This is a genomic window from Pseudomonas corrugata, from assembly GCF_050920615.1.
GTDB lineage: Bacteria > Pseudomonadota > Gammaproteobacteria > Pseudomonadales > Pseudomonadaceae > Aquipseudomonas > Aquipseudomonas corrugata.
Window position 1 is genome coordinate 573285 of the sequence record NZ_CP130434.1, and the last position, 922746, is coordinate 1496030.

At 60.3% G+C, this 922746-nt stretch carries 801 protein-coding genes, 9 tRNA genes, 3 rRNA genes, 1 other RNA gene, 15 pseudogenes and 1 riboswitch (2 of these 830 running past the window's edge); of the genes and pseudogenes, 475 read left to right on the forward strand and 354 right to left on the reverse strand.

Annotation, left to right across the window (positions count from 1 at the left end; translation table 11 throughout):
* The 8 genes from QZH45_RS02505 to panM form a co-directional block, all read right to left on the reverse strand.
* On the reverse strand, positions 1-923 hold the 5' portion of the coding sequence (locus tag QZH45_RS02505; RefSeq protein WP_024778044.1) for a PDDEXK nuclease domain-containing protein. 136 nt of this gene lie to the left of the window's left edge; 923 of the gene's 1059 nt are visible here — the first part of the coding sequence; the start codon lies at positions 921-923; the stop codon falls past the left edge of the window.
* Positions 924-1162: 239 nt separating this feature from the next.
* A complete protein-coding gene (locus QZH45_RS02510; protein WP_024778045.1) occupies positions 1163-1570 on the reverse strand; it encodes a hypothetical protein in 408 nt (135 codons plus the stop codon).
* Positions 1571-1635: 65 nt separating this feature from the next.
* Positions 1636-1965: a DHCW motif cupin fold protein gene (locus QZH45_RS02515; protein WP_024778046.1), complete on the reverse strand. Its 330-nt coding sequence runs from the start codon at positions 1963-1965 to the stop codon at positions 1636-1638.
* A gap of 124 nt (positions 1966-2089) precedes the next feature.
* Positions 2090-2165 (reverse strand) — tRNA-Phe (locus tag QZH45_RS02520).
* 102 nt (positions 2166-2267) lie between these two features.
* A complete protein-coding gene (locus tag QZH45_RS02525; RefSeq protein ID WP_024778047.1) occupies positions 2268-2540 on the reverse strand; it encodes an oxidative damage protection protein in 273 nt (90 codons plus the stop codon).
* A complete protein-coding gene (gene mutY / locus QZH45_RS02530; protein WP_024778048.1) occupies positions 2537-3604 on the reverse strand; it encodes an A/G-specific adenine glycosylase in 1068 nt (355 codons plus the stop codon). Before mutY ends, QZH45_RS02525 begins: the two co-directional genes overlap by 4 nt.
* On the reverse strand, positions 3601-5826 hold the full coding sequence (locus tag QZH45_RS02535; protein WP_024778049.1) for an AsmA family protein: 2226 nt from the start codon (positions 5824-5826) through the stop codon (positions 3601-3603). The genes mutY and QZH45_RS02535 overlap by 4 nt, the downstream gene beginning before the upstream one ends.
* Before the next feature lie 91 nt (positions 5827-5917).
* Positions 5918-6316, reverse strand: a complete 399-nt coding sequence (gene panM, locus QZH45_RS02540; RefSeq protein WP_024778050.1) for an aspartate 1-decarboxylase autocleavage activator PanM — start codon at positions 6314-6316, stop codon at positions 5918-5920.
* Between the two features lie 261 nt (positions 6317-6577).
* Here panM and QZH45_RS02545 point away from each other — a divergent pair, with 261 nt between their 5' ends.
* The 7 genes from QZH45_RS02545 to QZH45_RS02575 all read left to right on the forward strand — a co-directional run bounded on the left by QZH45_RS02545 (position 6578) and on the right by QZH45_RS02575 (position 12396).
* Entirely contained in the window at positions 6578-8239 is a 1662-nt protein-coding gene (locus QZH45_RS02545; protein WP_024778051.1) for an OFA family MFS transporter, read from the forward strand.
* 301 nt (positions 8240-8540) lie between these two features.
* Complete coding sequence (hisB, locus tag QZH45_RS02550) at positions 8541-9134, forward strand: imidazoleglycerol-phosphate dehydratase HisB (protein ID WP_024778052.1); 594 nt, start codon at positions 8541-8543, stop codon at positions 9132-9134.
* Positions 9134-9772 carry an imidazole glycerol phosphate synthase subunit HisH gene (hisH, locus tag QZH45_RS02555; protein WP_024778053.1) on the forward strand — a complete coding sequence of 213 codons (639 nt, stop codon included), beginning with the start codon at positions 9134-9136 and terminating at the stop codon, positions 9770-9772. The genes hisB and hisH overlap by 1 nt, the downstream gene beginning before the upstream one ends.
* Positions 9772-10026: a DUF2164 domain-containing protein gene (locus QZH45_RS02560; RefSeq protein ID WP_033034336.1), complete on the forward strand. Its 255-nt coding sequence runs from the start codon at positions 9772-9774 to the stop codon at positions 10024-10026. Before hisH ends, QZH45_RS02560 begins: the two co-directional genes overlap by 1 nt.
* Before the next feature lie 42 nt (positions 10027-10068).
* Positions 10069-10806, forward strand: a complete 738-nt coding sequence (hisA, locus tag QZH45_RS02565; protein WP_024778055.1) for a 1-(5-phosphoribosyl)-5-[(5-phosphoribosylamino)methylideneamino]imidazole-4-carboxamide isomerase — start codon at positions 10069-10071, stop codon at positions 10804-10806.
* Positions 10807-10815: 9 nt separating this feature from the next.
* The gene (gene hisF / locus QZH45_RS02570; RefSeq protein ID WP_024778056.1) at positions 10816-11586 is read left to right on the forward strand and encodes an imidazole glycerol phosphate synthase subunit HisF; all 771 of its coding nucleotides are present in this window, start codon (positions 10816-10818) and stop codon (positions 11584-11586) included.
* Between the two features lie 63 nt (positions 11587-11649).
* Entirely contained in the window at positions 11650-12396 is a 747-nt protein-coding gene (locus QZH45_RS02575; RefSeq protein WP_024778057.1) for a substrate-binding periplasmic protein, read from the forward strand.
* A gap of 104 nt (positions 12397-12500) precedes the next feature.
* Here QZH45_RS02575 and QZH45_RS02580 read toward each other — a convergent pair whose 3' ends face one another.
* The 4 genes from QZH45_RS02580 to gpmI all read right to left on the reverse strand — a co-directional run bounded on the left by QZH45_RS02580 (position 12501) and on the right by gpmI (position 17681).
* Complete coding sequence (locus QZH45_RS02580; RefSeq protein WP_024778058.1) at positions 12501-13283, reverse strand: divergent polysaccharide deacetylase family protein; 783 nt, start codon at positions 13281-13283, stop codon at positions 12501-12503.
* Between the two features lies 1 nt (position 13284).
* Positions 13285-14598 (reverse strand): S41 family peptidase, encoded by a 1314-nt coding sequence (locus tag QZH45_RS02585; protein ID WP_024778059.1) that lies wholly within the window; start codon positions 14596-14598, stop codon positions 13285-13287.
* Positions 14599-14630: 32 nt separating this feature from the next.
* Entirely contained in the window at positions 14631-15923 is a 1293-nt protein-coding gene (locus tag QZH45_RS02590) for a murein hydrolase activator EnvC family protein (protein ID WP_024778060.1), read from the reverse strand.
* Positions 15924-16151: 228 nt separating this feature from the next.
* Positions 16152-17681 (reverse strand): 2,3-bisphosphoglycerate-independent phosphoglycerate mutase, encoded by a 1530-nt coding sequence (gene gpmI / locus QZH45_RS02595; RefSeq protein WP_024778061.1) that lies wholly within the window; start codon positions 17679-17681, stop codon positions 16152-16154.
* A gap of 152 nt (positions 17682-17833) precedes the next feature.
* On the opposite strand from gpmI, the gene QZH45_RS02600 reads away from it, so the two are divergent.
* Genes QZH45_RS02600 through secB form a run of 3 tightly spaced genes read left to right on the forward strand, consistent with a single transcriptional unit; the run spans position 17834 to position 19022 of the window.
* Positions 17834-18247, forward strand: coding sequence for a rhodanese-like domain-containing protein (locus QZH45_RS02600; RefSeq protein WP_024778062.1), 414 nt, complete (start codon positions 17834-17836; stop codon positions 18245-18247).
* Between the two features lies 1 nt (position 18248).
* On the forward strand, positions 18249-18503 hold the full coding sequence (grxC, locus tag QZH45_RS02605) for a glutaredoxin 3 (RefSeq protein WP_024778063.1): 255 nt from the start codon (positions 18249-18251) through the stop codon (positions 18501-18503).
* Between the two features lie 36 nt (positions 18504-18539).
* Entirely contained in the window at positions 18540-19022 is a 483-nt protein-coding gene (secB, locus tag QZH45_RS02610; RefSeq protein ID WP_024778064.1) for a protein-export chaperone SecB, read from the forward strand.
* Between the two features lie 195 nt (positions 19023-19217).
* On the opposite strand, the gene trmL is transcribed toward secB, so the two are convergent.
* Positions 19218-19673, reverse strand: coding sequence for a tRNA (uridine(34)/cytosine(34)/5-carboxymethylaminomethyluridine(34)-2'-O)-methyltransferase TrmL (gene trmL, locus QZH45_RS02615; RefSeq protein ID WP_024778065.1), 456 nt, complete (start codon positions 19671-19673; stop codon positions 19218-19220).
* Between trmL and QZH45_RS02620 the strand changes: the two genes are divergently transcribed.
* Positions 19672-20112 (forward strand): hypothetical protein, encoded by a 441-nt coding sequence (locus QZH45_RS02620; RefSeq protein ID WP_024778066.1) that lies wholly within the window; start codon positions 19672-19674, stop codon positions 20110-20112. The two genes, trmL and QZH45_RS02620, sit on opposite strands and share 2 nt — an antisense overlap.
* 518 nt (positions 20113-20630) lie before the next feature.
* Here the strand turns inward: QZH45_RS02620 and ntrC are convergent.
* The 6 genes from ntrC to glnA all read right to left on the reverse strand — a co-directional run bounded on the left by ntrC (position 20631) and on the right by glnA (position 26806).
* A complete protein-coding gene (gene ntrC, locus QZH45_RS02625; protein ID WP_024778067.1) occupies positions 20631-22067 on the reverse strand; it encodes a nitrogen regulation protein NR(I) in 1437 nt (478 codons plus the stop codon).
* On the reverse strand, positions 22064-23149 hold the full coding sequence (gene glnL, locus QZH45_RS02630) for a nitrogen regulation protein NR(II) (RefSeq protein WP_024778068.1): 1086 nt from the start codon (positions 23147-23149) through the stop codon (positions 22064-22066). Before glnL ends, ntrC begins: the two co-directional genes overlap by 4 nt.
* Before the next feature lie 253 nt (positions 23150-23402).
* Positions 23403-24020 carry a DUF4124 domain-containing protein gene (locus QZH45_RS02635; protein WP_055135736.1) on the reverse strand — a complete coding sequence of 206 codons (618 nt, stop codon included), beginning with the start codon at positions 24018-24020 and terminating at the stop codon, positions 23403-23405.
* Positions 24017-24535 (reverse strand): DUF4124 domain-containing protein, encoded by a 519-nt coding sequence (locus tag QZH45_RS02640; protein WP_055135737.1) that lies wholly within the window; start codon positions 24533-24535, stop codon positions 24017-24019. The genes QZH45_RS02635 and QZH45_RS02640 overlap by 4 nt, the downstream gene beginning before the upstream one ends.
* A gap of 191 nt (positions 24536-24726) precedes the next feature.
* A complete protein-coding gene (locus QZH45_RS02645) occupies positions 24727-25281 on the reverse strand; it encodes a chorismate mutase (protein ID WP_024778071.1) in 555 nt (184 codons plus the stop codon).
* Positions 25282-25399: 118 nt separating this feature from the next.
* Complete coding sequence (gene glnA / locus QZH45_RS02650) at positions 25400-26806, reverse strand: glutamate--ammonia ligase (protein ID WP_024778072.1); 1407 nt, start codon at positions 26804-26806, stop codon at positions 25400-25402.
* A gap of 329 nt (positions 26807-27135) precedes the next feature.
* On the opposite strand from glnA, the gene thiI reads away from it, so the two are divergent.
* Both thiI and typA read left to right on the forward strand, forming a co-directional pair.
* Positions 27136-28590, forward strand: coding sequence for a tRNA uracil 4-sulfurtransferase ThiI (gene thiI, locus QZH45_RS02655; RefSeq protein ID WP_024778073.1), 1455 nt, complete (start codon positions 27136-27138; stop codon positions 28588-28590).
* Between the two features lie 138 nt (positions 28591-28728).
* Complete coding sequence (gene typA / locus QZH45_RS02660; protein ID WP_024778074.1) at positions 28729-30549, forward strand: translational GTPase TypA; 1821 nt, start codon at positions 28729-28731, stop codon at positions 30547-30549.
* A 194-nt stretch (positions 30550-30743) separates the two neighbouring features.
* Here the strand turns inward: typA and QZH45_RS02665 are convergent, their stop codons facing one another.
* Positions 30744-31181, reverse strand: coding sequence for a YkgJ family cysteine cluster protein (locus tag QZH45_RS02665; protein ID WP_024778075.1), 438 nt, complete (start codon positions 31179-31181; stop codon positions 30744-30746).
* 255 nt (positions 31182-31436) lie between these two features.
* Between QZH45_RS02665 and QZH45_RS02670 the strand changes: the two genes are divergently transcribed.
* The 5 genes from QZH45_RS02670 (at position 31437) to QZH45_RS02690 (ending at position 41011) form a co-directional block, all read left to right on the forward strand.
* Positions 31437-33887 (forward strand): glycogen/starch/alpha-glucan phosphorylase, encoded by a 2451-nt coding sequence (locus QZH45_RS02670; protein ID WP_024778076.1) that lies wholly within the window; start codon positions 31437-31439, stop codon positions 33885-33887.
* A gap of 315 nt (positions 33888-34202) precedes the next feature.
* Entirely contained in the window at positions 34203-37820 is a 3618-nt protein-coding gene (locus QZH45_RS02675; RefSeq protein ID WP_055136943.1) for a DUF2339 domain-containing protein, read from the forward strand.
* A complete protein-coding gene (locus QZH45_RS02680; RefSeq protein WP_055135739.1) occupies positions 37817-39187 on the forward strand; it encodes a DUF3999 domain-containing protein in 1371 nt (456 codons plus the stop codon). Before QZH45_RS02675 ends, QZH45_RS02680 begins: the two co-directional genes overlap by 4 nt.
* 213 nt (positions 39188-39400) lie before the next feature.
* Positions 39401-40411 (forward strand): class 1 fructose-bisphosphatase, encoded by a 1011-nt coding sequence (locus tag QZH45_RS02685; RefSeq protein WP_024778079.1) that lies wholly within the window; start codon positions 39401-39403, stop codon positions 40409-40411.
* 3 nt (positions 40412-40414) lie between these two features.
* Positions 40415-41011, forward strand: coding sequence for a DUF924 family protein (locus QZH45_RS02690; protein ID WP_055135740.1), 597 nt, complete (start codon positions 40415-40417; stop codon positions 41009-41011).
* 60 nt (positions 41012-41071) lie between these two features.
* On the opposite strand, the gene QZH45_RS02695 is transcribed toward QZH45_RS02690, so the two are convergent.
* Positions 41072-42964, reverse strand: a complete 1893-nt coding sequence (locus tag QZH45_RS02695) for a methyl-accepting chemotaxis protein (RefSeq protein ID WP_197677812.1) — start codon at positions 42962-42964, stop codon at positions 41072-41074.
* Here QZH45_RS02695 and QZH45_RS02700 point away from each other — a divergent pair.
* The 3 genes from QZH45_RS02700 to QZH45_RS02710 all read left to right on the forward strand — a co-directional run bounded on the left by QZH45_RS02700 (position 42951) and on the right by QZH45_RS02710 (position 44104).
* Positions 42951-43121 (forward strand): hypothetical protein, encoded by a 171-nt coding sequence (locus QZH45_RS02700; RefSeq protein ID WP_155254736.1) that lies wholly within the window; start codon positions 42951-42953, stop codon positions 43119-43121. The two genes, QZH45_RS02695 and QZH45_RS02700, sit on opposite strands and share 14 nt — an antisense overlap.
* Before the next feature lie 127 nt (positions 43122-43248).
* Complete coding sequence (bamE, locus tag QZH45_RS02705) at positions 43249-43503, forward strand: outer membrane protein assembly factor BamE domain-containing protein (protein WP_024778082.1); 255 nt, start codon at positions 43249-43251, stop codon at positions 43501-43503.
* 31 nt (positions 43504-43534) lie between these two features.
* Positions 43535-44104 carry a lipocalin family protein gene (locus QZH45_RS02710; RefSeq protein WP_024778083.1) on the forward strand — a complete coding sequence of 190 codons (570 nt, stop codon included), beginning with the start codon at positions 43535-43537 and terminating at the stop codon, positions 44102-44104.
* Positions 44105-44222: 118 nt separating this feature from the next.
* Here the strand turns inward: QZH45_RS02710 and QZH45_RS02715 are convergent, their stop codons facing one another.
* Entirely contained in the window at positions 44223-45587 is a 1365-nt protein-coding gene (locus QZH45_RS02715) for a formimidoylglutamate deiminase (protein ID WP_055135741.1), read from the reverse strand.
* Positions 45588-45691: 104 nt separating this feature from the next.
* Between QZH45_RS02715 and hutC the strand changes: the two genes are divergently transcribed.
* From hutC to mdoH, 15 genes are all read left to right on the forward strand, one after another.
* Positions 45692-46441 (forward strand): histidine utilization repressor, encoded by a 750-nt coding sequence (hutC, locus tag QZH45_RS02720; RefSeq protein ID WP_024778085.1) that lies wholly within the window; start codon positions 45692-45694, stop codon positions 46439-46441.
* Positions 46438-47007: a HutD/Ves family protein gene (locus tag QZH45_RS02725; protein WP_053193184.1), complete on the forward strand. Its 570-nt coding sequence runs from the start codon at positions 46438-46440 to the stop codon at positions 47005-47007. The genes hutC and QZH45_RS02725 overlap by 4 nt, the downstream gene beginning before the upstream one ends.
* Positions 47008-47483: 476 nt before the next feature.
* Entirely contained in the window at positions 47484-49172 is a 1689-nt protein-coding gene (hutU, locus tag QZH45_RS02730; RefSeq protein ID WP_024778087.1) for a urocanate hydratase, read from the forward strand.
* 151 nt (positions 49173-49323) lie between these two features.
* A complete protein-coding gene (locus QZH45_RS02735) occupies positions 49324-50790 on the forward strand; it encodes a purine-cytosine permease family protein (protein ID WP_053193185.1) in 1467 nt (488 codons plus the stop codon).
* A 69-nt stretch (positions 50791-50859) separates the two neighbouring features.
* Positions 50860-51828 (forward strand): ABC transporter substrate-binding protein, encoded by a 969-nt coding sequence (locus QZH45_RS02740; protein ID WP_024778089.1) that lies wholly within the window; start codon positions 50860-50862, stop codon positions 51826-51828.
* A gap of 71 nt (positions 51829-51899) precedes the next feature.
* The gene (locus QZH45_RS02745; protein WP_024778090.1) at positions 51900-52751 is read left to right on the forward strand and encodes an ABC transporter permease; all 852 of its coding nucleotides are present in this window, start codon (positions 51900-51902) and stop codon (positions 52749-52751) included.
* Positions 52748-53578, forward strand: a complete 831-nt coding sequence (locus tag QZH45_RS02750; RefSeq protein WP_050593835.1) for a quaternary amine ABC transporter ATP-binding protein — start codon at positions 52748-52750, stop codon at positions 53576-53578. Before QZH45_RS02745 ends, QZH45_RS02750 begins: the two co-directional genes overlap by 4 nt.
* A gap of 164 nt (positions 53579-53742) precedes the next feature.
* A complete protein-coding gene (gene hutH / locus QZH45_RS02755; RefSeq protein ID WP_055135915.1) occupies positions 53743-55266 on the forward strand; it encodes a histidine ammonia-lyase in 1524 nt (507 codons plus the stop codon).
* 132 nt (positions 55267-55398) lie between these two features.
* Complete coding sequence (gene hutH / locus QZH45_RS02760; protein WP_024778093.1) at positions 55399-56937, forward strand: histidine ammonia-lyase; 1539 nt, start codon at positions 55399-55401, stop codon at positions 56935-56937.
* Positions 56938-57067: 130 nt separating this feature from the next.
* Positions 57068-58270, forward strand: coding sequence for an imidazolonepropionase (gene hutI, locus QZH45_RS02765; RefSeq protein WP_055135916.1), 1203 nt, complete (start codon positions 57068-57070; stop codon positions 58268-58270).
* Between the two features lie 11 nt (positions 58271-58281).
* Positions 58282-59085: an N-formylglutamate deformylase gene (gene hutG, locus QZH45_RS02770; RefSeq protein ID WP_024778095.1), complete on the forward strand. Its 804-nt coding sequence runs from the start codon at positions 58282-58284 to the stop codon at positions 59083-59085.
* A gap of 248 nt (positions 59086-59333) precedes the next feature.
* Positions 59334-60305 (forward strand): prolyl aminopeptidase, encoded by a 972-nt coding sequence (gene pip, locus QZH45_RS02775; RefSeq protein WP_024778096.1) that lies wholly within the window; start codon positions 59334-59336, stop codon positions 60303-60305.
* Positions 60302-60739, forward strand: coding sequence for a D-aminoacyl-tRNA deacylase (gene dtd, locus QZH45_RS02780; protein WP_024778097.1), 438 nt, complete (start codon positions 60302-60304; stop codon positions 60737-60739). The genes pip and dtd overlap by 4 nt, the downstream gene beginning before the upstream one ends.
* Before the next feature lie 320 nt (positions 60740-61059).
* Complete coding sequence (locus QZH45_RS02785) at positions 61060-62832, forward strand: glucan biosynthesis protein G (RefSeq protein WP_055135917.1); 1773 nt, start codon at positions 61060-61062, stop codon at positions 62830-62832.
* On the forward strand, positions 62825-65395 hold the full coding sequence (gene mdoH, locus QZH45_RS02790) for a glucans biosynthesis glucosyltransferase MdoH (RefSeq protein ID WP_055135918.1): 2571 nt from the start codon (positions 62825-62827) through the stop codon (positions 65393-65395). Before QZH45_RS02785 ends, mdoH begins: the two co-directional genes overlap by 8 nt.
* Before the next feature lie 191 nt (positions 65396-65586).
* Here mdoH and QZH45_RS02795 read toward each other — a convergent pair whose 3' ends face one another.
* The 13 genes and pseudogenes from QZH45_RS02795 to ubiE all read right to left on the reverse strand — a co-directional run bounded on the left by QZH45_RS02795 (position 65587) and on the right by ubiE (position 76825).
* Complete coding sequence (locus QZH45_RS02795; protein ID WP_069018382.1) at positions 65587-65958, reverse strand: DUF6124 family protein; 372 nt, start codon at positions 65956-65958, stop codon at positions 65587-65589.
* 556 nt (positions 65959-66514) lie between these two features.
* Positions 66515-67378: a methyl-accepting chemotaxis protein gene (locus QZH45_RS02800; protein ID WP_392396948.1), complete on the reverse strand. Its 864-nt coding sequence runs from the start codon at positions 67376-67378 to the stop codon at positions 66515-66517.
* Positions 67370-68431 (reverse strand): annotated as a pseudogene (locus QZH45_RS02805) (methyl-accepting chemotaxis protein); the annotation flags it as partial. The gene QZH45_RS02800 and the pseudogene QZH45_RS02805, both read right to left, overlap by 9 nt.
* A gap of 298 nt (positions 68432-68729) precedes the next feature.
* Complete coding sequence (locus tag QZH45_RS02810; RefSeq protein ID WP_069018384.1) at positions 68730-70646, reverse strand: methyl-accepting chemotaxis protein; 1917 nt, start codon at positions 70644-70646, stop codon at positions 68730-68732.
* 99 nt (positions 70647-70745) lie between these two features.
* On the reverse strand, positions 70746-71453 hold the full coding sequence (locus QZH45_RS02815; RefSeq protein ID WP_024779932.1) for a 16S rRNA (uracil(1498)-N(3))-methyltransferase: 708 nt from the start codon (positions 71451-71453) through the stop codon (positions 70746-70748).
* Positions 71450-72244: a twin-arginine translocase subunit TatC gene (tatC, locus tag QZH45_RS02820; protein WP_024779931.1), complete on the reverse strand. Its 795-nt coding sequence runs from the start codon at positions 72242-72244 to the stop codon at positions 71450-71452. The genes QZH45_RS02815 and tatC overlap by 4 nt, the downstream gene beginning before the upstream one ends.
* Positions 72241-72657 carry a Sec-independent protein translocase protein TatB gene (gene tatB / locus QZH45_RS02825; protein WP_024779930.1) on the reverse strand — a complete coding sequence of 139 codons (417 nt, stop codon included), beginning with the start codon at positions 72655-72657 and terminating at the stop codon, positions 72241-72243. Before tatB ends, tatC begins: the two co-directional genes overlap by 4 nt.
* Before the next feature lie 10 nt (positions 72658-72667).
* Complete coding sequence (locus QZH45_RS02830; RefSeq protein ID WP_024779929.1) at positions 72668-72955, reverse strand: twin-arginine translocase TatA/TatE family subunit; 288 nt, start codon at positions 72953-72955, stop codon at positions 72668-72670.
* A 24-nt stretch (positions 72956-72979) separates the two neighbouring features.
* Complete coding sequence (locus QZH45_RS02835; protein WP_003186671.1) at positions 72980-73312, reverse strand: phosphoribosyl-ATP diphosphatase; 333 nt, start codon at positions 73310-73312, stop codon at positions 72980-72982.
* Positions 73305-73703 (reverse strand): phosphoribosyl-AMP cyclohydrolase, encoded by a 399-nt coding sequence (gene hisI / locus QZH45_RS02840; protein ID WP_024779928.1) that lies wholly within the window; start codon positions 73701-73703, stop codon positions 73305-73307. The genes QZH45_RS02835 and hisI overlap by 8 nt, the downstream gene beginning before the upstream one ends.
* Positions 73704-73829: 126 nt before the next feature.
* Entirely contained in the window at positions 73830-75434 is a 1605-nt protein-coding gene (gene ubiB / locus QZH45_RS02845) for a ubiquinone biosynthesis regulatory protein kinase UbiB (RefSeq protein WP_024779927.1), read from the reverse strand.
* A pseudogene (locus tag QZH45_RS02850) lies at positions 75431-76055 on the reverse strand (ubiquinone biosynthesis accessory factor UbiJ). Before QZH45_RS02850 ends, ubiB begins: the two are co-directional and overlap by 4 nt.
* Positions 76055-76825 carry a bifunctional demethylmenaquinone methyltransferase/2-methoxy-6-polyprenyl-1,4-benzoquinol methylase UbiE gene (gene ubiE, locus QZH45_RS02855; protein WP_024779926.1) on the reverse strand — a complete coding sequence of 257 codons (771 nt, stop codon included), beginning with the start codon at positions 76823-76825 and terminating at the stop codon, positions 76055-76057. The pseudogene QZH45_RS02850 and the gene ubiE overlap by 1 nt, the downstream one beginning before the upstream one ends.
* A 140-nt stretch (positions 76826-76965) precedes the next feature.
* On the opposite strand from ubiE, the gene QZH45_RS02860 reads away from it, so the two are divergent.
* From QZH45_RS02860 to QZH45_RS02870, 3 genes are all read left to right on the forward strand, one after another.
* Positions 76966-77241 carry a polyhydroxyalkanoic acid system family protein gene (locus tag QZH45_RS02860; protein ID WP_024779925.1) on the forward strand — a complete coding sequence of 92 codons (276 nt, stop codon included), beginning with the start codon at positions 76966-76968 and terminating at the stop codon, positions 77239-77241.
* A gap of 247 nt (positions 77242-77488) precedes the next feature.
* Positions 77489-77911 (forward strand): phasin family protein, encoded by a 423-nt coding sequence (locus tag QZH45_RS02865; RefSeq protein WP_024779924.1) that lies wholly within the window; start codon positions 77489-77491, stop codon positions 77909-77911.
* 10 nt (positions 77912-77921) lie between these two features.
* A complete protein-coding gene (locus tag QZH45_RS02870; RefSeq protein ID WP_024779923.1) occupies positions 77922-78821 on the forward strand; it encodes a phasin family protein in 900 nt (299 codons plus the stop codon).
* Between the two features lie 164 nt (positions 78822-78985).
* On the opposite strand, the gene QZH45_RS02875 is transcribed toward QZH45_RS02870, so the two are convergent.
* From QZH45_RS02875 to QZH45_RS02920, 10 genes are all read right to left on the reverse strand, one after another.
* Positions 78986-79606, reverse strand: coding sequence for a TetR/AcrR family transcriptional regulator (locus QZH45_RS02875; protein ID WP_055135753.1), 621 nt, complete (start codon positions 79604-79606; stop codon positions 78986-78988).
* Positions 79607-79666: 60 nt separating this feature from the next.
* On the reverse strand, positions 79667-81349 hold the full coding sequence (gene phaC / locus QZH45_RS02880; protein ID WP_055135754.1) for a class II poly(R)-hydroxyalkanoic acid synthase: 1683 nt from the start codon (positions 81347-81349) through the stop codon (positions 79667-79669).
* Between the two features lie 109 nt (positions 81350-81458).
* Positions 81459-82316 (reverse strand): poly(3-hydroxyalkanoate) depolymerase, encoded by an 858-nt coding sequence (gene phaZ / locus QZH45_RS02885; RefSeq protein ID WP_024779920.1) that lies wholly within the window; start codon positions 82314-82316, stop codon positions 81459-81461.
* Between the two features lie 225 nt (positions 82317-82541).
* The gene (gene phaC, locus QZH45_RS02890; RefSeq protein ID WP_024779919.1) at positions 82542-84221 is read right to left on the reverse strand and encodes a class II poly(R)-hydroxyalkanoic acid synthase; all 1680 of its coding nucleotides are present in this window, start codon (positions 84219-84221) and stop codon (positions 82542-82544) included.
* 274 nt (positions 84222-84495) lie between these two features.
* Positions 84496-84873: a gamma-butyrobetaine hydroxylase-like domain-containing protein gene (locus tag QZH45_RS02895; protein ID WP_024779918.1), complete on the reverse strand. Its 378-nt coding sequence runs from the start codon at positions 84871-84873 to the stop codon at positions 84496-84498.
* Between the two features lie 170 nt (positions 84874-85043).
* Positions 85044-86381: an ATP-dependent protease ATPase subunit HslU gene (gene hslU / locus QZH45_RS02900; RefSeq protein WP_024779917.1), complete on the reverse strand. Its 1338-nt coding sequence runs from the start codon at positions 86379-86381 to the stop codon at positions 85044-85046.
* Between the two features lie 44 nt (positions 86382-86425).
* Positions 86426-86956, reverse strand: a complete 531-nt coding sequence (gene hslV, locus QZH45_RS02905; RefSeq protein WP_003186641.1) for an ATP-dependent protease subunit HslV — start codon at positions 86954-86956, stop codon at positions 86426-86428.
* 220 nt (positions 86957-87176) lie between these two features.
* On the reverse strand, positions 87177-87872 hold the full coding sequence (locus QZH45_RS02910) for an SPOR domain-containing protein (protein WP_024779916.1): 696 nt from the start codon (positions 87870-87872) through the stop codon (positions 87177-87179).
* Between the two features lies 1 nt (position 87873).
* The gene (argS, locus tag QZH45_RS02915; RefSeq protein ID WP_024779915.1) at positions 87874-89610 is read right to left on the reverse strand and encodes an arginine--tRNA ligase; all 1737 of its coding nucleotides are present in this window, start codon (positions 89608-89610) and stop codon (positions 87874-87876) included.
* A gap of 173 nt (positions 89611-89783) precedes the next feature.
* Positions 89784-92003: a primosomal protein N' gene (locus tag QZH45_RS02920; RefSeq protein WP_055136208.1), complete on the reverse strand. Its 2220-nt coding sequence runs from the start codon at positions 92001-92003 to the stop codon at positions 89784-89786.
* Between the two features lie 279 nt (positions 92004-92282).
* Here QZH45_RS02920 and rpmE point away from each other — a divergent pair, with 279 nt between their 5' ends.
* The 3 genes from rpmE (at position 92283) to QZH45_RS02935 (ending at position 94778) form a co-directional block, all read left to right on the forward strand.
* Positions 92283-92501 carry a 50S ribosomal protein L31 gene (gene rpmE / locus QZH45_RS02925; protein WP_024779913.1) on the forward strand — a complete coding sequence of 73 codons (219 nt, stop codon included), beginning with the start codon at positions 92283-92285 and terminating at the stop codon, positions 92499-92501.
* A 41-nt stretch (positions 92502-92542) separates the two neighbouring features.
* Entirely contained in the window at positions 92543-93328 is a 786-nt protein-coding gene (locus QZH45_RS02930; protein ID WP_055136209.1) for a thermonuclease family protein, read from the forward strand.
* A 181-nt stretch (positions 93329-93509) separates the two neighbouring features.
* Entirely contained in the window at positions 93510-94778 is a 1269-nt protein-coding gene (locus tag QZH45_RS02935; protein WP_024779911.1) for a malic enzyme-like NAD(P)-binding protein, read from the forward strand.
* Positions 94779-95033: 255 nt separating this feature from the next.
* Here the strand turns inward: QZH45_RS02935 and QZH45_RS02940 are convergent, their stop codons facing one another.
* Positions 95034-97478, reverse strand: coding sequence for a penicillin-binding protein 1A (locus QZH45_RS02940; RefSeq protein WP_392396949.1), 2445 nt, complete (start codon positions 97476-97478; stop codon positions 95034-95036).
* Between the two features lie 206 nt (positions 97479-97684).
* On the opposite strand from QZH45_RS02940, the gene QZH45_RS02945 reads away from it, so the two are divergent.
* The 23 genes from QZH45_RS02945 (at position 97685) to gspM (ending at position 124738) form a co-directional block, all read left to right on the forward strand.
* Positions 97685-98749, forward strand: coding sequence for a pilus assembly protein PilM (locus QZH45_RS02945; protein WP_024779909.1), 1065 nt, complete (start codon positions 97685-97687; stop codon positions 98747-98749).
* Positions 98749-99315 (forward strand): PilN domain-containing protein, encoded by a 567-nt coding sequence (locus tag QZH45_RS02950; protein WP_024779908.1) that lies wholly within the window; start codon positions 98749-98751, stop codon positions 99313-99315. The genes QZH45_RS02945 and QZH45_RS02950 overlap by 1 nt, the downstream gene beginning before the upstream one ends.
* Positions 99312-99935 carry a type 4a pilus biogenesis protein PilO gene (gene pilO, locus QZH45_RS02955; RefSeq protein WP_055134868.1) on the forward strand — a complete coding sequence of 208 codons (624 nt, stop codon included), beginning with the start codon at positions 99312-99314 and terminating at the stop codon, positions 99933-99935. The genes QZH45_RS02950 and pilO overlap by 4 nt, the downstream gene beginning before the upstream one ends.
* The gene (locus QZH45_RS02960) at positions 99932-100459 is read left to right on the forward strand and encodes a pilus assembly protein PilP (protein WP_024779906.1); all 528 of its coding nucleotides are present in this window, start codon (positions 99932-99934) and stop codon (positions 100457-100459) included. Before pilO ends, QZH45_RS02960 begins: the two co-directional genes overlap by 4 nt.
* A 13-nt stretch (positions 100460-100472) precedes the next feature.
* Complete coding sequence (gene pilQ / locus QZH45_RS02965; protein ID WP_055134867.1) at positions 100473-102545, forward strand: type IV pilus secretin PilQ; 2073 nt, start codon at positions 100473-100475, stop codon at positions 102543-102545.
* 4 nt (positions 102546-102549) lie between these two features.
* Positions 102550-103068 (forward strand): shikimate kinase AroK, encoded by a 519-nt coding sequence (aroK, locus tag QZH45_RS02970; protein ID WP_024779904.1) that lies wholly within the window; start codon positions 102550-102552, stop codon positions 103066-103068.
* 148 nt (positions 103069-103216) lie between these two features.
* The gene (gene aroB / locus QZH45_RS02975; protein WP_055134866.1) at positions 103217-104317 is read left to right on the forward strand and encodes a 3-dehydroquinate synthase; all 1101 of its coding nucleotides are present in this window, start codon (positions 103217-103219) and stop codon (positions 104315-104317) included.
* A gap of 10 nt (positions 104318-104327) precedes the next feature.
* Positions 104328-105893, forward strand: a complete 1566-nt coding sequence (locus QZH45_RS02980) for an AAA family ATPase (protein ID WP_024779902.1) — start codon at positions 104328-104330, stop codon at positions 105891-105893.
* A gap of 350 nt (positions 105894-106243) precedes the next feature.
* Positions 106244-110692, forward strand: a complete 4449-nt coding sequence (gltB, locus tag QZH45_RS02985; protein WP_024779901.1) for a glutamate synthase large subunit — start codon at positions 106244-106246, stop codon at positions 110690-110692.
* 33 nt (positions 110693-110725) lie between these two features.
* Positions 110726-112144, forward strand: a complete 1419-nt coding sequence (locus QZH45_RS02990) for an FAD-dependent oxidoreductase (protein WP_024779900.1) — start codon at positions 110726-110728, stop codon at positions 112142-112144.
* Between the two features lie 267 nt (positions 112145-112411).
* Positions 112412-113479, forward strand: coding sequence for a uroporphyrinogen decarboxylase (hemE, locus tag QZH45_RS02995; protein ID WP_024779899.1), 1068 nt, complete (start codon positions 112412-112414; stop codon positions 113477-113479).
* A gap of 372 nt (positions 113480-113851) precedes the next feature.
* Positions 113852-115318, forward strand: coding sequence for an N-acetylglucosamine-binding protein GbpA (gene gbpA, locus QZH45_RS03000; protein WP_024779898.1), 1467 nt, complete (start codon positions 113852-113854; stop codon positions 115316-115318).
* Between the two features lie 66 nt (positions 115319-115384).
* Positions 115385-115900: a type II secretion system protein N gene (locus QZH45_RS03005; RefSeq protein ID WP_024779897.1), complete on the forward strand. Its 516-nt coding sequence runs from the start codon at positions 115385-115387 to the stop codon at positions 115898-115900.
* An 8-nt stretch (positions 115901-115908) separates the two neighbouring features.
* A complete protein-coding gene (gene gspD / locus QZH45_RS03010; RefSeq protein ID WP_024779896.1) occupies positions 115909-117825 on the forward strand; it encodes a type II secretion system secretin GspD in 1917 nt (638 codons plus the stop codon).
* On the forward strand, positions 117822-119294 hold the full coding sequence (gene gspE / locus QZH45_RS03015) for a type II secretion system ATPase GspE (RefSeq protein ID WP_024779895.1): 1473 nt from the start codon (positions 117822-117824) through the stop codon (positions 119292-119294). The genes gspD and gspE overlap by 4 nt, the downstream gene beginning before the upstream one ends.
* A 4-nt stretch (positions 119295-119298) precedes the next feature.
* Positions 119299-120507: a type II secretion system inner membrane protein GspF gene (gspF, locus tag QZH45_RS03020; protein ID WP_024779894.1), complete on the forward strand. Its 1209-nt coding sequence runs from the start codon at positions 119299-119301 to the stop codon at positions 120505-120507.
* 3 nt (positions 120508-120510) lie between these two features.
* Complete coding sequence (gene gspG / locus QZH45_RS03025; RefSeq protein WP_024779893.1) at positions 120511-120966, forward strand: type II secretion system major pseudopilin GspG; 456 nt, start codon at positions 120511-120513, stop codon at positions 120964-120966.
* A 2-nt stretch (positions 120967-120968) separates the two neighbouring features.
* Complete coding sequence (gene gspH / locus QZH45_RS03030; RefSeq protein ID WP_024779892.1) at positions 120969-121436, forward strand: type II secretion system minor pseudopilin GspH; 468 nt, start codon at positions 120969-120971, stop codon at positions 121434-121436.
* Positions 121429-121812 (forward strand): type II secretion system minor pseudopilin GspI, encoded by a 384-nt coding sequence (gspI, locus tag QZH45_RS03035; RefSeq protein ID WP_024779891.1) that lies wholly within the window; start codon positions 121429-121431, stop codon positions 121810-121812. Before gspH ends, gspI begins: the two co-directional genes overlap by 8 nt.
* A complete protein-coding gene (locus QZH45_RS03040; RefSeq protein ID WP_024779890.1) occupies positions 121805-122338 on the forward strand; it encodes a type II secretion system protein GspJ in 534 nt (177 codons plus the stop codon). The genes gspI and QZH45_RS03040 overlap by 8 nt, the downstream gene beginning before the upstream one ends.
* Positions 122335-123180 (forward strand): type II secretion system protein GspK, encoded by an 846-nt coding sequence (locus QZH45_RS03045; protein ID WP_024779889.1) that lies wholly within the window; start codon positions 122335-122337, stop codon positions 123178-123180. Before QZH45_RS03040 ends, QZH45_RS03045 begins: the two co-directional genes overlap by 4 nt.
* Positions 123180-124283, forward strand: coding sequence for a type II secretion system protein GspL (gspL, locus tag QZH45_RS03050; protein WP_024779888.1), 1104 nt, complete (start codon positions 123180-123182; stop codon positions 124281-124283). Before QZH45_RS03045 ends, gspL begins: the two co-directional genes overlap by 1 nt.
* Entirely contained in the window at positions 124283-124738 is a 456-nt protein-coding gene (gspM, locus tag QZH45_RS03055) for a type II secretion system protein GspM (RefSeq protein WP_024779887.1), read from the forward strand. The genes gspL and gspM overlap by 1 nt, the downstream gene beginning before the upstream one ends.
* Positions 124739-124891: 153 nt before the next feature.
* On the opposite strand, the gene QZH45_RS03060 is transcribed toward gspM, so the two are convergent.
* Positions 124892-126169 carry an MFS transporter gene (locus tag QZH45_RS03060; RefSeq protein WP_024779886.1) on the reverse strand — a complete coding sequence of 426 codons (1278 nt, stop codon included), beginning with the start codon at positions 126167-126169 and terminating at the stop codon, positions 124892-124894.
* A 119-nt stretch (positions 126170-126288) separates the two neighbouring features.
* On the opposite strand from QZH45_RS03060, the gene QZH45_RS03065 reads away from it, so the two are divergent.
* On the forward strand, positions 126289-127203 hold the full coding sequence (locus QZH45_RS03065) for a LysR family transcriptional regulator (protein WP_024779885.1): 915 nt from the start codon (positions 126289-126291) through the stop codon (positions 127201-127203).
* A gap of 127 nt (positions 127204-127330) precedes the next feature.
* Here QZH45_RS03065 and QZH45_RS03070 read toward each other — a convergent pair whose 3' ends face one another.
* The 21 genes from QZH45_RS03070 to QZH45_RS03170 all read right to left on the reverse strand — a co-directional run bounded on the left by QZH45_RS03070 (position 127331) and on the right by QZH45_RS03170 (position 149240).
* Entirely contained in the window at positions 127331-131344 is a 4014-nt protein-coding gene (locus QZH45_RS03070) for a dermonecrotic toxin domain-containing protein (protein ID WP_024779884.1), read from the reverse strand.
* A 340-nt stretch (positions 131345-131684) separates the two neighbouring features.
* Complete coding sequence (locus QZH45_RS03075) at positions 131685-132131, reverse strand: hypothetical protein (RefSeq protein ID WP_024779883.1); 447 nt, start codon at positions 132129-132131, stop codon at positions 131685-131687.
* Positions 132132-132161: 30 nt separating this feature from the next.
* Entirely contained in the window at positions 132162-133388 is a 1227-nt protein-coding gene (locus QZH45_RS03080; protein WP_033034765.1) for a beta-ketoacyl-ACP synthase, read from the reverse strand.
* Positions 133388-134116, reverse strand: a complete 729-nt coding sequence (fabG, locus tag QZH45_RS03085) for a 3-oxoacyl-ACP reductase FabG (RefSeq protein WP_024779880.1) — start codon at positions 134114-134116, stop codon at positions 133388-133390. The genes QZH45_RS03080 and fabG overlap by 1 nt, the downstream gene beginning before the upstream one ends.
* A complete protein-coding gene (locus tag QZH45_RS03090; RefSeq protein WP_024779879.1) occupies positions 134113-134580 on the reverse strand; it encodes a hotdog family protein in 468 nt (155 codons plus the stop codon). Before QZH45_RS03090 ends, fabG begins: the two co-directional genes overlap by 4 nt.
* A complete protein-coding gene (locus QZH45_RS03095; RefSeq protein WP_024779878.1) occupies positions 134577-135773 on the reverse strand; it encodes a beta-ketoacyl-[acyl-carrier-protein] synthase family protein in 1197 nt (398 codons plus the stop codon). Before QZH45_RS03095 ends, QZH45_RS03090 begins: the two co-directional genes overlap by 4 nt.
* Complete coding sequence (locus QZH45_RS03100) at positions 135770-136264, reverse strand: DUF3261 domain-containing protein (RefSeq protein ID WP_024779877.1); 495 nt, start codon at positions 136262-136264, stop codon at positions 135770-135772. Before QZH45_RS03100 ends, QZH45_RS03095 begins: the two co-directional genes overlap by 4 nt.
* On the reverse strand, positions 136261-136989 hold the full coding sequence (locus tag QZH45_RS03105; RefSeq protein ID WP_024779876.1) for a class I SAM-dependent methyltransferase: 729 nt from the start codon (positions 136987-136989) through the stop codon (positions 136261-136263). The genes QZH45_RS03100 and QZH45_RS03105 overlap by 4 nt, the downstream gene beginning before the upstream one ends.
* Position 136990: 1 nt before the next feature.
* Positions 136991-138241 (reverse strand): NAD(P)/FAD-dependent oxidoreductase, encoded by a 1251-nt coding sequence (locus QZH45_RS03110; RefSeq protein WP_024779875.1) that lies wholly within the window; start codon positions 138239-138241, stop codon positions 136991-136993.
* A gap of 51 nt (positions 138242-138292) precedes the next feature.
* The gene (locus QZH45_RS03115; RefSeq protein ID WP_024779874.1) at positions 138293-140632 is read right to left on the reverse strand and encodes an MMPL family transporter; all 2340 of its coding nucleotides are present in this window, start codon (positions 140630-140632) and stop codon (positions 138293-138295) included.
* Positions 140616-141209, reverse strand: a complete 594-nt coding sequence (locus QZH45_RS03120; protein ID WP_024779873.1) for an outer membrane lipoprotein carrier protein LolA — start codon at positions 141207-141209, stop codon at positions 140616-140618. Before QZH45_RS03120 ends, QZH45_RS03115 begins: the two co-directional genes overlap by 17 nt.
* Positions 141206-141631 carry an acyl-CoA thioesterase gene (locus QZH45_RS03125; protein ID WP_024779872.1) on the reverse strand — a complete coding sequence of 142 codons (426 nt, stop codon included), beginning with the start codon at positions 141629-141631 and terminating at the stop codon, positions 141206-141208. Before QZH45_RS03125 ends, QZH45_RS03120 begins: the two co-directional genes overlap by 4 nt.
* Positions 141624-143168 (reverse strand): HAL/PAL/TAL family ammonia-lyase, encoded by a 1545-nt coding sequence (locus QZH45_RS03130; protein WP_024779871.1) that lies wholly within the window; start codon positions 143166-143168, stop codon positions 141624-141626. Before QZH45_RS03130 ends, QZH45_RS03125 begins: the two co-directional genes overlap by 8 nt.
* A complete protein-coding gene (locus QZH45_RS03135) occupies positions 143149-144093 on the reverse strand; it encodes a glycosyl transferase (protein WP_024779870.1) in 945 nt (314 codons plus the stop codon). Before QZH45_RS03135 ends, QZH45_RS03130 begins: the two co-directional genes overlap by 20 nt.
* Complete coding sequence (locus QZH45_RS03140) at positions 144090-144824, reverse strand: glycosyltransferase family 2 protein (RefSeq protein ID WP_024779869.1); 735 nt, start codon at positions 144822-144824, stop codon at positions 144090-144092. The genes QZH45_RS03135 and QZH45_RS03140 overlap by 4 nt, the downstream gene beginning before the upstream one ends.
* Before the next feature lie 167 nt (positions 144825-144991).
* Entirely contained in the window at positions 144992-146671 is a 1680-nt protein-coding gene (locus QZH45_RS03145) for an AMP-binding protein (RefSeq protein WP_024779868.1), read from the reverse strand.
* Complete coding sequence (locus tag QZH45_RS03150; RefSeq protein WP_024779867.1) at positions 146668-147228, reverse strand: membrane protein; 561 nt, start codon at positions 147226-147228, stop codon at positions 146668-146670. Before QZH45_RS03150 ends, QZH45_RS03145 begins: the two co-directional genes overlap by 4 nt.
* Positions 147225-147479 (reverse strand): acyl carrier protein, encoded by a 255-nt coding sequence (locus QZH45_RS03155; protein WP_024779866.1) that lies wholly within the window; start codon positions 147477-147479, stop codon positions 147225-147227. The genes QZH45_RS03150 and QZH45_RS03155 overlap by 4 nt, the downstream gene beginning before the upstream one ends.
* Before the next feature lie 9 nt (positions 147480-147488).
* Positions 147489-147746: a phosphopantetheine-binding protein gene (locus tag QZH45_RS03160; RefSeq protein WP_024779865.1), complete on the reverse strand. Its 258-nt coding sequence runs from the start codon at positions 147744-147746 to the stop codon at positions 147489-147491.
* Entirely contained in the window at positions 147727-148536 is an 810-nt protein-coding gene (locus QZH45_RS03165) for a lysophospholipid acyltransferase family protein (RefSeq protein WP_024779864.1), read from the reverse strand. Before QZH45_RS03165 ends, QZH45_RS03160 begins: the two co-directional genes overlap by 20 nt.
* Positions 148512-149240, reverse strand: coding sequence for a beta-ketoacyl synthase chain length factor (locus QZH45_RS03170; RefSeq protein ID WP_033034764.1), 729 nt, complete (start codon positions 149238-149240; stop codon positions 148512-148514). Before QZH45_RS03170 ends, QZH45_RS03165 begins: the two co-directional genes overlap by 25 nt.
* A 348-nt stretch (positions 149241-149588) precedes the next feature.
* Between QZH45_RS03170 and QZH45_RS03175 the strand changes: the two genes are divergently transcribed.
* On the forward strand, positions 149589-150359 hold the full coding sequence (locus QZH45_RS03175; RefSeq protein ID WP_024779862.1) for a ParA family protein: 771 nt from the start codon (positions 149589-149591) through the stop codon (positions 150357-150359).
* A gap of 115 nt (positions 150360-150474) precedes the next feature.
* On the opposite strand, the gene trxC is transcribed toward QZH45_RS03175, so the two are convergent.
* Entirely contained in the window at positions 150475-150909 is a 435-nt protein-coding gene (gene trxC, locus QZH45_RS03180; protein WP_024779861.1) for a thioredoxin TrxC, read from the reverse strand.
* A gap of 147 nt (positions 150910-151056) precedes the next feature.
* Here trxC and QZH45_RS03185 point away from each other — a divergent pair, with 147 nt between their 5' ends.
* From QZH45_RS03185 to QZH45_RS03195, 3 genes and pseudogenes are all read left to right on the forward strand, one after another.
* Positions 151057-151335: a hypothetical protein gene (locus QZH45_RS03185; RefSeq protein WP_024779860.1), complete on the forward strand. Its 279-nt coding sequence runs from the start codon at positions 151057-151059 to the stop codon at positions 151333-151335.
* Between the two features lie 192 nt (positions 151336-151527).
* Positions 151528-151800: a type II toxin-antitoxin system HigB family toxin gene (locus QZH45_RS03190; RefSeq protein WP_237140498.1), complete on the forward strand. Its 273-nt coding sequence runs from the start codon at positions 151528-151530 to the stop codon at positions 151798-151800.
* Positions 151797-152197, forward strand: a pseudogene (locus QZH45_RS03195) (helix-turn-helix domain-containing protein). Before QZH45_RS03190 ends, QZH45_RS03195 begins: the two are co-directional and overlap by 4 nt.
* Before the next feature lie 18 nt (positions 152198-152215).
* Here the strand turns inward: QZH45_RS03195 and selO are convergent.
* The 5 genes and pseudogenes from selO to QZH45_RS03220 form a co-directional block, all read right to left on the reverse strand.
* The gene (selO, locus tag QZH45_RS03200; RefSeq protein WP_024779859.1) at positions 152216-153679 is read right to left on the reverse strand and encodes a protein adenylyltransferase SelO; all 1464 of its coding nucleotides are present in this window, start codon (positions 153677-153679) and stop codon (positions 152216-152218) included.
* Between the two features lie 35 nt (positions 153680-153714).
* Entirely contained in the window at positions 153715-157077 is a 3363-nt protein-coding gene (gene mscK, locus QZH45_RS03205) for a mechanosensitive channel MscK (RefSeq protein ID WP_024779858.1), read from the reverse strand.
* 36 nt (positions 157078-157113) lie between these two features.
* The gene (locus tag QZH45_RS03210; protein ID WP_024779857.1) at positions 157114-158856 is read right to left on the reverse strand and encodes a potassium/proton antiporter; all 1743 of its coding nucleotides are present in this window, start codon (positions 158854-158856) and stop codon (positions 157114-157116) included.
* Between the two features lie 253 nt (positions 158857-159109).
* Positions 159110-159982: a methyl-accepting chemotaxis protein gene (locus QZH45_RS03215; protein ID WP_392396950.1), complete on the reverse strand. Its 873-nt coding sequence runs from the start codon at positions 159980-159982 to the stop codon at positions 159110-159112.
* 30 nt (positions 159983-160012) lie between these two features.
* Positions 160013-160735, reverse strand: a pseudogene (locus QZH45_RS03220) (MCP four helix bundle domain-containing protein); the annotation flags it as partial.
* Between the two features lie 257 nt (positions 160736-160992).
* On the opposite strand from QZH45_RS03220, the gene QZH45_RS03225 reads away from it, so the two are divergent.
* From QZH45_RS03225 to QZH45_RS03240, 4 genes and pseudogenes are all read left to right on the forward strand, one after another.
* Positions 160993-161223: a hypothetical protein gene (locus QZH45_RS03225; protein ID WP_024779855.1), complete on the forward strand. Its 231-nt coding sequence runs from the start codon at positions 160993-160995 to the stop codon at positions 161221-161223.
* A complete protein-coding gene (locus QZH45_RS03230; RefSeq protein ID WP_024779854.1) occupies positions 161220-161522 on the forward strand; it encodes a cell division protein ZapA in 303 nt (100 codons plus the stop codon). Before QZH45_RS03225 ends, QZH45_RS03230 begins: the two co-directional genes overlap by 4 nt.
* 149 nt (positions 161523-161671) lie before the next feature.
* Positions 161672-162703 (forward strand): annotated as a pseudogene (locus QZH45_RS03235) (cache domain-containing sensor histidine kinase); the annotation flags it as partial.
* A 129-nt stretch (positions 162704-162832) separates the two neighbouring features.
* Complete coding sequence (locus tag QZH45_RS03240; protein WP_392396951.1) at positions 162833-163564, forward strand: methyl-accepting chemotaxis protein; 732 nt, start codon at positions 162833-162835, stop codon at positions 163562-163564.
* Positions 163565-163838: 274 nt separating this feature from the next.
* On the opposite strand, the gene QZH45_RS03245 is transcribed toward QZH45_RS03240, so the two are convergent.
* Together QZH45_RS03245 and putA are read right to left on the reverse strand one after the other, a co-directional pair.
* Positions 163839-165641, reverse strand: a complete 1803-nt coding sequence (locus tag QZH45_RS03245; protein ID WP_024779852.1) for an acyl-CoA dehydrogenase — start codon at positions 165639-165641, stop codon at positions 163839-163841.
* A 234-nt stretch (positions 165642-165875) separates the two neighbouring features.
* The gene (gene putA, locus QZH45_RS03250; protein WP_024779851.1) at positions 165876-169829 is read right to left on the reverse strand and encodes a trifunctional transcriptional regulator/proline dehydrogenase/L-glutamate gamma-semialdehyde dehydrogenase; all 3954 of its coding nucleotides are present in this window, start codon (positions 169827-169829) and stop codon (positions 165876-165878) included.
* Between the two features lie 459 nt (positions 169830-170288).
* Between putA and putP the strand changes: the two genes are divergently transcribed.
* Positions 170289-171773, forward strand: coding sequence for a sodium/proline symporter PutP (putP, locus tag QZH45_RS03255; RefSeq protein ID WP_024779850.1), 1485 nt, complete (start codon positions 170289-170291; stop codon positions 171771-171773).
* A gap of 89 nt (positions 171774-171862) precedes the next feature.
* Here the strand turns inward: putP and QZH45_RS03260 are convergent, their stop codons facing one another.
* Positions 171863-172357 (reverse strand): DUF2165 family protein, encoded by a 495-nt coding sequence (locus QZH45_RS03260; protein ID WP_024779849.1) that lies wholly within the window; start codon positions 172355-172357, stop codon positions 171863-171865.
* A 262-nt stretch (positions 172358-172619) separates the two neighbouring features.
* Between QZH45_RS03260 and QZH45_RS03265 the strand changes: the two genes are divergently transcribed.
* From QZH45_RS03265 to QZH45_RS03275, 3 genes are all read left to right on the forward strand, one after another.
* Positions 172620-174677 carry a type VI secretion system tip protein VgrG gene (locus QZH45_RS03265; protein WP_024779848.1) on the forward strand — a complete coding sequence of 686 codons (2058 nt, stop codon included), beginning with the start codon at positions 172620-172622 and terminating at the stop codon, positions 174675-174677.
* Positions 174674-175405 (forward strand): DUF4123 domain-containing protein, encoded by a 732-nt coding sequence (locus QZH45_RS03270; protein WP_024779847.1) that lies wholly within the window; start codon positions 174674-174676, stop codon positions 175403-175405. The genes QZH45_RS03265 and QZH45_RS03270 overlap by 4 nt, the downstream gene beginning before the upstream one ends.
* 84 nt (positions 175406-175489) lie before the next feature.
* Positions 175490-176329, forward strand: coding sequence for a 23S rRNA (adenine(2030)-N(6))-methyltransferase RlmJ (locus QZH45_RS03275; RefSeq protein WP_024779846.1), 840 nt, complete (start codon positions 175490-175492; stop codon positions 176327-176329).
* A gap of 277 nt (positions 176330-176606) precedes the next feature.
* On the opposite strand, the gene msrA is transcribed toward QZH45_RS03275, so the two are convergent.
* The 5 genes from msrA to aceE form a co-directional block, all read right to left on the reverse strand.
* Positions 176607-177254: a peptide-methionine (S)-S-oxide reductase MsrA gene (gene msrA / locus QZH45_RS03280; protein ID WP_024779845.1), complete on the reverse strand. Its 648-nt coding sequence runs from the start codon at positions 177252-177254 to the stop codon at positions 176607-176609.
* A 78-nt stretch (positions 177255-177332) separates the two neighbouring features.
* Entirely contained in the window at positions 177333-180026 is a 2694-nt protein-coding gene (locus QZH45_RS03285; RefSeq protein ID WP_053193252.1) for a putative bifunctional diguanylate cyclase/phosphodiesterase, read from the reverse strand.
* Positions 180027-180219: 193 nt separating this feature from the next.
* Positions 180220-181599 (reverse strand): alkaline phosphatase D family protein, encoded by a 1380-nt coding sequence (locus QZH45_RS03290; RefSeq protein ID WP_055135645.1) that lies wholly within the window; start codon positions 181597-181599, stop codon positions 180220-180222.
* A gap of 408 nt (positions 181600-182007) precedes the next feature.
* Complete coding sequence (aceF, locus tag QZH45_RS03295) at positions 182008-183645, reverse strand: dihydrolipoyllysine-residue acetyltransferase (RefSeq protein WP_055136033.1); 1638 nt, start codon at positions 183643-183645, stop codon at positions 182008-182010.
* Positions 183646-183656: 11 nt separating this feature from the next.
* Positions 183657-186302 (reverse strand): pyruvate dehydrogenase (acetyl-transferring), homodimeric type, encoded by a 2646-nt coding sequence (aceE, locus tag QZH45_RS03300; RefSeq protein ID WP_024779841.1) that lies wholly within the window; start codon positions 186300-186302, stop codon positions 183657-183659.
* A 383-nt stretch (positions 186303-186685) separates the two neighbouring features.
* Here aceE and glnE point away from each other — a divergent pair, with 383 nt between their 5' ends.
* From glnE to QZH45_RS03375, 15 genes are all read left to right on the forward strand, one after another.
* Entirely contained in the window at positions 186686-189625 is a 2940-nt protein-coding gene (gene glnE / locus QZH45_RS03305; RefSeq protein ID WP_055136032.1) for a bifunctional [glutamate--ammonia ligase]-adenylyl-L-tyrosine phosphorylase/[glutamate--ammonia-ligase] adenylyltransferase, read from the forward strand.
* A 339-nt stretch (positions 189626-189964) separates the two neighbouring features.
* On the forward strand, positions 189965-190999 hold the full coding sequence (gene waaF / locus QZH45_RS03310) for a lipopolysaccharide heptosyltransferase II (protein WP_055134892.1): 1035 nt from the start codon (positions 189965-189967) through the stop codon (positions 190997-190999).
* 1 nt (position 191000) lies between these two features.
* Complete coding sequence (waaC, locus tag QZH45_RS03315; RefSeq protein WP_024781450.1) at positions 191001-192059, forward strand: lipopolysaccharide heptosyltransferase I; 1059 nt, start codon at positions 191001-191003, stop codon at positions 192057-192059.
* Positions 192059-193180, forward strand: coding sequence for a glycosyltransferase family 4 protein (locus QZH45_RS03320; RefSeq protein ID WP_053193258.1), 1122 nt, complete (start codon positions 192059-192061; stop codon positions 193178-193180). Before waaC ends, QZH45_RS03320 begins: the two co-directional genes overlap by 1 nt.
* On the forward strand, positions 193180-193986 hold the full coding sequence (gene rfaP / locus QZH45_RS03325) for a lipopolysaccharide core heptose(I) kinase RfaP (protein ID WP_024781448.1): 807 nt from the start codon (positions 193180-193182) through the stop codon (positions 193984-193986). Before QZH45_RS03320 ends, rfaP begins: the two co-directional genes overlap by 1 nt.
* Entirely contained in the window at positions 193986-194720 is a 735-nt protein-coding gene (locus QZH45_RS03330; RefSeq protein ID WP_024781447.1) for a lipopolysaccharide kinase InaA family protein, read from the forward strand. Before rfaP ends, QZH45_RS03330 begins: the two co-directional genes overlap by 1 nt.
* Positions 194717-195469, forward strand: a complete 753-nt coding sequence (locus tag QZH45_RS03335; RefSeq protein ID WP_024781446.1) for a lipopolysaccharide kinase InaA family protein — start codon at positions 194717-194719, stop codon at positions 195467-195469. The genes QZH45_RS03330 and QZH45_RS03335 overlap by 4 nt, the downstream gene beginning before the upstream one ends.
* Positions 195469-196920 (forward strand): lipopolysaccharide kinase InaA family protein, encoded by a 1452-nt coding sequence (locus QZH45_RS03340; protein WP_055134893.1) that lies wholly within the window; start codon positions 195469-195471, stop codon positions 196918-196920. The genes QZH45_RS03335 and QZH45_RS03340 overlap by 1 nt, the downstream gene beginning before the upstream one ends.
* A gap of 288 nt (positions 196921-197208) precedes the next feature.
* Positions 197209-198966, forward strand: a complete 1758-nt coding sequence (locus QZH45_RS03345) for a carbamoyltransferase family protein (protein ID WP_024781444.1) — start codon at positions 197209-197211, stop codon at positions 198964-198966.
* Positions 198950-200080 carry a glycosyltransferase gene (locus QZH45_RS03350; RefSeq protein WP_024781443.1) on the forward strand — a complete coding sequence of 377 codons (1131 nt, stop codon included), beginning with the start codon at positions 198950-198952 and terminating at the stop codon, positions 200078-200080. Before QZH45_RS03345 ends, QZH45_RS03350 begins: the two co-directional genes overlap by 17 nt.
* Positions 200080-200976, forward strand: a complete 897-nt coding sequence (locus tag QZH45_RS03355) for an antimicrobial resistance protein Mig-14 (RefSeq protein ID WP_024781442.1) — start codon at positions 200080-200082, stop codon at positions 200974-200976. Before QZH45_RS03350 ends, QZH45_RS03355 begins: the two co-directional genes overlap by 1 nt.
* Positions 200973-202388 carry a PIG-L deacetylase family protein gene (locus QZH45_RS03360; protein WP_053193265.1) on the forward strand — a complete coding sequence of 472 codons (1416 nt, stop codon included), beginning with the start codon at positions 200973-200975 and terminating at the stop codon, positions 202386-202388. The genes QZH45_RS03355 and QZH45_RS03360 overlap by 4 nt, the downstream gene beginning before the upstream one ends.
* A gap of 77 nt (positions 202389-202465) precedes the next feature.
* Positions 202466-203422: a glycosyltransferase family protein gene (locus QZH45_RS03365; RefSeq protein WP_024781440.1), complete on the forward strand. Its 957-nt coding sequence runs from the start codon at positions 202466-202468 to the stop codon at positions 203420-203422.
* Between the two features lie 57 nt (positions 203423-203479).
* The gene (locus QZH45_RS03370) at positions 203480-204244 is read left to right on the forward strand and encodes a glycosyltransferase family 2 protein (RefSeq protein WP_024781439.1); all 765 of its coding nucleotides are present in this window, start codon (positions 203480-203482) and stop codon (positions 204242-204244) included.
* 48 nt (positions 204245-204292) lie between these two features.
* Positions 204293-205390 carry a glycosyltransferase family 4 protein gene (locus tag QZH45_RS03375; protein ID WP_053193268.1) on the forward strand — a complete coding sequence of 366 codons (1098 nt, stop codon included), beginning with the start codon at positions 204293-204295 and terminating at the stop codon, positions 205388-205390.
* Here the strand turns inward: QZH45_RS03375 and QZH45_RS03380 are convergent.
* Positions 205379-205984: a toluene tolerance protein gene (locus tag QZH45_RS03380; RefSeq protein WP_053193270.1), complete on the reverse strand. Its 606-nt coding sequence runs from the start codon at positions 205982-205984 to the stop codon at positions 205379-205381. The genes QZH45_RS03375 and QZH45_RS03380 overlap by 12 nt on opposite strands.
* Before the next feature lie 106 nt (positions 205985-206090).
* Between QZH45_RS03380 and QZH45_RS03385 the strand changes: the two genes are divergently transcribed.
* From QZH45_RS03385 to hldE, 5 genes are all read left to right on the forward strand, one after another.
* Positions 206091-207263, forward strand: a complete 1173-nt coding sequence (locus tag QZH45_RS03385) for an O-antigen ligase family protein (RefSeq protein ID WP_053193273.1) — start codon at positions 206091-206093, stop codon at positions 207261-207263.
* Between the two features lie 15 nt (positions 207264-207278).
* Positions 207279-209084 carry a lipid A export permease/ATP-binding protein MsbA gene (gene msbA / locus QZH45_RS03390; RefSeq protein WP_024781435.1) on the forward strand — a complete coding sequence of 602 codons (1806 nt, stop codon included), beginning with the start codon at positions 207279-207281 and terminating at the stop codon, positions 209082-209084.
* A gap of 183 nt (positions 209085-209267) precedes the next feature.
* Positions 209268-209972: a sulfotransferase family 2 domain-containing protein gene (locus QZH45_RS03395; RefSeq protein ID WP_024781434.1), complete on the forward strand. Its 705-nt coding sequence runs from the start codon at positions 209268-209270 to the stop codon at positions 209970-209972.
* Positions 209965-210576 carry an adenylyl-sulfate kinase gene (gene cysC / locus QZH45_RS03400; RefSeq protein WP_024781433.1) on the forward strand — a complete coding sequence of 204 codons (612 nt, stop codon included), beginning with the start codon at positions 209965-209967 and terminating at the stop codon, positions 210574-210576. The genes QZH45_RS03395 and cysC overlap by 8 nt, the downstream gene beginning before the upstream one ends.
* Positions 210577-210663: 87 nt before the next feature.
* Positions 210664-212085 carry a bifunctional D-glycero-beta-D-manno-heptose-7-phosphate kinase/D-glycero-beta-D-manno-heptose 1-phosphate adenylyltransferase HldE gene (hldE, locus tag QZH45_RS03405; protein WP_024781432.1) on the forward strand — a complete coding sequence of 474 codons (1422 nt, stop codon included), beginning with the start codon at positions 210664-210666 and terminating at the stop codon, positions 212083-212085.
* A 90-nt stretch (positions 212086-212175) separates the two neighbouring features.
* Here the strand turns inward: hldE and QZH45_RS03410 are convergent, their stop codons facing one another.
* The 4 genes from QZH45_RS03410 to QZH45_RS03425 form a co-directional block, all read right to left on the reverse strand.
* Positions 212176-213141, reverse strand: coding sequence for a hypothetical protein (locus QZH45_RS03410; protein ID WP_024781431.1), 966 nt, complete (start codon positions 213139-213141; stop codon positions 212176-212178).
* Positions 213142-213174: 33 nt separating this feature from the next.
* Positions 213175-213987: an aldo/keto reductase gene (locus tag QZH45_RS03415; RefSeq protein ID WP_024781430.1), complete on the reverse strand. Its 813-nt coding sequence runs from the start codon at positions 213985-213987 to the stop codon at positions 213175-213177.
* Positions 213984-215159 carry an NAD(P)/FAD-dependent oxidoreductase gene (locus QZH45_RS03420; protein WP_069018389.1) on the reverse strand — a complete coding sequence of 392 codons (1176 nt, stop codon included), beginning with the start codon at positions 215157-215159 and terminating at the stop codon, positions 213984-213986. The genes QZH45_RS03415 and QZH45_RS03420 overlap by 4 nt, the downstream gene beginning before the upstream one ends.
* Positions 215160-215432: 273 nt before the next feature.
* Complete coding sequence (locus QZH45_RS03425; RefSeq protein ID WP_024781428.1) at positions 215433-215765, reverse strand: DMT family transporter; 333 nt, start codon at positions 215763-215765, stop codon at positions 215433-215435.
* Between the two features lie 103 nt (positions 215766-215868).
* On the opposite strand from QZH45_RS03425, the gene QZH45_RS03430 reads away from it, so the two are divergent.
* Both QZH45_RS03430 and waaA read left to right on the forward strand, forming a co-directional pair.
* Complete coding sequence (locus QZH45_RS03430; protein ID WP_024781427.1) at positions 215869-216759, forward strand: LysR family transcriptional regulator; 891 nt, start codon at positions 215869-215871, stop codon at positions 216757-216759.
* 22 nt (positions 216760-216781) lie between these two features.
* Positions 216782-218062 (forward strand): lipid IV(A) 3-deoxy-D-manno-octulosonic acid transferase, encoded by a 1281-nt coding sequence (gene waaA / locus QZH45_RS03435; RefSeq protein WP_024781426.1) that lies wholly within the window; start codon positions 216782-216784, stop codon positions 218060-218062.
* Between the two features lie 146 nt (positions 218063-218208).
* Here the strand turns inward: waaA and QZH45_RS03440 are convergent, their stop codons facing one another.
* Positions 218209-219648, reverse strand: a complete 1440-nt coding sequence (locus QZH45_RS03440) for a TolC family outer membrane protein (RefSeq protein ID WP_024781425.1) — start codon at positions 219646-219648, stop codon at positions 218209-218211.
* A gap of 154 nt (positions 219649-219802) precedes the next feature.
* A riboswitch (TPP riboswitch) is annotated at positions 219803-219908 on the forward strand.
* 161 nt (positions 219909-220069) lie between these two features.
* Between QZH45_RS03440 and thiC the strand changes: the two genes are divergently transcribed.
* Together thiC and cytX are read left to right on the forward strand one after the other, a co-directional pair.
* Positions 220070-221959, forward strand: a complete 1890-nt coding sequence (gene thiC, locus QZH45_RS03445) for a phosphomethylpyrimidine synthase ThiC (RefSeq protein WP_024781424.1) — start codon at positions 220070-220072, stop codon at positions 221957-221959.
* Positions 221960-222127: 168 nt separating this feature from the next.
* Entirely contained in the window at positions 222128-223420 is a 1293-nt protein-coding gene (gene cytX, locus QZH45_RS03450; RefSeq protein WP_053193281.1) for a putative hydroxymethylpyrimidine transporter CytX, read from the forward strand.
* Here cytX and QZH45_RS03455 read toward each other — a convergent pair.
* On the reverse strand, positions 223389-224135 hold the full coding sequence (locus QZH45_RS03455) for a DUF3298 domain-containing protein (protein WP_024781422.1): 747 nt from the start codon (positions 224133-224135) through the stop codon (positions 223389-223391). The genes cytX and QZH45_RS03455 overlap by 32 nt on opposite strands.
* Positions 224136-224348: 213 nt before the next feature.
* Here QZH45_RS03455 and QZH45_RS03460 point away from each other — a divergent pair, with 213 nt between their 5' ends.
* From QZH45_RS03460 to cpdA, 3 genes are all read left to right on the forward strand, one after another.
* Positions 224349-224966, forward strand: a complete 618-nt coding sequence (locus QZH45_RS03460) for an NUDIX domain-containing protein (RefSeq protein ID WP_024781421.1) — start codon at positions 224349-224351, stop codon at positions 224964-224966.
* Positions 224957-225409, forward strand: a complete 453-nt coding sequence (locus QZH45_RS03465; protein WP_024781420.1) for a DUF1249 domain-containing protein — start codon at positions 224957-224959, stop codon at positions 225407-225409. Before QZH45_RS03460 ends, QZH45_RS03465 begins: the two co-directional genes overlap by 10 nt.
* Positions 225410-225520: 111 nt before the next feature.
* Entirely contained in the window at positions 225521-226336 is an 816-nt protein-coding gene (gene cpdA / locus QZH45_RS03470; RefSeq protein ID WP_055134895.1) for a 3',5'-cyclic-AMP phosphodiesterase, read from the forward strand.
* A gap of 146 nt (positions 226337-226482) precedes the next feature.
* On the opposite strand, the pseudogene QZH45_RS03475 reads toward cpdA, so the two are convergent.
* A pseudogene (locus tag QZH45_RS03475) lies at positions 226483-227732 on the reverse strand (IS256 family transposase).
* Positions 227733-228608: 876 nt separating this feature from the next.
* Between QZH45_RS03475 and QZH45_RS03480 the strand changes: the two are divergent.
* Complete coding sequence (locus tag QZH45_RS03480) at positions 228609-228983, forward strand: DUF6124 family protein (protein ID WP_024780824.1); 375 nt, start codon at positions 228609-228611, stop codon at positions 228981-228983.
* Positions 228984-229359: 376 nt separating this feature from the next.
* Here the strand turns inward: QZH45_RS03480 and QZH45_RS03485 are convergent.
* A pseudogene (locus QZH45_RS03485) lies at positions 229360-230835 on the reverse strand (IS3 family transposase).
* A 212-nt stretch (positions 230836-231047) separates the two neighbouring features.
* Between QZH45_RS03485 and QZH45_RS03490 the strand changes: the two are divergent.
* From QZH45_RS03490 to QZH45_RS03510, 5 genes are all read left to right on the forward strand, one after another.
* Positions 231048-231656 (forward strand): YqiA/YcfP family alpha/beta fold hydrolase, encoded by a 609-nt coding sequence (locus QZH45_RS03490; protein WP_047700387.1) that lies wholly within the window; start codon positions 231048-231050, stop codon positions 231654-231656.
* Between the two features lie 42 nt (positions 231657-231698).
* Complete coding sequence (parE, locus tag QZH45_RS03495; protein ID WP_053194263.1) at positions 231699-233603, forward strand: DNA topoisomerase IV subunit B; 1905 nt, start codon at positions 231699-231701, stop codon at positions 233601-233603.
* Entirely contained in the window at positions 233603-234589 is a 987-nt protein-coding gene (locus QZH45_RS03500; RefSeq protein WP_024780821.1) for an esterase-like activity of phytase family protein, read from the forward strand. Before parE ends, QZH45_RS03500 begins: the two co-directional genes overlap by 1 nt.
* Before the next feature lie 84 nt (positions 234590-234673).
* Positions 234674-236938: a DNA topoisomerase IV subunit A gene (gene parC, locus QZH45_RS03505; RefSeq protein ID WP_055135265.1), complete on the forward strand. Its 2265-nt coding sequence runs from the start codon at positions 234674-234676 to the stop codon at positions 236936-236938.
* 179 nt (positions 236939-237117) lie between these two features.
* A complete protein-coding gene (locus tag QZH45_RS03510; protein WP_024780819.1) occupies positions 237118-237828 on the forward strand; it encodes a PqiC family protein in 711 nt (236 codons plus the stop codon).
* A 227-nt stretch (positions 237829-238055) separates the two neighbouring features.
* On the opposite strand, the gene QZH45_RS03515 is transcribed toward QZH45_RS03510, so the two are convergent.
* Positions 238056-239570 carry an AhpA/YtjB family protein gene (locus QZH45_RS03515; protein ID WP_024780818.1) on the reverse strand — a complete coding sequence of 505 codons (1515 nt, stop codon included), beginning with the start codon at positions 239568-239570 and terminating at the stop codon, positions 238056-238058.
* A 133-nt stretch (positions 239571-239703) separates the two neighbouring features.
* Here QZH45_RS03515 and serB point away from each other — a divergent pair, with 133 nt between their 5' ends.
* Positions 239704-240918, forward strand: a complete 1215-nt coding sequence (serB, locus tag QZH45_RS03520; RefSeq protein ID WP_024780817.1) for a phosphoserine phosphatase SerB — start codon at positions 239704-239706, stop codon at positions 240916-240918.
* Between the two features lie 73 nt (positions 240919-240991).
* On the opposite strand, the gene QZH45_RS03525 is transcribed toward serB, so the two are convergent.
* The 4 genes from QZH45_RS03525 to QZH45_RS03540 all read right to left on the reverse strand — a co-directional run bounded on the left by QZH45_RS03525 (position 240992) and on the right by QZH45_RS03540 (position 246175).
* Complete coding sequence (locus QZH45_RS03525) at positions 240992-242752, reverse strand: hypothetical protein (RefSeq protein ID WP_024780816.1); 1761 nt, start codon at positions 242750-242752, stop codon at positions 240992-240994.
* 146 nt (positions 242753-242898) lie between these two features.
* Positions 242899-243759, reverse strand: coding sequence for an archaetidylserine decarboxylase (gene asd, locus QZH45_RS03530; protein ID WP_055135981.1), 861 nt, complete (start codon positions 243757-243759; stop codon positions 242899-242901).
* A 19-nt stretch (positions 243760-243778) separates the two neighbouring features.
* Complete coding sequence (locus tag QZH45_RS03535) at positions 243779-244594, reverse strand: rhodanese-like domain-containing protein (protein ID WP_024780814.1); 816 nt, start codon at positions 244592-244594, stop codon at positions 243779-243781.
* Positions 244595-244636: 42 nt separating this feature from the next.
* Positions 244637-246175 (reverse strand): HDOD domain-containing protein, encoded by a 1539-nt coding sequence (locus QZH45_RS03540; RefSeq protein WP_024780813.1) that lies wholly within the window; start codon positions 246173-246175, stop codon positions 244637-244639.
* Positions 246176-246329: 154 nt separating this feature from the next.
* On the opposite strand from QZH45_RS03540, the gene motA reads away from it, so the two are divergent.
* Together motA and motB are read left to right on the forward strand one after the other, a co-directional pair.
* A complete protein-coding gene (gene motA / locus QZH45_RS03545; RefSeq protein WP_024780812.1) occupies positions 246330-247181 on the forward strand; it encodes a flagellar motor stator protein MotA in 852 nt (283 codons plus the stop codon).
* A gap of 3 nt (positions 247182-247184) precedes the next feature.
* Positions 247185-248225: a flagellar motor protein MotB gene (motB, locus tag QZH45_RS03550; protein ID WP_024780811.1), complete on the forward strand. Its 1041-nt coding sequence runs from the start codon at positions 247185-247187 to the stop codon at positions 248223-248225.
* Positions 248226-248370: 145 nt separating this feature from the next.
* On the opposite strand, the gene rsgA is transcribed toward motB, so the two are convergent.
* The gene (rsgA, locus tag QZH45_RS03555) at positions 248371-249402 is read right to left on the reverse strand and encodes a small ribosomal subunit biogenesis GTPase RsgA (RefSeq protein WP_024780810.1); all 1032 of its coding nucleotides are present in this window, start codon (positions 249400-249402) and stop codon (positions 248371-248373) included.
* A gap of 110 nt (positions 249403-249512) precedes the next feature.
* Here rsgA and orn point away from each other — a divergent pair, with 110 nt between their 5' ends.
* Positions 249513-250055, forward strand: coding sequence for an oligoribonuclease (gene orn, locus QZH45_RS03560; RefSeq protein WP_024780809.1), 543 nt, complete (start codon positions 249513-249515; stop codon positions 250053-250055).
* Positions 250056-250265: 210 nt separating this feature from the next.
* Positions 250266-250880, forward strand: coding sequence for a trimeric intracellular cation channel family protein (locus tag QZH45_RS03565; protein ID WP_173668672.1), 615 nt, complete (start codon positions 250266-250268; stop codon positions 250878-250880).
* On the opposite strand, the gene queG is transcribed toward QZH45_RS03565, so the two are convergent.
* A complete protein-coding gene (gene queG / locus QZH45_RS03570; RefSeq protein WP_055135982.1) occupies positions 250862-251941 on the reverse strand; it encodes a tRNA epoxyqueuosine(34) reductase QueG in 1080 nt (359 codons plus the stop codon). The genes QZH45_RS03565 and queG overlap by 19 nt on opposite strands.
* A 63-nt stretch (positions 251942-252004) precedes the next feature.
* Between queG and QZH45_RS03575 the strand changes: the two genes are divergently transcribed.
* The 13 genes and pseudogenes from QZH45_RS03575 to QZH45_RS03635 all read left to right on the forward strand — a co-directional run bounded on the left by QZH45_RS03575 (position 252005) and on the right by QZH45_RS03635 (position 267006).
* A complete protein-coding gene (locus tag QZH45_RS03575; protein WP_055135983.1) occupies positions 252005-253504 on the forward strand; it encodes a bifunctional ADP-dependent NAD(P)H-hydrate dehydratase/NAD(P)H-hydrate epimerase in 1500 nt (499 codons plus the stop codon).
* Positions 253492-253959 (forward strand): tRNA (adenosine(37)-N6)-threonylcarbamoyltransferase complex ATPase subunit type 1 TsaE, encoded by a 468-nt coding sequence (tsaE, locus tag QZH45_RS03580; RefSeq protein ID WP_053194258.1) that lies wholly within the window; start codon positions 253492-253494, stop codon positions 253957-253959. Before QZH45_RS03575 ends, tsaE begins: the two co-directional genes overlap by 13 nt.
* A gap of 3 nt (positions 253960-253962) precedes the next feature.
* Complete coding sequence (locus QZH45_RS03585) at positions 253963-255393, forward strand: N-acetylmuramoyl-L-alanine amidase (RefSeq protein ID WP_024780804.1); 1431 nt, start codon at positions 253963-253965, stop codon at positions 255391-255393.
* Positions 255390-257303, forward strand: coding sequence for a DNA mismatch repair endonuclease MutL (mutL, locus tag QZH45_RS03590; protein ID WP_055135984.1), 1914 nt, complete (start codon positions 255390-255392; stop codon positions 257301-257303). The genes QZH45_RS03585 and mutL overlap by 4 nt, the downstream gene beginning before the upstream one ends.
* Entirely contained in the window at positions 257303-258274 is a 972-nt protein-coding gene (gene miaA / locus QZH45_RS03595; RefSeq protein WP_024780802.1) for a tRNA (adenosine(37)-N6)-dimethylallyltransferase MiaA, read from the forward strand. The genes mutL and miaA overlap by 1 nt, the downstream gene beginning before the upstream one ends.
* Before the next feature lie 91 nt (positions 258275-258365).
* Complete coding sequence (gene hfq / locus QZH45_RS03600; protein ID WP_003186419.1) at positions 258366-258626, forward strand: RNA chaperone Hfq; 261 nt, start codon at positions 258366-258368, stop codon at positions 258624-258626.
* Positions 258627-258638: 12 nt separating this feature from the next.
* Positions 258639-259940: a ribosome rescue GTPase HflX gene (hflX, locus tag QZH45_RS03605; RefSeq protein WP_024780801.1), complete on the forward strand. Its 1302-nt coding sequence runs from the start codon at positions 258639-258641 to the stop codon at positions 259938-259940.
* A gap of 85 nt (positions 259941-260025) precedes the next feature.
* A complete protein-coding gene (gene hflK, locus QZH45_RS03610) occupies positions 260026-261195 on the forward strand; it encodes an FtsH protease activity modulator HflK (protein WP_024780800.1) in 1170 nt (389 codons plus the stop codon).
* Positions 261195-262064: a protease modulator HflC gene (hflC, locus tag QZH45_RS03615; RefSeq protein ID WP_053194256.1), complete on the forward strand. Its 870-nt coding sequence runs from the start codon at positions 261195-261197 to the stop codon at positions 262062-262064. The genes hflK and hflC overlap by 1 nt, the downstream gene beginning before the upstream one ends.
* A gap of 324 nt (positions 262065-262388) precedes the next feature.
* Positions 262389-263576: an ATP phosphoribosyltransferase regulatory subunit gene (locus QZH45_RS03620; protein ID WP_024780798.1), complete on the forward strand. Its 1188-nt coding sequence runs from the start codon at positions 262389-262391 to the stop codon at positions 263574-263576.
* 54 nt (positions 263577-263630) lie between these two features.
* Positions 263631-264923: an adenylosuccinate synthase gene (locus QZH45_RS03625; protein WP_024780797.1), complete on the forward strand. Its 1293-nt coding sequence runs from the start codon at positions 263631-263633 to the stop codon at positions 264921-264923.
* A 1123-nt stretch (positions 264924-266046) separates the two neighbouring features.
* Positions 266047-266100: pseudogene (locus QZH45_RS03630) on the forward strand (hypothetical protein); the annotation flags it as partial.
* 201 nt (positions 266101-266301) lie between these two features.
* Positions 266302-267006 (forward strand): methyl-accepting chemotaxis protein, encoded by a 705-nt coding sequence (locus QZH45_RS03635; protein WP_392396952.1) that lies wholly within the window; start codon positions 266302-266304, stop codon positions 267004-267006.
* A gap of 180 nt (positions 267007-267186) precedes the next feature.
* On the opposite strand, the gene QZH45_RS03640 is transcribed toward QZH45_RS03635, so the two are convergent.
* Both QZH45_RS03640 and QZH45_RS03645 read right to left on the reverse strand, forming a co-directional pair.
* A tRNA-Leu gene (locus QZH45_RS03640) sits at positions 267187-267273 on the reverse strand.
* A gap of 177 nt (positions 267274-267450) precedes the next feature.
* Positions 267451-267537 (reverse strand) — tRNA-Leu (locus tag QZH45_RS03645).
* Between the two features lie 227 nt (positions 267538-267764).
* Here QZH45_RS03645 and rnr point away from each other — a divergent pair.
* The 15 genes and pseudogenes from rnr (at position 267765) to QZH45_RS03720 (ending at position 287173) form a co-directional block, all read left to right on the forward strand.
* Positions 267765-270383, forward strand: coding sequence for a ribonuclease R (gene rnr / locus QZH45_RS03650; protein WP_053194254.1), 2619 nt, complete (start codon positions 267765-267767; stop codon positions 270381-270383).
* Entirely contained in the window at positions 270380-271138 is a 759-nt protein-coding gene (rlmB, locus tag QZH45_RS03655; RefSeq protein ID WP_055135458.1) for a 23S rRNA (guanosine(2251)-2'-O)-methyltransferase RlmB, read from the forward strand. The genes rnr and rlmB overlap by 4 nt, the downstream gene beginning before the upstream one ends.
* A gap of 297 nt (positions 271139-271435) precedes the next feature.
* Complete coding sequence (gene rpsF / locus QZH45_RS03660) at positions 271436-271864, forward strand: 30S ribosomal protein S6 (RefSeq protein WP_003186395.1); 429 nt, start codon at positions 271436-271438, stop codon at positions 271862-271864.
* A gap of 28 nt (positions 271865-271892) precedes the next feature.
* Positions 271893-272123, forward strand: a complete 231-nt coding sequence (gene rpsR, locus QZH45_RS03665; protein WP_002551829.1) for a 30S ribosomal protein S18 — start codon at positions 271893-271895, stop codon at positions 272121-272123.
* 36 nt (positions 272124-272159) lie between these two features.
* The gene (locus tag QZH45_RS03670) at positions 272160-273053 is read left to right on the forward strand and encodes a hypothetical protein (RefSeq protein ID WP_024779175.1); all 894 of its coding nucleotides are present in this window, start codon (positions 272160-272162) and stop codon (positions 273051-273053) included.
* A gap of 18 nt (positions 273054-273071) precedes the next feature.
* On the forward strand, positions 273072-273518 hold the full coding sequence (rplI, locus tag QZH45_RS03675; protein ID WP_003186385.1) for a 50S ribosomal protein L9: 447 nt from the start codon (positions 273072-273074) through the stop codon (positions 273516-273518).
* Between the two features lie 136 nt (positions 273519-273654).
* Complete coding sequence (gene dnaB / locus QZH45_RS03680; RefSeq protein WP_024779176.1) at positions 273655-275052, forward strand: replicative DNA helicase; 1398 nt, start codon at positions 273655-273657, stop codon at positions 275050-275052.
* 129 nt (positions 275053-275181) lie between these two features.
* Positions 275182-277497, forward strand: a complete 2316-nt coding sequence (locus QZH45_RS03685; protein WP_024779177.1) for a YgiQ family radical SAM protein — start codon at positions 275182-275184, stop codon at positions 277495-277497.
* A 174-nt stretch (positions 277498-277671) separates the two neighbouring features.
* A complete protein-coding gene (locus tag QZH45_RS03690) occupies positions 277672-278592 on the forward strand; it encodes a hypothetical protein (protein ID WP_055135459.1) in 921 nt (306 codons plus the stop codon).
* On the forward strand, positions 278589-279050 hold the full coding sequence (locus tag QZH45_RS03695) for a hypothetical protein (protein ID WP_055135460.1): 462 nt from the start codon (positions 278589-278591) through the stop codon (positions 279048-279050). The genes QZH45_RS03690 and QZH45_RS03695 overlap by 4 nt, the downstream gene beginning before the upstream one ends.
* A pseudogene (locus tag QZH45_RS03700) lies at positions 279047-279536 on the forward strand (hypothetical protein). The gene QZH45_RS03695 and the pseudogene QZH45_RS03700 overlap by 4 nt, the downstream one beginning before the upstream one ends.
* A gap of 37 nt (positions 279537-279573) precedes the next feature.
* The gene (locus QZH45_RS03705; protein ID WP_033034605.1) at positions 279574-280032 is read left to right on the forward strand and encodes a hypothetical protein; all 459 of its coding nucleotides are present in this window, start codon (positions 279574-279576) and stop codon (positions 280030-280032) included.
* Positions 280033-280207: 175 nt separating this feature from the next.
* Positions 280208-283510 (forward strand): DUF2126 domain-containing protein, encoded by a 3303-nt coding sequence (locus QZH45_RS03710; RefSeq protein WP_055135461.1) that lies wholly within the window; start codon positions 280208-280210, stop codon positions 283508-283510.
* Between the two features lie 289 nt (positions 283511-283799).
* Positions 283800-286286 carry a circularly permuted type 2 ATP-grasp protein gene (locus tag QZH45_RS03715; RefSeq protein ID WP_055135462.1) on the forward strand — a complete coding sequence of 829 codons (2487 nt, stop codon included), beginning with the start codon at positions 283800-283802 and terminating at the stop codon, positions 286284-286286.
* A complete protein-coding gene (locus QZH45_RS03720) occupies positions 286286-287173 on the forward strand; it encodes a transglutaminase family protein (RefSeq protein ID WP_024779182.1) in 888 nt (295 codons plus the stop codon). Before QZH45_RS03715 ends, QZH45_RS03720 begins: the two co-directional genes overlap by 1 nt.
* Positions 287174-287277: 104 nt before the next feature.
* On the opposite strand, the gene QZH45_RS03725 is transcribed toward QZH45_RS03720, so the two are convergent.
* Entirely contained in the window at positions 287278-287853 is a 576-nt protein-coding gene (locus tag QZH45_RS03725; RefSeq protein WP_055135463.1) for a TIGR00730 family Rossman fold protein, read from the reverse strand.
* 352 nt (positions 287854-288205) lie between these two features.
* On the opposite strand from QZH45_RS03725, the gene azu reads away from it, so the two are divergent.
* Positions 288206-288652, forward strand: coding sequence for an azurin (gene azu / locus QZH45_RS03730; protein ID WP_024779184.1), 447 nt, complete (start codon positions 288206-288208; stop codon positions 288650-288652).
* Between the two features lie 110 nt (positions 288653-288762).
* Here azu and nadE read toward each other — a convergent pair whose 3' ends face one another.
* The 3 genes from nadE to QZH45_RS03745 all read right to left on the reverse strand — a co-directional run bounded on the left by nadE (position 288763) and on the right by QZH45_RS03745 (position 292050).
* On the reverse strand, positions 288763-289590 hold the full coding sequence (gene nadE, locus QZH45_RS03735) for an ammonia-dependent NAD(+) synthetase (protein ID WP_024779185.1): 828 nt from the start codon (positions 289588-289590) through the stop codon (positions 288763-288765).
* Between the two features lie 4 nt (positions 289591-289594).
* Entirely contained in the window at positions 289595-290821 is a 1227-nt protein-coding gene (gene pncB, locus QZH45_RS03740) for a nicotinate phosphoribosyltransferase (RefSeq protein WP_024779186.1), read from the reverse strand.
* A 326-nt stretch (positions 290822-291147) separates the two neighbouring features.
* The gene (locus tag QZH45_RS03745; RefSeq protein ID WP_024779187.1) at positions 291148-292050 is read right to left on the reverse strand and encodes a LysR family transcriptional regulator; all 903 of its coding nucleotides are present in this window, start codon (positions 292048-292050) and stop codon (positions 291148-291150) included.
* Between the two features lie 179 nt (positions 292051-292229).
* Between QZH45_RS03745 and amaB the strand changes: the two genes are divergently transcribed.
* The 8 genes from amaB to QZH45_RS03785 all read left to right on the forward strand — a co-directional run bounded on the left by amaB (position 292230) and on the right by QZH45_RS03785 (position 302163).
* The gene (gene amaB, locus QZH45_RS03750; protein ID WP_055136227.1) at positions 292230-293720 is read left to right on the forward strand and encodes an L-piperidine-6-carboxylate dehydrogenase; all 1491 of its coding nucleotides are present in this window, start codon (positions 292230-292232) and stop codon (positions 293718-293720) included.
* 169 nt (positions 293721-293889) lie between these two features.
* Positions 293890-295173: an L-pipecolate oxidase gene (amaA, locus tag QZH45_RS03755; RefSeq protein WP_024779189.1), complete on the forward strand. Its 1284-nt coding sequence runs from the start codon at positions 293890-293892 to the stop codon at positions 295171-295173.
* 365 nt (positions 295174-295538) lie between these two features.
* Positions 295539-296675 (forward strand): branched-chain amino acid ABC transporter substrate-binding protein, encoded by a 1137-nt coding sequence (locus QZH45_RS03760; protein WP_024779190.1) that lies wholly within the window; start codon positions 295539-295541, stop codon positions 296673-296675.
* 170 nt (positions 296676-296845) lie between these two features.
* Positions 296846-297760 carry an ABC transporter permease subunit gene (locus tag QZH45_RS03765; RefSeq protein ID WP_024779191.1) on the forward strand — a complete coding sequence of 305 codons (915 nt, stop codon included), beginning with the start codon at positions 296846-296848 and terminating at the stop codon, positions 297758-297760.
* A 2-nt stretch (positions 297761-297762) separates the two neighbouring features.
* A complete protein-coding gene (livM, locus tag QZH45_RS03770) occupies positions 297763-299043 on the forward strand; it encodes a high-affinity branched-chain amino acid ABC transporter permease LivM (protein ID WP_024779192.1) in 1281 nt (426 codons plus the stop codon).
* Positions 299040-299912 (forward strand): ABC transporter ATP-binding protein, encoded by an 873-nt coding sequence (locus tag QZH45_RS03775; RefSeq protein ID WP_024779193.1) that lies wholly within the window; start codon positions 299040-299042, stop codon positions 299910-299912. The genes livM and QZH45_RS03775 overlap by 4 nt, the downstream gene beginning before the upstream one ends.
* Positions 299909-300625 carry an ABC transporter ATP-binding protein gene (locus tag QZH45_RS03780; RefSeq protein WP_024779194.1) on the forward strand — a complete coding sequence of 239 codons (717 nt, stop codon included), beginning with the start codon at positions 299909-299911 and terminating at the stop codon, positions 300623-300625. Before QZH45_RS03775 ends, QZH45_RS03780 begins: the two co-directional genes overlap by 4 nt.
* 770 nt (positions 300626-301395) lie before the next feature.
* Positions 301396-302163, forward strand: a complete 768-nt coding sequence (locus QZH45_RS03785) for an SDR family oxidoreductase (protein ID WP_024779195.1) — start codon at positions 301396-301398, stop codon at positions 302161-302163.
* 129 nt (positions 302164-302292) lie between these two features.
* Here the strand turns inward: QZH45_RS03785 and QZH45_RS03790 are convergent, their stop codons facing one another.
* The 7 genes from QZH45_RS03790 to QZH45_RS03820 form a co-directional block, all read right to left on the reverse strand.
* The gene (locus tag QZH45_RS03790) at positions 302293-303426 is read right to left on the reverse strand and encodes an AGE family epimerase/isomerase (protein ID WP_055136148.1); all 1134 of its coding nucleotides are present in this window, start codon (positions 303424-303426) and stop codon (positions 302293-302295) included.
* Positions 303427-303606: 180 nt separating this feature from the next.
* The gene (locus tag QZH45_RS03795) at positions 303607-304179 is read right to left on the reverse strand and encodes a HupE/UreJ family protein (protein ID WP_024779197.1); all 573 of its coding nucleotides are present in this window, start codon (positions 304177-304179) and stop codon (positions 303607-303609) included.
* A 30-nt stretch (positions 304180-304209) separates the two neighbouring features.
* The gene (gene ureG / locus QZH45_RS03800; protein WP_053194237.1) at positions 304210-304824 is read right to left on the reverse strand and encodes an urease accessory protein UreG; all 615 of its coding nucleotides are present in this window, start codon (positions 304822-304824) and stop codon (positions 304210-304212) included.
* A 9-nt stretch (positions 304825-304833) separates the two neighbouring features.
* Positions 304834-305508, reverse strand: coding sequence for an urease accessory protein UreF (locus tag QZH45_RS03805; protein WP_024779199.1), 675 nt, complete (start codon positions 305506-305508; stop codon positions 304834-304836).
* Entirely contained in the window at positions 305505-306005 is a 501-nt protein-coding gene (gene ureE / locus QZH45_RS03810; RefSeq protein WP_053194233.1) for an urease accessory protein UreE, read from the reverse strand. The genes QZH45_RS03805 and ureE overlap by 4 nt, the downstream gene beginning before the upstream one ends.
* Before the next feature lie 255 nt (positions 306006-306260).
* Positions 306261-306893 carry a TetR family transcriptional regulator gene (locus tag QZH45_RS03815; protein WP_024779201.1) on the reverse strand — a complete coding sequence of 211 codons (633 nt, stop codon included), beginning with the start codon at positions 306891-306893 and terminating at the stop codon, positions 306261-306263.
* Positions 306894-307048: 155 nt separating this feature from the next.
* The gene (locus QZH45_RS03820; protein WP_024779202.1) at positions 307049-307516 is read right to left on the reverse strand and encodes a hypothetical protein; all 468 of its coding nucleotides are present in this window, start codon (positions 307514-307516) and stop codon (positions 307049-307051) included.
* 362 nt (positions 307517-307878) lie between these two features.
* Between QZH45_RS03820 and QZH45_RS03825 the strand changes: the two genes are divergently transcribed.
* Positions 307879-309954 carry an AsmA family protein gene (locus QZH45_RS03825; RefSeq protein ID WP_055136149.1) on the forward strand — a complete coding sequence of 692 codons (2076 nt, stop codon included), beginning with the start codon at positions 307879-307881 and terminating at the stop codon, positions 309952-309954.
* Between the two features lie 107 nt (positions 309955-310061).
* On the opposite strand, the gene QZH45_RS03830 is transcribed toward QZH45_RS03825, so the two are convergent.
* Complete coding sequence (locus QZH45_RS03830) at positions 310062-310592, reverse strand: ferritin-like domain-containing protein (RefSeq protein ID WP_024779204.1); 531 nt, start codon at positions 310590-310592, stop codon at positions 310062-310064.
* A 188-nt stretch (positions 310593-310780) separates the two neighbouring features.
* Between QZH45_RS03830 and QZH45_RS03835 the strand changes: the two genes are divergently transcribed.
* From QZH45_RS03835 to QZH45_RS03845, 3 genes are all read left to right on the forward strand, one after another.
* On the forward strand, positions 310781-311671 hold the full coding sequence (locus QZH45_RS03835) for an esterase/lipase family protein (RefSeq protein WP_024779205.1): 891 nt from the start codon (positions 310781-310783) through the stop codon (positions 311669-311671).
* 63 nt (positions 311672-311734) lie between these two features.
* Positions 311735-312031, forward strand: coding sequence for a PsiF family protein (locus QZH45_RS03840; protein ID WP_024779206.1), 297 nt, complete (start codon positions 311735-311737; stop codon positions 312029-312031).
* 237 nt (positions 312032-312268) lie between these two features.
* Positions 312269-313282 (forward strand): AI-2E family transporter, encoded by a 1014-nt coding sequence (locus QZH45_RS03845; protein ID WP_053194226.1) that lies wholly within the window; start codon positions 312269-312271, stop codon positions 313280-313282.
* 132 nt (positions 313283-313414) lie between these two features.
* Here the strand turns inward: QZH45_RS03845 and QZH45_RS03850 are convergent, their stop codons facing one another.
* Positions 313415-314689, reverse strand: coding sequence for an Hsp70 family protein (locus tag QZH45_RS03850; protein WP_024779208.1), 1275 nt, complete (start codon positions 314687-314689; stop codon positions 313415-313417).
* A 294-nt stretch (positions 314690-314983) separates the two neighbouring features.
* Between QZH45_RS03850 and QZH45_RS03855 the strand changes: the two genes are divergently transcribed.
* Entirely contained in the window at positions 314984-315922 is a 939-nt protein-coding gene (locus QZH45_RS03855) for a DnaJ C-terminal domain-containing protein (RefSeq protein WP_024779209.1), read from the forward strand.
* Between the two features lie 52 nt (positions 315923-315974).
* The gene (locus tag QZH45_RS03860; RefSeq protein ID WP_024779210.1) at positions 315975-316274 is read left to right on the forward strand and encodes a chaperone modulator CbpM; all 300 of its coding nucleotides are present in this window, start codon (positions 315975-315977) and stop codon (positions 316272-316274) included.
* 174 nt (positions 316275-316448) lie between these two features.
* Here QZH45_RS03860 and ureC read toward each other — a convergent pair whose 3' ends face one another.
* The 14 genes from ureC to QZH45_RS03930 all read right to left on the reverse strand — a co-directional run bounded on the left by ureC (position 316449) and on the right by QZH45_RS03930 (position 329839).
* The gene (ureC, locus tag QZH45_RS03865; protein ID WP_024779211.1) at positions 316449-318149 is read right to left on the reverse strand and encodes an urease subunit alpha; all 1701 of its coding nucleotides are present in this window, start codon (positions 318147-318149) and stop codon (positions 316449-316451) included.
* A 133-nt stretch (positions 318150-318282) separates the two neighbouring features.
* Positions 318283-318588, reverse strand: coding sequence for an urease subunit beta (locus QZH45_RS03870; RefSeq protein WP_024779212.1), 306 nt, complete (start codon positions 318586-318588; stop codon positions 318283-318285).
* Entirely contained in the window at positions 318585-319118 is a 534-nt protein-coding gene (locus QZH45_RS03875) for a GNAT family N-acetyltransferase (RefSeq protein ID WP_053194222.1), read from the reverse strand. Before QZH45_RS03875 ends, QZH45_RS03870 begins: the two co-directional genes overlap by 4 nt.
* Before the next feature lie 6 nt (positions 319119-319124).
* The gene (locus QZH45_RS03880) at positions 319125-319658 is read right to left on the reverse strand and encodes a GNAT family N-acetyltransferase (protein WP_024779214.1); all 534 of its coding nucleotides are present in this window, start codon (positions 319656-319658) and stop codon (positions 319125-319127) included.
* A 10-nt stretch (positions 319659-319668) separates the two neighbouring features.
* Entirely contained in the window at positions 319669-319971 is a 303-nt protein-coding gene (gene ureA, locus QZH45_RS03885) for an urease subunit gamma (protein WP_003197350.1), read from the reverse strand.
* 177 nt (positions 319972-320148) lie between these two features.
* Positions 320149-320991: an urease accessory protein UreD gene (locus QZH45_RS03890; RefSeq protein WP_024779215.1), complete on the reverse strand. Its 843-nt coding sequence runs from the start codon at positions 320989-320991 to the stop codon at positions 320149-320151.
* 30 nt (positions 320992-321021) lie between these two features.
* Positions 321022-321720, reverse strand: coding sequence for an urea ABC transporter ATP-binding subunit UrtE (urtE, locus tag QZH45_RS03895; protein ID WP_024779216.1), 699 nt, complete (start codon positions 321718-321720; stop codon positions 321022-321024).
* Between the two features lie 165 nt (positions 321721-321885).
* Positions 321886-322755 (reverse strand): urea ABC transporter ATP-binding protein UrtD, encoded by an 870-nt coding sequence (gene urtD / locus QZH45_RS03900; protein ID WP_053194216.1) that lies wholly within the window; start codon positions 322753-322755, stop codon positions 321886-321888.
* On the reverse strand, positions 322752-323831 hold the full coding sequence (gene urtC / locus QZH45_RS03905; protein ID WP_024779218.1) for an urea ABC transporter permease subunit UrtC: 1080 nt from the start codon (positions 323829-323831) through the stop codon (positions 322752-322754). The genes urtD and urtC overlap by 4 nt, the downstream gene beginning before the upstream one ends.
* Complete coding sequence (urtB, locus tag QZH45_RS03910) at positions 323831-325333, reverse strand: urea ABC transporter permease subunit UrtB (protein WP_069018393.1); 1503 nt, start codon at positions 325331-325333, stop codon at positions 323831-323833. Before urtB ends, urtC begins: the two co-directional genes overlap by 1 nt.
* 159 nt (positions 325334-325492) lie before the next feature.
* On the reverse strand, positions 325493-326758 hold the full coding sequence (gene urtA, locus QZH45_RS03915) for an urea ABC transporter substrate-binding protein (RefSeq protein WP_024779220.1): 1266 nt from the start codon (positions 326756-326758) through the stop codon (positions 325493-325495).
* Positions 326759-327099: 341 nt separating this feature from the next.
* Positions 327100-328110: a FecCD family ABC transporter permease gene (locus tag QZH45_RS03920; RefSeq protein WP_024779221.1), complete on the reverse strand. Its 1011-nt coding sequence runs from the start codon at positions 328108-328110 to the stop codon at positions 327100-327102.
* Positions 328107-329054: an ABC transporter substrate-binding protein gene (locus tag QZH45_RS03925; protein WP_055136090.1), complete on the reverse strand. Its 948-nt coding sequence runs from the start codon at positions 329052-329054 to the stop codon at positions 328107-328109. The genes QZH45_RS03920 and QZH45_RS03925 overlap by 4 nt, the downstream gene beginning before the upstream one ends.
* The gene (locus QZH45_RS03930) at positions 329051-329839 is read right to left on the reverse strand and encodes an ABC transporter ATP-binding protein (RefSeq protein ID WP_055136089.1); all 789 of its coding nucleotides are present in this window, start codon (positions 329837-329839) and stop codon (positions 329051-329053) included. The genes QZH45_RS03925 and QZH45_RS03930 overlap by 4 nt, the downstream gene beginning before the upstream one ends.
* A 261-nt stretch (positions 329840-330100) precedes the next feature.
* On the opposite strand from QZH45_RS03930, the gene QZH45_RS03935 reads away from it, so the two are divergent.
* A complete protein-coding gene (locus QZH45_RS03935; protein ID WP_024779224.1) occupies positions 330101-330448 on the forward strand; it encodes a hypothetical protein in 348 nt (115 codons plus the stop codon).
* A 34-nt stretch (positions 330449-330482) separates the two neighbouring features.
* On the opposite strand, the gene QZH45_RS03940 is transcribed toward QZH45_RS03935, so the two are convergent.
* The 9 genes from QZH45_RS03940 to QZH45_RS03980 all read right to left on the reverse strand — a co-directional run bounded on the left by QZH45_RS03940 (position 330483) and on the right by QZH45_RS03980 (position 339555).
* Positions 330483-331862 carry a PepSY-associated TM helix domain-containing protein gene (locus tag QZH45_RS03940; RefSeq protein WP_055136088.1) on the reverse strand — a complete coding sequence of 460 codons (1380 nt, stop codon included), beginning with the start codon at positions 331860-331862 and terminating at the stop codon, positions 330483-330485.
* A gap of 122 nt (positions 331863-331984) precedes the next feature.
* On the reverse strand, positions 331985-334111 hold the full coding sequence (locus tag QZH45_RS03945) for a TonB-dependent copper receptor (protein ID WP_432783626.1): 2127 nt from the start codon (positions 334109-334111) through the stop codon (positions 331985-331987).
* 81 nt (positions 334112-334192) lie between these two features.
* The gene (locus QZH45_RS03950) at positions 334193-334579 is read right to left on the reverse strand and encodes a DUF2946 domain-containing protein (protein WP_122319401.1); all 387 of its coding nucleotides are present in this window, start codon (positions 334577-334579) and stop codon (positions 334193-334195) included.
* 54 nt (positions 334580-334633) lie between these two features.
* Positions 334634-335113: a copper chaperone PCu(A)C gene (locus tag QZH45_RS03955; protein WP_024779228.1), complete on the reverse strand. Its 480-nt coding sequence runs from the start codon at positions 335111-335113 to the stop codon at positions 334634-334636.
* Positions 335114-335164: 51 nt separating this feature from the next.
* Entirely contained in the window at positions 335165-335563 is a 399-nt protein-coding gene (locus QZH45_RS03960) for a DUF2946 domain-containing protein (RefSeq protein WP_024779229.1), read from the reverse strand.
* 147 nt (positions 335564-335710) lie between these two features.
* Positions 335711-336004 carry a DNA-binding protein gene (locus QZH45_RS03965; protein ID WP_231995002.1) on the reverse strand — a complete coding sequence of 98 codons (294 nt, stop codon included), beginning with the start codon at positions 336002-336004 and terminating at the stop codon, positions 335711-335713.
* A gap of 536 nt (positions 336005-336540) precedes the next feature.
* Complete coding sequence (locus tag QZH45_RS03970; protein ID WP_055136259.1) at positions 336541-337257, reverse strand: cobalt-precorrin-6A reductase; 717 nt, start codon at positions 337255-337257, stop codon at positions 336541-336543.
* Positions 337254-338351, reverse strand: a complete 1098-nt coding sequence (locus QZH45_RS03975; protein ID WP_024779231.1) for a cobalt-precorrin-5B (C(1))-methyltransferase — start codon at positions 338349-338351, stop codon at positions 337254-337256. The genes QZH45_RS03970 and QZH45_RS03975 overlap by 4 nt, the downstream gene beginning before the upstream one ends.
* Entirely contained in the window at positions 338344-339555 is a 1212-nt protein-coding gene (locus tag QZH45_RS03980) for a bifunctional cobalt-precorrin-7 (C(5))-methyltransferase/cobalt-precorrin-6B (C(15))-methyltransferase (RefSeq protein WP_024779232.1), read from the reverse strand. Before QZH45_RS03980 ends, QZH45_RS03975 begins: the two co-directional genes overlap by 8 nt.
* Positions 339556-340504: 949 nt before the next feature.
* Here QZH45_RS03980 and cobG point away from each other — a divergent pair.
* The 5 genes from cobG to QZH45_RS04005 all read left to right on the forward strand — a co-directional run bounded on the left by cobG (position 340505) and on the right by QZH45_RS04005 (position 352250).
* The gene (gene cobG / locus QZH45_RS03985) at positions 340505-341818 is read left to right on the forward strand and encodes a precorrin-3B synthase (RefSeq protein ID WP_033035306.1); all 1314 of its coding nucleotides are present in this window, start codon (positions 340505-340507) and stop codon (positions 341816-341818) included.
* Positions 341818-342444, forward strand: coding sequence for a precorrin-8X methylmutase (locus QZH45_RS03990; RefSeq protein WP_024781417.1), 627 nt, complete (start codon positions 341818-341820; stop codon positions 342442-342444). The genes cobG and QZH45_RS03990 overlap by 1 nt, the downstream gene beginning before the upstream one ends.
* Positions 342444-343175: a precorrin-2 C(20)-methyltransferase gene (locus QZH45_RS03995; protein WP_053194202.1), complete on the forward strand. Its 732-nt coding sequence runs from the start codon at positions 342444-342446 to the stop codon at positions 343173-343175. Before QZH45_RS03990 ends, QZH45_RS03995 begins: the two co-directional genes overlap by 1 nt.
* On the forward strand, positions 343172-344872 hold the full coding sequence (gene cobJ, locus QZH45_RS04000) for a precorrin-3B C(17)-methyltransferase (protein ID WP_053194200.1): 1701 nt from the start codon (positions 343172-343174) through the stop codon (positions 344870-344872). The genes QZH45_RS03995 and cobJ overlap by 4 nt, the downstream gene beginning before the upstream one ends.
* 316 nt (positions 344873-345188) lie before the next feature.
* Positions 345189-352250 (forward strand): TcdA/TcdB pore-forming domain-containing protein, encoded by a 7062-nt coding sequence (locus QZH45_RS04005; protein WP_055135345.1) that lies wholly within the window; start codon positions 345189-345191, stop codon positions 352248-352250.
* Positions 352251-352287: 37 nt separating this feature from the next.
* Here the strand turns inward: QZH45_RS04005 and QZH45_RS04010 are convergent, their stop codons facing one another.
* Positions 352288-352938 (reverse strand): hypothetical protein, encoded by a 651-nt coding sequence (locus QZH45_RS04010; RefSeq protein ID WP_024781413.1) that lies wholly within the window; start codon positions 352936-352938, stop codon positions 352288-352290.
* 210 nt (positions 352939-353148) lie between these two features.
* Here QZH45_RS04010 and QZH45_RS04015 point away from each other — a divergent pair, with 210 nt between their 5' ends.
* Positions 353149-353967, forward strand: coding sequence for a hypothetical protein (locus tag QZH45_RS04015; protein WP_055135344.1), 819 nt, complete (start codon positions 353149-353151; stop codon positions 353965-353967).
* 13 nt (positions 353968-353980) lie between these two features.
* On the opposite strand, the gene QZH45_RS04020 is transcribed toward QZH45_RS04015, so the two are convergent.
* The 8 genes from QZH45_RS04020 to prmA all read right to left on the reverse strand — a co-directional run bounded on the left by QZH45_RS04020 (position 353981) and on the right by prmA (position 364339).
* Entirely contained in the window at positions 353981-354577 is a 597-nt protein-coding gene (locus QZH45_RS04020; protein WP_024781411.1) for a MarC family protein, read from the reverse strand.
* A gap of 62 nt (positions 354578-354639) precedes the next feature.
* Positions 354640-357414, reverse strand: a complete 2775-nt coding sequence (locus QZH45_RS04025) for a hybrid sensor histidine kinase/response regulator (RefSeq protein WP_055135343.1) — start codon at positions 357412-357414, stop codon at positions 354640-354642.
* Between the two features lie 99 nt (positions 357415-357513).
* The gene (gene purD / locus QZH45_RS04030; protein ID WP_024781409.1) at positions 357514-358809 is read right to left on the reverse strand and encodes a phosphoribosylamine--glycine ligase; all 1296 of its coding nucleotides are present in this window, start codon (positions 358807-358809) and stop codon (positions 357514-357516) included.
* 185 nt (positions 358810-358994) lie between these two features.
* The gene (purH, locus tag QZH45_RS04035) at positions 358995-360602 is read right to left on the reverse strand and encodes a bifunctional phosphoribosylaminoimidazolecarboxamide formyltransferase/IMP cyclohydrolase (protein ID WP_024781408.1); all 1608 of its coding nucleotides are present in this window, start codon (positions 360600-360602) and stop codon (positions 358995-358997) included.
* Between the two features lie 83 nt (positions 360603-360685).
* Positions 360686-361006 carry a DNA-binding transcriptional regulator Fis gene (gene fis, locus QZH45_RS04040; RefSeq protein WP_024781407.1) on the reverse strand — a complete coding sequence of 107 codons (321 nt, stop codon included), beginning with the start codon at positions 361004-361006 and terminating at the stop codon, positions 360686-360688.
* Positions 361003-362010 carry a tRNA dihydrouridine synthase DusB gene (dusB, locus tag QZH45_RS04045; protein WP_024781406.1) on the reverse strand — a complete coding sequence of 336 codons (1008 nt, stop codon included), beginning with the start codon at positions 362008-362010 and terminating at the stop codon, positions 361003-361005. The genes fis and dusB overlap by 4 nt, the downstream gene beginning before the upstream one ends.
* 184 nt (positions 362011-362194) lie before the next feature.
* Positions 362195-363430, reverse strand: coding sequence for a DUF3426 domain-containing protein (locus QZH45_RS04050; RefSeq protein WP_053194194.1), 1236 nt, complete (start codon positions 363428-363430; stop codon positions 362195-362197).
* A gap of 30 nt (positions 363431-363460) precedes the next feature.
* Positions 363461-364339 carry a 50S ribosomal protein L11 methyltransferase gene (gene prmA / locus QZH45_RS04055; protein ID WP_024781404.1) on the reverse strand — a complete coding sequence of 293 codons (879 nt, stop codon included), beginning with the start codon at positions 364337-364339 and terminating at the stop codon, positions 363461-363463.
* 261 nt (positions 364340-364600) lie between these two features.
* Between prmA and QZH45_RS04060 the strand changes: the two genes are divergently transcribed.
* Entirely contained in the window at positions 364601-368551 is a 3951-nt protein-coding gene (locus QZH45_RS04060; protein ID WP_055135342.1) for a dermonecrotic toxin domain-containing protein, read from the forward strand.
* A 66-nt stretch (positions 368552-368617) separates the two neighbouring features.
* On the opposite strand, the gene accC is transcribed toward QZH45_RS04060, so the two are convergent.
* The 5 genes from accC to QZH45_RS04085 form a co-directional block, all read right to left on the reverse strand.
* Complete coding sequence (gene accC, locus QZH45_RS04065) at positions 368618-369973, reverse strand: acetyl-CoA carboxylase biotin carboxylase subunit (RefSeq protein ID WP_024781402.1); 1356 nt, start codon at positions 369971-369973, stop codon at positions 368618-368620.
* Between the two features lie 17 nt (positions 369974-369990).
* Positions 369991-370458, reverse strand: coding sequence for an acetyl-CoA carboxylase biotin carboxyl carrier protein (gene accB / locus QZH45_RS04070; RefSeq protein ID WP_024781401.1), 468 nt, complete (start codon positions 370456-370458; stop codon positions 369991-369993).
* 48 nt (positions 370459-370506) lie between these two features.
* Entirely contained in the window at positions 370507-370959 is a 453-nt protein-coding gene (aroQ, locus tag QZH45_RS04075; protein WP_024781400.1) for a type II 3-dehydroquinate dehydratase, read from the reverse strand.
* Between the two features lie 317 nt (positions 370960-371276).
* Positions 371277-371825: a methyl-accepting chemotaxis protein gene (locus QZH45_RS04080; RefSeq protein ID WP_418323286.1), complete on the reverse strand. Its 549-nt coding sequence runs from the start codon at positions 371823-371825 to the stop codon at positions 371277-371279.
* Positions 371826-373275: 1450 nt separating this feature from the next.
* Positions 373276-374937, reverse strand: coding sequence for a diguanylate cyclase (locus QZH45_RS04085; protein ID WP_024781398.1), 1662 nt, complete (start codon positions 374935-374937; stop codon positions 373276-373278).
* A 287-nt stretch (positions 374938-375224) separates the two neighbouring features.
* On the opposite strand from QZH45_RS04085, the gene QZH45_RS04090 reads away from it, so the two are divergent.
* The 6 genes from QZH45_RS04090 to QZH45_RS04115 all read left to right on the forward strand — a co-directional run bounded on the left by QZH45_RS04090 (position 375225) and on the right by QZH45_RS04115 (position 382062).
* Entirely contained in the window at positions 375225-376292 is a 1068-nt protein-coding gene (locus QZH45_RS04090) for a DUF2333 family protein (protein WP_055135642.1), read from the forward strand.
* A gap of 3 nt (positions 376293-376295) precedes the next feature.
* Positions 376296-376841: an NUDIX hydrolase gene (locus QZH45_RS04095; RefSeq protein WP_024781396.1), complete on the forward strand. Its 546-nt coding sequence runs from the start codon at positions 376296-376298 to the stop codon at positions 376839-376841.
* A 170-nt stretch (positions 376842-377011) separates the two neighbouring features.
* Positions 377012-377383 (forward strand): translation initiation factor Sui1, encoded by a 372-nt coding sequence (locus tag QZH45_RS04100; protein WP_024781395.1) that lies wholly within the window; start codon positions 377012-377014, stop codon positions 377381-377383.
* Positions 377384-377593: 210 nt separating this feature from the next.
* On the forward strand, positions 377594-379507 hold the full coding sequence (gene speA / locus QZH45_RS04105; protein WP_024781394.1) for an arginine decarboxylase: 1914 nt from the start codon (positions 377594-377596) through the stop codon (positions 379505-379507).
* Between the two features lie 450 nt (positions 379508-379957).
* Positions 379958-381268: a contractile injection system protein, VgrG/Pvc8 family gene (locus QZH45_RS04110; protein WP_024781393.1), complete on the forward strand. Its 1311-nt coding sequence runs from the start codon at positions 379958-379960 to the stop codon at positions 381266-381268.
* Positions 381265-382062 carry a DUF4123 domain-containing protein gene (locus tag QZH45_RS04115; protein ID WP_055136184.1) on the forward strand — a complete coding sequence of 266 codons (798 nt, stop codon included), beginning with the start codon at positions 381265-381267 and terminating at the stop codon, positions 382060-382062. The genes QZH45_RS04110 and QZH45_RS04115 overlap by 4 nt, the downstream gene beginning before the upstream one ends.
* A gap of 4 nt (positions 382063-382066) precedes the next feature.
* Here QZH45_RS04115 and QZH45_RS04120 read toward each other — a convergent pair whose 3' ends face one another.
* The 3 genes from QZH45_RS04120 to QZH45_RS04130 all read right to left on the reverse strand — a co-directional run bounded on the left by QZH45_RS04120 (position 382067) and on the right by QZH45_RS04130 (position 384612).
* Positions 382067-383416: an MATE family efflux transporter gene (locus tag QZH45_RS04120; protein ID WP_024781391.1), complete on the reverse strand. Its 1350-nt coding sequence runs from the start codon at positions 383414-383416 to the stop codon at positions 382067-382069.
* Positions 383417-383532: 116 nt separating this feature from the next.
* Positions 383533-383880 (reverse strand): DUF6124 family protein, encoded by a 348-nt coding sequence (locus QZH45_RS04125; protein WP_024780703.1) that lies wholly within the window; start codon positions 383878-383880, stop codon positions 383533-383535.
* A gap of 438 nt (positions 383881-384318) precedes the next feature.
* Complete coding sequence (locus tag QZH45_RS04130) at positions 384319-384612, reverse strand: hypothetical protein (RefSeq protein ID WP_024780721.1); 294 nt, start codon at positions 384610-384612, stop codon at positions 384319-384321.
* Positions 384613-384775: 163 nt separating this feature from the next.
* On the opposite strand from QZH45_RS04130, the gene QZH45_RS04135 reads away from it, so the two are divergent.
* From QZH45_RS04135 to QZH45_RS04150, 4 genes are read left to right on the forward strand one after another with little or no spacing between them, the layout of a single operon-like run.
* Complete coding sequence (locus QZH45_RS04135) at positions 384776-385081, forward strand: MazG-like family protein (protein ID WP_053194185.1); 306 nt, start codon at positions 384776-384778, stop codon at positions 385079-385081.
* The gene (locus QZH45_RS04140; protein ID WP_055136257.1) at positions 385078-385827 is read left to right on the forward strand and encodes a methyltransferase domain-containing protein; all 750 of its coding nucleotides are present in this window, start codon (positions 385078-385080) and stop codon (positions 385825-385827) included. Before QZH45_RS04135 ends, QZH45_RS04140 begins: the two co-directional genes overlap by 4 nt.
* A 12-nt stretch (positions 385828-385839) precedes the next feature.
* A complete protein-coding gene (locus QZH45_RS04145; protein WP_024780718.1) occupies positions 385840-386448 on the forward strand; it encodes a DUF4136 domain-containing protein in 609 nt (202 codons plus the stop codon).
* A 21-nt stretch (positions 386449-386469) separates the two neighbouring features.
* Entirely contained in the window at positions 386470-387024 is a 555-nt protein-coding gene (locus QZH45_RS04150) for a DUF4136 domain-containing protein (protein WP_055135764.1), read from the forward strand.
* Positions 387025-387170: 146 nt separating this feature from the next.
* On the opposite strand, the gene QZH45_RS04155 is transcribed toward QZH45_RS04150, so the two are convergent.
* Together QZH45_RS04155 and QZH45_RS04160 are read right to left on the reverse strand one after the other, a co-directional pair.
* A complete protein-coding gene (locus QZH45_RS04155; RefSeq protein ID WP_024780716.1) occupies positions 387171-388025 on the reverse strand; it encodes a MaoC/PaaZ C-terminal domain-containing protein in 855 nt (284 codons plus the stop codon).
* Between the two features lie 2 nt (positions 388026-388027).
* Positions 388028-389380: a 3-oxoacyl-ACP reductase gene (locus QZH45_RS04160; RefSeq protein WP_053194179.1), complete on the reverse strand. Its 1353-nt coding sequence runs from the start codon at positions 389378-389380 to the stop codon at positions 388028-388030.
* Positions 389381-389526: 146 nt separating this feature from the next.
* On the opposite strand from QZH45_RS04160, the gene QZH45_RS04165 reads away from it, so the two are divergent.
* The gene (locus QZH45_RS04165) at positions 389527-390804 is read left to right on the forward strand and encodes an acetyl-CoA C-acetyltransferase (RefSeq protein WP_024780714.1); all 1278 of its coding nucleotides are present in this window, start codon (positions 389527-389529) and stop codon (positions 390802-390804) included.
* On the opposite strand, the gene QZH45_RS04170 is transcribed toward QZH45_RS04165, so the two are convergent.
* The gene (locus QZH45_RS04170) at positions 390791-391819 is read right to left on the reverse strand and encodes a bile acid:sodium symporter family protein (protein WP_024780713.1); all 1029 of its coding nucleotides are present in this window, start codon (positions 391817-391819) and stop codon (positions 390791-390793) included. The two genes, QZH45_RS04165 and QZH45_RS04170, sit on opposite strands and share 14 nt — an antisense overlap.
* Before the next feature lie 79 nt (positions 391820-391898).
* Between QZH45_RS04170 and QZH45_RS04175 the strand changes: the two genes are divergently transcribed.
* Both QZH45_RS04175 and QZH45_RS04180 read left to right on the forward strand, forming a co-directional pair.
* Complete coding sequence (locus tag QZH45_RS04175; protein ID WP_024780712.1) at positions 391899-392690, forward strand: AraC family transcriptional regulator; 792 nt, start codon at positions 391899-391901, stop codon at positions 392688-392690.
* A gap of 225 nt (positions 392691-392915) precedes the next feature.
* Positions 392916-393809 carry a PA4780 family RIO1-like protein kinase gene (locus tag QZH45_RS04180; protein WP_024780711.1) on the forward strand — a complete coding sequence of 298 codons (894 nt, stop codon included), beginning with the start codon at positions 392916-392918 and terminating at the stop codon, positions 393807-393809.
* 502 nt (positions 393810-394311) lie between these two features.
* Here QZH45_RS04180 and cueR read toward each other — a convergent pair.
* The 3 genes from cueR to QZH45_RS04195 form a co-directional block, all read right to left on the reverse strand.
* Positions 394312-394725 carry a Cu(I)-responsive transcriptional regulator gene (gene cueR, locus QZH45_RS04185; protein ID WP_024779084.1) on the reverse strand — a complete coding sequence of 138 codons (414 nt, stop codon included), beginning with the start codon at positions 394723-394725 and terminating at the stop codon, positions 394312-394314.
* Complete coding sequence (locus QZH45_RS04190; protein ID WP_055136091.1) at positions 394722-397115, reverse strand: heavy metal translocating P-type ATPase; 2394 nt, start codon at positions 397113-397115, stop codon at positions 394722-394724. Before QZH45_RS04190 ends, cueR begins: the two co-directional genes overlap by 4 nt.
* Positions 397116-397308: 193 nt before the next feature.
* The gene (locus tag QZH45_RS04195; protein WP_024779082.1) at positions 397309-397692 is read right to left on the reverse strand and encodes a hypothetical protein; all 384 of its coding nucleotides are present in this window, start codon (positions 397690-397692) and stop codon (positions 397309-397311) included.
* Positions 397693-397841: 149 nt separating this feature from the next.
* Here QZH45_RS04195 and QZH45_RS04200 point away from each other — a divergent pair, with 149 nt between their 5' ends.
* Both QZH45_RS04200 and QZH45_RS04205 read left to right on the forward strand, forming a co-directional pair.
* Positions 397842-398039 (forward strand): heavy-metal-associated domain-containing protein, encoded by a 198-nt coding sequence (locus tag QZH45_RS04200; protein WP_024779081.1) that lies wholly within the window; start codon positions 397842-397844, stop codon positions 398037-398039.
* A 94-nt stretch (positions 398040-398133) separates the two neighbouring features.
* Complete coding sequence (locus QZH45_RS04205) at positions 398134-399336, forward strand: multidrug effflux MFS transporter (RefSeq protein ID WP_055136092.1); 1203 nt, start codon at positions 398134-398136, stop codon at positions 399334-399336.
* A gap of 1 nt (position 399337) precedes the next feature.
* On the opposite strand, the gene QZH45_RS04210 is transcribed toward QZH45_RS04205, so the two are convergent.
* Both QZH45_RS04210 and QZH45_RS04215 read right to left on the reverse strand, forming a co-directional pair.
* Positions 399338-399508 (reverse strand): hypothetical protein, encoded by a 171-nt coding sequence (locus tag QZH45_RS04210; protein WP_167355722.1) that lies wholly within the window; start codon positions 399506-399508, stop codon positions 399338-399340.
* A gap of 183 nt (positions 399509-399691) precedes the next feature.
* Entirely contained in the window at positions 399692-400705 is a 1014-nt protein-coding gene (locus QZH45_RS04215; RefSeq protein ID WP_024779079.1) for a zinc-binding alcohol dehydrogenase family protein, read from the reverse strand.
* Positions 400706-400818: 113 nt separating this feature from the next.
* On the opposite strand from QZH45_RS04215, the gene QZH45_RS04220 reads away from it, so the two are divergent.
* From QZH45_RS04220 to QZH45_RS04230, 3 genes are all read left to right on the forward strand, one after another.
* Positions 400819-401748 (forward strand): LysR family transcriptional regulator, encoded by a 930-nt coding sequence (locus QZH45_RS04220; protein WP_024779078.1) that lies wholly within the window; start codon positions 400819-400821, stop codon positions 401746-401748.
* A 266-nt stretch (positions 401749-402014) separates the two neighbouring features.
* On the forward strand, positions 402015-402749 hold the full coding sequence (locus tag QZH45_RS04225) for an ArsR/SmtB family transcription factor (RefSeq protein WP_053194172.1): 735 nt from the start codon (positions 402015-402017) through the stop codon (positions 402747-402749).
* Between the two features lie 86 nt (positions 402750-402835).
* The gene (locus QZH45_RS04230; RefSeq protein WP_024779076.1) at positions 402836-404215 is read left to right on the forward strand and encodes an MFS transporter; all 1380 of its coding nucleotides are present in this window, start codon (positions 402836-402838) and stop codon (positions 404213-404215) included.
* Between the two features lie 118 nt (positions 404216-404333).
* Here QZH45_RS04230 and QZH45_RS04235 read toward each other — a convergent pair whose 3' ends face one another.
* The gene (locus QZH45_RS04235) at positions 404334-405287 is read right to left on the reverse strand and encodes an adenosine deaminase (protein WP_024779075.1); all 954 of its coding nucleotides are present in this window, start codon (positions 405285-405287) and stop codon (positions 404334-404336) included.
* Between the two features lie 210 nt (positions 405288-405497).
* Here QZH45_RS04235 and QZH45_RS04240 point away from each other — a divergent pair, with 210 nt between their 5' ends.
* Entirely contained in the window at positions 405498-406589 is a 1092-nt protein-coding gene (locus QZH45_RS04240) for a calcium:proton antiporter (RefSeq protein WP_055136093.1), read from the forward strand.
* Positions 406590-406670: 81 nt separating this feature from the next.
* On the opposite strand, the gene QZH45_RS04245 is transcribed toward QZH45_RS04240, so the two are convergent.
* From QZH45_RS04245 to QZH45_RS04255, 3 genes are all read right to left on the reverse strand, one after another.
* Complete coding sequence (locus QZH45_RS04245; RefSeq protein ID WP_055136094.1) at positions 406671-408029, reverse strand: 8-oxoguanine deaminase; 1359 nt, start codon at positions 408027-408029, stop codon at positions 406671-406673.
* A 246-nt stretch (positions 408030-408275) separates the two neighbouring features.
* Positions 408276-408962 carry an SDR family oxidoreductase gene (locus QZH45_RS04250; RefSeq protein WP_024779072.1) on the reverse strand — a complete coding sequence of 229 codons (687 nt, stop codon included), beginning with the start codon at positions 408960-408962 and terminating at the stop codon, positions 408276-408278.
* Between the two features lie 23 nt (positions 408963-408985).
* Positions 408986-409336: a MerR family transcriptional regulator gene (locus QZH45_RS04255; RefSeq protein ID WP_024779071.1), complete on the reverse strand. Its 351-nt coding sequence runs from the start codon at positions 409334-409336 to the stop codon at positions 408986-408988.
* Positions 409337-409416: 80 nt separating this feature from the next.
* On the opposite strand from QZH45_RS04255, the gene QZH45_RS04260 reads away from it, so the two are divergent.
* Positions 409417-409860 (forward strand): hypothetical protein, encoded by a 444-nt coding sequence (locus tag QZH45_RS04260; protein WP_055136095.1) that lies wholly within the window; start codon positions 409417-409419, stop codon positions 409858-409860.
* A 302-nt stretch (positions 409861-410162) separates the two neighbouring features.
* Here the strand turns inward: QZH45_RS04260 and QZH45_RS04265 are convergent, their stop codons facing one another.
* The 3 genes from QZH45_RS04265 to QZH45_RS04275 form a co-directional block, all read right to left on the reverse strand.
* The gene (locus QZH45_RS04265; protein ID WP_024779069.1) at positions 410163-410744 is read right to left on the reverse strand and encodes an IMPACT family protein; all 582 of its coding nucleotides are present in this window, start codon (positions 410742-410744) and stop codon (positions 410163-410165) included.
* A gap of 7 nt (positions 410745-410751) precedes the next feature.
* Positions 410752-411402: a TetR/AcrR family transcriptional regulator gene (locus QZH45_RS04270; RefSeq protein ID WP_024779068.1), complete on the reverse strand. Its 651-nt coding sequence runs from the start codon at positions 411400-411402 to the stop codon at positions 410752-410754.
* Positions 411403-411496: 94 nt separating this feature from the next.
* A complete protein-coding gene (locus QZH45_RS04275) occupies positions 411497-412417 on the reverse strand; it encodes a LysR family transcriptional regulator (RefSeq protein WP_024779067.1) in 921 nt (306 codons plus the stop codon).
* A gap of 122 nt (positions 412418-412539) precedes the next feature.
* Between QZH45_RS04275 and QZH45_RS04280 the strand changes: the two genes are divergently transcribed.
* The 13 genes from QZH45_RS04280 (at position 412540) to QZH45_RS04340 (ending at position 433168) form a co-directional block, all read left to right on the forward strand.
* Positions 412540-413889 carry an aspartate aminotransferase family protein gene (locus QZH45_RS04280; RefSeq protein WP_024779066.1) on the forward strand — a complete coding sequence of 450 codons (1350 nt, stop codon included), beginning with the start codon at positions 412540-412542 and terminating at the stop codon, positions 413887-413889.
* Positions 413890-413960: 71 nt separating this feature from the next.
* Positions 413961-415454: a CoA-acylating methylmalonate-semialdehyde dehydrogenase gene (locus tag QZH45_RS04285; protein ID WP_024779065.1), complete on the forward strand. Its 1494-nt coding sequence runs from the start codon at positions 413961-413963 to the stop codon at positions 415452-415454.
* Between the two features lie 634 nt (positions 415455-416088).
* A 16S ribosomal RNA gene (locus tag QZH45_RS04290) occupies positions 416089-417625 on the forward strand.
* A 65-nt stretch (positions 417626-417690) separates the two neighbouring features.
* Positions 417691-417767: transfer RNA gene (locus tag QZH45_RS04295), tRNA-Ile, on the forward strand.
* A 26-nt stretch (positions 417768-417793) separates the two neighbouring features.
* Positions 417794-417869 (forward strand) — tRNA-Ala (locus tag QZH45_RS04300).
* A 252-nt stretch (positions 417870-418121) separates the two neighbouring features.
* Positions 418122-421013 (forward strand): 23S ribosomal RNA (locus QZH45_RS04305).
* A 170-nt stretch (positions 421014-421183) separates the two neighbouring features.
* Positions 421184-421299: ribosomal RNA gene (gene rrf / locus QZH45_RS04310) — 5S ribosomal RNA — on the forward strand.
* The 16S, 23S and 5S rRNA genes sit together here with 2 tRNA genes alongside, the layout of an rRNA operon.
* Before the next feature lie 155 nt (positions 421300-421454).
* Positions 421455-424907, forward strand: coding sequence for an exodeoxyribonuclease V subunit gamma (gene recC / locus QZH45_RS04315; protein WP_024781073.1), 3453 nt, complete (start codon positions 421455-421457; stop codon positions 424905-424907).
* Complete coding sequence (recB, locus tag QZH45_RS04320; protein WP_024781074.1) at positions 424904-428593, forward strand: exodeoxyribonuclease V subunit beta; 3690 nt, start codon at positions 424904-424906, stop codon at positions 428591-428593. Before recC ends, recB begins: the two co-directional genes overlap by 4 nt.
* Complete coding sequence (gene recD, locus QZH45_RS04325) at positions 428590-430686, forward strand: exodeoxyribonuclease V subunit alpha (RefSeq protein ID WP_024781075.1); 2097 nt, start codon at positions 428590-428592, stop codon at positions 430684-430686. Before recB ends, recD begins: the two co-directional genes overlap by 4 nt.
* A 134-nt stretch (positions 430687-430820) precedes the next feature.
* Positions 430821-431396, forward strand: coding sequence for a YfiR family protein (locus tag QZH45_RS04330; RefSeq protein ID WP_024781076.1), 576 nt, complete (start codon positions 430821-430823; stop codon positions 431394-431396).
* The gene (locus QZH45_RS04335) at positions 431393-432643 is read left to right on the forward strand and encodes a diguanylate cyclase domain-containing protein (RefSeq protein WP_033035174.1); all 1251 of its coding nucleotides are present in this window, start codon (positions 431393-431395) and stop codon (positions 432641-432643) included. Before QZH45_RS04330 ends, QZH45_RS04335 begins: the two co-directional genes overlap by 4 nt.
* A 72-nt stretch (positions 432644-432715) precedes the next feature.
* Positions 432716-433168 carry an OmpA family protein gene (locus tag QZH45_RS04340; RefSeq protein ID WP_050593890.1) on the forward strand — a complete coding sequence of 151 codons (453 nt, stop codon included), beginning with the start codon at positions 432716-432718 and terminating at the stop codon, positions 433166-433168.
* Here the strand turns inward: QZH45_RS04340 and QZH45_RS04345 are convergent.
* Entirely contained in the window at positions 433165-434112 is a 948-nt protein-coding gene (locus QZH45_RS04345) for a LysR family transcriptional regulator (protein WP_024781078.1), read from the reverse strand. The two genes, QZH45_RS04340 and QZH45_RS04345, sit on opposite strands and share 4 nt — an antisense overlap.
* A 138-nt stretch (positions 434113-434250) precedes the next feature.
* Here QZH45_RS04345 and QZH45_RS04350 point away from each other — a divergent pair, with 138 nt between their 5' ends.
* The 8 genes from QZH45_RS04350 (at position 434251) to gntB (ending at position 443643) form a co-directional block, all read left to right on the forward strand.
* Positions 434251-435777 carry a CoA-acylating methylmalonate-semialdehyde dehydrogenase gene (locus QZH45_RS04350; protein WP_055136063.1) on the forward strand — a complete coding sequence of 509 codons (1527 nt, stop codon included), beginning with the start codon at positions 434251-434253 and terminating at the stop codon, positions 435775-435777.
* Between the two features lie 10 nt (positions 435778-435787).
* On the forward strand, positions 435788-436675 hold the full coding sequence (gene mmsB, locus QZH45_RS04355; protein ID WP_055136062.1) for a 3-hydroxyisobutyrate dehydrogenase: 888 nt from the start codon (positions 435788-435790) through the stop codon (positions 436673-436675).
* A 243-nt stretch (positions 436676-436918) separates the two neighbouring features.
* Positions 436919-437881 (forward strand): proline dehydrogenase family protein, encoded by a 963-nt coding sequence (locus QZH45_RS04360; RefSeq protein ID WP_055136061.1) that lies wholly within the window; start codon positions 436919-436921, stop codon positions 437879-437881.
* Positions 437859-438953, forward strand: coding sequence for a threonine aldolase family protein (locus QZH45_RS04365; RefSeq protein WP_160321678.1), 1095 nt, complete (start codon positions 437859-437861; stop codon positions 438951-438953). The genes QZH45_RS04360 and QZH45_RS04365 overlap by 23 nt, the downstream gene beginning before the upstream one ends.
* On the forward strand, positions 438950-440254 hold the full coding sequence (locus QZH45_RS04370) for a hypothetical protein (RefSeq protein ID WP_055136060.1): 1305 nt from the start codon (positions 438950-438952) through the stop codon (positions 440252-440254). Before QZH45_RS04365 ends, QZH45_RS04370 begins: the two co-directional genes overlap by 4 nt.
* The gene (locus tag QZH45_RS04375; protein ID WP_024781084.1) at positions 440251-441465 is read left to right on the forward strand and encodes an MFS transporter; all 1215 of its coding nucleotides are present in this window, start codon (positions 440251-440253) and stop codon (positions 441463-441465) included. The genes QZH45_RS04370 and QZH45_RS04375 overlap by 4 nt, the downstream gene beginning before the upstream one ends.
* Positions 441462-442577 (forward strand): aminotransferase class V-fold PLP-dependent enzyme, encoded by a 1116-nt coding sequence (locus tag QZH45_RS04380; RefSeq protein ID WP_024781085.1) that lies wholly within the window; start codon positions 441462-441464, stop codon positions 442575-442577. Before QZH45_RS04375 ends, QZH45_RS04380 begins: the two co-directional genes overlap by 4 nt.
* A gap of 79 nt (positions 442578-442656) precedes the next feature.
* A complete protein-coding gene (gntB, locus tag QZH45_RS04385) occupies positions 442657-443643 on the forward strand; it encodes a guanitoxin biosynthesis L-arginine gamma (S) hydroxylase (RefSeq protein ID WP_024781086.1) in 987 nt (328 codons plus the stop codon).
* Between the two features lie 71 nt (positions 443644-443714).
* Here the strand turns inward: gntB and QZH45_RS04390 are convergent, their stop codons facing one another.
* Both QZH45_RS04390 and QZH45_RS04395 read right to left on the reverse strand, forming a co-directional pair.
* Positions 443715-444059 (reverse strand): cupin domain-containing protein, encoded by a 345-nt coding sequence (locus tag QZH45_RS04390; RefSeq protein WP_024781087.1) that lies wholly within the window; start codon positions 444057-444059, stop codon positions 443715-443717.
* Positions 444060-444159: 100 nt separating this feature from the next.
* A complete protein-coding gene (locus QZH45_RS04395) occupies positions 444160-445044 on the reverse strand; it encodes a LysR substrate-binding domain-containing protein (RefSeq protein WP_024781088.1) in 885 nt (294 codons plus the stop codon).
* A 228-nt stretch (positions 445045-445272) separates the two neighbouring features.
* Between QZH45_RS04395 and QZH45_RS04400 the strand changes: the two genes are divergently transcribed.
* Positions 445273-446037: a sulfite exporter TauE/SafE family protein gene (locus QZH45_RS04400; protein WP_053194344.1), complete on the forward strand. Its 765-nt coding sequence runs from the start codon at positions 445273-445275 to the stop codon at positions 446035-446037.
* Here QZH45_RS04400 and QZH45_RS04405 read toward each other — a convergent pair.
* Positions 446027-446338 (reverse strand): putative quinol monooxygenase, encoded by a 312-nt coding sequence (locus QZH45_RS04405; RefSeq protein ID WP_024781090.1) that lies wholly within the window; start codon positions 446336-446338, stop codon positions 446027-446029. The genes QZH45_RS04400 and QZH45_RS04405 overlap by 11 nt on opposite strands.
* Before the next feature lie 198 nt (positions 446339-446536).
* On the opposite strand from QZH45_RS04405, the gene QZH45_RS04410 reads away from it, so the two are divergent.
* The 3 genes from QZH45_RS04410 (at position 446537) to QZH45_RS04420 (ending at position 449093) form a co-directional block, all read left to right on the forward strand.
* Complete coding sequence (locus tag QZH45_RS04410; protein WP_024781091.1) at positions 446537-447127, forward strand: NAD(P)H-dependent oxidoreductase; 591 nt, start codon at positions 446537-446539, stop codon at positions 447125-447127.
* A 48-nt stretch (positions 447128-447175) separates the two neighbouring features.
* Positions 447176-448081, forward strand: a complete 906-nt coding sequence (locus tag QZH45_RS04415; RefSeq protein ID WP_024781092.1) for a LysR family transcriptional regulator — start codon at positions 447176-447178, stop codon at positions 448079-448081.
* 118 nt (positions 448082-448199) lie between these two features.
* Positions 448200-449093: an NAD-dependent epimerase/dehydratase family protein gene (locus QZH45_RS04420; RefSeq protein ID WP_055136059.1), complete on the forward strand. Its 894-nt coding sequence runs from the start codon at positions 448200-448202 to the stop codon at positions 449091-449093.
* A 164-nt stretch (positions 449094-449257) separates the two neighbouring features.
* Here QZH45_RS04420 and QZH45_RS04425 read toward each other — a convergent pair whose 3' ends face one another.
* Complete coding sequence (locus QZH45_RS04425; RefSeq protein ID WP_024781094.1) at positions 449258-450703, reverse strand: SulP family inorganic anion transporter; 1446 nt, start codon at positions 450701-450703, stop codon at positions 449258-449260.
* Between QZH45_RS04425 and QZH45_RS04430 the strand changes: the two genes are divergently transcribed.
* From QZH45_RS04430 to QZH45_RS04445, 4 genes are read left to right on the forward strand one after another with little or no spacing between them, the layout of a single operon-like run.
* Positions 450702-451010, forward strand: coding sequence for a hypothetical protein (locus QZH45_RS04430; RefSeq protein ID WP_147460440.1), 309 nt, complete (start codon positions 450702-450704; stop codon positions 451008-451010). The two genes, QZH45_RS04425 and QZH45_RS04430, sit on opposite strands and share 2 nt — an antisense overlap.
* A gap of 54 nt (positions 451011-451064) precedes the next feature.
* Complete coding sequence (locus tag QZH45_RS04435; protein WP_024781095.1) at positions 451065-452414, forward strand: gluconate:H+ symporter; 1350 nt, start codon at positions 451065-451067, stop codon at positions 452412-452414.
* A gap of 27 nt (positions 452415-452441) precedes the next feature.
* Positions 452442-453302: a MurR/RpiR family transcriptional regulator gene (locus tag QZH45_RS04440; protein WP_055135137.1), complete on the forward strand. Its 861-nt coding sequence runs from the start codon at positions 452442-452444 to the stop codon at positions 453300-453302.
* A 1-nt stretch (position 453303) separates the two neighbouring features.
* Positions 453304-454752, forward strand: coding sequence for a D-aminoacylase (locus tag QZH45_RS04445; protein WP_055136442.1), 1449 nt, complete (start codon positions 453304-453306; stop codon positions 454750-454752).
* A gap of 151 nt (positions 454753-454903) precedes the next feature.
* Here the strand turns inward: QZH45_RS04445 and QZH45_RS04450 are convergent, their stop codons facing one another.
* The 6 genes and pseudogenes from QZH45_RS04450 to QZH45_RS04475 form a co-directional block, all read right to left on the reverse strand.
* Positions 454904-457675, reverse strand: coding sequence for an RHS repeat-associated core domain-containing protein (locus QZH45_RS04450; protein WP_024781098.1), 2772 nt, complete (start codon positions 457673-457675; stop codon positions 454904-454906).
* Positions 457672-462147, reverse strand: a complete 4476-nt coding sequence (locus QZH45_RS04455) for a SpvB/TcaC N-terminal domain-containing protein (RefSeq protein ID WP_055136023.1) — start codon at positions 462145-462147, stop codon at positions 457672-457674. The genes QZH45_RS04450 and QZH45_RS04455 overlap by 4 nt, the downstream gene beginning before the upstream one ends.
* A complete protein-coding gene (locus QZH45_RS04460; RefSeq protein ID WP_069018396.1) occupies positions 462144-466715 on the reverse strand; it encodes a neuraminidase-like domain-containing protein in 4572 nt (1523 codons plus the stop codon). Before QZH45_RS04460 ends, QZH45_RS04455 begins: the two co-directional genes overlap by 4 nt.
* A gap of 33 nt (positions 466716-466748) precedes the next feature.
* Positions 466749-469298 carry a Tc toxin subunit A gene (locus tag QZH45_RS04465; RefSeq protein ID WP_055136022.1) on the reverse strand — a complete coding sequence of 850 codons (2550 nt, stop codon included), beginning with the start codon at positions 469296-469298 and terminating at the stop codon, positions 466749-466751.
* Positions 469299-469581: 283 nt separating this feature from the next.
* Positions 469582-470445, reverse strand: a complete 864-nt coding sequence (locus tag QZH45_RS04470; RefSeq protein ID WP_406822820.1) for a methyl-accepting chemotaxis protein — start codon at positions 470443-470445, stop codon at positions 469582-469584.
* 42 nt (positions 470446-470487) lie between these two features.
* Positions 470488-471636 (reverse strand): annotated as a pseudogene (locus QZH45_RS04475) (methyl-accepting chemotaxis protein); the annotation flags it as partial.
* A gap of 127 nt (positions 471637-471763) precedes the next feature.
* Between QZH45_RS04475 and QZH45_RS04480 the strand changes: the two are divergent.
* The 7 genes from QZH45_RS04480 (at position 471764) to QZH45_RS04510 (ending at position 487697) form a co-directional block, all read left to right on the forward strand.
* Entirely contained in the window at positions 471764-472435 is a 672-nt protein-coding gene (locus QZH45_RS04480; RefSeq protein ID WP_024781103.1) for a phosphoglycerate kinase, read from the forward strand.
* Positions 472436-472459: 24 nt separating this feature from the next.
* Entirely contained in the window at positions 472460-473308 is an 849-nt protein-coding gene (locus tag QZH45_RS04485; protein WP_055136021.1) for a phosphatase PAP2 family protein, read from the forward strand.
* 1941 nt (positions 473309-475249) lie between these two features.
* Entirely contained in the window at positions 475250-476956 is a 1707-nt protein-coding gene (locus tag QZH45_RS04490; protein ID WP_069018398.1) for a ShlB/FhaC/HecB family hemolysin secretion/activation protein, read from the forward strand.
* Positions 476957-476996: 40 nt separating this feature from the next.
* Complete coding sequence (locus QZH45_RS04495) at positions 476997-485744, forward strand: hemagglutinin repeat-containing protein (protein ID WP_081325353.1); 8748 nt, start codon at positions 476997-476999, stop codon at positions 485742-485744.
* The gene (locus QZH45_RS04500) at positions 485731-485973 is read left to right on the forward strand and encodes a hypothetical protein (RefSeq protein ID WP_152979014.1); all 243 of its coding nucleotides are present in this window, start codon (positions 485731-485733) and stop codon (positions 485971-485973) included. Before QZH45_RS04495 ends, QZH45_RS04500 begins: the two co-directional genes overlap by 14 nt.
* A gap of 184 nt (positions 485974-486157) precedes the next feature.
* Complete coding sequence (locus QZH45_RS04505; RefSeq protein WP_055135504.1) at positions 486158-487015, forward strand: PoNe immunity protein domain-containing protein; 858 nt, start codon at positions 486158-486160, stop codon at positions 487013-487015.
* A gap of 106 nt (positions 487016-487121) precedes the next feature.
* Positions 487122-487697: a hypothetical protein gene (locus QZH45_RS04510; RefSeq protein ID WP_055135505.1), complete on the forward strand. Its 576-nt coding sequence runs from the start codon at positions 487122-487124 to the stop codon at positions 487695-487697.
* A 223-nt stretch (positions 487698-487920) separates the two neighbouring features.
* Here QZH45_RS04510 and QZH45_RS04515 read toward each other — a convergent pair whose 3' ends face one another.
* From QZH45_RS04515 to tnpA, 4 genes and pseudogenes are all read right to left on the reverse strand, one after another.
* Complete coding sequence (locus tag QZH45_RS04515; protein WP_055135506.1) at positions 487921-488499, reverse strand: plasmid pRiA4b ORF-3 family protein; 579 nt, start codon at positions 488497-488499, stop codon at positions 487921-487923.
* Positions 488500-488502: 3 nt separating this feature from the next.
* A pseudogene (gene tnpC / locus QZH45_RS04520) lies at positions 488503-490008 on the reverse strand (IS66 family transposase).
* A 35-nt stretch (positions 490009-490043) separates the two neighbouring features.
* Entirely contained in the window at positions 490044-490388 is a 345-nt protein-coding gene (tnpB, locus tag QZH45_RS04525; protein WP_055135507.1) for an IS66 family insertion sequence element accessory protein TnpB, read from the reverse strand.
* Positions 490385-490765 (reverse strand): IS66-like element accessory protein TnpA, encoded by a 381-nt coding sequence (gene tnpA / locus QZH45_RS04530; RefSeq protein WP_167355723.1) that lies wholly within the window; start codon positions 490763-490765, stop codon positions 490385-490387. Before tnpA ends, tnpB begins: the two co-directional genes overlap by 4 nt.
* A 160-nt stretch (positions 490766-490925) precedes the next feature.
* On the opposite strand from tnpA, the gene QZH45_RS04535 reads away from it, so the two are divergent.
* Positions 490926-491165, forward strand: a complete 240-nt coding sequence (locus tag QZH45_RS04535; RefSeq protein WP_152979119.1) for a hypothetical protein — start codon at positions 490926-490928, stop codon at positions 491163-491165.
* A 65-nt stretch (positions 491166-491230) separates the two neighbouring features.
* Here the strand turns inward: QZH45_RS04535 and QZH45_RS04540 are convergent, their stop codons facing one another.
* On the reverse strand, positions 491231-492616 hold the full coding sequence (locus tag QZH45_RS04540; protein ID WP_069018399.1) for an IS4 family transposase: 1386 nt from the start codon (positions 492614-492616) through the stop codon (positions 491231-491233).
* A gap of 658 nt (positions 492617-493274) precedes the next feature.
* Between QZH45_RS04540 and QZH45_RS04545 the strand changes: the two genes are divergently transcribed.
* Positions 493275-494231 (forward strand): tetratricopeptide repeat protein, encoded by a 957-nt coding sequence (locus QZH45_RS04545; RefSeq protein ID WP_055135510.1) that lies wholly within the window; start codon positions 493275-493277, stop codon positions 494229-494231.
* A gap of 360 nt (positions 494232-494591) precedes the next feature.
* Positions 494592-494933, forward strand: a complete 342-nt coding sequence (locus QZH45_RS04550; RefSeq protein WP_069018400.1) for a DUF6124 family protein — start codon at positions 494592-494594, stop codon at positions 494931-494933.
* A 58-nt stretch (positions 494934-494991) separates the two neighbouring features.
* Here QZH45_RS04550 and QZH45_RS04555 read toward each other — a convergent pair whose 3' ends face one another.
* Complete coding sequence (locus tag QZH45_RS04555; RefSeq protein ID WP_055136267.1) at positions 494992-495537, reverse strand: RNA 2'-phosphotransferase; 546 nt, start codon at positions 495535-495537, stop codon at positions 494992-494994.
* A 508-nt stretch (positions 495538-496045) separates the two neighbouring features.
* Here QZH45_RS04555 and QZH45_RS04560 point away from each other — a divergent pair.
* From QZH45_RS04560 to QZH45_RS04575, 4 genes are all read left to right on the forward strand, one after another.
* Positions 496046-496387: a DUF6124 family protein gene (locus tag QZH45_RS04560; RefSeq protein WP_055135511.1), complete on the forward strand. Its 342-nt coding sequence runs from the start codon at positions 496046-496048 to the stop codon at positions 496385-496387.
* An 84-nt stretch (positions 496388-496471) separates the two neighbouring features.
* Complete coding sequence (locus QZH45_RS04565; protein ID WP_055135512.1) at positions 496472-497953, forward strand: hypothetical protein; 1482 nt, start codon at positions 496472-496474, stop codon at positions 497951-497953.
* A 212-nt stretch (positions 497954-498165) separates the two neighbouring features.
* Positions 498166-498999 carry an oxidoreductase gene (locus QZH45_RS04570; protein WP_055135513.1) on the forward strand — a complete coding sequence of 278 codons (834 nt, stop codon included), beginning with the start codon at positions 498166-498168 and terminating at the stop codon, positions 498997-498999.
* A gap of 21 nt (positions 499000-499020) precedes the next feature.
* Positions 499021-499959: an AraC family transcriptional regulator gene (locus QZH45_RS04575; protein WP_024776290.1), complete on the forward strand. Its 939-nt coding sequence runs from the start codon at positions 499021-499023 to the stop codon at positions 499957-499959.
* 67 nt (positions 499960-500026) lie between these two features.
* Here QZH45_RS04575 and QZH45_RS04580 read toward each other — a convergent pair whose 3' ends face one another.
* On the reverse strand, positions 500027-500440 hold the full coding sequence (locus tag QZH45_RS04580; protein ID WP_055135514.1) for a tautomerase family protein: 414 nt from the start codon (positions 500438-500440) through the stop codon (positions 500027-500029).
* 152 nt (positions 500441-500592) lie between these two features.
* On the opposite strand from QZH45_RS04580, the gene QZH45_RS04585 reads away from it, so the two are divergent.
* Complete coding sequence (locus tag QZH45_RS04585) at positions 500593-501504, forward strand: LysR substrate-binding domain-containing protein (RefSeq protein WP_053194362.1); 912 nt, start codon at positions 500593-500595, stop codon at positions 501502-501504.
* A gap of 21 nt (positions 501505-501525) precedes the next feature.
* Here the strand turns inward: QZH45_RS04585 and QZH45_RS04590 are convergent, their stop codons facing one another.
* From QZH45_RS04590 to QZH45_RS04620, 7 genes are all read right to left on the reverse strand, one after another.
* Positions 501526-501798, reverse strand: a complete 273-nt coding sequence (locus tag QZH45_RS04590) for a heavy-metal-associated domain-containing protein (RefSeq protein WP_024776287.1) — start codon at positions 501796-501798, stop codon at positions 501526-501528.
* A 112-nt stretch (positions 501799-501910) separates the two neighbouring features.
* Positions 501911-504181: a heavy metal translocating P-type ATPase gene (locus QZH45_RS04595; protein ID WP_237140499.1), complete on the reverse strand. Its 2271-nt coding sequence runs from the start codon at positions 504179-504181 to the stop codon at positions 501911-501913.
* Positions 504182-504256: 75 nt separating this feature from the next.
* Positions 504257-504508 carry a DUF2933 domain-containing protein gene (locus QZH45_RS04600; protein ID WP_055135515.1) on the reverse strand — a complete coding sequence of 84 codons (252 nt, stop codon included), beginning with the start codon at positions 504506-504508 and terminating at the stop codon, positions 504257-504259.
* 117 nt (positions 504509-504625) lie between these two features.
* Positions 504626-505021 (reverse strand): hypothetical protein, encoded by a 396-nt coding sequence (locus QZH45_RS04605; RefSeq protein ID WP_055135516.1) that lies wholly within the window; start codon positions 505019-505021, stop codon positions 504626-504628.
* A gap of 99 nt (positions 505022-505120) precedes the next feature.
* Complete coding sequence (locus tag QZH45_RS04610; RefSeq protein WP_055135517.1) at positions 505121-505516, reverse strand: hypothetical protein; 396 nt, start codon at positions 505514-505516, stop codon at positions 505121-505123.
* Between the two features lie 627 nt (positions 505517-506143).
* Positions 506144-507394, reverse strand: a complete 1251-nt coding sequence (locus QZH45_RS04615) for an IS256 family transposase (RefSeq protein WP_069018160.1) — start codon at positions 507392-507394, stop codon at positions 506144-506146.
* Positions 507336-508052, reverse strand: coding sequence for a hypothetical protein (locus tag QZH45_RS04620; protein WP_432783791.1), 717 nt, complete (start codon positions 508050-508052; stop codon positions 507336-507338). The genes QZH45_RS04615 and QZH45_RS04620 overlap by 59 nt, the downstream gene beginning before the upstream one ends.
* A 138-nt stretch (positions 508053-508190) precedes the next feature.
* Between QZH45_RS04620 and QZH45_RS04625 the strand changes: the two genes are divergently transcribed.
* Positions 508191-508973, forward strand: coding sequence for a HEPN domain-containing protein (locus tag QZH45_RS04625; protein WP_055135518.1), 783 nt, complete (start codon positions 508191-508193; stop codon positions 508971-508973).
* Positions 508974-509308: 335 nt separating this feature from the next.
* Here QZH45_RS04625 and QZH45_RS04630 read toward each other — a convergent pair whose 3' ends face one another.
* The 8 genes from QZH45_RS04630 to QZH45_RS04665 all read right to left on the reverse strand — a co-directional run bounded on the left by QZH45_RS04630 (position 509309) and on the right by QZH45_RS04665 (position 517516).
* Positions 509309-510076 (reverse strand): class I SAM-dependent methyltransferase, encoded by a 768-nt coding sequence (locus QZH45_RS04630; RefSeq protein ID WP_055135519.1) that lies wholly within the window; start codon positions 510074-510076, stop codon positions 509309-509311.
* The gene (locus QZH45_RS04635; protein ID WP_055135520.1) at positions 510073-510795 is read right to left on the reverse strand and encodes a hypothetical protein; all 723 of its coding nucleotides are present in this window, start codon (positions 510793-510795) and stop codon (positions 510073-510075) included. Before QZH45_RS04635 ends, QZH45_RS04630 begins: the two co-directional genes overlap by 4 nt.
* A gap of 367 nt (positions 510796-511162) precedes the next feature.
* On the reverse strand, positions 511163-512023 hold the full coding sequence (locus QZH45_RS04640; RefSeq protein ID WP_167355724.1) for a DUF4238 domain-containing protein: 861 nt from the start codon (positions 512021-512023) through the stop codon (positions 511163-511165).
* Between the two features lie 105 nt (positions 512024-512128).
* Positions 512129-512788 (reverse strand): hypothetical protein, encoded by a 660-nt coding sequence (locus tag QZH45_RS04645; protein ID WP_081036530.1) that lies wholly within the window; start codon positions 512786-512788, stop codon positions 512129-512131.
* A 601-nt stretch (positions 512789-513389) separates the two neighbouring features.
* Entirely contained in the window at positions 513390-513695 is a 306-nt protein-coding gene (locus QZH45_RS04650) for a hypothetical protein (protein WP_055135522.1), read from the reverse strand.
* A gap of 246 nt (positions 513696-513941) precedes the next feature.
* Entirely contained in the window at positions 513942-515291 is a 1350-nt protein-coding gene (gene mobH / locus QZH45_RS04655) for a MobH family relaxase (RefSeq protein WP_055135523.1), read from the reverse strand.
* Positions 515292-515691: 400 nt separating this feature from the next.
* Positions 515692-516555 (reverse strand): integrase domain-containing protein, encoded by an 864-nt coding sequence (locus QZH45_RS04660; RefSeq protein WP_055135524.1) that lies wholly within the window; start codon positions 516553-516555, stop codon positions 515692-515694.
* A 553-nt stretch (positions 516556-517108) separates the two neighbouring features.
* Positions 517109-517516 carry a DUF6124 family protein gene (locus QZH45_RS04665; RefSeq protein ID WP_418323094.1) on the reverse strand — a complete coding sequence of 136 codons (408 nt, stop codon included), beginning with the start codon at positions 517514-517516 and terminating at the stop codon, positions 517109-517111.
* A 350-nt stretch (positions 517517-517866) separates the two neighbouring features.
* Here QZH45_RS04665 and QZH45_RS04670 point away from each other — a divergent pair, with 350 nt between their 5' ends.
* Positions 517867-518676, forward strand: a complete 810-nt coding sequence (locus QZH45_RS04670) for a hypothetical protein (protein WP_055135525.1) — start codon at positions 517867-517869, stop codon at positions 518674-518676.
* A gap of 294 nt (positions 518677-518970) precedes the next feature.
* Here the strand turns inward: QZH45_RS04670 and QZH45_RS04675 are convergent, their stop codons facing one another.
* The 7 genes from QZH45_RS04675 to QZH45_RS04705 all read right to left on the reverse strand — a co-directional run bounded on the left by QZH45_RS04675 (position 518971) and on the right by QZH45_RS04705 (position 528063).
* Positions 518971-519720: a hypothetical protein gene (locus QZH45_RS04675; protein WP_055135526.1), complete on the reverse strand. Its 750-nt coding sequence runs from the start codon at positions 519718-519720 to the stop codon at positions 518971-518973.
* Positions 519721-519729: 9 nt separating this feature from the next.
* Positions 519730-520587 carry a hypothetical protein gene (locus tag QZH45_RS04680; protein WP_237140466.1) on the reverse strand — a complete coding sequence of 286 codons (858 nt, stop codon included), beginning with the start codon at positions 520585-520587 and terminating at the stop codon, positions 519730-519732.
* Between the two features lie 207 nt (positions 520588-520794).
* On the reverse strand, positions 520795-523023 hold the full coding sequence (locus QZH45_RS04685) for a Mov34/MPN/PAD-1 family protein (RefSeq protein WP_055135528.1): 2229 nt from the start codon (positions 523021-523023) through the stop codon (positions 520795-520797).
* Complete coding sequence (locus QZH45_RS04690) at positions 523020-524201, reverse strand: hypothetical protein (RefSeq protein WP_055135529.1); 1182 nt, start codon at positions 524199-524201, stop codon at positions 523020-523022. Before QZH45_RS04690 ends, QZH45_RS04685 begins: the two co-directional genes overlap by 4 nt.
* Positions 524202-524956: 755 nt before the next feature.
* A complete protein-coding gene (locus QZH45_RS04695) occupies positions 524957-525328 on the reverse strand; it encodes a hypothetical protein (RefSeq protein ID WP_432783631.1) in 372 nt (123 codons plus the stop codon).
* Positions 525329-525507: 179 nt separating this feature from the next.
* Positions 525508-526668 carry an STY4528 family pathogenicity island replication protein gene (locus QZH45_RS04700; RefSeq protein WP_055135531.1) on the reverse strand — a complete coding sequence of 387 codons (1161 nt, stop codon included), beginning with the start codon at positions 526666-526668 and terminating at the stop codon, positions 525508-525510.
* A 138-nt stretch (positions 526669-526806) separates the two neighbouring features.
* Positions 526807-528063, reverse strand: a complete 1257-nt coding sequence (locus tag QZH45_RS04705; protein ID WP_055135532.1) for an integrase domain-containing protein — start codon at positions 528061-528063, stop codon at positions 526807-526809.
* A 470-nt stretch (positions 528064-528533) separates the two neighbouring features.
* Between QZH45_RS04705 and QZH45_RS04710 the strand changes: the two genes are divergently transcribed.
* Both QZH45_RS04710 and QZH45_RS04715 read left to right on the forward strand, forming a co-directional pair.
* Positions 528534-529001, forward strand: coding sequence for a Panacea domain-containing protein (locus QZH45_RS04710; protein ID WP_081325355.1), 468 nt, complete (start codon positions 528534-528536; stop codon positions 528999-529001).
* Between the two features lie 37 nt (positions 529002-529038).
* On the forward strand, positions 529039-529557 hold the full coding sequence (locus QZH45_RS04715; protein WP_155766202.1) for a hypothetical protein: 519 nt from the start codon (positions 529039-529041) through the stop codon (positions 529555-529557).
* On the opposite strand, the gene QZH45_RS04720 is transcribed toward QZH45_RS04715, so the two are convergent.
* From QZH45_RS04720 to QZH45_RS04750, 7 genes are all read right to left on the reverse strand, one after another.
* Positions 529550-530743 (reverse strand): Arm DNA-binding domain-containing protein, encoded by a 1194-nt coding sequence (locus tag QZH45_RS04720; RefSeq protein ID WP_069018404.1) that lies wholly within the window; start codon positions 530741-530743, stop codon positions 529550-529552. The genes QZH45_RS04715 and QZH45_RS04720 overlap by 8 nt on opposite strands.
* Before the next feature lie 159 nt (positions 530744-530902).
* The gene (locus QZH45_RS04725; RefSeq protein ID WP_069018405.1) at positions 530903-531139 is read right to left on the reverse strand and encodes a hypothetical protein; all 237 of its coding nucleotides are present in this window, start codon (positions 531137-531139) and stop codon (positions 530903-530905) included.
* Positions 531136-531417, reverse strand: coding sequence for a hypothetical protein (locus QZH45_RS04730; RefSeq protein WP_069018406.1), 282 nt, complete (start codon positions 531415-531417; stop codon positions 531136-531138). The genes QZH45_RS04725 and QZH45_RS04730 overlap by 4 nt, the downstream gene beginning before the upstream one ends.
* The gene (locus tag QZH45_RS04735) at positions 531405-531797 is read right to left on the reverse strand and encodes a hypothetical protein (protein ID WP_069018407.1); all 393 of its coding nucleotides are present in this window, start codon (positions 531795-531797) and stop codon (positions 531405-531407) included. The genes QZH45_RS04730 and QZH45_RS04735 overlap by 13 nt, the downstream gene beginning before the upstream one ends.
* Complete coding sequence (csrA, locus tag QZH45_RS04740; protein ID WP_069018408.1) at positions 531790-531984, reverse strand: carbon storage regulator CsrA; 195 nt, start codon at positions 531982-531984, stop codon at positions 531790-531792. Before csrA ends, QZH45_RS04735 begins: the two co-directional genes overlap by 8 nt.
* 126 nt (positions 531985-532110) lie before the next feature.
* A complete protein-coding gene (locus tag QZH45_RS04745; RefSeq protein WP_069018409.1) occupies positions 532111-532428 on the reverse strand; it encodes a response regulator transcription factor in 318 nt (105 codons plus the stop codon).
* 123 nt (positions 532429-532551) lie between these two features.
* Entirely contained in the window at positions 532552-533331 is a 780-nt protein-coding gene (locus QZH45_RS04750) for a S24 family peptidase (RefSeq protein ID WP_081325356.1), read from the reverse strand.
* Positions 533332-533429: 98 nt separating this feature from the next.
* Here QZH45_RS04750 and QZH45_RS04755 point away from each other — a divergent pair, with 98 nt between their 5' ends.
* Both QZH45_RS04755 and QZH45_RS04760 read left to right on the forward strand, forming a co-directional pair.
* Positions 533430-533765 carry a transcriptional regulator gene (locus QZH45_RS04755; protein ID WP_081325357.1) on the forward strand — a complete coding sequence of 112 codons (336 nt, stop codon included), beginning with the start codon at positions 533430-533432 and terminating at the stop codon, positions 533763-533765.
* The gene (locus QZH45_RS04760; protein WP_069018411.1) at positions 533765-534319 is read left to right on the forward strand and encodes a KilA-N domain-containing protein; all 555 of its coding nucleotides are present in this window, start codon (positions 533765-533767) and stop codon (positions 534317-534319) included. Before QZH45_RS04755 ends, QZH45_RS04760 begins: the two co-directional genes overlap by 1 nt.
* Positions 534320-534670: 351 nt before the next feature.
* On the opposite strand, the gene QZH45_RS04765 is transcribed toward QZH45_RS04760, so the two are convergent.
* A complete protein-coding gene (locus QZH45_RS04765) occupies positions 534671-534967 on the reverse strand; it encodes a hypothetical protein (protein WP_167355713.1) in 297 nt (98 codons plus the stop codon).
* Here QZH45_RS04765 and QZH45_RS04770 point away from each other — a divergent pair.
* From QZH45_RS04770 to QZH45_RS04955, 38 genes are all read left to right on the forward strand, one after another.
* Positions 534959-535186: a hypothetical protein gene (locus tag QZH45_RS04770; protein WP_237140468.1), complete on the forward strand. Its 228-nt coding sequence runs from the start codon at positions 534959-534961 to the stop codon at positions 535184-535186. The two genes, QZH45_RS04765 and QZH45_RS04770, sit on opposite strands and share 9 nt — an antisense overlap.
* Entirely contained in the window at positions 535183-535521 is a 339-nt protein-coding gene (locus tag QZH45_RS04775) for a hypothetical protein (protein WP_155766203.1), read from the forward strand. Before QZH45_RS04770 ends, QZH45_RS04775 begins: the two co-directional genes overlap by 4 nt.
* On the forward strand, positions 535518-535817 hold the full coding sequence (locus tag QZH45_RS04780; RefSeq protein ID WP_069018414.1) for a hypothetical protein: 300 nt from the start codon (positions 535518-535520) through the stop codon (positions 535815-535817). The genes QZH45_RS04775 and QZH45_RS04780 overlap by 4 nt, the downstream gene beginning before the upstream one ends.
* Positions 535814-536113, forward strand: coding sequence for a hypothetical protein (locus tag QZH45_RS04785; RefSeq protein ID WP_069018415.1), 300 nt, complete (start codon positions 535814-535816; stop codon positions 536111-536113). Before QZH45_RS04780 ends, QZH45_RS04785 begins: the two co-directional genes overlap by 4 nt.
* The gene (locus tag QZH45_RS04790) at positions 536110-536844 is read left to right on the forward strand and encodes a Rha family transcriptional regulator (RefSeq protein ID WP_069018416.1); all 735 of its coding nucleotides are present in this window, start codon (positions 536110-536112) and stop codon (positions 536842-536844) included. The genes QZH45_RS04785 and QZH45_RS04790 overlap by 4 nt, the downstream gene beginning before the upstream one ends.
* Positions 536841-537437, forward strand: coding sequence for a hypothetical protein (locus tag QZH45_RS04795; protein ID WP_069018417.1), 597 nt, complete (start codon positions 536841-536843; stop codon positions 537435-537437). Before QZH45_RS04790 ends, QZH45_RS04795 begins: the two co-directional genes overlap by 4 nt.
* A complete protein-coding gene (locus tag QZH45_RS04800) occupies positions 537434-537664 on the forward strand; it encodes a hypothetical protein (protein ID WP_069018418.1) in 231 nt (76 codons plus the stop codon). The genes QZH45_RS04795 and QZH45_RS04800 overlap by 4 nt, the downstream gene beginning before the upstream one ends.
* Positions 537661-538464 (forward strand): helix-turn-helix domain-containing protein, encoded by an 804-nt coding sequence (locus QZH45_RS04805; protein ID WP_069018419.1) that lies wholly within the window; start codon positions 537661-537663, stop codon positions 538462-538464. The genes QZH45_RS04800 and QZH45_RS04805 overlap by 4 nt, the downstream gene beginning before the upstream one ends.
* On the forward strand, positions 538448-539278 hold the full coding sequence (locus QZH45_RS04810; protein WP_069018420.1) for an ATP-binding protein: 831 nt from the start codon (positions 538448-538450) through the stop codon (positions 539276-539278). Before QZH45_RS04805 ends, QZH45_RS04810 begins: the two co-directional genes overlap by 17 nt.
* On the forward strand, positions 539275-540663 hold the full coding sequence (locus tag QZH45_RS04815; RefSeq protein ID WP_069018552.1) for a replicative DNA helicase: 1389 nt from the start codon (positions 539275-539277) through the stop codon (positions 540661-540663). The genes QZH45_RS04810 and QZH45_RS04815 overlap by 4 nt, the downstream gene beginning before the upstream one ends.
* 1 nt (position 540664) lies before the next feature.
* Positions 540665-540952, forward strand: a complete 288-nt coding sequence (locus tag QZH45_RS04820) for a hypothetical protein (RefSeq protein WP_069018421.1) — start codon at positions 540665-540667, stop codon at positions 540950-540952.
* Positions 540949-541338: an antiterminator Q family protein gene (locus QZH45_RS04825; RefSeq protein ID WP_069018422.1), complete on the forward strand. Its 390-nt coding sequence runs from the start codon at positions 540949-540951 to the stop codon at positions 541336-541338. Before QZH45_RS04820 ends, QZH45_RS04825 begins: the two co-directional genes overlap by 4 nt.
* Positions 541339-541511: 173 nt before the next feature.
* Positions 541512-541733, forward strand: coding sequence for a DUF2158 domain-containing protein (locus QZH45_RS04830; protein ID WP_069018423.1), 222 nt, complete (start codon positions 541512-541514; stop codon positions 541731-541733).
* A gap of 157 nt (positions 541734-541890) precedes the next feature.
* Complete coding sequence (locus tag QZH45_RS04835; RefSeq protein WP_069018424.1) at positions 541891-542223, forward strand: phage holin, lambda family; 333 nt, start codon at positions 541891-541893, stop codon at positions 542221-542223.
* Positions 542224-542225: 2 nt separating this feature from the next.
* Positions 542226-542609 (forward strand): HNH endonuclease, encoded by a 384-nt coding sequence (locus QZH45_RS04840; RefSeq protein ID WP_069018425.1) that lies wholly within the window; start codon positions 542226-542228, stop codon positions 542607-542609.
* Positions 542610-542758: 149 nt separating this feature from the next.
* Complete coding sequence (locus QZH45_RS04845) at positions 542759-543244, forward strand: phage terminase small subunit P27 family (RefSeq protein WP_069018426.1); 486 nt, start codon at positions 542759-542761, stop codon at positions 543242-543244.
* The gene (locus tag QZH45_RS04850; RefSeq protein WP_069018427.1) at positions 543244-544971 is read left to right on the forward strand and encodes a terminase large subunit; all 1728 of its coding nucleotides are present in this window, start codon (positions 543244-543246) and stop codon (positions 544969-544971) included. The genes QZH45_RS04845 and QZH45_RS04850 overlap by 1 nt, the downstream gene beginning before the upstream one ends.
* On the forward strand, positions 544971-546197 hold the full coding sequence (locus tag QZH45_RS04855; protein WP_069018428.1) for a phage portal protein: 1227 nt from the start codon (positions 544971-544973) through the stop codon (positions 546195-546197). The genes QZH45_RS04850 and QZH45_RS04855 overlap by 1 nt, the downstream gene beginning before the upstream one ends.
* A complete protein-coding gene (locus QZH45_RS04860; protein WP_069018429.1) occupies positions 546175-546834 on the forward strand; it encodes an HK97 family phage prohead protease in 660 nt (219 codons plus the stop codon). The genes QZH45_RS04855 and QZH45_RS04860 overlap by 23 nt, the downstream gene beginning before the upstream one ends.
* 10 nt (positions 546835-546844) lie before the next feature.
* Entirely contained in the window at positions 546845-548047 is a 1203-nt protein-coding gene (locus QZH45_RS04865) for a phage major capsid protein (protein ID WP_069018430.1), read from the forward strand.
* A gap of 42 nt (positions 548048-548089) precedes the next feature.
* A complete protein-coding gene (locus QZH45_RS04870) occupies positions 548090-548365 on the forward strand; it encodes a HeH/LEM domain-containing protein (RefSeq protein ID WP_069018431.1) in 276 nt (91 codons plus the stop codon).
* Positions 548358-548678 carry a head-tail connector protein gene (locus QZH45_RS04875; protein WP_069018432.1) on the forward strand — a complete coding sequence of 107 codons (321 nt, stop codon included), beginning with the start codon at positions 548358-548360 and terminating at the stop codon, positions 548676-548678. Before QZH45_RS04870 ends, QZH45_RS04875 begins: the two co-directional genes overlap by 8 nt.
* Before the next feature lie 17 nt (positions 548679-548695).
* Entirely contained in the window at positions 548696-549097 is a 402-nt protein-coding gene (locus tag QZH45_RS04880; protein WP_069018433.1) for a phage head completion protein, read from the forward strand.
* Positions 549090-549611: a hypothetical protein gene (locus QZH45_RS04885; RefSeq protein WP_069018434.1), complete on the forward strand. Its 522-nt coding sequence runs from the start codon at positions 549090-549092 to the stop codon at positions 549609-549611. Before QZH45_RS04880 ends, QZH45_RS04885 begins: the two co-directional genes overlap by 8 nt.
* Positions 549612-549634: 23 nt before the next feature.
* Positions 549635-550225, forward strand: coding sequence for a phage tail terminator protein (locus QZH45_RS04890; RefSeq protein WP_069018435.1), 591 nt, complete (start codon positions 549635-549637; stop codon positions 550223-550225).
* Positions 550222-550428 (forward strand): DUF2635 domain-containing protein, encoded by a 207-nt coding sequence (locus QZH45_RS04895; protein ID WP_069018436.1) that lies wholly within the window; start codon positions 550222-550224, stop codon positions 550426-550428. The genes QZH45_RS04890 and QZH45_RS04895 overlap by 4 nt, the downstream gene beginning before the upstream one ends.
* A complete protein-coding gene (locus QZH45_RS04900) occupies positions 550428-551924 on the forward strand; it encodes a phage tail sheath subtilisin-like domain-containing protein (protein ID WP_069018437.1) in 1497 nt (498 codons plus the stop codon). Before QZH45_RS04895 ends, QZH45_RS04900 begins: the two co-directional genes overlap by 1 nt.
* A gap of 60 nt (positions 551925-551984) precedes the next feature.
* Positions 551985-552332, forward strand: a complete 348-nt coding sequence (locus tag QZH45_RS04905; RefSeq protein WP_069018438.1) for a phage tail tube protein — start codon at positions 551985-551987, stop codon at positions 552330-552332.
* A complete protein-coding gene (locus QZH45_RS04910) occupies positions 552329-552625 on the forward strand; it encodes a phage tail assembly protein (protein WP_047702032.1) in 297 nt (98 codons plus the stop codon). The genes QZH45_RS04905 and QZH45_RS04910 overlap by 4 nt, the downstream gene beginning before the upstream one ends.
* A gap of 130 nt (positions 552626-552755) precedes the next feature.
* Entirely contained in the window at positions 552756-554771 is a 2016-nt protein-coding gene (locus QZH45_RS04915; RefSeq protein WP_069018439.1) for a phage tail tape measure protein, read from the forward strand.
* Positions 554772-554774: 3 nt separating this feature from the next.
* Positions 554775-556031, forward strand: a complete 1257-nt coding sequence (locus QZH45_RS04920; protein ID WP_069018440.1) for a DNA circularization protein — start codon at positions 554775-554777, stop codon at positions 556029-556031.
* Positions 556032-556034: 3 nt separating this feature from the next.
* A complete protein-coding gene (locus QZH45_RS04925; RefSeq protein ID WP_069018441.1) occupies positions 556035-557150 on the forward strand; it encodes a phage baseplate assembly protein in 1116 nt (371 codons plus the stop codon).
* The gene (locus tag QZH45_RS04930; RefSeq protein ID WP_069018442.1) at positions 557147-557653 is read left to right on the forward strand and encodes a phage baseplate assembly protein V; all 507 of its coding nucleotides are present in this window, start codon (positions 557147-557149) and stop codon (positions 557651-557653) included. The genes QZH45_RS04925 and QZH45_RS04930 overlap by 4 nt, the downstream gene beginning before the upstream one ends.
* On the forward strand, positions 557653-558051 hold the full coding sequence (locus tag QZH45_RS04935) for a phage GP46 family protein (protein WP_069018443.1): 399 nt from the start codon (positions 557653-557655) through the stop codon (positions 558049-558051). The genes QZH45_RS04930 and QZH45_RS04935 overlap by 1 nt, the downstream gene beginning before the upstream one ends.
* Positions 558041-559078 (forward strand): baseplate J/gp47 family protein, encoded by a 1038-nt coding sequence (locus QZH45_RS04940; protein ID WP_069018444.1) that lies wholly within the window; start codon positions 558041-558043, stop codon positions 559076-559078. Before QZH45_RS04935 ends, QZH45_RS04940 begins: the two co-directional genes overlap by 11 nt.
* Positions 559069-559668 carry a YmfQ family protein gene (locus QZH45_RS04945; protein WP_069018445.1) on the forward strand — a complete coding sequence of 200 codons (600 nt, stop codon included), beginning with the start codon at positions 559069-559071 and terminating at the stop codon, positions 559666-559668. Before QZH45_RS04940 ends, QZH45_RS04945 begins: the two co-directional genes overlap by 10 nt.
* Before the next feature lie 1196 nt (positions 559669-560864).
* Entirely contained in the window at positions 560865-561017 is a 153-nt protein-coding gene (locus tag QZH45_RS04950) for a hypothetical protein (RefSeq protein ID WP_155766204.1), read from the forward strand.
* The gene (locus tag QZH45_RS04955; RefSeq protein ID WP_432783635.1) at positions 561017-562441 is read left to right on the forward strand and encodes a hypothetical protein; all 1425 of its coding nucleotides are present in this window, start codon (positions 561017-561019) and stop codon (positions 562439-562441) included. Before QZH45_RS04950 ends, QZH45_RS04955 begins: the two co-directional genes overlap by 1 nt.
* Before the next feature lie 14 nt (positions 562442-562455).
* Here the strand turns inward: QZH45_RS04955 and QZH45_RS04960 are convergent, their stop codons facing one another.
* Positions 562456-563595 carry an acyltransferase family protein gene (locus QZH45_RS04960; protein WP_069018447.1) on the reverse strand — a complete coding sequence of 380 codons (1140 nt, stop codon included), beginning with the start codon at positions 563593-563595 and terminating at the stop codon, positions 562456-562458.
* Between the two features lie 88 nt (positions 563596-563683).
* Between QZH45_RS04960 and QZH45_RS04965 the strand changes: the two genes are divergently transcribed.
* Entirely contained in the window at positions 563684-564109 is a 426-nt protein-coding gene (locus QZH45_RS04965; RefSeq protein ID WP_069018448.1) for a cell wall hydrolase, read from the forward strand.
* Positions 564110-564114: 5 nt separating this feature from the next.
* Positions 564115-564618 carry a lysis system i-spanin subunit Rz gene (locus QZH45_RS04970; RefSeq protein WP_418323287.1) on the forward strand — a complete coding sequence of 168 codons (504 nt, stop codon included), beginning with the start codon at positions 564115-564117 and terminating at the stop codon, positions 564616-564618.
* Here the strand turns inward: QZH45_RS04970 and QZH45_RS04975 are convergent.
* From QZH45_RS04975 to QZH45_RS04995, 5 genes are all read right to left on the reverse strand, one after another.
* Complete coding sequence (locus tag QZH45_RS04975) at positions 564596-565285, reverse strand: SOS response-associated peptidase (RefSeq protein ID WP_069018450.1); 690 nt, start codon at positions 565283-565285, stop codon at positions 564596-564598. The two genes, QZH45_RS04970 and QZH45_RS04975, sit on opposite strands and share 23 nt — an antisense overlap.
* Positions 565286-565302: 17 nt before the next feature.
* On the reverse strand, positions 565303-565680 hold the full coding sequence (locus tag QZH45_RS04980; RefSeq protein ID WP_069018451.1) for a hypothetical protein: 378 nt from the start codon (positions 565678-565680) through the stop codon (positions 565303-565305).
* An 87-nt stretch (positions 565681-565767) separates the two neighbouring features.
* A complete protein-coding gene (locus QZH45_RS04985; RefSeq protein WP_047698624.1) occupies positions 565768-565977 on the reverse strand; it encodes a hypothetical protein in 210 nt (69 codons plus the stop codon).
* A 47-nt stretch (positions 565978-566024) separates the two neighbouring features.
* On the reverse strand, positions 566025-566360 hold the full coding sequence (locus tag QZH45_RS04990) for a helix-turn-helix domain-containing protein (protein ID WP_081325358.1): 336 nt from the start codon (positions 566358-566360) through the stop codon (positions 566025-566027).
* Between the two features lie 335 nt (positions 566361-566695).
* Complete coding sequence (locus QZH45_RS04995; RefSeq protein ID WP_069018452.1) at positions 566696-567064, reverse strand: hypothetical protein; 369 nt, start codon at positions 567062-567064, stop codon at positions 566696-566698.
* Positions 567065-567217: 153 nt separating this feature from the next.
* Between QZH45_RS04995 and QZH45_RS05000 the strand changes: the two genes are divergently transcribed.
* Positions 567218-567475, forward strand: coding sequence for a hypothetical protein (locus tag QZH45_RS05000; RefSeq protein ID WP_237140469.1), 258 nt, complete (start codon positions 567218-567220; stop codon positions 567473-567475).
* A gap of 556 nt (positions 567476-568031) precedes the next feature.
* On the opposite strand, the gene QZH45_RS05005 is transcribed toward QZH45_RS05000, so the two are convergent.
* The 8 genes from QZH45_RS05005 to QZH45_RS05040 form a co-directional block, all read right to left on the reverse strand.
* On the reverse strand, positions 568032-568952 hold the full coding sequence (locus QZH45_RS05005) for a DNA-processing protein DprA (RefSeq protein WP_069018454.1): 921 nt from the start codon (positions 568950-568952) through the stop codon (positions 568032-568034).
* Positions 568953-569314: 362 nt separating this feature from the next.
* Positions 569315-569708, reverse strand: a transfer-messenger RNA (tmRNA) gene (ssrA, locus tag QZH45_RS05010).
* 84 nt (positions 569709-569792) lie between these two features.
* Positions 569793-570074, reverse strand: a complete 282-nt coding sequence (locus QZH45_RS05015) for a hypothetical protein (RefSeq protein ID WP_055135533.1) — start codon at positions 570072-570074, stop codon at positions 569793-569795.
* A 95-nt stretch (positions 570075-570169) separates the two neighbouring features.
* On the reverse strand, positions 570170-573037 hold the full coding sequence (locus QZH45_RS05020; RefSeq protein WP_055135534.1) for an FAD-binding and (Fe-S)-binding domain-containing protein: 2868 nt from the start codon (positions 573035-573037) through the stop codon (positions 570170-570172).
* A complete protein-coding gene (locus tag QZH45_RS05025; RefSeq protein ID WP_041025015.1) occupies positions 573034-573705 on the reverse strand; it encodes a LutC/YkgG family protein in 672 nt (223 codons plus the stop codon). Before QZH45_RS05025 ends, QZH45_RS05020 begins: the two co-directional genes overlap by 4 nt.
* Entirely contained in the window at positions 573702-575159 is a 1458-nt protein-coding gene (locus tag QZH45_RS05030) for a LutB/LldF family L-lactate oxidation iron-sulfur protein (protein ID WP_024779970.1), read from the reverse strand. Before QZH45_RS05030 ends, QZH45_RS05025 begins: the two co-directional genes overlap by 4 nt.
* Positions 575156-575980 (reverse strand): (Fe-S)-binding protein, encoded by an 825-nt coding sequence (locus QZH45_RS05035; RefSeq protein ID WP_053193004.1) that lies wholly within the window; start codon positions 575978-575980, stop codon positions 575156-575158. The genes QZH45_RS05030 and QZH45_RS05035 overlap by 4 nt, the downstream gene beginning before the upstream one ends.
* Positions 575981-576130: 150 nt before the next feature.
* Positions 576131-577825, reverse strand: coding sequence for a lactate permease LctP family transporter (locus QZH45_RS05040; protein WP_024779968.1), 1695 nt, complete (start codon positions 577823-577825; stop codon positions 576131-576133).
* A gap of 263 nt (positions 577826-578088) precedes the next feature.
* Here QZH45_RS05040 and QZH45_RS05045 point away from each other — a divergent pair, with 263 nt between their 5' ends.
* Positions 578089-578856 (forward strand): FCD domain-containing protein, encoded by a 768-nt coding sequence (locus QZH45_RS05045; protein WP_024779967.1) that lies wholly within the window; start codon positions 578089-578091, stop codon positions 578854-578856.
* A 128-nt stretch (positions 578857-578984) separates the two neighbouring features.
* On the opposite strand, the gene smpB is transcribed toward QZH45_RS05045, so the two are convergent.
* On the reverse strand, positions 578985-579467 hold the full coding sequence (gene smpB, locus QZH45_RS05050; protein ID WP_024779966.1) for an SsrA-binding protein SmpB: 483 nt from the start codon (positions 579465-579467) through the stop codon (positions 578985-578987).
* Positions 579468-579585: 118 nt separating this feature from the next.
* Here smpB and QZH45_RS05055 point away from each other — a divergent pair, with 118 nt between their 5' ends.
* The 3 genes from QZH45_RS05055 to QZH45_RS05065 are packed head-to-tail and all read left to right on the forward strand — an operon-like array spanning position 579586 to position 581739.
* Positions 579586-580989 carry a sodium-dependent transporter gene (locus QZH45_RS05055; protein WP_055135543.1) on the forward strand — a complete coding sequence of 468 codons (1404 nt, stop codon included), beginning with the start codon at positions 579586-579588 and terminating at the stop codon, positions 580987-580989.
* Positions 580990-580996: 7 nt separating this feature from the next.
* Entirely contained in the window at positions 580997-581440 is a 444-nt protein-coding gene (locus QZH45_RS05060) for a type II toxin-antitoxin system RatA family toxin (protein WP_024779964.1), read from the forward strand.
* On the forward strand, positions 581437-581739 hold the full coding sequence (locus QZH45_RS05065; RefSeq protein WP_024779963.1) for an RnfH family protein: 303 nt from the start codon (positions 581437-581439) through the stop codon (positions 581737-581739). Before QZH45_RS05060 ends, QZH45_RS05065 begins: the two co-directional genes overlap by 4 nt.
* Before the next feature lie 59 nt (positions 581740-581798).
* Here the strand turns inward: QZH45_RS05065 and QZH45_RS05070 are convergent, their stop codons facing one another.
* A complete protein-coding gene (locus tag QZH45_RS05070) occupies positions 581799-582323 on the reverse strand; it encodes an outer membrane protein assembly factor BamE (RefSeq protein ID WP_432783636.1) in 525 nt (174 codons plus the stop codon).
* A gap of 97 nt (positions 582324-582420) precedes the next feature.
* Between QZH45_RS05070 and fur the strand changes: the two genes are divergently transcribed.
* Complete coding sequence (gene fur, locus QZH45_RS05075; RefSeq protein ID WP_055135535.1) at positions 582421-582825, forward strand: ferric iron uptake transcriptional regulator; 405 nt, start codon at positions 582421-582423, stop codon at positions 582823-582825.
* 67 nt (positions 582826-582892) lie between these two features.
* Here fur and recN read toward each other — a convergent pair whose 3' ends face one another.
* Positions 582893-584566 (reverse strand): DNA repair protein RecN, encoded by a 1674-nt coding sequence (gene recN, locus QZH45_RS05080; RefSeq protein WP_055135536.1) that lies wholly within the window; start codon positions 584564-584566, stop codon positions 582893-582895.
* A gap of 240 nt (positions 584567-584806) precedes the next feature.
* Between recN and grpE the strand changes: the two genes are divergently transcribed.
* The 8 genes from grpE to QZH45_RS05120 all read left to right on the forward strand — a co-directional run bounded on the left by grpE (position 584807) and on the right by QZH45_RS05120 (position 595248).
* A complete protein-coding gene (gene grpE, locus QZH45_RS05085) occupies positions 584807-585373 on the forward strand; it encodes a nucleotide exchange factor GrpE (RefSeq protein ID WP_024779959.1) in 567 nt (188 codons plus the stop codon).
* Positions 585374-585475: 102 nt separating this feature from the next.
* The gene (dnaK, locus tag QZH45_RS05090) at positions 585476-587392 is read left to right on the forward strand and encodes a molecular chaperone DnaK (protein WP_024779958.1); all 1917 of its coding nucleotides are present in this window, start codon (positions 585476-585478) and stop codon (positions 587390-587392) included.
* Between the two features lie 283 nt (positions 587393-587675).
* On the forward strand, positions 587676-588800 hold the full coding sequence (gene dnaJ / locus QZH45_RS05095) for a molecular chaperone DnaJ (RefSeq protein ID WP_033034781.1): 1125 nt from the start codon (positions 587676-587678) through the stop codon (positions 588798-588800).
* Positions 588801-588809: 9 nt separating this feature from the next.
* Entirely contained in the window at positions 588810-589616 is an 807-nt protein-coding gene (dapB, locus tag QZH45_RS05100) for a 4-hydroxy-tetrahydrodipicolinate reductase (protein ID WP_055135537.1), read from the forward strand.
* Between the two features lie 256 nt (positions 589617-589872).
* Positions 589873-591009: a glutamine-hydrolyzing carbamoyl-phosphate synthase small subunit gene (carA, locus tag QZH45_RS05105; protein ID WP_024779956.1), complete on the forward strand. Its 1137-nt coding sequence runs from the start codon at positions 589873-589875 to the stop codon at positions 591007-591009.
* Positions 591010-591114: 105 nt separating this feature from the next.
* Positions 591115-594336 carry a carbamoyl-phosphate synthase large subunit gene (carB, locus tag QZH45_RS05110; protein WP_024779955.1) on the forward strand — a complete coding sequence of 1074 codons (3222 nt, stop codon included), beginning with the start codon at positions 591115-591117 and terminating at the stop codon, positions 594334-594336.
* Between the two features lie 2 nt (positions 594337-594338).
* The gene (gene greA / locus QZH45_RS05115) at positions 594339-594815 is read left to right on the forward strand and encodes a transcription elongation factor GreA (RefSeq protein WP_024779954.1); all 477 of its coding nucleotides are present in this window, start codon (positions 594339-594341) and stop codon (positions 594813-594815) included.
* A gap of 28 nt (positions 594816-594843) precedes the next feature.
* Positions 594844-595248 carry a hypothetical protein gene (locus QZH45_RS05120; RefSeq protein ID WP_024779953.1) on the forward strand — a complete coding sequence of 135 codons (405 nt, stop codon included), beginning with the start codon at positions 594844-594846 and terminating at the stop codon, positions 595246-595248.
* 10 nt (positions 595249-595258) lie between these two features.
* On the opposite strand, the gene QZH45_RS05125 is transcribed toward QZH45_RS05120, so the two are convergent.
* Complete coding sequence (locus QZH45_RS05125; protein ID WP_024779952.1) at positions 595259-595567, reverse strand: YhbY family RNA-binding protein; 309 nt, start codon at positions 595565-595567, stop codon at positions 595259-595261.
* A 105-nt stretch (positions 595568-595672) separates the two neighbouring features.
* On the opposite strand from QZH45_RS05125, the gene rlmE reads away from it, so the two are divergent.
* From rlmE to QZH45_RS05205, 16 genes are all read left to right on the forward strand, one after another.
* A complete protein-coding gene (rlmE, locus tag QZH45_RS05130; protein ID WP_024779951.1) occupies positions 595673-596323 on the forward strand; it encodes a 23S rRNA (uridine(2552)-2'-O)-methyltransferase RlmE in 651 nt (216 codons plus the stop codon).
* A 191-nt stretch (positions 596324-596514) separates the two neighbouring features.
* Complete coding sequence (gene ftsH, locus QZH45_RS05135) at positions 596515-598425, forward strand: ATP-dependent zinc metalloprotease FtsH (RefSeq protein WP_024779950.1); 1911 nt, start codon at positions 596515-596517, stop codon at positions 598423-598425.
* Positions 598426-598433: 8 nt separating this feature from the next.
* Positions 598434-599285 carry a dihydropteroate synthase gene (folP, locus tag QZH45_RS05140; RefSeq protein ID WP_024779949.1) on the forward strand — a complete coding sequence of 284 codons (852 nt, stop codon included), beginning with the start codon at positions 598434-598436 and terminating at the stop codon, positions 599283-599285.
* A gap of 16 nt (positions 599286-599301) precedes the next feature.
* Complete coding sequence (gene glmM, locus QZH45_RS05145; protein WP_024779948.1) at positions 599302-600639, forward strand: phosphoglucosamine mutase; 1338 nt, start codon at positions 599302-599304, stop codon at positions 600637-600639.
* 66 nt (positions 600640-600705) lie between these two features.
* A complete protein-coding gene (gene tpiA / locus QZH45_RS05150) occupies positions 600706-601461 on the forward strand; it encodes a triose-phosphate isomerase (RefSeq protein ID WP_024779947.1) in 756 nt (251 codons plus the stop codon).
* 4 nt (positions 601462-601465) lie between these two features.
* Entirely contained in the window at positions 601466-601849 is a 384-nt protein-coding gene (secG, locus tag QZH45_RS05155) for a preprotein translocase subunit SecG (protein ID WP_024779946.1), read from the forward strand.
* A gap of 22 nt (positions 601850-601871) precedes the next feature.
* A tRNA-Leu gene (locus tag QZH45_RS05160) sits at positions 601872-601957 on the forward strand.
* A gap of 99 nt (positions 601958-602056) precedes the next feature.
* Positions 602057-602133: transfer RNA gene (locus QZH45_RS05165), tRNA-Met, on the forward strand.
* A 139-nt stretch (positions 602134-602272) separates the two neighbouring features.
* A complete protein-coding gene (gene rimP, locus QZH45_RS05170; RefSeq protein ID WP_024779945.1) occupies positions 602273-602731 on the forward strand; it encodes a ribosome maturation factor RimP in 459 nt (152 codons plus the stop codon).
* Between the two features lie 59 nt (positions 602732-602790).
* Positions 602791-604272: a transcription termination factor NusA gene (gene nusA / locus QZH45_RS05175; RefSeq protein ID WP_024779944.1), complete on the forward strand. Its 1482-nt coding sequence runs from the start codon at positions 602791-602793 to the stop codon at positions 604270-604272.
* Between the two features lie 27 nt (positions 604273-604299).
* Entirely contained in the window at positions 604300-606828 is a 2529-nt protein-coding gene (infB, locus tag QZH45_RS05180) for a translation initiation factor IF-2 (protein WP_053193009.1), read from the forward strand.
* 159 nt (positions 606829-606987) lie between these two features.
* Positions 606988-607383, forward strand: a complete 396-nt coding sequence (gene rbfA / locus QZH45_RS05185) for a 30S ribosome-binding factor RbfA (RefSeq protein WP_024779942.1) — start codon at positions 606988-606990, stop codon at positions 607381-607383.
* A gap of 3 nt (positions 607384-607386) precedes the next feature.
* Positions 607387-608304: a tRNA pseudouridine(55) synthase TruB gene (truB, locus tag QZH45_RS05190; protein ID WP_024779941.1), complete on the forward strand. Its 918-nt coding sequence runs from the start codon at positions 607387-607389 to the stop codon at positions 608302-608304.
* A 142-nt stretch (positions 608305-608446) separates the two neighbouring features.
* Entirely contained in the window at positions 608447-608716 is a 270-nt protein-coding gene (gene rpsO, locus QZH45_RS05195; RefSeq protein WP_002555121.1) for a 30S ribosomal protein S15, read from the forward strand.
* A gap of 175 nt (positions 608717-608891) precedes the next feature.
* Positions 608892-610997, forward strand: coding sequence for a polyribonucleotide nucleotidyltransferase (gene pnp, locus QZH45_RS05200; protein WP_024779940.1), 2106 nt, complete (start codon positions 608892-608894; stop codon positions 610995-610997).
* 124 nt (positions 610998-611121) lie between these two features.
* Positions 611122-611194, forward strand: a tRNA-Thr gene (locus QZH45_RS05205).
* Between the two features lie 15 nt (positions 611195-611209).
* Here the strand turns inward: QZH45_RS05205 and QZH45_RS05210 are convergent.
* Positions 611210-611755 carry a hypothetical protein gene (locus QZH45_RS05210; RefSeq protein ID WP_024779939.1) on the reverse strand — a complete coding sequence of 182 codons (546 nt, stop codon included), beginning with the start codon at positions 611753-611755 and terminating at the stop codon, positions 611210-611212.
* Between the two features lie 298 nt (positions 611756-612053).
* On the opposite strand from QZH45_RS05210, the gene QZH45_RS05215 reads away from it, so the two are divergent.
* On the forward strand, positions 612054-612359 hold the full coding sequence (locus tag QZH45_RS05215) for a DUF6388 family protein (protein WP_024779938.1): 306 nt from the start codon (positions 612054-612056) through the stop codon (positions 612357-612359).
* Positions 612360-612546: 187 nt separating this feature from the next.
* On the opposite strand, the gene nadC is transcribed toward QZH45_RS05215, so the two are convergent.
* Positions 612547-613395: a carboxylating nicotinate-nucleotide diphosphorylase gene (gene nadC / locus QZH45_RS05220; protein WP_024779937.1), complete on the reverse strand. Its 849-nt coding sequence runs from the start codon at positions 613393-613395 to the stop codon at positions 612547-612549.
* A 253-nt stretch (positions 613396-613648) separates the two neighbouring features.
* Between nadC and QZH45_RS05225 the strand changes: the two genes are divergently transcribed.
* The 4 genes from QZH45_RS05225 (at position 613649) to QZH45_RS05240 (ending at position 619645) form a co-directional block, all read left to right on the forward strand.
* A complete protein-coding gene (locus tag QZH45_RS05225; protein ID WP_024779936.1) occupies positions 613649-615862 on the forward strand; it encodes a DUF1631 domain-containing protein in 2214 nt (737 codons plus the stop codon).
* Positions 615863-615925: 63 nt separating this feature from the next.
* Positions 615926-616486, forward strand: a complete 561-nt coding sequence (gene ampD / locus QZH45_RS05230) for a 1,6-anhydro-N-acetylmuramyl-L-alanine amidase AmpD (RefSeq protein WP_024779935.1) — start codon at positions 615926-615928, stop codon at positions 616484-616486.
* Positions 616483-617319 (forward strand): regulatory signaling modulator protein AmpE, encoded by an 837-nt coding sequence (ampE, locus tag QZH45_RS05235; RefSeq protein ID WP_024779934.1) that lies wholly within the window; start codon positions 616483-616485, stop codon positions 617317-617319. The genes ampD and ampE overlap by 4 nt, the downstream gene beginning before the upstream one ends.
* Before the next feature lie 1621 nt (positions 617320-618940).
* On the forward strand, positions 618941-619645 hold the full coding sequence (locus QZH45_RS05240; protein ID WP_392396978.1) for a methyl-accepting chemotaxis protein: 705 nt from the start codon (positions 618941-618943) through the stop codon (positions 619643-619645).
* Between the two features lie 415 nt (positions 619646-620060).
* Here QZH45_RS05240 and QZH45_RS05245 read toward each other — a convergent pair whose 3' ends face one another.
* Positions 620061-620837, reverse strand: a complete 777-nt coding sequence (locus tag QZH45_RS05245; RefSeq protein WP_053193015.1) for a TatD family hydrolase — start codon at positions 620835-620837, stop codon at positions 620061-620063.
* Positions 620838-620840: 3 nt separating this feature from the next.
* On the reverse strand, positions 620841-621836 hold the full coding sequence (gene cra, locus QZH45_RS05250; RefSeq protein ID WP_024781166.1) for a catabolite repressor/activator: 996 nt from the start codon (positions 621834-621836) through the stop codon (positions 620841-620843).
* A gap of 287 nt (positions 621837-622123) precedes the next feature.
* Here cra and ptsP (QZH45_RS05255) point away from each other — a divergent pair, with 287 nt between their 5' ends.
* The 4 genes from ptsP (QZH45_RS05255) (at position 622124) to QZH45_RS05270 (ending at position 629434) form a co-directional block, all read left to right on the forward strand.
* Positions 622124-624988 (forward strand): phosphoenolpyruvate--protein phosphotransferase, encoded by a 2865-nt coding sequence (gene ptsP, locus QZH45_RS05255; protein ID WP_069018457.1) that lies wholly within the window; start codon positions 622124-622126, stop codon positions 624986-624988.
* Complete coding sequence (pfkB, locus tag QZH45_RS05260; RefSeq protein ID WP_053193019.1) at positions 624988-625929, forward strand: 1-phosphofructokinase; 942 nt, start codon at positions 624988-624990, stop codon at positions 625927-625929. The genes ptsP (QZH45_RS05255) and pfkB overlap by 1 nt, the downstream gene beginning before the upstream one ends.
* 14 nt (positions 625930-625943) lie before the next feature.
* A complete protein-coding gene (locus QZH45_RS05265) occupies positions 625944-627704 on the forward strand; it encodes a PTS fructose-like transporter subunit IIB (RefSeq protein WP_053193025.1) in 1761 nt (586 codons plus the stop codon).
* A gap of 188 nt (positions 627705-627892) precedes the next feature.
* The gene (locus QZH45_RS05270) at positions 627893-629434 is read left to right on the forward strand and encodes an alkaline phosphatase D family protein (protein WP_024781170.1); all 1542 of its coding nucleotides are present in this window, start codon (positions 627893-627895) and stop codon (positions 629432-629434) included.
* 578 nt (positions 629435-630012) lie between these two features.
* On the opposite strand, the gene QZH45_RS05275 is transcribed toward QZH45_RS05270, so the two are convergent.
* Together QZH45_RS05275 and QZH45_RS05280 are read right to left on the reverse strand one after the other, a co-directional pair.
* Positions 630013-632538 carry a PepSY domain-containing protein gene (locus QZH45_RS05275; protein ID WP_024781126.1) on the reverse strand — a complete coding sequence of 842 codons (2526 nt, stop codon included), beginning with the start codon at positions 632536-632538 and terminating at the stop codon, positions 630013-630015.
* Between the two features lie 168 nt (positions 632539-632706).
* Positions 632707-632859 carry a hypothetical protein gene (locus tag QZH45_RS05280; protein WP_155254766.1) on the reverse strand — a complete coding sequence of 51 codons (153 nt, stop codon included), beginning with the start codon at positions 632857-632859 and terminating at the stop codon, positions 632707-632709.
* Positions 632860-633103: 244 nt separating this feature from the next.
* Here QZH45_RS05280 and QZH45_RS05285 point away from each other — a divergent pair, with 244 nt between their 5' ends.
* Positions 633104-635323 carry an alpha-xenorhabdolysin family binary toxin subunit A gene (locus tag QZH45_RS05285; RefSeq protein ID WP_055135468.1) on the forward strand — a complete coding sequence of 740 codons (2220 nt, stop codon included), beginning with the start codon at positions 633104-633106 and terminating at the stop codon, positions 635321-635323.
* A gap of 94 nt (positions 635324-635417) precedes the next feature.
* Complete coding sequence (locus tag QZH45_RS05290) at positions 635418-636296, forward strand: hypothetical protein (protein ID WP_033035208.1); 879 nt, start codon at positions 635418-635420, stop codon at positions 636294-636296.
* 46 nt (positions 636297-636342) lie between these two features.
* On the opposite strand, the gene QZH45_RS05295 is transcribed toward QZH45_RS05290, so the two are convergent.
* The 5 genes from QZH45_RS05295 to QZH45_RS05315 form a co-directional block, all read right to left on the reverse strand.
* On the reverse strand, positions 636343-637506 hold the full coding sequence (locus QZH45_RS05295) for a type III PLP-dependent enzyme (RefSeq protein ID WP_024781129.1): 1164 nt from the start codon (positions 637504-637506) through the stop codon (positions 636343-636345).
* 509 nt (positions 637507-638015) lie between these two features.
* Complete coding sequence (locus QZH45_RS05300) at positions 638016-639173, reverse strand: osmoprotectant ABC transporter ATP-binding protein OsmV (protein WP_024781130.1); 1158 nt, start codon at positions 639171-639173, stop codon at positions 638016-638018.
* Complete coding sequence (locus QZH45_RS05305) at positions 639170-639823, reverse strand: ABC transporter permease (protein WP_024781131.1); 654 nt, start codon at positions 639821-639823, stop codon at positions 639170-639172. Before QZH45_RS05305 ends, QZH45_RS05300 begins: the two co-directional genes overlap by 4 nt.
* A 10-nt stretch (positions 639824-639833) precedes the next feature.
* Complete coding sequence (locus QZH45_RS05310) at positions 639834-640727, reverse strand: glycine betaine ABC transporter substrate-binding protein (protein WP_055135467.1); 894 nt, start codon at positions 640725-640727, stop codon at positions 639834-639836.
* A gap of 24 nt (positions 640728-640751) precedes the next feature.
* Positions 640752-641468, reverse strand: a complete 717-nt coding sequence (locus tag QZH45_RS05315; protein ID WP_024781133.1) for an ABC transporter permease — start codon at positions 641466-641468, stop codon at positions 640752-640754.
* Between the two features lie 329 nt (positions 641469-641797).
* Between QZH45_RS05315 and QZH45_RS05320 the strand changes: the two genes are divergently transcribed.
* The gene (locus QZH45_RS05320) at positions 641798-643381 is read left to right on the forward strand and encodes a peptide chain release factor 3 (protein WP_024781134.1); all 1584 of its coding nucleotides are present in this window, start codon (positions 641798-641800) and stop codon (positions 643379-643381) included.
* A gap of 422 nt (positions 643382-643803) precedes the next feature.
* Positions 643804-644061, forward strand: coding sequence for a hypothetical protein (locus QZH45_RS05325; protein WP_024777448.1), 258 nt, complete (start codon positions 643804-643806; stop codon positions 644059-644061).
* 64 nt (positions 644062-644125) lie between these two features.
* Here the strand turns inward: QZH45_RS05325 and QZH45_RS05330 are convergent, their stop codons facing one another.
* The 9 genes from QZH45_RS05330 to QZH45_RS05370 all read right to left on the reverse strand — a co-directional run bounded on the left by QZH45_RS05330 (position 644126) and on the right by QZH45_RS05370 (position 656745).
* The gene (locus QZH45_RS05330) at positions 644126-645106 is read right to left on the reverse strand and encodes a peptide ABC transporter ATP-binding protein (RefSeq protein ID WP_024777449.1); all 981 of its coding nucleotides are present in this window, start codon (positions 645104-645106) and stop codon (positions 644126-644128) included.
* On the reverse strand, positions 645106-646074 hold the full coding sequence (locus tag QZH45_RS05335) for an ABC transporter ATP-binding protein (protein ID WP_055135466.1): 969 nt from the start codon (positions 646072-646074) through the stop codon (positions 645106-645108). Before QZH45_RS05335 ends, QZH45_RS05330 begins: the two co-directional genes overlap by 1 nt.
* A 10-nt stretch (positions 646075-646084) precedes the next feature.
* A complete protein-coding gene (locus QZH45_RS05340) occupies positions 646085-646996 on the reverse strand; it encodes an ABC transporter permease subunit (RefSeq protein WP_024777451.1) in 912 nt (303 codons plus the stop codon).
* A gap of 10 nt (positions 646997-647006) precedes the next feature.
* Entirely contained in the window at positions 647007-648017 is a 1011-nt protein-coding gene (locus tag QZH45_RS05345) for an ABC transporter permease subunit (RefSeq protein ID WP_024777452.1), read from the reverse strand.
* A 75-nt stretch (positions 648018-648092) separates the two neighbouring features.
* Complete coding sequence (locus QZH45_RS05350; protein WP_024777453.1) at positions 648093-649688, reverse strand: ABC transporter substrate-binding protein; 1596 nt, start codon at positions 649686-649688, stop codon at positions 648093-648095.
* Positions 649689-649764: 76 nt separating this feature from the next.
* Complete coding sequence (locus tag QZH45_RS05355; RefSeq protein WP_055135465.1) at positions 649765-651186, reverse strand: OprD family porin; 1422 nt, start codon at positions 651184-651186, stop codon at positions 649765-649767.
* Positions 651187-651356: 170 nt separating this feature from the next.
* The gene (locus QZH45_RS05360; protein WP_069018458.1) at positions 651357-652961 is read right to left on the reverse strand and encodes an ABC transporter substrate-binding protein; all 1605 of its coding nucleotides are present in this window, start codon (positions 652959-652961) and stop codon (positions 651357-651359) included.
* Positions 652962-653262: 301 nt separating this feature from the next.
* Positions 653263-654888, reverse strand: coding sequence for an ABC transporter substrate-binding protein (locus tag QZH45_RS05365; RefSeq protein ID WP_053192507.1), 1626 nt, complete (start codon positions 654886-654888; stop codon positions 653263-653265).
* Between the two features lie 255 nt (positions 654889-655143).
* Positions 655144-656745: an ABC transporter substrate-binding protein gene (locus tag QZH45_RS05370; RefSeq protein ID WP_024777456.1), complete on the reverse strand. Its 1602-nt coding sequence runs from the start codon at positions 656743-656745 to the stop codon at positions 655144-655146.
* 487 nt (positions 656746-657232) lie between these two features.
* On the opposite strand from QZH45_RS05370, the gene QZH45_RS05375 reads away from it, so the two are divergent.
* Positions 657233-657616, forward strand: coding sequence for a DUF6124 family protein (locus QZH45_RS05375; protein ID WP_055135702.1), 384 nt, complete (start codon positions 657233-657235; stop codon positions 657614-657616).
* A gap of 192 nt (positions 657617-657808) precedes the next feature.
* Here the strand turns inward: QZH45_RS05375 and QZH45_RS05380 are convergent, their stop codons facing one another.
* Positions 657809-658525 carry an SIMPL domain-containing protein gene (locus QZH45_RS05380; RefSeq protein WP_053192510.1) on the reverse strand — a complete coding sequence of 239 codons (717 nt, stop codon included), beginning with the start codon at positions 658523-658525 and terminating at the stop codon, positions 657809-657811.
* Positions 658526-658773: 248 nt separating this feature from the next.
* Between QZH45_RS05380 and QZH45_RS05385 the strand changes: the two genes are divergently transcribed.
* The 4 genes from QZH45_RS05385 to QZH45_RS05400 all read left to right on the forward strand — a co-directional run bounded on the left by QZH45_RS05385 (position 658774) and on the right by QZH45_RS05400 (position 663418).
* A complete protein-coding gene (locus QZH45_RS05385) occupies positions 658774-660036 on the forward strand; it encodes an ATP-binding protein (protein ID WP_024777459.1) in 1263 nt (420 codons plus the stop codon).
* Positions 660029-660589 carry a response regulator transcription factor gene (locus QZH45_RS05390; RefSeq protein ID WP_003177957.1) on the forward strand — a complete coding sequence of 187 codons (561 nt, stop codon included), beginning with the start codon at positions 660029-660031 and terminating at the stop codon, positions 660587-660589. Before QZH45_RS05385 ends, QZH45_RS05390 begins: the two co-directional genes overlap by 8 nt.
* Before the next feature lie 94 nt (positions 660590-660683).
* Positions 660684-662411 carry an ABC transporter ATP-binding protein/permease gene (locus QZH45_RS05395; protein ID WP_024777460.1) on the forward strand — a complete coding sequence of 576 codons (1728 nt, stop codon included), beginning with the start codon at positions 660684-660686 and terminating at the stop codon, positions 662409-662411.
* Between the two features lie 260 nt (positions 662412-662671).
* Positions 662672-663418 carry a FadR/GntR family transcriptional regulator gene (locus QZH45_RS05400; protein WP_024777461.1) on the forward strand — a complete coding sequence of 249 codons (747 nt, stop codon included), beginning with the start codon at positions 662672-662674 and terminating at the stop codon, positions 663416-663418.
* Positions 663419-663627: 209 nt separating this feature from the next.
* Here the strand turns inward: QZH45_RS05400 and QZH45_RS05405 are convergent, their stop codons facing one another.
* Entirely contained in the window at positions 663628-663993 is a 366-nt protein-coding gene (locus QZH45_RS05405; RefSeq protein WP_055135911.1) for a hypothetical protein, read from the reverse strand.
* A 228-nt stretch (positions 663994-664221) separates the two neighbouring features.
* Here QZH45_RS05405 and kdgD point away from each other — a divergent pair, with 228 nt between their 5' ends.
* The 5 genes from kdgD (at position 664222) to QZH45_RS05430 (ending at position 670821) form a co-directional block, all read left to right on the forward strand.
* Entirely contained in the window at positions 664222-665133 is a 912-nt protein-coding gene (kdgD, locus tag QZH45_RS05410; protein WP_024777463.1) for a 5-dehydro-4-deoxyglucarate dehydratase, read from the forward strand.
* A 98-nt stretch (positions 665134-665231) separates the two neighbouring features.
* Entirely contained in the window at positions 665232-666677 is a 1446-nt protein-coding gene (locus QZH45_RS05415; protein ID WP_024777464.1) for an aldehyde dehydrogenase family protein, read from the forward strand.
* An 84-nt stretch (positions 666678-666761) separates the two neighbouring features.
* Complete coding sequence (locus tag QZH45_RS05420; RefSeq protein WP_053192516.1) at positions 666762-668132, forward strand: MFS transporter; 1371 nt, start codon at positions 666762-666764, stop codon at positions 668130-668132.
* A 13-nt stretch (positions 668133-668145) separates the two neighbouring features.
* Positions 668146-669699 carry a galactarate dehydratase gene (gene garD / locus QZH45_RS05425; RefSeq protein WP_053192518.1) on the forward strand — a complete coding sequence of 518 codons (1554 nt, stop codon included), beginning with the start codon at positions 668146-668148 and terminating at the stop codon, positions 669697-669699.
* Positions 669700-669879: 180 nt separating this feature from the next.
* The gene (locus QZH45_RS05430) at positions 669880-670821 is read left to right on the forward strand and encodes an AEC family transporter (protein WP_208555294.1); all 942 of its coding nucleotides are present in this window, start codon (positions 669880-669882) and stop codon (positions 670819-670821) included.
* 137 nt (positions 670822-670958) lie between these two features.
* On the opposite strand, the gene QZH45_RS05435 is transcribed toward QZH45_RS05430, so the two are convergent.
* The 6 genes and pseudogenes from QZH45_RS05435 to gatC form a co-directional block, all read right to left on the reverse strand.
* Positions 670959-671339, reverse strand: a complete 381-nt coding sequence (locus tag QZH45_RS05435) for a carboxymuconolactone decarboxylase family protein (RefSeq protein WP_024777468.1) — start codon at positions 671337-671339, stop codon at positions 670959-670961.
* Positions 671336-672397 carry a calcium/sodium antiporter gene (locus QZH45_RS05440; protein ID WP_055135435.1) on the reverse strand — a complete coding sequence of 354 codons (1062 nt, stop codon included), beginning with the start codon at positions 672395-672397 and terminating at the stop codon, positions 671336-671338. The genes QZH45_RS05435 and QZH45_RS05440 overlap by 4 nt, the downstream gene beginning before the upstream one ends.
* Positions 672398-672446: 49 nt before the next feature.
* Positions 672447-672824 (reverse strand): septal ring lytic transglycosylase RlpA family protein, encoded by a 378-nt coding sequence (locus QZH45_RS05445; RefSeq protein WP_069018460.1) that lies wholly within the window; start codon positions 672822-672824, stop codon positions 672447-672449.
* A gap of 179 nt (positions 672825-673003) precedes the next feature.
* Positions 673004-674455 (reverse strand): annotated as a pseudogene (gene gatB / locus QZH45_RS05450) (Asp-tRNA(Asn)/Glu-tRNA(Gln) amidotransferase subunit GatB); the annotation flags it as partial.
* A 143-nt stretch (positions 674456-674598) separates the two neighbouring features.
* The gene (gene gatA, locus QZH45_RS05455; RefSeq protein ID WP_024777472.1) at positions 674599-676050 is read right to left on the reverse strand and encodes an Asp-tRNA(Asn)/Glu-tRNA(Gln) amidotransferase subunit GatA; all 1452 of its coding nucleotides are present in this window, start codon (positions 676048-676050) and stop codon (positions 674599-674601) included.
* A 16-nt stretch (positions 676051-676066) separates the two neighbouring features.
* Positions 676067-676354 carry an Asp-tRNA(Asn)/Glu-tRNA(Gln) amidotransferase subunit GatC gene (gene gatC, locus QZH45_RS05460; protein WP_024777473.1) on the reverse strand — a complete coding sequence of 96 codons (288 nt, stop codon included), beginning with the start codon at positions 676352-676354 and terminating at the stop codon, positions 676067-676069.
* Positions 676355-676725: 371 nt separating this feature from the next.
* On the opposite strand from gatC, the gene mreB reads away from it, so the two are divergent.
* The 8 genes from mreB (at position 676726) to tldD (ending at position 688174) form a co-directional block, all read left to right on the forward strand.
* Positions 676726-677763: a rod shape-determining protein MreB gene (mreB, locus tag QZH45_RS05465; RefSeq protein ID WP_015093487.1), complete on the forward strand. Its 1038-nt coding sequence runs from the start codon at positions 676726-676728 to the stop codon at positions 677761-677763.
* Positions 677764-677937: 174 nt separating this feature from the next.
* The gene (gene mreC, locus QZH45_RS05470) at positions 677938-679056 is read left to right on the forward strand and encodes a rod shape-determining protein MreC (RefSeq protein WP_024777474.1); all 1119 of its coding nucleotides are present in this window, start codon (positions 677938-677940) and stop codon (positions 679054-679056) included.
* Positions 679053-679541, forward strand: a complete 489-nt coding sequence (gene mreD / locus QZH45_RS05475; RefSeq protein ID WP_003197820.1) for a rod shape-determining protein MreD — start codon at positions 679053-679055, stop codon at positions 679539-679541. The genes mreC and mreD overlap by 4 nt, the downstream gene beginning before the upstream one ends.
* Positions 679542-679713: 172 nt before the next feature.
* Complete coding sequence (locus QZH45_RS05480) at positions 679714-680310, forward strand: Maf family protein (protein ID WP_055135957.1); 597 nt, start codon at positions 679714-679716, stop codon at positions 680308-680310.
* Positions 680311-680366: 56 nt separating this feature from the next.
* Entirely contained in the window at positions 680367-681824 is a 1458-nt protein-coding gene (gene rng / locus QZH45_RS05485; RefSeq protein WP_024777476.1) for a ribonuclease G, read from the forward strand.
* Between the two features lie 61 nt (positions 681825-681885).
* Positions 681886-685689: a YhdP family protein gene (locus tag QZH45_RS05490; RefSeq protein WP_024777477.1), complete on the forward strand. Its 3804-nt coding sequence runs from the start codon at positions 681886-681888 to the stop codon at positions 685687-685689.
* Between the two features lie 173 nt (positions 685690-685862).
* Positions 685863-686726: a carbon-nitrogen hydrolase family protein gene (locus tag QZH45_RS05495; protein ID WP_055135956.1), complete on the forward strand. Its 864-nt coding sequence runs from the start codon at positions 685863-685865 to the stop codon at positions 686724-686726.
* A 5-nt stretch (positions 686727-686731) separates the two neighbouring features.
* Entirely contained in the window at positions 686732-688174 is a 1443-nt protein-coding gene (tldD, locus tag QZH45_RS05500) for a metalloprotease TldD (RefSeq protein WP_024777479.1), read from the forward strand.
* 100 nt (positions 688175-688274) lie between these two features.
* Here tldD and yjgA read toward each other — a convergent pair whose 3' ends face one another.
* Positions 688275-688799, reverse strand: a complete 525-nt coding sequence (yjgA, locus tag QZH45_RS05505) for a ribosome biogenesis factor YjgA (protein ID WP_024777480.1) — start codon at positions 688797-688799, stop codon at positions 688275-688277.
* 107 nt (positions 688800-688906) lie between these two features.
* Between yjgA and pmbA the strand changes: the two genes are divergently transcribed.
* Positions 688907-690253, forward strand: a complete 1347-nt coding sequence (pmbA, locus tag QZH45_RS05510; RefSeq protein ID WP_024777481.1) for a metalloprotease PmbA — start codon at positions 688907-688909, stop codon at positions 690251-690253.
* Positions 690254-690339: 86 nt separating this feature from the next.
* On the opposite strand, the gene QZH45_RS05515 is transcribed toward pmbA, so the two are convergent.
* From QZH45_RS05515 to QZH45_RS05560, 10 genes are all read right to left on the reverse strand, one after another.
* Positions 690340-690621, reverse strand: a complete 282-nt coding sequence (locus QZH45_RS05515) for an HPr family phosphocarrier protein (RefSeq protein ID WP_024777482.1) — start codon at positions 690619-690621, stop codon at positions 690340-690342.
* Between the two features lie 15 nt (positions 690622-690636).
* Positions 690637-691494 (reverse strand): RNase adapter RapZ, encoded by an 858-nt coding sequence (gene rapZ / locus QZH45_RS05520; RefSeq protein WP_024777483.1) that lies wholly within the window; start codon positions 691492-691494, stop codon positions 690637-690639.
* A gap of 2 nt (positions 691495-691496) precedes the next feature.
* The gene (gene ptsN / locus QZH45_RS05525) at positions 691497-691961 is read right to left on the reverse strand and encodes a PTS IIA-like nitrogen regulatory protein PtsN (RefSeq protein WP_024777484.1); all 465 of its coding nucleotides are present in this window, start codon (positions 691959-691961) and stop codon (positions 691497-691499) included.
* A gap of 12 nt (positions 691962-691973) precedes the next feature.
* A complete protein-coding gene (hpf, locus tag QZH45_RS05530; protein WP_003178005.1) occupies positions 691974-692282 on the reverse strand; it encodes a ribosome hibernation-promoting factor, HPF/YfiA family in 309 nt (102 codons plus the stop codon).
* Positions 692283-692358: 76 nt separating this feature from the next.
* Positions 692359-693855 (reverse strand): RNA polymerase factor sigma-54, encoded by a 1497-nt coding sequence (locus QZH45_RS05535; protein ID WP_055135955.1) that lies wholly within the window; start codon positions 693853-693855, stop codon positions 692359-692361.
* 216 nt (positions 693856-694071) lie between these two features.
* Positions 694072-694797, reverse strand: a complete 726-nt coding sequence (gene lptB / locus QZH45_RS05540; protein ID WP_024777486.1) for an LPS export ABC transporter ATP-binding protein — start codon at positions 694795-694797, stop codon at positions 694072-694074.
* Positions 694797-695342, reverse strand: a complete 546-nt coding sequence (lptA, locus tag QZH45_RS05545; RefSeq protein ID WP_024777487.1) for a lipopolysaccharide transport periplasmic protein LptA — start codon at positions 695340-695342, stop codon at positions 694797-694799. The genes lptB and lptA overlap by 1 nt, the downstream gene beginning before the upstream one ends.
* Positions 695329-695901 (reverse strand): LPS export ABC transporter periplasmic protein LptC, encoded by a 573-nt coding sequence (gene lptC / locus QZH45_RS05550; protein WP_024777488.1) that lies wholly within the window; start codon positions 695899-695901, stop codon positions 695329-695331. The genes lptA and lptC overlap by 14 nt, the downstream gene beginning before the upstream one ends.
* A gap of 7 nt (positions 695902-695908) precedes the next feature.
* A complete protein-coding gene (locus QZH45_RS05555) occupies positions 695909-696433 on the reverse strand; it encodes a KdsC family phosphatase (RefSeq protein ID WP_024777489.1) in 525 nt (174 codons plus the stop codon).
* The gene (locus QZH45_RS05560) at positions 696434-697408 is read right to left on the reverse strand and encodes a KpsF/GutQ family sugar-phosphate isomerase (RefSeq protein ID WP_024777490.1); all 975 of its coding nucleotides are present in this window, start codon (positions 697406-697408) and stop codon (positions 696434-696436) included.
* Positions 697409-697681: 273 nt separating this feature from the next.
* Between QZH45_RS05560 and QZH45_RS05565 the strand changes: the two genes are divergently transcribed.
* From QZH45_RS05565 to hisC, 10 genes are all read left to right on the forward strand, one after another.
* Positions 697682-698491 (forward strand): ATP-binding cassette domain-containing protein, encoded by an 810-nt coding sequence (locus QZH45_RS05565; RefSeq protein WP_024777491.1) that lies wholly within the window; start codon positions 697682-697684, stop codon positions 698489-698491.
* Positions 698491-699288: a lipid asymmetry maintenance ABC transporter permease subunit MlaE gene (gene mlaE / locus QZH45_RS05570; protein WP_024777492.1), complete on the forward strand. Its 798-nt coding sequence runs from the start codon at positions 698491-698493 to the stop codon at positions 699286-699288. Before QZH45_RS05565 ends, mlaE begins: the two co-directional genes overlap by 1 nt.
* Positions 699288-699755 (forward strand): outer membrane lipid asymmetry maintenance protein MlaD, encoded by a 468-nt coding sequence (mlaD, locus tag QZH45_RS05575; RefSeq protein WP_024777493.1) that lies wholly within the window; start codon positions 699288-699290, stop codon positions 699753-699755. The genes mlaE and mlaD overlap by 1 nt, the downstream gene beginning before the upstream one ends.
* A gap of 11 nt (positions 699756-699766) precedes the next feature.
* The gene (locus QZH45_RS05580; protein ID WP_024777494.1) at positions 699767-700420 is read left to right on the forward strand and encodes an MlaC/ttg2D family ABC transporter substrate-binding protein; all 654 of its coding nucleotides are present in this window, start codon (positions 699767-699769) and stop codon (positions 700418-700420) included.
* A complete protein-coding gene (locus QZH45_RS05585) occupies positions 700417-700734 on the forward strand; it encodes an STAS domain-containing protein (RefSeq protein WP_024777495.1) in 318 nt (105 codons plus the stop codon). The genes QZH45_RS05580 and QZH45_RS05585 overlap by 4 nt, the downstream gene beginning before the upstream one ends.
* Before the next feature lie 115 nt (positions 700735-700849).
* The gene (locus QZH45_RS05590; RefSeq protein ID WP_007953556.1) at positions 700850-701089 is read left to right on the forward strand and encodes a BolA family protein; all 240 of its coding nucleotides are present in this window, start codon (positions 700850-700852) and stop codon (positions 701087-701089) included.
* 22 nt (positions 701090-701111) lie between these two features.
* Entirely contained in the window at positions 701112-702377 is a 1266-nt protein-coding gene (murA, locus tag QZH45_RS05595) for a UDP-N-acetylglucosamine 1-carboxyvinyltransferase (RefSeq protein WP_024777496.1), read from the forward strand.
* 125 nt (positions 702378-702502) lie between these two features.
* On the forward strand, positions 702503-703138 hold the full coding sequence (hisG, locus tag QZH45_RS05600) for an ATP phosphoribosyltransferase (RefSeq protein WP_003197870.1): 636 nt from the start codon (positions 702503-702505) through the stop codon (positions 703136-703138).
* A gap of 123 nt (positions 703139-703261) precedes the next feature.
* Positions 703262-704599: a histidinol dehydrogenase gene (gene hisD, locus QZH45_RS05605; protein ID WP_055135954.1), complete on the forward strand. Its 1338-nt coding sequence runs from the start codon at positions 703262-703264 to the stop codon at positions 704597-704599.
* Between the two features lies 1 nt (position 704600).
* Complete coding sequence (gene hisC, locus QZH45_RS05610) at positions 704601-705653, forward strand: histidinol-phosphate transaminase (protein WP_024777498.1); 1053 nt, start codon at positions 704601-704603, stop codon at positions 705651-705653.
* A 275-nt stretch (positions 705654-705928) separates the two neighbouring features.
* Here the strand turns inward: hisC and QZH45_RS05615 are convergent, their stop codons facing one another.
* The 3 genes from QZH45_RS05615 to algW form a co-directional block, all read right to left on the reverse strand.
* Entirely contained in the window at positions 705929-706648 is a 720-nt protein-coding gene (locus tag QZH45_RS05615; protein ID WP_055136178.1) for a DUF4198 domain-containing protein, read from the reverse strand.
* Between the two features lie 14 nt (positions 706649-706662).
* Positions 706663-708768, reverse strand: a complete 2106-nt coding sequence (locus tag QZH45_RS05620; protein ID WP_024777500.1) for a TonB-dependent siderophore receptor — start codon at positions 708766-708768, stop codon at positions 706663-706665.
* A 124-nt stretch (positions 708769-708892) separates the two neighbouring features.
* Complete coding sequence (algW, locus tag QZH45_RS05625) at positions 708893-710053, reverse strand: Do family serine endopeptidase AlgW (protein ID WP_024777501.1); 1161 nt, start codon at positions 710051-710053, stop codon at positions 708893-708895.
* 104 nt (positions 710054-710157) lie between these two features.
* On the opposite strand from algW, the gene QZH45_RS05630 reads away from it, so the two are divergent.
* The 3 genes from QZH45_RS05630 to cysN all read left to right on the forward strand — a co-directional run bounded on the left by QZH45_RS05630 (position 710158) and on the right by cysN (position 713930).
* On the forward strand, positions 710158-710916 hold the full coding sequence (locus QZH45_RS05630; RefSeq protein WP_024777502.1) for a Nif3-like dinuclear metal center hexameric protein: 759 nt from the start codon (positions 710158-710160) through the stop codon (positions 710914-710916).
* A 188-nt stretch (positions 710917-711104) separates the two neighbouring features.
* Positions 711105-712022: a sulfate adenylyltransferase subunit CysD gene (cysD, locus tag QZH45_RS05635; RefSeq protein WP_024777503.1), complete on the forward strand. Its 918-nt coding sequence runs from the start codon at positions 711105-711107 to the stop codon at positions 712020-712022.
* Between the two features lie 9 nt (positions 712023-712031).
* Positions 712032-713930 carry a sulfate adenylyltransferase subunit CysN gene (gene cysN / locus QZH45_RS05640; RefSeq protein WP_024777504.1) on the forward strand — a complete coding sequence of 633 codons (1899 nt, stop codon included), beginning with the start codon at positions 712032-712034 and terminating at the stop codon, positions 713928-713930.
* 172 nt (positions 713931-714102) lie between these two features.
* Here cysN and QZH45_RS05645 read toward each other — a convergent pair whose 3' ends face one another.
* The 3 genes from QZH45_RS05645 to QZH45_RS05655 are packed head-to-tail and all read right to left on the reverse strand — an operon-like array spanning position 714103 to position 717507.
* On the reverse strand, positions 714103-715008 hold the full coding sequence (locus tag QZH45_RS05645; RefSeq protein WP_024777505.1) for an acyltransferase: 906 nt from the start codon (positions 715006-715008) through the stop codon (positions 714103-714105).
* Positions 715009-717108 carry a phosphate acetyltransferase gene (pta, locus tag QZH45_RS05650; RefSeq protein ID WP_024777506.1) on the reverse strand — a complete coding sequence of 700 codons (2100 nt, stop codon included), beginning with the start codon at positions 717106-717108 and terminating at the stop codon, positions 715009-715011. It lies immediately after the preceding gene.
* A gap of 60 nt (positions 717109-717168) precedes the next feature.
* Entirely contained in the window at positions 717169-717507 is a 339-nt protein-coding gene (locus tag QZH45_RS05655; RefSeq protein WP_080686207.1) for a DUF3565 domain-containing protein, read from the reverse strand.
* Here QZH45_RS05655 and QZH45_RS05660 point away from each other — a divergent pair.
* The 3 genes from QZH45_RS05660 (at position 717476) to QZH45_RS05670 (ending at position 719909) form a co-directional block, all read left to right on the forward strand.
* Positions 717476-717961 (forward strand): FKBP-type peptidyl-prolyl cis-trans isomerase, encoded by a 486-nt coding sequence (locus QZH45_RS05660; RefSeq protein ID WP_024777507.1) that lies wholly within the window; start codon positions 717476-717478, stop codon positions 717959-717961. The genes QZH45_RS05655 and QZH45_RS05660 overlap by 32 nt on opposite strands.
* A gap of 113 nt (positions 717962-718074) precedes the next feature.
* Complete coding sequence (locus tag QZH45_RS05665) at positions 718075-718557, forward strand: glutathione peroxidase (RefSeq protein ID WP_024777508.1); 483 nt, start codon at positions 718075-718077, stop codon at positions 718555-718557.
* Between the two features lie 248 nt (positions 718558-718805).
* Positions 718806-719909: an NADH:flavin oxidoreductase gene (locus QZH45_RS05670; protein WP_024777509.1), complete on the forward strand. Its 1104-nt coding sequence runs from the start codon at positions 718806-718808 to the stop codon at positions 719907-719909.
* Positions 719910-720025: 116 nt separating this feature from the next.
* Here the strand turns inward: QZH45_RS05670 and QZH45_RS05675 are convergent, their stop codons facing one another.
* Together QZH45_RS05675 and cysZ are read right to left on the reverse strand one after the other, a co-directional pair.
* Positions 720026-721222: a glycosyltransferase family 4 protein gene (locus tag QZH45_RS05675; protein WP_055136179.1), complete on the reverse strand. Its 1197-nt coding sequence runs from the start codon at positions 721220-721222 to the stop codon at positions 720026-720028.
* Between the two features lie 40 nt (positions 721223-721262).
* The gene (gene cysZ / locus QZH45_RS05680) at positions 721263-722018 is read right to left on the reverse strand and encodes a sulfate transporter CysZ (protein ID WP_024777511.1); all 756 of its coding nucleotides are present in this window, start codon (positions 722016-722018) and stop codon (positions 721263-721265) included.
* A 310-nt stretch (positions 722019-722328) separates the two neighbouring features.
* Between cysZ and trxB the strand changes: the two genes are divergently transcribed.
* A complete protein-coding gene (gene trxB / locus QZH45_RS05685; RefSeq protein WP_003205459.1) occupies positions 722329-723291 on the forward strand; it encodes a thioredoxin-disulfide reductase in 963 nt (320 codons plus the stop codon).
* Positions 723292-723475: 184 nt separating this feature from the next.
* Here the strand turns inward: trxB and QZH45_RS05690 are convergent, their stop codons facing one another.
* The 6 genes from QZH45_RS05690 to folM all read right to left on the reverse strand — a co-directional run bounded on the left by QZH45_RS05690 (position 723476) and on the right by folM (position 727382).
* The gene (locus QZH45_RS05690; protein WP_024777512.1) at positions 723476-724726 is read right to left on the reverse strand and encodes a 2-aminoadipate transaminase; all 1251 of its coding nucleotides are present in this window, start codon (positions 724724-724726) and stop codon (positions 723476-723478) included.
* Between the two features lie 272 nt (positions 724727-724998).
* Entirely contained in the window at positions 724999-725337 is a 339-nt protein-coding gene (locus QZH45_RS05695; RefSeq protein ID WP_024777513.1) for a HopJ type III effector protein, read from the reverse strand.
* Complete coding sequence (locus QZH45_RS05700) at positions 725330-725626, reverse strand: DUF1244 domain-containing protein (protein WP_024777514.1); 297 nt, start codon at positions 725624-725626, stop codon at positions 725330-725332. The genes QZH45_RS05695 and QZH45_RS05700 overlap by 8 nt, the downstream gene beginning before the upstream one ends.
* Before the next feature lie 83 nt (positions 725627-725709).
* Positions 725710-726090, reverse strand: a complete 381-nt coding sequence (folX, locus tag QZH45_RS05705; protein WP_055135128.1) for a dihydroneopterin triphosphate 2'-epimerase — start codon at positions 726088-726090, stop codon at positions 725710-725712.
* Positions 726091-726651 carry a GTP cyclohydrolase I FolE gene (gene folE, locus QZH45_RS05710; protein WP_024777516.1) on the reverse strand — a complete coding sequence of 187 codons (561 nt, stop codon included), beginning with the start codon at positions 726649-726651 and terminating at the stop codon, positions 726091-726093.
* A gap of 20 nt (positions 726652-726671) precedes the next feature.
* Complete coding sequence (gene folM, locus QZH45_RS05715; RefSeq protein ID WP_055135127.1) at positions 726672-727382, reverse strand: dihydromonapterin reductase; 711 nt, start codon at positions 727380-727382, stop codon at positions 726672-726674.
* Positions 727383-727617: 235 nt separating this feature from the next.
* Here folM and QZH45_RS05720 point away from each other — a divergent pair, with 235 nt between their 5' ends.
* On the forward strand, positions 727618-728577 hold the full coding sequence (locus tag QZH45_RS05720; protein ID WP_055135126.1) for a MerR family transcriptional regulator: 960 nt from the start codon (positions 727618-727620) through the stop codon (positions 728575-728577).
* Between the two features lie 138 nt (positions 728578-728715).
* Here the strand turns inward: QZH45_RS05720 and QZH45_RS05725 are convergent, their stop codons facing one another.
* Positions 728716-729321, reverse strand: a complete 606-nt coding sequence (locus QZH45_RS05725; RefSeq protein ID WP_024777519.1) for a hypothetical protein — start codon at positions 729319-729321, stop codon at positions 728716-728718.
* Positions 729322-729373: 52 nt separating this feature from the next.
* Positions 729374-729850 (reverse strand): PAS domain-containing protein, encoded by a 477-nt coding sequence (locus QZH45_RS05730; protein ID WP_024777520.1) that lies wholly within the window; start codon positions 729848-729850, stop codon positions 729374-729376.
* 159 nt (positions 729851-730009) lie between these two features.
* Here QZH45_RS05730 and QZH45_RS05735 point away from each other — a divergent pair, with 159 nt between their 5' ends.
* From QZH45_RS05735 to QZH45_RS05750, 4 genes are all read left to right on the forward strand, one after another.
* A complete protein-coding gene (locus tag QZH45_RS05735) occupies positions 730010-730465 on the forward strand; it encodes a flavodoxin (protein ID WP_024777521.1) in 456 nt (151 codons plus the stop codon).
* Positions 730466-730599: 134 nt separating this feature from the next.
* Positions 730600-731382: a class II aldolase/adducin family protein gene (locus QZH45_RS05740; RefSeq protein WP_024777522.1), complete on the forward strand. Its 783-nt coding sequence runs from the start codon at positions 730600-730602 to the stop codon at positions 731380-731382.
* The gene (locus tag QZH45_RS05745) at positions 731382-732293 is read left to right on the forward strand and encodes an alpha/beta fold hydrolase (RefSeq protein ID WP_024777523.1); all 912 of its coding nucleotides are present in this window, start codon (positions 731382-731384) and stop codon (positions 732291-732293) included. The genes QZH45_RS05740 and QZH45_RS05745 overlap by 1 nt, the downstream gene beginning before the upstream one ends.
* 264 nt (positions 732294-732557) lie before the next feature.
* Positions 732558-733469: an SDR family oxidoreductase gene (locus QZH45_RS05750; protein WP_024777524.1), complete on the forward strand. Its 912-nt coding sequence runs from the start codon at positions 732558-732560 to the stop codon at positions 733467-733469.
* Between the two features lie 44 nt (positions 733470-733513).
* Here the strand turns inward: QZH45_RS05750 and QZH45_RS05755 are convergent, their stop codons facing one another.
* The 3 genes from QZH45_RS05755 to QZH45_RS05765 all read right to left on the reverse strand — a co-directional run bounded on the left by QZH45_RS05755 (position 733514) and on the right by QZH45_RS05765 (position 736649).
* On the reverse strand, positions 733514-734281 hold the full coding sequence (locus QZH45_RS05755) for an N-acetylmuramoyl-L-alanine amidase (protein ID WP_024777525.1): 768 nt from the start codon (positions 734279-734281) through the stop codon (positions 733514-733516).
* A gap of 179 nt (positions 734282-734460) precedes the next feature.
* Positions 734461-734718, reverse strand: a complete 258-nt coding sequence (locus QZH45_RS05760) for a hypothetical protein (protein WP_024777526.1) — start codon at positions 734716-734718, stop codon at positions 734461-734463.
* Positions 734715-736649, reverse strand: coding sequence for an S-type pyocin domain-containing protein (locus QZH45_RS05765; protein ID WP_081036502.1), 1935 nt, complete (start codon positions 736647-736649; stop codon positions 734715-734717). Before QZH45_RS05765 ends, QZH45_RS05760 begins: the two co-directional genes overlap by 4 nt.
* 627 nt (positions 736650-737276) lie before the next feature.
* Here QZH45_RS05765 and QZH45_RS05770 point away from each other — a divergent pair.
* The 3 genes from QZH45_RS05770 (at position 737277) to QZH45_RS05780 (ending at position 743298) form a co-directional block, all read left to right on the forward strand.
* Complete coding sequence (locus QZH45_RS05770) at positions 737277-739070, forward strand: DUF1302 domain-containing protein (protein ID WP_024777528.1); 1794 nt, start codon at positions 737277-737279, stop codon at positions 739068-739070.
* 22 nt (positions 739071-739092) lie between these two features.
* Positions 739093-740460: a DUF1329 domain-containing protein gene (locus QZH45_RS05775; protein ID WP_024777529.1), complete on the forward strand. Its 1368-nt coding sequence runs from the start codon at positions 739093-739095 to the stop codon at positions 740458-740460.
* A gap of 285 nt (positions 740461-740745) precedes the next feature.
* Positions 740746-743298, forward strand: a complete 2553-nt coding sequence (locus tag QZH45_RS05780) for a helix-turn-helix transcriptional regulator (RefSeq protein WP_055135124.1) — start codon at positions 740746-740748, stop codon at positions 743296-743298.
* On the opposite strand, the gene QZH45_RS05785 is transcribed toward QZH45_RS05780, so the two are convergent.
* Complete coding sequence (locus QZH45_RS05785; RefSeq protein WP_055135123.1) at positions 743288-744094, reverse strand: IclR family transcriptional regulator; 807 nt, start codon at positions 744092-744094, stop codon at positions 743288-743290. The two genes, QZH45_RS05780 and QZH45_RS05785, sit on opposite strands and share 11 nt — an antisense overlap.
* Positions 744095-744210: 116 nt before the next feature.
* Here QZH45_RS05785 and hmgA point away from each other — a divergent pair, with 116 nt between their 5' ends.
* Genes hmgA through maiA form a run of 3 tightly spaced genes read left to right on the forward strand, consistent with a single transcriptional unit; the run spans position 744211 to position 747475 of the window.
* Positions 744211-745515 carry a homogentisate 1,2-dioxygenase gene (hmgA, locus tag QZH45_RS05790; RefSeq protein ID WP_024777532.1) on the forward strand — a complete coding sequence of 435 codons (1305 nt, stop codon included), beginning with the start codon at positions 744211-744213 and terminating at the stop codon, positions 745513-745515.
* 3 nt (positions 745516-745518) lie between these two features.
* Positions 745519-746823 carry a fumarylacetoacetase gene (gene fahA / locus QZH45_RS05795; RefSeq protein WP_024777533.1) on the forward strand — a complete coding sequence of 435 codons (1305 nt, stop codon included), beginning with the start codon at positions 745519-745521 and terminating at the stop codon, positions 746821-746823.
* Between the two features lie 10 nt (positions 746824-746833).
* Positions 746834-747475 (forward strand): maleylacetoacetate isomerase, encoded by a 642-nt coding sequence (gene maiA / locus QZH45_RS05800; RefSeq protein WP_055135122.1) that lies wholly within the window; start codon positions 746834-746836, stop codon positions 747473-747475.
* A 137-nt stretch (positions 747476-747612) separates the two neighbouring features.
* On the opposite strand, the gene QZH45_RS05805 is transcribed toward maiA, so the two are convergent.
* Complete coding sequence (locus QZH45_RS05805; protein WP_024777535.1) at positions 747613-748416, reverse strand: SirB1 family protein; 804 nt, start codon at positions 748414-748416, stop codon at positions 747613-747615.
* A gap of 184 nt (positions 748417-748600) precedes the next feature.
* On the opposite strand from QZH45_RS05805, the gene QZH45_RS05810 reads away from it, so the two are divergent.
* On the forward strand, positions 748601-749620 hold the full coding sequence (locus QZH45_RS05810) for a Glu/Leu/Phe/Val dehydrogenase family protein (protein WP_024777536.1): 1020 nt from the start codon (positions 748601-748603) through the stop codon (positions 749618-749620).
* A gap of 34 nt (positions 749621-749654) precedes the next feature.
* Here QZH45_RS05810 and QZH45_RS05815 read toward each other — a convergent pair whose 3' ends face one another.
* Entirely contained in the window at positions 749655-750854 is a 1200-nt protein-coding gene (locus tag QZH45_RS05815) for a benzoate/H(+) symporter BenE family transporter (protein WP_024777537.1), read from the reverse strand.
* Positions 750855-751175: 321 nt separating this feature from the next.
* Between QZH45_RS05815 and QZH45_RS05820 the strand changes: the two genes are divergently transcribed.
* Entirely contained in the window at positions 751176-752564 is a 1389-nt protein-coding gene (locus QZH45_RS05820; RefSeq protein ID WP_024777538.1) for a PLP-dependent aminotransferase family protein, read from the forward strand.
* 54 nt (positions 752565-752618) lie between these two features.
* On the opposite strand, the gene QZH45_RS05825 is transcribed toward QZH45_RS05820, so the two are convergent.
* Entirely contained in the window at positions 752619-752882 is a 264-nt protein-coding gene (locus tag QZH45_RS05825; RefSeq protein ID WP_024777539.1) for a YebG family protein, read from the reverse strand.
* Positions 752883-753237: 355 nt separating this feature from the next.
* On the opposite strand from QZH45_RS05825, the gene QZH45_RS05830 reads away from it, so the two are divergent.
* Positions 753238-753738: a phosphate-starvation-inducible protein PsiE gene (locus tag QZH45_RS05830; RefSeq protein WP_024777540.1), complete on the forward strand. Its 501-nt coding sequence runs from the start codon at positions 753238-753240 to the stop codon at positions 753736-753738.
* On the opposite strand, the gene QZH45_RS05835 is transcribed toward QZH45_RS05830, so the two are convergent.
* Positions 753735-754046: a DUF3509 domain-containing protein gene (locus QZH45_RS05835; protein ID WP_024777541.1), complete on the reverse strand. Its 312-nt coding sequence runs from the start codon at positions 754044-754046 to the stop codon at positions 753735-753737. The two genes, QZH45_RS05830 and QZH45_RS05835, sit on opposite strands and share 4 nt — an antisense overlap.
* Positions 754047-754531: 485 nt before the next feature.
* Here QZH45_RS05835 and QZH45_RS05840 point away from each other — a divergent pair, with 485 nt between their 5' ends.
* Complete coding sequence (locus QZH45_RS05840; protein ID WP_024777542.1) at positions 754532-754939, forward strand: HPF/RaiA family ribosome-associated protein; 408 nt, start codon at positions 754532-754534, stop codon at positions 754937-754939.
* A gap of 72 nt (positions 754940-755011) precedes the next feature.
* Here the strand turns inward: QZH45_RS05840 and QZH45_RS05845 are convergent, their stop codons facing one another.
* Positions 755012-755887 (reverse strand): helix-turn-helix domain-containing protein, encoded by an 876-nt coding sequence (locus tag QZH45_RS05845; RefSeq protein WP_024777543.1) that lies wholly within the window; start codon positions 755885-755887, stop codon positions 755012-755014.
* A gap of 139 nt (positions 755888-756026) precedes the next feature.
* On the opposite strand from QZH45_RS05845, the gene QZH45_RS05850 reads away from it, so the two are divergent.
* Positions 756027-756944, forward strand: coding sequence for a DMT family transporter (locus QZH45_RS05850; RefSeq protein WP_024777544.1), 918 nt, complete (start codon positions 756027-756029; stop codon positions 756942-756944).
* 90 nt (positions 756945-757034) lie between these two features.
* Here the strand turns inward: QZH45_RS05850 and QZH45_RS05855 are convergent, their stop codons facing one another.
* The 5 genes from QZH45_RS05855 to norR all read right to left on the reverse strand — a co-directional run bounded on the left by QZH45_RS05855 (position 757035) and on the right by norR (position 762084).
* Positions 757035-758006 (reverse strand): 2-hydroxyacid dehydrogenase, encoded by a 972-nt coding sequence (locus QZH45_RS05855; protein WP_069018463.1) that lies wholly within the window; start codon positions 758004-758006, stop codon positions 757035-757037.
* A gap of 203 nt (positions 758007-758209) precedes the next feature.
* Positions 758210-758959 (reverse strand): YkgJ family cysteine cluster protein, encoded by a 750-nt coding sequence (locus QZH45_RS05860; protein ID WP_024777546.1) that lies wholly within the window; start codon positions 758957-758959, stop codon positions 758210-758212.
* Positions 758960-759036: 77 nt separating this feature from the next.
* Positions 759037-759363, reverse strand: a complete 327-nt coding sequence (locus QZH45_RS05865; protein WP_024777547.1) for a hypothetical protein — start codon at positions 759361-759363, stop codon at positions 759037-759039.
* A 94-nt stretch (positions 759364-759457) separates the two neighbouring features.
* On the reverse strand, positions 759458-760360 hold the full coding sequence (locus QZH45_RS05870; protein ID WP_024777548.1) for a chemotaxis protein CheV: 903 nt from the start codon (positions 760358-760360) through the stop codon (positions 759458-759460).
* Between the two features lie 167 nt (positions 760361-760527).
* Positions 760528-762084: a nitric oxide reductase transcriptional regulator NorR gene (gene norR, locus QZH45_RS05875; RefSeq protein ID WP_024777549.1), complete on the reverse strand. Its 1557-nt coding sequence runs from the start codon at positions 762082-762084 to the stop codon at positions 760528-760530.
* A 150-nt stretch (positions 762085-762234) separates the two neighbouring features.
* Here norR and hmpA point away from each other — a divergent pair, with 150 nt between their 5' ends.
* The 7 genes from hmpA (at position 762235) to cyoE (ending at position 769903) form a co-directional block, all read left to right on the forward strand.
* Entirely contained in the window at positions 762235-763416 is a 1182-nt protein-coding gene (gene hmpA / locus QZH45_RS05880; RefSeq protein ID WP_024777550.1) for an NO-inducible flavohemoprotein, read from the forward strand.
* Positions 763417-763751: 335 nt separating this feature from the next.
* A complete protein-coding gene (locus QZH45_RS05885) occupies positions 763752-764261 on the forward strand; it encodes a disulfide bond formation protein B (protein ID WP_024777551.1) in 510 nt (169 codons plus the stop codon).
* 795 nt (positions 764262-765056) lie between these two features.
* Positions 765057-766004 (forward strand): ubiquinol oxidase subunit II, encoded by a 948-nt coding sequence (gene cyoA / locus QZH45_RS05890; RefSeq protein ID WP_024777552.1) that lies wholly within the window; start codon positions 765057-765059, stop codon positions 766002-766004.
* A 3-nt stretch (positions 766005-766007) separates the two neighbouring features.
* Positions 766008-768038 (forward strand): cytochrome o ubiquinol oxidase subunit I, encoded by a 2031-nt coding sequence (gene cyoB, locus QZH45_RS05895; protein WP_024777553.1) that lies wholly within the window; start codon positions 766008-766010, stop codon positions 768036-768038.
* A gap of 3 nt (positions 768039-768041) precedes the next feature.
* Positions 768042-768668 (forward strand): cytochrome o ubiquinol oxidase subunit III, encoded by a 627-nt coding sequence (locus QZH45_RS05900; RefSeq protein WP_024777554.1) that lies wholly within the window; start codon positions 768042-768044, stop codon positions 768666-768668.
* Complete coding sequence (cyoD, locus tag QZH45_RS05905; protein ID WP_055135120.1) at positions 768669-769004, forward strand: cytochrome o ubiquinol oxidase subunit IV; 336 nt, start codon at positions 768669-768671, stop codon at positions 769002-769004.
* 11 nt (positions 769005-769015) lie between these two features.
* Positions 769016-769903 carry a heme o synthase gene (gene cyoE / locus QZH45_RS05910; protein WP_024777556.1) on the forward strand — a complete coding sequence of 296 codons (888 nt, stop codon included), beginning with the start codon at positions 769016-769018 and terminating at the stop codon, positions 769901-769903.
* Positions 769904-770203: 300 nt separating this feature from the next.
* On the opposite strand, the gene QZH45_RS05915 is transcribed toward cyoE, so the two are convergent.
* From QZH45_RS05915 to QZH45_RS05925, 3 genes are all read right to left on the reverse strand, one after another.
* The gene (locus tag QZH45_RS05915) at positions 770204-770908 is read right to left on the reverse strand and encodes a hypothetical protein (protein WP_024777557.1); all 705 of its coding nucleotides are present in this window, start codon (positions 770906-770908) and stop codon (positions 770204-770206) included.
* Between the two features lie 139 nt (positions 770909-771047).
* Complete coding sequence (locus QZH45_RS05920; RefSeq protein WP_392396976.1) at positions 771048-771797, reverse strand: DUF72 domain-containing protein; 750 nt, start codon at positions 771795-771797, stop codon at positions 771048-771050.
* 90 nt (positions 771798-771887) lie between these two features.
* The gene (locus QZH45_RS05925) at positions 771888-772796 is read right to left on the reverse strand and encodes a LysR family transcriptional regulator (RefSeq protein WP_024777559.1); all 909 of its coding nucleotides are present in this window, start codon (positions 772794-772796) and stop codon (positions 771888-771890) included.
* A 98-nt stretch (positions 772797-772894) separates the two neighbouring features.
* Between QZH45_RS05925 and QZH45_RS05930 the strand changes: the two genes are divergently transcribed.
* Positions 772895-774067, forward strand: a complete 1173-nt coding sequence (locus tag QZH45_RS05930) for an aspartate aminotransferase family protein (protein ID WP_055135748.1) — start codon at positions 772895-772897, stop codon at positions 774065-774067.
* A 122-nt stretch (positions 774068-774189) separates the two neighbouring features.
* Positions 774190-774924 carry an OmpA family protein gene (locus tag QZH45_RS05935; protein WP_055135747.1) on the forward strand — a complete coding sequence of 245 codons (735 nt, stop codon included), beginning with the start codon at positions 774190-774192 and terminating at the stop codon, positions 774922-774924.
* Positions 774925-775131: 207 nt separating this feature from the next.
* On the opposite strand, the gene ehuA is transcribed toward QZH45_RS05935, so the two are convergent.
* The 4 genes from ehuA to ehuB form a co-directional block, all read right to left on the reverse strand.
* Positions 775132-776001, reverse strand: a complete 870-nt coding sequence (ehuA, locus tag QZH45_RS05940) for an ectoine/hydroxyectoine ABC transporter ATP-binding protein EhuA (RefSeq protein WP_024777562.1) — start codon at positions 775999-776001, stop codon at positions 775132-775134.
* The gene (gene ehuD, locus QZH45_RS05945; protein WP_024777563.1) at positions 776001-776657 is read right to left on the reverse strand and encodes an ectoine/hydroxyectoine ABC transporter permease subunit EhuD; all 657 of its coding nucleotides are present in this window, start codon (positions 776655-776657) and stop codon (positions 776001-776003) included. Before ehuD ends, ehuA begins: the two co-directional genes overlap by 1 nt.
* The gene (ehuC, locus tag QZH45_RS05950; protein ID WP_024777564.1) at positions 776654-777313 is read right to left on the reverse strand and encodes an ectoine/hydroxyectoine ABC transporter permease subunit EhuC; all 660 of its coding nucleotides are present in this window, start codon (positions 777311-777313) and stop codon (positions 776654-776656) included. Before ehuC ends, ehuD begins: the two co-directional genes overlap by 4 nt.
* Positions 777314-777390: 77 nt before the next feature.
* Positions 777391-778245, reverse strand: a complete 855-nt coding sequence (ehuB, locus tag QZH45_RS05955; RefSeq protein ID WP_024777565.1) for an ectoine/hydroxyectoine ABC transporter substrate-binding protein EhuB — start codon at positions 778243-778245, stop codon at positions 777391-777393.
* A 273-nt stretch (positions 778246-778518) separates the two neighbouring features.
* Here ehuB and QZH45_RS05960 point away from each other — a divergent pair, with 273 nt between their 5' ends.
* The 8 genes from QZH45_RS05960 to QZH45_RS05995 all read left to right on the forward strand — a co-directional run bounded on the left by QZH45_RS05960 (position 778519) and on the right by QZH45_RS05995 (position 788036).
* Complete coding sequence (locus QZH45_RS05960) at positions 778519-779913, forward strand: PLP-dependent aminotransferase family protein (RefSeq protein WP_024777566.1); 1395 nt, start codon at positions 778519-778521, stop codon at positions 779911-779913.
* Positions 779914-780118: 205 nt separating this feature from the next.
* A complete protein-coding gene (gene eutB, locus QZH45_RS05965) occupies positions 780119-781090 on the forward strand; it encodes a hydroxyectoine utilization dehydratase EutB (RefSeq protein ID WP_055136025.1) in 972 nt (323 codons plus the stop codon).
* Between the two features lie 21 nt (positions 781091-781111).
* Positions 781112-782104 carry a cyclodeaminase gene (locus QZH45_RS05970; RefSeq protein WP_069018465.1) on the forward strand — a complete coding sequence of 331 codons (993 nt, stop codon included), beginning with the start codon at positions 781112-781114 and terminating at the stop codon, positions 782102-782104.
* A 40-nt stretch (positions 782105-782144) separates the two neighbouring features.
* On the forward strand, positions 782145-783335 hold the full coding sequence (gene doeA / locus QZH45_RS05975) for an ectoine hydrolase DoeA (protein ID WP_055136026.1): 1191 nt from the start codon (positions 782145-782147) through the stop codon (positions 783333-783335).
* 3 nt (positions 783336-783338) lie between these two features.
* Positions 783339-784340: a N(2)-acetyl-L-2,4-diaminobutanoate deacetylase DoeB gene (doeB, locus tag QZH45_RS05980; RefSeq protein WP_024777570.1), complete on the forward strand. Its 1002-nt coding sequence runs from the start codon at positions 783339-783341 to the stop codon at positions 784338-784340.
* A 216-nt stretch (positions 784341-784556) separates the two neighbouring features.
* The gene (locus QZH45_RS05985; protein ID WP_024777571.1) at positions 784557-785027 is read left to right on the forward strand and encodes an Lrp/AsnC family transcriptional regulator; all 471 of its coding nucleotides are present in this window, start codon (positions 784557-784559) and stop codon (positions 785025-785027) included.
* 139 nt (positions 785028-785166) lie between these two features.
* Positions 785167-786654: an NAD-dependent succinate-semialdehyde dehydrogenase gene (locus tag QZH45_RS05990; RefSeq protein WP_024777572.1), complete on the forward strand. Its 1488-nt coding sequence runs from the start codon at positions 785167-785169 to the stop codon at positions 786652-786654.
* Entirely contained in the window at positions 786651-788036 is a 1386-nt protein-coding gene (locus tag QZH45_RS05995; protein ID WP_024777573.1) for an aspartate aminotransferase family protein, read from the forward strand. Before QZH45_RS05990 ends, QZH45_RS05995 begins: the two co-directional genes overlap by 4 nt.
* 177 nt (positions 788037-788213) lie before the next feature.
* On the opposite strand, the gene QZH45_RS06000 is transcribed toward QZH45_RS05995, so the two are convergent.
* A complete protein-coding gene (locus QZH45_RS06000) occupies positions 788214-790106 on the reverse strand; it encodes an alkaline phosphatase D family protein (protein ID WP_069018466.1) in 1893 nt (630 codons plus the stop codon).
* 138 nt (positions 790107-790244) lie between these two features.
* Positions 790245-791240: a TRAP transporter substrate-binding protein gene (locus tag QZH45_RS06005; RefSeq protein ID WP_024777575.1), complete on the reverse strand. Its 996-nt coding sequence runs from the start codon at positions 791238-791240 to the stop codon at positions 790245-790247.
* Between the two features lie 176 nt (positions 791241-791416).
* Here QZH45_RS06005 and QZH45_RS06010 point away from each other — a divergent pair, with 176 nt between their 5' ends.
* Complete coding sequence (locus tag QZH45_RS06010; protein WP_055135703.1) at positions 791417-791929, forward strand: type VI secretion system amidase effector protein Tae4; 513 nt, start codon at positions 791417-791419, stop codon at positions 791927-791929.
* Positions 791926-792153: a hypothetical protein gene (locus tag QZH45_RS06015; protein WP_024777577.1), complete on the forward strand. Its 228-nt coding sequence runs from the start codon at positions 791926-791928 to the stop codon at positions 792151-792153. Before QZH45_RS06010 ends, QZH45_RS06015 begins: the two co-directional genes overlap by 4 nt.
* Before the next feature lie 339 nt (positions 792154-792492).
* Here the strand turns inward: QZH45_RS06015 and dctM are convergent, their stop codons facing one another.
* The 3 genes from dctM to dctP form a co-directional block, all read right to left on the reverse strand.
* On the reverse strand, positions 792493-793776 hold the full coding sequence (gene dctM / locus QZH45_RS06020) for a C4-dicarboxylate TRAP transporter large permease protein DctM (protein ID WP_024777578.1): 1284 nt from the start codon (positions 793774-793776) through the stop codon (positions 792493-792495).
* Positions 793773-794405, reverse strand: a complete 633-nt coding sequence (locus QZH45_RS06025) for a TRAP transporter small permease (RefSeq protein WP_024777579.1) — start codon at positions 794403-794405, stop codon at positions 793773-793775. Before QZH45_RS06025 ends, dctM begins: the two co-directional genes overlap by 4 nt.
* 62 nt (positions 794406-794467) lie before the next feature.
* Positions 794468-795463 (reverse strand): C4-dicarboxylate TRAP substrate-binding protein DctP, encoded by a 996-nt coding sequence (gene dctP / locus QZH45_RS06030; RefSeq protein WP_024777580.1) that lies wholly within the window; start codon positions 795461-795463, stop codon positions 794468-794470.
* Between the two features lie 443 nt (positions 795464-795906).
* Between dctP and QZH45_RS06035 the strand changes: the two genes are divergently transcribed.
* Positions 795907-796278: a PH domain-containing protein gene (locus tag QZH45_RS06035; RefSeq protein ID WP_024777581.1), complete on the forward strand. Its 372-nt coding sequence runs from the start codon at positions 795907-795909 to the stop codon at positions 796276-796278.
* Between the two features lie 47 nt (positions 796279-796325).
* Here QZH45_RS06035 and QZH45_RS06040 read toward each other — a convergent pair whose 3' ends face one another.
* Together QZH45_RS06040 and QZH45_RS06045 are read right to left on the reverse strand one after the other, a co-directional pair.
* Entirely contained in the window at positions 796326-798632 is a 2307-nt protein-coding gene (locus QZH45_RS06040; RefSeq protein WP_055135704.1) for an Orn/Lys/Arg decarboxylase N-terminal domain-containing protein, read from the reverse strand.
* Positions 798633-798883: 251 nt separating this feature from the next.
* Positions 798884-799288 (reverse strand): DUF488 domain-containing protein, encoded by a 405-nt coding sequence (locus tag QZH45_RS06045; protein ID WP_024777583.1) that lies wholly within the window; start codon positions 799286-799288, stop codon positions 798884-798886.
* Positions 799289-799510: 222 nt separating this feature from the next.
* On the opposite strand from QZH45_RS06045, the gene QZH45_RS06050 reads away from it, so the two are divergent.
* The 3 genes from QZH45_RS06050 to QZH45_RS06060 all read left to right on the forward strand — a co-directional run bounded on the left by QZH45_RS06050 (position 799511) and on the right by QZH45_RS06060 (position 801715).
* Positions 799511-800713, forward strand: a complete 1203-nt coding sequence (locus QZH45_RS06050; protein WP_152980112.1) for a hypothetical protein — start codon at positions 799511-799513, stop codon at positions 800711-800713.
* 12 nt (positions 800714-800725) lie between these two features.
* Complete coding sequence (locus QZH45_RS06055; RefSeq protein WP_055135706.1) at positions 800726-801271, forward strand: DUF4256 domain-containing protein; 546 nt, start codon at positions 800726-800728, stop codon at positions 801269-801271.
* Positions 801272-801442: 171 nt separating this feature from the next.
* A complete protein-coding gene (locus tag QZH45_RS06060) occupies positions 801443-801715 on the forward strand; it encodes a DUF2790 domain-containing protein (RefSeq protein ID WP_024777586.1) in 273 nt (90 codons plus the stop codon).
* Between the two features lie 51 nt (positions 801716-801766).
* On the opposite strand, the gene QZH45_RS06065 is transcribed toward QZH45_RS06060, so the two are convergent.
* The 5 genes from QZH45_RS06065 to QZH45_RS06085 all read right to left on the reverse strand — a co-directional run bounded on the left by QZH45_RS06065 (position 801767) and on the right by QZH45_RS06085 (position 807905).
* Positions 801767-802711 carry a LysR family transcriptional regulator gene (locus QZH45_RS06065; RefSeq protein ID WP_055135707.1) on the reverse strand — a complete coding sequence of 315 codons (945 nt, stop codon included), beginning with the start codon at positions 802709-802711 and terminating at the stop codon, positions 801767-801769.
* Between the two features lie 103 nt (positions 802712-802814).
* The gene (locus tag QZH45_RS06070; protein ID WP_053192571.1) at positions 802815-803765 is read right to left on the reverse strand and encodes an aldo/keto reductase; all 951 of its coding nucleotides are present in this window, start codon (positions 803763-803765) and stop codon (positions 802815-802817) included.
* Complete coding sequence (locus QZH45_RS06075; protein ID WP_055135708.1) at positions 803762-805270, reverse strand: efflux transporter outer membrane subunit; 1509 nt, start codon at positions 805268-805270, stop codon at positions 803762-803764. Before QZH45_RS06075 ends, QZH45_RS06070 begins: the two co-directional genes overlap by 4 nt.
* 17 nt (positions 805271-805287) lie before the next feature.
* Positions 805288-806772, reverse strand: a complete 1485-nt coding sequence (locus QZH45_RS06080; RefSeq protein ID WP_024777590.1) for a DHA2 family efflux MFS transporter permease subunit — start codon at positions 806770-806772, stop codon at positions 805288-805290.
* Positions 806772-807905, reverse strand: coding sequence for an HlyD family secretion protein (locus QZH45_RS06085; protein WP_055135709.1), 1134 nt, complete (start codon positions 807903-807905; stop codon positions 806772-806774). The genes QZH45_RS06080 and QZH45_RS06085 overlap by 1 nt, the downstream gene beginning before the upstream one ends.
* A gap of 258 nt (positions 807906-808163) precedes the next feature.
* Here QZH45_RS06085 and QZH45_RS06090 point away from each other — a divergent pair, with 258 nt between their 5' ends.
* The 3 genes from QZH45_RS06090 (at position 808164) to QZH45_RS06100 (ending at position 810152) form a co-directional block, all read left to right on the forward strand.
* Positions 808164-808790: a TetR/AcrR family transcriptional regulator gene (locus tag QZH45_RS06090; protein WP_024777592.1), complete on the forward strand. Its 627-nt coding sequence runs from the start codon at positions 808164-808166 to the stop codon at positions 808788-808790.
* Complete coding sequence (gene mug / locus QZH45_RS06095; RefSeq protein WP_024777593.1) at positions 808787-809320, forward strand: G/U mismatch-specific DNA glycosylase; 534 nt, start codon at positions 808787-808789, stop codon at positions 809318-809320. Before QZH45_RS06090 ends, mug begins: the two co-directional genes overlap by 4 nt.
* Before the next feature lie 163 nt (positions 809321-809483).
* A complete protein-coding gene (locus QZH45_RS06100) occupies positions 809484-810152 on the forward strand; it encodes a hypothetical protein (RefSeq protein WP_152980113.1) in 669 nt (222 codons plus the stop codon).
* A gap of 19 nt (positions 810153-810171) precedes the next feature.
* Here the strand turns inward: QZH45_RS06100 and QZH45_RS06105 are convergent, their stop codons facing one another.
* Positions 810172-811041: a LysR family transcriptional regulator gene (locus QZH45_RS06105; RefSeq protein ID WP_055135710.1), complete on the reverse strand. Its 870-nt coding sequence runs from the start codon at positions 811039-811041 to the stop codon at positions 810172-810174.
* Positions 811042-811157: 116 nt separating this feature from the next.
* Between QZH45_RS06105 and QZH45_RS06110 the strand changes: the two genes are divergently transcribed.
* From QZH45_RS06110 to QZH45_RS06135, 6 genes and pseudogenes are all read left to right on the forward strand, one after another.
* On the forward strand, positions 811158-811577 hold the full coding sequence (locus QZH45_RS06110) for an ester cyclase (protein ID WP_055135711.1): 420 nt from the start codon (positions 811158-811160) through the stop codon (positions 811575-811577).
* 3 nt (positions 811578-811580) lie between these two features.
* Positions 811581-812618, forward strand: a complete 1038-nt coding sequence (locus QZH45_RS06115; protein WP_069018468.1) for an SDR family oxidoreductase — start codon at positions 811581-811583, stop codon at positions 812616-812618.
* A 204-nt stretch (positions 812619-812822) separates the two neighbouring features.
* A pseudogene (locus QZH45_RS06120) lies at positions 812823-812954 on the forward strand (oxidoreductase); the annotation flags it as partial.
* A gap of 772 nt (positions 812955-813726) precedes the next feature.
* Entirely contained in the window at positions 813727-814533 is an 807-nt protein-coding gene (locus tag QZH45_RS06125; RefSeq protein WP_392396986.1) for a helix-turn-helix domain-containing protein, read from the forward strand.
* Positions 814533-816932, forward strand: coding sequence for a hybrid sensor histidine kinase/response regulator (locus QZH45_RS06130; protein ID WP_055136211.1), 2400 nt, complete (start codon positions 814533-814535; stop codon positions 816930-816932). Before QZH45_RS06125 ends, QZH45_RS06130 begins: the two co-directional genes overlap by 1 nt.
* Position 816933: 1 nt before the next feature.
* A complete protein-coding gene (locus QZH45_RS06135; RefSeq protein ID WP_055136210.1) occupies positions 816934-819309 on the forward strand; it encodes a TonB-dependent receptor in 2376 nt (791 codons plus the stop codon).
* Here the strand turns inward: QZH45_RS06135 and QZH45_RS06140 are convergent.
* Positions 819293-820378, reverse strand: a complete 1086-nt coding sequence (locus QZH45_RS06140; protein WP_024777020.1) for a sensor domain-containing diguanylate cyclase — start codon at positions 820376-820378, stop codon at positions 819293-819295. The genes QZH45_RS06135 and QZH45_RS06140 overlap by 17 nt on opposite strands.
* A 408-nt stretch (positions 820379-820786) precedes the next feature.
* Here QZH45_RS06140 and QZH45_RS06145 point away from each other — a divergent pair, with 408 nt between their 5' ends.
* Both QZH45_RS06145 and QZH45_RS06150 read left to right on the forward strand, forming a co-directional pair.
* Entirely contained in the window at positions 820787-821221 is a 435-nt protein-coding gene (locus QZH45_RS06145; RefSeq protein ID WP_024777021.1) for a hypothetical protein, read from the forward strand.
* 31 nt (positions 821222-821252) lie between these two features.
* Positions 821253-821555, forward strand: coding sequence for a hypothetical protein (locus tag QZH45_RS06150; RefSeq protein ID WP_420902220.1), 303 nt, complete (start codon positions 821253-821255; stop codon positions 821553-821555).
* Here QZH45_RS06150 and QZH45_RS06155 read toward each other — a convergent pair.
* Positions 821493-821660 (reverse strand): colicin E3-like toxin immunity protein, encoded by a 168-nt coding sequence (locus QZH45_RS06155; protein ID WP_420902219.1) that lies wholly within the window; start codon positions 821658-821660, stop codon positions 821493-821495. The genes QZH45_RS06150 and QZH45_RS06155 overlap by 63 nt on opposite strands.
* 7 nt (positions 821661-821667) lie before the next feature.
* A pseudogene (locus tag QZH45_RS06160) lies at positions 821668-822100 on the reverse strand (colicin E3/pyocin S6 family cytotoxin); the annotation flags it as partial.
* On the opposite strand from QZH45_RS06160, the pseudogene QZH45_RS06165 reads away from it, so the two are divergent.
* Positions 822097-822189 (forward strand): annotated as a pseudogene (locus tag QZH45_RS06165) (DUF6124 family protein); the annotation flags it as partial. The pseudogenes QZH45_RS06160 and QZH45_RS06165 overlap by 4 nt on opposite strands.
* A gap of 122 nt (positions 822190-822311) precedes the next feature.
* Here the strand turns inward: QZH45_RS06165 and QZH45_RS06170 are convergent.
* Positions 822312-822644 (reverse strand): type II toxin-antitoxin system HicB family antitoxin, encoded by a 333-nt coding sequence (locus QZH45_RS06170; RefSeq protein WP_024777022.1) that lies wholly within the window; start codon positions 822642-822644, stop codon positions 822312-822314.
* Complete coding sequence (locus tag QZH45_RS06175; protein ID WP_335718863.1) at positions 822641-822904, reverse strand: type II toxin-antitoxin system HicA family toxin; 264 nt, start codon at positions 822902-822904, stop codon at positions 822641-822643. The genes QZH45_RS06170 and QZH45_RS06175 overlap by 4 nt, the downstream gene beginning before the upstream one ends.
* A 336-nt stretch (positions 822905-823240) precedes the next feature.
* On the opposite strand from QZH45_RS06175, the gene QZH45_RS06180 reads away from it, so the two are divergent.
* On the forward strand, positions 823241-823516 hold the full coding sequence (locus QZH45_RS06180) for a DUF2442 domain-containing protein (RefSeq protein WP_053192592.1): 276 nt from the start codon (positions 823241-823243) through the stop codon (positions 823514-823516).
* Here the strand turns inward: QZH45_RS06180 and QZH45_RS06185 are convergent.
* From QZH45_RS06185 to QZH45_RS06195, 3 genes are all read right to left on the reverse strand, one after another.
* A complete protein-coding gene (locus QZH45_RS06185; RefSeq protein WP_055136127.1) occupies positions 823513-823797 on the reverse strand; it encodes a Rho-binding antiterminator in 285 nt (94 codons plus the stop codon). The genes QZH45_RS06180 and QZH45_RS06185 overlap by 4 nt on opposite strands.
* A gap of 95 nt (positions 823798-823892) precedes the next feature.
* Positions 823893-824780 carry a dihydrodipicolinate synthase family protein gene (locus tag QZH45_RS06190; protein WP_055136126.1) on the reverse strand — a complete coding sequence of 296 codons (888 nt, stop codon included), beginning with the start codon at positions 824778-824780 and terminating at the stop codon, positions 823893-823895.
* Positions 824781-824799: 19 nt separating this feature from the next.
* Positions 824800-825582 (reverse strand): aldolase, encoded by a 783-nt coding sequence (locus QZH45_RS06195; protein WP_024777027.1) that lies wholly within the window; start codon positions 825580-825582, stop codon positions 824800-824802.
* 150 nt (positions 825583-825732) lie between these two features.
* Here QZH45_RS06195 and QZH45_RS06200 point away from each other — a divergent pair, with 150 nt between their 5' ends.
* The 5 genes from QZH45_RS06200 (at position 825733) to QZH45_RS06220 (ending at position 831349) form a co-directional block, all read left to right on the forward strand.
* Entirely contained in the window at positions 825733-826299 is a 567-nt protein-coding gene (locus QZH45_RS06200) for a helix-turn-helix domain-containing protein (RefSeq protein WP_055136125.1), read from the forward strand.
* Positions 826300-826774: 475 nt separating this feature from the next.
* Positions 826775-827134: a DUF6124 family protein gene (locus tag QZH45_RS06205; RefSeq protein WP_055135221.1), complete on the forward strand. Its 360-nt coding sequence runs from the start codon at positions 826775-826777 to the stop codon at positions 827132-827134.
* Positions 827135-828112: 978 nt separating this feature from the next.
* The gene (locus QZH45_RS06210; protein ID WP_055135223.1) at positions 828113-829213 is read left to right on the forward strand and encodes a DUF262 domain-containing protein; all 1101 of its coding nucleotides are present in this window, start codon (positions 828113-828115) and stop codon (positions 829211-829213) included.
* Positions 829210-830394: an AAA family ATPase gene (locus QZH45_RS06215; protein ID WP_199275397.1), complete on the forward strand. Its 1185-nt coding sequence runs from the start codon at positions 829210-829212 to the stop codon at positions 830392-830394. The genes QZH45_RS06210 and QZH45_RS06215 overlap by 4 nt, the downstream gene beginning before the upstream one ends.
* Positions 830387-831349, forward strand: coding sequence for a hypothetical protein (locus tag QZH45_RS06220; RefSeq protein WP_152979040.1), 963 nt, complete (start codon positions 830387-830389; stop codon positions 831347-831349). The genes QZH45_RS06215 and QZH45_RS06220 overlap by 8 nt, the downstream gene beginning before the upstream one ends.
* 568 nt (positions 831350-831917) lie before the next feature.
* Here QZH45_RS06220 and QZH45_RS06225 read toward each other — a convergent pair.
* The 5 genes from QZH45_RS06225 to QZH45_RS06245 form a co-directional block, all read right to left on the reverse strand.
* On the reverse strand, positions 831918-833048 hold the full coding sequence (locus tag QZH45_RS06225) for a hypothetical protein (RefSeq protein ID WP_152979012.1): 1131 nt from the start codon (positions 833046-833048) through the stop codon (positions 831918-831920).
* 108 nt (positions 833049-833156) lie between these two features.
* Positions 833157-833651, reverse strand: a complete 495-nt coding sequence (locus QZH45_RS06230) for a hypothetical protein (RefSeq protein ID WP_055135226.1) — start codon at positions 833649-833651, stop codon at positions 833157-833159.
* Between the two features lies 1 nt (position 833652).
* Positions 833653-833946 (reverse strand): hypothetical protein, encoded by a 294-nt coding sequence (locus QZH45_RS06235; protein WP_055135227.1) that lies wholly within the window; start codon positions 833944-833946, stop codon positions 833653-833655.
* Positions 833947-833996: 50 nt separating this feature from the next.
* Positions 833997-834326, reverse strand: coding sequence for a hypothetical protein (locus QZH45_RS06240; protein WP_055135228.1), 330 nt, complete (start codon positions 834324-834326; stop codon positions 833997-833999).
* A gap of 283 nt (positions 834327-834609) precedes the next feature.
* Positions 834610-834694 (reverse strand) — tRNA-Leu (locus QZH45_RS06245).
* Between the two features lie 108 nt (positions 834695-834802).
* On the opposite strand from QZH45_RS06245, the gene queA reads away from it, so the two are divergent.
* From queA to QZH45_RS06275, 6 genes are all read left to right on the forward strand, one after another.
* Positions 834803-835852 carry a tRNA preQ1(34) S-adenosylmethionine ribosyltransferase-isomerase QueA gene (queA, locus tag QZH45_RS06250; protein WP_053192626.1) on the forward strand — a complete coding sequence of 350 codons (1050 nt, stop codon included), beginning with the start codon at positions 834803-834805 and terminating at the stop codon, positions 835850-835852.
* A 14-nt stretch (positions 835853-835866) separates the two neighbouring features.
* The gene (gene tgt, locus QZH45_RS06255) at positions 835867-836982 is read left to right on the forward strand and encodes a tRNA guanosine(34) transglycosylase Tgt (protein ID WP_162232179.1); all 1116 of its coding nucleotides are present in this window, start codon (positions 835867-835869) and stop codon (positions 836980-836982) included.
* 43 nt (positions 836983-837025) lie between these two features.
* On the forward strand, positions 837026-837361 hold the full coding sequence (gene yajC / locus QZH45_RS06260; protein ID WP_024777037.1) for a preprotein translocase subunit YajC: 336 nt from the start codon (positions 837026-837028) through the stop codon (positions 837359-837361).
* Positions 837362-837426: 65 nt separating this feature from the next.
* A complete protein-coding gene (gene secD, locus QZH45_RS06265) occupies positions 837427-839295 on the forward strand; it encodes a protein translocase subunit SecD (RefSeq protein WP_053192630.1) in 1869 nt (622 codons plus the stop codon).
* A gap of 9 nt (positions 839296-839304) precedes the next feature.
* Positions 839305-840219: a protein translocase subunit SecF gene (gene secF, locus QZH45_RS06270; RefSeq protein WP_055135229.1), complete on the forward strand. Its 915-nt coding sequence runs from the start codon at positions 839305-839307 to the stop codon at positions 840217-840219.
* 117 nt (positions 840220-840336) lie between these two features.
* The gene (locus tag QZH45_RS06275; protein WP_047702176.1) at positions 840337-840885 is read left to right on the forward strand and encodes a glycine zipper 2TM domain-containing protein; all 549 of its coding nucleotides are present in this window, start codon (positions 840337-840339) and stop codon (positions 840883-840885) included.
* A gap of 156 nt (positions 840886-841041) precedes the next feature.
* Here the strand turns inward: QZH45_RS06275 and suhB are convergent, their stop codons facing one another.
* Positions 841042-841860 (reverse strand): type III secretion system regulator SuhB, encoded by an 819-nt coding sequence (gene suhB, locus QZH45_RS06280; RefSeq protein WP_024777041.1) that lies wholly within the window; start codon positions 841858-841860, stop codon positions 841042-841044.
* 144 nt (positions 841861-842004) lie between these two features.
* On the opposite strand from suhB, the gene trmJ reads away from it, so the two are divergent.
* The 22 genes from trmJ to QZH45_RS06390 all read left to right on the forward strand — a co-directional run bounded on the left by trmJ (position 842005) and on the right by QZH45_RS06390 (position 861388).
* Entirely contained in the window at positions 842005-842775 is a 771-nt protein-coding gene (trmJ, locus tag QZH45_RS06285) for a tRNA (cytosine(32)/uridine(32)-2'-O)-methyltransferase TrmJ (RefSeq protein ID WP_055135230.1), read from the forward strand.
* Between the two features lies 1 nt (position 842776).
* A complete protein-coding gene (gene cysE, locus QZH45_RS06290) occupies positions 842777-843553 on the forward strand; it encodes a serine O-acetyltransferase (protein WP_024777043.1) in 777 nt (258 codons plus the stop codon).
* A 239-nt stretch (positions 843554-843792) separates the two neighbouring features.
* Positions 843793-844284: a Fe-S cluster assembly transcriptional regulator IscR gene (gene iscR / locus QZH45_RS06295; RefSeq protein WP_024777044.1), complete on the forward strand. Its 492-nt coding sequence runs from the start codon at positions 843793-843795 to the stop codon at positions 844282-844284.
* A gap of 50 nt (positions 844285-844334) precedes the next feature.
* The gene (locus tag QZH45_RS06300; RefSeq protein ID WP_053192634.1) at positions 844335-845549 is read left to right on the forward strand and encodes an IscS subfamily cysteine desulfurase; all 1215 of its coding nucleotides are present in this window, start codon (positions 844335-844337) and stop codon (positions 845547-845549) included.
* 43 nt (positions 845550-845592) lie between these two features.
* Positions 845593-845979: a Fe-S cluster assembly scaffold IscU gene (iscU, locus tag QZH45_RS06305; protein ID WP_003185157.1), complete on the forward strand. Its 387-nt coding sequence runs from the start codon at positions 845593-845595 to the stop codon at positions 845977-845979.
* 23 nt (positions 845980-846002) lie between these two features.
* Complete coding sequence (gene iscA, locus QZH45_RS06310; RefSeq protein ID WP_024777046.1) at positions 846003-846326, forward strand: iron-sulfur cluster assembly protein IscA; 324 nt, start codon at positions 846003-846005, stop codon at positions 846324-846326.
* An 8-nt stretch (positions 846327-846334) separates the two neighbouring features.
* Complete coding sequence (gene hscB / locus QZH45_RS06315) at positions 846335-846856, forward strand: co-chaperone HscB (RefSeq protein ID WP_024777047.1); 522 nt, start codon at positions 846335-846337, stop codon at positions 846854-846856.
* A gap of 50 nt (positions 846857-846906) precedes the next feature.
* A complete protein-coding gene (gene hscA, locus QZH45_RS06320; protein ID WP_055135231.1) occupies positions 846907-848769 on the forward strand; it encodes a Fe-S protein assembly chaperone HscA in 1863 nt (620 codons plus the stop codon).
* Between the two features lie 3 nt (positions 848770-848772).
* A complete protein-coding gene (gene fdx / locus QZH45_RS06325) occupies positions 848773-849114 on the forward strand; it encodes an ISC system 2Fe-2S type ferredoxin (protein WP_008014719.1) in 342 nt (113 codons plus the stop codon).
* A 13-nt stretch (positions 849115-849127) separates the two neighbouring features.
* Positions 849128-849328, forward strand: a complete 201-nt coding sequence (iscX, locus tag QZH45_RS06330) for a Fe-S cluster assembly protein IscX (protein WP_024777049.1) — start codon at positions 849128-849130, stop codon at positions 849326-849328.
* Positions 849329-849417: 89 nt separating this feature from the next.
* On the forward strand, positions 849418-849843 hold the full coding sequence (gene ndk / locus QZH45_RS06335; protein ID WP_003185145.1) for a nucleoside-diphosphate kinase: 426 nt from the start codon (positions 849418-849420) through the stop codon (positions 849841-849843).
* 27 nt (positions 849844-849870) lie between these two features.
* Positions 849871-851016: a 23S rRNA (adenine(2503)-C(2))-methyltransferase RlmN gene (rlmN, locus tag QZH45_RS06340; RefSeq protein ID WP_055135232.1), complete on the forward strand. Its 1146-nt coding sequence runs from the start codon at positions 849871-849873 to the stop codon at positions 851014-851016.
* A gap of 12 nt (positions 851017-851028) precedes the next feature.
* Positions 851029-851787 (forward strand): type IV pilus biogenesis/stability protein PilW, encoded by a 759-nt coding sequence (gene pilW / locus QZH45_RS06345; RefSeq protein ID WP_024777051.1) that lies wholly within the window; start codon positions 851029-851031, stop codon positions 851785-851787.
* On the forward strand, positions 851787-852815 hold the full coding sequence (locus QZH45_RS06350; protein WP_069018471.1) for a RodZ domain-containing protein: 1029 nt from the start codon (positions 851787-851789) through the stop codon (positions 852813-852815). The genes pilW and QZH45_RS06350 overlap by 1 nt, the downstream gene beginning before the upstream one ends.
* 3 nt (positions 852816-852818) lie before the next feature.
* Positions 852819-853928, forward strand: a complete 1110-nt coding sequence (gene ispG / locus QZH45_RS06355; protein WP_020795607.1) for a flavodoxin-dependent (E)-4-hydroxy-3-methylbut-2-enyl-diphosphate synthase — start codon at positions 852819-852821, stop codon at positions 853926-853928.
* A 25-nt stretch (positions 853929-853953) separates the two neighbouring features.
* On the forward strand, positions 853954-855243 hold the full coding sequence (hisS, locus tag QZH45_RS06360; RefSeq protein WP_024777053.1) for a histidine--tRNA ligase: 1290 nt from the start codon (positions 853954-853956) through the stop codon (positions 855241-855243).
* A 41-nt stretch (positions 855244-855284) separates the two neighbouring features.
* Entirely contained in the window at positions 855285-855926 is a 642-nt protein-coding gene (locus QZH45_RS06365) for a YfgM family protein (RefSeq protein WP_024777054.1), read from the forward strand.
* Complete coding sequence (gene bamB / locus QZH45_RS06370; RefSeq protein ID WP_024777055.1) at positions 855919-857070, forward strand: outer membrane protein assembly factor BamB; 1152 nt, start codon at positions 855919-855921, stop codon at positions 857068-857070. Before QZH45_RS06365 ends, bamB begins: the two co-directional genes overlap by 8 nt.
* 201 nt (positions 857071-857271) lie before the next feature.
* Positions 857272-858741 (forward strand): ribosome biogenesis GTPase Der, encoded by a 1470-nt coding sequence (gene der / locus QZH45_RS06375; RefSeq protein ID WP_024777056.1) that lies wholly within the window; start codon positions 857272-857274, stop codon positions 858739-858741.
* 234 nt (positions 858742-858975) lie between these two features.
* A complete protein-coding gene (locus QZH45_RS06380; protein ID WP_024777072.1) occupies positions 858976-860124 on the forward strand; it encodes a pyridoxal phosphate-dependent aminotransferase in 1149 nt (382 codons plus the stop codon).
* On the forward strand, positions 860112-860903 hold the full coding sequence (locus tag QZH45_RS06385) for an amidohydrolase (protein WP_053192646.1): 792 nt from the start codon (positions 860112-860114) through the stop codon (positions 860901-860903). The genes QZH45_RS06380 and QZH45_RS06385 overlap by 13 nt, the downstream gene beginning before the upstream one ends.
* 68 nt (positions 860904-860971) lie before the next feature.
* A complete protein-coding gene (locus QZH45_RS06390) occupies positions 860972-861388 on the forward strand; it encodes a hypothetical protein (RefSeq protein WP_024777058.1) in 417 nt (138 codons plus the stop codon).
* Between the two features lie 90 nt (positions 861389-861478).
* On the opposite strand, the gene leuA is transcribed toward QZH45_RS06390, so the two are convergent.
* The 3 genes from leuA to xseA form a co-directional block, all read right to left on the reverse strand.
* On the reverse strand, positions 861479-863158 hold the full coding sequence (leuA, locus tag QZH45_RS06395; protein WP_053192650.1) for a 2-isopropylmalate synthase: 1680 nt from the start codon (positions 863156-863158) through the stop codon (positions 861479-861481).
* 457 nt (positions 863159-863615) lie between these two features.
* Complete coding sequence (locus QZH45_RS06400; RefSeq protein WP_024777060.1) at positions 863616-864437, reverse strand: M23 family metallopeptidase; 822 nt, start codon at positions 864435-864437, stop codon at positions 863616-863618.
* Positions 864438-864440: 3 nt separating this feature from the next.
* Complete coding sequence (gene xseA, locus QZH45_RS06405) at positions 864441-865820, reverse strand: exodeoxyribonuclease VII large subunit (protein WP_055135784.1); 1380 nt, start codon at positions 865818-865820, stop codon at positions 864441-864443.
* Positions 865821-866079: 259 nt separating this feature from the next.
* Between xseA and QZH45_RS06410 the strand changes: the two genes are divergently transcribed.
* The 4 genes from QZH45_RS06410 to QZH45_RS06425 all read left to right on the forward strand — a co-directional run bounded on the left by QZH45_RS06410 (position 866080) and on the right by QZH45_RS06425 (position 871567).
* Complete coding sequence (locus tag QZH45_RS06410; RefSeq protein WP_055135785.1) at positions 866080-866628, forward strand: hypothetical protein; 549 nt, start codon at positions 866080-866082, stop codon at positions 866626-866628.
* A 293-nt stretch (positions 866629-866921) separates the two neighbouring features.
* Positions 866922-868391, forward strand: a complete 1470-nt coding sequence (gene guaB, locus QZH45_RS06415) for an IMP dehydrogenase (protein WP_024777063.1) — start codon at positions 866922-866924, stop codon at positions 868389-868391.
* Between the two features lie 79 nt (positions 868392-868470).
* Entirely contained in the window at positions 868471-870048 is a 1578-nt protein-coding gene (gene guaA, locus QZH45_RS06420) for a glutamine-hydrolyzing GMP synthase (protein WP_053192656.1), read from the forward strand.
* Between the two features lie 307 nt (positions 870049-870355).
* Positions 870356-871567 (forward strand): tyrosine-type recombinase/integrase, encoded by a 1212-nt coding sequence (locus QZH45_RS06425; protein ID WP_055135797.1) that lies wholly within the window; start codon positions 870356-870358, stop codon positions 871565-871567.
* A 210-nt stretch (positions 871568-871777) separates the two neighbouring features.
* Here QZH45_RS06425 and QZH45_RS06430 read toward each other — a convergent pair whose 3' ends face one another.
* Positions 871778-873541, reverse strand: a complete 1764-nt coding sequence (locus QZH45_RS06430; protein ID WP_055135786.1) for a hypothetical protein — start codon at positions 873539-873541, stop codon at positions 871778-871780.
* A 267-nt stretch (positions 873542-873808) separates the two neighbouring features.
* Positions 873809-874759, reverse strand: a complete 951-nt coding sequence (locus QZH45_RS06435) for a hypothetical protein (RefSeq protein ID WP_055135787.1) — start codon at positions 874757-874759, stop codon at positions 873809-873811.
* Positions 874760-874841: 82 nt separating this feature from the next.
* On the opposite strand from QZH45_RS06435, the gene QZH45_RS06440 reads away from it, so the two are divergent.
* Both QZH45_RS06440 and QZH45_RS06445 read left to right on the forward strand, forming a co-directional pair.
* The gene (locus QZH45_RS06440) at positions 874842-875060 is read left to right on the forward strand and encodes a helix-turn-helix transcriptional regulator (protein ID WP_055135788.1); all 219 of its coding nucleotides are present in this window, start codon (positions 874842-874844) and stop codon (positions 875058-875060) included.
* A gap of 57 nt (positions 875061-875117) precedes the next feature.
* Positions 875118-876407 (forward strand): replication protein, encoded by a 1290-nt coding sequence (locus QZH45_RS06445; protein WP_237140470.1) that lies wholly within the window; start codon positions 875118-875120, stop codon positions 876405-876407.
* Positions 876408-876858: 451 nt separating this feature from the next.
* Here the strand turns inward: QZH45_RS06445 and QZH45_RS06450 are convergent, their stop codons facing one another.
* The 3 genes from QZH45_RS06450 to trbJ form a co-directional block, all read right to left on the reverse strand.
* Positions 876859-877179, reverse strand: coding sequence for a hypothetical protein (locus QZH45_RS06450; protein WP_055135790.1), 321 nt, complete (start codon positions 877177-877179; stop codon positions 876859-876861).
* Complete coding sequence (trbL, locus tag QZH45_RS06455) at positions 877176-878741, reverse strand: P-type conjugative transfer protein TrbL (protein ID WP_055135791.1); 1566 nt, start codon at positions 878739-878741, stop codon at positions 877176-877178. The genes QZH45_RS06450 and trbL overlap by 4 nt, the downstream gene beginning before the upstream one ends.
* 193 nt (positions 878742-878934) lie before the next feature.
* The gene (gene trbJ / locus QZH45_RS06460; protein WP_081036554.1) at positions 878935-879729 is read right to left on the reverse strand and encodes a P-type conjugative transfer protein TrbJ; all 795 of its coding nucleotides are present in this window, start codon (positions 879727-879729) and stop codon (positions 878935-878937) included.
* 779 nt (positions 879730-880508) lie between these two features.
* On the opposite strand from trbJ, the gene QZH45_RS06465 reads away from it, so the two are divergent.
* The 7 genes from QZH45_RS06465 (at position 880509) to QZH45_RS06495 (ending at position 887872) form a co-directional block, all read left to right on the forward strand.
* Positions 880509-881147: a dUTP diphosphatase gene (locus QZH45_RS06465; RefSeq protein WP_055135799.1), complete on the forward strand. Its 639-nt coding sequence runs from the start codon at positions 880509-880511 to the stop codon at positions 881145-881147.
* 12 nt (positions 881148-881159) lie between these two features.
* The gene (locus QZH45_RS06470; RefSeq protein WP_152980115.1) at positions 881160-882074 is read left to right on the forward strand and encodes a phosphoribosyltransferase-like protein; all 915 of its coding nucleotides are present in this window, start codon (positions 881160-881162) and stop codon (positions 882072-882074) included.
* Positions 882074-883954: an ORC-CDC6 family AAA ATPase gene (locus tag QZH45_RS06475; RefSeq protein WP_055135793.1), complete on the forward strand. Its 1881-nt coding sequence runs from the start codon at positions 882074-882076 to the stop codon at positions 883952-883954. Before QZH45_RS06470 ends, QZH45_RS06475 begins: the two co-directional genes overlap by 1 nt.
* Complete coding sequence (locus QZH45_RS06480; protein WP_081036555.1) at positions 883947-884942, forward strand: hypothetical protein; 996 nt, start codon at positions 883947-883949, stop codon at positions 884940-884942. Before QZH45_RS06475 ends, QZH45_RS06480 begins: the two co-directional genes overlap by 8 nt.
* Complete coding sequence (locus tag QZH45_RS06485) at positions 884939-886060, forward strand: N-6 DNA methylase (RefSeq protein WP_081036556.1); 1122 nt, start codon at positions 884939-884941, stop codon at positions 886058-886060. Before QZH45_RS06480 ends, QZH45_RS06485 begins: the two co-directional genes overlap by 4 nt.
* Before the next feature lie 638 nt (positions 886061-886698).
* Positions 886699-886869: a hypothetical protein gene (locus QZH45_RS06490; RefSeq protein WP_199275603.1), complete on the forward strand. Its 171-nt coding sequence runs from the start codon at positions 886699-886701 to the stop codon at positions 886867-886869.
* Positions 886870-887593: 724 nt separating this feature from the next.
* A complete protein-coding gene (locus QZH45_RS06495) occupies positions 887594-887872 on the forward strand; it encodes a type II toxin-antitoxin system death-on-curing family toxin (RefSeq protein ID WP_392397818.1) in 279 nt (92 codons plus the stop codon).
* Positions 887873-888301: 429 nt separating this feature from the next.
* Here QZH45_RS06495 and QZH45_RS06500 read toward each other — a convergent pair whose 3' ends face one another.
* Together QZH45_RS06500 and treR are read right to left on the reverse strand one after the other, a co-directional pair.
* Entirely contained in the window at positions 888302-890374 is a 2073-nt protein-coding gene (locus tag QZH45_RS06500; protein ID WP_024778923.1) for a TerD family protein, read from the reverse strand.
* A 280-nt stretch (positions 890375-890654) separates the two neighbouring features.
* A complete protein-coding gene (gene treR / locus QZH45_RS06505) occupies positions 890655-891359 on the reverse strand; it encodes a trehalose operon repressor (protein ID WP_024778924.1) in 705 nt (234 codons plus the stop codon).
* A gap of 244 nt (positions 891360-891603) precedes the next feature.
* Here treR and treP point away from each other — a divergent pair, with 244 nt between their 5' ends.
* The 10 genes from treP to tadA all read left to right on the forward strand — a co-directional run bounded on the left by treP (position 891604) and on the right by tadA (position 902582).
* Complete coding sequence (gene treP / locus QZH45_RS06510) at positions 891604-893046, forward strand: PTS system trehalose-specific EIIBC component (RefSeq protein WP_053192657.1); 1443 nt, start codon at positions 891604-891606, stop codon at positions 893044-893046.
* A gap of 51 nt (positions 893047-893097) precedes the next feature.
* Positions 893098-894741 (forward strand): alpha,alpha-phosphotrehalase, encoded by a 1644-nt coding sequence (treC, locus tag QZH45_RS06515; RefSeq protein WP_055135795.1) that lies wholly within the window; start codon positions 893098-893100, stop codon positions 894739-894741.
* Positions 894742-894880: 139 nt separating this feature from the next.
* Positions 894881-896104, forward strand: coding sequence for a maltoporin (locus tag QZH45_RS06520; protein WP_024778927.1), 1224 nt, complete (start codon positions 894881-894883; stop codon positions 896102-896104).
* 73 nt (positions 896105-896177) lie between these two features.
* Positions 896178-898712 carry a phosphoenolpyruvate--protein phosphotransferase gene (ptsP, locus tag QZH45_RS06525; protein WP_055135796.1) on the forward strand — a complete coding sequence of 845 codons (2535 nt, stop codon included), beginning with the start codon at positions 896178-896180 and terminating at the stop codon, positions 898710-898712.
* Positions 898713-898714: 2 nt separating this feature from the next.
* Positions 898715-899002, forward strand: coding sequence for a PTS transporter subunit EIIB (locus tag QZH45_RS06530; RefSeq protein ID WP_024778929.1), 288 nt, complete (start codon positions 898715-898717; stop codon positions 899000-899002).
* Between the two features lie 105 nt (positions 899003-899107).
* Positions 899108-899515: a DUF6632 domain-containing protein gene (locus QZH45_RS06535; RefSeq protein ID WP_024778930.1), complete on the forward strand. Its 408-nt coding sequence runs from the start codon at positions 899108-899110 to the stop codon at positions 899513-899515.
* Between the two features lie 235 nt (positions 899516-899750).
* A complete protein-coding gene (locus QZH45_RS06540) occupies positions 899751-900026 on the forward strand; it encodes a hypothetical protein (RefSeq protein ID WP_080996592.1) in 276 nt (91 codons plus the stop codon).
* A gap of 3 nt (positions 900027-900029) precedes the next feature.
* The gene (locus QZH45_RS06545; protein WP_053192664.1) at positions 900030-900554 is read left to right on the forward strand and encodes a helix-turn-helix transcriptional regulator; all 525 of its coding nucleotides are present in this window, start codon (positions 900030-900032) and stop codon (positions 900552-900554) included.
* A gap of 154 nt (positions 900555-900708) precedes the next feature.
* On the forward strand, positions 900709-902085 hold the full coding sequence (locus tag QZH45_RS06550) for a multicopper oxidase family protein (RefSeq protein ID WP_053192666.1): 1377 nt from the start codon (positions 900709-900711) through the stop codon (positions 902083-902085).
* Positions 902085-902582, forward strand: a complete 498-nt coding sequence (gene tadA / locus QZH45_RS06555; protein WP_024778933.1) for a tRNA adenosine(34) deaminase TadA — start codon at positions 902085-902087, stop codon at positions 902580-902582. Before QZH45_RS06550 ends, tadA begins: the two co-directional genes overlap by 1 nt.
* A gap of 127 nt (positions 902583-902709) precedes the next feature.
* Here tadA and cmoB read toward each other — a convergent pair whose 3' ends face one another.
* Both cmoB and cmoA read right to left on the reverse strand, forming a co-directional pair.
* Positions 902710-903666: a tRNA 5-methoxyuridine(34)/uridine 5-oxyacetic acid(34) synthase CmoB gene (gene cmoB, locus QZH45_RS06560; RefSeq protein WP_053192668.1), complete on the reverse strand. Its 957-nt coding sequence runs from the start codon at positions 903664-903666 to the stop codon at positions 902710-902712.
* On the reverse strand, positions 903663-904406 hold the full coding sequence (gene cmoA, locus QZH45_RS06565) for a carboxy-S-adenosyl-L-methionine synthase CmoA (RefSeq protein ID WP_024778935.1): 744 nt from the start codon (positions 904404-904406) through the stop codon (positions 903663-903665). Before cmoA ends, cmoB begins: the two co-directional genes overlap by 4 nt.
* Before the next feature lie 309 nt (positions 904407-904715).
* Between cmoA and QZH45_RS06570 the strand changes: the two genes are divergently transcribed.
* Positions 904716-905675, forward strand: coding sequence for an omptin family outer membrane protease (locus QZH45_RS06570; RefSeq protein ID WP_055135991.1), 960 nt, complete (start codon positions 904716-904718; stop codon positions 905673-905675).
* Between the two features lie 65 nt (positions 905676-905740).
* On the opposite strand, the gene QZH45_RS06575 is transcribed toward QZH45_RS06570, so the two are convergent.
* From QZH45_RS06575 to QZH45_RS06595, 5 genes are all read right to left on the reverse strand, one after another.
* Positions 905741-906133, reverse strand: a complete 393-nt coding sequence (locus QZH45_RS06575) for a protease inhibitor I42 family protein (RefSeq protein WP_024778937.1) — start codon at positions 906131-906133, stop codon at positions 905741-905743.
* Positions 906134-906342: 209 nt separating this feature from the next.
* A complete protein-coding gene (gene lon / locus QZH45_RS06580) occupies positions 906343-908757 on the reverse strand; it encodes an endopeptidase La (protein WP_432783641.1) in 2415 nt (804 codons plus the stop codon).
* Between the two features lie 168 nt (positions 908758-908925).
* Positions 908926-910239 carry an MFS transporter gene (locus QZH45_RS06585; protein WP_024778939.1) on the reverse strand — a complete coding sequence of 438 codons (1314 nt, stop codon included), beginning with the start codon at positions 910237-910239 and terminating at the stop codon, positions 908926-908928.
* 209 nt (positions 910240-910448) lie between these two features.
* Complete coding sequence (locus QZH45_RS06590) at positions 910449-911690, reverse strand: CNNM domain-containing protein (RefSeq protein WP_024778940.1); 1242 nt, start codon at positions 911688-911690, stop codon at positions 910449-910451.
* Between the two features lie 12 nt (positions 911691-911702).
* Positions 911703-912515 (reverse strand): cytochrome C assembly family protein, encoded by an 813-nt coding sequence (locus tag QZH45_RS06595; RefSeq protein ID WP_024778941.1) that lies wholly within the window; start codon positions 912513-912515, stop codon positions 911703-911705.
* 196 nt (positions 912516-912711) lie between these two features.
* Between QZH45_RS06595 and ffh the strand changes: the two genes are divergently transcribed.
* The 10 genes from ffh to QZH45_RS06645 form a co-directional block, all read left to right on the forward strand.
* Positions 912712-914088: a signal recognition particle protein gene (gene ffh, locus QZH45_RS06600; RefSeq protein WP_024778942.1), complete on the forward strand. Its 1377-nt coding sequence runs from the start codon at positions 912712-912714 to the stop codon at positions 914086-914088.
* Positions 914089-914316: 228 nt separating this feature from the next.
* On the forward strand, positions 914317-914568 hold the full coding sequence (gene rpsP, locus QZH45_RS06605; protein WP_007927680.1) for a 30S ribosomal protein S16: 252 nt from the start codon (positions 914317-914319) through the stop codon (positions 914566-914568).
* A 5-nt stretch (positions 914569-914573) separates the two neighbouring features.
* Positions 914574-915110 carry a ribosome maturation factor RimM gene (rimM, locus tag QZH45_RS06610; protein WP_024778943.1) on the forward strand — a complete coding sequence of 179 codons (537 nt, stop codon included), beginning with the start codon at positions 914574-914576 and terminating at the stop codon, positions 915108-915110.
* Positions 915092-915865: a tRNA (guanosine(37)-N1)-methyltransferase TrmD gene (trmD, locus tag QZH45_RS06615; RefSeq protein ID WP_174549819.1), complete on the forward strand. Its 774-nt coding sequence runs from the start codon at positions 915092-915094 to the stop codon at positions 915863-915865. The genes rimM and trmD overlap by 19 nt, the downstream gene beginning before the upstream one ends.
* A gap of 44 nt (positions 915866-915909) precedes the next feature.
* Positions 915910-916260: a 50S ribosomal protein L19 gene (gene rplS, locus QZH45_RS06620; RefSeq protein WP_003175895.1), complete on the forward strand. Its 351-nt coding sequence runs from the start codon at positions 915910-915912 to the stop codon at positions 916258-916260.
* A 131-nt stretch (positions 916261-916391) separates the two neighbouring features.
* Positions 916392-917288, forward strand: a complete 897-nt coding sequence (gene xerD / locus QZH45_RS06625) for a site-specific tyrosine recombinase XerD (protein WP_024778945.1) — start codon at positions 916392-916394, stop codon at positions 917286-917288.
* Between the two features lie 316 nt (positions 917289-917604).
* Positions 917605-918336: a DsbC family protein gene (locus QZH45_RS06630; protein WP_024778947.1), complete on the forward strand. Its 732-nt coding sequence runs from the start codon at positions 917605-917607 to the stop codon at positions 918334-918336.
* Between the two features lie 132 nt (positions 918337-918468).
* The gene (locus tag QZH45_RS06635) at positions 918469-919773 is read left to right on the forward strand and encodes a homoserine dehydrogenase (protein ID WP_024778948.1); all 1305 of its coding nucleotides are present in this window, start codon (positions 918469-918471) and stop codon (positions 919771-919773) included.
* A 104-nt stretch (positions 919774-919877) separates the two neighbouring features.
* Positions 919878-921287, forward strand: a complete 1410-nt coding sequence (gene thrC, locus QZH45_RS06640) for a threonine synthase (protein ID WP_024778949.1) — start codon at positions 919878-919880, stop codon at positions 921285-921287.
* 121 nt (positions 921288-921408) lie between these two features.
* A protein-coding gene (locus QZH45_RS06645; RefSeq protein WP_024778950.1) for a transporter substrate-binding domain-containing protein crosses the window boundary here: on the forward strand, positions 921409-922746 show its 5' portion. Its footprint extends 33 nt past the window's final position; only the first 1338 of its 1371 coding nucleotides appear in the window; the start codon lies at positions 921409-921411; its stop codon lies beyond the right edge, outside the window.

Below are 922746 nucleotides of genomic sequence, written 5' to 3' on the forward strand. Positions count from 1 at the left end.
AGCACTGAGTAGCGCACCACCGACTCGTCCTTCTGCGCACAGAGAATGATGCCGACGGTGGGTTTGTCATCCGGGCCGCGTCTCAGGTCGTCGTAGAGGCGGACGTACATGTCCATCTGGCCGATGTCCTGGTGGCTGAGTTCGCCGCGCTTGAGGTCGACGATCACAAAGCATTTGAGCAGATAGTTGTAGAACACGAGGTCGACGTAGAAGTCCTTGCTCTCGGTGCTGATGCGCTGCTGACGGGCAACGAAGGCAAAGCCCTTGCCCAGTTCGAGGAGGAATCCCTGCAGTTGGTCGATCAGGGCCTGTTCCAGGTCGGTTTCCAGCAGGAGGCCGGCATTGGGCAGTCCGAGAAACTCCAGGACGACCGGGTCCCTGACGATATCCCTTGGGCCGAGATCGAAAGCTTTCAGGTTGTCCGAGGCCTCTTGCTTCACCTTTGGCCGGTCGCGGCTTGCCAGCAGGCGCTCGTAGTAGAAGGTTCCGATTTGCCGTTCCAGGGCGCGGGTGGACCAGTTCTGTGTGGCGGTTTCGTTCATGTACCAATGCCGGGCGTTGTCGTTCTCCACCCGGAGAAGCGTGCGGTAGTGGGTCCAGCTCAATTCGTGACGCAGTGCGTCACACTTTGGAAATGCCTGATAAAAAAGCCGCATATAACGCAGATTCGAGGCATCGAACCCTTTTCCAAACTTCGCCGTAAGTGTTCTTGCCAGAATTGGCAGCAGTTGTTTCCCATAAGCCGCCCGCTCAGCTCCTCGCTGCTCGAATTCAACGATATGCCGGCCGATCTGCCAGCAGGTCTGTACTTGAAGGGTATCAACGGCGCGCAGCACTTTACGACGTGCCTGCTGGATCAGTTCACCGAGTTCGTTGATCAGTGGCGCAAGCTTTGGATCGTCTTGGGATAAAAGTGGACTCATCGAATATCAGCCGAAGTGGTGGGCGGTCCAGAAAAGGATGCTTCAATCGGTATTTCGATGATGCCGGACGAGGCTGATTGACCTGGATGAAAAGCGACAGATACATGCAGGATCGGTTTGAGGCAGCGTTATGTCTGTTGCGTCAGAACCTGTAGGCGCTGTCCGAAGAAAGTGTCGGTGTGCGGAAAGTTCTGACGCAGGCTACCCAGTTTGACCGGGCAGCCTCGTAGTCACCGAAGTTAATCAGACGCTTGCGTCAGTTGCCGGGATGCTGCGACGTAATCGGCCTGGAACTGGGGGCTTTCGACCCAGTCCAGTGCAGTTTGCTCGTCAACTCCCGTGGTCAGGCGACGGTATTCGATCAAGGCGGTAAAGATGAAGTCCGTGGCTTCTTCCTCACCTTCCTGTTCCAGCACCAGCGCCAGCAGTGGATGCCCTAGGAAGGCGGCGCACATGGCCTGCTGACTGACTTTTTCAGCCGTGCGCATCTGGTTGAACAGATCGGACAGGTCCACCGTTTCCAGATCGATGCGCTCATCGTTCGGGTCCAGGAAGTCGTTCGGCGCAGCGGCACGTTGAACGCGGTTCTGCTTGGCTTTCGCTTTGGCGCGCTGGTTACGTTTCTGCTGTTTGTTCGCCGATGCCATGGGCCGGATTCCTGACGTGAATTGAAGCTGTATATCCTACAGCCTCAAGGCCAATGCTTCGAACCTCAATCCACCACGAACAAGGTGGCACCCTGGGAAGTCGAAGAACGATGGGGCTCGGCCTGGTCGGCCACCTGGTAGCTCATGCCAGCCTTGAGCACGAAGTGCCGTCCATCCTCCAGCTCGGTGTTCAGCTCACCTTTCAGGCAAAACAGGATGTGCCCTTTGATGCACCAGTGGTCGGCGAGGTATCCCGCCGTGTATTCCACCATCCGCACCCGGATATTCCCGAACTGCCGGGTCCGCCAATATGCCGTTCCGGTGACGCCTTTGTGTTCGGTCGGTTCGATGGTTGACCAGTCGGTGGTGCCGAAGGGGATGCCGGTGATGTCCATGACGACTCGTTTGTTAGGGAAGGGAGAGCAACGAGGGGCGAATGTAACTGAGTCGGCGAGACGGTGGAATAAACCCAGGCAATAAAAAACCCCGATCAATTGCTTGATCGGGGTTTTCGGTATTTGGTGCCCAGAGACGGAATCGAACCGCCGACACGGGGATTTTCAATCCCCTGCTCTACCGACTGAGCTATCTGGGCAACGGGGCGCATTAAACGGGTTTTTCAGGGGGGCGTCAAGCAAGTTTTCAAAAAATATTTAATTATTACCGTCGCTTACGATTCGCCCCCGGTCCGGACAGCTTATTCGGACGGCGGCACGTAGCCTTCGGCCTTGGCGTATTCTTCGCCGGAAAAGAACTTCGCCATCTCGCCCTGGAGGTATTTGCGGTCGTCGGCGTTCATCATGTTCAGGCGTTTTTCGTTGATCAGCAGGGTCTGGTGTTTCTGCCAGTCGCCCCAGGCCTTGGCCGAGACGTTGTCGTAGATATCCTGGCCTATGGAGCCCGGGAAGGGGGCTCGTTCCAGGGCGGGCAGTTCTTCTTTGTACTTACGGCACATGATGGTGCGGGTCATGACGGCTCTCCTGCGTTCAATACGGCGGCCGCGCGCTCGAGCAAGGTCTTGACCGGGGCGGCGAGGCCCAGGCGCGGCGGGGTGGCGAGGTTATACCAGAGCCAGTCGGCCTCGGCCACGTGATGGCCGCTTTCCCGAACCTGGACCAGCCAGGGTTCGATTGCCAACTGGAAGTGACTGAAGGTGTGTACCAGGCCGGGCATTTCCTGGTGCTTGCCCAGCTCCAGGGCGTGCTGCAGGGCCAGGTGTTGCAGGTCGTCGAGGTCGTCGAGTTCCGGCAGGCTCCACAATCCGCCCCACAGGCCGGTGGAAGGGCGACGGTAAAGCAGGATGGCGCCTTCACGGTTGGCCAGCATTGGCATCAGCGTGCGTTTCCTGGGGACTTCCTTGCGTGGCTTGGGGATCGGGTAGCGGGTTTCCAGGCCCAGCATGTGGGCTTCGCAACCTGACTTCAGGGGGCACAGCAGGCAGCTGGGCTTGCTGCGGGTGCAGAGCGTGGCTCCCAGGTCCATCATCGCCTGGGTGTAGGCGTTGACCCGGTCCTGGGGGGTGAAGCGCTCGGCGGTGGCCCACAGCTGTTTGGCAACCCTGGGTTCGCCGGGGTAGCCTTCCTGGGCCGTGAAGCGGGCCAGCACCCGCTTGACGTTGCCATCGAGGATTGGCGCCCGCAGGCCCATGCTGATGCTGGCGATGGCGCCGGCGGTAGACAGGCCGATCCCCGGCAGTTCGGTGAGTTTTTCCACGTCCCGGGGGAATTCGCCGCCGTACTGGTCGACGACGATCTTCGCGCTCTTTTGCAGGTTGCGCGCACGGGTGTAATAGCCCAGACCGGTCCACAGGTGCAGTACTTCGTCTTCCGGTGCGGCGGCCAGGGCCTGGACGGTGGGCAGCGAGGCCATGAACCGGTCGAAGTAGTTGAGCACGGTGCTGACCTGGGTCTGCTGCAACATGATCTCGGAGACCCACACCCGGTACGGAGTGATGTCTTGTTGCCAAGGCAAGTCGTGACGCCCGTGGCGGTCGAACCAGTCCAGGACGGCGCTGGAAAACTGCTCGGCTCTCATCGCTTGAACAATCCCTTGAGCGCGTCTTTCAACTCGGGGCTGACCTTGTCGCCCAGCTTCTCGTCGATCTTGTCGCTGAGACGGTCGCCAGCCAGTTTTGCCGCGACCTTGCCCAGTCCATCCTTGTCCAGGCGGCATGCCTTGGCGCCAAGTTCCAGCGGGCCACGACAGCGCAGCGGCCATTCGACATCGACGTAGCGTTCGTTGACCTGGCAGGCAGGATCGGGCATGTCGCTCTTGTCGCCTTCAACGATGACGCCGACGCGGTAATCCATGCCAAGCACGCGCAGGTCGATGTCGCCGTTGCCGTTGACGGTCATGCCGGGGATGCGGACTTTCAGGTCCGGGTTGCTGGCTACGCCATTGTGGAAGGTCAGGTTGCCGTCGAGTTGCCGGAACGGCGTGTCCTTGCCCCGAGGTTCGCCGCTGAGGCTCTTGCGGTTCAGCAGGGCGATGCCCTTGCACAGCTGCTGTTCTAGGTTGGCGTTGAGCAGGACACCATCGTTGATGACGAATCCGGCGTTGCCGTTGAGGCTTTCGATCAAGGCTTTCTGGCTGTTGCCGCTGGCGGTCACGGCGCTGTTGAGTGTCACCAGTCCTTTGACCGGCGGATTCTTGCCCTGGCTCTCGATGATTTTCTCGACCGGCACCCGGTTGATCCGGGTTTGCAGGCTCAACTGTGGCGTGGTCTGGCGAACATCCAGCGTGCCTTTGGCTTCGAAGTTGCCGTTGAACAGATCGCCCCGCAGGTTCTGCAGGGTCAGCAGGCCGCCCTGGCCGGTGGCCTTGAGGGCCGCGTCCTGGATCGGCAGTTTGTCGAGGATCAGTTGGCCGAAAGTCAGGTCGGCATCAAGGTCCAGTTTGCTCAGGCGTTCCACCGGAAAGAGCCGGTCGTTGCTCCAGGCGCCCTGAGTCGGAGCGTTCGGCAACGGTGTGGTGCCGGCGCCAGCCATGGCACTGGCCTCGGTGTTGCTGACTTCCTCCTCGCGGGCGGCCTTGGCGCTGTTGGTCTCTGCAGACTTTGGCGGCAGATAGCGATCAACATTGAACATGTCGGCCTTGAGTTGCGCGCGCAGTGACTGCTTGGCGAAGTCTTCCACGGCGATACGACCGCTGAAGCTGCTGTCGTCGAGCTTCAGATTGATGTTGTTGAGTTCGACGCTGGTGGGGGTGCCGGCGATGCGGCTGGCCAGTTCGACCTTGGTCAGGCTGCCTTCGCCCATGGCTGGCAGTTTCTGGCCGATGCTGTCGACGAAGTTCGCCAGGTCGAACTGGGCGATTGATATGCCGCCACTCAACTGTGGCGTTTTGTCGAGGTCGTTGACCTTCAGTTCGCCCAGAGCGCGCAACTGGTTCAGGGACAGCTTGATGCCGGTCCATTCGGCAACGTTCGCGGCCCTGTCCAGGGATAGCTGACCCTGGGCGTTGAAATTCAGGATCTTGCCCTGTAGAGGGTCTCCGGTGACCTCGCCGGACAGTTTCAGGTCTTCGAACTTGTAGCGTTGCACGGCCCGCTCGAAGCGCAGTTCGCCAGTGACCTCGGTCCGTACGCGCACGGCCGGCTGATTGCTGGACAGGAAGGCGGTCAGTGTGACCGGGATGTTGGTGGAGTCGTGGACCGGGCCGGTGCTCAGTTGGATGCTTTCGGCGCTGAACTGCTTGCCGGTCTGCTCGTCGGTGTATTCGATCCGGGCGTTGTTCACGGTCAGGCTGTCGATGTCCAGGCGGGTTGGCTGGGCCGGTTTTTCCGCCGGGGTGCTGGCGGGCGGAGCAGGTTGATCGGCCGGTGCCGGAGCGCCCGCAGTTGTTGGGGACGCAGGGGCCTTGCCGATGTCTTCCCAGTTACCGTGACCGTTCTTGTCACGGTTGAGGCGCAGGTTCAGGCCTTCGACCCGAACGTCGCTCATCTGAACTTCCCGGCGCAGCAGCGGCATGACCCGCACCGAAAGACCGAGCATCTGCAGGTCAGCGAAAGGTTGTGTCGGGTTGGCCAGCGTCGCAACGCTGGCTTCGTGCAGTTCCAGGCCCAACCATGGGAACAGACTCCAGCCGATGTCTCCATTGAGGGTCAACTCAATGTGGGCCTTGTCGCGGGCTATCTGGCGGATCTCTTCCTTATAGTCGTTGGGATCGAAGAGGTGGGTCAGGGCAAAGCCCAAGGCCACAATGATCAGCAACAGCCCGAGAAGTACCAGACCCAGGATTTTGCCGAACGCTTTCATGGGCGAGTCCTTGTAGGTTGAGTTCAGAATTTAGCCTGCGAGTATAACGCTGTGGATTGCTGGTGCGTTGGGGTGATCGTTTTCGTGGCGCTCAACTTTCGTCCAGCGCCAACTTCAATTTGGCTGCCAGGGCCTGGGCCATCAAGTGTCCGGCAGGGGCCAGCAGCCGCAGTTCGGCGCCCTCTCGCCGAGCCATCCGCTGTGCTTCGCTGACCAATCGCTCCGCTACGCCACGGCGACGGGTCACGCTTCGTACGCACATCTGAGACAAATGCCAGACGTTCCGGTGCCGTTGCAGGCGTGCGGCGCCGAGCAGTCGATCATTGAAGCGAGCCGCAATGAATGAGCTATCGTGCAAGTAATCCTGGACCAGCTGAGTGGCATCGCTGAACGGCTCGAGCAGCCAGGGCGGGGCGTCCAGGTAGATTTTATGCAGGTCCTGCCGATCCTGGCCGGTAGCTTCAATCAGGTGCTCAACAACAATGGGCATGGAAGTTCCTGAAAAATAAATGACTTTTGCCCTACAGAATGCAACCAGGGGCGCGATAAGACAGATGACGTGAAAAAGGTGATATCACTTTGGTTTTTCTGTCACGAGCAAATGGTAACCTTTACCCGTTCGCCCGTCCTTCTGCGACTTGATGTCACACCAACAGGGAGCTTCACCAGAAAATACAGCCGCGCCTGCGTGCAAATAAGGCTGAGGGTGATGCGTGGCTGGCGAACCATTCTAACAATTGGGGGATACACAATGAGCACGAGTATCACGGCGGGCGGCGTTGCCGACCAGCCTGCGTTCCTCTCCAAGGAGCGTATCATCGCCAAATCCGGTTTCAACCGGTGGCTGGTTCCACCGGCCGCCCTGGCCATTCACCTCTGCATCGGCATGGCCTACGGCTTCTCGGTATTCTGGTTGCCTCTGTCCAAGGCCTTGGGTATTACCAAGCCGGTGGCTTGTGCACCGGACATGAGCTTCATCTCGCAAGTCTTTTCGTCCCAGTGCGACTGGCCGATCTCGATGCTCGGCTGGATCTACACTCTGTTCTTCATCTTCCTCGGTTGCTCGGCAGCCATTTGGGGTGGCTGGCTGGAACACGCCGGGCCACGCAAGGCTGGTGTCGTGTCGGCCTTGTGCTGGTGCGGTGGTCTGGTGATTTCCGCGCTGGGTATCTATACCCACCAGATCTGGTTGATGTGGCTCGGGTCGGGCGTGATCGGCGGCATCGGCCTGGGTCTGGGCTATATCTCCCCGGTTTCCACCCTCATCAAATGGTTCCCGGATAAGCGCGGCATGGCGACCGGCATGGCGATCATGGGCTTTGGTGGCGGGGCGATGGTCGGTGCTCCGCTGGCCGCGGCGCTGATGAGCCATTTCGCCTCGCCGACCAGCGTAGGCGTCTGGCAGAGCTTCCTGGTCATGGCCGCGATCTATTTCGTGTTCATGATCGGTGGTGCGTTGTCGTACCGCGTACCTCCGACCGGTTGGAAGCCTGAGGGCTGGACTCCTGCGCCGAAGAAAACCGCTAACTCGATGATCACCCATCGCCACGTTCACGTGAACGTAGCCTGGAAAACACCGCAGTTCGTTTTGGTGTGGCTGGTACTGTGTCTGAATGTGTCCGCTGGCATCGGCATTATCGGTATGGCCTCGCCGCTGTTGCAGGAAGTGTTCGGCGGCAAGCTGCTCGGCAACGACCTGCCTTTCGGCCAACTGGACGCTACCCAACTGGGCCAGATCGCGGCCATTGCGGCCGGCTTCACTGGCCTGCTGAGCCTGTTCAACATCGGTGGGCGGTTTTTCTGGGCATCCTTCTCGGATTACCTGGGTCGCAAGAACACCTACTTTGTGTTCTTTGCCTTGGGGGTTGCGCTGTACTCGCTGATCCCGAACCTCGGTCACCTGGGCAGCATCGCCCTGTTCGTGGCGGCGTTCTGCATCATCCTGTCGATGTACGGCGGCGGTTTCGCCACTGTTCCGGCCTACCTGGCGGACTTGTTCGGTACGCAAATGGTCGGCGCGATCCACGGTCGTCTGTTGACCGCCTGGGCTGCCGCCGGCGTGCTGGGTCCGGTACTGGTGAACTACCTGCGTGAATATCAGTTGAGCATCGGCGTTGAACGCGCCGCGGCCTATGACATCACCCTGTACATCCTCGCCGGCCTGCTGGTGCTGGGCTTCCTCTGCAACCTGATGGTTCGCCCGGTCGCCGACAAATACTTCATGACCGACGCCGAACTGGCCGCCGAACAGGCGCTGGGCCATGACAAAGGCGCCGACAGCACCACTTCGCTGGAATGGAAGGCCGCACCGGGCACCAAGCCCCTGGCGGTCGCTGCCTGGCTGGTGGTGGGCATTCCGCTGGCGTGGGGCGTGTGGGTGACCCTGCAGAAGACGGCGGTGTTGTTCCACTAAGCAATATCGAGGTGATCCTGGAGCCATCGGTTCCGGGTGAACCCTGTGGGAGCGAGCCTGCTCGCGATGAGGTGTGTCAATCGAGTCATTGTTGACTGATCCACCGCCATCGCGAGCAGGCTCGCTCCCACAATTGTTTCTGGTTGATGGCCAAAAACTGCATCCCTCACTTGTATGGACATGTCTATCGCCGGCTGCGCGGGATTCAGCCCGTCAGTGATATCGTCTCCCGTGTTTCTGTTTGTCGCTCGCGCCCCTATAATGGCTGCCTTTTTCGCCCAATGATTTTGCGGAGCTGGTGATGGCCGAACGTAAGGCGTCTGTCGAGCGCGACACTCTGGAAACCCAGATCAAAGCCTCGATCAACCTGGATGGCACCGGAAAGGCCCGGTTTGATATCGGCGTGCCTTTTCTTGAGCACATGCTGGACCAGATCGCCCGTCACGGGCTGATCGACCTGGACATCGTCAGCAAGGGCGACCTGCATATCGACGACCACCACACAGTGGAAGACGTCGGTATCACCCTGGGGCAGGCCTTCACCCAGGCCATCGGCGACAAGAAGGGCATCCGTCGCTACGGCCACGCCTATGTGCCGCTCGATGAAGCACTGTCGCGGGTGGTCATCGACTTCTCCGGTCGTCCTGGCTTGCAGATGCATGTGCCATACACCCGCGCTACCGTCGGCGGCTTCGACGTCGATCTGTTCCAGGAATTCTTCCAGGGCTTCGTCAATCACGCCAATGTGACCCTGCACATCGACAACCTGCGCGGGCACAACACCCATCACCAGATCGAAACCGTGTTCAAGGCTTTCGGCCGTGCCCTGCGCATGGCCGTCGAACTCGATGACCGCATGGCCGGGCAGATGCCCTCCACCAAGGGCGTCCTGTAATGCAGACGGTTGCAGTCATCGACTACGGTATGGGCAACCTGCACTCGGTGGCCAAGGCCCTCGAGCATGTGGGGGCCGGCAAGGTGCTGATCACCAGCGATGCCGACGTGATTCGCGAAGCCGACCGAGTGGTATTCCCCGGTGTCGGTGCGATTCGCGATTGCATGGCCGAGATCCGTCGCCTGGGCTTCGATTCGCTGGTCCAGGAAGTCAGCCAGGACCGTCCGTTCCTTGGCATCTGCGTGGGCATGCAGGCTTTGCTCGAGCGCAGCGAAGAGAACGCCGGTGTCGATTGCATCGGCATGTTCCCGGGTCAGGTGAAGTTCTTTGGCAGGGACCTGCATGAAGACGCCGAACACCTGAAAGTCCCGCACATGGGTTGGAACGAAGTGAAGCAGGTGGTGGATCACCCGCTGTGGCACAACATTCCGGACCTGGCGCGCTTCTACTTCGTACACAGTTACTACATCGCCGCCGGCAATGCACGGCAGGTGGTGGGCAGTGGTCACTATGGCGTCGATTTCGCAGCGGCCCTGGCCGATGGGTCACGATTTGCCGTGCAGTTCCACCCGGAGAAGAGCCACACCCATGGCCTGCAGCTGTTGCAGAATTTCGCCGCGTGGGACGGCCGCTGGTAATGGCACGCAAGAAACCGCCAATCCTCACCCTCACCCCGGAACAGGAAAGTGAGGCGAACCGCAAGATTCAGCGGTTCATGGAGGATCGTTTCGAACTGGACCTGGGGTCGTTCGAGGCGGCGGAAATTCTTGACCTGTTTACCCGCGAAATTGCTCCGCACTATTACAACAGGGCGATTTTCGACGTGCAGGCGCACCTTAAGGAAAGGTTCGAAAGCATCGAAAGCGACCTGTGGGCGCTCGAGAAAAACTGATTCCCGAGCCAAGCTGAACATTCGTATTTGAAGGTTTGCCAGATGCTGATTATCCCCGCTATCGATCTCAAGGACGGCGCTTGCGTACGTCTGCGTCAGGGCCGGATGGAAGACTCCACGGTATTTTCCGATGATCCGGTGAGCATGGCCGCCAAGTGGGTGGAAGGTGGTTGCCGTCGCCTGCATCTGGTCGACCTGAACGGCGCCTTCGAAGGGCAGCCGGTGAACGGTGAGGTGGTCACCGCCATCGCCAGGCGCTACCCGAACCTGCCGATCCAGATTGGTGGTGGTATCCGTTCGCTGGAAACCATCGAGCACTACGTCAAGGCCGGCGTCAGCTATGTGATCATCGGCACCAAGGCGGTCAAGGAGCCTGAGTTCGTTGCCGAAGCCTGCCGCGCCTTCCCGGGCAAGGTCATCGTTGGCCTGGACGCCAAGGACGGTTTCGTCGCCACTGACGGCTGGGCCGAAGTCAGCACCGTGCAGGTGATCGACCTGGCCAAGCGCTTCGAGGCTGACGGCGTGTCTGCCATCGTCTACACCGACATCGCCAAAGACGGCATGATGCAAGGCTGCAATGTCCCGTTCACCGCCGCCCTGGCCACCGCTACGAAGATTCCGGTCATCGCCTCCGGCGGTATCCACAACCTGGGCGATATCAAGACGCTGCTCGACGCCAAGGCGCCGGGCATCATCGGTGCGATCACCGGTCGCGCGATTTATGAAGGCACCCTAGACGTCGCCGAGGCCCAGGCCTTCTGCGATGCCTACACAGGCTGAGGACTCATCATGGCGCTGGCCAAACGCATCATCCCTTGCCTGGACGTGGATAACGGCCGGGTGGTCAAGGGCGTCAAGTTCGAGAACATCCGTGACGCCGGCGACCCGGTGGAGATCGCCCGTCGCTACGACGAGCAGGGCGCGGACGAAATCACCTTCCTGGACATCACGGCCAGCGTCGATGGTCGCGATACCACGTTGCATACCGTCGAGCGCATGGCCAGCCAGGTATTCATTCCGCTGACCGTGGGCGGTGGCGTGCGCACCGTGCAGGACATCCGCAACCTGCTCAACGCCGGTGCGGACAAGGTGTCGATCAACACCGCCGCCGTCTTCAATCCTGAGTTCGTCGGCGAGGCCGCCGAGCGTTTCGGCTCGCAGTGCATTGTCGTGGCGATCGATGCGAAGAAGGTGTCCGGCCCGGGCGAACCCCCGCGCTGGGAAATCTTCACCCACGGCGGCCGCAAGCCAACCGGCCTCGACGCCGTCGAGTGGGCGAAGAAGATGGAGGGCCTGGGCGCCGGTGAGATCCTGCTGACCAGCATGGATCAGGACGGCATGAAGAACGGTTTCGACCTGGGCGTCACCCGCGCCATCAGCGATGCACTGGGGATCCCGGTGATTGCCTCCGGCGGTGTCGGCAACCTGCAACACCTGGCCGATGGCATTCTCGAAGGCCACGCCAGTGCAGTGCTGGCGGCGAGCATCTTCCATTTTGGCGAATACACCGTGCCGGAAGCCAAGGCCTACATGGCACAGCGCGGTATCTGCGTTCGTTGATTGCTGGACACCATGGCAAGCCCAAGGCACTCTTGGGCACACCATGGATTGCGGTAGCCCGACATGCTCAAACGCCTCGTTCTTGCCTTTGCTGGCGCCACGTTGCTGCTCGCAGGGTCCGCCCGCGCTGCCGAGACATCACTGGTGCTGCTGACGGAAAACTTCCCTCCGTACAACATGGCCAAGAACGGCAAGAACTTCGCCCAGGACGAGAACATCCATGGCATTGCCGTGGACATCGTCCGCGAGATCTTCAAGCGCGCCGATATCACCTACAACCTGACACTGCGTTTTCCCTGGGAACGCATCTACAAACTCGCCCTGGAAAATCCCGGCTACGGTGTGTTTGTCATGGCGCGGTTGCCGGAGCGTGAAGCGCTGTTCAAATGGGTTGGTCCTATTGGTCCGGACGACTGGATCATGCTTGCCAGGGCGGACAGCAAGATTGTCCTCGACTCGTTGGAGCAGGCGCGCCAATACAGGATCGGCGCCTACAAGGGTGATGCGATTGCCGAAACACTGGGCAAGCAAGGGCTGAATCCAATTGTCGTGCTGCGCGATCAGGACAACGCCAGGAAACTGGTCAACGGTCAAATCGATCTGTGGGCCACTGGCGACCCGGCCGGCCGCTACCTGGCTCGTCAGGAGGGTGTGAGCGATCTCAAGACCGTGTTGCGATTCAACAGTGCCGAGTTGTACCTGGCGCTGAACAGGGACGTGCCCGACGATGTGGTCGCACGGCTTCAAAAAGCCCTGGATGAACTGCGCAGGGAAGGTGCGGTGGACGCAATCATGGCGCGGTATCTCTGAAGAAATTTACCGGTCGGTCAGGCGCTTCGCGAGCAAGCCCCCACAGGATGAAGCTCAGTCGCCAATCAATGTGTGCGAGCCTGCTCGCGATAGCAGCGACGCGGTTATCGATAAACCCCATTTTTCCCATGCCCCGCCATCGCCCGATTGCTGCGCAGGCTGATCATCGACTGGATGTCGACCCATTCGATACCCTGGGCCTTTAGCCTGGGCAGTTCGCGTTCGAGTACCGCCAGCGTTTGCGGGTAGGGATGACCGATCATCACGGCCGAGCCCTGGCGGCGGGCCAGGTCGATGGCGCTCTGGAGCTGGTGGCCGATGGCGGCTTCGGTGCGCTCGTCGTCGAGGAATACATCCCGCGACACACTGGCGAGGCCAATCTTCTGGGCTTCGGCGGCTGCGACGGTCTGGGCGCTGGTGCGGCTGTCAACGAAGAACTTGTGCCGCTGTTGCAAGTCCGCCATCAGCCATGCCATGGCCTGGGGCTGGGCGGTCATGCGGCTGCCCATGTGGTTGTTGACCCCGCTGGTATAGGGCACGGCGGCGAACGCGGCGTCGAGACGCTTTCCCAGCTCCTCAATCGGTAGTTCGGGATGCCAGGCGAACGGTCCGGTCGCCGGATCCATGGGCATGTGCAGCATGACGATTTTGCCAGCGCGGTGAGCCTCGCGAGCGAATTCGGCGGCGTGGGGCGTGTCGGGCATGATCGCGGTGGCGACCGGACCGGGGAGTGCGAGCACCCGGCGATCCCGGGGCAGATTCTGTCCCAGGTCGTCGATGATCAGGCTCAGGTAAGCCTTGTGCGGTGAAGGCGCAGGCGTGTCGGGCGCCGCAAAAGCAGCGCTCGCCAGGCAGCACAACAGACCGAGGATGAAACGCCGGTCCATCTCAGCGGCCGGAGGTGATGTTCAGTCCTTTGAGCAGGCTCAGGGCCTGGGCCAACTGGTAATCGTCATCCTGCGGCATCGGCTTGGCCTTGGCGCCAGAACCGCTCGGCTTGTCGGCGCCGCCGTTGCCATTGCCCAGGTGACCTTGCAGGTCGGCTTCCTTGAAGTATTCGCTGTCCTGCTCGCTGGTGATCTTGGCCTTGCGCACCTCGATGTCCGGGACGATGCCCTGGGCCTGGATGGAGCGGCCGTTGGGCGTGAAGTACAGCGCGGTAGTTATCTTCAGGGCGCGATCATTGTTCAGTGGCAGCACGGTCTGCACCGAGCCTTTGCCGAAACTGGTGGTGCCCATGACGACGCCGCGCTTCTGGTCCTGCAGGGCACCGGCGACGATTTCCGAGGCCGAGGCGCTGCCACCGTTGATCAACACCACCAGTGGCACAGCTTCGCTCAGGTCGTTGCCGGTGGCCGAGAAGCGCAGCTCGGAGTTGGCGATACGCCCCTTGGTGTAGACGATAAGGCCCTTGGTGATGAAGTGATCGACCACTTCCACCGCCGACTGCAGCACGCCGCCAGGGTTGTTGCGCAGGTCCAGGACCAGACCGTTGAGTTTCTTGCCATTGTCCTTGCGCAGCTTGGCCAGGGCCTTGGCAACTTCTTCGCCGGTCTTGACCTGGAACTGGGTGATGCGGATGTAGCCGTAGCCCGACTCCAGCAGTTGGCTCTTCACGCTCTTGACCTGGATGACCGCCCGCGTGAGGGTCACGTCGAACGGCGTGCCGCCATCGCGCACCAGGGTCAGGGTGATCTTCTGGCCGATCTTGCCGCGCATCTTGTCCACGGCTTCGGTCATGCTCTGGCCGCGTGTCGGCTGGCCGTTGATCTTGACGATGAAGTCACCGGCCTGGATTCCGGCCTTGGAGGCCGGCGTGTCGTCGATCGGCGAGACCACCTTGATAAAGCCGTCTTCGCTGCCGACTTCGATGCCCAGGCCGCCGAACTCGCCGCTGGTGCTTTCCTGCAATTCGGCAAAGTCTTCCGGTCCCAGGTAGGCCGAGTGCGGGTCGAGGTTGCTGAGCATGCCCTTGATGGCGTTCTCCAGCAGCATCTTGTCATCCACCGGTTCGACGTAGGCGGCTTTGATCCGGTCCATGACTTCGGCAAAGGTGCGCAGTTCATCCAGCGGCAACGGGGCCTTCGTGGTCGCGGCGGCGGCAGGCGCCGACGGGGCCGGTCCGGCGGCGAAAGCCAGGGGCGCACCGATCACGAGGGCGATCGTCAGGGCCAGCGAGGTAAGGCGGGACAAATGCAGCATGTCGAACGAACTCCTTAATTGGATGGGCGCGCTTATCCTTGCGCACGACACCATTGGGCCGGGTCACTGGGGCGACCCTGCTGACGAATAGCGAAATACAGTGCAGGCGTATCCTGCCCGCCACTGTTGCCGACCGTGGAGATGGACTCACCGGCCTTGACCACATCCCCCGCCGACTTGAGCAGCGTCTGGTTGTGGCCATACAGACTCAGGTAACCGTTGCCGTGATCGAGGATCACCAGCAGGCCGGCGCCACGCAGCCAGTCGGCGAACACCACGCGCCCGCCATGAACGGCGTGCACCTGGCTGCCGGCGGATGCGCTGATCATCACGCCGTCCCACTTGGTACGGGTGTCGTCGCCGCGGGTTTCACCAAAGCGCGCAAGCAATCGACCATTGACTGGCCATGGAAGTTTGCCCCGGGCGGAAGCAAAGGCGCCGCCGAAAGTTTCGCCATCGCTGGAAACCAGCGCGCCGGGGCTGGATTTTGTCGTTTTGCGGGGCGCATCGTCCGAGTCCGCATCGGCCTGGGCTTCACGCAAACGCTTTTTTTCGGCTTCCTGCTGGGCGATCAGCGCTTTCTGCCGCGCTTCCTCTGCCTCTCGCGCCTGGCGGGCCAGGGTTTCCTCGATGGTTTTCAAGACTTTCGCCAATTCGGCCTGGTCCTGCTCGCGAGCCTTGAGCTTGCTGTCCCGCGCCTTCATATCATCATTGAGCTTGGCCAGGGCTTCTGCGCGTTCCTTGCGCACTTTCTCGAGTTCTTCGCGCTGGGTATCGAGGCTGCTTTTCTGCACCAGCAACTGGGCTTGCTGCAGTTCGATGTCTTTTTCGACGTTGGCCAGCTGCCGCAGGGTTTCGTTGAATTTCTTGAGTTGTTCCAGGCGTGCCTGGCTCAGATAGTCATAGTAGGTGAGGGTGCGGGCGAACTTCTCGGGGTTCTGCTGGTTGAGCAACAGCTTGAGATACTCCTGACGGCCGCTCTGATAGGCCGCGCGGGCCTGGATGGCGATCAGATGCTGCTGTTCAGCGCGCGCGCTCTGGAGTTTTTTTTTCTCTCCATCGAGCCGCTGCAGCTCGGATTCGCTTTTCTTCAGCTCTTTTTGCAGGGCGTCGACCTGTTTCTCCAGGTTGCCCATCTCGGTCTCGGTGCCGCGCAAGTCTTTCTGCACGCCGGCTTTCTCTTCCTGCAGCTTGCCCAGCAGCTTCTTCAGCTCGGCAATGTCCTGGCGCGTGGCTTCCAACTGCTGTTGGGTTTGCGCGCGCTCGTCAGCGAAGGCCGGTTGGAGCAGGCAGGTCAGAGCGAGGGCTATCAGGACGCGAAGCATAGAGGCGGGCGATACCAGGGAAAGGGACGGCCTAGTATGCCCGCCCCACGCCGCAAAAAAAACGCCCATTTGGGGCTGTGTGACAACTGGGCTGGTGTCAGGCGCCAAATCACCGCCAAACCTCTGTGGGAGCAAAGCTTACTCGCGATGATGTCAGCACATTCAACAAAAGTGCTGACCGTTCGATCGCTATCGCGAGCAAGCTTTGCTCCCACATGGGGGGGTTGATCAGACCAGAATCGAAGTCCCGGTCATTTCCGCAGGCTTTTCCATGCCCAGCAGCATCAGCATGGTCGGCGCCACGTCGGCCAGCACACCGCCGTCGCGGACCTTGAAGTCGCGCTTGCCAACGTAGATAAATGGCACCGGCTCGGTGGTATGGGCAGTGTGGGCCTGGCCGGTGGATTCGTCGGACATCTGCTCGACATTGCCATGGTCGGCTGTGATCAGCGCTTCGCCTCCGACCTTTTCCAGCGCCTCGACGATGCGGCCAACGCAGGTGTCCAGGCACTCCACGGCCTTGACCGCTGCCTCGAATACACCGCTGTGACCGACCATGTCGCCGTTGGCATAGTTGACCACGATGACGTCGTAACGCTGGTTTTCAATGGCGTCGACGATCCGGTCTGTGACTTCCGGGGCGCTCATCTCCGGTTGCAGGTCGTAGGTGGCGACTTTCGGCGATGGGATCAGGATGCGTTCTTCGCCCGGGAACGGTTCTTCGCGGCCGCCGGAGAAAAAGAACGTCACGTGGGCATATTTTTCTGTTTCGGCGATGCGCAACTGAGTCTTGCCATTCTTCGCCAGGTAATCGCCCAGCACGTTTTCCAGGCTGCCGGCGGCGAAAGCCGAAGGTGCCGGGATGCTGGCGGCGTACTGGGTCAGCATTACGAAACCGGCCAGCTTTGGCTGGCGAGGGCGTTCGAACTCCTTGAAATCGTCTTCGACGAAGACCCGGGTCAGTTCGCGGGCCCGGTCGGCGCGGAAGTTCATGAACACCACGGCGTCGCCATCCTCGACTTTGACCGGCTCGCCGATGGTGGTGGCCTTGACGAATTCGTCGCTTTCGCCGCGCTCGTAGGCGGCTTGCAGGCCTTCCTGGGCGGTGGCGGCGCTGAATTCGGCGTTGCCATCGACGATCAGATTGTAGGCCTGGGCTACGCGGTCCCAACGGTTGTCGCGATCCATGGCGTAGTAACGGCCGACGATGCTGGCGATGCGGCCCTTGCCCAGCGCCTGGAATGTGGTGTCCAGCAGCTCGATGGAAGAGGCGGCACTCTTCGGCGGGGTGTCGCGGCCATCGAGGAAGGCGTGCAGGTAGATTTTCTCGGCGCCGCGTTTGAAGGCCAGTTCGGCCATGGCAATCAGGTGGTCCTGGTGGCTGTGCACGCCGCCGTCGGACAGCAGACCCATGAAATGCACGGCCTTGCCGGCAGCCACGGCTTTATCCACGGCGGCGCAGATGGTCGGGTTCTCGAAGAACTCGCCGTCGCGGATCGCTTTGGTGACGCGGGTGAAGTCCTGGTAAACCACGCGGCCGGCGCCGAGGTTCATGTGGCCGACTTCGGAGTTGCCCATCTGCCCGTCCGGCAGGCCGACGTCCATGCCGCTGCCGGAGATCAGGCCGTTCGGCACGGTGGCCCACAGGCGGTCCAGTACAGGCTTGTTGGCCGAATACACAGCGTTGGATTCGTGGCTGTCACTGTGACCGAAGCCGTCGAGAATCATCAGGACCAAAGGTTTAGGCGTGGTAGTCATGGAATCCACTCGTGGCTGGTTAAAGGAAGACGATGGAAAAGGGACGGGCAGTTTAAAGGTAAGTTCCGGTGCCGTCACCGCCGGGCGGGGTTTGGCCGACCTTGAGTGCTGTGTATACTGGCCGACATTTTAACGCCCTGGAACCTCCTTCGATGGTTGCTCACCTGATTGAATTTGCCACTAACCACTACATTCTCGTCGGTATCTTCGTCGTACTGCTGGCATTGCTGCTCGTCCACACGATGCAGGGCGGCGGTCGCAGCCTGAGCACCGCCGAACTGACCGCGCTGGTCAACAAGGACGCCGGCGTGGTGGTGGACATTCGTCCCGGCAAGGAATTCGCCGCCGGTCACATTGTCGGCGCGTTGAACATCCCCCAGGACAAATTGGCCGCACGTATCGGCGAGCTGGAAAAGCACAAGGCCAAGACCATTATCCTGGTCGATGCCATGGGCCAGACGGCCGGTACCCACGCCCGCGAACTGATGAAGTCCGGTTTCACTGCCGCCAAGCTGTCCGGTGGCGTGGCGACCTGGAAAGCCGACAACCTGCCCCTGGTGAAGTGAGATGACCCACGTCGTTGTCTATTCCAGCGATTACTGCCCCTATTGTTCCAGAGCCAAGTTCCTGCTCCAGAACAAGGGCGTGGCTTTCGAAGAGATCAAGGTCGATGGCAAGCCGCAACTGCGCGCCGAGATGACCCAGAAGGCCGGACGTACATCCGTGCCTCAGATCTGGATCGGCAACACCCACGTGGGCGGTTGCGACGACCTGTTTGCCCTGGAGCGCGCCGGCAAGCTCGACGCGATGCTCAAGGCCTGAATCCCCTGAAGAACCTGAAAGTGAGAAGGATCTGCGATGACTGACCAACAGAACACAGCTGCCAGCGAAGAAGAAGCCGCACCGCAATTCTCCTTGCAGCGCATTTATGTGCGAGACCTGTCGTTCGAAGCCCCGAAAAGCCCGGCGATCTTTCGCCAGCAGTGGGAGCCGAGCGTAGGCCTGGACCTCAACACCCGCCAGAAAGCCCTGGAAGAAGACTTCCACGAAGTGGTGCTGACCCTGTCGGTCACCGTGAAGAACGGTGACGAAGTGGCGTTCATCGCTGAAGTCCAGCAGGCCGGGATCTTCCTGATCAAGAACCTCGATGCCGCTTCGATGAGCCATACACTGGGCGCGTTCTGCCCGAACATCCTGTTCCCGTACGCCCGTGAAGCGCTGGACAGCCTGGTGACTCGCGGCTCGTTCCCGGCCCTGATGCTGGCCCCGGTGAATTTCGATGCGCTGTACGCCCAGGAGCTGCAACGCATGCAGGAAGAAGGCAGCGCGACGGTTCAATAAGCGTCCGACAGCCGGCTATAAAACCTGTGGGAGCGAGCCCTGTGGGAGCCGAGTCTGTGGGAGCCGAGCTTGCTCGCGATGAACGATGACGCGGTTTAAAGTTGAACCGTGTCGACTCCATCGCGAGCAAGCTCTGCTCCCACAGGCTCGGCTCCCGGAGGCTCTGCTCCCACAGGAGTTTCTGGCGTTATGGGTTCAGGCGAAACCGTTCTGCCGCCACGCCTCGTAAACAGCCACCGCCACCGTGTTGGACAGGTTCAGGCTGCGGCAGCCTTCACGCATCGGCAGGCGCAAGCGCTGCTCTGCCGGTAGCGCGTCCAGCACGTCGGCCGGCAGGCCTCGGCTTTCAGGCCCGAACAGGAACGCATCGCCGGCAACGAAACTGGCATCATGGAAGGGCCGCGAACCCTTTGTGGTGAAAGCGAACAGGCGCGGGTGGCCGAGGCTTTCCAGACAACTGGCGAGGTCTGCATGACGCTGCAAGGTGGCATACTCATGGTAGTCGAGGCCCGCGCGACGCAGGCGCTTGTCGTCCATCTCGAAGCCCAGCGGTTCGATCAAATGCAGATGGCAGCCGCTGTTGGCGCAGAGCCTGATGACATTGCCGGTGTTCGGCGGAATTTCCGGTTGAAAAAGGATGACGTGAAACATGCACGGCTCCGATAACAAAGATGACGCGCATTCTACGCTGCAAACCGATGAGCGTTCGAAGCTATTCCCGCGGGTCATGGGCTCCCTGGCAATCTTCGGGTTGATGATTGGACTGATGATCGGCCGCCTGACCAATCCCGAACCGAGCGTGTTGCAACAGATCGAGGTGAGCGATGGGGTGCTGGTGGCCTGGTTCAATGACGAACCCAAGCTGCACGGAGAAATCATCGATGGCTCCGTGGCGCTGTTGTTCGAAGCCGAAGGTCCGGCACAGAAGGGGCAACTGAAGCTCAATGGCAAGGACGTGAACTGGCGCGTGCGCTTGAGTGACAAGGGCTTGTTGCTGACTCTGGTGGCGGCGCGTCCGTTGCGGGGCGAGTGGACCGGCAGCGAGGTGGATGATCGCTGGCGGCTCGAGGTCCGTCTCCAGGAGCAATAAAAGAGGGGAATCCCCGGCCTGCCTGTACCAAGGTCCCCAAAACGGGAGGGCGATCGCAAAGATCCAGCCCTGGTGTAAAGAAGGGAAACCTTGACCTGCCTGTATCAAGGCCCCCAAAACGATGAGCTCGATGAGCCCGAATAAAATGGGGAATCCCCGGCCTGCCTGTACCAAGGTCCCCGAAACTGGGTAGTGATTGGGTTATTGCAGGGGGCGTGCCAGTTTTAAATGGCTTGTCACAGAAAACCTTACGATGTTGCGCAAAGCCCCGTATTCCGGGGCTTTGGCTTTTGTTGAGGCAGGTTTCCCCGAGGTGACTCGATCAGTCAGGGCTCGTATGAAGCGCGCAGTTGCGGTTCGTGGTGCATTGGTGTGGTGCACGAAGCTTTCAAAAGCATCGCGAGCAGGCTCGCACACAGGGGGAGCGGCGCCACGACGCGCGCGCACACCGACAACCCGATGTGGGAGCGAGCCTGCTCGCGATTGGCCTTCAGATTCAGCGAAAAGCCGACGGAGGCTCAGCCCTCTTCGCTTTCATCATCATCCCCGCCATCGACCTTCATCCCCAATTCCTTGATCTTGCGGGTCAAGGTATTGCGACCCCAGCCCAGCAATACGGCGGCGTCGCGGCGGCGGCCGGCGGTGTGCTTGAGGGCGGTTTCGATCATGATTCGTTCGAAACTCGGCACGGCACTGTCCAGCAGGCTCGACTGGCCTCGGGCCAAGGCCTGATCGGCCCACTGGCGCAGGGCCTGTTCCCAGTTGGTCACCGGGGCCGAGTCCTGTGGCAGGCTCAGCAGTTCCGGTGGCAGGTCGCCGATATGCACCTCACGTCCCGAGGCCATGACGGTGATCCAGCGACAGGTGTTCTCCAGCTGGCGCACGTTGCCGGGCCACGGCAGGTTCTTGAGGTATTCCTCGGTCTCGCTCTTGAGCAGCTTGGGCTCTACCGCCAGCTCCTGGGCGGCGCGGCTGAGGAAATGCCTGGCCAGGGTCGGGATGTCCTCGCGACGATCCGCCAGGCGCGGGATATGAATGCGGATCACGTTCAGGCGATGGAACAGGTCTTCACGGAATTTGCCGGCGTGAACCAGGGTTTCCAGGTTCTGGTGGGTCGCGGCGATGATGCGTACATCGACCTTGACCGGTGTATGGCCGCCTACCCGATAGAACTCGCCGTCCGCCAGCACGCGCAACAGACGGGTCTGGGTGTCGGCCGGCATGTCGCCGATCTCGTCGAGGAACAACGTGCCGCCGTCGGCCTGTTCGAAGCGCCCGCGTCGCAGGTTGGCCGCGCCGGTGAATGCGCCTTTTTCGTGACCGAACAGCTCGGACTCCATCAGGTCCTTGGGAATCGCAGCCATGTTCAGCGCGATGAACGGCGATGCCGCCCGTGGGCTGTGGCGGTGCAGGGCATGGGCCACCAGTTCTTTACCGGTACCGGATTCGCCATTGATCAGCACGGTGATGTTGGAGTGGCTCAGGCGTCCGATCGCGCGAAACACTTCCTGCATCGCCGGCGCTTCGCCGATGATTTCCGGTGTGCGGGCCAGGGCCGGCACTTCTTCCAGGCCTTGCTGTTCCTGGGCGTGCTGGTTGGCGCGCTTGACCAGCGACACTGCTTCATCGACATCGAACGGCTTGGGCAGGTATTCGAAGGCTCCGCCCTGGTAGGACGCTACGGCGCTGTCCAGGTCGGAGTGGGCGGTCATGATGATCACCGGCAGCCGTGGATGCTCCTCGCGAATTCGCGCCAGCAAGTCCAGGCCGCTGGCGCCGGGCATGCGAATGTCGGAGATGATGACGTCCGGTTGCTGACGGGCCAGGCGACTCATCACGCCATCGGCGCTGTCAAAGCTCTGGGTGGTCATGCCTTCCTGTTGCAAGGCTTTTTCCAGGACCCAGCGGATAGAACGGTCGTCATCGACGATCCACACGGTTTCACTACGGCTCATGTCGATGTGGCTCCTTGTTCCAGTGGCAGGAAGATCGAGAAGGTGGTGTGGCCCGGGTGGCTCTCACACTCGATCAGGCCCTGATGCTGACTGATGATGTTCTGGGTAATGGCCAGGCCCAGCCCGGTACCGTCCGGACGGCCGCTGACCATGGGAAAGAAGATGGTTTCCTGCAACTCCGTGGGGATGCCCGGGCCGTTGTCGATGATTTCGATCTTGGTCACCAGGCGATGGCGCACATGACCGATGGTGAACTGGCGCAGGGCGCGGGTGCGCAAGCTGATGCGGCCAAGGCGCAGCTCGTTCTGGCTGCCGATGGCCTGCATCGCGTTGCGCACGATATTCAACACGGCCTGGATCATCTGTTCACGATCGATCAAGACATCGGGAATGCTTGGGTCGTAGTCGCGCACCAATGTGATGCAACCCTGGCTTTCGGCTTCCACGAGGCTGCCGACGCGCTCCAGCACTTCGTGGACATTGCACAGGGCCAGGGACGGCAGCTTGTTGGAGCCGAGCATGCGGTCCACAAGGTTTCGCAGGCGGTCGGCTTCCTCGATGATGACGTTGGTGTAGTCCTTGAGGCTTTCTTCAGGCAGTTCCCGGGCGAGCAATTGCGCAGCGCCACGAATGCCACCGAGGGGGTTCTTGATTTCATGAGCCAAGCCACGCACCAGCATCTTGCTGGTTTCCTGCTTGGACAACTGTGCCTCTTCCTTGGTGATGCGCAGCAAGCGATCACGGGGGTGGACTTCCAGCAGCAACAGGGTGGCACCGTTACTCAGGATCGGCGTTACCGCATAGTCGACCGTCAGCGTCTGACCGGTCAGGGCGGTGAGCATCGCTTCACGCTTGGTGAACGGGTGAGCCTGCTCCACGGCCTGGCGCAACGAGTTGAGCGCCTCGGCGGATTCGGTGAACAGCTCGCTGATGAACTGGCCATGGCTGCGCTGGCCGCTGACAGCCAGGAGCATCTCCGCCGCCGGGTTCATGTACTCGAGGCGCAGTTCAGCGTCGAGCAGAATGGTCGCGGTGGTGAGGTTATCGAGTAGCAAGCGGTGTAGGGCATCGCTAATGGTCATCGGGACCTCTTTTGAAGCGTGGCAATTCAGGGCCGGTCCTAAATTGCGCGCGCGATAAACGCGCTGATGGAAGGAAAATGCAAAAACCAAACCAAGGCTCCGAAAAGAAGCGTTTAGAGCCTGAAAAGGGTATTTTTCGCCCGATTGCGTGGCGTTCTGCCAGTTTTTCCGGGTACTTTCGAACCAAAATGGGTTGAAGCCTGGGTAGTGGCGCAACGATTCGCACCAATATAGTGCGCTGACATGGAGGGTGTTAGAAGAACGGCAGGATGCTGCTCTCTTCTTCCGGCTTATCGGCGAGGGGGCATTCGGGGCGCTGACCATAATCGGCGGTGGTGCAAGGCTTGATGCGGCGTTTCTGCGCCAGCGACGTGCGTTGCATGTGGAAGGGTTGGTTGGCGGTGCGTTCGACGATGCGGTCTTGCTCATCGAGGATTTCCACCGCCAGCTGGTGAGTGCCTCGATCAATGTTACTCAAGGCAAACACTGGGCTTGGTCCTGGTTCCCCAGTGGGCCGGCCGTCGAGCAGCAGGCGGTAGTGATGGCCCTTTTTCAGCCCTGGTTCACTGGTGGCGGTGACGATCAGTTCCCCCGCTGTGCTGCGTATCGTGGCGTCGGGCTCCGGGATCAGCAACCGGAGCATCTCGTAATGAAACAAGGGTTCTGACTGGACTTTGGTTGACGCCGAGGTTGCAGCAGGAGGCTGCGCGGGCATCCGGTTGCCGGGTGGCAGTCGGACTTTCTTCGCATTGCCGGGACGCGGTTGATCGGTGAAGACACGATTACCCTGAGCGTCGACATAGGTGTAGACCTGCGCCATCCCTGGCAAGGCAGTCAGGGACAGGTACAGGGCTAGCGCCAAGCGAATCATGGCTGATGCACCCGCTGCACGGTAAAAGTGACGGTTTCGCTCTGCTGCACAAGGTTTTCCCCATCGATGACCTGGACCGCCAACCGGTGCTCGCCCCGGTCGATGTTCACCAGTTGCAGACGCGGCACGTTGGAGGGCAGGCCGTAGGGTTGGTCATCCAGCAACAGTCGGAACTGATGAGGACTTTGCAGGCGTGGTTGCGCCCGGACGCCGACGGTGAAAGTGCCGTTGTTGGCGCGCAGGGCTTGCTCGGTGGGGATGTCCGTCAGCTCGAGTGTTTCGTAGGCCTTGCGCGGCGATTCTCTACTGGCCGGAACTGGCGGCGTGTCCGGGCCGGTTGACGGCTGATGTTCGATGCTGTTGAGCGGAGGCAACTCCACCGTCTGGGTAGGAACGCCTTGGGGTGGTTGGTTGCTATAGGCCGTGTTGCCATTGGCGTCGGTGTATTTGTAGATCTGGGCTGCTGCGGGCAGTGCCAGTAGCAGCGATAGCATTCCTGGAAAAACGCGACCCATAAAATCAACCGGAAACTGAAAGTGTTGCATGCAGCATAGGACAAGGAGCCGGTCGGCCCAACCCAAAGAGTTCAACACTGAAACCCCTTTGTGGGAGCCTGCTCGTGATGGCGATGTGTCAGGCAACAGCAATGTTGCTGATCGATCGCCATCGCGAGCAGGCTCGCTCCCACAGGGGGATGTGTGTTGCTTCAGCTTTTGGCTAGGCACAGTTCAGCAGTCGCCCGTATCAGGGCAAGTCGGTGCACCGGGTGCTGTTTGTCGTGGTGGGTGGCCCGGGCCAGCCATTGCGGGCACTGCGGATCGGTACGGTAGGGGGCGAAATCGGCCAGTTGTTGCAGCAGGCGTTTTTGCAGTCGATCGAGTTGCGGGCGGATTTGCCCCACCAGGTCCGGACGCGGGAGGTCCGGCGCCTTGCCTTCCAGGGTCCAGTCGGACAGGTCGATGTACTGCACCAGTTTGTTGGCTTCTATCTGGGCGGTGAAAAACGCTTCCACGGTTTCCCCGGACAGCTTGTAGGTCGGCGCCTGGGCGACCGCGGCGGCAATGACTTCACGCTCGCGCTGGCGGTCTTCTACCGGTTTATGACTGTCCCATTTGCTCAGCGCCACTTGATCGGCGATGGCTATGCGTTCGCCGATGGCGTTCAGCAAAGGGGTCAGGGCGTCGGGAGCGGGCTTGGCTTCGGCTGTGCTTGCCAGCAGCGCGGTGGAAAGGGCGAGGCCAAGTGTGAAGCGCAAGTTCATGGGCAATCTCTTCCAAGGGGAGGGGCGACGGTCATCATGCACGTAACCTGCGCCCATGAAAAAGGCCTCCCGAAGGAGGCCTCTCTTGTTTCACGCCGCGTATGCGAGCGCTACCGGATCAGCAGCTGTAGTACAGCTCATATTCCAGTGGGTGTACGAAGGTGCGAACCTTGATTTCTTCTTCGCTTTTCAGTGCGATGTAAGCGTCGATGAAGTCATCGCTGAATACGCCGCCCTTGGTCAGGAACGCACGGCCCTTGTCCAGCTCTTCCAGGGCTTCTTTCAGGCTGCCGCAAACCTGTGGGATTTCCTTGGCCTCTTCAGGCGGCAGGTCATACAGGTTCTTGTCGGCGGCATCGCCAGGGTGGATCTTGTTCTGGATACCGTCCAGACCGGCCATCATCAGTGCGGCGAAGGCCAGGTATGGGTTGGCAGCCGGATCCGGGAAGCGGGCTTCGATACGGCGGGCTTTAGGGCTGTTCACGTACGGAATACGGATCGAAGCGGAGCGGTTGCGAGCCGAGTAGGCCAGCATTACCGGCGCTTCGAAGCCTGGTACCAGACGCTTGTAGGAGTTGGTCGACGGGTTGGTGAAGCCGTTCAGGGCCTTACCGTGCTTGATGATACCGCCGATGAAGTACAGGGCGGTGTCCGACAGACCGGCATAGCCTTCGCCTGCGAAAGTGTTCTTGCCGTCCTTGGAGATCGACACGTGAACGTGCATGCCCGAACCGTTGTCGCCATACAGTGGCTTCGGCATGAAGGTCGCGGTGCGGCCATAGGCGTCGGCAACGTTGTGCACGACATATTTCAGGGTCTGGACTTCGTCAGCCTTCTTGACCAGCGTGTTGAACTTCACGCCGATTTCGTTCTGGCCGGCAGTCGCCACTTCGTGGTGGTGAACTTCGACGGTCTGGCCCATTTCTTCCAGTGCGTTGCACATGGAGGTACGGATTTCGTGGTCGAAATCGAACGGTGGTACTGGGAAGTAGCCGCCTTTCACGCCTGGACGGTGGCCTTTGTTGCCGCCTTCCACGTCCTGGTCGGACATCCACGAACCTTGTTCGGAGAAGATCTTGAACATGGAGCCGGAGATGTCGGACTTGAACTTGACCGAGTCGAAGATGAAGAACTCAGGCTCGGGACCGAAGAAAGCGGTGTCGCCGATACCGGTGGACTTCAGGTATTCCTCGGCACGGTGGGCAATGGCGCGTGGGTCGCGGTCATAGCCTTGCATGGTCGAAGGTTCGATGATGTCGCAGACCAGGATCAGGGTCGGCTCTTCGGTGAACGGATCCAGAACGGCGGTTTCGTCGTCCGGCATCAGGATCATGTCGGACGCTTCGATGCCCTTCCAGCCAGAGATGGAGGAACCGTCGAACATCTTGCCGATTTCGAAGAAATCGTCATCCAGGGCATCACGGGCCGGCATGGTCACGTGATGTTGAGTGCCTTTGGTGTCAGTGAAGCGCAGATCAATCCACTTGACGTCATGATCTTTGATGAGTTGAACCGACTTCGACATATGTCCTCCGGGTGGCTTCGGGCGGGTAATGGTATGCCCGTAGATATGAGTGATGCCGGCGCGAATACTCTGCCAAGGCAACCTGCCTCACAAGGGAGCAAATTGCATGCCAGTGCCCCAGCTTGGGTTTTTTGCACCAAACCCACGCCTTTCCAGGGCTTGAACGGCAGATTGTCAGACAATTGCGCACTGTAATGTAGCGCAATGGAAGGCGGGTGACCTGTTTTGGTGCGCTCAAAACGGGGCACACATTAATTGGTCAAACCTTGAGCAATTTCCGCTATAATCCGCGCCCCCCTTTTTCGGCTGGCCGTTCGCGCGCTGTTTTCATGAAACTAATCGTAAAAGTCTTTCCCGAAATCACCATCAAGAGCCGCCCGGTCCGGACGCGTTTCATCCGGCAGTTGGCGAAGAACATCCGTGCCGTGCTCCGTGATCTGGACCCGGTCGTGGTGGTGAATGGCGTGTGGGACAATCTCGAACTGGAAACCCGCGTCAGCGATCCCAGGATCCTGAAGGAAATGACCGAGCGGCTGACCTGCATGCCGGGCATCGCGCACTTTCTGCAGGTGGATGAATATCCGCTGGGGGATTTCGACGACATCGTCGCCAAGTGCAAGCTGCATTATGGCAATGCGTTGGCCGGCAAGATTTTCTCGGTACGTTGCAAGCGCGCGGGCAAGCACCCGTTCAGCTCGATGGACGTGGACCGGTACGTCGGCAGCCAACTGCGCCAGCAATGCGGCGCCGCTGGTATCTCGTTGAAAAACCCGCAGGTTGAAGTACGCATCGAAATTCGCGACCAACGGTTGTTCGTCATCCACAGCCAGCACAACAGCATCGGCGGGTATCCGCTGGGTGCCCTGGAGCAGACGCTGGTGCTGATGTCGGGCGGCTTCGACTCCACGGTTGCGGCCTATCAGATCATGCGACGCGGACTGATGAGCCATTTCTGCTTCTTCAACCTCGGCGGGCGTGCCCATGAGCTGGGTGTGATGGAAGTGGCGCACTTCATCTGGAAGAAGTACGGCAGCTCCCAGCGCGTGTTATTTGTGAGTGTGCCGTTCGAAGAAGTTCTGGGGGAAATCCTCGGCAAAGTCGACGACAGTCATATGGGCGTCATTTTGAAGCGTATGATGTTGCGTGCCGCGTCCAGCATCGCCGATCGCCTGCACATCGATGCGCTGGTCACCGGCGAGGCGATTTCCCAGGTATCGAGCCAGACGCTGCCGAACCTGTCGGTTATCGACTGCGTGACCGAAAAGCTTGTACTGCGCCCGCTGATCGCCAGCCACAAGCAGGACATCATCGACACGGCCAACGCGATTGGCACCGCTGAATTTGCCCGGCACATGCCGGAGTACTGCGGGGTCATCTCGGTCAATCCGAAGACGGCCGCCAAGCGCGGACGCGTGGAGCATGAAGAGAAAGAATTCGATATGGCGGTGCTCGAGCGTGCGCTCGAAAACGCCAGGCTGGTGCCAATCGATCGAGTGATCGACGAATTGGGCCAGGACATCAAGATTGAAGAAGTCGGCGAAGCGCTGGCTGGTCAGATCATCATCGACATCCGTCATCCGGACGACGCTGAAGACGACCCGTTGAGCGTCGCCGGTATCGAGGTACAAACGATGCCGTTCTATGCAGTGAACGCGCGTTTCAAGGAACTGGACCCTACTCGCCAGTACCTGCTGTATTGCGACAAAGGCGTGATGAGTCGCCTGCATGCCCACCATTTGCTCAGTGAGGGGCATGCCAATGTGCGCGTTTATCGACCGAGCTAAGTGCCCGGGGCTGTTTGCCTGTGGCCTGCGTCACCGGCCCCCCGACGCCGCCGACAAGCTGTAGCGGCTTTGTCGGACTCAACGTAAATCGCTGCCACGACCTGTCAGCACACCGAATCCTCTGATCGAGATACACAAGTGATCGAAAATCTACGCAACATCGCCATCATTGCCCACGTTGACCATGGTAAGACCACCCTGGTAGACAAACTCTTGCGTCAATCCGGCACCCTGGAACGCAACGAGCTCAACGACGAGCGCGTGATGGACTCCAACGACCAGGAAAAAGAGCGTGGTATCACCATCCTGGCGAAAAACACCGCCATCAACTGGAACGGCTACCACATCAACATCGTGGACACCCCGGGCCACGCCGACTTCGGTGGTGAAGTAGAGCGCGTGATGTCGATGGTCGACTCCGTGCTGCTGCTGGTCGACGCCCAGGACGGCCCTATGCCGCAAACCCGCTTCGTGACCAAGAAAGCGTTCGAAGCCGGCCTCAAGCCGATCGTGGTGATCAACAAGGTCGACCGTCCGGGCGCGCGTCCTGACTGGGTTCTGGACCAGATCTTCGACCTGTTCGACAACCTCGGTGCCACCGACGAACAACTGGACTTCCAGGTCGTCTACGCCTCGGCCCTGAACGGCATTGCCGGTCTGGACCACACCGCCATGGCTGAAGACATGACCCCGCTGTACCAGTCGATCGTCGACAACGTACCAGCGCCAGCCGTTGACCGTGACGGTCCGTTCCAGATGCAGATCTCGGCCCTGGACTACAACAGCTTCCTGGGTGTGATCGGCGTTGGCCGTATCGCCCGTGGTCGCGTCAAGCCGAACACCCCGGTTGTCGCCATCGACGTCGACGGCAAGAAACGCAACGGCCGTATCCTGAAGCTGATGGGTCACCACGGACTGCACCGTGTGGACGTCGAAGAAGCGGCTGCCGGCGACATCGTCTGCATCAGCGGCTTCGAAGAGCTGTTCATCTCCGACACCCTGTGCGACCCGACCGTTGTCGAGGCGATGAAGCCGCTGACCGTCGACGAGCCGACTGTTTCCATGACCTTCCAGGTCAACGACTCGCCATTCTGCGGTAAGGAAGGCAAGTTCGTGACTTCCCGTAACATCAAGGAACGTCTGGACAAGGAGCTGCTGTACAACGTTGCACTGCGCGTTGAAGAAGGCGACTCGGCCGACAAGTTCAAGGTTTCCGGCCGTGGTGAGCTGCACCTCTCGGTACTGATCGAAACCATGCGTCGCGAAGGCTTCGAAATGGCCGTAGGCCGTCCTGAAGTGATCATCCGCGTCGTCGATGGCAATAAGCAGGAACCGTTCGAGAACGTCACCATCGACATCCCTGAGGAATCCCAGGGCAAGGTCATGGAAGAAATGGGCCTGCGTAAAGGCGACCTGACCAACATGTCCCCGGATGGCAAAGGGCGTGTGCGCCTGGAGTACAACATCCCGGCTCGTGGCCTGATCGGTTTCCGTAACCAGTTCCTGACCCTGACCAACGGTGCTGGCATCCTGACCTCGATCTTCGATCGCTACGACACCATGAAGTCCGGTCACATGTCCGGCCGTCAGAACGGCGTCCTGGTATCGGTGGAAACCGGCAAGGCGCTGACCTACTCCCTGGAAACCCTCCAGGCGCGTGGCAAGCTGTTCGTCGAGCACGGCCAGGAAATCTACAACGGCCAGATCGTAGGTCTGAACAGCCGTGACAACGACCTGGGCGTCAACCCTACCAAGGGCAAGAAGCTCGACAACATGCGTGCTTCGGGTAAAGACGAAACCATCGCCCTGGTTCCACCTGTTCGCTTCACCCTGGAACAGGCACTGGAATTCATCCAGGATGACGAGCTGTGTGAAGTGACGCCTAAGTCCATCCGTCTTCGCAAGAAGATCCTGGATGAAGGCGAGCGTACCCGCGCTGCCAAGAAAGCCAAGGCTTGATCGTTTAGCTTCGGCTGAATGAAAAACGCCCCCGGTCGTGAGACCGGGGGCGTTTTTTTTATGCCTGGGATTTTTGTAGTGACTATTCGGGCCTCATCGCGAGCGGGCTCGCTCCCACAGGTTCAGCACCGTCCATGTGGGAGCGAGCCTGCTCGCGATAGCGCCGGACCAGGCGCCGCTGAAACATCAGTGGATCAAAACCGATCCAGCGTCCGCGGATTGCGCTCGCGCTCCACTTCCTTGGGCTTGTACGCGCAATACCCCGGCCGTGGGCCGACCCGCGGATGATTGCGGCAGGTGTCCGGGCGTTTCTCGTAAATGGTGCACAGGCGGCTCTTGCGGTCCAGATAAAGGCAATCGTTGTTGCTCATGCGCTGGAGCGTGAAGATCTCCGACTTCTGGTTGTAACGCTCGACGATCCCTTCCTTTTGCAGGCGCTTGGCAATGTTTTTCGGTGGGTCGCCCAGTTCGAATTCGTCGACGATGCCGATCCTGATCAGGTCCTTGATCTTGACCTCGACCGGGAGCGTGCAGCAGCTCGACACGCAGGAACCGCACATCGGGGCGGAATACTTGGCCCAGGTATCGAGTCGGTCGATCTCCGCGGCGGCGATCAGGTTGGGCTTCATCATCTAGGTATACCAGCATGCATCAGGGCGCGCGATCATACCGGGACTGATGAAATTTTGAACGACCATCCGCCGGTTTTTTTTCTTGCCCGGCAGAATCCTCCCTTGGCGGCATGGCCCCTGCATTCATTCGTCCATCGGCAATTTCCTGGCGGCAATTCTCCGGCATTCGGGGAAAAAGCCACCGAACCAAGAGCCTGTGCCGTCTGTCAGACCGTCTAGGCTCAGACAATTCCATGCTCGTTCGAGGTCTTATTCATGACTCAAGAACCACTTGTTCGCGAAGCAGAAGTGGCCGCATTTCGCGACGCTGTGTTGACCAAACTCACTTATGCCGTCGGCAAGGACCCGGATCATGCCTTTGATCACGATTGGTTCGAAGCCATTGCCCTTGCCGCCCGCGACCACATGGTCGAACACTGGATGGATCACACGCGACAGATCTATCGCAAGGGCCAGAAGCGGGTCTACTACCTTTCTCTGGAGTTCCTCATCGGACGCCTGCTCTACGACAGCCTGAGCAACCTCGGCCTGCTGGACACTGCCCGCGAAGCTCTGACCGAGCTGGGGGTGGACCTGGAGCGCATCCGCTTGCTCGAGCCCGATGCGGCGTTGGGCAACGGCGGCCTCGGCCGGTTGGCGGCGTGCTTCATGGAAAGCATGTCGACCCTGGGCATCGCCGGCCATGGCTACGGTATTCGTTACGAGCACGGCCTGTTTCGCCAGGCGATCGTCGATGGTTGGCAGCAGGAGCAGACCGAGCATTGGCTGGATTTCGGCAACCCCTGGGAGTTCGAACGGCCGGAAGTGGTCTACCCGATCGGGTTCGGCGGTAGCGTCGAGACCGTCACCGACGAGACCGGCAAGACCCGGCAGGTCTGGTCTCCAGGTGAAACCGTACGGGCCATTGCCTATGACACCCCGGTGGTGGGCTGGCGGGGGGCGAGCGTGAACACCCTGCGCCTGTGGCGCGCCCGGGCCGTGGAAGACCTGCACCTGGAGCGCTTCAATGCCGGCGACCACCTTGGTGCCGTGGCTGAGGTCGCCCGGGCCGAAAGTATCTCCCGCGTGCTCTACCCGGCCGACAGCACCGAGGCCGGCCAGGAACTGCGGCTGCGCCAGGAGTATTTCTTCGTTGCCGCCTCGTTACAGGACCTGCTGCGCCGTCACCGCAACATGCACACCTCGGTACTGACCCTGGGAGATCACGCGGCGATCCAGCTCAACGACACCCACCCGTCCATCGCCGTGGCCGAGCTGATGCGCCAGTTGGTGGACGTCTACGACGTGGCCTGGGACGCGGCCTGGCAGATCACCCAGGACACGCTGTCGTACACCAACCACACGCTGCTGCCCGAAGCCCTGGAAACCTGGCCGGTCGGGTTGATGGAGCGCATGCTGCCGCGACATATGCAGATCATCTACCTGATCAACGCCCAGCATATCGATTCGCTGCGGGCCAAGGGGGTGCACGATTTCGACGTGCTGCGCTCAGTGTCGCTGATCGAAGAAGACAACGGCCGCCGGGTACGCATGGGCAATCTCGCGTTTCTCGGCTCCCACAGCGTCAACGGCGTGTCCGGGTTGCACACGCAATTGATGCGCAGCACAGTATTTTCGGAGCTGCACAAGCTCTACCCGGAGCGGATCAATAACAAGACCAACGGAGTCACGTTCCGCCGCTGGTTGTTCCAGGCCAACGCCGAACTGACCTCGATGATGGTCGATGCCCTCGGCCCGAGCGTGCTCGATAACCCTGAGGAGCGCCTGATCGAGCTGGAGCCGTTCGCCGACAAGCAGGCCTTCCGCAAACTGTTCGCCGAACAGCGCCTGCACAGCAAGAAGGCCCTGGCGTACCTGATCCACGAACGCTTGGGCATTGCCGTGAACCCGGCGGCGATGTTCGACGTGCAGGTCAAGCGGATTCACGAATACAAGCGCCAACTGCTCAACCTGATGCACACCGTGGCGCTGTACCAGGCGATTCGCGCCGAGCCGGAGGTGGATTGGGTACCACGGGTGAAAATCTTCGCCGGCAAGGCCGCCGCCAGCTACCACCAGGCCAAGCTGATCATCAAGTTGACCAACGACATCGCCCGGGTGGTGAACAACGACCCGACTGTGCGCGGCCTGCTCAAAGTGGTGTTCTTGCCCAACTACAACGTCAGCCTGGCCGAAAGCATCATCCCGGCTGCAGACCTGTCGGAGCAGATCTCCACGGCCGGTTTCGAAGCGTCGGGCACCAGTAACATGAAGTTCGGCCTCAACGGCGCACTGACCATCGGCACCATGGATGGCGCCAACGTGGAAATGCATGAGCGGGTGGGGGGTGAGCACATGTTCATTTTCGGCCTGACGGCCGAGCAGGTGGAAGCGCGCAAGCGCAACGGTGAATTCAGCGCTGCGCCGGACATTGCCGCGTCCCATCGCCTCAGCGATGTGTTGCAGGCGATTCGTGGCGGGGTGTTCTCGCCCGACGACCCGATGCGCTACACCGGCCTGGTGGATTCGCTGGTGGACCATGACCGCTTCCTGGTCTGCGCTGATTTCGACGCCTACTGGAACGCCCAGGCCAAGGTCGAAGAGCGTTGGCACGATTCCAAGCAGTGGTGGCGCTCGGCGGTGCTCAACACGGCGCGCATGGGCTGGTTCTCCTCCGATCGGACCATCCGCGAATACGCCACCGACATCTGGAAGGCCCTGGAATAGCATCTGTAAGAAATGTGAGCGAAGCCCAACGGCAAGTGGGCTTCGTCGATATACTGAGCGCCAGTTTCGCCGGGCTGTGTGGCCGGATTCAGGACAGGAAGCCCTCATGACCCCTGTGGGAGCGAGCCCTGTGGGAGCCCAGCTTGCTCGCGATGAACGATGACGCGGTTTGCAGTTAAACCGTGTCGACTCCATCGCGAGCAAGCTCGGTCCCACAGGGCTCGCTCCCACAGGTTGTGTGTGGTTTCCACTAGACTGAGCCAGGCACCGCATCACCCGGTCATGCCCGCAAGGGGCCGCTCAGGGATATCAACCATGCAATGGATTTTGACGCTGTTGGGCCTGGCAATCGGCTGGGTGGTGGATGAGTCGTTCGCCGATGCGCTGATAGGTGCATTGTCGGGGCTCGGCATCGCTCTGGTCTTGCGGCTGCGACGCCTCGGGGCCCAGACCGATAAACAACAGCGTCTGCTGGAAGCGACCCAACAAAACCTGCTGACGCTGGAAGCACGTCTTGCCGTGCTTGAGCGCGGCACTGTATCTGCGCCAAGCGCACCTGCACCTGAGATCGTCGTGGCCCAGGCTCCGAAACCTGAAGCTCGGCACGAGGCAGAAGCAGAGACGGAACTGGTCTGGGAGCTTCCGCCTGACCTGGCGCCGGCCCCCGCGATGGTGACACAAGCCAGCCAACCGCTGCCCGACGACATTTGGACCCCAGCACCGGTCACTGCTCAGCATGAAGTTCACGGCGCCGAGCCTATGGACCCGATCGTCACGCCGCCTGTCCCTCGCGGCCCCGGTTTCATCGAGCGTGCCGTGGCCGGTGCGCGCAACTGGCTGTTCGGTGGCAATACCGTACTGCGGGTTGGCGTGCTGCTGTTGTTCCTCGGCCTGGCGTTTCTATTGCGCTATGCCACTGAAGGCATGGTGGTGCCGATCGAACTGCGCTATGCCGGTGTCGCGGCCAGTGCGTTGGGCTTGCTGGGTCTGGGCTGGTGGCTGCGCCAGCGCAACAACAGTTATGCGCTGATGCTCCAGGGTACCGGCATCGCTGTGTTGTACCTGACGGTGTTCGCCGCCATGCGCCTGCATCCACTGCTCGATTCCAAGGCCGCGTTGGGGCTGCTGGTGGCGGTCACGGTGTTCTCGGCGATCCTGGCAGTGACCCAGAACGCTCTGGGGCTGGCCGCTGCCGCCGCGCTGGGCGGCTTTGCCGCGCCAATCCTGACCTCCACCGGCAGCGGTAACCATGTCGCGCTGTTCAGCTACTTCATCCTGCTCAATGCCGGCATTCTCGCGATTGCCTGGTTCAAGGCCTGGCGCCTGCTCAACCTGATCGGTTTTGTCGGGACCTTCGGCATCGGTATCGCCTGGGGCTTGCGTTCGTATACGCCGGCACTGTTCTTCAGCACCGAACCGTTCCTGATCATTTTTTTCCTCATGTACCTGGCGATTGGCTTGCTGTTCACCCGGCGCAAACTGCTGGAGATGAGCGACGGTCCCGAGGATGACAGCCGTGAAGCGCTGCTGCGCTGGTCGGCGCGCAAAGGCGATTATGTAGACGGCACGATGCTGTTCGGTCCGCCGTTGGTGGGCTTTGGCTTGCAGCTCACGCTGGTGATGTTCCTGGATCTGGCCGCAGCGTTCAGTGCCCTCGTCCTGGGCATGATTTACATGGGCCTGGCCCGGGTGTTGATGAGGGGACGCGCCCTGTTGCTGGCCGAAACCTGCCTGGCACTCGGGGTGATTTTTACCAGCCTGGCGATTCCCCTGGGCCTCGATGCCCGTTGGACCACGGCAGCGTGGGCGGTGGAAGGCGCGGGGATTTTCTGGTTGGGGCTGCGTCAGCAGCGACCACTGGCGCGTGCGTTTGCCTTGCTGCTGCAGTTGGGCGCGGCGCGGGCTTTCTTCGGTGAATTGCAGATCGGCCAGGGCAGTCTGCTCCAAGGCGCTCCATTGGGAGCGTTGATGCTGGGCGCCGCGTTGCTGTTCAGCTTCTATCAATTGCGCAAGGCGGCGCCGGGGCACACCGCGAGTTGGGAGCGCCAGGTGCAGCCGGTGCTGGCTGTGTTGGGGCTGGGCTCGCTCTATCTGCTGGCGCCGCTGTTTTTCTTCACCCACGGCACCGCCATCACCTGGGCGCTGGCCGGTCTGGCGACGCTGTTTGTCGGTCTGCGCCTGCAATCGCGGGCCTTCCTGTTCACCGCGTTTGGGGTGCAACTGCTGGGAGGAGCGCTGTTCCTGATGCGTCTGCGCGGCGCCGAAGGGGATTCGGCAGCGGTGTTCGCCGCCGGCTGGAGCGGTTTGCTCAGTGCTTCGTTGATCGGCCTGGCATTGATCGGCGGCATGTTGCTGGCGGCTCGCGACGAGATGGTGCGCAACGACGTTCGGTTGCTGCGTGGCTTGTCGGTGGTGTTGCTGGCGGGGCTGGCCTTGATCAACCTCGCTGTGCTGTTCGTCCTGCCCTGGCAAACGGCGAGCGGCGTGTGGGCCGCCAGTGGCCTGTTGATCATCTGGCTGAGCTTGTACCTGAAACAACGCGTGAGCTTCGTGTTCGGCCTGCTCCTGCAAGTGTTGGGCGGTGCGGCGTTCCTGCTGGCGGGGCCGGCTTTGCTCGGCCCGCTCGACAGCGAGGGGCTACGGCCCCTGGCCCACAGTGGCTTCTGGACGCCGATGGTGCTGGGGCTGGCGGCGCTGGTGGGGGCCTGGCGTCTGCAGCGGGGTCATCCGGCCGCGGTATTCAATGCCTTGAGTTTGCAGCGGTTGTCCGAGTTGCTGTTGATCTGGGGCGCCGGTTGGTGGTCGCTGACGTGGATCAGCGAAGTGCTGCGCTTTGCCCCGGTCCATTTGCAAGGCAGCTTGCTGCTGATTGTCGCGGCGCTCAGTGTCGCGGTGTGGGCGATTCTGGCGCTGCGCTTGCAGTGGCCGGCGCTGGGGTTGCTGTGCACCTTGCTGATTCCTGCGGCGGGCTGTGTGTTGGTCGCGACCTGGCACAGCCGTTACCACCCGGCGGCGGATTTCGGCTGGCTGGCCTGGTTGATCCTGTTCGGTGTGCATTTGCTGTCGCTCAAGCGCCTGGCCTCGATGCTCCCGGACGCGGTTCGCAGCACCGCCCATGTACTCGGTTGCTGGTTGCTGATCGGCGTGTTGGCCCTGGAGCTGCGTTATGGCCTGTTGCTGTTGTCCGAGCAATACAACGCCTGGCGTTGGCTGGGTTGGGCGATCCTGCCGAGCCTGTACCTGGTGCTGATGGCCGCGCCGCGGGCCTGGCCATGGCCGATATCGGCTCAACCGCGGGAGTATCGCGTCTACGCGGCGGCGCCTCTGGCCCTGTTGATGCTGGGGTGGTTCTGGCTGGCCAACACCTTCAGCGATGGCATCGCCGAGCCGTTGCCGTATGTGCCGCTGCTCAACCCATTGGAGCTGGGCCTGTTGTTCGCCCTGTTCGGTGTCTACGTATGGGCCCGTAGCGCGCTGGCGCAGTTGGCGATCCGTTGGGCCCATGCCGAACACGTCGCCCAGTTGATCGCCGGGGTCTCACTGTTCGCGTTCTTCACCGCCCTGGTGATGCGCAGCGCCCACCATTGGCTGGATGTGCCGTTCGAACTGGACGCATTGCTCGAATCCATGTTCGTGCAGGCCGGGTTGTCTCTGGTCTGGACCCTGATCGCCCTGGGCCTGATGATCGGCGGGCATCTGAGGCATCGCCGCGAGGTGTGGCTGATCGGTGCGGCGCTGATTGCCGTGGTGGTGGCCAAGTTGTTCTTTGTCGAATTGAGTAACCGTGGTGGTCTGGCGCGGATTGTGTCGTTTATCGGCGTGGGTGTATTGCTGCTGGTGGTGGGTTACTTCGCACCGCTGCCGCCCAAACGGCCGGAAACGGTTCCAGAGGCCGAGCCGCCAATGCCTGTCAGTGAGGGAGTGTCATCTTGAGTCGCAAGTTGAGTCGGATCGGCCTGGGTGTGGTCGGGTTGTGGGTGGCATTGTCGGCTACGGCCCAGGAAAAACCGGCGGACTTCGCCCATCAGGTGCCGTTGACCTTGAGTGGCGAAGGGCCGTGGTATCGCTTGCCGTTGCCGTTGGAGGTCCAGTTGCAGGCCCGGCAGACCGACCTGAGCGACGTACGGGTCTTCAATGCGGCCGGGCAGGCCCAGGCGTATGCGCTGGTCCGCGAGACCGCGCAGAGCCGGGAAGAGCGTACCGTCACCGACGTGAAGTGGTTCCCGCTGTACAACGCTGCCGATGACAACGAGCGTGCCCCCAGTGTACGGGTGCAGTCGAACGCCAACGGCACGCTGGTGGAAGTCCAGCCGGCGAGTCGGCTCGAGGCGGGGGAGGAGGAGTTGCGCGGCTGGTTGCTGGATGCCAGTGCGATCAAGGCACCCTTGCAGCAGTTGATTCTCGACTGGACCAGCGAACGCGACGGCTTTCAGCGGTTTACCATCGAGGCCAGCGACGACTTGCAGAACTGGCAGGCATGGGGTGAAGGCCAGGTGGCGCGCCTGGCCTTCGCCGATGAGCGGGTCGAGCAGCATGAAGTTAACCTGCCGGGGCAGTCGGCGCGTTACCTGCGGCTGTTGTGGGATTCGCCGTCTTCCGCGCCGGTGCTGACGTCGGCGCAGTTGCAGAGCGCCAGTCGCGAGAACCTGCCGTTGCCACTGGCCTGGTCGCAGCCGTTGGCCGGCAGCACCGTGAAAGCCGGTGAATACACCTGGCAATTGCCCATGGGGCTGAATATCGAGGAGGTGCAGGTCGAGCTGAGCCAGGCCAACAGCCTGGCGCCGGTGACCCTGGCCGGGCGCCGTGAGAGCAGTCATCCGTGGCAGCCGATGGGCGGTGGTTTGCTGTACCGGCTGACCCAGAACGGCCAGGACGTGGTGCAGAACCAACTGCAGTTGTCCGGCCAGACCGTCCAGCAATTGAAGCTGACGGTGGACGAGCGCGGCGGTGGCCTCGGTACCGAAGCGCCGGCCCTGCGCTTTGCCGTGCGCCCGACCCAGGTGGTGTTTCTCGCCCGTGGCGAAGGCCCCTACAGCCTGGCGCTGGGCAGCGCGACGGTGAAGGCGGCCAGCCTGCCACTGACGACACTGGTGCCCGATTACCGTCCTTCGCGCCTGGCGACCCTGGGTGCGGCGACGGTGAATGGGCCCACGACCTCTGCACCGGCGGCTGAAACGGCGCCGGCCGTCGTCGGGACCAACTGGAAGAAAATCGGCCTGTGGGCGGTGCTGGTGCTGAGCGTGCTGTTCCTCGGCTCGATGGCCTTCAGCCTGCTGCGCAAGCCGCCGGTCAAATCCTGAAAGCGGGTGCTTCGCACCCATCGCGAGCAGGCTCGCTCCCACACTTGATCGGATTCTGTCAGGGGAAACACAATCCAATGTGGGAGCGAGCCTGCTCGCGATGACGCCACTCTGTGAACTCAATCCTCCATTCCCCGTCTCATAGGAGGAATTAAGTCCCGACACGCGCTAAACTGCGCTGGTTTTTCCGCCCCCTATTCTTCGGAGCCGTCCATGTCTCGCGTTACCTTGAGTCGCTATTTGATTGAGCAGACCCGCAGCAACAATACTCCTGCCGATCTGCGCTTTTTGATCGAAGTGGTGGCGCGTGCCTGCAAGGAGATCAGCCACGCCGTATCCAAAGGCGCGCTGGGTGGGGTCCTGGGCAGCATGGGCACCGAAAACGTGCAAGGCGAAGTGCAGAAGAAACTCGACGTGATTTCCAACGAGATCCTGCTCGAAGCCAACGAATGGGGCGGTCACCTGGCCGGCATGGCGTCCGAGGAAATGGACAATGCCTACCAGATCCCGGGCAAATACCCCAAGGGTGCCTACCTGTTGGTATTCGACCCGCTGGACGGTTCGTCGAACATCGACATCAACGCGCCGGTCGGCACCATCTTCTCGGTATTGCGTTGCCCGAACGAATACCTGAGCCAGAACGAAGCCTTGAACGAAAAGGCCTTCCTGCAGCCAGGCACCCAGCAAGTGGCCGCCGGTTATGCCATCTACGGTCCGCAGACCATGCTGGTGCTGACCCTGGGCGATGGCGTCAAGGGCTTCACCCTGGACCGGGAAATGGGCAGCTTCGTGTTGACCCACGAGAACATCACCATTCCCGAAACCACCCAGGAATTCGCTATCAACATGTCCAACCAGCGCCACTGGGAAGCCCCGGTACAGCGCTACGTCGGCGAATTGCTGGCCGGTGAAGAAGGTCCGTTGAAAAAGAACTACAACATGCGCTGGGTGGCCGCGATGGTTGCCGACGTACACCGCATCCTGAACCGCGGTGGCCTGTTCATGTACCCCCGCGACAGTCGTGAGCCGACCAAGCCAGGCAAACTGCGCTTGATGTACGAAGCCAATCCGATGTCGTTCCTGGTGGAACAGGCCGGCGGCGCTTCCACCGATGGTCACCAGCGCATCCTCGACATCAAGCCTGAAGGCCTGCACCAGCGCGTGGCGGTGTTCCTCGGTTCGAAGGAAGAAGTGGCCCGCGCCACGGCCTACCACAAGGAATAAATCATGGCCGAGCCTTGGCAGCCGTTACTCGATTGGTGGTTTGGTTCAGCCGACACACCGGACGAAATAGCGGTTGAAAAGAACAAGCTGTGGTTCGGTAAACACCATGATCGCCAGGCGCGCGAGCGTTTTGGCGATCAGGTCGATCAGGCACTGGCCGGCGGATTGACCGACTGGGCGCAACGCCCGGAAGGTTGGCTGGCCCTGGTGCTGCTGCTCGACCAATTCCCGCGGATGATCTTTCGCGAAACCCCCAAGGCCTTCTCCGGCGATCTTCGTGCCCAGGCGTTGGTGGCCCAGGGGCTGGCAGCAGGTTTCGACCGGCAACTCAAACCCATCCAGCGCGTATTCATCTACCTGGTGCTCGAGCACTGCGAAAACCTCGCCGTGCAGAATGAGGCTGTGTCGCGGTTTATCGAGTTGGTTCGAGAGCAGCCGGAAGCGGATCGGGCGGTGTTCGAAAGCAATCTGGACTATGCCGAACGGCATCAGAAAATCATTGCCCGGTTTGGACGGTTTCCCCATCGCAACGCAGTGTTGGGGCGGGCGTCTACGGCTGAGGAAGTGGAGTTCTTGAAGGGGCCGGGGTCTAAATTCTGATTTCGCGGTGAGGCGGGTGCCGTCTTCGCGGGCAAGCCCGCGAAGGGGCCCGAAAGAGCGTTAGATCCGGAAGCTGCCCACCAACTGCTTCAACCGCGCCGCCTGCTGTTCAAGGTCGGTACAAGCCCGCAACGTGGCTTGCAGGTTTTCCACACCTTCCTGGTTCAGTGTGTTGATCTCGGTAATGTCGACGTTAATCGACTCCACCACGGCGGTCTGCTCTTCGGTGGCGGTGGCCACGGACTGGTTCATGCCGTCGATTTCGCCGATGCGCTGGGTCACGCTGCCGAGGCGCTCGCCGGCCTGGTTGGCGATGCCGACGCTGCTTTCGCTCTGGCGCTGGCTGTCGGTCATGGTCAGCACCGCTTCCCTTGCGCCGACTTGCAACTCTTCGATCATCTTCTGTACTTGCTGCGCCGAATCCTGGGTGCGGTGGGCCAGGTTGCGCACCTCATCGGCCACCACGGCGAAACCGCGTCCGGCTTCACCCGCGCGGGCCGCTTCAATGGCCGCGTTGAGTGCGAGCAGGTTGGTCTGCTGGGAAATGCTGGTGATGACTTCGAGGATCTGGCCGATGTTCACCGTGCTGCTGTTCAGGGTTTCGATGTTGCCGCACGAATCGCTGATCTTTGCCGACAGCTGCTGCATGGCGGCGATGGTTTTATCTACCACCTGCTGACCGTCTTCTGCCAGGTTGCGGGCGTCGCTGGAATGTTGCGAGGCGAGGGCAGCGTTCTGGGCGATCTCCTGGGCCGCGGCACCGAGCTGGTTGATGGCCGCCGCCACGCTGCTGGTGCGTGAGGCTTGCTGGTCGGAATTGAACATCGACGAGTTGGAGGCGCTGACCACACGCAGCGCCACTTCGTTGACTTGGCCGGTGGCCGACGCCACTTCACGGATCGAGGTGTGGATACGCTCGACGAAACGGTTGAAGGAGGTCCCCAGGGCACCGAATTCATCCTGGCCATGAATGGTCAGGCGTCGGGTCAGGTCACCTTCACCTTCGGCAATGTCATGCATCGCACGGCCCATGGTCAGCAGCGGTTGCATCAGCACGCGGATCAGCATGCCGAGCAGCGCGATGATGAACACCACGGCGATGGCCATGGCGATCAGCGCCGAGGTGCGGAACTCGCTGAGCATGGCCAGCGCCGTGTCCTTGTCGAGCACCAGTGCCACGTACCAGTCGGCTCCCGGCACGCCGTTGACGCGGGTGAAAGAGATGAACTGGGTCTTGCCGTCGAGTTCGACTTCCTTCATGCCTGGGCTGACCTGCGGCGCACCGTTGGGGTAAGCCTCGGCCAGGGTCTTGAGGATGCGTTTGCTGTCAGGGTGGATCAGGATCTTGCCATCGGCGCTGACGATGAACGCATAGCCGTGACCGCCGAAGTTCAGCGAGTTGATGATGGCGCTGACGCTCGACAAGTCGATGTCCGCACCCGCCACGCCGATCATCTGGTTCTGATGCTGTACCGGGGCAGCGACGGTAATCACCAGTTTGCCCGACGAGGCGGCAATGTAGGGTTCGGTGACGACGGTCTGCTGTGCGCTGTTGGCGGCCTTGTACCAGCCTCGCGCGCGAGGATCGTAGTCGGCGGCGCGATTGCCGGCCGGCACCGAGAACATCACGCCGTCGACGCCACCGAAGTAGCTGAGCTGGAAGTTGCCGGTATAGGCGGGCAGATCGACAGCACGCTTGAGACTGGTGGCGCTGCTGCCGTCCACGGCAATCTGTTGGGCCATCGATTGCAGCAGTTGGGTGCGACCTTCGACCCACGTCTGGATGTTGCGGCTGGTCAGGCTGCCGAGCTCCTGCATGGACGTTTCGGTGCTGTTATGCAGGCTCTGGCGCTGACGGTAGTCGTTGAACAAGATGAAACAGGCGAATGCAACGGCTACCACAAGGGCTGCCGCCAGCAGGATTTTGTGGCTGAATTTCATGTTTCTGGTCATTAAGAACGCTACCGCACAGGAGCTGGTCAGGAAGGGGCGTCAATTTGCCATAAGGCAAGGCATCGCGCTGTTCTTTTTATCGGTGCGCAAGCGCCAGGATTCAGGCGTCAGAGGCACAAACCCGACGAAATGCATGACGCCATCAAAAAACGGTTGATTTACCGACGAACTACCTGTTTTTACCCCAATAAATACTGGGGTCTCCGGGGAACCAGATAGGGGTTTTCTCTTCTAAGCTTCAGGTTGGCACCCTGCCACCTTCCTTCCGCTCCAGGAGTTTCACGATGTCCCTGCGATCCATCGCGTTGTTGTCTTTGTGCGTCTTGTTGACCGCATGCAGCAAGGTCAACCAGGAAAACTATTCGAAGCTGTCGGCCGGCATGTCCAAGGCCGAAGTCGAGACGTTACTGGGAAAACCAACCGACTGTTCGGGCGCGCTCGGCATGTCCAGTTGCACCTGGGGCGACCAGAAAAGCTTTATCAGCGTGCAGTATGCCGGTGAGAAAGTGTTGATGTTTTCCGGCCAAGGCCTGAAGTAGACCGGGGCCACGTGCCCACGGGAGAAAAATAATGATGCGGTTATTGTTAGTGCTTTTAGCCGGCCTGGTATTGGCCGGCTGTGCCACTTCTGGCGAAGACCCGTTGGCGCCCAAGACCGCCAACAGCGTCAATCTCAAGCGTTACCAAGGGACCTGGTACGAGTTGGCCCGCCTGCCAATGTATTTCCAGCGCAACTGCGCGCAATCGGAAGCCCATTACACCCTCAAGCCTGACGGCAACATGGGTGTGTTCAATCGCTGCCTGACCTCTGACTGGAAGTGGGAAGAAGCCAAGGGCACCGCCACGCCCCAGGTACCGGGCAAGACTGACAAACTCTGGGTCGAATTCGACACCTGGTTCTCTCGGATCCTGCCGGGTGTGTCGAAGGGACAGTATTGGGTGTTGTACGTCAGCGATGACTACAAGACTGCCATCGTTGGCGACCCGAGTCGGCGCTACATGTGGCTGTTGTCCCGTACGCCGACCGTCAATGGTGTGGTACGCGAAGAATTGCTGAGCAAGGCGCGCCAGCAGGGCTATGACACGACACGGCTGATCTGGCGTGCGTCGGATCGGCAGATGGCCAAGACGTCGGATTGACGGCCAGGGAATGACCCTGTGGAGCGAGCCTGCTCGCGATGACGGACTTTCATCAACATCTATGTTGAATGTAAAGGCTTCATCGCGAGCAGGCTCGCTCCCACAAGGGGAGTTGCGGTCAGCCTAGAAGATCGCGCAATACCTGGGTGAACGCCCGGGCGCTTTGCTCTTCTGCGGCGTGATGCCCGTTACGCACCACCCACTTGCCGCCCACCATGACATCCCGCACCTGGCGATCACCGCCGGCAAACAGCCAGCGATTGAGGATGCCGTCGCCCTGGGCCGTGGCCAGGTAAGGGTCGTTACCGTCGAGTACCAGCCAGTCGGCACGCTTGCCGATTTCTAGGGCGCCGATGGGTTGCCCCAATGCCTGGGCGCCACCTTCCAGCGCCGCATCGAACAGCGTGCGCCCGACCATCGGCTGATCTGCCCGATACAGACGGTTACGCCGTTGATCCCGCAGACGCTGGCCGTATTCCAGCCAACGCAGTTCTTCCACCACGCTCAATGACACATGGCTGTCGGAACCGATACCCAGGCGCCCGCCTTGGGCGAGGTAATCCACTGCCGGGAAAATACCGTCACCCAGGTTGGCTTCGGTGGTCAGGCACAGGCCGGCAATCGCCTGGCTCCTGGCCATGAGGCTGACTTCATGGGCATTGGCGTGGGTGGCGTGGACCAGGCACCAGCGCTGATCCACCTCGGTGTTTTCATACAACCATTGCAGCGGACGGGCACCGCTCCAGCTCAGGCAATCGTCGACTTCCTTCTGCTGCTCGGCGATGTGGATATGCACCGGGCAGTGAGCGTCGCTGGCGGCCAGTACCTCCTGGATCTGTCCGGGTGTCACGGCGCGCAGGGAGTGGAAGCATAACCCCAGCGCCTGCAGCGGCTGACCGGCCAGGATCGGTTGCAGCCGTGACTGAAGCTTCAAGTAGTTCTCGGTGCTATTGATGAACCGACGCTGCCCGTCATTGGGCGCCTGGCCGCCAAAACCTGAATGGCTGTAGAGCACCGGCAGCAGTGTCAGCCCGATGCCGGCAGTGGTGGCGGCGTGGCTGACGCACAAGGCCAGCTCCGCCGGGTTGGCGTAAGGTGTACCGTCGGTGTCGTGGTGTACGTAATGGAATTCGGCGACCGAGGTGTAACCGGCCTTGAGCATTTCGATGTACAGCTGTCGGGCAATGATGCCGAGTTGGTCGGGGCTGATTTTTCCGACCAGGCGGTACATCAGGTCGCGCCAGGTCCAGAAACTGTCGTTGGGATTGCCCGCCACTTCCGCCAGGCCGGCCATGGCCCGCTGGAACGCGTGGGAATGCAGGTTCGGCATACCCGGCAACAGCGGACCGTCCAGCCGCTCGGCGCCGTCTGCGTGGGAGCCGGCCTGGATATGGGTCAGGACACCTTGGGCGTCGACTTCAAGACGTACATCATTGGCCCATCCACTAGGCAACAGCGCGCGTTCGGCAAAGAAGGCGGACATGGTTCAACCTCATCGTGCGTAATTTGTATATACATATACAGACGTTTGCCTGGCCGGTAAACTCCGGCAAGCTAGCAACCTTATCCGCAGAACAGGGAACCGCCGTGCCGACTCCGCCTGCCAAACCGCCGCTGGCCTCAAACCTGGGTGACAGTCCGGCACCCTTGTATGCCCGCGTCAAACAGATGATCACCCAGCAGATCGACAGTGGAAACTGGCCGCCGCATTACCGCGTGCCGTCGGAAAGCGAGCTGGTCAATCAGTTGGGCTTCAGCCGCATGACCATCAACCGTGCCCTGCGGGAAATGACCGCCGACGGCCTGTTGGTGCGCATGCAGGGCGTCGGCACGTTCGTCGCCGAACCCAAGAGCCAGTCCGCGCTGTTCGAAGTACACAACATCGCCGACGAGATCGCCTCTCGCGGCCATCGCCACACCTGCAAGGTCATCACCCTGGAAGAAGAGGCCGCCGGCTCCGAGCGCGCCCTGGCCCTGGACATGCGTGAAGGCCAGAAGGTGTTCCACTCGCTGATCGTGCATTTCGAAAACGACATTCCGGTGCAGATCGAGGACCGCTTCGTCAACGCCTTGGTGGCGCCCGACTATCTCAAGCAGGACTTCACCCTGCAGACGCCCTACGCCTATCTGAACCAGGTCGCGCCGCTGACCGAAGGCGAGCATGTGGTGGAAGCGATCCTCGCCGAGCCGAATGAATGCAAGTTGTTGCAGATCGAAAAGGGCGAACCGTGCCTGCTGATCCGCCGTCGTACCTGGTCCGGGCGTCAGCCTGTCACCGCCGCGCGGCTGATTCATCCGGGTTCCCGTCATAGTCTGGAAGGGCGATTTCATAAGTGAGTGACTTGAAAGTTCTACGTGCGGTGGATTACCCGCGCATGCCATGGAAAAACGGCGGTGGCAGCACCGAGGAAATCACCCGCGACGCCGGCACCGGCCTGGAAGGTTTCGGCTGGCGGCTGTCGATTGCCGATATCGGTGAGTCAGGCGGTTTTTCCACCTTTGCCGGTTACGAGCGCGTCATTAGCGTCTTGCAGGGCGATGGCATGAGCCTGACCGTCGATGGTCAGGTCACGCGGCCGTTGCATCCCCTGGACCCTTTCGCGTTCAGTGGTGAGAGCCACGTTCATTGCACGTTGCTGGGCGGACCGATTCGTGACTTCAACCTGATCTATTCGCCCCAGCGTTACCGGGCACGGTTACAGTGGCTGGCGGGCGAGCAGCGGTTTTTCAGTGAGGCGGGGACGGTGCTGGTGTTCAGTGCCGACCCGGAATTGAGTGTCAGGGTTGGCGACTTTACTGCCACGCTGGGCCTCTATGACTGCCTGCAACTGGGCGGTAACACTCAACTGCTGGAAGTTGCCAGCCACGGCCAATGTTGCGTGATCGAGCTGACTGCTCACTAGTTTCAGCTGTAGCACTTCCTTGTGACGAGGGGATTTATCCCCGCTGGGCCGCGAAGCGGCCCTAAATCAATTGCACCCGAGTTATGGGAAGGCCCCCAATAGGGCTGCTTCGCAGCCAGCGGGGATAAATCCCCTCGCCACAAAAAGCCTGTAGGTTGTTCCCGTTTCGCGCACCAACTTGTTACCGAATGCCCCAGTGTGGCGCAACGCCACGCTTTCTGTCCTTCTCTTGTCTGCATCTGAAAATCCCCCTCCGAAAAATTAATCCTCCTCGAAAACCCTTCAATTCCGCACGTTACAGCCATTTCCAGAAAGATTCCTGCGCACGCCTTCAACAAGTTGGCCGCTTGATTGCATATGCTTGTACATACAAGTAAAGACGTATGCGTATGAGTTGCCTATGTTCAACGCAACGTTCGTTAAATCGCTGCCCACTGCCCGGGCTGGTCTGGATTGATCGCTGAGGAGTTTTTGCTGTGACCGACGCAACCCGCAAACCCGAAAAATACCGTGACGTTGAAATTCGCGCCCCTCGCGGTAATACGCTGACCGCCAAGAGCTGGCTGACTGAAGCACCGCTGCGCATGCTGATGAACAATCTCGACCCACAAGTGGCCGAGAATCCCAAGGAGCTGGTGGTCTACGGTGGCATCGGTCGCGCGGCGCGCAACTGGGAGTGCTATGACAAGATCGTCGAAAGCCTCACGAACCTGAACGACGACGAAACCCTGCTGGTGCAATCCGGCAAGCCGGTGGGCGTGTTCAAGACCCACACAAATGCCCCACGCGTACTGATCGCCAACTCCAACCTGGTACCTCACTGGGCCAGTTGGGAGCACTTCAACGAGCTCGATGCCAAGGGCCTGGCGATGTATGGCCAGATGACCGCCGGCAGCTGGATCTACATCGGCAGCCAGGGCATCGTGCAGGGTACCTATGAAACCTTCGTCGAAGCCGGTCGCCAGCATTACGACTCCAACCTCAAGGGCCGCTGGGTCCTGACCGCTGGCCTGGGCGGCATGGGTGGCGCACAACCGTTGGCTGCCACACTGGCCGGCGCCTGCTCGCTGAACATCGAATGCCAGCAGGTCAGTATCGATTTCCGTCTCAAGACCCGTTACGTCGACGAGCAGGCCACCGACCTGGATGACGCCCTGGCCCGTATCGAGAAATACACCGCCGAAGGCAAGGCAATCTCCATTGCACTGTGCGGGAACGCCGCTGAAATCCTGCCGGAAATGGTCCGTCGCGGTGTGCGTCCGGACATGGTCACCGACCAGACCAGCGCCCACGACCCGCTCAACGGTTACCTGCCGGCTGGCTGGACCTGGGACGAGTACCGTGCCCGCGCCAAGACCGAACCCGCCGCCGTGGTGAAAGCCGCCAAGCAATCGATGGCGGTGCACGTGAAAGCCATGCTGGCCTTCCAGAAAATGGGCGTGCCGACCTTCGACTACGGCAACAACATCCGTCAGATGGCCCAGGAAGAAGGCGTCGAGAATGCCTTCGACTTCCCAGGCTTCGTGCCGGCGTATATCCGTCCGCTGTTTTGCCGCGGCATCGGTCCGTTCCGCTGGGCCGCGCTGTCGGGTGACCCGCAGGACATCTACAAGACCGACGCCAAGGTCAAGGAACTGATCCCAGACGACGCCCACCTGCACAACTGGCTGGACATGGCTCGCGAGCGCATCAGCTTCCAGGGTCTGCCGGCACGCATCTGCTGGGTCGGCCTGGGCCAACGTGCCAAGCTGGGCCTGGCGTTCAACGAAATGGTGCGCAGCGGAGAGCTGTCGGCACCGATCGTGATTGGCCGCGATCACCTGGACTCCGGTTCCGTGTCCAGCCCCAACCGTGAAACCGAATCCATGCAGGACGGTTCCGACGCGGTCTCCGACTGGCCGTTGCTCAACGCCTTGCTCAACACCGCCAGCGGCGCGACCTGGGTGTCTCTGCACCACGGTGGCGGCGTCGGCATGGGCTTCTCCCAGCACTCGGGCATGGTCATTGTCTGCGATGGTACCGATGAGGCGGCCGAGCGAATCGCTCGCGTACTGCACAACGACCCGGGCACCGGGGTGATGCGTCATGCCGATGCCGGTTACCAGATTGCGATCGACTGCGCCAAGGAACAGGGCCTGAACTTGCCGATGATTACCGGCAAGTAACGCAGGACCCCTTGTGGGAGCGAGCCTGCTCGCGATGGCGTCGGCACATTCGACACATGCATCGACTGGCAGACCACTATCGCGAGCGGGCTCGCTCCCACAGAAAAGCAACACCAGAGTCACCACCAGAACAATCCACAGAGGTTGAACCATGGCCGTCAGTAGCACACGTGCAAGCAGTAAGCCGTTGATCGAGAGACGCTCGATCGACTACATCCCGGAAGCTGAGAGACACGGTCGATTGTTGAGCCAGTTCACCCTCTGGATGGGGGCCAACCTGCAAATCACTGCCATTGTCACCGGTGCATTGGCGGTGGTGCTGGGCGGTGATGTGTTCTGGTCGTTGATCGGTCTGCTGATCGGCCAACTGCTCGGCGGTGGTGTCATGGCGTTGCATGCCGCGCAAGGACCCAAGCTTGGCCTGCCGCAGATGATTTCCAGCCGGGTGCAGTTCGGTGTTTATGGCGCGGCCATCCCGATCGTGCTGGTGTGCCTGATGTACCTGGGTTTCACCGCGACGGGCACCGTGCTTTCCGGTCAGGCGCTGGGCCAGTTGTTTGGCGTCAGCGACAGTGTCGGCATCCTCATTTTCGCCAGTGTCATCGTGCTGGTCACGGTGCTCGGGTATCGGGTGATTCACTTCATTGGCCGCGTCGCCAGCATTATTGGTGTGATTGCCTTTGTTTACCTGTTCGCTCGCCTGATCAGCCAGACGGACGTTGGCGCACTCCTGCAAATCCGCCACTTCAGCTGGAGCAGCTTCCTGCTTGCGGTGTCGCTCGCGGCATCCTGGCAGATCGCCTTCGGCCCCTACGTGGCTGACTATTCGCGCTACCTGCCGAGCAAGACGTCCTCGGTGAAAACCTTCTTTGCCGCAGGTGCCGGTTCGGTCATTGGCGCCCAGGTGGCGATGATCCTTGGCGTGTTTGCCGCCGCCTCGGCCAACGGGCAGTTCGCGGGTCACGAAGTGGCCTACATCGTTGGCCTGGGGGGCACTGGCGCCACCGCTGCGCTGCTGTATTTCAGCATCGCGTTCGGCAAGGTCACCATTTCCACGCTGAACTCCTACGGCAGCTTCATGTGCATTGCCACCATCATCAGCGGTTTCCGTGGCCAGTTGAACGTAACGCGCTTGCAGCGTCTGCTCTTCGTGCTGGTCATTGTTGGCGCCGCGACGCTGATCGCGCTGCTCGGCCAGCACTCGTTCCTCGGTGCGTTCAAGTCTTTCATCCTGTTCCTGCTGGCGTTCTTTACGCCTTGGAGCGCGATCAACCTGGTGGACTACTACTGCATCACTCGCGAGCGCTACGACGTGCCGGCACTGGCTGATCCGAACGGTCGCTACGGTCGTTGGAACGCCCTGGGTATCAGCATCTATACGCTGGGTGTACTGGTTCAATTGCCGTTCATTTCCACCAAGTTCTATACCGGGCCGCTGGTGGCAGCGATGGGGGATGTGGATATCTCGTGGATCATCGGCCTGGTGGTACCGGCGGCGTTGTATTACGTCGCGGCGAAGAAGTGGCACAGCGCTGTACCCGATCAATTGATCCTGCCAGTCGAGCAGGACGCGGTTGACGCACAACCGAGCAGGGCGGGCCGCATCCAAGCGGTCTGATAGGACGTTGACAGGGCTGGATGCCTCTTGACTGCCGTAAGCCAATTCACTGATTAGGAGCGTCACACAATGAAATCGAACAAGACCCTGCTGACCACGTTGCTTTCCATGGGCCTGCTGGCCAGCGCCGGCGCCACCCAGGCGGCGGGTTGGTGCGAGTCGGGCAAACCGGTGAAATTCGCCGGCCTGAACTGGGAAAGCGCCATGCTGCTGACCGACGTCCTGCAAGTGGTGCTGGAAAAAGGCTACGACTGCAAGACCGATAGCCTGCCGGGCAACTCCATCACCATGGAAAACGCCCTGAGCAGCAACGACATCCAGGTGTTTGCCGAAGAGTGGGTCGGCCGCAGCGAGGTCTGGAACAAGGCCGAGAAGGCCGGAAAAGTGGTCGGCGTCGGTGCTCCGGTGGTCGGGGCCATCGAAGGCTGGTACGTGCCGCGCTACGTGATCGAAGGTGACGCCAAGCGCAAGCTGGAAGCCAAGGCCCCAGGCTTGAAGAACATCGCCGACCTGGGTCAGTACGCCGCCGTCTTCAAGGATCCGGAGGAGCCGTCCAAGGGTCGTTTCTACAACTGCCCGGCCGGTTGGACCTGTGAGTTGGACAACAGCGAGATGCTGAAAAGCTATGGCCTGGAAAAGACCTACACCAACTTCCGCCCAGGTACCGGCCCGGCGCTGGATGCAGCAGTGTTGTCGAGCTACAAGCGTGGCGAGCCGATCCTGTTCTACTACTGGTCGCCAACCCCGTTGATGGGCCAGGTGGACCTGGTAAAACTGGAAGAAAAACCGGGCGTGGATAAAAGCGTGAGCATCAAGGTCGGCCTGTCCAAGACCTTCCACGACGAGGCCCCGGAGCTGGTGGCGGTGCTGGAAAAGGTCAACCTGCCTATCGATATCCTGAACCAGAACCTCGGGCGCATGGCCAAAGAGCGGATCGAGTCGCCGAAACTGGCGAAGATCTTCCTGAAGGAACATCCTGAAGTCTGGCACGCCTGGGTAAGCGCAGACGCTGCCAAGAAAATCGACGCGGCTCTGTAGGTCGAATACTTCCCGGTCAGCCGTAGGGCTGGCCGGGACATTCACCGCATCCCCCTGATCGAGAGTCCCTTATGTTTCCCGAAAGCTTTACCTTTTCCATCGCCGACTGGGTCAACGGTTGGGTCGACTCCCTGGTGACCAACTATGGCGATGTGTTCCGGCACATCTCCGATACGTTGCTGTGGGCCATCGTCAACCTCGAAAGCCTGCTGCGCATGGCGCCCTGGTGGCTGATGCTGGCCATCGTCGGCGGCGTCGCCTGGCACGCCACCCGCAAGGTCATGGCCACGGCGGTGATCGTCGGTCTGCTGTTTCTGGTGGGCGCGGTGGGCCTGTGGGACAAACTGATGCAGACCCTCGCACTCATGCTGGTAGCAACGCTGATATCGGTATTGATCGGCATCCCGCTGGGTATTCTCTCGGCACGCAGCAATCGCCTGCGTTCGGTGCTGATGCCGTTGCTGGACATCATGCAGACCATGCCGAGCTTCGTGTACCTGATTCCGGTGTTGATGCTGTTCGGCCTGGGCAAGGTCCCGGCGATCTTCGCCACTGTGATCTATGCCGCGCCGCCGCTGATTCGCCTGACCGATCTGGGCATCCGCCAGGTAGACGGCGAAGTGATGGAAGCCATCAATGCCTTTGGTGCCAACCGCTGGCAGCAGCTGTTCGGCGTGCAACTGCCCCTGGCCCTGCCAAGCATCATGGCCGGGATCAACCAGACCACCATGATGGCCCTGTCGATGGTAGTCATCGCCTCGATGATCGGCGCCCGTGGCTTGGGTGAGGACGTGCTGGTGGGTATCCAGACCCTCAACGTCGGACGCGGCCTGGAAGCCGGGCTGGCGATCGTGATTCTCGCCGTGGTCATCGACCGCATTACCCAGGCCTATGGTCGTCCTCGGCATGAGGTGAGCAAATGAGCAACGCAGCTATCAGCAAAATCGAAGTCAAGAACGTCTTCAAGATTTTCGGCAATCGGTCCAAGGATGCCCTGGACCTGATCCGCCAGAACAAGACCAAGGACCAGGTGCTGGCCGAAACCGGTTGCGTGGTCGGTGTGAATGACCTGTCGCTGAGCATCGGTACCGGCGAGATATTCGTGATCATGGGGCTGTCCGGTTCCGGCAAATCCACCCTGGTGCGGCATTTCAACCGCCTGATCGACCCCACCAGCGGCGCGATCCTGGTGGACGGCGAAGACATCCTGCAACTGGACATGGACGCCCTGCGTGAATTCCGCCGGCACAAGATCAGCATGGTGTTCCAGAGCTTCGGCCTGCTGCCCCACAAGAGCGTGCTGGACAACGTCGCCTACGGCTTGAAGGTCCGCGGCGAGAGCAAGCAAGTGTGCACCGAGCGCGCGTTGCACTGGATCAACACCGTGGGCCTGAAGGGCTACGAAAACAAATACCCGCACCAGCTTTCCGGCGGCATGCGCCAGCGTGTGGGCCTGGCCCGTGCCTTGGCGGCGGATACCGACATCATCCTGATGGACGAGGCCTTCAGTGCCCTCGACCCGCTGATCCGTGCAGAAATGCAGGACCAGTTGCTGGAACTGCAGAAGACCCTGCACAAGACCATCGTCTTCATCACCCACGACCTCGACGAGGCCGTGCGCATCGGCAACCGCATCGCGATTCTCAAGGACGGCAAGCTGATCCAGGTCGGCACGCCCCGGGAGATCCTGCATTCGCCGGCCGATGAGTATGTCGATCGGTTCGTGCAGCGGCGGGCGGCGGTGGTGTAGGGCGGGCCGGTCACAAAATCTGTGGGAGCAAAGCTTGCTCGCGATACAGGCACCTCGGTTCCAGAGAGAGCGCATTGGATTCATCGCGGGCAAGCCTTGCTCCCACGGATAATCCCGCTGCGGCTCAAGGGTATTGGCAACTTAATATGTGTATGAGGCTTTAGATGTCCCAGGCTGAAAAAATCATCATCGCCGACGCCCCCCTGCGTTGGCAGGACGTGGTCGCCGTCGCCCGCTTCGGTGCCGAGCTCGAGCTTTCGGCCCAGGCCTGGGCGCGGATCGACAATGCCCAGGCCATCGTGCAGCGCATCGTCGAAAGCGGCGAGCGCGCCTATGGCGTCAACACTGGCCTGGGGGCCTTGTGCAATGTGTCGCTCAAGGATGAACAACTCAGTCAGTTGTCGCGCAACACCCTGCTCAGCCACGCCTGTGGCGTGGGGGCGCCGCTGGCGGATGAACAGACCCGGGCGATTCTCTGCGCCGCCATCCTCAACTACAGCCAGGGCAAGTCCGGCATTCATCGTCGGGTGGTCGAAGCCTTGCTGGCGCTGCTCAATCGCGGCATCACCCCACAAGTGCCGTCTCAGGGATCGGTGGGTTACCTGACCCACATGGCTCACATCAGCATTGCGCTGCTGGGTGTCGGCCAGGTCAGCTATCGCGGCCAGATCGTTGCGGCGCAACAGGCCCTGGCCGCAGAAAGCCTGCAACCGGTTCAATTGGGGGCAAAGGACGGCCTATGCCTGGTCAACGGCACGCCATGCATGACCGGCCTCAGTTGCCTGGCCCTGGCGGATGCGACGCGGCTGGTGCAATGGGCGGACGTGATCGGTGCCATGAGCTTCGAGGGCCAGCGTGGACAGATCGCCGCGTTCGACGCCGAGATCATCGCCCTCAAACCGCACCCGGGCATGCAACAGGTCGGGGCCAACCTGCGCGCCTTGCTCGATGGCAGCGAAGTCATTGCCTCGAGTCTGGGCATTCGCACTCAGGATGCCTTGAGCATCCGTTCTATTCCTCAGGTCCATGGCGCCGCTCGTGATCAGTTGGCGCACGCGCGTCAGCAGATCGAAACCGAGCTCAATGCCGCCACCGACAACCCGCTGTTGCTGGGGACGCCGGATAGCTTCCGGGTCATGTCCCAGGCCAACCCCCACGGCCAGTCGGTGGCTTTGGCGGCGGATCTGCTGGCGATTGCCATGGCGGAGATCGGCTCCATCGCCGAGCGCCGTCTCGACCGATTGATCAACCCGCATGTCAGCGGGCTGCCGGCCTTTCTGGTGGCCAACCCCGGCGTGAACTCGGGGATGATGATCGTGCAATACGTCGCCGCCTCCTTGTGCGCGGAGAATCGCCAGTTGGCGCAACCGGCGGTGCTGGATAATTACGTGACCTCGGGCTTGCAGGAAGATCACTTGAGCCTGGGCACCAACGCGGCCCTGAAGCTGCACAGGGTGTTGGAAAACTGCACGCAGATTCTCGCCATCGAATACCTGCTGGCGGCCCAGGCCTTTGAATTCCTCAAGTCGCAGCGCTTTGGCGCCGGTACCGGGCATGCCTGGAAACTGCTGCGCGAACACGTGGCTGCCTATGACCAGGACCGCTGGCTGGCGCCGGACATAGCCAGCACCGCCGGGCTCCTTAAAGACCCGAACCTGTTGCACAGCGTGTTACCGAATTTGAATTGATCGAAAAAAAGCGCCAGCGTGCCAAGGCACCCCTTGCCCAAAAAGCATCGCTCAAAAGGCGAGGGTGACGGATAACGGAACATTCCGGAGCGACTGGCGGGTAAAAAACAAAACTCTCAAAAGGAGCAATAAATGACTGCCTTAAACCTGATTCCCGGTCAATTGAGCCTGGCTCAATTGCGCGACATCTATCAGCAACCGGTGACCCTGAGCCTCGACGCCAGCGCTTCGGCACAAATCGAAGCCAGCGTGGCGTGCGTGGAGCAGATCCTCGCCGAGAACCGCACCGCCTACGGCATCAACACCGGTTTCGGTCTGCTGGCCTCGACCCGTATCGCCAGCGAAGACCTGGAAAACCTGCAGCGCTCCCTGGTGCTGTCCCATGCCGCTGGCGTGGGCGAGCCGATCAGCGATGCGCTGGTGCGCTTGATCATGGTGCTCAAGGTCAACAGCCTGAGCCGGGGTTTTTCCGGCATTCGCCGGCAAGTGATCGATGCGCTGATCGCGCTGGTCAATGCCGAGGTCTATCCGCACATCCCGCTCAAGGGCTCGGTCGGTGCTTCCGGCGACCTGGCACCGTTGGCCCATATGTCCCTGGTGCTGCTGGGCGAAGGCAAGGCACGCTACAAAGGTGAATGGCTGCCGGCGGTCGACGCGTTGAAAGTCGCCGGCCTCGTGCCGCTGACCCTGGCCGCCAAAGAGGGCTTGGCGCTGCTCAATGGCACCCAGGTGTCTACTGCATTTGCTCTGCGCGGCCTGTTCGAGGGTGAAGACCTGTTTGCCGGTGCCCTGGCCCTGGGCAGCCTCACGGTGGAAGCCGTACTCGGCTCCCGTTCGCCATTCGACGCGCGTATCCATGCCGCCCGTGGCCAGAGAGGCCAGATCGATGCCGCCGCCGCGTACCGCGACCTGCTGGGCGAGCGCAGTGAAGTGTCCGCATCGCACCAGAACTGCGACAAGGTCCAGGATCCATATTCCCTGCGTTGCCAGCCGCAAGTGATGGGCGCCTGCCTGACCCAGTTCCGCCAGGCGGCCGAAGTGCTGGTGATCGAGGCCAACGCCGTCTCGGATAACCCATTGGTGTTCGCCGCCGAAGGTGATGTGATCTCCGGGGGCAACTTCCACGCCGAACCCGTGGCGATGGCTGCTGACAACATGGCCCTGGCGATTGCCGAAATCGGCTCCCTGAGCGAGCGGCGCATTTCCCTGATGATGGACAAGCACATGTCGCAGTTGCCACCGTTCCTGGTGGGCAATGGCGGGGTGAACTCCGGCTTCATGATCGCCCAGGTCACCGCCGCTGCCCTGGCGAGTGAGAACAAGGCGCTGTCCCATCCTCACTCGGTGGACAGCCTGCCGACCTCCGCCAACCAGGAAGACCACGTGTCCATGGCTCCGGCCGCCGGCAAGCGCCTGTGGGAAATGGCCGAGAACACCCGTGGCATCCTGGCGGTGGAATGGCTGGCGGCTTGCCAGGGCCTGGACTTGCGCGGCGGTTTGAAGACTTCCTCGAAGCTGGAACAGGCTCGTAGCTTCCTGCGCGCCGAAGTGCCGTTCTATGAGAAGGACCGCTTCTTTGCGCCGGACATCAATGCCGCCAGTGAGCTGTTGGCCAGCCGCTGCCTGAACGAGCTGGTCATGGCGAACCTGTTGCCGAGTTTGCAGGGCTGACCCGATCGTTCCCACGCTCTGCGTGGGAACGCTTCATGGGACGCTTTGCGTCCCGCTCGACAAGGGACGCGGAGCGTCCCGGACTGCATTCCCACGCAGAGCGTGGGAACGATCCTGACGGAGGACGTCTATGAAAACCCTCTGGCAAAACTGCCACGCCGCCACCATGGCCCAGGGCGTCTACTCGATCATCGAAGACGCCGCCATCGTTACCCAGGACGAACACATCCACTGGATCGGCCCGCGCTCAGAACTGCCGGCCGGTGAGTATCCGGTGGTCAACGACCTCAAGGGCACCTGGGTCACCCCGGGCCTGATCGACTGCCACACCCACGCGGTGTTCGGCGGTAACCGCAGCGGTGAGTTCGAACAGCGCCTGCAAGGCGTCAGCTACGCCGAGATTGCCGCGGCGGGTGGCGGCATCGCCAGCACCGTGCGCGCCACCCGTGCCGCCAGTGAGGAGGAACTGTTCAGCAGCGCTGCCAAGCGCCTGAAAAGCCTGATGCGCGACGGTGTGACCACAGTGGAAATCAAGTCCGGCTACGGCCTGGATCTGGCCAACGAACGCAAGATGCTGCGAGTCGCCCGCCGTCTCGCTGCGGAACTGCCGGTCAGCGTGCGCAGCACTTGCCTGGCCGCCCACGCCTTGCCGCCGGAATACGCCGACCGCGCCGACGACTACATCGAGCACATCTGCGCCGAAATGCTCCCGGCCCTGGCTGCCGAGGAGCTGGTAGACGCGGTGGACGCCTTCTGCGAGTACCTGGCGTTTTCCCCGGCGCAGGTCGAGCGGGTATTCGTCACCGCGCAGCAGTTGGGCCTGCCGGTGAAGCTGCATGCCGAACAATTGTCGTCGTTGCACGGTTCGAGCCTGGCGGCCCGTTACCAGGCGCTGTCGGCGGATCACCTGGAGTTCATGACCGAGGACGATGCCATCGCCATGGCTGAATCCGGCACTGTGGCAGTGTTGTTGCCAGGGGCGTTTTACTTCCTCCGGGAAACCCAGCTGCCGCCGATGGACGCCCTGCGCAAGCATGGTGTGAAGATTGCCGTGGCCAGCGACCTCAATCCCGGCACCTCGCCGGCGCTGTCGGTGCGCCTGATGTTGAACATGGCCTGCACCTGCTTCCGGATGACTCCGGAGGAAGCCTTGGCCGGCGCAACGATTCATGCCGCCCAAGCCTTGGGCATGGCCCGCTCCCATGGTTCGTTGGAAGTCGGCAAGGTGGCGGATTTTGTCGCCTGGCACATCGACCGTCCGGCCGACCTTTCGTACTGGCTGGGCGGTGAACTGGAAAAACGCGTCGTGCGTCACGGCGTTGAAATCGCTTGAGGAGAATGCTTGTGGAGAAAGTCCTGAATTTCACCCAGGGGCGCGTGCCGTTGTTGATCAGCATGCCCCACGCCGGTCTGCGCCTGACCCCGGCAGTGAAGACCGGGTTGATCGACGAAGCCCAGAGCCTGCCGGACACCGACTGGCACATCCCCAAGCTCTACGATTTTGCCGCTGAGCTGGGCGCCAGTACCCTGTCCGCCGAGTACTCACGGTTCGTCGTCGACCTGAACCGGCCCTCCGACGACACGCCGATGTATGTTGGCGCCACCACCGGCCTGTACCCGGCGACGTTGTTCGATGGCGTGCCGCTGTTTCGTGAAGGGCTGACACCCTCTGCCGAGGAACGGGCCACGTACCTGCAGCAGATCTGGATGCCGTATCACCAGGCCCTGCAACAGGAGCTGGCGCGGCTCAAGGCCGAGTTCGGCTACGCCTTGCTGTTCGACGCCCATTCGATCCGTTCGGTGATCCCGCACCTGTTCGACGGCAAGCTGCCGGACTTCAACCTCGGCACCTTCAACGGCGCCAGCTGCGACCCGGTGCTGGCGAGCCAGCTCGAAGCCATCTGTGCCCGTCACGGCGCGTTCACCCATGTGCTCAACGGGCGTTTCAAGGGCGGACACATCACCCGGCAGTACGGCAACCCGGCCGAACACATCCATGCGGTGCAACTGGAACTGTGCCAGAGCACCTACATGGAAGAGTTCGAACCGTTCAACTATCGAGAGGACCGGGCGGCGCCGACCCGGGTTGTTCTCCGGGAGCTGCTTGAAGGCCTGGTGGCCTGGGGGCAGACAAAGTACGGTAGGTAGAAGTCATTGCAAAACCCTTGTGGCGAGAGGGTTCATCCCCGCTGGACTGCGTAGCAGTCCCAGATGGTCGGCGCGGCTCGCTCGCTGTTGGGGCCGCTGCGCGACCCAGCGGGGATGAATCCCCTCGCCACAGGGTTCTGTATTGTTTGGGCGGGGGCATGCTCATTAAGGTAATTCGGGTTTATGATGCCGGACGGCAGATTAAATAGAGTCCCTACAGGGATGACTCGACCCTTACGGAGCGCCCAATGCAGACTTTGTACCCGCAGATCAAACCCTATGCCCGGCACGATCTGGCTGTCGATGACACCCACACGCTCTATGTCGATGAAAGCGGCTCTCCGGAAGGCCTGCCGGTGGTGTTCATTCATGGCGGTCCGGGGGCGGGTTGCGATGCGCAAAGCCGTCGCTACTTCGATCCGAACCTGTACCGCATTGTCACTTTCGATCAGCGCGGCTGTGGTCGTTCCACGCCCCATGCCAGCCTGGAAAACAACACCACCTGGGATCTGGTCGAAGACCTGGAGCGCATCCGCAAGCACCTGGGCATCGAGAAATGGGTGCTGTTCGGCGGCTCCTGGGGCTCTACCCTGGCCCTGGCCTACGCACAGACCCATCCGGAGCGGGTCCATGGCCTGATCCTGCGCGGCATCTTTCTCTGCCGCCCCCAGGAGATCGAGTGGTTCTATCAGGCCGGCGCCAGTCGCCTGTTTCCCGACTACTGGCAGGATTACATTGCGCCCATTCCCCTGGACGAGCGCGACGACCTGCTCGGCGCCTTCCACAAACGCCTGACCGGCAATGACCAGATCGCCCAGATGCACGCGGCCAAGGCCTGGTCCATCTGGGAGGGGCGTACGGCGACCTTGCGTCCGAACCCCCTGGTGGTCGACCGCTTCTCCGAGCCGCAGCGTGCGCTGTCGATCGCCCGGATCGAATGCCATTACTTCACCAACAACGCCTTCCTCGAACCCAACCAGCTGATTCGCGACATGGGCAAGATCGCCCATTTGCCGGGCGTCATCGTGCATGGTCGCTATGACGTGATCTGCCCGCTGGACAATGCCTGGGAGCTGCATCAGAACTGGCCCAACAGCGAACTGCAGGTGATCCGAGATGCGGGGCACGCGGCTTCCGAGCCGGGTATTACCGACGCGTTGTTGCGCGCTGCCGGGCAAATGGCCCGGCGCTTGCTCGACCTGCCGCCCGAAGAAGCATGAAAGGGCTGTTGCAACGGGTCCGTGGCGCTCGGGTCGAGGTCGCGGGCGACATCGTGGGGGCCGTGGACCAGGGGTTGCTGGTTCTGGTAGCGGTCGAACCCGAGGATACCCGGGCCAGCGCCGACAAACTCTTGCACAAGCTGCTTAACTACAGGGTGTTCAGTGATGTCGACGGCAAGATGAACCTGTCCCTGGCAGACGTCGGGGGCGGTCTGTTGCTGGTGTCACAATTCACCCTGGCGGCGGACACCAGAAGCGGGCTGCGCCCTGGTTTTTCGACGGCCGCGCCTCCGGGGTTGGGTGAGGAGCTGTTCACCTATCTGGTCAGTCGGGCGAAGGAGGTGCATGGCACTGTGGCATCAGGTAGATTCGGCGCCGACATGCAGGTGCATTTGGTCAATGATGGCCCGGTAACCTTCCTGTTACAGGTCTGAAAGCGTTTGAAACACCTTTTCGGCCCTGTTTCGAGGTTAAACAGGGCGTTTTCTCGATAAATACTTCGTTGCCCCTGATGCGTTGTCACGCGGCCTGCTAGATAATCGCGCGCTACGGGGGATCAGTGTTCGCTGGTCCATTTGACTTAGGTAGAGATTTGTCCTGAGCCGTTTGGGGAATCATTTTGCCCCATCGGAGTCGGAACAATGCTCGCCAACTTGGCAAGGGTGCTCCGCACGGTCGGTTTTTCAATGCCGTTACCAAGTGGATACTTTATCTGGCCGTTGGTTTTTTGATCTGTTTTCGGCGAGGGTTGCTCGTGATTGTTAGTCCCTGTAATGCACCAAAGATGTCTGCCAAACGGTTTAGAAGCGCTCTGGTAGCGGGCTCGGCGCTGTTGTGCCTGCTCGGTGCGGGTCAGCTGTGGGCATTCAGCCTGGATGATGTATCGGCGAAGGCTCAAGAACTGGCCGGGCAAAAATTCGAAGCCCCGCGCAGCAACCTGCCGAACGAATTTCGTGACATGAAATTCGGCGACTATCAAAAAATCCGTTTCCGTACCGAAAAAGCCGAATGGGCCGACCAGAAGACGCCGTTCAGGCTGTCGTTCTATCACCAGGGCATGCACTTCGATACGCCGGTGAAAATCAACGAAATCACCGCCACCACTGTCGAAGAAATCAAATACGACCCGACGCGCTTCGATTTCGGCGACGTCCAGTTCGATCCAAAGTCCACCGAGCAATTGGGCTATGCGGGTTTCCGCGTGTTGTACCCGATCAACAAGGCAGACAAGCAGGACGAAATCATGACCATGCTGGGCGCGAGCTATTTCCGCGTCATCGGCAAGGGCCAGACCTACGGCTTGTCCGCCCGCGGCATGGCAATCGATACCGCGCTGCCGTCCGGTGAAGAGTTCCCGCGTTTTCGCGAGTTCTGGATCCAGCGCCCGAGACCTACCGACAAGCACTTGGTGATCTTCGCCCTGCTGGATTCGCCTCGGGCTACCGGCGCCTACCGCCTGATCCTGCGCCCGGGTACCGACACCGTGGTTGACGTGAAGGCACGCATGTTCCTGCGCGACCGCGTCAACAAGCTGGGCGTCGCCCCGCTGACCAGCATGTTCCTGTTCGGCGCCAACCAGCCGTCCAAGGTGCTGAACTACCGCCGCGAGTTGCACGATTCCAGCGGCCTGTCGATCCATGCCGGCAACGGCGAGTGGATCTGGCGTCCGCTGAACAACCCGAAACACCTGGCCGTGAGCAACTTCTCGGTGGAAAACCCGCGTGGTTTCGGCCTGTTGCAACGTGGTCGTGACTTCAGCCACTACGAAGACCTGGACGACCGTTACGACAAGCGTCCAAGTGCCTGGATCGAACCGAAAGGCGACTGGGGCAAGGGTTCTGTCGATCTGGTGGAAATCCCGACCGCCGATGAAACCAACGACAACATCGTTGCTTTCTGGAGCCCGGAAAAACTGCCTGAGCCAGGCCAGCCGCTGGACTTCAGCTACCGCCTGCACTGGACCCTCGACGAAGCCAGCCTGCACTCGCCGGACAGCGCCTGGGTCAAGCAGACCCTGCGTTCCACCGGCGATGTGAAGCAATCCAACCTGATTCGCCAGCCGGACGGCAGCGTGGCCTATCTGGTGGATTTCGAAGGTCCTTCCCTGCAGGCACTGCCGGAAGACGCCGAGGTGCGTAGCCAAGTCAGCGTTGGCAATAACGCCGAAGTCGTCGAGAACAGTGTGCGCTACAACCCTGAAACCAAGGGCTGGCGCCTGACTTTGCGCTTGAAGATCAAGGATGTGAAGCAGGCCACTGAAATGCGCGCGGCACTGGTCCGTCCATTGACGCCTGTCGAAGCGCCAGCCGCTTCGCATTCCGTGACCGCCACCCTTGCCAAGGCCGACAAGATCGCCAAGCAACAAGGCGAGAAAGAAGCGGAAAAAGCCAAAGAACAAGCCAAAGAAGAAGCCAAGGCCGTCAAGGCATCCGACGCCGCCGAGGCCACCCCAACCCCGCAGGAACCGGAACCGACTGAACAAGTCCTGACCGAGACCTGGAGCTATCAGTTGCCTGCCGATGAGTAATACGCCAGTACCGCCAGAGACGCTCAGCGAATATCTGGCTCATTTGCCAATGACTGACCAGCAGCGCGCCGAGTTGGCGGGCTGCAAGTCTTTCAGCGAATTGCATGAACGTCTTTCGTCTTCGACCTTCGACGCACCCATCGAGGCGGCGCAAGCGTCGGTGGGGCGTCGCCTGGTCCTGAGCACTGCCGAAGAGCTCGAGGATGCAGAGATGCTGGGGCTCGACGCCAGCGGTCGCGTGTGCCTGAAAGCCACGCCGCCGATTCGTCGGACCAAAGTCGTGCCGGAACCCTGGCGCACCAACATCCTGGTGCGCGGCTGGCGCCGGATGACCGGTCGCACCAACCCGCCGAAGCCGCCCAAGGATGAGCGGGTGCTGCCCCATGCCCGTTGGCGAACCGTGGGCTCGATCCGCCGTTACATTCTGCTGATTCTCATGCTCGGCCAGACCATCGTTGCCGGCTGGTACATGAAAGGCATCATGCCGTATCAAGGCTGGTCGTTCGTGGACCTGGACGAAGTCCTGCACCAGCCACTGCTGCAGACGGCCACGCAAGTGCTGCCATATGCCCTGCAAACCAGCATCCTGATCATGTTCGGGATTCTGTTCTGCTGGGTATCGGCCGGTTTCTGGACGGCGCTGATGGGCTTCCTGGAGTTGCTCACCGGTCACGACAAGTACCGCATTTCCGGCGCCAGTGCCGGCAACGAGCCGATTCCCAAGGACGCCCGCACCGCACTGGTGATGCCGATCTGCAACGAAGACGTACCCCGTGTGTTTGCCGGCTTGCGCGCGACCTTCGAGTCGGTGAAGGCCACGGGTGATCTGGATCGTTTCGACTTCTTCGTGCTCAGCGACAGTAACGAGACCGATATCTGCGTCGCCGAACAGCAGGCCTGGCTGGATGTCTGTCGCGAAGCCGGCGGTCTGGGCAAGATTTTCTATCGCCGCCGCCGTCGTCGCGTGAAGCGCAAGAGCGGCAACCTCGATGACTTCTGCCGTCGTTGGGGCAGCGACTACAAGTACATGGTCGTGCTCGACGCCGACAGCGTCATGAGTGGCGAGTGCCTGACCAGCCTGGTGCGCTTGATGGAAGCCACGCCGGATGCGGGCATCATCCAGACCGCGCCCAAAGCCTCGGGCATGGACACGCTGTATGCGCGCATGCAGCAGTTCGCTACGCGGGTTTACGGTCCGCTGTTCACCGCCGGGCTGCACTTCTGGCAGTTGGGGGAATCCCACTACTGGGGCCACAACGCGATCATCCGCATGAAGCCGTTCATCGAGCACTGCGCCCTGGCGCCGCTGCCGGGCAAAGGCGCGTTCGCCGGTGCGATCCTGTCCCACGACTTCGTCGAAGCCGCGCTGATGCGCCGTGCCGGCTGGGGCGTGTGGATTGCCTATGATCTGCCAGGCAGCTACGAAGAGTTGCCGCCGAACCTGCTGGACGAGCTCAAGCGTGACCGTCGCTGGTGCCACGGCAACCTGATGAACTTCCGGCTGTTCCTGGTCAAGGGCATGCACCCGGTGCACCGTGCGGTGTTCCTGACCGGGGTGATGTCCTACCTGTCGGCGCCTTTGTGGTTCTTCTTCCTGGTGCTGTCCACTGCGCTGCTGGCGGTGAACACACTGATGGAGCCGCAATACTTCCTCGAGCCACGCCAGCTGTATCCGCTCTGGCCGCAATGGCATCCAGAGAAGGCCATCGCCCTGTTCTCCACCACGATCGTGCTGCTGTTCCTGCCCAAGCTGTTGAGCATCGTTCTGATCTGGGCCAAGGGTGCGAAGGAGTTCGGTGGCAAGTTCAAGGTGACGGTGTCGATGCTGCTGGAGATGTTGTTCTCCATGTTGCTGGCGCCGGTGCGGATGATCTTCCACACCCGTTTCGTGCTCGCCGCGTTCCTGGGCTGGGCCGCCACCTGGAACTCGCCGCAACGTGACGATGACTCGACGCCCTGGAGCGAAGCGGTCAAGCGCCACGGTCCGCAGACCCTGCTGGGCTTCTTCTGGGCGCTGCTGGTGATCTGGTTGAACCCGAGCTTCCTGTGGTGGTTGGTGCCTATCGTCGGTTCGTTGATGCTGTCGATCCCGGTGTCGGTGATCTCCAGCCGTGTAGGCCTGGGCTTGAAGTCCCGTGATGAAAGCCTGTTCCTGATCCCTGAGGAATACGCGCCCCCACAGGAGCTGCTGTCGACAGACCAGTACACTCACGAGAACCGTTGGCATGCATTGAACGACGGCTTCATTCGTGCGGTGGTCGACCCACAGCAAAACGCCCTGGCGTATGCGTTGGCGACGTCCCGGCACGGCCAGGCCGAGCCGATCGAATGGCTGCGGGTCGAACGCGTTCGTCATGCCTTGAAGGTCGGCCCGGCCGGGCTCAATAACGGCGAGCGCCTGGCGCTGCTGAGCGATCCGGTGGTCCTGTCCCGACTGCATGAGCAGATCTGGAGTGAAGGCCACTCCGAATGGCTGGCGGCATGGCGGGCATCGGTCAAGGCCGATCCCCATGCACCGCTGCTACCGCTTCGGCCGGTGAGCGCACAGACTCAAGTGGCCTGATGCGCAAAAGCCCCGCTTCCCAAAAGGAAGCGGGGCTTTTTGTTGGGTGTCTTGTGAGCACCACCCCTGTGGCGAGGGGATTTATCCCCGCTGGGCTGCGTAGCAGCCCCCTCAACCTGTCTGACACACCGCATACCCAGGTTTCAGGGGCGCTTCGCACCCCAGCGGGGATAAATCCCCTCTCCACAACATCACTCGGCTTCAGCTCGTGGATCGACCCGATCCAGTGCCCGATTCGCCAGCAGATTGCTCAACTCAATCAACTGCTGAAGACCCAAGGCAAAATGCCGTCGCGAGCCATCCAGCTCGAACGCCAGGTCGCTGGCCATGACATTGGCCGAAGCCAGGGTCTCGCTGAGGTTGGCCAGCAGACACTCGGTGTCGATATCGTCCACAACGGTAAAGAGCTGGCCAGGGGGCGGCGCTTTCTCGGGTTCCGCGTGTTTCGGTTTCAGGTAGAAATCCAATGCCCGCTCGGTGGCTTCCTGGAGTCTTTCGGGGTCGAGGCCGGTATAGGAAGAGGCTGGGTCCGTTTCCGGAGGATTGGGTGTGATCTTGAACATGGTGATGCTCCTAGGGTAATGGAGCCGCCAGAATTCGCTGCTAAACAAAAAAGGTGGCGACTGTACGCGGGTTAGCAGACCGGCCCCTAGAACCCGGCAGACCCTGAGGTCTCCCACGCACAACCGCCATGACATAGACGTGTAGACACTGAAGTCTGAACACGAATGTGGAGAACTGTACGTCTAGGATTGTCCGAGCTGCTAAACCCGATCGCTGAACCGACAGCGACCCGCAAACAATAGGACCCAGACCCCAAGCGCACAAGCCGGCGGATTCTGGCGCAGTTGTAGGCAATGGCGCAAGACGATGTAGCCCTGCTCAACTCCCGACAACAGCACCCAATCCTGTGGGAGCAAGGCTTGCCCGCGATGAACGATAACGCGGTCTGACAGAAGAACCGCGGCGCTTTCATCGCGAGCAGGCTCGCTCCCACAGGCGACGGTGTCGTCAGTGGGAGCAAGGCTTGCCCGCGATGAACGATAACGCGATCTTGCAGAAGAACCGCGGCGCTTTCATCGCGAGCAAGCTCTGCTCCCACCGGGGAGGGGGTATTGTCTAGACCTTGAACCGCCCCACCAACGTCTGCAAATGAACGCCGAGGCGTGCCAGTTCGGCGCTGGAGGCGGCGGTTTCTTCGCTGGCGGCGGAGGTTTGTTCGGAGACGTCGCGCACGTTCAGCACGCTGCGGTTGATCTCTTCGGCCGTGGCGCTCTGCTGTTCGGCCGCAGCGGCGATCTGCTGGTTCATCGACTGGATGGCCGAGACCGTGCGGGTGATGTTTTCCAGGGAGCCACCGGCTCGGCGGGTGAGTTCGACGCTGCTGTCGGTCAGGCCGCGGCTGTTGTCCATGATGCTCGCAACCTTTTCGGTTCCGCTTTGCAGCCCGAGGATGAGTTCTTCGATCTCTTCGGTGGATTTCTGAGTGCGTTGGGCCAGGCTGCGGACTTCGTCGGCGACCACTGCGAAACCACGCCCCGCCTCACCGGCGCGAGCGGCTTCGATGGCGGCATTGAGCGCCAGCAGGTTGGTTTGCTGGGCTACGGACTTGATGACGTCCAGCACGCTGCCGATCTTGTCGCTCTCGTGTTTGAGATGGCTCATCGCTTCGGTGGAGTTGCCGACCTCGTTGGCCAAGCGCTCGATCTGGGCGATGGCTTCGCCGACCACCCGCTCGCCCTCGCGGGCTTGCTGGTCGGCGGCGACGGCGGCTTCGGAGGCTTCCTCGGCGTTGCGCGCCACGTCCTGCACCGTGGCGGTCATTTCGTGCATGGCGGTGGCGACCTGATCGGTCTCGACCTTCTGGCTGTTGACTCCGGCGCTGGTTTGTTCTGTCACGGCCGAGAGCTGTTCGGCGGCGCTGGCGATCTGCGTCACTCCGTCTCTGATACCGCCGATCAATTCCCGCAGACTGACGACCATCCGTTGCAAGCTGCCTTGCAGCTGGCCCATCTCGTCGCGACGGCTGACCTCAAGGTTTTGACTCAGGTCGCCCGAGGCGACACGTTCGACTGCAACAAGTGTCTGTTGCAGCGGAACCACGATCTGCCGGGTGATGAGCCATGCGGCAAGCACGCCGAACGCCAGTGCCAGGAGGGCGACGATGATCAGGGTATTCTTCGCCTGTGTCGTCTCCTGCTCGCGTTTTTCAATTTGCGAAACAGTCAGTTCATTATTCAGTTCGTTCAAGCGGGCGTCTTGATCCACCATTCTCTTGAGCGCGGCGGCGCTGGCAACCTGCGAGTCACGAAACAGGCTGACGGCGGCGCGATAACCCTTGAGTGACTCGGTGGCCTGTTGCAGGTTGGCAATGTGCTGTTCCGGCAGTTTGCCCGGCAGGCTTTCGAGATTTTTCAGCGCGTCGTCGATGGCATCCAGTGCCGGTTGTTCGGCTTCGGCCTTGCCACTGTAGGTGTAGCCTCGAACCTGGAAGCGGGCCTGCTGGATCAATTTGCTCAGCTCGATCACGCTGTTGAATTGCGCGATGCTGTCGCCTTGCAGCAGTGACTTTTCAACTTCCGCGACCTTGGCCACGGCGTTGTCGGCGGTGGCACCGAGCTTGGACCGGGCCGATTCGCGGTTATCTGTCGCTTGGGTCAGGTCGTTAAAGGCGCGTTTGTACTCATCGAGGATCGCCAGCTGCTGGTTGAACATCTGCTGGTCAACGGCTCGTACAAACTGTTTGAGAGCGGCTTGTACGCCCTCCTGGAGCTTGCCCAGAAGATCGTTGACGGCGGCGGGGCCTTGCTCACCGCGGCGCATTTCGTATTCGAGGCGAGCGACTCGCAAGTCCTTGGCCGTCTCGTTGAGATGGGCGATGGCGGCCTGTTTGTCCGCCCGACTGATCACGCTGCTCAGGCTGTCCCAGCCTGCAAAAGTACTAAGGACCGTCATGAGCAAGACCAGGCCGAAACCGACGCCCAACTTGCGATTGACACTTACGTTTCCCAGCTTTTCGGTTAGCCAACTGAACATGCCGATACTCCTTCGGACCTTTTTGTAGGCCTTATGAGGAGAGTATCGACCATGCAATGCAGATCTGTAGGAAATAGGTGGGGGATTGGATGGGAGGGGGCGTGCTCTTGTTCGGTTAAGAATCAGTCGCAAATCCGTCCACCGTGGGGCAGCTTGCTCAGGCTCAACTCCCGACAACAGCACCCAATCCTGTGGGAGCGAGCCTGCTCGCGATGAACGATAACGCGATCTTGCAGAAGGACCGCGTCGCCTTCATCGCGAGCAAGCTCAGCTCCCACAGGGGAAGGATTGTGTATCTCTAGACCTTGAACCGCCCCACCAGCGTCTGTAAATGAATGCCGAGTCGCGCCAGCTCGGCACTGGAGCTGGCGGTCTCTTCGCTGGCGGCGGAGGTTTGTTCGGAGACGTCGCGCACGTTCAATACACTGCGGTTGATCTCCTCGGCCGTGGCGCTCTGTTGTTCGGCCGCGGCGGCGATCTGCTGGTTCATCGACTGGATGGCCGAGACCGTGCGGGTGATGTTTTCCAGCGAACCGCCGGCCCGGCGGGTCAGCTCGACGCTGCTGTCGGTCAAGCTGCGGCTGTTGTCCATGATGGTGGCGACCTGTTCGGTGCCGTTTTGCAGGCCGACGATCAGTTCCTCGATTTCTTCGGTGGATTTCTGGGTGCGCTGGGCCAGGCTGCGGACTTCGTCGGCGACCACGGCGAACCCACGCCCGGCTTCACCGGCACGGGCGGCCTCGATGGCGGCGTTGAGGGCCAGCAGGTTGGTCTGTTGGGCGACAGATTTGATCACGTCCAGGACGCTGCCGATTTTGTCGCTCTCGCGCTTCAGATCGCTCATGGCGTTGGTGGAGTGGCCCACTTCCTCGGCCAGGCGCTCGATCTGGGCGATGGCTTCGCCGACCACTTTTTCGCCCTCGCGAGCCTGCTGATCCGCGGCGACGGCAGCTTCGGAGGCTTCTTCGGCGTTGCGTGCGACTTCCTGCACCGTGGCGGTCATTTCGTGCATGGCGGTGGCGACCTGATCGGTCTCGACCTTCTGGCTGTTGACCCCGGCGCTGGTCTGCTCGGTCACGGCGGAAAGCTGTTCGGCGGCGCTGGCGATCTGGGTGACGCCTTCGCTGATGCCTCCGATCAACTGCCGCAGGCTCACGGTCATGCTTTGCATGGCGCGTTGCAGTTGGCCCATTTCGTCGCGACGCTCGGAGATCAGGTTGTGGCTCAGATCGCCCGCGGCTACCCGTTCGGCGACCTGCAGGGTCTGGCCGAGCGGGACGACGATCTGCCGGGTGATGAGCAGGGCGGCAATGACACCGAACAGCAGGGCCAGCGCGGCAGCGGCGATCAGGACGGTCTTGGCCTGGGCGACGTCGTGGTCACGCTTGGCTGTCTGGGTCACGGTCAGCTTCTGGCTGGAGTCGATCAGCACTTGGCCTTGCTCGGCCATGCGCTGAAGGGCGGCACCGTTCTCGATCTGCGAGTCACGGAACTGCGCGACCGCCGTGCGGTACAGATTGAACGAATCGTTGGCCTGTTGCAGGTTGGCGGCGTGCTCCTGGGGCAGTTGGTCCGGCAGGCGCGCCAGCAGCTTGAGCACGGCACTGATGGCTTCGAGGGCCGGCTGCTGGGCTTCGCTCTTGCCGCTGTAGGTGTAGCCGCGAACCTGGTAACGCGCTTGCTGGACCGCTTTGCTCAAGATCACCACGCTGTTGAACTGGGTGATGTCGCCGCCTTGCAACAGCGATTTTTCCACTTCGGCGATGCGGGCCACAGCGTTGTCGGCACTGGCGCCGAGTTTGCTGCGGGCATCTTCGCGGTCGACGGTGGCGCGGGTCATTTCGGCAAAGGCGTTTTTGTACTCGGCCACGGCGGCCAGTTGTTTATCGATCATGGCCACATCGGCCGGCTGTTCGAGCAACTGGCGAGCGGTCTTCAGCCCGGCCTCTAGTTTGTCCAGCAGGTCGTTGACATGCTGCGGCCCTTTCTCGCCCCGCGTGGTGTTGTAATCAATGCTGGCCAGGCTCAAGTCCTTGCTCAAGTCGTTCAGGCTGGCAATGAATCCCAGTTTGTCGCCCCGGCTGGTGACGTTGCCCAAGCCGGACCAACCGGTGAAGGCGATCATCAAGGTGAGAAACAGTACCAGGCCGAAGCCGAAGCCGAGTTTGCGATTGACGCTTACGTTTCCCAGACTCTGAGCAAACCACCGGAACATGCTGATACTCCCTTGAGCGACCAATTGGTTTTATGGGGAGGTATATCGGCGGCTTGAGCGGGATCTGTAGAAATTTGCCGGGATTTTGCGCTGAGGAGATCAGAACAGCCGTGCGAGCAATGCCGTAACGGCGGTCTCGACCCGCAGGATTCGCTCGCCAAGCTGCACCGGTCGAAGGCCGGCCCTGCCCAGCAGGTCGATCTCGTAAGGAATCCAGCCGCCTTCGGGGCCAATCGCCAGCGTGACCGGTTCCGTCAATGCCCGGGGGCAGGGCGGGTGGTCGCCAGGATGACCCACCAGGCCCAGGGTGCCATTGGCGATGGCAGGCAGGCGATCTTCGACGAAGGGCTTGAAGCGTTTTTCGATGATGATGTCCGGCAGCACACTGTCCCGGGCCTGTTCCAGGCCGAGGATCAGTTGTTCGCGAATGGCCGCGGGTTCGAGGAAGGGCGTCTGCCAGAAGCTTTTCTCGACGCGATAGCTGTTGATCAGCACGACGCGCGGCACGCCCATGGTGGCAATGGTCTGGAACACCCGCCGGAGCATCTTCGGACGCGGCAGAGCCAGTACCAGAGTCAGTGGTAGCTTGGCCGGCGGCGGTTGATCGAGGGTGACTTGCAACTCTGCCTCGCAGGCTTCAAGGCGCAACACCTGAGCCTTGCCCATCAACCCGCCGACCCGCCCAACCCGCAGGCTGTCGCCGACGGCGCTGCGGTGGACTTCCTGCATGTGGGTCAACCGACGATCGTTCAGGACGACCCGGTCAGGACCGACGAAATCGGCCTCCTCGAGCAGCAGCAGGTTCACGCTTGGGTCGCTGGCGGCTGGTCGTTGTGGTCGTCGACGGGTTGCTCATCCGCCTGCTCGCTGCGCTTGCGCACGAGGCCGCCGAACAGCACGCCGATCTCGAACAGCAACCACATCGGTACCGCGAGCAAAGTCTGGGAGAAAATGTCCGGTGGGGTCAGGATCATGCCGACCACGAAGCAACCGATGATCACATATGGACGGATCTTCTTCAGGTACCTGACGTCGACTACGCCAATCCACACCAGCAACACCACCGCGACGGGAATTTCGAACGCCACGCCGAAGGCGAAGAACAGCGTCATGACGAAATCCAGGTAACTGGTGATGTCGGTCATCATCTCTACGCCGGCCGGGGTGGCCGCGGCGAAGAACTTGAAGATCAGCGGGAACACCAGGAAATAGGCGAAGGCCATGCCGGTATAGAACAGCAGGATGCTGGAAACCAGCAACGGCACGGCAACGCGTTTTTCATGCTTGTACAGGCCCGGTGCAATGAAGCCCCAGATCTGATGCAGGATCACCGGGATCGCCAGGAACAGCGAGACCATCATCGTCAGCTTCAGCGGTGTCAGGAACGGCGACGACACGTCGGTGGCGATCATGGTCGCGCCTGCCGGCAAATACTGGCGCAGCGGCGTGGAGACGAAGGTGTAGATCTGCTGGGTGAAGGCGAACAGCCCGGCGAAGATGATGAAAATCGCCGCCACGCAACGCAGCAGGCGGGTGCGCAACTCGGTGAGGTGCGATACCAGCGGCATCGGCTGATCGTTCTCTGGGATATTGCTCATGATGCTCGCGGCGGCTGTGTGGGGTCGTTGGGAGCCGGTCTCGGCGCCGTTGGGGCTGTTTCTACTGACGCGACTGGCTCAGTTGGCACCGCTGCGGGTTCAGCCACCGGCACCTGGGTCGCCGTTGCCTGTTCGGCCGCGGGCGGGACCGGCGTCGGCTCCTGCTGGGTCGGCGCGAGGATCTTGCGCGCCTCCTGCTCCAGGGACAGGATGTGCTCGTTGTGAAGTTGCCGACGGATCTCGTCGGCACCGATTTCACGCTCAACTTCCTGTTTGATCGCATTGAAGCTGCGCTTCAGGCGCCCGATCCAGAGACCGGCGGTGCGCGCAGCACCCGGCAGGCGCTCGGGGCCCAGCACCAGCAGGGCGACGAGGCCGACGAGCAGCAGTTCAGTGAAGCTGATCCCAAACATTAGTCAGTGCTCACGAGTCTTTGCGGGTCGGCTCTTCGACTTTCTGTGCCTGCACATCGATGGTGTGCGGCGCATTCACAGGCTGTGCTGCTTGAGGCGGCACCGGTTGGGCCGGTTGCACGGGCTGGGCAGGGGTTGCCGCCGGATCGGCCGGTTTCTCGTCGTCGTTCATGGCTTTGCGAAAGCCCTTGATCGATTCGCCGACATCGGTACCCAGGTTCTTCAGCTTCTTGGTCCCGAACACCAGTACCACGACAACCAGGATGACGATCCAGTGTTTCCAGTCAAAAATACCCATGTGGCTATTCCTCTCGATAATTGATCAGGCGGACGGGCGCGAGGCTTTTTCGACGTGCCCGGACAGACCGAAGCGACGGTCCAGTTCATCCAGTACAGCCTGCGGATGCTGCCCCAATTGAGCCAGCATGACCAGGCTGTGGAACCACAGATCGGCGGTCTCGTAGATCACGTCGCTGCAGTCGCCGCTGATAGCGGCGTCTTTGGCGGCGATGATGGTCTCGACCGATTCCTCGCCGACTTTCTCCAGAATCTTGTTCAGGCCCTTGTGGTACAGACTCGCGACATAGGAACTGTCGGCCGCTGCGCCTTTGCGCTCTTCCAGCACCTGGGCCAGGCGGGTCAGGGTATCACTCATGGGTATGTCCTGAATAAATGGCATGCGGGTCCTTGAGCACCGGATCGACGGTTTTCCAGTCGCCGTTCTCGAAGACGCGATAGAAGCAGCTTTGTCGGCCGGTGTGACAGGCAATTTCACCGACCTGTTCGACCATCAGGATGATGACGTCGCCGTCGCAGTCCAGGCGCATCTCATGCAGATGCTGCACGTGGCCGGACTCTTCGCCCTTGCGCCACAGCTTGCCACGGGAACGTGACCAGTAGATGGCGCGGTTTTCGCTGGCGGTCAGGGCCAGGGCTTCGCGGTTCATCCAGGCCATCATCAGCACGCGTCCGGTCTTGTGATCCTGGGCGATGGCCGGCACCAGGCCGTCAGCGTCCCATTTGATTTCGTCCTGCCAGTTTTTCATCGGTAGTCCTGACGGCAGCTGCAAGGTTCAAGCTGCAGGTGAAAGCGGATCTGTGGTTGTACCTTGGGTTGACGGGCCAACCTGTGAGCTTGTGGCTTGCAGCTTAAAGCTTGCCGCTGATTCGTGCTATCGCCGAACGACCAGATACAAACCAACGATTACCATCACGGCGGCAGGCCAATGCCCCACCTGGGTCAACGGTCCACCAGCCGCCAGTACCGCGCCGCCACCCAGGTGTGCAGCGCCGAGCAGGCGCAGCAACCAGTCGTCCTTGCGGCGTTTCCATGGCGGAGCGGGGTCCTGGGCGTGTGGCTGGGACATGCGTTCGAGCAGGTCGCGGGTCATGTTGGCAAGGTGCGGAATCTGCTCAAGCTGGCTCTGCACGTTGCCCAGCAGGGCCTTGGGGCTGACGCGCTCGCGCATCCAGCGTTCGAGGAAGGGCTGTGCGGTGTTCCACAGATCCAGGTCCGGGTACAGCTGGCGACCGAGGCCCTCGATGTTCAGCAGGGTCTTTTGCAACAACACCAGTTGCGGCTGGACCTCCATGTTGAAGCGTCGTGCGGTCTGGAACAGACGCATCAGCACCTGGCCGAAGGAAATATCTTTTAACGGTTTTTCGAAGATCGGCTCACACACGGTGCGGATCGCCGCTTCGAATTCGTTGAGCTTGGTCTCGGCCGGTACCCAGCCTGAATCGATGTGCAGCTGCGCGACGCGACGGTAGTCGCGCTTGAAGAACGCGAACAGGTTGCGGGCCAGGTAATCCTGGTCCTCGGGCGTCAGGCTGCCGACGATGCCGCAGTCGATGGCTATGTATTGCGGGCTCCAAGGCTGCACGGTGCTGACAAAGATGTTGCCGGGGTGCATGTCGGCGTGGAAGAAGCTGTCGCGGAACACCTGGGTGAAGAAGATTTCCACGCCACGTTCGGCGAGCATTTTCATGTCGGTGCGCTGGTCGGCCAGGGTTGCCAGGTCGGTAACCTGAATACCGTAGATACGCTCCATCACCAGGACTTTGGGGCGGCACCAGTCCCAATAGACCTGCGGTACATACAGCAGCGGCGAGCCTTCGAAGTTGCGGCGCAACTGACTGGCGTTGGCGGCCTCGCGCAGCAGGTCGAGTTCGTCGTAGATGGTTTTCTCGTAATCCAGCACTACATCAACCGGGTGCAGCAGGCGCGCATCGGCGGACAGTCGCTCGGCGGCGCGGGCAAGGATGAACAGCCACGCGAGGTCTTGGGCGATGACCGGCTTGAGGCCCGGGCGGATGACCTTGACCACCACTTCTTCGCCGCTCTTGAGCTGCGCGGCGTGAACCTGGGCCACGGAAGCCGAAGCCAGGGGTTCGACATCGAAACGGCTGAAGACTTCGCTGATCTTCTTGCCCAGTTGCTCCTCGATCAGTGTCACCGACAGTTTGGAGTCAAACGGTGGCACGCGGTCTTGCAGCAGCATCAGCTCATCGGCGATGTCTTCGGGCAACAGGTCGCGGCGGGTCGAGAGGATCTGCCCGAACTTGATGAAGATCGGTCCCAGGTCCTGCAAGGCCAGGCGCAGGCGGGCACCGCGACTCAGGTCCAGCGTTCGGCGGGGGAACCAGCGCCACGGCAGTGCGAATCGCAGTGCCAGCAGAAACCAGGGCAGAGGCAGGGCGAACAGCAGGTCATCGAGGCGGTAACGGATCACGACGCGCTGGATGCGCAACAAACGGCGGACGGCAAGCAGCTTCATGCGTTATCGCTTGGTTTCAAGGGATCGGGAAAGGCGCTCGAAACGCGCCTCGAGACGTTCCAGATCAAGTTTGATCCGGTCCAGTTCACTAAAACGGGCTTCGGCCTCGCGTTTTCCTACGAGCGTACGCGATTCTTCGGCCAGGTATTCACTCAGATTCTGCCCCAGGCTGGCGAACCCCTGTCGATACCAGCGCGTGCGGCTGCGCAAATGGCCGCTGATCAACTGGGTGGCAACCGGGCCGAGCCAGCGGGACATCTCGTATTCCCAGTCCAGCTCCAGGTCCTGCAGGATGGCCGCCAGGTCCAGCAGCGCGCCGCTGTCGCCTTCAAGTTCGACGTCGGGGCTGTGCAACACCGCAGTCTTGTCCTTGCTCAGGGCCAGGTTCAGCAGGCTCGAGGCCGGGGCGCGCAGGGTGCAATCCGCCTCGGCCTCCCAGTGGGTGGCGAGCATCAGGCCTTCGTCGCTGGGCAGGATAAACAACTGCAACGCCGGGCTGCGGCAGTCGACGGCAATCACCTTGCCGCCCAGATTCGCCAGGCGCGCCAGCGCCGTGCTGTCCAGGCGCAATATCCGGTTGATGCCGAGTTCGACGCTGGCGAGCAGGCCGGCGAGCAGCATCAGGGCTTGATACCGCGGTGCAGGGCCACGATACCCGAGGTCATGTTGTGGTAGGTCACGCGGTCGAAGCCCGCCTCGACCATCATCGACTTCAGGGTTTCCTGATCCGGGTGCATGCGGATCGATTCGGCCAGGTAGCGATAGCTTTCCGCATCGTTGGTGATCAGTTTGCCCATCAGTGGCATGAAGGCAAACGAGTAGGCGTCGTAGGCCTTGGACATCAGCGCGTTGGTGGGCTTGGAGAATTCCAGCACCAGCAGGCGGCCACCGGGTTTGAGCACCCGCAGCATCGAGCGCAGGGCGTCTTCCTTGTGGGTGACGTTGCGCAGGCCGAAGGCGATGGTCACGCAATCGAAGTGGTTGTCCGGGAAGGGCAGTTTCTCGGCGTCGGCCTGGACGAACTCGACATTTCCAGCCACCCCCAGGTCCAGCAGACGGTCGCGACCGACCTTGAGCATGGATTCGTTGATGTCGGCGAGCACCACGTGGCCGGTCGGCCCAACGATGTGGGAGAATTTTTTCGTGAGGTCTCCCGTACCGCCGGCGATATCCAGCACGCGATTGCCGCTACGCACGCCCGACAGCTCGATCGCGAAGCGCTTCCACAGGCGGTGCATGCCGCCCGAGAGCAGATCGTTCATCAAGTCATATTTGGCGGCTACCGAGTGGAAAACCTCAGCGACTTTTTCCGCCTTCTGGCTTTCCGGCACGTTCTTGAAGCCGAAGTGAGTGGTGGGTTCGGCATCGCTGCCTTTGCGCTGATCAGTCATATCGCTGTCACCAAAAAAGAATGCGGGACATTCTAATCCCGGTGGAGGGCTTTGTCTTGGCAAGGCTGAAGGTAAGATGAACCACCGCCGGGACGTTTTGACGCAGTCCGGGCAATTGCCGATATAACAGGAGTCAGCAAATGGCCAAAATCAGTGTTGAGCGTACCCATGACCTGGGCAAGGAAGCGGCCCGCGCGAAGGCCGACCAGTTGGCGCAGAAATTATCCGACAGCTATGGCCTGAAGCCGCAGTGGGTTGGCGACACGCTGGAGTTCAAGGGTTCCGGAGTCGAGGGCGCGGTGGAGGTCGGCGAGGACCTGATCCGCGTCGACGTGAAGCTGGGCCTGTTGATGTCGGCCATGAGCGGGATGATCAAGACGGAGATTGAAAAGGCGCTGGATAAGGCGTTGGCCTGACACCGTACGCATGCCTGGCACTTCCTCCTGTGGGAGCGAGCCTGCTCGCGATGGCGGTGGGTCATTCAATGATGATGTTGTGACTGTGAAACCGCCTTCGCGAGCAGGCTCTCTCCCACAGAGAAAGTCAGTGCTTTCAATTTGTGTGAGTTGTTAGGGTGCCGTTTCTAATTATTCTCCCTACTTTGTGCCTGAGCCCGTCCGCATGCGGGCAGTTCCTCCAACCTGTTTTCCAGTGAGGTGCACCATGGCCAAAGTTATTCTGAAGAAAAAAACCGACGTTGAATCTTCCACGCTCAGCGACGTGAAAACGTATGCGCGCAAGATCTGGCTGGCTGGCCTGGGCGCCTACACCAAGGTCGGCCAGGAAGGCAGCGAGTACTTCCAGGAGTTGGTCAAGGCTGGCGAAGTTGTTGAAACCAAAGGTAAAAAGAACATTGCCGGAAAACTTGAAGCGGCCAACAGCGAACTGATTGAAGCCAAGGCCGACGTCAATACTTTCAAGGCCCGGGTTGAAGTACAACTCGATAAAGTCGAGAAGGTATTCGATGCCCGTGTTGCAAGTGCCTTGAATCGTATCGGCATTCCGTCTAAACATGACGTTGAGGCACTCTCTGCCAAGCTCGATGAGCTGACGGCACTGCTCGAACGTGTGACGCGTAAACATTAAGGAGAACGGGATGGCTGGCAAAAAAACAACCGAAAAAGAAAGCAGCTCGTGGGCCGGGAAGATTGAAAAATACTCCCGCAAAATCTGGCTTGCTGGTTTAGGCGTGTACTCGAAGATCGACACTGACGGCAGCAAACTCTTCGAGTCCCTGGTTAAGGACGGTGAAAAGGCCGAAAAACTCACCAAGACGGCGGTCGGCAAACAAGTCGATGCCGCCAAGGGCTCTGCCGAGTCCGCCAAGTCGCGAATGAGCGGCGTGAAGGATCGTGCGCTGGGCAAATGGGACGAACTGGAAGGTGCTTTCGACAAGCGCCTGAACAGCGCGATCTCTCGCCTGGGCGTGCCAAGCCGCAATGAAGTCAAGGCATTGCACAGTAAGGTCGACACGCTGACCAAGCAGATCGAAAAACTCACCGGGGCGAAAGTCGCGCCGGTGGCAGCCAAGACTGCAGCGGCCAAGCCGGCCACCAAAACAGCAGCCAAACCATTGGTTAAAGCAGCGGCAAAAACCGTTGCCAAACCTGCAGTAAAAGCTGCGGCCAAGCCAGCTGCAAAAACCGCTGCGGCCAAGCCTGCTGTCAAAGCAGCAGCCAAACCGGTAGCGGCCAAAGCGGCAGCCAAGCCTGCAGCGGCCAAACCAGCGGCGAAGCCTGCGGCAAAAACCGCGGCGGCGAAACCTGCTGCGAAACCGGCGGCCAAGCCCGCGGTAAAAGCAGCAGCCAAACCTGCCGCCGCGAAAAAGCCTGCCGTGAAGAAAGCGACCGCGCCAAAAGCAGCGGCACCCAAGGCACCGGCAGCCGTCGCAAAACCGGCGACCCCGACGAGCACGGCAAATTCCGTCTCGGCTCCGACTCCGGTTGCCACCCCGACTCCAGCGCCGGCTCCATCGACGCCTACCAGTCAGTCCTGATTTTCAGGGCACACACAAAACGCCCGGCCTGCGAAGGTCGGGCGTTTTTTGATGGGTAGCAAAAGACCCTTGTGGGAGCGGGCTTGCTCGCGAAGGCGGTGTTCCAGTCACTATGATGTCGGCTGAGATACCGCCTTCGCGAGCAAGCCCGCTCCCACAGTTTGTTATTCGTGGTCTTCCAGATACCTCAACGCCAACCGCTCGGTCGTCGCCTTGGCCGCGGGCAGCAGGTGCGGGGCCACCAGCATCATGATCTGATAGACCACCAGTCGGACCTCCCCTTCGCGATCAAGAATCCGCTGGTAGTCCAGCGAGAACAGCAACGTCAGGGTGATCTGCTCCACCAGTTGCCCCAGGGCCTGGGTGCCGCTGACCAGGAGTCCTTGGGCCTTGAGTTGTGCCAGCAGGGATGCGAGGGTCCGTTTCAGGGCATTGAGCAACTGACGGATACCCTTGGCCAGTTTCGGCAGGCGTCCAGCCAGGTTCGATAAGTCCTGGAACAGGAACCGGTACTGAGCCAGGCGTTCGACGATCAGGTGCAGGAACAGCCAGTAATCTTCCGGCGCCAGTTGTGCATCGGCGGGGGGGTTCAGCAGCGGTGACAGTTCTACCTGGAAATGCTCGAACAGCCCCAGGATAAGGGGCTCCTTGCCATGGAAGTGGTAATAGAGATTGCCGGGGCTGATGCCCATTTCGTTGGCGATCTCCAGTGTGGATACGTTCGGTTCGCCCTTTTCGTTGAACAGATGCAGGGCGCACTCAAGAATACGGTCGCGGGTTTTCATCCGGTTTTCTTAGTGGTGGAGTCGTGCCACGGCCGATAGCTCGACCGTGGAGTGAGGCATTCAGCGCACGCGTACATAGGTTCCGGGTGCCGCCTCCAGTGGTGGGTATTTTGCATTGCCCAAGGTCATCCGGGTTTCACGGCGGGCACCGGAGCGCGCCTGAATCCAGTCCAGCCATTGAGGCCACCAGCTGCCATCGACGTGTTTGCCATCGTAGTACCATGCCCGTGGATCGCCACTCAACTGCGGGTTCTCGACGTAATTGGCCTTGGGATTGCCCGGCGGATTGATGATGCTCTGGATGTGACCGCTGTTGGAGAGCACGAAGCGTCGCTCGCCTCCCAACAGCAGGGTCGAACGATATACCGCGTCCCATGGGGTGATGTGGTCGTTTATACCGGCCACGCTGAAACTGTCCACCGTCACCTTTTGCAGGTCGATCGGCATGCCGCACACTTCCAGCGCCCCGGGACGGGTCAGTGGGTTGTGCTTGAAGAGGTCCAGCAGATCGCCGTGATAGGCCGCCGGCAGGCGGGTGGAGTCGTTGTTCCAGTAGAGGATGTCGAAGGCCGGCGGCTCCTTGCCCAGCAGGTAATTATTGATGAAGTAATTCCATACCAGGTCGTTGGGCCGCATCCAGGCGAATACCCGGGCCATGTCACGGCCATCGAGGATGCCTTTCTGGTAGGAGCGGCGTTTGGCGGCTTCGAGGGCCTGCTCGTCGAGGAACAGGGTGGCCGCGCTGTCGATCTCGCAGTCCAGCAGGCTTACCAGGTACGTCGCGCTGGCGACCCGGCGCAGTTGGCGCTTGGCTTGCAGATGGCCCTGCAGGGCGGCGATGGTCGTGCCGCCGGCGCAGGCCCCCATCAGGTTGACCTCACGGGCACCGGTGATCGCCCGGCAGACGTTCATGGCTTCTTCGGTCGCCTCCACATAACTGGAAAGACCCCACTCGCGGTGGCGCACGTCCGGGTTGCGCCAACTGATAATGAACACCTGCAGGCCATTCTTCAGAGCGTACTGGACGACGCTGTTGGAAGGGGTCAGGTCGAAAATGTAGAACTTGTTGATCTGCGGCGGCACGATCAGCAACGGCTTGGCGTATTGCTTTTCGCTCATGGGCCGGTATTGGATCAGCTCCAGCATTTCATTGCGAAACACCACCGCACCGGTCGTGATTGCCAGGGTCTTGCCGACCTCGAAGGCATGGGGCGTGACCTGCCGTGGCATCCCATCGTTGTGCAGCAGGTCGTCGACCAGGTGGCTGATGCCGCGGATCAGGCTGGTGCCGCCGGAATTGAAAAACTCCTTGACCGCCAGCGGGTTGAGCAAGGTGTTCGAGGGCGCTACGGCGTCGTTGAGCAAGGAAAAGGCGAAGTGCGCGCGTGCATGATCATCAGGCGTCATGTCGCAATCGTCGATCCAGCTCCTGACCTGTTTCTGCCAGCTCAGGTAGGCCTGCAGGCTGCGACGGTAAAAAGGGTTGAGCTCCCAGGTGGGATCGGCGAAGCGCTTGTCCTTGGGATTGGTGGGGTGCAGGGTTTCCCCCAGCAACACACGGCCCAACTGACCGCCCAGCTTCAACGCGTGCCGGGCGCTGTGCATCGGGTTGCGCAAGCCGTAGGCGGCGACGTCGCGCAGGGTGGACAACAGGTCCTTGCCGCGTAGGCCGGTGACCGCACTTTGCGCATTGATGAAGCTGGCAGGGGCGGGGGTGGAATTCTTCGCCGGTTTGTCGCGCATGAGTCAACTCCTTCATCATCAGGCTAAAAACAAACACACCGAACCAGACAACATAGTCGCTGTTTCGGAAGTTGCGCGTTCCGGCTTCCTGCCAGGCGCGATGGGGTCGTCAGCCACCACCCTGTGGTGTGGGATGCGGATGCATGACCGCACGCTGACGTTCTTCTTCCAGGAATTTCATGATGATGGGCGCCACGGCCTCGGCCCGGGTGATCAGGAAGAGGTGGCCGTCATCGATGATGTGCAACTGTGAGTTGGGGATGCGCCAGGCCAGTATGCGCATGTTGATCAATGGAATCAGCGGATCGTCGTCCCCGGCCAGGATCAGGGTCGGCTGATGGATCTTGTGCAGCCAGTGGATACTGGTCCAGCCCAGGCCGGCGAACAGTTGCCAGTAATAACCGAGCTTGCCCGCCGAGCGGACCCTGGCCGCGTGGCTGGTTGCCAGGTTCGGGTCGCGGCGGAACGAGCCGCCGTAGATCAGCGGCGCGATGCGCAGCACATGGGAGGGCTGAACGTAGCGCCTGGGGCTGGCCATCATCCACAGTACCTTCGGCTTGCCCGGCACCATCACCGCTCCGGCGGCCGTGGCCGCCAGGATCAGTTTCTTGCAGCGCTCCGGGTAGTCGTGTGCGAACTGCTGGGCCAGGGCACCGCCCCAAGACACACCGACCACGCTGACCTGACCGTAATCGAGGTAATCGAGCATACGCGCGGCCAGCTTTGCCAGGCCGGGAAAGCGATAGGGCCGGCTGGGTGTCGATGAACCGCCGACACCGGGCACATCGAAGGCAATGACTTCCAGGTCCGGGTCCAGGGCCTCGATGAACGGGAACACCAGCTCCAGGTTGGCGCCGATGCCGTTGAAAATCAGCAGGGGCGTCAAGTGAGGCTTGCCGGGGCGTACCGCGGTGCGCAAGGTCTGGCCATCCAGATCGACGGTACGGAAGATGTACGGTTGCGGCATGCTTCAAGCCCTGTGGGTTATGTCGCTATCTTTCATTTTTCCCCCGAGTCCTTGTGGGAGCGAGCCTGCTCGCGATGGCGTCGGGTCAGTCGGTATGGATTTGACTGATCTGGCGCTATCGCGAGCAGGCTCGCTCCCACAGGGGATTTGCTGCGGGTATGGGATTGGGTTCGCAGCGAGCGAGCCCTGCCTCACATCAGGATATCGGCAGGCCAGTCGCATCCGTTACCGCTCATGCACGTACGTGCCAGGCGCCGCTTCACCCGCCACGTAGGTCTTGTTGCCCAGGACGGTGGGTGCCTTTTTCAGTTTGCCCGAGCGCTCGGCCTGCCAGGCCTGCCAGTGCAGCCACCATGAATCGGTATGCTTGGTGGAGTTTTCCTGCCAGTCCTCGGCCTTGGCGGGCATGTCTTCACTGGTCATGTAGCGCGACTTGGGGTTGCCCGGCGGGTTGAGGATGCTCTGGATATGACCGCTGCTCGACAGCACGAAATCCACTTTGCCGCCGAACAGTTGCGCCGACTTGTAGCAGGACTTCCACGGCGTGATGTGGTCGTTGGTGCCCGCAAGGGCAAAGATGTCGGCGGTGACCTGCTTGAGATCGATCGGCGTGCCGCACACTTCCAGTGCATTGGGCCGGGTCAACGGGTTGGTCTTGAACATTTCGATCAGGTCGCCGTGGAATGCCGCCGGAAGCCTCGTGGTGTCGTTGTTCCAGAAGAGGATGTCGAATACCGGCGGCTCGTTGCCCAGCAGGTAGTTGTTGACCCAGTAGTTCCAGATCAGGTCGTTGGGGCGCATCCAGGCGAAGACCTTCGCCATGTCGCGGCCTTCGAGCACACCCGCCTGGTAGGAGTGGCGCTTGGCGGTTTCGAGGGTCTGCTCGTCGACGAACAGCGCCACATCGGTGTCCAGGGTGGTGTCGAGCACGCTCACCAGCAGGGTCAGGGCGTTGACTTTCTTCTCGCCGAGAGCGGCGTAATGGCCCAGCAGCGCGGTGCAGGTGATGCCACCCGAACAGGCTCCCAGCATGTTCACGTCCTTGCTGCCGGTGATGGCCGTGACGACATCCACCGCTTCCTTCAGCGCCTCGATGTAGGTCGACAGGCCCCATTCGCGCTGTTCCTTGGTGGGGTTGCGCCAGCTGACGATGAAGGTCTGTACATTGCTGCGCAGGCAGAAGCGCGCCAGGCTCTTATCCGGGCTCAGGTCGAAAACATAGAATTTGTTGATCTGCGGCGGGACCACCAGCAGCGGTCGTTCGTGGACCTGCTCGGTGATGGGGCGGTACTGGATCAGCTCCAGCACGTCATTGCGAAACACCACCGCGCCTTCGGTCACTCCCAGGCTCTTGCCGACTTCGAATGCGCCCATGTCCACCTGGCTCGGCATCCCGCCATTGTTCACCAGGTCCTTGGCCAGGTGTGACAAGCCGTCCAGCAGGCTCTTGCCGCCGGTTTCGAAGAAACGCTTGACCGCTGCCGGGTTGGCCGCCGAGTTGGTCGGCGACATGGCTTCGGTCATCAGGTTGATCACGAAATGCCCGCGGCTGATGTCCTGGGGCGTCAGGTTGCTGTCATCGATCCAGGCGTGCAGCTCCTTGCGCCATGCCAGGTAGGTCTGCATGTAGCGTTTGTAGAGCGGGTTCTGGCTCCATGCCGGGTCGTTGAAGCGGCGGTCATCGGCGGCAGGCTGCAGCTCTGACTTGCCAAACAGGACATTCTTGAGCTCGGCACCGAAATGGGCGACATGCCTGGCGCTGTGCAGCGGTTGCTTGAGAGTCTGGGCCAGCACCATGCGAGCAGAGGCCAGCAGGTCTTTTCTGCGCAAGCCGACGACAGGATTCAACCCCAGGGTATTTTCCGAGGCCTGGTACTTCAGGTCATCGTTGTTCTTGTTGCTCATCTACGACGCTCCATTGTCAGACGAGTACCGGGACCGTGCCGCAAAGCCACACAGCCAATACCAGGTACGCTGCTCGGGTGACCGTTAATTCCGCATCGTGGCCAATGAGGAAACATGTGCAAGGGAACTCGCAGGTTCCTTTGCAGGGAACTTGCCAGCTCCATTGGTTACCCGAGTTTAATTTTTTTCGCAAGCAGGCCAGTCATTGACCTTGCCGGGTAGACATTCAAGCAGATGACTCTAGAAAATTCGCCCTAAAGCGCCAGCCCTTGAGCTAGAGCATCAGCTTGACGACGGACTCGCTGGGGTCGCGGGTTTTTCCGGCGGCCTTGAGCTCGGCAAGATAATCGCTCCACAAGTCGTCCTGGCGCACTGCCAACTGGTACAGGTACTCCCAGGTGAACAGTCCGCTGTCATGACCGTCGTCGAAGGTCAATTTCAGTGCGTACTGGCCGGCGGGTTCGATCTTGGACAAGCCAACGTTGAGCTTGCCATATTGCAGAATGGGTTTGCCGTGGCCCTGGACCTCGGCGGAAGGCGAATGCACCCGCAGGAATTCGGCGGGCAGATGGTACTCCTCGTCCGGCGCGTATTTCAGCGTCAGGGTCTTCGAAGCTTTGTGCAGATTGATGGCGGTGGGGAGTTTGGTCATGGCCTGTGGTCCGTAGCTGAAAGAACCCTGATCTACGCAGCGACACCGTCAGATGTGGGAGCGAGCCTGCTCGCGAAGGCGCAGTGTCAGCCAACAATGATGTGACTGATACCCCGCTTTCGCGAGCAGGCTCGCTCCCACACGGAACTGCGCATGCCTGTAGTGATGGGTTACAGGATATACCGCGACAGGTCTTCGTTCTGCGCCAATTCACCCAGGTGGCTGTTGACGTACTCGGCGTCGATGAGGATAGGCGCTTCGTCATGTTTGCTCGCCAGGTCACCGGCGCTGAACGACACTTCCTCGAGCAGGCGCTCAAGCAGCGTGTGCAGGCGGCGAGCACCGATGTTTTCGGTCTTCTCGTTGACCTGCCAGGCGATCTGCGCCAGGCGCTTGATGCCTTCCGGCGTGAACTCGATGTTCAGGCCTTCGGTCTTGAGCAGCGCGCAGTACTGTTCGGTCAGGGAGGCATGGGGTTCGCTCAGGATGCGTTCGAAGTCTTCCGGCGACAGCGCCTTGAGCTCCACACGGATCGGCAGGCGGCCCTGCAGTTCCGGCACCAGGTCACTTGGCTTGCTCAGGTGGAAAGCGCCGGAGGCGATGAACAGGATATGGTCGGTCTTGACCATGCCCAGCTTGGTGTTGACCGTACAACCTTCGATCAGCGGCAGCAGGTCGCGTTGCACGCCCTCACGGGAGACATCGGCACCGCCGACATTACCGCGCTTGGCAACCTTGTCGATTTCGTCGATGAACACGATGCCGTGTTGTTCGACGGCTTCCAACGCCTTGGCCTTCAGTTCTTCTTCGTTGACCAGACGGCTGGCTTCTTCATCGCGCACCAGTTTCAGCGCTTCCTTGACCTTGAGCTTGCGGCTTTTCTTCTTGCCCTTGCCCATGTTGGCGAACAGGCTTTGCAACTGGTTGGTCATCTCTTCCATGCCTGGCGGCGCGGAAATGTCGACGCCGGCCATTTCGGCCACTTCGATCTCGATTTCCTTGTCGTCCAGCTGGCCTTCACGCAGGCGCTTGCGGAACAGCTGGCGGGTGTTGGAGTCCTGGGTCGCAGCGGAGTCGGCATTGAAACCCATGCGCGCCGGCGGCAGCAGGGCATCGAGGATGCGTTCTTCGGCCGCGTCTTCGGCGCGGTGGCGGACCTTGGTGATTTCCTGTTCGCGCAGCAGCTTGATGGCGGCGTCGGCCAGGTCGCGGATGATCGACTCGACGTCACGGCCGACATAGCCGACTTCGGTGAACTTGGTAGCTTCCACCTTGATGAACGGCGCATTGGCGAGTTTCGCCAGGCGACGGGCGATCTCGGTTTTACCGACACCGGTCGGGCCGATCATCAGGATGTTCTTGGGGGTCACTTCGACGCGCAGCTCTTCGGGCAGCTGCATCCGCCGCCAGCGATTACGCAGGGCGATGGCGACGGCGCGCTTGGCATCGTCCTGGCCGATGATGTGGCGGTTGAGTTCGTGGACGATTTCGCGGGGAGTCATGGACATAGTAGTTGACGGTCCTCAAGCAAGAATGAGCCGGGGTACGGGCTTCATTCCGCGAGATCCTGCTCCTCAATGGTTTGGGTGTGGTTGGTGAAGACACAGATGTCGCCGGCAATGCCCAGGGCGGTCTCGACGATTTCACGGGCCGACAGGTCGGTCTTTTTCAGCAGCGCACTGGCGGCGGCCTGGGCGTAGGCGCCCCCGGAACCCATGGCGATCAGGCCGTCTTCGGGCTCAACCACATCGCCGTTGCCGGTGATGATCAGCGAGGCGTCCTTGTTGGCGACCGCCAGCATGGCTTCGAGGCGGCTGAGGGAACGGTCGGTGCGCCACTCCTTGGCCAGCTCAACGGCGGCCCTGACCAGATGGCCCTGGTGTTTTTCCAGCTGGCCTTCGAAGCGCTCGAACAAGGTAAAAGCGTCGGCAGTGGCCCCGGCGAAGCCGGCAATGACCTGGCCGTGATACAGGCGGCGGACTTTCTTCGCATTGCCTTTCATCACGGTGTTGCCCAGTGAAACCTGGCCGTCGCCGCCCATGACGACTTTGCCATGACGGCGGACTGAAACGATGGTGGTCAAGGGAAGAGTCTCCACGCAGCGGGGCGAAAATGCCCGGATGAAAACTCATATGGGGGTGACGTGGGGTTTTTCAACTGCGGCGTGGGAGTGGTGACAAGCGGTTCGCCCTACCTGTGGGAGCAAGGCTTGCCCGCGATAAAGTCAACGCAGCTTGCCCTGAGGTCGGAGGCGGCGCATCGCGGGCAAGCCTTGCTCCCACAGAGATAGGTTGCCTGTATGTTCAGCGGCTCTGGCGTTGTTGTAACAACAAGTTGCTGAAGCCGCTGCTGGCCAATTGTTTCTGCGCCTTGGTCAGTTCCTCACGGTTGCTGAACGGGCCGACCATGACCCGGTACCAGGTTTCGTCCTTCACGGTCCCGGACTCCACCGACACGGATTGGCCCTGCAGGATGATCTGCGCCCGGACCTTGTCGGCATCGGCTTCCTTGCGGAACGAACCGGCTTGCAGGAAGAACTTCGTCACCGGCGCGGCTTTCTGCACGGGTGGCGCCGGTGGCGGCGTGATGCCAGCCAGGGCCGCCTGGGCGCGGGCGGTGTCGATCTTCGCGGCTTCGGCCGGGGTGACCGGCGTGGCGGGCACTTGTGGGGTCGGCAGGGTCTTTTCCGGTACCGCTTCGGGCGGCACGATGACTTCCGATTCCGGCAGCAGGGTGTAGAAGTCGTATTTCGGCTTCACCGGTTGCGTCGGGCTCGGCGGGGTCTTGTTGGCCTCGGTGATGCGCGTGGCTTTCTGCTGCTCCTGGCGGACGCGCTTGACGTCATCGCCCTGGCCCGGCTCCAGTTTCATCAGGAACACAATGAAGGCGCCGACGCTCAGGCCTATCGCCATCCACAACCAGCCCGGAATCGGCTTCTTGGCCGGGGCCTGGTAACGACTGGCGCCGCGTTTGGGTGCAGGTTTTTTCTTGGCAGCCAACTTACATGCGCTCCAGCGTTTCCAGGCCCAGCAGTTCCAGGCCTTGCTTGAGGGTGCGTCCGGTCAGCGCGGCGAGGCGCAGGCGGCTCTGCATTTGCTCCGGGGTGTCGGCGCTGAGGATCGGGCAGTTCTCGTAGAAGCTGGAGAACAGACCGGCCACGTCATACAGGTACGCGCACAGGGTGTGAGGCGTGCCCTTGTCAGCGACGTTGTTCAGCACTTCGCCGAACTGCGCCAGCCTCGCTGCCAGCTCCTGTTCGTGAGCGGCCTCCAGCACAATCCGGCCCTCCACTTCATCGAAGCTTTTGCCGAGCTTGCGGAATACGCCGGCCACGCGGGTGTAGGCATACAGCAGGTACGGCGCGGTGTTGCCTTCGAAATTGAGCATCAGGTCGAAGTTGAAGCTGTAGTCGCTGGTGCGGTGCTTGGACAGGTCGGCGTACTTCACCGCGTCGATACCAACGACTTTGGCGATCTGGCGCAGTTCGTCCTCGGCCAGGTCCGGGTTCTTGCCCTTGACCAGGGAGTAGGCGCGCTCCTGGGCTTCGGTCAGCAGGTCGATCAGCTTCACCGTGCCACCGTCCCGGGTCTTGAACGGGCGGCCATCGGCGCCGTTCATGGTGCCGAAGCCCATGTGTTCCATGTCCATCGGATGGGTCACGAAGCCGGCCAGGCGGGCCACTTCGAACACTTGCTGGAAGTGCAAAGCCTGACGCTGGTCGACGAAGTACAGGACCCGGTCAGCCTTCAGCACGCTGTTGCGATAGCGCACGGCCGCCAGGTCAGTGGTGGCGTAGAGGTAGCCGCCGTCGGCCTTGACGATGATCACCGGCAGAGGCTCGCCGTCGGCGGTCTTGAACTGGTCGAGGAACACGCACTGGGCGCCGTTGCTCTCTACCAGCAAGCCCTTGGCCCGAAGGTCGTTGACCACATTGATCAGGTCGTCGTTGTAGGCGCTTTCGCCCATCACGTCGGCCATGGTCAATTTGACGTTCAGCAGTTCGTAGATTTTCTGGCAGTGGGACAGGGAGATGTCCTTGAACTTGCTCCACAGGGCCAGGCACTCGGCATCGCCGGCCTGCAACTTGACCACCAGGCCACGGGCACGGTCGGCGAACTCCGGCGACTCGTCGAAGCGTTGCTTGGCGGCGCGGTAGAAGTTCTCCAGGTCCGACAGTTCGTCGCTCGTGATTGGGTTTTCCTGCAGATAGGCCATCAGCATGCCGAACTGGGTGCCCCAGTCGCCGACGTGGTTCTGCCGGATCACGGTGTCGCCCAGGAACTCCAGGACCCGGGCCACGCCATCGCCGATGATGGTCGAGCGCAGGTGGCCGACGTGCATTTCCTTGGCGAGGTTCGGCGCGGACAGGTCGACCACGGTGCGCTGCAACGGGCCGGCCTTGCGCACGCCGAGGCGTTCGTCGGACAGGGCGGCGTCCAGGCGCGAGGCCAGGGCCTGGGTGTTCTGGAAAAAGTTGATGAACCCGGGGCCGGCGATGTCTGCCTTGGTGACGTTTTCGTCAGCCGGCAGGGCGGCGATGATTTTCTCGGCCAGGTCCCGTGGTTTCATGCCGGCCGGCTTGGCCAACATCATCGCGATGTTGCTGGCGAAGTCGCCGTGGGTCTTGTCGCGGGTGTTTTCGACCTGAATCGCCGGCGACAGGCCTTCTGGCAACACACCTTCAGTGACGAGTTGGGTGATGGCTTGCTGGATGAGCTGGCGAATGGTTTCTTTCATGGTCTTCTCTTTCAACCGCAGGCGCGGCGGCGCTTCGATGCGCTGGTGGAAAAACTGGGCATTATCCGTGGGGAAGACGGGCTTGCCAACTGTAGCGGGTCGGTTGGGTAGCGTGTGCTTGTTTTCCAGGAGATCTGACCCTTGTGGCCATACCCAGTTTCCATTGTGGGGGATCAGTACAAATCCACCGGGTCCACATCCAGCGACCAGCGTACCGCTCGTCCGCTGGGCATCTGTTCCAGTACCAGCAGCCAAGCGCTGAGCAGCCGATGCAACGGTGCCCGGGCATTGGCTTGTAACAAAAGTTGCGCCCGATACCGCCCCGCGCGCCGCTCCATCGGAGCCGGCACCGGCCCCAGCAATTCGATTCCGCTCAGATTCTGCTCGATCAGCAGGCGTTCGGCCTCGCTGCAGGCGTCGTCCAGGAAGCCTTCGGCCTGTCCCGGCTTGTGGGCCTCGGCACGCAGCAGCGCCAGATGAGCGAACGGCGGCAGGCCGGCGCTGCGGCGTTCGCTCAAGGCCTGCTCGGCGAAGGCGAAGTAGCCTTGCTCGGTCAGTTGTATCAGCAGTGGATGGTCCGCCAGGTGGGTCTGGATAATCACCTTGCCCGGCTCTTCGGCCCGCCCGGCACGGCCGGCGACCTGGACGATCAGTTGCGCCATGCGCTCGCTGGCGCGGAAGTCCCCGGAGAACAGCCCGCCGTCGGCGTCCAGGATCGACACCAGCGTGACCCGCGGGAAGTGGTGTCCTTTGGCGAGCATCTGCGTGCCCACCAGGATGCAGGGCTGGCCTTTCTGGATCGTGGCGAACAGCTGGTTCATCGCGTCCTTGCGCGAGGTACTGTCGCGATCCACCCGCAGCACCGGGTAATCGGGAAAAAGAATGCCCAGCCGTTCTTCGGCGCGCTCGGTGCCGGCGCCCACCGGGCGCAAGTCCACTTTGCCGCACTGCGGGCAATGCCTCGGTACCCGCTCGGTGTGGCCGCAGTGGTGGCAACGCAGCTCGCCATAGCGTTGATGGACGGTCATTCGCGCGTCGCAGCGTTCGCAGCCGGACATCCAGCCGCAGTCATGGCACAGCAGGGTCGGGGCGAACCCGCGACGGTTGAGAAACACCAGGACCTGCTGGCCGGCGGCCAATGTCTGGCCGATGGCTTGCTGCATCGGTCCGGAAATGCCGCTGTCCAGTGGACGGCTTTTCACGTCCAGGCGCAGGAACCGCGGCTGCTTGGCGCCGCCGGCCCGTTCGTTCAGGCGCAGGAGTCCGTAGCGACCGGTGTAGGCGTTGTGCAGGCTCTCCAGCGATGGCGTCGCCGAGCCGAGTACGATGGGGATGTCTTCCTGGCGGGCCCGCACCAGGGCCAGGTCGCGGGCGTGGTAGCGCAGGCCTTCCTGCTGCTTATACGAGCCATCATGTTCTTCGTCGATGATGATCAGGCCGGGATTCTTCATTGGTGTGAACAAGGCCGAGCGGGTGCCGATGATGATGTCGGCCTCGCCGTCCCGGGCGGCGAGCCACGCTTCCAGTCGCTCGCGGTCATTGACCGCCGAGTGCACCAGGGCGATCCGGGCGTTGAAACGCTGTTCGAAGCGCGCAAGGGTCTGCGGGCCAAGGTTGATTTCCGGAATCAGCACCAGGGCTTGCTTGCCCGCTTCCAGGGTCTGGCGGATGAGCTGAAGGTAGACTTCGGTCTTGCCGCTGCCGGTGACGCCCGCCAGCAGAAAGGCGTGATAACTGTCGAAGCCTGCGCGGATCGCTTCGCAAGCCGCTCGTTGTTCGGCATTGAGCGGCAGTTCCGGCTGGGCCAGCCAATGCTCGTGACGCGCGCCCGGAGCATGCCGGCGGATCTCCATCTGGACCAGGTCCTTGGCCAGCAGCAGGTCGAGACTGTCCTTGCTGAGCATCAGCTTGCTCAGCAACTGATGCGCCACGCCGTGGGGATGCTGGGCAAGCGTCGCCAGGGCTTCGCGTTGGCGCGGGGCGCGGGCGATGCGCGGGTCATCCAGCGAAGCCCCTGGCGCTACCGACCAGAACCGCTCCTGGCGTGCTTCGGCTGGTTCGCCCTGGCGCAACATCACCGGCAACGCCCAGCTCAGGGTATCGCCGAGGCTGTGCTGGTAGTACTGGGCCGTCCACAGGCACAGCTTGAACAGCGAGGCTGGCAGCGGCGGCGTGGCATCGAGCAACGCCAGGGCCGGCTTGAGCTTGTCGGCCGGGACCTCGCTGTGGTCGGTGACTTCCACCAGGATGCCGATCATCTCCCGCCGACCGAACGGCACCCGCAAGCGCACGCCCGGTTGCAACCGGGCACGCGGGACTCCGGCCGGGGCGCGATAGTCGAACAGGCGGCGCAGGGGCGAAGGCAGGGCGAGGCGCAGGATGGCGTCGGGCACGCGGGGATCTCTGTAACAGAAGGGCTGGATACAGCCTGTGGGAGCGAGCCTGCTCGCGATAGCGGTGGATCAGCAACCTGTACAGTACTGACAAGTCGCCATCGTCGGATCTCCGCCCGGAGCAGGCTCGCTCCCACAGTTGAGGCCGGGAGCCTAGCAGACGGTTGGTACAAGGCATAGCTTGCGTCATCGTCGATGTCTGGTAGAATCCGCGCCCTAATTACGTGCGGTATTCAACAATAGTGTTGGGTGGCGGCACGCTAGCCTGAGGAAAACACCATGAAAGCCGATATCCATCCGGAATACCCAGCCATTGCTGTAACCTGCAGCTGCGGCAACAAGTTCGAAACCCGTTCGACCTACGGCAAAGCCCTGGCGATCGACGTTTGCAACGAATGCCACCCGTTCTACACCGGTAAGCAAAAGACTCTGGATACCGGTGGTCGCGTTCAGAAGTTCGCCGACCGTTTCGGTGCTTTCGGCGCCAAAAAGGCCTGAGACTGATCATTTTGGCGGGTCGTTTCGACGGCTGCGAAGTGATGAAAAAGGCGTCCCTTGTGGGCGCCTTTTTTGTGTCCGCGATTTGGCTGGCCAGCGCCCAGGCCTTCTGTCCTGCGCCCACGGGCGCAACCGAGGTGGTAGTCCGGCGGGTGGTGGATGGCGATACTCTGCGCCTGGCAGATGGCCGCAGCGTGCGCTTGATTGGGCTCAATACACCTGAGCTGGGCCGGCAGGGTCGTTCCGACGAGCCCTTTGCCGTTGCGGCCCGACGTCGCCTGGAAGCCTTGGTGGGTGCCAATGACGGGCGTGTAGCGCTGGTTCCCGGCAGGGACAGCAAGGATCGCTACGGCCGGTCGCTCGCTCATGCCTACGGTGTCGGTGGCCGCAATCTCGAGGCGCAAATGCTTGCCGAAGGCCTGGGTTTCCAGGTGGCTGTGGCACCGAATGTCGCCTTGGCGGACTGCCATCGGGCGGCCGAACGTCAAGCGCGTGAGGCGCGTCTCGGACTATGGGGGCGTTCACCCGTGCTCAAGACCGGGCAGATCAAGGCATCAGGTTTTGCTGTACTGAGTGGGCGTGTCAATGCAGTCAGGCGCAATCGCGGCGGCGTTTGGCTGCAATTGGAGGATTCGGTTGTATTGCGCATTGCGCCCAATCTGCTGGACCGCTTCGACTTGGCTTCGCTAGAGCGTCTTGTCGGCAGGCAGGTCGAGGCTCGTGGCTGGGTGGTGGACCGGTCGCGACGCAGGAGCGCTGAGCCGGGGCAAGGGCGATGGCTGCTGCCGTTGACCGATCCGGCGATGCTGAGTCGGATGCCTGGATGAAAAATTGTAGACATTTTTATTGTTGATTGTATTCATTGAGCCCTTGTGTTTCGCGGCTCTTGGCCCAAAGTCGTAGGGCAGGGCGCTTGACAGCGGTGACCGGTCAGTCTTGTAGGGACTTTGCGAGGCGCGTATCCTCGGCGGTCCGTCTGTCCAACACAGTAAAAAGCGGAATGCCCACATGTCTGATCTGAAAACTGCCGCTCTCGAATATCACGCTAATCCTCGTCCAGGGAAGCTGAGTGTCGAGCTCACCAAGGCCACCGCTACTGCCCGCGATCTGTCGCTGGCCTACAGCCCCGGCGTGGCCGAACCAGTTCGCGAAATCGCTCGCGACCCTGAACTGGCCTACAGATACACCGGCAAGGGCAACCTGGTTGCAGTCATTTCTGATGGCACCGCGATTCTCGGCCTGGGTGACCTGGGTCCATTGGCCTCCAAGCCGGTCATGGAAGGCAAGGGTGTGCTGTTCAAGCGTTTCGCCGGTATCGACGTGTTCGATATCGAAGTCGACTCCGAAAGTCCGCAAGCCTTCATCGACACCGTCAAGCGCATCTCCATCACCTTCGGCGGCATCAACCTGGAAGACATCAAGGCGCCTGAGTGCTTTGAGATCGAACGCGCCCTGATCGAACAGTGCGACATTCCGGTATTCCACGATGACCAGCACGGTACCGCTATCGTGACTGCGGCCGGCATGATCAACGCCCTGGAAATCGCTGGCAAGACCTTGCCTGAAGCCAAGATCGTTTGCCTGGGCGCCGGCGCTGCGGCCATCTCCTGCATGAAGTTGCTGGTGAGCATGGGCGCCAAGATCGAAAACATCTTCATGGTTGACCGTACCGGCGTGATCCATTCCGGTCGCAGTGATCTGAACCAGTACAAGGCCGTCTTTGCCCACGCAACTGACAAGCGCACCCTGGCGGACGCATTGGACGGCGCCGACGTATTCGTCGGCCTGTCGGGTCCGAACCTGTTGAGCCCGGAAAACCTGCTGCGCATGGCGCCGAACCCGATCGTGTTCGCCTGCTCGAACCCGGACCCGGAAATTGCCCCGGAACTGGCTCACGCCACTCGCAACGACGTGATCATGGCGACCGGCCGTTCGGACTATCCGAACCAGGTCAACAACGTACTGGGCTTCCCATTCATCTTCCGCGGTGCCCTGGACGTTCGCGCCAAGCGCATCAACGAAGAGATGAAAGTCGCGGCCGCCAATGCCTTGCGCGAACTGGCCAAGCTGCCGGTGCCTCAGGAAGTCTGCGACGCGTACGGCGGCATCAAACTGGAATTCGGCCGTGAGTACATCATTCCGAAGCCAATGGACGCCCGCTTGATCACCCTCATCTCCGACGCCGTGGCCAAGGCTGCGATCGAGACTGGCGTGGCAACCCTGCCGTACCCGAAAAACTACCCGCTCAAGAGCGTGGATGATGTGTTCAACGGCTAAGCCGTTGTAACGTCTCAATAAAAAACCCCGGCTCCTGTGAGCCGGGTTTTTTTATTGATCGTTCCCACGCTCTGCGTGGGAATGTAGCCTGGGACGCTCCGCGTTCCATCAAGAGCCGAACGCGGAGCGTCCGTAGAGGCGTTCCCACGCAGGAGCGTGGGAACGATCACACCTTGAGGGCGCCATCGCGAGCAGGCTCGCTCCCACATTTGGAATACATACCCCTGTGGGAGCGAGCCTGCTCGCGATGCAATATCAGAACAGATCGATCGGTGCCGCTTCATCCGCCGGCAGCGGGCTGCCTGGCGCAACGCCATTGCCCAGCTCGTTGACCGACGGCGGGGTGTCCTCGCTCTTGAACAGTTCGAAGTAGGCGCCCGGAGTGCTTGGTGTGGCCGCGCGGCCGCTGACCGGGTCGACCCTCAGGCTGAGGATGCCTTCCGGTTCTGGCTGGGTGTGAGGCGGTTTGTCCTTGAGGGCGGCGCCCATGTAGCTCATCCAGATAGGCAGCGCCACGGTGCCGCCGAACTCGCGGCGACCCAGGCTTTCGGGTTGGTCGAAGCCGGTCCAGACGGTGGTCACGTAGTCGCCGTTGTAGCCGGAGAACCAGGCGTCCTTGGATTCGTTGGTGGTACCGGTCTTGCCCGCCAGATCGGTACGGCCCAGGGCCAGTGCGCGACGGCCGGTGCCGAGCTTGATCACGTCTTCCAGCATGCTGTTGAGAATGTAGGTGGTGCGTCCGTCAACGATGCGTTCGGCGACAGCGGGCGCCTGGGTCGCTGGAGTGGCGGAGGTGGCTTCGCCCGGAGTCGGGTTCACCGTGAACGTTTCGGCGGACGGTGCGGCGATGCCATCGCTGGCCTGCTCACCGCCCGGTACCCGTGGCGGGTTGGCCTTGAACAGTGTCTCGCCGTTGCGGCTTTCGATCGTGTCGATGATGTAAGGGCTGATCTTGTACCCGCCATTGGCGAATGTGCTCCAACCCGTGGCGATTTCCATCGGGGTCAGGGTCGCGGTGCCCAGGGCCAGTGACAGGTTGCGTGGCAGATCCTGTTTGTTGAAACCGAACCGGGTGATGTAATCGATGGTGCGATCCACTCCCAGCGCCTGCAACAGGCGGATCGACACCAGGTTGCGCGACTTGTACAGCGCCTCGCGCAGACGGATCGGACCGAGGAAGGTGTTGGTGTCGTTCTTCGGTCGCCAGACCTTGTCCAGGTACTCGTCGACGAACACGATCGGTGCGTCGTTCACCAGGCTGGCGGGGGTATAGCCGTTATCCAGTGCGGCACTGTAGACGAACGGCTTGAAGCTCGAGCCCGGCTGGCGCTTGGCCTGCAATGCGCGGTTGTAGTTGCTCTGTTCGAAGGCGAAGCCGCCCACCAGGGAGCGGATTGCGCCGTTCTGCGGATCGAGGGACACCAGTGCACCCTGGACGGCCGGGATCTGGCTGAACTTGAGGGCATTGTCGGGCTGGCGCTGAACCCGGATCAGATCGCCGACCTGGGCCACGTCCGACGGCTGGCGGGGAACGGCCCCCATGCTGTTGGTATTGAGAAACGGACGGGCCCACTTCATGGTGTCCCATGCCACATGTTCTTCCAGCTCGCCGTTGCGCGTCAGGACCTTGATACCGTCCTTGTCCACCTGCGTGACAATCGCCGGTTCCAAGCCACTGATGGTGCGCTGCTTGGTCAGCTCCAGCGCCCAGGCCTCCTTGGTCTTGCCCGGCAGGCGCGATTCGGGGCCGCGGTAGCCGTGGCGCTGATCGTAGGTCATCAGGCCTTCGTGCAGCGCGGTGTTGGCCATTTCCTGCAGGTTGCTCGGCACCGTGGTGGTGACGCGGAACCCTTCGGTGTAGGCATCGCTGCCGTAGCGTCCAACCATCTCGGCCCGCGCCATCTCGGCAATGTAAGGAGCGTTCACTTCCGGCGTTGGCACGTGATAGCTGGCGTTCAATGGCTCGTTGATCGCGGCGGTGTAGTCGGCCTCGCTGATCTTGCCGAGCTTGTACATGCGCCCCAGGATCCAGTCGCGACGTTCCTTGCTGCGCGCCGGGTTGGCCAGCGGGTTGAAGCGCGACGGCGCCTTGGGCAGGCCGGCGATCATTGCCATCTGTGCCAGGCTCACGTCACGGATCGACTTGCCGTAGTACACCTGTGCGGCCGCCTCGATGCCATAGGCGCGGTTGCCCAGGTAGATCTTGTTCACGTACAGCTCGAGGATCTCATCCTTGGTCAACTGCCGTTCGATCTGCAAGGCCAGGAGGATTTCGGTGGTCTTGCGCGAGAAGCTGCGTTCGCTGCTCAGGAAGAAGTTCTTGGCTACCTGCATGGTAATGGTGCTGCCGCCGGACTGGATGTGCCCGCTCTTGACCAGCTGGCTGGCGGCACGCATCAGGCTGCCCGGATCGACGCCATAGTGGTTGGCGAAGTTGTCATCTTCGGCACTGAGTAACGCATTGATGAAATTGGGAGGAATGTCGGCGAAACGGATCGGCGTGCGGCGCATTTCGCCAAACTCGGCGATCAGCTTGTTGTCGCTGCTGTACACCCGCAAAGGAATCTGCAACTGAATACTTCTCAGTGCCTCCACGGATGGCAATCCCGGACTAAGGTAAAGAAACGCGCCACTCAGACCCAAGAGCAGTCCGCAGAAAACGGCGATGATGGACCATCCGAAAAATTTCAGCAGACGAATCAAGGCTTTTGGATATCCAGGCAAAGAATGAAAAGGCGTCAGGTGCAGGGAAGAACCCGTGCTTGCAGCAAAGCGAAAAAAACGCTGCGCATTATAAGCATTTTTTTCCGTCGAAAACGCCATTCGGACGTCCGTCGGGCTGGGGGGATTGAACGCAATGCGTATTAGAGAGTCCGTAACTCACGGATAGTCATAGGGAATTGGTAGTGCTACGACTCTTCAATAAAAAAGCCCATACGCTTCTGGGTATCGACATCAGCTCCACATCGGTGAAGCTGCTCGAGTTGAGCCGCCAGGGTGACCGTTACCGTGTCGAGTCCTACGCGGTCGAACCGTTGCCGGCCAACGCCGTGATCGAGAAGAACATCGCCGAGCTCGAGGGGGTCGGGCAGGCGTTATCCCGGGTTATGGTCAAGGCCAGGACGTCCTCGCGCAGCGTGGCGGTGGCCGTGGCGGGTTCGGCGGTGATCACCAAGACCATCGAGATGGATGCCGGGCTTTCCGACGACGAGATGGAGAACCAGCTCAAGATCGAGGCGGACCAGTACATTCCTTATCCACTGGATGAAGTCGCCATCGATTTCGAGGTTCTGGGGGCGTCGCCGCGCAACAGCGAGCGGGTGGAGGTGCTGCTGGCGGCCTGTCGCAAGGAAAACGTCGAGGTTCGCGAGGCTGCGCTGGCGCTGGCGGGGCTGACGGCCCGGGTAGTCGACGTGGAAGCCTACGCGTTGGAGCGCGCCTTCGGCCTGCTTGCCACGCAACTGGCCGCGTCCCAGGAGCGTTTGACCGTTGCGGTGATCGATATCGGCGCCACCATGACCACCCTGAGCGTGCTGCACAACGGACGCATCATCTATACCCGCGAGCAATTGTTCGGCGGCCGCCAGCTCACCGAGGAAATCCAGCGGCGCTACGGCCTGACCCTCGAACAGGCCGGCCTGGCAAAGAAGCAGGGAGGCTTGCCGGACGATTATCTCAGCGAGGTGCTGCAGCCCTTTCGCGAGGCATTGGTGCAGCAGGTTTCGCGGTCCCTGCAGTTTTTCTTCGCTTCGGGCCAGTACAGCGCGGTGGACCATATCCTGCTGGCCGGTGGTACGGCGTCAGTCGCCGGGCTTGACCGGCTGATCGAGCAACGCCTGGGCACGCCGACCCAGGTGGCCAACCCGTTCTCCAACATGGCCCTGGGCAGCAAGGTCAACGCCGGTGCCCTGGCCAGCGATGCGCCGGCGTTGATGATCGCCTGCGGGCTGGCCCTCAGGAGTTTCGACTGATGGCGCGGATCAACCTTCTTCCCTGGCGCGAAGAGCTGCGCGAAGAACGCCGCAAGCGTTTTCTGCTGGCATTGGTGGGGGCGCTGGTCGGTGCGGTGGGGGTTACCTTGATCGGGGTTCAGTCCCTGAACAGTGCCATCAATCACCAACAGGCGCGTAACGGGCACATTTCCGAGCAGATAGCGGTGCTCGACGAGCGCATCAAGCAAATCAGTGAGCTGAAGTCCCGTCGCCAACAACTGCTGGAGCGCATGCGCATCATTCAGGACCTGCAGGGAAATCGCCCGGTCAGCGGACGCATCTTCGACCAATTGGTGCGAACGTTGCCGGACGGGGTGTATTTCACCGAAGTGAAAATGGAAGACAGAACGCTCTCCATCAAGGGTGTAGCGGAGTCCAACAACCGGGTCTCGGACCTGATGCGCAACCTGGACGCGTCGGATCTGTTCGATGCGCCCAGCCTGACGGAAGTCAAGGCCGCGACGGCTGGGCAAGTCGACCAGGCGAACGTGTTCCAGCTGACGGTCCGCCAGACCCGGCCGGTCGACGCGGAGGACGCCCAATGAAGCCGGGAGAGTGGTTCGACGCGCTACGCAAGATCGACTTCAGCGACCTGGACACCAACAACGTCGGCTCCTGGCCGATGCCGGTCAAATGGTTGGCCTGTATCCTGCTGGTGGTCCTGGTCCTGGGGTTGGGCTACAACTTTGCCGTGAGCGACCTTGAGAATCAGTTGCAGCAGGTGCGCGAGGAAGAAAATACCCTCAAGGCGCAATTCGCGGGCAAGGCACACATGGCCGCGAACCTGGAACGCTACACCGAGCAGATGAAGCAGATGGAAACTTCCTTTGGCGTGCTGTTGCGGCAATTGCCCAGCGACACTGAAGTGCCTGGCCTGCTGGAAGACATTACCCGCACCGGCCTGGGCAGCGGCCTGGAGTTCGAAGAGATCAAGCTGCTGCCTGAAGTGACTCAGCCGTTCTACATCGAACTGCCGATCCAGATCACCGTGACGGGTGGCTACCATGACCTGGCGACATTCGTCAGCGGTGTCGCCGGGCTGCCTCGCATTGTCACGCTGCACGATTTTGAAATCGCTCCCGCGGACCCCGAAGGGGGATCGAAGCTGCGCATGAGTATTCAGGCCAAGACCTACCGCTACAATGAGCAGGAGGCGCAGCCATGAAGCCTCTCCGCTGCATTGGCCTGCTGGCGGGGCTGGCGGTGCTGGCCGGTTGTAACAACGACAGTGGCTTCGCTGATCTGGACGCCTACATGAATGAAGTGCGGTTGCGTCCGCCCGGCAAGATCGAGCCGACACCAACCTTCAAGCCAAACGAAACCTTCACCTACAGCGCGGCTGACCTGCGCAGCCCGTTTTCACGGCAGGTCCGGGTGGACCAGGCCGAGCGGCAAAAAGGTTCGCGCAATGTCCGGCCCGATCCGAACCGGGTCAAGCAGTATCTCGAAGGCTTCAACATCGAACAGTTTGAAATGGTCGGCACGATCGCCAATGCCAGTGGCTCCTATGCGCTGCTGCGCGGTGCGGGCGGGGTGCATCGACTCAAGGTCGGTGACTACCTGGGGCGCAACGACGGGCGAATCGTCGCCATCAGTGCCACCCAGGTCGATGTGGTCGAAATTGTTCCCGACGGCGAAGGTGGCTGGCTGGAGCGACCCCGGACCATTCCTTTGAAAGAGCACTCATAGTGGAACTCGAACAATGAACAGGATTTTTACTGCCCTCGGTGTTTCGCTATGGATAGCGCTGATGTCACCGATGGTTCTTGGGGCAAGCCTGAAGACGCTGGATGTCGCGGCTTTGCCAGGGGATCGTGTCGAGTTGAAGCTGACTTTCGACGGGCCACCACCCGCCCCCCATGGCTACACCACCGAACAACCGGCGCGCATTGCCCTGGACCTGCCTGGGGTGACCAACCAGCTGCCGCGCAAGACCCAGGACCTTGGCAGCGGCAATGCGCGCAGCGCCACGGTGGTCGAGGCGGGGGAGCGCACCCGGCTGATCATCGGTCTCACTCAGTTGGTGCCGTATAACACTCGGATCGAGGGTAATAATCTGTTCGTGGTAGTCGGCAAGGGCGCGGAGCCCGGGACTGCCGCGCAAGTCCCGCGTCCGGCGGCTGCCGGCGTGATGCCTGCCAGAAGCAAGGCGCCGGCGGGCCGGGCCATTCGTGGCGTGGATTTCCAGCGCGGGACCCAGGGCGAAGGCAATGTAGTGATCGACCTGTCGGACCCTTCCATCGCGCCGGACATCCAGGAGCGGGAAGGCAAGATCATCCTCAACTTCGCCAGGACCCAATTGCCTGAACCACTGCGGGTACGCCTGGACGTCAAGGACTTCGCCACCCCGGTGCAGTTCGTCAATGCCAGTGCCGGCTCCGACCGGGCCACTATCAGCATCGAGCCTGGCGGTACCTTCGATTACTCCACCTACCAGACCGACAACAAACTGACCGTCAGTGTCCGTCCGATGACAGTCGAGGACTTGCGCAAGCGCGACACCGACCGTGCCGCCTACAGCGGTGAAAAGCTGTCCCTGAACTTCCAGGACATCGAAGTGCGCTCGGTCCTGCAACTGATTGCCGATTTCACCAACCTGAACCTGGTGGCAAGCGACACGGTGCAAGGGGGGATCACCTTGCGATTGCAGAATGTTCCCTGGGACCAGGCGTTGGATCTGGTCCTGAAGACCAAGGGGCTGGACAAGCGCAAGGTCGGCAACGTGTTGCTGGTAGCCCCTGCCGATGAGATTGCGGCTCGCGAGCGCCAGGAGTTGGAGTCCCAGAAACAGATTGCCGACCTGGCGCCGCTGCGGCGAGAGCTGTTGCAGGTCAACTATGCGAAGGCGGCGGACATCGCCAAGCTGTTCCAATCGGTGACCAGCGCCGAAGCGAAAGCCGATGAACGTGGCACGATCACGGTGGATGAGCGAACCAATAACATCATTGCCTACCAGACCCAGGATCGGCTCGACGAGTTGCGTCGGATCGTGGCCCAGCTGGATATTCCGGTGCGCCAGGTGATGATCGAGGCCCGGATTGTCGAGGCCAACGTCGATTACGACAAAAGCCTGGGGGTGCGTTGGGGCGGCTCGGTGCAGAACCAGGGCAACTGGAACTCTTCGGGTGTGACCAACGGCAGCTCCACCACTATCGGCACGCCGGGCAGCACCAGCACCAACCAGCCGTTCGTCGACATGGGCGCGGCAGGCAATACCTCGGGTATCGGCATTGCGTTCATCACTGACAACGTACTGCTGGATCTGGAGCTGACGGCCATGGAGAAAACCGGCAACGGGGAAATCGTCTCCCAGCCCAAGGTGGTGACTTCGGACAAGGAGACCGCGAAAATCCTCAAGGGCACGGAAATTCCCTACCAGGAAGCCAGTTCCAGTGGCGCGACCTCGGTGTCGTTCAAGGAAGCCTCGCTGTCGCTGGAGGTAACCCCGCAGATCACGCCGGACAACCGCATCATCATGGAGGTCAAGGTCACCAAGGATGAACCGGACTACCTGAACAAGGTGCAGGAAGTACCACCGATCAAGAAGAACGAAGTCAACGCGAAGGTGCTGGTCAATGACGGCGAGACCATTGTGATTGGCGGGGTTTTCTCAAATACTCAGAGCAAGGTTGTAGATAAGGTGCCATTTCTTGGCGATGTGCCGTATCTTGGCCGCCTTTTCCGGCGTGATCTGGTTTCGGAGAAAAAATCCGAGCTGCTGGTATTCCTCACTCCGCGTATCATGAATAACCAGGCGATTGCTGTGAGTCGTTGATTCTGTGCGAAATTTGATTCTTGTTGGGCCGATGGGCGCTGGAAAAAGCACCATCGGCCGTTTGCTGGCCAAAGAGCTGCGCCTGCCGTTCAAAGATTCCGACAAGGAAATTGAATTGCGCACGGGCGCCAATATCCCGTGGATCTTCGACAAGGAAGGCGAGCCAGGCTTCCGTGATCGCGAGCAGGCGATGATTGCCGAACTGTGCGCATTCGACGGTGTGGTGCTGGCCACCGGTGGCGGTGCGGTGATGCGCGAAGCCAATCGTCGGGCGCTGCATGCCGGCGGACGGGTGGTCTATCTACACGCTTCCGTCGAACAGCAGGTCGGCCGTACCGCACGGGACCGCAACCGTCCGCTGTTGCGTACCGCCGATCCGGCCAAGACCCTGCGGGACTTGCTGGAGCTGCGTGATCCGCTGTACCGGGAGATCGCTGATCTGGTCGTGGAAACCGACGAACGGCCTCCGCGGATGGTGGTGCTGGACATTCTCGAACGTTTGCAGCAACTGCCTCCCCGTTAATGCACCGCGGGAAATGCGCTATCCTCGGCGTCTCGCCGTGATCCGTCGGGGCATGGCAGATGGCTGTCGAGTGGCGTCACAACAGACACCGTGGACTTTCCGTTAAATGCAGGCAGGACGCCTGATTCCATCTTTACCGTGGGGACACATGCAGACACTAAAGGTCGACCTGGGCGAGCGCAGCTACCCGATTCACATTGGCGAAGGCTTGCTGGACCAGCCGCAGCTGTTGGTACCGCATATCGCCGGGCGGCAAGTGGCGATCATCTCCAACGAAACCGTCGCCCCTTTGTATCTGGAACGCCTGACCCGCAGTCTGTCAGCCTTTTCGGTCATTTCCGTGGTGTTGCCCGATGGCGAGGCGTTCAAGACCTGGGAAACCCTGCAGCTGATCTTCGACGGCCTGCTGACCGCGCGGCATGACCGTCGCACCACGGTGGTGGCACTGGGCGGTGGGGTGATTGGCGACATGGCCGGTTTTGCCGCGGCCTGCTACCAGCGCGGCGTCGATTTCATCCAGATCCCGACCACGTTGCTGTCCCAGGTCGACTCGTCAGTAGGCGGCAAGACTGGAATCAACCATCCGCTGGGAAAGAACATGGTCGGCGCTTTCTATCAGCCCAACGTGGTGCTGATCGATACCGCTACCCTCAACACCTTGCCGGCTCGTGAGCTGTCCGCAGGGCTGGCGGAAGTTATCAAGTACGGGCTGATCTGCGACGAGCCGTTCCTGGGCTGGCTTGAAGAGAACGTCGATCGCCTGCGGGCGCTGGACCAGGCTGCCCTGACCTACGCCATCGAGCGCTCCTGCGCGGCCAAGGCCGCAGTGGTCGGCGCCGATGAGCGTGAGTCAGGTGTGCGGGCCACGCTCAACCTGGGCCACACCTTCGGACACGCCATCGAGACCCACATGGGGTATGGTGTCTGGCTGCATGGCGAGGCGGTGGCAGCCGGTACGGTCATGGCTCTGGAGATGTCCGCGCGCCTGGGCTGGATCAGTGAGCAGGAGCGTGATCGCGGCATTCGTCTCTTCCAGCGCGCCGGGCTACAGGTGGTGCCTCCCGAGGAAATGACCGAGGCCGATTTTCTCGAACACATGGCAATCGACAAGAAAGTGATCGATGGTCGTCTGCGTCTGGTGCTGCTGCGCCACATGGGCGAAGCGGTGGTGACCGACGATTATCCGAAAGAGGTTCTACAGGCCACGCTGGGCGCGGATTACCACGCCCTGGCTCAGCTTAAAGGTTAATAAGATTCCGATGACTAGTTTGCATGCCGACGAGGCTTTCCTCGGCCATTTCCAGTTGAGTCATGACCCCTTTGCTCCACGGGTCCCCGGCTTCAAGTTCTTCCCGGCCCAGCGCAAACCGGTGCTGGGGCAGTTGCATCACCTGGCGCGCTACAGCCAATTGCTGCTGGTAGTCACCGGCCCCCAGGGCAGTGGCAAGACCTTGCTGCGCCAGGCCCTGGTGGCCAGCACCAACAAGCAGTCGGTGCAAAGCGTGGTGGTTTCGGCCCGTGGCGCCGGTGATGCCGCCGGTGTGTTGCGCCAGGTCGCCCAGGCGCTGAACCTGGCCCAGGCTGAAGTGGGCGCGATTCTCGACCAGATCGTCCAATTGGCGTTGACCGGGCAGGAAGTCTATCTGCTGGTGGATGATGCCGAGCAGCTCGACGAGTCCGCCCTGGAAGCGTTGCTGGCGCTGGCGGCCGGTGCGCCAGAGGGACGCCCCCATGTATTCCTGTTTGGTGAGTCGTCGTTGATCGCTGATCTGGACCAGTTGGAACTCGACGAAGAGCGTTTTCATATCATCGAGCTGGCACCCTACACCGAAGAAGAAACGCGTGAATATCTGGATCAGCGTCTTGAAGGCGCGGGCCGGGGCGTCGAACTTTTTACCGCCGATCAGATCTCTGAGATTCACGAAGGCTCCGGCGGTTGGCCTGGGAACATCAACCAGGTCGCCCGTGATGCCTTGATCGAAGTCATGATTGCCAGCCGCTCAGCGGTTAAGCGTCCAACTATGGGGTTCAACATGCCGAAGAAACACGTATTGGCGATTTCCGCCGTCGTCGTGGTCGCGGTCGTCGCTGCCTGGCTGATGCCGGGTCGCAACAAGGCGCCGACGACAGGCGCGCCTGCCAACGAACAGGCACAACTGCCCCTCGGCCAGGGGGCGCCGAAATCCAATGGCGGCGCACCGGCGGTGGAATTTGCCGGCAGCACCCAGCCGATGCCGTTGCCGCTGGTCGGCCAGTCGCAACCGGTCATGCGCGAGCCACTGGCCGAAGCTGCCGGCGGAATCACCGAAGGCGATGATGGCGCGGCGCCGCCGATCGACGACAGCGACACGCCGCCGACTGTGACCACCACGGCACCGCCTGTGGGCGTACCTGCTGGTCCGGCACCTACACCAGCCCCGGCCGCCAAGCCGACCCCGGCCCCGGCCCAGGTGGCGACGGCCAAGCCTGCTCCGGCTCCGGCTGCCAAGCCGACGCCTTCCCCGGCGTCCAAGCCTGCTGCACCGGCCAAGGCCGCGGGCGGCAACTGGTACGCCGGTCAGGCACCGGGCAACTACGTCGTACAGATTCTCGGCACCAGCTCCGAGGCCTCCGCGCAGAACTTCATCAAGGAGCAGGGCGGCGAGTATCGTTATTTCAAGAAAGTCCTCAACGGCAAGCCGCTGTATGTCATCACTTACGGCAGCTTTGCCAACCGTGATGCAGCCGTTTCCGCCATCAAGGCCTTGCCAGCGAAGGTCCAGGCTGGTAAACCTTGGCCTCGCACTGTCGCCAGCGTCCAACAGGAACTGGCTGCAACTCGCTGAAGATTCGGCGGCCTTACCCAGGCCGCCTCTCCCGGCAACCTCAACATTTCTGCAAGAGCGAGCGACCTTCCAGGCCGCGCGCCTTGTGGTGTCTGCGTCACAGTAGCGTTTGAGTCGTAGCGGTCGAACCCAAAAAAGTTTTGACTAGCACAGCGTATAGCTTTAAACCTTTCACAAATGCGACATGAATTTGCGGCGTTTCGTCGTCAAATTTGTGGGTGTCTGTGTCGGCATGTACAATGACCTCCCTTTTGCCCCCGCAAAGCCGGCGTACGTTCGGCGCGACATGCAACTGGCTGAATTGAAAAGAAATTTGTCTCGATAAGAGGCAGCCTGGTGAGAAAGTGTCTATGAAAGCAGGTCTGTACCAACCAGATGAATTCAAGGATAACTGTGGTTTTGGCCTGATAGCCCATATGCAGGGCGAGCCCAGTCATACCCTTTTGCAAACGGCCATTGAGGCCCTGACCTGCATGACCCACCGTGGTGGGATCAACGCCGACGGCAAGACCGGTGACGGTTGTGGCTTGCTGATTCAAAAGCCGGATGAGTTCCTGCGTGCCATTGCCCAGGAAACGTTTGGCGTCACCCTGCCCAAGCAGTACGCCGTGGGCATGGTGTTCTTCAACCAGGACCCGGTGAAGGCTCAGGCAGCTCGTGAGAACATGAACCGCGAGATCCTGGCCGCCGGCCTGCAACTGGTCGGCTGGCGCAAAGTGCCGATCGACACCAGTGTCCTCGGTAGCCTGGCCCTGGCGCGCCTGCCGCAGATAGAACAGGTGTTCATCGCCGGCGAAGGCCTGAGCGACCAGGAAATGGCGATCAAGCTGTTCAGCTCCCGTCGTCGCTCGTCCGTGGCCAACGCCGCGGACACCGACCACTACATCTGCAGTTTTTCCAACAAGACCATCATCTATAAAGGCCTGATGATGCCGGCGGACCTGACCGCCTTCTATCCGGACCTGAGCGACGAGCGCCTGAAAACCGCGATCTGCGTGTTCCACCAGCGCTTCTCCACCAACACCCTGCCGAAGTGGCCGCTGGCCCAGCCATTCCGCTTCCTTGCCCACAACGGCGAGATCAATACCATCACCGGCAACCGCAACTGGGCCTTGGCCCGTCGCACCAAGTTCGCCAATGACCTGATGCCGGACCTCGAAGAGCTCGGCCCGCTGGTCAACCGCGTGGGCTCGGACTCCTCGAGCATGGACAACATGCTCGAACTGATGGTGACCGGCGGCATTGACCTGTTCCGTGGCGTGCGCATGCTGGTTCCACCGGCGTGGCAGAACGTCGAGACCATGGACCCGGACCTGCGAGCCTTCTACGAATACAACTCCATGCACATGGAACCGTGGGACGGCCCGGCCGGTATCGTCATGACCGACGGCCGCTATGCCGTGTGCCTGTTGGACCGTAACGGTCTGCGCCCGGCGCGCTGGGTCACCACCACCAACGGTTTCATCACCCTGGCTTCGGAAATCGGCGTCTGGAACTACCAGCCCGAAGACGTCATCGCCAAGGGTCGCGTAGGTCCGGGCCAGATCTTTGCCGTGGATACTGAAACCGGCCAGATCCTTGACACCGACGCCATCGACAACCGTCTCAAGTCCCGTCATCCATACAAGCAATGGCTGCGCAAGAACGCCCTGCGCATTCAGGCAACCATGGAAGACAACGACCACGGCTCGGCTTTCTACGATGTCGATCAACTCAAGCAGTACATGAAGATGTACCAGGTCACGTTCGAAGAGCGTGACCAAGTGCTGCGTCCTCTGGGCGAGCAGGGTTACGAAGCGGTCGGCTCCATGGGCGATGACACGCCGATGGCCGTGCTGTCGCAGCGTGTGCGCACCCCTTACGACTATTTCCGCCAGCAGTTCGCCCAGGTGACCAACCCGCCGATCGACCCGCTGCGCGAAGCGATCGTGATGTCGTTGGAAATCTGCCTGGGGGCCGAGCGCAACATTTTCCAGGAGTCGCCGGAGCACGCCTCGCGGGTGATCCTCAGCTCGCCGGTCATTTCCCCTGCCAAGTGGCGCTCGCTGACCAACCTCGACCGTCCGGGCTTCGCCCGTCAGGTCATCGACCTGAACTACGACGAAAGCGTCGGCCTCGAAGCGGCCATCCGCAATGTGGCCGATCAGGCCGAAGAAGCCGCTCGCGCCGGTCGTACCCAGATCGTGCTCAGCGACCGTCACATCGCGCCGGGCAAGTTGCCGATTCACGCATCCCTGGCCACCGGTGCGGTGCACCATCGCCTGACCGAAAAGGGTCTGCGCTGCGATTCCAACATCCTTGTCGAAACCGCCACCGCCCGCGATCCGCATCATTTCGCGGTGCTGATCGGTTTCGGTGCCTCGGCGGTCTATCCGTTCCTGGCCTACGAAGTGCTTGGCGACCTGATCCGTACCGGTGAAGTGCTGGGCGATCTCTACGAGGTGTTCAAGAACTACCGCCGGGGTATCACCAAGGGGCTGCTCAAGATCCTCTCGAAGATGGGCATCTCGACCATCGCCTCGTACCGTGGTGCGCAACTGTTCGAGGCCATCGGGCTGTCCGAAGAAGTCTGCGAGCTGAGCTTCCGTGGCGTGCCGAGCCGCATCAAGGGCGCGCGTTTCGTCGACATCGAAGCCGAGCAGAAAGCCCTGGCCGCGGAAGCCTGGAGTCCGCGCAAGCCGATCCAGCAAGGTGGCTTGCTGAAGTTCGTCCATGGCGGCGAATACCACGCCTACAACCCGGATGTGGTGAACACCCTGCAAGCCGCCGTGCAGCAGGGTGACTACGGCAAGTTCAAGGAATATACGGCGCTGGTGGACAACCGCCCGGTGTCGATGATCCGTGACCTGCTCAAGGTCAAGACCCTGGACACGCCGCTGGACATCAGCGAAGTGGAACCCCTGGAATCGGTGCTCAAGCGCTTCGACTCCGCCGGCATTTCCCTTGGCGCCCTGTCCCCGGAAGCCCACGAAGCCCTGGCCGAAGCCATGAACCGCCTCGGTGCGCGTTCCAACTCCGGTGAAGGCGGTGAAGATCCGGCACGCTACGGCACCATCAAGAGTTCGAAAATCAAGCAGGTTGCCACCGGCCGCTTCGGTGTGACGCCGGAGTACCTGGTCAACGCCGAGGTGTTGCAGATCAAGGTTGCCCAAGGCGCCAAGCCCGGTGAAGGCGGCCAGTTGCCCGGTGGCAAGGTCAATGGCCTGATCGCCAAGCTGCGTTACGCGGTGCCCGGTGTGACCCTGATTTCGCCGCCGCCCCATCACGACATCTACTCGATCGAAGACTTGTCGCAACTGATCTTCGACCTCAAGCAGGTGAACCCGCAGGCACTGGTTTCGGTGAAGCTGGTGGCGGAAGCGGGCGTCGGCACCATCGCCGCCGGTGTGGCCAAGGCCTATGCCGACCTGATAACTATCTCAGGCTACGACGGCGGTACCGGTGCATCGCCGCTGACTTCGATCAAGTACGCCGGTGCGCCATGGGAACTGGGCCTGGCTGAAACCCACCAGACCCTGCGCGGCAACGACTTGCGCGGCAAGGTCCGGGTACAGACCGACGGTGGCCTGAAAACCGGCCTCGATGTGATCAAGGCGGCCATTCTCGGCGCCGAGAGCTTCGGCTTCGGCACCGCACCGATGATCGCCCTGGGTTGCAAATACCTGCGCATCTGCCACCTGAACAACTGCGCCACCGGCGTGGCCACCCAGAACGAGAAGCTGCGCAAGGACCATTACATCGGCACCGTCGACATGGTGGTGAATTTCTTCACCTACGTGGCCGAAGAAACCCGCGAGTGGCTGGCCAAGCTGGGCGTGCGCTCGCTCGAAGAGCTGATCGGCCGCACCGATCTGCTGGATGTGATCGAAGGGCAGACCGCCAAGCAGCATCACCTGGACCTGACCCCGTTGCTGGGCAGCGATCTGATCCCGGCGGACAAGCCGCAATTCTGCCAGGTCGACCGCAACCCGCCGTTCGACAAGGGCGAGCTGGCCGAGAAGATGGTCGACATGGCCGCTTCGGCGATCAACGACCTGAGCGGGGCCGATTTCAGCCTGGATATCTGCAACTGCGACCGTTCCATCGGTGCGCGGGTCTCCGGCGAAATCGCCCGCAAGCACGGCAACCAGGGCATGGCCCAGGCGCCGATCACGTTCCGCTTCAAGGGGACTGCCGGCCAGAGCTTCGGCGTCTGGAACGCTGGCGGCCTGAACATGTACCTGGAGGGCGATGCCAACGACTACGTGGGCAAAGGCATGACCGGCGGCAAACTGGTCATCGTTCCGCCCAAGGGCAGCGTCTACAGGACCCAGGACAGTGCCATCATCGGCAATACCTGCCTGTACGGTGCCACCGGCGGCAAGCTGTTCGCCGCTGGCACCGCGGGCGAGCGCTTCGCTGTGCGTAACTCCGGGGCCCATACCGTAGTGGAAGGCACCGGGGATCACTGCTGCGAGTACATGACCGGTGGTTTCGTCTGTGTTCTGGGCAAGACCGGTTACAACTTCGGCTCTGGCATGACCGGTGGTTTCGCCTACGTGCTCGACCAGGACAACAGCTTCGTTGACCGGGTCAACCACGAACTGGTGGAAATCCAGCGGATCAGCGGCGAGGCGATGGAAGCCTACCGCAGCCACCTGCAGCGCGTGCTGAATGAGTACGTCGAGGAAACCGACAGCGAGTGGGGTCGTGAACTCGCGGAAAATCTCGATGACTACGTGCGTCGTTTCTGGCTGGTCAAGCCGAAGGCTGCCAACCTGAAGTCGTTGCTTTCCAGCACCCGTGCCAACCCGCAGTGATATGCGCCTGAAGAGTTTGATGAGGTTTTAACAATGGCTGAACGTCTGAATAACGACTTCCAGTTCATCGATGTCGGGCGCAAGGATCCGAAGAAGAAACTGTTGCGTCAACGCAAGAAAGAGTTCGTCGAGATCTACGAACCGTTCAAGCCCCAGCAGTCGGCCGACCAGGCCCACCGTTGTCTGGGCTGCGGTAACCCGTACTGCGAATGGAAGTGCCCGGTGCACAACTTCATTCCCAACTGGCTGAAGCTGGTGGCCGAGGGCAACATCCTCCAGGCCGCCGAGCTGTCCCACCAGACCAATACCCTGCCGGAAGTCTGTGGCCGGGTCTGCCCGCAGGATCGCCTGTGCGAAGGCGCCTGCACCTTGAACGACGGCTTTGGCGCGGTGACCATCGGTTCGGTGGAGAAGTACATCACCGACACCGCGTTCGCCATGGGCTGGCGCCCGGACATGTCCAAGGTCAAGCCGACCGGCAAGCGGGTTGCCATCATCGGTGCCGGCCCTGCGGGCCTGGGCTGCGCCGACGTTCTGGTGCGCGGCGGCGTGACCCCGGTGGTGTTCGACAAGAACCCGGAGATCGGTGGCCTGCTGACCTTCGGCATCCCCGAGTTCAAGTTGGAAAAGACCGTGCTGAGCAATCGTCGCGAAGTCTTCACCGGCATGGGTATCGAGTTCCGCCTGAACACCGAGGTGGGCAGGGACGTGACCATGGAGCAACTGCTCGAAGAATACGATGCAGTATTCATGGGCATGGGCACCTACACCTACATGAAGGGCGGTTTTGCCGGCGAGGATCTGCCGGGTGTATACGACGCCCTGGACTTCCTGATTGCCAACGTCAATCGCAACCTGGGCTTTGAAAAATCGCCGGAAGATTTCGTCGACATGAAAGGCAAGAAGGTGGTGGTGCTCGGCGGTGGTGACACGGCGATGGACTGCAACCGCACCTCGATCCGCCAGGGTGCCAAGTCGGTGACCTGTGCCTACCGTCGTGACGAAGCCAACATGCCTGGTTCGCGTAAAGAGGTGAAGAACGCCAAGGAAGAAGGTGTGAAGTTCCTCTACAACCGCCAGCCGATAGCCATCGTGGGCGAAGACAAGGTCGAAGGCGTGAAAGTGGTCGAGACGCGTCTCGGCGAGCCGGACGCCCGTGGCCGCCGCAGCCCCGAGCCGATTCCAGGCTCCGAAGAGATCATCCCGGCCGACGCCGTGGTCATCGCCTTCGGCTTCCGTCCAAGCCCGGCGCCCTGGTTCGAGCAGTTCAGCATCCAGACCGACAGCCAGGGCCGCGTCGTGGCCCCGGAACAAGGCCAGTACAAGCACCAGACCAGCAACCCGAAGATCTTCGCCGGTGGCGACATGGTCCGTGGTTCCGACCTGGTGGTGACAGCGATCTTCGAAGGCCGCAATGCGGCTGAGGGGATTCTGGATTACCTGCAAGTCTGACCAGGCGACACACAACCCTGTGGGAGCAAGCTTTTGTGGGAGCAAAGCTTGCTCGCGATCCAGACGCCGCGTACTCAAGAGACCGCGGTGTTCTCATCGCGGGCAAGCCTTGCTCCCACAAAAGCCGCTTCCACAGTTGTTTTGTCGCGTTGCTGGATTTATGCGGCACCGCGACAAATTGCCCCGATAGATAAAAGGCACGGCTCTTGCCGTGCCTTTTGCGTCGCGCTCTGAGAAAATGCCCGCACTTTTTTTCCGGATGCCGACATGACTGCCCTGAAGAACGACCGTTTCCTCCGCGCCCTGCTCAAGCAACCCGTAGACGTCACCCCGGTGTGGATGATGCGCCAGGCCGGCCGCTATCTGCCGGAGTACCGCGCCAGTCGCGCCAAGGCCGGCGACTTCATGAGCCTGTGCATGAACCCCCAGTTTGCCTGCGAAGTGACGATGCAGCCGCTGGATCGCTACCCGCAGCTGGACGCGGCCATCCTGTTCTCCGACATCCTCACCATTCCCGATGCCATGGGTCAGGGTCTGTACTTCGAGACTGGCGAAGGCCCGCGCTTCAAGAAAGTCGTCAGTTCCCTGGCCGATATCGAAGCGCTGCCGATTCCCGATCCGCAGAAAGACCTGGGCTACGTCATGGACGCGGTCAGCACCATCCGTCGCGAACTCAACGGCCGTGTGCCGCTGATCGGCTTCTCCGGCAGCCCGTGGACCCTGGCCACCTACATGGTCGAAGGTGGTTCGTCGAAAGACTTCCGCAAGACCAAGGCCATGCTCTACGACAACCCCCAAGCCATGCACCTGTTGCTGGACAAGCTGGCGCAGTCGGTGACGGCCTACCTCAACGGCCAGATCATGGCCGGTGCGCAAGCGGTGCAGATCTTCGATACCTGGGGCGGCAACCTGTCGGCGGCGGCGTACCAGGAGTTTTCCCTGGCCTACATGCGCAAGATTGTCAGCGGCCTGATCCGTGAACATGACGGGCGCCAGGTCCCGGTGATTCTGTTCACCAAGAACGGCGGCCTGTGGCTGGAAAGCATCGCCGATGCCGGTGCCGACGCCCTGGGCCTGGACTGGACCTGCGACATTGGCAACGCCCGCGAACGGGTCGGTCATAAGGTCGCGCTGCAAGGCAACATGGACCCGACCGTGCTCTACGCCAAACCCGAAGCCATCCGTACTGAAGTCGGGCGTATCCTCGCCAGCTATGGCAAGGGCAGCGGCCATGTGTTCAACCTCGGCCATGGCATTACCCCGGAAGTTGATCCGGAACATGCCGGTGCATTCCTGCGGGCTGTGCATGAGCTGTCGGCGCAATATCACGCCTAGTGGCGGCTAATTCGTACACTCGAATTAACCGCATAGCCTCACCCCACTAAAGCAGCCTGTCCGACCCCGTGTCGGACAGGTTTTTTTATGGGCGTCTTTTACCTGTTCAACGCTAACTAGTCAGTTGTTTGGTTCGGCGTGTTTGTTGTTTATGTCAGCTAGCGTCTTATGTGTAAGAAATTTCTTTCGTCATGTAAGAGAAAGTGATTCAAAGATACTTCCTTCTATCTAGAGAGATTTACCCTACATAGCAAATATTGAGTTTTCTATAAGGTTCGGCGCTTGAGAGGTGCGGCGCTGAGCACTCCTGCGTGCCTTTCAAGATGACGGTGATACGTCTTCCCGATCTCGAATGATTAGCCTGGAACTTATATGAAAAACAACTTCAACAAGAGCTCGGTATTGATGGGATCTGCTTGCTCCTTGGTTCTCTTGTCGACCTTGGTGGTATCGCAGGGGGCGCTTGCCCATGGTTTTCTGGAAGTACCGCCTTCACGTGCTCTGTTGTGTCAGAAAGGTGAAAACAAGAACTGCGGTGGCGCGCAATACGAGCCCCAGAGCACGGGTGAAACCTTCAAGGGTTTTCCGAATGGGGCAGGTGGTGCGCCCCTGCAAGGACCCATTGACGGAAAGATAGCCAGTGGTGGCCACCCGCTGTTTTCCGCCCTTGATGCGCAGTCGGCCACGCGCTGGCACCAGACCGAGATCCGCGACCGCAACATCGCCTTCCAGTGGCAATACACCGCTGTGCATCCGGCGACCCGGCATGAGTACTTCATTACCCGCGATGGCTGGAACCCGAACGAGGCACTCAAGCGTGCCTCGTTCGACACTACGCCGTTCTGCAGCGTGGATGGCGGCAACCAGACTCCGAAACCGGGGGCCAGGCACAACTGCGTCATACCCGACAGCAAGTCGGGACATCATGTGATCCTGGCGGTCTGGACGGTGGGTGACACCGACAATGCGTTCTACGATCCGGCAGACGTGAACATCCTCGCTGAAGCCGCGCTACCGGGGGGCTGGTCGCCGGTGGGCAGCATTGCATCGTCCACTCCGTTGCTGGTGGGTGACAAGGTCAAGGCACGAGCGTTCTCCGCCACTGGCGAAAATCCCCCCTACAGCGTGGCTATCGGCATTGACGCCGCTGAGGAAGGCCGGCCTGAGAACTGGTCGTTCAAGCTGGCCGAAGCCATCAACCTGGCCCACCCCCTGATTCGTGCAGGTATTCGCGACGATGAAGGCAATATCACGCCGGTTCGAGGTACCAACAACCTGTATGCCCAGAAAGAAAGCGGCGTGATCCGGTATGAAGTGCAACTGGAGATGCTGGAAGACGCTGGCGCCAGCATGACGATTGCTTCCCTGCAGCCGGAATATGTACTCGACAAGGGCCGCGTCAACATGACGTTCGCGGCGCAGACCAACCGCCGGATGAACCTTGAAGCCACGTTGCTCGATGAGAAGAACAAGCCGGTCGGTGTCGTGAGCCAATCCGCAGGTGAAGGCAATATCGGGCTGAGCATGGACGTGCGCAGTGCCCCGGGCGCCCACACCCTGACGCTGGTAGGCACCACAGAGGACGGGCGCACCACTCGCCAGGACACTCGCGGTGTCACCCTGACCGGTGAGGGCGCAGACGTGGAATACGATTTCGTGTTCCCTGAAAACCTCGGTGAATACACCGCCGGTACGAAGGTGTTGCAGCCCAAGACCAACGAGGTCTTCGAGTGCAAGCCGTTCCCCGCGTCCGGTTATTGCAAGCAATACAGCCCGACGGCGAATGGCTTCGAGCCCGGTGTCGGTGCTTCCTGGCAAAGCGCCTGGGACAAGTTGTAAGTCCTGAGAGGACGGCGCCAGGCAATCCGTAGGGGTTGCCCGGCGTCTTCAAGCGAGAGCGCGGTGATGCATTCAAACTATTCCTTCGCACGGCACGTGGTGTGGCTCGTGCCGCTGCTGCATGGCGTATTTCTGGCCGGGCAGGAGTGGCGTTTTCGCCAGGCATTGGGCCGTGAAGTGCCGGTGGTTGCCGAGTCGCCGACTGTTCCGGTTGACCGCTCACCCAACGTCCAAGCCGTGGCGACCGTGCTCGGCCTCACACCCGCTGGCGCCCAGGCGTTAAGCGCCGAGCCGATGACCTTGCAAGCCAGTTTTGTCGTCGCCCAGGGCCTGTCGCGGGCGTTGCTGGCTGACGCTGCGGGTGCGCGCCTCTACCGGGTGGGCGAGCGCTTGCCCAGTGGCAGCCTGCTGCGCCGGGTGGAAGCCGATCATGTGACGTTGTGGCGCAACGGGCGTGAAGAACGCCTGGCCCTGAAGCAAGAGGCAAAGCCTTGGCTGCGCCGGGTGGGGCGCGAAGATGAGCGCCCTGCAACAGCCCATTCCTCGCAATACATACGCCCGGCGGCCGGGCATTCAGAGTGATCGAATTCATGAACAGCGTTATCCGCAGCCGTGTCTCCCACGCCTTGCTCTGTCTTGCCGTGTCCTGCCCACTGATATTTACCGACGTGGCACGGGCCGAGGAGGCGCGTTGGCAACTGGCGATGAACAATGCCGAATTGCGTGACGTGGTCGAAGAGATATCCGCGATCCTGGGCAAGACCGTGGTGCTCGATCCCAGGGTGTCGGGGCGCATTTCCGTCATGTCCCGCGAGGCGTTGGATCGTGAAGGCGTGCGTCGGTTGTTCTATTCGGTACTCGATGCCCACAACTTCACCGTAATCGATGAAGGCGAGCGGATCCTGATCACCCCGGTCGCCGATGCCAGGACCCGGGCCGGCGCCGGCGAGACCAAGGACCCAGCGCCATCGCAGTTCGTCACCCGGGTCATCGACTTGCAGTCGAGCATTGCTGCTGACGTTGCCGGACTGATTCGCCCCCTGGTATCGAGTGGTGGCTACATCGGGCCTTCGGTTTCCTCCAACGCGCTGGTGTTGACTGACACGGCCGCCAATGTGCAGCGCATCACTCGAGTCGCGCAACAGCTGGACTCGGGACACAACCGCAATCATGGGGTGGTGCAGTTGCGTCATGCCAGGGCCGGGGATATCGCGTCGATCCTGGAAGCATCCGGCAGCAAGCGCGAGGGCGACACCGCAGGCTCGGTGATCGCCGACACGCGGGGCAATCGCCTGGTGATCATCGGCGCACCGCGGGTGCGTCAACGCTTGGCCGAACTGGCTCGGACCCTGGACGTTCCAGCTTCCGCGGCCGAGGACAATGCGCGGGTCATCCGCTTGCGCCATAGCGATGCCAAGCAACTGGCCGAAGTGCTGGAAGGCGTCGGGCAAGACAAGAAGTCCGCACCGGCCCAGGCCGGCCTGCGGGAAAGCGTTTCCGCCAACGCGTTCATGATCAAGGCCGACGAAAGCCAGAATGCCCTGGTGTTGATCGCCGAACCGGCCCAGGTCCGCACCATTGAGAATATCGTCCGGGAGCTGGACCAACCTCGGGCCCAGGTGCTCATCCACGCCGCCATCGTGGAAATTTCCGGAGACATTGCCGAAGCGCTGGGGGTGCAGTGGGGGATCAAGAGTGGCAGCGCGGCGGGGGTCATCAGTTTTTCGGGAACCAACACGCCGATCATCGGCGAGCTGAACCCCAAGGACGTCGATGGCGTGCTCCTGCGGTTGGGCGGCGATCGCTTCAGTGCACTGATATCGGCCCTGGCGAGCAATACCCGCAGCAACCTGCTCTCCACTCCCAGCCTGCTGACTCTGGATAACCAGGAAGCGGAGATCATTGTCGGCAAGAACGTGCCGTTCAAGACCGGCTCCTACGCCACCAACAGCAGCGGCGCGGACAATCCCTTTACCACGGTGGAGCGCAAGGACGTCGGCATCAGCCTCAAGATCAAGCCCTACATCAACCAGGGTTCCTCCTTGCGCCTTGAGGTCCAGCAGGAAGTCTCGGACATTGCCCCGTCTGTTGCCGGCGTGGATTCCTCGGACCTGATCACCAACAAGCGTGCCCTGAAGAGCACGATCCTGGCGGACGACGGCGAGATCATCGTGATCGGTGGCCTGATCCGCGACGATGTCCGTTCCCAGGAAAGCGGCGTGCCGCTGTTGCGCAGCATTCCGTACCTGGGCGCACTGTTTCGCTGGACCCGCGACACCCAGACCAAGAGCAACCTGATGGTGTTCCTGCGGCCCACCATCGTGCGCGGCAAGGAAGACCTGGCGGATGTCAGTCGCCAGCGCTACGACGCGCTCCGGGAGCTGAGCAAGCCGGGCTCGCGGCAGAATAATTCGCTGTTGCTGCCCAGAGACGCTCGCCAGTTGTTCGAGCCTTCCCTGGAGGCGTCTTCGGCAGATCCGTTGCCGCAGAATCGAGGTGACCTGTGAGCGAGTCCCTGGCCCCGTTGCCCTTCGGTTTTGCCCGACGCCACGGCGTGCTGCTGGACGGCGAAGGGGCTGCCGTGAGCCTGGTGATGCGTTGCGATGCGCCGCTGACTGCGCTGGCGGAGGTTCGTCGCCGATGTGGTCGGGAACTGCCGATCCAGGTGCTGGAGCCGGCGCAATTCGCGACGCGTCTGGCCTGTGTCTATCGCCAGGGCCAGAGCGCGGCCGAACAGGTGGCTCAGGGGTTGGACGAGGAGCTGGACTTGCTCAGCCTGGCCGATCAACTGCCACAGACCGCCGACTTGCTGGAGCAGCAGGGCGATGCGCCGATTATCCGCTTGATCAACGCGCTGCTCAGCGAAGCGGTCCGCGAACAAGCGTCGGACGTGCACCTGGAAACGTACGAGCAATACCTGTCGGTCCGCATGCGAATCGACGGCCAGCTGCGGGAAATGCTGCGTCCACGCCGTGAGCTGGCCAGCCTGCTGGTATCGCGGATCAAGGTCATGGCACACCTGGATATCGCTGAAAAACGAATCCCCCAAGACGGTCGGATGGCGTTGCGGCTGGCCGGGCATGAGGTCGATGTACGGGTCTCGACCCTGCCGTCGGCCCATGGCGAGCGAGTGGTGTTGCGCTTGCTCGACAAGCAGGCCGGGCGCCTGGAACTGCCGCGCCTTGGCTTGCCGGATGACACCCTGGCGAGCCTGCGTCGGTTGCTCGCCAAACCCCACGGTATCGTGTTGGTAACCGGCCCCACGGGCTCGGGGAAAACCACCAGCCTGTACGCGGCGCTCAGCAGCCTCAACGACCAGAGCCGCAACATCCTCACCGTCGAAGACCCGATCGAATATCACTTGCCGGGCATCGGCCAGATGCCGGTCAACCCGAAGGTCGACATGACCTTCGCCCGTGGCTTGCGAGCCATTTTGCGCCAGGACCCGGACGTGGTGATGGTGGGCGAGATCCGTGATCGCGAGACGGCTGAAATCGCAGTCCAGGCCTCCCTGACCGGTCACCTGGTGTTGTCGACCCTGCATACCAACAGCGCCGTCGGCGCGATCACGCGGCTGGTGGACATGGGCGTGGATGCCTATCTGCTGGCCTCGTCCCTGGCCGGCATCGTCGCGCAAAGGTTGTTGCGGGCCCTGTGTCCCTACTGCAAGACGTCCTATGTAGCCGACGCCGCCACCTGTCGGCGGCTCGGGCTCGAGGCCGATGTCGGGCCCCGGCTGTTCAGGGCCCGGGGGTGCGATGAATGCCAGGCAGGTTACCGCGGGCGCTTCGGCATTTATGAGCTGGTCAGTGTCAGCAGCCCGCTGTCGCAACTGATTCATCAGGGGGCTACTGAACAGGCGCTGGCGTTCGAGGCGCGCAAGACCTCCCGCAGTCTGTTCCAGGACGGGCGTCAGCGGGTCCTGGAAGGCCTGACCAGTGTCGATGAATTGCTGCACATCACCCAGGAAGATTAGTGCGATGCCGACTTTCGACTATCGGGCCGAAGACGCCCAAGGGCGGCGCTGCAAGGGGCGCGTGGAGGCCGACAGCGCCCGTCATGCCCGGCAGTTATTGCGCGAACGCGGATTGCTGCCTTGGGAGCTGCGCGAGGGCGAGGCGCAAGCCACCCTGGGTGCCCGCTTCGTCGGGGGGCGCCTGAGTCCGGCCGACCTGGCGTTGTTGACGTTGCAGCTCTCCACGCTGATCCAGGCTGGGCTCCCCCTCGAAGAATCCCTGCGGGCCGTGGCGCAACAGAGCCAGAAGCGTCGCGTCGTCCACCTGCTGTCGGCGGTGCGCACTCGGGTAATGGAAGGTCACGCACTGGCCACGGCCCTGAAAGCGTTTCCCCAGGCATTCCCCGAACTGTTCTGCGCCACCGTCGCGGCGGGCGAACAGTCCGGTCACCTTGGCCAGGTGCTGGAGCAACTGGCGACTTACACCCAGGCGCGTCAGGCGTCTCGCCAACGCATTCAATTGGCGCTGGTGTACCCGCTGATCCTGCTGCTGGCCTGCGTTGCGATTGTCGCTTTCCTGCTGGGCTATGTGGTGCCGGATGTGGTGAAGATTTTCATCGACAGTGGCCAGCGGTTGCCCTGGCTCACCCAGGCGCTGATCGCGGTGAGCGATGGGGTGCGCCGCTATGGGGCGCTGATGCTCGTGGTCCTGGCCGGCGGGCTCGGGCTGTGGCGCTGGAGCCTGCGCCAGCCGCTGTGGCGCCTGCGCTGGCATCGCCTGCTGCTCAGGCTGCCGCTATTGGGCGACATTTTGCGGGCGATGGAAGCCGCCCGATTCGCCAGCACCCTGGCGATTCTGAGCCAAAGCGCCGTGCCCCTGGTCGAGGCCCTGCACATCGCCGCGCAGGTCATCGGCAACCTGACCATCCGTGCCCGCATGGCCGATGTTGCCCGTTCGGTGCGCGAGGGCGGAACCCTGACTCGAGGCCTGGAACTCGGCGGCGATATTCCGCCGCTGATGTTGCACATGATCGCCAGCGGTGAACGCGTCGGCGAACTGGATCGCATGTTGGCCCGTGCCGCCGAACAGCAGGAGGCCAGCCTCGCGGCGCGGATTGCGCTGGTGGTGAGCCTTTTCGAACCGGCCATGTTGGTGGTGATGGGCGGCGTTGTGCTGCTGATCGTCATGGCCATTCTCCTGCCTATCTTGAGCCTCAACCAATTGGTGAATTGATCGATGAAACTTCAAAACAACCGGCCCGCACGCCTGCAACGCGGCTTTACGCTGATCGAAATCATGGTGGTGGTAGTCATCATCGGCGTGCTGGGCGCCATGGTGGTGCCGCAGTTCATGAGCCGCCCCGATCAAGCCAAGATCACGGCCGCCCGCACCGATATCCAGGCGATTTCCACGGCGCTGGAAATGTACCGGCTCGACAATTTCCATTACCCCTCGACCCGGCAAGGCCTCGATGCACTGAGTAAACGTCCGTCCGGCACGCCTGCGGCAAGAAACTGGAACCCACAGGGCTATCTGAAAAGCCTGCCGATCGATCCCTGGGGCACGCCCTACCGATATCTCAACCCTGGTCTCAAGACCGCCGATGGCAGCTACGACCTGTACTCGCTGGGTGCCGATGGCGAGCCGGGCGGTGACGGCGCGGCGGCCGACATCGGCAATTGGGGCGAATGAGCATGGGCCGTCGCTGCAGGGGGTTCACGTTGCTTGAGCTGATGGTCGTGATTATCTTGATTGGGGTCTTGGTGGGTATGGTCAGCCTCGCCATCGGGCCGAGCCCGGCGCGTGAGGCCCGACAGCAAGCCCAGGACTTCGTCCGTGTGGTGCAGCAGTTGCGCGAGCGAGCGGTGCTGGATGGGTTGGAATACGGTGTGCGGGTACAGCCTCGCGGCTATCAGGCCGTGCGACTCGACGTTCGCGATTGGACCGCGGTGGCGCCCATGCAGCGGTTACCTGAAGGCATGACGCTGGGGCTGGAGCAGGACGGTCATGTCTGGGTCCTTGACGAGACGCCAGGCGCACCGCAATTGCTGATGCTCAGCAGCGATGAGATCAGCCCGTTCAGGTTGCTGGTGAAAGTCGCCGGCCAGCGTATCGCGCGGGTGTCGAGCGATGGTCTGGCGGAGCTGTCTATTGATGAGTGAGTTTCGCGGACCGGCCGCTTGCAAGGGATTTACCTTGCTGGAGGTCATGATCGCCCTGACGATTTTTGCGACGGTGGCAGCGGCGGCGCTGTCGGCCAGCCAGTTTGTGCTCAGGCAAAGTGTCGTGCTCGAGGAACGCCTGTTCGGCGCCTGGCTGGCCGACAACCAGTTGAGCGAGCTGCGCCTGCAAGCCGCCGCTGCGCCGGGCCGCCAGCACCTGACCCGATCCATGGATCGTCGCGACTGGACCTTGCAACAGCGTATCGCCGCGGCCCGCGACCCGCGTCTGCTTCAAGTCGAGATCCAGGTCAGCCGCGCCGACGGCTCGTCCGCCCTACACCAAGTGACCGGGTGGATCCGCAACCGTCATGAATAGACAGTCAGGGTTCACCTTGTTGGAACTGGTCATCGTCATCGCCCTTTTTGCGTTGCTCGGCCTCGCCGGTTGGCGTTTGTTCGACGCCGTCGTGCGTACTCAGCAAGGGGCCGGTCAGCATGAGCGCGAAATCAGGGCCTTGCAGCGCGCCGTGGGCGTGATCGAGCGCGATGCATGGCAGGCCGTGGCCGGGTCTGTCGTGCTCGCGCCGGGGCACCTGCAATTGCAGCGCAGCCACTGGCGCAATCCACTGGACCAGCCCCGCAGCGAACGACAGACGGTGAGTTATCGGCTCGAAGGTGCAGCGTTGTGGCGCGACAGCTTTGGCGAGGGAACGGCCACCCTGCAGCGGCAGAAACTGCTCGATGATGTCCGCAGCCTGAGTTGGCGCCTGTTTGATTCGCAACGGGGTTGGCACGGCGAAGCCGCGGGCGACGGCTGGCCGCTGGCATTGGAACTGAACGTGTCGACGGGGCGCTTCGAACAGATCCGTCGGGTCCTGCTGTTGCCGGGAGCGTTGCCATGACGCATCAACGCGGGGTGGCATTGATCAGTATGCTGCTGGTGTTGAGCCTGGCGTTGTTGCTGGTCGGTGGAATGTTGCGCAGCCATCGCCTGTTGTTGCACAGCAGCGCGCAGCAGCTGCAACAGGTCCAATTGCGCCAATTGGGCCTGGCCGCCGAGGCCTGGGCGCGCGCCGTGCTGGAAGACAGCGTGGACACCCAGGCCGGGCCCGTCGACCTGAGCCAGGACTGGGCCCGGCTGGCGCTTTCCCTGGCGCTGGATGACACCGGAATCGACGTTGATATCGAAGACCTGTCCGGGCGTCTGAACCTCAATCCATTGTTGGCCCGCGGGCAGATCGATCAAGTGACCTTGGGACGGTGGGCCCGGTTGCTCACCCTGCTGGATTTACCGGCGCTGTCGTTGCCCCAGGTCGGAGCCGTCCAGGAGTTGAGTCAGCTGCGTTTGTTACCCGGTATCGACGGTCAGACCCTGCAACGCCTGGAACCGTGGGTGGCAGTGCTGCCCATGGACGCGCAACTGAATATCAATACCGCACCGCAGCGTGTCCTGATGGCCTTGGACGGCATGGACGTCGGCGCTGCAAACGCCGTGATCGCGCGGCGTGCCGACACCCCCTACGCCAGTGTCCAGGCGTTCACTGGCGACCCATTGTTGTCCGGCCTGGGCCTGAGCAGCCATGGCTTGGGCGTGAGCAGCCGCTGGTTCCGGATCACCGTGAACGTGACTCAAGCGAACCGCCACCTGCGCCTGGCCTCGGACATCGAGCGTGATCCGGTGACTGGCCTCTGGAGTGTTCGCCAGCGCCGTTTCTTACCCATCAGCCCCAGTGAGCTTCCTTGATGAAAACCTGGCTTTACCTGACCGCCGAAGGCATGGGTGCCCCGTGCGCCAATTGGCGTTGCTGTGTGTGGTCGCCCTCGGGTGAACGCCGCTGCCTGCCTTTGCACGAAGCCGCTCGCGAGTTGAGCGGGCGGGTCGTCGATGTGCTGTTGCCGATGGAAATGTGCAGCTGGATGCGTAGCGATCCCTGGCCCTCTCGACGCCAACCCCGACCCCAGGCCCTGGCATTCGCCATCGAAGAGCAACTGAGCGAGAACCTAGAGGCGCTGCACATTGGCGTTGGTCTACGGGACCGTCAGCAGCGCTATCCGCTGCTGGTGATCCAGCGGGCCCGGTTCCAGGCACTGCTGGCGTTGCTCGACGCCCATGGCATTGATGCCCGGGCGATCCATGTCGATGCTGAGCTGATCGCTGAGGACAAGGCTTTCGGGGTGCGCTGGTTCGGTCGCTGGCTGCTGGGTGGAGCGCTACCGGCGCGGATGGCGCTGTCGGTCCAAGCCTTGGCAACGCTCAAGCCGAGTCTGTCCGGGGACATCCACTGGCTGGACGAGGCGACTGACCGCCCCGGCATCGACGAGTGGTTGCTGAGCACCGAGGGACATCCCATCAACCTGTTGCAGGGTGAATTCCGGCGGCGGCGTCAGCGTCTACCCTGGCGCAGTTCGGCGATGGCCGTGCTGGGCATGTTTGCGCTGACCTGGGCGTTCGATGAAGCCCGCATCGGTTTTCTGCACAATGAAACCCGACGCCTGTATGCGCAAGGCGAGCAGCAATTCAGGTCGCTCTATCCCGGGCAGGATCCCAGCGTTGACCTGGCGGCGCAGTTCCAGGCATTGCAGCAGCGTCGCGGTCAAAACCAGGTCACCCAGGTCAGTCGGCTGGCCCGCCTGACTGAACAGGTGCTTGGCGCCAGTCATGTCGAGGTGCAGCAGATCGAGTACCGAGAGCACGAAGGCTGGAAAATCCAGCTGACCGCCAACAGCTTCATCGAGCTTGAGCAACTGCGTGAACGCGGGCAGCAAAACGGTCTGTCCATTACCTTGGGCAGCGCCAGCAAGCAGAACAACCGGGTACAGGCGACCCTCACCCTGGAGGACAGTTGATGAGTCTCAGTGGATGGACGCGCCTGAAGCAGGCCTGGGCAAGCATGTCTGGCCGCGAGCAACGGTTGTTGCTGGGCCTCGCCGGGGTGGTCCTGATGGGGGTGGGTTATACGTCGATCTGGCAACCCACCCGCCAACGCCTGGAGATTGCCGAGCGCCAGTATCGCCAACAGGCGAAACTGACTGCACGGATCCAGCGCGCCGAGCCCGACCGGGGCGCGAGCGCCGCTCTGCGTCCGTTATCGGTACGAGTCAACGACGGTGCGACAGCGGCGGGATTGGACATAGCCGAAATGGAGATCGAGGGCGATTCGTTACGGCTCACCGTCACTGGCGATGCCAATCCGCTGCTGCATTGGTTGGATCGTCACGAACGGGACGGTGCGGCCGTGCGGTCGTTGGCCTTGGAAGCACGCAATGGCATGTTGGAGGCGCGGGTGGTGTTGCGTCAGTGATTGGCTGGACATGTGCCTGATGCCAGTCAGTTAGAAATCAAACGGCGCAAACCCTGTGGGAGCGAAGCTTGCTCGCGATGGGGCAGACCAGCCGACTTTGTTGCTGGCTGACTTACCGCAATCGCGAGCAAACTTTACTCCCACAGGTGGTGTTCAGACCGGCATGTTTCCTGGCAGCACCGGCAATTTCGCCAGTTTTACCGCCACCGACAACGCCACCAGCAGCAACGCACCGATGAACAGACCGACTCCGTTCCATCCACCCAGGTGCCAGGCCACGCCGCCGGCGGTGCCGGCCACGCTCGAACCGGCGTAATAGCTGAACAGATAAAGCGACGATGCCTGGCCCTTGGCGGTGAGGGCACGGCGGCCGATCCAACTGCTGGCGACCGAGTGGGCGCCAAAGAAGCCGAACGTGAAGACCAGCATGCCTGGGATCACCAGCGCCAGGGGCGTCGTCATGGTCAGGGCGAGACCGGCGAGCATCAGTGCGATGGTGGCCCAGAGCATTTTGCGTCGGCCGAGCCGGTCAGCCAGTGCGCCGACTTTGGCCGAGCTGTAGATGCCCGACAGGTACACCAGCGACAGTAGACCAACGAAGGCCTGGTCCAGATGATAGGGCTCGGCCAGCAGGCGGTAGCCGATGTAGTTGAACAGCGTTACGAAGGCGCCCATCAGCACGAAGGCTTCGAGAAACAGCAACGGCAGGCCGGCATCACGAAAGTGCCGGGTGAAGCCGTCCAGCAAGCTGCGTGGATGCAGCGAGCGTGGCCGGAAGTTGCGCGACTCGGGCAGGATTCTCCAGAACACCGCCGCGGCGATCAGGGCGAGGCTGCCGATCACCAGCATCGCGGTGTGCCAGCTCACAAAGTCGATCAGCACGCCCGTGATCAGGCGTCCGCACATGCCACCGATGGCGTTGCCGGCGATGTACAGCCCCATCGCCAGGCCGATGTGCTTGGGATGGATCTCTTCACTCAGGTACGTCATCGCAACGGCGGCCAATCCGCTCAACGACAGCCCCACCAAGGCCCGCAGCAGCAGTACGCCATGCCAGGTCGGCATCATGGCGCTGGCCACGGTACACAGTGCGGCGGCGAACAATGCGGTGACCATCACCGACTTGCGGCCGATGCGGTCGGAAATCGGCCCGGTGATCAACAGGCCGACGGCGAGCAGGCCGGTCGCCACCGACAGGATCAGGCTGCTTTGCGCCGCATTGACGGAAAACTCCCTGGACAGCAACGGCATCATCGGCTGCACGCAATACAACAGGGCAAAGGTTGCGAAGCCACCGCAGAACAGCGCCAGTACCGTGCGCATGAACATCGGCGTGCCTTTTTCTATGTAGATGTCCTTCAATTCGGTAACGACGGCGTCCTGCACGCGGGAGGGGATTTCAGGGGCCAGTGGCGCGACAGCAGTTTTCACGATGGACCTCGCAAGAGCACGATCAGGCAGGCAATGAAAAAAGCATATAGCTGACTAACGTTTCTATCCAATATATTGTTCGACCTGTTTAAGACGTTTAGCGACCTATTGGATGGCCCATGGAACTGCGTCACTTGCGTTACTTCATCGCCGTGGCCGAGGAGCTGCATTTCGGCCGCGCCGCGCTGGCTTTGGGTATTTCCCAGCCGCCCCTGAGCCAGCAGATCCAGGCGCTGGAGCAGGAGATCGGCGCGCGCTTGTTCGAACGCACCAATCGTCGGGTCGAGTTGAGCGAAGCCGGGCGGCTGTTCCTCGAAGAAGCACGGCGGGTGCTGGCCCAGGTTGACAAGGCCGCCGACGTGGCTCGGCGTGCCCAGCTGGGAGAACTGGGTGAGTTGAAGATCGGTTTCACCTCTTCGGCGCCATTCAACTCCACCATTCCCCAGGCGATTTTTTCGTTTCGCCAGCGGTTCCCTGCCGTGCACTTGAATCTGCGGGAAATGAGCAGTACCCAGGTGGCCGATGCGTTGCTGGATGAAACGATCGAGATCGGCATCATGCGGCCCCTGCCGCTGCCCGATGCCTTGAGCGAAATCGAACTCAGCCGCGAACCGCTGGTGGCGGTGCTCAGTGCCAAGCATCCGCTGGCCCAGAGCAGTGACGAGGGACTGTTTCTTTCGGCACTGGCCCAGGAGCCGTTCGTGTTCTTCCCCCGCAGTTACGGCAGCGGCCTCTATGCACAACTGCTGAGCCTGGCCCGTGACGCCGGCTTCAGCCCCCACTTTGCCCAGGAAGCCGGCGAAGCCATGACCATCATTGGCCTGGTGGCGGCAGGGCTGGGGGTTTCGGTATTGCCGGCGTCTTACCAACGGATACGGGTCGATGGCGTGGTCTACCGGCCATTGCTCGATCCGGCGGCGGTGTCGGCGGTGTGGTTGGTGCAGCGTAAGGACCAGCGTTCGCCGATGGCGAAGGCGTTTGTGGAGTTATTGGCTAAAAATACCGGTATTTCCGGTTCTGAAAGGACGGCTTGAAAAAGGCCGCCTTTGGGCTAATGCCGATCAGTTAAGCCACAAACCTGTGGGAGCAAAGCTGCTCCCACAGGTTTTGTGCCGTTTGATCCTTAACTGACTGGCATTACGCGTCTCGGCGCCCTTTTTCTTAGCCTTCCCAAACCGTCGCAGGGCCATTGGCGTGGTAGTCGTAGAACCCTCGGAGTATCCAGCTATCGCCCTCGCGTTCAAACGCGGCGCGCCATGCGCCTTTGCCACCGCCCGGGGTCAGTTGGGCCATGGTGTACCAGTAATATCGGTTGCTCTTCTTGGTGGTTACCCTTCCCGCGCGAATATCTTCGGTGATGACTCGGACCCTGGTTTTCGCCGCCTCTGAGAAGCTGGCGTAGGACATCTGGGCTTCGGCCAATGGGCTGGTGGTGACGGTGAACCTGTCCGGTGCCGGCGATGGAGTGGGTAGAACCGCAGGGGTGACGGTGGACGGTGTACCTTCCACTTTGTGGGTTCGAGCCTGGGTCACGATCTCGATATCGAACGGTTCGTAGTTGGCCAGTGTACGGCTGAAGTCCGTGATGTCTTCCCCAGTGAGCAGCATGACGTTGCGTTGTGTCCGCCCTTTGTTGGCAATGATATAGGGCACTCGATTGTTTCTGATTTCCGTCAGCAGTCCGGGTTTGTGCCTGCGCAGCTTCTCTTCCCGCAGGGCTGTAATCAACTCGTTATAGTATTCCTCCGAGGCCGTGTATTTTTCCCGGGCTGCCTTTGTTTCCGGATCATTTCCGGGGAATCGCGCCTGCGTCTTGGCATCCAGTCTGGCTTCCACGGCATCCAACATGTCCCGGGTGTCCTTGGCTATTTTGTTCATGGCCGCCTTCTTCCTCCCGCCTGGGAAGGTGAAGGCCATGAATACCGCGCCGGTAATGTTGTCCGTTATAACCGTTGTGTTGACCTTGATCCGGTCTTCGGTAAAGAACACGTTTCTGTGCGCGAGTATCGTGTCGTATATTTTTATTTTCTGGGTCTCGCTCAGGTCAATGTTGGACACGTTTGCTTCGATGTCTCGACTACTGAGGAGGACGATGCTCCATGTATTCATCTTGTCCAATAGTTGCATCTGAATGGCTTTGCGCCTGGACAGGTCGCCCCGCCCCCAGGTCAAGTCATCTATTCGTGCGCGGTAAGCGTTGATGTCGGCCGCACCGACATCCACCATGCTCTCGCGCAGTATGCGTTCGGACAGCGCTTCAGGCATGGAGTCGAAGATGGCTTTTGCGGTGCTGATCGCCTCATGGGAGGGGTAGCGGTTCATCACCAGAACGCCCTCCACCAAGGCCTCGCAGGTGCGTTGTCGTGGGGTTTCCGGGGGGCGACTGAACAGGCTCTGGAGCGCGCCACCTCCGTGCAACCGATGTCGCTCCTCAATGCGCCAACGGTCATTTTCCCACGTGACCGTTCGCTGGTTCGAGCGGTTGTCCGGCGCGTAGATGATCCGTTCGCCGGCCTGGATCGCCGTTTTGTAATAGCCGTTCCCAAGCTTCAGGTAACCCTGCCCGTCGGCGCCCCTGTACCGGTGGCGTCCCTCGGCGATCAACCCATGCCCGTTGAAGCCTTTGAGCCGATAGTGTTCCAGCTCTGGATCCGGCATGCGGGGGAGGGAGGACAGGGCCGGGCGTGCCTGTTTCCGACGGCGTCCCGCGCGGGCCATGATCAGGTCCTGCCCGGCTTCGGCGATGACCTCTCCCAACCCGCCGATGAAATCAGTGGCCCATTGACGGACGCTGCAGCCCTCATCATCGATCGCTGATACCGCGGCACCGCCGGCCATGGTCGGCAGGATCGCGCGGCCCAATATGCCGCCCAACCGGCCCACCGGGAACATGGACATGGCGCCCGTTAGCAGCATGACGGCGTTTCGGCGCCCTTCCTGTGCGGACGCGCTGTCGCGCTCGGCATTGGACACCGTGAGCATTTCCGCGGTTTTCATCCCGTGGGTGATCTGCGTTTCGTGCAGCACCTTGAACAGGTCCGCTTCCACCACCGGCGAGGCGATTTTCTTTGCGAAGTCATTTTGTGCCCGGTCCTTGGTCCAGGCGAAGACGGAACGCGTGACCTTCCTGATCTTCTCCTCGAACGTCAGGTCCTCCGACATCGGCACCAGGCTGGCTAACTGCTCGGCCTGTTCCAGCAGCGGCAGGTGCGAGATCAGCCAGCGAGCCATCTGCGGTGTGGCGGTGAGGGTCTGCACCAGGGCGGCTTCCAAGGTTCGGCTGCTGGCCGCATCCACGTCCCGGAACGTCTTGCCGTCCGGTGCCCCTGGCGTGTACAGCGTCAGCGATGGACGGCTCGCGAGAGTCTTGACCCCGAACGCCAGTATTTCTTTAAGCACGCTATCGCCCCAATGCAGCTGACGGACCACCACCTCGTGCCCGCTGACCTTGCCGCGACCTGTCGCCGTGGGGCTGTCCAACGCCGCGGTCACCAGCTTCAGCCCGGTATTGTCGCGGTCATGCCGCAGGTCGCCGGAGATGTGGGCCGCCCACACCTGGGCTCGCATCTGTTGTGCTTTAAAGGCCATCCATTGCGCCTGGGTTTGCCGGGCTACAACTTGCAGCTCGGTCGGCAACCGGGCGCCGACATTGGCCCTTTCGATGACCTCGACAATCTGCGCGAAACTCAGCGGCCCTTCTATGGCGGGCCGAGGGGCATTGCGTTCATCCAGGGTCAGGTTGGACATCGCCCACTCTGTCAGGGAGCGGCGGTCGTCGATGATCCCTCTGACGCTGCCTTGGGATATCCCGGACCCAAACGGTGACCCGCCCGTGGGGGCATGTGGATCGACCAATTGCTTCCTGATGCTCAGTGACACGTCTTCAGGATCGACCGGCGGGTATTTCTCGCGGATGACACCGGCCAACAAGGTGCGGGCCCGGGCATGCAGGGCATCCGGGGTGGCCAGCGTCACGGGGTCTGGTGCCGGGACCGTTTCCACCAGGGTTGTCTGCACCGCCTGGGTCGCCTCCCACCACGCCAGACGGTCGCCACCGGTGACGTGGGGGTTGGCGTGCAACCAGTCATCGAGTTTTTTCAGGCTCAGCCGCAGTTCACGTTCATCCAGGGCGGCAGCCAGATCCAGTCGATTGCCCAATTCCGCCATTGCATCCAGCCTGCTCATCCAGGCGTCGATCTCCTCCGCTGCTGCGGGGCCATTGAGAAAAACGTTGCCGACGGCGTTCCTTTGCGCCGTCCGCAGTTCGCTGACCAGGCGGACGAGAAAGTGCTCGGCAATCGGTGCCGTTTCGATCTCGCCTCCGGGTTCGCCGTCTTCCAGCAGGCTGGCCTTGAGTGCTGCAAGGTCCTCGTGAATGTGCAGCGGTTCGCCCGGGCGATACAACACCGCGCCACCCGACTCGCTGGCATTGTCGTGTTGGGTCAGCACCACGGCCATGGGGACCGGCACGCTGACAGCCCACCCTGGCGGGATCAGGCTCAGGCTATGGACGCCGGGCCGCTGGTATTCCGGGAATTGCCCACGAGACGCCGCGTCTGGCGCCAACAAGGCGCGCTCCACCAAGGCCTTGTGCATCGCCGGGCGCAGCGTGCCGTCCAGCTTGTGGAGGTCCGCCTGGGCCTTGAGCTGTACGGCCCATTCATCGGCCAGCCAAGTGCTGACGCTACGGCTCTGACTGAAATCGGTGGGTTCGGCCCAGAAGTCGTCCAATGCCTGGGTCAACAATTGTGTGCCCGAGTCGGGCGTGATGCTCAGCAGCTGCTTGAGTTCTTGCTTGGCGTCACTGCTGTTCAGGGCCGTGGGCATATCCTTGGCGTAATTCTGATGGATGACGAGGTCAATGTTGCCTGGTTCGTCGAGGAACTCGCGGACATTCAACCTACCCGCAATCGCTTGCCAGAAAAGCGTGTTGAGGCGGGTCGTGGTCTCTTCCTTTCGCCTGCACACGAATATTTCCTTGGCGGTGACGTTGCCAGGCAGGGCGGGGAAGGTTCTGTTGAACCAGTTATCCAGATACTCCTCCAGCACCTTCGAGGCACGTGGGACGGCGTCGTTCAGGCGGATCATCCGTTGCTGCGAGGTTTCCAGCAGGTTTATCCGCGCGGAACCCGGGTTTGTCGGGCTATCAGTCCGTGAGGGGGTGTTTTCCAACATGTGCTCTTCCTGAGAGAGTTTTCGGAAGAACAACCTATTGAAGATGGACGATGACTGGGTGGTAGATAGATACCGCACGTGGCGGTGTCGGGCGGGGTAGGAGGGACAGTGGCCCTTCAAGAAACCTGTACCGGATACATATCCCTTGTGGGAGCCGAGCTTGCTCGCGATAGCGGTGGATCCGTTGGCATCGCTGTCGACTGACCTGCTGCCATCGCGAGCAGGCTCGCTCCCACAAGGGGGCTGTACCAGGCGCAGGCGTTTGGCTCACTGAGAATCCACTGTGGGAGCGAGCCCGCTCGCGATGGCAGCAGGTCAGTCGACATCAATGCCCGAGGGCTTATTGCACCTTCGACAGATCCCCTTTCAATGCAACGCCTGCCATGATCGCGCCGGCATGGCATTCATAGGTTGCAGGGTCTTTGCGCTCGTTGCTCTTGTAGAAGCTGACGATGTTGGTCACGGCGTTGGCGCCTGCATTCTTGGCTGCCTGGTGCAGGCTGATCAGCGCCGATTGCAGCACCCATTCGCAGGCTACTTCGTCGGATTTGTTGAAGGCGTTGGTTTTCTTGTTGGTCACCGCACCGGGGCTGACCACGGTGACGTTACCGGCCGGTTTGTTGCCCGCCAGGTAGAATTTCACGCTGCCGTCGATCTTGCCGGTGCGGATGGCTTCGGCGACGACCTTGTCGAAAGGCAGGTACAGCGCGGTATCACGGGCCTGGCTGAGAGTCGGCAGGGTGCTGAGCAACAGGGCGGCGGTAACGGCGATTTTCTTCAGCGACATCATGGTCTCCTTGACCAGAGGGAACGGGAGTCAGTGCCAGCGACGAAAGATCAACGAAGTGTTGACCCCGCCAAAGGCGAAGTTGTTGTTCATCACATACTCGTTGCTCATTGACCGGAACTCGTTGCGCAGGTAATCGAGCTGGCCGCATTGAGGGTCGACCTCGTCGAGATTGCAGGTATGCACATATCGGTCACGGTTCATCATCTCGATGCTGAACCAGGATTCCAATGCCCCGCAGGCGCCCAAGGTATGGCCCAGGAAGCTTTTCTGCGAACTGATGGGCATGCGTTCACCGAACAGGCTGCTGGTGGCCAGGGTCTCGGCAATGTCGCCCTGTTCGGTGGCGGTGCCGTGCCCGTTGACGTAGCCGATGGCGGAGGGTTCGAGACCCGCATCTTCCAGGGCCAGCTCCATGGCCCGGCGCATGGTGACCAGCTCGGGACGGGTGGCGTGCTGGCCGTCGGCGTTGCTGCCGAAGCCGACGATTTCGGCGTGGATTCGCGCACCGCGGGCCAGGGCATGTTCCAGTTCTTCAAGGACCAGCATGCCTGCGCCTTCGCCGATCACCAGGCCATCGCGGCCCTTGTCGTAAGGGCGCGGGCTGGTCTGCGGCGCATCGTTTTTCAGGCTGGTGGCGTAGAGCGCATCGAAGACCATCGCTTCGGTCGGACACAGTTCCTCCGCGCCACCGGCAATCATCAAAGGCAGGCGCCCGAATTTGATCGCCTCGTACGCGTAGCCGATGCCATGGCTGCCACTGGTGCAAGCGCTGGAGGTGGGGATCATCCGCCCGGTAAGCCCGAAGAAAATGCTGATATTGGCCGCCGTGGTATGGGGCATCATCCGCACATAGGAGTTGGCGTTCAGGCCTTCGGCCACACTGTTGAGCAGCATGTTGCCGAACGCCTTGACCTCGTCGGTGCTGCCGGTCGACGAGCCGCAGGATACGCCCATGCGTCCGTCCTTGATCGACTCGTCGCCCAACAGGCCGGCGTCGGCCAGGGCTTGTTCCGCCGCGGCGACCGCCAGCCGCGAGACCCGGCCCATGCTGCGCAGTTGCTTGCGTGTCCAGTGGGCCGGGACCTTGAAATCATCGATGGGGCCGGCCAGGCGGGTGTTCAGTTCCGTGAAACGGTCCCACTCGTCCATGCGCCGGATGCCGCTGCGGTTGGCGGCGAAGTTGGCGGCGATGGTTTCCCAATCGCTGCCCACGGAGGTGATGCCGGCCATGCCGGTGACGACGACACGCTTCATCAGCACAAGCCTCCGTTGACGGCCAGGACCTGGCGGGTGATGTAGCCGGCTTCGGCGGACATCAGGAAGTTCACCGCGCCGGCCACTTCTTCCGGAGTGCCCATGCGTTGGGCGGGAATCATTTTCATCAATTCTTCCACGGGTACGTTTTCATCGAGCATGGCGGTGTCGATCAGCCCTGGAGCGACGCAGTTGACGGTGATCTTGCGCTTGCCGAGTTCGATTGCCAACGCCTTGGCCGCACCGATCAGTCCGGCCTTCGACGCGCTGTAGTTGACTTGGCCACGGTTGCCGATCAACCCCGAAACCGAGGTGATGCAGACGATCCGTCCGGCGGCGCGACGACGGATCATCGGCATCATCACCGGATGCAGCACGTTGTAGAAACCGTCGAGATTGGTGCGCATCACCGCGTCCCAGTCTTCTTCACTCAGGGCTGGAAATGCACCGTCACGGGTCAGGCCTGCATTGAGCACCACGCCATAGTAAGCGCCGTGGCTTTCGACGTCGGCCTCGAGAATGGCTTTGCAGGCGGCACGCTCGGACACGTCGAATTGCAGGACGCGGGCCTGGCGGCCGAGGGCCTGGATCTCGGCCTGGACAGCTTCGGCCTCGGCACGGCCGCTGCGGCAGTGCAGCACGATGTCATGCCCGGCCTGGGCCAGGCGCAGGGCGATGGCACGGCCGATGCCACGGCTGGAGCCGGTGACCAATACGGATTCAGTCATGGCTGGTTTCCTGTTGCGGACGGTTCATGGAGGTAATGGGCAGACTTGGGCGGACGGAACACGTTCAACCGGGCGGTGGCATGGATGCCGGGTGCTTCGATATGGCACTCGAACACACCCATGCCATTGTCGTCTTCCAGCGAGCGCACACCGCGGATGTCCAGCTTGGCACCGACCGGAAAACAGTCGACGTTGCATTCGAACTTGCGGGTGCCGAGCAGGAAGCCCAGCTCGACGGCGTCGCCACGTTGGCGCGCGTGGCAACCGGCAAAAGCGGCGACGCTCTGGGCCATCAGTTCGATGCCGACCCAGGCCGGCAAGCCACCGTCGGCGTGGTTGAACAGGCCTCCGGGTTTGACGACAGCGTGGGTATGGATCTGCTCGTCATCGAATGCCACGACGCGGTCGATGAGGATCATGTCGCCTGCGTGGGGCAGCAGTTCGGCGAGTGGCCAGTCAATCATGGGGCATCTCCGATAATCAGGCTGACGTTGTTGCCGCCGAAGGCAAACGAATTGCTCATCAAGCGACGGGGGGCAGTCGGGTTCAGGCGGCTGTCGACGCGGGTCCAGGCCAGGGCCGGCAGTTCAGGATCGGCCTGACCGTCCCAGATATGAGGCGGCAGGGCCCCGGTGGGGTTTTCGACGCTCAGGCTCAACCAGCAGAAGGCCGCTTCCAACGCTCCGGCCGCGCCCAGGGTGTGGCCGGTCATGGGTTTGGTAGAGGAACAAGGCACGCCCTGTGGGAACAGCCCGGCCACCGCTTGGCTTTCCATGGCGTCGTTGTGTTGCGTGGCGGTGCCATGCAGGTTCAGGTAGTCGATCTGGCTGGCCTCAAGGCCAGCGCTGAGCAAGGCTTTTTCCATGGCCTGGCGAGCGCCGCGGCCGCTGGGCTCCGGGGCGGAAATATGGTGGGCATCGGAGCTGGCGCCGTCGCCGAGCAAAGCAATCGGCGTTCCAGTTCCCGGCGCCTTGCTCATCAGAAACAGCACGGCCGCCTCGCCGATGTTGATGCCGTTGCGGTTTACCGAAAACGGATTGCAGCGTTCGTTCGACACCGCTTCCAGCGCCGAGAACCCGTTGAGGGTGAGCTTGCACAGGCTGTCCACCCCGCCACAGAGGACCGCATCGCACAGTCCCAGGTCGAGCAGGCGCCGGGCGCTCATCAAGGCGCGGGCGCTGGAGGTGCAGGCGGTGGAAATCACATAGGACGGGCCGCTCAGGCCGAGCCAGTCGGAGAGAAAGTTGGCCGGCGCGCTGAGTTCCTGCTGCTGGTAGTCGTAACCGTCCGGGAAGCGCTGCTCGCGCAGGTAATGGGCAATGCCCTGGCTGGCCTCGTCGATACCCGAGGTGCTGGTGCCCAGGACAATGCCGATGCGCGTACGACCGTAGGTCTGGATGGCCCGGTCGATCTCGGGACGGATCTGCAACCCGGCTTCCAGCAGCAACTGATTGTTGCGGGTGCAATGGGCGGCCAGCGTATCGGGGATGGGGGCCAGAGCACCTGTCACCGAGGCAACCGGCAAGGCGCGCTCGGCCACCCATCCGGATTCGACACGCAGGCCCGAGCAGTCGCCGGCGAACAGGTTGCCCGCCACTTCATGTTTATCGCGGCCCAGGGCGCAGATCACGCCGAGGGCATTCAAGTAGGCGGTCATGGAGCGCTCTCGGTCAACGGTGTGATGCGGTAATGGGGGCCTCGGGGCAGGCTCAGTTGAAAATCCAGCGGCTGCTTGTAGCGCACCTGCCAGCGGGAATCCAGGGTTCGTTGCGCAGCCTGTTGCCGGGCGGTCGGATAATTGCCGGACAGCTCGGTTTCAGGTGTCAGTGCGAACAGCAGCGCGGCGAACAGCTCCCGGGCTTCGGCGTTGGGCGGCAGCAGGCCGTCGGCTTGCCACTGGCTGTCGACCAAGCGCTGACGGGCCAGGGGAATACCCAGTGGGTCCATCATCGACCAGCGAATGCCGGAGTCTTCGCGCTGGATCACCAGCAACCAGTCCTGGCGCTGCCCGGCCAACTGTCGCTCGATGTGCAATTGCAGAGGCAGCGCCAGGGTCGGCGTGCGCTCGGGCAGTGGCGCGTGACTGGCGCAGGCACTGAGCAGCAACAGACAGCCGATCAGCAGGCCGCTGAGGCAGGTGCGGATCATTTCTCAACCCCTTCGACGGGCTTGCGGGCCACGACGTTGACCAGGGTTTCTTCCCGCTCGCCGAACAACCGGGGGCGGCGCAGGCCAAAACGCTCCAGCAGGCCGAAATCCCTGGCGCGGCTCCACCACAGGTAGGGATAGGACACGTTACCGGCTTCGAAGCGAAACCCTTGCTGGTGGATCATCTCCAGGTACTGCGCGGCACTTTTCTGTACATGCATGGGATGACGGAACAGCCAGCGGATGACCCAGGTATCAATATAGGCTTCGGTGGATTCGGCGAACATCAGGTAACCGCCGGGCTTGAGCACGCGATAGAACTCGGCCAGGGCCTTTTCCTGTTCCACCAGATGATGGAAGGTCTGGTGACAGAACAACAGGTCGACGCTGGCATCCGGTACCGCCAAGGTTGCGCAGTCGCTGCCGATCAGTTCCACAGCCATGCCCTGGCGGGCGGCTTCTTCGGCGCTCAGCGCCAGGCTGTGGGGATCGGCATCGACCCCGATCAGTCGTTGTGGCGCGAACACCTGGCGCAGGTACTGGAACGACTTGCCCTGGCCGCAACCGGCGTCCAGCAGCACCGGGGCGGCCGGCAATGGTGTGCTGAACAGGCTGCGCAGGTCATTGATCGCCACGCGCAGCACATGGTGCTGCCAGGTGTGGCTGCGCAGGAACCAGAAGCCGAAGCGGGTTTCTTCGACGTAGTTGTCACTCAGGTAGTTCATCTCACTCATGGGCCGGGCTCGCACAGATTTCCGAGAGCATGCGCAGACGACGCTTGGGTTCGCTGACGAACGGGTTGCGTTGATCCCAGGCATAACCGGCCAGAATCGAGCTGATCATGCGGCGGATGTCGGAAGAACCTTCGGTATAAAAGATCACATCCTGGAAAGTGCCGGCGTACCAGCCCTCGACGTAGCAGCGGAAGGTATCGACGCCGCGCTTGAGGGGGACGGCAAACTCGTCTTGCCAGTCCACGCTTTCACCTTGCAACTGACGATGCAACACGTCGGCCGCCATGCTCGCCGAGCGCATGGCGATGGTCACGCCGGAGGAAAACACCGGATCGAGGAACTCTGCGGCATTTCCCAGGAGAGCGAAGCCTTGGCCATGCAGGGTTTTGACATTGGCCGAGTAGCCGCCGATGGTCCGTGCCGGGGTGTCCCACACTGCATTGTCCAGCACTCGGGCGAGGCTTGGAGTCTCGTCGATGAAACCCCGCAGGCAGGCGTCGAGGTCTTCGGTGCGGCCGGCAAAATGCTCCGCCGCCGCGACCACGCCAACCGAGCAGCGCCCGCCACTGAACGGAATGGTCCAGAACCAGATATCACGTTGGGTCGGGTGGGTGGTGATGAGGATTTTCTCCCGGTCGAAGGCCGGCGTATCGATGCGGTCCTCGACATGGGTGAATACCGCTCGGCGCACCGGGAAGTTCGACGGTGCCTCAAGGTCCAGCAGGCGCGGCAGCACTCGACCATAGCCGCTGGCATCGAGGACGAAATCGCTCTCGATCCGGTACTCGCTGCCGTCTTCGCGCTGCACGCCCAGTTGTGGTTTGGCGAGATTGAAGTCGACGCTGGCGATGGCTTCGCCATAGCGGATCTCAACCCCCTGCAATGCGGCTTGGTCGGCCAGCAGCTTGTCGAAGTCGGCGCGCTGTACCTGGAAGGTGGTGGGTTTGCCTTCGCTGAAGGTGTCGCCGAAATCGAAGGCGCTGTAGCGCTCGCCCCAGGCGAAAGCTGCGCCGTTCTTGCGCTGGAAACCTGCGCTATTTACCGCGTCGAGCATGCCGGCCTCTTCGACGAAGTCCAGGCAATGGGACAGCAGGCTTTCGCCGATGGAGAACCGGGGGAAATGCTGGCGTTCGATGATCAGCACATCGTGGCCCTTGCGCTTGAGCAACGCGGCTGCGATGGCGCCGGACGGTCCCGCGCCGATGATAACGACCTGGCGACGTTCCATTTCAGTTGCAGGCATTTGGACTCCTTGCCGAGGTTGCGATGTTCGAGTGAGAGTGGTGCGTAATCGTCACTGGGCGGGCTCCAGCACTGGCTCTGCATGCGCCTGGCGTCCGGCCCACGGCGCCAGCAGGAAGCTGAACGCCAGCCCCAGGCTCACCGCCAGGCCGAAGTTGCTCACCGCCGGCGTACTGGACAGCGCCAGCAGGCCGAACGACAGCCAAGTGGTGATCGCCGCGAGCAGGGTGCCCAGCAGGCTCACGGCGGCGCCGCCGATCTGCTCGCGCATCAGGATCGCGTAATCGACGCCGATGGCCGTCACCAGCAACAGACCGAACAGACTGAACAGTGTCAGCGGCTGCCCAAGCCAACCCAGGCTTGCCAGGCTGCACAGCGCGGCCAGTAGCGGCAGGGCGACGATGCGCAGGGCTGCGCCGATGCCGAACGGCCAGATCAACACCAGCACGATCAGCACGCAGGACGCCAACTTCAGCTCGGCAGCGCTGATCTGGGTGGCGGCGAACACCCGGTTCAGATCGCCCAGGCGATCCACCAATTGCACGCCAGGCAGATCCACCGCCTGCAAGCGCAGCAGCGCGGCGTCGTTCAAACCTTGCAAGCTGACCATCGCGGCCACGCCTTGCGCTGTCGGGCCGAGCCAGAGGGGGCGGTACGGCTCGGCCAGCGGACCGGAAAGCGCGGCATCGATGTCTTCCACCGGCAAGGCCTGCAATTGGGCCAGCTCTGCCTGTAAGGCCGCGACCGGTACGCCCAGCTCCAGCAGCGGTTGCCAGAACGCCGGGAGTCGGGCCAGGGCTTCGCGTACTTTCTGCTGTTCAGTTGGCGGGCTGACCAGTTGGTTCAGCGACAGGTAGCCCTGGAGTTTTTCCAGACCGATCAATTGTTCCAATCGCTCGTTGAGAGCGGTCTGGCGCTCCAGCAACTGGGGTTGACTATCGGCACGAATCAGGAAGAACTGGCTGGTGGGCTGGAAACCGGTGATGCGGGCGACCTCACGGGCCTCGTCGGTCAGGTGTTGGGGCGTGCCGATCCACTGGCGGATGTCATTTTTCGTGCTCAGATGCCAAAGCCCACCGGCGCAGAAGATCAGCAGCAGCGCCAGCAGGATCGGCGTGGGAACCCGAGCCAGCAGCGCTTCACGGATCTTGAGCAGCTGTTCGCAGACCCGCAGCGGCCACTGGGCGGGACGCAGGTCCGTGCTCTTGAGTAGCGCTGGCAGCAAGCAAACCGCCGTCAGGTAGGCGCCAACCAGCCCGGCGGCGGAAAATACCGCGATCTGGGTCAGGGCCGGAAAGGGGGTCCAGGCCAGGGCCAAATAGCCGATGCAGGTGGTCGCCAGGCTCAGGCTCAGCCCCGGCAGGGTCAGGCGCAGGGCCGGCCAACTGCGCCACGGCTTGAGACTCCAGCTCTTGGACAGATAGTGCAGCGGATAGTCCACCGCCACGCCGATCAGGCTCGAGCCCAGCACCAGGGTCATGACATGCATGCGTCCGAACAGCGTCACGCAGGCCACTGCGCCGAACAGCATGCCGATCAGTACCGGCATGAACGCCAGCCATACCCGCAGGCGTCGGAAAGCCAGCAACAGCAGCAACAGAATGCCGACGGTCGCGCCACCGCCGACCCAGGTGATCTCCTTTGAGGCCTGTTGCTGACCGCTGGCGGCGTACAGCAAGCCGCTGGCCGCCAGTAGTTGCCCCTGGGCCCGGCTTGCCTGGTCGCGGCTGCGTTGCAGCAGATCGGCCACTTGCAGCGGCAGGTTCATGTCGAAGGCGTTGCCTTGGGTGCGGGCCCGTAGCATCACCCAGCTTTTGCCGTCGGCATCGGCGATCAATGCCCCGCTGCCCACGTCCAGTTGTATTGCGCCGCGTTGGGGCTGGCTGTTCTGGATGCGGCCGGTCAGGCCCAGCCAGTCATCCTGGGTTGGCACCAGGCTGAAGCCGCTGAATGGGTCGAACAGGGCCTGCACCCGCTGCTGGATGAACGCCTGGGGTTGTTCGATCAATTGCTGACGGTCCGCGGCCGAGAGCATCGCCAGTCGTCCGTTCAGTAGTTGTGTGCGCAGCGCCGGCAAATCGGCTTGCAGCGTCCACTGGACCTTATCGAACAGGCCGCTGGCCTGCCATTGCTCGCCGAGGGTCTGCGCCAGGGCGATGGCGTGCTGGCGGTCGGCGTGACCGACCAGCACCAACACCTCGCGATTCAGCGGCTCCTGCATGCGCTGCTCAGCGACAAGCTCCAGGGCATCGGGGGACGTGCCCGGCACCAACTCCATGAGGTTGACCGTCAGTGGCGCGCCGTTGCGCCATTGCCAACCGGCCAGCGCCAGCACCGCCAGCAGCAGTGCCAGGAATAGCCGCGGCAGCCTGCGTTCACTCGGCAAAGTCATGTTGCTCCGCTTCGCTCAAGGGTTGTGTGGCGACGCTGTCCTGCATGCGCAGCACTGTGCTGTCGCCCTGGGTTTCCAGCAGCTCGATGCGCTGCACCAGTTCGCCGCCGTCAATGTTGATCTGGTTGAACACTTGTTTGAGCAGCACCGAGCGCGGGGTAAGGGTCAACTTCCACTGCTGCGGTTCGCCCGAAAGGCTGAGCTCGAAATCCCGTAGCAGGCCAGTGCTGTCGCCCTGCAAGACGGCCAGGAACAGCCGGTTCTGCTCGGCACCGGCGCTCTTGTTCGGCAGCATTTGCCAAACGCTGCCGTCCCGTCGGGCGATGCCTTGGGCGGTTATGCGGTAGTCCTGTTGCAGCGGCGTCTGCAGCAGCCACAGCAGACCTTGTTTCTTCGCCAAGACGAAATGGCCCTTGCTGACGAGCGGTTGGGGCAGGGCACGCAGGTGCTTTTCCTGGATGAATTGACCGTGAATGACATCCGGGCGGCCCAGCTGTTCGCTCAGTTGCTGCAAGTCGAAGGCCTGGGCCAGGGGCGACAGGCACAACAGTAACAACCAGAGGAGCAGGCGTTTCATGACAGTTTCCTTTCGACGGCGTCGACAAACACTCGGGGCGAGGCCAGCAGCATCTCCCTGGTCGAGATGTCCACGGCCACCTGCACCGAGCAGGCGCGGGTCAGGCGTTCGCCGGTGAGCGCGTCGCTGATCAGGTAATTGATCTTCAACCGGTTCTCCCATTCGACCAGGCTGGCACGCACGGTCAGGGCCTGGCCGAACACCGCGCTGCGCACGTAACGCAGTTGCAGGTCGATCACGGGCCACGCGTACCCGGCGGCGAGCATGTCGTTGTAGTTGTGGCCGATCTGATCGAGCAAGGCGCAGCGGGCCATTTCCAGGTATTTGACGTAATGGCCGTGCCAGACCACGTGCATCGAATCGACATCGAAAAACGGCACGACAATCTGCGTCTCGACATGCAGCACGCCCTGGCTACGCATGCAGCCTCCAGTGTTGCTCGGCGATGCGTTGCAGGCACAGGCGCAGTTCGGCTTCCAGGGCGCGGTCTTCGATGACTGGCGGGAAATCCCCGGCCAGTTGTTCGTGCATGGCAGCCAGGGCCGGCGGTAGCGCTCGAGCGTCCTCGGCACGGCTGCGCAGCCACACGCCCTGGTTGGCCGCCAGCAGTGTCGCGGCGGCGACTTGTTCGGTCAGCTCCAGTACGCGGATCGCATCCCGGGCGGCGATGGTGCCCATGCTGACCTTGTCCTGGTTGTGGCACTCGGTGGAGCGCGAGAACACGCTGGCTGGCATCGTGTTTTTCAGGGCTTCGGCGGTCCAGGCGCTGGCGCCGATCTGCACGGCCTTGAAACCATGGTTGAGCATCGCCCGGTCAGCGCTGGCGCCGGACAGGTTGCTCGGCAGGCCATGGTTGTAGCGCTCGTCCACCAGCAGGGCGAGTTGGCGGTCGAGCAGATCGGCGACGTTGGCCACCAGGTTCTTCAGGCTGTCCATGGCGAAGGCGATATGTCCGCCATAGAAATGCCCACCGTGCAGCACCCGCTCGGCTTCGGCATCGATGATCGGGTTGTCGTTGGCGCTGTTGAGTTCGGTTTCGATGAACGCGCGCAACCAGTTCAGACTGTCGGCCAGCACGCCGAGCACATGAGGCGCGCAGCGCAGGGAATAGCGGTCCTGCAGGCGATGCAGCGGCGCGGTCGGTGCGTCGATCGCCAGGTCCTTGCGCAGCCACGCGGCGACCTGCATCTGCCCCGGATGTGGCTTGGCGGCGAACAGGCGCTCGTCGAAGTGCTCGGGGTTGCCTTGCAGGGCGACGACGTTCAGCGCGGTGATGCGGGTTGCCAGTTGCAGCAGGTAGTCGGCCCGGGCAAAGGCCAGGCAGGCGAGGCCGGTCATCACGGCGGTGCCGTTCATCAGGGCCAGGGCTTCCTTGGGGCGCAGCACCAGCGGGGTCCAGCCCAGTTCGTGGTGTACGTCGGCGGCCAGCCGACGTTCGCCACGGAACATCACCTCGCGCTCGCCGGAGAGCGTCGCGGCCACATAGGACAACGGCGTCAGGTCGCCGCTGGCGCCCACCGAACCTTCTTCCGGAATCAGCGGCAGGATGTCGTGTTCGAGAAAGGCCTGGAGGCGTTCCAGCAATTCAACCCTTACCCCGGAGACGCCGTGGCACAACGACTGCAAGCGCGCTGCCAGCACCGAGCGGGTGGCCTGGGCATCCAGCAGCTTGCCCAGGCCGCAGCCGTGGAACGTATACAAGTGGCGCGGCAGGGCCTCGACGTGGTGCAGCGGCACGGCCACCACGCAGGAATCGCCGTAACCGGTGGTCACGCCGTAGATCACCCCTTCCTTGTCCAGCAGGGAGTCGAGAAATTGCGCACCCTTGGCAATGCGCTGGCGGAACGCCGGATCATCCTGCAGTTGCGTCGGCGCCTGACGGTTGGCCAGGGCCAGCACGTCCTCGATGCGCAGGGGGCGTTCGCCGAAGGTTACCGGCTCAAGAGTGGGCATCGTCATCGATCTTCCAGAAAGGGTAAAAGTTGAACCACTGTTGGGGCCCCTGGAGGCAGTACTGCGCCAGGCGCTCGGCATAGCGACCGGCCCAGTGGGCGATCACTTGCTCGCGTTCGGTGCGCTTCCACACCACCGCGTCGGCGAAGGGCTCGAGGGTGACGCGATAGCGCCCCTCGTGCTTGAGGCACATCAGCAGGTTGACCGGGCATTTCAACAGGCCGGCCATCAGCCAGGGTCCCTGGGGAAACGCGGCCGGGTGGCCCATGAAGTCCACGGTCACGCTGCGTCCGCCGTGCAGCGGCACGCGGTCGCCGGCAATCGCCAGCCACTCGCCGCGCTCCAGGCGCTCGCTCAGTTGCAGCATCACCGCCGGATCCAGCTCGCTGACCTGGATCAGCCGCAGATGCGTGGCACCGGCTTCGCCCAGCAGGCGATTGAATTGTTCGGCATGCTTGGTATGCACCAGCACATTCATGGTGACCTTTTCGCCCAGTTCGGCCAGGGCCCGGCACATTTCCAGGTTGCCCAGGTGCGCCCCCACCAGCATCTGCCCGCGAGCGCCACGCAAGTGATTGCGCAGCAGTGCCGTATCGACGATTTCGATCTGGTCGATGCTCAGCTTGCCGTTCCACACGTCGAGTTTGTCCAGCAGCGAGTCGGCAAACGCCATGAACTGCCCGAAGACTTTCCGGTGGGTAGGGCGCAGCTCGGAGCGGCTGCTCCAGTCGGCCAGGCGCTGCTGATATTGCCAGGCCGCCCGGCGAGCGCTGCGACCGAAAATGAAGAAGTACAGGACGATGCCGTACAGCACCGGGCTCAGCAGGCGACGGCCCAGCACCTTGGCGGCGAACGCCGTGAGTTTCATCAGCCAGAAACTGCCGCGCTCCTGGCGATCGGCCCAATGCTGTTTGTCAGCCTGAAGACTCATGTCCGCCACCGTCGCCAGAGAATCAGGGGAGCACGTACCAGCATGCCGAAGAACAAACGGGTGTGCATACTGGAAATCAGTACGTTGTCGTGGAACAGACGGAAGTGCGAAACCCCGTCCTGGGGATAGTGGACCCGGGTGCGCAGCCAGCACATCGGCTGGTTGCGCCAGGCCAGCCGCACCAGGATGTCCGAATCGAAATCCATGCGCTTGCCAATGTTCGCCGAGTTGATCAGCGCCAGGGTCGCTGGCAGGGGGTAGACCCGAAAACCGCACATGGAGTCGCGGATCTGCAAGGACAGGCTGTTGATCCAGACCATGACGTGGGTCAGGTAGCGAGCGTACAGGCGACCTTTCGGCACGCTGGCGTCGTATTGCGGGTAGCCGCAGATCACCGCGTCCGGGTGGGCGCGGGACTGCTCGATGAAGGTTTTCACGTCGTCGAGGTCGTGCTGTCCATCGGCGTCCACCTGCAAGGCATGGCTGAAGCCCAGGCGCGCGGCTTCCCGCAGGCCGGTCATGACGGCGCCACCCTTGCCCTGGTTGACCGCCAGCCTGACCAGGTGAACCCGCTCATCGACGGCCAGCCGCTCCAGCACCGCCGCGCAGGCCGGGCTGCTGGCGTCGTCGACCAATACACAGGGCAAGCCATTGGCGAGCAATGTCTGGACCACTGCCGAAATGGCGGTTTCGTGGTTGTAGACGGGGATGACGGCGCAGGGGTTATGCATGTCTTTTGCCTTCCACCGAGCCCTTGTGGCGAGGGGATTTAGCGAAGCGTCGCACCGCCCCGCTGGGTTGCGCAGCGACCCCAAGTCCTGTGCAGCACCACAATTCGTTGGCGAGTGCTTCGCACTCGAGCGGGGATAAATCCCCTCGCCACAGGACGGTGTGAACATCAGTCATGGGCCGCTCCCAGCACAATCCGCCCACTGGAGCACGCTGCCGTATCGTTGCGGTAGGCGAAGTACAGCTTGCCGCGCTCGCGGTCGAAGCGCAGGTGCAGCTGGACTTCATCGCCGGGGCGTACCAGTTGCTGGAATTTCAGCACTTCCATCCCGACGAAGCGCGGCGGCAGGTCCAGCAGTTGCCGGCCCAGGCTCAAGGCCCAGTCGACCTGCACCACGCCGGGCAAGACCGGGGCGGTGGGAAAGTGGCCGCTGAAATACGCCAGGTCCGGCGGCACGACCAGTTGCAGGCTCCACTCGCCGTCGGTCTCGACCTGCTCCAGCACGTCGGGCGTCTTAGGACGCGGAGCTATCAGCAGGGCTTCGACCTCGGCCTGGGGCAACTTGCCCTGGGCGTTGAGGGGCAACTGGCGCAGCCAGCGCCAGCGCCGTGGCAGGGCCAGTGTTTCGCAATGCCCACTCAGGTGGCGACGCAACGCTTCGGTCACGGCACGCCGACCCTGGTTGCGCAATGCAAGGAGGCCGGTTTCGCTCAGGACCAGCAGGGCGCCAAGGGAGGCACGATTTTCCCGTACCACGCCCAGCCGCGCTTCGCTCACCCAGTCGTGGGCCATCAGTGCCTGTTCCAGCATTGGCAGGGAGATGCGCTTTTCTTCGAGCTTGACGATGCGGTCCAGGCGTCCGAGCAGTTCGAAGCGCCCATCGGCGTCAATTCGCGCCGCGTCGGCGGTATGTTCCACATGGGCGGGAGGCAGATAAGACGAAGCGACCAGCAAGGCGCCGTCGCTGTCCTGGCTCAGTTCGACACCGGCAAAGGGCTGCCACCGTTCATCACTCTGGCGCCAGGCGATGCCGCCGGTTTCCGAACTGCCGAATATTTCCGTCGGCCATTGGCCCAGGCGCTGCTGCAGGCTTCGGGCGGCCTCGGCCGGCAAGGCGCCGCCGGAGGAAAATACCCGGCGCACGCAGCTCAAGGCCGTCCAGTCGAGGTTGTCGCCCATGCGCTTGAGTAGTGCCGGGCTGGCGACCCAGGCGAAGACCGGGTGCTCGCGGCTGGCGCGTTGCAGGTCTTCCGGAAACGCCAATTGCCGGCGCACGAAGGGTCGCCCGGCGCACAGCGGCCACAGCACCCGGAACAGCAGGCCGTAGATGTGCTGGGCGGCGACGCTGCCAATCATGCAGGCCGGACCCAGCTCGGCGCCCCACAATTGCTCCAGGGCCTGGACTTCATTGTTCAACTGGCGCAGGTTTTTCTCGATGCGCTTGGGCTCGCCGCTGGAGCCTGAGGTGCACAGGCTCAGCCAGCATTGGTCGAGGTCCAGTTCGACAGGCTCCAATGGAGCCTGTCGCAGGTCGCCAGGATGGGTGTCGCCAGGTTGGTCGGTCAACCACAGGTCGACCTCGGCCGACCAGCGCTGGCGGGTCTGGGCCTGCAGGTCGGCAGGGAGCAGGACGCGCACTCCGGCACGCCAGGCTCCGAGCAGGGCGACGGCCAGTTCGGCGGCGTCTTCCAGGTGCACCGCCATACGCTGTACACCGCGGGCACGCAGGCCTGCGGCCAGGCACAGCGCCTCGTCCCGCAGCTGCGAATGACTGAGCGCCGGATCGACAGCAACTGCGCGCTCCGGCTGAGCCTTGAGCAACATCTGCTCAAGTGTTATCCAATTCATGGGCGGCCTCTTACCCTTTGTCGTATGAGCCATTCAATGGCAAACAGCAGCCCCATCAATCCGTAGGAAATCAGGCCGGTGTACAACATCCACCAACTCAGCGGTGCCCAGAGGGTCAGGGCAGCGGCGAGCAAACCGTTACACAGGAAAAACACACTCCAGGCCACCGTGACCTGGCGCGTATAAACCACCGCTTTTGCCGGGAGCTGCGGTTCACGCAGGCGGGCTATGCGTTCGATCATCGGCGGGCCGTATTTCAGGCTCAGGGCGAACATCCCGAGCATGAAGGCACTGATCAGTACCGGATACCAACGCAGCAGGAGCGGGTTATCGAACAGCGCGAGCAACCCGCAGAATACGATCGCCGTGACTGCCATCCAGAGGTTGCCGGCCCCGCCTTTGCCGAGCCCTCGGTTGACGAGCAATGCCCGGGCCAGCCAAAGGCTACCCAGCAGCAGGCCGAACTGCCAGGGGGCGAAGTGCTCCATGCCGAAATACACCGCAAAGGGGTACAGCAGGCCCGCCAATAGCAGGCCAAGGCCAATCAGCCGGCTCATGCGGCCGGTTGGACCAGTCGATAGACCGCCTCGACCACGTCGTTGACGGTGCGTACTGTCTTGAATTCTTCAGCAGCGATTTTCTTGCCGGTCTGGCGCTTGATGTGGTCGATCAGATCGACTGCATCGATGCTGTCGATTTCCAGGTCCTGATACAGGTTTGATTCCAGCGTCACGCGCTCAGGGTCCAGTTCGAAAAGCTCCACCAGGGCATCGCGCAGGGTGTTGAAAATGTCGTCACGAGTTTGCATGGTCCGGTCTCAAGCGCGTTTTGCAGTGACGAAGGCCGCAAGGCTTGCCACGTTGCTGAAATGGTTGCGGGTGTCCTTGGCGTCGGCATCTATCTTGATGCCGTACTGTTTCTGGATCGCCAGGCCAAGCTCCAGGGCATCCACAGAGTCCAGGCCCAGGCCTTCACCGAACAGGGTCTGGTGATCACCGATATCGTCGACCTCGATGTCCTCCAGGCCGAGGGCGTCGATGATCAGCTGTTTGATGTCACGGTGCAGATCGCTCATCTTCGGCGAGCTCCTTGATGAAATAGTGATGCAAAAAATCGTTGAGCCTGCGTGAAGCAAGGGGCGGGGGGCCGAGCGTGGCGAACGCTTGTGGATCTATATCGGCCCCCACGTGAAAACTGAAGTGCACGCGGCGTTGGGGAATGCGATACCAGGGTTCGGCCTTGGTCAGGGTGGTCGGGTTGACCTTGATGGTCACGGGTGTGAGGATTTTCGCACCTCGCAGGGCGATAGCCGCGGCGCCCCGATGAAAGGCTGGCGCCTGGCCGGGCTGGCTGCGCGTGCCCTCGGGGAACACGATCAGGGTCTGGCCGTCCTTCAGGGCGTCGCTGGCGGCGTCAAGCATGTCCATGCTGCCGTCGTTGCTGATGTATTGGGTCGAACGCAATGGTCCACGGGTGAAAGGGTTCTCCCAGAGGCTTTGCTTGACCACGCAGTTGGCATCGCGCACCAGCCCGATCAGAAACACCACGTCGATCAGTGACGGATGATTGGCGATGATCATCTGCCCGGGCCGGCCGAGCTTTTCTGCGCCGTCGATCTGATAAGTGAGCACGCCGGTGCGGGCCATGAACCGGATGAAGAACCAGAACAGCCGTCCAACCGTGCGTCGGGCCCGTTGCCGATGGACCTGGGCATCGCCGGGCCACCAGGCCAGCAGCGGAAACACCAGCAGTCGCAGGCACAGCCCGCCCAGCCCGAACAGGGCGAAGCTTGCAGCGGTCGCGAGCAGCCGCCAGTAATAGGCGTCGCGATGCTTGCCCGTCACTGGTTGCGTTGCCAGGTCCATACACGATTCTTCCAGGTATGTTGGCAGGTGGTTTCGTTGTTCAACAGCGTACGCAGCAGATTCAGGGCATGGGGCCAGTCGCTGCCGGACGGTTGGACCGGCTGGGTGGACAAGGCCAGTTGCCAGTCATCGCCCCGGGTCAGCAGCAGCCCCATCGCATAGGGAAACGGCACGTCGTCAACCCAAGGTGCATAGACCTGGGGTGGTTGCTCTTCGGTGATGACCAGTAGCACAGCCGGCGCACCTTCATTCAGCAGCGCGGCGGCTTCCAGCATGCCATGTTCCAGCCCGTCACCCGTGGCGGCCAGGGCCGTCATCTCGCTGGTTTCGTTGCGCATGATCGACCACAGGCCGATCACTGCGTTATGCACCGACAGGCTGAACTGGGTGGGTGACAATGGCTGGTCGGCTGCCAGATCCTTGAGAATCTCGAATGTGCGCGGGGTTTCACCGTGACGGGAAATAAAGACCAATGGCAGATTTGGCCGGTCTTCGGCCAGGGGCCAGGCGACACTGAAGGCCATCCGCGCCAGGCGGCTGAGACGGCGGCGCTGCATGGCTGGCAGGAACGAGACATCAGGGGCGGCATCGTTGGCGGGCAATATCACCGGCTGTTGGCTCCACGCCTGCCAGTCGTCCACGCTTTCGAGCCCAGGGGCCCACGCGCGCCATTGGGCGATATTGAAATTGATCAAAAAATTCATCCCACCCCTGCGGGCTTTTTATTGTCACGGTTCAGTGGTTTGACCCGCGTCCAACCCAGCATGGTCTTGCGACCCAAATGGCGCGCATTATCCCGGTGCCGTTGGCTTGTAGCAAATAATGGTTACATATAAGCGGGAAAACCTGACGGTGGGTTCGTCCCGGCCCGGACATATCATTTCCCGACTATGACAGAACCTGTCTGTCGGCCGCTTCCGTCATCCTCCGCGCGAATTGACGCTTCCTTGCCGGAAAAAGCCACTAACGCTGTAGTCCATCCATGCTGAAGGTAGCGAAGCGGTGTCATCGCCTACTACACTCGGGAATCTTTGGTACACGGAGGTTTTGACATGCGGCGCGTGGTATTCAATCAGAAAGGTGGCGTGGGCAAGTCCAGCATCGCCTGCAACCTGGCGGCGGTCAGCGCCAGCGAAGGGTATCGCACGTTGTTGGTGGACCTGGACGCACAGGCCAATTCCACTCAATACCTGACCGGTCTCATCGGCGACGACATCCCTATGGGCATTGCCGACTTCTTCAAGCAGACCCTGTCGTCCGGGCCCTTTTCGAAGAAGAACAAGGTCGATATCTACGAAACGCCGTTCGATAACCTGCATGTCATCACCGCCACTGCCGAGCTGACGGATCTGCAGCCCAAGCTTGAGGCCAAGCACAAGATCAACAAGCTGCGCAAATTGCTCGAAGAATTGGACGAGGATTACGACCGGATCTACCTGGATACGCCACCAGCCCTGAATTTCTATGCGGTTTCAGCGCTGATTGCGGCTGATCGGGTATTGATCCCCTTCGATTGCGACAGTTTTTCCCGCCAGGCGTTGTATGGCCTGCTGGCGGAAATAGAAGAGCTCAAGGAAGACCACAATGAGGGCCTGGAGATCGAAGGCATCGTGGTCAACCAGTTCCAGGCCCGGGCCAGCCTGCCGCAGCAGATGCTCGACGAACTGATCGCCGAGGGCTTGCCGGTACTGCCGGTGTACCTGAGCAGCTCGGTGCGCATGCGTGAATCCCACCAGGCCAGCCTGCCGCTGATTCATCTGGATGCACGGCACAAGCTGACCCAGCAGTTCGTGGAGTTGCATGGGTTGTTGGAAAACGCCTGATCCACCTCTGCCGCCATGTGGGAGTGAGCCTGCTCGCGATAGCGGACTGACAGGCACATCGATGTTGAACGTGTCTGCGCATCGCGAGCAGGCTCGCTCCCACAATGGAGTAGCGTCAGATTCCCTGGCTGCGCAACCAGCTCATCAGCTGCGGCAAGGGTAACGCTCCGCTTTGCCGCGCGATTTCCTTGCCATTCTTGAACAGGATCAGGCTGGGGATCGAACGAATTCCCAATTGCGCCGACAGTTGCGGATTGGCTTCGCTGTCGAGTTTGGCCAGTCGGCATTTGCCGGTCAGTTGTGAGGCGGCCTGTTCGAACACCGGCGCAAAGGATTTGCAGGGGCCGCACCAGTCCGCCCACACATCCACCAGCAACGGCAGGTCGCCCTTGACCTGGCTGGAATAGTCGGCCTGTTTGAGTTCGAACGGCTTGCCCAATAACACCGGAGCTTTGCAGCGCCCACACTTGGGCTGGTCGGCCAGACGTTCGGCAGGTATGCGATTGAGCCCGTTGCAATGAGGGCAGGGGATCAGCATCGGGTCAGACATGGTGAGCTCCATAAGTCGGTCATGATGTTGATCTGGTGTCGCCGAGGCGGTTTATCAAGGTTGCCATTCATCAGATGCGCCGCACTGACGCCCTTCGATGGCCTCAAAAAGACCACAACGCATCTGTTCGCAACCCAAGGAGGTCCCATGAGCCATCCTCGAGAACCTGTCACGCACGCACCGCAGGACAACCCCAATGACGACGGCTGGGTGCTCGGCACCGCCGGTCGCGACGAAGACCCGAACGCCGCTCCCGCCTATGCCATTGATCGCCGTCACGAACGAGACGAACTGACCCCCGAAGACGCCCGCGGCCTGCCCGGCTATCCCGAGAAAAAAACGCCGGCCAAGCCAACTGACAAGGATGCCACCGAGGCAGAGCCGGGAATCGAGACGCCTGAGCAGGGGAACGATAAGGTCGGGTAAGCGGGTTTTTTCATATCTGCTCAAATCTTTAAGTGAAGCCTCAACTTTCAGATAGCTAGGCTGAGTAGGACGGCGGCCTAGCCGTTTGTCTCTTCGGTTTAATCGCAATTTGCGATACTCCGATTCTGTGTTCAACTCCTCCATAGCAAAATGCGATAAGGACGTTGCATGCATGTGATCACTTAGAAGCGCATTTGGGAAGCAAAGGAGAGGTGCCCACGCGCAGCCGGTGCATTGGACCAATGGTATCGACTGATCAAGCGCAACAATCCGTCGGACTTCGCAGCGATGAAAGCCATTTTTCCCGCCACCGATAAAGTCGGCCCGCTGCATGTTTTTGATATTGGTGGAAACAAGTTGCGCCTGGTCGCTGTGGTTCGATACCGGTCTCAGCGCTCGTACATCAAATGTGTGCTGGATCATCAAGAATACGACAGAGGCAAGTGGAAGGAGGAAAGGGAATGAGTGCGCTAATAGAACAAGTGGCCGTCCACTGGGAGTTTGTGTCGCCTCTGCTGCGCAAACCCAAGGACGAAGAGGATTACGATCGGCTGGCCGGTGCTCTTGATGAATTGCTGGAGCGGGTGGGTGAAGATGAGGCACATCCGTTGATGAGCCTGGTGGACATCATTGGAGAATGGATCGAGGCCTGGGACCATCAGCACCGGCCCATGCCCAAGGCTAGCGGTGTCGAGGCGCTTCGTTATCTGATGCGCGAGCACGGCATGAGCCAGAGTGATTTGCCGGGCGTAGGTACCCAGTCGGTGGTTTCGGAAATATTGAGTGGCAAGCGTCAGCTCAACTTGCGGCAGATCGCTGGTTGGCCGAGCGCTTTGGCGTATCGGTCGAGACCTTCATCTGATGATCTCGCCGCAGGCATTCAGGACGAGCAACTGATCTCCAGATGCTTGCCCCACTCCGGCGGCCGTTGCGCATAGCTGTCCATGCCCGGTTGCTCCTCGAACGGACGGCTCAGCACCCTGTGCAGGCGGCGGACCTCTTCGTAGTCGCCTGATTCGGCGGCATCGATGGCGTTCTGTGCCAGATAGTTGCGCAGTACGTACAAGGGGTTCACCGCGTGCATACGGATCCGGCGCTGCTCTTGATCGACGCTGCCTTCACTGCCGACGCGAGCGATATAGAGCGCGCCCCAGGCGTCGAAACCCTTGAGGTCGACAAAGTCGTCCCGCAGCCTGGCGACGGCTTGTTCAGGCGACTGATCACCCAACCGGCGGAAGAACAGACTGTAGTCGACGCCGCTGTTCTGCATCAGTTGCAGCAGGCGCTCCACCAGTTTCTGGTCATCGTCCTCCGCTGTGGTCAGGCCGAGGCGACGGCGCATCAGGTCCAGGTAATGGGCCTGGTAAAGCGGCAGGTACAAGCCCAATGTCTCGCGCAGGGCTTCTACGCTGATGAACGGCGTCAGGGCCTGGGCCAGGGCACTGAGGTTCCACTGCCCGATGGGCACCTGGTTGCTGAAGGAATAGCGACCCTGGTCATCGGAGTGGTTGCAGATGAAGTTGGCGTCGAAGTCATCGAGGAAGGCAAACGGCCCGAAATCGAAGGTGATGCCCAGAATCGACATGTTGTCGGTGTTCATCACGCCATGGCAGAAGCCATAGGCCTGCCATTTAGCAATGAGTTCGGCGTTGCGCTCGACGATTTCGCGGAACATCGCCAGATACGGTTCCGGCTGTTCACGGCATTCGGCGAAATGCAGGTTCAGTACGTGCTCGGCGAGCGCGGCATGCAGCTCGGGTTTCTTGGTGTAATAGAAATACTCGAAATGACCGAAACGCACATGGCTCGGTGCCATGCGGAGCACCATGGCGGCGCGCTCCTGCTTTTCGCGCCACACCGGGGTGTCCGAACCGATCACGCACAAGGCACGGGTGGTGGGGATCCCCAAGGCGTGAAGCGCTTCGGATGCCAGGAACTCGCGGATCGAGGAGCGCAACACGGCCCGTCCGTCGCCCATGCGTGAGAACGGCGTCTGGCCCGCGCCCTTGAGGTGAAGGTCCCAGTGTTCGCCGGCTTCGTTGTACACCTCGCCCAGCAGCAAGCCTCGGCCATCACCGAGTTGCGGGTTGTAGTGGCCGAATTGATGTCCGGAATACACCATCGCCCGAGGCTCGGTTTCGGCCCATAACTTATGTCCGCCGAACAGCTCGGCGAACAGCGGTGCCTGGGCTTCGGCCGGTTCCAGGTCCAACAGCGCCATCGCGGCCGGGCTGGCGACCACCAGCCGTGGGTTGTCGATGGGTTCGGGCAACACATGGGCCGAAAAACCGTCACCCAGGCGGGCGAAGCGGTTATCGAATGACAAGGTTTCCAACGTTTTCATGGCCGTCTCCGGCGCGATGCCCGGGGCACCGCGCATCAGTCGAGTGTGTCTTGCGGCGGCTCTGGCACCGGCTTGATGCTGGCTGCGGTCGAGGGCACGGGCGCGATGTTTTTCTTGTCGGGTTCGGCGGGCACCAGCTTGTATTCCTGGTCGTTGACGTTCTTCAGGTGGACTTCCAACTGCCGGAAGGCGATGTTGATGTGCTCCTTCTTGAACTCACGGTTGATGAAGCGGTTGATCTCGTCCAGCACCGGGTTGCGGTCGCCGAGATCGCGCACATGCATGCGCAACTCGTGATCCAGGGTGCTTTCCCCGAAGTTCAGGAAATACACGATCGGTTCCGGTTCCTTCAGCACCCGTGGGTTGTCGCGGGCGGCCTTGAGCAGCAGCTCCCGCACCCGATCCAGGTCCGAGCCGTAGTCCACGCCGAGTTTCAGGGTTACCCGGGTGACGGTGTCGGTCAACGACCAGTTGATCAACTGCCCGGTGATGAAGGTTTTGTTCGGGACGATGATGTCCTTGCGGTCGAAGTCGGTGATGGTGGTCGCGCGGATGCGGATCTTGCTGACGGTGCCCGACAGGTTGCCGATGGTAATGGTGTCGCCGATCCGTACCGGGCGCTCGAACAGGATCATGATCCCGGAAATGAAGTTGGCGAAGATTTCCTGCATGCCGAAGCCCAGGCCCACCGATAGCGCGGCCACCAACCACTGCAACTTGTCCCAACTCACGCCCAGGGTGGATAGGGTGGTGACGAAGCCGACGCCGGCGATCACGTAGGACAGCAGCGTGGTGGTGGCATAGGCGCTGCCCTGGGCCAGGTTCAGTTTCGACAGGACGAACACTTCCAGGAGGCCTGGCAGGTTGCGCGCCAGGGCGAAGGTGATGCCGATGATGATCAGCGCACCGAGCAAGTCGCCGATGCTGATGGGCACCATGCTCATGTTGACGCCGGTGCCGCTGGTGTATTCGTAGAGGGTGATGTTGTCCAGGTACGAGAATACGCTGATCAGGTCCGACCAGACCCAGTAAAGCGCGGCGATGAAGCCGCCCAGCAGGGCCAGGCGGATCAGGCGCAGGGACTGCTCGTTGACCTTCTCGATATCCAGGGTCGGCTCCTCGACCACGGCTTCACCATCGCCGGCTTCCTTGGCCGCCTGGCGCTTGGCCAGGGCGCGCTGGTAGGCCAGGCGCCGGGCCGCGACCGACAGGCCGCGAACGAAGGTGGCCTCGATCACCAGCCAGAACATCAGCAGGTACAGGGTATTGATCAGCCGGTCGCTGAGCTTCAGCGCGGTGTAGTAGTAGCCGAAGCACACCGCCACGAACAGCGCGATGGGCAGTGCGGTGAAAATAACCCCGACGGCCTTGCGGAACAGGGAGGCATTGCGGTGGGTCGGGCTGCTGAGCAACAGGCGGCTGAGCAGCCAGGCCATCAAGGCATAACAGGTCAGTACCACTGGCATGCCCAACACGTCGTCGGCCAGTGTCGAAGGCTGCAACTCGGCCACCGCCACCACGGCTACCAGCGCCAGTACCACCAGCCCGAGCCGACGGATCCAGCCCTGAAGGAACTCGACTTGCGGTTTCTCCCAGCGGAAATGCAACTCAGCCACGCCGCCGGGAGCCAGAATGCGATAGGCGGTATAGAACACCAGCCAGGCTTGGCCGATCTGCAACAGCGCCGCGCCGAGGTTGGCGTTCTGGCCGCGGGCATCGATTTGCAAGGCAAAACCACACAGGGCCAGTGCCAGGGCGACCGGCATCGCCAACAGGATGTTGATCAGGATCGCCTGGGGTGTGTGCCACTGGCTGTCGCGCTTGAAGTGGCCCACGTCCTGGTGAACTTTGCTCAACCGTGCATAGAGATGCTTGCGCCGCCACAGCAATGCACCGATCAGCAGAGCCAGGGGCAGGAACAGCAGCGGCCGCTGTGTCAGGCCGTCGGCCAGTTCACTGAGGCTCGAGGTCCAGGGCAACGAGTCGACCTGTTTTTCCAGGCGAGCCGGCACACCTCGCATCCATTCGAAATCCAGCGGTTTGTTGCTGGGGATCCAGAACATTTGCTCTTCGAGTGTCGCCCGCAGGTTTTGCGCAGTGCTGAGCAATTGTTTCTGATTGAGTTGCAGGGTGATGGATTCGTTGAGCACCGCGCTCAACTCGCGGCTCAGGCGTTCCAGCAGGTCGACGCGGGTCAGGGCCAGGTCCAGCAAGGTCTTGCGCAGCTGCGGCGTGACCTGCTCCGACGGCTGGGACGCCAACAGGCTGTCCACATAGGCGCTCGGATTGTTCAGCAGCTCCCGTTGCTGGCTGACTTCGAACTGGTACAGGCGGATGTCCGCGATCTGGTCTGCGAGGTTCTGGTCCAGCTTCAGGCGCGGCAGGGTCTGGCGCTGCTTATAGAGGATCTTGGAGAGCAACAGGCTGCCTTTGAGCACACTGATCTGTTCATCCAGGGCTGCGTCGGTCTGGGTGACGCTGTCCAGCAGCTGCTTGGTCTGCAGGTTCTGCTGGGTCACCTCGTTGAGGCGGTCGGTACTTTTGAGCAGGTAGTCGGAGAGCTTCAGGTTGGTCGCGCTTTCGGTTGCCAGCAGGCTGCTGCCGCCGGCCTTCTGGACTTCGATGGACTGCTGGGTCACCGTCTCCTGGGATTGGGCCAGGCGTTTCTGGTTGATCAGGTTCTGCAGGTCCTGGATTTCCTGCTCCATGCGGGAAATTTTTTCCATCAACAAGTCGTGCTGGCCGTTGCCCAGGTCCTGCAGTTGACTGTTGCCGGCCAGTTCCTGGCGGCGCAACGGGATCAACGCGTTCAGGGCTGCCAGTTCGGCGTTGAGCTGGTCGCGCTGTTCGGCGCTCAGGGGTTTGCCGGCGTCCCTGCCTGCCTTGAGGATGGAGTTGATCTGTTGGATGCGGGTCTGGCTGCTGGCGATTTCGGCCTGGGCGCGCTCGGGGCGGGTCTGGGCGGTGATGATCAGGCTATTGGCGTCGGCGAGGGCTTTTTGCAGGTCGCTCTGTTGGGTAGAGCGTTCCGTCAGCATTTGCTCGAGCTGGGAAATCGGCAGGTTGGCATAGCGCTGCGCCACGGGTACCACGGCGGTGTTCTTGAGCTTTGCCAGCTCCCGCTGGTTTTCGATGTTCTGTTTCGGCGCGCTGGCCAACTGTTGCTTGAGGGCGAGGAGCTTGCGTTCGTAGTCGGCCTTGCTGGCGAGCTGGGCCAAGGTATCCTGCAACACGGCTTGCAAGGCTTTCTGGTCGGCTTCCGGCAGTTTGCGGTCGGCAATCTTGTCCAGGCTGGCCTGCACCGAGTCGCTGGTGGGCGGTTCAGCAGCCTGCAGCGTGCAGACGGAAAGACTCAGGCCCAGCAGGGCGATGGCGAAGAGGGAGCGCAGGGTAGGCATAGAGACCGGACGAGCAAATTAAAGAATGGGAGCAGTTTAGAGGAACAAGCCGGGACCCGGGCGACTTCCTTCGGGGAATCTGACGCCCACTTTGCCGATCTTGTTCCCGTCCATGACCGCGACGGTCCACAAGGTGTTGTTCCAGTCCACCTGGTCGCCGACCACCGGTGCGCCACCGACTTTCTGGGCAATGAAGCGGCCCAGGGACATGTCCGGATCGATGCCGTCCAGTTGCAGGCCGTACAGGGCGGCAACCGCGGCCAGTTGGGCGTCTCCTTCGAGTACGAAGTCACCGAAGAAGCGCAGATCCAGGCCCCGTTGCGGCGCCTGGCTGAAGAGTTTTCCAAGGGCCGGCAGGTCATGTTCATGGCCGATCACGCAGAGCAGATCATCGGTTTCCAGCACCGTACTACCCGACGGATGGAGCAGTTGCTGGCCACGAAACAGCGCCGCGATACGGGTGCCATCGGGCATTTTCAGGTCTCGCAGGGGCGAACCGATGCACCATTTTTCCGCTCCGAGGCGATAAATGAACAGCTCCCACTCGCTGGTGACATGAACCTCCAGCGCAGCCCGGGAAATCGGCAAGGGCTCCGGCGGGACGGTGACGTGCAGCAGCTTGGCAACCCAGGGCAGGCTCGTGCCCTGGACCAGCAACGACACCAGCACGATGAAGAACGCGAGGTTGAAATAGAGCTGGGCGTGGGGCAGGCCGGCCATCAGCGGGAACACCGCCAGGATGATCGGCACCGCGCCACGCAGGCCGACCCAGGAGATGAAGGCCTTCTCGCGACCATGGAAGGCCTTGAAGGGCAGCAGGCCGACGATGACCGACAGCGGCCGTGCGAACAGGATCATCCATAACGCGAGGCCCAGGGCGGGCAGGGCGATCGGCAACAGGTCATGGGGCGTCACCAGCAGGCCCAGCACCAGGAACATGCCGATCTGCGCCAGCCAGGCCATGCCATCGAGCATGTGCAGGATGCCGTGGCGACTGCGCACCGGGCGATTGCCGATGACCAGGCCGCACAGATACACCGCCAGGAAACCGCTGCCGTGCAATGCATTAGTGAGAGCGAACACGGCCAGGCCGCCGCTGATGACGAGAATGGGGTAGAGGCCGTTGGCCAGGTTGATCCGGTTGACCAGTTGCAACATCAGCCAGCCACCGCCCAGGCCGAGCACGGCACCGCTGCCGAACTCACGCACCAGATGCCCCACCAGGTTCCATTCCAGGTCGGTCTGGCCGCTGGCGAGCATGCCGATCAAGGTCACGGTCAGGAACACCGCCATGGGGTCGTTGCTGCCGGACTCGATCTCGAGGCTGGCGCTGACCCGCTCGTTCAGGCCTTTGCCGCCTAGCAGCGAGAACACTGCCGCGGCATCGGTCGAGCCGACAATGGCGCCGATCAACAGACCCTGGATCAGGTTCAGATTGAACAGCCACGCCGCCGCCAGGCCGGTCAACCCGGTGGTGATCAGCACCCCGACCGTTGCCAGCGACAGCGCCGGCCACAGGGCCACCCGGAAACTCGAAACCCGGGTACGCAAGCCACCGTCCAACAGAATGACGGCCAGCGCGAGGTTACCGACCAGATAGGCCGTGGCGTAGTTGTCGAAAAGAATACCGGCACCATCGACACCGGCGGCCATGCCCACGGCCAGGATGATCACCAGGATCGGGATGCCCAGGCGGGACGAAAGAGAACTGACCAGGATGCTCGCACCCACCAGCAACGCGCCGATCAAGAACAGGCTGTTGATGGTCGTCGCAGTCAAAGGCAGTACTCCGGAAAAACTGAAAGACGGGCACGGACTGACCATGCAGTCTGCGTGCCAGCGATTCTAACCTGTTGAAATGTGATGCTGTCAAAAAAGGTTTGGCTTGCCTTCAGGGGGCGGAGATTTTTCGCTGCGGTGGGAGCAAGGCTTGCCCGCGATGAGGCCGAAGCAGGGCCCAGGAAGCGTGGTGCCTTCATCGCGGGCAAGCCTTGCTCCCACAGAGGAGAGCAAAGCCCGCAACGCGAACAGGTCAGAGGCTGAAGCGCCCCACCATGCTGTTCAAGTCCACCGCCAGGCGCGACAGTTCGGCACTGGCGGCGCTGGTCTGGTTGGCGCCGGTGGCCGATTGCACCGACAGGTCGCGGATGTTCACCAGGTTGCGGTCCACTTCACGAGCCACCTGGGCCTGTTCTTCGGCGGCGCTGGCGATCACCAGGTTGCGTTCGTTGATTTCGACGACGGCGGTGTTGATGGTGTCCAGGGACATGCCGGCGCCGCGGGCGATGTTCAGCGTCGACTCGGCACGTTCGGTGCTGTGGCGCATCGAGTCCACGGCCTGTTCGGTGCCGCTCTGGATGCTGCCGATCATGCGCTCGATCTCGCTGGTCGACTGCTGAGTGCGATGTGCCAGGGCGCGCACTTCATCCGCTACCACCGCAAAGCCGCGACCGGCTTCACCGGCACGGGCGGCTTCGATGGCGGCGTTCAGGGCCAGCAGGTTGGTCTGGTCCGCCAGGCCGCGGATCACGTCCAGCACTTTGCCGATGTCGCGGGACTCGTCGGCCAGGTTGCCGATCAGCGTGGCGGTGCCTTGCACATCAGCGCTCATGCGCTCGATGGCACTGACGGTTTCCTGCACCAGGTCCCGTCCATCGCCCACGGACGTGGTGGCGTGTTTCGACGCTTCGGACGTGCTGACCGCATTGCGCGCCACTTCTTCCACGGCACTGGTCATTTCGTTGACCGCGGTGGCGGCCTGTTCGATTTCGTTGTTCTGCTGGGTCAGGCCACGAGCGCTTTCGTCGGTGACGCTGTTGAGTTCTTCGGCGGCGGAAGCCAATTGGGTGGCTGAGCCGGAAATCCGCTGCAAGGTGTCGCGCAGTTTTTCCTGCATGGTCGCCATCGCCCGCAGCAGGCGACCGGCTTCGTCGTTGCCATCCACGGTGATCGGTCGGGTCAGGTTGCCCTTGGCAATTTCCTCGGCGGCGTTCAGGGCGCTGCCAATGGGTTGGGTGATGCTGTTGGTCAGCAGCCAGGCGAAGAGCAGGGTCAGGCCGGTAGCGATGACCAGCAGGGCGACGACCCAGTTGAAAGCGGTCGAGTACTGTTGCGTCGCACCTTGGTTGAGCGCTTCGGCTTGCTGATTGTTGATCTCCATCAGCCGGTTGATGACTACGTTGATGGCGTCGGAATTACTCAGTAGCTCAGTGTTGAGCAGTGTGCGCAATTCATCGACTTGATTGTTGCGTGACAGCGTCTTCATCCGCTCTTCGAGCTGACGGTACTGCCCCAGCAGCTGCACATATTGGTCATAAGCGGCCCGCTCTTCAGGGGCGCTGATGAGTTTTTCGTAGGCGGCCTGGGCCGCGCGGATCTGCTGGTTGCGTTGTTCGAACAGCTCGAAGGTTTTCTGTTGGATATCCGGCTCGCGATTAACCAGCAAGCGATAAGACAATACGCGCAGGCGCAGGGTGAGCTGGGTGAATTCATCCAGGGCCTGGATGCTGGGCACGCTGTTCTCGACGATGTTTTCGCCGGAGCTGCGGATTTTGCTCATCTGGGTCAGGGCGAACACCCCAAGCGCCAGCATCAGGGCGCCGATCAGGGCAAACCCCAGGAACGCCCGCGGCGCGATATTCATATTACGTAGGGACATGGAAGGTTCCGGGAAGAGGCGCGTCCGTGCGGGCTTTGACTGATGACCAATGACTTATCGGTCATGGGACTGAAGTCTTGAGGCGGCTGCATGCTTTTGACGCAAAGCGACATTACCGGGCGACGAAGGGCAGGAACCAGATTGCCCATCCGCAGTCTCTACAGCTCGCCAGCGAAGCATCGTCGCCCTGCTAGCCATGGCATCGGCGGTGACTTTTCTTTATCGTACGCGCCCCTTGAAAAAGCCTGGAAATCAATATGTTGGAAACATCCCTCAGCCAGCTGGAGCAACTGGTCAATGACCTGGTGCAACAGAATCGCCACCTCACCGGCCTGAACGAAACCCTGAGCGCGGAACTTGCCAGGGCCAAGGATGAAAATGAAAGCCTGCAACTGAGCCTGATGGAACAGGAAGAACTCCATGGTGCTACCGCCGCTCGTATCCAGGCATTGATCGAGCGGGCCAGCACCGGCCCTGTCAGCGCATGAAGCACGGCGCTGACGGGGTGACGGTCGTTTCGATCCTGGGTGAGGACTATTCGATCAAAGCGCCGGCCGGGCAGGAACAGGCCCTGCTGGACGCCGCTGCAATGCTCAAGGCTGCCTTGGCCGATACCAAGAGAAAATACCCGACGCTGATCGGCGATCGTCTGCTGGTGTTGGCGGCAATGAACCTGTGCTCCCAGCAGATGGAAATGCAGAAGCAGCACCAGGCAGAACTCGACCGATATCAGGAGCAGGTCAGCGCCACGGTCGACGTCATTTCCAGGACTATCCAGCAAGCCTGAAAAATAATGTGAGTACACCCAGGAAATAGATTGTCGATAGGGTTGTATACAATCGGCACGGCTGTTGCAGCGTTTTCAGCATCTTAATTCCCTGGGGGTGCTTCATGTGGTTCTGGCGACGCAGTATTCAGTGGCAGTTGATTCTGGGCATGGGCACCGCCCTGCTGGTGAGTATTCTCATCGTGGTTGGCGTTTATACCCTCGTGGTCAATCGCCTTGCCCAGCAGTACCTCGTGGAGCAGGCATTGCCGTCGAGCATCGAAGCGACGCGCAATGACATCGAGCGAATTCTGGTCCAGCCGCTGACGGCCGCCAAGGACATCGCCAGCAACAGCATGGTGAAGGAGTGGCTGGCTGGGGGCGAAGACAGCGCGGCCACTGCCGGCTTCGTGCGTTACCTGGAGGGCATCCGCGCGGGGCATAACGCCTTTACTGCGTTGATTGCAGGTGCCGATTCCGGTCGCTATTACACGGAAAAAGGCCTGGATCGGACCCTCACCCGCAGCAACCCTTCCGATGCGTGGTTCTATTCCTTCCTGGATGGCAATCAAGCGCGAACCCTCAATATCGACAATGACACCGCCACGGGCGAGTTGACGTTGTTTATCGACCTCAAGGTCGAACAGGCCGGCAAGGTCGTCGGCATTGCCGGGCTTGGTCTGCGGCTCAAGGAGCTGTCGCAGTTGATCCACGATTTCAGCTTTGGCGAGCGCGGAAAAGTCTATCTGGTGCGATCCGACGGCCTGATCCAGGTACATCCCGAAGCACGGTTCAGTGGCAAGCGTCAGTTGGCCGAACAGATCGGTGCCCCCGCTGCCCAAGCCGTCATGGGGCAGAAGGGTCTTTCCAGCAGCGCATTCGTGCGCGACGGCGAAGAGTTTCTCGCCCTGAGTCTGCCGCTGCGTGACCTGGGCTGGACCCTGGTGGCCGAAGTGCCCCAGTCGCAGATCTATGCCGAGGCCCGTCGTGCCATGTGGATGAGCTGTTTTATCGGTCTGGGCGTGGCTTTTATATGCCTGCTCCTGGTGGTGCTGCTGGCTCGCGGATTGATCCGCCCGATTCGCCAGGTAACAGCGGCGCTGGTTGCTATCGGTAGCGGTGGTGGAGATTTGACTCACCGGTTAGATTCCAGTCGCGTCGATGAGCTGGGTGACCTGGCGCGAGGCTTCAATCGCTTCCTGGAACGCCAGCGAGACATGATCGGCGAAGTGCTCACCACCAGCGAGCGCCTGCGTACCGCTGTCGGCCAGGTAGCCCTTGTGGTGGACAACACTGCCCAGCGCTCCGGTCGGCAGCAGGAGATGACGGACATGGTTGCTACTGCCGTCCACGAAATGGGCCTGACAGTGCAGGAAATCGCCCAGAATGCGGGCAACGCCGCTGTTGCGTCTCAAACCGCCCGGGATGAAGCACTGCAGGCCCGGGAGGTGGTAGGTGGTTCGATTCGGCATATTGAGAGCATGTCCGATGAAATAGGCGTTGCGGCAGCGGCCGTGGGCGAGCTGGCGGATCAGGTGGCGTCCATTGATCAGGTGCTGGCGGTGATTCGCGGTATTTCTGAGCAGACCAACCTGCTGGCACTGAACGCCGCCATCGAAGCCGCCCGCGCCGGTGACATGGGACGAGGCTTTGCCGTAGTGGCCGATGAAGTCCGTACCCTGGCGCGACGGACCCAGACTTCCACTGACGAAATCCAGCAGATCATCGGTAGCCTCAAGCAAGGGGCGGAAAATGCGGTGTCGTCCATGCACATCGGGCAAGCGGCTACGGGGACCGGGGTGGAGTCGAGCCAGCGCACCGGTGTTTCGCTGACGGCGATCACTGGGCAGGTCGAGCGCATCAGCGACATGAATCATCAGGTGGCGACGGCTACTGAGGAGCAGTCGGCGGTGACTGAGGAGATCAACCGCAATGTACAGGGGATTTCTGATCTGGCTCGGGCTACGGCTGGGGAAGTCAGGGCTTGTCGCGAGGATTGCCAGACCTTGCAGCGCCTGGCGGATGATTTGGCTCGGCAGATGGGAGGCTTCAAGTTGAGCTGAGAGGAGGCACGCAGATGCCTATGTGGGAGCGGGCCTGCTCGCGAAGGCGTCCTGACAACCGCCCCTGCCTTTCATGTAAGCCGATCCAATTACAACGACGGAAAAAGATTAGCGAGAACCCTTCCCTCCCGACAACCGCCTAGGGTCGTCGGAATATTCGGCAGGGTTGTCCGACCATTCCCACAGATGTAGGTCGGCTGTAAGGCTGCCATCGCGAGCAGGCTCGCTCCCACAGAGGGGCTGGGTATAGCCGCAAGAGATAGACCGATCCGGCTCAGAACCACTCGTCCCGCATCTCCAGGCACGTGTCATCCCGTGCCTCCAGCAGCGCGAGCTCATGATGACAACCGGGCACTTCCCACGTCAGAAAATACCGCGCCGCCTGCAACTTGCCGTTATAGAAGTCGCTATCGGCTGCATTGCCCCTGGCGAGGCCTTCCTCGGCACGGATGGCCTGCTCCAGCCAGCGCCAGCCGATCACCATATGACCGAACACCTTGAGGTACAGCGCCGAATTGGCGAGGCTGCTGTTGACTTTGCCTTGGGCCAGGTCCGTCAGCAGGCCGAGGGTGACCGATTGCAGGCGCGCCACCAGGGCTTCCAGTGGCTGACGCAAGGGCGTCAATGATGCATGCGCCTGGGCGCGTTCGGTGGTGTCGGCTACCAGGCGGATCAGTTGCTTGAGCCCGGCGCCGCCGTTCTGCGCCAGTTTGCGTCCCAACAGGTCCAGGGACTGGATGCCGTGGGTGCCTTCGTGGATCGGGTTCAGGCGATTGTCGCGGTAATACTGCTCGACCGGGTACTCGCGGGTGTAACCATGGCCGCCGAGAATCTGGATCGCCAGTTCGTTGGCCTTCAGGCAGAACTCCGAGGGCCAGGATTTGACGATCGGGGTCAGCAAGTCCAGCAGTTCATGGGCCCGTCGACGCTCGGCTTCGCTTTCAAGGGTGGTGGTGTCGTCGAACAGCCGCGCCGCATACAGGCCCAGGTCGAACGAGCCTTCAACGTAGGCTTTCTGGGTCAGCAGCATGCGGCGCACGTCGGCGTGCTGGATGATCGCCACGGGAGTTGTGGTCGGGTCCTTGCTGTCGGGAACCCGCCCCTGTGGGCGTTCACGGGCATAGTCGAGGGAATACAGATAGCCGGCGTAACCCAGCATCACCGCGCCCATGCCGACGCCGATCCGAGCCTCGTTCATCATCTGGAACATATAGCTCAACCCGTGGTGCGGTTTTCCTACGAGGTAACCGACACACTCACCATTGTCACCAAAGTTCAGCGCCGTGGAGGTGGTTCCGCGCCAGCCCATCTTGTGGAACAGCCCGGCCAGGAGCACGTCGTTACGTTGGCCGATGCTGCCGTCATCGTTGACCAGGAACTTGGGCACGATAAACAGTGAGATGCCCTTAACGCCGGGCGGTGCGTCCGGCAGTTTCGCCAGGACCATGTGCACGATGTTTTCCGACAGCGGATGATCGCCTCCGGAAATGAAGATTTTGTTGCCCTTGAGTCGATAAGTACCGTCGGACGCCGGCTCTGCGCGTGTACGAATATCCGATAGCGAAGAGCCCGCATGGGGTTCGGTCAGAGCCATGGTGCCGAAGAAGCGACCCTCGATCATCGGCTGCAGGAAGCGGCGTTTCTGCTCTTCATCGCCGAAGCTCTCGATCAGGTTCGCGGCGCCCATGGTCAGGAATGGGTAGGAAGTCGAAGCGGCGTTGGCGGATTGAAAATGTGCGAAGCAGGCCTGGGACAGCAACGTGGGCAGTTGCATGCCTCCCGCCTCGAAACTGCGCGCGGCGTTGAGAAAGCCAGCCTCGAGGAAGGCGTCCACGGCCGGTTTCACTTCTGGAATGAGGATGGCCTGGCCGTCTTCGTAGCGTGGTTCGTTTTCATCATTCTTGCGGTTGTGCGGCGCGAAGTATCTCTCGGCGATGCTGCGGGCCGTGCCGATGGCCGCATCGAAGGTTTCGCGATTGTGCTCGGCGAACCGCTCGCGCTGGGTCAGGCCCTCGGCATCGAGGACTTCATACAGCTCGAAAGCCAGATTACGGGAACTGAGCAACGTCTCGGACATGGCGGCCTACCTTTCTTTGGAATGGGGCCGAGTCTAGAACCGGGAATAGAGGCTGAACAGGATGATTGATGGCAGTGATGGAGAGGTGAGGCCGACGCTAATCAATGTGGGAGCCTGCTCGCGATGACGGTTTGTCAGTCACAGCTGTTTTTGATGTGACTACGCTATCGCGAGCAGGCTCCCACACAAGGCTGTGCAGGCTGGGCAACCATTGCGGCTGCCCAGCCTAAGGCGTTAACCGATGGTCATCAGGCTGGCGTTACCACCCGCCGCAGCGGTGTTGACGCTCAATGCCCGCTCGATCACCAGGCGTTCCAGCGCAATGCCGGTTTCGCCCTGGGACAAGCCATGGACCCCGACGATGGCGCCGGCACGCTTGGCCACTTGCTGGCAAACGCTGCGCAGTTGATCCGAGTCGCCGTGATGCAGGACCGCGTCGTACACCACATCGTCCTTGGTCCAGTCGGAAACCCGCTGGATGCGTGACTGAATATCCTTCGGCAAACGGACGAACAAGGCCTTGCTCGTGTCGGTTTCCGGCCATACGGCCGAGCCACCCACGGCCAGTACGGCGGCCAGTTGCGTCAACAGATCGCCTTCCACGTCGGCCAGGCACAGTACATGTTCGCGTGGCAGGATGGCGTAGCTGTTACGTTCGCCGGTCGGGCCGGTCAACTGGCGGGTGATACCACTCTGGGACTGGGCCGCGAACTGCACGCACAGGGTGCTCAGTTCGGCGAGCTTCTGGCTGTCGGCCCAGGCTTGCAGGGCGGTCAGCGGTTTGCTCATGGCTTCGCGCAAGCGCACGTCCGGGGCGCTGGCGGCGTCGCTACGGACGAAGGATTGCTGGATCGCATCGGTAGGACGTGTCGACAGTAAACGGTACAGGTACAGCGGACCACCGGCCTTCGGACCGGTGCCCGACAGGCCTTCGCCACCGAATGGCTGTACACCGACCACGGCACCGACAATGTTGCGGTTCACGTAGACGTTGCCGGCATGGACGTTGTCGATCACCTTGGCGATAGTCTCGTCGATGCGGGTATGCACACCCAGAGTCAAGCCATAGCCGGAGGCGTTGATCTGGTTGATCAACTGGTCGAGCTCTTTGCGCTTGTAGCGCACCACGTGCAGCACCGGACCAAAGATTTCGCGTTGCAACTCATCGAAGCTTTCCAGTTCGATGAGGGTCGGCATCACGAACGTGCCGCGCTTGCACTCGTCGCTGTCGGCGATTGCCATCTGGTACACGGTGCGACCTTTGTCGCGCATGGCCTGGATGTGCTTCTCGATGCCGGCCTTGGCTTCGGCATCGATTACTGGGCCGATGTCGACGGACAGGCGCTCAGGATTGCCCAGGCGCGATTCGGCCATGGCGCCCTTGAGCATTTCGATGACACGGTCCGCGGAATCTTCCTGCAAGCACAGGACCCGCAAGGCCGAGCAACGCTGACCGGCGCTGTCGAAGGCCGACGACACTACGTCGATCACCACTTGTTCGGTCAGGGCCGAGGAGTCAACGATCATGGCGTTCTGGCCGCCGGTTTCCGCGATCAGCGGGATCGGGCGACCCTGGTTGTCCAGGCGACCGGCGATGTTGCGTTGCAGCAGTCGGGCGACTTCGGTGGAACCGGTGAACATCACGCCTTTGACCCGCTCGTCGCCCACCAATCGGGCACCGACGGTTTCGCCACGGCCCGGCAGCAGCTGCAGCACACCTTCCGGAATGCCGGCCTCGATCATCAGGCGTACGGCTTGGGCGGCAACCAGCGGCGTTTGTTCAGCCGGCTTGGCCAGTACCGGGTTGCCGGCGGCCAACGCGGCGGCGACCTGGCCGCTGAAGATTGCCAAGGGGAAGTTCCACGGGCTGATGCAGACCACAGGGCCCAGCGGGCGGTGGGCATCGTTGGTGAAGTCGTTGCGCGCCTGCACCGCGTAGTAGCGCAGGAAGTCCACCGCCTCACGGACCTCGGCGATGGCATTGGCGAAGGTTTTGCCGGCTTCACGGGCCAGCAGGCCCATCAGTGGCTGGATCTCGCCTTCCATCAGATCGGCGGCACGCTCGAGAATCGCAGCGCGCTCTGCCGGTGGTGTGGCTTGCCAGATCGGTGCGGCGTTGAGGGCGCACTGGATGGCGTTGTCGACGTCTGCAACCGTGGCTTCCTGCACGTGGCCGACCACGTCGCGGTGGTCGGATGGATTCAGCACCGGTGCCGGGGTTTCTTCGCTGGCGGCGCAACCGAGGATCGGTGCGGCTTTCCATTCGTTATGGGCTGTCGCCAGCAGGGCGCAGGACAGCGAGGCCAGGCGATGTTCGTTGGCCATGTCGATGCCGCTGGAGTTGGCGCGTTCGCTGCCGTACAGATCGCGCGGCAGTGGAATGCGTGGGTGCGGCAGGCCGAAACCGCCTTCCAGGGTCGCCATCTGTTCGATGCTGGCAACCGGGTCGGCCACCAGTTCCTGAATGGAAATCGACTGGTCGGCGATGCGGTTGACGAACGAGGTGTTGGCGCCGTTTTCCAGCAAGCGACGAACCAGGTAGGCCAGCAGCGTTTCGTGGGTACCGACCGGGGCGTACACGCGGCACGGACGGTTCAGCTTGCCTTCGGAGACCTTTCCTACAACCTGTTCGTACAGCGGTTCACCCATGCCGTGCAGGCACTGGAACTCATACTGACCCGGGTAGTAGTTCTGACCGGCGATGTGATAGATGGCCGACAGCGTATGGGCGTTGTGTGTGGCGAACTGCGGGTAGATGACTTCTGGCACCGACAGCAGTTTGCGTGCGCAAGCGATGTAGGAAACGTCGGTGTACACCTTGCGGGTATACACCGGATAGCCTTCCAGGCCCTCGACCTGGGCGCGCTTGATCTCGCTGTCCCAGTAGGCGCCTTTTACCAGGCGAATCATCAGGCGATGACGGCTGCGGCGAGCCAGGTCGATGACATAGTCGATCACATACGGGCAGCGCTTCTGGTACGCCTGGATCACGAAGCCAATGCCGTTCCAGCCGGTCAGCTTCGGCTCGAAGCACAGGCGCTCCAACAGATCCAGGGACAGTTCGAGACGGTCGGCTTCTTCGGCGTCGATGTTCAGGCCGATGTCGTATTGCTTGGCCAGCAGGGTCAGCGACAGCAGGCGCGGGTACAACTCGTCCATGACGCGTTCGTACTGGGCGCGGCTGTAACGCGGATGCAGGGCCGAAAGCTTGATGGAAATGCCTGGACCTTCATAGATCCCACGGCCATGGGAGGCTTTGCCGATGGAATGGATGGCTTGTTCGTACGAGGCCAGGTATTTCTGAGCGTCATGCTCGGTGAGTGCGGCTTCACCCAGCATGTCGTAGGAATAACGGAAACCCTTGGACTCGAATTTGCTGGCGTTGGCCAGGGCTTCGGCGATGGTCTCGCCGGTGACGAACTGTTCGCCCATCAAGCGCATGGCCATGTCGACACCCTTGCGGATCATCGGCTCGCCGCTTTTGCCAATGATACGGCTCAGGGAGGAAGTCAGGCCGGCTTCGTTGTGGGTGGCGACCAGCTTGCCGGTCAGCAGCAGGCCCCAGGTCGCGGCATTGACGAACAGCGACGGGCTATTGCCCAGGTGCGGTTGCCAGTTGCCGGTGCTGATCTTGTCGCGGATCAGCGCGTCACGTGTGCCTTTGTCCGGGATACGCAGCAGTGCTTCGGCCAGGCACATCAGCGCCACGCCTTCCTGGGATGACAGGGAGAACTCCTGCAACAGGCCCTGAACAATACCGGCACGGCCGCCGGCACTCTTCTGGTTGCGCAGTTTCTCTGCAATCGACGCCGCCAGCTTGTTGGTGGCTTCAGCCATTTCGGCCGGCAGGCGAGCCTGTTCGATCAGCATCGGCACCACTTCCGGCTCGGGGCGGCGGTAGGCGGCGGTGATGGAGGCGCGCAGCACCGATTGCGGCAGGATGCTTTCGGCAAATTCCAGGAAGCACTGGTGGGCGTGGTCGACCTGGACATCGCCAGCGTCGTCGCCGTCTGCGCGGACCGAGCCGTTCAGCTCGGTCAGGGTTGCACCACCCTCGAGTTTCTCCAGGTAATTGAAGATTGCCTGCTTGATCAGCCAGTGAGGCGTGCGATCAATCGAGGTAGCGGCCGCCTTGAGGCGTTCGCGGGTCGGGTCATCGAGTTTGACCCCAAGGGTGGTGGTAGCCATATTTTTATCCTCATGTTTACCACGTACGGCGTGGCATCAGCTGGCGCAAGATTAGCTGCGAGCTGATTGAGGTGCAACCGGGTGCAACCCTTTTTTTGACGAAATATCAGGCAGTCCGTCAGGAATAAAAACGTGGCAGGTCTATCTCGCACTGCCTTAGTGCTTTGGCTTCTAGCCGGACCTGATCGACTGCACTAAAAGGGAGCAAAAAAGCCGGTTTTTTCAAGAAAACCGATCAGGTGCAACTGATTTGAACGAAACTGGTTGCACCTTATTTCGTTTGTTGAATAGCATTCACAGCCAAGGTGCAACCGGTTCCAAGCCGAGGGGCATCGGCTGATGGCTTTCCTGGGGAAACATCAGTCATATATTCGCGGGTCTGCAAATCGTCGCCACGCGTCTGCGTTGTCGACGCTTTCTCTGCCACCGCTACATAAAAACAAAGCCAGGGCGTAACTCATGAGTGTTAGTAATCCCACCCTGATCACCTTCGTGATCTATATCGCAGCCATGGTCCTGATCGGTCTGATGGCTTATCGCTCCACCAACAACCTTTCCGATTACATCCTGGGCGGCCGCAGCCTGGGCAGCGTCGTGACGGCATTATCCGCCGGTGCCTCGGATATGAGTGGCTGGTTGTTGATGGGCTTGCCCGGTGCCATCTATATGTCCGGCCTGTCGGAAGGCTGGATCGCCATCGGCCTGATCATCGGTGCCTACCTGAACTGGCTGTTCGTGGCTGGTCGCCTGCGGGTGCAGACCGAGCATAACGGCGACGCTCTGACGCTGCCGGACTACTTTGCCAGCCGTTTCGAAGACAAGAGCGGTGTGCTTCGTATCATCTCTGCGGTGGTCATTCTGGTGTTCTTCACCATCTACTGTGCTTCCGGCATCGTGGCCGGTGCCCGCCTGTTCGAAAGCACCTTCGGCATGTCCTACGAGACCGCGCTGTGGGCCGGTGCAGCGGCGACCATCGCCTATACCTTCGTGGGTGGGTTCCTGGCCGTGAGCTGGACTGACACGGTACAAGCCACCCTGATGATCTTCGCGCTGATTCTGACGCCGATCATCGTGTTGCTGGCCACCGGCGGCGTGGACACCACGTTCCTGGCCATCGAGGCGAAAGACCCGACGTCGTTCGACATGCTGAAGAACACCACCTTCATCGGCATCATCTCGCTGATGGGCTGGGGCCTGGGGTATTTTGGCCAGCCGCACATCCTGGCGCGCTTCATGGCGGCTGACTCGGTCAAGTCCATCACCAAGGCCCGTCGCATCTCCATGACCTGGATGATCCTGTGCCTGGGCGGTACCGTGGCCGTTGGCTTCTTCGGTATCGCGTACTTCTCGGCACACCCTGAAGTTGCCGGTGCCGTGACCGAAAACCCTGAGCGCGTGTTCATCGAGTTGGCGAAGATTCTCTTCAACCCATGGGTTGCCGGTGTCCTGCTGTCGGCCATCCTGGCGGCGGTGATGAGCACTCTTAGCTGCCAACTGCTGGTGTGTTCCAGCGCCCTGACCGAAGACTTCTACAAGACCTTCCTGCGCAAGAGCGCATCCCAGGTGGAACTGGTCTGGGTCGGCCGTGCCATGGTGCTGCTGGTGGCGCTGGTCGCCATTGCCCTGGCGGCCAATCCGAGCAACCGTGTACTGGGTCTGGTGAGCTACGCCTGGGCCGGTTTCGGTGCCGCATTCGGTCCTGTGGTCCTGATCTCCGTGATCTGGAAAAACATGACCCGTAACGGCGCACTGGCCGGCATCCTGGTGGGTGCGATTACCGTTATCGTCTGGAAGCACTTCGAGCTGCTGGGCCTGTACGAAATCATTCCGGGCTTTATCTTCGCCAGCCTGGCCATCTATTTCGTCAGCAAGATGGGTACGCCTACCTCCGGCATGCTGCAGCGCTTCGAAGCGGCCGAAAAAGATTTCCGCCTGAACCAGTAAGCCTGTTTGGCGAGGCCTCGATGGCTCGCTGAAAGCTGTATCGAGAAACGGCCCGTCGCCAATGGAGACGGGCCGTTTCTTATTGGGTCTCAGTCTGGACTGGCATCGGGTTGATTGAGAAAGATCAAAACACCCAGTATCGCCATGTAGAACCTGAACGCGGCATCCTGGCCATTCCAGATTTCCGATTGCCACATCAGAAACCATTCGCCGCCGACGACCATGAAGCCAAAAAACCAGACGAAGAAGCCCATTGTCAGGCCGGCGATGACCCAGCGTTTGGCCTGCGTGAAAACCTTGCTATCAGCTCTGCGTGCCAGCCACAACTCCAGCGCGCCATAGCTCAACAACCCTGCCGTGATCGCTTCGCCGAGAATGATCAGCCAGTAGGCTCCATGCCACATCCATGGCTGGGCGATGGCGCGGTAACGGGCGGCGTTGTCCGGGAAGGTGGTGTCCATGCTCAGCACGTGCTGGACGAAGTTGAAATTGGAGCGGTAGTCCGTGACGTTGTTGAACACGGTCAGGAAGGCGAATGCGGCGAGTGCCAGGGTCATTGCGATTTTTGCGTAACGAGCCGTCATGGGGGCGTCCTTTGCTTTTTGCGACAAAGGCACGTTATCACGCCCGCGTGCAGTACCGAGGGCCGTCATGGTGTAAGAAATTGCTGAGCCATTCGTATGAAGGCCGGCCACGACGCAGAACGTGTCTATCGGAAAATACGCCGCGCTTTTGCGACTGTAATCTCCCTGTTTGTAAGGCAAATCTGTTTTTCATGACGTCCCGTCAACTCTCCGTGCGACTCATGCAGAATCCCCCATCTTTCATTCTGCTGAGATACATCGGATGTTCGCGCCTGCCAACCAACCGCGTTTCACCCTGACGCTCGACAGTGGGCCGAATGAACTCAAGGTACTTGAGTTCACGGGCCGGGAAACCATCAGCCAGCCCTATCGCTTTGACCTGGAACTGGTAAGTGAGCGACCGGACCTGGAACTGGAAGCGCTGCTGCATCGCCAGGCCTACCTGACCTTCGATCATCAGGGGCGTGGCATTCACGGTCAGGTCTACAGCGTGGCCCAGGGCGATTCGGGCAAGCGCCTGACCCGTTACCAGGTCAGTCTGGTGCCGCGCCTGGCGTACCTGCGTCACCGTATCAACCGGCGGATTTTCCAGCATTTGAGCGTGCCGTCGATCATTGCGCGGGTCTTGAAGGACCATGGCATCCATGGCGATGCGTTTCAGTTCAGCCTCAGCGGGCAATACCCCGAGCGGGAATACTGTGTGCAATTCGCTGAAAGTGATCTGGCATTCATCGAGCGCATCGGTGCCGAGGCTGGTATTCATTACCACTTCCGTCACAGTCCTGAAGGCCATCTGCTGGTTTTCGGTGACGACCAGACAGTGTTCCCCCGTTTGCCCGAATCGACGCTGTATCTGCCGGGCAGTGGCATGGCCGCCGGGGCGCCGTCGATCAAGCGGCTGGCTGTTCGACTCCAGACCCGGACCAGTGCGGTGACGCTGTGCGACTACGATTTCCGCAACCCCGGCCTGTCCTTGCAAACCAGCCTGGACAGCCGGCAGCAACCCGTGCTGGAGGACTATCGCTACCCCGGTCATTTTTCAGACCGCGAACATGGCCGGCACCTGACCCGGCGTGCGTTGGAGCGTCATGGCGCGGATTTGCGCCTGGCCGAAGGGCGCAGCGACCAAAGTGCTCTCGTCAGTGGGCATTTCATGCCAATCGATGGACACCCGCGCGGGCAGTGGAACGACCTGTGGCTGCTGACGCAGATCACCCACCGCGGTCGCCAGCCGCAAGTGTTGGAGGATACGGTTACGGAAGGCGCGGATGAATTCCAGGGCTACAGCAATACCTTTCTTGCGACGCCGTGGGACGTGTTCTTTCGTCCGCCGCTGCATCATGAGAAACCTCCAGCCCACGGTTATCAGCCAGCGGTGGTGAGCGGGCCTGTCGATAGCGAAATTCATTGCGACGAGTTCGGACGGGTCAAGGTGCAAATGATCTGGGACCGTGACGGCAAGCGTGACGAACATTCCAGTTGCTGGCTGCGGGTGGCCACCGGCTGGGCCCATGATCGATATGGCAGTGTGATGATTCCCCGGGTCGGCATGGAAGTCCTGGTGGGTTTCATGGATGGTGATGTGGACAGGCCGCTGGTGGTGGGTTGCTTGCCCAACGGTGCCAACCCGTTACCGCTGGATCTGCCGGCGGATAAGACCCGCAGCATATTGCGCAGCCAGAGCAGCCCTGGCGGCGGTGGTTACAACGAGCTGCGCATCGAGGATCGCAAGGGTGCCGAGGAGATCTACCTGCGGGCCCAGCGAAACTGGACCCAGCATGTGCTCCATGACCAGCGCGTGCAGGTCGATCATGAGCGCAGCGTTGTCGTCTCCGGCACGGCGCGGCATGAACTCAAGGCCGAAGAGTTGCGTGTCACCCATGGGCGGCGCCAGGTCGAAGTCCGGCAGGACGATCACTTGGTGGTGACTGGCGAACGGCACGTTCGAGTGACCAGCCAGGCGTTCACTGCCAGTCAGCATTTCCATGTCAGTGCTGGCCAGCAGATCGTGCTGGACGGCGGTGCCAGTGCGACCATTCAGGCCGGTGGCCACTGGATCAACATCGGTGCGGGAGGGATTACCAGCAGCGTGCCCATCGGGGTCGGGGGTGGGCCGATGGCGGCTACAAGAGCGGCGCCGGGTGCGCCGGGACATCCCGAGAGGCTTGTCGCGGCCGTGGCCGCTCCACTGTCGTGGGCGCAAATCCTCAGCCTGCAAGGCCAGGCGCCGTTTTGCGCAGAGTGTGAGCGGTGCAAGGACGGCGTCTGCGCACCGTTGCCCGCGTTTTCCAGGCCCGCTGATATTCAGGAGCGTCCATGAGTACGGGTCAGTCGCCCCACGCTTGGCTTCGACAGCGGCCGTTGCAAGCATCCGAGCAGCTCTTCGCCATCTTTAGCAACGCCAGCAGTGCCAAGCCATTGGCGGCCTGGGCACGCTCGATGGCATTGGTGCCCAGTCCGATCTGGGCGGGTACGGCTTACGCTGACTGGGAGCCCGTCATGCCCTATGTAGGCGCAGTCGCCGCAGACAGTGAATTTCTTCAATGGATCGAGACGACCGACTCGCTCGATTGGGGTTGGTTGGCAGTGTCTTCGGTGGGGCAGGAGGGCCTCGCTGAACATTTGCGTGGGCTCACCCAGGTTCTGTTGCCTGGCCGCCAATCGACTTTTTTCCGTTTTTGGGATGGGCGTTTCGTGCAACCTATCCTGCAGTCCGACAAAGTCGATGCCGGACAGCTACTGTCGGCGATCAGTCGTTGTCTGATCAATGGTCGGGCCTTGGAGATAGTGGGAAATGCTCAGCGGCCGCCCCGAACGTTCCCCTGGTGGGAGGTGCCGGCCGAGCTGTTGAAAGAATTGGCCGGCGGCCCGATGGACTGCCTGCTGGATAACCTGCTCAGGTGGTTGGACGAGGAGCATCCCTCCCTGTCCGAGCGGGTCGATGAGCGCATACTGCGGCGCAAGATCGCGCATTTTCTGGAGGTGCATGGGCCGGCCCCTGGGTCAAAAGCGCAATTGCATGGGTACTTGATGCAAGAGGTCGGCTGAGCGGATACCTGTGCCCGCTCAGCTGTGAAACCCTGACGTTCGACCTGCTTCGAGGTAAACTCGTCGCCCTTCGCAGGAGCCGCCATGAACTATCGCCACGCCTTCCACGCCGGCAATCACGCCGATGTGTTCAAACACCTGACCTTGACCCGCCTTATCGCACTGATGGCGCGCAAGGAGCAGCCCTTCGCCTACCTCGATACCCATGCGGGCATCGGGTTGTATGACCTGCTGGGCGACCAGGCCAATCGTACCGGTGAATACCTGGAAGGCATCGCGCGCTTATGGGGACAGGACGATTTACCGCCGCTGACCGCCGACTACATGAAAGTGCTGCACGAGATGAACCCGGACGGACAGTTGCGCTATTACCCGGGCTCACCGGAGCTGGCGCGGCGTCTGACGCGCTCGCAGGATAGGGTCTTGCTCAATGAAAAGCACCCTGAAGACGGTGTGCTGCTCAAGGACAACATGAAGGGTGATCGTCGCGTGGCGGTGCATCTGGGTGAGGGCTGGCACGTCACCCGTGCCTTGCTGCCGGTGGCAGAAAAACGCGGCTTGATGCTGATCGATCCGCCCTTCGAGAAGCTTGATGAAATGCAGCGCTGTGCCGCCTCCCTCAAGGAGGCCATCGGCCGGATGCGTCAGACGGTGGCGGCGATCTGGTACCCGGTGAAGGATCAGCGGATGCTGCGTCGCTTCTATCAGGATCTGGCCGGCACGGGCGCGCCAAAGCTGTTGCGAGTGGAATTGCTGGTGCATCCGCTCGCCACTCCCGACAGCCTGAACGGCTCCGGCCTGGCGATTGCCAACCCGCCGTGGGGGCTGGAAGAGGAATTGCGTGAATTGCTGCCTTGGCTGTCGAAAAAGCTCGGGCAGACCCAGGGTGGATGGCAGATGGATTGGTTGATTGCCGAGCGCTGATCCGCGAGTTTGATGCTGTCTGGCAGGACGCTATCGCGAGCAGGCTCGCTCCCACAGGGGGTTGGTGGTGAACATGGATGTTGTGTCCACCCCGGACCAGGGTGGGAGCGAGCCTGCTCGCGAAGGCGGCGGTACATTCAACATCCATGCAAGCTGACCCACCGCTTTCGCGAGCAAGCCCGCTCCCACAGGGGGTTGGTGGTGAACATGGATGTTGTGTTCACCCCGGACCAGGGTGGGAGCGGGCTTGCTCGCGAAGCTTTTCGAGGCTCGAAAGTCAGATGGGGCAGGTCACGCCTGTCCCGCCAATCCCGCAATAGCCCTCGGGGTTCTTCGCCAGGTACTGTTGATGGTAAGCCTCGGCATAGTAGAACGTCGGCGCTTCATCGATCTCGGTGGTGATTTCCCCGAGGCCGGCCTTGGTCAGTTCAGCCTGGAACACCGCCTTGCTCTTCTTCGCCGCTTCCAGTTGTTCAGGCTTGGTGCAATAGATCACCGAGCGATACTGAGTGCCGATATCGTTACCCTGGCGCATGCCCTGGGTCGGGTTGTGCAATTCCCAGAACATTGCCAGCAGTTCTTCGTAGCTGACCTTTTCCGGTTCGTAGACCACCAGCACCACTTCGCTGTGGCCGGTCAGGCCCGAGCAGACCTCTTCGTAGGTCGGGTTGGGGGTGAAGCCGCCGGCGTAGCCCACCGAGGTGCTGTAGACCCCCTCACGTTGCCAGAAACGACGTTCCGCGCCCCAGAAACAGCCCAGGCCGAAAATCGCGAACTCTACATTGCCCGGAAACGGGCCGAGCAGTGGATTGCCGTTGACGAAGTGTTGATCCGGAACCTTGATCGGGGTTTCACGGCCAGGCAGAGCTTGTTCTTGAGTAGGGAGCACGTTTTTGTTCACCAGAATTTCCGAGCGCAAGACCATCATCAGTCCTCTCAGTCAGATTGAGTTGAGCGAGTTCAAGCAATAAGACTGTCAGTGTGCCCGAGTGTTACAGCGCTGTCAGTCAATTGGGCCGCGCGGGTAGCGCTTGAGCTTCTCGATCAGCTCCGCACCGGGGATTGGCCGGTCGAACAGGTAGCCCTGGCCGACATCGCAGCGATGGCGACGCAGGAAGGCCAGTTGCTGGGCGGTTTCGATTCCCTCGGCCACCACCTTGAGTTTCAGGTTGTGGGCCATGGCGATCACCGCGGAAGTGATTTCCATGTCGTCCTGGTTGTCCGGGATCTCATGGATGAAGCTGCGATCGATCTTGATGATGTCGATCGGGAATTTCTTCAGGTAGCTCAGGGACGAATAGCCGGTACCGAAGTCGTCCATGGCCAGGGTCAGGCCCAGGCGCTTGAGTTGGTCAAGTTGCAAGTGGGTGTCTTCGGTGGCTTCCAGCAGCAGGCCTTCGGTCAGCTCCAGTTCCAGCAGTCGTGAGGGCAGTTGTTCTTCCTTCAGGATACTGGCAATCGAGGCAACCAGGTCCGGGTCGGAAAACTGCTTGGGCGACAGGTTGATCGCCACCTGCAGGTTGCCCAGGCCGGCGGCGGTCAACTGCTTGCTCATGCGGCAGGCCTGGCGGGCGATCCATTTGCCGATGGGGATGATCAGGCCGGTTTCTTCGGCCACGCTGATGAACTGGTCCGGTCGGATCATGCCTTTTTCCGGATGGTTCCAACGCAGCAGCGCTTCCATGCCCAGCAGGCGGCCGCTGCGCAGGCACAGCTTGGGCTGGTAGAACACGTCGAGCTCGTTCTGGGTCAGGGCGCGGCGCAGGTTGTTTTCCACGAACAGCTTGTAGCTGGCCTCGGCGTTCAGTGCTTCGGTGAAGACCTGGACCTGATGCTTGCCGTTGGCCTTGGCCTTGTGCAGGGCGAGTCCGGCGTTGCGCATCAGGGTCTGGGGGTCACGGCCATGCAGCGGGGCACAGGCCAGGCCCACGGAGCCGGTCACGCTGATCAACTGATTATCGACGAACATCGGCTTGTCGAGCGTCATCAGCAACTGGCTGGCGACCTGTTGGCCAACCTCCAGGTCGGTGTCATCCAGCAGCACGGCGAATTCGTTGCTGGCGAAGCGTGCCAGGCTGCCGCTGGGGCTCAGGCTGTTGCGCAAGCGCCGGGCCAGGCTGATCAGCAGTTTGTCACCGGTCTGGTGGCCGAGGCTGTCATTGATTCGCTTGAAGTTGTCGATGTCCACCAGCAGCAGGCTGATGGGCGAGTCACTGTCCCGGGCGAAGCGTTCATCGAGATTGCGAATGAACGCCGGTCGATTGCCCAGGTTGGTCAGGTTGTCTGTGTAGGCCAGGCGCTCGATGCGCTGCTGCGCCAGCTTGGTCTGGGTAACGTCTTCGTAGATGCCGATATAGTGGGTCAGCTCGCGGTTGTCGCCGTAGACCTTGGAAATCGACAGTTGGCCCCAGTAGGGTTCCAGATTCTTGCGTCGACTCTTGAACTCGCCTTGCCAGCTATTGCTCTGGGCCAGGGCCGAGGGAGCGTCGAACAGCAGCTCGCTGAGGTTTTCCAGGGCCGGCAGTTCGGACAGGCGTTGGCCGTGGACTTCCTCGGTGGTGTATTGAGTGATGGCGGTGAAGCTCGGGTTGACGTACTCCACCACGCCATCGCAGTTGACCAGCAGGAACGCGTTGGCGCTTTGTTCCACTGCTCGCTGGAACAAGTGCAGGGCACTGGTGGCGATGCGTCGGTTGTGGTTGTTGATGACCTGGGCGAACTGGTCCGCCAGTTCACCGGCAAAGGCGATCTCGTCCGACTGCCAGGCACGGGTGGCGCCCACCTGTTCCAGGCACAGCACGCCCACCACCTGACCATCGATCCGCACGCTGGCATCGAGCATGGCGTTGACGTTGCGGGCGCGCAGGTTTTCAGCCATTTCCCGGGTGCGTGGGTCGCGTGTCGCGTTATGGGCATCAATGGCGCGGCAGGTCTGCAGCGCTTCCATGTAGTCAGGGTACTCATTGGCGTCGATCACGTCCGGCCGAAAGTATTCCTGGGAAGCACGGTTGTAGGCGGAGATCGGCACCAGCTTGTCGTCCTCCAGGTTCCAGATGCTGGCGCAATCGATCTGGTAGATGTCGCAGGCGCTGCGGGTGATGAGTTCGGCTGCTTCGAGCAAGGAATTATTGGCGCTGTAGCGCTGGCGGGTCAGCAGCAGGATGAGGTCCTGCTGGGCGCGCACGCGGTCCAGATGCTGAAGTTGCTCTTGCTGGGCGCGCTGGTTCAGCTCCAGGGCTATCTGCAGGCGCGAGTTCTGGGTTTCCAGATCCAGGGCCGGCATCGATGGCTCGTTTTGCAGCAGGTTGTCCACCGCCATCAGGTAGCCGCGCAGCAGGTGGCGATTGTGCTGTTTGTACGCTTCACCCATTTCCAGCAGGTTCATGGGGCCCTTGGAGGTGTGAAGCGTATAGCGGATCAGGTAATGCGGGGCCTGGGCCAGTTGTTCTTGAATGGCATCATGCAGCTGGTAGCGCGCTTCAGGCTCCATCAGGCTGGCATAGGGCGAGCTGACCAGTGAGCAAAGCTCTACCGCCGGCAGGCCGAAGTAACGTTCGCAATTGGGGTCGAGGAACAGCAGTGCCCAGCTCGCTTCATTCAGCCGCTCGAAACGCAGCATACCGAGCCGCGAGGGCACCGGTAACTGCGTCACTACCTCGGCCGCCATACGGCTGGCGGCATCGGGTTGGCTTTTCATGGGGAAACTCGCTTCGAGAATGCTGATCGCGCCGGGCTGACGCCCCTCGTTATCAAGGATTGCCGCAAGGTTGCATCATTGCGACACTGGCTGACAAGAGAGATGAAGGCTAAGTGCTATAAACCTTATCGGCCAATAAGCGGATTTCTCCAGTCGTCAGCCGATCAGAGGGCCTGCAAGGGAATACCGTTCGTCAGCGCAACGGGATATCGACTCGCTGCAAAGGGTAGCCGTCACGGTCGTGAAAGGTCACGTGAAGGCTCTGGGTCGAGACATGCAGGTGCGCGAAGTTGTCCTGGCTGACCACTGTGCTGGTCAGCTCATACTGATAGTTACCGTTTTCGGTCCGGGTCATGGGTGGCTTGAAAATAAAATCCGAAGTGGCGGCGTAAGGCAGCAGCTCACTGTTGCAAAACGGCGAGGCAACGATGGTGTGCAGCTCGAAATCGGCATCCTCGCTGTGACACAGGCGGCTGGTCATGGAGCCGTGGACGTCACCGGACACGATGATTACGTTTCTTATCCCATGGCGACGAATGCACTCCAGCAATCGAAGACGCTGTTGCGGGAACGCCTGCCAGGCGTCGCCATCATTGAGTATGCGGTCGGGGTAGAACATGACGCTGGTGACGATGAATTTGACCCGGGCGGTGCTGTTCATGAGCCAGTCGAGCAACGACCGCTCCTGCTCGATATCCAGTATGCGTCGGTCGGCCATCGACAAGTTGCGTCGTGTCCGGCTGTCGGTGACGAACCATTCGATATCGCCGTGAGCGAACTGATACCAGTAGTGCGGCAGCGACCTGTTCAATTTGCCGTCGCTTGATAGTGCGTGGGCCGGGCTATGGCTGGCTTGATAGAGGCCATAGGCGCTCATGGCGTTGGCGTAGAGAATGTCGTCATCGACTTGTCTGTTGGCGGGCCAGTTGTCTTCGATTTCATGGTCGTCGAGGATCATGTAAGTCGGTACGGCGGACATCAACTTGCTGATGTTGGGTTGAGAAAAGACAGTGCGGTATTTGAACAGGATGTCTTTGTAGGTCCGGTCCGGGGCCACAATGTTCAAATCGTCGAGATAAACCTGGTCCCCCGCCATCAATACGCCGCTGATTGGTGGATTGGCCTGGTCCACGATACGCTGGATGCCGGCGAACGTGCGGTCCCCGAGTTCGGGGGCTGAGGGAGCGCCGGCGGTGATGCGCAGATAACGGCAAGAACCGACGATATAAGCGTGTGGAATGCCGGTATCCGCCGTCGGCGTGCGTAACCGATGGATGTCCTCGGGCCATTGTCGAGACGCTTGCGTGGCGTCTTTGTGAGGCGCGGTAAACCACCCGGCCTGGTATTCATAGACGGTGCCGTCTTGCAGGTTCCTCAAAACGATCACATCGGTCATATCGCGATAGGCGTGCAATTGAATGAAATGTTCATTCGTCCATCTCGTATCGCCCTGGCGTCTGTAACGAAGTCCTGCGAATACCGGAAGCTTGGGGGCTTTGTCGCCGCGCAGGAATATTCGTGCGTGGTCGGTCGTGGTGTGGCCGACAATCGGTCCGACGGTGGGTCTGAACATGTTCGAGTCCATTCGAAAGGCAGCATTTTAAAAGTACTTGTGCGAGCAAAAAGTTGTCGCTGCGTGCCGATGCTAAAGCTCGACGCTGAATAAATACTGATAGGGAAGGGGACGCAAGTTGTGGGTAATGACTGATAGATGACATAGGAAAGGTCGCCGGCAAACGGCCTGATGCTTGTCAGTCAAGGCAGGTAACCCTGTGGGAGCAAAGCTTGCTCGCGATCAGGGCGAGCTCAGTCGAGAACGATATTGGCTGATCCACCGATATCGCGAGCAAGCTTTGCTCCCACAGGTTCTGGTGCGTTTATAGCAGGCAAAAAAAGCCCCGCCGTCGGCGGGGTTGAGGTACGAGCGTGGCGCTCGGAAAACAGCGTTCGGATGGCCCCCCCGTGGGGAGGGCCATTCGGGTTACAGCAGGATGGTGCGGATGTCGCCCAGCAGGTCGCTCAGACGTTTGGTGAAGCGTGCAGCGGCGGCGCCGTTGATCACACGGTGATCGTAGGACAGCGACAGCGGCAGCATCAGCTTCGGCTGGAAGGCTTTACCGTCCCAGACAGGCTGGATGGTGGCCTTGGATACACCCAGGATCGCCACTTCCGGCGCGTTGACGATCGGCGTGAAGCCGGTGCCGCCAATGTGCCCGAGGCTGGAGATCGTGAAGCAGGCGCCCTGCATGTCGTCGGCGGTGAGCTTCTTGTTCCGGGCCTTTTCGGCCAGGGCAGCCGCTTCGCCAGCCAGTTGTAGCAGGCTCTTCTGGTCGACGTTGCGGATGACCGGTACCAGCAGGCCTTCCGGGGTATCGACGGCAAAGCCGATGTGTACGTATTTCTTGCGGATCACAGCCTTGCCGCTTGGCGCCAGGGAGCTGTTGAAGTCCGGCAGCTCCTTGAGCAGGTGTGCGCAGGCCTTGAGTAGCAGCGGCAGTACGGTCAGCTTCACGCCGGCCTTTTCAGCCACGGCTTTCTGCGCGACGCGGAAGGCTTCCAGTTCGGTGATGTCAGCCTGGTCGAACTGAGTCACGTGGGGGATATTCAGCCAGCTGCGGTGCAGGCTCGACGCGCCGATCTGCATCAGGCGGGTCATTGCAACTTCTTCGGTTTCGCCGAAGCGGCTGAAGTCCACTGCCGGGATCGGCGGGATGCCTGCGCCGCCTGTGGCGCCTTCGGCCGGTGCATTCTTGGCTTTCTGCATCATGGCCTTGACGTAGGCCTGCACGTCTTCCTTCAGCACGCGGCCGTGTGGGCCGCTCGGGCCGACGGCGGACAGCTCGACACCGAACTCGCGGGCCAACTGACGTACTGCGGGGCCGGCGTGCACCTTGGCACCGCTTGGCGCAGGCGCTGCGGCAAGGGCTGGCGCGGCCTCGGCCTTGGCGGCAGGCGCGGCAGCCGGCGCCGGCGCGGTTTCAGCCTTGGCCGGTGCAGCAGGTGCAGGCGCTGGAGCGGCAGGCGCGGCGGCGCCAGCCACTTTCAGTTTAAGGATCAGGTCACCGGTGCCGACTTCGTCTTCCAGCTTGATCTCGACGCTCTCCACCACGCCGGCGGCCGGCGAGGGGATTTCCATGCTGGCCTTGTCGGACTCCAGGGTGATCAGCGACTGGTCGGCTTCGACGGTGTCGCCGGCCTTGACCAGTACTTCGATGATCTTGGCCTTGCCCGACGAACCGATGTCCGGGACATGGATGTCCTGGACAGTGGCGGCGGCAGGCGCAGCGGCTGGAGCCGGCGCGGCTTCGGCAGCCGGGGCGGCAGCAGGCTTTTCAGCCGGCGCCGGGGCAGGTGCAGGGGCCGCTGCTTCAGGCGCCGCAGCGGCGCCTTCGACTTCCAGCTCCAGCAGTTCGTCGCCTTCTTTCAGGCGATCGCCCAGCTTCACTTTCAGACTCTTGATGACCCCGGCCTTCGGCGCAGGCACTTCCATGCTGGCCTTGTCCGATTCAAGTGTCAGGATGCTCTGGTCGGCTTCGATGCGGTCGCCGACCTTCACAAACAGTTCAATTACTTCACCTTCACCGCTGCCGATGTCAGGTACGCGAATGAGTTCGCTCACGGAAATTCTCCTCAGCAGTCCAGTGGGTTGCGTTTTTCCGGATCGATGCCGAACTTGGCGATGGCTTCGGCCACCACTTTTGGTTCGATATCGCCACGGTCAGCCAGGGCTTCCAGGGCTGCCAACACAACGAACTTACGGTCGACTTCGAAGAAGTGACGCAGCTTCTTGCGGCTGTCGCTACGGCCGAAACCGTCGGTGCCCAGCACCTTGAATTCCTTGGATGGAACCCACTGGCGGATTTGCTCGGCGAATAGCTTCATGTAGTCGGTGGATGCGATGACCGGACCTTTGCGGCCGTTCAGGCACTCTTCGACATAGCTCAGTTTCGGCTTCTGGCCAGGATGCAGGCGATTGCTGCGCTCCACGGCCAGGCCGTCGCGACGCAGTTCGTTGAAGCTGGTAACGCTCCAGACGTCGGCGCCGATGTTGAACTCTTCACGCAGAATCTTCGCCGCTTCACGCACTTCGCGCAGGATGGTGCCGGAGCCCATCAATTGGACGTGGTGGGCCGCTTCGCGGGTGTCTTCCTCGAGCAGGTACATGCCCTTGACGATGCCCGCTTCCACGCCGGCCGGCATGGCTGGCTGCTGGTAGGACTCGTTCATCACGGTGATGTAGTAGAAGACGTCCTGTTGCTCTTCGGTCATCTTCTTCATGCCGTCCTGAATGATCACCGCCAGCTCGTAGCCGTAGGTCGGATCATAGGTGCGGCAGTTCGGGATGGTCCCGGCCAGCATGTGGCTATGGCCGTCTTCGTGCTGCAGGCCTTCACCGTTAAGGGTGGTCCGGCCGGCGGTACCGCCGATCAGGAAGCCACGGGTGCGGCTGTCGCCAGCGGCCCAGGCCAGGTCGCCGATACGCTGGAAGCCGAACATCGAGTAGAAGATGTAGAACGGCAGCATCGGCTGGTTGTGGCTGGAGTACGAAGTACCGGCGGCAATGAAGGAGCTCATGGCGCCCGCTTCGTTGATGCCTTCCTCGAGGATCTGGCCTTTCTTGTCTTCGCGGTAGAACATCACCTGGTCTTTATCGACGGGCTCGTAGAGCTGGCCGACGGACGAGTAGATGCCCAGTTGGCGGAACATGCCTTCCATACCGAAGGTACGGGCTTCGTCCGGAATGATCGGAACGATACGCGAGCCGATTTCCTTGTCCTTGACCAATTGCGCGAGGATCCGCACGAAAGCCATGGTGGTGGAGATTTCGCGGTCGCCCGAGCCGTCCAGGATCGCCTTGAGGGTTTCCAGTGGCGGGGTCGGGACGCTGAAGCTCTTGGCGCGACGCTGCGGTACGAAACCGCCCAGTGCGGCGCGGCGCTCGGCCAGGTAACGGGCCTCGGCACTGCCTTCCTCGGGTTTGAAGAACGGCAGGTTTTCCAGGTCGCTGTCCTTGACCGGAATGTCGAAGCGATCGCGGAACAGCTTCAAGCTGTCGACATCGACTTTCTTGGTGTTGTGCGCGGTGTTCTTCGCTTCGCCGGCACCGGTGCCATAACCCTTGATGGTCTTGGCCAGGATGACGGTTGGCTGTTCCTTGTGGTTGACCGCCTGGTGGTACGCTGCGTAGACCTTGTACGGGTCGTGGCCGCCACGGTTGAGCTTCCAGATCTCGTCGTCGGACAGGTCGGCAACCATGGCCTTGAGTTCAGGCGTGTTGAAGAAGTGCTCGCGGACGAACGCGCCGTCCTTGGCCTTGTAGTTCTGGTACTCGCCGTCGATGACTTCGTCCATGCGACGTTGCAGGATGCCGTCGACGTCCTTTGCCAGCAGTGGGTCCCAGAAACGGCCCCAGATGACCTTGTTGACGTTCCACTGGGCGCCACGGAATACGCCTTCGAGTTCCTGGATGATCTTGCCATTGCCGCGAACCGGGCCGTCGAGGCGCTGCAGGTTGCAGTTGATGACGAAGATCAGGTTGTCCAGCTTCTCGCGGCCGGCCAGGGAGATCGCCCCCAGGGATTCCGGCTCGTCGCACTCGCCGTCACCCATGAAGCACCAGACTTTCTGCTTGCCCGGCTGGATGAAGCCGCGGGCTTCCAGGTACTTCATGAAGCGCGCCTGGTAGATCGCCTGGATCGGGCCCAGCCCCATCGAAACGGTCGGGAACTGCCAGAAGTCAGGCATCAGCCAAGGGTGCGGGTACGAGGACAGGCCGTTGCCGTCCACTTCCTGGCGGAAGTTGTTCATCTGGTCTTCGGAGATACGACCTTCCATGAACGCACGGGCATAGACGCCTGGCGATGCGTGACCCTGGAAGTAGATCAGGTCGCCGCCGTGTTCGTCGGTCGGGGCCTGGAAGAAGTAGTTGAAGCCGATGTCATACAGCGTCGCGCTGGAAGCGAAGCTGGAGATGTGACCGCCCAGGTCAGAATCTTTCAGGTTGGTGCGCATGACCATGGCCAACGCGTTCCAGCGCACCAGCGAGCGAATGCGGCGTTCCATGAACAGGTCGCCAGGCATGCGTGCTTCGTGGGTAACGGGGATCGTGTTGCGGTATGGCGTGGTGATGGCGTAGGGCAGTTGCGAACCGCTGCGGGTTGCGAGTTCGCCCATACGGGTCATCAGATAATGAGCACGGTCTTCGCCTTCTTTGTCGAGAACCGATTCCAGGGCGTCCAGCCATTCCTGGGTTTCGACGGGATCGAGGTCTTGCATGGCTTGCTCCAGGGCGGAAAGGCTACCAGAATCGGTTGCCTGAGTTTGCGACTGGCCTTGTGGGCAGACGGTATAAAATTCTTGGATTGCCGAAGGTTGTTTCGGCGGCGTGTAGTTTTACTACAAATCGCCGGCTGTTTCAGCCTCTCGAATGTATAGACGAGTAGTAAAACTACACATGAAAGGCTTTTGGCCCCTCGTTCCGTTGTGAGAATAATCGTTACTGTTGGTCTTTTGCTAACTCGAACAGGTAAAAACTTGATGTCGGCTGCCAATAAAATCAGATTTTTAGCTATTTATCATCTTTGTTCGACAGTCAATCAGGTAGTGGCTTTGGAAAAAACACTACATCCAGCCTTTCCCGCGCCGATCAAGGATAGACCATGAGCCTGCCCCTGCTTGCCGAAATACCGGCAATTCTCCAGTCATTGGTCAGCCGTGCCGAGCAGTCGTTCCGTGCGGCGGTTGCCCTGCTGGACAATGACCCCGAGCTGTCTACCTGGACGCCGGAGCGCTGGAAGGAGTTCCATCGCGTCGCGGCCGCCAGTGATTTTGTCATCGAGCAGAGTGTCCGCGAACCTTTGATGCTACTGGAACTGGTGCGCAGTGGCGAACTGGACCGCAGCCTGGCCGCCGGCGAAATGTGCGCGCAGATAGGCGCGGCGGTGCAGGCCGCCGAGAGCGAAGATGAACTGGGGCGTGTCCTGCGCCGCCAGCGTACGCGCCAGCAGGTGCGGATCATCTGGCGCGACCTGAACCGCAAGGCCGACCTCGTCCAGACCTGCCGCGATCTGTCGGACATGGCCGATACCTGCATCGACCAGGCCTACCAGTGGTTGTACCAGCGACTCTGCCAGCAATTCGGCACGCCCACCGGTCGACGCAGTGGTGCTGCACAGCACATGGTGATCCTGGGCATGGGCAAGCTGGGCGCGGTGGAGTTGAACCTGTCGTCGGACATCGACCTGATCTTCGCCTACCCCGAGGGCGGCGAAACCGTTGGTGTGAAGCGGCCGCTGGATAACCAGGAATTCTTCATCCGCGTTGGCCAGCGCCTGATCAAGGCCCTGGACCTGATAACCGTCGACGGTTTCGTGTTCCGCGTCGACATGCGTTTGCGCCCCTACGGCTCGGCCGGTGCGCTGGTGCTGAGCTTCAACGCCCTGGAGCAGTATTACCAGGATCAGGGGCGCGACTGGGAACGCTACGCGATGATCAAGGCGCGGGTGGTGGCGGGCGACCAGGTGGCGGGTGCGCAGTTGCTCGACATGCTGCGCCCGTTCGTTTATCGCCGTTACCTGGATTTTTCCGCCATCGAAGCGCTGCGCACCATGAAGCAACTGATCCAGCAGGAAGTGCGGCGCAAAGGCATGGCCGACAATATCAAGCTGGGGTCGGGCGGTATCCGTGAAGTGGAGTTCATCGCCCAGGCGTTCCAGTTGATCCACGGCGGGCGCGACCTGAGCCTGCAACAGCGCCCGTTGCTGAAAGTGCTGGGCACCCTGGAAGGCCAAGGTTATCTGCCTGCCGAAGTGATCGACGAGCTGCGTCAGGGCTATGAATTCCTGCGATACACCGAGCATGCGATCCAGGCCATCGCCGACCGCCAGACCCAGATGCTGCCGGACAGCCCCCAGGATCAGGCACGCATCGCATTCATGCTGGGCTTTGCCGACTGGACGGCGTTCCACGAGCAATTAATGTATTGGCGTGGGCGCGTGGCCTGGCATTTTGGTCAGGTCATCGCTGATCCGGATGAAGAAGAGGGCAGCGAAAGCGAGGTGGTGGTGGGCGGTGAGTGGTTGCCGTTATGGGAAGACAGCCAGGACGAAGAGGCCGCGTGCCGGCAGTTGGAGGAGGGTGGTTTCGTCAATGCACCCAAGGCGCTGAAGGCCCTGGCCGTCCTGCGCACCAGTCCGCAATTGCGCGCCATGCAGCGCCTGGGGCGTGAACGTCTGGATGCATTCATTCCTCGCCTGCTGGCCCAGGCGGTGGAACATGCCGATCCAGACCTGGTGCTTGAACGGGTATTGCCATTGGTGGAGGCAGTGGCCCGTCGTTCGGCCTATCTGGTGCTGCTGACGGAAAACCCCGGCGCCCTGCGGCGCTTGCTGACGCTGTGCGCGGCGAGCCCGTGGATCGCCGAGCAGATCACCCGTTTCCCCTTGCTGTTGGATGAGTTGCTCAATGAAGGTCGTCTGTTCAAGCCGCCCTTGGCACCGGAGCTGGCGGCGGAGTTGCGCGAACGCCTGACGCGGATTCCCGAGGATGACCTGGAGCAGCAGATGGAAGCCCTGCGGCATTTCAAACTGGCACACCGGCTGCGGGTGGCCGCGTCGGAAATCGCCGGCAGCCTGCCGCTTATGAAGGTCAGCGATTACCTGACCTGGCTGGCCGAGGCAATTCTCGAGCAAGTCCTGGCCCTGGCCTGGCGCCAGACGGCGGCCAAGCATGGCGTACCGTTGCGCACGGACGGCAGTTTGTGCGATCCGGGCTTCATTATTGTCGGTTACGGGAAAGTCGGCGGCCTGGAATTGGGGCATGGTTCCGATCTGGACTTGGTGTTTATCCACGACGGCGATCCCCAGGCGGAAACCGACGGGCCTAAACCCATCGACGGAGCACAGTTCTTCACCCGGCTTGGCCAACGGATCATCCATTTGCTGACGGCTCAGACCAACTCCGGACAGTTATATGAAGTGGATATGCGCCTGCGGCCGTCCGGGGCGTCGGGGTTGCTGGTCAGTTCCCTTGGGGCATTTGCCCGTTATCAGGAGAATGAAGCCTGGACCTGGGAGCACCAGGCACTGGTGCGGGCCCGGGTGTTGGTGGGCAGCCAGGATGTGGGCCAGGCCTTCGAGAAAGTCCGGGCTCAGGTGCTTGGGCGCAAACGCGATCTGCCTACGTTGCGCCAGGAGGTCAGCGAGATGCGCGCCAAGATGCGCGATAACCTGGGTAGCAAGGCCACTGCCGCCGGCACCGCGCCAAATGCTTTCGAGGCGACAGCGCCCTTCGATATCAAGCAGGACGCCGGAGGTATCGTCGATATTGAATTTATGGTGCAATACGCGGCCCTGGCGTGGTCCGAGGAACACCCATCGCTGGCGCGCTACACCGATAACATCCGCATCCTGGAAGGGTTGCAAGAGGTCGGCCTGATGCCGCCCGAAGATGCCGCCCTGCTGCGCGAGGCCTATAAAGCCTACCGCTCCGCCGCCCACCGCCAGGCCTTGCAGAAAGAGGCCGGGGTGATCACCGGCGACCAGTTTGTGGATGAGCGCAGACAGGTGCTGCGGATCTGGCGCGAGCTGGGACTGAGCTGAGTATTGAATGTGGGAGCGAGCCTGCTCGCGAAAGCGGAGTGTCAGGCGGCATTGATTGACTGTGCCGGCCTCATCGCGAGCAGGCTCGCTCCCACACTGGATTTGTGGTGTTTGATGTATTTGGGGTCGATGAAGATCCCCTGTGGGAGCGAGCCTGCTCGCGAAGGCGGTGTATCGGGCGATGTTGATGTTGGCTGTGCCGACCTCATCGCGAGCGAGCCCGCTCCCACAATGGAAGTGTGATGTGTTGTAGATTGAAGGCAGAAGGCAACGACCTGGGCCACAGTGATTCTCGAGGCGGGGAGGCGTAGGCCTCCCCGTATCGTTTTTGGAACGCACATGAATATTTTGATCGTTGGGCCCAGTTGGGTCGGTGACATGGTGATGGCGCAGACACTGTTCCAGTGCCTGAAACAGCTCCACCCGCAATGCGAGATCGACGTCCTGGCCCCCGAGTGGAGCCGACCGATCCTGGAACGCATGCCGCAAGTACGCAAGGCCTTGAGCTTTCCGCTCGGTCACGGTGTGCTGGAGCTGGCGACCCGCAGACGCATCGGCAAGTCCCTGGCCAGTCAATATGACCAGGCAATCCTGTTACCCAACTCGTTGAAGTCGGCATTGGTGCCGTTCTTCGCCGGGATCCCCAAGCGTACCGGCTGGCGCGGCGAGTTCCGCTATGGCCTGCTCAACGATGTGCGCACGCTGGACAAAGATCGCTATCCGCTGATGATCGAGCGTTTCATGGCCCTGGCCTATGCGCCGGGTGCCGAGTTGCCCAAGCCCTACCCGCGTCCTGATCTGCAGATCGATCCAGTGACCCGCGAAGCGGCGCTGGCCAAGTTCGGCCTGAGCCTGGACCGCCCGGTGTTGGCATTGTGCCCCGGTGCCGAGTTCGGCGAATCCAAGCGTTGGCCGGCGGATCATTACGCCCAGGTGGCCGAAGCGAAGATCCGCGAAGGTTGGCAAGTCTGGCTCTTCGGTTCGAAAAACGATCACTCGGTGGGCGAGGACATCCGTTCGCGGCTGATTCCGGGCCTGCGGGAAGAGTCGGTAAACCTCAGTGGTGACACGTCCCTGGCGGAAGCCATTGACCTGTTGTCCTGCGCCGATTCGGTGGTGTCCAACGATTCCGGGCTGATGCACGTGGCCGCCGCCCTGAACCGCCCATTGGTGGCCGTTTACGGCTCTACCTCGCCGGGTTTTACGCCACCACTGGCCGACAAGGTCGAAGTGGTGCGCCTGGGCATTGAATGCAGCCCGTGCTTCGACCGTACCTGCCGCTTCGGTCATTACAATTGTCTGCGTCAGCTCATGCCTCCGTCGGTGAATGATGCTCTGGCACGTTTGCAGGGCATCCCCGTGGAGGTCCAGTAACTTGCGGGTACTGTTGATCAAGACCTCTTCGCTGGGTGATGTGGTCCACACGCTGCCGGCGTTGACCGACGCGGCGCGGGCGATTCCCGGCATCCGGTTCGATTGGGTGGTGGAAGAGGGTTTCGCCGAGATTCCGACCTGGCACCCGGCCGTGGGTAAGGTCATTCCGGTGGCGATCCGCCGCTGGCGCAAGAACCTCTGGCAAACCATCAAGAGCGGCGAGTGGCGACGCTTCAAGCAGAGCATGCGCGCTGAACGGTATGACCTGGTGATCGATGCCCAGGGCCTGCTCAAAAGTGCCTGGCTGACTCGCTACGTCAAGGCTCCTGTGGCCGGCCTGGATAAGGATTCGGCCCGTGAACCCCTGGCTGCGCGTTTCTATTCCCGTCGCCTGGCGGTGGCACGCGGTCAGCACGCGGTAGAGCGTGTGCGGCAGTTGTTCGCCGTGGCGCTGGGCTATGACCTGCCCCAGAGCCTGGGCAACTACGGCCTGAGCGTCGATCGTTTGGTGGAACTTCCGCGCGCGTACCCTTATGTGGTGTTCCTGCACGGCACGACATGGGAATCCAAGCACTGGCCGGAGCTGTATTGGCGCCAGCTCACCGAGCGCATGGGCCAGTTCGGCGTGGTGGTGAAGTTGCCGTGGGGCAATCCGCTGGAAAAAGCCCGGGCCGAACGTATCGCCAATGGGCTGCGTAACGCCCTGGTGCTGCCGAAACTGAACCTGGGTGGGATGGGCAAGGTACTGGCCGGCGCCCAGGCTTGTGTGGCGGTAGACACTGGCCTGGGTCACCTGGCCGCCGCCCTGGACGTGCCGACCATCTCACTGCTCGGCCCCACCAACCCGGTGCTGACTGGCGCCTATGGCAAGGGCCAGATCCATCTTGCCAGCGATTTCCCCTGTGCCCCTTGCATGCAGAAACAATGCACTTATCCGCCGACCGCCGAAGATGCCCGTCGGTTTGACCTGAAGCGCGAGCAGCCCTTGTGCTTTACGCGACTGAACCCCGAGCGTGTTGCCAGCCACCTGAGCACGTTATTGGCTGAGGAGCCGCGCTGATGCAATTGGCTTTTGTCCTTTATAAATACTTTCCCTTCGGCGGCCTGCAGCGTGACTTCATGCGCATCGCCCTGGAATGCCAGCGGCGTGGTCATCAGATCCGTGTCTACACGCTGATCTGGGAAGGTGACGTCCCGCCGGGTTTCGAAGTGTTGGTGGCACCAGTCAAGGCACTGTTCAACCATCGTCGCAACGAGAAGCTCAGTGCGTGGATGGAAGCCGACCTGGCCAGGCGCCCGGTAGACCGTTTGATCGGCTTCAACAAGATGCCTGGCCTGGACGTGTATTACGCCGCCGACGGCTGTTTTGAAGACAAGGCGCAGACCCTGCGCAATTCCTTGTATCGACGCTGGGGTCGCTACCGGCATTTTGCCGAGTACGAGCGAGCGGTGTTCGCCAGGGACGCCAAGACAGACGTGCTGATGATTTCCGAAGTCCAGCAGCCGCTGTTCATCAAGCATTACGGCACGCCACTGGAGCGCTTCCACTTATTGCCGCCGGGCATCGCCCAGGACCGCCGCCGACCCGCCGATGCTGACGCGATTCGTGCCGCGTTCCGTGCTGAGTTCGAACTGGCCGATGACGATCTGCTATTGGTGCAAATCGGGTCCGGGTTCAAGACCAAGGGCGTGGATCGCAGTCTCAAGGCGCTCGCCGCTCTGCCTGCCGAACTGAAAAAACGTACCCGGCTGTTTGTAATCGGCCAGGACGACCCCAAAGTATTCCAATTGCAGAGCGCCACGTTGGGGCTCGGTGACAATGTGCGATTCCTCAAGGGGCGCAGCGATATCCCGCGTTTCCTCCTGGGCGCCGACCTGTTGATTCATCCGGCGTACAACGAAAACACTGGCACTGTGCTGCTCGAAGCGCTGGTGGCCGGGTTGCCGGTGCTGGTCAGTGCGGTGTGCGGGTACGCCCATTACATCGCCGAGGCCGACAGTGGGCTGGTGCTGGACGAGCCGTTCGAACAGGCGCAGCTCACCGAATACCTGGAACGGATGCTGGGTGATGCCGATGCGCGGGCGGCCTGGAGCCGCAATGGTCTGGCCTTCGCGGAAACGGCCGACCTCTACAGCATGCCGCAGCACGCGGCCGATGTGATATTGGCGGAGCACCCGTAATGAAATTGATGCTGGCCGAACCGTTCAAGAGCCTTTGGGCCGGGCGCGATGCGTTCGTCGAAGTCGAGGCGCTCAAGGGCGAGGTCTATCGTGAACTGGAAGCCCGGCGCACCTTGCGCACCGAGGTGGACGGTCGCGGCTTTTTCGTGAAGATCCACCGTGGCATCGGTTGGGGCGAGATCGTCAAGAACCTGGTCACCGCCAAGCTGCCGGTCCTCGGTGCGGGGCAGGAGTGGAAAGCCATCCAGCGCCTGCAGGAAGTCGGCGTGCCGACCATGACCGCCGTTGCGTATGGCGAAAAGGGCCAGAACCCGGCGGACCAGCACTCCTTCATCGTCACCGAAGAGCTGGCGCCGACCATCAGTCTCGAAGACTTCAGCATCGACTGGGTCAAGCATCCGCCGCAACCGGCGCTCAAGCGGGCCCTGATCGCCGAAGTGGCGCGCATGACCGGCATGATGCACCGTGCCGGGGTCAACCATCGCGACTGCTACATCTGCCATTTTCTGCTGCACACCGACAAGCCGGTGACCCCGCGGGATTTCAAGCTCTCGGTGATTGACCTGCATCGCGCCCAGACCCGGCCGGCCATTACCACTCGTTGGCGCAACAAGGACTTGGCTGCGCTGTATTTCTCGGCGCTGGACATCGGACTGACCCGTCGTGACAAGCTGCGCTTTTTGAAGGGCTACTTTCAGCAGCCGTTGCGCCGGATCCTGGCGCAAGAGGCCGCACTGTTGAGCAGGCTCGAAGCCAAGGCCAACAAACTCTATGCCCGCAAACAGCGGTACGGGGATGCGCTCTGATGTCGGGTTGGAAACTGGAGCCGGCGTACGCCGAGCTGGCGCAGGATTTCGGCAGCCTCGATGCGGTATTCGCCCTGCAAGGGGAGCGCTTGACCCGCGACCCGCTGTCGGAGGTGATCCGCGTACAGCGCGATGGCGTGAACTATTACGTCAAGCGCTACGTCGGGGCAGGCAAGGGTTTGCGCCGTTACCTGGGCAAGCCGCGGGTCAAGTCCGAATGGCAGAACCTCAAGCGCTTCGCCAAGTGGGGCATTCCTACGGCCGAGATCGTGGCATGGGGCCTGGAGCGCAACGGCGCCGCCTATGCCCGGGGGGCGATGATCACCCGCGAACTGCCCTGCACCGAAGACCTCTCGGCTCTGGCCGAGCGACACGACCTGCGGCTGGCTGATCGTGCCTGGGTTGATGGAGTGAGCCGGCAACTGGCCGGTTATACCCGGACCATGCACGAGCATCGTTTCACCCATAACGACCTGAAGTGGCGCAATCTGTTGATCGACGACCGGTCACGGCTGTTTTTGATCGACTGCCCGAACGGTGATTTCTGGCGGGGATTCTGGCTCAAGTACCGCATCACCAAGGACCTGGCGTGCCTGGACAAAGTCGCCAAGTATCACTTGTCGGCCACCCAGCGCCTGCGTTTCTACCTGCAATACCGCCAACGCGATCGACTCGATACGTGCGACAAGAAGCGCATCCGTCACGTGGTGAGATTTTTCGAGGGGCGTGAATGACTGATTTCCTGGCCGCTGAAGACCGGCCATTGCTGGAACGCCATGGTCTGGACAGTTTCGACGCCTTATGGGCACGGCAACTGGAGGCGGTGGACGAGCCCAATACGTCGGGCGATGGTTGGAGCAGTGTGTTTCGGCTGGAGCTGGAAGGGCGGGGCTATTACCTCAAGCGCCAGAGCAATTACTTGACGCGGACCTTGTCCCACCCCTTCGGTGAGCCGAGCTTTTCCCGGGAATTTCGCAACATCAGCCGTTATCGCCAGTTGGGTATCCCGGCCTTGCAAGCTGTGTTCTACGGCCAGCGCAAGATCGACGGCGAGGTGCGAGCGATCCTGCTGACGCGGGCCCTGGATGGCTGGGATGATCTGGATTCGCTGTTGCAGGACTGGCCGGCGCTGACGGCGGCGCAACGTTCGACCGTCCTGAAAGCCTGCGGTCACCTGGCGCGGCGGCTGCATGGCATGCATCAGGTTCATGGTTGCTTTTACCCCAAGCACATCTTTCTGCAAGCGACTGCCGATGGCTATCAGGCGCAATTGATCGACCTGGAGAAGACCCGCCCGCTACTGTTCGGTCAGCGCGACAGGGTCAAGGATCTTGAGCCTTTGCTGCGTCGTGCGTCAGTCTGGAATGAAGGCGAGGTTCGTCAGTTGTTGGCTGCCTATCTGGATCAGCCAGCGGACGCCGCTCTGGTCGATCGCTGGTTGACCCGCCTGACCGCCCGGCGCAGCCACAAGGAAGCCCGTTGATGCATTTGTCCGAATTGAAAAGCGCCGGTCGCAGTCCCGGCCTGCCCCTGAGCGTGGAGCTGGCCGATGCCGCCGGCCCGGCGCAATTGCAGTTGCTGTCGCTGTTGCGGGTGCTGCCGGGGCAGCGTTATGTCGGTGGCGGCGTCTGGCGCGGCCGGCCGGTGCTGGCCAAATTGCTGGTCGGCAGCAAGGCGGCCCGGCATTTCCAGCGCGAACTGCAAGGCGTGCGCCTGCTGGCGGAACAGGGTTTGACGACGCCGGTGTTGCTGGCCGACGGCCTGAAAGACGGCGAGGGCGGTTGGTTGTTGTTCGAGTTCCTCGAAGGCGCTGAAAGCCTGGGGGACGCCTGGAAGCAGGTCGAACAGTTGCCCTTGCTGGCCGACGAGCAAGCGGCGGTATTGGCCGAAGCCCTTGGCGCGATTGCGCAACTGCACGGCAAAGGACTCTGGCAGGAAGACCTGCATCTGGACAATCTGCTACGCCACGACGGCAAGCTCTACCTGATCGATGGCGCTGGCATTCGTGCTGAAACACCGGGAAAAGCGTTGTCTCGGCAAAAAGTGCTGGAGAACCTGGGGGTGTTTTTCGCTCAGTTGCCTAAATCCCTCGAACCGTTCAATGAAGAGCTGTTGGTGCACTACCTGCTGGGCAACGCCGAGCACGCGTTACCCATGGAGGCGCTGCAAAAGCAGATCGACAAGGTTCAGGCCTGGCGACTGAAGGACTTCCTGGAAAAGGTCGGGCGCGAATGCAGCCTGTTCAGCGTGCAGCGTGGAGCATTCGGCCTGCGGGCGATCCGGCGTGATGAAGAAGCGGCCATGATACCGGTGCTGGAGCGAGCAGATGCCTTGCTGGACCAGGGCCACTTGTACAAGACCGGGGGCGCGGCGAGTGTCGGCAAAGTCGAGGTGGACGGCCGCACCCTGGTTATCAAACGCTACAACATCAAGAGCTTCGTCCATTGGCTCAAGCGCTTCTGGCGTCCCAGTCGTGCCTGGCACTCCTGGCGCGAAGGGCATCGGCTGACGTTTCTCGGCATCGCCACCCCCAAACCACTGGCCTTGCTGGAAAAGCGTTTCCTGTGGCTGCGTCGTGGTGCCTACCTGGTGACCGAGCATCTGTCGGGGCCCGATATCATCGAGCGTTTTGCCCCTTGCGTGGAAAGCGGGGAGGCGCCCGAGTCCGAGTTGCTGGCGCTGGATCGATTGTTCGCCGACCTGATCCGCGAGCGCATCAGCCACGGCGACCTCAAGGGCCACAACCTGTTCTGGCAGCACGACCGCTGGGCGCTGATCGATCTGGACTCCATGTGTCAGCACCGCACCCACGCCAGCTTCGCCCCAGCCTATGCCCGGGATCGGGCGCGATTCATGCGCAATTGGCCTGAGGACAGCGCGTTGTATCGGGTGATCGATCAGCGGGTGCCCAAGGACATTACCGGCGAGTCATGACTCGGGCCTGCGGCCCTATCGCGAGCAGGCTCGCTCCCACAATTGGTCGGCAGCGTACTTGATCCAATGTGGGAGCGAGCCTGCTCGCGAAGACGGAGTGCCAGGCACCTGAGCATTCAGGGCCGCCCAGGTTTTACGGGCACCAAGCGCTCGCCACTCACCGCTAGCGGCTTATCGCCGCTTTTACGCTATAATCCCGCCCTTTAGCTGCCCAACGCCCCGGCGCGCGGCACATCAATTTTTTGCGGCGCTTGTCGCCCGTATGCAGACAAAAGAGGCTAGACCCCTGTGGCATTGACGATTCTTGGCCTGTCCGGCGCCCTTAGCCATGATCCTTCCGCAGCGCTGTACATAGACGGCAAGCTGATCGCGGCGGCCGAGGAAGAGCGCTTCGTACGCGATAAACATGCAAAGAACCGCATGCCCTATGAGTCGGCGAAGTTCTGTCTGGAGCAGGCCGGCATCAAACCGTCCGACGTCGACGTGGTAGCAATTCCGTTCGCGCCGATCAGCCTGTTCGGCGAGGCGCGCTGGCACTACGCCAAGCGCTACTGGTACGCCCCGGACCGTGCTCTCGACGCGATCCTGATGGGTAACCGTCGCTACAAGCGCTATCGTCGCAAGATCGTCTGGTGCCTGGAACAACTGGGCTTTGATCCGAAAAAGATCAAGATCGAGCCGGTCGAGCATCACCTGGCCCACGCTTCCAGCGCGTATCACTGCTCGGGTTTCCAGGAAAAAACCGCAATCCTGGGTATCGACGGCAAGGGCGAGTACGCCACGACCTTCTTTGGCTATGGCGAAAACGGCAAGATCCACAAGATCAAGGAGTTTTTCGACCCGGACTCCCTGGGCGGCTTGTACGGTGCGATCACCGAGTTCCTCGGCTTTGAAATGCTCGACGGCGAATTCAAGGTCATGGGCATGGCGCCCTATGGCGATGCCAGCAAGTACGATTTCTCGCGCCTGGCCTCGTTCGAGAACGGCCAGTTGGTGATCAACACCGACTACGCCAACGTGATCGGCCTGCGCCGCTATAAAGAGAAGGGCAAGGGCTTCTACTTCTCGCCGAAGCTGATCGAATGGCTCGGTCCCAAGCGCGAAGGCGACATCGCCGACGAGCCATACATCCATTACGCGGCCAGCATGCAGGCGCTGTTCGAGAAACTTGCGCTGCAGATGATCGACCACTACCTGGGCGACGTGCTCAAGGAAACCGGCAAGCTGGCTTTCGCCGGCGGTTGCGCGTTGAACGTCAAGCTGAACCAGAAGATCATCGCCCGTGACGACGTCAAGGAGCTGTTCGTGCAACCGGCTTCCGGCGACGCCGGTACCGCGGTGGGCGCGGCGGCTTATGTATCCCATGCCCGTGGCGTGCCGGTGGAGAAGATGGAACACGTCTACCTCGGCCCGGCCTACAGCAACGAAGACGTGATCGCCGCATGCGCCCGTCATCCGAGCAAGCCGGCGTGGCGCAAGATCGACAACACCCCTGAACGCATTGCCAAAATCATGGTCGATGGCAACCCCGTGGCCTGGTTCCAGGGGCGTATGGAGTTTGGTCCGCGTGCCCTGGGTGGTCGCTCGATCATCGGTTGCCCGAGCGCCAGCGGCGTGGCGGATCGCATCAACGAACAGATCAAGTTCCGCGAGCGCTGGAGGCCTTTCTGCCCGTCGATGCTCGATACCGTCGCGCCGCAGATGATCAAGGTCGATCATCCCGCCCCCTTCATGACTTTCACGTTCGAAGTGGCCGAGGAGTGGAAAAGCCGCGTGCCGGAAGTCGTCCATGAAGACGGTACTTCCCGGGCCCAGGTGCTCAAGCGCGAATACAACCCGCGCTACTACGACATGATGAAGGCCCTGGAAGTCCTGACGGGCAACGGCGTGTCCCTGAACACCTCGCTCAACCGCCGCGGCGAACCGATGATCTGCTCGCCGACCGACGCGCTGAACATGTTCTATGGCTCGGACCTGCAATACCTGATCATGGAAGACATTCTGGTGGTCAAAGACGGCGTGGACGCTTATGACACGCTCGGCTGAGCGACATGTGCTGCAGTTCTGTCACGGTTATGACGGGCCGTTTCTCGACTGCGCCCGTCAGTACGCCAGTCTGTTCGCGGGCACTGGCTATCGCGTGACCACGGTTTTTCTCACCGGGGTCGCCGATGCCGAGGTCGCTGCTGGTTGCGCCTCGGACGAGGTGCTGTTCATGGAGTACAGCTCCAGTGCCGTGAGAGGCCTGAAGCTGGGCGCCATTGGCGATCTGCGCAAGATCGCCGCTTCGCGCAATTTCAGTTTCTGCATTGCCCACCGTTTCAAGCCTATCTACATCGCCCTGCTCGGTACCGGGTTGCCGGTGATTGGCGTGCACCATGCCTTTGGCGACTACCAGCGGCGTACTCGCCGGCTGTTCGCGCATGTTTTTCGCAAGCGCCTGAGCTTGCTCGGGGTTTCCGATGCGGTGCGTGACGACATGCGCCGCTGCCTGCCGAATTGGCCGGCGGGTCGAATCCAGACCCTCTACAACCGCATCGACCTGGAGGCTGCGCGGGCTGGCTTGGTGTCCCGGGACGAGGCGCGGCATACCTTGGGGCTGGAAGCAAACGCCTGGGTCGTCGGCAACGTCGGCCGCCTGCATCCGGACAAGGATCAGGCCACGTTGTTGCGAGGTTTTGCCGCGGCACTTGCGTATCTGCCCGGCCATAGTCAGCTGGCCATTCTCGGCAAGGGGCGCCTGGAGCAGAATCTTCGGGACCTGGCGCTTGAACTGGGAATCGCCGACCGCGTGCTGTTTCTCGGCCAGGTGCCTGAGGCGCGCCGTTACTTCCGGGCTTTCGACGTGTTTGCCCTGAGTTCCGATCACGAACCGTTCGGCATGGTGTTGCTCGAAGCCATGGCCGCTGGCGTGCCATTGTTGGCCACGGCCTGTGGCGGGGCGAAGGAAGTGGTCGAAGGCGTGGGTATTCTGTTTCCCCTGGGCGACGCCGAGCACCTGGCCCAGGGGCTGCAACACCTGGCGGTCATGGACGATCTGCAGCGTCGTCAATGCGCCGAGCTGATGCTTGATCGCCTACGTGAACGTTTCTCGGATCGTGCGGTACGCGAGGCATTCTGGCGTTTGCCTCAAGTCACCGAACTGGCGCCGAGGGTCTGATGCTGAACCGATTCCAAGGCTGGCGTGAGCGCGGCTGGACAGCCGTAGATGCACCGGTTTATACCCAGGTCTGGCAGCGTTTCGGTGGCAGTGTGGCGACCCATCCCCTGGTGGTCGAACGCCTGGCAGCCCTGGCCGGCATTCCTGTGCGTTACCTGGCATACGAACACCAGGGTGAGTTGAAGGCGGCAATTGCGACCTGGGGCCGGGATTTGGCGCTGTCCAAGGAGGTGCTCAAGCGTAGCGGCAAGAAGGGCCTGTTCGATCTGGGCAATGCCGAGCTTATCCTACCGGCGGCGCCCGAAACCCAGGCGCCGTTGCGTCATCGCGGACGTTATCTCTCGGCCCTCAACGAGGGACGTTTCAGTGGCCTGAAGGTACAGCAGGAGCAGTTGGCCATGGCGCGTACGCCGGAAGAGCTGTCCAAGAAGTTTCGCTACAACCAGCGCCGCGAGCTGCGTTTGCTGGAAGAGGCTGGTGGGGTGGTGCGTTCGGTCAATGAGTTCTCCAGCGCGGAACTGGCGTCGATCTACTGCGACCTGTTCCAGCGTCGTTGGGGGTTTGCGGCGACCGGCGCCGAGCGCATGGGTGAGGTGATCGAGCTGTTGCGCGAACTGCTGATCGGCTCGGTGATTTTTCTCAACGATGCGCCGATTGCCATTCAACTGGTGTATCGGGTGGAAGCGCCGGAGTGGATCAGCGTCGAGTACATCAACGGCGGCGTGGACCCGCAGACGCGCGAATTCAGCCCCGGTAGCGTGCTGAGCTTCCTCAACACCCAAAACGCCTGGGAACATGCCCGCGCCGCCGGCAAGCCGTTGCGTTTTTCGTTCGGCCGGGCGGACCGGGAGTACAAGGACCGCTGGTGCAACCCTGTGCCGGTGTTTACCGTATGAATCCACCCGTCAGCCGCAAACAGCAATTGCTCAAACGCCATCGTCGCAACAAGCGCGTGGGTTTGTTGCTGGCGCTCATGATGCTGGTCTTGCTGGGTATACTGGTCGCCTGGTGGCTGCCGTTGGTGCTGGCGGTATTGGCGTGGATCGCTCATGAAGCGTGGTTCGCCGATCACCTGTTTTATTCGCCCAGGGACGATTACCAGTACAGCTTTGCGCCATTCACCCAGCAGCCGAAGGTGCATCTTGACGCCGGTCGGCTGCGGTTGGATGAGGGCGTGATGCTGGACGACGGCGCCACGCTGATCCTGGCGCTGCGGGTCAGAAGCACCTGGCTGGGGCGTTTCATCGACCCGCTGGTCGAATTGTCGGGCGGTGAGCATCTGGATCGACAGGTCTTCGAGCGAGGAGCCAATGGCCTGCGCTACCTCAATCTCAGCGAGCAGGGAAGTACTCTGTCCCGAGGCGAGCTGCGTCTGCACGGTCGTTTTTGCCGTTTGCTGGGTGAGCCGACCCTGTGGTCTTTCCCGGCAGAGGATGTGCTGCGTCAGCGGGTGATGGTCATCGCGCCACACGCCGACGATGCGGAGTTGGCGGCGTTCGGGTTGTACAGCCAGGCCGGCGAAGCCTGGATCGTGACGCTGACCGCCGGCGAAATCGAAGCCGAACATTATCAACAGATGGGCCTGGACGGCGTTGAGGCGGCACGGCTCAAGGGTCGCTTACGCGCCTGGGACAGTATTGCCGTGCCGCGCTGGGCCGGGGTACCTGAAAGTCATTGTGTGCAACTGGGATACTTCTGCTTGCAACTGGCGGCCATGCAGGCCGCGCCCGGCCAGCCCCAAAGTTCACGCGAAGCGGACCTGAGCGATACCCGACTGTTCCGTCAGATGAATCCGCTTACCTTGCCCGGCGACGCCGACGGTGCAGCGACCTGGAACAATCTGCTGGCAGACTTGCGCGAGCTGATCTTGATGGCGCGCCCGGAAATTATTGTGTTGCCGCACCCGGTCCTTGATCCGCACCCCGATCATCTTTGTGCACACAACGCCGTCATGCAGGCACTCGAGGGCTTGGAATGGCAGCCCACGACGCTGTTGGGCTATGCCAATCACCTCCACGACAATGATCGCTGGCCGATGGGCGACACGGGTGCGGGCGTTGCCTTGCCGCCCTATTTCGACCCGGCTCGAGCGATGTGTCCCATCAGTCTGCCGTTGGGGCTGGCCGTGCAGCATGACAAGGCCATGGCGCTGGCCATGATGCATGATCTGCAACCGCCTGCGCCGTTCAAGCGTCGCCTGCGTCGTGGTATTCAGCGGCTGCTGGCCGGGCGTAGGAGCTCTTCGTATGGCGAGAATGAGTTTTTTCGCAAGGCTGTGCGCCGCCATGAACTGTTTTGGCGGCTGTAGGGGTTCATGGTGGGACATCAACAAGACCCTAGCTACTACTTATCATTCATCCAGGCGATGGTGCTGCAAGGAAAACAATGAGAGTTCTATTTCTGGTGCAGAAAGAACAGCGGGCCATCCTGGACCGACTCTATGAAGGTGTGGCTGCCCATTGCGAGTGCGACCTGCGTTGGCTCGACAGCGAGGAACAACGCAATCTGCGTGGCTATTTCCAACGTCACGTGGACATATCGCGTTACGACCGGATCGTGTTTTTCCTGCGTTTCAAGCAGGAGATCCGGCAGGCCGGGTTCATCCGTACGATCCCGAACCTGGTGATCCTTGAACACGATGCCTATCAGAATTACATTCCGTGCAAATACACCGGGAAGTTCAGTGCGCACTACCGCCGCCTGCCATGGGTACGCGTCATCAGTTCCGGTTTCATGGTCAGTGAACGTCTGCGCGCCGAAGGTTTCGATGCGGTGTTCGTGCCCAAGGGTTACGATCAGTCCTTGCTGGCGGATCAGGGCCGCGAACGGGATATCGAACTGGCCTTTGTCGGCAGCACCAACAGTGTCGCCTATAGTGGTCGCAAAGCCCTGTTGGATGAGTTGGGGCGCGTTGAACCGCTGGTCGTCACCCGTACCAAGTCAGGCGAGGAATATTGCCAGACCCTCAATCGCATCCGCTTTTTCGTCAGTGCCGATGTGGGTATGGGCGAGTTCATGATCAAGAATTTTGAGGCCATGGCCTGCGGTTGTGTGTTGCTGGCATTCGATCAGGGGGCCGACGAGGCTCGCGCCCTGGGTTTGCAGGACATGCAGAACGTGGTGCTGTATCGCGACATTGCACAGCTCCAGGAAAAACTCGGTCGCCTGCGTGCCGAGCCCGAATTGGCACACAGTATTGCGCGCAACGGACAGAAGCTGGCCCTGGAGCAATTCAGCTTCGCACGCATAGGACAGAAGATCGTTGAAGCGCTGGAGCCCCCGCTACGGCCCCGCGCACCGCTTGCCTTGCTGGAAAGATTGCGCCTGACGCTGGGCGTTTGACAGGAACCGTTCGTTCATCGGATGTTTCGATGACGTTTAAACTAAATGGTATTTCAGGTGCAGTTTTCCGACGAGAGTGACATTACCCTGGTGGTAACCAGTTGCGGCCGGCTCGATCTGCTCAGGCGGACCTTGGAGAGCTTTGACCGTTTCAATACTGCGCCGATCCGAGAAGTCTTCATAACCGAAGATGCGGGTGATGAGGGTGTGCATGCGGTGATCCCTGCTCACTGGAAAGATCACTGTACAGTGTTCGTCAATCAGCCGAAGCTGGGACAGTTGGCCTCGATCGACCTGGCCTACGGGCACGTCAAGACGCCTTATATCTTTCACTGCGAAGATGACTGGGAGTTCTATCGTCCGGCTTTCGTGGAAGACTCCCGGGCAATTCTGGAGAAACGGCCCGATATCCTCCAGGTGTGGCTGCGCAACTATGTTTACGACTTGTGTGTGCACAGCCCTTACATCCACTTGGGCGAGCGTGAAGTCATCAGTGGCGTGGCCTGTTACCCCCTGATTTCCAACAAGCCCGAATGGCAGAGTTTCTCTCTTAATCCTGGACTACGGCGGCTCAAGGAATATCAACTATGTGCCCCGTTTGCCGGCTTTGGTGGCGAGAAGGCCCTGTCGCTTCGCTATGCGCAACTGAACTTGACGGCGGTAACGCTGGAAGGGGATGCTGTTCTGCACACTGGGTTCGGGGTTCACGTGGAAGTACCCGTGGAGCGTCAGCGCAAGGCGCGCCGCAGGCGTCGCGAGCAGGTCAAGTTATCCCTGGTACTTTTGCTCGGAGTCTGCATTGGCTGGCTTATCAGTTTCTGAATGCCTCGAAGCACGAACCCTGGCACGCGATGAAAGGTTTGCTGCTCAATGAGCATTATTAATGTCATGTGGGCGGGTGGTTCGCCCTTCGCTTCGGTACACAAGGTTCATCACCAGATACTGTCGCGGATGGAACCCTCGATGCCGGTCAAGACGTGGCTATTACAGGGCTCGGGGGCTAGCTGCCAGGTCAATGTAGGGCAGGCGCAGGAGTGGCGTCTTTCTTCCGCCCGGCTCAAGGGCCGACACGTCTGGCGGCTGTTCAAACCCTTGATGCGTAAACGCTTCCGCCAGGCGTTGCTCGACAGCAATGCCCGTGTCGTGCTGCTCGATGGCCTCGGTGTCGCCCGCACCCTGTTGCCTGTCCTTGAGACCCTGTCGCAGATTCGCGTGGTAGTGATATTCCATGGCTCGACGCGACTCAATGCCGAAAGCTGTGAACTGCTGCGCAGATTCCCGGCTTCACGGCTGGCGCTGGCGGCGGTTTCCCGGACCCTGGCAGCCTCTCTTCAAGACGATCTGGAACTTCCGGTCACTGCATTGCGCAGTGCACTCGATCCGGTTGCCTTCCGGTCCGCACTCGTGCCTTGTACGCAAGCCCGCGCCCGGCTGGGCCTGGCAGCCGAGCTGCGGGTGTTTGGTGCCATAGGGCGATTGGTGGATGACAAGGGGTTCGCCTGCTTGCTGGAGGCATTTGCCCTGGCCGCAAAAAACCAGCCCGACTGGCGGCTGGTCATCGTTGGTGAAGGGCCGCGGCGAGAGGCGTTGCAGGAACGGATTGCCCAGTCGGACCTGCTGGGCAAGGTATTGTTGACGGGCCATCTCTACGATATAGCGGTGCTTTATAGGGCCTTCGACTGGGTGCTGATCCCATCCATCAGCGAGGGGCTGGGACTGATTCTGCAAGAGGCAGTCATGGCTGGCGTGCCGGTGTTGGCCAGTGAACTGGCGGTATTCCGCGAGCAGTTGGGCGACACGGGGTGGTATGCCCAGGTCAATGACGTTCAGGCCTGGAGCGAAGCACTCGTACGGATTTCACGGACGTCGGCCGAAGAGGTTGCAGCAGCCCAGCATCAGGCACTGGCGCCCGACGAGGCCTGGCTAAGCTTCAGCCAGACCGCTCGGCAACTGATTTCAGGCGGATAATAGGGCATTTTCCAATGCCTGCATTGGAAAGCTCCCGTTCAGGTTTTCCCGGGCAATATAACGAGCAAAATGCTGCAGATTGCGGCGCGCCAGGTGGCGCGGGAGTGGAGAGCGCAGGAAGCGCATGTCGGCCACATCGATCAGCCCGAGTCTGTTTTCGGGGGTGATGACGATGTTGCCCAGGTGCAACGAGCGGAAGTAGATGCCACTGGCATGCAGGCTGCGGATCAACTCGACCAGCGCTGGAAGCATCTGCGACCAGCTGAAGTTCTCTTGATTCGATATTTGACGCAGGGTTTTTCCAGGAAGCGGCCGATACAGTACGGCGGTCATGCCGGGCGTCTGCAATTTATAGAACGCCAGTACCTCGAGGGTCGGTACACCCAGTTCGTGCAAGCGGGCTGCATTATGGATAAATCGCGCCGAATAAGGCCTTAGAAGAGCCGAAGAAATAAGCCGCTTGCGGCGAAACAGTTTGAGGATATTGCCATCCTGCAACAGATACACTTTTGGGCCGTAGCTGTCGGCCTCCAGAATACTGGCGCCTTCAATCAATTGATTCAAAGCGGCTTGGGGAAGCCGTGAGGATTGCATCGTAGAGAAACCTTGTTGAAAGAACCGGTGCCGAGGCGGGCCATGATGCCCAAAAGTTTTTGTTTTAACCATGCCGGTTTGGCAGGTGAATCGTTTAGGAGCAAAGATGCACGCAGCACGATGGGCGAAGGGATGGATGGTTTTTGGCTTGTTATGGTTTCTGCTGGCGATAGCCCTGGCACCGAGCAACAAGATTTATCAGCAGGGACTGGTTCTGTTCGTCTGGCTGCCGGCGCTCGTATTCGCCTGGTCGTCGCGTCCTCGGCTAGTAGAGCTGTGGCGTGCCCAACGCCTGATATGTACGGCATTGCTGGCGCTGGCGGTCTGGGCGCTGATCACTCTGGTCTGGGCCGAGGCACCAAAGCCCGCACATGAAGCCAAGCGACTGCTCTACATCCTGGTGTTTCTGTTGTTTTTTCCGATCCTTGCCGACGGCCAGCCTGAGCGAGTGATTCGGATCATGCAATGGGGCGGCGTGGGGCTTTCCCTGACGGCCCTGATGGCGATCATTCATTTCTATGGCATTGAGCACAAACCCCTGGTTGCGCGCCTGGAAGGCCTGGGTGAGTTATCCCACCCGATTCTTGGTGGTTATGTGATCGGGTTGGCGGCGGTCTGGATGCTGCATTGGATGCCGCGTTCCATTGGGCTGCAAGTCCTTTGGGCGGTGGCCCTGGCACTGTTGGGAATATTTGTCGTGATGAGCCAGAGTCGTGGCGCAGCACTGGCTTTGTTGCTCAGCGTCCTGGCCATGCCGATCTACTGTCGGGACCCGCGTTCCCGCGTCATTGCCGCCACGGCGCTGGTGTTGGCGATGTTGACTTTCTGGCTGCTCGAGCCGCTGGTAATGGCGCGTGGATCCTCTTACCGACCCGAGATCTTCATGTCGAGCCTGCACATGATCGCCGAACGTCCGTGGGGTGGTCTCGGATTGGCGAGTGACTACAAGGTAATGGCTCTCGGCCGCCCTTTCGACCACGCGCACAATCTGTTCAGCCATGTCGCCATTCTGCTCGGGTTGCCGGGACTGGCGTTGTGGTGCATTGTCTGGTTCGCTGTGCTGCGTGAAGCCTGGCGAGCCCGTGACAGCCTGCTGGGGCGGGGCGTACTCGGCATGTGGATATTTTCGTTCCTGGCGATGCAGTTCGACGCTGCGAGCCTGACCGGCACCCCGCGCGCCGAATGGTTCATCAGTTGGTTGCCGATTGGCCTGGCCAGCGTTTTGACCTGGGCGCAGGTCAAGTCTGAAGGCTGTGATAAAATTCCGCGTTCTTCCTAACCAGTGAGCCCTACGATGAGTGACGCACCGCCTAACGCGGAACAGGATTCCAGCCTGAAGATCTATTTTCGGCTGCTGGGATACGTCAAACCCTACGTGGGCATCTTCCTGCTGAGTATCGTGGGCTTCGTGATATTTGCTTCCACCCAGCCCATGCTGGCCGGGATCCTCAAATATTTCGTCGATGGCTTGAGCAATCCCGACGCGGTGCTCTTTCCCAACGTGCCATACCTCAAGGACCTGAAGCTGCTGATGGCGGTCCCGCTGCTGATCATCCTGATCGCCGCCTGGCAGGGTCTGGGTTCGTTCCTGGGTAACTACTACCTGGCCAAGGTCTCATTGGGGCTGGTACACGACCTGCGGATTGAGCTGTTCAACAAGTTGCTGGTGCTGCCCAACCGCTACTTCGATACGCACAATTCCGGGCATCTGATTTCCCGCATCACGTTTAACGTGACCATGGTCACCGGGGCGGCCACCGATGCTATCAAGGTGGTCATCCGTGAAGGGCTCACCGTGGTGTTCCTCTTCGCTTACCTGATATGGATGAACTGGCAGTTGACTCTGGTAATGCTGGCGATCCTGCCGTTGATCGCAATGATGGTCAGCAATACCAGCAAGAAATTCCGCAAGCAGAGCAAGAAGATCCAGGTCGCCATGGGCGACGTGACCCACGTAGCGTCCGAGACCATCCAGGGCTACCGGGTAGTGCGAAGCTTTGGCGGCGAGTCCTACGAAGAGGAGCGCTTTGCCCGCGCCAGCCAGGGTAATACCGATAAACAGTTGCGCATGACCCGCACAGGCGCTGTCTATACGCCGATGTTACAACTAGTGATCTACACCGCCATGGCTGCCCTTATGTTCCTGGTGCTGTTCCTGCGCGGTGACGCGACGGCCGGTGACCTGGTGGCCTACATCACGGCCGCCGGCCTGTTGCCCAAGCCGATTCGCCAGCTCTCGGAAGTCAGCTCGACCATCCAGAAAGGCGTGGCCGGTGCCGAAAGTATTTTTGAGCAATTGGACGTCGAGCCGGAGGTCGACAACGGCACGGTCGAGCAGGAGCGCATCAGCGGTCGTCTCGACGTGCGAAACCTTAGTTTCACCTACCCCGGCGCCGGTCGGGAGGTGCTCAAGGACATCAGTTTCACGGCCACACCCGGGCAGATGGTTGCACTGGTAGGACGTTCAGGCAGCGGAAAATCGACCCTGGCGAGCCTCATTCCACGTTTCTACCACCATGATATTGGCGAGATCCTGCTCGATGACGTTGAAATCGAGGACTATCGACTGCGTAACCTGCGCCGTCATGTCGCCCAAGTGACCCAGCACGTCACGCTGTTCAACGATACGGTGGCCAACAACATCGCCTACGGCGACCTGGCCGGTGCGCCACGGGCAGACATTGAAAAGGCCGCCCGGGACGCCTACGCCATGGACTTCATCGAACAACTGCCCCAGGGCCTGGACACCGAGGTTGGAGAGAACGGGGTGTTGTTGTCCGGCGGCCAGCGCCAGCGCCTGGCCATTGCCAGGGCATTGTTGAAGAACGCTCCGCTATTGATTCTTGACGAAGCCACTTCGGCGCTGGACACCGAGTCCGAGCGGCATATCCAGGCAGCGCTGGATCAAGTGATGAAAGGTCGCACGACCCTGGTCATTGCCCACCGGCTGTCGACTATCGAGAAGGCTGATCTGATTCTGGTGATGGATCAAGGCCGTATCGTCGAGCGCGGCACTCATGGCGAACTGCTGGCGCAGAACGGTTACTACGCACGTCTCCACGCCATGGGGCTGGATGCTCCCGCCGAGAATATTGCCTGAGTTCTGTATAGATCCCCTGTGAGGGCAAGTCGACGCTCACAGGGGTTTGTATGGAAGTTGTTACCAGTAACAACCAATTCGAAATAAACCCGCGTGCCGTGCTTGGTAAGGTTCTGGCTACAGGACTTTCCCTGAACGAGCTTCATTGATCGTAAGGGCCATCCATTTCGCGCGGGTACTCGAATGCTGCAACGTTATCTATGGAAGCTGCTGCCCAAGTCGCAGCGCTCATTCCTGTTGAGTCGCTTGTCGATTGTCGATAGACAGGTGGTCAACAAGTCGATGTCGGCCAATTGCCGTTTCCCCGAAGCCTTCACCCAACGTGGCTGTCTGTTTGTCCATGTGCCCAAGTGTGCCGGTAGTAGTGTCTGCATCGGCATGTTCAATGGCTACAGCCCCGGACATCTGCCGCTGTATTGGTACGAAGAGCAATTTCCTGCGCAGTATGCCGCCAGCTTCAAGTTCGCTTTTGTTCGTGATCCGCTGGAGCGTACGTATTCGGCCTATGCTTTCCTGCGAGGTAATAAATTGGGGCAACGTGATCATGCCGCGCAGAGGCTGGTCAGCCAGTATCGTGACTTCGATGATTTCGTTGCCCGTTGGCTGCATCCGGAGAACATCACGCGGCAGTTGCATTTCGCCGCCCAGACGGATTTTCTCACCGATTCCCTCGGCCACCTGGCGATGGATTTCATCGGTTATCAGGAGTATCTGGATCGTGATTATCGGTGGGTGTGCGAGCATCTGGGACTGCCCATGACGTTGCCCCATGTGAACCGCACCCAGCAACGTGCATCGCTGCCGGTCCGGGAAATATGTTCGGTACGTACCCGACGGCTGGTACGACGGGTGTACCAGCGTGATTACGAGATGCTCGGTTATGAATGAGAGGTCAAAGCTTGTGACGCAACAGACGCAGATCCGTCCCTACACGCTGGCCGTTACGCCTGCTGAGCGGGCTGCGCTGAAATCCCAGCGGCCGCGTTGTATCTGGCTGACCGGACTGTCGGGAGCCGGCAAATCGACGCTGGCCAATGCTCTCGAGACGCAGCTTCATGAGCAGGGTTTCCACACCTGCCTGCTTGACGGCGACAATCTGCGCCAGGGGCTGTGCCGTGGCCTGGGGATGGATGACGAGGCTCGCAAGGAAAATGTCCGACGGATTGCCGAGGTGGCGCGCTTGATGGTCGAGGCCGGCCTGATTGTCATCGTCGCGGCGATTTCTCCGTTTCGCGCTGATCGTGATGCGGCCCGCCGGCTGTTCTGCGAAGGCACCTTCGTGGAGGTGTATGTGAGCACGCCTTTCGAGATTTGTGCCGAGCGCGATCCAAAGGGGCTGTACCGTGAAGCATGCGCCGGGCGGATCAGGAATTTCACCGGGCTCGACAGCCCCTACGAAGCGCCCCTGGCGGCCGAATGCGAAATCAATACCAGCGAGGTTGAGCTGTCCCAGGCTTGTGACCGGCTTCTGGCATTGCTGCAAAAGGAATAAAGGCGCAGCACCTGGTTGCCATGGACGAGCCTTGGCCCACCCTGTGCTAATATCGCGCCCCTGTTCATTTTGTATGTGGGATGCTCCATGAAGTTGTCCATGCCGCGATTCGATCAAGCCCCTGTTCTGGTGGTCGGCGATGTCATGCTCGACCGCTATTGGCATGGCGGTACCTCACGGATTTCCCCTGAGGCGCCGGTTCCGGTGGTCAAGGTCGAGCACATCGAGGATCGCCCTGGCGGCGCCGCCAACGTCGCCCTGAACATTGCTGCCCTCGGTGCACCGGCCTCCCTGGTGGGCGTGACCGGCGACGATGAGGCCGCAGAAACCCTGAGCAACAGCCTCAAGGGTGCTGGGGTGCGGGCGATTTTTCAGCGTATTGCGCATCAGCCGACTATCGTCAAGCTGCGTGTCATGAGTCGTCACCAGCAACTGCTGCGGATCGACTTCGAAGAGCCTTTTGCCACTGATCCTCTGGCCCTCGGTGCCGAGGTCGATCAATTGCTTGAGGGCGTCAAGGTGCTGGTGCTGTCGGACTACGGCAAAGGCGCGTTGAAAAACAACCAGTCGCTGATCCAGGCCGCCCGTGCCCGTGGCATTCCGGTGGTGGCCGACCCCAAGGGCAAGGATTTTTCCATTTACCGGGGCGCGAGCCTGATCACGCCGAACCTCAGCGAGTTCGAAACCATCGTCGGCGGTTGCGCCGACGAGCATGAGCTGGTGAGCAAAGGCGCACAGTTGATGCGCGACCTCGACCTCGGTGCCTTGCTGGTGACCCGTGGCGAACATGGCATGACTCTGCTGCGTCCCGATCACCCGGCGTTGCACTTGCCTGCGCGTGCCCGTGAAGTGTTCGATGTGACGGGTGCCGGCGATACCGTGATTTCCACACTGGCCGCGGCGATTGCGGCTGGCGAGGACTTGCCCCATGCCGTGGCCCTGGCGAACCTGGCGGCGGGTATTGTCGTCGGCAAGCTCGGTACGGCGGCCATCAGTGCGCCGGAACTGCGTCGCGCCATCCAGCGCGAAGAAGGCTCCGAGCGCGGCGTGCTGGGTCTGGAACAACTGCTGCTTGCCGTCGACGATGCCCGTGCCCACAACGAAAGAATCGTCTTCACCAATGGCTGTTTCGACATTCTGCACGCGGGTCATGTGACGTACCTGGAACAGGCTCGTGCCCAGGGCGATCGGCTGATCGTCGCGGTCAATGACGATGCGTCGGTAAGTCGTCTCAAAGGCCCAGGCCGCCCGATCAACAGCGTTGATCGGCGCATGGCGGTCCTGGCCGGTCTGGGCGCGGTGGATTGGGTGATCAGCTTCAGCGAAGGCACGCCGGAGAACCTGTTGCGTCAGGTCAGGCCGGATGTGCTGGTCAAGGGCGGCGACTACGGGATCGACCAGGTTGTAGGCGCGGACATCGTCACTGCATACGGCGGTACCGTGAAGGTCTTGGGCCTGGTGGAAAACAGCTCGACGACTGCGATTGTGGAAAAGATCCGCAGTAACTGAAGTACTCCGCAGCTAGCTTTGTGGCGAGAGGACTATCCTTGTTGGGGGGCGAAGTACCCCCTCATTCACCGGTACATCGCTATGCCTGTTCTAGCGAGCCACCTTGCGGGGTACGATTTTCTTCAGCAATTGCCTGGCCTTGCCCCTCAAGCGGGTGAGGCCTGACTCCTTGCCCGGTGGTGTCATCCCTTGCTGGCGCAGCCAGTCTTTCCAGCGAATCCGTTCGTCTCGCACCAGCCAGCCATCCTGCCTGGCGAAACTCTCGGCCAGATACAGCCCGCGGGTGCTGGCGGGGTACAGCTGATCCTTTTTCAGGGTATACAGCTCTGGCAAGGGTTGGCCGTCGTGCAGCGGCATCAGGTAGAGATCGGGACGCTTGCGGTCCAGGCGTGCCACTAGCTGGTCGCCCTCCAGGCGTTCATCGACGTGAAACAGGCTCAGGGACTTGGCTTCCTTGGGCACTTCCAGGCGCAAATCGTAGATCAGCTGCAGCGACGCTGTCGGCAGGTGCACATAAGCCCGTGGCCGCTCGATCAATTGCAGGTTGGCGCTACGCACCGGACGGGCCGAGCCCGACAGCGGCGTCAGGCGAAACGGCAAGGCTTCGCGATAATGCAGCGCTGCAGCGTAGGGGGCCGGCAGCCAGGTTTCGTTGAAACGCCCACCCAGCCAGCCTTCGGGAGTTTCCAGCAGGCATTCTTCGGCAATTTCCTGGGTGGCGGTGTGCAGAGGCAGGTTCAGTTCGTGGGCGGGGACATAGCCGGAAATCAGCTTGAGTACCACATCTCCGCGATCCTGCCGACGCTGGCGCACCAACACCCAATAGTCGCGGTTCTGCCACTGCAGGGTCAGGCGCACCGAGACCCCCAGGTTTGCCAGCTCCAGGGAAAAACGTTCTGCATCGGCCACCGTCACGGGGCGACGGCGTTGCAAGGTCTGGGCGAAGTTCAGCGGCATCCCGACGCTTTGGTAGGTCAGGCCTTCCGGCGTCGCTTCGACGAACAGCGGCAGTGTCTTGAAGTTGCTCGGGTTCTTCCTGATGAGCGTGCGCGGCATATCGGCTCCTGCTAAAAACCGCGTGAAGCGGCGTCAGTTTTTACGTAGGACCTTGGCTACGGTCGCGACGTTATGGGCGAGGTGCAGCGGATTGATGGTGCCGACAATAGCACTGGCGATCCCTGGATGCTCAAACAACAGTTCGAAGCTGGCCTGGACCGGATCAACCCCGGGGCTCAGGCAGACGTGACCGCTGGCGAGGGCCTTCTTCACCAGGATGGCTTTGCCGTGCTCGGTAGCGTAGTCAATGACAGCGGTTTCGCTTCGTTCGTTCAGATTGTAGGTAACCATGGCGCAATCGCCCTGTTCGAGGGCTTTGAGGCCACCCTCGACGGTCTTGCCGGAGAAGCCGAAGCCACCGATCTTGCCCTCGCGCTTGAGCGTCGCCAGGGTCGGGTAGACCTCGCTGTCGTTGAGTATTGCCAGGTCATTACCGTCGGAGTGCACCAGTACCAGGTCGATATAGTCGGTCTCCAGGCGCTTGAGGCTGCGCTCCACGGAGAGTCGGGTATGGGCGGCACTGAAGTCGTGGCGCGACTGCCCATCGCTGAATTCTTCGCCAACCTTGCTGACAATCACCCAGTCCTGGCGTTGACCGCGCAACAGCGGGCCGAGGCGTTCTTCACTGCGGCCATACGCCGGTGCGGTGTCAATAAGATTGATGCCCAGGTCGCGCGCCAACTTGAGCAGCATGCGCGCTTCGTCGTCATCGGGAATCCGGAAACCGCTGGGGTACTTGACTCCCTGGTCGCGCCCGAGTTTGACGGTGCCCAGGCCCAGGGGGGAAACCTTCGGGCCGTGGGTGCCCAGGAGGCGATAGAACTCATGCAGGGTCGGTTGGCTCATGGCAGCAGCTGCTCCCAGGCCGGCACGCCCATGGGCGGCTTCGGCAGCTCCGGCAGTGGGGCCGGGTGGCAGGGAGTGATGCCGCCCTGTTGCAGCGCGGCAATCACCCGGTCGGAAAAGTCCGGGGCCAGGGCCAGCTTGGTCGGCCAGCCCACCAGCAGGCGGTCCTGCTCGGCGAGGAAAGCGTTGTCCGGACGGGTCAGGCCCGATTGCAGCGGTTCGGCGCGATCGACCCGCAGGGTGGCCCATTGCGCGGTGGTGAGGTCGACCCAGGGCAGCAATTGTCCGAGTTCCTTTTGCGCGGTGGCGATTTGCGCGGCGGGCTCGCGGGCTACGCCCTCGGCTTCGGCGATGTCACCGCCCAGGTACCAGACCCATTGGCCATCTGCGGCCGGGTGAGTGGTGACGGTGATGCGCGGCTTCGGCCCGCCTCCCAGGCAATGGGCATACAGCGGCTTGAGGCTGGGGCCCTTGACCAGCACCATGTGCAGCGGACGGCGCTGCATGGCTGGCTGGTCCAGGCCCAAGGCCGCGAGCAGGTCGGCGGTACCGGCTCCGGCACTGAGGACAATGCGCTGGGCACGGATCTCGCGATCGTCAACCTTCAGGCCCACCAGTTCGCCGGCTTCGCGCAGCGGCTCGATGTGCTGGCCAGCGAGCAGGCTGTCACCAGCCAGTTCCGCCAGGCGTGCGATCAGGCTGGGAACATCCACCACCAGTTCAGCCAGGCGATAGACCTTGCCTTTGAAACGCTTGTCCTGCAGGGCCGGTGGCAGTTGCTCGCCCTTGACCTGGTCGACCCGCCCGCGCACGGCCTTGCTGGCGAAAAAACTGGTGAGATTGCCGGCCAGGGTGCCGGGAGACCATAGGTAATGGGCTTCGGACAGCAGGCGCACGCCGGACAGGTCCAGCTCGCCGTCGCCACCGAGCGCTTCGCGCCAACGGCGCGGCATGTCAGCGATGGCTTCCGAGGCGCCCGTCAGGGCACCATGCAGCGCATATTTGGCGCCGCCATGGATGATGCCCTGGGATTTGACGCTCTGCCCACCGCCGAGGCTGGCACTTTCCACCAGCACGGTCGAATAGCCCAGGCGACGCAGGCGTGCATTGAGCCAGAGGCCGGCGACTCCGGCGCCGACAATCAGCACGTCGGTGGAAATAACGGATGGCATGCAGCGACCTCAGTGTTCAAGACGAAGGCGCAGTATACAGACTCGATGAACTGAGTTTGGCCACCCATTCAGGGGCAGCCGCCAAAACTGTGGCGAGGAAGATCTCCTGTGGCGAGGGGATTTAGCGAAACGTCGCATCGCCCGCTGGGGTGCGAAGCGCCCCTGTTCATGCGATTTTACAACCCGGCGCTGTCAGGTTGGGGCTGCTGCGCAGCCCAGCGGGGATGAATCCCCTCGCCACAACGTATTCCATGCAGAGGTGTTTCGTGTTCCTTAATGTCCGGCGGTCTTGGAGAACAGTTGAATCACTACAACCCCCAGCACAATCAGCGCCATTCCCAGCATCGCCGGCACGTCCAGCTTCTGCCCGTAGATGAACAGCGCCGCGACGCTGACCATGACGATGCCCATCCCGGCCCAGACCGCATACGCAACGCCCACCGGGACGCTGCGCACCACCAGGGTCAACATCCAGAAAGCGATGCCGTAGCCCGCGATCACCAGCACCAGAGGCAGGGGCGTGCTCAGGCCTTTCACCGCTTTCATCGAAACGGTGGCGATCACTTCGGCGCAGATGGCGATAGCGAGGTAGTAGTAGGCATTCATGGGCGAGACCTCTTTGACTGTTGCGTCTTTCGATGTCGCCATTCTAGTGCGTGGCTAGATGCGGTAAAGTCATTACCTATCTGTTAATGAGATAGGTTGGGTCATGAACGTTGAGTGGAATCTTGAGCAATTGCGACTGTTCGTGGGCGTCGCCGAACAGCGTTCGTTCTCTGCCGTGGCCCGGGATCAACGCAAGGCCCAATCGGCTGTCAGCAGCGCGATTGCCTTTCTGGAAGCCGATTTAGGTGTCAGCCTGTTCGAGCGCAGCAGCGGCCGCCAACCGAAGCTCACCGATGCTGGAGAGGCATTGCTGGAAGAAGCGCGGGAAGTGTTGCGCCAGTGCGAACGGCTCAATGGCCGGGCCTTGGCCTTGATGCGCGGGCAGGAAGCGTCGCTGCGCCTGGCCCAGGACGAGGCCATGCCCTATCAACCGGTCATCGACAGTCTGGCGGCGTTGGCCGAGCAATTCCCCACCCTTGAGGTGCAACTGGCCAGTGCCGCCCAGGGCGATGTGGCGCGCAAACTGGTGGAGCGTCGCGCTGACCTGGGCTTGTTGTTCTACCACGACCAGATCCCCGAAGCGCTGGAGCGCCGAGTGTTGGGCAGCGTCGAGATGGTCACGGTGTGTAGCAAAGGGCATCCGCTGGCCAACCACGACTACGTGTCCTGCCGGGAAATGGCCCGGCACCGGCAGTTGCTGATGGCGACCCAGTCCAGCGTCTACCCCGGCAGCGAGCAGGCCAGCCCGCAGGTCTGGCGCGCCGACAGTTTCTACGTCCTGGCCGAATGGCTGAGAAGTGGCCTGGGCTGGGCCTGGCTGCCGCGGCACGTGGTGCAGTATCCGGCGTACCTGGGCGACATGGTCGAACTCAACAGTGAATGGACCCCGCCAGCGCTGGTGGTTGAGCTGGTCTGGCGCCGCGACGAGCCCCTGGGCCCGGCTGCGCGCTGGCTGGCGGAACGTTTTGCCGTGCAGTTGCAGGCGATCGGCTGAAAAACCGATAAACTCCGCCGCCATGAACAGAATTCTCTATAGCGCATTGTTTTACCTGGGGCTGCCACTGGTAGCGATTCGGCTGTGGCTACGGGCGCGCAAGGCGCCGGCGTATGCCCGGCGCATCGGCGAGCGGTTCTCCTGGGGCTTGCCGGTCATGACACAGGGAGGCATCTGGGTCCATGCAGTGTCGGTGGGCGAAAGCATCGCCGCCGCGCCGATGATTCGCGCCCTGTTGCAACGTTATCCACAGTTGCCGATCACGGTGACCTGCATGACGCCCACGGGCTCGGAGCGGATCCAGGCGTTATTCGCCAATGAGCCGCGCATTCAGCATTGTTATTTGCCTTACGACTTGCCTTGTGCTGCCAGGCGTTTTCTCAATCGGGTGCGGCCGACGCTGGCGGTGATCATGGAAACCGAGCTGTGGCCCAACCACATCCATCAATGCGCCAAGCGCGGTATTCCCGTGGCCTTGGCGAATGCGCGTTTGTCGGAGCGTTCGGCCCGGGGCTATGCCCGCTTCCCCAAACTCACCCGGCCGATGCTTGCCGAGATGAGCCTGTTTGCCGTCCAGACCGAAGCAGAGGCCGAACGTTTCCGCCAGTTGGGCGCCCGTGCGGACACTGTCGAGGTCACCGGCTCGATCAAGTTCGACCTGACCATCGACCCGCAACTGCTCGAAAACGCCAGTGCCCTGCGCAACCAATGGCAGGCGTCGGATCGCCCGGTCTGGATCGCCGCGAGCACCCATGAGGGCGAGGATGAGGTGGTGTTGGCCGCGCACCGTCGGCTGCTCGACAGTTACCCCGATGCATTGCTGATCCTGGTGCCGCGTCATCCCGAGCGCTTCGACGCCGTGCACCAGTTGTGTGAAAGCGAAGGTCTTGCCACGGTCCGGCGTTCCAGCGCACAACCCGTTACCGCACAAGTCTCGGTGCTGCTGGGCGACACCATGGGCGAGTTGCTGTTTCTCTATGCATTGGCCGATAGCGCGTTCGTAGGCGGCAGCCTGGTGCCCAACGGCGGCCACAACCTGCTGGAACCGGCTGCGCTGTCGAAACCGGTGCTCAGCGGGCCGCACCTGTTCAACTTCCTCGAAATCGCCGCGCAACTGCGCAGCGCCGGGGCCTTGCAGGAGGTCGAAGATGCCGAAAGCCTGGCCTTGGCGATACAACGGCTGTTCGAACTGCCCCGGGATGCACAGCGCATGGCCGAGGCGGGATTGAAGGTGATGCGCACCAATCAGGGCGCGTTGCAGCGGTTGCTGGAGGGGTTGGGGCGATTGATTTCCGGCCGGTGATCATTGCTCTTGTGGCGAGGGGATTTATCCCCGCTGGGGTGCGAAGCGCCCCCCTTCAAACTACCTGACACACCGCACTATCAGGTTTTGGGGCTGCTGCGCAGCCCAGCGGGGATAAATCCCCTCGCCACAGACGTGCCGCTGGATTACTGCCCCGGCCTTGAGCGCAACTGCTGCTCTGCTGCTTGTGCCAGGTCTGGCGGCAGGAAGTCCTTGTCCGGGTTGTAGTCCGGCTTGAGGTAGCGTGACAGGTCCTGCAGGTCGGCCGGACTCAGGGTGCCGGCAGCCTGCTTGAGGCGCAGGTTGTCGAGGATGTAGTCGTAGCGGGCGTTGTTGTAGTTGCGCACCGAAGTGTACAGCTGGCGCTGGGCATCGAGTACGTCAACGATGTTGCGAGTCCCCACCTGATAACCGATCTCCGTGGCCTCCACCGCGCTCTGGTTGGAGATGATCGACTGGCGCCGCGCCTGGACCTGTTCCACGTCGGTGTTCACCGCGCGATGCAGGTTGCGGGTGTTTTCCACCACCTGCCGGCGCAAGCCTTCGCGTTGCTGTTCGGTCTGGGTGAGTTGCGAGTAGGACTCCCGAACCTGGGAACTGGTCAGCCCGCCGCTGTAGATCGGGATACTCAACTGCAGGCCAATGGTGCGCTGCTCGGCATCGCCACCGTAACGCTGGCCGGTCGGGCTCGGGTTGGTAAAGCCGAGGCCGTCGTTGTCGCCTTTCTTGTACTGGGCTATCGCGTCGAGCGTGGGCGCATGACCGGCCTTGCGTTGACGCAGGGTGTCTTCAGCGGCGTCGACGGCGTAGTTGCTGGCCAGCAGGTTGAGGTTCTGCCTGGCCGCGGTGTCGACCCAGGCCTTGGCATCATTCGGGACCGGCGGCAGTATCGGCAGCGTGTGGACAATCCCCTGGATCGAGTTATACCGGCGGTTGGTCAGGGTGATCAGTGCTTCAAATGCATCCTCGACCTGACGCTGGGCAATGATCCGGTTGGCTCGGGCCGTGTCATAGCTGGCCTGGGACTGCAGCACGTCGGTCTTGTCCGAAAGGCCCACGTCGAAGCGTTCGTTGGACTGGTCGAGTTGACGCTTGAAAGCTGCTTCCTCGGCTTTGGTCGAGGCCAGATTGTCCTGGCTGCGCAGCACGTTGAAATAGCTCTCGGCGCTTTGCAGGATCATGTTCTGCTCGGTGGCCGACAATTGCAGCGACGCTTGTTCGTTGACGGATTTTGCCGCCTGCAACTGGAACCAGCGGTCGGCCCGGAAAAGGGGCTGGGACAGCGTGGCCTGGTAAACCGTGGCGCTGCGGGTGGCAGTCAGCGCCGGCTGGTCGAGCTCGGTACGGGTGTTGTTGAGGTCGGCACCGGCCGACAGGTTGGGCAACAACCCGGCGCGGGCCTGGGGCACCACTTCTTTCTGGGCACCGTACTGGGCGCGGGCAGCGGCCAGGTCGGCGTTGTTATCCACCGCTTCCTGGTACACGCTCACCAGATCGGTCCGGGTGGATAAGGGCGCTTCGGCAGCCCAGGCCATTCCATTGGACGCACAAGACACGGCAAGGGCCAGTGAGAGTTTGCGCAGCATGAGGCGATCCCTACTTCTCAAATGATTGCGCACAAGAGGCGCGGCGTAGCGAGTGTAGTTGCGCACGGGCACGGCAACAATCCTGTATATGCGCCATTCATCACGCCTTTTGCTGCGGTGATGGCGTTCTGCGGTGGTTGTGTCTAGACTGGCCAGGTTCTTGTCGGGGTGCCTTGCTATGAGGCTGAGATCGAATAATTTCGGATCCCGTTGAACCTGATCAGGTTAGCGCCTGCGTAGGGAACAAGATTTCTCGTCACCCGGCGAGTCCTCTTGTGCTTCGTCCGGGATGTTGTTCGACCGTCGAACACACTCGTGCATCAAGCACAGCATCCGCACCGTCGTGCAGGATTGCGTCCATTCGCTACAGGTTCGCTCCGACAAAAATCCACTGCCTGGATGTGTGTCTGGAGAACCCGTGATGACGACAAAATCAAAAAACGCGATCAACCTCAGTGATTCGGCCCAGGTCGATCAGCAATCGGTTCAGCCCTTTACCCGCTCGCAAAAAATCTATGTCCAGGGCAGCCGCCCGGATATCCGCGTGCCAATGCGCGAGATCAGTCTCGACGTTACACCGACCGACTTCGGTGGCGAGATCAATGCGCCGGTGACGGTGTATGACACCTCGGGCCCGTACACTGACCCGAACGTGATCATCGACGTGCGCAAAGGCCTGGCCGACGTGCGTTCGCCGTGGATCGAAGCCCGTGGCGACACCGAGCGCCTGGCTGGCCTGAGTTCCAACTTCGGCCAGGAGCGCCTGGCCGACCCCGAGCTGACCAAGCTGCGCTTCGCCCACGTGAACAATCCGCGTCGCGCCAAGCCTGGTGCCAACGTCAGCCAGATGCACTACGCACGCAAAGGCATCATCACTGCCGAGATGGAATACGTCGCCATCCGCGAAAACATGAAGCTGGAAGTGGCCCGCGCCGCCGGTCTGCTGGATCAGCAACACGCTGGTCACAGCTTCGGCGCCAGCGTACCGAAAATCATCACGCCGGAATTCGTCCGTGACGAAATCGCTCGGGGCCGCGCGATCATCCCGGCCAACATCAACCACACCGAACTGGAACCGATGATCATCGGCCGTAACTTCCTGGTGAAGATCAACGGCAACATCGGCAACAGCGCACTGGGTTCGTCCATCGAAGAAGAAGTGGCGAAGCTGACCTGGGGCATTCGCTGGGGTTCGGACACGGTGATGGACCTGTCTACCGGCAAGCACATCCACGAAACCCGCGAGTGGATCATCCGCAACTCGCCAGTGCCGATTGGTACCGTGCCGATCTACCAGGCCCTGGAAAAAGTCGGCGGCGTGGCCGAAGACCTCACCTGGGAGTTGTTCCGCGACACGCTGATCGAACAGGCCGAGCAGGGCGTCGACTACTTCACCATCCACGCTGGCGTGCTGTTGCGCTATGTGCCCATGACCGCCAAGCGCGTTACCGGCATCGTCAGTCGTGGCGGTTCGATCATGGCCAAGTGGTGCCTGGCGCACCATAAGGAAAACTTCCTCTACACCCACTTCGAAGACATTTGCGAAATCATGAAGGCCTACGACGTCAGCTTCTCGCTGGGCGATGGCTTGCGTCCGGGCTCGATTGCCGACGCCAACGACGAAGCGCAGTTCGGTGAGCTGGAAACCCTCGGCGAGCTGACCAAGATCGCCTGGAAGCACGACGTGCAGTGCATGATCGAAGGCCCTGGCCACGTGCCGATGCAGTTGATCAAGGAGAACATGGACAAGCAGCTGGAGTGCTGCGACGAGGCGCCGTTCTACACCCTCGGCCCACTGACCACCGACATCGCGCCGGGCTACGACCACATCACCTCCGGCATCGGTGCGGCGATGATCGGCTGGTTCGGTTGCGCCATGCTCTGCTACGTGACCCCGAAAGAACACCTGGGGTTGCCGAACAAGGATGACGTGAAGACCGGGATCATCACCTACAAGATCGCCGCCCACGCGGCCGATCTTGCCAAAGGCCACCCGGGGGCGCAGATCCGCGACAATGCCTTGAGCAAGGCGCGCTTCGAGTTCCGCTGGGAAGACCAGTTCAACCTCGGCCTGGACCCGGACACCGCTCGCTCGTACCACGATGAAACCCTGCCGAAGGACTCGGCCAAGGTCGCGCATTTCTGCTCGATGTGCGGGCCGAAGTTCTGCTCGATGAAGATTACCCAGGAAGTCCGCGAGTATGCGGCCAACCAGCGCATCGAAGCGGTGGATGTGGACGTCGCCCAGGGGATGGCGGAGCAGGCTGAGCGGTTCAAGCAGGAAGGTAGTCAGCTTTACAAGAAAGTGTGATCCGAGCTGATGGTGGCGGTGTCTTCACCGCCACCATCGCGAGCAGGCTCGCTCCCACAATGGATCGCGGTGTGCACGAACCCTGTGTCTGCCACCGGCCCCTTGTGGGAGCGAGCCTGCTCGCGATAGCGGTCGCTAAAACAACAGATATCCTCTGAGACAACACCCTTGAACATCCAACCCAGCACCTACTCCCCCGACATCGCCGTCCCCACGGACAAACGCGTCTTCGGCGCACGGGATCTCTTCTCCCTGTGGTTCTCCCTCGGCATCGGCCTGATGGTCTTGCAGGTCGGTGCCTTGCTGGCACCTGGCCTGGGCCTGAGCGGCTCATTGCTGGCGATTTTCCTCGGCACACTGGCGGGCGTCCTGCTGCTGGCGGCAGTCGGGGTCATCGGCAGCGACACCGGGCTGTCGGCCATGGCTGCCCTCAAGCTCAGCCTGGGCAGCAAGGGCGCGAGCGTGCCGGCGATATTGAACCTGCTGCAGTTGATCGGCTGGGGCTCGTTCGAAATCATCGTCATGCGCGATGCCGCCAGCCTACTGGGCGCCCGGGCCTTCAGCGAAGGCAGCCTCGGGGCAAATCCGCTGTTGTGGACCTTGTTCTTCGGTGCTCTGGCCACCTTGCTCGCGGTGAGCGGGCCGCTGACCTTCGTGCGCAAAGTGTTGCGCAAGTGGGGTATCTGGCTGCTGCTGGCGGCGTGCACCTGGCTGACCTGGAACCTGTTCGCCAAGGCCGATCTGGCAGTACTGTGGGCCCAGGCCGGTGACGGTTCGATGCCCTTGGCCGTGGGCTTTGATATTGCGATTGCCATGCCGTTGTCCTGGCTCCCGCTGATCGCCGATTACTCGCGCTTCGGCAAGCGCGCCAGCAGTGTCTTTGGCGGCACGGCGTTGGGGTTCTTCATCGGTAACTTCTGGCTGATGAGCCTGGGCGTGGCCTACACCCTGGCGTTCGCACCGAGCGGTGAAGTCAATGCGCTGTTGCTGGCCCTGGCGGGCGCGGGATTGGGCATCCCGCTGCTGTTGATTCTGTTGGACGAGTCGGAGAATGCTTTCGCCGATATCCATTCGGCGGCAGTATCCAGCGGCATGTTATCGGGATTGAAGGTCGAGCACCTGGCGTTGGCGATTGGCGTCATCTGCACCCTGATCGCCTGCTTTGCGCCGTTGGCGCAGTACCAGAACTTTCTTTTGCTGATCGGCTCGGTGTTCGCGCCGCTGTTCGGCGTGGTGCTGGTGGATCACTTCATCCTGCGCAAACGCAGCAGCCAGGTGGTCTCAGCTTCGTTGCGCTGGCCGGCACTGTTGGCCTGGTTGGGCGGGGTGAGCACTTATCACTTGCTGGCCAATTTCTACCCGGATATCGGCGCAACCCTGCCGTCACTGGTTCTGGCAGGGCTGCTGCAACTGTTGCTGGGCCGGGCTTTCAGCTACGGCCGGGAAACAGCTCGGGCTTGAGAATGCCATTGAGGCGCGGGTAAGCGATCTTCAGTTCGATGTGGCCCAGGGCGTAAGGCGCAATGGTGCTGGTTTCGTACTTGAGGATCACCCCGCCGTAGGTCAGCGCCACGTTTTGGGTTTTCTGAAAGTGCCACTGCTTCAGGAACTCCGGCTCCTGATCCAGCTTGGTGCTGATCAGCCAGCTGTTATGAGCCACTTGGACGGCTTTCCAGAAGGCTTCTTCCTGGCCCGGCAGCAGCATGTCCGACAACGCCAGTACCTTGTGCTGCTGGCGCGAATAATTGATGAAACCGCGCCCCGGAGTGCCATGGGCGCCACCGGTGTCCAGGTAACTGGACAACTCGATGATCACCAGGCCGTCATGTTGCTCACGTACCTTGGCCTGCAAGTAGCTGCTGGTGCGCGGCGCGGCGCTGCGCAAGAACTGCTCGCGATAGGCTGCCAGCGTTGGCGCCACCGGGGTATCGGGTGTGGTGCGGGTCATTTGCAGCAGACGTTTTTCGACGATACCGTCCAGGGCCGGCTCGGCAGGAAAGTGCACAGTGTCGATGTTCACCAACGGGCAGTCGGCGCTGGCGCAACCTTGCTGCAATTGCTCCGAGGCATCGCGGGTGGTTTCCAGCGGAGTGCGGTAGTTGGGTTGGAACAGGCTTTGGCAAGCACCCAGTGTCAGGGCAATGGCAGCCAGCGAAGCAACTCTGAAAAGCGACATGGGCGTCCTTCATGAAACAGGGAAAAGCAAAAAGTTACCCGCTTCGACTGTCAGCAAGGCAATCAGTTCGCCACTAGACTCATTAGAATTCTTTCACCTTCAGCCGTCCATCCCGATGAGAGGAAAGGGGCTGCATCAAAGGGGACGGGCGCGTTAGGATGGCGCGAAGCCGAGGTAGGAACCTCGCATCGATTGCTCCAGACGAGGACTGCCATGACTGATTTCGCCAACGCCACGCCGACTACCGTGGACATTGTCACACGCGACAGCTGCTATCAGGGTTTCTACAAGCTCGAGCGCGTCCAACTGCGCCATGAATTGTTCGCCGGCGGCATGAGCCGTGAAATCAGCCGTGAGTTGTTCGTGCGCCATGATGCGGTGTGCGTCTTGCCCTACGACCCGCAACGTGATGAGGTGGTGTTGATCGAGCAGTTTCGTGTCGGCGCCATGGGCAAGACCCCCAACCCTTGGCTGGTCGAGCTGGTAGCGGGCCTGATCGATAAGGACGAGCAACCGGAAGAAGTTGCTCATCGTGAAGCGCAGGAGGAAGCTGGGCTGGACTTCGCTGCGCTTTGGCCGATGACCAAATATTTTCCATCGCCGGGCGGCAGCAATGAATTTGTGCATCTTTACCTGGGGCGTTGCGACAGCACGGGGGCGGGCGGCCTGCACGGGCTACTAGAGGAAGCCGAAGACATTCGCGTGAAGACCTGGGCTTTCGAGGATGCCTTGCAGGCTGTGCGCGACGGGCGGATCTGCAACGCGGCCAGCATCATTGCCTTGCAATGGCTGGCCTTGAATCGCGATGAAGTGAGGGGGCTATGGTCTTAAGCAAGCTGCGCGATCGCTATCGCGTCGATCTGGTTGGGCTACAGGCAGCCTGCGAGGCCAACTATGCCCGTCTGATGCGCTTGTTGCCGGACATGCGCAACGACCCGGCGCCGCGCCGCATCGCCGTGACCCACGGCGACCAGATGCTCGGGGTGCTGGCGCTCGAAGTGCTGCAGACCTGTCCGTATACCACCACCTTGCAAGTGCGTCAGGAGCACAGCCTTCCCTGGTTGCCAGTGCCGCAGTTGGAGGTTCAGGTCTATCACGATGCACGCATGGCCGAAGTGGTGAGCGCCGAACATGCTAGACGCTTTCGTGGCATCTATCCTTACCCCAATGCCTCGATGCACCAGCCGGACGAAAAGGCCCAGTTGAATCTGTTCCTGGGCGAGTGGCTGAGTCATTGCCTGGCGCTGGGTCACGAGTTCGAAGTGGTTCGCTAGTATGGTGCGCTGTCTGTGAACCGGTTCCGGTTCACGGGTTTCCCCTTTCGATCATCCCCAGCATAATTGCGACTTCATCCAATGGCGTGATCGCGCCTGGGAGAGAGCGATTTGCCGAGCGTATCCACCCTGACCACCGCCGATCCGGTGTTGCTGGTCCAACTGTCCGACAGCCACCTGTTCGCCGGGGCCGACGCCTCGTTGCTGGGCATGAACACCCGCGACAGCCTGCGGGCGGTCATTGACCTGGTCCTGAAGCAGCAGCCGAACGTTGACCTGATGCTTGCCACCGGGGACCTGTCCCAGGACGGGACGCTGGAGTCCTATGAAGCGTTCCGGCACATGAGCGAGCGGATCCAGGCGCCGGCGCGTTGGATTCCGGGTAATCATGATGAGCCGCAAGTCATGCTCCAGGCGGCGGTCCAGAGCCCATTGCTCGACCCGGTGGTGGACATTGGAAACTGGCGCATCACTTTGCTGGATTCTGCGGTGCCGGGTTCGGTGCCCGGGTTTCTGTCGGAGGAGCAGTTGATCCTGTTGGCCAATGCCTTGAGCGAGGCGCCGGAGCGGCATCATCTGGTGTGTCTGCATCATCACCCGGTGTCGATCGGCTGTGAGTGGATGGCGCCCATCGGGTTGCGCAATCCAGATGCGCTGTTTGCGGTGCTGGATCGGTTTGCGCAGGTGCGTGCGGTGCTTTGGGGTCATGTGCACCAGGAGATCGATCAGGTGCGTGAGGGGGTGCGTCTGTTGGCTTCGCCTTCGACCTGTATTCAGTTTGTGCCTGGTTCTGTGGATTTTGCGGTGGGTGAGCAGGCGCCGGGGTATCGGTGGTTGCGGCTCCTGCCGGATGGGCGGTTGGAGACGGGGGTTGAGCGGGTGGTGGGGTTTGAATTTGTAGTTGATTATGGGGCTGAGGGGTACTGAAGGCTGAGGCAGTACGCTGATCCAATTGTGGGAGCGAGCCTGCTCGCGATGACGGCCTTACTGGGCTGGGTACATATCCGTTGCTGGGACTGTCAGATTTTTTGTGTTCGGGCCGGTAGCGGCCTGCCGCCAGGCAGGCCTTGATTTCACCAGGTCGGCCTGATGAACCGATCTCCGTACAGAATCGCAAATTGATTCATCGCGCTTTTCCAATCATGCGCCGCCGAGCCCCAATTGGCTGTGATATTGCGCAGCCCAGCCAGATCAGTTTGGTCGCGGCGTCGTCGCTCGGAAAGTGGCCACGGGTCTTGATGATCTTGCGTAACTGAGCGTTGATGCTCTCGATGGCATTGGTGGTGTAAATAACCTTGCGGATCGCGGGTGGGAAAACAAAAAATGGAATCACTCGATCCCACGACCGTCGCCAGGCCGCCACAACCGTTGGATATTGCTTGCCCCAGGGCCCGCGCTCAAATTCATCCAGAGCCTGTTCCGCCGCTTGTGCATTGATGGCCTGATAGATCGGTTTGAGGGCCTTGGCCAGTTCTCGACGCTTGTCCCAGGCCGCATAATCAAGGCTGTTGCGGATCAGATGCACGATGCAGGTCTGCAATGTTGTTTCCGGAAACACCGCGCTGAGGGCCTCTGGCATGCCTTTTAGGCCATCGGTTACGGCAATCAGCACGTCCTCGACGCCGCGTGTCTTAAGGTCGTTGAATACCTTCATCCAGAACTTTGCCCCTTCGGTGTTCTCGATCCAGATACCCAGGATGTCGCGTGTCCCGTCGGGTAAAACGCCCAGCGCCAAGTAAATCGCCTTGTTGCGAACCAGACCTTCTTCGCGAATTTTGACCCGCAGAGCATCAAAGAAAATGACCGGATACATCGGCTCTAGGGGACGCTGTTGCCAAGCGCCAATCTCTTCCATCACCTCGTCGGTCACGGAGCTGATGAAGTCAGGCGAAACATCCGTCCCGTACTGCTCGGAAAGAAACGCCCGGATCTCTCTGACCGTCATCCCACGGGCATACATGGCGATGATCTTGTCGTCGAAACCGGTGTAACGGCGCTCATGCTTGGGAATAAGAATGGGCGAAAAACTGCCCTCTCGATCACGCGGGATATCCAGCCGGAGCGGGCCATCACCGGTCAGCACCGTCTTACCGCTCTTGCCATTGCGCTGGTTGGTTTCATCCTCTGGACGCTGCGCGCCCGGAGGATAGCCCAGGTGATGGCCCAGCTCAGCGCTCAGGGCACGCTCGATCAGCGCCTTCTTGAACGCCGCAGAGGCCTCTTCGATGGCCTCCGCGGTCATCAGCGGGGCGGCGGAAAACTGCTCAAGAAGCTCTTTCGGGACTTTCGGTAATTCTCGAAGCGGTTTCTTTTTGGTTGGCATACATGCACCTCTTACTCATGTTATGCCCGAACACAAAATTTCTGACACCCTCCCGTTGCTGCGGTAACGGCTACTTAGGGTTCCGCCCTTACGGCGGGTTACTTTTGGCAAACGCCCCAAAAGTAACCAAAAGGTCTTGGCCCCACCACTCGGCACCTCGCCAAGGCGAGGTGTTCCCTCACTCCGGCATTGCTCCGTGGGCCCGCCGCGAAGGGCCATCCATGGCCCAGCGCGGCTAACCCGGCATCCATGCCGGGTTGCCCACTACGCAATGCCTGCGTTCGGCCGTCGTGGTTAACGGGGCCCAAAGATCAAAAGCAAAGCAAAGCAAAGCAAAGCAAAGCAAAGCAAAGCAAAGCAAAGCAAAGCAAAGCAAAAGCAACGGCGAGGCGGCCTTGTGGCCGGCCTGTTCTTGCGGCTGACCTTGGTCCCCTGTGGGAGCGGGCTTGCCCGCGAAGGCGTTCTGAAGGCCGACCTGTCTCTTAGGCTACACCTCGTCCCCCTGTGGGAGCGAGCCTGCTCGCGATGGCGGCTTTATTACCGACCTAAATCTGTGGGAATGGTCGGACGTCCAGGCAGATTTTTCCGACGAGCTCTGGCGGTTGCCGGGTGGGAAGGGGACTCGCTAACCTTTTTCGGTCGCTGCAATTCAGCGACCGGGCCTGGAAACCCGATAAGTGAGGATGCAACAGCGCGCCACATGAGATACTGCATCGCTTTTTTGCGTGTGCAGTTCTGCTTCATGGCGGCTGTGCGCGGGAGACTTTCGAGTCTGCCGGGTTTGCTCCGCACTCCGGTTTTCCAGCCCGCGCATAGCTGCCACCCTCTCGCCTGGAAACGGGAAATGGCGGTTCCACTACATAAGGGAGCCTCATCATGTTCAAAGTAACCCCTAATCCCCCCGAAACCGATTCCACCTCGGCTCACACCGGCCTCGACGCCAAGAAACTCGACGAAGCCGCCGAACGCGCCCTCAACTTCTACCTCGCCCCAGAACCCCAGGCCAAAAAGAGACCATTTCCCGGCCAGCTATTCACCGTCGTCGAAGACCTGGACAGCGAAACCCTCCTGGCCAACCTCAGCGAAACCCTGGCCTCGGCAAATGCGATGCTCAACGACCTGGCCTTCAACCTGGAAGGCTCCAACCGGCATATAGCCTTCGGCGTCCAGCAGATGGTCGAACTCAGTGAGTTGCTGGCAAACCGAGCGCTGGACGTCGTCGATCCCCCGATAAGTCAGCGGCCCCTGTGACGAGAATTTAGCGAAACGTCGCTTTTTGCTTTTGCTTTTGCTTTTGCTTTTGCTTTTGCTTTTGATTTTGATCTTGAACGCCCCATTAACCACGCTGGCCGAACGCAGGTATTGCGTAGTGGGTAACCCGGCATGGATGCCGGGTTAGCCGCGCTGGGCCATGGATGGCCCTTCGCGGCGGCCCACGGAGCAATGCCGGAGTGAGGGCACACCGAGCGTAGGCGAGGTGCCGAGTGGTGGGGCACAGACCTTTGGTTACTTTGGGGCGTTTGCCAAAGTAACCCGCTGTAAGAGCGGAACCATAGGTAGCCGTTACCGCAGCAATGGATATGTACCCAACGGCGTTTTTCAAGGTAGTTGTCGCGTCACCGTCTAACTATGCTGCTCTTTTCTCGGCCTGCTGCTCTCGATCCGGATTCAGCAGCACCGTGCCTATCGGCTCCCAGTTCCGTGTTCGTCCAGACCAGCGTTCCGGGCTTTTCTTTCGGGCTTGCTCGTACAGTTCATGACGCTGAGCCAGGATCTGTTGATCCTGCCCTTGATGCCGCTCCGCCGGGGTCACGAAGCGGATCCGGCTATGCCGGTGTTCGTGGTTGTACCAACGCATGAAATCCCTGACCCAGATGCGTGCGGCGTCCAGGCTGGCAAAGCCATCTGCCGGCCATTGCGGGCAGTATTTCAACGTTCTAAACAGCGATTCCGAGTATGGATTGTCATTGCTCACACGCGGTCGGCCACGTGACGGTGTGATGCCCAGGTCATGCATCTTGCTCAACAGCGTCAGTGATTTCATCGGGGCACCATTGTCCGAGTGCAGTACCAGCGGTTCATGCAAACATTGCTCGCCGATCACGCTACGCTGCAGCAACGCAGCCGCCTTCTCACCGCTTTCCTCTTCGTAAACCTCCCAGCCCACGGCCTTGCGGCTGTAAATGTCCTCGATCAGGTACAAGTAGTAATACTTGCCACGCACCGGCGACGGCAGGTAGGTGATGTCCCACGACCACACCTGATTCGCCCCCTTGGCCGTGTGGGTCGTCGGTGCCGCATGCCGTCGCGGGCGCTGGCTACGACCTCGATGCTGTTGTTGACCCGCAGCCCGCAGCACCCGATAAAACGTGGCTTCCGATGCCAGATAGCGCTGTTGATCGGCCAGTCTCGGCACGATCTGACTCGGCGGCGTACGCCGGTGTGGTCGTTCGGGCGTCAGCCTGAATAGCCTCGGTTTCAGTCCAGCGCTGCAAGGTTCTGAGCGAGAGGCCGACTTCCTGGCAGGCCCTGATTTTCCGGGCTCCGGCCATTTGCGCTTCATTCAACCAGGTTACGAGTAACTGCCGCTCTGGCAAAGCCGTTAGCTGTCCTCGTTGTCGATCCCCCAGTAATCGTTGAGCTTTTTTCGCAGCACCAACAACGCGGCGGTTTCAGCCAGCGCCTTGTCTTTGCGGCGCAGTTCACGCTCAAGTTCCTGGATGCGTTTCTTGTCCTTACGGGCTTGTTCGCGATCGTCTTTTTGCTGGGCTTTTTCCGTCTTCTGGCCACTAATGAAGGCTTGCCTCCAGGCGCTGATTTGCTCGGGATACAGGCCTTTACGGCGGCAGTACTCACCCAGTTCAATCTCGGACAGGCCGGCGGCTTCAAGGACGACAGCAAACTTGATTTCGGCTGTCCAGTTCTGGGTCGATGAGGTGTTATCGGGCACTGCGTTTCCTTCAGAACCGACCTGCTTGCGCCAGTTCGACAAAGACATTTCGCTGGCCCCTTCGCGCCGGGAAACCTCGGCCATCGACAGGTTGAGCGGAGGAAGCAGCATCTTGAGCAATGCGGCTTTGCGTTCAGGTGAATAGTACGGCACGAACAGTCTCTTTCCGCCCCCGATCTGCTTTTTCAGGAAAATTCGGAGAGGCGACAACTATCCTGACACCGGGGGCCAATAAGGCCGCTATCGCGAGCAGGCTCGCTCCCACAAAAAGCAGGGATAAATCCCTTGTACGGAAAGCATGTCCCCCAAACACCCCCAATCTCCCTGTAAACTCCGGCCTTTGCCCCCAAACCCAGGGAGTTGGAATGTCGGCTTCGATCCTCTACATCCACGGCTTCAACAGCGCCCCAGCCTCAACCAAGGCCCGTCAACTCATCGACGTAATGACCCGCCTGGGCCTGGGCGATCAGCTGCAAGTGCCAGCCCTGCACCACCACCCCCGCGAAGCCATGGCCCAATTGGAACAGGCAATTGCACAACTGGGGCGGCCGCTGCTGGTCGGCAGCTCGCTCGGCGGCTACTATGCGACTCACTTGGCCGAGCGCCACGGCCTCAAGGCGCTGTTGATCAACCCTGCGGTCAGCCCCCATCGGATGTTCGACGGTTACCTGGGCACGCAAAAGAATTTATACACCGATGAAACCTGGGAATTGACCCACGACCACGTCACGGCCCTGGCTGCGCTGGAAGTGCCGGCGCCCCAGGATCCTCAGCGGTATCAGGTATGGTTGCAAACCGGTGACGAAACGCTGGATTATCGCCACGCCCAACAGTACTACCGCGCCTGTGCCTTGCGCATCCAGGCGGGCGGCGACCACAGTTTCCAGGGGTTTGCCCAACAGTTGCCAGCGTTGTTGAGTTTTGCCGGCATCGGCGCCGATTTGTACCAGGCGATCGACTTCACATCGCTGTGAGCCATCGCCCCTTTTTCATTCGAACACAGACGACGAGACCCCATGGCCACTCCCAGCGCTAGCTCTTATAACGCAGACGCCATCGAAGTCCTCTCGGGCCTCGACCCGGTGCGCAAGCGCCCCGGCATGTACACCGACACCAGTCGGCCGAACCACCTCGCCCAGGAAGTCATCGACAACAGTGTCGACGAAGCCTTGGCCGGGCACGCCAAATCGGTGCAGGTCATCCTGCACGCCGACCATTCGCTGGAAGTCAGCGATGACGGCCGTGGCATGCCGGTGGACATTCACCCCGAAGAGGGCGTGTCGGGTGTCGAGCTGATCCTCACCAAGCTCCATGCGGGCGGTAAGTTTTCCAACAAGAACTACCAGTTCTCCGGCGGTCTGCACGGGGTGGGTATTTCCGTGGTCAACGCCTTGTCGACCCAGGTCCGGGTGCGGGTCAAGCGGGATGGCAACGAATACCAGATGACGTTCGCCGACGGCTACAAGGCCACCGAGCTGGAAGTGGTCGGCAGTGTCGGCAAGCGCAACACCGGCACCAGCGTGTATTTCGCGCCGGATCCGAAGTATTTCGATTCGCCGAAGTTTTCCGTCAGCCGCCTCAAGCATGTGCTCAAGGCCAAGGCGGTGTTGTGCCCGGGGTTATTGGTCAGTTTCGAGGACAAAACCACCGGCGAGAAAGTCGAATGGCATTACGAGGATGGCCTGCGTTCCTATCTGGTGGACGCGGTCAGTGGTTTTGAACGCCTGCCCGACGAACCGTTCTGCGGCAGTCTGGCCGGCAATAAAGAGGCGGTCGACTGGGCGCTGTTATGGTTGCCCGAGGGCGGCGAGAGCGTCCAGGAAAGCTACGTCAACCTGATTCCCACGGCCCAGGGCGGCACCCACGTCAACGGCTTGCGTCAGGGCTTGCTCGATGCAATGCGTGAGTTCTGCGAGTTCCGCAACCTGCTTCCGCGTGGGGTGAAGCTGGCGCCGGAGGACGTGTGGGAGCGCATTGCCTTCGTGCTGTCGATGAAGATGCAGGAGCCGCAGTTCTCCGGGCAGACCAAGGAGCGCTTGTCGTCCCGTGAAGCGGCGGCGTTTGTCTCCGGTGTGGTCAAGGATGCGTTCAGCCTGTGGCTCAATGCCAACCCGGAAACCGGCCTGGCTTTGGCGGAGCTGGCGATCAGCAACGCCGGCCGTCGTCTCAAGGCCAGCAAGAAGGTCGAGCGCAAGCGCATCACTCAGGGGCCGGCGTTGCCGGGCAAGCTCGCCGATTGCGCGGGACAGGACCCGATGCGTTCCGAGCTGTTCCTGGTGGAAGGTGACTCCGCCGGCGGCTCGGCCAAGCAGGCACGGGACAAGGAGTTCCAGGCGATCCTGCCGTTGCGGGGCAAGATCCTCAACACTTGGGAAGTGGACGGCAGCGAAGTGCTGGCCAGCCAGGAAGTGCACAACATCGCCGTGGCCATCGGGGTCGATCCGGGCGCGGAGGACATGAGCCAGCTGCGTTACGGCAAAATCTGCATCCTTGCCGACGCCGACTCCGACGGCCTGCACATCGCAACCTTGCTGTGCGCCTTGTTCGTCCAGCATTTCCGTCCGCTGGTGGACGCCGGTCACGTCTACGTCGCGATGCCGCCGCTGTATCGCATCGACTTGGGCAAGGAAATCTACTACGCCCTGGACGAAGCCGAGCGTGACGGTATTCTCGACCGCCTGGTGGCCGAGAAGAAACGCGGCAAACCGCAGGTCACCCGATTCAAGGGCCTGGGCGAGATGAACCCGCCGCAGCTGCGCGAAACCACCATGGACCCGAACACCCGTCGTCTGGTGCAACTGACCTTGGACGATTTCGCCGCGACCTCGGAAATGATGGACATGCTGCTGGCGAAGAAACGCGCGGGTGATCGCAAGTCCTGGCTTGAGTCCAAGGGCGACCTGGCCGAGGTCCTGGCCTGATGCGCAACGGTTTCGCCCTGGCGCTGTTGCTATGGGCGGGGGCCATCTTCGCGGGGCCGGTACCGGAATTGAAGTTGCTGTCCGAGCACGCTGTCGACGGCATGCGCGGCGGCAATCTGTCCGGGCTGGCTTTCTGTGGCGATGAGATGTGGACGGTGTCGGATCGCGACGATGACCGCATTTATCGCCTCGACACCTCCCGTGATGGGGCCTGGCCTGCCCAGGCGTTGATCATCGACGTGCCGCAGGCGCCGGACAGCGGTTTGCCCTGGGGGCTGAGGTCGCGCACCTGGGCGGCGTCGTTCCTGCGCGGTGGCGAGCTGGATTTCGAAGGCATCAGCTGCGACAGCGCCGGCAATCGATATGTGGTCAGCGAATCTCACGCCGCCGTATTGCAGGTGCCGCCGTTGGGCGATGTCTCCTGGCTGAAGATTGCCCCGACAATGATCCGCGAGGCCCGTGCCAGCGGCATGTTGCTGCATTTCAATGCATTGTTCGAAGGTCTGGCGGTGAACTCGGCCGGCGACCGGCTATGGCTGGCGGCGGAGCGGGAGCGACGTGGCTTGCTCTTGATCAAGCGTCAGCAGACGGTGTGGGACTGTGACGGTCATTGTGTGCTGTTGAGCGAAGCAGGGCAGGAAATGCAGCCGGCGCAGTTTCCCAATGCCAAGGCGGTATCCCGGGATTTTGCCGACTTGTCCCTGTTCGACGGCAAGCTGTTCACCCTGGAGCGCAACGCCTATCAGATTTGTCGCCGCGATCTCCAGACCGCCGAAGTCGAGCGCTGCTGGTCGTTTGCCGCCGAGGCCTTGCAGGATAATCGTCGCTATTCCCAGGCCTATGGGCTGGCCGAGGCCCTGGTGGTGGACGCCAAGGGCGCCTGGGTTGGCCTGGACAACAATGACGGGGCCCGGGCCGACGGCGAAGAACGGCCGATCATCTGGCGCTTTGCCGCACCTGATGGCGGTTGGAGCGCATCGCCATGAGCCGGCCGCCCCTGAACATACTTGAATCTACCCAGCGCGATGGCAGCATGCCGTTGCGCCAGACAATGAACTGATGAGGCCCGCATGAGCGACATTCTTGCAGACAGCTTGGACGGCGTAGAGCGCCGATCGCTGGCTGACTTCACCGAAAATGCCTACCTCAATTACTCCATGTACGTGATCATGGACCGTGCCTTGCCGCACATCGGCGACGGTCTGAAGCCGGTTCAGCGGCGGATCGTCTATGCCATGAGCGAGTTGGGGCTGGATGCCGATTCCAAGCACAAGAAGTCGGCGCGGACCGTCGGTGACGTGCTCGGCAAGTTCCACCCCCACGGTGACTCGGCCTGCTACGAAGCCATGGTGCTGATGGCCCAGCCGTTCAGCTACCGCTACACCTTGGTGGATGGCCAGGGTAACTGGGGTGCACCGGACGATCCCAAGTCGTTCGCGGCCATGCGTTACACCGAGGCGCGGCTGTCGCGTTATTCCGAGGTGCTGCTCAGCGAGCTGGGCCAGGGCACGGCGGACTGGGGGCCGAACTTCGACGGCACTCTCGACGAGCCTCTGGTTTTGCCGGCACGTTTGCCGAATATCCTGCTCAATGGCACCACCGGCATCGCCGTCGGCATGGCCACTGACGTACCGCCCCATAACCTGCGGGAAGTCGCCACGGCGTGCGTGCGTCTGTTGGACGAACCGAAAGCCACGGTGGAGCAACTCTGCGAGCATATCCAGGGGCCGGACTACCCAACCGAAGCGGAAATCATCACCCCGCGCGCTGACTTGCTGAAGATCTACGAGAGCGGCCGCGGTTCGGTACGCATGCGCGCCGTGTATCACATCGAAGACGGCGACATCATCGTCACCGCGCTGCCACACCAGGTTTCCGGGGCCAAGGTGTTGGAGCAGATTGCCGCGATGATGCAGGCAAAGCCGTCGAAAGCGCCGCAAGTGGCGGATCTGCGTGACGAATCGGACCACGAGAACCCGTGCCGCATCGTGATCATCCCGGTCAACAGCCGGGTCGACCACGATGCCTTGATGCAGCACCTGTTTGCCAGCACCGATCTGGAGTCCAGCTACCGGGTCAACATCAACATCATCGGCCTGGACGGCAAGCCACAGTTGAAAAACCTGCGGGCGCTGTTGGTGGAATGGCTGGAGTTTCGCGTCAAAACGGTGCGTCGACGCCTGCAATTCCGCCTGGACAAGGTCGAGCGCCGCTTGCACTTGTTGGACGGTTTGCTGATTGCCTACCTCAACCTGGACGAAGTGATCCACATCATCCGCACCGAGGAGCACCCGAAGGCGAAGCTGATCGAGCGTTTTGCCCTGAGCGAAATTCAGGCCGATTACATCCTCGACACCCGCCTGCGGCAATTGGCGCGGCTGGAAGAGATGAAGTTACGGACCGAGCAAGACGAATTGCTCAAGGAGCAGGCCAAACTGCTCGCCTTGCTGGGCAGCGAGGCCAAGCTCAAGAAGCTGGTGCGCACCGAGTTGCTCAAGGACGCCGAAACCTATGGTGACGACCGTCGTTCGCCCATCGTCGAGCGGGCCGAAGCCAAGGCTCTGAGCGAACACGATCTGCTGCCTAACGAGAAAGTGACCGTCGTGCTGTCGGAAAAAGGCTGGGTGCGCTCTGCAAAGGGGCACGACATCGACGCGGTGGGACTTTCCTACAAGGCCGGGGACGGATTCAAGGCCCTGGCACCTGGGCGCTCGAACCAATTTGCGGTGTTTATCGACTCCACGGGTCGCAGTTATTCGGTGCCCGCCCATACCCTGCCATCGGCTCGCGGCCAGGGCGAACCGCTTACCGGTCGTCTGACGCCACCACCGGGTGCAACTTTTGAGTGCGTGCTGATGCCTGATGATGACGGGCTGTACGTTATTGCGTCGGACGCCGGCTACGGGTTCGTCGTCAAGGGTGAAGACCTGCAAGCCAAGAACAAGGCGGGCAAGGCGTTGTTGAGCCTGCCAAACAACGCCAAGGTCATCGCCCCGCGCCCGGTTTTCGACCGGGATAACAACTGGTTGGCTTCGGTGACGACCGAGGGGCGGCTGCTGGTCTTCAAAATCAGCGACCTGCCACAATTAGGTAAAGGTAAAGGTAATAAGATCATTGGAATTTCCGGCGAACGGGTCGCTAGTCGCGAGGAATATGTCACGGATATTGCAGTGCTGCCGGAGGGGGCCACGCTTGTGCTACAGGCTGGAAAGCGTACGCTCTCACTCAAAGCAGACGATCTTGAGCATTACAAAGGTGAACGTGGTCGGCGGGGCAACAAGCTTCCAAGAGGTTTTCAGCGGGTCGATGCACTGCTCGTCGAAAACCTCAATTAAGCGTGCTAGACGGCTCGGTCTGCGATTAAAAGCCGCAGATCGTTGCTTTTGCGCTGGAGTCGGAACGCATATTCACGGATGATAGGCCCTTTCAAGCGCCGGCGTGGCCGAGCGTTCTTCATAATGACCGAGTATTTTTTCACTGTGGTAAGCCTTGTGGCCGCCACCTGGATGGAACGATGACTGCTCTGCGCCTTCCTATTTTGTGGCTCGCCGGCCTGCTTGGCCTGGCGGGTTGCAGCCTCCATCAGCCGGTGTCGCTGTATCAACTCGACAGTGGCAACCCGGCCCAGCCTGCGCAAAGCACAGGTATGGCTGTATTGCTGGGCCCGGTGTCGATCGCCGACTACCTGCAACGCGAAACCCTGTTGCAACGCCAACCCGACGGTAGCTTGCAGGCTGCCACTGACGGCCGTTGGGCCGGCAGCCTCTCCTCGGACATCGACCAGTTGCTGCTGCGCCAGGTGGCCGGCCACCTGGACAGTCAGCGCGTGGTATTGGCGCCGGCCACCCAGGGTTTCACCCCGGATGTCCAAGTGCTGCTGTCGATCACTCGCCTGGATTCGGGCGAAGCGCAACCAGCGGTGCTCGATGCCCAGTGGCGGTTGATCGACCGTCGCGGCAAAGTTCGTGAGAACCGCATCGTTCATCTGCAAGAGCAACATACCGGCGGTACCGCTGCGCAGGTTCAGGCCCAGGGCGTCCTTCTGCAGCGTTTGGCGGAGCAACTGTCCGCGGCGCTCAAGCCATTGGCCAACCAGCCGCCGCTGGTCGAGGCGGCACCGCGCAAGGCCGCTCCTTCCCAGGCCAAGCCTGCTGAGCCGGAAAAGTCGCCAAATATTCCGATGGCCTTGCCAATTCGTACCGACATGGAAGTGTTCAGGTTCTGATGGCCGGACTGGAGGCAAGACAAAGCCCGCGTTGATGCGGGCTTGTTGTTTCTGGGGGATAGATCTTCGGCGGCTGTGCTGGCCTCATCGCGAGCAGGGCTCGCTCCCACAGGTTTAGCGCTGTCCTTGTGGGAGCGAGCCCTGCTCGCGATGAGGCCCGCGAAGGCCACAAAAAAGCCCGCGGACAATCACTCATCTGCGGGCTTCGTCATTCCAGCGACCTGAATTCAGGCCTGGCGCTCATGCATTCGCGCCAGTTGCCGCTCCAGCATCGACGGATACGGTTCCATCAAGCGTTCCACACAACACGCGCCTTCGGGGCTGGCGATGGGGCGGATGCGGGTGCGCTGGCGGATCAGGGCATCGTCGTTGATCTTGCGTTCCACCAGCAGCAGGTTGCGGCTGTGTTGCGATAGCGCCAGGGCGTCCTGGGCGGTCTCGGTCAGCAACAGGTCGATCTGACTCAGGCCGAACAGCCCGTCGCCCAGGGTCAGGCCCAGTTGCAGCTGCAAAGTGATGCCGCTGTCAGCGACTTCGATCTGTAATTGATGACCCAGGGCCCGCAGCAATTCACCGCAGCAAATGGCATTGGTCAGGTAATCGTCACCGCTGTCTTCGGTATGGAACAGCATCAAGGTGCTGCCGTCGTTCAGGGTGTGCAGTTCACCCTGGTAGAGCGAGGCGGCTTGGTCGAGGCAATCGCGGTAGCGTTCGAGCAGTTCCTTCAGGCGAGCCTGGGGCAAGCGACGCAGTTGGTCCTGGGCGCCCAGTTGCACGGCCAGCACGGCGCTGTTTTGTGGTTGATGCGAGGCGGCGGGCCTGGCGACTGCTTGCGGTTGCCCGGCCACCGATTCGTCCCGCAGGTCGGCGAAGGCGTCGTCGTCTTCATCGTCCTCGATCGTCCGTACCACGTGACGAGGCGCGGGCCTGGACGTTGGCATGGGCTGGCTTTCATCGAAGCCGGGATCACGCAGGTTGCGCACCTCGAACTCCGGTTCGGCCTCATCGTCAGCGTAATCGATGTCCTCGGGCTCCGGCACGGGTTCGGGTTCCGGTGCGAAGCTGGCGTGCAGCTGCCGCGCCAGATCACCGATTTCGTCCTGGCGCTGGGTGGCCGGGGTGTGTTCGTCGATGTCCCGCAGCCAGACGCGCAACTGCAGCAGTGGCGTGGAAAGATGTCGCCCCAGACGCAGGCTCAACGCCAGCGCCAGAGCCAGCAGTATCGCGCTGAGGATGCCCATGCTTTGCAGGCTGATGGTCATCGGTTGCTGGAACTGGTCCATGTCCAGACTGATGCGCAGTTGTCCGGCGGTCACGTCCTGGAAGGTGATCTTGCTCTGGTACATGCCGCCGGGCTCGCCCAACAGACCTGGCTTGGGACGCTGGCCGGCCTCGGCGAGAATGCGGTTGTCCACGCTGTAGATGGCGGCGTGGGCGACCAGTTTGTTCTTGGTCAGATTGTTGAGTAGCACGTTGAGGCTGAGGATGTCGTTGGACACCAGCAACTCGGTGGCGGACGTAGCGGTCTGGGTGGTCAGGCTTTCACCCAGGGCATCGGCCTGCTCGTGCATCGCCTGCTTGAACTGCAGGCCCATCACGCAGGCATAGATGACCAGGGCCAGGGCGACCAGGATCACGTTATGGCTGGCAATGCGCAATGCAATCGGCACGCGACGATGGCGCAGTGCACGGAAGATCAGCAGGAAGAAGTTGTCGGTTTTGACTGGCGTGGGCCGGTTCACTGAGCTCGGCTCTTTGTCCGTGAAATTGACGCGCAGTATAGCGACAGCCCCATGACCGGCAAAGCACTGGCGGTGCCCGATGGTCACTGAAAGTGGGTAGAATGCGGTTTTTTTCCACCTGCGGGGGTGCGCCTTGCGCGAAATCGTCCTGATAAACATCACTGGCAGCGACCGTCCGGGTCTGACTGCGGCCATTACCGGCGTTCTGGCCCAGGGTGGTGTGAACATTCTAGACATCGGTCAGGCGGTGATCCACGACACGCTGTCCTTTGGCATCCTGGTTGAAATTCCGGATGCAGAGCGGAGCAAGTCGGTGCTCAAAGACATCCTGTTCACCGCTTACAAGCTTGATCAACAGGTCCGTTTCACGCCGGTGTCCGAAGCGGACTACCAGCACTGGGTGGCCGGGCAGGGCAAGAAGCGGCACATTGTTACCCTGTTGACCCGCAAGGTCACCGCCGAACAGCTGCAGCGCGTCAGTTCGATCACCGCCCAGTACGGCCTGAACATCGACCACATCGATCGTTTGTCTGGACGCATGCCACTGGACACCCCGGCGGACAAGGGCAAAGGGTGCATCGAATTTTCCGTGCGCGGCGAGCCGGCCGATCCCCATGCGTTGCGTGCCGAGTTCCTGAGCGTATCCCAGGAGCTGAACGTCGACATTGCGTTCCAGGAAGACTCGCTGTTCCGTCGCAACCGTCGCTTGGCGGTGTTCGACATGGATTCGACACTGATCGAAGCCGAAGTCATTGATGAACTGGCCAAGGCTGCCGGCGTGGGCGACAAGGTGTCGGCCATCACCGAGCGGGCCATGGCCGGCGAGCTGGATTTTCGCGCCAGCTTCAAGGAACGCCTGGCGTTATTGCAAGGCCTGGACGTCAGTGTACTGGACGCCATCGGCGCCTCCCTGCGCTTGACCGAGGGCGCCGAAACCCTGTTTGCCGAACTCAAGCGCCTGGGCTACAAGACGGCGATCCTGTCCGGTGGCTTTACCTACTTTGCCAAGCAGTTGCAGGCCAGGCTCGGCATCGACTATGTGTTTGCCAACGAGTTGGAAGTGGTGGACGGCAAGGTGACCGGCGTGGCCGTCGAACCTATCGTCGATGCCCAGCGCAAAGCTGACCTGCTGCGCGAGCTGGCCGAAAAAGAAGGCCTGCGCCTGGAGCAGACCATCGCCGTGGGTGACGGTGCCAACGACCTGCCGATGCTGGCGATAGCGGGCCTGGGTGTGGCATTCCGGGCCAAGCCGCTGGTCAAGCAATCGGCCAGGCAGGCGATCTCCACCCTGGGGCTGGATGGGGTGTTGTACCTGCTCGGTTTCAGGGATCGCGACGGACAACTCTGAACCAGGGTCTGTGACTTTTTTCTTTTGTGGCGAGGGGATAAATCCCCTCGCCACAGGGTTGCTTGGTTGTCTGTTAAAGCGACTTCCACAACGAATCGAAATCCCCTTCCTGGTCTCCGCCGCCCCCGGCGGGGCCGGCATCCTCCTGGTGATAGGCAAACTGGTTGAAGCTGTGGGTGCTGGTCACCCGCCGGTCCAGGCCCGCCCGGAGTTCCTGGCCGTTTGTGTTGATCAGGACCTTTTGCCCCTCCTGGAATGGCAGGCGGGGGGCGATCATGGTTGCGGGAAGTTCGATGGCACTGATTTCCGGCAATAACAACCCTCGCAGGTAATGGCCGGTTTCGTTCTTCTCCCGGACCAATTGCACGCCGCAAGGCTGGGCATAGGGGGCAACCAGCTCAATGCCCATTTGCATGGCGCCGCCGCGAACCTGGCGGATCCAGCGCACCACCGCGACGCTCCAGGCCTGATCGTTGGTATCTCGAATGCCGATCATTTCCCCGGCCTGCAATTGCTCCGGCACTTCTTTCGGCCAACCAAGGCAGTATCCCCCGGGGCTGTGGTTGACGATTGGCAGTTCATAAGTGGGAAAGTGATGCTGGTTGTCCGACCCGCTGGCCTCTTCATCGGCCGGGTTGACCGGGTATTCGATCTCTTCGTAGGGCAGCATGTCGCTGTCCCCCGTGGGGGCGGCGTCGAAGGCTTGCTTCCAGGTATCGCTGGCCTTGCTGGGCGAGGCTTCGAAGCGGGCCTTGCGGGTGACAGGAGTCTTCAGGATTTCGCTGAAGGAGCGTTCGCCACCGAGGTAATAGTGCAGCGCACTCATACCCACGCAAATGGTAAGCGTGCCATTACCTTCGGTGCGCTGGAAGCTGCGTTCGACGGCTTCACCCCAGGCGGCTTGCAAATGCTGCAAGGTATCGGTGCTCATGCCGCCAGGTACCGGCAGGGTGTGCTCGGCAGGCCGCTCCAGATGAGTGGTGATCGCGCGCACCAGCGGTTCGAGGTCAACACCCAGCAGGCCCGGTTGTTGCTCGGCCCTGAACTTGGAACGGTAGCGCGGCCCGACATCCAGCTCCGGCGCAACGGCGAACAGGCTGGCGGCGATGCTGGTCGGGTCCAGCTTGATCCGCTGGCTCCAGGCTTCCAGCACTTCGGCCAGTCGTGCGATCTGGCCCTGGCGCAGCTGATTGCTGCGTGATGCGCCCAGCAGCAGGGCCACGACGTAGGTTTGCTCGGCGCTCAGTTGCTGGACCTGGCTGACCAAGTCGTCGCCGATACTCAGGTGTTGCAACCGGTGCTGGCAGGCGATCCGGTACAACTGGTGCAGATCGAGCCATAGCCCTTCAGGCACTGGGCTATACAGCTCGGTGGCGCGCAGCAATGGACCGTTGAGGGCGTGCATCGCCCTTTGCAGTGCGGTGCTCAGCAGGCGCGCCCGGTCCTTGGTGAACTTCGGTGCGATGCGCGCCACGATCTGTTTGTAGCCCATCGCCAGATGAGTTTGCAGGGCCTGGCACAGGTTGACGATCTTGCGCGAGCGATCATCGAGCACGATGGCCTGTTGCAGAAAATGTCGCTCCAGGTGCTTGCAGACGTAATACACCTCGGGTCGCAACAGTTCGAGCAATTGCAGGCGATTCTCGCTGGGGGTGAGCAGCAGGTTGAGTTCGCCGATGGCCTGGTACAGCAGGCGAGCCGTTTCGCCGATGTTGGCCTTGGGCAGATTGGCAATCCACCGCTTGAGATCCCTTGGCGTAGCCTCGCAGAACGACAGGCGTGATTGCGTCGGGGTGGAGACGCGCAATAGCGGGAGAGGGCTGGTCTCATTCATGCCGTGGACGGCTCCGGCTGGAAATGAAGGGATGTCTCCAACTCTAGCAGGTGTAGCCGAAAGGGCAGAGTCTTCAAAAAGAACGCAGGCTTCGCCAGCTCCTACAGGTCATGCGCGCACCTGTAGGAGCCTGCGATCTTTTTGAATCAACTGTTTGGCAGTGCCAAACCCTGGCCCATCCGCACTGGCGAACCGGCCACCAGATCTTCGGCCCACTTCACTTGGCCCGGCCCGAACAGCACGATGGCGGTCGAGCCCAGTTTGAAGCGGCCCAGCTCGGCGCCTTTTTCCAGGTGGATCGGCGCGCGGGCGGCTTCGTCGTAGCGGAACGTCTTGAGTTCGCGCTTGGGCGGCGTGACCAGCCCGGCCCAGACGGTTTCGATGGAGGCTACGATCATTGCACCCACCAGCACCACGGCCATCGGCCCGCGCTCGGTGTCGAAGATGCATGCCACGCGTTCGTTGCGGGCGAACAGCTCCGGGACGTTTTCGGCGGTGGTCTGGTTGACCGAGAAGATGCGGCCCGGAATGTAGACCATCTCCCGCAAGGTGCCGGCCAGCGGCATGTGCACGCGGTGATAATCCTTGGGCGACAGGTAGATGGTCGCGAAATCGCCGCCCATGAACGGCGCTGCGTTGGCCGAGTCGCCACCCAGCAGTTCCAACACGCTGAAGCTGTGGCCCTTGGCCTGGAATACCCGGCCGTGCTCGATAGGGCCGAGCTGGCTGACGGCGCCGTCGGCAGGGCTGAGGATCGCGCCGGGTGTTTCATCCAGCGGCCGTGCGCCTTCTTTCAAGGCGCGGGTGAAGAACGCATTGAAGTGCTCGTAGGCGGTCAGGTCCTCCACGAGGGCCTGGGACATGTCCACTTGGTAACGCTTGGCGAACCACTGGGTGAACGCGTTCTTGAACCACCGCACGCGGCATTCGGCGATGCAGCCGGCCAGTCGTGACAGCAGGTGGTGGGGCAGCAGGTACTGGGTGATGATGAACAAACGGTTTTTCATTAAATATCCTTAGGAACCTTCAAAGCTCGATCGGGGTGTCGGGGTGGTTGCCCCATTCGCCCCAGGAGCCGGCGTAGCCCTTGACCCGTGGGTAACCGAGCGCCTTGGCCACCAGATAGGTGAAGCCGGAGCGGTGGTGAGTCTGGCAGTGGGTGATGATCTCTTTGTCGGGCGTGATGCCCAGTTGTTCGAGGATCTGCGGCATGTCCCGGCGGATGCGCAGGCTGCGAGTCTTGTCCATGCCTGCGGTCCATTCGAAATTGACGGCGCCGGGAATGTGACCGCCCCTGGCCGCGACGATTTTCTCGCCGGAATATTCCAGCGGGCCCCGTGCGTCCCAGATCGCCAGGTCGGCGGCGCCGAGACGGCTTTGCAGATACTCGCGGGTGGCAGTAGGTTCGTCGCGCAGCGTCAGTTGCACCGGGCCGCCGGCGCAGACCGGTACATCGGTGCTGACCGGCAGGCTTTCGTCCAGCCATGCCAGCAGGCCGCCATCGAGGTAGTGGTATTTCGAATGGCCGATCACGTCCAGCAGCCAGATAAAGCGGCCGGCCCAGCCGCCACCTTCGTCGTCATAGACCACGTAGACCGCATCCGGGTTGTGCCCGAGTTCGCCAAACAAGGCCTCGAGATCGGCTTTGGCCGGCAACAGTCCCGGCGCTGGTGGCTGGCCCAATTGCGTGCGCTTGGGATCGACGAAGCGTGCGCCAGGGATGTGGCCGGTGCTGTAGCGGGCGGCGCTGGTCAGGTCCACCAGAATCAGCTCGCGGGCGTCGAGACGCGGGAGCAGATCGCTGGGCTCGATCACCAGCGGCAAGCCAGAGAAGTCAGGCATGTCACGCCTCCAGGGACGCAAAAGGAAGGGATTGTACCAAGTTCAGCGGCCACGGTTGGTAAAGGTATGAAGCGCCCGTTCGATGCACTGCACGGTCCTGCCGAAGGCTTGCACCGTCACATCCACGAAGGGGCCGCCGCCCTGGTCCACGGCCACCAGCATGATCACCCGGCCATTGCAGGTCAGGGAGCGCAACAGCATGTGCTCGCCCTTGAACAGTGCGCGCAGTCCCGGTGGCAGCAGTGCCGAGAACTGTGCATTGTTTTCCGGGTTCAGGCGAACCTGTGCCTGCTGCGCCAGCAACCGCTGCAACACCTTGCTCTGGCTGATGGAGAAACTCATGGCCGCGGCCTCAGGGGGCAGGCCGGCGATCTGGTGCACGCGCACGCTGGTCTGGCTGCGGTCGGCCATCAGGATCATCACCCGGCGCATGCCGCACGCCACCAGCGCATCCCGTGCCGAAGTGGTCAAGTGCATGGCGTTGCTGAAGGGGCTTGGCTCCACCAGCAGCGCGGCGCATCGTTTGCGCCACAGGGCCAGGTCTTCGGTGCTGGGTTCGGCGACGGAGGACCTTGCGGCCTGGACGCGACGGCTGCCCGGTGGCCAGATCAGCGCCACGGCCGGATGCCAGAGGTCCGGCATGGCGTGGTGACGGGCACTGCTGGCGGCCTGTTGGTGCAACTGTTGCTGAAGCTCATCCATGGGCATCTGCAGGTACAGGCTGGTAAGGTATTGCCAGCGGATGCTGTGGGGGCAATCCCACGCCTGATGCGCCGACAGTGCCAGGCCATTAGCCAGCAGCACGGTATTGGCCGGCTGGTTGAGCCAGCGTCGCAGGGTCGGGTCATCGTCCAGGCGGTTTTGCTGGCGCAGCGGGTGTTCGCTGTCCCGGGCGATGCGCAACACCTTCACCAGCTCACGGCGCTCATTGAGCAGCAGGCGATAGCCTTGCGCCACCCAATTCGGCAAGCGCCAGGCTTCCACCACCGCGAGACAGATCTCCAGCAGGCCGACACCGAACAGTTCGCGCTCCACCTTGCTGGCCGACTGACCTCTATGGATCACCCGCATCTCCCATTCCCCCAGCAATCGCGGGTGAGTCAGGGCCAGGGGCCAGAGCGGTGACAGGAACAACAGGCTGCCCCAGTGGATGTCCTGCCACAGCCGTGCCAGGCGGCTGGCAAAAAAGCCATTGGCCTGTTGCGTGGCGTGCTGGCTGATCAACTGCAACTGGCGCAGGGTGACGGGGATCTCCTGCTCCGGCAGCGAGGGCAGACGGGCGAGCAGCTCCTCGGTACGCGTGAGGCCGAGGCGGTTGATGGCCACTTCGAGGTTTTCCGCCGGTTCAGTGAGGCTGCCATGGGTATGATGGTTGGCTTCGCGGATAACGCTCAGGGCCAGGGCAGGGCTGTCCTGCATGAGCTCGGCGATGTCGCGCAACGAGCGGCGACTGTCGGCAATGGCCCTGCAGACCCGGTCATGACTGGCCTGGGGCACCGGCAAATGCACGCCCTCGAGCAGTTTCACCCAGCCTTCGAGCGTGGTCGGTCGTGGGGTTGGAACCTTCGTTTCGTTAGCCATGGCTGGACGTGATCATCGCATGCTGCAACGTGGCAAATTGGCTTTTCGCCTGAACTGGCTATAGTCTGGCGCAGTTTTGCCGATAAGTAGAAGAAGAGATTTTCCAGCTTCCGAATATGACCTTGAACCCGACTTAAATAAGTACTTTCAATCTATGGCTAAAATTATCGGCATCATTGTCGTGTTCGCGAGCGTACTCGGCGGATACGTGCTCTCCCATGGCAAGATTGCCGCCCTGATCCAACCCTTCGAGGTGATGATCATCGGTGGCGCGGCCCTTGGCGCATTCCTGCAGGCCAACCCCGGCTACATGACGATGCATGTGCTCAAGAAGTCCTTGGGCATGTTCAGTTCGCGCTTCAGTCACACTTTCTATCTCGAGGTGCTGGGGCTGATCTACGAGATCCTCAACAAGAGCCGCCGCGAAGGCATGATGGCGATCGAGGGCGATATCGAAGACGCCGCCGCCAGCCCGATCTTCGCCAAGTATCCAGCAGTGCTCAAGGACGCCCGCATGACGGCGTTCATCTGTGATTACCTGCGCATCATGTCGTCCGGCAACATGGCCCCCCATGAACTCGAAGGCCTGTTCGACATGGAGTTGTACAGCCTCAAGGAGGACCTGGAGCATCCGTCCCACGCCGTGACCGGCATCGCCGACGCCATGCCCGGCTTCGGTATTGTCGCGGCGGTACTGGGTATCGTGGTGACCATGGCTTCCCTGGGCGATGGCGACCAGAAGTCCATCGGCCTGCACGTGGGGGCGGCCCTGGTCGGTACCTTCTTCGGTATTCTGGCCGCGTATGGTTTCTTCGGTCCGCTGGCCCACTCCCTGGCCCATGATGCCAAGGAAGAGCTCAATACCTACGAGGCCATCAAGGCCTCCCTGGTGGCCTCGGCCTCGGGCATGCCGCCTTCGCTGGCGGTGGAGTTCGGCCGCAAGGTTCTGTACCCGGCGCATCGTCCGAGCTTTGCCGAGCTGGAACAAGCGGTTCGCGGTCGCTAAGCCATGGAGAACAACCAGCCGATCATCATCAAGCGCGTCAAGCGCATCGCCGGCGGGCATCATGGGGGCGCCTGGAAAATCGCCTTCGCCGACTTTGCGACGGCGATGATGGCGTTCTTCCTGGTGCTGTGGCTGCTGTCCACCGCGACCCCGGAACAGAAGATCGCCATCGCCGGTTACTTCAAGGACCCGGTCGGCTTCTCCGAAAGCGGTACGCCCTACATCATCGACCTGGGCGGCTCGCCGACCCTGGCACCCGAGACTACCCTCAATCCCGAGGTCAAATCCCAGCCGCAGCCCGACAAGGTAACGGTGGATTCCGAGCAGGTCGAAGGCATGGCCGAGCAGGTCGAGCGCGAACGCCTGGAGTTGCTCCTGCAGGAGTTGCAGAACAAGGTCGACGAGAACCCGCAACTGCAGAAATTCAAGGATCAGATCCTGTTCGAGATCACGCCGAACGGCTTGCGCATCCAGATCACGGATGCCGAGAACCGGCCGATGTTCGATTCCGGCAGCGCCCGGTTGAAGCCTTATTTCGAAGACATCCTGCTGGCCATGGCCGACACCATCAAGGCGGTGCCGAACAAGATCAGTATCAGCGGTCATACCGACGCCAAGCCGTACATCGGCAAGGGTGACTTCGGTAACTGGGAGCTCTCCGCCAACCGTGCCAACGCGGCACGTCGTGCCCTGGTGGCCGGCAGCTATCCGGATGAGCAGGTGGCACGGGTGGTCGGGTATGCCTCTTCGGCATTGTTCGACCGCAAGGACCCGTTCAATCCGGTCAACCGGCGTATCGATATCGTGGTGTTGACCAAGAAGGCGCAGAAGGCCATCGAAGGCTCGCAGACTGACGATCCGGCACCGGACCCGGCCCAGGGCCAGGGTTCCCCGGGCGAAGCACCAGCGGCGACGCCTGGTGCTGCGGCTGATCCGAACGCCTTGCCGGCCGATCAGCAACCGGTGCCGGCCCACGAGTTGCGCGAGCGCCTGAACCTGTTCGACGACGCCGCACCGAAACCGGCGGGAACACCTGCGCAGTGATTGGGCTCGTGGGAGCAAAGCTTGCTCGCGATGCAGGTGACACGATTCAACTGCAAGACCGAGTCAACGTTCATCGCGGGCAAGCCTTGCTCCCACAGACGGGAGCAAGCTCCCTCGCCACAACTGCGCCCGGCTCACCTTCAGATCAATAACCGCTTTCCGGCAAGCTGGCGATGATCGAACGATAGCTGTTCATCCGTTGTTGCTGCACGCGGCCGTCTTCCAGTGCCTTGAGCAAGGCGCAGCCGGGTTCGCGATCATGCTTGCAGTCGCGGAAGCGGCAAGTGCCGATCAGGTCGTTGAACTCGATGAACCCGGCCTCCACATCGGCCCGGCTGACATGGCCCAGGCCGAACTCACGGATGCCTGGCGAGTCGATCAACTCACCGCCGCCCGGAAAGTGGAACAACCGCGCGGTAGTGGTGGTATGGGTGCCCTGGCCGGACAGCTCGGACAGCGGCCCGACGCGGGTTTCGACCTCCGGCAGCAGGCTGTTGACCAGCGAAGACTTGCCGACACCGGACTGGCCGACGAACACGCTGATGCGCCCGTCCAACTGCCGTTGCAGTTGTTCCATGCCATTGCCGTGGTGGGCCGAGACTTCCAGCACCGGGTAGCCCAGTTGCCGATAGACCGCCAGCAAGGCATTCAGCGCGGGGGCATTCTGCTCATCGATCAGGTCGAACTTGTTGAGCAGTAATAACGGGCGGATACCGGCATGCTCGGCCGCCACCAGATAACGGTCGATCAGGTTGGCGTGGGGCTCTGGCAGCGGGGCGAACACGATAACGATCATGTCGACGTTGGCTGCCACCGGCTTGAGCTGGCCCCGGCTGTCCGGACGACACAGCTCGGTGTGGCGCGGCAACTGTGCCACGATCACGCCAATACCCTGATTGCCGGCACGCCAGACCACCTGGTCACCGGTGACCAGCGCCGGCAGGTTCGCGCGCAGGTGGCAACGGAAGACCTGGCCGGCCAATTCGCCTTCACGGGCCTCGACCTCGACCTGCACACCGAAGTGCGCGATCACCAGGCCGGTCTGTTCGGGGCCAAGGTCGCCGCCTTCCAGGGCTTGCACCGCACTGGACTCGCGTTTTGCGGCACGGGCTGCGCGCTCGCCCTGGATCTTTTCGATGCGCCAGTTCTGACGACGATTGAGTTGGCGTTTGGCCATGGGTGTTCCGTATGAAGAAAATGCAGCGATTAGGTAAAACGGCGGCGAGTTTAGCACGCCCGCAGGCCTGCCTAGGCTAAACTGCGCAGCTACTCCGAGGAGCCCTTCTTATGCAAAATCCGCAGAACCTGATCTGGATCGACCTGGAAATGACCGGTCTGAACCCCGACACCGACGTCATTATCGAAATGGCCACCATCGTCACTGACAGTGACCTCAACACCCTGGCCGAAGGGCCGGTGATTGCGATCCATCATAGCGACGAGATTCTGGCCGGCATGGACGAGTGGAATACCCGTCAGCACGGCGGCTCGGGCCTGACCCAGCGGGTGCGCGAGAGCAAGATCAGCATGGCCGAGGCCGAGGCGCAGACCATCGCCTTCCTCGAGCAGTGGGTGCCGAAGGGCAAATCACCGATCTGTGGCAACAGCATCTGCCAGGACCGGCGCTTCCTCTATACCCACATGAAATCCCTGGAGAGCTATTTCCACTACCGCAACCTGGACGTCTCCACCCTCAAGGAACTGGCCGCACGCTGGGCGCCTGAAGTGCGTGACAGCTTCCAGAAGGGCGGTAGCCACCTGGCCCTGGACGACATTCGCGAGTCCATTGCCGAGCTGCAGCATTACCGCAAGCATTTCATCAAGTTCTGATTGTGCTGTGGCGCGGGATCCGTGGGAGCACGGCTTGCCCGCGATGAACGATGACACGGTCCTGCAGTGAATGGTGTTGCCTGCATCGCGAGCAAGCTTTGCTCCCACGGATCCCCTCGCCACAAGTTTGTGTGTGGCAGGGCAAACGGTTGCCCTCTTTTGGTGCTGCTCCGAACTGGCTAGACTGCGCGTCTTCCTGCAAGGACCGCCATCATGTTGTTGATGCTTTATCTGATCGCCATCACCGCCGAAGCCATGACCGGCGCCCTGTCTGCCGGGCGGCGGGGTATGGACTGGTTCGGCGTGGTGCTGATCGCCTGTGTCACGGCGCTGGGTGGTGGTTCGGTGCGGGACGTATTGCTCGGGCATTACCCGCTCACCTGGGTCAAGCACCCGGAGTACCTGGTGCTGACCACGGCTGCGGCGATGCTGACGGTGTTCCTGGCGCGCTGGATGCGCCATCTGCGCTCGATGTTCCTGGTGCTCGACGCCGTGGGTCTGGTTGCATTCACGCTCATCGGCTGCATGACGGCCCTGGAAATGGGACAGGGCATGTTGGTGGCATCGGTCAGTGGGGTGATTACCGGTGTGTTCGGTGGGATCCTGCGGGATATCTTCTGTAACGATATCCCTCTGATTTTCCGTCGCGAGCTGTATGCCAGTGTCTCGTTTGCCGCCGCGTGGTGTTACCTGCTGTGCGTCTACCTGGCATTGCCAAATGAACAGGCTGTGCTTATCACCTTGTTTGGCGGTTTCCTGCTGCGGTTGCTGGCGATCCGCTTCCACTGGGAAATGCCGAAGTTCGTCTATAACGACGAGGTCTGACGTTGCGCGTGTTGGCGTAGCGCCCACTCGACATGCTCGCGCACCAGTTCCGACGGGTAATCGCGCCGTGCCTCCAGTGCCTGAATCACTGGAATCGTTGACGGTGCGTTGCCCAAGCCTACCGCCAGGTTGCGCAGCCAGCGCTCGTAGCCGGCACGACGCAACGGCGAGCCTTCAGTGCTCTTGAGGAAGGTTTCCTCGTCCCACAGGAACAGTTCGGCCAGCCCGGCATTGTCCAGATTATGGCGTGGCTTGAAATCATTTTCTCCGGACGGCCGGGCGAAACGGTTCCACGGACAAACGATCTGACAGTCATCACAGCCAAACACCCGATTGCCGATCAAGGGACGCAGTTCTTCAGGAATGGCGCTTTTCAGCTCAATGGTCAGGTAGGAGATGCAGCGGCGGGCATCCAGTACATAGGGGCCGATGAAGGCATTGGTCGGACAGATGTCCAGGCACGCCGTACATTTCCCGCAGTGTTCGCTGGTGTGGGGCGGATCTACCGGCAGCGGCAAGTCGACAAACAGTTCACTCAGGAAGAAATAACTGCCGGCCTTGCGGTTCAGCACCAGGGTGTTTTTGCCGATCCAGCCAAGACCGGCCTGTTCGGCGATGGCTTTTTCCAGGACCGGTGCGCTGTCGACGAAGGCGCGGTAGCCGAAGGGGCCAATGACCGCCTGGATTTTTTCTGCCAGTTGCTGCACGCGTTTACGGATCAATTTGTGATAGTCGCGGCCCAACGCATAACGCGAGATGTAGGCTTTTTCCGGTTGGCCGAGCATCTGCGCCATGTGCGTGTCGCCCGGCAGGTAATCCATGCGCAGGGATACCACCCGCAGCGTGCCCGGCACCAGTTCTTCAGGGTGCGAGCGCTTGCTGCCGTGGGCGCCCATGTACTCCATTTCGCCATGGTAGCCTGCATCGAGCCAGCGCTGCAGGTGTTGCTCATGCTCGCCAAGGTCCAGTCCGCTGATGCCGACTTGCTGGAAACCCAGCTCGCGGGCCCAGTCCTTGATGGATTGGGCGAGGGCGGGGAGATCTGTGGGAATGGCAGGCATGAGGCGAGAGAAACCAGAGCTGAGATGCGTATAATTCTGCCAGACATCGGAGCCTGAAGACGCATGCCGCACACTAAAGATGATTTTCCCGACGCACTGTACAGTGCCGCACAGGTCCGGGCCCTTGACGCACAGCTGATTGGGGCCGGCACCACCGGCTTCGAATTGATGCAGCGAGCAGCGCGTGCCACCTGGCGGGCGATCGTTCGGCGTTGGCCTGATGCCAGCGAGCTGACCGTGCTCGCCGGCCACGGCAACAACGCCGGCGACGGCTACCTGGTGGCAACCCTGGCCCGGCGTGGGGGATGGTCGGTGCGGGTACTGACGGTAGGCGAGCCCCGACGCCTGCAGGGCGACGCCGCCAACGCCCATGCCGAAGCCGTCGCGGTCGGTGTGCCGGTGGAACCGTGGTCGGATGAATCCGAGTTGCGAGGTGTGTTGCTGGATGCGTTGCTCGGTACGGGCTTGAGCGGCGAGGTTCGCGAGCCTTACATCCGGGCTATCGACACGATCAACGTCAGTGGTCTTCCGGTCGCTGCGGTGGACATCCCCTCGGGGCTGTGTGCCGATACCGGTCGGGTGTTGGGCACAGCGGTGACCGCCGATCTGACCGTGACCTTCATTGGTCTGAAGCTGGGCCTGTTCACTGGCGATGCAGCGGACCGGGTCGGTGAACTGGTCTTCAACGACCTCCACGCCGATCCTGACATCGTTGAGGCGGCGCCGGTCAGTGCCCGATTGCTCTCACCCCATAATCTGCCGCGCCTGGCGCCGCGCGCGCCAACTTCCCACAAAGGCTCGTTCGGGCATGTGCTGTTGATCGGCGGCGACCGTGGATTCGGCGGCGCTATCCAGATGAGCGCCGAAAGCGCCCTGCGTTGTGGCGCGGGCATGGTTTCCATGGCGACCCGCAGCGAGCATGTCAGCGCTGCGCTGACTCGTTTGCCGGAAGTCATGGTGCAGGGCACTCATTCGGCGAACCAGCTGATGGGGTTGCTCGAGCAGGCCGCAGTGTTGGTGGTCGGGCCCGGGCTGGGCAAGGCTGCCTGGGGCCGCAGTCTGTTGTCGGCGGCGGCGAATGCGCCGTTGCCACAGGTGTGGGACGCCGATGCACTGAATCTGCTGAGTATCGGTGTGGTCAGTTTGCCCGAAGGCTGCGTGATTACCCCGCATCCGGGCGAGGCTGCCCGGCTTCTGGAGATATCCACGGCCCAGGTTCAGGCCGATCGCCCGGCCGCCGCCCAGGCGTTGAGCAAAAAATACACGGCCACGGTGATTCTCAAGGGTGCCGGCAGTCTGATTGCCAGCCCGGACGGTCGCCTGGCCATTTGCAGCCAGGGCCACCCCGGCATGGCTACCGCTGGTCTGGGGGATGTGCTGGCCGGGGTGGTCGGCGCCTTGCTGGCCCAGGGGCTGGCGGGCTTCGAGGCGGCGTGCCTGGCCGTGTGGTTGCACGCCAACGCCGGTGCGCAAGCCGGTCGGTCGGGGCGGGGACTGGCGGCAACGGATCTGATTCCGGTCATTCGTCAGTTGTTGGAGGAGCAATCACCTTGTCTGAAGTAACCCTGTACATGGCTGACGAGCAAGCCATGACGGCATTCGGTGCCTGCATCGCGCGCATCACGGCTGGCCACGGCCTGGTTTTCCTCGTCGGCGACCTCGGCGCGGGGAAGACCACCTTGTCCCGGGGCATCATTCGCGGTCTCGGACACGTTGGCGCGGTAAAAAGCCCTACGTTCACATTGGTCGAACCCTATGAGATCGGCGACATCCGCGCGTTCCATTTTGACCTGTATCGATTGGTGGACCCCGAAGAACTGGAATTCCTCGGCATCCGCGATTATTTCGAGGATGACGCCTTATGCCTGATCGAATGGCCCGACAAGGGTGCAGGCTTTTTGCCAAAGCCTGACCTGACCATTACCATTGGCGCGCAGAACGGCGGGCGTTCGCTGAAACTGACGCCGCAAGGCTCGCGAGGCGAGTCGTGGTGTGCCGCGTTGGCACTGGAAAACTAATTGATGATGGGGTTTGGTATGCGCTTTCGCGCGGTGGTTGCTGTCGTAGGACTGTTGCTTACGGCACTGGCCGTCGATGCTGTGGCCGAGACAAAGGTCAGCAGTGTTCGCCTCTGGCGGGCGCCGGATAACACTCGACTGGTGTTCGACCTGACGGGCCCGGTGCAGCACAGTGTGTTCACCCTGACGGCCCCGGATCGCCTGGTGATCGACATCAATGGCGCATCCCTTGGCGCGCCGTTGAACGTGGCTACCGCCAATACGCCGATTACTGCGATACGTTCGGCCCAGCGTACGCCTACCGATCTCCGGGTGGTCGTCGACCTGAAAAAAGCCGTGACCCCGAAAAGCTTCACCCTTTCCCCGAATGCCCAGTACGGCAACCGGTTGGTGGTGGACCTGTTCGACAACCCGGCCGACGCCGCACCGCCGCCACCGGCGCCAACCAATGTCGCCACGATCCCGGCGGTTCCGGTCACGCCGGCCGAGCCTGCGATCAAGCTGCCCCCGGCTCCTTCCGGCAAACGCGACATCATTGTGGTGATTGATGCCGGTCACGGCGGTGAAGACCCGGGTGCCTCCGGCTCGCGCGGCCAGCATGAAAAAGACGTGGTGCTGTCCATCGCCCGCGAGTTGCAGCGCCAGGTCAATGGCATGAAAGGCTTCCGTGCCGAACTGACCCGTACCGGCGACTACTTCATTCCATTGCGTGGCCGTACCGAAATCGCCCGCAAGAAGGGCGCCGACCTGTTCGTTTCCATCCACGCCGACGCAGCCCCTTCGGCGGCGGCCTTCGGTGCCTCGGTGTTTGCCCTGTCCGACCGTGGTGCTACCTCCGAGACCGCCCGTTGGCTGGCCGACAGCGAAAACCGTTCCGACCTGATCGGCGGCGCCGGCAATGTCAGCCTCGACGACAAGGACCGCATGCTTGCCGGTGTGTTGCTCGATTTGTCGATGACGGCCTCGTTGACCTCCAGCCTGAACGTCGGGCAGAAAGTCTTGAGCAACATTGGCCGCGTCACGCCGCTGCACAAGCAGCGCGTCGAACAGGCCGGGTTCATGGTGCTCAAGTCGCCGGATATTCCGTCGATCCTGGTGGAAACCGGCTTCATCTCCAATTCCAAGGAGGCCTCCAAGCTGTCGTCCTCCAGCCATCAACAAGCATTGGCCCGGTCCATCAGCAGCGGCGTGCGCCAGTTCTTCCAGCAGAACCCGCCGCCGGGCACCTACATTGCCTGGCTGCGCGATTCCGGCAAGATCGTCCAGGGGCCGCGGGACCACAGGGTCAGCGCTGGCGAAACCCTGGCGATGATCGCCGTGCGCTACCAGGTGTCGCCCGCGACCCTGCGCAGCGTCAACAACCTCAAGAGTGATGACTTGAAGATCGGCCAGACCCTGACCATTCCCGGCAACGAAGTGGCGTCCAAGCAATGAGCGATGAAGTGATCGGCAGCAACGCGCGCATTGAACTGCTCAGCCCGCGGCTGGCGAACCAGATTGCCGCTGGTGAGGTGGTGGAGCGCCCCGCGTCGGTCATCAAGGAATTGCTGGAGAACAGCCTCGACTCCGGGGCCAAGCGAATCGATGTGGATGTCGAGCAGGGTGGCGTCAAGTTGCTGCGGGTGCGCGATGACGGTGGCGGTATTTCTTCCGACGACCTGCCGCTGGCCCTTGCGCGTCACGCCACCAGCAAGATCCGCGACCTGGAAGACCTCGAACGGGTCATGAGCCTGGGGTTTCGTGGCGAAGCGCTGGCCTCTATCAGTTCGGTGTCGCGCCTGACACTCACCTCCCGCACCCGTGATGCCGAGCAGGCCTGGCAGGTCGAGACCGAAGGACGGGACATGGCGTCTCGCGTCCAGCCTGCGGCCCATCCGGTGGGCACCTCGGTGGAAGTGCGCGACTTGTTCTTCAATACTCCGGCCCGCCGCAAGTTTCTCAAGGCCGAAAAGACCGAATTCGATCATCTGCAGGAAGTCATCAAGCGCCTGGCCCTGGCGCGTTTTGACGTAGCATTCCACTTGCGCCATAACGGCAAGACCATTCTCAGCTTGCACGAGGCCCGTGACGACGCGGCCCGTGCTCGCCGTGTGGGCGCGGTGTGCGGCGCGGGCTTCCTGGAGCAGGCGTTGCCCATCGAGGTGGAGCGCAACGGCCTGCACCTGTGGGGTTGGGTCGGGTTGCCGACCTTTTCCCGCAGCCAGGCGGATTTGCAATATTTCTACGTGAATGGCCGGGCCGTGCGCGACAAGTTGGTGGCCCATGCGGTGCGCCAAGCCTATCGTGACGTCTTGTTCAACGGCCGGCATCCGACCTTCGTGCTGTTTTTCGAGGTCGACCCGGCGGTGGTGGACGTCAACGTGCATCCGACCAAGCATGAAGTGCGCTTCCGGGACGGACGCATGGTGCACGACTTCCTCTACGGCACCTTGCACCGCGCCCTCGGTGACGTGCGTCCGGAAGACCAACTCGCGGCACCCGCTGCGGTGGCGGGGATGGTTCGTCCAACAGGGCTGGACGCCGGCGAGTTCGGGCCCCAGGGTGAAATGAGCCTGGCGGCCAACGCCTTGCTCGAACAGCCTCAGGCCCAACCGACCTACAGCGGTGCCAACAGCGGCGCCGGCGGTGGCTATCAGTACCAGTACACGCCGCGCCCGCAATCGAACGTGCCGGCGGCCGAAGCCCAGGCGGCCTATCGAGAGTTCTTCAAACCTTTGCCGGAAACCGGGGCGACGGCATTGCCCGACGGCCAGGGTGATATCCCGCCGCTGGGTTATGCCCTGGCGCAGCTCAAGGGCATCTATATCCTTTCGGAGAACGCCCAGGGTCTGGTCCTGGTGGACATGCACGCGGCCCACGAGCGGATCATGTACGAGCGGCTGAAGATTGCCATGGCCAGCGAAGGCCTGAGCGGCCAGCCGTTGCTGGTGCCCGAATCCCTGGCTGTCAGCCAGCGCGAAGCCGATTGCGCCGAAGAACATGTGGGCTGGTTCCAGCGCCTGGGCTTCGAGTTGCAACGCCTGGGCCCGGAAACCCTGGCAATCCGGCAGATCCCGGCCTTGCTCAAGCAGGCCGAGGCCAATCGACTGGTCAGTGATGTGCTGGCGGACCTGATGGAGTACGGCACCAGCGACCGCATCCAGGCGCACCTGAACGAATTGCTCGGCACCATGGCCTGCCACGGCGCGATCCGCGCGAACCGGCGTCTGGCCTTGCCGGAAATGAACGGCTTGCTGCGGGACATGGAAAACACCGAACGCAGTGGCCAATGCAACCATGGTCGGCCGACCTGGACCCAGCTGGGTCTGGACGACCTGGACAAACTGTTCCTGCGTGGTCGTTGATGAGCCAACTGCCCCCCGCGATTTTCCTGATGGGCCCGACCGCCGCCGGCAAGACCGACCTGGCCATCGAGTTGACCAAGGTCCTGCCTTGTGAGCTGATCAGCGTCGATTCGGCACTGGTCTACCGTGGGATGGACATCGGCACGGCCAAGCCCTCGAAGGAGCTGCTGGCGGAGTTTCCCCACCGGTTGATCGATATCCTGGATCCGGCCGAAGCCTACTCGGCAGCGGATTTCCGCCGTGATGCCCTCCAGGCCATGGCCGACATCACCGCGCGGGGCAGGATTCCCCTGCTGGTGGGCGGGACGATGCTGTATTACAAGGCCTTGATCGATGGACTGGCTGACATGCCGGCGGCCGATCCCGAAGTGCGCGCACAAATCGAAGAAGAGGCGGCGCGCCTCGGCTGGCAGGCTCTGCACGAGCAATTGGCGGTCATCGACCCTGAGTCGGCGGCACGTATTCACCCCAATGATCCGCAGCGCCTGAGCCGGGCCCTGGAGGTTTATCGGGTCAGTGGCCAGAGCATGACCGCCCTGCGCCAGCGACAATCTGCGCAAAGTACTGAAGCAGCCGCTTCGGGACTGCAACAATTACCCTATACTGTCGCGAATCTGGCCATCGCCCCGGCGAACCGGCAAGTGCTGCACCGTCGAATTGAACAAAGATTCACATTGATGTTGGAACAGGGATTCATAGACGAGGTCGTAGCCCTGCGTGAGCGAAGTGACCTGCATGCCGGGTTGCCGTCTATACGTGCGGTGGGTTATCGACAAGTCTGGGATTACCTGGACGGCAAGCTGACGTCAGCCGAGATGAAGGAGCGTGGGATCATTGCCACGCGCCAGTTGGCGAAGCGCCAGTTCACCTGGTTGCGCAGCTGGAGTGACCTGCATTGGCTCGACAGCCTTGATTGCGACAATCTGCCACGCGCCTTGAAATACCTGGGGACCGTCTCCATATTGAGCTGAGTCCTTGCAATTGCCGTCTATCCTTGGGGGTGTGACGGCCAAAGCCATCTGATTCCGATTTTTATTATTGATCCTTAAAGGAGTGCGGCACATGTCAAAAGGGCATTCGCTACAAGACCCTTACTTGAACACTTTACGTAAAGAGAAAGTTGGGGTGTCCATCTATCTGGTCAACGGGATCAAACTGCAAGGCACGATCGAGTCTTTCGACCAGTTCGTCATCCTTCTGAAAAACACCGTCAGCCAGATGGTCTACAAACACGCTATCTCGACAGTCGTGCCGGTTCGTCCAATTCGTCTGCCAAGCGCAACCGAATCCGAAGGCGGTGACGCTGAACCGGGTAACGCCTGATAGGAGTCTCCTTTGTTCTTTGAGCGCCACGGTGGTGGTGAGCGGGCCATTCTCGTTCACTTGGATGGACAGGACCCTGAGGCGCGCGAAGACCCGCAGGAGTTTCAGGAGTTGGCACTTTCGGCCGGCGCCGAGACCGTCGCGTTTTTCAACGTGCCGCGTCATCGGCCAACCGCCAAGTTCCTGATCGGCAGCGGCAAGGTCGAGGAGCTGCGCGATCTGGTCAAGGCCGAAGAAGCCGATCTGGTGATCTTCAATCACATCCTCACGCCCAGTCAGGAGCGTAACCTCGAACGCGTATTCGAGTGTCGCGTGATCGACCGTACGGGCCTGATTCTCGATATCTTCGCCCAGCGCGCCCGTACTCATGAAGGCAAGCTCCAGGTCGAGCTGGCCCAACTCGAGCACATGAGCACGCGGCTGGTGCGTGGCTGGACGCACCTTGAGCGGCAGAAGGGCGGTATCGGTTTGCGCGGTCCGGGTGAAACCCAGCTGGAAACCGACCGGCGCCTGCTGCGGATTCGCCTGCGCCAGATCAAGGGGCGCCTGGAAAAGGTCCGCAGCCAGCGCGAGCAGTCGCGGCGCGGCCGCAAGCGCGCGGACATCCCGACGGTTTCCCTGGTGGGCTATACCAATGCCGGTAAATCGACACTGTTCAATAACGTGACCCAGTCGGATGTCTACGCTGCCGATCAGTTGTTCGCCACCCTTGACCCGACCCTGCGCCGGCTCGAACTGGACGACCTCGGGCCGATCGTGCTGGCCGACACCGTGGGTTTCATCCGCCACCTGCCGCATAAACTGGTCGAGGCTTTCCGGGCTACGCTCGAAGAGTCGAGCAACTCCGACCTGCTGTTGCATGTGATCGATGCCGCCGAGCCGGACCGGATGCTGCAGATCGAGCAGGTCATGGTGGTGCTCGGCGAGATCGGAGCCCAGGACTTGCCGATCCTGGAGGTATACAACAAACTCGATTTGCTTGAAGGCGTGGAACCACAGATCCAGCGCGATGCCGATGGCAAGCCGCAGCGGGTCTGGTTGTCGGCGCGGGACGGTACCGGCCTCGAGTTGCTCGAACAAGCCGTGGCGGAACTGCTGGGTAGCGACCTGTTTGTCGGGACCCTGAAGCTGCCACAGCGGTTTGCCCGCCTGCGAGCCCAGTTCTTCGAGCTGGGCGCGGTGCAAAAAGAAGAGCATGACGAGGAAGGCGCTTGCCTGCTGGCGGTTCGCCTGCCGCGGTCGGAGCTGAATCGGCTGGTCAGTCGTGAAGGGCTGCAACCGATGGAGTTCATCGAGCAACACACTTTGCAATAAAAGCCTGAGAAAGCTGTGTCAGGCATTCTGTAGCATTGGCCGGCGCGCCGTGGGTGCGTCTTTGCTTTATCAGATGGAGAGCGCTATGGCTTGGAATGAGCCGGGTGGCAACTCGAATAACCAGGATCCCTGGGGCGGCAAGCGTCGTAACAACGGCGACCGCAAGGGACCGCCGGATCTCGACGAGGCCTTCCGCAAGCTGCAGGAAAGCCTGAACGGTTTGTTCGGTGGTGGTAAGAAACGCGGTGACGACGGCAGTGGACGTCCAGGCAAGGGCGGCGGTTTAGGCCTGCTCGGCATCGGTCTGGTCGTGCTCGCGGCTGTCTGGCTGTACAGCGCGGTCTATGTCGTGGACGAGCAGGAGCAGGCCGTGGTGCTGCGCTTCGGCAAGTACTACGAAACCGTCGGCCCGGGCTTGAACATCTATTTCCCGCCGATCGATCAGAAGTACCAGGAAAACGTCACGCGTGAGCGTGCCTACACCAAGCAGGGCCAGATGCTCACCGAAGACGAGAACATCGTCGAAGTACCGCTGACCGTGCAGTACAAGATCACCAACCTTCAGGACTTCGTGCTGAACGTCGACCAGCCGGAAGTCAGCCTGCAGCATGCAACCGAGAGTGCGTTGCGCCATGTGGTGGGCTCCACTGCCATGGACCAGGTGCTGACCGAGGGGCGTGAGCTGATGGCCAGCGAAATCAAGGAGCGCCTGCAGCGGTTCCTCGACACCTATCGCACCGGTATCACCGTCACCCAGGTCAACGTGCAAAGCGCTGCGGCACCGCGTGAAGTCCAGGAAGCCTTCGACGACGTGATCCGCGCCCGCGAAGACGAGCAGCGTTCGCGCAACCAGGCCGAAACCTATGCCAACGGCGTCGTGCCTGAAGCTCGTGGTCAGGCCCAGCGCATCATCGAAGATGCCAACGGTTACCGTGACGAAGTGGTCTCCCGTGCCAAGGGTGAGGCCGATCGCTTCACCAAGCTGGTGGTCGAGTATCGCAAGGCCCCTGAGGTGACCCGTGAGCGTCTGTACCTGGACACCATGCAGGAAGTTTTCAGCAACACCAGCAAGGTCCTCGTGACCGGCAACAAGAATGGGCAGAGCAATCTGCTGTACCTGCCGTTGGACAAGATGGTCGAGAGCGGTCGCAACACCAGCACGCCGCCGGCCAGCACGTCGTCTTCCAGCAATGAAGCGAATGCTCGCGCTGCGGTGGAACAGCAACAGCAAGCACGTACCAGGGAGAGTCGCTGATGAGCAATAAATCGCTGATCGCCCTTATTGTTGGCGTCGTTGTGGCGATCGCTGCCTGGAACTGCTTCTACATCGTGTCCCAGACCGAGCGAGCGGTGTTGCTGCAGTTCGGTCGCGTGGTCGAGGCGGATGTCCAGCCAGGGCTGCATATGAAGGTGCCGTACGTCAACAAGGTGCGCAAGTTCGACGCTCGCCTGATGACCCTGGATGCACCGACGCAACGCTTCCTGACACTGGAAAAGAAAGCGGTCATGGTTGATGCCTATGCCAAGTGGCGCGTGAAGGATGCCGAGCGCTTCTACACGGCCACCTCGGGTCTCAAGCAGATCGCTGACGAGCGACTGTCCCGCCGCCTGGAATCGGGTTTGCGCGACCAGTTCGGCAAGCGCACCCTCCATGAAGTGGTTTCCGGTGAGCGTGATGCGCTCATGGCAGACATTACCCGTTCGTTGAACGCCATGGCGGAAAAGGAACTGGGTATTGAAGTGGTCGATGTCCGAGTCAAAGCCATCGATCTGCCGAAGGAAGTGAATCGCAGCGTATTCGAGCGGATGAGCACCGAGCGCGAGCGTGAAGCCCGCGAGCATCGCGCGAAGGGTAACGAGCTGGCCGAAGGCATCCGTGCCGACGCCGATCGTCAACGTCGCGTATTGCTGGCCGAAGCCTATCGTGAATCGGAAGAAGTTCGTGGCGACGGTGATGCCCAGGCTGCGGCGATCTATGCCAAGGCCTACGGCCAGGATCAGGAGTTCTACGCGTTCTACCGTAGCCTGCATGCCTACCGTGAAAGCTTTGCGCATAAATCCGACGTGTTGGTCCTGGACCCGAGCAGCGACTTTTTCCGCTACCTGGAAAAGAGCAAGCCTTGATGCAACGTTGACCCGAGACACTCCGCCCGGCGGCTAAAACGTCTGGCGGGGTGATCCTTTGAGAAAACGGGTGTATGATGCGGCAGCCGGGAAATTCCCGGCTTTTTTGCGTCTGCACGTTCGATTGCGGTTTTGGTTGCAGGCGTCGGGTCGAACGACCCGACAGGTTTTTCGAGGGAAGTGCTGGACGAGGCCGATTCCAGGTCATTCGTCACGTCGCTCTTGCGCGTTTTTTGCCTGTGTAGCGCGCAGGACCAAGGCATTTTCTGCTTCACTCAAGGCCGGCCCGAAGGTTGGCCGCCCGGACCATAGGGGAATGGCGTAATGGCAACGGTAGACCGCTGGCTGCTGCCAGATGGCATCGAAGAAGTACTGCCACCGGAAGCTGCGCGTATCGAAATAGCGCGTCGGCAGGTGTTGGATCTGTTCCAGAGCTGGGGTTACGAGTTTGTTGTCACCCCACATATCGAGTACCTGGAATCCCTGCTGACCGGCGCGGGTCAGGACCTGGATCTGCGCACCTTCAAGGTCATCGACCCGCAGTCGGGCCGGCAGATGGGTTTTCGTGCCGACATCACGCCCCAGGTAGCGCGTATCGACGCCCACACCTTGCGCCGTGAAGGCCCAAGTCGCCTGTGCTATGCCGGCAGTGTGCTGCACGCCCAGCCGCGCGCCCTGTCGTCCTCGCGCAGCCCGATCCAGCTGGGTGCCGAGTTGTATGGCGATGCCAGTCCGAGCAGCGATGTGGAAGTCATCAGCCTGATGTTGGCCATGCTGCAACTGGCCGACGTGCCGGATGTCCACATGGACCTGGGCCATGTTGGCATCTATCGCGGCCTGGCACGTGCAGCCGGTCTGTCCGGTGAAGTGGAGCAACAGTTGTTCGATGCCTTGCAGCGCAAGGCCATCGATGAAGTCATCAGCCTGACCGAAGGATTGCCGGCCGATCTGTCCGACATGCTGCGTGCGCTGGTGGACCTGTGCGGTGGTCGTGAGGTGCTGGCAGCGGCGCGTGATCGCCTGGCCCATGCGCCGGCGCCTGTATTGGCGGCGCTGGACGACCTGCTGGCAATCGCCGAGCGTCTGTCGGTGCGTTTCCCTGAGCTGCCGTTGTATTTCGATCTGGGCGAGTTGCGCGGATACCACTACCACACCGGCGTGGTGTTCGCAGTGTTCGTGCCGGGCGTGGGCCAGTCCATTGCCCAGGGCGGTCGTTACGACGATATCGGCGCCGATTTCGGTCGCGCCCGTCCGGCGACCGGTTTCTCTACCGATCTGAAAACCCTGGTGACCCTGGGGCGTGCTGAAGTCGAGCTACCGTCTGGCGGTATCTGGATGCCTGACAGTACGGATGCGGCACTCTGGCAGGCTGTCTGCCAGTTGCGCAGTGAAGGTCAGCGTGTCGTCCAGGCATTGCCTGGGCAGCCTTTGGCCGCCGCCCGTGAAGCGGACTGCGACCGGCAATTGATTCAGCAGGACGGGCTTTGGCAGGTATTGCCGCTGGCTTCTTGAGTTTTCCTGCCGGCCGCGGCCGGCACCAAGTTTGCGCGAATGAGGACAAGTGTTATGGGTAAGAATGTCGTAGTCCTGGGCACCCAATGGGGTGATGAGGGCAAAGGCAAGATCGTTGATCTGCTGACCGAACATGCTGCCGCCGTAGTGCGCTACCAGGGTGGCCACAACGCCGGTCACACGTTGGTGATCGACGGTGAAAAAACCGTTCTGCACCTGATTCCGTCGGGCGTGCTGCGCGAAGGTGTGCAGTGCCTGATTGGTAACGGTGTCGTGGTTGCCCCCGATGCTCTGCTGCGGGAAATCGTCAAGCTGGAAGAGAAAGGCGTACCGGTGCGCGAGCGCCTGCGTATCAGCCCTTCCTGCCCGCTGATCCTGTCCTACCACGTTGCGCTGGACCAGGCCCGTGAAAAGGCTCGTGGCGAGATGAAGATCGGCACCACTGGTCGCGGCATCGGCCCGGCCTACGAAGATAAAGTGGCCCGTCGTGGCCTGCGTATCGGTGATCTGTTCCACCGCGAGCGTTTTGCGGCCAAGCTGGGCGAGTTGCTGGACTACCACAACTTCGTCCTGGTCAATTACTACAAAGAGCCGGCCATCGACTTCCAGAAGACCCTGGATGAGTGCATGGAATACGCCGAGCTGCTCAAGCCGATGATGCTCGACGTCACTGCCCAGTTGCACGAGCTGCGTCGCGCGGGCAAGGACATCATGTTCGAAGGCGCCCAGGGTTCGCTGCTGGACATCGACCACGGCACCTATCCGTACGTCACCAGCTCCAACACCACTGCCGGCGGCATCGCCACTGGGTCGGGTTTTGGTCCGATGTACGTGGACTACATTCTGGGTATCACCAAGGCCTACACCACTCGCGTAGGTTCGGGGCCGTTCCCGACCGAGCTGTTCGATGACGTCGGTGCCTTCCTGGCCAAGCGCGGCCACGAGTTCGGTGCCACTACCGGTCGTGCCCGTCGTTGCGGCTGGTTCGATGCTGTCATCCTGCGTCGCGCCATCGACGTCAACAGCATCTCGGGTCTGTGCCTGACCAAGCTGGACGTGCTGGACGGCCTGGAAACCATCAACATCTGCGTGGGCTACAAGAACCAGGACGGCGCGGTCATCGATGCACCGACCGACGCCGACAGCTACATTGGCCTGGAGCCAGTGTACGAGCAGATGCCGGGCTGGACCGAATCGACCGTGGGTGCCAAGACCCTGGAAGAGCTGCCTGCGGCGGCCCGCAACTACATCAAGCGCCTCGAAGAGCTGGTCGGTGCGCCGATCGACATTATTTCGACGGGTCCGGACCGCAACGAAACCATCGTTCTGCGTCACCCGTTCGGCTGATAAGTCACTGATGTAACAGGCAAAGGACCCTTATGCGGGTCCTTTGTCGTTTCTGCCTGCCGACGGCACAACACTTGCTAAGCAACTCCATTACTGGCACATCTTGACGAGTGCCATCAAATTAATGGCGTTCGTAGAGGGATTTCCTGTGTCGGCCGTTCTCTCACTGTTACAAAGCCGTTTACTACGGCCTGTGTTCGTTACCCTCGGTATCGCCCTTTTGGTGCAGGTGTTGGTGGCGGTTGCGCTGACCCGCAGCACGGTCACGGCGCTTGAAACCGACCTGGGTACACGCCTTGGCGCTGACAGCCAGAAACTCTCCGGTGAGCTGGAGCAGGCTGGCCGGGAGGTCACTTCGAGCCTGGACAGTCTGTCTGCCAGTACCCGTCAGCGTTTGACTGCGGGTTTATCCGCACGCCTGAAGGACGAGCAGTCGCAGCTGCGGGCAACGCTGGAAAAGGGGCTCAAGGACTCCGCCAATGATATGGCGCAGCTGCTGGCTTCCGTCGCTCCCCGCGCCATGTGGGACAGTGACATACCGACGCTTTCCGAGTTCGCCCGCCGGGCCCAGCGCAACCCCAACGTGTTGTTCGTCATCTATAACGATGCCAACGGTGAACATCTGACCCGTTACCTGAACCGGGATAACGCGATCAACAAGGCTTTGCTGGAAAAGGGCAAGGGCGACCGGGCGCTGGACAAGGTGCTGGACGCTGCGAAGACCGATCCGTCGGTGTACTACCTCGAGGCGTCGATCAATCCCAATGGGGTGGAAATCGGTAAAGTGCTGATGGGGGTCTCCACCGCTTCGGTGGAGTCCGACCTGAAGGCGCTGGATCAACGCTTCTCGGCCTTGATCGCCAGCAGCGATCAACTGGTCGGTGACAGCCTCAAGGGAGCCGCCGCCGACAGTGCCACCGCCATGCGCGGTCGCCTGCAGTCGGCACAGGCCACGGCCACGCAGATGCAGACCAACACTTCCAGCACCGTGCAGGAAGCGGCAGGCACCCTGCGTTGGCGCATCGGCCTGGGCCTGGCGCTGGTGGGCTTCGGTGTGCTGCTGCTGTTGGCTGTGGTACTGGGGCGTCGGGTGGTGAATCGCTTGAAGTTGCTGATCGCGGCAATGAATGATCTGGCGGCGGGCGAGGGGGACCTGACCAAGCGCGTGCAGATCAACAGCAAGGATGAAATTGGCGATATGGCCTCAGCGGTCAATCGCTTTGTGGATAAGTTGCAGCCCATCGTGCGGGAGGCGGGTGATGTCGCCCAGCGCACCGGTGTGGAAATCGGTGCAATGACCTTGCGCAACTCCGGCGCCGATGCGGCGGCCGGGATGCAGCGTGATGAGGTGGCCGAGAGCTTGCGTGCGCTGTCGCAAATGGCCGACGAAGCTCAGTCGGAAAGCCAGGCGATGCAGGCGGCCTTGCAGCAGGTGGTGGAGATCCGCCAGGCCACTGATGAAAACACGCGTACTTCGGCCAAGGTCAGCGGTCTGATCGAGGCGCTGGCCGGGCAGGTTGACACTGGGGCGAAGGTAATCGAGCGGCTGGCGCAGCAGAGCGAGCAGATCGAGGTAGTGTTGACGGTCATTCATGGTATCGCCGAGCAGACCAACCTGCTGGCCCTGAACGCGGCCATCGAAGCGGCGCGGGCCGGGGAGACCGGGCGTGGTTTTGCGGTGGTGGCGGACGAAGTGCGGGCGTTGGCCAGTAAGACCCAGAGTTCGACCGGTGACATTCAGGCCCATATCGTGGCGTTGCAGCAGGGTGCCCGCGAGGCAGTGGCCGCGATCGGCCAGGCCGGTCGGCAGGCCAGTGAGGGGTTGCTGGTGTTGCGTGACAGTGCCCGATTGCAGCAGTCGGTGCAGGCTTCCGTGGAGCAGGTGCACGCGGCCATTGGTCTGGCGACTCAGGCGGCGGCTCATCAGGCTCAGGGGGCGCAGGCGGTGCGTGGGCGGGTCGAGACTATTCACGTCCAGGCCGAGAAAGCGGCCCAGGCTGTGGTTGAGACGACGGCAAGCGGCAAGGTGCTGGATAATCTGGCGGCACAGTTGAAGGCGAGTCTGGGGCAGTTCAGGGCCTGACAGCCGACCAGCCGTTTGAGCGTACGCGTTTCCTGTGGGAGCGAGCCTGCTCGCGATGGCGGTCTGACAGCCGCCTTATCCCCTGCGGCCTGCCGCTTCAGGAATTCCCCAATCAAAAACGCAAAAAACCCGCTTTCGCGGGTTTCTGTGAGGTTCAAGACCTGGTCTTGAAGCTTGAATTGGTGCCCAGAAGAAGACTCGAACTTCCACGACCTTGCGGTCACCAGCACCTGAAGCTGGCGTGTCTACCAATTTCACCATCTGGGCAGCATCTTCAGCGTTGCCGCTGTTGATGTGGCGCACTATACGGAGCGCGTTTTGATCTGTAAACCCCTGTTTTTGTTTTAGTAATTGCGAAAGCGGATTTCAGGAGGGTAGAAATGCAAAAACCCGCTTTCGCGGGTTCTTGGGGAGCTTGCAGATCGTTGATCTGTTGCTCGAAATTGGTGCCCAGAAGAAGACTCGAACTTCCACGACCTTGCGGTCACCAGCACCTGAAGCTGGCGTGTCTACCAATTTCACCATCTGGGCAGTATCGGCTACGTGTGTGCGTCGTCGATGGCGCGCACTATACGGAGCGTGTTTTTAACTGTAAACCCCTCTTGATAAAAAAACCGGTAAATTTCACCAGCGGTGCCTTTCCCGGCTTGAAGAACGGGATAAAAGACCTTTAGAAAGGGCTTCGGATGCCTGAAATTTCCCGTTTCATTACGCCTATGCCAAACTAACCCGCATATAGACAAGGTGAAAACTCTCTAATGGCCGATTGGCAGTCCCTCGATCCCGAGGCCGCTCGTGAAGCGGAAAAATATGAAAACCCTATTCCCAGCCGCGAACTGATCCTGGCGCATCTCGCCGACCGGGGTTCGCCCGCCAGCCGTGAAGAACTGGTCGAAGAGTTCGGGCTGACGACCGAAGACCAACTCGAAGCCCTGCGCCGCCGCCTGCGTGCGATGGAGCGCGATGCTCAACTGATCTATACCCGGCGCGGAACCTATGCGCCGGTGGACAAGCTCGACCTGATCCTGGGCCGTATCGCCGGTCACCGTGATGGCTTCGGGTTCCTGATTCCCGATGATGGCAGCGACGACCTGTTCATGAGCCCGGCGCAGATGCGCCTGGTGTTCGACGGTGACCGGGCGCTGGCCCGTGTGTCTGGCCTGGACCGCCGCGGTCGCCGTGAAGGTGTGATCGTTGAGGTGGTGTCCCGTGCCCACGAAAGCATCGTCGGTCGTTACTTTGAAGAGGGCGGTATCGGTTTTGTGGTCGCGGACAACCCGAAGATCCAGCAGGAAGTGCTGGTTACCCCGGGCCGCAACGCCAACGCCAGGGTCGGTCAATTCGTCGAGGTGAAGATCACGCACTGGCCAACCCCGCGCTTCCAGCCGCAAGGCGATGTGGTGGAAGTGGTCGGCAACTACATGGCGCCGGGCATGGAGATCGACGTTGCCCTGCGTACTTATGACATTCCCCACGTCTGGCCTGAAGCAGTCCTGAAAGAAGCGGCCAAGCTCAAGCCGGAAGTCGAAGAAAAGGACAAAGAAAAGCGCATCGACCTGCGCCACCTGCCGTTCGTCACCATCGACGGTGAGGATGCGCGGGACTTCGACGACGCGGTCTACTGCGAAGCCCGACCGGGCAAGCTGCGCCTGTTCTCCGGCGGTTGGAAGTTGTACGTCGCGATTGCCGACGTTTCCAGCTACGTGAAGCTCGGTTCGGCACTGGATGCCGAAGCCCAGGTGCGCGGCAACTCGGTGTACTTCCCCGAACGCGTCGTGCCGATGCTGCCCGAGCAGTTGTCCAACGGCCTGTGCTCGCTCAATCCCCATGTCGACCGCCTGGCCATGGTCTGCGAGATGACCATCTCCAAGACCGGCGAGATGACTGACTACTGCTTCTACGAAGCGGTGATCCATTCCCACGCCCGCCTGACCTACAACAAGGTCAGTGCGATGCTGGAAACGCCTAAGCTCGCCGAGTCGCGCAAGCTGCGCGGGGAGTACAACGAGGTTCTGCCGGATCTCAAGCAGCTCTATGCGTTGTACAAGGTGTTGCTGGGCGCGCGTCATGTGCGTGGCGCAATCGATTTCGAAACCCAGGAAACCCGGATCGTCTTCGGTTCCGAGCGCAAGATCGCCGAAATCCGTCCGACCGTGCGCAACGATGCGCACAAATTGATCGAGGAATGCATGCTGGCCGCCAACGTGGCCACTGCCGAATTCCTGAAGAAGCATGAAATCCCTGCGTTATATCGGGTCCACGACGGTCCGCCGCCGGAACGCCTGGAAAAACTGCGCGCCTTCCTCGGGGAGCTCGGCCTGTCCCTGCACAAAGGCAAGGAAGGTCCATCGCCCAAGGATTACCAGGCGTTGCTGGCCAATATCAAGGATCGTCCTGATTTCCACCTGATTCAGACCGTGATGCTGCGCTCCTTGAGCCAGGCGGTGTACAGCGCTGACAACCAGGGCCACTTCGGTCTGAATTACGAGGCCTATACCCACTTCACCTCGCCGATCCGTCGCTACCCCGACCTGCTCACGCACCGGGCCATCCGCAGCGTCATCCATTCGAAGATGAACACTCCGCACGTCAAGCGTGCCGGTGCGATGACCATTCCCAAGGCACGCATTTATCCGTACGACGAGGCAGCCCTGGAGCAGTTGGGCGAGCAGTGCTCGATGAGCGAGCGTCGCGCCGACGAAGCGACTCGCGACGTGGTGAACTGGCTCAAGTGCGAGTACATGAAGGATCGCGTGGGTGAGTCGTTCCCAGGGGTGATCACCGCCGTGACCGGTTTCGGCCTGTTCGTCGAGCTGACCGATATCTACGTCGAAGGCCTGGTGCATGTCACCGCGCTGCCGGGCGATTACTACCACTTCGACCCTGTGCATCACCGTCTGGCGGGCGAGCGCACCGGGCGCAGTTTCCGTCTGGGCGATACCGTCGAAGTGCGGGTGATGCGCGTCGATCTCGACGAGCGCAAGATCGACTTCGAGATGTCGGAAAAAACCATCGATGCGCCGGTCGGGCGCAAGAAGCGTGGTACCGAGACATCTGCACCTGCGACCAAGACCGCTGCCGAGCCGGCCTCGACCAAATCCGGCCGTCGTGGCCCGGCCAAGGAAAAAGCCAGCGATGCCTATCGTCCGAGCGATGCCGCGGCGAAAAACGCCGAAGTGCGCAAGAGTCGCGAAATGAAGCAGGCGTTGCTGGCCGAAGCCAAGAAAGGTGGTAAAGCCGCGTCGGGAGGAAAGACCGGACGGTCGGCTCCCGAAAGCGCAAGCAGTAAACCGAGCAAACACCGTAAAGGCCCGTCGAAAGCGGGCTCGGCCCCGGCTAAAAGTGGCGGCGCCCGTAAACCCAAGGCCAAGTCATGAGTCAGTTGGAAAAAATCTACGGCGTGCATGCCGTGGAAGCGCTGTTGCGTCATCACCCCAAGCGGGTCAAGCAGATCTGGCTGGCGGAAAGCCGCAGTGAACCCCGGGTCCAGGCCCTGGTCGAGCTGGCCAACGAAAATCGCGTGGCAATCGGTCAGGCCGAGCGGCGCGAGATGGATGCCTGGGTTGAAGGCGTGCATCAAGGCGTCGTAGCCGAGGTCAGCCCGAGCCAGGTCTGGGGCGAGGCAATGCTCGAGGAATTGCTCGACCGCACCGAAGGCGCGCCTTTGCTGCTGGTGCTGGACGGTGTGACCGATCCTCACAACCTCGGCGCCTGCCTGCGTTCGGCGGATGCGGCCGGGGCATTGGCGGTGATCGTTCCCAAGGACAAGTCGGCAACCTTGACGCCATCCGTACGAAAAGTCGCCTGCGGCGCCGCGGAAGTGATTCCGCTGGTGGCCGTGACCAACCTGGCGCGCACCCTGGAAAAACTCCAGCAGCGTGGCTTGTGGGTGGTCGGCACGGCGGGCGAGGCCGAACAGGACCTGTATCAACAGGACCTCACCGGTCCGACGATCCTGATCATGGGGGCCGAAGGCAAGGGCATGCGTCGCTTGACCCGTGAACATTGCGATTATCTGGTCAAACTGCCGATGGTTGGCAGTGTCAGCAGCCTCAACGTCTCGGTCGCGACCGGCGTGTGCCTGTTCGAGGCGCTGCGTCAGCGTGGCGTCAAGGCTGCCGCCAAAAAGTAAGGCATAGGCAAGTCCCTGTGGGAGCGAGCCTGCTCGCGATAGCGGTGGGTCAGTCGGCCATTCGTGCTGGATGACCCACCGCTATCGCGAACAGGCTCGCTCCCACATTGTCATGTGTTGTAGTGGTTGTTCAAATAATCACCAATTGCCTTGCACCTGCCTCGACCCTTCTCTACAATTGCGCCCCTTGCTGTGATGGCAGGCACTTATGTGTCTAGCGTCCACAAGTCCATAAGTGTCATTCACTCCTTGTCTGACCGTTTTTAAGCGGCAGGCTACAACCCGTAAGGAGCATTCATGCGTCATTACGAAATCATCTTTTTGGTCCACCCGGATCAAAGCGAGCAAGTCGGCGGCATGGTTGAGCGTTACACCAAGCTGATCGAAGAAGACGGCGGCAAAATCCACCGCCTGGAAGACTGGGGCCGTCGTCAACTGGCCTATGCAATCAACAATGTTCACAAGGCTCACTACGTGATGCTGAACGTTGAGTGCACCGGCAAGGCCCTGGCCGAGCTGGAAGACAACTTCCGCTACAACGATGCAGTGATCCGTAACCTGGTCATCCGTCGCGAAGAAGCCGTCACCGGCCAATCCGAGATGCTCAAGGCTGAAGAAAACCGCAGTGAGCGCCGTGAGCGTCGCGACCGTCCTGAGCACTCTGACAGCGCCGATGGCGATGACAGCGATAGCGACAGCGACAACAGCGATAACGCTGACGAGTAATCCACGGACCTTTTAAGGAGCCAATCACATGGCACGTTTCTTCCGTCGTCGTAAATTCTGCCGCTTCACCGCTGAAGACGTGAAAGAGATCGATTACAAAGATCTCAACACTCTGAAAGCCTACGTATCCGAGACCGGCAAAATCGTTCCAAGCCGCATCACCGGTACCAAAGCTCGTTATCAGCGTCAGCTGGCCACCGCTATCAAGCGCGCCCGCTTCCTGGCCCTGCTGGCCTACACCGACAGCCACGGCCGCTGAGACCGGGCAGTCGACAAGTAGCAAAGGATTGAATGCATGCGCGCCTTAGCTGAGTTCATCATGCGCGGCCGTATGCAGGCCACTCTGGTAGTGGCTGGATGTGCGGCATTGCCGTTGTTGTATTGGTTGGGTGCTGCCGCCGGGAGCCTTGTGCTCTTGCGGCGCGGATTGAGGGACGCTTCGGGCGTTCTTGCTCTGGGACTGCTGCCGGCCTTGCTCTGGTGGCTGTACTCCGCGGACCCGCGGGCACTGATGGTGCTTCTGGGGTCTTCGGCGCTGGCGTTGGTGTTGCGCGCCAGCGAATCCTGGAACCGCGTGCTGCTGGTCAGCATAGCGATAGGTGTGGTGTTTTCAGTGGTACTCGGGGTGGCTTTTGCCCCCCAGATCGAGATGCTGTCGCAGGCTTTGGTAAAAATCCTGCCCGAGGCCCTCGGTGATCTCTACCGGCAGATGTCGGCAGAGGAGCAGGCGCGTTTCGCGTCCCTGATTGCACCGGTCCTGACCGGCCTGATTGCGGCCTTGTTGCAGATCGTCAGTGTGCTGAGCCTGATTATCGGGCGCTACTGGCAGGCGTTGTTGTACAACCCGGGTGGTTTTGGTCGCGAGTTTCGCGCCATCCGTTTCCCGCTTGGGCTGGCGATGTTGCTGCTGGCGGGCATGCTTCTGGGGCCGAACTTCGGTCCGCAGATGGCCATGCTCACGCCGTTGTGCAGTGTACCGCTGGTCTTCGCCGCCCTGGCCCTGATTCATTGGCTGGTGGCGCACAAGCGACTGGCCAGGTTCTGGCTGGTGGGGTTGTACGTCACGTTGTTGCTGTTCATGCAGCTGATCTATCCGTTGCTGGTGGTCCTGGCCATCGTCGACAGCCTGATTGATTTTCGCGGTCGTATGGCGTCGAAAGACGCCGACAGCGCGAACGGTGAAGGTTAAAAGTTAGAGGATTTTCACATGCAACTGATCCTTCTGGAAAAAATCGCCAACCTGGGCAACCTGGGCGACAAAGTAAACGTTAAGGCCGGTTACGGCCGTAACTACCTGCTGCCTTTCGGCAAGGCTACCGCTGCGACCGCTGCCAACCTGGCTGCGTTCGAAGAGCGTCGCGCCGAGCTGGAAAAAGCCGCCGCAGACCGTAAGGCATCGGCTGAAAGCCGTGCTGCCCAACTGGCCGAGCTGGAAGTGACCATCACTGCCACCGCTGGCGACGAAGGCAAGCTGTTCGGTTCGATCGGTACCCACGACATCGCTGACGCACTGACCGCCTCCGGCGTTGAAGTTGCGAAGAGCGAAGTTCGTCTGCCGAATGGCACCATCCGCAACGTAGGCGAATTCGACGTAGCCGTGCACCTGCACGCCGAAGTTGAAGCCACCGTACGCGTTGTCGTGGTAGCAGCCTAAGCAGTACTTGTCGGCTGGCACCCTTGGGGGCTAGCCGGTAACATCGGGCACGATCCTGTTTACAGGTCGTGCCCTTTGTCTTTCTGCAATTCCTGATTTTCATAACCCTCTGGGTTTCCCAAAGAATCAAGTGGCCATGAACGAAATCACCGCTCCCGAGCAATACGATCTGCAAACCGCTGCCCTGAAGGTGCCCCCGCATTCCATCGAGGCCGAACAGGCTGTGCTCGGTGGCCTGATGCTGGACAACAACGCCTGGGAACGCGTGCTCGATCAAGTCTCCGACGGCGATTTCTACCGACATGACCACCGTCTGATTTTCCGTGCGATCGCCAAGCTGGCCGATCAGAACATGCCGATCGACGTGGTCACCCTGTCCGAGCAACTGGACAAGGAAGGCCAGACCTCTCAGGTCGGCGGCCTCGGTTACCTGGGCGAGCTGGCAAAAAACACGCCGTCCGTCGCCAACATCAAGGCCTATGCGCAAATTGTCCGCCAGCGGGCGACGTTGCGTCAGTTGATCGGTATCAGCAACGAAATCGCCGACAGCGCCTTCAACCCTGAAGGCCGCACCGCCGAAGAGATCCTCGACGAAGCCGAACGGCAAATCTTCCAGATTGCCGAAGCCCGGCCGAAGACCGGCGGGCCGGTGGGGGTCAACGAACTGCTGACCAAGGCCATCGACCGTATCGACACCCTGTTCAACACCGACAATGCCATCACTGGCTTGTCGACCGGCTACACCGATCTCGACGAGAAGACCAGCGGCCTGCAGCCAGCCGACCTGATCATTGTCGCTGGCCGTCCTTCCATGGGTAAGACCACCTTTGCGATGAACCTGGTAGAAAACGCGGTGTTGCGCAGCGACAAGGCGGTTCTGGTGTATTCCCTCGAGATGCCAGGCGAATCGCTGATCATGCGTATGTTGTCGTCCCTGGGGCGTATCGACCAGACCAAGGTCCGTTCCGGCCAACTGGAAGACGACGACTGGCCACGCCTGACCTCGGCGGTCAACCTGCTCAACGACCGCAAGCTGTTCATCGATGACACCGCCGGCATCAGCCCGTCGGAAATGCGCGCCCGGACCCGCCGCCTGGTGCGCGAGCACGGCGATATTGCGCTGATCATGATCGACTACCTGCAATTGATGCAGATCCCGGGCTCCAGTGGTGACAACCGAACCAACGAGATTTCCGAAATCTCCCGTTCCCTCAAGGCCCTGGCCAAGGAGTTCAACTGCCCGGTGGTGGCCTTGTCCCAGTTGAACCGCTCCCTGGAACAACGTCCCAACAAGCGTCCGGTGAACTCCGACTTGCGGGAATCCGGAGCGATCGAGCAGGACGCCGACGTCATCATGTTCGTGTACCGCGACGAGGTGTATCACCCCGAGACGGAACACAAGGGCATTGCCGAAATCATCATCGGCAAGCAGCGGAACGGGCCGATCGGCTTTATCCGCCTGGCGTTCATCGGTAAGTACACGCGGTTCGAGAACCTGGCGCCGGGCAGCTACAACTTCGATGATGACGAATGATTTGTAGCGTTTGACAGGCCCCATCGTCGGATCGCCGCCGCCGATTTCCGACCATAGCCGTCGGAATTGGCTATTTTTTGTGCTATATTCCGCCCCCGCGATTTTTCATCTTTTATACCGGTCATCGACATGCAAGCAGCCAAGCCGTTATTTGACTATCCCAAGTACTGGGCCGAATGTTTCGGCCCGGCGCCGTTCCTGCCCATGAGCAGGGAGGAGATGGATCAGCTCGGCTGGGATTCGTGCGACATCATCATCGTGACCGGTGATGCCTATGTCGATCACCCGTCGTTCGGCATGGCCATTATCGGCCGGCTGCTGGAGGCCCAGGGCTTTCGCGTCGGGATCATTGCCCAGCCGAACTGGCAGTCCAAAGACGACTTCATGAAACTCGGCGAGCCGAACCTGTTCTTCGGCGTCGCGGCCGGCAACATGGACTCGATGATCAACCGCTACACCGCCGACAAGAAAATCCGTTCCGATGACGCTTACACGCCGGGCGGTCTGGCGGGCAAGCGGCCGGACCGTGCGAGCCTGGTCTACAGCCAGCGCTGCAAGGAAGCCTACAAGCATGTACCCATCGTGCTGGGCGGCATCGAGGCGTCCCTGCGCCGCATCGCCCATTACGATTACTGGCAGGACCGGGTGCGCAACTCGATCCTGATCGACGCCAGCGCCGACATCCTGCTCTATGGCAACGCCGAGCGGGCGATTGTCGAGGTTGCCCAGCGCCTGTCCTACGGCCACAAGATCGAAGATATCACCGATGTGCGCGGCACCGCGTTCATCCGTCGCGACACGCCGCAAGGCTGGTATGAGGTGGACTCCACCCGTATCGACCGTCCGGGCAAGATCGACAAGATCATCAATCCGTATGTGAACACCCAGGACACTCAAGCCTGCGCCATCGAGCAGGAAAAAGGGGCGACTGTTTCAAGTGCAGCCGAAGACCCGAGCGAAGCCAAGGTCGTGCAGATCCTGGCGAGCCCGAAAATGACCCGTGACAAGACCGTGATCCGCCTGCCATCGGTGGAAAAGGTCCGTAACGACGCGGTGCTCTACGCCCACGCCAACCGCGTGCTTCACCTGGAGACCAACCCAGGCAACGCCCGGGCCCTGGTGCAGAAGCACGGTGAGGTCGATGTCTGGTTCAACCCGCCGCCCATTCCGATGACCACCGAGGAAATGGACTACGTGTTTGGCATGCCTTACGCACGTGTTCCGCACCCGGCGTACGGCAAGGAAAAGATTCCGGCCTACGAGATGATCCGTTTCTCGGTGAACATCATGCGCGGCTGCTTCGGCGGCTGCACCTTCTGCTCGATCACCGAGCACGAAGGCCGGATCATCCAGAACCGCTCCGAAGAGTCGATCATTCGCGAGATCGAGGAGATCCGCGACAAGGTCCCGGGGTTCACCGGCGTGATTTCCGACCTCGGCGGCCCGACCGCGAACATGTACCGCATCGCCTGCAAGAGCCCGGAGATCGAATCCGCGTGCCGCAAGCCGTCCTGCGTGTTCCCCGGTATCTGCCCGAACCTGAACACCGACCATTCCTCGCTGATCCAGCTGTACCGCAGCGCCCGGGCGTTGCCTGGGGTGAAGAAGATCCTGATCGCCTCCGGCCTGCGTTACGACCTTGCCGTCGAGTCGCCGGAGTACGTCAAGGAGCTGGTGACCCACCACGTCGGCGGTTACCTGAAGATTGCCCCGGAGCACACCGAGGAAGGTCCGCTCAACCAGATGATGAAACCGGGTATCGGCACCTATGACCGGTTCAAGCGGATGTTCGAGAAGTACACCAAGGAAGCCGGGAAAGAGCAGTACCTGATTCCGTACTTCATCGCCGCCCACCCGGGCACCACCGACGAAGACATGATGAACCTGGCGCTGTGGCTCAAGGGCAACGGTTTCCGGGCCGATCAGGTGCAGGCGTTCTATCCGTCGCCGATGGCCACCGCCACGGCCATGTACCACTCGGGCAAGAACCCGCTGCGCAAGGTCACCTACAAGAGCGACGGGGTGACTATCGTCAAGAGTGAAGAGCAGCGCCGCCTGCACAAGGCCTTCCTGCGCTATCACGACCCCAAGGGCTGGCCGATGCTGCGCGAAGCGCTGACCCGCATGGGCCGTGCCGACCTGATCGGGCCGGGCAAGCACCAGTTGATCCCGCTGCACCAGCCGGCGACCGACAGCTATCAGAGTGCCCGTCGCAAGAACTCGACACCGGCCGGCAGCCACAAGGTGGGCAAGGACACCACCCGGATCCTGACCCAGCACACCGGCCTGCCACCCCGTGCCAGCGACGGCGGCAACTCGTGGGACAAGCGCGAGCAGGCCAAGGCCGCTGCGTTCGCCCGCAACCAGCAGGCGGCCAAGGAGCGCAAGGACGCCGCCAAGGGCAAAGGGCCGAAGCCGGCGCGCAAGCCGGTCGTGCCGCGCTGATCGCCCAAACCCTGTCGCAAACGCCAGCCTAAGTGCTGGCGTTTTGCTTTCTAGCGGCAGTGCTACTCCTTTGCTATCGTGGCGCCCGCCCTGCTCCGGGCAATGAAGTCGGCGATCCCCTCGCCACAGGTTCAGTGCTGCCAACAACTTGACTTTTAGACCCAAGGACGACCCATGAGCACCCCATTAACCGGCATCGGCATGGACAACAGTCTCTCCCAGTTCATGGCCCGCCAACGCATCGAAAGCCAGATCAACTTGCCACGGCTGTTTGCCGCCATTGACGCCGACCCCGGCATCGTCGGCGCTGGTGTGGTGTATATCGATGCGGAGTTCAACGTGGTGACCCTGCGAGAATTCAAGCCGATCTGCAGCATCAAGCCCAAGCGGGTTATTTTACGCGAGGCGCAGAAGTACATTGCGCCGGCTCAGTTTGCCCAACAGGTGCAAGACAACCCTCGGGAGTCGCGATTGGTCGCAGAGGCGATCAATACCAGCTTGTCCTGCGCGGGAGCCGTTATCGGTTGGGTCGTGGTGCTTAGCGGTTCCGTTGCAATACCCTTTTCAGCTGGAACCAGTAGCGTGATCGCTGCCTTGGGCTATACCGCTGCCGTCGCCAGCACCGTCCAGTGTGTTGCGAGCGGCTATCGCGCTCGCAATGAAATCAGTAATCCTGTCCTAAATGATCAACTCGACAGCGAAGAGTGGTACCAGTACACGATGATTGCCCTGGACGCCGCGTCTTTGGTAGGAGTAGGTGCGTCTTCGCTGACGACCCTCAAACTGGTCAGACTGAATAAGGCTGCAACAGGTAAAAGTGTGCGAGAGGTGCTTAGGGGGTTAAATCGACAAGAGCGGGCCAAACTGACCAAGGAGTTGTTGAGTATCAATGACCCTCGCTTGACCTCAAAACTCCTGAAGTTGAAGCAGTTGTCTGGTGAGCTACCCAAACGCTTCACATCAACTCAGCTCAAGCATGCAACGGTCACGCAGATACGGGACGCCTTGGGGGCCGCGATCGGCTTCACCGGAAGCGCAGTTTCTGGAAATGTCCGGACGATTGCCGTAGGCCTGTATGAGGAAATAGACCAGTGAAGGATCAACCCAGTATTAGCGGCTTTTTATTCAGGTATTTCCCCGTCTTCATAGGGGCGATACTGGCGTCGATCTTTGCCTTGGTGTTCGCTGTTCCGCTGTTCTTTGAGAGCTATTTCCAGGACCTTTCCTTGGCCGATGAAGCGAAATGGTCATTTCTGAGTGGCGTTGCCCTTACCCTGGTCATTGTGCATTGCAATTTTATGATCGCGCGCGGACGTCCGCGCTGGGTGTTGCTGCTGGCCATAGTGTTGGGGCTCTGTTTTATATGCGTACTGCCCACGATTGGATACCGCCCCAACAGGCTGATTTACAGTTTGAGTCTGCTTTTCCCACTGCTCGCCCTCTTGCTGCTCAACAGCAAGCGCCACCGTGAAATGCGCCGCGAACTGGTGAGAATTCGCCGCCAGCGTGAACTCATTATCAAAGCTATCAAGATCCCACGGTCCCGCCGATGAGTCGTTATACAGGCAACGGACATGTGAAGACCGTCGCCGGCGGATCGCTGAAGGGCTTCCTTGCCCGTTATTTTCCGGTGTTCATGGGCACCATCCTGCTGGCCTGCTTTTCAGGGTCAACGTTGCTGGTGCTGGTTGGAATGACTTACTGGCGTACCTTGGAACCCTCCGTCAGGACCGACTATGTCGGGCTCGGGACCTTGGCCCTGGTACTGGTCCTGGTGGTGGGCAACTTCTTGATGGCTCGCGGACGTGTCTGGGCTGTGTGTAGCGGGTTACTTTCTGGCCTGTCTGGGTACGGTAATTTCAATGTTTGCCTACCGGCCGCATCAAGGCGTTTATTTGTTCGCGATGCTGCTGCCGCTGTTGGGATTGCTGTTACTCAACAGCAAACGCCACCGTGAAATGCGCAGCAAGCTGGTCGATATCCGCCGCCAACGCCAACTCATCATCCACGCCGCCAAAGTGTCACGCGCCCGCCGCTGAGCTGATTCGCTACCCTATCGCCGTCTTGGGAGACGTAATGCACGACCTGACTTTGCCGCGTTTTCTAGCGTGCTATTTCCCAACCTTCATTGGCGGCATTTTCGCGGTGCTATTTTCCGTGGGCTGTGCTGTCCCCTTATTGGTCACGTTCTATTTGTCTGGGGCATCAGTCGGCGAGCAAGCGACCTGGTCGGTATTAGGAGGTTCGGCAGTCACCCTGGTTGCAGTGCATTGCAATTTCATGGTGATGCGCGGGAGGCCTCGGTGGGTATGGGGACTGGTCGGTGTGCTGGTTTTATGTTTGTTGAGCGTATTACCGACCATTGAAGGTCGCCCCCATAAAGTTATCTACGTGATGGCTGTATTGTTTCCACTACTGGGCTTGCTCCTGCTCAACAGCAAGCGCCACCGCGAAATGCGCGGCAAACTGGTCGACATTCGCCATCAGCGTGAACGCCTCTCCCAAGCGATAAAGGCCTCACGCCCGCGCCGCTGAGTCGATTCGCTACGATCCCCGCCACATTTATGTGCAGCTCTGTGCACGGGAAGTCGGGCATCGTTCGGTTTTAGTGCTCTACTGCCTGGAGTAGACGAAGAAAGTGTCCGGCCCGCCTGCATGGCATAAGTCTTGCGCCGCTTTCTATTCCGCCCAGGTTTGCAGGAGGCACGCCGTGTCGATCCATGTCGCATTGCATCACGTCACGCATTACCGCTACGACCGTGCCGTCGAGCTCGGCCCGCAGATCGTTCGCCTGCGCCCCGCGCCCCACAGCCGTACGCGGATTCTTTCCTATGCATTGAAAGTTTCGCCTGAGCAGCACTTCATCAACTGGCAGCAGGATCCCCAAGGCAATTACCTGGCGCGCCTGGTGTTCCCCGAAAAAACCAAACAGCTGCGGATCGAGGTCGATCTGCTGGCGGAAATGGCGGTGTTCAATCCGTTCGACTTTTTCCTCGAACCTTACGCCGAAAAGATTCCATTCATCTACGGGGCCGATGAGAAACACGAGCTGATGCCGTACCTGGAGACGTTGCCGCTGACGCCGAAATTCAAGGCGTACCTTGATGGCATCGACCGCACGCCGCTGCCGGCGGTGGATTTTTTGGTGGCGCTCAACCAGCGCCTGCACGACGACATCAGCTATTTGATCCGCATGGAGCCCGGTGTCCAGACCCCGGAACACACCCTGGAACAGGCGTCCGGTTCCTGCCGCGACTCGGCCTGGCTGTTGGTGCAACTGTTGCGTCACCTGGGCCTGGCCGCGCGGTTCGTCTCCGGTTACCTGATCCAATTGACCGCCGATGTGAAGAGCCTCGACGGCCCGTCCGGTACCGAAGTGGACTTCACCGACCTGCATGCCTGGTGCGAGGTCTACCTGCCCGGCGCCGGCTGGATCGGCCTGGATGCGACGTCCGGCCTGTTTGCCGGCGAAGGGCACATTCCGCTGGCTTGCAGCCCCGATCCTTCATCGGCGGCACCGATCACGGGCCTGGTGGAACCTTGCGAGTGCGAATTCAGCCATGAAATGTCCGTGGAGCGGGTCTGGGAAGCACCGCGGGTGACCAAGCCCTACACCGAAGAGCAATGGCTGGCGATCCAGGCTTTGGGCCGGCAGATCGACGCCGACCTGCTGGAAGGCGATGTGCGGCTGACCATGGGCGGCGAGCCGACCTTCGTTTCCATCGATGACCCGGACGGCGCCGAGTGGAACACCGCGGCCCTTGGCCCGGACAAGCGCCGGCTCTCCTCCGAACTGTTCCAGCGCATGCGCGAGCACTACGCGCCCCAGGGGCTGGTGCATTTCGGCCAGGGCAAGTGGTACCCCGGCGAACAGTTACCACGCTGGTCCCTAAACTGTTACTGGCGGCGTGACGGCGTGCCGATCTGGCACAACGACGCCTTGATCGCCGACGAGCAGCAGGACTATGGCGCCGATGGCGAAATGGCCGGGCGTTTTCTGACGAGTGTCGCCGAGCGTTTGAACATTCCTGCGCGCTTCGTGTTTCCGGCCTACGAAGACAACTTCTATTACCTCTGGCGCGAAGGCGCGTTGCCTTCGAATGTCAGCGCCCAGGATCCACGCCTGGACGATGCCCTGGAGCGGGCACGGTTGCGCAAGGTCTTCAGCCAGGGCCTGGATAAAGTGATCGGCCAGGTCCTGCCACTGGCCCGCACCGCCAAGGGCGATCAATGGCAGAGCGGTCGCTGGTACCTGCGGGACAACCACTGCCGACTGGTGCCGGGGGATTCCCCCCTGGGCTATCGCTTGCCGCTGGCGTCCCAGCCATGGGTGACGGCGGCCGAATATCCGTTCATCCATCCCACCGACCCGAATCAGGATTTGCCTGGGCTGCCCGACGCCGCACAACTGGCGCGCCACGTTGAGGCGTTGATCGAAGAGGAACGCGTACCGGAAATCGACGTGTCCGCCGACTGGCTGACCCGCACCGCCTTCTGCGCCGAGGCCCGCGAAGGGCGGTTGTATCTGTTCATGCCGCCCCTGGAGCGGGTCGAGGATTACCTTGAGCTGGTCAGCGCCATCGAGGCCACCGCCGAGGAACTGCAGTGCCCGGTGCTGTTGGAAGGCTATGAGCCACCGTTCGATCAACGCCTGGGCAACTTTCGCATCACGCCGGATCCTGGGGTGATTGAAGTGAACGTGCAACCCTCGGCGTCCTGGGATGAATTGGTCGAGCGCACCGAATTCCTCTACGAGCAGGCCCGGCAGACCCGCCTGACCACCGAAAAATTCATGATCGATGGTCGGCACACTGGTACGGGCGGCGGTAACCATTTCGTCCTCGGCGGTGCGACACCGGCCGACTCACCGTTTCTGCGACGCCCCGATCTGCTGCGCAGCCTGATCAGCTACTGGCATAACCATCCCTCCTTGTCCTACCTGTTTTCCGGATTGTTCATCGGCCCGACGTCCCAGGCGCCCCGGGTGGACGAAGCCCGTAACGACGCGCTATACGAATTGGAAATCGCCTTTGCGCAGATGCCGGAGCCAGGCGAGGAATGTCCGCCCTGGCTGGTCGACCGGTTGTTGCGCAACCTGTTGATCGACGTGACCGGCAACACTCACCGTGCCGAATTCTGCATCGATAAGCTGTACTCACCGGACGGCGCCACCGGGCGTCTCGGCCTGCTGGAACTGCGTGCCTTTGAAATGCCGCCCCACGCCCGCATGAGCCTGGCCCAGCAATTACTGTTGCGGGCGCTGGTGGCGCGGTTCTGGCGCGAACCTTATGCACCGGCCAAACTGGCGCGCTGGGGCACTGAGCTGCATGACCGGTTTCTGCTGCCCCACTTCATCGAACAGGACTTCGCCGATGTCATCGAAGAACTGAACACCGCCGGCTACCCGCTGCGGGCCGAGTGGTTCGCCGCACATCTGGAGTTCCGCTTCCCGAAGGTGGGCGACTACGCGGCAGGCGGTATCGAGTTGCAACTGCGCCAGGCCCTGGAGCCTTGGCATGTATTGGGCGAGGAGGGCGCAGTCGGTGGCACCGTGCGCTATGTCGACTCATCCCTGGAGCGCTTGCAGATCAAGCTCAGTGGCCTGGCCCCGCAACGGTATCTGCTGATGTGCAACGGTATACCGGTGCCGCTGCAACCCACCGGACGGGTCGGAGAGTTTGTCGCCGGGGTGCGTTTCCGTGCCTGGCAGCCGGCCAGTTGCCTGCAGCCGACCATCCCGGTCCACGCGCCGCTGGTCTTCGATCTGCTCGACACCTGGATGCAGCGTTCCGTGGGCGGTTGCCAGTACCATGTGGCGCACCCGGGCGGGCGCAACTACGACAGCCTGCCGGTGAACGCCAACGAGGCCGAGAGCCGGCGGATGGCGCGTTTTTTCCGTCTGGGGCACACACCTGGGAAGCTGCCGATCCCCCATCTGGAGGTGGATGACGAGTTTCCTCTGACGCTTGATCTGCGACGTTTTCAAGGGGCCCTGAGCACACAAGGAAACTGAAGAGGTATACCTTTGGCGGGGGGATTTTCTGTGGCGAGGGGATTTATTGCGGCGAGGGGATTTATCCCCGTTGGGGCGAAGCCCCCCCATAATGAATGCCTGCTACACCGCGGTGCCTGGATTGGGGCTGCTGCGCAGCCCAGCGGGGATAAATCCCCTCGCCACAGCCCCCCCCCACCCACAGAGGAATTGCGCCGGTCAAGCCGTTCACATGCCAAGCCGTGGCATCTATCCGGGCATCACACCCTTGCGCTAGTCTCACCTTTCACTGCCGTCTGCCGAGTTCTCCATGCCTGACCTGCTTGACCGCTACCCGCTGACACCGGGCACCTATCACGAACTGCTGGACAACAGCGGCACGGTGCGCCCGCACTGGCGACGGCTGTTCGATCAGTTGCAACGCAGCACGCCGGCTCAGTTGATGCAGCGTCAGGCCTTGTTGGCGCGACAGATCCAGGAAAATGGCGTCACCTATAACGTCTACGCCGATCCGAAGGGCGCCGACCGGCCATGGGAGCTGGACCTGTTGCCCCACGTCATCGATGCGCAGGAATGGAAGCAACTGTCGACCGGTATTGCCCAGCGCGCACGGTTGCTCAACGCGGTGCTGGCCGACCTCTACGGGCCACAACGGCTGATAAGCGAAGGCCTGCTGCCGGCAGAGCTGGTGTTCGGGCACAACAACTTCCTCTGGCCTTGCCAGGGCATCAGCCCGCCGGACGGGATTTTCCTGCATTTGTATGCGGTGGACCTGGCGCGCACGCCCGATGGGCGCTGGTGGGTCACGGCGGATCGGACCCAGGCTCCCTCCGGGGCCGGTTATGCGCTGGAAAACCGCATGATCGTCTCCCGCGCCTTTCCCGATCTGTATCGCGACCTGAAGGTCCAGCACCTGTCCGGTTTCTTCCGCACCTTGCAGGAAACCCTCGCCCGACAGGCCCCCAGCGATGGCGAACCGCCCTTAGTGGTGTTGTTGACGCCCGGGCGTTTCAACGAAAGCTATTTCGAACACCTCTACCTGGCGCGCCAGCTTGGCTACCCGTTGGTGGAGGGGGGCGACCTGACCGTTCGCGACGCCACGGTCTACCTCAAGACCCTCAGCGGGCTGCGCCGGGTCCACGCGATTATGCGCCGGCTCGACGATGACTTCTGCGATCCGCTGGAGCTGCGCACCGATTCGGCCCTGGGTGTACCGGGGCTGCTGGAGGCGGTGCGCCAGGGCCGGGTGCTGGTGGCCAACGCCTTGGGCAGCGGCGTGCTGGAGTCGCCGGGCCTGTTGGGGTTCCTGCCGAAGATCTGCCAGTTCCTGTTCGGCGAGGATCTGCTGCTGCCCTCAATCGCCACCTGGTGGTGCGGCGAGCCGCCGGTGCTGGACCAGGCCCTGGAAAAGCTGTCTCAGCTATTGATCAAACCGGCGTTCCCTTCCCAGAGCTTCAAGCCGGTGTTCGGCCGTGACCTGAGCGAGGAGCAGCGCGGCCGTCTGGCGGCGCGGATCCAGGCGCGGCCATACGCGTATGTGGCCCAGGAGCTGGCGCAGCTGTCCCAAGCCCCGGTCTGGCAGGCCGAAGACGGCCTGTTGCAGCCTCGGGCCATTGGCATGCGCGTGTACGCGGTGGCCGGTGAAGACGATTATCGGGTGCTGCCGGGCGGCTTGACCCGCGTGGCGGCCGAGGCCGATGCCGAAGTGGTGTCGATGCAGCGTGGCGGCGCTAGCAAGGACACCTGGGTGCTGGGAGAACAGGCACCTGGCAGTGAGCAATGGAAGGCCCAGCGTACCGTGGGCGTCCACGACCTGGTCCGGCGCGATCCTTACCTGCCATCCCGAGTCGTGGAGAACCTGTTTTGGTTCGGCCGTTATTGCGAACGCTGCGATGACAGCGCGCGCCTGTTGCGGATCATGCTGGCGCGCTATGTCGATGGCGATGATCCGCAGGCCCTGCAATCGGCGGTCTCCCTGGGTGAAAGCCTGATGCTGCTGCCCGAAGAGGGCGAACTGCCCGAGCGTCTGCTGGCGGCGTTGCTGGGCGACGATTGGTCGTTCAGCCTGCGCTCCAACCTGCAGCGCTTGCAGTGGGCTGCCTCGCAAGTGCGTGGGAAATTGTCCCGGGAGAACTGGCAGGCGCTGGTGGAGTTGCAGCGCGAGGCCCTGGAGCTGGAAACCGGCGAAGCGGACTTCGGCGAACTGCTGGATTTCCTCAACCGTCTGGTGATGTCCCTGGCGGCGCTTTCCGGCTTCGCCCTGGACGACATGACCCGCGACGAGGGTTGGCGCTTCTTGATGATCGGCCGGCGCCTGGAGCGCCTGCAATTTCTCAGCAGCAGCCTGGCTGCGTTCCTGCGGGGCGAGGCGGTGTTCGATCAGGCTGGACTGGAATGGCTGCTGGAGCTGGGCAACAGCAGCATCACCTACCGCTCGCGTTACCTGGCGGTCGCTCAGTTGATCCCGGTGCTCGACCTGTTGCTGCTGGACGAACAGAACCCCCATGCGGTGCTCTTCCAGTTGAAGCTGGTGACCCGTACCCTCAAGCGCCTGAACGATGACTTTGGCGCACCCAGGGACACCGCATTGCCGGAGCTGGTGACGCGCCTGTCGCGCTTCGACCTGAGGTGCCTGGAGAACCCGCTGTTCGGCGAAGCCAGCCTGCGTGCGGCGCTCGATGGCCTGGCCGACCTGTTGCAAGAAGTGGCCGATGCCAGTGGTCAGGTGTCGGATCGCCTGGCCTTGCGTCATTTTGCCCACGTCGATGACGTCAGCCAACGCACGGTGTCCGTATGATGAGCGCCCGCTACCAGATTCTTCACGACACCCATTACCACTACGACAGCCCGGTGTCCCTGGCGCAACAGCTTGCCCACCTGTGGCCGCGGTCCTGTGATTGGCAGCGTTGCACCGATCAGCAGTTACTGATCAGCCCCGAGCCGACGACCCGGCGGGATGAGCTGGATGTATTCGGTAATCCACTGACCCGCCTGGCTTTTGAACGGCCCCATGACGAATTGCTGGTCAATGCCCGCCTGAGCATCGAGGTGCTGGCCCGTCCCGAGCTGGACTTCAACCTGTCGCCGGCCTGGGAGTCGACCTGTCAGGCGCTGAGCTACAGCAGCCGGCCGCTTTCCGAGGCGTTGCTGGACGCGTGTCGCTACCGTTTCGAGTCACCCTACGTGCACCTCAAGCGCAGCTTCGTCGAGTTTTCCGAAAGCTGCTTTGCGCCCGGACGCCCGTTGATGCTGTGTATTCGGGCACTGATGGAGAAGATTTTCGACGAGTTCACGTTCGATGCCGAGGCAACCCAGGTGGCGACACCGCTGGTGGAGGTGCTGGAACGACGGCGGGGCGTCTGCCAGGACTTTGCCCACCTGATGCTGGCCTGCGTGCGCTCCCGTGGGCTGGCGGCACGTTACGTCAGCGGCTATCTGCTGACCCAGCCACCGCCGGGCCAGCCTCGGCTGATTGGTGCCGACGCATCCCACGCCTGGATCTCGGTGTTTTGTCCGGAGCTGGGCTGGGTAGACTTCGACCCCACCAACAACGTACAGCCAGCCCTGGAGCACATCACGCTGGCCTGGGGCCGGGACTTCTCCGATGTGTCGCCATTGCGCGGCGTGATCCTGGGGGGCGGTAATCACGATCCCGAGGTGCGCGTGACTGTGATGCCGTTGTAGGGGCTGCCGAAGGCTCGGGACGCATTCGGGCGATCTTTTGGTCTTGCGCTTCGGGACTCAAGCGTCTGGCGAAAAGATCGCAGCCTCGCTTCACTCTGCAGCTGCTACACGACCCATTTCGGCTGTACCGAGGGCTGCCATTCATCCAGCGCATCGAGCAGGTTCTGCGCTGACTCGCTCATTTGCAGCATGTCGCGATGGGCTGCGCGGACGAAACCTTCGTCGACGATATGGTCCAGAAAGCCGGTGAGTTTGCTGTAGAAACCATTCACTTCCAGCAGACCCAGCGGCTTGCCGTGGTAGCCGAGCTGACCCCAGGTCCAGACCTCGAACAATTCCTCCAGGGTGCCGAGGCCACCGGGCAGGGCGATGAAGGCGTCGCTGAGTTCGGCCATGCGCGCTTTGCGGGCATGCATGCCGTCTACCACTTCCAGACGGGTCAGGCCTGCGTGGCCGATTTCCTTGTCCTTCAGGCTTTGCGGGATGATGCCGATGACCTCGCCTCCGGCCGCCAGGGCCGCGTCGGCGACGATACCCATCAGGCCGACGGCGCCGCCGCCATAGACCAGGGTGAGCTTACGTTCGGCCAATGCTCTTCCCAGGGCCTGTGCCGCTTCACGGTGGGCGGGATCGGTGCCGGTGCTGGCGCCGCAGAATACACAAACAGAAGCGATGGACATGCTTTACTCCAGAGTCGGTAACCGATGCAGGGTAAAGCCTCGCCGCCGTTGTGTGCAAAGGGCGTAACGACGTCAAACCTCGCGCGCAGGTTTTTCGTAGGTGCCACTGGCGCCGCAGGCGTAAGCGGCGAGCAAGCTGCACAACAGGCTGTTTAAGTTCATGACAGGCGCTCCATTGAGGTGATGAGGCCGATCATAGGCGGACCTCATGCATCTGGCCGGTTGATTGTGTCCATCAGGCTGATAGTCTTAAGTTGTATACAATTTTTGATTCAGGTCATAGGAACTTGTCTGAAATTAAGGCAGTCTTCCCCTTTGAAGGAAATTTCTAACCATGCCTTGGAGATTCATGATGTTTGCCAAACTTGTAGCAGTATCCCTGTTGACACTGGCCAGCAGCCAGCTGATGGCAGCGGAGTGCAAGACCACCATCGACTCGACCGACCAGATGTCCTACAACACCAAGGCCATCGAGATCGACAAGAGCTGTAAAACCTTCACTGTCGAGCTGACCCATTCGGGCAGCTTGCCGAAAAATGTCATGGGCCATAACTGGGTGTTGAGCAAAGAAGCCGACATGCAGCCGATCGCGACCGATGGCCTGGGCGCCGGTATCGACAAGAACTACCTCAAGGACGGTGATGCGCGCATCATCGCCCACACCAAGATCATTGGTGCCGGTGAGACGGACTCGGTGACCTTTGACGTATCGAAGCTTGATGCCGCTGAAAAGTACGGCTTCTTCTGCTCGTTCCCGGGCCACATCTCGATGATGAAAGGCACCGTGACCCTGAAGTAATCCTTCAGCGCATAAAAAAGCGCCCCTTGCAGGGTAATCTCAGTCAGTTAAGGATCAAACGGCACGACACTGTGGGAGCAAAGCTTGCTCCCACAGGCTTTTCGTGTCGGCTATGGGGCGTACGGCATCACCCGCTTGTGCTCGGTCTTGCGATAGGTCTCGCAGATGATCCGGGCCGCTTCTTCGCGAATGGTCTGGCCGTGCAAGAAGGCGTCGATCTCCCCATAGGTGACGCCATGAGCGGCCTCGTCGGGTTTGCCCGGGGACAAGTCTTCGAGGTCGGCGGTGGGGACTTTTTCCACCAGCGATTCCGGCGCTCCGAAGTCACGGGCGATGGCCCGGACCTGATTCTTCACCAGGCCGCTCAAGGGGGCCAGGTCACAGGCGCCATCACCGAACTTGGTAAAGAAACCCATCACGGCTTCCGCCGCATGATCGGTACCGATCACCAGGCCTTGCTCGGCCCCGGCGATGGCGTACTGCGCCACCATGCGCATCCGCGCTTTGGAGTTACCCAGCACGAAATCCCGCGAGCCCGGTGTCTTGCCTTCGAATGCCAGAACTTCCTTGGCCAGGGCCTTGACCGCCGGACCGATGTTGACGGTGTGGCGTTCGTCCGGCTCGATGAAGTCCACGCAGGCTTGCGCTTCGTGCTCATCGAATTGAGTTTCGTACGGCAGGCGCACCGCGATGAACTTGTAGGCCGGGTTACCGGTTTGTTCTCGTAACTCACGCATTGCGCGCTGGGCCAGCAGGCCGGCAGTCAACGAATCGACCCCGCCACTGATCCCGAGTACCAGGCTCTTGAGCCCGGAATTGACGAGACAGTCCTGAATGAAGCTTACCCGGCGAGCGATTTCGGCCTTGACGGCGGCGTCATCGGCGAACGGTGGCTGGACCTTGAGCTGTTCAGCAATCTCACGCTGTACGGCTTGCATGAATTCACTCCTTGCTTGATATGCCAGAAAGGGCGGCAGGTACTTGGAAAACATGTCGCATGTAGGCGACGAAATTCGGATCCTTGCAGTGGGTCTTGCCGGGCTCGTCTGAAATCTTGGCCACGGGTTGCCCGTCACAGCTGATCATTTTAAGCACGATACTCATGGGCTCGACGCCCGGGATGTCGCAGGTCAGGTTGGTGCCAATACCGAAGCTGACATTGATGCGACCACGCAACGCACGGAAAATCTCCAGGCATTTGGGCAAGGTCAGACTGTCGGAGAACACCAGGGTCTTGCTCATCGGGTCAATACCCAGCTTGTGATAGTGGGCGATGGCTTTCTCGGCCCAGACCACCGGGTCACCCGAATCATGGCGCAGGCCGTCGAACAACTTGGCGAAGAACAGATCGAAGTCCGCCAAGAAGGCGTCCATGGTGATGCAGTCGGTCAGCGCGATACCCAGCAGGCCCCGGTATTCACGCACCCAGCAATCAAGGGCGGCGATCTGGCTGTCGATCAGCCGCGGGCCCAGTTGCTGATGAGCCATGATCCACTCATGGGCCATGGTGCCCAAGGGTTTCATGTCCAGTTCCCGGGACAGGTGCACGTTGCTGGTGCCGACGAAGCGCCCGGGGAAGTCGTGCTTGAGCACGTTCACCACTTCTTCCTGGGTGCGGTAGGAAAACCGGCGGCGGGTGCCGAAGTCCGCCACTTGCAGGTCGGACAATTCCTCGCTGCTGGCGTTGGCGGCCAGCCAGTCGAACTTGCGATACAACTGCTCCCGTGCCTGCTCGAGGATGACGTCACGGTAGCGATAGCGATTGCGCACTTCGCTGACGATGGCCAGCAGCGGCACCTCGAACAGAATCACATGCAACCACGGCCCGCGCAGGCGGATGAACAGCTCGCCATTTTCAATGCCGGTGTATACGTAGCGCAGGTTGAAACGAAACAGGCCGAGAAAGCGCAGGAAGTCCGGCTTCAGGAAGCTGATGCGCTCCAGGAAGCCCAATTGATCGGCGCTCAGGCTGAGTTCGGCCAGGCGCTCGATCTGGAAGCGAATCTCCGCCAGATAGGGGCGCAGGTCTTCGCTGTTGCGGCAACGAAACTCCCATTCGACTTCGACGTTGGGGTAGTTGTGCAGGACCGCCTGCATCATCGTCAACTTGTAGAAGTCGGTGTCGAGCAGGTTCTGCACGATGCGATCGGCAAACACACTCTCGCTCATGACGGGTATCTCCAGACAGTTCGCTGCAGCGGGCAGCGTCGGACAGCGGTTTGTTGTGAAAGGGCTAGTGGCGCATAACCCTTGGGGTGATTGCCAGTGTTTTTTGGTCACAGCGTTCCTGATGGCAGGAGATTTACCTGTGGTAAGAAGATTCTTCTGTGGCGAGAGGATTTATCTGTGACGAGGGGATTTATCCCCGCTGGGCTGCAAAGCAGCCCCAATACTGACAACTCAATCTGCCTAATACACCGAGTTGCCCGGTTTCAGGGCTGCCTTGCAGCCCAGCGGGCGGGGATAAATCCCCTCGCCACAGGGTGTGTAGGTGGTTATTTTTTCGCGTCAGCCATCTGCTCCAACATCCACTCCACAAAGTACCTGACCTTGGGCACCTCCGCCGAATGCTCGGGATAAGCCATGTAATAGGCGTTGGTGCTGGGCATTGCGTGCTGCCACGGAATGATCAGTTTGCCGTCCGCCAGTTCTTCCTCCACCAGAAAGCGCGGCAGCAGGGCGACGCCGCAACCGACCTGGGCGGCGCGGATGCACATGTAGAACGTTTCGAAGCGCGGCCCGTGGTAGCTGTGTTCGGTGTGAAAACCTTGGTCGGCGAACCAGTCATGCCAGGCCTGGGGGCGTGATGCGTTCTGCAACAGCACCAGATCGGCCAGTTGTGTCGGGTCGGTAAAGGGGGTATCCGGCAGGCAGCCCGGCGCGCAGACCGGCACGAGTTCTTCGCCGAACAGCTCCAGGGATTCGGTGCCAGGTCGAGAGCCCTGGCCGAAGTAGAAAGCCATGTCGCTGCGCCCTTGCAGCAAGTCGTCGGGCTCTTGCTCGCTACACAGGTCCAGGTGAATCTTCGGATGCCGCAGGCGCCAGCCTTTGAGGCGTGGCACCAGCCAGCGTGCCCCGAAGGTCGGGGGCGTGGACACGCGCAGGACTTCGGTGTCGCCACCGTAGGAGCGCAGGTAGTGGGTGGACATTTCGACCTGGGTGAGAATTTTCCGCACTTCCCCCAGATACAAATCGCCGGCCGGCGTAAGTTGCAAACGCCGGCGCACGCGGCGGAACAGCAGGTGCTGCAAGAGCTCCTCGAGCTGCGCGACCTGCTTGCTGACGGCGCTTTGGGTCAGGTGCAATTCTTCGGCGGCACGGGTGAAGCTCAGGTGACGGGTCACCGCTTCGAAACATTGCAGTGCCGTAATCGAGGGTAAATAGCGTTTATTGAGCATCGGTGAGGCCTATTTGCGGTGGCTCGATGTATCCGTTCATGGGGCAGCATGAATAAACGGAATGATATCTCGCTTAAAGGTCGTTTGTTGGCAAGACTCGGGCCAGCTACAACTACAGTCCTGATCAGCCGTGTTCGCCCGGCTGCCGATTTTCGTCTTTCGCTTTGAGGAAATTGACCATGGTTGCTGCATTGCTTGATCGTCTGGGTGTCGACCCGGCCCTGTACCAGAACGGCGCACAGCCGGTGCACTCGCCCATCGACGGCAGTCGTATCGGCGCGGTGAACTGGGAAGGCGCGGCCGAAGTCGAGCAGCAGGTCAGCCGCGCCCAGCATGCCTTCGATCTGTGGCGCCAGGTCCCGGCCCCGCGTCGCGGTGAATTGGTGCGCCAGTTTGGTGACCTGCTGCGTGAATACAAGGCCGATCTCGGCGAACTGGTGTCGTGGGAAGCCGGCAAGATTACCCAGGAAGGCCTTGGTGAAGTGCAGGAGATGATCGACATCTGCGATTTCGCCGTCGGCCTGTCCCGTCAACTGTACGGCCTGACCATTGCCTCCGAGCGTCCGGGCCACCACATGCGTGAAACCTGGCATCCGCTGGGCGTGGTCGGGGTGATCAGTGCTTTCAACTTCCCCGTCGCGGTCTGGGCCTGGAACACCACGCTGGCCCTGGTGTGCGGTGATTCGGTGATCTGGAAGCCTTCGGAAAAGACCCCGCTCACCGCCCTGGCGTGCCAGGCGCTGTTCGAGCGGGCACTGAAGAATTTCGGCGATGCGCCCGAGTATCTGTGCCAAGTGATCATCGGCGGTCGCGATGCCGGTGAAGCATTGGTGGATGACCCGCGCGTGGCATTGATCAGTGCCACCGGCAGCACGCGCATGGGCCGGGAGGTGGCGCCGAAGGTCGCCGCACGCTTTGCCCGCAGCATCCTCGAATTGGGTGGCAACAACGCGATGATCCTGGCGCCGAGTGCCGACCTGGACATGGCCGTGCGCGCCATCCTGTTCAGCGCCGTCGGTACCGCCGGTCAGCGTTGCACCACCCTGCGTCGTCTGATCGCCCATGAGTCGGTGAAAGACGAAATCGTCACCCGCCTCAAGGCCGCCTATTCGAAAGTGCGCATCGGCCATCCGTTGGAAGGCAACCTGGTCGGGCCGCTGATCGACAAGCACAGCTTCGACAACATGCAGGACGCCCTCGAGCAAGCCTTGAGCGAAGGTGGTCGCGTATTCGGCGGCAAGCGTCAGCTCGAAGACCAGTTCCCGAATGCCTATTACGTGTCACCGGCCATCGTCGAGATGCCGGAGCAGAGCGACGTGGTCCGCCACGAAACCTTCGCCCCGATCCTGTATGTGGTCGGCTACAAGGACTTCGCCGAAGCTCTGCACCTGAACAACGCCGTGCCCCAAGGCCTGTCGTCCTGCATCTTCACCACGGACGTGCGTGAGGCCGAGCAGTTCATGTCCGCGGTGGGCAGCGATTGTGGCATTGCCAACGTCAACATCGGCCCGAGCGGTGCGGAAATCGGCGGCGCTTTCGGCGGTGAAAAAGAAACCGGCGGCGGTCGCGAATCCGGCTCCGACTCGTGGCGCGCCTACATGCGTCGCCAGACCAATACCGTCAACTACTCGCTGGAGCTGCCGTTGGCCCAGGGGATTACGTTCGACTGAGGTTGAGTGAAGCGGATCTTCCTCTCATGAAGATCCCTGTGGGAGCGAGCCTGCTCGCGATGGCGGTCGATCAATCGACATCCGTGTTGAATGAGCGTCGCCATCGCGAGCAGGCTCGCTCCCACCCTTGAAAGGTGTGATGGTTGGGTTTCATTTCCGGAGTCTGGCAATGCCGTTACGCGAAGAATGTCTGTGGGAAAAACTGACGCCGCAAAGGCCTGAAAACACTGCGCTCACGGGTGAGGTCACGGTAGACGTCTGCGTGATTGGCGCAGGTTTCACCGGGTTGTCGGCGGCGGTGCATTTGCTGGAGCAGGGCAAGCGCGTCGCGGTGCTGGAGGCCCATCGGACCGGGCATGGCGGTTCTGGGCGCAATGTCGGGCTGGTGAACGCGGGCCTGTGGATTCCGCCGGACGATATCGAGGCCGGCTTCGGCGAAGCTGTTGGCAGCCAGCTCAACCGCATGCTGGGCGCGGCACCGGCGCTGGTGTTCAGCCTGGTCGACAAATACAACATCGATTGCCAGTTGCGCCGCGAAGGCACGCTGCACATGGCCCATAACGCCCGGGGCGAGGCGGACCTGCGCAGTCGCGAAGCACAATGGAAGCGCCGTGGCGCCCCGGTGGAGTTGCTCAGCGGCCAGGCCTGTGTCGAAGCCACGGGCACGTCGAAAATCGCCGCGGCATTGTTGGATCGACGCGCCGGTACGCTCAATCCGATGGCCTATGTCAGCGGATTGGCCAAGGCTGCGTCGGACCTGGGCGGACAGCTGTTTGACCACTCCCCCGTGACACGCCTGGAACGCCAGGGGCCGCGCTGGTCGGTACAGACGGGCCAAGGTTCGGTGGTGGCCGAGCAGGTGGTGATCGCCTCCAATGCCTACACCGAAGGCGAATGGACTGAGCTGCGGCGCAATTTCTTCCCCGGCCACTACTACCAGGTGGCGTCCGTCCCGTTGACGGACGAGGCTGCGCAACGCATCTTGCCGGGTGGCCAGGGGTCGTGGGATACCCGTCAGGTCTTGAGCAGCATTCGCCGCGACAAGGACGGTCGTCTGTTGCTGGGCAGCCTGGGCAATGGCAACCGCAAGCCCACCTGGTTCCTCAAGGCCTGGGCGGACCGGGTGCAGCAGCACTACTTCCCGTACCTCAAGGGGGTGGAGTGGGAGTCCACCTGGACCGGCTGTATCGCCTTCACCCCCGACCATCTGATGCGTCTGTTCGAGCCAGCGCCCGGACTGGTGGCGGTCACCGGCTACAACGGGCGGGGTGTGACCACCGGTACGGTGGTGGGCAAGGCCTTTGCCGATTACCTGTGCCATGGCGATGGGAAAGCGTTACCGATTCCCTTTGCGCCGATGCAGCCCGTGACCGGGGCGGGCGTGCGCAGTTGCCTGTATGAGGCGGGGTTTTCGCTGTATCACGCGGGCCAGTGCCTGCGGATCGTTATTTGAGTGTTGAAAAGTGTTGCCGGAACCAACGTTTTCCGGTGTAGCGTCTAGCCTGTAATGGTGCGGGTTGTAGCAGTTGTGCACCGACAGTGTGCAGTTAGGTGACGCAGGTTGTTACAGGCTGGTTGCACGTACTTTCGTGCGAAGGTTGCAATGATGGCTCGCGGAGGGTTGTACTCATTCAAGCAAAAGGTTGCACCTCGTGCGATTTAGACGGTTGCACGCCCTGTGAAAAAGGGCCCGAAACAGTCGAAATAACAATAAAGCAGCGACTTTTTTCAGAATAAAAAACCGATGGCACGGCCCTTGCTCTGAGCTTTTCAGTGAAGTCGCAGTGCCAACTAAAAAAAACCTTGGAGCACCACCTCATGTCCCAGACGTTTTACAAGAAAGGCTTTCTGGCCCTCGCCGTTACAGCGGCAATGGGGGTTTCCGCGTTTGCCCATGCAGACTTCAAGATCGGTGTAGCGGGTCCCATGACTGGCGCCAACGCAGCATTTGGCGAGCAGTACATGAAAGGGGCGCAGGCGGCAGCGGACGAAATCAACGCCAAGGGCGGCGTGAACGGCGAGAAGATCGTACTGGTGAAGGGTGACGATGCGTGCGAGCCGAAGCAGGCCGTGGCCGTAGCCAACCGCTTTGTCGATCAGGACAAGGTGAACGCAGTAGTCGGTCACTTCTGCTCCTCGTCGACCATCCCGGCCTCCGAGGTCTACGGTGACGCCGATATCATGGCCATCACCCCAGGTTCCACCAATCCGACGGTTACCGAGCGTGGCCTGAACGCGATGTTCCGTATGTGCGGTCGTGACGACCAGCAGGGCATCGTCGCCGGCGACTACATTGTCGACGTGCTCAAGGGCAAGAAAGTCGTAGTGCTGCATGACAAGGACACCTACGGCCAGGGCCTGGCGGATGCCACCAAGGCCCAGTTGATCAAGCGCGGCGTGACCCCTGTGCTGTACGAAGGGCTGACCCGTGGTGAAAAGGACTTCAGCGCCGTAGTTACCAAGATCCGTGCGGCCGGTGCCGACGTGGTCTACTTCGGTGGCCTGCACCCGGAAGCCGGCCCGCTGGTTCGCCAACTGCGTGAGCAAGGCCTCAAGGACGTGAAGTTCATGTCCGACGACGGCATCGTGACCGACGAACTGGTAACCACCGCCGGCGGCGCGCAATACGTCGATGGCGTGTACATGACCTTCGGTGCCGACCCGCGCCTGCTGCCGGACAGCAAGTCCGTGGTAGACGCATTCCGTGCCAAGGGTACCGAGCCGGAAGGCTACACCTTGTATGCCTACGCTTCCGTCCAGACCCTGGCTGCCGCTTTCAACGGTGCCAAGTCGAACAAGACCGACGCCGCGGCCGAGTGGCTCAAGTCCAACCCGGTCCAGACCGTGATGGGCAAGAAGGAATGGGACAAGAAGGGCGACCTGAAGGTCTCCGACTACGTGGTCTACCAGTGGGACAAGGACGGCAAATACCATCAGTTGGAAAAACAGAAGTGACATGAGCGTTTGATCAGCCTGGCGCCATGGGCGCCGGGCGGTTCATCACGTCCATGCAGTACCTGCCTTTTTCTCCCGAAAGCTGTGCGCCCACCGTGTAGCCTCGGCGGCTGAACCCCGGTCCGTCGCTGCGGTGTGCGTGCAGTCTTTCAAATGCGTGAGATTGCGTTATGGATGGTATTTTCCTGCAGCAACTGATCAATGGCCTGACCCTCGGGTCGGTCTATGGTCTGATCGCCATCGGCTACACAATGGTCTACGGCATCATCGGCATGATCAACTTCGCCCACGGCGAGGTTTACATGATTTCCGCGTACCTCGCGGCAATCAGTCTGGCTCTGCTGGCTTACTTCGGTATTGAATCCTTTCCGCTTATGATCCTCGGCACCCTCGTGTTCACGGTCGTGGTCACCGGGGTATACGGTTGGGTCATCGAACGCGTCGCCTACAAACCGCTGCGCAACTCCACCCGCCTGGCACCGCTGATCAGTGCCATCGGCATTTCGCTGATCCTGCAGAACTATGCACAGATCAGCCAGGGCGCCCGCCAACAGGGTGTGCCGACACTGCTTGAAGGCGCCATGCGCGTCGACATCGGCACCGGCTTCGTCCAGCTCACCTACACCAAGATCTTCATCCTGGTCGCCGCATTCGCCGGGATGGCTTTGCTGACCTACATCATCAAGTACACCAAGCTGGGGCGCATGTGTCGTGCCACCCAGCAGGATCGCAAGATGGCCTCGATCCTGGGGATCAACACCGACCGTGTGATCTCCTATGTGTTCATCATCGGCGCGGCCATGGCGGCCCTGGCCGGTGTGTTGATCACCATGAACTACGGCACGTTCGACTTCTATGCCGGCTTCATCATCGGCATCAAGGCGTTCACCGCGGCGGTCCTCGGTGGTATCGGTTCCCTGCCTGGGGCGATGCTCGGCGGGATCATCCTCGGGATCTCCGAGTCGCTGTTCTCCGGTCTGATCAACTCCGACTACAAAGACGTGTTCAGTTTCTCCCTGCTGGTGATGATCCTGATTTTCCGTCCCCAAGGCCTGTTGGGTCGCCCACTCGTGGCGAAGGTATAAGTATGTCTGCTGCCAATAAACCGATTGATATCAAACAGAGTGTCATCGACGCGATCCTGGCGGGCCTGATCTCGCTGATCGTGTTCGGGCCGATTGTCGGCGTGGTGCTCGACGGCTACAGCTTCAACCTGCAACCGGCCCGTGTCGGCTGGCTGGTGGGGATCGTGATGATCGGGCGTTTCGCCTTGAGCCTGTTCCTGCAAACGTCCAAGGGGCTGAAGGTGCTCCAGGGCTTCGAAACCCCCGGCTCCGGCGTACACGTGCTGCCCCCGGACTACAAGTCGCGCCTGCGCTGGATCATCCCGGCGCTGATCGTGATTGCCATCGTGTTTCCGTTCTTTGCCAACAAATACGTGCTCACGGTGGTCATCCTCGGGCTGATCTACGTACTGCTTGGCCTGGGCCTGAACATCGTGGTCGGCCTGGCGGGCCTGCTCGACCTGGGTTACGTGGCGTTCTACGCCATCGGCGCCTATGGTCTGGCTCTGGGTTATCAATACCTGGGGCTGGGTTTCTGGACTGTACTGCCACTGGCGGCGATTGCGGCGGCGATGGCCGGATGCATATTGGGTTTCCCCGTGCTGCGAATGCACGGTGACTACCTGGCGATCGTGACCCTTGGCTTCGGTGAAATCATCCGGCTGATCCTCAATAACTGGCTGTCGTTCACCGGCGGGCCGAACGGCATGCCGGTTCCGTCACCCACCTTTTTCGGCCTGGAGTTCGGACGCAGGGCCAAGGATGGAGGGGTGCCCTTCCATGAGTTCTTTGGCATCGACTACAACCCGAACCTGAAATTCCTGTTCATCTATATCGTGTTGTTCATCGTTGTGCTGCTGGTGCTCTACATCAAGCATCGCCTGACCCGCATGCCCGTCGGGCGCGCCTGGGAAGCCCTGCGCGAAGACGAGATCGCTTGTCGCTCCATGGGCCTGAACCATGTGCTGGTCAAGCTCTCGGCGTTCACCATCGGCGCCTCCACGGCCGGCCTGGCCGGGGTGTTCTTCGCCAGCTATCAGGGGTTCGTCAACCCGTCGTCGTTCACGTTCTTTGAGTCGGCCCTGATCCTGGCGATTGTGGTGCTGGGGGGCATGGGGTCGACGGTGGGCGTGGTGATCGCGGCATTCGTGCTCACCGTTGCACCGGAACTGCTGCGCAGCTTCTCCGAATACCGCGTGCTGCTGTTCGGGGTACTGATGGTGTTGATGATGATCTGGCGACCCCGCGGCCTGATCCGTATCAGCCGTACCGGAGTGATGCCGCGTAAAGGAGTAGCGCCATGAGCGAAGTCGTACTCTCAGTCGAAAACCTGATGATGCAATTCGGTGGCATCAAGGCTCTCAGCGACGTCAGCCTGCAGGTCAAGCGCAACTCGATCTTTGCCCTGATCGGCCCCAATGGCGCGGGCAAGACCACGGTGTTCAACTGCCTGACAGGTTTCTACAAGGCCTCGGGCGGCAAGATCGAGCTCAACGTGCGCGGCGAGCGGACCAACGTCATCAAGCTGTTGGGCGAAGCGTTCCGCCCCACCGACTTCGTATCGCCGAAGACCTTCGCCAGCCGGCTGTACTACAAGATGTTCGGCGGTACCCACCTGGTGAACCGCGCCGGCCTGGCCCGTACCTTCCAGAACATCCGCCTGTTCCGGGAAATGTCGGTGCTGGAGAACCTGCTGGTGGCCCAGCACATGTGGGTCAACCGCAGTCTGGTGGCCGGTGTCTTCAACACCAAGGGTTACCGCAAGGCCGAAAGCGACGCGCTGGACCATGCCTTCTACTGGCTTGAAGTCGTGGACCTGGTGGACTGTGCCAACCGTCTGGCGGGTGAGCTTTCCTATGGTCAGCAGCGACGCCTGGAAATTGCCCGGGCCATGTGCACCCGTCCGCAGGTCATCTGCCTCGACGAACCGGCCGCCGGCCTCAATCCTCAGGAAACCGAAGCGCTGAGCGCGATGATCCGACTGCTGCGTGACGAGCACGATCTGACCGTGGTGCTGATCGAACACGACATGGGCATGGTAATGAGCATTTCCGACCACATCGTGGTGCTGGACCACGGCAACGTGATCGCCGAGGGCGGTCCGGAGGCGATTCGCAGCGATCCGAAAGTGATCGCGGCCTACCTGGGTGCCGATGAAGAGGAACTGGTATGAGTGGACCGATCCTCGAACTCAAGGAACTGGACGTATTCTATGGGCCGATCCAGGCCCTGAAGAAAGTCTCGATGCACATTGACGAAGGTGAGACAGTGAGCCTGATCGGCTCCAACGGTGCCGGCAAATCCACGCTGCTGATGTCGATCTTCGGCCAGCCGCGCGCGGCCAGTGGGCAGATCATTTACCAAGGCGTGGACATCACCCACAAGTCGTCTCACTACATCGCGTCCAACGGCATTGCGCAGTCGCCGGAAGGGCGGCGGGTATTCCCCGACATGTCTGTCGAGGAAAACCTGCTGATGGGCACTATCCCCATTGGTGACAAGTACGCCAGCGAGGACATGCAGCGCATGTTCGAACTGTTCCCACGGCTCAAGGAGCGACGCAACCAGCGGGCCATGACCATGTCCGGTGGCGAGCAGCAAATGCTCGCCATCGCCCGGGCACTGATGAGCCGACCGAAGTTGTTGCTGCTCGATGAGCCTAGCCTGGGTCTGGCGCCGATCGTGGTGAAACAGATCTTCGCCACCCTGCGGGAACTGGCGTCCACCGGGATGACCATCTTTCTGGTGGAACAGAACGCCAACCATGCCCTCAGGTTGTCGGACCGGGCCTATGTGATGGTCAACGGCGAAATCCGCCTGACCGGCACCGGCAAGGAACTGCTCGCCAACGAAGAGGTGCGCAACGCATACCTGGGCGGGCACTGACGTCGATATGGCAATAAAAAACCGGCGAGTGATCGCCGGTTTTTTTATGTCTCCAGAACACCACCCAACCGCTCCCACAAGGGGTTCTTGTGTGGAGCAGTGAATTGTGGACAACAATCCACAACCCTTACTAAACCGCAACATAAAGTCGCCGCAAACAGTTGTTTTGTCACAGTTTTGACTTGTCCCCGTTTGCTGTGGAACCGGCTGTGGGTAACGTGGGAGTAGCTGGCTGGAGGCCTTTAAAAACGTGGCTTGTAGAGTGATGATCGTTTTTTGAACAGGTATTTTCAGGCGAGCATGAGTGCAGGTTGTCAACCCTTTTCTGAGCGCTGGAACAGGCTTGGCAATCTGTGGGAAAGCCTGTGGATAAGTCTGTGATTAAACTCTGGAAAGACCGCTCTGAGGGCCGTGTTTGCTGGCTTCGAGCCATCGTGTCGATGGGGCCTGGTTTATAGCAGAGAATCCGATCTGCACAACCCTGCATGCAGGGTCAAGGGAAAAAAGTTTCCATATGCCCCGCAACGCCTTACGCACAGCGGCTTGCAGCGTTTTCACTTGCCCCCGATTACTGTGGACGTGCCTGTGGATAAGGTGCGGGCAACAGGCTACATCCCTCATTCTGCAAGGGCTGGCTCCGTTTGATCGTTTTATGATCAGCCTGGTCTGGTTCAACATCCGCGGTGGGCAGTTGCCGCTCGCTGTCGGGCCGGGCATGCTGTGGGCCGATCCATTCAATGGCTGCCTCAAGCCCAATCAAGGAGAACATGATGTCCAATACCCTGTTTATCACCGGGGCGACGTCCGGATTTGGCGAAGCCTGTGCCCGTCGTTTTGCCGAGGCCGGCTGGAAACTGGTGCTGACCGGGCGCCGTGAAGAGCGCCTCAATGCCCTGTGCGCCGAGCTGTCGAAACAGACCGAGGTCCATGGCCTGGTATTGGATGTGCGTGACCGCAAGGCCATGGAGGAAGCAATCGCCAATCTGCCGCCGTCCTTCGCCACATTGCGTGGCTTGATCAACAACGCCGGATTGGCACTGGGGGTCGATCCGGCACCCAAGTGCGACCTTGATGACTGGGACACGATGGTCGACACCAACGTCAAGGGATTGCTCTACAGCACGCGCCTGTTGCTGCCGCGCCTGATTGCCCATGGTCGCGGCGCGGGGATCATCAACCTGGGTTCCATCGCCGGCAACTACCCGTACCCGGGTAGCCACGTGTATGGCGCGAGCAAGGCGTTCGTCAAACAGTTCTCGCTGAACCTGCGCTGCGACCTGCAGGGTACCGGTGTGCGGGTCAGCAACATCGAGCCGGGCTTGTGTGAGAGCGAGTTCTCACTGGTACGCTTCGGCGGTGACCAGGAGCGCTACAACGCGACTTATGCCGGGGCCGAGCCGATCCAGCCGCAGGACATTGCCGAAACGATCTATTGGGTGCTCAACACGCCAGCGCACATCAACATCAACAGCCTGGAGTTGATGCCGGTGAGCCAGACCTGGGCTGGATTTGCCATTGAGAGAAATAACAAGGGATAGGACCGCGTTATCGTTCATCGCGGGCAAGCCTTGCTCCCACGGAAAGCTCAGTACCGTGGGAACATACTTTGCTCCGGGAATGACTCGAACCTGTGGGAGCAAGGCTTGCCCGCGATAGCAATCGACCGGTCAGCCCAGGTAATCGGCCAATCCGCGATAGCAGGTCATCAGGTGATAGGGGGTGGTGGAGGGCATGTCCCGACGGCTGACGAGGCCGTCGGTATCAAGGCATTCGTTCCACCCCTTGGCATGCAGGAAATGCTGTTGCAGAGCCTGAAGCTGACGCAGCAACACGTCCTGGCTTCCCGGGCGCAGGGTGAGGGCGCGCAGGTATTCGGCCTGGGCCCAGATGCGTTGGGTGACGTCGCGCGCGACAGTGCCCGGCTTCGGGCTCAGCATGGCACATACCGCGCCGGACTGCGGGTTCACGCCTTCTTGCTCGGTATAGCCAAAGCTCCGCTGCAGGGCGACGCGCAACTGGCCGTCCTGCAGCTGGGGCGACGAAGCCAGCAGGAAATACCATTCGAACTGATGTCCCGGCTCAAACCAGTTATCCACAGCCTTGAGCGGTTTCTCCATTATCACGCCCAGCTTCGGCTCAATGAAGTGCTTGGACATCCCGTCACACAGACTCAGCAATGCCTGGCGAACGTTGGCATCGTCGCGGACCGAGAGGGTGGCGAGGAAGGCTTCTGCCAAGTGCATCAGGGGGTTCTGCAACGGGCCGGTTCCGAGCGTTGACCAATCGCGCTTGAGGCTGGCCTCGTAGAGACCGTCGCCGGTGGCAAAGCGCCGGGCAATGACTTCCAGCGCAGCGTTGAGCACCGATTCCACCAGAGGCTCGCGAACCTTGTCCCAGTAATGGGCGCAGGCGAACAGGATGAAGGCGTGGGTGTAGAGGTCTTTGCCGGTGTCCAGCGGGGCGCCTTGCGGGTCGATGCTGTAGAACCAGCCGCCGTGTTCGCCATCGTGAAAGTGGCGCTGTAGCGAACGGAACAGCGCCGCGGCCCGTTCTTCGGCCCCTGTTACTTCGCCGATCAGGCTGGCGAACACATACAGTTGTCTTGCGCAGGCCATCGCCCGGTAGCGTTGGGGTGGCAACGGCGTGTGGGCCGCATCCAGGGATTCGTAGGGCAGTGCCAGTTCGGCATTCCAGCCCGGGCCTTGCCACATGGGCACGATCACCTCGTGAAAATGCTGGCGCACTGTTGCGAACAGGGCGATCAATTCAGGTGAAGGAACGGGGCGGGAAGCATCGGGCATGGGCGGACGTCGTCACGGCAAGGGGCGATTGCGCGACATGGTAGCAGAGTGGCAGGGGCGAGAGATGCAGTGCCTTCAAGAGCCCCTTCGCGGGCAAGTCCGCTCCCACAGGTCCGGTTTACGCCGATCAAATTGTGGGAGCGGGCTTGCTCGCGAAGGCGGTCTTGAAAGCGCCGAAAATCAACCTGCCAACAACCAGATCCCAACCCCCGCCGAAGCCGCCCCCGCCAGCCGTACCAAGGGCGCAGCTGCCCGTGGCAGCGCGCGAACCAGGACGAAACCTGCGCCATGCAGCGCCGCCGTCGCAGCGACGAACCCGGCTGCATAAGCCCACGGGCTCGACATGTCCGGTAGTTCCAGCCCATGGGCCACACCATGGAACAGCGCAAACAGTGCAGTCGCAGCAACCGCCAGACTCAATGGCGGACGGACTGCCAGCGCCACCGCCAGGCCCAGGGCCAGCACCGAGGCGGCAATCCCGCTCTCCAGCGCCGGCAACTGCAGACCTTCGAAACCGAGCAGACCGCCGATCAGCATCGTACCGATGAACGTGCAGGGCAGCGCCCAGCGCGCAGTGCCTTGTTGCTGTGCCGCCCACAAGCCGACCGCGAGCATGGCGAGCAGGTGGTCCAGGCCGCCGATGGGATGCCCGAGGCCGGCGATCAGGCCGTTATCGCCGTGGCCGGGGTGGGCGAAGGCCAGGGTTGGGGCCAGCAGCAGGGCGAGGGTGCCGAGGATGCGTTTGAGTGTCATGAGAGGCTTCCTTGTTGAGAGTTCGAAAAATCAGGCAGCAGTCAGCAGACCCTGGCGCTCGATGAAAGCGATGATCTCCTCCAGGCCCTGGCCGGTTTTCTGGTTGCTGAAGACGAACGGCTTGCCGTTGCGCATCCGCCGGGTGTCGCTGTCCATCATCTCCAGGGAAGCACCTACCAGCGGTGCCAGGTCGATCTTGTTGATGACCAGCAAGTCGGACTTGCAGATGCCCGGCCCACCCTTTCGCGGCAACTTGTCCCCGGCCGAGACATCGATCACGTAGAGGGTCAGGTCCGACAGCTCCGGGCTGAAGGTCGCCGAAAGGTTGTCGCCCCCGGACTCCACCAGGATCAGGTCCAGCCCCGGGAAGCGCCGGTTCAACTGGTCTACCGCTTCGAGGTTGATCGAGGCGTCTTCGCGAATGGCTGTGTGCGGGCAACCACCGGTTTCGACACCAATGATCCGCTCCGGCGCCAGGGCTTCGTTGCGGACCAGGAAGTCGGCGTCTTCGCGGGTGTAGATATCGTTGGTGACCACCGCGAGGTTGTAGCGCTCGCGCAGGGCCAGGCACAGGGCCAGGGTCAGGGCGGTCTTGCCGGAGCCCACCGGACCGCCGATGCCGACGCGCAGGGGTTGTGTGTTCATGTTTGTCTCCTAGGAACGGAACAGACGGCTGTACTGGCGCTCATGGGCCATACACGCCAGGGACAGGCCAAACGCGGCGCTGCCGTAATGCTTGGGGTCGATGTTCGAGGCGTTGTGCTGGGCCTGTTGCAACAGCGGCAGCAGCTCGCTGGTCAGGCGCTGGGCGGCTTGCTGGCCGAGGGGAAGGGTTTTCATCAGCACCGCCAGCTGGTTCTCCAGCCAGCTCCACAACCAGGCTGCGAGGGCGTCCTGGGGGCTGATGTTCCATGCGCGGGCGGCCAGGGCCCAGCCCAGGGCCAGATGTGGTTCGCTGCGTTGTTCGAGAAAATGCCGTGCGGCGCCGTCGAGTTCCGGCAGGCCGCCAAGCAGTTGTTGCAACGAATAGCCCATTTGCCGGCTCTCCTGGTACAACTCGCGGGTTTCCCGGCTGGCGCGGTGTGCTTCGCAGTGTTGCCCCAGGGCGCTCCAATCGTCGGCCGCAGCGGCGCTGCAATGAGCGAGCAGCAGGGGAGCTTCGAAGCGCGCCAGGTTCAGCAGCAATTGATCGCTGATCCATCGACGGGCGTCGTCGGATGTCTTGATCTGGCCGTTATCCACCGCCATCTCCAGTCCTTGGGAATAGCTGTAGCCGCCGATTGGCAACTGCGGGCTGGCCAGACGCAACAGCGCCCAGGCCGGGTTCATGTACGCAAGCCGAACTGATGCAGGCGCGGTGCATAGTTGAAGTCTTCGTCGCCGTGCCGAGAATGATGATGGCCGCCGCCATAGGCGCCATGTTCGGGTTGAAATGGGGCTTCGATGGGGGCGACGGTCGCGCCCAGTTGTTCGAGCATCGCCTTGAGCACGTAATCGTCCAGCAGGCGCAGCCAGCCATCGCCCACTTGCAGCGCAACATGGCGATTGCCCAGGTGATAGGCTGCACGCGTCAGCTCGAACCCATTGGCGCAGGTGACATGCAGCAGTTGCTCGGGGCGGGCACAGACACGCACGATACGTCCGTCTTCGGCCTGGAGGTATTCGCCGTCATGAAGCGGCGGCTGGCCCCGCTCCAGAAACAATCCCACGTCTTCATCCTCGGCACTGAAACAGCGCAGGCGACTTTTGCTGCGGGCATCGAAAGTCAGATGGAGTTCGGCGTCCCAGCGGGGTTGAGTGTCGATTCTGCGATGAATCACCAGCATCGGAGTGCTTCCAGCAATGAGCGATGCTGTGTTTAGAGCAAGGGGCTTGCCAATCGAAGATGGCGTAGGAAATAGGCGTGGGATGCTTGGCGCAGCCTTTTAGGTCGCTCCGAACCAGTGCGCGCAACGAGAGGGGCGCACTGTTTTGTGGCGTTCGGCGAACCTGTGGGAGCCTGCTCGCGATGGCGGTGCATCAGACACATAGAGGTTGACTGAGCCACCGCCATCGCGAGCAGGCTCGCTCCCACAGGGGGATTACTCGGTGCTGCCCAAGCCTTGCCAATGTTTGAGGCCGATAAAGATAAACCGCAGTTGCTGGGTGATCTTCGCCTGGGGCGTGAGGTGATCGGGGGGCGCTTCGGCGGGAGGGTCGATGATGTCGGGCAGGGTGGCGAACACGCTCTTGACGATGAGGTCGGCCATCACGCTCAGCCCGGCAAGGTCCAGATGCTGCAGTTTCGGCATCAATGCCAGGTCGGCGGCCAGGTCCGAACTGATGGCTTCGCGCAGTTGTGCGATGGCTTGGCGTACCGGCAGGGAGCCGCCGTATTGTTCGCGGGCAAGGAACAGGAACTGCGACCGGTTGACTTGCACTACATCAAGAAAGATCCGCACCGATGCATCAATGATGCCGCCCATGACGAATTCATTGTGACGCACCAACCGGATGGTTTCGCGGAAGGTCTGGCCTACTTCGCTGACCAGCGCCAGGCCCAGTTGATCCATGTCGTCGAAATGCCGGTAGAAGCCGGTGGGTACGATGCCCGCCGTCTTGGCAACTTCGCGCAGGCTCAGGCTGCCGAATCCCCGTCCGCACTCCATCAAATGACGGGCCGCGTCCATCAGGGCATTTCGGGTCTGTTGTTTCTGTTCGGCGCGGGGCAACATCGCAGGACTGACTTCCGAGTCATGGGAGCGACGCACTTTAGCAAATCGGCTTTGTCGACGTCGAACGGTAGCAGGGGATCAAATGGGAAAACGCAATGCCTGAAAAGTCAAAAGCCCGATTGTGATAATCGGGCTTTTTTTCCAGGACCATGGGCTCAGCTCACAGCGCTGTTGCGTTGGATCACCCGGTCACTACCATCGGCTGCCAGGGTCTGGCCTTGTGTGGTGCGATCGTAGCCGTTCTCAACCAGGCCTTTATCTTCCAGGCGATCACGGCCGCCTTCAGCGACTTCGCGGCCTTGGAAAGTGCGTTCCGAACCGCCTTCAGCGACTTCGCGGCCCTGGAAAGTGCGTTCCGAACCGCCTTCAGCGACTTCGCGGCCCTGGAAAGTGCGTTCCGAACCGTCCTCAGCGACTTCGCGACCCTGGAGAGTGCGTGCCGAACCGTTTTCGGTGACTTCGCGACCTTGAAGGGTACGTTTGGTACCGTCTTCAGCAACAGTCTGGCTGTAGACCGAGTGGCTGTCCTTGACCTGTGGTGTAGCCTGTTCGGAAGCTGGCAGGGCGAAAGCAGTGGAGGCCAGCAGTGAAAGGGAAAGGCTCATCAGTAATTGGCGTTTCATGATCGTTGCTCCTCGGGAGGGCTAAAAAGTGGGTACGAGGGCAATGCTACTCTCGATAAGTCGATATAAAAGTTCATAAACGCAATGGTAATAATCAACGGAATTGATTGTTCGCTGGGAAGGCTCTAGAACGGGCGTTTCCGAGGTGCGGTTTCGCACCATGGTGGGTATTTTGTACCCACTCACGCCACGCAAATGTGCGCGGGCGGTAACAGCTTGCTGGCGGATTGGTCAGGTTTTTCACCCTGGAGGGTAAACCTGTTGGTCGTTTCACCAGTCTCATTCATACAACGAGCCGGCTACAGGTTCGGTTTTTCAGGTGTTGCGGTACGGACGCCGATTTGTCATCAGGAGCCTTGCGCATGACTCGCACTTCAAAAATCCTTGCCTGGAGCTTGGCCAGCCTTGCTGTTCTGTTGGCCGTGTTGGTGTTGGTCATCGTGTTCTTCGATTGGAACCGGATCAAGCCGACGCTCAACGCCAAGGTGTCCGAGGAACTGCATCGCCCGTTCGCCATCAACGGCAACCTGGCCGTGGTCTGGCAACGTGAGTCCGAAGAGGGCGGCTGGCGGGCCTGGGTGCCCTGGCCCCACGTGATGGCCGAGGATCTGAGCCTGGGCAACCCCGAGTGGTCGAAAAAACCGCAGATGGCCACGCTCAAGCGTGTCGAGTTGCGCATCTCCCCCCTTGCCTTGCTGGCTCGGCGTGTGACGATTCCCAGAATCGACCTGACCGAACCCGACGCCAACCTGCAGCGCCTGGCTGATGGACGCGCCAACTGGACCTTCCAGGTCGATCCGAAGGACCCGGACGCCAAACCGTCGAGCTGGGTCGTGGACATCGGGGCCATCGGCTTCGACAAGGGGCACGTCACGCTTGACGACCAGACCTTGAAGACTCGACTCGACCTGCTGATCGACCCGCTGGGGAAGTCCATTCCGTTCAAGGATATCGTCGGCGAAAAGGCCGCGAAAAAGGTCCAGGATCAAGGCGCAACGGCTCAGGACTATGGGTTCGCCTTCACGGTCGACGGGCAGTATCACGGACAGAATCTCAATGGTTCCGGCAAGGTCGGCGGCCTGCTGGCCTTGCAGAATGCATCGCAACCCTTTCCGTTGCAGGCTCAGGTAAAGACCGCCGATACCCGTGTCGAACTGGCTGGTACGCTCACCGACCCGATGAATCTCGGCGCCCTTGATCTGCGCCTGAAACTGGCCGGCACCAGCCTCGCTCATCTGTATCCACTGACCGGGGTGACCTTGCCGGATTCGCCGCCCTATGAAACCGACGGTCATCTGATTGCCAAACTCCATGAGCCGGATGGGGCGCTGTTTCGCTATGAGGCGTTCAACGGAAAGATCGGCGACAGCGACATCCATGGTGACCTGGCCTATGTCGCCAGCCAGCCACGGCCAAAACTCAGCGGCACGCTGGTGTCCGACCAACTGTTGTTCAGCGATCTGGCACCGCTGATCGGCGCCGATTCCAACACCGAGCAGCAGGCCCGTGGCAGCGCCAGCAAGCAGCCGTCAGACAAGGTGCTGCCCGTGGAAGAGTTCCGCACCGAGCGCTGGAGCGCGATGGACGCCGACGTGGAGTTCACCGGCAAACGCATCGTCCACAATGCGCAATTGCCGTTCACCGACCTCTACACGCACCTGGTGCTCAACGACGGACAACTGAGCCTCGAGCCCCTGCGTTTCGGCGTCGCCGGTGGCCGACTCGATGCGCAGATCCGTCTCAACGGGCAGGCCCATCCCCTGGAGGGCCAAGCGAAGTTGACGGCGCGAGGATTCAAGCTCAAGCAGCTGTTCCCCGGCTTCGAACCGATGAAAACCAGTTTCGGCGAGCTCAACGGCGACGCCGACATCAGCGGTCGTGGCAATTCAGTCGCAGCGTTGCTGGGCACCTCCAACGGCACCTTGAAAATGCTCATCAACGACGGCGCCATCAGTCGCGAGTTGATGGAGTTGGCGGGGTTGAACGTGGGTAACTACGTGATGGGGAAAATCTTTGGCGACAAGGAAGTGAAGATCAACTGTGCAGCGGCGGACTTCGACATCAAGACCGGCCTGGCAACCACTCGCCTGTTCGTATTCGATACTGAAAACGCAATCATCTACATCGACGGCACGGCAAACATGGCTACCGAACAACTGGACCTGACCATTTCGCCGGAATCCAAGGGCTGGCGGCTGATTTCCCTGCGCTCGCCCTTGTACGTACGGGGCAAGTTCGCCAAGCCCTCCGCCGGGGTCAAGGCCGTGCCACTGATGTTGCGCGGTGCCGGGATGGTGGCGCTGGGTGTGATCGCCGCGCCGGCGGCAGGCTTGCTGGCCCTGGTGGCGCCCAGCGGTGGCGAGCCGAACCAGTGTGCGCCGCTGCTGGAGCAGATGAAGGCGGGCAAGGCGCCGGTGACGGTCAAGCCGACACGGTAATTCGGGGATTTGCGGTGAGGCGGCTGGCCTCATCGCGAGCAGGCTCGCTCCCACATTGAGGGTGTACACCTATCGAATGTGGGAGCGAGCCTGCTCGCGATGGGGTCTTACAAATCGGCCAGGATATCGGCCATGTCATCGGCGTGCTCTTCTTCCTGGGCCAGGATGTCCTCGAAGATGCGTCGGGTGGTCGGGTCTTTATCGCCAATGTACTGGATGATTTCCCGGTAGCTGTCGATGGCTATCCGCTCGGCCACCAGGTCTTCGTAGACCATTTCCTTGAGGGTGGCGCCTGCCACGTATTGGGCGTGGGAGTTGCGGCTCAACAGGTCGGGGTTGAACTCCGGCTCACCGCCCAGTTGCACGATGCGCTCGGCCAGTCTGTCGGCATGTTCGGCTTCCTGGTTGGCATGTTCGAGGAACTCACTGGCCGCCACGCTGGCTTTGAGGCCGGTGGCCATGAAGTAATGGCGCTTGTAGCGCAGCACGCATACCAGCTCGGTGGCCAGTGCTTCGTTGAGCAGGCGCACGATTTCCTGTCGATCCGCATTGTAGCCCTCGGTCACTGCGCCGTTTTGTACGTTCTGCCGCGCACGTTCGCGCAGGGTCGTCACATCGGATAAGTGCATGTCGCTCATCTCGTTCTCCTGGAGGCTGATCCGGTTGGGGGCGTCACGCTCTCGAGGCGCGATCGCTTACAAGGTTGGGAGTGATGAGCGAGGCAAAAGTTTTATGGGATGTGCAGCCCCTACAATGACGACCAGGCGTCATGAAGCGCGCCTAGACTGCTCTTCAACCCCATCATCGATCACAAGGACGTCCATATATGTCGCAACGCTGCGCCACTCGCTACCCGCTGGTGCTGGTCCCTGGCATGCTCGGGTTCATCCGCCTGGTGTTGTATCCGTACTGGTATGGGATCGTTTCGGCGTTGCGCCGCGGTGGTGCGGTGGTGGTGGCGGTGAAGGTTTCGCCGCTGCATTCGTCCGAGGTGCGCGGCGAACAATTGCTGGCGCGGATCGAGGAGGTCCTGCGGCAAACCGGCGCGGCCAAGGTCAACCTGATCGGCCACAGCCAGGGCGCCCTCAGTGCCCGCTATGCGGCGGCCCGGCGCCCGGACCTGGTGGCCTCCGTCACGTCGGTGGCCGGTCCCAACCACGGTTCCGAACTGGCCGACTACCTGCTGGCCCACTATCCGTCGAACAGTGCCAAGGGGCGCATGCTCAGCGCGGTGCTGCGGTTGATCAACGCGGTGATGAACCTGCTCGAAACCGGCTATCGCGGGCCGAAGCTGCCGGTGGACCTCCATGCTTCCCATGAATCCCTCACCACTGCCGGGGTGGCGCGCTTCAATGAGCGTTATCCACAGGGGCTGCCTGAAACCTGGGGCGGGCAGGGGGCTGAAGAAGTCGACGGCGTGCGTTATTACTCCTGGTCCGGGATCCTGCAACCCGGCAAGACGGACAAGGGGCGCAACCTCTTCGATGGCACGAATCGCAGTTGCCGCCTGTTCGCCCGGACATTCGTGCGTGAGGCGGGGCAGTGCGACGGCATGGTCGGACGCTTCAGCTCGCACCTGGGTACGGTCATCGGCGATGACTATCCACTCGACCACTTCGACATCGTCAACCAGTCCCTGGGGTTGGTGGGCAAGGGGGCCGAGCCGATCCGGTTGTTTGTCGAGCATGCAGAGCGCTTGAAAGCGGCGGGTGTATAGGGCTGCGTTGTCTACACTGGATTCATCGCCGTCACGCTCGTGCGGCATTCAGGAGAAGACGTCATGATGATGCTGCGTGTCCCTTTGTTGATGATCGGTTTGCTGCTGTGTTCCCAAGGCTTCGCTGCGACGGCCCAACAGACCAGGATGACCACCTGCAACGCCGATGCCACCGCCAAGGCGCTCAAGGGCGATGAGCGCAAGGCCTTCATGAGCACCTGCCTGAAGACCAAGCCGCCTGAAGTACGGGGAGGAACGCCGCAGGAGCGCATGAAAACCTGCAACGCCGACGCGACCACCAAGGCGCTCAAGGGCGACGAGCGTAAAGCGTTCATGAGCAATTGCCTGAAGAACAAGTAACGCAGTGCCTGTCGCGAGTTTCTGTGGGAGCATGGCTTGCCCGCGATGCAGGCGCCTCGGTTTACGTTGAGACCGAGGTGACCCTGTCGCGGGCAAGCCATGCTCCCACAGGGCCCTCACAGGCACTGCAAAACTCTCTTGAACCCCGACCAACGTCGGCCGATACAATCCCTAGTGCTGCCAGCGGAAGGCTGGCAGACTGCCGATCCTTTCACGCCGTTTTTGTTCTGAGGCTGTATGCCAACGTTTTCTCAGCGTCATGTGTTGTTGGTGATCAGTTGGGTGATCATTTTTGGTGGGTTGTTGCTGGTGTTGCCGCTGCGCCTGTTGCCAAGCCTTATGGCCGGGCTGCTGGTGTTCGAGCTGGTCAACATGCTCACCCCGCAATTGCAGCGGTTGATCGAAGGCCGGCGTGCCCGCTGGCTCGCGGTGGCGTTGCTGGGCACCCTGGTGGTGACTGCCCTGTCGTTGATCTTCGCCGGCGCAATCAGTTTCCTGCTGCATGAAGTGGAAAACCCCGGTGCATCCCTGGACAAGTTCATGGCCGTGGTCGACCGCGCCCGTGGACAGTTGCCACCCTTCATCGACGCCTACCTGCCGGCCAGCGCCGCCGAGTTCCGGGTGGCAATCAGCGACTGGATGGGCAAGCACCTGAGTGACCTGCAATTGGTGGGCAAGGACGCGGCCCACATGTTCGTGACATTGCTGATCGGCATGGTGCTGGGAGCGATCATTGCCTTGCAGCGCGTCCCCGACCTGACCAAGCGCAAGCCCCTGGCCGCGGCACTGTTCGATCGCCTGAACCTGTTGGTCAAGGCGTTCCGCAACATTGTCTTTGCCCAGATCAAGATTTCCCTGCTCAACACTTTTTTCACCGGGATTTTCCTGGCAGTGGTGCTGCCGTTGTTCGGCATCAAGCTGCCGCTGACCAAAACCCTGATCGTGATGACCTTCCTGCTGGGGTTGCTGCCGGTCATCGGCAATCTGATGTCCAACACCTTGATCACCATCGTCGGCCTGTCACTGTCGGTCTGGGTTGCCGTGGCGGCGCTGGGTTACCTGATCGTGATCCACAAGCTCGAATACTTCCTCAACGCCCGCATCGTGGGTGGACAGATCAGTGCCAAATCCTGGGAGCTGCTCATGGCGATGCTGGTGTTCGAAGCGGCGTTCGGCCTGCCGGGGGTGGTGGCGGGGCCGATTTACTATGCATATCTCAAGAGCGAGTTGAAGCAGTTGGGGATGGTTTGATTCTGGCGGATTTGTAGCCTGATCCGGCGCCTTCGCGAGCAAGCCCGCTCCCACATTTGATCGCATTGCTCCTGAGAGACCCGGTCAACTGTGGGAGCGGGCTTGCTCGCGAAGGGCGCGCCGCTGTGCTGCTCAGCCTTGGGTCCCGTAGCGCTTCATCGCCTCGATCGCCAACCCGCTGCCGATGCTCCCGAAGATGTTCCCTTCCACGTGCCGCGCCTTGGGCAGCATGGCCGAGACGCTGTTGCGCAGGGCCGGGATGCCACTGGAGCCGCCGGTGAAGAACACCGTGTCCACCTGATCGACGCCGACATTGGCGTCATTGAGCAGTTGCGTGACGCTGGCGCGAACCCGTTCCAACAGGCCGTCGATAGCCGATTCGAACAGCGCCCGGCTCAGGTCCACGCTCAAGCCCGGCTCGATCCGGTCCAGGGCCACATGGCGCTGGTCGGCGTGGGTCAGCTGGATCTTGGTTTCTTCCACTTCCATCGCCAGCCAATGCCCGGCGCGCTGTTCGATCAACTTGAACAGCCGGTCGATGCCGCCGGTGTCTTCGATGTCGTAGCGCATGCTGTTCAGGGCCAGAGTGGATTTCTGCGCATACACTGCGTTGATGGTGTGCCAGGTCGCCAGGTTCATGTGGTGGCTGGTGGGCATGTAGGCGCCGCTTTTCATTCGGCTGCCATAGCCGAACAGCGGCATCAGGCCCTGCAAGCTCAGTTGCTTGTCGAAGTCGGTCCCGCCGATGTGCACGCCGCCGGTGGCGAGGATATCGGCGTGGCGGTTGTCGTGGGTACGGCGTTCAGGGGACAGGCGCACCAGGGAGAAGTCCGACGTACCGCCGCCGATGTCGACGATCAGCACCAGCTCTTCTTTTTCGATGGTCGATTCATAATCGAATGCCGCCGCGATGGGTTCGTACTGGAACGAGACTTCCTTGAAGCCGATGGCGCGGGCCACATCCACCAAGGTATTTTCGGCCTCCTGGTCCGCCAGCTCATCGTCATCGACGAAAAACACCGGGCGACCCAGCACCACTTCCTCGAACTCCCGACCGGCGGTGGCCTCGGCGCGTTTTTTCAACTGGCCGATGAACAGGCCGAGCAAGTCCTTGAACGGCATCGCTGTGCCCAGCACGCTGGTGTCGTGTTTGATCAGCTTGGAACCCAGCAGGCTCTTGAGCGAGCGCATCAGCCGGCCTTCGTAGCCTTCCAGGTACTCATGCAGCGCCAGCCGGCCGTAGACCGGACGGCGTTCCTCCAGATTGAAAAACACCACCGAGGGCAGGGTGATCTTGTCGTCCTCCAGCGCGATCAGCGTTTCCATGCCGGGGCGCAGCCAGCCGACGGTGGAGTTGGACGTGCCGAAGTCGATGCCGCAGGCACGGGCCGGGGATGCGTTTTTCATGTCTTTCAGGTTCCGGTTGAAAAAACGGCCGCGCAGTGTATGCCAGTGCGGCGCGGATTCGAAGGCCGGTTATCCGCTAATTCGCACTCTCAGCCTTGAAAGACAGCGTTGGACCCCCAAACTTGTCGGCATGAGACTGGCAGCCACAGGGCGGACACAAGAACCGCCACCGGTTGCCGATAAACTTCTGAAGCGCCGCCAGGTCCCAATCTTGAGATGGATCAACCCGGTGCCCGCTGATCCGGGCATGCTGTGGACGGTGGTGCGACATCGATAACGGGTGGTGATGCTTAGATGGACTTCAAAGACTATTACAAGATCCTGGGTGTGGAACCAACGGCTGACGACAGCACGATCAAGGCTGCCTATCGCAAACTCGCGCGCAAATACCACCCGGATGTCAGCAAGGAAAAAGACGCCGAGACCAAATTCAAGGATGTCTCCGAAGCCTATGAAGCGCTGAAAAGCGCCGACAAACGCGCCGAATACGACGATCTGCGTCGATATGGCCAGCATGGCCAGCCGTTCCAGGGCCCCCCGGGCTGGCAGAGCCGCGGTGGTTTCGGGGGGCAGGATACCGGGGATTTTTCAGACTTCTTCAGTTCGATCTTCGGCAATCGCGGGCCAGGATTCGGGGGCGCACAGTCAGGTCGCAGCGCCGGCCGTCGGGGGCAGGACGTGGAAATGGAATTACCGATTTTCCTGGAAGAAGCCCTGTCGAATGAGTCGAAAAAGGTCAGCTTCCAGGTGCCGCAGTACAACGCGGCGGGCCAGCACGTCAGCAACACCAGCAAAAGCCTGAACGTGAAGATCCCGTCAGGCGTGACCGACGGCGAGCGGATCCGCCTCAAGGGCCAAGGCGCGCCGGGTATTGGTGGCGGGGCCAATGGCGACTTGTACCTGACCATTCGCTTTGCCCCGCACCCCAAATTCGATGTCGAAGGCCAGGACCTGATCATCACCCTGCCGCTGGCGCCCTGGGAGTTGGCGCTGGGCACCGAGGTGGCCGTCCCGACCCTCACCGGCAAGATCAACCTCAAGGTCCCGGCCGGCAGCCAGAACGGCCAGCGCATGCGTGCCAAGGGTCATGGCCTGCGCAACAAGGCCGGTGAGCGCGGCTACTTGTTCATCCAGCTCAAGGCCGTGATGCCCAAGTCCAACGACGAAACGGTCAAGGCTTTGTGGGCAGAGCTGGCGAAGAAAGCCGCGTTTGATCCACGGGAGAATTTCTGACGGCGGGGCCTTTGCCAGCCCTGCCCTGTCAAGGTATTGGGAGAAGCACACCATGAGCAACCCGATCATTGAACTGAGCCTGACGGAGTTCTGCGAGGCCGCCGCGTTGCAGGATGTCCATGTGATAGAAATCGTCGCCCATGGCATCCTCGAACCCCACGGGTCGGCCCCGACGGACTGGCGTTTCACCGACTACGAGCTGGTCCTGGCCCGTCGTGCCGCCAAGCTGCGCCGCGAGTTGGAGCTGGAATGGGAAGGCGTCGCCCTGGCGTTGGATCTGTTGGAGGAGGTGCAGCAACTGCGCACCGAGAACCGCATGCTCAAGCAGCGGTTGGGGCGGTTGGTGGAGTGATGCAGTTCATTGGGCGAAGGGAGCAGGCTTTGTGTGGGAGCAAGGCCTGGTGTTGGAGCAAGGCTTGGTGTGGGAGCAAGGCTTGCCCGCGATAAATACAACGCGGTTTCCCTGATGTTGAGCTGCTTGTATCGCGAGCAAGCTATGCTCCCACGGAGTTTCTTCGCCACTCAATCAAAACAGAAAATACCGCTGCGCCATCGGCAGCGACTCGGCCGGCTCGCACCACAGCAACACGCCGTCGGCCTTGACCTGATAGGTCTGTGGATCGACGTCGATGTCCGGCAGGTAGTCGTTGTGGATCAGGTCGGTTTTCTGCACATTCCGGCAACCCTTGACCACGGCGATTCTTTTCTTCAGGCCCAACTGTTCCGGCAGACCGGCATCGGCGGCCGCCTGGCTGATGAAGGTCAGGCTGGTGGCATGTCGCGAGCCGCCGAAGCTTGCGAACATCGGTCGGTAGTGCACCGGTTGCGGTGTCGGGATCGAGGCGTTGGCGTCGCCCATCAGGCTCGCGGCAATCGCTCCGCCTTTGAGAATCAGCGTCGGCTTGACGCCGAAGAACGCCGGGCGCCACAGCACCAGGTCAGCCCACTTGCCCACCTCGATTGAGCCCACTTCATGGCTGATGCCATGGGTGATCGCCGGGTTGATGGTGTATTTGGCGATGTAGCGCTTGATACGGAAGTTGTCGTTGCCTTCGCCGTCGCCGGGCAGGGCGCCACGCTGTTTCTTCATTTTGTCCGCCGTCTGCCAGGTGCGGAGGATGACTTCGCCGACGCGGCCCATGGCCTGGCTGTCGGAGCTGATCATCGAGAACGCTCCGAGGTCATGGAGGATGTCTTCGGCGGCGATGGTTTCGCGGCGGATACGGCTTTCGGCGAACGCCACGTCTTCGGCGATGCTCGGGTCCAGGTGGTGACAGACCATCAGCATGTCCAGGTGTTCGTCGATGGTGTTGCGGGTGAACGGTCGTGTCGGATTGGTGGAGCTGGGCAACACGTTAGGGAAACCACAGGCCTTGATGATGTCCGGCGCATGACCGCCGCCGGCGCCTTCGGTGTGGTAGGTGTGGATGGTGCGCCCCTTGAAGGCGCCCAGGGTGGTTTCCACGAAGCCGGACTCGTTGAGGGTGTCGGTGTGGATCGCCACCTGCACGTCGTACTGGTCGGCCACGTTCAGGCAGTTGTCGATGGCTGCCGGGGTGGTGCCCCAGTCTTCGTGCAGCTTCAGGCCGATTGCACCGGCCTTGACCTGCTCGATCAATGGCTCCGGCAGGCTTGCGTTACCCTTGCCGGTGAGGCCGATGTTCATCGGGAAAGCGTCGGCGGCCTGGAGCATGCGCGCCAGGTGCCATGGGCCGGAGGTGCAGGTGGTGGCGTTGGTCCCGGTCGCCGGGCCAGTGCCGCCGCCGATCATGGTGGTGACGCCGCTCATCAAGGCCTCTTCGATCTGCTGCGGACAGATGAAGTGGATGTGGGTGTCGACGCCGCCGGCCGTGAGGATCATGCCTTCGCCGGCAATCACTTCGGTGCTGGCGCCGATGGCGATGGTCACATCGGGCTGGATGTCCGGGTTGCCGGCCTTGCCGATGGCCGCGATGCGCCCGTCCTTGAGGCCGACGTCGGCCTTGACGATGCCCCAGTGGTCGATGATCAGCGCGTTGGTGATCAACGTGTCCACCACCTCCGCGGCCAGCAGCTGGCCCTGGCCCATGCCGTCGCGAATCACCTTGCCGCCGCCAAACTTCACTTCTTCACCGTAGGTGGTGAAATCCTTTTCCACTTCGATCCACAGCTCGGTATCGGCCAGGCGGACCTTGTCACCGACGGTGGGGCCGAACATGTCGGCGTAGGCTTGTCTCGAGATCTTCATGTGCTTGCCTTGGAATTCAATGTCGGAATATGAAGCTAAACCTGTGGGAGCACCGCTTGCTGGCGATGAACGATGCCGCGGCCTGACAGGACACTGCGGCGCCTATATCGCGGGCAAGCCTTGCTCCCACAGGTTACAGATCACCCATGACCCGCCCGGCAAACCCGAACACCCGGCGATGCCCGGCCAGGTCCACCAGTTCCACCTCGCGGCTCTGCCCCGGCTCGAAGCGCACGGCAGTGCCGGCCGGGATGTTCAGGCGCATGCCGCGGCTGGCGGCGCGGTCGAAGGTCAGGGCGTCGTTGGTTTCGAAGAAGTGATAGTGCGAGCCGACCTGGATCGGCCGGTCACCGCTGTTGGCGACGGTCAGTTTCAGGGTGCGGCGACCGACGTTGAGTTCGATGTCGCCGGGCTGGACCTGGTATTGGCCTGGAATCATTGCGGTTGTCCCAAAAGCTTGTAGTAGATGGCGGTCGGGGTGTACGTCCCGTCCGGGCTCTGGCAGTAGTCGGGCAGTTCACCGACACGGGTGTAGCCCATGGCGCGGTAGAACGCCTCGGCCTCGGAGCCGGCCTCGGTGTCGAGGTACAACAGACCACGCTTGTGCTGGCGGGCGCCGAGCTCCAGGGCACTCATCAACTGCTGGCCCAGGCCCCGCCGGCGGGCCTCGCCCCGGACCAGCAGTTTCTGCACTTCGGCGCGGTTCAGGCCGTTGGGCTTCTGGCAGAGGGCGAGCTGGACGCTGGCCTGCACCTGTTCGTCCTTGACCACGACCCACAGCAACAGGCTGCCCTGGTTGAGACTGGCCTGGACTTCATCGAAGTAGGCGCGGGCCTGGACCCCATCGAGGTCGGCCATGAATCCGACACTGGCGCCGTACCCCACGGCGTCGAGCAACAGATCGATCAGGCCCTGGCGGTAATGCGCAAAGCTTTCGGCGTGGACTCGACGCAACTGGGCGGCGTTCATCTGATGTCACTCCTTGTTGGAAACAGGTGCAGGCGCCCCTGGATTGAGGATCAACTGCATGAAAGTCAGGTCCAGCCAGCGACCGAACTTGGTCCCCACCTGGGGCATCTGCCCGGTGATGACGAAACCGGCCCGCTCGTGCAAGCGAATCGAAGCCGCATTGCCGCTTTCGATGGCGGCGACCATGACGTGTTTGCCACACGCCTTTGCGCGCTCGATCAACGCCGTCATCAACCGTGGACCGAGGCCATTGCCACGCTGGTCGCTGCGCACGTACACCGAATGCTCCACGGTGTGCCGGAAGCCGTCGAAGGGGCGCCAGTCGCCGAAGGCAGCATAGCCGAGTACATGTTCTTCGCCGTCGACGATCACCAGCACCGGGTAGCCCTGGACCTGCCGCGCATCGAACCAGGCCTGGCGGTTGCCCAGGTCCACGGCCTGTTCGTTCCAGATCGCCGTGGTGTTGAGCACGGCGTCGTTGTAGATGTCGCGGATGGCGGGCAGGTCCGCCGGGTGCGCGTCACGAATCCGATACGTCATGGCACGTTCCTCAGGCGATCGGCTGGTGGACGGTGACCAGCTTGGTGCCGTCGGGAAAGGTTGCCTCGACCTGGATCTCCGGGATCATTTCCGGGATGCCTTCCATCACCTGTTCGCGGCTCAGCAGGGTGGTGCCGTAATGCATCAGCTCGGCCACGGTCTGGCCGTCGCGGGCGCCTTCGAGCAGGGCCGCGGAAATGTAGGCCATGGCCTCCGGGTAATTGAGTTTCAAACCACGGGCCAGCCGTCGCTCGGCGACGAGGCCGGCGGTGAAGATCAGCAGCTTGTCTTTTTCGCGTGGGGTCAGGTCCATGTGCAGTCCATAAAAGGCAGATAAATAATTCGCGCTGAGCTCAACCCTTGGATGGGAACCCGTGGGAGCAAAGCTTGCTCGCGATAAACGATAACGCGGTCTTCTTCTGTGTCGAGGCGCCTGCATCGCGAGCAAGCTTTGCTCCCACAGAACTCACTACTCCCACAGAAAAGCAATTCATGTGCTCCAGATTCTCGGTGGCACGGCTTCTCGACCCAGCAACGTCGGGCGCAGCAGTCGCCACAACTCAACCAGCCATCCCCGCGCCAGCAAGGCCTCGCTCGCCAGGCACCGCGCCACCACCAGCCCAGGCAATTGTGTCAGGTCGCCACGCACGGCGTGGGCCAGGGATCGGCACCGGTCCAGCAGTTCGCCGTCGATCTCTCCGGTCACCAGCAGCGTCGCAAACACCGGGTCGCCGCCCAGCCCGATAGGTGAGTCCAGCAAACCGTCGCCACCGACGATGCGCTGGCGCTCATGCCACAACAACTGCCCGTCGCGGCGAATGTCCAGCCGCGATTGAAAGTGTCCCAGGTCGAAGCGCTCGCCGCTGGCGGGGCGGCCGAGGGCAACCATGTCCCAATAAAACAGGCGCCCGTCGCCCTGCAGATCAATGGAGGTGTCGAGTTCGGCCTGGGCGGCGCTGAATACAATGGTTTCCTGGGGCAGCCACTCCAGTGTTGCCCCGGCTGCGACGCTCAGCCTCAGTTGCTGATAGGCAGGCGCCGTGGCGCGGTACCACTTGGCGGCGCCGGGGCTGGTCAACTGTGCCCAGGCGCCGGAACCGACGCGAGCCGAGATATCCAATCGGTCACCGCCAGCAATGCCCCCGGGCGGGTGGACGATGATGTGTTGGCACACCTCGGGCCCTTCGGCATACAAATGTTTTTGCACCCGCAGCGGACCTGTATGGCGGCGCTGGACCGGGCGCGTGCTGTCGCCGAAGCGGGCATAAGCCAACTCCAGCTCGGCGTGCCAGCAGGGCGTGAACAGGGCAGGTGCAGAGAGAGGTAGATTCATGATTTCTGATTATTGTCCGGACGCTACAGACTAGATGGTAACCAGCCCGCGCACACCTTCGGCTTCCATGTTTTCTCCGCGCCCCTGCTGCACGATCTCGCCCCGGGACATCACCAGGTACTGATCGGCCAGCTCGGCGGCGAAGTCGTAGAACTGCTCCACCAGCAAAATCGCCATGTCGCCCCGGGCCGCGAGTTTCTTGATGACCGCGCCAATTTCCTTGATGACCGACGGCTGGATGCCTTCGGTGGGCTCGTCGAGGATCAGCAGTCGTGGACGGCTGGCCAACGCCCGGCCAATGGCGAGCTGCTGTTGCTGGCCGCCGGACAGGTCACCGCCACGGCGCTGTTTCATCTGCTGCAATACCGGGAACAATTCGTAGATGAACGCCGGCACCTCCCGCGCCTCGGAAGCGGGAAAACGCGACAGGCCCATCAGCAGGTTTTCCTCCACGGTCAGCCGCCCGAAAATCTCCCGCCCCTGGGGCACATAGGCGATGCCTGCGTGGACCCGCTGGTGCGGCTTGAAGGTGGTGATCGGCTGGCCCTCCCAATTCACCGCTCCCTCCCTGGCCGGCAGCAGCCCCATCAGGCATTTGAGCAGGGTGGTCTTGCCCACGCCGTTACGGCCCAGCAGGCACGTCACTTCGCCGACCTTAACGTCAAACGACAGGCCCCGCAGGATGTGGCTACCGCCGTAGTATTGGTGGAGCTTGTCGACTTGCAGCATGGTTTGAATTCCCCTCAGATCCTCTGTGGAGCAATGGCTTTCTGTGGGAGCAAAGCTTGCTCGCGATAGCAGCACCTCGGTCTAGCAGAAGACCGCGTTATCGTTCGTCGCGAGCAAACTTTGCTCCCACAGGCCCTCTTCCATAGAGGTAATGTGTTCACAGCTCTACCGACCGAGGTACACCTCGATCACCCGCTCATTGTCCTGGACCTGTTCCAGCGACCCTTCGGCCAACACGCTGCCCTGATGCAGGACGGTGACGTGGTCGGCGATGGTGCCGACGAAACCCATGTCATGTTCCACCACCATCAGCGAATGCTTGCCCGCCAGGGATTTGAACAGCTCGGCGGTGAAGTCGGTTTCGGCGTCGGTCATGCCCGCCACGGGTTCGTCGAGCAACAGCAATTGCGGGTCCTGGACCAGCAGCATGCCGATCTCCAGGAACTGCTTCTGTCCGTGGGACAGCAGCCCGGCCGGGCGATTGACCGATGGCACGAGGCGGATGGTCTCCAGTACTTCACCGATGCGGTCATGCTGCTCGCCGGTCAGTTTCGCCCGCAGGCTGGCCCACACCGACTTGTCGGTTTTCAATGCCAGTTCCAGGTTCTCGAACACGCTCAGGGCTTCGAACACCGTGGGCTTCTGGAACTTGCGGCCGATGCCGGCCTGGGCGATCTGCACTTCGCTCATGCCGGTCAGGTCGAGGGTCTCGCCGAACCAGGCCTTGCCGTGGCTGGGGCGGGTCTTGCCGGTGATCACGTCCATCAGCGTGGTCTTGCCCGCGCCGTTGGGGCCGATGATGCAACGCAGCTCGCCGACACCGATGTACAGGTTCAGATCGTTCAGGGCCTTGAAGCCGTCGAAGCTGACGCTGATGTCTTCCAGGGTCAGAATCGTGCCATGACGGGTATTCAGGCCAGCGCCGGCAGCCCGGCCGAGGCCTATGGCGTCGCGGCTGCTGCCGGCGTCCTTGTTGGGTTCGGTGGGGAAAAAAGCCGGCTCGAGCATGAATTCGGCACTCGCTGTGATTCTCATTGTTCGCCTCGTTTCTTCAGCAGACCCACCACGCCCTTGGGCAGGTACAAGGTCACCACGATGAACAGCGCGCCCAGGAAAAACAGCCAGTATTCCGGGAAAGCCACGGTGAACCAGCTCTTCATGCCGTTGACCACGCCGGCGCCCAGCAGGGGGCCGATCAGGGTGCCGCGTCCGCCGAGCGCTACCCAGACGGCAGCCTCGATGGAGTTGGTCGGCGACATCTCGCTGGGGTTGATGATGCCCACCTGAGGCACATACAACGCCCCGGCCAGCCCGCACAGGACCGCGCTCAATACCCAGACGAACAGCTTGAAGCCCCGTGGATCGTAGCCGCAGAACATCAGACGGTTCTCCGCGTCCCGCAGAGCGGTCAGCACCCGGCCGAACTTGCTGCGCGCCAGCCGCCAGCCGATGAACAGGCTCGTCACCAGCAACAGCACGGTGAGCAGGAACAGCACGGCGCGGGTGCCGGGTTCAGTGATGCCGAAGCCCAGGATCGAGCGGAAGTTGGTGAAACCGTTGTTGCCGCCGAAACCGGTTTCGTTGCGGAAAAACAGCAGCATTGCGGCGAATGTCAGGGCCTGGGTCATGATCGAGAAATACACACCCTTGATCCGCGAGCGAAAGGCGAAGAAACCGAACATCAATGCCAACAGCCCTGGCGCCAGGACCACCAGGCACAAGGCCCAGAGGAAACTGTCGGTGCCGCTCCAGTACCAGGGCAATTCGGTCCACGACAGGAATGTCATGAACGCCGGCAAACCATCACCGGCCGCCTGGCGCATCAGGTACATGCCCATGGCGTAGCCGCCCAGGGCGAAGAACAGGCCGTGGCCCAGGGACAGCAAACCGGCGTAACCCCAGACCAGGTCCAGCGCAAGGGCAACGATGGCATAGCAGAGAATCTTGCCCACCAAGGTCAAGGTATAGGCCGAGACGTGCAGTGGATGGTCCGCCGCCAGCAACGACAGCACTGGCAGGCTCAGCAGTACGGCCAGGATCAGCACGCCGACGGCGAGGGTGACTTTAGGCCCGGCCTTTTGCGTGGCCGTGAGCATCAGGGGCTGGTTCATCAGTCGATTACCCGTCCTTTGAGCGCGAAGAGGCCTTGCGGACGCTTCTGGATGAACAGAATGATCAGCGCGAGGATGAGGATCTTGCCGAGCACGGCGCCTATCTGCGGTTCGAGAATCTTGTTGGCAATGCCCAGGCCGAACGCGGCGGATACGCTACCGGCCAACTGACCGACGCCGCCAAGCACTACCACCAGAAACGAATCGATGATGTAGCTCTGGCCCAGGTCCGGGCCGACGTTGCCGATCTGGCTCAGGGCCACGCCGCCCAGCCCGGCGATGCCTGAGCCGAGGCCGAATGCGAGCATGTCCACGCGCCCGGTGGGCACCCCGCAGCAGGCCGCCATGTTGCGGTTCTGGGTCACGGCGCGCACGTTCAGGCCCAGACGGGTCTTGTTCAGCAACAACCAGGTCAGCAGCACCACGAACAGTGCGAAGGCGATGATGACGATGCGGTTGTACGGCAGCACCAGATTCGGCAGCACCTGGATCCCACCCGACAGCCAGGCCGGGTTGGCCACTTCGACGTTCTGCGCGCCGAACACCAGGCGCACCAGTTGGATCAGCATCAGGCTGATACCCCAGGTGGCGAGCAGGGTTTCCAGCGGGCGCCCATAGAGATGACGGATCACCGTGCGCTCCAGGGCCATGCCGATGGCGGCGGTAATGAAGAATGCCACCGGCAGGGCGATCAGCGGGTAGAACTCGATGGCATTCGGCGCGAAGCGCTGGAACAGCATCTGCACGACGTAGGTGGAATAGGCGCCGAGCATCAGCATCTCGCCGTGGGCCATGTTGATCACCCCCAGCAGGCCGAAGGTGATGGCCAGGCCAAGGGCCGCGAGCAGCAGGATCGAGCCCAGGGACATGCCACTGAACGCCTGGCCCAACAACTCGCCCACCAGCAATTTGCGTTTGACTTGGGCGAGACTGGTTTCGGCGGCGGTGCGTACGCCCGTATCGGGTTCGGCGCCTGGTTCGAGCATGCCTTCGAGACGGGTACGAGCCAGCGGGTCGCCGGTTTCCCCCAGCAACCGGACGGCCGCCAGGCGCACGCTTGGATTGGCGTCCACCAGTTGCAGGTTTGCCAGGGCCAGGCTCAGGGCAGCGTGGACATCTTCGTCTTGCTCGCCAGCCAGTTGCCGGTCGAGAAAAGCCAGTTGCGCCGGACGCGCGCTTCTTTGCAACTGCTGCGCTGCACCCAGGCGCATGCCGGGATCGCTGGCAAGCAGTTGATGACTGGCGAGCGCAGTTTCGATCAGCCCACGCAAGCGGTTGTTCAAGCGCAGGGTCTTGGGCTGGCCGTCGACGGTCAACTGGCCTTGCTGCAAGGCGTTGAGCAGTTCGACACGCGCGGGCTCGGGCTGCGCGGCCCAGGTTTGCAGCAGTTTGGCCTGCAGGGTCGGGTTGGCGGCGACGAAGTCTTCGGCGTCGCCCGCGTGGGCGCCCAGTGGCAGTAACAACACTAGGGCGAGAATCAGACGGTAAAGGGCGGTGGGCATATGCTCGGCCTTGCGCAGTGCTTTTTGTGGGAGCGAGCCTGCTCGCGATAGCGGCCTACCCGTCACGTTTGCGCTGACTGATCCAGCGCTATCGCGAGCAGGCTCGCTCCCACAGGAGTCGTGTGTCGGTCCCGGAATCCGGGGCCGACACCCATGGGCTCAGTTACCCTTCACCGCATAGTCGGGCTTCTTGTCGTTGCCGGCGATGAACGGACTCCACGGCTGGGCACGGACCGGCCCCTCGGTCTGCCAGACCACGTTGAACTGGCCATCGGCCTGGATCTCGCCGATCATCACCGGCTTGTGCAGGTGGTGGTTGGTCTTGTCCATGGTCAGGGTGTAGCCCGACGGCGCGGCGAAGGTCTGGCCGGCGAGGGCTTCGCGGACCTTGTCGACGTCGGTGGACTTGGCCTTTTCTGCCGCTTGGGCCCACATGTGGATACCGACGTAGGTGGCTTCCATCGGGTCGTTGGTAACGGCCTTGTCGGCGCCCGGCAGGTTCTTGGCCTTGGCGTAGGCTTTCCAGGCATCGACGAATTTCTTGTTCGCCGGGTTATCCACCGATTCGAAGTAGTTCCATGCCGCCAGGTTGCCCACCAGCGGTTTGGTGTCGATGCCGCGCAGTTCTTCTTCGCCTACCGAGAATGCCACCACCGGTACGTCGGTGGCTTTCAGGCCCTGGTTGGCCAGTTCCTTGTAGAACGGCACGTTGGAGTCGCCGTTGACCGTGGAGATGACCGCAGTCTTGCCGCCGGCCGAGAACTTCTTGATGCTCGCCACGATGGTCTGGTAGTCGCTATGGCCGAACGGGGTATAGACCTCTTCGATGTCCTTGTCCGCCACACCTTTGGAATGCAGGAACGCCCGCAGGATCTTGTTGGTGGTGCGCGGGTAGACGTAGTCGGTGCCCAGCAGGAAATAGCGCTTGGCGCTGCCGCCTTCTTCGCTCATCAGGTATTCCACCGCCGGAATCGCCTGCTGGTTCGGTGCGGCGCCGGTGTAGAACACGTTCGGCGACATCTCTTCGCCTTCGTATTGCACCGGATAGAACAGCAGGCCGTTGAGTTCTTCGAACACCGGCAGCACCGATTTGCGCGACACCGACGTCCAGCAGCCGAACACCACGGCGACCTTGTCCTGGGTCAGCAACTGCCGGCCTTTTTCCGCAAACAGTGGCCAGTTCGAGGCCGGGTCCACGACCACCGCTTCGAGCTGCTTGCCGTTCACTCCGCCCTTGGCATTGATTTCGTCGATGGTCATCAGCGCCATGTCCTTGAGGGACGTCTCGGAAATCGCCATGGTCCCGGACAGCGAATGCAGGATGCCGACCTTAATGGTTTCGGCAGCCTGGACAGTCCAGGCCATGCCCATCGCGGCAATGCTGGCCGAGAGTGTAAAAGCCTTGATCAAGCTACGACGTTTCATGGTGCGATCTCCGTGAATTGGTGTTTTTTTCGAGGGCAGATGCAGACGCTGAAAAGAGCTTTTGCAAGGGGTGTGCCCGGTCGTGGAAAGGCCGGGAAATGTGGGGGGCGGCGCGCTGGGGACGACGGGGTGACGCACCACGAGCGACCGTCGCTTGTGCGCTGGTGCGATCAGATGCGCCACATCGGTGCGCAGAAATCGCAGGCCTCGAATGCCTTGATGTGGGAGCGAGCCTGCTCGCGATAGCGGTGGGTCAGCCAGAGACGATGGGACTGATCCACCGCTATCGCGAGCAGGCTCGCTCCCACAAGGAGGCTACTGTGGACAGAGGATTCGGGGGCTCAGCGCCGGCGCATCAGGCCGATGAAAAACAGCCCGCCAATGGCTGCCGTCGCCACGCCAATCGGCAGGTCCTCCGGTGCGATCAGGGTTCGGGCGGCCACGTCCACCCACACCAGGAACAGGCTGCCCAGCAGTACGCATGCCGGCAGCAAGCGACGATGCTCGGCGCCCACCAGGCGCCGGGCGATGTGCGGCACCATCAGCCCGACGAAACCGATCGAACCGCTGATGGACACCAGCACGCCGGTCATCAGCGACGCGATCAGGAAGATCCACAGCCGCACCTTCGCCGCGTTCAGGCCCAGGGTCACGGCGGTCTGTTCGCCCGCCATCAGGGCGTTCAGCGGTCGAGCCATGCCCAGCAGCAGGACCAGTCCCAGCAGGACACTGGCGGCGGGTACTGCCAGCAGTTCCCAGCGCGCCAGGCCCAGGCCGCCGAGCATCCAGAACATCACTGCGGAGCTGGCGCGATGGTCACCCAGGAACAGCAGCAGGTTGGCCGCCGCCATCATCACGAATGACACCGCCACGCCGCACAGCAACAGACGATCACTTTCCAGGCGACCCTGGCGGCTGGCAATCGCCAGCACCAGCAGCATGCTCAGCAACGCGCCGATGAACGCGGCGAGGGGCAGGGTCAGCAGGCCGATGATCTCACCGACATGCAGCACCACGATGACCGCCCCGAGGGTCGCGCCCGAGGTGACTCCGAGCAGGTGCGGATCGGCCAGCGGATTGCGGGTGACCGCTTGCAGCACTGCGCCGATCAGCGCCAGCCCCGCGCCTACCAGCGCCCCGAGCAGCAGGCGCGGCACGCGGATCAGCCAGACGATGTGTTCCTGGCCGGGCGTCCAATAGACCTCCCCCATGCCGAAGGCCTTGTTCAGCAGAATGTCCCAGACCACGGCCACTGGCACCCGCGCCGGCCCGAAGCCCAGGGACACCACGCACGAGATCAGCATCAGCGCACCGAGGAAGGCCAGCAGTCCGGCATAGCGACGAGGGTTCATCGGTCGTGAAAACCCTTCGCCAGGGTCTGTACCGCCACCACATTATCGATACCTGGCGTGGCCTGGACGTAGGGAATCACGATGAAGCGCCGGTCTCTGATCGCATCCACCGATTGCAAGGCCGGGTTGTCCAGCAGGAACTGCTGTTTCTGCTCGGCGCTGACTTCGCCGTAATCGACGATCACGATGACCTCCGGGTTGCGCTCAACCACGTTTTCCCAGTTCACCCGGGTCCAGCTGGTCTCCACGTCATCCAGGATGTTGCGCCCGCCCGCCGCGTCGATCAGGGCTTGGGGCATGCCCAGCCGACCGGAAGTCATGGCCCGGTCTTCACCGCTGTCATAGAGGAACACCCGGGGTCGATCGGCCGGCAGGTGTTTGCGGACTTCGGTCACCTGGGCCTGCATCGTGGCGATCAGTGCATTGGCGCGGTCCTGGACGTCGAAAATCTTCCCGAGATTGCGCAGGTCGTTGTAGGTGTCCTCCAGCGAAGCCGCTGGGCGTTTCATCACGAACGCGCAGGATTCAGTCAGTTCGTAAACAGGGATACCCAGCGGTTGCAGGGTCTGTGGCGTCAGGTCACCGCCCACCCGCATGCCGTAGTCCCAGCCGGCGAAGAAGAAGTCCACGTTGGCGTTGAGCAGGGTTTCCACCGAAGGGTATTTGGCCGCCAGTTCCGGCAGTCCATCGAGAATCTTCGCCATCTCCGGCGTCACCGATTTCCAGCCGCTGATGCCGCTGTAGCCGACCATGCGCGATTTGAGCCCGAGGGCGAGCATCATCTGGGTCATGTTGATGTCGTGACTGACGGCATGCCGGGGTGCTTCGTTGAACACCACCTGGCGGTTGCAGCTCTGGATCGTCAATGGATAGCGGGTGGCTTCGGCCAGGGCGTGGGCGCTGCACAGCAGCAGCGGCAGGAGCGGCAAGGAACGCAGGGTCATGGTTGGGTTATCCAGGTGATTCGTGGGTAGCCGGCGAGGGGATGTTCATCCACCAGGGCTTCGACGCCGAAGACTTCATGCAGCAGCGCGGCCGTCAGCACATCCTTGGGGGTGCCACTGGCGACGATGCGGCCGTGTTCGATGACGTAGAGCCGGTCACAGAAGGCGGCCGCCAGGTTCAGGTCGTGGATGCTGGCGAGGGTACCGATCCCCAGGCGCTTGATCAGTTGCAGCAATTCGAGTTGATAGCGCGGGTCGAGGTGATTGGTCGGCTCGTCGAGGATCAGCAGTTGCGGTTGCTGGGCCAGGGCGCGGGCCAGGATCACCCGCTGTTTTTCACCGCCCGAGAGGGTAGCGAAGGCATGTTCGCCAAAACCTTGCAGCCCTGCCGCTTCCAGGGCCTGGATGACCAGGCGCCGGTCCTCGTGGTTATCGCCATCGAACAGGCCCTTGTGGGGCGTGCGGCCCATGGCGACCACTTCCTCGACCGTCAGGCCAAAGGCGTCGGGAAACTCCTGCAGTACCACGGCGATACGTTGTGCGCACCAGCGCGATGACTGACGCCAGACGTTGTGGTGGTCGAGTTTCACCTCACCGCTCTCCGGCGGGTTGAACCGATAGGCGCAACGCAGCAGGCTGGTCTTGCCACTGCCGTTGGGCCCGATCAACCCGACGAACTCCCTGGCCGCCACCTGCAACGAGGCGTCACGCAGTTGGAACTGGTGATGGCAGTGACCGTGGCCCAGGGGTGTCCAGGCGAGGTGGGAGAGGGTCAGCGAGGTCATGCGTGTACTCAAATGATCGGGTTAAGACACAATCCCTGTGGGTTATGTCTACAGTTCGGCAGCGGGCGCGATTGTAGAGGTTTCGCGCCGCCTTCCGTTAACGCACTGTCTTCAGCATGAAAATGAAACCTCCTCAGGCCGGTGTGTCCAACAACTCCCCAGGCAAGCCAACCGAATGGACGCAGACCTGTCAGACCTGACAGTAGCCCCAGGGGGCGACGCAGGTTAGCCTGCTTGTTCCCACTAAAGGGAAGAAACTCAATGACCACGACCCAGCTTGTGACTTCTATTGGCGCACTGGTCTTTGGGTGTATTGCCATTCGCTTGGCCGGCGCTTCCGGGCCTGCCTGTGAGCAGGCATGGAGGGATAACCCGATCAGCTCCAGTTGCAAGGCAACGGTGAGTGCGATGGACGCCGGACGCCCGCCCCGGGCGATGAGCGAGCCTCAGGGCAACGGGCGGTGCCGGATCACGGTGACCTGCAGGAATGCCTACGGCGGAGGCACGCCCAACGAGATCGAAGACGCCAGTGTTGACGACGTGAAACATTTTCACGTCTGCAATGGCGTCCTCCAGTCGCAGTCCTGTGGCGATCTGTTCCGACCTTGACCGTCGAAGCCTCGCGACCCAGTCGCCCCATTACTCAGGACATTGCATCGCCGCGAATGCCTTGGGCCCTGCGCGAAATCAACAGGCGGTCGATCATCCATACCACCGCCAGCGACGCCCCCACCAACGGAAACACCACCGCCAGGATCAGCATGATGAAGACCCCGGTCTTCCACGTCGGCAGGTCGTGACGCATGGGCGGTACACCGAGCCTGCCTTGTGGCCGGCGCTTCCACCAGATCACCACGCCGCTCACAGCGCTGAGAAGGATCATCAGGCAGATCAGCAGCACGATGATCTGATTCGCCGGGCCGAACATCTTGCCTTCGTGCAACATGACGCCGGTTTCGGTAGCGCGGGCGACGACGCTGTAATCGGCCCAGCGCACATCGGCCAGGACCTTGCCGGTGTACTGGTCCACGTGGAGGGTGGCGTCATTGCGTGGATCGTCGGCGAACACGGCGATGGTGAAAACCCCCGTGGCGGTGGTCGGCAGGGTGATGCTGTAGCCCGGCGTGACCTTGTGTCCGGCGGCGATGTCCTGCACCGCTTGCAGGCTGATGGTCGGCGCTGCCGGGCCCTCATGCATGCCACCGTGGGCCATGTGCTCGGCGTGATCGCCGGACATCGGCATCGGCGTATTCTCCATGGCCCAGGGCACGGTCTGGCGGTGGGCACTGTTGAGGCTGCCGGCGTCGACGTCGGACTTGGGCACGTCGTTCCACATTGCGGCCGGGAAGCGATTCCAGAGCTCGGCGTATTGTTTGCCCCAGAAGCCGGTCCAGGTCATGCCGCTGAGCAGCATCACCAGCAGCAACGCCGCGCCCCAGAAGCCGATGACCACATGCAAATCGCGCCAGAACAGCCGACCGCGAACGCTCCAGCGCGGCCACAGGACCCCGGCCGAGGATTGCCCGCGAGGCCACCACAGGTACAGCCCCGACACCACCAGTACCACGCCCCAGCCGGCGGCCATTTCCACCAGCCGATCACCGACGGTGCCGATCAGCAGTTCGCCGTGGATCGCCCTGGCCATGGCTTGCAAGTTGTTCTTGGCGTCCTGTTCGCCGAGGACGTCACCGTGATAGGGATCGATGAAGACGTTCAGCTCCCGACCCTTGTCGATCACCACGAACTGCGCGCTGCGCTCGGCGTCTGCCGGTGGCAGGTACTGTTTGACCCGCGCTTCGGGGTAGGCCTGGCGAACCTTCTGGAGCAAGTCGTCCGCGGCCATCGTGTGATGACCGGCCGGTACGTTCAGCAGGCTGCCGTACATCAGTGGATCGAGTTGCGGTTTGAACAGGTAAATGATGCCGGTCAAGGCCAGCATCACCATGAACGGCGCGACGAACAGCCCGGCATAGAAATGCCAGCGCCAGGCCAGGTTGTAGAAATTCGGTTTCGGTTGGCTCATCGAAAAGCGCTCCGCTTGGCAAATGTGTTTGTTATGTAGTCGCTGTGCGACCGAGCGCGGGCAAGCCTTGCTCCCACTGGGTTGGGTAGTGCCTGTGGGAGCGAGGCTTGCCCGCGATGTTGTCAGAAACTAATGTCCACCTTGGTCCAGAGCGTGCGCCCCGGTTCGTTGATGGCTTGTGGGTCACTGGCCGGGTAGCCGAACCCGGCGTTGCCGGCCAGGTTCAGGTGTTCGGCGTAGGCTTTGCCGAACAGGTTGTCGACGCCGCTGCTGACCTTCCAGTGCGTGTTGATGCGGTAAGCGCCATTGACGGAGAAGACCCCGAAACCCGAGCTCTTGCCGTAGTCCTTGCCCACCACGTTGCCCCTGTTCTCATCGACCCGGTGTTGCGCCGCCACCACGCGCCACAAGGCTCCGGCGCTCCAGCGGTCGGCGCTGTAGGTCAGGCCCAGGCGCGCATCCAGCGGCGGCATCTGTGCCAGGGCACTGCCGTCGCTGCTGTTCTTGCCCCAGGCATAGGCCAGGGTGGCGTCGGCCTTCCAGCGTTCAGTCAGTTGGTAGGCCGCCCCCAATTCGCCGCCCATGATCCGTGCGTCGATGTTTTCGGCCCGGGAGGTACTGCCCATCATGCCGGGCGTGTAGTCGAACAGGATGTAGTCGCGCACCTGCCCGACATAACCCGAGGCCCAGGCTTCGAGGGTTTCGGTCTCGTACTGCAGGCCGAAGTCGAGCTGGGTGGTTTTTTCCGGCTTGATCGAATCGAAGGCATTCAGCGAGCCGGTGGGTCCGTCATCCGGCGAGAACAGCTCCCAGTAGTCAGGGAAGCGTTGCGCGTGGCCCAGGCCGGCATAAACCGTCGTGGGGCTGTCGGCCAGGTCGTGTTCGTAGCGGACGAAACCGCTGGGCAGGGTATCGGCGCGGGTCTCGTCGGCAGTGGGGTTGGGCTGAACCATCATGCCGGAGCCTATGCTCTGCCGGTAATCCTGGGCCGAAGCCCGGTCGAGACGGGCGCCGGTGACCAGCCTGTCGCGGTCGGCGGCGTACCAGGTCAGTTCACCGAAAACACCGTAGTTGTGAAAGTCGGCATCCTTGGTGCGCGGCAGTTCCTTGTAGGTGTCGACGCCCATGCTGCTGCGTTGGCGATGTTCGTTGGTCTGGGCATCCAGGCCGCTGATCAACTGCACATCGGCCCAGCGCCAGGTGGCCTTGATACGCGCGCCGAGTGTGCGTCGGTCGACGTTGGACGCCATGGGCCCGGCCATCATCCCGGTGCCCGAGGGGGTGCGCAGCGTGTAGTTGTCCATCACATGGTCGGCGTAGTTGTAGTAGACCTGTGCCTCGATCTTATCCAGCACCTCGCCGAGGTTCGACCGTTCGAAACGCAGCCCTAGGCTTTCACGCTTGAACTGTGCGCCGTCCATGCCTCGCCCGGCATAGCGCGCCTCGCCGTCGCCCTTGCCGGCGGTCAGCTCCAGCAGCGTATCGGTATCCGGCGTCCAGCCAAGGGTGACGTCACCGTTCCACTTGTCGTAGCGCGACGGCACCGTGTCGTTGTTGCCATCGCGGTAATCGTCCGAATGAGCGGTGTTGCCGATCACTCGTACGTAGCCCAACGACCCGCCCGCAGCAGCGTCCAGCACTTTGTCGAAACGACCGTTGGAGCCGGCCAGCACACTGGCGTTGACCCTTGTGCCCAACTCGCCGAACTGTTCCGGCTTGCGGTCGAACAGGATGGTTCCGGCCGACGCTCCCGGGCCCCACAGCACGGTTTGCGGGCCCTTGATCACCGTGAGCTGATCGTAGGTTTCCGGTGAGATGTAGGAGGTGGGCGCATCCATCCGGCCGGGGCAGGCGCCCAGCAGCGTGCTGCCGTTGGTGAGGATATTCAGTCGCGAGCCGAACATGCCTCGCAGCACCGGATCGCCATTGGTGCCGCCGTTGCGCACCAGGGCGAAGCCGGGAATGGTCTTGAGGTAGTCACCGCCGTCACTGGCCGGGACCGGTTGGCGCGGGTCCTTGGGGTTGCTGACCACGGTCAGAGGGGAGCTGGGCGCGATGGCGGTGATGACCGTCGGGCTCAGTTCCTCGACTTGGCTTTCATGATGGTCGTGCTCATCGGCCAGCGCATGAGACGTGAGCAACAGGCCGCAGACGGCGGCGACGGCAGGGTGAAAACGCACCCGAGCCTCATTTGGAGGGCAACTGGCCTGGGCAGTACCCAAAGCGATGCCGGCAGGAAACCTGGACATGATAATTCCATCGAACAGACGTAGACGACACGGTCGGGCAGCCTGGGCTGTCTTGTGCGACCGGGTTGGTAAGTGTCGGGCTTACGCGTCGAGGGGCGGTGCGCGGGTACGGGCACCAGGGAAGAAGGACGGCCGGGCATGACCCAGGCGCGGGGACGGAGTGGTGTAGGTGTTGGCCGTTGGGGTGTCGAAAAAGGCGAGGGACTGCTCTCCGGGCAAAGCCGGACAGTTGAACAGCAGGCTGCAATAGCCACACTTCTCCCACAGCGCGTGATGCCCGTTCTGGGGCGGGCAGTGTTCGGCTGTCGTTGCCTCATGTCCGGCAAGAGCTCCTGCGGACATGTCCATGCTCATCGTCATGGACGCAGGCATGTGCTGATCCATCGGCATCGACTGAGAAATCAGTGGACCGACAAAGATCATCAGCATGGCGAACAGGCTGATCCAACTGCCGCGTGCCAGGCTCATCGGCTGGCGGCGGGGCATGTCAGGCCTGGCGCGGGGAAGACCCATGGGCAGCTATCAGTGCATGTGGGCTTCGGTCATGGTGCCTTCGGGGGCTTTTTTCTGCACCGCAACGTCGACCGTGACATCCCCGGCTTTCTCGAAATGCAGAGTCATGGCGAAGCGCTTGCCGTCGCTCAGCAGGCTGCGGTCCTTCAGGTCCAGCAGCATGACGTGGTAAGCCATGGGGGCAAAAGTGACGGTAGCGCCAGGAGCAATCGCAACCACAGGCACGGGTTGCATCTTCATCAGGTCGTCCTGCTTCACGTGTTCGTGGAGCTCGGCCTTGCCGGCAATCGGCGTGTCGACGCTGAGCAGTTTGTCCGTCTTTGAGCCCGTATTGTGGATCACGAAATAAGCAGCCACGGTAGGGGCGTTGGGCGGCAGTTCCTGGGACCAGGGATGGGCAATCTCAAGGTCGCCGACCTTGTACTGATGAGCGTGAGCGAAGCCGACGGGAAGCAGCAGGGCAGCCAGCAGGATAAGTCTGTTCAACATGGGTGATTCTCCGGAACGATTCAGGACGCAATTGTTTTTATGCGGTGGGAATCAGACCAGAGGCGAGGCGCGGGGGTTGAGGCTCGGCCATTGCTGGCGTGGCGTGGGGCTGTCGAACGCCAAGTGGACAAGGCCGTGATGGGCAGGCTGTGGAGTCAGATACAGCCGCGGAGCCTGTCCAGTGAGCGCCACCAACGACGCCGAGCCTGCGCAGCACCAGCAATGCTGCATGGTCGAATGGTCGTCGTTGCGGGGCGTGCCCTGTTCGAGCTTGCCCAGGGAAATCGCCACCAGCTTCGTGCCACTGGAGGAACAGAAACTGCCCCACAACAGCTGCTCGACCGGCGCGTTCTTCTGCACTGCCCCGCTGCCGGAAAGCGGCATGGCAAGCATGTTGAACAGCACTGCGAAGCAGGCGATCCAGGCAAATGCAAGCCGTTGTCGGGACATGGGCGAATCCGCTCGGTTGGGCGATCAGGTGGCGGTATTTAGCCTGATCGCAGGCTGGAAGTAAAAAAGCCATGTGCGGTGTAGGGTCGCAGGGCTGGGGTTAACAATAGCAACAGATCGCCAGATGAGCGCTGTCGTGGCGAGATATCAGTCGACGTTCAATTGGTCACCATCCGCATCGAGGGCAATTGGCGTCATGTCTTTTGCTCGAGCGATATCGTCGAGAGCCGCTCGTACCAGTACGGCGTCGCCATCGTCCTCGTCGAAACAGGCATCCAGATACGCGGTCATTTCCTCAGGCGTTTTGAGATAAATAGCAGCATCGAAGCGTGTGAATGTTCCGGTCATTGAGGGCGCCTCCTCCAACAGTAGCTGAGCAAACTCAGGGTCACGCCTGGCGCGTTCGACAATCGTGTGTTTGTAGTTTCGTGTGAGGGCCATGGGACTACCTTCAAAGACTCCAATAGCTAGTGAATATTTGTGGCGAGAAGATTTATTCCCCATTGGGTTGAGTCGACACTGTGGGAGCAAGGCTTGCCCGCGATGAAGCCGACGCGGTTTATCTTGGAACCGAGTCGCGTTCATCGCGGGCAAGCCTTGCTCCCACAAAGCGCAGTGGTGTGACGTTTCGCTAAACCCTCCTCGCCACCGCAACGGCTTCGCGACTAAACGAAGGGAGGCGGCTGTACGCAGGTTAGTCGACCGGGGAGTTCAGCATTACCGGCGCGCCCGAGGGCGCCCTGCGCACAACCACCATCAAGTGCAGGTTGAATACCTGACTGGACGGAGCTTATGAACCAGCTGAAAGCCACGGGCGACTAAACCCGATCACTGAGGGGCAGTGACGGAGTCCAAGCTACCGATGCGCTCCCAGGTCCACAAGCCGGCGGATTCTGGCGCAGTTGTAGGCAGCGGCGCAAGGCGATGTAGTCTGGGTTCGTAGTCTCAGTGCGGCCGGATCGTGAAGGTCGGTAGAGTTACATCGACAGCGCCGACAACATCTCATCCAGCGTCCAGAATTCCCGATCCACCCCCGCCAACACCGGCCGCCTCAACACCAACACCGGCACCCCACGCTCCCGCGCCACCTCCAGCTTCGGCTCGGTTGCGGTGCTGCCACTGTTCTTGCTGACCAGCACATCGATCTGCCGCCGCTCGAACAGCGCTCGTTCGTCGTCGAGGTGGAACGGCCCGCGGGCGCCGATGACTTCGCAGCGTTCGTTGCCGGGGTACACGTCCAGGGCGCGCAGGGTCCAGAATTGCTCCGGGGGAATTTCATGCAGATGTTGCAGTGGTTCGCGGCCGAGGGTGAAGAGGGGGCGGTGGAAGGGTTTCAGGGCCTGGATCAGTTCGGCCCAGTCGGCCACTTCGCGCCAGTCATCGCCATGGCGGGGCTGCCAGGCCGGGCGGCGCAGGGCCCAGCAGGGGATGTCACAGGCGCGGGCTGCGTGGGCGGCGTTGTGGCTGATCCGGGCGGCGTAGGGATGGGTGGCGTCCAGCAGCAGGCTGATGCCCTGGTCGCGGATGAATTGCGCCAGGCCCTCAGCGCCGCCGTAGCCGCCGACCCGTACCTGGCAGGTCAGGTCAGCGGGGACACGGCCTACGCCCGCCAGGCTGTAGATGTGTTCAGGGCCGAGGGTGCGCGCGATGGCCAAGGCTTCGGTGACGCCGCCCAGCAGCAGAATGCGTTTCATGTAAAGGCTCCGGCGTGGCCGACGATCCCGCCTTGGCGGTCGATGGCGAAGACTTCGACTTGAACCTGGGACGGCACGACGCTACGGGCGAAGGCCAGGGCGTGCTCGCACACCGTGTCGCCGAGGGCGATGCCGGCGGCGCTGGCCATCGCCAGGGCCTGTTGGCTGGTGTTGGCCTCGCGGATGCCTTTCTGCAAGACCTCGTCGGCGCCGATTGCGGCCGCCCAGTCGGCCAGTTGTGGCAGGTCGATGCTCGAATGACGGCTGTGCAGGTCCATGTGACCGGCGGCGAGTTTGCTGATCTTGCCGAAGCCACCGCAGAGGCTGAGTTTGTCGACTGGGACCTTGCGCACATGCTTGAGCACGGCCCCGACGAAGTCGCCCATTTCGATCAAGGCGATTTCCGGCAAGTTGTAGACCCGGCGCATGGTGTCTTCGCTGGCATTGCCGGTACAGGCCGCGATGTGCAGGTAACCGTTGGTTTTCGCCACGTCGATGCCCTGATGGATCGAGGCAATGTAGGCCGCGCAGGAGAAGGGCCGGACAATGCCGCTGGTGCCGAGGATCGACAGGCCGCCGAGGATGCCCAGCCGTGGGTTCATGGTTTTCAAGGCCAGGGCTTCACCGCCCTCGACGTTGACTGTGACTTCGAAACCGCCGGTATAGCCGGTTTCTTCGGCCAACCGGTCCAGGTGATCGCCGATCATCTTGCGCGGCACCGGGTTGATCGCCGGCTCACCGACCGCCAGTACCAGACCCGGTCGCGTCACCGTGCCGACGCCGCGCCCGGCAACGAAACGCACCCCCGGTTCGGCGGTCAGACGCACCTGGGAAAACAACAGCGCACCGTGGGTCACGTCGGGGTCGTCGCCGGCGTCCTTGATCGTCCCGGCCTCGGCGCCCTGGCCGGTCAACCGGCAGAACTCCAGGCGCATCTGCACCTGTTTGCCCTTGGGCAACACGATCTCCACGGCATCGGCGCAATGGCCTTGCAGCAACAGGCGCGCCGCCGCGAGGCTGGTGGCCGTGGCGCAACTGCCAGTGGTCAGGCCGCTGCGCAGGGGGGCGGGTTGTTCGGCGGTTTCGTCACGCATCGAGGGGCTTTACCAGGTCCAGCAGGGTAATCGGCAACGCCTGGCGCCAAGTGTCGAACTCGCCCAATGGTTGGGCCTGGGCGATGTGGATGCGGGTCAGTTCGCCGCCATGGAGTTCGCGCCAGTTCATGAGCGTCATCTCGCTTTGCAGGGTCACGGCATTGGCGACCAGCCGGCCGCCGGGCTTGAGTTGGGCCCAGCAGGTGTCGAGCACGCCTTCACGGGTGACGCCGCCGCCAATGAATACGGCATCCGGTCGCTCCAGGTCCTCGAGTGCCTGGGGCGCTCGTCCGCGAATCAGTTGCAGACCGGGTACGCCGAGGGTATCGCGGTTACGTTCGATCAAGCCTTGGCGGCCGTCGTCGGCCTCGATGGCCAGGGCTCGGCAGGCCGGGTGCGCGCGCATCCATTCGATGCCGATGGAGCCGCTGCCGGCGCCGACGTCCCAGAGCAATTCGCCGGGCATCGGGGCGAGACGGGCCAGGGTGATGGCGCGTACGTCGCGCTTGGTCAATTGGCCGTCATGTTCGAACGCGGTGTCCGGCAAACCGGCCAGGCGTGACAGGCGCAGCGCCGAGGGATCGGCCCGGCACTCGACGGCGATCAGGTTCAGGTCGGTGATGTCCGGCTCGGACCAGTGCGCCGCGCAGCTCTCGATCCGCCGTTCTGCCGGGCCGCCAAGGTGTTCCAGCACCGTCATGGGGCTGGGGCCGAACCCGCGCTCGCGCAGCAATGACGCCACTGCAGCGGGACTGTGGCGGTCATTGCTCAGCAACAACAGCCGGACGCCTGTGGATAAATGGGCATTGAGCGCTGCCAGAGGACGCGCCACCAGCGACAGCGTGACCACCTCCTGCAGCGGCCAGCCCATGCGCGCTGCCGCCAGCGAGCATGACGATGGCGCCGGAATGACCAGCATCTGCTCGCTTGGCACATGTTTGGCGAGGCTGGCGCCAACGCCATAGAACATCGGATCGCCGCTGGCCAGCACACACACCGGCTCGTCCCGTCGCGCCAGCAGTGGCTCCAGGGAAAACGGGCTTGGCCACAGCTCCCGTTCGCCGCGAATGCACACCGGCAATAACGCCAGTTGGCGAGCGCTGCCGAGAATCCGCGTCGCCCGCAACAGGGCATGGCGAGCCGTTCGGCCCAGGCCCTTGAAGCCGTCTTCGCCGATGCCCACTACGGTCAGCCAGGGGGTCATCTCTGTTCCTCGAATGGGTAGGGTTGCTCGACGGGCACATCAGTCCCGCGAACCGGGCCGCCATCATACCGCGCCGGTGGGAGCAAGGCTTGCCCGCGATGGCAGTGTTCCGTTCAACATCACCGTCACAGACAGACCGCTATCGCGAGCAGGCTCGCTCCCACATTTGAATGAGGTTGCCCCCTTAATTTGTGCCAGCCACAGATCCCCTGTGGGAGCAAGGCTTGCCCGCGATGGCAGTGCTTCATTCAACATCACCGTCACAGACAGACCGCTATCGCGAGCAGGCTCGCTCCCACATTTGAATGAGGTTGCCCACTTGATTTGTGCCAGCCACAGATCCCCTGTGGGAGCAAGGCTTGCCCGCGATGGCAGTGCTTCATTCAACATCACCGTCACAGACAGACCGCTTCGCGAGCAAGCCCGCTCCCACATTGGAGTGAGGTTGCCCACTTGATTTGTGCCAGCCACAGATCCCCTGTGGGAGCAAGGCTTGCCCGCGATGGCAGTGCTTCATTCAACATCACCGTCACAGACAGACCGCTTCGCGAGCAGGCTCGCTCCCACATTTGAATGAGGTTGCCCACTTGATTTGTGCCAGCCGCGGATCCCCTGTGGGAGCAAGGCTTGCCCGCGATGGCAGTGCTTCATTCAACATCACCGTCACAGACAGACCGCTTCGCGAGCAGGCTCGCTCCCACATTGGAGTGAGGTTGCCCACTTGATTTGTGCCAGCCACAGATCCCCTGTGGGAGCGAGCCTGCTCGCGATGGCGTCGGTCCATTCAGCCCCACCTTGCCAGCCAGACCGCTATCGCCAGCCAGCTCGCGCCTCACATTCCTGGCGGCGCTGCACATAATCCGACGGGCAAGCTTTTCATGCCCCCTGGCAAAGCAGGCATAATGGCGGTCCTTCGCCGATGCGGTGTGTCCCATTGACCGGTTTTCCCTTGAACGAACGTCGATCCTCCAACGTCATACGCCCCTCGGGTTGCCCGGGGTTGCTGCGTGTCGTCCAGGCGCTGGACGGTGGCATCTGCCGGATCAAGCTCGATGGCGGCGCTATCCAGGCGGATCAGGCCGAAGCCGTAGCGTCGGCGGCCGAGCAGTTCGCTGGTGGCGTGATCGAGGCGACCAACCGGGCCAATCTGCAGATTCGCGGAATCGGCACTGAACACGCCGCCCTGATCGAGTCATTGCTGGTCGCGGGTCTCGGTCCTCACACGCCGGCCGGCGACGATGTGCGCAACCTGATGCTCAGCCCCACGGCCGGCATTGACCGGCAGATGCTGCTGGACACCCGCCCGTTGGCCGCGCAGATTCTGCTCAGCCTGCAGACCCACGATCGATTCCACGAGCTGTCGGCCAAGTTCGCCGTGCAATTGGACGGCGGCGAGGCGCTGGCGATGCTCGATCATCACCATGACCTGTGGTTGTCGGCGTTCATGCGTCACGGCGAGTCCTGGCTGGCGTTCGGGTTGGCGGGCTCGCCCCTGGATGAGCCGGCAGGCGCGGTCCCCCTGGCCGAAGGACATGGGTTGGTGCTGGCGGTGCTGGAGCTGTTTCTCGACCTGGCTCGCCCGGACCAGATTCGCCTGCGCCACCTGCTGGCCGAACTTCCCGACACTGAATTCATCCAGCAACTGGCCCGCCGGATCCCACTGCAGCCGTGTACTGGTTGGCAGCGCGTCGGGTCCATAGATGGACTGCACCTCGGCATCCAGTCCCAACATGACGAACGTGTCTACGTGGGCGCCGCGGCGCCCCTTGGCCGACTCGACGCCGTCATGCTGCGAGGCCTGGCGCAACTGGCCCGGGAGAAGGGTGACAGCAGCCTTCGTTTCACCCCATGGCAAAGCCTGTTGTTGCCCAACGTACACCGCGAGGACGCGGATGAAGTGCTGGCGCGGCTCGAAGGGTTGGGCCTGCTGTGTTCGGCGGAACAACCGTTGGCACACCTCATCGCCTGCACCGGCTCCAGTGGCTGCGGCAAGGCCCTGGCCGACACCAAGGCCGATGCCCGGCGATTGGCCGACGTGCTGCAATCCCAAGGTCATGGGATGAAGATCCATTTGTCCGGCTGCCCGCGCTCCTGCGCGGCGGCCCATATCGCGCCCGCCACCTTGCTGGCGGTCGCTCCCGGTCGTTACGACCTCTATTTTCGCGATGCCACGCAGCCGGGTTTCGGCGCGTTGCAGGCGCACAATCTGACTATTGAAGCGGTCGGCCAATGGCTCGACGCTCGCCCCCGGAGCCCCCTTTGATGCTTGATTACATCCGCGACGGTCAGGAGATCTATCGCAACTCCTTCGCGATCATTCGCGCCGAGGCCAACCTGGCGCGCATTCCTGCCGATCTGGAAAAACTCGCGGTACGGGTGATCCATGCCTGCGGCATGGTCGAGGCGGTCGATGGGCTGCAGTTTTCCGAAGGCGCGGGCACGGCCGGGCGTCAGGCCCTGGCTGCCGGTGCGCCGATCCTGTGCGATGCGCGGATGGTCAGCGAGGGCGTGACCCGCGCTCGCCTGCCGGCCAACAACCCGGTGATCTGCACTTTGCGCGACGAGAGCGTGCCGCAGTTGGCCCGTGAATTGGGCAACACCCGTTCGGCGGCGGCCCTGGAACTATGGCGTCCACATCTGGAAGGCAGCGTCGTGGTGATCGGCAATGCGCCCACCGCGCTGTTCTACCTGCTGGAGATGCTCGACGCCGGCGCACCGAAACCCGCGTTGATCCTGGGCTTTCCGGTGGGGTTCGTCGGCGCCGCCGAGTCCAAGGCGATGTTGGCGGCCAACAGCCGTGGCGTGCCGTTCGTGATCATGCAAGGTCGACTCGGCGGTAGCGCCATGGCTGCGGCCGCCGTCAATGCCCTCGCCACGGAGATTGAATGATGCAGCAGCGTGGACGTCTGATCGGCCTCGGCGTGGGCCCCGGTGATCCGGAACTGATTACCCTCAAGGCCCTGCGCCTGCTGCGCGAATCCCCCGTGGTGGCGTACTTCGTCGCCAAGGGCAAGAAGGGCAACGCCTTCGGGATCATCGAGATGCACCTGCAGGAGGCGCAGACGCTGATGCCGCTGGTGTACCCGGTCACTACTGAGGCGTTGCCGGCGCCGCTGTCCTATGAGCAGGTGATTGCCGACTTCTACGACACCGCCGCCGAACAGGTGGCCGTGCATCTGGATGCCGGTCGCGACGTGGCCGTGATCTGCGAGGGTGATCCGTTCTTCTACGGTTCGTATATGTACCTGCACGATCGCCTGGCCGAGCACTACGACGCCGAAGTCATTCCCGGCGTCTGCTCGATGCTGGGCGGAGCCTCGGTGCTCGGCGCGCCGCTGGTGTACCGCAACCAGAGCCTGTCGGTGCTCTCGGGTGTGCTGCCCCATGACGAACTCAAGCGCCGGTTGGCCGATGCCGATGCCGCGGTGATCATGAAGCTGGGGCGCAATTTCCCCAAGGTCCGCCAGGTGCTCGGGGAACTGGGCCTGGATGGCCGGGCGTTGTACGTCGAACGGGCGACCATGGCCAACCAGAAAATCGTGCCGCTGGATGAAGTCGAGCCAATGTCCTCGCCGTATTTCTCGTTGATCATCGTGCCGGGCGAACGGTGGCAGGGATGACGTTCAAGGCACCGGCAATCGTTATCCTCGGTCCGGGCAGCCTCGCAACGGCCCGGCGGGTCCAGCAGTGCTATCCCGATGCCTTGATCCACGGCCTGGCCGGGCGGGTCGAGGGCGTGGACCGTCACTACCTGGAGTTCGGCGCTACGCTGCGCGAGCTCTATCAGCAGGACACCCCCATCATCGCCCTGTGCGCGGCGGGCATCGTTATCCGCACCCTGGCGCCGCTGCTGCTGGAAAAAGGCGCCGAGCCCGCCGTGCTGGCCGTGGCCGAAGACGGCAGTGCCGTGGTGCCCTTGCTCGGTGGCCTGGGCGGGGTCAACGTCATGGCCCGGGACATCGCGACCGCCCTGCAAGTCGCCCCGGCGATCACCACCAGCGGCGAATTGCGTTTCGGCACTTGCCTGCTCAATCCTCCGAGCGGCTACCGTCTCGACGATCTGGAGCAGGGCAAGCGCTTCGTGTCCGATCTGCTGGCCGGCGAGCCGGTGCGCATCGAAGGGGCCGCGCCGTGGCTGGATCAGGCGCACTTGCCCCAGGATCAACAGGCACGTCTGGCCATCCGCGTCGACTGTGCTGCCGGAGTGCCCGCGACTGATGAGCTGCGTATCTATCCGCGTAACGTAGCGGTGGCACTGGGCGCTGGGGCGACGGACGTAGCGGTCGCCATTGGCGATGCCCTGGGTCACGCCGGCCTTGCGCTGCAATCGCTGGCCTGCCTGTTGGCAGCGGATAGCGACATGACCCGTGCAGAGCTGCACGAAGCCGCTTCGACCCTGGGCGTGCCACTGCGCTTTGTCTCCGCCAGCGACGACATCGAGGGAGGGTTGAGCGAGGCCCTCGGCCAGCCGGCAGCGATTCGGGTCATGGGCAGCCTCGCCATCGCAGTGGCCGAACAGCCCCTGGATTCGCAACGGATCGGCCGTCCACGGGGGCGCCTGGCGGTGATCGGTCTGGGCCCGGGGGCGGCCGAGTTGATGGTGCCAGCGGTGCGCGCCGAACTCGACCGCGCCAACGACGTGCTGGGCTACGAAACCTACGTGCGCATGGCCGGGCCGTTCCGGGCCGATCAGGTGCAACACTGCACCGACAACCGCGAAGAGCTGCAACGCGCCCGCCATGCTTTCGAACTGGCGGCCCAGGGACGCTCCGTGGTGGTGGTGTCATCCGGCGATCCAGGGGTGTTCGCCATGGCCGCCGCGGTGCTGGAAGCGCTGCATGAGTCGACGAATACCCATTGGCACGCTGTCGATCTGCAGATCCTGCCGGGTGTCTCGGCTTCCCTGGCCACGGCCGCCCAGGCCGGTGCGCCGCTGGGTCATGACTTCTGCGTGCTGTCGCTGTCGGACAACCTCAAGCCCTGGTCGATCATCGAGAAACGCCTGGACCTGGCGGCACAAGCGGATCTCGCGCTGGCGTTCTACAACCCCATCTCACGTTCCCGGCCCTGGCAACTGGGGCGGGCGCTGGAGATTGTCGCCCAGCATCGAACCGCGCAGACGCCAGTGGTCCTGGGGCGTGATATCGGCCGTCCGGGCCAGACCCTGCGCGTCACGACGCTGGGGCAGTTGACCCCGGACCAGGTCGACATGCGTACCATGGTCCTGGTCGGGTCTTCGACCACCTGCGTATTTCCCCGTGCCGACGGCGGCGAGTGGGTATACACGCCGCGCTGGTATGGCAGCAAGCCGCTCTGACGCAACCCGGCAGCCCGCTCGGGCTGCCGTCGTTTCTCGAATCTGTTATCTACTGACTGTCTTTGGTTATATATAACCGCTCTATGACATCAAGTTACGGGCATGCTGTGCCTGTAACATGAAGTTGTTTCTTATTTGGAAATTTATTGGTTTTCTTATTGGTTGAGTCGTGGCTGGGCGCTAGGTTACTTTTATCCGCGCTTATCGAGAGTGTCACTCTTTAAAGTTTAATGCCCGGATGCCTGAGTGCATGTGTGGGCTGCCGTTGCCTGGAAGTGGCTTCGGCTATTCATATACGATAAATGGAAGTGTTGTTATGAGTGAGAGCAGATTTTCATCGGCTGCGGGTTATGTCGATTTCAAGGGTGTACTAAAACTCAAGGATCTTGAACAGGCGTTAGTGCCCTACAAGGGTGATGATCAATATGATGCGGTGCTCCGATATTACTCCGGCTGCATTGCCGTGCAGGATGCGTCAGACCTGTTGGAACCGCTGGGACTGCTCAAGCAGGCGTTGACGGCATTGCGGGGCAGCCGTCGGCGCCGCGCGGCTGAGCTGACGCCAACTGGCGGCTCCGCTCCTGTGGATCTGGTGCACATTCAAAACCAGGTAGAGGATTTTGAAGCGCGCCTACAAAACAGTCTCGATCAATTGAAAGTAGCGGCCACGGAAGTGCCGAAAAAACTGCACTTTGCCTGGCTCGGCGGAGGCGTTGGCGACATTCAGCGCGACTACATCAATATCTGGAAACACGTGATGGGCGCCGAGGGGCATCAACTTTATCTCTGGTATGACAGTGATGCACTGCTGGCCTATGAAACCAACCGGATTATTGTCGAAGCCGCCAAGGCGGATGCCATGTCCAGCGGTGGGAAGGATAGTACCGATGCATCTGAACTGGGTGACCTTTATGAAGAACGTGCCATCGTCCTCAAGCAACAGATGTATGCCCATATCAAGAAGGCCGTGGAAAACGGCGGCAGTGCCGATGATGCGCGAGTGGACCTGCTGGTTCGGGCCTACGGCCAGGACAAGGCGCGGCTCCATACCCTGAAGGCCGATAACCGGCGCAGCCTGCAGGTATTGGCCGAAGGGAACTTGGCGCTACGTGATCTGGCCCGGGGTGAAGGGCTCCAACTGAAAGACATCTACGAACGCGAGATCAGCCTGCGTGGCAATTTTGCCTCAGCCTCCGATGTCGTGCGCGCCGAGGCGCTGTTCAGGGAGGGCGGCCGATATGCCGACGTCGACTGTCTGCCACCCTTGCTGGAAAAATTGGGGTCAGTCGACATTCGCGGGTTCAAGACCGACGCGCTCCTGGGCACGCTGCAGTTGTTGCTTGATCGAAATCCCGACTGGATGCCGGGTCGCCAGACCTTGCGCAACAAGTACATGGATTATCTGGAGCAGATCCCATCGCAAAGTCGTGAGGCACTCAAGGGCTTCGCGGACAGCAAACCCGAGTTGAACCGCGTTTTTCGCATGCCGGTGGAGCGTTTGGCTCGCCCATACGAGCTGCGCGCCGTTGTGGTACGGAACTCGTTGAGCAACGCGTTTCTGATGGCCCACCCAGGTTCGGCAATGCTCGAGGCCGTGCTCGATCGTTTCAGGCTCAACTATGAAATCGTCGATGCCACCGCTCGCCTGGCCGATGAACAGAACGTTGCCTTTACCGATGTCGACGCCATGGCCCGTGTTGCAAAGCAGGCGGCGACCCAGGTGTTTGGCGTTTTGCATGAGTTGCCACCGGAGGTGGAAATGACCACGTCTTTGTTGGTGCAGGCCGCCGCTACCTACTACAGCGATGGAATCCGCCCCCAGAGCGAAGTGACGATCTACCTGACCGGACCTGGCGCCATGCTCGAGGGCATGGCGGCTCACCTGAGGGCGCATTTCACGCCTCGAACGGCTGAACGGTGGCGAGCGGAAGCCGCCATCCCGGCGGTCACCAGCGTTAACCTGGCCACCGAGGAAGAGCAGGACCACTCCTGGAAGGAGAACGAAAGCGATACCGCGCAATGGCTCGCCAACGAGCAAAAGCGCTGGAAGGAAGGCCGCTTCAAGGCCCGTTATGCCGGTGACATGGCAGAGCTGCTCAAGTACCGCTCGCTCCAGTTCGACGAAGGCTGGCCGGTACTGGAGGGCCGCCATGTGCTATCCACCGAGTTGCTGCAGCGTCTGGCCGATGAGTTGGGTGACACCTTCATGAGCACGATGAATCGCAGTCATACCGGCGTGGTGTCTTTCGATAAGGCCATCGTGTTGAGTTTTGCGGAGCGCCAGTCGATCCGCGACCAGGCCGCGAAGTTGCTGCCCCCCGCCTCCTTGAGCGATGCGCAGACCCAGCGTTTGTCTATCGTTGAACTGTTGGGCCGTCTGGCCAAGGGCAGTTTCGAAGTGGCTCAACTGAGCCCGTTGCAACGCCTGCTGGTGGGGGCGTTGATCGGCGCGCAGGCGCTGGATAACCGCAGCTTCGAGGCGGCTCGCCCCCAATTGGATAACCTGGCCAACAACCTCGACGAGCGCGGCATCGCGGGTAACTACGCGACGATTGAGCGTGTCTTGTTCAAGCTTCAAGCGTCGGCTTTCCAGGCCGGGTTGGCCGACCCGAGCGGTGGGCCGCCCGGGCATTCCGACACCGCCCTGGGCTTGAAGAAGCAGGCGCTGGAGCAGCCCCTGACACTGCGCCAGTGGGGGCGGCATGTTGCCCGGATCCAGCAGGTGGCGAAGCTTGAGTACCGTGACCGGATCACCGAGCGCCTGGCGACTGTCCTGGACGGCTTCGAGGCTGACACGATCAAGCTTGTTCCCCAGGATTTGCTGCTTCAGGGCGAAGGCGACACGGTGGGCGGACGCTGTTATCCACTGGCCCTGGTCATGGCGGCAGCCATGGCGACGGGGAAGGCGGCGCTCACCACCCTGCGCGAGCGCTTCTACCTGGGTGCCATCGAGCCTGAGGCAAGCGATTGCGTGACGTTCCTGCAAGGTGTGGAAGCGTTGCGTGAAGTGCAGCTCAGTGATGTCGGCAATGCCTTGGGGCGCTCGGATCTGAAGCGGGTCGTGGAGACGCTGCAAGCCAGGACAAACACCGGCACGTTGATGCTCAATTCCGACAACCACGCCATGCTGGTGGCCAGGACCTTCGACGGCGAGCGCAGCACCTATCACTTCTACGATCCGAATTTCGGCGTCTTCGAATTCGAGCATGCCACTCGATTCAGGCAGGCACTGGAGCGGTTCTTTATCCAGCAGGAAATGGCCATTCACTATGCGGCGTACGGTGATGCGGCTCGTCCGGCGTTCGAGCTGATCGAGCTGGACGGTGAACGCGTGTCGAAAGCCCTGCTACCCGGTTCGATCCGGGTCTCGGAACTGCTGCAACCGGGTGCCTTGCCTGGGCATACGCAACCCCCTGTCAGGCAGCGCTTGGCCAGTGCCCGCGGGCAATCGCTCATGAACAATCCTCGACTCGGCAGCAGTCTGTTGGCGCTGGATGGTCACTGGTGGGGACAGCGCATTGCAGAGGTCACGGCCCAACTCCGGCAGCAGAACCAACTGGCACCGCAACTTGTGCCGTTGTTCGAAACCCTGGAGATCACCTCGGACGGGTCGTATCGGATCAACCTGATCGATCCGAAAGACCCCGGGCAACTGGTGCGGGTCATCTCCGACGACCATCGACTCCTGCGCATCAAGAACTACCTCTCGGAGCGTTTCCTGGCCCTGGCCAACAAACCCTTGGTCCCGAGCGAGCCTGCCGAAGTGGGCAGCGTTCACACCCTCAACGCCGGCTTCAGCATACAGGCGCTGATGTCCGCGTTGACTGATCGGGAAGGTCCGGATCGTCCTTTGTCCCTGGCGGTCCGGTTGCATGGCTATATCAATTACGCACAACTGGTCCATGGCAACGTGGCCGATGTAGCGGGCTTGGTAGGTTTGGTCCGACAGGCGTTGGCGGAAGAAAAGCTGATTGCCCGTACTGTTGCGCCTGTGGTCAGGGCGGCGGTGGGTTCCAGCGTGAGCGAGGCGACCGGAGGCGTGCTGCAACTGGCGAATGTCGGGTTCGATATATATCAGTTGGCGACCGCGTCCAGCGAGATCGAGCGCGCCCGGTTCGGTACTCAACTGGCTTTCGATTCGGCCGGGCTGATGTTGTCGGCGGGAGCGCTCACGGTCGGCGCCACCACTGCCGGTGCGTTTCTTGGCGGGGCCGCCGTGATCCTGGGCGGCTTGGCGGTAGGGGTGACGGCAGTGGCCCAGGGATTTGCCGCCATCGCCGAAGAGGCCAAGCAGGTCGGGCTGTTCTTCGATGAACTGAGCAAGGCCCATCTCCAGGCCTACCGGTTTGACGCCCACAGCGAAGCCTGGTTGCCACGTCCGTCACTGATTGTCGGCACGTTGGATCTGGTCCGCGGCGAACTGGTCCTGGACAGCCCGAGGCTGTATCCGTTGCGAGATCATTTCGGCGTGCCGACGTTCGATGACGATTATGACCGGGCGATCGATATCCGTCGGGAGCTGCGCCTGACCGAGCGAGTCAGGTTCACCCCGTCCGCCGGCCAGGCCATCGTACTGCCTTGCATGCCGAGAACCTGTTATCGCTATGAATACAAGGCGCTGCCATTCGCGGGATTGCGCCATGACACCGGGTTCGACACGGCACGGCGGCTGGAAAAAAAGAAGGCGGATGGTGGATGGCTGTTCCTGTTTTCGTTCTATTCGTTTCCGAGCGACTACATCCTGTACCGCATGCTCCCGGATTACCGGCCAACCGTGATCGACGTGTTGCTCGATGAGACCGAGCGTTCACTGGTGGTGCCGGTGCTGCCTGCGGTATGGCACGGAAAAATCAGCTATCGGATCAAAGGCGCAGGCAAGCGCTGCGCAGTGGGCCTCAATCCCGGCGTGAGCCTCACATGCGAGTCGTTGAACCGACAGCGCTCGGGTTGGGTGTTGGATGCCCCTTGGGCCAGTGAGGGCGATATCCGGATCGAGCGCTACGCGAAACTGTTCGTGGGCGCCGTCCAGGTGAGCTTCACGGGAACGGGCTTTCATGACGTGCTGCTGCGGATCGCTGGCAACCAGGTGTTCCAAGTCGAGCTGGGCGAACGCAAACTCACGCTTATCGAGCAGGACGTGCCTGCGGGCATGGATCGACAGGCGTTGCAGCCACACCTCAAGCGCCTGGCGCAAGGTCACCGCCTGGCGATGCCCTACACGCCGGTCCACCGCTACCTGATTCCCTTCGAGAAGCCCGACGAGCCCCGTTACGTCACGGCCTGGTATGAGGCGAAGGAGGACCGTTTCCTGTACATCCGTAACGAGATCCCCGGTACCGATGACGCACTGCTGGGGGCGGTGGCAGGCGACAGTGCCTACTTCCATGAACCGGAGGGCCTGATCATCTGGCAGGTCGATGCGAACACCGGACTGTTGAGTCATCGCTATTGGCTACGGGGCGCAAAGAATGCGGCGACCAGCATCCGCAGCGTCGAGGCCGACGCCCAGGGGGTGATTCATATCGAACAGCAAATCACCCGTGCGGACCAGACCCGCGATGTGCTGGTCTATGTCATCCATGATGGGCAATTGCTGCTCAGTTCGGTGACTCGGGAGGAAGGGCCGGCGCTGGAATCGGTCTTCAGTGCCAGCGAAACATTGGCCGACTGGACTCAGGTTCTGGGCAGCGGCTACCCCTTCACACCGTATGTCGATAATGATGCGACTTACGTCACCGCCAATTGGCGGCCGGCCCCCTTTGTGTCGGTCTGCTGGAAAATCGACGCGCAGTGGCGGGACATGGCCTGGGTTCGTCGCAGCGACCGACTGATCATCCGCCCCGCGCCGAAACACAACCATCTGCGTGGTTGGCCGGACTCGATCAAGAACATGACGGATCTGACTTTGCTCACGCCGAAGGACGGCAGCGATGTGTTCATCGTGTACGACAGGCCCGCGAAGGAACTCTGCCGCCGGCGACGCACCCTGGTGGCGGACAAGTGGCAGTGGTCAAGCAAGTGGAAGCAGCACGAGAAGCTGGAAAATATCATCGCCATCGACAATGGGTATCTGGTGCTGACTGCTGACGGTCTGTTCTACACCCTCACGGACCAGGGTGACCTGAGCCTGGAGGGGATGAACGAGCCATGGTTCCGGAATCGGACACATTGGTGGTCTGCACTGCAACCGCTGGCCCGACGACACGCCGCCGAGTGTCTGACCCTTGTCGGCCTGACCAGCTTCAGCGGTGACGCGACGTTGTGTGCCTGGTACATCGGCAGCAGGCTGCTGCTGGCTGAACCGGGGCATGGGAAGGAAATGCGCCTGCTGAGCGTCACTCCGGATGGCGAGGCGGCCTGGTTATTCGATGTATCCAAGGGGCAAGTCCATCGCCAGGCGTTCATCGATCCGCAGCAGCTTGAGTCGGTCTTTGGACTGGGCACGCAAGTGTTGCAGGCTGACGCGTTACCCAAGGCGCAGCGTGAATGGGCACCCTGGCGATTTGTCGAGGTGACGGTCGACGGTACCGGACTGCGTGGCGTGACGCCCGAAGGTGTCGTGGTTTCGTTGCGGAGTCGGGAGCCAGCGTTGATCACGGGCGTGACTCGTGAGTGGGTCACTGCCCAGGATGGCCGGAAGCAGGAGATGCTCGAGCGATTGGCGGACCAGCCGTTTCGCAGTGCTCTACTGACCGTGGAAGATCCCGACGACCTGAAATGGTTCGTCACTGAGCACAAGCGCTTGATTCGAGTGCCCAGGGCCGAATTCACAGGGACCTTCGATGTACTGGGAACCCGGCGACCGGACAACCTGCTGTTCCATGAACACAGTAATGGCAGGCTGCTGAGCTATCCGGCCATGCAAGAGACAGGACCCCTTGGCTACGTCCAGCGTGACGGCGAGGTGCTGGTCGTCGGCGGTGAGAAGATGAAGATCGGTGATCTGCTGCCGGACGATGTCACGACCTTGATCCTGCGCATGGGGCAGGGGAGTGTGAGTTACCGGCTGACGAAGGTGGCCTGGCTGAGGCTCGAATCGGTCGTTCTCGACTGCCGACCTTCCCTGGACGGAGCACCTGTCGAACCTGGCAAGTTGATCTGGGAACTGTCTGACCCGGCCAGACTGTTGTTGAGCATTGTCGATGAGCACTTGGTGATCATTGATCCTGACAATGGACACAGTGTGATTATTCGTGAAGTTTACGCCAGCGATATCAACCTGCGCGGGGAGGTGTTGCTCAGTTTCGAGGATCATCGACGCTATGCCGTTTCAAAGTTGATACAGCGCCTGGACGCCCAGCCGGATCCGCGCAATAGCATCACGCTTAAGGCGTTGCTGAGCGTCTCGAAGGCGCTGGAAAACAATGCGGTGAATTAATCAGACCCATCTATAGATGGGTCAGATGAATGGATGCTCATGGGGCGGCTCTTCTCAGGTTGAATCGCCTCATGAGGTGTTCATTCAACTTCTTTTTGATCAGGGCTCTTTTGTTGTTCAAATGATTCCTGTCCAGTTTGAAGAATGCCTGTTGCTGGATGATTTCTGCCGAGCGCTTTTCCCAGTCCCAGAACAGAAATCTGTGCTTTTTTATATCCATATTGAGTTCGAGCTTATAGACGGCAATATGGACGTTGTTCCGTGAGTCGTAGCGGGCCGGGATGATCTGAAACGTTTCGCCATGCCGGGTTTCCCTGTCGAAGGACAGCATTGCCGGTTGATTGGCTTTCAGGGCGTCGAGGGTATCGATCATTGCATTCGCCTGTCGGGAGTCCGTCATGGTCTGGGCGCCCTGAACCAGGAAATCTGCCACCGAGCCCGAGACGAAGTGCCGAGTGCGGGTGAGGATGGTGTCGTCATAGAGCGCCCAGCCGAGGAAATTCAATGTGCGGACATACTCTTCGAACCAGCTTTTAGAGTCTGTATAGCGGTTATGGCCAAGGTCGGCTGATCGGGTGGCAATGCTATTGCAGTCCGCGATGTCGTTGTGATCCTGCGGGGAAAGCATCTCGATATAGGAGAGCAGGTTAGGGCCCGTGACCAGGCCGGTCAGTAATGGGTTGTTCATGGGAATCTCCGTCAAAGTTGTCTTTTATAAATACAACGGTGGCCGGTGAATTCAAGTGAGTGGATGGGTTGATTTAAATCCGGATGTTTGTCGGGGGGGGAGAAGAGCTAAATATGTTGCAATAAGCTGAAAGTTGCAGTTTGCCTGAAGGGTAAATTAGATTGCTGTTTGATCGCAGGAGTGGTCATTACATAACCAGGGAAGTTATATATGGAACAGTTTGAAAGTGAAGTAAGTGTCGAGCAGAGTATTGAACTGATCGGTGCACGCATCAACAGGCGCAAGGCGCTGGTCTCTGCCGGCCGGCGTGTGCGTCGGTCCGCTGCACTGCAGGACAGCCCGACCCAGGACCTGGACGCGCTGATGTTGGGAAACGCGCTGGTAGGCTACGGCGCCAACATGTCGCTCACCAACATGGCGATCATGGAGAACCTGATGACCATGGCCATCATGGAGGCCAACTTTGAAGTACCTGGCGGCAAGAACACCTTGGCGTGGTATGACGCGTTTATCCGGTGTCTGCATGACCTCGGATGTTTCGTTGCCGATGACGGCTACACCCGCTACTCCGAGCGTTCCCAGCGCGTAGACATGGACTTCGTGATCAGCGACATCGTCAAGGGAATCATCGATGGGGTGAAAGCCAGTGTCCCGGCAGCGTCGGTGCTCGGTGCGGTGGTGAACACCACGATTGACGGGCTGAAGCAGGATAAGCAAACCCTCAATCTGTACAACAGCCAGGTCAAGACGCCCGAGGGCGCCCGTCTCTCCGTCATTCCCTGCGAGCAGTTGGCCAACGGTATCCTGATTGCCTCGTCTGCCTCCATAAGGCAGACCGGAACCTCGAATAACGGCGGGGTTCTTTTCGTGAACTGGCAATCGTCGGCGCGGGAAATCTTTCGCGGTAAATCCTTTGTGACGTTCAACCCGGCTCGTTACGAAGAGTTCAGGTCGGACATCGAGCAATACCTGGGCGAACATCGCAAGGAGGTGCTGCGAAAGCGCTTCAATCGCCGCAAGCAAGGGTGACCGGTCAGCGGTGCTACGGCATCAGGTAGCCCTTCACCCCGGTGAAGATGATCTGTGCCGCCAACGCACAGACAAATAACCCCATCAGGCGGCTGACGATCTGCAAGCCCTGGTCACCCAGAATCCGTTCGATGCGGCTGGACAGATAGAGCACGACCCCGACGGTGAAGCTGGCCAGGGCAATGCTGATAATGGCCATGAGTTTGTCGTCCCAGTGCGGCTGGCTCACGCCCATCACCAGCAGCGCGCCGATGGTACCGGGGCCGACGGTCAATGGAATGGTCAGCGGGACGATGGTCACGTCCTGCTGGACATTGTCGGTCTGTACGGCCGACTTGCCCTGGGCCATGCCCAGCGCCGAGATGAACAGTACGCTGCCGGCACCGATACGGAACGCATCCACGGTAATGCCGAATACGCTGAAAATCACCCGACCGAACAAATACAGCAATACGCTGGAGACCAGTGTCGCGATCGCGACCTTCCAGGCCAGGCGTCGCTGCTCCTTGCGCGAGTAGCCACGGGTCAGGCCGATAAAGCACGACAACACGAAGAAGGGGCTGTAGAGCACCAGCATCTTCAGATAAACGCTGAACAGCACATGGAGCATGGTTGGGGCTCAAGGCGGAGGAAGACGACGGGAGTCTATCAGGCGGTGTGACGTCTGTCGGCTCAGGACGTTTGCACCGTGCGGTTCTGTTGCTCGCGTTGGGCGACCCAGTGCTCGATCAGCTCGCGCAGTTGCGACAACTCCACCGGCTTGGCCATGTGGCCGTCCATCCCGGCTTGGCGGGCCCGTTCCTTATGCTCGGCCAGGATGTGGGCCGTGAGCGCTACGATGGGCGTACGGGTTCGCTGGTTGCTCATTTCCCAGGCCCGCAGCTGCTGGGTGGCGGAGAACCCGTCAAGGATCGGCATCTCACAATCCATCAGGACCAGGTCGTAGTGCCGTTCCTTCATGGCCTTGAGGGCTTCCTCGCCGTTGCTGGCGGTGTCGGGTTGCAGGTTGAGCTTGCCGAGCATACCGCGGATGACCTTGGTGGAAATGCTGTTGTCTTCGGCCACCAGGATGCGGAAGTCACTCGGGACTTTCACCGGCGCGGCGGGACCGGCATTCAATGGGGCATTGGGGGCATGGCCTTTGTTGCGCTGGTTCAGTTCGTCCGCGAGGGTGGTCTTGAGGGTATAACCGGCCACCGGTTTGGCGAGGATGCGCTTGACTCCGCTGTTGCGCGCCACGATCTTGCTCGGTGCGTTGCTGATGCCGGTGAGCATGATCAACAGGATGTCGTGGTTCAGGCTCGGGTCTTCCTTGATCTTGGCCGCCAGTTGCATGCCGGTCATGCCGGGCATGTTCTGGTCCAGCAGCACCACGTCGAAATAGTCCCGCAGGTGAGCCTTGGTGCGCAGCAGCGCCAGGGCTTCCTTGCCCGATGGCACCGCGCTGACATTCAAGCCCCAGGCGCTGCATTGCTGCACCAGCACCTTGCGGCAGGTCTCATTGTCGTCGACGACCAGTACCCGCGCGCCTTGCAGCGGGCTGTCGAGATCGGAGGTCGGATGCTCCAGGCGATCCGGGTCCAGCGGCAGCGTCAGCCACAAGGTGTTGCCCTGGTTGCTTCCGCTCTTGATGCCGAACTCCCCGTGCATCAGCATGATCAACTGCCGGGCGATGACCAGGCCCAGGTTGCCGCCCAGGCGCGTGGCCGACAGGAAGTTCTTGCTATGCAGTTCCGCATGCATGAGCGTGTCGCGCTCTTCGGCGTCCATGGGCAAACCGCTGTCCTGCACGGCGATGCGCAGGCGTGGCTCGCTGCTGCGCTCGTCGAGGGCCACGACGATCAGCACCTCGCCTTCGTCGGTCTTCTTCAAGGCGTTTTCCAACAGGCTCAGAAGCGCCTGGCGCAGCCGTGTCGGATCACCGCTGATCACCCGTGGTACCTGGGGCTGGATGAAACTGATCAGCTCGACATTCTGCTGCTCGGCCTTGGCGCGGAAGATACTCAGGCAATCCTCGATCAACGCATTGAGATCGAACTGCACATCGTCCAGTTCGATCTGACCGGATTCGAGCCGGGAAATGTCGAGGATCTCATTGATCAGCGTCAGCAGTTCGTTGCCGGCACTGTGGATGGTCTGCACGTAGTCGCGCTGCTTGACCGACAGCGGCGTACCCAGCAGCAGCTCGGTCATGCCCAGCACGCCGTTCATCGGGGTACGGATCTCGTGGCTGATCTTGGCCAGGAATTCCGCCTTGGCATTGATCTCGGCATTGCTCGCGGCGAGGTCGCGACTGATGCTGAAACGGCTCTCGTTGATGGATCGCTGGCGTTCACCCAAGGCGACGCTCATCAGCAGGCCGCTGATGCAGATGAATACCAGCAACGTGACGATCAGACCTTGGGGAGCGACCTCCGTGAGGCCTTGCAGGGCGGGCAGAATGATCAGTGTGCCAAGGTTGAAAACCACCATGGCCGCGACAAACAGGCGTGCCGGGCGGTAGCCCTTCTGCCAGTGCCAGGCGCTGACGAACAGCATGCTCAAGCCCGCCAGGGCCACCAGTGCATAGGTCATGATATTGAGCGGCAGGGTGTTGACGAACAACAGCAACAGGCAGCACAGCATGACGAATACGATGTCCCCCAGCAGCAGCCGGTTCAGCGGATGCGGTCCCAGGGGTGCAAAGAATCGGTAGGCGAACATCAGGCCGCAAGGTGCGGTCAGCAACAGAGCCAGATAGGCGCCCGGCGTCTGCACCGCCGGCCAGTCGGGCAGCCAGCCCCCCGCCAGGTTCAGCAACAAGGCCAGGCTCAGCATCAGCAGCCCCTCACAAGCCGCCAGCCACAGGCAACTGCGTGAGCGGGTGTAGGCGTAGCGGGTGAGGTTGTGCAGGATCAGCATGGTAATGCAGCCGAACAGCAAGCCATAGATCAGGGTCTGGTTCTGATCCGCTGCCGCTGTGATTGCCGGTTGCAGGGTGATGTACGGGCGCAGCTCGTGTCGGGATGCCAGTCGCAGGTAGACGTCCAGCGGTTTATCGCTGCGGGGCAGGGCCAGCATGAAATCGCTGCTCGGCACCGAGTGTTCACTGCGTGGCAGGGCATTGCCGGTGATCTGCTGGTCGACCAGGGCATCGCCGTCCAGCACATAGAGATTCAGGCGCGACAAGTCGGGCGCGAAGATCCGCAGGATCTGTTCATGCTTGTCGGGAGCAAGTCGGAAGCGCAGCCACAGTGCGCCGTCGGGCTCGGCGGCCTGGAGACGGTCGAGGTCAATGGGGCTGAATTGGTTGGTGTAGCGGGCCGAGCGGATGTCGCTCAGCGTCAGGTCGCCCTGTTCGTCGAGCAATACCGCCCAGCCACTGCCTGGCGCGGCCTGGGCCGGGAGCATGCAGAGCAGCGTCAGCAAGGTGACGGTAAAGCCTATGGCGATCCTGAGCCAGCGCACGGCGAAATCCCTTCGTAGGTTGATGCCATATTATAACTATGCGCGGCGCCCTGACAGACAGGCAAGGGCCACGGAGCCCTGCCTGGCTGAAAGGCCGGGTTATTCCAGATTTTCGCCACGCTCGCGGGCAATGGCACGATAACCAATGTCCTTACGGTAGAAGCAACCTTCCCAGTCGATCTCGGCGGCAAGCTTGTAGGCCTGCTGCTGAGCGGCGTCGACACTGGTACCCATGGCGGTGGCGCACAGCACGCGACCGCCGGCGGTGACGACCTGGCCGTCCTTCAGCGCGGTACCAGCGTGGAAAACCTTGCCTTCCTGCTGGGCCGCAGCCTCCAGACCACGGATCACGCTGCCCTTGGCATAGTCTCCCGGGTAGCCGCCGGCCGCCAAAACGACGCCAACGCTCGGGCGTGGATCCCACTGCGCTTCGACCTTGTCCAGCGCCTGGGCCAGTGCGGCTTCGACCAGCAGTACCAGGCTCGATTGCAGGCGCAACATCACCGGCTGGGTCTCAGGATCGCCGAAACGGCAGTTGAATTCGATGACTTTTGGGTTACCAGCCTTGTCGATCATCAGGCCAGCATAGAGGAAGCCCGTATAGACGTTGCCTTCCTCAGCCATGCCGCGCACGGTTGGCCAGATCACCTGGTCCATGACGCGCTGGTGTACCTGGGCAGTGACTACCGGGGCCGGGGAGTAGGCGCCCATGCCGCCAGTGTTCGGCCCGCTGTCGCCGTCGCCGACACGCTTGTGGTCCTGGCTGGTGGCCATGGGCAAGACGTTCTTGCCGTCCACCATGACGATGAAACTGGCTTCTTCACCATCGAGAAACTCTTCGATCACCACCCGGGAGCCTGCATCACCGAAGGCATTGCCGGCCAGCATGTCGCGTACGGCGTCTTCGGCTTCGGCCAGGGTCATGGCCACGATCACGCCTTTACCGGCGGCCAGACCATCGGCCTTGATCACGATCGGAGCGCCTTTCTCCCGCAGGTAGGCCAGGGCCGGCTCGATTTCGGTGAAATTCTGGTAGTCGGCGGTCGGGATCTTGTGCCGGGCGAGGAAATCCTTGGTAAAGGCTTTCGAGCCTTCCAGCTGTGCCGCACCGGCAGTCGGGCCGAAGCAGTCCAGACCCCGGGAGCGGAACAGGTCGACGACGCCGGCGACCAGCGGCACTTCCGGACCGACGATGGTCAGCGAGACGTTCTTCTCGGCAAAATCGGCCAGTTGTTCCAGGGCCAGCACGTCGATCGCGACGTTCTCGCACTTGGCTTCGATGGCGGTACCGGCATTGCCCGGCGCCACGAAAACCTTCTGCACGCGCGGGTCCTGGGCTACTTTCCAGGCCAGGGCATGTTCACGGCCACCGCTGCCAATGATCAAAACATTCATTTCAAAAACCTCGGATGACGCTGATTCTGTATGCAGCGCTGAAGCTGCTCTTCTGTGGAAGCGAGCTTGTGTGGGAGCAAGGCTTGCCCGCGATGCAGGCAACTCGGTTTATCAGGCGCACCGAGGTGATGCTATCGCGGGCAAGCCGTGCTCCCACACAAACTCAGCGCCCACATCGATCGATATTAGTGACGGAAATGGCGCATGCCCGTAAAGACCATCGCGATGCCTGCCTCGTCGGCGGCGGCAATCACTTCACTGTCACGCATCGAACCACCCGGCTGGATCACGGCGGTGATACCAACCTTGGCCGCGTTGTCGATACCGTCGCGGAACGGGAAGAACGCATCGGACGCCATGACCGCGCCCTGAACCTGCAGACCGGCGTGTTCAGCCTTGATCGCGGCGATACGGGCCGAGTTCACTCGGCTCATCTGGCCGGCGCCGACACCGATGGTCTGGCGGTTCTTGGCGTAGACGATGGCGTTGGACTTGACGTACTTGGCGACTTTCCAGGCGAAGATCAGATCGTTGATTTCCTGCTCGCTCGGGGCGCGCTGGGTCACGACTTTCAGGTCGGCGCTGCCGATCATGCCGATGTCGCGGCTCTGTACGAGCAGGCCGCCATTGACGCGCTTGTAGTCCCACGCCGGAGCACGGTCCGCCGACCATTGGCCGCAGGCCAGCAGGCGCACGTTGGCCTTGGCGGCCACGATGGCGCGAGCTTCTTCGCTGACCGAAGGCGCGATGATCACCTCGACGAACTGGCGCTCGACGATGGCTTTGGCCGTCTCGGCATCCAGTTCACGGTTGAAGGCGATGATGCCGCCGAAGGCCGATTCGGTGTCGGTGGCGTAGGCCAGTTCGTAGGCCTGGCGGATACCGCCCTCGGCGTCCGGGCTCACGGCCACGCCGCACGGGTTGGCATGCTTGACGATTACGCAGGCCGGCTTGACGAAGCTCTTCACGCATTCCAGCGCGGCGTCGGTATCGGCCACGTTGTTGAACGACAGCTCCTTGCCTTGCAACTGGGTGGCGGTAGCAATGCCGACTTCGGCAGGCTTGGCCTCAACGTAGAAGGCCGCGCTCTGGTGCGGGTTCTCGCCATAGCGCATTTCCTGGGCCTTGATGAACTGTGTGTTGAAGGTGCGCGGGAATTCGCTGCGGCCTTCGGTCGACAGGGTTTCAGCGGCCTGGTTCACGGTGCCCATGTAGTTGGCGATCATGCCGTCGTAGGCGGCGGTGTGTTCGAAGGCCTTGAGCATCAGGTCGAAACGCTGGGCGTAGGTCAGGCCGCCGGCCTTGAGGTTTTCCAGCACATTGGCGTAGTCGCTGGCGTTGACCACGATGGCCACGTCTTTGTGGTTCTTGGCCGCCGAGCGGACCATGGTCGGGCCGCCGATGTCGATGTTCTCGATGGCGGTCGGCAGGTCGCAGCCCGGCTTGTTGATGGTGGCTTCGAACGGGTAGAGGTTGACCGCCACCAGGTCGATCGGCTTGATGCCGTGTTCGTTCATGATGGCGTCGTCGATGCCGCGACGGCCCAGGATCCCACCGTGGATTTTCGGGTGCAGGGTCTTGACCCGACCGTCCATCATTTCCGCAAAACCGGTGTAGTCCGCGACTTCCACTGCGGCGACGCCATTGTCCTGCAGCAGCTTGAAGGTCCCGCCGGTGGAGAGGATCTCGACGCCCAGCTGTTGCAGCTCGCGGGCGAATTCGAGGATCCCGGTCTTGTCGGAGACGCTGATCAAGGCGCGGCGGATCGGCAGGCGGGTGGTCTGGTCGGTCATTTCAGTTTCCATCAAAAGCAAGGGAAGTCAGCAAAAAAGGCGACCGTTTTTTACGCGGGCGCCTTTCTGGTTTGATTGAATGCTTACAGCAGATCGTACTGCTTGAGTTTCTTGCGCAGGGTACCGCGGTTCAGGCCCAACATCTCACTGGCCTTTGTCTGGTTGCCCTTGACGTAGTTCATCACGCTTTCGAGCAGTGGCGCCTCGACTTCGGAAAGCACCAGGTTGTACACATCCGTGACGGCAGCGCCCTCAAGGTGGGCGAAATAATTGTGCAGCGCCTTCTCGACACTCCCGCGAAGGGTCTGACCCTCTTCGCTAGGCGTATTGAGGTGCTGTTTCAAATTCACGTTGTCGCTCACGGGTGTTATTCCACTCACTAAAGTCTCGGTCATCATCGTCATGCGGCCACCCCTTCGTCCCCTGTCAGGCTCTTGTAACGTTCAGCGAAGAAGGCCTGAACGTCGGCGCATTGTGCTTGCGTACCATCCAAACGATTGAAGCGGGCGCGAAACTCCCTGGCGCCCGGCAGGGTTGCGAGATACCAGCCCACATGCTTGCGCGCGATGCGCACGCCCATGACTTCTCCGTAGAAGGCATGCAGTGCGGCCAGATGCTCCAGCAGAATTCGTTCCACCTCGGACATTTGCGGCGCGGCCAGCTTTTCGCCGGTGCGCAGGAAGTGTTCGATCTCACGGAAAATCCAGGGCCGCCCCTGGGCGGCCCGGCCGATCAACAGGCCGTCGGCACCGGTTGCGTCCAGCACGTACCGGGCCTTCTCTGGCGAGTCGACATCGCCATTGGCAAACACCGGTATCGACACCGCCTGCTTGATAGCGGCGATGGTGTCGTACTCGGCCTCACCGGTGTACAGGTCGGCACGGGTGCGGCCATGGACCGCCAACGCCGTGATTCCAGCCTGTTCGGCGATCTTCGCCACCGTCAGGCCATTCCTGTTCTCCCGGTCCCACCCGGTGCGGATCTTCAAGGTCACCGGCACATCGACCGCGGCGACGACAGCCTGCAGGATCTCGGTAACCAGGGCTTCATCCTTCAACAGTGCCGAGCCGGCAGCCTTATTGCAGACTTTCTTTGCCGGGCAGCCCATGTTGATGTCGATGATCTGGGCCCCCAGCGCCACGTTGGCCCGGGCCGCCTCCGCCAGCATCTGTGCGTCGCCACCGGCGATCTGTACCGAGCGGGGCTCGGGATCGCCTTCGTGGATCATGCGCAGACGTGACTTGCGGGTGTTCCACAGGGTCATGTCACTGGTGACCATTTCCGAAACGACAAGACCGGCGCCCAGCCGTTTGCACAACTGACGAAAGGGCTGATCGGTGACACCCGCCATGGGGGCGAGAACCAGACCGTTCTGCAGTGTGTATGGGCCGATGCGTACCGCCGACATAGGACTTCCCTGAAGTGGGGCCGGATCATGAGACTTCGAAAAAGGGTTGGCATGATACCCGCTCTCGATGACTGGATAAAGATCGAATTGGATAAAATCTGAACAGCTATTTTGTTATCGCCAGCGGTTTGGTCCGGCTGGGGTGGGTCAGAAAGCTGCCGTCAATCGACTGGCCTGCGGTGGATCACTCAGGCGAGTGGAAGCTCAGGCTGTAGTTCACCGCTTTGGGACCCGGGTCCAGGATGTCCAGGGCGATGTGAATGGGGGTCTGCGGCGGCATTTCCCCCAGCCCCTCGAGATCGCCGCCCAGGTACTCTCCGGGCTTGAAGCGACGACTGGCGATCAAGTGTCCGTTAAGGTCGGCGAAGCGCAATTCCAGCAGCGGAAAAGGCTGGGAGAAGGGCGCACGATTGTAGATGATCGCGTCCACCACCAGGGCACCGCTGAACTCCGGATGACTGCGCACCACCAGGTTGCTGCTTTTGATCTTGGCAATGTCGACTTTGGACGGAACGTCGCAGCCGATGCTCGGACATATCTGCAGGAACCACGGGCGGTACTGGTCCTGGCGGGCCAATTCCTCGAAGTGATAAGCGATGTACTGGCCGGCCAGCGCCGCGGCGGCCAGCAGAATCAACAGGCTCCACAGCAGGCGTCGCCCCCAGGGCGAGCGACGCTTGCGCCAGTCCAGTTGCAACGGATCGTCGTCAAGGTCCTGAAGGACTTCGGCACGTATTCCGGGTTCCTGGCGTTCGCGTTTCTTGCGGGGCAGGACTGGCTCTTCGTCGATATCGTCAATGTCGTCGGTGGCGGACAGGCGTTCGAGGTGTTCGTCAGGTTCATCGTCCGGTGCCAGGTGCAGCGGCGCGCCAGGCACATCGTCCGGCTCCAGTGGTTCAAGCGTCAGGGGCAGGGACAGGGATGGCTCGGTGCGTGGTGGCCGGACGGGCTCATGGGGGGCGAACGGCTCGATGGGGGCCTGGGTTACTGCTTCCGCGCGCTCGGCGGGAGAGTCGCTGTACAGGCTGTCGGACCAGGGTTCCTGTTCGCCGGAGAGGTGATCCCGCTGTGCGCTCAGGTTATCTTCACGGCGTCGGCCGAAGGAGTCCGGTGCCCGTTTGTCGCGCCGTTCCAGGCGAGCCAGCTCCTTGTCCAGGTCGTCAAGGTCCAGCTCGGCGGCAGTCCACTCTTTCTGGCTGATTGCCCGGGGCGGTGTTTCGACGGCAGCAGGCCGGATGGGCGCGGCGACGGGTGGGGCGGGCTCCTTGGCTGTCCGTTGTTCCAGCAATTGCCGCGCGGCATTGAAGACTTGCAGGCATGAGCCGCAGCGAACCACCCCGCGGGCCACGCTCAATTGAGCATGGCTGACGCGAAAACTGGTGTGGCAATGCGGGCACTGGGTGACGAAACTGTCAGTCATGCGGCAATCCGGTGGGTACAGGCGGCCATTCTAGCGCCGACGTCCGGTGATGCGCACCCAGCCATCACGATTGGCAATCGGGTCCAGGTCAAAGTCGGCGGCATAAGCGGCGGCAACTTCTTCACCCTGCTCGGCCAGGATGCCCGACAGCGCCAGTCGCCCACCCGGCTTGACCAGGCCCGACAGTTGCGGCGCCAGGGAAACCAACGGTCCGGCAAGGATATTGGCCACCAGTACGTCGGCCTGGACCTGGGGCAGGTCCTGCGGCAGATAGAGTGGGAACAGTGCTTCGGCAATGTTGTTGCGCCCGGCGTTGTCGCGGGACGCTTCCAGGGCCTGGACGTCGATGTCGGTGCCAACCGCTTCTTTAGCGCCCAGCAGCAGCGCGGCAATGGCCAGGATGCCCGACCCGCAGCCGAAGTCGAGCACATTGCAGCCCTTGAGGTCCTGGCCGTCGAGCCATTCCAGGCACAACGCGGTGGTCGGGTGGGTGCCGGTGCCGAACGCCAGGCCCGGGTCCAGCAGCAGGTTGACGGCGTCCGGCTCCGGCGCCGCGTGCCAGCTCGGTACGATCCACAGCCGCTGGCCAAAGCGCATCGGCTGGAAATTGTCCATCCAGCTGCGTTCCCAATCCTGGTCTTCGATCACTTCGCTGTGATGTTCGGGCAGCGGGCTGCCGGTCAGCAGTTCCAGATGGGCCAGCACGCTGGCCGCTTCGGCGCCACCTTCGAACAGGGCCAGCAGGTGGGTGTGTGACCACAGCGGGGTGGTGTTGAGTTCCGGCTCGAAGATCGGCTGGTCTTCGGCGTCCATGAAGGTGACCGATACGGCGCCTACTTCAAGAAACGCATCTTCGTAGGTTTCGGCTTGTTCCGGGCTGATGGCCAGACGTACTTGCAGCCAAGGCATGGCGGGCACCTTTGGAAATAAATCTACAGGAAGCAGTCTTGGTGGCGTGTGTGGCTAATTTGAGTACCCGAATCAGCCACGCAGGTCACCAGGCTGCGAAAGCTGCGCAGTGTACGCCAGGTCGCCGTCAAAGTGGATAAGCCCGGTGGCCTGTGGCAGGCCGCGGCTGCCGTCCGGCGTGGTGTTTCGATATATATATGTATGACATGGAGGTGCTGCACGGCGGATAAGGTGGGGGTCCACGCAACAGGGAGGAACGTGATGGACAACACTGCCGAGGGGCAAAGCAAGGTGAATGGCGCGGGAGCGGAATCTATCCCGCAAGCGCAAACCGCATCAGCCGTTCTGGAAAGACTGGCACGCTGGAAGGCCGTCATCGACACGCGCCTGCCGACCCAGATGACCTTGCTGGAGGTGCTGGAAGAGTATCTGCTGGTCGAACTGCGTACCCGTTATCAGGAAGGCAACATCGATCCACATTTCATCGGCACCCTGCTGGACACGGTGCTGCAACGGATGATCGACGACAAACCGATTGCGCCTGACGAGGAATACGACGTGGCGTTCCGTTGGCCTGGCGGGCCCGACTTGGGTTTTACGGCCGAGCGTCGGGAGGTCATTGTCCAGGTGGTGGAGTCCGCCGTCTGGGGGGGCATTCAGCACTACAAGGACTACCTGAGTCGTTATTGGCGAATGACTAGCGGCGACGCCTCGCTCGAGGGCGTGGTCCAGCAGAAGCTCGGTGAGCACATGGCGGCCATCGACAGGATTTTTCAGTCCGATCAGTTGGAGGGGCTGGACGTCGATGATCTGCGCGAGCGCATCGAAACGCTCCAGGACGCCTGGCGTCGCATGAATGAAGTGACTGGGCTGGCCACTGAGCAGGAGCGCCGGGATCTCGATGCGTTGGCACGCTTGCAACTGCCTCATTGGCTGCGGGTGTTGGATGAACCCGGGCGAGCATCGCTACGGCTGCTTCAGGAGCGGACTCAGCAGGCGCAGGCGCTGGTCGATGAGTTGCTCGATGGCGTGGGCTCGTTGCGTGCCTTCGCCCGGCAACAGGCCAAGGCGTATATCAGGCATGAGCTGGACATGGACGTCGAGCCGGACAATGTTCGGGTGACGTTGCAATGGAGAGCGGTCGTTGATCAGCCCATACAACGTTACAGCCTGAGTGACCTGCTGGTGGCGGGGCCGGTAAGGTCGGATGCCGTGTCGGTACTGCTGGTGGAAAATGGCGCGATGCTGCGCAATCAGCCCCTTTCATCGGCGTTCGTCAGCCGTTTGTTGGCGGATGTGGATGCGCCTGCCGGGTACTTGCAGGCGTTGACCGATCGATATGGTCGGGCTGATCTGAAACCCGCCATGTTCGATTGGCTGACGGCCCGACTGCAGCAAAGCGCATTCATTGCGCGTTGCGCGGGTCATCTGAAGGCGGTCAATCATGACGCGGTCAAAGCCCTCTGGGGCGGCGAGGCGTCGGTGCTGTCCGCCAGCCTGCTGCATGTCACCGGCCTGGCACTGCCAAACGGATTGCAATGCGCTGATCTGCTGCTGTTTTTCCGCGAGGACATGCAGGGTGACCTGTTGCTGTATGCCCCCGCCAAGCCCGATGGCCAGGAGTGGATCGAGTTGCCGTCGCTGTGGGCCGTGAGTGTGGAAATAGGCGCATGGACCCGAAATGAGGCAGGGCGCGAATACCTGATGCAGCAATTGTCCCCGAATGGTCGCGATGTGGCTCGGGAATACTTTGCCCGTGTGGTGGACAAGCCGGTTTCATGGGACATGGGCAAGGATCTAAGGGCCGGAGCGACGGGATTCAGGGCGTGCCTGGAAGACGCCGTGGCCATGGGGTTGGCCCATAACCTGGCGCAGGTGCGGTTGGACGACTCGCCTCGCTGGTATTCCGCACTGCCGCTTGATTCCCGTCGAAACATCAGCAGTTTGAGTCAGGAGCTCCTGCTGCACCAGCGGGCATTCAGCGAGCAGCTTGCGGACTTCGAAGTCTTCGTGGACTTCGCCAAGCGCACCGTCGCCCAGGCGATCGCGCCTTACCTGCGCAGCAGGGGCGTACTTGAGTCGGTGGATCCCGCGACGATCCTCATCGACTACAGCCCGGGGCTCGCGGGCCGTGACACGAAGACCGCGAGCCTGCTGGATCTGGTCATCCATGGGTACGACGACAACTCGGGTATCGATGACCCCCGCAAAGGTGTGCGTTCCTCTGTCGGGCAGGACCTGAGGCAGGTCCGCAGTGCCGAGTTGGCGCTCTATATCCGACGGGCTTATGTGGGCGAGCGTTATGGGAAAGAGACCCGCGCCAGGTTCCTCGACGTCGATTCGCCTGCCTACATCAAGCGCCGCAATACCTACCGCCACATGCTGCTGATCCGAATGGATCGTGACCTGCGCGTCGCGAAGGGCAAGGGCCTGTTGAACGATTCGGAATTCTGGTGGCTCACCCGGCAAGTCACCCTGCTGGGGGAGTTGGTGGCAGTGTCGGGCCCTGAATATCCGGGGACTGTGGTGAGGCGCGAGGGCGTGGTCAGGTTTACTGTCGATGGGCATGTCGTATTGGGCGTTTACGTTTTTATCTACTTCGATCCGAAACGTTCATCCTGGCTGTACACGCCAGACGCGCCGGACGGCGTTACCTTTCGCCGGTACCGGGATTTTTCCGGAGGGGTCGCTGCACGACTGCGTGATTATGTCGTGGGGCGGGTGGCGCTCACCGCCAGGGAAAAGGTAAGGCGTTCGCTGGTGGCCCTGGCGACGACGAGTGCTCGCGTCGATGCGCTGCGCGAACTCAATCGGGTGATCGACATCCGGGCCGAGTTCGATGCCTATATCGAGCGCAGCATCACTGATGTGGAGGATGTCACCACCAGCCGTATCGAAGTGATCGAGGGCCAGGTCATCAAGGGCCTGCTCTTTGCGTCAGCGCCGGTATGCATGGTGTATCCCCCTTTTGTCCTGCTGCTGGATATCGCCCTCATTACCGTCAGTTCCGGGCAGGCCATCGAGGCGCATGTCCAGGGCGACACGGAAAGCGCGCTGTGGCATTGGATGTTCGCGACCTGGGGAGCGTTGTTCGCCGCGTTTGGGCTACAGATCGTGGGCGCTGTCAGGCGTCTGGGGCAGGTGGTGAAGCCTGCATCGTTGTCGGCCCGGCGCTTGAGGCATGCAGCCCCCGCCGCCAAAGAGACTGATCCAACGCTACGACCCATACGCTTCAAGGCGCATCAGTCCATCAGGAAAGTGCCTGCAAATCTGGTGGAGGTGACTGAGGAGGGCATTTTCAAGGGCACCTGGCGTAGCCCGTCCAGTGCTTCACAGCCGCGGGACACCTACTTTATCAAGCATAAAGGCAGGTACTACCAGGTGAAGAAACATCCCTCTCTTGACGGTCTGCGCCTGGTGGATGCCAGGAATCCCGGGGCGCTTTATCAAGAGCCCCTGCGCAGGATGTCGAATGGCAAGTGGGTCTACGATAAGCCGGGCTTGCTGGGTGGAAACGGCGAGGTGGCTTATCTTGGGCGAGTGGATGACTTGCGGGCGGCGTTTCCTGGGCATGTCTTCCCGGATGTATCAAGGGGCGCATTGCAGGGCGAGGCGGTAGTGGCGAGGTTCAGCGAGGCCGTCGCAGACAATTATCTGTTCTCCCTGAACGCGCAGACCTGCGTGATCGCTTCGCTGCACAACCCGACCACCGGAATGGGCGCTGTCATTCACTTTGATCACAATATCCGCGCGCTGATCGAACGCTGCTTGCGGGACATAACGCAGCGTCTGGGCGGAGTGGCGCAGGATATCCGCGCCACCCTGGTGGGTGGGGATTGGCTGACGGGCACTGACATCGGCGGGCGGGTCAGGGCGGCGATGCGGCGCCAGGGCCTGCAACCCACGTGGGATTACTGGTCGTACTCTTCCTGTTTTGGCAATACCTATGGTGTCGCGCTGGACCTGCGCAGTGGCGTGACGTCGGTGTTCAAGACAGGGCGCGGCCAAGTCGAGCGTTACTACATACCAGTGCTGGCGCGAGCGAAAAAGAGCGCCGATCCGGTGTCGGTACGGGCACGGGGGTTCATGAGACGCGTGCGTAACGAGCCCCTGGTCGCGAACTCCAGTGGTGCCATCAGCACTGGGCAGGGGAGGCCGGTGACTTCGGCGCAGATCGAAGCGCAAGCTTTCTCGACGGTGCTGCTGAGCTGATCGGTCGGCAGGCAAAAAAAAGACCCCGGCCAACGGACCGGGGTCTTTTTTACATCACTTGGGACATCAAGCCTCGTGGGCCAGCTTGTGTTCCAGGTAATGGATGTTGACGCCGCCTTCGCAGAAGCCTTTGTCACGTACCAGATCGCGGTGCAGCGGGATGTTGGTCTTGATCCCGTCAACCACGATTTCTTCCAGCGCATTGCGCATGCGCGCCATGGCTTCGTCGCGGGTCGCCCCGTAGGTGATCAGCTTGCCGATCAACGAATCGTAGTTCGGCGGAACGGCATAACCGCTGTACAGGTGCGAGTCGACGCGAACGCCATTGCCGCCCGGTGCATGGAAGTGCTTGACCGTGCCTGGGCTTGGCATGAAGGTTTTCGGGTCTTCGGCGTTGATCCGGCATTCCAGTGCGTGACCGCGAATGACTACGTCATCCTGGGTGAACGACAGCTTGTTGCCGGCGGCGATGCTGAGCATCTCCTTGACGATGTCGATACCTGTGACCATTTCCGAAACCGGGTGCTCCACCTGAACACGGGTGTTCATTTCGATGAAGTAGAAGCGACCGTTCTCGTACAGGAACTCGAAGGTACCGGCACCGCGGTAGCCGATGTCGATGCAGGCCTTGACGCAACGAGCCAGGACTTCCTGGCGGGCCTTCTCGTCGATGCCCGGTGCCGGCGCTTCTTCGAGGACCTTCTGGTGGCGACGTTGCAGTGAGCAATCGCGGTCGCCCAGATGGATGGCCTGGCCCTGGCCGTCGGACAGCACCTGGACTTCGACGTGGCGTGGGTTGGTCAGGAATTTTTCCAGGTAGACCATCGGGTTGCCGAACGCCGCGCCTGCTTCGGAGCGGGTCAGTTTCGCCGAGGAAATCAGGTCTTCTTCCTTGTGTACCACGCGCATGCCGCGACCACCGCCGCCGCCGGCGGCCTTGATGATCACCGGGTAACCGACTTCGCGACCGATGCGCAGGGCGGTTTCTTCGTCTTCAGGCAGCGGGCCGTCGGAACCCGGAACGGTCGGCACGCCGGCAGCGATCATGGCGTGCTTGGCCGAAACCTTGTCGCCCATCAGGCGGATGGTTTCAGCTTTCGGGCCGATGAAGGCAAAGCCGGAATTCTCGACCTGTTCGGCGAAGTCGGCGTTTTCCGCCAGGAACCCGTAGCCTGGGTGAATGGCGGTGGCGCCGGTCACTTCGGCAGCGGCAATGATCGCCGGGATGTGCAGGTAGGAGTGCGCGGCAGAGGCCGGGCCGATGCAGACGGATTCGTCCGCCAGGCCCAGGTGCATCAGCTCTTTGTCGGCCTTGGAGTAAACGGCGACGGTCTTGATGCCCATCTCTTTGCAGGCACGCAGGATCCGCAGGGCGATCTCACCGCGGTTCGCGATCAGGACTTTTTCCAGCTTCGCAGTCATCAAAGGCTCTCCGCGGTTCAAACGATGGTGAACAGCGGTTGGTCGTACTCAACCGGCTGGCCGTCTTCAACGAGGATGGACTCGATCACACCGCTGGTTTCAGCTTCGATGTGGTTCATCATCTTCATGGCTTCGACGATGCACAGGGTGTCGCCTTTCTTCACGGTCTGGCCCACTTCAACGAAGGACGGCGAGGTTGGCGAAGACTTGCGATAGAAGGTGCCTACCATTGGCGAACGGGCCACAGTGCCGTTGAGCGCTGGAGCGGCAGCCGTTGCTGCTGCGGCCGGAGCAGCTGCGGCAGGTGCGGCAGGTGCCGGTGCGGCGGCCGGAGCCTGCATCGGTGCCGGGGCGTAGAATTGCTGGGCTGGAGTCTTGCTGTGACGGCTGATGCGTACGGACTCTTCGCCTTCCTTGATCTCGAGCTCGTCGATGCCGGACTCTTCCAGCAATTCGATCAGTTTCTTAACTTTACGGATATCCATGAATCATCAACTCCCAAGGGTCGGTCAGGGGCGTTTAACGCTTGTTGTTCAAGCTGTTGCCTGTTTTTCAAGCTGCTCTAGGGCGGCCTCCAGGGCCAGTCGGTAACCGCTGGCGCCAAGGCCGCAGATCACTCCCACCGCTACATCGGAGAAGTAGGAGTGATGGCGGAAAGGTTCGCGTTTGTGCACGTTGGACAAATGCACTTCGATGAATGGGATGCTCACCGCCAGCAGCGCGTCACGTAATGCGACACTTGTATGCGTAAAAGCTGCTGGATTGATCAAAATGAAGTCCACGCCTTCGCCACGGGCGGCATGGATGCGGTCGATCAATTCATATTCGGCATTGCTTTGCAGGTAGAGCAGATGGTGGCCGGCGGCGCGGGCCCGCTGCTCCAGGTCCTGGTTGATCTGGGCCAGTGTCACCGCGCCATAGACGCCCGGTTCACGGGTGCCCAGCAGGTTCAGGTTGGGTCCGTGCAGGACCAAAAGAGTTGCCATCTGCTGTTCCTTGTTATCTGTGAGCAGGTATCAGAACCCGGCGACTATGCCGCAAAGCCTTAATGACTGTCCAGTTCTCGGCAATAGCCAGCACGTTGACCGATGTTTGCGAAAAATTTGTGACCATGCCCAGGCATCCGGTCACCCATGCCGGCATAGGCCACCTTGAGCCCTGTGGGGACATGGATGTTGTGTCCACCCCAGATCAGGGTGAGAGCGGGCTTGCTCGCGAAGAGGGCGGCACATTCGGCATCCAAGCAAGCTGACCCACCGCCATCGCGAGCAGGCCCGCTCCCACACGGGATTGTCGCTGGCAGTCAAACACGAAACGCTTGTACCGCCGTATGCAGACGCCCACCCAGCACCAGCAGGTTTTCGCCTTGTTCCCGTCCCTGGCCGATACGCAGCAGGTTTTCCCCGCCCAATAGGTGAATACGCTCGCTGTGATCGCGGATTTCACTGACGGCGCCGCTCTGTTGGGCGGTGACTTCGGCGATGCGCACGGCGGTGTCGGCGATGGTCTGGATAGCATCGACGATTCTATCCAGTGCACCGTCGGCCGCTTGTGCCTGGTTGGCGGTGGCTTCGGCGTGTTCGACTTGGGCGCGCATGCCATCGACTGACTGACGCGCCGCCAGTTGCAGGCGGGCGATCAAGGCCTGGATTTCGGCTGTGGCCCCCGCCGTACGTTGGGCCAGGGAACGGACCTCCTCGGCCACTACGGCAAAGCCACGGCCCATCTCCCCGGCGCGGGCGGCTTCGATGGCGGCATTGAGCGCCAGCAGGTTGGTCTGGTCGGCAATCGAGCGAATCACCGTCAACACACCGCCAATGGTGGCCGACTCTTCGGCCAGTTGTTCGATCATCTGTGCGTTGCCCTGTACTTCGCCCACCAGTGCATGCAGGCCGGTGAGACTCAGGCCGATGACTTTCTGCCCTTGCGCCACGGCTTGCCCGGCGCTGCGGCTGGCGTCGGCGGCCTGGCTGGCATCACCGGCCACCTGTTGAATGGTCGCTTCAAGTTCGCTGAGGGAATCGCGGATCAGCGCCGTATCATCAGCCTGATACTCCGCGCCGCTGTGCATCTCGGCGCTGAGATCGGCCAGGGCCCGGCTGCTGCCAGCGACCTGCTCTGCGTTCAGGTGGATAGTGCCCACGAGGTCCGCCAGATAAGCCCGCAGCCGATTGAGTGACGCTTGGATGTCTTGCAACTCACGGTTGCTGGCGCCCACATGGATGTCGCGGCTGAAGTCGCCTTCGGCCCAGGTCGACAGGGCTGGCGCCAGGTGCGTCAAAGTCCGGGCCAGGCGTCGTTGCAAGGTGTCGATAAGCAGTGCGATCAACAGGATCAAGCCGATCATCACCCCCTGCATCAACCGGACCTCGCCCTGGATCTGCCCGTGCTGGGCCCGAACCACTGGTTCCAGGGCATCGATCGCCTGTTGCACGTCGGCGGTTTTCACGTGGGTGGCGTTGCTCAGTTCAGTGCGCTTATGGATCAGTTCTCGGGTGCGCGCCAGTTCCGCGGGGTAGCGACCGAGCAGGCTGTTGAGTTCGCGCTTGAGGGCGATGCCGGCGTCTTCAGTGACAGCTTTTTCCTGGTTTTCCAGGCCCATCAGCGCGGCGAAATCATCGCCGGCGGAATCGCTGCTGGTTGTCACGCCCAGCAACGGCAGACTGTCCAGTTGCCCGGCCTGCGCACGGATACTTTCCACTTCCCGCTCGACATCAGTGGCCAACTCACTACGCCCGCTGCTGACCAGCTTGTCTCGCGCAAGGGACAATCGCCCCAGGTGCTGTGATGCGCTGAACAACAGAGGCAAGTAACTCGGGGCGCCGTTGGCGTACTGGGCGAGCTGGTCCAGGTTGGCGCCCAATTCACGTTCGGCCTGCAGCAGCAGGGCCTGGGGATCGCCGGCCAGTTTGCCGGCAGCCAGCAGGTCGGTCTTGCAGAAACCGTCCAGGCTCGACAGGCTCGGCCTGAGGGTGCGGGCCAGTTCCGGGGGAAAGTGATCCAGTTCTTTTTGCAGGGTGTCGAGAGCCTGGCTCGCGGCGCTGAGTCGCAAGGCATCGCCACTGGCCAGGTAATCTTCGATGTTGCGCGTAACCTCGCCCTGGAATTGCCGTGACAGACCCACGTAGCGCTCCATCAACAGGTAGGGACGCTCCAGGGCGGCCTGGGACCACCAGAGCGTGGTGCCGAGGCCCAGGCAAACGGCCAATAAAAGCAGGGTATTGAGGTTGGTCAGCAATTTCAGGCGCATTGAAGGTCTACCGGGGGCAGAATCGTAAGTGCCTGAATTTATTGCGCTTGAGTTACAGGTTCATGACCGAGTCGGTGGATTCCGATGAAAAAGTGGCACTTTGCCTTGCGCTCTGTACCCGGTTGCGACCGGCGTGCTTGGCGCGATACAGCGCTTCATCCGCCTCACTGGCCATCATCAGGCTGTCGGACTCCTCGCTCATCTCCACCACGCCGGCACTGAACGTGCACCACAGGTCCTGGGGTTGGGCCGGATAGTGGATTTCGGCAAAGCGCTGGCGGATTTCGTCCAGGACCGCGCAGGCGTCGTTGATGTTGGTGTCCGGCATGACAATGGCGAACTCTTCTCCGCCGTAACGCCCGATGAAGTCGGTCTTGCGCAGGCGCTGCTTGAGAAACAACGCCAGGCTTTTGATTACCCGGTCGCCCATCGGATGGCCGTGGCTGTCGTTGACCCGTTTGAAATGGTCGATGTCCAGCATGGCAAAGCTCAAGGGCTTGCCTTCGCGACGGGCGCGGAAGCAGCAGTCTTCGAGCAGCTGCAGGATATGGGTGTGGTTGTACAGGCCGGTCAGGCTGTCACGTACCATCCGCGCCTTGAGGTTGCGGGCCCGGGCCGCACGGTTGCGCACAGTGGTGATCAGGTGGCGGGGCTTGATCGGTTTGGTCAGGAAGTCATCGCCGCCCTCGCTCATGGCATCGAGCTGCTTGTCCAGATCATCTTCGGCAGACAGGTAGATAATCGGCACGCTGACGTAGCGGTCATTGTGACGGATCACCTTCGCCAGTTCCGTACCGGTGCAGGCAGGCATGTACATGTCGAGAATGATCAGGTCAGGCTGGAAATCTGCCAGCTCGGCCATGGCCTGGATCGGTTCGATCAGCGTGCGGGTCACGATGCCTGCACTATTTAGCAGGCGTTCGGTGTGCAGGGCCTGGGCGCGAGAGTCATCAATGATCAGCACTTTGTAGGGTTCGTACTGGGCGACGCAGGTCAGCACCTCGATTTTTTCCAGCAGGCTCGAGGCCTCGAGGGTGCCGGTGAGGAACTCCTGTCCGCCGGCGCGCACGGCCGCCAGACGTGTCGGGGTATCGGTTTCCAGCAGGCTGAAGAACAACAGTGGTAATGGCTGCTCAAGGCCTTGTTGGGCTTCGGCCGCCAACTTCAGGCCGATGCCGGGACCGCTGAAATCCACATCCATGACAATCGCCGCCGGCAGGCGCTCGACCATCGAGGCGCGAAATGCCGCGACACTTTCCAACGCCTGGGCGCTGAGGCCGAAGAACTCCAGTTGCTTGGCCAGACGCTCGGCGCGGTCATTGTCTTGCAGCAGCACATAAATCGGTTTGCGCAACGGCGGTAGAAATGTTTGGTCGAGCTGGTCCCCATGGCGCAGGCCCGTACGAGACAGGCGCTGCATCAAACGATTGATCTCGGTGATCAGGTGACTGCTCAGCCGCCCACGATTGGCATCCACCGCTTGCAGTGACTGGCTGATGCCCTGGGCCAATTGGGAATGCTCGGGCTGTTCGAAGCGCTCGGCAAAACGCTGCAGGCGCAGATTGGCTTCACTGAGCTCCGACAGATCGGTGCTGGACCATTCACTTCGTTGCAGGCGCTGCCATATCTCCAGGATCTGACGAGCCTGATGAATTACCCGCTGGGCAAAGTGGTGCTTGAGGCGCTCACGGCTGGGGTCTTCTGGCTCGGTCATTATCCTGACTACTTAGTTAGATACATGCTGAGGTCGACTGGTGGCTCTATGCTAGCATCTCTTTTCATGCGCATGAGTGTCGCACGTCAATAATCTACCCAGCAGCGACATTCAGTTTGTGACCGGTCGGTTTCGTAGGCCGATGGCCGCGCTTCCTTTATAGTTGCCATCCGACTGCTCCGCCTGGTCCCGCATGATTTACGCAGGATTTATCGCGTTTCAAATCAGGCACGATGGCGTAGGGTTGTGGTCGAACCGTGAACTCAAGTGATTGAAGGGACATCGCCATGCTGGACTGGAAAAACCGCGCGGGCAGCGCACCTGAACGTGCCGCCGAGACGAAATCGGCTACCCGCAGCTACCTGGGTGGGCTGTTTTTCAGCCGCGCGCTGGCCACGCTGATCGGCCTGTACCTGCTGGTGACCATTGCCATCGGCTGGTACTGGAGTCAGGAGCCCGCCCTGTTTCCAGTGCAGCAGAATGCCCAGGCGGCGGCCGAGAAGGATGGCCGGCAAATGGTGGTCGGCTACACCACTGTCGAAACCCTCAAGACCGTGGCCGGAACCCTGCTGACCAAGCCGGGCGGCTACATTTCCAACGATCGTTTTCCGCCGGGCCTGTGGATGGACAACATGCCGAGCTGGGAATATGGCGTACTGGTGCAGGTCCGCGACCTGAGTCGCGCCTTGCGCAAGGACTTCGCCCGTTCCCAATCCCAGTCCGCCGAGGACGCTGACCTGGCCAAGGCCGAGCCGCGCTTCAACTTCGATAACCGCAGTTGGGTGCTGCCCTCCAGCGAGTCGGAATACCAGGAAGGCATCAACTCCCTGAGCCGCTACCAGGCGCGCCTGTCCGATCCTACCCAGAAAAGCGCGTTGTTCTATGCCCGCGCCGACAACCTGAACAACTGGCTGGGCGATGTCGGTACTCGCCTGGGTTCGCTGTCCCAGCGGCTGTCGGCCAGTGTTGGCCGGGTCAAGCTCAATACTTCGCTGAAAACCGAAGTCCCTGTCCCTGGGCAGGTACCGCAGGTGGATGAGGAAGTGGTCGAGACTCCATGGTTGCAGATTGATAACGTGTTCTATGAGGCGCGGGGCCAGGCCTGGGCCTTGTCCCACCTGCTGCGCGCCATTGAAGTGGACTTCGCCGATGTGCTGGCGAAGAAGAACGCCACGGTCAGCGTGCGGCAGATCATTCGTGAACTGGAGGCTTCCCAGGAGCCGGTCTGGAGCCCGATGATCCTCAATGGCAGCGGCTTCGGTGTATTGGCGAACCATTCCCTGGTCATGGCCAACTACATTTCCCGGGCCAACGCGGCAGTGATCGACTTGCGGCAACTGCTGAACCAGGGCTGATTCATGAGCGAGAGCCCCCGGGAGGCCGCTCACCGAGTGGCCTCGGATGCCGAGCTGATCGCTTGGGTCGATGAACACGACAACCTGCTCGGCAGCCTGGTGCGTTCGGACCTGCGCGAGCGTGGCCTGATCGGGCGTGGCACCTACATCATGCTGTTCAACTCGGCGGGTGAGCTGTGCGTCCACCGGCGGACCCTGAGCAAGGCGATCTACCCGGGCTTCTGGGACGTGGCGGCGGGCGGAATGGTGCAGGCCCATGAAACCTACGCCGAGTCGGCAGCCCGTGAACTGGAAGAGGAACTTGGTGTAAGCGGGGTGCAACTCACCGCCCATGACCATTTTTACTTCGAAGACCCCGGCAGTCGCCTCTGGTGCTCGGCGTTTTCGGCAGTGTGGGACGGTCCACTGGTATTGCAACCTGAAGAAGTGCTCGAAGCGCGCTTCATGCCGATCGAACAGGTACTGGATGAAATCCGGCACAAGCCTTATTGCCCGGACTCGTTGGCGGCGCTCGAGCGATATCTGCGTGGTGTCGCAAAGAAGCTGTAAATTGGCGCGGATTGGCCCTTAGCAAGTCAGCTTTTTGCCGTTACACTGCGCGACTTTTCAAGCTGAACCGACGTCTGCGGTCCAGTAGCGCTGCCCCTGCCTGAGTGGGGCTTCGCGGTCGAGGCACTTTCTCTCCCCGACCAGTCTTTGTCCTCCCGAGAGGATTGCCGGTGGCCAAAAAAGCCGCATCCTTCGCCGCCCTGGGTGGCCTGGTATTTTCTACTGACGCCGGTCGTCATTGCCCTGATTGCCGTCAGCCGGTGGATGCCTGCATCTGCAAACAGACCGTCATCCCTGCCGGTGACGGTATTGCCCGTGTGCGCCGTGAAAGCAAGGGGCGCGGCGGCAAGACGGTGACCACGATCACCGGCGTGCCGTTGGCCGAAGACGCGCTCAAGGAACTGGCCACCACGTTGAAGAAACGCTGTGGTACCGGTGGCGCGTTGAAAGACGGCGTCATCGAGATCCAGGGTGATCACGTCGAGCTGTTGCTGGCGGAACTGGTCAAGCACGGTTTCAAGGCAAAAAAATCCGGCGGCTAGCAGCCTCTGTGAAAACCACTCCGGCTCGATCCGAATCTGCTGTTCGAGGTCGCCCATATGGTTTTCACAGAGCCTGTTCTGAACGGGTTTCTAAACTCAGCGCTGCCAGCAGGGTCTACCCTGCTTGCAGGCAAATCGTCATTTCCATTCTCTAGACTGCGCCAGCCTCCGACCGGATGGTGCATTTTGACTTCTTTATAGGGGACTTCGATGTCCGTACGACGCACACGCAAAGACGATGGCAGCCAATGGACAGTTGCGGACAGCCGCAGTGTTTACGGGATTCGCCATTGGGGGGCCGGGTATTTCGCGATCAATGACGCCGGTCGCGTCGAAGTTCGTCCGAACGGTCCCGACAGTTCGCCCATCGATCTGTTCGAACAGGTAGATCAGCTGCGCCAGAGCGGTCTGTCGTTGCCCTTGCTGGTACGCTTTCCCGACATCCTGCAAGACCGTGTACGCCAGCTCACCGGTGCGTTCGACAGCAACATCGCGCGTCTGGAGTACCAGAGTCAGTACACCGCGCTCTACCCGATCAAGGTCAACCAGCAGGAAGCGGTGATCGAGAACATCATCGCCACCCAGAACGTCTCCATCGGCCTGGAAGCCGGCTCCAAGCCCGAGCTGCTGGCGGTGCTGGCCCTGGCGCCGAAGGGCGGGACCATCGTCTGCAACGGCTACAAGGACCGTGAGTTCATCCGTCTGGCGCTGATGGGTCAGAAGCTGGGTCACAACGTGTTCATTGTGATCGAGAAAGAGTCCGAGGTCGGCCTGGTGATCGAAGAGGCTGCTTCGCTCAAGGTCAAGCCACAGGTGGGCCTGCGGGTACGCCTGTCGTCCCTGGCGTCGAGCAAATGGGCCGACACCGGTGGTGAGAAGTCCAAGTTCGGTTTGTCAGCCGCACAGTTGCTGTCGGTGGTCGAACGTTTCCGCGCTGCCGGCCTGGACCAGGGCATTCGTCTGCTGCACTTCCACATGGGTTCGCAGATCGCCAACCTGGCGGACTACCAGCACGGCTTCAAGGAAGCGATCCGTTACTACGGTGAACTGCGCAACCTCGGCCTGCCGGTGGATCACATCGACGTCGGCGGCGGCCTGGGCGTGGACTACGACGGTACGCATTCGCGTAATGCCAGTTCGATCAACTACGACATGGACGATTACGCCGGTGTCGTGGTCGGCATGCTCAAGGAGTTCTGCGATGCCCAGAGCCTGCCGCATCCGCACATTTTTTCGGAAAGCGGTCGTTCCCTGACCGCGCACCACGCGATGCTGGTGGTGCAGGTGACCGACGTGGAGAAACACGTCGATGACATGCCGGTGATCGACAACAAGCAGGAGCTGCCGGAAACCGTGCAGTGGCTAGTTGACCTGCTGGGCCCGACCGATATCGAGATGGTCACCGAAACCTACTGGCGCGCCACCCACTACATGAGCGACGTGGCCACCCAGTACGCCGACGGCAAGCTGACCCTGGCGGAAAAAGCCCTGGCCGAACAGTGCTACTTCGCTGTGTGTCGTCGCCTGTACAACTCGTTGAAGGCACGCCAGCGTTCCCATCGCCAAGTGCTGGATGAACTCAACGACAAGCTTGCCGACAAGTACATCTGCAACTTCTCGGTGTTCCAGAGCCTGCCGGACACCTGGGCCATCGGCCAGGTGCTGCCGATTCTGCCGCTGCATCGTCTCGACGAGGAGCCGATGCGCCGCGCCGTGCTGCAAGACCTGACCTGCGACTCCGACGGCAAGATCAAGCAGTACGTCGACGAGCAGAGCATTGAAACCAGCCTGCCGGTCCACGCCCTCAATCCCGGCGAGGATTACCTGCTGGGGATCTTCCTGGTGGGTGCCTACCAGGAAATCCTTGGTGACATGCACAACCTGTTCGGTGACACCGACTCGGTGAACATCTACCAGAACGCCGATGGCAGCGTGTACCACGCCGGTATCGAAACCCACGACACCATCGAAGACATGCTGCGCTACGTGCACCTGTCGCCGGAGGAGTTGATGACCCACTACCGCGACAAATGTGCCAGCGCCCGTATCAGCGCCGCCGAGCGTACCCAGTTCCTCGATGCCCTGCGCCTGGGATTGACGCGTTCGTCGTATTTGTCGTCCTGAGGCGCAGATCAAAGCCGGTTGGACACGAGGCTCTGTGGCTAATGCCAGTCAGTTAAGGATCAAACGGCACAAACCCTGTGGGAGCAAAGCTTGCTCGCGATAGCGACAGATCAGTCAACATTATTGCTGACTGACTTGGCGCAATCGCGAGCAAGCTTTGCTCCCACAGGTTTGTGGTTTAACTGATCGGCATCAGGGCTCTGTGGCAGCTCTTTGATCGATCGGCATCGCCCTTCGGGTCTGTCAGAAAACTCAGCGCACATCGCGGGTTTTTTCGGATAGTCCCGAAGGGCATTTTTATTTGCGCCGCCGTTATTTCCGCACGTCGGGTCATTTAACCGATGCTGTCCTCATTTCATGTAGTCCCTTTCCTAACTTGTACTTGGGCTCTCTACTCCGCCATGGCTCTCAGCGAGAATCCCCGGCCGCCCCTCCTGTAGAGATACGCCGATGTCCGATCCAGCCAACGAGCCATCATTTCGTCTGGAGATAGCCGGTCTGCCCGAACCCTTTGTCGTTGCGGCCTTCATGGGTAGCGAAGCCATCAGCGAACCTTTCTCCCATGAGGTGGAGTTGTTGCCCGGCAGCACGCCGCCGGACCTGGCGGGCCTGTTATATCGCAGTGTCTGGTTGAGTTTCGGGGAGTCGGGCGAGGGCATCCACGGGCAGCTCCACGAACTGGTTCAGCACCGTCCCGACGCCGGTTGCCGCCTGCGTATCGGGCCGAAGCTGGCCTGCCTGGCGCAGCGCTTCAGCCAGCGGGTACTGAGTGACTGCACGGTGCCGCAGATCATCCGCCAGGTGCTCAAGGCCCACGGTATCGCCGGTCGCCAGTTGTGCCTGGATTTGAAGGGGGATTATCCACCGCAGGATTTTTGCACCCAGTACCGCGAGTCGGATCTGCAATTTCTCCAGCGGGTGTGCGCCCAGGCGGGCATCCACTTCCATTTCGAACACGCTCGGGACGGGCACTGCCTGGTGTTCTCCGACAATGCGGGCGGTTTCGCTCCAGTCGCCGAGGCGGCCTACGGCACGGCCTCGGGGATTCAGGCTTTCAACGTGCAAACCAACGCTTCAGGGGAGCAGGTCGCCCAAGGCCGCAGTGACCTGATGGGGCTGTACAGCGGGCAGGTACTGTTGCTCACGGCGCATCCTTTCAGCGACTGGAACCGGCGCTGGCTGCTGACGAGAGTGGCGCACCGCGCTGAGGCCTGGGGGTACGAAAACCATTTCCAGGCCGTGCCTTGGGGGCTGCCGTTCGTGGCGACCGGGCTCCCTGCCAAGCCGCGCATGGTGGGCCGGCAGCGTGGCTGGGTCGTGGAAGTGGACGAGCCGGCGTTGCAGATGGCCGGGCGGGTGGCGGTGCAGTTCGATTGGGTTTATCAGGGCGAGGGGGCCAGCCCCAGTCATTGTTGGCTGCCGTTGGCGCCCGAGCTGGCCGCCTGTGCGATGGGTACCTTCCGGGCGGGCACCGAGGTGTTGGTGAGTTTCTGCGAGGGCGACCCGGATCGCCCCATGATCAGTGCGCTCCTTGATGTGCCGGCAATTGCGGACGTAGCCGACGGGGCCCCCTCGGACTCGACAGCCCACGGAGCACCCTGGCCGTCCGGAGCCGATCCGGCGTTGTTAGCCGCGATCCAGGCGGCCGAGCCGCTGGTGTTGCTCTGCCTGTTGCCCGGAGGCGGCAGCTTCAGTGCCTGTGACCAACCGATATGCACCTGTCGGCTGGTGACGCGGCGCGACACGGGTGCCGCGCCATGAGCGCTGCAAGCCTGACCGGGACAACGCCTCAATGGCTGCTGCTCGACATACCTGGCGTCCCCGGGGCGGTGCAGCGTCTGCAAGAACAGTTCTCGCAAGCGCGGTGCTTTGCCTTGTTCGAGGACACCGAATGGCATGGGCTCAAGGAGCACGGTCCGCTGTTGGTGGACTTGCAGCAATCGCCGGCGCTGGCCAGCCTGTGCCATGTCGACGCCGGTGCCTGGCCAGGGCTGTTGTTGGTGAGCGAATCGTCGGCTACGCAATTGCTGGCGCATCTTCGACGCATGCTGACGGTGACCTTGGGGCCTCACTACAAGGCGTTGCTGAGCTATTACAACCCCCACACCGCCAGCTATTTCTTCGACGGCTGCGACCCAGCAGAGCTCAGTTGCTGGCTGGGGCCCATCCGCCTGCTGCGCTGGTTCGGCGGTACCTGGGCCGACCGGGCAATCGGCAGCCAGGGCTGGCAGCAACTGTCCAACCCGGGACTGCCCGTGTCGCCACTGGAGAACGAGCACAGCCTCAGCGACCGACAACAGCGCAAATTGCAGCAATGCCTGCTGGAGCGTCACGCCTGGCATTGGTCTCGTGCCACCGGGCGTGAGTATCGCGCGCTCTGGGATTGCCTGGAGCAAGGCTTGACGCTGGGGTTTACCGAACGGGAGGTACTCGACGGCTGGCTGTGGCTGCGCTTGCAGTACCCCGACGCGCGGCCAACACCAGCGCTGACTGGCGGCTCCCAGCGCGAGCGGCTCGAGCATCTGCGACGGTTGTGGCAAGGCGATGAGGGGTGAAGTGCTATTCGGCGTGGGCCACGAGCCAACGATCCTGGCGGTGCAAGCGCCAGGCGAAACCACCGAGGGTCAGGCTGCGCAACGCCATGAACAACAGGAAGGTGAGCCACAAGCCATGGTTGCCCAGCGCTTGCAGCGCCCAGGCAAATGGCAGCACCAGCAACAGGGTCAATAACATGCCATTGCGCATTTCCCGGGCGCGGGTGGCGCCGATGAACAAGCCATCGAGCACATAGCTCCAGACCGCGATCAGCGGCAGGCTGGCGAGGTAAGGCAGGTAGCGGTATGCGGTGTCTCGCACGTCGGGGATGTCAGTCTGCATATCGATGAACAGGTGTCCGGCAAGCAGGAACAGCAGCGCAAAGCCGATGCTCGCAATCAGTGACCAACCGCTGGCCACCACCAGTGAGCGGCGTAGCGCCAGGCGATCGCGGGCGCCAATGGCGTGGCCGCATAGCGCTTCGACGGCATGGGCGAGGCCGTCCAGGGCATGGGCCGTCAACAACAGCCCGTTGAGCAACAGCGCGTTGGCCGCAACGGTCGCATCCCCCAGGCGCGCGCCTTGTACGGTGATCAGGAAAAACACCGATTGCAGGGCCAGGCTGCGAATGAAAATGTCCCGGTTCACCGCCAGCAGGGGTCGCCAGTTCTGCCACAACCCGAGGGGCGCCCAGACAATCTGTCCGGGCCAGGCCCGCAGTGTTTTGTGCGCCAGGGCCAGGCCGACCAGCGCCCCGGTCCATTCGGCGATCACCGAGGCCCGGGCCGAGCCGGCCACGCCCCAGTCCAGGCCGAGCACGAACCACAGGTTGAGGGCGATGTTCACCAGATTGGTGGTCAGCAGGATCGCCAGCGGTGCCCGGGCATTCTGGGCACCGAGAAACCAACCTACGAGCGCATAACTGGCCAGCGCCGCCGGAAGGCCGAAGAGCCGTGTGTAGAAGAAGTCCCGGGTCAACTGATTGAGTTCGGCGGACGGCTGCATGAAGTGCAACGCCACGTTACTCAACGGCACTCCGATGATTCCGAGCGCCACAGCCAACCCCATCGCCAGCAGCAAGCCTTGCAACAACACTTGCCGCAACGTTGCGCCATCGCCACGCCCGGCCGCCTGGGCTGCGAACCCGGTGGTGCCCATGCGCAGGAAACCCACGGCCCAGGCCAGCACCGTATACAAACTCGCACCGACCGCCACTGCGCCCAACTGATGGGCATGGGGCAAATGGCCGATGACGGTGCTGTCCACCAACGCCACCAGCGGCACGGAAATATTCGAAAGAATCATCGGCGCGGCCAACGCCCAGACCCGACGATGGGTGAGACGGTCGCGCCAGTCGGCGAGCAGGTTGGACATGGGGGCTCCTTGATGGAGCGCCATTGTAGCGGGTTTGTGGCGAGAGAATTTATCCCCGCTGGGCGCCTACACGAGGGGGGATGAATCCCCTTGCCACAGGTGATGTGTTGTTTCGGCTAGCGTGGGTCGACGTTGTCCAGCGCTCGGTTGGCCAATAAGCCGCCCAGTTCGATCAACTGCTGGATCCCCAGGGCCACGTGGCGGCGCGAGCCGTCCAGGTCGAAGGCCAGGTCACCGGCCATGGCGTTGGCCGAGGCCAGGGTTTCGCTGAGGTTGGCGAGCAGGCATTCGGTGTCGATGCCGTTCGCAACGGTGAACAGTTGGTCTGGTTGGGCTTCAGGCGGTTCGGGCTTGAGGTAGAAGTCGAGGGCGCGTTTGGCGGCTTTGTCAAAGGCTGTCGAGTCGGCGGGATCGTTGGAGGATGCGGGATCGGTGGCCGGTGGGTTGGGGGTTACCTTGAACATGGTGAATCTCCTTGATGAGTGGAGCCGTCATCCTTCGCTGCTAAACGAGTTGGGTGGCGGCTGTACGCGGGTTAGCAGACCAGGCATCAAGGAACCCGGCGCACCGAAGTGCCCCACGCATAGCCGCCATAGTGCTGACAATCCGATGCGGATTGGCTGTTCCGAGGGCGACACTGGCGTGCCTTGATGTTATCCGAGCTGCTAAACCCGATCGCTGATTTGTCAGCGACGGGGAAACAATAAAACCCGGCCCCAAGGCGCACAAGCCGGCGGATTCTGGCGTAGTTGTAGGCAGCGGCGCAAGGCGGTGTAGCCAGGACCTACACCTGAAGGAATGGAATAAACAGAAGGCTTTTGTGGTGAGGGGACTTATCCCCGCGGGGCTCTGTAGGAGCTGTCGAGCGGGGATGAATCCCCTCGCCACAGAGACGCGCGATTCTAGTGAATGATCCAACTCAACAACCACAGCCCCAGCACCAGCCAGATAATCCCCAGCACAATCGACGCGCGCATGAAGGCGCGGATCGCCGAGTACAGCAGCATCAGCCCGAGGATCAGCGCGATGATGCTGATGATCGAGGTGTCCATGCCCAGCGCCCGTGACAGGCCGTCGACAAAGTTGCCGCCGGCGTTGGCCAGGGTGTTGAACAGGCCGCTCAGCAGGTCGACGATGAAACGGATTATCGAGCCGAGTGCCTGGCCGAGCCATTCGAAAAAGCTTTCTACCTGCATGTTTGCATCCTGATGGAAGAGAATCGAGTCGAGCCTTGGGTTCCTGATTGTAGGAGCCATTGGCGCCGCGATCGTTCGATTATGGGGCAAACTGCCGCTTCGTATCGAGACGCTTGCCTTCCCCTGTCATCCCCCGGAAGCTATGGGCATCCAGGAGAGCCCGATGAACCTTGTTGAACTGACTGAACGCCTGCACGCCATTCGTGATCGCAACGATTGGCGGCCATTCCACAGCCCGAAGAACCTCGCGATGGCCGCCAGTGTGGAGATGGCCGAGCTGGTGGAGATTTTCCAGTGGCTGACCGAGGATCAGTCGCGCCAGTTGCCGGCTGACAAACTGGCCCATGCGGGGCAGGAGGTCGGTGACATCGTGTTGTACCTGTTGCTGCTGTGCAGCGAATTGGGATTGGACATGGAGGCGGTGGTGCGCAGCAAATTGGCCGACAGCGAGCGGCGGTTCGGCCAATGAGCGACCGTCATTTCGATCAGCTCGCCACGCGCTTTGCCGAAAAAATCTATGGCGGGGCCAAGGGCGCGATCCGCCTGGCGGTGCTCCAGGCCGATCTGCTTGAAGTATTGCCGGAACGCCCGTTGCGTGTGCTCGACATCGGCGCCGGCCTGGGCCATATGTCGTTGTGGCTGGCCGAGCGCGGTCATCAGGTCACCCTGGCGGAACCGGCCGCGCCGATGCTCGAAGGCGCCCGCCAGCGGTTTGCCGACGCCGGCCAGGAGGCAACCTTCATCCAGGCGCCGTGGCAGGCACTGCCGGGCCAGCTCACCGAGTCGTACGACCTGGTGCTGTGTCATGCGGTGTTGGAGTGGCTGGCGGAGCCTCACACGATCCTGCCGGTGTTGCATCAGCTCACGGTGCCCGGCGGCTGGCTGTCGCTGGCGTTCTACAACCGTGACGCGCTGGTTTATCGCAACTTGCTCAAGGGGCATTTCCGCAAGCTGCGCAAAAACGACATGGCCGGTGAAAAACAGAGCCTGACGCCGCAACAACCTCTTGATCCGCGAGAGTTGGCGGCGCAACTTGAGGGTCTGTGGCAGGTCGAAAGCCAGAGTGGTGTGCGGGTTTTTCATGACTACATGCCGATGGAGTTCCAGGGCCGGGTCGAGCTGGCTCAATTGCTGGACATGGAGCTGGCCCACCGTCGCCATCCCGCGTTTGCCGGGCTGGGACGTTATCTGCACTGGATCTGCCGTCCCCTCTGATCGGAGAGCGAAATGCAAGGCCGTACCGGGTTACTGATGTTATGTCTGGGGCTGGCGGCCTGCCAGGGCACCAACCCCTATGTCGCCACCTCCAGGCCGCTGCCGCCGGCCCCGCCCGAGGCCGCCACGGTGTTCGACCGCAGTGCATATCCGGCGGCACCCCGTGACTATGGGCGTTATCGCAGTTGGGCCTGGCTCAATGGACGCCTGCCGGCAGGTACCGCGTGGGCGGACTCGGCCCAGGTGGCCGAGGCGGTGAGCAATGCCCTGGACCAGCGTGGCCTGCGCCCGCTGCATGACAACCGGCCGGCCGACCTGTTCGTCAGTGCCGACCTGCGGCTGGAGACCCGTCTGCGCCAGGTTCGAGAAGATTATGATTCGGGCTACTACGGTGGTTACAACCGCTATGGTCCTGGCTACGGCATGTACAACACCGTACCGGTCGTGCGCACGTACCAGGAGCAGGTCGTGGTGGTTCGCGTCGACCTGTTCGACGCCCGCAATGGTCAACCGGTGTGGAGTGCCAGTGCCGAAACCCCTCAGGGTGGCCGTCCGGGCGATAACACCGATGCCATTCGCGAGGCGGTGGAAAAAGCCATGTCGGCCTATCCGCCAAGTTGATTACGCAACAGGAGAAGCGTGATGTTCCGTCGTCTTGCTCTACTGGGCCTTGCCCTGCTGCTCGGCGCCTGTGCGACCAATCAGGTCAACCATGATTTCGATCCCAGCCGCGACTTTGCGGCCTATCGAAGCTGGAGCTGGAAAGAACCGGCGTTGCAGTACCGTCCCGATGATCCGCGGATCAAGAGTGACCTGACCGAACAGCGCATCCGCCAGGCCTTAGCCGATCAACTCGACCAGCGCGGCCTACGCCCTGCCGCCGGTGGGCACGGCGATGTCCTGGTCCAGGCCTACCTGATCGTCGAGGATCGCCAGCAACAGGTGACGACCAACTATGGTGGTGGTTGGGGAGGGCCCTGGAATGGCTACTGGGGCGGGCCGATGTACAACGAAACCCGCAACGTCAGCTACAAGGTCGCCACGGTGCAGATCGACTTGCTCGATGGCAAGGATGGCAAGCTGGTCTGGCGGGGCAGTGATGAACGATTGCTCAGCAGCTCGCCCAACCCGGCTGATCGCGACAGCGCGGTGCGCGAGACGGTCGGGCGTATCCTGTCCAACTACCCGCCGCGTTGACCACCGCTATCGCGAGCAGGCTCGCTCCCACAGGAGATTTGTGTTGAACGCCGATGTTTGTTCGCTGCAGATCCAATGTGGGAGCGAGCCTGCTCGCGATGACGGCGGTCCAGTCAACATGGATGCAGGCTGACCCACCGCCTGGCTCAGGCAATCGGTCGCCAGCTTCCTATCATGTGCTCCAACTCCCCCGACCCCACCAACCGCAAATCCCCACTGGACCCCGCCGCGCTCGCCAGCAGCGTCACTTCGCTGGGCAGGCGTACCGGCTTCTTGAAGGTCACCTCGATTTCGAGGTTGGCTTCGGGCAGGTGGTCATCCAGTGCCGCCAGGGTCCGGGCTTTGTTCCACAGGCCATGGGCGATGGCTGTGGGGAAGCCGAACATTCGCGCACTGATGGCACTCAGGTGGATCGGGTTGTAGTCGCCGGACACCTTGGCGTATCGCCGGCCGATGTCAGCCGGGGCTGTCCAGCGCGCCACTTCGGTCAGCACCGGCGTCATCCGGGGTGGCGGCTCGACCCGCGCACCCTCGAGCTGAACACCCTTGCAGAGCATCTCGCTCTCGGCTTCCCACAACGGCCCCAACTGATCCTCAATGCGGGTCACAAGGTTGAACACCGCGCCCTTGGGGTGAGGCTGCAGATGCTCGACATTGACGCTGGCCCGTACCTGACTGACGCCACCCATGGGACGCAGCACGCGGATGTGGTTGCTCAGGTGGATCAACCCCAGCAGCGGGAACGGGAAGTCCCGGGCGGTGAGCAGTTGCATCTGCAGGGCGAAGGCCAGCACATGGGGATAGGTCGGAGGCAACAGACCATTGTCGACAAAACCGCAGACCTTGCGATAAGCCGCCAGGCGCTGCTGATCCACCTGGAGCATCTGGCGCAGCCCGGTCTCCGGCAAGGTCTTGCCGGTGATCTTGCGACGTGTCGCGGCTTTCGCGTAGAGCCCCGACATACTCGGCGCGCTGCTGACCTCATGCCATTGGATCGTCATGCTCAGGCTCCCAGGAGGCTTTGTCCGCAGACCCGCAACGCTTGCCCGGTGACGGCGCCCGTACCCGGCTGCGCGAGCCAGGCCACCGCTTCGGCGACGTCCTGGGGCAAGCCACCCTGGCCCAGGGAGCTCATGCGTCGTCCGGCTTCGCGCAGGGCAAAGGGAATTTCAGCGGTCATGCGCGTTTCAATGAAGCCTGGCGCCACGGCGTTGATGCTGATGCCTCGCGTCTGCAACAGTGGCGCCCAGGCCTGGGCCAGGCCGATCAACCCGGCCTTGCTGGCGGCATAGTTGGTCTGGCCGCGATTGCCGGCGATGCCGCTGATGGAAGCCAGCAGAACGACCCGGCCATTGTCCCGCAGGGTGCCGCTGTCGAGCAGGGCCTTGGTCAGCACCTGCGGTGCGTTGAGGTTGACCGCCAACACCGCGTCCCAGAATTCCGGCGTCATGTTGGCGAGAGTCTTGTCCCGGGTGATGCCGGCGTTATGCACCACGATGTCGACGCCATCAGGCAGGTGTTCGATCAACTGACTCGCGGCGTCTTCGGCGCAGATGTCCAGGGTCACGGCGCGCCCGCCCAGGCGTGCGGCGAGGGCGTCGAGGTCTGCCTTGGCCTGGGGAACGTCCAGCAGGATCACGTCGGCACCGTCACGGGCCAGGGTTTCGGCGATGGAGGCGCCAATCCCGCGGGCCGCGCCGGTGACCAGTGCCTTGAGGCCGGTGAGCGGTCGCGTCCAGTCCTGGACCTGGGTCTGGCATGGATTGAGGCGAATGACTTGCCCGGAAACGAAGGCGCTCTTGGGCGACAGGAAGAACCGTAGTGCGCCCTCCAGCTGGGTTTCGGCGCCGTCACCGACGTACAACAGTTGCAACGTCCCGCCATGGCGCAGTTCCTTGGCCAGGGAGCGACTGAACCCCTCCAGTGCTCGCTGGGTACTGGCGGCGAAAGGATCCGTGAGACTTTCCGGAGCACGACCGAGGATGACGACATGGGCACTGCGGTCGAGATTCTTCATCAGCGGCTGGAAAAATTCCCGCAGCTGCTTGAGCTGATCGGCCTGGGCCAGATGGCTGGCGTCATACACAACGGCCTTGATCTTCGGGCCATGCCCGGGAATCCACTCAGCGGCCAGGGTCGGTTCGGCCCCGTAGACGAAAATCGCATCGGTGAGGCGCTTGGCAAACGTGCCGATCGGTTCGATCAGCGGACCGCCGCCCAGCACCAGCGCACCTTCGATGGGTCGTAGGCGCCCGGCTTGCCAGCGTTCCAGGCGTGCCGGCGATGGCAGGCCAAGGGCTCCGACCAGGCGCAGGCCAATGGGCGAATTGGCGAAGTCGATATAACGGTCAGACATGGAACGTACTCCGGCGGATGAGCTCCCAAGTGTGGACCACGATCGGCAATCAGTCGTTCGATTGGCGAGATAAAGCCTAAGCTTGTGCGCAGGTAGTATTTTTTTCGGGATCGCCAGCGCATTGCAATCTACTCGGGGAGTTTTTCATGACACAGCTACGCCGCGTCGCGATCATCGGTGGTAACCGCATTCCTTTCGCCCGTTCCAATGGGGCTTATGCCAGCGCCAGCAACCAGGCACTGCTGACGGCCGCCCTCGAGGGGCTGATCGAGCGCTATAACCTGCATGGTCTGCACATCGGCGAAGTGGCCGCTGGCGCGGTGCTCAAGCATTCCCGGGAGATGAACCTGAGCCGTGAATGCGTGCTCGGTTCGCGGCTGTCACCCACCACTCCCGCCTATGACGTGCAGCAGGCCTGCGGCACGGGGCTGGAGACCGTGCTGCTGGTGGCCAACAAGATTGCCCTGGGCCAGATCGACAGCGCGATTGCCGGCGGCGTGGACACCACCTCGGATGCGCCGATCGCCGTCAATGAAGGACTGCGGCGGATCCTGCTGAAAGCCAATCGCGCCAAGACGACCGCCGAGAAAATCAAGGTATTCCTGCAACTGCGCCCTCAGCACCTCGTCCCCGAACTGCCACGCATCAACGAGCCGCGCACCGGCCTGAACATGGGGCAGCACTGCGAGTTGATGGCCCAGACCTGGCAGATTCCCCGGGAGGAACAGGACCAACTGGCCCTGGAAAGCCACCAGAAAATGGCGGCGTCCTATGCCGAAGGCTGGCAGAACGATCTGATGACGCCGTTTCTCGGCCTGACTCGGGACAACAATCTGCGCCCGGACCTGACGCTGGAAAAGCTCGCCTCACTCAAACCGGCCTTCGAAAAAAGCGCCAAGGGCACGATGACCGCCGGTAACTCCACGCCACTGACTGACGGCGCTTCGTTGGTGCTGCTGGGCAGCGAGGAGTGGGCCAAGGCGCGGGGGCTGCCGATCCTGGCGTACCTGCGTGACGGCCAGACCGCGGCGGTGGATTTCGTCAACGGCGCCGAAGGATTGCTGATGGCGCCGGCCTATGCCGTGCCCCGGCTGCTGGCGCGCAACGGGCTGACGCTGCAGGACTTCGATTACTACGAAATCCACGAAGCATTCGCCGCCCAGGTGTTATGCACGCTCAAGGCCTGGGAAGATGCGGACTACTGCAAGACCCGCCTGGGCCTCGACGCGCCATTGGGTGCCATAGATCGCAGTCGATTGAACGTGAAGGGCAGTTCCCTGGCCGCCGGTCATCCGTTTGCCGCCACGGGTGGGCGCATTGTTGCCAACCTGGCCAAGTTGCTTGATGCGGCAGGGCGGGGCCGGGGGCTGATTTCCATCTGCGCGGCCGCCGGCCAGGGCGTGACGGCTATTATCGAGCGTTGAGCAGCGTTTCGTTCCGCCGGGTGGCCAACGCTCGCTGACGGCTGGCGTAACGCTCGGCCAGGATCGAGCAGACGATCAACTGCATCGGGTGGTAGATCATGATCGGCAGCAGGATCAGACCCAGGCCAGGGTTGGTGCCGAAAATCAGCGCCGCCATCGGCACCCCGGCGGCGAGGGATTTCTTGCTGGCACAAAACACCGCGGCGATTTCATCGGCGTTGTTGAACCGCAGGGTACGGGCGGTGCGGGTGGTCATCCACAGGATGATTGCCAGCAACACGGCGCTGCCGAGCACGGCACTGAGCAGCACGCCGTTGCCTTGCTGTTGCCAGATCCCGGACACCATGGAATTGCAGAACGCCGCGTAAACCAGCAACAGGATCACCAGCTTGTCGATGATGCTGGTGTAGCGTTTGTAGCGGCCGAAGAAGCCGGCCAGCCAGCGCCGCAGAAACTGTCCGAGCACCAGCGGCAGCAACAACATCATGCACAGATCAAGCAGGGTGGAACCCAGGTCGATCCCGCCATCGCCGCGGCCAACCACCAGACTGACCAGCAGCGGTGTCAGGAAAACCCCCAGCACGCTGGACAGGCTCGCGTTGAGAATCGCCGCCGGCACGTTACCCCCCGCGCTGCCGGTGAGGGCTACCGAGGAGGAAATGGTCGAGGGCAGGGCGCACAGGTAAAAGAATCCCAGCATCAGCAGTGACGGCACATGACTGCCCAGCAGCCTGTTGCTGGCGAGCCAGATCAAGGGAAACACGCCGAAGGTAAAAACCTGGACCATCAAGTGCAGCCGGGTGTTCTTCAGACCGTGCCGGATCTGCTCGCCGGACAGATTGACTCCGTGCAGGAAAAACACCACGAAGATCCCGATATTGACGACCCACTCGGCATGCATCGCGCCGCCGGTGGCGCCAAAGCCTGGGAAGAAATATGCCAGCAGTGTGGCGAGCAACATGCCGCACAGGAACCAGTCGGTCACCATGCGCTTGAGGTGTCTGAAAATATGCATAGGGCACCGCAGGTTGTCAGAAGAGATGACTTAGCCTAACGTCGGTCCTGACCGTCGTCTTGCGACATAAGGCCAATCAATGCCGACTAACGGACACCACCAGCTCGAACGTCGTATTCCCGACCTGACGCAATTGCCCAGGCCACTGTATGCCCGTGTCGAAAGCCTGAGCGCCGGTTCGTGGACCCAAGCCCATCGGCATGACTGGGTGCAGTTTTCCTACGCAATCAGTGGCGTTCTCGGCGTGCACACCGCCGCCGGCAGTTTCTTCGCGCCGCCGCAGTGGGGGATCTGGATCCCGGCCGACCTGGAGCATCAGGTCGTGACGTCGATGCGAGCGGAAATGCGCAGCCTGTATATCCATCGCGATAGCTGCCCCTGGGCTGACGATCGTTGTCGAGTGTTGGAAGTCACGCCGCTGGCCCGGGAGTTGATCAAGGTTTTTTGTCTGTGGCCGGCCGATTATCCGCAGGGCGATACGCAGGAGGCGCGACTGGTGCAGGTGTTGCTGGATCAGTTGGCGGTGCTGCCGGAAGTGGGCTTCTCCCTGCCGTTGCCACGCCATGGCCGACTGCTGGGGTTGTGTAACGAGTTGATCGAGCAACCTGAGCGCAACGTGACCCTGCAAGTGTGGGCCGAGCATCTGGGTACCTCGGAAAAAACCCTGATGCGCCTGTTCCAGCGTGAAACCGGCCTGAGCTTTCGTGCCTGGCGTCAGCGCATGCGATTGCTGTCGTCGCTGAAGTCGCTGGAGGAGGGCGAGAGCGTGACCGGTGCGGCGTTGTCGTGTGGGTACGATTCCACGTCGGCTTTTATCGCGGCGTTCAAGGGGATGTTCGGGGTTACGCCGGGGGAGTTGTTCAAGCCCTGAATCCGCTCACCGGGTTTCAGCCCGGCGTAAATTTTGTCGCAAATACAGACGCATCCAAATGCCAACGGCGTCGCGGCTGTCAGCTATGATTCGGCTTGGTTGATTATCGGCACAGTGTGTGCATCGAAGGTTCATAGGTCGGCAACCCCTCCCCGTGGAGGAAGGATTGCCGTATAACGGCTGTCATTCGCGTGTTTGGTCATAAAGGACCCAGAATAAAAGCTGATGAAGACTCCAAAACGCATTGAACCCCTGATCGAAGACGGTCTGGTCGACGAAGTGCTGCGCCCACTCATGAGTGGTAAAGAAGCAGCTGTTTATGTGGTGCGCAGCGGCAATGAGCTGCGTTGCGCCAAGGTCTACAAGGAGGCGAACAAGCGAAGTTTTCGTCAGGCGGCCGAGTATCAGGAAGGCCGCAAGGTCCGCAACAGTCGCCAGGCCCGCGCCATGGCGAAAGGCTCGAAGTTCGGGCGCAAGGAGACCGAGGATGCCTGGCAGAACGCCGAAGTGGCGGCGCTGTTCCGCCTGGCCAACGCGGGTGTGCGAGTGCCCAAGCCGTACGACTTCCTCGAGGGTGTGCTGCTGATGGAACTGGTGGCCGACGAGTACGGTGATGCGGCACCACGGCTGAACGATGTGGTACTGGAGCCGGATCAGGCCCGTGAATACCACGCGTTCCTGATCTCCCAGATCGTGCTGATGCTCTGTACCGGTCTGGTGCACGGAGACCTGTCGGAGTTCAATGTGCTGCTCACGCCAACAGGTCCGGTGATCATCGATCTACCACAGGCCGTGGATGCTGCCGGTAACAACCATGCCTTCAGCATGCTGGAGCGGGACGTGGGCAACATGGCGTCCTACTTCGGCCGGTTTGCACCGGAGCTCAAGCGCACCCGATATGCGAAAGAGATGTGGGCATTGTACGAGGCTGGCACCTTGCACCCGGCCAGCATGCTGACTGGTGAGTTCGACGAGCCGGAAGAGTTGGCGGACGTCGGCGGGATCATGCGCGAGATCGAGGCCGCTCGCCTCGACGAGGAACGCCGTCAGGCCGTACGCGCGGCGGACGATGCTCCCCCCGGCAAAACCGAAGAACCGCCTCCGCCCTGGATGCAATAATCGGTTGACCCGAAACCCGGCCAAGGCCGGGTTTTTTGTGAGCTGATCTCAGTGAACACACCCTCCGCGCCCACCGCCCATCTCTTGTGGGAGCGAGCCTGCTCGCGATAGCGGTGGGTCAGCTGGCATAGGTGTTGACTGTACCGCCGCCATCGCGAGCAGGCTCGCTCCCACCCTGATCTGAGGCGAGTACACCATCGATGCTCACCACCAATCCCTTGTGGGAGCGAGCCTGCTCGCGATAGCGGTGGGTCAGCTGGCATAGGTGTTGACTGTACCGCCGTCTTCGCGAGCAAGCCCGCTCCCACCCTGATCTGAGGCGAGCACACCATCGATGCTCACCACCAATCCCTTGTGGGAGCGAGCCTGCTCGCGATAGCGGTGGGTCAGCTGGCATGGATGTTGACTGTGCCACCGTCTTCGCGAGCAGGCTCGCTCCCACCCCGGATCTTGGGTGGATAGAACATCCGTGTTCACCGCCAATTCCTGTGGGAGCTGGGTGTCAGGCGTTGGCCGTTTCCTTGCAACACCCCGACGCCAGCTCTTTGAGGATCGGGCAGTCCGGGCGGTGGTCGCCGTGGCAGTGATCCACCAGGTCCTGGAGGGTATCGCGCAGTTCGGCCAGTTCGCGTATTTTCTGGTTCAGTTCATCAATGTGCTGTCGAGCCAGGGCCTTGACGTCGGCGCTGGCCCGTTGCCGGTCCTGCCAGAGGGTCAGCAGCTTGCCGACCTCTTCCAGGGAAAAGCCCAGGTCCCGGGAACGCTTGATGAAGGCCAGGGTGTGCAGGTCATCGGCACCGTAGATCCGGTAGCCGCTGTCGGTGCGATGGGCCGCCCTGAGCAGGCCGATGGATTCGTAATACCTGATCATCTTCGCGCTCAGGCCGCTCTGGCGCGCCGCTTGACCGATGTTCATCGTTTGTCCTCCAGGTGCTTGGGGGTCCAGAACTTCAACAGTAACGCATTGCTCACCACGCTGACGCTCGACAGCGCCATGGCGCCGCCGGCCAGCACCGGGTTGAGCAGGCCGAAGGCCGCCAACGGGATGCCGATCAGGTTATAAACGAACGCCCAGAACAGATTCTGGCGGATCTTGGCGTAGGTCTTGCGGCTGATGTCCAATGCTGCCGGCACCAGTCGCGGGTCACCGCGCATGAGGGTGATGCCGGCGGCGTGCATCGCCACGTCGGTGCCGCCGCCCATGGCGATGCCGATGTCCGCGGCGGCCAGTGCCGGAGCGTCGTTGATGCCATCCCCGACCATCGCCACCACGGCGTTTTTCTTCAGTTCAAGGACTATGGCGGATTTGTCTCCCGGCAACACTTCGGCATGCACGTTGACGATTCCCAGTGCCCGGGACACCACCTGGGCGCTGCCCCGGTTGTCGCCAGTGAGCAAATGGCTGGCGATGCGGCGCTCATCCAAGGCCCGCACCGTCGCGAGAGCGCCAGGCTTGAGGGTGTCACCGAAGGCGAACAGCCCCAGCACCCGCGGTGTCGCGCCTTGTTCGAGCAGCCAGGACAACGTCCGGCCTTCAGCTTCCCAGGCCTGCGCCGATTCGGCCAGCGAACCGGCGTCCAGGCCCGACTCATCCAGCAGGCGCCGATTGCCGAGGGCCAGGCGGCGTCCATCGAGGCTGCCGGCAATACCGCGTCCGGGCAGGGCCTGGCTGTCACTGACGGCCGGCACGTTCAGGCCGTGCTCGGCGCAGGCGTCCAGCACGGCTTTGGCGAGGGGGTGTTCGCTGCCGCGTTGCAGGGCACCGGCCATTTGCAATAGCTTGGCCTCGTCACCGTCCAGGGCACTTGAATGCGCAATGCGCGGCGTGCCGGAGGTCAGGGTTCCAGTCTTGTCGAACACCACCGTATCGACCTCATGGGCACGTTCCAGCGCCTCGGCGTCCTTGATCAGGATCCCATGGCGCGCTGCCACGCCCGTGCCGGCCATGATCGCCGTGGGTGTCGCCAGGCCCAGGGCGCAGGGACAGGCGATCACCAGCACTGCGACGGCGTTGATCAGCGCGGTTTCCAGCGGCGCACCGTAAAGCCACCAGCCGACCAGCGTCGCCAGGGCCAGCACCAGGACCACCGGAACGAAGACCTGGCTGACTTTATCCACCAATTTCTGAATCGGAGCCTTGGCCGCCTGGGCGTCTTCCACCAGGCGGATGATGCGCGCCAACACCGTTTCGGCGCCGAGGGCCTGGGTGCGTACCAGCAGACGACCTTCGCCGTTGATAGCGCCACCGGTGATTTTGTCGCCGGGTTGTTTGGGCACCGGCAGGCTCTCGCCGCTGATCAGCGCTTCGTCGGCGTGGCTCTGGCCCTCCAGCACTTCGCCGTCCACCGGAAAGCGCTCGCCGGGCCTGACCAGCACCAGGTCATTTACACGCAGGGCACTGATAGCGACGTCCCGTTCCTCGCCATCGATCACCTGGACCGCTCGCTCCGGTCGCAATGCTTCGAGGGCGCGAATGGCGCTGGCGGTCTGGCGCTTGGCGCGGCTTTCCAGGTATTTGCCCAGCAAGACCAGGGCAATCACCACGGCCGATGCTTCGAAATACAGGTGCGGCATGCTGCCGGGGCGGGCGATGACCCATTCATAGAGGCTCAGGCCGTAGCCGGCGCTGGTGCCCAGGGCTACCAGCAGGTCCATGTTACCGGCCCCGGCCCGTACGGCTTTGAAGGCCGCGACGTAGAAGCGCGCACCGAAGATGAATTGTACCGGCGTCGCGAGGGCGAGCTGCGCCCAGGCCGGGAGCATCCAGTGCACTCCCAGCGGCTGCAGTAGCATCGGCAGCACCAATGGCATGGACAACAGGATTGCCAGCACCAGGATCAGGCGGTCACGATTCAGGTGCTGGGTCTGAGTGTCATGGGGCTGCTCGGCCTGCCAGACGCTGGCCTCGTAACCGGCGCGTTTCACCGCATCGATCAGGGTTTGTGGATCGACCTGTCCGAGCAGTTCGAGGTGGGCCCGTTCGTTGGCGAGGTTGACGCTGACGCGGTTAACGCCGGGGACTTTGCCCAGGGCGCGTTCGACTCGACCCACGCACGAGGCGCAGGTCATCCCCTCGATGGTCAACTCCAGGGTCTGAGCAGGCACATGATAGCCAGCCTGTTCCACGGCTTCTATCAAGGCCGGCAGGCTCTGCACGGGAGCCTGGACTCGTGCCTGCTCGGTCGCCAGATTCACACTGACGGTCTGGGTTCCGGCGACTTTTCGCAGGGCCCGCTCGACCCGCCCGGCGCAACTGGCGCAGGTCATGCCGGCAATCGGCAGGTCGAAAGTGGTGGATTCGGACATGGGTTGGCTCCCTGTAGTGAGTGACTACAGAATCAACCTTGCCATGTTGGTAAGGTCAAGCGCCAATCCAAAAGACCTTCGCTGACCCTTGTGGGAGCGAGCCTGCTCGCGATAGCGGTTATCAGGTAGCACTTCTTTCACTGATATAACGCTATCGCGAGCAGGCTCGCTCCCACAGGGGATCCGGGTGAGATCAGTAACCGAGCCCGGCCTGCTTGAGGTACATGCCTTGTTCATTCATGGCGATACGGTACTTCAGGATGTCACCGGCCCTGATTGTGATCTCCTGGGAACCCGGTGCGAGCATGCCCGGATTGCAACCCGGTGCCTGGCCAGGCAGCAACTTCAGGCGCAAGGAGAACCGGCCCGGAGGCAGGTTGAAAGAGGTGCTGTCTTCCTGGAAGAGCCGGGCGGTGAGCTGATCCTGGATGTAAATGCCGATCTCGCAAGAGGTCGACACTTCCAGTCGTTCCCGGGAAATGATCAGCACACCGTAATCTTCGCCGGCGGCCGATGCCTGGGGGGCCATCGCTGAAAAACCTAACATGCAAAACAGGCTGAACGCTGACCAGCGCATGGCCGAACCTCCGGTGTGGAATCCTTGATAGTGGCAGCTTGGCCGAGCGTGACGCCAATTGCCAGCCCGGCAGCTTTTATCAGAACTTGACCTTGCCACGATGGCAACCTTGAAACTGCCGACAATTTCCCTTGCCAAGGAGTCATCCGATGCAAACTTTCAATGTCCAGGGCATGTCCTGTGGCCACTGCGTCAAGGCCATCACCCAGGCCGTACAGGCCAGGGATCCGGCGGCCGATGTGCAAATCGACCTGGGCGCCAAGACCGTCAGGGTCCAGAGTTCATTGCCGGCCGACGCCCTGAGCGAGGTTATTCGGGAAGAGGGTTACGAGGTCATCCCCGCTTGAATATTTTTTAATCGTTAGCGACCTATCGGAATGTTCAAGAGCGCCCGGCACGGCTAGACTGTCGGGCTGCTGACTGATGCCTGACGGACGCCCGATGAACCTTCGTACGATTCTGATTCTTGGCGCCTTGAGCGCTTTCGGTCCTTTAGCGATCGACTTCTACCTGCCTGCCTTCCCGGCCATGGCAACCGCCTTCGGCACGGACGAAAAACACATCCAACTGACCCTGGCGGCCTACTTCCTCGGGCTGTCCATCGGGCAGTTGGCCTACGGGCCGGTGGCGGATCGCTTCGGGCGACGGATTCCACTGCTGGTCGGGGTCGGCTTGTTCACCCTGTCCTCCCTGGCCTGCGCCTACGCGCCGAGCCTTGAATGGCTGATCGGCGCACGCTTCGTACAGGCCCTGGGTGGATGTGCCGGGATGGTGATTTCCCGCGCCGTGGTCAGCGACAAATGCGATGCGGTAGGGTCGGCCAAGGTGTTCTCGCAGTTGATGCTGGTGATGGGCCTGGCGCCGATTCTCGCGCCGATGCTTGGCGGGTTGCTGGTGAACCTGTATGGCTGGCAATCGATTTTCATCGCCCTGACCCTGTTCAGCGCCATGGCGGCAACGGCCGTGGCCCTGTGGCTGCCTGAGAGCCTGCCGGCCCACGTACCTCGACCACCGCTGTCGGGGGCGTTGCGCCAGTACGGCAGGCTGCTGACCGACTCGGTTTTCCTGGGGCATGCCCTGACGGGCGGGATTGCCATCGCCGGGATGTTCGCTTACATCGCCGGCTCGCCTTTCGTGTTCATCAAGCTATATGGCGTACCGGCCGAACACTTCGGCTGGCTGTTCGGTACCAACGCGGCTGGCTTCATCCTGGTGGCGCAGGTCAACGCGCGGTTGTTGTCCAAGCGTGGCCCGGCTTTCCTGCTGAGCCGTGCAGTGTGGGTCTATTTCACGGCGGGGTTGTGCCTCCTGGCCGTCAGCGCCTTGCACCCCGAACGTCTATGGCCATTGCTGATTCCATTGTTCATCTGCATCGCCAGCCTGGGCTGCATTCTTCCCAACGCGTCCGCCTGCGCCATGAACGGGCAGGGGGCCCGGGCCGGCAGTGCCTCGGCGATGCTGGGAAGCCTGCAGTTTTCCGTGGCCGCCGGGGCCGCCACGCTGGTGGCGGCATTGCATGACGGCACCGCGGTGCCCATGGCGATGGTCATCAGCCTGTGCGGACTGTTGGTGGTGAGCGCAGCCATGCTGACCCGCCGCCTGCAAAATGCCCGGGCGCTGGCACAAGCCAGCCGTCAGGGCTGATTCAGCAGGCCGCGCGTTGTTGCTGTTCGGGGAAGTGGTGCGGCGCATGGATGCGCGCTTGCAGCGTGGTAGCGAAGGCTTTGGCTTCGGCCTCGGTACGGAAGGTGACGGCGTGCTGGTCAAGACGCACTTGCCATTGGGATTTTGCCACTTCTTTTATCAGGATCTTCATTGCTGACCTCCTCACGTAAAAGACTGCGTTGCAAAGGCCTCGAGTGTAGACCCGAATGCGATCGCAATTGTGACAATGGTCAGTTCTCGGACTGACGGTTCAATCTTTTTCAAGTAACCATTGTGGCGAGGGGATAAGTCCCCTCGCCACAGGTCATCTGCCTTGAGCCTGAGTGTCAGGCGGTCAGAAACCTTCAAGCACGATCTTGCCCTTGGCTTTCCCACTTTCCAGCAGCGCGTGAGCCCGGCGCAGATTCTCGGCGTTGATGGTGCCGAAATGCTCGCCGACAGTGGTCTTCAAGGTGCCGGCGTCGATCAGTCCGGCAACACGGTTGAGCAGGTGGTGTTGTTCGATCATGTCGGCCGTCTCGAACAGCGAGCGGGTGTACATGAACTCCCAATGCAGGGACAGGCTCTTGCGCTTGAGCTTGCTCACGTCCAAGGACTTGGGATCATCGATCAATGCCAGTTTGCCCTGGGGCGCCAGTGCTTCGACCAACTGGTCCAGATGCTGGTCGGTCTGGGTCAGGCTGGCGACGTGGGTGACCTGGGGCTGGCCTGCTTCTTTCATGACCACGCTCAGTGGTTGGCTGTGGTCGATCACCAAGTCGGCGCCCAGATCCCGTACCCAATCCTGCGTCTGCGGACGGGAAGCGGTGCCGATGACTTTCAGCGCGGTGAGCTGGCTGGCCAATTGGGTCAAGATCGAGCCCACGCCGCCGGCGGCGCCGACGATCAACAGGCTCTGGTCCGAAGCGTCCTGGCTTTCCTGGATCTGCAGCCGCTCGAACAACAGCTCCCAGGCGGTAATGGCGGTCAGTGGCAATGCGGCCGCTTCGGCGAAGCCGAGGGTCTTGGGCATCTGGCCGACAATACGCTCATCCACGACATGCAGTTCGCTGTTGCCACCCGCGCGCGCAATGGAGCCGGCATAGAACACCTTGTCACCGGCCTTGAACAGGGAGACTTCGCTGCCCACGGCCTTGACCACGCCGGCCACATCCCAACCCAACACCTTGGCGGCGCCGCCTTCGGGCTGGACGTTCTGACGGACTTTGGTGTCCACCGGATTGACCGAAATGGCTTTGACTTCAACCAGCAGGTCCCGGGGGCCGGCGACGGGCTCCGGCAACTCGATATCCTGGAGCGATTGCGGGTCGGTGATCGGCAACGAATGGTAGTAGGCAATGGCTTTCATGAAGCGGCTCCGTGAGCTGGGTTCGATGGCGCCCATGGTTAGCTATTTATCAACGCGATAAAACCGGCTAAAAGAACAGGCTCTTTCAATATTTTTTTGATAATGGAATCGCCATGCTTCGATTCGATGACCTGCAGCTGTTTGTCCGGGCGGCGGATCTGGGCAGTCTTTCTGCCGCTGCCAGGGGGATGGATCTGTCGGCGGCAGTGGCCAGTGCCGCGTTGAAACGGATCGAGCAGCACCTCGGGGCTCGACTGCTGGCGCGCTCCACCCGCAGCCTGCGCCTCACTGCCGAGGGTGAAAGCTTTCTCGAATATGCCCGGGCGGCGCTGGGCAGCCTGGATGAGGGGCGACGGCTGTTGACCCGTGGCCAGGACCAGGTCAGCGGTGTCTTGCAGTTATCGGCGCCGTCGGACCTGGGGCGCAACCTGCTGCTGCCCTGGCTGGATGAGTTCCAGCGTGAGCACCCCAGGCTTACGGTTCGACTGTTGTTGGGCGACCGCATTGCCGACCTGTTCAAGCAGCCGGTGGATATCGCGCTGCGTTACGGCGATCCGGAGGATTCGAGCCTGGTGGCCTTGCCTGTCGCGGCGCACAACCGCCGGGTGTTGTGTGCCTCGCCGGACTATCTGGCCCGTCATGGCGAACCCCTTCAGCTCGAGCAACTGGCCCAACACAATTGCCTCTTGTACATGCTCGGCACCCGGATTCATGACCGCTGGTACTTTCATGACGGCAAGCGGGAAGTGAGCCTCACCGTCAGCGGTGACCGCTTCAGTGACGATGCCGATGTGGTGCGGCGCTGGGCAGTGGCCGGTGCGGGAATTGCCTACAAGTCGTGGATGGACGTGTCGACCGATGTGCTGGCCGGACGTTTGAAGATCCTTTTGCCGCACCTGCACTGCGAGCGAGCGCCGCTCAATCTGTTGTGCGCTCATCGGGCGCAGTTGAGCAAGCCCGTCAAGCTGTTGCGGGAGATGCTCCAGGCCCGTTGTAACGAATTGACGGCGCAATTTCCTCTTTCGACGACAGTCGGCCAATAGTCGCGGGTAAATAGAGAATTTTCCCTCACGAACAATCGCCTCCAAAGGTTTCCGGAGGACAGGAAAGCTTGACCTGCCCGCTTATACTAGCGACCGCCTGAATCGGCGCGGCATCGCTCACGGCTGCAAGACCGGCTTGAAGCCCACTGGCCCGTCGATGCATCGATGCTGCCCGTTCCGGTGGTCGAGCCGCTTTTGGGCGGCGCCTCATGACGGGTGACTATGCCCAAGGGCAGTAGACGAATGATTCAACAGGGAGTGAATACATGGAACATGCACCTTGCATCAGCCAGATCGCCACGCTGCTGGCCGACCCCAAGCGCAGCGCAATGATGTGGGCCTTGATGGACGGCACGGCCCGGCAGGCCGAAGAGCTGGCCTTGCTGGCCGGGTTATCGCCGTCCTCGGCCAGCGCCCATCTGGGACGCTTGTCCGCCGGTGGCCTGTTGAAAGTGGAAGCCAGGGGACGCAAACGGTTTTTCCGCCTGGCCGCGCCGGAGATCGGTGCGGCTGTCGAAGCGCTGGCCAGCGCGACCCTGGCCAGTGCGCCACGGCAGATCCCGGATGTCTTCAAACGCGGCGTCATATCGAACAAAGTGCCGTCGGCTCCCGCCTCGTTGTTGCGGGCCCGGCTTTGCGATGATCATCTTGGCGGCACCCTGGCGGCCGATCTGTACCAGCGCCTGCTGGACGCTGGGTGGATCGAGCAATGCGAGCAACGGGTGATCGTCACCCACAAAGGCGCGAGCCAGTTGGCCGGGCATGGGCTGTTCATCCAGGCCCTGGCCCATCGCAATGCCCGCATCGCCTGCGCCTGCCCGGACTGGAGCGAACGTCGACCGCACCTGGGGGGCGCGCTGGGGGCTGCGTTGCTGCAACTGTTCATGCAATCCGGCTGGCTGAGCCTGCCCAATGACTCGCGAGCCTTGCAGGTGACGGTGCTCGGCCAGCAGGAAATCCATCGGTTCGCCAGGCAGGATACGTTGGAAATGGCGCTCTAGGCCTGTCGACAGGTCGCATTCAGCAATAGCCACCTGAAAGGTTCGCGCACACTCGCCCGGGAATCTATCGGACTGGGGGATGCACCATGGACAATCACGGGTACAGCGCGGCAGAACGTCTGGAGCGACTGCCCATCAGCGGCTATCACCGAATCATCTTCATCATTATTGCCTTGGCGTTCTTCTTCGACTCCATGGACTTGGCGATGATGACGTTCCTGCTCGGCTCGATCAAAACCGAGTTTGGCCTGAGCACGGCCCAGGCAGGTCTGCTGGCCAGCTCCAGCTTTTTCGGCATGGTGGTGGGCGCTTCGCTGTCGGGCATGCTGGCGGATCGGTTCGGACGTAAACCGGTGTTCCAATGGAGCATCGTGCTGTGGGGGATCGCCAGTTATCTGTGTTCGACGGCCCAGGACGTCGAGACACTGACGCTGTTTCGCGTCCTGCTGGGTATCGGCATGGGCATGGAGTTCCCGATTGCCCAGTCGATGCTCTCGGAACTGATCCCGGCCAAGCACCGGGGCCGTTACATCGCCCTGATGGACGGCTTCTGGCCGCTGGGCTTCGTCGCGGCGGGCGTGCTGTCGTACTTCCTGCTGCCGGTAGTCGGCTGGCGGGACATCTTCCTGGTCCTGGCTGTGCCGGCGGTTTTTGTCCTGGCGATTCGTTTCTTCATCCCCGAGTCGCCGCGTTGGCTGGAGCAGGCCGGGCGGGATGACGAGGCGGATGCCGTGTTGTGCCGGATCGAAGACAAGGTCCGGGCTTCGCTGGGTAGCCGGGATTTGCCGGAGCCGGTTCGCCTGCCGAGGTTGGCGAGTACGCCGGGCACTTTCTTTTCGGCGCTGGCGCAGATCTGGTCACCGCTGTATCGCCAACGCACGATGATGATCTGGAGCGTCTGGTTCTTTGCCTTGCTCGGGTTCTACGGGCTGACATCCTGGCTCAGCGCGTTGTTGCAACAGTCGGGATTTGCCGTGACCCAGTCGGTGTATTACACCGTGTTGATTTCGCTGGGCGGGATTCCCGGTTTCCTGATGGCTGCCTGGCTGGTGGAACGCTGGGGGCGTAAGCCGGTGTGTGTCATCACCTTGTTGGGCGGTGGGGCGATGGCCTTTCTTTATGGGCAGAGTGCGGTGTTCGGCGGCAATGTCGGACTGTTGATCGGTAGTGGATTGCTGATGCAGTTCTTCCTGTTCGGCATGTGGGCTGTGCTCTACACCTACACCCCGGAACTGTACCCGACCTCGGCACGGGCAACGGGCTCGGGTTTCGCCTCGGCGATTGGTCGCATTGGTTCGTTGCTGGGGCCATTGGTGACCGGGCTGGTATTTCCCATTACCGGGCAAGGTGGGGTGTTCGGCCTGGGCGCGCTGTGCTTCGCGGTGGCGGCGGGTGTGGTCTGGTTGTTTGGGATGGAGACGCGGGGCAAGACGCTGGAGGAGTTGAGCGAAGGCGTGGGCGGTTAAACACCATCCCCTTGTGGGAGCGAGCCTGCTCGCGATAGTGGTGGGTCGGTGGACACTTGTCTCACTGACATACCGAAATCGCGAGCAGGCTCGCTCCCACAGGGATAGTTGATGAAAGCTAAGGCTTCACCAACCGCGCATCCAAGCTGTTCTGGGCCAGGCGCCTGGCCTGGTCCTGGGTCATGCCCAAGTGGGTGTGCAGGGCGTGGAAGTTTTCGGTGACGTAGCCGCCGAAATACGCCGGATCATCGGAGTTCACCGTCACCTTCACGCCGCGTTCGAGCATGTCGAGGATGTTGTGCTGCGACATGTCGTCGAACACGCACAGTTTGGTGTTGGACAACGGGCATACCGTCAACGGAATCTGCTCGTCGATGATCCGCTGCATCAGCCGTTCGTCTTCGATGGCCCGGACGCCGTGGTCGATGCGCTGGATCTTCAGCAGGTCCAGGGCTTCCCAGATGTATTCGGGTGGACCTTCTTCGCCGGCGTGGGCGACGGTCAGGAAGCCTTCGTTGCGGGCCCGGTCGAACACCCGCTGGAACTTGCTGGGCGGATGGCCCATTTCCGAACTGTCCAGGCCGACGGCGACAAAGGCATCGCGGAACGGCAGCGCCTGGTCGAGGGTCTTCTCGGCCTGTTCTTCGCTCAGGTGGCGCAGGAAACTCAGGATCAGACCGCTAGTGATGCCCAGTTGCTGTTCACCGTCCTTGAGGGCGGAGGCGATGCCGTTGAGGACCACTTCGAACGCAATGCCACGGTCGGTATGGGTCTGGGGATCGAAGAACGGTTCGGTGTGGATCACGTTCTGCGCCTTGCAACGCAACAGGTAGGCCCAGGTCAGGTCGTAGAAATCCTGGGAGGTGCGCAACACGTCGGCACCCTGGTAATACAGGTCGAGGAATTCCTGCAGATTGTTGAAGGCGTAGGCCTTGCGCAAGGTGTCGACGTCGTTCCACGGCAGGGCGATCTTGTTGCGCTCGGCCAGGGCGAACAGCAGTTCGGGCTCCAGCGAACCCTCCAGGTGCAGGTGCAGTTCTGCCTTGGGCAGGGCGTTCAGCCAGTCGTACATGTGCTTTTCTCATCAGTGAATCGATGGCAGGCATTCTACAGAGGCTGGCCGCAATGTCTGGAAAAACCTGACCGGCCGATCCACTGTGCAAGCAGGGCTTGTCTGCGATGAGCCCTGCGCCGATCCATAAGGGCGTGTCACACCTGACGAAACGTTCACGGCCCCCTACAGTCTAGTAGGTCATACCCTGTGCACGATGATAGGCCTGTGATGCTCACGTTGATCAAGCAAGAAAAACTGCTGGTGCTGGCCCTGCTCGCCACAGGTGTCGCCTACCCGCTGGAGCACTGGCTGTTGGGCAGTGGGCGGGCGGTGGCACTGGTCGGCGGTCTGATACTGATCGGCTTCATCGTCGCGGCCTCGATGCGTGTGGCCCATCACGCCGAACTGCTGGCGGAAAAGGTCGGCGATCCTTACGGCACCATGATCCTGACCCTGTCGGCAGTGTTGGTCGAGGTGGTGATCCTGGCGATCATGATGAGCAACGAAGCGTCGCCGACCCTGGTGCGCGATACGATCTATTCGGCGGTGATGCTCGACATCAACGGCATTCTCGGACTTGCGGCGTTGATGGGCGGGCTCAAGCATGGCGAGCAGGCCTACAACGATGATTCGGCGCGCAGCTACAGCGTGATGATCCTCACCGCCATGGGCGTGTCGATGGTGGTGCCGGAGTTCATTCCTCGGGAGAACTGGAAGCTGTATTCGGCGTTCACCATTGGCGCGATGCTTGTTCTGTATACCCTGTTCCTGCGTATGCAGGTGGGGCCACACAGTTACTTTTTCAGCTACAGCTACCCGGAAAAGCGACGCCGCAAAGAGCCGGAGGAAACCGAGCCGAAGCCTATCAGGCTGGCGTTTTCCATTGGTGCGCTGGTGTTTGGGGTGGTGGTGATCGGTGCGCTGGCCGAAGTCATGTCCAAGGCCATCGACCTGGGGCTGGAGGGCTCGGGAGCGCCGCCGGTGGTCACGGCCATTCTGGTGGCGGCCATCTCCGCGGCACCGGAGATTCTCACCGCCCTGCGCGCCGCCCTGGCCAACCGCATGCAGTCGGTGGTGAACATCGCATTGGGGGCCTCGCTATCGACGGTGATCCTGACGGTACCGGTGATGGAGGCCATGGCGCTTTACACCGGCCAGCCTTTCCAGATGGCCATGACTCCGGTGCAAACGGTGATGATCTTCATCACCCTGATCGTCAGCGCGATCAATCTCAACGACGGCGAGACCAATGCCATTGAAGGCATGACCCACTTCGTGCTGTTTGCGACGTTCATCATGTTGTCGCTGCTCGGCCTATAGAAGCGCATCGCGGGCAAGCCTTGCTCCCACAGATGTGTCCTGATACCTGTGGGAGCAAGGCTTGCCCGCGATAGCATCCGATCAGACGCCCGCGATTAATTCCCGCGCCGCCTGGCTGTGATCGGCGATCAAGCCTTTCAAATCCAAGCCTTCGACCTGACCGTCGATGACCCGCCATTGCCCCCCGACCATCACCCGATCCGCTCGATCCGCGCCGCACAACAACAGTGCTGAAACCGGATCGTGGCTGCCGGAGAAGCGCAGTTCATCGAGCTTGAACAGCGCCAGATCGGCCTGTTTGCCGACTGCCAACTCGCCGATGTCGTTGCGCCCAAGCAATGTTGCCGAGCCCTGGGTTGCCCAGCCCAGCACCCGCTCCGGTGTGATTGCTTGCGCACCATAGCGCAGACGCTGGATGTACAGCGCCTGGCGGGTTTCGAGGATCATGTTCGAGGCATCGTTGGAGGCCGAACCGTCCACGCCGAGGCCCAGCGGTGCGCCGGCGGCGGTCAGTTCGAGGGTGGGGCAAATGCCCGAGGCCAGGCGCATGTTGGAGCTTGGGCAGTGGCAGATACCGGTGCCGGCGGTACCGAGTCGGGTGATCTCCTCGGGATTGAAGTGAATACCGTGGGCCAGCCAGGTACGCGGACCGAGCCAGCCGACGCTGTCCAGGTAATCCACGGTGCGCAGGCCGAAGCGTTGCAGGCAGAAGTCCTCCTCGTCGAGGGTTTCGGCCAGGTGGGTGTGCAGGCGGACATCCAGTTGATCTGCCAGGACGGCGCTGGCCTGCATGATTTCGGGGGTGACCGAGAACGGTGAGCAAGGCGCCAGGGCAATCTGGATCTGCGCACCGTCGCCGCGTTCATGGTAGCGGTCGATCAACCGCTGGCTGTCGTCAAGAATCACCTGGCCTTGCTGCACGGTCTGCTGCGGAGGCAGGCCACCGTCGGCTTCGCCCAGGCTCATGGAACCGCGGGTCAGCATCGCTCGCATGCCCAGTTCACGCACGCTTTGCACCTGTACATCGATGGCATCTTCCAGGCCTTCGGGAAACAGGTAATGGTGATCGGCCGCCGTGGTGCAGCCCGACAGGAGCAGTTCGGCCAAGGCCACTTTGGTCGCCAGGGCGAGTTTCTCCGGCGTCAGCCGCGCCCACACCGGATAGAGGGTTTTCAGCCACGGGAACAGCGGTTGGTTCACCACTGGTGCCCAGGCTCGGGTCAGGGTCTGATAGAAGTGGTGATGGGTATTGATCAGCCCGGGAAGAATTACATGCTCACGGGCGTCGAAGACATGATCACAGGGTTGGGCGGGGCGCTGGCCGACACCCAGCAGTTCGACGATCACGTCGTCCTGCAGGACCAGGCCGCCACGGGCGTCGAGGCTATTGGCGGTGAATACGGCAAGGGGATTTTTTAACCAGGTACGGGTCGCAGGCATGGTGGCCGGCTCCTCTGAAAGTGGGTTCAGGTTAGCCAGCTCAGTGATGCCCTGTCTGCTGATCCAGGGTCGCCGTGGGGGGCGAGGTGCAGAGTTTACTCAGGTTGCGGCGCACATATCCAGTGCTCCAACCGAGTTCAAATGTGGGAGCGAGCCTGCTCGCGAAGGCGGTGCGTCAGCCAACATCGGTGTTGAATGACACTCCGCTTTCGCGAGCAGGCTCGCTCCCACCGGTTATGCGGGAAATTACCAGGGAATCATCTCACCCTTGTAGTTGACGAAGTGATGCCCACCCCTGCCGGCAAAGGCATTGACCTGGTCGATCAAGCCACGGGTACTGGTCTCGACATCGATGTCCGCCCCTTCACCGCCCATGTCTGTCTTCACCCAGCCCGGATGCAGCGACAGGACGGTCAATGTCTGGTCGCCCAGTTGGGTGACGAAGCTGTTGGTCATGGAATTGAGGGCTGCCTTGCTTGCCTTGTACAGCGCCAGTTCCGGAGCGTCGGGCATGGTCACGCTGCCCAGCACCGAACTCATGAACGCCAGGACGCCGCTGCCGTCGCGGATCTGCCCGACGAAACGCTGGGCCAGATTGATCGGCGCCACTGCGTTGGTGAAGAACAACTGGCCGACCTCGGCCAGGGTTGCGCCGTCGGGGCCCTGGTTATCGGGGCCTTTGACGCCGGCGTTGACGAACAACAGGTCGAAGGTTTCGCCCTTGAGTTGTTGGCTCAAGGCAATGACGGCTTGCTGGTCGTCCATGTCGAGTTTCTCGACCCGCACCGGGCCCAGCGCTTTCAATGCCTCTGCGTTCTGCAGATTGCGCACGGTGGCGATCACGTTCCAGCCATCGCTCAGCAACGTCTTCACCAGGCCAAGGCCCAGGCCCCGGGAGGCGCCGATGATCAATGCGTTTTTTGCCGAATTCATGGAAGGTATCCTTGAAAGAAGGGTCACGGATTTAATGGACAGCGTTGCCCGAGCCGTTGTTTCAGCTCATGACGCAACCCGTCGAGTTCGGTCATGCGGGTTTCGATCAGATTCAGTTTGTTCTGCAGCAGTTCAGCCACGGCGCGATCCGGATCAGGTGCCTGCCGCACGGAGACGACGCTGCTGCCGATCTCGCCGAGGGTAAAGCCCAGGCGTTGGGCTGTCTTGATATAGAGCACCAGTTGCACCATGTCTTCGGGATAGTCTCGATACCCATTGGCGCTGCGTCCCGCCGCAATCAGCCCGAGCTGCTCGTAGAAGCGCAGCGTGTCGCGGCTGACGGCACAGGCCCGGGCCAGTTCACCGATTCGCATGGCAATCTCCAGGAGGCTTGACCTTGGAGCATACCCCAGGCTTTAGTCTTTTCGCTCCTTGATTATCTGGAGCAATGTCTATGTGGACTTCACCGCAATATCGTCGCGTGGTGCTCGGTAGCGCCTGGTACGACCTGATCGTAACCGCAGCATTTGCCACGCCATGGAGTTTCGCCGCCCTGCACGGCTGGTTGCTGGGCGTGACCCAGATGCTCGACCTGCCTGGCGAGCTGCCAGCGTTTGCGCCTATGCACCTGTTGATGGCCAATCTTTTGGGTTCGATCGTTTGCGTATGGTCGGTGCTGCGAATTCGGGATCCGCGACCCCTATACGGACGGTATGACGCGGCGGGGCGGTTCCTGTTTGCGTCCTGGATGTTCTACGCGCTGCTGCACGGCGCCAGCGCGCTGGTGTGGATATTTCTGTTTCTCGAGCTGGTGTGGGGTGTTGTCCAACTATTACCTGTGCGTGGCGAGAACACGGGTTCAAGCTGGAGGCGTGATCACTCATTAACGAATGGTTAAAAAATGAACAAGCGCCTGGGAGCCATGCTCTTCTTGGGGTGGCGTGAGCCATGAACGGGTTATCCACAGCTTGCTCCACAGTTATTGTGTGCAAGCCGGAAACTCGGGCATAAGCACTGGGCAGCTTTCTTCCAAAGGTGATAACCCATTGCAAGCGTCTGTTTTGCTGGCTTATTTAGCGTCGAGGCGCAGGTCTGGTTGAAAAATGACCAACTCCAGCAAACCCGCATGACAGAAGGGTTACAGGCGGATGTGCTCAGGTTATCCACAGTCGGATGCACAGCAGGTGTGGGCAAGTGAGCTTAACGCTCCAGCAGAATCCGTCCACGACTCAAATCGGCCAGCTGTTTTTGCAGCATATCGATCTGGCCTTCCCCCACCGCCAGCTGCAATTCCACACCGTTAGCGGTAAACCCTTCCGTGTTGATCAGGCCACCGCACTCGGCAACCCTCAGTTTCACCAGGGCCAGCTCCGCGAACCCGCAAGCGCAGCGCAGGGGCACACGGCTGATCAGTTCAAGCTTTTCGGCATTTTGCAGGCACTTGTTCGCGCCACCACCATAAGCCCGGGCCAGTCCGCCGGTACCCAACTGAATCCCGCCATACCATCGGATCACCAGCACTACGACCTGGTCACAGGCCTGGGCTTCGATAGCCGCCAGGATCGGGCGTCCGGCGGTCCCCCCCGGTTCACCATCGTCGTTGCTGCGGTATTGGTCGCCCAGCTTCCAGGCCCAGCAATTGTGCGTAGCGTTCAGGTCGCTGTGTTGTTCGATAAAGGCCTGGGCATCGGCGGGGCTGGTAATGGGGGATGCGAAGGTGATGAAGCGGCTTTTGCGAATTTCTTCGCGGTATTCGCAAAAGCCAGCGAGAGTAAAGGGCATGAGTGTCTTAGAGGGTGGGTGTCAGGCCGCAGCCTTTGAGAATGATGCGGATCAGGTTGTCGCCGGCATCGATCATGTCTTGCTTGCTCAGCTTGCTGCGGCCGGTCACGCGGCAGATCTGGGTGGCGAAGTCGGCGTAGTGCTGGGTGCTGCCCCATAACAGGAAGATCAAATGCACCGGGTCGATCGGGTCCATCTTGCCGGCATCGATCCACGCCTGGAACACCGCTGCGCGGCCCTTGAACCAGGCGCGGTAGTCCTGGTTGAAGTATTCGGTCAGGCACTCGCCGCCGCTGATCACTTCCATGGCAAAGATCCGCGATGCCTGGGGGTGGCGGCGGGAAAACTCCATCTTGGCACGAATGTAGCGGGTCAAGGCCTCGGCCGGGTCATCCTCGGCGGTGAGGGTATTGAAGGTGCTGTCCCACAACTCGATGATATTGCTCAGCACCGCCACGTACAGCCCGAGCTTGTTGGTGAAGTAGTAGTGCAGGTTAGCCTTGGGCAATCCGGCGTTCAGCGCGATGGTATTCATGCTGGTGCCTTTGAATCCGTGACGGGCGAATTCATCTTCAGCAGCCTTGAGGATGGTCTCTTCGTTCTTCTGACGAATGCGGCCGGTGGGCTTGCCACCGTGGGCTGGGACTTCAAAGGTCATGGACATTTCCGGGCTGGGTCTGTGGGCAAGCAAATGCGTTGATAGCGCACCGTAACCGATCCGACAAGTACTGCTGCCACAAAAGACGAACGCACTAGCGGGTTGCCGCCAGGCTCTCGAGAAAACTCTCCAGCACCAGATGAGGGCGGCGCCCCTTGCGCGTCACCGAGGCCAGGCTCAGGTCATAGAACCGCGTCGTGGGTTTCAGGGCGCGTAACCGGCCTTGCTGGACCCAGAGGTTGGCGTAGTGATCCGGCAGGTAGCCGATGTAGCGACCGGTGAGAATCAGGAACGCCATGCCTTCGCGATCCGATGCACTGGCGGTGCAGTTGAGTGCTTGGTAATGCGCCTGGATGTCGACCGGCAGGCGAAAGGTGGGGGCGATGGCGTCCTGGTTGTTGAGGCGGGTTTCGTCGAGCTGCAAGTCGTCCACATAAAACAGTGGATGGCCGACCGCGCAATACAGCAATGAGCGTTCGCTGTAGAGCGGTTGGTACTCCAGCCCGGAAAGAGCGCTGGCTTGAGGGACCACGCCGACATGCAGTCGCCCGTCGAGAACACCTTGCTCGACTTCGTTGGGGGCGATCATGCGAATCTGGATTTGCACGTCGGGCCCACGCTCCTTCAGTTGAGCCAGGGCATGGGTGATGCGCATGTGGGGGAGGGTGACGAGGTTGTCGGTCAGGCCGATGTTCAGTTCACCGCGCAGGTGTTGATGCAGGCCATTGACCTCGGTACGGAAGCTTTCCAGGGCACTTAACAGTTGCAGGGCCGACTGATAGACCTCGCGACCCTCCTCTGTCAGTGAGAATCCCGCGCGCCCGCGTTGACACAGCCGCAGGCCCAGGCGCTGCTCAAGATCGCTCATCTGCTGGCTGATGGCCGAGCGGCCGATACCCAACACCGTTTCCGCCGCGGAGAATCCCCCACATTCCACTACGCTACGGAAGATGCGCAGCAGACGAATATCAAAATCGCTGACCTGGGCCAGCGGATCGGGGCGGCGGACGCTCATAGTTTAGTAATCCACTGACTGAAGGTTAGAAAAGTTGGATTTCACCGACTTTATCGCCGTGGCAAGTTAGCTGCAACCAGGGGGTTGCCCCGATACCGTTCATATTTTGCGAGGTTTTGTCGATGAACATGCCCGAACATGCGGCCAGTTCCCTGGCCAGTCAGCTCAAGCTTGATGCTCACTGGATGCCTTACACCGCTAACCGCAACTTCCAGCGCGACCCGCGTCTGATCATCGGCGCCGAAGGCAGTTGGCTGATTGATGAACATGGGCGCAAGGTGTATGACTCATTGTCGGGTCTGTGGACCTGCGGTGCCGGGCACACCCGCAAGGAAATCCAGGACGCGGTCGCCAAGCAGCTGGGCACCCTCGATTACTCTCCGGGGTTCCAATACGGTCATCCGCTGTCGTTCCAACTCGCGGAAAGAATCACCAGCCTGACGCCAGGCAATCTCAATCATGTGTTCTTCACCGACTCCGGTTCCGAGTGCGCCGATACGGCGGTAAAGATGGTTCGCGCCTACTGGCGTCTCAAGGGCCAGGCCACCAAGACCAAAATGATCGGGCGTGCCCGTGGCTACCACGGCGTGAACATCGCAGGTACCAGCCTGGGCGGCGTAAGCGGTAACCGCAAACTGTTTGGCCAGGCAATGGCGGACGTCGATCACCTGCCCCATACCTTGTTGGCGAGCAATGCCTATTCCCGTGGCATGCCGAAAGAGGGAGGCATTGCCCTGGCCGACGAACTGCTGAAGCTGATCGAGTTGCACGACGCCTCCAACATTGCGGCCGTCTTCGTCGAGCCCATGGCCGGGTCCGCCGGTGTGCTGGTTCCGCCTGAGGGCTACCTCAAGCGCCTGCGGCAGATTTGCGACCAGCACAATATCCTGCTGGTATTCGACGAAGTGATTACCGGTTTCGGCCGCACGGGTTCGATGTTCGGTGCTGACAGTTTCGGCGTGACGCCTGACCTGATGTGCATCGCCAAGCAAGTCACCAACGGTGCGATTCCGATGGGGGCGGTCATTGCCAGCAGCGAGATCTACCAGACTTTCATGAACCAGCCGACGCCTGAGTACGCGGTGGAATTTCCTCACGGCTATACCTATTCGGCGCACCCGGTGGCGTGCGCGGCGGGGCTGGCGGCGCTGGATCTGCTGCAGAAGGAAAACCTGGTGCAGAGCGTGGCCGAAGTCGCGCCACATTTCGAGAAGGTTTTGCATGGAATTAAAGGCGCGAAGAACGTGATCGACATCCGCAACTTTGGCCTGGCCGGCGCGATCCAGATCGCTCCACGAGACGGCGATGCGATTGTGCGTCCGTTCGAGGCCGGCATGGCGTTGTGGAAGGCCGGATTCTACGTGCGCTTCGGTGGCGACACGCTGCAGTTCGGGCCAACGTTCAACAGCAAGCCACAGGATCTGGATCGTCTGTTCGACGCGGTCGGTGAAGTGTTGAACAAGCTCGACTGACTGCCTCTCTATCACCTTCAACGACAGGCGTCCGGCCGCGGGCGCCTGTGGATAAAAATTCTGGAGTCCCCATGAGTCTCATCCCGCATCTGATCAATGGCGAACTGATAAGCGACAACACGCGTACAGCGGACGTCTTCAATCCATCCACTGGCCAGGCCATCCACAAGGTGTCGCTGGCCGATCGCGCTACCGTGCAACAGGCCATCGATGCCGCTACCGCAGCGTTCCCGGCCTGGCGCAAGACACCAGCGGCCAAGCGTGCCCAGGTGATGTTTCGCTTCAAACAGTTGCTGGAACAGAACGAGTCGCGTATCGCGCAAATGATCAGTGAGGAGCACGGCAAGACCCTGGAAGATGCTGCCGGTGAGCTTAAGCGAGGTATCGAGAACGTCGAATTCGCCTGTGCGGCTCCGGAAGTTCTGAAGGGTGAATACAGCCGCAACGTAGGGCCGAACATCGATGCCTGGTCGGATTTCCAGCCGTTGGGCGTCGTGGCGGGTATTACCCCGTTCAACTTCCCGGCGATGGTTCCACTGTGGATGTATCCGCTGGCGATCGTTTGCGGCAACTGCTTCATTCTCAAGCCATCCGAGCGTGACCCGAGCTCGACACTGCTGATTGCACAATTGCTGCTGGAAGCCGGATTGCCCGAGGGCGTGTTGAGTGTCGTGCATGGTGACAAGGTTGCCGTGGATGCGCTGATCGAGGCGCCGGAAGTGAAGGCGCTGAGTTTTGTCGGCTCGACACCGATTGCCGAATACATCTACGCCGAGGGGACCCGTCGCGGTAAACGCGTCCAGGCATTGGGCGGGGCGAAGAACCATGCGGTGCTGATGCCGGATGCCGATCTGGACAACGCAGTCAACGCGTTGATGGGGGCGGCCTATGGTTCATGCGGCGAACGTTGCATGGCGATTTCGGTGGCTGTCTGTGTGGGCGATCAGGTAGCGGATGCGCTGGTAGCCAAGCTGGTGCCGCAGATCCAGGCGTTGAAAATCGGTGCCGGTACTTCTTGCGGTCTGGACATGGGGCCGTTAGTGACCGGTCAGCATCGCGACAAGGTCAGCGGCTATATAGAAGACGGTGTTTCGGCGGGTGCTTCGCTGGTAGTCGATGGCCGTGGCTTGAGCGTGGCGGGTCACGAAGACGGTTTCTTCCTGGGGGGTTGCCTGTTCGATCGTGTGACGCCGCAGATGCGCATCTATAAAGAAGAGATCTTTGGCCCAGTACTGTGCATTGTCCGGGTCAACAGCCTGGAGGAGGCCATGCAACTGATCAACGATCACGAGTATGGCAACGGCACCTGCATCTTCACCCGCGATGGCGAAGCGGCGCGCTTGTTCTGCGACGAGATTGAAGTGGGCATGGTGGGCGTCAACGTACCGCTGCCTGTACCTGTGGCTTATCACAGCTTTGGCGGTTGGAAGCGTTCGTTGTTTGGCGACCTGCACGCCTACGGCCCGGATGGCGTGCGCTTCTATACCCGTCGCAAGGCCATTACCCAGCGCTGGCCACAACGCGCCAGTCATGAAGCTTCGCAGTTCGCGTTTCCCAGTTTGTAATGGATAAACAAAGAGGCCGGCGCTTAAGCGTCGGCCTCTTTGTTTATGGAGGTTTTTGACCGATATGACAGAAACATGAAAATAGGTGTTGACGGCAGATTCTGAGTCTCTATAATTCGCCCCACTTCCGGCGCAGTCGAAACGGAAAACTCCTTGAGTTTCAATGAGTTAGACGATTTAAGATGGCGCAGGGCTTCAGTTCATCGAAGTCGCGGAAGGAGTTGGCAGGGCAGGTTGTCTGGCTCAGTTAACGGTTCGATCTTCTCGGTCGAAAGCGGTGAAAAAGAGGTGTTGACAGCAGCGACTAACGCTGTAGAATTCGCCTCCCGCTAACGAGAGATCGAAAGCGCAAGTGGTTGAAGTTGTTGAGGTTTTGAAAAGCAAAACTTTGAAAACTTCAAAAATAATCGCTTGACAGATACACGGGGCGCTGTAGAATGCGCGCCTCGGTTGAGACGAAAGGCTCAACCCACCGCTCTTTAACAACTGAATCAAGCAATTCGTGTGGGTGCTTGTGGAGTCAGACTGCTAGTCAACAGATTATCAGCATCACAAGTTACTCCGCGAGAAATCAAAGATGTAACCAACGATTGCTGAGCCAAGTTTAGGGTTTTCTCAAAACCCAAAGATGTTTGAACTGAAGAGTTTGATCATGGCTCAGATTGAACGCTGGCGGCAGGCCTAACACATGCAAGTCGAGCGGTAGAGAGGTGCTTGCACCTCTTGAGAGCGGCGGACGGGTGAGTAATGCCTAGGAATCTGCCTGGTAGTGGGGGATAACGCTCGGAAACGGACGCTAATACCGCATACGTCCTACGGGAGAAAGCAGGGGACCTTCGGGCCTTGCGCTATCAGATGAGCCTAGGTCGGATTAGCTAGTTGGTGAGGTAATGGCTCACCAAGGCGACGATCCGTAACTGGTCTGAGAGGATGATCAGTCACACTGGAACTGAGACACGGTCCAGACTCCTACGGGAGGCAGCAGTGGGGAATATTGGACAATGGGCGAAAGCCTGATCCAGCCATGCCGCGTGTGTGAAGAAGGTCTTCGGATTGTAAAGCACTTTAAGTTGGGAGGAAGGGCATTAACCTAATACGTTAGTGTTTTGACGTTACCGACAGAATAAGCACCGGCTAACTCTGTGCCAGCAGCCGCGGTAATACAGAGGGTGCAAGCGTTAATCGGAATTACTGGGCGTAAAGCGCGCGTAGGTGGTTTGTTAAGTTGGATGTGAAAGCCCCGGGCTCAACCTGGGAACTGCATTCAAAACTGACAAGCTAGAGTATGGTAGAGGGTGGTGGAATTTCCTGTGTAGCGGTGAAATGCGTAGATATAGGAAGGAACACCAGTGGCGAAGGCGACCACCTGGACTGATACTGACACTGAGGTGCGAAAGCGTGGGGAGCAAACAGGATTAGATACCCTGGTAGTCCACGCCGTAAACGATGTCAACTAGCCGTTGGGAGCCTTGAGCTCTTAGTGGCGCAGCTAACGCATTAAGTTGACCGCCTGGGGAGTACGGCCGCAAGGTTAAAACTCAAATGAATTGACGGGGGCCCGCACAAGCGGTGGAGCATGTGGTTTAATTCGAAGCAACGCGAAGAACCTTACCAGGCCTTGACATCCAATGAACTTTCCAGAGATGGATTGGTGCCTTCGGGAACATTGAGACAGGTGCTGCATGGCTGTCGTCAGCTCGTGTCGTGAGATGTTGGGTTAAGTCCCGTAACGAGCGCAACCCTTGTCCTTAGTTACCAGCACGTTATGGTGGGCACTCTAAGGAGACTGCCGGTGACAAACCGGAGGAAGGTGGGGATGACGTCAAGTCATCATGGCCCTTACGGCCTGGGCTACACACGTGCTACAATGGTCGGTACAGAGGGTTGCCAAGCCGCGAGGTGGAGCTAATCCCATAAAACCGATCGTAGTCCGGATCGCAGTCTGCAACTCGACTGCGTGAAGTCGGAATCGCTAGTAATCGCGAATCAGAATGTCGCGGTGAATACGTTCCCGGGCCTTGTACACACCGCCCGTCACACCATGGGAGTGGGTTGCACCAGAAGTAGCTAGTCTAACCTTCGGGGGGACGGTTACCACGGTGTGATTCATGACTGGGGTGAAGTCGTAACAAGGTAGCCGTAGGGGAACCTGCGGCTGGATCACCTCCTTAATCGACGACAGCAGCTGCTCCATGAGCTCCCACACGAATTGCTTGATTCATTGAAGAAGACGATTGGGTCTGTAGCTCAGTTGGTTAGAGCGCACCCCTGATAAGGGTGAGGTCGGCAGTTCGAATCTGCCCAGACCCACCAATTACTGGTGCACCCTGTAGCGATACGGGGCCATAGCTCAGCTGGGAGAGCGCCTGCCTTGCACGCAGGAGGTCAGCGGTTCGATCCCGCTTGGCTCCACCATTACCGATTGGTGACCCTCGTTTAAAGCTTAGAAATGAGCATTCCATCGACGCGATGATGAATGTTGATTTCTAGTCTTTTGATTAGATCGTTCTTTAAAAATTTGGGTATGTGATAGAAAGATAGACTGAACGTTACTTTCACTGGTAACGGATCAGGCTAAGGTAAAATTTGTGAGTTGCTCTCATGAGCAAGATCGAATTTTCGGCGAATGTCGTCTTCACAGTATAACCAGATTGCTTGGGGTTATATGGTCAAGTGAAGAAGCGCATACGGTGGATGCCTTGGCAGTCAGAGGCGATGAAAGACGTGGTAGCCTGCGAAAAGCTTCGGGGAGTCGGCAAACAGACTGTGATCCGGAGATGTCTGAATGGGGGAACCCAGCCATCACAAGATGGTTATCTTGCACTGAATACATAGGTGCAAGAGGCGAACCAGGGGAACTGAAACATCTAAGTACCCTGAGGAAAAGAAATCAACCGAGATTCCCTTAGTAGTGGCGAGCGAACGGGGACTAGCCCTTAAGCTTCTTTGATTTTAGCGGAACGCTCTGGAAAGTGCGGCCATAGTGGGTGATAGCCCTGTACGCGAAAGGATCTTAGAAGTGAAATCGAGTAGGACGGAGCACGAGAAACTTTGTCTGAATATGGGGGGACCATCCTCCAAGGCTAAATACTACTGACTGACCGATAGTGAACTAGTACCGTGAGGGAAAGGCGAAAAGAACCCCGGAGAGGGGAGTGAAATAGATCCTGAAACCGTATGCGTACAAGCAGTGGGAGCAGACTTTGTTCTGTGACTGCGTACCTTTTGTATAATGGGTCAGCGACTTATTTTCAGTGGCGAGCTTAACCGAATAGGGGAGGCGTAGCGAAAGCGAGTCTTAATAGGGCGTCTAGTCGCTGGGAATAGACCCGAAACCGGGCGATCTATCCATGGGCAGGTTGAAGGTTAGGTAACACTGACTGGAGGACCGAACCGACTACCGTTGAAAAGTTAGCGGATGACCTGTGGATCGGAGTGAAAGGCTAATCAAGCTCGGAGATAGCTGGTTCTCCTCGAAAGCTATTTAGGTAGCGCCTCATGTATCACTGTAGGGGGTAGAGCACTGTTTCGGCTAGGGGGTCATCCCGACTTACCAAACCGATGCAAACTCCGAATACCTACAAGTGCCGAGCATGGGAGACACACGGCGGGTGCTAACGTCCGTCGTGAAAAGGGAAACAACCCAGACCGTCAGCTAAGGTCCCAAAGTTATGGTTAAGTGGGAAACGATGTGGGAAGGCTTAGACAGCTAGGAGGTTGGCTTAGAAGCAGCCACCCTTTAAAGAAAGCGTAATAGCTCACTAGTCGAGTCGGCCTGCGCGGAAGATGTAACGGGGCTCAAACCATACACCGAAGCTACGGGTATCACGTAAGTGATGCGGTAGAGGAGCGTTCTGTAAGCCTGTGAAGGTGAGTTGAGAAGCTTGCTGGAGGTATCAGAAGTGCGAATGCTGACATGAGTAACGACAATGGGTGTGAAAAACACCCACGCCGAAAGACCAAGGTTTCCTGCGCAACGTTAATCGACGCAGGGTTAGTCGGTCCCTAAGGCGAGGCTGAAAAGCGTAGTCGATGGAAAACAGGTTAATATTCCTGTACTTCTGGTTATTGCGATGGAGGGACGGAGAAGGCTAGGCCAGCTTGGCGTTGGTTGTCCAAGTTTAAGGTGGTAGGCTGAGATCTTAGGTAAATCCGGGATCTTAAGGCCGAGAGCTGATGACGAGTTACCCTTTGGGTGACGAAGTGGTTGATGCCATGCTTCCAAGAAAAGCTTCTAAGCTTCAGATAACCAGGAACCGTACCCCAAACCGACACAGGTGGTTGGGTAGAGAATACCAAGGCGCTTGAGAGAACTCGGGTGAAGGAACTAGGCAAAATGGCACCGTAACTTCGGGAGAAGGTGCGCCGGTGAGGGTGAAGCACTTGCTGCGTAAGCCCACGCCGGTCGAAGATACCAGGCCGCTGCGACTGTTTATTAAAAACACAGCACTCTGCAAACACGAAAGTGGACGTATAGGGTGTGACGCCTGCCCGGTGCCGGAAGGTTAATTGATGGGGTTAGCTAACGCGAAGCTCTTGATCGAAGCCCCGGTAAACGGCGGCCGTAACTATAACGGTCCTAAGGTAGCGAAATTCCTTGTCGGGTAAGTTCCGACCTGCACGAATGGCGTAACGATGGCGGCGCTGTCTCCACCCGAGACTCAGTGAAATTGAAATCGCTGTGAAGATGCAGTGTATCCGCGGCTAGACGGAAAGACCCCGTGAACCTTTACTATAGCTTTGCACTGGACTTTGAATTTGCTTGTGTAGGATAGGTGGGAGGCTTTGAAGCGTGGACGCCAGTCTGCGTGGAGCCATCCTTGAAATACCACCCTGGCAACTTTGAGGTTCTAACTCAGGTCCGTTATCCGGATCGAGGACAGTGTATGGTGGGTAGTTTGACTGGGGCGGTCTCCTCCTAAAGAGTAACGGAGGAGTACGAAGGTGCGCTCAGACCGGTCGGAAATCGGTCGTAGAGTATAAAGGCAAAAGCGCGCTTGACTGCGAGACAGACACGTCGAGCAGGTACGAAAGTAGGTCTTAGTGATCCGGTGGTTCTGTATGGAAGGGCCATCGCTCAACGGATAAAAGGTACTCCGGGGATAACAGGCTGATACCGCCCAAGAGTTCATATCGACGGCGGTGTTTGGCACCTCGATGTCGGCTCATCACATCCTGGGGCTGAAGCCGGTCCCAAGGGTATGGCTGTTCGCCATTTAAAGTGGTACGCGAGCTGGGTTTAGAACGTCGTGAGACAGTTCGGTCCCTATCTGCCGTGGACGTTTGAGATTTGAGAGGGGCTGCTCCTAGTACGAGAGGACCGGAGTGGACGAACCTCTGGTGTTCCGGTTGTCACGCCAGTGGCATTGCCGGGTAGCTATGTTCGGAAAAGATAACCGCTGAAAGCATCTAAGCGGGAAACTTGCCTCAAGATGAGATCTCACTGGAGCCTTGAGCTCCCTGAAGGGCCGTCGAAGACTACGACGTTGATAGGCAGGGTGTGTAAGCGCTGTGAGGCGTTGAGCTAACCTGTACTAATTGCCCGTGAGGCTTGACCATATAACACCCAAGCAATTTGCTTGCTCCGAGCTGAAAAGCACAGGGCACCAGATTGCGGTGTGTGAAGACGAAACGAACCGAAAGTTCGAACTGACTCAGCAGCAACACACAAACTATCGCATACCCATTCGCTGGAACGTTGCCCACGCAACGCGCTGGCTACCGAATTTCTTGACGACCATAGAGCGTTGGAACCACCTGATCCCATCCCGAACTCAGAAGTGAAACGATGCATCGCCGATGGTAGTGTGGGGTTTCCCCATGTGAGAGTAGGTCATCGTCAAGATTAAATTCCGAAACCCCTATCTGCTGATGCAGGTAGGGGTTTTGTTTTGCCCGCAGGAAAGTTCTTACGACAAGCGTGGACCGTTCCCGGCTGCCACAACCCCCCGACAGTGCTAAGGTTCGGCCCTAGCTTTTTGCATTTTCAAGGATGCCTTTATGCCGGACGCGACGTCCCTCAGCCCAGCTTTCATGGTGATTCATGGCAATCGCCTCGATGAGCTGCGCAGCCTGGTTATCAGCTTGATGCGACGTTATCCGCTGGCCCCGCTTGAGAATGAAATTGCGCTCGTACAGAGCAACGGTATTGCCCAATGGCTCAAGCTGGCACTGGCTGAGGATCCGGAGGATGACGATACCGGTGGTTGCGGTATAGCGGCAGCCATTGATGTACAACTGCCAGGCAGTTTCATGTGGCAACTCTATCGAACGGTTCTGGGGCGCGACGAGATTCCGGTCAAGTCGCTGCTGGATAAGGCTCCACTCACCTGGCGACTGATGCGCCTCCTGCCGCAGTTGATCGATCAGCCTCATTTCGAGCCTCTGCGTCGGTTCCTCACCCACGACACTGATCTACGCAAGCGCTACCAGTTATCCGAGCGCCTAGCTGATCTGTTCGACCAATATCAGGTGTACCGGGCCGATTGGCTGGAGGACTGGGCAGATGGCCGGCACCAGACAAGAAATGTCCGAGGCGAAATCAAGGCGCTTGCGCCTGCTAATTGCTGGCAAGCCGAGCTGTGGCGAGCCTTGTTGGTGGATGTGGGGGAAGAAGGCATGGCTCAAAGCCGTGCAGGCGTTCATCAACGGTACATCGAGCGTATCAACAGCCTGGAGACCGCTCCGAAAGGTCTTCCTGCACGGGTGATAGTGTTTGGTATTTCCTCGCTACCGGCCCAGGCCCTGGAGGCGCTGGCCGGTCTGTCGCGGTTCAGCCAGGTTCTACTGTGTGTCCATAACCCTTGTCGTCATCATTGGGCGGATATCGTTGCCGACAAGGACCTGTTGCGCCACCAGTACAAACGTCAGGCACGCAAGACCGGCATGCCCGTTATCCTCGACCCGCAATCCTTGCATCAACATGCTCATCCGTTACTCGCGGCATGGGGCAAGCAGGGGCGCGACTATATCAACCTGCTCGACAGCTACGATGATCCCAATCGCTATCGTTCGGTGTTTCGCGATGGCCGAATCGACCTGTTCAGTGATGGCGATCCCACGACCCTTCTCGGTCAGTTACAGGATGACATTCTTGAGCTGCGCCCCCTGGGTGAAACCCGACAACGCTGGCCTGCCGTCGATACGAAGCAAGACGGGTCGATCCGTTTCCATATCGCCCACAGCGCCCAGCGCGAAGTCGAAATTCTCCATGACCAGTTATTGGCCCATTTCAGCGCGGATCCGACGCTGCGTCCTCGGGACATCATCGTCATGGTTCCGGACATCGACAGTTATGCCCCGCATATCCGTGCCGTGTTCGGCCAGCTTGACAGAACGGATCCCCGCTTCATTCCCTTCACCCTGACCGACCAGGGGCAGCGTGGACGCGATCCTTTGCTGATTGCCGTCGAGCATTTGCTGAAGCTGCCTGATAGCCGTTTTCCCGTCAGTGAAATCCTCGATCTGTTGGATGTCCCGGCCCTGCGTAAGCGATTCGGACTTGTTGAGGCCGACTTGCCGACACTGCACCGTTGGATCGAAGGTGCCGGTATTCGTTGGGGAATGAATGCCGAACATCGCGCCGGGCTCGGGCTGCCCGCCGAGCTTGAACAGAACAGCTGGCGGTTTGGTCTACGGCGCATGCTGTTGGGATACGCCGTTGGCAGTTCGGACGCCTATGAGGGCATTGAGCCCTATGACGAAATCGGTGGCCTTGACGCGGCGTTGATCGGCCCCCTGGCCGCATTACTGGATGCGCTGGACGTCGCCCATCAGTCGCTCACCGAGTCCGCATCTCCACAGGTGTGGGGATCGCGTCTGCGTGACTTGATGCAATTGTTTTTCCAGGCGAGCAGTGAGCATGACGACTATCTGCTGGCCCAGCTCGAAGACCTGCGCGAAACCTGGCTGGAAACCTGCGAGTCGGTGGGGCTGCAGGATGAGTTGCCGCTGACGGTGGTACGCGAGGCCTGGCTGGCAGGGCTGGATCAAGGTCGACTGTCCCAACGCTTTCTCGCTGGCGCGGTCAACTTCTGCACCTTGATGCCGATGCGTGCAATTCCCTTCAATCTGGTGTGCTTGCTGGGAATGAACGACGGCGATTATCCCAGAGCCCAGCCGCCGTTGGACTTCGATCTCATGGGTAGTGACTATCGGCCCGGTGATCGCTCCCGGCGTGAGGATGATCGTTACCTGCTATTGGAGGCGCTGCTGTCGGCTCGGGAAAAACTCTATATCAGTTGGGTAGGGCGTAGTATCCGCGACAACAGCGACCGACCCGCATCGGTGTTGATCGGTCAGTTGCGGGATCATCTGGCCAGTGGCTGGCGACTGGTGGACGAAAGCAAGGACCTTCTCGAGGTGCTGACCCAGGAGCATCCCCTGCAACCGTTCAGTGCCCGTTATTTCCTCCAGGGGAATGAACTGTTCAGCTATGCCAGCGAATGGCGGATGCTTCACGACAACCAGGACCCTGGGAGCGGTGTCCAGGTGCTGGATCCCTATGTTCAGGAAGAGCCTCTGAGCCTCGGGCAATTGCAGGACTTCCTGCGAAACCCCGTCCGCCACTTTTTCAGCCAGCGACTCAAGGTGTTCTTCGAAGCCATCGAAGCTCCATTGGCTGATGACGAGCCCTTCGTGCTCGATGCCCTCCAGCGCTATAGCCTGAGCGACAGCTTGCTGGAAGCCGCCCTGGTGCGCCTGGATCAGCCGGATCTCGCCCTGGCGGCCCATGCCAAGCGACTGCAAAACAGCGGCCTGTTACCCATGGCGGGTTTCGGTGAGTACATGCAACGCGAACTGATCGAGCCCCTGCCGGATCTGCTCCAGCGTTATCAGCAACTTCTGGCGTTATGGCCCAATCCGTTGACCAGCGCAGTGCCTGTCAGTCTCCAATTGCATGATGTCAGTGTCGAAGGATGGCTCGGTGGCCTGCACCAGCGCTCCGACGGCGCAGTCCTTGCCATCACCGCCATACCCAACAGCATCGGCTCCGTCAGGACCCGTAAATGGCACCGCCTGATCCGCCCCTGGGTCAATCATCTCGTAGCGTGTGCGAGCGGCTTGGCGATGACTACTGCGTTGGTGGCCAGTGATGACAGCTTGCTGTTGGCGCCTTTTGAAGAACCTGTGGCGCGAGGACTGCTCAGTGACCTGTTGCAGGCCTGGCAGTCAGGCATGCGCCAACCGCTGCCGGTCGCGGTCAAAACGGCCTTCGCCTGGCTCGGCCAGATGGATCCGGATAAAGCCGAGGCGGCGGCCCGGAAAACCTACGAAGGCGATGGGCTGACCTCTGAAGGCGAACGGCGGGAGAGTCCGGCCCTGGCCCGGCAGTTTGCCGACTTCGATGCCCTGGCGGCGGATGAGACATTTCCTGACTGGTGCAACGCGCTTTATCGGCCGCTGTTCGAGGCCCCATGGCGTTCCGCGATTGGCGAGGGGACGCAATCATGACTCGGCAGACACCTCTGGCCCTGGCTTTTCCCCTGCGAGGGAGCCAATTGATCGAGGCCAGTGCGGGGACTGGCAAGACCTTTACCATTTCAGCGTTATACCTGCGACTGGTGCTGGGCCATGGCGGCTCGGCGACCGGGTTCGGTCGCGAGCTGCTTCCTCCACAGATCCTGGTCGTGACCTTTACGGACGCTGCCACCAAGGAGCTGCGCGAACGTATCCGCACGCGCCTGGCCGAAGCGGCGCGCTTCTTCCGTAATGAGATTCCGGCTCCCGATTCACTGATTGCCCAGTTGCGTGATGAGTTCGACGAAGCGCAATGGCCCGGTTGTGCCAACCGGCTGGACATCGCCGCGCAATGGATGGATGAAGCAGCGGTTTCGACCATCCATAGCTGGTGTCAGCGGATGTTGCGTGAGCACGCGTTCGACAGCGGCAGCCTGTTTACCCAAACCCTGGAAACCGATCACAGCGAATTGCTTGGCGAAGTGTTGCGCGACTACTGGCGGCTGTTCTGCTACTCGATGCAGGGAGAGGCGTTGAACTGGGTGCGTAGCCATTGGGGAGGTCCTGCTTCCCTGTTGCCGCGGGTTAGGGGGCTGTTTTCCAGCGAGCGTGAAAGCAATGAGGGGCTTGAGCCTGCCGAGCTCATCCTGGCATCGCTTCAGGAACGCAGTGCCGCCTTGCTCGACCTCAAGGCTCCATGGCGGCAATGGGCGGTTGAGCTGCTGGAGATCTGCCAGCAAGGCGTCGCCAGCAAGAGCGTCGACGGGCGCAAGATGCAGGCTCGCTACTTCGAGCCGTGGTTTCAGAAAATCTCCGCCTGGGTGGATGACGAGAGCCTCGAGCTCCTGGATATCGGTACCGGATTTACGCGGTTGACCCCCGAAGGCATGGCCGAGGCCTGGAAAGGCGATGTACCCAACCATCCAGGGCTGGAGGCCATGTCCAGCCTCAAGGCGAGTCTGGAGGCCTTGCCTACTCCAGATGCAGCGGTGTTGCAGCATGCGGCCCAATGGGTAGGGGCGCGCTTCGAGGCAGAGAAACGTCGACGCGCGGAGATGGGCTTCGACGACATGCTGCTGAGGCTGGACGCGGCCCTGCTGGCCGAGGGTGGAGAGCGCCTGGCGAACCTGATACGCGAGCAGTTTCCGGTCGCGCTGATTGATGAGTTCCAGGACACAGACCCGGTTCAATACCGGATCTTCGAAAGCATCTACCGCATCGAAGACAACAACCCTGAAACAGGGCTGTTCCTGATCGGTGACCCGAAACAGGCCATCTATGCCTTTCGTGGCGCCGATATCCATACTTACCTGCGTGCCCGTGAAGCTACCGCCGGCAGGCTGCATACCCTGGGAACGAACTTCCGCTCCAGCCACGCCATGGTGGGCGCGGTAAACCATATTTTCCGGAACGCCGAATCCCGTCCGAGCGGGCGCGGGGCATTCCTGTTTCGTGAAGCACCGGACAAGAACCCGGTGCCATTCCTGCCCGTTGATGCCCAGGGCCGCAAGGAGTTTTTGCAGGTCGCGGGCCAGCCCCTTGCAGCGTTGAATATCTGGCACTTGCCGTCGGACAAGCCGCTCTCCGGTGCGGTCTATCGGCAGCAAATGGCGGCCGCCTGCGCCAGTGAGATCACGGCGCTGCTCAACGGCGGCCAGTCGGGGCGCGACGGCTTCATCGAGGATGGAAAGGCGCTGCGTGGGCTGTTGCCCGCAGATATCGCGATCCTGGTGCGAGACGGTAAAGAGGCGCAGGCGGTGCGGGACGAGTTGTCCGTGCGAGGCGTACGCAGTGTCTATCTGTCCGATAAGGATTCGGTGTTTGCCTCGCAGGAAGCGCGCGACTTGCTGATCTGGCTCAGGGCCTGTGCCGAGCCGGATGTCGAGCGACCATTGCGGGCTGCGCTGGCGAGCATCACCCTGAACCTGCCGCTCACGGAGCTGGAGCGACTCAACCAGGATGAGTTGGCCTGGGAAGCGCGGGTCATGCAGTTCCGTGGCTACCGTACGGTCTGGCGCACCCAGGGGGTGCTGCCCATGTTGCGGCGCCTGCTGCATGATTTCGAACTGCCCCAGGCCTTGATGATGCGCAATGATGGTGAGCGGGTGTTGACCAACCTGCTGCACCTCAGCGAACTCCTGCAACAGGCGGCCGGAGAGCTGGATGGTGAACAGGCCCTGATCCGGCATCTGTCGGAGCACCTGGCCTTGTCCGGTCAGGCCGGAGAAGAGCAGATCCTGCGCCTGGAAAGTGATGAGCAGTTGGTCAAGGTGGTGACGATCCACAAGTCCAAGGGACTGGAATATCCGTTGGTATTCCTGCCGTTCATCTGTTCGACGAAGCCGGTGGATGGCAGCCGGTTGCCCTTGCATTACCACGATGAAACCGGCAAGGCGCAAATCAGTCTGAAGCCTTGCGCCGAACTGATCGCCAAGGCTGATGACGAACGTCTGGCCGAGGACCTTCGCCTGCTCTACGTGGCGCTTACCCGCGCACAACATGCCTGTTGGCTGGGGGTTGCCGATCTCAAGCGGGGTAACAACAGCAGCTCGATCCTGCATGTATCTGCGTTGGGGTATCTGTTGGGCGGCGGTATACCTCTGGCCGAATCGACGCAATTGCGGCGCTGGCTGGAAGACCTGCAACAAGGCAGCGCTGCGGTGAGTTGCCAGGAGATGCCTCAGGCCACCGACGAACGTTATCGGCCTCCGCGCAACGAAGCCGTGCTGCTCGACCCCTTGAGGCCGGTACGCAAAGCCAGTGAAAACTGGTGGATCGCCTCCTATAGCGCCTTGCGCATCGGCGAGACCCTGAGTGCTGGCAGCGACACTGCTCCGGAAGATCCCCAGGCCCAGAAACTGTTCGACGATGAGCGACTTGATCCTGATGCGCCCAGGGAAGTGGTCGCTATCGGGGGGGACATTCACCGTTTCCCCCGCGGGCCCAATCCCGGCACTTTCCTTCATGGCCTCCTGGAGTGGGTCGCCGGTGAAGGGTTTACCGTCGCGCCAACGGCCATCGAGGACGCCATTGCCCGGCGCTGCAATCGTCGAGGCTGGCAAGGCTGGATCACGACGCTCAGCGATTGGTTGCGGCACTTGTTGGCAACGCCTATGCGCATCGGCAACGATCAACCGCCGGTGGTGCTTGAGCACCTGAGCCGTTTCCAGGTCGAGATGGAGTTCTGGTTCGCCAGCCATAAGGTCGATGTGCTCAAGCTCGATGAGCTGGTTTGCCGATTCACCCATGGCGGTGTGGCCCGCGTCGCTGCGGAGCCGGTGCTGCTCAACGGCATGTTCAAGGGGTTCATCGACCTGACGTTCGAGCATGAAGGGCGATACTACGTGGCGGATTACAAATCCAATTGGCTGGGGAGCGATGACGCGGCTTACACCCCTCAGGCCATGGAGCAATCGATCCTCGAAAATCGCTACGATCTGCAATATGTGTTGTACCTGTTGGCGTTGCATCGTCAGCTCAAGGCGCGCTTGCCCGACTATGACTACGACCGACATGTCGGCGGTGCGTTGTACCTGTTTCTTCGCGGCACCCGTGCGGCCAGCCAAGGGGTCTATTTCACCAAGCCTGCGCGTGCACTGATCGAACAGCTGGATCGCCTTTTCCAAGGGGCGCCCGAGCCCAAGGCTGAGCCGGCATGGGTACAGGGAGAATTGCTATGAGTCGGACGTTTGTCGATCTGCTGCCCAAATCGTCGGATGACGAAAGCCTGATCGAACTGGCGCCTCTGGACCGTGCGGATGATCTGCTGCTGTTGCTGACGCGTTGGGTCGAGCGCGGTTGGTTGCGCGCCCTGGACAAAGCCTTCGTTGCGTTCCTTCATGAGCTGGCGCCAGACGACGATCCATTGGTGCTACTCGCTGCGGCGCTGGCCAGTCATCAGTTGGGCCATGGACATGTCTGCCTGGACCTGTTCGAAACGCTCAAGGAACCGGATTTCGCCTTATCGCTTCCCCCCGAGGGGGATGCGCAAACCGGCGTGATGCTGTTGCCGTCACAGATACTGCGGGCGCTGGAGGGGGCTCACTGGTGCAAGACCCTGGCCTCCAGCCGGCTGGTGGCCTTGGCTGCGGATGAGCGTGAGGAGGCGCGGCAACGCCCGTTGGTGCTGGCCGATAAACGCCTTTATCTGCGGCGCTATTGGACCTATGAGCGGCGGATCGATGAGTCGTTGCGTCAACGGTTGGCCGAACAGGAGGCTTCCCCCGTCGATTTGAGTGAACGCCTGAACGGGCTGTTCGGGCCGGCCGCGGCCGCAGGTCCGATCGACTGGCAGAAACTGGCCTGTGCCCTGGCGACCCGGGGTGCCTTCAGCATCGTGACCGGCGGTCCGGGTACTGGCAAGACCACCACCGTCGTGCGTTTGCTGGCGCTGCTTCAGGCTCCCGCCGTCGAGGTCGGGAAGCCGCTGCGGATTCGCCTGGCAGCACCTACCGGTAAGGCGGCGGCGCGCCTGACCGAATCCATCAGCCAGCAGGTCCGGACGCTGGATGTGTCCGAGGCCGTGCGCGAGCGGATTCCTTGCGACGTGACCACTGTCCATCGTTTGTTGGGCAGCAGGCCTGGAACCCGACATTTTCGGCATCATGGGGGGAATCGGTTGCCACTGGACGTCCTGGTGATCGATGAGGCGTCCATGATCGATCTGGAGATGATGGCCAATCTCCTGGATGCGTTGCCGCCCCATGCGCGGTTGGTACTGCTCGGGGACAAGGATCAGTTGGCCTCGGTGGAGGCCGGTGCGGTGCTGGCGGATTTGTGCCGGGATGCCGAGGAGGGCTGGTACAACGCCCGAACCCTAGCCTGGCTTGAGTTGGTCAGCGGCGAAGACCTGGCGGCCGGTGATTTGCAGCAAGACCTTGATGATACTCATCCCTTGGCACAGCAAGTCGTCATGCTCCGGCACTCCCGCCGCTTCGGCGAGGGCAGTGGTATCGGCCAGTTGGCTCGATGGGTCAACCAACAGCAGCCCGAAAAGGCTCGCCAGTTGCTGGTGGGCAAGCAACATGCCGACCTGTTTTCCCTGGCGTTGAAGGGCGAGCCTGATGACGCGCTGGAGCACTTGCTGCTCGAAGGCCTGGCAGAGGGTCCCCAGGGTTACCGGCATTACCTGAGCCTGATGCAGCGGCAACGTCCGGCGGCGTCCCGTCCACTGGAAGACACCTGCTGGGTCGATTGGGCCCGGGAGGTCCTCTCAGCGTTCGATGCTTTCCAGCTGCTCTGCGCTGTGCGTAAAGGCCCGTGGGGCGTCGAAGGCTTGAACCAGAGAGTGACAGCTGCGCTGCTCAAGGCCCGTCTTATCGACAGCGATCAGCAGTGGTACGAGGGCCGTCCGGTCTTGATGACCCGCAACGACTATGGTCTGGGATTGATGAATGGCGACATCGGGATTGCCCTGAAACTCCCCGAGCGCGATGGGCCGGATGCCGGCAGGCAGGTCCTGCGCGTGGCATTCCCGCGCAACGACGGGCAGGGCGGTGTGCGCTTCGTCCTGCCCAGTCGCTTGAATGATGTGGAAACCGTGTATGCCATGACCGTGCATAAATCCCAGGGCTCGGAGTTCACCCATACGGCCCTGATTCTCCCGGATGCGCTGAACCCCGTGTTGACCAAGGAGCTGGTATACACAGCCATTACCCGGGCCAAGCAGTGGTTCAGCCTGATCGAGCCACGGCCAGGGATATTCGAGGAGGCGGTTCGACGCAAGGTCAAGCGCCTGAGCGGCCTGATGCTGGATCTGGAGCCGCGTAGCTGAATCAACGGACCTTCCAGGCAATGGATTAGCTGACGTCGATTTTTTGTCGGAAACCACCGTAAGGCGTTATCTCGCTGGCTTTTTGGCACTGTGCTATCGTTCCGACATTTACTGGATCGATCAAGAGAGTTTCCATGGGCGGGGCTGTTCGGCAAGCACTGTGCGCCAAGGACTGGAGGCATTATCTGCTCGCCAGCTTTTTGTGTTTGCTGTCGCCTGTCCTGGTAGCCGAAAATCAGGAGCCCGTGAGTCACGCGCAGGTGCGGGCCGAGGCGGTGACCCAGGTCGTACTGGGTATTCTCAGCTACGCCCGCTGGCCCATAGAGCCTACCCAATTGCAGCTTTGCATTGTCGGGCCGACCCAATACACCGACGATCTGGTCAAAGGCACCACCCAAGCCACTGGCCGCACAGTGATCGTGCAGCGCTTGCTGGCGGATAACCCAGCTATTGCTGATGAATGCAACGCGGTCTATGTCGGCAGACTGACCGCCGATGAGCGCACCCAATTATTCGCTTCCTTGACCGGCAAACCGGTATTGAGCATCAGCGAAGGTGGTGACCAGTGCACCGTGGGCAGCCTGTTCTGTTTGCGGGTGGGCGATGAACAGGTAGCGTTCGAGGTCAACCTCGACTCGGTCGCGCGCAGTGGCGTACGTATCCATCCGAGTGTCTTGCAACTGTCACGTCGCAGGTCTGCGGCGCCATGAGCCTGCCAGTTTCGCGTATCCGTCCCACTCTGGGCTCGGTCATCGGTCGCGGCCATCTGATCGTTGCGCTGGTGGCGGTGACCATGGCCAGTGTCTCCCTGACTTTGCTCGGAGTACTTGCGTTACGGGTTTACGCCGACCATAACCTGCACCTGATTGCACGGTCGATCAACTACACCGTGGAGGCGGCCGTGGTGTTCGATGACTCGGTGGCAGCCACCGAGGCGCTGGCATTGATTGCCAGCACCGAGGAGGTCGCCGATGCCCGGGTATTCAATGAGCATGGCCGTCTGTTGGCGCATTGGCAGCGACCGGAAACCGGTCTGTTGTCGGAGCTGGAGATGCATATCGCCAAGGCCTTCCTGGAGAAACCCATCAGCGTGCCGATTCTTCATCAAGGGCATGCCATTGGCAGTGTCCACTTGGCGGGGCATGGCGGCAGCCTGTTGCGCTTTCTGCTCAGCGGGCTGGCAGGGATCATCGTGTGCACGGCGGTGAGTGCCTGGGTGGCGTTGTATCTGGCCCGGCGCCAACTGCAGGCGATCACCGGCCCCCTGCGTAGCCTGGCGGACGTGGCCCACGCGGCACGCAGCGAGCGAGCCCTGGATCGGCGGGTGCCGCCGGCTGCCATTGCCGAACTGGATAACCTGGGCAACGACTTCAACGCGCTGCTCGCCGAACTCGAATCCTGGCAGACCCACCTGCAGAGCGAGAACGAAACCCTGGCGCATCAGGCCAGCCACGACAGCCTGACCGGATTGCCGAACCGGGCATTTTTCGAAGGCCGGCTGATTCGTGCCTTGCGCAATGCAAGCAAACTCGACGAGCAGGTAGCGGTGTTGTACCTGGACAGTGATCGGTTCAAGGGCATCAATGACAATTTCGGTCACGCTGCCGGCGATGCCGTGCTGACAGCCGTGGCGACCCGGGTCCGTGCCCAGCTTCGTGAGGATGATCTGGTGGCGCGCCTTGGCGGCGACGAGTTCGCGGTGCTGCTTGCGCCGTTGTACCAGATCGAGGATGCCGAGCGGATCGCTGAGAAGATCATCGCCAGTATGGAGGTCCCGATTCAATTGCCCGGTAATGCTTCGGTGCTGACCTCACTGAGTGTCGGCATTGCGGTTTACCCCGATCATGGCGCCACTCCCGGCGCTTTGCTGCATGCCGCCGACGCAGCGATGTACCAGGCCAAGCGCCTTGCCCGAGGCGGTCAACATTCGACGGGGACGGAGCGCCCCGTTGCTTAACTTCAAATCAGGAGCTGACGCGTGCGTTCATACCCTCAATCTGTCCTGCAAATATTCATTTCATTTCTGTTCATGGCCGTCCTGGCCCTGAGCGGTTGCCAGACTGCCCCGCCAAAAGGCCTTACGCCTGCGCAGATTGCCGTGCTCAAGCAGCAAGGGTTCAAACTGACCGAAGAGGGTTGGGCGTTCGGCCTTTCGGGTAAAGTACTGTTTGGCAGCGACGTGGAAAGTCTGAATGAAGCCAGCACCGAGATCGTCGAGCGAATCGGCAAGGCGCTGCTCAGCGCCGGTATTGAACGGGTGCGTGTCGATGGCCATGCCGACGCATCGGGTTCCCAGGCCTATAACGATCAACTGTCGATACGTCGGGCCAATAGCGTGAGCAAGGTGCTGATTGGCGTTGGCATGCGCGAAGAAAACGTTCAGTCCCGCGGCTTGGGCAGCAGCAGACCGGTCGCATCCAACGACACGGTCGAAGGCCGGACGGAGAACCGTCGCGTGGCCATCGTGGTGATTGCCGACTAATCGGCAAACACCATCTCCCGGCTGTCACCCATCAGTAGTGGCTGATTCTGTTCGGTCACCTCTCTGATGTAATCCCACAACAGCGTAATCCGCTTGAGCTTGCGCAGATCCTCGCGGCAGTACATCCAGAACTGCCGGGTGATGGTGATGTCCTCCGGCAGCACCGGCAGCAACCGTGGATCCTGGGCGGCGAGAAAGCACGGCAGAATCGCCAGCGAGCGCCCTTGCTGCGCCGCCACGAATTGCGCGATCACGCTGGTGCTGCGCAGATGGGCGCTGGCGTCGGGCAGCACGTTTGCCAGGTAGAGCAACTCCGAACTGAACGCCAGGTCATCCACATAGCTGATGAATGAATGCTTTCGCAGGTCGGCCGGACGGTGAATGGGCGGATGGCTGTCCAGGTAGGGCTGGGTGGCGTAAAGCTGCAACCGGTAGTCACACAGTTTGCAGCATACGTAAGGACCATGTTCGGGGCGTTCCAGGGCAATAACGATGTCGGCCTCGCGCTTGGAGAGGCTGATGAAGTGCGGCAGCGGCAGGATGTCCACCGAGATGGCTGGATAGGCATCGACGAAGTGACTCAGTTGCGGCGTGATGAAGTAGCTGCCGAAGCCCTCCGTACAGCCCATGCGCACATGACCGGACAGCGCGACGCCCGATCCTGACACCTGTTCGCAGGCCATATGCAGGGTGCTTTCGATCGATTCGGCATAGCTCAACAGGCGTTGGCCTTCGGCGGTCAGCACAAAGCCGTTGGTCCGGGATTTCTCGAACAATAGTGTTCCCAATGAAGCTTCCAGCGAGCCGATGCGTCGCGACACCGTGGTGTAGTCGACGCCGAGGCGCTTGGCCGCCGTGCTGGCCTTGCGGGTGCGGGCCACTTCCAGGAAGAACTTGAGGTCGTCCCAGTTCAGCGAACCGAGGGAGGTGATGTTTTTTTGCATGATGGACCGGTTTATATGTGCGTTCTTATTAGAAGTTTGCACATCTATACTCCAAAAATCGTCTCATCACCAAGGTGTCTTTGCGCCTTGGTTTCTGCTGAATCAACGCACTCTATAAGAACAATCCCGGAGGCCAGCATGAACGTTTCCCTCACGTCCAGTGATACCACCCTGCAGACCGTCAAGCTGTTGATCGACGGCGAATGGGTCGAATCCCGTTCCAGCGAATGGCACGACATCGTCAACCCGGCCACCCAGCAAGTGCTGGCGAAAGTCCCGTTTGCCACCGCATCGGAAGTCGATGCCGCCATTGCTGCTGCCCAGCGTGCCTTCCAGACCTGGAAGCTGACGCCCATCGGTGCGCGGATGCGCATCATGCTCAAGCTCCAGGCGTTGATCCGCGAACATTCCAAACGCATTGCCGCCGTCCTCAGCGCCGAGCAGGGCAAGACCCTCGCGGACGCCGAAGGCGATATTTTCCGTGGCCTGGAAGTGGTCGAGCACGCCTGCTCCATCGGCACCTTGCAGATGGGCGAGTTTGCCGAGAACGTCGCCGGTGGCGTTGACACCTATACGCTGCGCCAGCCGATCGGTGTCTGTGCGGGCATCACCCCGTTCAACTTTCCGGCGATGATTCCGCTGTGGATGTTTCCGATGGCCATCGTCTGCGGCAACACCTTCGTCCTGAAACCATCGGAACAGGATCCGCTGTCGACCATGTTGCTGGTTGAGCTGGCGGTTGAAGCCGGTGTGCCGGCAGGCGTGCTCAACGTGGTGCATGGCGGCAAGGACGTGGTGGATGCACTCTGCACTCACAAGGACATCAAGGCGGTTTCGTTTGTCGGTTCGACGGCGGTCGGCACCCACGTGTATGACCTGGCGGGGCGTCACGGCAAGCGCGTGCAGTCGATGATGGGCGCCAAGAACCACGCGGTGGTGCTGCCTGATGCCAACCGCGAGCAAACCCTCAATGCCCTGGTGGGGGCCGGCTTCGGCGCGGCGGGCCAGCGTTGCATGGCGACCTCCGTGGTGGTGATGGTGGGCGCGGCCAGGCAATGGCTGCCGGAGCTGAAAGCGCTGGCGCAGAAGCTCAAGGTCAACGCCGGGAGTGAGCCGGGCACGGACATCGGTCCGGTGATTTCCAAGCGGGCCAAGGCACGGATCCTCGAACTGATCGAGAGCGGCGTGCAGCAGGGGGCGAAGCTGGAACTCGATGGCCGTGGTGTCAGCGTGCCAGGTTTCGAACAGGGTAACTTTGTCGGGCCGACCCTGTTTTCCGGCGTGACCACCGACATGCGTATCTATACCGAAGAGATTTTCGGGCCGGTGCTGGTGGTGCTGGAAGTCGACACCCTCGACGAGGCGATTGCCCTGGTCAATACCAATCCGTTCGGCAACGGCACAGGCCTGTTCACCCAGAGCGGCGCGGCGGCACGCAAGTTCCAGAGTGAAATCGACGTCGGTCAGGTGGGGATCAACATCCCGATTCCAGTGCCGGTTCCGTTTTTCAGCTTCACCGGCTCCCGTGGTTCGAAACTCGGTGACCTTGGCCCATACGGCAAACAGGTGGTGCAGTTCTACACTCAGACCAAGACCGTTACCGCACGCTGGTTCGATGATGACAGCGTCAACGACGGTGTGAACACCACCATCAACCTGCGCTAAGGAGTCGGACATGAACATCGCATTTATCGGTCTGGGCAACATGGGCGCGCCCATGGCGCGCAACCTGCTCAAGGCCGGCCACTCGCTGAACCTGTTCGACCTGAACCAGACCGTGCTGGCCGAACTCGCGGCATTGGGCGGCACTGTCAGCGCCTCGCCTCGCGATGCCGCCCAAGGCTCGGCGCTGGTGATCACCATGCTGCCGGCCGCCGCCCATGTGCGCAGTGTCTGGCTGGGTGACGACGGTGTGCTGGCCGGCATTGCCGCCGGTACACCAGCGGTCGATTGCAGCACCATCGACCCGCAGACCGCCCGCGACGTGGCCGCCGCTGCCGCCAGACAAGGCGTGGCGATGGCCGATGCGCCGGTCTCGGGTGGCACTGGCGGCGCGGCGGCCGGCACGTTGACCTTCATGGTCGGTGCCTCCGCCGAGCTGTTCGCCACCTTGCAACCGGTGTTGGCGCAGATGGGACGTAACATCGTCCATTGCGGCGAAGTCGGCACCGGCCAGATCGCCAAGATTTGTAACAACCTGCTACTGGGAATATCGATGGTGGGCGTCAGCGAGGCCATGGCCCTGGGTGATGCCTTGGGGATCGACACCCAGGTGCTGGCCGGCATCATTAACAGTTCCACGGGGCGTTGCTGGAGTTCGGATACGTACAACCCATGGCCGGGTGTGATCGAAACGGCGCCGGCCTCCCGTGGCTACACCGGAGGTTTCGGTGCCGACCTGATGCTCAAGGACCTGGGTCTGGCCACCGAAGCTGCAAGACAGGTTCATCAGCCGGTGGTGCTGGGCGCGGTGGCGCAGCAGTTGTACCAGGCGATGAGCCAGAGGGGCGAGGGTGGCAAGGATTTCTCGGCCATCGTCAACAGCTATCGCAAACCACAGTAAGCGCGTGAGTGCAGCATTTGTGGCGAGGAAATGAGTTCCCTCGCCACAAATGCTGTGCGGGTTTATTGAAGCTGTAATAAACCCTGTTTAATGTGCAAGTGTCCTGGTTATTCCTGTGTTTCATACCCATGGAACTCTAGCGAATTAAGCCGGTTTATTGTGTTTATGGAGTGTTGACAGAAATAAAGCATTGCACAATACTCGGCGCTCAGGACGAGCGACACATATCAAGGAGCGATACCCATGCCTTCGCAGGAAACATGCGTACTAATCTCTGCCGGCCTTAAAAAGTTGGCGTTGAATCAAGAGTGCCGAGACGCTTTCAATAAAGACGCGTTGTTCTTCAGGTTATTCGAGCGAGCTGCTCAGCGTTATATAGTCTCGTCGAGCCTGGAAGGCCTTCCCCGCAAGCTGCAACTGCTCTGCGACAAGGGTTACCGACTCGGTGTCGAATATGTCGGCGAAGAAAACCATGACCCGCGCGTCGTACAGTCTTTTGTCGATGAATACCTGACGTCCATTCAGGCTTTCGCTAAGGCCGGATTAACTCCCCAGTTAGGTTTCGATTTAAGTGCAGTAGGGATGCTGATATCCCAGGAAACTGCTTATCGCAACGCCACCGCCATCTTGTCCGCCGCAGCGGAGCATAATATTCCCGTGATGATCAGCATGGAGCACTCTTCGGCGGTCGATAAGATCCTCGAAGTGTATTCCAAGTTGGCCCCCGATCATTCCAATATCGGTCTCACCGTGCAGGCACACTTGCATAGAACCGTGAATGATTTACCCGCCCTCATCCGTTATGGCCGCAAGATCAGGCTGGTTAAGGGCGTTTATAACGAAGCACCCGAAGTTGCGCTTCCCCGGGGCGCTGAACTTGATGAGCGTTATTTGAACCTGCTGGCCGATATCCTCGACGCCGGGGTTCCGGTCAGTTGCGCAACGCAAGATCCCAACCTGATCAAGCGCCTCTTCGAGGAGGGCTTCCACACCCGCATCGAGGAGCTGGAAATGCTCCACGGCGTGCAACCCGAGGTGTTGCGCAAAGCCAGGGATGCAGGACTGGCCTGTCGTATCGCGGCGGTCTACGGCGATAGCTGGTATCTGCATTTCCTGCATCGCCTGGCGGAGTCGCCTGTCAATGTCCTCGAGGCCCTGGCCGACTTCTACGATCCTTCTCGCATTGTCTTTGGCGCAGGTTATTAACGGAGCATTTATGTTTATCGATCTCAGAAGCGATACGGTAACCAAGCCAACGGAAGGCATGCGCAAGGCCATTTATCAGGCTGAAGTGGGTGATGACTGCTTCGGTGAAGACCCGACTGTGCGTGCATTGGAAGAATACTGTGCGCAATATTTCCAGAAGGAAGCGGCGCTGTTTACTTCTGGCGGCACGTTGAGTAACCAGTTGGCTATCAAGGCCATGACGAACCCGGGCGACGAAATATTCCTGGACGCTTCCTACCATATCAATTTCTATGAGTCCGCCTCGACCTCGGCTTTTTCCGGGGTCAATTTTTCGCTTTCAACCCATGACAGCGGGTTGTTCACGGTCAGTGACCTGGAAAAACTTCACGCCTCCAAATGCCGTTGGAGCCAGAATTACGCGCTGCCTCGGGTGGTGGTGATCGAGAACACGCTCGGGTGCAAAGGCGGCGCCATCTTTCCTTTGCAGCAAATGAACGATGTCTTTGCCTATGCCCAGGATATCGGTGCCTACCGTTACCTGGATGGCGCGCGCATTCTCCATGCGTCCATCGCGTCCGGCATTGACGTGACGTCGTATACCGACAACGCCGATCTCCTGTCGATGTGCCTGTCCAAGGGATTGGGCGCGCCGATCGGTTCGATCATGGTGGGGACCGGGGAACTGATACAGCGAGCCAAGAAGTACCGGAAATGGTTCGGCGGCGACTTGCATCAGGCCGGCATGATGGCGGCCGCCGGGCTTTACGCGATGCACAATCATGTCGAGCGCCTGGCCGAAGACCATGAGCATGCGGCGCTGCTGCACCAACTGCTCAACGACATCGACGAAGCGCCCGCTCGCTATAAGGGCACCAACATGGTCACCCTGGATATTGCCTCGCTGGAAATCCCGCCGGTGCAGTTCGCGGGCTACCTGCGCAAGCAAGGCGTAGGTGGGCTGCCTTATAACGCCAGGGAAATGCGCTTCATGCCGCATATCAACATTACCCGCGACGATATCCACAAAGCCGCCGGTATCATCAAGGACGCCGTCCGTGCGCTCAGCCAGGCCGGGGAGACGATCAAGTGATCTACAAGAAAAATGTCGTCCTGATCGTCGATGCCTATTCGATCGGCAGCCTGATCGCGCCAGCATTCATCTCCCGTGGATTGGACTGCGTGCATCTGCGTTCGACCGCCAACGTCAACGAGTTCTACAAGCCCTGGTTTCGTCCCGCCGATTTTATCGAAGACATTCTCTACAGCTCGGATGCCGAGTTGCGCCAGGCCTTGTCCGACTATTCGGTCCAGTTCGTGCTGGCCGGCTGCGAGTTCGGGGTTGAGCTGGCCGCTCACCTGGCCGAGTTGTTCGACGTCACGCGCCGCAATGATCCACGCCATGCCATTCGCTGGCGCGACAAGTTCGAAATGCATGAAGCGTTGCAGCAGGCCGGTGTACGGTCGATCAGGCATTTCAAATCGGGGTCCCTGGCGGCCATTCAGGAGTGGGTAAAAGAACACGCAATCCTGCCCGTGGTGTTGAAGCCGATCAAGAGCGCCGGCTCCGACAATATCCATATCTGCACCCGTGAGAGCGAGGTCGAGGGGGCATTCGAGGCGATCAAGTCGAGCCGGAACCTTTTTCTCGAAAGCAACGACGAAGTGCTGGTTCAGCAGTACCTGGATAACTCGGACTTCAGGACGGAACTGTCGGCGAGCAAGTCCAGCGATGTGGATATCGAATATTGCGTCAACACCGTGAGTGTCGACGGCCAGCACTATGTCAGCGAGATCATCCGTGTCTATCGCACGCGGATTGGCGATTCGCCGGTGCATGACTACAACCAGTTGATGTGCCCGGTGGACAATGCCGATGTCTATGCTCGTCTGTCGCATTACATTTTTTCCGTACTTGACGCGCTCGGTATTCGGCAAGGGGTTGGTCACAGCGAGCTGATGATTGTCGATGATGAGCCGGTACTGCTTGAAACCGCGGCACGCATGCCGGGTGGTATCGATCTGTCGGCTTATACCCGGGCCCTGGGGCATAACCAGTTGAGCCTGTGGATCGACTCTCTGATCAATCCCCAGGCATTTCTCGACTACCGCCAGCGGCCGAGAACCCGACTCTACTTCCATTCAAGCTGCGTGTTTCTGATCGCCCGGCAGGGCGGCCAGATCAAGCGGGCGCCTGAGCTGGCGCGATGGAAAGCGATCCCCGGGGTGCACAGCATCAAGATTCAGGATGAGGGCATGCTCAAGGAAACCGTTTCCCTGGAGAACTGCCCGGGCCACGTGTTCATCCTCGGTCATGATCGCGCCGCCATCCAGAAAAGCATCGAGTTGCTGCGTGAGGATGAGCCCGGCGTCTACAGGGCCATGCTGGCATGAACGACGTCTCGGGGGAGCTGGCCGTGCAGGATGGGGCCAAGGTCTATACAAGGCCTGTGATTCTGCTGCTGTCAGCGACATTTATCCTGACCGTCGCCCGGGCGCTGGCGCTGCCTTATCTGGTTGTCTACTGCTCCCAGGTGTTCGGCCTGGGTGTCACGGATATCGGCCTTGTGGTCGGCGGCGCGCTGATCGTCAGCTCCCTGTTGGGCGTCTATGGCGGCTTTCTGGTGGACAGGTTTTCCAACTATCGGATCCTGCTCGGTGCGGCCACCCTGTTTGCCCTGGCATTTGCCGTGGCCTACCAGGTTGCCAGCCTGGTGCCGTTCATCATCGCCATCGTAGTAGTGAACCTGTCCTATGCAGTGATCGATATCGCCGTGAAGTCAGGCATAGGTTTCCTGGTGATCGTCGATAAACGGGGAAGCGTGTTTTCCATGAAATACACGCTGACCAATGTCGGTTACGCCATCGGTCCGTTCTTGGGCGTGTTGTTCGCCAAGATAAGTCCCGGCCTGCCCTTTGCGGTTTCGGCGATGATCGGCGTGGTGTTCGTGGGGCTGTACAGCGTGTTGGGCGAGCGGCTCCCCCAGGGAGCAAGCACGGAGCGTCCGAACAATGACTTCGCTCGTGTACTGGTTCATCTGGGGCGCAATTACCGGCTGGTCTGCTTTACGATCGGCGGCGTTCTCAGTGCGATCGTGTTCGGACAGTTCACCGCCTATCTCTCGCAATATCTGATCGTGACCAGCGACCCGGAAAACACCTACCGGATCATCAATTATCTGGTCACCACCAACGCTTGCGTGGTCATCGGCCTGCAATACCTGATCGGCTCCAGGATTCATCAGAACAACCTGTTCCGCATGTTGCTGCTGGGCATGTTGTTCTTCATCACCGGCCTCCTGGGTTTCGCTTATGCACAGGGCTGGGTGGTCTGGGTGGTGGCCATGATCATTTTCACCGTGGGGGAGATCATCATTATCCCGGCGGAGTACCTGTTCATTGACTACATCGCGCCGGAAGACATGCGGGGCGTGTATTACGGCGCACAGAACCTGTCGAACCTGGGGGCGGCGCTGGGGCCTGTACTGTGTGGGGCGGTGTTGTCGTTGTATGCGCCCCAGACCATGTTCTACGTCCTGTCGCTGTGTGTGGTCGCGGCCAGCCTGTTCTATTTCCTGGGCTCCAGGCGCGGGGGACATTCATGATTCATTTCAACACTGCCGGTTCGGGGCTCATGTCCAGCGAGACGCTGAGTCAGATGCAGCATTATCTGCAGGCAGAGTTCGAGTTGGGCGCCTATGAGACCGAACTGAATCATTCGACCGTACTGGACGTCGAGGTCTATGAGAACATCGCCCGGTTGCTGGGCGCCGATGCGCGCAACATTGCACTGTTCGATGGGGCGACAAAGGCCTGGGTGACGGCGCTGGAATCACTGACCTGGACCGAGGGCGCACGGGTCCTGGTTACGCCTTACGAATACGCCGGCAACTTGATTGCTCTGTCCACATTGCAGCGCCTGCACGGGCTGGTGGTCGAAGTGATACCGCTGCTGGCCGATGGCAACCTGGACCTGCAATGGTTGGCCCGGCACATGAGCGTTGAGGTCAAGCTGGTCTCGCTCGTCCATGTGCCTTCCTGCTGCGGCATCGTCAATGACATCGTCGCGGTGGGTAACATTTTGCGCGATTACCCTTGCCTGTACTTTGTCGATGCCTGTCAGTCGGCAGGCATGCTCGCGCTGGATGTGCAGGCCATTGGCTGCGATGTACTGACGGCTGCCGGCAGGAAGTTCCTCTGTGGACCGAGAGGTACCGGATTCGCCTATCTTTCCGAGCGCTTCCTGGCCTCTGCGCAACCGCGTTTTACCGATCTGGGCCGGGCCAGCGTCGATCAATCCGGCGTGGTCCATCGGCGTGTCGATGATGCCCGTGGTTTCGAGTTTGCCGAACGCAACAACGCGGCAGTGGTGGGCTTGAACCAGGCGATCAAGGAACGCTTGTCGAGTGCCTACGGTGAAGAGTCCGAGCTCTACCGGACTCTTTTCCAGCGTATGGCCCGGATGCCCGACGTCCACTTGATTGCGCCGGGTACGCATCATCAAGGAATCATCGCGTTTACTCATGCCCGCTATGCGGCGACGGAAGTTGTCGGCTATCTGCGCGCCCGAGGAATCAACAGTTGGCCGGGGTATGCCTCCCATACGCCGTACTTCATGTTGAAGCAGGGGCATGAGCGCTTCGTGCGAATCTCCATCAATGCGCGGAACAGCGTTCGTGAGGCTGATGAATTCATCTCTTTGCTGGGGCAGATATAACCCGGCGCAGGGTACGAAACTTCACGCAAGAACCGTGGATGTCTGCAGTGATCACGTTGAATCAAGAAAGGGAATTCTGATGAACGATATGACCAGGTTTAATCCTTCAACTGAACTCAGGCAACGCTTGCGCCCCCTGTATCACAAGGATAACTGGCACTGGCTGGTTGCCCTTGGCGCGGACTTGATCGTCATTGCCGCGGCTGTGTACCTGAGCCATCGCTATAACTTTCTGTATCCGCTGGCGCTGCTGTTCATTGGCTCTCGACAGCGGGCTCTCGCGTCGCTTTTGCACGAAGCGGCGCACATGACCCTGGCCAGGAGCAAAATGCTCAACAAGTGGGTCGGCGAATATTTGCTGGCTTATCCCATCTTCCAGAACTTCGAAGCGTACCGTCGTTCCCATGTGCAGATGCATCACCACCATCTGGGTGATCAGGACAAGGATCCCGACCATCGCTTCTACATCGAGTCAGGTCTGTATGAGGCGCAGGATCGACTGGATTTCCTGTCCCGGCATCTGTTCAGGAGCGTGACGCTGGTCAACACCTACAAGTATTTTCTCTACCTGGTAAAGAATCGTGCCGGTGACATCCTCGCCAACCCGCTACAGGGCGTGAAGCTTCTGGCAGTGCATGGGGTCATCCTGCTGCTGTTGAGCTATTTCGTCGGTCCATGGGGCTATGTCCTGTTCTGGCTGATTCCATACTTCACAGCCTTCCAGGTGATCGGTTGGTTCTCCGAGATTTCCGAGCACTTTGGCATGTTCGGGGTCTACAAGGAGGAGGTGAATCTGACGCGCAATCGCTTCCCGACCCTGCCCGAAAGATTGTTCATTGGCATGCATGGCGATAACTATCATCTGACGCACCATTTGTTTGCCGGGGTTCCGTTCTGGAACCTGAAGCAGGCACACCGGATCTTGATGGACGATGAGAGTTACGCTGCGGCGAACCACGGCTGTGGCGGGATTTTTACGGCGAGGGAGGGGGCCCGGTCCAGCATCCATCAGATACTCGAGGCGTATCGAAGCGGCAAAATCAGCGCCATCAACGTCACGGTATAGCGCGTTGCGGCACTGCGCTGTGTTCGCACCGGGCGAGCACAGCGCATCGGCCGCGGATGTATCGGACCGCGTCAGGCGAAGACGAAGTATTTGCGCACGGTTTCAACCACTTCCCAGGTGCCTTTCATCCCAGGCTCGATGACAAAGATGTCACCGGCCCGCAGATGGATGGGTTCCATGCCTTCCGGCGTGATGATGCAGTAGCCTTCCTGGAAGTGGCAGTATTCCCACTTCACGTATTCCACGTACCATTTGCCCGGCGTGCAGATCCAGGTGCCCATGATCTTGCTGCCATCTTCGCTGGTGTAAGCGTTGAGGTTGACGGTATGCGGGTCGCCTTCGAGCTTCTCCCATTTGCAGGCATCGAGTACGGGCAGCGGATGGGTATCGCGCAGAACGGTGATAGGTGCGGTCATGTGGACTCCGGGCATTGGACGTAATCTGAAGAGGCACCCTATAGACGTCTGCGGTCCTCCAGTTGTCTGTGCTCGACATCGGGCTACCCAGAAACGCAAATCAATGCTCGGACAGATGCACGGCGAGAGCCTTGGCATAGGCCGGCAACGCCTCGAAATTGCACGCCGCCAACAACAGGGCCCGTTGTGCCCAAGCCTCGTGCAGCGGCACGCATCGATACGATGGCTCGGCAGGGCGGCGTTCAATAGTGGCCTTTGGCACGATGGCGATACCTGCGCCATGGGCCACCATGCGAATCACTCCATCGAAACCGTCAGCGCGAATGCGGATCCGCATGCGCAGCCCGGTGTGCAGGGCCTGCTCCTCGAGATACACCGCCAGGGCGTTGGTGGCGTTCAGCCCGACATAATCATGAACGAGGGTCTCGCTGAAACTGACTGCTCGGCCGTCGGCCAATGGATGCCCGGACGGTAGGATCAATACCAGCGGATCGTTGCGAAAGGGCCGGGTCTGAAGGTCATCGGTGTCGACTGCGTCGGACACGACACCCAGGTCTGCCGCACCCTGGCGCAAGGCATGGGTGATGCGTGAGCTGGGGAGCTCTTGCAGGTCGATGTCGAGATTGGGGTGGTCCTTGAGGAAGGTGGCCAGCAACTCGGGCAAGTGTTCGCTCATGGCGCTGGTGTTGCACAGCAACCGTACCCGGCCTTTGACGCCCTTGGCATACTCGGCCAGATCCTGTTGCAGGTGCTCCGCGTGTTGCAGCAATACCCGGGCATGCTGCGCCATGGCCTTGCCGGCCGGTGTGGGCGTTACGCCACGCCGCCCGCGTGCGAGCAATTCGGTGCCCAAAGACGCTTCCATGGCACGGACCCGCGCACTCGCCGCCGCCAGGGACAAATGGCTGCGGGCTGCTCCGGCGGTGATGTTGCCGGTGTCGAGGATGTTCACATAGAGGCGCAGGTCGGTGAGGTCGAAGTGCATGGGGGGATCCTGTGCCGGGTTTTGTGGTGTCTGATGGATTGCCATCGCGAGCAGGCTCGCTCCCACAGTGATCGGTGTGAGCACAAGATTTGTGTTCACCCTGTGGGAGCGAGCCTGCTCGCGAAGGGGCCAGTAGCACCACTAAAGTCTTCAGCCTCTTGTTGAGCAAGAGGCTGCCTCAGTATATGGCAGATTTCCAAACAACCCGCCTGGGCCCAGGATAGCCCCATGGACACCTTCATCGCTTTCTATCAGAACCTGGGCCCGGCGCTATCGCTGTTGATCGTCATCACCTTCCTGCTGGCCGGCACGATCAAAGGGGTGATCGGCCTCGGCCTGCCGACCATTTCCATGGGGGTGCTCGGTCTGGCTATGGCACCGATGCAGGCTGCCGCATTGCTCATCATCCCGGCCACTTTGACCAATCTTTGGCAGCTGGCTTTCGGCGGTCACTTGCGTACCTTGATCCGGCGCTTGTGGCTGCTGTTGTTGGCGATTTCCATCGGCACCGGTCTCGGGACCTTGTGGATCGGCATGGCGGGCGGCCCCTGGGTGGTGCGGGCCTTGGGAGGGGCATTATTAGTGTATGCCCTGAGTGGGCTGGCGCTGCCGGCGCTACGGGTAGGTGGAAGCGTTGAGTTGTGGCTGGCGCCGTTCTGCGGGCTGCTGACCGGCGTCATCACGTCTGCCACGGGTGTGTTTGTCATTCCGGCGGTGCCTTATCTGCAAGCACTGGGCTTGAGCAAGGACGAGCTGGTGCAGGCCCTGGGTCTGTCCTTCACGGTGTCGACGTTGGCCCTGGCGGCCGGCCTGTGGTGGCGCGGTGCCCTGGGTGGGGGAGAGCTGAGCGCGTCGCTGCTGGCGCTGGTACCGGCGCTGCTGGGGATGTGGCTGGGGCAGTGGTTGCGCCGGCGGATCAGCGCCGAGCTGTTTCGGCGGGTGTTCTTCATTGCCCTTGGCGGGCTCGGCGCTCACATGCTGATCAGTGGCTAGACGATGGACTCAGCATCTCGACACGACGGATCTCGAAATCGCGCTCCAGGTAATCCATGCGGTGCTCAAAGAACTGCTTCATGTGCGGCAGATTCGAATGCACGTCCAGGTGGGCCTGGGATTGCCAGATTTCATAGAAGATAAACAGTGTCGGATCCTGTTGGTCCCGCAGCATGTGGTATTCGATGCAGCCCGGTTCGGCGCGACTCGGTTCGACGTAGGCACGAAACAGTGCTTCGAAGGCTTCGGCTTTTTCCGGGCGGGTTTTGGCGTGGAGGATGAAACCGTGCAGTTCGCTCATCGCGTGTCTCCTGAATGGACGTGAACTGAATTCTACGGCAACAATCGGGTGCTGATTCGTGCGTATGAATCAAATCAGTTTTGCCGCTGCAGCGCTTACTCCGCGCGAGGCTCATCGGTAGTCTGCGCCCCATCATTTCCAACCTTTCCATTCGGCAGCCCTTCGACGGTGCTCGCTGTGGAACCTGATGAGGCTCCCATGAAAAAAGTCCTGTTGCTCAACGGTGGTAAACAGTTTGCTCATTCCGATGGCCGCTATAACGCGACCCTCCACGACACGGCCCTCAGTGTGCTGGACCGTGGTGGCCTGGACGTCAAAAGCACCTTCATCGACGGCGGCTACGATATCAAGGAAGAGGTCGCCAAATTTCTCTGGGCCGATGTCGTCATCTATCAGATGCCAGGCTGGTGGATGGGCGCGCCATGGACCGTGAAGAAGTACGTCGACGAAGTGTTTACCGAAGGTCATGGCAGTCTCTACGCCAGTGACGGCCGCACCCGCTCCGATGCCTCGCAGAAGTACGGTAGCGGTGGCCTGATTCAGGGCAAGCAATACATGTTGTCGCTGACCTGGAACGCCCCACAGCAGGCCTTCGATGATCCGACCGACTTCTTCGAAGGCAAGGGCGTGGACGCGGTGTACTTCCCGTTCCACAAGGCCAACCAGTTCCTGGGCATGACCGGCTTGCCGACCTTCCTGTGCGTGGACGTGATGAAACGCCCGAACGTCGAAGCCGATGTGGCGCGCTATGAACAGCATTTGATCGAGGTGTTCGGCCTTTCGCGGTAATCCGGCTACTCTCGCCACATTGACTGTGCATTCCATGAGAGGACGTTTGTGAAAGCCAGATCCGACGAGTTGCAGATCTTCGTCTGTGTGATCGAGTGTGGGTCGATCTCCGCCGCCGCCGAGCAGGTCGGGCAGACACCCTCGGCGGTCAGCCGCACGTTGTCCCGGCTGGAAGCCAAGCTCGACACCACACTGATCAATCGCACCACCCGGCGCATGGACCTGACCGAGGAGGGCCGGTATTTCTTCGAGCAGGCCAAAAGCATTCTCGACCAGTTGGAAGCGTTGGAGGAACGCTTGTCTTCCCGCCAGCAGAAGCCTTCAGGACGGTTGCGGATCAACGCTGCGTCGCCGTTCATGCTGCATGCCATCGTGCCGCACATCGATGAGTTCCGCAGGCTCTACCCGGATATCCAGCTCGAGCTCAACACCAATGACCTGATCATTGATTTGCTCGAGCAGAGCACCGACGTCGCCATCCGCATCGGCGCCCTCACCGATTCGACGTTGCATGCCCGTCCCCTGGGCTGCAGTCCGTTGCACATCCTGGCCAGCCCCGCTTATCTGACACAGCACGGTACGCCTTCAACCGTCGCCGAACTGGCGGAGCATGCATTGCTGGGGTTTGCCCAGAACGATGGCCTCAACCAGTGGCCCTTGCGCCATCTCCACGGCGACCGCTGGCCCATTCAGGCGGCCATCAGCGCGTCCAGTGGCGAAACGGTGCGCCACCTGGCGCTGCAAGGGCAGGGCATCGCCTGCCTGTCGGACTTCATGACCCGCGACGACATCCGTGCCGGCCGACTGAAGGTGCTGCTGGCCGAGGCCAATAGCGGATACCGCCAGCCGATCAACGCGGTCTACTACCGCAACTCTCAACTGGCGTTGCGCATCCAGTGCTTCCTGGACTTCATTCAGGACAAGCTCGCCGAATACGCCTCGCGGGATCTCTAGTGGCCTAGGTGGCTAATTCGTGACTTCAAGGCAAGAGTGAATTGGGCAATGTGGACTGTTTCGCCAAGTAGCAGTCCTCGATACTCGCTCCATCACTGATCCTGCCAAGGAGTTTTTCATGAACGTATTTGTCACCGGCGCTGCCGGTTTTATCGGCGGTTCCATTGCTACCGGTCTGGTTCGGGCCGGACATCGAGTCATCGGTCTGGTACGCAATGCCGAGCAGGCGAAGGAGCTCGTTGCCCTGGGTATCAAACCGCTTATCGGCACTCTCGAAGACAGCGCGCTGCTGACCGGACAGGCCCGTGCCGCCGATGCGGTAATCAATGCCGCCAGCAGCGACCATCGTGGCGCGGTCGAAGCGCTGCTCGAGGGGCTCAGGGGCTCGAACAAGGTCCTGCTGCACACCAGCGGTTCGAGCATTGTCGGCGATGCTTCGGGTGGTCTTGCCAGCGCTGACGTCTACCAGGAGAACAACCTGCCGGAGCCTACCGTCGACAAGGCTGCCCGCGTCGCGATCGATAACCTCGTCCTTGGCGCGGCGAAGGACGGCGTGAACTCGGCGGTGATTTGCAATACCTTGATCTACGGCCACAGCCTGGGTGTCAGGCGCGACAGCGTGCAACTGCCGCGCTTGCTCAAGCAGGCGCGCAAAAGCGGAGTGGTGCGGCATGTCGGACCGGGGCGGAATATCTGGTCCAACGTGCACATCGAGGATGTGGTGGAGTTGTACCTGCTTGCCCTGACCCGCAACCTGCCAGGCACGTTCTACTTCGTCGAAAGCGGCGAGGCCTCGTTCCTCGATATGACCACGGCCATGGCCCGGGCACTGAACCTTGGCGAACCGCAGGACTGGCCGCTGGCCGAAGCCGAGGCCGAGTGGGGCTATGAAATGGCCAACTACGGCCTGGGCTCCAACAGCCGCGTGCGAGGCCGGCATGCCCGCGAACTGCTGGGCTGGGCGCCGAAGCGGACGTCGGTGGTGGAGTGGATTCTCAACGAGATGGTGTAAGGCTGATACACCGCTATCGCGAGCAAGCCCGCCGTTGCTTGGTCACGACCGCAAGATCCCGATCCAACACAATTCCCCTGTGGGAACGGGCTTGCTCGCGAAGGCGCCGGGCCAGGCAATCCTGTGCTGGCTGATGCACCGCCTTCGCGAGCAAAGGGGGATGTTCAGTCGTGATGCACGCCGGCACGCTTGAGCATTTGCTTGCAGCGCTCCGAGAGGTGGAACACCCGCAGGTGCTTGCCGGCCTTGCTGTAGCGTTCGCGCAGGGTCTTCAGCGCGGCGATGGCGGAGTAGTCGACGAAGCTCAGGTGACGGCAGTCCAGGGTCACCTGGACCGGATCATTCGCCGGGTCGAACTGGTTGAGAAACGGCGTGGTCGAGGCGAAGAACAGTGTGCCGTGCAAGCGATAGAGTTTGCTGCCGTCGGCCTCCAGATGGGTGTCGGCGTAGAGCTCCCGGGCCTGTTGCCAGGCGAAGTTGAGCGCCGCGACGATGATGCCGCACAGCACTGCCACGGCCAGGTCGGTAAACACGGTGATGACGGTCACGGCAATGATGACCAGCACATCATTCGCCGGTACCTTGTTGATCACCCGCAGCGAGGCCCAGGCAAAGGTCTGCTGCGCCACCACGAACATCACGCCCACCAGCGCAGCGAGCGGGATGCGCTCGATCAGCGGCGAGAGGAACAAGACGAACAGCAACACCATCACCCCGGCCACCGCGCCGGACAACCGGCCGCGACCGCCAGAGCTGAGGTTGATCACCGTCTGGCCGATCATGGCGCAACCGCCCATGCCGCCGAACAGGCCGGAGGCGATATTGGCCGCGCCGAGCGCCACGCACTCGCGGTCCGGATAACCGCGGCTTTCAGTGATTTCATCAGTCAGGTTCAGGGTCAGCAGGGTTTCCAGCAAACCGACCATCGCCATGATCACCGCATAGGGTGCCACGATCCGCAGGGTTTCCAGGTTCCAGGGAATATCCGGCAGGGCAAAATCGGGCAAGCCGCCGGCGATGTGTGCCATGTCCCCCAGCGTACGGGTCGGCAGGCCGAGCAGGTAGACCACCAGGCCGATGCCAAGAATCGCCACCAGGGCCGGCGGCACGCTACGGGTCAGGCGTGGCAGCAGGTAGACAATCGCCATGGTCAACGCGACCAGGCCCGCCATCCAGTACAACGGTGCGCCGCTGAGCCACGCTCCTCCGCTCTTGAAATGCTCCAGTTGGGCCAGTGCAATGACGATCGCCAGGCCGTTGACGAAGCCGAGCATCACCGGGTGCGGCACCATGCGCACCAGCTTGCCCAGCCGCAACAGCCCGAAAGCCACCATGATCAGCCCACCCAGCACCACCGTGGCCAGCAGGTACTGCACGCCGTGCTGTACCACCAGCGCGACGATCACCACCGCCATCGACCCCGCCGCGCCCGACACCATGCCAGGCCGGCCGCCAAACAGTGCGGTCAGGGTGCAGATGATGAAAGCGCCATACAGCCCCATCAGCGGGTTGAGGTGGGCCACCAGGGCGAAGGCGATGCATTCGGGGAGCAAAGCAAAAGAAGTAGTGAGGCCGGCGAGGACGTCGGCGCGAAGGCGTGCTGGTTTCATGGTTTACCTGACTGGGCGCCGGTTGGGAGTCGGCTGCCGGGGGACGTGGTGCAAAAAGCAGAAGGATGGTACGCAATTGTCGGGCGTAGGAACAGTGGGCCTGTGGGAGCAAAGCTTGCTCGCGATCCAGACAAGTCAGTCAGCAACGGCATTGGCGGGTCTGCCGCTGTCGCGAGCAAGCTTTGCTCCCACAGGCATGAAAGTTTTGCAGTGGATTTTCATGGCGGCTGCTTCGCAATGTCCGTCAGCGACACTTCTTGTCCAGGCACGAAAGTTATTTTCAAAGCATTTGAAGATTGCTCCTTGAAATGATTTATGAGTTTCACAACTCATAGACGTGACCCTGTTCAAGGAGTACCGCATGGCACCTGCTTTCGGTTATTGGCTGTTGGTCTACGCGGCCATCGCTATCATTGCGCTGATCGTCCTGATCGCCCGCTACCGACTCAATCCGTTCATTGTGATCACCTTGGTCTCCATCGGTCTCGCGCTGTTGGCAGGGATGCCGCCGTCGGGCGTGGTGGGGGCGTATGAGGCCGGTGTGGGCAAGACGCTGGGCCACATTGCACTGGTGGTGGCCTTGGGCACGATGCTCGGCAAGATGATGGCCGAGTCCGGCGGGGCGGAACGGATGGCGCGGACGCTGATCGAACGCTTCGGAGAGCGAAACGCCCACTGGGCGATGGTGTGCATCGCCTTCCTGGTCGGGCTGCCGTTGTTCTTCGAAGTCGGCTTTGTGCTGCTGGTGCCCATCGCATTTACCGTCGCCCGACGGGTGGGCGTGTCGATCCTGATGGTAGGGCTGCCGATGGTCGCCGGGCTCTCGGTGGTCCATGCCCTGGTGCCGCCGCATCCGGCGGCGATGCTGGCGGTACAGGCATTCCAGGCCTCGGTGGGACAGACCTTGCTGTACGCGATCCTGATCGGCATTCCCACCGCGATCATCGCAGGTCCGCTGTACGCAAAGCTCATCGTCCCACGCATCCAGTTGCCGGCAGAGAACCCGCTGGAGCGACAGTTTCTCGACCGCGAACCCCGCGCCAGGCTGCCGGGTTTCGGCATCACCCTGGGGACCATCCTGCTGCCGGTGATCCTGATGCTGATCGGTGGCTGGGCCAACCTGATTTCTACGCCGGGCAGTGGTTTCAACCAGTTCCTGCTGTTCATCGGCAACTCGGTGATTGCACTGTTGCTGGCGACCGTCCTCAGCTTCTGGACCCTCGGCCTCGCCCAGGGCTTCAACCGTGAGTCGATCCTCAAGTTCACCAACGAGTGCCTGGCACCCACGGCCAGCATCACCTTGCTGGTGGGCGCTGGTGGCGGTTTGAACCGGATCCTGGTAGACGCCGGGGTCACGCAACAGATCGTCGGGCTGGCCCAGGAATTCCAACTGTCGCCACTGGTCATGGGCTGGCTGTTCGCCGCATTGATGCGCGTCGCCACCGGCTCCGCCACGGTGGCGATGACGACCGCCTCGGGCATCGTCGCCCCCGTGGCGATCGGCCTGGGCTATCCCCATCCCGAGTTGCTGGTGCTGGCAACCGGGGCCGGGTCGGTTATCTTTTCCCACGTCAACGACGGCGGCTTCTGGTTGATCAAGGAATATTTCAACATGACCGTTGCCCAAACCTTCAAGACCTGGACCGTGCTGGAAACGCTGATCTCCCTGGTCGCCTTTGGCCTGACCCTTGGGCTCGCGCGTTTGCTCTGAGCACAACGCAATCACACAGGAGCCGTCATGGATATCCTTTACCAGATCCGTGCTCGTCAGGATTCCTTCAGCGCCGGCGAAGGACGAATCGCCAGGCTGATGCTCGACGACGTAGGATTTGCCGCCGCCGCCAGCCTGGACGACCTGGCCCGGCGCGCCGAAGTCAGCAGTGCCACGCTATCGCGCTTCGCCCGCACCGTTGGTTGTCGCGACTTGCGGGATCTGCGCCTGCAACTGGCCCAGGCCAGCGGAGTCGGCAGCCGCTTTCTCGACCCGACAGGCGCGCCCGAGCAGTCGGCGTTTTATGGGCAGATTGTTGGCGATATCGAGTCCACATTGCGTCAGCATCTGTCGGCATTCGAGGAGACGCGGTTCGCCGATGCCGTGCGGATGCTTGGCAAGGCGCGCATGATTCATGCGTTCGGGCTCGGTGGCTGGTCGGCGTTGTGCAGTGAAGAGTTGCAGGTGCGGCTGGTGCGTTTCGGCTATCCGATTGCCGTGTGCCGCGACCCGGTGATGATGCGCATCGCCGCCACCTCGCTGAGCGAGGCAAATGTGGTCATTGCTTGTTCGCTCACCGGCATCACCCCGGAACTGCTCGGTGCCGTTGAACTGGCTCGGAGTTACGGCGCGGCGATTCTGGCGATCACCCGGGCCGACTCCCCGCTGGCCCGACTGGCCGATGTCGTGCTGCCCCTGCAAGGCGCCGAAACCTCATTTATCTATAAGCCCACGGCGGCGCGCTACGGCATGCTGCTGGCTATCGACGTGCTCGCTACCGAACTCGCCTTGGCCAATCCTGAAGACAATCAAGAGCGTTTGCGGCGAGTCAAGCTCGCCCTGGATGACTACCGCGGCGGCGACGATGACTTGCCGCTGGGAGACTGACATGCTGTACGACACCCTTATCCGTAATGCGCTGGTCATCGATGGCTGCGACACGCCCGGCTACACCGCCGATCTGGCGATTCGTGCCGGGCGTATCGAGCGCATCGGCGACCTTGGCGCCGCCCGGGCGATTGCAGACATTGACGCTGCTGGGCGAGTGCTGGCGCCGGGTTTTATCGACGTGCACACCCACGACGACACAATGGTCATCCGCCAACCGCAAATGCTGCCCAAACTCAGCCAGGGTGTCACCACGGTGATCGTCGGCAACTGCGGCATCAGTGCTTCACCGGTGCGCCTGCGGGGCGATCCGCCGGACCCGATGAACCTGCTCGGCACCGCCCAGGCGTTCGTTTACCCGCGCTTCAGCGATTATCGTGGCGCGGTTGAAGCAGCGGCCCCTGCGGTCAACGTCGCCGCGTTGGTGGGCCACACGGCATTGCGCAGTAACCACATGGACGATTTGTTGCGCACAGCCAGCGTAGGGGAAATCGCCGCCATGCGTCAGCAACTGCGTGAAAGCCTGGAGGACGGTGCGTTGGGTTTGTCTACCGGCCTGGCTTACGCCAACGCTTTTTCAGCGTCTACTGATGAAGTCATGCAACTGACCGAAGAGTTGAGCGCGTACGGCGGGGTCTACACCACCCACCTGCGCAGCGAATTCGAACCGGTACTCGAGGCCATGGCCGAGGCCTTCCATATCGGACGCCATGCACAGAGCCCGGTGATTATTTCTCACCTCAAATGTGCCGGCGTCGGTAATTGGGGACGCAGTCCGCAGGTGCTCGCCGCGCTGGAAAGCGCTGCCAGAAACCATCCGGTCGGCTGTGACTGCTACCCTTATGCGGCAAGCTCTTCGACGCTGGATCTCAAGCAGGTGACCGATGCCCATCCCATCACCATCACCTGGTCGACGCCTCATCCGGCGATGAGCGGTCGCGACCTTATCGACATTGCCTGCGAATGGGGTGTGCCGTTGCTGGAAGCCGCGCGACGCTTGCAACCAGCTGGCGCGGTGTACTACGGCATGGACGAAGCTGATGTAAGACGAATCCTCGCACATCCGCTGTCCATGATCGGTTCCGACGGCTTGCCCGAAGACCCGTTTCCTCATCCACGCTTGTGGGGCGCTTTCCCACGGGTGTTGGGACATTTCAGTCGTGACGTCGGACTTTTTCCGTTACATACCGCCGTGCACAAAATGACCGGTCTTTCCGCCGCACGGTTCGGCTTGAAAGAGCGCGGCGAAATTCGCGAAGGACATTGGGCGGATCTGGTGCTGTTCAATCCGCATACCATTCGTGATGCTGCAGATTTCGTAGAGCCGCAACGTGCTGCCGAAGGCATTGATGGGGTGTGGGTCAACGGCGTTCTGAGCTACAGCGACGGGCAGGCGAACGGACGCAGGGAGGGGCGGTTCCTGGCGAGAGCAGGACAGGCTGGTTCATGAATCAGGCGCAATTGCTCGTCACGCCATCGCGTTCGTCGCCTACGGATCCACGCCATGCCCTAGGTAGCCAGGACATGGCGACGGTCGATCCGTTTGGGAATCGCTTGGTGTTTACCAATGCGAGTGCCGGGAGTGCTGATCAGCCCACGGGCTAAGGTCGAGTAATAGCAAGGATATGCGCGTTGTACGCCTGATAATTCCTGGGGTGGCGCCCCGTCTCGATATTGACGCTCTCGGGAATGATGCCGCTGCAATTGAAACAGGCAATGAAAGCTTCCGGCTCGGTCACACCGGTCAATTTTTCGGTAAACAGGTACGTATCCGAAAGCATCCTTTCAGCTTGGCCCGGGTAGAGCGCGACGACGGTGTTCAACACCCGGACTTCGCCATGAGCCCCCGGTCCCCCGGCGCGCACAGGAATGATTGCGTTGGATTCCTCGATATGCGTCGCAATGAGATGCTGGGTGTGTTGCTGAAGCTCGGACATGGTATCGATGGTTCGACTCAGCGTTGGCTCGCGCTTGAGCATCTCAGGATCCAGTTCGAGTTTATGAACCGGGTCGTTTTTCGTCGCGCTGTATCGTTCGGCCAGGTCTGCCAGGTATTCGCTGCTATTGCCGATCCTGTAGCTGCCGAAGTTCAGGTAGAAACTTTCGCTTTTCGCGCTGCCTTCGTAGCTGCTGTCTACTCCACGGTATCCCGTCGGACCGGATTTGGGGCCGGTGAGGTTGTAGGACTCGTAGAGGCTCTTGTATTTACCTTTCGTGCGATCCTTGACCACACCATACGAGTGGACAACCAAGTCCTTGCGCTTCGTCTTGCTGAAGCTAGGGGTGGGGCTGAGGGCGAGTCCCGGAGCGGAGTCATCTCGGTCAACCCTGGCAGCTCTCCTTGACAGTGGATCCTGCATCATTGTCACGGAACGGGCATGACCATCGCGTTTCACCGATTCGACCACGTCATCCTTCAGCCAACCCTGATGATCGACAAACCTGAGCGGATTGTTCCCCACCATGCAATACAGGTTCAACCCATCCACCGCCCCCGCCGGGTCGGGGCTGATCCAGCGTTGCAACCACGGCGCGTAGTACCGGTGGCCGTAGTAGTACAGCCCGCTGGCATCACGCTCCTTGCCGGAGTAGCGGAGGGTCCGGTAGTCGGCTTCCACGGCCGAACGGGATGCCAGCCAAGCGGTACCACCATAGGGCAGGTAGCTTTCCTGGCTGATCAGGTCGCCCCGGTCGTCGAGCTCCAGTGAATTGGAGCCCAGGTGGTCGCCAAGGTTGTAGCGCATCTGGTTGGCGGCGATACCGGACGGTCGGCCTTCGGTCCAGTGCAGATAACGCACGTTGAAGCGACCGGCTTGCAGGGTGATGACTTCCAGGCGTTCGTTATGGCGGCTGTGGATTTCCAGCCCTGGCAGATAGCGGACTTCACGGGTGTGGGTGATTGCCGCGGTGTGGGTTGTCCGGACCTTGCGCACCCGTTGGCCGGTGTTGTCGTAGTGATAGCGTTCAACGTCATTGGGCGCGTTATCGCGCTGGACCAGCACCACGCTGTCGAGTTGGTTGCGGGTGTTCCAGGCCAGTGCCTGACCCGGTGACAGCGCCTGCTGGTTGCCATGGGCATCGACGTCCACCCTGACATCGGCCGCCGAGTGGCCCGTGTTCCACGACAGAAGGCGATTGCTCGTGGCGCTGACGTTCAATGTCCGGGTGTAGTTGTTGCGGTCGCGAACATGGCGCAGTTCGGTCAGGTTGCCGCCGGCATCGTATTCGTAGTGCTCGGTGTAGTTGAACAACTGATTGGCGTCGACCGGTAGATTAAGGGTCGTAGGCGCCAGGCCTGCCGTTTCACGCCCGGTCGCGCTTGTCAGTTGATAGAGACTGTCGTAGGCGAATGCGCTGATGGCTTCGACCCGCTGGTTACTGCCGAACCGCGCCGGTTGGGCCTTGTCTTCGACATGCGTCACGTTACCCACCGGGTCGTAGCTGTAGCGCAGGTCCTGCAAGATCCTGGCGGACAGCGACACGCGAAGGGCGGTCAGGCGCCCATTGGCAGGGTCGAATACGGCGCGACTCATGACGCCGTTGCCGGCTGTCTGGGTTTCGAACTGGCCGAACGCGTTGTAGGTGAGGTGGCTGACGATGGTTTGTTCGATGGCGGCGTCTCTGGTCTTCAGGCTCACGGAGCGGAGTTGGCCTGCGAGGTCGAACGCGTACCGCCGTTGGTGCTGGGCAGCATCGGACTGCTGGATGATCTGCGCGAGTGCGTCGTAGCGCCAGCTCGTGGTATGGCCGTCGCCTTTTTCCAGCAGCAGGTCACGGTCTTTTTCCTCCGTTGGCCAGTCGGCTGGTCCAGCGTCGGCCCGCATATGCCTTGTCTGGCGCAGAGGTGTGGCGCAGAGCGCATAGCCATGGGTCAGCAGGGTCCCCGCGCTGTCATCGTGACGAACCAGGGCACCGCACAGGTTGTGCGCGGCGGACGTCGGCGAACTGTCCCCGTAGCGCAGGCACTCGACCGTGCGCGGATTCTGTCCTGGCGTTTGCTCGCGCAGGACGGTCGGCCGCAATTGGCTGTCGAAGGTCGTCCGCCAATGATTTCCCCGTTGATCCCAACTGTGCAGTAACTGCCCGGCATCGCCCGGCAGGCTCAAGCGCCACCCGGCGTCGACGCTGTCCACCAGCAAGGTCTTGCCGGACAGGCTGTGGACGGTTCGCAAGTTGGGCGCGGGGGCGTTGATGAACAGCCGGGCGTCCCATTGCTCCACCCGTCGTCCGGCCTCGTCGTTGCGGTATCGGGTAATGCGCGCCTGGCTTTGCTCGTCCGTGTTGCGTCGGTAATAAGCCACCTGTCGCACGGGCAGGCCACGGTTGTCGATGACGCGGATCGTGGGGGTCCTGTGGTGAAGACGGGCGCTCATGCTTCACCCCTGGTGGTCGACATGACCTCCTGTAGCGTGTCGTTCTCGTCTTCATCCACGGTGTACCAGGGATGGAGCGTGTGACGACGCATGTAGCAGAGGCCATTTTGCCTGGCGAGTAGCGTGTGGGCGGGGCGTCCGAGAGGGTCGTAGAACTGCTGGTCGAAATGCCCGGACTGGCGCAGGGACACATCGTTGATGTGGCAGTGCCGATCGGCAAAATAGGGACGATAGATGCGGATTGCCAGTCCCTTGCTGTTGTATTCCACCCGCTCGCTGACACGCCAGCGGACCGTGGCGATCTGCTCTTTTGGTCTTCCATCCGTCAGTACCAGGTCGCCCTCGGCATCGACGACATAGGCCATGCCCGACTCGACGCGATGCTTGCTTTGCAGCGCTCGACCAAAGCCATCGAAGCTGGTGATGGCGATGCGGATTTGTTGCTGCTCATCGTCGGGATAACGATCGGCGACCAGGGTCGCGACATGCACAGGTTCACGTGTCGAGGCCTTGAGTTCGTCTTTCAGCTTCAGCTCATCGACCGAAAGCGCTGGAAGAGCCGACAGCCTGGTGCGGGCCGACGCGCAGATATGCCCGCTGGGAAGCAGATCACCCTTGGCCACGCAACGGGTCCGCCAGTCGGTGTCCGCCAATGCTGCCTCCGATACGTTACCCATCCAACTGAAGGGCGCGTAATAGCTGGCCGCCGCTGCACCCTGCACAGCGTTCTTTGCCTGGCTGACCACTTCTGCCAGACGCTTGAACGAAGGCTGTTTGAACTGCGCGAGCGGTTTGAAGCCCACGCGGGTGTTGTGTTCGTCACCATAAAAGGACGTGGCCAGTACCTGGCCGAAAGCATCGAACAGGCCTTCCTGTACGTTACCGTTGGGATCGACGATGCGCAGGGGCTGGAGCGAGCGATAGTCGTAAGTGGCCTGGGTGGTACAGCCATCGGGAAGTTTGAAGGTGGTGACGAAACAGGCGTACTTGTCGTAGCCGATTTCGGAGACTCCGTGGCTTTGGCTCGGCTGTACGGCGTTGACTTTGTAGAAGCCTTCCAGCGGAGCGTAGGTCGCGAAGCCGCTTTTGACTGACCAGAGCTTTCTCGCCGGTTGCGGCGCGGGAAGAAAATCGGTCATTGGGTGATAACCCATTTGTTCCAGCTCTTTTTCTTTGGGGCGGTTGTCCTCTGGCAGTAACCGAAAGACGTCCAACGCTGTTTCATCCAGCTCGGCGCGTTCCAGGTGATCGGCCAGGGCCTGCAGATCCGCGACGCCATCGGGCAGGGTTGCCCCGCTCGACGCGTCTTTGTAGCGCTGCACGGAGAGGCCGGTCAGCACGGCTTGGGTTTTCCAGGCGGTCTGCTTTAGCCGTTCGTTGAGTGTTTCAAAAGACAGGTCCTGTGGCGCCAGCCCCCCGTCTTCAGGGGGCTTGGGGCATTGCCATGCCTGGGTGCGCTGGCGATAAGGCAGGCCCAATCGCCATTGTTGAGGGGCTTGCAGATGGATGAACTCGGCGTGGGTTTCGCTTAGGTGGTAAAGCTGCTGCGCCGGATCATGAGCATCGCGCCACCACTGCTGCTGGTCGGCGTCGCTGAACGGCGGTGTATCGCTGGCGGTTTTTCGGCGGGCGTAATGGATGTCCACGCTGTGGGTCAGCGCACCGCACAGATCGTGTTGCAGGTTCAAGGTGTGCTGGCATTGCGGGTCATCGGTAATGCCTTCGTACTGGTAGGTGATGGTCTCCAGCAGCAGCGGCAGCATTTGGGCATGGCGCCGAGCGCTGTCGGGTGCTTGCAGTAGACGGAGCCCATAGCGGTTTTCCTGGACCGAGTACAAACAAGTGGTTTTCAGGTGCCTATCGACGCCGAAGACCTCGCTTCGCAGCAAGCGACCCGACAAGGCGCGGGCCATTTCCAGATCGGTCGCTGCGTCTGGCGAGGCGATGATCCGGTCGTTCTGCGACTCAGGCAGGGATTGGCAAAGCAGTGTCTTGCCCAGCGCCACGGCTTCTTTGTCTGCGCGGCTATAGCCGTTGCGTGGCGGATCCGTTTTTCGCCCGGTGTGAAACCAGTTTTTTTTCAGGCACGTTGCCGTGAAACTCTTTGCGTCGGTATCGCCTGGGCTTGTTTCAGTGTCGGTTTGCAACAGCAGACCGAAACCCCGAAATTCCCGCTCGATGCCGTCGTAATAACCCAGGCGATAGGAGAGCTCCTGGGTCAGTTGATTGCCGGTCGTTTCATCCCGTTGGGTTTGACGGCATACCAGGTGCAGGGCCAAGGGCAGGCGACAGGTGAGGGGCTTGCCGGCTGCTGCTCTCTCCAGTTTTTCATCCAGCCATTCCTGCGCCGAGCTGCGGTAGTCGATGCGATGGTCGGCTCCCATGTTGTTGTTGGTGCCGGTGAGCAGATACGGTTTGGCGCTGACGAAGTCATAGTGCCAATGTTGCGACCTCATGTACGGCGAGCTCAGGATCAGGCTGGAACAGCCGAGCCCGTGCAGGTCAGCGACGCTCACTTGGCACAACGGATCGTAGCGCAGCTCTCCCGGCCAGGGCAGCGCAACGGCGGGAGCGAAACTCTGGCCGCAGCGGTTCATGAAGATCAGTGCCTGATCCGCTTGCAGGTAGATCAGGTCGACGGCGCCGGAACCATCCAGGTCCGCCAGGCGAATATGCGAGGCGTCGAAGCTTTCGTAGGCAACCCCGGGGAAGTCCAGCGTCCTGCCCTGGCCGAAACGCCCGCGTCCGAGATTTGGCCAGCACTTCACTTCGTCATGACGAATGCGCACCAGATGCTGCTGGCCGCTGCCCAGTACATCGCTGAAAGCCACCAGCTCGCCGGGAGAGCCGGTAAATACGGGCAGGGCGTCTTCATGCTCCTCTCGGGGGACCTCGAATGGCGGCGAAAAACCGTACGTTCGTTGATTGGCGTACAGGCGAACGCTGCGCGGGCCGATCAATGCCAGATCACCGAGCCCGTCGCCCATCAGATCGGCCAACTGTCCTTGAGGACTGAAAAACTCTGGAGCAAATGCATCGAACGTGGCGAAGTCCGACCAGCTTCGATCGGCGTCGAGAGAGAAGAAACCGCTCACTTGCGGTCGGGCGACGAGCCAGTCCAGACGACCGTCCCCCGTGAGATCGCTCAATGCCTGCTGCACCGATGTTGCCGTGTCGGCTACCGGGATGTTGGGGAGCGTTCGCCACGGCGCGTAGGCCACTTCGTTGCCTTTGGCCCTGGCGCGCACGGGTTCGCGGTAATGCCAGCCTTTTTCGTTTCGATGGAGCACGCCCGGCAGGCCTTCACCGTACAAATCCACCAGTTGATAGGTGTGACCGTCGTTGAGCCCCGGCATGTCCGGGAAACGCCGCCAGGCGAGGGGCTCAGGCGCGAGCGTGAAGGCGCTGTAGCTGAACTCGACGGGAGGGCGGCGTTCGACCGCTTCACCTTCGCCGAACGCCTGGTCGTGGGCGGCGCTCAAGTGCTGGTAGCCCAACGGCGTCTGACGATAATCAAGCAGCAGGCGCCGCACCAGGACGGGGCCCGCGTCCAGTTCATCGGGGAAACGGTGAAACATCAGGACCTGGCGGCACAGTCGTTCGGTGCGTAATTCAAAACCGTAGGCGAAGCTGGAAAATGGATCGCTACGGACGTGCCACTGCCGGCCTTCATACAGCGGTTTTTCGGTGTAGGCAGTCGTCAGCTCGCCGTAGTCGAACACCAGCTCGAAGTGCCATTGCACAGCCGCCAGCCGATCCGCAGTCCATGAGTAGAGATGCGCGTCGGCCTTGAAGTTGCCATAGCTGACCTGGCTCAAATAGCGCTGAGCGGTGGCGTCTGACTGGTATCGGTAAAGAATGTGTTCGCCGTGGGCGTTCAGGCTCTCCTCCAGCAGCCATTCGCCGACACGGCTCGTATCCTGGGGATCGGCCCGACGCGATGCCGGGTCTTTTCCAAACAGGTGAAGGCTGCCGTCGGCACCGTGCACCAGCCAGAAGCCTGCTTCATCACCTTGCGAGGACCAATGTTCAATGCGGTCGAAGCGGCTTTCGGTTCTGGGAAAGTACCGGGTGACGGTGTAGGCCGTGCCCAGGTCCAGATCGTTGTAATGGTCGACGCGTGTCGAGACGGTGACGTCTTGCGAATCACGCTCGGGTAGCCATATCACTCCGGTGGGGCCGACGATTTCGTCATCTTCGGTAAAGGCCGGTACACCTTTGCTGGTACGTCGCGCCACGCTGGGTAATGACAGCCCCCAGCCGATGCCGAACACACCGTTGCCGAGCGAGCTGACATAGTTCAGGGACAAGGGCGGCGCAAAGCCGCGCCCCGGTGAAATGGGCAAGGCAATTTCATAGGAGGCCGTACCGTGGGCGCCGACGGGGTTCCATCCTTTGCCGATGCTTTGAATGGCGCCACCGCCCTTGGGCAGTGACGGCGCGGTGACCGGCAACGGGGATTGTTCACTCATTGCACACCTCCGCCGACCCGGGCCGTATAGCTCACGTGCACGATGATGTCGGTCAGCGATTCAAGCAGGTCTTTCTGCGCCTCGGGGTTCGGGAAGGTCAGCTGCCATTTGGAAATGGCGCCGGTGTATTCGAAGGGCAGGTAGCGTTCATCGTTGAAGCTCAGGGTAAACAATCCGTTGTCGTCGATCCCTGTCGAAAGGGCGATCTGCTGGTTGGCGCGGCGGCTTTCCATGGCCTTGCCTCGATCACCTGGCGACAGGAACACCGTGCTGGCGGTCTGGGTCAGCGTGGCCCGAATGTTTTCATAAGGGCCGACGACGGCCGGCAAGGTCACGCTGATGGTCTTGATGCGCCGCAGGTAGTGTTGCTGGCCCTTGTAATCGTCTTCGAATAACTGATGGGTCAGCTCGAACTCACATCCTCCTTTCTTCAGTTCGGTATGCATCTGCGACCATTCTTTATTGAGGCTGGAGGTGGTTTTACCCTTCAACTGTCGCAGCGATATCGTCTTGTGGATCTCCAGCTCCCGCTCGTGACGTTGCAGGTATCCGGCGTGCATGTTCAGCAGGTTCAGCTTCAGCAACTCGCCCGCGCCGAGCCCTCGATAGGTGGTATGCCATGCCCCCGGTTGAATGAAGCGGCTGTTGAAGTCGGCGGTCTCATATTGCCAACCGGCTTCAGCGGCCAGGCACAGGCTCAGTGTCGCGTCGTAGGCCTGGCGATAGACTGTGGCCAACTGGCTGTTGAGCCATTGGTACAGTTGCGTTTTGGTGAAGCGCTTGCCGAGGAAGTCGTAGTTGGCCTTGGTCTGGCCCAGGGTCGCTTCGGCCAGGCGCAATTGCTGGCGGGTGGCGGTCTCCTGCTCGGCGAAATGCGCCAGTTGTGCGTCGATCTGGGCCAGTTCGAGTTGTGATTGATCGTAGGCGTGATGCCATTCATCCCGACGGCGATCGAATATGGCCTGACGGTCGAGTTGGGCCGCTACCGTACGGCTGATGATCGCGGCGCTATGGGCGGCGGCGGAGGCTGCGAGCGCCGGGCCTTCCCAACGGCTGCCGCCAATGCAGAGCCCCGCCATGTTCGGTGCCATCATCAGCCCCGCCGCCGCGATTTGGCAGGCCATTGCGCCGGCTTCCAAGGTGCCGCTGGCCACGTAGAAGTAACTGGCCTTTGTTTCGGTGTCACTCAGGTTATCGTCCAGCAGTTTTTTGTAATGGGTGCTGCGGTTTTGAACAATGGCCTGGCTGGCCAGCAGCGCCTGGCGGTTCTGACGGTCGATGTTCAAGGCCTGGCGCTGCAAGTCCAGAGAGATTTTTGCCAGATCCCAGGCTTGCTGTTGTTGCAACTCCTGCAACTGGGTCTGTTCCTTGCGCTCGATCAGCGACAGCAGCAGGGTGCCGAACTGGCTGAGGCTTTCCACGGCGTTCTGGGCGTGGTTGTGCATGACGGTGAAGCGATAGTGGGGAATGGCGACGCTCGGCAGGCCTGTCGAGGAGCTGCTCGAGAGGCTCAGGGCATTGGTGCCGAGGAGGGCGCGAGGGTCCAGCGGCGCCGCGATGACCGGCAGATGCAGCGGCTTGCCGGCGATGTCGAGGTTATGCCGCAGGTTATGCAGGCGACTTTCGGCCATGTCCCAGCACTTGAGCAACTGCGGATTGAATGGCAGATGCAGGTACGGGCTATCGATAGCCGGCAGGGTCGAGCGCGAGCTGCCTTCGTGAAGGACCAGTGCGCGGTCGTCGGTCAAGCGGGTCACCGAGTATTCAAAGGTGCGCAGGCCGTCATCGGGGGTGTCGACCAACGTCTGCAGGCTGACCGCCGTCCAAGGGGCCGCCAGTCGAACGACCGGGCGTGGGCCCAGCAGATCGAGCACCCGCACGTACCAGAGCTTTGCCTCGCTGAGACCGTCAGGCGTCATTGCACGGTACGCGGCATCCCCTCGGTTGATCAGGATGTCCAGGTACAGGAAGTACAGCGCCTTGCAGAAGTGCACGGGATGACTGAGGGCAATCTGGTACGGATCATGGGGCGCCTGATTGGCGTACGACGGCACACTGTTATCGACCAGGGGCACGCTCCTCCAGCACTCCTCCCTGTTGCGACCCGGATCGAAGGTGTAGCGCAGCCAGCGTTCGGCTTCCTCGTACTGATGCTCGACATTCAAGCGATGGGCGACCAGCCATGGCACATGGAGGAACAGTTCGGTGAAGTAACGGCCACAGGCACCGTGAAAATCCATCGCGTTGGCCGAGTCGCCGGGGATCGAGGGTTCCGGCAGGTGCTGGGTCGTCCAGTCGAACAGTTCATCCAGGCTGTTCTCGGTGCGACGGATCAGCTCGGCGGCGAATACGGTGTTCAATCTGATTGGCGAGCGAGGTTGGTTGGAGGCGTCGCTGTTTTTGATCGCGGACTGGGTGAAATCGATGAATTGGGTGGTTCCCAAGCCGGGTGTCGTGACCTGAGTAATCTCTGGCGGTAGCTGGTTTTTCACCAGATATTTCAGCGTAATGGCCCTGAGGACGGAGTAGAGCTTTCTTGTCGGCTCGAAGGGGTGGACGAACGCCACCCCGAGAATAAGGAGGGTGCCGTCGTCACCGGGGTCGGTGTCGGGCCATTGGAAATCAAAGGACGGCGCCAGATGCTCGGCGGGAATGGACTCGGCCACGACGGTCAGGTCTTCGTAGGTCAGCGGCCGGTCTAATGAGGCAGATGGTGGCCGGAAGACGACATACTGCTTATCCAACGGTTCATCGCAGAGAACGATGACGTGTTCCACGTCAAAAGGATCGGCGTGCTCTGCCTTCAGGGTAATGGTTTCCGATTCGGTGGCGGCGGCGCTTCTATTGCCGAGCCGGCTGGCCTTGATCAGGTGTCTGACGGCCTGCGTGGAAATGAATTTTCCTTCAAGGCTGGTCTGGCTGGATAGCGTGATATTGGGCGCACGTTCATTGTTTCTCAGTGCGTCAGTCGTGTGTGTGAAGGACAACGTGAAGCTTCGGTCGAGGGAGACCGGGGATTTGGAGAGCTTAAAACTCGACCCCTTATGAAGCCTCATGTAAGGAGTCTGCGGCAGGCTTTGGGCAGGAAACACCAGATCCATCTGGAGGTGAGGTTCACGACTGAAGGCGGTCTCAATCCTCAAGCGCATGATGTTGCGCGGCAGGTATCTCATGTCCCCTGCGCTGGTAATGCCAATGTTTGCCTCCAGGTGCAAGGTGAGCGTGGAGTCGTGCCTGGTGTAGCGGAGATTGATGCGATCACGGTAGGCGCTTTCGAAATCCGACAGGGTGGGGGCCATGTTGCCGGGCAGGGACGCTTCTGCCAGTTCGAGGTCTACGAAGGTTGTGGCTTGGATGCGCTGGACGGCGGCACTCAGCAGTTCCTTCTCGGCGGCAGCGTCCGTTGAGCGACCCGGTTCAGGGTTGAGGTGCTTGTCGATACACATCGTCTTGCTGAAGGTGGGGCTGTTACCGGTGGCGATGCCCGACGCTGCCTGGGATTGATAACCATATAAGGCTAGGAACAGTGAGTCGCGCGAACCCTGGCGCAGATGCACGGCCACTGTTCTGATCAATGTATTGATCACCACGAGGTTCTTGCTGCCCAGCGTTTTGTCCTCGCAATAGCCTTGCAGGGCAACCCGCGGTGTACTCCAACTGCCATCCTGTTTCCTGAAGCAATAGCTCAGGCGCAACAGCGGGTGATGCTTGCCCGGTAGTGTTGTGTTGTCCTGCGAAGGGGCACTGCTTGAGGCCGAGGGATCCTGATGGATGCATTCGGCCCAGATGACGAACAGGCGATTGTTGAACCAGACCGGCCGCACCGAGTGTTCGGCCGCATGCTCGGGGATGGGCACGTCGGCTTTTTTCCAGTCCGACCAGGCGTACGGATCCGGCTGGTCCTGTTTGGACGCAGTGGCCAGCGGTTGTGGCGGCGCGCCGTCGAGCGGGCGCTGGGCCATGTCCAGCGAACGCCAGAAGTAACTGTTTTCGGTGCGGGACTTGGCAATGAAATAGTACGTGCTGTTGGCGAAGTCTTCGCCGTCGATGTAGCCATTGAGGATATTCAGGTTGGCGACTTCTTCGAAGCGCGCCAGGTAAGCCATGATCGCTGATTGAACGGCGTCGGGTTGAATCTGGTTCTGGCCGAGGGTGTTTTCCAGTTGCCGGAAGTTGTCGCTTTTTTGGGTTCGCAGGGCCGGATCGAGATACGTCGCAGGGAAATAGAGCAGCTTCTGATGGGCTGCCCAGGTAGGGTATTGATGCATCTCGTCGCGCCACGCCTGTCGAAGCTCGGCGGTGATATTGGCGGGGTCGTAACCGGGCTCCAGGTGCATCAGGATGCGGTTGATGTACTGCTGCAGGCTGGCAATGGCGCAGGCCACGGGCGTGGTAGGCACGTCCTGGCTGACCAGTACGTCGAGCAGCCAATATTCGTAGAGGTCCCGGGCGGTCTTGATCTTGTAGGGTTTCATCCTGTCCCGGTCAGGCGCGACCTTGTTCAGGTAAAGCGCCAGCAGCGCGTCGCGCAGGCTTTCATCGAGCTGCTTCTTAATGGCAACGGTCATGTTCAATCCTTGAATGTTGAAGCGGGGCGCCGGTCAATGGCAGGCCGCGATCAGTGCTGCGCCAACGGTTTTCCAGTCCGATACGGGACTTTGGGTTTTCAGTGAGGTTGCCTGGAGCAGCAGGTCTGCCGACAGTCCTGTGCTGACGCAGCACGCCTGGCAGCGCATGATCCAATCCACCGCTTCCATTGAGTTCGCCTGTGCTGGCTCCAACTGCGCCGTCAGACGACTCACGTCCTCGGTGCTCCAGTTCAGGAGGTTGGCCAGCAGGTTATTGATCTCTTTTTCCGAGTGCCGCCCATCCTGATTGGCCACTTGCAGGTAGTGCAGCAGGTTCTCTTCCGACTGCGCCTGATGACGGGCGCAATGACTGAAGCGCTCGAGCAGATACAGCGTATGGGGTGTGAGGGTTTTGGAGGTGTTCGAGGCCAGCCATGTCGGGTTCTCCATCAAGGCTTTCAGCGTGCTGCTGCCCAAGTGCAGACGCTGGCAAGCCTCGGCGGCGCGAAGTACTGTTGCCAGCACAGGGGGCATGATGCCCGGGGCAGCCTTGATGGCGGCGACGACCGCCAGCGCATCGGTGCCAGCCAGCTGCATGACGCAAGGGACGTATTCGGTGCCAAGGTCTGCAACGTCATGCAGCAGGGTTTCAATCAGATGCTGTGGGTCGTGGTTGGCGTCCGCTTGCAGTTTCGCCAGGCGTGTTTCCAGATTCTGATTGAGCGACAAGCTCGTTTCCGGTTCATCGAACAGGCGACACCACTGCAGTACATCAAGCTCGTTTTGCCTGAGCCAGCCGACGGCCCAATCCAGTGCCATCAACACGTCGAGAATGTCCGCCCCTGCGGATTCCGAGGTTTGCAATCGTCCGGTTACCAGTGCCTTGCAGAAGTCGTCCCCTCCCAATAACCGGGCCAGCTCGGTGCATTCGAGAGGGGACAGGCCCAGCATCCGGGCGATACGGGCCTGGCGGTAGAGAGAAGAGACTGTGGGCAAGTCGTGTTTCGGCGAGCCCAGGTATTTCTCGCTCTGTCGCACAAGCAACAGCAGCGAATCCTGGGTTATGGGAAGTCCGAGACCAGCGCTCAGGTAGCTGAGGGTCTGCCGGTCCGTGGCGGTCATTGGGCTCAGGGGGAGCTGCCACACAGGGTTTTCAACCAGTCGGGTGCGATTGAACACTTGATCGAACAAGGGTATGCGGTCGCCGCAAGCATCAACCGGCATGTCGTGCAGCAAAGAGGCAAACTCTTCAGGAGCAATGCCATGGCGTTGATTCAGGTAGCGATAGACGCCAAGTGTGCGCAACGTGTTGGCGTTGAGCGCGTCAGTCCCTTCGGAACGCTGGGCATTGACGATCAGCGTATCCAGTTCGGCAACGGGGATAGCGGTCCAGCGATGCAGGCGGATCATTCGCTGGATACGGTCGAAACGCTCATGGGAGTGGTGGGTGAAGACCCGCATTTCCCCTTGGGTTGCAATACTCAGGACGGAAGTCTGTTCCGGCCCGTTGATGTAGCTGGCGCCATAGCCGGTCTGCCTGGCGTCTGGGCTATTGATTGAGGACCGAGGGCTGTAGCTGCCTTGCGCCAGCAGTTGTTCCACCTGCTGCGTCGTCAGCCCGGTGCGCTCCTTGAAAAACTCCAGCTGGCCCAGGTTCGTTATGTTTCGGGTACCGTAGTTCTTCTTCAGTGGATCTGACTTGGAGATCGACGCAATTGGCGCGAGCAGCAGGTTCTGTTGTTCCGGACTGAGGCCGGACAGCAGTATTTGCGCGTCGAGGTGGGACGTCGTTAGGCTGCCGTAGGTTGAGTGGCCCCGTGAAAACGGCAGTTGCAGGCTGATCCGATAGTTCAGCTCGCCCAGTGCGGGCTTGCCTGCCCCCAGCCCGAGCAGACATTGGTGATGGTGCAGGTTGTAGGGCAGCGAAAAGGGATAGCGCTCGCTGGCCAGCGCCTGCTGGACTGTCCTGCCCTTGCCTTCATCTGTCAGGTACGTCTCGATGTTGCTGCGCAGGGTGTCATTGATGAGGTCAAGCATCGGACGCGTAGCGAAGGCACTCTGTTGATCGAGGGTCAGCTTCTTGAGGTCTGGGCGCCGCTCCTCCAGGGTGATCCTGGCAGGGAGTGCGGGCGCCGGTAGCTGCTCCAGTTGCCTGGCAAACAGATACAGGGCCCGCAGATACGCCACGGGCGAATCGATTGCGCCGATATCGCCTTCGTTGCAGAACTGATCCCAGTTTTCTTCAAAGAGTGCCTGATAACCGGCGGACGCTGACGTCGAGTCCGAACCTAGGCTGCGTCGGACACGTCGCTGGGCATTCTTCCCGGACGAGACGCGATGTTCCTGGTACAGGCGGCTGATTTGCCTGGCATAGCTGGCAGCGTTGTCATAGACCTGTCCGGCATCCACGTCGCAATACTTGGCGAGTTCAACGGCGAACGGCGCCTTGCCCCTGCGCACGATGTCGAAGACCGACTTCAACCCCATGCGCTCCATGGCGGTTCTGAAGCTGGCTTTTACGGTGTCCTCGCCGTTGGGGAAGGCGACGAGCCTGTGCAACAGCGAGTCGTTGCTTGCGTCCATGTGTGGTCCATCTCCTGTTCGCACTGAAGGTGCTTATCCAGGGGAAAACCGTACAGGAGCGTGCAGAAAAAGAGGGTAGGACTGAAAGGGAAGATATGTACGAAATGTCGATGCGTTGTGCGGGTTGGTTGACCGCAGGGACGGTCGAGAGGGGGGCGCTGGTTGCAACTCGAAATACCAGAGATTTCGAATTCTCAGGAATTGAAATTTTCAACCCCTGGAACGCTTGAGTCATGCCTCACAAGAACGCCCGTCTCCCACCGGAAACGGGCGTTTTTCATGATCAAACCCGGAAGTGGCTGACCATCATCTGCAACTGATTGCCCAGTCGCGCCAGTTCAACGCTGGAGGCAGCGGTTTCTTCGCTGGCGGCGGCGGTCTGTTCGGACACGTCGCGCACGTTGATGATACTGCGGCTGATTTCCTCGGCCACGGCGCTTTGCTGTTCCGCGGCTGCGGCGATCTGCTGGTTCATCGACTGGATATTTGACACCGTGCGGGTGATGTTCTCCAGCGACACCCCAGCCTTGCGGGTCAAGGCCACGCTGCTGTCGGTGAGGCTGCGGCTGTTGTTCATCACGGCCGCCACCTGCTGGGTGCCATTTTGCAGGCCGGCCACCAGGCCTTCGATTTCCTCGGTGGATTTCTGCGTGCGTTGGGCCAGGCCCCGGACTTCGTCGGCGACGACCGCAAAACCGCGACCGGCTTCACCCGCGCGCGCCGCTTCGATCGCTGCGTTGAGGGCCAGCAGGTTGGTCTGTTCGGCCACCGCCTTGATCACATCCATGACGCTGCCGATCTTGTCACTTTCCTGTTGCAACACGGTCATGGCGTCGGTGGAACGTACCACTTCGCTGGCGAGGCGTTCGATCTGAGCGATGGCTTCGCTGACCACCTGGTCGCCGGCGCGGGCTTCGCCATCCGCTGCGGCCGCTGCATGGGAGGCTTCTTCGGCGTTGCGGGCCACTTCCTGCACGGTGGCAGTCATTTCGTGCATGGCGGTCGCGACCTGATCGGTCTCGACTTTCTGGCTGTTGACCCCGGCGCTGGTCTGCTCGGTGACGGCGGACAGTTCTTCAGCGGCGCTGGCGATCTGGGTCACGCCATCGCGGATGCCGCTGATGAGATCGCGCAACGTCACACCCATGCGAGCGATGCCCTGCTGCAGCACGCCCAGTTCATCGCGGCGGGTGACGATGATGTTATGGGACAGATCGCCGTTGGCAATGCGTTCGACCACGGTCAGGGTTTCGCTCAGCGGCCGGGTAATCTGTCGCGTGATGACCACGGCGGCAATGGTGCCCACCAGCAAGGCGAGCAACGTACTGATCAGTTGCAGCGTGCGGGCCTGGGCGCTTTCGGCGTCGCGGCGGTCGAGCTGGATCTGATACAGCTGTTCGCTCAAGTTGACGATGGTCGCGCCCTGCTCGGTCATTTCCTTGCGCGCCTGCACGGCGTCGGCAGTGGCCGACTTGAAGGCCTGCAAGGCACTGCGATATTGGGTCAGGGCGTTTTCCAGCTGGCGCAGCTCATCTTGACGAGTGCTGGCGAAGTGCAGATTCAGCGGTTTGAGCGAAGCGATGGCGGCGTCCAGTTGGCCGACGGCTTTCCGCTCCGTATCGGCATTGCTGTTGGCTGTATAGCCACGGACTTCATAACGGGCCAGCATGAACGCCTGCTTCGCCTGGGTGATTGCCTGGAACTGTTCGAAGCGTTCATCGCTCGGGGCCATTTGCGCCACATCGGCGCCGATCACTTCGATCAGTTTATAGGCAGTTTCAGCGTTGGCGCCCATGGCTTCGCGGGCCGTGTTGCCGGTGCGGTAGGCGTTGCGCATTTTGTTCAGGGACGCCTGATAGGCGCTGATGGTTGCGCTCTGTTCCTTGAGTCGCTTGACGTTTTCCGGGCTCTTGAAGCTGCTCAGCAGCGCGTTCTGTTGCGCCACGAAACCATCGAGGGTGGTCTGCACATTCTGTGCGGCCGTCTCGTCGCCGTTGGTCAGCATGTATTGCAAGCGAGTGACCCGAAGTTTGGTCAGCCCGGCGTTGAGCTGGGTGATGTCACTCATCCAGTTGCTGCGGTCGATCAGCCCGCCAAGGCTGCTCCAGCCGGTCACGGCCAGGATGCAGGTCAGGAGCAGCACCAGGCCGAAGCCCAGGCCCAATTTCATATTGACACTAATGTTGCCAAACCAGCTATTCATCAAATTCCTCCAGGAACGTAGTGCTGCTTGATCGTCGGTTGGCTGGAAGATTGTTGTTGTTAAGCCAGCGAAATAGATAACAGGCCTGTATCGGCCGCTGGTTCGATATCTGAAAGATTTTTCCCCGGCTCCCATCTGTTCAGTGATCTTCAGGCGCGTGTGCCAAGCTTTTTTTCACATCCATTTCACTGCTTGCCTACGCCGCCGTCTCTACTGTCACGCCATTGAATGACAGGGGTGGATGCCGTCGGGGCGGCTTGATGTGGAACTGAGACTGAGTTTTTTCGGCTTGAGGCGCTCGATCGAGACAAGCCGGTTTGCCCGCTACCGAAACGCCATAGTCGTACTGGCTTCCGCGCTGCTGGTGATTCCATTGACCTTCTGGTTGCTGAGCCCGTCGGCGTTGCCGGACCTGGCCCATGGCAATGTCGCCGGTGCCCGGACGTTGGCCGAAGGCTGGGCCAAGGGGGAAATGATCGTGCTGGTGCGCCATGTCGAGCGCTGCGATCACTCCAAGGCTGCGTGCCTGAATGATCCTGCGGGCATCACTGACCGGGCCCGTGCCGTCGCGGTAGGTCTTGGCGCCCGGTTCGAGCAATTGGGCCTGGAGAACACCGACATCTACAACAGTCCGTCCATCCGCACAGCCCAGACGGCGGGGTACATGTTCAACAAGGTGAGCGCTGGCGACGATTGGTTGATCAATTGCCGACGTGATTTGTTGCGCAATGCCCTGGCCCACAAGGTGGCCGGGCACAACCTGATCCTGGTGACCCATAGTGAATGCATGCAGGCATTGGAAACCTCGCTCAAGCGACCGTCTTCGACGTTTGGCTACGGTGCGTCGCTGTTTGTTTCCACCGCCGAGCCACAAGCGCCTCGGTTGCTCGGTTTTATCGAAGCGTCTGACTGGCGCTCGGTGACGTTTAAGTAAATTTTCCCACGATTAGGACAGCCCATGCTGACGTCTGCTCGCGCCCGTTTCTACGCGGCCAATTTCGGAATTCCCGTGCTCTGTGCCGCAGTAGTGTTTCTACTGTTCGACATGACCCGTATCGACATCGCCATCAGCGATTTCTTCTACGACCCGGTGCACCAGGTGTTTCCGTTGGAGCATGTGTACTGGTTCGAGAAAATCACCCACAAGTGGGCCAGGATCATTCCGAACTGGACCGGTGAGGCGGCCATTATCGGTACGCTGTTGTCGTTTTTCTGGCCCCTGTTCAAGCCGGAAAAACGTCCTGGGCTCCTTCGCCTGTTGGACAAGCTCAGGCTGAGCAAGCCGCTGCGTTTTGCCCACAAGCACCGTCGTGATTTCCTCTATATCGTCTTCGCATTCTCTCTCAGTACCGGGGTCATTCATTACCTCAAGGGCCACACCAGCGTGTATTGCCCGGTGGAAACCACTCAGTACGCCGGCAAGATCGAACACAAAGAGTGGTATCAGAACTTCAAACTGCTGAAAGTCGCCGGCGACGGCCGTTGCTGGCCCGGCGGTCATGCGTCCGGTGGCTTTACCATGCTGGCGCTGTACTTCGTCGCACGCCGCTACCGCTGGCGTCACTCGAAAGCGCTGATGTACGGAGCGCTGGCCTTGGGCTTTGTCTATGGCACAACGCGAGTCCTACAGGGATGGCACTACATGTCCCACACCTTTTGGGCCGGAATCTTCGTATGGTTGACTTGTTGGCTGATGGCGTTGGCCTTCTATGGCCGAGCGGCCCTGGAGCAGCCTGTATTGACCAAGGCTTCGTTGCAGAGTACGAAAGGCCTGCCTGAGTTGGGTGACGCTCAGTCCTGCGCCTGAATCCCGGACAAAAAAAGCCCGCGGGAGAGCGGGCTAAAACCTTAGTTTCTTGAATGAGCGAGGGGACTTTACCGAAGAACGGCCGTGGGCAGGGTGAAGAAAAGTTCATGCGATTTCTCGTCATGACCTTTCCCTGGTACAGACCAGCCGAAATTCCCTGTGCGAGCCTGCTCGCGATGACGGTGTGTCGGTCAACATCTCTATTGAATGTACCGGCGCCATCGCGAGCAAGCTCAGCTCCCACAGCGATCTGTTGTGAACGAAAATCCATGTGTCGCCCTGGATCCCTTGTTGGAGCGAGCCTGCTCGCGATAACGGTGTGTCAGTCACATCTCTGTTGAATGTACCGGCGCCATCGCGAGCAAGCTCAGCTCCCACAGCGATCTGTTGTGAACGAAAATCCGTGTGTCGCCCTGGATCCCTTGTGGGAGCCGAGCTTGCTCGCGATGACGGTGTGTCAGTCAACATCTCTATTGAATGTACCGGTGCCATCGCGAACAAGCTCAGCTCCCACAGCGATCTGTTGTGAACGAAAATCCGTGTGTCGCCCTGGATCCCTTGTGGGAGCGAGCTTGCTCGCGATGACGGTGTGTCAGTCACATCTCTGTTGAATGTACCGGTGCCATCGCGAGCAAGCTCAGCTCCCACAGCGATCTGTTGTGAACGAAAATCCGTGTGTCGCCCTGGATCCCTTGTGGGAGCGAGCCTGCTCGCGATGACGGGGTGTCAGTCACATCTCTGTTGAATGTACCGGTGCCATATCGCGAGCAAGCTCAGCTCCCACAGCGATCTGTTGTGAACGAAAATCCGTGTGTCGCCCTGGATCCCTTGTGGGAGCGAGCCTGCTCGCGATGACGGGGTGTCAGTCACATCTCTGTTGAATGTACCGGTGCCATCGCGAGCAAGCTCAGCTCCCACAGCGATCTGTTGTGAACGAAAATCCGTGTGTCGCCCTGGATCCCTTGTGGGAGCGAGCCTGCTCGCGATGACGGTGTGTCAGTGTCAACATCTCTATTGAATGTACCGGTGCCATCGCGAGCAAGCTCAGCTCCCACAGCGATCTGTTGTGAACGAAAATCCGTGTGTCGCCCTGGATCCCTTGTGGGGGCCGAGCTTGCTCGCGATGACGGTGTGTCAGTCACATCTCTGTTGAATGTACCGGCGCCATCGCGAGCAAGCTCAGCTCCCACAGCGATCTGTTGTGAACGAAAATCCGTGTGTCGCCCTGGATCCCTTGTGGGAGCGAGCCTGCTCGCGATGACGGTGTGTCAGTGTCAACATCTCTATTGAATGTACCGGTGCCATCGCGAGCAAGCTCAGCTCCCACAGCGATCTGTTGTGAACGAAAATCCGTGTGTCGCCCTGGATCCCTTGTGAGAGCGAGCCTGCTCGCGATAACGGTCTGTCAGTCACATCTCTGTTGAATGTACCGGCGCCATCGCGAGCAAGCTCAGTTCCCACAGCGATCTGTTGTGAACGAAAATCCGTGTGTCGCCCCTGGATCCCTTGTGGGAGCCGAGCTTGCTCGCGATGACGGTGTGTCGGTCAACATCTCTATTGAATGTACCGGTGCCATCGCGAGCAAGCTTAGCTCCCACAGGTTCGGTGATGCCTGATCGCTCTCTCTCTGGGACAGGCAGACAACTCCGTGGCGAGGGAGCTTGCTCCCGCTGGACTGCCCGGCAGCCCTTCTTTGGGCTCCTCTACTGTCTAGGTTTTCGACGCGTCTTGTGAGACACGTCTCTTTTTTTAACAGAAAAATCCCTCCCCCTTGAACCGAAAGCGATATGCACAGTCTGGTATGCGCGTGGTTTTGCGTATCAGCAGCGTGAGCGGTTTTCGAGACGGCCTGGATCGACTGGTACCTTCGAAAACAGCACTGGAGACTCGTCTTCGGTCAGTTCGCGAGCGTGCTGTCATTTCCGTATCGAGGGATCGAACATGTTCTCACCCGCCCTTTGGGCGAGGTTGTGCCTGGCTTTGCTGTGCCTGTCTCCGCTTACCCTGGCTCACGCCGCCCCCACCCCCGGTGAAACCGACCTGATCCGCGAGCGCCAGAACCGTTTGCTCGAAGAGCAGCGCCGGCGTCTGGAAGAGCTCAAGGACCTGCCCGGCCAGGAGGCGAAACCGACCCAGCCGACCGCGCCGGCCGATACCCGTTGCTTCTCCATCAAGACCATTGAACTCAAGGGCGCCGACAGCCTCTCAGCCCGTGAACGCGAGCGGCTGCTCAAGCCCTACATCGGCCAATGCCTGGGCGTGCCCCAGCTCAATGAACTGCTCAAGGTCATCACCGACCACTACATCGAGAAAGGCCTGGTCACCAGCCGTGCCTACTTGCCGCAGCAGGACCTGTCCGCTGGTCACCTGCAGGTGCTGGTGGTCGAGGGCCGGCTCGAAGGCTTGAAAGGTGCCGAGAACAGCCAACTGTCGGAGCGTGAACTGGCCATGGCGTTTCCCGGTAAGACCGGCGAGCTGGTCAACTTGCGGGAAATCGAGCAGATGGTGGACCAGCTCAATCGCCTGCCGTCGAACCAGGCGCAGATGGAACTGACCCCCGGCCAGAACGTCGGCGGCAGCGAAGTGCTGGTCAAAAATACCCCGCAAAAGCCTTGGCGCGCCGGGCTGTCCCGGAGCAACGACGGCCAGCGCAGCACCGGCGAGCAGCAGTGGGGCACCCGCTTCGAGTGGGACAGTCCACTGGGCCTGGCCGATCAATTGATGTTGCGCGGCGGTCATGACGCGATGAGCGATCACCAGCACACCTCCCGCAACGCCATGCTCTATTACAACCTGCCGTTTGGTTGGTGGAACGTCAGCTACACCTACAGCCAGAGCGAGTACCGCTCGCAGATCGCGGCCAACGGTTTCAACTTCAAGCAGAGCGGCGACAGCCAGAACCATCAGTTGCGGGTCGAGCGCGTCATCCATCGCGATGCCATGAGCAAGACCTCCCTCAACACCGGCCTGGCCTACCTGCGCAGCAACAACTTCATCGAAGACAGCAAACTCAGCGACAGCAGCAATCGCATCAGCGAGGCGCAATTTGGCATCAACCATGGTCGCCGGATCGGCAGTGCCTTCGTCAACCTCGACCTGGGCATGCAGCAAGGCATCGGCGCCTTCGATGCCCAGGGCGACCATGACCCGGGCCGCGGACTGCCGAATGCGCGCTACCGCAAATACACCGCCACCGTCAGCTATCTGCAACCCTTCCAGCTATGGGGCGAGTCGTTCAGCTTCAGCAGCCTGATGACCGGCCAGCGCAGCGAGGATGCGCTGTTCGCGCCGCAGCGCATCAGCCTGGGCGGGGAGTCCTCGATTCGGGGTTACAAGGATCAATCCTTGGCCGGCGACAGCGGTGGCTACTGGCGCAACGACCTGCGCTGGAGCCGCCCGGTGACCCTGCAATGGCTGCGTCCGGTATTCGCCGAGTACGGCACCAGCCTCGGCTATGACCAGGGCGTGATACGCGGTAATCACTACAACAAGGAACCGAGCGGGCGCATGTCGAGCAATTCGGTGGAGCTGTTCGCCCGCGGCGAGCACCTGAGTGCCAGCGTCACCTTTGCCCACTCCCTGGAACGCCCGGCTGCCCTGACCGAGCGCGAAGCGCCGATCTATTTCCGCGTGGACGCCTTTTTCTGATTCCGGCTTCTTTAAATTCTGCTGTAACCGAGACTTGAACATGGACGATCGTCAATACGCCCTGCTGGCCCGCCAACCTTCTGCCGCCCTGAAAACCCGAGAACTGTTCTGGGGCATGCCCAAGCGCGGCCTGGCGTTCCTGTTGGCCAACGTCATGTTCTGGCAGCCGATGTGGGCCCAGGCGGGCGGCATCGTTGTCAGTGGTTCGGGCACCAGCCTGGGCCAGGCGGGCAACGGCGTGCCCATCGTCAACATCGCCAAGCCCAACGGCAGTGGCCTGTCCCACAACCAGTTCAAGGACTACAACGTCGGCAGCAACGGCGTCATCCTCAACAACGCCACCAACCCGGCTCAATCCACGCAGTTGGGTGGGATTATCCTCGGCAACCCGAACCTCAAGGGCACGGCGGCCCGGGTCATTCTCAACGAAGTCAACGGTGGCAGCCCCAGCCAGTTGCGCGGCTACACCGAAGTGGCGGGGCAGTCGGCCCACGTCATCGTCGCCAACCCCTACGGCATCACCTGCAACGGCTGCGGTTTCATCAACACCCCGAAGGCGACCCTGACCACCGGTAAACCAGTCATTGAAAACGGCCAACTCCGGAGCTACCAGGTCGATCAGGGTAGCGTTACCGTCGAAGGCGCGGGCCTCAACGCCACCAACGTCGACCGCTTCGAAATCATCACCCGCAGCGCCAGGATCAATGCCGAGATCCAGGCCAAGAACCTGACCATCGTCGCCGGCCGCAACGACGTCGACGCCGCGACCCTCAACGCCACCGCCCGTGCCGACGACGGCAGCGCCAAGCCGCAACTGGCGATCGACTCCTCGGCCCTGGGCGGCATGTACGCAGGCGCCATCAAGCTGGTGGGCACCGAGGCCGGTGTCGGGGTGAAGCTGGACGGCAAGATGATCGCCAGTGGCGGTGATATCCAGCTCGATGCCAATGGGCATTTGAGCCTGGCGCAGACCGCTGCAGCCGGCGCCGTCAACGTCAACGCCGCCAGCCTTGACGCCCAGGGACCGGTCTACGCCGGCACCGCGTTGACCGTGAAAACCCAGGGTGATCTGACGAGCCAGAACAACCTGGTGGCCCGCGACAGTATTCGCCTGGACAGCGGCGGCACCCTGCGTAACAACGGGATCATCGAAGCCGGGGTCAACGCAGACAACACGCGCAATACCCGCGGCGACGTCACCCTCATCGCCAAACAACTGAATAACGACGGCAAAACGGTCGCTGCCAGTCAAAACCTGACGGTCACCACGACCGGTACGTTGAGCAACCAGGGCGGTACGCTCAGCGGCCAGGGCAAGACCACCGTCACGGCCAAGGTTGTGGATAACCGCGCCAAAGGCCGCATCCTGGGCAATGCCGAGGTGAATGTTAAGGCCGATCAAGTGCTCAATGGCAGCGGCGGCCTGATCAACAGCCAAGGCGCCTTGCAAGTGACGGCGGGCCATCTGGATAACAACGCCGGTGAACTGTCGAGCCTGAACACCGCGACGCTGGTACTCGGCAGCCTGGACAACCTCACCGGCCTGGTGATGACCGGCAAGCAGCTGGATATCACCGCGACCGGCGCCGTCAATAACCAGGGCGGCGAACTGTCGACCCAAGGCCTGATGACCCTCAAGGCGGGAAGCCTGAACAACCGCGACAAGGGCACCGTCGCCGCCAATGGCAACCTGGTCGTGACCGCCACGAAAGGCGCGATCAACAACGGCAACAATGGCTTGATTGCCAGCCGCAACGCCGAACTGAAGGTGACCGCCGCCAGCCTCGACAACGCCAAGGGCACCCTGCAGGGCAAGGGATTGGTGAGGGTCGACATTGCGGGCGACACCGATAACCAGGCCGGCTCGATCATCGCTCAGGACGCGAACCTGAATGTCTTCGCCACCAATCTGGACAACCGCGGCGGTGTGCTGTCCAGCGTCAAGGCCGCACTGGAGGCGCAGGTCAGCGGCGTGCTGAAGAACGGCCATGACCTGAATGGCAAGGGCGGTACGATCCAGGCGAAAGGCCTGACCCTCGAAGCCCTCGCCGGGCTGTTCAACGACGGCGGACGCATCGCGGCGCAGGCTGGGGATGCGCTGCTCGATACCGGCAGCGCCCGTTTCGACAACAGCAACGGCGGCCTCTATGCCAGCGGCAAGGTGAAGGTCGACGCACTGAACCTGGACAACACCAGCGGCCAGATCAGTGCCGGGCAGATCGATCTCAACCTCAACGGCGCCTTGGACAACACCAAGGGCATCATCGAAGGCAACAGCAGCCTTGATGTCCTCGCCGCCAGCCTCGTCAATCACAACGGCCAACTGCGCACTTTCGGCCGCAACAGCACTACCGTGTTCTCCATCGGCGGCCTGTTCGACAACAGCAACGGCACCCTGGAAACCGTCAGCAACGACGTCGGCTTCACCCTCGGCAGCCTGAACAACCAGAGCGGCAAGCTGCGCCACATCGGTGCCGGCGCATTCGGCCTGAACCTCACACAATTGGGCGCCGCCGGCGGCAGCCTGATGACCTACGGCACCCTGGTGCTTGAAGCCGACAGCTGGACCAACAGCACCTCGATCCAGGCCGAACACCTCACCGTCAAGGTCAACCACCTGACCCAGACCGCCACCGGCCAGTTACTCAGCGCCAACAGTTTCACCGGCACCGGGATCGACTGGCGCAACGACGGCCTGATCGGCAGCGATGGCCTGATCGATGTCCAGCTCACCGGCCAATACGCGGGCAACGGCCGCTTGAGCAGCCTGGGCACCTTGGGCCTCAAGGCTGCACTGATCGATCTTGAGAAAAACGCCAGTGTCGCCGGCGGCGGGGAAACCACCGTGCATGCCGATGGCTTGTTCAATAACCGTGGCCGCGTGACTTCGGCGGCGGGCATAAATGTCACGGCGCAGGGCATCAATAACCAGGGCACCCTGGGCGGCGCCGGGTTGCTGGGCGTTGGCACCGGTGCATTGCGCAACGAAAACGGCCTGATCTTCAGCGGTGCCGACATGGCCCTGAAGGTCGACAGCCTGACCAACCTCAACGCCGACATCTACAGCCTGGGCAACCTGAGCATCGATCGCGACGGCCTGGGCACGAAGGCCTCCAGCATCATCAACAGCTCGGGTTCGCTGCAAAGCGACGGCAACATGAACCTGGCCGCCAGCACGATTGAAAACGTGCGGACCGTGTTGAACACCAACGACGCCGGTATCTACACCGCGTCGATCAGGGAAGTCGCCTGCCGGGAAGGCGTCAATGCCGGGGACTGTGAAGGCGGTAAGCAAAACCACGTCTGGCAGATCATCCAGCGTGACAAGTTCGAAGTGAGCGACGCCTCGGCCGGGTCGAGCATCACCACCGGCGGCAACCTGAATATCCAGGCCAACAGCCTGACCAACCGCAGCAGCACCATCGGCGCGGGCGGCTCCCTCACCGCCAGGCTCGATAGCCTGGACAACATCGGCATCGAAACCCACGACACCGAAACCTCGCGCACCTTCATGTCCGAGCGCACGCGCAGCCCTGGCGGCTGGCGTACCCTTGCCAATAATTTCACCAACAAGTACTGGTTCCAGAGCCCCGGCTACAACCCTGCCAACCTCGGCGGCCTGGAAGCTGACATGAGCCGCTTCATCGGCACGACCGAGCGCGAACTACTGCAATTCGGCAGCAGCCGGGCCCTGTCCCACGATACCCAGACCTACGCCGCCATCATGCAGTCCGGCGGCCCCGTCGACGTCCGCGTCCAGGGCGTTGCCGACAACCGAGTCATCCGTGGTGGCTACAACTACGTCGGCGCCGGCCCGCGTACCGACACGGGTGCCGATGGAAAAATCTCTACCCGCATCACCGTCAACCAACAGCTCTCGCCCGACCTCGCCCAACAACAGGTCAACCCGGTCACCCTGCCCGGTTTCGACCTGCCCACCGGCCAGAACGGCCTGTTCCGCCTGAATGAAGGCACCGGCACCCCGACCCAAGGCAGCGGCCTGATCCAAGTGCGCGGCCTGCCGGACCGCTCGTTCCAGGCCAACCCGCAAAAATACCTGATCGAAACCAACCCGGCGCTGACCGACATGCGCCGGTTCATGAGCTCGGATTACCTGCTGTCCAACCTCGGCTACGACCCCGACGATGCGGCCAAGCGCCTGGGCGACGGCTTCTACGAACAACGCCTGATCCAGCAAGCCGTCATCGCCCGCACCGGCCAGCGTTTCCTCGACGGCCAGACCTCCGATGAAGGCATGTTCAAGTACCTGATGAACAACGCCATCGCCAGCAAGGACGCCCTCAACCTGTCCTTGGGCGTAAGCCTGACCGGCGAACAGGTCGCGGCACTGACCCACGACATCGTCTGGATGGAAAGCCAGACCGTGAACGGCCAGCAGGTGCTGGTGCCGGTGCTTTACCTGGCGAACGCCAACCATCGGCTGGCGGCGAATGGAGCGCTGATCCAGGGCAGCGACGTCACGTTGATTGCCGGTAAGAACCTGAACAACGCCGGGACGTTGCGGGCGTCCAATAATCTGGTTGCCAGGGCTAACGACAGCCTGGTGAACAGTGGGTTGCTGGAGGCGGGGAATCGGCTGGATGCGTTGGCGAGTAATGATCTGACTAACCGGGCGGGTGGGGTTATTTCTGGCCGGGATGTCAGCGTTGTTGCGCTCGCGGGGGATGTGACCAACGAGCGGACTGTCACCCGTCATGCCAGCGGCACCGGCTACAAGACAGAGCAGCGGGATTTTGCCGACAGCGCGGCGCGGATCGAGGCGAGTCATGACCTGAGCGTGGGCACCGGGCGCGATCTCAACAACGTGGGCGGCGCGCTGAAGAGCGGTAACGACACCACCTTGCGCGCGGCCAGGGATTTGAAGATTACGGCTGCCGAGCAATCGGACAGCCATACGCGCGGCGCCAATCATCGCGATTCGACCATCACCCAACATGGCTCCAGCGTCACTGTCGGTCGCGATCTTCAAGCCACTGCGGGTGCCGACCTCGAGGCGGCCGCCAGCCAGATCGATGTCACTCGAAACGTGGCCATGGCGGCCACGAACAACTTGACCTTGGCCTCGGCGGCGAATGAGCAACATTCGTACGGCAAGAGCAAAAAGGTCAAGAGCATCGAGGATCATGTCCAGCAGGTGTCCACCACGCTCAAGGCGGGCGGGGATGTGACATTGAGCGCGGGGCAGGATTTGGCATTGGTGGCGAGTACGGTCAACGCGGGAAATGAGGCTTATCTGGTGGCGGGTAAAAACCTTGCCCTCAAGACTGCTGAAGATCAGGACTACAGCTTTTTCAGCAAGACCAAGAAGACCTCGACGAGCAAGAAGTTCCGCCTCGATGAAACGCAGAGCACCACCAATGTAGGCAGTCTGGTCAGCTCCGGTGGCAACAATACATTGGTAGCGGGCGAGAACCTGTTACTGGCGGGCAGCGCCGTAACGGCCGAAAAAGGCGCGGCGAAGCTGGTCGCGGGCAACGATGTTCAGGTACTTGCCGCGACGGACTCCGACAGCGCTCGTCATGAGCGCAAGCAAAGCAAAAGCAGTTGGGGTGGGTTCAAGTCGAGCAAGATTGAAGACAAGGTCAACGAGAAACGCACCACGGCGGTGGGCAGCATGGTCTCGGGCGAGACGGTCACCGTCGCGGGCGGACAGGATGTGAAAGTCACAGGCTCGTCCCTGGTCAGTACCGGTGACCTGAGCGTGCAGGCCGGGCGCGACCTGACCATCGACGCGGCGCGGAACACCTTCTCGCGTACCGATATGCACAAGGAAAAGAATCGTGACCTGACTGGAGTGCTGACGGGGAACAAGCTGGGCCTGGATGACATGACGGGCAATCAGCATTTGTTTATCAACAGTCAGAAGCACAATGGGACGGCTGATGAAACGACCCTGACGGGGAGTACGGTGGGCTCCAGTGCTGGAAATGTGACGTTGACGGCTGGGCGTGAGTTGAGTGTGGTGGCGAGTGATTTGGTCAGCACCAAGGACATGGCGCTTACTGGTTCCAATGTGACCATCAAGGCAGGTGCCGAAACAGCGCGGCAAACCACTGAGGACAGTTCTAAAAGCTTGGCGGTGGGACGTGTGATCGGTGGTGCGGTGATTGATACCGCAAGAAGCATTCGGGACTCGTACAACGCCGCCAAGAATGCAGATGACCCTCGCCTCAAGGCGGTAAAAATCGCCCAGGCCGCACTTGCCTTCTACAACCTGGGTGGTCAGGCCTCGGATGCAAACGGGCAGAGCACCGGGTTTAAGAACAAGCAAGGTGGCAGCCCCAGCAACGGTTCGCTGATCAAGATCGGTACCGAGCTGGCCAATACGCGTAGCAAAAGCAGTAGCGAATACAGCAGCCTGACGGCGAAGCAAAGCACGCTTAACGCGGGTCAAGAGCTATCGATTGTCGCCACCGGCGAAGCGGTGGGCACCCAGGGTGATGTTCAGATAACGGGTAGTAGCCTGAAGGCTGTCAACACTTTGTTGCTGGCAAAAAATGATGTGCTGCTGCAAAGCGCCCAGGACACCGTCGACCGTAAAAACGACGGTTCCAGCAACAAAACGGCCATTGGTGCCAGCTTCAACATTGGTGAGCAAAACGGCTTTACCTTGGACTTGGGCGCCCAAGGCGCCAAAAACATGGGTAACGGCAAGTCGGTCACTCAAGTAAACACCACGTTGGATACCGGATCGCTGTTGCTACAAAGCGGCCGCGACACTACTCTCGCCGGAGCGCAGGTCCGGGCGGATACCATCAAAGCGTCGATTGGCGGCAACCTGAATATCCTTTCTCGTCAGGACACAGAGTCGTCGAAGAGCAAGCAAAGCAGCGGAGGGATCGGCGCGAGCATCTGCGTTCCGCCATTCTGCTATGGCGCCATGGTGGCGGGCTCGGCGAATATTGCTGCCGCCAACATGAACAGCGATTACAAAGCGGTGACCGACCAGAGCGGGTTGTTTGCCGGCGCAGGCGGCTACGACATCAATGTGGGCAAAACCACGACCTTGCAGGGCGCTGTGATTGCCAGTGAAGCGTCAGCGGACAAAAACCGGCTCAGCACGGATCGTTTGATCGTCAGCGACATCAAGAACACCAGCGAGATCGAAAGTCAGTCGGCGGCAATAGCCATCTCGGGCAGTAACGGTGGTGGTTCCTCGATGGGCGGCAGCATCCCGGTAGCTCTTAAGGATAAAGACCACAGTTACACCCGTAGCGCCGTCAGCGAAGGCACAATCGTTGTTCGTAATCCCGAGGGCGCGAACGACCTGGTGGGGCTCAATCGTGATACGGCCAACGCGAATCAGAAGCTGGACAAGCCTGATGAAGAGGCCATGCAAGAGCGTATCGACCTGATTCAAAGCTCGGCGCAACTGGCCAGTGGAATTATCAGTACGGTGGCGAAGGCAAAAGCCGACGAGGCTAAAAAGCTCGGGCAGGAGGCAAAAGCACAAGCAGACGCTGGTTCGCCGGGTGCCGAGTCAGCAGCCCGGGCGGCTGAGGCTGCCAGTGTAGAAGCGGCGCGTTGGCAGGTTGGCGGTGATAAAAAACTGATGGCCGATATAGCTTCTGGATTGATTGCCGCAGGTCTTGGCGGTGCTACGGGTGGTACAGCAGTTGGTATCGTTGCTAACACGACATCCAGCGACATTTTCAGCAAAATTGGTGATTACGCTCAAGCAAGATCAGTCGATCCAAAATCTGACGCAGCCACTCGAGCAGCATGGGCGGAAGGCGGGGCTGCACGAGTAATGCTGCATGCATTAGCTGGAGCGGCTATCGGACTTTCCAGCGGTAGTGCGCAAAGCGGGGCCTTAGGCGCTGGCGCGTCCGCAGCTCTGATGCCCGCAATTGCAGACGCACTGGAAAAAAATGGAATTAAGGGTGCTGATCAGGACGCGTTGGCTGCGTTGATTGCGACAGGAGTAGGAGGTATAGCTGGATCTGGGAGCGGCACAACAGGTGTGGTTGTAGCGGGCGGCAATGCGATGTCGGTGGACGTGTACAACCGGGCCGCCCATGAGGCCGAAAAGGCCGCTATTAAAGCTGAGGCCGAGAAAGGTGATTTCACCGAAGAGAATTTGGAGAAAGCCTTGTGTTACTCCATTAAATGCTGGGCTCAGCTGGATCGGGGCTCCAAGGAGTATCACGATGCTTATCTGACCGAGGCTGATATGGTGGGGTTGAGCAATGAGCTTGAATGGGCGGATGCTCAACGAGACAAAGGCTTATTCAACTATTCATTTACTGACTCTGTTATGGATGCTACGACACGTGATGTTATTCCAGTTGTTACTGATACCGCTACTGCAGTTGGAGGAGGCGTGAGCGCTTATGCGGGTTTTACATTGTGCGGAACGGTGGCGGGGTGCGTTTTTGGTGGGCCAATGTTCGCCTTCGGAGTGGGTAACGTCGAGGAAGGAACAACAGGGTTCTATAATCATTTCACAAATGATGAGGGTGGTTTCAATCATGTTAAACAGGTGTTTGATCAAATTCCCGGCGGTTACGGGCCGTTGATTTATAGTGGTGCGGATTTGGCGCTATCTTTTGGGTCTGGTTTTGTCAAGGTTCCGCTTAAGATGGGGTTGGCTGATGGCCTGAACAAAAGCGATTCACTGTTCGGGGTTACAGTTAGAGGGTTTGATAATAATAAAATAATTCTTGGGCGGCCGACGCCGTACGGCACGGCAATGGGGCTGTATTTTCAGTCAGTAGGTTTGAAGAGTTACGTTTTTTATAATGAGGCCGTCAGTGAGAAAAAATAACTTGATCAGTGCGGTGGTTCTGGCTTTTTCGTTGCTAGCAATCGTCTGGGGTGTAAGTACATTTCTAGCGATGATGGTGGTGGTTTTGATTTCGCTGTTGATCGGTACTGATTCAAGCTGGATTTTTGTTTGGGTTGGGTTTCCCTTGTCATGGGTTTTTGCAACGTATTGGATTGTTACACGCTGGAATTACGTGAAGTCCTTTATCTCCGGGCGCGGGGGGTGGTGATTATGGCGAGTGAGAGGTTGGGTGTCCGTAAGTCTTGGGTGATTTGTTAAGGATGCTAGTCTCGTCGCTTTTTTAAAGCATTGGTAGAGATTGTGTTTTTGATGTATTTGGCAAGATGTTTAATTTTTGGTTTTGGAGATAACTCTAAAATATTACCGTCCAAAAACTTGAGTGGGGCTCTTCCATGATTCGTGCACCTTTGGGGGATAAACACTACTGGAATGGTCGTGAAGCAAAGGATCGGCAGTGGATTGAGCGTGCAAGTACAATTTTGTCGGAACCTTCGGCCAATCCCATTTATAGGCCTCAATTCGCTTTCGATTTTGCTAAGGATAACTTGATATCAGGCATAAGAGTCTATTCACAGGGTGGGAACCCTTTGGAGATCGCTTCCCATTTCCCACGTCTTCTGAACGCATGGGAGCTCTCTAATCGCGCCTCCGACGAAGTTTGCGCAGAGAACAATCTCCAGACTTGCCGAGACTGGACTTTTGAGTTGGCGGATTTAAACCACTACATCTGGTGTTTCTGGTTGGTGGCCTTGGCGCTTGCTCTTGAAATTCCTGATGACCAGTGGCTCCGTTTGGTTGCGTTGATAGGCGAGGGCGGCCAGGACGTTCTGCTGGATCGAGTGATTGCGTCTCGTCAACCGGAACGGGTGATCGGAGATAGATTGTTACACGCCAAGCCTTACGCAAGGCTGCTCAAGGCAGTTGACGCACCACAACCGCAACAAGCTGCTCTTCTGCATGCTTTCGTGGAGCACTGGTATTCGGAGTTGAACCGACGCGGTAAACAGCAACCATGGTGGTACATCTATGGTGATCCGGTAAAACACCCGCTTGAGATGGGAAGCTACTTCGGTCGTTGGTGCTTTGAGGCGGTCGCCGCAGTGAAAGTGTTTGGGCTGGATGATAGCGACTGCATCGGGCACGAACACTACCCGGGTGATTTGCTCCATCCCAGTGAGGACGCTATCCCAACAGCAGGCCCAACTGCCAAGTCTGGGTGGTGGGCCCGGTTGCTGGGCAGGTCAGGCTAGGCTCTGCCTCTATTAATAACCAAATTTTGAAAGCCTCCACTTTAGTCCAGTATCGCTGAACACATTTTACGGTCCGTTGGTTTTCACGTTTTGCAGGGAAGTGATCATGAGAAAAAACATATTTATAGTTCTAGCCGTGGCCCTGGCAGGCTGTCATTCAAACGTCAGGGACTCTTCACCAAGCCTGTTCAAGAATGGTGTCCAGTTGCAGCAAACCAAGGTCGTGGCTGACGCAGAGCATGCCAAGGTCATCATGAAGTCGACAGGGTTCCCTCACCCGGTGCAGTTCTCCGTGCGGCGCAGTTCCGATACAGATCAACGTGCCGAGGTCTTGGGAACGGTAGTTGACTCCGGCCGCGGCAAGGTATTCGGCTGGATTGCCAAAATGAACGAGGTGACCAACAGCGCAGCCGTCAAGCGCTTTCCCCAGTTGGAAATGCAGGTTGATCCTGGGCAGACAGTTGAAGTGATCGGTGAATCGCGGGTTTACGACTCGAACTACTATCGCTATGCCGAGCGGGTTGTTTATGAGTGTGGCCCGATGAACTCTACCTTCAAACCAGAGAAGCAAAAGGTTTATCTGGTGGAGTTCGTGATCATCGAGGCAGGTTGTGAGCAGCACGTCTACGATGTCACTCAGCCGCAGGAGCGTATTCCCGTCGCGAGCGCATCAGGCCTCTGATTCGATTTGTGAACGCGAAGCGGGCGACCCACAAGTCGCCCGTTTTCATTACTCCGCTGCCTGTGCTCGCAAGCGCCTGCCAATAACATCCATCACATCACACCCATCGCGCAACGATACCGTCAGCATCTTGCAGAAATCAGAAAGCACAACGGTGTCGGAGTTGATATCCGAACGAAACGCGATGTTCTCCGTAAGCGTCCGAGCTACACCATCTTGCAACTCAAACCTTGATCCTCTTAAACCACTGATTCACCCGCTCGCAGTCAAACGCCGCCGGCTCAAATATTTCGCCATACCAGTCCACCATGTCGTCGTGTTCTGGATGCCTGGGGTCTGCCATGGCCTCTCGAAAATCCTCGTAACCCGGTGCCCCGCCTACGTCTTCCGGTGGACAAGCATTGGCGCCTTCAATGCAATACGGCAGTTGAGGGGCTGTGATCGCGGGTAGTCTTTTCTCGACTTTGATTCGGTGAACCCAGCTGTCACCAAAGTCGTAGAGGTAGTCAAACGTCTTTTTACCGAACAGCGCTTTGACCAATGTCTTGCGAGCTTCTGGATTCACCGGCGCCCCCCAGCCATCAGGATCGGGAATCCCGTATTTCTCACCTGCTATTTCAAACTCATGCAGGTGGCTGTCACTCCAGCCCATCACGACCTGAATCACGTGATGCAGCTTGCCCAAGGTAATGTTTTCAGGGACTACGAAACGACGCCAGATCATCGGAGTAATCCACTTCAGCTCAATGTGCAGTAGCAACAGGTCGGGGGCGGGTTTGGGTAACCGGACAGTTTTAACCATGGATCAGGCGGCCTCGCAGTGTTCAGTCGGGTTCAACGAAATGTTCCAGGGCAGCAACTCGCTCACCCGATTAATCGGGTGCTCGGCGATATGCTCAAGCACGTAGGTCAGATAGGCCTGCGGATTTAACCCGTTTAGCTTGGCAGTACCCACCAGGCTGTAAATCGCCGCCGCTCGTTCTCCGCCGGCATCGGAACCGGCAAACAGGTAATTTTTGCGACCCAATGCGATGGCGCGTAGCGCCCGTTCGGCGGCGTTGTTGTCGATTTCGATTCGGCCGTCATCGCAGTAGCGCGTCAGCGCCCGCCACCGATTGAGGGCATAGAGGATCGCACCGCCCAATGCCGATTTCTTCGACAGTTGCGTCAGCGTCTGGCTGAGCCATGCGTGCAGTTGTTCCAGCAGCGGACTGGCCCGGCTTTGCCGAATCGCTTTTCGCAGGTTAGGCGGTTGTCCTCGAATCTCGCTTTCGACGGCATACAGGGCCGCAATCCATTGCAGCGCCTCGGCGGCAAGCGGTGAAGCCTGATCCTTGTAGACATCGTAAAACTTGCGGCGGGCGTGAGCCCAGCACGCGGCTTCCTCAATAGTGCCCGTGGCATACAACTGAGTAAAACCGGCATAGCCATCAGCCTGCAAGATCCCGCTGAAACTCTTGAGATGAGCGCGGGGATGTTGCCCCTTGCGATCCGGCGAGTAGGCAAACCATACCGCGGCCGGTGTCGAGTCACCCGCCGGTCGGTCATCGCGCACGTATGTTCACAGGCGAGCCGTTTTGGTCTTGCCGTTGCCTGGCGCGAGGACGCCAATTGGCGTGTCGTCGACATGGACTTTATGACCACTCATGACATGACGCTCAAGGGCGCTGATCAGTGGTCGCAGCAACTGACTGCTCTGGCCGACCCAGTCGGCCAGGGTTGAGCGCTCCAGCTCCACGCCCTCACGGGCATAAATCTCGAACTGCCGGTACAACGGCAAGTGATCGACGAACTTGGAAACCAGCACATGGGCCAACAATCCCGGGCCGGCAAGGCCTCGGGCTATTGGGCGACTCGCCGCCGGCACCTGGGCAATATGCTCACAGCAGCGGCAGACCCACTTCGGACGGACATGGCGAATGACTTTGAAGCGCGCCGGAACGTACTCCAGCACTTCGGACACATCCTCACCCAAATGGCGAAGCTTCCCACCGCAACCAGAGCATTGCGACTCGGGCTGATGGACATGGGTTTCGCGAGGCAGGTGTGCAGGTAGCGGCTTGCGCCGAGAGACAGGACGAGGTGGCGGTTCGGTTGGGGGCGTCAGTTCAGTCTGGCTGACTTGCAGCTCTTCAAGGCTCAACTGGAGTTGATCAATCATCGCGTCCAGTTGCTCGGAGCTGCGACCGAACTGCGTACGACGCAGCTTGGCGATCATCATCTTCAAGTGCTCAATCTCTGCGCGCTGGGCAGAGACCAAGGCCTTCAAGGCTTGAAGATCATTCGGCAGGGAGTCGGTCACGAGTGTCATGACCGCATGTTACTCAGGTTTTTCAGCGCGGCAAGTCAGACCGCAAGGACGGGTGCTGTACGAATTGGCCTGCGCCAATCAATGCCCTCCAACAGCATCGATAGCTGCGCAGCGGTCAGAGACACGCTGCCGCTGGTTGCTTGTGGCCAGACGAAGCGTCCTTGTTCCAGTCGTTTGCAAAACAGGCACAAGCCATCGCCATCCCACCACAACAATTTGATCCGGTCACCGCGTCGTCCGCGAAAGACGAAGATCTGACCGGAGAAGGGATCGGCTTCCAGCTGTGTCTGCACCAGTGCCGCTAAACCGTCGAAGCCACGACGCATGTCGGTGACGCCTGCGGCGATCCAGATACGGGTTCCAGCGGGAGGGGCAATCATCGCAGCAACTGCTGCAAGATAAGTTGCACGGTTTGCGGGTCGGGCGTACCGGTGATGCGCAGCCTGGCTTTTCCCACCTCAACAAGGATCTCGGAATGACTTTGTGGCTGTGCTTGAATGTGCGGCAGATCCGTGGGCGTCTCGATCACCTGGACAGGTAAAAACGTTGCACATGCACCCTGACTGATCGGGCCGAATAGTCCTTCTTGATATTGCTGCCGCCAGCGAAACACCAGGTTGGCGTTGACGTCATGTTCGCGAGCGATCAACGACACGGAGGCGCCAGGCTGGAGGGTGGCCTCGACGACTTGGCGTTTAAAGTCCAGCGGAAAGTTGGGACGGCGACCGGCTCGACGGGCTGGGGCAATTGTATCCAAGATAGTGTCCACTAAAAAATGGTGTCCACTATCTTGGCCAATTTGGAGGGTTGTCAGGAGAGGGTGTTGGGCGGACGGTTACCTCCCTATGGAACAGCGATGATGATGTATTTCAGGTCCGTAGGGGATAAGGCATTTACTGTGTATGAGGAAGCGTCAAGTGAGAGGAAATAACTATTTTTCCATGCTTTTAATCGCTCTTGGATTGCTCTGTATGATGACAGGGGTTAGTGCGCTACTTTGTTTTGCTGCTGTTGGGCTGACAGCAAGCATTTTAGGAGTTGAGGATGGCTGGCTTCAATTTTTGATGGCTGCGCCGTTAACTATTATGCTAGTGGTTTACTGGATGTTTAAGCGTTGGAATTACTTTAAGGGGTTAATTACGGGGCGCACGGATTAATAATAAGAAGAAAAAGTGGGGTTATTTAATTTTGAGGTGAAAAATAGATATCCCCCGAATGGCGCTTACTTAACCTTCTTCGGATGCCCATTCTTCCTGACCTCAGCCCTTGCTGATCGACGTGTTTTCATCAGCATGGGGTAAGGTTTGGGTCTTCGTTTTATGGCGCGTGGCTCAATTCTGCCTGGACGCTTACCAACACGCTTGCGGGCAATCAGCTCAAGCAGATCCGTCATTTTGTCCTCTTGCTCTTGAGGCCCGTACTGCTTCAACGCAAGGCACAGCTGAAGGCTGTGCTTGAAGCTCAGTTCGCGAGGCAGGCAGTCAGCTAACAGAGCTGATTGCGCCATGAGCACCCGTATCAGGTTGTGTGCCAGCAAATATACCCATAACTCTTTGACGGCCATATTCGGCGTCTTGCAGCTCAGCGCTTCAAGCCCCAGCGTAGTCTTGAGGTTGCGCAGATCCAACTCAACATGCCATCGATCTTTGAACAGCGATTTGAGGGCGGTTTTTGGCACTTGCTGCGGGCAACTCAAAGTGGTGACCAGGATTTTCCCTCCGGCCTTCAACTCACGTACTGTCAGCGTCTCGGGGGCCTCTTCGTAATAGGCTTGGCTCATCCAGGACGGCTTTGTCTGAGGTTTTTTCAGCTCAATCAAATGATCTTCCGACCCCAAGGACTTCCCCAACTGAAAATCCGTGCTGCGCCGTCGAGCGCCGTATTGTTCGAACACCCCGTCCACGCCTCGACGGTGTAGTTCACACAACAAAAAGTAGGTAGCGTAGTAGGCATCGCCTAGAACAATGTCGCCCCGTTCCAAGGTATCGAGCATGGTTCTGAGCAATGTTTGCTCATCACCTCCTTTACCGCGAAAACGTCCCAACGAGGCATCCAGAACAGCACCGCTGGCAAGACAAACGATCCCCACTAAACGACAGATGGGAAAGCCCAGTCCGGCCTTCTGCCCACGAGATTGCAGGTAGGCCTCTTGGTTGGCTGGCGTATCCGGCAGGGTAACGGTAGTGCCATCCACGAGTCGTACTGGTCTCCCCATCCAACGCCACGATGACGGAGCCCGGTTGCTCATTGATGACCCGGTGGAACGCAACAAGGTTGAAACCATCTCCACCGGCAACCGCGCCCTGGCTCTGCAGTAGGCCCCCGTATGGACGCTGTTGGGTTTCAACCCTTCGCAGGAGCGTTTGATAGATAAATCATTCACGGCATTCTGGCAGGACCGATCGGCGCTCATCGCCTGTGACAAAAACATGGAAAGCGTTTCGGTCGGGGGAAATAGCCGCTGGCGATGCTCGGGTATCAACGACTCGACATCCTGCAATAACTCAGGATCGGTGAGTAGCTTGAAGAAAGCATGAGCATTGCTGTTCGTGACGTGCCGGCGCATACGGTGCTGTTGATGTCGGGCGATTTGGCGTCTACGATTCACTCGGGCTGTGTCCTTGCGTGATCGGTGTGTGTTCGCAACTATCACCGTAGACCAAGGCCAGCCTTTTTTCATTTTTTCGCAGTCGTATCAGCTAGTTAGCTGTTAAGTAAGCGCCATTCAGATCTGTCCCCTTTTTTTGAAATAGGCTTGATATGGACGCACGACAGCAAGCACTTTGTAAGGAACTCAGAAAAATGAGCTCTGCTCAGGCTGCCGACTGGTTGACTGGAGCATATCCATTAGATTCCGATGATTGGGGTGAGGCGATGGTACTCTTGCCACACCGGTCTTGGGGGAAAACTGAGCAGCATCAACTGGCAGATCATTTTTTAAGAAGTTACCGTTCTCAGGTTATCGAGGGTATGAAAGTTTTGCCTCTATTATGTCTATAGCTTCACTGATTGGCTGTGTTGAAAGAGCTTTGTCTGACGATGCAGCTAGGCGAGAGTTGCTGCTGTACTATCTAATTCCGGTGTTGAATCGTGCTGCAAAGAGTGATTTGGATCGGATGATGATAAATGAATTAGTTTTAAGGGTGGCGTAGGGAAAAAAGGACGGATCAATTTAATTTTGAGGTGAAAAATCAATCCGTCCCCTCTTTACTCTCTTGTTTATCTCCATGAACAAACCACATTATGCGTATGGAAACGGAAGCCGCATGACCAGAAATATTGCAGCAATCGGCCTGACTGTCCTTCTTGGCGGTTGCCAGAGTCTGGAAGGCCTGGGGGAGAGGACGGTCGGGTACCTTAAGGCGACCCGCACCACGCCGATGGAGCGTTATCTCACCAAAACACACAATCCTGATGTGCCGCTTGGCTCATTCGGTTATCCACAGGAGGACAGCCAAGGCAAGGCCTGCTACGTCACCACGTATTTCAAAACCGTTCGGCCCGCGGATTTGCAATTCGTCATGGTTGCCAGTGATGGTGGCAATGCGATTTGCCAGCATGTGCTAGGGACGTTTTATGAAAGCGGAAACGGCGTTCCTCGCGACCCTATCAAAGCCAAGGCGCTCTACCAGCAAGCGGCACCGACCGATCCATATGCTTATGTGGAGCTCGGGCGCATGGCTCGGGACGGAATTGACGAGCCGGTCGATGCCGTGAAGGCCCGGGACTACTACAGCCGGGCGGGCGTAGCGGGTGTGGTGGAACTGGGGAAGCTGATGGAGCGGGGTGAGGGCGGTGTGCAAGATTTGCCGGGCGCTTTGAAGCTGTACATCGATGCTACCCAAAAATATGGCGACCCTGCCTGGAAGGCGGCTCGACTGCTGCGAGTTCGAGGAATGGAGCTTGATGCCGGGCAGAAGCAAAAATATAACCAACTATGGGCTCGCGGGCTTGCAGACGTCCAGCATTCCGAGTTGCGGTTTTCGCGGGCAGTCAGGGAGCTCCGTCAATCCGGTCAGACGTGGACGGTCAAGGTTCTTTATAGGTTCTCGGCTGGACGCCCCAACCCAGAGGTTTACTTGGCCAAAAGTTGTGGTGATCCAAATGTCGACACCATCGTGGTGTCTGCGTTGAGGGGCGTGGTCATGAAAGATCCCTATCTGACGCCGGCGGATCAGGAAACATTAGACTTCATGGCGCCTATCGTTCTATTCCCGCGTTAATGGTTCGTATGAAATTGCCGACTCCAAGAGAGCGAAACAATTTGTATAAAGACCTTTCCCATTGACTTGCAGGACATTTCCTAGAAAATCCCAACCCCTTGCGCCTGCCGTTTCCGGTGCCTAGTCTTCGTCTACCGCTGCCAATTCAGCGGTCGGGTTTAGTCGCTCGGTATTCCGTTAGGCGCAAGGTCTCCTTGAAGTCAGGCTACAGTGTTGTCCCTGATTTTATGGTGGTTGTGCGCAGGGCACCCTCGGGTGCGCCGGTTTCCTAACGTCCCGGTCGACTAACCTGCGTACAGCCGCCACCCCACCTCGTTTAGTCGCGAGCCGTGGCGGCTCCAACTGACGTTAGGAGTACCCATGGACAAACTCATCCCAGACCCACCCGTCCCACCGCTGCACCTGGACATCGCCGCCGATGCCAACGCCGAACGCGTCATCGATTCCTACCTGAACCCCAAACCCGCCCAACCCGACGAGAAACCATCCCCCAACCAGCTCTTCACCATAGTGGATGGCGTAGATGCCGAAAGCCTGTTGGCCAACCTTAGCGAAACCCTGGCCTCCGCCAATGTCATGGCCGGTGACCTGGCGTTCGAACTGGAAGGTTCTCGACGGCATTTCGCCTTGGGGCTGCAGCAGTTGATCGAACTGGGGCAGATCCTGGCAAACCGGGCATTGGATACGGTTGATCCCAGATAGAAACTGAAAATTCGGGTTTGATCAACGATCAAACCCGTTCTGATGTTTTTTGAATGACTCACTCTGAAATCAAACTTGCTGGCACATGGTCCGTTAACCAAACCCCATTTTCGGCCTGGAAGAACTTGAAACCCTGTTGGTGCATTCGAAGGGCGTCAACTTTCAGTACCACAGGCTTTCCATAACGCTGCCCAACAGCAATAGCCGTTTGCATGTCCTGCGACAGATGCACATGGTGACGGGAGCCTGGAATCAGCCCTTTTTCCCTGATCGACTCCAGAAAGCGCGTGGCAGTGCCGTGGTAAAGAAGCTCCGGTGGTTCTTTCTCTACATGTTGAAGACTGACAGTACCGGTTGAGTGCCCCTGCACGGCGCGAATGCGCAGGCCATCGTCGGAGAGACTGAAGCGCTTTTTATCACTGCTGCTGACGACGGCTTGAATAAGATCCATATTCAACGGACGGCCATCTTCAGCCGCACCGGCTATCAAAGATTCGATATCGGCCCAGCCTTCGCTGTCCAGTTGCAAGCCAATCGCTTGTGGTTCATGCCTGAGGACATAGCTAAGAAATTTGCTGGTCTCGTTGAGTCGCTTGGTATCCATACTGCTTGAAGCCTCAATGTCATTCTTTAATCGGGCAGCAACTGCCCATCCAGGATTTTTCAGAAATGGTCACAAGGGTGAGCGTGTCCGTGGTGAAGCGCCTTGACATGCCGACGTAGCCTATCCCGTTTGTGTCGGGTTGTCCGAGATAGCCATATGAATTGGCAAACTCGAAGAGAACGAAACACTTTGTATAAAGACCTTTCCCATTGACTTGCAGGACATTTCCTAGAAAATCCCAACCTCTTGCGCCTACCGTTTCCGGTGCCTAGTCTCTGTCCACCGCTGCCAATCCAGCGGTCGGGTTTAGCAGCTCGGAAGTTACGTTAGGCGCATGGCAATCACCATGAGTGCGGGCAGTTTTACGTCCGAATCTTCATGGCGGCTGTGCGCAGGGCATCCTCGGGTGCGCCGGTTTCCTAACGTACCGGTCTGCTAACCTGCGCACGGCTGCCACCCACTCGTTTAGCAGCGAACGTGGCGGCTTCCACTTACGTTAGGAGTGCCCATGGACAAACTCATCCCAGATCCACCCGTCCCACCGCTGCACCTGGACATCGCTGCCGATGCCAACGCTGAACGCGTCATCGATTCCTACCTGAACCCCAAACCCGCCCAATCCGACGAGAAACCATCCCCCGACCAGCTCTTCACCATCGTGGATGGCGTCGATGCCGAAAGCCTGTTGGCCAACCTCAGCGAAACCCTGGCCTCCGCCAATGTCATGGCCGGTGACCTGGCGTTCGAGCTGGAAGGTTCTCGGCGACATTTTGCGTTGGGGCTGCAGCAGTTGATCGAACTGGGCCAGCTCTTGGCAAACCGGGCATTGGACACCGTCGATCCTCGATAGAAACTTAAAGTTCGGGTTTGGTCGATGATCAAACCCGTTTTTTGCGGCAGCATACGCAACCTGCTCACTTCGGACGCATAGACCGTGCAGACCCCCAACCGTAGCGCCCTGATCGCCCAACTCGCCACCGCACCCGATGACATTGCCGCGCGTGCCGCGCTTTATCGCGACCTGCTTGATACGGCGGAGGTTTCGCTGGAGGGGTTGCGCGTTGCCGCCGGCCTCTGCGATCCGGCCGCCATGGCCGTGATTGCCCAGTTGAACACCACACCCCACAGGAATCGCCCCGGCCCCTTGTTGTCGCGGCTTCGCGGCCTGCCGGTGGATCATGTGGCGCTGGACGATGCCGAGTCGCATTGGCTTGATGCATTGGCCGGGCTGCCGTTGCGCACGCTGATACTCAACGGCCCGAGGTTCCGTTGCAGTCCGGATATATGGCGGCGTTTACCGGGCGTTGCCCTGGAGCATCTGGAGATCAGCAGCTTTGCTCGCGACGATGACGCGACCAGCCTGCCGTCACTCGAACGCCTGCGCTGCCTCAAGTTGGACACCTATGGCGAAGACTTCGACGACAGTTTCCTCCGGCAACTGGGCGGCAGCAGGCTGCAAGAGTTGTCGTTGAACCGCTGCGATGACCTCACGGACGACGGCCTTCGGGCGCTGTCGTCATTCAGATTGCGCTCACTCACCTTGAAACGCGCTGGAGAGCTGACTTCAGCGGGAATGCGGCACTTGTGCGCGAATCCACTCGAACAGCTGACCATCAGCTCAAGCGGCGCCATCTTGCAGGATCCTTCCTGGCTTGCCGATATGACGGCTTTGCGCTCGCTGAGTCTCGATGACTGTTACGCTTCGAACACCTTGATTGACGCCATCCGTGACCTTCCGCTCGAACGGCTTTCGTTGCATTCCGCGTACCTCTGCGAGGACGACTTCGAGGGGCTCGAAGGCATGCCACTTGCCTATCTGGATCTCAAATGCTCACGCCAGGTGATCGAGCGTCTGGACGTGCTGCACGGGTTTCCACTCAAGCACCTGGGGCTCTCTGATGTGCAAGGCATCGACGCGCAGACGTTGCGTGATCTGGAGGGGCTGGGCTTGGAGTCGCTGGACCTGTCGTTGAACGAGGTGAGCTGGAAGATGCTGAAGCAACTGGCCGGCCTGCCGCTGAAGCGGCTGAATCTCAGTTTCTGTCAGGGTATGGATGGCAAGACATTACGCAAGCTGACCGAGCTGGGCCTGCCATTGGAACAGTTGGAAATCAGCGGCCTGGACCTGCGCGATGCCGACCTGGCCTGCCTGCGCAACTTGCCGCTGAGGCGCCTCGGCTTGTACGAAAGCCCGTGGCTGACCGACGCCGGCGTCGCCCATCTTGCGGGGCTGCCGTTGCGGGACCTGACCCTTGAGGCGGGGCCGGGGGAATCGCAGCTTACGTCAGCCATGGTGCCGGTGCTGGAGCGGTTGCCGCTGGAGAAGTTGTCGTTGCGCAATGGCTCGGAGATCAGCGCAGAGGGGTGGGATCGCTTGGCACGGTTGTCGGCCCACGTGAGCGGGCCTGGTATTTGATGCCTGAGAAGAAAGTCGCACCACTGGTGCGACAGTTGCCTTAGTCGAATAACTTGATCATCTTCAGCCGAGCAAGTGAGTGACTCCGGCATTAACGCGCGCTCTTCAACCTCAGCCTCGATAGAAATAGGCAAGGCTCCCAGGCAAACCGGCATAGGTGCCCCATTTCTCGATAGCTACCATAACCCCGTACCTATCGATTGGAGCTCGCCATGCACAGCAGTAAAACCCTATTCATCACGGGCGTGAGCAGTGGCTTCGGCAACGCCCTGGCCCGGGAGGCACTTGCCGCGGGTCACCGGGTCATCGGAACCGTGCGCAGTGAGGCGGCCTTGCAGGCCTTTGAAGCGCTTTCAGCGGATCGTGCCCACGGCGTCATCCTGGATGTCACGGACTTCGACCGGGTCGACAGCGTTGTCGCAGCGACGGAGGCCGCTCATGGTCCGGTCGATGTGTTGGTCAACAACGCCGGCTACGGGCATGAAGGCATTCTCGAAGAGTCGCCGCTGGAGGAGATGCGGCGTCAGTTCGACGTCAATGTGTTCGGCGCAGTGGCGGTGATCAAGGCCTTCCTGCCTTACTTCCGCACGCGGCGTGCCGGTCACATTCTCAATATCACCTCCATGGGTGGCACCATCACGATGCCGGGCATCGCTTACTACTGCGGAAGCAAGTTCGCCCTAGAGGGCATCTCCGATACGCTGAGCCAGGAACTGCGCCCGTTCAACATCTTCGTCACAGCCGTCGCGCCCGGCTCGTTTCGAACGGATTGGGCGGGTCGTTCGATGCGCCGCACGGCGCGTAGCATTGCCGACTACGACGCCAGTTTCGATCCGGTACGCAGGGCACGCGAGGAGAAAAGCGGTAAGCAGCTCGGCGATCCACAGAAGGCCGCGCAAGCGATGCTGCAAGTGATTGCCAGCCCGACACCACCTGCGCATCTGTTGTTGGGCAGCGATGCGCTGGGCCTGGTGCGGACCAAGTTGAGCCGCGCGGCCAACGAGATTGATCAATGGGAAGCGCTGACCCGTTCGACCGACGGTTGAGCGGTAAGCAGGAGGATGTCGATGACTGAGGCCGACTCACGCACTTCGCGGATGGTGCAGTTGATGGAGAAGCTGGCGCCGGTCGAGGGCTACAATCTCAGCGCGTTGGAGGACATCCGTTTCCTGCGTTCGAACCGCCCGCTGGCGCGCACACCGGTGTTGTATGACCCCGGTATCGTGATCCTGTGCCAGGGGCGCAAGCGCGGTTATCTGGGCGATGACGTCTACGTCTACGACGCTCAGCACTACCTGGTGGTGTCGGTCCCCGTGCCGTTTACCATGGAAACCGACGCCAGCGACGCAGAGCCCATGCTGGCGGTCTACATGCGCCTCGACTTGCAGCTGGCCAGCGAGTTGATGCTGCAGGTCGACGAAGCCCTCGGTCCAAGCGATGCCCCGCCCAAGGGCATGTACGCCTCGCCCATGGACGATCAGTTGTGTGCCTCGACGCTGCGCTTTCTTGAAGCCATGAGCCATCCGGGCGAAGCGCAGATACTCGGGCCGTCGCTGATACGGGAGATCTACTACCGCATCCTCACCGGCGAGCAAGGTGGCTCGATGCGCGCCGCGTTGAGTCGCCAAGGGCACTTCGGCCAGATCACCCGCGCGATCCGGAAAATCCACAGCTGCTACGCGGAACGCCTCAGCGTCGAGGCGCTTGCCCGGGAAGCCAACATGAGCGTGCCCACCTTCTATTTGCACTTTCGCAACGTGACGGACGCCTCACCCATGCAGTACTTGAAGTCGACGCGTCTGCATCAAGCGAGGCTGCTGATGCTGCGCAACGCGATGAGCGCTTCGACGGCGGCGTTCAACGTCGGCTACGAAAGCGCCTCGCAATTCAGTCGTGAATTCAAGCGCCTGTTCGGTCGGGCGCCCCAGGCTGAGATCGAATGGATGAAGGCGACCTATGCCTTGCCGGCGCCGTCCGGGCCGTCCGGTTATGTTTCGTCGCATTAGTGGCCCCAGTCTGGACGAACGCCCTTGAGACGTCAGAGACAGTCGGAGGAACCCTAAAGCTTCGCTTCTACACCACAGCGGCATCGCCAGTTTGCTGCACCAACGCCATTGCGAATTTGCCCAGGCCCACCGACCAGTCCGAATAGTCGTTCTCATGCATGAAGATGAAAATATCCTGCGGGCGAACCTGCGCTTGAGCGCCGAGATGGTCAGCGATTTTTTTGTACAGGTCGCGTTTCATGGCGTCACTGCGCCCCCTGCGCAGCGTGATTTCAATCACCACGAGCTTGTCTGAGCGAGCGATGCCATTGAAGGTGCGGCTGTAGAAGAACTGCTCTGGATCATAGTCAGTGACCAGGTTGAACAGTTCATCCTCGGGCATGCCGATGCTCTCGACCAGCGCTTGATGGATGCCATCGACGATGTGTTGGCGTTGCTGCGGGCTGGTGCCCTTGATGACGGCTGTGCGAACGAATGGCATGTGAGGCTCTCTCAATTGCTTTGTGAAGTGTTCCGGCAGTTCCGGCGTCCGGAGCAGGCAAGCAGATGCGCTGGCGCAAGGGGATTCTGCAAAAACAGGGCAGGGCAGGAAAACGATTTATGGGCCCGAGGTAATTGAGTTAAAGTCACTTAATGAAACGTCGCCTCCCCCCATTGAATGCTCTGCGCTCCTTCGAGGCCGCCGCCCGGCTGGGAAGAATGACGTCTGCCGCCGATGAACTTTCGGTCACGCCCGGGGCGGTGAGTCGCCAAGTACGCCAGTTGGAGTTGAGTCTTGGGGTAGAGCTGTTCGAGGGCACCAAGAACAAACCGCAACTCACCGCCGCCGGCAAAGAACTCCTGCCGGACCTGACGGCTGCGCTGGATCGGATCGAAGCCGCAGTCGGCCGAATCAGGGATACCGCGACGGGCATTCTGGACGTGTCCTGCTTCAGCACCTTCACGGTCAAATGGTTGATACCCCGCCTTTTCGATTTCAATGTGAAGTACCCGGACATCAAGGTTCGCTTGAGCTCTTCAGGCGACACGAGCGATCCGGGGCGTGATCGGTATGACGTGATGATCACGGCTGAGCAGGGTCGGCTCGATGGTCAGGAAAACACCCTCCTGTTATTCCCTGAGCGATTGGGTATCGTCCTGTCACCGGCGTTATCCGCGCGTATCCAGTTGACTGAACTCAGTTCGATTTTCCTGCACCCACTGCTGCACACCAAAACGCGCCCGAATGCCTGGACAAGCTGGGGGGATGCGATTGGATACCAAGCCAGCGCACCGGCCGGCTTGGAGTACGAACATTACTATTTCACCTTGGAAGCCGCGATTGCCGGGCTGGGGATCTGCGTCGCCCCCTGGCACCTGGTGGCTGACGACATTCGCCTTGGCCGCCTGCTGGCACCATTCGGGTTTCATCAGAGCAGCTATTGCTATGTGGCGAAGCGGAGTCCGGAACGTAGTAAGAAATTGGAGTTGTTTTGCGAATGGTTGATGGCCCAGGCGCAGCGGGACGGCTTGCCTGGGGCTGGCCAGGGGCGATCGCCGGAGTAGTCTCAAGTTTAAAAATAACGCTTACCGGCAGCAGCACCCGCCGCCGTTCCCGCCACACCCCGAGATTTTCTTGCTCGCTACGCTTTCCACTGTCGCCAGCTGTGCCGGGTAGCCCGCGTCCTCCAGGGCTGCAAGCAGCGGATGGCTGTCCGAAACGCCGCTGACCTTCACCCGTCCGGCTTGCAGATCCACGGTGACGTCACTGACGCCTTCAAGTGGGCGCAGCGCTTCGGTGACATGTTTGACGCATGAACCACAGCTCATGCCTTGGACTTGCAGTTCTACAGTCTTCATCGGTGACTCCTCACAAAAAGTGATCATGGAAAAACAGACGCATGAGGCTTTTCTGCGACGTTGGCTTATCCTCAACCTTGCCGTCATGGCAAGGTCAAGGGGGCGTTTTCACTCAATCAATAGAGGCCTTGCGCAGACGCAAGGCGTTGAATACCACCGACGCCGAGCTCACGCTCATGGCCAGCGCGGCAATGAGTGGCGACAGAAGGTGGCCGGTAAGCGGGAAGAACAAGCCGGCGGCGAGTGGGATGCCCATGGCGTTGTAAAGGAAGGCGAAGGTCAGGTTCTGGTGCATGTTTCTCACCGTTGCTACTGACAGGCTGCGGGCACGCAGGATACCGAGCAGATCGCCCTTGACCAGGGTGACCTGGGCGCTGTTCATCGCCACATCAGTGCCAGTGCCCATGGCGATACCGACATCCGCGCGCGCCAATGCAGGGGCGTCATTGATGCCGTCGCCGGCCATCGCCACGCGGTGTCCGGCTTGTTGCAGAGCGGCCACCAGACGTTCTTTATCTTGCGGCTTGACCTCGCCATGCACCTCCCCGATGCCCAACTGGCGAGCGACCGAGCGAGCCGTCGTAAGACCGTCGCCAGTGGCCATGATGACCTTGACGCCATCCGCCTGCAAACGCTCGACGGCCAGCCTCGTGGTGGGTTTGATGGGGTCGGCAACCGCCAGCAGACCCGCCAGGGCACCATTGACTGCCAGGTACATGATGCTCGTACCGTCGTCGCGCAGCTTTTCGGCATGCACGTGCAAACTCTCGGTGGAAACGCCCGCCTCCTGCATCAACGCGGTATTGCCCAGCATCAGGCGCCGCCCCTCGACGTGACCGCTTACACCAATACCCGAGGCTGACTCGAAGGTTTCAGGTGTTGTCAGTTGCAGCCCAGCGGCACGAGCCTGTTCGACGATGGCGTGGGCCAATGGATGCTCACTGCCCTGATCCAGGCTGGCGGCCAGGCGCAGCACCTCATCCTGAGTAAAACCGGATACGGCTTCGACGCTATGGAACGCTGGTCGACCCTCAGTGAGGGTGCCGGTCTTGTCGACTATCAGGGTGTCTATCTTGCGCAGGTTTTCGATGGACGCGGCATCGCGAAACAATACGCCGCTGCCAGCGGCCTTCCCGGTGGCGACCATGACGGACATCGGTGTCGCCAGGCCAAGGGCGCACGGACAGGCGATGATCATGACCGCGACCGCATTGATCAACCCGAACACCCAACTCGGCTCGGGCCCCCACAGCCCCCAGCCGAGAAGAGTCAGCGTGGCGATACTAATCACCACCATCACGAAATAGCTGGCAATCACGTCGGCCAACCGTTGCATCGGCGCTTTTGAGCGTTGTGCCTGCACCACCAGCTGCACAATCTGTGCGAGCAGGGTCGCCGACCCTATCTTCTGTGCCTGCATCACCAGACTGCCGTGGATGTTGAGGGTGGCGCCGATCAGCGCGTCGCCGGCCCGCTTCATTATCGGTATGGGTTCGCCGGTGAGCATCGACTCATCCACAGCGCTTTCGCCTTGCAACACCTGGCCATCGACAGGCACTTTTTCGCCAGGGCGCACACGTAATGTGTCGCCGCTGTGTACGTGCGTCAGTGGGATGTCTTCTTCCGTGCCGTCGGCATTGATCCGACGGGCAGTCTTTGGCGCCAGTCCAAGCAGCGACTTGATAGCCGCCGAGGTTTGCGAGCGAGCCTTGAGCTCGAGCATCTGGCCGAGAAGGGTCAGTGAGATGATCACCGCCGCCGCTTCGAAGTACACCCCGATGCGGCCGTCCATCATGAAGTTGCTGGGGAATACCTCGGGGGCCAGGGTGGCCACGACGCTGTAAAGGAAGGCTGCCGCCGTACCGAGTGCGATCAGCGTCCACATGTTCGGACTTCGCTGAATCACCGAGCGCACACCGCGCACATAAAACGGCCAGCCCGCCCAAAGCACCACGGGGGCGGCCAGTCCGAACTCGATCCAGTTTTGCGTGGGGCCGTGAAACAGCACCAAGACATGGCCGCCCATGGCCAAGACGGTGACGATTATTGTCAGTGGCAACGTCCACCAAAAGCGCTGGGTGAAGTCCTTGAGTTCCGGGTTCTCCTCTTCCTCCAGTTCGGGAATCACCGGCTCCAAGGTCATGCCGCACTTGGGGCAGACGCCGGGGCCGATCTGTCGAATTTCCGGATGCATGGGACATGTGTATTCAGCGGCATCCGTTAACGGTTCTGCTGCTGCCTGGTGGACGTGTTCGATATTCACTTGAGCTATTCGATAACGCTCGGGCGCTGCCCGGAAGGTCGCTTGGCATTTCTGGCTGCAGAACCGGTAGTTCTGCCCCTCATATTCCGTGCTGAACGGGCTGTCGTGACTGACGGGCATGCCACATACCGGGTCATGGGCGCTAGTGTTCTGCATTGGGCGGTGCTGTTGGCCAACCTCAGGGGTGTTCATGAGCTACCTCCTGTTCGCATCCTTGATCGAGGCTGAGGCTTCGCCGTGATGACCGTGACCACCTTGGTGGTGCCCGAAAAAATGCATCAACGGGCACAGCAGCAAAATCATGTAAGGCAGTAAACCCAGCACATGGCCGTAGTGTTCTCTTGCCAGATAGAACAGCACGATCACCAGCACCATACCCAGCGCTGTGCCGGGTTTGCTCCTCCAAAATGCTGGAGGGATATTTGCGGAAGGTGGTGAGTCCATCATGGTCTTGTACTCCAGAGGGACGTGCTGTTAGTGACGCGTCGTATTGGTGGACGGGCGACGGTTTACCCTTGGCCTACTGGCAAGGGTAAACCGACGTTGCCTACAGGCTCGTACGCGTCACTTGTTCATCGGCATCTTCATCATGCTCGATTGCTGGTCCATCATTCTCATCATCATGTTCATCATTCCCCTCCCCATGCCGTCCTGATTGCCGGACATGCCCATGCCCATACCCATACCATTACAGTCCTCATGCAGCATGGCCATGCTGTCCCTCATCGTCTTCATGCTCTCCTGCATGGCGGCGCGGCGCTCGGCTGGGGTCTTGGCGGCGGCTGCCTTGTCGTAGGCAGCCTGCATTTTCTGCATATGCTCGGTCATGACATTGTTTCGCGTTGCCTCAGTGGCTTCGCTTGTCTGGGCGGGCGCGGTCGGCGCTTGCTCGACCGCCGAGGCCATGAGTGGACTGCTCACAAGCAGGGTGGCGAGGATGAATTTCAATGAGGCATGCATGGCAATCTCCAAAGGATGAGGACAACTCAGGTAATACCAATCCGCGCCGGGCTGGCGCAGTCAGACAGTGCGCCGAAGATCGGCGCGCAGAAGGTCGGATTAATCGTTCAAACGCACGAAAATCAGACGGACAGGCGGTCTGGCGGGTACAGGACGCCGTAGTGCAAGAAAGGCAAAAGCGGGGAGGGGGACGGGATACAAAATCAGCAGCGCAGGGATCAGGAACAGAAACGTCCAACTGAACAGATCAAATGTTTGAAGAGGGAGCGAAGGACCAATCGCTATCGCCGCATCGGCGCAGTGCTGAAGGCAACCGACGGCATGGGCTTCGTGGCCATCGTCATCTTGCGCGGTGTTCAACGAGGCATGAGTTGTCGCCGGATTATGGCTGGGCTGAACCAGACACCCCTGGGCCGCTGCCAGACCAAACGCCAACACCCACAGCACGATGGCGAGGCGTAGGAACGCTGGTTGACGATGGCGAAACCAGAACATGGAGAATCTCCGGTACTGATTAGCGGGTTCTGGTTTTTAACGTACAGCACATTGGGGGGGCTAGGTTGATCTGCATCAATTTATGCGGAGGGGGCGATGCTTGTGTAATGGTTGAATTGGCGGTTTGCGTTGACGTCTGAGGTAGTTATCCGCGCCGTGGCGTGCGAGCGGGCGATTGATGGTATTGGGGAGTAGGGGGGTGTGTTTGGTTGGCAGGATGCCTGAGGGCGTGGATTTATTCAGATGAATCCACGCCGACATTCAGCAACATTCGATGGCTCAGAGGTAGCGAAGTTCGGGCTGGGCGGGTTTCGCTGGGCCGGGGTGATCTGAACTAACCATGTATCTAGCTGATTTTAAATAATAAATTTGGTAAGAATTTTTTCGATGGAATACCTTATGGAATACCTTTGCCCGAGTATTTTGTGGGGAACACTATTGTATCGGCACAGGTTAAGGTCAGCTTTTTGAGCATCCGGGAGCATCGAGTCGTTCATAGGGGTAGAACAGGGTATCTGTCGTAATGCTTTTGAGGCCCTGTTTTGGCAACTGCAATGTTCGAAACGGGGACTGTCAGATTTTTTGTGTTCGGGCCGGTAGCGGCCTGCCGCCAGGCAGGCCTTGATTTCACCAGGTCGGCCTGATGAACCGATCTCCGTACAGAATCGCAAATTGATTCATCGCGCTTTTCCAATCATGCGCCGCCGAGCCCCAATTGGCTGTGATATTGCGCAGCCCCAGCCAGATCAGTTTGGTCGCGGCGTCGTCGCTCGGAAAGTGGCCACGGGTCTTGATGATCTTGCGTAACTGAGCGTTGATGCTCTCGATGGCATTGGTGGTGTAAATAACCTTGCGGATCGCGGGCGGGAAAACAAAAAATGGAATCACTCGATCCCACGACCGTCGCCAGGCCGCCACAACCGTTGGATATTGCTTGCCCCAGGGCCCGCGCTCAAATTCATCCAGAGCCTGTTCCGCCGCTTGTGCATTGATGGCCTGATAGATCGGTTTAAGGGCCTTGGCCAGTTCTCGACGCTTGTCCCAGGCCGCATAATCAAGGCTGTTGCGGATCAGATGCACGATGCAGGTCTGCAATGTTGTTTCCGGAAACACCGCACTGAGGGCCTCTGGCATGCCTTTTAGGCCATCGGTTACGGCAATCAGCACGTCCTCGACGCCGCGTGTCTTGAGGTCGTTGAATACCTTCATCCAGAACTTTGCCCCTTCGGTGTTCTCGATCCAGATACCCAGGATGTCGCGTGTCCCGTCGGGTAAAACGCCCAGCGCCAAGTAAATCGCCTTGTTGCGAACCAGACCTTCTTCGCGAATTTTGACCCGCAGAGCATCAAAGAAAATGACCGGATACATCGGCTCTAGGGGACGCTGTTGCCAAGCGCCAATCTCTTCCATCACCTCGTCGGTCACGGAGCTGATGAAGTCAGGCGAAACATCCGTCCCGTACTGCTCGGAAAGAAACGCCCGGATCTCTCTGACCGTCATCCCACGGGCATACATGGCGATGATCTTGTCGTCGAAACCGGTGTAACGGCGCTCATGCTTGGGAATAAGAATGGGCGAAAAACTGCCCTCTCGATCACGCGGGATATCCAGCCGGAGCGGGCCATCACCGGTCAGCACCGTCTTGCCGCTCTTGCCATTGCGCTGGTTGGTTTCATCCTCTGGACGCTGCGCGCCCGGAGGATAGCCCAGGTGATGGCCCAACTCAGCGCTCAGGGCACGCTCGATCAGCGCCTTCTTGAACGCCACAGAGGCCTCTTCGATGGCCTCCGCGGTCATCAGCGGGGCGGCGGAAAACTGCTCAAGAAGCTCTTTCGGGACTTTCGGTAATTCTCGAAGCGGTTTCTTTTTGGTTGGCATACATGCACCTCTTACTCATGTTATGCCCGAACACAAAATTTCTGACACCCTCTCGAAACGCAACTCCAGACTTGTCACATCTTTGTAGTTGGAGCAGATACAGCATGTCTTCCGACTCGGCGACCTGGCACCCCTCGTACTGATCAAGATTTGCATAGACCACACGACGCTTAACACATTCCGATGCCTGCTTCAGCGCTGCAGAGCGGCCATCGTTTGAGGGCAACCTCACCAACAAGAACCAAGCAGAAATCAGCAGGCCGGCGATTATGCAGATCGATCCGACGCATACGGCAATCCCACGGTTTTCGATTGCACGCTTGAGAACATGGGCAATCCATTTTGGGAGTGGCTGGAACTCCCCCGGCATTTCTCTAGTTTTTTCTAGTAGAAGTAAGAGAAAAGCGACGATTCCGACTAGGGCCATGCCAAAAGCCAAAGCCCCAATGTAAGATCCAAATCTGGCAGCTCCGTAAGCAAGGATTTCCTGAGCGCCGATGCCCAAGCGTTCGATAGGAACGTCCATCGTCAGGTAATACTTCTCAAGGTAAGCGTACCCGCTGAGCGTGAATGCTCCGATCATGCTAGCGATGAGTAGAGTGGCTTCGATGCGCAGGTATGTCCTGAGTCGTTTTGGGCTTGCGTCTTGCGTGGCCATGTCGGTCAAGCTGGCATTCCTGAAAAGAGGACTAGAGAGAATTGTACCTCAGGCTTTTCGTCAATCGAACGAGTTGCTGCCAACAGGTGTTTTGGATCTGCGCCTGACCGATCGTGAGGGTGCGGGCTCAGGTACCTAATGTCAGCCTTTGGCCGGAAGCGGTCGGCAACACTCGGCCAGAAGCAGACCGCCAATACGTCTAAAAAATCAGCGGGGATTCACTTCCCTGTAAGGCTAGGTCAGAATCTTCTTGTCACGTCGGATATTTCCATTCCTCCAAATGGGCAAGGAACGTTCCAGTTACACATAAAAATCCATTCCTCGGTAGTGCAAACTATGTCAATTATTCTCGATCTTGAATACACACCGCTCCACATCTTTAGTAAGAACCTAGTAAAAATAAAATACATCCAACATATCCAAAAGGACTTAACAGATAGCAACGCTAAAAGGCACGAGCTAAAAATACAATTTCTGAATCAATCATATATATTCCAGCTGATCGCCTTCTGGCAAGTATTTGTTGAAGACCTTGCAAGGCATGCCTTTCGGCAAATCGAAAAGACCGAGGGGAGCGGTATATTAAAAACGATCGCGAAACAGAAATTCGACGAATCGCTAGGCAGGTTCAATACGCCGAATACGAAAAACATAGATATCCTTTTCAAAGACGCGCTAGGCATAAGTAAAATTTCAAATCATTGGCAATCGCAAGAATTAACAAGAGATGAAGCGACCTCAACACTGAGCACGCTCTTAGAGGCAAGACATCAAATCGCTCATGAAGGTAAGACATTATTTCCACTTTCCTACCAAAAAAATTTCGAAAAAATGGAAACGCTAATGAGGATCGCCGAGCTTACCGAGCACGCGGTTTTTGAAGAGCTAAAAAAAGCTCTTGGGCATGAAAACCAACTGTGATCCCATGATTTTAGTCAGCGCATTTGAATGGCGCCTTTGTCCGAAAGCTGCAACTTTGACAGGTAGCTTCCGGCCAATAGCGGCCACTCGTGAAAGACCTGAAGCGTCCGTTAGCTGCCCTTTGTCAGGCAGTAATTGGCCAAAAGCCGACGCGCGCACATGTCTATAGACGGATAGGTGATTCAGAAATTATTCGGGCAACAAGAAACATTTCAATTATGGCAGAGCCATTGGCGATGGTTGGGCATTAAAGTTACTGGTGTTAGAGGAAAAGCGCCTTTGGAAGTAAGCGAAAAAAGCCAGCACTCTGGCTAGCATTTCTCGAATCGGATAGCTCAGCCTTTAACCCACTTAAAAGCTAGGAAGCGAGGAAATTCCCATTTTTTGGGATACAAAGATTGAATTTTTGGATCGGGCATAGGCTCTGCCATATTAAGCAGTTTGAAGCCGTATTTCGAAAAAATCGAAATATATTTCTCTATAGGCCGATGGATATGTGTTGTTTTAAACTTCGAATCAGACAGCGATATTTTGAACGGGGCCTTTATCATGAGTTCTTTTTTATAGGAGAACCACGACTCTTTTTCATATCCCCAGTATCTAGGCCAAAAGCAAGGATGAGGAATCGTTGCAACAAATTCATCCCCTTCCCGCGCCACTTGGGATAATGTCTGGGCGAACTTATCAAGTTGTGGGTCTGCCGACAGCATCATGGCTGCCAAGAAGATAATTTTTTCATCAGAATTGCGTAGTAACTGCCCCCCACAATCTTCAAAGTCTGAATTAATAAAGCAAATATTTGTGAAAATTGCCAGAATAGATTTCGCAATATCTAAACTTCGAGCTGATGGCTCAATACATACGATCCTATTGAAGCGCATGGCAAGGCGCCCGGTAAGCTCTCCCGTGCCTGAGCCGATATCTATTAAAGTCGCATCAAGATTTTGGCCAACCAGCGACTCTACCAAGGGCGCCATCACATGAGTGAAGGTTATATCTAAACCTTCGTATATCTGATGATGTCTCTCAGACGCTAAACAGTCCCACTCACTGGCTAGCTCTTGAGAGGAGATACTCTCAATGTGAGAAAACTTCGATGTCATGTCTGGTTTCCATTCTGTTTCTGGGAGACATTCTTGGCGATTTGCACAAGTTCATAGGCCAAATGGAAGGCCGGATGAGAGCCAGAGTCAAACTCCTCAATTATATGTTTGTCTGCTCTGGCCCTACCAATGGCTACTTTGCTCCCATCTCTGCCATAATAGGCAATGGTAAAGCGTGCGCTTGGATCACTGAGCAATTCCGTACCGTAAACATATATTTTTGCGCCTTCTTTTTCCAGCTGCTCAGAAAAGGACGTATGAGTTGGCAAACAGATAATTAACTCACCATTTTTTGCCTTTTCTAGAAGAAGCTCCTTCGACTGATTATCTTTGGCCCAGCTCATGTCGCGAGTCCAGATTGCTACTCGACCGCCATAGGCTATCCAGTGAAGCATATAATTTCGTATTGAGTCGGAGTCGGATTGCTTAAAGACCCGCTTTCCATCCAGTGTGTAAATTTCAAAGAAGACCAAGAATCCATAGAGGAAGAATAGGATGACTCCTACTATAGATATTATCGAAGCAGTGGTGGGTGTGATCTGTTTTGTATCTATGAGCGGGTAAAGTGAGGCGAGCAATGCAACCATGCTCAGAAAAACAAGAACTAGCTTTACAGTAAGAGCCATTACATCGCGGGAGCGTTTCGGACGAGGCCAGACTGGTTTGCTGGTCGTCCCCCCTTTTCTTTTGATATTTATCCGCTTGAGAAGGTCTTTCATGTTTAACCTAATTTGGTCTTATTTTCTACGAATCCGTCGCAAATCGCTGATAGATCACCGCAAGTAAATTACGAACAGTCTACAGCTTTTGAAGCGGCTTAGGTGGCACGTTGGTGTGGGAAATAGCTGAAATAAGGCCTGCCGTGTTGCTGGCGGGCTTAAGGCAGATAGGGAGCTAAGAACGTGCACGCTCGGGCCATTTCGCATCTGGTCGATCCTGACCACTCACGGCAGGCATGAGTGTACCAGTAGCCGACGCTCACTTGACGAGTGCGCTCGTCTCATGCAAACCCTAGGTCGTAGAAACCTACGCGTTCTAAGGTAGCGAATTTGCGACGGAGAGAGGCAAAGACGGCCAGCTAAAAACTCATATGATTATTTGTTGTTGTTCATGGCTGTATTTCTTAACAAAAGCGTCAACAGTCGATGAAAGATGATCTGAGAAAACTCTATGTCGGGCTGCCCTGACAATCCCGCGATTGAAATTTCTTGTTTCACTTGGAGATTGCCTAAACACTTCCACCGATTTTTTTCCGCGAGGGGTGCACACCAGTGCAAGGTCTTTCCGTAGACTAAGCATCAGCTCTGCCATCGGATGTCCCGGCCCCATACCGGCGCTACCACCAATTACAACAGGATTATCTGATGTCATGAAACTAACATTGTCAGCGGCTACAAAGAACTGCCAATTTTTGCTCAATACACTCTCGCTAATCTTATTTCCAATCTCGAGCATTGGGCGCAACGAAACCCAAGCTTTTGCTTCTGCAGTCAAGCCGTACTTATCGATTAAATCTGAAACCGCATCGTTATCTTTGGCTACTTCATTTAGGGCCATTTGTGCCGCCCAGGAATAGATTTGATTGATGCCATCCCGAAAGTTAGGAACCCTTGTTAAGCTAAGTCCAATAAAGTAGGCAATTTTTCCTTTATGTTCGTCGGAAAGAGAAACTCCACGGTTTGGCGCAGCCTTGAGATTCTGAATTATGAGCGGCAAATCATTGTCTATGGTCTTGGCAAATGCTTTTTCTAAAGAGTCTATATCCTGCTCGCCGGCTTCGGTTTCTTGAGAGTAGTAGTAATTTTCATAGGCAACAGACTTTACAGATTTTCTGCTTGGACGATATCCACTTCTCTTATCATAAACCCAAATGAATGGTGAGTCGGGATCTTCAGCAAATCCTTTTAGAAATGCCTGTGGTACGAAATGCTGCCTGATCGTTGCCAATCGAAACCTCCAAGCCATTATAATTTTCATTAAATGCTAAATTGTCGTACCAGTTGCTCCAATTTTTCTCTGCTAAGCACGACATCAAACGATTTTAGCGCATAGCTATAATCCATACTCGCCGCCTAGCACTAATTGAAAGCTCCTGAGTTGCGCCGCGCTTAACTTGTCTTCAAACGAGCTTTGACCAACAATTCGCACCATTCGCGAGCAAATTGCCGAGTACTTTTCAATCCAGTAACTTTTTTCTAACTCGCCTAACCAAGGACTATCTTTTTTGGCAGAAGGATATTCACCTAAAAGACTAATGTAATATCTTATCGAGTCAGCCATTATTGCTACGTTGTGTAGTAGTGACAATATCGCTTTGTTTACCTCCTCGGTTGACGCAATTTCATTATTTGCTAGAGCATAAATAACGATTCTAAGCGGCCGACCATGATGCTCAGTGCCGAAGCAAAAGTTGTTGAATGGCGCCTCCAGTTTTTTCTCAAACACCAAGTCCAATCTTGAAATTGCCTCGCGCGCCAATAGCAGTTTTTGTTGATGTGCATTTGAAGCGAAGCTTTTATATACTAGATATCCTGCCAGAAGCGACGCCGCAGGAGCTATAACTCCACCAATATACGAACCAAAACCACCCCAGTCTTGATTGTTTGAGCTGATGCTGAAATTTCCTGCTGTATACATCGCCAAGAAATATGGTGCTCCAGCGACAGCCGATACAGTGATAAAGGCTATGAGGGCAAACCTGAACTCTCTCAATGTTAATCCTTAGCTTATGATTACAGTTATACGACATGTACGTCGCGCATAAATGCGAGAGATTGTCGCATAGAACCCCTTGTTGCTAAGTATGTCATGGTTAAGTCCCTTTGCCGGTCAGGCTATGCGATAGGCTACCGTTTCGCTAGTATGGCGTCCACCGAACGCTTTTGGCCGATTCTGTAGAACAAGTCGGGCATGGTTTCCCCGGCAGAAAGGTACGTGCTTGAGATTGAAATCTTAACTTTTAACAGAGGATTCTGGGCTCAGATTTCGCGTAGCAGCGCGCAAAAAAGGTGTTTTCAGCGGTCAGTATGCGAGCAGTCTGGAGGAACCGACTTTTTCAACAGAATCGGCCGACTTCAGCCGGTCGAGAGCTGCTATTGCGAGAGTCATAAGGGCCGCTGGCGGCGACTCTAGCCTTTGCCCTTCCGCGGCCCCAGCGGAGGGGCCAGGCCTGACTTCCTTCCTTTAACCAGGTTAGTCCCTGTTTGATGCTGCCGCCTTTCACCATACGTATCCATATACCGCTGAAAAAGTCGAAAAAACCACCTATCGAATGATAGGTGGTTTTGATGGTTCCAGTAATCGCTGAGGAAAACTATAAGAAGACTTTCATCGCCCCGATCAAGATGCCGATTGTGACTGCGAGCATGGAAGCCATACGAATGGACAACTTGAGATCAGATTTAGCAATCTCCGCAGTCAGCCGATGGATCTCAGATGTGAGACGATGATCAATATGAGTAATCTCAGCAGTCAGTCGCTGCTCCAGATTGGTGAGATCACTTTTCGTCGCGAGTAATGTGAGCATGTCAGATTCCAATGCTTGGATAACGGCTTCAGCTTTGAGCTCAGGCACGTCGATTGCACGCAGCGCCTGATACATCGCCAGTTCCATTTTCATTAAGGCCTCCTAAAACAAAAAAAGGCCTTCCCCACGACGGGAAAGGCCCGTCGTGGGTGGGAAAGTCATGCTTCCATCGACATTCAAGTCGACTGTCCGCGCTGCCGGAAGCTATGCGGTCATATGAAGGATCCTGCGGAGAGCCGCAGCGCCGTCTTGAAGATCCTGGCGGCTGGCGCTGAACGAATCAGCGATATGCATAGCAAAAATGCCGCTGGGGGCATTTGCTGTCAATCTGGAAACCGGTTATCGAGTGTTTCCTAATGTTGTGTGAGGTTTCGTACTGCCTGGCGTCACCACCTTCAGCTTCGGGTTGTTAAGGGACGAATCGCTTACCAAGCCATAGTGCTTTTTCAAGAGATAGCCATGTAAGAGACGTGTTCTGCGCGCACCGCTGAGTTCACATGTCCAGATGCTGCGACCGTTCGCTTGTATACGGTGCAGTTTCATTTTTCCAAAGCGCCTTTGAACTCCTTCCCAGTCAGGCTGCCCTTGGCTTTTCGAGATGGAAGCGAGGTGAGGGAATGCTTTCGCGTAGCGTTGGAAGATTCCAGGGGTGACCAAGAAAAGTGTGTCTTCGACGCAGTGCACCAGCGCTTGATCGTCATTCATGATGATCTCGTGAGTGCGTAAACCTTCGATCAGCCACTCCATGAAGTGTTCGCCGCTTGGCTTTGCACCCTTGTCTGGCTCGGACGGTTGTTCTGGCGAGGGGGCAGAGTCGGAATCTTCAGGCCACTTGGGAGGCTCGCCGATTTGATTCGTTAATGAGTCGAGATCGTCGGTTGATGGTGTATCTGACAGTGATGGATCTGATTGACTGGCGATGGTCGCTGGCTTATAGCTCTCAGCTGCCGTGGTGGTCTGTGCAGGGGCTTTGGCTACTAAAGCTTGTTCGGCTTGAACAATGATCGCCCCGAGTGCGCCGGTATGTTCGCTATGGCCAGACCAGTGGGCTATGAGCGAGGCCCACAGTTCGGGGAAAGCGAAAAGCCAGTCCAGGATTTTGCTGCTTAATAGTTGCTGGATCATCAGGCAGGATGCGGGGCGGTGCAGTCGATAATCGAGGTCTTTTCGGTATCGAAATCGGTAAGGTCGCGCCAGCGGCCCGTACCATGGGTGCCAGGCGCAGCCATCCGAATATTCGACCTGGATATCAATCGCAATCTTGCCAAGGTTTTTGCTCAGGCTGGCGTATGCCAGTGCGGCACTCCATGCTTCCGCTTGGACGAGCTGAATTTCTGGTTGAGCTCCTGGGGGCAGTAATCGTGCTCGGCGAATTTTTAGAGCGTACGTAACTACTTCCAGGCCATGGTCCAGCATCCCACCGAAGTAAGCGTGGTGCTGATTTTCGGATGCAGGGAAAAGTTGAACCAGTTCGGCGTATCGTCTAATTGGGTCGAGATAAAGTTCATCGAATTGAGGGCGGGATACGGCGGTGCACTGCCAGATCTGCTCCAGCAACTTTTGTCTACGGGGAGTGGCCAAGAGTGATTTCGCAGATTGGGGATTGGTCAGACCGGCGGGTGATGTTGGGCTGGCTGCAGCCGTAGGGTCGAGTGCACGCCGAAGCTTGCGATGGAACAGTGAGAACATAATTGCTCCTGTCGAGAGAAAAAGGAGGTATTCACTTGGCGACGGCATGAGGCAGCACTCATATGGATGAGCGCTTAGCTCCAGAGCGCCGACAGACCTGTCAGTGGGCAAAGCACGAGGCGAGTGGGCCGGATTAGTTGGCACTCCCTAGGGGCAGCGGGCGGCTTCATGCAACGCCCTCAGTTATCCACGCTTGCGGGGGGAGGTGACTGAAGCCGGGAATCGCCGAGCAGGCATTCCATGTCTCGTGCCCATAGGACACGCAACCGGCAAGCGCAGAAAGATTAAATGCGTCACCACGCATATCCGTATTAGCTGGAAATACGCGTGGTCAGTCGAGGCGCTAACGAGGTGCGGAGTGGGGCGCACTCTTACGGCTTATTGACGTCGACGCCCTGAGTTATCGTCCGAGATAGGTCGCAGTAATTTGTGTTCTCTCATGCCCGAGTTCACGGCTGATAATTTGTCGAGCAATGATGTCTTGAGAACGCTGCGCTGGGGTCAATTCCCTAGAGGAGATTCCTCCCGCAGCCGGCGTCGTCCACCCTGTCAAAGCTAAGTAACGGCTTTGTGCATAATGATGACGTAGCCCATGCATGTGGCTCAGGCCTGCTGCCTTGCACTGACCATCGTAGGTGTTTCTCTGCTGGATATAGGTTTTCTGAGCCGGGATGAGTGATCCGGCTCCCGCTAGCTGATGTGCCGCGTTCAGCACCTCGCGCTGTAGCGAAGTAGAGATCGGCACAGAGCGATCACGCCCACCCTTCGTCCATGAGCCCTTCAGGAGAATGTGATCTCCTTGATCCGCATACTTGGGCTGAAATTTGATCGCTTCCTCACGGCGTAGCCCAAACGCCGACTGAAGCCGGAGGCTCATGCACACGTGGGCGTCGGTGATCTTGCCAAGGTATGTTCCCAGTTCCTGGGCTTTGCTGACGTTGGTGACGAAGCGCCGGTCGGCCACACCCAGTTGTGTGTTGTCGGCGGGGAGAATGCCAGCCTTGCCGATTTTTTCAGCCCACCATCGAAGGTGCGCAAGCCGATTTTTGATGGTGCCGGGTGACAGGCCTTCGCCTTGCCAGCGATCCAGCAGTGCCAGTACGTGTTTGCCCTTGAGCGAGGGGGCTCTCATCTGTCGGAAACCAGACTCGCGCAGTTGGCGGGCAATCAGCCCCAATGAGCGGATACGGTCGGCCTGAGTGTTGTGACTGCCATCGCGATTGCGTCGGCAAAGTTGCCGCAGGGTGTAGGTCAAATCGTCCATATACCGTTCACGCTCACAGGCTTTAACTGTGTTTTTTTCTGTCCTGAAAATCATTGGTAAGTGTTGGTGCCAACTCGCTAGGCGAGATCCCCGAAGGGCAGAGGCATGGTGTTCAGGAAACACCGGTGTCTCGATTGAGACGTCCGTCTTGCTTCCTGCTGGAAGGTCGGATGGAGATGGAGCGGGTTGAGCTGGTTTTTGGTGTTGATGAGTACTCCAAGGAAATGGATGGGATTGTTAAGTGGAAGCAGTCGGCATTGTGCAAAGGCCCTCTGCCTAGGACGGTGCAGTAGCGGCACATCCGGAATAAATCCGATAGACAAAGGCGGCTCCGCCCCATGGGTGTGGGTCGGTATGCTTCTGGAACCTTGCATACCTGGCTAACTCCATCCTGCTGGATCAGCGCTTGCAGGAGTCTCGCGCTGTTGGGATGACGACTCTCGAACCTGTCGTCTGAGGTTTTTGCTGGGCCAGTGTATGGGGGCATCATCATGTATGCCGCACTCTTTGGGGTTCAGGATTTGTCCGTGATGTTGGGGGGGCGGCTGGGCCGTCACTGCGGTTTGCAGTGACGGCCCAGCCATGACTTACGCCTCCGGGGAGAGACGGGCTTTGCGGCAGGTGCATATTTATCCATTGCCTGTGGTACTGACGCGGCCTTCGGCCTTGTCGGCTCCCTGCGCAGGTGCGGCATGGTCCCCATACCACGCCTGCGCAGGGAGCTCGTAAAGCGGAGGTGGAAACTATGTCGTCCATGTACGCCATGCGAGTGGCATGGTATGTCGCTCGTCATCGAGCCGTATCGACTATGTCGGGCGAGCTGATCCAATGCTCGGTTCACCACACACTCGCGCAGCATGATGACCTGCGCAATGACCAGCAGGGTGTTGCGACTGGAGCCATCCAACTGATCTATCGGGTCTAATGCATGGCATAGCCAATGCCAGCGGCTCGCAGGCATGGGGGAGCAAGTCGGCGGCGTTGCTATCTGGGGCGACCCAGAGTTTTTTGTCGGAGGTCTGAAGTGGTTGATAATTGGCAGTCGCAATGGGTCGGGTACGATCCTTTTGCGTCGGGCGACAATTGATCTGTATCTGACGTTTGCTAAAGGCGGAAAACGGCCAAAACTGGACGTTTCGAATTAGCTTCCCAACATCGACTGATAGCTACGGTCTGCTCCAAGCGAGCGGCGTCTTCTCACCGAAACGGACCAACCGTTGTAGATTTTCTTTCGCATCGATACTTACACCTCTCCGCAAAGTAATTAATATCATCCCCATCCGAAACCAACATGGCGTGAGGCGAACTCATATGGATGATTTATCAACCCAAATAGTTGCAAATGCCTTAGGACGGTTCGCCAATGCTATGAGGCTGTACGGCGAGGCATTCATGAGGTATCGCAGCCTTGTGGAGATCGACAAGGAAGAAGCGATACATAACCTCGACCGCTCGTTTGAGACCGTATTAGAAGGGTTTCACGGTCTGTATGACGTCTCGAAGCCTCTGCTGGATTATCACGCATTTCCTGAGACCAGCTTGCTTATTTCTTTACGTAACGCATTACATCACCGAGACCATCCACTATTTCACAGTCTCCTGCAGACAATATGGCTGGATGGCGACACTGAAAGACTGTACGGAGTCGAATACCTGATTGCCAGGCACCGTACTATTGGTGGGGCCCCTCCACTCATGATGCATCTGATCAAACTAAACGATGTTTACGATCGGCTTGATCCCCGCGAAGATTCTCCATACCTGAATCGCATTGGCAGAAATAACGCTCTCGCCCAGTTCGAGGCCCTTGAAGATGGTTTGGCGTTTGCCAAAATCTGGAGCAATGCACGGACTGAGCGCTATCCGGACAAACAGGTGTACCTGGACGTGTTGCCGGTCTTTAACTCAGCCGTTTCGCGAGTTTTCATTGCTTTAGTTAACTCCGGGGTTCCCTTGAAAAATTTCGACGAGAATGTCTACAAACAGATGTTCATCGAAGAGGTAAGGATCGACCTCAAACACTTTGACTTTTTCAGCCTTCGAATCAATGACGCTCAACTGGCTTTTGGACCGAAGCTTACCGTCCAGATGGCTGCATTGCCACAAGGGTGTACCTATTAGACGGTAGAGGCGCAATAGCTCTTTGGAGGCTTTAAGAAAGATTTGCTTTGCAAGGAAAATCACACGTATAGACAGCGCAGCTGTAGTGGTAAACTAATCCCGGGCGAACTTGAGTTTACTCTCGGGATGAACCGGGACAGTTCAAATAAACTTGTAAGATGTTTAGAGAGTTCGGGGCGATTCAGGAGCTTGGCAAAATCTATAAGATAACTGCCCCAAAGTTTCCCATCGTAGCGAAGATGCGTAGAGAAAGCCCCGGCTCATAGCCGGGGTAGGAGCCGCCTTGATCTGTGCTTAGCTGACCTCTTCGCAGCTTGCGAACAAACGCTTGGCATAAGCAAAGCCACGAACACGAACCCAATCGTGGTTCACCAAGAAGATCCAGCACAGCAAGATGAGCAGCTCAACCCCCATGGCTGCGAGCAGAATTGGATGTTTCGCCAAAGCAGCCAGGCTCAACGCCTGCAAGGGCACCCCCAAGGAGTGATAGAGGCCTACCAAGCACAGCCCAAGACAGGTCAGGGTTAGCGCGATTCCGAAGGGCTTACACGCGGTAAGATTGCGTGCAAATCCGTACTCAACGTTCTCGTTGAAGATCATAGAATACTTGGTCGTGTCCCGCGTTTTCTCGCGAAGGAAATTGGTGGCCGACCGATACATTTCATCTGCGGCTTTCGGGTCAGCCTTTTCCTCCGCTTCAGTGATAATGACAAAGTCTTTGATGAGATCTGCCAAGCGCCGCATGTAGCGCTTTTTCGTGGGCCGCTCCACGGTGTCATCGGAATGCCTGAGAACGATCGTGGTCGGTGCACCCCCCCACGTTTTGAATAGCTTGTCCTGAAGCTTATTTCCTTTGCTGGACATTTGGCTTGCCGCGAACGCGATCACCCCGAACGACACCAGGAAGGTTGATAGCACCCCACCCCAAGATCGAGCCGCCTCGAAGAAGGTCATTACATAAATGACGACTGGCAACACTAACAACAAAGCGGGCTTTACCCTCGCCTTGTACTTATACGGATCAAAACTTTTGCTAAAATCCATACCAACCTCTCAGAGAGTGTATTCCGTTTCTACTTCAAGTGAACCAATGTAGCCTGGGAAGCGACTTTCACCTTCGTTATTCAGCGAATCGTGGGTGTACGATTCCTTGGAAGCATAGAAATGCACATAGCCATCCTTGCAATCCATGGTGATATGACCAGCACTGTTCTGAGTGATTGTGTCGTAGCCCGTGTAGTAATGCATAACACGGCTAGGGGCTTCACCAATGACGATTATTTGAGGGTCGAGCTTCTTCAGCCAAGAATTTGGAATCTTGCCGGATTTGCGACCGTGATGCGACGCGAAAACAATAGTGGTTTTCTCAAGTTCGATATCATCGACGATGCTCTCCATAAACTCAGTTTCAAGATCTCCGAGCCACATGAAACTTGCACCGTCTTTGATAGAATATCGGAGCACACACGAGACGTTATTCGGGCTCTCTCCCGCGTTGCACCTGCGCAGCGCTTCGATGAAGTTGGGGTTTGACACATTCGGCCAGAGGACTTGGATACCGGCGGCTGGACGGCTGTCGTCGCGTTCGTTCAGCCAGCGACGTCGCACGCCTTTTTCTAGATAAAAAGCCTTGTCCCCGTCACGTAGAGATTGATAGTGTAAAAATGAATCTGTCAATTGTTCTTTCTGTGCGTCATTTTTCACACAATAGAAATTGTGAATCGGAAGTGCTTTGTCTAGCAGCTCGATGCCTCGGAAATGATCCTCATCAGGATGGGTGCAGATGAACCGGCTCATCCCTTTTGTTCGGGATACCTGCTTGAGCTCCGCGATAATTTCGTTTGTGTTATCCGCCTTGAGGTTGCAGTCAATCATGGTGAAATTGTCACTAGCATGTACGATATAGAACATGTCTCCCGTGCCAACTGAAAGACTTTTTATAACCGGCATAACCACCCCCCGTATTAAATGAAACAGTAACCTTCTTGCCGGTCAGGCCAAAATAGCCATTTACCGGAAAGGAGAAACATGTATGAAACATCGAGCGCGTCTCGTATAGTGCCGCCTCCTTCTACTCAAAAGAGGGAGGCTTATATTTAAACTATGGCCTAGAGCTTTTTAGGTGACATAGACACCCAAGTCCGTATCCGAAACGATCAACATCACCGCTGGCAGACCTTCCACCCTCATTCTGTTTACCAAGGTGGTAAATAAAATGTGATCGTCGGCACTGGGCATAACTGAGCAACCATTGGGATGCGAATGCCAATCTCCTACGTAGTCGACGATGCCTGCGGTGAGATCATGTACTTTCTTGAGCGCTTCCAGCTGCCCTTCTTTACCCCGGATAAAGTGGGTGGGGCTCGACTCGCTATCCGGTGGCGGTGGCATGGTATCCACGAGGACGATGCTCTTACTTTTCAAATCAGTGATGCCGAGAATCGAGCCTCCGGTTTCGTGGGGGAGAGCTGAAAGCCTCTGTGCTTTGACCTTTGCGATGAGGCCACCGTCGTACTTCACCGACCATTCGCCAACCTTCGCGTAAGTGACAGGATGAACCTGCGCCTCGTGGGATTCGACGCTGCCTGATTCGTCATCCAAGGTTGAAATTAGGATCTTAGCTTCGGTACCGGTGACCACTTTGCGCAACCGCCGGGAAATCAAACCTGCATGAATATGGATGTTCTCATTGGACATGCGGAACGAGACATCTCGACAGCCACCGCCCACCCAGCGATTACCCAGATGATTTACGAGATGGGTCTCTCCCCAAGCGCTGTTCAATATGGCCCGATAGTACTGGCCCTCCAGGGCATCGACACGCTGCAGCCGCGCCGAGTCTTCGAGCAAGATGACGTTGGACATCCCGGACGGGGTAAGGAAAACGCTCGCGATCCGAGGCGACTGATCTCGTAGTGCCAAGTCACGAGGCGCAGCCAGCGTTGTCGTTGCGTCTATCAATAGGTCGGCGTGTTCGATGGCTTCGTGGATGCGCGCATCATCGGCCAGAATGCCTTTGGAGATAGCGCATGGAACCGGCTCCCCTGGATAGATGTGTCGCATCATATCTTGGAGTACATCCGCTTTCCGAAAGCCAACATAGTCGTCGCAAGCGATGTGCCTGACCACGTTATGCGGTAGCAGCAGATCCGGGTCTACAAACGTCCAGTTCCCCCAGGCCAAGCGAGTCCAGATGTCTGCAAGCATGCTACCGAGTGCTCCTGTTCCAGCCAGCACGCCCTTGAATGTCGCAGTCGCGGGGTCGACTGCAGACAGGTCTCTGGCAAACGCCGCGTTCAAGGAGCCCCGCACCTCAACCGGTCGAACGCCAAGGCCTTTCCAGGTCTCTCCCGTGTAACCTCCAAGCTGCAGAGCCGGATAATAAATACCCTGGGCGGTTGGCGGTGCCAGCATCTCGAATGAAGCTGCCAGATCAAACAGATTGATCTCCAGCATGTAGCCTTTGACATCCATTCGATCCACTTCGCCATTGCGAAGCCTGGGTACCCAGGCCAGGATCAAAATCCCTTGTTTATCGCTCTGGTCTGATTTACGGAGCCCACCGGATGCTGCCTCGTGCACAGTGTCAGTGAGATGCTTGAACAGCTCACTGCCCCACTCAACCAACTGGTCATGCAATTTACCCAGGTTGGCCGGGAACATGACTACCGAGGTGGGTTCGACAGGCTTTACCATGATATTGAGCAACTGGTAGCCGGCTTTGTTGGTTGATGCGTCGGAATTGACAACCGCGCGTAGCGTGACTTTCCCGATACTATCGGTCATCTCGACGCGCAGCTTGCACTCACCATTAGCCAACTGCGTTGGATCCAGTGCGGGCAGGATGAGCTGGAAAGGGCTTTCATAAAACATCTGCTCCAGCGGCTGATCGTCGCGGTGCAGACGGAGCTCGGATGACTCGCGCAACCACCAGAACATCCGCTCTAGGAAACGTTCAGCTGTCCAAACTCTCTCGACGCCGCTCCAATCTACGTCGTAAAGGCAAAGAATCTTCGGTATACCCGGCTCTGAGCGGTGGAGGTGCGACAACGCGGGAAAATCCTCGCGCAGTGCATGCACCGTCACCGGGACACGAAGTCGTGGATTGACGGCAATTGCCAACGTCTCTATGCGGTGGACTCCCCCTGGGTTCTCGCCAACGATAGTCCCGTCGCCCGCCTCGATCACGACGTACTCCGTTACACCGCCGGCTTCGTTTTCCTGCCGAAGCTCCAGGAACTCGACGCCCGAGAACGTCTTGCATACCTTTACCAATGCTTGGGTGCAGAAATGAATAGGTTCGGGCTGCTCGCCCATTGGCTCCCCCACCACGTAGAAGCTGGTCATTTGTTAAGGGCACCTGCGCGAGGTGCAGCGGCTGCTGCAGCGGACGTGGCAGCTGCGGCAACCGCTACCGCCGCTTTGATAACTGAACCGTCAGATGCTGACTCCAGTTCAAGCACACCCTTAGAACCGTTCTCTTCCGTGCAGGCAAACCAACCATCGACATCCCGCAATATCGCCTTGTACTCACGCTTGGCGCGGATGCAGGGTGGATCGTTGAAGTCGTCGACGATTTTCTTGCTGCTGGAGATAATCGTTGCTGACTTCTTTGCCTGGCCTAGGGCATTACGCGCAGCCTCTGAAACCTTGGCGTTCTCGCCTTTACCCGACCAGCTATCCCACGACAGGGTGTGCCATGAGCAATGGTGCGGTGCGAGTAGCAAATCATAAGCGAGGGTCTGTGGGTCGTTCTCGAAACGTTTCCACATCCGCTCCCAGATCAGAACCTCGGCATCGCCACCTACCAGGAACCGGGTACGCTTGCTGCTAAAGATAGATGGCGTGATTTCCAAGTTCATGACGATACTGGACTCGTTCTTGGTCAGATCTTTTTCAAGTTCAGCGTCATCCTCATGAGGTGCGGGAGCCAGAAGCTGGGCCCGGAACACCGACGATGTAGCACCATCGATTGTGCTGAACCATTCGCCTGACTTGACCAGGATCGAGCGCAGGTCATCGGTCTTGCCTTCGATGTCCTCGCCCATGATCTTGATGCGATTGCCGCTGGACGCCCAGCGGTGATCACGCCAGTACTGAACGCGCCGACGCGCCTCTTTGTTAAAAGCACTCGCATCATCGCAAAGGGTGTGGTTTTTTGACCGCCGCCTGAAAACCAGAGGCGACGACCAGAGTTCACGGATGATGATCCGCTTTTCCCAGCGATCCAGTTTGTCATCCGGGTATTGGTCAGGCGGGCCTAGCCAAAAATGTTTGCTCAGACCGCCACAGTGATCCTTGTCTGGATGGCTCAACATGAATGCGTCGACGAAAGGACGATTATTAGTGTCGTACATCACCCGCTCGCGTAGTGCGCGAGCCACATCGGGTGTCTCATCATTCGGGTCATCAGCTTTCGCCCGAATATGGCAATCAATTAGGATGGTTGTTACGTTGAAATCTGCCAAGCGTACCAAGGTCATATCCCCGTTATCTACTTGGAAGAAAGAAAATTTAGCTGGCACTCGTACCTCCTTGCGCTATCTGCAAAACAGCACCTCAAAAAAAGCTGGGTACCATTTTCCATGCACTGAAGAAAACTTATGTATAAAAGCGCCGCCCTTAAAATAAAGGCGGAGCACGAATGAAACTTCCTTTGGCGAGCTGTATTTACTCAATATGTGCTTAGTGCGGATTTCGTGAGAGTCGGGTGGTTTTGAGAATTTAGTCACCGACCGGCTGAGCACCGGATCGGCATACTGAACGAACATCCTCAACGCTCATCGCCCCATCGATTAGTTCGCTGGTGCTAGGGGCAGGATCGCCATTTGGCTATCTATCCCCACCTAAAAAATCCGTTTCTAGGTCACCGAAAAACACAACATATAGCGCCTATTCCAAGTGGCCACTACAACATATTCAAAAAGTGCGGTGGCTGCAAGCGGTTGCCATACGAATAGCTCGCGCCCAGATCACATTTGGATCCAATTTCTTAACTGTACGGATGCACAGGCCGCGTACTTCAAGGGGTTACCAGATTTTTACTTGAAACTTATTGTTACAAATTGGCCTGGCTGGCCAGTTTAGGCTTTGCGCTTACTAAAGTCGCAATCAAGCGAGTGCCGGAAAAGCGACATATTTTTCTGTCAAATTTATGGCAAAAAAATTATTGAACTAGTGATTTAAATAACGATTGGGCGCGAGTTATTACTGGGACACAAGAAGAAGCCATCTGCTCTAAAGCAGATGGCTTCTGGCACAAACGGAAAAGCTGGTCTCGTTAACGAATAAACGCGACTGCGGCGAAGAGTATCGCCGCCGCGAGGAAAAGCATCACGCCAACATTGATAGTAAGACTCACCTCAAGCTGGGATAGCGCAGTCCGAAATTGTGCAATGTCAGTATCGGACTTAATTGCAGGGGATGGCTCCAGAGCAGACTCCATGGCTTGGATTACAGATTCGATTTTTGGCTCGGGCACGTTAATCGCTTTCAGTGCTTCATACATTGCCAGTCGATTTTTCATTAAGGCCTCCAAAAACAAAGAAAGGCCTGCCCCAGGACGGGGGAGGCCCGTCGTGGGTGGGATGTGATAGCTGCTTCCATCGACACTCAAGTCGACTGTCCGCGCTGCCGGAAGCGATGCGGTCATTGGGGAGGATCCTGCGGAAAACCGCAGCGCCGTCTTGATGATCCTGACGGCTGATATGCACTCGTGAAAGTGCTCCCATGGACATTTGCTGTCAATCCACAAACCGGCCATCGAGTGTTCCCTGATGTTGGGTAACAGCACCGGACATCTATGGATTTACAGGTGTTGAATACGCGTCCCTAGGCAGGGCACGCCTGCCACCCTTTGCCTTTCATCACCTGTGCGGCCAAGTCTCCAGCGCCCCTGGGACTGGCCAGGATTTCTCGCATGTTGGCAATGTGTGGCCGACCAATTTCGCGCCATGCCGAGCGCGCTGGTGGCTTCTTGAGCACTTCTGTGCGAACGCGGGGTGCGGGTGGCATTGCAACTGGCTCGCCGGCTGGATGCTGTTTTTTGCGGCCGGCCCACAAGCGAAACTCGCCGGCCAACACACGCTTCACCAAGGCGAAGAAGTAGGCGACGACATTGCGAACCGTGCCGCTTTGGCTGCGTGCCTGTAGTTCGTCCAGTACGTCCTGGCGATGGTGTGACGGCAACCGTTTCAAAGCCATCAGCACATCTCTTTGCTGATCTGCTTTGGCGTTGGCCAAGCATAGTGGCAATGCCACGGGGGCTGGTGGTGAATCGCTTTCCTCACGCGTATGCGCGCGGTACGTACGTTCTTTTTTGTATAAATACGTCTTATACGTACGGTGTTGCTCTTGAGGTATCTGGCGGGTCTGTTTGGTCTGTTGTGTAACGGTCGATCTGTTTGCGGAAGCGGTAGGTGTGGATGTTCGATTGACCCTAGGGCGCTTTCGCGATGGCGCGGAGGGCGGTGGTTCATCATCTTTGTTTTGTTGCTTCCGGATGGCAATAAGGGGAGGTTCAGGCGTCTGCTCGGAAGTCGCCAGAATGTGCTCGGCAAGGTGCTTGATCTGTTTGTTCTCATGGTCGATGCAGGTAGCCATAAGCTCCTCCAGGCTGTCGTCGAGAGCACAAGCTTCATGGAAGCTTAGGGCGCGCTCATTGACCCGATACAACACGCTTTGAACATTGCCAGTCAGGAGATCGCAATGTTGCCTTACGAAGCTGATCCATCCTGTAAGTCGCAGTGCCGCTAAAGCGCGCCAAGCCGTTGCAGCGCCCGCTCGCTGCCCACAGGGAGTACACGTGAGGTAGCGGCGCAACTGCCCCATGTTCACTAGCGGACTGAGGCCATCAGCGGTGCGGAGCATGAGCAGGACCTGCCAGCCGTTGCGTTCCAACGGGGTAAGGCGCTGATCGAGCGTGAGCGACATCAAGGTGGTGAGTAGAGCATCTTGGTCTTGCGAGTTCTGGTGAGTGCGTAGGTTTGCCATGAGATGACTCCGAGGTATGGGCCACGACGGCCCGTTCCTCTGCATCTCATCGCGGATCACTCTTCGTGTAAGTCGACAATACGATTTGCATCACCACCGGGTTTATCGTGTCCCGTATCAGCCGATGGTTGTCCTTCATCAGCGTATGGCGACGACTTTCCGATCACCGCTTTCGATGGTTGCTGATACCGAGAGATTGCCCGTAGCTGCTCCCTGGATGTGTTCACTCCACCACTGCATCATCGGCCGTCTGCGCTCAATATAGTCCGCTCGGTTATACGCGCTACGTACCTCGTCCTTATCGACGTGGGCAAGCGCTACTTCGATCAGCTCTGGGTCCCAACCCTTTTCATTGAGGATGGTGCTCGCCATCGAGCGCATACCATGACTGACCAGGCGCCCCTCGAAGCCCATCCGTTTCAACGCCATGTTCGCGGTCTGGCTGTTGCAATGTGTGCGTGGATTACGGTCCGAGGGAAACACGTACTCTCTGTGTCCGCTGTAGGGCTTGATGGCTTCCAGCAGCGCCAAGGCTTGCTCCGTGAGCGGGATGATGTGTGTGCGACGTTTCTTCATTCGCTCCGCAGGGATCGTCCAGATCTTCTTCTCGAAGTTGATGTCAGCCCATCGGGTGGTCGCAGCTTCTGCCGGCCGAGTCATGGTGTGAAGCTGCCATTCGATGAGGCAACGGGTGGTTCTTTTGATGCTGGCGTTGGCAATGGTCACCATCAGCTCGTTGAGCTCATCGGGGGGCAATGCCGCCATGTTTTTCTTCTTCGGCTTTTTGAAGACCGATCGAATTCCGCTCAGGGGGTTGGCATGAATGAGTCCGTAGTTGACCCCGTAAGTCATGATTTCGTTGAGGCGTTGGGTTAGGCGCTTGACCGTTTCCAAGCTGCCTTTGGTCTCAAGCGGCCTGAGCAGCTTGATGACCTGAGGAGCGCTGATTTCAGAAATTGGTGTCGCGTGTAAATCCGGGAAGATGTGCAGCGTGAGCGAGCGCCAAATGTCTTCAGCGTAGGCAGTTGTCACTGAATCTTTCTTCAGCTCAAACCAGGCCGTCGCTACGTTTTGAAAGGTGTGCTCTGTCGCGGCTTTTTTCGCTTGGCGATCGGCATCGCGCTGCTCTTTCGGGTCCAGTCCCTGGGCAACCAGTTCTCTGGCCTCAACGGTGCGTTTTCGTGCTTGGGCCAGGCTGAGCTCAGGGAACGTACCCAGTCCCATGTTGATCCGTTTTTTCGTCACGGGATGGACGTAGTTGAAATTCCATAGCCTTGAACCATTGGTGCGGACTCGCAGCTGGAGGCCGTTGCCGTCGGTCAGTATGTAGTCCTTGGCTTGGGGTTTGGCGGCTCTGATTTTTACGTCTGAAAGGCGTGTGGCTTGGGCTCCCATGGGTACTCCAACGCTGTTTGTGTATTCCAAAATTTACCAGCCGTGGGCTTGGAATACGTCTTGGAATACATTTCAAAATGGATCTGCGTGAAGTGCTATGGAGCCCGATGGCGCTGAAATCCCCGTATTTACTGGGTTTCAGGCACAAAAAAAGACGTCCGTGGACGTCTTTAGATGATGAAGTGGTGGAGCCGGGGGGATTTGAACCCCCGTCTAAGCCTTATATTACAAGGCTTGCAGTCTCAAAGTTGCCATTTCCCTGTCATTCAAGGCTAATGGCCATCTTTCGTCATCTCGGTTTACAGTGGGGGATCGATATTAGTACTGGATGTGCATACAGTAATTTGGTATAATTTGCCGCAGGAACGAGCGATGCTTCGGGTGTCAAGGAAAAATTGACAATCAGCCTTGACTTCGGCAGACTCGCGCCTCATTTTGATGTCTAGCTGGTTCACAAGGAGGGCAAAACGATGAGTAGAGATGCGCGTGCAGTTGCCCAGCGAATCCTTAACGAGTGCCGTGAGGCTGGGGATCCTGCTGTAACGCCTATGCAGCTTTTGAAGCTTGTATATATTGCGCACGGGTACATGCTTGCAAGGCACGGCGTGCCTTTGATCAACGAGCCTGTTGAAGCTTGGCAGTATGGCCCGGTAGTCCGCAGCGTTTACCAAGCCGTGAGGGATTTTCGCTCCGCTCCGGTCACCAACGTTCCTGCACCACCGGTCATGTTCGATCAGAGCGAGCTGGCTGTAATGAAAGACGTTGCTCGTATTTATGGCCGAGCAGATGGCGTTACACTTTCGGCCGCCACGCATCAGCCAGGGACTCCATGGAGTGTGACTTGGAATAACCAAGGCAAAAATGCTGTGATTTCAAACGATATGATTGAAGGTTTCTATCGTTGGTTGTTGTCTCAGCCAACTCATTCCATGCTTTGAGCTAAGTTGGAGTGGCGAGTATTCGCCTGAAGGATAATTGAGCGAGTTCTTGCCACCGACTCCACAGTCTAATTCCCCCCTTTCTGATACGGCGGCAGCGGAAGAAGCGACTGCCTTTGCTAATAACGAAGAACAGTCTAATAGCGAGTTTCTTCCGCCCTTATCATCAGCCCAGTCACCGCTACTTGATCCTAAGCTAGCGGGTGAAATGCAAGCTTTCGCTAACAATGACGACCAAGCTCAAAAGCGGAGGCATGCCAACGATATTCATGGCATGCGTCTATCCCATAGTAATCTGCTTTTGGTGTTAGCTATTTTGTGGATATTCGTAATCTTTTTTGTGATTCTATTGCAAGGTTTCGGGCAATGGTTTACTCCGATTTCGAAAGAATATTCATATTTGCCGTTTAAACTATCCGATACTCTGTTGATCACCTTTATGACCTCGACTACAGGCACGGTACTGGGGTTGTATGGGATCGCAGCATACTGGCTTTATGGCAAACCGAAGCAGGAAGAAAAGACCTCTCCGAAAGAAAAAAAGAAGCCTAGCTGACCGCAGTACCGTTTAAACTTTCTATGACCAGCAGCAAGTTATTACCTGCAAAGGCTTTTTCTGCTTTTCCCCCTGCATCGTCGTCGGCCGACGGCATCCACCGGCCGTAAGTCCGGGCGATCATCGTCCAATCGGTATGTCCCATCTGCTTTGCCACCCACATAGGGTGCTCTCCTGCAGACAGCATCATAGATGCATAGGTGTGGCGAGTCTGGTAAGGGCGGCGATACCGGACGCCCGCTTTCTTCATCGCTGGAACCCACATGGTTTTCCGGATCGGCCCGTCGCCGGCCCAGCGCTCAAGCGTCCGTGGATTCTGAAAGACCTCGGCATCAGCTAGGAACGTATGCATCTTTTGCGCTTTCAATGCTTCCATGGCTGGTCTGAGCAGCTTCACGCTGCGGCGCCCGGCGGCAGTCTTCGTGATCTCTGCCTTCCCCTTGCTCGCCTGGGTCATTGCGCGGCTCACCATCACCTCTTCGCGAAGCCAGTCGATATCGCCCCAATCCAGCGCCACCAGTTCGCTCGTGCGCAGGCCGGTCCAGAGAGCGAACTGCATCATGTTGCGGGCCTGGCCGGATAGCGCGCTCAGCACCGCCTGTTGTTCCTCTGGACTGAACGGGTCGACGTCATCCTCTTTGGGGGGCGCAGCTTTGCGTGAGTACGTCCAGCCAGCAAGCGGGTTCAACTCGATCAACTCTTCATCTGTCGCGTCGTTCAGCGCGGAGCGTAGGCAGCTCTGGATATTGCTGAGCGTCTTGTTGCTCACCTCCAGGGTGTCGAGCCAGTCGCGAACCACCTTCCGCTTCAAATCCACGAGCATCGTGTCGCCCAGGGATGGGATGAGGCGCAGGTTGACCAACTTCCGATATCCATCGAAGGTGCTGCTGGCGACGTGTTTCTGTTTTGCCTCGAGCCACCTGGTCAAAAAGCCTGTCACTGTCTCGCGGGAAGCTTCGGGCTTGAATTTCGCCGCCCTGGCCGATCCGGGAAAGGTCACCGAGTAGTCGAAGGTGCCGATCGATATCGCGTGCTCGATCGCTGCCTTGTGCTGCTCGGCTTTCTTCAGGTTAGTGGCGGTGGGCTTGAGCGTGATCCGCTCGCGGCACCGGACGCCCCGATACATGAACGTGATTTCGATACTCGAATCGGAGACTGCCCGAACTCCCCGCCCGCCTCTACCCATGATTCATATCCCTCTATATCGAGAAGCGTCCGGCCATCCGGCGCTTTGATCCATATCTCACCGAGCCGCCAGATGCCGTCACGGATCTTTGAGCGGATCGCGTCCTCTGTGTAGCCAGACTCGCTGGCAAATTTCCTGACGGTCACATAGCGCATGACTTCACCGAATACCGTGTCGCGACACGATTTCGTTATCCGTGGGTTGGGTCGCGACACGGTCTTCCGAATCGGCCACGGCGCGCATCTGAAGCTTGATCCCACACGCCATTGCCAGGGCCGCCAGTTCGTTAACTGTGGTGCTGGGCTCCTGTAGCGCGTGACCGAGCCGCACCAGGCGAGCCCCCAGACCCGCGAACTCGTTGCTGATCCCGGCTATTTTTTGCGCGCTGGTGCTCATATCTGGAGCCTCTCACCTTGTGGGAGCGAAACCGTCGGAAAGCGATCATATTCGGCTGTGTTGCTGTCCATCGAGGCCCGTGCTGTCTGGGTTTCATCTGTGGGAGCGGACTCCCGAACCTGTAGGAGCGAACTGTCGGGCAGACAGCTGATTCCGGTGTTGTTCAGGATCCAGCAGGTGACGCGGCGCTGACTGTCGTGCTGAACGCTGATGACCTGCTCACTGGCGAAGGCCTGGCCAGCGACCAGCAGCAGGAGGGCGGTGATCATTGCTCGCATGGTGCGCCCTCCATGACTTCGAGACGCATGGCGTCATCGACGATCTTGTCCAGCTCGGCGCCGGTAAAGTAAGAGTCGCCAGCAATCACCAGAATGTCGGTGTTGGGGGCTTCAATGATCTGCCGGTCGCGCAGCCACTCGTAGCGCTTGGCGTTCGCCATCATCCGGACGTGACCGTCGATGCAGAACTCCTGGGCGCCCATGCTCGGCGTCACCACTTCTTGATCGCTTGCGCCGGCGATCACCGCCAGGCCGCGTCCGATGGCCACGGGGGCACCGAGCTGAATGAACGGCGCGATCTGCTCCAGCGTCTGCCCGTCGGCCGGGCGCAGGACGATGCTGATCCGGTCGATCAGCGGGCGGGGAGCTTTGCTATGCATGTGCAGGCTCCTTGGCGCGGTTGGTTTCCACCTGAATGCGCTGGTAGATCTCTTCGCGATGCACTTCGACGTGCGCCGGCGCTGTCACGCCAATGCGCACCTGCTGACCGCTGACGCCCAACACCATGATGCTGATGTCGTCATTGATGCGGATGGTTTCCCCGGGCTTTCTGGTGAGAATCAACATGATGTTGCTCCTTTTTCAGGCCGAACGAATCCCGGCTGCGTTGTTGGCTTTCGCAAAAACGTTGAAGGTGTGGGTCAGGCTTCGCTGATCACCGGACTGCGCCCGCGCACAGGCGCACGCCGCTGATCACGCGATGAATACGCTTTGGTGCTTGTCCTGGTTGTGATCATGTTGTGGGTCGGGTGTAGAGCTCAGCGCCAAGGTGATGAACCCTCTGCTGATCGCTACCGCAACGAGCTGCGCGCGACGAAGCACGCCAAGCTTTGTCGATGCCGAAAGGACGCGCTTTTTGACGGTTTCGGCTTCTATACCGAGGTCACGCGCCAGCTCTTTACTTGTCTGCCCCATGGCGATTCCTATGACGCACTGCAGCTCACGCTCAGCTAGGCCCATGCCAAGGTAGCCAGTCCAGTTACCGATGGTGAGAGTGGTTGCTGCGTTCATATTGGTAGCTCCATGCGGGTTGCGATGGAATGAAGAGTACCAATTGGTAAATTTATGTCAATCACTCACGTGCAAAATTTACCAAAAAAAACCCGCATCAGCGGGTTTGTTTAACGATGGATGTCACGTTCTAGCTCCACTCCAAATATAGACAACGCGTGCTACCACCGAGATTCGATCCATCATGTCGCGAGGAATGCTGACTTCTTTGAACTGCGGATTATCTGACAGGATGCGAATTCCATCCATGTCCACCTGGATACGCTTGATGGTGAGCACGCTGCCAATCCTGACTACATACACCGCATCGTAAAGGGCCTCTGTGATACCTACGTCTACGACGAGCAGGTCCCCATGCTTGATCGTCGGGGCCATGCTGTCCCCGAGACCCGTTGACATGCGCAGGTTCGAAATGTCTGTCATGGACATTGATCTTCGCAACCACGCTAGGTCAAACACGATAGCCCTTACTGGGGTTTCGCTATCGGCACCCTGCGAGTGTTTTCCCCAGCTTTCAGGAATTTCAAGCGTAGGTATGGTGACATGCAGAAATGGATATTCATGGTCATCTGTGGAATCCCATTTTCTGACATCTATCGACTCAACGGCTTCACCAGCACTGGATCCTGATTCGCGCACTGCAGAAAGGGCCAAACCTAAGCCTTTAGATTCATCCAGCCAACCTTTAGGCAAATGGCACATTCCTTCAATCTGCCGCGCCAACGATTCTCCGATATTCCTTGAGTGTGCCGGGTTATCCGAAAACATCCTGGCCACATAGGATGGGGAGCGCCCTATAGCTTCTGCGAATGCAGATTGCTTCCCGCCAAAGCGAGTCGCCACGAGCTCACGCAATCGGAGCCTGCGCACGTTTTTGAGTTGATGCGAGTCATTTATGTCCATACCAAACTGTACCTTTTATTTCCCTGATGGAAAATTACCTTGAAATGGTACATAAATCAGGTAGTCTGCAAATTAAGTGCACCATTGGGTAAATAAAAATGAACCTGTCCGAATACCTTGCGGAGCTTCCCCGCGGCGGCAAGAAAGTGCTTGCGCTCAGGCTGGGCGTGACTGCTTCGTATCTATCCAGGCTCGTTTCAGGTGACAGAGCAATCACCGCCGAAAGGGCTCTCCAGATTGAAAGCGCTACGGACGGGAACGTTAGTCGCCACGCGCTTCGTCCGGATCTTCAGTGGGACCCGTCCTGGAATGTGGATCAATTTTCCAACGCTAAGGCGCTGCCTACCTTGAACGCAAATGTACGCTCAATCTCACCGCCGGGTCAGTCCACTGTAGGTGCTGGTGTTTTGTCCAGTAGTGCGGAGGTGGCGTAATGAGCAACGTCATCCCGTTCGAGTATCAGGGAAAGTCCGTTCGTTTCAGCACGGACGGCTGGCTCCACGCCACCAACTTGGCCAACCGTTTCGGCAAGCGCATTGACCACTGGCTGGATAACGCAGACACGCTGGAGTACATCCAGGCGCTTGATGAGCATCTGACCGGTGGCGAGTCGAAAATTCTAGATACCCGGAATTCCGGGTATGTAAAAACCAGTAAGGCCCGGGCTGATCGGGGCGGCGGCACATGGCTGCACCCGAAGCTCGCAATTCACTTTGCTCGCTGGCTCAGTGCAAAGTTTTCGGTGTGGTGTGACACACGCATCGAGGAGATTTTGCATCGCGTGCCTTCTGCGCTCGAAGACCTCAACCGCACCTGCAAAAAATTCAATGATCGTAAGGCGCTGGCCAGTGCGTGCGGTAGTGGCTTGTGGGAGTGGCAGCGTGACGAACCCAATCTTAGCCTAGAGGTCGAGCGCAAGATCAATTCGATCCAGATGGCGCTCGAACTGAATCGTCCAGACCAACCACGTTTGCGGGCCTTGCTATGAAGGTCTGCCCATCCCAGCTTCAAGGTAAGCCGGTGTCGCAGGCCCAGGAAATCTTACATGGGGCTGAAAGTACTTTTTGTCAGTCGCTTTGCAACAATGTGCAAGCCGGTGCGGTTCGGCCGATTTTGTTTCTGCATGCGAAAACTTTTCCAAGTTGCGCTGGAAATTCTTTAATCGAGTTTAAAAGAAATCAAAGTGCACTTAGTAGACCATTAACTCGGCTGCAGGGGGAAATCTCAGAAATGGGGCAGTACCTGGCCACTATTACAGATAAGGATCACTCGCCCCTCCTGAGGCCCTCGATTAATGAGTACGTTCGAGTGAAAAAGGAAGGCCCTCGCCAGGGCCTGTTCAGCGACTTCCAATGGTTGGCCTTTGCCTGCCCAATGTAAAAAGGAATACGGCATGAGCCAGCACGTTCCATCCCAGTTTTTGTTGTCCGGCTAAATCGCGGGCAACAAAAAGGCCCGCATTCGCGAGCCTTCTTAACCAGTCCACGCCAATGGACTTTTTTGAATCTTCGTTCTGGAGAACGATTTCATGCACCCGAAAAATAGCACTAACCCACTTGCATCGCAAGCATTGTTGACAGGCCACGTTGGCTTTCTCAACACGCCAATCGACAACCGAGGCATCCAAATGCTTCACGTAGCCGCCGGTACGAACGCTGAAGACGCGCTCCAAACAGCCAAGGTCCTGTCCTCGGGCCTGGCCCAGATCTGCGGTCACCTGCACGACAGCACGAACATGGGCGAGTTGGTTTATTGCGACGGTCTCTCTGCGCTGGGCTTCCTGGCTGAAACCGTCAGTGCGCTGGTCTGGTCGGTTCAGAAGGGCGCTGAGTTGGACGCGGAGGACGCCAAATGAAGCCTCCAATGTGGAACCAACTGCTTATCGACGTCGAGCGCGAGTTTCCAGCCTGCTCATCCAAGGGTGCTCGCCTCACGCCTGAACAGGTCGAGCAACTCCAGTGCGTAGAAAACGCCAATGACAACTTCCAGATCAGCACTCTGCACGGGGTCGCAGCTGTTGGCGAACTCATCGCTCATGCAGCTAACCACAACGAGCTAACCAACGAACTCGCAATGAGTGCTGGCTGGCTTATCAACTCGCTTGCCTTGCTGTCCATGTCGATGGCCGAAGCCGGGGCTGCTGCTGCATACAGGCTGCAGAACATCCCTCACCAAGGGGATGCCAGATGAACAAGCCACTACCCACCATGCCTGAGCTCGCTCAAGAGGCGGAGTTTCAACTGCTCGCCGCCAAAGACCAGCTCGAGTGGCTCAGCGCGCTGGCCAGTGCTATCCAGCTTGACCACCTCCACGGCGATGGCCGATCCGCCAGCGCTTTGGCTGAGCTTGCGAAGTACTTGAGCGACACCGGTTTCGCAGGCGTGTATAGCGCCATCGAGCAGTTCAAACAGCTGGGGGAGGAAAAGCCCGCGACACAAAACACGAATAACAAAATCGTGTCGCATTCTGTGGAGGTGCAGCCGTGAAGACCTCCCTTTCAATCACCTCTCTCGTCGCGGTTGAGGGTGAGTTACTTGCCGATGTGAGCGTCAGCGCTGAACAAATGGCACGGATGAACGAGGCCCGCGCAATGTTCGGCGAGTTGCGCTCGATCCTGCTGGCTCAGATCGTTCCAGCGCTCGACGGCGGCTGGGACCATCCGCTTGCCACGGAGATCGAACGCCGCCTGGAATCGATCACTTTCGCCACTCGAAACTTTTTCTGGAAGAGCCGACACGCTGGCGCTTCGCACGACGCCGTGCATCTCAGGAGTTGCCAATGACCATCGCCAAATTCCAAGGCGGCGATGCCGCCACCATGTCCTCGCAAGAGATCGCCGAGTTGGTCGGTAAGCGTCACGACAACGTGAAGCGGACTATTGAAACGCTGATTGAGCGCAAAACCATTCAACTCCCTCAAATTGAGGAAGTTAAAAACCACCTCGGCCAGACGGTCGAGCAGTACCAAGTATGCAAGCGCGACAGCTTCGTAGTGGTCGCTCAACTCAGTCCTGAATTTACCGCCGCGCTGGTAGACCGCTGGCAGGCGCTGGAAGAAAAAGCGGCTCGTCCGATGACCCAGGCCGAGATTACCGCCGCCAACGCCAACCACCTGGTGGCAGTCGAGCGTCAGCAGCGAGAGCAGCAGGTGGCGCTGGATCGGATCGAAACCCGGGTGGCCAAAGTCGAGCAAGTTCGTTACCTCGACTCACGGCCTGCCGGCTTCGAGTCCATGACCACGATCCGCGAGCGCATCAACTTGCGCCACGGCATTCCCCAATGGGTCATCAACGCCGTGATGCGCGACATTCCGGGGGCGCCGCTGCCGTTCGCGATGGTCCGCAGCAAGCACGCTGACGACGGTGCGCAGCCGTATCCGATTTGGCCAACGGCCGACATCACTCGCCGCTTCGACCGGTTCGCCGCCGAGTGCACTTTCGTCACGGCAGAGCGCGCCACCCATCCAGATATTCAGCAAGGCCGCTTCAAGCTGCGCCAGAGGAACCTCGCATGAAAAACGTTCTGAATTTCCCTGCCCAGCAGGAACCGCTCGTGGAGCATATCGACGAGGCTCACTTCGAGAGATTCGCCGATGCAGCCCTGCTGTTGAAGTGTTTCGAGGTCGTCAAGGACACGCTTGAGGTGATCGACGAGCCTGAATACTCCATTGAAAAGGAGGATGACACTTACCTCGATCTCTACCGCGCCTACTACGCGCTTAAGGCGCTGTTCAGACGCAGGACTGGTCACGACGCGAGGCAAGTCGCCCAAGATCATTTGGAGGCTATGAGACGCAACTTGCTGGAGGGGGAACCACGACCAGCGAACCTCATTCCTGTGGTTGTATTCCCGGGCGAGTGCCTTCCCGATGAGGCGTTCGACGGCCTGACGGACCAGCAACTAGCCTGCGCGGCGTTTAATTACAGCGACCGTGCTCGCATCCTGCTGATGGACCACTCACCGACAGGTCTGGCACTCGACGAAGCCCGTACGCTCTCCATCGACGCGACCACTGCGCTGCGCCGGCTGGTGCTGCGTCTGTCTGGTGGATCAGTGGAGGCGATGGCTGCCCAGATCAGCCGCAAGCCAGGGGAGACACTTCAATGATCACCACCACCAAAGCTGATGCTCTTTCCCTGGATGCTCCAGCGTCGCCTGTAATCGTCGGCCCCTGGCCGAGCTATGTCTCATTCGCCGCTCTGCCCGAGCGCGATCGCTGGATGATGTACAGCGGCGCCAAGGCCCATCGCGAGATGCTGGAACAGGCCGGCTTCGCCATGAGTGAGACCTATGACGATTTTGTGCGCCGTGTGACGTGGGAGTTGGACATATGAGTGTTCAAGCTATGTCCTGGGCGCTTACCCAGCAGGTTGTCACCGACTCGCACACACGGCATGTGCTCTTGTGCCTGGCCAACTATGCCGACCAGTCCGGTCGTGCTGCATTCCCTGCCGTTTCTAGTCTCGCGCTTGATACCGGCCTGGCACCCCGCACCGTTCAATATCGGCTTCGTGAGTTGGAGTCGATTGGGTTGATAAAGCGCGGAAATCAGGCAGTTGCTGCGGCCTATATCACCCAGCGTGACCGTGTTCCGGTGTGCTATGACCTTGACCTTTCACGGGGTGCACAGGATGCACCCCGCTCCGAGCGGGGTGCACCTGAAGACGCAACGGGGTGCACGCCAGAACAGAACGGGGTGCACACCACGACCGAACGGGGTGCACCGGGTGCACCCAATCCACCCTTTAACCACCCATTAACCATCCTTAACCAAAAAGAAGGCGCCAAGGCACCGGAGAAGGTTAGAAAGACCAAGGCTCCGAAATTCGATCCACTGACTGCCAAGCCAGCCAACGCATCCGATAACGCCTGGGCAGACTTCTGTGAAATGCGAAAGGCGAAGCGGGCACCGTTGACCCTGAGAGCCTGTGAGCTGATTGCCAAGAAGCTGGCCAACCATCCCGACCCGGATGCCGTCCTGGATAAGTCCACCACCAGCAGTTGGTCGGACATCTACCCGGATTCGGTGCTGCCTGGTGCTGGCGCCAAGAACGGCAAAGCCTCGGCTTTCAACAACCTGCCGGTCCACACCGACGACATGTATCAAGGAGGCGGCAATGGCCCAGCGTTCTAACTTCCGTCGCCAGCCTGAGCAGCGCACGTTCACCGGCGAATGCACGGTCCATGGTTCGATCGCACGTTCAGAGGTGGAGCAGTTTGACGGCTCGACAGCTATTCGCCCGTGCAAGCAATGCCAGTACCACGGCCTGCGCGTTGCGCCTCAGGGCAGCGAAGAGCATTCACAGGCGCTGGCCAACCTGCGAGCCGAAAGCGTCAACAGCGCGCTTGTAGGCTCTGGCATCACGCCTCGGTTTGCCGAATGCACCTTTGCCACCTACCGCGCCACCACCCTTGCGATGAACCAGGCGCTGGAAACGTGCCGGGGCTACGCCGACAACTTCGGTGAGCACTACCAGGCTGGGCGCAACCTGCTGCTGTGCGGCAACGTCGGCAACGGCAAGACGCACCTGGCCAGCGGCATCGTCCAGCACGTGATCCGCGAGCACCGGGCCGTGGCGGTGATCACCACCGCTGCGGAGATCATCCGCGTGTTCAAGCGCTCGATGGACCGCAACGCCGGTTACGCCGAGGGCGACGTGATCAACGAACTGGCGAGCTTCGACCTGCTTGTGATCGACGAGGTCGGCGCCCAGGCGGGCACCCAGTACGAGCTGGGCGTCCTGCATGAGGTCTTTGATCGGCGGTACAACCTGGTGCGCCCGACGGTGGTGGTCTCCAACCTCCCAGCTAGATCGAAGCAAGACGCAGACGGGAAGCATGCGCCCAGCCTTGAGCAGTACATCGGCGCCCGTGCGCTGGATCGGCTTCGGGAAAACGGTGCGCTGCTAGTAGGCTTCACATGGGCTTCGGCAAGGGGACGCGCATGAACCAAGAGGACAAGTATTACCGCCTCGAGTCAGAGCAGGGCGTGCTGGGCGCGATCATGATCGCATCGCTTCAGGGGAACGCCGTGATGCTGGAAGAAATCGTCTCGCAGATGAAGTCTGGAGACTTCTGGCACCAGGACAACGCAGCGCTGTTCGATGTGATTTGCGACTGCCAGTCGCAGCGGATGCCCGTCGACGCGGTGACGCTGGGCTCGATTCAGCGCTATCTGCCCAGCGGGAAAACCACGTTGGAATACACCATAGACCTTTGCCGGAACGTCCCATCGGCCGCTAACTGGAGGACCTACGCCCAGCAGGTCAGGAAATGGGCGCTGGTCCGTCAGTTTCGTGACCTCGGGCGGATAGTAGACACCGGTGTCTACGGTGATTTGCCAGCTGACGAAATCCTTGATCAGTGTGATCTAGCGCTGGCTGACCTGCGTGACCTCAGCGCATCGGACAAGGCCGGCTACAAGCGGATGAGCGACGTACTGCCGGTGGTACTGGGCAACATGGATGACGCGCTCAATGACCGGGCACCGCAGAAGTTATCCACGGGGCTTGAGGATCTCGACAAGTTGATTGGATTCCTGAGACCAAAGTCTATGGTCGTCATCGCTGGGCGGCCGGGAAGCGGCAAGACAATGCTCGGGTTGCAGATCGTCAATCACGTCGCCATCCGCGGCAGGGGCGTCGGATTGATTATCAGCTTGGAAATGGGCGAGGAGGAGTTGACCGTCCGGACGATTGCCGCCCAAGGCGGTATCGATCTGCGCCGGATGGAGGAGGTCAAGTGCCTGGAGAGGGAGGAGTGGGATCGCATTGGTATCGCCGCCAGCAAGATCAAGGACGCGGACCTGTACCTGAATGACACTCCTGGATTGACGATGCCCGCCATCCGAGCCGAAGCCATAAAGCTCCAACGGGAGATTGGCTTGGACATCCTCATGGTCGACTACCTCGGCCTGGTCAGTACCGACGGGAAAACGCAGAACAGGGGCGAGGCGGTAGGGAAGATATCGATTGCGATGAAGAACCTGAGCAAGGAGTTGGGGGTTCCTGTGCTGGTGCTGGCGCAACTGAATCGCAACCCAACTGCCCGTGCCAACAAAAAGCCTCAGGCAAGTGACCTGCGCGACTCGGGACAGATCGAGCAGGACGCCGATGCCGTGATCCTGGTGCATCACGATCCAGATTCCGAGATGGGCGAGCAGGGCGTTACTGAATTGATCTTGGACAAAGGTCGGCAGGCCGAGCCTGGCTCCTGCCTGGTACAGCGACAGGGGCAGTACGCCCGCTTCGTCAATTTTGTCGGCCGCGAGCCGAGCAACGAGGAGGTGGAGATGAACCGCCCCCTTGCCGACCGCTTGAAGGGGAGGTTTTGAAATGAATAACGTAACCGCGGCTTTGCCGCGCAAGAGTATGAGTGACTTGGAGCGCCGCTTTCTAAAGATCGCCGGTGAGGAGCTTGCCAAGGTCAAGGTTGGTGGACCGCTAGCGCTCGCCTACCTGCTGGATATGGTTGCGAGCTGGCATGGCAACCGCGCTCAGATTGGCTTCCACGATTTTGGCCAGCGATGGCTTATTGACGGCAATGCAAAGAACAAACCTGCTGATCGATTGCTCCGTGATCTGTTTGGCTTGAGTAACCCCGATCCGAGGAGAACGGCATGAAGAAGCGAACCTATGTTGGAAAACCTCTGGGTGACACTGAGTGGCTGCTAGAACAGTGGGGGTTCTGGAGGATGGATGGGATGGGCGTCCCGCGGTACGTGTCTCCCCTCTACGCACTGATCCGCGACAACACGCCCTGTGAGGGGGGAGTGAAGGAGTATTCATTGACCGATGACTTAGCGCTGGTCATCGATGGAGCGGTGTCCCGGCTGATTGTTCGTGACGTCCAGATGGGAGACTTCATCTGGCTTTACTTCGGAGCCAAGTGGCCGGCCCTACGCATCGCTCGGGATGCCGGCATAGGAGAGGCGAAGGCGAGGGAGGTGATAAAGGCAGGGGTCGCCTGGATTGATTGCGCTTTGGAGGGAATTCGCGAGGCGGCTTAAAAAAGCCTTTCCACGCGGATAAACACCTGTTTTCATGGCACTGTGTTCAGCTTTTCAAGCGCGACACTCATCGAAAGCCCGGCCATTGCGTCGGGCTTTTTAATGGCCAGTTGAAATCACGCCAGATGTCCCAATATGGGTAAAGAACCCACCCACAACTGCAGGGAACTGGCATGTCGGAATTTCTTGAAGGTCAAGTCGTTCGTTTGAAAAGCGGAGGCCCTGATATGGTCATTTATGATCAAGGGCCCATCGAAGTCGGAGGGTTTACCATCGGAACCAAGGTAAAGCGGGGTACGTTGAGCCACGACTTCGTTCTTTGTGAGTGGATGGATGGTGCAAAGCGCGTTAAGGACAGATTCAAGAAGTCGGTGCTCGAACACGTCAGTGAATAATCAGTTTTTTTGTCCAAGCCCAGCCACCGTGCTGGGCTTTTTCGTTTTCGGCTCTGCCACACCCATCGCTCCGAATTGGGAGTGTTGTCGGAGCAGATTCAATCCTCCCGGGCCCTGTGCGGCCGAGTCCCATACTCCCTGACGGGGAGGAATCGAGATGCCTAACATGCCAGACAAACCAGACACCTGGGCGGTAGCGCTTGCGTGGTTGAGCCAGCATTCGCCTGTCCTGTACGCGGCTGCGCTGTCCTGCGCTATGGCTGTCCTGCGTATCACCTATGGTGGCGGCACGCGTCGCCAGATGCTGGTGGAAGGAGCTATCTGTGGTGGGCTGACCCTGACGATCATCAGTGGCTTGGACTTCTTCGGCCTGCCTCAGAGCATGGCTACCTTCGCCGGTGGATGGGTTGGGTTCCTGGGTGTCGAAAAGATCCGGGCCATTGCTGACCGGGTCACGGACTTCAAGCTACCTCGCCGAGGAGCGGAGTAGTCATGCCCCAAAGACCACAGCGCCCTTGCCTTGCCCAAGGCTGCCGTACCTTGACGCGTAACGCCAAGTACTGCGACGAGCATGCTCACCTGGTTACTGCACAGGCCGAGCGCCTGGCAGCGAAGAAGCGCGAGAGCAGCACACAGCGGCTCTACACCTACAAATGGCAGAAGGCGAGCAAGGGCTTCTTGGCTCGCAATCCGTTGTGTGCTGAGCATGATCGTCACGGCGAGGTGGTCGCGGCCACTGAGGTGGACCACATCATCCCTCACAAGGGTGACGCGGCGATCTTCTGGAATCGAAACAACTGGCAGTCGCTGTGCCATAGCTGCCACAGCCGGAAGACGGCTCGCGAGGATGGTGGATGGGGCAACCCAAGGCGGTGATCGTGCAGAATGCACGGAAATTAGCTTTAATGAGAATAAATCCCATTAGCGGGGAGGGGGAGGGTCAAAAGTTCAGAGCTTTTGTCTTCTAGACCGTCCGCCCAGCCTTTCTTTCACGACCGCGAAATTAAAAAATCAGGAGTTGCGCGATGGGGGGCACCGCCACGGTCGCCGGCCGTGGTCGCAAACCCAAGCCAACGGCCAAAAAAGCACTCGCCGGAAATCCCGGCAAGCGCGCGCTGAACACAGCAGAGCCGCATTTTTCCACGGTGACGGATATCGATCCGCCGGAGTGGCTGAGCGATCGCGCGGCCACGATGTGGCGGATGTTGATCCCGGAATTGCTCCGTGAGCACGTCGTCGCGCTCACCGATCTACACAACGTCGAGGCGTTTTGCACCGCCTATGACAAGTGGCGGATGGCTGAAGAAGCCGTCCAGCAGTTCGGGATTGTTGTCGAGTCTGCCCAGGGCAGCCCCATGAAGAACCCGGCGCTCACTGCCGCGAACGAATCCATGCGCCAATTGGTTACGTTCGGGTCGTTGCTCGGCTTGGATCCTTCCAGCCGTACCCGAATCATTGGCGGAAACAAGCAAACCTCAACCAACGAGTTCGCCAAATTATTGAGTAGCTGATGGCCAAGACCGCCCACCCAAACGTCGACAAGGCGATGGCTTGGGCGAGAACCGTTTTGAAAGGCAAGTTTCCAGCCTGCCGATACATTCATCAGTCCATTCAGAGGCACTTCGACGACGTCGCCGCGAGCCGGCTCAAGTCGTTTGCGTACAAGTTCGACCCGAAGAAAGCCGAGAAAAAGCTAAAGCTGATGCAGCTTTTGCCGCACACCAAAGGCGAATGGGCGTTCAAGCGGCAGCTCATCACCCTTGAGCCGTGGCAGTTGTTCGGCCTGGCGTGCACCTTCGGTTGGGTAAAGAAGAAGGGCGGCTACCGTCGGTTCCGGGAAAGCTATTGGGAAGTCCCTCGGAAGAACGGAAAGAGTGTCATCGCCGCCGGCGTGGGCATCGGCATGTTCGTTGCCGACAACGAGTTCGGCGCTGAAGTCTATTCCGGTGCGACCACCGAGAAGCAAGCCTGGGAAGTGTTCCGTCCGGCGCGCTTGATGGTCATGCGCTCACCGATGTTGATCGAGGCGGCCGGTATCGAGGTCAACGCCTCGAACATGAACATACCGTCGGATTGCAGTCGCTTCGAGCCGTTGATTGGCAACCCGGGCGACGGTGCGTCGCCCTCCTGCGCGATCATCGACGAGTTTCACGAACACGACAGCGCCGCCCAATACGACACCATGTTGACCGGTATGGGGGCACGTCGGCAGCCGCTGATGTTCATCATTACCACCGCCGGCGCGAACATCGAAGGGCCTTGCTACGACAAGCGCCGCCAAGTTCTAGAAATGCTCAACGGCACGGTGCCCGACCCCGAGCTGTTCGGCTACATCTGGACATTGGACGAAGGTGACGACTGGACCGACCCAAAGAACCTGGCCAAGGCCAACCCGTGCATGGGCGTCTCAGTGTTCCAGGAATATCTGGAAAGCCAGTTGGCCCGGGCTATCCGCTCGGCCCGCTTCACCAACACGTTCAAGACAAAGCACCTGAACTTATGGGTGAGTGCGAAGGCTGGATTCTTCAACGTCGAAACCTGGCGGTCCTGCGAAGACAAGACACTGACCCTGGAGATGTTCGAGGGGCAGGAGTGCATGTTGGGGTTCGACCTGGCGCGCAAGCTCGACATGAACTCGATGGCTCGTCTGTTCTGGCGGGTCATCGACGGCAAGACGCATTACTACTCGATCTCGCCGAAGTTCTGGGTCCCTGAGGATACGGCCAACGACACCGACAACCGGCGGATGGCTGAGCGGTTCCAAGCGTGGATCAACACCGGACACCTGCTTACCACTGATGGCGCCGAGGTTGACTACCGCGAAATTTTGGCGGAGGCGAAGGAAGCCAACCACTTGGCGCCTGTACGGGAGTGCCCAATCGACCCCCACGGGGCCACTGGGCTCTCTCACGATCTGGACGATGAGGGTCTGAACCCCGTCACGATCACCCAGAACTACACCAACATGAGCGACCCCATGAAGGAACTGGAGGCGGCGATTACTGCCGGCCGGTTCCATCACGACGGCAATCCGATCATGACCTGGTGTATCGGCAACGTCATCGGCAAGTTTCTGCCAGGCAATGACGATGTCGTCAGACCAATCAAGCAGGGCGATGACAACAAGATCGACGGAGCGGTGGCCTTGATTATGGCTATTGGTCGCGTCCTGGCGAATGCGCATCCCGAGGAAACGCTCTCCGGCCACATCACGAAACACGGAATCAGGAAGCTCTAATGTCGCTATTCAAGACAATCGGCCGATTCTTCGGCATCAAGGGCGACCCCCAGATAATCGACACGCCTGAGAAACTGGCCCAAGCGCTGGGCACCGGTTACGAAACCACGGCCGGGCAGCGGGTGACAACCACGAGTGCACTACAGCAACTGGTGGTTTTCAATTGTGTTCGTGTTCTGGCCGAGTCAATCGGGATGTTGCCGTGTCGCCTTCTTAAGCAAACGGGAAGGGTCAGGCTACCGGCAGATACCCACAGGCTTTACCCACTGCTCACGATGGCCCCGAACGGCTATATGACCGCCCAGGAATTTTGGGAGTTGCTGGTGGCGTGCCTATGTTTACGGGGGAACTTCTTCGCCTACAAGGTCGTTGCGCTGGGCAATGTCGTGGAGTTGTTGCCGATCAACCCTGACCAGGTAAAGCCAAAGCTGAAGGATGACTGGACCGTCGAGTACACCGTCGAATTCAAGTCCGGGCCGAAGGTCCTGACCCAGGACGAAATCTGGCACGTTCGGCTTTTTACGCTGGATGGGCTGACCGGCTTGAACCCAATCGCTTATGCACGGCAGGCCCTTGGCTTGGGACAAGCCATGGATACCCATGCCGCTAAGTTGTTCACCAATGGCGCAGTAACCAGCGGCGTATTGCAGACCAGCCAAGAGCTATCAGACGACGCCTTTAATCGGTTGAAGACGGAGTTCCAAGGCGAACACATGGGCGTAGCAAATGCCTATAAGCCGATGATTCTGGAGATGGGGCTGGAGTGGAAACCCATCAGTCTCAATGCCCAGGACACCCAGTTCATCGAGTCAAAGAAAATGACCGAGGCGCAGATCTGCGGTCTTTTCCGTGTGCCGCCGCACCTGGTGGCGAGCATGGAAAAAATGACGCTCAACAACATCGAGCACATGGGCATGAGCTTTGTGAACTACTCACTGGTTCCGATCATGACGCGCATTGAGCACCGCATTCAGGTTGGGTTGCTCAATGAAAAGGATCGGCTGACCCATTACGCCAAGTTCAATGCTGGCGCACTGATGCGAGGCGACCTTAAAGGGCGCTATGAATCCTACGGCAAGGGTATTCAGTGGGGAATATTGAGCCCCAACGACTGCCGTGAACTCGAGGATGAGAACCCCCGCGAGGGCGGCGACATCTACCTCACCCCCATGAACATGACCACCAATCCAGAGGCGGCCGGCGATGCAAACAAAACAGCGTCTTGATGTGCCGTTGACCATCAAGTCGGTCAGCGACAGCGGCGAGTTCGAAGGCTACGGGTCCGTGTTCGGCGTTGTGGATAGTTACAGCGACGTGGTTGTACGCGGCGCCTTCGCCGCAAGCCTGGCCAAGTGGAAGGAAAAGGGCCGGCTACCGGCGATGCTCTGGCAACACCAGATGAGCGAGCCGATCGGCATCTATACGGAGATGCGCGAAGACGATGTTGGCTTGTACGTGAAAGGCCGGCTGCTGGTCGACTCAGACCCGCTCGCGAAGCGAGCTCATGGGCACATGCAGGCCGGCAGTCTGACCGGATTGTCTATCGGCTACATGCTCGAGGATGACGGTTACGAATACGACAAAGAGAAGGGCATCTGGATTTTGAAAGGGATTGATCTGTGGGAAGTATCCCCAGTGACCTTTCCTGCCAACGATGAAGCCCGGATCACCGACGTGAAATCTCTGCTGGCCCGCGGTGAAACGCCACCGCCCAGCAAAGTGGAGCGAGCCCTTCGAGAGGTTGGGTTTTCTGGCTCCCAAGCCAAGGCCTTCATGGCTAAGGGCTACGGCGCAGTTTCACCGCGAGAGGCGGGTGCCGACGAAGCACTGAAATCCCTCAAATCCCTGATTGAACGAATGTAAGGAGCCTCTCATGGCTGTTGAAAAGAAAGATATCGAAGAAGTCGCCGATGCCCTGGGCAAGAAGTTCGACGAGTTCAAGGAGAAGAACGACAAGCGCATCGAGGGCCTGGAGGCTGAGAAGGGCAAGTTGTCCGGCCAGGTCGACACGCTCAACGAAAAGCTGAGTGAGTTGGACGAGCTGAAAACCGCCTTGGAGAAAGAACTGGCCGGTATCAAGCGGCCTGATGGCACTGGCACCAAGGCTGCCAGCGAGCACAAAACAGCCTTCCTGCAGTTTGTTCGCAAGGGGACCGATACTGGCCTGGGCGAACTGCAGGCGAAAGCGCTGCAAGTTGGCGTTGAGGCAGACGGTGGCTATGCGGTTCCGGAGGAAATGGACCGTACGATCATTGAGCTGCTGCGCGACACCTCCCCGATGCGCCAGGTCTGCAACCAGATTACCGTCGGCTCGCCGGACTATAAGCGCCTCGTCGCGCTGGGTGGTGCCGGTTCCGGCTGGGTCGGCGAAACTGATCCTCGGCCTGAAACCGGAACTCCTACTTTGGGCCAGATCTCGGCGTTCATGGGCGAGATCTACTCGAACCCTCAAGCCACCCAGACCAGCCTGGACGACATGTTCTTCAATGCTGAGCAGTGGCTGAACTCCGAAGTCGCCCGGGAGTTTTCGGAGAAGGAAGGTAACGCTTTCCTCCTGGGCAACGGCACCAACAAACCGAAGGGGTTGCTGGCTTACCCGCTGCTCACCACGGCTGATGATGTCCGCGCTTTCGGCAGCTTGCAGAAAATCATCTCAGGTTCCGCGGGTGCATTCACCGGCGACACGATGATCGATTTGATTCACTCTCTGAAAGCCGGCTATCGAGCCAACGGCAAGTTCATGATGGGCAACCTCACCGTTGCCTACGTGCGCAAGCTCAAGGACAGCGACGGCAACTATCTGTGGCGTCCAGGCCTCGAGGCGGGTCAACCATCGAGCCTGCTCGGCTACGGCATCACCGAAAACGAAGACATGCCGGATATTGCGGCCGACGCGAATGCCATCGCCTTCGGCGATTTCAAGCGGGCTTACACCATCGTTGACCGCATCGGTACCCGAGTTCTGCGCGACCCCTACACCAACAAACCCTACGTGGGTTTCTACACCACCAAGCGCGTCGGCGGCATGCTCGTCGATTCCCAGGCCGTTAAGGTTCTGACCCTCAGCGCAGCGTAATTGTCCGGGTGCCTTCGGGCACCCTGGCTTCTGGAGGTGTGTATGCCAGTAATTTTGGTAACCAAGGCTTTCCCCTTCGCTGTCGACGGTAACGACGTCGTGCAGGTCGAGGTGGGCGAGCAAGAGGTAACCGACCGCTGCGCTCTTGTTGCCGTCGAGCATTTGGGGGTTGCAACCCTTGTTGGCGGTGCTGTCGAACCTGACCCGCTGAAAATGAAGATTGAAGATCTTCGCGTTTGGCTCACTGGGAAAGGGATCGAGTTCGACCAGAACGCCAAGAAGCCAGAGCTTCAAGCGTTGGTGCCAAAAAATGATTGATCTTGATGTTGTGAAGGCCCACCTGAAGGTCGATCACGACGATGAGGATACGCTGATTCAGGCCTACACGGATGCCGCCCTGAGCGCGTTCGAAACCTGGACCAATCGAAAGTTGATTGACCCTGCAGGAGTGCTGCCGGATCCGGTCGATAACGCCTTGTTCATGACTCCGGCGATTATGCAGGGTGCCTTACTGCTGATTGGGCAATGGTACGTTTATCGGGAGCCGGTGGTTTCGAGCAACACCCAAATCTCCGAGCTTCCCATGGCGACCAGTGCCCTGTGGAAGCCTCATCGCTGGGTCAACATGTAGATAGGCGGGGCACCAAGATGGGATATCGCGAACCGACGATTGGTGAGATGAAGCGCCGGGTTGCGGTCCGGCTTCGCACTGACACTCCGGCAGCGGATATGGGGCTTGATTCAAGCTTTTCTGTATTGAAAGGGATCTGGGCCCGTATTGAACCTGTCGGCACCGCCACCTATACCGATGGTGTTCAGACCGACGTCAAGATAACGCACCGGATCTCCATCAGGCTTTTGAATGGCATCACTGATGCTCATGAGATTGTGCATGTGAGGAAGGGTGCTGGTGGGGGCTATGAGGTCGTTCCGGACACGCCTCTTTATCGAGTGAAGCGCTCGGCGGACATGAACGACTCCAGGCGTTTCACCCTGCTGGATGTCGAAGAGATGAGCCCGGCACAATCGGGGACGGGCATCTATGTCTAACTCCGCATCGATTGACGGCTACCTGCATGTCGAGGGTTTCGACAACTTCGAACGTGACGCCTTCGACAAGCGCAAGATCCGCGCCGGGATGCGCAAGGTGGGCCTGCTCATCACTCAGCGCGCCCAGATGAACCTGGTGTTGGGCAAAGGCCAGGATGGCTATCCGCACAATCGGACCGGCGCTACGGTCGAATCGGTTTCCTTCAAGGTTTCCCGCTCTGGCTTCCTGGTGCGGATATCCCCGACGAAAACCGCTGCGATGGAAGAGTTCTACCCGGCCTATCTGCACTACGGCGTGAAGAAGGGCAGGAGGCTAGGGAAGCTCGCTCCAGGTCAAGGAAAAGGCCGGTCTAATCGAAGGGCGAAGGGTATCAGGGCCGCGGCTCTTGCTGATCGCGCCGCGGGCGAATGGCGCATCAAGCCTCGCGACAACTACATGGCTGATGCCCTGCAAGATTCTTCCGCTCAAGTTCAATCGATTCTCTCAGCCGCATTCGCCGCCGCCCTGGGCTGATCACTGACCCAACGGACCCACGCATGAAACTGAACCCAATCGTTGCCCAACTGCGGCAGACGTGCCCGACCTTTGCTGGCCGTGTATCCGGTGGCATCGACTGGGATGCCGTTGTCGACAGCGCCAAGCTCGCTTTGCCGGCCGCCTATGTCATCGCCACCGCCGACGCGGCGGATCCGAGTAAAGCGCAGAACAGGGTCCTGCAGAACATCACCGACCAGTTCAACGTGGTGATCGTGCTGGATGCCTCAGACGAGCGCGGACAGGAGGATAACGACCTGCTACACGATATCCGCGCCGAGCTGTGGCGCGCTCTGATTGGCTGGGAGCCTGGCCCAGAGTACACCCCCATCGAGTACGGCAAGGGCGCGCTGCTGCACATAAGCCGCGCCCGGGTCGTATATCAGTTCACCTTCTTCTCGGAATTCCAGCTCGGCCGAAACCTGCCGACCGATCCGCCAGAGACCTGGCAAGAAGTCACGCTCGACGGCCTGCCGGGCTTCACCGGCGCAAACTTCAATATGGACTGCATCGACCCGGCAGACCCCAACCTGCAACGACCCGGCCCGGACGGGCGCATCGAAGCACATTTCACTGGAGACGTAACACCATGACCAATCGCATCACTGTGGTGCCGGCCTCTGGCCGTTCTGTGCCCGACCCGGAGGCCGCTGACCTGTTGCCATCGGAAGGCCGGGAAGTTCCCGACAACGCCTGGTGGCGACGCCGTCTGGCTGATGGCGACGTAACGCTGAAAGCCGAAAAGGCCACATCCACCAAAGCCGGCGCGCCGGCGAAAGCTGAGGAGGCGCAATAATGGCTATCGGATTCAGCAACATCCCGGCCGATATCCGGGTGCCGCTGTTTTACGCGGAGATGGATAACTCGGCGGCCAACAGCGCCTCGTCGGCCATGCGCCGCCTGATTGTCGCCCAGGTCAACGACGATGCCACCAGCGAAAGCATCGGCCAGCTGGTGCTGGTGTCCAGCGTTGCGCTGGCAAAGAGCCTTGGTGGCCAGGGCTCCATGCTTGCCGCGATGTACGACACCTGGCGCAAGGTCGACCCGATTGGCGAAATCTGGTGCCTTCCGTTGCAGGACGATACCGGCGTGGTGGCAACTTCGACGATCACCATCACCGGTACGGCCACAGAGGCGGGCCTGCTGAACCTGTACGTCGGCGGTGTCCGTGTGCAATCTGTTGTCACCTCTGGCGCTACCCCTACGGTGGCGGCGGCTGCGCTGGCTGTGAAGATCAACGCCACGCCCGACTTGCCCGTCACCGCTGCTGCCGTTGCCGGCGTTGTCACGCTGACCTGCAAATGGACCGGCGAAAGCGGCAACGATATCAGCATCCTCATGAATCGCCTGGGCAAGTCCAATGGCGAAATGACGCCGGCCGGGCTGACCGTGGTCGCCACCGCAATGACCGGCGGCGTCGGCGTGCCGGACCAGATCGATGCCACCGCTGCGTTGGGCGATGAGCCTTTCGAATTCCTGTGCATGCCCTGGTCGGATACCACCAGCCTGGACGCCTGGAAGGATGTAATGGACGACAACACCGGTCGTTGGTCCTGGGCCAAGCAGTTGTTCGGCCATGTCTATAGTGCCAAGCGCGGCACCCTCGGCACCCTGGTGGCCGCCGGCCAAGCGCGCAACGATCAGCACGTCACGATCCAGGCCGTCGAGGCCGGTGTGCCCCAGCCGGTGTGGGTGCAGGCCGCTGCCCTGGCCGCCCGCACGGCGGTATTCATCTCGGCGGATGCGAGCCGGCCTACCCAAAGCGGCAGCCTGCCGGGCCTGGACCCGGCACCGGCCAGCGAGCGGTTCACCCTGACTGAGCGGCAATCGCTGCTGACCTATGGCCTGGCCACGGCCTACTACGAGGGCGGGTATGTGCGCATCCAGCGCTCGGTCACGACCTACCAGAAGAACGCTTACGGCCAGGCGGATAACTCCTACCTGGACAGCGAGACCATGCACCAGTCGGCGTTCATCATCCGCCGGATGCGCAGCGTGATCACCAGCAAGTACGGCCGACACAAGTTGGCCAGCGACGGTACCCGTTTCGGTGATGGTCAGCCGATCGTGACGCCTGCGGTCATCCGTGGCGAGCTGATCGCGCAATACGCCAAGCTCGAGCTGGAAGGTCATGTGGAGAACGGCGAGCTGTTCGCGCAGCACCTGGTGGTGGAGCGTGACACGCAGGACCCGAGCCGGGTCAACGTGCTGTTCCCGCCTGACTACATCAACGGGTTGCGTATCTTTGCGTTGCTCAACCAGTTCCGCCTGCAGTACGACGAGGCGGCGTAATTCCGACCCACGACACCCAGCCCGCCTAGCGCGGGCTTTTTCATTCTGGAGATACAGACCATGGGTCAAAAAGTAGCAGGCACGGTTTACGTCAAGGTGGACGGCGAGCAGCTGACCATCACCGGCGGCGCGGAAGCCCCACTGATGGACAGAAAGCGGGAGACGGTTTACCCGGGCTTCTACAAGGAAGAAAAACTGACGCCTTACCTGAAGATGACGGCGATCCACACGCCGAACTTCCCGATCAAGGCCCTCACCAACGGCCGTGACATGACCATTACCTGTGAGTTCAGCAACGGTTCGGTCTACGTGCTGGCCGGGGCATACCTGGTTGATGAGCCTTCGGCGAAAGGTGACGACGGCACCATTGAACTGCAATTCGACGGCATCAAAGGGAGCTGGCAATGAGTCATGTACAGAAACTTCAGGTTGCGATCGAGGCTCATGGCGAGCCGGTGACCGAGCTCACCTTGCGCAGGCCAACGGTGCAGGAAGTCCGGACGATCAAGGCCCTGCCGTACAAGATCGACAAAAACGAAGAAGTCAGCCTGGATATGGACGTCGCGGCCAAGTACATCGCGGTCTGCGCCGCCATCCCGCCGTCGTCGGTCAACCAGTTGGACCTGGCCGACCTCAACGCACTGAGCTGGGCCGTCGCAAGTTTTTTCATGAGTGCGGCGTCGCAGCCATCGGCGACCTGATTGCAGCCGCTTACGACCTGGCCTGGTTCTGGAAGGTTGACCCCGAACAGATGATGGCCAGGCCATTGGATGTGCTCCGCGAATCCCTGGAGCACGCCCAACGAATTAACGCAGCCCAGCAGGTGCAGTGATGGCGGACAAGTTCCAGCTCAAGGCGTTGATCACCGGCGTCGACAAGCTGTCGCCGACGCTCGCCGGGATCCGCAAAAATGTTGCGGGTTTCCGCAAGCAGATGAACAGCTCCGGCCTCGGCAACATCGGCTTCAAGGATCTGATTCAGGGCGGTGCGTTTGCCGCACCATTCATTGCCGGCGCAAAAGCTGCGATGGAATTCGAAACGGCCATGGCCGACGTGAGGAAAGTTGTCACATTCGATACCCCGCAACAGTTCCAGCAGATGGGGCAGGATGTCCTGGACATGTCTGAGCGCCTGCCGATGGCTGCCAATGGCATCGCCGCAATTGTTGCGGCCGGTGGCCAGGCCGGCTTCGCCGCCGGCGAGCTCAAGCGGTTCGCCGAAGACGCCGTAAAGATGGGCATCGCTTTCGACCAGACCGCCGAACAATCGGGCGACATGATGGCGAAGTGGCGGACGTCCTTCAAACTGACCCAGCCTGAAGTCGTGGCGCTGGCGGACAAGATCAACTACCTCAGCAACGTGGGTCCGTCATCGGCGGCGCAAATTTCTGACATCGTGACCCGCATCGGCCCGCTCGGCGCTATTGCCGGGTTGGCATCGGGGCAGATTGCGGCCATGGGTGCCACCCTGGCCGGTGTTGGGGTGCCCAGCGAAGTGGCCGCCACGGGTATGAAAAACTTCATGCTGGCGCTGACCAAGGGTGGCTCGGCGACGAAGCAGCAGGCCAAGGCCTTCAAATCTCTGCGCCTGGACGTGAAACAGCTGGCCAAGAGCATGCAGAAGGATGCTCAGGGCACCATAGAAGATGTGTTGGGGCGCATTGCGAAGGTCGACCCGGCCAAGCAGGCCGGACTGTTGACTGAGCTGTTCGGAACCGAATCCGTTGCGGCAATCGCGCCGCTGCTCACGAATCTGGATTTGCTGAAGTCGAGCTTCGATGCTGTCGGCACGAAGGGCAAGTTTGCTGGTTCGATGGAGGCTGAATTCTCCGCGCGCTCCAAGACCACAGCGAACGCTATGCAGCTGCTGACCAACAAGGTCACGCGGCTGGGCGTGGAGGTGGGCAGTGCATTGCTACCTCCATTCAACGACGTCATGACCCTGGTAGGTCCGCTGGTTTCCAAGCTGGCATCGCTGGCGGCCGAGCACCCTGGCCTGATCAAGGGCGTGTTGGGCGCCGCCCTTGCCTATGGCGTGTTGAGGGTGGCTGTTACCGCGGGCATGTGGGCCATGAAGCTGTTCGACGGCGTGACGAAAAAGTCTGTCGTTGGGCTCGTTGTGCAGGGCATTGCCCTGGCGGCAGGGTTGCTGATTGCCAACTGGTCCACCGTGGCGCCGTTCTTTCAGAAAATTTGGGAAGTTATCCGGGGGCCCGTGCTCAAGGCCTGGGAGTTGTTCAAGTCCTTCGCAAACTGGGCACCGATATCCTTGATCACGGATAACTGGGGCCCGCTCACGGACCTGTTCGCCGCACTGTGGAACCTGCTGGTGGCGCTATCTACCCCGGCCATGGACTTCCTGAAGACCATGTTCGACTGGTCGCCACTGGGCATGATCGTCAATAACTGGGAACCGATCACGGCCTGGTTCAAGCAGCTGTGGGAAAAGCTCAGGCCGATCATCGAGCCGATCATGCAGTGGTTCGGCGGCGGGGAGGGCGGCGAAGGGATCATCCAAACCGCAACCAACAAAGTGAACGCCTTCACTGAGGCCCAGCAGAAGCGCAACGCCGGCGCCGGCGGTGGCACCGGTGAGCTGCTGCTGTCTGATGCTGCTCAGTCCGCCCAGGCACGCCAGGCGATGAACAACCAGGCCTTCGGCATCAACAACAACCAGCTGTTGCAGCAGACGGCCGCCAACAACGCGCAGAAGCTCAACGGTGAACTCAACATCAACCTGAACGGCGCCCCACCGGGCACCACCATCGAACGTCCGAAAACCAACCAGCCTGGGCTGAACATCAAACCAAACGTCGGTACCCGTACCGTCGGCGTCATGAAGGGGTAGTACATGGATCGCACATGGCGCGATGACCTGCTGCCGGCGTCGTTCCGCGGGATCAGCTTTCTGATCCCTCAAACGTCGGTACCGGTCGGGCTCAAGGGGCAGCTTCACGAATACCCTCAGCGGGATGAGCCGTTCTTTGAGCAGCTCGGCAAACAGGCCCAGGTCCACACGATGACGGCTTGGGTGATTGGCGACGATTGCTTCGAGCGGCGTGACAAGCTGACCGAGGCGCTGCAAAAGCCTGGACCGGGAGAGCTGGTCCATCCTTGGCTTGGGCGCATGCAGGTCAAGGTGGGCGATTGCAAGTTGTCCCACGAGCTGACCTCCGGCGGCATGGTGAGCCTGGAACTGACGTTTTATCCGGACAAGCCACTGACCTTTCCGACCGCCAAGGTCAACAGTCAGCAGCAAGTGGTGAAGGCCTCCGACAGTCTGCTGGACTCGGCCCTGACCCGTTATAAGGCGGCCATGGCGAAAGTCGATCAGGCCCGGCTTGGCCTGCTCCGGTTGCGCAACAGCCTGTCGAACGTCTACGTGGTGATCCAGCAGCAGTTCGCACCATTCGTTGGCGTGTTCACCAACCTGTCGGGCTTCGTGCAGTCGCTGATGAACGCTCCGGACTCGCTGTCGTCGTTGTTTTCCAGTTACTTCAGGGATTTTTCGCTGCAGGACAGTGCTTTCTCAGACACCAGCAACAGCTACCGAAACGCGATAGCCACGGCTACCCAGCAAGCGGAGGCGGTGACCAGCATCAATACCGTCCCGCAGGTGGGCGGTGTCGACTCAGTGGCGGCATCACAGGCCACCGCCAACTTGGTGCAGGACGCGCTGTTGGTCCAGGTCGCGCTGATCATCAGCGAAATGCCGATCGCATCGCAGCCCGTGGCCACAAGCTCGACCCCGGCGGTTGAGCAGCAGGCGGTATTGACTGTGGTGCGCCCTGAGGTTCCAGTCGCTGACGATGTGATCGAGCTGCGCGATGGTTTGGATGAGGCCATCTATCAGGCCTCGCTCAAGGCCGATCCGGCCCATTACGTGGTGCTGAACACGTTGCGTCAGGCCCTGGTTAAGCACCTCACGGCCGTGGCCGAGTCCGGCGTCAGGCTGGTGGACATCACGCCGCCGGAAACCATGTCGGCGCTGGTGCTGGCGTACCGGCGCTTTGGTGATGCCACGCGCTCGACCGAGGTGGTCCAGCGCAACAGGATCCGGCACCCGGGCTTCATCCCGGCGGTGCCGATCAAAATAGCCCAGAGGTAACCCATGGCCGAAGATCAAAACACTGTCAGCCTCACCGTTGACGGTTTGGACTACTCCGGTTGGAAGTCGGTGGAAATCACCGCCGGTTTGGAGGATCAGGCCCGTTCGTTCTCCCTCAGCATTACCTGGAAGTGGCCCGGCCAGGACGTGTCGGTGCCCATTCGCCAGGGCGCCAAGTGCCAGCTTCGTATTGGTGATGACTTGGTGCTCACCGGCTGGGTGGACAAAACGCCGATTGACTATACCCACGACCAGATCACAACCACCATCAGCGGTCGTTCGCTGACGGAGGATCTTGTGGATTGCGCCGCGGTGAACCAGCCGGGCCAGTGGAACAACCAGAGTGTGCTGACGATCGTCAAGGCGCTGGCTGCGCCCTACGGGATCAGCGTGCGTAGCGAGATCCCCGAAGGGGCGAAGCTGTCAGACCATACGATCGAGCCGGGCGAAACGGCGTTCGAGTCCATCGACCGGTTGTTGACTTTGTTTCGTGTGTTCTCTACCGATGATGCCCGGGGCATGGCCGTGCTAGCGCGCCCTGGCAGCGAGGGCCGTGCCTTCGACCATTTGGAAGTTGGCAAGAACATCCTCACCGGCGGCGCGCCGCTGGATTTCTCCGGAGTGTTTTCCGAATACCGGGTGCTCGGGCAAAAGAGTGGAACGGACGATGAGTTCGGCGAGGCGGCTGCCGAAGTGTCGGCGGTGCTCACCGACGATCGGACGACCCGCAAGCGGGTGCTGATCATTCAGGAGTCTGGCCAACTGACCGCTGAGCTTGCCCAGGCCCGGGCCAACTGGGAGCGCGGTACCCGCATGGGCAAGGCGCTGTCGACCACCTACACCGTCCAGGGCTGGCGACAAACCAACGGCGCGTTGTGGAAGCACAACACCCTGGTGCGGGTGATCGATCCGATCATTGGATTTGACCGGGTGATGCTCATTGCCCGCGTCACCTACACCCTGACGGAACAGGGCATGATCACCAAGCTTGAGGTGGGGCCGCCCGACGGCTTCGAGCCGGAGCCACAGGACCCGCACAAGAACCGCAAGTTGAAGAAGGGCGGCAAGGCCGACAACTTCGAATACCTGATTCCTGCCGATTACGAGCCCAAACAATGACCGTGAAAAATATGCTGGCCCGCGGCACCGTGGTGCTCGTGGACGCCCTGAAGAAAATGCAGTCCCTGCAGATGCGATTGACCGCCGGCGAGTTGAAGGACAACGCCGAGCACTTCGAGGCCTATGGCTTCACCAGCAACCCGCTGGCGGGCGCCGAGGTACTGACCGCCTTCATCGGTGGCGACCGGTCCCATGCGGTGGTGCTGGTCGCCGCTGATCGCCGGTACCGCATCCAGGCCATGCAGCCTGGTGAAGTGGCGATCTACACCGACGAGGGCGACCGGATCCACTTCAAGCGCGGCCGAATCATCGACATCGAGACCGGGACGCTGAATATCAAGGCGTCCGTCTCGGTGAACTTCGAAACGCCAACCGTCACCCAGACGGGGCAGATCGTGTCCCAGGGCGACCAGGTGGCGGGCGGCATCAGCCAGATCAATCACGTCCACACCAATACGCAACCGGGCACCGGCCAAAGCGGCGCGCCTGCGGCAGGTGGTTGATGAGTACTCAAAGCGCCGTAGAGTCGGCGCTGATTCGTGCTGTGATCATCAGCCTGTACACCTGGCGCCGGGCGGAAACAGACGATCCGGTAGACGACGATGAACTGTACGGCTGGTGGGGTGACAGCTATCCGGCGATCGCCGATGACCGCATTGGTTCGCGTCTGTGGTTGCTGCGCCGGGTCAAGTTGACCGACGCCACCCAGCGGGATGCCGAGTTCTATGCAGATGAGGCCCTTCGGTGGTTGATCGATGACGGGCAGGTCCTGGACATCGCCATCAGCAGCACCCGGGCAGACACCAATCGGTTGAACCTCAGCGTGGTCCTGACCATCCCGGACGGCAGTCGCCTGGAAATCCCACCCACCCCTTCATGGCAGGTGATCTATGCCGTTTGAAACGCCTTCGCTGCCGGTGCTGGTCGACCGTACCCAGAGCGACCTGGCCAGCGATACGCTGCGCCGTTCTGATGCCCAGGTGCTGGCCAGAACACTGGCCGGCACCGCCTACGGCCTGTACGGCTATCTGGACTGGATTGCCGAGCAGATCCTGCCCGACCGGGCAGATGAAGAAACGCTGGAGCGAATCGCGCTGCTGCGGCTGTCTCAGCCAAGAAACCCGGCACAACCTGCGTCTGGCGCCGTGTCCTTTGTGGCGGTGGCCGGTGCTGTAGTGGATGCCGAAACCGTGCTGCAGGCCAGGGACGGACGAACTTACCGGATGACCGCCAACGTCACCACAGTTGCAGGGCTCAATACCGGGGCGGTGGAGGCGGTGGACGCCGGCACGCTCGGCAACGCTGATGCAGGTTTGCAACTGACCCTGGTGCAGCCAGTCGCTGGTGTGACCAACAACTTTACCGTGCTGGCGCCTGGGCTGACGGGGGGCATCGCTCAGGAGAGTATTGAGTCGCTTCGCGCCCGGGTGATTCGTTCGTACCGTCTAGTGCCACATGGTGGGTCCGCTGCCGATTATGAAACCTGGGCGCTTGAGGTTCCCGGCGTCACGCGGGCCTGGTGCCGCGGTAGCTACCTTGGCCCAGGCACCGTTGGTTTGTTCGTCATGCGCGATGGCGATGCCGAACCGGTGCCGAACCCGGCGCAACTGGCAGAGGTGAAAGCCTACATTGAACCGCTGCGCCCGGTGACCGCCGAGCTGTACGTTCTGGCCCCGGTGGAGGTGCCCGTGAACTACAGCATTCACCCGGTCCCGGACACCACCGCGGTGCGCGCCGCGATCCAGGCTCAATTGATCGATTTGCACGACCGCGAAGCGGGCCTGGGCGAAACCTTGCTGCTCACGCACATTGCCCAGGCCATCAGCGGTTCGGCGGGTGAAACGGACCACGACCTGGTTACACCGACCGCCGATGTGCCGGCCGGCACCAATGAGCTGCTGACCTTTGGGGGTATCACATGGCTGTAGCCCGAACAGCCGATCAGTATCGGCAACAACTGAGCGGCCTGTTGCCGTCCGGTCCCGCCTGGGATCCTGAGCGGGTCCCGGAAGTCGCGTTGATTCTATCCGGCGTGTCGTTGGAGTTTGCTCGGCTCGATGCTCGCGCCGTTGACCTCCTGAACGAGATGGACCCCGCCGGCGTCAGTGAACTGGTACCTGACTGGGAAGCCATCATGGGCTTGCCAGATCCATGCCTTGGCCTTAACCCCGCCTTTGAAGACAGGCGCCTGGCGGTGCGCCGTCGGTTGATCGAGGTCGGCGGCCAGAGCCTGTCCTACTTCATCGACATCGCGGTCGGCCAAGGCTACCCCGATGCGACCATCACAGAACATCGAGCGCCCCGTATGGGGCGTTCTCGTTTTGGCGTGGCGCGGTTCGGTACCTGGAACGCTCAGTTCATGTGGACCCTGAACACGGGAGGTCGCCAGCGGCAGGGTCGGCGCTTTGGCGCGAGCTATTGGGGTGAGCGGTTCGGGGTGAACCCCGGGAATCCGCTCGAGTGCCAGATCCGGCGCGCAGCGCCTGCGCACACGACCGTGCAAATCAATTACAACTGAGGGATGAAGCGTGGACTTTCCGAAAAGCACACCGAGCGTTGGGCTGGTCGATGGGAAATTTGTAGATGAAGACCAGGTCGCAGGGACACCTGGTTCGTTGATTCCTGCTCAATGGGGCAACGCAGTCACTGAAGAACTGTTGAACGTCATTGAGTCCGCGAGCTTGACCCCGGACGAGGACAACAATGCCCAGCTACTGGCGGCCATCAACGCGAAGATTACAGCTGCAATTCCAGTGTCGCCGCCGGACGCTTCTACTACGGTCAAAGGGCTTGTTGAGCTGGCGACTGATGCAGAAACTCAAACCGGGACGGACGCCCAGCGTGCAGTAACGCCAGCGGGGCTCGCATCCCGTACCGCCACTCAGACGCGTGCTGGGATTGTTGAGCTCGCTACGGCCGCTGAAACTCAAACCGGAACAGACGCCCTAAGGGCCGTGACCCCAGCTGGACTAGCGTCTATCGCGACAACTTCAGCGCTTGACTCCACGACTGGAAGACTTGCGCGGATTGGCGACTTTGGTCTCGGTGGAATAGGTCCTGATGCTGCAAACGTAGACACCATCGCCGCATCAGGTGTTTACACCGTGTCGGCAGGGACTGGCGGAACTCTGCCTTCGCCAGGATTGCTCGGAACATTGTTGCATTTGGAGCGCAACAGTTCCCAAGGCCGTACGCAGATCCTTGCTGACTCTTCTGGAGTGCTGTGGAGCAGGACTACAGTGTTTGGCACTGGTGCTTGGCGCGCTTGGGCTACCATCACTCCAGGCCAGGCCACTACCTCTACTCAAGGTATTGTCGAGCTTGCGACAAGCGCAGAGTCGGTTACAGGAACAAGCCCGACATTATGCGTTACTCCTCAGGGTCTTAGTGCAGCAATTTTAGCAAGCGCCCCTGTTGGAACTCTCGGACAAGCATGGCAGGACCTAACTGCTAGTCGGGCAGCAAATACTACGTACACAAATAGCTCAGGAAGGGCAATTGAAGTAGTAGTCATGCGAGGGACGAGTTCAGGCGGCGCTAATTCATCGACTTTTTTGATTGATGGAGTACAGGTACATACAATTAGTTCATCCTCTACGATAAACGTATTTAGTCTGACCTTCACGATACCGTCCGGGTCTACCTATCGCCTTAACCTTACTGGCCTTGGAAGCCTGGTAGGCTGGTCTGAACTTAGAACATAAGGAGAATAAAATGCGCTATTTATTCGAATCAAAAGAAGGAGAGGTGTTTGAATTCTCATATGAACAAGTTGACGAAGGGTTATGCGCCGGCTTGCGAAAAATGACTGATGCCGAAACAAAATCCTATTTGGCGGATAATTCCGCAGAAGAGGAGGCTCAGTGATGGCTTCAGACTCAGAGGTATTTGAAGCAATACGCATACAAATCCTGGGTGATATTCAAGAGCGCGTTACCGCTCTTGAGGAAACGGCTCCCCCAGCGGAAGGCGGATCAGAAATTCCTGTCGATATAGCCGATCAACTTGCGGCAAAGGTCGATAAAGTGCTCGGCATGGGCTTGTCCGCAAACGATTTCACCGAGGATGCTCGGGCCAAGTTGGCGGCGTTGCCCTTGGAAACCATCACCGACCCGGAAACGCAGCCGACTGGAAGCGCATCGGGCGTTACAGCATTGGTGGGAAGCTCTGGCTTCAACTCCAATCCGATCTCGGGCGATCCATACCATTTGCTCGAGGTGAACAACAACAACACCGGCAAGCAATGCGTTCGGATCAACAGCTACGGCGCCTCCAGCTACGGCAACAACGTTCATTTTTGCCGATACTTCGGTACCCAGGCGGCGCCAAGCGCCATCGGTTCCGGTACGTTCTTGATGTCCACTGGCTACCGTGGGCATGATGGGACCGGCCTATCCCAAAGCGCTGCCGCATTCCAGGTGGCGGCCACCGAGAACTGGACAGCGGGCGCCCACGGGATCCGCTTCCAGTGGGAGGTGACGCCTAAGGGCAGCACCACGCGAAAGCACATGATGGAGTTGGATGCCGGGTCACTTTATGTGAATGGTTCGGTTGGCGTGGGCAAGGCGGTTGCGCCCTGGCACTCTAATTACCGAGTTGTTGAGCTGGGTGGAGTGTCGGGCTGCGCGATCCGTGGACACGTTTCAGATGCTGAGCTGACGCTGACCAGCAACGCCTACTACGACACGGCTTACAAGCGCGGCATGACTGGCGGCGCTTCGGCGTATCAAATGACCGACGGCTCGCACGCCTGGCTTGTCGCTGTCTCTGGCTCGGCTGGTGCAGCGATCACGTTCAAGTCGGCCATGACGCTTGCTTCTGACGGAATCCTTCGCATGGGCAAGGACACGACCACCGGTCGCTCCATAAATGCTGCGGGGACTGTGAACGCCAGTGGTGCCGACTATGCGGAATACATGCGCAAGAGCGATGCCTGCGGCGATATCGAAGCCGGACAGGTCGTAGGGATCGACGCTGGCGGCTTGCTCACTGACAAGTGGGCGGAAGCGATTTCGTTCATTGTGAAGTCGACGGCGCCGGCCTATGTTGGCGGGGATGATTTCGACCCGTCCGAGATTGCGCAGTACGACCGCATGGCGTTTGCCGGTCGCGTTCCGGTCAATGTGATTGGCGCTAAGCCAGGCGACTACATTGTTCCGACCGCCGATGGGAACAGGATCATAGGCAGCGCGGTCAGCGCCCCAAGTTTCGAGCAGTATCGCGCCGCCGTCGGTCGGGTAATTTCGATGGCAGAAGATGGTCGAGCAATCGTAATCGTTAAACCCGCCTGATCATCCGAGCATATTCACTTCGCTAGCCTGGTTCTCACAACTCCAAAAACTCTTGAAGCAATTGAGCGACTTAGCTGTTTGTTCTCGGCGTAGCTGGCAATTGCTTTTGCTAAAGCAACTGACATGCAAATTGCGGCCATGCTTGCGAGCAGTGAAAGCGATACAGAGCCATATATCATGGTCTGAACCGCGCCGAGAATAAACAGCATAACAGGGAAGTGGATTACATATAGCGTGTACGAATAGCAGGCGTGACTATGGAATATCGTCGGAAATCTTGCGCCACCTCCCATGATCAGTGCCATAAAGCAAGCGAACCATAATCCCGAAACCAGCCGGAAATGATTCATTCGATCAAGCCATATGCCTTTTCCAAGCGGATCGGCAAACAGAACCAGGACAACGGCTGCCAAAGTTGCTACGGTCAATATCGCAAATAGCACCCCGAATAGGCGGTTATCCATTTCAGGTCTGCGCTGATGAAAAAATGCGAGGCCAAATCCTGCAAACCATATCGGCGCGAGCATAAAGAACAGCTGATTTTTTCGTGTGACAAGAACGGTCGTCACCAGCAGCGCGATGGACACCAGCTTGCGAGAAGGCCACGCGAATAGTGCTGCCGCGACAACGTAGTACCAGGCCTCAAGCGACAAGCTCCAAAGCGGGCCGTTGGCGGACGGTGTGCTGGTTTTGAATTCATTCAGGAACGCCAGCGCGGCGAACAACTGTTTGGCGATAACCGCGAACTCAGTGCGAACGAATGTTGCGCCAGGGATGGATATGAACTGCTGAGTTCCAGAAGGAAATAATAAAGGGGCCAGTGCTGCCAGAAGTACCATCAAAACGATTGCCGCGATCAGCGGTGGATAAAGCCGCAGCGCCCGGTCTCTAGCGTATTGCGCAATGCTGAACTCATTGTTTTTTGTGATGTTGTTGCAGACTGATTTCCCGATCAGGAAACCGCTAAGCACGAAGAAGACCATTACGGATAGCTGAGTGAAGAACCCAACAAATGTTGATCCTGACTTTAGCGTCGGCAAAAGCATTGTCTGGTTTGTGTGTCCCAGGAGCACCACGAATGCTGACAGTGCTCGAATAGAGTCAAGTTGCCGTGATTGATCAGGAGTGATTCGAGACAAAGTTAAGACTTCCATTTCATTAATTGTGTCATTCCCGATACATCATACGTGCAGCACCGACGCCCGCCAACCGCGGGCTTTTTTATGTCTGGAGAAATTGTTCATGACCGTATCCGAAAAAGACCGCGACATCCTGGCCCGCACGCTGTGGGGCGAGGCCCGCGGCGAAGGGCTGGCCGGCCAGATCGCTGTGGCCTGGGCCATCCGCAACCGGGTGGAAGATGGCCGGGCGAAGTCCTGGTGGGGCGAAGGCTACGCCGGTGTTTGCCAAGCGCCGTACCAGTTCAGCTGCTGGAACAAGAACGACCCGAACTATCCCTGCCTGAGCGGCGCGAAGCCGATCCCGCCGAAGCAGTTCGCCCAGGCCCAGCGGGCGGCGGACCTGGTTATCTCCGGCGCAGAGCCGGACCTGACCAAGGGCGCGACCCACTACTACGCCACGACCATGCCCAAGGCTCCGGCTTGGGCTGCCAAGGCAACCCAGACCCTGCGCCTGGGCAATCACCTGTTCTTCAAGGACGTGCCGTGAACCCCGTGGTCGTGAAGGCCTGGGCAATCGGCTTGCTGGTGGCTGTGCTGCTGGCATTCGGTGCAGCGTGGAAGGTCCAGGACTGGCGTTACGGGAAGCAATTAGCGGAGCAGGCCGGTCTGCACAAGGATGACCTCACCGCCATCAGCAACGCAGCCGCCACCCAGGCCCGGGCCGAGCAGGGCAAACGCGTCGCACTCGAGCAGCGGCTTTCAGCCAGCGAACAAACCCACTACAAGGAGCTGAGCGATGCTCAAACTAATCAGGCTCGTCTGCGCGATCGCCTTGCCACTTCTGATTTGCGGCTGTCAGTCCTCCTCGAGGATCCAGCCAGTTGCAGCGCAGTGCCTGCCACCGCCGGCGCCGGCGGCGTGGTTCATGGAGGAGCAAGAGCCCAACTTGACCCAGCGCATGCTCAAAGAATTGTCGCCATCACCGACGACGGCGACCGGGGGCTGATCGCGCTGAAGGCGTGCCAGGCGTATGTCAGGGGATTAAATCAGCAATAGGGCGGATCAGCTCAGGCCCCTCGTTGCGAGTGTTGCCAACTGCCTGGTCTACCTTAAACCACTCGAAGGCCTCGGCCGGCTCGCCCTGGTGGAGGACCATCTGTTCGGCGCGCTCCGTTGGCGTAGCCGGGTCCAGCCATTCTCTAGCAAGCTCCGGATTCAGGACCACGGGCCGCCGGTCGTGGACATCGATCAAGCCGCCCTGGCTGTCGGCGGTGATGATGACGAAGCCATCGTGTTCCTTCGGCTCCCGGCCTGCTGTGGGGAATTGGCCGATGGCTGCGCAGAAGATCGGCGCCCGGTCCCGCCGGCGGATCAGGTAGGGCTGTTTCTTCGGGCCGCCTTCATCGACCCACTCGAACCAGTTGTCTATCGGGGTGATGGCTCGGTTCGGCCAGATCGATCGGTAGAAGGGGCCATGGGCGACTTTCTCAACCCGGGCATTGATCGGGGCGGCACGGTCTTTGGCCCAGTAAGGCCGCCAGCCCCAACGCACCAGGTCAGCGTGTAAGCTGCCGCCCTCCTGATGGAAGAGGGCGAGTTGCTGCGAAGGCGCTGCGTTGTACCGCTCCAGTTGATCGCTCACCGTGTTGACCATGGCGTTGGGCATGCTCAACACGGCCGCGAAATCATGGATGCCGGTATACTGCGAGAGACGTCCGCACATAAGTTCTCCGGGGCTGGTCAGGATCGATTCTTCCCTGTTCGCACATCCGGAAGGCGATCACCTTCAAAGACCTTAAGCCGCTTGTATAATTCAGCTATTAAGGCGTCCTGGCCCAAGAGTTCCGACCGAGTGCTGTTAGAGAGTTCCGTATTTTCCCGGTATTGATCGCTCAGTTTCCGCCTAATTTTTGCCAGCTCAGCCCGAAGCCGGGCGCACTCTTTTACCTCGGCCGCATGCATTTCTATCAAGCCGAAGATGTCCTGGCGGGCCTTGCGAAGCTGGGTGGTCAGCTCCTGCACTTCGTTCTCCAGCATGAGACAGGAGTGCCTGTACATCTCCAGAGGAGTAGGGCAGCCCAACCAATCGCCGGTGTCTTCAATATCTAGCGGATCCACGGGTAACGCCTCAAGCTTTACTGTTTGGATATACAGTAATCGAGGCGCTAGGAAACCGGCGAGGACTCGCCGACGAGCAGCGTACTGTCAGTCTGGAGAGCTTATTACCGCCAAGGCCATTTTGATGAACTCATCATTCTGAACGAGTGTATCTAGGGCGCCGTGCACATTGGCAGCGACCACGGCCGAGCCGTTGAGAGCGACCCAGTTGGACAGCTCCATGATGGCAGCCTCGAGCGCAAGCTGGTTTTCGTTGATCTTGGAAAGCAGTTGGGGGAGCAAATCGAGGTTGTGCATTATTGTCTCCTACTTCGTAGGAATAGCGTCGCCGTTGGGACTGCCGACTACCGGCACCGGTGTTTTGGGGGTGGCTGGAGGAGCCGGTCAAGCTCACGTGAGATATGGGTGGGTGAATTCGATATTCCGATTCTTGGTTGACCAGTAGCGCTGCGCGCCGCTTCGGTGCTGTAGAAATTTAGAATGGGTGTAACGCTGGCCTCAGCCTCTGCGTCAATCAATGCTTGAAGTTTTTCCGCGTGGACTCTCAAAGGTCCGAAGCTACGCACACAGGGTATACGGCCTTCCTTTGCAAGGCGATAGGCGGTGGTGCGGCCGATCCCTAGCAGAATTGCAGCCTGCGTAATCGATATGAGCGTCATTATATTTTGATTCCGGTTCATCCAGCCATCTACGGCCTAGATTTCATATGTGAAATAGCCCGTCAACTCAACGGTAGGCGACTGATGCCTGACGGTGGGTTGCGCTTCCGGCCTGCCTTCGGCAACTTGTTCTCGCCATCCCGGTATGCGCGTAGAAATTCCCGTACATCATCCTTGAGCCAGCAATGTCTGGTGCCCATCTTGAAACCTCTCGGTAGCCAATCGACGCCGCGGCGAATTCCTTCTCTTATCGAGGCCTCGGTTCGGCCGAGCATTTTGCCTAGGCCTGCTACATATACGACCTCACACTCATCGTCCACAGGCAACCTCCCCAGCAACGTATGCTTAGATCCTGATTAGAGCTTCCGTTTTCGTTTGCCCAAGATCGTCTCTATCAATCTTTCAAATTCTTCCTTGGTTGCGTGAGCGTGAGCCGCTTTCCTAGTGGCCGCTCGGGGCTGTGCTCGCGGGATTGGCTGTGCAGCGGACCCCGACTGTTGTGTTGGTGAGCGGATCGACGGATGTTTTTCGATAGCGTTGGCGGCAATGTACGCATCCGCCCAGGCGTCTAGCTCCAGGCGATCGAAGCCGATACCCTGCTTTCCTATCGGGAACTCCTGGACGTTGGGCCGTACGGTCTTGTTGAACACGTCCCGGCACATGCCCAGATAAGTCGGCGCTTGATAAAGCCTAAGTATTCGAGGTTGAACAAGTGGTTTGGTCATGGGCGCACGCTTTCACGCTTAATGGGAAGGTACGGCCCACTCTTGCTGCGCAGCGAGCGTCGGTTCGATTGGATGAACTGGGGCCGTACCTGCGTTTGAGCGTAGCAACCACCAAAGAACTTGTATAACTTAAGCGCTGAGTGGTTAACCACATTGACTACCCTTTCGGACATGCGGAACCCGCCGAATCAGTTCGCCCAGGCCCAGCGGGCGGCGGATCTGGTGATCTCCGGCGCCGAGCCCGGCATCGCCCGCGGCGCGACCCGCTACTACGCGACGACCACGCCGAAGCCTCCGACCTGGGCAATGGGCGCCAAAGCACACGCTCAAACTCGGTCGTCACTGAGTCAATTGCTACAAAGCGTCGAGAACGTCATCAAGTTCGCTACGATCCCACACAGTTTTGGCTAGAAACACACCCATGACAGTTTGCACTTGAGGGATTTCGCGCAAGAGCCCTTGTATAGCACTATATGATGATCCCATTGTGATGACATCATCGAAGACCAACACATGTGGCTTGATGGGGGGGGTGAGTAGGCTACGATCAATCGCGAGCGTCTCTCGTAATTCAGCTGGCGTCAGCCTAGCGCCTAAGTGCTGACTCTCTCGAGTCTCGGTTTGTATTATTAGAGGTCTTATATCTAATGTCGGTTTACGCCTCGCCAAACTTCGCAGAACCCGTAGCATCCGATCATCATAGTCAGCATGAGTGCTTGGTTTCGAACAGGGCATAGGAACTAGAGTGCAGAACTGGTTTACATATTCCAGCTCTAAACAATCGACTAGCACGTTGCCCCAATACTCGACCGCCTTCCCTTTGTAATATAGAGCACCCTTTGCGGCAGTCGGCTTGGTTTTTAAATTCCAAATCTGTTGGTTGGTATCACTTGCGCGAAATCCTCCTTTAGAGGTGTACTCGCCGTAGTGATAACATTCATCTTCGTCTGCCAGCCATCGATATTCGTCATTGTCCAGCTTGGTCAATCTCGTCATCCGTGAGCATTCCAATGATGTCGGTTACGTTCCTTACGCGAACAGCCCCCATCTTTTCAAATCGGGCTGGCCATGTGAGATCTTCTTTTCGAAAGCAGCTATCAAGGATGAACAATTTTCGTTTTTGAGCAAGAGCTGCGCGAGCTTGCACCAGAGTACCGGACGTGTTTCCTGCCTCAACGATTATCGTCGCGCTAGTGAGGGCGGACATTGTGACGTTCCGTGCAGGGAAAAAAAGTCGATTCGTTTTGAAATTCTGGTCTCGGTACCGCAAAAAAGGTACCTGAGAAATGACCAGATGATCGCGAGCAATTCGCTCCTGTAACTCTCTGTTTTCTTTAGGGTAGTACTGGTCTAAAGGGGTGCCGATTACGGCAATGGTATTGCCTCCAGCATGCAGTGCGGCATTGTGAGCCGCCGAATCGATCCCTTTAGCAAGTCCGGATACCACGGTAAATCCGCTTTTTACCAGTTTGTGGGCGATTAGTCCTGCGTTGAATTCCCCTTCCTCAGAGGGGGCTCGGGTACCAACGATCGCAACCGATTTTGTATCGACCAGTTCCCAGTTCCCCTGATAATAGAGAAGCTCGATAGGATGATCAGCATCTCTTAACTTGGTTGGATATTCGCCCGCCCCATGAACCCTAACGCCTACCTTTGACATGAACTCTGGTCCGATTTCGGCCATGAGCCTGCAATGGGCAGTGGACGCATTTCTCTCATCGACCAGGTCGCTAGGGATCGCGCCGGGGTTCACTCGGAACAAATCCGCAAGGTTTGCAAACCAAGCGCCTTGGTTGAGCCATAGCGATTCATACGCGCAGATCTCTTCCAAAGGCACGATCGGCCTGGACTTGAAGAGCTTCATGCCCGCTGCATTAAAATTCATCATTTGAGTTTCTATCGCTGTGTGCATCAGTGCATTGCCTCGCCTATTCCATGAGTAGCCAACGACGTCTTCGACGGGTTGGGGCTGGCGTGTTTTCCGTTACTGATGGCGCACTGTACGCCAAAGGGGAGTCAGTCGTCATCACGATATGACCCTAATCCATTAGGGTAGGAAGGCTCGCAAATGTTTCATCGGATGCAAGGACGCAATCGACCTCGCCTCACGGAAATGTTCCTCATGATTATCGTCGGCTCGTGACATACGACTGCTGTCATAAAGCTGGCATAACCGAGCCAAAACCAACCATTCAGGCACAAAAAAGGCACTTGCGATAAGCGCTAAGTGCCTGATTTGTATAGCTTATATGGTGGAGCCGGGGGGATTTGAACCCCCGTCCGCCAGTACTCCGCTGTCGGTACTACATGCGTAGCCGTGTCTATTAAGTTAACCCTCAGCGACCCGACGGGCAGGGTGCTTTGGGCGAGTTGTGTAAGTTTTAGCCGCTTCGTCCACAACGTACTGCACGGCGATTCTGTTCTATATGACAATCACTTTGGGTTTACAGACATCCCCTGATGATTGCTGGACCCGAAGGTACCAGAAGGGAAGGGCTAAGGCTGCTTACGCAGCGAGAGCGTATTCCCCGTAGGTTTCGTCATTGGCAACTATAGGAAGTTGCAACAGTGGATTTACGAGTTCTGTTACCAACTCGGCATGCACCTAAAGTTTCGCAACCGGCGTCGAATCCTAAACGGCCCCGAACCTGTCACTCGGTGAAGCTGTTGAGTGACAGGCATGTGCAGTGTACGCCAATACTTGGCTGAGGCCAACCCGGGGGCGATGTTACTGAGGATCGCCTTTGGCGTTGTTCTGCAGCTTCTGCAAGGCCTGGGTGGTGATTGCAATGCAATCCTTGGTGCCTTCCTCGGTACCTTTCTGGTGAGCCTCCTCGGCTTTGGCGACGTCCATGTTCAGGTCAGTTTTCAAATCTTCGCTCAGTTGCTTCGTGCTGACCATGTCATTTCGGATCTTGGTCAGATTGGTCTCGCAGAGGTCGGCTGCAAACACCGGAGAGGCCAACAGTGCAGCGGAAATGAACAAGCCAGCAAATGCGGTGTGCTTCATGTGTATCTCCTTGAACGTGTGGTCTCGGTGCTGCCGGTCACGGTCAGGCCGAGTCGTTGTCGTAGGGCCCGACAGAGCCGGGCCTATTCAAGTGACTACAGTGAAGCGCAGGAATTCGATTTTTCGTCGAGCCCTGCAGAAGAGCCTTCACCGCTGGCGGGTTTGGCCCGGGTGACGCGGTCTACCAGGTACACCAGGCCGTGGTAGTCGATTTCACCGTGTTGCGTCAGACCAATCTCACAGGTGCGGCTGGTGGAGATGCCCTCGGTGCAGTATTGAACCGCGTCCTTGAGGGTGCGCAGCGAGTGGGCGTTGAGTTCCGGCGTGGTAAAGCCCTTGTCGCCGGCGAAACCGCAGCAGTGGATGCCCTCAGGGATGACCACGTGTTTGCTGCATTTGCGCGCCAGGTCGATCAGCGCCTGGCTCTCGCCAAGGTGCTGGGTGCTGCACGTGACATGCACGGCAATCGGCTCCTCCTGGGGGCTGAATTCCAGACGCTCCATCAGATGCGTGCGGATGAAGCGCACGGGGTCGTACAGGTCCAGGCGTACATCGCCGAGGTCCTGGACTAGCCGCAATGTGCATGGGCTGGTGTCGCAGTAGATAGGATCGAGGCCGCCGCGGCTGGCGTGCAGCAGGGCGCCGATCAGTTCCTGGCGTTTGTGCTCGGCTTGTTCGGCATAACCTTTTGAGGCGAAGGGCTGGCCGCAGCAAAGGCTGTCCACGTTGTCGGGAAAGACGACCTGGTAACCGGCTTTTTCCAGCAACTGTCGGGTTTTTTCGTACAGCGAAACCTGCTCTTTGTCTCCCGCCGCAGGGCCCATGACCCGCGATACACAGGCCGCTAGGTACACCACTCTCGGGCGTTGGTCCGACACGGCCGGGCTGAAGCGGATGGGGCTTTCCGGCTGTGGCATGGCGGGGGTCCATTGCGGCACCTGGCCTTTCGACAATCGGTTCAGCCCGGTTGACCAGCGCCCCAGCCGTGGTGCCCCCAGCAGCATGCGCGCGCCGTTGGCAACGTGCAGGGTAAAGCGCGCTCCTTGCAGGGCCATGGCGAAGTTGCTCGCGAGCCAGTCGGCGGTTTTCGTACGGGTTGCGGTACGGCCGCGGAGCTTTTTCACCAGGTCGCCGGTATTGATGCCTACCGGGCAGCGTTGCGCGCACAGTCCGGTGGCGGCGCAGGTGTCGATGCCCTGATATTGATAGGCCGTTTCCAGTTCGGAAGTGTCGATGCCCGCGCGCTTTTTCGCCTGGATGTCGCGCCAGATCACAATGCGCTGGCGCGGGCTCAAGGTCAGGTCCTTGGACGGGCACACCGGTTCGCAGAAACCGCACTCGATGCACTTGTCGACGATTTCGTCGGCGGCCGGCAATGGTTTGAGGTGCTTGAGGTGGATCTGTGGGTCTTCGCTGAGCACCACATCCGGGTTGAGGATGCCGTTGGGATCGAGCAGGCGCTTGAGCTGCCACATCAACTGGTAGGCGTCGCTGCCCCATTCCAGCTCGACGAAGGGCGCCATGTTGCGTCCGGTGCCGTGCTCGGCTTTCAGCGAACCGCCGAATTCCACCGCGACCAACTGCGCTACGTCATCCATGAACGCCTGGTAGCGTGCGACTTCTTCAGGGTTGTTGAAGCCTTGGGTGAAGACAAAGTGCAGATTGCCTTCCAGCGCGTGTCCGAAAAGGATTGCTTCGTCGTAGTGGTGTTTGTCGAACAGTTCGATCAGGCGGTTCACACCCGTCGCCAGCTGTTCTAACGGGAAGGTCACGTCTTCGATGATGACCGTGGTCCCGGTTTTGCGCACTGCGCCTACCGCCGGAAAGGTGTCCTTACGGATGGCCCAGAGTTGGGCGTTTTCCTTTGGGTCTTCGGTAAAGTCGACCTGCTTTTCCACCGGGAAGCCGGCCAGGGAGGCCATGATCTGCGCCAGTTGTTCTTGCAGCAAAGACGAAGACGCGGCGCGGGATTCGATCAGCAGGGCGCAGGCGTTCAGCGACAGATGTTGTACGAAATCCGGCATGCCTGGCTTGTCCTGAACGGAGCGCAGGCTGCGACGGTCCAGCAGCTCTACGGCCGATACCGGTTGGCTTTTCAGCACGGTGACGGCGTTGCAGCAGGTTTCCACGTCGGGGAATACGATCAGCGCCGAGGCCTTGTTCGGGTGGTCGATCACGGTGTTGTAGGTCACCGCGCTGATGAAGCCGAGAGTGCCTTCGGACCCCACCAGCAAGTGGCTCAGGATATCCACAGGCTCGTCGAAATCCACCAGGGCGTTGAGTGACAAGCCGGTGGTATTTTTCAGACGGTATTTGTGGCGAATTCGGGCGGCCAGTTCAGTATTGGCGCGGGTCTCGCGTCCGAGAGACGCCAGCCGCTCCAGCAGTGCGCCGTGACTGGCTCTGAACGCTGCGACGCTGGTGTCGTCTTCGGTGTCGAGGCGGGTGCCATCGGCCAGTACCAGGCGGATACCGGCCAAGGTGTGATAGGTATTCTGCGCCGTGCCGCAGCACATGCCACTGGCGTTGTTGGCGACGATGCCGCCGATCTTGCAGGCGTTGATCGATGCAGGATCCGGGCCGATCTTGCGTCCGAACGGTGCCAGCCAGGCATTGGCCTGGGCACCGATCACGCCCGGCTGCAGACGGATCTGCGTGCCCTGTTGGCGAATCTCGCGGCCGTTCCAGTTATCCCCCAACACAATCAGCACCGAGTCGCTGATGGCTTGGCCCGACAGGCTGGTGCCGGCCGCGCGGAAGGTGACGGGAACATGGTCGCGCTGGGCCAGCTTCAATAGGGCGACCACTTCGTCTTCGCTTTCGACTCGTATCACCAGCTTTGGAATCAGCCGGTAGAAACTGGCGTCGGTGCCGAAGGCCAGGGTCGACACGGGATCGTCGAAACGGCGCTTTTGTGGGATCAGTTGCTGTACGTCATGCAGGAAGGGGGCTGGAAGGCTCATTGGTCCTCCAGAATCAATACCACCAGATCCTTGGGACCATGGGCGCCATAGGCCAGGACTTGTTCAATGTCGGCGGTTTTCGATGGGCCTGACACCAGCAGGGCATTGGTGGGCATGCCCTGGGCCCATTCGAATTCCTGCTGCACTTCATAGAAGTTATCGCGGATCTCGCTGGCCTTGAGCAGGGCGAAATGCACCGGTGGCACCAGGCTCATCAGCCGCGGTTCTTCTCGCGTCGGCCACAGAATCAGGCTGCCCGTCGCGGCGATGGCGCCAAGGGTTCCGGTCAGGCTGGCGGGGGTGTCGTTGAACAGTTCGGCTTTCCATTCCTCGACCGGCCGGTCGTAGGCCTTGAGAGGCGGCAGGTCAGGATTATTCGCCCAGAACTGTGTGATTTTTTTCCCATGAGCGGTGGTTGGGGCGATAAGCAGGCTCGGCAACTGCCGGTCGCGCAGCAACTGCGCCAGCAGCGTCGTCCAGCCTTCGCCGGACGTCAGGTGGATTTCGGTGTGCACCGCTTCCATCAGTTTGCGCAACTGCGGGATGCGCTCTTCGGGCGCGTAGCGATAGGTTTGCGTGACCAGATCGACGTCGAAGTGGTCGGCAACCGGGGTGGTGCCGGTCAGGCTTTTTCGCAGCTTGGCGAGGATGTTGTCCCTGGCGCTCATCGGCGGTCTCCCTGGGCTTTCAGGTGTTCGCGGGCCAGGTCGTGCAGCGAGCGGGCGGCGGGTTTGGGGGCGCTGTGGTTTTGGGTCCAGGGGCCGACGTTGCTTGGCGTCAGGGCGCGCAGGCGCGTGGCGAGAAAGCCGAACAGCCGATACAGCCGCGGTGAACTGTTGAGCCGGGCCCAGGCATTCCAGATGAAGCGTTCCTTGGGCGAGTATTTGCTGCCTTGGCCGCGCATCACTTGATTCGGACTGTCCGGGGCCTTGACGTTTTCTTCCCGCAGGCGCCGCAGCAGGGCGGGGATCGGGATCTTCACCGGACACACTTCACCGCAGGCGCCACACAGTGAGGACGCGCTCGGGTGATCTGGCACTTTGGCGAGGCCGACCATGTGCGGCGTGATGATTTTTCCGATAGGGCCCGGGTAGACTTCGCCGTAGGCATGACCGCCGATTCGGGTGTAGACCGGGCAATGATTCATGCAGGCGCCGCAGCGGATGCAGTTCAGGGTCTGGCGCAGTTCGCTGTCGGCAAACGCCTGGCTGCGACCGTTGTCCAGCAGCACCAGGTGCACTTGCTGGGGACCGTCCAGTTCGTCGGCCTTGCGCGGGCCGGAGATCATGTTGACGTAGGTGGTGATCGGTTGACCCAGGGCCGAGCGGGTCAGCAGCGAGAGCAGCGGCACGACATCACGCAGGTTCTCCACCACTTTTTCGATGCCGGTCACGGCGATGTGCACCGGTGGCACGGTGGTGGACATCCGCCCGTTGCCTTCGTTTTCCACCAGCAGCAGGGTGCCGGTTTCGGCGACGGCGAAATTGACGCCCGACACGCCGATGTCGGCTTCGAAGAATTTCTGCCGCAATACCTTGCGACCGATCTGAATGAGTTGGTCAACGTCCTTGGTGTACTCCACGCCGAGTTTGTCGTGGAACAAGGACGCGACCTGACCGGCATTCTTGTGGATCGCCGGCATAATGATGTGTGAAGGCTTCTCGTGGTCGAGCTGGACGATGTATTCCCCCATGTCGGATTCGAGACATTCAATGTCCCGAGCCTCGAGGAAATGGTTCATCTCCATCTCTTCGCTGACCATCGATTTGCCCTTGATCACTTGCCGCGCCTCGTGAGCGCGGATGATCGAGAGGACGATGCCGTTGGCCTCGTCCACCGTTTCCGCCCAGTGCACAGTCACACCGTTGCGGGTCAGGTTGCTTTCAAGCCGCTCGAGCAGGTCGGGCAGCTTCGATAACGCACGGGCGCGGACGGCATTGCCCAGCACCCGCAGGTGTTCTCTTTCGTGGGCATCGCTGAAGGACGTTGCCCGCTTGGTCATCAGTGAATCCATCGCACTGCGAAAGTTGTTTCGCAATTGCGTGTCGCCCAGGGCCTTGTGGGCTCGGGCACGAAAATCTTCCTGCAGCTCAACGGCCGGAATCAGCGTCGGTGTGCTCATGCGGCACCTCCGGTACGCTGCCAGAGGAAACTCGCCAAGTGCTGGCCGCGCAGCGCCTCCTGCTGTTTTTCCAGTGCGCCGTTGATGTTCATCAGGCAGCCACAGTCGGCACTGATGACCTTGTGTGCGCCGGACTCCTTCAACGCCCGGGTCTTGTCGGCCACCATCGCGCCGGAAATGTCCGGCATGCGAACGCTGAATGTCCCACCAAAGCCGCAGCATTCGCTTTCGTGGCCGTGTTCGACCCGTTCCACATTGCGCAGCTGCGCCAACAGTGCGCGGCCGTGCAGGTGGGTATTCATTTCACGCCGTGCCGAGCAGGACGTGTGCAGCGCAATCTTCACCGGTGTGCCGCTGTCCTGGAGCTGCACCTTGCAGACGAACAACAGGAACTCGGCCAGCTCAAAGGTCCGGGCAGCCAGGGCCTGAATCTGCTTGAGCGTGTCGGGCTCGTCCTTGAACAGGTCGGCGTAATGCTCTCGCACCATGCCAGCGCAGGAGCCCGAGGGCACCACCACCGGATAATCTTCGGCAAACAAGGCCAGTTGTGCCCGCGCCACCGTCCGCGCCTGCTCGGTATAGCCCGAGGTGTACGCCGGTTGCCCGCAACAGGTTTGCCCTTGCGGATACTCCACCCGGATTCCTTCGCGCTCCAGAAGATGGATCGCGTCCATCCCGGCTTCCGGGTAGAACAGGTCCACCACGCAGGTGCCGAACAGGTAAACCCGTTGCGGTTTTTCGCTGGGGTACTGCCGAGGCTCGGGCAATGGCGGGGCGACACGGGTCGCGTTCGGCACGGCGTTGTAAAAAAGCTCGCTCATCAGGCGTGTCTCCGGGTGGTCCCGGTTATCCGTCCGCTGAGGCTGCTGAATATAGAGATCAAATCTTTCAGCAACCTTGCAGACCCGGTTGTCGATAGCGGACGCCGGAAGGTGTTCCGGCGTCGGTTTTTTCCAGGCAACTTGCAGGACTCAGTGCACCAGCATGCCGGTGAACCAATAGGCCTGGGCCAAGGTGATCAAGCCGACGATCGTTGCAAAGAATAGGCTGTGTTTCAGGGTAAAACGGAACAGATCCGACTCTTTACCCACCAGCCCGGTGGCTGCGCAGGCCACCGCGATCGATTGCGGCGAAATCATCTTGCCGGTCACGCCGCCACTGGTATTGGCCGCCACCAGCAACGTGTCGTGGACGCCGATCTGGTGTGCGGTGGTCGCTTGCAGCGAACTGAACAGCGCGTTGGACGAAGTATCGGAACCGGTCAGGAACACCCCCAGCCAACCCAGGAAAGGCGAGAAGAATGGAAACGCCGCGCCCGTGCCGGCCAGCACCAGGGCCATGGTCGACGACATGCCCGAGTAGTTGGTGACGAAGGCGAACGCCAGCACCATGCCGATCGACAGGATCGGCCAGCGCAGTTCGAAAAGGGTTTCCTTGAAAGTGGTAAGACCAGTCTTTGGCTTGATCTTCAGTACCAGCATCGAGATCAGCGCGGAGAAGAAAATCGCCGTGCCGGTGGCGGAAATCGGATCAAGCTTGAACACGGCCGGAATGGCGGTGGGGTTGACCACGATAGGAGCGGTCTTGATCACCATCTGATCCAGGTGCGGGATGGCGAAATTGAATACCCAGGCGTACATCGAGCCGCCGGCGGCAAACATTGCCTTGAAGGGTTTCAAGGTCCAGATCGTGACCAGCACGGTGAGGATCAGGAAGGGCGACCAGGCCTTGATGATTTCGCCCAGGCTGTAGGGCGAAGCCACGGTGCTGCGCGGTTGGCCGAAACCACCGGCGCTGGCAGTCACTGTTGTGCCGGAAGTGGCGCCGGCAATCTGCGCGCCTGCGCTGCGTTTGGGCTGCCAGACTTTCAGGAACAGCGTCAGCGAGATCAGGCTGGCCAGGGCCGAGGTGATGTCTGGCAGCTCCGGGCCGATGAAGTTGGAGGTGAAGTACTGGGTGATGGCGAAGCTCAAGCCTGCCACCAGCGCCGCCGGCCAGGTTTCCCGCACGCCGCGCAGGCCATCCATCATGAACACCAGCCAGAACGGCACGAACAACGACAGCAATGGCAACTGGCGTCCGGTCATGGCGCCGATCTTGACGGCGTCGATACCGGTCACTTGGCCGGCCACGATAATCGGAATGCCCAAGGCGCCGAACGCCACGGGCGCGGTGTTGGCGATCAGGCACAGGCCGGCGGCATACAGCGGATTGAAGCCCAGGCCCACGAGCAAGGCGGCAGTAATCGCCACCGGTGCACCGAAGCCGGCGGCGCCTTCCAGAAAGGCGCCGAAGCAGAAACCAATCAACAGCACTTGCAGGCGCTGGTCATCGGTAATCGACAGCACCGAGCTGCGGATGACCTCGAACTGGCCGCTCTTGACCGTCAGTTTGTAGAGGAAAACGGCAGCGACGATGATCCAGGCGATGGGCCACAGACCGTAGGCAAAGCCGTAGCCGGCAGCGGCGAAAGCCATGTCTGCAGGCATGTTGAACGCGAAGATCGCCACGGCAATCGCCAGGGCCAGGGTAATGCTTCCCGCCACATGCCCTTTGAGGCGGAACACCGCCAGGGCCAGGAAGAAAAATACGATGGGAATAACGGCCGCAAGTGCGGACAAGCCGAGACTGCCGAGCGGGCTGTAAAGCTGTTGCCAGGTTTGCATGGTGGGTGAGCCCCTAATTGTTGTTGGTCAGGCACTGGTCAGCGATTTTGGTTAATTGGTAAGACCAATTTACAAGCGCTGTCGGCTAGGGTAAAAGCCTTGGTTGTCGTGTGTCAATTTGCCGCCCTGAAACTTTCGTCGAATAAGTGCCGCAGATCGCCTCTGATCTGTTTGTCTGAATGGCTTCTGGTAGGTGTGGGCCGGGCCCGGATGGGCCAGAATAGAGAGCCCGGCGAGCTGCCGGGATCGTGGAGAATCGAGTTATGGGGTTTGATCAGATTCGTCAGCGCCGTTTGTCTGACGATATTGTCCAGCGACTTGAAGGGATGATCCTTGAGGGCACGCTGAAGTCTGGTGAGCGGCTGCCCGCCGAGCGGACCCTGGCCGAACAGTTCGGCGTTTCACGTCCCTCATTGCGCGAGGCGATCCAGAAACTGACGGCCAAGGGCCTGCTGGTCAGCCGTCAGGGCGGTGGCAACTACGTGGTGGAATCGCTGGGCTCGACGTTCAGCGATCCGCTGTTGCAGCTATTGGAAAGCAACCCCGAGGCGCAGCGAGACTTGTTGGAGTTTCGCCATACGCTGGAGGCATCCTGTGCCTACTACGCCGCGCTGCGGGCCACGGAAGTGGATCGCGAGCGGCTGACGGCGGCGTTCGATGAGTTGCAGGATTGCTATGCCCGCCACGATGAAGTGAGTCGCGCGGAAGAGGGCGCGGCGGATGCCCGGTTCCACCTGGCGATTGCCGAGGCCAGTCACAACGCGGTTTTGCTGCATACCATCCGCGGGCTGTTCGACCTGCTCAAGCGCAATGTGGTGACCAACATCGGCGGCATGTACAAGCAGCGCAGCGAAACCCGAGACATGCTGATCAGCCAGCATCGGGAGCTGTACCAGGCAATCATGGACGGCCACGCCGAGCAGGCGCGGGAAGTGTCCAGCCGACATATTCTGTATGTGCAGGAAGTGTTGGAGGAGGTGCGTCAGGAAGTGCAGCGGGTGGCGCGGGCGGAGCGGCGCAAGGGGAAGTAGCCAGCCGGGTTTCGCTAACCCTGTGGGAGCGAGCCTGCTCGCGATGGCGTACGGTCAGTCGATTTGGATGTTGACTGACCCACCGCTATCGCGAGCAGGCTCGCTCCCACATTGGATTGTGCGCGGGCTTACTCTTCCTTGCCCTTGTTGCGCACAGCACGCTGCAGTTCGCGACCGGCATCGCGCTCGCGCTCGGTATCGCGCTTGTCGTATTCCTTCTTGCCCTTGCCCAGCGCGATCTCGCACTTGATCAGGTGCTTGCTCCAGTACAGCGATGTGCAGACACAGGCGTAGCCCTTCTGCTGCACGGCAGCGAAGAGTTTTTCCAGCTCACGCTTGTTGAGCAGCAGCTTGCGCGAGCGCACCGGGTCGGCAATCACGTGGGTGCTGGCGGTGGTCAGTGGCGTGATGTGGCTGCCCAGCAGCCAGGCTTCGCCATCCTTGAGCAGCACGTAGCTGTCGACCAGTTGCGCCTTGCCTGCGCGCAGGCTCTTTACTTCCCAGCCGGCCAGGACCATGCCAGCCTCGAAACGCTGTTCGATGAAGTAATCGTGTCGCGCCTTTTTATTTTGCGCGATGGTCCCTGTGGGGTGTTTCTTCTGTTTAGCCATAGGGGCGGCATTATAGGCAGTTGCGTGCGTGTCGGCTACGGTGAAGCAGCATGCTTGAGCACGTTGAGTGAATCCCGGACAATGCGGCCTCTTTTTTGAACGCTTGGGCGTGATCACGATGTCGACAGACAAGGTTTCTGTCCACGGCAGTTGGGCTAGCCGCTGGGTCTTCATACTCGCTGCGACCGGCTCGGCCGTGGGACTGGGTAGTATCTGGAAATTTCCCTACATGGTCGGCGTCTACGGTGGCGGTGCCTTCGTATTGATGTTCCTGGCGTGCATCGCACTCATCGGCGCGCCGGTGATGCTGGCCGAGACCCTGATCGGTCGTCGTGCCCGGCAGAGCCCGGCCAATGCCTTGAAGGTGTTGGCGGTGGAAGCGGGACACTCGCCCAAGTGGTCGTGGGGAGCGTTCGCCGGGATGATCACGGCACTGCTGATCCTGTCGTTCTACAGCGTGGTCGGTGGCTGGTCGCTGGACTACATCATCGACATGGGGCGTGGCGACTTTCAGGGCGTGGTACCTGATCAGGTGGGCGCCTACTTCGGTGGTGTGATCGCGGACCCCTTGAGATTGACGCTCTGGCACACGGTCTTCATGTTGCTTTCCGCGGTGGTGATTGCCAAGGGTGTGGTCGCCGGGCTTGAGCGCAGCCTGCGGATCATGATGCCGCTGTTGTTCGTGATGATCCTGGTGCTGCTGGGCTACAGCATGACCACCGGGCATTTCATGGAAGGCCTGCACTTCATGTTCGATTTCAAGCCGGAGAAGGTCATGGACGGTTTGCTGCCGGCCATGGGGCATGCGTTTTTCTCCCTGAGCGTCGGGGTCGGATCGATCATGATCTATGGCGCCTACATGCCCAAGAACGCCTCCCTCACCAGGACCGTCGTCGGTGTCGCGCTGCTGGACACCTTCGTGTCGCTGATGGCGGGTATGGCGTTGTTTCCAATTGTGTTCGCTGCCGGTCTTAACCCCAGTGAGGGCCCAGGCTTGATGTTTGTCAGCCTGCCCTTTGCCTTCGGCAACATGGCGTTCGGCCAGGTGATGGGTGTGATATTTTTCGTCCTGGTCGCCATCGCGGCCTGGAGTTCGGCAATTTCCCTGTTGGAACCCATGGTGGCCTACCTGGTTGAGCGGACGCGGATCCGTCGCGGCTGGGTGACGTTCTGGTTGGCCTTCACTTGCTGGTTTGTGGGCCTGGGGACGGTGTTTTCCTTCAATATATGGAAGCAGGCGAAGTTTTTCGTGAACGAAGACGGTCTGTTCCGCCTCTACCAATGGGGAGCAACCGGAGGACTGGATTTCTTCGGCGTGATTGATTTCTTCACATCACGGATCATGCTGCCACTGGGTGGTTTGTGTTTCGTGGTGTTTGCAGGCTGGATCATGGGGCGTGAAGCCGTACGCGATGAGTTGTCGCTGCGCAGTCCTGTATTGTTTGCCTTGAGCCTGTTCCTGATGCGCTACGTGGCCCCGATTGGCATCCTCGTGGTGTTTGCCGCCCAGCTGTGGAAGTGACGCTTACATGACGACACATATTCAACGCTCGGCCTTGCTGCCTTATCCGGCGCAGGCGCTGTACGACCTGGTCAACGATGTGGCGAGTTATCCGCAGTTCCTGCCCTGGTGCTCGTCCACCGAGGTGCTCGAGAGCTCCGAGACCCATATGCGTGCCAGACTCAATGTCGCCAAGGGCGGGTTGAGCCAGCATTTCGTTACGCGCAATACCCTGGTGCCGGGTCAGTCCATCGAAATGAACCTGGAAGAAGGGCCTTTCAACCAGCTCCACGGTGTCTGGGTGTTCAAGCCGTTAGGTGAGAAGGCCTGCAAGATAAGCCTGGATCTGTCGTTCGACTACGCAGGTCCGCTGGTTCGGGCCACGTTGGGGCCGTTGTTCAATCAGGCGGCCAATACCCTGGTCGACGCGTTCTGCCAACGCGCCAAGCAAAACGCAGAGCTCAAGCGTTGATCGAGATAGAAGTGGTGTGCGCCACGGTCCAGCGTCAGGTCTTGCGGACATTTAGAGTGTCGCAAGGCACGACGGTTCGTGCAGCGCTGGCTGCATCGGGCATCGCTGAGGCGTTCCCGGAGCTCGATCTGGCCACGTGTCCGGTGGGGATTTTCGGCAAGGTGATTGCCGATCCAGAACGCCAGGCGGTGCAGGCGGGTGACCGGCTTGAGATTTACCGGCCGTTGCTGGCGGATCCGAAGGAGATCCGTCGCCTGCGTGCGGCCAAGGCTGCTCAGGCCCGTAAACCGAATCAATAATCGGGCTTGGATTGCAGGCAATAAAAAACCCGGCATGCCGGGTTTTTTCATGTCGCGGTTTATTGCGGCGTAGTGTCCAGCGGTTCTGGCGTCGGGACGGGGACGGTTTCGACGCTGTCCACATCCTTCTGGATCTGGTCCAGCAACGAACCTGGCTTGACCGGTTTTTCCGGTTTCGCCTTCTCGCCGTTCTCGGCCGGTGTGACCGTCGTGCCGCTGTCCTTGCCCAGGATGGCCTCGTCGCGACTCACGCCAGGCATGAAATCGCCTGACAGGCTGACGAGTTGGTCATTGGCGTTGAAGATGACGCTGATGCGTTCCTGCTGGCGCTCACCGCCGCCAAGCTGCAAGCTGTAGAGATAATCCCAGCGATCGGCGTGGAACGTGTCGGTCAGCAGGGGGTTACCCATGATAAACCGTACTTGCCGGCGGGTCATTCCCGGGCGTAACTGGTCTATCATGTCCTGCGTCACGACATTGCCCTGCTGGATGTCGATTTTGTAAACCCCGGGGAATGAACAACCGGCGAGTGCGAGCAGTCCCACGAAGGTGAAACTGGTTAGCAAGAGCTTGGTGTTTTGCATCGGTGGGCGACTTCCACTATCTTGGCTGGGACAACGTAAACGCCGATCATACCCGCATTAAGAGTAGCTGCGAAGCAGCATCGCGAGAAAGCTGACCATGGTTGAAAATAGCGAACTACGCAAAGCCGGCCTCAAGGTGACACTGCCACGGGTCAAGATTCTGCAAATGCTCGACTCCGCCGAGCAGCGGCACATGAGTGCCGAAGACGTCTACAAGGCCCTCATGGAAGCAGGCGAGGACGTCGGTCTGGCCACGGTTTACCGTGTTTTGACCCAATTCGAGGCTGCCGGCCTCGTGGCTCGCCACAATTTTGATGGCGGTCATGCGGTCTTTGAATTGGCGGATGGGGAACACCACGACCATATGGTGGATGTGGAAACCCGTGAGGTTATCGAATTCATCAGTCCTGAAATCGAAAAGCTGCAAAAAGCGATTGCTGAAGAGTATGGCTTCGAGCTGATCGATCACCATCTCGTCTTGCATGTACGCAAGAAAAAGTAAGCGTGGGTAATGAAAGAAGGCGACCTCAGGGTCGCCTTCTTTCATTTGGGGGATTATCCGGGCTTCTTCAGGATTTCGCCGCGACGACCATTTTTTTCGCGTGGGCCAGGGATTCCTTGGTGAGATCGATCCCGCCCAGCATCCTTGCCACTTCCTCAACGCGCTCGCTCTTGCTGAGCTTGGACACCGCGGTACGGGTGGCGTCTTCGCCGCGCACCTTATGGACAAATAGATGTTGATGCCCCTGTGCGGCGACCTGAGGCAGGTGGGTGACCGTCAGCACCTGGCCACGCTCCCCCAGCCTGCGCAGCAACTGGCCGACAATTTCCGCGGTCGGCCCGCCAATCCCCACATCCACTTCGTCGAATACCAGGGTCGGCACGCGTGAGGTTTGCGCGGTGATGACCTGGATGGCCAGGCTGATTCGCGACAACTCGCCGCCGGAGGCGACTTTTGCCAACGCCTTGAGGGGTTGCCCAGGGTTGGCGCTGACCAGCAGTTCCACCTGCTCCAGCCCGTTGGGCTGAAGTTCGTCGCCTGTGTTGGGGCGCAGTTCGATGGTGAAGCGTCCCCCCGGCATGCCCAGGCGCTGGATTTCCTGCTCCACGGCGCTGGCCAGCCCGGTTGCGGCCATGCGGCGCAGCTCGCTGAGTTCCCTGGCCTTCTCCTGGTAATGACGAGCATAGGAGGCCAGTTCGTCTCCCAGGCGCTCGATGGATTCGTCATTGGCATTCAGGGTTTCCAGCTCTTCCAGCAGGCGTTGCTGCAGTTCGATGACGTCGGTGGGCTGGACGCGGTGTTTGCGGGCCAGGGTATAGATAGTGTCCAGGCGCTCTTCCAGATATTGCAGGCGCGCCGGGTCGGCGTCGAAATGATCGAGGAACCGGTTGAGCTCCCCCACGGCCTCTTCGACCTGGATCTGTGCGCTGGTCAGCAGGTTGGTTGCCTCGCTCAGGGCGCCGACGGAATTGTTCACGCTGGAGAGTCGGTTCAGGCTCGCCGTCAGCGCATTGAGTACGTTGCCCGAATCACTTTCGCTGCATTGCTCGACGACTTGCCGGCAGATGCCCAGAAGGGTTTCGGCGTTGGTCAGGTTCTTGTGTTCCTGCTCCAGCTCCTCCAGTTCGTTTTCCCCCAGGGCCAGGTTCTCCAGCTCTTCGAGCTGGTAGCTCAAGAGTTGGTGACGGGCACGCTGTTCGTCGCCGGAGTTGGAGAGCCGGTCCAGCTCCTGCCGGGTCTGGCGCCAGCGCTGAGCCGCCAGTTGGACCTGGCGGGCCAGGTCGGTGGCTCCAGCATATTCATCGAGCAGGCGACGATGGGTATCGGTCTTGAGCAGGGACTGGTGTTCATGCTGGCTGTGGATGTCGATCAGCAGTTCCCCGAGGGCCTTCAGGTCGCCCAGGGGGCAGGGAGTGCCGTTGATGTAGCCTCGGGAGCGGCCTTCGGCGGTGATGACCCGGCGCAGGATGCACAGGCCATCGGTGTCCAGGTCGCGCTCGGCCAGCCAGGCGCTGGCTTCGGGGATGTCGACCAGGTCGAAGGTCGCCAGGATGTCGGCCTTGTCTGCTCCGGGACGTACGACGCCACTGTCGGCGCGATCACCCAGTGTCAGGCCCAGGGCATCGAGCATGATCGACTTGCCGGCACCGGTCTCACCGGTAATCACGCTCATGCCTCGGTCGAGCTCGAGGTCGAGGTGTTCAACGATGGCGTAGTTGTGTACGGACAGGTGCACCAGCATAAAGCCGCTCCCAGGCGTTAGGTCTGGTTATTTATACAGTGTTTTGTTTCGGGCTGACAATGCCCTCGCTTAGGTCGATTTGCTTGGGCAAGTGAGTTTCTTAGCGCGGTCGGTAATAGGTATGCAATTGCTTTCTGTAAGGTCATTTCGTCGAACGCCCCTTGAAGCTGGAAAACCTGGCCCCATATACGGGGCAGAAGCGCGAGTCGAGCTCGCGGACGAAGTTGAGAGGAGAAAACTATGGCTGACGAACAGACGCAGGATACGCAAAACCAAGAGGCCAATCAGACCTCCCAGGATTCGGGTGGTGATCTGGCGGCCCGTGTACAAGTGCTCGAGGAGCAACTGGCCGGTGCGCAGGATCAGGCGTTGCGTGTAGCAGCCGACCTGCAGAACGTCCGCCGTCGCGCCGAGCAGGATGTTGAAAAGGCTCACAAATTCGCTCTGGAGCGCTTCGCCGGCGACCTGCTGCCAATCATCGACAGCCTGGAGCGCGGCCTGGAGCTGTCCAATCCGGACGACGAGAACATTCGTCCGATGCGCGAAGGCATCGAGCTGACGTTGAAAATGTTCCAGGACACCCTCAAGCGCTATCAGCTCGAAGCCCTCGATCCTCACGGTGAACCCTTCAATGCCGAGCACCACCAGGCCATGGCGATGCAGGAAAGTGCCGACGTCGAGCCGAACAGCGTTTTGAAGGTTTTCCAGAAAGGTTACCTGCTCAATGGTCGTCTGTTGCGTCCGGCCATGGTCGTGGTCAGCAAGGCGCCAGCACCGGTTTCACCTTCTATTGACGAGCAGGCTTGAAATCGGGCGCAGCGGCCCCATCTAAGAAGTCAAGCGTTTAAGTGCTACCGCGGTTAACCACCACTGCCGCGGCAACAAAATCCAAGTTCCGGGAGAGTTAACATGGGCAAGATTATCGGTATCGACCTGGGGACCACCAACTCGTGCGTCTCCGTGCTGGAAAACGGCAAGGCCAAAGTTATTGAAAACGCCGAAGGCGCGCGTACCACGCCGTCGATCATCGCGTACGCCAACGATGGCGAAATTCTGGTTGGCCAGTCGGCCAAGCGTCAGGCAGTGACCAACCCGCACAACACTCTGTATGCGGTGAAGCGTCTGATCGGTCGCAAGTTCGACGAAGAAGTCGTTCAGAAAGACATCAAGATGGTGCCTTACAAAATCGCCAAGGCTGACAACGGCGACGCCTGGGTCGAAGTGAACGGCCAGAAGATGGCGCCGCCACAGATCTCGGCTGAAATCCTGAAGAAAATGAAGAAAACCGCCGAAGATTACCTCGGCGAAGCGGTGACTGAAGCCGTTATTACCGTTCCTGCCTATTTCAACGACAGCCAGCGCCAGGCGACCAAAGACGCCGGCCGCATCGCGGGCCTGGACGTAAAACGCATCATCAACGAACCTACCGCGGCTGCCCTGGCCTACGGCATGGACAAGGCCAAGGGCGATCATACCGTGATCGTTTATGACCTGGGCGGCGGTACTTTCGACGTCTCCGTGATCGAAATCGCTGAAGTCGATGGCGAGCACCAGTTCGAAGTATTGGCAACCAACGGTGACACGTTCCTGGGTGGTGAAGACTTCGACATCCGCCTGATCGACTACCTCGTTGATGAGTTCAAGAAAGAAAGCGGCATGAACCTCAAGGGTGACCCGCTGGCGATGCAGCGCCTGAAAGAAGCCGCTGAAAAAGCCAAGATCGAACTGTCCTCGAGCCAGTCGACCGATGTGAACCTGCCGTACATCACTGCAGACGCCACCGGTCCGAAGCACCTGAACGTAAAAATCTCCCGCGCCAAGCTTGAAGCGCTGGTGGAAGACCTGGTTCAGCGCACCATCGAACCTTGCCGCATCGCGATGAAAGACGCCGGTATCGACGTTGGTTCGATCAACGACGTGATCCTGGTGGGCGGTCAGACCCGTATGCCGCTGGTGCAGAAGCTGGTGACCGATTTCTTCGGTAAAGAAGCACGTAAAGACGTGAACCCGGACGAAGCCGTGGCCATGGGTGCTGCCATCCAGGGCGCCGTTCTGGCCGGTGATGTGAAGGACGTTCTGCTGCTCGACGTCAGCCCGCTGACCCTGGGTATCGAAACCATGGGTGGCGTGATGACCGCGCTGATCGAGAAGAACACCACGATTCCTACCAAGAAATCCCAAGTGTTCTCGACGGCCGACGACAACCAGAGCGCCGTGACCATCCATGTGCTGCAAGGTGAGCGCAAGCAGGCTGCCCAGAACAAGTCCCTGGGCAAGTTCGACCTGGCCGAGATTCCGCCAGCGCCACGTGGCGTTCCGCAAATCGAAGTGACCTTCGACATCGACGCCAACGGCATCCTGCACGTCGGCGCGAAAGACAAGGCCACCGGCAAGACCCAGTCGATCGTGATCAAGGCCAACTCCGGTCTGTCCGAGGAAGAAATTCAGCAAATGGTTCGCGATGCTGAAGTCAACGCCGAGGAAGACCGCAAGTTCGAAGAGCTGGCCAGTGCCCGCAACCAGGGTGATGCCCTGGTGCACTCGACTCGCAAGATGATCGCTGATGCTGGCGAAAAAGTGACTGCAGAAGAGAAGACTGCCATCGAAGCGGCCGTGGTTGCCCTGGAAGCCGCCGTCAAAGGCGACGACAAGGCTGCCATCGAAGCGAAGATCGAGGAGCTCTCCAAGGTCTCCGCGCCAGTGGCCCAGAAGATGTATGCCGAACAGGCTCAGCCCGCTGAAGGCGCCGCGCAACCGGGCGAATCAGCCGAAAAAGCCGACGATGTCGTCGACGCAGAGTTCGAAGAAGTGAAAGACCACAAGTAATCGCTTGTTGGTCGGCCGGTTGACTGCGTTTGTGCGGTGGCTGGTAGGATGTCGCCGCGCGGGAGCTTGCTCCCGCGTTGGCGTGTCTGGAACCCATGAATTTTTACAGCATGCGACAGCGTTCGGATGCTGGTGGCGTGTCGGGAAAGCTCCTGCTTTTCGTGTAAGGCCTGAGATCTGGACCACTGAATCGATGTGGTTGGGTCCGTGCCTGTAGGGGCTCAACGAGTTGGGCGAGGCTCAGGAGAGCTTTGCCGGACGTCCTATAAGAGTGCAAAGACTAATGGCAAAGCGTGATTTCTACGAAGTATTGGGTGTCGAGCGGGGAGCCAGCGAGGCGGATCTGAAAAAGGCCTACCGTCGCCTGGCGATGAAGCACCACCCGGACCGTAATCCCGGCGATAAAGCGTCGGAAGAGCTGTTCAAGGAAGCCAACGAGGCTTACGAAGTACTCTCCGATTCCAGCAAACGTGCGGCTTACGATCAATACGGGCATGCCGGTGTCGACCCGAGCATGGGGGGCGGCGGTCCCGGTTTCGGCGGCCAGAACTTCTCCGATATCTTCGGCGACGTGTTCAGCGATTTCTTCGGTGGCGGTCGCGGCGGTGCTCGCGGTGGCGCCCAGCGTGGCAGCGATTTGCGCTACACGCTGGAGTTGAACCTGGAAGAAGCGGTGCGTGGTACCACCGTCAATATCCGCGTGCCGACGCTGGTCAATTGCAAGCCGTGTGATGGTTCGGGTGCCAAGAAGGGCTCCTCGCCTGTCACTTGCCCGACCTGCGGTGGTATCGGTCAGGTTCGCATGCAGCAAGGCTTCTTCTCGGTGCAGCAGACCTGCCCGCGTTGCCATGGCCAGGGCAAGATCATTTCCGACCCCTGCGATTCCTGTCATGGCGAAGGACGTGTCGAAGAGTACAAGACGCTGTCGGTCAAGGTGCCGGCCGGTGTCGACACGGGTGACCGTATTCGTCTGTCCGGCGAAGGCGAGGCGGGTGCCCAGGGTGGCCCGACCGGCGACCTGTATGTGGTGATCAACGTGCGCGAGCACGCGATCTTCCAGCGCGACGGCAAGCATCTGTTCTGCGAAGTGCCTATCAGCTTCGTCGATGCAGCCCTGGGTGGCGAACTGGAGATCCCCACCCTCGACGGTCGCGTCAAGCTGAAAATCCCCGAGGGTACGCAAACCGGCAAGCAGTTCCGGATCCGCGGCAAGGGTGTTGCGCCCGTGCGCGGCGGTGGTGCGGGCGACCTGATGTGTCGTGTGGCTGTGGAAACGCCGGTCAACCTGAGTCGGCGCCAGCGTGAGTTGCTGGAGGAGTTCCGCAGTTCGTTGGAAGGTGACAACAGCCACTCTCCGAAAACCACTGGTTGGTTCGAAGGCGTGAAGCGCTTCTTCGGCGATCTTTAAGGAGGTCGCATGCGACGTATAGCTGTGATGGGCGCCGCTGGGCGCATGGGCAAGGCGTTGGTGGAGGCGGTGCAGCAGCGCTCGCCGCTCTCCGGTCTGACGGCTGCCATCGTACGGCCCGACAGCACGCTGGTCGGCGCTGATGCAGGTGAGCTGGCATCGCTGGGTCGCATTGGTGTCCCGATGTCTGGTGGCCTGGAAAAAGTGCTCGACGAGTTCGATGTCCTGATCGATTTCACATTGCCGGAAGTGATGCTGAAAAACCTCGCCATCTGCCGCAAGAACGGCAAGGCCATGGTCATCGGTACCACCGGGCTGGACGCTGCTCAAAAGCAGTTGCTGGCCGATGCAGGCAAGGACATACCGATCGTGTTCGCGGCGAATTTCAGCGTGGGTGTGAACCTGTCGCTGAAATTGCTGGACCTGACCGCCCGGGTTCTGGGGGATGACGCCGACATCGAGATCATCGAGGCGCATCACCGGCACAAGATCGACGCGCCTTCGGGAACTGCCTTGCGCATGGGTGAAGTGATTGCCGACGCGCTGGGGCGCGACCTGCGGGCCGTGGCCGTGTACGGGCGCGAGGGGCATACCGGCGCCCGTGAGCGGGAGACCATTGGTTTCGCCACGGTGCGCGGCGGTGATGTGGTGGGGGATCATACGGTGCTGTTCGCCACCGAGGGCGAGCGCCTGGAGATCACTCACAAGGCGTCCAGCCGGATGACGTTCGCCAAGGGGGCTGTCCGGGCCGCGCTTTGGCTGGATGGTCGCGAGCCTGGTTTGTACGATATGCAGGACGTACTCGACCTGCGTTGATGTCCATGAGAGCGGGGTTCAGGTTATACTGCGCCCCGTTTTACACCGCTTCGCGACGCCCTGTCGCATTCCCCTGCCTTTAAGGCTCATTAGCGGTGGACCAAAAAAGCCTTTTTCTGTAAGCTACAGCTTTAGTGTGTCCACTAAAAGCGCGCAGAATAATTCAGTGAAAAAAGCGGGGTGACGTGTCCATACGTCACTCCGCTTTTTTACAACCTGCGATTGCCCTTTCAGGCTTTATTTACGGGAGGTCTTCTTGACTAAGCCAGCCATACTCGCCCTTGCTGATGGCAGCATTTTTCGCGGCGAAGCCATTGGAGCCGACGGTCAGACCGTTGGTGAGGTGGTGTTTAACACCGCAATGACCGGCTATCAGGAAATTCTTACCGATCCTTCCTACGCCCAGCAAATCGTTACCCTGACTTACCCGCACATCGGCAACACCGGCACTACGCCGGAAGATGCCGAGTCCGATCGCGTCTGGTCTGCCGGCCTGGTCATCCGTGACCTGCCGCTGGTTGCGAGCAACTGGCGTAACACGATGTCCTTGTCCGATTACCTGAAAACCAACAATGTCGTGGCGATCGCAGGGATCGACACCCGTCGCCTGACCCGTATCCTGCGGGAGAAGGGCGCGCAGAACGGCTGCATCATGGCCGGCGACAATATCTCCGAAGAAGCCGCCATCGCCGCTGCTCAGGGGTTCCCGGGGCTCAAGGGCATGGACCTGGCGAAAGTCGTCAGCACCAAGAAGCAGTACGAGTGGCGTTCCTCGGTCTGGAACCTGAAGACCGACAGCCATCCGACGATCGAAGCGTCCGAGCTGCCGTATCACGTGGTTGCCTACGACTACGGTATCAAGCTGAACATCCTGCGCATGCTGGTCGAACGCGGTTGCCGCGTGACCGTGGTGCCGGCGCAAACCCCGGCGGCTGACGTACTGGCCCTCAACCCCGATGGCGTGTTCCTGTCCAACGGCCCGGGTGACCCTGAGCCTTGCGACTACGCGATCCAGGCGATCAAGGATGTGCTGGAAACCGAGATCCCGGTGTTCGGCATTTGCCTCGGTCACCAGCTACTGGCCCTGGCGTCGGGCGCCAAGACCCTGAAAATGGGTCATGGTCACCACGGTGCCAACCACCCGGTCCAGGACCTGGACACCGGTGTGGTGATGATTACCAGCCAGAACCACGGCTTTGCTGTGGATGAAGCGACCCTGCCGGCCAACGTGCGGGCGACCCACAAGTCGCTGTTCGACGGTACGCTGCAAGGCATCGAGCGCACCGACAAGAGCGCGTTCAGCTTCCAGGGCCACCCTGAGGCGAGCCCGGGCCCGAACGATGTGGCGCCGCTGTTCGATCGCTTCATCAATGAGATGGCCAAGCGACGCTGACCGCGTGAAGCCCGAGGGCGGCCCCGAGTGCGGTGGCCCCCTGGGGCGCTTCAAAGATTGTTCGACGGCCTAGCCGACAGACCTGCGGATTTGAGTGACAAACCCATGCCAAAACGTACAGACATAAAAAGCATCCTGATTCTCGGCGCTGGCCCGATCGTGATCGGCCAGGCCTGCGAATTCGACTACTCCGGCGCCCAGGCCTGCAAGGCCCTGCGCGAAGAGGGCTATCGCGTCATCCTGGTGAACTCCAACCCAGCCACCATCATGACCGACCCGGCCATGGCCGACGCCACCTACATCGAGCCGATCAAGTGGCAGACCGTTGCCAAGATCATCGAGAAAGAGCGTCCTGATGCACTGTTGCCGACCATGGGTGGCCAGACGGCGCTGAACTGCGCCCTGGACCTGGAGCGCGAAGGCGTCCTGGAAAAATTCGGTGTGGAAATGATCGGCGCCAACGCCGACACCATCGACAAGGCCGAAGATCGTTCGCGCTTTGACAAGGCGATGAAGGCCATCGGCCTGGAATGCCCGCGCTCGGGTATCGCCCACAGCATGGAAGAGGCCAACGCGGTCCTCGAGAAGCTGGGCTTCCCGTGCATCATTCGTCCGTCCTTCACCATGGGCGGTACCGGTGGTGGCATCGCCTACAACCGCGAAGAGTTCGAAGAAATCTGCGCCCGTGGCCTGGACCTGTCGCCGACCAAGGAACTGCTGATCGACGAATCCCTGATCGGTTGGAAAGAATACGAAATGGAAGTTGTCCGTGACAAAAAGGACAACTGCATCATCGTCTGCTCCATCGAGAACTTCGACCCGATGGGTGTGCACACCGGCGACTCGATCACCGTCGCACCGGCCCAGACCCTGACCGACAAGGAATACCAGATCCTGCGTAACGCCTCCCTGGCGGTATTGCGTGAGATCGGCGTGGAAACCGGCGGCTCCAACGTCCAGTTCGGCATCTGCCCGGATACTGGTCGCATGGTGGTCATCGAGATGAACCCGCGGGTTTCCCGCTCGTCGGCCCTGGCTTCGAAAGCCACCGGTTTCCCGATTGCCAAGGTCGCTGCCAAGCTGGCCGTGGGTTATACCCTGGACGAGCTGTCGAACGACATCACCGGCGGCAAGACCCCGGCGTCCTTCGAACCGTCAATCGACTACGTCGTCACCAAGCTGCCACGCTTTGCCTTTGAAAAATTCGCCAAGGCCGACGCCCGCCTGACCACCCAGATGAAGTCGGTCGGTGAAGTCATGGCCATCGGCCGGACCTTCCAGGAATCCCTGCAGAAAGCCCTTCGCGGTCTGGAAGTGGGTGTCTGCGGCCTCGATCCGAAGCTGGACCTGAGCAACCCGGAAAGCATGAGCGAGCTCAAGCGCGAGCTGACCGTGCCGGGCGCCGAGCGTATCTGGTACGTGGCCGATGCCTTCCGTGCCGGCATGACCGTGGAGCAGATCTTCGGCATGAACATGATCGACCCTTGGTTCCTGGTACAGATCGAAGATCTGATCAAGGAAGAGGAGAAGGTCAAGACCCTGGGCATGTCCAGCATCGACCGCGACATGATGTTCCGCCTCAAGCGCAAGGGCTTCTCCGACCAGCGTCTGGCCAAGTTGCTGGGTGTGACCGAGAAGAGCCTGCGTGCCCATCGTCACAAGCTGGAAGTGTTCCCGGTCTACAAGCGCGTCGACACCTGTGCGGCCGAGTTCGCCACCGACACTGCCTACCTGTACTCCACGTACGAGGAAGAGTGCGAAGCCGCGCCATCGACGCGCGACAAGATCATGATCCTGGGGGGCGGTCCCAACCGCATCGGTCAGGGTATCGAGTTCGACTACTGCTGCGTACACGCCGCACTGGCCCTGCGCGACGACGGGTACGAGACCATCATGGTCAACTGCAACCCGGAAACCGTGTCCACCGACTACGACACCTCCGATCGTCTGTACTTCGAGCCGGTGACCCTGGAAGACGTGCTGGAAATCGTCCGTGTCGAGAAGCCCAAAGGCGTGATCGTCCAGTACGGCGGCCAGACTCCATTGAAACTGGCTCGCGCCCTGGAAGCCGCTGGCGTACCGATCATTGGTACCAGCCCGGATGCCATCGACCGCGCCGAAGACCGTGAGCGCTTCCAACAAATGGTCGAGCGCCTGAACCTGCGTCAGCCGCCAAACGCCACTGTGCGCAGCGAAGACGAAGCGATTCGTGCCGCCGCCAAGATCGGTTATCCGTTGGTGGTGCGTCCGTCCTATGTACTGGGCGGCCGTGCGATGGAAATCGTTTACCAGGAAGAAGAACTCAAGCGCTACCTGCGTGAAGCGGTCCAGGTGTCCAACGACAGCCCGGTGCTGCTGGATCACTTCCTCAACTGCGCCATCGAGATGGACGTGGATGCGGTCTGCGACGGCAAGGACGTGGTGATCGGCGCGATCATGCAGCACATCGAGCAGGCCGGTGTTCACTCCGGTGACTCCGCGTGCTCGCTGCCGCCTTACTCGCTGCCGGCGCACATCCAGGACGAGATGCGTGAGCAGGTCAAGAAAATGGCCCTGGAGCTGGGTGTGGTCGGCCTGATGAACGTGCAGCTGGCGCTTCAGGGCGAAGACATCTACGTCATCGAAGTGAACCCGCGCGCTTCCCGGACCGTGCCGTTCGTCTCCAAGTGCATCGGTGTTTCCCTGGCAATGATCGCGGCCCGCGTCATGGCCGGCAAGACCCTGGCGGAGCTGAACTTCACCAAGGAGATCATTCCGAACTTCTACAGCGTGAAAGAAGCGGTGTTCCCGTTCGCCAAGTTCCCTGGCGTCGACCCGATTCTCGGCCCGGAAATGAAGTCCACCGGTGAAGTGATGGGTGTTGGCGATACCTTTGGCGAAGCTTTCGCCAAAGCCCAGATGGGCGCCAGCGAAGTCCTGCCGACAGGCGGCACGGCGTTTATCAGCGTACGTGATGACGACAAGCCACTGGTTGCAGGCGTGGCTCGTGATCTGATCAACTTGGGCTTCGAAGTGGTCGCCACTGCCGGTACCGCCAAGCTGATCGAGGCGGCGGGCCTGAAAGTGCGTCGCGTGAACAAGGTGACCGAAGGGCGCCCGCATGTGGTCGACATGATCAAGAATGACGAGGTCACGCTGATCATCAACACCACTGAAGGCCGTCAGTCGATCGCTGACTCCTATTCCATTCGTCGCAATGCGCTGCAGCACAAGATTTATTGCACCACCACCATTGCTGCGGGCGAAGCGATCTGCGAAGCGCTCAAGTTCGGTCCCGAGAAGACCGTCCGTCGCTTGCAGGATCTACATGCAGGATTGAAGGCATGAGCATAACCAAGTACCCGATGACTGTTCAGGGCGCGAAGGCCCTGGAAGAAGAGCACGCTTTCCTGACCAAGGTCGAGCGCCCGCGCTTGAGCCAGGCCATTGGTGAAGCGCGTGAACTGGGCGATCTCAAGGAAAACGCCGAATACCATGCCGCTCGTGAAGAGCAGGGCATGGTCGAGGCGCGGGTGCGTGACATTGAAGGTCGCATGCAGAACGCAGTGATCATTGACGTCACCACCATCCCCCACACCGGCAAGGTGATCTTCGGCACCACCGTGGAAATCGCCAACGTCGAGACGGATGAAAGCGTCACTTACCAGATCGTGGGTGAGGATGAAGCTGACATCAAGCTGGGCAAGATTTCCGTCGGTTCACCGATTGCTCGTGCCTTGATTGCCAAGGAAGAGGGTGATGTGGTGGCAGTGAAAACGCCCGGTGGCGTCATCGAGTATGAGATTGTCGAAGTCCGCCACGTCTGAACGAAGGCGCCCGCTGCGTGCGGGTGCCATGCTCTGGCAACTTGCCCAGATGCTATGGGTCGGTGGCCTTTGGCTGCTGCATATCGGCCTGCTGCCGGTGCTGGGGCGTATCGGCCTGGCACCGCTGCTGATCGATGAAATTGTGGGCATGCTGACGGCGCTGATGGTGGCGTTTTCAGCGGTCTGTGTGATATTCCAGGTTTTGGTGCTGATTCAGGCCGAGGGCCGTGCCAGCCTATGGCGTGACATTCGTGGGCAATTGCTGCTCATGTCGTTGTATGCCTGTGGAATGTTTCTGGCGGTGAGTCTCGGCTGGCCGGACGCGAGTCAGTGGCGGGTGTTCAGCTACGTGGTGCTGGGGCTTTCCGGGTTGGTGCTGGTGTTGCAGCCGGTACCGGGATGGAGTGGCAGGGTGCGCGAAGCGCACCCTTGACCCTTTGGCATTATTTGAAGCGGTGAACGTTCGACAGTTGCTTGTTGACGCTGAAATTCTTGCGATAAAGCAATGCCATCTTACCGATGACCTGTACCAGATCCGCCTTGCCGGTCTTGCACAGTTCTGCAATGGCAGCCAGGCGGGCTTCGCGGTCGAGGATGTTGAGCTTGATCTTGATCAGCTCGTGATCGCTCAATGCGCGCTCCAGCTCGGCCAGTACACCTTCAGTCAAGCCGTTGTCCGCCACAATCAGAACCGGTTTCAGGTGGTGGCCAATGGATTTGTATTGTTTCTTCTGCTCTTGAGTGAGCGGCATAATCTGACCCCTGCGTCTGATCTTGTAAAAAAGCGGCGGCCAGTTTACCCGAGCGAGTCCGGGACCGCCCACTTAATCACGACCCGTTTTATGTAGAGGTGGCCTGTGGCCCGTTCCAAGACTAGCCTGAACTGGCTCAAAGAGCATTTCAACGATCCATACGTCAAGATGGCGCAGAAGGACGGCTATCGTTCTCGTGCCAGCTATAAATTGCTGGAGATCCAGGAAAAGGATCGATTGATCCGTCCCGGCATGACCGTGATCGATCTCGGCGCTGCGCCGGGCGGGTGGTCCCAGGTGACCAGTCGTCTGATCGGTGGTCAAGGTCGTTTGATTGCTTCCGACATCCTGGAAATGGACAGCATCCCTGATGTGACCTTCATCCAGGGCGATTTCACGGAAGACGCCGTCCTGGCAAAAATTCTGGAGGCCGTCGGAAATACGCAGGTTGACCTTGTGATTTCCGATATGGCCCCCAATATGAGTGGATTAGCGGCTGTCGACATGCCTCGTGCAATGTTTCTCAGCGAACTGGCCCTGGATCTTGCCGGGCGGGTTCTGCGTCCAGGCGGTGATTTCCTGATCAAGGTCTTCCAGGGGGAAGGCTTCGACGAATACCACAAGGGCATCCGCAAGCTGTTCGACAAGGTGCAGATGCGCAAGCCTTTGTCGTCCCGTGACCGCTCCCGCGAGCAATATCTGTTGGCGCGCGGCTTTCGCGGAGGGGAAGGATCGAGCAGTGATGAGCGTCTTTGAAAGACGTCGATAGTTTTTTTTGTTTCGCCTTGCAAACGCCGCGTAATGACAATGGCGCGGCCAGGTTTCACAAAGGGTTACAGACGGCGCCTGCCAGAGTCGTAGGTAATGTAGTAAGTTAGGCCGGTGAATATCATGCGAAGCTCGCGCCAATAGCGGAGCCAGCTTCAGAGGGTAGTTAATTGAACGATATGGCAAAGAATCTGATCCTGTGGTTGATCATCGCCGCTGTCCTTGTGACCGTGATGAACAACTTCTCCAGCCCTAACGAGCCGCAGACCCTCAACTATTCCGACTTCATTCAGCAGGTCAAGGATGGCAAGGTCGAACGCGTTGCGGTCGATGGCTATGTCATCACCGGCAAGCGTACCGATGGCGACAACTTCAAGACCATTCGTCCGGCTATCCAGGACAATGGCCTGATCGGCGACCTGGTGGACAACCATGTCGTGGTCGAAGGCAAGCAGCCTGAGCAACAAAGCATCTGGACCCAGCTCCTTGTGGCCAGCTTCCCGATCCTGGTGATCATCGCGGTGTTCATGTTCTTCATGCGCCAGATGCAGGGTGGCGCCGGCGGCAAGGGCGGCCCGATGAGTTTTGGCAAGAGCAAGGCAAGACTGCTTTCCGAAGACCAGGTGAAAACAACCCTGGCAGACGTTGCAGGTTGCGACGAAGCCAAGGAAGAAGTGGGCGAACTGGTCGAATTTCTGCGCGACCCGGGTAAATTCCAGCGCTTGGGCGGTCGTATTCCTCGTGGCGTGCTGATGGTTGGCCCGCCGGGTACCGGTAAGACCTTGCTGGCCAAGGCTATCGCTGGCGAAGCCAAGGTGCCGTTTTTCACGATTTCCGGTTCCGACTTCGTTGAAATGTTCGTTGGCGTGGGTGCCAGCCGTGTTCGTGACATGTTCGAGCAGGCCAAGAAACACGCGCCATGCATTATCTTCATCGACGAAATCGACGCCGTTGGTCGCCACCGTGGCGCCGGCATGGGCGGCGGCCATGATGAGCGTGAGCAGACCCTCAACCAGTTGCTGGTGGAGATGGACGGTTTCGAAATGAATGACGGCATCATCGTCATCGCTGCCACCAACCGTCCTGACGTGCTCGACCCTGCGCTGCTGCGTCCGGGCCGTTTCGACCGGCAGGTCGTGGTGGGTCTGCCGGACATCCGCGGTCGTGAGCAGATTCTCAAGGTCCACATGCGTAAAGTGCCAATGGGCGACGATGTGGCTGCGGCGGTAATCGCCCGTGGTACACCGGGCTTCTCTGGTGCTGACCTGGCCAACCTGGTCAACGAAGCGTCGCTGTTCGCTGCGCGTGCCGGCAAGCGCGTCGTGGAGATGAAAGAGTTCGAATTGGCTAAAGACAAGATCATGATGGGCGCCGAGCGCAAATCCATGGTCATGTCGGAAAAAGAAAAGCAGAACACGGCTTACCACGAGGCGGGGCACGCCATCGTTGGTCGTGTCGTGCCGGAGCATGATCCGGTCTACAAGGTGTCGATCATTCCGCGCGGTCGTGCGCTGGGTGTGACCATGTTCCTGCCGGAAGAAGACCGCTACAGCTTGTCCAAGCGTGCGCTGATCAGTCAGATCTGCTCGCTTTATGGTGGCCGTATCGCTGAAGAGATGACGTTGGGCTTCGACGGTGTAACCACCGGCGCATCGAATGACATCATGCGCGCCAGCCAGATCGCGCGGAACATGGTGACCAAGTGGGGGCTTTCCGAGAAACTCGGGCCGCTGATGTATGCCGAAGAAGAAGGCGAAGTGTTCCTGGGGCGTGGGGGCGGCGGCCAGCATGCAAGCTTCTCCGGTGAGACGGCCAAGCTGATCGACTCCGAAGTGCGCAGTATCATCGACCAGTGCTATGGCACCGCGAAGCAGATCCTCACGGACAATCGTGACAAGCTCGACGCCATGGCGGATGCCTTGATGAAGTATGAAACCATCGACGCCGAACAGATCGATGACATCATGTCGGGCCGTCCGCCTCGTGAGCCGCGGGATTGGACGGGTGGTACGGGCACTCCTGGCACGCCTCCGGCGGTGCAGGGCGAGCGTCCGGAAACACCGATCGGCGGTCCGGCTGCTGATGTCTAAGGCTTGAAATGACTTCTGTTCAGTCCTCGACCCGGTTGCCTTGTGGCAACCGGGTTCTTGATTTGGCCCATGTACATGTCATGGGTATTCTCAATGTCACTCCCGATTCCTTTTCCGACGGCGGCCGGTTTGGTCAGCTCGATGCTGCGCTGCGGCACGCCGAGGCCATGGTCGCGGCTGGCGCAACGTTGATCGATGTCGGCGGCGAGTCGACCCGGCCGGGCGCGCGGGCTGTCTCGCCTGTCGAGGAGCTGGAAAGAGTGGCGCCGGTTGTCGAGCGTATACACCGCGAACTGGATGTCATAATCTCGGTCGATACGTCCACGCCGGCGGTCATGCGTGAGACGGCTCGGTTGGGAGCGGGTTTGATCAACGATGTCCGCTCCCTGCAGCGCGATGGAGCCCTGGATGCCGCAGCGGCTACCGGGTTGCCGGTGTGTCTGATGCATATGCTCGGTGAGCCGGGAACCATGCAGGACAACCCGCACTACGGCGATGTGACCCTGGAGGTCGGCGAGTTCCTGGTCGAGCGCATGAGCCAGTGTGCGCTGGCGGGCATTCCCGCCGAGCGGGTGGTGCTGGATCCCGGTTTCGGCTTTGCCAAGACCCTGGATCATAATCTGAGCCTGTTCAAGCATATGGAAGCCTTGCATTCCCTGGGTCGGCCGCTGTTGGTCGGCGTTTCGCGAAAAAGCATGATAGGCAATGCCTTGGGTCGTCCGGTGGGCGAGCGGCTGTTCGGCGGTCTCGCTCTTGCGGCCCTGGCCATTACAAAAGGTGCGCGCATATTGCGGGTGCACGATGTGGCCGAAACGATGGATGTCGTGCGGATGATCGCTGCTGTGGATTCAGCCGAATAAGAATGACGGAGCACTTATGAGCAAGAAATATTTTGGCACCGACGGTATCCGTGGTCGGGTCGGCGAATACCCTATTACCCCTGATTTCATGCTCAAGCTCGGCTGGGCTGCCGGTATGGCGTTCCGCAAGATGGGTGCCTGCAAGGTGCTGGTCGGCAAGGACACGCGAATTTCCGGCTATATGTTCGAGTCGGCTCTCGAAGCCGGCCTGACCTCGGCGGGTGCCGATGTGATGTTGCTGGGGCCGATGCCGACACCGGCCATTGCCTACCTGACGCGTACGTTCCATGCGCAGGCGGGTATCGTGATCAGTGCTTCCCATAATCCCCACGACGACAATGGCATCAAGTTTTTCTCCGGCAAGGGCACCAAATTGCCGGATGAAGTCGAGCTGATGATCGAAGAACTGCTGGATACGCCGATGACTGTGGTTGAGTCGAGCAAGATCGGCAAAGTGTCGCGGATCAACGATGCCTCGGGTCGTTACATCGAGTTCTGCAAGGGCAGTGTGCCGACCGGCACCAGTTTCGCAGGCCTGAAAGTCGTCGTCGATTGCGCCCATGGTGCGACCTACAAGGTTGCACCGAGTGTATTTCGCGAGTTGGGCGCCGAGGTCGTGGTGCTGTCCGCCCAGCCTAACGGGCTGAACATCAACCACAACTGCGGTTCCACCCATACCGACGCGCTGCAGGCAGCGGTCCTGGCCGAGCAGGCTGATCTCGGGATCGCCTTCGATGGCGACGGTGATCGGGTCCTGATGGTGGATCATACGGGGACTGTCGTCGATGGCGATGAGCTGCTGTTCATCATCGCGCGTGATCTGCATGAGCGCGGCAAGCTGCAGGGTGGGGTGGTCGGCACGCTGATGAGCAACCTCGGTCTCGAGCTGGCGCTTGCGGATCTGGATATTCCCTTCGTGCGAGCCAACGTGGGTGACCGCTATGTCATCTCGGAGCTACTGGAGCGCAGTTGGGTCGTCGGGGGTGAGAACTCCGGTCACATCGTGTGCTTCGATCACACCACCACCGGTGATGCAATCATTGCGGCCTTGCAGGTACTGATGGCGCTCAAGGCGCGCAACGAGAGTCTTGCGTTGTCGCGCCAGGCGTTGCGCAAATGTCCGCAAGTGTTGATCAATGTGCGCTTCGGTGGCGGGGCGAACCCCATCGAGCATGCCACGGTCCAGCAGGCCAGCGAGCGCGTGACACAGGCGATGGCGGGGCGTGGGCGCGTGCTGCTGCGCAAGTCCGGTACTGAGCCCCTGGTGCGCGTCATGGTCGAAGGCGAGGATGAAGCACAGGTTCGCGGTTATGCCGAAGAACTGGCGAAGCTCGTTACTGAAGTTTCTGCCTGAATTCGGCTTGCCAGTCATGAAACGGTTGGGTAACATCTGCGCCCACTTTGACCGACGAGGTACAGCATGCGTCGCCCTATGGTAGCTGGTAACTGGAAGATGCACGGTACCCGCGCCAGCGTCGCTGAGCTGATCAATGGCCTTCGTCATCTGGCCTTGCCAAGCGGTGTTGATGTCGCGGTATTCCCGCCTTGCTTGTATATCAATCAGGTGATTGATGGCTTGAAGGGCAAGTCGATTTCGATCGGCGCGCAGAATTCTGCGGTGGAATCCATGCAAGGTGCGCTGACCGGTGAAATTGCGCCAAGTCAGTTGGTGGATGCGGGTTGTTCCCTGGTTCTTGTCGGGCACTCCGAGCGTCGCATGATCATGGGTGAGCAAGACAGGGCCCTGATTCGCAAGTTTGCGGCAGCTCAGGCCTGCGGTCTGATTCCGGTGTTGTGTGTGGGGGAAACCCTCGAGCAGCGTGAGGCCGGGAAGACCCTTGAAGTTGTCGGGCGTCAGCTGGGCAGCATCATCGAAGACCTGGGTGTCGGTGCTTTTGCAAAGGCGGTCATTGCTTACGAGCCGGTCTGGGCCATTGGTACCGGGCTGACTGCTTCGCCGCAACAAGCGCAGGATGTGCACGCCGCCATCCGCGCCCAGTTGGCGGCAGAAAATTCTGAAGTGGCACGAGGTGTGCGGCTTCTATACGGCGGCAGCGTGAAGGCGGCCAATGCGGTCGAACTGTTCGGCATGCCGGATATCGATGGGGGGCTCATTGGTGGAGCTTCCCTGAATGCAGATGAGTTCGGTGCGATCTGTCGCGCCGCGGGAAACTGAAAAAATGCTGGAAACAGTCGTAGTCGTTTTTCATCTGCTGGGTGCATTGGGCGTAGTTGCTCTGGTATTGCTGCAGCAGGGTAAAGGTGCGGATGCTGGTGCGTCTTTCGGTGCAGGTGCTTCAAATACTGTGTTCGGAAGCCAAGGTTCCTCTACCTTTCTTAGTAAGTTTACTGCTATACTTGCCGCCGGTTTCTTCATGACCAGCTTAGGGTTAGGTTACTTTGCTAAAGAGAAAGCTCATGAGCTGACTCAAGTAGGGTTGCCAAGTCCAGCGGTGTTGGAAGCGCCAAAGCAAAAACCGGCTTCTGATGATGTCCCGGTGCTTCAAGAGCAAAAGTCGGCCAATCCGGCGACTGACGTGCCTCCAGCTCAAGAGCAGAAGTAAGAAGGTTTCAAAAGCTGTATTTGCCGAGGTGGTGGAATTGGTAGACACGCAACCTTGAGGTGGTTGTGCCCATAGGGTGTAGGGGTTCGAGTCCCCTTCTCGGTACCAATTGAATCAGGAGAGCCCGCAATAGCGGGCTTTCTTGTAGGTGGAAGGGTTACATTGACCCTGTAAGGGATCGGTCGTATACTTCCGCCCCAGCTTTGTCGCGGGATGGAGCAGCCTGGTAGCTCGTCGGGCTCATAACCCGAAGGTCGTCGGTTCAAATCCGGCTCCCGCAACCAGTTTCAGGGCCCCTTCCAAGGGGCTTTTTGTTAGCTGGACACTTTATAACGCCGCTGTTCAACGGCGTTTCAGGGATGGGCGATTCGCCCATTTTTTTTTATTTGCACAGCATGCACAAACATGCACGAGGGGGTTCAGGTGTCGAGCAAGCTAGAACAGTTGCAGGCCTTGTTGGCCCCGGTGGTCGTGGCCCTTGGCTATGAATGCTGGGGTATTGAGTTTTCGGCTCAAGGTCGCCACTCACTGTTGCGCGTTTATATCGATAAGGAAGGCGGCGTGTTGGTGGATGATTGCGCCATCGTCAGCCGTCAGATCAGCGGTGTGCTGGATGTTGAAGATCCGATCAGCACCGAATACACCCTTGAGGTTTCCTCGCCCGGCATGGAACGCCCTCTGTTCAGCCTTGAACAGTTCGCTTCGTTTGCCGGTGAACAAGTGAAGATCAAGCTGCGTTCGCCCTTTGAGGGTCGACGCAACTTTCAAGGCCTTCTGCGCGGTGTAGAAGAGCAGGACGTCGTGGTGCAGGTAGATGACCATGAGTTCCTGTTGCCGATCGATATGATCGACAAGGCCAACATTATTCCCAGTTTTGACTGATACGTGCCAGATACTGCGGATCCCGCGGATCCAATGGCTTGCGAAAGGCGAGGCGTACGATGAGCAAAGAAGTACTGCTGGTTGTTGAGTCGGTATCCAATGAAAAGGGCGTACCGGCTAACGTTATTTTTGAAGCGCTGGAGCTGGCTCTGGCCACTGCTACCAAGAAGCGGTTTGAAGACGAAGTTGATTTGCGTGTGGAGATCAATCGCCACACTGGTTCCTATGAAACTTTCCGTCGCTGGACGGTGGTCGAAGAAGCCGACCTGGATGATCCGGCTATCGAAACCTGGCCGAGCAAGGTTGCAGAAACGCATCCTGGCGCCAAGGTAGGTGATGTAGTCGAAGAAAAGATCGAGTCCATCGAATTTGGTCGCATCGCTGCACAGACTGCCAAGCAGGTCATCGTGCAGAAGGTTCGTGAAGCCGAGCGCGCGCAAGTCGTTGACGCTTATCGCGAGAAGCTGGGCGAGATCATCTCCGGCACCGTGAAAAAGGTCACCCGCGACAACGTGATCGTCGATCTGGGCAACAACGCCGAGGCGCTGCTGGCACGTGAAGACATCATTTCTCGCGAAACCTTCCGGGTGGGCGTGCGACTGCGTGCGCTACTCAAGGAAATCCGCACCGAGAACCGCGGCCCTCAGCTGATTCTGTCGCGTACTGCGCCGGAAATGCTGATCGAGTTGTTCCGCATCGAAGTGCCGGAAATCGCCGAAGGCCTGATCGAAGTCATGGCTGCCTCCCGTGATCCGGGATCGCGTGCCAAGATTGCGGTCCGTTCCAAGGACAAGCGCATCGACCCGCAAGGTGCCTGCATCGGCATGCGCGGTTCGCGTGTCCAGGCCGTATCCGGCGAGCTGGGCGGTGAGCGTGTGGACATCGTTCTCTGGGACGATAACCCGGCTCAGTTCGTGATCAACGCGATGTCGCCAGCAGAAGTGGCGGCAATTATCGTTGACGAAGATGCCCATGCCATGGACATCGCCGTTGGCGCAGACAATCTGGCTCAGGCCATCGGTCGTGGTGGTCAGAACGTGCGTCTGGCCAGCCAGCTGACGGGCTGGACCCTGAACGTGATGACCGAATCGGACATCCAGGCCAAACAGCAAGCTGAAACCGGTGACATCCTGCGCAACTTCATCGAAGAGCTCGAAGTCGATGAAGAGCTGGCGCAGGTACTGGTGGATGAGGGCTTTACCAGCCTGGAAGAGATTGCCTACGTGCCGGTGGAGGAAATGCTCAACATCGACGGCTTTGACGAAGACATCGTCAACGAGCTTCGCGCTCGGGCCAAGGATCGTTTGTTGACCAAAGCCATCGCTACTGAGGAAAAGCTGGCAGACGCCCATCCGGCCGAAGACCTGCTCTCGCTTGAGGGTATGGACAAGGATTTGGCGATGGAACTGGCGGTGCGCGGCGTAATTACCCGCGAAGACCTGGCCGAGCAGTCTATTGACGACCTGCTCGACATCGACGGCATTGACGATGATCGTGCCGGCAAGTTGATCATGGCCGCCCGAGCCCACTGGTTCGAGTAATTAGGCGCGGCCTGAGGAGAGAAGTGCATGACGCAAGTCACGGTGAAACAACTGGCCGATGAGGTCAAAACACCGGTAGAGCGCCTGTTGCAGCAGATGCGTGAGGCAGGTCTGCCGCACACCGCCGCCGAGGAACATGTGACCGACAGTGAGAAGCAGTCCCTGCTGACCCACTTGAAGAGCAGTCACAAGGCGAAAGTGGAAGAACCGCGCAAGATCACTCTGCAGCGTAAAACCACCAGCACCCTGCGTGTTGCCGGTAGCAAAAGCATCAGCGTAGAAGTACGCAAGAAGAAAGTTTTCGTCCAGCGCAGCCCGGAAGAAATCGAAGCCGAGCGCAAACGCGAACTGGATGAACGTCGCGCAGTAGAAAATGCCGCGCGCCAGAAGGCTGAAGAAGAAGCCAAGCGCCGCGCCGAAGAAGAAGCGCGTCGTCAGCCTGCCCCGGCCGCTGCGCAACCTGCTCCGGCGGAAGCCGTAGCGGCGCCTGCCCAGGTGGCTGAGCCCGTGCGTGAAAGTGCACCGGTCCTGGAGGCAGCTCCTGCCCCTGCGGCTGACGCTCGCAAGCGTGACGAACCGCGTCGTCCGGACAAACCACGTGCCGACGAAAACCGTCGTGGCGGTGGCGATGGCGAGCGCAAGAACGCTCCGCATCGTGCTTCGGTCAAGGAAAAGGCGCCGGCACCACGGGTTGCACCACGCACCACCGACGAAGAGAGCGATGGCTTCCGTCGTGGCGGTCGCGGCAAGGCCAAGCTGAAGAAACGCAACGCCCACGGTTTCCAGAGCCCGACCGGCCCTGTCGTGCGTGAAGTGAAGATCGGCGAGACCATCACTGTGGGCGATCTGGCCCAGCAGATGTCGGTCAAGGCTGCCGAGATCATCAAGTTCATGTTCAAGCTGGGTACGCCAGCCACCATCAACCAGGTACTGGATCAGGAAACTGCCCAGCTGGTTGCCGAAGAACTGGGCCACAAAGTGACCCTGATCAGCGACACCGCCCTGGAAGATTCCCTGGCCGAGTCCCTGAAATTCGAAGGTGAAGCGGTTCCTCGTGCGCCGGTCGTGACCGTCATGGGCCACGTCGACCACGGTAAGACCTCGCTGCTCGACTACATCCGTCGTGCCAAGGTAGCTGCTGGCGAAGCCGGCGGTATCACCCAGCACATCGGTGCATACCACGTTGAAACCGATCGTGGCATGGTCACCTTCCTCGATACCCCGGGTCACGCCGCGTTTACCGCCATGCGTGCCCGTGGTGCCAAGGCGACCGACATCGTGATCCTGGTGGTCGCGGCGGACGACGGCGTGATGCCACAGACCATCGAAGCCGTTCAGCATGCCCAGGCAGCTGGCGTGCCGCTGGTGGTTGCGGTGAACAAGATCGACAAGCCGGGCGCCGACCTCGATCGCATCCGCAGCGAGCTGTCGGTTCACGGCGTGACTTCGGAAGACTGGGGTGGCGATACTCCATTCGTTCCGGTTTCCGCGAAGATGGGTACCGGCGTCGACGAATTGCTCGAAGCGGTATTGCTGCAGGCCGAAGTACTTGAACTGACCGCCACCCCATCGGCTCCTGGTCGTGGTGTCGTGGTTGAGTCGCGCCTGGACAAGGGTCGCGGTCCGGTGGCCACGGTCCTGGTTCAGGACGGTACGCTGCGTCAGGGCGACATGGTGCTGGTCGGTTCGAACTATGGTCGCGTTCGCGCCATGCTCGACGAGAACGGCAAGCCGATCAAGGAAGCCGGTCCGGCTATCCCGGTCGAGATCCTCGGCCTGGACGGTACGCCGGACGCTGGTGACGAGATGAGCGTTGTGGCTGACGAGAAGAAGGCCCGCGAAGTGGCTCTGTTCCGTCAAGGCAAGTTCCGCGAAGTCAAACTGGCTCGCGCTCACGCCGGCAAGCTGGAAAACATCTTCGAAAACATGGGCCAGGAAGAGAAGAAGACGCTCAACATCGTCCTCAAATCCGACGTCCGTGGTTCGCTGGAAGCCTTGCAGGGCGCTCTGAACGGCCTGGGCAACGACGAAGTGCAAGTGCGTGTGGTCGGTGGCGGTGTCGGTGGTATCACCGAAAGCGACGCCAACCTGGCACTGGCTTCCAATGCGGTACTGTTCGGCTTCAACGTGCGTGCCGATGCCGGTGCTCGCAAGATCGTCGAGCAGGAAGGTCTGGATATGCGTTACTACAACGTGATCTACGACATCATCGAAGACGTCAAGAAAGCCCTGACCGGTATGTTGGGCAGCGACGTGCGGGAGAACATCCTGGGCGTGGCCGAGGTTCGCGACGTGTTCCGCTCGCCGAAATTCGGTGCAATCGCTGGTTGCATGGTGATCGAAGGTGTCGTTCACCGTAACCGTCCGATCCGTGTACTGCGTGAAGACATCGTGATCTTCGAAGGCGAGCTGGAATCCCTGCGTCGCTTCAAGGATGACGCTTCCGAAGTACGTGCCGGCATGGAATGCGGTATTGGCGTCAAGAGCTACAACGACGTCAAGGTCGGCGACAAGATCGAAGTCTTCGAGAAGGTCCAGGTTGCTCGCAGCCTCTGACTCGCGTACTTCAAGAGCCGCATCGGGTAGCTGCATGAACATGCGCTGCTTTGCTGGCGGACTCTAAACGCAACGCCCGGTCTGGCTTTTGCCAGACCGGGCGTTTGCCGCTTTCAGACCTCACGGGTTTCGCCGTGGGGCAGTAACAGGTAGCAAGACATGGCAAAAGAATATAGCCGTACCCAACGAATCGGCGATCAGATGCAGCGCGAGCTGGCCCAACTGATCCGCCGCGAAGTCAAGGACCCGCGTGTCGGCCTGGTCACCATTACTGCAGTGGAAGTCAGCCGTGACGTTGGTCATGCGAAGATTTTCATCACGGTGATGGGGCAGGATGGCGCCGATGACGTCGCCCAGAGCATCAAGGTGCTCAACTCGGCCGCCGGTTTCCTGCGCATGCAGTTGGCCAAGGAAATGAAGCTGCGCAGTGTTCCGCAACTGCATTTCCATTACGACGAAAGCGTCGCCCGGGGTGCGCATCTGTCGGCGTTGATCGAGCGCGCCGTGGCTGAAGACAGTCAGCACGCGGCTGAACCCGAAGACACCAAGGAGTAACCGGTGGCTCAGGTCAAACGTATCCGTCGTAATGTCAGCGGTATCATCCTGCTCGACAAGCCGTTGGGGTTCACCTCCAACGCAGCCTTGCAGAAGGTTCGCTGGCTGCTCAATGCCGAGAAAGCCGGGCATACCGGCAGCCTCGATCCGCTGGCTACCGGCGTGCTGCCGCTGTGTTTCGGCGAGGCGACCAAGTTCTCCCAATACCTGCTCGACTCCGACAAGGGCTATGAAACCCTGGCGCAACTGGGCAAGACCACCACCACGGCGGACGCCGAAGGTGAGGTACTGCGCGAGCGCCCAGTGACCGTTGGTCAGGCTGATATCGAAGCTGTGCTGCCAGGATTTCGTGGGCAAATCAGTCAGATACCGCCGATGTACTCTGCCCTGAAGCGTGATGGGCAACCCTTGTATAAACTGGCGCGTGCAGGCGAAGTAGTGGAGCGTGAACCACGTTCTGTTACTATTGCGCGCTTGGAATTGCTGGCCTTTGACGGTAATACTGCCCGGCTAGCCGTGGATTGCAGCAAAGGCACTTATATCCGGACCCTGGTGGAGGATATCGGTGAGCAGCTCGGCTGTGGTGCGTACGTGGCGGAGTTGCGCCGGACCCAGGCCGGACCTTTCACGCTGGCCCAGACGGTCACGCTGGAAGAGCTCGAAGCGGTACATGCCGAAGGCGGCAACGAAGCGGTCGACCGCTTCCTGATGCCATCGGACAGTGGTCTGCTGGACTGGCCGCTGTTGCAGTTCTCGGAACACAGCGCATTCTACTGGCTCAATGGCCAGCCGGTGCGTGCCCCGGATGCGCCGAAGTTCGGTATGGTCCGGGTACAGGATCACAACGGTCGCTTCATCGGTATCGGTGAAGTGAGCGAAGACGGGCGCATTGCGCCGCGTCGACTGATTCGGTCGGAATGACCGGAACCCGTCTGTGTAATAGCAGGCGGGCGAGTGTGGCTGTTAACAGGCACGGTCACTACTCATTTATAGATACAGGGATCTGTCCCTGGCCTGTTGGTACGGTTTCCCCGGAAACGGTACCTCACAAGAGGAAAGCCACATGGCACTCAGCGTTGAAGAAAAAGCTCAGATCGTGACCGACTACCAGCAAGCTGTTGGTGATACTGGTTCGCCAGAAGTGCAAGTTGCACTGCTGACCGCCAACATCAACAAACTGCAAGGTCACTTCAAGGCCAACGGTAAGGACCACCACTCCCGTCGTGGTCTGATCCGTATGGTAAACCAGCGTCGCAAGCTGCTGGATTACCTCAAGGGTAAGGACGTAAGTCGTTACAGCGCCTTGATCGGCCGCCTGGGTCTGCGTCGCTAATAAGCGATTGCGCTATGAGGTTGGTGGTCTGTCTGTTGCCTGCGCTTTGCGTCGGCAACCGGCAGGCTCCCAGCCTCAAGTTTTATCTGGACAGTCGTTGGGCCGATTCCCCGCACTGCCCAAGAATTTCGCAAGAAGACAAGTTCCCCAAGAGCCACAAAGAAGGTAGGACACCGTGAACCCGGTAATCAAAAAATTCCAGTTCGGTCAGTCGACCGTTACCCTCGAGACTGGCCGTATCGCCCGTCAGGCCTCCGGCGCAGTGCTGGTCACCGTTGACGACGACGTCAGCGTATTGGTGACCGTTGTCGGTGCCAAGCAAGCCGATCCAGGCAAGGGCTTCTTCCCTCTGTCTGTTCACTACCAGGAAAAGACTTACGCCGCCGGTAAGATCCCTGGCGGTTTCTTCAAGCGCGAAGGCCGTCCTTCCGAGAAAGAAACCCTGACTTCCCGACTGATCGACCGTCCGATCCGTCCGCTTTTCCCAGAAGGCTTCATGAACGAAGTGCAGGTTGTCTGCACCGTCGTTTCCACCAGCAAGAAGACCGATCCGGACATCGCTGCGATGATCGGTACCTCGGCTGCGCTGGCCATCTCCGGCATTCCTTTCGATGGCCCGATCGGCGCTGCCCGCGTTGCGTTCCATGAAAGCACCGGCTACCTGCTGAACCCGACCTACGAGCAACTGAAGGCCTCGAGCCTGGACATGGTCGTTGCCGGTACTTCCGAAGCCGTGCTGATGGTTGAATCCGAAGCCAAAGAGCTGACCGAAGACCAGATGCTGGGTGCCGTACTGTTCGCCCATGACGAGTTCCAGGTGGTCATCAACGCCGTCAAGGAACTGGCCGCCGAAGCCGCCAAGCCAACCTGGACCTGGGCTCCGCAAGCCGAAGCCACCGAGCTGCTGGGTGCCATCCGTGCCGAGTTCGGCGAAGCCATCTCCCAGGCCTACACCATCACCGTCAAGGCCGACCGTTACGCGCGCCTGGGCGAGTTGAAGGACCAGGTTGTTGCCAAGCTGTCCGGCGAAGAAGGCCAGCCATCGGCTGCCGACGTCAAGGCTGCTTTCGGTGAAATCGAATACCGCACCGTTCGCGAAAACATCGTCAACGGCAAGCCACGTATCGACGGTCGCGACACCCGTACCGTACGCCCGCTGAACATCGAAGTCGGCGTTCTGCCAAAGACCCACGGCTCGGCCCTGTTCACCCGTGGCGAAACCCAGGCCCTGGTCGTTGCCACACTGGGCACCGCCCGTGACGCGCAACTGCTGGACACTCTGGAAGGCGAAAAGAAAGACCCGTTCATGCTGCACTACAACTTCCCTCCGTTCTCGGTGGGTGAGTGCGGTCGCATGGGTGGCGCCGGTCGCCGCGAAATCGGTCACGGCCGTCTGGCCCGTCGTTCGGTCCAGGCCATGCTGCCGGACGCCGACGTGTTCCCGTACACCATCCGTGTGGTATCGGAAATCACCGAGTCCAACGGTTCGAGCTCCATGGCTTCGGTCTGCGGCGCTTCCCTGGCCTTGATGGACGCCGGTGTGCCGATGAAGGCGCCGGTTGCCGGTATCGCCATGGGCCTGGTGAAGGAAGGCGAGAAATTCGCCGTCCTGACCGATATCCTGGGTGACGAAGACCACCTGGGCGACATGGACTTCAAAGTGGCCGGTACCGCCAAAGGCGTGACCGCACTGCAGATGGACATCAAGATCAAGGGCATCACCGAAGAGATCATGGAGATCGCCCTGGGCCAGGCCCTGGAAGCGCGCCTGAACATCCTCGGCCAGATGAACCAGGTGATCGGTCAGTCCCGCACCGAACTGTCGGAAAACGCTCCGACCATGATCGCGATGAAGATCGACACCGACAAGATCCGTGATGTCATCGGTAAAGGCGGCGCGACCATTCGTGCGATCTGTGAAGAAACCAAGGCTTCGATCGACATCGAAGACGACGGTTCGATCAAGATCTTCGGCGAAACCAAGGAAGCAGCAGAAGCAGCACGCCAGCGCGTCCTGGGCATCACCGCCGAAGCCGAGATCGGCAAGATCTACGTCGGCAAGGTCGAGCGCATCGTCGACTTCGGCGCTTTCGTCAACATCCTGCCGGGCAAGGACGGTCTGGTTCACATCTCCATGCTGAGCGATGCTCGCGTCGAGAAAGTGACCGACATCCTGAAAGAAGGCCAGGAAGTGGAAGTGCTGGTACTGGACGTGGACAACCGCGGCCGTATCAAGCTGTCCATCAAGGACGTGGCGGCGGCCAAGGCATCGGGCGTTTAATCACCCCTTCGCCTGACTGCTGAACAACAAAACGCCCCGACTGGTTCGGGGCGTTTTGTTGTGTGTGGAAAATCCTTGTGGCACAGGTTGCCTGGTCACGGGCTGGATGCTAGGTTAGCTCACCGCCCGTGTAGCTCAGTCGGTAGAGCAGCGCACTCGTAACGCGAAGGTCGCAGGTTCGATTCCTGTCTCGGGCAAGATCTCCTCTCTCCTTATTTCACCTTCCTGCTCAACTCCTCAACCATGCGTTTGAGCTGATCCATCTCGCGATCCTGATCGCTGATCTTTCCTTTCAGCGTCGATATCTCGCTGTTGTTCGAACTCGAGCTGGAGCCGCTATTACGCTTGAGCTCTTCCACTTGCTTGCCAAGGTCGTTCAGGTCGCGCTCCTGTTCCTTGACCGTGCGTTTAAGTTCTTCAATTTCCCGGCTGCTGGAGTTGGAACTGGAACCGCTGTTGCGTTTGAGCTCTTCGATCTGCCGGGCCTGCTCGGCGAGGGTGCGCTTCTGGCTTTCCAGTTCGATAGCGTTGGCTTTGGCGGCTTGCTGCATGTCCTTCAAGTTATCGATGCTGATACCGGTTTTGTAGAAGACGTCGTTGCCAAATGAGCTGCGAAGGGCCGAAATTTCATCGGATGGCTCTGGAAAATTGGACGAGATCTCAACTGCCGCTTGCGCGGCGCCGGTCAATACCAGGCTGGAGAGTAGCAGGGTCGTGGTAGCCCGCCGAATAGACGTTAACTTTGGAAAGCTGCGCATTACAGAATCCTTATGAAGTGCCGATATGGCGCATCGCTATGACTCGGGATTCTGATAGATGTTCCTCGACCTCTTCCGTACGTGGACATAAGGTTTTTGTGCGGCAGATGTAAAGAGCCGTGTAAATCATCGGTAAAACGTCCTATATTCGTTGCCTGCATGAGCATTGCCCAGCAGTTTTCAAATGATCCACGAATGGTTCCAAGGACCAGGAAAACCGCGCTGCCAGCGGTTCTGTGTCAGAGAGATCCTTGATGATCCAGTCCCATCTTCCATTCCTTCGATCAGCGAGAACGACATGACGGCTAAAGAACTGACCCAAGAAGCCAGACACGAAGAAGCGCTGCGCAAATACGCCCTGGATACGCCTCAGTTACTGGAAGAAATCGGGAACCTGAGCGCCGATGAGCAGAAAGACCAGATTCAGTGGGCTTTCGAAGACGAGGCCGAAGCCCAGGGCTTGCAGCCTTGGGAGCTGACGCTCAAGTACACCAGCACGCCTGAAGAGTTCGAGGCGCAGCGTCTTGCCTTGCACAAGGAGGCTGCCGAGGTGCTGGGTGTGGATTGGGATGAGTACTGCGAGATGAATAATCTGGTGGTCTGAAAAAAAACGCCAGCCTCAGGGCTTAATGCCAGTCAGTTAAGGATCAAACGGCGCAACGCCTGTGGGAGCAGAGCTTGCTCGCGATAGCGATGGGCCCGTCAACGTTGTTGCTGACTGACTTACCGCAATCGCGAGCAAGCTTTGCTCCCACGGGCTTTATTAGCCTCAGGGCTGGCGTTTTTTATGCTCAGAGACTCAAGCGCATCGACAGATCCACCGCCTTCACATCCTTGGTCATCGCTCCGATCGAGATGTAGTCCACCCCGGTCTCGGCAATCGGCCGCAACGTGCTTTCATTGATCCCGCCGCTGGCCTCCAGCTTCGCCTTGCCGCCGTTCAGGCGCACGGCTTCACGCATGTCGTCCAGGCTCAATTCGTCGAGCATGATGATGTCGGCGTTGGCCGCCAGTGCTTCCTTCAATTCCGTCAGGCTTTCCACTTCGACTTCCACCGGTTTGCCCGGTGCAATCTTGTGAGCGGCCGCGATCGCCTGGGCGATCCCGCCGCAGGCCGCGATGTGGTTTTCCTTGATCAGGAAGGCATCGTACAGCCCTATGCGGTGGTTATGGCAGCCGCCGCAGGTGACGGCGTATTTCTGTGCCAGGCGCAGCCCGGGCAGGGTCTTGCGGGTATCCAGCAGCTTGACCTGGGTGTCGGCGACGAAGTCGGCCAGGTAGCGGGCGCGGGTGGCGACACCCGAGAGCATCTGCAGGAAGTTCAGCGCGCTGCGCTCGCCGGTCAGCAGTGAGCGGGCCGGGCCTTCGAGGTGGAACAGCGCCTGGTCGGAGTTGACCCGGTCGCCGTCACGCACCTGCCAATGCACCGCAACACGCGGGTCCAATTGCCGGAACACGGCGTCGACCCAGGCTGTGCCGCTGATGATCGCGGCTTCGCGGGTAATGATGGTGGCCTTGGCCAGGCGTTCGGCGGGAATCAACTGCGCGGTGATGTCGCCGCTGCCGATGTCTTCGAGCAAGGCGCGGCGCACGTTGGCTTCGATTTCGGCAGTCAGGTCGGCGAGACGTAGGTTCGGCATAACGGGCTCCACAGGCAAAGTGGCCCGATTATAGGGCCAGTGTCCTGTTGCACAAACATTGTTCACCAGGACCTGCATTTGGTCGGCTCTTCGCAACGTTTTGCCAATTCCCCGGTCATTTATTGCGATGTATTTCAAGCTGGGTCACAGAGTTCTCTGGTGCGACGGGGTTCTTTTGCCAGATAATCCGCCTTTCGATTGACGTCATGGCTTTGACGTTGCCAACCGAAGAACACCGTTTCAGGAGGCCAGGATGCATAACGACGGGAATGTAGTGCCTTTGCATAAGGTTCCTACCGATCAGGCGAATCGCTCGCCGCTCGCCCGTTTGCCTGTGATTCTGCTCCAGGTCCGCGACAAGGCCGCGCAACAGCTGCGGCTGGGTTTGCAGAGGCTGTTCGATAATGCCGACGACACCTTGTTCGAGATGGCCGATCGGGCGCGCAACGACGTCGAGCAGAATCTGTTCTTCGAAGCCATGAGGGACCTGCGCCTGAAGCGCAAAAGTATCGAACGCGAATTCATCGAGCAGTTCTTCGAGGCGTTCGTCAGCCTCGCCCAGTACGACCTGACCCATGCCTCCTTGAGCCCTGCCGCCGCGCCTGGTGCTTCGGTCCGGTCGACCCATGACGATCTGGAGCGCCATCTGGCAGTAGAAGCCATGGTCACCCGGGTGCTCAGTCGCGATGGTCCCTCCCTCGATCAATTGACGGCCCGGCTCAGCGTGTTGCTGGCCCGGCCGATGGCGAATTCACAGAACCCCCTGAGCCCGGCGCTGTTGTGCGAGACCTTTCTGCAGGCCGGACGCAACCTGGGGGTGGAGATCAAGGTCAAGCTGATCCTGCTCAAACTGTTCGAACGTTATGTGCTCAGTGAATGCGACCAGTTCTATGCCGAGGCCAATCAGTTGCTGGCGGCCACGGGGATTTTGCCGGATCTCAAGGTATCGCCGTCCCGGCGTGCCTCGGATCGTGTCGACGATGCACCGCGCCCCGCGTCGGAGCGGACGGCCAAGCCCAGGGCCGCCGAGGTCGATGACAGCGTTCAGGAAGTGTTCTCTGCCCTGCAGAAACTGGTGATGCAGGTACGTGGCAGCGTAGCGCCGACCCTGGAGCCCAGCGCACCGGCGCAGCCGATTTCGACCCGTGATCTGTTGCGTCTGCTCTCCCATTTGCAGCAATACGTGCCGGCGCCCACGCTTCAGGACGAGTTCGATCTGCGCAGCCAGCTCGAACAGTTGCTCACCCGGGTCAGCGTCAAGAGTGGCAAGTCGCGGGTGGTCGAGGGCGCCGATGAGGACGTGATCAACCTCATCGCGATGATGTTCGAGTTCATCCTCGACGACCACAACCTGCCGGACTCCCTCAAGGCGTTGATTGGCCGCCTGCAGATCCCGATGCTCAAGGTCGCAGTACAGGACAAGAGTTTCTTCAGTCGCGGCAATCATCCCGCCCGCCGGCTGCTTAACGAAATTGCCGCCGCAGCCATGGGCTGGGGCGACTGCGACGACCACCAGCGCGACAGCCTTTATCAGCGCATCGAACAGGTGGTGCAGCGGCTGTTGAACGATTTCGTCGATGACCCGGCGATTTTCTCCGAAGTGCTGGCCGAATTTCTCGCCTTTACCAGTGACGAGCGGCGCCGCTGCGAACTGCTCGAGCAGCGTATCCGCGATGCCGAGGAAGGGCGGGCCAAGGCTGAACTGGCACGTCAGCGGGTCGAAGGCGCGTTGAATCAGGTCATGTTCGGCAAGGTGCTGCCCCAGGCCGTGGTGGAATTCGTGCAGCAGGCCTGGAGCCAGGTGCTGCTGCTGACCGGCTTCAAGCATGGCGAGCAGTCCGCCGAATGGCAGGCCGATGTCCTGACCCTGGAGCAACTGATCTGGAGTGTCCAGTATCACGACGAGCCGGATGCCGGCCTGCGCCTGCTGGCCATGGTACCGGAGCTTCTCAAGGCCTTGCGCGAAGGGTTGAGCCGTTCGGCGTTCGATCCGTTCGCCACCAGCGAATTCTTCAGCGAACTGGAAGTCCTGCACGTGCAGGCCTTGCAGCGTATGGGCCAGGCCACGGATAAGGTCCAGTCGGCGGATGCGCCGGTGATGGTTCAGGTGCTGGAGAAAATTGTCCTGCGCCCTGCGTACAAGGCGCCGGCGGATAACGTGACGGTGCGCTTGCCCGCCGATGACGTGGGCCTGCTTCAGGTCGACCAATTGCGCCTGGGTAGCTGGGTCGAGTTCCAGGAGGATGATGACAATAGCCTGCGTTGCAAGCTGGCGGCGATCATCCAGAGCACCGGCAACTATATTTTCGTCAACCGTACCGGCCTCAAGGTCCAAGAGCACAGCCGCACCAGCCTGGCCCTGGAGTTTCGCCGGGGGGCCGCGCGCCTGTTGGACGATACGTTGTTGTTCGACCGGGCGCTGGAATCCGTGCTCGGCAATCTGCGTCAACTCAATCGCGGCAAGTGATCGCACAGTCCGGGTCGATCACGGCATACTGACGGCATCACCGTCGTCTTCGAAGGAACCTGTATGCAGCTGGACCCCGCGAGCGGTTGGTGCGATGGCGTGCGTCATTGCCCATCGCCCAACTTCAATGCGCGCCCCGAGGGCGAAATTTCCCTGCTGGTGATCCACAACATCAGCTTGCCGCCTGCCCAGTTCGCCACCGGTAAGGTGCAGGAATTCTTCCAGAATCGCCTGGATGTCACGGAACATCCCTACTTTGCCGGTATCGCCGACTTGCGTGTCTCCGCGCATTTTCTGATCGAGCGTGACGGCGCCGTTACCCAGTTTGTTTCCTGCCTGGAGCGTGCATGGCATGCGGGTGTGTCGTGCTTCGAGGGGCGGGAAACCTGCAACGATTTTTCCATTGGCATCGAGCTCGAGGGCACCGATGACCTGCCGTTCGCCGACGCGCAGTATGTCGCCCTGGTGGATCTGACGCGGCAGTTGCAGCTGGCCTTCAAGGCGATCACCGTGCAGCGCATCTGCGGGCACAGCGACATCGCTCCAGGGCGCAAGACCGATCCGGGACCGGCATTTGACTGGGTACGCTATCGCGCGGCCCTGACAGAAGGGGAAGGACAATGAGTTTTCTGGTGTTGCTGCTGGCGGTCTGGATCGAGAAGTTCTCGGCCTTGCGCCAGCGAGTCCAGCGTGACGGCGCGTGGCTGGGTGAGCTGAACAGAATCGAGTCGAGCCCCCGTTGGGTCAATCGACCCTGGCTGGTGTTGCTGGCCATGGTCCTGCTGCCCGTGACGCTGCTGGCGCTATTGTTGTGGATGCTGCAACCGCTGGCCTACGGGCTGCTGGTGCTGCCGGTGCACTTGCTGGTGGTGATTTACAGCCTGGGGCGTGGGGATCTGCTGGCCGAGCTGGGGTCGTTTCGCGATGCGTGGCGTCGCGAGGACCTGCAAGCGGCCACCCATGTGGCCAAGCGGGACCTGGGAATTGAAGCCGACAATGGCGAGCAACTGTTGGGGCGGGTCCAGGGCCATCTGTTGTGGCAGGCCTACCAGAGCTTTTTCGCCGTGATCTTCTGGTACTTCCTGCTGGGCCCGGTGGCGGCCCTGAGTTATCGCCTGCTGGCGCTGGCCGCCGAGCATAGCCAGAATCCCGGCGTGGCCGAGCGGGCAGCACAATTGCGCCATGCCTTCGACTGGGTGCCGGTGCGGTTGCTGGCGGCGAGTTTCGCCCTGGTGGGCAACTTTGTGGCGGTCAGCCGGGTGATGCTGCATGAACTGCTGAACTGGAATATCAGCGCCGCTCAGCTGGTCGACAAGGTCGGCCTGGTGGCTGGCGAAATTTCTGGGCCCGTGGCCGGGCCGGACGGCATCAACAGCCTCGATCGGCTGTGGGAGTTGCTGCTGCGTGCGGCGGTGCTCTGGTATGCCGGGTTTGCGTTGTGGACGGTGCTGGCTTAGGCGACGAGTTCATCCTTTATTGTGTGGAACAAACTGTGGGAGCAAAGCTTGCTCGCGATAGGGACAAGCCAGTCAACATTGTTGCTGATTGATTTACCGTAATCGCGGGCGAGCCTTGCTCCCACGGATAAATACCCTCCCAGGAAAGGAACGGACCCCATCCCGGCGCCGTTAACCTTAAGTTACAAATCTCCCCTCCGATTTAGGCTATACAGGGACAGCGCCCAATAGTGGCTTTCTGCTGTCTCTGTGCGCATGCCCCATAAAAATAAAAAACCTACCGGGAGACTTCCTTGTGAAGAGTTTGCTCTGGCCCGCCGTCGCGCTGATGAACCGCCTGAGTTTCGGTATGAAATTCAGCCTGATCAGCGTGTTGTTCCTGCTGCCGATGCTGGTGACCAACTTCTTTCTGGTGCGCGATTCCTACCGCCAGTTCCAGGGGACGCAAGTGGAGCTGCAAAGCCTCGACCTGCTGGGTAACAGCCTGACCCTGCGCCGCGACCTGGAAACCCTGAACAATCTGGTGCAGATCAATGCCAGTCTGGGTCAGTCCGGCAAGGCCGGCGATGTGGACGCGAAAATAAGCACCCTCGAGCGGCAAGCCCTTGCGCGTCTGCAAGGCATGACCGTCGTGGCCGTGGAACCTGAGCAAGCGAGTCTCTTCGACGCCAAGCGCGACGAAATAATCGCCGCGTTAAAGGCCCAGCAGGCCGAAAGCTCCCTGCAGAGCAAAAGTGCGCTGATCGGCAAGCTGCTCAACAGTTCGCAGATATTCAGCCAGATCATCGCCAGCCAGGCGGGACTGAGTCGTGACAGCCAGAGCGATATTCGTCAGCTCGGCGAACTGATGACCAGCGTGACCCCCAATGTCACCCAGATCCTCGGTGAGAGCCGCGCGCTGGGCGCTTCGGCCTTGGGCCTGGGGTTTCTCAGTTCCGCGTCCAGTACCCGATTCGATGAGCTGCTGGCGCAGATCGAAAAAGTCCAGGGTGAATATGGCTTGAAGCTGCAAGATGCGTTGATCTCCAGTCAGGCGGCTGGACAGGCTCTTGCCAGCCCGGCCGACGGCAGCAAGGGCACCTTGAAGAAGGTCGCCGAGCTGATCGAGGAGCAGGTGGTGATGGCCGATACCCTCGATGCGCCCTGGCCGGTCTTTTTCGATCAGGTCAGCAGCCTGATGGAGCAGACCTACCGGCTGAACGACGCAGCGCTGGGTTTTCTCGATGTCCAGTTGCGGCATCGCCTGGAGCAGAACCGCAGCCACATGGTGCTGCAAGCGGTGGCATTGGTGGTGGTATTTCTGCTGATCTTCTATTTGTACGCCGGCTTCTATGCCTCGACCCTCACCACGCTCCAATACCTGGGGCGGATGATGGACAAAGTGGCGGCAGGGGACATGACGGTCAATTTCGTGTCCCGCAGCAAGGACGAGCTGGGCGAGTTGGGTGAGGTGTTCAACGGCACGGTGGCGAAGATCCACGACCTGATCGAGCGGGTGGGTCAGACAGTCGTCGAGGTGGAGCGTCAGGCCGGACAGGTGGAATCGGTCTCGGCCCAAAGCAACCAGGCAGTGGCCGGCCAGCGCAGCCAGATCGAACTGGTTGCCACGGCAATGAACCAGATGTCGGCTACGGCCCAGGAGGTGGCTCGCAGTGCCGCTGCGGCGGTCAGCAGCGCTCACAGTGTGAACGATGAAACACTCAGTGGACGTGGGCTGGTGGAGTCCCAACAGGGCAGCATCGCCCGCCTGGCCAGCGAGATCGATCAATCGGTGCAGGTGATCAATCAGTTGGCGACCGACAGCCAGGCCATCAGCCGCGTGCTGGATGTGATCAAGAGCATAGCCGAGCAGACCAACCTGCTGGCCCTCAACGCTGCGATTGAGGCGGCTCGGGCCGGAGAGCAGGGACGCGGCTTCGCGGTGGTAGCCGATGAAGTGCGGACCCTGGCCAAGCGGACCCAGCAATCGACTGAAGAGATCGAAGCGATGATCAGTCGTCTGCACGGCGGCGTGGGCGCAGCCGTCAAGGCCATGGGGACCAGTCATGAAATGGCCAGCGGCACGGTCGGTCAGTCGGAAAAGGTCCAGCAGGCGTTGGCAAACATCCTCGGCGCGGTTGGCATGATCGTCGACCAGAACCAGCAGATCGCGGCTGCGGTGGAGCAGCAGACGGCGGTGGCCCATGATATCGACCAGAACATTGTCGAGATCAACCGTGCGGGTGAGCGCACCGCCGAAGGGGCGCACCAGACTGAGGATGCCAGTCGTGAACTGTCTGCACAGGTGGGGCAGCTCAAGGTGTTGATCAATGCGTTTCGGGTGTGAAGATCGTTGCGGAATCCCTGTGGGAGCGAGCCTGCTCGCGATTGGCGGCCTTGTGATTGGCCGGGGTTTTGGGTCGAGTACATATCCGTTGCTGCGGTAACGGCGGCTTAGGGTTCCGCCCTTACGGCGGCTTACTTTTTTTCAAACGCCAAAAAAGTAAGCAAAAAAGGCTTGGCCCCACCACTCGGCACCTCGCCTAGGCTCGGTGTGCCCTCACTCCGGCCAGCGTGGTTAATGGGGCCCGAAGATCAAAAGCAAAAGCAAAAAAGCGAGGTGACGTTACGGCCGACCTGTCTCTCCAGACGTACCTCGATCCAACTGTGGGAGCGAGCCTGCTCGCGATGGCGTCGGTACATCCAACCTCTCTTACCCAGGCTGACCGCTTTCGCGAGCGAGTCCGCACAGGAAAGTGCGGTCACCAGTTGAACAATTGTCGGGCGTTCGCGGTGCTGGCCTCGGCCAGTTGCTCCGGGCTGATCGCCATGATTGCGGCCAGGGCCTCGCAAATCGCCGGCAGGTGCGCCGGGCTGTTGCGTTGGCCGGGGAACATCGCGGGGGCCATGTCTGGGGAGTCGGTTTCCAGCACAACCGCTTCCAGCGGCAGTTTCGCCAGTACCCGGTGCATGCGCAGGGCCTGGGGCCAGGTGGCGGCGCCACCGAGGCCGAGTTTGTAGCCGAGCTTGATGTACTCGCGGGCTTCTTCGAAACTGCCGGCGAAGGCGTGGATGATCCCCGCGCGTTTCAGGGGAAGGTGCTTGAGGGTGGCGATCACCGCTGCATGGCTGCGACGCACGTGGATGAGTGCTGGCAGTTCGAACTCGGCTGCCAGTTGCAGTTGCGCTTCGAACAGCGTCTGCTGGCGCTCACGGTCCAGGCTCTCGACGTAGTAATCCAGGCCGATTTCTCCCACCGCGCACAACTGCCGATGCCCGGCCAGTCGCGCCAGCCAGTCGCGCAGGTGCGCCACGTCCTCGGGGCGATGCTGGTCGAGATACACCGGGTGCAGCCCAAGCGCTGCGTGCAGATCCGGGTCGCGTTGTACCAGGTCCCAGACCCGCTGCCAGTTGTCCCGATACACCCCCAGCACCACCATCTGCCGGACACCCAGGGCGCGGCTTGCGGCCAGCAGTGCTGGACGATCCGCGTCGAAGTCGGGAAAGTCCAGGTGGGTATGAGTGTCGATCAGCTCCACGATTCAGTCCCGGTGGATACGCTGCTTGAAGGTCCGCGCAATGGCCTGCACGCCAGGTTGATAGTCATCGTTCTCGATGGCCGCCAGGGCCAGTTCCAGCGCCTTATCGGCAATCAGCTGATGCTGCTGGGACATGGCATTGACCGGCAATGGCAGGAAGTCCAGCAATTGCGTGTCACCAAAGGTGCCCAGGCGCAACGGGCGCGACTTGAGCGGGAAGTCGTGCAGGGCGTCGAACACCCCTTGCAGCAGCACGTAGGAGGTGGTGATCAGCGCATCGGGCAGATGCCCCAGGCGCATAAGCAAGTCGTCCATCAACTGGCGGCCGCATTCGCGGCTGAACGACTCGCCGTGCTCGATCAGCACCTGGCCGTCGAAACCGGTCAATGCTTCGCGAAAGCCTGCGGCCCGCTCCTGGCTGATACTCAGCTCGGGGCGCGCGCCGAGCAGCACGATCTGCCGGGGTTGCGTCTCCAGCAGGCTGCGGGTCAGTTGCAGGCTGGCCTGGCGGTCATCGCTGATCACTGAGCAGAAGTGCTCAGGCTCCATCACCCGGTCGATGGCGATGATCGGAATGCCCTTGGCCTGGAGCTGGCGGTAGCTGTCATCCCCGGCTGGCAGGCAGCTGGCGACGATCAGCGCGTCGCAGCGCCGGGCGCGGAACAGCTGCAACAGCTGCCGCTCACTCTCTGGCGCGTCATCTGAGCTGGCAATCAGCAACTGGTAGCCCTGAGCCCGGGCACCCTGTTCCAGCAGCTTGGCGATGCGGGCGTAACTGGGGTTTTCCAGGTCAGGCAGAATGAAGCCCAGGGTACGGGTATGCCGACTGCGCAATCCGGCGGCCTGGGGATTAGGCGTAAAGCCATGTTCTTCGACCACCGCACGCACCCGTTCGACGGTCGCATTACTGATGCGTTGCTGTTCGGCCTTGCCGTTGATGACATAGCTGGCGGTGGTGACGGACACACCGGCCAGTTGGGCGATATCACTGAGTTTCAACCCGTTTTTCCTTGTTTTTTCGAGTTTGCCCGACACTGAGCGCCCATCCTACCCGATTCGGCGCGACGGTCGTTGTCCAAACACTGGCGACAAGTTGCACTTCAAGGATGAGAGATTATCGAGTAACGTGCCAATCTTTCTAGATTAAACGTTTCAGCAAGCGTATTTTCAAGGTTAGCAGGATTTTCTGGCCGCACTGCCGCGATACCGCCAAAAGCCGTCCTGTAACGCTAAGCTGTCATTCAAAACAATACCTGGCGCCAACCCGACGCCAAAAAGGAGAAAGCATGCTCGAGCTCAATCCAGAGCAGATATCCATGGCCCAGACCGCCGTGGATAAAGCCGCCGCGCTGCAATTGCTCGCTGACAAACTGGTGGCCGATGGCCTGGTGGCCGAAGGTTATCTCGCCGGCTTGCAGGCCCGCGAAGCCCAGGGTTCGACTTTTCTTGGCCAAGGTATCGCCATCCCCCACGGTACGCCGCAAACCCGCGACCTGGTGCACTCGACCGGTGTTCGTTTGCTGCAATTCCCGGACGGCGTGGACTGGGGTGACGGGCAAATCGTCTACTTGGCGATCGGCATCGCGGCCAAGTCCGATGAGCACCTGCGCTTGCTGCAACTGCTGACCCGTGCCCTCGGCGAGACCGATCTGGGCCAGGCACTGCGGCGTGCCAGCTCCGCCGAAGCCTTGCTGAAGTTGCTGCAAGGTGCGCCGCAGGAGTTGGCCCTGGATGCGCAAATGATCGGGCTCGGCGTATCGGCCGACGATTTCGAAGAACTGGTGTGGCGTGGCGCCCGTCTGCTGCGCCAGGCAGATTGCGTGAGTAACGGCTTTGCCGGGGTATTGCAGCAGGTCGATGCGCTGCCTCTGGGCGATGGCCTGTGGTGGCTGCACAGCGAACAGACCGTCAAGCGTCCGGGCCTGGCCTTCGTGACACCGGACAAGCCCATCCGTTATCTGGGCCAACCCTTGAGTGGCCTGTTCTGCCTCGCCAGTCTCGGCGAAGCTCACCAGGCATTGCTCGAGCGACTCTGCGCATTGCTGATCGAAGGTCGCGGCCACGAACTGGGCCGTGCCACCAGCAGCCGCAAGGTGCTGGAGGTGCTCGGTGGCGAGCTGCCCGCCGACTGGCCCAGCGCTCGTATCGGCCTGGCCAACGCCCATGGCTTGCACGCGCGTCCGGCGAAGATCCTTGCGCAACTGGCAAAAAGCTTCGAAGGCGAGATCCGCGTGCGCATTGTCGACGGCCAGGACAGCGCCGTGTCGGCCAAGAGCTTGAGCAAACTGCTGAGCCTGGGCGCCCGCCGCGGTCAGGTTCTGGAGTTCATCGCTGAACCAAGCATCGCCGCCGATGCGCTGCCGGCATTGCTGGCAGCCATCGAAGAGGGCCTGGGCGAAGAAGTCGAGCCGCTGCCGCCGCCGAGTGCGCCGCAGGAAAGCCCGATGGCCGAAGTCGCGACCGTGCTGCTGGCCCCCGAATCCGGCAGCCTGATCCAGGCGGTGCCCGCCGCGCCGGGTATCGCCATTGGTCCGGCCCATATCCAGGTGTTGCAAGCCATCGACTATCCGCTGCGCGGCGAGTCGGCCGCCATTGAACGCGAGCGCCTGCAGAACGCCTTGAATCAGGTACGCCGCGATATCGAAGGCCTGATCGAACGCGCCAAGGCCAAGGCCATCCGCGAGATTTTCGTTACCCACCAGGAAATGCTCGACGACCCGGAGCTGACTGACGAAGTCGATACCCGTTTGAAGCTCGGTGAGAGTGCGCAAGCGGCGTGGATGGGTGTGATTGAAGCTGCCGCAAAGGAGCAGGAAGCCTTGCAGGACGCCTTGCTCGCCGAGCGTGCCGCTGACCTGCGGGACGTCGGCCGGCGTGTGCTGGCGCAGTTGTGTGGCATTGAAACCCCGAGCGAACCCGAGCAACCTTACATCCTGGTGATGGACGAGGTCGGTCCGTCCGACGTGGCGCGCCTGGACCCGAGCCGTGTGGCGGGGATTCTCACCGCTCGCGGCGGCGCCACCGCCCATAGCGCGATTGTCGCCCGGGCCCTGGGCATTCCGGCGCTGGTGGGAGCCGGGGCCTCGGTGTTGCTGTTGGCCCCGGGCACTTCATTGTTGTTGGACGGCCAGCGCGGTCGCCTGCATGTAGAGCCTGATGCCGCCACCCTGCGACGCGCGGTCGAGGAACGTGACACCCGCGAGCAGCGCCTCAAGGCGGCTGCCGAACAGCGCCACCAACCCGCTCTGACCCGCGATGGCCACCCGGTGGAAGTGTTCGCCAACATCGGCGAAAGCGCCGGTGTCACCAGCGCGGTGGAGCAGGGTGCCGAAGGCATCGGCCTGTTGCGCACCGAACTGATTTTCATGGCCCACACCCAGGCACCGGACGAAGCGACCCAGGAAGCCGAATACCGCAAGGTGCTCGATGGCCTGGCCGGCCGGCCCCTGGTAGTGCGCACACTGGATGTCGGCGGTGACAAGCCGCTGCCGTATTGGCCGATCGCGAAAGAAGAAAACCCGTTCCTCGGCGTGCGTGGCATCCGCCTGACCTTGCAGCGCCCGCAAGTCATGGAGGCGCAACTGCGTGCCTTGCTGCGTTCGGCGGACAACCGTCCGTTGCGGATCATGTTCCCAATGGTGGGCAGCGTCGAAGAATGGCGTCAGGCCCGGGACATGACCGAGCGCCTGCGCCTGGAAATCCCGGTGGCGGACCTGCAACTGGGGATCATGATCGAAGTGCCGTCCGCCGCGTTGCTCGCGCCGGTGCTTGCCAGGGAAGTCGATTTCTTCAGCGTGGGCACCAACGACCTGACGCAGTACACCCTGGCCATCGACCGCGGCCACCCGAGTCTTTCGGCCCAGGCCGACGGCTTGCACCCGGCGGTGCTGCAATTGATCGACATCACCGTGCGCGCTGCCCATGCCCATGGCAAATGGGTGGGCGTGTGCGGCGAGCTGGCGGCCGACCCGCTGGCAGTGCCGGTACTGGTGGGCCTGGGCGTGGATGAACTGAGTGTGTCGGCCCGCAGCATTGCGGAGGTCAAGGCACGAGTACGCGAGCTGAGTCTCGAACAGGCACAAGCCCTGGCCGGCGAGGCATTGGCCGTGGGCAGCGCCAATGATGTGCGCGCATTAGTGGAGGCGCTGTAATGGCGAAGATTCTTACCCTGACCCTCAACCCGGCGCTTGACCTCACGGTGGAACTGGCGCGCCTGGAGCCGGGCCAGGTCAACCGCAGCGATGCCATGCACAGCCACGCCGCCGGCAAGGGCGTGAACGTGGCCCAGGTGTTGGCCGACCTGGGACATACGCTGACTGTCAGCGGCTTTCTGGGTGAAGACAACGCTCAGGCATTCGAGACGTTGTTCGCTCAGCGCGGGTTTGTCGACGCCTTTATCCGTGTGCCCGGGGAGACCCGCAGCAACATCAAGCTGGCAGAGCAGGATGGACGCATCACCGACCTCAACGGCCCCGGCCCGAGGGTCGATGCTGCGGCGCAGCAAGCGCTGCTGAATCGTCTGGAGCAGATAGCCCCCGAGCACGATGTCGTGGTGCTGGCGGGCAGTCTGCCCCGGGGCGTCAGTCCGCAATGGTTGCAGGCGTTGATCACTCGCCTGAAAACCCTCGGCTTGAAGGTCGCCCTCGACACCAGCGGCGAAGCCTTGCGTGTCGCGCTGGCGGCCGGGCCTTGGCTGATCAAGCCGAACACCGAGGAGCTGGCCGATGCACTGGGCTGCGATGTGGTGACCGAACAGGCCCAGGCCCAAGCGGCGCAACGCCTGCATGGCCAGGGCGTCGAGCATGTGGTGATTTCCCACGGTGCCGAGGGTGTGAACTGGTTCAACGTCGGCTCGGCGCTGCACGCTTCTCCTCCCAAGGTCACCGTCGCCAGCACCGTGGGTGCCGGTGATTCGCTGCTGGCAGGCATGCTGCACGGCCTGCTCGGTGCGCACACTCCGGAACAGACCCTGCGTACCGCCACGGCCATTGCTGCGATGGCGGTTACTCAGATCGGTTTTGGCATTCATGACACCGCGCTGCTGGCGTCGCTTGAACAGGGCGTGCGCGTGCGCCCCCTGACAGAACAATAAGAGGGTTCGCGAGAATGAAATTAGCCATTGTGACGGCCTGCCCGAACGGCATGGTTACCAGTGTGTTGTGCGCCCGCCTGCTGGACGCGGCGGCCCAGCGCCAGGGATGGAGCACCAGCGTCGAAGTCCATGACGCGGCCCATCCGGAGCGTCAGTTGTCGGCGGCCACCCTTGAAGCCGCCGAGTGGGTATTGCTGGTTGCCAGTGGCCCGGTGGACTTGTCGCGGTTCGTCGGCAAGCGCCTGTTCCGCAGCACCCCGGCCCTGGCCCTGCAGGATGTCGACTCGGTGCTGCGACGTGGCGCCGAAGAGGCTGCGGTCCTGGTCGAGTCGGATGTTCGGCAGGAGGCGGCTGTTCCAGCGCAATCGTCCAGGGCAGTGAGTGAGCGCGCGCCGCGTCTGGTTGCCATCACCGCTTGTCCGACGGGCGTAGCCCATACCTTCATGGCCGCAGAGGCATTGCAGCAGGCCGCGACGCGATTGGGCTATGACCTGCAGGTGGAAACCCAGGGTTCGGTGGGCGCGCGCAACCCATTGAGCCCCCAGGCTATCGCCGATGCGGATGTGGTGCTGCTGGCGACCGACATCGAAGTCGCCACCGAGCGTTTTGCCGGCAAGAAGATCTACCGCTGCGGCACGGGCATCGCCTTGAAACAGGCTGAGGCCACGTTGAAAAAAGCCCTGGCCGAGGGCCAACAGGAAAGTGCGGCCGGCAGCAGTGCAGGGCCGGCCAAGGCAGAGAAAACCGGTGTCTATAAACATTTGCTGACTGGCGTGTCGTTCATGCTGCCGATGGTGGTGGCCGGAGGTTTGCTGATCGCGTTGTCGTTCGTGTTCGGCATCACCGCGTTCAAGGAACCCGGCACATTGGCGGCTGCGCTGATGCAGATCGGCGGTGAAAGTGCGTTCAAACTGATGGTGCCGTTGCTGGCCGGTTACATCGCCTATTCCATCGCGGACCGTCCGGGCCTCGCGCCGGGGATGATCGGCGGGATGCTGGCGAGCACCCTGGGCGCCGGGTTCATCGGCGGGATCATCGCCGGCTTCCTGGCCGGTTATGCGGCCAAGGCGATCAACCGCTACGCACGTCTGCCTCAGAGCCTGGAAGCGCTCAAGCCGATCCTGATCATCCCGCTGCTGGCGAGCCTGTTCACCGGTCTGGTGATGATCTACGTGGTGGGCAAACCGGTGGCGGGCATGCTCGAAGGCCTGACTCATTTCCTCGACAGCATGGGCACCACCAATGCGATTCTGTTGGGTGTGCTGCTGGGGGCGATGATGTGTGTCGACCTCGGTGGCCCGATCAACAAGGCCGCCTACGCGTTTTCGGTGGGGCTGCTGGCATCGCAGAGTTACGCGCCGATGGCCGCGACCATGGCCGCCGGCATGGTGCCGCCGATTGGCCTGGGCATCGCCACCTTCATCGCCCGGCGCAAGTTTGCCCAGACCGAGCGCGAGGCCGGTAAGGCGGCGTTGGTGCTGGGGCTGTGCTTCATTTCCGAGGGCGCGATTCCGTTCGCCGCGAAGGACCCGCTGCGGGTGATCCCGGCCAGCATCGCCGGTGGTGCGCTGGCCGGTGCACTGTCGATGTACTTCGGCTGCAAACTCATGGCACCCCATGGCGGGCTGTTCGTGATGCTGATCCCCAACGCCATCAACCATGCGTTGCTGTACTTGCTGGCGATCGTGGCGGGCAGTTTGCTGACGGCGGTGGCGTATGCGCTGCTCAAGCGTCCGGAGCAAGTCGAGATGGTGCTGGAGCCTGCCAAGGCCTGATCCAACGCAATCCTCCTGTGGGAGCGAGCCTGCTCGCGATAGCGGTGTATCAGCCAACGACTCTGTTGACTGACCCTCCGCTATCGCGAGCAGGCTCGCTCCCACAGTTGTTTGGGGGTGTCCAGGGGATGGTTGTCACACCCGATTAACACGAGCATGTTCTAGTTTTCCCATTTGGGAGGAACACCATGAGCGAGTTCGACCTGAGCCGGCGCCGTGTGATGCAGGCTGTGGGGGCGGGGTTGTTGGTGCCGGGGCTGGCGCCGGCGGTGATTGCCTCGGTCAAGGACCGGCCGGTACTGACCGATGGTGTGCAGTCCGGTGACTTGCAGGGCGACCGGGTGATGATCTGGAGTCGCAGCGACCGTCCGGCACGCATGGTGGTGGACTGGGACACCCGTAGCGGCTTCTCCAACCCTCGGCGCGTTGTCTCGCCACTGGCCGACAGCCGCAGCGATTTCACCGCCCGGGTCGAGCTCACCGGCCTGCCGCCCGACCAGGCGATTTTCTACCGCGTCCATTTCGAAGACGCCCAGAGCGGCGTTGCCAGTGAGCCCTGGTTGGGCCACCTGCGCAGCGCGCCGCAGTTCAAGCGCAATATCCGCTTTGTCTGGAGCGGCGACACCGTCGGCCAGGGTTTCGGGATCAACCCGGACATCGGCGGCATGCGCATTTACGAAGCCATGCGCCTGCGCCTGCCGGACTTCTTCATCCACAGCGGCGACACGATCTACGCTGACGGCCCGGTGCCGGCCCAGATCACCACGGAAAGCGGGCGCATCTGGCGCAACCTCACCACCGAAGCCAAGAGCAAGGTGGCGGAGACGCTGGACGAGTATCGCGGCAACTACCGCTACAACCTGATGGACGAGAACGTGCGGCGTTTCAACGCCGAGGTGCCGCAGATCTGGCAATGGGACGATCACGAAGTGGTCAATAACTGGTCGCCAGGCAAGCAGTTGGACGAGCGCTACCAGACCAAGGATATCGGCACCCTGGTGGGCCGTGCGCGCCAGGCCTGGCTGGAATACGCGCCGATGCGCTTGCAGAAGGCCGATGGCGGCGGGCGGATCTATCGCAAGCTCGCCTATGGGCCGATGCTGGATGTATTCGTGCTCGACATGCGCAGCTACCGCGAAGCCAATGACGCCAACCTCGGCGCGGCCAAACCCTTCCTCGGTCGCGAGCAGTTGGATTGGCTCAAGCGCGAGCTGAAGCAATCCCGTGCCCAATGGAAAGTCATCGCCGCCGACATGCCCATCGGCCTGGGCGTGCCCGACGGCGAAGTCAGCCCCGGTGTGCCGCGCTGGGAAGCGGTTGCCAACGGTGATCCGGGCCAGGCCCAGGGCCGCGAAGTGGAAATTGCCGAACTGCTCGGCTACCTGCGCAAGCATCAGGTACGCAACTACGTCTGGCTCACCGCCGATGTTCACTATTGCGCCGCCCACCACTACCACCCGGAACAGGCCGCGTTCCAGGATTTCGAGCCGTTCTGGGAGTTTGTCGCCGGGCCGCTGAACGCCGGCAGCTTCGGACCCAACGCCCTGGACAAGACCTTCGGTCCAGAGGTGGTGTTCCAGAAGGCACCCCCGGCCCAGAACACCTCGCCGTTTGCCGGCTATCAGTTCTTCGGCGAGGTGAACATCGACGGGCAGAGCGGGGAGATGAGCGTGGTGTTGCGGGATCTGGAAGGGGTGGCGGTGTTCGAGAAGAAACTGCAGCCGCTGTGATCTGCAGATCACAGGGGGGCCTTGTGGGAGCGGGCTTGCTCGCGAAAGCGGTGGATCTGTCACGCAGAGGTTGAATGTACCGCCGCCATCGCGGGCAAGCCCGGCTCCCACAAGGTCAGGTGGCATATGCGAAGACCGCGTACACCCTGAGTCCTCTGTGGGAGCGAGCCTGTTCGCGATAGCGGTGGGTCTGTCACGCAGAGGTTGAATGTACCGCCGTCATCGCGGGCAAGCCTGGCTCCCACAAGATCAGGTGGCGAATGCAAAGATCGCATACACCCTGAATCCTCTGTGGGAGCGAGCCTGCTCGCGATAGCGGTGGGTCTGTCACGCAGAGGTTGAATGTACCGCCGCCATCGCGGGCAAGCCCGGCTCCCACAAGGTCAGGTGGCATATGCGAAGACCGCGTACACCCTGAGTCCTCTGTGGGAGCGAGCCTGCTCGCGATAGCGGTGGGTCTGTCACGCAGAGGTTGAATGCGCCGCCGCCATCGCGGGCAAGCCCGGCTCCCACAAGATCAGGTGGCGAATGCAAAGACCGCATACACCCTGAATCCTCTGTGGGAGCTGGGCTGTCGGTCAGTAAACGTCCCGCCGATACCGCCCCTGCTCGATCAACCGCTCCACTTCCTCTGCTCCCAGCACGTCGTTGAGCACCCGATCCACCCCCGATGCCATGCCCTGCAAGCTACCGCAGACATAGATCACCGCCCCATCGGCCAGCCATTGCTTGAGCAGCGCAGCGGATTCGCGCAGGCGGTCCTGGACGTAGACTTTCTGTTCCTGATCCCGGGAGAACGCCAGGTCCAGGCGTTCCAGGTCGCCGGAGGTTACCCATTCCTGAAGCTCATCACGGCAATGGAAATCATGTTCGCGCTGGCGCTCGCCAAACAGCAGCCAATTGCGCTGCGGGCCTTCGGCAACGCGGGCCTTGAGCAGGCTGCGCAGGCCTGCCAGTCCCGTGCCGTTGCCCAGCAGGATCATCGGCACGCCCTGGGGCGGGAGGTGGAAGCCGCTGTTTCGCCGCACCCGCAGACTAATGGCGCTGCCCAGCGGGGCATGCTCGGTGAGCCAACCGGAGCCGATGCCCAGGCTTCCGTCGGCGTGGCGTTCCTGGCGCACGATCAGTTCCAGCACGCCATCGGCCGCGATCGAGGCGATGGAATATTCACGCAGCGCCAGCGGTGCCAGCGCGTCCAGCAGCGCCTGGGCATGCAAGCCCACCAGATGGGCGCGGTTTGCCGGCAACTGGCGGGTCGCCAAGGCCTGCTCCAGGCTTTGCGGCAAGCCGTCGACCTGTACGCGAGCATTGCCGGCGATACCCAGGCCCTCGAGAAAATGCTCGATGGCCAGTAGGTCGTTGCGCGGCAGTATCTCCACCAGGTCGCCGGCCAGCCAACTGCTTGGCCCTGGAGCGCTGAGGCCTAGCAGGTATACGCCCGAGCCACTGCTGTCGGGGTTGAGCAAGGTGCGCTGGCCGAGCGTCCATTGTTCGAAATCGGGGGCTTTCCAAATGTCTACCGGCGCCTGCCCGGTCAGTTCTGCCAACTGCTGTTGCCAATGACGCAAGGCATAAGGGTCGCCGCTGTCGACTTCCACCGGAGCGAACAAGGTCTTGCCGCCGTGCTCCGCCAGCCAGCTGTGCAGGCGCCGGGCGAAACCGCAGAAGTTGTCGTATTGCCGGTCGCCCAGGCCCAGCACCGCATACTGCAGGCGCTCCAGGCCCAGGGGGCGGCCCAGCACCTTGCGCTCGAAACCCCGGGCGCTGTCCGGTCCTTCGCCATCGCCGAAGGTACTGACCACAAACAAGGCGTGGGTGGAATCGCTCAGGTCCTGCTCGCTGACGCCCGCCAATGGCTGGACGTTCACCGGCAGCCCGGCGGCCTGGAGTTGGCCGGCGGTCTGCCAGGCCAACTGTTCGGCAAAGCCGCTCTGGCTGGCAAAACCGATCAGCCACGCGGGCGCATCGCCTTGGCTGGCAGCCAACCCCTGGCGCGCCTGCCGGACTTGACGTTGCTTGCGGCGACGATCCAGGTACAGCAACCAACCGGTGATAAAGAACAGCGGCATGGTCAGTGCCGCCACCGTCACCAGGACCCTTCCGATCAGGCCGAAATAGCTGCCGACATGCAGGGCGTAGACGCTGGTCAGCAGTTGCGCCTTGAGGCTCTTGTCGCTGTAGCGGCTGTGTTGGCTGACGATGCCGGTGGCCGGGTCGAGGATGATCCGGTTCAGTGCCCGGTCATGGGGCGAATTCTTCAACAAGTAGAACACGGTCGCCGGTTGCCCGGCCACCGGCGGCAGACGCACATTGTAGGAGGCCAGGTCCGGGCCGGCGGCGCTGTAGATGCTGCTCCACATGGCCCGGTAGTCGGCTACCGGCGGCGGGCCGTCAGGCACGGGGCCACGGTCGCGCACCCGTTCGTCCTTCGGTGAGTCGGAGAGCAGGCGGGTCACTCCTTTGTTGTACCAGTCGTAGGACCAGGTCAGCCCGGTCAGGGCCGCCAGCAGGTAGAACGCCAGGCACCAGGTACCGGCCACGGAATGCAGATCCCAGTTGAAACTGCGGCCTTTCTTCTTCCAGTCGAGGGTCAACCAGGCACGCCAGCTCCGCCACTGGCGCGGCCAACGCAGGTACAGCCCGGACAGACAGAAAAACACCAGGATCAACGTGCAGGCCCCGGTGATCTGCCGGCCCGCGTCGTCCAGTGCCAGGATGCGGTGCAGCTTCAGCATCAGGCCGAAGAAGTCCTGGCCCACCACATCGCCCATGAATTGAGCGTTGTAAGGGTTGAAGTAGCGCATGGGCCCGCGCTTTTCCCCAGGTGGCGCAGCGAAGATCGCCCGTGCGGCATTGCCGCTGTCGGTTTCGACCCAGAGCATGGCGACGGTTTTACCGGCGCTAGCCTCGATCTGCTCCACCAGTTCGGCCGGCGGCAGGACACCGGCCGGTTGTTTCTCCACCGTCAGCACCTGCGGGTTCAGCGCCCGCAGGATCTCGTCCTGGAACGACACCGCAGCGCCGGTAATGCCCATAAACGCCAGGACCAGCCCGGCACTGATGCCGAAAAACCAGTGCAGCTGGAACAGGGTTTTCTTCAACACGTCGCCCGCCTTGTTCATTCATTGCTGTTCATCACGGCGTGCATTATGCCGTGTGTTATCGAGAAGCATTCATAAACACGCATAAAAAGCCCGGCTCAGCCAGTGATGTCGAAATCAAGCCCTGTGGGAGCGAGCAGGTGACCACATCACGACCCCAGCCGTTGCCGGTCAGAAATGGACGTTGGTGCTCAGCAACGCCGTACGCCCGGCCGGCTGGTTGGCGAAACGGATCGAGGACGCCTTGTCGTAGCAGGTTTCGTCAGTCAGTTTCTGCGCGTTGGATTGCAGGTCCAGGTGCTTGTCGACCTCGTCATTTTCCACTCATGACTTGGGGGGCCGGATAACACGTTGTTAATGCTTGGTAATGACTGAGTATTCGCCATTGACTCAGCGCGTGTCCGGGCTGTCGGAAGATTGTCTTGTTTTCTAATATTTGAAGAGTAGTGGGCGGGTGCGCAACTGCTTTAGAGTCATTTTGCGCGATCGGTGAGTTATATGAGTGGTGTTTTACTCTGATTACCCTCGGCGAAACTTCAATGTAATTTTAGAAGACAGGAAGTCTGTGATGGAATTTAACTTGGACGATAAGATTGTCGAGGCTGCGGCGCAAGCGCCTAAGATTTTTGTAGAGGCGTCTTTGGGCAGCGGAGGTGAATATAATCGGGAACCCGGCATACAACTGACCAAAGAGCAGATTATCAGTCTGCGCCGGTATGAAGTGCTCGGATTGTCGTTACCTTATCGCTATAACGATGTGGTTGCCTATTTGAATTACGGTGCGGGTGACGGGGGCGGTCTCGGGCTGACGGCCAGGGATTTTCTGCAAACATTCACAATGACCTATGACCACGCCAAGCGTTGGGCGCCGTTGCGTCGAGAGATCATGTTGACTGGCACTCATCTGAAATTGTTTGCCGAAAAGATCATCGAGAATGGCGAAGGAATCGTTGAGGTTTATGACGACAGTGAAATAGCGAAACATCTCAGGGAGCATGCAATCAGCACCGTGGAGGGCTATCTGCAGCTCAAGCTCAAACACCCCGGCCTCCCCGACGTAACGCTGCCTTCGGGGGATATCCCAGAGATCAAGTACTACCTCAATGCCATGCTTTCTGATGTGAAGGATTGTCAGGCGAAGGCAGAAAGTGTCAGGTCGGAGCTGGATCGCTTTGGCACGGACTTGCGGGAAAAGGTGCTGCCGGAAGTCAAGCTGCGATTGAAAGCGGTGAGCGAGAACTCCTATAGACAGGACATTCAAGTACTTCAGGATGATATCGATCAGCGTGCCGCGGAGCTCGATGAGCTCAATAAAAAATACGACCAGATGGTGAAAGAAGCGATTGTTGCAGCAGCCACCCTGAATGTCGGCGGACTGATTCTTGGCATCTACCAGGGGGTCCAGGCCGAGAAAATACGCAATCAGCGCAGGCAATTGAAAGAAGTTCAGGACATTGCCATCCAGAATATGGCCAGCAAAAGCCAGACATTGAGTTCATTGAATCGCGTGCGCGCTGATCTGCAGAATCTGAGTGCCGTTACGATTGAAGCTGAAGTGGCGACTCAGAACCTCATGCTGGTATGGGAAGCGCTCGGCTTATATATCACTTCCTCGGTAAAGGAGGTGGATAAGATAAATAACGCCGTGAGCTTGAGGGGGTTTATCCGAAACGTGAAGAAAGTGTTCAAACCCTGGCGGGATATCCGCACCGGTTCCGATGCACTGTTGACAGTGTTTGCAGAAGCTCAGCGGGAGTATGAAATGGATAACTTGATGTCAAGGAAGATGGGGCGAATGATGTTGAGGGTCGCTGATTATCCAGCTTTTGAGGTGCGGGTGTTACGCAATCATAACTCGGACGTTCAGAGCTACAGTGTTCGGGCACAGATGCTGTTTCAACGGCATGCCTATCTGCCGGGTGTGGTGGAGAGAATGATAGGCCTGGCGCTGATGATCGACAGTACGACGTTTGGTTTGCGCAGCCGTGCACAGACAACGATGTATGTATTGGACCGGGCGCTCGGCAACCTCAAGCAGATTCAGGAGGATTTTGAAAACGCCCATGACAGGAATGAACAACATGAAATGTCCAGGGAAATGGAAGATGAGCTGCAAGAAGTGTTCGTTGCCATCGCCCAACAGACCCGCGAATTGAAAGCACTTCAGGTCGACCTCGGTGCCCGCTATGACAAGAGCGCCTCGGCGCAATGGATCGCCACACTGGAGCAGGACCGGGCGTTTGCACAAGACCAAAAGATCAAGGCTGAGGCCAGGCGAGCTGAATTGGACTCGCAGATGAAATCGGTTGCCGATGCGATTGAGTTGATTGAAAGAAACGGCGTGGAGAACATCGGTCAGCAGGCTCAGTTGACCGTGGATAATCTGATGGCGATGGGCATGGCGCCCCCTCAGGTCCAAATTGCATTGCTGGCCATGGACACGCTGAAGAAAACGCTCTCTGGCATCGCTGAAACCATTTCCTACCTCAACATGGTTGCCGGGTACAACCGCCTTCGGGACCGGGCCAGGCAACTGCGCCTGGAGGCAGAGGCGTATACCAGGGACATCACCCTGATCCTGGGCAAGGTTGAGCTGGTTCAGACGCTTGACGCATTGGACGGGGGACGTGGGCGTTTTCTCAAGGAGTTCCTGAATATCGTTGCGGCTTTTGAACACTTCGCTGGGGTTTTCGAGCCGCAGAAGTCGCAACCTGTCGAGGCGCGCGTGCGCACCGCATGTGATCTGATCCCAGGCATGATCAACCATTTGCGCCCCCTCCGTGGGTAACCAACCCATCGGAGCGGAGTCGTCCTGACCGGAATGGACATTTCCATTGATGACGCGGTGGCGGACCCGTGTCTGCCATCGCCGGGGGCAGAATATGGATCAACTTGGCTATGAATGGACAGGGGCGCAGCGACAGACCCTGGATCGTTACGCTCACTTCCTGGGTTCCCTACGCTCGATCTTGAATAACATATCGGTCGTTTTTGAACGGCGTCGAAGTGCCGGCCATCAGCCTGTCGTGCTGGCGGTGGATTCACGGTGGAATAACGCACTTTTCAACTCGCAGTACCTATCGGCGCTTTGGGGTTACGTCAATGACATAAGAATGTCCCTGGAAAGGGATGTGGAAGCACTGTCGGCGTTTATCCGGGATGCACTCGACATCACCGCGAGGGTTTCCAGACGTGAACCGGTTGAGCGAGTGGATTTCAGACTGTTCAGCTTGTCCCGTTCAGCGCAATGGTTGTTGGCTCCGCCGATAAAGGTAGAGGACCTGACCCATGAGCTTCACTTGCGTTTTATCAACCACAGGAGCGCGATCAGGCAGTGGGTGTTTCGATTCAATGAACTGTATCGAGAGTCACTCGGGTTGAACCCGGTGTTCATCAGCGCCATGGATCATCGCGCTTGTCTTTGCCACACCCAGCCGAGCGTGGCGCAGATGTTATTTCAGGAGCCGGTCACTGCACCCGCCTGGGACATGATTTATTCCTCGCGGGACGCTTCGATCAGGGCGATGGAATACAAGGCCGACATTGCCGCGTTGTTCAAGGCATTCAACAGTCTGAACGGGCAGATGGGCTTGTTGGCGCAGGATTTATATCAGCGCATGGAGGACGTGGTTCTGACGCTCAGGCGCGCAAGCTATGCGGTGCGGCTGGGAGAACTGAATTCGAAATTGAGCGTTGCCATGAAGGCGGTTGGTCGATGCATGGAGCTGCTGGAGGATTTCGAGGCCTGGCTGCGCAAATAAAAAGGTCCATGCAGGGTGCATGGACCTTTTTTATCGACAGGCTGCGTTACACGTAGAACGACTTCAGCGGCGGGAAGCCATTGAATTCCACGGCGCTGTAGCTGGTGGTGTAGGCGCCGGTCGACAGCCAGTAGAGGCGATCACCGATGGCCAGGTTCAATGGCAGGCCGTACTTGTAGTTCTCGTACATGATGTCGGCGCTGTCGCAGGTCGGACCGGCGATGACCACCTCTTCCATCTCGCCTTTCTTCTCGGTCCAGATCGGGAACTTGATGGCTTCGTCCATGGTTTCGATCAGGCCGGAGAACTTGCCCACGTCCGTGTAGACCCAACGCTCGACGGCAGTACGGGATTTACGTGCGACCAGCACCACTTCGCTGACCAGAATACCGGCGTTGGCGATCAGCGAACGGCCCGGCTCCAGGATGATTTCCGGCAGGTCGTCGCCGAAGTCTTCTTTGAGGAAGCGGATGATTTCCTCGGCGTAGGTTTCCAGGCTGTTGGTGCGGGTGATGTAGTTGGCCGGGAAGCCACCGCCCATGTTGATCAGTTTCAGCTCGATGCCGTCTTCTTCCTTGAGACGCTCGAAGATGACCTTGACCTTGGCAATAGCTGCGTCCCAGACGCTGATGTCGCGCTGTTGCGAGCCGACGTGGAACGAGATGCCGTACGGCACCAGGCCCAGGTCGCGGGCCAGGATCAGCAGGTCCATGGCCATGTCGGTCTGGCAGCCGAATTTGCGCGACAGGGGCCAGTCAGCGGTGGTCGAACCTTCGGTCAGGATACGTACATAGACTTTCGAGCCCGGCGCTGCCTTGGCGATGTTGCGCAGGTCGGCTTCGGAGTCGGTGGCGTACAGGCGCACGCCTTTTTCGTAGAAGTAGCGGATGTCCCGGGACTTCTTGATGGTGTTGCCGTAGCTGATCTGGTCGGGGGTAACGCCCCGGCTCAGGACCTTGTCCAGCTCATAGATCGAGGCGATGTCGAAGTTCGAGCCTTTTTCCTTGAGCAGGTCGATGATCTCCACCGCCGGGTTGGCCTTCACGGCGTAGTAGACCTTGGCGAACTCGAAACCTGCGCGCAGGTCGTCGTAGGCCTGGGAGATCATCGCGGTGTCGATCACCACGAACGGGGTTTCCTGCTTGTCGGCGAACGCCTTCATTTTCTGAAAGGTTTCGCGCGCGAAATAATCTTCGACCTGGATCGACATACGTTGGGACTCCTACTGGCAAACATCAGGATCAATGGGTTTGAGGGCAAGCTGCCCCCGTGAACGTCCTCCGTATCCCCACTTTGGTTCGCCTACTTCCCAAGGCATGTCGCCGAAAGCAAAAAGGCCATGGGCTGCGTGGTGCCCTTGGCCTTGCTGTCTCGTCGTCAGTACTTGAGCCGGATGGATCGTTTCCAGCATGGACGTTCGGCGCGAACTTTAGGGCGTGAGGGGCCTGAGATCAACTAAAAATGTCGCGTTTTTGCACACATCCGTCGTGCGGCCGGCGACTGCTCTTGATGTAACCGACCTGTGTGACGGATTGATGTTCCCGCTGGATGAATAATCGGGGGTGTTTCGCAGTGCTTGGAGAGACCCGGTTTGGATCAGCACGCCGGAAAACTTTGGGAGCCGAGCTTGCTCGCGATGGCGATGGGTCAGTTGACGGCAGTGCTGGCTGTGCCGCCGCTATCGCGAGCAAGCTTGGCTCCCACAGGGTTTGTGGGCAATTAAGCCTGCGCGGTTTCGGCCGGCGAGACAATGCTGGTCTTGCCGCCACGAGAGCGTCCAGAGCTCAGGTATTCGGCGATGGATTCCTGGGTCACCTCGCCGAGGAAGACCCGTTCGGCATCCATCACCGGCAACCACGAGCGGTTGAACTCGTACATGCGCGACAGCAGGATCCGCAGATGTTCGTCATAGGCGGCCGTGGCGTTGAACTCCTGCAGGAATTGCGCGCAGGTACCGGTCTGGCGGTGCAGGTCGCGACGGCGCACGTAGCCCAGGGCCTTGTTCTCGGCGCAGGTGACCGCCACGTAGCGCCGGTCATGTTCATCCATCAATTCCAGCGCCTCGACCACCGGGGTTTCCGGGCTGACCGAGGGCGCGTTGTCGGCCGCATCCTCGGCCTTGACCAGCAGCAGACGCTTGAGCGTGCTGTCCTGGCCGACGAAGTTGCTGACGAACTCGTCGGCCGGATGCGCCAGCAGCGTGTCCGGGTGATCGCACTGGACCAGCTTGCCGGCGCGGAAGATCGCAATCCTGTCCCCCAGCTTGATGGCTTCGTCGATGTCGTGGCTGACCATGATCACGGTCTTGTTCAGCGCCCGCTGCATCTCGAAGAACTCGTTCTGGATCATTTCGCGGTTGATCGGGTCCACCGCGCCGAAGGGTTCGTCCATCAGCAGCAGCGGCGCGTCGGCCGCCAGGGCGCGGATCACGCCGATCCGTTGCTGCTGGCCACCCGACAGTTCACGGGGATAGCGATGCAGGTACTGCTTGGGTTCGAGCTTGATCATGCTCATCAACTCGCGGGCGCGGTCGTGGCATTTCTGCTTGTCCCAGCCGAGCAGCTTCGGCACCACCACGATGTTCTCCTCGATGGTCATGTTCGGGAACAGGCCGATCTGCTGGATCACGTAGCCAATGTTACGGCGCAGGGTCACCTCGTCGAGGTCGGTGGTGTCTTCGCCGTTGATCAGCACCTTGCCCGAGGTGGGCTTGATCAGCCGATTGATCATCTTCAGCGTGGTGCTCTTGCCGCAGCCCGAGGGCCCGAGGAACACGCAGATCTCGCCTTCGTTGACGGTCAGGTTCACCGAGTCCACGGCTTTGACATCCTTGCCGTTACTCTTGAAGGTCTTGCTGAGGTTCTGGAGTTCGATCATTTCGTTAATCCTTTTGGAGTCAGCGAGCGTTGCAGCCATTGCAGAAGCAGGTCGGCGAAGATGGCCAGGAGACTGACCAGCACGGCGCCGACGATCAGCATCGACATGTCGCTGCGGCTGATGGAAGCGAGGATGAGCACGCCCAGGCCACCGGCACCGATGGTGGCGGCGATGGTCATGACGCCGATGTTCATGACCACGGCGGTGCGCACGCCGGCGAGGATCACCGGTACGGCGATGGGCAGCTCGACCATGCGCAGGCGCTGGCCGAAGGTCATGCCGATGCCTCGGGCGGCTTCACGGATGCCCGGTTCGACGCCGGTGAGGGCCAGGTAGGTGTTGCGCATGATCGGCAACAGCGAATAGAGAAACACGGCGGTGATTGCTGGCATCGGGCCCAGGCCTTGGCCGAACTTGGAGTAGAACGGCAACAACAGGCCGAACAGGGCAATCGACGGGATCGTCAGCAGCACCGTGGCGCTGGCCTGCAATGGGCCGGCCAGTGCCGGGAAGCGGGTCATGAAAATGCCCAGCGGCACGCCGATGAGAATCGCCAGGCTTACGGCAATGCCCACCAGAGTGATGTGCTGCCAGGTCAGGTGCATGACCTGCTGCCAGTCGAGATGGGAAAAGGCGTTCAATAGTTCCATGGCTTTTTCCTCAGTCGATGGGGTGCTGGCGCAGGAAGTCGGCGGCCACCACAGAAGGGCTCTCATGGTCGACGTCCACGCGGGCATTGAGTTGTCGCATGGTTTCATCGTCGAACAGTTCGGCCAGCGGCTTGAGTTGCGCGGCCAATTGCGGATGTGCGTCCAGGAACGCCTGGCGCACCACCGGCGCGGCGGTGTAGTCGGGGAAGTAGTGCTTGTCATCCTCGAGCAATTTCAACTTGAAGGCGCTCAGCCGGCCATCGGTGGTGTACACCAGACCGGCGAATACCTGGCCGTTGCGCAGAGCGGTGTAGACCAGGCCGGCGTCCATCTGGCGGATATTCCGGCGCGTCAGGTTCATGCCGTACTGCTTGACCATGCCCGCCAGGCCGTCGGGACGGTTGGCAAACTCGGTGTCCAGGGCTACCAAGTGGTTCTGGTCCGCTTCGGCTTGCAGCACACTGTTCAATTGGCTGATGTTGCTGATCTGTGGGTATTGGCGGGCGACTTTCTCCGGCAGGGCCAGCGCGTAGGTGTTGCTGAATTTCGACGGCACCAGCCAGGCCAGGCCTTTTTTCGCATCGAGTGCTTTCACTCGGGCGTAGGACTGGGCGCTGTCGAGTTTCTCCGTGACATGGTTGTAGGCCACCAGTGAGACGCCGGTGTATTCCCAGAGCAGGTCCAACTGCCCGGTTTCCTGGGCACTGCGGGCCAGGTTGCTGCCCAGCCCTCCAGTGATCTGTGCGTCGTAGCCTTTGCTGCGCAGGTATTGTGCGGTGATCTCCGCCAGCAGCGTCTGCTCGGTGAAGACCCGGGCACCGAGGCGGATCACCGGTTTTTCCGCTGCTTGGGCGAACCCTGCAAACAGCAGGACGCAGCCCAGTATCAAGCTCAACTTCTTCATGATGATTCCTTAATCCAGCCGGCTTTATGACGGTCGCAGACCGCGTTCCAGCCAGAGTCGGCTGGCCAGTGTCACCAGGCCATCGAGCAACAATGCCAAGAGGGCGGTGCAGGTGGCGCCGAGCAACAATTGCGGCTGGTTGTTCAAGGCAATGCCGGGGAAGATCAGGCTGCCAAGGCTGTTGGCACCGATCAGGAAAGCCAGTGGCGCGGTACCGACGTTGATCGCCAGGGCGACCCGCACGCCGCCGACAATGATCGGCACGGCGTTGGGCAGTTCGACTTTCCACAGCACTTGGCGCGGGGTCATGCCGATACCGGTGGCGGCTTCCTTGAGAGAGCCCTGGACGTTTTTCAGGCCTTCATAGGTGTTGCGCACAATGGGCAGCAGCGAGGCGAGGAACAGGGCGAAGATGGCCGGCCCGCTACCGATCCCCAAGAAGCCGAGGGCGATGGCCAGTACGGCCAGGGGCGGCACGGTGTTGCCGATATTGAAGACTTGCATGAAGCGCTCGGCGCGTCCGACCATGCCGGGGCGGCTGAGGGCGATACCGGCGGGGATGCCGATGATCAGGGCTGCCAGCATGGAAACCAGTACCAGCATCAGGTGGGCTTGCAAGTAGAACAACAGATCGTCGTGATAACGTCGGATCGTATCGATGCCGATCCAGTGGACCAACAGGGCCAGGAGCGCGACGACGACCACGCCTCCTGTCAGCCCTTTGCCATAGCGGATAGCCACAGGCGGACTCCTTTGTCTTTCAGTCGGCGCACGCTTCCCCAGTCGGCAGACCGTAAAGTCGCCGGGAAAACGTTCGCGAGAAGCAGCTCTTTTCGATGCCGGTAAAACGGCACGTTATCGAGCCATGAGCGCAGCCTCGTCAGGCTAACTTGCTGATTTTTCAGCCCTTGACGAATTGACGCGGCAGGGGGGTGGACGTCTCCACGGGGCAAAAGGTTCCCATATCGGGGAGCATATGGCCACCTTCGATGTGCTCAACGGTTCGGTTCCTGGCACAAGTTGGGCTATAATCGCCGCCCTTTTTTGAATCACCTGCCAGGCGATTTCCCATGACCAAACAGGCCGCCGAAGTCGCGAAACGCCGCACTTTCGCAATTATTTCCCACCCCGACGCCGGTAAGACCACCATCACCGAGAAGCTCCTGTTGATGGGCAAGGCCATCGCGGTTGCCGGTACGGTGAAGTCGCGCAAGTCCGACCGCCATGCCACCTCCGACTGGATGGAGATGGAAAAGCAGCGGGGGATTTCCATTACCACGTCGGTCATGCAGTTCCCGTATCGCGAGCACATGATCAACCTGCTCGACACCCCGGGCCACGAAGACTTCTCCGAAGACACCTACCGCACGCTGACCGCGGTGGACTCGGCGTTGATGGTGCTTGACGGCGGTAAAGGCGTCGAGCCGCGGACCATTGCGCTGATGGAAGTCTGCCGTCTGCGGGACACGCCGATCGTCAGTTTCATCAACAAACTCGACCGGGACATCCGTGATCCGATCGAACTGCTCGACGAAATCGAAGCGGTCCTGAAGATCAAGGCTGCACCGATCACCTGGCCGATCGGCTGCTATCGCGACTTCAAGGGTGTGTACCACCTGGCCGATGACTACATCATCGTCTACACCGCCGGTCACGGTCATGAGCGCACCGAAACCAAGATCATCGAAAGACTGGACTCCGACGAAGCGCGCGCGCATCTGGGCGACGAGTACGAGCGTTTCGTCGAGCAACTGGAATTGGTGCAAGGTGCCTGCCATGAATTCGACCAGCAGGCGTTCCTCGATGGCCAGATGACCCCGGTGTTCTTCGGTACCGCGCTGGGCAACTTCGGTGTGGACCACGTGCTCGACGCCGTGGTCGACTGGGCCCCGCGTCCGCTTCCACGGGTCGCCAACGAGCGCACCGTGGAGCCGGTGGAAGAGAAGTTCTCGGGCTTCATCTTCAAGATCCAGGCGAACATGGACCCCAAGCACCGCGACCGGATTGCGTTCATGCGCATCTGCTCCGGCAAGTACGAGAAAGGCATGAAGATGCGCCACGTGCGTACCGGCAAGGACGTGCGCATCGGCGACGCCCTGACCTTCTTCTCTTCGGAACGCGAGCAGCTGGAAGAAGCCTTCGCCGGTGACATCATCGGCCTGCACAACCACGGCACGATCCAGATCGGCGACACCTTCACCGAAGGCGAAGTGCTGGGCTTCACCGGCATCCCGCACTTCGCCCCGGAACTGTTCCGCCGCGTACGCCTGAGGGATCCGCTCAAGTCCAAGCAACTGCGTCAGGGCTTGCAGCAACTGGCCGAAGAGGGCGCCACCCAGGTGTTCTTCCCGGAGCGCAGCAACGACATCATCCTCGGCGCGGTCGGTGTGCTGCAGTTCGATGTGGTCGCCAGCCGCTTGAAGGAGGAATACAAGGTCGAGTGCTCCTATGAGCCGATCACCGTGTATTCGGCTCGCTGGATCGAATGCAGCGACAAGAAGAAGCTTGAGGAATTCACCAACAAGGCAGTGGAAAACCTGGCGCTGGACGGTGGTGGTCACCTGACCTACCTGGCCCCGACCCGGGTCAACCTGGCGCTGATGGAAGAGCGCTGGCCAGACGTGAAATTCCGCGCGACCCGTGAGCATCACTAAGCACTGCGTGGCAAGACCCAAGCCCCGTTGCGAAAGCTGCGGGGCTTTTTTCTGTCTCCTCGATTTCCGGTGGGAGCGGTGGGGTACCACTAAACTTCGCGAGCAAGCCCGCTCCCACACTGGATCTGCTGCGCAGGTGATATTTGTGTACTGCGCCAAGCCTGTGGGAGCCGAGCTTGCTCGCGATGGCGGCGGTCTATTCAGCATTGAGTCGGCAGACAGGCTCGTATCGCGAGCAAGCCCGGCTCCCACGGCGGGGATGATTATGACAATTTTGAATAAGGTCTATTCGAAAGCAGTCTGTCCCCAAGCGGCATTTCTGCCCCTGATTCTGCGTCCTAGTCTTACGAGCCAGCCTGTTCGGGATTAGATTTCCTGAACGCCGTGGGGTCCCGGCTTTATTCAGGAAAGAGGAATCGGCTATGAACAGGTTTCTACGCGTGATGTTGTTGCTGAAGGTGTTGGTGATGTTGTCCCTGGGGTCCGGCGCTGTGTGGGCCGAGTGCGTGGATCATGAGCAACATGCCTCGAGCGGGCAGGGGGGACAGGGAGCAATGATGTTTGCTGCGGCCGACACCCAATCGGGGGATCAGGACGATGATGACTCGACGATCGACCAGCCCGACACCGACGATGGGGATGAGGGCGACGAAAGTGACGAAGGCGACAGTCAGACGTAATTTCTCGGCCGAGTAGAACACCGTGGCGAGGGAGCAAGCACCCTCTCCACGGTTTCAGCGGGTGTTACGCTGCGCCGTCAAGGAATTGCTCGGCGTAGTGGCATGCCACCAACCGATTATCCAATGGACGCAAGGCCGGCTCTTCGGTCTTGCAACGCTCGGTGGCATACGGACAGCGCTTGTGGAAGGCGCAGCCTGACGGCGGGTTGAGCGGGTTGGGCAGTTCGCCGACGATCTTGATCTTCGGCTTGTTCGGGTCCGGATGGATCGTCGGTGTAGCCGACAGCAGCGCCTGGGTGTACGGATGCAACGGGCGGCTGTAGATCGACTCGTTGGGGCCCATCTCCACTGGACGGCCGAGGTACATCACCATCACGTCGTCAGCGACGTGTTGCACCACCGCCAGGTTGTGGGAAATGAACACGTAGGCGGTATTGAACTCTTGCTGCAGATCCATGAACAGGTTCAGCACCTGGGCCTGGATCGACACGTCCAGCGCCGAGGTCGGTTCGTCCGCCACCAGCACCTTGGGTTGCAGCATCATGGCACGGGCCAGGGCGATGCGCTGGCGCTGGCCGCCGGAGAACATGTGCGGGTAGCGCTGATAATGTTCGGGGCGCAAGCCCACCTGCTTCATCATCGCCTGCACCTTCTCCCGCCGCTCGGTGGCCGACAGGCTGGTGTTGATCAGCAACGGCTCGGCCAGTTGATCGCCGATCTTTTGCCGCGGATTGAGGGACGCGTAAGGGCTCTGGAACACCATCTGCACGTCTTTGCGTAACTGCTTGCGTTCGGCCTTGTTGGCGCCGGCCACTTCCTGTCCGGCGATTTTCAATGAGCCGGAGGACGGCTCTTCGATCAGGGTCAGGGCCCGGGCGAGGGTGGATTTGCCGCAACCGGATTCACCCACCACGGCCAGGGTCTTGCCGGCCTCGAGTTCGAACGACACGCCGTTGAGGGCGCGCACGGTGGCGTGGCCCTTGAACATGCCACGGGACACTTCGTAATGACGGGTCAGGTCACGGGCGGTAAGTACGACGGCCATCACGCCACCTCCTGGTTCAACGGGTAGAAGCAGCGGGCGAGGCTGTTGGTTTTCGGGTCAAGGGTAGGGCGCTGTTGACGGCAGTTGTCCTGCACGTAGGGGCAGCGTGGCGACAGCAGGCAGCCTTGCGGACGGTCATAGCGACCGGGAACGATGCCCGGCAACGTCGCCAGACGGTCGGCGCCCATGCTGTGTTCCGGAATCGCCGCCAGCAATGCCTCGCTGTACGGGTGGGCCGGAATGTCGAACAGCTCCGGCACCTTACCCACTTCCACGGCTTGACCGGCGTACATTACGCAGACGCGCTGGGCGGTTTCCGCGACGACGGCGAGGTCGTGGGTGATCAACACCAGGCCCATGTTCTGCTCTTTCTGCAAGGTCAGCAGCAGGTCCATGATCTGCGCCTGGATGGTCACGTCCAGGGCGGTGGTCGGTTCGTCGGCGATCAACAGCTTCGGCTCGCCGGCAATGGCCATGGCAATCGCCACACGCTGGCTCATGCCGCCGGACAGCTGATGAGGGTAGGCCTCCATGCGGCTGGCAGCGCCGGGGATCTCGACTTTTTCCAGCAATTCGATGGCGCGCTTGCGGGCGGCCTTGCCGGACATTTTCAGGTGCAGGCGCAAAACTTCTTCGATCTGGAACCCCACGGTGTAGCTGGGGTTGAGCGCGGTCATCGGATCCTGGAAGACCATCGCCAGGTCCTTGCCGACGATCTGCCGGCGCTGGCGGGCGCTCAGCTTGAGCATGTTCTTGCCGTCGAAGTTCAGCGCATCGGCGGTGACGATGCCAGGGTGCTCGATCAGGCCCATCAGCGCCATCATGGTCACGGATTTACCCGAGCCAGATTCGCCAACGATGGCCAATACTTCGCCTTTATCCACGCTCAGGTCCAGGCCATCGACCACGGGAACGGCGTTGGCGTCGCCGAAGCGGACGTTGAGATTCTTGATTTCTAGCAGTGACATGGGAATCTCCTCAGGCGGCATTCTTGAGTTTCGGATCCAGCGCGTCGCGCAGGCCGTCGCCCATCAGGTTGATTGCCAGCACGCTGAGCAAAATGGTCAGACCGGGCAGGCTAACGACCCACCAGGCGCGTTCGATGTAGTCCCGGGCCGAGGCCAGCATGGTGCCCCACTCCGGAGTCGGCGGCTGGACGCCCAGGCCGAGGAAGCCCAGGGCGGCGGCGTCGAGGATGGCCGAGGAAAAGCTCAGGGTCGCCTGCACGATCAGTGGTGCCATGCAATTGGGCAGCACGGTGATGAACATCAGGCGCGGCAGGCCGGCACCGGCCAGGCGGGCGGCGGTCACGTAGTCGCGGTTCAGTTCGCCCATGACGGCGGCGCGGGTCAGGCGCACGTAGGACGGCAGCGACACGATGGCAATGGCGATTACGGTGTTGATCAGGCCAGGGCCGAGAATGGCGACGATCGCCACGGCCAGCAGCAGCGAAGGCAGGGCCAGCATGATGTCCATCAGGCGCATGATGGTCGGGCCGAGGATGCGCGGGAAGAACCCGGCGAACAGGCCCAGCAGAATGCCCGGGATCAGCGACATCACCACCGACGACAAGCCGATCAGCAATGACAGGCGTGAACCCTGGATCAGCCGTGACAGCAGGTCGCGGCCCAGTTCGTCGGTGCCGAGCAGGAATTGCAGTTGCCCGCCTTCGAGCCAGACCGGTGGCGTCAGCAGGAAATCGCGATACTGCTCGCTCGGATCATGAGGGGCGACCCATGGGGCGAAGATCGCGCAGAACACCACCAGGATCATGAACATCAGCCCGGCCACGGCACCCTTGTTACGGGAAAATGCCTGCCAGAATTCTTTGTACGGGGACGGATACAGCAGGCTTTGATCGACTGCTACCGAAGGAGTTGGAGTACTCATGGATTTGATCTCAGCGCTGATGACGGATGCGTGGGTTGGCAAAGCCGTAGAGGATGTCCACGACGAAGTTGACCAGAATCACCAGGCAGGCGATTAACAGGATGCCGTTCTGCACCACGGGGTAGTCCCGGGCTCCGATGGCTTCGATCAGCCACTTGCCGATGCCCGGCCAGGAGAAGATCGTTTCGGTCAGGACCGCACCGGCCAGCAGCGTGCCGACCTGCAGGCCGACCACGGTCAGTACCGGGATCAGTGCGTTGCGCAGGCCGTGGACGAACACCACGCGCGCCGGCGACAGGCCCTTGGCCCGGGCGGTGCGGATGTAGTCTTCGCGCAGCACTTCGAGCATCGAGGAGCGGGTCATGCGGGCGATCACCGCCAGCGGAATGGTGCCCAGCACGATGGCCGGCAGGATCAGGTGATGCAGTGCGTCGAGGAACGCGCCCGGCTCATCGGCGAGCAAGGTGTCGATCAGCATGAAGCCGGTTTTCGGCTCTATGTCGTAGAGCAGGTCGATGCGTCCCGATACCGGTGTCCAACCCAGGGACACCGAGAAGAACATGATCAGGATCAGGCCCCACCAGAAGATCGGCATCGAATACCCCGCCAGGGAGATGCCCATCACCCCATGGTCGAACAGGGATCCTCGTTTGAGTGCCGCGATCACCCCGGCCAGCAGGCCCAGGATACCGGCGAACAACAGGGCGGCCATGGACAGTTCCAGGGTCGCGGGAAACAGGGAGCTGAACTCGGTCCAGACGCTTTCGCGGGTGCGTAGCGATTCGCCGAGATCACCGTGGGCCAGTTTGCCGATGTAGTCCAGGTATTGGGCATACAGCGGTTTGTTCAGGCCAAGGCGTTCCATTGCCTGAGCATGCATTTCGGGATCGACCCGACGTTCGCCCATCATCACTTCCACGGGGTCGCCGGGGATCATGCGAATCAACGCGAAGGTCAGCAAGGTGATGCCGAAGAACGTGGGGATCAGTAATCCCAGTCGGCGGGCAATAAAACTAAACATCTTCAGGTGTACCTCATCAGCCGGTTAGGCATGTCCGGCACCCCTTTGATCAGGGGATACCGGACGCTTTCTTATCTACTTCACCTGGGTGGTGGCGAAGTTGTTGGTGGTGAGCGGGCTAATGGAGTAGCCCTCTACGTTCTTGCGCATTGCCGTGAACATCCGGGTGTGGGCCATACTGATCCACGGTTGGTCCTGGTTGAAAATCACCTGGGCCTGTTCATAGAGCTTGATCCGCTCTTCAGGGTTCACGGAGGCGCGGGCCTGGTCGATCAGCGCCTGGAATTTCTCGTTGCACCAGCGGGCGTAGTTTTCGCCGTTCTTCGCAGCCTCGCAACTGAGCATAGGCGTCAGGAAATTATCCGGGTCGCCGTTATCGCCCGCCCATCCGGCGGACACCATGTCGTGCTCGCCGTTCTTCGCGCGCTTGAGCATTTCGCCCCATTCCATGACGCGGATGTCGACCTTGATCCCGATCTTCGCCAGGTCGGCCTGCATCATCTGCGCGCCGAGCATCGGGTTGGGGTTGGTCGGGCCGCCGCCGTTGCGGGTGAACAGGGTGAACACGGTGCCTTCCGGCACGCCGGCTTCCTTGAGCAACTGGCGGGCCTTGTCCAGGTCACGGGGCGGGTTCTTCAACTCGTGATTGAAACCCAGCAGTGTCGGCGGGTAGGGGTTGACCGCCACGCTGGCGTTGCCCTTGCCGAACAGCGCGTTGACGTAGGCTTCCTTGTCGAAGGCGATGTCGATGGCTTTGCGCACCCGTACGTCGCTCATGTACTTGTGTTGGGTGTTCATGGCGACGTAGGACACAGTCATGGCGTCCAGTTCATCGACTTTCAGGTTGGGGTCTTTCTTGATGCTCGGAATGTCGTCGGGCTTGGGGTACAGCGCGACCTGACACTCATTGGCCTTGAGCTTCTGCAGGCGCACATTGTTGTCGGTGGCGATGGCCAGTATCAGTGCATCGGCCGGCGGCTTGCCGCGGAAGTAATCCGGGTTGGCCTTGAAGCGAACCTGGGCGTCCTTGTTGTAGCGCTGGAAGATGAACGGCCCGGTGCCGACCGGCTTGCTGTTGAGGTCGCCGGTCTTGTTGGCCTTGAGCAACTGGTCGGCGTATTCGGCCGGGTAGATCGAGGAGAAGGCCATGGCGATGTCGGCCAGGAATGGCGCTTCACGGCGGGTCAGGGTGAACTTGACCGTATGCTCGTCGACTTTCTCGACGCTTTTCAACAGCTCTTTGAAACCCATGCTTTCAAAGTAGGGGAAGCCCACGCTCGACAGTTTGTGCCACGGATGATTCGGGTCCAGCTGGCGCTGGAAGCTCCAGACCACATCGTCGGCGTTCATGTCACGGGTTGGCTTGAAGTATTCGGTGGTGTGGAACTTGACGCCTTTGCGCAGGTGGAAGGTGTACGTCAGGCCATCGTCGCTGATGTCCCAGGATTCGGCCAGGGCCGGAATCACTTCGGTGGTGCCAGGCTTGAAATCGGCCAGGCGATTGAAAATGGTTTCCGCCACGGCGTCGGCAGTGACTGCAGTCGTGTACTGGACCATGTCGAAGCCTTCCGGGCTGGCTTCTGTACAAACCACCAAGGGTTTGGCCGTGGCGCCAACGGCGACACTCAGCAGCGCAGCGGCGAGGGCTGCGCGTAGGGGGATCATGTTCATCGTCATATCCTCTGCAATCGGTGAAACGGCAAAAGCCGGACGGCCGACCTCGTGAGTCGACCGTCCGGCGCAGGGTTTACAGAATGTTGAACGGGATGGTGGTGACCAGGCGGAACTCATTGATGTTGCCGTCGGCCTGATGTTCGCTGGCGCGGTGGGTCGTGTAGGTGGCACGAATCGCGGTGGCCTTGAGCGGGCCGCTCTGCACGGCATAAGACGCGCCGACGCCGTATTCGTAGTGACTTTCACCGTCCATCAGGCTCAGGTCGCCGCGCTGGGCACCTGGGTCGGTATAGGCCGTGCCCTTGTAATGAGTACCGTCAATACCCCAGCCGCGTGCTTGGTAGATATTGAACTTCAGACCTGGCACGCCGTACTCGGCCATGTTGATGCCATAGGCAATCTGGAACGACTTCTCATTCGGGCTGTTGAAGTCCGACAGCAGGGAGTTGGCCAGGTAGATGCCGTTGGTTTCGTGCAGGTAGTCGAAGTATTCGTCACCGTTCACTTCCTGATAGGAGAACGTCAGGCTGTGGGCTTGGTGCGTAAGACCGAACGACAGGGAGTAGGTATCGTTGTCGATATCCCCCATCAGCTTTTTGCCTTCATCGACGGTCTTGTAGTAGTTCAGGCTTGTGGTCAGGCTCACTACCTGGCTGTCACCCAACTCGTGGGTGGCGCCGAAGTAGTACTGGTTCCAGAAGTCTTCGACATTGGCCCCATACAGGCTGGTTTTGAGGCTCTTGAACGGCTGGTAGTTCACCCCCCCCATGTAGACCTTATCGGTTTCCACGCCGGTGGCGGAATATTCGCTGCGGAATTTCGACAGGCTCTGTTCGGTTCGTGGCGAAACACGGTCGAATCCGGCGACATCGAATGACAGGTTGTTGAGTTCTTCGCTGTGCAGGCTGATGCCTTCAAAGCTGGAAGGCAATGGACGGTTACCGATAACGTCGACAATAGGCGTGCTGAAGTTCTGGCGGCCGGCGGTCAACGTGGTGTTCGATACACGGAACTTGACGTTGGCCAGACCCAGTTTGCTCCACTGGTCTACGGCATCGCCGTTGGAGTCTGCCAGGGTACGGTTCGAACCACCGGCAATGTGCTTGCGATCACGGTCCAGCACGATTGCGTTGTAGGCGGCCACTTCCGTGCTGACACCTACGGTACCTTGGGTAAAGCCGGAGGTGTAGTTGACGATGGTGCCCTGCACCCAGTTGATGCGACGGGAAATCGGGGTCCGGGGCACGGAAGGATCATTTTTGACGCTGTTTGGCTTGTAGCTGAACCGGTCGTCCCGGCGACGCAACTCATTGGCGTACCAGTTGCGGGTCGTACCGCTCAGGCTTTGCCCATCAATGAAACCTTTAGCTTCGCTTTGGGCGCTGCTGCCAGCCAGAGTGGTAGGTACGAACTCCTGACTTACAGATTCAGCGTAGGCGCTGGCCGTAACGCTGCTGATGGCCAGGGCCAGTAACGCGGTGCTGCTCAATTTCATGGGTAACGCTCCTTTTTCTTTCTTAATTAACGCCGGTCTTTTTTGGTGATACGGCTATCGGTTTTGCTGCTGAATACAGTTCGCAAACGTTTGCAGAAGGCCTGATCGGCGAATTACGGCAAGACGTCTGCGTAAGGCCCCCAAGGGGGCCTCGCTGTAGGACTAATCGGTTATGGGTTCAGGCTGACGCCCGAGAACACGTTGCGACCGAAGGGGCTGACCTTGAATCCTTCGACTTTGGCGCTCAGCGGCTGGTTGACCGTCGAGTGGGCAACAGGGGTGATCGGCACTTGCTGCTTGAGCAACTGCTGGGCCTGTTTGTAGAGCACGGTGCGCTGGTCGCGGTCGGTGACGACCTTGGCCTGTTTGATCAGCTTGTCGTAATCCTGGTCGCACCACATGGAGTAGTTGTTGCCGCCAATGGCGTCACAGCTGTACAGCGTGCCCAGCCAGTTGTCCGGGTCACCGTTGTCGCCGGTCCAGCCGATCAGGCTGATGTCGTGCTCACCGTTCTTGGTGCGCTTGATGTACTCGCCCCATTCGTAGCTGACGATCTTCACCTTCAAGCCGATCTTCGCCCAGTCGGCCTGGAGCATCTCGGCCATCAGCTTGGCATTGGGGTTATACGGGCGTTGCACGGGCATGGCCCAGAGGGTGATTTCGGTGCCTTCCTTGACCCCAGCGGCCTTGAGCAACTCCTTGGCTTTTTCCGGGTTGTAGGCGGCGTCCTTGATCGTGTCGTCGTAGGACCACTGGGTCGGAGGCATGGCGTTGACCGCCAATTGCCCTGCGCCCTGGTACACGGCGTTGAGGATGGCCTGCTTATTCACCGCCATGTCCAACGCGCGGCGCACTTCGACCTGGTCGAACGGCTTGTGGCGAGTGTTATAAGCGATGTAGCCAAGGTTGAAACCGGGCTTTTCGATCAACTGCAGCTTGGGATCGTTCTTCAAGGCCGGCACATCGGCCGGACGTGGATGCAGGGTGACCTGGCATTCGTTGGCCTTGAGCTTCTGCACCCGCACCGAGGCGTCGGTGTTGATCGAGAAGATCAGGTTCTTCAGCTTGACCCGTTCCGGCGCCCAATAGTGCGGGTTGGCGACGTAACGGATATTGGAATCTTTCTGGTAGCTCTTGAACTCGAACGGGCCGGTGCCGATGGGCTTCTGGTTGATGTCGCTCGGCTTGCCATTCTTGAGCAACTGCTCGGCGTACTCGGCCGAGAGGATCGCGGCAAAGCTCATGGCGATGTTCTGGATGAAGGCTGCATCGACACTGTTGAGCGTCATGACCACGGTCAGCGGTCCGGCCTTCTCCACCTTGGCGATGTTCTTGTTCAGGCTCATGCCATTGAAGTAGGGGAATTCGGTGGGGTAGGCCTTGCGAAATGGATGCTGCGGGTCAAGCATGCGGTTGAAGGTGAACAGCACGTCGTCGGCGTTGAAGTCCCGGGTCGGCTTGAAGTAGTCGGTGCTATGGAATTTCACGCCTTCGCGCAGGTGGAACGTGTATTTCAGGCCGTCTTCGGAAATATCCCAACTCGTCGCAAGGCCCGGTACGACATTGGTCGCGCCCTTTTCAAACTCGGCCAGGCGGTTGTACAGCGGCTCGGCGGCATCGTTGTCGGTGGCGGTGGTGTATTGCGCCGTGTCGAAACCGGCGGGGCTGCCTTCGGAGCAGAACACCAGGCTACCGCCGGCGGCGGCCTGGGCCACGGATGTCGCGGCCAGCAGGCCGGTACTCAGCAATGTAGATAAAACCAGGGTATGGCGCATGACGCTCCCTCTTTTGTTCGGGGTGTTTGACAGTGAACCGGCGTCCATCCGGGGACAGGTCCGGGGCACTGAGCTCATTCCATTGCATACAGCGATGCCGCAGGGTCGGCAGGTCTGCCGGGTCCCAACGGTAGGAGCCGTGGGTCTGGCAGTAAATGCGTAACGCCTGAAAGACTTGTGAGAAAGGGCGGTACGTCCTCAACCAGCTGCCGCGCTGCGCAGATGTTTTGGACTTAGGCGATTTCCTGGGTCTTGGCAGATAAAACAACGGCGCCGTCAGGAGACGCCGCCGTTGAACACCTTATTTGCTGACGCTGACACCGTAGAAGGAGTTCAAGCCGAATGGGCTGATCTTGAAGTCCTGCACATTGGTGCGCATGGGTTGGAACACCGTCGAGTGAGCGATAGGTGTCATCGGCACGGCATCCTTGAGGATGTGTTGCGCCTGCTTGTACAGCTCGGTGCGCTTGGACTGGTCCGAAGTGCGCTTGGCCTGCTTGACGATGTCGTCGAACTTCTTGTCGCACCACTTGGAGAAGTTGTTGCCCTGCAGCGAGTCGCAACCGAACAGCACGTTGAGCCAGTTGTCCGGGTCACCGTTATCGCCGCTCCAGCCGATCAGCATCGCGCCGTTCTCGCCGCCCTTGGAACGCTTGATGTACTCGCCCCACTCGTAGGTGACGATCTTGGCCTTGATGCCGATCTTGGCCCAGTCGGACTGCAGCATTTCAGCCATCAGCTTGGCGTTGGGGTTGTACGGACGCTGCACCGGCATCGCCCACAGGGTGATTTCGGTACCTTCCTTGATGCCCGCTTCCTTGAGCAACTGCTTGGCTTTCTCAGGATTGTACGGCGCATCCTTGATGGTGGTGTCATAGGACCACTGGGTCGGCGGCATGGCGTTGACCGCCAGTTGGCCGGCGCCCTGGTATACCGAGTCGATGATCTGCTGCTTGTTGACGGCCATGTCCAGTGCCTGACGCACTTTCAACTGGGCCATCGGGTTGGGCTGGTCGCTGCCCTTGATCTTGTCCATCACGTTGTAGGCGATGTAGCCCAGGTTGAAGCCTGGCTGGTCCGGCATCTTCAGGTTCTTGTCTTCACGGATGGCCTGCAAGTCGGCAGGGCGCGGGAAGAGGGTGATCTGGCATTCGTTCTTCTTCAGCTTCTGGATACGCACCGACGGGTCGGTGGTGATGGCGAAGATCAGGTTGTCGATCTTCACGTCTTCCGGAAGCCAGTAGTCCTTGTTGCCGGTGAAGCGGATGTTCGAGTCTTTCTGGTAGCTCTTGAACACGAACGGACCGGTGCCGATCGGCTTCTGGTTGATATCGGAAGGCTTGCCTTCCTTGAGCAACTGGGCGGCGTATTCGGCGGACTGGATGGACGCGAAGTGCATCGCCATGTTCTGGATGAACGCGGCATCGACAGCGTTGAGGGTGAACTTGACGGTCTTGTCGTCGAGCTTCTCGACCTTGGCGATGTTGGTGTCCATGCCCATGTCGGTGAAGTACGGGAATTCGGTCGGGTACGCCTTACGGAACGGATCGTCCTTGTTGATCATGCGGTTGAATGTGAACAGCACGTCGTCGGCGTTGAAGGTACGGGTCGGCTTGAAGTACGGGGTCGTATGGAACTTGACACCATCGCGCAGATGGAAGGTGTAGGTGAGACCGTCTTCGGAAATGTCCCACTTGGTCGCCAGGCCCGGGATCACGGCGGTGCCGCCACGCTCGAACTGGGTCAGACGGTTGAAGATGGTCTCGGCTGAGGCGTCGAAGTCGGTTCCGGTGGTGTATTGACCCGGGTCGAAGCCAGCCGGGCTGCCTTCGGAGCAGAACACCAGGTTAGTCGCAGCGGAGGCGAAGGGTGCGCTGGCTAATAAGCTTGCGCCGACTAAAAACGGAATGACCGCGTGTTTAAGCATGTTGGCCTCATGATTTGTTGTCATTTTTGGATTTGAGGGCGACCTCGTGAGTCGTCCTGCGGATACTTATGCAGGCCCCATACCCAATGCAAGATCCAGAGCGGTTCCAAATCTGAAACAGTGGCACGAACGTACCTTAATGTCGCATCTGTGTAAGTTCTGACGCAGTTGATCGTTTGCGCCGGCTTTTTTGGTGCAAACGATGCTTTGAATCGGTGCGCGTCGGAGGTGTCGCGCACCGGGTTGGGGCGGGTTTTACTGCTGCAAACCCACGCCGTAGAAGGGGGTAAGGCCAAACGGGCTGAGTTTGAAATCCACGACTTTCTTGTTTATTGGCTGGAACACCGTGGAGTTGGCAATCGGCGTAATGGGCACCTGTTGCTTGAGAATCCGTTGCGCCTGCCGGTACAGATCGATTCTCTGCTGGCGGTCGGTCGAGACCTTGGCTTGCTGGATCAGCTTGTCGTAGGCTGGGTCGCACCACTTCGCGTAGTTGCTGCCTTTGACCGCCGCGCAACTGTAGAGCACGCCAAGCCAGTTGTCGGGGTCGCCGTTGTCGCCGGTCCAGCCGTAGATCATCGCGTCGTGCTCGCCATTCTTGGCGCGCTTGATGTACTCCCCCCACTCATAGCTGACGATGTTGGCCTTGATGCCGATTTTCGCCCAGTCCTGCTGGATCATTTGCGCCGACATCCGCGCGTTGGGGTTGGAGGCGCGTTGCACCGTCATTGCCCATAAATTGATGGTGGTACCTGGCGCCACCCCGGCTTCCTTGAGTAGCGCCTTGGCCTTGGTCACGTCGTGGGGCGCATCCTTGATGGCCGGGTCGAATGACCACTGGGCCGGTGGCAGGGCGTTCTGGGCCAGTTGTCCGGCGCTCTGGTACACGGCTTTGATGATCGCCGGTTTATCGATGGCCATGTCCAGCGCCTGGCGGACCTTGAGCTGGTCCAGGGGCGGGTGCGTGACGTTGTAGGCGAGGAAACCCAGGTTGAATCCCGGTTGCTTGAGCACTTGCAGGTTCGGGTCCTGTTCCATCACTTCGATGTCCGCCGGACGCGGGTAGCCGCTGACCTGGCATTCGTTGCGCTTGAGCTTTTGCAGGCGCACGGCGGCGTCGGGGGTGATGGAAAAGATCAGGTTATCGATTCTCACATCCTCGGGTTTCCAGTAGGCCGTGTTGGCGGCGTAGCGGATCTGCGAGTCCTTCTGGTAGCGCTTGAACACGAACGGGCCGGTGCCGACGGGTTTCTGATTGAGGTCGCCGGCCTTGCCTTCCTTCAACAACTGCGCCGCGTATTCGGCGGACTGCACGGAGGCGAAACTCATCGCCAGGTTCTGCACGAACGCGGCGTCGACGTTGTTCAGGTTGAAGCGCACGGTGTGCTCGTCGACTTTTTCGACGTTCTTGATCGTGGTGTTCAGGCCCATGTCGGTGAAGTAGGGCGACTCGGTCGGGTAGGCCTGGCGGAACGGCTGTTGCGGATCGAGCAGGCGCTGGAAGGTGAACACCACGTCGTCGGCGTTGAAGTCGCGGGTGGGGGTGAAATAGTCGGTGGTGTGGAACTTCACACCGCCGCGCAGATGGAAGGTGTAGACCAGGCCATCGGCGGAGACGTCCCAGCTCGTCGCCAACCCCGGTTCGACTTCGGTGCCGCCGCGCTTGAACTGGGTGAGGCGATTGAAGACGGTTTCGGCCGAGGCGTCGAAGTCGGTGCCACTGGTGTACTGGCTGGGGTCGAACCCGGCGGGGCTGGCTTCGGAGCAGTAGACCAGGGTAGTGGCGGCCTGGGCCAGCGGGGCGCAGCCGATCAGGGCGAGGGTGAGCAGCAATGGTTGGAAAGTGGTTCTGTCCATGAAATCCCTTGGGGCGTGGTGACGGTTTTCATGGAGAGTAGCTGTGTAGTGGGGATGGTTGGAAATATCCAAAAGTGAGGGGGACCCCTGGCTTTGGGCATAGCCGCAGGTTGGATGCTGTCCTGTGGCGAGGGAGCTCGCTCCCGCTGGGCTGCGAAGCGGCCCCAAAAGCAGCGACGCTGCCTGTCTGACACGCGGAGGTGTCAGCTTCGGGTCTGCTTCGCAGCCCAGCGGGAGCAAGCTCCCTCGCCACGGTGTTGCGGTAGGGCTGGAGGCAGCGCGAATCATTCAGGTGCATCGGAAGGATCTTCTGGACCGAAGGGAAACATCCCACGGCTTTTTAGGGTTGCCCCTCGGAAGTGGGCTCCCTAACCTTTTGCCTGTCGCTGCGAACCAGTGACCAGGAGTGGAAACCTGAAATTAGTAGGTCGTAAGCCTCACGACCATAACGGCAAGTGATGGCTCCAATTTCATCGGGAGCATGCACATGAATGAAGGAAAGGCCGAACCAAACTTCAATAGAACCCATCCGCTATCAGACTTCGACGCCGTCGAAGATTTACTCAAGGACCGCGCCGCCGAGCGTGCCTTGGGCCACTACCTCAAACCCAAGTCGCCAGAGCCACCCACCGATCCGCGCATCGACAGCCTGTTCTCCGTGACCGCCAAAGCGGACGCCGACACGCTATTGACCAGCACCTGCGAAACCCTGGCCTCGGTAAAGGCCATGGCCGAGGATCTGGCCTTCGAGGTGGATGGCACGCGCCGTAGTGTGGCGCTGGGGATTCATCAGTTGGTGGAGTTGTGTCAGTTGCTGGTGGACAAGGCGCTGGATCAGCTTGAAGTGCCGGCCAGTTCGGTCGAGGTGTAGCACGGACGGCCCTTGTGGCGAGGGAGCTTGCTCCCGCTGGGCTGCGAAGCAGCCCCAAAAGCAGCCACTCAGTTCATCTGACACACCGAGGTGTCAGGTTCGGGGTCTGCTGCGCAGCCCAGCGGGAGCAAGCTCCCTCGCCACAAGGACAGGGTTCAGCCAGTAGAGAAAACTGGCTGAGTACTCCTTACATCACTGCATCAACACCTCAATCGCCCCATCCGCCGTCATGCTCACCTTGCTGGTGCCCGCTTCCACTTCAGGTGTGACGGACTCGGCATCCATGGCCCCGGCCTTCATCATCATCGGTGCGCGCAGGTAGGGCTGCGGATAACCGTTGGTGTTGAGGTTCAGGTTGACGATTTTGTAGCCCTTGCCACCCAGGGCTTCGGTGGCCAGTTGGGCGCGGGCCTTGAAGGCGTTGACGGCGTCCTTGAGCAGGGCGTCTTCGCTGCTCTGGCGGGTGGCGGTGGAGATGGCGAAGTCCATGCCGCCCATTTTCATGTCGGTCAACAGTTCGCCAGTGAGTTTGGACAGGGCGGCGAAGTCGGCGCTTTCCAGGCGTAGTTCGGCGCGTTCGCGCCAGCCGGTGATTTTCTGGCCCTTGCTGTCGTAGATCGGATAGCTGTTGCGGCTGCCCTGGCGCAGGGTGATGTCCTTGACCTGCTTGGCCTGGCCGATGGCTTTGTTCAGCCTGGTGCTGACGGCGGCGGCGAGTTTGGCCGGGTCGGTGTTTTGTTCTTCGGTGTAGAGCGTGACGATCATCAGGTCACGGGCCACTTCCTGGCTGGCTTCGGCGCGCAGGGAAATCTGGTTGTAGTGCAGTTCATCGGCGGCCAGGGCCGGCAGGCTGGCGACGGTGCCGAGGCTGAGGGCGAGGAGGGCGGCGGGGCGACTGAACGTGTGCATGAAAGCTCCTTGGGATGATGTGCAGGGGTAAGGTCCGGGCCTGCGTGAACGATAAGACTCTAGCGTTTGTGGTGTGGTTCGCCCAGTTACAACTTCTATACAGATGCATGAGGCCAATGAAGATCCCCTCGCCACAAGGTGATAGGCAGCGTTCAGAGGCTGTGGCGCTTTGCCGCATAGCTGCCTCTGCAACCCGCGCCTTGGTTATACTCCGTGCGATTCGCCTGGAGCACTCATCAGGAGAGCTCATGCTCGCCCCTTTGCAAATGACTTCCGCCTCACGCCAGAATCTCTGGCGGCTGACGTTCATCCGTATCCTGGTCCTTGCGGCCCAGGCCGGGTCCGTGGGGCTCGCCTATTGGTTCCAGCTGTTGCCGCTGCCCTGGCTGCAACTGGCGATTACCCTGGTGTGCGCCTCGGTGTTGTGTGCGCTGACGGCCATTCGGCTGCGCGCCTCGTGGCCGGTGACGGAGCTGGAGTACGCGGTGCAACTGGCCTGCGACTTGTTTATCCACAGTGCTTTGCTGTATTTCTCTGGCGGTTCGACCAACCCTTTCGTGTCTTATTACCTGGTGCCGCTGACCATTGCCGCAGTGACATTGCCGTGGCGTTATTCGCTGATTCTTTCCGGTATCGCCCTGGCGCTGTACACCCTGTTGCTGGCGCGGTTCTATCCCCTGGAAACTTTCCCGATCGCCCGGGAAAACTTGCAGATCTACGGTATGTGGCTGAGTTTCGCCCTGGCCGCGGCGGTCATCACGTTTTTCGCCGCGCGCATGGCCGAGGAGCTTCGTCGCCAGGAGGAGCTGCGGGCGATCCGTCGTGAAGAAGGCCTGCGGGACGAACAACTGCTGGCCGTGGCTACCCAGGCCGCCGGCGCCGCCCATGAGCTGGGCACACCGCTGGCGACCATGAGCGTGCTGCTCAAGGAGATGCAACAGGATCATCCCGACCCGCTGTTGCAGGACGACCTCAGTGTGCTGCAGGATCAGGTCAAGCTCTGCAAGGAGACCCTGCAATACCTGGTGCGCGCCGCCGAGGCCAACCGCCGGCTGGCGATCGACATGCAGGACGTCACCGACTGGCTCGACGAAGCCCTCAATCGCTGGCACCTGATGCGCCCGGAGGCCAGTTATCGCTTTCGGTGCCTGGGCTACGGCCCCGTGCCGCGCATGGCGCCGCCACCGGACTTGACCCAGGCGTTGCTGAACCTGTTGAACAACGCTGCCGATGCCTGCCCCGAAGGCATGGAGGTGGCGCTGGACTGGAATGCCTACGAATTGATCATCAGCATTCGCGACCACGGTGCCGGTGTGCCGCTGGCCATCGCCGAGCAGATCGGCAAGCCGTTCTATACCACCAAGGGCAAAGGCCTGGGCCTGGGCCTGTTTTTGAGCAAGGCGAGCGTGACACGCGCTGGCGGCTCGGTGAAACTCTACCCCCATGAGAGCGGCGGTACGCTCACCGAGCTGCGCCTGCCCCATGCCGACCGAGGAGACGAACATGAGTGACGAGATCCAAGTCGATGGCGAAGAACTGCCGCACCTGTTGCTGGTGGATGATGACGCCACGTTTACCCGCGTCATGGCCCGGGCGATGTCCCGTCGCGGTTTTCGCGTGAGCACCGCCGGCTCCGCCGAGGAGGGCCTGACCATCGCCCAGGCCGACCTGCCGGACTATGCTGCCCTGGACCTGAAGATGGACGGCGACTCGGGCCTGGTGCTGCTGCCCAAGCTGTTGGAGCTGGACCCGGAGATGCGTGTGGTGATCCTCACCGGTTATTCGAGCATCGCCACGGCGGTCGAAGCCATCAAGCGCGGCGCCTGCAATTACCTGTGCAAACCGGCGGATGCCGATGACGTGCTGGCCGCGCTGCTGTCCGAGCACGCCGACCTCGACACCCTGGTACCGGAAAACCCCATGTCGGTGGATCGACTGCAATGGGAGCACATCCAGCGGGTGCTGACCGAACATGAGGGCAACATTTCCGCCACCGCCCGCGCACTGGGCATGCACCGGCGCACCTTGCAGCGCAAATTGCAGAAGCGGCCCGTGCGTCGCTGAACCTGTGCTGAACGGATGTGGTCCACCCCCTCGCGGCACATCGGGCCGTTGCTCTATGATCGGCCCGAATCTTTCTCTTTATTGAGCTTTAACCATGAATCAGAACGCTGAATATTCCGCGGTCAACGATGCAGTGCGCGGGCAGTTTTTCCGCCGTGTCTGGCACATGACCACGCCTTACTGGCGCAGTGAGGAGAAGGGCAAGGCCTGGACGCTGTTGATCGCCGTCATCGCGCTGTCGCTGTTCAGCGTGGCGATTTCGGTGTGGATCAACAGTTGGTACAAGGATTTCTACAACGCCCTGCAAGAAAAGAACAGCGCGGCGTTCTGGCAGTTGATCCTGTACTTCTGCGGCATCGCCGCGGTGGCAATCCTGGGAGCGGTGTACCGCTTGTACCTCACGCAGATGCTCACCATCCGCTGGCGGGCCTGGTTGACCGAGCAGCATTTTGCCCGTTGGCTCGACAACAAGAATTACTACCAGCTGGAGCAGGGGGGCTACACCGACAACCCGGACCAGCGGATTTCCGAAGACCTCAACAGCTTCACCAGCAATACCTTGGGCCTGGGGCTGGGCTTGCTGCGCAACGTGGTCAGCCTGGTGTCGTTCTCAATCATCCTGTGGGGGGTGTCGGGCAGCATTGAGGTGTTCGGCTATACCATTCCCGGTTATATGTTCTGGTGCGCGTTGGTGTACGCGGCGGTGGGCAGTTGGCTGACGCACCTGATCGGCCGTCGCCTGATCGGCCTGAACAACAACCAGCAGCGCTTCGAAGCCGACCTGCGCTTTTCCATGGTGCGAGTGCGCGAGAATGCCGAGAGCATTGCGCTGTACAACGGCGAACCCAACGAAAACCGGCGCTTGAGCGGTCGTTTCGGACTGGTCTGGCATAACTTCTGGGACATCATGCGGGTATCCAAGCGCCTGACGTTCTTCACCTCCGGCTACAGCCAGATCGCGATCATCTTCCCGTTCATGGTGGCGGCGCCGCGTTACTTCGCCGGCAAGATCCAGCTGGGCGAACTCATGCAGATCAACTCGGCGTTCGGTAACGTGCAGGAGAGTTTCAGCTGGTTCATCAGTGCTTATACCGACCTGGCCGCATGGCGCGCCACCTGCGATCGTCTGCTGAGTTTCCGCCAGGCCATGAGCGACAACGAAGAGCGCGTACCGGCCATCGGCGTGGAGAACCAGGGCAGCCTGTTGAGCGTGCAGCACCTGGGGCTGGATGTGGCCGACGGTCGGCATCTGCTCAGCAACGCCGACATGACCATCGAGCCGGGCGAGCGGGTGATGCTCAGCGGCCGTTCCGGTAGTGGCAAATCCACGTTGTTCCGGGCGATGGGGCACTTGTGGTCCAGAGGCCGCGGACGCATTGTGCTGCCGGCGGCACGTTATCTGTTCCTGCCGCAGAAACCCTATCTGCCGATTGGCAGCCTGCGGGAAGTGCTGAGTTATCCACAGCCTGGCGATATCTACCCCAACGAACGTTATGCACAGGTACTCGAGACCTGCCGTCTGCCGCACCTGATCGCGCGCCTGGATGAAAGCAACCACTGGCAGCGCATGCTCTCCCCCGGGGAGCAACAGCGCCTGGCCTTTGCCCGCGCGTTGCTCTATGCACCGCAATGGTTGTACATGGATGAAGCCACCTCGGCGATGGACGAAGAGGATGAGGGCACGCTGTACCAGGCGCTCATCGATCAGTTGCCGGGGTTGAGCATCGTCAGCGTCGGCCACCGAAGCAGTTTGAAACGGTTCCATCCGCGACATGTACGTATCGAAAATGGCCAACTGCTGGAGCGGGCTGAAGTCACCTGATGGCCAGTTGTGCAGTATTGTGGCGAGGGGGGGAGCGAAACGTCGCACCGCCCCGCTGGGCTGCGCAGCAGACCTTGTCCTGCCAGCAAAAGCCGATGTGGATTGATGGTTGTATTTGATGGGGCGCTCCGCGCCCAACGGGGATAAATTCCCTCGCCACAACCAGCAATCCCTGAGAAGGCCGGCAGGGAACACAGTGATCATACAACCGCGTTACGCTATGATGATGCGTATTCAATCGCTTGCCGAGAAAGAGTCCCATGGAAAAACCGATCGACGTACCGCGCTTTCCCCGTAAGCGCCGCAGCCTGGCGCAGGAGTTGGTGACGGTGTTGACCGAGCAGATCCGTGACGGCCTGCTCAAGCGAGGCGACAAGTTGCCCACCGAGTCGGCGATCATGGAAGCCCATGGCGTCAGCCGCACCGTGGTACGCGAAGCGATTTCCCGCTTGCAGGCGGCCGGCCAGGTGGAAACCCGCCACGGCATCGGCACATTCGTGCTGGACACGCCCAGCCCGAGCGGTTTTCGGATCGACCCGGCCACGGTAGTCACCTTGCGCGATGTGCTGGCGATTCTGGAGTTGCGCATCAGCCTGGAAGTGGAGTCCGCCGGGCTCGCAGCCCAGCGCCGCAGCGACGAGCAACTGGCAGCGATGCGCGCCGCCCTTGACGCACTGAACGAAAGTGCCGCTCACGCCACCGATGCGGTGGCCTCGGACTTCGCTTTCCATCTGGAAATCGCCCTGTCCACGGGCAACCGCTATTTCACCGACATCATGACCCACCTGGGCACCAGCATCATCCCGCGCACCCGGGTGAATTCGGCGCGCCTGGCCCATGACGACCAGCAACACTACATGGACCGCCTGAGCCGCGAGCACGAGGAAATCTACGAGGCCATCGCCCGCCAGGACTCCGACGCCGCCCGTGCGGCCATGCGTCTGCACCTGACCAACAGCCGCGAGCGGCTGCGCCAGGCCCATGAAGAAGCGCAAGCGCACGGCTGATCCCCGAGAACCCCTGTGGCGAGGGGATTTAGCGAAACGTTGCACCGCCCCGTTGGGCTGCGTAGCGGCCCCAAAAGTAGCGATGCCGTCCCTCTGACGCACCGAGGTGTCAGGGTTGGGTCTGCTGCGCAGCCCAGCGGGGATAAATCCCCTCGCCACAGGGTGGTCTACGTCCATGGCGACGTACCAGCAGCATGAGCTGGAGAACCTTACTTGACCTTCAAGCGAACCGGCGCCGAAACCATCTCATCGCCATAGTCATCGGACTCGCTGAAATACCGATAGCGCAGTTCGACTACCTGGCCACGATACTTTTCCAGCCTGGCCTTGGGCACGGTCAGTTCCAGTTCGGTGAGTTTCTGGGCGTTGCCCTCGTCGTCATAGGTGGCCAGGGACTTTCGATCGGACCATTCAACGGGTTCCGAGCCGAGTAGCGGGGCGACTTCCCACTCGTATCCGATCTTGTCCAGGTCCGGGATTGTGAATTTCAACCCGCCCTCCAGTTCCGCCAGATCGATGGTGACTTCGTCTGTGTCCGGGAACCGGACGAGAACAGGCTTTTTATAGGTGCTCATAGTGTCACTCCTTGAGGGATCGACCGTGCGGTCAGGCTTTTTTAGGACAAAGCCTGACGAGGTAAAACTGTCAAAGTCGACAGTGCGGATGAACGGCTCGCCGGACTTTTTCCCCCTCGATGACGAAATGCAGTTGACGTTCGTATTTTAAGTTGTACGATGACCTACAACTTCTGGCCGAAGCTTATCTCTCTCAAACACAATTTTGCGTCCCAGGGTGTTCGAATAATGAATCCACAAGAACTGAAGTCCATCCTCTCGTCTGGCCTGCTGTCGTTCCCGGTCACCGATTTCACTGCTCAAGGCGATTTCAATCGCGACAGCTACATCAAGCGCCTCGAGTGGCTGGCTCCGTACGGTGCCTCGGCCCTGTTCGCAGCCGGTGGTACGGGGGAGTTTTTCTCCCTGGCCGCCAGCGAGTATTCCCAGGTCATCAAGACGGCTGTCGACACCTGTGCCACCAGCGTGCCAATCCTCGCCGGTGTCGGCGGTGCGACGCGCCAGGCTATCGAATACGCCCAAGAGGCCGAGCGCCTGGGTGCCAAAGGCCTCTTGCTGTTGCCGCACTACCTGACCGAAGCCAGCCAGGACGGCGTTGCCGCCCACGTTGAAGCCGTGTGCAAATCGGTGAAGATCGGCGTGGTGGTCTACAACCGCAACGTCTGCCGCCTGAACGCCGTGCTGCTCGAACAACTGGCCGAGCGTTGCCCGAACCTGATCGGCTACAAGGATGGCCTGGGCGATATCGAGTTGATGGTGTCGATCCGTCGTCGCCTCGGCGATCGCTTCAGCTACCTGGGTGGCCTGCCGACCGCTGAAGTCTACGCTGCGGCCTACAAGGCCCTGGGCGTGCCGGTCTATTCCTCGGCGGTGTTCAACTTCATCCCGAAAACCGCGATGGACTTCTACAACGCCATCGCCCGCGACGATCACGCCACTGTTGGCAAGATCATCGATGACTTCTTCCTGCCGTACCTGGATATCCGCAACCGCAAGGCCGGTTATGCCGTGAGCATCGTCAAGGCGGGCGCGAAGATCGTCGGCTACGACGCCGGTCCCGTGCGCACACCGCTGACCGATCTGCTGCCGGACGAATATGAAGCCCTGGCCGCGCTGATCGACAAGCAAGGCAAGCAGTAACAGACCCGACGAGCCGCTGAGCAATCAGCGGCTCGTTCCCATGCTCAGCGTGGGAGCGACCTCGGAACCAGACAGGCTATTTGTAAGGAGAAGCATCCGTGGCAGATGCAAAGCGTTTCGATAACTACATCAATGGTCAGTGGGTGGCCGGTGCTGACTATTGCACCAACATCAACCCGTCTGATCTGTCCGATGTCATCGGCGAGTACGCCAAGGCTGACGCGGCGCAAGTCAATGCCGCCATCGAAGCCGCCCGCGCCGCGTTCCCGGCCTGGTCGACTTCGGGCATCCAGGCTCGTCACGACGCGCTGGACAAGGTCGGCAGCGAAATCCTCGCCCGTCGCGAAGAGCTCGGCCAACTGCTGGCCCGGGAAGAGGGCAAGACCCTGCCCGAAGCCATCGGCGAAGTGACCCGCGCCGGCAACATTTTCAAGTTCTTCGCCGGTGAATGCCTGCGCCTGTCCGGCGACTATGTGCCGTCGGTGCGTCCGGGCGTCAACGTCGAAGTGACCCGTGAAGCCCTGGGTGTGGTTGGCCTGATCACGCCGTGGAACTTTCCCATCGCCATCCCTGCGTGGAAAATTGCCCCGGCCCTGGCCTACGGCAACTGTGTGGTGATCAAGCCTGCCGAGCTGGTACCGGGTTGCGCCTGGGCCTTGGCGGAAATCATTTCCCGCGCCGGTTTCCCGGCCGGTGTGTTCAACCTGGTGATGGGCAGCGGCCGCGTGGTCGGTGACCTCCTGGTCAACAGCCCGAAAGTCGATGGCATCAGCTTCACCGGTTCCGTGGGCGTGGGCCGGCAGATCGCTGTCAGCTGCGTGTCGCGCCAGGCCAAGGTGCAGTTGGAAATGGGCGGCAAGAACCCACAGATCATCCTCGATGACGCCGACCTCAAGCAGGCTGTCGAACTGGCGGTGCAGAGTGCGTTCTACTCCACCGGCCAACGCTGCACGGCCTCGAGCCGCCTGATCGTCACCGCCGGTATCCACGACAAGTTCGTCGCGGCCATGGCCGAGCGCATGCAATCGATCAAGGTCGGTCATGCCCTGAAGGCGGGTACGGACATCGGTCCGGTGGTTTCCGAGGCCCAGCTCAACCAGGACCTGAAGTACATCGACATTGGCCAGAGCGAAGGTGCGCGGCTGGTCAGCGGTGGTGGCCTGGTGACCTGCGACACCGAAGGCTATTTCCTGGCGCCGACCCTGTTCGCCGACAGTGAAGCGGCAATGCGCATCAGCCGTGAAGAAATTTTCGGCCCGGTGGCCAACGTTGTGCGCGTGGCTGACTACGAGGCGGCGCTGGCGATGGCCAATGACACCGAGTTCGGTCTGTCCGCCGGTATCGCCACCACGTCGTTGAAGTATGCCAACCACTTCAAGCGCCATTCCCAGGCGGGCATGGTGATGGTCAACCTGCCAACCGCCGGCGTGGATTACCACGTGCCGTTCGGCGGACGCAAAGGTTCGTCCTATGGTTCGCGCGAGCAAGGTCGCTACGCGCAGGAGTTCTACACCGTGGTGAAGACCTCTTACATCGGTTCGTAACACGCAACACCGGTCGGTGTCGAAACCGGCGCCGACCGCACAAATTGATTTCCCGTATAAAAATAAATAGTGGAAGTAGATTACATGCAAGAAACCAAGCCGACCCGCGTCCGCTATTTGATCCTGCTCATGCTGTTTCTGGTGACGACGATCAACTATGCCGACCGCGCAACTATCGCCATCGCAGGCTCCAGCTTGCAGAAAGACCTCGGCATTGACGCCGTTACCCTTGGTTATATTTTCTCCGCTTTTGGTTGGGCCTACGTAGCCGGGCAGATTCCCGGTGGTTGGCTGCTCGACCGTTTCGGCTCGAAAAAAATCTATGCCCTGAGCATTTTTACCTGGTCGTTTTTCACCGTGCTGCAGGGCTATGTCGGTGAATTCGGCATGTCGACGGCCGTGGTTGCGCTGTTCATGCTGCGCTTTCTGGTCGGGCTGGCCGAAGCGCCATCCTTCCCGGGTAACGCACGTATTGTCGCCGCCTGGTTTCCCACCGCAGAGCGCGGCACCGCCTCGGCAATCTTCAATTCGGCGCAGTATTTCGCCACTGTGTTGTTCGCGCCGCTGATGGGCTGGATCGTCTACCGCTTCGGCTGGCAGCACGTGTTCATCGTGATGGGCGTGGTTGGCATCGTGTTCTCGCTGATCTGGCTCAAAGTGATCCACAGCCCGCGCCAGCATCCGATGATCAACGAAGCCGAGTTCAATCATATCGCCGCCAATGGCGCGATGGTCGACATGGACCAGGACAAGGGGAAGGGCAAGGAGAAGAAGGCCGACGGTCCGAAATGGGATTACATCCGCCAATTGCTCACCAATCGCATGATGCTCGGCGTGTACCTGGGCCAATACTGCATCAACGGTATCACCTACTTCTTCCTGACCTGGTTCCCGGTGTACCTGGTCCAGGAGCGTGGCATGACCATCCTCAAGGCCGGCTTCATCGCGTCCTTGCCGGCGATCTGCGGCTTCATCGGCGGCGTGCTGGGCGGGGTGATCTCCGATTACCTGCTGCGCAAGGGCCACTCGTTGACCTTCGCCCGCAAGGCCCCGATCATCGCCGGCCTGCTGGTGTCCAGCAGCATCGTGGCCTGCAATTATGTCGAAATCGAATGGATGGTGGTCGGCTTCATGGCCCTGGCCTTCTTCGGTAAAGGGGTGGGCGCGCTGGGCTGGGCCGTGGTGTCCGATACCTCGCCAAAACAGATCGCCGGCTTGAGCGGTGGCCTGTTCAACACCTTCGGCAACCTGGCATCGATCACTACACCAATCGTCATCGGCTACATCATCAGTGCCACCGGTTCGTTCAAGTGGGCACTGGTATTCGTCGGTTGCAACGCCTTGGTGGCGGTGTTCAGCTACCTGGTCATCGTTGGGCCGATCAAGCGTGTCGTGCTCAAGGAACCCACGGCCAGGGATGCCGACCTCTCCAGTCTGTCCGAAGCCAAGTCCTGAAGGAGCGGCACCGATGAAACTGATTGAACATGCCGATTCGCCCCGTTACATCCGCCTGCACGAGCGGGACAATGTGGTGATCGTCGTCAATGACCAGGGTGTTCCGGCCGGGACCGAATTCCCGGACGGCCTGGTCACCGTGGACTTCGTGCCCCAGAGCCACAAGGTCACGCTGCAGGACATTCCCGAGGGCGGCGAGGTGATTCGCTATGGCCAGGTGATTGGCTACGCGTTGCAACCGATCCCCCATGGCAGTTGGGTCAAGGAAGACCAGTTGCGCATGCCCACCGCGCCACCGCTGGACAGCCTGCCGCTGTCCACCGACGTGCCGGCGGCCGATGCGCCGCTGGAGGGTTATACCTTCGAAGGCTACCGTAACGCCGACGGTACCGTCGGCACGCGCAATATCCTGGGCATCACCACCACGGTGCAGTGCGTGACCGGGGTGCTGGATCATGCGGTCAAGCGCATCAAGGAAGAATTGCTGCCCAAGTACCCGAACGTTGATGACGTGGTGGCGCTGACCCACAGCTACGGCTGTGGCGTGGCGATCACCGCCACCGATGCGTACATCCCGATTCGTACCGTGCGCAACCTGGCGCGCAACCCGAACCTGGGTGGCGAGGCGCTGGTGATCAGCCTGGGCTGTGAAAAATTGCAGGCCGGACAGGTGATGCACGAAAACGACAGCTCGGTTGACCTCAGCGAGCCATGGTTGTATCGCTTGCAGGACTCCAGCCACGGCTTCACCGAGATGATCGAACAGATCATGGCGTTGGCTGAAACCCGCCTGAAGAAACTCGACCAGCGTCGTCGCGAAACCGTGCCGGCTTCGGAGTTGATCCTGGGTATGCAGTGCGGTGGCAGCGATGCGTTTTCCGGCATCACCGCCAACCCGGCCCTGGGCTATGCCTCGGACCTGTTGTTGCGTGCCGGGGCGACGGTGATGTTCTCCGAGGTCACCGAAGTACGCGACGCCATCTACCTGCTGACGTCCCGGGCGCAAACCCGGGAGGTTGCCCAGGAGCTGGTGCGCGAGATGGACTGGTACGACCGTTACCTGGCCAAGGGCGAGGCGGATCGCAGCGCCAACACCACGCCGGGCAACAAAAAGGGCGGGCTGTCGAACATCGTTGAAAAGTCCCTGGGCTCGATCGTCAAATCCGGCAGCAGTGCGATCAGCGGCGTGCTCGGTCCGGGCGAGCGTTTCAAGCAAAAAGGCCTGATCTTCTGCGCCACGCCGGCCAGCGATTTTGTCTGCGGCACGCTGCAATTGGCGGCGGGGATGAACCTGCACGTGTTCACCACCGGCCGTGGCACGCCTTACGGTTTGGCGATGGCACCAGTGGTGAAGGTCTCGACCCGTACCGAACTGGCCCAGCGCTGGCCCGACCTGATCGACATCGACGCCGGCCGGATTGCCACTGGCCGTGCCTCGATCGAAGAGTTGGGCTGGGAACTGTTCCACTATTACCTTGATGTGGCCAGCGGCAAGAAGCAGACCTGGGCTGAACGGCACAAGCTGTACAACGACATCACCTTGTTCAACCCGGCGCCGATTACCTGATCTGACGTTGTCGTTGATCGTTCCCACGCTCTGCGTGGGAATGCAGCCAGGGACGCTCCGCGTCCCGAGAGCCGAACGCGGAGCGTCCGTTGAGGCATTTCCACGCAGAGCGTGGGAACGATCAGTGGGAAAGTGGCTTATTATTAGCCACCTAACGACACCCCCCTCAAGGTCCCCGGCATGCTGGCAATTTTCCTCGAAACCCTGAACATCACCGCGCCGGTGTTTGCCATGCTGTTTCTGGGGGTGTTGCTCAAGCGCATAGGCTGGATCAACGACAATTTCATCCACATCGCCTCGTCCCTGGTGTTCAACGTCACCATGCCGGCGCTGTTGTTCCTCGGCATCCTCCATGCCGACCTGCATGCGGCGCTGCAGCCGGACCTGCTGATCTATTTCTCCGTCGCCACCCTGGTGAGCTTCGCCATGGCCTGGGGCTGGGCGATCTGGCGTTGCCCGTGGGAAGATCGCGGCATCTATACCCAAGGGGCGTTTCGTGGCAATAACGGGGTCATCGGCCTGGCGCTGGCGGCGAGCATGTATGGCGACTATGGGATTTCCCTGGGGGCGATCCTCGCAGCGCTGGTGATCCTGTTCTACAACACGTTGTCGACCATCGTGCTGGCGGTCTACAGCCCGGTGATCAAGTCCGACCCGTGGAGCATCTGCAAAAGTGTGTTCAGCAACCCGCTGATCATCAGCGTGATCATTGCCGCGCCGTTCGCCTATTGGCAGATCGGCCTGCCGCACTGGTTCGAGACGTCAGGCAAGTACCTCGCGCAGATGACCTTGCCCCTGGCGCTGATCTGCATCGGCGGCACCCTGTCGCTGGCCGCCCTGCGCAAGAGTGGCAGGATGGCCATGAGTTCGAGCCTGGTGAAAATGGTCGGGCTGCCGGTATTGACCACACTGGGCGCCTGGCTCTGGGGCTTTCGCGGGGCGGAACTGGGCATCCTGTTCCTGTACTTCGGCAGCCCCACCGCAGCCGCCAGCTTCGTCATGGCCCGTGCCGCCGATGGCAACCATGAGCTGGCGGCGGCGATCATCGTCATCACCACGTTGATGGCGGCGATCACCACCAACCTGGGGATCTTTGTGTTGCAGTGGGGTGGGTGGATCTAGCTGCTGTGGTGTTCTTCAGATCCAATCGCGAGCAGGCTCGCTCCCACATTCGATCGCATTCCTTCTGAAGAAACCCGATCCACTGTGTGCGAGCAGGCTCGCGATGGCGCCAGTCCATACAGCCCAAATCCCGCGTTTCACTCCGACTTCTGATACGCCTCGATCACTTCCTGCGCCGCCCGAAACGCATCGATCGCCGCCGGCACCCCGGCGTACACCGCGCAATGCAACAACGCTTCGCGAATCTCCTCCACCGTGCAGCCGTTGTTCAGCGCACCACGTACATGGCCTTTGAGTTCCTGCGGGCATTTGAGGGCGGTGAGGGCGGCAAGCGTGATCAGGCTGCGGGTTTTCAGCGGCAGGCCTTCGCGGCTCCAGACGCTGCCCCAGGCATGTTCATTGACGAAATCCTGCAGAGGCTGGGTGAATTCGGTGGCGTTGCCCAGGGCGCGGTCGACGAATGCGTCGCCCATCACCTGGCGACGCATGTCCAGGCCGGTCTTTGGAGTGTCGGTCATGGCAAATCCCTCTTGTGGTGTTGGCGGCGCCAGGCGCGCACGGAGGTGAACAGCAAGAATACGAGCAGGACCGGCAGCACGTAGAACAGCATCAGCCGTTCCAGCTGGCCAGCCAGGGGCATGCCGGTGGTAAACGACATCACGTGCAGCCCATAGGCCAGGTACAAGCCCAGGAGCAACAAGCCTTCGGCGCGGGTGACCCGGTAGCCGGAATAGAACACCGGCAGGCACAGCACCGCCACGCCGAGCATCACCGGCAGGTCGAAGTCCAGCGCGTTCGGCGAAACCGAAAGCGGCGTCGGTGCGAGGAGGGCGGTCACCCCGAGCACCCCCAGCAGGTTGAACAGGTTGCTGCCGATCACGTTGCCCACCGCGATGTCGCGCTGGCCCCGCAGAGCGGCGATCAGTGAGGTCGCAAGCTCCGGTAATGAGGTGCTGACGGCGACGATGGTCAGGCCGATGATACGTTCCGAAAGCCCCAGGTCGGTGGCGACCTCCACCGCCGCGCCCAGCAGCAGATGTCCGGCAAAAATCAGCAGCGCCAGACCCGCTGCGATCATCGACAGGCTCTTGAGCCAGGACGCCGGTGTCACTTTGACCGCTACGGCATGGGGACGCCCGGAGTGCCGTGACTGACGCAGCAACAAGCCCAGGTACACCGCCAGGGCGATCAGGAGCAGCACGCCGTCCAACCGCGTCAGCTCTTCGTTCCAGGCCAGCACGAACACCAACAGGCTGGCGCCGATCATCAGGGGGATGTCCAGGCGCACCAGTTGGCGCGAGACCCGCAACGGAATGATCAGCGCCGACAGGCCGAGGGTCACGAGAATGTTGAAGATACCGCTGCCGATCACGCTGCCCACGGCAATGTCGGCGTTCTGCGTCAGGGTCGCTTGCAGGCTGACGGCCATTTGTGGCGCGCTGCTGCCGAAGGCGACGACGCTCAGGCCGATGATCAGGGGGCGTACTTGCAAGCGCGCTGCCAAGCTGACAGCGGCCCGCACCAGCAATTCGGCGCCGGCAATCAGCAACAGCAGGCCACCGAACAGTTCGATCAGGCTGAAAAGCGGTAAAGCGGCGAGTAGGGAAATGGCTGGGCTCCGTCTATCAATCGTCGAGGGCTTGCACACGTACCCGCGCGGTGCCGCTGCGCAACATGCCCAATTGCTCGGCGGCTTCACGGGATACGTCGATCAGCCGGCCCCGGGTATAGGGGCCGCGGTCGTTGATACGGACCACGACACTGTCATTGTTGCCCAGGTTGGTGATTTTCACCCGTGTGCCGAACGGCAACTGGCGATGGGCGGCAGTCAGGCTGTACTGGTCGAAACGCTCGCCACTGGCGGTGCGCTTGCCGTGGTGCCGGGCGCCGTAATAGGAGGCCACGCCCGTCTGGTCGTAGCCGTGTGGGTCGACCGTCCCGCTCTGGCTGGCGCAACCGGCCAACAGGGACAGCAGGGCGCAGGCGCCGAGGAGACGCTTCATAGAAGGATTGTCCGAGACAAATGTGGGAGCGAGCCAGTGGGAGCAAAGCTTGCTCGCGATGAACGATAACGCAATCTTCTGACGGATCGAGGTGCTTTCATCGCGAGCAAGCTTTGCTCCCACAGATTCGCTCCCACAGGGGAGAGTGGAGCCAGATTGAAAGACTGGCCCCATGGCCGTCAGCCCTCGAGCTTGCTTTTGAGCAGTTCGTTGACCTGTTGCGGGTTGGCCTTGCCCTTGGAGGCTTTCATGGCCTGGCCGACGAAGAAGCCGAACATCTTGCCGCGCTTGGCTTCATCCGCCGCACGGTATTGTTCGACCTGTTCGGCGTTGGCTGCGAGCATTTCATCAAGTACGGCAGAAATGGCACCGGTGTCGGTGACCTGCTTCAAGCCGCGCTTTTCGATGATCTCGTCGGCGCTGCCTTCGCCATTGGCCATGGCTTCGAAGACCATCTTGGCGATCTTGCCGGAGATGGTATTGTCCTTGATCCGCAACAGCATGCCGCCCAACTGCTCGGCCGACACCGGCGACTCGTCGATTTCCAGCCCCTGCTTGTTCAGCAGGCTGCCTAGTTCGACCATCACCCAGTTGGCCGCCAGCTTGGCGTCGCCGCCGATGCCGACGACTTTTTCAAAGTAATCGGCTTGTTCGCGGCTGGTGGCCAGGACGTTGGCGTCGTAGCTCGACAGCCCGAACTGCGCCTGGAAGCGCTCGCGTTTCTGTGGTGGCAGTTCCGGCAGGGTGGCCCGCACGTCATCGAGGAACGAGTCTTCGATCACCACCGGCAGCAGGTCCGGGTCGGGGAAGTAGCGGTAGTCGTTGGCTTCTTCCTTGCTGCGCATCGGACGGGTCTCGTCCTTGTTCGGGTCGTACAGGCGGGTCTGCTGGATGACCTTGCCACCGTCCTCGATCAGTTCGATCTGGCGCTGGATCTCGCTGTTGATCGCCTTCTCGATGAAGCGGAACGAGTTGACGTTCTTGATCTCGCAGCGCGTGCCGAATTCGGCCTGGCCCTTGGGCCGGATCGATACGTTGCAGTCGCAGCGCAGCGAGCCTTCGGCCATGTTGCCGTCGCAGATGCCCAGGTAGCGCACCAGTGCGTGGATTGCCTTGACGTAGGCCACGGCTTCCTTGGCACTGCGCATGTCCGGTTCGGAGACGATTTCCAGCAGCGGCGTGCCGGCACGGTTCAGGTCGATGCCGGTGGCGCCGTTGAACTCTTCGTGCAGGCTCTTGCCGGCGTCTTCTTCCAGGTGCGCCCGGGTGATGCCGACACGCTTGACCGTGCCGTCTTCCAGGGCGATGTCCAGGTGGCCCTTGCCGACAATCGGCAGTTCCATCTGGCTGATCTGGTAGCCCTTGGGCAGGTCCGGGTAGAAGTAGTTCTTGCGGGCGAACACGTTGTGCTGGCCGATCTCGGCGTCAATCGCCAGGCCGAACATCACCGCCATGCGCACCGCTTCGGCGTTGAGCACCGGCAGCACACCAGGCATGCCCAGGTCGACCAGGCTGGCCTGGGTGTTGGGCTCGGAGCCGAACGTGGTGGAACTGCCGGAAAAGATTTTCGACCGGGTGGTGAGCTGGGTGTGAATCTCCAGCCCGATCACGACTTCCCATTGCATGTGTTTCTCCTCAGAAGTCTTATCAGGGGATTTTGAAACGTCGCGAGCGAAGGTGAGGCAAGGCGAAAACTGGTGAGAAAGCGGGGTTGACTGTAGTCAATGAGCATTTCGAACCAGTTTTCAACGCAGCATTACCGAGCGCAGCAGTTTCAAAACCCCTGAGGGGTGCGGGTGTGCCAGTCAGTGTTCAACTGATACTGGTGAGCCACGTTGAGCAGGCGGCCTTCCTGGAAGTACGGCGCGAGCAACTGCACGCCCACCGGCAGGCCATCGACGAAACCGGCCGGCATGGACAGGCCCGGCAAACCGGCGAGGTTGGCGGTGATGGTGTAGACGTCTTCCAGGTAGGCAGCGACCGGGTCGCTGTTCTTGGCGCCGAGTTTCCAGGCCGGGTTCGGCGTGGTCGGGCCGAGGATGATGTCGACCTCGTTGAAGGCGGCCATGAAGTCGTTCTTCACCAGGCGGCGGATTTTCTGCGCCTTGAGGTAGTAGGCGTCGTAATAGCCGGCGGACAGCGCGTAAGTCCCGACCATGATCCGCCGCTGCACTTCGGCGCCGAAGCCTTCGCCACGGGAGCGCTTGTACAGGTCGATCAGGTTTTCCGGGTTTTCGCAGCGATAGCCGAAGCGTACGCCATCGAAACGCGAGAGGTTCGACGAGGCCTCCGCCGGGGCGATCACGTAATAGGCCGGAATCGCGTGCTGCATGTTCGGCAGGCTGATTTCCTTGACCACCGCGCCGAGCTTTTCCAGTTCCTTGACGCTGTTGTGGATCAGGTCGGCAATGCGCGGGTCGAGGCCGGCGCCGAAATATTCCTTCGGCACGCCGATACGCAGGCCTTGCAGCGAGCCGTTGAGGCCGGCGCTGTAGTCTGGCACCGGTTCATCGATGCTGGTGGAGTCGTTCGGGTCGAAGCCGGCCATGCCTTGCAGCAACAGTGCGCAATCTTCGGCGGTGCGCGCCAATGGGCCGCCCTGGTCGAGACTGGAGGCGTAGGCAATCATGCCCCAACGCGACACGCGACCGTAGGTGGGCTTGAGGCCGGTGAGGTTGGTGAAGGCCGCGGGCTGGCGAATCGAGCCGCCGGTGTCGGTAGCGGTAGCGGCCGGCAGCAGGCGCGCAGCCACGGCAGCGGCGGAACCGCCGGACGAACCGCCCGGTACGTGTTCCAGGTTCCAGGGGTTCTTCACCGCGCCGTAGTAGCTCGACTCGTTGGCAGAACCCATGGCGAATTCGTCCATGTTGGTCTTGCCCAGGGTCACAGCGCCGGCAGCGGCCAGCTTGGCGACCACGGTGGCGTCGTAAGGAGCCTTGAAGTTGTCGAGCATCTTCGAGCCGCAGCTGGTGCGGATGCCTTGGGTGCAGAACAGGTCCTTGTGAGCGATCGGCGCGCCGAGCAGGGCGCCGCCTTCACCGTTGGCGCGGCGGGCGTCGGCCGCCTTGGCTTGGCTCAGGGCCAGGTCTTCGGTCACGCTGATGAAACTGTTGAGCTGCGGGTCGAGCTGGGCGATACGCGCCAGCAGGGTTTTGGTCAGCTCTTCGGAGGAAAACTTTTTATCGGCGAGTCCGCGGGCGATCTCGGCCAGTGTCATGTGATGCATGAGAGGCTCTTTCCCTTTAGTCGATGACTTTCGGAACCAGGTACAGGCCGTTTTCGACCGCTGGCGCGATGGACTGGTAGGCCTCGCGGTTATCGGGTTCGGTCACGACGTCGGCGCGCAGGCGCTGGCTGGCTTCCAGTGGGTGGGCCAGCGGTTCGATACCGTCGGTATTGACCGCCTGCATCTCGTCGACCAGCCCCAGAATGCTGTTCAGGGCAGAAGTGATGTGTGGAAGATCGGCTTCATTGAGGCCCAGGCAGGCCAGATGAGCGATTTTTTCCACGTCGGAGCGTTCAAGCGCCATGGGATTCTCCAGTGGAAAACAGAACGGACGCAGTCTGTCCGTGTGTTAGATTGTCGGAACACTACCGCATTTCTACGGTCCAGTGCCCTGTATCACAAGTACTGTTCTTTTTTGACGGCGTCCATTGCCGTCATGCTGCGTTGCCGCTTCTCGCCATAGCGGGCTATGACTCGTCGCGGCGCCTTGCCTGACGACAATAGCCACTCGTCAAAAAAGGAACGTATTTGCGAAACAGGGCACTTGCCGCGATTGTAGGGTTTGGTGCACGGAAAAGCGGCCAATTTAACATATTGGCGCCTTGCCCAAAATCCCTGTCGTTGTTAGAGTTTGCCGCACTTTTTTACCCACGCGTTGCCTAGGGTCCCTTTCCCATGTTCAAGAAACTGCGTGGCATGTTTTCCAGCGATCTCTCCATTGACCTGGGCACTGCCAACACCCTTATTTACGTGCGCGAGCGCGGTATCGTCCTGAATGAACCCTCGGTCGTGGCCATCCGCACCCACGGTAACCAGAAAAGTGTCGTGGCTGTTGGTACCGAAGCCAAGCGAATGCTGGGCCGTACACCGGGCAACATCGCCGCCATTCGTCCGATGAAGGACGGCGTGATCGCTGACTTCAGCGTCTGCGAAAAGATGCTGCAGTACTTCATCAACAAGGTCCACGAAAACAGTTTCCTGCAGCCCAGCCCTCGCGTGCTGATCTGCGTGCCATGCAAGTCCACTCAGGTGGAGCGTCGTGCCATCCGTGAATCGGCCCTGGGTGCCGGTGCCCGTGAGGTGTTCCTGATCGAAGAACCGATGGCCGCTGCCATCGGTGCCGGTCTGCCGGTGGAAGAAGCTCGTGGCTCGATGGTTGTCGACATCGGTGGTGGCACCACCGAGATCGCGCTGATCTCCCTCAACGGTGTGGTCTATGCCGAGTCCGTGCGTGTTGGTGGCGACCGTTTCGACGAAGCGATCATCACCTATGTGCGCCGTAACTACGGTAGCCTGATCGGCGAGTCCACCGCCGAGCGTATCAAGCAGGAAATCGGCACGGCCTACCCGGGCGGTGAAATCCGTGAGGTCGATGTTCGTGGCCGTAACCTGGCCGAAGGCGTTCCACGGGCATTTACCCTGAACTCCAACGAAGTGCTGGAAGCGCTGCAAGAGTCCCTGGCCACCATCGTCCAGGCGGTGAAAAGCGCTCTGGAGCAGTCGCCGCCGGAACTGGCTTCCGACATCGCCGAGCGTGGCCTGGTGCTGACCGGTGGTGGCGCGTTGCTGCGTGACCTCGACAAGTTGCTGGCACAGGAAACCGGCTTGCCGGTGATCGTTGCCGAAGATCCGCTGACCTGTGTTGCCCGTGGCGGTGGTCGTGCCTTGGAAATGATGGACAAGCACACCATGGACCTGCTCTCCAGCGAATAAGTCTCGCCGGGTCCATGTTGTTCGCTTCCGGGCAGCACTTTGCAGTGCTGCCCGTTGCCGTTTATCTTCTGTCATTCGTATCCAGGCCGGTTTGATGCCGTATGAATAAAGAGAACATTTGCCTGGGAGGAGCGGCTTATTAAACCGCTTTTTGCCAAGGGCCCCTCGTTGGGTGTGCGCCTTCTGGTGCTGGCTGTGCTATCGGTTGCGCTGATGGTGGTCGATGCCCGCTTCACACTGCTCAAGCCCGTGCGCAGCCAGATGTCGCTGATCCTGATGGAGTCCTATTGGATCACCGACCTGCCGCAACGGCTGTGGCAAGGTGTGGCCAGTCAGTTCGGCAGCCGGACCGAGTTGGTCGCCGAGAACGAAAAACTCAAGACCGAGAACCTGCTCCTGCAGGGGCGTCTGCAGAAGCTGGCGGCCCTCACCGAGCAGAATGTGCGGCTGCGCGAGTTGCTCAATTCCTCTGCGCTGGTCAACGAAAAGGTCGAAGTGGCCGAACTGATCGGCATGGACCCCAACCCGTTCAGCCACCGGATCGTCATCAACAAGGGCGAGCGCGACGGTGTGGTCCTCGGTCAGCCGGTGCTCGATGCCCGCGGCCTGATGGGCCAAGTGGTGGAGTTGATGCCCTACACGTCTCGCGTGTTGCTGTTGACCGATACCACCCATAGCATCCCCGTGCAGGTCAACCGCAACGGTTTGCGAGCAATTGCCAGCGGGACCGGCAACCCGGAGCGCCTGGAGTTGCGGCACGTAGCCGACACCGCCGATATCAAGGAAGGCGACCTGCTGGTCAGCTCCGGCCTCGGCCAGCGGTTTCCTGCCGGCTATCCAGTGGCGATTGTCAAGGAAGTCATCCATGACTCCGGCCAGCCATTCGCCATTGTCCGTGCGGTACCGACCGCCGCGTTGAACCGCAGCCGTTACCTGCTGCTGGTATTCAGTGACAACCGCACGCCTGAAGAGCGCGCCAACGACGCTGCCGCGGCCCAGGAAGCCCAGGACCGGCAGGGTGGCGAAGCGGCTGCCCCTGGTGCCGGCGCAGCCGTGCCGGCCGCAACGCCAAATCCATCCGTGTCCGCACCGGTTACGCCGGCCTCGGCAACCACACCGGCTGCTGCGCCCGCCACTACGCCTGCCAGGCCTGCGCCTGCAACACCCGCTGCAACACCGGCCAGGCCTGCCACTCATGCAACGGCCACTCATGCACCAGCGGCCCAATCGGCGCGGCCTGCAACCAGAGCGCCCGCCGCTACGCCCGCCAACAGGGGAGCACGAGAAGAATGAGCAGTACCCAATCCGGTAACGGCTGGATGGTCTGGTTGACTTTCGCCATAGGCCTGTTGCTCAGCGTTTCGCCGCTGCCGCAGTTCATGGAAATCCTTCGTCCGTTGTGGCTGGCCTTGCTGCTGGCTTTCTGGGCGCTGGCGCTGCCGCACAAGGTCGGCATGGTCACTGCCTGGTGCCTGGGGCTGGCCGAAGACGTGCTCTATGGGACGCTGTTGGGGCAGAACGCGCTGATCCTGACCTTGATTACTTTTCTGGTGCTGTCGCTGCAGCAGCGCCTGCGGATGTTCCCGATGTGGCAACAGTGCCTGGTGATCCTGGTGATCTTCGGCCTGGCCCAACTGGTGCAGTTATGGCTCAGCGCGCTGACCGGCAATCGCCAGCCGACCCTGGCACTGGTGCTGCCGGCCCTGGTCAGTGCCTTGCTCTGGCCTTGGGTCAGCTTCGGTTTGCGCGGCCTGCGCCTGCGTTTCAAGATCAACTGATTCGCTAGGCTCTGTACGAAAAGTCTTGAGACGAAGGTCAGGCAAGGCGAAAACAGCCGAGCAAGCGCAGTGTACTGGAGTGCATGAGCATTCCGAGGCTGTTTTCAACGCAGCATGAACGAGTATCAAGGCTTTCCGTATAGAGCCTAGGGCTCAAGCGGGAGATGGATTGATGAAACCGCTTTACCTTGCCTCAGGCTCGCCGCGTCGGCGTGAGCTGCTTACGCAGATCGGCGTGTCCTTTACCGCCATCAGCGCGGACATCGACGAAACTCCCCTGAATCACGAGACCCCGTCGGCCTATGTCGAGCGCCTGGCGCGCGGCAAGGCCGAGGCCGGGCGGCGGACCTTGCCGATCGATGACGGTGGCTGCGTGTTGGGCGCCGATACGGCGGTAGTGCTGGACGGGCAGATTCTCGGCAAGCCACTGGACCAGTCTGAAGCGCGCTCGATGCTGCTGAGCTTGTCCGGTTGCGACCATGAGGTACTGACCGCCATCGCTCTTTTGGACGGGGAGCGCTGCGAATCCCGGGTGGTTCGCAGTCGGGTGCGCTTTCGCCCTATCACCGAAGAGGAAGCGGCGGCTTACTGGGCCAGTGGTGAACCCCGGGACAAGGCCGGTGGCTATGGCATCCAGGGATTGGGTGCGGTGTTCGTCGCCGGGCTTGAGGGCAGCTATTCTGCGGTGGTTGGCTTGCCGCTGTGCGAAACCGCACAACTGTTGGAGCATTTCGGCATACCCTGTTGGCAAACCTTGAACGTGCGTTGAGCGCCGTCTGACCAGATGCAGCCATTATCGTGAAAATGCCTGAACGAGACCCTGCCATGAGTGAAGAGATCCTGATCAACATCACGCCGATGGAATCGCGCGTGGCGGTGGTTGAAAACGGTGTGCTGCAAGAGGTTCATGTCGAACGCACGCAGAAGCGTGGCATTGTCGGCAACATCTACAAAGGCAAGGTGGTGCGGGTATTGCCCGGCATGCAGGCGGCGTTCGTCGATATCGGTCTGGACCGTGCTGCGTTCATCCATGCTTCGGAGATTTCCCTGCGCGAAGGGCCTGCCGTGGAGAGCATCGGCGCGCTGGTCCATGAAGGCCAGAGCCTGGTGGTGCAGGTCACCAAGGACCCCATCGGTTCCAAGGGCGCGCGCCTGACCACGCAACTGTCCATTCCGTCCCGCTACCTGGTGTACATGCCACGCACCGCCCATGTCGGCATTTCCCTGAAGATCGAGGACGAAGCCGAGCGCGAGCGGCTCAAGCAAGTGGTCAGCGATTGCGTGGAGAAAGAAGGGATCAAGGAAGCCGGCGGCTTCATCCTGCGCACCGCTGCCGAAGGCGCCGGGGCCGATGAGATTCTCATGGACATCCGTTACCTGCGAAGACTCTGGGACCAGATCGCCGCGCAGATCAAGACCATTGCCACCCCCAGCGTGATCTACGAAGACCTGGGCCTGGCATTGCGCACGCTGCGGGACCTGGTCAGCCCCAAGATCGAGAAAATCCGCATCGATTCCCGGGAAACCTTCCAGAAGACCACTCAGTTCGTGGCCGAGCTGATGCCGGAAATTGCCGACCGTCTCGAGCATTATCCCGGCGAACGGCCGATTTTCGACCTGTACGGCGTCGAGGACGAAATCCAGAAGGCCCTGGAGCGCAAAGTGCCGCTCAAGTCCGGCGGTTACCTGGTGGTCGACCCGGCCGAGGCCATGAGCACCATCGACGTCAACACCGGAGCGTTCGTTGGCCATCGCAATCTTGAGGAAACCATCTTCAAGACCAACCTGGAAGCTGCCACCGCTATCGCTCGCCAATTGCGCCTGCGCAACCTGGGCGGGATCATCATCATCGACTTCATCGACATGGAGGACGAAGAGCACCAGCGCCAGGTGCTGAGGACCCTGGAAAAACAACTCGAGCGCGATCACGCCAAGACCAACATCATCGGCATCACCGAGTTGGGCCTGGTGCAGATGACCCGCAAACGCACCCGCGAAAGTCTCGAGCAGGTGTTGTGCGAGCCGTGCAGCGCCTGCCAGGGCCGGGGCAAGCTCAAGACCCCGGAAACCGTGTGTTACGAAATCTTCAGGGAAATTCTCCGGGAAGCACGCGCTTACCAGGCCACTGGCTATAGAGTGTTGGCGAACCAGAAAGTGGTGGACCGCCTGCTCGATGAGGAGTCGGGTAATGTCGCGGAACTGGAGGCTTTTATCGGGCGCACGATCCGCTTCCAGGTGGAAACCATGTATTCCCAGGAACAATACGACGTTGTGCTGCTCTGAAGTGGCTCCTGAAGCGGTGGTCTCGCCGATTTGAATATCTTTGCCTGGGGAGTCCACTGACATGGAGCGTTTGACCCGCATTCTGGCCGCGCTGACCCGCTGGGGCTTGGGTCTGTGCGCGCTACTGCTGGTGCTGCTGGCGCTATATGTCAGTCTGGGGCGGGAGCTGGCGCCGCTGGTAGCCGAGTACCGCGCCGAGATCGAGGATCGGGCCACCGAAGCGCTGGGCATGCCGTTGCGCGTCGGCAGCGTGGAGGGTAAATGGAGCGGCCTGGCGCCGATTCTGCTGGCTCGCGACGTGATGATCGGCGAAGGGGCCAATGCCATGCACCTGGATGAGGTGCGTGCCGTGCCCGACATATGGGCCAGCCTGCTGGCCCGGCAGGTGCGCATCGCCCACTTGGAACTCGGTGGGCTGAAAATCAGCCTCAAGGAAGGCACCGACGGCAAATGGGCCTTGGAAGGTCTGCCAGTCAAGGAAGATCAGCCGTTCGACCCGCAGCAATTGTTCGATCGCATGCAGGTGGTATCGAGGCTCTCGATCCTGGACAGCCAAGTGACCTTGCAGCCGCTGGATCAGGCGCCGCTGACCCTGACCTATGTAGGCCTGAGCCTCAGGACCGGCGTCAGCCGCCAGCGCCTGGATGTACGCCTGACCTTGCCCGACGGGCAACCGCTGGCAATCAACCTGCGTACCCGCATCCGCGCCGCGGACTGGAAGAACGGCCAGGCCGATGCGTACCTGAGCCTGCCGCAGAGCGACTGGTCGAAATGGCTGCCGAAGCGCCTGACCCGGGAGTGGAATTTCTCCCAGGCCAAGGCCGGCGGCGAGTTCTGGCTGAGTTGGGGGAACGGCACGCTGCAGAGCGCTGCCGTGCGCCTGAATGCGCCGGACATCACCGGCGCCTACGCCGAGCGCAAGCCGGTACAGATCCGCAACCTGGCACTCAACGGATATTTCCAGCGCGGCAGCGACGGGTTCACCGCGACGTTCGATTCCCTGGCGATGAGTCTGGGAGACGTCCGCTGGGAGTCGCGCCTGCAATTGCAGCAGAGCGTCGGCACCGAGCAGACTGAAGAACTCTGGCATGTGCAGGCCGATCGCCTCGACCTGGCCCCGCTTACGCCGCTGCTCAATGCCCTGGCGCCTCTGCCCGCGGGCGTAGCGACGGCCATCGACCGTCTCAGGTTCACCGGTGGTCTGCGCAATGTGTTGGTGGACTACCGGCCGCAGAATGCCGGAGATCGGAAGGTCAGCTTCGCCACGAACCTGGATACGGTAGGCTTCAATGCGTATCACGGTGCTCCGGCGGCGCGTAATGTCTCGGGCAGCCTCAGCGGCGACCTCGGTGGCGGCGAGCTGCGCATGGACAGCAAGGATTTTTCCCTGCACCTGGATCCGATCTTCGCCAAGCCCTGGCAGTACCTGCAGGCCAATGCGCGGCTGACCTGGAAGCTCGACCAGCACGGCTTTACCCTGATCGCGCCCTACCTGAAGGTGCTGGGGGAGGAGGGCAGGATTGCCGGAGACTTCCTGATCCGCCTGCATTTCGACCATAGCCAGGAAGACTACATGGACCTGCGGGTCGGCCTGGTGGATGGCGATGGGCGCTACACCGCCAAGTATCTGCCGGCGGTGCTGAGCCCGGCCCTGGATGAGTGGTTGCGCACGGCCATCGTCAAGGGTGCCGTGGATGAAGGGTTTTTCCAGTATCAGGGTTCGCTGAACCACGGCGCCGAGGACGCGGCCCGCAGCATCAGCCTGTTCTTCAAGGTGCATGACGCCGAGCTGGCCTTCCAGCCGGGCTGGCCTTCGGTCGGCAAGGTCAGTGGCGACGTTTTCGTCGAAGACAGCGGCGTGCGCATTTTCGCCAGCCAGGGACAATTGCTGGGCACCCAGGTCAGAGACGTGGCGGTGAACATTCCCCATGTCCCGAGCGGGCAGCATTCCCATCTGCTATTGGAGGGTGGGTTCAGCGGGGGGTTGGGAGACGGGCTGAAAATCCTGCAGACAGCGCCGATCGGCACGGCCGAGACGTTCGCCGGCTGGGAAGGCGAAGGCGGCCTGCAAGGCAATGTGAAGCTCGATATCCCATTGGCCAAGGGTGATCAACCGAAGATTCTGGTGGACTTCAGCACCGCCGACGCCCGACTCAAACTCAGCGATCCGGTGCTGGAGCTGACCCAGCTCAAGGGCGACTTCCGTTTCGACAGCAACAAGGGGCTGAGCGGCAAGAACATCACGGCCCGGGCGTTCGACCGACCTTTGACCGCGCAGATCTTTGCCGATGGCCGTGCCGGTGCGCTCAATACCCGGGTGGCTGCGTCCGGGCGGCTGGACGTCAAGAAACTCACCGACTGGCTGAACGTTACCCAGCCGTTACCCGTTTCCGGAGTCGTTCCTTACCAGTTGCAGGTGATACTCGACGGGGCCGATAGCCAGTTGTCGGTCAGTTCCAACCTAAAGGGTGTGGCGGTGGACCTGCCGGCGCCCTTCGGCATGACGGCCGATACCGGGCGTGACACGGTGTTCCGCATGACGCTGCAGGGCCCGGAGCGACGTTACTGGGTCAATTATGGCGACCTCGCCAACTTAACGTACGCCGCGCCGGGCGGGAAGCCGGCCGATGGTCGTGGTGAGCTGTTGCTCGGAGGCGGCGATGCAGTCTTGCCTGGAGCCAAAGGGTTGCGGCTGCGTGGGACGCTGTCGGAACTGGATGTCGGGCCCTGGCAGGACCTGATGAACAAGTACGCCGGACAGGACCCCAGCGGCAGCGCCAGGCAATTGCTCAGCGGCGTCGACCTGAAGGTGGGCAAGCTCACGGCCATGGGGACGACCCTGGACCAGGCATCGGTGCAACTGGACCGCAAGCCGGACGCCTGGGCCTTGCGGCTCGACAGCCAGCAGGCCAAGGGCAGCGCCAGCCTGCCGGATGCGAAGAGCGCTCCGATCGGGATCAAGCTGGACTATGTTCGCCTGCCGGCCGCGGACCCGACGGTGCAGGCCGATGAAAACGCGCCGGACCCCTTGGCATCGGTGGACCCCACACGGATCCCGGCCATGGATATCGCGATCGACCAGTTGTTCCAGGGACCGGATCTGATCGGCGCCTGGTCATTGAAGGTGCGTCCGACCAGCAAAGGCATTGCGCTGAACAATCTGGACATGGGGCTCAAGGGCATGACGTTGCAGGGCAGTGGCGGCTGGGAAGGCGTGCCCGGCTCAACCCGCAGCTGGTACAAGGGGCGCATCGGCGGCAAGAACCTGGCGGATGTGCTCAAGGGCTGGGGATTCGCCCCAAGCGTGACCAGCCAGGCCTTTCATCTGGACGTCGATGGCAACTGGCCCGGCTCACCGGCGTGGGTCGCGACCAAGCGCTTTTCCGGCAGTATCGATGCGTCGTTGAGCAAAGGCCAGTTCGTCGAGGTCGAGGGCAGCGCCCAGGCATTGCGGGTGTTCGGCCTGCTGAACTTCAACTCCATTGGTCGGCGGCTGCGCCTGGACTTCTCCGACCTGTTCAGCAAGGGCCTGAGCTACGACCGGGTCAAAGGGCTGTTGGTGGCGAGCAATGGTGTCTACGTGACCCGTGAACCCATTACTCTGACTGGCCCTTCGAGCAACCTGGAACTCAACGGAACATTGGACATGGTGGCAGACCGGGTCGATGCCAAGTTGCAGGTGACATTGCCGGTGAGCAACAACCTGCCGATTGCCGCGCTGATTGTCGGCGCACCGGCGGTGGGCGGAGCACTGTTTCTGATCGACAAGTTGATCGGTGACCGCGTGGCGCGTTTTGCCAGCGTAAGATACGACGTCAAGGGGCCGTGGAAAGAGCCGAAGATCACCTTCGACAAGCCGTTCTAGTGGGTGGCGCAATCCGCCCTGCGGGAGCGAGCCTGTGGGAGCAACCTGTGGGAGCAAAGCTTGCTCGCGATGAACGATGACGCGGGTTTACAGTTGCACCGAGTCGTCCGTATCGCGAGCGAGCTTTGCTCCCACAGCCCTCACGGCAAGGATAAGGACAGGAGGAAAGCACCATGCCAGTCGCAGTGATTCAAATGGTCAGCCAGAGCGATGTGCTCGCCAACCTGGCGCGTGCCCGTGTTTTGCTGGAGCAGGCTGCCGCTGGCGGTGCGCGGCTGGCGGTGTTGCCGGAAAACTTCGCGGCGATGGGGCGGCGGGACGTGGCCGACCTCGGTCGTGCCGAAGCCTTTGGTCAGGGACCGATCCTGCCCTGGTTGAAACAGGTCGCCCGTGACCTCAGGTTATGGGTTGTGGCCGGCACGTTGCCCTTGCCGCCGATGGACCGGCCCGAGGCCAAGGCCCATGCCTGCTCGCTGCTGGTGGACGATCAGGGCCAGATCGTGGCGCGGTACGACAAACTGCACCTGTTCGACGTTGATGTGGCTGATAATCGTGGGCGCTACCGTGAGTCTGATGACTATGCTTATGGCGGTAACGTGGTGGTCGCTGATACGCCGGTGGGCAGGGTGGGCCTGACGGTCTGCTATGACTTGCGTTTTCCGGAGCTGTATAGCGAGCTGCGGGCTGCCGGCGCCGAATTGATTACGGCGCCCTCGGCGTTCACCGCCGTCACCGGTGCAGCTCATTGGGAGGTGCTGATTCGCGCCCGGGCCATTGAAACCCAGTGCTATGTGCTGGCGGCCGCCCAAGGGGGCGTGCATCCGGGGCCTCGGGAAACCTTTGGCCATGCGGCCATTGTCGACCCATGGGGGCGGGTGCTGGCGCAACAGGATCAAGGCGAAGCCGTGCTGCTGGCCGAGCGTGACAGCAGCGAACAGGCGTCCATCCGGGCGCGCATGCCGGTGGTCAGCCATCGGCGCTTTTTCTCGCAGGGCGCTCGACAGCGACCTGTCCAAGACGACGAATTCAAGGCGTAAAACATATGAGCGGGTTGTTGTCCTCAGTCAGTGAACACCTTCTATCCCCCGGCGGCGTAACTCTTGAGAGCCTGCAAAGCGTGCTGGGCGACTTGGCCGGTCCGGGTATCGATGCGGCCGACCTGTATTTCCAGGGACAGATCTCCGAGTCCTGGTCGCTGGAAGACGGCATCGTCAAGGAAGGCAGTTTCAACCTTGACCAGGGCGTGGGCGTGCGTGCCCAGTCCGGCGAGAAAACCGGATTCGCCTACAGCAATGCCATTACCCTCGAAGCCCTGGGGGCTGCGGCCCGTGCGGCGCGTTCGATTTCCCGGGCCGGGCAGAACGGCACGGTACAGGCCTTCAGCAGCCAGGACGTCGCGCAGTTGTATGCGCCGGATAATCCGCTGGAGGTCATGAGTCGGGCCGAGAAGGTCGAACTGCTCAAGCGCATCGATGTCGCGACCCGGGCCCTCGACCCGCGCATCCAGCAGGTGTCGGTGAGCATGGCCGGCGTCTGGGAACGCATCCTGGTGGCCTCCACCGACGGTGGCTTGGCGGCGGATGTACGGCCGCTGGTGCGGTTCAATGTCAGTGTGATTGTCGAGCAGAACGGTCGCCGCGAGCGCGGGGGGCATGGCGGCGGCGGGCGTACCGACTACCGCTATTTCCTCAGTGAAGACCGCGCCATGGGTTACGCCAGGGAGGCCTTGCGCCAGGCGCTGGTCAACCTGGAAGCCATTCCCGCACCGGCTGGCACGTTGCCGGTGGTGCTGGGGTCCGGCTGGTCCGGTGTGCTGCTGCACGAAGCGGTGGGGCATGGCCTGGAGGGCGATTTCAACCGCAAAGGCAGTTCGGCCTACAGCGGACGCATGGGCGAAATGGTCGCTTCGAAACTCTGCACCATTGTCGATGATGGCACCTTGGCCGGGCGGCGCGGTTCGCTGAGCGTCGATGACGAGGGCACCCCGACCGAGTGCACCACGCTGATCGAAAACGGCGTACTCAAAGGCTACATGCAGGACAAGCTCAACGCGCGGTTGATGGGCGTCGCCCGTACCGGCAACGGGCGTCGTGAGTCTTACGCGCACCTGCCCATGCCACGCATGACCAACACTTACATGCTGGGTGGACAAAGTGATCCTGCGGAAATCATCGCTTCGGTGAAAAAAGGCATCTACTGCGCCAACCTCGGCGGCGGCCAGGTGGACATCACCAGCGGCAAGTTCGTGTTCTCCACCAGCGAGGCCTACCTGATCGAGGACGGCAAGATCACCGCGCCGGTCAAGGGAGCGACGCTGATCGGAAACGGACCGGAGGCCATGAGCAAGGTGTCGATGGTCGGTAACGACCTGGCCCTGGACAGTGGGGTAGGAACGTGCGGCAAGGATGGGCAGTCGGTACCGGTGGGTGTCGGTCAGCCGACCCTGAAGATCGATGCGATTACCGTGGGTGGTACGGGCGCGTAGGAGCTGCCGAAGGCTGCGATCTTTTGATCTTTCACCCTGGATCAATGGTATGGGAAAGATCGCAGCCTCGCTGCACTCGGCAGCTCCTGCAGGACGCTACTCAGCGCAAGCCGCGTTGAGTTTCGTCCAGCTCCCGGATGTACTTGAAGATTTTACGGCTCGAAGCCGGTGGCTTGTTCTGCGCCACTTCGTGCTGGGCCTGACGAATCAGGGAGCGCAACTGCTGGCGATCGGCCTCCGGATAGTCGACGACGAATTTTTCCAGGGTAGCGTCGTCGCCAGCGATCAAGCGATCACGCCAGCGCTCCAGGTTATGGAAGCGTTCGTTGTACTGCCGGGTGGAGGCGTCGAGTTGATCGAGCAGGACCAGGATGGCGTCAGTGTCCTGATCGCGCATCAGTTTGCCGATGAACTGCAGGTGCCGTTTCCGCGCGATATTCGCGGTGTGCTTGGGCGCATCGGCCAGGGCCCGGCGCAAGGCGTCGGTCAAGGGCAGTTTGGCCAGCAAGTCCGGCTTGAGTGTTGTCAGGCGCTCGCCGAGGTCAACCAGAGCATGCAGCTCGCGTTTGACCTGGGATTTGCTTTTTTCACCCTCGTAGAGGGAGTCGTCGTAAGAATCAACCATGGGGGCAGTCCGCAAAGAAACGCCGCCATGATAACCAGTCGGGGGCCGCTTGTCCGGCCCGGTCGCTCGAAGGCCTTACCGAAAGCAGAATTTGAGTGGAGAAAGCCATGAGTGCAGTTCAGAGCGTCGGCCCGCAAGCATTGCCGGCACTGCAGGAGCAGGTCGAGCAGATCCTTGCCGAGGCCAAACGACAGGGCGCCAGTGCCTGTGAGGTGGCGGTGTCACTGGAGCAGGGCTTGTCGACGTCGGTACGCCAGCGTGAGGTGGAAACCGTCGAGTTCAACCGCGACCAGGGTTTTGGCATTACCTTGTACGCGGGGCAGCGCAAGGGCTCGGCCAGTACGTCGGCCAGCGGCCCGGACGCCATTCGCGAAACCGTCGCCGCGGCACTGGCGATTGCCCAGCACACCTCCGAAGACGAGGCCTCGGGCCTGGCCGATGCCGCCCTGATGTGCCAGGAGGCGCGGGATTTCGATCTGTTCCACGCTTGGGACATCACCCCCGAACAAGCCATCGAGCAGGCGTTGCGCTGTGAAGCGGCAGCATTCGATACCGACCCGCGGATCAGGAATGCCGACGGCACGACGCTCAATACCCACCAGGGCTGCCGGGTGTACGGCAACAGTCACGGCTTCATCGGCGGCTACGCGTCGACCCGTCACAGCCTCAGCTGCGTGATGATTGCCGAAGCCAATGGCCAGATGCAGCGCGATTACTGGTACGACGTGAACCGCCAGGGCAATCTGCTGATGGACCCGCTGGTGATTGGCCAGAAAGCCGCGCAACGGGCGGCCAGTCGTTTGGGCGCGCGACCTGTGCCGACCTGTGAAGTGCCGGTACTGTTTGCCGCCGAGTTGGCTGGTGGGTTGTTCGGCAGCTTCCTGTCAGCGGTGTCCGGCGGCAATCTGTATCGCAAGTCTTCGTTTCTCGAAGGCTCGCTGGGGCAGAAACTGTTCCCGGAATGGATGACCATCGATGAACGTCCGCACCTGATGCAGGCCATGGGCAGTTCGGCTTTCGACGGTGATGGCCTGGCCACGTATGCCAAGCCGTTCGTGGAGAGGGGGGAACTGGTGTCCTACATTCTCGGCACGTATTCGGGTCGCAAACTCGGCATGCCGAGCACCGCCAATGCGGGTGGCGTGCACAACCTGTTCGTGACCCATGGCGAAGAGGACCAGGCGGCCTTGCTGCGGCGGATGGGCAAAGGGTTGCTGGTGACCGAACTGATGGGCCATGGCCTGAACATGGTAACCGGCGATTACTCCCGGGGTGCGGCCGGGTTCTGGGTCGAAAATGGCGAGATTCAGTTCCCTGTCCAGGAAGTGACCATTGCCGGCAACATGCGCGACATGTTCAAGCAGATCGTGGCGGTGGGGAATGATCTGGAGCTGCGCAGCAACATCCGCACCGGTTCGGTGCTGATCGAGCGAATGATGGTGGCTGGCAGCTGACCTCGTTGCAATAAAAAAGGCGCGGCATCCCTAATGGGTGACGCGCCTTTTTTGTACTCGCGAAACCAAGAGCCTGAGCCTGGAGCTTATTCGCCCTCATCGAAGTAGCGGTTGATCAGGTCCACCAGGGCATCCATCGCCTCATGTTCTTGTTCACCTTGGGTTTGCAGGTGAATCGTGGTGCCCTTGCCCGCTGCAAGCATCATCATGGCCATGATGCTTTTACCGTCGATCATGGTTTCAGGCTCAGGCGTCCGACCGACGCGGATGGTCGTCTCCTTGAACTGACCGGCAACGCCGACAAACTTGGCTGAAGCCCGGGCGTGCAAGCCCAGCTTGTTGATGATTTCAATTTCCCGAGCAGGCATCGCGATATGAATCCTTTAGCTGAGGTCGCGGTGGCGAACCTGGACGTTCTTCAGGGATTGTTGCAGGAGCTGGCCCAGGCGCTCGGTCAGATAGACGGAGCGGTGATGACCACCGGTACAGCCGATGGCAATCGTGACATAGGCACGGTTGCTTGCGGCGAAACGGGGTAGCCATTTAAGCAGGTAGCCGGAGATGTCCTGGAACATTTCCTCGACATCCGGTTGAGCCGCCAGGTAGTCGATCACCGGTTGGTCGAGCCCGGATTGCTCGCGCAGCTCCGGTTTCCAATATGGGTTGGGCAGGCAGCGCACATCGAACACCAGGTCGGCGTCTACCGGCATGCCACGCTTGAAGCCGAACGACTCCACCAGGAACGCCGTGCCGGGCTCCGGCTGGTTCAGCAGGCGCAACTTGATGGTGTCGCGCAACTGATACAGGTTCAGGTTCGTGGTATTGACCTTCAAGTCCGCGAGGTCGGCAATCGGTCCGAGCAACTGGCTTTCGTCTTCAATGGCTTCGGCCAGCGAGCGGTTGGCATTGCTCAGCGGGTGGCGCCGTCGGGTCTCGGAAAAGCGCTTGAGCAGTGTTTCATCATCGGCATCCAGATACAGGACATCGCACTGGATATGCCGGCTGCGCACTTCCTCGAGCAGCTCGGGGAAACGCGACAAGTGGCTTGGCAGGTTGCGCGCATCGACGGAAACCGCCACCAGCGGTTGCGCCAGCTCGGTATGGATCAGCGCCCGCTCGGCCAACTCTGGCAGCAGGCCGGCCGGCAGGTTGTCGATGCAATAGTAGCCGCTGTCCTCAAGCACATTGAGCGCCGTGCTTTTACCGGAGCCGGAGCGGCCGCTAACGATGATCAGGCGCATGATTAATGACCGTTCTGCTCGTCCAGGACGACCTGATACAAGGCTTGGTTACTCGGTGCGCTGCGCAGTTTTTCGCGCACTTCCTTGCGGTCCAGCATGCTGGCGATCTGGCGCAGCAGTTCAAGATGCGCATCGGTCGCTGCTTCCGGAACCAGCAATACGAACAACAGGTCAACCGGTGCGCCGTCGATGGCGTCGAAATCTATGGCGGCTTCAAGGTGCAGCAGCGCGCTGATGGGCGTGATGCATCCCTTGAGGCGACAGTGAGGAATGGCGATGCCGTTGCCAAAACCGGTGGAACCGAGTTTTTCACGGGCAACCAGGGCCTCGAAAACGTCCTGCATTTCCAGATCCGGCACTTCGCGGTGGATCAGGTTGGCAATTTGTTCGAGGGCTTTCTTTTTACTGCCGCCCGGCGCGTTCACCATGGAACGGCCGGGGGTCAGGATGGTTTCTAGTCGGATCATGGATTGGGGGAGTTAACGACCGGTAGCGCCCTGGAGGAGGCTCTGGGTCTTTTCCTTATGCTTTTTGAGTTGGCGATCCAGCTTGTCGGTCAGCAGGTCAATCGCGGCGTACATGTCTGTATGCTCCGCATTGGCAACCACCTCTCCGCCGGGGATATGCAGTGTGGCTTCGATTTTCTGCAGCAGCTTCTCGACGTTCATCGTGACCTGCACGTTGGTGATCTTGTCGAAATGCCGTTCCAATCGGTCGAGTTTTTCGCCGATGTAGGTACGCAGGGGTTCGGTCACTTCCAGTTGGTGTCCACTGATGTTGACTTGCATACAGCTTCTCCTTCGTTGCCAGTGCATAAAGCGGCAGGCAGAAATACCTGCCACTGGAACGCTGTGGCGTGGCCTGTTACATCAACCGCTTGCGTTCGCTCGAAGGCGCGATCCCGAGGGATTCGCGATACTTGGCGACGGTACGGCGGGCCACCTGAATGCCTTGTGCCTCCAGTAAACCAGCGATCTTGCTGTCACTCAACGGCTTTTTCTGATTTTCCGCGGCCACCAGTTTCTTGATGATCGCGCGGATGGCCGTGGAAGAGCATTCGCCGCCTTCGGAGGTGCTGACGTGGCTGGAGAAAAAATATTTCAATTCGTAGATACCCCGTGGGGTATGCATGAATTTCTGCGTGGTCACACGGGAAATTGTCGATTCGTGCATGCCCACTGCCTCGGCAATGTCGTGAAGGACCAGCGGTTTCATCGCTTCGTCGCCGTAGTCCAGGAAGCCGCGTTGGTGCTCGACGATCTGGGTGGCGACCTTCATCAGGGTTTCGTTGCGACTCTGCAGGCTCTTGATGAACCAGCGCGCTTCCTGCAGCTGGTTGCGCATGAAGGTGTTGTCGGCGCTGGTGTCGGCACGCTTTACAAAGCCGGCATACTGGGCGTTGACCCGCAGCTTGGGTACCGACTCCTGGTTCAGCTCCACCAGCCAGCGATCGTTGTGCTTGCGCACGATCACATCGGGAACCACGTACTCGGGCTCGGTGGCCTCGATCTGGGAGCCCGGGCGCGGGTTGAGGCTCTGGACCAGTTCGATCACCTGGCGCAGTTCATCTTCCTTGAGCTTCATGCGTCGCATCAGTTGGCTGTAGTCGCGGCCGCCCAGCAGATCGATATAGTCGGTGACCAGTCGCTTGGCTTCGGCCAGCCATGGCGTCTTGGCGGACAACTGGCGCAGTTGCAGGAGCAGGCACTCACCCAGGTTGCGGGCGCCGATGCCGGCCGGCTCGAACTGCTGGATACGGTGCAGGACGGCCTCGATCTCGTCCAGCTCGATGTCCAGCTCCGGATCGAAGGCTTCGAGAATTTCTTCGAGGGTTTCGTCCAGGTAGCCCTGGTTGTTGATGCAGTCGATCAGGGTCACGGCGATCAGGCGATCGGTGTCGGACATCGGTGCCAGGTTCAGTTGCCACAGCAGGTGGCTTTGCAGGCTTTCACCGGCGGAGGTGCGGGTGGTGAAGTCCCACTCGTCATCATCGCTGCTCGGCAGGCTGCTGGCGCTGGTCTGGTAGACGTCTTCCCAGGCCGTGTCCACGGGCAGGTCGTTGGGGATGCGTTCGTTCCATTCGCCATCCTCGAGGTTGTCCACCGTCGGGGCGGCTTCCTCCTGGTAGGACGGTTCCTGGGTCTCGGTATTGGGTTTCTGCTCGACGTTGTCGGCCAGCGGATCAGTGTTGTCGAAGTCGTCGCCTTCTTCCTGGCGTTCGAGCATCGGATTGGATTCCAGGGCCTCTTGGATTTCCTGTTGCAGGTCCAGGGTCGACAATTGGAGCAGGCGGATGGCCTGTTGCAGCTGCGGTGTCATCGTCAGCTGCTGGCCCATTCTCAAGACTAGCGATGGTTTCATGGCAGGGGCTTAACACCTTATTCGCCGGCGCACATGCGCCATCCACTACAAGGGCGCCGAAGCGCCAAACCTTAAGCAAATTATATGCCTGAAGCAGAAGTGTTTGCCTAGGGGAATTTCTCAATTAGTTCCCCGATGATAGGGGATTCACTGAGAGTATCCCGAAGCGTTGCGTGTTTGAGTCCGCAGCGCAGGGACATTTGCCAGGCACTTCGCTTACAGGCGGAACTCATGGCCCAGATACACTTCCTTGACCAGTTCGTTGGCCAGGATGGTGGTGGAGTCACCTTCGGCGATCAATTGGCCGTCATTGACGATGTAGGCGGTTTCACAGATGTCCAGCGTCTCGCGCACGTTGTGGTCGGTGATCAGCACGCCGATCCCCTTCGCCTTGAGGTGGTGGATGATCTGCTTGATGTCACCTACCGAAATCGGGTCCACGCCGGCGAACGGTTCGTCGAGCAGAATGAATTTCGGTGCGGTGGCCAGGGCGCGGGCAATTTCCACTCGACGCCGTTCGCCACCGGACAGGCTCATGCCCAGGTTGTCGCGGATGTGGCTGATGTGGAATTCCTGCAGCAGGCTTTCCAGCTCCTGACGACGACCGGCCTTGTCGAGTTCCTTGCGGGTTTCGAGAATCGCCATGATGTTGTCGGCTACCGACAGTTTGCGGAAGATCGACGCTTCTTGTGGCAGGTAGCCGATGCCGGCCTTTGCCCGGCCATGCATCGGCTGGTGGCTGACGTCCAGGTCGTCGATCAGGACGCGGCCCTGATCGGCCTGGACCAGGCCGACGATCATGTAGAAACAGGTGGTCTTGCCCGCGCCGTTGGGGCCGAGCAGACCGACGATCTGCCCGCTGTCGATGGACAGGCTGACATCGCGCACGACCTGACGGCTCTTGTAGCTCTTGGCCAGGTGCTGAGCTTTCAGAGTTGCCATTACTGGGGCCTTTGCTCGGTTTTCTTTTTCGGCTGGATGACCATGTCGATCCGTGGGCGCTGCTCGGTCACCTTGCTGCCGGTGGCGCGACCGGCGCTGGCGAGTTTCTTGTTCGTGTCGTAGACGATTTTCTCGCCTTGGGTGACGTTGTTGTCCTTGTCGATGACCTTGGCACGATCGATCAGTACGACGCGGTCCTGGGACGCGTGATACTGGATGGTCACGCCGTAGCCTTGCACGGGCTTGGTGTCGCCGGCCGTTTGCAGTTGCTCGAAATAGGCCAGGTTGCCCACCGAGGTCACTACGTCGATATCGCCGGACTGGGTGCGGGTAATGGTCACGGTGTTGCCGGTGACCTTCATTGAGCCCTGAGTGATGATCACGTCGCCTTTATAAGTGGCGACCCCGTTCTTGTCGTCCAATTGGGCGTCGTCGGCCTGGATGCGGATAGGCTGATCACGGTCGTTGGGAAGAGACCAGGCGCTCGCGCTTCCCAGTGCTGCGCCCAGACTGAGCAAAATAGGGAGGGTTTTAGCGAGCTTCATACTGTCCTCTTACGTTCGATAGCAGGTGTATCCTGCTTTCCTTCAGATACGCTTTCATTCCCGTGCCGGTCGATACACCACCGGCGCCGTCGATTCTAACGGGTTGCTCGGTCTGCGCATATTGTCGCTGCGGGAACACGGTCATGCGAGTGCTGGTGATGATGGTCGTGCGGTTCTTCTCGTCGGTTCGTGCGACGCGTACCGAGTCGATCAGTTCCACTTCGGTGCCGCCGGAGTTGACTTCGGCACGCTTGCTCTGCACGTGCCACGGAAACTCCGTGCCACGGAACATGTTCAGGTCCGGATTGGCGACCAGTGTAATGTCGGTGGCCTTGACGTGATCGACCTTGTCGGACGTCATTTCGTACTGCACCTTGCCGTCAGGCAGGTACTGCAGTGTATGCGTGTTGGTCGCGTACCAGTCGATATCGTTTTCCTCGACCTTGACGGCAGGGCGGTCGAGAAAGCGCTCGGGGCTGATGTTCCAGTAGCCCACCGCCGCGAAAATTGCCGCGATACACGCGAACAGCAGGATGGTGCGAATTTTCTTGCTCAGCATAAATGGCTCACAGGTACGCGGCGTTTGCCGCTTCGAGGCGGCCCTGGGCGCGCAGGATCAGTTCGCAGAATTCACGGGCCGCGCCTTCGCCGCCTCGCGCGGCGGTAACGCCGTGGGCGTGCTCGCGTACGAAGCCGGCTGCGTTGGCCACTGCCATGCCCAGGCCAACCCGACGGATCACCGGCAGGTCAGGCAGATCGTCACCCAGGTACGCAACCTGTTCATAGCTTAGATTGAGTTGGCCCAGGAGCTCGTCCAGGACCACCAGTTTATCCTCGCGGCCCTGATAAAGGTGGGGGATGCCGAGGTTCTTTGCGCGCCGTTCGACCACCGGGGTCTTGCGGCCGCTGATGATGGCCGTCTGCACGCCGGCGGCCATCAGCATCTTGATGCCCTGGCCGTCGAGGGTATTGAACGTCTTGAACTCGCTGCCGTCTTCGAGGAAATACAGGCGTCCGTCGGTCAGCACGCCGTCCACGTCGAACACGGCCAGCTTGATGTCTTTAGCTCGTTGCAGCAGGTCTGCGTTCATTTACATGACTCCTGCACGCAGCAAGTCGTGCATGTTCAGGGCGCCCACCGGGCGGTCTTCGGCATCGACCACCACCAAGGCGCTGATCTTGTGGTCTTCCATGATTTTCAGGGCTTCGGCAGCGAGCATGTCCGCGCGGGCCGTCTTGCCATGGGGCGTCATGACCTGCTCAATGGTGGCACTGTGCACATCGATGGTGCGGTCCAGAGTGCGACGCAGGTCGCCGTCAGTGAAGATCCCGGCGAGCTTGCCGTCGGCCTCCAGGATCACCGTCATGCCCAGGCCCTTGCGCGTCATTTCCATGAGTGCATCCTTGAGCAGCGTGCCGCGTTGCACCTGTGGCAACTCTTCACCGGCGTGCATCACGTTTTCGACCTTCAGCAGCAGGCGGCGGCCCAGGGCTCCCCCAGGGTGGGAAAAGGCAAAGTCCTCCGCCGTGAACCCTCTGGCCTCCAGCAGGGCTACGGCCAGGGCATCGCCCATGACCAGAGCAGCGGTGGTGGAGGAGGTCGGTGCCAGATTCAGCGGGCAGGCCTCGTGCTCGACGTGAACGTTGAGGTTCACTTCGGCGGCCTTGGCCAGCGGCGAGTCCGGGTTGCCGGTGAGGCTGATCAGCCGGATGCCCAGGCGTTTGATCAACGGCAGCAGTGTAATGATTTCATTGGTGGAGCCGGAGTTGGACAGTGCCAGGATGATGTCGTCCCGGGTGATCATGCCCATGTCACCATGGCTGGCTTCGGCCGGGTGGACGAAGAATGCCGTGGTGCCCGTGCTGGCCAGGGTCGCGGCGATCTTGTTGCCGACGTGTCCGGACTTGCCCATGCCGACCACGACGACGCGGCCTTTGCTGGCCAGAATCATCTCGCAGGCGCGTACGAAATCAGCGTCGATGCGGGGCAGCAAGCCTTGCACGGCTTCGAGCTCGAGGCGGATGGTACGTTGTGCCGATTGAATCAGGTCGCTGGTTTGGCTCATGTCAGAAATCGTATAGCCCGATGAAAAGGCGGCGATTATACCGGCAATGAACAATTCCCTCACGCAAGTTCGTCATGCTTCGTGCAAACACCCCGCCCGGTTTGAATAAAATGTGCTCATTTCCCTTAAGTCAGGCTTAACCAGCCAGGGGTGGCCCTTGGGCGTGCGGCCGTTGCGGTGATATAGTTCGCCGCCGGTTCGGGTGCCCGGCGGTAGCGACGTTAACGGCTGGTCAGGGCATTCGGATATGAGGCTGCATCGCAAGGAGTTTAGATGAGTGCCGACAACGCCTACGCGGTCGAGCTGAAGGGGCTGTCCTTCAAGCGAGGGACGCGCAGCATTTTCAATGACATCGATATTCGCATTCCGCGCGGCAAGGTGACCGGCATCATGGGGCCTTCCGGATGCGGAAAGACCACGCTGCTGCGCCTGATGGGCGCACAGTTGCGTCCTGACGCCGGTGAAGTCTGGGTCAATGGCCAGAATCTTCCCAAGCTGTCGCGCAGCGATCTGTTCGATGCGCGCAAGCACATGGGCGTACTGTTCCAGAGCGGCGCGCTGTTCACCGATCTCGACGTGTTCGAGAACGTGGCGTTCCCGCTGCGGGTCCATACCGACCTGCCGGAGGAGATGATCCGCGACATCGTCCTGCTGAAATTGCAGGCGGTCGGGCTGCGTGGCGCCCTCGATTTGATGCCGGACGAACTGTCCGGCGGCATGAAGCGTCGGGTTGCCCTGGCGCGGGCGATTGCCCTCGATCCGAAAATCCTCATGTATGACGAGCCCTTTGTCGGGCAGGACCCTATCGCCATGGGCGTGCTGGTGCGCCTGATCCGGTTGCTCAATGATGCCCTGGGTATCACCAGTATCGTGGTATCCCACGACCTGGCTGAAACCGCCAGCATCGCGGACTACATCTATGTGGTCGGCGATGGACAGGTGTTGGGGCAGGGTACGCCCCAAGAGCTGATGGCGTCGGACAACTCGCGCATTCGCCAATTCATGAAGGGTGATCCGGACGGTCCGGTGGCGTTCCATTTTCCGGCCACGGATTACCGTACCGATCTGCTGGGGAAGCGCTGATGCGCAAGAAATCATTAATAGAAAGAATTCGCCTGTTTGGCCGCTCCGGCATCGACGTACTGGCGGTGCTGGGCCGTTCCACGTTGTTCCTGGCTCATGCCTTGCTGGGGCGCAACTCCACGAGCGGCGGTTTTGGCCTGCTGGTCAAGCAGTTGCACTCAGTGGGGGTGATGTCCCTGGTGATCATCGTGGTGTCCGGGATTTTCATCGGCATGGTGCTGGCGTTGCAGGGTTTCAATATCCTGTCCAGCTACGGTTCGGAGCAGGCGGTCGGGCAGATGGTTGCGCTGACGCTGTTGCGTGAACTCGGTCCGGTGGTGACCGCGTTGCTGTTCGCCGGGCGCGCCGGGTCGGCGCTGACGGCCGAAATCGGCAACATGAAGTCCACTGAGCAACTGTCCAGCCTGGAAATGATCGGCGTCGACCCGCTCAAGTACATCATTGCCCCGCGCCTGTGGGCCGGCTTCATTTCCTTGCCGGTTCTGGCAATCATCTTCAGCGTCGTCGGCATCTGGGGTGGTTCCTGGGTGGCCGTCGACTGGCTGGGCATTTATGACGGGTCCTACTGGTCCAACATGCAGAACAGTGTCGACTTCCTCGATGATGTGCTCAATGGCGTCATCAAGAGTGCTGTATTCGCTTTTGTGGTGACCTGGATCGCCGTGTTTCAAGGCTATGACTGCGAGCCCACGTCCGAGGGGATCAGCCGTGCCACAACCAAGACCGTGGTGTACGCCTCGCTGGCGGTCCTGGGCCTTGACTTTATTCTGACCGCCTTGATGTTTGGAGATTTCTGATGCAAAACCGCACCCTGGAAATCGGTGTCGGCCTTTTCCTGCTGGCCGGCATCCTGGCTTTATTGCTGCTGGCCCTGCGAGTCAGCGGCCTGGCGCCGACTGCGAACACCGATACTTATAAACTTTATGCTTATTTTGACAATATCGCCGGTTTGACGGTCAGAGCCAAGGTGACCATGGCCGGTGTCACTATCGGCAAGGTCACGGCAATCGATCTGGATCGCGACAGTTTCACCGGACGGGTGACGATGGAGGTGGAAAAGCGCGTGGATAACCTGCCGACTGATTCCACTGCATCTATCCTGACGGCGGGTCTGCTGGGTGAGAAATACATCGGTATCAGCGTGGGTGGGGAAGAATCCCTGCTCAAGGACGGTGGGACCATCCATGACACGCAGTCGTCGCTGGTGCTCGAGGACCTGATCGGGAAATTCCTGCTTAATACCGTTAGCAAAGACGCTAAATGAGGAGCCTTTCGATGATCTCTATCTTGCGACGCAGCCTGTTGGTCCTGCTGGCAGCCCTGCCGCTGATGGCCAATGCCCTGGCGGCGCCTTCCGCCCACGATATCATCCAGGACACCACGACCCGCCTGCTGGCAGACCTTGCCGCCAACAAGGAGCAATACAAGCAGGATCCGGGCGCATTCTATGATGCGCTGAACGGCATTGTTGGTCCGGTGGTGGACGCCGATGGCATCTCGCGCAGCATCATGACGGTCAAGTACTCGCGCAAGGCAACCCCTGCGCAGATGACCCGCTTCCAGGAAAACTTCAAGCGCAGCCTGATGCAGTTCTACGGCAACGCCTTGCTCGAATACAACAATCAGGGCATCACCGTTTCACCGGCCAAGGATGAAAACGGTACCCGTACCAGCGTCGACATGCAGGTCAAGGGTAACAACGGTGCTATCTACCCGGTGTCCTACACGCTCGAACAGTTGAACGGCGAGTGGAAGGTGCGCAACGTGATCATCAACGGCATCAACATCGGCAAATTGTTCCGCGACCAGTTTGCCGATGCCATGCAGCGCAATGGCAATGACCTGGACAAGACCATCGATGGCTGGGCCGGCGAAGTCGCCAAGGCCAAGGAAGTGACCGACGAAGCCAAGGAGAAGCAGGGACAATGAATGAGTCGGCGAGTGAGTCGGCCGTTCGTCTGGGCGAAGCCGACGAGTTGTTGCTCAGCGGTGTGCTGGACTATCGCACTGGTCCGGCCTTGCGCACCCAGGGCCAGGCGCTGATCAAGTCCGTTGGTGCCGCCGAGGTGGTCATTGACTGCTCGGCGGTGCAGAAATCCAGCAGTGTAGGCTTGTCGCTACTGCTGTGTTTCATGCGGGATGCCGAGGCGGCCGGCAAAACGTGGAGCATCCGTGGGATGCCCGAAGACATGCGCGAAATAGCCCAGGTCAGCGAGCTGACCGAGCTGTTGGCGCACCACTGAGCCACATCGCTGGAAAAGTCCCCCCGTCAGAGTCCTGCTTCGCGGGGTTCGCAGGCGCGGGGCTTTTTTGTATGATGTGCGACCCGCGCGCACAGGGCGCCGATTGAGGTTGAGCATGCAGGCTGTAGAAGTGAAGAGCTTCCTTGAAGGAAAGCTGCCTGGTACGCAGGTGGAAGTTGAAGGCGAAGGCTGCAACTTCCAGTTGAACGTAATCAGTGATGAACTGGCGGCGTTGAGCCCAGTGAAGCGTCAGCAGAGCATCTATGCCCATTTGAACCCATGGATTGCCGATGGCAGCATCCACGCGGTCACGATGAAATTTTTCAGCAGCGCGGCCTGGGCCGAGCGCACCTGAGCCCAAGGGCCTCGAGATTCTTATGGATAAACTGATTATTACCGGCGGCGTTCGTCTTGATGGCGAAATCCGTATTTCCGGGGCAAAGAACTCCGCCCTCCCGATCCTGGCCGCGACCCTGCTGTGCGATGGCCCGGTGACCGTGGCCAACCTGCCGCACCTGCATGACATCACCACGATGATCGAGCTGTTCGGTCGCATGGGCATCGAACCGGTGATCGACGAGAAACTCGCCGTCGAGATCGACCCGCGCACCATCAAGACCCTGGTCGCTCCGTACGAGCTGGTGAAAACCATGCGCGCGTCGATCCTGGTACTGGGCCCGATGGTTGCCCGTTTCGGTGAAGCCGAGGTTGCGTTGCCTGGCGGTTGCGCCATTGGCTCGCGTCCGGTGGACCTGCACATCCGTGGCCTGGAAGCCATGGGCGCGGTCATCGACGTCGAAGGCGGCTACATCAAGGCCAAGGCGCCTGAAGGCGGCCTGCGCGGCGCCCATTTCTTCTTCGACACCGTCAGCGTGACCGGTACCGAGAACATCATGATGGCCGCTGCACTGGCCAAGGGCCGCAGCGTGTTGCAAAACGCTGCTCGCGAGCCTGAAGTGGTGGACCTGGCGAACTTCCTGATCGCCATGGGCGCCAAGATCAGTGGTGCCGGTACCGACACCATCACCATCGATGGCGTCGAGCGCTTGCACTCGGCCACTTACAAAGTGATGCCGGACCGGATCGAAACCGGTACCTATCTGGTCGCTGCTGCCGTCACCGGCGGTCGCGTCAAGGTCAAGGACACCGATCCGACGATCCTTGAAGCCGTCCTGGAGAAACTCAAGGAAGCCGGCGCCGAAGTCACCTGCGGCGAAGACTGGATCGAAGTGAACATGCACGGCAAGCGGCCCAAGGCCGTCAATGTGCGGACCGCGCCATACCCGGCGTTCCCGACCGACATGCAGGCACAGTTCATCTCCCTCAACGCCATTGCCGAAGGCACCGGCGCGGTGATCGAGACGATCTTCGAAAACCGTTTCATGCACGTCTATGAACTGCACCGCATGGGCGCCAGGATCCAGGTCGAAGGCAACACCGCCATCGTCACCGGCACCGAGAAGCTCAAGGGCGCGCCAGTGATGGCCACCGACCTGCGGGCCTCGGCCAGCCTGGTGATTTCGGCCCTGGTTGCCGAAGGCGATACCCTGATCGACCGCATCTACCACATTGACCGTGGCTACGAGTGCATCGAAGAAAAACTGCAGATGCTCGGTGCCAAGATCCGCCGCGTACCGGGCTAGTTCCGGCTGCATGGGCACAAGGATGTGCCTGGATTTCGTTTCAAATCGAGGGTGGTGCACCCTCGATGTGTGTCCGGCGCCGCTTGCGACCGGGCATGTGTACCTTGATAAGGACTGACGTTCCCATGTTGACCATCGCACTGTCCAAGGGCCGCATCCTTGACGACACCCTGCCGCTTCTGGCTGAAGCGGGCATCGTGCCGACCGAGAATCCGGACAAGAGCCGCAAGCTGATCATCCCCACGACCCAGGCCGATGTGCGCCTGCTGATTGTGCGTGCCACCGATGTGCCGACTTACGTTGAACATGGCGCCGCCGACCTCGGCGTTGCCGGTAAGGACGTGCTGATGGAATACGGTGGCCAGGGTCTGTATGAGCCCCTGGACCTGCAGATCGCCCGGTGCAAGCTGATGACCGCCGGCAAGGTCGGCGCGCCGGAGCCCAAGGGGCGCCTGCGGGTGGCAACCAAGTTCGTCAACATTGCCAAGCGCTACTATGCCGAGCAGGGTCGCCAGGTCGATATCATCAAGTTGTACGGTTCGATGGAGCTGGCGCCGCTGATCGGCCTGGCGGACAAGATCATCGACGTCGTCGACACCGGCAATACCCTGCGGGCCAATGGCCTGGAACCCCAGGATTTCATCGCGGACATCACCTCCCGGCTGATCGTCAACAAGGCATCGATGAAAATGCAGCATGCTCGTATCCAGGCACTGATCGATACCCTGCGCAAGGCAGTGGAATCGCGACACCGCGGCTGATTTACCTGCGCGACCTCGAGTCGCGCCCGTCTATCCGTGTCATAGCCAATTTTCTCAGGTGCCCACGCGAATGGACTGGTAGCTTAGGGCGCCTGAGCATTTGCCATTAATGAGGCCCTCGCTATGACCGCTCCCACCTCGATTCGCCGACTCAACGCTGCCGATCCGGATTTCGCACATCATCTGGATCATCTGCTGAGCTGGGAAAGTGTGTCTGACGACTCGGTCAATCAGCGGGTGCTGGACATCATCAAAGCCGTGCGCGAGCGGGGCGATGCCGCCGTGGTGGAATTCACCCAGAAATTCGATGGCCTGCAGGCGGCGTCCATGGCCGACCTGATCCTGCCGCGCGAGCGCTTGGAGCTGGCCCTGACGCGGATCACCGTGCCCCAGCGCGAGGCCCTGGAAAAAGCCGCCTCCCGGGTGCGCAGCTATCACGAAAGACAGAAGCAGGACTCCTGGAGCTACACCGAAGCGGACGGTACCGTGCTGGGCCAGAAGGTTACGCCACTGGACCGCGCCGGCCTGTACGTGCCGGGCGGCAAGGCGTCCTATCCCTCCTCGGTGCTGATGAATGCCATTCCGGCCAAGGTTGCCGGCGTGACCGAAGTGGTCATGGTCGTGCCGACCCCACGGGGTGAAATCAACGAACTGGTGCTGGCCGCTGCCTGCATTGCTGGCGTGGACCGGGTGTTCACCATCGGTGGCGCCCAAGCCGTAGCTGCATTGGCCTACGGCACCGAAAGCGTACCGAGGGTCGACAAGGTGGTAGGGCCGGGCAACATCTATGTCGCCACCGCCAAGCGTCACGTGTTCGGCCAGGTCGGTATCGACATGATCGCCGGCCCTTCGGAAATCCTCGTGGTGTGCGACGGCCAGACCGACCCGGATTGGATTGCCATGGACTTGTTCTCCCAGGCCGAGCACGACGAAGACGCCCAGGCGATTCTGGTCAGCCCGGATGCCGAATTCCTCGACAAGGTCGCGGCCAGTATCGACAGGCTGCTGCCAACCATGGATCGCGCCGAAATCATCAACACCTCGATCAATGGTCGTGGCGCGCTGATCAAGGTCGATGACATGGAACAGGCGATCGAGGTCGCCAACCGCATCGCGCCGGAGCACCTGGAATTGTCGGTCGCCGATCCGCAGGCCTGGTTGCCGCAGATCCGTCATGCCGGTGCGATCTTCATGGGCCGCCACACCAGCGAGGCCCTGGGCGATTACTGTGCAGGGCCCAACCACGTGTTGCCGACTTCCGGCACCGCGCGTTTCTCGTCGCCGCTGGGGGTGTATGACTTCCAGAAGCGTTCGTCGATCATCTTCTGCTCCGAGCAGGGTGCATCCGAACTGGGCAAGACCGCTTCGGTACTGGCCCGTGGCGAGTCGTTGAGCGCCCACGCCCGCAGCGCCGAGTATCGAATTCTTGATGAGTCCTCCATTGACGGGCAGGGAAACTGAAATGAGTAAATTCTGGAGCCCGTTCGTCAAGAACCTGGTGCCCTACGTGCCCGGCGAACAACCGAAGCTGACCCGCCTGGTCAAGCTCAATACCAACGAGAACCCCTACGGCCCATCGCCCAAGGCCCTTGCGGCGATGCAGACCGAGCTCAATGACAACCTGCGTCTGTATCCGGACCCCAACAGCGATCTGCTGAAGAACGCCGTGGCCCGCTACTATGGTGTGCAGGCCAACCAGGTGTTTCTCGGTAACGGCTCGGATGAAGTGCTGGCGCACATTTTTCACGGCCTGCTGCAGCACGACCAGCCGATCCTGTTTCCGGACATCAGCTACAGCTTCTATCCAGTGTATTGCGGCTTGTATGGCATCCAGTTCGATGCGGTGCCCCTGGATGAGCAGTTCCGGATCGATCCGGCGGACTATGCCAAGCCGAACGGCGGGATCATTTTCCCCAACCCGAACGCCCCGACCGGCTGCCTGCTGGCGCTGGAAGCGGTGGAGCAAATGCTCAAGGCCAGCCCGGATTCGGTGGTGGTAGTCGATGAAGCCTATATCGACTTCGGTGGCGAGACGGCCATCAGCCTGGTGGACCGTTATCCGAATCTGCTGGTCACCCAGACCTTGTCCAAGTCCCGCTCGCTGGCGGGGTTGCGAGTGGGCTTGGCGGTAGGCCATCCGGATCTGATCGAAGCGCTGGAGCGGATCAAGAACAGCTTCAACTCCTACCCTCTGGATCGCTTGGCGAACGTGGGTGGCGCGGCGGCATTCGACGATCGCGAGTATTTCCAGAAGACCTGCCGGTTGGTCATCGAGCATCGCGAGTGGGTGGTGGCACAACTGGAGGCCAAGGGGTTTGAAGTCTTGCCTTCGGCGGCCAACTTCATCTTCGCCCGTCACCCCCGGCATGATGCGGCGGGACTGGCGGCGAAGCTGCGAGAACAGGGGGTGATCGTGCGGCACTTCAAACAGGAGCGGATTGCCCAGTTCCTGCGGATCAGCATTGGCACACCGGAGCAGAACCAGGCGCTGATCGACGCCCTGGGCGAACTCTAAAGCTCTGCGCTGAACTGTAGGAAACCCTCTGTGGGAGCAAGGCTTGCCCGCGATGGCGGTGGGTCAGTGACTCAAATGTCGACTGATTCGGCGCTATCGCGGGCAAGCCTTGCTCCCACAGTGGTTTCCGGCGTTCACGAAATTGGCGTTTCATCGCGGGGCCCCTGTGGGGCTTGCCCGCGAAGGCGGTCTGACATTCAAAATGACTATCGACTGACACTACGCTATCGCGAGCAAGCTCGCTCCCACAGGTGTGTCCTGTGCATTCAGATGCTTTATTCGTGATGCGGCTCGCCAAGGAACGTCAGCGAAGTAAACACACCACGCGTCGCCACGTCCTTGTCATCCTTGAGCGGGATTTCCATCTGCGCGGCGATGACGTTCAAACCTTCATTGCGCACCAGCACCTGGGCCCGACCGTCGGCGTCGGTTTCAGTGGCGACGGTGTTCGGCGCGCTGCGGTAATCGCCCACCAGTTTTACCCCGGCCGCAGGCTTGCCATCCAGCAGGACCCGCACCGGCAATGATTGGCCGGGACCTATGGTCAGCGGATCGACGTCCGGCAGGATCACGAACCTGATCGGCTCCAGCTTCGGCAGCTTCGCTCCGGGCTCGTAGATTGCCAGGCTGTATTTGAAGGTGTGGGTCGACTCGATCGCGCCGGGCACCTTGCTGCGGCCTTCGTTGATCCACTTCTTGTCAGCGGTCTGGGACCACATGCCATTGTCCAGCGCCACCGCGAGCACGGCCGGCGGCTTGAGCGGTTGCAGGCGGGCGTGGTCGGGTAGGCGTTGCACCGTGACCGGGATCATCTTGCCGCCCAGGTCATAGGCCCAGGCCCCGCTGATTTTCTGGGCCTTGAAGGCATTGTCCTCGTCGCCGTGGCCGTAGATCACTTCAATGTTGCCGCGCCGTTGTTCGGTCCACAAACCATGGGCCGAGGCTTGTGTCGCCAGGAACAGGCCGAGAAGGGCGAGTGTCTTGGGGTGTTTCATGCCGATTTTCCTTTTTACAGATCGAGGGTGAGACTGACGGTGAAGTTGCGCGGCTCGCCGGGATTGACCCAGTAGTTGCTGTAGGAGCGCTCGTAGTATTTTTCGTCGAAGACGTTGTTCAGGTTCAGGCCCACGGTGACGTTATCGCTGGCCTTGTAATGAGCCAGCAGATCCACGGTGTGGTAGGCCGGCAGCTCGAAGTCCTTGCCGGCTTCGCCCGAACGATCCCCCACGTAAGTGAACGCCGCGCCGACATCCGAGCCGCGCAGGTGCCCGTCCTGGAATTCATAGACGCCCAGCAGACTGCCGCTACGCTTGGCAACGCCCAGGATCCGGCTGCCGGTGGGGATCTCTTTGTCACCTTCGGTCACTTCTGCATCGATGTAGGCAAAGGCCCCGATCACGCGGATGGCGTCGGTCAACTGACCGCTGACCTGCAGATCGATCCCCTGGCTACGGGCCTTGCCCATGGCGCGGTTGGTGTTGGTATCGGGGGCCAGCGCCAGGACGTTTTCCTTCTCTATATGGAACGCCGCCAGGGTGGTGCTCAGGCGATGGTCGAAGAGCTCGCTCTTGATCCCGGCTTCATAGCCAACGCCTTCCTCTGGATTGAAGGTCTTGCCGTCGGCGTCCAGGCCGTTGTTGGGCTTGAACGAGGTGGACGCGTTAGCGAACAACCCGACTTCAGGCGTCAGTTGGTACAGCAAGCCGGCCCGTTGTGTCAGGGCGTCGTGGCGTTGGTGGCTGATGAGCTGGGTAGTGTGATCATCGATACGCTGCTCGAAATGCTCGTAGCGCACACCGAACATGCCCCGCAGCTTTTCGGTGAAGACGATCTGGTCCTGGAGATTCAATGCACGGCTTTGGACATGCTCGAAGAAATCCGTGCCGGTGCGCAGCCCGTCGGGTTTGGGCTGGCCGTAGATGGGCTGATAGATGTCGATGGGATAGGCGCCGCCGTTGAGGGTGGTGACGCGCTCGTTCTTGCGGTAATCCTCGTACTCGCTGCCGATCAGCAGTTCGTGCTGCCACGGTCCCAGGTCCAGCAGGCCACGCAGTTCCAACTGGGTGATGCTGTCATGCCAATCGTTGTCGCGCTCGCGGTAACGGCGGTTGACGGTGTGACCATCGGCATTCAACGGACGCGCTTCAGAGGCGAAGCCCCAGAGTTCGCCTTGCTTGTAATGACTGGCCAGACGCAGTTGCCAGATGTCGTTGAGCTGATGTTCGAGGGCGGCCTGGAGCATGTGGTTGTGGTTGTCGATGTCACCGTCATTGGGTTCGCCCAGGAAGGTCGAGCGGGACACGCCGCTCCAGCGATTATTTGGCGCGACGATGCCCCGGTCGAACGTCGAGCTGTGGCGTACGATTTCACTCTCGACCAACAGGCGTGTGTCGGGACTCGGTTGCCAACTGATGGAGGGCGCCACGAATACCCGCCGGCTGTCGACGTGATCGCGAAAGCTGTGCTTGTCCTCCACCGCCAGGTTCACCCTCGACAACAGGGTGCCTTCGGCGTCCAGTGGCGTATTGAGGTCCAGGGCGGTGCGGTAGCGGTCCCAACTGCCGGCGCTGGTTTGCAGGGTGGTGAAGGCTTCGGGCTGGGGTTTCTTGGTGACGATGTTGACCGTACCCCCTGGATCGCCGCGTCCATAGAGGCTGGCCGCCGGCCCCTTCAACACCTCGATGCGTTCGATGTTGGCGGCGTCCGGTGTGCTCGGATAGCCGCGGTTGGCGCTGAAGCCGTCCTTGTAGAACTCTGATGTCGTGAAGCCGCGCACACTGTATTCGTAGAGCGTCAGGCCGCCGAAGTTGTTCTGTTTCGATACGCCGCCGGCAAACTCCAGCGCCCGTTCGACGCTGGTGCTGCCCAGGTCCTTGAGGACGTCAGCCGGGATTACGCTGATCGATTGAGGAATGTCCCGCAGGGCTGTGTCGGTTTTGGTCGCGCTGGCGGAGCGGGTGGCGCGATAACCTTTCACCGGTCCAGTGGGGGATTCGTAGTCGGATGTGACGCTGATGGCGTCCAGTTCCAGAGGCTGGGTTTCCTCGGCAAAGGCCGGGTCGCCCAGCAGACCCAAGGCCAGGCTGGCGAGGGAAATCTGTTTTAGAGATGACATGTTATGTTGTTCCAATTTGCGTAATTGAAACAATATAACACTACCGATGAGAATTTATGCTATCTGTGACTTCTCGTTAAATTTTCAGACAGTCAGGCTTTTGTGGCGAGGGGAACTGTGTCGGTTACTGCTCTTCCTTGACCGCTACAGGCGCGGGCGGTGGGCGCAGGCCGATCTCCGCGGTGAGCTTGAGTTCCTTGCCGTTGCGCATCACCTGGATGGTGACTTTGTCGGTGGGCTTGATCCGCGCTACCTGGTTCATCGAGCGCCGGCCATCGCCGGCCGGTTCGCCGTCGATGCTCAGGATCACATCACCCAATTGCAGGCCGGCCTTCTGGGCCGGACCATCGCGGAAAATTCCCGCCACCACGATGCCAGGCCGTCCGGACAAACCGAAGGACTCTGCCAGCTCCTGGGTCAGCGGCTGCACTTCGATGCCCAGCCAGCCACGAATCACTTGGCCATGCTCGATGATGGACTTCATCACTTCCATCGCCAGTTTCACCGGGATGGCGAAACCGATGCCCTGGCTGCCGCCGGACTTGGAGAATATCGCCGTGTTGATCCCGGTGAGGTTGCCGTTCGCATCCACCAGCGCGCCGCCGGAGTTGCCGGGGTTGATCGCGGCATCGGTCTGGATGAAGTCTTCGTAGTTGTTCAAACCCAACTGGTTACGCCCGGTGGCACTGATGATGCCCATGGTCACGGTCTGGCCGACGCCGAAGGGGTTGCCGATGGCGAGGGCGACGTCACCGATGCGGATGCTGTCGGAGCGACCGATGGTAATCGCCGGCAGATTCTTGAGGTCGATCTTCAGTACCGCGAGGTCGGTTTCCGGGTCGCTGCCGATCACTCGGGCAAGGGTTTCGCGGCCATCCTTGAGGGCTACCACGATCTGGTCGGCACCGCTGGTGACGTGGTTGTTGGTCAGCAGATAGCCTTCCGGGCTCATGATCACGCCCGAACCCAGGCTCGATTCCATGCGCTTCTGCTTGGGCGAGTTATCGCCGAAGAAGCGCCGGAACTGCGGGTCCTCGAACAGCGGGTGGCTGGGTTTGTTGATGACTTTGGTGGTGTACAGGTTGACCACGGCCGGTGCGGCGATGGTCACCGCGTCGGCATAGGACACGGGCCCTTGTAGCAGCGCCTTGCTCTGCGGCGCCTGCTGCAGATTGACATCAAGGCTCGGCAGGCCAACCCATTCCGGGTAACGCTGGATAATCAGTAGTGCGACGAGCACGCCGGCCAACAGCGGCCAGCCGGAAAAACGCAGCGCCTTGAGCATCTATCATGTCCTACAAAAGTTGCAGGCGGAATGAGACCGCCCATAATGTCGCGCATTATACGAGGCCGCGCGCGCCTCGGAACCGGATATTTAGGAGTCTTTTCATGGCCGTAGCCCTGAGCACCCTGGTTGAAGAAGCAGACCGTTACCTGGCGAGCAGCCGGATTGCCGATTACTGCCCAAACGGCCTGCAGGTCGAAGGCGCGCCCCAGGTGATGCGCATCGTCAGTGGCGTGACCGCCAGCCAGGCGTTGCTCGACGCCGCCGTGGAAGCCGATGCCGACCTGGTGCTGGTGCATCACGGTTACTTCTGGAAGGGCGAGAACCCTTGCATCACTGGCATGAAGCAGCGTCGCCTGAAAACCCTGCTCAAGCACGATATCAGCCTGCTGGCCTACCATCTGCCGCTGGACCTGCACCCCGAGGTCGGCAACAACGTGCAGTTGGCCCGTCAACTGGACATCACCGTCGAAGGGCCATTGGACCCGGATAACCCCAAAGTCGTCGGCCTGGTCGGCTCCTTGTCCGAACCGATGACGCCTCGGGATTTTGCCCGCAAGGTCCAGGAGGTCATGGGGCGCGAGCCGTTGCTGATCGAGGGGGAGCAGATGATCCGCCGGGTCGGCTGGTGCACCGGCGGCGGCCAGGGCTACATCGATCAGGCGGTGATGGCCGGGGTCGATCTGTACCTCAGCGGCGAAGCATCGGAACAGACTTTCCACAGCGCCCGGGAAAACGGCATCAGCTTCATTGCCGCCGGCCATCATGCGACCGAACGCTATGGCGTGCAGGCGCTGGGTGATTACCTGGCGCGACGCTTTGCCCTGGAACACATCTTCATCGATTGTCCGAATCCGATTTGAGTGGTGCTGAACCTTGTGGGAGCGGGCTTGCTCGCTCCCACAAAGGTCTCGCAAGACCCGAACGCCCAGGCATATCCATATGCTGTTTCGATCTAGTTGGCGCCCTGATTAGAAGAGGACGCTGTGCTAGGATTCTTCGCTCGAACACGGCCCGCTGGCCGTTCATAAGAATGTTTTCGTGAGTAGCCATGGTCGACAAACTGACGCATCTGAAACAGCTGGAGGCGGAAAGCATCCACATCATCCGCGAGGTGGCCGCCGAGTTCGACAACCCGGTGATGCTGTACTCCATCGGTAAAGACTCCGCCGTGATGCTGCACCTTGCACGCAAGGCGTTCTTCCCCGGCAAGCTGCCGTTTCCGGTGATGCACGTCGACACCCGCTGGAAATTCCAGGAAATGTACAAGTTCCGCGATCGCATGGTCGAGGAAATGGGCCTGGACCTGATCACTCACGTGAACCCGGACGGCGTGGCGCAAGGCATCAACCCGTTCACCCACGGCAGCGCCAAGCACACCGACATCATGAAGACCGAGGGCCTGAAGCAGGCCCTGGACAAGCATGGTTTCGACGCAGCGTTCGGCGGCGCCCGTCGCGATGAAGAGAAGTCCCGTGCCAAGGAGCGCGTCTATTCGTTCCGCGACAGCAAGCACCGCTGGGACCCGAAGAACCAGCGCCCGGAGCTGTGGAACGTCTACAACGGCAAGGTCAACAAGGGCGAGTCGATCCGCGTCTTCCCGTTGTCGAACTGGACCGAGCTGGACATCTGGCAGTACATCTACCTCGAAGGCATCCCGATTGTGCCGCTGTACTTCGCCGCCGAGCGCGAAGTGATCGAGAAGAACGGCACGCTGATCATGATCGACGACGAGCGCATCCTCGAACACCTGTCCGAGGAAGAGAAGGCCCGCATCGTCAAGAAGAAAGTGCGTTTCCGTACCCTTGGCTGCTACCCGTTGACGGGCGCGGTGGAGTCCGAGGCCGAGAGCCTGACGGACATCATTCAGGAAATGCTCCTGACGCGAACTTCCGAGCGCCAGGGCCGGGTCATCGACCACGATGGCGCAGGCTCGATGGAAGATAAAAAACGTCAAGGTTATTTCTAAGGGGCTGTCATGTCGCATCAATCTGATTTGATCAGCGAGGACATCCTCGCCTACCTGGGCCAGCACGAGCGCAAGGAGCTGTTGCGCTTTCTGACCTGCGGTAACGTCGACGACGGCAAGAGCACCCTGATCGGGCGCCTGCTGCACGACTCCAAGATGATCTACGAAGATCACCTGGAAGCCATCACCCGTGATTCGAAAAAAGTCGGCACCACCGGTGACGACATCGACCTGGCATTGCTGGTCGACGGCCTGCAGGCCGAGCGCGAGCAGGGCATCACCATTGATGTCGCGTATCGCTATTTCTCCACCGCCAAGCGCAAGTTCATCATCGCCGACACCCCCGGCCATGAGCAGTACACCCGTAACATGGCCACCGGTGCCTCCACCTGTGACCTGGCGATCATCCTGGTGGATGCCCGCTACGGCGTGCAGACCCAGACCCGTCGCCATAGCTTCATTGCTTCGTTGTTGGGCATCAAGCACATCGTCGTGGCCATCAACAAGATGGACCTCAAGGATTTCGACCAGGGTGTGTTCGAGTCGATCAAGGCCGACTACCTGAAGTTCGCCGAAGGCTTGAAGATGAAGCCTTCGAGCATGCACTTCGTGCCAATGTCTGCCCTCAAGGGCGACAACGTGGTGAACAAGTCCGAGCGTTCGCCGTGGTACACCGGCCAGTCGCTGATGGAAATCCTCGAAACCGTGGAAGTGGCGGGCGACCGCAACTTCACCGACCTGCGTTTCCCGGTGCAGTACGTCAACCGTCCGAACCTGAACTTCCGCGGTTTCGCCGGCACACTGGCCAGCGGCATCGTGCACAAGGGCGACGAAGTGGTGGTATTGCCATCGGGCAAGAGCAGCCGCGTCAAATCCATCGTCACCTTCGAAGGTGAGCTGGAGCAAGCCGGCCCGGGCCAGGCCGTGACCCTGACCATGGAAGACGAGATCGACATCTCCCGGGGCGACCTGTTGGTGCATGCCGACAACGTGCCTCCGGTCACCGACAGCTTCGAAGCGATGCTGGTGTGGATGGCCGAGGAGCCGATGCTGCCGGGCAAGAAATACGACATCAAGCGTGCGACCAGCTACGTGCCGGGCTCCATTGCCAGCATCGTCAACCGGGTCGATGTGAACACCCTCGAAGAGGGGCCGGCCAGCGCGTTGCAGCTCAACGAAATCGGCAAGGTGAAGATTGCCCTGGATGCGCCGATCGCCCTCGACGGTTACGAGAGCAACCGCACCACCGGCGCGTTCATCGTCATCGATCGCCTGACCAATGGCACCGTCGGCGCCGGCATGATCGTCGCCCAGCCGCTGGCTCACGGCAGCAGCACCCACCACGGCAAGCTCGCCCATGTGTCGGTGGAAGAGCGCACCCAGCGCTTCGGCCAGCAGCCGGCGACGGTGCTGTTCAGCGGTCTCTCGGGCGCCGGCAAGAGCACACTGGCTTACGCCGTGGAGCGCAAGCTGTTCGACATGGGCCGTGCGGTCTTCGTCCTCGACGGCCAGAACCTGCGCCATGACCTGAACAAGGGCTTGCCGCATGACCGTGCCGGGCGCACCGAGAATTGGCGCCGTGCGGCTCACGTTGCCCGTCAGTTCAACGAAGCCGGCCTGCTGACCCTGGCGGCATTCGTTGCACCGAGCGCCGAAGGGCGTGAGCAGGCCAAGGACCTGATCGGCAGGGAGCGTCTGTTGACGGTCTACGTCCAGGCCTCGCCGACGGTGTGTGCCCAGCGTGATCCGCAAGGGCTGTACGCCGCCGCCGGCGACAACATCCCGGGCGAGTCCTTCCCGTATGACGTGCCGCTGGACGCCGATCTGGTGGTCGACACCCAGTCGCTGACACTGGAAGAGAGTGTCAAGCAGGTGCTGGATCTGCTGCGCAGTCGCGGCGCGATCTAAGCACAAGCGGCAAACGAAAAGCCCGCCGATGAGTGATCATCGGCGGGCTTTTTTGTTGTCTGGAAGGACGCTATCGCGAGCAAGCTCGGCTCCCACAGGGATTGATGCGAACTGTTCACCAACAATCCCTGTGGGAGCCGAGCTTGCTCGCGATGAGGCCATTACAGACACCTCAAGTACCGGGATACTCGCAATGCATCTGCCCCAACAGCGCATCCTTGTCCTGCCACAACTGGTTGATCCAGCCCTGGAACTCCAGGCGATAGGCGCCGTCCTGGTCGTAGTTCTTCCCGATAAACTGCGGCGGGATAGGCAGTTCCTGGAAATGCACCACCACTTCGCCAACGTTACCGCAGAGCAGATCCCAATACCCCGGACGACCGCCGGGGTAGTGGATGGTGACGTTGATGATCGATTCCAACTGTTCACCCATTGCATCGAGCACAAACGCGATGCCGCCGGCCTTTGGCTTGAGCAGATAGCGAAACGGCGATTGCTGCTGGGCATGCTTGCCTTCGGTGAAGCGTGTGCCTTCGGCGAAGTTGAAAATGCCCACCGGGTTGTTGCGAAACTTCGCGCAGGTCTTGCGGGTGGTTTCCAGGTCCTTGCCTTTCTTTTCCGGGTGTTTCTCCAGATAGGCCTTGGAGTAGCGCTTCATGAACGGGAACCCCAGCGCCCACCAGGCCAGGCCGATCACCGGCACCCAGATCAACTCCTGCTTGAGAAAGAACTTCAGCGGGCGGACGCGGCGATTGAGCACGTACTGCAACACCATGATATCGACCCAGCTCTGGTGGTTGCTGGTGATCAGGTAGGAGTGTTGGTAATCCAGGCCCTTAAGGCCGCTGAGGTGCCAGCGGGTGCGGCGCAGCAGGTTCATCCAGGCTTTGTTGTTACTGATCCACGCTTCATGGATGTGGCTCATCAACCAGTCGGTGAAACGTTGAGCGGCGGGGAAGGGCAGCACGAGCTTGAAGATCGCCACGAGGAACAGCGGCGTGCAGCAGGCAATGGTATTGAGCGCCAACAGCAACGAGGCGATGACGCCTCGCACCGGGGCAGGCAGGAAATCCAGCATCTAAATGTCCAGGGGTCGGTTGGCGGCTTGGATCGCAGTGAGGGCGATGGTGTACACGATGTCATCGACCTGGGCGCCACGGGGGAGGTCGTTCACCGGTTTGCGCAGGCCCTGGAGCATCGGCCCGAGGCTGACGCAATCGGCACTGCGCTGGACGGCCTTGTGGGTGGTGTTGCCGGTGTTCAGGTCCGGGAAGATGAACACCGTCGCCCGCCCGGCCACCTGGCTGTTGGGCGCCAGTTGTCGTGCCACGGTTTCGTTGGCGGCGGCGTCGTACTGCAGCGGGCCGTCGATCAGCAAGCCATGCTGCGCCTCGTGGGCCAGCAAGGTGGCTTCGCGGACTTTTTCCACTTCCTCGCCGCTGGCCGATTCGCCGCTGGAATAGCTGAGCATGGCCACTCGTGGGGTGATGCCGAACGCGGCGGCAGAGTCGGCGCTTTGCAGGGCGATCTCCGCCAGCTCCGCAGCGCTGGGATGCGGATTCATCACGCAATCGCCATAGACCAGCACCTCTTCGGGAAACAGCATGAAGAACACCGACGACACCAGGGAGCAGCCCGGCGCCGTCTTGATCAGCTGCAGGGCCGGGCGGATGGTATTGGCGGTGGAGTGGACGACGCCGGACACCAGCCCGTCGACTTCGTCCAGCGCCAGCATCATCGTGCCGATCACCACAGTGTCTTCCAGTTGCTGCTCGGCCATCGGTGCATTCAGACTTTTGCTCTTGCGCAGCCGCACCATCGGCTCGACGTAACGCTCGCGGATCGAGTCCGGGTCGAGAATCTCCAGCCCCGGCGGCAGTTCGATGCCCTGGGCGCGGGCCACCGCCTCGACGTCGGCCGGTTTGGCCAGCAACACGCAGCGGGCGATGCCGCGGGCCTGGCAAATGGCGGCGGCCTGGACCGTCAGCGGTTCGCTGCCTTCCGGCAGGACGATGCGCTTGTTGGCGGCCTGGGCGCGCTGGATCAATTGATAGCGGAACACCGCCGGCGACAGGCGCATTTCCCGCGGCGTGCCGCAGCGCTGGTGCAGCCACTGGGCGTCCAGGTGGCTGGCGACGAAATCGGTGATGATCTCAGCGCGTTCGCGGTCGTCGATCGGGATTTCCTTGTTCAGGCTGTTGAGCAGGTTGGCGGTGTCATAGGAGCCCGTGCTCACTGACAACACCGGCAGGCCCGCCTGCAGCGCGCCGCGGCACAGTTCCATGATGCGTGGGTCGGGCAGGGTGTCGCTGGTCAACAATAGACCGGCCAGCGGTACACCGTTGATGGCGGCCAGGCTCACTGCCAGGATGATGTCGTCGCGATCACCGGGTGTCACCACCAGCACGCCAGGCTTGAGCAGCTCCACGGTGTTGCGCATGGTGCGAGCGCAAATGATGATGTTGCTCATGCGTCGGCTTTCGTAATCGCCGGCATTGAGCACCTGGGCGCCCATCAAATCGGCTACGTCGCGGGTGCGCGGGGCGTTGAGTTCGGGCCGGAAGGGAATGCAGCCCAGCAGGCGGAAGTCGCCGCTGCGCAGCAAGGGCGAATGCTCCTTGAGCCGGGCGGAAAACGCTTCCATGCTTTCGTCGGTACGGACCTTGTTGAGGATCACGCCGAGGACCTTCGGATCTTTCGGCCCACCGAACAATTGCGCCTGCAACTCAACCCGCCCGGACAGCTCGGTCAGCACTTCGTTTTCCGGCGCCGACACCAGGATCACCTCGGCGTCCAGGCTCTTGGCCAGGTGCAGGTTGACCCGGGCGGCATAACTGGCGTTGCGGGTCGGGACCATGCCCTCGACCACCAGTACGTCCTTGCCGATGGCCGCCTGCTGGTAGAGGGTAATGATTTCTTCCAGCAGCTCATCGAGCTGGCCGTCGCCAAGCATGCGCTCGACGTGAGCCAGGCCCAGAGGCTGTGGCGGCTTGAGGCCGTGGGTGCGGGCCACCAGCTCGGTCGAACGTTCCGGGCCGGTGTCGCCGGGGTGGGGCTGGGCGATGGGTTTGAAAAAACCGACCTTCAGCCCGGCCCGCTCAAGGGTGCGCACCAGCCCGAGGCTGATGGAAGTCAGGCCCACACCAAAATCGGTGGGCGCGATAAAAAAAGTTTGCATGCGGATTCTCTAAGGGAGCATGGCAAAGGCGAGGCCTATGTATAGCCGTCTACCATCCATTCAGTCACCAAGATTATCGCTAACCGGCGCCTGAGCACACCAGCCGCAATCAAAGGGCTGGCCTATTTTTTCAATACGTTGCGTTGGATCCAGCACCCACGCCCGGGATTGCCACGGTGGCTGGTGGCGCAGGTGCTGGGTATGCCCACAGGACAGCTCCGCAACCCAGTGACCCTCCTCGTCCTGGTGCAAACCAATGACCGTCGGTCTGGGTGCGCAAGTCCGTTTGTCAGGGTTCCGTTCGCTTTCGGGCAAATCCTTGTTTAGACTTGTCCGTTCTTCATTCTTATGCAAAAGGTCTCGCCCCATGCTGATCGCCGCCAATAAGGCTGTCTCCATCGACTATACCCTGACCAACGACGCTGGTGAGGTCATCGACAGCTCTGCCGGCGGCGCTCCGCTGGTCTACCTGCATGGCGCAGGCAACATCATCCAGGGCCTGGAGAAAGCCCTGGAAGGTAAAACCACCGGTGACGAACTGAACGTGACCGTTGAACCGGAAGACGCCTACGGCGAATACTCCGCCGAACTGGTCAGCACCCTGAGCCGCAGCATGTTCGAAGGCGTGGACGAGCTGGAAGTGGGCATGCAGTTCCATGCGTCGGCGCCGGATGGCCAGATGCAGATCGTCACCATCCGCGACCTGGACGGCGACGACGTCACTGTTGACGGCAACCACCCACTGGCCGGTCAACGCCTGAACTTCAAGGTCAAGGTTGTCGACATCCGCGATGCCAGCCAGGAAGAAGTTGCCCATGGTCACGTCCATGGCGAAGGTGGTCATCACCACTGATTTCTGCGCTACGCTCAAGTGAACCGGAAAGGCGCCATGCGGCGCCTTTTTAGTCGGTTGCTCTCGGCATTACCCATGGCTATTTCGAAAGATCCGCAAACCTGGAGTTCGTCATGAGTGCTTTTCACGACCTTAAACTGAAAGCCCTGGATGGTCAGGAGCTTCCTCTGGCGCCTTTCAAGGGGCAAGTCGTGCTGGTGGTCAACGTCGCCTCCAAATGTGGCCTGACGCCTCAGTACGCTGCGCTGGAAAATCTCTATCAGCAGTACAAGTCCAGGGGCTTCAGCATCCTGGGCCTGCCTTGCAATCAGTTCGCGGGGCAAGAGCCTGGCACCGAGCAGGAAATCCAGGCGTTCTGCAGCAATAATTATGGCGTGACGTTTCCGCTGTCCAGCAAGTTGGAAGTAAACGGTCACGACCGGCATCAACTTTACCGCCTGCTGGCGGGCGAGGGCGCCGAATTCCCCGGAGACATTACCTGGAACTTCGAGAAGTTTCTGCTCGGCAAGGACGGCCGCGTGTTGGCCCGCTTCTCGCCGCGCACAGCGCCGGATGACCCGGCGGTAATCCAGGCAATTGAAAAAGCGCTGGGCTGAACCTTCACCGTTGTGGCGAGGGAGCTTGCTTGCGTACTGTGGGAGCAAGGCTTGCCTGCGATGAAGGTGATGGGACCTTTCAGAAATCGGGGTGCCTGGTTCGCGAGCAAGCGTTGCTCCCACATTCAGGTGCCTTTGCGCACCCTTTTTAACCTTTATCACTCCAATCAATAGTGCTACCCAGCACTCCCCTCGCTGCATATTATCGTCGTCATATCGACCTGCGACCTTGTCCCGTGGAGTGCCCCATGCCTGTAAAAGCCCTGTTCAAACCTTTTCAACTCGGTGCGTTCGAGCTGCCGACCCGGGTCGTGATGGCGCCGATGACCCGTTCCTTTTCACCGGGCGGCGTGCCGAACGCCAAGGTCATCGAATATTACCGTCGCCGCGCAGCGGCCGGGGTTGGCCTGATCATCACCGAAGGCACGACGGTCGGGCACAAGGCTTCCAACGGGTATCCGAACGTGCCGCACTTCTATGGCGATGCAGCGCTCGCCGGTTGGAAGCAAGTGGTCGATGCAGTGCATGCCGAAGGCGGCAAGATCGTTCCACAGTTGTGGCATGTGGGCAGTGTACGCCGCACCGGGACCGAGCCGGATGCCAGCGTGCCGGGTTATGGCCCGACCGAGAAGCTCAAGGACGGCCAGGTGGTGGTCCACGGTATGACCCAGGCAGACATCGACGATGTCATCGCCGCTTTCGCCCAGGCAGCGAAAGACGCCCAGAGTATCGGCATGGATGGCGTGGAGATCCATGGCGCCCATGGTTACCTGGTGGACCAGTTCTTCTGGGAAGGCAGCAACCAACGCACCGACGGTTACGGTGGCAGCCTGGCCAACCGTTCGCGATTTGCCATTGAGTTGATTCGTGCCGTGCGTGCAGCCGTGGGCGACGGGTTCCCGATCATCTTCCGGTTCTCCCAATGGAAACAACAGGATTACACCGCGCGTCTGGTGCAGACCCCGGAAGCCTTGGGCGAATTCCTCAAGCCACTGTCCGATGCTGGCGTGGATATCTTCCACTGCTCGACCCGTCGCTTCTGGGAGCCGGAGTTCGACGGTTCTGAACTGAACCTGGCCGGCTGGACTCGCAAGCTGACCGGTAAACCGACCATCACCGTCGGCAGCGTCGGTCTGGATGGCGAGTTCCTGCAGTTCATGGTCAATACCGACAAGGTCGCGCAGCCGGCGAGCCTGGAGAAACTCCTGGAACGCCTGAACAATGATGAATTCGACCTGGTGGCGGTCGGGCGTGCGCTGCTGGTGGATCCGGACTGGGCGCAGAAAGTGCGTGAAGGTCGGGAGCAGGAGATCCTGCCATTCAGCCGCGAAGCGCTGATGACGCTGGTCTGAGTCGCCTGCACCGACGCCATCGCGGGCAAGCCTTGCTCCCACATTGGATCTTCAGCGGACAGCTCATTTGTGAACTGCTGATAACCCGGTGGGAGCAAGGCTTGCCCGCGATGCTTTCAGCGATGCGGCACTGCCTGCGGCAGTGTCGATAGGGCCTGGCAAGCCCCCCGTAATTGCGCCTCGAACTGCTCGATCACTGACGCCCAACCCTGGCGACTGGCATGCTGGCGGGCATTGAGCCTCACGCAACGTAACGCTTCGGGCTCCTCCAGCAGCCAACGGGCCGCATCGCAGAATGCGTCCTCATCCCCCGGCATTGCCAGCACGCCGTTGTAGCCATGGCGGATGTGTTGTGCTGCGGCGGCCTGGTCGTAGGCCACCACACCCAGCCCGGACGCGAGGGCCTCCAGCACGACGTTGCCGAAGGTTTCGGTCAGGCTTGGAAAGACGAACACATCCCCACTGGCATAGTGGCTGGCCAGCGTCTCGCCTCGCTGGGTACCGCAAAAAATCGCGTCGGGCAGTTCCTGCTCCAGGGCGGACCGTTGCGGGCCGTCGCCGATCACCACCAGCTTCATCCGTCGCTGCGGGAACGCATTGCATATCCTGTCGAAACAACGCTTGAGCAAGCCGAGGTTCTTCTCCGGTGCCAGGCGCCCAACGTGGATCACGGCAATATCGTCATCGCCCAGGCCCCAGCTTTCGCGCAGGGTGGTCGAGCGCTTGACCGGATGGAATAACTGGCTGTCCACGCCGCGGGACAACAGCATGACGCGCTCGAAATGCCGCCGTTCCAATTCCAGTTGCTGGCTTGGGCTGGGCACCAGTGTCAGGTTGGAGCGGTTGTGAAACCAGCGCAGGTAATGGGTGAGTGCGCGACTGAGCAACCCAAGGCCGTACTGCCGTGTGTATTGCTGGAAATTGGTGTGAAAGCCACTGACTACCGAGATACCCAGGCGCCGCGCCGCCCGCAACGCCGATAAACCCAGCGGCCCTTCGGTAGCGATGTACAGCACATCGGGCCGCTGACGCATCCAGCGCCGCAGCAGCTTGTGCATTGAGACCTGCCCCCACTGCAACCCCGGATATCCCGGCAGAGGCCAGCCCCGGCACAGCAACAGCTCGTCGCTGGCCTGGCGTTGATCCGGTGCCTGTCGCGGACGCACCAGCTCAACCCTGTGGCCTCGGGCACGCAGGCCTTCGTGCAAGCGGCCCAGGGTGTTGGCCACGCCATTGATTTCCGGCGGGAAGGTTTCAGTGACAAGGGTGATATGCAGGTGTGTGCTCATGACCCCAGTGTCGACCGGGGCCATTTCGCCAGTGTGACGCCTGAATGATGGATTTGTGACCGGTTCAGCCCTGGCGGGCCAGCGCCGTCTCGGCCCCTTGCTCGCGCACCCAGAACAGGGTCGCCCCGGCCACCGCCGCCGGCATCATCAGGATGTTGACCACCGGGATCAGCAGCACCAGGTAGACGCTGCCGCCAAAGCCGAGGCTCTGCCAGCGTTTCTGACGCAACCAGGCGAGCATTTCGTTCCAGCCCAGCTTGTGGTTGTCCGCCGGGTAGTCGATGTACTGGATCGCCATCATCCATATGCCGAACAGCAGCCACAGCGGTGCGGCCACCAGATTGATCACGGGAATGAACGACAGCACGAACAACCCCAGGGCGCGGGGCAGGAAGTAGCCGAGCTTGCGTGCCTCCCGGGCCAAGGTGCGCGGGATCATGGCGACCAACTCACCCCAACTGAAGGCCGGGAAGTCATCGGTGCCACGGACCACCACCTCGACCTTCTCCGCCAGAAAACCGTTGAACGGCGCAGCGATGACATTGGCGAGCATCGTGAAGGTAAAGAACACCATCAGCACCACCAGCACCACGAACAATGGCCAGAGGATGTAGCTGAGGAAACTCAGCCAGTCCGGCAGCGATGGCATCAACGTGTCGACCCACAGGCTGAACTGATGGCCGGCCAGGTAGATCAGACCGATGAACAATACGAGGTTGATCGCCAGCGGCAATAATACAAATAGACGCAGGCCCGGACTCAGGACCAGCTTGAGGCCTTCTTGCAGGTATTGCGGGCCGGACAGTACGGGGGCGGGCATGGGCAGCTCCGAGAGAAGTTGAACGCGCCGACCTTACCGGCTTTGCCCGGCGCGGGAAAGCGTCTACACGGCGTGTAACAGGTTTGTTGAACAGGCCGCTCTATTGAAAGCTCCACCCGATATAGAACTCACCTATGAGCTGGATTGTTAAACCGTATTTCCTTAATCTTCGCTCCCTCGATACGCTGCACCCATTCTTTTTCAGGGCCGTCGGACCAAAGCCTTCCCCAAGTGCATCAACGGCCCTTTTTTTATTCCCGCCGCTCACCCGGCGCTCCGGCTCGCAAGGGCTGGTCAATTGGAGCAGGTCATGTCTGAAGTTCGTCATTCGCGAGTCATTATTCTCGGTTCCGGCCCTGCCGGTTACAGCGCCGCAGTTTATGCGGCCCGTGCCAACCTCAAGCCACTGCTGATCACCGGCATGCAGGCCGGCGGTCAACTGACCACCACCACCGAAGTCGACAACTGGCCGGGCGATGTCCACGGCCTGACCGGCCCGGCGTTGATGGAGCGCATGAAAGAACACGCCGAGCGCTTCGAGACCGAAATCGTCTTCGACCATATCAATGCCGTGGATTTCGCCGCCAAGCCGTACACCCTGACCGGTGACAGCGCGACCTACACCTGCGACGCCCTGATCATCGCCACCGGTGCCAGCGCCCGTTACCTGGGCCTGCCATCGGAAGAGGCGTTCATGGGCAAGGGCGTTTCCGCCTGCGCCACCTGCGACGGTTTCTTCTACCGTAACAAGCCGGTGGCCGTGGTCGGTGGCGGCAACACCGCTGTCGAGGAGGCCCTGTACCTGGCCAACATCGCCAGCACTGTCACCCTGATCCACCGTCGCGAAACCTTCCGCGCCGAGAAGATCCTGATCGACAAGCTCAATGCTCGAGTGGCCGAAGGCAAGATCATCCTCAAGCTCAATGCCACCCTGGACGAGGTGCTGGGTGACAACATGGGCGTGACTGGTGCCCGCCTGAAAAACAACGACGGCAGCTTTGACGAGATCAAGGTCGACGGCGTTTTCATCGCCATCGGCCACACGCCGAACACCTCTTTGTTCGAAGGCCAACTGGAACTCAAGGACGGTTACCTGGTGGTCAAGGGCGGCCGCGACGGCAACGCCACCGCCACCAGCGTCGAAGGCATCTTCGCTGCCGGTGACGTGGCCGACCACGTCTACCGCCAGGCCATCACCTCGGCCGGCGCCGGTTGCATGGCCGCCCTGGACACCGAGCGTTACCTGGACGGCTTGCAGAACGCTTCGTTCTGATTCATCAGGCATAAAAAAACCGGCTTCGGCCGGTTTTTTTATGTGGGTGGACTCCCTGAAAACCCTGTGGGAGCGGGCTTGCTCGCGAATGCGGTGGGTCAACCAGCACAATTTTTGACTGACATACCGCATTCGCGAGCAAGCCCGCTTCCACAAGTTTGATGCGTGCAGAAGTCTTTTGTCTTCAGCTCAGCTTCGCCAGGCACGTTTCGAGAATATCCAGACCTTCCTCCAACACTGCCGGCTCGGTCGTCAACGGCGCCAGCAAGCGGATGATGTGGCGCGACTTGCCACTGGGCATCAGCAGCAGACCCGCGTCCCGTGCCAGGGCCAGCAATTGGGTCAACTGCGCCGCTGCCGGGGTACCGTCGGCGCGGGCCAGTTCGATGCCGCGCATTGCGCCGACCCCCGTCAGGCGGCCCAGGAATGGCGTCAGCTCACGGCGGCGCCAAGATTCGTAGCGGCTGACAATCGCTTCTTCTTGTTGCGCGCCCCAGGCTTGGAGGTGCGCATCGGTCATTTCTTCCAGGGTCGCCAGTGCGGCGGCGCAGGCGATGGGGTTGCCGGAATAAGTGCCACCCAAGCCACCCTTGGGCAGGTTGTCCAGCAAAACCTTGCGCCCCACCACCGCCCCCAGCGGGACCCCGCCGGCAATGCTCTTGCCCAGCAGGATCAGGTCGGGCTCGATGCCCAGTCGCGAGAAGGCGAAACGTTGGCCGGTGCGGCCGAAGCCGGACTGAATTTCATCGATGATCAGCACGATACCCTTATCGTCGCAGAACTGCCGCAGGGCCTGGGCGAAAGGGATGTCCAGTGCCAGGAAACCCGCCTCGCCCTGTACCGGTTCGACGATGAAGCAGGCCACGTCGTTGACGTCGATCTCCACGCTGAACAACCGCTCCATGGCCTGCAAGGCTTCCGCGCAGGTCACACCGTTGTCCTTGCTGGGGTAGGGCAGATGATAGACCGGCCCCGGCAACACGCCGATTTTCTGTTTGTAGGGCGCGACCTTGCCGTTGAGGTTCAGGGTGGCCAGGGTGCGGCCATGGAAGCCGCCGTCGAAGGCGATGACGGCGGTGCGCCCCGTGGCCCCGCGCACGATCTTCAAAGCGTTTTCCGCAGCCTCCGCGCCGCTGTTGGTGAGCATGCCACTGATGGGGTAGTCCACCGGGACAAACGCTGCAAGACGCCCCATCAATTCGATATAGGGCGCATGAGGGGCGGCGTTGAAGGCGTAGTGAGTCAACCGGGTGGCCTGCTCGCCAATAGCCTCGACGACGCGGGGATGGCAATGGCCGAGGTTCAACACGCCGATGCCTCCCACGAAGTCGATGTAGCGCTTGCCGTCGGTATCCCATACCTCGGCGTTTCTGCCGTGACTGAGGCTGACGGGGTGCACGATGGAAATCGATTGGCTGATGGTTTCGCTGCTCATGGGTGACGGCTCGAAGGAAGAAAGGATTTCCTTTATCTAAGCCGTGAGCAGTGGGAGCCGGCAAACGAAATAAAGTTGCCGGGTCAATCTTAAAAGTCGGGATGTGGGTAAGTACCACACAATCAGGGTTGGACTGTTCTTGTGGCGAGCGGATTCATCCCCGCTGGACTGCGAAGCAGTCCGAAACCAGCCTTGCTGCATTGACACATCGCGAAGCTGTTGGGGTCGCTACGCGACCCAGCGGGGATGAATCCCCTCGCCACAAGCGGGGATCAGCGGCGTTGCAGTGGCTGGGCCGCGAACTTCACGCCCGCCAGTCCATGGACCATCAGCGCGCGGATGTTGCCATGGTCGTTGCCGTCGGGAGTGTTCAGCACCGAGCGGTAATGCTCGCCGAACGCCAGCAGCGCTTCTTCATCGCTCAAGCCTTCGAGCAAGGCCAGGCCGAGGGTCTTGCAGGAGCCTTCGTTTTGTCCGGCAGCGTTTTCCACGTCGCCGTTGGTGAACGGCTGGGGCTGATAGTCGTAGCCATCGTTGATGAAGGCCAGGGTATCGGCGAAAGCGTGTTCGCCGCTCTGGAGGCGGGTGCGCAGGGTTTTCAGATCAGGCATCGGGTTTTCCTTTGGCGAACGCCGCTTGCTGCTCGGCGCTGGCTTCTTGCTGGTATTGGGCTTTCCATTCGGCGTACGGCATGCCGTAGACCCTTTCACGGGCGTCATCGAGGCTGACGTCGATCTGACGTTCATCGGCAGCGGCCTTGTACCACTTGGACAGGCAGTTGCGGCAGAAGCCGGCGAGATTCATCAGGTCGATGTTCTGTACGTCCTTGCGGCTGTCCAGGTGGGCAACGAGCCGACGGAAAGCGGCGGCTTCGAGTTCGAGGCGTTGTTGGTCGTTCATGAGGGTCTCTTCGAGACAGCTGCAAGCTGCAAAATGGGTTGCGGTGATCAAGCTTACAGTGAATGGCTTGCAGCTTGTAGCGGCTACGGAGTCGCCCGGCTTGCCGCCAAGGTAATCGACACCGATTCGGCGAAACGCAAGGCGTGGGGTTTGTCGACTTCGACTTCGGCGTAGTGCACCGATTTGTTGGTCATGACCAGGTCCAGCAGCTCTTGGGTCAGGCGTTCCAACAGAGCGAAGCGATTGCCTTCCACGTGGGCGATGATCGCTTTGGTGATGGTGCGGTAGTTCAGCGCGTGATCGATGTCGTTGTCGCGTACCGCTTCCTGTGCCGGGTAGAGGATGGTCAGGTTGATCAGGACATCCTGTTTGTTGAGGATTTCATCCTCGTTGATCCCGATGAAAGTGCGCAGGCGCAGGTCCTTGACCCGGATACGCGCCATGGCTGGCTGAAGTTGTGGCATTTACTTGCTCCGTCGAATCAATTGCAGGAACTCCTGGCGAGTGGTGCTGGATTCGCGAAAAGCCCCGAGCATCACTGAAGTGTTCATGGTCGAGTTCTGTTTTTCGACACCGCGCATCATCATGCACATGTGCTGGGCCTCGATGACCACCGCGACACCGGCGGCCTGGGTAACCTGTTGCACCGCGGCGGCGATTTGCCGGGTGAGGTTTTCCTGGATCTGCAGACGGCGGGCGAACATGTCCACCAGCCGGGCGATCTTCGACAGTCCCAGGACCTTGCCCGTAGGAATATAAGCTACATGGGCCTTGCCGATGAAGGGCAGCAAATGATGTTCGCACAGGGAATAGAGTTCGATGTCGGCGACGATCACCATCTCGTCGCTGTCCGAATCGAACAGGGCGCCATTGACGATCTGTTCGACGCTTTGCTCGTATCCGTGGCAAAGGTACTGCATGGCCTTGGCGGCGCGAGCCGGTGTGTCCAGCAGGCCTTCGCGCTCCGGATCTTCACCCAGGCCGATGAGGATCTCGCGGTAATTCTGGGGCAGGGATAGCGCCATGATGGATCCTCGAAGCTAGGCTATTTGATGTGCCGTCCGCCGTTGACGGTCAGGGTCGTGCCGGTGACATAGGGGTTGTCCAGCAAATACCGCAGGCTCTGGTAGATGACTTCGCTACCGGGTTCGAAGCCCAGCGCCGACTTGGCCAGGGTCCTGGCGCGATAAGCGGCGTCGTCTTCGGCCTTGAACAGTAGCAGGGCCGGCGCAATACCGTTGACCTTGATCGCCGGAGCGAACTTCGCCGCGAACGACAGGGTCAGGCTGTCGAGCCCAGCCTTGGTGGCGCAATAAGCGATGTGTTTGCTGCTACCCTTGCGGGTTACATCATCGCTGATATGCACGATATCTGCTGGGGCTGAACGCTGTAGCAACTCGGCACAATGCAAGTTGATCAGATACGGCGCAAGCATGTGCACGTTGAACATGGCGCTGAAGGCCGCCGTCTCATCGCCCGGCACTTCGACCAGCCACGCCGAGGCGTTATGTACAATGGCCCGCAACCGGTCTGTGTGCTGCTTGAGCTGTTCGATAAAAGCCAGGATCCCGCCTTCGCTGGAAAAATCGGCAAACAGCGCGGTCGCCCCCAGATCCCGGAGCACCTGTACGCCTGGACGCTCGGTGCGATAAGTGACGATGACCGGATGACCGTCTTCAAGCAATCGGCGGGCACAGTGCAAGCCGACACGCTGGGCTGCGCCGGTGAGCAGAATAGGGGCGTCGGTACTGGGCATGGACTGGCTCGGTTCACGGCAGAGGCGAAACTATATCAGTGACTGCGCAGTGTACCTATTTGAACCAATGGGCTGGATCATTCGTTCAGGAATTTGTCATGCCGGTTTGCCGGCGGGTATTTTTTTGTTACGAAAAACAACAAATTTGAATATCGGAACGGTTTGTTCTTGTCATCTTATGACTAGGAGGGGGTAAACTGGGATCCAATTTACCAACCGGGCCTGTTGGATAAAGATGAGCGTAATCACCGACGATCAGTTCGTTTTCCAAGCAGCAGCGGGCCTGGAGCGTGAAGACCTGTTTCCCATCCGCGAAGTTTCGCGACTCACGGGGGTGAACCCAGTGACCTTGCGTGCATGGGAGCGTCGCTACGGTCTTATCCAGCCGACACGTACCGAAAGCGGTCATCGCCTGTATTCCTTGGGCGATATCGAAAAGGTACGCAGCATCCTTGCCTGGATCGAACGCGGGGTCGCCGTCAGTAAAATCAGCAAGATCCTGAGCAAGACCGAAGCGTTGCAACCTGTTTCCGCGTTGATTCCATCGGATCTGGTGAGGGTCGACTATGCACAATGGCAGCACCAGGTCGCGGTCGCAGTCTCCAACTTTGACGATGTAGAGCTGGATCGCATCTACGGGCAGATTTTTTCCAGCTACGCGGTGCCGATCGTTTTTCAACGCATCCTGATGCCGCTCTGGCAGCAACTGCTGCAACGGCGGCAGGATTTCGGACAGACCAGCGAATGGCTGTTTTTCGATGGATTCCTGCGATCGCGTGTCGCGCAACGGCTCTTGCTCAAGCGCGAGGATCAGTCGCGACGCGTTCTGGTCAGCGCCATTGCCGGCCAGTGCCGTGAGCTGGAACTGCTGGTGACGGCACTGTATGTGTCGAAGGCGAAAGTGGGGATCAGGTTGATGACCGTCGGCCAGCCATTCGACGAACTGACCCTGGTATGCCAGAAGACTCAACCCTTGGCGCTGGTACTGGTGTCCAACCATGCACCGGTCGCCGAATTGCCCAAGCGCCTGAACAGGTTGGCCATGAGCCTGGATTGCCCGTTGATGTTGGCCGGTGATGCATCCGACCTGATGCAGGAAAGCCTGGCAGGATCGTCGATCGGTTGCCTGGGCAATGACGGAACGGTGATTCACCAGCGCTTGCGTCAGTTGCTGGCAGGTAACCTGGATACCTGAGTGGCCCGTGTAGCCAGGCTCTGTAGGAAAAGCCTTGATACTCGTTCATGCAGCGTTGAGAACAGCCTCGCCTGACCTTCGTCTCAAGACTTTCCGTACAGAGCCTAATTCAAGCACTCGAATTAGCCGTACAGGCCCCTAGAGGTGCATGGCCGGATGGGACAGGCGATGCTGCTGGAGAATGTATTGACGCAGGCGCTCGGTCTCGTCCTGGTCGTTCTGGTTCAAATGATAGGCATACAGGCCTTGATCGGTTTCCCGTTCGAAGGTGCCGCGCAACGAAATCCTTTCGTAACCTGAGGGGCTGAACCAGAGAACGAATTGCTTTGGTGGTTTGGTACGGTTGCGGTTTTCCAGCAGCACACCCTTGCAAGACACCTCGTGGACCCACAAAGGCCCTGGTTGACCCTTGGCATTTTCCAGTGCTACCGGCTCCTGGAGGGTCAGTCGCCATGGGCGTACCTTCGGTCCGTCCTCGTAGATACTCGGAACGCCCAGGCGCAAGTGCATCGCGTGGAATTCATCTTCCACAAGGTGCAACGGGAAGGTCATTTGCTGGTTTTCGAAGTTGGCTTGCAGCGTCACCTGCTCGTTGGCCGCAAGACGCGTCAGCAGGTCACGGATCTGCGACCCGCTATTGACCAGCAGGCTGGATGTCACATCCCGCTCATTCAATTGCGGAATGTGTTGCATGGTCCGGATGAAGTCCAGCTCATCCTGGGTCAGGAGGGCGTCACGCTGCATGGTGTGCTCGAAATGATTTTGCGTTTTCACTGGTGATTGTAGTGACTGACCGTTAATTCGTCGTTTTGTTTATGCCGTTCGTCGCATTGAGATGAGCAATCGTTGCCCGGGCTTCGGCCAATTCCTTTTCCAACTGGGCAACGCGTTGTTGCGCCTTGACCTGGGCCGTCACGTCTTTTTGCACGCCCACGAAATAGGTGTGCCCATCCGCCTCGTTTTTTACCGTGGACAGCGACAACTCATTCCAGAACGGCGTGCCGTCCTTGCGATAGTTGCGAAGCACCTCTCGACAGGTACCGCCTTGCTTCAGGGTCTTGCGAATTCGCTCCAGGGACGGTTGATCACGATCCCCCGATTGCAGAAAGCGGCAATCCTGATAAAGGATCTCGTCTCGGCTATAACCGGTCAGCCGTTCGAAGGCCGGGTTCACGTAGATCAGAATGTTGTCTTCGTCGCCTTCCTTTTCGGCGATGACGATTCCGTCATTGGAAGCATTGATCACCAATTGCATCAGTTGCGCATTGATCATGGAGCAGGTCCTTTTTCATAGCCCATGTAGATACGGCATTATTGGAAGAAGCCGGTGCGATGTCTACGGGCCATCAGTGCTTATTGAGGGTGATCGTAGCGGCGCGGGTCAGGCTGTTACTATCGCGTTTCTCTTTTATTCAGGCTCAGGACCAGATTGATGAAAGTCGCCATCCTTTCCGGCTCGGTGTACGGCACCGCTGAAGAAGTCGCTCGACATGCTGCCAGGCTGCTCGGCGAAGCAGGCTTTGAAATCCTGCACAATCCGCGGGTAACCCTGGCCGATATTCAGGCATTCAGCCCGCATGCCTTACTGGCTGTGACATCCACCACCGGCATGGGCGAACTGCCGGACAATCTGATGCCGCTGTATTCGATAGTCCGCGATCAACTGCCAGCGTCCTTTCGCGGCCTGCCCGGTGCGGTTATCGGCCTGGGGGATGCCAGTTATGGCGATACCTTCTGCGGCGGTGGCGAACAGATGCGAGAGCTGTTCGCCGAGTTGGGCGTGCGCGAGGTGCTGCCGATGCTGCGCCTGGATGCCAGCGAAAGCGTCACTCCGGAAACCGATGCTGAACCTTGGTTGGGCGAGTTGGTTGACGCGTTGCGTGGTTGAGGGCAGCGGCGGGTTCCTATGGGTGACCCGCTCGGTCATTAAGCTGGCTGCCAAGGCAACTACCGTCCCGGTAAGGGCTGACTAGACTGGTTCTCCTGTGCAAGTACTATAACGATAAGCCAGAGGTCAGAGCCGTGAGCGTAGCGCCCATCCAATCGACACTCAGCATCAAGGACCAGGTCAGTGCCGCTGAATGGCAAACCCGTATCGATCTTGCCGCCTGCTACCGGCTGGTCGCGCTGTATGGCTGGGATGACCTGATTTTCACCCATATCTCCGCGAAGGTTCCCGGCACCGAGGATTTTCTGATCAACCCTTTCGGGTTGATGTTTCATGAGATCACCGCCTCGAACCTGGTCAAGGTCGATCTGGCCGGCCACAAGCTGATGGATAGCCCCTACGAAATCAATCCGGCCGGCTACACCATCCACAGTGCGGTGCACGAGGCACGAGACGATGTTGCCTGCGTGCTGCACACCCATACCGCTGCCGGCGTGGCGGTATCGGCCCAGAAACAAGGCGTATTGCCGATCAGCCAACAGTCTTTGTTCGTGTTATCGAGCCTTGCCTATCACGCTTATGAAGGCGTCGCCCTGAATCATGAAGAGAAGGCCCGCCTGCAGGTCGACCTGGGGGATCGCAACTTCCTGATGCTGCATAACCATGGGCTGCTGACGTGCGCTGGCACCATCGCCGATACATTCCTGATGATGTTTACCTTCCAGCGTGCCTGCGACATACAAGTTCTGGCGCAGAACGGCGGGGCCGAGCTGATACCCATTGAGCCGAAGATACTGGCCGGTGCCCGGGCGATGATTGCCGGGGTCACCAAAAGCGCCCAGGGCATGGGCGGTGCGCTGGCCTGGCCAGCGTTGCTGCGCAAGCTCGATCAGCAAGACCAGGGCTACAGAAACTGATGCCTATGGTCCAGATTCCGCTGCGTGTCTGGCGTCAACACGGCCAGACCTTCTTGTTCCGGGGCCACACCATTCGTTATTGGGTGGCGGGACATGGTGAGCCGCTGCTACTGATCCACGGTTTCCCCACGGCCAGTTGGGACTGGCATTACCTGTGGCAGCCGCTGGCACAGCGTTATCGCGTGATCGCCTGCGACATGCTCGGTTTTGGCGACTCCGCCAAGCCGACGGACCACGTCTACAGCCTGCTTGAGCAGGCGGATCTGCAGCAGGCATTGCTGGCGCATCTGGATGAGCGGCAAGCGGTACATATTCTGGCCCACGATTATGGTGACAGTGTGGCCCAGGAGCTGATCGCCCGGCATTGCGAGGCACGCATCGAGGTCGCCAGTTGTGTGTTTCTCAATGGTGGTCTGTTTCCGGAAACCCATCGTCCGGTGCTGGTGCAGAAATTGTTGCTCAGCCCGCTGGGCTGGCTGATAGGTCGCGCTTTTTCACGCGAGGGCCTGGCCAGGAATTTTCGGCAGATCTTTGGCCCCTGGCGCGGTCCCAGCGAAAGCGAACTGGATGATTACTGGAGCCTGGTAAAAAAACACGACGGGCCACGGATCATGCACAGACTCATCCGCTACATTCCCGAACGCCGCGTGCAGCGTGATCGCTGGGTACAGGCGATGCAGCGCGGCGAGGTGCCGCTGCGGGTGATCGACGGCGCGTTCGATCCGATTTCCGGTGCACACATGGTGGCACGTTATGAGGCCCTGATCCCGAATGCAGATACGGTGCTGCTGCCCGACATCGGACATTACCCACAGACCGAAGCCCCGGTGCAGGTGCTCAAGCATTACCTGGCGTTCCGTGAAAACCTCGCGGCGCCAATGCAGCTGCGGGCCTCGGTGAAGTGTCTGTGACTGGCAGCTCCCTATCGCGAGCAGGCTCGCTCCCACCCTGTCCGGGTTGAACCCGAGACCAGCGTCCACCGCCAACCCCCTGTGGGAGCGAGCCTGCTCGCGAAAGCGCTGGGCCGGCTTGCATCGATATTGGAAGTGAAGCCGGTATACGCATCATCCCCCTGTCTTATCGCCTACCATTCACTCTAAACCGTGTTGATTGTGACCGTCAGCCCCGTGCCTGACACTCAGGTTTTAAATCCTCGGCCTGCTGGAGTTCTGCCCATGAGTGAGTCTGTGCGCTTCGAAGATAAAGTGGTAATCGTCACGGGAGCCGGCGGTGGGCTGGGGCGGGCCCATGCGCTGCTGTTCGCCAGGCAAGGCGCCAAGGTGCTGGTCAACGACCTCGGCGGCTCGGCCCAGGGGGAAGGGGCCAATGCTTCGGCGGCGGATCGGGTGGTCGCTGAAATCCGCGAGTCCGGGGGGATTGCCGAGGCGAACCACGATTCCGTTACCGATGGCGACAAGCTTGTGCAAAACGCCCTCGATGCGTTTGGCCGGGTCGATGTCGTGGTGAACAACGCCGGTATCCTGCGGGACAAGACCTTCCACAAAATGGACGACGCCGATTGGGACCTGGTCTATCGCGTTCACGTCGAGGGCGCGTACAAAGTCACCCGTGCCGCCTGGCCGCACCTGCGTGAGCAAAATTATGGCCGGGTAATCTTCACCGCTTCCACGTCCGGCATCTACGGCAACTTCGGCCAATCCAACTACGGTATGGCCAAGCTCGGCCTTTATGGCCTGACTCGCACCCTGGCTATCGAGGGGCGCAAGAACAATATCCTGGTCAACGCCATCGCTCCCACCGGCGGCACGCGCATGACCGAAGGCCTGATGCCGCCGCAAGTGTTCGAACAGCTTAAGCCCGAATTCGTCAGCCCGTTGGTGGTGTACCTGGCCAGCGAAGCCTGCCAGGAAACCTCCGGGTTGTTCGAAGTGGGCGGCGGCTGGATGGGCAAGGTACGCTGGGAGCGCAGCCTCGGCGTCGGGTTCGATCCAAGCAAAGGCTTCTCGCCCGAAGATGTTGCTGCCCATTGGCAACAGATCTGCGATTTCGACAACGCGGTGCATCCGAATGACAACCTGGAAGCGTTGAAGGAAATGATGGCGAACATGCAGCGTTACGCCGTGTAACCTTTATTGTCTGGGCCGGTTGTCGTTGCCGACGATAACCGTGCTCAGGGAAAGTACTTCTTTACCAAGGCCGCCAGGTTCGCCGCTGTCTCGATATCCATCACCCCGTCATGTTTCGCCGGCCGAAAGTGCAACTGGAAGGCCCTCACCAAACGCTGGAAACCCATGCCCGTCGTGGCCGCCGTCGTGTCATACCCATACTTCCTGAACAGCCCCAGCAGATGTTCCCGCGCCGGCACACCCACGCATCGGTAGGCCTGCAGGAAAGACTGTTGCGTGCAGTCATCGAACCACGCGCCGATGCCTTTCAGATACAAAGCATGCCAGGGAAACATCGGGCCCGGGTCACTCTTGCGCCCGGCGGCGATGTCCGAATGCGCCACGACATTGACCGGGCTGATATCGGGATAACGCCCGAGTATGTCGAGGGCCAACTGCTCCACTGCTTCGATTTGCTGCGGTGAGTAAGGCGGGAAGGTGAATGTTCCCTGGTGATCAGCGGCCAGATTGACGATTTCGACTCCAATGGACGTGTCGTTCAAATTGTTGCGATTGCCCCAACTGCTCACCCCTGCGTGCCAGGCACGCTTGTTTTCGTCCACCAGATTGAAAATCTGCGGCTCGTTGAAACCTGCTTGCGCATAACTCGGGTCAGTGAAGTCCGGAACCAGGTAATGGGCGCTGACGGAGGCGCCGGTCAGTGCGCTGATGGAAGATGAGAAATTGGCGGCCGTGTAGTGGAAGATCAGAAAGCGAATGCGGTTGTTGTGGCCTTTGTTTGAACGGTAACGGGTGGAATTTATCGGGTACATAAATGTGCTCATTGATAATTGAAGGGGTCGAAGCTGTGCGCTTCGATTAACTTCAGACTAACAATGATCTTCAAATTGGCTTGTAGTGAGGGTCTTGGTCTTTTGTAGGAATTGGCGTTTGGTTTGTGGGGTTCTATAACCTGAAAGGAAGAAGCCGCTGCACAGGCAGCGGCTAATGGTTAGGTGTATCTTTTTTCAAGGAAGAATTTTGGTGCTTTCCAGTTAGGCCCTTTAATGCAGAGCCCTTTTTGGCCGATTGCCAGTATCCCGGCTTCGAAAAGTTTGGTGTAAGTCCTTTCAAGTTCCCCGTGCTGTACAAGCTCAGGATTATGACGTCGGATCATCATGTCTAGATGTGGGAGGGGCTTTAGTAGCGCAAATACTGTAACGATTTCTTCTAGTGGCTCGTTCTTTACTATTTGTTCAATAATGTTCATTGCCCCATCTCCTTCAGCATTTTTTTGTAATCTCTTTCGTCCTGTAGGTCTGCTTTGGCTAGGGCATCCGTTGTATAAAGTAATGATGCTCGATCTTGAATTTTATAATCTTCAAGCGTCGCTGTGTGGGCATTGTTCCAATAGGATGAGTCATCTGTAGGCACAAAATCATCCCTAAGTCCAAGATTTCGAAATCTTTCGAGTTCTCTGATTTCATGAGTGTAGTACCGTAGGTCTGTATCGGTGACATCAATGTCGCCGCTCAGAATATTTTCAAGCCGTTTTATCATGACGCCATTCGCATCTGACGGGCTCAGTCTTGCTATATGCAGCTTAATGGTATCTATCCCCTCCCGGGTAACCGTCGCCGTTCTCCAGTCCAGATCAATAATAGGCCCACCTGCCTTATCTGGATTGAAGTCCCGCCCACTGTGCTCTCCTTTTGTCGTTGCTCCCTCATAGGGATTGCTGAACACGGTATAGAGCGGCGCGATGCCTGACTCAACCGGAAATACCGTGACGAACCCGCCAAAGCTATAACGATCCAGCTCTGGATGTGTATCGAGTCGCCCTGCCTTAATTTCCAGGATGGCGCCGCTGTAATGAATAACATCAGGGATGCTTGCAGGCAGGGAGGTAGAGACATTGTCCGTCGTTACGACAGGCGTCCAGGTTATGCCAATGGATTCGGCGTCCTGGCTATGGGACTTGTAGATATTTTCCTGTGGGTCAAAGGTAGCCAGCCTGACCGGTACTTTGGCGAGCGTTGAGTCGGCCGGGGTGGCAGCAACGATGAACTCCGTTTTGTTGGCGATGGTCCTGGAACCCAGAGCAACCGGGAGATGGGTTTCACCTCTTGATGTGGCGATGGCATGCAGGTCATCGGTGTTGTCCGGCGCGAGTTCCGACAGAGGAACACTCAGTACATAGAGATCGCCGTTACCTAATTCCGAGGTATAAACCAGGGCTGTAATCCCAGCGGCAGCGGGCCCAGCAAGGGTGATAAGGGTATCGATGACTGCCGCGGCTGCGGCGCGTAACGCATTAGTGATTGCCAAGGCGATCACCTGATCGGCGGCGAAGCTTCCTCCGATAACGCTTAATGCGGGAGCAATTGCAGCGGAGGCTAATACTGGACGTGTGGTGGCAGCCAAGACTGGTTTACGTGCTTCAGGGATTTCTGCCTGACGTTGGGCTGCTTTCGCTGCAATCCGTCTTCTTTTGGCATTACGTTTGGCCTCGGCTTTGGCGGCCTTGCGTGCTTTTATAGCGGCTGTACGCTGTCTGTCAGCCTGGGCTTTTGCCTGAGCTGCTGCCGCTGTTCTTGCGCTGGCTTCGGCGACGACTTTGTTTTGTATGACTAAGCGCGCTTCCAATAGCTTTATCTGTTCAGCCAGAAACTTTGCTTCGTAAGCTGCAGCGTAAGAGATATTCCATTTTCCTACTGCTTTGTAATACTCCCCTTGCGAGATGCGGTCCGGGGCATCGAATCCCTTGTAAAAGGGATCGCGACCTTTGTGGGTCAGTGGGTCATGTCCGTAATAACGATTGGCTATTGTTACTTGTTCTTGGTGGTCTGCCCTTGCTTTTGACAAGTGTAGGGTGAGTGTTCTTGCTTCAATGTTGTTAGCATCAACCCCAAGGGGGAGCATCTTACGAGCAGTCTCTCTGGTTTGTGAAAGTTCGGCATCGGTTATATGTTTGAGATTTTTAATGTTTTCCCTGTAAATCTTCTCGGTATCGGTGTTGCTTTCAATCAGCCATTCATTGGCGTAATCGATTGTGTCGGGACCGAGGTCGGAGTAGGCAGTGCCTGACATTCCTCCAAATCCAGAGCCGTTCGGAATTGATCCGCCAGGTCCTAAATTTAAAGATGGTGAGCGCCTGAGAGGTATTCCTCTATTTACAAGGATGTTCTTTTCTTGTGGCATGTCGAGTTCCTTTCGAATGCGGGTACTGAAATAGTGTTTGTCAGTGTTCAGTGATAAACCTGTCCACCGTCATATATGTCAGTGCTGTTGTGAACGAAAAAATACTATAAGTTTGTTCGCAGAGGGTGTGCAGGTGAGAGATTCCGAAGATGTTGTGGGAATCGAGAAGTTTCACCCTGGAAAAAAATAACCCACATAAAAAAGGCCGCTGCAAAAAGCAGCGGCCTGAAGATGACGTTGCAAAGGAGCCACAAACCAACGTCGGTAAGCACGGGGTGATGGATCGATAATCCATCCGAATGACGGTGCGCCAGGCGTGAGGGATGCCATGGCGGGTGCTTGCAGGCCCGTTACCCTGAAAGCCCGGCCAGCATAGGGATCGGGCGCATCGGGAAACAGAGCGGATCCGGACATGCACTGTTACGGCGCGCGCAACAGTCGAAACAAGACGTCGAATATGCGTTGAACTGATGGGCCGCTATCCAGCCCATCCATGGCGTGTGCAAAGCCCCGTCTCGTGCGGGCACTAATCCTTTCGAGCGACAACGTGAATACCTCCTTGGTGCGCTTATCGACCGTGGCGGGCGGCAGTAGGGTGAAGACTCTGTCACTCACCGGGGAAGACGCATGACAACAATAACAATGCGCGCCATCTTCAAGCCGCAGGCGCTGGCCGTCGCGGTGGCCTTGGGCTGCTGCGCCCAGGCGCAGGCCGTCTCATTCAACATTGGCGAGATCGAAGGCCAGTTCGACTCCTCGCTGTCCGTGGGCGCGAGCTGGGGTATGAGCGATGCCAACAAGGACTTTATCGGCACGGTCAACGGCGGTAGGGGTCAGTCTTCCACGGGTGATGATGGACGGCTGAATTTCAAGAAGGGCGAGACCTTCTCGAAGATCTTCAAGGGCCTGCACGACCTTGAGCTCAAGTACGGTGATACCGGCGTGTTCGTGCGTGGCAAGTACTGGTATGACTTCGAGCTGAAGGACGAAAGCCGTCCGTTCAAGGACATCAGCGACAGTAATCGCAAGGAGGGCGCCAAGTCTTCGGGGGCGGAGATTCTCGATGCCTTCGTCTATCACAACTATTCCATCGCCGATCTGCCGGGCACCGTGCGTGCCGGCAAACAGGTGGTCAGTTGGGGGGAGAGTACCTTCATCGGCAACTCCATCAACAGCATCAACCCGGTGGACGTGTCCGCATTCCGTCGCCCGGGTGCCGAGATCAAGGAAGGACTGATTCCGGTGAACATGCTGTTCGCCTCCCAAGGCCTGACCGACAAGCTCACCATCGAGGGCTTCTACCAGTTGGAGTGGGACCAGACGGTGGTCGACAACTGCGGCACGTTCTTCGGCAATGACGTGGTAGCGGATGGCTGCACCAGTGGCTATACCGTGGGCAGCCCGGCTATCGCGCCGTTCGTACCGCTGACCCAGGCGTTCGGTCAGGGGATCGAGGTGTCCAGCGAAGGCGTGGTCATTCCTCGTGGCGGCGACCGTGATGCCCGTGACTCCGGCCAGTGGGGTACGGCGTTGCGCTGGCTTGGTGATGACACCGAGTACGGCTTGTACTTCATGAACTATCACAGTCGCACCCCTACTGTCGGTACCACGACGGCGGGAGCCTCAACCCTGGCGGCTTTGCCGGGAATGGTTGCGATTGCCAACGGCCTGTCGCCGGGCAGTGGTGCCGGCCTGGCCCAAAGCGTGATGCTCGGCCGCGGTCAGTACTACCTCGAATACCCTGAGGACATACGCCTGTACGGTGCCAGCTTCTCCACCACGCTGCCCACCGGCACCGCATGGACCGGTGAGATCAGCTATCGCCCCAACGCACCGGTGCAGCTCAACACCAACGACCTGACCCTGGCCTTGCTAAATCCAATAGCCGGTGGCGCAGCGTCACCTATCGCCACTTCGCCGGGCGCCGACAACACCGGCTACCGCCGCAAGGAAATCACCCAGATCCAAAGCACCCTGACCCACTTCGTCGATCAGGTATGGGGTGCGGATCGCTTGACCCTGGTGGGCGAGGCGGCGGTGGTGCATGTCGGTGGGCTGGAGTCCAAGGACAAACTGCGTTACGGCCGCGACTCGGTCTATGGCCAATACGGGTTCAACGGTGACACCGATGGCTTCGTCACCTCGACCTCATGGGGCTATCGCGCCCGGGCGATCCTCGACTACTCCAACGTCGTCGCCGGCATCAACTTCAAACCCAACGTGTCCTGGTCCCATGACGTGGCCGGCTACGGTCCCAACGGCCTGTTCAACGAGGGCGCCAAGGCCGTCAGCCTCGGCGTCGATGCCGACTATCGCAACACCTACACCGCCAGCCTGAGCTACACCGACTTTTTCGGCGGCGACTACAACGTCCTCAAGGATCGCGACTTCCTCGCGTTGAGCTTCGGCGTGAACTTCTGATCTGGCTGACAAGGAAAACCCTATGCGCAAGATGATCCTGCAATGCGGTGCCCTGGCCTTGAGCCTGCTGGCCGCAAACGTGATGGCGGCGGTCTCGCCGGACGAGGCGAACAAACTGGGCACCAGCCTGACGCCGCTGGGAGCGGAGAAAGCCGGTAATGCCGATGGCTCGATCCCGGCCTGGACCGGTGGTATCCCGAAAAACGCCGGTGCCGTGGACAGCAAGGGCTTTCTGGCGGATCCGTTCGCCAATGAGAAGCCACTGTTCATCATTACTGCCGCGACGGTGGACAAGTACAAGGACAAGCTTTCCGAAGGTCAGGTCGCGATGTTCAAGCGCTACCCGGAAACCTACAAGATCCCGGTTTATCCGACCCATCGCAGCGTAGGGTTGCCGCCGGAAATCTACGAGTCGGCCAAGCGCAGCGCACTCAATGTCACCGCGATCAACGACGGTAACGGACTGGCCAATTTCACCGGCAACCGTTACTACGCGTTTCCGATTCCCAAGAACGGTGTGGAAGTCATCTGGAACCACATCACCCGTTATCACGGTGGCAACCTGCGGCGCATCATCACCCAGGCCACACCGCAGACCAACGGCAGCTTTACGCCGATCCGTTTCGAAGAGGAAGTGGCTGTGCCGGCCCTGATCAAGGACGCCGATCCGGAAAAAGCCAGCAACGTGCTGACCTATTTCAAGCAGGAAGTCACCGCCCCCGCACGTCTGGCCGGCAATGTGCTGCTGGTGCATGAAACCCTCGACCAAGTGAAGGAACCACGCCTGGCCTGGATCTACAACGCCGGCCAGCGCCGTGTGCGCCGCGCCCCACAGGTGGCCTACGATGGCCCGGGCACCGCCGCCGACGGGTTGCGTACTTCCGACAACTTCGACCTGTTCTCCGGTGCGCCGGACCGCTACGACTGGCAGTTGATCGGCAAGAAGGAAATGTACATTCCGTACAACAGCTACAAACTCGATTCACCGAGCCTCAAGTACGACGACGTGATCAAGGCCGGCCACATCAACCAGGACCTGACCCGATACGAGTTGCACCGGGTCTGGGAAGTGATCGGTACGGTCAAGCCCAACGAGCGACACATCTATGCCAAGCGCCACATGTACTTCGACGAGGACAGCTGGCAGGCGGCGCTGGTGGATCACTACGACGGCCGTGGTCAATTGTGGCGCGTGGCCGAAGGGCATGCGCAGTTCTATTACGACCACCAGAACCCCGGCTACACCCTCGAGACGCTCTACGACATCATTGCCGGCCGCTACATTGCGCTGGGCATGAAGAACGAAGAGAAGCACAGCTATGAGTATGGTTTCGAGGCCAGGGCAGCCGACTACACACCGGCGGCGTTGCGCTCGAGCGGGGTTCGGTAAGCCTCGATGGTCTTCTGACTGTGGCGAGGGGATTTATCTGTGGCGAGGGGATTCATCCCCGCTGGGCTGCGCAGCAGCCCCAACACAGACGACTCAATCAGCCTGATACACCGAGTCGTAGGGTTTGGGGCCGCTGCGCGCCGCAGCGGGGATGAATCCCCTCGTCACAGGAACATCTGTCCGGTTGTCTTCTTATGAGGCGCGATCAGCGCGCTGAATACTTCTCCAAAGGTTGGCGACACAGGGCTAGGGTGATGAGAGAACAATAAAAAAGGACCCTCGCACATGACCGCCATGACCCCGTGTCCGGACCGTCCAGGATTGTTGCCTCGCCTGTCCTCGACGCATGTGCCGCGACGGTCCCTGAGCGAGCCTTTGCTCACCTCGCAAGCACGGATAAAACTGCTCTGCGCGCCGCCGGGCAGTGGCAAGAGTGCGTTGTTCGCCGAATGTTTCCTCCAGGCTCCCGCCGGATGTCGACTGCATTGGTTGCCGCTGGGTGGCGCGGCGCTGGACGTGCAGCAAATGTGCGAGCAACTGGCGCAGACCCTCGGGCTGCCGGTGATTGGGGAGGCAGCGCTGCTGTCCCATCTGGCGCGCTTGCAGACGCCGACATGGCTGTTCCTGGATGATTATTGCCGGGTGCCTAATCCCGAACTGGACCAGTTGCTCGACCGTCTGTTGAACGCCAGCAGCCCGGCGCTGCACCTGTGGCTCAATGGCCGTCGCCGTCCACACTGCAACTGGTTGCGCTTGCTGCTCGATGATGAGTTGCACGAATTCGACGCGAAGGCGCTGATGTTCAGCCCTGAGGATATTCAACCGTTGCTCGGTCATTTGCCCGGCCCCCTGGCGACCCGTACGGCCCGCGAGGTGATACAGCGCAGCGGTGGCTGGTGCGCCGGTGTGCGCATTGCCTTGCTCGAGCGTTGCGAGTGGGCGCGCCGCCACGCATCACCGGGGCGCCCCGGCACCTTGCTTGATTACCTCGAGCACGAGCTGTTCAGTGCGTTGCCCCCGGACCAGGCACAGGCCTGGCGCGTGCTGGCCCATCTGCCGCGCTTCAATGCGCGGCTGTGCGAACATCTGTTTGGTGACACCGTAGGTGCGGAATGCCTGCCCTTGTTGAGGGACCTGGGGTGTTTCATCGAACCCTGGGAGCAGTCGTCGGACTGGTTGCAGGTATTCCCGGCCCTGGCCCGGTTGGTGCGCGAGGAACCGTGGCCGCAGGGACGGTCCTGGCATCGACGGGCTTGCCAGTGGTTTGCCGCCGAGCAGGACTGGCCAATGGCGTTCGAGCAGGCGATGCTGGCTGAAGAGTTCGAGGCCGCCGTCAGTTTCTTGCAGCACCTGAGCTTCGAACACGTCTTGCAACGTCGCACCGTGGTGCTGTTGCTGGACTTGCATGATCGACAGGGCGAAGCGCTGACGCTGGGTACGCCGCAATCGGTGGGTCTGGTGACGGCCGCGCTGTTGTTCGCCGGGCGCTTCGATCAGGCATTGGAATGCATTGAGCAACTGGCCAGGTTTGCCCCCCAGCCCAAGGCCTGCCAGCAGCGTCAGTTGGTTGCGCGGTGGCAGGTTCTCAGTGGCTGGTTGTGGCACCTGGCAGGCGAGGGGGATCAGGCGAGCGAACACTTTCTCCTGGCCCAGAGCAGCCTGGATCCGGAGGCTTGGGCTTCGAGGCTGCTGTGCCAGTCTGGGCTGACACAACAGGCCTTGCTCAAGGGCGAGCTGGCGTCGGCACAATGGATCAATCGCCAGGCGCTATGCTTGGCGCGTGCACAGGGCTCGCTGGTGTTCGAGGGGTTGTTGGAGCTCGATCACGCCCAATTGCTGGAGCAACGCGGCGCGCCCCATCGGGCCGACCATCTGTTGGGGGCGGTCCAGGCGTTGCTCGATAAGCCAGGCCAGGACTTTTCTCCGTTGCTGGGTCGCATTGCCCTGCGACGCGGTCGCCTGGCATTGCGCATGGGGTTCGAGGAGCAAGCAGCGGAGCAGTTTCAAACGGGCCTGGAAACGAGCATGCATAGCCAGGACAAACAAGTGCTCTATGGGTTTCTCGGCAAGGCCAGCCTGGCCGCTAATCAGGGCGACTACGGCGAGGCCTTTGTGCAACTGCGTGAAGCCGAGCGGGTCATGCAGCAGCGGCACATTCCCGACACCGTATACCGTGGCGTATTGCTGCAGACCAGTTGTCAGTTCTGGTTGCAACAGGGCCGCCCGGAGCTGGCCTATGAAGCGTTGACCCGGGTCCTGCGGCATTTTCGCGGCCCAAAGGCCAAACACGCGCCACCGGCGACCTTGGAATTGATCCCGCGGCTTGAATACCTGCTGATACTGGCCGAGGTCTACCTGCAGCGGGCGCAAGACCCGCAGGCCCGACTGGAGATCATGATTGCCCAGGCGCAGCGCTGTGGCATGCAGGCGCTGGAAACTGAGCTGCATCTGGCGTTGGCCGAAGTCGTCTGGCTGTGCGGCGATCATGCACAGGCCCGTGTGCTGATGCTGGAAGGCCTCGAGCGGGTCGCCTGTTGGCGCGCGCAGCAGGCCCTGTGCGAGCTGCGCTTGCGTCAGCCGGAACTGCTGCGTTGGGCGCAATCGGTTGAGACCGTCGGACAGCCGGCGACCGGCACCGAAGACACGTTGCTCAGCCAGCGAGAGTTGGAAGTCCTGGGCCTGATTGCCCAAGGTTATTCAAACCAGCAGATTGCCGAACAACTGTTCATATCGTTGCACACGGTTAAAACCCATGCGCGGCGGATACATAGCAAGTTGGGTGTACAGCGACGTACCCAGGCGGTGGCGAAGGCCAAGGTCATGGGGGTCATGGGTTAGTCTGAGCTGATCCTGAGCCGGACTCATACCCCATTCGCCAACTCACGGCCCGGGTCGCCGCCAACAGTCGTTGGGCCGCCGGGCCATTCTCATCGGCATGGAACAGCGAGGTCGGGCCGACGATGGTCATGACGGCCGTGACCTGGCCGACGGCATTGAAGACCGGCGCGGACAAGGCGTCCACCCCCGGCATCAGCAAGCCATGCACATGGTGCAATCCCCGACCGCGGATCTGCTCGCACAGGGTGGCATAGGCACGGTCGTCGGCCAGTGCGTGATTGCCGCTGCTCGCCACTTCCTGTTCTCGCAGCTCGATGGTCTCGCGCTCCGGCAGATAGGCACTGAACACCAGTCCGGTGGACGAACTGAGCAACGGCAACACCGAACCCAGTTGCGTCACCACGGTCACGGCGCGCACGGCGGGTTCGATCCGTACCACGGTCGCGCCGTGATTGCCCCACACCGCCAGGAAACAGGTTTCGTTCAAGTCATCCCGCAGTTCCGCCAGGGGCAGGGCGGCCACTTGCAGCACGTCCATGCCGTTCAGCGCCGCCAGGCCCACCCGCAAGGCTTCGCGCCCCAGGCCGTAGTGGTTGGTGGCGGTGTTCTGTTCGGCGAAACCGCTGGCTATCAAGGCCTGCAGATAGCGATGAACCTTGCTCGCCGGCATCTGCACGTGTTCGGCCAGGCGCGACAGCGACGTGGAGGGGGAAAGTTCGGCCAGGGCTTTGAGGATGTCGGTGCCGACTTCGGCCGAGCGGACTTTCTGCTTGCTGTTATTGAGCGGGGTTTCCATGGAGGCGCTGGATCCGGGAGCGAATGGGCGTCTTTATAGCTTGACGGTCGCTGTCGAGCAAATTACGTTATGCGTAATCGAATTACGATAAAAATAACAGATGTTCAGGAGGCTCCATGAACCTCGATTCCACAGCGTCAGGGCTGGCGTACCAATCAGGCTTCGGCAACGAATTTGCCAGTGAAGCGCTGCCTGGTGCGCTGCCTGCCGGCCAGAACTCTCCGCAGAAGGCGCCATACGGTCTCTACGCCGAGTTGTTTTCCGGTACGGCGTTCACCATGACTCGCAGCGAGGCGCGGCGTACCTGGATGTATCGCATCCGGCCATCGGCCAACCATCCGGCATTCATCAAACTGGAGCGCCAGCTGGCTGGCGGGGCGCTGGGCGAGGTCACACCGAATCGCCTGCGCTGGAATCCCTTGGACATCCCCGCCGAACCCACTGACTTCATCGACGGGCTGGTGCGCATGGCGGCCAATGCCGGCCAGGACAAGCCCGCCGGCATCAGTATCTTTCACTACCGTGCCAACCGCTCCATGGAGCGGGTGTTCTTCAATGCGGACGGCGAGTGGCTGATCGTGCCGCAGTCAGGGCGACTGCGAATCGTCACCGAGCTGGGCCGGCTGGAACTGGTTCCGCTGGAAATCGCCGTGCTGCCTCGCGGCCTGAAGTTTCGCATCGAGCTGCTCGATCCGCAGGCCCGCGGCTACCTCGCCGAGAACCATGGCGCGCCGCTGCGCCTGCCTGATCTCGGCCCCATCGGCAGCAACGGCCTGGCCAACCCGCGGGACTTCCTGACACCAGTCGCGCATTACGAGAACCTTCCACAACCGACCACGCTGGTGCAGAAATTCCTCGGTGAGTTGTGGGCTTGCGAACTGGATCATTCGCCGTTCGACGTCGTGGCCTGGCACGGCAACAACGTGCCGTACAAATACGATCTGCGCCGCTTCAACACCATCGGCACGGTCAGCTTCGATCATCCGGACCCTTCGATCTTCACCGTGTTGACCTCGCCTACCAGCGTCCACGGCCTGGCCAATCTCGACTTCGTGATCTTCCCGCCGCGCTGGATGGTCGCGGAAAAAACCTTCCGTCCACCGTGGTTCCACCGCAACCTGATGAACGAATTCATGGGCCTGATCCAGGGCGCCTACGATGCCAAGGCCGAGGGTTTCGTGCCGGGTGGCGCCTCCTTGCACAGCTGCATGAGCGCCCATGGTCCGGATGGCGAAACCTGCACCAAGGCGATCAACGCCGAGCTGACGCCGGTGAAAATAGATAACACCATGGCCTTCATGTTCGAAACCAGCCAGGTGCTGCGCCCGAGCCGTTTCGCCCTGGATTGCCCGCAACTGCAAACCGACTACGATGCCTGTTGGGCTTCGCTGCCCGTCACGTTCGACCCGACCCGGAGATAATCCATGACCCAAGTTTCCCCTGCCCGTAGCTGGGTTGCCTCCGCCAACGGCCATGCCGATTTCCCACTGCAGAACCTGCCGCTGGGGATCTTCAGCGTGGGCGGTGGTGCTCCGCGAAGCGGTGTTGCCATTGGCGATCATGTTTTCGATCTGCAGGCCGCGTTGCAAGCAGGACTGTTCGATGGCGCGGCGCGCGAAGCCGTCGAAGCCATGAGCGGCGGCCAGTTGAACGCATTCTTCGAACTGGGCCGCAATGCCCGGGTGGCCTTGCGTGAACGGCTGCAGGCCTTGTTGGGCGAAGACAGTGCGCAACGCGAGCTGATTCTGGCCCAAGGGACGAAGATGCTTCCTCTGGCGACGGATTGCCAGATGCACCTGCCGGCGAAAATCAACGACTACACCGACTTCTACGTCGGCATCGAGCATGCGCAGAATGTCGGCAAACTGTTCCGCCCCGACAACCCGCTGTTGCCCAACTACAAATACGTTCCCATCGGTTACCACGGTCGCGCCTCGACCATCCGCCCGTCCGGCACCGATGTACGTCGCCCCAAGGGCCAGACCCTGCCCGCCGGCCAGAGTGAACCGACCTTCGGCCCCTGCTCGCGGCTGGACTACGAGCTGGAGCTGGGGATCTGGATCGGCAAGGGCAATGCACTGGGCGAGCCCATCGCCATCGGTGACGCCGCCGAGCACATCGGTGGGTTCTGCCTGCTCAACGATTGGTCGGCTCGGGATATCCAGGCCTGGGAATACCAGCCGCTGGGGCCTTTTCTGTCAAAGAGCTTTCTGACCAGTATTTCGCCGTGGGTCGTGACGGCTGAAGCCCTGGAGCCGTTCCGCTGCCCTCAACCGGCGCGGCCGGAAGGCGATCCGCAACCCCTGCCCTATCTGCTGGACAAGCGCGACCAGGACGGCGGCGCCTTTGATATCGAGCTGGAGGTCCTGCTGCTGACCGAAACCATGCGTGAGCAGAATCTGCCGGCCCATCGCCTGACGTTGAGCAACACCCGCTACATGTATTGGACCGTGGCGCAGATGGTCGCGCACCATAGCGTCAATGGCTGCCAGTTGCAGGCCGGCGACCTGTTCGGCTCGGGCACCTTGTCGGGTCCGGAGAGCGGTCAGTTCGGCAGCTTGCTGGAGATCACCGAGGGCGGCAAGAAACCGATCGAGCTGGCGTCTGGTGAAGTGCGCAAATTCCTCGAGGATGGCGACGAAATCATCCTGCGAGCCCGTTGCAGCCGTGAGGGCGTCGCTTCCATCGGTTTCGGCGAATGCCGGGGCAAGATCCTGTCGGCGCGTTGAGGGGCAGGGCATGGAACTCTATACCTATTACCGCTCCACCTCGTCTTATCGGGTGCGCATCGCTCTGGCACTCAAAGGCCTGGATTACCGTGCCGTGCCGGTCAACCTGATCGCACCGCCGGGAGGCGAACATCGCCAGCCGGCCTATCTCGCGATCAATCCGCAGGGGCGGGTACCGGCGCTGCGTACCGACGAGGGGGCGCTGCTGGTGCAATCGCCGGCCATCATCGAATACCTGGAGGAGCGTTATCCACAGGTGCCGCTGCTCAACCCGGACCTGGCGGTTCGTGCCCATGAACGCGGCGTCGCTGCCCTGATCGGTTGTGATATCCACCCGCTGCACAACGTCAGCGTGCTCAACAAGCTGCGGCAGTGGGGGCATGATGAAACGCAGGTGGCGGAGTGGATCGGACACTGGATCAGCCAGGGGCTGACGGCGGTGGAGCAGCTGATCGGCGACGAGGGCTACTGTTTCGGCCTCGCGCCAGGATTGGCGGATGTCTACCTGGTCCCGCAGTTGTACGCGGCTGAGCGTTTCAACGTTTCCTTGCAAGGTTATCCACGGATCCGTCGCGTTGCGGCGCTGGCGGCTGCACATGCCGCGTTCCAGAAAGCGCATCCGGCTAATCAGGTGGACACGCCTGCCAGCTGACATCAAGGGTGGCTGATCTGGCGCCATCGCGAGCAGGCTCGCTCCCACATGGTTCGCGTTACGCCGTCCCGTGTGGGAGCGAGCCTGCTCGCGAAGGCGGCCTGACAGTCAGCAAGAATGTCAGCCTGCCCTGCAGATCAATGCACAATCGAATTCGGCGGCAGATGCCCCAGCCGCTCCGTCAGCCGGATCCGCTGGATCGGGTCGTCACTGAGCATCAGCGCGTGTTCCAGGTCGAAGCGTTCGGCGTTGGGACAGTCGAGACGCTGGTACAGGCTGGCGCGGGCTAGGTAATCGGCGGCGCTGGCGTTGCCCAGTTCCAGGACCCGTTCGGCATCGATCAGTGCGTCGATGTACTCGTCGTTCGTCAGATGCAACTGGCGAAGATTGCGTGACAGGCGCTGGAGCATCTGCAGCGGCTCGGCGCTGGCCAAATGCTCAGCCTTGAGCGGCATGTTCGAGCCATATTGACGCTGCAGCAGTTCCCGGCAGTCGTTGGGGTACAGCCGACGGCCACCACATGGGTCGAGCAGGTGATCGGCACCGGGCACTCGAAGCAGGAAGTGACCGGGGAAATTGACCCCGACCATCGGTATCTCCAGGCCTCGGGCCAACTCCAGGGCAATCAGGGCGAGGGCCAATGGTTGGCCGCGCTTTCTGGCCAATACCTTGTCGAGCAATGCGACGCGCGGGCGCAGGGGGGTGAAATCGTCCTGGGCATACCCCAGGTCATTCAGGCAGCGCAACAAGGGCTGGCCCAGCTCCGCGACGGGCAGCAAGGGCAGGTCATGGCTGACCTGCTGCTGCAGATCCCTGAAATCCCTCAGCAAGGCCGGTACGTCGACGTCGTGATCATGCTCGGCAGCGATCCACAGCGCCGCTTCGAACAGCGCCGCAGGCGAACGGTACAGACATTCAAAAAAGGCTTGGCGCGGTTTCATCACACTCTCCGGACATTGCCTCGTTTTAGCTCTGCCACGGGCTTTCGTCCAGTCTCAGAGAGATGCGGTAACGGTTATGCCCGAAAAGATGACAGTTGAGGCAGCTTATTCCGGCGTGCTCCAGCAAATTTCAGCGACACGCCTATACTGGCGAAACAAACAGAAGTGATTCGGGAGCCTGTCGATGTTTGCGCTCATGCAAAGCTCCCGCCTTGAATCGCTGCACTTGAGCGTAGACCCGACAACCGGGTTGAAGGCGGTCATTGCCATTCATAGCAGCCGCCCAGGGCCAGCCTTGGGGGGATGTCGTTATCTGTCCTACCCCGACGATGAAAGTGCCGTGGTCGATGCGGTGCGCCTGGCCCAGGGCATGAGCTACAAGGCTGCGCTGGCCGGTCTGCCGGTAGGCGGTGGGGTGGCGGTGATCATGCGTCCGGCCCATGTCGAAAGCCGGGCCGCGTTGTTCGAAGCCTTTGGTCGCTGCATCGAGCAACTGGATGGCCGGTACATCACCGCCATCGACAGCGGTACCTCGGTGGCCGACATGGATTGCATCGCCCAACAGACCCGTCATGTCACCAGTACCACCGCTTCGGGCGACCCGGCCCCCCACGCTGCGATGGGGGTATTCGCCGGCATTCGTGCCACGGCCATGGCCCGGCTGGGTAGCGACAATCTTGAAAGCCTGCGCGTGGCGATCCAGGGCTTGGGCAATGTCGGGTATGCCCTGGCCGAACAGCTGCACGCGGCCGGTGCAGAACTGCTGGTCAGCGACATCGATCCCGGCAAGGTGCAACTGGCAATGGAGCAACTGGGCGCCCATCCCATTGCCAACGATGCGCTGCTCAGCACCCCTTGTGACATTCTTGCCCCCTGCGGCCTGGGCGGTGTGCTCAACAGCCACAGCGTGGCGCAACTGCGTTGCTCGGCCGTGGCCGGCTCGGCCCATAACCAGTTGAGCAGCCTGCTAGTGGCCGACCAATTGGAAAAGCGCGGGATTCTCTATGCGCCGGACTATGTGATCAACTCCGGTGGGCTGATCTACGTCGCCCTCAAACATCGCGGCGAAGAGCTGTCGACCATCACGGCCCACCTGTCGAAAATCGCTGCTCGGCTCACGGAGGTCTTCGCCCATGCCCAGGCGGAGAAACGTTCGCCGGCCCGGGTGGCGGATGAGCTGGCAGAGCGTTTGCTGTATCGATAAAAGCGGCTCGCAGCGCAATCGCGAGCCGCCATGATCAGTTGCCCGCGGCGATGACGGCGGTTTTGCTTTGCCGGGTATAGGCCAGCACGAAATGCGCCACGAGGCCGAAGATCAGGCCCCAGAATGCGGCGGCCAGCCCCAGGAAACTCATGCCCGACGCGGTCACCAGAAAGGTGATCAGCGCTGCTTCCCGCTGTTTCTCATCCGCCATGGCACCGGTCAACCCGGCGCTGATTGCGCCGAACAGGGCGAGACCGGCGAGGGAGGCGATCAGCTCTTTCGGCAGGGCGGAAAACACTGAGGCCAGCGTCGCGCCGAAGGTGCCCATCAGGATATAGAACACCCCGCAGGCGATGCCGGCGATATAGCGTTTGTCACGGTCCTCATGGGCTTCGCGACCGGTGCAGATCGCCGCAGTAATGGCCGCCAGGTTCAAACCGTGGGAGCCGAAGGGCGCCATCAGGGCCGAGCCAATCGCGGTGACCGAAATGATCGAGCGCGCCGGTGTGTTGTAGCCCGAGGTGCGTAAGACCGCCATGCCCGGTACGTACTGGCCGGTCAACGTCACCAGCGCCAATGGCAGGCCAATGTTGATGATTGCATGCCAGCTCCATTCAGGGGCGATAAAGACCGGATGGGCCACCGCGATGGTGATCGAGCCACTGTTGAGTTCTCCGAACGCGGCGGCCATCGCGCAGCCGACCACCAGCACTGACAGAATCGCGTAGCGCGGCGAAAAGCGCTTGCAGATCAGGTAAGCCGCAATCATCGACAACACCAGCGCCGGCTGCAGCTTGATCGAAGTGAACAACTCTGCGCCGAAGCGGAACAGGATGCCGGCGAGCATGGCGGCGGCGATGGCTTTGGGCAGGCGGCTCATCAGCTTGTCGAACGCGCCGGACAACCCCACTACGGCAATGATCAGCGACGCCACCACATAGGCGCCGATGGCTTGGGGCAGGGTAACGGTCGGCAGCATCGACACCAGTAACGCCGCGCCCGGTGTCGACCACGCCGTGATCACTGGAATACGCAGGCGCCAGCTCAGGACCAGGCCGGTGATTCCGCTGCCGATGGAAATGGCCCAGATCCACGAGGAGACCACGTCGTTGTCCAAGTGTGCCTCCTTGGCTGCCTGGAACACGATGATGAGGGGGCCGGCATAGGAAATGATCACGGCGATAAAGCCCGCGATGATCGCTGACAGGGATAGATCCTTTCTGATTGTGGCCATAGTGTCTCGACTTGGCGCGGCAGGAGCGCGCAGTGATCAGGGAGGGTTGAGTCGATTGATTCGATTTTGAAGAGTGTATTTGAATGAATTGAATTGATTCAATGGTGGGGCGGCAGGTTTTGTAATGGTTAGCTTTAATACTTAGTTAACTGTATGAATTTATTGGCTATTTATTTTTACTTGGTGGATGAAAGGATAGCGGTCAGCGGTTAATTATCGAATCAATCGACTCAATTTGTCGATTGCGCCCGTGATCAATAGCCTCTCCTCGATGTGATATGCTCTCAAATTCATCATTTCTACGATGGGCAGTGAGCGTTCATGTGGGTTCCCCAGTTAAGTGAGTCCAACCAGCCGATGTACCTGTCGATTGCCGATGCCTTGGCGCGCGATATCAGCAACGGTGTGCTGAGCGAGGGCGATCGCTTACCGACCCTGCGGGAATTGGCCAATGCCTTGGATGTCACGCCGGGCACGATCAGCAGGGCCTATGGCGAAGCCCATCGACGTCGGTTGGTGCAGGGTGAGGTGGGGCGTGGCACTTATGTGCTCAGCCAGCAGCAGTTGGACCTGCCGGCAGCCCACAGCGCCGCGCCGTTGAATTTAGGGCAACCCGAATTGCTCGATCTCTCGATCATCAAGCCCTCCAGCGAAACCCTGGAGTACTGGCTGCGCGGCGCGCTGGTGGGCATGGCGAAAAGCACCGATTTTGCCGGCGCCCTGGATTACGCCCCTGACGGCGGTCACCCGGCTCATCGTGAGGCAGGCGCACAGTGGTTGCGCCCTTCATTGCCGGATGCTCAATGGCAGCAAGTGGTAATCACTGCCGGGGCCCAGCATGGCTTGATGGTGGCGATGAGCGCCCTGACCAACGCCGGCGACCTGGTGCTCTGCGAGGCGCTTTGCTACCCCGGCATCATTTCCCTGGCCCATGGTCTTGAGCGTCGCCTGCGCGGTGTACCGATGGATGACGAAGGCATCATCCCCGAAGCGTTGCGTGAGCTGTGTTTACGCGAGAAACCGGCGATGCTGGTTTGCGTGGCGACCTGCCAGAATCCGACGGCGGCGATCATGTCGCAAAAGCGTCGGGCCCAGATTGCCGCACTGGCCGAGGAGTTCGATTTCATCATCCTGGATGATGACATCTATGGTTTCCTCGCCACCGATCCATCGATCAAACCGCTGTCGGCCTTTGCGCCGGATCGGTCGGTGTACCTGACCAGCCTGTCGAAGTCGGTCATGCCGGCGCTTCGGATCGGTTATCTCTACAGCCCGCCGAAACTGTTGTCCCGGCTGACCTCGATGGTGCGCAGCAGTGTCTGGATGCCGTCACCGTTGACCGCGCAACTGGCGAGCAATGTGATCACCGAAGGCCTGGACAAGAAACTGATCCGCATCCAGCGCAACGAAGCCGCCGGGCGGCAAGCGATTGCCCGGGAAATCCTTGCCAGCTTCGAGCTCAAGAGCCAGCCCTATGCGTACCATGTCTGGTTGACGCTTCCCGAACCATGGACCGGCGACGAATTCACCATGCTTGCCCGGGCCAACGGCGTACTGGTGCTGAGTGGCTCGCAGTTCCAGGCTGAACGCTCCGGGACCAGCCGAAGTGTAAGGGTGGTGCTGATGTCCCCTACCAGCCAGGACGAACTGCGTTTCGCCCTGACAAAGTTGGCCAGCCTGATCGATTCCGACCCGCGCCGTTACTATTGAGGCGCCGCAGGCTGGAGTCCATGTTGCGTTGAACAGGTGCCACGCCGCTGAGGCTCACTCGCTGTCTTCGGAACCCAGAAGATCCCCAAGGGCGGCCGCGTTGCTTTTGAATGCGGCTGCAAACGCCGCTCTGTTTTTTGCCATGAAGATGCTCGCATCCTCAGCCTGCTTCTCGTTCAGGCCTTGCACATTCTTCATCAGAACAGTGGTCAGCACCTCCGCCAGTTCAAGCATCTGGTCATGGGCATCAGCGAGCTTACGGTCCAAAAACGTAGTCTCCAAATCACGTGTACTGCGGTACAGAATCTCAACAGCCATGGCTGGCCTCTCGTTTGTTTGCATGTATGCCGCAAGCATGGAAGCCAGGCCGCGGAATCTATAGAAATCCAAGCATCACGGCTTCGGATCGCGACGGTCGGTTCCGTCTCACGCGTCTTCAAACCGGTATCGCGCAACTACTGTATTTATATACAGGATGGAGGATAAGCGAATCCTTTGCCTTTGGGTAGTGGCTTTTTAATGTAGACCGGTTTCGGCGTTTGTCGTGGGATGGACGTGTCGGTTGCCAGCCTTTCGCCATCTCATTCATTGCCGCTGGCCTTTTTTCTGCATGCAGAACAACCGTCACGTCCAACCTGCATCATCGGTCGAGTCGACCTAAGGAAACCGCATCGTGAAAATCAACTGGGCCGAGAACCTGCGCCAGAATGTCCATCGGATGGCCGAATCCCTGGGCAACCTATTCGTCGAGACGTTCCATTATCTGGCGCTGTTTGCCATTGGGGCGGTGACCGCGTGGGCGGCGGTCATGGAGTTTTTGCAGATGATCGAAGCAGGACATATCAAGATCGACGACATCCTCTTGCTGTTCATCTATCTGGAATTGGGCGCGATGGTCGGGATCTACTTCAAGACCAACCACATGCCAGTACGTTTTCTGATCTACGTGGCCATCACCGCATTGACTCGCTTGCTGATCTCCAACGTTTCCCACCACAGCCCGCCGGACCTGGGGATCATCTACTTGTGCGGAGGGATCCTGCTGCTGGCGTTCTCGATCCTGGTGGTTCGCTACGCGTCGTCGCAGTTCCCGTCGGTGAAGATCGAGCACCCGCACCGTAAGGTCGGCGCGGGTTCCAGCGAGCATGCAGAAATAGAAAAAGGCGAAATCTAAAGGCTGGCGGGAGTCGGTCCTTGTGAGCGCGGTGGTGGCAGCTTGACGTTGTCGCCACCGGTCATGGCTTCGAGGATCGCCACGGCGCTGTGGCCCTGCTCGATGGCGATGCCGAACTGAATGCTTTGCACCAGGCGCTTGAGCCGTTCCGGGTCGTTGCGCTGCTGGGCACTGATCATGCGCTTGGCGACGATCCGCCCGGCCCTGGACAGGGTCAGCATGATGCTGCCGTCGAGGCCCTGGATGCTCAGGTTGATTTGATACTGCGGCGCAAAAGCGTCGGTAATGATCTGAAAAGGGTTGTCCATGATGCGTCACCGCCTGATTGAACGTGCAGTTGTTGACCGGCCGTGATCGGGATTAGTTCGCAGTACCGGACCATCGGCCATTCCATGATCGTGTTCCATCGCTGGGTGCATGCAACCATCGGCAGATTGCCGCTTGCGACCGCTGCAACAAGTCGATAGCAAGGGACATGCCGGAAAAACTGTCGGTCAATGTTCGCGGCGAGATAGCCCAAGAGGCTCTGGAACGGGGCTCCAGTGACTACCCTTTTCAGGGCGGGATGATCGTTGACGGTGCGGGGCGGGGCGCAGATTGTGAAAGATGGCGGGGCGAGGTAACTCCCGACATTAACAGCGCTTTTGTCCGTTGTCCGGCTTTATTTGCAAATCAATATTTATCTTTTTCGGGGGCTTGAATTGTTCCTCCGGCAGCCCGACTCTGTACTCAAGGGGCCGTTACGCCAACGTCGACAGGCCCCTGGCGAGCTAGCCGAAATAAGGGATGAACTATGCAAATCCAAGTCAACAGCGATAACCATATTCAAAGCAGCATCCGACTGGAGGAGTGGGTACGTACTACCATCGAAAGCACGCTCGAACGTTATGAGGAAGACCTGACACGGGTCGAGGTCCATCTGGGGGATGAGAACGGCGCCAAGCCTGGTCCCCATGATCTGCGCTGCCAGATCGAAGCCCGCCCAAAGGGCCATCAGCCGATTTCCGTAACGCACAAGGCCGGTTCGCTGGAGGCAGCGATCGAGGGGGCGGCGACGAAGTTGGAGAATGCCCTGGAGCATCTGTTCGGCAAGCTGCGTGACAAGCGCGCCGCTGTGGTGCAGACCGAATCCGTGGCCCTGGCCGATGCGATGCTGGAAGAAGAATTCCTGGAGAACGAGCGGGCCACGCGTCACGGCTGAAGCCTCGTTCATCTTTAATCCCAACTGAAAACGGGCCTGCAATTGCAGGCCCGTTTTCGTTGACAAGTACTGTCAGCGCAAGAAGGCCTGTCGATACTCCCCTGGCGTCGCGCCCAATGCCTGGCGAAAACGGTGGGTGAAGTGACTGGCGCTGGCGAAGCCGCAAGCCAGTGCCACGTCGCCCAAGGGTTGTGAGGTGTTGCGCAGCAGGTGCCGCGCCTGTGCCAGGCGTCTTGCCAGCACATACTGGTGGGGCGGCAGCCCGAAGCTCTCGCGGAACATCCGGGCAAAGTGGTATTCGGACAGCGCGCACAGCGCCGCCAGTTGCCCGAGGCTGATGGCCTCGGCCAGATGAGTGTCGATGTAGTCCACCAGCAATCGGCGCTGGTGCGCGGCCAACCCGCCTTTGAGGCGCAGGTCCTGGCGCTGGCCGACCTGGCTGAGCAGCAGGTGATTGAGCAGCTCGTGGGCCAGGCTGGTGCTCAGCAAGCGTTCGCCGGGTTCGTCCCAGTTAAGGGCGATCAACTGGCGAAAGCGTTGCGCCTGCTGCTCATCGTCGAGAAAGGTCGCCTCGCGCAGTTGCACTTGCCGGGGTTCGCGATCCAGCAGCGTGACGCAACCGAGGGCGAATTGTTCGGCGCTGAAGTACAGGTGGGCGAGGCGAATGTCACCGTTGATGACCCAGGCCGACTCATGTCCTGCCGGCAGGACGCAGAGCTTGTCGGGCGCCCCCAGGGTATCGGGCCGTTCGCGACGAAAGGTGCCAGTGCCACCGGCGATGTAGCAGGACAGCGTGTGGTGGCTCGGCGCCTCGTAGTCCCGGGCGTCATGATGATTGGTCCACAAGGCGGCCGCCATGCCGTCGCCGAGCTCGGCACTGTGCTCCAGGCGGGCATTGGGCGAGCTGTTGAGGGCCTGGAAGACTTGCAGGGTTTGCAGTGTGGGCATGATCGGTTATCTCCAACGCCTTGCATCCTACTCCGTTGGGGGGGCCGTGCCAGCCTGCACGCCGACAAAACCGCAAGTTTACGCAAGTGCCCGGTGGACGGCGGCGTGACACTGAGCGTCACTGTCAGGAGCCGTCACCATGAACCTCTCGCTATACCTGCTCACCGTGCTCATCTGGGGCACCACCTGGATTGCGCTGAAACTGCAACTGGGCGTCGTCGCCATCCCGGTATCGATTGTCTATCGCTTCGGCCTCGCAGCCCTGATCCTGTTTGCGATGCTCCTGCTCAGCCGGCGACTGCAGGTGATGAACCGTCGCGGTCATTTGATTTGTCTGGCCCAGGGGCTGTGCCTTTTCTGCATCAATTTCATGTGTTTCCTCACCGCCAGTCAGTGGATTCCCAGCGGCCTGGTGGCGGTGGTGTTTTCCACGGCCACGTTGTGGAATGCCCTCAATGCCCGGGTGTTCTTCGGTCAGCGGATCGCCCGTAACGTGCTGTTGGGCGGTGCGTTGGGGTTGTTGGGGCTGGGGCTGTTGTTCTGGCCGGAACTGGCCGGCCATCATGCGAGCCCGCAGACGCTGCTCGGGTTGGCGTTGGCGTTGCTGGGGACGTTGTGTTTCTCGGCGGGCAATATGCTTTCGAGTCTGCAACAAAAGGCCGGGCTCAAGCCGCTGACCACCAACGCCTGGGGCATGGCTTATGGCGCGACGATGCTGGCGGGCTGGTGCCTGTTCAACGGAATTGCTTTCGATATGGAATGGAACCTGCGCTACATCGGTTCGCTGCTGTACCTGGTGATCCCGGGCTCGGTGATTGGCTTCACCGCTTACCTGACGCTAGTGGGGCGCATGGGGCCGGAACGGGCGGCGTATTGCACGGTCCTGTTCCCAGTCGTAGCGCTGAATGTCTCGGCGTTTGTCGAAGGCTACCAGTGGACGACACCGGCGCTGGCCGGGCTGGTATTGGTGATGCTGGGGAACGTGCTGGTATTTCGCAAGCCTCGACCAGCGGCGACCAGTGTCGCGCTTTGTGGGAGCAAGGCTTGCCCGCGATGAAAGCGACGCGCTCTGTCAGAAACCGAGGCGCTCGTTTCGCGGGCAAGCCGTGCTCCCACAAAGCGGGGCGATGGGATGTGGCGCCGGCTTCTACTTCCAGACTTGCGGATTGACCAGGTTCTGCGGCCGTTCACCCAGCAGCGCACTGCGCAAGTTTTCCACCGCGAGATTGGCCATGGCTTCACGGGTTTCGTGGGTAGCCGAGCCGATGTGCGGCAGGGTGACGGCGTTCTTCAGCTGGAACAGCGGCGATTCGGCCAGCGGCTCTTTCTCGTAGACGTCCAGCCCGGCGCCGCGGATGCGGTTGCTCTGCAAGGCCTCGATCAGTGCCGGTTCATCCACCACCGGGCCACGGGAAATGTTGATCAGAATGGCGCTTGGTTTCATCAGCGACAGTTCCCGCTGCCCGATCAGATGGCGAGTCTTCTCACTCAGGGGCACAACGAGGCAGACAAAGTCCGCTTCGGCCAACAACTGGTCCAGCTCGCGAAACTGTGCACCCAGCTGGTTTTCCAGTTCGATTTTTCGGCTGTTGCCGCTGTACAGGATCGGCATGTTGAACCCCAACCGGCCACGTCGGGCAATGGCTGCGCCGATGTTGCCCATGCCCACGATGCCCAGGGTCTTGCCGTGCACGTCGCTGCCAAACAATTGCGGCGCCACCGTCGCCTGCCATTGGCCGGCCTTGGTCCAGGCGTCCAGTTCGGCGACGCGACGGGCGCTGCTCATCAGCAGGGCGAAGGCCAGGTCGGCGGTGCTTTCGGTCAGCACGTCGGGGGTGTTGGTGAGCATGATCCCGCGTTCATTGAAGTAGGCCAGGTCGTAGTTGTCGTAACCCACCGACACACTGGCGACCACCTGCAGGTTCGCGGCGCCTTGCAGTTGCTCGCGACCGAGTTTGCGACCAACACCGATCAGGCCGTGGGCATGAGGCAAGGCTTCGTTGAACTGTGCGTTGATATCGCCTTTCGATGGGGTCGGAACGATCACATCGAAGTCCTGTTGCAGGCGCTCGACCATTTGGGGCGTGATACGGCTGAAGGCAAGTACGGTTTTTTTCATCGTGCAAGGCTCGTCTTGGAGGCAATACCAAGCACGCTAACATTCTCGGCGAGGATTAGGCGAGAGGGGAGTGCAGGTTATGAAGTGGAATGGCCTGTGGGAGCGAGCCTGCTCGCGATGGCGGCGGTTCAGCCAGCGTTGATGTTGACTGACATACCGCTATCGCGAGCAGGCTCGCTCCCACAAAGGGACTTGTGTTGCCCCTAGGCCGCCCGCAGCGAAATGAACGCATAATCCGAAGCTGCCTCGGTGACGACCCGTGCCCCACAGGCCATGACCTCGCGGGCGATGTCATCCCCGGACAAATGGAACTGCCATTCTCCGGTTTCCTGCGCCATCGGCTGCAAGCGCACCTGATCGATGGCGGCCGCGAACGCGGTCATGTCCGGCAGATAGGCGGTAAACCCATCGCCTTTCAGCGCGGTGGTGCGGATCCCCAGGGCCGCGCAGATGCGGTCCTTGATCGGGATTTCTTCACGATCGGCCTGGCGCGAGCGTTCGATCAGCCCAGCCAGCGCTTCATCCACCAGTTTCCCGCCGACGATCAGCTGCGGTCCGGTTTCCCAGGATTCCGGCGGGCAGTCCTTGGCGGCAGGATTGAGCGGGATGTGCGGATTGATCTCCATCGGATAGATGCGGCACACCAGCGGCCTGCGTTCATAGATGCGGCACAGGTTTTCTTCGTCGAGATTGTGGCAACGGCCCGCGTTATAAGCGGCGAAGGTGATCGCCACGAAGGCATCGCTGCCGCCGCTCTGAACCCTGACGGAACGGCGTTCGGCATGCTCGCGTTGTGCCATGGGCAGGCCGAGGCCGTTGGGCAGGAAGGCTTCCACCAGGACGATGACCTGACCGCCGTCGCTCGCCCACATCCGGGCTTCGTCGAGGGTCAGGGGAACATGGTGGCCGGAGCAGCATTTGCCGCAGCCTACGCAGGAAAACGTTGTATTCATTGAGCGACCGGTCGAGAGCTGAAAGGCGGCGACAGAAAAACGCCGTGACGAGCCTCACGAAGCAAGTTATGCGCCACTCATTGCTCGGTCGCGGCGGGGCGGATCGAGTCCCACTCGGTCACATGGGCCGTCTTGGTTTTCTTGCGGTAGAGACACAGTTCGGTACCGGTCGCTCCTTTCATGTGTTTCTGCGGGTATTGGCCTTGCAGCAACAGTGCGGTGTAGCCGATCCGGTCGTCGAATTGCGCGGCGGTGCCCACGGGCTCAGCGTTCTTCAGGCCACTGGCCTTGATGCAACTGGCCAGCACGGCTTTGTCGTAGGCGGCCCAGGCCTCTGGGCTGGAGGCTTGGGCCTGGGAGGCCAGGGCAGCGACGCCAAGGAGAATCAATGTGCGGATGTTCATCGGGATGTCTGGTTCCGGAAAGTCAGGGCAAAAGTATGCCTGAGGTTGCCGGACCCTCCCACGCCGGAACGCAGGAGCAAGTCATCGGTACAACTCAGTGGCCTTGTTCGGCCACCGCCTTGGCCGCCGTGATCAGGCACTTGGTCAGTTCTGGCGAGGAAAACTTGGTCAGTACTCCGTTGGCGCCGGCCAATCGGGCCTTTTCGCTGTTCATGGCGCTGTCCAGCGAGGTGTGCAGCAACACGTAGAGGTGGGCGAAGTCCGGTGTTTCCCGCAGGGTGCGGGTAAGGGCGTAACCGTCCATCTCCGACATTTCGATGTCGGAGACGATGAGGTTGATCTGCCCGGCTGTGCCTTGCAGGTCCAACAAGCATTCGATGGCTTCCTTGGCGCTGCGGGCGGTATGGCATTGCAGGCCCAGGTTGCGCAGGGTATGCACCGATTGCTGCAACGCCACCTGGCTGTCATCGACCACCAGGATCCGAGCGTTGCCCAGCACTTCGGCGTCTTCCATGCTCAGTTCGGTAGGCGCGGTTTCGATCTGCGCCGGAGCGATGCCGTGGATGACCTTCTCGATGTCCAGTACCTGCACCAGCGTGCCGTCCACCGACGTCACACCGGTGATAAACGCGCGGTTACCGCCGGAGCCGTAAGGCGGTGGCTTGATGTCGGTGGTCAGGCAGTGGACGATTTTGCTCACCGCCTGCACATGCAGGCCCTGCTTGGAGCGGCTGACATCGGTGACGATCAGGCAGCCGCCATCCGGATCCTCCAATGGCCGCTCGCCAATGGCACGGCTCAGGTCAATCACTGATAACGATGCGCCACGCAGGGTCGCGATGCCTTTCACGTGCGGATGCGACTCCGGCAGTTTGGTCAGTGGCGGGCACGGAATGATCTCACTGACTTTGAGCAGGTTGATTGCCATCAGCTTGCCGCTGCGCAAGGTAAACAGCAGAAGCGAAAGTGAATCTGCGCGGGCTTTGTTAGAAGACATAAAAACCTTCTGTGGAAAAAGGTGGGGCGAACGTGACGATCGCCAAAACAGCTTTTGATATCGGGTTATCGACTTGTTGGGGGCAGGCTTTAGGGTGAAAGCTGTCGACATCCGATTTCCGGGCCAACAACTTATAGATACACAGCCTGTGGCGGTTGAGGGGAGGGCTATTTGAGCCCCAGACGCCGTGCCATCCGCCCCAGGTTCGCCCGATCCAGCCCCAGTTCCCGGGCGGCACTGGCCCAGTTGTGCTGATGTCGTTCCAGGCTGGCGCCGATCAGCCTGCGCTGGAAATCGTCCACGGCTTCGCGCAGGTCGCCCACCACCTGTTCCACCGCCGTTGCAGAGTGGGTAAATGAAGGCTCGGACGTGGCCTCGGCAGCCTGGGGCAAGTCCAGGTCCTGGGCACTGAGGCTGAGGATTTTCGGACGCACCGGGCATCTGCCCAGCGCTTTCAGGGCGCTACGGCCGATCAGGTGTTCCAGTTCACGAACGTTACCCGGCCAGTCGTAGGCCAGCAGAGCGGCCTGGGCGTCGCTGCTCAGACGCAGGCTGTTAAGGCCCATGCGCGAGCGGTTCTGCTCCAGGAAGAAACCGCTGAGCAACAATACATCCCGGCCGCGATCCCGCAGCGCCGGTACCAGCAAGGGGTACACGCTCAAACGGTGATAGAAGTCGGCCCGATAGCGGCCGTTGCGCACTTCTTCGGCCAAGTCGCGATTGGTCGCGGCGATCAGGCGCACGTCGACCTGGTGTTCCTTGTCCGAGCCCAGGCGCTGCAACTGCCCGCTCTGCAACACTCGCAACAGTTTGGCCTGGACGGTCAGCGACAATTCGCCTACTTCATCGAGGAACAACGTGCCGCCATCGGCCAGCTCGAACTTGCCGCGCCGGTCGCTCGTGGCTCCGGTGAACGCGCCGCGTACATGGCCGAAGAGTTCGCTTTCCACCAAAGTGTCCGGCAGGGCTGCGCAGTTGAGGCTGATCAACGGCTGATCGGCGCGTTTGGAGGCCGCGTGGATGGCCTGGGCGACCAACTCCTTGCCGACGCCGGTTTCCCCGGTGATCAACACGGTCAGGTCGCTGCCGCCCACCAGATTGATCTCTTCCACCAGACGTTTATGGGCCTTGCTCTGGCCGACCATATCGCGGGGTTGCTGGCCGCTGGCCTGGCGATAGAGCTCGGCGCGACGGTGTTCGTCTTCGGCTTTCAAGGCCAGGCGCTCAATGCGTTGGGCGGCGCTGACCGTGGCGGCGGCGAGACTGGCGAAGGCTTGCAGAGCACTGAGGTCGATAGGTTCGAAACGCTCCGGGTCCAGGGAGTCAAGGGTCAGCAGGCCCCAGGGGCGCTCGTCGACGAACAGCGGGCAGCCCATGCAATCGTGAACTTCCAGATGGTCGTCGAGACCTTCGACCAGCCCGTCATAGGGATCGGGCAGGTCGCTGTCGGTGGCGAAACGGGTGGGGTGCGGGTTGGCCAGCAGCGTTTCGAAGCGCGGGTGTTCGCTGACCCGGAAACGCCGGCCCAAGGTGTCGGTGCTCAAACCGTCTACCGCCAACGGCACCAGGCAGTCGCCATCCAGCTGCAACAGTGCCGCCGCGTCGCAGGGCAGCAAGGCGCGCAGGGCTCCGAGCAAGCGGCGATAACGCTCACCCTCAGGCAGTTCGCGAGACAGATCGGCTACCAGCGGCAACAGGGCAGTCAGCAGGGAGGTTGCGGTCATAATGACTCCTAGTAGTCAAAAAGACTATAACGCCAGCCGTGTCGTTATGACTACTTTATTTTTAACCTGTTGAAAAACAAGAAAAATATTTGTGGCATGGAAACTGATAAGCATGGATATCCGTTTCCGTAACACACGAGGAGTCACCTAATGCTCACCCGGGAAGAACGCGCCATCATTCGCTCCACCGTTCCATTGCTCGAAAGCGGTGGTGAAGCGCTCATTACTCATTTCTATCGCATGATGCTTTCCGAATATCCCCAGGTTCGTCCTTTGTTCAACCAGGCTCACCAGGCCAGCGGCGATCAACCCCGGGCTCTGGCCAACGGCGTATTGATGTACGCGCGGCATATCGACCAGCTCGACCAGTTGGGTGACCTGGTGGCGAAGATCGTCAACAAGCACGTCGCCTTGCAGATCGAGCCACAGCATTACCCGATTGTCGGTTCCTGCTTGTTGCGGGCGATTGCCGAAGTGCTGGGCAACGAGATTGCCACGCCCGAAGTGATTTGCGCCTGGGGCGCTGCCTACAACCAACTGGCCGATATCCTCATCGGCGCCGAAGCCGGCATGTATGACCAGAAAGCCGCTGCCCCGGGTGGTTGGCGGGGCGAGCGGGAGTTCATCCTGGTGGCCAAGGTCCAGGAAAGCTCGGAGATTACCTCGTTCTATTTCGAGCCGGCGGACAAGGGGGCGATTCTGCAGGCCGAACCGGGTCAGTACATCGGCATGAAGCTGTTCCTGGACGGTGAGGAAGTACGCCGCAACTATTCGCTGTCGGCCCTGGCGGACAACGGCCAGTACCGGATCAGCGTCAAGCGTGAGCCGGGCGGACGGGTATCGAACTACCTGCATCATGATTTCCAGATCGGCAGCAGCATTCAGTTGTTCCCGCCGTCAGGAGATTTCTACCTGACCGCCAGTGACAAACCCCTTGTGCTGATCAGCGGTGGTGTCGGCATCACCCCGACCCTGGCGATGCTGCAGGCGGCGCTGCAAACCGAACGCCCCGTGCATTTCATCCACTGCGCACGCAATGGTCGCGCCCATGCCTTCCGTGAGTGGATCGACGATCTGGCCGGGCGGCACCCGCAGCTCAAGCGCTTCTATTGCTATGACGAAGACGACGGCTTGAGTCCGGCGGCCGACCGGATTGGATTGTTGAGCCAGGAGCAACTGGCCAAATGGCTGCCGGAACAGCGTGACCTGGATGCCTATTTCCTTGGACCTAAGGGCTTCATGGCGGCCGTGAAGCGTCATCTCAAGGCCCTGGGTGTGCCGGATGGGCAGAGCCGCTACGAGTTCTTCGGGCCGGCTGCGGCGCTGGAATAAAGGCAAGCGGCAAGCCCGGCAGAACCGGGTTGCCTTCATCGCGAGCAGGCTCGCTCCCACATTGGATTCGGGGTGCACGCAGCATTTGCATGCACCATCGGACCCTGTGGGAGCGAGCCTGCTCGCGAAGGGGCCGGTAATGCGTTGCACTTACTCAACTGACCCTTCGCCCGCTCAAAGTTAATCCGCATTTAACCTTTCTTCTGTTTATTCCCCCTCAAAGTTGGCGCAGCCGCTCGTTCGCCGTCATGGCCAACGTGTAGACTCCGACCATCCGACGGCGCGCCGAGTGTCGCAAGGCTGCGCGTCGATCCATGCATCCAAAGGAAAACGCAATGAGTGAGGAAATGATGCGGTTGGGCCGCGAGCGTCGCTATCTGGTGCTGCTGGGATTGATCTGCCTGGCGCTGATCGGTGGAGCGCTGTACATGCAGGTGGCCCTCGGTGAAGCACCCTGCCCGCTGTGCATCCTGCAACGTTATGCGCTGTTGCTGATCGCGATCTTCGCCTTCATCGGCGCGGCCATGCGCACCCGTCGCAGCCTGACGATCCTTGAAGGTATTGTGGTGCTCTGCGCCTTGGCCGGTGCTGGAGTGGCGGGGCATCACGTATATACGCAGTTCTTCCCGGCAGTCAGCTGCGGTATCGACGTGCTGCAGCCGATTGTCGACGGTCTGCCTCTGGCGAAGATCTTCCCGCTGGGTTTCCAGGTCGATGGGTTCTGCTCGACCCCGTACCCGCCGATCCTGGGCTTGTCCCTGGCGCAATGGGCGCTGGTGGCCTTCGTACTGATTGTGGTGCTGGTGCCCTTGCTGGTGTCGCGTAACCGCAAGCCCCTTCGCTGAAGCGCCTTGATGGAACGCCCCGGTCTCTCTGTTGGAGAACCGGGGCGTTTTGCGTTTCACTCCTCGAAGGGGTCGACCTTGATCCGAGACAAGAATGACCTGCGACACTGTGCGACACGTTGTCACACATTCCCCTGTTCCAGGGGCGTTCGCGGCGTGGATAGGTACCTCCTCTTGCAATAAAAAACACGTTGCTGCTTGCCATGCCTGTCATCTTTGTGGAGTAGGCAGCAGGCATTTTTAACAACGCAGCGTCACTTGGCGAGCCCCCCGAAAAACGGGCGCTTGCCAAGCATGAAAGCTCAAAGCCTCCCCTTCATGCTGTCTGAATCGGGCGTAGTAGACCTACGTTTTTTGGGGTTCTTGTTGAGAATCAATTTCGATAACATGCCGCACCGTTGCGGTATCGGGAAGAGATTGTTGTCGGTTTGGATAAAAATTATTTCGGGATGAGACATGGTCTCCGGCGCTTCAGCTCACTACAATCGCCCGCACCGAATATCCGACCCGGCTCAAGCTTGAGCACGAGAGGTGGTCGAAGGGCGCCAGCGCCCCATGCGACCCAGGTGTCGGTGCCTTCCAACTACCCGCACCAAATGGAATTGGGCTGTAACCAAGGCCTTTTACCGACGAATTCGAATAAGAACTCACTGCTGGCCCAGGATATGTCGAACAGCGTCTGACGCTCGACGGGCAGCCCTTATTCAAATCCAAGAAAATGCCAACCCTTGGCAGGGTGAAGTGTTGGCGATCAAAACCCAACTGCATTGCGCAAGCTGCTTTAGAGGTCGTGAGATGAGTAAAAACAGGTACCCCCGATTACTAGGCTTGTTGCCGCTGCTCGGCACGTTGCTGCTGGGAGGCTGCAACATGACCTTGCTCGATCCCAAGGGTCAGGTCGGCCTGGATGAACGAAACCTGATCATCACCGCCACGCTGCTGATGTTGCTGGTCGTCGTGCCGGTTATCGTCATGACGTTCCTGTTCGCCTGGAAATACCGCGCATCCAACACCAAGGCCGTGTACACGCCGAAGTGGTCGCACTCCACCAAGATCGAAGCGGCCGTATGGACAATCCCGGTCCTGATCATCATTGCCCTGGGTTATGTCACCTACAAGTCGACCCACGCCCTGGACCCGTACCGTCCGCTGGAATCCGACGTCAAGCCGATCACCATTGAAGTGGTCTCGATGGACTGGAAGTGGCTGTTCATCTATCCGGAACAAGGCATCGCCACCGTCAACAAGATCGTGTTCCCGGCCCACACGCCGATCAACTTCAAGGTCACCTCCGACACCGTGATGAACTCGTTCTTCATTCCGGGCCTGGGCGGCCAGATCTACGCGATGGCGGGCATGCAGACCAAGCTGCACCTGATCGCCAACCAGAACGCCGAACTCGAAGGGATCTCCGCCAACTACAGCGGCGCGGGTTTCACCGGCATGAAGTTCAAAGCAATCGCCACCACTCAGGAAGACTTCGACGCCTGGGTCAACGATGTGAAGAAGGCACCTAAACAGCTTGAAAAAGCTGAATACGAAGCCCTTTCCAAACCGAGCCAGAACAACCCAGTCGAACTCTACTCCGCGGTCACGCCGAACCTGTTCCAGACCATCATCGACAAGTATGAAGGGATGAATCCGGGCAAGCCGATGCACCACGAGAAGAAAGAGCAGGAAGTGGCGCACAACATGGAAGGGATGGACATGAGTTCGCATTCAGCTGCCGGGGCAGAGGAGTAAACGATGTTTGGTAAATTAAGTTGGGAAGCGATCCCGTTCCACGAGCCGATTGTCATGGTGACCCTTGCCATCATCGCGCTCGGTGGTCTGGCGCTGTTCGCCGGGATCACTTACTTCAAGAAGTGGACCTACCTGTGGACCGAGTGGCTGACGTCGGTCGACCACAAGAAAATCGGCGTGATGTACATCATCGTCGCCATGGTCATGCTGCTGCGCGGTTTTGCCGACGCCATCATGATGCGTACCCAGTTGGCCATGGCCACCGAGGGTTCGCCTGGCTACCTGCCACCTGAACACTATGACCAGATCTTCACCGCCCACGGTGTGATCATGATCATCTTCATGGCGATGCCATTCTTCACCGGCCTGATGAACCTTGCAGTGCCGCTGCAGATCGGTGCCCGTGACGTTGCCTTCCCGTTCCTGAACTCCCTGAGTTTCTGGTTGCTGGTATCCGGTGTCGTGCTGATCAACCTTTCCCTGGGTGTTGGTGAATTCGCCAAGACCGGTTGGGTTGCCTATCCGCCGTTGTCGGGGCTGCAATACAGTCCGGGTGTAGGTGTGGATTACTACATCTGGGCGCTACAGCTATCCGGCTTGGGTACGACGCTGACGGGGGTCAACTTCCTGGCCACCGTGCTGAAAATGCGTACCCCGGGCATGAAGTTGATGGACATGCCGATCTTTACCTGGACCTGCACCTGGGCCAACGTACTGATCGTCGCTTCGTTCCCGATCCTGACCGCTACCCTGGCACTGCTGACGCTTGACCGTTACATGGATTTCCACATTTTCACCAATGAACTGGGTGGAAATCCGATGATGTACGTCAACCTGTTCTGGGCCTGGGGTCACCCTGAGGTGTACATCCTCATTCTGCCGGCGTTCGGGATCTTCTCCGAAGTCATCTCGACCTTCTCCGGCAAGAAACTGTTCGGCCATCACTCGATGATCTACGCTTCCGGCGCGATCTCCGTGCTGGGCTTCATGGTCTGGCTGCACCACTTCTTCACCATGGGTTCGGGGGCCAGCGTCAACGCCTTCTTCGGCCTGGCGACGATGCTGATTTCGATCCCGACCGGGGTGAAGCTATTCAACTGGCTGTTCACCATCTATCAGGGGCGCCTGCGTTTCACCAGCCACGTCATGTGGACCCTGGGCTTCATGGTGACCTTCGCCATCGGCGGCATGACCGGCGTACTGCTGGCCATCCCGGGTGCCGACTTCGTTCTGCACAACAGCCTGTTCGTGATCGCGCACTTCCATAACGTGATCATCGGTGGCGCGGTGTTCGGCTACATCGCCGGCTTCGCCTTCTACTTCCCGAAAGCGTTCGGCTTCAAGCTGCACGAAGGCTGGGGCAAGGGCGCGTTCTGGTTCTGGATCACCGGCTTCTTCGTCGCATTCATGCCGCTCTATGTACTGGGCTTCATGGGCATGACGCGTCGCTTGAACACCACCACCAACCCTGAGTGGGTGCCGTACCTGTACGTCGCCATGTTCGGTGCGGTGCTGATCGCCGTCGGTATCGCCTGCCAGCTGATCCAGCTGTACGTCAGCGTGCGTGACCGCAACAAGCCAGAGAACATGTGCGCACACGGCGACCCGTGGGATGCCCATACTCTTGAGTGGTCGACCTCTTCGCCACCGCCGTTCTACAACTTCGCCGTGCTGCCGAAAGCGGACACCATCGACCCGTTCACCGAAGCCAAGGAAAACGGTACTGCGTACCAGCCTGCGGCCAAGTACGCGCCGATCCACATGCCGAACAACACCGCTACCGGTGTGGTCATGGGCGGCCTGTTGACCGTGTTCGGTTTCGCGATGATCTGGCACATCTGGTGGCTCGCCGCTGCCAGCCTGGTCGGCACCGTGGTGTATTTCGCCATCCATGCCGCCCGCGACGATCAGGGCTACATGGTGCCGGTGGATGTCATCGAGCGCATCGAAGCCGAGCAGCACAAACGTCTGGTCGCGGCCGGGAAAGTCCGGGCTACCTCCACCCGTGTTGAAACCTCGTTGGAACAGGCTTAAACCATGTCGAACTTAGTGACCAATGTTGGACACGCCCATGGTCATGACCATGGGCACGATGACCATCACCACGACTCGGGCGAGATGACCGTATTCGGTTTCTGGCTCTACCTGATGACCGACTGCATTCTGTTCGCGTCGATCTTCGCGGCCTATGCGGTGCTGGTAAACAACGTAGCCGGTGGCCCGTCGGGCCACGACATCTTCGAGCTGCCCTACGTACTGGGCGAAACCGCTCTGCTGCTGTTCAGCTCGATCACCTACGGCTTCGCCATGCTGGCGTTGTACAAGGGCAAGAAAACCCAGGTCCTGGGCTGGCTGGCCATGACCTTCCTGTTCGGTGCCGGCTTCATCGGCATGGAGATCAACGAGTTCCACATGTTGATCTCCGAGGGCTTCGGTCCTAACCGCAGTGGCTTCCTGTCCGGGTTCTTCACCCTGGTAGGCACCCACGGTCTGCACGTGACCAGCGGCCTGATCTGGATGGCGATCATGATGTACCAGGTCCAGAAAAATGGCCTGACCGCCACCAACAAGACTCGCCTGAGCTGCCTGAGTCTGTTCTGGCACTTCCTGGACGTGGTGTGGATCTGCGTATTCACCGTTGTTTATCTGATGGGGACCCTGTAAATGGCTAATGCACATTCCCATGATGGTCATGACGCCGGCCACGGCAGCGTCAAGTCCTATGCCATCGGCTTCATCCTGTCGGTGATCCTGACCATCATCCCGTTCGGCCTGGTGATGTACCCATCGCTGCCCAAGAACCTGACCCTGTGGATCGTCCTGATCTTCGCCGTGGTCCAGGTCCTGGTGCACCTGGTGTACTTCCTGCACCTGGATCGCTCCGCCGCCCAGCGTAGCAACGTGATTGCGTTTGTCTTCGCGGCGTTGGTGATTGTCCTGCTGGTCGGCCTGTCGTTGTGGATCATGTTCAGCATCCACACCAACATGATGGCGCACTGAGGAAAGTCCGGATGTCCTTAAAGCACTTTATCCAAATCACCAAGCCGGGGATCATTTTCGGTAACGTGCTTTCTGTGGCAGGCGGGTTCTTCCTGGCCTCGAAAGGGCATGTCGATCTGGCCATCTTCCTGGCGGCGATGATCGGCACTTCCCTGGTGGTGGCGTCCGGTTGTGTGTTCAACAACTGCATCGACCGTGACATCGACATCAAGATGGAACGCACCAAAAACCGTGCGCTGGTACAGGGTCTGATCCCGGTACAGCTGGCCCTGGCGTTCGCCACGGTGCTGGGCGCAGCCGGTGTTGCGCTGTTGTACCGGGTAGCCAACCCGTTGGCGGCGCTGTTCGCGGTGATCGGTTTTGTCATCTACGTCGGCCTCTACAGCCTGTACCTCAAGCGCAAGTCGGTTCACGGCACGCTGGTGGGCAGTCTGTCGGGGGCGATGCCACCGGTGATCGGCTATGTGGCGGTCAGCAACAGCTTCGACATGGCTGCGCTGACGCTGCTGGTGATGTTCAGCCTGTGGCAGATGCCGCATTCCTATGCCATCGCGATCTTCCGCTTCAACGACTACCTGGCGGCCTCGATTCCGGTGTTGCCAGTCAAGCGCGGCATCCGCGTGGCCAAGAAGCACATCCTGCTTTACATCCTGGCCTTCCTGGTGGCGACCTTGATGCTGACCTTCAGCGGTTACGCCGGCATGAGTTACCTCGCCGTCGCTGCCGCCATGGGCATGTACTGGCTGTACATGGCCTGGACCGGCTACAAGGCGGTGGATGACACGGTCTGGGCACGCAAGCTGTTCGTGTTCTCGATCTTCACCATCACCGCCCTGAGCGTCATGATGTCCCTGGACTTCAAAGTGCCAAGTGAGCTGCTGCTGACCTACGCACCTTAAGCGCCAGATGCCCCACAAAAAGCCCCGCCTTCGAGAGAAGCGCGGGGCTTTTTCTTGGGCGCTGCCCGGGATGGTGATGTTCCTGTGGGAGTGGGCTTGCTCGCGAAGACATCGGCACGTTCGATATCCTTGGTGGCTGACCCGCTGCTATCGCGAAGCAGGCTCGCTCCCACAGATATGGGGTGTGGCGCAAACACTGCAGAACCCATGTGGGAGCGAGCCTGCTCGCGATGGCGGCGGCACATCCACCCTCCATTCAACTGATTCACCGCCTTCGCGAGCAAGCCCGCTCCTACAGGCTTACTGCTGGGCGATGCTGTAGCCGTCAAAGGCCTTTTGCTGTTGCAAGGCGGTGATGATGCTTTTGCGGGTAGCCTGTTGTTCGGTGCCGTCGTTGTCCAGGAACAGGTCGTTTTCCAGTTCGGCCTCGTCCCCTTCGCCGACGAAATTGAAGCCCAGGAATTCGAAGGCTTCACGGTCGATATTCGGCTTGGAACTCGGGGTGCGCAGGGGCAGGGTGACGCTGATGCCATCCTTGCTGATGACAAACACTTGCGCTTCCTTCTTGGCCCGCGAGGCCTTGCCCTTGCCGCCGCTCGGGTTGCTGATGGCCTGGTGGGTCTGGTTCAGCACCTTCAGGGCCAGGCCATAGACCAACTCCTGGAAGGCTGGGTCGTCCTTGTAACTGGAAAGAATCCGGCTGATGGGGAAGCGGCTGCTCAGGTCTTCCAGCGCGGCGAAATCGGCGGCTTCGGCGTCCTTGAGCTGCTTGAGCTGGCCCATCAGTTCGTAGGCTTTGTCATCGTCGAACGCATCGTGAGCCTGGCGGATGGCGCTGCGCAGTTCGCGGATCTGGTCGCTCTCGCGGTTCGACTGGAAGGCATCCAACACCATCTCACTGATGTTTTTGGCCTGGGGCAGATGCTGTGAAAGATTGATGGAGTTTTCGTATTCCGCTTTGGACGACAGGGTGACTACGGATTCAGCGGTATTGGAATCGGACATTGAAATTTCACTACTTCTGTTAGCTGGATAAGACGAGAAAGGCATTGAGCTTTTTTTCGGTCGCCTAATCTATTGGACGCGGGCGGTGTTGTCACGGCTGATCCGGTGGCTGGTCGGCATTTGTTGCAGGCCCAGCCGTTCAGGTGCGCATCAGTGCCTCCAATCGCAACGCGTCGGGCATGGCGGCGCCACTGGCGGTGTTGTCGAAGATGCACCAGGTCGGCGTATCGGGCTCGCGTTTCAACTGCCGGGCGAGTTGCTCCAGCCAGGCGTCTTCGTAGCGGGAATGGTAGATCCGCGGTGAGCCGTGCAGCCGGTAGTAACGTACCCCGGGCCAGCCCTCAGGCTGGTCGCCGCCGGGCAAGGGCGATGGATCGGCGGCTACACGGCCGATGTGTTCATCGTGCAGCAGTGCCGTGACGTGCGCGCCCAGCCAGCTTGGATGTCTGGGCTCAAGCACCGCGTGCCCCTGATAACGGTCCCGCAAGGCTTTGAGAAACGATTCGGCCACCGCCGCTTCGAAGGCCAGTGAAGGTGGCAGCTGGATCAACAGGCAGCCCAGCTTTTCCCCCAACTGCGAACACTGGCCGAGAAACTCATCCACAAGCCCGTCGCAATCGCGCAACCGCTGTCCATGGGTGATCTGTTTGGGCACCTTGACCGAGAAGCGAAAATGCGGCGCGACGCTGTCTGCCCATTTGGCATAAGTGGCGGGACGGTGCGGGCGGTAGAACGAACTGTTGATCTCCACGGCCGGGAAGCGGGCGCTGTAGCGTTGCAGGTGGGTGCCGTCCACGGGAAAGGCCGGCCATTGCTCCCGGGGCAACGACCAGCCGGCGCAGCCCAGGTGAAAGTCAGGTGAAGAGTGAGATGGAATCGACAAGGGCAACGACCTGTACCGTCTCTGGTTTCGCTGGGATGTTCTGTAGCCTTCAGAGGCTACTTCTCCAAAAGTAGCCTCTGAAGGCTACTCCTACGTTTAGTCAGCGGATCTCGCCCATTTCTCCAACGCAAATTCCACAAAGCTGCGCAGCTTCGGCAACCGGTAGCGATCCTGGGCGTAGATCAGGTTCATCGGTCGATGGGGCAGTTGATAATCCTGCAACAGTGCCACCAGGTGTCCATCCTTCAGGTCCTGCTCCACCAGCGCATCGGGCAACATCACCACGCCCATGCCGGCCAGGGCCGCGCGGTGCAGGCCCGCAGAACTGTTGATCAGCATCGGTCCGTTCACCGGTACTTTGATTTCGCCGTCCGGGCCGTTGATGGGCCAGTGGTCTTGGGCGAAGCGCCACTCGTCACTGGCGGAATAGGCAAACGACAGGCAGTCGTGCCCTTGCAGGTCGGCGGGCTGTTGCGGGATGCCCCGGCGGGCCAGGTAGGCCTTGGACGCGCAGATCGTCAGGGTGTAGTCAATCAAGGGCCGGGCGATCAGTTTCGGATCGGACAGGCCGAGGCGGATGGCGGCATCGAAGCCGTGGTCGAGCAGGTCCAGGCGCTGGTTGGTCAGTACCACGTCGAGTCTGACTTGCGGATAACGCTGGCTGAATTCGGCCAAGGCCGGCGCGAGGCGTTCGGTGCCGAAGGTCAGCGGCGCGGTGATGCGCAAGGTGCCGGTGGGTTCGCCTTGGGTCTGCTCGGCCAGGCGCTCGGAGTCGGCCACCAGCCCCAGGACTTCCAGGCAACGCTGATAATAGGTCGAGCCGAATTCCGTCAGGCGCTGACGACGGGTCGTGCGGTTGATCAATCGCACTCCCAGGCGTTGCTCCAGTGCCCGAAGGTGATTGCCCACCATGGTGGTGGACATTTCGCACGCCTGGGCCGCCGCAGTCAGGCTCCCGGTTTCTACCACTTTGACGTAAACCGTCATTGCCTGGAACAAATCCATCATCAAACCTGGCTTATAAATGATTGAAGTAAAGCAGCGTTTATCCAGCAAGGGTGGCTAACCATACTGGAAAAAACCACCTGATGGAGATTGATGTCATGACCGCCACCTGCCTGATGACCACTTACCAACCCCTGGCACTGAGTTTCACCCATGGGCTGGGGACGCGCCTGTGGGACCAGGACGGACGTGAGTACCTCGATGCGGTGGCCGGCGTGGCGGTAACCAATGTCGGTCACTCCCATCCCCGGTTGGTCGCCGCCATCAGTGAGCAGGCCGGTCTGCTGCTCCACACCTCGAACCTGTACAGCATCGACTGGCAGCAACGGCTGGCGCAGAAACTCACGCAACTGTCTGGGTTGGAGCGAGTGTTTTTCAATAACTCGGGTGCCGAGGCCAACGAGACTGCCTTGAAGTTGGCGCGTCTCTACGGCTGGCACAAAGGCATTGAGCAGCCTCTGGTGGTGGTCATGGAAAACGCCTTTCATGGACGCACCCTGGGCACCCTGTCCGCCAGCGATGGCCCGGCGGTACGGCTGGGTTTCAACCGGTTGCCGGGGGATTTCATCAAGGTGCCGTTCGGTGATCTCGCCGCGCTGGAAGACATCCGGCAGCTCCACGGCGAACGTATCGTCGCGATACTGGTGGAGCCGATCCAGGGGGAAAGCGGTGTGCAAATGGCGCCACCGGGCTACCTCAAGGCTTTGCGCCAGTTGTGCTCCCGGCGTGCATGGTTGTTGATGCTCGACGAGATCCAGACCGGTATCGGTCGTACCGGCCATTGGTTCGCCTTCCAGCACGAAGGCATCGTGCCGGATGTCATGACCCTGGCCAAAGGGTTGGGCAATGGCGTACCTATCGGCGCGTGCCTGGCACGGGGCAAGGCGGCTGAACTGTTCACACCCGGTAGTCATGGCAGCACCTTCGGTGGTAATCCGCTGGCCTGCCGGGTCGGCTGCACGGTACTGGACATCATCGAAGAGCAGGATTTGGTGGGCAACGCCAGGCATCAAGGAGAGCAACTGCTCGGCCGGTTGCGGGCGGAACTGGCGGGCAATCCGAACGTGCTGGCGATTCGTGGCCAGGGATTGATGATTGGCATCGAGCTCAAGCAACCGGTCCGCGACCTGGCGTTGTGCGCCGCCCGGGACCACGGCTTGTTGATCAATGTCACCCGGGGCAAAACCATTCGTTTGTTGCCGCCGCTGACGATTGATGGCCGGGAAATCGAGATGATTGTCCGGGGGGTAAGCCGCAGCCTCAACCAATGATAAAATAGGCCTGAGCGAAACGCAGCGGGACGGAATTTTTAACGTTTGCTGCGTTCCAACGCCAGCCAGAGTCGATTGCCCATGTCCTGGCACATCAGACTGAAAAACCAGGAGCTTGTCCCATGTTCACCTCGCGTCGCTTGATCATTGTCGCTACCGCTGTGGCCCTGTTGTCCGGCTGCGCGTCGCCTAACCCGTATGACAATCAGGGCCAGGCTTCCACGGATTCTTCAGGGATGAGCAAGACCGCCAAGTACGGCGGCCTCGGAGCCCTGGCCGGGGCACTGGCCGGTGCGGCCATCGATCACAACAATCGTGGCAAGGGCGCGTTGATCGGCGCCGCGGTCGTGGGTGCTTCCGCGGCAGGTTACGGTTACTACGCCGACCAGCAGGAAAAGAAACTGCGGGCCAGCATGGCCAACACCGGTGTTGAAGTGCAGCGCCAGGGCGACCAGATCAAACTGATCATGCCGGGCAATATCACCTTCGCCACCGACTCGGCAAACATCGCATCCAGCTTCTACCAGCCGCTGAACAACCTGGCCAACTCCCTCAAGGAGTTCAACCAGAACCAGATCGAAATCGTCGGCTACACCGACAGCACCGGCAGCCGCCAGCACAACATGGACCTGTCCCAGCGCCGTGCCCAGAGCGTGGCGACCTACCTGACGTCCCAGGGCGTCAGCGGTGCCAACCTGAGTGCCCGTGGTGCCGGTCCGGATAACCCGGTGGCCAGCAACGCCGACGTCAACGGTCGGGCGCAGAACCGTCGTGTCGAAGTCAACCTCAAGGCTATTCCGGGCCAGCAATACCAGGCTCCAGCGCAGCAGGGGCAGACTTACCAGCAGTACCCATGATCGCCTGACGGCACATGAAAACGGGGGGCCATGGAAACATGGCCCCCCGTTTTTTTTGAGGTTATCAGTCCTTCGGCCTGGCACTGCACCTTGTGGCGAGGGGATTTATCCCCGCTGGGCTGCGCAGCAGCCCCAAAGAAGCGGGGATAAATCCCCTCGCCACAAATAATTTTCTCACCACAGGGATGGTCACTTGAGTGATGGGGCTCAGTTAGCCTCCTTCACCGCACTCAGAAACGCACACGTACGTTCCTGCTGCGGGTGCTCGAAGATCTGCGCCGGTGTGCCCTGCTCGTGGATCTGCCCCTTGTAGAAGAAGCACACCCGGTCGGCGAATTCCCGGGCGAAGCCCATCTGGTGGGTCACCATCAGCATCGTCAGGTTGTGCTCGGCCCCCAGCCTGCGGATCACGTTGAGCACCTCGCCGCACAGTTCCGGGTCGAGGGCCGAGGTTACTTCGTCAAACAGCATCACTTTCGGCCGCATCGCCAGGGCTCGGGCAATGGCCACGCGTTGTTGCTGGCCCCCGGAAAGCTGCGAAGGATAGTGCTCGAGCTTGCTGCCCAGCCCCACCATGTCCAACAGATCGGCGGCGCGCTCCCGGGCTTCCTTCGGGTTCATGCCCAGTACCTGCACCGGCGCCTCGATCACGTTCTGCAGCGCGGTCATGTGGGGAAACAGGTTGAAGCTCTGGAACACCATGCCGATCTTGCCCCGCACCCGGCGGATATGCCGGTCGTTGGCCGGCACCAGTACACCGCTGCGGTTGGGCATGTGGGTCAGCGAATCGTCCTCGATGAAGATCTGCCCGTGATTGATCCCTTCCAGCGTCATCAATACCCGCAGCAAGGTGGATTTGCCCGAGCCGCTGGGGCCGATGATCGCGACCTTTTCACCGGGCGCGACATCCAGGTTCAGATGATCCAGCACGGTGAAACTGCCGTAGCTTTTGCTTACATCCTGGAAACTCACGATCGGCCGGGATGGTGTCGGATCCTGCATGGCCGGGGCCTCCTGCTGCGATGCCAGCGTACTGCGCCGGGACAACTCGATGGACGAAGACAGAGGTAAAGTCATTAGCGTAGCTCCATGCGCGTTTCAAGGCGCCTTACCAGCCAGGCCAGGGCGAGGCTCAGTGCGAGGAAGAACAGGCCGACCATGGTGATCGGTTCCAGGTAGCGGAAATTTTCGGAGCCGATGTTCTTGGCCTGTTGCATGATTTCCACCACGGTAATTGCCGACAGCACGGGGGTGTCCTTGAGCATCGCCACCAGGTAGTTGCCCAGCGGCGGCACGATCGGACGAAGAGCCTGGGGCAGGATGATGTTGCGGTAGGCGTCGTAAGGCGCAATGTTCAACGCCGTCACCGCTTCCCACTGTGCTCTTGGCACCGCGTCGAGGCCGCTGCGATAGACCTCCGCGATGTAGCAGGCGTAGTGCAGGCCGATGCCAAGGATGCCGACTTGCATGGCCGTCAGGCTCAAGCCGTAGTTGGGCAATACGTAATAGAGGAAATACACCTGGATGAGCAATGGCGTGCTGCGAATGAACTCGATGACCAATGCGGTCGGCCATGACAGCCAGAGTTTCTGGCTGCGACGACCAATCGCCAGGAACAGCCCCAGCACAATCGCGATCACAAAACCGATCAGCGTGATGCCCACGGTGTTGAGGGATGCGCGCAGCAGGGCCGGCAGGATTTGCCCGGCGTAAGACCAGTCGAACAGCGTCATGACAGACCTCCACGCATCCGTCCCCGGCTCAGCCGGCGCTCGACGTTACGCATGCCGAAGTTGATGGCCTGGGCGAGGATGAAATACAGCACCAGCGCCAGGCTGAAGATTTCCAGGGTCTGGAAGGTTGCCTGATCCAGCTGACGAGCCCGGAAACTCAGGTCCGATAAGGTGATCAGCGACACCAGCGAGGTGTTCTTCAGCAGTTCGATCAGCAGGTTGGTGCCCGGCGGAATGGCGGCCAACAGGGCCTGGGGCAGGATGATCCGCTGGAAGCGCTTGAAGCCGCTGAAGTTCAGCGCCGTACAGGCCTCGTATTGGCCCTTGGCAACCGAGCTGATGGCGCCGCGCATGACTTCGGCGCCGTAGGCACCGATATGCAGGCCCAGGCCGACTATCGCCACGGCGTAGGGGCTCAGCTCGATGTTGAACGGTGGCAGCGGCAGCACGAAGAACAGCCAGAACAACTGCACCAGCAGCGAGGTGCCTCGGAACACTTCGATGTAGCTGATGGAGAACCAGCGCAGCGCCCGCCATGGCGACAGCCGCCCCAAGGCCGCCAGGACCGCCGCGACAATGGCCAGCAGTGAGCCGAAGAACGTCACCTGCAGCGTGACCCAGGTCCCTTGTATCAATAACGGAAGTAGTTCGCCCATGGTTCAACCCGATATCCGATGAAGCAGGGAACAGGCATCACGCTGTATGCGTCATGCCTGTTTCGAAGCGCCGGTTTCTACTGGGCGCAGAGTTCGGCGGCGGTTTTGCTGGTCACGTTGGACTTGTCGAAGCCGAATGGCGCGACAGTCTTGAGGTGTTCCTCGGAACCCAGCCACTTCTTCAGCTCGGCATTGACCGCGTCGCGCAGGTCTTTGTCTTCGGGACGGAAGGCGAGGGCGCCATAGCCGATGTGGGACGGATCGTCCTTGAATTCGGACATGGCCTCGACCTTGTCGCCACCCTTGGCCGCCAGGCCTTTCATGGTCAACTGGGTGCCGACGGCCGCGTCGGCGCGACCGGCGCGAACCGCCTGCAACTGAGCGGTGGTGTCGGGCACCTGGAGGATCTGGTCGTCCTTGACCCCGGAATCACGGGCGTAGGCCAGGTTCACCGTACCGGCCATGATCGCCAGCTTCACATCCGGCTGTTTGGCGATGTCTTCATAACTGTGGAGTTTTTTCGGGTTGCCCTTGGCGACGAGCAAGGCATCGGGCAACTGGTATTGCGGATCGGTGAACAACACCTGCTTGCAGCGCGCCGGAGTGATGTACATGCCGGCGGCGATCACGTCGAAACGACCGGCGCGCAGACCGGGAATCAGCGAGCCCCATTCGGTGAGCACGCCGTTGACCTGCTTGATGCCCATCTTGGCGAAGATGATCTTGGCGATTTCCGGCGATTCACCGGTCACGGTACCGTCGGTTTCGGTGAAGGCGAACGGGGTTTCGTTGGCGTAGCCGATCCGGATACTGCTGTTGCTTTTGACCGTCTCCAGGGTGCTCGCCTGGACGCTGCCGGCGAGGCCGAGTACAGCGCAGGTCAACAAGAGCCGACGCAGGGACGCGCAGGTGCCGGGAAGAAAATTGCTCATCGATAAAATCTCCTGTTTCTTGTGGATCCGTCAGTCGACGGCTCTGTGGTAGGAGGCAGTGTGGCAAGAGCAAAGCGTACAGCGGCTGATCCGCAAACCGTGCCGGTACAGGTCGATCCGGCTTTTTTGTCAGGGTAACAACCCGCCTGGACGACGACCTTGAACTGGAGCATACAAAAGCCTCGGCAATGATTGCATTGCACTAGGACAATTGCTTTGTCCCGATTCCCGCGGGATGCTGTGCACACCAGAGTACACGCGGGTTGCAGCGTCATGGATAAATGGAAATCGGCCCTGGATGTCGCCCGTAGCGGTGAGTCCAAATACAAGATTCTGGTCCAGGCCATTGCCGAGGATATCGAACAGGGGCTCCTGGCCAACGACCAGCGCCTGCCGCCGCAGCGGCAAATGGCCGACGCCATGGGTATCAGCGTGCAGACCGTGACCAATGCCTACAAGGAGCTGGAACGTCAGGGACTGGTGCGTTGCGAGGTGGGGCGCGGCAGTTTCGTTTCTCGGCGCATGAGCGACCGGGTCGCGACCTACATTCTCGACAGCCCCGAGCGGACGCTGGTGGATTTCTCCAATGCGCGAATCCTGCACACCCGCGAGCACGACCAGTGCTGGCGCGATACCTGCGCCGAGTTGAGTACCGAAGAAGACCAGCCGTGGATTCACGCTTTCCGGCCGATTGCCGGCTACGAATCCCACCGTGAAGCGGCTGCCCAATGGATCGGTCGGCAGAAGCTGAAGGTCGAGCGCAACGATATCCTGATCACCAACGGTGCCGCCCACGGAATCTTCCTGGCCCTGGCCTCGCTGGCCGGGCCCGATGATGTGGTGCTCTGCGAAGGGCTGACGGATCACGGGGTGATTGGCAACTCTCAGGTGTTGGGTTTTACCCTCAAGGGCCTCGAGATGGACCGGTATGGCATTGACCCGGAACATTTCGAGGACATGTGCAGCAACGAGCGCATCACCGCCCTGGTATGCACGCCAAACCTCAACAACCCCACCACCAGCCTGATGCCGGATGCCCGTCGCCGGGAAATTGCCGGGATCGCCCGGCGTTTCGGGGTGCACATCATCGAGGACGATGTATATGGCCCGCTGCTGGACGAGCGCCGGGCACCACCCATCAGCCATTACCTGCCGGAACTGTCGTTCTATTGCACCAGCATGACCAAATCGGTGCTCACCGGGTTGCGCACCGGCTACCTGGTGGTGCCCAAGCGCCTGGCGTTGCGCACCGAGAGCATCCTGCGGGTCAACAGCTGGATGGGTACGCCGATGGTGTCCGAAATTGCTGCCCGCTGGATTCGCGACGGCCGTGCGGACGCCCTGGTGCACTTGCAACGCCGGTTGTTGACCGGGCGCCAGGCCATGGTGACCGAGTACATGGGCGAGCACGTGCTCGGGCAGCATCCTCATGCATTGAACACCTGGATCGGCATCCCGGCCCATTGGGAAGTGGACAGTCTGGTGCGGGCGCTACGGCACAAGCACATCGCCGTGACCTCCCCCGATCCGTTCACCGTCCGCGGCACCCCAAGGCCCCGGGCCGTGCGGGTGTGCGTCGGTGCCGAATGCAGCGACGAGGAAATGCGCCATGCATTGATCGGCATGCGGGAGATCTTCAATCAGTACCCGCAGATTCATGATTTCTGAAGAACTCAGAGCCGCCCCTGTGTGCGAGCCTGCTCGCGATAGCGGCGTTACATACAATACTTGTGCAAGCTGACACACCGCTTCGCGAGCAGGCTCGCTCCCACAGAGATCTGTGGTGTGTGGAAAATTAAATTGCCCTAGTACATTCATCGCCACAATCCAGCCCTCTTAGACTGCGCCCAACACCTCAACCCGGGACGCGGTCATGGCAGTGTTGCAGCTTCAGGATATCTACCTCGCTCGCCAGCGCATCGGGGCACTGGTGCGGTGTACGCCGATGGAACATTCCCCCAGCCTGTCGCGGCTGATGGGCGTGGCGGTGTACCTCAAGCTTGAATCCTTGCAGATCACCGGCAGCTTCAAGCTGCGCGGTGCGAGCAATGCCGTGGCGCAGCTCAGCCCCGCGCAAAAGGCCCAAGGTGTGGTGACCGCGTCGACCGGTAATCATGGCCGGGCGCTGGCCCACGCCGCGTCGCAACAGGGGGTCAAGGCGATTGTCTGCCTGTCCAACCTGGTGCCGGCCAACAAGGTCCAGGCGATCCGCGACCTGGGGGCCGAGGTGTGCATCGTCGGCCAGTCCCAGGACGATGCCCAGCGCGAAGCCGAACGCATCTCCAGGGAGCAGGGCGCGACCTTCCTGCCGCCCTTCGATCACCCGGCGATCATTGCCGGCCAGGGCACCCTCGGCCTGGAAATCCTCGAGCAACAGCCGGACGTGGCCCAGGTGCTGGTGCCGTTGTCCGGCGGTGGCCTTTTCGCCGGGGTCGCCCTGGCTCTCAAGAGCGCCAACCCGGCCATCCAGGTCCGCGGCATCAGCATGGCCCGTGGCGCCGCGATGCACACCAGCCTCGCTGCCGGCCATCCGGTGGACGTCGAAGAACTGCCGACACTGGCCGACTCCCTCGGCGGCGGCATTGGTCTGGACAACCGCTTCAGTTTCGCCATGACCCGCCAGTTGAGCGACAGCGTGCACCTGCTCTCGGAAGCGTCCATCGCCAGCGCCCTGCGCCACGCCTATCACCAGGAACGCCTGGTGCTCGAAGGCGCGGCAGTGGTGGGTATCGCGGCGTTGCTCGACGGTCTGATCGAACCGCGCGGCCCCATCGTGCTGGTGGTCAGCGGTCGCAATGTCGACACCGAACAACATGCCCGCGTGCTCGCCGGCGCTCATCAATAACCACTCGCAACGGAGCCTGTCATGAGTCAAGTCACCTTATTGAGCGAAGCCGACCTGCGCAGTTGCGTGGCTCTCGACCTGCCCAGCATCGACGCCGTCGAGCAGGCCTTCGTGCTGCTGGCGACGGCTGCGGTGGCGATGCCGCCGATCCTGCGCCTGGACATTCCCGAACATAACGGCGAAGTGGACGTGAAGACCGCCTACCTGCCGGGCCTGGAACGATTCGCCATCAAGGTCAGTCCCGGCTTTTTCGACAATCCCAAGCTTGGCCTGCCCAGCCTCAACGGCATGATGATGCTGCTGTCGGCGCGCACCGGTCTTCTGGACGCACTGCTGCTGGACAACGGCTACCTCACCGCCGTGCGCACGGCGGCGGCTGGTGCCGTAGCGGCGCGTTGCCTGTCGCGCCAGCAGAGTCGCAGCGTGGCGTTGATCGGCGCGGGTGAGCAGGCGGCGTTGCAGCTTCAGGCGCTGCGGCTGGTGCGGCCTGTCGATGAGGTGCGGGTCTGGGCCCGCGACGGGCAGAAGGCCAAGGCTTTCAGTGTCGAACTGGCCCGCAGTACGGGCCTTTCGGTGACGATGTGCCCTGACATTGACAGCGCAATGGAAGGCGTGGACATCGCCGTTACCTGCACCCCCAGCCGCGAGCCGCTGATCGAAGCCCGGCATTTGCACCCCGGCCTGCACATCACCGCGATGGGCTCTGATGCCGAACACAAGAACGAGATTTCCCCCCAGGCCCTGGCCGCCGTCGACCGCTACGTCGCCGACCGCCTGAGCCAGACCCGGGTGCTTGGCGAGCTGCATCACGCCCTGGCGGCCGGCGCCGTCCGCGACGAGTCCGCACTGGCTGAATTGGGCCAGGTGTTGGCCGGGCAGCGGCCCGGGCGCACCGATGAAGCGCAAGTGACCCTATGCGACCTCACGGGCACCGGCGCCCAAGACACCGCCATCGCCAACCTGGCGTTCGAGCGAGCCAGGGCGGCGGGCAAGGGTTACCCGTTCGGTCGTTAACCATTTTCCATTCGTGCGTCATTGAACAGAGGACAAGTGGATGTCAGAGATAGTCGTCAAGCTTCCGTTCCAACGGGAGGAATACGCCCAGCGCCTGGCGAAGGTTCGCGCGGCGATGCAGGCCCAGGGCCTGGAACTGTTGCTGGTCACCGATCCGTCGAACATGGCCTGGCTCACCGGCTACGACGGTTGGTCGTTCTACGTACACCAGTGCGTTCTGCTGGCGCTGGAAGGCGAGCCGGTGTGGTTCGGGCGCGGCCAGGACGCCAACGGTGCCCGGCGCACGGTGTTCATGCAGGCCGACAACATCGTCGGCTATCCGGACATCTATGTGCAGTCCCGCGAGCGCCATCCCATGGACTATCTGTCCCGGGAAGTGATCATCGCCCGGGGCTGGGGTGCCTTGACCATCGGCGTGGAGATGGACAACTACTACTTCAGCGCCGCCGCCTACCTGTCGCTGCAACGCCATTTGCCCCAGGCGAAACTGGTGGACGCCGTGGGCCTGGTGAACTGGCAACGGGCGGTCAAGTCGCCCCAGGAAATCGCCTACATGCGCATTGCCGCGCGCATCGTCGAGAACATGCACGGGCGCATCCTCGAACGGATCGAGCCGGGCATGCGCAAGAACGAACTGGTGGCCGAGATCTATCAAAGCGGCATCCTTGGCGTCGACGGCCATGGCGGCGATTACCCGGCCATCGTGCCGCTGTTGCCCACCGGCGCCGATGCCAGCGCGCCGCACCTGACCTGGGATGACTCGCCGTTCGAAAAGGGCGCCGGCACCTTCTTCGAGATCGCCGGTTGCTACAAGCGCTATCACTGCCCGTTGTCGCGCACCATTTACCTGGGCAAGCCGCCCCGGCACTTCCTCGACGGTGAAAAGGCGGTGGTCGAAGGGATCGCAGCCGGCCTGGACGCGGCCAAGCCGGGCAACACCACGGGGGACATCGCCGTGGCGTTCTTCAAGGTGCTCGAGAAATTCGGTATCCACAAGGACAGCCGTTGCGGCTACCCCATCGGCATCAGCTATCCGCCGGATTGGGGCGAACGCACCATGAGCCTGCGTCCCGGCGACACCAGCGTGTTGCAACCGGGCATGACCTTCCACTTCATGCCGGGGCTGTGGATGGATGACTGGGGCCTGGAGATCACCGAAAGCATCCTCATCACCGAGACGGGCGTCGAGACGCTGTGCAACGTGCCCCGCCAACTGTTCGTGAAGGATTGAACCATGAGTGATTTGCCCGCCAATCCCATCAACGCCACGGTCGACTTCAGCCGCGAGGGCGTGCAGCACGGTTTCCTCAAGCTGCCGTATTCGCGGGACGACTCGGCCTGGGGCGCGGTGATGATCCCCATCACTGTAATCCAGCGCGGCAGCGGCCCGACGGCCTTGCTCAGCGGCGGCAACCACGGCGACGAGTATGAAGGCCCGGTGGCGCTGAGCAAACTGGCGCAGCGCCTCACGGCCGAGGAGGTGACTGGACGCGTGATCATCGTGCCGTTCATGAACACTCCGGCGTTTCACGCCGGGCGCCGGACGTCGCCCATCGACAAAGGCAACCTCAACCGCAGTTTCCCCGGCCGGCCGGACGGTACCGTCACCGAGAAAATCGCCGACTACTTCACTCGCACATTGCTGCCGTTGGCGGACATTGTCCTGGATATCCACTCCGGCGGTCGGACCCTGGATTTCCTGCCGTTCGCTGCCTGCCATGTGCTGCCGGACAAACAGCAACAAGCCCGCTGCGAAGCCGGGATGCTCGCCTTCAACGCGCCGTACTGCATGCGCATGCTGGAACTGGACGCCGGGGCGATGTACGACACGGCCGCCGAATCCCAGGGCAAGGTGTTCGTCACCACCGAGCTGGGCGGCGGCGGCTCATCGACGGCCCACAGCGTGGCGATTGCCGAGCGTGGGGTACGTAACCTGCTGGTTCACGCCGGCATCCTGCGGGGGGAGATCCAACTGCAGCCATCGCTGATGCTCGACATGCCGGACGCCAGTTGCTTCATCGCCAGCGAGCATGACGGTTTGTTGGAGATGTGCCGTGACCTGGGTGAGCACGTGACCCGGGGCGAGGTGGTGGCGCGCATCCACGACGCCACCCGCAGCGGCGTCGCCCCGGTGGAATACCGCGCCGCCCGCAGCGGATTGCTGGCGGCGCGGCACTTTCCCGGGCTGGTGCAGTGCGGCGATACATTGGCGGTGATTGCGGATGTGTTGGCGTGATTGCCTGGTCAAGCGGGACACCCTGTGGCGGGAGGGCTAGTGGGAGTAAGGCTTGCCCTGGTACGAGTCATTTAAGGATCAAACGGCGCAAAACCTGTGGGAGCAAAGCTTGCTCGCGATAGCGGCAGGCCAGTCAATGTTATTGCTGACCAACTTGGCGCAATCGCGAGCAAGCTTTGCTCCCACACATTCCCTCAGTTTCTGGAGATTCTCCTCGTGCACAAACTCGATCGCTACGACCTCAAGATTCTGCAGATCCTCGCCGAGGACGGGCGGATTACCAAGTCGAGCCTGGCCGAGGCCATCAACCTGTCGGTGACGCCGACCTGGGAGCGGGTGCGCAAGCTGGAGATGGTCGGTCTGATCACCGGCTACCGGGCACAGATCGATTGGGGGGCGGTGTTCAAGCGCCAACAGGTACTGGTTGAGATCACCCTCGCCCGGCACACCGCCCAGGACATGCGCCGTTTCGAGCTGCGCATGGCTACGGCACCGGAAGTCGCGTTTTGCTACGCCACCGGCGGCGGAGTGGATTACCTGGCGATGATCCAGGCGCCGGACGTTGATCACTACCAGCGCTTTGTCGATCAACTGCTGCTCGAAGACCTCGGCATCGAGCGCTATTTCACCTACATCGTCACCAAAACCATCAAGACCACCGGAGCCGTCCCGGCGGAGTTGGTGTAGTCGTCCTGAGCACGGCAGAAACCACTTTTACGGGCTGCTCCTTCAGAAAAAAACCACGGTTTCACCCCCGGCAATCACCCGATTACTCAAGTGCAGCTGCCCTAGCATGGGGTCATGCACACGCTCTGGAGTGAACGTCATGACTTACCAACATCCGCTGCTGTTCAAAGCGCTTTGCTACATCGATGGTCATTGGGTCCACAGCGACAGCGGTGACAGTGTTGCCGTGCACAACCCCGCCACCCGCACGGTGATCGGCCATGTGCCCATGCTCGACCCGCCGCAGATCGTCGCGGCAGTGGACGCAGCCCATCGTGCGTTTCCGGCATGGCGCGAGCTGAGCCTGGACGCCCGCGGCGCTGTCCTGCGCCGCTGGGCAGCGTTGATCCTCGAGCACCGTGAAGACCTGGCGCGCATCCTCAGCCTGGAGCAGGGCAAGCCACTGGCCGAATCCCGCGGTGAAATCGCCTACGCTGCGAGTTTCATCCCCTGGTTTGCCGAAGAGGCCCGACGCTTGTACGGGCAGAACATTCCCAGCCACATTCCCAATGCCCACCTGGGCACGATCAAGGAACCTGTTGGCGTTTGCGCGCTGCTGACTCCGTGGAACTTTCCCTCGGCGATGATCACCCGCAAGGCCGCCGCCGCGCTGGCCTCCGGTTGCACCGTAGTCATCAAGCCGGCCCACGAGACGCCGTATTCGGCCCTGGCCCTGGCGCAACTGGCCGAGGAAGCGGGCTTCCCTGCCGGAGTGTTCAATGTGGTGCTGGGCGAGCCGCAGATGACCATGGAAACCCTGGTCAAGGACCGGCGTGTGCGCTCCGTGAGCTTCACTGGCTCCACCCGGGTCGGCAAACTGGTGCTGCAAGCGGCGGCCCACGATGTGAAGAAAGTCGCGTTGGAACTGGGCGGCAACGCGCCGTTCATCGTCTGCGCCGATGCCGACCTGGCGCTGGCGGTCGAAGTCGCGGTGCAAGCGAAGTTCCAGACCTCGGGCCAGGATTGCTGCGCGGCCAACCGGATCATGGTCCAGCGTCCGCTGTACCAGGCGTTTGTCAGCCGTTTCGCTGCAGCGGTCCGCGCCTTGCGGGTCGGGCCGGCCATGGTCGATCGACAGGAGCAGGACGTTGACGTCGGTCCGTTGATGCACCAGGCCGCGTTCGATGCCACCACCGACCGGGTTGCCGACGCGCTGGCCCTTGGCGCGCAACGCCTGGTGGGTGGCGAGGCTCACGCCCTGGGCGGATTGTTTTATCAGCCAACAGTCCTGGCCGATGTCACGCCGCAGATGCGCATCTACCGTGAAGAAAACTTTGCACCCATCGCCGGGGTGATGCCGTTCGACACCCTGGATGAAGCCATCGAAATGGCCAACGACACCGAGTACGGCCTGGCGGCCTATATTTGCTCCAACCGCCTGGACCTCATCTACCCGCTGATCCGCCGTCTCGATCACGCCATGGTGGCGGTCAACGGCGTCAAGTTCACCGGCCACCCGATCCCTTTCGGTGGCATGAAAGCCTCGGGCCTTGGCCGCGAGGGGGGCAGCGAGGGCTTCGAGCCCTTCGTCGAAACCAAATACTTTTGCCTGCACCATCAAGGCCAGTTCCCAGGAGAATCCGCATGAGCCAAGAACTCAACACGCTATTCGAGCAAGACCGCGCGCATTTCATGCATCCGTCGACCCACGCCCATGACCACGCCAGCGGTGCGCTCAAGGGCCGGATCATCAAGAGCGCCTCGGGCGTGCGCATCCGTGACCATGAGGGCCGCGATTTCATTGATGCCTTTGCCGGCCTCTACTGCGTGAACATCGGCTACGGCCGCACCGAAGTTGCCGACGCCATCTACAAGCAAGCCAAGGAGCTGGCCTACTACCACACCTATGTTGGCCATTCGAGCGAGGCGATCATCGAACTGTCGAGCCGCATCATGGACTGGGCGCCACAGGGGATGAAAAAGGTCTATTACGGCTTGTCCGGCTCCGATGCCAACGAAACCCAGGTCAAGTTGGTGCGCTATTACAACAACGTGCTGGGGCGGCCGCAGAAGAAAAAAATCATCTCCCGTGACCGTGGTTACCATGGCTCGGGCATCATGACCGGCAGCCTGACCGGGCTGGCGACCTTTCACCAGCACTTCGACCTGCCGGTGGAAGGGGTCAAGCACACAGTCTGCCCGCACTGGTATCGCAAAGCGCCGGTGGGCATGGACGAGGCGACCTTCGTGCGTTACTGCGCCGATGAGCTGGAGAAGATGATCCTGGCCGAAGGACCTGACACCGTGGCGGCGTTCATCGGTGAACCGTTGATGGGCACCGGTGGCATTATCGTTCCGCCGGCCGGTTACTGGGCGGCGATCCAGGCGGTGCTGAATAAATACGATGTGTTGCTGATTGCCGATGAAGTGGTCTGCGCATTCGGTCGCCTCGGCTCGAAGATGGGCAGCCAGCGCTACGGCCTCAAGCCGGACCTGATCACCACGGCCAAGGGCCTGACCAGTGCCTATGCACCGTTGTCGGCAGTGATCATCGGCGAGAAGGTGTGGGGCGTAATCGAAAAAGCCTCACAGGCCGAAGGCGCCATGGGGCATGGCTGGACCTATTCCGGGCACCCGATCTGCGCGGCGGCGGCACTGGCCAACCTCGACATCCTCGAGCGGGAAAACCTCACCGCCAATGCCGAGGAGGTCGGTGGCTACCTGAATCGTCGCTTGCGTGAAACCCTCGAAGGCCATCCGCTGGTGGGCGAAGTGCGCGGGGACGGCATGCTGGCGGCGGTGGAATTCATGGCCGACCGCGAACAGCGCACAGCTTTCGACCCCGCTCTGAAAGTCGGTCCCAAGGTTTCGGCTGCCTGCCTGGAACGCGGCATGATCGCCCGCGCCATGCCCCACGGCGACATCCTGGGCTTTGCCCCACCGCTGATCCTCAGCCGCGAAGACGCGGACCTGATCGTTGACATCGCCAAAGACGCCATTGATCAGGTGGCGGGTGAAGTGTTGGGGTGAGGCTGTTGGGAGTGTGATGGCGGTCTATCCGAGCCGGTGGGATCTGCTGCCGTCATCGCGAGCAGGCTCGCTCCCACCAGAGATCTGCGGTGGATGCGGTATTCGGGACGCTACGGATCCTTGTGGGAGCGAGCCTGCTCGCGATAGCGGTCTACCGGAATCGGCGAAGTCGCGCCGTCAACGCGGTCCCAGCATCCGCGTCGGCGGTTTGCCGTTGGCGTTGTGCTGGTAGATCTGCGTGGGCTGGCCTTGCTCATTGAAAAACACCTGCCCGATCCCGGCCGAGTTCCACAAGCGCTCTCCCGTCTCGGCATGTTCCGGGGTGTGGGGGATGATGCGCATGCGTCGGCGCTGGGTGAACCAGTTCAAGGGCGAACGTGGGGCGTAGAGCCAACGGTTCAGGCGGTCGAACCATTCCAGCAGCACCGGTGGGAACTCATTCTTGATGCCACTGCTGGTGATCTGCCAGATGCACGGGCCGCCCTTGCGGTGCGGGATCAAGACCTCGTAGACGAAGGAATAATGCACATCCCCTGAGAGCACTACATAGTTCCCCGGGGTCCGCGAGTGTCGGAAAATGTTCAAGATCACCTGGGCTGCGCCGCGGTGGGCCATCCAGTTTTCCGCGTCCACCAGCAATGGATAACCACACCAACTGAACACCCGCTGCACGGTTTCGATCAGCTTCACCCCGAAGATCGGCGCCGGCGAAACGATGATCGCCGAAGGGTGGTCCAGCAGTTCCTGTTGCAGTTCGCTCAGGGCTTCCCAGTCCAGCAAACCGGAGGGATGCCTGAGGTTGCGTTCGCTGCGCCAGCGGCGGGTGCGGGTGTCGAGCACCACCAGGGCCGGGGTGCTGGGCAGTACGTAGTGCCACTGCTGGAAGCCCAGCAAGGTATCGATCAGGGAGTCCTGGGGGCCGCTGTCGAGGTAGCGGTCCCGTGCCGTGTCGCTCAGGGCCACGGTCTGGCGAACCACATCTTCGAACGCATCGGGGTTGTTGCCCCATCCCTGACAGAGCATGTAGGCGATCAACGCGTTGCCGATGATGCGCTTGGAGAACGGGTGACCATAGGCTGTTTCTTCCCATTGCGCGGACAGATTCCAGTCATCGGTGATGTCGTGATCGTCGAAGATCATCAGGCTCGACAGGTGCGCGAACACCCGCGCCACGCTACCCAGGCCGGCCTTGAAGCCATCGATGCGTTGCTGCTCCAACGCGTAGCGCTGGCGTCGTTCGGGTGTCAGTTCGGGTGGCTGCGGGTCGATCAGCGTCCATGGCACCGGCGACCAGACCAGCAGGTACATCGCCAAGACCTCGGCGAAGGTCACCAGGTGATTGTCGGCGCTGCTGCTGGTGAAAATCGGCTTGCGCGCGCCGCCGAAAAATCGCTCGCGCAGGGTTTCGTTGCTTTCCAGGGCCGGCAACAGATCGGCGCGGTGGTAGTTGCTGGCCGGGTGCCGATAAAGCCGGGCGCTGTCTTCCACCACTGCACCGTCCAGGCATTCCTCGAACAACCCCAACCGCTCGATCAGCGCGTGAATCGCCCGTAGCATCGGCCCGGCCACGTCATCGGCGTAGACTTGGTCGCCACTCATCATCAACAGCGCCGGCCGTTGCCCGGTAGCCTGGGCGAGCAGCCGATCGACACAGAGCAAGCCGTCGTTGGCCGGATGATGAGGCTTGCGACACGAGCCGTGGACCAGTTGCCCGATACGCGAATGCAGCACGAAGGTCGGCCGTTTAGCCTCGCCATACAGCAGGTGCGGCGCCCACTCGGCGATGGGCGCGCCGTCCACCAACAGGTCGTATTCCAGCGCGATGTCCTGAGGCAATGGCTGGTCGAGCCGTACATCGATCAGGTGCACAAACGCGTGCTGCCCCACCGGTACCACCGTGCAGCGTTCGGCCTCCAGCGCCAGATCGCCCACACCTTCCACCTGCAATGTCAACGCCAGCGACCGCGTCCCTACCAGCCACATCACCAACCGCGTGGGCTCCAGCCGCCGCAACAGCGGGCCGACCAGGACAGGGGGCAGGACAGTGGGGATATCAGGGGGGAACGGCATGCGCGGGTAAGGCTCTGGCTCAGGTGGAGCAGGGATCATAACGCAGTGCGCTTTGGCATTGAGGAGGAGGGATGATCAAGAGCAGCAGACACCACGCCTGTGGCGAGGGGATAAATCCCCTCGCCACAGGCAGCTCGATCACTGAACCTGATTGGCCGCCTGCGCCGCCTTGAGCAGGTCCGTCCCGATCTCCTTCTCGAACATCCCCCACACCGGCTTCATCTTGTCACGCCAGGCGTTGCGCTGTTCCGGCGTGAGGGTAATGATCTCGGTGGTCTTGGCGTCCAGGACGTGTTGCTTGTCCTGCTGGTTCAACCGCTCTGCCTCACCGTTGGTATAGGCGGTCACCTCAACTACGATCTTGTCCAGTTCTGCGCGGATGTCCGGCGGCAGGCCATTCCAGAAATCGGACGTGGTGATCCACATGTAGTCGAGTGCACCGTGGTTGGTTTCGGTGACGTACTTCTGCACCTCATGCAGCTTCTGGTTGTAGAAGTTTGAATAAGGGTTTTCCGCGCCATTGACGACACCCGCGCGCAACGCCTGGTATGCCACGGAAAAAATCATCGGCTGCGCCTTGGCGCCCACGGCCTTGAACTGTTCTTCCAATACCGCGGAAGTCTGTATCCGGAACACCAGGCCACGGGCATCATCGGGTACGCGCAGGGGTTTGTTGGCCGACAACTGCTTCATGCCGTTGTGCCAATAGGCCAGGCCGACGATGTTCTTGTTTTCCATGGACTTGAGCAGCTTCTGGCCCTCGGGGCTCTGTTGAAAGCGTTCCACCGCGGCCATGTCGTCAAACAGGAACGGCAAGTCGAACAACTGCACGGTCTTGGTGTACTGCTCGAACTTGGCCAACGACCGCGCAATCATTTGCACATCCCCCAGCAGCAGGGCCTCCATCTCCTTGTCATCGTTATACAGGGTGGAGTTGGGATACACCTCGACCTTCACCTTGCCCGCCAGCCGTTCCTCCACCAGCTTCTTGAACATCAACGCGCCCTGGCCCTTGGGTGTCTGCTCGCCCACGACGTGGGAGAACTTGATCACGATCGGTTCAGCGGCCATCGCGGTGGCCCACGCACTGAGGGCGAAAATGCAGAGGAGTGTCTTCCATATCGGCTTGAGCATTGCAGGCTTCCCTTTTTATTTGTCTTTATCGTATAGGCTCATTCAAAACCGGGCGTACAGCGGACAACGACAAGTCTAGGAGAAAAATCGCCGACCGCAGGATGCCCGTCCAAGAGAGGGCCCTCAGTATCTGCTAGGCTATGCCGTCAGAATCGAGAACCTAAGGAAGGGGCAGGATGTTCACATTCGATAAATTATGGAGCAGCCATCCGCAGATATTCGGCGATGCCGCGCCCTGCAGAACCAAAGGCGCCAAAAACTTCAGCGACCAATGTGCGATCAACCTCGGCGTAGCCCTGCGTCGCGCCGGTGCCGACATAAGCCAGCTCAAAAGCGTGCGCCATTGTTGGCAGCACCCCAAAAGCGAAGGGCACATACTGGCCGCCGAAGAACTCGCCAACGCCTTGAACCACGCCAGGATTCCCGGCTTGCAGCCTATGAAGGCCGTCAAAAGTGAAGACTTCGAAGATGCCCTGAATGGGCAGCAGGGTGTCATTTTTTTCAAGGACTTCTGGCGTCGGGCAAATGAAACCACTGCCGGTCGCAGTGGTGACCACATCGACTTATGGAATGGTCGGCGCCTGACGGATTGGATGAGCTACGTGCGTATACAGATGGGTTTTTCGATCGAAGGTACGTTTTCGGATTTCCATGACTCCAAGGACATCTGGTTCTGGAGAGTCATATGAACGTCATCAAGGGAACGTTGTTTGTCCTCCTGATCATTGTCCTGGCCGTCGGGGCGTTCAATCTGGTTTTCATCGCGGTCGGCAACTACTTTGGGCCGTTCTACGAAAGCGAGGCGGATCAGAGCCGTAACTTTGCGATCTGGTTGTTCGGTAATGCCGGGGTGGTGATCATCGCGGCGGTGGTCGGGGGCTTGTGGAATCGCCGGCGCAACCGCCGAATCTGACCACGCCACAGCATCGCAGGAATGCCGCGGCACCCACAGGTCACAGCGACGCCCTGAAGGGCGCCGCTGCAAGGCTGAGACTCAAACCTTTGCAGGGTTCTGTTTTTGCGGATCAATGCCGCGAGGGCGATGAAGTGCCGATCCCCTGCGCTGAAGTCAACGCGATGGTTCTGGAACCGAGGCGTCTTTATCGCGGGCAAGCCTTGCTCCCACAGTCGATCGGCAGTTCGGTCATTGAGCCTGGTTGGCGATCTGCACCACCTTGAGCAGATCCGCTCCGATCTCCTTTTCGAACTCCGGGAGAAAACCGCCGCCGCCACGATTCCGGCAGGCCGGGGATTAATTCATCCCCAACCAGTTCGGCAACGCCAACGAGATCCACGGCACATAGGTGATCAGCATCAGGAACGTCAGCAGGATCATCAACCACGGCAAGGCCGCTCGGATGGTGGCGGGCAGGGACATGCCGGTCACCGCTGAGGTCACGAACAGGTTCAGGCCCACCGGCGGTGTAATCAAACCGATCTCCAGGTTCACCACCATGATGATGCCCAGGTGGATCGGGTCGATACCCAGTTGCGTGGCGATAGGGAACAGGATCGGTGCCAGGATCAGGATGATTGCCGATGGCTCCATGAATGCGCCGGCAACCAGCAGCACGATGTTCACCACCAGCAGGAACGTCACGGGGGTGAGCCCTGCATCGATCACCCAGGCGGTGATTTGCTGGGGAAGTTGCTCGGTGGTCAGCACATGGGCGAAGAGCATGGCGTTGGCGATGATGAACATCAGCATGATGCTCAGCTTGGCCGACTCCAGCAGTACCTTCGGCGTTTCACGGAACGTGAGGTCCTTGTAGACGAACAAGGCGATGAACGCCGAGTACACCGCAGCCACCGCAGCTGCTTCGGTTGGGGTGAACATCCCCGAATAGATCCCGCCGAGGATGATGATCATCAACAGCAGACCCCACAACGCCTTGCGCGCCGTAGACAGCCATTCACGGAACGTTGCCCGGGGCAGGGCCGGCAGGTTCTTTTTCACTGCGACGATGTAGATCGCTACCATCAACGAAATACCCAGCAGCACCCCGGGAATCACACCGGCCATGAACAACTTGCCCACGGAGGATTCGGTCGCGGCGGCATACACCACCATCACGATCGAGGGCGGAATCAGGATTCCCAGTGTCCCGGCGTTGCACACGATACCGGCGCCGAACGATTGTGGATAACCCGAGCGCACCATGCCGGCAATGGCGATGGAGCCAACCGCCGCCACCGTCGCCGGACTTGAGCCGGACAGCGCCGCAAACAGCATGCACGCCAGCACTGCCGCAATCGCCAGGCCGCCGCGGATGTGACCGACGCAGGCGTTGGCGAAGTCGATCAGCCGTCGCGCCACGCCGCCTGTGGTCATGAACGCGCCGGCCAGCAGGAAGAATGGAATGGCCAACAGCGTGTAGTGTTCAGAGGTTTCGAACAGCTTGATCGCCAGGGAGCGTACCGAGTCCGGGCTGAAGAAAATAATGGTCAGCGAACCGGCCAGCCCCAAAGAAATGGCAATGGGCACGCCGATCAGCATCAGGGCAAACAGTGCCGCAAACAGGAAGGCAATGGTCATGGTTTGTCTTCCTCGTGTTCGGTCAGCTTCATCGCTTCCGCCGCTTCATCGGCCAGGCCCAGGCCTGTCTGACGATTCCTCAGGATGCGCACGAGGATTTCCGCGAAGCGGATAAACACCAGGGCAAAGCCCACCGGTACGATCAACCCGATGTGCCATTGCATGATGCCGAATTGACCCAGGTCCTCGGCGCCGATCTGCGCGATCATCAACGTATTGATCCATTCGTAGCTCGCCACCGCCAGCAGCCCGGCGTAGCTCAGGCAGAACAGGCAGGCGATCACTCCGATAAAGCGCTGTACTGGCTTGCTGGCCAGTTTCACCAGCGCGTCGACGCCGATGTGTCCGGCGGTGCGCACGCCATACGACAAGCCGAAAAAGATCAGCCAGCCGAACAGCGCCTTGGTCAGCGAGCTGCTCCAGGTCATGGCCTGGGCCATATTCATGATGCCGTCGCCAATGGCAAATGCCGACTCGCTGGCGGCAGGCCAGTTGTCGCCAATGCTGTAAAAAACGGTGTAGAGGTTATTGAGCACGACATAAACGAAAGTGACCAACGTCATGGCGGCCAGAAGGAAGGCAATGAAACCTTCCTCGAAGTGTTCCCAGGTGCGCCGAAAAGCGTTCATGGAGGACATCTCCTGCAGGGGGACGACAAGCCGGTGCCGCCGTGGCGGCACCGGCCAACCCATTACTGAGCCTTGTTGGAGGCTTCGGCCGCTTTGATCAGATCAGCACCGATGTCGCCTTCAAACTTCTTCCATACCGGCTTCATCTTGTCGCGCCACTCGCCACGCTGTTCAGGTGTGAGCGTAATGATCTCGGTGGTTTTGGCATCGATGATCTTTTGCTTGGCATCCTGGTTCAGTTGCTCGGCTTCCTTGTTTACCTGGGCGGTGACTTCCTTGATGATCTTGTCCAGTTCGGCACGGACATCGGGTTGCAGGCCGTTCCAGAACGTGGTGTTGGTGATCAGCATGTAGTCGAGTACACCGTGGTTGGATTCGGTGATGTACTTCTGAACTTCATGCATTTTCTGGCTGTAGATGTTCGAGTACGGGTTCTCGGCACCATTGACCACGCCGGTCTGCAGGCCTTGGTACACCTCGGCGAAACTCATCTTGCGCGGGTTGGCGTTTACCGCCTTGAACTGTTCTTCCAGCACGGCTGAGGCCTGTACCCGGAACTTCAGGCCACGGGCATCCTTGGGTTCACGCAGCGGCTTGTTGGCCGACAGCTGCTTCATACCGTTGTGCCAATAAGCCAGCCCGGTGATGTTTTTGCTTTCCATGGACTTGAGCAGCTTCTGCCCATCAGGGCTCAACTGGAATCGGTCCACGGCGGAGATGTCATCGAACAGGAACGGCAGGTCGAACAACTGCACGCTCTTGGTGTATTGCTCGAACTTGGCCAGTGACGGCGCAATCATCTGCACATCACCCAGCAGCAAGGCTTCCATCTCCTTGCCATCACCGAACAGCGAGGAGTTGGGGTAGACCTCCACCTTCACTTTGCCCGGCAGCCGTTCTTCCACCAGCTTCTTGAAGAGCAACGCGCCCTGGCCCTTGGGCGTTTGTTCGGCCACCACATGAGAGAATTTGATGATGACCGGATCAGCCGCCATGGCCGTGCTCAATGCACTGAGGGCGAGGGTACAGACGAGTGCTTTCCAGATTGGTTTGAACATTGTGGGGATACCTCGTTATTTTTGTATTTATCGTGCGGGCTCATTCAACCCTAACGCACGTCGGGACAGTTGCAAGTCTAGGCAGAAAACAGTCTGCCTGGGGATTGTGACGGTCGATAACGGAAGAATCGTCCGTACGGTTAACGCCTCGAAGGGAGGCTTCAGCGTCTCCAAGGCCGAGTCGCAAGCATCGTGACCGGCACTGGGTGAAAGGCTTCAGCCAACAACTGTAACGGCAGCAGGAAACCATAAACGAGCCGTAATGGCTACTGGCTTTCAATGCTGCCGGCGGGACAAAGTCGAGGAACCGTGGCGAGGCTGCATGTTTCCGGCGGACGCTGGAAAGGTCCGTTTCCTGTCCTTGTGATACCTGTTGCGATTGCTTCACAATTTCATCTGCCCAGGAAGCCTGGAACGCTTTTCAACTCGACAAGGACCTACGGATGATCGACTTCAACAACAAAGGCTTCTTCAAGCTCAAGCAGAACGATGAATATGCCGAGCGTGTCACGGCCCTGCTGCTGGACGGCGAGCAGGTCATCGACGCCTATAAATCCATGCGTGACGGCGTGGTTTTCACCAATAAACGCATCATTGCGGTGAACGTACAAGGCATCACCGGCAGCAAGAAAGACTTTACCTCTCTGCCGTACAAGAACATCGTGGCTTACTCGGTCGAAACATCCGGCACTTTCGATCTGGATTCCGAGCTGGAGATCTACTTCTCGTCCCTGGGCAAGGTGAAGTTCGAATTCACCGGCAAGACGGGAATCGTTGAGATCTCCAAGGTGATTTCCAAGCACCTTCTGGCTTGACCTCAGGACTCGCTGGAGGGAGGGGCGCCAGGAGGCGGCGCCTTCTCTCAATCGAAGTCTGTCCTGCCGGGCTTCAAGACCAGTAAACGATACTCGCCGTTCTCCACTTCGATTCCATGGGTGTCATGGGAGAAGCCCGGGAAGGCTCTATCGAAGCCCTCCAGTGCTTTCAGATACGCCAGCAAAGGCCCGTCCGCAGGACCGACGCTTTCCCCCGGCATCAGCAAGGGGATACCCGGTGGGTACGGCACGATGCCGGTGGCGGCGATGCGTCCGGCTGCTTCCTCCAAGGTCACTTGCTCGACATCGTTGCGCACCAGTTTTTCGTAGGCTTGCACCGGGCTGTACACGGCGTTGGGCAACGTGCCGAAAGCCTGGGCCATGGTCGAGGTGGTCTTGTTCCTTTTCATCGCGGCGAAGATCTCATCGGCCAGGTCCTTGAGGCCCATGCCGGCATAGCGCTGTTGGTTGGCCGACAGCAGGTCCGGCAGGCACAGCTCCAGCTCGGTGTTTTCGTCATAGTCGCGCTTGAAGTCGAGCAGGGCGTTGACCAGGGTGCCCCATTTTCCTTTGGTGATGCCGATGGAGAAGAGAAACAGGATGGTGAAGTCGGTGGTTTTCTCGACCACGATGCCCTGGTGCTCCAGGTAGGCCTTCAGCACGCAGGCCGGGATGCCGAAGTCGAGCAGGTTTCCATCGTCACCCATGCCAGGGCTCAATACCGAGACCTTGATGGGGTCGAGCATGCAATAGTCCTCTTCGATATCGCCGAAGCCGTGCCAGACCTCGTTCGGATGCAGCACCCAGCAACTCGGGTCCGTTTTGAGCAACACCGGGTCGACCGCATGGAATGGCATCTGGCTGGCGCCAACGCGCACCGACGACGGCTGCCAGCAGGTGAAGAACCATTGCTGCTTGCTCGACATCTCGTTATGCATGCGCGACAGGACCTGGCGAAATGCAACGGCTTCCTCAATGGATTCGCTGGTCAGGATCTGTCCGCTCGGTGCCTCCATCATGGCCGAACTGACGTCGCAGGAGGCCATGATCGCGTAGTTGGGCGAGGTCGAGGCATGCATCATGAACGACTCGTTGAACCGCCCGTGTTCGATCGGGTTGCGGCCATTGCGAACATGAATCATCGAGGCCTGGGACAAGGCAGCAATCAGCTTGTGTGTCGACTGGGTGGCGAACACGGTCGGCTTCGAATCATCGTGTTCGTCGGGGTTGCCGTGCATGGCGAAGCGGTCGCGGTAGAGCGGGTTGAAGCGCGCATAGCCGTACCAGGCTTCATCGAAATGCAGACGATCGACGCTCTGCCCGAGCAATTCTTCCACACGAGTGACGTTGTAGGTCAGGCCGTCGTAGGTGGAGTTGGTGATGATCGCGTGCACCGGTGTCGGGTCGATACCTTTCTTGACCAGCGGGTTGTTTGCGATGGCTGCTTTCACCCCCTCGGCGCTGAGGGTTTGCGGCAGGATCGGACCGCTGATGCCATAGCGGTTGCGGACGGGTACCAGGTAGGTGGGCAGCGCCCCCGACAGGGTCATCGCATGCTCGGCAGACTTGTGGCAGTTGCGGTCGCAGAGGGCGATCTGGTTACGGGTGACGCTGGCCATCAGGATCACACGATTGGACATCGAGGAGCCGTTGGTGACGTAGTACGTGCGATGGGCGCCGAACACCTTGGCCGCGTAGCGCTCACCCTGGCCGATGGGACCACTGTGATCCAGCAGCGAGCCCAGCTCCCCGACCGAAATGGACAGGTCGGCACGCAGCAGGTTTTCCCCAAAGAACTCGTAGAACGCCCGGCCAGCAGTACTTTTGAGAAACGCCGTGCCACCCGCATGGCCGGGGGTATGCCAGGAGTATTCGTAGGAACTGGCAAACCTGACCAGCGCACCGAACATCGGGGGCAGGGAGGCTTTGCGATACCGCTCGATGGCCGCCAGGACACGCCCGCTGAGGAAGCGGCTGGTGTCCTCCGGCAGCCAGATGAAGTCGTCGGCGTATTGCATGACCACCAGGGGAATACTGGAGGCGCTGCTGCGATCGCTGATCAGGAAAACCGGTACCCGGGTGTTGCGTTCACGCAGATTGGTCAGCAGCTTGATGCATTCATCATGGTCCTCGCTGTCGTCCATTTCCCAACTGAGCAGGACACATTGAATCGCCGGGTCCGAATTCAGGATTGACGTGGCGTCGCTCAGGGATTCGGACACCAGCAGGCTGATGGCCCGTTGCTCCACGTCGTTGATCAGCTGAAGCAGCGCTCGACCAAAGACCGTGCGTTTATCCGGCGGGCTGCTGACCAGCAGTGTGAGCATCCCGAGCGTGTGCTTGTTTTCCGTCATGACAGGCCCCCCGAAGTGGTTTTATTCAAGAGGTTCACCGGTACTGGCCCGCCTCCGGAATGCTGTGCGCTGACGGTTTGCGTCGGCACTGTTCAATTGCACCACCGTCATCTTCCGGGTGACTGACATCCCTGCTTCACTCAATGAGCGGTAAAAGCTTAGCTATAGCTGAAGATAGGGATGTCGCAAGGCATCCAGTGGTGGGCTCTGGAGATCTGTCGGGCGGAAAAACGTTCGCAGTCACCTCGGGTTCAGTGGCCCGGAAACTCAGGCAGATAACACGCAGGCGAACTCATTTGCGCCCGTTTCTCCACCTCATCCTCCAGCCATTCGGCCAGCACCACGGCATTGTTTTCGGTGGTCGAGCGCGCTGCGTAAACCAGGGTGAGATTGCCGTTGAGCGCAATGTCCACCAGCTTCCACCAGTGCTGCGGTTGCGCGCCCAGCTCGTGGCGATAGGCTGTTTTGAACTGATCAAAGGACATCTCATCGCCCTTTAGCGCCTTGCGCAATTCAGGAGACGGCGCAACCTCCTTGAGCCATGCATCGATGTTCAGCTCATCCTTGCGGCAATTGCGCGGCCACAGGCGGTCAACCAGCACACGCTGGCCATCGCCGGCGGTGGGTACGTCGTAGGCGCGTTTGCATTGGATCATGACGGGTGGCCTGTCGAGGGGATTGGGTCAGCATAGGCCTTGGCGGCTGGGTTATCACGCACAGAACTGGCGATGCCCTGTGGGGCGAGCCTGTCCGTGAATGCAACCTGTCCGTCACCTCGATACGGACAGTCGGCGCAAAGGCAATTCCCCCCGCTGGACGACCCGAATTCCCCTGTCTAGAGTGAAATATCCGCGCCGGATGCCTCGGGAGGGATTCCAATGAATCAGCTTAATGACTACACCAACCTAAAGGATCCATTGAATATAAAAATCATGGAGCTGGCTCCCAAGGAAAAGCGCGATGGCAAAAAAACCAATCTGTTCTTCACCCCCGACACCGCATTTGACTCCAAGCCACTGACCCTGACGACCGGCAGCTATCCCTTCACGCCCCTCGGCAGCCTGGGTATCACCCAAGTGGATACCACCGGACAGGAGTGGAGGCATGTACTCAATCAAATCACCAACAGGCATGGCCTCACTTCGGACTACGGCAATCCTGACCGAGCCGATCAGTTGGTGTTGCTGGACACTCTGGATGCCGTGAAGATCAAGGAGGCCGTTGCACGGGACAAGCAATTCACCAAAGGCAGCTACTACCACCCCGACGTCGAGCAGGTATTCGGGACAACCAACCCTGTCACAACCTATGCCGCCCAACAGGTCATCGAACGCCGAGCCGTCTTGTGTCAACCCGTGCCCGATCCGATTGCGCTCAACTACTGGAACCTGCTCAGCTCGGACCCCACCGCGCAGGCGAAGCTATATAACTGGCTGCAAACCCATGGGGGGATTTCCCACAAGTTCTCGGTCAATGACAGAAAATCGGGAAACAGAATCCAGAACCACTTCCAGAACCTGGAGAACTCCAACGCCACACATTTCGCCAGCGAAACCCGTGGTGAATATGCCGCCGCCAAATTGCTGATTACCGTCCTCGGCAACGAATACCAGATGAAGATCGGCAAAGCCTCTTCAGGCCGCACCAATGGAATCGACCAGATATGGGTCAAGCGCAACCTGATCAGTGGCGTGGTAGAGGAATACATCATCGTCGAATGCAAAGGCAGCGTGGATGCCTCCCTCAACGAAGCCAAGTATGGCTGGCAGATGTCACCCTGCTGGGTCTTCTACTGCCTTGTCGGCCTTTTGGGCACCAACGGCAGCCTCGCCAGCACCTCGACCACGGATGTGTTCGCCAAGGCCACCATGGTCAGGAAAATCCTCAACGCCTTGATCAACCCGGGTCCTCCCGTGGTGAAAGGCCTGGTCATCCAGCCCATGACCAAATCCGTTACGGCGCCCAATAACATCGAAATGGTCGACTTGGGGGCCTATGACCTGGTCGAGCAATATACGAATGCGGTGGCTGGGCACTCGAAGTTCCATAACGCCCAAGTGTTCACCGGCACTCTGTTCTAGGACGCCAACGCCATGAAAAAAACAGAACAGGAAAACCTCCTGCACACCCTGGAATCCCGCTTCGAACAAAACCCTCATCGCCACCCGGACCTTCAATGGCCTGACGTCCGGGCCCGGCTTGAAAGCAACCCCGCCGCGCTTGAAACCCTCCAGGCCATGGAAACCACCGGAGGCGAGCCGGACGTGATCGGCCACGACAAGCAAACCGGCCGCGTGACCTTCTGCGATTGCGCCAAGGAAACCCCGACCGGCCGCAGAAGCCTTTGCTACGACCGCGCCGCCCTGGACGCGCGCAAGGAAAACAAACCTCGGGGCAGTGCGCTTGAGCTGGCCGAAGAGATGGGCATCGCCCTGATGACGGAGGATCAGTACCGCGAGTTGCAGGCGTTGGAGGCATTTGACCTGAAGACGTCCAGTTGGCTGGCAACACCCGCTGACGTTCGCTCGCTGGATGGCGCGATATTCGGTGACCGGCGTTATGGCAGGGTGTTCGTGTACCACAACGGCGTGCAGTCGTATTACGCGGCGAGAGGGTTTCGTGGGGTGTTGGGCGTCTGAACTGGACGCGCCTGCGCAAGCCTGAGTGCATCACCTCATCATTCATACGCTTTCTGGACAGAGTGTTTGTCCAACCGACCGATGTTTCCTAGGAGGAGCAGTCCTTAGCATCGTCTCCAACCCATGAGCAAACGGCCCATGGGTGAACCTTTCAATGAGACGGTGAATAGCATGAAACTTTCAAAATGGGCGTTGCTTCTGGTCCTGGGCGGTATCGGTGCACAGGCTTATGCCGATGATTCCTCGGCAATGGCCGACGCCGACAACGGGGCGGTCGAAATCTATAGCTACTCCACCAGTCTGGACATCAAACGAGTGATTTCTATCAGCGACGCAGGTGATACCTGTGGGCCGGTGTCGCAACAGATGACCTATGAAGATTCTCATGGCCAGCGGCATGTCTTGCAGTATCAAGTGATGGGCAGTGCTTGTTCCAACGGTTGAGCACCGTGCGGACGATGGAGGGTCGACACTCCATTCGACGCCACCGATCAATCAAAGGTCCGGCGATTTTCTTGTGCCTGCAATGGCCTCATCCGATGCCAGCAGCTCGGGGATGGCCGTTTTCAGAAACGCCACCCAGGTCCTGATTTTCGCATCGACGAACTTTCGCGACGGGTAGATCGCGAACAGGTTGAGTTCCTCCAGATGGTAGTCGGGCAGCACCCGCGTCAAGGTACCTGCCTTCAGGCCTTTCACCGCCGAAGCAATCGGCTGGATGCCAATCCCCATGCCATTTTCTATGGCGACGGTCATCCCGTCAGCCGTGTTGATATGCAGGGGAGACACGGGCACCGTGACCGTCTCCCTGCCTTCGGGTCCCTCGAATGTCCAATTCTCCACCGGCATGACCGTATTGACGATTCTCAGGCAGTCGTGCTCGCAAAGGGCGCCTGGCGTTGCCGGAAGTCCACGCTTTGCCTCGTAAGCCGGTGAGGCGCAGAGCACGCTGTAGATGGCGCCGAGCCGTTGTGCGACGAAACCGGAATCGGGCAGGTCGCGAGCCAGAACGATGGACATGTCGTAGCCTTCTTCGAGCAGGTCGGGCATCCGGTTGGTCAGGGTCAGGTCGAACATCACCGAGGGATGCATTTCCCGATAGCGCGCAATGGCGTTGATCACGTAATGATTGCCGATGGCCGACATGGTATGGATCTTCAGCCTGCCTGCCGGCAGGGTCTGCGCCGTGCCGGCTTCTTCATCGGCTTCCCGTACCTCATCCAGAATCTTCTCGCAGCGTTGCAAGTAGCGCACGCCGGCTTCGGTCAGGACCAGGCGCCGGGTGGTGCGGTTGATCAGGCGCACGTGCAATCGGGCTTCGAGGCTGGAAACCGCCTTGGACACGTTGGTCGTGGTGGTGTCGAGCAACTCGGCGGCGGCTGTAAAGCTGCCGCCCTGGGCGACGGCAATGAAGCACCGCATGGTCTGGAAGACATCCATCGCTGTCACCTCGGATGATGAGTCGCAAATTATAGGGGCTGGCCCCGTGTTTACCGGACGGAAAAAACGAAGACCACGCAACGAGTCGCCGCTGTATCGGATCTCACTGCTTGCGCGGAATGAAGCCGGGAACACCGGTTTCCACTACCGAATTGAAGCGGATACGGGTGGTGATCTCTTCCTTGATCTCCTGCATGGCCCGCTGCGGCAAGGTCGCGATGTTGAAGTTTTCCTGGATGTGGCTCGGTGTCGACGAGGTGGTCAAGAAGGCCGATCCGCGCTGCACCGCCCAGGCCAGCGCCACTTGTGCTGGAGTCTTGCCTACCCGCTTGGCGATGCCGGTGATCACCGCGTCTTCCAGCACGCTCGGCGTCATGCCGTGACCGAGCGGGGCGAAGGCGAGCACGATGATGCCGTGCTGTCTGCAGAACTCCAACAGTTCCCATTCCGGCAGGTAGGGGTGGGCTTCGATCTGCACCACGGCGGGCTTGATACGCGCCGCCGCGACAATCCCCTGGAGGGCGGGCAGAGTGATGTCCGAGAGTCCGATGGACTTGCAGCGGCCTTCATCCACCAGCGCCTCCAGCGCTCGCCAGGTTTCAATCAGGCTAACGCCACCGTCATAGATGACATGCGCAAATGCATCCCGCGGTTCCTGGTCCTCACCCGGGGCGAAGGCGAACGGGGTGTGGATGAGGTAGCAATCGATGTAGTCGACTTGCAAGCGCCGGCGGCTCGCTTCGAAAGCCGGTCTGACCCGCTCGGGACGGTGGTTGGTGTTCCACAGTTTGGTGGTGATAAACACATCTTCGCGGCGGATCCTGCCGGTGGCGAACACTTCCTGAAACGCCATGCCGATCCTGTCCTCGTTGCGGTAGCGTTCGGCGCAATCGAAGTGACGGAAGCCGACCTCCAGTGCGCACTTCACTGCCTCAGTGGTGCTGTTCAGGTCCCGGAACAGCGTGCCAAAGCCCACCGCCGGCAGGGTGCCCACGCCGTTGTTCAACGCGATTCGTGTCGCGCCCAAGTCATCGTGAAACGCTTCGTAAGTCATGGTTGTTCTCCAAAAGATCTTTGATCTGAGCCGTTATCGGCAAGAGATTTCGCGTGATGCGACGTTTGCTCCAGGACACCGACGCTGTTGCCACCGAGCGCCACGAACAGCCGCACCGTATCCAGATAGCGCGCGGTCGTTACCTGGATCTGGCCGAGCAACGCCTGTTGATAGGCGCGCTCTGCTTCCAGTACTTGCAGGATGCTGTTTTCGCCTTGGGCGTAGGCTTGCCGGTTCAATTGCAAACTGGTTTCACCGGCGCGCAGTGCGTCGTCCTGGGCTCGCTGCTGTTCGCTGCCGTGGTTGATCGCTTGCAGCGTGTCCGCGACCTGGCCGAAGGATTGAATGACCGTCTGTTGATAGCGGGCGAGAGACGCGTTGTAGCCATCAATGGCCGCCTGCCGTTCCGCCTTGAGCGTCCCGCCGTTGAAAATCGGTGCGGTCAGACCGGCGGCGAAGCCCCAAAGCGCAGCACCGCCATTGCCCGAGGCCGCTTGTGTCAGCGAGGCCGACAATTCGATATGCGGGTAGAGATTGGCGGTGGCGACCCCCACTGCGGCGCTGGCGATGTGCAGCTCGGCTTCGGCTTGCAGCACATCCGGCCGGGCGTGGGCCAGCTCCGATGGCAAGCTGACGGGAATGTCGGCGGGCAAGGCGAGCTCATCCAGCGTGAAGTCCGGGGCGATCCAGTCCGCCGGGCCCCTTCCCGCCAGTATCGACAGGGCATGGCGCGCGGCGTCGCGCTGTTGGGCGAGCGGCGGCAGCAGTGTACGGTCCTGGGCGAGGCGGGTTTCGGCCAGGGTCACGTCGATTTGGGTCGTCAGGCCATTGAGGTGGGCGGCGCGCACCAGGTCGAGGTTTTTTCCATCGTTGGCCAGCAGCGTTTCCACCGCCTGCATCTGTGCGTTGGCCGAGGCCAGTAACAACGCCTGGCTGGCGACGTCACCGGTCAAGGTCAGGTACGCCGCTTCGTAGCGATGCCGTTGCAGATCCCTCGCTGCCTGCTGCTGTTCGACCCGTCGGCTGTTGCCACCGAACGCATCGAGGTCAAACGCCACCCGTGGTCCAACCCCATAGACGTTCGCGACGGCTGCCCGGGGCGCGTTGTGGGTCCGCTGGCGGCCGGCGGATGCGGCGAAATCGACTTGCGGATACAACGCACCTTCCGAGGCCGCGACGAAGGCCGACGCCTGACGCAGCGTGGCATCGGCGGCGACCAGTTCCAGGTTGCCGTCGATGGCGCGGCGCATCACCTGGTCGAGCTTCGGCGAACGGAAGCCCGACCACCAATTGCCCGTGAGCGTGTGGTCCATGTCGATATGTTGGGCCGGGGCCGATTCACCGAGTTGCTGTTCGGCCTGGGCGTCGTAGTGCTGCGACAGGCTCGCCGCAGGTCGTTGGAAATCAGGGCCCACAGTACAAGCGGACAACAAGAGCAGCGCTGCCAACAGCGTGAGTCGGGTTGGCAACGGCTGCCGATGGGACATACACATAGACGTTTTCATTGCACGGACTCCACGAATCAGTTGGCTGTAAGGGGCTTGCGCAGGAACAGCACCAGCGGGCTCACCACGAGCATCACCACCAGCAAGATCTTGAATTGCCCCACGACTGCAACGAACGCCGCCTGATGGGTCGCCAGATGGTTGAGCCCCTCGAGCGCGGACAGCGAGGTCACGTTCGACAGGCGGTTGGGCGTCAGCTGGCTGACCAGTGCCGAATGCATCGCCTGGGTGCTGTTGAAGAAAAAGATCTGCACCACGGCCACGCCCAAGGTGCTGCCGTAGACCCGCATCAAATTGAAGAATGCGGTGGCTTCCGGGCGCAGCGTTGCATCGAGGGTGCTGAACGCGACTTTGCCCAGTGCCGGCATCAACAGGCCGAGGCCGACGCCCTGGATGGCGCCGCTAACCGCCACCGGCGTCCAGTCCATCAACGGCGAATAGCCGAGCATCAGCCAATTGGCATACGCCGTCAGCGCAACGCCTGCCGCGATAAAGAACCGAGGGTCGAAGCGCCCGAGCAGACGTCCCGTCAGCAGGAACGCGCCCACCAGCCCCACGCCGCGAGGCAGGGTCAGCAGGCCGGTGGTGTCCGGTGGGTAGCCGAGAATCTCGTCCAGCATCGGCGAGGTCAGGGCCATGGTCGACAGCAAGACGAAACCGAAGGCAAAGAAGATGATCGTCGAGAGCACGTAATTGCGGTCGCTGAACAGGCCTTTACCGAGGAAGTGCGTCGTGGCCGTCAACCGGTGCACCATGAACACATAGAGCCCGAGTGCGCAGGCCAGTGCGTGCATCCAGATTTCCACCGAGTCGAACCACTCCAGGCGTTCGCCACGGTCGAGGAGCATTTGCAGCCCGATCATGCCGAGGGTGAAGGTACCGACGCCGAAGAAATCGACTGCTGGACGCTTGTCGGCTTTCTTCTCCTTGAGCAGCAGCGTGACCGCCAGCAGGATGTAGGCCGTCAGGGGCAAGCTGAGGTAGAACATCGGCCGCCAGTCGAAGTGCTCGCAGATCCAGCCACCGATACTCGGAGCGCTGACAATGCCGAACAGCACCAACGCCGTCCATTGGGGGCCGAAGCTGGCGCGCCGTGCCGGTGGCAAGGTGTCCAGGGCAATCGCCATCGACAGGGGGGCCAATACACCGCTGGCCGCACCCTGCAGGATGCGTGCGCCGATGAATTGCATGGGCGTGGTCGCCAATGTACCAAGCCACAGGCCGAGGGCGAACAGCACCAATGCGGCCTGGTACACCCGCTTGAGGCCGAACCGGGCTGCTAGCCATTGGGCGATGGGTGTGGTGATCGCGGTCGCCGCCAGGTAGGCCGTGAAAATCCATCCAGCCTGATCGTCGCTCATCGACAGGCTGCCCTGGATCAACCGCAGCGCCGCGTTCGGCAGCGGCAGATTGGCGGACTGCAAGTAAGTCGCCAGCAGCGCGACAAAGCGCAGCGAACGGGCATCGGCAGTCGCTGGAGCATCCGCAGGAGAGGCGTTCATCAGAAGGCTCCTGCGGTCCACAGCATCTTGAGCGGATGCCACCATGGCGTGCGATAGCCCGTGTCGACCTTGACCGTGGCGCTGGTGCCGGAAAACAGCGTCAGCTCCGGATCGACCTCATCCAGCTCGAGTCGTACCGGCACCCGCTGCACCACCTTGACCCAGTTGCCGGTGGCGTTTTCCGGTGGCAGCAGCGCGAAGTCAGAGCCAGCGCCGGGGCTCAGGCTGATGACGTGGGCTTTGAAGATCCGGCCTGGATACGTGTCGATCGAAATATCCGCGGCCTGCCCCGGGCGCATGTGGGTGACCTGGGTTTCGCGGAAGTTGGCTTCGACCCAGCGCTCATGGCCGGCAATCAAGGCGAACGCGGGCGTGCCGTTGTTCACGTAGTTGCCGACCTGGAGGTCGTCGACCTTGGCAACGACGCCATCGTCCGGCGCCGTGACCGTGGCGTAGGAGAGGTACAACTGCGCCTCGTCGAGGTGGGCCCTGGCTTCGCGCACGCTGGGATGATCGTCGACGGCGATCTCGGGATTGCCGTTCAGCGCGGCAATCGTTCTGGCGATCTGTTGCTCGACCGAGGCGCTGCGTTGGTGGGCGACTTTGAAGTCGGTTTCCGCGCGCTCATACGCCGCTTGGGAGACGAACTGGGTGGTAACCAGCGCTTTCTTGCGGGCAAAATCCCTTCGGTCGTAATCCTCCGATTCCCTGGCCGACTGCAACTCTGCCTGCTGCTGGCGATAGCTGGCTTTCAATTCATCGATGCGCAGGCGTGCGCTGCTCAGTTGTGCGTCGGCGCGGGCGACGGCGATCTGCAGAGGCTTGGGGTCGATGCGAAACAGCACCTGGCCCTTGCGGACGGGTTGGTTGTCCTCGACCGCGATCTCGACCACTTGCCCGGAAACACGCGTATTGATCGAGGCCTTGGCCACCCGAGTGTAGGCATTGTCGGTGGACACGAATGGCTCGTTTACCCGGTAGTGGGCGTAGCCAATGACGGCGAACAGGGCGGGCACCCCTCTCATCAGCCAGGGGCGCAAGGTGGATTTGAACGGTTTTTTCGGGGCGCTATCCAGGTCAGGGCCCGGGTGCGGCAAGGCTTGTGTCGCTGAGAGGTCGAGTTGCTGGGTCATGATCGGATACACCTTTAGTCGGGGTATCGGGCCGACTGATGCACAATCGCTGCGGCGCCGACGTGTGTATTACGGTGAAAACCACTCCAGTGCGCAGTCGGGAGGATCACTCCGTTGCCGCTTGCTTCGTCGTCGCCACACCCAGTTCGAGCTCCGCCACAACAAACCTGTCCATCAAGGAATTTCTGGTTCCTTAATTTTGTGCGATGGTGTAAGAATATCCCTCGATCCGATCCCCTTACAAGGATTTTGTACGACATGGCACAAAAAAAGATTGCGGAGGCGAAAGGCCGCGGCCGTCCACGCGCCTACGATCCGCAGACCGCCTTGGCCCAAGCCCTCGGCGTGTTCTGGAACACCGGCTACTCCGGCGCATCACTGGACAGCATCGCCACCGCCGCCGGCATGAATCGCCCCAGCTTGTACGCAGCGTTCGGTGACAAACACGCCCTCTACATCAAGGCCCTCGAGCAATACTGGGAGACGGCTTCTGCGGCCATGGAACAAGCGCTGATGGACGACAGCCTGACACTGGAACAGGCGCTGACGCAGTTCTACGAGGGGCAACTGGCGATCTATTTTTCCGGGGACGGCCAACCCCGGGGTTGTTTCGCGATTGGTACCGCGACCACCGAGGCGGTGGAGGATCAGCAGATTCGCGACGTGCTGTCGGATCGCTTGAGCCGGCTCGACGCCCATCTTGAAGCGCGGTTGCAACGGGCGGTCGACGCCGGCGAACTGAAAGCCAAGGCCGATCCGGCCGCGTTGGCAGTGCTGGCTGCCTCCTTGCTGCACAGTGTTTCGATACGGGCGAGGGCGGGTAAATCCCGGGCCGAACTGACCGAGTTGGTGCGCACTGCGGTCAATGTGATTTGCGGTTCATGAGCGACAACGCACTCGAAGACATCCTGAGCCCGGACCTTTCGGTCGTGTTCTGCGGGATCAACCCTGGGCTGACGGCTGCCGCCCAAGGACATCATTTTGCCGGGCGCGGAAACCGCTTCTGGCGAACCTTGCGTCTGGCCGGCTTCACTCATGAAGAAATTTCGCCGCAACGGGATCGGTCGATTCTGGAATATGGCTATGGGCTGACGGCTGTGGTCCGGCGACCGACCGCCCGTGCCGACCAACTGTCGGCGTACGAATTCACCGCCGCCGCCGTGGATTTCGAACAGAAGATCCTCCGGTATGCGCCCCGCTGTGTCGCTTTTCTCGGGAAGGCGGCGTATGCGGCGTTGACCGGGCAGAAACAGGTGATGTGGGGGCCTCAGCCGAGTCCGTTCGGGAATGCGCGGGTCTGGGTATTGCCGAATCCGAGTGGAAGGAATCGTGCGTTCACGCTGGAGCAACTGGTGGAGGCGTATGGTCGGCTGCGTTCGGCGGTGAACTGCGAAGCATCAGCCTGCTGGGAATAATGCCGGTTTACTCATCCGCGACGCGATATCGATTCGGTTGGATACATTGAAGCAGAGACAGTTGTAAGCTGGCGATCAACAGTCCCACCCCGAGCCACGACACGGTGGCAATTGATGGATACCCCACATGCCCCAAGCAACCCTGAACCTGATCCTGAATGCCTTGAACGAAACCGAACTGGGCCCTCTCGCCTCGCGTCCGTATGACTGCGCGTTCAACGTGCTGGCAGCGCCGCCGGAACAGAAAAGGCTGATCGTGATGGGGTTCAACGGCTCTGAGGCCGACAAGGACTTCACCAACGTTTCCGCCATCGAAGGCGACTTCCAACAGCCCGAGGTCTGTAATGTGGGGCTTGGCGTAGAGGGCAAATGGGGAAGCACTCGCCTGGCGAATCAGCTCAGCACGTTGCCCGACAAACTCGGATTCACCAAGGCCGAAACCCTTTACACCAACGCTTTGCTGCTGTGCTCCAGGGACGCCGCCTCAATCGGCAGAGCGGCCAAGGCATCGGCGCTTGGCAGTCATCGGGTGCTTGCCGAGCGATCCATGCGGTTTTTCGCCGAGGCGACCATGAAGCTGAGTCGCCCTGAGTTGATCGTTGCCTACAGCAACTCGCTCCGGGCGCCTTCTGCTGCCAGCATTCTTTATGCGGCATTTGGTCAAGGCGAGGTTATCGACCACATCTGTACCGGCTCGCATACCGCAACATTCGGCTTCACCGCGACCATTGCTGGCGTTCGAGTGCCGGTGGTTGGCATACGCCACATGTCGCGTTTTACCGCCAGGCCGGAGCTCATTCATGAAGCCTGGAAGCGGCAGTTGTCCAGGTGAGTACGCGGCTTTCCAAGCCCTAACCCCCGGACACACTTTCCAGCAACACCTGCTCCAACATCCCGAAAAAACATTTGATGTGCGCCTGCTTCAACGCCTGGGGTCGGCTCACCAGATAGACCTCCAGATCTGGAATAGGCAGCTCTGGAAACACCTCGATCAGATCCTGCGCCAATACCCGAGGCAATACCGCCACCCCCATGCCTTGCCGCACCGCCTCGATTTGTGCAGTGAACGAGTTCACGCTGATCGGCGCACGCTCCAGGCCGCCGGCTTTTGCCGCGCGCAGTTGCGGCAGCATGTCCAGCGGGGGAAGCAAGGCGATATGCGCCGCCGTGGCTGGGGTGAGCGCTGGAGAGCGCTTCAGATAGGCCGCATCGGCGAAGACGCCGTAAGCGACTCGGCCGATGTGCTTGTAAATCAGTGACGGCTCACCCAGATGGGCGGTGCGCACCGCAATGTCTGCCACGCCGCGGACGATCTTGTGGAATTCGGCGGTGACCAGCAATTCCACTGAACAATTGGAGTGCAGGGCGGTGAAGCGGCTCGCGGCCTCCAGCACGGAGGAAGAGAAACCCTCCCCGGCACTGACCAGCACGCTGCCACTGAGCTCAGCTTGGCGCCCGGGCGGGCTCGTAACGGTTTGTCGGCGCAAACCGGTTTCCGCGGCCAGGGCGACTTCCACCAGCGACTGGCCTCGCGAGGTCAGCCAACAGCCTTCGACGCCCCGCTCGACAAGGGGTTCGCCCAAGGCGCTTTCCAACTGCGTCAGGCGACGGGACACCGTAGACGCCGCGATTCCCAACAACTGCCCCGCCTGAAGAAAACTGCCCCGCCGCGAGACGGCCAGCAGCAATCGAAGATCGTCCCAATTCGCTTGCGATGCCATGCGTCCTGTCTTCCCTGATTTGCATATGTGCAAAGCCATTATGCAGTAGTCGCTGTTTTTCAAAAGCGGCGCCAACGGTATATCTACGGCCCTTCGAAACCCACGGAGTGGACTGTATGACCGCCGGCCCCAACGACTACGCGGAACGCGCCTCAAGAGCCTTCAATTGCCGTGATGTGGAGGCGATGCTTGCATTGGTGAGCGAGGACTTCATCTACCTCGATGGCACGGGCATTCAGATTGGTCGCGAGGCCATGCGCAAACGGGAACTCGCGTTGTTCGAAGCGCTGCCCGACGCCGAAATCACCTTCAGCCCCTTCATGGTCGCCGAGGATCGACTGGCACTGGTTGCCGTACTGTCCGGCATCTTCACCGCCCCCCTGGTGCTGCCTGAGCGGGTGATACCGCCCCATGGTCGGCACATCACTGCGCACTTTGCGGCGCACTTCATCTTCAAGGATGGGCTGGCCACCCATGAAGAAGTGTTCTTCGACAGCGCGGTGTTGCTGCCGTCCGCCGAACTGGGCGAGGCTTGAGCCATGCGCAACGTATTTGTGAGCGGCGCCACCGGCCTGCTCGGCAACAACCTGGTACGGGAACTGGTTGCGCGTGGCTATGCCGTCAAAGCCCTGGTCCGCTCCAGAAGCAAAGGCGAACAGCAATTCAGTGACCTGCCCGGTGTGGAGCTGATTGTCGGCGACATGGCCGATGTCGATGCCTTCGCCGCCTCGCTGCAAGGCTGCGATACGGTGTTCCATACGGCGGCATTCTTTCGCGATAACTACAAGGGCGGCAGCCACTGGGCGGCGCTTGAAGCGATCAACGTCGGCGGCACCCGAGACCTGCTTCATCAGGCGTACCGCGGGGGCATACGCCGATTTATCCACACCTCTTCCATCGCTGTGCTCGACGGTGAACCCGGCGCGTCCATCGATGAAACCTGCCTGCGGGCCGAGGCCGATGCGGACGATTACTACCGCAGCAAGATCCTCGCCGACCGTGTCGTGTTGACCTTCCTGGACGCCCATCCCGACATGCACGCCTGCATGGTCCTGCCCGGCTGGATGTGGGGCCCTGGCGACATGGGCCCGACGTCCTCGGGACAACTGGTCAAGGACGTCGTGAACGGCAAATTGCCCGGGCTGATCCCCGGCAGCTTTGCCGTGGTCGATGCCCGCGACGTGGCCTGGGCACTGATTGCCGCAGCCAAGCTGGGACAGCGAGGCGAGCGCTACCTAGCAGCGGGCCGGCACATGACCATGGGGCAGTTGGTGCCGGTGCTGGGCCGTATCGCGGGCGTCAAGACCCCTTCGCGGCAACTGCCGCTGCCCTTGCTATACGCCCTCGCGACGGCGCAGGAGATTTATGCGCGGCTGACCGGCAAGCCGATCCTGTTGAGCTTGGCGACGTTGCGGCTGGTGATACGCGAGGAGCATCGCACCTGTTTCGACCCTCGCAAGAGCGAGCAGGTGCTGGGGCTGCGCTTCCGGGATCTGGAAGAGACCGTTGCGGATACAGTGGCGTGGTATCGGGAGCATGGTGGGTTTGGAAAGCACAATGCTGTAAACACTGAATAACGACCGGGCCGCTCTGTGGCGAGGGGATTCATCCCCGCTGGGCTGCACCGCAGCCCCAACCCCCCCCCCTCAGCCTAATGCCAATCAGTTAAGCCACAAACCTGTGGGAGCAAAGCTTGCTCGCGATTGCGGTAAGTCAGTCAGCAGCGATGTTGACTGGTTTGCCGTCATCGCGAGCAAGCTTTGCTCCCACAGGTTTTCTGTTTCGACCCTCGCAAGAGCGAGCAGGTGCTGGGGCTGCGCTTCCGGGATCTGGAAGAGACCGTTGCGGATACAGTGGCGTGGTATCGGGAGCATGGTGGGTTTGGAAAGCACAATGCTGTAAACACTGAATAACGACCGGGCCGCTCTGTGGCGAGGGGATTCATCCCCGCTGGGCTGCACCGCAGCCCCAACCCCCCCCTCAGCCTAATGCCAATCAGTTAAGCCACAAACCTGTGGGAGCAAAGCTTGCTCGCGATTGCGGTAAGTCAGTCAGCAGCGATGTTGACTGGTTTGCCGTCATCGCGAGCAAGCTTTGCTCCCACAGGTTTTCTGTTTCGACCCTCGCAAGAGCGAGCAGGTGCTGGGGCTGCGCTTCCGGGATCTGGAAGTGACCGTTGCGGATACGGTGGCGTGGTATCGGGAGCATGGTGGGTTTGGCAAGCACAATGCTGTAAACGCTGAATAACGACCGGGCCGCTCTGTGGCGAGGGGATTCATCCCCGCTGGGCTGCACCGCAGCCCCAACCCCCCCCTCAGCCTAATGCCAATCAGTTAAGCCACAAACCTGTGGGAGCAAAGCTTGCTCGCGATTGCGGTAAGTCAGTCAGCAGCAATGTTGACTGGTTTGCCGCAATCGCGAGCAAGCTTTGCTCCTACAGGTTTTGCGTCGTTTGATCCTTAGCCTCGCTGCGAGACCGCTTCAGCGCCGGTATCTGACGGGGAGAAGGCCACGGACGATCCGCCCTCTTCAAGTCTTCGCCGCACCTGCCGCTATCGGTATAACGATTTTTACCGACCCCTCCATTGTCTTTGCGATACCTTTGCCTTTCGGCATTGACGTTGGCAAAAGCACGATAAGAGAACGTAGCGAATGGACGACGGACGAGACGAAAGGCGGACGACTGTGTCCGGGGGCGCGACGGTGTCTTGCGACGCGCTGCCGCATATCCTGCTGATCGACGATGTCCCGGAGGACCTTCGTGCCACGCTCATTCTGCTGAAGGCCCAACCCTGGCGCATTTCCCTGGCCAGCGATGCCCACCAGGGCTATCAGCGGGCCCTGGCCTTGCGCCCGGACTTGATCGTGCTGGATGTACACATGCCGCACATGGACGGTTTCAGCTTGTGCCGGCTGCTGCGCGAGGCACCGTCGACCCGGCAGACGCCCATACTCTTCTTGTCTTCGGCCAACAGCACCTTGGAGCGCCTGGAAGGGCTGACCGTGGGCGCGGTCGATTACATCCCCAAATCCTGCGCCCCCGAAGAAGTGCTGGCGCGAATCAGGATCCACCTGCAACTGACCTGGCGCGCGCCGCCGACCCATCAAGCCAGCCCGGCGGACCCGGAACCGGAGGGCGACGAGATCGTGCTGCGCGCCGCGATGCGATGGATTGAACAGCACCTCGATGACATGCCGTCCCTGATGCAACTGGCGCAAAAAGTCGGCACCCATGAAAAACGCCTTTCCCGGATATTTCGCGAGCATCTGGGGCTGACCGTGTTCGCTTACATTCGCGATGCGCGGCTGCGTCGCGGCCAGGCCTTGTTGAGTGAAAGCGCCATGAGCGTGCAAGACGTTGCCGAATTGATCGGCTTTCGCAATGCCTGCAACTTCACCACGGCTTTCCGCCAACGCATCGGTATGACGCCCAGCCAGTTTCGCCAGCAGACCCTGGGCATCGTCGATACCGAGTCGGCCGGGCGCGCCTGATGCGGGGCCTGCAATTTTTGTTGCTGGCGATGACGTTGTTGTCCGCCGGCCTGCTGCGCGCGGCGCCTGTGGATATCTGCCAGGCTGAACAGCTGGACGTGATGCCCGCGATGCGGATTGTCGAAGACCCCCAGGCCAGGTTGAACCTGGACGAAGTCGCGCAACTGCCCGACGCCCGATTCAACACTGCGACCGCGAATTGGCCGGCGCAAGGCTATAGCCGCTCGGCATTCTGGTTGAAACTGCAACTCATCAATGCAAGCGCCAGGGCCTGCTCGCGCCTGCTGGTGATTGGGGCGCCGCGGCTGGAAGACATCCGCGTCTACCAATCTGAAGACGGACACTGGCGTGGTGCCCAGGCAGGCAGCGCCCATCCCCTCGCCGAATGGCCCCAACCAGCGGCGCGCCAGCCGGCGTTCCCGGTCACGCTGGCGGCTGGGCAGAGCACCACGCTGTTCATCCGGGTGACCAGCAACTTCCAGATGCTGCTGGAGCCACAACTGTGGTCTGAACCGGCGCTGCTGCGCAGCCAGCAACAGGTTTACCTGAGCGACGGTCTGACCCTGGGCATTGTCCTGCTGGTCGTCCCGTTCGGGCTGATCGTCGGCTGGATCCTGCGCTCCCGATTGTTGAGCGTGAATGCGGGCGCGGTACTGAGCTATATCCTGCTGACCTGCATCGTGAACGGCTACCTGATCTACTGGCCCACGGCGCTTGGCTGGACCCGCGAACTGCTGGCGTGCGTCAGCGTGACCTCGTTCGTCCTGTTCCTCGCCTACATGCGCGTGTTGCTACAGGTGGCCCGGCTACCGAGGATCATTGGCTGGAGCTATTGGGTGCCACTGCTGGGCTGTGCCCTTGGCCGGGTCTGGTGGTTGAAGGTCGATCCGGTCCAAGGCGCGCAGATGGTCCAGGTGTCGCTCTTGAGTTTCTACGGCTCGCTCCTGGCTACGTTATTCATGGCGTGGCGCAGGCGGCTCACTTACAACTGGATGGCGTGGCTGGTGCCGGGGCTGCTGCTTTCGCAGTTGTTGATGCGCTATTTCTTCCCACAGGAACAGTTGCCCTGGCAATCGCCGCAAAGCAAGCACAGCCTGTCGTCGACCCTGCCTGGCGTGGCGTTGCTGGTGTGCACGTTGATCATGGAAGTCAGCCGCAGCCGGTATCGGGAAAAGCACGCCTTGTCCACCCTCGAACAACAGCGCCAGGCCGAGCACGAGCGCCTGGAAAGTACCGTGGCACTGCGCACGGCACAGCTGCGCGAATCATTGGCGGCACGCAGTGCGTTGATGGCCCGCATCAGCCACGACCTGCGTTCGCCACTGGTGCGCATCATCGATTATTCGCGCCTGTTGCACGCGGGTCCGAACCGGGAGTACCCGGCCAATATCGAGCGCAACGCCCGCCAGCAACTGGAGCTGATCGACGAGATGCTCGAGTTCTCCCAGGGGGAATTGGAACAGATGCAACTGACCCTCGCGCCGGGTTATTTGTACGGGTTCCTGAAGGAGATCGAAGAGGAGGCGGGCTTCCTCGCCGCGCGACAGGGCAACACCTTCGAAGCCGTTCTGGCGCAGGACCTGCCGGCGCTGGTAGAGGCCGATTTCAAACGGCTGCGGCAGGTCCTCATGAACCTCTTGACCAACGCGGCGAAGTTCACCCGTAACGGCCAGGTCCGTTTTGAAGTGAGCGCTGTTCCAGGGGCGACCGTTGACGCAGTGGAACTGGTCTTCAGCGTCATCGACAGCGGCATTGGCATCGATCCACAAGAATTCGAACAACTGCTGCAACCCTTCCGTCGTGGCCGCAATGCGCAACGCTACGAAGGCAGCGGGCTTGGCTTGTCCATCGTCGCGCAACTGCTGGAGCGCATGGGCAGCCGGCTGGAACCCCAGGCCAGCGAGCAGGGCGGCAGCCGCTTCAGTTTTCGCCTGCAACTGAAGTTCGCCCAGGAACACGAGCTTGAAAATGGCATCGTCGATAGCCATGCCGAACCGTTTGATGGCCAAGGTCTGCATGTCCTGCTGGTGGACGATGTCGAGCAGAACGGCGAATGGCTGTATGACCTGCTGGCCGGCTACGGGTGTGACGTGAGCCTCGCGGCGAACGGCGAAGACGCCTTGGCCTGCCTGGCCCAGCAGCCGGTCGACCTGCTGATCAGCGACCAGATGATGCCCGGCATGGACGGCTGGGCACTGCTGCGACGGGTGCGCGAGCACGGACACGATTGCCCGGTGCTGCTTTATTCGGCGGTTCCGCCCCGCAGGCCGGGGGGCTATCCCCAGGACCTGACGTTCGATGCGGTCCTGCTCAAGCCGGCCGACAGCCGTGAATTGCTGGCATGGGTCAAGGCACTCACTGATGCGGACAGGGTGCGCCCGATGGCTCGGGAGCAATAGCATGCCCGGTCGGTGTTATCGGTTGCTCTTGCTCGGCAGCCTGTCGGCACTGCCCTGGGCGTGGGCTGATGCCGAGCAAGCGCAATCGCCGACCGCGCCTGCGGTGTCGCCCGGCCCCGTAGTCCTTGAGGCAACCACGGTGACTGCGCGCCGCCGCGAGGAAGACCCGCAGCACGTGCCGATCCCGATCAACGTCCTCTACGGCGAGCAACTGGACCAAGCCGGCCTGCACACGTTGCAAGACATCCAGCAGCGCGTGCCCGGGCTGGTGGTGTCCGGGCATGACGCCCGCTATGCCGGCTTCGGCCTGCGCGGCTTCGGCGCCACGACCTACAACGATGGCCTGGAAGGCAGCGTCGGCACCTACGTCGATGGCGTCTACCAGGCGCGCCAGGGCATGGCCTTCACCGAGTTGATGGACGTCGAGCGCATCGAAGTGCTGCGTGGGCCCCAGGGCACCCTGTTCGGCAAGAACACCACCGCGGGTGCGCTGAACATCATCACTCGCCAACCGACGTTCCAACCCGAGGCCAACCTGGAGGCCAGCTACGGGGAACACGGTCTACGTGAATATCGCGGGACGGTTTCCGGAGCGCTGCGCGACGACGTACTGGCCGGGCGGCTGAACGTCTTCGAGCGCTCGATGGACGGGCAAGTGGAAAACCTGGAAGACGGCGCCCGCCTCGGTGATGCTGACAGCCAAGGCCTGCGCGGGCAATTGCTGTGGACGCCGAGCGCGGACTTCAGTGCGCGCCTGATCGCGGACCATGCCCGGCAGAACGAGGCCGGCAACGTGCTGCTGGTCAACCACTACAGCCAGCAGACCCGCCAGCGGGCCCGGTTTGTCGGCTACCCGCTGCCTGCGTCTGACCCAGACCAACGCGAAGTTCGTATCAACGCTCCGGGGCACCCGCAAACCCTGCAGGACGGCGTCTCCCTGGAACTGAACTGGGACCTGGACGAAGCGATGCGCTTGACCAGCATCACCGCCTACCGTGACTGGGACTATCGCGCCAGCCGCGACGGCGACAGCACAGCCTTGTCGGTGGCTCAGTCGGAAACCGAGCTGGGGCACCGGCAGTTCAGCCAGGAATGGCGCCTGTCCGGCACGGCCGGCTCGTCCATCGACTATGTCGCCGGGCTCTATTACCTGCGCCAGCAGCTTGACCGTGATATCGACGTCGAATTCGGCAAGGACGCCGCGCCCTGGTTCGTCGGCGACCAACTGGAGCAATTGCAGAAGCTCTACGGCATCACCATCACCGATCCGCGGCAGGTGCCGCCCCAGTTGTTGGACGGCGCCCGGCAACATTACGACGGCCAGCAGAAGGGCGACAGCCGGGCCGTATTCGCTCAGGTTTCCTGGCGCCCCGTCGACCCCCTCGAACTCACCGGCGGCCTGCGCTACAGCCAGGAGCGCAAGGACGGCTGGGTTTCCCGCGACGTCAGTCACCTGGCCTCCCTGGCCGGCCTGCCACCGACATTCCAGGCGGGCGGCCAACTGCTGAGGGACATCGCCCTAGGGGGGGGTTATTACCGCCAGGACTCGATCAAGGAGGACAACGTCTCCGGCCTCCTCAGCGCCAGCTACCGCTTCAGCGATGCCGTGATGGGCTACGTCAGTTGGTCGCGTGGCTACAAGGCCGGCGGCATCAACTTCGACGTGGTCGGCCCGTTCGCCGCGCCCACCTTCGAGCCGGAGCGCGCCACGTCGCTGGAGTTGGGCATGAAGACGCGGTTCTGGGACGAGCGGGCGCTGCTCGACCTCGCCGTCTACCAGACCGACGTCGACAACTACCAGGCGCTCACCTACAGCCCGTCGACGTCGATGTTTGCGCCACCGCTGCGGGACAACTTGATCAACGTCGGCAAGGTGCGCATGCACGGGATCGAACTGGATTCTGTCTGGCACTTGTCCCCCCGACTCACCGGGCGCCTGGGCCTGGCCTGGAGCGACGCGCGCTATCGCAGCTTCCCCAACGCGCCGTGTCCGCCGGCCTCGGGCCAGTGGACCTGCGACCTCAGCGGCGACCGGCTCTACAATGCGCCCGAGTGGAGCCTCAGCAGCGGCCTGGACCATACCCATCCGCTGCCGTACGGGCTGCAAGCCTACAGCGGCGTCGACTACAGCTTCCGGACCGGTTACTACGGCACCCTTGAAGGCGGCGAGGGCAGCTATCAGCCCAGCTACGGCCTCACCAATTTGCGCCTGGGGTTGCGCCGCCAGGACCGTGGGTGGGAAGTGGAAGGCTGGGTGCGCAACGTCTTCGACCGCCACTACATCACCGCCGTCTACTCACTGCTGGGCGCCGGTGACTACGGCGTACAGCTCGGCAGCGAAAGAACCCTCGGTACCACCCTCAGGCTTCGTTATTGAGGGAGATGAAGCGGGTCGGACAAAACGCCAGACGGTTGCCGCCGGCCTTTTTCGACAGGTACATCGCCTGGTCCGCCTTGCTGATCAGCCCATCAACCTCCTGACCGTGCTCGGGGAAAAATGCCACGCCGATACTGGCGGAAATCTCCACCGTCTGGGCGCCGATCAGGATGGGCGCGTTGGCCGCTTGCAGCATGCGCCTGAGCAACGGCTCGCTGTCTTCCACCTTCTGTAGCCCCACCAAGCCGGCCACAAATTCATCGCCGCCGAGCCGCGCCAGCGTATCGCTCTCACGCAGGGTTGCGTTGATCCGCGCCGCGACGATCTGCAACACCCGATCGCCCCAGTCATGGCCATAACCGTCGTTCAAGGCCTTGAAGCCATCGAGGTCGATAAACGCAATCGCTACCTTCTGCTGAAGGAGACGTGCCTTGCCCAATGCCTGGCGCATCCGCTCGGCCAACAGCAACCGATTCGGCAGTTGCGTGAGCGCGTCATACCGGGCGTCACGCTCCAGCAACTGCAGGCGCTGCTTGATCTGCGTCATGTCGCTGAACAGCGCCACGTAATGCTGAACATTGCCGTGCCAGTCATGCACGGCACTGATGCTGATGCGCGAGGTCATCTCCCGACCGTCCTTGTGGCTGCTCTGGATTTCCCCGGACCAATGCCCGTGGAAATCCAGCGCATTCTTCATCGGCGCATAAAACGCCGCGAGCCGCCGCACCATGCGATGGGAGTTCAAGTCCCGGCCCCTGACCTCGTCTTGCCCATAACCGGTCAGGCGCGTGAACGCCTCGTTCACACCGATGACCCGCCCGAAGGGGTCGACCAGCATCGCCCCTTCCCGCGCATGGCTGAACACGGTTGCGGCCAGCTCCGGGCAAATGGTATTGGCCTGCCTGTTCGCGGCCCCCTCATCACGAGGTACCGGCCACCGCTCGGAATCGACACCCAACCGCGCCAGATACCCGGCCATGAAGGAAAGCGCCCGGTGCAGCCGGATCAGCGCACTCATGGCGAGCCTGGACTTGAGGCAATAACTACGGATGAAGGTGCGTAGGTTCATGGGTTTACACGGTGTTGGCGGGTAAGGGGACTGCAAGCGAAGCGGGCATTATCGAGGGGGAGGGGACGCGGCGACTTTGCTGGAGCGGATGGGAGCTTTGCGGGAGGGGATAAAGCGAAAGATTTTTGCCGGGCGGCTAAAAGAAACAGCAGGATCAAACGCTGCAAAACCTGTGGGAGCAAAGCTTGCTCGCGATGGCGGCAGGCCGTTATTGCCGATTGACTACCGCCATCGCGAGCAAGCTTTGCTCCCACGGTTATTGCGTTTTTTGCAGATCACTCGCAACCAACTCATTAAAACGATCTTACCAGCTGTTACTTCTGACAGTAGTCGATGGGTATATCTGATGCTTATATCCCTTTGCGCTGTCTTATTGGCGCCTTGAGTCACAGCACTGAGGGTTCAAACATGACAACCAACAAGAAAAAAACAGATGCTCGCATGGTCGGCACGATTATCGTCAATACGCCATCTTCGGTAACTTTTACAGAGGTCAATGCGACGTTGTTCAACAGTGATGGCAACAACGCCAGCGGCGGATTTCTGCAAGGAGGGCTGAGAGCGTGGAAGCGAGGAAAAAAAGACGACGCCGCGATTTTTATCGGCTTCCCGGCCGCACAAGCGGGTAGCGACATGAAAACGTTTCAATATCCCGGTGATTTTGATGGTCCCTCTATACGGTGGGTTTTCATCGACGAAGAGGGTAAGCGTCATTCGGTCAGTACAGGGACAATCACTATAGAGTTCGGCAGATTCTTTAGCTTTTTTAAAGGTGTCTATTCTTTTGCTGATACGGAAGGCCAAGTTGTCAGAGGGTCGTTTGATGTGAGGTATGTGGAGTAATGCTGTAAACAGTTGCATCAGGAGGAAGCACTTGGCAGCTTGCTACGACCCGTTATCCAAGAACTCCGTCAATTTGTGGCGAGGGGCTTTAGCGAATCATCTCACCGCCTCGCTGGGGCTGCGCAGCGGCCCCAAATCGTTTAGCCAAAGCAGGGTGGTTTTTACTGGTTACTCTCTCTCTGCGGCTACCAACTATCTCGATAATCGAAGGAAATCTGGTAGACATAGGTGGACCAATCAATTGAATGCTGGAAATAAGGTTGGAGAATTTTTATCCATTCTTGGGAACATTGAAGCCGCCATTATTTATATTGTTTTCGATTGGAATCCCTAGGGCCTCAATGACAGCGCCATCTTCGCCCAAATCTTTCGAGTACTCTTCTCCTTCGTAGCATTCAGTTTGCTTGTCGAACCATTCCAGTCGTAGTTTGAGTCCCATTTAATCCTCACAAATACTTTTTGATATTACGGTTTTTTTGGGCGGCCTTTGTCTGCTCGCCAGTAAGATGATCGAATGCCCCTAGGTGGCTTTCATCGCTTGAGCGATAGGCTTCCAATTCGCCGTGTGAGGAATCCCATTCATAGATTGTTCTGCCCTTAGCATCAAGCCAGCGATGTCGTAGGCCTCCACCTCCCTGTACGGGTGTCTTTTTGATTCCTCTCTTCAAGTCAGGAAAACCAACTATTTCTTGTGTTTTCGGGGCCGGATGATAGTCGTGGCCGGCCTCGGCCAGGCCTTTTCTACGAACACTCAGAACCGCATAAACCGGCCGAACCCCCGAATCCCAGGTCGGCGACGTAGTGATCGGCGCGAGGAACCAGTTGAACGACGTCGACCATTTCCCAATCGCGGTTCTGGCCGGTATAGAACCCATACCCGGCGGCATGTGGCATTGGGGATTCAGCAGGTGATTGAGTTGAGTGAGTTGTTGGCGAATCGGGCGCTGGACATTGTTGAAGTGAGGTAAGGGAGAGTCGCTTGCCTGAGCAACATAAAAAAGGGTCTGGCTTGGCAGACCCTTTTTTTGTGGGCGTGTCGGAAGGGACTTGGTGTCGAAGCAGGAAAGCTTTGTATCACCGACACCGGCGGTCAGACGTGCGCCGCGCGCTCAAATACCTCATCAGCCCATTGGTTCAAGCTTTTTCCAGCGGTTTGAGCGGCAATGGTAGCGGCGGCATGAACTTCAGGACGAATGCGCAGCATCACCTTCCCTGAAGCAGGTTTCTCAGGGCTGACGCCTTGCTCGGCACAGTCCGCCAGATAATCCTCAACAGCACTGGCAAACTCGGCACGCAGATGCGTCACTGAGTCGGCATGAAAGCTGATGATGTCACGCACGCCCAGAACTCGACCGACGAAGATGTCGTCACGCTCGTCAAACTCAACTCGGGCGGTATAGCCCTTATAGGTCATGCTATTCATAGCTCAACTCCTGCTCGCTGGAGAAATTCGCGAGCTTCTTCTACCTGATATTTCTTGGCTTCTTTTCCAGGGTGCGGCCGATGGCAGCGCCACTGGGCCTCTCGTAACACGAGCTTGACCCGCGAGCCTTCGCGTTCCAACACTTGGCCGCCCAGATGAATGACCAATGCCTCGATGTCAGCAAACACTATCGCTGCGCTGGTTGGCGTTCGGTAGATCGCGTCAAGGGTCTTTCGGTGTCTGTTCTTCATTTTGGGCATGCTATCAAAAGAAGATAGCACTATCCAGCCAGTCCAGCGCCATTGAAGCCTGATGAGGGGCTATGCCCAGGTTCGGGAACGGCAGCATAGGCCGACCCCAGCAGGGCGATCAGATCCTATCTCCAAAGCTGACAGCCGACATCGCCTTCGCCTTTGCCTACAACTACGCCAGAATCCGCCGGCTTGTGCGCCTTGGACCTCGCCGGTGGTTTGAGTCCTGTCGCGGCTCATCAGTGAGCGGTCGTGAGCCATTGGCCGGAGGCTTGGGTTGCAATAGTAGCGGCGGTACGCACTTCAGGACGAACCCGCAGCAACATCTTCCGGAGGAGCTGACTGATGATCAGCAAAGCGAAAATAAAAAGCGTGAAACCTGCCCCTGGCAAACATGCCTTGCAGGTGGAGTTCGTCAACGGTAAGCGCTACGACGTGGACCTGCGCGAACACGTTCGCCAATTTCCGGCGCTCAAACCCTTGGAAGACCTGTCGCTGTTCGCCACCGCCCAATTGGGTGAATGGGGTTTCGATGTGAGCTGGGGTGATGAGATTGAACTCGCCGCTGTTACCTTGCACCGGTTGGCGTTGGAACAGGCCGGTGAGGTGATGCCTAGCTAAGCGTCCAAAGGCTGGTCACCTAGTGCCAGCACAACCCGTCCAAACCTGGCGTGCTCATCCCGCGGTGTAATCGCCAATAAGTGATCCAGACGTATCTCCCGACGACCCTCCGCGGTTTCAACCTCAAGAAACTCCTCCCGCGTGCGAGCGGTACGCGTGGTGATCGCGCGGGCTGTCAGGCGTTGGCCGTCAGTCAGTTCGATGTCCAGCGTGTAGCCGTACAGGCAGGCAATCTCCAGGTAGTCATGCAAGTCGCAGTTCAAGGGTTGATAGGGGTTCATCTCATTGCCTCGATGGTCATGGCGGTGCTCACCCATTAGGACAACAGCGACCGAACAGGATGGCCCACCTGTCGGTCGCAAGGGCCCAGCGTGATTCAGCGCAATTGATTCAACATCGTCTGCAGTTGGCTAATGCGCGCCTCGTCGAGTGGGAACACCGGCAAGCGCGGATCGCCCACTTCCAGGCCCAGGCTGCATAGACCGGCCTTGATGGTGGCCGGCAAGCCGCCCTTGAGGATGAAGTCCAGCAGCGGCAGTTGACGATAGAACAGCGCCCGGGCCCGGGTCAGGTCGTTGGCCAGCACGGCGTCATACAGGTCGAGGTTGAGCTGCGGGATAAGGTTCGGCGCTGCAGTGCACCAGCCCTTGGCGCCGGCCGCGAAGGCTTCCAGGGCCAGTGGGTTGCAACCGTTGTAGAACGGCACCTGGCCCTCGCCCAACAGCTGCAGCTTGTGCATGCGCTGGATGTCGCCGGTGCTCTCCTTGACCATGGTGACGTTCGCCACCGCGTTGAAAATCCGCAAGATCAGCTCCACAGACATGTCGATGCCGCTGGTGGCTGGGTTGTTGTACAGCATGATAGGCAGGTCGATGCTGGCGCCGATGGCCTGGTAGTGGGCCAGGATTTCCGCCTCGCTCAGTTTCCAGTAAGAGGCCGGCAACACCATCACGGCATCGGCGCCCTTCGCTTGGGCAAAACGTGCGCGGCGTACCGCCTTGGCGGTGGTCAGGTCCGACACGCTGACCACCGTCGGCACCCGGCCGGCGACGCGGGCAATGCTGAACTCGCTGACCTGATCCCACTCCGCATCGCTCAGGTAAGCGCCCTCGCCGGTGCTGCCCAAAGGCGCGATGGCGTGGACGCCGCTGTCGATCAGGCGGTCGATGGACTGGCCCAGTGCGTCCAGGTCCAAGCCTTGGCCGTCGGCGGAGAAGGGCGTGATGGTGTAACCGATGATGCCGTGGATATTGGGGGTAGACATGGCGTGGCTCCTAATGGGTTCAGTTCAGACAATCGGCGTGTTGGCGCAGGTTCTGCCGGGCGTAGTAGTTGAAGGCGGCGGCGTGACGCTTGGGGCGGGCGATCCAGTCGTGGGCTTCGCGGCCCAGGTGAGGCAGGATCGGTTTCACCTCGCCGGCGGCCATGGCCAGCAGTTGCAGCTTCGCGGCGCGTTCGATCAGTTGGGCGATGTTGCAGGCTTCCTCCACCGTGGCGCCGGTGGACAACTGGCCGTGGTGGGAAAGCAGGATGGCGCGCTTGTCACCCAGAGCACCGGCGATCAATTCGCCTTCCTCATTGCCCACCGGCACACCCGGCCAGCCCTCCAGAAACGCGCAATCTTCGTAGAGCGGGCAGAGGTCCATGTGGGAAATCTGCAGCGGCACCTCCAGCATCGACAGCGCGGCGATGTGGGTCGGGTGGGTGTGGATGATGCAATTCACATCCGGCCGGGCGCGGTAGACCCAGGTGTGAAAACGGTTGGCCGGGTTGGGAATGCCGTGGCCCTCCAGCACCTCCAGGTCTTCGTTGATCAGCAGCAGATTGCCGGCGGTGATTTCATCGAAGCCCAGGCCCAATTGCTGGGTGTAGTAGGTGCCCGGCTGCGGCCCGCGCGCAGTAATCTGCCCGGCCAGGCCCGAGTCGTGACCGTTTTCGAACAGGATGCGGCAGGTCAGGGCCAGCTTTTGTCGTACAGTCCACGTATTATCCGGCAGTGATTTTTGCATCTGGTTAACAGCGTGCTGGACCAACTGGTCCTTGGGTGTCGCCAGTGTCTTGCTCATATCCGTTCTCCTGATTCGTTCTTTGACCGTTCTTGATCCGCGTCATGGAAGCTGTGGAAGGAAGGTGCTAATGACACAAAAAATACTATATGACACAAAGTGTCATTTGCAACCTTTGATTGTCCGTTTCCCAGGAATTGTTGGTTACCTATGTCCATTCGCTTGAAATTGCTCAGGAAAAAACTCGGCATGACACTGGACGTCCTGGCCGAAAAAACCGGGATGACCAAGAGCTACCTGTCCAAGGTGGAGCGCGGGCTGAGCACGCCCTCCATCGCCACCGCGCTCAAGCTCGCCAAGGCGCTGAACGTCAACGTCGAAGAATTGTTCTCCGAAGAAAACGTCTCCCTCGACAGCTACAGCCTGGTGCGCAGCGAAGACCGGCGCTCGCTGGCGTCGAGCAGCGGCAGCTCCGAATACGCGGTCCTGGCCCATCAGGTCTCCGAGCGCAGCCTGCTGCCCTTCATCCTCTACCCCGCGACCGAATTCACCGCGCACCACGCGTTCAAGGAACACACGGGGGAGGAGTTTCTATTCGTGCATGAGGGGCAGGTGGAAGTGGATTTCATGAACGAGCGCGTGCTGCTGAATCGCGGCGATGCCTTGCATTTCAATGCGCAGAAGCCCCATCGGCTGCGTTCGGTGGGGGATGTTCAGGCGCAGTTGTTGGTGGTGGTGCATAGCGATGAGTCGGGAGAGAAGGGCGAGGGCGCCTAGTGGCTCCAATCGCAGGTAACCAACGTGGCGAGGGAGCTTTCTCCCGCTGGGCTGCGTAGCAGTCCCCTCCTATAAGCTAAGCGCCGAACGGCATCGGGCACCTGTTCGGACCAATCGAGTGGCGTCCTGTCAGTAAAGACCGACAGACACCAGCGACGAAAGCTCGCCAAGCCACAGCGCCTTGCGCCTTTGCCTACAACTACGCCAGAATCCGCCGGCTTGTACGCCTGGGGTCGCGTCGGTAGTTTTGGACCTGTCATTGATTGTCAGTGATCGGGTTTAGCAGCTCGTGGTGAAACAGGTTGTGCAAGGCGTCATCCAGTCAGGATTCCCATCCTGCACTTGATGGTGGCTGTGCGCAGGGCGTCCCCGGACGCGCCGGTTTCTTGTTTCCCCGGTCTGCTAACCTGCGTACAGCTGCCTCCCATCGTTTAGCAGCGAGTGGGTGATGGCTCCTACTACAGGAAGCAAGACGATGGTAAAAGTTACACCGAATCCTCCAGCTACTGATGAACCCACCTCCCGCGCCCAGTTCGCCCGCAACAAGAAAATCGACGACGCTGACACGCGAGCGTTAGATTTTTATCTGAAGCCCAAGCCTAAGAACGAAACGTCTGACAAGTCCGATTCCATTTTACGGATTGATCCGGGGGTAGATTCTGAGTGTTTGCTTGCGAATCTGAGTGAGAATCTGGCTTCGGCGAATGCCATGATTAGTGATTTGGCGTTTGATCTGGATGGGTCACGACGGCGGGTTGCGTTGGGGATTTTGCAGGTGATTGAGGTGAGTGAGCTGTTGGCGAATCGGGCTTTGGATATTGTTGAGGTAAGGTAGCCGAGGCGCTTGCTTCCAGGACAAGAAAGGTCTTCCATAACTAGGCCTTTCTTGTCCTCAGAGAAATGGACTCCTGGATAAACCACCGGTTTCCCCTGTTCGGCGAAGCCTAAGGGATAAGGGCGAAAACGCTGGTGAAACCCAAGTTTCTGGATAAACACGCCGATAAGGCTGCGGACGAATCTCACACGAAGGACTGGAGAATGTTTTATCCACGTGAAGCTGAAAAAGATCATCTCTATAACCGAATAGTCCTGCTTACCGTTGCGTGCTGTGTGCTGCTGTTCCTGCCCTCCCTGGCAAAAGACTCAGGGTCCATTTATGGGACGACTCGATGGAGTGCTGTCGAGGTAAAGGCACGGTGACGCAACTGGAAAGCATCCCGATGAATAAGAACGGCGTAATCACTCATTTCCGGTATAGAGACAGTGATCAACAAGTCTATGAGACGAGTACTCGGGCCAACTCTACAATGAAAATTATCAGTACTAGGTAGGTGAAGAGGTTTCGCTGCTTTACTCGCGCTGGTTCCACCAAATCAGCAGTATCACCGCCAAGCTTCACACCTTGCGCGCCAGCTGTAACATCATGGTTAGCGGGGCTTGCTGACATTGGTGTGCTTCGGGATCTTCTTCATGACGTTTGGACGCATCTATGATATGAAGGAGGTACATCACTTTATTGAAGGTCAGCCCGTCCCGGCGCCGTGGGCCCCAGCCCACATGCCTTGCGCCTTTGGGAACGCTACACTAAAAGTAGCCAGCCCGTGCGCTTTGGGTTGCGACGACAGTTTGGGTTTGGTTACTGCTGGCCCTGAGGAGCTTGTTCCTAGCCTTCCAGTCGATCCGACGCAGACGGAGGCATGCGAAACTTTTGGCTTTCAGTTCATCAAGAGTTAAGTCACTATTCTCCCAGTTCTTATAGGTAAAGTGATCCGAGATTGTCTAGTGAAATTGCCCTTATGTTGAGATCGTGCTTATGAGTGATGAAGAGAATTTAGAGGGGATTGACGAGCAGCAAGGTATGGGCTGGGGGGAGTATCCCTTGGACTCAGTTTTCGTCAGAACTGAGCAGCGTACCGTTGGTGAAGTTGTAAAAAGAATTGGTGCTGATAGATTTATTCTAAATCCGGATTTTCAGCGAGACTTTGTGTGGAGTGCTGAGAAACAGTCGCGTCTCATTGAATCGTGTTTGATGAGAATTCCGCTTCCGGTATTTTATGTGGCTGAAGCCAAGGATGGAAGAATTATTGTTGTCGATGGCCTTCAGCGTCTTACAAGTTTTTATCGTTATCTGAATAACCAGTTTGCATTGTCCGGCTTGGACTCTGGCGCTGAGGAAAAAAAACATCCTTTAACCGGCGATAAATATGAAGACTTGCACGTGAGTCTGCAGGAGCGAATCGAGGATACTCAGCTTACTTTGTATATCTTGGATGCTAAGGCGCCGGAAAGAGCGAAGCTTGACATATTCGAGAGGGTAAATAGTGGCGATCCTCTTACTCGTCAACAAATGCGCAACTGTCTTTACAATGGGCCTGCTACTTTGTGGTTAAAGGAAGCTGCCAATAATGAAACTTTTATTACCACGACGGGAGGCTCGTTAGATAGAAAGAAAATGCGTGACAGAGAAGCTATAAATCGTTTTCTAGCGTTCTATCTGTTAGGTGAGGCCTCTTATAGAGGGGGGGATATGGATTATTTTCTGGCCTCCGGTCTGGATATGTTTAATGGGCTGCCACCAAATGAAAGAAACGAAATTTCTGAGGCTTTTATTCACTCGATGAGGGTTAATAAATTTCTATTTAAAGATCATGCATTTCGAAAGTCGTTAGGTGCCTTGCCGCATGCTAACAGATCTGTTTTAAATATTGCGCTGTTCGATGTCCTGTCAGTAGTTTTTGCGGGAGTTGATAAAGATTCAGTTCTCCAAAACCAAGCAGCCCTTAGGGCTGCAGTTAAAGGCCTGATCGCTGATGAGGATTTTGCAAATTCAATTTCTTATTCAACAAACAGCACTAAGCAGGTGAGTAATAGGTTTAGTATAGGGAGAAGTAAAATAATGGAGGCTCTGCTGTGATTGAGAAGATTGGACTGACAGATTTCAAATGTTTTCTGAAACTGTCCTTGGATTTTAGACCTTTGACCTTGCTTACCGGCTTTAATGCCGCTGGCAAGTCGACTGCCACTCAGGCGTTACTGGCTATCACACAAACCTGCAAGGAGAAAGTAGTAAGTCCCGAATTGTTAATTAACGGGTCGATGATAAATCTGGGGTCGCCGGGAGATATCGTAAATGACCAGTCGAAAGGAAATTCAACTGGCATTGAGGTGCATTCGGAGACTGAGTGTATCGCTTTTGATCTTCAAGCAAATAGCGATAGTGATAGCAATTTGTTTGTAAGGAAGATTGTAAAAACTGAGTTGGGTGAAGTCAAAACTTTTTCAACTGGTTCAGAGGTGATGACAGCCTTGCTGTCTATTTCTGGAGTGTCAACGAGAAAAGAAGGAACCTTAAGTGAAACAATTAATGATATTATTTATATCAGTGCTACTAGGAATGGTGCGCTAGATATATATTCTGCGCCTAGAAGGAGCTCTGTAACTCATGCAGATGTGGGGCCTAATGGCGAGTACGCTGCATGGTGGTTTGCCAAATATATTGATGAAGAAGTTCCACAAAGCCGCTGCCATCCATCGGATTCTGCTAGGACGTTCAGGCGACAGTTTAATGCTTGGGCTTCCAGTATTTTTCCTGGTGTTGAAGCGAATGCAAATAAGATTCCAGGAACTGATTTCATAAAGTTGCAGTTTCGATCAGGTCCTACTGATAACTGGCGGAGGCCTGGAAACATTGGATATGGTTTGACTTATGTTTTTCCGATATTGGTTGCATGTTTGCTTGCAAAAAAAGGGCAAGCAATTGTAATCGATAGCCCGGAAGCACATTTGCATCCGCTAGGACAGTCCAGAATCGGCGTGTTTTTAGCAGCTATTGCCGAAAGTGGTGTACAAGTAGTGGTTGAGACTCACAGCGATCATATATTAAATGGAGTGCGCATTGCTGCGAAGCAAGCTGTTATAAGCTCTGAGAATATCCTTATTCATTTCTTTCAGGGCGGCAGGCAATCCGAAAATGAGCCTCCGCCAATTGTCACATCGCTAGTTTCCCCTGAGGGTAGTTTGAGTGATTGGCCTCAAGGGTTTTTTGATCAGGCTGAGAAAGATCTAGCAGAGCTGGCTGGGTGGAATAATGGATAGACTTATAGTTAACGATCTTTCTTTAAAGCGCCAAGCTGATGGTATTCGTTCGTTAAATCAACAATTAATCTCAACGGTAAAGTTGATATCTTCGTTGGCTATAGCTCGTGAGCTGGTTAGGTGCTCAAGAAATTTGATAAATAGTATTGTATGTGATGATAAGCCTCTGATCAGATATGTGGCTGAAAATTTTGAGCGCGATGTTAGGCTGCAGATAATGACTTGGCTCACCAATCATGGGCCGTTTTGGGATGATGCCCGTGCAGAGGTTGATTTTGATAGTTTTAATTATGAGGGCGTAAATATAACGGAGCAGGGGTTGGGCGAGGCAGGAAGGCTGCATTCGTTAGGCGTGAATGCGTGGTCTTATAGCTTTATAGGTGGCGAGTTCAATTTCTGTGGTACGCCGATTTTGATATCGCATAGCTTGGATGATCTTGTAGTTGGTAATTATGAGGTTGAGAATATTTGGGATATAGAACATGTTGGTGAGAAGTTGCGTGCTTTTATTCCTCTGCCTGCGAGCTGGGAGGAAATGCTGCAAGTCGCTGTTGGTTCGTTTCGATTTTTAACCTTTGTGCATGAGCCGCATCTAAATTTAATTGCAACGCCTTTTTCTCAGGGTGCTTGTAAGAGGGTGCTTGTTTTGTTGAGGGTTCTCGATAGGATCGCCGAAAACACCAATGATGACGGCTCTCGTAATGATGTTGCAACGGAGCTATATAATACTTATTTTATAGGTGAGGCACCTTATTTTACTGACGAGTCGGAATCTAATAAAATAGATTTTAGAGCAGAGCTAACGTTTTTAGATCCGGATGGTGTCCATGTGTTCGCTCCTTGGCACGGAAAAATTAATTCACCGAAGATAAGAATTCATTTTGAATGGCCTCGCCCATCGAAGCAAAGAAATATAAAAATTCTTTTTGTAGGACCTAAAATAACGAAAAAATAAATATTTAAGAGTGGTGTGTTTTGTCGAGGAAAGGGGGGCGGATTCATTTCTCAGCTGTCGGCCAGGAATTCCGTACCTTCCCTCTTGATCACTGCATCCCGAGTCGATACTTACTGTCACCACCCACCCGCTGCTAACCAACATCCCTCACTAGCCACAACCCTAATTCACGCTTACCGTCTCGCCACCTCGTATTACCACGGCTGCTGAACCCGGTGCTCGCGAGGAAACGACCATGGAATGAAAAAAGGGGGCGATTCACTTTCTATAGCTGAGCTGGTCCGTCTCCTTTGTTACCTAGATTGGCTTGGCGTAAACGCCCGGCGCTCGGTATGTCTAGCGGTAGAGTATTAGTCTCCCCGTGCTTTTCCTCGTTTAAGCAGCTTAGATACGCGTGTCGCAGCGCCCCATGCAAATTGACCAAAACCGACCAGCAGGCGCTTCAGTGCACGGAGACACTGGCCCAGGCGATGCCGTGCAGCCCTAAGAACACGACGCCTATCAGCCGCAGGCCGTGCATCAATCAAACACAGCTTGGTAGTCGCCAAGGCCACTTTTGCTCCGACCGCTACAGCGACAGCAAGGAAATACAGCCAACGCTCTTGGCTTTGTCATGTTGGCTGACTAGCGCCGACAACTGCTTCAGGGAAGGCTTGGCACCGGCGAGCCAGGGAATGATGCATTCGCTGGCCAAGGCTACGGTGTGGCTGCTGATATTTTTGTCTACAAGTCCCGGCGGACCATCAGGACTGACCGAGCAGTAGCCGCGGGGGACGTACTCGCAGGTGCTGGAGAGTGGCGATGAGCGCGAGATGACGTTAGAGAGGTACTTCACGGGGCACAACCGTTGGTTGTAGTCGTTGATCTTTGTGCGAATGGCGGTCACGTCCTCATCACTCATGGTTCTTCTATTCGCGGCGTAGAACCCTTTGGAGTCGTCCGGTGCGTAACCTATGAAGTAGCCGACTTCACCTTCCTTGATGTGAGTAAAGGTCCACTGTGAATTGCTGCTCCACTGGCACGACTTCAGGCTATCCAAGCCATTGGTCTTACAGTAATCATCGTAGCGCCTGATCTGGCCCAACAGGAACGCGCTGGCGTCCTGGATGCTTGCTGTCGCTTCCTTCAGCAGTGCGGCGTCTTCATTGGCGCCGTTGTCCGCCACGAAAAATACTGCTGCAACCAATGCCAGCGGAAACCAGAAGTGATCATATACTTGGCGGAAGCGTTCGGTGAGGTTGAGGTTGTCATAAATAAGAACCATGACAGCCCATCCAGTGAGGGCGCAAAGCATCAACAGGGGAATCAGCCCGACTTCGCTGCCCAGCTTTCCAACGCCATTAACGGTGTAACGAATGGGCAGATAATTGATGATTGGGAAAAAGCCCAGGCAGTTCAACACGCCTGGTAGGAGCAAGAGCGCGAAGAAGATGAACACGCCTCGCTTCTTGCTCACTGTAAAGGCCGCTGCTGCTAGCAGGGGAATCAGCAGCAGTGACAGCATCATCAGATAGCCCAGCGTGCTCACCATCGCTTCATCGGGTGACCAGTAAGTTCCAGTGATTTGCCCAGCGTCGTTACGCCCGGTGAAGGTCGATGATACGACGCCAAGACCTTCCAGGATCTGGTGCAGGTTGTAGGCAGCGCCGTGGAGAAATTTTACGTAAGGGTAGAAAAAATCCCCTATTGAAATTGACATCAATCTCAGTCCTTCAATTCGTTTGCCAATCCATGGTTACGTAGAAGAGAGCGTGAAAAACGGCCAGATAATTTGCGAGTCTATCCGAGGCGGACCGCTCGCTCGATCTTAAGCTGCAAGTGCTCTTATCATCGCGAGAGAGTAAACGTTTCCCTCACCAGATCCCCATAATAGAGGGGATAGTCGGTCGTCGGCGGTGAATATTAAATGAGTGGATGATAGCTCTATTAGTTTAGAGTCAGTCAATCCAAATTGCGGGAAGTAGGGGTTTTGCAGGTCGTCGTTGAGATTGGAATCTATCTCTTTGAATGTTTCAAAAATGGTTCTGGCAATTTCAAAGGCTTTCTCTTGAGCATAACCCTTTAAATCTAGAAGGTTGGAGACCTCTGCGGCAATGTATTTCGTTGTGCAGCCCTCTCCAAATGGTTGGATGGCTTTAAGCAGCAAATCATAGTCGCCAACGCTAAAGTCTTTCAGTCGCTTCGAGCTGGAGATGAACCTGCCTTCTTCTACGCTGCCAATTATCAGCAATAGCAGAAGGTTGGTATCAATAATTATGTTTCTTTTGTGGCTGGGCACCGATCTTTTTTTGTTTTTGGCCATCTTATTGGCCTTTGTAACGCTTGAATCCCTTGAGTGATCCATCTTTAGATGAGACTAAAAAAGTCTTGTACTCTTTCCGCTTGCCCAAAACAGTGGCCAATTCAAAAAGCGGCGTTCTAGTACGAGTTCCTGAGAGCGGTGAGGGGGTACGGTCGATATCGTAGCTAAAGGTCACCTCATACCGCGAATTGTCATCTGAAATGACAATCTCCTCCAGAACTATGTTACTTGCTCCCTGTACAAAATCATTGAAGCCATTACGGGCGGCCGCTTCAGCCTCTTTAAAGTTGATCATGATTTCCTCCTGACGGGCCAACCGGCGTAAATAAATGTGTCATGTCCTGCTCAAAGAACATCCCGCAGATAATCCCTCAGAATGATAGCTGGAGCATAAAGCCCTTCCATCGTTTGTGCAGCACCAAAATTCTTTGCCAAACGATGCAGCTCACAACCAAGGACCGTATCCACCCCACCTACTGCCGCCAGCGCCAGATCCAAGCACCGACAGATTTCACTCTGAATCCCTGCCACATCCCCTCGCCGCACCAGCAACCCAAAAACCTCCCGATCACACCCGCCCATCAACGGATCATCCCGCAGGATCGGGCTGTGGCCTTCCGTCTCATAAGCCAGCTTCAGCGAGTAAAGAGCGACCGTTTCCAGCAGCAATTCCATGGGGGTGAAGTCCTTAGTGACTGGGTGAGGGGGATGTGGTGAGACTGGGTTGATGGCTCATGTCTTGGGAAGCGGATTGGGGCCGACCTTGGGGATGCTGGGGTCGTGGGTATTTGGGGGCCGCTTCGCGCCCCAGCGGGGATAAATCCCCTCGCCACAAAGGGAGTGATTAGCCATGACCCAAGCAGACCCAAGCCAATCATCGGGATTGGCTTGGGTCATCGCCAACCACTTTCCTGCAGGCGAAAAAAAAGACCTTGAATTTCAAGGTCTTTCTTTAAGATGGTGCCCCGAGGGAGACTCGAACTCCCACTCCTTTCGAAAACGGATTTTGAATCCGCCGCGTCTACCAATTCCGCCATCAGGGCTCAATGGCGGCGAAGTATAGAGAGGTGCCTACCGTTGGTCAATCACGTTTCATGGTGAATTTTTGATATTTCCGCTAGACTTTCCGGCCCTGCTAGACGAACCCCATCATGCGTGTTGCTGACTTTACCTTCGAACTCCCGGATTCGCTGATCGCTCGCCACCCTCTGGCCGAGCGTCGCGCCAGTCGACTGTTGACCCTGGATGGGGTCAGCGGTGCCATGGCTCACCGTCAATTCACTGATTTGCTTGAGCATTTGCGCCCGGGCGATTTGATGGTGTTCAACAATACCCGGGTGATTCCGGCGCGGTTGTTTGGCCAGAAGGCCTCCGGCGGCAAGCTGGAGATTCTGGTGGAACGGGTGCTGGACAGTCACCGTGTGCTGGCCCATGTGCGCTCCAGCAAGTCGCCTAAACCCGGTTCGTCGATCCTGATCGACGGTGGCGGCGAGGCGGTGATGGTGGCGCGGCATGATGCGTTGTTCGAGCTGGCGTTTGCCGAAGAGGTGTTGCCGCTGCTCGACCGTGTCGGGCACATGCCGTTGCCTCCTTATATAGATCGCCCGGACGAAGGTTCGGACCGCGAGCGCTATCAGACCGTGTACGCCGAGCGCCTGGGGGCGGTGGCGGCGCCGACGGCGGGGCTGCATTTCGATCAGCCGTTGCTGGAGGCGATTGCCGCCAAGGGCGTCGAGACCACGTTCGTGACGCTGCACGTCGGCGCTGGTACGTTCCAGCCGGTGCGGGTGGAGCGTATCGAAGACCACCACATGCACAGCGAATGGCTGGAAGTGAGCCAGGACGTGGTCGATGCCGTGGCGGCCTGTCGCGCTCGCGGCGGGCGGGTGGTGGCGGTGGGGACCACCAGCGTGCGGTCCCTGGAAAGCGCTGCCCGCGATGGCGTGCTCAAGCCGTTCAGCGGCGACACCGATATCTTCATCTACCCGGGCCGGCCGTTTCATGTGGTCGATGCCCTGGTCACCAATTTCCATTTGCCCGAATCCACGCTGTTGATGCTGGTTTCGGCGTTCGCCGGTTATCCCGAAGCCATGGCCGCCTACAAGGCCGCCGTCGAGCATGGTTACCGCTTTTTCAGCTACGGTGATGCGATGTTCATCACCCGTAACCCCGCGCCACGCGGGCCCGAGGAAACAGTATGAGTCGCACCTGTCGCATGTCCTTCGAGTTGCTGGCCACCGATGGCAAGGCACGTCGCGGTCGCCTGACCTTCCCCCGCGGTACGGTGGAAACCCCGGCGTTCATGCCGGTGGGCACCTACGGCACGGTCAAGGGCATGCTGCCACGGGACATCGAGGCCATCGGCGCGGAGATCATCCTGGGCAACACCTTCCACCTGTGGCTGCGTCCGGGCATGGAAGTGATCAAGGCCCACGGCGACTTGCACGATTTCATGCAGTGGAAAGGCCCGATCCTGACCGACTCCGGCGGTTTCCAGGTGTTCAGCCTGGGCGCCATGCGCAAGATCAAGGAGGAGGGCGTGACCTTCGCCTCGCCGGTGGATGGCGCCAAGGTGTTCATGGGCCCGGAAGAGTCGATGCAGGTCCAGCGCGACCTGGGCTCGGACATCGTGATGATTTTCGACGAATGCACCCCGTACCCGGCCGATGAGGACGTCGCACGGGTGTCCATGGAGCTGTCGTTGCGCTGGGCCCAGCGCTCCAAGAACGCCCATGGCGACAACACGGCGGCGCTGTTCGGTATCGTCCAGGGCGGCATGCACCAGGACCTGCGCATGCGCTCCCTCGAAGGCCTGGACAAGATCGGCTTCGACGGTCTGGCCATTGGCGGCCTGTCGGTGGGTGAGCCCAAGCACGAGATGATCAAGGTGCTGGATTATCTGCCGGGTCAGATGCCCGCTGACAAACCTCGTTACCTTATGGGCGTTGGCAAACCGGAAGATCTGGTTGAGGGTGTGCGCCGCGGGGTGGACATGTTCGATTGCGTGATGCCAACCCGTAATGCCCGCAATGGGCATCTGTTCATCGACACGGGCGTGCTAAAGATCCGTAACGCGTTCCATCGCCATGATAGTTCGCCGCTGGATCCGACCTGCGACTGCTACACGTGCAAGAACTTCTCCCGCGCTTATCTGCATCATTTGGACAAGTGCGGCGAAATGCTCGGTAGCATGCTGAATACGATCCACAATTTGCGCCATTACCAGGTGCTTATGGCTGGTTTGCGCGAGGCTATTCAACAGGGTACATTGGCCGCCTTCGTCGAGGCCTTCTATGCCAAGCGCGGGTTGCCTGTTCCGCCTTTGGACTGAGTTTTCCGATCCCTAGATTCAATACTTGCAACTGGAGTGCTAAATGAGCTTTTTTATCTCTAACGCCATGGCTGATGCCGCTGCTCCCGCAGCCGCGCCTATGGGTGGCGGTTTCGAGTGGATTTTCCTGGTCGGCTTCCTGGTCATCTTCTACCTGATGATCTGGCGTCCACAGGCCAAGCGCGCCAAAGAGCAGAAGAACCTGCTTGGCAGCCTGCAGAAGGGCGACGAAGTGGTGACCACTGGCGGTATCGCCGGCAAGATCACCAAAGTGGCCGACGATTTCGTGGTGCTGGAAGTGTCCGACACCGTTGAAATGAAGTTCCAGAAGGGCGCTATCGCGGCCACGCTGCCAAAAGGCACGCTGAAAGCGATCTAAGGTTTCAAACATCTCTTCAATCGACGGGGCGCGCAAGGCGCCCCGCGTCATAAGCGGGCGGCGTGATGCTGAACAAATACCCTCTGTGGAAATATGTACTGATCCTGGCGGTGCTGGCGATCGGTCTGATTTATTCCGCTCCCAACCTCTACCCGGATGACCCGGCCATTCAGGTCAGTGGCGCAAGCACTGCCTTGCAGGTCACCCAGGCGGATCTGGACCGTGCGAGCGCAGCGCTCAAGACCTCCGGTATCGAAGTCAAGGCTGCGTCTGTTGCCGATAACGGCAAGGGCGGCCTGTTGCGCCTGGCCAAGGCTGAAGACCAGCTGCCGGCCAAGGACGTGGTGCGCAAGGCGTTGGGTGACGATTACGTCGTAGCCCTGAACCTGGCCCAGACCACCCCGCAATGGCTGCGCAAATTCGGCGCGCATCCGATGAAGCTGGGCCTGGACTTGTCCGGCGGTGTGCACTTCCTGCTGGAAGTGGACATGGACAAAGCCCTCGACGCGCGGATGAAAGTCTACGAAGGCGACGTCAAGAGCCTGTTGCGTAAAGAGCGCGTGCGCTATCGCAGCCTGCCGGCCTTCAACGGTGCCATTCAGCTGGGCTTCAGCGATGAAGATACCCGCGAACAGGCCCGTGCGCTGGTCCGCAAGACCTTCAACGATTTCGACATTGTGCCGGCCGACCTCAATGGCCAACCGGTGCTGCGTCTGGCGATGACCCCGGCCAAGCTGGCGGAAATCCGCGAATACTCCATCAAGCAGAACTTGACCACCGTGCGTAACCGGGTCAACGAGCTGGGTGTGGCCGAACCGATCGTGCAGCGCCAGGGCGCCAACCGCATCGTGGTCGAGCTGCCGGGTGTGCAGGACACCGCCGAAGCCAAGCGTATCCTCGGCAAGACCGCCAACCTGGAGTTCCGCCTCGCGGCCGAGCCGGGTGCGTCCAAGGCCACTTCCGAGAGCTTCGAGTTCCGTGAGGGCAACCGCCCGGCGGCGCAGATCGAGCGCGGCCTGATCATCACCGGTGACCAGGTCACCGACGCCAAGGCGAGCTTCGACGAGCACGGTCGTCCACAGGTGAACATCCACCTCGACGGCCACGGCGGCGAACTGATGAGCCGCGCCACGCGCAGCAACGTCGGTCGCAGCATGGCAGTGATCTTCATCGAGCAGAAGCCGGTCACCACCTACACCAGGCAGGTGGTCAACGGCGTCGAGAAAGACGTTGCGGTGCAGACGTTCAAGGAAGAGAAAAAGATCATCAGCCTGGCGACCATCCAGTCGCCACTGGGCAGCCAGTTCCGCATCACCGGTCTGAACGGCCAGGGTGAATCCTCCGAGCTGGCCCTTCTGCTGCGCGCCGGTGGCCTGGCCGCACCGATGTACTTCGCTGAAGAGCGCACCATCGGCCCGAGCCTGGGTGCGGACAACATCACCAAGGGTATCGATGCGTCGCTGTGGGGCATGCTGTTTGTGTCGCTGTTCATCATCGCCATCTATCGCTTCTTCGGCATCATCGCCACCGTCGCGCTGGCGGTGAACATGGTGATGCTGCTGGCCCTGATGTCGCTGCTGGGTGCCACGCTGACCCTGCCGGGTATCGCCGGTATCGTGTTGACCATGGGTATGGCGGTGGACGCCAACGTGCTGATCTTCTCGCGGATACGTGAAGAGATCGCCGCGGGCATGTCGATCCAGCGTGCAATCAACGAAGGCTTCGGCCGGGCATTCACCGCGATCCTCGACGCCAACCTGACCACGTTGCTGGTAGGCGGGATTCTCTTCGCCATGGGCACCGGCCCGGTCAAGGGCTTCGCAGTGACCATGTCCCTCGGGATCTTTACCTCGATGTTCACAGCCATCATGGTGACCCGCGCGATGGTCAACCTGATCTTTGGCGGTCGTGACTTCAAGAAGTTGTGGATTTAAGGGGCTGCCATGTTACGTACAATCAACTTCATGGGCGTTCGCAACGTTGCGTTCGGCGTCACATTGTTCCTCACTGTGCTGGCATTGTTCAGTTGGGCCACCAAGGGCCTGAACTACGGCCTGGACTTCACCGGCGGTACGCTCATCGAGCTGACCTACGAGCATCCGGCCGACGTGACCAAGGTGCGTGAGCAGTTGGCGAGCTCGGGCTACAGCGAGGCCATCGTGCAGAGCTTCGGTGCAACCACCGACCTGCTGGTGCGCATGCCGGGTGAAGACCCGCAACTGGGCCACCAGGTCGCCGAAGCCTTGCAGAAGGCCGGCGGCGACAACCCGGCGCAGGTCAAGCGCGTCGAGTTCGTGGGCCCGCAAGTGGGTGAAGAACTGCGCGACCAGGGCGGCCTCGGCATGCTGATGGCGCTGGGCGGGATCCTGATCTACCTGGCCTTCCGCTTTCAGTGGAAGTTTGCGGTGGGCGCCATTGTCTCGCTGATCCACGACGTGGTCGTGACTCTGGGTATCCTGTCGTTCTTCCAGGTCACCTTCGACCTGACGGTGCTGGCGGCGGTGCTGGCGATCATCGGTTACTCGCTCAACGACACCATCGTGGTGTTCGACCGGGTGCGTGAGAACTTCCGCGTACTGCGCAAGGCCTCGCTGATCGAGAACATCAACATCTCGACCACTCAGACCCTGCTGCGGACCATGGCGACGTCGATCTCCACCTTGCTGGCGATTGCCGCGTTGCTGTTCTTCGGTGGCGACAACTTGTTCGGTTTCTCCATTGCGCTGTTTATCGGTGTGCTGGCGGGTACCTACTCGTCGATCTACATCGCCAACGTGGTGCTGATCTGGCTGAACCTGAGCACTGAGGACCTGATTCCTCCGGCGGCCACCGACACTGAAGTGGACGACCGTCCGTAAGGCTCGTCGCTCCGCCCGTCACCGCTGAAAAGGCGCGAGTTGAACTCGCGCCTTTTTTTATGCTCCAAGGCTGGGAGAAGAGCGGATTATTCCGCTGGTGATGGCCAGGAGGTTCAAGTGAACAAATCGATGCTGGTTGGTGCGGTATTGGGTGCTGTCGGTGTCACTGCCGGTGGTGCGGTCGCCACCTACAGCTTGGTGAAAAGTGGTCCTGAGTATGCACAAGTACTGGCGGTGGAGCCGGTCAAGACTCAGATCAAAACCCCGCGTGAAGTCTGCAAGGACGTCACCGTGACCCGGCAGCGGCCGGTCCAGGATCAACATCAGATCGCCGGTACTGTGTTGGGCGCCGTGGCGGGTGGCCTGTTGGGTAACCAGATCGGCGGCGGCACCGGCAAGAAAATCGCCACCGTGGCCGGTGCAGCCGGTGGTGGTTATGCCGGTAACAAGATTCAGGAAGGCATGCAGGAACGCGACACGTACACCACCACCCAAACTCGCTGCAACACTGTCAATGACATCAGCGATAAGGTGGTTGGCTACGACGTGCGCTACATGCTCGACGGCAAGGAAGGCAAGGTTCGCATGGACCGCGACCCGGGCAACCAGATCCCGGTGAACAAGGAAGGCCAACTGATCCTGGGCCAGAACCAACCGGCGCAGTGATCCAGCCGCTATGAAAAAAGCACCCTTCGGGGTGCTTTTTTTGCGCCTGAATTCTGGGCTGTAGATCGTTCCCACGCGGCGCGTGGGAACGATCAATTACCGAAAATCAGGCATAAAAAAACACCCCGAAGGGTGCTTTTTCTGTAGCCGAGTTGCTTAACGCTTCAACGAAGTCGGCAGATGCGGCTGGATTGCGGTAAGCACAGCCTTGAAGCACTTGGTGTTGCCGGCAACGATATGACCTTTTTCAAGGAAGTCGTGACCGCCGGTAAAGTCGCTCACCAGGCCGCCCGCTTCCTGGATCAGCAGGGCGCCCGCTGCCATGTCCCATTCGGACAGGCCCGATTCCCAGAATGCATCAAAACGGCCTGCCGCCACATAAGCCAGGTCCAGGCTTGCGGCGCCGGCGCGGCGGATGCCGGCGGTCTGGCCGACCAGGGCGCGGAACATGCCCAGGTAGTTGTCCAGATTGTCCATCTGGTCATCGCGGAACGGGAAGCCGGTACCCAGCAGGGCGCCGTCCAGGCTGGTGCGACCGCTCACCCGCAGGCGGCGACCGTTCAGTTGGGCGCCACGGCCACGGCTGGCAGTGAATTCTTCCTGGCGAACCGGATCCAGCACAACGGCGTGTTCCAGGCGGCCACGGTATTTGCAGGCGATGCTGACGGCGAAGTGAGGAATGCCGCGCAGGAAGTTGGTGGTGCCGTCCAGTGGATCGATGATCCACAGGTACTCTTCGCCCTCGATGCCGGTGCCGGCGTGCATGCCGGTCTCTTCACCCATGATCGAGTGGTTCGGGTAAGCCTTGCGCAGGGCATCGACGATTTTCTGTTCGGCGGCACGATCAACCTCGGACACGTAGTCCTTGGCGTCTTTTTCATCGACCTTGATGGTATCCAGGCGCTCGATGGAGCGGAAGATCAGTTCACTGGCGCTGCGGGCGGCGCGCAGCGCGATATTCAGCATGGGCTGCATGGATGTGTCACCTAAGGTTGTTAAAGAAAGCCGGGCATTCTATCAGAAAGTTTTCCGAGGAGAAGGTTGGCGTTCGCTTTCATAGCTTAACGGTAGGTGCTTAGGTAAGATTTGCTCCCTTTATCGTGTTCGAGAGCGCCTCCCTTGTTGCAGAACATTCGTGTCGTCCTGGTCAATACCAGCCATCCGGGCAATATCGGCGGAGCTGCGCGGGCCATGAAGAACATGGGCCTGTCGCGGCTGGTGCTGGTCGAGCCTCGCTTGTTTCCTCATCACGAAGCCGACGCCCGGGCTTCCGGTGCCGGTGACATCCTGGCCGGTGCCCAGGTCGTCGCCACCCTGGAAGACGCCCTGGTGGGTTGCAATCTGGTGCTCGGCACCAGTGCCCGCGACCGCCGCATCCCCTGGCCATTGCTCGATCCCCGCGAATGCGGGACGAAAGTGGTCGAGGAGGCCGCGCAGGGTATCGAAATCGCACTGGTGTTCGGCCGTGAAGACTCCGGCCTGACCAACGACGAGCTGCATCGATGTCACTTTCACGTGCATATCCCTTCCGACCCCGGATTCAGTTCCCTGAACCTTGGGGCGGCGGTGCAGGTGTTGAGCTATGAGGTGCGTATGGCCTGGCTGGCAGCCGAAGGCAGGCCAAGCAAGGTCGAAAAATATGAGGCGACGTCGCCGCGCAGTGAGACACTGGCGACCATGGACGAACTGGAGCGATTCTATGAACACCTGGAACAGACCCTGGTGGACATCGAATTCCTCGACCCGGACAAGCCTCGGCACTTGATGGCGCGCCTGCGTCGGTTGTACGGACGAAGCTCGGTCAGCCGGGCGGAGATGAATATATTGCGCGGCATCCTCACGGAAACCCAAAAAGCGGCCCGTGGCGAGCTGATTAAGCGGAAGGATTAAAATGTTCGATCGTTTGCGTGAAGATATCCAAAGCGTTTTCCATCGTGACCCGGCGGCGCGCAACGCCTTTGAAGTGCTGACCTGCTACCCGGGAATGCACGCGATCTGGCTCCATCGGCTGTCCGGCGCCTTGTGGAATATGGGCTGGAAGTGGCTGGCACGGCTGGTTTCCAACTTCGGCCGCTGGCTGACCGGGATCGAGATCCATCCGGGCGCCAAGGTCGGTCGCCGGTTCTTCATCGACCACGGCATGGGCATCGTCATCGGCGAAACTGCCGAAATCGGCGATGACGTGACCCTGTATCAGGGGGTGACCCTGGGCGGTACCAGTTGGAACAAGGGCAAGCGCCACCCGACCCTGGGTGACGGTGTGGTGGTCGGCGCGGGCGCCAAGGTACTCGGTCCGTTCACCGTGGGTGCGGGGGCGAAGGTCGGCTCCAACGCCGTGGTTACCAAGGCCGTGCCGCCTGGCGCGACCGTGGTGGGTATTCCGGGGCGGATCATCATCAAGTCCGATGACGAGCAGGACGCCCGGCGTAAGGCCATGGCCGAGAAAATCGGCTTCGATGCCTACGGTGTCGGCGAAGACATGCCCGACCCGGTTGCCCGCGCCATCAACCAACTGCTCGATCACCTGCAGGCCGTCGACGGCCGCCTGGAGGGGATGTGCGGCGCCCTGAAGGACCTGGGCAGTAATTACTGTGCCAAGGACCTGCCTGAACTGCGCGAGGAAGATTTCGCGTGTGTGAAGGACAAGGATCAGAGCCAGGTCGGCTGATCGAGGCGTCTGCATCGCGGGCAAGCCTTGCTCCCACAGAGGTCTCCACTGGGTCTGTGGGAGCAAGGCTTGCCCGCGATGAACGATAACGCGGTATCGCTGGTCCCCGGCAATCAGCCTTTGCTATCATGCGCGCGCTCTTTCGCGGGTAAACCCGAGTGCTACACTAGGTCTTATAGTTGACTTAATTACTCGGGAATTGCATACTCGCCCCATTCCGAACTCCGTGGTAATTGTCCATGCGACTGACTACAAAAGGCCGATACGCCGTGACCGCAATGCTGGATCTGGCATTGCATGCGCAGCACGGGCCGGTGTCCCTGGCCGATATCTCCGAGCGCCAGGGCATTTCCCTGTCTTACCTTGAACAACTGTTCGCCAAGCTGCGTCGCAGCAACCTGGTGTCCAGTGTGCGTGGTCCCGGTGGCGGCTATCAGCTGTCGCGGGACATGCAAGGCATCCAGGTCGCCCAGGTGATCGATGCGGTGAACGAATCGGTCGATGCGACCAAATGTCAGGGGTTGGGCGACTGCCATGGCGGCGATACTTGCCTGACCCATCATCTGTGGTGCGACTTGAGCCTGCAGATCCACGAGTTTCTGAGCGGTATCAGCTTGGCTGACCTTGTCACTCGCCGTGAGGTGCAAGAAGTAGCCCAGCGTCAGGACCAGCGCCGTTGCAATGGCAAGGCGCCGCACCTGGACAAGATTGAAGCGTCCGCCGTCGAATGACTGCCGCAGAGCAAGCGGAACGCCAGCCAGCCTGATTTAGGAGAGAGTCCATGAAATTGCCGATTTACCTTGATTACTCTGCGACCACCCCGGTTGACCCACGTGTCGCGCAGAAGATGAGTGAATGCCTGCTGGTCGACGGAAACTTCGGTAACCCGGCCTCCCGCTCCCACGTGTTCGGCTGGAAAGCCGAGGAGTCGGTCGAGAACGCCCGTCGCCAGGTCGCTGACCTGGTCAACGCGGACCCGCGTGAAATCGTCTGGACCTCCGGTGCCACCGAGTCCGACAACCTGGCAATCAAGGGTGTCGCGCACTTCTATCACACCAAGGGCAAGCACCTGATCACCTCCAAGATCGAGCACAAGGCTGTCCTGGACACCACGCGCCAACTGGAGCGTGAAGGTTTCGAAGTCACCTACATCGAGCCTGGCGAAGACGGCCTGATCACCCCGGCCATGGTTGAAGCCGCACTGCGCGACGACACCATCCTGGTTTCGATCATGCACGTGAACAACGAAATCGGCACCATCAACGATATCGAAGCCATCGGCGAGCTGACCCGTTCCCGGGGCGTCCTGTTCCACGTCGACGCGGCCCAGTCCACCGGCAAGGTCGACATCGATCTGTCGAAGCTCAAAGTCGACCTGATGTCGTTCTCCGCCCACAAGACCTACGGTCCTAAAGGCATCGGCGCGCTGTACGTGAGCCGCAAGCCGCGTGTTCGCCTCGAAGCGACCATGCACGGCGGCGGTCACGAGCGTGGCATGCGTTCCGGCACCCTGGCGACCCACCAGATCGTCGGCATGGGCGAAGCCTTCCGTGTGGCCAAGGAAGACATGGCCGCCGAGAACGTGCGCATCAAGGCCCTGAGCGACCGTTTCTTCAAGCAGGTCGAGCACCTGGAAGAGCTCTACGTCAACGGCAGCATGACCGCCCGCGTACCGCACAATCTGAACCTGAGCTTCAACTACGTTGAAGGCGAGTCGCTGATCATGGCGCTCAAGGATCTGGCCGTGTCGTCCGGTTCGGCGTGCACCTCTGCGTCCCTCGAGCCTTCGTATGTACTGCGCGCCCTGGGCCGCAACGACGAACTGGCCCACAGTTCGATCCGCTTCACCTTCGGCCGCTTCACCACCGAAGAAGAAATCGATTACGCCGCGCAGAAAGTCTGCGAGGCCGTCACCAAGCTGCGCGCACTTTCGCCGCTGTGGGACATGTACAAAGACGGCGTCGACATTTCGAAAATCGAATGGGCGGCGCACTGAGAAGTCGCCACCAGAGCGGCTCCACTGATGAGGATTGAAGCAAATGGCATATAGCGAAAAGGTCATCGACCACTACGAGAACCCGCGCAACGTCGGCAAGATGGACGCGCAGGATCCTGATGTCGGCACCGGCATGGTCGGCGCCCCGGCGTGCGGCGACGTGATGCGTCTGCAGATCAAGGTCAACGAGCAAGGCATCATCGAAGATGCCAAGTTCAAGACCTACGGCTGCGGCTCGGCCATCGCGTCCAGCTCCCTGGCCACAGAGTGGATGAAGGGCAAGACCCTTGATGAAGCCGAAACCATCAAGAACACCCAGCTGGCCGAAGAACTGGCCCTGCCGCCAGTGAAAATCCACTGCTCGGTACTCGCTGAAGACGCCATCAAGGCTGCCGTTCGCGACTACAAGCAGAAGAAAGGCTTGATCTGAACCGCGACAGGTAAGGAGTTTTCATGGCTATCCAGATGACAGAAGCAGCCGCCAGGCACATACAGCGCTCCCTCGCGGGGCGCGGCAAGGGCGAGGGCATCCGCCTGGGTGTTCGCACCACGGGTTGTTCCGGCCTTGCCTATGTACTGGAGTTCGTCGATGAAGTCGGCGAAGACGATCAGGTGTTCGAAAGTCATGGTCAGAAAGTGATCATCGACCCGAAGAGCCTGACGTACCTGGACGGCACCGAGCTGGATTTCGTCAAGGAAGGGTTGAACGAAGGCTTCAAGTTCAACAACCCCAACGTGCGCGGTGAATGTGGCTGCGGCGAAAGCTTCAACATCTGAGGCAGCTCGTGGGTACTCCTTGTCATTTTGCCTTGTTCCAGATGCAGCCGGGTTTCAGCCTGGATCTCGATGAACTGTCGGCGCGTTATCTCGAGCTGGCCCGAGGTGTCCATCCGGACCGCTTCGCGGACGCCTCCGAGGCCGAGCAGCGGCGGGCGCTCGAGCAGTCCGCGAACCTCAACGAGGCCTACCAGACGCTCAAGAGCCCGGCCAAGCGTGCGCGATACCTGCTTGCCATCAGCGGTCATGAACTGCCCCTGGAAGTCACGGTGCACGATCCCGAGTTTCTTCTGCAGCAGATGCAGTGGCGCGAAGAGCTCGAAGACCTGCAGGACAGTGCCGACCTGGCGGGTGTCGCCACGTTCAAGCGCCGCTTGAGGGACGCCCAGCAAACCCTGAATGAAAGCTTCGCAGCCTGCTGGAACGATGCCGCGCAACGCGAACAGGCCGAACGCCTGATGCGGCGCATGCAGTTCCTCGACAAGCTCACCTACGAAGTGCGCCAACTAGAAGAGCGCCTCGACGATTAACCCAGTGCCGCTCCGGTCGCACGCCTGATTACAGATAAGTCCTGATTACGATGGCCCTACTGCAGATCGCCGAACCCGGCCAAAGTCCACAACCGCACCAGCGTCGCCTGGCTGTGGGGATCGACTTGGGTACCACCAATTCCCTGGTCGCTGCGTTGCGCAGCGGCCTTTCCGAGCCGCTGGCCGACGAGCAGGGACGGGTGATTCTGCCGTCCGCCGTCCGCTACCACGCCGATCGCGTCGAAGTGGGCGATTCGGCCAAGCTGGCCGCCGCGACCGATCCGCTGAACACCATCGTGTCGGTCAAGCGCCTGATGGGACGTGGCCTGTCCGACGTCAAGCAATTGGGCGATCAACTGCCGTACCGCTTCGTCGGCGGCGAGTCCCACATGCCGTTCATCGACACCGTGCAGGGCCCGAAAAGCCCGGTGGAAGTGTCGGCCGACATCCTCAAGGTCCTGCGTCAACGCGCCGAAGCCGCGTTGGGCGGTGAACTGGTAGGTGCGGTCATCACCGTCCCGGCCTACTTCGACGACGCCCAGCGCCAAGCCACCAAGGATGCGGCCAAACTGGCCGGCCTGAACGTGCTGCGCCTGCTCAACGAGCCGACCGCCGCTGCGGTGGCGTATGGTCTGGACCAGCATGCCGAAGGCCTGGTCGCCATCTACGACCTGGGCGGCGGTACCTTTGATATCTCGATTCTGCGCCTGACCGGCGGTGTTTTCGAAGTCCTGGCCACCGGCGGCGACAGCGCCCTGGGCGGCGATGACTTCGACCACGCCATCGCCGGCTGGATCATCGAGCAGGCGGGCCTGTCCGCCGACCTTGATCCGGGTGCGCAACGTCACCTGCTGCAAACCGCCTGCGCCGCCAAGGAAGCCCTGACCGACGCGATGAGTGTCGAGGTCGTCTATGGCGACTGGGAAGCCTCCTTGAGCCGCGAAGCCTTCAATGCGCTGATCGAACCGATGGTCGCCCGCAGTCTCAAGGCCTGCCGCCGCGCTGTGCGCGATTCCGGCGTCGAGGTCGAAGACGTCAAGGCTGTGGTCATGGTCGGCGGCTCGACTCGCGTGCCGCGGGTTCGCGAAGCCGTTGCCGAGGCCTTTGGCCGTCAACCGCTGACTGAAATCGACCCGGACCAGGTGGTCGCCATCGGCGCCGCGATCCAGGCCGATACCCTGGCGGGCAACAAGCGCGACGGCGGCGAACTGCTGTTGCTCGACGTGATCCCGCTGTCCCTGGGCCTGGAAACCATGGGCGGCCTGATGGAGAAGGTGATTCCGCGCAACACCACCATCCCCGTCGCTCGCGCCCAGGATTTCACCACCTATAAAGACGGCCAGTCGGCCATGATGATCCACGTGCTGCAAGGCGAGCGTGAACTCATCAGCGACTGCCGTTCCCTGGCGCGCTTCGAATTGCGCGGCATCCCGGCCATGGTCGCCGGCGCGGCGAAGATCCGCGTGACCTTCCAGGTCGACGCCGACGGCTTGCTCAATGTCTCTGCCCGCGAGCTGGGTTCGGGCGTCGAAGCCAGCATTCAGGTCAAGCCCTCCTACGGCCTGACCGACGGCGAAATTGCCCGGATGCTCAAGGATTCCTTCCAGTACGCCGGTGACGACAAGGTGGCCCGCGTGCTGCGCGAGCAGCAGGTAGACGCTCAGCGCCTGATCGAAGCCGTGCAAGGTGCCCTTGAGGCCGACGGTGAGCGTCTGCTGGACGCCGAAGAACGCATGGTCATCGAATTGCAGATGCAGGAATTGTCCGAATTGATCAAAGGCACCGATGGCTATGCCATCGAGCAGCAGACCAAGCGTCTGTCGCACGTCACCGATGCCTTTGCCGCCCGCCGCCTGGATTCGACGGTCAAAGCCGCCCTGGCGGGGCGTAACCTGAATGAAATCGAGGAGTAATAGATGCCGCAGGTGATTTTTTTACCCCACGAGAAGTTCTGCCCCGAGGGCATGGTTGTGGAGGCTGAACCTGGGATTTCCATTCTCGAGCTCGCCCATGAACACCATATCGAGATGGAAAGTGCCTGCGGCGGTGTCTGTGCCTGCACCACTTGTCATTGCATCATCCGTGAAGGGTTCGATTCGCTGGAAGAAGCGGACGAACTGGAAGAAGATTTCCTCGACCGGGCCTGGGGCCTGGAAGCGCAATCGCGCCTGGGTTGCCAAGCCATCGTCGGTACGGAAGACCTGACCGTCGAGATCCCGAAATATTCGCTTAACCATGCGGCTGAAGCCCCGCACTGATGGTGAGACTGTCATGAGCTATGGTTGGAATGATGTACGACGCATCGCTGAAGAGTTGGCCGAAGCCAAGCCGGATGTAGACCCGATGACGGTCAACTTCGTCGATCTGCAGCACTGGATCATGGAGCTTGACGACTTCGACAGTACCTCTGGCCGTTGTGGCGAGAAGGTGTTGGAAGCGGTCCAGGCGCTCTGGATCGAAGAAATCGACTGATCGGCCTGGCAGGTTAGGCAATACCCATGAACCCGCGTATAATTCGCGGGTTTAATTTTTCGCACATTACCGTTTCTGGAGTTACACCCATGGCTGTTCAACGTACTTTCTCCATCATCAAGCCTGACGCCGTTGCTAAAAACGTAATCGGCAAGATCGTGACCCGCTTCGAAGACGCAGGCCTGCGCGTCGTCGCTTCGAAAATGAAGCAACTGTCCAAGGCCGAAGCCGAAGGCTTCTACGCTGAGCACAGCGAGCGCGGTTTCTTCGGTGAACTGGTTGCGTTCATGACTTCCGGCCCGGTTGTCGTTCAGGTTCTGGAAGGCGAAAACGCCATTGCTCGCAACCGTGAGCTGATGGGCGCTACCAACCCTAAAGAAGCCGCCGCCGGTACCATCCGCGCAGACTTCGCCGAGTCCATCGACGCCAACGCCGTCCACGGTTCGGACTCCGAAGCCGCTGCTGCTCGCGAAATTGCCTACTTTTTCGCCGCTACTGAAGTAACCGCTCGCTAAGTAAAGCTTGTGAGTGAGGGTGAGACCATGACTGCATCGATCGGCAAGATTAACCTGTTGGGCTTGACCCAGCCGGAAATGGAGAAATTCTTCGACTCAATCGGGGAGAAGCGTTTCCGTGCCGGTCAGGTAATGAAATGGATTCACCACTTTGGCGTCGACGATTTCGACGCCATGACGAATGTCGGCAAGGCCTTGCGTGAAAAACTCAAGGCCGTTGCCGAGATTCGCGGCCCCGAAGTGGTCAGCGAGGACATTTCCAGCGACGGCACCCGCAAGTGGGTGGTGCGCGTGGCGTCCGGCAGCTGCGTCGAGACCGTCTACATTCCCCAGGGCAAGCGCGGCACCTTGTGCGTTTCGTCCCAGGCAGGCTGTGCCCTGGACTGCAGTTTCTGCTCCACCGGCAAGCAAGGCTTCAACAGCAACCTCACCGCCGCCGAAGTGATCGGCCAGGTGTGGATTGCCAACAAATCCTTTGGCAGCGTCCCGGCGACCGTCGACCGTGCCATCACCAACGTGGTGATGATGGGCATGGGTGAGCCGCTGCTGAACTTCGACAACGTCGTATCCGCCATGCACTTGATGATGGACGACCTGGGCTATGGCATTTCCAAACGCCGCGTGACCCTGTCCACCTCCGGCGTGGTGCCGATGATCGATGAGCTGGCCAAGCACATCGACGTCTCCCTGGCGTTGTCACTGCACGCACCCAATGACGCATTGCGTAACCAATTGGTACCGATCAACAAGAAGTATCCGCTTAAGATGCTGCTGGACTCATGCCAGCGCTACATGTCGGCCCTGGGCGAAAAGCGCGTGCTGACCATCGAGTACACCCTGCTCAAGGATGTGAACGACAAGGTCGAACATGCGGTCGAGATGATCGAGCTGCTCAAGAACATCCCGTGCAAGATCAACCTGATCCCGTTCAACCCGTTCCCGCATTCCGGTTACGAGCGTCCAAGCAACAACGCGATCCGTCGCTTCCAGGATCAGCTTCATCACGCGGGCTTCAACGTCACCGTGCGCACCACCCGCGGCGAAGACATCGATGCGGCGTGTGGTCAACTGGTCGGGCAGGTGCTGGATCGTACCCGTCGCAGCGAACGCTACATTGCCGTGCGCGAGTTGAATGCCGCCGACGATGTACAGAACGCTGCGAACGGTCACTAAGAGAGGAACTCTATGTCACTGCGCTTCGCGCTGCTGTTGCTGTTCACCGGTCTGTGCGCCGGTTGTGTTCTGTCGGGTGACTACAATCCGATGAAAACCAGCAAGGGGCGTGACGAAGCGCGTGCGGCCTATGTGCAACTGGGCATCGGCTATCTGCAGCAGGGCATGACCGAACGGGCCAAAGTGCCGCTCAAGAAGGCCCTGGAGCTGGACAGCTCCGACGCCGATGCCAACGCGGCCCTGGCCCTGGTGTTCCAGGCCGAACTGGAACCGGAGCTGGCCGACGAGCATTTCCGCAAGGCACTGTCCAGCCGGCCGCAGGATGCGCGGATCCTGAACAACTACGGCAGCTTCCTCTACGAGCAACAACGTTACAAGGAGGCCTACGAACGCTTCGAACAGGCCGCCGCCGATACCCTTTATCCTGAGCGTTCGCGGGTTTTCGAAAACCTTGGCATGACCGCCGCGAAACTCGGCCAGCGAGATCTGACCCGCCAGCAGCTGGAAAAGGCGTTGCGGCTCAACCGCCAGCAACCGCGAGCCTTGCTGGAAATGGCTGAGTTGTCTTACGAAGACAGGCAATATGTGCCCGCGCGGGACTATTACGAACGTTTTAGTCTACTGAGCGAGCAAAATGCACGTAGTCTATTGCTCGGCGTTCGGCTGGCGCATGTATTCGAAGATCGTGACAAGGCCGCCAGTTATGGCCTGCAACTAAAAAGACTCTATCCCGGTACGCCGGAATATCAGCAATACCTGTCGGAGCAATGATGAAAGCGGCGCATCCTGAAGTGGTAGCAGCGACTCGCGTGAACCCCGGTGAGACCCTGCGTCAAGCCCGCGAAAGCAATGGCTGGTCGCTCGCCCAAGTGGCCCTCAAGCTCAATCTCACTGTGGCTTCCCTGAGCAACCTGGAAGCGGGCGCGTTCGATAAATTGCCAGGGCATACCTTTGCCCGGGGCTACATCCGCGCCTACGCCAAACTGCTCGACATGGATCAGACCGTGCTGGTCCAGCAATTCGATCAATACACCGGTTCCGACGCCCAGGGCAGCAATGTGCACAGTCTGGGTCGCATCGAGGAACCGGTGCGTGTTTCCCACACTATTTTGCGAATCGTCAGCCTGTTGCTGCTGATCGCGGTGATTGGGGGCGGTTTCGTCTGGTGGCAGGATCAAGCTTCTCTGCGCAGCAAGGAATCGGTCTCCATGGCGCCGGAGCACGTGGAAGTGGAGGGTGCCGACGGCACTACGCGTATCCACCCGCTGGACGAGCCGGAAGACCAGGCCGTGCTTGAAGGCCAGGCGCAAGGTGAATCCAGCCTGGCGCTGCCACAGAGCCAGGAGAGTGCTGACGCCGAAGCCGGTGCCGAACCGGGTACGCCTGTCGCCCCGGCTGTTGCGCCTGCCGTTCCAGGCACGCCTGCGCCAGCCACCAGCGCACCAGTTGCCCCGAGCACACCTGCACCGACCGTGGCGGCTCCGGCTCCGGCTCCAGCTCCAGCTCCAGCTCCAGCTCCGGCTGCGACGCCAGCTGCCCCTGCTGCGCCGGCCGCAGGTGAAGGCCAGCTGCAGATTCAATTCACCGCCGATTGCTGGACCCAGGTTACCGACGGCAACGGCAAGGTGCTGTTCAGTGGCCTCAAGCGCAAGGGCGATACCACGTCCATCAACGGCAAGCCGCCGTTTGCCGTACGCCTGGGCTATGCCCGGGGCGCGCAGGTCAGCTACAACGGCCAGCCGGTCGATGTGGCCCCGTTCACCAGTGGCGAGACTGCTCGCCTGAAGTTGGGTCAATAAGTCATGCACGGCGAATCTCCAATCAAACGTCGCGAATCCCGCAAGATATGGGTCGGTAACGTGCCCGTGGGCGGCGATGCGCCTATCGCTGTGCAGAGCATGACCAACAGCGATACCAACGACGTGGCTGCCACCGTTGCGCAGATCAACCGCCTGGAAGCCGCCGGTGTCGACATCGTTCGCGTATCCGTGCCGGACATGGACGCCGCCGAGGCGTTTGGCAAGATCAAGCAGCTGGTCAAGGTGCCGCTGGTGGCCGACATTCACTTCGACTACCGCATTGCCCTGCGCGTGGCCGAGCTGGGTGTCGACTGCCTGCGTATCAACCCGGGCAACATTGGGCGCGAAGACCGCGTGCGCGCCGTGGTGGACGCTGCCCGCGACCGTGGCATTCCGATCCGCATCGGTGTGAACGCCGGTTCCTTGGAAAAAGACCTGCAAAAGAAATACGGCGAACCTACGCCGGCGGCTCTCGTGGAGTCGGCGCTGCGTCATGTCGAGCACCTCGAGCGCCTGAATTTCCAGGATTTCAAGGTCAGCGTGAAGGCCTCCGACGTGTTCATGGCCGTCGAAGCCTATCGCCTGCTGGCCAAGGAAATCGTCCAGCCGCTGCACCTGGGCATCACTGAAGCCGGTGGGTTGCGTTCGGGCACGGTGAAATCCGCCGTCGGCCTCGGTATGCTGCTCGCCGAGGGGATTGGCGATACCATCCGCATCTCGTTGGCGGCTGATCCGGTCGAGGAAGTGAAAGTCGGCTACGACATTCTCAAATCCCTGCACCTTCGTTCCCGTGGCATCAACTTCATCGCCTGCCCGAGCTGCTCGCGGCAGAACTTCGATGTGGTCAAGACCATGAACGAGCTGGAAGGGCGACTCGAAGATCTGCTGGTGCCGCTGGATGTCGCGGTGATCGGCTGTGTGGTCAACGGGCCGGGCGAAGCCAAGGAGGCCCATATCGGCCTCACCGGCGGTACGCCGAACCTGATTTACATCGACGGCAAGCCGTCGCAGAAGTTGACGAATGACAATCTGGTGGATGAGCTGGAACGGCTGATCCGCGAGAAAGCGGCCGAAAAGGTCGAAGCCGACGCAGCGGTCATCGCACGCGGCTGAGCAACCGAATTTTTAAGGATTTATTGTGAGCAAGTCTCTGCAAGCCATCCGTGGCATGAACGACATCCTGCCCGAACAGACGCCCCTGTGGCGCTATTTCGAGGGTACCGTCGCACGTTTGCTGGATAACTATGGCTATCGGCAGATCCGCATGCCGATCGTCGAGTTCACCGAGCTGTTCAAGCGCTCCATCGGCGAAGTGACCGACATCGTCGAAAAAGAGATGTACACCTTCGAGGATCGCAACGGCGATTCCCTGACCCTGCGCCCGGAAGGCACGGCTGCCTGCGTGCGTGCGGTGCTCGAACATGGCATCACCGGCGGCGGGCAGGTGCAGAAACTCTGGTACATCGGCCCGATGTTCCGTCACGAGCGTCCGCAGAAAGGTCGCTATCGCCAGTTCCACCAGATCGGCCTGGAGGTGTTCAACCTCGACGGCCCGGACATCGACGCCGAGCTGATCGTCATGACCTGGCGTCTGTGGGGCGAGCTGGGCCTTCGTGACGCGGTCAAGCTCGAGCTCAACAGCCTGGGGACCAGCGAGTCCCGTGGCCGCTACCGTGAAGCGTTGGTGGAGTTTCTTTCCGCGCACCTGGACAAGCTCGACGAGGACAGCCAGCGCCGTCTGACCACCAATCCGCTGCGCGTGCTCGATACCAAGAACGCCGATACCCAGGCCATCCTGGCTGACGCGCCGAAGATGGCCGACTACCTCGATGACGAATCCCGTGCGCACTTCGAAGGGTTGAAGGCGCGCCTGGACGCCGTGGGCATTCCTTACGTGATCAACCCCAAGTTGGTCCGCGGCCTGGATTACTACAGCAAGACCGTTTTCGAATGGGTCACCGACAAGCTTGGCGCCCAGGGCACCGTGTGTGCCGGCGGCCGTTACGACGGTCTGGTGGAGCAGATGGGCGGCAAGCCGACGCCAGGCGTGGGCTTTGCCATGGGCATCGAGCGCCTGGTGCTGATGCTCGAGGCATTGGACAAGGTGCCGGAAGAGCTTTCCCGTCAGGTCGACGTCTACCTGTGTGCCTTCGGTGAAGCAGCCGAACTGGCGGCCCTGACCCTGAGCGAACGGGTCCGCGACCAGTTGCCTGGTCTGCGCCTGCAGATCAACGCCGGCGGCGGCAGCTTCAAGAGCCAGTTCAAGAAGGCCGACAAGAGCGGTGCGCTGCATGCACTGATCCTGGGTGACGACGAACTGGCCCAACAAGTGGTAGGTTTCAAACCCCTGCGTGGCCAGGGCGAACAACAAAGCATTGCCTGGGATGCGCTTGCTGCACACCTGGCCACCTGCGTCGTGCAGGGTTGAAGCTGTCAAAACAGCCGATTTAGCGATTAAGGAGTATTGGGGTGTCGAGTACCGAAGATGAACAGCTGGCGGATTTGAAGGACTGGTGGAGCCGCAACGGCAAGCCGCTGGTCACTGGCGGCCTGTTGGCGCTGGTCATCGTATTCGGCTGGCAGGCGTTCCAGAAATACCAGAGCAACCAGGCGCAAGGCGCCTCGATGCTTTATCAGCAATTGCTGGAAACCACCCTGACCCCGGACGGCAAGCCTGATGCTGCCCGCGTGGCGGACCTGGCCGGCAAGCTCAACAGTGAGTACGGCGGCACCGCCTACGCGCAGTACGGCCGCCTGTTCGTAGCCAAGGTTGCCGTAGACAGCGGCAAGCTGGACGACGCGGTCATCGAGCTCAAAGGTATTGTCGACAAGCCCGCCAACTCGACCCTGGGCGAAGTGGCGCGTCAGCGTCTGGCGCAGGTGCTGGCGGCGCAGAACAAGACCGAAGAGGCGTTGAAGCTGCTCGACGGCGATGCCGACAAGGCGTTCCTGGCGACCCGCGAAGAACTCAAGGGCGACCTGCTGGTACAACTGGGTCGTGCTGATGAGGCCCATGCGGCCTACCAAAAAGCCAAGGCTGCGCTGTCGGACGAAGCCGCAGTCGGTGGCCTGCAAATCAAGCTGGACGACCTGGCCAAAGGGGATGCGTGACGTGATCCGTTGGAAACATGCAGCATTGCTGGCTCTGGCCATTCTGGCCGCGGGTTGCAGCAGTAACAGCAAGAAAGAACTGCCGCCGGCCGAACTGACCGACTTCAAAGAAGAAGTCGTGCTGCAGAAGCAATGGAGCCGCTCCATCGGCGACGGCCAGGGCGAAACCTACAACATGCTGGTGCCGGCCATCGATGGCGACACCATCTATGCCGGTGACGTCACGGGCGTGGTGATGGCGATGGATCGCCTGAACGGCGACGTCAAATGGGAAAAAGATCTCGAACTGCCGGTATCCGGCGCCGTTGGCGTGGGTTACGGGCTGGTCATGATCGGTACGCTCAAGGGCGAGGTCGTTGCCCTGGATGCCAGTAACGGTGAGGAGAAGTGGCGCGCCCGCGTGTCCAGCGAAGTACTCGCACCGCCTGCCTCCAACGGTGATGTGGTCGTGGTCCAGACCCAGGATGACCGTCTGATCGGCCTGGATGCTGCAACCGGCAACCAGCGCTGGTTGTACGACAGTACTCCTGCGGTCCTGACCCTGCGTGGCACCAGCGCACCGATCGTCACCAACCGCCTCGCGGTGGCCGGGCTGTCGACCGGTAAAGTGGTTGCCCTGGACATTTCCAACGGCGTGCCGGTGTGGGAGCAACGTGTTGCCGTTCCACAAGGTCGTTCGGAGCTGGAGCGCGTGGTCGACATCGATGGCGGCCTGCTGCTGTCCGGCGGCACGATCTACGTCGCCAGCTACCAGGGTCGCGTTGCGGCGCTGGACCTGGAAAGCGGTCGTCCGTTGTGGCAGCGCGATGCGTCCAGCTACGCCGGTGTCGCCCAGGGTTTCGGCAGCGTCTACGTGAGCCTGTCCTCGGGCACGGTTGAAGGCGTCGACGAGCGCTCCACCACCGCACTGTGGAGCAACGATTCCCTGGCCCGTCGTCAACTGTCGGCCCCGGAAGTGTTCTCCAGCTACGTTGCAGTCGGTGACCTGGAAGGTTACCTGCACCTGCTGAGCCAGGTGGACGGTCGTTTCGTCGGCCGCGAGCGCATCGACAGCGACGGCCTTCGTGCCCGTCCGCTGGTGGCAGGCAACATGATTTATGTGTATGGCAACAGCGGCAAACTGGAAGCCCTGACCATCAAGTAAGACTATGCTTGGGGCTAGATCTCAAGCGGCCTGTCCTTTGTGGGAGCGGGCTTGCGCGCGAATACGGTGTATCACAAGAGAATTTGTTGACTGACGCACCGCATTCGCGAGCAGGCCCGCTCTCACAGGACTGCCTCCGAGCACCAGCCGCTGCCTCGCAGCGGCTTTTGTATTTTCTGAAATAACGAAGTGGAGAGCCGCATGGTTCCCGTAATCGCCCTGGTGGGCCGACCGAACGTCGGCAAGTCCACCTTGTTCAATCGCCTGACCAGGACTCGCGACGCCATCGTCGGCGACTTGTCCGGTCTGACCCGTGATCGCCAATACGGTGAGGCCAAGTGGCAAGGGCGTACCTACATTCTGATCGACACCGGCGGCATCTCCGGCGACGAACATGGCATGGACGAAAAAATGGCCGAGCAGTCGCTGCTCGCCATCGAAGAAGCGGATGTGGTGCTGTTCCTGGTAGACGCCAAGGCCGGTTTCACCGCCGCCGACCAGATGATCGCCGAGCATTTGCGCAAGCGTAACAAGCGCTCCCATGTGGTCGCCAACAAGGTCGACAACATCGATCCGGACATGGCTCGCGCCGAGTTCGCGCCGTTGGGCATGGGCCAGGCGATCCCGATTGCCGGTGCCCACGGTCGCGGCATCAGCCAGTTGCTGGAAGTCGCCCTGGCTGACTTCCCGAAAGATGACGATGAGCCCGAAGAAGGCGAAGAAGAAATCGTCGCCGAAGGCGAGGAGGCCAAGCGCATTCCGGGCCCGAGTGAAAAAGACGGGATCAAGATCGCGATCATCGGCCGTCCGAACGTGGGCAAGTCGACGCTGGTCAACCGCATGCTCGGCGAAGACCGGGTCATCGTGTACGACCAGCCCGGCACCACCCGAGACAGTATCTACATCCCGTTCGAGCGCAACGAAGAGAAGTACACGCTGATTGACACCGCCGGTGTGCGCAAGCGCGGCAAGATCCACGAGGAGGTCGAGAAGTTCTCCGTGGTCAAGACCCTGCAGGCCATCAAGGACGCCAACGTGGTGATCTTTGTGATGGATGCACGGGAAGGCGTAGTCGATCACGACCTGAACCTGCTGGGCTTTGCCCTCGAAGCCGGTCGTGCGCTGGTCATCGCGATCAACAAGTGGGATGGCATGACGCCGAGCGAGCGTGATTACGTGAAGGTCGAATTGCAGCGTCGGCTGTTCTTCGTCGACTTCGCCGACATCCACTTCATCTCGGCGCTGCACGGTACGGGCGTGGGTAACCTCTACGCGTCGGTGCAGAATTCGTTCAAGTCGGCGGTGACCCGCTGGCCAACCAACCGCCTGACCCAGATCCTGGAAGATGCCGTTGGCGAGCACGCGCCACCGATGGTCAACAACCGCCGGATCAAGCTGCGCTACGCTCACCTGGGCGGCGCCAACCCGCCGATCATCGTGATCCACGGCAACCAGATCGAGAAGGTGCCCAAGTCGTACGTCCGTTACCTGGAAAACACCTATCGCCGTGTCCTGAAGCTGGTCGGTACGCCGATCCGCATCGAGTTCAAGGGCGGCGAGAACCCGTACGAAGGCAACAAGAACACGCTCACTGACCGCCAGGTCAACAAGAAGCGCCGCTTGATGTCGCACCACAAGAAGGCCGACAAGAAGCGTCGCGACAAGCGCTGAGCGAAAGTCAGCGCCGATCACCTGTGGGAGCGAGCCTGCTCGCGAAGCGTCGGGACAGCAACCTTGATGCAAGCTGATCCACCGCTATCGCGAGCAGGCTCGCTCCCACAGGGGGAAGTCGTCAGCATGAAAAAGGGTGCCCACCGCGGCACCCTTTTTCATGCCCGGCGATTGGGCTATTCTCGACCTCTCCCGCGCCGTGCCAGAGCCGGGCGCAGACGCAGAGAACCCCTGATGATCACCAGCAAGCTGCCGAATGTCGGCATCACCATTTTCACCCAGATGTCCCAGCTCGCCGCGCAGACCGGCGCGCTCAACCTGTCCCAGGGGTTTCCCGATTTCGATGGTCCGCAGGCCCTGCGCGATGCGGTTGGCCGGCATATCGCCCAAGGTCACAACCAGTATTCACCCATGACCGGGTTGCCGGCCCTGCGTCAGCAGATTGCGGCGAAGATCGCCCGCAGTTATGGCGCCAATGTCGACGCCGATCAGGAAGTCACCGTGACCCCCGGAGCGACCCAGGCGATTTTCTGCGCCATCGCAGCGGTGGTTCAGAGCGGCGATGAAGTGATCGTGTTCGACCCTTGCTATGACAGCTACGAACCCTCTGTCCAATTGGCCGGTGGGCGTTGCGTGCACGTCCAGCTGGGACTGGATGACTTTGCCATCGATTTCCAGAAGCTCGGCGAAGCTCTGAGCCCGCGTACGCGGATGATCATTCTCAACACGCCCCACAACCCCAGCGGCGCCTTGATCAGTCGCGCCGAGCTGGATCAATTGGCGGCGTTGATCCGTGATCGCGATATCTACCTGATCAGCGATGAGGTCTATGAACACCTGGTGTTCGACGATGTGCCCCATGCCAGCGTGCTCGCCCATGAGGAACTGTACCGTCGCGCCTTCGTGGTCAGTTCGTTCGGCAAGACCTACCACGTCACTGGCTGGAAAACCGGCTACGTCGTAGCGCCACCGGCCCTGACGGCGGAGTTGCGCAAGGTCCATCAGTACGTCAGCTTCTGTGGCGTGACGCCGCTGCAATACGCCCTGGCCGACTACATGGCCGAGCATCCCGAACATGTGGAAGAGTTGCCGGATTTCTACCAGGCCAAGCGCGACCTGTTCTGCGATCTGCTGGCCCCGTCGCGGTTCAGCTTCAAGCGCGTGACCGGTACCTATTTCCAGTTGGTGGATTATTCGCATATCCGCCCGGACCTGAACGATGTCGACATGGCGGTCTGGATGACCCGTGAGCACGGCGTGGCGACGATTCCGGTGTCGGTGTTCTACCAGACCCCACCCGAAGGCCAGCGCCTGGTGCGCCTGTGCTTTGCCAAACGCGAGGAGACGCTGCGCGAAGCAGCGGAAAAACTATGCGTGATCTGAGCGCGTTGCCAAACCTCAACATCGCCCTGATCCAGACCACCCTGACCTGGCATGACCGCCAGGCCAACCTGGAACATTTCGAAGGCCTGCTGGAGCAGGCGCGGGGTGCTGATCTGGTCATCCTGCCGGAAATGTTCACCACCGGGTTTTCCATGGAATCGCAAACCCTGGCGGAGCCGGAACACGGGCTTACCAGCGTATGGATGCGGACCCAGGCGGCAAGGCTGGATGCGGTGATCACCGGCAGCGTGATTGTCCAGGCCGCTGACGGCAGCCATCGCAATCGCCTGCTCTGGGTGCGACCGGACGGCGAGGTGCTGCACTACGACAAGCGCCATCTGTTTCGCATGGCCGGCGAACACGATCACTACACGCCGGGCGAACGCCAGGTGCTGTTCGAGCTCAAGGGGTGGCGGGTCCGTCCGTTGATTTGCTACGACCTGCGTTTCCCGGCCTGGAGCCGCGACGCCGACGACACCGATCTGTTGCTGTACACCGCCAACTGGCCGGGGGCCCGGCGCCAGCACTGGAACCGCCTGCTGCCCGCCCGCGCCATCGAGAACCTGTGCTACGTGGCGGCAGTGAACCGCATCGGCACCGACGGCAAGGGCTTTGCCTATACCGGCGACAGTCAGGTGCTGGACTTCCAGGGCGAAACCTTGCTCAGCGCAGGGGAGGCTGATGGTGTGTTCATGGTGAGTTTGAATGCAGCGGACCTGGCGGCGTATCGCACGCGGTTTCCGGCGAACCTGGATGCCGACCGTTTCGAATTCATCTGATTGAAACGATTCAGCCCTTAAGAAGCGCTGTTGCGTGCCGATAACGGGTCAGCCAAGGAGGAGTCCACATGACCACGATCAGCGCAACTACCGTAAATCCTTATCCACTCTCGGCCCCAAAGGTCCGGATCGGCGGGGCGGCCGAAGAAACGACGGCCACTTCGCCGGCATCGACCGATGCGGGTGATGAGAAGGAACAATCACTGAAAGTCGATACCAGCGGCGCCAACATCGCCGGGGCGCCTGCCGCCGGTGGTGTGGATACCGTCGAGCAGTTGAAGAAGCAGATCGAGCAGGCCGAAAAGCTGTTGGCCCAGCAGCAGGCCGAACTGGCCCGTGTGCAAAAGAGCCAGGCCAGCGAAGAGCAGAAGATCCAGCAAGCGATGGCCATCCAGACCCAAATCATGGGCACCCAGGCCGCTTTGCAGAGCCTGCGGGCCTCGTTGTTGCAGGCCATGGCCGGTTCTGTCGACACCCATGCCTGAGTTTTTGGTTGTTTGATCATTCCCACGCTCCGCGTGGGAACGAGGCCCCAGGGTTCACACCCCGGGGCCTTTTTGCATTGCAGCCGCGAATCAGGCCGCCTTGGCCTCAGGCTGGCTCAGCGAGCGGTTCAGTGCGCTGAACAGAGCCTTGAAGCTGGCGGTGGTGATGTTTTCATCGATGCCCACGCCGTGCACCGCACGTTCACCGTTGACCCGCAGTTCGATGTACGCCGCGGCCTTGGCGTTGGTGCCGGCGCCGATGGCGTGTTCGTTGTAGTCCATGATCTCCACGGGGATCGGCAGGCCGGCCACCAGTGCCTCCAGCGCGCCGTTGCCCTTGCCGCGCCAGTGCAGGTTGGTTTCGCCCTGGCCCTTGCTGGCGACTTCCACTTCCACGGCGCTGTTGCCGTTCTCTTCCTGCAGGCGATGGCTGACCAGCGCGTACGGGGTGTTGGCTTGCAGGTATTCGCGCTGCAGCAGGCTGTGGATCTGCTGGGCGGTCATCTCGAGGCCGAGACGGTCGGTCTCGCGCTGAACCACCTGGCTGAATTCGATCTGCATGCGACGCGGCAGGCTGATGCCGTACTCCTGTTCCAGCAGGTAGGCGATGCCGCCCTTGCCCGACTGGCTGTTGACGCGAATCACTGCTTCGTAGCTGCGACCGATGTCGGCCGGGTCGATCGGCAGGTATGGCACTTCCCACAGCGTGTCGGATTTCTGCTGGGCAAAGCCCTTGCGAATGGCATCCTGGTGCGAGCCGGAGAACGCGGTGTGAACCAGGTCGCCGACATAGGGGTGGCGCGGGTGCACCGGAATCTGGTTGCACTCTTCGACCACTTTGCGCACGCCGTCGATGTCGGAGAAATCCAGCTCAGGGTGGATGCCCTGGGTGTAGAGGTTCAGCGCCACGGTCACCAGGTCGACGTTGCCGGTGCGCTCGCCGTTACCGAACAGGCAGCCTTCGACACGGTCGGCGCCGGCCATGAGGCCCAGTTCGGTGGCGGCTACGCCGGTACCACGGTCGTTGTGGGTGTGCAGGCTGATGAGCACGCTGTCACGACGGGTGATGTTGCGATGGAACCACTCGATCTGGTCCGCGTAGACGTTCGGGGTGGCGACTTCCACGGTGGCGGGCAGGTTGAGGATCACCTTGTGCTCGGGTGTCGGGTTCCAGACTTCGATCACCGCGTCACAGACTTCCTTGGCGAACTCCAGCTCAGTGGCGCTGAACGTCTCTGGCGAGTATTCGAACTGCCACTGGGTTTCCGGCTGTTGGGCGGCGTATTTGACGAACAGCTTGGCCGCATTCACTGCGATTTCCTTCACGCCTTCCTTGTCCTGATTGAACACGATGCGGCGGAACGACGGGCAGGTGGCGTTGTACAGGTGGACAATGGCTTTCTTCGCGCCGCGCAGGGATTCGAAGGTGCGGGCGATCAGGTCTTCACGGGCCTGGGTCAGCACCTGGATGGTGGTGTCGTCCGGGATGTGGCCTTCTTCGATGAGGGTGCGCACGAAGTCGAAGTCAGTCTGCGAGGCGGCCGGGAACGACGCTTCGATTTCCTTGACGCCCACGGCGACCAGGGTTTTCCAGAAGCGCAGTTTCTTGACCGCGTCCATCGGCTCGATCAGCGACTGGTTGCCATCGCGCAGGTCGGAGCTGCACCAGATCGGCGCGGCGGTGATGGTCTTCGACGGCCAGGTACGATCCGGCAGGTTGATGGTCGGGAAGGCGCGGTATTTGGAAGACGGGTCTTTGAGCATGCTCATGGGCGGAATCCTTATTGTCTTGGCCGGAAAAAGGCGGCCTGCCGGTGGTTCGAACGGGGGTGGCTCTGCAGCCTGGACGGGGTGCCGCGATTCAGCCCGGCAGTCGTGCGCTGACGAGGCACAGGCTGCGGTGCTGGCGAAGCTGAATGAGGGTGTGAGAGGTTTTCATGCCCTCAACCCTAACCGGGTGGGGGGAGGATCGCAAGCAGTCGGAAAAAATTGAGATAAGTTCTGCTTTGTCGAAGGTTTTCGAGATTTTATTGCGATATTTTGTGGGGATTGTCGGTTTATTGCGTTGAAGTTTGTCGCTTGGCAATCTCTGGAACAGGGGTGCATGTGCCGGCCTCATCGCGAGCAAGCTCGGCTCCCACAGGATATTCGACGCTTTCGAAATGGCGCAGTACCTGTGGGAGCCGAGCTCGCTCGCGATGAGGCCAGTAGGCTCACCACAAAAAACTCAGGGCTCGAACGCCCCGATGAAAATCGCCGGATCCACCCGCGCATCGTTCAGGCTGATGTTCCAATGCATGTGCGGTCCGGTTGCTCGACCTGTAGAGCCAACCTTGCCCACCACCGCGCCCCGGGCCAGTTGCTGGCCGACCTTCACGTCGATCTTCGACATGTGGCAGAACATGCTGATGAAGCCCTGGCCATGGTCGACGAACACGGTGTTGCCGTTGAAGAAGTAATTGCCGGTGAGGATCACCTTGCCGGCCGCCGGCGTCTTGATCGGCGTGCCGGCGGGCACGGCGAAGTCCAGGCCGGCGTGGGGGTTGCGTTCTTCGCCGTTGAAGAATCGACGTACGCCAAACCGGCTCGACAGCGGACCGCTGACCGGTTTGTCCAACAGCAGGTTACTGGGGATGTTCGGGCTGAAGCTGCGGTAGGCCTTCAACTGCACGGCCAGCTCGGCGTTGATGCGCTTGAGGTCCGCGGGGTTCGGGTTGACCTGGCGTTTGTTCTTCAGGGTGATGCGCTGCTCGGGGTACTTTTTATAGCCGACCACGAACGGCTGGGTACCGCCGCCGCTGCTGATCTGCTGGGTGCCCGGCTGGACGGTCAGCGGGATGCCGACAATAGCCAGCCAGTTGTTCTGTTCCTTGACCACGAGCACCGGCTTGCCCTGGTAAGTGGCTTTCGGCGCCTTGGCCGCGCTGCCCAGGTCGACCACGGCCACGCCACCCGGAACCGGTTTGTTCAGCAGGCGGGTGATGTAACTGTCGGCGTGGGCGTTGAGAGTCAGGCACAGCAAAAGCAGGGGAGCTAGAAGTCGCGGCATGGATCAATCCAGTAGAGAAAGGGTGACCGGTGTCAGGTGATTGTCTTCGACCCGTACCAGCAGCTCGCCTTCGCCGAGTCGGGCCGTCAGGCGCTGGCCGGTCCGGGTCTGTTCGGCACTGCGGATCGCATGACCGCGTTCATCCAGCAGAATGCTGTAGCCGCGGCCGAGGGTCGCCAGGGGGCTGACGATGTGCAGCGTTTGCATCTGGTTGTGCAATTGCACGCGTCGCGCTTTCAAGCCTTCGCGCATGGCCCGAGGCAGGCGTTCGGCCAGGCTGTCAAGGCGCTGGCGCAGCAGCGCCAGGTGGCGGCCTGGATGTTGTCCGGCCAGGCGCGTTTCCAGGCGGATCAGACGTTCGCGACGGGTATTGAGGCTGCGTTCGAAGGCCCGGCGCAGGCGCATGTCCAGATCGTCCAGGCGCTGGGCCTGTTGGCGCAGGCGTTCGCCGGGGTGACGCAGTCGTCGGGTCAGGCCTTCGAGGCGCAGTTGGTCGCGCATCAGACGGTCACGCATACGCATCACCAACCGCCGATGCAGGCTTTCGACCCGGCGTACCAGATCGCTCGCGTCCGGCGCCAGCAGTTCTGCTGCGGCGGACGGGGTCGGGGCGCGCACGTCGGCGACGAAATCGCTGATGGAAACGTCGGTTTCATGGCCGACGGCGCTGACGATCGGCGTCACGCAGGCATCCACGGCCCGGGCCACGGCTTCTTCGTTGAAACACCATAAGTCTTCCAGGGAACCGCCGCCTCGGGCCAGGATCAGCGCATCGAAACCCCGGGCGTCCGCCAGCTTCAGGGCGCGGACGATCTGCGCGGTGGCTTCGCGGCCCTGCACGGCGGTAGGGATCAGTGTCAGGGCAACTTGCGGCGCACGGCGACGGAACACGCTGATGATGTCGCGGATCACCGCGCCGGTGGGCGAACTGATGATGCCGATACGTTGCGGGTGCGCGGGCAGAGGCACCTTGCGCTCGGCGCTGAACAGGCCTTCGGCGCTGAGTTTTTCCTTCAGGGCATCGAAGGCCAGGCGCAGGGCGCCATCGCCGGCCGGCTCCACGGTGTCGAGAATCAGTTGATAATCGCCACGGCCCTCGAACAGCGAAACCTTGCCGCGTACCTTGACCGCCAATCCGTCCTTCAAGGCCTGGCGCACCCGCGCGGCGTTCTGCCGGAACAGTGCGCAACGCACCTGGGCGCCGCTGTCCTTGAGGGTGAAATACACGTGGCCGGAGGCGGGGCGGGCGAGGTTGGAGATTTCGCCCTCGACCCAGATGTTGCTGAACACGTCCTCGAGCAACACTCGCGCGCGGCCGTTGAGCTGGCTGACAGTCAGGACCTCGCGGTCCAGGCCCAGGCGGGCAAAGGGATCTTTAATCATGGGCGGCATGATAAGGGCATTTGCCGCTTAATCTCCATGTGTAGAAACAATTGGACCGGGTTGCTTTCATCGCGAGCGGGCTCACAATGACCGCATGGAACCCTGTGGCGAGTGACCTGACTGGTGCCTGCCAGCGGCCTCGCGCTGATCGGGCGCTGCCTGAGTCCTTGACCTTGTTTGGCCAGGGATTAAGCTGCCGGCCTCCATTTTTATCCTGTGGAGCAAAGCTTGCTCTCACAAAGAAACGCCAGGCCTTGCCATGAACTCCCAAAGCATCATCGTCCCGAAAATCTCCACCTTGCCGGTCCATGAGCCTCGGGCCCGGGCGATCGTGCGCTGGCTGGTGCGCAAGAACATTGTCGAGGAACAGTTGACCACCTGTGGGCGCACCGGCAATCGCATGGCCCACGCCATCGCCCCTGGCGCCCGCGCCGTGGTCCTGCGTCCCGATGCCTTGCCGTTCGACGAGCCGGTCAACGGCCTGGAGATCATCACCAAGCGCTGCATCTATACCCCGGCCAAGGACTTTCTCGAGGAAGCGGGTTGCGCCGAATGCCGCCGGGAAATCGGCGAGGCGCTGTTCGAAAGCCTGGAGGACTGGATGCCCAACCGCACCGACAACTTCACCTGCCCCGAATGCGGGCATGAAGATGACATCAACGGCTTCCTGTTCCTGCAGCCCTGCGGCTTCTCCAACCTGGGGTTCATCTTCAACAACTGGCTGGAGGCGGGGTTCAAGCAGGACTTCCTCGACGAATTCGCCGATTGGCTGGATCAGCCAGTGAGTTGGGTGCAGGTGGAGTTGTAGGTAGGCACACTGGAGACTGCTTTTGTGGCGAGGGGATTTATCCCCGCTGGGGCGCGAAGCGGCCCTAAACCCAGGCTGTGCGGTACATCAGGCATATGAGTCGACCACCTTGGGACTGCTGCGCAGTCCAGCGGGGATAAATCCCCTCGCCACAGGGGGGCGGTGTACCGCCGCAGTGGAGCGATCAGCCCCGTCAATCACCCCGCCAATAATAGGCAGAGTTTTACATTGAGCCAGACGGTGTGCATGAGTATAATGGCGCGCTTCCATTTTCCCGCTCGGGAGCCCCCGCGATGCTGCGTATCAGCCAAGAAGCTCTGACCTTCGACGACATTCTCCTAGTGCCTGGTTATTCCGAGGTGCTGCCTAACGAAGTCAGCCTCAAAACCCGTCTTACCCGTGGCATCGAACTGAATATCCCGTTGGTTTCCGCTGCCATGGACACCGTGACCGAAGCCCGTCTGGCCATTGCCATGGCCCAGGAAGGCGGTATCGGTATCATCCACAAGAACATGACCATCGAACAGCAGGCCGCCGAAGTGCGCAAGGTCAAGCGGTTCGAGGCTGGCGTGGTCAAGGACCCGATCACCATCGAGGCCGATGCCACGGTGCGCGATCTGTTCGAACTGACCCGCATGCACAACATCTCCGGCGTTCCGGTGCTGCACGATGGCGACCTGGTCGGCATCGTCACCTCCCGCGACGTGCGTTTCGAGAACCGCCTGGATGCCACCGTCCGTCAAGTGATGACGCCTAAAGAGCGCCTGGTCACCGTCAAGGAAGGCACCAGCAAGGACGAAGTCCGCGAATTGCTGCACAAGCACCGCATCGAGCGCGTGCTGATCGTCGACGACAAATTCGCCCTCAAGGGCATGATGACCGTCAACGACATCGAAAAAGCCAAGGCCTACCCGCTGGCCAGCAAGGACGACCAGGGTCGTCTGCGCGTCGGTGCCGCGGTCGGTACCGGCAAGGACACCGGTGATCGCGTCGCCGCGCTGGTCAATGCCGGCGTCGACGTGGTGGTGGTCGACACCGCCCACGGCCATTCCAAGGGCGTGATCGACCGCGTTCGCTGGGTCAAGCAGAACTTCCCTGAAGTGCAGGTGATTGGCGGCAACATCGCCACCGGCGCTGCCGCCAAGGCCCTGGCCGAAGCTGGCGCCGACGCGGTCAAGGTCGGTATCGGCCCTGGCTCGATCTGCACCACCCGGATCGTCGCCGGTGTCGGCGTGCCGCAGATCAGCGCCATCGCCAACGTCGCCGCCGCCCTTGAAGGCACTGGCGTACCGTTGATCGCCGACGGCGGCATCCGTTTCTCCGGTGACCTGTCCAAGGCCATCGTGGCCGGTGCTTCTGCCGTGATGATGGGCTCGATGTTCGCCGGTACCGAAGAAGCACCGGGCGAGATCGAACTGTTCCAGGGGCGTAGCTACAAGGCTTACCGTGGCATGGGTTCGCTGGGCGCCATGTCCCAGGCCCAGGGCTCTTCCGACCGCTACTTCCAGGACTCCTCCGCGGGTGCCGAGAAGCTGGTACCGGAAGGCATCGAAGGTCGTGTGCCGTACAAAGGCACCCTGACCGCGATCATCCATCAGCTGATGGGTGGCCTGCGTTCCTCGATGGGCTACACCGGCAGCGCCAACATCGAAGAGATGCGCACCAAGCCGGAGTTCGTGCGCATCACCGGCGCTGGCATGGCCGAGTCCCATGTCCACGACGTACAGATCACCAAGGAAGCGCCGAACTACCGCGTAGGTTAAGGCTTCCAGCAAAACGTTAATCACCGGGGCTGTTCATTCAGCCCCGAGTTGTTTCTGATTCACTACATGAGAATGAGTCATGGCCCTCGACATTCACGCTCACCGCATCCTGATCCTCGACTTCGGTTCCCAGTACACCCAGCTGATTGCCCGCCGCGTGCGTGAAATCGGCGTGTACTGCGAATTGCACCCGTTCGACATGGATGACGAAGCGATTCGCGAGTTCGCTCCCAAAGGCGTCATCCTCGCCGGCGGTCCCGAGTCCGTGCACGAAGCCGACAGCCCGCGCTGCCCGCAAGCGGTGTTCGACCTGGGCGTACCGGTCTTCGGCATCTGCTACGGCATGCAGACCATGGCCGAGCAGCTCGGCGGCAAGGTGGAAGGCTCCGACCTGCGTGAGTTCGGTTATGCCCGTGTTGACGTGGTCGGCAAGAGCCGCCTGCTGGATGGCATCGAAGACCATGTCGACGCCGATGGCCTGTTCGGCCTGGACGTGTGGATGAGCCACGGTGACAAGGTCACCAAGATGCCGGAAGACTTCCACATCCTCGCCAGCACCCCGAGCTGCCCGATTGCCGGCATGTTCAGCGACGAGCGTCGTTACTACGGCGTGCAGTTCCACCCGGAAGTGACCCACACCAAGCAGGGCGGCCGCATCCTGTCGCGCTTCATCCTCGACATCTGCGAGTGCGAAGCCCTGTGGACACCGTCGAAAATCGCTGAAGACGCCATCGCCCAGGTGCGCGCCCAGGTCGGTACCGACAACGTGCTGCTGGGCTTGTCCGGCGGCGTCGACTCGTCGGTGGTCGCTGCGCTGCTGCACAAGGCCATTGGTGATCAACTGACCTGCGTCTTCGTCGACAACGGCTTGCTGCGCCTGCACGAAGGCGAGCAAGTGATGGCCATGTTCGCCGAGAACATGGGCGTCAAGGTGATCCGCGCCAACGCCGAAGAGCAGTTCCTGACCAACCTGGCCGGCGAGTCCGACCCGGAGAAGAAGCGCAAGATCATCGGTCGTACCTTCATCGACGTGTTCGATGCCGAATCCTGCAAGCTCGACAACATCAAGTACCTGGCCCAGGGCACCATCTATCCCGACGTGATCGAGTCGGCCGGCGCCAAGAGTGGCAAGGCCCACGTGATCAAGTCTCACCACAATGTCGGTGGCCTGCCGGAAGAAATGAACCTCAAGCTGGTCGAGCCGCTGCGCGAGCTGTTCAAGGACGAGGTCCGTCGCCTCGGCCTGGAACTGGGCCTGCCTTACGATATGGTCTACCGCCACCCATTCCCAGGCCCGGGCCTGGGCGTGCGGATCCTCGGTGAAGTGAAGAAGGAATACGCCGACCTGCTGCGTCGCGCCGACCACATCTTCATCGAAGAACTGCGCAAGGCCGACTGGTACCACAAGGTCAGCCAGGCGTTCGTGGTGTTCCAACCGGTGAAATCCGTCGGCGTGGTCGGCGATGGCCGTCGCTACGCCTGGGTCGTGGCCCTGCGTGCGGTGGAAACCATCGACTTCATGACCGCTCGCTGGGCACACCTGCCGTACGAGTTGCTGGAAACCGTCTCGGGTCGCATCATCAACGAAATCGACGGCATCTCCCGCGTCACTTACGACGTGTCGAGCAAGCCGCCGGCGACGATTGAGTGGGAATGATTGGACGTCCGGTATTGTCCGGCACAATCTAGCAAGAAATACCCTGAAGCCCGCGTAATTGCGGGCTTTTGGCTTTTTGGGTCTGGCAAGTTCAGGTAGCGTTCTGCATCGCCAAGCATGGTTTTTTTATGGCATGGTACGGGGTACCAACTGCATCCGATGCCATGCATGACGCTTGATACCATGTCCCTTGTTTTAAGATCGGCATGGTATCGGGAGAGCCAAGAGGCCCGGTTTTACTGGGGTTAAGCCCCATTCTCCCGCGCTTTTCAGAGCATGGTATTTTTTCATGGAATAAATGGAAGCCATGCTTACTGATACCAAGCTTCGAAACCTCAAGCCGCAAGACAAGCTCTACAAGGTGATTGACCGCGATGGCTTGTACGTGGCGGTCACACCGGCCGGCTCAATCTCCTTCCGCTACAACTACTCCATCAATGGCCGGCAGGAGACCATCACCTTCGGTCGTTATGGCTTGGGCGGGATCACCCTGGCAGAGGCACGTGAGCGGCTAGGGGAGGCGAAGAAGATGATCGCCGCAGGTAAGTCCCCTGCTAAGGAAAAGGCGCGCGCGAAGGCTCGTACCAAGGGCGCAGAGACCTTTGATGATTGGGCTGAAAAATGGCTGCGCGGCTATCAGATGGCGGACTCGACACGCGATATGCGCCGGTCAGTCTATGAGCGCGAATTGAAGCCGAAGTTTGGCAATCAGAAGCTCGCTGAGATCACTCATGAGGATCTGCGGGCGCTGACTGATGCGATAGTGGAGCGGGGGGCGCCTGCAACTGCTGTCCACTCCCGTGAGATCGTGCTACAGGTCTATCGCTGGGCCATTGAGCGTGGCCAGAAGGTTGAAAACCCAGCGGACCTAGTGAGGTCTGCCAGCATCGCCAAATTTGAGCCACGTGATCGGGCGCTGACGCCTGATGAAATTGCGCTGATGTACCAGTACATGGATCGGATCGGAACAGCGACGTCGGTTCGTGCCGCAGCCAAACTCCTGCTGCTGACGATGGTGCGCAAAAGCGAGCTGACCAATGCGACGTGGAGTGAAATTAATTTCAGCGAGGCGCTATGGACGATCCCCAAAGAGCGGATGAAGCGCCGAAACCCTCATTTGGTGTTTCTGTCCCGGCAGGCATTGGATTTCTTCATTGCATTGAAAACTTTGGCCGGAGGTTCTGATTACATCCTGCCGTCACGCTACGACTCCGATTTACCAATGAGTGCCGCCACGATCAACCAGGTACTGACACTCACCTATCGCCTTGCCCAAAAGGAGGGGGTGCCGCTAGGTAAATTCGGCCCCCACGACCTGCGCCGTACGGCTAGCACGCTGTTGCATGAGGCGGGCTACAACTCCGACTGGATCGAGAAGTGCCTCGCGCACGAACAGAAAGGTGTGCGAGCCGTTTACAACAAGGCCGAGTATCGGGATCAGCGCCGTGCGATGTTGCAGGATTGGGCCGACATGATTGATGAATGGACTCTCAAGAAACCTCGGAAAACAAATGAATAGCTTTCCTGCTCACCCCGCATTTCAAGTCGCTTAAGGGAAAATTGCCATGTACTTGATCGGCGGTTTCATCGATGCTGGACGAGTCGCATGCATGATTGAGGGGTAAGGCAGTGATTCGCTACTGGCCGCTAAGGGCCAGAAGCGGTCACTCACGATAGGCGAAGTTGACCGGGCCGGTCGCGGTGTGAGCAAGCTGTGCGATTCACTCACCTAAGGCCGGCAATAGACTATGGGGCGTATGCCTGCCTCTCTCACAGCATGCATAAAGGATGAAAGGATCCAGAATAGTTGCGTAACATTTCCAGCGACACGCTTCTTATCCTGAATTCTTTTAAACTCTTCCTCGATCAGGGTCTTCGAGATGAATGAGCAACAAATGATGCACCGACGGTTAAAGCGATAGTCCTCTCGCAAATCTGTTAAATAGTCGTCAAATATGCCGGGTAATGCCTTCCTGATACGAGGGATTGCACCTCCCCTATAATTGTTTGAAAATTTTTCACCGTATTTTTTTGCAAGAAAGGTCTTGGGGTCAATATCCATATTTCCAATGTTCTTGATGGCTTGGCCGACGACATCATGCAAATTACTGGCGGACTTGCTCACGGCGCCATACTTTGAGTGAATAAAAGAAACTGAGGAATCGGCTTTATTGAAAGTGATATGGTCTGCCCATTCGTCGCCAAGGTCGTCACAGAAAATGTAATCATCCTTTCTATGAATTTTTTCAACTATAGCAAAAAGTGATTTTGTGTCGTACTTGGTTTTTTTTATTGTATATCGCCCTTTCTCGGAAGTGGCAGCATTCAGTTCAGGGAATGCTACAAGGCTTTTTAATAGTGCAGGGATTTCGTTTATTCCAGCTCCATCTTCAAAGCACTGTCCCATGAAATACATATAGCGCGGATCTGCAAATGTGATAGTTGCTAGGTTGTATTTTTTGATATATGCCTGTAGTGTTATATCTTTGCCATTGTCATCAAATTTAATCTGCCGAAGTGAGCGGCCAGTCAGCGAGATTGAGCTCATGTTCTTTTTTAGACGGGCGGGCCTGGGGCTATCTATAAGATCAAGCTCTTCTGTTGCGGCAATTTCATAGACTCTCTCAAGCTGAGAAACGAGATCCTCAATCTGTTTGGAAGTCATCTGGAACGTTCTTCCCCGTCGCGTCGTATAAAAGATAGGAATATCTTTGTTAATTACGTTATCTACAAGAAAGGACGACTCTACGAGAATGGCGGTGGGTTCGCTTTTATCCCACACGACATCCAGCTCTACAAGTTTAGCGAAGGCGTCCAAAAAATCTTTATCAGATGACGGGTTGTTAATCTGATGGATCTGGCCTTTTGCCCACTCCACTATTTTCTCTATTGACTTACGCTCAGAGGCCTCGACGACACGTCCGCTTTGAGCGGAAATGGTTTTGATACGACCGTTTAACCGCAATTTGAAAAAGTAGGGAATAGATCTGCCTGCGGCGTGGGTTGACAGGAGGCCTTTAAGATCTGCTGCTTCGTACGATTTGCCGCGCATCGCTCTTTCGGAAACAGTCATATTACGCATTGCCATCTTCTGAAACTGAGCATCGCTGTCACTGAAAGCTGCGGTCAATTCCGCGCTCCGAATCAGAGTGGCAACCTTATCGATGGTTTCAGAAACTGAGGCGCAGGATTTTTTAAAGACGACCAAGCATTCATCGACGGTCACCAAGAGTATGAACGCATAGATTGTGTCGTTAAGCGGCTCGCTCCAAAAGTGGACATCCCGATTCGTCGCGAAAACTCTCAAGCTGAAGCGGTATTCGCTACCATCCTGAAGGACTTCTTCTTTGTTAAATTGATCAGCGATCAACGTGCTACCGGGCTTCTGGTTTGAGGATGCCGCATCAAGTATCGAGCGCAAAGTTTCCTCACTAAGAGGTTCAATAACTCGGTAGAACTGGGCATTCTGAGTTAGCAATAATCTGCTAGACACGGCGAAACCTTCCTTAGCGGCCTAAATACAGGAAGCGTAATACCATATCGCCACTGTCGCCACTCGATTTTCGATAGGCTGCTATGGGGCGACTGGGGGCCTTCGCGACAGGCAGCGATGGGTCAAACCTTGCCTTCCGCTTAGTGCCGCTTTCGGCCGATAGCTGCCAGTCACGGATAGCCGCTTGCGCCCCTAGCCATGCGAAAGGCTCGTCCAGTCGAATGCAAGCGTTTGATCGCGAGTGTGTAACTACGCAGCTTGGCGCACTCACGCTCTAGGAAGGCGAAAACAATCAGGAATTGAGCATAGAGCTTTGGATACTGCCTGGCGCTCGATCTCCAACCTTCGCGCAATTTCTGACTGGTTAAAACCGAGTTTCTGAAGCACAAGTATTTGCTTCTTACGATCAGAAAACCGTGTGTCGACCATGAGGCGAGCGATATTTCTGAGCTCAGATTCATCGGCCACCTGTACCGTCAGGCTGAGCATGTACTGGAAGAAATATGAGTCGACAAGCTCGTCACCTGATTTCGCCTGAGGCTTCGCTCTTATAGCGCACTGCCTGCTCAATCTCGCCAGTTCAAGGTCAAACTGCGCTACGGACCTTTTTGCTTGCCTGTACGCGGGATTCCAGCTGCCATCATGCGTCTTTGGACGATGAGTTGTGCAGTAAAGGTTGCTCAAACGTAGGTGCTCGTCGGGGTCGCGCTGACCTTCTCCAGTAACGAAGGATGCTAGCTCGGCTTGAGTGCCACAGAACCTACAAAAGCCCTTCAAGCGCTGGTTGTTTAAGCCGCCTACAGCTTCAGATGACGGTTTCTTGCGCTTACACGCCATCACCAACTCAATCAGCGTCTCAAGCGTTGCAATAAAGCTGCGATCTTTCTTCGACTGTTGGTCGTGGCTCAGAACAAACGCGCGTAGCAATTGGCGCTGCAAGCGGATCATGGCGGGAAACCCTACCAGTTTCATGATCGCACTGAACGCCACGCCTGTACCGGCTCCGGGTATATGCCCTTGGTAGCGCGCAGGAATCTCTTTGGCGTACGCCGCTACGGCCGGGTCGATTAGCTCCTCTACTAGCCTTGCGATTGGATAGCGTTTCGAGGCCGTGGAGTAGGCGCTCCATCGGTCACGGAACTGTTCTATCGCCTCTGCAACGGTGGCGTTACACCCTTCCCAAATGGCTATGGTTGATTGTTTTTTCATGTCAACCATTTTAGCCAATCATTCCGTCGAAGCAATAGGCACCCAAAGGCACGATCAGGCACTCATTCGCAGTGACTGGCAGGGCCTAGCAATGCATACATTGAATAGAAAACTCATCGACAAAAAGACGCTCCTGACGATGATTCCGCTGTGTGAGCGCACGATCTATAACTTTGAGATGAAGGGCAAGTTCCCGCGCCGAATTGCGTTGAGTAGCCGCAAGGTCGTTTGGGATTTGGCTGAGGTTGAACAGTGGATAGATACATGCAAGGAGGGAGGCCCAGCGCGTAGGCCGGGAAGGGCGGTCTAAGCGGTGCCGGGTGCTATCCCGCAGCTTGCGCTGTTCAGTCCCGGGGACGAGGCGCAGATGTATCACGATAGTAATAGGAGCGGATTTTTCTCATTGCTTGTGGATTCTCGTGGTGGAAAGCGGCAGTCCTCTCATCGCTTGGCCGACATGCCAAAGGTGCTCAATCTGTTGGACAAAAAGGTTGACACTTGGATTTCGCAGGCTGAGTTCATCCGGCCCAATCGGCGTGTCGTCAATCTGTTGCGGCTGGGGCTGCTGTTCGCTGACCTAGATACCTACCGCGTGCCCGCGCTGGCCAGCCGTAAGCCCGACGAGCTGGCCGCCTCGGTGCTGTTCTTCTGTTCCGACACAGGGTTGCCAGCGCCCTCGATACTGATCTACAGCGGCCGAGGTATACAAGCCAAATGGCTGCTTGAGGGCACGATACCTCGCCAAGCCTTACCCCGCTGGAACGCCTGCCAACGCTACCTTGTGGATCGCCTAGCCCACGTCGGCGCCGACTCCATGGCCAAGGACGCTAGCCGCGTGCTGCGTACCGTAGAGACGGTCAACAGCAAGAGCGGTGAGGTCTGCCGCGTGGTTCACGTCCAGACGGGAACCGATGGCCAGCCAATCCGCTATAACTTCGAGTATCTGGCCGAGACACTGCTACCGGCGGCCCGCTGGACTATCGAGCAGCAACGGCAGGAACAGGTCGAGACCCGAACCAAGAAAAAGCCTTTCCTTTTGGTGCCCGGAAACAAAGCCAACAATCTGCGCGGATTCTCAGGCCGACAGCTTGCTTGGGATCGCCTCGAAGACCTGCGCAAGCTGGCCGAGCTGCGCGGCGGCGTCGGAGAAGGCAGCCGGATGCAGCACCTATTCTGGCGGCTCAACTTCCTGCTGCTGTCCGGGGCGACCAACAGCAAGCAGATGTACCACGAAGCCGCAGCGCTGGCCCGCGAACTCGATCCGCAGTGGAACAGCCGTTCCAAGGAGCTCATGACTCTGTTCAGCAAGGCTAGGGCTTTTGAATCAGGCGAACGTGTCAGCTTCGCGGGCAAGGACTACCCGCCGCTATATACGCCCAAAAATGACACGTTGATAAACCTGTTTGGGATATCCACAGATGAGCAGCGGCAGCTTAAAACCATCATCTGCTCTGAGATAACGCTAGAGCGTGATAGGGCGCGGCAGGAGGCACGTAGGCGTGCCGCTGGTGCCGTCAGCCGCGAAGCCTTCCTGAAAGCAGCAGAGGGCCGCCGTGCTCAAGCCCAAGCGCTAAGAACCAGGGGGTTGAGCGTTAGGGATATAGCTGCCCAGATGGGGGTGAGCAAGTCGGCCGTAGGTCGTTATCTAGGCAGCTGAGCCAAGCGTCCCATGTCCGTCCGTATTACTAACGGCGAAGCCTCCGTGCCTTTGATGGCGCCCATTCACCCTGATTCAGGTTGGCGATGATGGGTGTACTAGGTCCGTGGGGTAGAACCCGTGCGTATTACTAATGGCAAAGCCTCAACGGGTGTCCCACATCCGTCCGTATTACTAATGGCGAAGCCTCTGAGCTTTTGATCTGCGCCGTCAGTACCTGTTCTGCTGGTATGGCGGGCGCTCTGTATCTGTGTGACCCCGATGCCGGTTGATCGAGGTATCGCGCGACATAAGCCCCCGGTGCCGAGGGCAGTTTAATGGCTTGCAGCAGGTGTGATAGGGCGAGCTGAGACAGGTCCGTGCGTATTACTAGGCGGCTGTGAATCGGAGCTCCTTCATATTGGGGGAGTCTGAAAAAGAAAACCCCGCATTCAAGCAGGGTTCTGTGTGGTCAGCGATTGCCGTGATCCTTCCGTCGCTGAGCCTCCTGCGCAACTCGTATAGCTGTCAGAACTTGCTGATTCAACGCGACACTATTTTTACTTCCTAGCAGTGGTAGGCGATTCAAGGCTTGTGCTCCGCAAAACATCCGATAGGAAGCTGACATGGCAAATGGACTTAACCGAAGCTGCAAAGCAGTCCATTGTTGATCCAGCCTATCGAGCAATGGTCCATGGCCTTTGCTCCGTAGCCACTTACCGAGCGCCCACAAGGCGATTGCGGTGGTTGATGCGAACACGGCGAATCCTGCGAACTTCAAAATTGCCATCATGGTTGTTTCTCCGGTTGGTCGTTGCTTGAGGCCATTCCTGGCACATTTAGAGATGTCAGTTGGCCGGGGGTGACATTGCTTTCAGAGGCCGGACGGATAAGGTTGGACTCTGCTTCTGCAGCATCTCCGCTTTGGGGCTGAACGGTCGTATTGGACTCATCAGAAGCTGGTGATGAAGAGCCGGCACCAAGAGAAAAAGAGTGCGCGTTTTCCATGCCCGGCACGGCCATTGAGGCCATCACCCCGAGTGCCATTGCTCCGCCATTGGCTGCTTGGGAAAGTGCGCTGCCGGAACTGACGACGCTCCCTTGCTGTGGCGCTTGTTGGCCTTTGTCATTGCTGCCCTGGGCATTTTTTCCAGCCTGCTCGGTGGCCTGCTTAGCGCTGCTCGCCATTTGTAGTGGGGCCGCGCTGCCGCCTACTCGAGCACCGGACGCCGCTGCTCCTTTGGCTGCTGCTTGTCCGCCCGTGTTCGCACCGATGCCAGCGGTTGCACCGCCACTGGAGGCGCTCGCCGCAGGCGCACCGGCAAAGCTGGAGTTGATCGAGGTGGCCAGACCTCCGCCAGCCCCACTGGCTCCGGCGGCAACGCCAGTCCCAGAAGCACCGAGAGCACCAGCTGCAGGAGCGGCAGCCCCAGCCGTGGCGATAGTGGCCGCAGCAGCTGCCGCCCCGGCAGCACCAGCCACTGCCATCCCACCAATGGCCGAGCCGCCTCCCATTGATGTGCCGCTAATCATGCCGCCGATTAGGTCAGGAATAGTCTTCGTAAGGTAGCAGCATACTAAGGCTAAACCGACCATTGTCATCAATGAGGCTTCGTCGTTGGTGTAGGCAGCTAACCATTCTTTGGCCGACTGTACGATCAGCCCGACGATCAGAGTCAAGACGAACAACTTCGCGCCGATTGCCACGGTGAACCGCATGGGCGCAATCGCGAAATCGCGTGTCCATTGCGAGCCGCCAAAACCGTAGAACAGCACTGACGCGTTGATGATTACGTAGGCCTCTACGAGCGTCACAAACATAAACGCTGCGATAAAGGCGAAGCACGCCAAGACCAGTACTGCGCATACTGCGATCAGAACTCCTTTGCCCGGAGAGAACACTGAAATACCCTTCACCATAGTGCGGCCGAAGTCCAGGGCTACCGCGAGCATATCGCCGGGTTCTAACGCTCGGCCAAGACCGCTCGCCGATGCGGCCGCGTCGCGGAAGCTGTCAACAATGGCTGTCGACCATTCCACGGAGTAGGTCATTACCGCCAGGAAGAAACCGATCACCATGATGAAACGCAGCAGCGCTCCGACTATCTCGCCCAAGTCAGCTTGTTTCATGACCAGAGGCATAAACGTCCAGATGAACTGGATGGTGGCGAGCAGCCAAAATAATCTTATGGCGTAGTCGTACAACTTTCCTGACCACTGGTGAGATTGCTGCAAAACAAGATCTAGCAGGCCCTGAACCGAGGTGTCGGCATGGGCCAGGTCTGTTGCAGCCATCGCATTTCCGGCCAAGAGCATGCTTGCTAGGGCAATAAACAACAGCAGGCGACGTTCCATAATCAGTACCCCTTAACGCCGCCGCGCGAGTTAGGACGTGCCTCAAAATCAGCATCTGCGTCATGCAGCTTTCTCTGTTGCTCAGACGCCACTGCACAGTCGCTATCGCTTTGAATGACCACAGTGACAACTGAGCCCAATATCGCGGCCCCGGCGCAAATGAGGGTCATTAGCCATTTCGAGATAACCATCCTCAGTACCCCTTCACACCGCCGCGTTTGCTTTCGCGCGCTTCAAACTGCTGCTCGGTTGCTTCGCTAGCGGCTTTTCGGTCGCCCTGCTGAGCCATGTAATTACCCTGCATATTGATTTGCGTGGCCACCAGATCGCGAAGCTTTTGCAGCTGTTGCACGTTCTGGGAGGCTATTTCGTTGCCCGCCTGAATAGCTTGCATGCGCCCCACGGCGGTTTGCGAGCGTGCCACCATGCGGTTGAGCAGGGCGTCTTCCGATTGGAAAGTGCTGGTGTTGAGGTTCGCCGCTTCCATTGCCGTTTTGGCGTTGTCGCGGCCTTGCTCCGACCATTTTTTATAACGATCTCGCATCGGAGTTTCTGCCGAGTTTGCCACTTGTTGAAGGTAGGATTCGAAGCCTGGAAACGCAGCATTGAACTGTGCATCCATGTTCTCAATCTGACGGCCCAACGCCTGCGAACGTTGATAAATGTTGACCACGCTTTTAAGGTCGGCAGCGATGCTCCCAAACATCGAGTTGGGTAGCCCAGTGCCTTGTGTGACCATGTTTTGGTACTGCTGTATCTGAGTTTGAAGTTGCTCTGCCGTATTTAGTGCTGTGTTGACCTGTTCGGCATACTCAAACATCTGTTGATAGAACGTCGAGCAGTTTGCGCAATAGATGGCGTAAGTAGGGAAGGGCGCAGTGTATATACCCACTCCGACGAATGTACTTGCCAGCGCGATAGCAAGCCTTACGTTTCGACCTGACTTTCGGGAAGCATAAGTCAAGGGTTTTCCTGGTTCCAGCTCCATATCGAACTCCTCATCTGTGACGCTCGAGTTTTGATTATTCACTGATATGGAGATGTTATAAATATGCGGATGGTTTTCTATCCGCCTTCACTCGCTTGGAAAGTCCCGAAAGTGTACCGAAATCAACAGGGGGAGGCGCCCTTGGTCTGCGTTCTTAATTGCGTGTGACAGTGTTTAATTAAGGCAATTTAGTGCAATTTAGCGAAATTCAACGCAACTCAAGGCAACTCAGGTATAAAAGCTTGAGTTTGAGAAGGTTTTTGGCGGTGTAATGCTGTAAGGAGTCGAAAGTTGTCTTAAATTTATTTGAACTGCGTTTATTCGGACGGCAAGATGTGTGTTGTGGGTCCACAGGCTTCGCCTGCTCCCCCTCAACACCGCCACCTTACTCACCTGCGGTTCGACGGCATCTTGCTCTGCGACGCGCAAAGCCGCTACCGCGTCTTAAGGCGAAAAAGCACAGCAACAACAGTAGAGCTATTACAGGCAGCACCAAAGAAAAAGCACGGGCTCGCCGACGTGGCATTGAGGTCTGGGTTACTGACGTGGTTGAGGGCGAGATCTAGGGGGGCGTCGACGAGCCTGGAATTGCTCCGTCGGCTGCCATTACCCCATGGCCTAAACAGGCGCGTTCGACCGTTGATAGGCCTACTCAGCGTCGGGTCGCGGGCAACGCGCCGGGCGCGCTTATCTTATGCAGACGGACAATTCAACCAGTGGTAACATCGCCGCGTGGATCCATATGATGAGAGCCGAGGGTTATGATGGATAGTGTAAGCATGGAACGTAACCAAGCGGAAATTATGTTGCGTCTACAAGATGCGATAAATAGTAAAATTAATAACGCTTGGCGTGATGAGAATAACCCTTGGTATAGAGCAGTCTGGACTGAATGCGCTGAGTTGATGGATCACGTGGGCTGGAAATGGTGGAAGTCTCAAGAGCCCGATATTCAACAGATGCGATTAGAGCTAGTTGACATTTGGCATTTTGGGTTGAGCGAGATTTTGGTTCAGTCCCAGAGTTTTGCCGATGCGGTTGAAGTTGTGAGTAATGCTTTAGGTGGCATAGCAGCTGTTAATGATGCTCAATCGAAGGCGAAAATTTTGTCGTCGGTTGAGGAGTTTGCGACTGAAACTTTGAAGACTAAATCGTTTGCCTTGTCGTCGTTTGTTGATTTGGCGAAAATTGTAGGCCTAGGTGCCAGTGAGTTGTATACCTCGTATGTTGGTAAAAATGTACTTAATGCTTTTCGACAGGATAATGGCTATAAAAGCGGCAGCTACATAAAAGTCTGGAACGGCAAAGAAGATAATGTCTGGTTAAGTGAAATTGTTAGCCGCTTGACTATTGGTTCTCCTGACTTTGCCTCAAATTTATATGCTGAGCTAGAAAGTACCTATAAGTCTAACTGTTAAGTTGGGGCGCACATGGACGTCGTATTGCCTGTAGATAAATGGCGCTACCTGGTTACAACGGGCCTATGGCCAAAAAAGGGGAATTTTGATCCTGTAGGCTGGTGCTCGAACTTTACACAAGATGAGCTGCCATATGCACTCAGGTTGTTAGAGGGGTTCACTTTTTTTGCCGATGAGCTAGTTAAGCAAATGTTCAGGAGCGCGTTTTTAAGTGTTTCTCAAACAGTTGTGACAGATAAAAACGACTTGTCCAATGCACGTTTGCAGTGGACTAGTTTTGTTGAGTCTTTAGTGGTGGTTCGTGTCACTGGGGAAGTTCCCACGGATGCTGACAGCGGCTTCGCATTCTCTCGGCTAGCTAGAGACGTGCTGCTGTTAGATGAGGGCAGGATAGCCGCTCCGGGAGCAGCAGTTAATTATCTGGCATCAGGTGGCATGGCCAACGTACTGTTTGTTGACGATTTTGTAGGTTCAGGAAATCAGTTTTCTGATACGTGGAAAAGAGCCTATCCAGTGGCAGGCGGGGGAACCTCATCGTTTAAAGAAATATACGCGTCGATTGGGGGCGCGGTACGATTTCTATATTGCCCAGTTATCTGTACCGAATTAGGTAAAGGAAATATTGCTAGGGATTGTGGTGGGGTTGAAATAATACCGGCGCACTTTTATACATCCCGACAAAGTGCAATTAGCAATGATTCTGCGATTTGGCGGGAGGATATGCGAACTGAGGGCCCTGAGTTCGTCCGATCTGCGAGCGCTCGCGCTGGGATTCCCGACAACGATGGCGGGGAGGGGTGCTGGCGAGGCTTTCATAAGCTAGGGCTTGCCCTTGCTTTCTCCCACGGTTTTCCTGATGCCACGCTTCCAATTTTTTATAGTCAGTTGAATGGCTGGAAGCCGTTACTAAAGAAAGGTGCATTGTGATGACTTCAGAGCCGCTTGATACTACTCAACGACTAAGTAAGACATTGGGGTTATATAAGGCTGAATGGTTAAATGAGGCTATTTTCTCACTATTCAATGAACCCTCCTATTTTGATGAGCTGAGAACTCATCGTCCTTGTGTTCTAATTGGCGGCCGAGGCACTGGAAAAACAACCGTTTTGCGAGGTTTGTCGTATCAAGGCCAGAAAGCCTTATCTAGCAACACTATTCCGGTTAAAGATTGGCCATTCTACGGTTTATATTATCGGGTTAATACTAATAGGGTTACTGCTTTTAGAGGCGCGGAGCTGACAGAGGATAAGTGGTCTTCCTACTTTGGGCATTATGTCAACCTTATTTTCTGTCAGCAAATGTTGGATTTTGTTAGTTGGTTTAAGCTGAACGGTGGGGGTGAGATTCAGGTTCGATCTGGTGACCTAAGGAAAGTAGCTGCTACACTTGGGCTTGAGGATATAAACTCTTGTGAAGATTTAGCGGAAGAGATTGAGTATCTTATATTAGATTTCGAATCTCTGATAAATACAGTGGTAGATAACCCCCCTGAACGGATATCGACGTTAGGAGCCCCACTAGATGCGTTGGCCAGAGCGCTGCTTGCATCGCAGGAGCTTGAAGGTAAGCAATTTTACTTTTTGATAGATGAGTTCGAAAACTTCGAAGACTATCAGCAACGGGTTCTTAACACGATAATAAAACATGCCAATACAGACTACACATTTAAGGTTGGCGTCAGGGAGCTCGGATGGCGGCAGCGAGCTACTTTAAATCCGAATGAACAGCTTACATCCCCAGCTGACTATGCACGTATTAGCATTGCTGATCGATTAAATGACACTAGATTTCCAGCTTTTGCGGAGTCGGTAATCCGGCAGAGGATAATCAGTGCCTTTTCGGATGAAACTTCAGTAATCGCCACACCTCAGCAGCTGTTGCCAGCTATGACCGAGCTGGAAGAAGCCGAAATACTGCTTGGGCACGACGGAGTACAAAAGCTAAAAGACAGGCTGTCCAAAATTGCGCCACCTACGCTCGTTAGCGATGCAAATGAAATAGAACCTGGTTATTTATATTTCTTAAGCTACATGGCTAATGACGATGATGCATTATTTTGTCAAAATTTGAAATCTTGGTTAGATAATAAATCTGAATGGAAACATCGCCTGGATAACCATTTCCATGCATCGTTATATTCAATTAGGAAGGGTAAGCGCGGAATTAGCAAGTATTACGCAGGTTGGGATACTTATGTGTCTTTATCCAACGGCAATATACGATATCTCCTTGAGCTTGTTCATGCAGCCTTTATACGGCATGTGGAAAATGATGGTACGCCTCAAAGTCCTATCTCTCCTAAATCTCAAACCGAGGCGGCAGAGGAAATTGCGAGGAAAAATTTATCAGAGTTGGAAGGGCTGAGTGTTGAGGGCGGAAAGCTTACTAAGCTTGTATTAAGCATTGGCCGTGTCTTGCAAGTTATGGCATCTGATGCGCGGGGTCATGCTCCAGAGGTCAATCAATTTCATATTAAGCAGGATTCTGCTCGGCCTGATTGTTCAGATCAAGTCAAAAGAATATTGGACCAAGCTGTGATGCATCTCGCACTTGTCCGGTCCCCTGGAAATAAGTTGATGTCGGAGGGCGATACGGCAGATTATGACTATCGACTTCACCCTATTTTTTCGTCATTGTTTGTTTTTAGTCATAGGAAAAAAAGAAAATTCTTACTGAGTGATCAACAGATCCTTGGTCTGATATCGCGCCCTAAGGAAACGATTAAAGAGGTTTTGTCGCAAAGCAATCGAAGCGACGACTTGAATCTTCCTGATCAACTCAGCTTGTTCGGATCTTATTATGCGTGAGACCAAAGATCTTCCAATATTAACGGATACGTTCGACCGGGCGGAAGATTTTCGGCCTGAAGAAAACAGCATCTACATCTTTGCCTTAACCGGCGAGCGGAGAGCGTCTCATACGAGTGCGTGGGCATCTTCAATTCAAAATGTTAAACTGATAGAGATATGCGACGAGACTCAAATTTCCTTCAGGGTGAAGGGCGAAAGCTCCTCGATATCACTTCGTTCAGAGTTAGATGTAAAGACTTTGTGGGCGCAGTTGACGCCTGGTGCGAAGGTTTACTTAGATATCACAGGATTAACTCATTCTGTTTGGGCAGGAATTTTAAAATCCGCAATTCTTGCCAAGCTTGAAGTGCTTGTGGTGTACGTCGAGCCCGATGCGTATTCACGAAGCGCTGCACCTGTTGAAGGTCAAATATATGATTTGAGTACTAGTATACAGGGTATATCGCCTCTGCCGGGATTTGCTACGTTGTCGTCTAGGAATAGCGATCTCTTTACGTTTGTTCCTTTATTGGGTTTCGAGGGGCCAAGGCTCAGGTATATAGTTGAGCAAATCCAACCTGGATACGAGTACATCACTCCTATCGTCGGATCGCCAGGGTTTAAACCTTGGTATGTCTTTGAAACTTATGTTGGTAACAAGGGTGCTTTAACAGAAACCTCCGCTTGGCAAGCTGTCAGATACGCACCAGCGAATTGCCCTTTCAGTTGCTATTATTTGTTAGAGGAAATTTCTGAAGATAATCAAGGCAGAGCACTCAAGATAGCCTTGATCGGAACCAAGCCCCACGCTCTTGGGGCCGTTCTTTTTACATTGGCTAGCTCTACCGCCGTTGAACTAGTACACGATCATCCTATCAGGAAAGCTGGGCGAACTGGAGGTACCGCAAGGTTATTGGTTTATCACGTGTCAGCTCTGTTCGACGACTCTTCCTCTATCCATGTGTCCCGTACTGTCCCCCGCTCTCGTAGGTCGATTGCTAGATGATTGATATTCATTACACTCCTAATGAATTAGCTACGGCTATGGTTGAGTCCATTCCAGAAGGGTTCAATCCTGATACTATTGCTGATTTCTCGGCTGGGGAGGGCAGCCTGTTATATAAGGCTGCTCGAAGATGGCCATCCGCGATGATATTCGCGAATGATCTGAATAAAAGTAGTTGTAGAATGCTTGCTTGTCGTAATAAGGCATGGTCAGTTTCGTGCTCCGATTTTCTTAAGGCAACCTCGCACAGTCATACTAAATTTGCGTCTAAAAAAGGATCAATTGATCTAATTCTTTTAAATCCCCCTTTTAGTGAGCGTGGCCGTAGACCTGTTGAATGGTTTGATAGGAATAGCTTTAAGTCTGGTTTGGCTACTCGGTTCGTTTATCTGAGTCTTAATTACCTTTCGTCGGATGGTTATATGCTCGCGATTCTTCCAAACGGATCTTTGACAAGTGAGCGTGACTCTCAGGGGTGGGCACACATTCAGAGTAAGTATAGCGTTGAGATTGTCACCAATAATCACATGAGGGCATTTAAAAATGCCGCTGCGCGAACATCCATTGTAGTTATAAGGCGAAAATCCTCAAGTGATGATTTCCAGGCTCCTCGACCTTCGTTCAAAAGTGGTGCTTTGAATGTTGTACGTAGAGGTAGAGTTCAAATGCACTCCGTGAGATCTAACAAAGGTGGGTTCCCTCTGGTCCATACTACGGAGCTTGTCGGTGGAAAAGTTAGGGTTAGTGATCGTGGTGGTTTGGTGTTATCGACAACTGTCATCCGCGGGCCTGCGCTACTTTTTCCTAGAGTCGGTATGGTCACGCCCGAAAAAGTTTGCTTTTTAGACGATGATATTGTAGTTGCTCTTTCGGACTGCGTACTTGCAGTTGAGTTCGAGACTTCGGCTACACTCAAAGCAGCTAAGAATTATATCATAAATGACTGGTCAGGTTTTTCCAGTATTTATGGTGGGACAGGTGCTAAATATACTACAGTCAAAAAAGCTGAGGCATACTTTCAGGAATTGATACCAGCGTTGGAAGTTTCAGATTTTAAGAGTGTTCATAACTATGAGCGTGCTCACTTGAATTCATTGGGGATGCGCGCTCTTACGTAGCGATTGAATGGGCACCATCGCATGCTATCTGTCTCAGTGACTTCATGCGAATCCACTCTGTCTGGCTATCAGCCTGTTGCCTGAAACGAACAGCAGTATTTGGTGATCTCGCCGATCTTAATCGTTACCTATCCAAACATTTTGACATCTTCGGGGGAGATCTGACACCGTTACCCAAGTGACCTCATGCCCTCGGTCCACCGCGGGGCCAAGGTTATCAATAGCCGCATTTTTCGCATCGCCATTGGCGGCTTCTCTAGGCAGGAAGGAACAACGTGTCGACATCAGGATTGATCACTCAGGCCGTTGTATGGACGCTTTGCGCAACAGCGCTTGGCATTTCGTACTGGAACTATTCACTTTACATTGACGCGAAACGTGATCCGGACAGTGCTAAGCGTTATTTGCAAATGGCCCTGTACGCGAGGAACGACGCTGGAATCGGAGAGGACGAGTTCAAGAAGATCGAGAGCTCCCATTACCGGCCATACCAGAAGCGTTTCAGAATTGCACTCTTCGTAGGATTAAGCTCAGGTCTTGCCGGATTGGTTCAACTGCTCGCTTATCCATGACTCGCTCGAGCCCTAGATTGCGGATGTAAACTTGAATCGCACGCTTAGCTGAGTGAGCGGTAACAGATGAAAGATCGATCCCACGACGAGGCAATGGCCGAGCTGCTCGCGTCCTGTCCCGACTATGCGGCAGAGTTACTGACTGAGGTACGCTGTAACGGCGACCCTGCCGAGCTGGCCATCCTACTAAGGCAGATCGCCATGGCGTTCCTCCCGGAAGTGGGCCAGTCGAGCTGATTCAAAAATTCCCGCGCGTATGATGGAATGGTATATTCCATGGTATAAGTAGAACTTTGCTTCTTAACTAGTTGAAAAGTATTGGTTTTTGTTTCATGTTGATAATAGAGTGGGAGTGATTAGGGGGCCGGAATTGTCCGGCGCCACCTAGCAGAAATACCCTGAAGCCCGCGTAATTGCGGGCTTTTGGTTCTTTGGATCTGGGAGTTCCGGCGTTCAGAACGCCTTCCGGGGCCCCCGGCGAGCGGTCGGTGATGATCGACGGCGCGGGATGGATTGTCACGGCACGCAATCCGGCAAGCTGACGGGAATTACAGCGGAGGCGCCTCCGCTCGGTGGAGTGGGGTGACGCTCTTGATGGCTTGGTGTGTCTTCCTTCTTGGTGTGCTACCTTGTGAGCAGAAATTGATCAAGCCGTTGAGGGTCCTCAAGCCATGAACCACAAGCTGAACACCTATGGTGTATCCATAGTAGAGAGGCCTAAAATTAAAGCTACCAAGAAGCTGGATTTGGGTGGCGATTTGGGTAAGCAAATCGTTTATTCAGAAACCAAGCTCGTTCTCAGAACTCACAAGAAGACCTTTCAGAAGCTGGCTGACATGTAATGGAATTGATCTTCTTTCCATTTGAACGGGTCATTGAAATAAACACTCAGATCTTGACTACCGAGCCCGGCATGAAAGGGGCAGTTAATATTCCGGTCTTGTAAGGCGCGCTGGCCCGAATCGACAATGCGATCGCCTATAATGGCCTCGACGATGTATTTGAAATTGCCGCCAAGTACACTGCCAGTATCGCACGAGGCCATGCACTGCCTGATGCTAACAAGCGCACCGGGCTTGCAGTCGGCTTGGAGTACCTTTCGCTCAATGATTATGAAATTACCCTGGACAATGATCTGCTAGCTGATGCCGTTAGGGATTTGGTCACCCGGGATATCAATGAGCATGATTTCGCTGATATTCTTTACTCCTGTTTTAGCGCTTCTCAAAATCAGGCTTAGTACTAGGAAGACCTGTCAGGTTCACTGACTTGATTCGCCGTAGTCATGATGAGGCAAGGGTAGAGATTTTCAGGCTAATCCATCATATGCAGCTGAGCTGCTGGCTGAAGTTGTACATGACGGCCATGCAGACGATTGCCCGACCGTTCCCCAGGCTAACTGGACAGTTGGAAATAGTCATTTTTGTACGCATCTCTTTTTCATAATCCTATTTATCTGACATAAACCATCAATTAACAAGATCAGGCGTCTTGGACCCTTCCGATCTCGGCGGTTATTGGAGAGGATGAGGGCGAGCGTCACGGCTAGGATTGGATGCTGGACCGAAGATCGATGCCTGTGATGTAGGCCGTACGCGAGCAAGTAGACGGCCTTACCGAATGGTGTTGAGTCGTGCTTTGGATGTCAGAGTTTGACCAGCTTTAGATGTTAGAGAAACTGGGATCGGATCAAGCCCGTATCGAACGGCGTTATTCCTTGATCAAGCGCAAATACTGTCTGTGCCTGTTGCGACGAAGCCACCCGTTCGCCTCGTGCTCGTGCATGTAAATCGAACAACGTTTCCAAATCTGGCCGTGGTGTATGCACCAACGCCCGCAGCATCAACGATATTCCACTCAGGTTGTTCTGGACGTTGTTCCACCGAGGCGATGACGTGAGTCCCAGATCGGCCCAAATCACGCGCCGCTCCTGCAAGTCCATCACGAATGGCAGGCAGATCACGGTGTTGGATGCGATATCGATACGGTCGATCACGGATCGCGGTTCGAATACTTCACCCGATGCCGTGTCGACACGGGCCATCCAGCCAGCGAAGCATTCGGGAAGATCGCAGTACGCCTGTCCGGTGAAGCAGTTGATGGACGTAACGACGTAGCGGATCCCCTTCTCGACGAGGGTATCGATGTCGAGGTCGATGAACTCCGAAGCTCCGTCGGGCGCGTCAACAATGTCGCCGCTGTGGTAGCCGCCGAAACCCTTCAAGTTGTAGTACGCGACTGTTTGCATGAACACGAAGTTGGTATCGAAAAAAGCGGCGGACAAGTCGATGTCCGTGCGTTCACGGCCGTTCTTCCACCATAGGAACAGGCGAATGAAGCGCGTGTCAGGCATAGGTAACCGACTGCCTCGCACCAGTGTACGTAATGACTTCGATGCGGCACGCTGAGCCAGCGGGACCTTATATTCGCGAAGCGCGGTGTCGATGAAAGTGCGGCCGAGAGGCGGCAACGAAGCAAAGCGCGTCACGAGAGCGTCCTGGCAGATTCGGCCTGCGCGTGCCAACACCTCGGGTGTAAGAGGTTCACGCCGATCCTCGATACCGTAGACCTTGGCCAATGCCCCTTTCGGCGTAAAGGCCCGCAAGGACAGGGGGCGCGGGGCTCGTACCTGGGCCAGTACCTGCAACAGGATAGGTGTGGCCACTTGTGTTGCGACAGCCTCGAACGCGTCGAGTACCGAGCCTGCTTCGGTCGCGCGGCGCAAGGTTACATCCAGCCGTCGTGCGAATTCACCAGGACGAGTCTGTAGCAAGGGCGTAAGCGCGGTGATCTGACGCTGGGCAAGCAATGTTTCAACACGCGATCCAAACGAGGCCGGCGGGTCGTTGCGACGCGCTGCCGTGATGGCGGCGAGTGCTTGTGGATATTTATTGGGGTACTCGCCCGGATGCAATACTTCGGCCAGGCGTTTCCAGCGTTCGGCATGCCGCATCACGTCTTCCGCAGCGTTGGGTGCGCGATCGAGCAGGCGCAACAGCAGACGGCGCATTGCGCGTTTCATTGCTGTGAAACGTGTCGAAGCTGTTGCCAGGGACACGTCTCCTCCACTCAGTGCGACCGCCAGTCGTAGCACATCTGTTGCAGTTTCGACGTTTCGCTCCAGGAATGCACCCACCCGTGCATCGCGAGCTACATACTGGATCAGTGCGCCGCCAACCAGTGCGCGAACCTCCCGGAATGGTATGGCCTCGGGCAGTAGACGGAACACATCGTTCTTGTATTCCCGGATAAACCAGATGACATCGGCAGTTTCCTCCTCGGAGAGTGAGGTACGCGATGAAACCAGGGGCTCGAGCAGTGACTCGAACTCAGAGACGCTTCCCGGTTCGATAATCCGGGAGATCAAGGTTCCTTCGAGCATCGCAGGTCGAGCTTGTTCTATCGATGGTAAACGTTGAAGCGTGAGGTAATGCATTACGGCGGTCAGGTACAACTCCGCCTCGCAGGCTGTTAGAACTTGTTCGGGGAAGTCAGGATAAAGCGGCATGTGGTGCACATGAGCGCCGGTCTGTTGGCGAAGCACTCCGACAACTTCGTGTAGCCAGTGCGAGAGCTCTGTCGATGACAGCATGCCGATTTGCTCAATCAGCGGCTCCGACAGAGCGCATCGGAATGTCGCGACCTCCTGGACAGCGGACGCGACCTGAGCGCGCGTTGCACCGCCGGCGCCCATGGGGACGTGAACCTTGGTACGGCGACGCAGGAACAGCTCCTGATTCATGCTTGATCAACTCCATTGGTCGCCGCTTCGAATGAAATGCTTCGTTCGTAGTGTCTACAGTCGACGTAAAAACGCCTGCAAGTAGCAGGCGTGAAGTGGAGAGCGGAACCCCTAAGTCATAGGAGGTAAGAAGGAAGGTGTTCCATAGCCACGTCGGCATTCTATGAAAGATCGCCCCGCGTGTCAGGCCGTTACATACCTTGAAACGTACTCCCAGCTGTTCATCTCGGTCAGTACACAAAGAACCGTGTGAACCTACATTCACACGGTTTTTTTCATTTCAGCGCCGCGCCACATCCGAGAAATAGAACTTGTCGAGGGTATGCCGCGATTCGGTGTATTCGAACTGCCGGCCGTCCTGGAGAAAGGTCTGGTTGCTGACCACGATGACATGGCTTTGGCCGTCGAGGTCGAGGTGTTGCTGGTCGTCATTGCTGCACCGGACGGCTTCGATGGTGCGCTGGGCATAGGCGATCTGCAGTTGCAGGGTCTGTTCGATGTAGGCATAGATCGATCGCTCGGCGATCTCGCGGGTCAGGTCGGGGATCACGTCGCTGACGAAATGGTTGATGTCCAGGATCACCCGTTTGCCGTCGATTCTTCGCACGCGCTTGATGCGCGTCACCTGGCTGCCGGCGGGGGCCTTGATGTGTTCGAGCAATGCACCTTCCAGCGGCAGTTGGCTGAACTCGACCACTTCAGTGCGGACGTCATCGCCCAGGCGCGGGTACGTCTCCTGGAAGCTGACAATGCCGCCGAGCTGGAATTCTATAGGGGAGGTTGACAGTACAAAGGTGCCCTTGCCATGGATCTTCTGGGCGAAACCGCGCTCCTGAAGCTGTTCGATCGCCTTGCGCACGGTGCCTCGACTGGCTTGGTAGCTGTCCATCAATTCGGTTTCGGAAGGCAGGCGGGCGCCACGCTCCAAGCGTTCGGTGGTGATGCTGGCGAGCAGGTCGCTGTAGATCCGGTTGTATTTACTCATGGAAATGGCTCTGTAACGCGCGGTACACCGGGGGCGGAACCTTAAGGGGGAAGTGGGGGGCTTGTCCAATCCACTGTGGTTTTTGAAGCAAGGAGCGTAGGGCGTTTCGCGATGATAGTGGAATGCTGCAATAAAAAACTACAACTCGTCTGTACGAGTTGTTGCTTTAACTCGTACAGACGAGTATTTTTCCTTCCGTGTGTTGTCGACTCCCAATAACAAAAACGACGCGGAAGAAAAAAGCATGAGCCACGATTACCCCAGAATCGCCAGCGAGCTGCTGCAAAGCCTCGGCGGCGTCGGCAACATCGAGCAGGCAGCCCATTGCGTGACGCGCCTGCGGCTATCCCTCAAGGATGCATCACAGGTGGACAGTGCAACACTGAACCAGGTCGACCTGGTCAAGGGCTCGTTTTTCACTGGCGGACTGTTCCAGGTGGTCATCGGGCCGGGCGAAGTGGAAAAGGTCTATGCCGCCTTGCGCGAGTTGACCGGCCTGGCGGCCGCGACCATCGCCGACGTCAAGCGCAAGGGCGCACAGAAAGGCAATGGCATGCAGCGTCTGGTGCGGGTCCTTTCCGATGTGTTCATGCCGATCCTGCCCGCGCTGGTAATCGCCGGCCTGTTGATGGGCGTCAACAACCTGCTGGGCGCCAAGGGCATGTTCATTGCCGACCAGACGTTGCTCGACGCATACCCGAACCTGGACGGTGTCTGGAGCCTGATCAACCTGATGGCCAACACCTCTTTCGTTTTTCTTCCGGCGTTGGTGGGCTGGTCGGCGGCCAAGCGTTTTGGCGGCAGTGAGATCCTGGGTATCGTGCTCGGGCTGATGCTGGTCCACCCGGATCTGCTCAATGCCTGGAACTACGGCAAGGCCGTGGCGGGGCTGGATGGCCAGAGCCTGCCGTACTTCGATATCTTCGGTTGGTTCCGAATCGAAAAAGTCGGTTACCAGGGACAGATCCTGCCGATCCTGTTGGCGGCCTATGTCATGAGCGTGATCGAGCAATGGTTGCGTGCCAGGGTGCCCAACGCCATCCAGTTGCTGGTCGTGCCGATCACCACCATCGTCGTCACTGGCGTGCTGGCGCTGGCGATCATTGGCCCGGTCACCCGGCACCTGGGAATCCTGATCACCGAAGGCATGGTGGCGTTGTTCGATCTCGCGCCGGTGATTGGCGGGGCTATCTTCGGCCTGTTGTACGCGCCGCTGGTGGTCACCGGCATGCATCACATGTTCCTGGCGGTGGATCTCCAACTGATCTCGACCCAGGGCGGGACCTTCATCTGGCCGATGATCGTCATGTCCAACCTTGCCCAGGGTAGCGCGGCGCTGGCGGTGTTCTACATGACCCGCAATGCCCGGGACAAGAGCATGGCCTCTACCTCGGCGATTTCCGCCTATTTCGGCATCACGGAACCGGCGATGTTCGGCGTCAACCTACGCTACAAGTTTCCCTTCTACTGCGCCCTGGCGGGCTCGGCCCTGGGCTGCATCTTCCTGTCGCTGAACAAGATCAAGGCTTCGGCCATCGGCGTGGGTGGTCTGCCGGGTTTCATTTCCATCGTTCCCGACTATATACCGATGTTCGTGATCGGCATGGTCATCGCCATGACCGTGCCCTTTGCGCTGACCTGCGGGTTGAGCATGAAGATCGTCCGCCCCGGCTATCGCGTCGCCTGACACCCGGCTTGTCCACGATGGGCCATGGGCCCGCACTGAAGGAATCGCGTCATGCAAGACTGGCAACGCTCGGTGATCTACCAGATTTATCCGAAGAGTTTCTACAGCCACGGCGGTCAGGCGACCGGTGATTTGCTGGGGGTCGTGGACAAGCTCGATTATCTGCACTGGCTCGGGGTGGATTACCTGTGGCTGACGCCGTTCCTGCGTTCGCCACAGCGCGATAACGGCTATGACATCAGCGACTACTACGCCATCGACCCCAGCTACGGCACGATGGCTGACTGTGAGCTGTTGATCGCCGAGGCCGGCAGACGCGGTATCAAGTTGATGCTTGATATCGTGGTCAATCACACGTCCATCGAGCATCCCTGGTTTCAGGCCGCCCGCAGCAGCCTCGACAACCCGTACCGCGATTTCTACATCTGGCGCGACCAGCCGAACAGCTGGGAATCCAAGTTCGGCGGCTCGGCCTGGGAATACGAGGCGCAGACCGGCCAGTATTACCTGCACCTGTTCGATCACACCCAGGCCGACCTGAACTGGGATAACCCTCAGGTGCGTGCCGAAGTGTTCAAGATGATGCGCTTCTGGCGGGACAAGGGCGTGGGGGGCTTTCGCCTCGATGTCATCAACCTGATTTCCAAGCCGACTGATTTTCCTGATGACCACACCGATGGTCGGCGTTTCTATACCGATGGCCCGAACGTACATCGTTACCTGCAGCAAATGCACCGGGAGGTCTTTGAAGGTTTCGACCTGATCAACGTTGGCGAGATGTCGTCCACCAGTCTCGAGCACTGCATTCGCTATTCGTGCCCGGACTCGCGCGAGTTGTCGATGACCTTCAATTTCCATCATCTGAAGGTGGATTATCCGAATCTGCAGAAATGGGTGCGAGCCGACTTCGATTTCTTCCAGCTCAAACGCATCTTGTCCGACTGGCAGACCGGCATGCAGGCCGGTGGCGGTTGGAACGCGCTGTTCTGGTGTAATCACGACCAGCCGCGGGTGGTCTCGCGCTTCGGAAATGACGGCGAGCACCGGGTGGCTTCGGCGAAAATGCTGGCCACCGCGTTGCACTTCCTCCAAGGCACGCCCTTCGTGTATCAGGGCGAAGAGCTGGGGATGACCAATCCGGGCTTTGATCACATCGACCAGTACCGCGACGTCGAGACCTTGAACATCTTTCGTCTCCAGCGTAACGCCGGGGTGTCCGAAGCCGACGCCATGGCGGCGATCATGCAGAAGTCGCGGGACAACGGGCGTACACCGATGCAGTGGACTGCCGGACCGAACGCGGGTTTCAGCCAGGCCGAGCCCTGGATCGGCGTACCGGCCAACGCTGCCGTCATCAACGTCGAACATCAACTGCAAGATCCGACATCAGTGCTGCATTTTTACCGCCAGCTGATAGCCCTGCGCCGTAGCGAAGCCTTGATCCAGGAGGGCGTCTACCGCCTGTTGCTGCCCGAACATCCTCTTGTGTGGGCCTACCTGCGGGAGGGGCAGGGGGAGCGTTTGCTGGTCGTCAATCATTGCCATGGCGGTGACTGCGAGGTTGAGTTGCCCGACGGGATTATCACCCCCGACATGAAGCAACGATGGGTGATCGGTAACTACGACCGGGGGCACCGTGATCGACGGGTGCGCCTGCGGCCCTACGAGTCGTTCGTACTGCACCTGAGCGATTGAATCAAAGCCCGTTCTGACCCAGGCATCGCCTGACAGCGATCACGTTGCGCTCGACGCACCGTGTGGCCCTTTATCGTCCATTCGTTGGCTGGCAAAGGGGGGGCAGCGCATTACAAAAATAAAAAACAAGGAGCGGCATATGAGAACAACAATAAATCGGGGCCTTGCGGTGTCCTGTATCTGCCTGGCATTGCCATTCCCGGCCCAGGCGCTGGAGTTTTCCGGCTACTTGCGCAGTGGCGTCGGCAGTGCAACCAATGGTCGATCGCAATCCTGTTTCCAGTTGCCCGGGGCACAGAGCAAGTACCGATTGGGCAATGAATGTGAGCAATATGGCGAACTGGAACTGCGCCAGGACCTTCTCACCCTCGATGACGGTTCGGTGTTGAGCGTGGACGGCATGGCATCGCTATACAACCGTTACGACCGTACGCCGACTTTCCAGGGTGACAACGGCGCAGCGCGGATGCCGCAGATGTATGCCCAGTGGTCGAACATGCCCAGTCTGAACGGAGGGTCGCTTTGGGCCGGTCGGCGCTACTACAAACGTAACGACATTCATATTTCCGATTTTTACTACTGGAACCAGAGCGCCACCGGAGGCGGGATCGAGGACGTACTCATTGGCGGGCTGAAATACAGCTATGCCTTCTCGCGCAAGGACAACCTGTATCAGAAGGATCCGGTCAATCGACATGATTTCAACGTGGCTGGTTTCAAGACCAACCCCGGCGGCGAGTTGGAACTGGGCTTGAGCTTCATCGACCAGGCGGCCCGTCGTGATGCCCATCGCGGCTGGGCGCTGACCGCCCAGCATGTGCAGCAGGCCTTTGTGGGTGGCAAGAACAAGCTGGCGTTGCAATATGGCGAGGGGCCCGGCACCGGGCTGGGGTATACCGGCGATACGGGCCTGGATGACAGCAACAAGAGCTATCGTCTGGTTGAATTCTTCGATTGGCAGGTCACGCCGCGTTTCGGTGGGCAGGCGCAGGCGGTTTATCAGAAGGATATCCGCCGCGATGGCGGCGGCCAGGACTGGGTATCGCTGGGGGTTCGCCCGGCCTATGCCATCACTGACCAGTTCAAGCTGGTGGCTGAACTGGGCCATGACCAAGTGCAGGCGAGCGACGGCACGCGCAAGCTGAGCAAGTTTACCTTTGCACCCACCTGGTCGCCCAAGGGGCCGGAGTTCTGGGCTCGACCGGAGATACGGCTTTATTACACCTACGCCAGTTGGAACGAAGCGGCCCAGCGTGCGGCCAACCAATTGGCGGCGGGGTCGGCATTGTCCGACACCGGCGCATTTGACCGCGCGCGACATGGCTCCAACGTGGGCGTGCAGATCGAGTACTGGTGGAAATGATCCATGTAGCGCGTGTCGGCGGATCCTTTTATCGCCGTGATGCCCGCAAGAATAGACAGCAGCAGGTGAAGTCATGAACACAACGCAACCTTTGCAATTGCTCGCGCCGTTGTCCGGGGTCCTGATGCCTCTGGACAATGTGCCGGATCCGGTTTTCTCCAGCCGTGTAGTGGGAGACGGGATTTGCATCGACCCGACTTCCCAGACCCTTTGCGCACCGTTGGCCGGTGTCATCGGCACGCTCCAGGGCAGTGGCCATGCGGTGAGTGTCACCGGTGACAACGGCGTTCAGGTACTGATGCACATTGGCCTGGACACGGTGAACCTGGCAGGCAAGGGCTTTACCCCCCGGGTGGAAGCGGGTCAACGTGTCGAGGCCGGGCAGCCGCTGATTGATTTTGATGCCGACTACATTGCCCTGCATGCGCGCAGCCTGTTGACCTTGGTGCTGGTGGTCAGCGGCGAGCCCTTCAGTGTGCTGGCAGACCAGGCTGCTTGCATCGAGAGCGGCGACCCGCTGTTGCGGGTAAGCCTGGGCCAGTCGGGACCTGTCGACGATGCACGGCAGGGCTCGGCGCTGTTTTCCAGGCCATTGATCGTGCCCAACGAATGTGGCTTGCATGCTCGCCCTGCCGCGGTGTTCGCCGAGGCGGCCAAGGGATTCGACGCAGACATCTGCCTGCATCGGCAGCAGGCCGGCGCCAATGCCAAGTCCGTGGTGGCGGTCATGGCGCTGCAAACGGTCAAGGGCGACAGCGTGCAGATCAGCGCCACTGGCCCTCAGGCCGGGCAAGCCATCGACGCATTGGAACAGCTGTTGCTGTCGGGGTGCGGTGAAACGGTTGGCGTGCCGTCGGCGCCGGTGTCGTCCCATGTTGCCGAACCGTCGATGTCGGATCGGCTGCGAGGTGTCTGCGCTTCGCCCGGTTTGGCGTTTGGCGAGGTGGTTCAAGTCGCCTCGCAGGTGTTGGACATCGACGAGTCGGGCCTCGGCATTCAGGCTGAACAAGCGGCCCTGGACCAGGCGCTGGGCCAGGCGGCTGAAGCGTTGAGGACCTTGCAGGGCGAAGCGACGGGCAGTGTCCAGGCGCAGATTTTTCGCGCTCATGAAGCATTGCTGGAGGATCCCACCCTGCTGGAGCACGCCCAAACCCTGGTCCTTGAGGGCAAGAGCGCGGCATTCGCCTGGAACGCCGCTACGCAGGCAACTGCCGAACTGTTCCAGCAGTTGGGTAGCGCTTTGCTGGTCGAACGGGCAATGGACCTGGCCGATGTAGGGCAGCGGGTGCTCAAATTGATCCTGGGGGTGCAGGAAGGCGCCTGGACATTGCCCGAGCGTGCGATTCTGGTGGCCGAGCAACTGACACCCTCCCAGACCGCCAGCCTGGATACCTCGCGAATAGCCGGTTTTGTCACGGTCGATGGGGGAGCTACCAGCCATGTGGCGATCCTCGCCCGAGCGCTGGGCTTGCCGTCGTTGTGTGGCATGCATGGACAGGTGCTGGCCATCGCCAATGGCACCCAAGTGTTGCTGGATGCCGACAGCGGCGAATTGCATTTGAATCCTGATCAGGCCCGGATCGAGCAATTCCGGGTCCTGCGTGACGGGCAGCATCAGCGCCGCCAGCGAGACATCGAACAGGCGGCCCTGCCGGCCCGCACCATTGATGGTCACCGAGTCGAAATCAGCGCTAATGTCGGTTCGCTACGGGACGTGGAGCAGGCCATGACCCTGGGAGGTGAAGGGGTGGGGCTGCTGCGCTCCGAACTGCTTTATCTGGATCGCTTGCAGCCGCCGGGGCATGACGAGCAGGCAGCGCTGTACAGCGCCGTCGCCCAGGCACTGGGCCCGGAGCGCAACCTGGTGGTGCGGACCCTGGATGTGGGTGGAGACAAGCCGTTGGCCTACGTACCCATGGAGCGCGAAGACAATCCGTTCCTGGGAATGCGCGGCATTCGCTTGTGCCTGGAGCGACCACAACTGTTGCGCGAGCAGTTCCGGGCGATACTCGCCTGCTCCGGAATGGCGCGCCTGCACATCATGCTGCCCATGGTCACCCAATTGTCGGAGTTGCGCCTGGCGCGGCGGATACTGGAGGAGGAGGTTGGCGGCCTTGGCCTGAAAGAGCAGCCGAAGCTGGGGATCATGATCGAGGTCCCGGCGGCGGCCCTGATGGCTGATCTGTTTGCTCCCGAAGTGGATTTCTTTTCCATCGGCACCAACGACCTGACCCAGTACACCATGGCTATGGACCGAGACCATCCGCGCCTGGCCAGCCAGGCCGACAGCCTGCATCCCTCGGTATTGCGACTGATCGCTCGTACCGTCGATGCCGCGCATGCCCAGGGCAAATGGGTCGGGGTGTGTGGCGCGCTCGCCTCGGAAACCCTGGCGGTGCCGGTGTTGCTGGGGCTTGGTGTGGACGAACTATCGGTCAGCGTGCCGTTGATTCCAACAATAAAGGCGTGTGTGCGTGAATGGGACCTGGGCGACTGCCGCAGGCTTGCCCAACAAGCCCTTGGTCGGGAAAGCGCCGAACAGGTGCGCGGTATCCTGCGCATGCATTCATCCACGATCGACCCGGCCAGACTGGTCATGGAGCATTGAACATGTTTGACAAACTGCAGCGGACATTCTGGAAAGCCCTGACCCCGGACCTGGTGCCGGATGAGCCCCAGCCGGCGGCATCGGTTGATGGCGTCGCGCCGGCTATCGTCGCCGCGCTGGGTGGCGCGGATAATCTCAAGCGCCATCAGGCCGTGGCATTGACGCGACTGCGGGTGGAGTTGCGGGATGTTGCCCGGATAGACCGGTCGGGGTTGAAGGCCGCAGGAGTGGCAGGGGTGTTGCCGCTGGACAACGGCGTGGTACACCTGATCACCGGTTTGCCATCCTGAGCCGTCAAGACGGCTGGAGGTAGGGTCGGGCACGTAGCCGAGGCGCGCTCTATACTGACGCACGTCCAGTTTCGGCGACGGTCCCGCCGCCATAAGGAGCCCGTCATGAACGACACCCAAAGACTCGCTGCCCTGCGCATGGTTTTGATCGTGGTGGGCCTGATCTCCGTGTTTGCGATCGGGCCGCTGATGTTGCTATGGCCGTCCGGTTGGACATGGCACAGCGGTCATTCCGACTATCCGCTGATGATCGTTGGCCTCTACGCGACCCTTGGCGTGTTCCTGCTGAGAGCTTCACGGGATCCGCTGAAGCACCTGAGCCTGATCTGGTTCACGGTCTGGTCGAGCGTCGTGCATGGCGCGATCATGGCCGTGCAGTCCTTTGGTGTCGGGATGGACGGCATGAGCCATTATGGCCACCTGCTCGGCGATGTGCCTGCGCTGTTCGTGGTCGCGGCGGTGCTGGCGTTCTTCACTCCCCGTGGCGAGAAGGCGCGTTTACTGGCGGGTTGATCCTTGTGTTGAGGTGTACCTGAAAAGCCCTGTGGATAACCTCTCCAGGGCTTTTTAGTGGCCGTACTGTTTTTCCTCAGCGCTCTTCTGCACCTGACAGCGAAAGCCGTCCGGTACCGTCACCTTTCGCTACGATTCGGCCCTCATCGGTGCGCCGAGAATGCCTATCATCCAAGGGAATGATCTGGTTGTCATTTGACAACCAGGCAGGTCATGCGAATACTGGAGAGCACTGATGATTCGTCCCTCGCATCCGAAAAAGGAAGTCGAAGAAGCGCTCAGGCGTGCCGAAGCGTTGGGGTGGCGTATAGAGGTCGGTGGTGGTCACGCATGGGGGCGGGCTTATTGTCCGTATAACGACGAGGAGTGTCGTTGCGGTGAGTTCTGTATCACACCGATATGGAGCACGCCGAGAAACCCTGGCAATCATGCGCGAGCATTACGACGCGTCGTGGATAATTGCACTACCCATCGCAATCGTTGCGAGGCTGATGACGATGCTGAGGAGTAAGACATGGAATATACCTTTACCCTGAAATATCAGCTTGCTGACGATGACCGTACCTCGGATGAACTGGTGGAGCGGCTGGGGGTAGCGGGCTGCGACGATGCCCTGGTAGGCATGGGACAGCCGGGACGGTTGGCTCTCGAATTCACGCGCGATGCTCCTGATGCGATTGAGGCTGTGCTCAGCGCTTTGAGCGACGTGCGCCGTGCGGTGCCATCGGCCAGGTTGATTGAAGTCGCCCCTGATCTGGTTGGGCTAACCGACGTAGCCGAGATCGTCGGCGTGTCTCGGCAGAACATGCGCAAGTTGATGTTGGCCCACCCAAACAGCTTCCCGACGCCCGTACACGAGGGCAGCGCGTCTATCTGGCATTTGGCGGACGTTCTGACCTGGCTGCAGAGCAAGGGCAGCTATTCGCTTACCCGGAATGTGTTGGACGTGGCCCAAGCAGCCTTGCAGGTCAACGTTGCGAAAGAAGGCCGACGCTTACCAGGATTGGTTTTCAAGGACTTGGAGGCTTTGGTTGGCTGACAACCTGGGATGAGGGGCGCCGTGAGGCGCCTTCATCGCATCTGGCGGGGATGACGCGACAATCCTTCACTTAATATTTCTCAATTGCGGGTGTATCGTATTCGCCTTTTGCGGACCTTCCGGTTCGCCGCGGATTCAATAGGTGGTTACCTTCATGTCGTTTACCCGTCGCCAAATACTCGGTGGCCTGGCCGGTCTTGTTGTCGTGGGCGTTGGCGCGGGAGGCGCATCGCGGTATTGGTTGGGCAAGCGGGCGGATGCCGAAGCCGGGCACGACTATGAATTGATTGCGGCGCCTCTGGACGTCGAGCTGGTGGCCGGACACAAGACCCAGGCCTGGGCCTTTGGGCCATCGGCGCCGGGTACCGAATTGCGGGTGCGCCAGGGGGAATGGTTGCGGGTGCGTTTTATCAACCACCTGCCGGTCGCCACCACCATTCACTGGCACGGGATCCGCCTGCCGCTGGAGATGGACGGTGTGCCGTATGTCTCGCAACTGCCGGTGCTGCCGGGGGAATACTTCGATTACAAGTTCCGTGTGCCGGACGCTGGCAGTTATTGGTACCACCCCCACGTCAACAGCAGCGAAGAGCTGGGGCGTGGATTGGTGGGGCCGCTGATCATTGAAGAGCGCGAGCCCACCGGTTTCAAATACGAAAAGACCCTGAGCCTGAAGAGTTGGCACGTGGATGAGCAGGGTGAGTTCGTCGCGTTCAGCATCCCTCGCGAGGCGGCCCGTGGCGGGACGGCCGGGAGACTGGCGACCATCAACGGCGTGGCGGGAGCGGTGATCGACCTGCCGGCCGGGCAGATCACCCGGGTGCGGCTGCTCAACCTCGACAACACCCTGACCTACCGGATCAATATTCCCGGGGTCGAAGCCCAGATCTATGCCCTGGACGGCAATCCTATCGAACCGCGCCCGCTGGGCAAGGAGTACTGGCTCGGTCCGGGCATGCGCATCTGCCTGGCAATCAAGGCACCGGCGGCCGGAGAAGAGTTGTCGCTGCGCAACGGCCCGGTGCGCCTGGGCACCCTGCGTTCGGTACCCAACAACGATGCGCCGACCCAATGGCCACCCGCGTTGCCGGCCAACCCGGTGGCCGAGCCGGACCTGGCCAATGCCGAGAAACTCAACTTCAATTTCGAGTGGGTCGGTTCGGTGTCGGTCAATGTCGACAACGGCAAGCCACCCAGCCTGTGGCAGATCAACGGCAAGGCCTGGGACATCACCGACAAGACTTGCGCCGACCGGCCGATTGCCACGCTGAAAAAGGGCAAGAGCTACATTTTCGAATTGAAAAACATGACCCAATACCAGCATCCGATCCACTTGCACGGCATGAGCTTCAAGGTGATCGCGTCCAACCGCCACAAGGTCATTCCGTATTTCACCGACACCTACCTGCTGGGCAAGAACGAGCGGGCACAGGTCGCGCTGGTGGCGGATAACCCGGGTGTGTGGATGTTCCATTGCCATGTGATCGACCACATGGAGACCGGCCTGATGGCCGCCATCGAGGTCGCGTGATGCGCCAGATTCGTCCTGCCCGGATCATCGACCGCAGTCGCGACCAGGACTTCATGCGCGAAGCCCTGGCGCTGGCCGCGCAAGGGGCGGCCCTGGGCGAGGTGCCGGTGGGCGCGGTGCTGGTGCAGGACGGCGAGATCATCGGGCGCGGCTTCAATTGCCCGATCAGCGGCCACGACCCCAGCGCCCACGCGGAGATGGTCGCCATCCGCGCCGCCGCCCAGGCCGTGAGCAATTATCGCCTGCCTGGCAGCACCCTCTATGTGACGCTCGAACCGTGCAGCATGTGCGCCGGTCTGATCGTCCACTCCCGCATCGCCCGGGTCGTCTACGGTGCGTTGGAACCCAAGGCCGGCATCGTGCAGAGCCAGGGGCAGTTTTTCAGCCAAGCGTTCCTGAACCACCGTGTGATGTTCGAGGGCGGGGTATTGGCGGAGGAATGCAGCACGGTGTTGAGCGAATTCTTCAAGGCGCGCAGGGCCAAATCCCAGGATTGAACCCCCCCCGCCTTTGTGGGAGCGAGCCTGCTCGCGATAGCGGAGTGTCAGTCAACAACACTTTTGACTGATTTACCGCTATCGCGAGCAGGCTCGCTCCCACAGGGATGGGGGTTGTTTGATCTATCTATTTACGCGCCACAATCACCGCCCGCATCGGCGCCGGCAAGCCCTCGATGGTCTTGCTGTGGTCGTCGGGGTCGAGAAAATCGCTCAGCGACTGATATTTCATCCATTCCGTGCTGCGCTGTTCCTCTACGGTGGTCAGGCTCACGTCCACGCAGCGTACATCGCTGAAACCGGCGCGGCGTAGCCAGCGTTCCAGGGCCGGCACCGACGGTAGGAACCAGACGTTGCGCATTTGCGCGTAGCGATCCTCGGGCACCAGCACCTGGTGCTCGTCGCCCTCGATCACCAACGTCTCCAGCACCAGCTCACCACCCTTGACCAGACAGTCCTTGAGGGCCAGCAAGTGCTCGATTGGGGAGCGGCGGTGATAGAACACGCCCATGGAAAAAACCGTGTCAAAGCCCTCCAGGTCTGGCGGCAGGTCTTCGAACGGGAACGGCAGGTGCCAGGCATTGGGCTGCGACAGATAGCGCTGCACTGCCTGGAACTGGCAGAAGAACAGCCAGTTGGGGTCGACGCCGATCACCGTGTCGGCCCCGGCGCCGAGCATCCGCCACATGTAGTAACCGTTGCCGCAGCCTACATCGAGGATGCGCTTGCCCTTGAGATCCAGGTGTGGCGCCACACGCGACCACTTCCAGTCCGAGCGCCATTCGGTGTCCACGTGCACGCCGAACAAGTCGAATGGCCCTTTGCGCCACGGCGACAGGCCCATCAGTGCGGTGCGCATCCGGGCGCGGGTTTCGTCGCTGCAATCGGTGTCGAGGGTCAGCCCGTTCAACAGGTCGATTTTGCTCGGTTGCAGCAGCGGCAAGGCGTCGAGGGCGCTCTGCCAGCGTTCCAGGTCGCCATGGCCCTTTTCCATTTTGGTGTCGAGTTGCGCCTGCAGCGTCGCGGCCCAATCGGCCAGGGGCGTGCCGGCCAGGCGGCGGGCGAGGGGGGACAGATCAATCATGGCAAGGCAATCAACGAGGCGAAGTTAAGACACTGGAACCACGGCACGACTTTCGAGAATCCGGCCGCCAACAGGCGTTCGCGGTGTTCTTCGAGGCTGTCGGGCTTCATGACGTTTTCGATGGCGCTGCGTTTCTGGGCAATCTCCAGTTCGCTGTAGCCGTTGGCGCGTTTGAACGCCACGTGCAGGTCAGTGAGCAGCGCGTGTTCCTGCGCATCGTTGAAGCGCAGCTTTTCCGACAGGATCAGGGCGCCGCCGGGCAGCAGGGATTGGCGAATGCGGCTCAACAAGGCCGTGCGCTGATCCGGTGCGATGAACTGCAGGGTGAAGTTCAGCGCCACTACCGAGGCCGGCTGGAATTCCAGGGCCAGGATGTCGCCCTCGATCACCTCCACCGGCAGCAGCTCCTGGAACATCGAGTCCTGGCCGTTGAGGTATTCGCGACAGCGCTCGACCATGGCCGCTGAGTTATCCACAGCGATCACCCGGCAACCGTCGGTACGCACATGGCGGCGCAGCGCCTGGGTCACCGCGCCGAGGGAGGAGCCCAGGTCATAGAGCACGCTGCCCGGCTGGGCGAATTGCGCGGCGAGCACGCCGAGGTTTTCGACAATGGTCGGGTAGCCCGGCACCGAGCGCTTGATCATGTCCGGGAATACCCGCACTACGTCCTCGTTGAAGGCGAAGTCAGGCACTTGGGCCAGGGGTTGGGCGAATAGGCGATCAGGGTCGTTGCTCACGGCGGTTCCGGCGACAGGGTGAAAAGGCGGGCATTTTAGCCAATTAATGCGCCAAAGCGTGATCTTTGATTGACGCCCGGCCCCGCCCTCATGCTCGTCGGCTCCACGGGTGCTTGCGACAGTCCGATCGAGATGAACAGCACGCAACTTCCAGGCACATTTTGTTTAGCGGTGTTTTCGATTCGTTTCTTGCTGAATAAAGATGCGTTGATATAAAAAGCGCAACTTCAAAGGCGCCTGCTGGTGTGGATATACCCATGCACTGTAAGGAACTGTTGAATTTACGCCAATCCATCAGGGAAGTTATAAATGTTTGTGCAAGGGATAAAAGCTGCTGGGCAAATACGATTTTTTATATTTGCAACAATCGCGACGGTTGCATTTCCGGTCGCTGCGGACAGCGCGGAGCACTTGTACACAGACGAGAAAGTTGCTCTCGCTATCAATGCAGGCGTTCTGAGTGGTCAGACCCACGAGCGGGTCTACGCGCCCGAGGAGGGCGGGAGGAGGATCAGCCAGCTCGACTGGAAGTACAACAATGCTGCGGTCATCAAAGGCTCTCTCGATTGGAACGTGCTGTCTTGGATGTCACTAGGGGCGTCGGGCTGGACGACCATCACCAGCACAGACGGTTATATGAATGACGATGACTGGGTCGATGCCTCTCAGAGCCAATGGACAGACCGTAGCGTTCACCCCGACACGACCCTGAGGTATGCCAACGAATTCGATCTCAATCTCAAGGGGTGGCTATTGAACGAACCTGCTTATCGCCTGGGCCTGATGGCTGGGTACCAGGAACGCCGCTTCAGCTTTACCTCCAAGGGGGGATCCTTTAGTTACAACAGAGGTGCATACACTGGCGAGTTCCCAGCGGACGTAACGATCATTGGCTACAAACAGCACTTTAAAACCCCGTATGTTGGATTGGTCGGCAGCTATCGATACAAGCGTTTCGATATGGAGGGGGTGTTCAAGTACAGTCGCTGGGCTTCTGCCACTGACATTGATGAGCACTACCTGGCCGATAAGACGTTTGTCGGCAAAACAAAGCATCAACAGTATTATTCGTTGGGAGGAAAGTTGGGCTATGACATGACCGCCAACACGAATATTTTCGTGGAGAGCACGTGGAGTCGCACACGGAATAAAAAAGGCAGCCTTACCGTCAAGAATCGTTCCGATAACTACCGCGATAGCTACACCGACTCCGCAGGCATCGAAAGCTCCAGCGTCATGACGACCATCGGGCTGAAATACGTTTTTTGAACAAGACGCGGCGCCGCATCGTGAAGCCGGCCGCCCCCATCAGCGCGAGGGCGGCCGGGCCATTCTCACTTCACCGCAATGGCACAGTCGAAGGTTTCCACGGGCGGTACTTCGGGGGCCCAGGGCTGTTGATAAGTCAGGCGCAACCGGCCGGTGCCGGTGGCGAATGCCTGGAAGCGCCAGGTCGACACGCCAGCGGCACCGACGATGCCGGCGTCTTCCGGATTGCGGTAGACCTCGGGGCCCAGCGCTTTCAACACGCCGCCTGCCGAGTCCTGGATGGCCCAGCGGTACCCGGTGGTGGGGTTGCTGGGCAAGCTGAGGATCATGTTCTGCCCGTTGTTGAGCCGCACCGGGCATTCGCTGAGTTTTTCCACGGTCACGTTGTTTTTCGGTTGCGTGGCGCAAGCGCTCAGCAGGGCAAGGCTGACGGGGACAAGCAGGCGGGTGAGGGACATGGGGACTCCGGCATTCACGACGAATGGGGAGCATAACCGAGATGCTACGGGGTGTGTCAGGTGGGCATGGGTTGTTGCTGGTGACATCATCGCGGGCAAGCCTTACTCCCACAGAACAGGGTGTGGATCACAATTTTTGTGAACAACACCCACCCCCTGTGGGAGCAAGGCTCGCCCGCGATGGGGCCAGGGCAGGCGCTACATAACCTTCAGAACAACACCTTCGCCACATCCGCAAAGCGCTTGGCAAAGTGCACCGTGATGCCTTCCTTCAGATACTCCGGCAGCTCTTCGAAGTTGCCCCGGTTGGCTTCCGGCAGGATCAGTTCGAGGATTTTCTGCCGGCGCGCCGCAATGACCTTCTCACGGACCCCGCCAATCGGTAGCACGTACCCGGTAAGGGTCAGTTCTCCGGTCATGGCGACGCCTTTTTTCGGTGGCTGGTTGCGGGCCAGGGACAGCAGGGCGCTGGCCATGGTCACCCCGGCGCTCGGGCCGTCCTTGGGCGTGGCGCCTTCCGGCACGTGCAGGTGGACAAAGGCCTCGTCGAAGAACTTCGGATCGCCACCGAACTGCTTCAGGTGCGAACTGACATAGCTGTGGGCGATTTCCGCCGACTCCTTCATCACGTCACCCAGTTGCCCGGTGAGCTTGAAACCGCGATTGTGGGTGTGGATGCGCGTCGCTTCGATCGGCAGGGTGGCTCCGCCCATACTGGTCCAGGCCAGGCCGGTAATCACGCCGACCCCGGACAGCACCTGCTCGTTGCGGAACACCGGTTTGCCCAGGGAAGCCTCAAGGTCTTTAGGCCCAAGCTTGATCACTGCCTTTGGATCGTCGATCAGCTTCATCACCGCCTTGCGCACCAGTTTGCCCAGTTGCTTCTCCAGCTGCCGTACCCCGGCTTCGCGGGCGTAGCCGTCGATCAACGCCTTCAAGGCGCTGTCACTGATGCTCAGGCTGCCCTTGGACACCCCGGCCTTGGCCAGTTGCTTGGGCCACAGGTGGCGCTTGGCGATGGCGATCTTTTCTTCGGTGATGTAGCCCGACAGGCGAATCACTTCCATCCGGTCCAGCAGCGGGCCGGGGATCGAGTCCAGGGTGTTGGCGGTGCACACGAAGAGCACTTTGGACAGGTCCAGGCGCATGTCCAGGTAGTGATCGAGAAACTCGACGTTCTGCTCCGGGTCGAGGGTTTCCAGCAAGGCCGAGGCCGGATCGCCCTGGTAGCTCTGACCCATCTTGTCGATCTCGTCGAGCATGATCACCGGGTTCATTACTTCGACATCTTTGAGCGCCTGTACCAGTTTGCCCGACTGGGCACCGATGTAGGTGCGCCGGTGCCCCTTGATCTCGGCTTCGTCGCGCATGCCGCCGACGCTGAAACGGTAGAACGGCCGGCCGAGGGATTCGGCAATGGACTTGCCCACGCTGGTCTTGCCCACGCCCGGCGGGCCCACGAGCAGCACGATGGAGCCGCTGATCTCGCCTTTATAGGCACCCACGGCGAGGAATTCGAGGATGCGGTCCTTGATGTCGTCCAGGCCGGCGTGGTGCTGGTCGAGCACCTTGCGCGCGTGCTTGAGGTCGAGTTTGTCCTGGCCGTACACGCCCCATGGCACCGAGGTGGCCCAATCCAGATAATTACGGGTGACGGCATATTCCGGCGAACCGGTTTCCAGGATGGAGAGCTTGTTCATTTCCTCTTCGATACGCTTCTGCGCCTGGGCCGGCAACACCTTGCCCTCCAGTCGCTGCTCGAACTGTTCGAGGTCGGCGCTGCGATCATCCTTGGTCAACCCCAGCTCCTGCTGAATGACCTTGAGCTGTTCCTTGAGGAAGAACTGGCGCTGATGTTCGCCGATCTTGCTGTTGACCTCCGCCGAGATCTCTTTCTGCAGCCGCGCGACTTCCACTTCCTTGCGCAGCATCGGCAGCACTTTCTCCATGCGCTTGAGCATCGGCACGCAATCGAGCACTTCCTGCAGCTCACTGCCGGTGGCGGAGGTGAGTGCGGCGGCAAAATCCGTCAGTGGCGACGGATCGTTGGGGCTGAAGCGGTTGAGGTAGTTCTTCAGCTCTTCACTGTACAGCGGGTTGAGCGGCAGCAGTTCCTTGATCGCATTGATCAGTGCCATGCCATAGGCCTTGACCTCGTCGGTCGGCTCGCTCGGCTGGTGCGGGTATTCGACTTCCACCAGGTACGGTGGCCGATGGTGCTTGAGCCAGGTGCGGATGCGCACGCGGGTCAGACCTTGGGCAACAAACTGCAATTTACCCGCCTCGCGACTGGCGTGGTGCACCTTGACCAGTGTGCCGTACAGCGGAAGCGCCGACGTATCAAAATGGCGCGGGTCTTCCTGGGGCGTATCCATGAAGAACAGTGCCAGGGAATGATGTTCGGACTTGGCCACCAGTTCCAGGGTTTCGGCCCAGGGTTCTTCATTGACGATAACCGGCAGCACCTGGGCCGGGAAGAACGGGCGATTGTGGATGGGGATGATATAGACCTTGTCCGGCAGGTTCTGGCCGGGCAGGGCCAAGCCGGTGCCGGAGGCGGTGTGCTCGATATGTTCGGGGTCAGCGTATTCGTTCGTGGCTTCTGTAGAGTGCTGGTCGCTCATGGGGCACCTGCGCAATGGAGTATGGAGCTTAGATGGGGCAGGTGGGGGGTGGTTTCAATGGTAGGCGATTGTTAGCGGCTATTTCATGGCGTGTTGTTCAGCGTCGTGACAGGTGCTGCGGCGAGGGCGCAAGCTCCCCCGCCACAGTGGATCGTATGTTCGTTGGCTTCAGGCAACCCGATTCAAATCGTTATGGCGGGTTTCCTTCAGGCACAGCACCGCGATCACGCTGAGTACAGCGGCAGCCGATACGTAGCCGCCGACATAGCTCAAGCCGCCCATGGCCACCAGTTTCTGGGCAAAGAACGGGGCGGCCGAGGCGCCGACGATGCCGCCCAGGTTATAGGCGGCCGACGCGCCTGTATAACGTACGTGGGTTGGAAAGAGCTCCGGCAGCAAGGCACCCATGGGGGCGAAGGTCACGCCCATCAGGAACAATTCGATGCACAGGAACAGCGCCACGCCTGAGCTCGAGCCTTGGGTCAGCAATGGCTCCATGAGAAAGCCCGAGGCAATTGCCAGTACGCCACCGGTGACCAGCACCGGCTTGCGTCCGAAGCGGTCGCTGGCCCAGGCTGACAACGGTGTGGCGGCGGCCATGAACAGCACGGCAAAACACAACAGGGCAAGGAAGGTCTCGCGGCTGTAGCCGAGGGTGGCGACGCCGTAGCTCAGGGAGAACACCGTGGAGATGTAGAACAACGCATAACACACCACCATCGCCGCTGCGCCCAGCAATGTAGGCGCCCAATACTGGCTGAACAGCTCGACCAGCGGCACTTTCACTCGCTCCTGACGGGCCACGGCATTGGCGAAGACCGGGGTTTCATGGAGTTTGAGCCGCACGTAGAGGCCGATGATCACCAGCACGGCGCTGAGCAGGAACGGAATCCGCCACCCCCAGGAGCGGAACTGCTCGTCGTCCAGGCTCATCGCCAGGGTCAGGAACAGCCCGTTGGCCGCCAGGAAGCCAATGGATGGGCCCAGTTGGGGGAACATGCCGAACCAGGCACGCTTGCCCTTGGGGGCGTTCTCGGTGGCGAGCAGCGCGGCGCCACCCCATTCACCGCCCAGCCCCAGCCCCTGACCGAAACGCAGCAGGCACAGCAGGAACGGTGCCCAGGCGCCAATGCTGGCATACCCGGGCAGTACGCCGATGAGGGTGGTGCAGATGCCCATCAGCAGCAGCGAGGCCACCAGCGTGGACTTGCGGCCGATCCGGTCGCCAAAATGGCCGAACAGCGCCGAACCCAGCGGACGGGCGAGAAAGGCAATGCCGAATGTCAGGAAGGACGACAGCATCTGTGCCGTGCCTGACGTCTGTGGAAAGAACACCGGCCCGATCACCAGGGCCGCAGCCGTGGCGTAGACGTAGAAGTCATAGAACTCGATGGCGGTACCGATGAAGCTCGCGGTTGCCACGCGGGTGGTGGAGTTCGTCGGCTGGGCAAGCGCGGCGTCGTTGCAGGTCGTGGAGGTCATGCAGTTATCCCTGACAGTCATGTGCTCCGTTGGAGCGAATTATTATGGTTGAAGACGACTATTTTGCTGCTCCGTGCTGGTGCAAGGGCACTATGGGATCGAACTGTGGGAGCAAGGCTTGCCCGCGATGAACGATAACGCGGTTCTAACTGTTGCACTGCGGCGGGGCCTTCGCGGGCAAGCCTTGCTCCTACAGGGTGTTGCGTACGCTAGGAAGCTGTCGGCACCGAACTGTTATGCCACGCCAGCACCTGGCTGACGCGGTTGTCCACGGTCTCGATGATTTCCAGGCGATAACGGCCGATTTTCAGACAGACCGGGCTTTCGGGAATGGTTTCCAGCGCTTCGGTCACCAATCCGTTGAGGGTCTTGGGCCCGTCGCAGGGCAGGTGCCAGCCAAGGGTCTTGTTCAGTTCACGGATCGACGCCGCGCCATCGATCATCAGGCGCCCGTCAGGCTGCGGATGGACGTGAGGGTTGTCGAGGCTGTGTTCGCTTTCGAATTCGCCGACGATTTCTTCGAGGATGTCTTCCAGGGTGACGATACCCAGCACTTCGCCGTATTCGTCCACCACCATGCCCAGGCGCCGTTGCTGCTTGTGGAAATTCAGCAGTTGCAGTTGCAGCGGTGTACTTTCGGGCACGAAGTAAGGTTCATGGCAGGCGGCCAGCAGCGCCTCCTGGGTCAGGCTCGCGTCCGCCAGCAGATGGCGGATCTGGCGGGTATTGAGCACCGCTTCGACCTGGTTGATATCGCTGTGGAACACTGGCAGCCGGGTCCGGCGATTCAGGAGCAGCTGTTCGATGATATCCCCGATGGGGTCATCGAGGTTGATGCCGTCGACCTCGCTGCGGGGTACCAGGATGTCGTTGACGGTGATGTTGTCGAGGGCGTGGATGCCGGAAACCGGATGTGGCCGCCCGGTGCTCTGTTCATGCTCATGCTCGACGCGCGCGGGTGCGGGCATTTCGTCGTCGCTTTGCTGGACGGCACTGGTCTTGCGGATAAAGGGTCGCAGCAGCAACTCGCTCAGGCCATTCAACAGCCAGGCGAGGGGATAAAGCAGTTTCAGTGGTACGCCAAGCAGGGTATTGCCCAGCGTCAGGATCGCGTCAGGGTAACGGCTGGCCAGGGTGCGCGGCAGGTAGTCGGCGAACACCAGCAGCGCGGCGCTGATGGCGAGCCAGGCGATCCACGGGCCGTTTTCCAGCCAGGTGAAGATCGCCAGCAAGGTGCCGATCACCAGCGCCAGGGCGCGACACAGGGTGTTGCACAGAATCAGGCTGGTCAGGGGGAAGTCCAGCTTCGCCAGCGGCTTGTCGCCGGCGCGTGAAGCCTTGCGCTGGGCCAGCAGGTGGTGCCGGGCGGCTTCGATGGCGGTAAACAGGGCCGCCCAGAGAATCAGCAAGACCAGTACAGCGAGCAGCGGCCCCGCGGGCAACCTATCCATCAGCGCCGTCCGTCAGATATGCAGGATGTATTCACGGACCAGTTTGCTGCCGAAGTACGCCAGCATCAGCAGGCAGAAACCGGCCAGGGTCCAGCGAATGGCTTTATGACCGCGCCAGCCAAGACGGTTGCGGCCCCACAGCAACACGCTGAACACTACCCATGCCAGGCAGGCCAGCAGGGTTTTGTGCACCAGATGCTGGGCGAACAGGTTCTCGACGAACAGCCAGCCGGAGATCAGTGACATCGACAGCAGGGCCCATCCGGCCCAGAGGAAGCCGAACAGCAGGCTTTCCATGGTCTGCAGTGGAGGGAAGTTGCGGATCAGTCCGGACGGGTGCTTGTTCTTGAGTTGGTGGTCTTGCACCAGCAGTAGCAAGGCCTGGAACACCGCGATGGTGAACAGGCCATAGGCGAGCACCGACAGCAGGATGTGGGCGAGGATACCCGGTTCTTCGTCGATGACCTGCACCGTGCCCGATGGCGCGAACTGCGACAGCAGCACCGTTGCCAGCCCCAGGGGGAAGAGCAGCACCAGCAGGTTTTCCACCGGGATACGCGAGCAGGCCAGCAGCGTCAGGGCGATCACTGCGACGGCGATCAGGCTGGCAGCGTTGAAAAAGTCCAGGCCCAGGCCGATCGGTGTCATCAGGTGGGTAAAAAGGCTGGCCGCGTGGCCAAGCACCGCCAGCACGCCGAGCGTGACCAGCAGGCGTTTGTTCGCCTTGGCACCGGTGGCCAGGCGGGTGCCTTGATAGAGGGTCGCAGCGGCATAAAGGCAAGCGGCGGCGAGGGAGGCAAGCAAGCTGGGTGACAAGGGGAGCATAAATCCTGTTAGGCAAGCCCGAAAGACGCTGAGTTTGGCATAGAACCCATCCTGCACGAAAGACCGCCGCGAGGTGTACGCGGCACGCTTCTTCGCTATAATCCGCGACCTGCCCACGCCGCAGGCTCGCCGAGCACATTTTTCACGGTCTGGGCCGCCATTATCCCGGCCTCATACGGGCCTGAAAGGATCGCGCATGTTTGAAAACCTAACCGACCGTCTCTCGCAGACGCTGCGCCATGTCACTGGCAAGGCGAAGCTGACCGAGGACAACATCAAAGACACCCTGCGCGAAGTGCGCATGGCGTTGCTCGAAGCCGACGTCGCCCTGCCGGTGGTCAAGGACTTCGTCAATTCGGTCAAGGAACGCGCCGTCGGCACCGAAGTGTCGCGCAGCCTGACGCCGGGCCAGGCGTTCGTGAAGATCGTCCAGGCCGAACTCGAAAGCCTGATGGGCGCCGCCAACGAAGACCTGAACCTGAGCGCCGTACCGCCAGCCGTGGTGCTGATGGCCGGTCTGCAGGGCGCGGGCAAGACCACCACTGCCGGCAAGCTGGCGCGCCTGCTCAAGGAGCGCAAGAAGAAGTCGGTCATGGTGGTGTCCGCGGACGTCTACCGTCCGGCGGCGATCAAACAGCTGGAAACCCTGGCCAACGACATCGGCGTGACATTCTTCCCGTCCGACCTGAGCCAGAAGCCGGTGGACATCGCCCAGGCGGCCATCAAGGAAGCGAAGCTCAAGTTCATCGACGTGGTCATCGTCGACACCGCCGGTCGCCTGCACATCGATGAAGAGATGATGGGTGAGATCAAGGCGCTGCATGCCGCGGTCAACCCGGTGGAAACCCTGTTCGTGGTCGATGCCATGACCGGTCAGGACGCGGCCAATACCGCCAAGGCGTTCGGCGATGCGCTGCCATTGACCGGCGTGATCCTGACCAAGGTCGACGGTGACGCCCGTGGCGGTGCCGCGCTGTCGGTACGGGCCATCACCGGCAAGCCGATCAAGTTCATCGGTATGGGCGAGAAGAGCGAAGCGCTCGAGCCGTTCCACCCTGAGCGCATCGCGTCGCGCATCCTGGGCATGGGTGACGTGCTCAGCCTGATCGAGCAGGCCGAGCAGACCCTCGACAAGGAAAAAGCCGACAAGCTTGCGAAGAAGCTGAAGAAGGGCAAGGGCTTCGATCTCGAAGACTTCCGCGATCAGTTGCAACAGATGAAAAACATGGGCGGCCTCGGCGGGCTCATGGACAAGCTGCCGAACATCGGCGGCGTGAACCTGGCGCAGATGGGTAACGCCCAAGGCGCGGCTGAAAAGCAGTTCAAGCAGATGGAAGCCATCATCAACTCCATGACCCCGGCCGAACGCCGTGACCCTGACCTGATCAGTGGTTCGCGCAAGCGCCGCATCGCCATGGGTTCCGGCACTCAGGTGCAGGACATTGGTCGCTTGATCAAGCAGCACAAGCAGATGCAGAAGATGATGAAGAAGTTCTCCACCAAGGGTGGGATGGCCAAGATGATGCGCGGCATGGGCGGAATGCTGCCCGGTGGCGGCATGCCCAAGATGTAAGAATCCAGGCACCGGCAGTCATGCCGGTGCAGCCCACGGGGACGTGGGATCTCCAGCCAACCCGTCTTCCGCGGGCGCTGATCGTCGCAGATCTGAATGGCAGGCCGGCACTCGCCGGAAAAAGTCATTTGCAAAAGTCTGGATATTCCTTAGAATGTGCGGCCTTTCGGGCACCCATGCCCGCTGTGCATTTAGATTTGCAGCACCGACTACAGGAACGATGTTCACATGCTAACAATCCGTCTTGCCCTTGGCGGCTCCAAAAAGCGCCCGTTTTACCACCTGACCGTAACCGACAGCCGCAACCCGCGTGACGGTTCCCACAAAGAGCAGGTTGGTTTCTTCAACCCTATCGCCCGTGGTCAGGAAGTTCGTCTGTCCGTGAACCAAGAGCGCGTTGCCTACTGGCTGAGCGTTGGTGCACAACCTTCTGAGCGCGTTGCTCAGTTGTTGAAGGAATCGGCTAAGGCTGCGGCCTGAGCAATATGAACGCGACGCCAAAAGATGCTGATGATCTGATCGTTGTCGGCAAAATCTATTCAGTACATGGCGTTCGCGGCGAAGTGAAGGTTTATTCCTTTACTGATCCGATCAAGAACCTGTTGGACTACAAAGCCTGGACGCTCAAGCGCGAAGGCAGCGTGAAACAGGTTGAGCTGGTCAGCGGACGCGGGAACGACAAGTTCCTGGTCGCAAAGCTCAAGGGTCTCGATGATCGTGAAGAAGCGCGTCTTCTGGCCGGTTATGAGATCTGCGTGCCGCGCAACCTGTTCCCTGAACTGACCGACGGCGAGTACTACTGGTACCAGCTGGTGGGTCTGAAGGTCATCGACCACCTCGGGCAATTGCTCGGGAAAATCGATCACCTGCTCGAGACCGGTTCGAACGATGTCATGGTGGTAAAGCCTTGCGTCGGCAGCCTGGATGATCGCGAACGCCTGTTGCCCTATACCGGGCAGTGCGTGTTGGCCGTTGACCTGGAGGCAGGCGAGATGAAGGTGGAATGGGATGCGGATTTCTGAACGTGGCCAATTTGCGCGTTGAAGTCATCACATTGTTTCCCGAGATGTTTTCCGCCATCAGCGAGTACGGCATAACCAGCCGCGCGGTGAAACAGGAGCTGTTGCAGCTGACCTGTTGGAATCCGCGGGACTACACCACGGATCGGCATCACACTGTGGACGATCGCCCGTTTGGCGGTGGTCCGGGCATGGTGATGAAGATCAAGCCCCTGGAAGATGCACTGGTTCAGGCCAGAGCGGCAGCCGGGGAGGGTGCGAAGGTGATCTACCTGTCGCCCCAAGGCCGTCAGCTGACTCAGTCGGCGGTACGCGAACTGGCGAATTCGGATGCATTGATCCTGATTGCCGGTCGTTATGAAGGCATTGACGAGCGTTTTATTGAAACTCATGTCGATGAAGAGTGGTCGGTTGGCGACTATGTACTGTCTGGCGGCGAGCTGCCGGCGATGGTCCTGATCGATGCGGTTACACGACTGCTGCCTGGAGCTTTAGGGCATGCAGATTCCGCTGAGGAAGATTCCTTTACGGATGGTCTGCTGGATTGCCCGCACTACACCCGACCGGAGGTGTATGCGGATCAGCGTGTTCCCGACGTGTTGCTAAGTGGCAACCACGCGCACATCCGGCGTTGGCGTTTACAGCAGTCCCTTGGTCGGACCTGGGAACGACGCGCCGATCTTCTGGAAAGCCGCTCGCTTTCTGGAGAAGAGAAGAAGCTGCTCGAGGAATACATCCGCGAGCGGGACGATAGTTAACAACGTATCGATGGTAAGTCCGAGACTTGCCTTAGGAGCACAGCATGACTAACAAAATCATCCTTGCACTCGAAGCAGAGCAGATGACCAAAGAAATCCCTACCTTTGCCCCGGGCGACACCATTGTCGTTCAGGTGAAAGTGAAGGAAGGTGACCGTTCTCGTCTGCAAGCGTTCGAAGGCGTCGTTATCGCCAAGCGTAACCGTGGCGTGAACAGTGCTTTCACCGTTCGTAAAATCTCCAACGGTGTTGGCGTAGAGCGTACTTTCCAGACCTACAGCCCGCAAATCGACAGCATGGCTGTGAAGCGTCGCGGTGACGTGCGTAAAGCCAAGCTGTACTACCTGCGTGACCTGTCCGGTAAAGCAGCTCGCATCAAGGAAAAACTGGCCTGAGTCCAGCTTCCGATGCAAAAAAAGCAGCCTGAGGGCTGCTTTTTTGTTGCCTGCGATTTGCTCTTTGAGCACCCTGCATACTTTCTCTATTGCACGGATGCAGCGTTCATACGCATCCACCAAGAGTGTTTATGCCAGCCATCGATCATCCGTTGATAGACCAGTTTCTCGACGCCCTGTGGCTGGAGAAAGGGCTTTCCGACAATACCCGTGACGCCTACCGCAGCGACCTGGCACTGTTCAACGGCTGGTTGCAGGAGAAAAACCTGGAACTGGCCAATGCCGGACGTGAGCTGATCCTCGATCACTTGGCGTGGCGCCTGGAACAGAACTACAAGCCGCGCTCGACCGCGCGATTTCTCTCCGGCGTGCGTGGGTTCTATCGTTACTTGCTGCGGGAAAAACTGATCGCGGTGGATCCGACCTTGCGGGTGGAGATGCCACAGTTGGGGCGCCCGCTGCCCAAATCCCTGTCCGAAGCCGATGTGGAGGCGCTATTGGCGGCACCGGACCTCAGCGAAGCCATCGGCCAGCGCGATCGGGCCATGCTGGAGGTCCTGTACGCCTGCGGCCTGCGCGTCACCGAGTTGATCAGCCTGACACTGGAGCAGGTGAACCTGCGCCAGGGTGTCTTGCGGGTGATGGGCAAGGGCAGCAAGGAGCGTCTGGTGCCAATGGGCGAGGAAGCCATCGTCTGGGTCGAGCGCTACCTGCGGGACGGTCGCCATGAACTGCTGGGAGGACGCCCCAGCGACGTATTGTTCCCGAGTCGTAACGGCGATCAGATGACCCGCCAGACGTTCTGGCACCGTATCAAGCATCAGGCCAAGGTCGCCGGGATCGGCAAATCCCTCTCGCCCCACACCTTACGTCATGCCTTCGCCACGCACCTGCTCAACCATGGAGCCGACCTGCGGGTGGTGCAGATGCTGTTGGGCCACAGCGACCTGTCCACCACCCAGATCTACACCCATGTCGCCCGGGCGCGCTTGCAGGATCTGCATGCCAAGCATCATCCACGCGGCTGAGGGAGAGATGCACCGCCCCACAGCGCTATGGGGTCTCCACCGCTTCGATGGTCCGCCGAGATCCGCTGTGGGAGCAAGGCTTGCCCGCGATGGCCGCGCCGCGATGCATCGGATGAGCAGCGTTATCGTTCATCGCGGGCAAGCCTTGCTCCCACAAGCCCGCTCCCACAAAAAATGCACCGCCAATGTCTTGCGTCAGCGGCATTCGGCCCCGCCAGCCTTATGTGGTAGGCTTGACCGGTTTGCACAGTGGGCGGCCGGAACCGGATCTGCGGGTTGGCGTTTCTCGTCCCATTTGTTTGCCTCAGGAGTTCCCATGCGTTTGATCCAGATGTTCACCGCCGCTGCCATTGCGTTGGCCAGCACCTTTGCCATTGCCGACGACGCGGCGGACAAGGCTATTCGCAAGAGCCTGGAAAACCTTCAGCTCGAAGTACCGATCGAAGCCATTTCTGCCAGCCCGATGGCCGGCCTGTATGAAGTCAAGCTCAAAGGCAGCCGCGTGCTCTACGCCAGCGCCGACGGTCAGTACATCGTCCAGGGCAACCTGTTCGAGCTCAAGGACGGTAAGCCGGTCAACCTCACCGAGCTGACCGAGCGCCAGGGCGTTTCCAAGCTGATCAACGGTATTCCGGTTGCCGAAACCGTGGTCTACCCGGCTGTGGGTGAAACCAAATCCCACATCACGGTGTTCACCGACACTACGTGCCCGTACTGCCACAAGCTGCACGCCGAAGTGCCGGAGCTGAACAAGCGAGGCATCGAAGTGCGCTACGTCGCGTTTCCACGCCAGGGCCTGGGCTCGCCGGGCGACGAGCAGTTGCAGGCCGTGTGGTGCTCCAAGGACAAGAAAGCAGCCATGGACAAGATGGTCGATGGCAAGGAGATCAAGGCCGCCAAGTGCGAGAACCCGGTCTCCAAGCAGTTTGCCCTGGGGCAGTCAATAGGCGTGAACGGTACGCCGGCAATTGTTTTGGCAGATGGTCAGGTAATTCCGGGCTACCAGCCGGCGCCGCAAGTCGCCAAACTGGCCCTCGGCGCGAAATAATCATGGGCAATATGCTGATGAAGAGCATGGCTCGGCGAAAACCTTCGCCGGGCCGTTAAACGCAGAGCCGCGTTGCTGCGCGGCTGTATTTCACGGCCGACCTTGCGTCGGCCGTTTCATGGGGAGTCAAGAGTGAATCCGGTCAAAGTAGGCATCTGTGGGTTAGGTACCGTCGGTGGCGGCACCTTCAACGTACTTCAGCGTAACGCCGAGGAGATTGCCCGCCGTGCCGGGCGTGGAATCGAAGTGGCACAAATTGCCATGCGTACGCCAAAGCCTCAGTTCCAGACGACCGGTATTTCGATTACCAACGATGTATTCGCCGTGGCGGCCAACCCTGAGGTCGATATCGTCATCGAGCTGATGGGCGGCTATACCGTGGCCCGTGAGCTGGTGCTCAAGGCCATCGAGAACGGCAAGCACGTGGTCACCGCCAACAAGGCGCTGATCGCCGTGCACGGTAACGAAATTTTCGCCAAGGCCCGTGAAAAGGGCGTGATCGTGGCGTTCGAAGCCGCCGTGGCTGGTGGTATCCCGGTGATCAAGGCCATCCGTGAAGGCCTGTCGGCCAACCGCATCAATTGGGTCGCCGGTATCATCAACGGCACTGGTAACTTCATCCTCACCGAAATGCGCGAGAAGGGCCGGACCTTCGAGGACGTGCTCTGCGAAGCCCAGGCCCTGGGTTACGCCGAGGCCGATCCGACGTTTGACGTGGAAGGCATCGATGCAGCGCACAAGCTGACGATCCTGGCGTCCATCGCCTTTGGTATCCCGCTGCAGTTCGACAAGGCCTACACCGAAGGCATCACCAAGCTGACCACTGCTGATGTGAACTACGCCGAAGCCTTGGGCTACCGCATCAAACACCTGGGGGTTGCCCGCAGCACCGCCAGCGGCATCGAGCTGCGCGTGCATCCGACCCTGATCCCGGCCGACCGCCTGATAGCCAACGTCAACGGTGTGATGAACGCCGTCATGGTCAACGGTGACGCCTCTGGATCGACCCTGTTCTACGGCGCCGGCGCTGGCATGGAACCGACCGCTTCATCGGTCGTGGCCGACCTGGTGGACGTGGTGCGTGCCATGACGTCGGATCCGGAGAACCGTGTGCCGCACCTGGCGTTTCAGCCGGACTCGCTGTCGGCGCATCCGATTCTTCCGATCGAAGCGTGCGAAAGTGCTTACTACTTGCGCATCCAGGCCAAGGACCATCCGGGCGTACTGGCCCAGGTGGCGAGCATCCTGTCGGAGCGCGGCATCAACATCGAGTCGATCATGCAGAAGGAAGTCGAGGAACACGACGGCCTGGTGCCGATGATTCTGCTGACCCACCGCGTGGTCGAGCAGCGTATCAACGACGCGATTGCAGCGCTGGAAGCGCTCCAGGACGTGGTAGGCCCTGTGGTCCGTATCCGCGTTGAACATCTGAATTAATTCAGCTGCAAGCGGCAAGTCACAAGCTACAGGTTGAAAGCGGATCGGCTTCTACTTGTAGCTTGCAGCTTGACGCTCGAAGCTCAAACCAAAGGTTTGCCCCCATGCGCTATATCAGCACCCGCGGCCAGGCACCGGCCCTGAATTTCGAAGATGTCCTGCTGGCCGGCCTGGCCACGGACGGCGGCCTCTATGTGCCGGAAAACCTGCCGCGTTTCACCCAGGAAGAAATCGCCTCCTGGGCCGGCCTGCCGTATCACGAGCTGGCCTTCCGCGTCATGCGTCCGTTCGTCACCGGCAGTATCCCGGACGCCGACTTCAAAAAGATCCTGGAAGAGACCTATGGCGTCTTTTCCCACAACGCCATTGCCCCGCTGCGTCAGCTCAACGGTAACGAGTGGGTAATGGAGCTGTTCCACGGCCCGACCCTGGCATTCAAGGATTTCGCTCTGCAATTGCTCGGTCGTCTGCTGGACTACGTGCTGCACAAGCGTGGCGAGCGCGTGGTCATTGTCGGTGCTACTTCCGGCGACACCGGTTCGGCCGCCATCGAAGGCTGCAAGCACTGCGAGAACGTCGACATCTTCATCCTGCATCCGCACAACCGTGTCTCGGAAGTGCAGCGCCGGCAGATGACGACGATCTTCGGCGATAACATCCACAACATCGCCATTGAAGGCAACTTCGATGACTGCCAGGAAATGGTCAAGGCCAGTTTCGCCGACCAGGGCTTCCTCAAGGGCACGCGGCTGGTGGCAGTGAACTCGATCAACTGGGCGCGGATCATGGCCCAGATCGTTTATTACTTCCACGCGGCCCTGCAGTTGGGCGGTCCGGCACGTTCGGTGTCGTTCTCGGTGCCTACCGGCAACTTCGGTGACATCTTCGCCGGCTACCTGGCGCGCAACATGGGCCTGCCGATCAATCAACTGATCGTCGCCACCAACCGCAACGACATCCTGCACCGCTTCATGAGCGGCAACCAGTACGTCAAGGAAACCCTGCACGCCACGCTGTCGCCCTCCATGGACATCATGGTGTCGTCGAACTTCGAGCGCCTGCTGTTCGACCTGCATGGTCGCAACGGCGCGGCGATTGCCGGGCTGATGGACAGTTTCCGCCAGGGTGGCGGTTTCAGTGTCGAGGCCGAGCGCTGGACCGAAGCCCGCAAGCTGTTCGACTCCTTGGCGGTGGACGACGCGCAAACCTGCGAAACCATTGCCGAGGTGTTCGAGCAGAGCGGCGAGTTACTTGACCCGCACACTGCCATCGGCGTGAGGGCTGCCCGTGAGTGCCGCCGCAGCCTGGACATCCCCATGGTGATTCTGGGAACCGCTCACCCGGTCAAGTTCCCGGAAGCGGTGGAGAAAGCTGGTGTAGGAAAAGCGCTTGAACTACCTGCACATCTTTCGGATTTGTTTGAGCGAGAAGAGCGCTGCACGGTGCTGCCTAATGACCTCAAAGCCGTACAGGCCTTTGTCAGTCAGCATGGCAACCGTGGCAAGCCTCTCTGATTGCTGAAACCTGTCACATTTTGAAGCCCGTCTCCTGACGGGCTTTCTTGTTTCTGCATGCCAAACTGATCGGGTTTTCGCCCCTTGGAGGGACGGGCGAGTCATCTCGAAGGAAATGCAGATGTTGTTTTTTATCAAATGCAAACCAGCGTTGAGCTGGATGGCAGGGCTGGCCCTGATCTGCTGGATGCAGTGGGGTGGCGCGGCACAGTTGGCAGCCTTTGACGCGCCGCCGTTCCAGTCTGGCGAGCGGCTGGTGCTGGACGCGCAGGAATTGCAGTGGATCGAGGAGCACCCCAGGGTCGTCGTGGCCTCGATGCAGTTTCCGTTGTACCTGTTCAAGAATGAACGTGGGCAGTGGAACGGACTGAACAACGACATTCTCCTGCGCATTGCACGGATGACGGGTCTCGAGTTCGTGCACCGGGAGTCGTTCTCCCCCGACCAGTTGCTGGCGATGCTGGAGCGGGGCGAGGCTGACATGACGACCACCATGGCGATGAACGATGAGCGTCGGGACTTCCTCAACTTCAGTCACGCATTTGGCGGTTCCGGCTGGGTATTCGTCGGTCGCGACGGAGAGCCGGCGCTCCATTCGCTGGAACAACTGAGGGGGAAGGTCCTGGCACTGCCGGCACGGCATGCATTGGAGACGGAGATCCGTCGTGACCACCCCACTGTCGAGCTGCGCACGGTCAAAACCTATGCAGAGGCGAGGGCGCTGGTGGAAAGTGGGGAGGCCCATGCCACCATCGAAAACGAAACCGGAGTGCATCTCTATCCTGCGGGACAGTTGAAGGTAGGAAAAACTCTTGATGGTAAGTGGGAGCCAGACTATCTGGCTGTACGTCAGGATCTACTGCCGCTGCTGAGTATCCTGAACAAGGCACTGGAAGTGTTTCCGGCCGAGGAAATGCGTGCCCTGCGTTCCAAGTGGATGGCGGGTGTCGTCCCCAGCAAGGCGCCGTCGCTTTGGCTGCGGGTGTCCCAATGGGGCTACTGGTGCGTCGTCGTGCTCGGGGTGTCCGGCCTTCTGTCGCTGCTGTGGAGCCGACGCCTGCAGATACAGATCGATCAGCGCCACAAGGCCGAAGCGGTCCTCAACGACCAATTGATGCTCCAGAAGGCCTTGATGGACGCCATTCCCGATCCGATTTTCATCCGTGATCTCGAAGGGCGTCTGCTCATGTGCAACAAGAGCTATGAGGAACAGTTCGCGACCCGTTTCGAAAAGCTGCGAGGGACACGCTTGACCGACTCCCCCGCGTTTCCGCCGACCACCGCCGAGTTGCTGCATGGAGAGATGATGGAGCAGCTGCGAACGGGTCAGTCCCGCTTCAGCGACCGCCAAGTGATGTTCAACAGTGGACTGCGGGATATCTACCATTGGTCGGTGCCGTTCTACGGCGCCGATGGGCGGTTGCGTGGTCTGCTGGGGGGCTGGAGCGATGTCGGGCGG

Excerpts from the sequence above, each read along its gene's own strand:
- QZH45_RS02510 (WP_024778045.1), bottom strand. The coding sequence starts at position 1,570 with ATGGCATCGGCGAACAAACAGCAGAAACGTAACCAGCGCGCCAAAGCG.
- QZH45_RS02515 (WP_024778046.1), bottom strand. The coding sequence starts at position 1,965 with ATGGACATCACCGGCATCCCCTTCGGCACCACCGACTGGTCAACCATC.
- QZH45_RS02525 (WP_024778047.1), bottom strand. The coding sequence starts at position 2,540 with ATGACCCGCACCATCATGTGCCGTAAGTACAAAGAAGAACTGCCCGCC.
- mutY (WP_024778048.1), bottom strand. The coding sequence starts at position 3,604 with ATGAGAGCCGAGCAGTTTTCCAGCGCCGTCCTGGACTGGTTCGACCGC.
- QZH45_RS02535 (WP_024778049.1), bottom strand. The coding sequence starts at position 5,826 with ATGAAAGCGTTCGGCAAAATCCTGGGTCTGGTACTTCTCGGGCTGTTG.
- panM (WP_024778050.1), bottom strand. The coding sequence starts at position 6,316 with ATGCCCATTGTTGTTGAGCACCTGATTGAAGCTACCGGCCAGGATCGG.
- QZH45_RS02545 (WP_024778051.1), top strand. The coding sequence starts at position 6,578 with ATGAGCACGAGTATCACGGCGGGCGGCGTTGCCGACCAGCCTGCGTTC.
- hisB (WP_024778052.1), top strand. The coding sequence starts at position 8,541 with ATGGCCGAACGTAAGGCGTCTGTCGAGCGCGACACTCTGGAAACCCAG.
- hisH (WP_024778053.1), top strand. The coding sequence starts at position 9,134 with ATGCAGACGGTTGCAGTCATCGACTACGGTATGGGCAACCTGCACTCG.
- QZH45_RS02560 (WP_033034336.1), top strand. The coding sequence starts at position 9,772 with ATGGCACGCAAGAAACCGCCAATCCTCACCCTCACCCCGGAACAGGAA.
- hisA (WP_024778055.1), top strand. The coding sequence starts at position 10,069 with ATGCTGATTATCCCCGCTATCGATCTCAAGGACGGCGCTTGCGTACGT.
- hisF (WP_024778056.1), top strand. The coding sequence starts at position 10,816 with ATGGCGCTGGCCAAACGCATCATCCCTTGCCTGGACGTGGATAACGGC.
- QZH45_RS02575 (WP_024778057.1), top strand. The coding sequence starts at position 11,650 with ATGCTCAAACGCCTCGTTCTTGCCTTTGCTGGCGCCACGTTGCTGCTC.
- QZH45_RS02580 (WP_024778058.1), bottom strand. The coding sequence starts at position 13,283 with ATGGACCGGCGTTTCATCCTCGGTCTGTTGTGCTGCCTGGCGAGCGCT.
- QZH45_RS02585 (WP_024778059.1), bottom strand. The coding sequence starts at position 14,598 with ATGCTGCATTTGTCCCGCCTTACCTCGCTGGCCCTGACGATCGCCCTC.
- QZH45_RS02590 (WP_024778060.1), bottom strand. The coding sequence starts at position 15,923 with ATGCTTCGCGTCCTGATAGCCCTCGCTCTGACCTGCCTGCTCCAACCG.
- gpmI (WP_024778061.1), bottom strand. The coding sequence starts at position 17,681 with ATGACTACCACGCCTAAACCTTTGGTCCTGATGATTCTCGACGGCTTC.
- QZH45_RS02600 (WP_024778062.1), top strand. The coding sequence starts at position 17,834 with ATGGTTGCTCACCTGATTGAATTTGCCACTAACCACTACATTCTCGTC.
- grxC (WP_024778063.1), top strand. The coding sequence starts at position 18,249 with ATGACCCACGTCGTTGTCTATTCCAGCGATTACTGCCCCTATTGTTCC.
- secB (WP_024778064.1), top strand. The coding sequence starts at position 18,540 with ATGACTGACCAACAGAACACAGCTGCCAGCGAAGAAGAAGCCGCACCG.
- QZH45_RS02620 (WP_024778066.1), top strand. The coding sequence starts at position 19,672 with ATGCACGGCTCCGATAACAAAGATGACGCGCATTCTACGCTGCAAACC.
- trmL (WP_024778065.1), bottom strand. The coding sequence starts at position 19,673 with ATGTTTCACGTCATCCTTTTTCAACCGGAAATTCCGCCGAACACCGGC.
- ntrC (WP_024778067.1), bottom strand. The coding sequence starts at position 22,067 with ATGAGCCGTAGTGAAACCGTGTGGATCGTCGATGACGACCGTTCTATC.
- glnL (WP_024778068.1), bottom strand. The coding sequence starts at position 23,149 with ATGACCATTAGCGATGCCCTACACCGCTTGCTACTCGATAACCTCACC.
- QZH45_RS02635 (WP_055135736.1), bottom strand. The coding sequence starts at position 24,020 with ATGATTCGCTTGGCGCTAGCCCTGTACCTGTCCCTGACTGCCTTGCCA.
- QZH45_RS02640 (WP_055135737.1), bottom strand. The coding sequence starts at position 24,535 with ATGGGTCGCGTTTTTCCAGGAATGCTATCGCTGCTACTGGCACTGCCC.
- QZH45_RS02645 (WP_024778071.1), bottom strand. The coding sequence starts at position 25,281 with ATGAACTTGCGCTTCACACTTGGCCTCGCCCTTTCCACCGCGCTGCTG.
- glnA (WP_024778072.1), bottom strand. The coding sequence starts at position 26,806 with ATGTCGAAGTCGGTTCAACTCATCAAAGATCATGACGTCAAGTGGATT.
- thiI (WP_024778073.1), top strand. The coding sequence starts at position 27,136 with ATGAAACTAATCGTAAAAGTCTTTCCCGAAATCACCATCAAGAGCCGC.
- QZH45_RS02665 (WP_024778075.1), bottom strand. The coding sequence starts at position 31,181 with ATGATGAAGCCCAACCTGATCGCCGCCGCGGAGATCGACCGACTCGAT.
- QZH45_RS02670 (WP_024778076.1), top strand. The coding sequence starts at position 31,437 with ATGACTCAAGAACCACTTGTTCGCGAAGCAGAAGTGGCCGCATTTCGC.
- QZH45_RS02675 (WP_055136943.1), top strand. The coding sequence starts at position 34,203 with ATGCAATGGATTTTGACGCTGTTGGGCCTGGCAATCGGCTGGGTGGTG.
- QZH45_RS02685 (WP_024778079.1), top strand. The coding sequence starts at position 39,401 with ATGTCTCGCGTTACCTTGAGTCGCTATTTGATTGAGCAGACCCGCAGC.
- QZH45_RS02690 (WP_055135740.1), top strand. The coding sequence starts at position 40,415 with ATGGCCGAGCCTTGGCAGCCGTTACTCGATTGGTGGTTTGGTTCAGCC.
- QZH45_RS02700 (WP_155254736.1), top strand. The coding sequence starts at position 42,951 with ATGTTTCTGGTCATTAAGAACGCTACCGCACAGGAGCTGGTCAGGAAG.
- QZH45_RS02695 (WP_197677812.1), bottom strand. The coding sequence starts at position 42,964 with ATGACCAGAAACATGAAATTCAGCCACAAAATCCTGCTGGCGGCAGCC.
- bamE (WP_024778082.1), top strand. The coding sequence starts at position 43,249 with ATGTCCCTGCGATCCATCGCGTTGTTGTCTTTGTGCGTCTTGTTGACC.
- QZH45_RS02710 (WP_024778083.1), top strand. The coding sequence starts at position 43,535 with ATGATGCGGTTATTGTTAGTGCTTTTAGCCGGCCTGGTATTGGCCGGC.
- QZH45_RS02715 (WP_055135741.1), bottom strand. The coding sequence starts at position 45,587 with ATGTCCGCCTTCTTTGCCGAACGCGCGCTGTTGCCTAGTGGATGGGCC.
- QZH45_RS02735 (WP_053193185.1), top strand. The coding sequence starts at position 49,324 with ATGGCCGTCAGTAGCACACGTGCAAGCAGTAAGCCGTTGATCGAGAGA.
- QZH45_RS02740 (WP_024778089.1), top strand. The coding sequence starts at position 50,860 with ATGAAATCGAACAAGACCCTGCTGACCACGTTGCTTTCCATGGGCCTG.
- QZH45_RS02745 (WP_024778090.1), top strand. The coding sequence starts at position 51,900 with ATGTTTCCCGAAAGCTTTACCTTTTCCATCGCCGACTGGGTCAACGGT.
- QZH45_RS02750 (WP_050593835.1), top strand. The coding sequence starts at position 52,748 with ATGAGCAACGCAGCTATCAGCAAAATCGAAGTCAAGAACGTCTTCAAG.
- hutH (WP_055135915.1), top strand. The coding sequence starts at position 53,743 with ATGTCCCAGGCTGAAAAAATCATCATCGCCGACGCCCCCCTGCGTTGG.
- hutH (WP_024778093.1), top strand. The coding sequence starts at position 55,399 with ATGACTGCCTTAAACCTGATTCCCGGTCAATTGAGCCTGGCTCAATTG.
- hutI (WP_055135916.1), top strand. The coding sequence starts at position 57,068 with ATGAAAACCCTCTGGCAAAACTGCCACGCCGCCACCATGGCCCAGGGC.
- pip (WP_024778096.1), top strand. The coding sequence starts at position 59,334 with ATGCAGACTTTGTACCCGCAGATCAAACCCTATGCCCGGCACGATCTG.
- dtd (WP_024778097.1), top strand. The coding sequence starts at position 60,302 with ATGAAAGGGCTGTTGCAACGGGTCCGTGGCGCTCGGGTCGAGGTCGCG.
- mdoH (WP_055135918.1), top strand. The coding sequence starts at position 62,825 with ATGAGTAATACGCCAGTACCGCCAGAGACGCTCAGCGAATATCTGGCT.
- QZH45_RS02795 (WP_069018382.1), bottom strand. The coding sequence starts at position 65,958 with ATGTTCAAGATCACACCCAATCCTCCGGAAACGGACCCAGCCTCTTCC.
- QZH45_RS02800 (WP_392396948.1), bottom strand. The coding sequence starts at position 67,378 with ATGGTCGTCAGTCTGCGGGAATTGATCGGCGGTATCAGAGACGGAGTG.
- QZH45_RS02810 (WP_069018384.1), bottom strand. The coding sequence starts at position 70,646 with ATGTTCCGGTGGTTTGCTCAGAGTCTGGGAAACGTAAGCGTCAATCGC.
- tatC (WP_024779931.1), bottom strand. The coding sequence starts at position 72,244 with ATGAGCAATATCCCAGAGAACGATCAGCCGATGCCGCTGGTATCGCAC.
- tatB (WP_024779930.1), bottom strand. The coding sequence starts at position 72,657 with ATGTTTGGGATCAGCTTCACTGAACTGCTGCTCGTCGGCCTCGTCGCC.
- QZH45_RS02830 (WP_024779929.1), bottom strand. The coding sequence starts at position 72,955 with ATGGGTATTTTTGACTGGAAACACTGGATCGTCATCCTGGTTGTCGTG.
- QZH45_RS02835 (WP_003186671.1), bottom strand. The coding sequence starts at position 73,312 with ATGAGTGATACCCTGACCCGCCTGGCCCAGGTGCTGGAAGAGCGCAAA.
- hisI (WP_024779928.1), bottom strand. The coding sequence starts at position 73,703 with ATGAAAAACTGGCAGGACGAAATCAAATGGGACGCTGACGGCCTGGTG.
- ubiB (WP_024779927.1), bottom strand. The coding sequence starts at position 75,434 with ATGAAGCTGCTTGCCGTCCGCCGTTTGTTGCGCATCCAGCGCGTCGTG.
- ubiE (WP_024779926.1), bottom strand. The coding sequence starts at position 76,825 with ATGACTGATCAGCGCAAAGGCAGCGATGCCGAACCCACCACTCACTTC.
- QZH45_RS02860 (WP_024779925.1), top strand. The coding sequence starts at position 76,966 with ATGGCCAAAATCAGTGTTGAGCGTACCCATGACCTGGGCAAGGAAGCG.
- QZH45_RS02865 (WP_024779924.1), top strand. The coding sequence starts at position 77,489 with ATGGCCAAAGTTATTCTGAAGAAAAAAACCGACGTTGAATCTTCCACG.
- QZH45_RS02870 (WP_024779923.1), top strand. The coding sequence starts at position 77,922 with ATGGCTGGCAAAAAAACAACCGAAAAAGAAAGCAGCTCGTGGGCCGGG.
- QZH45_RS02875 (WP_055135753.1), bottom strand. The coding sequence starts at position 79,606 with ATGAAAACCCGCGACCGTATTCTTGAGTGCGCCCTGCATCTGTTCAAC.
- phaC (WP_055135754.1), bottom strand. The coding sequence starts at position 81,349 with ATGCGCGACAAACCGGCGAAGAATTCCACCCCCGCCCCTGCCAGCTTC.
- phaZ (WP_024779920.1), bottom strand. The coding sequence starts at position 82,316 with ATGCCGCAACCGTACATCTTCCGTACCGTCGATCTGGATGGCCAGACC.
- phaC (WP_024779919.1), bottom strand. The coding sequence starts at position 84,221 with ATGAGCAACAAGAACAACGATGACCTGAAGTACCAGGCCTCGGAAAAT.
- QZH45_RS02895 (WP_024779918.1), bottom strand. The coding sequence starts at position 84,873 with ATGACCAAACTCCCCACCGCCATCAATCTGCACAAAGCTTCGAAGACC.
- hslU (WP_024779917.1), bottom strand. The coding sequence starts at position 86,381 with ATGTCCATGACTCCCCGCGAAATCGTCCACGAACTCAACCGCCACATC.
- argS (WP_024779915.1), bottom strand. The coding sequence starts at position 89,610 with ATGAAAGAAACCATTCGCCAGCTCATCCAGCAAGCCATCACCCAACTC.
- rpmE (WP_024779913.1), top strand. The coding sequence starts at position 92,283 with ATGAAAGCCGATATCCATCCGGAATACCCAGCCATTGCTGTAACCTGC.
- QZH45_RS02930 (WP_055136209.1), top strand. The coding sequence starts at position 92,543 with ATGAAAAAGGCGTCCCTTGTGGGCGCCTTTTTTGTGTCCGCGATTTGG.
- QZH45_RS02935 (WP_024779911.1), top strand. The coding sequence starts at position 93,510 with ATGTCTGATCTGAAAACTGCCGCTCTCGAATATCACGCTAATCCTCGT.
- QZH45_RS02950 (WP_024779908.1), top strand. The coding sequence starts at position 98,749 with ATGGCGCGGATCAACCTTCTTCCCTGGCGCGAAGAGCTGCGCGAAGAA.
- pilO (WP_055134868.1), top strand. The coding sequence starts at position 99,312 with ATGAAGCCGGGAGAGTGGTTCGACGCGCTACGCAAGATCGACTTCAGC.
- QZH45_RS02960 (WP_024779906.1), top strand. The coding sequence starts at position 99,932 with ATGAAGCCTCTCCGCTGCATTGGCCTGCTGGCGGGGCTGGCGGTGCTG.
- pilQ (WP_055134867.1), top strand. The coding sequence starts at position 100,473 with ATGAACAGGATTTTTACTGCCCTCGGTGTTTCGCTATGGATAGCGCTG.
- aroB (WP_055134866.1), top strand. The coding sequence starts at position 103,217 with ATGCAGACACTAAAGGTCGACCTGGGCGAGCGCAGCTACCCGATTCAC.
- QZH45_RS02980 (WP_024779902.1), top strand. The coding sequence starts at position 104,328 with ATGACTAGTTTGCATGCCGACGAGGCTTTCCTCGGCCATTTCCAGTTG.
- gltB (WP_024779901.1), top strand. The coding sequence starts at position 106,244 with ATGAAAGCAGGTCTGTACCAACCAGATGAATTCAAGGATAACTGTGGT.
- QZH45_RS02990 (WP_024779900.1), top strand. The coding sequence starts at position 110,726 with ATGGCTGAACGTCTGAATAACGACTTCCAGTTCATCGATGTCGGGCGC.
- hemE (WP_024779899.1), top strand. The coding sequence starts at position 112,412 with ATGACTGCCCTGAAGAACGACCGTTTCCTCCGCGCCCTGCTCAAGCAA.
- gbpA (WP_024779898.1), top strand. The coding sequence starts at position 113,852 with ATGAAAAACAACTTCAACAAGAGCTCGGTATTGATGGGATCTGCTTGC.
- QZH45_RS03005 (WP_024779897.1), top strand. The coding sequence starts at position 115,385 with ATGCATTCAAACTATTCCTTCGCACGGCACGTGGTGTGGCTCGTGCCG.
- gspD (WP_024779896.1), top strand. The coding sequence starts at position 115,909 with ATGAACAGCGTTATCCGCAGCCGTGTCTCCCACGCCTTGCTCTGTCTT.
- gspF (WP_024779894.1), top strand. The coding sequence starts at position 119,299 with ATGCCGACTTTCGACTATCGGGCCGAAGACGCCCAAGGGCGGCGCTGC.
- gspG (WP_024779893.1), top strand. The coding sequence starts at position 120,511 with ATGAAACTTCAAAACAACCGGCCCGCACGCCTGCAACGCGGCTTTACG.
- gspH (WP_024779892.1), top strand. The coding sequence starts at position 120,969 with ATGGGCCGTCGCTGCAGGGGGTTCACGTTGCTTGAGCTGATGGTCGTG.
- gspI (WP_024779891.1), top strand. The coding sequence starts at position 121,429 with ATGAGTGAGTTTCGCGGACCGGCCGCTTGCAAGGGATTTACCTTGCTG.
- QZH45_RS03040 (WP_024779890.1), top strand. The coding sequence starts at position 121,805 with ATGAATAGACAGTCAGGGTTCACCTTGTTGGAACTGGTCATCGTCATC.
- QZH45_RS03045 (WP_024779889.1), top strand. The coding sequence starts at position 122,335 with ATGACGCATCAACGCGGGGTGGCATTGATCAGTATGCTGCTGGTGTTG.
- gspL (WP_024779888.1), top strand. The coding sequence starts at position 123,180 with ATGAAAACCTGGCTTTACCTGACCGCCGAAGGCATGGGTGCCCCGTGC.
- gspM (WP_024779887.1), top strand. The coding sequence starts at position 124,283 with ATGAGTCTCAGTGGATGGACGCGCCTGAAGCAGGCCTGGGCAAGCATG.
- QZH45_RS03065 (WP_024779885.1), top strand. The coding sequence starts at position 126,289 with ATGGAACTGCGTCACTTGCGTTACTTCATCGCCGTGGCCGAGGAGCTG.
- QZH45_RS03070 (WP_024779884.1), bottom strand. The coding sequence starts at position 131,344 with ATGTTGGAAAACACCCCCTCACGGACTGATAGCCCGACAAACCCGGGT.
- QZH45_RS03075 (WP_024779883.1), bottom strand. The coding sequence starts at position 132,131 with ATGTCGCTGAAGAAAATCGCCGTTACCGCCGCCCTGTTGCTCAGCACC.
- QZH45_RS03080 (WP_033034765.1), bottom strand. The coding sequence starts at position 133,388 with ATGAAGCGTGTCGTCGTCACCGGCATGGCCGGCATCACCTCCGTGGGC.
- fabG (WP_024779880.1), bottom strand. The coding sequence starts at position 134,116 with ATGACTGAATCCGTATTGGTCACCGGCTCCAGCCGTGGCATCGGCCGT.
- QZH45_RS03090 (WP_024779879.1), bottom strand. The coding sequence starts at position 134,580 with ATGATTGACTGGCCACTCGCCGAACTGCTGCCCCACGCAGGCGACATG.
- QZH45_RS03095 (WP_024779878.1), bottom strand. The coding sequence starts at position 135,773 with ATGACCGCCTACTTGAATGCCCTCGGCGTGATCTGCGCCCTGGGCCGC.
- QZH45_RS03100 (WP_024779877.1), bottom strand. The coding sequence starts at position 136,264 with ATGATCCGCACCTGCCTCAGCGGCCTGCTGATCGGCTGTCTGTTGCTG.
- QZH45_RS03105 (WP_024779876.1), bottom strand. The coding sequence starts at position 136,989 with ATGAACTACCTGAGTGACAACTACGTCGAAGAAACCCGCTTCGGCTTC.
- QZH45_RS03110 (WP_024779875.1), bottom strand. The coding sequence starts at position 138,241 with ATGCCTGCAACTGAAATGGAACGTCGCCAGGTCGTTATCATCGGCGCG.
- QZH45_RS03115 (WP_024779874.1), bottom strand. The coding sequence starts at position 140,632 with ATGACTTTGCCGAGTGAACGCAGGCTGCCGCGGCTATTCCTGGCACTG.
- QZH45_RS03120 (WP_024779873.1), bottom strand. The coding sequence starts at position 141,209 with ATGAAACGCCTGCTCCTCTGGTTGTTACTGTTGTGCCTGTCGCCCCTG.
- QZH45_RS03125 (WP_024779872.1), bottom strand. The coding sequence starts at position 141,631 with ATGCGTAGCCAGGGCGTGCTGCATGTCGAGACGCAGATTGTCGTGCCG.
- QZH45_RS03130 (WP_024779871.1), bottom strand. The coding sequence starts at position 143,168 with ATGACGATGCCCACTCTTGAGCCGGTAACCTTCGGCGAACGCCCCCTG.
- QZH45_RS03135 (WP_024779870.1), bottom strand. The coding sequence starts at position 144,093 with ATGAGTCTTCAGGCTGACAAACAGCATTGGGCCGATCGCCAGGAGCGC.
- QZH45_RS03140 (WP_024779869.1), bottom strand. The coding sequence starts at position 144,824 with ATGCATAACCCCTGCGCCGTCATCCCCGTCTACAACCACGAAACCGCC.
- QZH45_RS03145 (WP_024779868.1), bottom strand. The coding sequence starts at position 146,671 with ATGAATTGGATAACACTTGAGCAGATGTTGCTCAAGGCTCAGCCGGAG.
- QZH45_RS03150 (WP_024779867.1), bottom strand. The coding sequence starts at position 147,228 with ATGAGCCGGCTGATTGGCCTTGGCCTGCTATTGGCGGGCCTGCTGTAC.
- QZH45_RS03155 (WP_024779866.1), bottom strand. The coding sequence starts at position 147,479 with ATGCAAACTCGTGACGACATTTTCAACACCCTGCGCGATGCCCTGGTG.
- QZH45_RS03160 (WP_024779865.1), bottom strand. The coding sequence starts at position 147,746 with ATGAGCGATCTGCACCGTGACATCAAACAGCTGATCATCGACGCCCTC.
- QZH45_RS03165 (WP_024779864.1), bottom strand. The coding sequence starts at position 148,536 with ATGGACCTGGCAACGCAACCAGTGACGGGCAAGCATCGCGACGCCTAT.
- QZH45_RS03170 (WP_033034764.1), bottom strand. The coding sequence starts at position 149,240 with ATGAATTTTTTGATCAATTTCAATATCGCCCAATGGCGCGCGTGGGCC.
- QZH45_RS03175 (WP_024779862.1), top strand. The coding sequence starts at position 149,589 with ATGCGGCGCGTGGTATTCAATCAGAAAGGTGGCGTGGGCAAGTCCAGC.
- trxC (WP_024779861.1), bottom strand. The coding sequence starts at position 150,909 with ATGTCTGACCCGATGCTGATCCCCTGCCCTCATTGCAACGGGCTCAAT.
- QZH45_RS03185 (WP_024779860.1), top strand. The coding sequence starts at position 151,057 with ATGAGCCATCCTCGAGAACCTGTCACGCACGCACCGCAGGACAACCCC.
- selO (WP_024779859.1), bottom strand. The coding sequence starts at position 153,679 with ATGAAAACGTTGGAAACCTTGTCATTCGATAACCGCTTCGCCCGCCTG.
- mscK (WP_024779858.1), bottom strand. The coding sequence starts at position 157,077 with ATGCCTACCCTGCGCTCCCTCTTCGCCATCGCCCTGCTGGGCCTGAGT.
- QZH45_RS03215 (WP_392396950.1), bottom strand. The coding sequence starts at position 159,982 with ATGGCGACCATGCAGGAAAAACTGCGCGACACCTTGCAGCGGATTTCC.
- QZH45_RS03225 (WP_024779855.1), top strand. The coding sequence starts at position 160,993 with ATGTTGGAAACATCCCTCAGCCAGCTGGAGCAACTGGTCAATGACCTG.
- QZH45_RS03230 (WP_024779854.1), top strand. The coding sequence starts at position 161,220 with ATGAAGCACGGCGCTGACGGGGTGACGGTCGTTTCGATCCTGGGTGAG.
- QZH45_RS03240 (WP_392396951.1), top strand. The coding sequence starts at position 162,833 with ATGGTTGCTACTGCCGTCCACGAAATGGGCCTGACAGTGCAGGAAATC.
- QZH45_RS03245 (WP_024779852.1), bottom strand. The coding sequence starts at position 165,641 with ATGTCCGAGACGTTGCTCAGTTCCCGTAATCTGGCTTTCGAGCTGTAT.
- putA (WP_024779851.1), bottom strand. The coding sequence starts at position 169,829 with ATGGCTACCACCACCCTTGGGGTCAAACTCGATGACCCGACCCGCGAA.
- putP (WP_024779850.1), top strand. The coding sequence starts at position 170,289 with ATGAGTGTTAGTAATCCCACCCTGATCACCTTCGTGATCTATATCGCA.
- QZH45_RS03260 (WP_024779849.1), bottom strand. The coding sequence starts at position 172,357 with ATGACGGCTCGTTACGCAAAAATCGCAATGACCCTGGCACTCGCCGCA.
- QZH45_RS03265 (WP_024779848.1), top strand. The coding sequence starts at position 172,620 with ATGTTCGCGCCTGCCAACCAACCGCGTTTCACCCTGACGCTCGACAGT.
- QZH45_RS03270 (WP_024779847.1), top strand. The coding sequence starts at position 174,674 with ATGAGTACGGGTCAGTCGCCCCACGCTTGGCTTCGACAGCGGCCGTTG.
- QZH45_RS03275 (WP_024779846.1), top strand. The coding sequence starts at position 175,490 with ATGAACTATCGCCACGCCTTCCACGCCGGCAATCACGCCGATGTGTTC.
- msrA (WP_024779845.1), bottom strand. The coding sequence starts at position 177,254 with ATGGTCTTGCGCTCGGAAATTCTGGTGAACAAAAACGTGCTCCCTACT.
- QZH45_RS03285 (WP_053193252.1), bottom strand. The coding sequence starts at position 180,026 with ATGAAAAGCCAACCCGATGCCGCCAGCCGTATGGCGGCCGAGGTAGTG.
- QZH45_RS03290 (WP_055135645.1), bottom strand. The coding sequence starts at position 181,599 with ATGTTCAGACCCACCGTCGGACCGATTGTCGGCCACACCACGACCGAC.
- aceE (WP_024779841.1), bottom strand. The coding sequence starts at position 186,302 with ATGCAAGACCTCGATCCCGTCGAAACCCAGGAATGGCTGGACGCCCTG.
- glnE (WP_055136032.1), top strand. The coding sequence starts at position 186,686 with ATGAGCCTGCCCCTGCTTGCCGAAATACCGGCAATTCTCCAGTCATTG.
- waaF (WP_055134892.1), top strand. The coding sequence starts at position 189,965 with ATGAATATTTTGATCGTTGGGCCCAGTTGGGTCGGTGACATGGTGATG.
- QZH45_RS03320 (WP_053193258.1), top strand. The coding sequence starts at position 192,059 with ATGCAATTGGCTTTTGTCCTTTATAAATACTTTCCCTTCGGCGGCCTG.
- rfaP (WP_024781448.1), top strand. The coding sequence starts at position 193,180 with ATGAAATTGATGCTGGCCGAACCGTTCAAGAGCCTTTGGGCCGGGCGC.
- QZH45_RS03330 (WP_024781447.1), top strand. The coding sequence starts at position 193,986 with ATGTCGGGTTGGAAACTGGAGCCGGCGTACGCCGAGCTGGCGCAGGAT.
- QZH45_RS03335 (WP_024781446.1), top strand. The coding sequence starts at position 194,717 with ATGACTGATTTCCTGGCCGCTGAAGACCGGCCATTGCTGGAACGCCAT.
- QZH45_RS03340 (WP_055134893.1), top strand. The coding sequence starts at position 195,469 with ATGCATTTGTCCGAATTGAAAAGCGCCGGTCGCAGTCCCGGCCTGCCC.
- QZH45_RS03350 (WP_024781443.1), top strand. The coding sequence starts at position 198,950 with ATGACACGCTCGGCTGAGCGACATGTGCTGCAGTTCTGTCACGGTTAT.
- QZH45_RS03355 (WP_024781442.1), top strand. The coding sequence starts at position 200,080 with ATGCTGAACCGATTCCAAGGCTGGCGTGAGCGCGGCTGGACAGCCGTA.
- QZH45_RS03360 (WP_053193265.1), top strand. The coding sequence starts at position 200,973 with ATGAATCCACCCGTCAGCCGCAAACAGCAATTGCTCAAACGCCATCGT.
- QZH45_RS03365 (WP_024781440.1), top strand. The coding sequence starts at position 202,466 with ATGAGAGTTCTATTTCTGGTGCAGAAAGAACAGCGGGCCATCCTGGAC.
- QZH45_RS03375 (WP_053193268.1), top strand. The coding sequence starts at position 204,293 with ATGAGCATTATTAATGTCATGTGGGCGGGTGGTTCGCCCTTCGCTTCG.
- QZH45_RS03380 (WP_053193270.1), bottom strand. The coding sequence starts at position 205,984 with ATGCAATCCTCACGGCTTCCCCAAGCCGCTTTGAATCAATTGATTGAA.
- QZH45_RS03385 (WP_053193273.1), top strand. The coding sequence starts at position 206,091 with ATGCACGCAGCACGATGGGCGAAGGGATGGATGGTTTTTGGCTTGTTA.
- msbA (WP_024781435.1), top strand. The coding sequence starts at position 207,279 with ATGAGTGACGCACCGCCTAACGCGGAACAGGATTCCAGCCTGAAGATC.
- QZH45_RS03395 (WP_024781434.1), top strand. The coding sequence starts at position 209,268 with ATGCTGCAACGTTATCTATGGAAGCTGCTGCCCAAGTCGCAGCGCTCA.
- cysC (WP_024781433.1), top strand. The coding sequence starts at position 209,965 with ATGAATGAGAGGTCAAAGCTTGTGACGCAACAGACGCAGATCCGTCCC.
- hldE (WP_024781432.1), top strand. The coding sequence starts at position 210,664 with ATGAAGTTGTCCATGCCGCGATTCGATCAAGCCCCTGTTCTGGTGGTC.
- QZH45_RS03410 (WP_024781431.1), bottom strand. The coding sequence starts at position 213,141 with ATGCCGCGCACGCTCATCAGGAAGAACCCGAGCAACTTCAAGACACTG.
- QZH45_RS03415 (WP_024781430.1), bottom strand. The coding sequence starts at position 213,987 with ATGAGCCAACCGACCCTGCATGAGTTCTATCGCCTCCTGGGCACCCAC.
- QZH45_RS03420 (WP_069018389.1), bottom strand. The coding sequence starts at position 215,159 with ATGCCATCCGTTATTTCCACCGACGTGCTGATTGTCGGCGCCGGAGTC.
- QZH45_RS03425 (WP_024781428.1), bottom strand. The coding sequence starts at position 215,765 with ATGAATGCCTACTACTACCTCGCTATCGCCATCTGCGCCGAAGTGATC.
- QZH45_RS03430 (WP_024781427.1), top strand. The coding sequence starts at position 215,869 with ATGAACGTTGAGTGGAATCTTGAGCAATTGCGACTGTTCGTGGGCGTC.
- waaA (WP_024781426.1), top strand. The coding sequence starts at position 216,782 with ATGAACAGAATTCTCTATAGCGCATTGTTTTACCTGGGGCTGCCACTG.
- QZH45_RS03440 (WP_024781425.1), bottom strand. The coding sequence starts at position 219,648 with ATGCTGCGCAAACTCTCACTGGCCCTTGCCGTGTCTTGTGCGTCCAAT.
- thiC (WP_024781424.1), top strand. The coding sequence starts at position 220,070 with ATGACGACAAAATCAAAAAACGCGATCAACCTCAGTGATTCGGCCCAG.
- QZH45_RS03455 (WP_024781422.1), bottom strand. The coding sequence starts at position 224,135 with ATGTCGCTTTTCAGAGTTGCTTCGCTGGCTGCCATTGCCCTGACACTG.
- QZH45_RS03460 (WP_024781421.1), top strand. The coding sequence starts at position 224,349 with ATGACTGATTTCGCCAACGCCACGCCGACTACCGTGGACATTGTCACA.
- QZH45_RS03465 (WP_024781420.1), top strand. The coding sequence starts at position 224,957 with ATGGTCTTAAGCAAGCTGCGCGATCGCTATCGCGTCGATCTGGTTGGG.
- QZH45_RS03480 (WP_024780824.1), top strand. The coding sequence starts at position 228,609 with ATGTTCAAAGTAACCCCTAATCCCCCCGAAACCGATTCCACCTCGGCT.
- QZH45_RS03490 (WP_047700387.1), top strand. The coding sequence starts at position 231,048 with ATGTCGGCTTCGATCCTCTACATCCACGGCTTCAACAGCGCCCCAGCC.
- parE (WP_053194263.1), top strand. The coding sequence starts at position 231,699 with ATGGCCACTCCCAGCGCTAGCTCTTATAACGCAGACGCCATCGAAGTC.
- QZH45_RS03500 (WP_024780821.1), top strand. The coding sequence starts at position 233,603 with ATGCGCAACGGTTTCGCCCTGGCGCTGTTGCTATGGGCGGGGGCCATC.
- parC (WP_055135265.1), top strand. The coding sequence starts at position 234,674 with ATGAGCGACATTCTTGCAGACAGCTTGGACGGCGTAGAGCGCCGATCG.
- QZH45_RS03510 (WP_024780819.1), top strand. The coding sequence starts at position 237,118 with ATGACTGCTCTGCGCCTTCCTATTTTGTGGCTCGCCGGCCTGCTTGGC.
- QZH45_RS03525 (WP_024780816.1), bottom strand. The coding sequence starts at position 242,752 with ATGAATGAGACCAGCCCTCTCCCGCTATTGCGCGTCTCCACCCCGACG.
- asd (WP_055135981.1), bottom strand. The coding sequence starts at position 243,759 with ATGAAAAACCGTTTGTTCATCATCACCCAGTACCTGCTGCCCCACCAC.
- QZH45_RS03535 (WP_024780814.1), bottom strand. The coding sequence starts at position 244,594 with ATGCCTGACTTCTCTGGCTTGCCGCTGGTGATCGAGCCCAGCGATCTG.
- QZH45_RS03540 (WP_024780813.1), bottom strand. The coding sequence starts at position 246,175 with ATGGCTAACGAAACGAAGGTTCCAACCCCACGACCGACCACGCTCGAA.
- motA (WP_024780812.1), top strand. The coding sequence starts at position 246,330 with ATGGCTAAAATTATCGGCATCATTGTCGTGTTCGCGAGCGTACTCGGC.
- motB (WP_024780811.1), top strand. The coding sequence starts at position 247,185 with ATGGAGAACAACCAGCCGATCATCATCAAGCGCGTCAAGCGCATCGCC.
- rsgA (WP_024780810.1), bottom strand. The coding sequence starts at position 249,402 with ATGGCCAAACGCCAACTCAATCGTCGTCAGAACTGGCGCATCGAAAAG.
- orn (WP_024780809.1), top strand. The coding sequence starts at position 249,513 with ATGCAAAATCCGCAGAACCTGATCTGGATCGACCTGGAAATGACCGGT.
- queG (WP_055135982.1), bottom strand. The coding sequence starts at position 251,941 with ATGCCTGCCATTCCCACAGATCTCCCCGCCCTCGCCCAATCCATCAAG.
- QZH45_RS03575 (WP_055135983.1), top strand. The coding sequence starts at position 252,005 with ATGCCGCACACTAAAGATGATTTTCCCGACGCACTGTACAGTGCCGCA.
- QZH45_RS03585 (WP_024780804.1), top strand. The coding sequence starts at position 253,963 with ATGATGGGGTTTGGTATGCGCTTTCGCGCGGTGGTTGCTGTCGTAGGA.
- mutL (WP_055135984.1), top strand. The coding sequence starts at position 255,390 with ATGAGCGATGAAGTGATCGGCAGCAACGCGCGCATTGAACTGCTCAGC.
- miaA (WP_024780802.1), top strand. The coding sequence starts at position 257,303 with ATGAGCCAACTGCCCCCCGCGATTTTCCTGATGGGCCCGACCGCCGCC.
- hfq (WP_003186419.1), top strand. The coding sequence starts at position 258,366 with ATGTCAAAAGGGCATTCGCTACAAGACCCTTACTTGAACACTTTACGT.
- hflK (WP_024780800.1), top strand. The coding sequence starts at position 260,026 with ATGGCTTGGAATGAGCCGGGTGGCAACTCGAATAACCAGGATCCCTGG.
- hflC (WP_053194256.1), top strand. The coding sequence starts at position 261,195 with ATGAGCAATAAATCGCTGATCGCCCTTATTGTTGGCGTCGTTGTGGCG.
- QZH45_RS03620 (WP_024780798.1), top strand. The coding sequence starts at position 262,389 with ATGGCAACGGTAGACCGCTGGCTGCTGCCAGATGGCATCGAAGAAGTA.
- QZH45_RS03625 (WP_024780797.1), top strand. The coding sequence starts at position 263,631 with ATGGGTAAGAATGTCGTAGTCCTGGGCACCCAATGGGGTGATGAGGGC.
- QZH45_RS03635 (WP_392396952.1), top strand. The coding sequence starts at position 266,302 with ATGGCCGACGAAGCTCAGTCGGAAAGCCAGGCGATGCAGGCGGCCTTG.
- rnr (WP_053194254.1), top strand. The coding sequence starts at position 267,765 with ATGGCCGATTGGCAGTCCCTCGATCCCGAGGCCGCTCGTGAAGCGGAA.
- rlmB (WP_055135458.1), top strand. The coding sequence starts at position 270,380 with ATGAGTCAGTTGGAAAAAATCTACGGCGTGCATGCCGTGGAAGCGCTG.
- rpsF (WP_003186395.1), top strand. The coding sequence starts at position 271,436 with ATGCGTCATTACGAAATCATCTTTTTGGTCCACCCGGATCAAAGCGAG.
- rpsR (WP_002551829.1), top strand. The coding sequence starts at position 271,893 with ATGGCACGTTTCTTCCGTCGTCGTAAATTCTGCCGCTTCACCGCTGAA.
- QZH45_RS03670 (WP_024779175.1), top strand. The coding sequence starts at position 272,160 with ATGCGCGCCTTAGCTGAGTTCATCATGCGCGGCCGTATGCAGGCCACT.
- rplI (WP_003186385.1), top strand. The coding sequence starts at position 273,072 with ATGCAACTGATCCTTCTGGAAAAAATCGCCAACCTGGGCAACCTGGGC.
- dnaB (WP_024779176.1), top strand. The coding sequence starts at position 273,655 with ATGAACGAAATCACCGCTCCCGAGCAATACGATCTGCAAACCGCTGCC.
- QZH45_RS03685 (WP_024779177.1), top strand. The coding sequence starts at position 275,182 with ATGCAAGCAGCCAAGCCGTTATTTGACTATCCCAAGTACTGGGCCGAA.
- QZH45_RS03690 (WP_055135459.1), top strand. The coding sequence starts at position 277,672 with ATGAGCACCCCATTAACCGGCATCGGCATGGACAACAGTCTCTCCCAG.
- QZH45_RS03705 (WP_033034605.1), top strand. The coding sequence starts at position 279,574 with ATGCACGACCTGACTTTGCCGCGTTTTCTAGCGTGCTATTTCCCAACC.
- QZH45_RS03715 (WP_055135462.1), top strand. The coding sequence starts at position 283,800 with ATGCCTGACCTGCTTGACCGCTACCCGCTGACACCGGGCACCTATCAC.
- QZH45_RS03720 (WP_024779182.1), top strand. The coding sequence starts at position 286,286 with ATGAGCGCCCGCTACCAGATTCTTCACGACACCCATTACCACTACGAC.
- QZH45_RS03725 (WP_055135463.1), bottom strand. The coding sequence starts at position 287,853 with ATGTCCATCGCTTCTGTTTGTGTATTCTGCGGCGCCAGCACCGGCACC.
- azu (WP_024779184.1), top strand. The coding sequence starts at position 288,206 with ATGTTTGCCAAACTTGTAGCAGTATCCCTGTTGACACTGGCCAGCAGC.
- nadE (WP_024779185.1), bottom strand. The coding sequence starts at position 289,590 with ATGCAAGCCGTACAGCGTGAGATTGCTGAACAGCTCAAGGTCCAGCCA.
- pncB (WP_024779186.1), bottom strand. The coding sequence starts at position 290,821 with ATGAGCGAGAGTGTGTTTGCCGATCGCATCGTGCAGAACCTGCTCGAC.
- QZH45_RS03745 (WP_024779187.1), bottom strand. The coding sequence starts at position 292,050 with ATGCTCAATAAACGCTATTTACCCTCGATTACGGCACTGCAATGTTTC.
- amaB (WP_055136227.1), top strand. The coding sequence starts at position 292,230 with ATGGTTGCTGCATTGCTTGATCGTCTGGGTGTCGACCCGGCCCTGTAC.
- amaA (WP_024779189.1), top strand. The coding sequence starts at position 293,890 with ATGCCGTTACGCGAAGAATGTCTGTGGGAAAAACTGACGCCGCAAAGG.
- QZH45_RS03760 (WP_024779190.1), top strand. The coding sequence starts at position 295,539 with ATGTCCCAGACGTTTTACAAGAAAGGCTTTCTGGCCCTCGCCGTTACA.
- QZH45_RS03765 (WP_024779191.1), top strand. The coding sequence starts at position 296,846 with ATGGATGGTATTTTCCTGCAGCAACTGATCAATGGCCTGACCCTCGGG.
- livM (WP_024779192.1), top strand. The coding sequence starts at position 297,763 with ATGTCTGCTGCCAATAAACCGATTGATATCAAACAGAGTGTCATCGAC.
- QZH45_RS03775 (WP_024779193.1), top strand. The coding sequence starts at position 299,040 with ATGAGCGAAGTCGTACTCTCAGTCGAAAACCTGATGATGCAATTCGGT.
- QZH45_RS03780 (WP_024779194.1), top strand. The coding sequence starts at position 299,909 with ATGAGTGGACCGATCCTCGAACTCAAGGAACTGGACGTATTCTATGGG.
- QZH45_RS03785 (WP_024779195.1), top strand. The coding sequence starts at position 301,396 with ATGTCCAATACCCTGTTTATCACCGGGGCGACGTCCGGATTTGGCGAA.
- QZH45_RS03790 (WP_055136148.1), bottom strand. The coding sequence starts at position 303,426 with ATGCCCGATGCTTCCCGCCCCGTTCCTTCACCTGAATTGATCGCCCTG.
- QZH45_RS03795 (WP_024779197.1), bottom strand. The coding sequence starts at position 304,179 with ATGACACTCAAACGCATCCTCGGCACCCTCGCCCTGCTGCTGGCCCCA.
- ureG (WP_053194237.1), bottom strand. The coding sequence starts at position 304,824 with ATGAACACACAACCCCTGCGCGTCGGCATCGGCGGTCCGGTGGGCTCC.
- QZH45_RS03805 (WP_024779199.1), bottom strand. The coding sequence starts at position 305,508 with ATGAACCCGGCCTGGGCGCTGTTGCGTCTGGCCAGCCCGCAGTTGCCA.
- ureE (WP_053194233.1), bottom strand. The coding sequence starts at position 306,005 with ATGCTGGTGATTCATCGCAGAATCGACACTCAACCCCGCTGGGACGCC.
- QZH45_RS03815 (WP_024779201.1), bottom strand. The coding sequence starts at position 306,893 with ATGTTGCCCCGCGCCGAACAGAAACAACAGACCCGAAATGCCCTGATG.
- QZH45_RS03820 (WP_024779202.1), bottom strand. The coding sequence starts at position 307,516 with ATGAAACGCCAATTACTGATGAGCCTTTCCCTTTCACTGCTGGCCTCC.
- QZH45_RS03825 (WP_055136149.1), top strand. The coding sequence starts at position 307,879 with ATGACTCGCACTTCAAAAATCCTTGCCTGGAGCTTGGCCAGCCTTGCT.
- QZH45_RS03830 (WP_024779204.1), bottom strand. The coding sequence starts at position 310,592 with ATGAGCGACATGCACTTATCCGATGTGACGACCCTGCGCGAACGTGCG.
- QZH45_RS03835 (WP_024779205.1), top strand. The coding sequence starts at position 310,781 with ATGTCGCAACGCTGCGCCACTCGCTACCCGCTGGTGCTGGTCCCTGGC.
- QZH45_RS03840 (WP_024779206.1), top strand. The coding sequence starts at position 311,735 with ATGATGATGCTGCGTGTCCCTTTGTTGATGATCGGTTTGCTGCTGTGT.
- QZH45_RS03845 (WP_053194226.1), top strand. The coding sequence starts at position 312,269 with ATGCCAACGTTTTCTCAGCGTCATGTGTTGTTGGTGATCAGTTGGGTG.
- QZH45_RS03850 (WP_024779208.1), bottom strand. The coding sequence starts at position 314,689 with ATGAAAAACGCATCCCCGGCCCGTGCCTGCGGCATCGACTTCGGCACG.
- QZH45_RS03855 (WP_024779209.1), top strand. The coding sequence starts at position 314,984 with ATGGACTTCAAAGACTATTACAAGATCCTGGGTGTGGAACCAACGGCT.
- QZH45_RS03860 (WP_024779210.1), top strand. The coding sequence starts at position 315,975 with ATGAGCAACCCGATCATTGAACTGAGCCTGACGGAGTTCTGCGAGGCC.
- ureC (WP_024779211.1), bottom strand. The coding sequence starts at position 318,149 with ATGAAGATCTCGAGACAAGCCTACGCCGACATGTTCGGCCCCACCGTC.
- QZH45_RS03870 (WP_024779212.1), bottom strand. The coding sequence starts at position 318,588 with ATGATTCCAGGCCAATACCAGGTCCAGCCCGGCGACATCGAACTCAAC.
- QZH45_RS03875 (WP_053194222.1), bottom strand. The coding sequence starts at position 319,118 with ATGAACGCCGCCCAGTTGCGTCGAGTCCACGCCGAAAGCTTTGCGCAT.
- QZH45_RS03880 (WP_024779214.1), bottom strand. The coding sequence starts at position 319,658 with ATGACGTATCGGATTCGTGACGCGCACCCGGCGGACCTGCCCGCCATC.
- ureA (WP_003197350.1), bottom strand. The coding sequence starts at position 319,971 with ATGGACCTGACCCCACGCGAAAAAGACAAGCTGCTGATCTTCACCGCC.
- QZH45_RS03890 (WP_024779215.1), bottom strand. The coding sequence starts at position 320,991 with ATGAATCTACCTCTCTCTGCACCTGCCCTGTTCACGCCCTGCTGGCAC.
- urtE (WP_024779216.1), bottom strand. The coding sequence starts at position 321,720 with ATGCTGCAAGTCGACAAGCTCCACCAATACTACGGCGGTAGCCACATC.
- urtD (WP_053194216.1), bottom strand. The coding sequence starts at position 322,755 with ATGAGAATCACAGCGAGTGCCGAATTCATGCTCGAGCCGGCTTTTTTC.
- urtC (WP_024779218.1), bottom strand. The coding sequence starts at position 323,831 with ATGAACCAGCCCCTGATGCTCACGGCCACGCAAAAGGCCGGGCCTAAA.
- urtB (WP_069018393.1), bottom strand. The coding sequence starts at position 325,333 with ATGCCCACCGCCCTTTACCGTCTGATTCTCGCCCTAGTGTTGTTACTG.
- urtA (WP_024779220.1), bottom strand. The coding sequence starts at position 326,758 with ATGAAACGTCGTAGCTTGATCAAGGCTTTTACACTCTCGGCCAGCATT.
- QZH45_RS03920 (WP_024779221.1), bottom strand. The coding sequence starts at position 328,110 with ATGAACCCTCGTCGCTATGCCGGACTGCTGGCCTTCCTCGGTGCGCTG.
- QZH45_RS03925 (WP_055136090.1), bottom strand. The coding sequence starts at position 329,054 with ATGACCCTGCGTTCCTTGCCGCTCCTGCCGCTGCTGCTGTGCAGCGCC.
- QZH45_RS03930 (WP_055136089.1), bottom strand. The coding sequence starts at position 329,839 with ATGACCTCGCTGACCCTCTCCCACCTCGCCTGGACACCCCTGGGCCAC.
- QZH45_RS03935 (WP_024779224.1), top strand. The coding sequence starts at position 330,101 with ATGACCACGACCCAGCTTGTGACTTCTATTGGCGCACTGGTCTTTGGG.
- QZH45_RS03940 (WP_055136088.1), bottom strand. The coding sequence starts at position 331,862 with ATGAGCCAACCGAAACCGAATTTCTACAACCTGGCCTGGCGCTGGCAT.
- QZH45_RS03945 (WP_432783626.1), bottom strand. The coding sequence starts at position 334,111 with ATGTCCAGGTTTCCTGCCGGCATCGCTTTGGGTACTGCCCAGGCCAGT.
- QZH45_RS03950 (WP_122319401.1), bottom strand. The coding sequence starts at position 334,579 with ATGAGCCTGGCACGCGGCAGTTGGATCAGCCTGTTCGCCATGCTGATG.
- QZH45_RS03955 (WP_024779228.1), bottom strand. The coding sequence starts at position 335,113 with ATGTTGAACAGACTTATCCTGCTGGCTGCCCTGCTGCTTCCCGTCGGC.
- QZH45_RS03960 (WP_024779229.1), bottom strand. The coding sequence starts at position 335,563 with ATGTCCCGACAACGGCTTGCATTTGCCTGGATCGCCTGCTTCGCAGTG.
- QZH45_RS03965 (WP_231995002.1), bottom strand. The coding sequence starts at position 336,004 with ATGGCCCTCACACGAAACTACAAACACACGATTGTCGAACGCGCCAGG.
- QZH45_RS03970 (WP_055136259.1), bottom strand. The coding sequence starts at position 337,257 with ATGAAACGCATTCTGCTGCTGGGCGGCGTCACCGAAGCCTTGGCCATC.
- QZH45_RS03975 (WP_024779231.1), bottom strand. The coding sequence starts at position 338,351 with ATGCGTGACGAAACCGCCGAACAACCCGCCCCCCTGCGCAGCGGCCTG.
- QZH45_RS03980 (WP_024779232.1), bottom strand. The coding sequence starts at position 339,555 with ATGACCCCCTGGCTGACCGTAGTGGGCATCGGCGAAGACGGCTTCAAG.
- QZH45_RS03990 (WP_024781417.1), top strand. The coding sequence starts at position 341,818 with ATGCTTGATTACATCCGCGACGGTCAGGAGATCTATCGCAACTCCTTC.
- QZH45_RS03995 (WP_053194202.1), top strand. The coding sequence starts at position 342,444 with ATGCAGCAGCGTGGACGTCTGATCGGCCTCGGCGTGGGCCCCGGTGAT.
- cobJ (WP_053194200.1), top strand. The coding sequence starts at position 343,172 with ATGACGTTCAAGGCACCGGCAATCGTTATCCTCGGTCCGGGCAGCCTC.
- QZH45_RS04005 (WP_055135345.1), top strand. The coding sequence starts at position 345,189 with ATGAGTGAGAGCAGATTTTCATCGGCTGCGGGTTATGTCGATTTCAAG.
- QZH45_RS04010 (WP_024781413.1), bottom strand. The coding sequence starts at position 352,938 with ATGAACAACCCATTACTGACCGGCCTGGTCACGGGCCCTAACCTGCTC.
- QZH45_RS04015 (WP_055135344.1), top strand. The coding sequence starts at position 353,149 with ATGGAACAGTTTGAAAGTGAAGTAAGTGTCGAGCAGAGTATTGAACTG.
- QZH45_RS04020 (WP_024781411.1), bottom strand. The coding sequence starts at position 354,577 with ATGCTCCATGTGCTGTTCAGCGTTTATCTGAAGATGCTGGTGCTCTAC.
- purD (WP_024781409.1), bottom strand. The coding sequence starts at position 358,809 with ATGAATGTTTTGATCATTGGCAGCGGTGGCCGTGAACATGCCCTGGCC.
- purH (WP_024781408.1), bottom strand. The coding sequence starts at position 360,602 with ATGACCGACCAGACCACCCGCCTGCCGATCCGCCGCGCCTTGATCAGC.
- fis (WP_024781407.1), bottom strand. The coding sequence starts at position 361,006 with ATGACGATGATGACCGAGACTTTAGTGAGTGGAATAACACCCGTGAGC.
- dusB (WP_024781406.1), bottom strand. The coding sequence starts at position 362,010 with ATGTCGGCGGTACGCATCGGCCCATACACACTGCAGAACGGTCTGGTT.
- QZH45_RS04050 (WP_053194194.1), bottom strand. The coding sequence starts at position 363,430 with ATGACTGACAGTTTCGTCACCCAGTGCCCGCATTGCCACACCAGTTTT.
- prmA (WP_024781404.1), bottom strand. The coding sequence starts at position 364,339 with ATGCCTTGGCTGCAAGTACGTCTGGCCATCAGCCCGGAACAAGCCGAA.
- QZH45_RS04060 (WP_055135342.1), top strand. The coding sequence starts at position 364,601 with ATGGACAACACTGCCGAGGGGCAAAGCAAGGTGAATGGCGCGGGAGCG.
- accC (WP_024781402.1), bottom strand. The coding sequence starts at position 369,973 with ATGACTGCGAAGCTGGAAAAAGTCCTGATCGCGAACCGCGGTGAGATC.
- accB (WP_024781401.1), bottom strand. The coding sequence starts at position 370,458 with ATGGATATCCGTAAAGTTAAGAAACTGATCGAATTGCTGGAAGAGTCC.
- aroQ (WP_024781400.1), bottom strand. The coding sequence starts at position 370,959 with ATGGCAACTCTTTTGGTCCTGCACGGACCCAACCTGAACCTGCTGGGC.
- QZH45_RS04080 (WP_418323286.1), bottom strand. The coding sequence starts at position 371,825 with ATGATCGAACAACTGGCCGAAGAGTCGGCCACCATTGGCGGTGTGTTG.
- QZH45_RS04085 (WP_024781398.1), bottom strand. The coding sequence starts at position 374,937 with ATGACCGAGCCAGAAGACCCCAGCCGTGAGCGCCTCAAGCACCACTTT.
- QZH45_RS04090 (WP_055135642.1), top strand. The coding sequence starts at position 375,225 with ATGCTGGACTGGAAAAACCGCGCGGGCAGCGCACCTGAACGTGCCGCC.
- QZH45_RS04095 (WP_024781396.1), top strand. The coding sequence starts at position 376,296 with ATGAGCGAGAGCCCCCGGGAGGCCGCTCACCGAGTGGCCTCGGATGCC.
- speA (WP_024781394.1), top strand. The coding sequence starts at position 377,594 with ATGTCCGTACGACGCACACGCAAAGACGATGGCAGCCAATGGACAGTT.
- QZH45_RS04110 (WP_024781393.1), top strand. The coding sequence starts at position 379,958 with ATGTCCGATCCAGCCAACGAGCCATCATTTCGTCTGGAGATAGCCGGT.
- QZH45_RS04115 (WP_055136184.1), top strand. The coding sequence starts at position 381,265 with ATGAGCGCTGCAAGCCTGACCGGGACAACGCCTCAATGGCTGCTGCTC.
- QZH45_RS04120 (WP_024781391.1), bottom strand. The coding sequence starts at position 383,416 with ATGTCCAACCTGCTCGCCGACTGGCGCGACCGTCTCACCCATCGTCGG.
- QZH45_RS04125 (WP_024780703.1), bottom strand. The coding sequence starts at position 383,880 with ATGTTCAAGGTAACCCCCAACCCACCGGCCACCGATCCCGCATCCTCC.
- QZH45_RS04130 (WP_024780721.1), bottom strand. The coding sequence starts at position 384,612 with ATGCAGGTAGAAAGCTTTTTCGAATGGCTCGGCCAGGCACTCGGCTCG.
- QZH45_RS04135 (WP_053194185.1), top strand. The coding sequence starts at position 384,776 with ATGAACCTTGTTGAACTGACTGAACGCCTGCACGCCATTCGTGATCGC.
- QZH45_RS04140 (WP_055136257.1), top strand. The coding sequence starts at position 385,078 with ATGAGCGACCGTCATTTCGATCAGCTCGCCACGCGCTTTGCCGAAAAA.
- QZH45_RS04145 (WP_024780718.1), top strand. The coding sequence starts at position 385,840 with ATGCAAGGCCGTACCGGGTTACTGATGTTATGTCTGGGGCTGGCGGCC.
- QZH45_RS04150 (WP_055135764.1), top strand. The coding sequence starts at position 386,470 with ATGTTCCGTCGTCTTGCTCTACTGGGCCTTGCCCTGCTGCTCGGCGCC.
- QZH45_RS04155 (WP_024780716.1), bottom strand. The coding sequence starts at position 388,025 with ATGACGATCCAATGGCATGAGGTCAGCAGCGCGCCGAGTATGTCGGGG.
- QZH45_RS04160 (WP_053194179.1), bottom strand. The coding sequence starts at position 389,380 with ATGTCTGACCGTTATATCGACTTCGCCAATTCGCCCATTGGCCTGCGC.
- QZH45_RS04165 (WP_024780714.1), top strand. The coding sequence starts at position 389,527 with ATGACACAGCTACGCCGCGTCGCGATCATCGGTGGTAACCGCATTCCT.
- QZH45_RS04170 (WP_024780713.1), bottom strand. The coding sequence starts at position 391,819 with ATGCATATTTTCAGACACCTCAAGCGCATGGTGACCGACTGGTTCCTG.
- QZH45_RS04175 (WP_024780712.1), top strand. The coding sequence starts at position 391,899 with ATGCCGACTAACGGACACCACCAGCTCGAACGTCGTATTCCCGACCTG.
- QZH45_RS04180 (WP_024780711.1), top strand. The coding sequence starts at position 392,916 with ATGAAGACTCCAAAACGCATTGAACCCCTGATCGAAGACGGTCTGGTC.
- cueR (WP_024779084.1), bottom strand. The coding sequence starts at position 394,725 with ATGAACATCGGTCAAGCGGCGCGCCAGAGCGGCCTGAGCGCGAAGATG.
- QZH45_RS04190 (WP_055136091.1), bottom strand. The coding sequence starts at position 397,115 with ATGTCCGAATCCACCACTTTCGACCTGCCGATTGCCGGCATGACCTGC.
- QZH45_RS04195 (WP_024779082.1), bottom strand. The coding sequence starts at position 397,692 with ATGCGCTGGTCAGCGTTCAGCCTGTTTTGCATGTTAGGTTTTTCAGCG.
- QZH45_RS04200 (WP_024779081.1), top strand. The coding sequence starts at position 397,842 with ATGCAAACTTTCAATGTCCAGGGCATGTCCTGTGGCCACTGCGTCAAG.
- QZH45_RS04205 (WP_055136092.1), top strand. The coding sequence starts at position 398,134 with ATGAACCTTCGTACGATTCTGATTCTTGGCGCCTTGAGCGCTTTCGGT.
- QZH45_RS04210 (WP_167355722.1), bottom strand. The coding sequence starts at position 399,508 with ATGAAGATCCTGATAAAAGAAGTGGCAAAATCCCAATGGCAAGTGCGT.
- QZH45_RS04215 (WP_024779079.1), bottom strand. The coding sequence starts at position 400,705 with ATGAAAGCCATTGCCTACTACCATTCGTTGCCGATCACCGACCCGCAA.
- QZH45_RS04220 (WP_024779078.1), top strand. The coding sequence starts at position 400,819 with ATGCTTCGATTCGATGACCTGCAGCTGTTTGTCCGGGCGGCGGATCTG.
- QZH45_RS04225 (WP_053194172.1), top strand. The coding sequence starts at position 402,015 with ATGGAACATGCACCTTGCATCAGCCAGATCGCCACGCTGCTGGCCGAC.
- QZH45_RS04230 (WP_024779076.1), top strand. The coding sequence starts at position 402,836 with ATGGACAATCACGGGTACAGCGCGGCAGAACGTCTGGAGCGACTGCCC.
- QZH45_RS04235 (WP_024779075.1), bottom strand. The coding sequence starts at position 405,287 with ATGTACGACTGGCTGAACGCCCTGCCCAAGGCAGAACTGCACCTGCAC.
- QZH45_RS04240 (WP_055136093.1), top strand. The coding sequence starts at position 405,498 with ATGCTCACGTTGATCAAGCAAGAAAAACTGCTGGTGCTGGCCCTGCTC.
- QZH45_RS04245 (WP_055136094.1), bottom strand. The coding sequence starts at position 408,029 with ATGCCTGCGACCCGTACCTGGTTAAAAAATCCCCTTGCCGTATTCACC.
- QZH45_RS04250 (WP_024779072.1), bottom strand. The coding sequence starts at position 408,962 with ATGAATTCGGCAAAAAACGCATTGATCATCGGCGCCTCCCGGGGCCTG.
- QZH45_RS04255 (WP_024779071.1), bottom strand. The coding sequence starts at position 409,336 with ATGCGAATCGGTGAACTGGCCCGGGCCTGTGCCGTCAGCCGCGACACG.
- QZH45_RS04260 (WP_055136095.1), top strand. The coding sequence starts at position 409,417 with ATGTGGACTTCACCGCAATATCGTCGCGTGGTGCTCGGTAGCGCCTGG.
- QZH45_RS04265 (WP_024779069.1), bottom strand. The coding sequence starts at position 410,744 with ATGCCCTTTACTCTCGCTGGCTTTTGCGAATACCGCGAAGAAATTCGC.
- QZH45_RS04270 (WP_024779068.1), bottom strand. The coding sequence starts at position 411,402 with ATGACCTTTGAAGTCCCAGCCCACGGTGGCAAGCCCACCGGCCGCATT.
- QZH45_RS04275 (WP_024779067.1), bottom strand. The coding sequence starts at position 412,417 with ATGAGCGTCCGCCGCCCCGATCCGCTGGCCCAGGTCAGCGATTTTGAT.
- QZH45_RS04280 (WP_024779066.1), top strand. The coding sequence starts at position 412,540 with ATGAACATGCCCGAACATGCGGCCAGTTCCCTGGCCAGTCAGCTCAAG.
- QZH45_RS04285 (WP_024779065.1), top strand. The coding sequence starts at position 413,961 with ATGAGTCTCATCCCGCATCTGATCAATGGCGAACTGATAAGCGACAAC.
- recC (WP_024781073.1), top strand. The coding sequence starts at position 421,455 with ATGCCGGACGCGACGTCCCTCAGCCCAGCTTTCATGGTGATTCATGGC.
- recB (WP_024781074.1), top strand. The coding sequence starts at position 424,904 with ATGACTCGGCAGACACCTCTGGCCCTGGCTTTTCCCCTGCGAGGGAGC.
- recD (WP_024781075.1), top strand. The coding sequence starts at position 428,590 with ATGAGTCGGACGTTTGTCGATCTGCTGCCCAAATCGTCGGATGACGAA.
- QZH45_RS04330 (WP_024781076.1), top strand. The coding sequence starts at position 430,821 with ATGGGCGGGGCTGTTCGGCAAGCACTGTGCGCCAAGGACTGGAGGCAT.
- QZH45_RS04335 (WP_033035174.1), top strand. The coding sequence starts at position 431,393 with ATGAGCCTGCCAGTTTCGCGTATCCGTCCCACTCTGGGCTCGGTCATC.
- QZH45_RS04340 (WP_050593890.1), top strand. The coding sequence starts at position 432,716 with ATGGCCGTCCTGGCCCTGAGCGGTTGCCAGACTGCCCCGCCAAAAGGC.
- QZH45_RS04345 (WP_024781078.1), bottom strand. The coding sequence starts at position 434,112 with ATGCAAAAAAACATCACCTCCCTCGGTTCGCTGAACTGGGACGACCTC.
- QZH45_RS04350 (WP_055136063.1), top strand. The coding sequence starts at position 434,251 with ATGAACGTTTCCCTCACGTCCAGTGATACCACCCTGCAGACCGTCAAG.
- mmsB (WP_055136062.1), top strand. The coding sequence starts at position 435,788 with ATGAACATCGCATTTATCGGTCTGGGCAACATGGGCGCGCCCATGGCG.
- QZH45_RS04360 (WP_055136061.1), top strand. The coding sequence starts at position 436,919 with ATGCCTTCGCAGGAAACATGCGTACTAATCTCTGCCGGCCTTAAAAAG.
- QZH45_RS04375 (WP_024781084.1), top strand. The coding sequence starts at position 440,251 with ATGAACGACGTCTCGGGGGAGCTGGCCGTGCAGGATGGGGCCAAGGTC.
- QZH45_RS04380 (WP_024781085.1), top strand. The coding sequence starts at position 441,462 with ATGATTCATTTCAACACTGCCGGTTCGGGGCTCATGTCCAGCGAGACG.
- gntB (WP_024781086.1), top strand. The coding sequence starts at position 442,657 with ATGAACGATATGACCAGGTTTAATCCTTCAACTGAACTCAGGCAACGC.
- QZH45_RS04390 (WP_024781087.1), bottom strand. The coding sequence starts at position 444,059 with ATGACCGCACCTATCACCGTTCTGCGCGATACCCATCCGCTGCCCGTA.
- QZH45_RS04395 (WP_024781088.1), bottom strand. The coding sequence starts at position 445,044 with ATGCACTTCGACCTCACCGACCTGCGCCTCTATGTGAACATCCTCGAC.
- QZH45_RS04400 (WP_053194344.1), top strand. The coding sequence starts at position 445,273 with ATGGACACCTTCATCGCTTTCTATCAGAACCTGGGCCCGGCGCTATCG.
- QZH45_RS04405 (WP_024781090.1), bottom strand. The coding sequence starts at position 446,338 with ATGAGCGAACTGCACGGTTTCATCCTCCACGCCAAAACCCGCCCGGAA.
- QZH45_RS04410 (WP_024781091.1), top strand. The coding sequence starts at position 446,537 with ATGAAAAAAGTCCTGTTGCTCAACGGTGGTAAACAGTTTGCTCATTCC.
- QZH45_RS04420 (WP_055136059.1), top strand. The coding sequence starts at position 448,200 with ATGAACGTATTTGTCACCGGCGCTGCCGGTTTTATCGGCGGTTCCATT.
- QZH45_RS04430 (WP_147460440.1), top strand. The coding sequence starts at position 450,702 with ATGGTTTACCTGACTGGGCGCCGGTTGGGAGTCGGCTGCCGGGGGACG.
- QZH45_RS04425 (WP_024781094.1), bottom strand. The coding sequence starts at position 450,703 with ATGAAACCAGCACGCCTTCGCGCCGACGTCCTCGCCGGCCTCACTACT.
- QZH45_RS04435 (WP_024781095.1), top strand. The coding sequence starts at position 451,065 with ATGGCACCTGCTTTCGGTTATTGGCTGTTGGTCTACGCGGCCATCGCT.
- QZH45_RS04440 (WP_055135137.1), top strand. The coding sequence starts at position 452,442 with ATGGATATCCTTTACCAGATCCGTGCTCGTCAGGATTCCTTCAGCGCC.
- QZH45_RS04445 (WP_055136442.1), top strand. The coding sequence starts at position 453,304 with ATGCTGTACGACACCCTTATCCGTAATGCGCTGGTCATCGATGGCTGC.
- QZH45_RS04450 (WP_024781098.1), bottom strand. The coding sequence starts at position 457,675 with ATGAGCGCCCGTCTTCACCACAGGACCCCCACGATCCGCGTCATCGAC.
- QZH45_RS04455 (WP_055136023.1), bottom strand. The coding sequence starts at position 462,147 with ATGAGTGAACAATCCCCGTTGCCGGTCACCGCGCCGTCACTGCCCAAG.
- QZH45_RS04460 (WP_069018396.1), bottom strand. The coding sequence starts at position 466,715 with ATGACCGTTGCCATTAAGAAGCAGCTCGATGAAAGCCTGCGCGACGCG.
- QZH45_RS04465 (WP_055136022.1), bottom strand. The coding sequence starts at position 469,298 with ATGGACGCAAGCAACGACTCGCTGTTGCACAGGCTCGTCGCCTTCCCC.
- QZH45_RS04470 (WP_406822820.1), bottom strand. The coding sequence starts at position 470,445 with ATGGGTGTGACGTTGCGCGATCTCATCAGCGGCATCCGCGATGGCGTG.
- QZH45_RS04485 (WP_055136021.1), top strand. The coding sequence starts at position 472,460 with ATGCTGACGTCTGCTCGCGCCCGTTTCTACGCGGCCAATTTCGGAATT.
- QZH45_RS04490 (WP_069018398.1), top strand. The coding sequence starts at position 475,250 with ATGTTCTCACCCGCCCTTTGGGCGAGGTTGTGCCTGGCTTTGCTGTGC.
- QZH45_RS04495 (WP_081325353.1), top strand. The coding sequence starts at position 476,997 with ATGGACGATCGTCAATACGCCCTGCTGGCCCGCCAACCTTCTGCCGCC.
- QZH45_RS04505 (WP_055135504.1), top strand. The coding sequence starts at position 486,158 with ATGATTCGTGCACCTTTGGGGGATAAACACTACTGGAATGGTCGTGAA.
- QZH45_RS04510 (WP_055135505.1), top strand. The coding sequence starts at position 487,122 with ATGAGAAAAAACATATTTATAGTTCTAGCCGTGGCCCTGGCAGGCTGT.
- QZH45_RS04515 (WP_055135506.1), bottom strand. The coding sequence starts at position 488,499 with ATGGTTAAAACTGTCCGGTTACCCAAACCCGCCCCCGACCTGTTGCTA.
- tnpB (WP_055135507.1), bottom strand. The coding sequence starts at position 490,388 with ATGATTGCCCCTCCCGCTGGAACCCGTATCTGGATCGCCGCAGGCGTC.
- QZH45_RS04545 (WP_055135510.1), top strand. The coding sequence starts at position 493,275 with ATGACCAGAAATATTGCAGCAATCGGCCTGACTGTCCTTCTTGGCGGT.
- QZH45_RS04550 (WP_069018400.1), top strand. The coding sequence starts at position 494,592 with ATGGACAAACTCATCCCAGACCCACCCGTCCCACCGCTGCACCTGGAC.
- QZH45_RS04555 (WP_055136267.1), bottom strand. The coding sequence starts at position 495,537 with ATGGATACCAAGCGACTCAACGAGACCAGCAAATTTCTTAGCTATGTC.
- QZH45_RS04560 (WP_055135511.1), top strand. The coding sequence starts at position 496,046 with ATGGACAAACTCATCCCAGATCCACCCGTCCCACCGCTGCACCTGGAC.
- QZH45_RS04570 (WP_055135513.1), top strand. The coding sequence starts at position 498,166 with ATGCACAGCAGTAAAACCCTATTCATCACGGGCGTGAGCAGTGGCTTC.
- QZH45_RS04575 (WP_024776290.1), top strand. The coding sequence starts at position 499,021 with ATGACTGAGGCCGACTCACGCACTTCGCGGATGGTGCAGTTGATGGAG.
- QZH45_RS04580 (WP_055135514.1), bottom strand. The coding sequence starts at position 500,440 with ATGCCATTCGTTCGCACAGCCGTCATCAAGGGCACCAGCCCGCAGCAA.
- QZH45_RS04585 (WP_053194362.1), top strand. The coding sequence starts at position 500,593 with ATGAAACGTCGCCTCCCCCCATTGAATGCTCTGCGCTCCTTCGAGGCC.
- QZH45_RS04590 (WP_024776287.1), bottom strand. The coding sequence starts at position 501,798 with ATGAAGACTGTAGAACTGCAAGTCCAAGGCATGAGCTGTGGTTCATGC.
- QZH45_RS04595 (WP_237140499.1), bottom strand. The coding sequence starts at position 504,181 with ATGCCCGTCAGTCACGACAGCCCGTTCAGCACGGAATATGAGGGGCAG.
- QZH45_RS04600 (WP_055135515.1), bottom strand. The coding sequence starts at position 504,508 with ATGATGGACTCACCACCTTCCGCAAATATCCCTCCAGCATTTTGGAGG.
- QZH45_RS04605 (WP_055135516.1), bottom strand. The coding sequence starts at position 505,021 with ATGCATGCCTCATTGAAATTCATCCTCGCCACCCTGCTTGTGAGCAGT.
- QZH45_RS04610 (WP_055135517.1), bottom strand. The coding sequence starts at position 505,516 with ATGTTCTGGTTTCGCCATCGTCAACCAGCGTTCCTACGCCTCGCCATC.
- QZH45_RS04615 (WP_069018160.1), bottom strand. The coding sequence starts at position 507,394 with ATGCCAACCAAAAAGAAACCGCTTCGAGAATTACCGAAAGTCCCGAAA.
- QZH45_RS04620 (WP_432783791.1), bottom strand. The coding sequence starts at position 508,052 with ATGGCCACGCAAGACGCAAGCCCAAAACGACTCAGGACATACCTGCGC.
- QZH45_RS04625 (WP_055135518.1), top strand. The coding sequence starts at position 508,191 with ATGTCAGCCTTTGGCCGGAAGCGGTCGGCAACACTCGGCCAGAAGCAG.
- QZH45_RS04630 (WP_055135519.1), bottom strand. The coding sequence starts at position 510,076 with ATGACATCGAAGTTTTCTCACATTGAGAGTATCTCCTCTCAAGAGCTA.
- QZH45_RS04635 (WP_055135520.1), bottom strand. The coding sequence starts at position 510,795 with ATGAAAGACCTTCTCAAGCGGATAAATATCAAAAGAAAAGGGGGGACG.
- QZH45_RS04650 (WP_055135522.1), bottom strand. The coding sequence starts at position 513,695 with ATGAAAATGGAACTGGCGATGTATCAGGCGCTGCGTGCAATCGACGTG.
- mobH (WP_055135523.1), bottom strand. The coding sequence starts at position 515,291 with ATGTTCTCACTGTTCCATCGCAAGCTTCGGCGTGCACTCGACCCTACG.
- QZH45_RS04660 (WP_055135524.1), bottom strand. The coding sequence starts at position 516,555 with ATGGACGATTTGACCTACACCCTGCGGCAACTTTGCCGACGCAATCGC.
- QZH45_RS04665 (WP_418323094.1), bottom strand. The coding sequence starts at position 517,516 with ATGCCTGCGAGCCGCTGGCATTGGCTATGCCATGCATTAGACCCGATA.
- QZH45_RS04670 (WP_055135525.1), top strand. The coding sequence starts at position 517,867 with ATGGATGATTTATCAACCCAAATAGTTGCAAATGCCTTAGGACGGTTC.
- QZH45_RS04675 (WP_055135526.1), bottom strand. The coding sequence starts at position 519,720 with ATGGATTTTAGCAAAAGTTTTGATCCGTATAAGTACAAGGCGAGGGTA.
- QZH45_RS04680 (WP_237140466.1), bottom strand. The coding sequence starts at position 520,587 with ATGTTCTATATCGTACATGCTAGTGACAATTTCACCATGATTGACTGC.
- QZH45_RS04685 (WP_055135528.1), bottom strand. The coding sequence starts at position 523,023 with ATGACCAGCTTCTACGTGGTGGGGGAGCCAATGGGCGAGCAGCCCGAA.
- QZH45_RS04695 (WP_432783631.1), bottom strand. The coding sequence starts at position 525,328 with ATGACCGCATCGCTTCCGGCAGCGCGGACAGTCGACTTGAGTGTCGAT.
- QZH45_RS04700 (WP_055135531.1), bottom strand. The coding sequence starts at position 526,668 with ATGGCAAACCTACGCACTCACCAGAACTCGCAAGACCAAGATGCTCTA.
- QZH45_RS04705 (WP_055135532.1), bottom strand. The coding sequence starts at position 528,063 with ATGGGAGCCCAAGCCACACGCCTTTCAGACGTAAAAATCAGAGCCGCC.
- QZH45_RS04710 (WP_081325355.1), top strand. The coding sequence starts at position 528,534 with ATGAGTAGAGATGCGCGTGCAGTTGCCCAGCGAATCCTTAACGAGTGC.
- QZH45_RS04720 (WP_069018404.1), bottom strand. The coding sequence starts at position 530,743 with ATGGGTAGAGGCGGGCGGGGAGTTCGGGCAGTCTCCGATTCGAGTATC.
- QZH45_RS04725 (WP_069018405.1), bottom strand. The coding sequence starts at position 531,139 with ATGAGCACCAGCGCGCAAAAAATAGCCGGGATCAGCAACGAGTTCGCG.
- QZH45_RS04730 (WP_069018406.1), bottom strand. The coding sequence starts at position 531,417 with ATGCGAGCAATGATCACCGCCCTCCTGCTGCTGGTCGCTGGCCAGGCC.
- QZH45_RS04735 (WP_069018407.1), bottom strand. The coding sequence starts at position 531,797 with ATGCATAGCAAAGCTCCCCGCCCGCTGATCGACCGGATCAGCATCGTC.
- csrA (WP_069018408.1), bottom strand. The coding sequence starts at position 531,984 with ATGTTGATTCTCACCAGAAAGCCCGGGGAAACCATCCGCATCAATGAC.
- QZH45_RS04745 (WP_069018409.1), bottom strand. The coding sequence starts at position 532,428 with ATGAACGCAGCAACCACTCTCACCATCGGTAACTGGACTGGCTACCTT.
- QZH45_RS04750 (WP_081325356.1), bottom strand. The coding sequence starts at position 533,331 with ATGGACATAAATGACTCGCATCAACTCAAAAACGTGCGCAGGCTCCGA.
- QZH45_RS04755 (WP_081325357.1), top strand. The coding sequence starts at position 533,430 with ATGAACCTGTCCGAATACCTTGCGGAGCTTCCCCGCGGCGGCAAGAAA.
- QZH45_RS04760 (WP_069018411.1), top strand. The coding sequence starts at position 533,765 with ATGAGCAACGTCATCCCGTTCGAGTATCAGGGAAAGTCCGTTCGTTTC.
- QZH45_RS04770 (WP_237140468.1), top strand. The coding sequence starts at position 534,959 with ATGCTTCACGTAGCCGCCGGTACGAACGCTGAAGACGCGCTCCAAACA.
- QZH45_RS04775 (WP_155766203.1), top strand. The coding sequence starts at position 535,183 with ATGAAGCCTCCAATGTGGAACCAACTGCTTATCGACGTCGAGCGCGAG.
- QZH45_RS04780 (WP_069018414.1), top strand. The coding sequence starts at position 535,518 with ATGAACAAGCCACTACCCACCATGCCTGAGCTCGCTCAAGAGGCGGAG.
- QZH45_RS04790 (WP_069018416.1), top strand. The coding sequence starts at position 536,110 with ATGACCATCGCCAAATTCCAAGGCGGCGATGCCGCCACCATGTCCTCG.
- QZH45_RS04795 (WP_069018417.1), top strand. The coding sequence starts at position 536,841 with ATGAAAAACGTTCTGAATTTCCCTGCCCAGCAGGAACCGCTCGTGGAG.
- QZH45_RS04800 (WP_069018418.1), top strand. The coding sequence starts at position 537,434 with ATGATCACCACCACCAAAGCTGATGCTCTTTCCCTGGATGCTCCAGCG.
- QZH45_RS04805 (WP_069018419.1), top strand. The coding sequence starts at position 537,661 with ATGAGTGTTCAAGCTATGTCCTGGGCGCTTACCCAGCAGGTTGTCACC.
- QZH45_RS04810 (WP_069018420.1), top strand. The coding sequence starts at position 538,448 with ATGGCCCAGCGTTCTAACTTCCGTCGCCAGCCTGAGCAGCGCACGTTC.
- QZH45_RS04815 (WP_069018552.1), top strand. The coding sequence starts at position 539,275 with ATGAACCAAGAGGACAAGTATTACCGCCTCGAGTCAGAGCAGGGCGTG.
- QZH45_RS04820 (WP_069018421.1), top strand. The coding sequence starts at position 540,665 with ATGAATAACGTAACCGCGGCTTTGCCGCGCAAGAGTATGAGTGACTTG.
- QZH45_RS04825 (WP_069018422.1), top strand. The coding sequence starts at position 540,949 with ATGAAGAAGCGAACCTATGTTGGAAAACCTCTGGGTGACACTGAGTGG.
- QZH45_RS04830 (WP_069018423.1), top strand. The coding sequence starts at position 541,512 with ATGTCGGAATTTCTTGAAGGTCAAGTCGTTCGTTTGAAAAGCGGAGGC.
- QZH45_RS04835 (WP_069018424.1), top strand. The coding sequence starts at position 541,891 with ATGCCTAACATGCCAGACAAACCAGACACCTGGGCGGTAGCGCTTGCG.
- QZH45_RS04840 (WP_069018425.1), top strand. The coding sequence starts at position 542,226 with ATGCCCCAAAGACCACAGCGCCCTTGCCTTGCCCAAGGCTGCCGTACC.
- QZH45_RS04845 (WP_069018426.1), top strand. The coding sequence starts at position 542,759 with ATGGGGGGCACCGCCACGGTCGCCGGCCGTGGTCGCAAACCCAAGCCA.
- QZH45_RS04850 (WP_069018427.1), top strand. The coding sequence starts at position 543,244 with ATGGCCAAGACCGCCCACCCAAACGTCGACAAGGCGATGGCTTGGGCG.
- QZH45_RS04855 (WP_069018428.1), top strand. The coding sequence starts at position 544,971 with ATGTCGCTATTCAAGACAATCGGCCGATTCTTCGGCATCAAGGGCGAC.
- QZH45_RS04860 (WP_069018429.1), top strand. The coding sequence starts at position 546,175 with ATGCAAACAAAACAGCGTCTTGATGTGCCGTTGACCATCAAGTCGGTC.
- QZH45_RS04865 (WP_069018430.1), top strand. The coding sequence starts at position 546,845 with ATGGCTGTTGAAAAGAAAGATATCGAAGAAGTCGCCGATGCCCTGGGC.
- QZH45_RS04870 (WP_069018431.1), top strand. The coding sequence starts at position 548,090 with ATGCCAGTAATTTTGGTAACCAAGGCTTTCCCCTTCGCTGTCGACGGT.
- QZH45_RS04875 (WP_069018432.1), top strand. The coding sequence starts at position 548,358 with ATGATTGATCTTGATGTTGTGAAGGCCCACCTGAAGGTCGATCACGAC.
- QZH45_RS04880 (WP_069018433.1), top strand. The coding sequence starts at position 548,696 with ATGGGATATCGCGAACCGACGATTGGTGAGATGAAGCGCCGGGTTGCG.
- QZH45_RS04885 (WP_069018434.1), top strand. The coding sequence starts at position 549,090 with ATGTCTAACTCCGCATCGATTGACGGCTACCTGCATGTCGAGGGTTTC.
- QZH45_RS04890 (WP_069018435.1), top strand. The coding sequence starts at position 549,635 with ATGAAACTGAACCCAATCGTTGCCCAACTGCGGCAGACGTGCCCGACC.
- QZH45_RS04895 (WP_069018436.1), top strand. The coding sequence starts at position 550,222 with ATGACCAATCGCATCACTGTGGTGCCGGCCTCTGGCCGTTCTGTGCCC.
- QZH45_RS04900 (WP_069018437.1), top strand. The coding sequence starts at position 550,428 with ATGGCTATCGGATTCAGCAACATCCCGGCCGATATCCGGGTGCCGCTG.
- QZH45_RS04905 (WP_069018438.1), top strand. The coding sequence starts at position 551,985 with ATGGGTCAAAAAGTAGCAGGCACGGTTTACGTCAAGGTGGACGGCGAG.
- QZH45_RS04910 (WP_047702032.1), top strand. The coding sequence starts at position 552,329 with ATGAGTCATGTACAGAAACTTCAGGTTGCGATCGAGGCTCATGGCGAG.
- QZH45_RS04915 (WP_069018439.1), top strand. The coding sequence starts at position 552,756 with ATGGCGGACAAGTTCCAGCTCAAGGCGTTGATCACCGGCGTCGACAAG.
- QZH45_RS04920 (WP_069018440.1), top strand. The coding sequence starts at position 554,775 with ATGGATCGCACATGGCGCGATGACCTGCTGCCGGCGTCGTTCCGCGGG.
- QZH45_RS04925 (WP_069018441.1), top strand. The coding sequence starts at position 556,035 with ATGGCCGAAGATCAAAACACTGTCAGCCTCACCGTTGACGGTTTGGAC.
- QZH45_RS04930 (WP_069018442.1), top strand. The coding sequence starts at position 557,147 with ATGACCGTGAAAAATATGCTGGCCCGCGGCACCGTGGTGCTCGTGGAC.
- QZH45_RS04935 (WP_069018443.1), top strand. The coding sequence starts at position 557,653 with ATGAGTACTCAAAGCGCCGTAGAGTCGGCGCTGATTCGTGCTGTGATC.
- QZH45_RS04940 (WP_069018444.1), top strand. The coding sequence starts at position 558,041 with ATGCCGTTTGAAACGCCTTCGCTGCCGGTGCTGGTCGACCGTACCCAG.
- QZH45_RS04945 (WP_069018445.1), top strand. The coding sequence starts at position 559,069 with ATGGCTGTAGCCCGAACAGCCGATCAGTATCGGCAACAACTGAGCGGC.
- QZH45_RS04950 (WP_155766204.1), top strand. The coding sequence starts at position 560,865 with ATGCGCTATTTATTCGAATCAAAAGAAGGAGAGGTGTTTGAATTCTCA.
- QZH45_RS04955 (WP_432783635.1), top strand. The coding sequence starts at position 561,017 with ATGGCTTCAGACTCAGAGGTATTTGAAGCAATACGCATACAAATCCTG.
- QZH45_RS04960 (WP_069018447.1), bottom strand. The coding sequence starts at position 563,595 with ATGGAAGTCTTAACTTTGTCTCGAATCACTCCTGATCAATCACGGCAA.
- QZH45_RS04965 (WP_069018448.1), top strand. The coding sequence starts at position 563,684 with ATGACCGTATCCGAAAAAGACCGCGACATCCTGGCCCGCACGCTGTGG.
- QZH45_RS04975 (WP_069018450.1), bottom strand. The coding sequence starts at position 565,285 with ATGTGCGGACGTCTCTCGCAGTATACCGGCATCCATGATTTCGCGGCC.
- QZH45_RS04985 (WP_047698624.1), bottom strand. The coding sequence starts at position 565,977 with ATGCACAACCTCGATTTGCTCCCCCAACTGCTTTCCAAGATCAACGAA.
- QZH45_RS04990 (WP_081325358.1), bottom strand. The coding sequence starts at position 566,360 with ATGAACCGGAATCAAAATATAATGACGCTCATATCGATTACGCAGGCT.
- QZH45_RS04995 (WP_069018452.1), bottom strand. The coding sequence starts at position 567,064 with ATGACCAAACCACTTGTTCAACCTCGAATACTTAGGCTTTATCAAGCG.
- QZH45_RS05005 (WP_069018454.1), bottom strand. The coding sequence starts at position 568,952 with ATGATGAATTTTAATGCAGCGGGCATGAAGCTCTTCAAGTCCAGGCCG.
- QZH45_RS05015 (WP_055135533.1), bottom strand. The coding sequence starts at position 570,074 with ATGAAGCACACCGCATTTGCTGGCTTGTTCATTTCCGCTGCACTGTTG.
- QZH45_RS05020 (WP_055135534.1), bottom strand. The coding sequence starts at position 573,037 with ATGAGCCTTCCAGCCCCCTTCCTGCATGACGTACAGCAACTGATCCCA.
- QZH45_RS05025 (WP_041025015.1), bottom strand. The coding sequence starts at position 573,705 with ATGAGCGCCAGGGACAACATCCTCGCCAAGCTGCGAAAAAGCCTGACC.
- QZH45_RS05030 (WP_024779970.1), bottom strand. The coding sequence starts at position 575,159 with ATGAGCACACCGACGCTGATTCCGGCCGTTGAGCTGCAGGAAGATTTT.
- QZH45_RS05035 (WP_053193004.1), bottom strand. The coding sequence starts at position 575,980 with ATGAGCGAGCTTTTTTACAACGCCGTGCCGAACGCGACCCGTGTCGCC.
- QZH45_RS05040 (WP_024779968.1), bottom strand. The coding sequence starts at position 577,825 with ATGCAAACCTGGCAACAGCTTTACAGCCCGCTCGGCAGTCTCGGCTTG.
- QZH45_RS05045 (WP_024779967.1), top strand. The coding sequence starts at position 578,089 with ATGGGGTTTGATCAGATTCGTCAGCGCCGTTTGTCTGACGATATTGTC.
- smpB (WP_024779966.1), bottom strand. The coding sequence starts at position 579,467 with ATGGCTAAACAGAAGAAACACCCCACAGGGACCATCGCGCAAAATAAA.
- QZH45_RS05055 (WP_055135543.1), top strand. The coding sequence starts at position 579,586 with ATGTCGACAGACAAGGTTTCTGTCCACGGCAGTTGGGCTAGCCGCTGG.
- QZH45_RS05060 (WP_024779964.1), top strand. The coding sequence starts at position 580,997 with ATGACGACACATATTCAACGCTCGGCCTTGCTGCCTTATCCGGCGCAG.
- QZH45_RS05070 (WP_432783636.1), bottom strand. The coding sequence starts at position 582,323 with ATGCAAAACACCAAGCTCTTGCTAACCAGTTTCACCTTCGTGGGACTG.
- fur (WP_055135535.1), top strand. The coding sequence starts at position 582,421 with ATGGTTGAAAATAGCGAACTACGCAAAGCCGGCCTCAAGGTGACACTG.
- recN (WP_055135536.1), bottom strand. The coding sequence starts at position 584,566 with ATGCTGGTGCACCTGTCCGTACACAACTACGCCATCGTTGAACACCTC.
- grpE (WP_024779959.1), top strand. The coding sequence starts at position 584,807 with ATGGCTGACGAACAGACGCAGGATACGCAAAACCAAGAGGCCAATCAG.
- dnaK (WP_024779958.1), top strand. The coding sequence starts at position 585,476 with ATGGGCAAGATTATCGGTATCGACCTGGGGACCACCAACTCGTGCGTC.
- dnaJ (WP_033034781.1), top strand. The coding sequence starts at position 587,676 with ATGGCAAAGCGTGATTTCTACGAAGTATTGGGTGTCGAGCGGGGAGCC.
- dapB (WP_055135537.1), top strand. The coding sequence starts at position 588,810 with ATGCGACGTATAGCTGTGATGGGCGCCGCTGGGCGCATGGGCAAGGCG.
- carB (WP_024779955.1), top strand. The coding sequence starts at position 591,115 with ATGCCAAAACGTACAGACATAAAAAGCATCCTGATTCTCGGCGCTGGC.
- QZH45_RS05120 (WP_024779953.1), top strand. The coding sequence starts at position 594,844 with ATGCTCTGGCAACTTGCCCAGATGCTATGGGTCGGTGGCCTTTGGCTG.
- QZH45_RS05125 (WP_024779952.1), bottom strand. The coding sequence starts at position 595,567 with ATGCCGCTCACTCAAGAGCAGAAGAAACAATACAAATCCATTGGCCAC.
- ftsH (WP_024779950.1), top strand. The coding sequence starts at position 596,515 with ATGGCAAAGAATCTGATCCTGTGGTTGATCATCGCCGCTGTCCTTGTG.
- folP (WP_024779949.1), top strand. The coding sequence starts at position 598,434 with ATGACTTCTGTTCAGTCCTCGACCCGGTTGCCTTGTGGCAACCGGGTT.
- glmM (WP_024779948.1), top strand. The coding sequence starts at position 599,302 with ATGAGCAAGAAATATTTTGGCACCGACGGTATCCGTGGTCGGGTCGGC.
- tpiA (WP_024779947.1), top strand. The coding sequence starts at position 600,706 with ATGCGTCGCCCTATGGTAGCTGGTAACTGGAAGATGCACGGTACCCGC.
- secG (WP_024779946.1), top strand. The coding sequence starts at position 601,466 with ATGCTGGAAACAGTCGTAGTCGTTTTTCATCTGCTGGGTGCATTGGGC.
- nusA (WP_024779944.1), top strand. The coding sequence starts at position 602,791 with ATGAGCAAAGAAGTACTGCTGGTTGTTGAGTCGGTATCCAATGAAAAG.
- infB (WP_053193009.1), top strand. The coding sequence starts at position 604,300 with ATGACGCAAGTCACGGTGAAACAACTGGCCGATGAGGTCAAAACACCG.
- rbfA (WP_024779942.1), top strand. The coding sequence starts at position 606,988 with ATGGCAAAAGAATATAGCCGTACCCAACGAATCGGCGATCAGATGCAG.
- rpsO (WP_002555121.1), top strand. The coding sequence starts at position 608,447 with ATGGCACTCAGCGTTGAAGAAAAAGCTCAGATCGTGACCGACTACCAG.
- QZH45_RS05210 (WP_024779939.1), bottom strand. The coding sequence starts at position 611,755 with ATGCGCAGCTTTCCAAAGTTAACGTCTATTCGGCGGGCTACCACGACC.
- QZH45_RS05215 (WP_024779938.1), top strand. The coding sequence starts at position 612,054 with ATGACGGCTAAAGAACTGACCCAAGAAGCCAGACACGAAGAAGCGCTG.
- nadC (WP_024779937.1), bottom strand. The coding sequence starts at position 613,395 with ATGCCGAACCTACGTCTCGCCGACCTGACTGCCGAAATCGAAGCCAAC.
- QZH45_RS05225 (WP_024779936.1), top strand. The coding sequence starts at position 613,649 with ATGCATAACGACGGGAATGTAGTGCCTTTGCATAAGGTTCCTACCGAT.
- ampD (WP_024779935.1), top strand. The coding sequence starts at position 615,926 with ATGCAGCTGGACCCCGCGAGCGGTTGGTGCGATGGCGTGCGTCATTGC.
- ampE (WP_024779934.1), top strand. The coding sequence starts at position 616,483 with ATGAGTTTTCTGGTGTTGCTGCTGGCGGTCTGGATCGAGAAGTTCTCG.
- QZH45_RS05240 (WP_392396978.1), top strand. The coding sequence starts at position 618,941 with ATGTCGGCTACGGCCCAGGAGGTGGCTCGCAGTGCCGCTGCGGCGGTC.
- ptsP (WP_069018457.1), top strand. The coding sequence starts at position 622,124 with ATGCTCGAGCTCAATCCAGAGCAGATATCCATGGCCCAGACCGCCGTG.
- pfkB (WP_053193019.1), top strand. The coding sequence starts at position 624,988 with ATGGCGAAGATTCTTACCCTGACCCTCAACCCGGCGCTTGACCTCACG.
- QZH45_RS05265 (WP_053193025.1), top strand. The coding sequence starts at position 625,944 with ATGAAATTAGCCATTGTGACGGCCTGCCCGAACGGCATGGTTACCAGT.
- QZH45_RS05270 (WP_024781170.1), top strand. The coding sequence starts at position 627,893 with ATGAGCGAGTTCGACCTGAGCCGGCGCCGTGTGATGCAGGCTGTGGGG.
- QZH45_RS05285 (WP_055135468.1), top strand. The coding sequence starts at position 633,104 with ATGGAATTTAACTTGGACGATAAGATTGTCGAGGCTGCGGCGCAAGCG.
- QZH45_RS05290 (WP_033035208.1), top strand. The coding sequence starts at position 635,418 with ATGGATCAACTTGGCTATGAATGGACAGGGGCGCAGCGACAGACCCTG.
- QZH45_RS05295 (WP_024781129.1), bottom strand. The coding sequence starts at position 637,506 with ATGTCGATCCAGGTCGAAGATTATTTCGCGCGCGAAACCTTTCAGAAA.
- QZH45_RS05300 (WP_024781130.1), bottom strand. The coding sequence starts at position 639,173 with ATGATCGAACTCCAGAACCTCAGCAAGACCTTCAAGAGTAACGGCAAG.
- QZH45_RS05305 (WP_024781131.1), bottom strand. The coding sequence starts at position 639,823 with ATGGAACTATTGAACGCCTTTTCCCATCTCGACTGGCAGCAGGTCATG.
- QZH45_RS05310 (WP_055135467.1), bottom strand. The coding sequence starts at position 640,727 with ATGAAGAAGTTGAGCTTGATACTGGGCTGCGTCCTGCTGTTTGCAGGG.
- QZH45_RS05320 (WP_024781134.1), top strand. The coding sequence starts at position 641,798 with ATGACCAAACAGGCCGCCGAAGTCGCGAAACGCCGCACTTTCGCAATT.
- QZH45_RS05325 (WP_024777448.1), top strand. The coding sequence starts at position 643,804 with ATGAACAGGTTTCTACGCGTGATGTTGTTGCTGAAGGTGTTGGTGATG.
- QZH45_RS05330 (WP_024777449.1), bottom strand. The coding sequence starts at position 645,106 with ATGGCCGTCGTACTTACCGCCCGTGACCTGACCCGTCATTACGAAGTG.
- QZH45_RS05335 (WP_055135466.1), bottom strand. The coding sequence starts at position 646,074 with ATGTCACTGCTAGAAATCAAGAATCTCAACGTCCGCTTCGGCGACGCC.
- QZH45_RS05340 (WP_024777451.1), bottom strand. The coding sequence starts at position 646,996 with ATGAGTACTCCAACTCCTTCGGTAGCAGTCGATCAAAGCCTGCTGTAT.
- QZH45_RS05345 (WP_024777452.1), bottom strand. The coding sequence starts at position 648,017 with ATGTTTAGTTTTATTGCCCGCCGACTGGGATTACTGATCCCCACGTTC.
- QZH45_RS05350 (WP_024777453.1), bottom strand. The coding sequence starts at position 649,688 with ATGAACATGATCCCCCTACGCGCAGCCCTCGCCGCTGCGCTGCTGAGT.
- QZH45_RS05355 (WP_055135465.1), bottom strand. The coding sequence starts at position 651,186 with ATGAAATTGAGCAGCACCGCGTTACTGGCCCTGGCCATCAGCAGCGTT.
- QZH45_RS05360 (WP_069018458.1), bottom strand. The coding sequence starts at position 652,961 with ATGCGCCATACCCTGGTTTTATCTACATTGCTGAGTACCGGCCTGCTG.
- QZH45_RS05365 (WP_053192507.1), bottom strand. The coding sequence starts at position 654,888 with ATGCTTAAACACGCGGTCATTCCGTTTTTAGTCGGCGCAAGCTTATTA.
- QZH45_RS05370 (WP_024777456.1), bottom strand. The coding sequence starts at position 656,745 with ATGGACAGAACCACTTTCCAACCATTGCTGCTCACCCTCGCCCTGATC.
- QZH45_RS05375 (WP_055135702.1), top strand. The coding sequence starts at position 657,233 with ATGAATGAAGGAAAGGCCGAACCAAACTTCAATAGAACCCATCCGCTA.
- QZH45_RS05380 (WP_053192510.1), bottom strand. The coding sequence starts at position 658,525 with ATGCACACGTTCAGTCGCCCCGCCGCCCTCCTCGCCCTCAGCCTCGGC.
- QZH45_RS05385 (WP_024777459.1), top strand. The coding sequence starts at position 658,774 with ATGCTCGCCCCTTTGCAAATGACTTCCGCCTCACGCCAGAATCTCTGG.
- QZH45_RS05390 (WP_003177957.1), top strand. The coding sequence starts at position 660,029 with ATGAGTGACGAGATCCAAGTCGATGGCGAAGAACTGCCGCACCTGTTG.
- QZH45_RS05395 (WP_024777460.1), top strand. The coding sequence starts at position 660,684 with ATGAATCAGAACGCTGAATATTCCGCGGTCAACGATGCAGTGCGCGGG.
- QZH45_RS05400 (WP_024777461.1), top strand. The coding sequence starts at position 662,672 with ATGGAAAAACCGATCGACGTACCGCGCTTTCCCCGTAAGCGCCGCAGC.
- QZH45_RS05405 (WP_055135911.1), bottom strand. The coding sequence starts at position 663,993 with ATGAGCACCTATAAAAAGCCTGTTCTCGTCCGGTTCCCGGACACAGAC.
- kdgD (WP_024777463.1), top strand. The coding sequence starts at position 664,222 with ATGAATCCACAAGAACTGAAGTCCATCCTCTCGTCTGGCCTGCTGTCG.
- QZH45_RS05420 (WP_053192516.1), top strand. The coding sequence starts at position 666,762 with ATGCAAGAAACCAAGCCGACCCGCGTCCGCTATTTGATCCTGCTCATG.
- garD (WP_053192518.1), top strand. The coding sequence starts at position 668,146 with ATGAAACTGATTGAACATGCCGATTCGCCCCGTTACATCCGCCTGCAC.
- QZH45_RS05430 (WP_208555294.1), top strand. The coding sequence starts at position 669,880 with ATGCTGGCAATTTTCCTCGAAACCCTGAACATCACCGCGCCGGTGTTT.
- QZH45_RS05435 (WP_024777468.1), bottom strand. The coding sequence starts at position 671,339 with ATGACCGACACTCCAAAGACCGGCCTGGACATGCGTCGCCAGGTGATG.
- QZH45_RS05445 (WP_069018460.1), bottom strand. The coding sequence starts at position 672,824 with ATGAAGCGTCTCCTCGGCGCCTGCGCCCTGCTGTCCCTGTTGGCCGGT.
- gatA (WP_024777472.1), bottom strand. The coding sequence starts at position 676,050 with ATGCATCACATGACACTGGCCGAGATCGCCCGCGGACTCGCCGATAAA.
- gatC (WP_024777473.1), bottom strand. The coding sequence starts at position 676,354 with ATGGCGCTTGAACGCTCCGACGTGGAAAAAATCGCTCATCTGGCCTGC.
- mreB (WP_015093487.1), top strand. The coding sequence starts at position 676,726 with ATGTTCAAGAAACTGCGTGGCATGTTTTCCAGCGATCTCTCCATTGAC.
- mreD (WP_003197820.1), top strand. The coding sequence starts at position 679,053 with ATGAGCAGTACCCAATCCGGTAACGGCTGGATGGTCTGGTTGACTTTC.
- QZH45_RS05480 (WP_055135957.1), top strand. The coding sequence starts at position 679,714 with ATGAAACCGCTTTACCTTGCCTCAGGCTCGCCGCGTCGGCGTGAGCTG.
- rng (WP_024777476.1), top strand. The coding sequence starts at position 680,367 with ATGAGTGAAGAGATCCTGATCAACATCACGCCGATGGAATCGCGCGTG.
- QZH45_RS05490 (WP_024777477.1), top strand. The coding sequence starts at position 681,886 with ATGGAGCGTTTGACCCGCATTCTGGCCGCGCTGACCCGCTGGGGCTTG.
- QZH45_RS05495 (WP_055135956.1), top strand. The coding sequence starts at position 685,863 with ATGCCAGTCGCAGTGATTCAAATGGTCAGCCAGAGCGATGTGCTCGCC.
- tldD (WP_024777479.1), top strand. The coding sequence starts at position 686,732 with ATGAGCGGGTTGTTGTCCTCAGTCAGTGAACACCTTCTATCCCCCGGC.
- yjgA (WP_024777480.1), bottom strand. The coding sequence starts at position 688,799 with ATGGTTGATTCTTACGACGACTCCCTCTACGAGGGTGAAAAAAGCAAA.
- pmbA (WP_024777481.1), top strand. The coding sequence starts at position 688,907 with ATGAGTGCAGTTCAGAGCGTCGGCCCGCAAGCATTGCCGGCACTGCAG.
- QZH45_RS05515 (WP_024777482.1), bottom strand. The coding sequence starts at position 690,621 with ATGCCTGCTCGGGAAATTGAAATCATCAACAAGCTGGGCTTGCACGCC.
- rapZ (WP_024777483.1), bottom strand. The coding sequence starts at position 691,494 with ATGCGCCTGATCATCGTTAGCGGCCGCTCCGGCTCCGGTAAAAGCACG.
- ptsN (WP_024777484.1), bottom strand. The coding sequence starts at position 691,961 with ATGATCCGACTAGAAACCATCCTGACCCCCGGCCGTTCCATGGTGAAC.
- hpf (WP_003178005.1), bottom strand. The coding sequence starts at position 692,282 with ATGCAAGTCAACATCAGTGGACACCAACTGGAAGTGACCGAACCCCTG.
- QZH45_RS05535 (WP_055135955.1), bottom strand. The coding sequence starts at position 693,855 with ATGAAACCATCGCTAGTCTTGAGAATGGGCCAGCAGCTGACGATGACA.
- lptB (WP_024777486.1), bottom strand. The coding sequence starts at position 694,797 with ATGGCAACTCTGAAAGCTCAGCACCTGGCCAAGAGCTACAAGAGCCGT.
- lptA (WP_024777487.1), bottom strand. The coding sequence starts at position 695,342 with ATGAAGCTCGCTAAAACCCTCCCTATTTTGCTCAGTCTGGGCGCAGCA.
- lptC (WP_024777488.1), bottom strand. The coding sequence starts at position 695,901 with ATGCTGAGCAAGAAAATTCGCACCATCCTGCTGTTCGCGTGTATCGCG.
- QZH45_RS05555 (WP_024777489.1), bottom strand. The coding sequence starts at position 696,433 with ATGAACGCAGACCTGCTGCAACGAGCTAAAGACATCAAGCTGGCCGTG.
- QZH45_RS05560 (WP_024777490.1), bottom strand. The coding sequence starts at position 697,408 with ATGAGCCAAACCAGCGACCTGATTCAATCGGCACAACGTACCATCCGC.
- QZH45_RS05565 (WP_024777491.1), top strand. The coding sequence starts at position 697,682 with ATGAGTGCCGACAACGCCTACGCGGTCGAGCTGAAGGGGCTGTCCTTC.
- mlaE (WP_024777492.1), top strand. The coding sequence starts at position 698,491 with ATGCGCAAGAAATCATTAATAGAAAGAATTCGCCTGTTTGGCCGCTCC.
- mlaD (WP_024777493.1), top strand. The coding sequence starts at position 699,288 with ATGCAAAACCGCACCCTGGAAATCGGTGTCGGCCTTTTCCTGCTGGCC.
- QZH45_RS05580 (WP_024777494.1), top strand. The coding sequence starts at position 699,767 with ATGATCTCTATCTTGCGACGCAGCCTGTTGGTCCTGCTGGCAGCCCTG.
- QZH45_RS05585 (WP_024777495.1), top strand. The coding sequence starts at position 700,417 with ATGAATGAGTCGGCGAGTGAGTCGGCCGTTCGTCTGGGCGAAGCCGAC.
- QZH45_RS05590 (WP_007953556.1), top strand. The coding sequence starts at position 700,850 with ATGCAGGCTGTAGAAGTGAAGAGCTTCCTTGAAGGAAAGCTGCCTGGT.
- murA (WP_024777496.1), top strand. The coding sequence starts at position 701,112 with ATGGATAAACTGATTATTACCGGCGGCGTTCGTCTTGATGGCGAAATC.
- hisG (WP_003197870.1), top strand. The coding sequence starts at position 702,503 with ATGTTGACCATCGCACTGTCCAAGGGCCGCATCCTTGACGACACCCTG.
- hisD (WP_055135954.1), top strand. The coding sequence starts at position 703,262 with ATGACCGCTCCCACCTCGATTCGCCGACTCAACGCTGCCGATCCGGAT.
- hisC (WP_024777498.1), top strand. The coding sequence starts at position 704,601 with ATGAGTAAATTCTGGAGCCCGTTCGTCAAGAACCTGGTGCCCTACGTG.
- QZH45_RS05615 (WP_055136178.1), bottom strand. The coding sequence starts at position 706,648 with ATGAAACACCCCAAGACACTCGCCCTTCTCGGCCTGTTCCTGGCGACA.
- QZH45_RS05620 (WP_024777500.1), bottom strand. The coding sequence starts at position 708,768 with ATGTCATCTCTAAAACAGATTTCCCTCGCCAGCCTGGCCTTGGGTCTG.
- algW (WP_024777501.1), bottom strand. The coding sequence starts at position 710,053 with ATGCTCAAGGCGCTGCGTTTTTCCGGCTGGCCGCTGTTGGCCGGCGTG.
- QZH45_RS05630 (WP_024777502.1), top strand. The coding sequence starts at position 710,158 with ATGGCCGTAGCCCTGAGCACCCTGGTTGAAGAAGCAGACCGTTACCTG.
- cysD (WP_024777503.1), top strand. The coding sequence starts at position 711,105 with ATGGTCGACAAACTGACGCATCTGAAACAGCTGGAGGCGGAAAGCATC.
- cysN (WP_024777504.1), top strand. The coding sequence starts at position 712,032 with ATGTCGCATCAATCTGATTTGATCAGCGAGGACATCCTCGCCTACCTG.
- QZH45_RS05645 (WP_024777505.1), bottom strand. The coding sequence starts at position 715,008 with ATGCTGGATTTCCTGCCTGCCCCGGTGCGAGGCGTCATCGCCTCGTTG.
- pta (WP_024777506.1), bottom strand. The coding sequence starts at position 717,108 with ATGCAAACTTTTTTTATCGCGCCCACCGATTTTGGTGTGGGCCTGACT.
- QZH45_RS05660 (WP_024777507.1), top strand. The coding sequence starts at position 717,476 with ATGCTGATCGCCGCCAATAAGGCTGTCTCCATCGACTATACCCTGACC.
- QZH45_RS05655 (WP_080686207.1), bottom strand. The coding sequence starts at position 717,507 with ATGGAGACAGCCTTATTGGCGGCGATCAGCATGGGGCGAGACCTTTTG.
- QZH45_RS05665 (WP_024777508.1), top strand. The coding sequence starts at position 718,075 with ATGAGTGCTTTTCACGACCTTAAACTGAAAGCCCTGGATGGTCAGGAG.
- QZH45_RS05670 (WP_024777509.1), top strand. The coding sequence starts at position 718,806 with ATGCCTGTAAAAGCCCTGTTCAAACCTTTTCAACTCGGTGCGTTCGAG.
- QZH45_RS05675 (WP_055136179.1), bottom strand. The coding sequence starts at position 721,222 with ATGGCCCCGGTCGACACTGGGGTCATGAGCACACACCTGCATATCACC.
- cysZ (WP_024777511.1), bottom strand. The coding sequence starts at position 722,018 with ATGCCCGCCCCCGTACTGTCCGGCCCGCAATACCTGCAAGAAGGCCTC.
- trxB (WP_003205459.1), top strand. The coding sequence starts at position 722,329 with ATGTCTGAAGTTCGTCATTCGCGAGTCATTATTCTCGGTTCCGGCCCT.
- QZH45_RS05690 (WP_024777512.1), bottom strand. The coding sequence starts at position 724,726 with ATGAGCAGCGAAACCATCAGCCAATCGATTTCCATCGTGCACCCCGTC.
- QZH45_RS05695 (WP_024777513.1), bottom strand. The coding sequence starts at position 725,337 with ATGCCTGATCTGAAAACCCTGCGCACCCGCCTCCAGAGCGGCGAACAC.
- QZH45_RS05700 (WP_024777514.1), bottom strand. The coding sequence starts at position 725,626 with ATGAACGACCAACAACGCCTCGAACTCGAAGCCGCCGCTTTCCGTCGG.
- folX (WP_055135128.1), bottom strand. The coding sequence starts at position 726,090 with ATGCCACAACTTCAGCCAGCCATGGCGCGTATCCGGGTCAAGGACCTG.
- folE (WP_024777516.1), bottom strand. The coding sequence starts at position 726,651 with ATGGCGCTATCCCTGCCCCAGAATTACCGCGAGATCCTCATCGGCCTG.
- folM (WP_055135127.1), bottom strand. The coding sequence starts at position 727,382 with ATGCCCAGTACCGACGCCCCTATTCTGCTCACCGGCGCAGCCCAGCGT.
- QZH45_RS05720 (WP_055135126.1), top strand. The coding sequence starts at position 727,618 with ATGAGCGTAATCACCGACGATCAGTTCGTTTTCCAAGCAGCAGCGGGC.
- QZH45_RS05725 (WP_024777519.1), bottom strand. The coding sequence starts at position 729,321 with ATGCAGCGTGACGCCCTCCTGACCCAGGATGAGCTGGACTTCATCCGG.
- QZH45_RS05730 (WP_024777520.1), bottom strand. The coding sequence starts at position 729,850 with ATGATCAATGCGCAACTGATGCAATTGGTGATCAATGCTTCCAATGAC.
- QZH45_RS05735 (WP_024777521.1), top strand. The coding sequence starts at position 730,010 with ATGAAAGTCGCCATCCTTTCCGGCTCGGTGTACGGCACCGCTGAAGAA.
- QZH45_RS05745 (WP_024777523.1), top strand. The coding sequence starts at position 731,382 with ATGCCTATGGTCCAGATTCCGCTGCGTGTCTGGCGTCAACACGGCCAG.
- QZH45_RS05750 (WP_024777524.1), top strand. The coding sequence starts at position 732,558 with ATGAGTGAGTCTGTGCGCTTCGAAGATAAAGTGGTAATCGTCACGGGA.
- QZH45_RS05755 (WP_024777525.1), bottom strand. The coding sequence starts at position 734,281 with ATGTACCCGATAAATTCCACCCGTTACCGTTCAAACAAAGGCCACAAC.
- QZH45_RS05760 (WP_024777526.1), bottom strand. The coding sequence starts at position 734,718 with ATGAACATTATTGAACAAATAGTAAAGAACGAGCCACTAGAAGAAATC.
- QZH45_RS05765 (WP_081036502.1), bottom strand. The coding sequence starts at position 736,649 with ATGCCACAAGAAAAGAACATCCTTGTAAATAGAGGAATACCTCTCAGG.
- QZH45_RS05770 (WP_024777528.1), top strand. The coding sequence starts at position 737,277 with ATGACAACAATAACAATGCGCGCCATCTTCAAGCCGCAGGCGCTGGCC.
- QZH45_RS05775 (WP_024777529.1), top strand. The coding sequence starts at position 739,093 with ATGCGCAAGATGATCCTGCAATGCGGTGCCCTGGCCTTGAGCCTGCTG.
- QZH45_RS05780 (WP_055135124.1), top strand. The coding sequence starts at position 740,746 with ATGACCGCCATGACCCCGTGTCCGGACCGTCCAGGATTGTTGCCTCGC.
- QZH45_RS05785 (WP_055135123.1), bottom strand. The coding sequence starts at position 744,094 with ATGGAAACCCCGCTCAATAACAGCAAGCAGAAAGTCCGCTCGGCCGAA.
- hmgA (WP_024777532.1), top strand. The coding sequence starts at position 744,211 with ATGAACCTCGATTCCACAGCGTCAGGGCTGGCGTACCAATCAGGCTTC.
- fahA (WP_024777533.1), top strand. The coding sequence starts at position 745,519 with ATGACCCAAGTTTCCCCTGCCCGTAGCTGGGTTGCCTCCGCCAACGGC.
- maiA (WP_055135122.1), top strand. The coding sequence starts at position 746,834 with ATGGAACTCTATACCTATTACCGCTCCACCTCGTCTTATCGGGTGCGC.
- QZH45_RS05805 (WP_024777535.1), bottom strand. The coding sequence starts at position 748,416 with ATGAAACCGCGCCAAGCCTTTTTTGAATGTCTGTACCGTTCGCCTGCG.
- QZH45_RS05810 (WP_024777536.1), top strand. The coding sequence starts at position 748,601 with ATGTTTGCGCTCATGCAAAGCTCCCGCCTTGAATCGCTGCACTTGAGC.
- QZH45_RS05815 (WP_024777537.1), bottom strand. The coding sequence starts at position 750,854 with ATGGCCACAATCAGAAAGGATCTATCCCTGTCAGCGATCATCGCGGGC.
- QZH45_RS05820 (WP_024777538.1), top strand. The coding sequence starts at position 751,176 with ATGTGGGTTCCCCAGTTAAGTGAGTCCAACCAGCCGATGTACCTGTCG.
- QZH45_RS05825 (WP_024777539.1), bottom strand. The coding sequence starts at position 752,882 with ATGGCTGTTGAGATTCTGTACCGCAGTACACGTGATTTGGAGACTACG.
- QZH45_RS05835 (WP_024777541.1), bottom strand. The coding sequence starts at position 754,046 with ATGGACAACCCTTTTCAGATCATTACCGACGCTTTTGCGCCGCAGTAT.
- QZH45_RS05840 (WP_024777542.1), top strand. The coding sequence starts at position 754,532 with ATGCAAATCCAAGTCAACAGCGATAACCATATTCAAAGCAGCATCCGA.
- QZH45_RS05845 (WP_024777543.1), bottom strand. The coding sequence starts at position 755,887 with ATGCCCACACTGCAAACCCTGCAAGTCTTCCAGGCCCTCAACAGCTCG.
- QZH45_RS05850 (WP_024777544.1), top strand. The coding sequence starts at position 756,027 with ATGAACCTCTCGCTATACCTGCTCACCGTGCTCATCTGGGGCACCACC.
- QZH45_RS05855 (WP_069018463.1), bottom strand. The coding sequence starts at position 758,006 with ATGAAAAAAACCGTACTTGCCTTCAGCCGTATCACGCCCCAAATGGTC.
- QZH45_RS05860 (WP_024777546.1), bottom strand. The coding sequence starts at position 758,959 with ATGAATACAACGTTTTCCTGCGTAGGCTGCGGCAAATGCTGCTCCGGC.
- QZH45_RS05865 (WP_024777547.1), bottom strand. The coding sequence starts at position 759,363 with ATGAACATCCGCACATTGATTCTCCTTGGCGTCGCTGCCCTGGCCTCC.
- QZH45_RS05870 (WP_024777548.1), bottom strand. The coding sequence starts at position 760,360 with ATGTCTTCTAACAAAGCCCGCGCAGATTCACTTTCGCTTCTGCTGTTT.
- norR (WP_024777549.1), bottom strand. The coding sequence starts at position 762,084 with ATGACCGCAACCTCCCTGCTGACTGCCCTGTTGCCGCTGGTAGCCGAT.
- hmpA (WP_024777550.1), top strand. The coding sequence starts at position 762,235 with ATGCTCACCCGGGAAGAACGCGCCATCATTCGCTCCACCGTTCCATTG.
- QZH45_RS05885 (WP_024777551.1), top strand. The coding sequence starts at position 763,752 with ATGAGTGAGGAAATGATGCGGTTGGGCCGCGAGCGTCGCTATCTGGTG.
- cyoA (WP_024777552.1), top strand. The coding sequence starts at position 765,057 with ATGAGTAAAAACAGGTACCCCCGATTACTAGGCTTGTTGCCGCTGCTC.
- cyoB (WP_024777553.1), top strand. The coding sequence starts at position 766,008 with ATGTTTGGTAAATTAAGTTGGGAAGCGATCCCGTTCCACGAGCCGATT.
- QZH45_RS05900 (WP_024777554.1), top strand. The coding sequence starts at position 768,042 with ATGTCGAACTTAGTGACCAATGTTGGACACGCCCATGGTCATGACCAT.
- cyoD (WP_055135120.1), top strand. The coding sequence starts at position 768,669 with ATGGCTAATGCACATTCCCATGATGGTCATGACGCCGGCCACGGCAGC.
- cyoE (WP_024777556.1), top strand. The coding sequence starts at position 769,016 with ATGTCCTTAAAGCACTTTATCCAAATCACCAAGCCGGGGATCATTTTC.
- QZH45_RS05915 (WP_024777557.1), bottom strand. The coding sequence starts at position 770,908 with ATGTCCGATTCCAATACCGCTGAATCCGTAGTCACCCTGTCGTCCAAA.
- QZH45_RS05925 (WP_024777559.1), bottom strand. The coding sequence starts at position 772,796 with ATGGATTTGTTCCAGGCAATGACGGTTTACGTCAAAGTGGTAGAAACC.
- QZH45_RS05930 (WP_055135748.1), top strand. The coding sequence starts at position 772,895 with ATGACCGCCACCTGCCTGATGACCACTTACCAACCCCTGGCACTGAGT.
- QZH45_RS05935 (WP_055135747.1), top strand. The coding sequence starts at position 774,190 with ATGTTCACCTCGCGTCGCTTGATCATTGTCGCTACCGCTGTGGCCCTG.
- ehuA (WP_024777562.1), bottom strand. The coding sequence starts at position 776,001 with ATGACTTTACCTCTGTCTTCGTCCATCGAGTTGTCCCGGCGCAGTACG.
- ehuD (WP_024777563.1), bottom strand. The coding sequence starts at position 776,657 with ATGACGCTGTTCGACTGGTCTTACGCCGGGCAAATCCTGCCGGCCCTG.
- ehuC (WP_024777564.1), bottom strand. The coding sequence starts at position 777,313 with ATGGGCGAACTACTTCCGTTATTGATACAAGGGACCTGGGTCACGCTG.
- ehuB (WP_024777565.1), bottom strand. The coding sequence starts at position 778,245 with ATGAGCAATTTTCTTCCCGGCACCTGCGCGTCCCTGCGTCGGCTCTTG.
- QZH45_RS05960 (WP_024777566.1), top strand. The coding sequence starts at position 778,519 with ATGGATAAATGGAAATCGGCCCTGGATGTCGCCCGTAGCGGTGAGTCC.
- eutB (WP_055136025.1), top strand. The coding sequence starts at position 780,119 with ATGGCAGTGTTGCAGCTTCAGGATATCTACCTCGCTCGCCAGCGCATC.
- QZH45_RS05970 (WP_069018465.1), top strand. The coding sequence starts at position 781,112 with ATGAGTCAAGTCACCTTATTGAGCGAAGCCGACCTGCGCAGTTGCGTG.
- doeA (WP_055136026.1), top strand. The coding sequence starts at position 782,145 with ATGTCAGAGATAGTCGTCAAGCTTCCGTTCCAACGGGAGGAATACGCC.
- doeB (WP_024777570.1), top strand. The coding sequence starts at position 783,339 with ATGAGTGATTTGCCCGCCAATCCCATCAACGCCACGGTCGACTTCAGC.
- QZH45_RS05990 (WP_024777572.1), top strand. The coding sequence starts at position 785,167 with ATGACTTACCAACATCCGCTGCTGTTCAAAGCGCTTTGCTACATCGAT.
- QZH45_RS05995 (WP_024777573.1), top strand. The coding sequence starts at position 786,651 with ATGAGCCAAGAACTCAACACGCTATTCGAGCAAGACCGCGCGCATTTC.
- QZH45_RS06000 (WP_069018466.1), bottom strand. The coding sequence starts at position 790,106 with ATGCCGTTCCCCCCTGATATCCCCACTGTCCTGCCCCCTGTCCTGGTC.
- QZH45_RS06005 (WP_024777575.1), bottom strand. The coding sequence starts at position 791,240 with ATGCTCAAGCCGATATGGAAGACACTCCTCTGCATTTTCGCCCTCAGT.
- QZH45_RS06010 (WP_055135703.1), top strand. The coding sequence starts at position 791,417 with ATGTTCACATTCGATAAATTATGGAGCAGCCATCCGCAGATATTCGGC.
- QZH45_RS06015 (WP_024777577.1), top strand. The coding sequence starts at position 791,926 with ATGAACGTCATCAAGGGAACGTTGTTTGTCCTCCTGATCATTGTCCTG.
- dctM (WP_024777578.1), bottom strand. The coding sequence starts at position 793,776 with ATGACCATTGCCTTCCTGTTTGCGGCACTGTTTGCCCTGATGCTGATC.
- QZH45_RS06025 (WP_024777579.1), bottom strand. The coding sequence starts at position 794,405 with ATGAACGCTTTTCGGCGCACCTGGGAACACTTCGAGGAAGGTTTCATT.
- dctP (WP_024777580.1), bottom strand. The coding sequence starts at position 795,463 with ATGTTCAAACCAATCTGGAAAGCACTCGTCTGTACCCTCGCCCTCAGT.
- QZH45_RS06035 (WP_024777581.1), top strand. The coding sequence starts at position 795,907 with ATGATCGACTTCAACAACAAAGGCTTCTTCAAGCTCAAGCAGAACGAT.
- QZH45_RS06040 (WP_055135704.1), bottom strand. The coding sequence starts at position 798,632 with ATGACGGAAAACAAGCACACGCTCGGGATGCTCACACTGCTGGTCAGC.
- QZH45_RS06045 (WP_024777583.1), bottom strand. The coding sequence starts at position 799,288 with ATGATCCAATGCAAACGCGCCTACGACGTACCCACCGCCGGCGATGGC.
- QZH45_RS06050 (WP_152980112.1), top strand. The coding sequence starts at position 799,511 with ATGAATCAGCTTAATGACTACACCAACCTAAAGGATCCATTGAATATA.
- QZH45_RS06055 (WP_055135706.1), top strand. The coding sequence starts at position 800,726 with ATGAAAAAAACAGAACAGGAAAACCTCCTGCACACCCTGGAATCCCGC.
- QZH45_RS06060 (WP_024777586.1), top strand. The coding sequence starts at position 801,443 with ATGAAACTTTCAAAATGGGCGTTGCTTCTGGTCCTGGGCGGTATCGGT.
- QZH45_RS06065 (WP_055135707.1), bottom strand. The coding sequence starts at position 802,711 with ATGGATGTCTTCCAGACCATGCGGTGCTTCATTGCCGTCGCCCAGGGC.
- QZH45_RS06070 (WP_053192571.1), bottom strand. The coding sequence starts at position 803,765 with ATGACTTACGAAGCGTTTCACGATGACTTGGGCGCGACACGAATCGCG.
- QZH45_RS06075 (WP_055135708.1), bottom strand. The coding sequence starts at position 805,270 with ATGAAAACGTCTATGTGTATGTCCCATCGGCAGCCGTTGCCAACCCGA.
- QZH45_RS06080 (WP_024777590.1), bottom strand. The coding sequence starts at position 806,772 with ATGAACGCCTCTCCTGCGGATGCTCCAGCGACTGCCGATGCCCGTTCG.
- QZH45_RS06085 (WP_055135709.1), bottom strand. The coding sequence starts at position 807,905 with ATGACCCAGCAACTCGACCTCTCAGCGACACAAGCCTTGCCGCACCCG.
- QZH45_RS06090 (WP_024777592.1), top strand. The coding sequence starts at position 808,164 with ATGGCACAAAAAAAGATTGCGGAGGCGAAAGGCCGCGGCCGTCCACGC.
- mug (WP_024777593.1), top strand. The coding sequence starts at position 808,787 with ATGAGCGACAACGCACTCGAAGACATCCTGAGCCCGGACCTTTCGGTC.
- QZH45_RS06105 (WP_055135710.1), bottom strand. The coding sequence starts at position 811,041 with ATGGCATCGCAAGCGAATTGGGACGATCTTCGATTGCTGCTGGCCGTC.
- QZH45_RS06110 (WP_055135711.1), top strand. The coding sequence starts at position 811,158 with ATGACCGCCGGCCCCAACGACTACGCGGAACGCGCCTCAAGAGCCTTC.
- QZH45_RS06115 (WP_069018468.1), top strand. The coding sequence starts at position 811,581 with ATGCGCAACGTATTTGTGAGCGGCGCCACCGGCCTGCTCGGCAACAAC.
- QZH45_RS06130 (WP_055136211.1), top strand. The coding sequence starts at position 814,533 with ATGCGGGGCCTGCAATTTTTGTTGCTGGCGATGACGTTGTTGTCCGCC.
- QZH45_RS06135 (WP_055136210.1), top strand. The coding sequence starts at position 816,934 with ATGCCCGGTCGGTGTTATCGGTTGCTCTTGCTCGGCAGCCTGTCGGCA.
- QZH45_RS06140 (WP_024777020.1), bottom strand. The coding sequence starts at position 820,378 with ATGAACCTACGCACCTTCATCCGTAGTTATTGCCTCAAGTCCAGGCTC.
- QZH45_RS06145 (WP_024777021.1), top strand. The coding sequence starts at position 820,787 with ATGACAACCAACAAGAAAAAAACAGATGCTCGCATGGTCGGCACGATT.
- QZH45_RS06155 (WP_420902219.1), bottom strand. The coding sequence starts at position 821,660 with ATGGGACTCAAACTACGACTGGAATGGTTCGACAAGCAAACTGAATGC.
- QZH45_RS06170 (WP_024777022.1), bottom strand. The coding sequence starts at position 822,644 with ATGAATAGCATGACCTATAAGGGCTATACCGCCCGAGTTGAGTTTGAC.
- QZH45_RS06175 (WP_335718863.1), bottom strand. The coding sequence starts at position 822,904 with ATGCCCAAAATGAAGAACAGACACCGAAAGACCCTTGACGCGATCTAC.
- QZH45_RS06180 (WP_053192592.1), top strand. The coding sequence starts at position 823,241 with ATGATCAGCAAAGCGAAAATAAAAAGCGTGAAACCTGCCCCTGGCAAA.
- QZH45_RS06185 (WP_055136127.1), bottom strand. The coding sequence starts at position 823,797 with ATGAACCCCTATCAACCCTTGAACTGCGACTTGCATGACTACCTGGAG.
- QZH45_RS06190 (WP_055136126.1), bottom strand. The coding sequence starts at position 824,780 with ATGTCTACCCCCAATATCCACGGCATCATCGGTTACACCATCACGCCC.
- QZH45_RS06195 (WP_024777027.1), bottom strand. The coding sequence starts at position 825,582 with ATGAGCAAGACACTGGCGACACCCAAGGACCAGTTGGTCCAGCACGCT.
- QZH45_RS06200 (WP_055136125.1), top strand. The coding sequence starts at position 825,733 with ATGTCCATTCGCTTGAAATTGCTCAGGAAAAAACTCGGCATGACACTG.
- QZH45_RS06205 (WP_055135221.1), top strand. The coding sequence starts at position 826,775 with ATGGTAAAAGTTACACCGAATCCTCCAGCTACTGATGAACCCACCTCC.
- QZH45_RS06210 (WP_055135223.1), top strand. The coding sequence starts at position 828,113 with ATGAGTGATGAAGAGAATTTAGAGGGGATTGACGAGCAGCAAGGTATG.
- QZH45_RS06220 (WP_152979040.1), top strand. The coding sequence starts at position 830,387 with ATGGATAGACTTATAGTTAACGATCTTTCTTTAAAGCGCCAAGCTGAT.
- QZH45_RS06225 (WP_152979012.1), bottom strand. The coding sequence starts at position 833,048 with ATGTCAATTTCAATAGGGGATTTTTTCTACCCTTACGTAAAATTTCTC.
- QZH45_RS06230 (WP_055135226.1), bottom strand. The coding sequence starts at position 833,651 with ATGGCCAAAAACAAAAAAAGATCGGTGCCCAGCCACAAAAGAAACATA.
- QZH45_RS06235 (WP_055135227.1), bottom strand. The coding sequence starts at position 833,946 with ATGATCAACTTTAAAGAGGCTGAAGCGGCCGCCCGTAATGGCTTCAAT.
- QZH45_RS06240 (WP_055135228.1), bottom strand. The coding sequence starts at position 834,326 with ATGGAATTGCTGCTGGAAACGGTCGCTCTTTACTCGCTGAAGCTGGCT.
- queA (WP_053192626.1), top strand. The coding sequence starts at position 834,803 with ATGCGTGTTGCTGACTTTACCTTCGAACTCCCGGATTCGCTGATCGCT.
- tgt (WP_162232179.1), top strand. The coding sequence starts at position 835,867 with ATGTCCTTCGAGTTGCTGGCCACCGATGGCAAGGCACGTCGCGGTCGC.
- yajC (WP_024777037.1), top strand. The coding sequence starts at position 837,026 with ATGAGCTTTTTTATCTCTAACGCCATGGCTGATGCCGCTGCTCCCGCA.
- secD (WP_053192630.1), top strand. The coding sequence starts at position 837,427 with ATGCTGAACAAATACCCTCTGTGGAAATATGTACTGATCCTGGCGGTG.
- secF (WP_055135229.1), top strand. The coding sequence starts at position 839,305 with ATGTTACGTACAATCAACTTCATGGGCGTTCGCAACGTTGCGTTCGGC.
- suhB (WP_024777041.1), bottom strand. The coding sequence starts at position 841,860 with ATGCAGCCCATGCTGAATATCGCGCTGCGCGCCGCCCGCAGCGCCAGT.
- cysE (WP_024777043.1), top strand. The coding sequence starts at position 842,777 with ATGTTCGATCGTTTGCGTGAAGATATCCAAAGCGTTTTCCATCGTGAC.
- iscR (WP_024777044.1), top strand. The coding sequence starts at position 843,793 with ATGCGACTGACTACAAAAGGCCGATACGCCGTGACCGCAATGCTGGAT.
- QZH45_RS06300 (WP_053192634.1), top strand. The coding sequence starts at position 844,335 with ATGAAATTGCCGATTTACCTTGATTACTCTGCGACCACCCCGGTTGAC.
- iscU (WP_003185157.1), top strand. The coding sequence starts at position 845,593 with ATGGCATATAGCGAAAAGGTCATCGACCACTACGAGAACCCGCGCAAC.
- iscA (WP_024777046.1), top strand. The coding sequence starts at position 846,003 with ATGGCTATCCAGATGACAGAAGCAGCCGCCAGGCACATACAGCGCTCC.
- hscA (WP_055135231.1), top strand. The coding sequence starts at position 846,907 with ATGGCCCTACTGCAGATCGCCGAACCCGGCCAAAGTCCACAACCGCAC.
- fdx (WP_008014719.1), top strand. The coding sequence starts at position 848,773 with ATGCCGCAGGTGATTTTTTTACCCCACGAGAAGTTCTGCCCCGAGGGC.
- iscX (WP_024777049.1), top strand. The coding sequence starts at position 849,128 with ATGAGCTATGGTTGGAATGATGTACGACGCATCGCTGAAGAGTTGGCC.
- ndk (WP_003185145.1), top strand. The coding sequence starts at position 849,418 with ATGGCTGTTCAACGTACTTTCTCCATCATCAAGCCTGACGCCGTTGCT.
- rlmN (WP_055135232.1), top strand. The coding sequence starts at position 849,871 with ATGACTGCATCGATCGGCAAGATTAACCTGTTGGGCTTGACCCAGCCG.
- pilW (WP_024777051.1), top strand. The coding sequence starts at position 851,029 with ATGTCACTGCGCTTCGCGCTGCTGTTGCTGTTCACCGGTCTGTGCGCC.
- QZH45_RS06350 (WP_069018471.1), top strand. The coding sequence starts at position 851,787 with ATGAAAGCGGCGCATCCTGAAGTGGTAGCAGCGACTCGCGTGAACCCC.
- ispG (WP_020795607.1), top strand. The coding sequence starts at position 852,819 with ATGCACGGCGAATCTCCAATCAAACGTCGCGAATCCCGCAAGATATGG.
- bamB (WP_024777055.1), top strand. The coding sequence starts at position 855,919 with ATGCGTGACGTGATCCGTTGGAAACATGCAGCATTGCTGGCTCTGGCC.
- der (WP_024777056.1), top strand. The coding sequence starts at position 857,272 with ATGGTTCCCGTAATCGCCCTGGTGGGCCGACCGAACGTCGGCAAGTCC.
- QZH45_RS06380 (WP_024777072.1), top strand. The coding sequence starts at position 858,976 with ATGATCACCAGCAAGCTGCCGAATGTCGGCATCACCATTTTCACCCAG.
- QZH45_RS06385 (WP_053192646.1), top strand. The coding sequence starts at position 860,112 with ATGCGTGATCTGAGCGCGTTGCCAAACCTCAACATCGCCCTGATCCAG.
- QZH45_RS06390 (WP_024777058.1), top strand. The coding sequence starts at position 860,972 with ATGACCACGATCAGCGCAACTACCGTAAATCCTTATCCACTCTCGGCC.
- leuA (WP_053192650.1), bottom strand. The coding sequence starts at position 863,158 with ATGAGCATGCTCAAAGACCCGTCTTCCAAATACCGCGCCTTCCCGACC.
- QZH45_RS06400 (WP_024777060.1), bottom strand. The coding sequence starts at position 864,437 with ATGCCGCGACTTCTAGCTCCCCTGCTTTTGCTGTGCCTGACTCTCAAC.
- xseA (WP_055135784.1), bottom strand. The coding sequence starts at position 865,820 with ATGATTAAAGATCCCTTTGCCCGCCTGGGCCTGGACCGCGAGGTCCTG.
- QZH45_RS06410 (WP_055135785.1), top strand. The coding sequence starts at position 866,080 with ATGAACTCCCAAAGCATCATCGTCCCGAAAATCTCCACCTTGCCGGTC.
- guaB (WP_024777063.1), top strand. The coding sequence starts at position 866,922 with ATGCTGCGTATCAGCCAAGAAGCTCTGACCTTCGACGACATTCTCCTA.
- guaA (WP_053192656.1), top strand. The coding sequence starts at position 868,471 with ATGGCCCTCGACATTCACGCTCACCGCATCCTGATCCTCGACTTCGGT.
- QZH45_RS06425 (WP_055135797.1), top strand. The coding sequence starts at position 870,356 with ATGCTTACTGATACCAAGCTTCGAAACCTCAAGCCGCAAGACAAGCTC.
- QZH45_RS06435 (WP_055135787.1), bottom strand. The coding sequence starts at position 874,759 with ATGGTTGACATGAAAAAACAATCAACCATAGCCATTTGGGAAGGGTGT.
- QZH45_RS06440 (WP_055135788.1), top strand. The coding sequence starts at position 874,842 with ATGCATACATTGAATAGAAAACTCATCGACAAAAAGACGCTCCTGACG.
- QZH45_RS06445 (WP_237140470.1), top strand. The coding sequence starts at position 875,118 with ATGTATCACGATAGTAATAGGAGCGGATTTTTCTCATTGCTTGTGGAT.
- QZH45_RS06450 (WP_055135790.1), bottom strand. The coding sequence starts at position 877,179 with ATGATGGCAATTTTGAAGTTCGCAGGATTCGCCGTGTTCGCATCAACC.
- trbL (WP_055135791.1), bottom strand. The coding sequence starts at position 878,741 with ATGGAACGTCGCCTGCTGTTGTTTATTGCCCTAGCAAGCATGCTCTTG.
- trbJ (WP_081036554.1), bottom strand. The coding sequence starts at position 879,729 with ATGGAGCTGGAACCAGGAAAACCCTTGACTTATGCTTCCCGAAAGTCA.
- QZH45_RS06465 (WP_055135799.1), top strand. The coding sequence starts at position 880,509 with ATGGAACGTAACCAAGCGGAAATTATGTTGCGTCTACAAGATGCGATA.
- QZH45_RS06470 (WP_152980115.1), top strand. The coding sequence starts at position 881,160 with ATGGACGTCGTATTGCCTGTAGATAAATGGCGCTACCTGGTTACAACG.
- QZH45_RS06475 (WP_055135793.1), top strand. The coding sequence starts at position 882,074 with ATGACTTCAGAGCCGCTTGATACTACTCAACGACTAAGTAAGACATTG.
- QZH45_RS06480 (WP_081036555.1), top strand. The coding sequence starts at position 883,947 with ATGCGTGAGACCAAAGATCTTCCAATATTAACGGATACGTTCGACCGG.
- QZH45_RS06485 (WP_081036556.1), top strand. The coding sequence starts at position 884,939 with ATGATTGATATTCATTACACTCCTAATGAATTAGCTACGGCTATGGTT.
- QZH45_RS06490 (WP_199275603.1), top strand. The coding sequence starts at position 886,699 with ATGAAAGATCGATCCCACGACGAGGCAATGGCCGAGCTGCTCGCGTCC.
- QZH45_RS06500 (WP_024778923.1), bottom strand. The coding sequence starts at position 890,374 with ATGAATCAGGAGCTGTTCCTGCGTCGCCGTACCAAGGTTCACGTCCCC.
- treR (WP_024778924.1), bottom strand. The coding sequence starts at position 891,359 with ATGAGTAAATACAACCGGATCTACAGCGACCTGCTCGCCAGCATCACC.
- treP (WP_053192657.1), top strand. The coding sequence starts at position 891,604 with ATGAGCCACGATTACCCCAGAATCGCCAGCGAGCTGCTGCAAAGCCTC.
- treC (WP_055135795.1), top strand. The coding sequence starts at position 893,098 with ATGCAAGACTGGCAACGCTCGGTGATCTACCAGATTTATCCGAAGAGT.
- QZH45_RS06520 (WP_024778927.1), top strand. The coding sequence starts at position 894,881 with ATGAGAACAACAATAAATCGGGGCCTTGCGGTGTCCTGTATCTGCCTG.
- ptsP (WP_055135796.1), top strand. The coding sequence starts at position 896,178 with ATGAACACAACGCAACCTTTGCAATTGCTCGCGCCGTTGTCCGGGGTC.
- QZH45_RS06530 (WP_024778929.1), top strand. The coding sequence starts at position 898,715 with ATGTTTGACAAACTGCAGCGGACATTCTGGAAAGCCCTGACCCCGGAC.
- QZH45_RS06535 (WP_024778930.1), top strand. The coding sequence starts at position 899,108 with ATGAACGACACCCAAAGACTCGCTGCCCTGCGCATGGTTTTGATCGTG.
- QZH45_RS06540 (WP_080996592.1), top strand. The coding sequence starts at position 899,751 with ATGATTCGTCCCTCGCATCCGAAAAAGGAAGTCGAAGAAGCGCTCAGG.
- QZH45_RS06545 (WP_053192664.1), top strand. The coding sequence starts at position 900,030 with ATGGAATATACCTTTACCCTGAAATATCAGCTTGCTGACGATGACCGT.
- QZH45_RS06550 (WP_053192666.1), top strand. The coding sequence starts at position 900,709 with ATGTCGTTTACCCGTCGCCAAATACTCGGTGGCCTGGCCGGTCTTGTT.
- tadA (WP_024778933.1), top strand. The coding sequence starts at position 902,085 with ATGCGCCAGATTCGTCCTGCCCGGATCATCGACCGCAGTCGCGACCAG.
- cmoB (WP_053192668.1), bottom strand. The coding sequence starts at position 903,666 with ATGATTGATCTGTCCCCCCTCGCCCGCCGCCTGGCCGGCACGCCCCTG.
- QZH45_RS06570 (WP_055135991.1), top strand. The coding sequence starts at position 904,716 with ATGTTTGTGCAAGGGATAAAAGCTGCTGGGCAAATACGATTTTTTATA.
- QZH45_RS06575 (WP_024778937.1), bottom strand. The coding sequence starts at position 906,133 with ATGTCCCTCACCCGCCTGCTTGTCCCCGTCAGCCTTGCCCTGCTGAGC.
- lon (WP_432783641.1), bottom strand. The coding sequence starts at position 908,757 with ATGAGCGACCAGCACTCTACAGAAGCCACGAACGAATACGCTGACCCC.
- QZH45_RS06585 (WP_024778939.1), bottom strand. The coding sequence starts at position 910,239 with ATGACCTCCACGACCTGCAACGACGCCGCGCTTGCCCAGCCGACGAAC.
- QZH45_RS06590 (WP_024778940.1), bottom strand. The coding sequence starts at position 911,690 with ATGGATAGGTTGCCCGCGGGGCCGCTGCTCGCTGTACTGGTCTTGCTG.
- QZH45_RS06595 (WP_024778941.1), bottom strand. The coding sequence starts at position 912,515 with ATGCTCCCCTTGTCACCCAGCTTGCTTGCCTCCCTCGCCGCCGCTTGC.
- ffh (WP_024778942.1), top strand. The coding sequence starts at position 912,712 with ATGTTTGAAAACCTAACCGACCGTCTCTCGCAGACGCTGCGCCATGTC.
- rpsP (WP_007927680.1), top strand. The coding sequence starts at position 914,317 with ATGCTAACAATCCGTCTTGCCCTTGGCGGCTCCAAAAAGCGCCCGTTT.
- rimM (WP_024778943.1), top strand. The coding sequence starts at position 914,574 with ATGAACGCGACGCCAAAAGATGCTGATGATCTGATCGTTGTCGGCAAA.
- trmD (WP_174549819.1), top strand. The coding sequence starts at position 915,092 with ATGGGATGCGGATTTCTGAACGTGGCCAATTTGCGCGTTGAAGTCATC.
- rplS (WP_003175895.1), top strand. The coding sequence starts at position 915,910 with ATGACTAACAAAATCATCCTTGCACTCGAAGCAGAGCAGATGACCAAA.
- xerD (WP_024778945.1), top strand. The coding sequence starts at position 916,392 with ATGCCAGCCATCGATCATCCGTTGATAGACCAGTTTCTCGACGCCCTG.
- QZH45_RS06630 (WP_024778947.1), top strand. The coding sequence starts at position 917,605 with ATGCGTTTGATCCAGATGTTCACCGCCGCTGCCATTGCGTTGGCCAGC.
- thrC (WP_024778949.1), top strand. The coding sequence starts at position 919,878 with ATGCGCTATATCAGCACCCGCGGCCAGGCACCGGCCCTGAATTTCGAA.